General features: G+C 45.7%; 885 protein-coding genes, 44 tRNA genes, 6 rRNA genes, 1 other RNA gene, 22 pseudogenes, 4 riboswitches and 1 other annotated feature (2 of these 963 cut by a window edge). Of the genes and pseudogenes, 351 read left to right on the top strand and 607 right to left on the bottom strand.

The genetic code is table 11. From position 1 onward, the window contains the following. The 11 genes from accB to recN all read left to right on the top strand — a co-directional run. On the top strand, window positions 1-255 hold the 3' portion of the coding sequence (gene accB / locus ACZ5LF_RS05985; RefSeq protein ID WP_380569552.1) for an acetyl-CoA carboxylase biotin carboxyl carrier protein. It extends 177 nt beyond the left edge of the window; 255 of the gene's 432 nt are visible here — the last part of the coding sequence; its start codon lies beyond the left edge, outside the window; the stop codon is at window positions 253-255. After that, window positions 255-1,601: an acetyl-CoA carboxylase biotin carboxylase subunit gene (accC, locus tag ACZ5LF_RS05980; protein ID WP_380569628.1), complete on the top strand. Its 1,347-nt coding sequence runs from the start codon at window positions 255-257 to the stop codon at window positions 1,599-1,601. Before accB ends, accC (ACZ5LF_RS05980) begins: the two co-directional genes overlap by 1 nt. 13 nt (window positions 1,602-1,614) lie before the next feature. Continuing rightward, entirely contained in the window at window positions 1,615-1,962 is a 348-nt protein-coding gene (locus tag ACZ5LF_RS05975) for an Asp23/Gls24 family envelope stress response protein (protein WP_380569551.1), read from the top strand. 20 nt (window positions 1,963-1,982) lie between these two features. Next, window positions 1,983-2,384, top strand: coding sequence for a transcription antitermination factor NusB (gene nusB / locus ACZ5LF_RS05970; RefSeq protein ID WP_380569550.1), 402 nt, complete (start codon window positions 1,983-1,985; stop codon window positions 2,382-2,384). Further along, a complete protein-coding gene (gene xseA / locus ACZ5LF_RS05965; protein ID WP_380569549.1) occupies window positions 2,371-3,723 on the top strand; it encodes an exodeoxyribonuclease VII large subunit in 1,353 nt (450 codons plus the stop codon). The genes nusB and xseA overlap by 14 nt, the downstream gene beginning before the upstream one ends. Further along, window positions 3,704-3,916 carry an exodeoxyribonuclease VII small subunit gene (gene xseB / locus ACZ5LF_RS05960; protein ID WP_380569627.1) on the top strand — a complete coding sequence of 71 codons (213 nt, stop codon included), beginning with the start codon at window positions 3,704-3,706 and terminating at the stop codon, window positions 3,914-3,916. The genes xseA and xseB overlap by 20 nt, the downstream gene beginning before the upstream one ends. Next, entirely contained in the window at window positions 3,906-4,784 is an 879-nt protein-coding gene (locus ACZ5LF_RS05955; RefSeq protein WP_380569548.1) for a polyprenyl synthetase family protein, read from the top strand. The genes xseB and ACZ5LF_RS05955 overlap by 11 nt, the downstream gene beginning before the upstream one ends. Window positions 4,785-4,873: 89 nt before the next feature. Next, the gene (gene dxs, locus ACZ5LF_RS05950) at window positions 4,874-6,766 is read left to right on the top strand and encodes a 1-deoxy-D-xylulose-5-phosphate synthase (RefSeq protein ID WP_380569547.1); all 1,893 of its coding nucleotides are present in this window, start codon (window positions 4,874-4,876) and stop codon (window positions 6,764-6,766) included. After that, window positions 6,744-7,538, top strand: coding sequence for a TlyA family RNA methyltransferase (locus ACZ5LF_RS05945; protein ID WP_380569546.1), 795 nt, complete (start codon window positions 6,744-6,746; stop codon window positions 7,536-7,538). The genes dxs and ACZ5LF_RS05945 overlap by 23 nt, the downstream gene beginning before the upstream one ends. 81 nt (window positions 7,539-7,619) lie before the next feature. Further along, window positions 7,620-8,072 (top strand): transcriptional regulator AhrC/ArgR, encoded by a 453-nt coding sequence (gene ahrC / locus ACZ5LF_RS05940; protein ID WP_380569545.1) that lies wholly within the window; start codon window positions 7,620-7,622, stop codon window positions 8,070-8,072. A 6-nt stretch (window positions 8,073-8,078) separates the two neighbouring features. Beyond that, window positions 8,079-9,761: a DNA repair protein RecN gene (gene recN, locus ACZ5LF_RS05935; RefSeq protein WP_380569544.1), complete on the top strand. Its 1,683-nt coding sequence runs from the start codon at window positions 8,079-8,081 to the stop codon at window positions 9,759-9,761. Between the two features lie 9 nt (window positions 9,762-9,770). Here recN and ACZ5LF_RS05930 read toward each other — a convergent pair whose 3' ends face one another. Beyond that, window positions 9,771-10,049 carry a DUF2627 domain-containing protein gene (locus ACZ5LF_RS05930; RefSeq protein WP_380569543.1) on the bottom strand — a complete coding sequence of 93 codons (279 nt, stop codon included), beginning with the start codon at window positions 10,047-10,049 and terminating at the stop codon, window positions 9,771-9,773. 160 nt (window positions 10,050-10,209) lie between these two features. Here ACZ5LF_RS05930 and ACZ5LF_RS05925 point away from each other — a divergent pair, with 160 nt between their 5' ends. The 8 genes from ACZ5LF_RS05925 (at window position 10,210) to ACZ5LF_RS05890 (ending at window position 18,507) form a co-directional block, all read left to right on the top strand. Next, window positions 10,210-11,109, top strand: a complete 900-nt coding sequence (locus ACZ5LF_RS05925) for a phosphate acyltransferase (protein ID WP_464758971.1) — start codon at window positions 10,210-10,212, stop codon at window positions 11,107-11,109. A gap of 18 nt (window positions 11,110-11,127) precedes the next feature. Continuing rightward, window positions 11,128-12,222 (top strand): Leu/Phe/Val dehydrogenase, encoded by a 1,095-nt coding sequence (locus tag ACZ5LF_RS05920; RefSeq protein WP_380569541.1) that lies wholly within the window; start codon window positions 11,128-11,130, stop codon window positions 12,220-12,222. 5 nt (window positions 12,223-12,227) lie between these two features. Next, the gene (gene buk, locus ACZ5LF_RS05915; protein WP_380569540.1) at window positions 12,228-13,292 is read left to right on the top strand and encodes a butyrate kinase; all 1,065 of its coding nucleotides are present in this window, start codon (window positions 12,228-12,230) and stop codon (window positions 13,290-13,292) included. Between the two features lie 11 nt (window positions 13,293-13,303). Beyond that, the gene (gene lpdA, locus ACZ5LF_RS05910; RefSeq protein ID WP_380569539.1) at window positions 13,304-14,725 is read left to right on the top strand and encodes a dihydrolipoyl dehydrogenase; all 1,422 of its coding nucleotides are present in this window, start codon (window positions 13,304-13,306) and stop codon (window positions 14,723-14,725) included. Between the two features lie 14 nt (window positions 14,726-14,739). Further along, window positions 14,740-15,726 (top strand): thiamine pyrophosphate-dependent dehydrogenase E1 component subunit alpha, encoded by a 987-nt coding sequence (locus ACZ5LF_RS05905; protein WP_380569538.1) that lies wholly within the window; start codon window positions 14,740-14,742, stop codon window positions 15,724-15,726. Beyond that, entirely contained in the window at window positions 15,719-16,702 is a 984-nt protein-coding gene (locus ACZ5LF_RS05900) for an alpha-ketoacid dehydrogenase subunit beta (protein ID WP_380569537.1), read from the top strand. Before ACZ5LF_RS05905 ends, ACZ5LF_RS05900 begins: the two co-directional genes overlap by 8 nt. A 14-nt stretch (window positions 16,703-16,716) precedes the next feature. Then, the gene (locus tag ACZ5LF_RS05895; protein WP_380569536.1) at window positions 16,717-17,976 is read left to right on the top strand and encodes a dihydrolipoamide acetyltransferase family protein; all 1,260 of its coding nucleotides are present in this window, start codon (window positions 16,717-16,719) and stop codon (window positions 17,974-17,976) included. A gap of 93 nt (window positions 17,977-18,069) precedes the next feature. Further along, entirely contained in the window at window positions 18,070-18,507 is a 438-nt protein-coding gene (locus ACZ5LF_RS05890; protein ID WP_344702889.1) for a BrxA/BrxB family bacilliredoxin, read from the top strand. 38 nt (window positions 18,508-18,545) lie between these two features. On the opposite strand, the gene prli42 is transcribed toward ACZ5LF_RS05890, so the two are convergent. After that, window positions 18,546-18,647 (bottom strand): stressosome-associated protein Prli42, encoded by a 102-nt coding sequence (prli42, locus tag ACZ5LF_RS05885; RefSeq protein ID WP_344702891.1) that lies wholly within the window; start codon window positions 18,645-18,647, stop codon window positions 18,546-18,548. Window positions 18,648-18,728: 81 nt separating this feature from the next. Between prli42 and ACZ5LF_RS05880 the strand changes: the two genes are divergently transcribed. Together ACZ5LF_RS05880 and gndA are read left to right on the top strand one after the other, a co-directional pair. After that, window positions 18,729-19,847: a M20/M25/M40 family metallo-hydrolase gene (locus tag ACZ5LF_RS05880; RefSeq protein WP_380569535.1), complete on the top strand. Its 1,119-nt coding sequence runs from the start codon at window positions 18,729-18,731 to the stop codon at window positions 19,845-19,847. A gap of 5 nt (window positions 19,848-19,852) precedes the next feature. Beyond that, window positions 19,853-21,259: an NADP-dependent phosphogluconate dehydrogenase gene (gene gndA / locus ACZ5LF_RS05875; RefSeq protein WP_380569534.1), complete on the top strand. Its 1,407-nt coding sequence runs from the start codon at window positions 19,853-19,855 to the stop codon at window positions 21,257-21,259. 49 nt (window positions 21,260-21,308) lie between these two features. Here gndA and ACZ5LF_RS05870 read toward each other — a convergent pair whose 3' ends face one another. Further along, entirely contained in the window at window positions 21,309-22,154 is an 846-nt protein-coding gene (locus tag ACZ5LF_RS05870) for a helix-turn-helix domain-containing protein (protein ID WP_380569533.1), read from the bottom strand. A gap of 18 nt (window positions 22,155-22,172) precedes the next feature. Continuing rightward, window positions 22,173-23,654, bottom strand: a complete 1,482-nt coding sequence (gene zwf, locus ACZ5LF_RS05865; protein WP_380569532.1) for a glucose-6-phosphate dehydrogenase — start codon at window positions 23,652-23,654, stop codon at window positions 22,173-22,175. Between the two features lie 115 nt (window positions 23,655-23,769). On the opposite strand from zwf, the gene ACZ5LF_RS05860 reads away from it, so the two are divergent. Continuing rightward, window positions 23,770-24,696, top strand: coding sequence for an MBL fold metallo-hydrolase (locus ACZ5LF_RS05860; protein WP_380569531.1), 927 nt, complete (start codon window positions 23,770-23,772; stop codon window positions 24,694-24,696). Here ACZ5LF_RS05860 and ACZ5LF_RS05855 read toward each other — a convergent pair. Both ACZ5LF_RS05855 and ACZ5LF_RS05850 read right to left on the bottom strand, forming a co-directional pair. After that, window positions 24,671-25,591: an alpha/beta hydrolase gene (locus ACZ5LF_RS05855; protein WP_380569530.1), complete on the bottom strand. Its 921-nt coding sequence runs from the start codon at window positions 25,589-25,591 to the stop codon at window positions 24,671-24,673. The two genes, ACZ5LF_RS05860 and ACZ5LF_RS05855, sit on opposite strands and share 26 nt — an antisense overlap. Beyond that, window positions 25,588-26,502, bottom strand: coding sequence for an aldo/keto reductase (locus ACZ5LF_RS05850; RefSeq protein WP_380569529.1), 915 nt, complete (start codon window positions 26,500-26,502; stop codon window positions 25,588-25,590). Before ACZ5LF_RS05850 ends, ACZ5LF_RS05855 begins: the two co-directional genes overlap by 4 nt. A gap of 163 nt (window positions 26,503-26,665) precedes the next feature. Between ACZ5LF_RS05850 and ACZ5LF_RS05845 the strand changes: the two genes are divergently transcribed. The 4 genes from ACZ5LF_RS05845 (at window position 26,666) to deoB (ending at window position 29,828) form a co-directional block, all read left to right on the top strand. Beyond that, window positions 26,666-27,220: an NUDIX hydrolase gene (locus ACZ5LF_RS05845; RefSeq protein WP_380569528.1), complete on the top strand. Its 555-nt coding sequence runs from the start codon at window positions 26,666-26,668 to the stop codon at window positions 27,218-27,220. A 75-nt stretch (window positions 27,221-27,295) separates the two neighbouring features. Next, a complete protein-coding gene (gene fur, locus ACZ5LF_RS05840) occupies window positions 27,296-27,748 on the top strand; it encodes a ferric iron uptake transcriptional regulator (RefSeq protein ID WP_380569527.1) in 453 nt (150 codons plus the stop codon). Further along, window positions 27,745-28,635, top strand: coding sequence for a site-specific tyrosine recombinase XerD (gene xerD, locus ACZ5LF_RS05835; protein ID WP_380569526.1), 891 nt, complete (start codon window positions 27,745-27,747; stop codon window positions 28,633-28,635). The genes fur and xerD overlap by 4 nt, the downstream gene beginning before the upstream one ends. Window positions 28,636-28,643: 8 nt before the next feature. Then, window positions 28,644-29,828, top strand: coding sequence for a phosphopentomutase (gene deoB / locus ACZ5LF_RS05830; RefSeq protein WP_380569525.1), 1,185 nt, complete (start codon window positions 28,644-28,646; stop codon window positions 29,826-29,828). A 79-nt stretch (window positions 29,829-29,907) separates the two neighbouring features. Here deoB and ACZ5LF_RS05825 read toward each other — a convergent pair whose 3' ends face one another. Further along, the gene (locus ACZ5LF_RS05825) at window positions 29,908-30,435 is read right to left on the bottom strand and encodes a DUF309 domain-containing protein (RefSeq protein ID WP_380569524.1); all 528 of its coding nucleotides are present in this window, start codon (window positions 30,433-30,435) and stop codon (window positions 29,908-29,910) included. Between the two features lie 31 nt (window positions 30,436-30,466). On the opposite strand from ACZ5LF_RS05825, the gene ACZ5LF_RS05820 reads away from it, so the two are divergent. The 9 genes from ACZ5LF_RS05820 to ACZ5LF_RS05780 all read left to right on the top strand — a co-directional run bounded on the left by ACZ5LF_RS05820 (window position 30,467) and on the right by ACZ5LF_RS05780 (window position 38,876). Further along, complete coding sequence (locus ACZ5LF_RS05820) at window positions 30,467-31,180, top strand: segregation and condensation protein A (RefSeq protein WP_380569523.1); 714 nt, start codon at window positions 30,467-30,469, stop codon at window positions 31,178-31,180. Continuing rightward, a complete protein-coding gene (gene scpB / locus ACZ5LF_RS05815; protein WP_380569522.1) occupies window positions 31,180-31,713 on the top strand; it encodes an SMC-Scp complex subunit ScpB in 534 nt (177 codons plus the stop codon). Before ACZ5LF_RS05820 ends, scpB begins: the two co-directional genes overlap by 1 nt. Beyond that, a complete protein-coding gene (locus ACZ5LF_RS05810) occupies window positions 31,713-32,438 on the top strand; it encodes a pseudouridine synthase (RefSeq protein ID WP_380569521.1) in 726 nt (241 codons plus the stop codon). Before scpB ends, ACZ5LF_RS05810 begins: the two co-directional genes overlap by 1 nt. An 81-nt stretch (window positions 32,439-32,519) precedes the next feature. After that, window positions 32,520-33,050 (top strand): redoxin domain-containing protein, encoded by a 531-nt coding sequence (locus ACZ5LF_RS05805; protein ID WP_380569520.1) that lies wholly within the window; start codon window positions 32,520-32,522, stop codon window positions 33,048-33,050. 12 nt (window positions 33,051-33,062) lie between these two features. Next, complete coding sequence (locus ACZ5LF_RS05800) at window positions 33,063-34,694, top strand: cytochrome c biogenesis ResB family protein (protein ID WP_380569519.1); 1,632 nt, start codon at window positions 33,063-33,065, stop codon at window positions 34,692-34,694. A 5-nt stretch (window positions 34,695-34,699) separates the two neighbouring features. After that, the gene (ccsB, locus tag ACZ5LF_RS05795) at window positions 34,700-35,899 is read left to right on the top strand and encodes a c-type cytochrome biogenesis protein CcsB (protein ID WP_380569518.1); all 1,200 of its coding nucleotides are present in this window, start codon (window positions 34,700-34,702) and stop codon (window positions 35,897-35,899) included. Window positions 35,900-35,917: 18 nt separating this feature from the next. Next, the gene (locus ACZ5LF_RS05790) at window positions 35,918-36,625 is read left to right on the top strand and encodes a response regulator (protein WP_380569517.1); all 708 of its coding nucleotides are present in this window, start codon (window positions 35,918-35,920) and stop codon (window positions 36,623-36,625) included. Beyond that, window positions 36,625-38,322, top strand: coding sequence for a HAMP domain-containing sensor histidine kinase (locus ACZ5LF_RS05785; RefSeq protein ID WP_380569516.1), 1,698 nt, complete (start codon window positions 36,625-36,627; stop codon window positions 38,320-38,322). The genes ACZ5LF_RS05790 and ACZ5LF_RS05785 overlap by 1 nt, the downstream gene beginning before the upstream one ends. Then, the gene (locus ACZ5LF_RS05780; RefSeq protein WP_380569515.1) at window positions 38,322-38,876 is read left to right on the top strand and encodes an ECF transporter S component; all 555 of its coding nucleotides are present in this window, start codon (window positions 38,322-38,324) and stop codon (window positions 38,874-38,876) included. Before ACZ5LF_RS05785 ends, ACZ5LF_RS05780 begins: the two co-directional genes overlap by 1 nt. A 43-nt stretch (window positions 38,877-38,919) precedes the next feature. Here the strand turns inward: ACZ5LF_RS05780 and ACZ5LF_RS05775 are convergent, their stop codons facing one another. Then, entirely contained in the window at window positions 38,920-39,144 is a 225-nt protein-coding gene (locus ACZ5LF_RS05775; RefSeq protein ID WP_380569626.1) for a 4Fe-4S domain-containing protein, read from the bottom strand. 218 nt (window positions 39,145-39,362) lie between these two features. Between ACZ5LF_RS05775 and ACZ5LF_RS05770 the strand changes: the two genes are divergently transcribed. Both ACZ5LF_RS05770 and ACZ5LF_RS05765 read left to right on the top strand, forming a co-directional pair. After that, window positions 39,363-40,388: a LysM peptidoglycan-binding domain-containing protein gene (locus tag ACZ5LF_RS05770; protein WP_380569514.1), complete on the top strand. Its 1,026-nt coding sequence runs from the start codon at window positions 39,363-39,365 to the stop codon at window positions 40,386-40,388. A 13-nt stretch (window positions 40,389-40,401) separates the two neighbouring features. Further along, a complete protein-coding gene (locus tag ACZ5LF_RS05765; RefSeq protein ID WP_380569513.1) occupies window positions 40,402-41,379 on the top strand; it encodes a YpdA family putative bacillithiol disulfide reductase in 978 nt (325 codons plus the stop codon). Between the two features lie 94 nt (window positions 41,380-41,473). Here ACZ5LF_RS05765 and ACZ5LF_RS05760 read toward each other — a convergent pair whose 3' ends face one another. After that, window positions 41,474-42,394, bottom strand: coding sequence for an asparaginase (locus ACZ5LF_RS05760; protein ID WP_464759831.1), 921 nt, complete (start codon window positions 42,392-42,394; stop codon window positions 41,474-41,476). A 116-nt stretch (window positions 42,395-42,510) separates the two neighbouring features. Here ACZ5LF_RS05760 and cmk point away from each other — a divergent pair, with 116 nt between their 5' ends. The 33 genes from cmk to ACZ5LF_RS05595 all read left to right on the top strand — a co-directional run bounded on the left by cmk (window position 42,511) and on the right by ACZ5LF_RS05595 (window position 71,322). Beyond that, the gene (gene cmk / locus ACZ5LF_RS05755) at window positions 42,511-43,164 is read left to right on the top strand and encodes a (d)CMP kinase (protein WP_380569511.1); all 654 of its coding nucleotides are present in this window, start codon (window positions 42,511-42,513) and stop codon (window positions 43,162-43,164) included. Window positions 43,165-43,168: 4 nt separating this feature from the next. Continuing rightward, window positions 43,169-43,753, top strand: a complete 585-nt coding sequence (locus tag ACZ5LF_RS05750; protein ID WP_380569510.1) for a lysophospholipid acyltransferase family protein — start codon at window positions 43,169-43,171, stop codon at window positions 43,751-43,753. A gap of 63 nt (window positions 43,754-43,816) precedes the next feature. Next, window positions 43,817-45,073, top strand: coding sequence for a 30S ribosomal protein S1 (gene rpsA, locus ACZ5LF_RS05745; protein WP_380569509.1), 1,257 nt, complete (start codon window positions 43,817-43,819; stop codon window positions 45,071-45,073). A gap of 100 nt (window positions 45,074-45,173) precedes the next feature. Further along, a complete protein-coding gene (gene der / locus ACZ5LF_RS05740) occupies window positions 45,174-46,484 on the top strand; it encodes a ribosome biogenesis GTPase Der (RefSeq protein ID WP_380569508.1) in 1,311 nt (436 codons plus the stop codon). 16 nt (window positions 46,485-46,500) lie between these two features. Further along, a complete protein-coding gene (locus ACZ5LF_RS05735; protein WP_380569507.1) occupies window positions 46,501-47,559 on the top strand; it encodes an NAD(P)H-dependent glycerol-3-phosphate dehydrogenase in 1,059 nt (352 codons plus the stop codon). A gap of 4 nt (window positions 47,560-47,563) precedes the next feature. Next, entirely contained in the window at window positions 47,564-47,770 is a 207-nt protein-coding gene (locus tag ACZ5LF_RS05730; protein WP_380569506.1) for a DUF2768 domain-containing protein, read from the top strand. Beyond that, complete coding sequence (locus ACZ5LF_RS05725; RefSeq protein WP_380569505.1) at window positions 47,763-48,485, top strand: hypothetical protein; 723 nt, start codon at window positions 47,763-47,765, stop codon at window positions 48,483-48,485. The genes ACZ5LF_RS05730 and ACZ5LF_RS05725 overlap by 8 nt, the downstream gene beginning before the upstream one ends. A gap of 119 nt (window positions 48,486-48,604) precedes the next feature. Then, window positions 48,605-48,877 (top strand): HU family DNA-binding protein, encoded by a 273-nt coding sequence (locus tag ACZ5LF_RS05720; RefSeq protein WP_031544853.1) that lies wholly within the window; start codon window positions 48,605-48,607, stop codon window positions 48,875-48,877. A 59-nt stretch (window positions 48,878-48,936) separates the two neighbouring features. After that, on the top strand, window positions 48,937-49,428 hold the full coding sequence (locus ACZ5LF_RS05715; protein WP_380569504.1) for a hypothetical protein: 492 nt from the start codon (window positions 48,937-48,939) through the stop codon (window positions 49,426-49,428). 11 nt (window positions 49,429-49,439) lie between these two features. Further along, complete coding sequence (locus ACZ5LF_RS05710; RefSeq protein WP_380569503.1) at window positions 49,440-50,150, top strand: demethylmenaquinone methyltransferase; 711 nt, start codon at window positions 49,440-49,442, stop codon at window positions 50,148-50,150. Next, window positions 50,147-51,100 (top strand): polyprenyl synthetase family protein, encoded by a 954-nt coding sequence (locus tag ACZ5LF_RS05705; RefSeq protein ID WP_380569502.1) that lies wholly within the window; start codon window positions 50,147-50,149, stop codon window positions 51,098-51,100. Before ACZ5LF_RS05710 ends, ACZ5LF_RS05705 begins: the two co-directional genes overlap by 4 nt. A 64-nt stretch (window positions 51,101-51,164) precedes the next feature. Next, a complete protein-coding gene (ndk, locus tag ACZ5LF_RS05700) occupies window positions 51,165-51,611 on the top strand; it encodes a nucleoside-diphosphate kinase (protein ID WP_380569501.1) in 447 nt (148 codons plus the stop codon). 72 nt (window positions 51,612-51,683) lie between these two features. Further along, window positions 51,684-52,850 carry a chorismate synthase gene (gene aroC / locus ACZ5LF_RS05695; RefSeq protein ID WP_380569500.1) on the top strand — a complete coding sequence of 389 codons (1,167 nt, stop codon included), beginning with the start codon at window positions 51,684-51,686 and terminating at the stop codon, window positions 52,848-52,850. After that, window positions 52,851-53,900 carry a 3-dehydroquinate synthase gene (gene aroB, locus ACZ5LF_RS05690; protein ID WP_380569499.1) on the top strand — a complete coding sequence of 350 codons (1,050 nt, stop codon included), beginning with the start codon at window positions 52,851-52,853 and terminating at the stop codon, window positions 53,898-53,900. Beyond that, entirely contained in the window at window positions 53,897-55,183 is a 1,287-nt protein-coding gene (gene aroA / locus ACZ5LF_RS05685; RefSeq protein WP_380569498.1) for a 3-phosphoshikimate 1-carboxyvinyltransferase, read from the top strand. The genes aroB and aroA overlap by 4 nt, the downstream gene beginning before the upstream one ends. A 3-nt stretch (window positions 55,184-55,186) precedes the next feature. Further along, entirely contained in the window at window positions 55,187-56,458 is a 1,272-nt protein-coding gene (locus tag ACZ5LF_RS05680; protein WP_380569497.1) for a tetratricopeptide repeat protein, read from the top strand. Then, window positions 56,436-56,906 (top strand): YpiB family protein, encoded by a 471-nt coding sequence (locus tag ACZ5LF_RS05675; RefSeq protein WP_344702973.1) that lies wholly within the window; start codon window positions 56,436-56,438, stop codon window positions 56,904-56,906. Before ACZ5LF_RS05680 ends, ACZ5LF_RS05675 begins: the two co-directional genes overlap by 23 nt. An 11-nt stretch (window positions 56,907-56,917) precedes the next feature. Continuing rightward, window positions 56,918-57,352: a DUF2487 family protein gene (locus ACZ5LF_RS05670; protein WP_380569496.1), complete on the top strand. Its 435-nt coding sequence runs from the start codon at window positions 56,918-56,920 to the stop codon at window positions 57,350-57,352. A gap of 140 nt (window positions 57,353-57,492) precedes the next feature. After that, window positions 57,493-57,996 carry a ubiquinol-cytochrome c reductase iron-sulfur subunit gene (locus ACZ5LF_RS05665; RefSeq protein ID WP_344702976.1) on the top strand — a complete coding sequence of 168 codons (504 nt, stop codon included), beginning with the start codon at window positions 57,493-57,495 and terminating at the stop codon, window positions 57,994-57,996. A gap of 16 nt (window positions 57,997-58,012) precedes the next feature. Then, window positions 58,013-58,687: a menaquinol-cytochrome c reductase cytochrome b subunit gene (qcrB, locus tag ACZ5LF_RS05660; protein ID WP_380569495.1), complete on the top strand. Its 675-nt coding sequence runs from the start codon at window positions 58,013-58,015 to the stop codon at window positions 58,685-58,687. 22 nt (window positions 58,688-58,709) lie between these two features. Continuing rightward, entirely contained in the window at window positions 58,710-59,483 is a 774-nt protein-coding gene (locus tag ACZ5LF_RS05655) for a menaquinol-cytochrome c reductase cytochrome b/c subunit (RefSeq protein ID WP_344702980.1), read from the top strand. 82 nt (window positions 59,484-59,565) lie between these two features. After that, the gene (locus ACZ5LF_RS05650; protein WP_380569494.1) at window positions 59,566-60,141 is read left to right on the top strand and encodes a DUF1405 domain-containing protein; all 576 of its coding nucleotides are present in this window, start codon (window positions 59,566-59,568) and stop codon (window positions 60,139-60,141) included. 42 nt (window positions 60,142-60,183) lie between these two features. Continuing rightward, window positions 60,184-60,900, top strand: coding sequence for a zinc metallopeptidase (locus ACZ5LF_RS05645; RefSeq protein WP_380569493.1), 717 nt, complete (start codon window positions 60,184-60,186; stop codon window positions 60,898-60,900). Window positions 60,901-61,040: 140 nt separating this feature from the next. After that, entirely contained in the window at window positions 61,041-61,418 is a 378-nt protein-coding gene (locus ACZ5LF_RS05640; protein ID WP_344702986.1) for a methylglyoxal synthase, read from the top strand. 4 nt (window positions 61,419-61,422) lie between these two features. Next, on the top strand, window positions 61,423-62,568 hold the full coding sequence (gene bshA, locus ACZ5LF_RS05635; RefSeq protein WP_380569492.1) for an N-acetyl-alpha-D-glucosaminyl L-malate synthase BshA: 1,146 nt from the start codon (window positions 61,423-61,425) through the stop codon (window positions 62,566-62,568). Further along, window positions 62,561-63,772, top strand: a complete 1,212-nt coding sequence (locus tag ACZ5LF_RS05630) for a CCA tRNA nucleotidyltransferase (RefSeq protein WP_380569491.1) — start codon at window positions 62,561-62,563, stop codon at window positions 63,770-63,772. Before bshA ends, ACZ5LF_RS05630 begins: the two co-directional genes overlap by 8 nt. Further along, entirely contained in the window at window positions 63,729-64,691 is a 963-nt protein-coding gene (locus ACZ5LF_RS05625; protein WP_380569490.1) for a biotin--[acetyl-CoA-carboxylase] ligase, read from the top strand. Before ACZ5LF_RS05630 ends, ACZ5LF_RS05625 begins: the two co-directional genes overlap by 44 nt. Before the next feature lie 18 nt (window positions 64,692-64,709). Next, window positions 64,710-67,223, top strand: coding sequence for an exonuclease domain-containing protein (locus ACZ5LF_RS05620; RefSeq protein ID WP_380569489.1), 2,514 nt, complete (start codon window positions 64,710-64,712; stop codon window positions 67,221-67,223). A 30-nt stretch (window positions 67,224-67,253) separates the two neighbouring features. Further along, window positions 67,254-68,441, top strand: coding sequence for a pyridoxal phosphate-dependent aminotransferase (locus ACZ5LF_RS05615; protein WP_380569488.1), 1,188 nt, complete (start codon window positions 67,254-67,256; stop codon window positions 68,439-68,441). A 1-nt stretch (window position 68,442) separates the two neighbouring features. After that, on the top strand, window positions 68,443-69,732 hold the full coding sequence (gene asnS, locus ACZ5LF_RS05610) for an asparagine--tRNA ligase (RefSeq protein WP_380569487.1): 1,290 nt from the start codon (window positions 68,443-68,445) through the stop codon (window positions 69,730-69,732). A gap of 45 nt (window positions 69,733-69,777) precedes the next feature. Continuing rightward, entirely contained in the window at window positions 69,778-70,392 is a 615-nt protein-coding gene (locus ACZ5LF_RS05605; RefSeq protein WP_380569486.1) for a DnaD domain-containing protein, read from the top strand. Next, window positions 70,385-71,041, top strand: a complete 657-nt coding sequence (gene nth, locus ACZ5LF_RS05600; protein ID WP_380569485.1) for an endonuclease III — start codon at window positions 70,385-70,387, stop codon at window positions 71,039-71,041. The genes ACZ5LF_RS05605 and nth overlap by 8 nt, the downstream gene beginning before the upstream one ends. Beyond that, on the top strand, window positions 71,038-71,322 hold the full coding sequence (locus ACZ5LF_RS05595) for a YpoC family protein (protein WP_380569484.1): 285 nt from the start codon (window positions 71,038-71,040) through the stop codon (window positions 71,320-71,322). The genes nth and ACZ5LF_RS05595 overlap by 4 nt, the downstream gene beginning before the upstream one ends. A gap of 25 nt (window positions 71,323-71,347) precedes the next feature. On the opposite strand, the gene ACZ5LF_RS05590 is transcribed toward ACZ5LF_RS05595, so the two are convergent. Further along, window positions 71,348-73,765 (bottom strand): transglycosylase domain-containing protein, encoded by a 2,418-nt coding sequence (locus ACZ5LF_RS05590; protein ID WP_380569483.1) that lies wholly within the window; start codon window positions 73,763-73,765, stop codon window positions 71,348-71,350. Between the two features lie 2 nt (window positions 73,766-73,767). Next, on the bottom strand, window positions 73,768-74,385 hold the full coding sequence (gene recU, locus ACZ5LF_RS05585) for a Holliday junction resolvase RecU (protein ID WP_380569482.1): 618 nt from the start codon (window positions 74,383-74,385) through the stop codon (window positions 73,768-73,770). A gap of 87 nt (window positions 74,386-74,472) precedes the next feature. Here recU and ACZ5LF_RS05580 point away from each other — a divergent pair, with 87 nt between their 5' ends. The 31 genes and pseudogenes from ACZ5LF_RS05580 (at window position 74,473) to brnQ (ending at window position 103,408) form a co-directional block, all read left to right on the top strand. Then, complete coding sequence (locus ACZ5LF_RS05580) at window positions 74,473-74,799, top strand: DUF1798 family protein (protein ID WP_380569481.1); 327 nt, start codon at window positions 74,473-74,475, stop codon at window positions 74,797-74,799. Continuing rightward, window positions 74,799-75,338 (top strand): SLOG family protein, encoded by a 540-nt coding sequence (locus ACZ5LF_RS05575; RefSeq protein WP_380569480.1) that lies wholly within the window; start codon window positions 74,799-74,801, stop codon window positions 75,336-75,338. The genes ACZ5LF_RS05580 and ACZ5LF_RS05575 overlap by 1 nt, the downstream gene beginning before the upstream one ends. A gap of 4 nt (window positions 75,339-75,342) precedes the next feature. Next, a complete protein-coding gene (gene gpsB, locus ACZ5LF_RS05570) occupies window positions 75,343-75,669 on the top strand; it encodes a cell division regulator GpsB (RefSeq protein ID WP_380569479.1) in 327 nt (108 codons plus the stop codon). Window positions 75,670-75,681: 12 nt separating this feature from the next. Beyond that, window positions 75,682-76,060: RNase P RNA component class B (gene rnpB, locus ACZ5LF_RS05565), an RNA gene on the top strand. A gap of 90 nt (window positions 76,061-76,150) precedes the next feature. After that, complete coding sequence (locus tag ACZ5LF_RS05560; RefSeq protein ID WP_380569478.1) at window positions 76,151-77,281, top strand: THUMP domain-containing class I SAM-dependent RNA methyltransferase; 1,131 nt, start codon at window positions 76,151-76,153, stop codon at window positions 77,279-77,281. Beyond that, entirely contained in the window at window positions 77,282-80,641 is a 3,360-nt protein-coding gene (locus tag ACZ5LF_RS05555) for a dynamin family protein (RefSeq protein ID WP_380569477.1), read from the top strand. It abuts the gene before it with no gap. Between the two features lie 3 nt (window positions 80,642-80,644). After that, window positions 80,645-81,493, top strand: coding sequence for a sulfurtransferase (locus ACZ5LF_RS05550; RefSeq protein WP_380569476.1), 849 nt, complete (start codon window positions 80,645-80,647; stop codon window positions 81,491-81,493). Continuing rightward, window positions 81,483-82,355, top strand: a complete 873-nt coding sequence (locus tag ACZ5LF_RS05545) for a 5'-3' exonuclease (protein ID WP_380569475.1) — start codon at window positions 81,483-81,485, stop codon at window positions 82,353-82,355. Before ACZ5LF_RS05550 ends, ACZ5LF_RS05545 begins: the two co-directional genes overlap by 11 nt. Before the next feature lie 10 nt (window positions 82,356-82,365). Then, complete coding sequence (locus ACZ5LF_RS05540) at window positions 82,366-82,761, top strand: ribonuclease HI family protein (RefSeq protein WP_380569474.1); 396 nt, start codon at window positions 82,366-82,368, stop codon at window positions 82,759-82,761. Between the two features lie 63 nt (window positions 82,762-82,824). Beyond that, window positions 82,825-82,998 carry a zinc-finger domain-containing protein gene (locus tag ACZ5LF_RS05535; RefSeq protein WP_380569473.1) on the top strand — a complete coding sequence of 58 codons (174 nt, stop codon included), beginning with the start codon at window positions 82,825-82,827 and terminating at the stop codon, window positions 82,996-82,998. Between the two features lie 11 nt (window positions 82,999-83,009). Then, a pseudogene (locus tag ACZ5LF_RS05530) lies at window positions 83,010-84,121 on the top strand (conserved virulence factor C family protein). Between the two features lies 1 nt (window position 84,122). Beyond that, window positions 84,123-84,563: a BrxA/BrxB family bacilliredoxin gene (locus ACZ5LF_RS05525; protein ID WP_380569472.1), complete on the top strand. Its 441-nt coding sequence runs from the start codon at window positions 84,123-84,125 to the stop codon at window positions 84,561-84,563. Between the two features lie 211 nt (window positions 84,564-84,774). Continuing rightward, a complete protein-coding gene (locus ACZ5LF_RS05520) occupies window positions 84,775-85,728 on the top strand; it encodes a thymidylate synthase (protein WP_380569471.1) in 954 nt (317 codons plus the stop codon). Between the two features lie 7 nt (window positions 85,729-85,735). Beyond that, a complete protein-coding gene (locus ACZ5LF_RS05515) occupies window positions 85,736-86,212 on the top strand; it encodes a dihydrofolate reductase (protein ID WP_380569625.1) in 477 nt (158 codons plus the stop codon). Window positions 86,213-86,232: 20 nt separating this feature from the next. Further along, window positions 86,233-86,781, top strand: a complete 549-nt coding sequence (locus ACZ5LF_RS05510; RefSeq protein WP_380569470.1) for a DUF2140 family protein — start codon at window positions 86,233-86,235, stop codon at window positions 86,779-86,781. Between the two features lie 12 nt (window positions 86,782-86,793). Further along, a complete protein-coding gene (gene msrA, locus ACZ5LF_RS05505) occupies window positions 86,794-87,315 on the top strand; it encodes a peptide-methionine (S)-S-oxide reductase MsrA (protein ID WP_380569469.1) in 522 nt (173 codons plus the stop codon). Window position 87,316: 1 nt separating this feature from the next. Next, a complete protein-coding gene (gene msrB, locus ACZ5LF_RS05500; RefSeq protein WP_380569468.1) occupies window positions 87,317-87,742 on the top strand; it encodes a peptide-methionine (R)-S-oxide reductase MsrB in 426 nt (141 codons plus the stop codon). Between the two features lie 33 nt (window positions 87,743-87,775). Further along, window positions 87,776-88,276 (top strand): PTS sugar transporter subunit IIA, encoded by a 501-nt coding sequence (locus ACZ5LF_RS05495; RefSeq protein WP_380569467.1) that lies wholly within the window; start codon window positions 87,776-87,778, stop codon window positions 88,274-88,276. Beyond that, window positions 88,276-88,497, top strand: coding sequence for a YozE family protein (locus tag ACZ5LF_RS05490; protein ID WP_380569466.1), 222 nt, complete (start codon window positions 88,276-88,278; stop codon window positions 88,495-88,497). Before ACZ5LF_RS05495 ends, ACZ5LF_RS05490 begins: the two co-directional genes overlap by 1 nt. Before the next feature lie 30 nt (window positions 88,498-88,527). Then, window positions 88,528-89,247 carry a purine-nucleoside phosphorylase gene (deoD, locus tag ACZ5LF_RS05485; protein WP_380569465.1) on the top strand — a complete coding sequence of 240 codons (720 nt, stop codon included), beginning with the start codon at window positions 88,528-88,530 and terminating at the stop codon, window positions 89,245-89,247. A 116-nt stretch (window positions 89,248-89,363) separates the two neighbouring features. Continuing rightward, complete coding sequence (locus tag ACZ5LF_RS05480) at window positions 89,364-90,950, top strand: S41 family peptidase (RefSeq protein ID WP_380569464.1); 1,587 nt, start codon at window positions 89,364-89,366, stop codon at window positions 90,948-90,950. A gap of 99 nt (window positions 90,951-91,049) precedes the next feature. Beyond that, entirely contained in the window at window positions 91,050-92,126 is a 1,077-nt protein-coding gene (locus ACZ5LF_RS05475; protein ID WP_380569463.1) for an undecaprenyldiphospho-muramoylpentapeptide beta-N-acetylglucosaminyltransferase, read from the top strand. Continuing rightward, window positions 92,126-92,752, top strand: coding sequence for a phosphatase PAP2 family protein (locus ACZ5LF_RS05470; protein ID WP_380569462.1), 627 nt, complete (start codon window positions 92,126-92,128; stop codon window positions 92,750-92,752). Before ACZ5LF_RS05475 ends, ACZ5LF_RS05470 begins: the two co-directional genes overlap by 1 nt. A gap of 185 nt (window positions 92,753-92,937) precedes the next feature. Continuing rightward, window positions 92,938-93,612 carry a response regulator transcription factor gene (locus tag ACZ5LF_RS05465; RefSeq protein WP_380569461.1) on the top strand — a complete coding sequence of 225 codons (675 nt, stop codon included), beginning with the start codon at window positions 92,938-92,940 and terminating at the stop codon, window positions 93,610-93,612. Continuing rightward, window positions 93,609-94,973 (top strand): HAMP domain-containing sensor histidine kinase, encoded by a 1,365-nt coding sequence (locus ACZ5LF_RS05460; RefSeq protein WP_380569460.1) that lies wholly within the window; start codon window positions 93,609-93,611, stop codon window positions 94,971-94,973. The genes ACZ5LF_RS05465 and ACZ5LF_RS05460 overlap by 4 nt, the downstream gene beginning before the upstream one ends. Before the next feature lie 112 nt (window positions 94,974-95,085). Then, complete coding sequence (locus ACZ5LF_RS05455; RefSeq protein ID WP_380569459.1) at window positions 95,086-97,860, top strand: 2-oxoglutarate dehydrogenase E1 component; 2,775 nt, start codon at window positions 95,086-95,088, stop codon at window positions 97,858-97,860. Window positions 97,861-97,874: 14 nt separating this feature from the next. Continuing rightward, window positions 97,875-99,155 carry a 2-oxoglutarate dehydrogenase complex dihydrolipoyllysine-residue succinyltransferase gene (gene odhB / locus ACZ5LF_RS05450; RefSeq protein WP_380569458.1) on the top strand — a complete coding sequence of 427 codons (1,281 nt, stop codon included), beginning with the start codon at window positions 97,875-97,877 and terminating at the stop codon, window positions 99,153-99,155. Window positions 99,156-99,240: 85 nt separating this feature from the next. Continuing rightward, the gene (locus tag ACZ5LF_RS05445; protein WP_380569457.1) at window positions 99,241-99,447 is read left to right on the top strand and encodes a DUF6501 family protein; all 207 of its coding nucleotides are present in this window, start codon (window positions 99,241-99,243) and stop codon (window positions 99,445-99,447) included. Continuing rightward, a complete protein-coding gene (locus ACZ5LF_RS05440) occupies window positions 99,447-100,238 on the top strand; it encodes an ATP-binding protein (RefSeq protein ID WP_344703059.1) in 792 nt (263 codons plus the stop codon). The genes ACZ5LF_RS05445 and ACZ5LF_RS05440 overlap by 1 nt, the downstream gene beginning before the upstream one ends. A gap of 74 nt (window positions 100,239-100,312) precedes the next feature. After that, window positions 100,313-101,986, top strand: a complete 1,674-nt coding sequence (locus tag ACZ5LF_RS05435) for a vWA domain-containing protein (RefSeq protein WP_380569456.1) — start codon at window positions 100,313-100,315, stop codon at window positions 101,984-101,986. Window positions 101,987-102,094: 108 nt separating this feature from the next. Then, window positions 102,095-103,408, top strand: coding sequence for a branched-chain amino acid transport system II carrier protein (gene brnQ, locus ACZ5LF_RS05430; protein ID WP_380569455.1), 1,314 nt, complete (start codon window positions 102,095-102,097; stop codon window positions 103,406-103,408). Between the two features lie 51 nt (window positions 103,409-103,459). Here brnQ and ACZ5LF_RS05425 read toward each other — a convergent pair whose 3' ends face one another. The 3 genes from ACZ5LF_RS05425 to ACZ5LF_RS05415 are packed head-to-tail and all read right to left on the bottom strand — an operon-like array spanning window position 103,460 to window position 105,652. Continuing rightward, complete coding sequence (locus ACZ5LF_RS05425; protein ID WP_380569624.1) at window positions 103,460-104,644, bottom strand: toxic anion resistance protein; 1,185 nt, start codon at window positions 104,642-104,644, stop codon at window positions 103,460-103,462. Beyond that, window positions 104,628-105,356 (bottom strand): 5-bromo-4-chloroindolyl phosphate hydrolysis family protein, encoded by a 729-nt coding sequence (locus ACZ5LF_RS05420; RefSeq protein WP_380569454.1) that lies wholly within the window; start codon window positions 105,354-105,356, stop codon window positions 104,628-104,630. The genes ACZ5LF_RS05425 and ACZ5LF_RS05420 overlap by 17 nt, the downstream gene beginning before the upstream one ends. A gap of 26 nt (window positions 105,357-105,382) precedes the next feature. Next, window positions 105,383-105,652 (bottom strand): acylphosphatase, encoded by a 270-nt coding sequence (locus ACZ5LF_RS05415; RefSeq protein WP_380569453.1) that lies wholly within the window; start codon window positions 105,650-105,652, stop codon window positions 105,383-105,385. A gap of 105 nt (window positions 105,653-105,757) precedes the next feature. Between ACZ5LF_RS05415 and ACZ5LF_RS05410 the strand changes: the two genes are divergently transcribed. Then, window positions 105,758-106,048 (top strand): DUF1033 family protein, encoded by a 291-nt coding sequence (locus ACZ5LF_RS05410; RefSeq protein ID WP_380569452.1) that lies wholly within the window; start codon window positions 105,758-105,760, stop codon window positions 106,046-106,048. A 136-nt stretch (window positions 106,049-106,184) separates the two neighbouring features. Then, window positions 106,185-106,385 carry a cold shock protein CspA gene (gene cspA, locus ACZ5LF_RS05405; protein WP_017548994.1) on the top strand — a complete coding sequence of 67 codons (201 nt, stop codon included), beginning with the start codon at window positions 106,185-106,187 and terminating at the stop codon, window positions 106,383-106,385. Window positions 106,386-106,466: 81 nt separating this feature from the next. Here cspA and lysA read toward each other — a convergent pair whose 3' ends face one another. From lysA to ACZ5LF_RS05360, 9 genes are all read right to left on the bottom strand, one after another. Continuing rightward, the gene (gene lysA / locus ACZ5LF_RS05400) at window positions 106,467-107,729 is read right to left on the bottom strand and encodes a diaminopimelate decarboxylase (protein WP_380569451.1); all 1,263 of its coding nucleotides are present in this window, start codon (window positions 107,727-107,729) and stop codon (window positions 106,467-106,469) included. Next, window positions 107,707-108,795: an alanine racemase gene (locus ACZ5LF_RS05395; protein WP_380569450.1), complete on the bottom strand. Its 1,089-nt coding sequence runs from the start codon at window positions 108,793-108,795 to the stop codon at window positions 107,707-107,709. The genes lysA and ACZ5LF_RS05395 overlap by 23 nt, the downstream gene beginning before the upstream one ends. Window positions 108,796-108,807: 12 nt before the next feature. Then, entirely contained in the window at window positions 108,808-109,944 is a 1,137-nt protein-coding gene (locus ACZ5LF_RS05390; RefSeq protein ID WP_380569449.1) for a M20 metallopeptidase family protein, read from the bottom strand. Further along, a complete protein-coding gene (gene dapD, locus ACZ5LF_RS05385; protein ID WP_380569448.1) occupies window positions 109,937-110,653 on the bottom strand; it encodes a 2,3,4,5-tetrahydropyridine-2,6-dicarboxylate N-acetyltransferase in 717 nt (238 codons plus the stop codon). The genes ACZ5LF_RS05390 and dapD overlap by 8 nt, the downstream gene beginning before the upstream one ends. A gap of 1 nt (window position 110,654) precedes the next feature. After that, complete coding sequence (gene dapB / locus ACZ5LF_RS05380; protein ID WP_380569447.1) at window positions 110,655-111,383, bottom strand: 4-hydroxy-tetrahydrodipicolinate reductase; 729 nt, start codon at window positions 111,381-111,383, stop codon at window positions 110,655-110,657. Beyond that, window positions 111,380-112,276 carry a 4-hydroxy-tetrahydrodipicolinate synthase gene (gene dapA, locus ACZ5LF_RS05375; RefSeq protein WP_380569446.1) on the bottom strand — a complete coding sequence of 299 codons (897 nt, stop codon included), beginning with the start codon at window positions 112,274-112,276 and terminating at the stop codon, window positions 111,380-111,382. Before dapA ends, dapB begins: the two co-directional genes overlap by 4 nt. 1 nt (window position 112,277) lies before the next feature. Beyond that, on the bottom strand, window positions 112,278-113,264 hold the full coding sequence (locus ACZ5LF_RS05370) for an aspartate-semialdehyde dehydrogenase (RefSeq protein ID WP_380569445.1): 987 nt from the start codon (window positions 113,262-113,264) through the stop codon (window positions 112,278-112,280). 17 nt (window positions 113,265-113,281) lie between these two features. Beyond that, window positions 113,282-114,484 (bottom strand): aspartate kinase, encoded by a 1,203-nt coding sequence (locus ACZ5LF_RS05365; protein ID WP_380569444.1) that lies wholly within the window; start codon window positions 114,482-114,484, stop codon window positions 113,282-113,284. Window positions 114,485-114,565: 81 nt separating this feature from the next. Next, window positions 114,566-114,742, bottom strand: a riboswitch (Lysine riboswitch). An 80-nt stretch (window positions 114,743-114,822) separates the two neighbouring features. After that, on the bottom strand, window positions 114,823-116,427 hold the full coding sequence (locus tag ACZ5LF_RS05360; protein WP_380569443.1) for an ABC-F family ATP-binding cassette domain-containing protein: 1,605 nt from the start codon (window positions 116,425-116,427) through the stop codon (window positions 114,823-114,825). Between the two features lie 84 nt (window positions 116,428-116,511). Between ACZ5LF_RS05360 and ACZ5LF_RS05355 the strand changes: the two genes are divergently transcribed. Together ACZ5LF_RS05355 and ACZ5LF_RS05350 are read left to right on the top strand one after the other, a co-directional pair. After that, window positions 116,512-117,240 (top strand): NAD-dependent protein deacylase, encoded by a 729-nt coding sequence (locus ACZ5LF_RS05355; protein ID WP_380569442.1) that lies wholly within the window; start codon window positions 116,512-116,514, stop codon window positions 117,238-117,240. Between the two features lie 12 nt (window positions 117,241-117,252). Further along, on the top strand, window positions 117,253-118,125 hold the full coding sequence (locus ACZ5LF_RS05350) for a CvfB family protein (protein WP_380569441.1): 873 nt from the start codon (window positions 117,253-117,255) through the stop codon (window positions 118,123-118,125). Window positions 118,126-118,158: 33 nt separating this feature from the next. Here ACZ5LF_RS05350 and pepF read toward each other — a convergent pair whose 3' ends face one another. Then, on the bottom strand, window positions 118,159-119,964 hold the full coding sequence (gene pepF / locus ACZ5LF_RS05345) for an oligoendopeptidase F (protein ID WP_380569440.1): 1,806 nt from the start codon (window positions 119,962-119,964) through the stop codon (window positions 118,159-118,161). Between the two features lie 148 nt (window positions 119,965-120,112). On the opposite strand from pepF, the gene ACZ5LF_RS05340 reads away from it, so the two are divergent. Next, window positions 120,113-120,436 (top strand): hypothetical protein, encoded by a 324-nt coding sequence (locus ACZ5LF_RS05340; RefSeq protein WP_380569439.1) that lies wholly within the window; start codon window positions 120,113-120,115, stop codon window positions 120,434-120,436. A gap of 464 nt (window positions 120,437-120,900) precedes the next feature. Here the strand turns inward: ACZ5LF_RS05340 and ACZ5LF_RS05335 are convergent, their stop codons facing one another. Then, a complete protein-coding gene (locus ACZ5LF_RS05335; protein ID WP_380569438.1) occupies window positions 120,901-121,467 on the bottom strand; it encodes a recombinase family protein in 567 nt (188 codons plus the stop codon). A 255-nt stretch (window positions 121,468-121,722) separates the two neighbouring features. Here ACZ5LF_RS05335 and ACZ5LF_RS05330 point away from each other — a divergent pair, with 255 nt between their 5' ends. Next, window positions 121,723-123,471, top strand: a complete 1,749-nt coding sequence (locus ACZ5LF_RS05330) for a solute:sodium symporter family transporter (RefSeq protein WP_380569437.1) — start codon at window positions 121,723-121,725, stop codon at window positions 123,469-123,471. Between the two features lie 22 nt (window positions 123,472-123,493). On the opposite strand, the gene ACZ5LF_RS05325 is transcribed toward ACZ5LF_RS05330, so the two are convergent. From ACZ5LF_RS05325 to ACZ5LF_RS05310, 4 genes are all read right to left on the bottom strand, one after another. Then, window positions 123,494-124,738 carry a peptidoglycan bridge formation glycyltransferase FemA/FemB family protein gene (locus tag ACZ5LF_RS05325; protein ID WP_380569436.1) on the bottom strand — a complete coding sequence of 415 codons (1,245 nt, stop codon included), beginning with the start codon at window positions 124,736-124,738 and terminating at the stop codon, window positions 123,494-123,496. 21 nt (window positions 124,739-124,759) lie between these two features. Then, a complete protein-coding gene (locus tag ACZ5LF_RS05320; RefSeq protein ID WP_380569435.1) occupies window positions 124,760-126,034 on the bottom strand; it encodes an aminoacyltransferase in 1,275 nt (424 codons plus the stop codon). 7 nt (window positions 126,035-126,041) lie between these two features. Further along, complete coding sequence (locus tag ACZ5LF_RS05315) at window positions 126,042-127,301, bottom strand: aminoacyltransferase (RefSeq protein WP_380569434.1); 1,260 nt, start codon at window positions 127,299-127,301, stop codon at window positions 126,042-126,044. Window positions 127,302-127,501: 200 nt separating this feature from the next. Beyond that, complete coding sequence (locus ACZ5LF_RS05310; protein WP_380569433.1) at window positions 127,502-128,761, bottom strand: Y-family DNA polymerase; 1,260 nt, start codon at window positions 128,759-128,761, stop codon at window positions 127,502-127,504. A 133-nt stretch (window positions 128,762-128,894) separates the two neighbouring features. Here ACZ5LF_RS05310 and ACZ5LF_RS05305 point away from each other — a divergent pair, with 133 nt between their 5' ends. Then, window positions 128,895-129,893 (top strand): cation diffusion facilitator family transporter, encoded by a 999-nt coding sequence (locus ACZ5LF_RS05305; protein WP_380569432.1) that lies wholly within the window; start codon window positions 128,895-128,897, stop codon window positions 129,891-129,893. Window positions 129,894-129,948: 55 nt separating this feature from the next. On the opposite strand, the gene ACZ5LF_RS05300 is transcribed toward ACZ5LF_RS05305, so the two are convergent. Continuing rightward, entirely contained in the window at window positions 129,949-130,941 is a 993-nt protein-coding gene (locus ACZ5LF_RS05300; protein WP_380569431.1) for an LCP family protein, read from the bottom strand. Between the two features lie 149 nt (window positions 130,942-131,090). On the opposite strand from ACZ5LF_RS05300, the gene ACZ5LF_RS05295 reads away from it, so the two are divergent. Then, window positions 131,091-132,044: a DUF1002 domain-containing protein gene (locus ACZ5LF_RS05295; RefSeq protein WP_380710089.1), complete on the top strand. Its 954-nt coding sequence runs from the start codon at window positions 131,091-131,093 to the stop codon at window positions 132,042-132,044. A gap of 30 nt (window positions 132,045-132,074) precedes the next feature. Here ACZ5LF_RS05295 and ACZ5LF_RS05290 read toward each other — a convergent pair whose 3' ends face one another. The 3 genes from ACZ5LF_RS05290 to parE form a co-directional block, all read right to left on the bottom strand. Continuing rightward, the gene (locus tag ACZ5LF_RS05290; protein ID WP_380569429.1) at window positions 132,075-133,547 is read right to left on the bottom strand and encodes an alanine/glycine:cation symporter family protein; all 1,473 of its coding nucleotides are present in this window, start codon (window positions 133,545-133,547) and stop codon (window positions 132,075-132,077) included. Window positions 133,548-133,618: 71 nt separating this feature from the next. Continuing rightward, window positions 133,619-136,027, bottom strand: a complete 2,409-nt coding sequence (gene parC, locus ACZ5LF_RS05285) for a DNA topoisomerase IV subunit A (protein ID WP_380569428.1) — start codon at window positions 136,025-136,027, stop codon at window positions 133,619-133,621. After that, window positions 136,020-137,999 (bottom strand): DNA topoisomerase IV subunit B, encoded by a 1,980-nt coding sequence (parE, locus tag ACZ5LF_RS05280; protein WP_380569427.1) that lies wholly within the window; start codon window positions 137,997-137,999, stop codon window positions 136,020-136,022. The genes parC and parE overlap by 8 nt, the downstream gene beginning before the upstream one ends. A gap of 213 nt (window positions 138,000-138,212) precedes the next feature. Between parE and plsY the strand changes: the two genes are divergently transcribed. Both plsY and ACZ5LF_RS05270 read left to right on the top strand, forming a co-directional pair. Next, window positions 138,213-138,797 (top strand): glycerol-3-phosphate 1-O-acyltransferase PlsY, encoded by a 585-nt coding sequence (plsY, locus tag ACZ5LF_RS05275; RefSeq protein ID WP_380569426.1) that lies wholly within the window; start codon window positions 138,213-138,215, stop codon window positions 138,795-138,797. A gap of 14 nt (window positions 138,798-138,811) precedes the next feature. Beyond that, window positions 138,812-139,090: a HesB/YadR/YfhF family protein gene (locus tag ACZ5LF_RS05270; RefSeq protein ID WP_380569425.1), complete on the top strand. Its 279-nt coding sequence runs from the start codon at window positions 138,812-138,814 to the stop codon at window positions 139,088-139,090. A 46-nt stretch (window positions 139,091-139,136) separates the two neighbouring features. Here the strand turns inward: ACZ5LF_RS05270 and acnA are convergent, their stop codons facing one another. Continuing rightward, a complete protein-coding gene (acnA, locus tag ACZ5LF_RS05265; RefSeq protein WP_380569424.1) occupies window positions 139,137-141,842 on the bottom strand; it encodes an aconitate hydratase AcnA in 2,706 nt (901 codons plus the stop codon). Between the two features lie 173 nt (window positions 141,843-142,015). After that, a complete protein-coding gene (locus tag ACZ5LF_RS05260; protein ID WP_380569423.1) occupies window positions 142,016-143,596 on the bottom strand; it encodes a glycine betaine uptake BCCT transporter in 1,581 nt (526 codons plus the stop codon). A 220-nt stretch (window positions 143,597-143,816) separates the two neighbouring features. Between ACZ5LF_RS05260 and mscL the strand changes: the two genes are divergently transcribed. Next, window positions 143,817-144,185, top strand: a complete 369-nt coding sequence (gene mscL, locus ACZ5LF_RS05255; protein ID WP_344702784.1) for a large conductance mechanosensitive channel protein MscL — start codon at window positions 143,817-143,819, stop codon at window positions 144,183-144,185. Between the two features lie 37 nt (window positions 144,186-144,222). On the opposite strand, the gene ACZ5LF_RS05250 is transcribed toward mscL, so the two are convergent. Beyond that, window positions 144,223-145,638 carry a YfcC family protein gene (locus tag ACZ5LF_RS05250; RefSeq protein WP_380569422.1) on the bottom strand — a complete coding sequence of 472 codons (1,416 nt, stop codon included), beginning with the start codon at window positions 145,636-145,638 and terminating at the stop codon, window positions 144,223-144,225. 157 nt (window positions 145,639-145,795) lie between these two features. On the opposite strand from ACZ5LF_RS05250, the gene ACZ5LF_RS05245 reads away from it, so the two are divergent. Next, complete coding sequence (locus tag ACZ5LF_RS05245) at window positions 145,796-147,175, top strand: YfcC family protein (RefSeq protein ID WP_380569421.1); 1,380 nt, start codon at window positions 145,796-145,798, stop codon at window positions 147,173-147,175. Window positions 147,176-147,191: 16 nt separating this feature from the next. On the opposite strand, the gene ACZ5LF_RS05240 is transcribed toward ACZ5LF_RS05245, so the two are convergent. The 32 genes from ACZ5LF_RS05240 to zapA all read right to left on the bottom strand — a co-directional run bounded on the left by ACZ5LF_RS05240 (window position 147,192) and on the right by zapA (window position 178,512). Next, entirely contained in the window at window positions 147,192-148,469 is a 1,278-nt protein-coding gene (locus tag ACZ5LF_RS05240) for a bifunctional folylpolyglutamate synthase/dihydrofolate synthase (RefSeq protein ID WP_380569420.1), read from the bottom strand. Between the two features lie 3 nt (window positions 148,470-148,472). Then, window positions 148,473-151,100, bottom strand: coding sequence for a valine--tRNA ligase (locus ACZ5LF_RS05235; RefSeq protein ID WP_380569419.1), 2,628 nt, complete (start codon window positions 151,098-151,100; stop codon window positions 148,473-148,475). 40 nt (window positions 151,101-151,140) lie between these two features. After that, window positions 151,141-151,344: a binding site (T-box leader), on the bottom strand. Window positions 151,345-151,390: 46 nt separating this feature from the next. Beyond that, a complete protein-coding gene (locus tag ACZ5LF_RS05230) occupies window positions 151,391-152,449 on the bottom strand; it encodes an AbrB family transcriptional regulator (protein ID WP_380569418.1) in 1,059 nt (352 codons plus the stop codon). Between the two features lie 93 nt (window positions 152,450-152,542). Beyond that, window positions 152,543-152,947, bottom strand: coding sequence for a hypothetical protein (locus ACZ5LF_RS05225; protein WP_380569417.1), 405 nt, complete (start codon window positions 152,945-152,947; stop codon window positions 152,543-152,545). A 65-nt stretch (window positions 152,948-153,012) separates the two neighbouring features. Next, on the bottom strand, window positions 153,013-154,299 hold the full coding sequence (gene hemL, locus ACZ5LF_RS05220; protein ID WP_380569416.1) for a glutamate-1-semialdehyde 2,1-aminomutase: 1,287 nt from the start codon (window positions 154,297-154,299) through the stop codon (window positions 153,013-153,015). A 2-nt stretch (window positions 154,300-154,301) separates the two neighbouring features. Beyond that, window positions 154,302-155,282 (bottom strand): porphobilinogen synthase, encoded by a 981-nt coding sequence (gene hemB / locus ACZ5LF_RS05215; protein ID WP_380569415.1) that lies wholly within the window; start codon window positions 155,280-155,282, stop codon window positions 154,302-154,304. Then, window positions 155,272-155,985 carry a uroporphyrinogen-III synthase gene (locus ACZ5LF_RS05210; protein WP_380569414.1) on the bottom strand — a complete coding sequence of 238 codons (714 nt, stop codon included), beginning with the start codon at window positions 155,983-155,985 and terminating at the stop codon, window positions 155,272-155,274. Before ACZ5LF_RS05210 ends, hemB begins: the two co-directional genes overlap by 11 nt. Further along, on the bottom strand, window positions 155,972-156,895 hold the full coding sequence (hemC, locus tag ACZ5LF_RS05205; RefSeq protein ID WP_380569413.1) for a hydroxymethylbilane synthase: 924 nt from the start codon (window positions 156,893-156,895) through the stop codon (window positions 155,972-155,974). Before hemC ends, ACZ5LF_RS05210 begins: the two co-directional genes overlap by 14 nt. A 12-nt stretch (window positions 156,896-156,907) precedes the next feature. After that, complete coding sequence (ccsA, locus tag ACZ5LF_RS05200; protein WP_380569412.1) at window positions 156,908-157,732, bottom strand: cytochrome c biogenesis protein CcsA; 825 nt, start codon at window positions 157,730-157,732, stop codon at window positions 156,908-156,910. A gap of 15 nt (window positions 157,733-157,747) precedes the next feature. Continuing rightward, window positions 157,748-159,094, bottom strand: a complete 1,347-nt coding sequence (gene hemA, locus ACZ5LF_RS05195) for a glutamyl-tRNA reductase (RefSeq protein WP_380569411.1) — start codon at window positions 159,092-159,094, stop codon at window positions 157,748-157,750. A gap of 135 nt (window positions 159,095-159,229) precedes the next feature. After that, entirely contained in the window at window positions 159,230-159,817 is a 588-nt protein-coding gene (gene yihA / locus ACZ5LF_RS05190; RefSeq protein WP_380569410.1) for a ribosome biogenesis GTP-binding protein YihA/YsxC, read from the bottom strand. A gap of 54 nt (window positions 159,818-159,871) precedes the next feature. Further along, on the bottom strand, window positions 159,872-161,128 hold the full coding sequence (clpX, locus tag ACZ5LF_RS05185; protein WP_380569409.1) for an ATP-dependent Clp protease ATP-binding subunit ClpX: 1,257 nt from the start codon (window positions 161,126-161,128) through the stop codon (window positions 159,872-159,874). Between the two features lie 136 nt (window positions 161,129-161,264). Next, a complete protein-coding gene (gene tig / locus ACZ5LF_RS05180; protein ID WP_380569408.1) occupies window positions 161,265-162,548 on the bottom strand; it encodes a trigger factor in 1,284 nt (427 codons plus the stop codon). Between the two features lie 84 nt (window positions 162,549-162,632). After that, window positions 162,633-163,592 (bottom strand): hypothetical protein, encoded by a 960-nt coding sequence (locus ACZ5LF_RS05175; protein WP_380569407.1) that lies wholly within the window; start codon window positions 163,590-163,592, stop codon window positions 162,633-162,635. Then, on the bottom strand, window positions 163,582-164,196 hold the full coding sequence (locus ACZ5LF_RS05170; protein ID WP_380569406.1) for an NUDIX domain-containing protein: 615 nt from the start codon (window positions 164,194-164,196) through the stop codon (window positions 163,582-163,584). Before ACZ5LF_RS05170 ends, ACZ5LF_RS05175 begins: the two co-directional genes overlap by 11 nt. A 93-nt stretch (window positions 164,197-164,289) precedes the next feature. Further along, window positions 164,290-164,363: transfer RNA gene (locus ACZ5LF_RS05165), tRNA-Arg, on the bottom strand. A 43-nt stretch (window positions 164,364-164,406) separates the two neighbouring features. Next, window positions 164,407-164,480 (bottom strand) — tRNA-Arg (locus tag ACZ5LF_RS05160). Window positions 164,481-164,563: 83 nt separating this feature from the next. Continuing rightward, complete coding sequence (locus tag ACZ5LF_RS05155) at window positions 164,564-165,118, bottom strand: GNAT family N-acetyltransferase (protein WP_380569405.1); 555 nt, start codon at window positions 165,116-165,118, stop codon at window positions 164,564-164,566. Window positions 165,119-165,145: 27 nt separating this feature from the next. Beyond that, a complete protein-coding gene (locus ACZ5LF_RS05150; RefSeq protein WP_380569404.1) occupies window positions 165,146-165,511 on the bottom strand; it encodes a thiol-disulfide oxidoreductase DCC family protein in 366 nt (121 codons plus the stop codon). 85 nt (window positions 165,512-165,596) lie between these two features. Beyond that, a complete protein-coding gene (locus ACZ5LF_RS05145; RefSeq protein ID WP_380569403.1) occupies window positions 165,597-166,085 on the bottom strand; it encodes a YfcE family phosphodiesterase in 489 nt (162 codons plus the stop codon). Next, on the bottom strand, window positions 166,082-166,690 hold the full coding sequence (locus ACZ5LF_RS05140) for an XTP/dITP diphosphatase (RefSeq protein WP_380569402.1): 609 nt from the start codon (window positions 166,688-166,690) through the stop codon (window positions 166,082-166,084). The genes ACZ5LF_RS05145 and ACZ5LF_RS05140 overlap by 4 nt, the downstream gene beginning before the upstream one ends. Next, entirely contained in the window at window positions 166,687-167,499 is an 813-nt protein-coding gene (gene racE, locus ACZ5LF_RS05135; RefSeq protein WP_380569623.1) for a glutamate racemase, read from the bottom strand. The genes ACZ5LF_RS05140 and racE overlap by 4 nt, the downstream gene beginning before the upstream one ends. Beyond that, entirely contained in the window at window positions 167,492-167,935 is a 444-nt protein-coding gene (locus ACZ5LF_RS05130) for a MarR family winged helix-turn-helix transcriptional regulator (protein ID WP_380569401.1), read from the bottom strand. The genes racE and ACZ5LF_RS05130 overlap by 8 nt, the downstream gene beginning before the upstream one ends. A gap of 88 nt (window positions 167,936-168,023) precedes the next feature. Then, window positions 168,024-168,788, bottom strand: coding sequence for a succinate dehydrogenase iron-sulfur subunit (sdhB, locus tag ACZ5LF_RS05125; RefSeq protein WP_380569400.1), 765 nt, complete (start codon window positions 168,786-168,788; stop codon window positions 168,024-168,026). An 18-nt stretch (window positions 168,789-168,806) separates the two neighbouring features. Beyond that, window positions 168,807-170,558 (bottom strand): succinate dehydrogenase flavoprotein subunit, encoded by a 1,752-nt coding sequence (sdhA, locus tag ACZ5LF_RS05120; protein WP_380569399.1) that lies wholly within the window; start codon window positions 170,556-170,558, stop codon window positions 168,807-168,809. 16 nt (window positions 170,559-170,574) lie between these two features. Further along, a complete protein-coding gene (locus ACZ5LF_RS05115; RefSeq protein ID WP_380569398.1) occupies window positions 170,575-171,201 on the bottom strand; it encodes a succinate dehydrogenase cytochrome b558 subunit in 627 nt (208 codons plus the stop codon). A gap of 128 nt (window positions 171,202-171,329) precedes the next feature. Beyond that, window positions 171,330-173,099: an excinuclease ABC subunit UvrC gene (gene uvrC / locus ACZ5LF_RS05110; RefSeq protein WP_380569397.1), complete on the bottom strand. Its 1,770-nt coding sequence runs from the start codon at window positions 173,097-173,099 to the stop codon at window positions 171,330-171,332. Window positions 173,100-173,158: 59 nt separating this feature from the next. Next, window positions 173,159-173,473 carry a thioredoxin gene (gene trxA, locus ACZ5LF_RS05105; protein ID WP_344702731.1) on the bottom strand — a complete coding sequence of 105 codons (315 nt, stop codon included), beginning with the start codon at window positions 173,471-173,473 and terminating at the stop codon, window positions 173,159-173,161. 179 nt (window positions 173,474-173,652) lie between these two features. Further along, complete coding sequence (locus ACZ5LF_RS05100) at window positions 173,653-175,983, bottom strand: endonuclease MutS2 (protein ID WP_380569396.1); 2,331 nt, start codon at window positions 175,981-175,983, stop codon at window positions 173,653-173,655. 1 nt (window position 175,984) lies between these two features. Beyond that, the gene (gene polX / locus ACZ5LF_RS05095; protein ID WP_380569395.1) at window positions 175,985-177,688 is read right to left on the bottom strand and encodes a DNA polymerase/3'-5' exonuclease PolX; all 1,704 of its coding nucleotides are present in this window, start codon (window positions 177,686-177,688) and stop codon (window positions 175,985-175,987) included. A gap of 28 nt (window positions 177,689-177,716) precedes the next feature. After that, window positions 177,717-178,250, bottom strand: a complete 534-nt coding sequence (locus tag ACZ5LF_RS05090; protein ID WP_380569394.1) for a CvpA family protein — start codon at window positions 178,248-178,250, stop codon at window positions 177,717-177,719. Between the two features lie 4 nt (window positions 178,251-178,254). Beyond that, window positions 178,255-178,512: a cell division protein ZapA gene (zapA, locus tag ACZ5LF_RS05085; protein ID WP_344702723.1), complete on the bottom strand. Its 258-nt coding sequence runs from the start codon at window positions 178,510-178,512 to the stop codon at window positions 178,255-178,257. A 118-nt stretch (window positions 178,513-178,630) separates the two neighbouring features. On the opposite strand from zapA, the gene rnhC reads away from it, so the two are divergent. Further along, window positions 178,631-179,317, top strand: coding sequence for a ribonuclease HIII (gene rnhC, locus ACZ5LF_RS05080; protein ID WP_380569393.1), 687 nt, complete (start codon window positions 178,631-178,633; stop codon window positions 179,315-179,317). Between the two features lie 78 nt (window positions 179,318-179,395). Here the strand turns inward: rnhC and pheT are convergent, their stop codons facing one another. From pheT to ACZ5LF_RS05060, 4 genes are all read right to left on the bottom strand, one after another. Continuing rightward, the gene (gene pheT, locus ACZ5LF_RS05075) at window positions 179,396-181,801 is read right to left on the bottom strand and encodes a phenylalanine--tRNA ligase subunit beta (RefSeq protein ID WP_380569392.1); all 2,406 of its coding nucleotides are present in this window, start codon (window positions 181,799-181,801) and stop codon (window positions 179,396-179,398) included. Further along, window positions 181,788-182,855, bottom strand: coding sequence for a phenylalanine--tRNA ligase subunit alpha (gene pheS / locus ACZ5LF_RS05070; RefSeq protein WP_380569391.1), 1,068 nt, complete (start codon window positions 182,853-182,855; stop codon window positions 181,788-181,790). The genes pheT and pheS overlap by 14 nt, the downstream gene beginning before the upstream one ends. Before the next feature lie 280 nt (window positions 182,856-183,135). Then, window positions 183,136-183,882, bottom strand: coding sequence for a TrmH family RNA methyltransferase (locus ACZ5LF_RS05065; protein WP_380569390.1), 747 nt, complete (start codon window positions 183,880-183,882; stop codon window positions 183,136-183,138). Next, a complete protein-coding gene (locus ACZ5LF_RS05060; RefSeq protein ID WP_380569389.1) occupies window positions 183,876-184,949 on the bottom strand; it encodes a M42 family metallopeptidase in 1,074 nt (357 codons plus the stop codon). Before ACZ5LF_RS05060 ends, ACZ5LF_RS05065 begins: the two co-directional genes overlap by 7 nt. A gap of 154 nt (window positions 184,950-185,103) precedes the next feature. On the opposite strand from ACZ5LF_RS05060, the gene ACZ5LF_RS05055 reads away from it, so the two are divergent. Continuing rightward, window positions 185,104-185,379, top strand: a complete 276-nt coding sequence (locus tag ACZ5LF_RS05055) for a hypothetical protein (protein ID WP_380569388.1) — start codon at window positions 185,104-185,106, stop codon at window positions 185,377-185,379. Window positions 185,380-185,430: 51 nt separating this feature from the next. Here the strand turns inward: ACZ5LF_RS05055 and rplT are convergent, their stop codons facing one another. The 26 genes and pseudogenes from rplT to ACZ5LF_RS04925 form a co-directional block, all read right to left on the bottom strand. Then, the gene (gene rplT / locus ACZ5LF_RS05050) at window positions 185,431-185,790 is read right to left on the bottom strand and encodes a 50S ribosomal protein L20 (protein ID WP_380569387.1); all 360 of its coding nucleotides are present in this window, start codon (window positions 185,788-185,790) and stop codon (window positions 185,431-185,433) included. 25 nt (window positions 185,791-185,815) lie between these two features. Beyond that, window positions 185,816-186,016: a 50S ribosomal protein L35 gene (rpmI, locus tag ACZ5LF_RS05045; RefSeq protein ID WP_344702704.1), complete on the bottom strand. Its 201-nt coding sequence runs from the start codon at window positions 186,014-186,016 to the stop codon at window positions 185,816-185,818. 19 nt (window positions 186,017-186,035) lie between these two features. Continuing rightward, on the bottom strand, window positions 186,036-186,566 hold the full coding sequence (gene infC / locus ACZ5LF_RS05040; protein ID WP_380569622.1) for a translation initiation factor IF-3: 531 nt from the start codon (window positions 186,564-186,566) through the stop codon (window positions 186,036-186,038). 222 nt (window positions 186,567-186,788) lie between these two features. After that, window positions 186,789-188,717, bottom strand: a complete 1,929-nt coding sequence (gene thrS / locus ACZ5LF_RS05035; protein WP_380569386.1) for a threonine--tRNA ligase — start codon at window positions 188,715-188,717, stop codon at window positions 186,789-186,791. Window positions 188,718-189,023: 306 nt separating this feature from the next. Then, window positions 189,024-189,953 carry a primosomal protein DnaI gene (dnaI, locus tag ACZ5LF_RS05030; RefSeq protein WP_380569385.1) on the bottom strand — a complete coding sequence of 310 codons (930 nt, stop codon included), beginning with the start codon at window positions 189,951-189,953 and terminating at the stop codon, window positions 189,024-189,026. A gap of 5 nt (window positions 189,954-189,958) precedes the next feature. Continuing rightward, window positions 189,959-191,290: a replication initiation and membrane attachment family protein gene (locus ACZ5LF_RS05025; RefSeq protein ID WP_380569384.1), complete on the bottom strand. Its 1,332-nt coding sequence runs from the start codon at window positions 191,288-191,290 to the stop codon at window positions 189,959-189,961. Beyond that, the gene (nrdR, locus tag ACZ5LF_RS05020) at window positions 191,277-191,750 is read right to left on the bottom strand and encodes a transcriptional regulator NrdR (RefSeq protein WP_380569383.1); all 474 of its coding nucleotides are present in this window, start codon (window positions 191,748-191,750) and stop codon (window positions 191,277-191,279) included. Before nrdR ends, ACZ5LF_RS05025 begins: the two co-directional genes overlap by 14 nt. An 88-nt stretch (window positions 191,751-191,838) precedes the next feature. After that, window positions 191,839-192,843 carry a glyceraldehyde-3-phosphate dehydrogenase gene (locus ACZ5LF_RS05015; RefSeq protein WP_380569382.1) on the bottom strand — a complete coding sequence of 335 codons (1,005 nt, stop codon included), beginning with the start codon at window positions 192,841-192,843 and terminating at the stop codon, window positions 191,839-191,841. Between the two features lie 85 nt (window positions 192,844-192,928). After that, window positions 192,929-193,519: a dephospho-CoA kinase gene (gene coaE, locus ACZ5LF_RS05010; RefSeq protein WP_380569381.1), complete on the bottom strand. Its 591-nt coding sequence runs from the start codon at window positions 193,517-193,519 to the stop codon at window positions 192,929-192,931. Between the two features lie 4 nt (window positions 193,520-193,523). Further along, window positions 193,524-194,393, bottom strand: a complete 870-nt coding sequence (gene mutM, locus ACZ5LF_RS05005; RefSeq protein WP_380569380.1) for a bifunctional DNA-formamidopyrimidine glycosylase/DNA-(apurinic or apyrimidinic site) lyase — start codon at window positions 194,391-194,393, stop codon at window positions 193,524-193,526. An 8-nt stretch (window positions 194,394-194,401) separates the two neighbouring features. Next, a complete protein-coding gene (polA, locus tag ACZ5LF_RS05000) occupies window positions 194,402-197,002 on the bottom strand; it encodes a DNA polymerase I (RefSeq protein ID WP_380569379.1) in 2,601 nt (866 codons plus the stop codon). Window positions 197,003-197,116: 114 nt separating this feature from the next. Continuing rightward, window positions 197,117-198,694: an AbgT family transporter gene (locus ACZ5LF_RS04995; protein WP_380569378.1), complete on the bottom strand. Its 1,578-nt coding sequence runs from the start codon at window positions 198,692-198,694 to the stop codon at window positions 197,117-197,119. A 91-nt stretch (window positions 198,695-198,785) separates the two neighbouring features. Further along, complete coding sequence (mdh, locus tag ACZ5LF_RS04990) at window positions 198,786-199,718, bottom strand: malate dehydrogenase (protein WP_380569377.1); 933 nt, start codon at window positions 199,716-199,718, stop codon at window positions 198,786-198,788. Between the two features lie 28 nt (window positions 199,719-199,746). Then, window positions 199,747-201,012: an NADP-dependent isocitrate dehydrogenase gene (icd, locus tag ACZ5LF_RS04985; RefSeq protein WP_380569376.1), complete on the bottom strand. Its 1,266-nt coding sequence runs from the start codon at window positions 201,010-201,012 to the stop codon at window positions 199,747-199,749. Between the two features lie 40 nt (window positions 201,013-201,052). Beyond that, complete coding sequence (locus ACZ5LF_RS04980) at window positions 201,053-202,168, bottom strand: citrate synthase (RefSeq protein ID WP_380569375.1); 1,116 nt, start codon at window positions 202,166-202,168, stop codon at window positions 201,053-201,055. Window positions 202,169-202,401: 233 nt separating this feature from the next. Then, a pseudogene (locus ACZ5LF_RS04975) lies at window positions 202,402-203,948 on the bottom strand (solute symporter family protein). Beyond that, complete coding sequence (locus ACZ5LF_RS04970; RefSeq protein ID WP_380569374.1) at window positions 203,945-204,256, bottom strand: DUF485 domain-containing protein; 312 nt, start codon at window positions 204,254-204,256, stop codon at window positions 203,945-203,947. The pseudogene ACZ5LF_RS04975 and the gene ACZ5LF_RS04970 overlap by 4 nt, the downstream one beginning before the upstream one ends. 186 nt (window positions 204,257-204,442) lie before the next feature. Continuing rightward, complete coding sequence (locus ACZ5LF_RS04965) at window positions 204,443-205,189, bottom strand: hypothetical protein (protein WP_380569373.1); 747 nt, start codon at window positions 205,187-205,189, stop codon at window positions 204,443-204,445. Between the two features lie 85 nt (window positions 205,190-205,274). After that, window positions 205,275-207,035: a pyruvate kinase gene (pyk, locus tag ACZ5LF_RS04960; RefSeq protein ID WP_380569372.1), complete on the bottom strand. Its 1,761-nt coding sequence runs from the start codon at window positions 207,033-207,035 to the stop codon at window positions 205,275-205,277. 13 nt (window positions 207,036-207,048) lie between these two features. After that, window positions 207,049-208,008, bottom strand: a complete 960-nt coding sequence (pfkA, locus tag ACZ5LF_RS04955) for a 6-phosphofructokinase (RefSeq protein ID WP_380569371.1) — start codon at window positions 208,006-208,008, stop codon at window positions 207,049-207,051. 115 nt (window positions 208,009-208,123) lie between these two features. After that, window positions 208,124-209,074, bottom strand: a complete 951-nt coding sequence (locus ACZ5LF_RS04950; RefSeq protein ID WP_380569370.1) for an acetyl-CoA carboxylase carboxyltransferase subunit alpha — start codon at window positions 209,072-209,074, stop codon at window positions 208,124-208,126. A gap of 6 nt (window positions 209,075-209,080) precedes the next feature. Then, complete coding sequence (gene accD, locus ACZ5LF_RS04945) at window positions 209,081-209,932, bottom strand: acetyl-CoA carboxylase, carboxyltransferase subunit beta (RefSeq protein ID WP_380569369.1); 852 nt, start codon at window positions 209,930-209,932, stop codon at window positions 209,081-209,083. Window positions 209,933-209,954: 22 nt separating this feature from the next. After that, window positions 209,955-210,371, bottom strand: a complete 417-nt coding sequence (locus ACZ5LF_RS04940; RefSeq protein WP_380569368.1) for a FadR/GntR family transcriptional regulator — start codon at window positions 210,369-210,371, stop codon at window positions 209,955-209,957. Between the two features lie 9 nt (window positions 210,372-210,380). Next, window positions 210,381-211,604 carry an NADP-dependent malic enzyme gene (gene ystJ, locus ACZ5LF_RS04935; protein ID WP_380569367.1) on the bottom strand — a complete coding sequence of 408 codons (1,224 nt, stop codon included), beginning with the start codon at window positions 211,602-211,604 and terminating at the stop codon, window positions 210,381-210,383. A 76-nt stretch (window positions 211,605-211,680) separates the two neighbouring features. After that, the gene (locus ACZ5LF_RS04930; protein WP_380569366.1) at window positions 211,681-214,821 is read right to left on the bottom strand and encodes a DNA polymerase III subunit alpha; all 3,141 of its coding nucleotides are present in this window, start codon (window positions 214,819-214,821) and stop codon (window positions 211,681-211,683) included. A gap of 15 nt (window positions 214,822-214,836) precedes the next feature. Further along, on the bottom strand, window positions 214,837-215,799 hold the full coding sequence (locus tag ACZ5LF_RS04925; protein ID WP_380569365.1) for a DHH family phosphoesterase: 963 nt from the start codon (window positions 215,797-215,799) through the stop codon (window positions 214,837-214,839). A gap of 76 nt (window positions 215,800-215,875) precedes the next feature. Between ACZ5LF_RS04925 and ACZ5LF_RS04920 the strand changes: the two genes are divergently transcribed. Continuing rightward, on the top strand, window positions 215,876-216,232 hold the full coding sequence (locus tag ACZ5LF_RS04920; RefSeq protein WP_380569364.1) for a YtpI family protein: 357 nt from the start codon (window positions 215,876-215,878) through the stop codon (window positions 216,230-216,232). Window positions 216,233-216,250: 18 nt separating this feature from the next. Here the strand turns inward: ACZ5LF_RS04920 and ACZ5LF_RS04915 are convergent, their stop codons facing one another. Continuing rightward, entirely contained in the window at window positions 216,251-217,516 is a 1,266-nt protein-coding gene (locus ACZ5LF_RS04915; RefSeq protein ID WP_380569363.1) for a DRTGG domain-containing protein, read from the bottom strand. Window positions 217,517-217,589: 73 nt separating this feature from the next. Further along, entirely contained in the window at window positions 217,590-218,279 is a 690-nt protein-coding gene (locus ACZ5LF_RS04910) for a metal-dependent hydrolase (protein WP_380569362.1), read from the bottom strand. Window positions 218,280-218,378: 99 nt separating this feature from the next. On the opposite strand from ACZ5LF_RS04910, the gene ACZ5LF_RS04905 reads away from it, so the two are divergent. Further along, entirely contained in the window at window positions 218,379-218,957 is a 579-nt protein-coding gene (locus ACZ5LF_RS04905) for a hypothetical protein (protein WP_380569361.1), read from the top strand. A 94-nt stretch (window positions 218,958-219,051) separates the two neighbouring features. Here the strand turns inward: ACZ5LF_RS04905 and ald are convergent, their stop codons facing one another. Further along, window positions 219,052-220,164, bottom strand: coding sequence for an alanine dehydrogenase (gene ald, locus ACZ5LF_RS04900; protein ID WP_380569360.1), 1,113 nt, complete (start codon window positions 220,162-220,164; stop codon window positions 219,052-219,054). A 167-nt stretch (window positions 220,165-220,331) separates the two neighbouring features. Here ald and ACZ5LF_RS04895 point away from each other — a divergent pair, with 167 nt between their 5' ends. After that, window positions 220,332-220,829, top strand: a complete 498-nt coding sequence (locus ACZ5LF_RS04895; protein ID WP_380569359.1) for a universal stress protein — start codon at window positions 220,332-220,334, stop codon at window positions 220,827-220,829. A gap of 53 nt (window positions 220,830-220,882) precedes the next feature. On the opposite strand, the gene ACZ5LF_RS04890 is transcribed toward ACZ5LF_RS04895, so the two are convergent. Genes ACZ5LF_RS04890 through sppA form a run of 5 tightly spaced genes read right to left on the bottom strand, consistent with a single transcriptional unit; the run spans window position 220,883 to window position 225,120 of the window. Next, entirely contained in the window at window positions 220,883-222,073 is a 1,191-nt protein-coding gene (locus tag ACZ5LF_RS04890; RefSeq protein ID WP_380569358.1) for an acetate kinase, read from the bottom strand. Between the two features lie 17 nt (window positions 222,074-222,090). Next, the gene (locus tag ACZ5LF_RS04885; protein ID WP_380569357.1) at window positions 222,091-222,987 is read right to left on the bottom strand and encodes a class I SAM-dependent methyltransferase; all 897 of its coding nucleotides are present in this window, start codon (window positions 222,985-222,987) and stop codon (window positions 222,091-222,093) included. A gap of 58 nt (window positions 222,988-223,045) precedes the next feature. Further along, window positions 223,046-223,543: a thiol peroxidase gene (tpx, locus tag ACZ5LF_RS04880; protein ID WP_380569356.1), complete on the bottom strand. Its 498-nt coding sequence runs from the start codon at window positions 223,541-223,543 to the stop codon at window positions 223,046-223,048. Window positions 223,544-223,579: 36 nt separating this feature from the next. Beyond that, a complete protein-coding gene (locus tag ACZ5LF_RS04875; RefSeq protein ID WP_380569355.1) occupies window positions 223,580-224,110 on the bottom strand; it encodes an RDD family protein in 531 nt (176 codons plus the stop codon). A gap of 11 nt (window positions 224,111-224,121) precedes the next feature. Beyond that, the gene (sppA, locus tag ACZ5LF_RS04870; protein ID WP_380569354.1) at window positions 224,122-225,120 is read right to left on the bottom strand and encodes a signal peptide peptidase SppA; all 999 of its coding nucleotides are present in this window, start codon (window positions 225,118-225,120) and stop codon (window positions 224,122-224,124) included. 83 nt (window positions 225,121-225,203) lie between these two features. Between sppA and ACZ5LF_RS04865 the strand changes: the two genes are divergently transcribed. Further along, window positions 225,204-226,004, top strand: coding sequence for an NAD kinase (locus tag ACZ5LF_RS04865; RefSeq protein ID WP_380569353.1), 801 nt, complete (start codon window positions 225,204-225,206; stop codon window positions 226,002-226,004). 21 nt (window positions 226,005-226,025) lie between these two features. Here ACZ5LF_RS04865 and ACZ5LF_RS04860 read toward each other — a convergent pair whose 3' ends face one another. The 4 genes from ACZ5LF_RS04860 to ACZ5LF_RS04845 all read right to left on the bottom strand — a co-directional run bounded on the left by ACZ5LF_RS04860 (window position 226,026) and on the right by ACZ5LF_RS04845 (window position 230,874). Beyond that, window positions 226,026-226,793, bottom strand: a complete 768-nt coding sequence (locus ACZ5LF_RS04860; RefSeq protein WP_380569352.1) for a TSUP family transporter — start codon at window positions 226,791-226,793, stop codon at window positions 226,026-226,028. Between the two features lie 5 nt (window positions 226,794-226,798). Beyond that, complete coding sequence (thiI, locus tag ACZ5LF_RS04855; RefSeq protein ID WP_380569351.1) at window positions 226,799-227,998, bottom strand: tRNA uracil 4-sulfurtransferase ThiI; 1,200 nt, start codon at window positions 227,996-227,998, stop codon at window positions 226,799-226,801. Beyond that, entirely contained in the window at window positions 227,995-229,113 is a 1,119-nt protein-coding gene (locus ACZ5LF_RS04850) for a cysteine desulfurase family protein (RefSeq protein WP_380569621.1), read from the bottom strand. The genes thiI and ACZ5LF_RS04850 overlap by 4 nt, the downstream gene beginning before the upstream one ends. Window positions 229,114-229,179: 66 nt before the next feature. Continuing rightward, entirely contained in the window at window positions 229,180-230,874 is a 1,695-nt protein-coding gene (locus ACZ5LF_RS04845; RefSeq protein ID WP_380569350.1) for a septation ring formation regulator EzrA, read from the bottom strand. 166 nt (window positions 230,875-231,040) lie between these two features. On the opposite strand from ACZ5LF_RS04845, the gene ACZ5LF_RS04840 reads away from it, so the two are divergent. The 3 genes from ACZ5LF_RS04840 (at window position 231,041) to ACZ5LF_RS04830 (ending at window position 233,160) form a co-directional block, all read left to right on the top strand. Then, a complete protein-coding gene (locus tag ACZ5LF_RS04840; RefSeq protein WP_380569620.1) occupies window positions 231,041-231,466 on the top strand; it encodes a GAF domain-containing protein in 426 nt (141 codons plus the stop codon). Between the two features lie 226 nt (window positions 231,467-231,692). After that, complete coding sequence (gene rpsD, locus ACZ5LF_RS04835; RefSeq protein ID WP_344702618.1) at window positions 231,693-232,295, top strand: 30S ribosomal protein S4; 603 nt, start codon at window positions 231,693-231,695, stop codon at window positions 232,293-232,295. A 208-nt stretch (window positions 232,296-232,503) separates the two neighbouring features. Then, the gene (locus tag ACZ5LF_RS04830; RefSeq protein WP_380569349.1) at window positions 232,504-233,160 is read left to right on the top strand and encodes a potassium channel family protein; all 657 of its coding nucleotides are present in this window, start codon (window positions 232,504-232,506) and stop codon (window positions 233,158-233,160) included. Between the two features lie 54 nt (window positions 233,161-233,214). On the opposite strand, the gene ACZ5LF_RS04825 is transcribed toward ACZ5LF_RS04830, so the two are convergent. Further along, window positions 233,215-233,841 (bottom strand): GNAT family N-acetyltransferase, encoded by a 627-nt coding sequence (locus ACZ5LF_RS04825; RefSeq protein ID WP_380569348.1) that lies wholly within the window; start codon window positions 233,839-233,841, stop codon window positions 233,215-233,217. Between the two features lie 91 nt (window positions 233,842-233,932). Between ACZ5LF_RS04825 and ACZ5LF_RS04820 the strand changes: the two genes are divergently transcribed. Then, on the top strand, window positions 233,933-234,142 hold the full coding sequence (locus ACZ5LF_RS04820; protein ID WP_344702612.1) for a hypothetical protein: 210 nt from the start codon (window positions 233,933-233,935) through the stop codon (window positions 234,140-234,142). A 14-nt stretch (window positions 234,143-234,156) separates the two neighbouring features. Here the strand turns inward: ACZ5LF_RS04820 and ACZ5LF_RS04815 are convergent, their stop codons facing one another. Genes ACZ5LF_RS04815 through ACZ5LF_RS04805 form a run of 3 tightly spaced genes read right to left on the bottom strand, consistent with a single transcriptional unit; the run spans window position 234,157 to window position 236,309 of the window. Then, window positions 234,157-235,077 carry an alpha/beta hydrolase gene (locus ACZ5LF_RS04815; RefSeq protein WP_380569347.1) on the bottom strand — a complete coding sequence of 307 codons (921 nt, stop codon included), beginning with the start codon at window positions 235,075-235,077 and terminating at the stop codon, window positions 234,157-234,159. Between the two features lie 15 nt (window positions 235,078-235,092). Beyond that, window positions 235,093-235,587: a GNAT family N-acetyltransferase gene (locus tag ACZ5LF_RS04810; RefSeq protein ID WP_380569346.1), complete on the bottom strand. Its 495-nt coding sequence runs from the start codon at window positions 235,585-235,587 to the stop codon at window positions 235,093-235,095. Between the two features lie 8 nt (window positions 235,588-235,595). Beyond that, window positions 235,596-236,309 (bottom strand): metallophosphoesterase family protein, encoded by a 714-nt coding sequence (locus ACZ5LF_RS04805; protein WP_380569345.1) that lies wholly within the window; start codon window positions 236,307-236,309, stop codon window positions 235,596-235,598. A 113-nt stretch (window positions 236,310-236,422) separates the two neighbouring features. On the opposite strand from ACZ5LF_RS04805, the gene ACZ5LF_RS04800 reads away from it, so the two are divergent. The 3 genes from ACZ5LF_RS04800 to ACZ5LF_RS04790 all read left to right on the top strand — a co-directional run bounded on the left by ACZ5LF_RS04800 (window position 236,423) and on the right by ACZ5LF_RS04790 (window position 238,669). Beyond that, window positions 236,423-237,004, top strand: coding sequence for a histidine phosphatase family protein (locus ACZ5LF_RS04800; RefSeq protein ID WP_380569344.1), 582 nt, complete (start codon window positions 236,423-236,425; stop codon window positions 237,002-237,004). A 62-nt stretch (window positions 237,005-237,066) separates the two neighbouring features. Continuing rightward, on the top strand, window positions 237,067-238,116 hold the full coding sequence (locus tag ACZ5LF_RS04795) for a C45 family autoproteolytic acyltransferase/hydolase (RefSeq protein WP_380569343.1): 1,050 nt from the start codon (window positions 237,067-237,069) through the stop codon (window positions 238,114-238,116). A gap of 16 nt (window positions 238,117-238,132) precedes the next feature. Beyond that, the gene (locus tag ACZ5LF_RS04790) at window positions 238,133-238,669 is read left to right on the top strand and encodes a DUF421 domain-containing protein (RefSeq protein WP_380569342.1); all 537 of its coding nucleotides are present in this window, start codon (window positions 238,133-238,135) and stop codon (window positions 238,667-238,669) included. 12 nt (window positions 238,670-238,681) lie between these two features. On the opposite strand, the gene ACZ5LF_RS04785 is transcribed toward ACZ5LF_RS04790, so the two are convergent. The 3 genes from ACZ5LF_RS04785 to ACZ5LF_RS04775 form a co-directional block, all read right to left on the bottom strand. Continuing rightward, complete coding sequence (locus tag ACZ5LF_RS04785) at window positions 238,682-239,872, bottom strand: DUF418 domain-containing protein (protein WP_380569341.1); 1,191 nt, start codon at window positions 239,870-239,872, stop codon at window positions 238,682-238,684. A gap of 88 nt (window positions 239,873-239,960) precedes the next feature. Then, complete coding sequence (locus ACZ5LF_RS04780) at window positions 239,961-240,287, bottom strand: hypothetical protein (RefSeq protein ID WP_380569340.1); 327 nt, start codon at window positions 240,285-240,287, stop codon at window positions 239,961-239,963. 24 nt (window positions 240,288-240,311) lie between these two features. Next, on the bottom strand, window positions 240,312-241,454 hold the full coding sequence (locus ACZ5LF_RS04775) for an MFS transporter (protein ID WP_380569339.1): 1,143 nt from the start codon (window positions 241,452-241,454) through the stop codon (window positions 240,312-240,314). A gap of 95 nt (window positions 241,455-241,549) precedes the next feature. Between ACZ5LF_RS04775 and ACZ5LF_RS04770 the strand changes: the two genes are divergently transcribed. Then, entirely contained in the window at window positions 241,550-242,035 is a 486-nt protein-coding gene (locus tag ACZ5LF_RS04770; protein WP_380569338.1) for a hypothetical protein, read from the top strand. Between the two features lie 10 nt (window positions 242,036-242,045). Here the strand turns inward: ACZ5LF_RS04770 and ACZ5LF_RS04765 are convergent, their stop codons facing one another. Beyond that, window positions 242,046-243,002: a dipeptidase gene (locus ACZ5LF_RS04765; protein ID WP_380569337.1), complete on the bottom strand. Its 957-nt coding sequence runs from the start codon at window positions 243,000-243,002 to the stop codon at window positions 242,046-242,048. 174 nt (window positions 243,003-243,176) lie between these two features. Here ACZ5LF_RS04765 and ACZ5LF_RS04760 point away from each other — a divergent pair, with 174 nt between their 5' ends. Continuing rightward, on the top strand, window positions 243,177-244,505 hold the full coding sequence (locus ACZ5LF_RS04760; protein ID WP_380569336.1) for a YjiH family protein: 1,329 nt from the start codon (window positions 243,177-243,179) through the stop codon (window positions 244,503-244,505). 48 nt (window positions 244,506-244,553) lie between these two features. Here ACZ5LF_RS04760 and ACZ5LF_RS04755 read toward each other — a convergent pair whose 3' ends face one another. The 3 genes from ACZ5LF_RS04755 to tyrS all read right to left on the bottom strand — a co-directional run bounded on the left by ACZ5LF_RS04755 (window position 244,554) and on the right by tyrS (window position 247,354). Beyond that, entirely contained in the window at window positions 244,554-245,393 is an 840-nt protein-coding gene (locus tag ACZ5LF_RS04755; RefSeq protein ID WP_380569335.1) for a TPM domain-containing protein, read from the bottom strand. Next, window positions 245,393-245,977 carry a LemA family protein gene (locus ACZ5LF_RS04750; protein WP_380569334.1) on the bottom strand — a complete coding sequence of 195 codons (585 nt, stop codon included), beginning with the start codon at window positions 245,975-245,977 and terminating at the stop codon, window positions 245,393-245,395. The genes ACZ5LF_RS04755 and ACZ5LF_RS04750 overlap by 1 nt, the downstream gene beginning before the upstream one ends. A 117-nt stretch (window positions 245,978-246,094) precedes the next feature. Further along, window positions 246,095-247,354: a tyrosine--tRNA ligase gene (gene tyrS, locus ACZ5LF_RS04745; RefSeq protein WP_380569333.1), complete on the bottom strand. Its 1,260-nt coding sequence runs from the start codon at window positions 247,352-247,354 to the stop codon at window positions 246,095-246,097. A gap of 370 nt (window positions 247,355-247,724) precedes the next feature. Here tyrS and ACZ5LF_RS04740 point away from each other — a divergent pair, with 370 nt between their 5' ends. Continuing rightward, window positions 247,725-250,241 carry a transglycosylase domain-containing protein gene (locus tag ACZ5LF_RS04740; protein WP_380569332.1) on the top strand — a complete coding sequence of 839 codons (2,517 nt, stop codon included), beginning with the start codon at window positions 247,725-247,727 and terminating at the stop codon, window positions 250,239-250,241. A gap of 210 nt (window positions 250,242-250,451) precedes the next feature. Here ACZ5LF_RS04740 and ACZ5LF_RS04735 read toward each other — a convergent pair whose 3' ends face one another. Further along, entirely contained in the window at window positions 250,452-252,119 is a 1,668-nt protein-coding gene (locus ACZ5LF_RS04735; protein WP_380569331.1) for a formate--tetrahydrofolate ligase, read from the bottom strand. A gap of 101 nt (window positions 252,120-252,220) precedes the next feature. Further along, a complete protein-coding gene (gene acsA / locus ACZ5LF_RS04730; protein ID WP_380569330.1) occupies window positions 252,221-253,933 on the bottom strand; it encodes an acetate--CoA ligase in 1,713 nt (570 codons plus the stop codon). 105 nt (window positions 253,934-254,038) lie between these two features. Here acsA and ACZ5LF_RS04725 point away from each other — a divergent pair, with 105 nt between their 5' ends. From ACZ5LF_RS04725 to ACZ5LF_RS04715, 3 genes are read left to right on the top strand one after another with little or no spacing between them, the layout of a single operon-like run. Continuing rightward, complete coding sequence (locus ACZ5LF_RS04725) at window positions 254,039-254,671, top strand: GNAT family N-acetyltransferase (protein ID WP_380569329.1); 633 nt, start codon at window positions 254,039-254,041, stop codon at window positions 254,669-254,671. Between the two features lie 10 nt (window positions 254,672-254,681). Further along, window positions 254,682-255,323 (top strand): CBS and ACT domain-containing protein, encoded by a 642-nt coding sequence (locus ACZ5LF_RS04720; protein WP_380569328.1) that lies wholly within the window; start codon window positions 254,682-254,684, stop codon window positions 255,321-255,323. Continuing rightward, window positions 255,320-256,471, top strand: a complete 1,152-nt coding sequence (locus tag ACZ5LF_RS04715) for an acetoin utilization protein AcuC (RefSeq protein ID WP_380569327.1) — start codon at window positions 255,320-255,322, stop codon at window positions 256,469-256,471. Before ACZ5LF_RS04720 ends, ACZ5LF_RS04715 begins: the two co-directional genes overlap by 4 nt. Before the next feature lie 200 nt (window positions 256,472-256,671). Here ACZ5LF_RS04715 and ccpA read toward each other — a convergent pair whose 3' ends face one another. The 10 genes from ccpA to ACZ5LF_RS04665 form a co-directional block, all read right to left on the bottom strand. Beyond that, window positions 256,672-257,661 carry a catabolite control protein A gene (ccpA, locus tag ACZ5LF_RS04710; protein WP_380569326.1) on the bottom strand — a complete coding sequence of 330 codons (990 nt, stop codon included), beginning with the start codon at window positions 257,659-257,661 and terminating at the stop codon, window positions 256,672-256,674. A gap of 72 nt (window positions 257,662-257,733) precedes the next feature. Continuing rightward, entirely contained in the window at window positions 257,734-258,732 is a 999-nt protein-coding gene (locus ACZ5LF_RS04705) for a bifunctional 3-deoxy-7-phosphoheptulonate synthase/chorismate mutase (RefSeq protein ID WP_380569325.1), read from the bottom strand. A gap of 69 nt (window positions 258,733-258,801) precedes the next feature. Then, window positions 258,802-259,281, bottom strand: a complete 480-nt coding sequence (locus ACZ5LF_RS04700; RefSeq protein WP_380569324.1) for a YtxH domain-containing protein — start codon at window positions 259,279-259,281, stop codon at window positions 258,802-258,804. 14 nt (window positions 259,282-259,295) lie between these two features. Beyond that, the gene (locus ACZ5LF_RS04695) at window positions 259,296-259,859 is read right to left on the bottom strand and encodes a DUF948 domain-containing protein (protein ID WP_380569323.1); all 564 of its coding nucleotides are present in this window, start codon (window positions 259,857-259,859) and stop codon (window positions 259,296-259,298) included. 86 nt (window positions 259,860-259,945) lie between these two features. Next, entirely contained in the window at window positions 259,946-261,244 is a 1,299-nt protein-coding gene (gene murC / locus ACZ5LF_RS04690) for a UDP-N-acetylmuramate--L-alanine ligase (protein WP_380569322.1), read from the bottom strand. Window positions 261,245-261,272: 28 nt separating this feature from the next. Continuing rightward, window positions 261,273-262,994 carry a DNA translocase FtsK gene (locus tag ACZ5LF_RS04685; RefSeq protein WP_380569321.1) on the bottom strand — a complete coding sequence of 574 codons (1,722 nt, stop codon included), beginning with the start codon at window positions 262,992-262,994 and terminating at the stop codon, window positions 261,273-261,275. 11 nt (window positions 262,995-263,005) lie between these two features. Then, on the bottom strand, window positions 263,006-263,596 hold the full coding sequence (gene ytpR / locus ACZ5LF_RS04680) for a YtpR family tRNA-binding protein (protein ID WP_380569320.1): 591 nt from the start codon (window positions 263,594-263,596) through the stop codon (window positions 263,006-263,008). After that, window positions 263,593-264,405: a DUF1444 domain-containing protein gene (locus ACZ5LF_RS04675; RefSeq protein WP_380569319.1), complete on the bottom strand. Its 813-nt coding sequence runs from the start codon at window positions 264,403-264,405 to the stop codon at window positions 263,593-263,595. Before ACZ5LF_RS04675 ends, ytpR begins: the two co-directional genes overlap by 4 nt. Before the next feature lie 28 nt (window positions 264,406-264,433). Next, on the bottom strand, window positions 264,434-265,423 hold the full coding sequence (locus ACZ5LF_RS04670) for a PTS sugar transporter subunit IIC (RefSeq protein ID WP_380569318.1): 990 nt from the start codon (window positions 265,421-265,423) through the stop codon (window positions 264,434-264,436). Next, window positions 265,423-266,505, bottom strand: a complete 1,083-nt coding sequence (locus tag ACZ5LF_RS04665; RefSeq protein ID WP_380569317.1) for a M42 family metallopeptidase — start codon at window positions 266,503-266,505, stop codon at window positions 265,423-265,425. The genes ACZ5LF_RS04670 and ACZ5LF_RS04665 overlap by 1 nt, the downstream gene beginning before the upstream one ends. A 69-nt stretch (window positions 266,506-266,574) precedes the next feature. Here ACZ5LF_RS04665 and ACZ5LF_RS04660 point away from each other — a divergent pair, with 69 nt between their 5' ends. Then, window positions 266,575-266,874: a hypothetical protein gene (locus ACZ5LF_RS04660; protein WP_380569316.1), complete on the top strand. Its 300-nt coding sequence runs from the start codon at window positions 266,575-266,577 to the stop codon at window positions 266,872-266,874. 97 nt (window positions 266,875-266,971) lie between these two features. On the opposite strand, the gene trmB is transcribed toward ACZ5LF_RS04660, so the two are convergent. The 7 genes from trmB to ACZ5LF_RS04625 all read right to left on the bottom strand — a co-directional run bounded on the left by trmB (window position 266,972) and on the right by ACZ5LF_RS04625 (window position 274,158). Beyond that, window positions 266,972-267,604, bottom strand: coding sequence for a tRNA (guanosine(46)-N7)-methyltransferase TrmB (gene trmB, locus ACZ5LF_RS04655; protein WP_380569315.1), 633 nt, complete (start codon window positions 267,602-267,604; stop codon window positions 266,972-266,974). Window positions 267,605-267,644: 40 nt separating this feature from the next. Continuing rightward, window positions 267,645-268,436 (bottom strand): phosphotransferase family protein, encoded by a 792-nt coding sequence (locus tag ACZ5LF_RS04650; RefSeq protein ID WP_344702545.1) that lies wholly within the window; start codon window positions 268,434-268,436, stop codon window positions 267,645-267,647. Between the two features lie 221 nt (window positions 268,437-268,657). Next, window positions 268,658-269,506, bottom strand: a complete 849-nt coding sequence (gene dat / locus ACZ5LF_RS04645; RefSeq protein WP_380569314.1) for a D-amino-acid transaminase — start codon at window positions 269,504-269,506, stop codon at window positions 268,658-268,660. Further along, window positions 269,496-270,917: a dipeptidase PepV gene (gene pepV, locus ACZ5LF_RS04640; RefSeq protein WP_380569313.1), complete on the bottom strand. Its 1,422-nt coding sequence runs from the start codon at window positions 270,915-270,917 to the stop codon at window positions 269,496-269,498. The genes dat and pepV overlap by 11 nt, the downstream gene beginning before the upstream one ends. 104 nt (window positions 270,918-271,021) lie before the next feature. After that, the gene (locus ACZ5LF_RS04635; RefSeq protein WP_380569312.1) at window positions 271,022-271,762 is read right to left on the bottom strand and encodes a hypothetical protein; all 741 of its coding nucleotides are present in this window, start codon (window positions 271,760-271,762) and stop codon (window positions 271,022-271,024) included. A 68-nt stretch (window positions 271,763-271,830) separates the two neighbouring features. Continuing rightward, window positions 271,831-272,523 carry a pseudouridine synthase gene (locus ACZ5LF_RS04630; RefSeq protein ID WP_380569311.1) on the bottom strand — a complete coding sequence of 231 codons (693 nt, stop codon included), beginning with the start codon at window positions 272,521-272,523 and terminating at the stop codon, window positions 271,831-271,833. Then, the gene (locus tag ACZ5LF_RS04625; RefSeq protein WP_380569310.1) at window positions 272,524-274,158 is read right to left on the bottom strand and encodes a putative polysaccharide biosynthesis protein; all 1,635 of its coding nucleotides are present in this window, start codon (window positions 274,156-274,158) and stop codon (window positions 272,524-272,526) included. Window positions 274,159-274,237: 79 nt separating this feature from the next. On the opposite strand from ACZ5LF_RS04625, the gene ACZ5LF_RS04620 reads away from it, so the two are divergent. Further along, window positions 274,238-275,488 (top strand): BaiN/RdsA family NAD(P)/FAD-dependent oxidoreductase, encoded by a 1,251-nt coding sequence (locus ACZ5LF_RS04620; protein ID WP_380569309.1) that lies wholly within the window; start codon window positions 274,238-274,240, stop codon window positions 275,486-275,488. A 37-nt stretch (window positions 275,489-275,525) separates the two neighbouring features. Here the strand turns inward: ACZ5LF_RS04620 and leuS are convergent, their stop codons facing one another. The 4 genes from leuS to ACZ5LF_RS04600 form a co-directional block, all read right to left on the bottom strand. Further along, a complete protein-coding gene (gene leuS, locus ACZ5LF_RS04615) occupies window positions 275,526-277,937 on the bottom strand; it encodes a leucine--tRNA ligase (RefSeq protein ID WP_380569308.1) in 2,412 nt (803 codons plus the stop codon). A gap of 265 nt (window positions 277,938-278,202) precedes the next feature. Further along, a complete protein-coding gene (locus tag ACZ5LF_RS04610; protein ID WP_380569307.1) occupies window positions 278,203-278,676 on the bottom strand; it encodes a methylated-DNA--[protein]-cysteine S-methyltransferase in 474 nt (157 codons plus the stop codon). Between the two features lie 5 nt (window positions 278,677-278,681). Beyond that, window positions 278,682-280,226, bottom strand: coding sequence for a hypothetical protein (locus ACZ5LF_RS04605; RefSeq protein WP_380569306.1), 1,545 nt, complete (start codon window positions 280,224-280,226; stop codon window positions 278,682-278,684). After that, window positions 280,223-280,951, bottom strand: coding sequence for an ABC transporter ATP-binding protein (locus ACZ5LF_RS04600; RefSeq protein ID WP_380569305.1), 729 nt, complete (start codon window positions 280,949-280,951; stop codon window positions 280,223-280,225). Before ACZ5LF_RS04600 ends, ACZ5LF_RS04605 begins: the two co-directional genes overlap by 4 nt. A 163-nt stretch (window positions 280,952-281,114) precedes the next feature. Here ACZ5LF_RS04600 and mnmL point away from each other — a divergent pair, with 163 nt between their 5' ends. From mnmL to ACZ5LF_RS04585, 3 genes are all read left to right on the top strand, one after another. Continuing rightward, entirely contained in the window at window positions 281,115-282,071 is a 957-nt protein-coding gene (mnmL, locus tag ACZ5LF_RS04595) for a tRNA modification radical SAM protein MnmL/YtqA (protein ID WP_380569304.1), read from the top strand. Then, complete coding sequence (gene mnmM, locus ACZ5LF_RS04590; RefSeq protein WP_380569303.1) at window positions 282,064-282,627, top strand: tRNA 5-(aminomethyl)-2-thiouridylate-methyltransferase MnmM; 564 nt, start codon at window positions 282,064-282,066, stop codon at window positions 282,625-282,627. Before mnmL ends, mnmM begins: the two co-directional genes overlap by 8 nt. A gap of 149 nt (window positions 282,628-282,776) precedes the next feature. Beyond that, on the top strand, window positions 282,777-283,328 hold the full coding sequence (locus tag ACZ5LF_RS04585) for a cysteine hydrolase family protein (protein ID WP_380569302.1): 552 nt from the start codon (window positions 282,777-282,779) through the stop codon (window positions 283,326-283,328). A gap of 183 nt (window positions 283,329-283,511) precedes the next feature. Here the strand turns inward: ACZ5LF_RS04585 and ACZ5LF_RS04580 are convergent, their stop codons facing one another. Together ACZ5LF_RS04580 and ACZ5LF_RS04575 are read right to left on the bottom strand one after the other, a co-directional pair. Next, window positions 283,512-284,771, bottom strand: coding sequence for a cytochrome P450 (locus ACZ5LF_RS04580; RefSeq protein ID WP_380569301.1), 1,260 nt, complete (start codon window positions 284,769-284,771; stop codon window positions 283,512-283,514). A 194-nt stretch (window positions 284,772-284,965) separates the two neighbouring features. Further along, a complete protein-coding gene (locus ACZ5LF_RS04575) occupies window positions 284,966-285,766 on the bottom strand; it encodes an alpha/beta hydrolase (RefSeq protein WP_380569300.1) in 801 nt (266 codons plus the stop codon). 80 nt (window positions 285,767-285,846) lie between these two features. On the opposite strand from ACZ5LF_RS04575, the gene ACZ5LF_RS04570 reads away from it, so the two are divergent. Further along, window positions 285,847-286,347: a gamma carbonic anhydrase gene (locus tag ACZ5LF_RS04570; RefSeq protein WP_380569299.1), complete on the top strand. Its 501-nt coding sequence runs from the start codon at window positions 285,847-285,849 to the stop codon at window positions 286,345-286,347. Between the two features lie 68 nt (window positions 286,348-286,415). Beyond that, window positions 286,416-287,405 (top strand): proline dehydrogenase family protein, encoded by a 990-nt coding sequence (locus ACZ5LF_RS04565; RefSeq protein WP_380569298.1) that lies wholly within the window; start codon window positions 286,416-286,418, stop codon window positions 287,403-287,405. A gap of 45 nt (window positions 287,406-287,450) precedes the next feature. Here ACZ5LF_RS04565 and ACZ5LF_RS04560 read toward each other — a convergent pair whose 3' ends face one another. After that, entirely contained in the window at window positions 287,451-288,869 is a 1,419-nt protein-coding gene (locus ACZ5LF_RS04560) for an FAD/NAD(P)-binding protein (RefSeq protein WP_380569297.1), read from the bottom strand. 94 nt (window positions 288,870-288,963) lie between these two features. On the opposite strand from ACZ5LF_RS04560, the gene ACZ5LF_RS04555 reads away from it, so the two are divergent. Continuing rightward, entirely contained in the window at window positions 288,964-289,326 is a 363-nt protein-coding gene (locus ACZ5LF_RS04555; RefSeq protein WP_380569296.1) for a fluoride efflux transporter FluC, read from the top strand. After that, window positions 289,323-289,682 carry a fluoride efflux transporter FluC gene (locus tag ACZ5LF_RS04550; RefSeq protein ID WP_380569295.1) on the top strand — a complete coding sequence of 120 codons (360 nt, stop codon included), beginning with the start codon at window positions 289,323-289,325 and terminating at the stop codon, window positions 289,680-289,682. Before ACZ5LF_RS04555 ends, ACZ5LF_RS04550 begins: the two co-directional genes overlap by 4 nt. A gap of 34 nt (window positions 289,683-289,716) precedes the next feature. On the opposite strand, the gene ACZ5LF_RS04545 is transcribed toward ACZ5LF_RS04550, so the two are convergent. The 3 genes from ACZ5LF_RS04545 to metK all read right to left on the bottom strand — a co-directional run bounded on the left by ACZ5LF_RS04545 (window position 289,717) and on the right by metK (window position 293,470). Beyond that, window positions 289,717-291,096, bottom strand: coding sequence for an NAD-dependent succinate-semialdehyde dehydrogenase (locus tag ACZ5LF_RS04545; protein WP_380569294.1), 1,380 nt, complete (start codon window positions 291,094-291,096; stop codon window positions 289,717-289,719). Between the two features lie 82 nt (window positions 291,097-291,178). Continuing rightward, window positions 291,179-292,087 carry a nuclease-related domain-containing protein gene (locus tag ACZ5LF_RS04540; protein ID WP_380569293.1) on the bottom strand — a complete coding sequence of 303 codons (909 nt, stop codon included), beginning with the start codon at window positions 292,085-292,087 and terminating at the stop codon, window positions 291,179-291,181. A gap of 189 nt (window positions 292,088-292,276) precedes the next feature. Continuing rightward, the gene (gene metK, locus ACZ5LF_RS04535) at window positions 292,277-293,470 is read right to left on the bottom strand and encodes a methionine adenosyltransferase (protein ID WP_380569292.1); all 1,194 of its coding nucleotides are present in this window, start codon (window positions 293,468-293,470) and stop codon (window positions 292,277-292,279) included. A 91-nt stretch (window positions 293,471-293,561) separates the two neighbouring features. After that, window positions 293,562-293,665: riboswitch (SAM riboswitch) on the bottom strand. A gap of 148 nt (window positions 293,666-293,813) precedes the next feature. Here metK and pckA point away from each other — a divergent pair. Next, window positions 293,814-295,394 carry a phosphoenolpyruvate carboxykinase (ATP) gene (gene pckA / locus ACZ5LF_RS04530; RefSeq protein ID WP_380569291.1) on the top strand — a complete coding sequence of 527 codons (1,581 nt, stop codon included), beginning with the start codon at window positions 293,814-293,816 and terminating at the stop codon, window positions 295,392-295,394. Window positions 295,395-295,466: 72 nt separating this feature from the next. Here the strand turns inward: pckA and ACZ5LF_RS04525 are convergent, their stop codons facing one another. After that, entirely contained in the window at window positions 295,467-295,925 is a 459-nt protein-coding gene (locus tag ACZ5LF_RS04525) for an NUDIX domain-containing protein (protein ID WP_380569290.1), read from the bottom strand. Between the two features lie 94 nt (window positions 295,926-296,019). Between ACZ5LF_RS04525 and yidD the strand changes: the two genes are divergently transcribed. Then, window positions 296,020-296,262, top strand: coding sequence for a membrane protein insertion efficiency factor YidD (gene yidD, locus ACZ5LF_RS04520; RefSeq protein WP_380569289.1), 243 nt, complete (start codon window positions 296,020-296,022; stop codon window positions 296,260-296,262). Between the two features lie 44 nt (window positions 296,263-296,306). Here yidD and menE read toward each other — a convergent pair whose 3' ends face one another. From menE to ACZ5LF_RS04495, 5 genes are read right to left on the bottom strand one after another with little or no spacing between them, the layout of a single operon-like run. Then, complete coding sequence (gene menE, locus ACZ5LF_RS04515) at window positions 296,307-297,710, bottom strand: o-succinylbenzoate--CoA ligase (RefSeq protein WP_380569288.1); 1,404 nt, start codon at window positions 297,708-297,710, stop codon at window positions 296,307-296,309. 52 nt (window positions 297,711-297,762) lie between these two features. Further along, entirely contained in the window at window positions 297,763-298,584 is an 822-nt protein-coding gene (gene menB, locus ACZ5LF_RS04510; protein WP_344702424.1) for a 1,4-dihydroxy-2-naphthoyl-CoA synthase, read from the bottom strand. Continuing rightward, window positions 298,547-299,371 carry a 2-succinyl-6-hydroxy-2,4-cyclohexadiene-1-carboxylate synthase gene (gene menH / locus ACZ5LF_RS04505; RefSeq protein WP_380569287.1) on the bottom strand — a complete coding sequence of 275 codons (825 nt, stop codon included), beginning with the start codon at window positions 299,369-299,371 and terminating at the stop codon, window positions 298,547-298,549. Before menH ends, menB begins: the two co-directional genes overlap by 38 nt. Next, entirely contained in the window at window positions 299,361-301,031 is a 1,671-nt protein-coding gene (menD, locus tag ACZ5LF_RS04500; RefSeq protein ID WP_380569286.1) for a 2-succinyl-5-enolpyruvyl-6-hydroxy-3-cyclohexene-1-carboxylic-acid synthase, read from the bottom strand. Before menD ends, menH begins: the two co-directional genes overlap by 11 nt. Further along, complete coding sequence (locus ACZ5LF_RS04495; RefSeq protein ID WP_380569285.1) at window positions 301,031-302,395, bottom strand: isochorismate synthase; 1,365 nt, start codon at window positions 302,393-302,395, stop codon at window positions 301,031-301,033. The genes menD and ACZ5LF_RS04495 overlap by 1 nt, the downstream gene beginning before the upstream one ends. A 120-nt stretch (window positions 302,396-302,515) precedes the next feature. Between ACZ5LF_RS04495 and ACZ5LF_RS04490 the strand changes: the two genes are divergently transcribed. From ACZ5LF_RS04490 to ACZ5LF_RS04470, 5 genes and pseudogenes are all read left to right on the top strand, one after another. Further along, window positions 302,516-303,433 carry a 1,4-dihydroxy-2-naphthoate polyprenyltransferase gene (locus ACZ5LF_RS04490; protein WP_380569284.1) on the top strand — a complete coding sequence of 306 codons (918 nt, stop codon included), beginning with the start codon at window positions 302,516-302,518 and terminating at the stop codon, window positions 303,431-303,433. A 192-nt stretch (window positions 303,434-303,625) separates the two neighbouring features. After that, window positions 303,626-304,261, top strand: coding sequence for a DUF5067 domain-containing protein (locus ACZ5LF_RS04485; RefSeq protein ID WP_380569283.1), 636 nt, complete (start codon window positions 303,626-303,628; stop codon window positions 304,259-304,261). 102 nt (window positions 304,262-304,363) lie between these two features. Then, window positions 304,364-305,149: a class I SAM-dependent methyltransferase gene (locus ACZ5LF_RS04480; RefSeq protein WP_380569282.1), complete on the top strand. Its 786-nt coding sequence runs from the start codon at window positions 304,364-304,366 to the stop codon at window positions 305,147-305,149. 75 nt (window positions 305,150-305,224) lie between these two features. Then, window positions 305,225-305,544: pseudogene (locus ACZ5LF_RS04475) on the top strand (four-helix bundle copper-binding protein). A gap of 119 nt (window positions 305,545-305,663) precedes the next feature. Beyond that, window positions 305,664-306,146: an immunoglobulin-like domain-containing protein gene (locus ACZ5LF_RS04470; RefSeq protein WP_380569281.1), complete on the top strand. Its 483-nt coding sequence runs from the start codon at window positions 305,664-305,666 to the stop codon at window positions 306,144-306,146. 55 nt (window positions 306,147-306,201) lie between these two features. On the opposite strand, the gene ACZ5LF_RS04465 is transcribed toward ACZ5LF_RS04470, so the two are convergent. Genes ACZ5LF_RS04465 through fadX form a run of 5 tightly spaced genes read right to left on the bottom strand, consistent with a single transcriptional unit; the run spans window position 306,202 to window position 314,096 of the window. Next, on the bottom strand, window positions 306,202-307,386 hold the full coding sequence (locus tag ACZ5LF_RS04465) for a thiolase family protein (RefSeq protein WP_380569280.1): 1,185 nt from the start codon (window positions 307,384-307,386) through the stop codon (window positions 306,202-306,204). Window positions 307,387-307,417: 31 nt separating this feature from the next. Beyond that, window positions 307,418-309,676 (bottom strand): 3-hydroxyacyl-CoA dehydrogenase/crotonase FadB, encoded by a 2,259-nt coding sequence (fadB, locus tag ACZ5LF_RS04460; RefSeq protein WP_380569279.1) that lies wholly within the window; start codon window positions 309,674-309,676, stop codon window positions 307,418-307,420. 52 nt (window positions 309,677-309,728) lie between these two features. Then, window positions 309,729-310,934: an acyl-CoA dehydrogenase FadE gene (gene fadE, locus ACZ5LF_RS04455; protein WP_380569278.1), complete on the bottom strand. Its 1,206-nt coding sequence runs from the start codon at window positions 310,932-310,934 to the stop codon at window positions 309,729-309,731. 60 nt (window positions 310,935-310,994) lie between these two features. Next, a complete protein-coding gene (gene fadD / locus ACZ5LF_RS04450) occupies window positions 310,995-312,509 on the bottom strand; it encodes a long-chain-fatty-acid--CoA ligase FadD (protein WP_380569277.1) in 1,515 nt (504 codons plus the stop codon). Between the two features lie 24 nt (window positions 312,510-312,533). Then, on the bottom strand, window positions 312,534-314,096 hold the full coding sequence (gene fadX / locus ACZ5LF_RS04445; RefSeq protein WP_380569276.1) for a fatty acid degradation protein FadX: 1,563 nt from the start codon (window positions 314,094-314,096) through the stop codon (window positions 312,534-312,536). A 466-nt stretch (window positions 314,097-314,562) separates the two neighbouring features. Here fadX and ACZ5LF_RS04440 point away from each other — a divergent pair, with 466 nt between their 5' ends. Beyond that, window positions 314,563-315,753, top strand: coding sequence for an amidohydrolase (locus ACZ5LF_RS04440; RefSeq protein ID WP_380569275.1), 1,191 nt, complete (start codon window positions 314,563-314,565; stop codon window positions 315,751-315,753). 282 nt (window positions 315,754-316,035) lie between these two features. Here the strand turns inward: ACZ5LF_RS04440 and ACZ5LF_RS04435 are convergent, their stop codons facing one another. From ACZ5LF_RS04435 to ACZ5LF_RS04410, 6 genes are all read right to left on the bottom strand, one after another. After that, a complete protein-coding gene (locus tag ACZ5LF_RS04435; protein ID WP_380572277.1) occupies window positions 316,036-317,265 on the bottom strand; it encodes an IS110 family RNA-guided transposase in 1,230 nt (409 codons plus the stop codon). 244 nt (window positions 317,266-317,509) lie between these two features. Continuing rightward, on the bottom strand, window positions 317,510-318,421 hold the full coding sequence (locus tag ACZ5LF_RS04430; protein WP_380570462.1) for an N-acetylmuramoyl-L-alanine amidase: 912 nt from the start codon (window positions 318,419-318,421) through the stop codon (window positions 317,510-317,512). Between the two features lie 46 nt (window positions 318,422-318,467). Then, window positions 318,468-318,752: a holin gene (locus ACZ5LF_RS04425; RefSeq protein WP_380570461.1), complete on the bottom strand. Its 285-nt coding sequence runs from the start codon at window positions 318,750-318,752 to the stop codon at window positions 318,468-318,470. Between the two features lie 15 nt (window positions 318,753-318,767). Beyond that, window positions 318,768-319,025, bottom strand: coding sequence for a hemolysin XhlA family protein (locus tag ACZ5LF_RS04420; protein ID WP_380570460.1), 258 nt, complete (start codon window positions 319,023-319,025; stop codon window positions 318,768-318,770). A 387-nt stretch (window positions 319,026-319,412) separates the two neighbouring features. After that, window positions 319,413-319,832 carry a sigma factor-like helix-turn-helix DNA-binding protein gene (locus tag ACZ5LF_RS04415; RefSeq protein WP_380570459.1) on the bottom strand — a complete coding sequence of 140 codons (420 nt, stop codon included), beginning with the start codon at window positions 319,830-319,832 and terminating at the stop codon, window positions 319,413-319,415. A 183-nt stretch (window positions 319,833-320,015) separates the two neighbouring features. Next, complete coding sequence (locus ACZ5LF_RS04410; protein WP_380570458.1) at window positions 320,016-320,945, bottom strand: DnaD domain-containing protein; 930 nt, start codon at window positions 320,943-320,945, stop codon at window positions 320,016-320,018. Between the two features lie 356 nt (window positions 320,946-321,301). Between ACZ5LF_RS04410 and ACZ5LF_RS04405 the strand changes: the two genes are divergently transcribed. Together ACZ5LF_RS04405 and ACZ5LF_RS04400 are read left to right on the top strand one after the other, a co-directional pair. After that, window positions 321,302-321,652: a helix-turn-helix domain-containing protein gene (locus tag ACZ5LF_RS04405; RefSeq protein WP_380570457.1), complete on the top strand. Its 351-nt coding sequence runs from the start codon at window positions 321,302-321,304 to the stop codon at window positions 321,650-321,652. A gap of 197 nt (window positions 321,653-321,849) precedes the next feature. Continuing rightward, window positions 321,850-322,296, top strand: coding sequence for an ImmA/IrrE family metallo-endopeptidase (locus ACZ5LF_RS04400; protein WP_380570456.1), 447 nt, complete (start codon window positions 321,850-321,852; stop codon window positions 322,294-322,296). A 40-nt stretch (window positions 322,297-322,336) separates the two neighbouring features. Here ACZ5LF_RS04400 and ACZ5LF_RS04395 read toward each other — a convergent pair whose 3' ends face one another. Further along, window positions 322,337-322,942: a DedA family protein gene (locus ACZ5LF_RS04395; protein ID WP_380570455.1), complete on the bottom strand. Its 606-nt coding sequence runs from the start codon at window positions 322,940-322,942 to the stop codon at window positions 322,337-322,339. A gap of 154 nt (window positions 322,943-323,096) precedes the next feature. Here ACZ5LF_RS04395 and ACZ5LF_RS04390 point away from each other — a divergent pair, with 154 nt between their 5' ends. Then, on the top strand, window positions 323,097-323,336 hold the full coding sequence (locus ACZ5LF_RS04390; protein ID WP_380570454.1) for a hypothetical protein: 240 nt from the start codon (window positions 323,097-323,099) through the stop codon (window positions 323,334-323,336). A 255-nt stretch (window positions 323,337-323,591) separates the two neighbouring features. After that, complete coding sequence (locus tag ACZ5LF_RS04385; protein WP_380570453.1) at window positions 323,592-324,332, top strand: hypothetical protein; 741 nt, start codon at window positions 323,592-323,594, stop codon at window positions 324,330-324,332. 417 nt (window positions 324,333-324,749) lie between these two features. Here the strand turns inward: ACZ5LF_RS04385 and ACZ5LF_RS04380 are convergent. Beyond that, window positions 324,750-326,103 (bottom strand): annotated as a pseudogene (locus tag ACZ5LF_RS04380) (transposase). Window positions 326,104-326,849: 746 nt separating this feature from the next. Here ACZ5LF_RS04380 and ACZ5LF_RS04375 point away from each other — a divergent pair. The 4 genes from ACZ5LF_RS04375 to ACZ5LF_RS04360 all read left to right on the top strand — a co-directional run bounded on the left by ACZ5LF_RS04375 (window position 326,850) and on the right by ACZ5LF_RS04360 (window position 329,816). Further along, window positions 326,850-327,809, top strand: coding sequence for an IS30 family transposase (locus tag ACZ5LF_RS04375; RefSeq protein WP_380710055.1), 960 nt, complete (start codon window positions 326,850-326,852; stop codon window positions 327,807-327,809). An 88-nt stretch (window positions 327,810-327,897) separates the two neighbouring features. After that, window positions 327,898-328,176 (top strand): DUF4282 domain-containing protein, encoded by a 279-nt coding sequence (locus ACZ5LF_RS04370; RefSeq protein WP_380570447.1) that lies wholly within the window; start codon window positions 327,898-327,900, stop codon window positions 328,174-328,176. Window positions 328,177-328,209: 33 nt separating this feature from the next. Beyond that, window positions 328,210-329,133 (top strand): hypothetical protein, encoded by a 924-nt coding sequence (locus tag ACZ5LF_RS04365; RefSeq protein ID WP_380570448.1) that lies wholly within the window; start codon window positions 328,210-328,212, stop codon window positions 329,131-329,133. 158 nt (window positions 329,134-329,291) lie between these two features. Then, window positions 329,292-329,816 carry a JAB domain-containing protein gene (locus ACZ5LF_RS04360; RefSeq protein WP_380570449.1) on the top strand — a complete coding sequence of 175 codons (525 nt, stop codon included), beginning with the start codon at window positions 329,292-329,294 and terminating at the stop codon, window positions 329,814-329,816. Between the two features lie 24 nt (window positions 329,817-329,840). Here ACZ5LF_RS04360 and ACZ5LF_RS04355 read toward each other — a convergent pair whose 3' ends face one another. Further along, a complete protein-coding gene (locus ACZ5LF_RS04355; protein ID WP_380570450.1) occupies window positions 329,841-331,316 on the bottom strand; it encodes a hypothetical protein in 1,476 nt (491 codons plus the stop codon). 151 nt (window positions 331,317-331,467) lie between these two features. On the opposite strand from ACZ5LF_RS04355, the gene ACZ5LF_RS04350 reads away from it, so the two are divergent. Together ACZ5LF_RS04350 and ACZ5LF_RS04345 are read left to right on the top strand one after the other, a co-directional pair. Beyond that, a protein-coding gene (locus ACZ5LF_RS04350; protein WP_380710053.1) for an IS3 family transposase occupies window positions 331,468-332,587 on the top strand; the annotation gives its coding sequence in 2 pieces (ribosomal slippage) (window positions 331,468-331,736 and window positions 331,735-332,587; 1,122 coding nt in all). A gap of 279 nt (window positions 332,588-332,866) precedes the next feature. Further along, window positions 332,867-333,121 carry a tyrosine-type recombinase/integrase gene (locus ACZ5LF_RS04345; RefSeq protein ID WP_464759745.1) on the top strand — a complete coding sequence of 85 codons (255 nt, stop codon included), beginning with the start codon at window positions 332,867-332,869 and terminating at the stop codon, window positions 333,119-333,121. A gap of 39 nt (window positions 333,122-333,160) precedes the next feature. Here the strand turns inward: ACZ5LF_RS04345 and ACZ5LF_RS04340 are convergent. From ACZ5LF_RS04340 to ACZ5LF_RS04305, 8 genes are all read right to left on the bottom strand, one after another. Then, window positions 333,161-333,248: transfer RNA gene (locus tag ACZ5LF_RS04340), tRNA-Ser, on the bottom strand. A 36-nt stretch (window positions 333,249-333,284) separates the two neighbouring features. Next, a tRNA-Glu gene (locus ACZ5LF_RS04335) sits at window positions 333,285-333,356 on the bottom strand. 1 nt (window position 333,357) lies between these two features. After that, window positions 333,358-333,432, bottom strand: a tRNA-Asn gene (locus ACZ5LF_RS04330). Window positions 333,433-333,438: 6 nt separating this feature from the next. Next, window positions 333,439-333,512: transfer RNA gene (locus tag ACZ5LF_RS04325), tRNA-Gly, on the bottom strand. A 9-nt stretch (window positions 333,513-333,521) separates the two neighbouring features. Continuing rightward, window positions 333,522-333,597, bottom strand: a tRNA-His gene (locus tag ACZ5LF_RS04320). Between the two features lie 14 nt (window positions 333,598-333,611). After that, window positions 333,612-333,684: transfer RNA gene (locus ACZ5LF_RS04315), tRNA-Phe, on the bottom strand. Window positions 333,685-333,716: 32 nt separating this feature from the next. After that, window positions 333,717-333,792 (bottom strand) — tRNA-Asp (locus ACZ5LF_RS04310). Window positions 333,793-333,815: 23 nt separating this feature from the next. Further along, window positions 333,816-333,889, bottom strand: a tRNA-Met gene (locus tag ACZ5LF_RS04305). Window positions 333,890-334,365: 476 nt separating this feature from the next. On the opposite strand from ACZ5LF_RS04305, the gene ACZ5LF_RS04300 reads away from it, so the two are divergent. Next, a complete protein-coding gene (locus tag ACZ5LF_RS04300) occupies window positions 334,366-335,844 on the top strand; it encodes a purine-cytosine permease family protein (protein WP_380570610.1) in 1,479 nt (492 codons plus the stop codon). Between the two features lie 144 nt (window positions 335,845-335,988). After that, the gene (locus ACZ5LF_RS04295; RefSeq protein ID WP_380570611.1) at window positions 335,989-336,480 is read left to right on the top strand and encodes a hypothetical protein; all 492 of its coding nucleotides are present in this window, start codon (window positions 335,989-335,991) and stop codon (window positions 336,478-336,480) included. Between the two features lie 264 nt (window positions 336,481-336,744). Here ACZ5LF_RS04295 and ACZ5LF_RS04290 read toward each other — a convergent pair whose 3' ends face one another. Continuing rightward, window positions 336,745-336,966 (bottom strand): hypothetical protein, encoded by a 222-nt coding sequence (locus ACZ5LF_RS04290; RefSeq protein WP_380570612.1) that lies wholly within the window; start codon window positions 336,964-336,966, stop codon window positions 336,745-336,747. A gap of 190 nt (window positions 336,967-337,156) precedes the next feature. Between ACZ5LF_RS04290 and ACZ5LF_RS04285 the strand changes: the two genes are divergently transcribed. Beyond that, the gene (locus ACZ5LF_RS04285; RefSeq protein ID WP_380570613.1) at window positions 337,157-337,621 is read left to right on the top strand and encodes a hypothetical protein; all 465 of its coding nucleotides are present in this window, start codon (window positions 337,157-337,159) and stop codon (window positions 337,619-337,621) included. A 596-nt stretch (window positions 337,622-338,217) separates the two neighbouring features. Here ACZ5LF_RS04285 and ACZ5LF_RS04280 read toward each other — a convergent pair. The 3 genes from ACZ5LF_RS04280 to ACZ5LF_RS04270 all read right to left on the bottom strand — a co-directional run bounded on the left by ACZ5LF_RS04280 (window position 338,218) and on the right by ACZ5LF_RS04270 (window position 339,975). Further along, complete coding sequence (locus ACZ5LF_RS04280; protein ID WP_380570614.1) at window positions 338,218-338,778, bottom strand: hypothetical protein; 561 nt, start codon at window positions 338,776-338,778, stop codon at window positions 338,218-338,220. Window positions 338,779-338,881: 103 nt separating this feature from the next. Continuing rightward, complete coding sequence (locus ACZ5LF_RS04275; RefSeq protein WP_464759741.1) at window positions 338,882-339,631, bottom strand: SH3 domain-containing protein; 750 nt, start codon at window positions 339,629-339,631, stop codon at window positions 338,882-338,884. Window positions 339,632-339,714: 83 nt separating this feature from the next. Next, a complete protein-coding gene (locus ACZ5LF_RS04270) occupies window positions 339,715-339,975 on the bottom strand; it encodes a hypothetical protein (RefSeq protein WP_380570615.1) in 261 nt (86 codons plus the stop codon). A 287-nt stretch (window positions 339,976-340,262) separates the two neighbouring features. Between ACZ5LF_RS04270 and ACZ5LF_RS04265 the strand changes: the two are divergent. Next, window positions 340,263-340,379, top strand: a pseudogene (locus ACZ5LF_RS04265) (IS30 family transposase); the annotation flags it as partial. 310 nt (window positions 340,380-340,689) lie between these two features. On the opposite strand, the gene ACZ5LF_RS04260 reads toward ACZ5LF_RS04265, so the two are convergent. The 4 genes from ACZ5LF_RS04260 to ACZ5LF_RS04245 form a co-directional block, all read right to left on the bottom strand. After that, window positions 340,690-341,181: a hypothetical protein gene (locus ACZ5LF_RS04260; RefSeq protein ID WP_380570616.1), complete on the bottom strand. Its 492-nt coding sequence runs from the start codon at window positions 341,179-341,181 to the stop codon at window positions 340,690-340,692. A 110-nt stretch (window positions 341,182-341,291) separates the two neighbouring features. Further along, window positions 341,292-341,789 carry a hypothetical protein gene (locus ACZ5LF_RS04255; protein WP_380570617.1) on the bottom strand — a complete coding sequence of 166 codons (498 nt, stop codon included), beginning with the start codon at window positions 341,787-341,789 and terminating at the stop codon, window positions 341,292-341,294. A gap of 574 nt (window positions 341,790-342,363) precedes the next feature. Beyond that, the gene (locus ACZ5LF_RS04250; protein WP_380570618.1) at window positions 342,364-342,534 is read right to left on the bottom strand and encodes a hypothetical protein; all 171 of its coding nucleotides are present in this window, start codon (window positions 342,532-342,534) and stop codon (window positions 342,364-342,366) included. Between the two features lie 15 nt (window positions 342,535-342,549). Next, the gene (locus tag ACZ5LF_RS04245; RefSeq protein ID WP_464759828.1) at window positions 342,550-342,687 is read right to left on the bottom strand and encodes a hypothetical protein; all 138 of its coding nucleotides are present in this window, start codon (window positions 342,685-342,687) and stop codon (window positions 342,550-342,552) included. A 323-nt stretch (window positions 342,688-343,010) separates the two neighbouring features. Here ACZ5LF_RS04245 and ACZ5LF_RS04240 point away from each other — a divergent pair, with 323 nt between their 5' ends. Further along, window positions 343,011-343,148: a hypothetical protein gene (locus tag ACZ5LF_RS04240; protein WP_380570619.1), complete on the top strand. Its 138-nt coding sequence runs from the start codon at window positions 343,011-343,013 to the stop codon at window positions 343,146-343,148. A gap of 53 nt (window positions 343,149-343,201) precedes the next feature. On the opposite strand, the gene ACZ5LF_RS04235 is transcribed toward ACZ5LF_RS04240, so the two are convergent. Next, complete coding sequence (locus ACZ5LF_RS04235) at window positions 343,202-344,161, bottom strand: IS30 family transposase (protein WP_380570620.1); 960 nt, start codon at window positions 344,159-344,161, stop codon at window positions 343,202-343,204. Window positions 344,162-344,364: 203 nt separating this feature from the next. On the opposite strand from ACZ5LF_RS04235, the gene ACZ5LF_RS04230 reads away from it, so the two are divergent. Beyond that, window positions 344,365-344,880, top strand: coding sequence for a hypothetical protein (locus ACZ5LF_RS04230; RefSeq protein ID WP_380570621.1), 516 nt, complete (start codon window positions 344,365-344,367; stop codon window positions 344,878-344,880). Between the two features lie 811 nt (window positions 344,881-345,691). Here the strand turns inward: ACZ5LF_RS04230 and ACZ5LF_RS04225 are convergent. From ACZ5LF_RS04225 to ACZ5LF_RS04215, 3 genes are all read right to left on the bottom strand, one after another. Beyond that, window positions 345,692-345,780: transfer RNA gene (locus ACZ5LF_RS04225), tRNA-Ser, on the bottom strand. Window position 345,781: 1 nt separating this feature from the next. Then, a tRNA-Asn gene (locus ACZ5LF_RS04220) sits at window positions 345,782-345,856 on the bottom strand. A gap of 84 nt (window positions 345,857-345,940) precedes the next feature. Continuing rightward, entirely contained in the window at window positions 345,941-346,537 is a 597-nt protein-coding gene (locus tag ACZ5LF_RS04215) for a competence protein ComK (protein ID WP_380570623.1), read from the bottom strand. A 203-nt stretch (window positions 346,538-346,740) separates the two neighbouring features. Here ACZ5LF_RS04215 and ACZ5LF_RS04210 point away from each other — a divergent pair, with 203 nt between their 5' ends. Continuing rightward, window positions 346,741-346,962, top strand: a complete 222-nt coding sequence (locus ACZ5LF_RS04210) for an IDEAL domain-containing protein (RefSeq protein ID WP_380570624.1) — start codon at window positions 346,741-346,743, stop codon at window positions 346,960-346,962. Between the two features lie 64 nt (window positions 346,963-347,026). On the opposite strand, the gene ACZ5LF_RS04205 is transcribed toward ACZ5LF_RS04210, so the two are convergent. The 4 genes from ACZ5LF_RS04205 to hemE all read right to left on the bottom strand — a co-directional run bounded on the left by ACZ5LF_RS04205 (window position 347,027) and on the right by hemE (window position 351,468). Further along, complete coding sequence (locus ACZ5LF_RS04205) at window positions 347,027-348,016, bottom strand: lipoate--protein ligase (protein WP_380570625.1); 990 nt, start codon at window positions 348,014-348,016, stop codon at window positions 347,027-347,029. A gap of 69 nt (window positions 348,017-348,085) precedes the next feature. Further along, entirely contained in the window at window positions 348,086-349,465 is a 1,380-nt protein-coding gene (gene hemY, locus ACZ5LF_RS04200; RefSeq protein ID WP_380570626.1) for a protoporphyrinogen oxidase, read from the bottom strand. Window positions 349,466-349,477: 12 nt separating this feature from the next. Then, window positions 349,478-350,398, bottom strand: a complete 921-nt coding sequence (hemH, locus tag ACZ5LF_RS04195; RefSeq protein WP_380570627.1) for a ferrochelatase — start codon at window positions 350,396-350,398, stop codon at window positions 349,478-349,480. A gap of 5 nt (window positions 350,399-350,403) precedes the next feature. Further along, window positions 350,404-351,468, bottom strand: a complete 1,065-nt coding sequence (hemE, locus tag ACZ5LF_RS04190; protein ID WP_380570659.1) for a uroporphyrinogen decarboxylase — start codon at window positions 351,466-351,468, stop codon at window positions 350,404-350,406. Between the two features lie 128 nt (window positions 351,469-351,596). Here hemE and ACZ5LF_RS04185 point away from each other — a divergent pair, with 128 nt between their 5' ends. Beyond that, complete coding sequence (locus ACZ5LF_RS04185; RefSeq protein ID WP_380570628.1) at window positions 351,597-352,124, top strand: hypothetical protein; 528 nt, start codon at window positions 351,597-351,599, stop codon at window positions 352,122-352,124. A gap of 13 nt (window positions 352,125-352,137) precedes the next feature. On the opposite strand, the gene ACZ5LF_RS04180 is transcribed toward ACZ5LF_RS04185, so the two are convergent. Continuing rightward, on the bottom strand, window positions 352,138-353,340 hold the full coding sequence (locus ACZ5LF_RS04180; RefSeq protein ID WP_380570629.1) for an ABC transporter permease: 1,203 nt from the start codon (window positions 353,338-353,340) through the stop codon (window positions 352,138-352,140). After that, a complete protein-coding gene (locus tag ACZ5LF_RS04175; RefSeq protein WP_380570630.1) occupies window positions 353,333-354,073 on the bottom strand; it encodes an ABC transporter ATP-binding protein in 741 nt (246 codons plus the stop codon). Before ACZ5LF_RS04175 ends, ACZ5LF_RS04180 begins: the two co-directional genes overlap by 8 nt. Before the next feature lie 85 nt (window positions 354,074-354,158). Between ACZ5LF_RS04175 and ACZ5LF_RS04170 the strand changes: the two genes are divergently transcribed. The 3 genes from ACZ5LF_RS04170 to ACZ5LF_RS04160 all read left to right on the top strand — a co-directional run bounded on the left by ACZ5LF_RS04170 (window position 354,159) and on the right by ACZ5LF_RS04160 (window position 356,091). Beyond that, window positions 354,159-354,587 (top strand): HIT family protein, encoded by a 429-nt coding sequence (locus ACZ5LF_RS04170; protein WP_380570631.1) that lies wholly within the window; start codon window positions 354,159-354,161, stop codon window positions 354,585-354,587. 52 nt (window positions 354,588-354,639) lie between these two features. Beyond that, window positions 354,640-354,999, top strand: coding sequence for a YtxH domain-containing protein (locus tag ACZ5LF_RS04165; protein WP_380570632.1), 360 nt, complete (start codon window positions 354,640-354,642; stop codon window positions 354,997-354,999). 96 nt (window positions 355,000-355,095) lie between these two features. Then, the gene (locus ACZ5LF_RS04160) at window positions 355,096-356,091 is read left to right on the top strand and encodes a peptidylprolyl isomerase (RefSeq protein ID WP_380570633.1); all 996 of its coding nucleotides are present in this window, start codon (window positions 355,096-355,098) and stop codon (window positions 356,089-356,091) included. A gap of 34 nt (window positions 356,092-356,125) precedes the next feature. Here the strand turns inward: ACZ5LF_RS04160 and yhaM are convergent, their stop codons facing one another. The 9 genes from yhaM to ACZ5LF_RS04115 all read right to left on the bottom strand — a co-directional run bounded on the left by yhaM (window position 356,126) and on the right by ACZ5LF_RS04115 (window position 366,625). Further along, window positions 356,126-357,067: a 3'-5' exoribonuclease YhaM gene (gene yhaM / locus ACZ5LF_RS04155; protein ID WP_380570634.1), complete on the bottom strand. Its 942-nt coding sequence runs from the start codon at window positions 357,065-357,067 to the stop codon at window positions 356,126-356,128. A gap of 11 nt (window positions 357,068-357,078) precedes the next feature. Beyond that, a complete protein-coding gene (locus ACZ5LF_RS04150) occupies window positions 357,079-360,006 on the bottom strand; it encodes an ATP-binding protein (RefSeq protein WP_380570635.1) in 2,928 nt (975 codons plus the stop codon). Window positions 360,007-360,013: 7 nt separating this feature from the next. Next, window positions 360,014-361,198, bottom strand: a complete 1,185-nt coding sequence (locus ACZ5LF_RS04145) for a metallophosphoesterase family protein (RefSeq protein WP_380570636.1) — start codon at window positions 361,196-361,198, stop codon at window positions 360,014-360,016. Between the two features lie 86 nt (window positions 361,199-361,284). Then, window positions 361,285-361,641: a YlbF/YmcA family competence regulator gene (locus tag ACZ5LF_RS04140; protein WP_380570637.1), complete on the bottom strand. Its 357-nt coding sequence runs from the start codon at window positions 361,639-361,641 to the stop codon at window positions 361,285-361,287. A 54-nt stretch (window positions 361,642-361,695) separates the two neighbouring features. Beyond that, window positions 361,696-362,826, bottom strand: a complete 1,131-nt coding sequence (locus ACZ5LF_RS04135; RefSeq protein WP_380570639.1) for a DUF445 domain-containing protein — start codon at window positions 362,824-362,826, stop codon at window positions 361,696-361,698. Between the two features lie 59 nt (window positions 362,827-362,885). Next, window positions 362,886-363,341: an XRE family transcriptional regulator XdrA gene (xdrA, locus tag ACZ5LF_RS04130; RefSeq protein WP_344702208.1), complete on the bottom strand. Its 456-nt coding sequence runs from the start codon at window positions 363,339-363,341 to the stop codon at window positions 362,886-362,888. 157 nt (window positions 363,342-363,498) lie between these two features. After that, window positions 363,499-364,791, bottom strand: coding sequence for a dicarboxylate/amino acid:cation symporter (locus ACZ5LF_RS04125; protein WP_380570640.1), 1,293 nt, complete (start codon window positions 364,789-364,791; stop codon window positions 363,499-363,501). Window positions 364,792-364,883: 92 nt separating this feature from the next. Beyond that, window positions 364,884-365,513 carry a response regulator gene (locus ACZ5LF_RS04120; RefSeq protein WP_380570641.1) on the bottom strand — a complete coding sequence of 210 codons (630 nt, stop codon included), beginning with the start codon at window positions 365,511-365,513 and terminating at the stop codon, window positions 364,884-364,886. A gap of 5 nt (window positions 365,514-365,518) precedes the next feature. Next, the gene (locus tag ACZ5LF_RS04115) at window positions 365,519-366,625 is read right to left on the bottom strand and encodes a GAF domain-containing sensor histidine kinase (RefSeq protein ID WP_380570642.1); all 1,107 of its coding nucleotides are present in this window, start codon (window positions 366,623-366,625) and stop codon (window positions 365,519-365,521) included. Between the two features lie 119 nt (window positions 366,626-366,744). Between ACZ5LF_RS04115 and ACZ5LF_RS04110 the strand changes: the two genes are divergently transcribed. Genes ACZ5LF_RS04110 through ACZ5LF_RS04100 form a run of 3 tightly spaced genes read left to right on the top strand, consistent with a single transcriptional unit; the run spans window position 366,745 to window position 368,502 of the window. After that, on the top strand, window positions 366,745-367,152 hold the full coding sequence (locus ACZ5LF_RS04110; RefSeq protein WP_380570643.1) for a disulfide oxidoreductase: 408 nt from the start codon (window positions 366,745-366,747) through the stop codon (window positions 367,150-367,152). A 15-nt stretch (window positions 367,153-367,167) separates the two neighbouring features. After that, complete coding sequence (locus tag ACZ5LF_RS04105) at window positions 367,168-367,674, top strand: thioredoxin family protein (RefSeq protein ID WP_380570644.1); 507 nt, start codon at window positions 367,168-367,170, stop codon at window positions 367,672-367,674. Continuing rightward, window positions 367,675-368,502: an RluA family pseudouridine synthase gene (locus tag ACZ5LF_RS04100; RefSeq protein ID WP_380710043.1), complete on the top strand. Its 828-nt coding sequence runs from the start codon at window positions 367,675-367,677 to the stop codon at window positions 368,500-368,502. Between the two features lie 57 nt (window positions 368,503-368,559). On the opposite strand, the gene ACZ5LF_RS04095 is transcribed toward ACZ5LF_RS04100, so the two are convergent. The 41 genes from ACZ5LF_RS04095 to ACZ5LF_RS03895 all read right to left on the bottom strand — a co-directional run bounded on the left by ACZ5LF_RS04095 (window position 368,560) and on the right by ACZ5LF_RS03895 (window position 387,883). Beyond that, the gene (locus ACZ5LF_RS04095) at window positions 368,560-370,680 is read right to left on the bottom strand and encodes an RNA degradosome polyphosphate kinase (RefSeq protein ID WP_380570646.1); all 2,121 of its coding nucleotides are present in this window, start codon (window positions 370,678-370,680) and stop codon (window positions 368,560-368,562) included. A gap of 37 nt (window positions 370,681-370,717) precedes the next feature. Beyond that, window positions 370,718-372,244 (bottom strand): exopolyphosphatase, encoded by a 1,527-nt coding sequence (ppx, locus tag ACZ5LF_RS04090; protein WP_380570660.1) that lies wholly within the window; start codon window positions 372,242-372,244, stop codon window positions 370,718-370,720. A 13-nt stretch (window positions 372,245-372,257) separates the two neighbouring features. Further along, a complete protein-coding gene (fumC, locus tag ACZ5LF_RS04085; protein ID WP_380570647.1) occupies window positions 372,258-373,646 on the bottom strand; it encodes a class II fumarate hydratase in 1,389 nt (462 codons plus the stop codon). Window positions 373,647-373,713: 67 nt separating this feature from the next. Continuing rightward, the gene (locus ACZ5LF_RS04080) at window positions 373,714-373,905 is read right to left on the bottom strand and encodes a hypothetical protein (protein ID WP_380710041.1); all 192 of its coding nucleotides are present in this window, start codon (window positions 373,903-373,905) and stop codon (window positions 373,714-373,716) included. 11 nt (window positions 373,906-373,916) lie between these two features. Next, complete coding sequence (locus ACZ5LF_RS04075) at window positions 373,917-374,510, bottom strand: 6-phosphogluconolactonase (RefSeq protein WP_380570649.1); 594 nt, start codon at window positions 374,508-374,510, stop codon at window positions 373,917-373,919. Window positions 374,511-374,817: 307 nt separating this feature from the next. Next, window positions 374,818-375,555, bottom strand: coding sequence for an oxygen-insensitive NADPH nitroreductase (nfsA, locus tag ACZ5LF_RS04070; RefSeq protein ID WP_380570650.1), 738 nt, complete (start codon window positions 375,553-375,555; stop codon window positions 374,818-374,820). A 10-nt stretch (window positions 375,556-375,565) separates the two neighbouring features. Beyond that, the gene (trmL, locus tag ACZ5LF_RS04065) at window positions 375,566-376,036 is read right to left on the bottom strand and encodes a tRNA (uridine(34)/cytosine(34)/5-carboxymethylaminomethyluridine(34)-2'-O)-methyltransferase TrmL (RefSeq protein ID WP_380570651.1); all 471 of its coding nucleotides are present in this window, start codon (window positions 376,034-376,036) and stop codon (window positions 375,566-375,568) included. A gap of 9 nt (window positions 376,037-376,045) precedes the next feature. After that, entirely contained in the window at window positions 376,046-377,176 is a 1,131-nt protein-coding gene (gene queG, locus ACZ5LF_RS04060) for a tRNA epoxyqueuosine(34) reductase QueG (protein WP_380570652.1), read from the bottom strand. 84 nt (window positions 377,177-377,260) lie between these two features. Continuing rightward, entirely contained in the window at window positions 377,261-378,547 is a 1,287-nt protein-coding gene (locus tag ACZ5LF_RS04055; RefSeq protein WP_380570653.1) for a D-serine ammonia-lyase, read from the bottom strand. A 53-nt stretch (window positions 378,548-378,600) separates the two neighbouring features. After that, entirely contained in the window at window positions 378,601-379,251 is a 651-nt protein-coding gene (locus tag ACZ5LF_RS04050; protein WP_464759726.1) for an HD domain-containing protein, read from the bottom strand. 122 nt (window positions 379,252-379,373) lie between these two features. Beyond that, the gene (locus ACZ5LF_RS04045) at window positions 379,374-379,904 is read right to left on the bottom strand and encodes a YceI family protein (RefSeq protein WP_380570655.1); all 531 of its coding nucleotides are present in this window, start codon (window positions 379,902-379,904) and stop codon (window positions 379,374-379,376) included. 576 nt (window positions 379,905-380,480) lie between these two features. After that, window positions 380,481-380,565, bottom strand: a tRNA-Leu gene (locus ACZ5LF_RS04040). A gap of 15 nt (window positions 380,566-380,580) precedes the next feature. Next, window positions 380,581-380,655 (bottom strand) — tRNA-OTHER (locus ACZ5LF_RS04035). 58 nt (window positions 380,656-380,713) lie between these two features. Beyond that, window positions 380,714-380,788: transfer RNA gene (locus ACZ5LF_RS04030), tRNA-OTHER, on the bottom strand. 11 nt (window positions 380,789-380,799) lie between these two features. Then, window positions 380,800-380,873 (bottom strand) — tRNA-Cys (locus ACZ5LF_RS04025). Between the two features lie 6 nt (window positions 380,874-380,879). Beyond that, a tRNA-Gln gene (locus ACZ5LF_RS04020) sits at window positions 380,880-380,951 on the bottom strand. Window positions 380,952-380,955: 4 nt separating this feature from the next. Continuing rightward, window positions 380,956-381,031 (bottom strand) — tRNA-His (locus ACZ5LF_RS04015). Between the two features lie 2 nt (window positions 381,032-381,033). Beyond that, window positions 381,034-381,107 (bottom strand) — tRNA-Trp (locus ACZ5LF_RS04010). Window positions 381,108-381,114: 7 nt separating this feature from the next. After that, a tRNA-Tyr gene (locus tag ACZ5LF_RS04005) sits at window positions 381,115-381,195 on the bottom strand. A gap of 14 nt (window positions 381,196-381,209) precedes the next feature. Next, window positions 381,210-381,285 (bottom strand) — tRNA-Thr (locus ACZ5LF_RS04000). Between the two features lie 16 nt (window positions 381,286-381,301). Beyond that, window positions 381,302-381,377 (bottom strand) — tRNA-Phe (locus ACZ5LF_RS03995). 14 nt (window positions 381,378-381,391) lie between these two features. Beyond that, window positions 381,392-381,467 (bottom strand) — tRNA-Asp (locus ACZ5LF_RS03990). Window positions 381,468-381,477: 10 nt separating this feature from the next. Continuing rightward, window positions 381,478-381,551, bottom strand: a tRNA-Met gene (locus tag ACZ5LF_RS03985). 18 nt (window positions 381,552-381,569) lie between these two features. Then, a tRNA-Ser gene (locus ACZ5LF_RS03980) sits at window positions 381,570-381,662 on the bottom strand. A 24-nt stretch (window positions 381,663-381,686) separates the two neighbouring features. Then, a tRNA-Ile gene (locus ACZ5LF_RS03975) sits at window positions 381,687-381,763 on the bottom strand. Between the two features lie 4 nt (window positions 381,764-381,767). Continuing rightward, window positions 381,768-381,841, bottom strand: a tRNA-Met gene (locus tag ACZ5LF_RS03970). Between the two features lie 21 nt (window positions 381,842-381,862). Then, a tRNA-Ala gene (locus ACZ5LF_RS03965) sits at window positions 381,863-381,938 on the bottom strand. Window positions 381,939-381,954: 16 nt separating this feature from the next. Continuing rightward, window positions 381,955-382,036, bottom strand: a tRNA-Leu gene (locus ACZ5LF_RS03960). Window positions 382,037-382,047: 11 nt separating this feature from the next. Beyond that, window positions 382,048-382,121: transfer RNA gene (locus ACZ5LF_RS03955), tRNA-Pro, on the bottom strand. 11 nt (window positions 382,122-382,132) lie between these two features. Beyond that, window positions 382,133-382,206, bottom strand: a tRNA-Arg gene (locus tag ACZ5LF_RS03950). 16 nt (window positions 382,207-382,222) lie between these two features. Continuing rightward, window positions 382,223-382,311: transfer RNA gene (locus tag ACZ5LF_RS03945), tRNA-Leu, on the bottom strand. 11 nt (window positions 382,312-382,322) lie between these two features. After that, window positions 382,323-382,397, bottom strand: a tRNA-Gly gene (locus ACZ5LF_RS03940). Window positions 382,398-382,403: 6 nt separating this feature from the next. Next, window positions 382,404-382,485 (bottom strand) — tRNA-Leu (locus ACZ5LF_RS03935). A 6-nt stretch (window positions 382,486-382,491) separates the two neighbouring features. Then, window positions 382,492-382,564, bottom strand: a tRNA-Lys gene (locus ACZ5LF_RS03930). 17 nt (window positions 382,565-382,581) lie between these two features. After that, window positions 382,582-382,657 (bottom strand) — tRNA-Thr (locus ACZ5LF_RS03925). A 9-nt stretch (window positions 382,658-382,666) separates the two neighbouring features. Further along, window positions 382,667-382,742, bottom strand: a tRNA-Val gene (locus ACZ5LF_RS03920). A gap of 32 nt (window positions 382,743-382,774) precedes the next feature. Continuing rightward, window positions 382,775-382,889 (bottom strand): 5S ribosomal RNA (gene rrf / locus ACZ5LF_RS03915). An 87-nt stretch (window positions 382,890-382,976) separates the two neighbouring features. Further along, window positions 382,977-385,853, bottom strand: a 23S ribosomal RNA gene (locus ACZ5LF_RS03910). Window positions 385,854-386,031: 178 nt separating this feature from the next. Then, window positions 386,032-386,107: transfer RNA gene (locus ACZ5LF_RS03905), tRNA-Ala, on the bottom strand. Between the two features lie 13 nt (window positions 386,108-386,120). After that, window positions 386,121-386,197, bottom strand: a tRNA-Ile gene (locus ACZ5LF_RS03900). A gap of 133 nt (window positions 386,198-386,330) precedes the next feature. After that, window positions 386,331-387,883 (bottom strand): 16S ribosomal RNA (locus ACZ5LF_RS03895). Together the 16S, 23S and 5S rRNA genes with 27 tRNA genes alongside form the textbook arrangement of a ribosomal RNA operon. A 410-nt stretch (window positions 387,884-388,293) precedes the next feature. Between ACZ5LF_RS03895 and ACZ5LF_RS03890 the strand changes: the two genes are divergently transcribed. Further along, window positions 388,294-388,701, top strand: coding sequence for a DUF2614 family zinc ribbon-containing protein (locus ACZ5LF_RS03890; RefSeq protein WP_380572188.1), 408 nt, complete (start codon window positions 388,294-388,296; stop codon window positions 388,699-388,701). Between the two features lie 25 nt (window positions 388,702-388,726). On the opposite strand, the gene perR is transcribed toward ACZ5LF_RS03890, so the two are convergent. The 3 genes from perR to bcp all read right to left on the bottom strand — a co-directional run bounded on the left by perR (window position 388,727) and on the right by bcp (window position 390,644). Further along, window positions 388,727-389,167, bottom strand: a complete 441-nt coding sequence (perR, locus tag ACZ5LF_RS03885) for a peroxide-responsive transcriptional repressor PerR (protein WP_380572186.1) — start codon at window positions 389,165-389,167, stop codon at window positions 388,727-388,729. Between the two features lie 82 nt (window positions 389,168-389,249). Then, window positions 389,250-390,194: a D-2-hydroxyacid dehydrogenase gene (locus ACZ5LF_RS03880; protein WP_380572184.1), complete on the bottom strand. Its 945-nt coding sequence runs from the start codon at window positions 390,192-390,194 to the stop codon at window positions 389,250-389,252. Then, the gene (bcp, locus tag ACZ5LF_RS03875) at window positions 390,195-390,644 is read right to left on the bottom strand and encodes a thioredoxin-dependent thiol peroxidase (RefSeq protein ID WP_380572182.1); all 450 of its coding nucleotides are present in this window, start codon (window positions 390,642-390,644) and stop codon (window positions 390,195-390,197) included. Window positions 390,645-390,783: 139 nt separating this feature from the next. Here bcp and ACZ5LF_RS03870 point away from each other — a divergent pair, with 139 nt between their 5' ends. Together ACZ5LF_RS03870 and ACZ5LF_RS03865 are read left to right on the top strand one after the other, a co-directional pair. Beyond that, entirely contained in the window at window positions 390,784-392,076 is a 1,293-nt protein-coding gene (locus ACZ5LF_RS03870) for a glutamate-1-semialdehyde 2,1-aminomutase (RefSeq protein ID WP_380572180.1), read from the top strand. A gap of 11 nt (window positions 392,077-392,087) precedes the next feature. Next, the gene (locus ACZ5LF_RS03865; RefSeq protein ID WP_380572178.1) at window positions 392,088-393,200 is read left to right on the top strand and encodes an FUSC family protein; all 1,113 of its coding nucleotides are present in this window, start codon (window positions 392,088-392,090) and stop codon (window positions 393,198-393,200) included. A gap of 31 nt (window positions 393,201-393,231) precedes the next feature. On the opposite strand, the gene ACZ5LF_RS03860 is transcribed toward ACZ5LF_RS03865, so the two are convergent. The 4 genes from ACZ5LF_RS03860 to mutY form a co-directional block, all read right to left on the bottom strand. Further along, window positions 393,232-393,843 (bottom strand): DNA-3-methyladenine glycosylase, encoded by a 612-nt coding sequence (locus ACZ5LF_RS03860; RefSeq protein ID WP_380572176.1) that lies wholly within the window; start codon window positions 393,841-393,843, stop codon window positions 393,232-393,234. A 15-nt stretch (window positions 393,844-393,858) separates the two neighbouring features. Beyond that, a complete protein-coding gene (locus ACZ5LF_RS03855) occupies window positions 393,859-395,595 on the bottom strand; it encodes an ABC transporter ATP-binding protein (protein WP_380572174.1) in 1,737 nt (578 codons plus the stop codon). A gap of 56 nt (window positions 395,596-395,651) precedes the next feature. Then, window positions 395,652-396,197, bottom strand: coding sequence for a nucleoside tri-diphosphate phosphatase (gene ntdP / locus ACZ5LF_RS03850; protein ID WP_380572172.1), 546 nt, complete (start codon window positions 396,195-396,197; stop codon window positions 395,652-395,654). Between the two features lie 62 nt (window positions 396,198-396,259). Beyond that, on the bottom strand, window positions 396,260-397,288 hold the full coding sequence (gene mutY, locus ACZ5LF_RS03845; protein ID WP_380572170.1) for an A/G-specific adenine glycosylase: 1,029 nt from the start codon (window positions 397,286-397,288) through the stop codon (window positions 396,260-396,262). A 49-nt stretch (window positions 397,289-397,337) separates the two neighbouring features. Here mutY and ACZ5LF_RS03840 point away from each other — a divergent pair, with 49 nt between their 5' ends. Further along, on the top strand, window positions 397,338-398,315 hold the full coding sequence (locus ACZ5LF_RS03840; protein ID WP_380572168.1) for a metal-dependent hydrolase: 978 nt from the start codon (window positions 397,338-397,340) through the stop codon (window positions 398,313-398,315). A 24-nt stretch (window positions 398,316-398,339) separates the two neighbouring features. On the opposite strand, the gene ACZ5LF_RS03835 is transcribed toward ACZ5LF_RS03840, so the two are convergent. From ACZ5LF_RS03835 to ACZ5LF_RS03800, 8 genes are all read right to left on the bottom strand, one after another. Beyond that, complete coding sequence (locus ACZ5LF_RS03835; protein ID WP_380572166.1) at window positions 398,340-399,098, bottom strand: hypothetical protein; 759 nt, start codon at window positions 399,096-399,098, stop codon at window positions 398,340-398,342. 10 nt (window positions 399,099-399,108) lie between these two features. After that, window positions 399,109-400,599, bottom strand: a complete 1,491-nt coding sequence (locus ACZ5LF_RS03830; RefSeq protein ID WP_380572164.1) for a mediator of RNA polymerase II transcription subunit 10 — start codon at window positions 400,597-400,599, stop codon at window positions 399,109-399,111. Window positions 400,600-400,603: 4 nt separating this feature from the next. Further along, window positions 400,604-400,924 (bottom strand): YfhH family protein, encoded by a 321-nt coding sequence (locus ACZ5LF_RS03825; RefSeq protein ID WP_380572190.1) that lies wholly within the window; start codon window positions 400,922-400,924, stop codon window positions 400,604-400,606. Further along, on the bottom strand, window positions 400,893-401,687 hold the full coding sequence (locus tag ACZ5LF_RS03820; RefSeq protein ID WP_380572162.1) for a RecX family transcriptional regulator: 795 nt from the start codon (window positions 401,685-401,687) through the stop codon (window positions 400,893-400,895). The genes ACZ5LF_RS03825 and ACZ5LF_RS03820 overlap by 32 nt, the downstream gene beginning before the upstream one ends. Before the next feature lie 10 nt (window positions 401,688-401,697). Beyond that, window positions 401,698-402,207, bottom strand: a complete 510-nt coding sequence (locus ACZ5LF_RS03815) for an acyl-CoA thioesterase (protein ID WP_380572160.1) — start codon at window positions 402,205-402,207, stop codon at window positions 401,698-401,700. 98 nt (window positions 402,208-402,305) lie between these two features. Beyond that, window positions 402,306-402,461, bottom strand: coding sequence for a hypothetical protein (locus ACZ5LF_RS03810; protein WP_380572158.1), 156 nt, complete (start codon window positions 402,459-402,461; stop codon window positions 402,306-402,308). Window positions 402,462-402,532: 71 nt separating this feature from the next. Then, window positions 402,533-403,765, bottom strand: a complete 1,233-nt coding sequence (locus ACZ5LF_RS03805; protein ID WP_380572156.1) for an aminopeptidase — start codon at window positions 403,763-403,765, stop codon at window positions 402,533-402,535. A gap of 13 nt (window positions 403,766-403,778) precedes the next feature. After that, window positions 403,779-403,976, bottom strand: a complete 198-nt coding sequence (locus ACZ5LF_RS03800; RefSeq protein WP_344700667.1) for a DUF1128 family protein — start codon at window positions 403,974-403,976, stop codon at window positions 403,779-403,781. 153 nt (window positions 403,977-404,129) lie between these two features. Between ACZ5LF_RS03800 and ACZ5LF_RS03795 the strand changes: the two genes are divergently transcribed. Genes ACZ5LF_RS03795 through ACZ5LF_RS03785 form a run of 3 tightly spaced genes read left to right on the top strand, consistent with a single transcriptional unit; the run spans window position 404,130 to window position 406,095 of the window. After that, a complete protein-coding gene (locus ACZ5LF_RS03795; RefSeq protein WP_380572153.1) occupies window positions 404,130-404,450 on the top strand; it encodes a YtxH domain-containing protein in 321 nt (106 codons plus the stop codon). A 57-nt stretch (window positions 404,451-404,507) separates the two neighbouring features. Beyond that, window positions 404,508-405,551 carry a YihY/virulence factor BrkB family protein gene (locus ACZ5LF_RS03790; RefSeq protein WP_380572151.1) on the top strand — a complete coding sequence of 348 codons (1,044 nt, stop codon included), beginning with the start codon at window positions 404,508-404,510 and terminating at the stop codon, window positions 405,549-405,551. After that, entirely contained in the window at window positions 405,535-406,095 is a 561-nt protein-coding gene (locus tag ACZ5LF_RS03785) for a beta-class carbonic anhydrase (RefSeq protein ID WP_380572149.1), read from the top strand. The genes ACZ5LF_RS03790 and ACZ5LF_RS03785 overlap by 17 nt, the downstream gene beginning before the upstream one ends. Window positions 406,096-406,196: 101 nt before the next feature. Here the strand turns inward: ACZ5LF_RS03785 and ACZ5LF_RS03780 are convergent, their stop codons facing one another. The 3 genes from ACZ5LF_RS03780 to map all read right to left on the bottom strand — a co-directional run bounded on the left by ACZ5LF_RS03780 (window position 406,197) and on the right by map (window position 408,631). Further along, window positions 406,197-407,042 (bottom strand): IS3 family transposase, encoded by an 846-nt coding sequence (locus tag ACZ5LF_RS03780; RefSeq protein WP_464759716.1) that lies wholly within the window; start codon window positions 407,040-407,042, stop codon window positions 406,197-406,199. A 47-nt stretch (window positions 407,043-407,089) separates the two neighbouring features. Then, window positions 407,090-407,758 (bottom strand): helix-turn-helix domain-containing protein, encoded by a 669-nt coding sequence (locus tag ACZ5LF_RS03775; protein WP_380710035.1) that lies wholly within the window; start codon window positions 407,756-407,758, stop codon window positions 407,090-407,092. Window positions 407,759-407,875: 117 nt separating this feature from the next. Continuing rightward, window positions 407,876-408,631: a type I methionyl aminopeptidase gene (map, locus tag ACZ5LF_RS03770; protein WP_380570483.1), complete on the bottom strand. Its 756-nt coding sequence runs from the start codon at window positions 408,629-408,631 to the stop codon at window positions 407,876-407,878. Between the two features lie 108 nt (window positions 408,632-408,739). On the opposite strand from map, the gene ACZ5LF_RS03765 reads away from it, so the two are divergent. Continuing rightward, a complete protein-coding gene (locus tag ACZ5LF_RS03765; protein ID WP_380570484.1) occupies window positions 408,740-409,762 on the top strand; it encodes an FUSC family protein in 1,023 nt (340 codons plus the stop codon). Here the strand turns inward: ACZ5LF_RS03765 and dinB are convergent. Both dinB and ACZ5LF_RS03755 read right to left on the bottom strand, forming a co-directional pair. Next, window positions 409,759-410,826 (bottom strand): DNA polymerase IV, encoded by a 1,068-nt coding sequence (gene dinB / locus ACZ5LF_RS03760; RefSeq protein ID WP_380570485.1) that lies wholly within the window; start codon window positions 410,824-410,826, stop codon window positions 409,759-409,761. The two genes, ACZ5LF_RS03765 and dinB, sit on opposite strands and share 4 nt — an antisense overlap. A 57-nt stretch (window positions 410,827-410,883) precedes the next feature. Then, window positions 410,884-411,456, bottom strand: coding sequence for a DUF3267 domain-containing protein (locus ACZ5LF_RS03755; protein WP_380570486.1), 573 nt, complete (start codon window positions 411,454-411,456; stop codon window positions 410,884-410,886). Between the two features lie 87 nt (window positions 411,457-411,543). On the opposite strand from ACZ5LF_RS03755, the gene ACZ5LF_RS03750 reads away from it, so the two are divergent. Both ACZ5LF_RS03750 and ACZ5LF_RS03745 read left to right on the top strand, forming a co-directional pair. After that, window positions 411,544-412,584 (top strand): NAD(P)/FAD-dependent oxidoreductase, encoded by a 1,041-nt coding sequence (locus tag ACZ5LF_RS03750; RefSeq protein ID WP_380570487.1) that lies wholly within the window; start codon window positions 411,544-411,546, stop codon window positions 412,582-412,584. A 104-nt stretch (window positions 412,585-412,688) separates the two neighbouring features. After that, the gene (locus tag ACZ5LF_RS03745) at window positions 412,689-414,065 is read left to right on the top strand and encodes a hypothetical protein (RefSeq protein WP_380570488.1); all 1,377 of its coding nucleotides are present in this window, start codon (window positions 412,689-412,691) and stop codon (window positions 414,063-414,065) included. An 87-nt stretch (window positions 414,066-414,152) separates the two neighbouring features. Here ACZ5LF_RS03745 and ACZ5LF_RS03740 read toward each other — a convergent pair whose 3' ends face one another. From ACZ5LF_RS03740 to ACZ5LF_RS03730, 3 genes are all read right to left on the bottom strand, one after another. After that, complete coding sequence (locus ACZ5LF_RS03740) at window positions 414,153-414,470, bottom strand: hypothetical protein (RefSeq protein WP_380570489.1); 318 nt, start codon at window positions 414,468-414,470, stop codon at window positions 414,153-414,155. A 152-nt stretch (window positions 414,471-414,622) separates the two neighbouring features. Continuing rightward, window positions 414,623-415,048 carry an Ohr family peroxiredoxin gene (locus ACZ5LF_RS03735; protein WP_380570491.1) on the bottom strand — a complete coding sequence of 142 codons (426 nt, stop codon included), beginning with the start codon at window positions 415,046-415,048 and terminating at the stop codon, window positions 414,623-414,625. Window positions 415,049-415,123: 75 nt separating this feature from the next. Then, a complete protein-coding gene (locus tag ACZ5LF_RS03730) occupies window positions 415,124-416,128 on the bottom strand; it encodes a thermonuclease family protein (RefSeq protein WP_380570492.1) in 1,005 nt (334 codons plus the stop codon). 144 nt (window positions 416,129-416,272) lie between these two features. Between ACZ5LF_RS03730 and ACZ5LF_RS03725 the strand changes: the two genes are divergently transcribed. Beyond that, window positions 416,273-416,344: transfer RNA gene (locus ACZ5LF_RS03725), tRNA-Val, on the top strand. A gap of 80 nt (window positions 416,345-416,424) precedes the next feature. On the opposite strand, the gene ACZ5LF_RS03720 is transcribed toward ACZ5LF_RS03725, so the two are convergent. The 3 genes from ACZ5LF_RS03720 to ACZ5LF_RS03710 form a co-directional block, all read right to left on the bottom strand. Continuing rightward, entirely contained in the window at window positions 416,425-416,952 is a 528-nt protein-coding gene (locus ACZ5LF_RS03720) for a hypothetical protein (RefSeq protein WP_380570493.1), read from the bottom strand. Between the two features lie 45 nt (window positions 416,953-416,997). After that, window positions 416,998-418,383 (bottom strand): 23S rRNA (uracil(1939)-C(5))-methyltransferase RlmD, encoded by a 1,386-nt coding sequence (rlmD, locus tag ACZ5LF_RS03715; RefSeq protein ID WP_380570494.1) that lies wholly within the window; start codon window positions 418,381-418,383, stop codon window positions 416,998-417,000. A 107-nt stretch (window positions 418,384-418,490) separates the two neighbouring features. Beyond that, window positions 418,491-418,910 (bottom strand): hypothetical protein, encoded by a 420-nt coding sequence (locus tag ACZ5LF_RS03710; RefSeq protein WP_380570495.1) that lies wholly within the window; start codon window positions 418,908-418,910, stop codon window positions 418,491-418,493. 151 nt (window positions 418,911-419,061) lie between these two features. Between ACZ5LF_RS03710 and ACZ5LF_RS03705 the strand changes: the two genes are divergently transcribed. Further along, complete coding sequence (locus ACZ5LF_RS03705) at window positions 419,062-419,961, top strand: protein-ADP-ribose hydrolase (protein ID WP_380570497.1); 900 nt, start codon at window positions 419,062-419,064, stop codon at window positions 419,959-419,961. 59 nt (window positions 419,962-420,020) lie between these two features. On the opposite strand, the gene cysK is transcribed toward ACZ5LF_RS03705, so the two are convergent. The 5 genes from cysK to ACZ5LF_RS03680 all read right to left on the bottom strand — a co-directional run bounded on the left by cysK (window position 420,021) and on the right by ACZ5LF_RS03680 (window position 426,227). Continuing rightward, window positions 420,021-420,938, bottom strand: coding sequence for a cysteine synthase A (gene cysK / locus ACZ5LF_RS03700; protein WP_380570498.1), 918 nt, complete (start codon window positions 420,936-420,938; stop codon window positions 420,021-420,023). Window positions 420,939-421,125: 187 nt separating this feature from the next. Next, the gene (locus tag ACZ5LF_RS03695) at window positions 421,126-422,109 is read right to left on the bottom strand and encodes a tRNA dihydrouridine synthase (RefSeq protein WP_380570499.1); all 984 of its coding nucleotides are present in this window, start codon (window positions 422,107-422,109) and stop codon (window positions 421,126-421,128) included. A gap of 47 nt (window positions 422,110-422,156) precedes the next feature. Then, the gene (locus tag ACZ5LF_RS03690) at window positions 422,157-423,002 is read right to left on the bottom strand and encodes an MBL fold metallo-hydrolase (RefSeq protein WP_380570500.1); all 846 of its coding nucleotides are present in this window, start codon (window positions 423,000-423,002) and stop codon (window positions 422,157-422,159) included. Between the two features lie 80 nt (window positions 423,003-423,082). Next, the gene (gene rlmD / locus ACZ5LF_RS03685; protein ID WP_380570501.1) at window positions 423,083-424,438 is read right to left on the bottom strand and encodes a 23S rRNA (uracil(1939)-C(5))-methyltransferase RlmD; all 1,356 of its coding nucleotides are present in this window, start codon (window positions 424,436-424,438) and stop codon (window positions 423,083-423,085) included. Continuing rightward, entirely contained in the window at window positions 424,416-426,227 is a 1,812-nt protein-coding gene (locus tag ACZ5LF_RS03680; RefSeq protein WP_380570502.1) for a 5'-nucleotidase C-terminal domain-containing protein, read from the bottom strand. The genes rlmD (ACZ5LF_RS03685) and ACZ5LF_RS03680 overlap by 23 nt, the downstream gene beginning before the upstream one ends. A 125-nt stretch (window positions 426,228-426,352) precedes the next feature. Here ACZ5LF_RS03680 and ACZ5LF_RS03675 point away from each other — a divergent pair, with 125 nt between their 5' ends. Next, window positions 426,353-427,147, top strand: coding sequence for a glucose 1-dehydrogenase (locus ACZ5LF_RS03675; RefSeq protein ID WP_380570503.1), 795 nt, complete (start codon window positions 426,353-426,355; stop codon window positions 427,145-427,147). A 30-nt stretch (window positions 427,148-427,177) separates the two neighbouring features. On the opposite strand, the gene ACZ5LF_RS03670 is transcribed toward ACZ5LF_RS03675, so the two are convergent. From ACZ5LF_RS03670 to gatC, 7 genes are all read right to left on the bottom strand, one after another. Beyond that, window positions 427,178-427,915, bottom strand: coding sequence for a hypothetical protein (locus ACZ5LF_RS03670; protein WP_380570504.1), 738 nt, complete (start codon window positions 427,913-427,915; stop codon window positions 427,178-427,180). A gap of 95 nt (window positions 427,916-428,010) precedes the next feature. Then, window positions 428,011-428,928, bottom strand: a complete 918-nt coding sequence (locus ACZ5LF_RS03665) for a diacylglycerol kinase (RefSeq protein ID WP_380570505.1) — start codon at window positions 428,926-428,928, stop codon at window positions 428,011-428,013. Beyond that, window positions 428,925-429,092, bottom strand: a complete 168-nt coding sequence (locus ACZ5LF_RS03660; RefSeq protein WP_344700642.1) for a hypothetical protein — start codon at window positions 429,090-429,092, stop codon at window positions 428,925-428,927. Before ACZ5LF_RS03660 ends, ACZ5LF_RS03665 begins: the two co-directional genes overlap by 4 nt. Beyond that, entirely contained in the window at window positions 429,085-429,588 is a 504-nt protein-coding gene (locus tag ACZ5LF_RS03655; protein WP_380570507.1) for a GrpB family protein, read from the bottom strand. The genes ACZ5LF_RS03660 and ACZ5LF_RS03655 overlap by 8 nt, the downstream gene beginning before the upstream one ends. Before the next feature lie 196 nt (window positions 429,589-429,784). Next, the gene (gene gatB, locus ACZ5LF_RS03650) at window positions 429,785-431,215 is read right to left on the bottom strand and encodes an Asp-tRNA(Asn)/Glu-tRNA(Gln) amidotransferase subunit GatB (RefSeq protein WP_380570508.1); all 1,431 of its coding nucleotides are present in this window, start codon (window positions 431,213-431,215) and stop codon (window positions 429,785-429,787) included. Continuing rightward, a complete protein-coding gene (gene gatA, locus ACZ5LF_RS03645) occupies window positions 431,215-432,687 on the bottom strand; it encodes an Asp-tRNA(Asn)/Glu-tRNA(Gln) amidotransferase subunit GatA (protein WP_380570509.1) in 1,473 nt (490 codons plus the stop codon). Before gatA ends, gatB begins: the two co-directional genes overlap by 1 nt. 11 nt (window positions 432,688-432,698) lie before the next feature. Next, a complete protein-coding gene (gatC, locus tag ACZ5LF_RS03640; protein ID WP_344700638.1) occupies window positions 432,699-432,989 on the bottom strand; it encodes an Asp-tRNA(Asn)/Glu-tRNA(Gln) amidotransferase subunit GatC in 291 nt (96 codons plus the stop codon). Window positions 432,990-433,286: 297 nt separating this feature from the next. Here gatC and putP point away from each other — a divergent pair, with 297 nt between their 5' ends. Further along, window positions 433,287-434,846 carry a sodium/proline symporter PutP gene (gene putP, locus ACZ5LF_RS03635; protein WP_380570510.1) on the top strand — a complete coding sequence of 520 codons (1,560 nt, stop codon included), beginning with the start codon at window positions 433,287-433,289 and terminating at the stop codon, window positions 434,844-434,846. Window positions 434,847-434,896: 50 nt separating this feature from the next. On the opposite strand, the gene ACZ5LF_RS03630 is transcribed toward putP, so the two are convergent. The 10 genes from ACZ5LF_RS03630 to ACZ5LF_RS03585 all read right to left on the bottom strand — a co-directional run bounded on the left by ACZ5LF_RS03630 (window position 434,897) and on the right by ACZ5LF_RS03585 (window position 446,354). Next, complete coding sequence (locus tag ACZ5LF_RS03630; RefSeq protein ID WP_380570511.1) at window positions 434,897-436,099, bottom strand: CamS family sex pheromone protein; 1,203 nt, start codon at window positions 436,097-436,099, stop codon at window positions 434,897-434,899. Continuing rightward, window positions 436,096-438,072 (bottom strand): NAD-dependent DNA ligase LigA, encoded by a 1,977-nt coding sequence (gene ligA / locus ACZ5LF_RS03625; protein WP_380570512.1) that lies wholly within the window; start codon window positions 438,070-438,072, stop codon window positions 436,096-436,098. Before ligA ends, ACZ5LF_RS03630 begins: the two co-directional genes overlap by 4 nt. Before the next feature lie 8 nt (window positions 438,073-438,080). Further along, window positions 438,081-440,249 carry a DNA helicase PcrA gene (gene pcrA, locus ACZ5LF_RS03620; RefSeq protein WP_380570513.1) on the bottom strand — a complete coding sequence of 723 codons (2,169 nt, stop codon included), beginning with the start codon at window positions 440,247-440,249 and terminating at the stop codon, window positions 438,081-438,083. Window positions 440,250-440,258: 9 nt separating this feature from the next. Beyond that, entirely contained in the window at window positions 440,259-440,933 is a 675-nt protein-coding gene (gene pcrB, locus ACZ5LF_RS03615; protein ID WP_380570514.1) for a heptaprenylglyceryl phosphate synthase, read from the bottom strand. A gap of 120 nt (window positions 440,934-441,053) precedes the next feature. Beyond that, window positions 441,054-441,740 carry a M15 family metallopeptidase gene (locus tag ACZ5LF_RS03610; RefSeq protein WP_380570515.1) on the bottom strand — a complete coding sequence of 229 codons (687 nt, stop codon included), beginning with the start codon at window positions 441,738-441,740 and terminating at the stop codon, window positions 441,054-441,056. 62 nt (window positions 441,741-441,802) lie between these two features. Further along, window positions 441,803-443,098: an adenylosuccinate lyase gene (gene purB / locus ACZ5LF_RS03605; RefSeq protein WP_380570516.1), complete on the bottom strand. Its 1,296-nt coding sequence runs from the start codon at window positions 443,096-443,098 to the stop codon at window positions 441,803-441,805. A gap of 121 nt (window positions 443,099-443,219) precedes the next feature. Next, complete coding sequence (locus ACZ5LF_RS03600) at window positions 443,220-443,405, bottom strand: NETI motif-containing protein (protein WP_380570517.1); 186 nt, start codon at window positions 443,403-443,405, stop codon at window positions 443,220-443,222. Then, on the bottom strand, window positions 443,383-444,027 hold the full coding sequence (locus ACZ5LF_RS03595; protein WP_380570518.1) for a DUF2179 domain-containing protein: 645 nt from the start codon (window positions 444,025-444,027) through the stop codon (window positions 443,383-443,385). The genes ACZ5LF_RS03600 and ACZ5LF_RS03595 overlap by 23 nt, the downstream gene beginning before the upstream one ends. A gap of 28 nt (window positions 444,028-444,055) precedes the next feature. Continuing rightward, window positions 444,056-444,898, bottom strand: a complete 843-nt coding sequence (nadE, locus tag ACZ5LF_RS03590) for an ammonia-dependent NAD(+) synthetase (protein ID WP_380570562.1) — start codon at window positions 444,896-444,898, stop codon at window positions 444,056-444,058. Window positions 444,899-444,905: 7 nt separating this feature from the next. Next, window positions 444,906-446,354 carry a nicotinate phosphoribosyltransferase gene (locus ACZ5LF_RS03585; protein WP_380570519.1) on the bottom strand — a complete coding sequence of 483 codons (1,449 nt, stop codon included), beginning with the start codon at window positions 446,352-446,354 and terminating at the stop codon, window positions 444,906-444,908. Window positions 446,355-446,446: 92 nt separating this feature from the next. On the opposite strand from ACZ5LF_RS03585, the gene ACZ5LF_RS03580 reads away from it, so the two are divergent. The 4 genes from ACZ5LF_RS03580 (at window position 446,447) to ACZ5LF_RS03565 (ending at window position 449,480) form a co-directional block, all read left to right on the top strand. Further along, the gene (locus ACZ5LF_RS03580) at window positions 446,447-447,628 is read left to right on the top strand and encodes an MFS transporter (RefSeq protein WP_380570520.1); all 1,182 of its coding nucleotides are present in this window, start codon (window positions 446,447-446,449) and stop codon (window positions 447,626-447,628) included. A 40-nt stretch (window positions 447,629-447,668) separates the two neighbouring features. Continuing rightward, the gene (locus tag ACZ5LF_RS03575) at window positions 447,669-448,220 is read left to right on the top strand and encodes a cysteine hydrolase family protein (RefSeq protein ID WP_464759701.1); all 552 of its coding nucleotides are present in this window, start codon (window positions 447,669-447,671) and stop codon (window positions 448,218-448,220) included. A gap of 63 nt (window positions 448,221-448,283) precedes the next feature. Then, on the top strand, window positions 448,284-449,207 hold the full coding sequence (locus ACZ5LF_RS03570; protein ID WP_380570522.1) for a manganese-dependent inorganic pyrophosphatase: 924 nt from the start codon (window positions 448,284-448,286) through the stop codon (window positions 449,205-449,207). 12 nt (window positions 449,208-449,219) lie between these two features. After that, a complete protein-coding gene (locus ACZ5LF_RS03565; protein ID WP_380570523.1) occupies window positions 449,220-449,480 on the top strand; it encodes a GNAT family N-acetyltransferase in 261 nt (86 codons plus the stop codon). Window positions 449,481-449,612: 132 nt separating this feature from the next. Here ACZ5LF_RS03565 and ACZ5LF_RS03560 read toward each other — a convergent pair whose 3' ends face one another. Next, window positions 449,613-449,900 carry an alpha-amylase gene (locus ACZ5LF_RS03560; RefSeq protein WP_380570524.1) on the bottom strand — a complete coding sequence of 96 codons (288 nt, stop codon included), beginning with the start codon at window positions 449,898-449,900 and terminating at the stop codon, window positions 449,613-449,615. Then, on the bottom strand, window positions 449,901-450,920 hold the full coding sequence (locus ACZ5LF_RS03555; protein WP_380570525.1) for a lactonase family protein: 1,020 nt from the start codon (window positions 450,918-450,920) through the stop codon (window positions 449,901-449,903). Window positions 450,921-451,060: 140 nt separating this feature from the next. On the opposite strand from ACZ5LF_RS03555, the gene ACZ5LF_RS03550 reads away from it, so the two are divergent. Next, window positions 451,061-451,447: a YolD-like family protein gene (locus ACZ5LF_RS03550; RefSeq protein ID WP_380570526.1), complete on the top strand. Its 387-nt coding sequence runs from the start codon at window positions 451,061-451,063 to the stop codon at window positions 451,445-451,447. Between the two features lie 25 nt (window positions 451,448-451,472). On the opposite strand, the gene ACZ5LF_RS03545 is transcribed toward ACZ5LF_RS03550, so the two are convergent. Both ACZ5LF_RS03545 and rpmG read right to left on the bottom strand, forming a co-directional pair. Then, the gene (locus tag ACZ5LF_RS03545) at window positions 451,473-452,345 is read right to left on the bottom strand and encodes a bifunctional 5,10-methylenetetrahydrofolate dehydrogenase/5,10-methenyltetrahydrofolate cyclohydrolase (protein WP_380570527.1); all 873 of its coding nucleotides are present in this window, start codon (window positions 452,343-452,345) and stop codon (window positions 451,473-451,475) included. Between the two features lie 115 nt (window positions 452,346-452,460). Beyond that, on the bottom strand, window positions 452,461-452,610 hold the full coding sequence (rpmG, locus tag ACZ5LF_RS03540; RefSeq protein WP_344700620.1) for a 50S ribosomal protein L33: 150 nt from the start codon (window positions 452,608-452,610) through the stop codon (window positions 452,461-452,463). A 342-nt stretch (window positions 452,611-452,952) separates the two neighbouring features. Between rpmG and ACZ5LF_RS03535 the strand changes: the two genes are divergently transcribed. Beyond that, window positions 452,953-453,873 carry a metal ABC transporter solute-binding protein, Zn/Mn family gene (locus ACZ5LF_RS03535; RefSeq protein ID WP_380570528.1) on the top strand — a complete coding sequence of 307 codons (921 nt, stop codon included), beginning with the start codon at window positions 452,953-452,955 and terminating at the stop codon, window positions 453,871-453,873. 44 nt (window positions 453,874-453,917) lie between these two features. Here the strand turns inward: ACZ5LF_RS03535 and ACZ5LF_RS03530 are convergent, their stop codons facing one another. Together ACZ5LF_RS03530 and ACZ5LF_RS03525 are read right to left on the bottom strand one after the other, a co-directional pair. Continuing rightward, on the bottom strand, window positions 453,918-454,094 hold the full coding sequence (locus ACZ5LF_RS03530) for a hypothetical protein (protein WP_380570529.1): 177 nt from the start codon (window positions 454,092-454,094) through the stop codon (window positions 453,918-453,920). 129 nt (window positions 454,095-454,223) lie between these two features. Continuing rightward, window positions 454,224-454,622 (bottom strand): secondary thiamine-phosphate synthase enzyme YjbQ, encoded by a 399-nt coding sequence (locus tag ACZ5LF_RS03525; RefSeq protein WP_380570530.1) that lies wholly within the window; start codon window positions 454,620-454,622, stop codon window positions 454,224-454,226. 69 nt (window positions 454,623-454,691) lie between these two features. Between ACZ5LF_RS03525 and ACZ5LF_RS03520 the strand changes: the two genes are divergently transcribed. Then, a complete protein-coding gene (locus ACZ5LF_RS03520) occupies window positions 454,692-455,108 on the top strand; it encodes a DUF2188 domain-containing protein (RefSeq protein WP_380570531.1) in 417 nt (138 codons plus the stop codon). Window positions 455,109-455,140: 32 nt separating this feature from the next. Here the strand turns inward: ACZ5LF_RS03520 and ACZ5LF_RS03515 are convergent, their stop codons facing one another. From ACZ5LF_RS03515 to ACZ5LF_RS03505, 3 genes are all read right to left on the bottom strand, one after another. Further along, the gene (locus tag ACZ5LF_RS03515) at window positions 455,141-456,205 is read right to left on the bottom strand and encodes an NAD/NADP octopine/nopaline dehydrogenase family protein (protein WP_380570532.1); all 1,065 of its coding nucleotides are present in this window, start codon (window positions 456,203-456,205) and stop codon (window positions 455,141-455,143) included. 94 nt (window positions 456,206-456,299) lie between these two features. Further along, window positions 456,300-456,701, bottom strand: a complete 402-nt coding sequence (locus ACZ5LF_RS03510; RefSeq protein ID WP_380570533.1) for a (deoxy)nucleoside triphosphate pyrophosphohydrolase — start codon at window positions 456,699-456,701, stop codon at window positions 456,300-456,302. A gap of 225 nt (window positions 456,702-456,926) precedes the next feature. After that, a complete protein-coding gene (locus ACZ5LF_RS03505; RefSeq protein ID WP_380570534.1) occupies window positions 456,927-457,106 on the bottom strand; it encodes a hypothetical protein in 180 nt (59 codons plus the stop codon). Between the two features lie 108 nt (window positions 457,107-457,214). Between ACZ5LF_RS03505 and ACZ5LF_RS03500 the strand changes: the two genes are divergently transcribed. Then, entirely contained in the window at window positions 457,215-457,406 is a 192-nt protein-coding gene (locus tag ACZ5LF_RS03500) for a helix-turn-helix domain-containing protein (RefSeq protein ID WP_380570535.1), read from the top strand. After that, the gene (locus ACZ5LF_RS03495) at window positions 457,384-458,097 is read left to right on the top strand and encodes a tetratricopeptide repeat protein (RefSeq protein ID WP_380570536.1); all 714 of its coding nucleotides are present in this window, start codon (window positions 457,384-457,386) and stop codon (window positions 458,095-458,097) included. Before ACZ5LF_RS03500 ends, ACZ5LF_RS03495 begins: the two co-directional genes overlap by 23 nt. A 33-nt stretch (window positions 458,098-458,130) precedes the next feature. On the opposite strand, the gene ACZ5LF_RS03490 is transcribed toward ACZ5LF_RS03495, so the two are convergent. Both ACZ5LF_RS03490 and nagE read right to left on the bottom strand, forming a co-directional pair. Further along, window positions 458,131-459,243, bottom strand: coding sequence for an iron-containing alcohol dehydrogenase (locus ACZ5LF_RS03490; protein ID WP_380570537.1), 1,113 nt, complete (start codon window positions 459,241-459,243; stop codon window positions 458,131-458,133). A 91-nt stretch (window positions 459,244-459,334) separates the two neighbouring features. Next, window positions 459,335-460,816, bottom strand: a complete 1,482-nt coding sequence (gene nagE, locus ACZ5LF_RS03485) for an N-acetylglucosamine-specific PTS transporter subunit IIBC (protein WP_380570538.1) — start codon at window positions 460,814-460,816, stop codon at window positions 459,335-459,337. A gap of 140 nt (window positions 460,817-460,956) precedes the next feature. On the opposite strand from nagE, the gene nagA reads away from it, so the two are divergent. Next, window positions 460,957-462,093, top strand: a complete 1,137-nt coding sequence (gene nagA, locus ACZ5LF_RS03480; RefSeq protein WP_380570539.1) for an N-acetylglucosamine-6-phosphate deacetylase — start codon at window positions 460,957-460,959, stop codon at window positions 462,091-462,093. 231 nt (window positions 462,094-462,324) lie between these two features. Here the strand turns inward: nagA and ACZ5LF_RS03475 are convergent, their stop codons facing one another. Further along, a complete protein-coding gene (locus ACZ5LF_RS03475; protein WP_380570540.1) occupies window positions 462,325-463,941 on the bottom strand; it encodes a BCCT family transporter in 1,617 nt (538 codons plus the stop codon). Between the two features lie 270 nt (window positions 463,942-464,211). Between ACZ5LF_RS03475 and exaC the strand changes: the two genes are divergently transcribed. After that, window positions 464,212-465,732: an acetaldehyde dehydrogenase ExaC gene (gene exaC, locus ACZ5LF_RS03470; RefSeq protein ID WP_380570541.1), complete on the top strand. Its 1,521-nt coding sequence runs from the start codon at window positions 464,212-464,214 to the stop codon at window positions 465,730-465,732. Beyond that, window positions 465,733-466,083 carry a DUF779 domain-containing protein gene (locus ACZ5LF_RS03465; protein WP_380570542.1) on the top strand — a complete coding sequence of 117 codons (351 nt, stop codon included), beginning with the start codon at window positions 465,733-465,735 and terminating at the stop codon, window positions 466,081-466,083. Between the two features lie 77 nt (window positions 466,084-466,160). On the opposite strand, the gene ACZ5LF_RS03460 is transcribed toward ACZ5LF_RS03465, so the two are convergent. Continuing rightward, window positions 466,161-466,466 (bottom strand): thiamine-binding protein, encoded by a 306-nt coding sequence (locus tag ACZ5LF_RS03460; protein WP_380570543.1) that lies wholly within the window; start codon window positions 466,464-466,466, stop codon window positions 466,161-466,163. Between the two features lie 97 nt (window positions 466,467-466,563). On the opposite strand from ACZ5LF_RS03460, the gene ACZ5LF_RS03455 reads away from it, so the two are divergent. Beyond that, the gene (locus ACZ5LF_RS03455; protein ID WP_380570544.1) at window positions 466,564-466,737 is read left to right on the top strand and encodes a hypothetical protein; all 174 of its coding nucleotides are present in this window, start codon (window positions 466,564-466,566) and stop codon (window positions 466,735-466,737) included. A gap of 31 nt (window positions 466,738-466,768) precedes the next feature. Here the strand turns inward: ACZ5LF_RS03455 and ACZ5LF_RS03450 are convergent, their stop codons facing one another. The 6 genes from ACZ5LF_RS03450 to ACZ5LF_RS03425 all read right to left on the bottom strand — a co-directional run bounded on the left by ACZ5LF_RS03450 (window position 466,769) and on the right by ACZ5LF_RS03425 (window position 472,279). Then, window positions 466,769-467,641, bottom strand: a complete 873-nt coding sequence (locus ACZ5LF_RS03450; RefSeq protein ID WP_380570545.1) for a DNA-3-methyladenine glycosylase family protein — start codon at window positions 467,639-467,641, stop codon at window positions 466,769-466,771. Further along, the gene (locus ACZ5LF_RS03445) at window positions 467,638-468,504 is read right to left on the bottom strand and encodes a M23 family metallopeptidase (RefSeq protein ID WP_380570546.1); all 867 of its coding nucleotides are present in this window, start codon (window positions 468,502-468,504) and stop codon (window positions 467,638-467,640) included. Before ACZ5LF_RS03445 ends, ACZ5LF_RS03450 begins: the two co-directional genes overlap by 4 nt. A gap of 28 nt (window positions 468,505-468,532) precedes the next feature. After that, window positions 468,533-469,453: an ABC transporter substrate-binding protein gene (locus ACZ5LF_RS03440; RefSeq protein WP_380570547.1), complete on the bottom strand. Its 921-nt coding sequence runs from the start codon at window positions 469,451-469,453 to the stop codon at window positions 468,533-468,535. Between the two features lie 94 nt (window positions 469,454-469,547). After that, window positions 469,548-469,949 carry a PH domain-containing protein gene (locus ACZ5LF_RS03435; protein WP_380570548.1) on the bottom strand — a complete coding sequence of 134 codons (402 nt, stop codon included), beginning with the start codon at window positions 469,947-469,949 and terminating at the stop codon, window positions 469,548-469,550. Between the two features lie 25 nt (window positions 469,950-469,974). Next, on the bottom strand, window positions 469,975-470,523 hold the full coding sequence (locus ACZ5LF_RS03430; protein ID WP_380570549.1) for a VanZ family protein: 549 nt from the start codon (window positions 470,521-470,523) through the stop codon (window positions 469,975-469,977). A 16-nt stretch (window positions 470,524-470,539) separates the two neighbouring features. Next, window positions 470,540-472,279: an ABC transporter ATP-binding protein gene (locus ACZ5LF_RS03425; RefSeq protein ID WP_380570550.1), complete on the bottom strand. Its 1,740-nt coding sequence runs from the start codon at window positions 472,277-472,279 to the stop codon at window positions 470,540-470,542. A 153-nt stretch (window positions 472,280-472,432) separates the two neighbouring features. On the opposite strand from ACZ5LF_RS03425, the gene ACZ5LF_RS03420 reads away from it, so the two are divergent. From ACZ5LF_RS03420 to ACZ5LF_RS03410, 3 genes are all read left to right on the top strand, one after another. Then, entirely contained in the window at window positions 472,433-473,623 is a 1,191-nt protein-coding gene (locus ACZ5LF_RS03420; protein WP_380710018.1) for an ISL3 family transposase, read from the top strand. Window positions 473,624-473,740: 117 nt separating this feature from the next. After that, window positions 473,741-474,637 (top strand): ABC transporter ATP-binding protein, encoded by an 897-nt coding sequence (locus ACZ5LF_RS03415; RefSeq protein WP_380569825.1) that lies wholly within the window; start codon window positions 473,741-473,743, stop codon window positions 474,635-474,637. Continuing rightward, window positions 474,634-475,866: an ABC transporter permease gene (locus tag ACZ5LF_RS03410; RefSeq protein WP_380569824.1), complete on the top strand. Its 1,233-nt coding sequence runs from the start codon at window positions 474,634-474,636 to the stop codon at window positions 475,864-475,866. Before ACZ5LF_RS03415 ends, ACZ5LF_RS03410 begins: the two co-directional genes overlap by 4 nt. Before the next feature lie 41 nt (window positions 475,867-475,907). Here ACZ5LF_RS03410 and ACZ5LF_RS03405 read toward each other — a convergent pair whose 3' ends face one another. From ACZ5LF_RS03405 to ACZ5LF_RS03390, 4 genes are all read right to left on the bottom strand, one after another. Beyond that, window positions 475,908-477,455 (bottom strand): glutamate synthase-related protein, encoded by a 1,548-nt coding sequence (locus tag ACZ5LF_RS03405; RefSeq protein WP_380569823.1) that lies wholly within the window; start codon window positions 477,453-477,455, stop codon window positions 475,908-475,910. Window positions 477,456-477,645: 190 nt separating this feature from the next. After that, a complete protein-coding gene (locus tag ACZ5LF_RS03400; protein ID WP_380569822.1) occupies window positions 477,646-478,305 on the bottom strand; it encodes a peptide-methionine (S)-S-oxide reductase MsrA in 660 nt (219 codons plus the stop codon). Further along, on the bottom strand, window positions 478,302-479,027 hold the full coding sequence (nagB, locus tag ACZ5LF_RS03395) for a glucosamine-6-phosphate deaminase (protein WP_380569821.1): 726 nt from the start codon (window positions 479,025-479,027) through the stop codon (window positions 478,302-478,304). Before nagB ends, ACZ5LF_RS03400 begins: the two co-directional genes overlap by 4 nt. An 18-nt stretch (window positions 479,028-479,045) precedes the next feature. Continuing rightward, window positions 479,046-479,645: a pyroglutamyl-peptidase I gene (locus ACZ5LF_RS03390; RefSeq protein ID WP_380569820.1), complete on the bottom strand. Its 600-nt coding sequence runs from the start codon at window positions 479,643-479,645 to the stop codon at window positions 479,046-479,048. Window positions 479,646-479,826: 181 nt separating this feature from the next. Here ACZ5LF_RS03390 and ACZ5LF_RS03385 point away from each other — a divergent pair, with 181 nt between their 5' ends. From ACZ5LF_RS03385 to ACZ5LF_RS03335, 11 genes are all read left to right on the top strand, one after another. After that, a complete protein-coding gene (locus ACZ5LF_RS03385) occupies window positions 479,827-480,288 on the top strand; it encodes a DUF2243 domain-containing protein (RefSeq protein WP_464759687.1) in 462 nt (153 codons plus the stop codon). Between the two features lie 2 nt (window positions 480,289-480,290). Next, window positions 480,291-481,067: a cytochrome c oxidase assembly protein gene (locus ACZ5LF_RS03380; protein ID WP_380569818.1), complete on the top strand. Its 777-nt coding sequence runs from the start codon at window positions 480,291-480,293 to the stop codon at window positions 481,065-481,067. A gap of 153 nt (window positions 481,068-481,220) precedes the next feature. Beyond that, window positions 481,221-482,180 carry an AAA family ATPase gene (locus tag ACZ5LF_RS03375; protein WP_380569817.1) on the top strand — a complete coding sequence of 320 codons (960 nt, stop codon included), beginning with the start codon at window positions 481,221-481,223 and terminating at the stop codon, window positions 482,178-482,180. After that, window positions 482,170-483,372, top strand: coding sequence for a DUF58 domain-containing protein (locus ACZ5LF_RS03370; protein ID WP_380569816.1), 1,203 nt, complete (start codon window positions 482,170-482,172; stop codon window positions 483,370-483,372). Before ACZ5LF_RS03375 ends, ACZ5LF_RS03370 begins: the two co-directional genes overlap by 11 nt. Next, window positions 483,369-484,568, top strand: a complete 1,200-nt coding sequence (locus ACZ5LF_RS03365) for a hypothetical protein (protein ID WP_380569815.1) — start codon at window positions 483,369-483,371, stop codon at window positions 484,566-484,568. The genes ACZ5LF_RS03370 and ACZ5LF_RS03365 overlap by 4 nt, the downstream gene beginning before the upstream one ends. A 172-nt stretch (window positions 484,569-484,740) precedes the next feature. Next, window positions 484,741-485,361, top strand: coding sequence for a superoxide dismutase family protein (locus ACZ5LF_RS03360; protein ID WP_380569814.1), 621 nt, complete (start codon window positions 484,741-484,743; stop codon window positions 485,359-485,361). 183 nt (window positions 485,362-485,544) lie between these two features. Continuing rightward, window positions 485,545-486,174, top strand: a complete 630-nt coding sequence (locus tag ACZ5LF_RS03355; protein WP_380569813.1) for a YkyA family protein — start codon at window positions 485,545-485,547, stop codon at window positions 486,172-486,174. After that, window positions 486,175-487,044: a polysaccharide deacetylase family protein gene (locus ACZ5LF_RS03350; protein WP_380569812.1), complete on the top strand. Its 870-nt coding sequence runs from the start codon at window positions 486,175-486,177 to the stop codon at window positions 487,042-487,044. Continuing rightward, window positions 487,034-488,212, top strand: a complete 1,179-nt coding sequence (locus ACZ5LF_RS03345) for a putative glycoside hydrolase (RefSeq protein WP_380569811.1) — start codon at window positions 487,034-487,036, stop codon at window positions 488,210-488,212. Before ACZ5LF_RS03350 ends, ACZ5LF_RS03345 begins: the two co-directional genes overlap by 11 nt. 624 nt (window positions 488,213-488,836) lie before the next feature. Next, window positions 488,837-489,373 (top strand): hypothetical protein, encoded by a 537-nt coding sequence (locus ACZ5LF_RS03340; RefSeq protein ID WP_380569810.1) that lies wholly within the window; start codon window positions 488,837-488,839, stop codon window positions 489,371-489,373. Between the two features lie 23 nt (window positions 489,374-489,396). Further along, window positions 489,397-489,639, top strand: a complete 243-nt coding sequence (locus tag ACZ5LF_RS03335) for a hypothetical protein (RefSeq protein ID WP_344700759.1) — start codon at window positions 489,397-489,399, stop codon at window positions 489,637-489,639. A 381-nt stretch (window positions 489,640-490,020) separates the two neighbouring features. On the opposite strand, the gene ACZ5LF_RS03330 is transcribed toward ACZ5LF_RS03335, so the two are convergent. Then, the gene (locus ACZ5LF_RS03330; RefSeq protein WP_380569809.1) at window positions 490,021-490,161 is read right to left on the bottom strand and encodes a hypothetical protein; all 141 of its coding nucleotides are present in this window, start codon (window positions 490,159-490,161) and stop codon (window positions 490,021-490,023) included. Between the two features lie 366 nt (window positions 490,162-490,527). On the opposite strand from ACZ5LF_RS03330, the pseudogene ACZ5LF_RS03325 reads away from it, so the two are divergent. The 6 genes and pseudogenes from ACZ5LF_RS03325 to ACZ5LF_RS03300 all read left to right on the top strand — a co-directional run. Next, window positions 490,528-491,041, top strand: a pseudogene (locus tag ACZ5LF_RS03325) (recombinase family protein); the annotation flags it as partial. A gap of 86 nt (window positions 491,042-491,127) precedes the next feature. Further along, entirely contained in the window at window positions 491,128-491,241 is a 114-nt protein-coding gene (locus ACZ5LF_RS03320; RefSeq protein WP_380569808.1) for a type I toxin-antitoxin system Fst family toxin, read from the top strand. 384 nt (window positions 491,242-491,625) lie between these two features. Next, a riboswitch (TPP riboswitch) is annotated at window positions 491,626-491,727 on the top strand. Between the two features lie 126 nt (window positions 491,728-491,853). Continuing rightward, on the top strand, window positions 491,854-492,852 hold the full coding sequence (locus ACZ5LF_RS03315; protein WP_380569807.1) for an ABC transporter substrate-binding protein: 999 nt from the start codon (window positions 491,854-491,856) through the stop codon (window positions 492,850-492,852). A gap of 3 nt (window positions 492,853-492,855) precedes the next feature. Next, window positions 492,856-493,638: an ABC transporter permease gene (locus tag ACZ5LF_RS03310; protein ID WP_380710003.1), complete on the top strand. Its 783-nt coding sequence runs from the start codon at window positions 492,856-492,858 to the stop codon at window positions 493,636-493,638. Next, complete coding sequence (locus ACZ5LF_RS03305) at window positions 493,628-494,383, top strand: ABC transporter ATP-binding protein (protein ID WP_380569805.1); 756 nt, start codon at window positions 493,628-493,630, stop codon at window positions 494,381-494,383. Before ACZ5LF_RS03310 ends, ACZ5LF_RS03305 begins: the two co-directional genes overlap by 11 nt. Continuing rightward, a complete protein-coding gene (locus ACZ5LF_RS03300; RefSeq protein WP_380569804.1) occupies window positions 494,380-495,471 on the top strand; it encodes an acyl-CoA dehydrogenase family protein in 1,092 nt (363 codons plus the stop codon). The genes ACZ5LF_RS03305 and ACZ5LF_RS03300 overlap by 4 nt, the downstream gene beginning before the upstream one ends. A 121-nt stretch (window positions 495,472-495,592) precedes the next feature. Here the strand turns inward: ACZ5LF_RS03300 and wrbA are convergent, their stop codons facing one another. From wrbA to pxpB, 13 genes are all read right to left on the bottom strand, one after another. Next, on the bottom strand, window positions 495,593-496,201 hold the full coding sequence (wrbA, locus tag ACZ5LF_RS03295; protein ID WP_380569803.1) for an NAD(P)H:quinone oxidoreductase: 609 nt from the start codon (window positions 496,199-496,201) through the stop codon (window positions 495,593-495,595). A gap of 91 nt (window positions 496,202-496,292) precedes the next feature. Further along, complete coding sequence (locus tag ACZ5LF_RS03290; protein WP_380569802.1) at window positions 496,293-496,886, bottom strand: alpha/beta hydrolase; 594 nt, start codon at window positions 496,884-496,886, stop codon at window positions 496,293-496,295. 17 nt (window positions 496,887-496,903) lie between these two features. Then, window positions 496,904-497,524, bottom strand: a complete 621-nt coding sequence (locus ACZ5LF_RS03285; protein ID WP_380569801.1) for a flavin reductase family protein — start codon at window positions 497,522-497,524, stop codon at window positions 496,904-496,906. A 2-nt stretch (window positions 497,525-497,526) separates the two neighbouring features. Further along, window positions 497,527-498,423 (bottom strand): VOC family protein, encoded by an 897-nt coding sequence (locus ACZ5LF_RS03280; RefSeq protein ID WP_380569800.1) that lies wholly within the window; start codon window positions 498,421-498,423, stop codon window positions 497,527-497,529. 25 nt (window positions 498,424-498,448) lie between these two features. Continuing rightward, complete coding sequence (locus ACZ5LF_RS03275) at window positions 498,449-499,402, bottom strand: ring-cleaving dioxygenase (protein ID WP_380569799.1); 954 nt, start codon at window positions 499,400-499,402, stop codon at window positions 498,449-498,451. Between the two features lie 88 nt (window positions 499,403-499,490). Next, entirely contained in the window at window positions 499,491-499,931 is a 441-nt protein-coding gene (locus tag ACZ5LF_RS03270; RefSeq protein ID WP_380569798.1) for a MarR family winged helix-turn-helix transcriptional regulator, read from the bottom strand. A gap of 160 nt (window positions 499,932-500,091) precedes the next feature. Continuing rightward, complete coding sequence (locus ACZ5LF_RS03265; protein ID WP_380569797.1) at window positions 500,092-500,871, bottom strand: putative hydro-lyase; 780 nt, start codon at window positions 500,869-500,871, stop codon at window positions 500,092-500,094. A 12-nt stretch (window positions 500,872-500,883) separates the two neighbouring features. Further along, entirely contained in the window at window positions 500,884-502,095 is a 1,212-nt protein-coding gene (locus ACZ5LF_RS03260) for an NRAMP family divalent metal transporter (RefSeq protein WP_380569796.1), read from the bottom strand. A gap of 11 nt (window positions 502,096-502,106) precedes the next feature. Then, window positions 502,107-502,865, bottom strand: a complete 759-nt coding sequence (locus ACZ5LF_RS03255; protein ID WP_380569795.1) for a LamB/YcsF family protein — start codon at window positions 502,863-502,865, stop codon at window positions 502,107-502,109. Then, window positions 502,866-504,224, bottom strand: coding sequence for an acetyl-CoA carboxylase biotin carboxylase subunit (gene accC, locus ACZ5LF_RS03250; RefSeq protein ID WP_380569794.1), 1,359 nt, complete (start codon window positions 504,222-504,224; stop codon window positions 502,866-502,868). 1 nt (window position 504,225) lies between these two features. Then, a complete protein-coding gene (locus tag ACZ5LF_RS03245) occupies window positions 504,226-504,636 on the bottom strand; it encodes an acetyl-CoA carboxylase biotin carboxyl carrier protein (protein ID WP_380569793.1) in 411 nt (136 codons plus the stop codon). A gap of 4 nt (window positions 504,637-504,640) precedes the next feature. Continuing rightward, window positions 504,641-505,633: a 5-oxoprolinase subunit C family protein gene (locus ACZ5LF_RS03240; RefSeq protein ID WP_380569792.1), complete on the bottom strand. Its 993-nt coding sequence runs from the start codon at window positions 505,631-505,633 to the stop codon at window positions 504,641-504,643. Continuing rightward, complete coding sequence (gene pxpB / locus ACZ5LF_RS03235; protein WP_380569791.1) at window positions 505,630-506,346, bottom strand: 5-oxoprolinase subunit PxpB; 717 nt, start codon at window positions 506,344-506,346, stop codon at window positions 505,630-505,632. The genes ACZ5LF_RS03240 and pxpB overlap by 4 nt, the downstream gene beginning before the upstream one ends. 101 nt (window positions 506,347-506,447) lie before the next feature. Between pxpB and ACZ5LF_RS03230 the strand changes: the two genes are divergently transcribed. Beyond that, a complete protein-coding gene (locus ACZ5LF_RS03230) occupies window positions 506,448-507,713 on the top strand; it encodes a M20 family metallo-hydrolase (RefSeq protein ID WP_380569790.1) in 1,266 nt (421 codons plus the stop codon). 71 nt (window positions 507,714-507,784) lie between these two features. Then, on the top strand, window positions 507,785-510,049 hold the full coding sequence (locus tag ACZ5LF_RS03225; protein WP_380569789.1) for an ATP-binding cassette domain-containing protein: 2,265 nt from the start codon (window positions 507,785-507,787) through the stop codon (window positions 510,047-510,049). A gap of 59 nt (window positions 510,050-510,108) precedes the next feature. Here the strand turns inward: ACZ5LF_RS03225 and ACZ5LF_RS03220 are convergent, their stop codons facing one another. The 7 genes from ACZ5LF_RS03220 to ACZ5LF_RS03190 all read right to left on the bottom strand — a co-directional run bounded on the left by ACZ5LF_RS03220 (window position 510,109) and on the right by ACZ5LF_RS03190 (window position 516,722). Beyond that, window positions 510,109-511,368: a TolB-like translocation protein gene (locus ACZ5LF_RS03220; RefSeq protein ID WP_380569788.1), complete on the bottom strand. Its 1,260-nt coding sequence runs from the start codon at window positions 511,366-511,368 to the stop codon at window positions 510,109-510,111. Between the two features lie 66 nt (window positions 511,369-511,434). Continuing rightward, window positions 511,435-512,610, bottom strand: coding sequence for a diaminopropionate ammonia-lyase (locus tag ACZ5LF_RS03215; RefSeq protein ID WP_380569787.1), 1,176 nt, complete (start codon window positions 512,608-512,610; stop codon window positions 511,435-511,437). 43 nt (window positions 512,611-512,653) lie between these two features. Next, entirely contained in the window at window positions 512,654-512,851 is a 198-nt protein-coding gene (locus ACZ5LF_RS03210; RefSeq protein ID WP_380569786.1) for a hypothetical protein, read from the bottom strand. Next, complete coding sequence (locus ACZ5LF_RS03205) at window positions 512,844-513,830, bottom strand: alpha/beta hydrolase (protein ID WP_380569785.1); 987 nt, start codon at window positions 513,828-513,830, stop codon at window positions 512,844-512,846. Before ACZ5LF_RS03205 ends, ACZ5LF_RS03210 begins: the two co-directional genes overlap by 8 nt. A gap of 58 nt (window positions 513,831-513,888) precedes the next feature. Next, on the bottom strand, window positions 513,889-514,551 hold the full coding sequence (locus ACZ5LF_RS03200) for a DUF6320 domain-containing protein (RefSeq protein WP_380569784.1): 663 nt from the start codon (window positions 514,549-514,551) through the stop codon (window positions 513,889-513,891). Continuing rightward, window positions 514,548-515,462 carry an alcohol acetyltransferase gene (locus ACZ5LF_RS03195; protein ID WP_380569783.1) on the bottom strand — a complete coding sequence of 305 codons (915 nt, stop codon included), beginning with the start codon at window positions 515,460-515,462 and terminating at the stop codon, window positions 514,548-514,550. The genes ACZ5LF_RS03200 and ACZ5LF_RS03195 overlap by 4 nt, the downstream gene beginning before the upstream one ends. Window positions 515,463-515,861: 399 nt before the next feature. After that, a complete protein-coding gene (locus ACZ5LF_RS03190) occupies window positions 515,862-516,722 on the bottom strand; it encodes a putative RNA methyltransferase (RefSeq protein WP_380569782.1) in 861 nt (286 codons plus the stop codon). Between the two features lie 161 nt (window positions 516,723-516,883). On the opposite strand from ACZ5LF_RS03190, the gene ACZ5LF_RS03185 reads away from it, so the two are divergent. Next, window positions 516,884-518,230: a dihydrolipoyl dehydrogenase family protein gene (locus tag ACZ5LF_RS03185; protein ID WP_380569781.1), complete on the top strand. Its 1,347-nt coding sequence runs from the start codon at window positions 516,884-516,886 to the stop codon at window positions 518,228-518,230. 47 nt (window positions 518,231-518,277) lie between these two features. On the opposite strand, the gene ACZ5LF_RS03180 is transcribed toward ACZ5LF_RS03185, so the two are convergent. Continuing rightward, window positions 518,278-518,715, bottom strand: a complete 438-nt coding sequence (locus tag ACZ5LF_RS03180) for an SRPBCC family protein (RefSeq protein ID WP_380569780.1) — start codon at window positions 518,713-518,715, stop codon at window positions 518,278-518,280. Between the two features lie 145 nt (window positions 518,716-518,860). Here ACZ5LF_RS03180 and ACZ5LF_RS03175 point away from each other — a divergent pair, with 145 nt between their 5' ends. Next, window positions 518,861-519,709, top strand: a complete 849-nt coding sequence (locus ACZ5LF_RS03175; RefSeq protein ID WP_380569779.1) for an aldo/keto reductase — start codon at window positions 518,861-518,863, stop codon at window positions 519,707-519,709. Window positions 519,710-519,795: 86 nt separating this feature from the next. Here the strand turns inward: ACZ5LF_RS03175 and ACZ5LF_RS03170 are convergent, their stop codons facing one another. From ACZ5LF_RS03170 to ACZ5LF_RS03140, 7 genes are read right to left on the bottom strand one after another with little or no spacing between them, the layout of a single operon-like run. Beyond that, on the bottom strand, window positions 519,796-520,878 hold the full coding sequence (locus tag ACZ5LF_RS03170; RefSeq protein WP_380569778.1) for a M24 family metallopeptidase: 1,083 nt from the start codon (window positions 520,876-520,878) through the stop codon (window positions 519,796-519,798). Window positions 520,879-520,912: 34 nt separating this feature from the next. After that, window positions 520,913-521,269: a DUF3899 domain-containing protein gene (locus ACZ5LF_RS03165; protein WP_380569777.1), complete on the bottom strand. Its 357-nt coding sequence runs from the start codon at window positions 521,267-521,269 to the stop codon at window positions 520,913-520,915. Continuing rightward, entirely contained in the window at window positions 521,253-523,250 is a 1,998-nt protein-coding gene (locus tag ACZ5LF_RS03160; RefSeq protein WP_380569776.1) for an ABC transporter ATP-binding protein, read from the bottom strand. Before ACZ5LF_RS03160 ends, ACZ5LF_RS03165 begins: the two co-directional genes overlap by 17 nt. A gap of 11 nt (window positions 523,251-523,261) precedes the next feature. Next, window positions 523,262-524,272 carry an oligopeptide ABC transporter permease gene (gene opp3C, locus ACZ5LF_RS03155; RefSeq protein WP_380569828.1) on the bottom strand — a complete coding sequence of 337 codons (1,011 nt, stop codon included), beginning with the start codon at window positions 524,270-524,272 and terminating at the stop codon, window positions 523,262-523,264. Between the two features lies 1 nt (window position 524,273). Continuing rightward, window positions 524,274-525,203 carry an oligopeptide ABC transporter permease gene (opp3b, locus tag ACZ5LF_RS03150; RefSeq protein ID WP_380569775.1) on the bottom strand — a complete coding sequence of 310 codons (930 nt, stop codon included), beginning with the start codon at window positions 525,201-525,203 and terminating at the stop codon, window positions 524,274-524,276. A 44-nt stretch (window positions 525,204-525,247) separates the two neighbouring features. Further along, window positions 525,248-526,936 carry a peptide ABC transporter substrate-binding protein gene (locus tag ACZ5LF_RS03145; protein WP_380569774.1) on the bottom strand — a complete coding sequence of 563 codons (1,689 nt, stop codon included), beginning with the start codon at window positions 526,934-526,936 and terminating at the stop codon, window positions 525,248-525,250. 60 nt (window positions 526,937-526,996) lie between these two features. Further along, window positions 526,997-527,998 (bottom strand): proline racemase family protein, encoded by a 1,002-nt coding sequence (locus ACZ5LF_RS03140; RefSeq protein ID WP_380569773.1) that lies wholly within the window; start codon window positions 527,996-527,998, stop codon window positions 526,997-526,999. A 123-nt stretch (window positions 527,999-528,121) separates the two neighbouring features. On the opposite strand from ACZ5LF_RS03140, the gene ACZ5LF_RS03135 reads away from it, so the two are divergent. Then, window positions 528,122-529,231 carry a M24 family metallopeptidase gene (locus ACZ5LF_RS03135; RefSeq protein WP_380569772.1) on the top strand — a complete coding sequence of 370 codons (1,110 nt, stop codon included), beginning with the start codon at window positions 528,122-528,124 and terminating at the stop codon, window positions 529,229-529,231. Window positions 529,232-529,395: 164 nt separating this feature from the next. Here ACZ5LF_RS03135 and ACZ5LF_RS03130 read toward each other — a convergent pair whose 3' ends face one another. Then, entirely contained in the window at window positions 529,396-530,802 is a 1,407-nt protein-coding gene (locus ACZ5LF_RS03130; protein WP_380569771.1) for a sodium/glutamate symporter, read from the bottom strand. Window positions 530,803-531,266: 464 nt separating this feature from the next. Between ACZ5LF_RS03130 and ACZ5LF_RS03125 the strand changes: the two genes are divergently transcribed. The 4 genes and pseudogenes from ACZ5LF_RS03125 to ACZ5LF_RS03110 all read left to right on the top strand — a co-directional run bounded on the left by ACZ5LF_RS03125 (window position 531,267) and on the right by ACZ5LF_RS03110 (window position 533,876). Then, window positions 531,267-531,737 (top strand): peptide-methionine (S)-S-oxide reductase, encoded by a 471-nt coding sequence (locus tag ACZ5LF_RS03125; RefSeq protein WP_380569770.1) that lies wholly within the window; start codon window positions 531,267-531,269, stop codon window positions 531,735-531,737. 259 nt (window positions 531,738-531,996) lie between these two features. Further along, on the top strand, window positions 531,997-532,254 hold the full coding sequence (locus tag ACZ5LF_RS03120; RefSeq protein ID WP_040105886.1) for a cory-CC-star protein: 258 nt from the start codon (window positions 531,997-531,999) through the stop codon (window positions 532,252-532,254). A 21-nt stretch (window positions 532,255-532,275) separates the two neighbouring features. After that, window positions 532,276-533,207: pseudogene (locus ACZ5LF_RS03115) on the top strand (ArsA family ATPase). Between the two features lie 153 nt (window positions 533,208-533,360). Further along, window positions 533,361-533,876, top strand: a complete 516-nt coding sequence (locus tag ACZ5LF_RS03110) for a cupin domain-containing protein (RefSeq protein WP_380569769.1) — start codon at window positions 533,361-533,363, stop codon at window positions 533,874-533,876. Window positions 533,877-534,061: 185 nt separating this feature from the next. Here ACZ5LF_RS03110 and ACZ5LF_RS03105 read toward each other — a convergent pair whose 3' ends face one another. The 4 genes from ACZ5LF_RS03105 to ACZ5LF_RS03090 all read right to left on the bottom strand — a co-directional run bounded on the left by ACZ5LF_RS03105 (window position 534,062) and on the right by ACZ5LF_RS03090 (window position 538,026). Continuing rightward, entirely contained in the window at window positions 534,062-535,060 is a 999-nt protein-coding gene (locus ACZ5LF_RS03105; RefSeq protein WP_380569768.1) for a retron St85 family RNA-directed DNA polymerase, read from the bottom strand. A 169-nt stretch (window positions 535,061-535,229) separates the two neighbouring features. Beyond that, window positions 535,230-535,556, bottom strand: coding sequence for a hypothetical protein (locus tag ACZ5LF_RS03100; protein ID WP_380569767.1), 327 nt, complete (start codon window positions 535,554-535,556; stop codon window positions 535,230-535,232). Next, window positions 535,540-536,448 (bottom strand): phosphoribosyltransferase-like protein, encoded by a 909-nt coding sequence (locus tag ACZ5LF_RS03095; protein ID WP_380569766.1) that lies wholly within the window; start codon window positions 536,446-536,448, stop codon window positions 535,540-535,542. Before ACZ5LF_RS03095 ends, ACZ5LF_RS03100 begins: the two co-directional genes overlap by 17 nt. Before the next feature lie 618 nt (window positions 536,449-537,066). Beyond that, window positions 537,067-538,026, bottom strand: coding sequence for an IS30 family transposase (locus ACZ5LF_RS03090; protein ID WP_380569765.1), 960 nt, complete (start codon window positions 538,024-538,026; stop codon window positions 537,067-537,069). A 148-nt stretch (window positions 538,027-538,174) separates the two neighbouring features. On the opposite strand from ACZ5LF_RS03090, the gene ACZ5LF_RS03085 reads away from it, so the two are divergent. Next, window positions 538,175-538,891: a hypothetical protein gene (locus ACZ5LF_RS03085; RefSeq protein ID WP_380569764.1), complete on the top strand. Its 717-nt coding sequence runs from the start codon at window positions 538,175-538,177 to the stop codon at window positions 538,889-538,891. A gap of 228 nt (window positions 538,892-539,119) precedes the next feature. Here the strand turns inward: ACZ5LF_RS03085 and ACZ5LF_RS03080 are convergent. The 6 genes and pseudogenes from ACZ5LF_RS03080 to ACZ5LF_RS03055 all read right to left on the bottom strand — a co-directional run. Then, window positions 539,120-539,567: pseudogene (locus ACZ5LF_RS03080) on the bottom strand (restriction endonuclease subunit S); the annotation flags it as partial. Window positions 539,568-539,617: 50 nt separating this feature from the next. Further along, a pseudogene (locus tag ACZ5LF_RS03075) lies at window positions 539,618-540,287 on the bottom strand (restriction endonuclease subunit S); the annotation flags it as partial. Then, window positions 540,277-541,830 (bottom strand): type I restriction-modification system subunit M, encoded by a 1,554-nt coding sequence (locus tag ACZ5LF_RS03070; protein ID WP_380569827.1) that lies wholly within the window; start codon window positions 541,828-541,830, stop codon window positions 540,277-540,279. The gene ACZ5LF_RS03070 and the pseudogene ACZ5LF_RS03075, both read right to left, overlap by 11 nt. Window positions 541,831-541,884: 54 nt before the next feature. Next, complete coding sequence (locus ACZ5LF_RS03065) at window positions 541,885-544,674, bottom strand: type I restriction endonuclease subunit R (RefSeq protein WP_380569763.1); 2,790 nt, start codon at window positions 544,672-544,674, stop codon at window positions 541,885-541,887. A gap of 201 nt (window positions 544,675-544,875) precedes the next feature. Next, complete coding sequence (locus tag ACZ5LF_RS03060; RefSeq protein WP_380569762.1) at window positions 544,876-545,877, bottom strand: restriction endonuclease; 1,002 nt, start codon at window positions 545,875-545,877, stop codon at window positions 544,876-544,878. 376 nt (window positions 545,878-546,253) lie between these two features. Then, window positions 546,254-548,392, bottom strand: a complete 2,139-nt coding sequence (locus ACZ5LF_RS03055) for an LTA synthase family protein (RefSeq protein WP_380569761.1) — start codon at window positions 548,390-548,392, stop codon at window positions 546,254-546,256. Between the two features lie 526 nt (window positions 548,393-548,918). Between ACZ5LF_RS03055 and ACZ5LF_RS03050 the strand changes: the two genes are divergently transcribed. The 3 genes from ACZ5LF_RS03050 (at window position 548,919) to cls (ACZ5LF_RS03040) (ending at window position 552,595) form a co-directional block, all read left to right on the top strand. Next, window positions 548,919-549,428, top strand: a complete 510-nt coding sequence (locus ACZ5LF_RS03050; RefSeq protein WP_380569760.1) for a cupin domain-containing protein — start codon at window positions 548,919-548,921, stop codon at window positions 549,426-549,428. 96 nt (window positions 549,429-549,524) lie between these two features. Next, entirely contained in the window at window positions 549,525-550,874 is a 1,350-nt protein-coding gene (locus ACZ5LF_RS03045; RefSeq protein ID WP_380569759.1) for a dihydrolipoyl dehydrogenase family protein, read from the top strand. A gap of 239 nt (window positions 550,875-551,113) precedes the next feature. Then, a complete protein-coding gene (gene cls, locus ACZ5LF_RS03040) occupies window positions 551,114-552,595 on the top strand; it encodes a cardiolipin synthase (protein WP_380569758.1) in 1,482 nt (493 codons plus the stop codon). 99 nt (window positions 552,596-552,694) lie between these two features. Here the strand turns inward: cls (ACZ5LF_RS03040) and ACZ5LF_RS03035 are convergent, their stop codons facing one another. Continuing rightward, window positions 552,695-552,898: a hypothetical protein gene (locus ACZ5LF_RS03035; RefSeq protein WP_464759663.1), complete on the bottom strand. Its 204-nt coding sequence runs from the start codon at window positions 552,896-552,898 to the stop codon at window positions 552,695-552,697. A gap of 339 nt (window positions 552,899-553,237) precedes the next feature. On the opposite strand from ACZ5LF_RS03035, the gene ACZ5LF_RS03030 reads away from it, so the two are divergent. Beyond that, entirely contained in the window at window positions 553,238-554,416 is a 1,179-nt protein-coding gene (locus ACZ5LF_RS03030; RefSeq protein ID WP_380709609.1) for an IS256 family transposase, read from the top strand. Window positions 554,417-554,605: 189 nt separating this feature from the next. On the opposite strand, the gene ACZ5LF_RS03025 is transcribed toward ACZ5LF_RS03030, so the two are convergent. Next, window positions 554,606-555,145 (bottom strand): hypothetical protein, encoded by a 540-nt coding sequence (locus ACZ5LF_RS03025; protein ID WP_380570446.1) that lies wholly within the window; start codon window positions 555,143-555,145, stop codon window positions 554,606-554,608. A 123-nt stretch (window positions 555,146-555,268) separates the two neighbouring features. Between ACZ5LF_RS03025 and ACZ5LF_RS03020 the strand changes: the two genes are divergently transcribed. Together ACZ5LF_RS03020 and ACZ5LF_RS03015 are read left to right on the top strand one after the other, a co-directional pair. Then, the gene (locus ACZ5LF_RS03020; protein ID WP_380709982.1) at window positions 555,269-556,459 is read left to right on the top strand and encodes an ISL3 family transposase; all 1,191 of its coding nucleotides are present in this window, start codon (window positions 555,269-555,271) and stop codon (window positions 556,457-556,459) included. Between the two features lie 67 nt (window positions 556,460-556,526). Beyond that, a complete protein-coding gene (locus ACZ5LF_RS03015) occupies window positions 556,527-557,414 on the top strand; it encodes a 5-methylcytosine restriction system specificity protein McrC (protein WP_380709980.1) in 888 nt (295 codons plus the stop codon). 232 nt (window positions 557,415-557,646) lie between these two features. Here ACZ5LF_RS03015 and ACZ5LF_RS03010 read toward each other — a convergent pair whose 3' ends face one another. After that, complete coding sequence (locus tag ACZ5LF_RS03010) at window positions 557,647-558,627, bottom strand: hypothetical protein (RefSeq protein ID WP_380569741.1); 981 nt, start codon at window positions 558,625-558,627, stop codon at window positions 557,647-557,649. A 437-nt stretch (window positions 558,628-559,064) separates the two neighbouring features. On the opposite strand from ACZ5LF_RS03010, the gene ACZ5LF_RS03005 reads away from it, so the two are divergent. Then, window positions 559,065-559,916, top strand: a complete 852-nt coding sequence (locus ACZ5LF_RS03005) for a YitT family protein (protein ID WP_380569746.1) — start codon at window positions 559,065-559,067, stop codon at window positions 559,914-559,916. A 107-nt stretch (window positions 559,917-560,023) separates the two neighbouring features. Continuing rightward, window positions 560,024-560,218 (top strand): annotated as a pseudogene (locus ACZ5LF_RS03000) (FAD-dependent oxidoreductase); the annotation flags it as partial. Here the strand turns inward: ACZ5LF_RS03000 and ACZ5LF_RS02995 are convergent. From ACZ5LF_RS02995 to ACZ5LF_RS02985, 3 genes are all read right to left on the bottom strand, one after another. After that, the gene (locus tag ACZ5LF_RS02995) at window positions 560,159-560,818 is read right to left on the bottom strand and encodes an MFS transporter (protein ID WP_380569745.1); all 660 of its coding nucleotides are present in this window, start codon (window positions 560,816-560,818) and stop codon (window positions 560,159-560,161) included. The pseudogene ACZ5LF_RS03000 and the gene ACZ5LF_RS02995 overlap by 60 nt on opposite strands. A gap of 305 nt (window positions 560,819-561,123) precedes the next feature. Continuing rightward, window positions 561,124-561,348, bottom strand: a complete 225-nt coding sequence (locus tag ACZ5LF_RS02990) for a hypothetical protein (RefSeq protein WP_380569740.1) — start codon at window positions 561,346-561,348, stop codon at window positions 561,124-561,126. A gap of 1,245 nt (window positions 561,349-562,593) precedes the next feature. Beyond that, window positions 562,594-562,893, bottom strand: coding sequence for a TIGR04104 family putative zinc finger protein (locus ACZ5LF_RS02985; RefSeq protein WP_380569739.1), 300 nt, complete (start codon window positions 562,891-562,893; stop codon window positions 562,594-562,596). 298 nt (window positions 562,894-563,191) lie between these two features. Between ACZ5LF_RS02985 and ACZ5LF_RS02980 the strand changes: the two genes are divergently transcribed. Beyond that, window positions 563,192-563,740: a DUF554 domain-containing protein gene (locus tag ACZ5LF_RS02980; RefSeq protein WP_464759659.1), complete on the top strand. Its 549-nt coding sequence runs from the start codon at window positions 563,192-563,194 to the stop codon at window positions 563,738-563,740. Window positions 563,741-563,799: 59 nt separating this feature from the next. Here the strand turns inward: ACZ5LF_RS02980 and nhaC (ACZ5LF_RS02975) are convergent, their stop codons facing one another. From nhaC (ACZ5LF_RS02975) to ACZ5LF_RS02960, 4 genes are all read right to left on the bottom strand, one after another. Beyond that, window positions 563,800-565,224: a Na+/H+ antiporter NhaC gene (gene nhaC, locus ACZ5LF_RS02975; RefSeq protein WP_344701779.1), complete on the bottom strand. Its 1,425-nt coding sequence runs from the start codon at window positions 565,222-565,224 to the stop codon at window positions 563,800-563,802. Between the two features lie 30 nt (window positions 565,225-565,254). Beyond that, window positions 565,255-566,340, bottom strand: coding sequence for an NAD/NADP octopine/nopaline dehydrogenase family protein (locus ACZ5LF_RS02970; protein ID WP_380569738.1), 1,086 nt, complete (start codon window positions 566,338-566,340; stop codon window positions 565,255-565,257). A 432-nt stretch (window positions 566,341-566,772) separates the two neighbouring features. Next, window positions 566,773-567,744 carry a YsnF/AvaK domain-containing protein gene (locus ACZ5LF_RS02965; protein ID WP_380569737.1) on the bottom strand — a complete coding sequence of 324 codons (972 nt, stop codon included), beginning with the start codon at window positions 567,742-567,744 and terminating at the stop codon, window positions 566,773-566,775. Between the two features lie 149 nt (window positions 567,745-567,893). Further along, window positions 567,894-568,118, bottom strand: a complete 225-nt coding sequence (locus ACZ5LF_RS02960) for a hypothetical protein (protein WP_344701784.1) — start codon at window positions 568,116-568,118, stop codon at window positions 567,894-567,896. A 142-nt stretch (window positions 568,119-568,260) separates the two neighbouring features. Here ACZ5LF_RS02960 and ACZ5LF_RS02955 point away from each other — a divergent pair, with 142 nt between their 5' ends. Continuing rightward, the gene (locus ACZ5LF_RS02955) at window positions 568,261-569,151 is read left to right on the top strand and encodes a patatin-like phospholipase family protein (RefSeq protein WP_344701786.1); all 891 of its coding nucleotides are present in this window, start codon (window positions 568,261-568,263) and stop codon (window positions 569,149-569,151) included. Window positions 569,152-569,205: 54 nt separating this feature from the next. On the opposite strand, the pseudogene ACZ5LF_RS02950 reads toward ACZ5LF_RS02955, so the two are convergent. After that, window positions 569,206-569,420 (bottom strand): annotated as a pseudogene (locus tag ACZ5LF_RS02950) (hexameric tyrosine-coordinated heme protein). 229 nt (window positions 569,421-569,649) lie between these two features. On the opposite strand from ACZ5LF_RS02950, the gene ACZ5LF_RS02945 reads away from it, so the two are divergent. Beyond that, window positions 569,650-569,913 carry a hypothetical protein gene (locus ACZ5LF_RS02945; protein ID WP_344701790.1) on the top strand — a complete coding sequence of 88 codons (264 nt, stop codon included), beginning with the start codon at window positions 569,650-569,652 and terminating at the stop codon, window positions 569,911-569,913. Between the two features lie 69 nt (window positions 569,914-569,982). Here ACZ5LF_RS02945 and ACZ5LF_RS02940 read toward each other — a convergent pair whose 3' ends face one another. Continuing rightward, the gene (locus ACZ5LF_RS02940; protein ID WP_344701792.1) at window positions 569,983-570,756 is read right to left on the bottom strand and encodes a CHAD domain-containing protein; all 774 of its coding nucleotides are present in this window, start codon (window positions 570,754-570,756) and stop codon (window positions 569,983-569,985) included. Window positions 570,757-570,930: 174 nt separating this feature from the next. Here ACZ5LF_RS02940 and ACZ5LF_RS02935 point away from each other — a divergent pair, with 174 nt between their 5' ends. Beyond that, window positions 570,931-572,061, top strand: coding sequence for an NADH-dependent flavin oxidoreductase (locus ACZ5LF_RS02935; RefSeq protein WP_344701841.1), 1,131 nt, complete (start codon window positions 570,931-570,933; stop codon window positions 572,059-572,061). 74 nt (window positions 572,062-572,135) lie between these two features. Then, a complete protein-coding gene (locus ACZ5LF_RS02930; protein ID WP_380569736.1) occupies window positions 572,136-572,423 on the top strand; it encodes a 4a-hydroxytetrahydrobiopterin dehydratase in 288 nt (95 codons plus the stop codon). Window positions 572,424-572,595: 172 nt separating this feature from the next. On the opposite strand, the gene phoU is transcribed toward ACZ5LF_RS02930, so the two are convergent. The 13 genes from phoU to ACZ5LF_RS02865 form a co-directional block, all read right to left on the bottom strand. After that, window positions 572,596-573,252 carry a phosphate signaling complex protein PhoU gene (gene phoU, locus ACZ5LF_RS02925; protein ID WP_344701796.1) on the bottom strand — a complete coding sequence of 219 codons (657 nt, stop codon included), beginning with the start codon at window positions 573,250-573,252 and terminating at the stop codon, window positions 572,596-572,598. Continuing rightward, complete coding sequence (gene pstB / locus ACZ5LF_RS02920; protein WP_380569735.1) at window positions 573,249-574,097, bottom strand: phosphate ABC transporter ATP-binding protein PstB; 849 nt, start codon at window positions 574,095-574,097, stop codon at window positions 573,249-573,251. Before pstB ends, phoU begins: the two co-directional genes overlap by 4 nt. A 15-nt stretch (window positions 574,098-574,112) precedes the next feature. Continuing rightward, a complete protein-coding gene (gene pstA, locus ACZ5LF_RS02915; protein WP_344701800.1) occupies window positions 574,113-574,991 on the bottom strand; it encodes a phosphate ABC transporter permease PstA in 879 nt (292 codons plus the stop codon). Window position 574,992: 1 nt separating this feature from the next. After that, a complete protein-coding gene (gene pstC, locus ACZ5LF_RS02910) occupies window positions 574,993-575,922 on the bottom strand; it encodes a phosphate ABC transporter permease subunit PstC (RefSeq protein WP_344701843.1) in 930 nt (309 codons plus the stop codon). A gap of 70 nt (window positions 575,923-575,992) precedes the next feature. Continuing rightward, the gene (locus ACZ5LF_RS02905) at window positions 575,993-576,976 is read right to left on the bottom strand and encodes a phosphate ABC transporter substrate-binding protein PstS family protein (protein WP_380569734.1); all 984 of its coding nucleotides are present in this window, start codon (window positions 576,974-576,976) and stop codon (window positions 575,993-575,995) included. Between the two features lie 306 nt (window positions 576,977-577,282). Beyond that, window positions 577,283-579,064, bottom strand: a complete 1,782-nt coding sequence (gene pnpS / locus ACZ5LF_RS02900; RefSeq protein ID WP_380569733.1) for a two-component system histidine kinase PnpS — start codon at window positions 579,062-579,064, stop codon at window positions 577,283-577,285. Then, complete coding sequence (locus ACZ5LF_RS02895) at window positions 579,061-579,759, bottom strand: response regulator transcription factor (RefSeq protein WP_380569732.1); 699 nt, start codon at window positions 579,757-579,759, stop codon at window positions 579,061-579,063. Before ACZ5LF_RS02895 ends, pnpS begins: the two co-directional genes overlap by 4 nt. Window positions 579,760-580,000: 241 nt before the next feature. Next, the gene (locus ACZ5LF_RS02890) at window positions 580,001-580,498 is read right to left on the bottom strand and encodes a dihydrofolate reductase (protein WP_380569731.1); all 498 of its coding nucleotides are present in this window, start codon (window positions 580,496-580,498) and stop codon (window positions 580,001-580,003) included. Window positions 580,499-580,524: 26 nt separating this feature from the next. Further along, a complete protein-coding gene (locus ACZ5LF_RS02885) occupies window positions 580,525-581,985 on the bottom strand; it encodes a PTS transporter subunit EIIC (protein WP_380569730.1) in 1,461 nt (486 codons plus the stop codon). 147 nt (window positions 581,986-582,132) lie between these two features. Next, window positions 582,133-582,870 (bottom strand): tryptophan-rich sensory protein, encoded by a 738-nt coding sequence (locus tag ACZ5LF_RS02880; protein WP_380569729.1) that lies wholly within the window; start codon window positions 582,868-582,870, stop codon window positions 582,133-582,135. 81 nt (window positions 582,871-582,951) lie between these two features. After that, window positions 582,952-583,431, bottom strand: coding sequence for a PH domain-containing protein (locus tag ACZ5LF_RS02875; RefSeq protein WP_380569728.1), 480 nt, complete (start codon window positions 583,429-583,431; stop codon window positions 582,952-582,954). A gap of 194 nt (window positions 583,432-583,625) precedes the next feature. Beyond that, on the bottom strand, window positions 583,626-584,105 hold the full coding sequence (locus ACZ5LF_RS02870; protein ID WP_380569727.1) for a nucleoside deaminase: 480 nt from the start codon (window positions 584,103-584,105) through the stop codon (window positions 583,626-583,628). Between the two features lie 26 nt (window positions 584,106-584,131). Next, the gene (locus ACZ5LF_RS02865) at window positions 584,132-584,938 is read right to left on the bottom strand and encodes a carbon-nitrogen family hydrolase (RefSeq protein WP_380569726.1); all 807 of its coding nucleotides are present in this window, start codon (window positions 584,936-584,938) and stop codon (window positions 584,132-584,134) included. Between the two features lie 172 nt (window positions 584,939-585,110). Between ACZ5LF_RS02865 and ACZ5LF_RS02860 the strand changes: the two genes are divergently transcribed. After that, window positions 585,111-585,533 (top strand): GNAT family N-acetyltransferase, encoded by a 423-nt coding sequence (locus ACZ5LF_RS02860; RefSeq protein WP_380569725.1) that lies wholly within the window; start codon window positions 585,111-585,113, stop codon window positions 585,531-585,533. 34 nt (window positions 585,534-585,567) lie between these two features. On the opposite strand, the gene ACZ5LF_RS02855 is transcribed toward ACZ5LF_RS02860, so the two are convergent. The 7 genes from ACZ5LF_RS02855 to ACZ5LF_RS02825 form a co-directional block, all read right to left on the bottom strand. After that, window positions 585,568-586,461 (bottom strand): YitT family protein, encoded by an 894-nt coding sequence (locus tag ACZ5LF_RS02855; RefSeq protein ID WP_380569724.1) that lies wholly within the window; start codon window positions 586,459-586,461, stop codon window positions 585,568-585,570. Between the two features lie 84 nt (window positions 586,462-586,545). After that, the gene (locus ACZ5LF_RS02850) at window positions 586,546-587,436 is read right to left on the bottom strand and encodes a diacylglycerol/lipid kinase family protein (protein ID WP_380569723.1); all 891 of its coding nucleotides are present in this window, start codon (window positions 587,434-587,436) and stop codon (window positions 586,546-586,548) included. A 261-nt stretch (window positions 587,437-587,697) separates the two neighbouring features. Further along, entirely contained in the window at window positions 587,698-588,342 is a 645-nt protein-coding gene (locus ACZ5LF_RS02845) for a CadD family cadmium resistance transporter (RefSeq protein ID WP_380569722.1), read from the bottom strand. Window positions 588,343-588,443: 101 nt separating this feature from the next. Continuing rightward, window positions 588,444-589,673 carry a metal-dependent hydrolase family protein gene (locus ACZ5LF_RS02840; protein ID WP_380569721.1) on the bottom strand — a complete coding sequence of 410 codons (1,230 nt, stop codon included), beginning with the start codon at window positions 589,671-589,673 and terminating at the stop codon, window positions 588,444-588,446. A 24-nt stretch (window positions 589,674-589,697) separates the two neighbouring features. Next, window positions 589,698-590,849 (bottom strand): hypothetical protein, encoded by a 1,152-nt coding sequence (locus ACZ5LF_RS02835; RefSeq protein WP_380569720.1) that lies wholly within the window; start codon window positions 590,847-590,849, stop codon window positions 589,698-589,700. A gap of 143 nt (window positions 590,850-590,992) precedes the next feature. Further along, on the bottom strand, window positions 590,993-592,486 hold the full coding sequence (locus ACZ5LF_RS02830; RefSeq protein WP_380569719.1) for a pyruvate kinase: 1,494 nt from the start codon (window positions 592,484-592,486) through the stop codon (window positions 590,993-590,995). Between the two features lie 89 nt (window positions 592,487-592,575). Beyond that, window positions 592,576-592,986: a hypothetical protein gene (locus tag ACZ5LF_RS02825; protein WP_380569718.1), complete on the bottom strand. Its 411-nt coding sequence runs from the start codon at window positions 592,984-592,986 to the stop codon at window positions 592,576-592,578. A 133-nt stretch (window positions 592,987-593,119) separates the two neighbouring features. Here ACZ5LF_RS02825 and ACZ5LF_RS02820 point away from each other — a divergent pair, with 133 nt between their 5' ends. Together ACZ5LF_RS02820 and ACZ5LF_RS02815 are read left to right on the top strand one after the other, a co-directional pair. Then, window positions 593,120-595,189 (top strand): HelD family protein, encoded by a 2,070-nt coding sequence (locus ACZ5LF_RS02820; protein WP_380569717.1) that lies wholly within the window; start codon window positions 593,120-593,122, stop codon window positions 595,187-595,189. A gap of 87 nt (window positions 595,190-595,276) precedes the next feature. Further along, window positions 595,277-596,668 (top strand): L-cystine transporter, encoded by a 1,392-nt coding sequence (locus ACZ5LF_RS02815; protein ID WP_380569716.1) that lies wholly within the window; start codon window positions 595,277-595,279, stop codon window positions 596,666-596,668. Window positions 596,669-596,806: 138 nt separating this feature from the next. On the opposite strand, the gene ACZ5LF_RS02810 is transcribed toward ACZ5LF_RS02815, so the two are convergent. Next, entirely contained in the window at window positions 596,807-597,829 is a 1,023-nt protein-coding gene (locus ACZ5LF_RS02810; RefSeq protein ID WP_380569743.1) for a M42 family metallopeptidase, read from the bottom strand. A 254-nt stretch (window positions 597,830-598,083) separates the two neighbouring features. On the opposite strand from ACZ5LF_RS02810, the gene ACZ5LF_RS02805 reads away from it, so the two are divergent. After that, the gene (locus ACZ5LF_RS02805) at window positions 598,084-598,476 is read left to right on the top strand and encodes a VOC family protein (RefSeq protein WP_380569715.1); all 393 of its coding nucleotides are present in this window, start codon (window positions 598,084-598,086) and stop codon (window positions 598,474-598,476) included. 54 nt (window positions 598,477-598,530) lie between these two features. Here ACZ5LF_RS02805 and ACZ5LF_RS02800 read toward each other — a convergent pair whose 3' ends face one another. The 3 genes from ACZ5LF_RS02800 to ACZ5LF_RS02790 form a co-directional block, all read right to left on the bottom strand. Then, window positions 598,531-598,686, bottom strand: coding sequence for a hypothetical protein (locus ACZ5LF_RS02800; protein WP_380569714.1), 156 nt, complete (start codon window positions 598,684-598,686; stop codon window positions 598,531-598,533). A 411-nt stretch (window positions 598,687-599,097) separates the two neighbouring features. Next, window positions 599,098-599,535 carry a GNAT family N-acetyltransferase gene (locus tag ACZ5LF_RS02795; protein ID WP_380569713.1) on the bottom strand — a complete coding sequence of 146 codons (438 nt, stop codon included), beginning with the start codon at window positions 599,533-599,535 and terminating at the stop codon, window positions 599,098-599,100. Between the two features lie 47 nt (window positions 599,536-599,582). Continuing rightward, the gene (locus ACZ5LF_RS02790; protein ID WP_380569712.1) at window positions 599,583-600,383 is read right to left on the bottom strand and encodes a class I SAM-dependent methyltransferase; all 801 of its coding nucleotides are present in this window, start codon (window positions 600,381-600,383) and stop codon (window positions 599,583-599,585) included. Between the two features lie 119 nt (window positions 600,384-600,502). Here ACZ5LF_RS02790 and ACZ5LF_RS02785 point away from each other — a divergent pair, with 119 nt between their 5' ends. Beyond that, entirely contained in the window at window positions 600,503-601,171 is a 669-nt protein-coding gene (locus ACZ5LF_RS02785; protein ID WP_380569711.1) for a type 1 glutamine amidotransferase domain-containing protein, read from the top strand. 119 nt (window positions 601,172-601,290) lie between these two features. Here ACZ5LF_RS02785 and ACZ5LF_RS02780 read toward each other — a convergent pair whose 3' ends face one another. Next, entirely contained in the window at window positions 601,291-601,761 is a 471-nt protein-coding gene (locus ACZ5LF_RS02780) for a DinB family protein (protein WP_380569710.1), read from the bottom strand. 198 nt (window positions 601,762-601,959) lie between these two features. On the opposite strand from ACZ5LF_RS02780, the gene ACZ5LF_RS02775 reads away from it, so the two are divergent. Continuing rightward, complete coding sequence (locus tag ACZ5LF_RS02775; RefSeq protein WP_380569709.1) at window positions 601,960-603,144, top strand: NAD(P)/FAD-dependent oxidoreductase; 1,185 nt, start codon at window positions 601,960-601,962, stop codon at window positions 603,142-603,144. 65 nt (window positions 603,145-603,209) lie between these two features. After that, window positions 603,210-603,695, top strand: a complete 486-nt coding sequence (locus ACZ5LF_RS02770) for a GNAT family N-acetyltransferase (RefSeq protein ID WP_380569708.1) — start codon at window positions 603,210-603,212, stop codon at window positions 603,693-603,695. Window positions 603,696-603,799: 104 nt separating this feature from the next. On the opposite strand, the gene ACZ5LF_RS02765 is transcribed toward ACZ5LF_RS02770, so the two are convergent. Next, the gene (locus ACZ5LF_RS02765; protein WP_380569707.1) at window positions 603,800-604,024 is read right to left on the bottom strand and encodes an SHOCT domain-containing protein; all 225 of its coding nucleotides are present in this window, start codon (window positions 604,022-604,024) and stop codon (window positions 603,800-603,802) included. Window positions 604,025-604,182: 158 nt separating this feature from the next. Here ACZ5LF_RS02765 and ACZ5LF_RS02760 point away from each other — a divergent pair, with 158 nt between their 5' ends. Next, window positions 604,183-604,776 carry a YdhK family protein gene (locus ACZ5LF_RS02760; RefSeq protein ID WP_380569706.1) on the top strand — a complete coding sequence of 198 codons (594 nt, stop codon included), beginning with the start codon at window positions 604,183-604,185 and terminating at the stop codon, window positions 604,774-604,776. Between the two features lie 68 nt (window positions 604,777-604,844). On the opposite strand, the gene ACZ5LF_RS02755 is transcribed toward ACZ5LF_RS02760, so the two are convergent. Next, window positions 604,845-606,887, bottom strand: a complete 2,043-nt coding sequence (locus ACZ5LF_RS02755; RefSeq protein ID WP_380569705.1) for a heavy metal translocating P-type ATPase — start codon at window positions 606,885-606,887, stop codon at window positions 604,845-604,847. Window positions 606,888-607,148: 261 nt separating this feature from the next. Here ACZ5LF_RS02755 and ACZ5LF_RS02750 point away from each other — a divergent pair, with 261 nt between their 5' ends. Together ACZ5LF_RS02750 and ACZ5LF_RS02745 are read left to right on the top strand one after the other, a co-directional pair. After that, entirely contained in the window at window positions 607,149-607,319 is a 171-nt protein-coding gene (locus ACZ5LF_RS02750; RefSeq protein ID WP_380569704.1) for a hypothetical protein, read from the top strand. 75 nt (window positions 607,320-607,394) lie between these two features. Next, window positions 607,395-608,855 (top strand): MDR family MFS transporter, encoded by a 1,461-nt coding sequence (locus ACZ5LF_RS02745; protein WP_380569703.1) that lies wholly within the window; start codon window positions 607,395-607,397, stop codon window positions 608,853-608,855. A 38-nt stretch (window positions 608,856-608,893) separates the two neighbouring features. Here the strand turns inward: ACZ5LF_RS02745 and ACZ5LF_RS02740 are convergent, their stop codons facing one another. The 3 genes from ACZ5LF_RS02740 to ACZ5LF_RS02730 form a co-directional block, all read right to left on the bottom strand. Then, window positions 608,894-610,282 carry an MDR family MFS transporter gene (locus ACZ5LF_RS02740; RefSeq protein ID WP_380569702.1) on the bottom strand — a complete coding sequence of 463 codons (1,389 nt, stop codon included), beginning with the start codon at window positions 610,280-610,282 and terminating at the stop codon, window positions 608,894-608,896. Between the two features lie 93 nt (window positions 610,283-610,375). Further along, window positions 610,376-611,602: a peptidase T gene (pepT, locus tag ACZ5LF_RS02735; RefSeq protein ID WP_380569701.1), complete on the bottom strand. Its 1,227-nt coding sequence runs from the start codon at window positions 611,600-611,602 to the stop codon at window positions 610,376-610,378. Between the two features lie 59 nt (window positions 611,603-611,661). Further along, on the bottom strand, window positions 611,662-612,723 hold the full coding sequence (locus ACZ5LF_RS02730) for a D-alanine--D-alanine ligase family protein (RefSeq protein ID WP_380569700.1): 1,062 nt from the start codon (window positions 612,721-612,723) through the stop codon (window positions 611,662-611,664). Between the two features lie 430 nt (window positions 612,724-613,153). Here ACZ5LF_RS02730 and ACZ5LF_RS02725 point away from each other — a divergent pair, with 430 nt between their 5' ends. Together ACZ5LF_RS02725 and ACZ5LF_RS02720 are read left to right on the top strand one after the other, a co-directional pair. Further along, window positions 613,154-613,996 (top strand): prephenate dehydratase, encoded by an 843-nt coding sequence (locus tag ACZ5LF_RS02725; protein ID WP_380569699.1) that lies wholly within the window; start codon window positions 613,154-613,156, stop codon window positions 613,994-613,996. 53 nt (window positions 613,997-614,049) lie between these two features. Beyond that, window positions 614,050-614,943: a cation diffusion facilitator family transporter gene (locus ACZ5LF_RS02720; protein ID WP_380569698.1), complete on the top strand. Its 894-nt coding sequence runs from the start codon at window positions 614,050-614,052 to the stop codon at window positions 614,941-614,943. 42 nt (window positions 614,944-614,985) lie between these two features. On the opposite strand, the gene ACZ5LF_RS02715 is transcribed toward ACZ5LF_RS02720, so the two are convergent. Then, complete coding sequence (locus tag ACZ5LF_RS02715) at window positions 614,986-617,997, bottom strand: efflux RND transporter permease subunit (RefSeq protein WP_380709954.1); 3,012 nt, start codon at window positions 617,995-617,997, stop codon at window positions 614,986-614,988. 61 nt (window positions 617,998-618,058) lie between these two features. After that, complete coding sequence (locus ACZ5LF_RS02710; protein ID WP_380569696.1) at window positions 618,059-618,634, bottom strand: nitroreductase family protein; 576 nt, start codon at window positions 618,632-618,634, stop codon at window positions 618,059-618,061. A 130-nt stretch (window positions 618,635-618,764) separates the two neighbouring features. Here ACZ5LF_RS02710 and ACZ5LF_RS02705 point away from each other — a divergent pair, with 130 nt between their 5' ends. Both ACZ5LF_RS02705 and ACZ5LF_RS02700 read left to right on the top strand, forming a co-directional pair. After that, window positions 618,765-619,685 carry a DMT family transporter gene (locus tag ACZ5LF_RS02705; protein WP_380569695.1) on the top strand — a complete coding sequence of 307 codons (921 nt, stop codon included), beginning with the start codon at window positions 618,765-618,767 and terminating at the stop codon, window positions 619,683-619,685. A gap of 397 nt (window positions 619,686-620,082) precedes the next feature. Continuing rightward, complete coding sequence (locus ACZ5LF_RS02700) at window positions 620,083-620,433, top strand: DoxX family protein (protein ID WP_380569694.1); 351 nt, start codon at window positions 620,083-620,085, stop codon at window positions 620,431-620,433. 9 nt (window positions 620,434-620,442) lie between these two features. Here ACZ5LF_RS02700 and ACZ5LF_RS02695 read toward each other — a convergent pair whose 3' ends face one another. Then, on the bottom strand, window positions 620,443-621,195 hold the full coding sequence (locus tag ACZ5LF_RS02695; RefSeq protein WP_380569693.1) for a glycerophosphodiester phosphodiesterase: 753 nt from the start codon (window positions 621,193-621,195) through the stop codon (window positions 620,443-620,445). A gap of 231 nt (window positions 621,196-621,426) precedes the next feature. On the opposite strand from ACZ5LF_RS02695, the gene ACZ5LF_RS02690 reads away from it, so the two are divergent. Beyond that, the gene (locus tag ACZ5LF_RS02690) at window positions 621,427-622,317 is read left to right on the top strand and encodes a fructose bisphosphate aldolase (protein WP_380569692.1); all 891 of its coding nucleotides are present in this window, start codon (window positions 621,427-621,429) and stop codon (window positions 622,315-622,317) included. 243 nt (window positions 622,318-622,560) lie between these two features. Further along, window positions 622,561-622,761, top strand: a complete 201-nt coding sequence (locus tag ACZ5LF_RS02685) for a cold-shock protein (protein ID WP_145288934.1) — start codon at window positions 622,561-622,563, stop codon at window positions 622,759-622,761. 148 nt (window positions 622,762-622,909) lie between these two features. Here ACZ5LF_RS02685 and ACZ5LF_RS02680 read toward each other — a convergent pair whose 3' ends face one another. Next, window positions 622,910-624,907, bottom strand: coding sequence for a penicillin-binding transpeptidase domain-containing protein (locus ACZ5LF_RS02680; protein ID WP_380569691.1), 1,998 nt, complete (start codon window positions 624,905-624,907; stop codon window positions 622,910-622,912). A gap of 103 nt (window positions 624,908-625,010) precedes the next feature. Here ACZ5LF_RS02680 and ACZ5LF_RS02675 point away from each other — a divergent pair, with 103 nt between their 5' ends. After that, complete coding sequence (locus ACZ5LF_RS02675; RefSeq protein WP_380569690.1) at window positions 625,011-625,778, top strand: NRDE family protein; 768 nt, start codon at window positions 625,011-625,013, stop codon at window positions 625,776-625,778. A 174-nt stretch (window positions 625,779-625,952) separates the two neighbouring features. After that, window positions 625,953-626,192: an indolepyruvate ferredoxin oxidoreductase subunit alpha gene (locus ACZ5LF_RS02670; RefSeq protein WP_344704028.1), complete on the top strand. Its 240-nt coding sequence runs from the start codon at window positions 625,953-625,955 to the stop codon at window positions 626,190-626,192. 97 nt (window positions 626,193-626,289) lie between these two features. On the opposite strand, the gene glpT is transcribed toward ACZ5LF_RS02670, so the two are convergent. The 8 genes from glpT to ACZ5LF_RS02630 all read right to left on the bottom strand — a co-directional run bounded on the left by glpT (window position 626,290) and on the right by ACZ5LF_RS02630 (window position 634,452). Continuing rightward, window positions 626,290-627,651: a glycerol-3-phosphate transporter gene (gene glpT / locus ACZ5LF_RS02665; protein WP_380569689.1), complete on the bottom strand. Its 1,362-nt coding sequence runs from the start codon at window positions 627,649-627,651 to the stop codon at window positions 626,290-626,292. A gap of 249 nt (window positions 627,652-627,900) precedes the next feature. After that, window positions 627,901-628,188, bottom strand: coding sequence for a hypothetical protein (locus ACZ5LF_RS02660; RefSeq protein WP_380569688.1), 288 nt, complete (start codon window positions 628,186-628,188; stop codon window positions 627,901-627,903). A 142-nt stretch (window positions 628,189-628,330) separates the two neighbouring features. Continuing rightward, complete coding sequence (locus ACZ5LF_RS02655; protein ID WP_380569687.1) at window positions 628,331-628,987, bottom strand: DUF4396 domain-containing protein; 657 nt, start codon at window positions 628,985-628,987, stop codon at window positions 628,331-628,333. Window positions 628,988-629,050: 63 nt separating this feature from the next. Then, window positions 629,051-629,632, bottom strand: a complete 582-nt coding sequence (locus tag ACZ5LF_RS02650; protein ID WP_380569686.1) for a cytochrome c oxidase subunit 3 — start codon at window positions 629,630-629,632, stop codon at window positions 629,051-629,053. Then, a complete protein-coding gene (locus ACZ5LF_RS02645) occupies window positions 629,632-631,548 on the bottom strand; it encodes a cytochrome c oxidase subunit I (RefSeq protein WP_380569685.1) in 1,917 nt (638 codons plus the stop codon). The genes ACZ5LF_RS02650 and ACZ5LF_RS02645 overlap by 1 nt, the downstream gene beginning before the upstream one ends. A 16-nt stretch (window positions 631,549-631,564) precedes the next feature. Next, window positions 631,565-632,272 (bottom strand): cytochrome c oxidase subunit II, encoded by a 708-nt coding sequence (coxB, locus tag ACZ5LF_RS02640; protein WP_380569684.1) that lies wholly within the window; start codon window positions 632,270-632,272, stop codon window positions 631,565-631,567. A 104-nt stretch (window positions 632,273-632,376) separates the two neighbouring features. After that, window positions 632,377-633,735: an ISL3 family transposase gene (locus tag ACZ5LF_RS02635; RefSeq protein ID WP_380709944.1), complete on the bottom strand. Its 1,359-nt coding sequence runs from the start codon at window positions 633,733-633,735 to the stop codon at window positions 632,377-632,379. A 132-nt stretch (window positions 633,736-633,867) separates the two neighbouring features. Then, window positions 633,868-634,452: a TetR/AcrR family transcriptional regulator gene (locus ACZ5LF_RS02630; protein ID WP_380570551.1), complete on the bottom strand. Its 585-nt coding sequence runs from the start codon at window positions 634,450-634,452 to the stop codon at window positions 633,868-633,870. 195 nt (window positions 634,453-634,647) lie between these two features. Here ACZ5LF_RS02630 and ACZ5LF_RS02625 point away from each other — a divergent pair. Continuing rightward, window positions 634,648-635,576: pseudogene (locus ACZ5LF_RS02625) on the top strand (DsbA family protein). Window positions 635,577-635,929: 353 nt separating this feature from the next. Further along, the gene (locus ACZ5LF_RS02620; RefSeq protein WP_380570552.1) at window positions 635,930-637,009 is read left to right on the top strand and encodes an acyltransferase; all 1,080 of its coding nucleotides are present in this window, start codon (window positions 635,930-635,932) and stop codon (window positions 637,007-637,009) included. Window positions 637,010-637,151: 142 nt separating this feature from the next. Here ACZ5LF_RS02620 and ACZ5LF_RS02615 read toward each other — a convergent pair whose 3' ends face one another. Then, entirely contained in the window at window positions 637,152-637,793 is a 642-nt protein-coding gene (locus ACZ5LF_RS02615; protein ID WP_380710273.1) for an oxidoreductase, read from the bottom strand. Between ACZ5LF_RS02615 and ACZ5LF_RS02610 the strand changes: the two are divergent. The 5 genes and pseudogenes from ACZ5LF_RS02610 to ACZ5LF_RS02590 all read left to right on the top strand — a co-directional run bounded on the left by ACZ5LF_RS02610 (window position 637,794) and on the right by ACZ5LF_RS02590 (window position 643,135). Next, window positions 637,794-638,588 (top strand): annotated as a pseudogene (locus ACZ5LF_RS02610) (protein-ADP-ribose hydrolase). A gap of 9 nt (window positions 638,589-638,597) precedes the next feature. Beyond that, window positions 638,598-639,500, top strand: coding sequence for an SIR2 family NAD-dependent protein deacylase (locus tag ACZ5LF_RS02605; RefSeq protein WP_380570564.1), 903 nt, complete (start codon window positions 638,598-638,600; stop codon window positions 639,498-639,500). Continuing rightward, a complete protein-coding gene (locus ACZ5LF_RS02600; RefSeq protein ID WP_380570553.1) occupies window positions 639,500-640,534 on the top strand; it encodes a lipoate--protein ligase in 1,035 nt (344 codons plus the stop codon). The genes ACZ5LF_RS02605 and ACZ5LF_RS02600 overlap by 1 nt, the downstream gene beginning before the upstream one ends. A gap of 31 nt (window positions 640,535-640,565) precedes the next feature. Then, the gene (locus ACZ5LF_RS02595; protein ID WP_380570554.1) at window positions 640,566-641,579 is read left to right on the top strand and encodes an LLM class flavin-dependent oxidoreductase; all 1,014 of its coding nucleotides are present in this window, start codon (window positions 640,566-640,568) and stop codon (window positions 641,577-641,579) included. Between the two features lie 119 nt (window positions 641,580-641,698). Continuing rightward, window positions 641,699-643,135: a sodium:solute symporter family protein gene (locus tag ACZ5LF_RS02590; RefSeq protein WP_380570555.1), complete on the top strand. Its 1,437-nt coding sequence runs from the start codon at window positions 641,699-641,701 to the stop codon at window positions 643,133-643,135. Between the two features lie 103 nt (window positions 643,136-643,238). Here the strand turns inward: ACZ5LF_RS02590 and ACZ5LF_RS02585 are convergent, their stop codons facing one another. Genes ACZ5LF_RS02585 through ACZ5LF_RS02570 form a run of 4 tightly spaced genes read right to left on the bottom strand, consistent with a single transcriptional unit; the run spans window position 643,239 to window position 646,288 of the window. Then, window positions 643,239-643,934: an amino acid ABC transporter permease gene (locus tag ACZ5LF_RS02585; RefSeq protein WP_380570556.1), complete on the bottom strand. Its 696-nt coding sequence runs from the start codon at window positions 643,932-643,934 to the stop codon at window positions 643,239-643,241. Then, a complete protein-coding gene (locus ACZ5LF_RS02580) occupies window positions 643,927-644,652 on the bottom strand; it encodes an amino acid ABC transporter permease (protein WP_380570557.1) in 726 nt (241 codons plus the stop codon). The genes ACZ5LF_RS02585 and ACZ5LF_RS02580 overlap by 8 nt, the downstream gene beginning before the upstream one ends. A gap of 31 nt (window positions 644,653-644,683) precedes the next feature. Next, window positions 644,684-645,520, bottom strand: coding sequence for a transporter substrate-binding domain-containing protein (locus ACZ5LF_RS02575; protein ID WP_124010788.1), 837 nt, complete (start codon window positions 645,518-645,520; stop codon window positions 644,684-644,686). Between the two features lie 24 nt (window positions 645,521-645,544). Continuing rightward, window positions 645,545-646,288, bottom strand: a complete 744-nt coding sequence (locus ACZ5LF_RS02570; RefSeq protein WP_380570558.1) for an amino acid ABC transporter ATP-binding protein — start codon at window positions 646,286-646,288, stop codon at window positions 645,545-645,547. Between the two features lie 213 nt (window positions 646,289-646,501). On the opposite strand from ACZ5LF_RS02570, the gene ACZ5LF_RS02565 reads away from it, so the two are divergent. Next, a complete protein-coding gene (locus ACZ5LF_RS02565) occupies window positions 646,502-647,659 on the top strand; it encodes an acyl-CoA dehydrogenase family protein (protein WP_380570565.1) in 1,158 nt (385 codons plus the stop codon). A 49-nt stretch (window positions 647,660-647,708) separates the two neighbouring features. Here the strand turns inward: ACZ5LF_RS02565 and ACZ5LF_RS02560 are convergent, their stop codons facing one another. Further along, window positions 647,709-648,305, bottom strand: a complete 597-nt coding sequence (locus ACZ5LF_RS02560; RefSeq protein ID WP_380570559.1) for an ATP-binding cassette domain-containing protein — start codon at window positions 648,303-648,305, stop codon at window positions 647,709-647,711. A gap of 123 nt (window positions 648,306-648,428) precedes the next feature. Here ACZ5LF_RS02560 and ACZ5LF_RS02555 point away from each other — a divergent pair. Further along, window positions 648,429-648,734, top strand: a pseudogene (locus ACZ5LF_RS02555) (IS30 family transposase); the annotation flags it as partial. Window positions 648,735-648,860: 126 nt separating this feature from the next. Here ACZ5LF_RS02555 and ACZ5LF_RS02550 read toward each other — a convergent pair. Next, window positions 648,861-649,466 (bottom strand): rhomboid family intramembrane serine protease, encoded by a 606-nt coding sequence (locus tag ACZ5LF_RS02550; protein WP_380570560.1) that lies wholly within the window; start codon window positions 649,464-649,466, stop codon window positions 648,861-648,863. A 181-nt stretch (window positions 649,467-649,647) separates the two neighbouring features. Between ACZ5LF_RS02550 and ACZ5LF_RS02545 the strand changes: the two genes are divergently transcribed. After that, entirely contained in the window at window positions 649,648-649,812 is a 165-nt protein-coding gene (locus tag ACZ5LF_RS02545) for a hypothetical protein (RefSeq protein ID WP_380570566.1), read from the top strand. Here the strand turns inward: ACZ5LF_RS02545 and ACZ5LF_RS02540 are convergent. Both ACZ5LF_RS02540 and ACZ5LF_RS02535 read right to left on the bottom strand, forming a co-directional pair. Continuing rightward, a complete protein-coding gene (locus ACZ5LF_RS02540) occupies window positions 649,739-649,897 on the bottom strand; it encodes a hypothetical protein (RefSeq protein ID WP_380710271.1) in 159 nt (52 codons plus the stop codon). The two genes, ACZ5LF_RS02545 and ACZ5LF_RS02540, sit on opposite strands and share 74 nt — an antisense overlap. After that, window positions 649,890-650,159 (bottom strand): sigma 54-interacting transcriptional regulator, encoded by a 270-nt coding sequence (locus ACZ5LF_RS02535; RefSeq protein WP_380570561.1) that lies wholly within the window; start codon window positions 650,157-650,159, stop codon window positions 649,890-649,892. Before ACZ5LF_RS02535 ends, ACZ5LF_RS02540 begins: the two co-directional genes overlap by 8 nt. Before the next feature lie 190 nt (window positions 650,160-650,349). Between ACZ5LF_RS02535 and istA (ACZ5LF_RS02530) the strand changes: the two genes are divergently transcribed. Beyond that, window positions 650,350-651,888, top strand: coding sequence for an IS21 family transposase (gene istA, locus ACZ5LF_RS02530; RefSeq protein ID WP_380572289.1), 1,539 nt, complete (start codon window positions 650,350-650,352; stop codon window positions 651,886-651,888). A gap of 1 nt (window position 651,889) precedes the next feature. Continuing rightward, window positions 651,890-652,663, top strand: coding sequence for an IS21-like element helper ATPase IstB (gene istB / locus ACZ5LF_RS02525; protein WP_380709892.1), 774 nt, complete (start codon window positions 651,890-651,892; stop codon window positions 652,661-652,663). On the opposite strand, the gene ACZ5LF_RS02520 is transcribed toward istB (ACZ5LF_RS02525), so the two are convergent. The 6 genes from ACZ5LF_RS02520 to ACZ5LF_RS02495 all read right to left on the bottom strand — a co-directional run bounded on the left by ACZ5LF_RS02520 (window position 652,634) and on the right by ACZ5LF_RS02495 (window position 656,814). Then, the gene (locus tag ACZ5LF_RS02520; RefSeq protein ID WP_380709932.1) at window positions 652,634-652,981 is read right to left on the bottom strand and encodes a PAS domain S-box protein; all 348 of its coding nucleotides are present in this window, start codon (window positions 652,979-652,981) and stop codon (window positions 652,634-652,636) included. The genes istB (ACZ5LF_RS02525) and ACZ5LF_RS02520 overlap by 30 nt on opposite strands. A 153-nt stretch (window positions 652,982-653,134) precedes the next feature. Beyond that, on the bottom strand, window positions 653,135-653,677 hold the full coding sequence (locus ACZ5LF_RS02515) for a hypothetical protein (RefSeq protein ID WP_271401847.1): 543 nt from the start codon (window positions 653,675-653,677) through the stop codon (window positions 653,135-653,137). 11 nt (window positions 653,678-653,688) lie between these two features. Then, the gene (locus ACZ5LF_RS02510) at window positions 653,689-653,991 is read right to left on the bottom strand and encodes a hypothetical protein (RefSeq protein ID WP_380569250.1); all 303 of its coding nucleotides are present in this window, start codon (window positions 653,989-653,991) and stop codon (window positions 653,689-653,691) included. Window positions 653,992-655,347: 1,356 nt separating this feature from the next. After that, window positions 655,348-655,875, bottom strand: a complete 528-nt coding sequence (locus tag ACZ5LF_RS02505) for a hypothetical protein (RefSeq protein ID WP_380569251.1) — start codon at window positions 655,873-655,875, stop codon at window positions 655,348-655,350. A gap of 10 nt (window positions 655,876-655,885) precedes the next feature. Continuing rightward, a complete protein-coding gene (locus ACZ5LF_RS02500; protein ID WP_380569252.1) occupies window positions 655,886-656,398 on the bottom strand; it encodes a hypothetical protein in 513 nt (170 codons plus the stop codon). Beyond that, on the bottom strand, window positions 656,395-656,814 hold the full coding sequence (locus ACZ5LF_RS02495) for a DUF6941 family protein (protein WP_380569253.1): 420 nt from the start codon (window positions 656,812-656,814) through the stop codon (window positions 656,395-656,397). The genes ACZ5LF_RS02500 and ACZ5LF_RS02495 overlap by 4 nt, the downstream gene beginning before the upstream one ends. Before the next feature lie 422 nt (window positions 656,815-657,236). Here ACZ5LF_RS02495 and ACZ5LF_RS02490 point away from each other — a divergent pair, with 422 nt between their 5' ends. After that, a complete protein-coding gene (locus tag ACZ5LF_RS02490) occupies window positions 657,237-657,512 on the top strand; it encodes an ATP-binding protein (protein WP_380569254.1) in 276 nt (91 codons plus the stop codon). 41 nt (window positions 657,513-657,553) lie between these two features. Here ACZ5LF_RS02490 and brxL read toward each other — a convergent pair whose 3' ends face one another. The 16 genes and pseudogenes from brxL to ACZ5LF_RS02410 all read right to left on the bottom strand — a co-directional run bounded on the left by brxL (window position 657,554) and on the right by ACZ5LF_RS02410 (window position 680,843). Then, window positions 657,554-659,608, bottom strand: coding sequence for a protease Lon-related BREX system protein BrxL (gene brxL / locus ACZ5LF_RS02485; RefSeq protein WP_380569255.1), 2,055 nt, complete (start codon window positions 659,606-659,608; stop codon window positions 657,554-657,556). A gap of 17 nt (window positions 659,609-659,625) precedes the next feature. Further along, window positions 659,626-662,178: a BREX-1 system phosphatase PglZ type A gene (pglZ, locus tag ACZ5LF_RS02480; protein WP_380569256.1), complete on the bottom strand. Its 2,553-nt coding sequence runs from the start codon at window positions 662,176-662,178 to the stop codon at window positions 659,626-659,628. A 78-nt stretch (window positions 662,179-662,256) separates the two neighbouring features. Then, complete coding sequence (gene pglX / locus ACZ5LF_RS02475) at window positions 662,257-665,778, bottom strand: BREX-1 system adenine-specific DNA-methyltransferase PglX (protein WP_380569257.1); 3,522 nt, start codon at window positions 665,776-665,778, stop codon at window positions 662,257-662,259. Between the two features lie 17 nt (window positions 665,779-665,795). Further along, entirely contained in the window at window positions 665,796-669,344 is a 3,549-nt protein-coding gene (gene brxC, locus ACZ5LF_RS02470) for a BREX system P-loop protein BrxC (protein ID WP_380569258.1), read from the bottom strand. Between the two features lie 12 nt (window positions 669,345-669,356). Next, complete coding sequence (locus tag ACZ5LF_RS02465; RefSeq protein WP_380569259.1) at window positions 669,357-669,929, bottom strand: DUF1788 domain-containing protein; 573 nt, start codon at window positions 669,927-669,929, stop codon at window positions 669,357-669,359. Then, window positions 669,926-670,537, bottom strand: coding sequence for a DUF1819 family protein (locus tag ACZ5LF_RS02460; RefSeq protein WP_380569260.1), 612 nt, complete (start codon window positions 670,535-670,537; stop codon window positions 669,926-669,928). The genes ACZ5LF_RS02465 and ACZ5LF_RS02460 overlap by 4 nt, the downstream gene beginning before the upstream one ends. Window positions 670,538-670,656: 119 nt before the next feature. Further along, the gene (locus ACZ5LF_RS02455) at window positions 670,657-670,803 is read right to left on the bottom strand and encodes a hypothetical protein (protein WP_380569261.1); all 147 of its coding nucleotides are present in this window, start codon (window positions 670,801-670,803) and stop codon (window positions 670,657-670,659) included. Between the two features lie 157 nt (window positions 670,804-670,960). Further along, the gene (locus ACZ5LF_RS02450) at window positions 670,961-671,224 is read right to left on the bottom strand and encodes an FmdB family zinc ribbon protein (RefSeq protein ID WP_380569262.1); all 264 of its coding nucleotides are present in this window, start codon (window positions 671,222-671,224) and stop codon (window positions 670,961-670,963) included. Continuing rightward, a pseudogene (gene fmdA, locus ACZ5LF_RS02445) lies at window positions 671,224-672,407 on the bottom strand (formamidase). Before fmdA (ACZ5LF_RS02445) ends, ACZ5LF_RS02450 begins: the two are co-directional and overlap by 1 nt. 536 nt (window positions 672,408-672,943) lie before the next feature. Beyond that, entirely contained in the window at window positions 672,944-674,257 is a 1,314-nt protein-coding gene (locus ACZ5LF_RS02440) for a cytosine permease (protein ID WP_380569263.1), read from the bottom strand. Window positions 674,258-674,267: 10 nt separating this feature from the next. Further along, window positions 674,268-674,594: a cupin domain-containing protein gene (locus ACZ5LF_RS02435; protein WP_380569264.1), complete on the bottom strand. Its 327-nt coding sequence runs from the start codon at window positions 674,592-674,594 to the stop codon at window positions 674,268-674,270. A gap of 2 nt (window positions 674,595-674,596) precedes the next feature. Then, window positions 674,597-676,276, bottom strand: coding sequence for a hydantoinase B/oxoprolinase family protein (locus ACZ5LF_RS02430; protein WP_175287947.1), 1,680 nt, complete (start codon window positions 676,274-676,276; stop codon window positions 674,597-674,599). Beyond that, window positions 676,266-678,314 (bottom strand): hydantoinase/oxoprolinase family protein, encoded by a 2,049-nt coding sequence (locus ACZ5LF_RS02425; protein WP_380569265.1) that lies wholly within the window; start codon window positions 678,312-678,314, stop codon window positions 676,266-676,268. Before ACZ5LF_RS02425 ends, ACZ5LF_RS02430 begins: the two co-directional genes overlap by 11 nt. A 12-nt stretch (window positions 678,315-678,326) precedes the next feature. Continuing rightward, window positions 678,327-678,866 (bottom strand): helix-turn-helix domain-containing protein, encoded by a 540-nt coding sequence (locus ACZ5LF_RS02420; protein WP_380569266.1) that lies wholly within the window; start codon window positions 678,864-678,866, stop codon window positions 678,327-678,329. A gap of 476 nt (window positions 678,867-679,342) precedes the next feature. Continuing rightward, window positions 679,343-679,714, bottom strand: a pseudogene (locus ACZ5LF_RS02415) (IS30 family transposase); the annotation flags it as partial. Between the two features lie 169 nt (window positions 679,715-679,883). Continuing rightward, window positions 679,884-680,843: pseudogene (locus tag ACZ5LF_RS02410) on the bottom strand (IS30 family transposase). Window positions 680,844-681,196: 353 nt separating this feature from the next. On the opposite strand from ACZ5LF_RS02410, the gene ACZ5LF_RS02405 reads away from it, so the two are divergent. Then, on the top strand, window positions 681,197-681,970 hold the full coding sequence (locus ACZ5LF_RS02405; protein ID WP_344700751.1) for a gluconate 2-dehydrogenase subunit 3 family protein: 774 nt from the start codon (window positions 681,197-681,199) through the stop codon (window positions 681,968-681,970). A gap of 28 nt (window positions 681,971-681,998) precedes the next feature. Further along, window positions 681,999-683,729: a GMC family oxidoreductase gene (locus ACZ5LF_RS02400; protein ID WP_380569267.1), complete on the top strand. Its 1,731-nt coding sequence runs from the start codon at window positions 681,999-682,001 to the stop codon at window positions 683,727-683,729. A 166-nt stretch (window positions 683,730-683,895) separates the two neighbouring features. Here the strand turns inward: ACZ5LF_RS02400 and ACZ5LF_RS02395 are convergent. The 5 genes and pseudogenes from ACZ5LF_RS02395 to ACZ5LF_RS02375 form a co-directional block, all read right to left on the bottom strand. Then, window positions 683,896-684,849, bottom strand: a pseudogene (locus ACZ5LF_RS02395) (IS30 family transposase). 132 nt (window positions 684,850-684,981) lie between these two features. Then, entirely contained in the window at window positions 684,982-685,266 is a 285-nt protein-coding gene (locus ACZ5LF_RS02390; RefSeq protein WP_380569271.1) for a hypothetical protein, read from the bottom strand. Between the two features lie 108 nt (window positions 685,267-685,374). Beyond that, the gene (locus ACZ5LF_RS02385; protein ID WP_380569272.1) at window positions 685,375-685,521 is read right to left on the bottom strand and encodes a hypothetical protein; all 147 of its coding nucleotides are present in this window, start codon (window positions 685,519-685,521) and stop codon (window positions 685,375-685,377) included. Between the two features lie 9 nt (window positions 685,522-685,530). Continuing rightward, the gene (locus ACZ5LF_RS02380; protein WP_380569273.1) at window positions 685,531-685,812 is read right to left on the bottom strand and encodes a hypothetical protein; all 282 of its coding nucleotides are present in this window, start codon (window positions 685,810-685,812) and stop codon (window positions 685,531-685,533) included. Window positions 685,813-685,881: 69 nt separating this feature from the next. Beyond that, on the bottom strand, window positions 685,882-687,060 hold the full coding sequence (locus ACZ5LF_RS02375) for an IS256 family transposase (protein WP_380709609.1): 1,179 nt from the start codon (window positions 687,058-687,060) through the stop codon (window positions 685,882-685,884). A 960-nt stretch (window positions 687,061-688,020) separates the two neighbouring features. Between ACZ5LF_RS02375 and ACZ5LF_RS02370 the strand changes: the two genes are divergently transcribed. Continuing rightward, window positions 688,021-688,425, top strand: coding sequence for an FAD-dependent oxidoreductase (locus ACZ5LF_RS02370; protein WP_380570466.1), 405 nt, complete (start codon window positions 688,021-688,023; stop codon window positions 688,423-688,425). 547 nt (window positions 688,426-688,972) lie between these two features. On the opposite strand, the gene groL is transcribed toward ACZ5LF_RS02370, so the two are convergent. Beyond that, on the bottom strand, window positions 688,973-690,601 hold the full coding sequence (gene groL, locus ACZ5LF_RS02365; RefSeq protein WP_380570467.1) for a chaperonin GroEL: 1,629 nt from the start codon (window positions 690,599-690,601) through the stop codon (window positions 688,973-688,975). Between the two features lie 63 nt (window positions 690,602-690,664). Further along, window positions 690,665-690,949: a co-chaperone GroES gene (gene groES, locus ACZ5LF_RS02360; protein WP_344704083.1), complete on the bottom strand. Its 285-nt coding sequence runs from the start codon at window positions 690,947-690,949 to the stop codon at window positions 690,665-690,667. Between the two features lie 169 nt (window positions 690,950-691,118). Here groES and ACZ5LF_RS02355 point away from each other — a divergent pair, with 169 nt between their 5' ends. Further along, window positions 691,119-691,871, top strand: coding sequence for a CPBP family intramembrane glutamic endopeptidase (locus ACZ5LF_RS02355; protein WP_380570468.1), 753 nt, complete (start codon window positions 691,119-691,121; stop codon window positions 691,869-691,871). Window positions 691,872-691,965: 94 nt separating this feature from the next. Here the strand turns inward: ACZ5LF_RS02355 and ACZ5LF_RS02350 are convergent, their stop codons facing one another. Further along, entirely contained in the window at window positions 691,966-693,411 is a 1,446-nt protein-coding gene (locus ACZ5LF_RS02350) for a phosphate--AMP phosphotransferase (RefSeq protein WP_380570469.1), read from the bottom strand. A 118-nt stretch (window positions 693,412-693,529) separates the two neighbouring features. Between ACZ5LF_RS02350 and ACZ5LF_RS02345 the strand changes: the two genes are divergently transcribed. Next, window positions 693,530-695,230 carry a M3 family oligoendopeptidase gene (locus ACZ5LF_RS02345; RefSeq protein WP_380570470.1) on the top strand — a complete coding sequence of 567 codons (1,701 nt, stop codon included), beginning with the start codon at window positions 693,530-693,532 and terminating at the stop codon, window positions 695,228-695,230. Between the two features lie 118 nt (window positions 695,231-695,348). On the opposite strand, the gene ACZ5LF_RS02340 is transcribed toward ACZ5LF_RS02345, so the two are convergent. From ACZ5LF_RS02340 to ACZ5LF_RS02315, 6 genes are all read right to left on the bottom strand, one after another. Beyond that, window positions 695,349-696,221, bottom strand: a complete 873-nt coding sequence (locus ACZ5LF_RS02340; protein ID WP_380570471.1) for a hypothetical protein — start codon at window positions 696,219-696,221, stop codon at window positions 695,349-695,351. 212 nt (window positions 696,222-696,433) lie between these two features. Beyond that, entirely contained in the window at window positions 696,434-697,270 is an 837-nt protein-coding gene (locus ACZ5LF_RS02335; RefSeq protein WP_380570472.1) for a MurR/RpiR family transcriptional regulator, read from the bottom strand. A gap of 124 nt (window positions 697,271-697,394) precedes the next feature. Beyond that, window positions 697,395-698,837: a glycoside hydrolase family 32 protein gene (locus ACZ5LF_RS02330; protein ID WP_380570473.1), complete on the bottom strand. Its 1,443-nt coding sequence runs from the start codon at window positions 698,835-698,837 to the stop codon at window positions 697,395-697,397. A 20-nt stretch (window positions 698,838-698,857) separates the two neighbouring features. Further along, entirely contained in the window at window positions 698,858-699,613 is a 756-nt protein-coding gene (tatC, locus tag ACZ5LF_RS02325) for a twin-arginine translocase subunit TatC (protein WP_380570474.1), read from the bottom strand. 49 nt (window positions 699,614-699,662) lie between these two features. Beyond that, entirely contained in the window at window positions 699,663-699,890 is a 228-nt protein-coding gene (locus ACZ5LF_RS02320; protein ID WP_380570479.1) for a twin-arginine translocase TatA/TatE family subunit, read from the bottom strand. A gap of 19 nt (window positions 699,891-699,909) precedes the next feature. Then, complete coding sequence (locus ACZ5LF_RS02315) at window positions 699,910-700,509, bottom strand: redox-sensing transcriptional repressor Rex (RefSeq protein ID WP_464759824.1); 600 nt, start codon at window positions 700,507-700,509, stop codon at window positions 699,910-699,912. A 170-nt stretch (window positions 700,510-700,679) separates the two neighbouring features. Between ACZ5LF_RS02315 and ACZ5LF_RS02310 the strand changes: the two genes are divergently transcribed. Then, on the top strand, window positions 700,680-702,596 hold the full coding sequence (locus ACZ5LF_RS02310; RefSeq protein ID WP_380570480.1) for an ABC-F family ATP-binding cassette domain-containing protein: 1,917 nt from the start codon (window positions 700,680-700,682) through the stop codon (window positions 702,594-702,596). A 289-nt stretch (window positions 702,597-702,885) separates the two neighbouring features. Here the strand turns inward: ACZ5LF_RS02310 and tsaD are convergent, their stop codons facing one another. From tsaD to ACZ5LF_RS02255, 11 genes are all read right to left on the bottom strand, one after another. Next, the gene (gene tsaD, locus ACZ5LF_RS02305; RefSeq protein WP_380570476.1) at window positions 702,886-703,908 is read right to left on the bottom strand and encodes a tRNA (adenosine(37)-N6)-threonylcarbamoyltransferase complex transferase subunit TsaD; all 1,023 of its coding nucleotides are present in this window, start codon (window positions 703,906-703,908) and stop codon (window positions 702,886-702,888) included. Beyond that, window positions 703,901-704,326, bottom strand: a complete 426-nt coding sequence (gene rimI / locus ACZ5LF_RS02300) for a ribosomal protein S18-alanine N-acetyltransferase (RefSeq protein ID WP_380570481.1) — start codon at window positions 704,324-704,326, stop codon at window positions 703,901-703,903. Before rimI ends, tsaD begins: the two co-directional genes overlap by 8 nt. Before the next feature lie 5 nt (window positions 704,327-704,331). After that, entirely contained in the window at window positions 704,332-704,985 is a 654-nt protein-coding gene (gene tsaB, locus ACZ5LF_RS02295; RefSeq protein ID WP_380570477.1) for a tRNA (adenosine(37)-N6)-threonylcarbamoyltransferase complex dimerization subunit type 1 TsaB, read from the bottom strand. Then, window positions 704,966-705,433: a tRNA (adenosine(37)-N6)-threonylcarbamoyltransferase complex ATPase subunit type 1 TsaE gene (gene tsaE / locus ACZ5LF_RS02290; protein ID WP_380570478.1), complete on the bottom strand. Its 468-nt coding sequence runs from the start codon at window positions 705,431-705,433 to the stop codon at window positions 704,966-704,968. Before tsaE ends, tsaB begins: the two co-directional genes overlap by 20 nt. A gap of 110 nt (window positions 705,434-705,543) precedes the next feature. After that, a 5S ribosomal RNA gene (gene rrf / locus ACZ5LF_RS02285) occupies window positions 705,544-705,658 on the bottom strand. 88 nt (window positions 705,659-705,746) lie between these two features. After that, window positions 705,747-708,623 (bottom strand): 23S ribosomal RNA (locus ACZ5LF_RS02280). A 263-nt stretch (window positions 708,624-708,886) separates the two neighbouring features. Then, window positions 708,887-710,439, bottom strand: a 16S ribosomal RNA gene (locus ACZ5LF_RS02275). 133 nt (window positions 710,440-710,572) lie between these two features. Then, window positions 710,573-710,646 (bottom strand) — tRNA-Gly (locus tag ACZ5LF_RS02270). A gap of 29 nt (window positions 710,647-710,675) precedes the next feature. Next, a tRNA-Leu gene (locus tag ACZ5LF_RS02265) sits at window positions 710,676-710,763 on the bottom strand. A gap of 91 nt (window positions 710,764-710,854) precedes the next feature. Further along, window positions 710,855-710,926, bottom strand: a tRNA-Glu gene (locus ACZ5LF_RS02260). A 320-nt stretch (window positions 710,927-711,246) separates the two neighbouring features. Then, entirely contained in the window at window positions 711,247-711,714 is a 468-nt protein-coding gene (locus ACZ5LF_RS02255) for a hypothetical protein (protein ID WP_380570441.1), read from the bottom strand. Between the two features lie 439 nt (window positions 711,715-712,153). Between ACZ5LF_RS02255 and ACZ5LF_RS02250 the strand changes: the two genes are divergently transcribed. Further along, the gene (locus ACZ5LF_RS02250; RefSeq protein WP_464759822.1) at window positions 712,154-713,569 is read left to right on the top strand and encodes a catalase; all 1,416 of its coding nucleotides are present in this window, start codon (window positions 712,154-712,156) and stop codon (window positions 713,567-713,569) included. Between the two features lie 43 nt (window positions 713,570-713,612). On the opposite strand, the gene ACZ5LF_RS02245 is transcribed toward ACZ5LF_RS02250, so the two are convergent. The 15 genes from ACZ5LF_RS02245 to ACZ5LF_RS02175 all read right to left on the bottom strand — a co-directional run bounded on the left by ACZ5LF_RS02245 (window position 713,613) and on the right by ACZ5LF_RS02175 (window position 726,801). Continuing rightward, window positions 713,613-715,748, bottom strand: coding sequence for a Tex family protein (locus ACZ5LF_RS02245; RefSeq protein ID WP_380570439.1), 2,136 nt, complete (start codon window positions 715,746-715,748; stop codon window positions 713,613-713,615). Between the two features lie 85 nt (window positions 715,749-715,833). Next, window positions 715,834-716,610: an RNA polymerase sigma factor SigB gene (sigB, locus tag ACZ5LF_RS02240; RefSeq protein WP_380570438.1), complete on the bottom strand. Its 777-nt coding sequence runs from the start codon at window positions 716,608-716,610 to the stop codon at window positions 715,834-715,836. After that, on the bottom strand, window positions 716,585-717,061 hold the full coding sequence (gene rsbW, locus ACZ5LF_RS02235) for an anti-sigma B factor RsbW (RefSeq protein WP_380570437.1): 477 nt from the start codon (window positions 717,059-717,061) through the stop codon (window positions 716,585-716,587). The genes sigB and rsbW overlap by 26 nt, the downstream gene beginning before the upstream one ends. 1 nt (window position 717,062) lies before the next feature. Beyond that, window positions 717,063-717,389, bottom strand: coding sequence for an anti-sigma factor antagonist (locus tag ACZ5LF_RS02230; RefSeq protein ID WP_380570436.1), 327 nt, complete (start codon window positions 717,387-717,389; stop codon window positions 717,063-717,065). A gap of 79 nt (window positions 717,390-717,468) precedes the next feature. Beyond that, window positions 717,469-718,485: a PP2C family protein-serine/threonine phosphatase gene (locus tag ACZ5LF_RS02225; RefSeq protein WP_380570435.1), complete on the bottom strand. Its 1,017-nt coding sequence runs from the start codon at window positions 718,483-718,485 to the stop codon at window positions 717,469-717,471. Between the two features lie 45 nt (window positions 718,486-718,530). Next, complete coding sequence (locus tag ACZ5LF_RS02220) at window positions 718,531-718,905, bottom strand: type II toxin-antitoxin system PemK/MazF family toxin (RefSeq protein ID WP_344700767.1); 375 nt, start codon at window positions 718,903-718,905, stop codon at window positions 718,531-718,533. Beyond that, entirely contained in the window at window positions 718,906-719,070 is a 165-nt protein-coding gene (locus ACZ5LF_RS02215) for a hypothetical protein (protein ID WP_344700768.1), read from the bottom strand. A 69-nt stretch (window positions 719,071-719,139) separates the two neighbouring features. Continuing rightward, window positions 719,140-720,291, bottom strand: a complete 1,152-nt coding sequence (gene alr, locus ACZ5LF_RS02210; protein ID WP_380570434.1) for an alanine racemase — start codon at window positions 720,289-720,291, stop codon at window positions 719,140-719,142. Between the two features lie 12 nt (window positions 720,292-720,303). Further along, the gene (gene acpS / locus ACZ5LF_RS02205) at window positions 720,304-720,657 is read right to left on the bottom strand and encodes a holo-ACP synthase (protein ID WP_380570433.1); all 354 of its coding nucleotides are present in this window, start codon (window positions 720,655-720,657) and stop codon (window positions 720,304-720,306) included. Continuing rightward, window positions 720,654-721,127 (bottom strand): PH domain-containing protein, encoded by a 474-nt coding sequence (locus ACZ5LF_RS02200; protein ID WP_380570432.1) that lies wholly within the window; start codon window positions 721,125-721,127, stop codon window positions 720,654-720,656. The genes acpS and ACZ5LF_RS02200 overlap by 4 nt, the downstream gene beginning before the upstream one ends. Then, entirely contained in the window at window positions 721,081-722,607 is a 1,527-nt protein-coding gene (locus tag ACZ5LF_RS02195; RefSeq protein WP_380570431.1) for a PH domain-containing protein, read from the bottom strand. Before ACZ5LF_RS02195 ends, ACZ5LF_RS02200 begins: the two co-directional genes overlap by 47 nt. Further along, window positions 722,600-722,908, bottom strand: coding sequence for a PH domain-containing protein (locus ACZ5LF_RS02190; RefSeq protein WP_464759615.1), 309 nt, complete (start codon window positions 722,906-722,908; stop codon window positions 722,600-722,602). Before ACZ5LF_RS02190 ends, ACZ5LF_RS02195 begins: the two co-directional genes overlap by 8 nt. Before the next feature lie 268 nt (window positions 722,909-723,176). Then, the gene (locus ACZ5LF_RS02185) at window positions 723,177-724,667 is read right to left on the bottom strand and encodes a DEAD/DEAH box helicase (RefSeq protein ID WP_380570429.1); all 1,491 of its coding nucleotides are present in this window, start codon (window positions 724,665-724,667) and stop codon (window positions 723,177-723,179) included. Window positions 724,668-724,742: 75 nt separating this feature from the next. Then, window positions 724,743-725,387, bottom strand: coding sequence for an alpha/beta hydrolase (locus ACZ5LF_RS02180; protein WP_464759613.1), 645 nt, complete (start codon window positions 725,385-725,387; stop codon window positions 724,743-724,745). A gap of 49 nt (window positions 725,388-725,436) precedes the next feature. Further along, on the bottom strand, window positions 725,437-726,801 hold the full coding sequence (locus ACZ5LF_RS02175) for a UDP-N-acetylmuramoyl-tripeptide--D-alanyl-D-alanine ligase (RefSeq protein ID WP_380570428.1): 1,365 nt from the start codon (window positions 726,799-726,801) through the stop codon (window positions 725,437-725,439). 181 nt (window positions 726,802-726,982) lie between these two features. Here ACZ5LF_RS02175 and ACZ5LF_RS02170 point away from each other — a divergent pair, with 181 nt between their 5' ends. Beyond that, window positions 726,983-728,113, top strand: a complete 1,131-nt coding sequence (locus ACZ5LF_RS02170) for an FtsW/RodA/SpoVE family cell cycle protein (RefSeq protein WP_380570444.1) — start codon at window positions 726,983-726,985, stop codon at window positions 728,111-728,113. Window positions 728,114-728,143: 30 nt separating this feature from the next. Here ACZ5LF_RS02170 and ACZ5LF_RS02165 read toward each other — a convergent pair whose 3' ends face one another. Beyond that, window positions 728,144-728,293 carry an Lmo0850 family protein gene (locus tag ACZ5LF_RS02165; protein WP_344700777.1) on the bottom strand — a complete coding sequence of 50 codons (150 nt, stop codon included), beginning with the start codon at window positions 728,291-728,293 and terminating at the stop codon, window positions 728,144-728,146. A gap of 134 nt (window positions 728,294-728,427) precedes the next feature. Here ACZ5LF_RS02165 and cls (ACZ5LF_RS02160) point away from each other — a divergent pair, with 134 nt between their 5' ends. After that, window positions 728,428-729,912 carry a cardiolipin synthase gene (cls, locus tag ACZ5LF_RS02160; protein ID WP_380570427.1) on the top strand — a complete coding sequence of 495 codons (1,485 nt, stop codon included), beginning with the start codon at window positions 728,428-728,430 and terminating at the stop codon, window positions 729,910-729,912. 53 nt (window positions 729,913-729,965) lie between these two features. On the opposite strand, the gene yidC is transcribed toward cls (ACZ5LF_RS02160), so the two are convergent. The 3 genes from yidC to ACZ5LF_RS02145 all read right to left on the bottom strand — a co-directional run bounded on the left by yidC (window position 729,966) and on the right by ACZ5LF_RS02145 (window position 732,844). Beyond that, entirely contained in the window at window positions 729,966-730,835 is an 870-nt protein-coding gene (gene yidC / locus ACZ5LF_RS02155; protein WP_380570426.1) for a membrane protein insertase YidC, read from the bottom strand. Between the two features lie 182 nt (window positions 730,836-731,017). Further along, window positions 731,018-731,950: a LysM peptidoglycan-binding domain-containing protein gene (locus ACZ5LF_RS02150; RefSeq protein WP_380570425.1), complete on the bottom strand. Its 933-nt coding sequence runs from the start codon at window positions 731,948-731,950 to the stop codon at window positions 731,018-731,020. A gap of 321 nt (window positions 731,951-732,271) precedes the next feature. Beyond that, complete coding sequence (locus tag ACZ5LF_RS02145) at window positions 732,272-732,844, bottom strand: single-stranded DNA-binding protein (protein ID WP_380570424.1); 573 nt, start codon at window positions 732,842-732,844, stop codon at window positions 732,272-732,274. Between the two features lie 188 nt (window positions 732,845-733,032). Here ACZ5LF_RS02145 and ACZ5LF_RS02140 point away from each other — a divergent pair, with 188 nt between their 5' ends. Then, window positions 733,033-733,458 carry a YwpF family protein gene (locus ACZ5LF_RS02140; protein ID WP_380570423.1) on the top strand — a complete coding sequence of 142 codons (426 nt, stop codon included), beginning with the start codon at window positions 733,033-733,035 and terminating at the stop codon, window positions 733,456-733,458. Here ACZ5LF_RS02140 and fabZ read toward each other — a convergent pair. The 27 genes from fabZ to ACZ5LF_RS02005 all read right to left on the bottom strand — a co-directional run bounded on the left by fabZ (window position 733,455) and on the right by ACZ5LF_RS02005 (window position 755,103). After that, entirely contained in the window at window positions 733,455-733,898 is a 444-nt protein-coding gene (gene fabZ / locus ACZ5LF_RS02135; RefSeq protein ID WP_380570421.1) for a 3-hydroxyacyl-ACP dehydratase FabZ, read from the bottom strand. The genes ACZ5LF_RS02140 and fabZ overlap by 4 nt on opposite strands. Window positions 733,899-733,902: 4 nt before the next feature. After that, window positions 733,903-734,091 carry a DNA-directed RNA polymerase subunit beta gene (locus tag ACZ5LF_RS02130; RefSeq protein WP_344700784.1) on the bottom strand — a complete coding sequence of 63 codons (189 nt, stop codon included), beginning with the start codon at window positions 734,089-734,091 and terminating at the stop codon, window positions 733,903-733,905. Window positions 734,092-734,103: 12 nt separating this feature from the next. Further along, entirely contained in the window at window positions 734,104-735,393 is a 1,290-nt protein-coding gene (murA, locus tag ACZ5LF_RS02125) for a UDP-N-acetylglucosamine 1-carboxyvinyltransferase (RefSeq protein WP_380570420.1), read from the bottom strand. 89 nt (window positions 735,394-735,482) lie between these two features. Continuing rightward, on the bottom strand, window positions 735,483-735,710 hold the full coding sequence (locus ACZ5LF_RS02120; protein WP_380570419.1) for a DUF1146 family protein: 228 nt from the start codon (window positions 735,708-735,710) through the stop codon (window positions 735,483-735,485). A gap of 47 nt (window positions 735,711-735,757) precedes the next feature. Next, entirely contained in the window at window positions 735,758-736,165 is a 408-nt protein-coding gene (locus ACZ5LF_RS02115; protein ID WP_380570418.1) for a F0F1 ATP synthase subunit epsilon, read from the bottom strand. Window positions 736,166-736,183: 18 nt separating this feature from the next. After that, window positions 736,184-737,596, bottom strand: coding sequence for a F0F1 ATP synthase subunit beta (atpD, locus tag ACZ5LF_RS02110; RefSeq protein WP_380570417.1), 1,413 nt, complete (start codon window positions 737,594-737,596; stop codon window positions 736,184-736,186). Window positions 737,597-737,618: 22 nt separating this feature from the next. Next, window positions 737,619-738,497 (bottom strand): ATP synthase F1 subunit gamma, encoded by an 879-nt coding sequence (atpG, locus tag ACZ5LF_RS02105; protein WP_380570416.1) that lies wholly within the window; start codon window positions 738,495-738,497, stop codon window positions 737,619-737,621. 32 nt (window positions 738,498-738,529) lie between these two features. Further along, the gene (gene atpA / locus ACZ5LF_RS02100; protein WP_380570415.1) at window positions 738,530-740,038 is read right to left on the bottom strand and encodes a F0F1 ATP synthase subunit alpha; all 1,509 of its coding nucleotides are present in this window, start codon (window positions 740,036-740,038) and stop codon (window positions 738,530-738,532) included. A 17-nt stretch (window positions 740,039-740,055) separates the two neighbouring features. Further along, window positions 740,056-740,598 carry a F0F1 ATP synthase subunit delta gene (locus ACZ5LF_RS02095; RefSeq protein WP_380570414.1) on the bottom strand — a complete coding sequence of 181 codons (543 nt, stop codon included), beginning with the start codon at window positions 740,596-740,598 and terminating at the stop codon, window positions 740,056-740,058. Then, window positions 740,598-741,113: a F0F1 ATP synthase subunit B gene (locus ACZ5LF_RS02090; protein WP_380570413.1), complete on the bottom strand. Its 516-nt coding sequence runs from the start codon at window positions 741,111-741,113 to the stop codon at window positions 740,598-740,600. Before ACZ5LF_RS02090 ends, ACZ5LF_RS02095 begins: the two co-directional genes overlap by 1 nt. A gap of 98 nt (window positions 741,114-741,211) precedes the next feature. After that, window positions 741,212-741,427, bottom strand: a complete 216-nt coding sequence (gene atpE / locus ACZ5LF_RS02085; protein ID WP_031545243.1) for a F0F1 ATP synthase subunit C — start codon at window positions 741,425-741,427, stop codon at window positions 741,212-741,214. A 53-nt stretch (window positions 741,428-741,480) separates the two neighbouring features. Continuing rightward, window positions 741,481-742,215: a F0F1 ATP synthase subunit A gene (gene atpB, locus ACZ5LF_RS02080; RefSeq protein WP_380570412.1), complete on the bottom strand. Its 735-nt coding sequence runs from the start codon at window positions 742,213-742,215 to the stop codon at window positions 741,481-741,483. A 13-nt stretch (window positions 742,216-742,228) separates the two neighbouring features. Continuing rightward, window positions 742,229-742,582 (bottom strand): ATP synthase subunit I, encoded by a 354-nt coding sequence (locus ACZ5LF_RS02075; RefSeq protein ID WP_344700794.1) that lies wholly within the window; start codon window positions 742,580-742,582, stop codon window positions 742,229-742,231. Between the two features lie 150 nt (window positions 742,583-742,732). Then, window positions 742,733-743,866, bottom strand: a complete 1,134-nt coding sequence (gene wecB, locus ACZ5LF_RS02070; protein WP_344700795.1) for a non-hydrolyzing UDP-N-acetylglucosamine 2-epimerase — start codon at window positions 743,864-743,866, stop codon at window positions 742,733-742,735. Window positions 743,867-743,884: 18 nt separating this feature from the next. Further along, complete coding sequence (upp, locus tag ACZ5LF_RS02065; protein WP_380570411.1) at window positions 743,885-744,514, bottom strand: uracil phosphoribosyltransferase; 630 nt, start codon at window positions 744,512-744,514, stop codon at window positions 743,885-743,887. A 59-nt stretch (window positions 744,515-744,573) separates the two neighbouring features. Beyond that, window positions 744,574-745,809 carry a serine hydroxymethyltransferase gene (gene glyA / locus ACZ5LF_RS02060; RefSeq protein ID WP_380570410.1) on the bottom strand — a complete coding sequence of 412 codons (1,236 nt, stop codon included), beginning with the start codon at window positions 745,807-745,809 and terminating at the stop codon, window positions 744,574-744,576. A gap of 23 nt (window positions 745,810-745,832) precedes the next feature. After that, window positions 745,833-746,378: a TIGR01440 family protein gene (locus ACZ5LF_RS02055; RefSeq protein ID WP_380570409.1), complete on the bottom strand. Its 546-nt coding sequence runs from the start codon at window positions 746,376-746,378 to the stop codon at window positions 745,833-745,835. Next, the gene (rpiB, locus tag ACZ5LF_RS02050; RefSeq protein ID WP_380570408.1) at window positions 746,347-746,775 is read right to left on the bottom strand and encodes a ribose 5-phosphate isomerase B; all 429 of its coding nucleotides are present in this window, start codon (window positions 746,773-746,775) and stop codon (window positions 746,347-746,349) included. Before rpiB ends, ACZ5LF_RS02055 begins: the two co-directional genes overlap by 32 nt. Window positions 746,776-746,838: 63 nt before the next feature. Next, window positions 746,839-747,252 (bottom strand): arsenate reductase/protein-tyrosine-phosphatase family protein, encoded by a 414-nt coding sequence (locus tag ACZ5LF_RS02045; protein WP_380570407.1) that lies wholly within the window; start codon window positions 747,250-747,252, stop codon window positions 746,839-746,841. After that, entirely contained in the window at window positions 747,249-748,295 is a 1,047-nt protein-coding gene (locus ACZ5LF_RS02040; protein ID WP_380570406.1) for an L-threonylcarbamoyladenylate synthase, read from the bottom strand. Before ACZ5LF_RS02040 ends, ACZ5LF_RS02045 begins: the two co-directional genes overlap by 4 nt. Before the next feature lies 1 nt (window position 748,296). After that, window positions 748,297-749,148, bottom strand: a complete 852-nt coding sequence (gene prmC / locus ACZ5LF_RS02035; protein ID WP_380570405.1) for a peptide chain release factor N(5)-glutamine methyltransferase — start codon at window positions 749,146-749,148, stop codon at window positions 748,297-748,299. Beyond that, complete coding sequence (prfA, locus tag ACZ5LF_RS02030; protein ID WP_344700803.1) at window positions 749,135-750,214, bottom strand: peptide chain release factor 1; 1,080 nt, start codon at window positions 750,212-750,214, stop codon at window positions 749,135-749,137. Before prfA ends, prmC begins: the two co-directional genes overlap by 14 nt. A gap of 98 nt (window positions 750,215-750,312) precedes the next feature. Beyond that, the gene (rpmE, locus tag ACZ5LF_RS02025; RefSeq protein ID WP_344700804.1) at window positions 750,313-750,528 is read right to left on the bottom strand and encodes a 50S ribosomal protein L31; all 216 of its coding nucleotides are present in this window, start codon (window positions 750,526-750,528) and stop codon (window positions 750,313-750,315) included. A gap of 117 nt (window positions 750,529-750,645) precedes the next feature. Beyond that, window positions 750,646-751,962 carry a transcription termination factor Rho gene (gene rho / locus ACZ5LF_RS02020; RefSeq protein WP_380570404.1) on the bottom strand — a complete coding sequence of 439 codons (1,317 nt, stop codon included), beginning with the start codon at window positions 751,960-751,962 and terminating at the stop codon, window positions 750,646-750,648. 188 nt (window positions 751,963-752,150) lie between these two features. After that, on the bottom strand, window positions 752,151-753,419 hold the full coding sequence (locus ACZ5LF_RS02015; RefSeq protein WP_380570403.1) for a UDP-N-acetylglucosamine 1-carboxyvinyltransferase: 1,269 nt from the start codon (window positions 753,417-753,419) through the stop codon (window positions 752,151-752,153). A 25-nt stretch (window positions 753,420-753,444) separates the two neighbouring features. After that, a complete protein-coding gene (gene fsa / locus ACZ5LF_RS02010; RefSeq protein WP_380570402.1) occupies window positions 753,445-754,095 on the bottom strand; it encodes a fructose-6-phosphate aldolase in 651 nt (216 codons plus the stop codon). A 150-nt stretch (window positions 754,096-754,245) separates the two neighbouring features. Then, window positions 754,246-755,103 (bottom strand): class II fructose-bisphosphate aldolase, encoded by an 858-nt coding sequence (locus ACZ5LF_RS02005; protein ID WP_344700808.1) that lies wholly within the window; start codon window positions 755,101-755,103, stop codon window positions 754,246-754,248. A 121-nt stretch (window positions 755,104-755,224) separates the two neighbouring features. Here ACZ5LF_RS02005 and ACZ5LF_RS02000 point away from each other — a divergent pair, with 121 nt between their 5' ends. Then, complete coding sequence (locus ACZ5LF_RS02000; RefSeq protein WP_380570401.1) at window positions 755,225-755,737, top strand: DUF2529 family protein; 513 nt, start codon at window positions 755,225-755,227, stop codon at window positions 755,735-755,737. A gap of 114 nt (window positions 755,738-755,851) precedes the next feature. Here the strand turns inward: ACZ5LF_RS02000 and ACZ5LF_RS01995 are convergent, their stop codons facing one another. The 3 genes from ACZ5LF_RS01995 to ACZ5LF_RS01985 all read right to left on the bottom strand — a co-directional run bounded on the left by ACZ5LF_RS01995 (window position 755,852) and on the right by ACZ5LF_RS01985 (window position 759,015). Then, window positions 755,852-757,447, bottom strand: coding sequence for a CTP synthase (locus ACZ5LF_RS01995; protein WP_380570400.1), 1,596 nt, complete (start codon window positions 757,445-757,447; stop codon window positions 755,852-755,854). Between the two features lie 139 nt (window positions 757,448-757,586). Next, on the bottom strand, window positions 757,587-758,102 hold the full coding sequence (rpoE, locus tag ACZ5LF_RS01990; RefSeq protein WP_380570399.1) for a DNA-directed RNA polymerase subunit delta: 516 nt from the start codon (window positions 758,100-758,102) through the stop codon (window positions 757,587-757,589). 73 nt (window positions 758,103-758,175) lie between these two features. Then, window positions 758,176-759,015: a GNAT family N-acetyltransferase gene (locus ACZ5LF_RS01985; protein ID WP_380570398.1), complete on the bottom strand. Its 840-nt coding sequence runs from the start codon at window positions 759,013-759,015 to the stop codon at window positions 758,176-758,178. A 165-nt stretch (window positions 759,016-759,180) separates the two neighbouring features. Here ACZ5LF_RS01985 and ACZ5LF_RS01980 point away from each other — a divergent pair, with 165 nt between their 5' ends. Next, window positions 759,181-760,812, top strand: coding sequence for a BCCT family transporter (locus tag ACZ5LF_RS01980; RefSeq protein ID WP_380570397.1), 1,632 nt, complete (start codon window positions 759,181-759,183; stop codon window positions 760,810-760,812). Between the two features lie 69 nt (window positions 760,813-760,881). Continuing rightward, a complete protein-coding gene (gene coaW / locus ACZ5LF_RS01975; RefSeq protein ID WP_380570396.1) occupies window positions 760,882-761,679 on the top strand; it encodes a type II pantothenate kinase in 798 nt (265 codons plus the stop codon). Here the strand turns inward: coaW and ACZ5LF_RS01970 are convergent. After that, window positions 761,674-762,390, bottom strand: a complete 717-nt coding sequence (locus tag ACZ5LF_RS01970; protein WP_380570395.1) for an ATP-binding cassette domain-containing protein — start codon at window positions 762,388-762,390, stop codon at window positions 761,674-761,676. The two genes, coaW and ACZ5LF_RS01970, sit on opposite strands and share 6 nt — an antisense overlap. Before the next feature lie 79 nt (window positions 762,391-762,469). Here ACZ5LF_RS01970 and ACZ5LF_RS01965 point away from each other — a divergent pair, with 79 nt between their 5' ends. Together ACZ5LF_RS01965 and ACZ5LF_RS01960 are read left to right on the top strand one after the other, a co-directional pair. Continuing rightward, a complete protein-coding gene (locus ACZ5LF_RS01965; protein WP_380570394.1) occupies window positions 762,470-763,987 on the top strand; it encodes a potassium/proton antiporter in 1,518 nt (505 codons plus the stop codon). Continuing rightward, window positions 763,988-764,608, top strand: a complete 621-nt coding sequence (locus ACZ5LF_RS01960) for a hypothetical protein (RefSeq protein ID WP_380570393.1) — start codon at window positions 763,988-763,990, stop codon at window positions 764,606-764,608. Window positions 764,609-764,637: 29 nt separating this feature from the next. Here the strand turns inward: ACZ5LF_RS01960 and ACZ5LF_RS01955 are convergent, their stop codons facing one another. The 3 genes from ACZ5LF_RS01955 to ACZ5LF_RS01945 form a co-directional block, all read right to left on the bottom strand. Then, window positions 764,638-765,054 (bottom strand): OsmC family protein, encoded by a 417-nt coding sequence (locus ACZ5LF_RS01955; RefSeq protein WP_380570392.1) that lies wholly within the window; start codon window positions 765,052-765,054, stop codon window positions 764,638-764,640. A gap of 67 nt (window positions 765,055-765,121) precedes the next feature. Beyond that, window positions 765,122-766,327, bottom strand: a complete 1,206-nt coding sequence (locus ACZ5LF_RS01950) for an Nramp family divalent metal transporter (protein ID WP_380570443.1) — start codon at window positions 766,325-766,327, stop codon at window positions 765,122-765,124. A 64-nt stretch (window positions 766,328-766,391) separates the two neighbouring features. Next, a complete protein-coding gene (locus tag ACZ5LF_RS01945) occupies window positions 766,392-767,333 on the bottom strand; it encodes an agmatinase family protein (RefSeq protein WP_380570390.1) in 942 nt (313 codons plus the stop codon). 176 nt (window positions 767,334-767,509) lie between these two features. Here ACZ5LF_RS01945 and ACZ5LF_RS01940 point away from each other — a divergent pair, with 176 nt between their 5' ends. The 3 genes from ACZ5LF_RS01940 to arsC are packed head-to-tail and all read left to right on the top strand — an operon-like array spanning window position 767,510 to window position 769,586. Then, window positions 767,510-767,851, top strand: coding sequence for an ArsR/SmtB family transcription factor (locus ACZ5LF_RS01940; protein WP_380570389.1), 342 nt, complete (start codon window positions 767,510-767,512; stop codon window positions 767,849-767,851). Further along, entirely contained in the window at window positions 767,851-769,149 is a 1,299-nt protein-coding gene (locus tag ACZ5LF_RS01935) for an arsenic transporter (RefSeq protein ID WP_380570388.1), read from the top strand. The genes ACZ5LF_RS01940 and ACZ5LF_RS01935 overlap by 1 nt, the downstream gene beginning before the upstream one ends. 17 nt (window positions 769,150-769,166) lie before the next feature. Further along, window positions 769,167-769,586, top strand: coding sequence for an arsenate reductase (thioredoxin) (gene arsC / locus ACZ5LF_RS01930; RefSeq protein ID WP_380570387.1), 420 nt, complete (start codon window positions 769,167-769,169; stop codon window positions 769,584-769,586). Window positions 769,587-769,617: 31 nt separating this feature from the next. Here arsC and ACZ5LF_RS01925 read toward each other — a convergent pair whose 3' ends face one another. Then, complete coding sequence (locus ACZ5LF_RS01925) at window positions 769,618-769,839, bottom strand: hypothetical protein (RefSeq protein ID WP_464759593.1); 222 nt, start codon at window positions 769,837-769,839, stop codon at window positions 769,618-769,620. Between the two features lie 82 nt (window positions 769,840-769,921). On the opposite strand from ACZ5LF_RS01925, the gene ACZ5LF_RS01920 reads away from it, so the two are divergent. The 4 genes and pseudogenes from ACZ5LF_RS01920 (at window position 769,922) to murJ (ending at window position 774,725) form a co-directional block, all read left to right on the top strand. Next, a complete protein-coding gene (locus ACZ5LF_RS01920; RefSeq protein ID WP_380570385.1) occupies window positions 769,922-770,944 on the top strand; it encodes an NADH:flavin oxidoreductase/NADH oxidase in 1,023 nt (340 codons plus the stop codon). A gap of 14 nt (window positions 770,945-770,958) precedes the next feature. Next, the gene (locus tag ACZ5LF_RS01915) at window positions 770,959-771,864 is read left to right on the top strand and encodes an acetamidase/formamidase family protein (RefSeq protein ID WP_380570384.1); all 906 of its coding nucleotides are present in this window, start codon (window positions 770,959-770,961) and stop codon (window positions 771,862-771,864) included. Between the two features lie 5 nt (window positions 771,865-771,869). Continuing rightward, complete coding sequence (locus ACZ5LF_RS01910; protein WP_380570382.1) at window positions 771,870-772,946, top strand: glycerate kinase; 1,077 nt, start codon at window positions 771,870-771,872, stop codon at window positions 772,944-772,946. 252 nt (window positions 772,947-773,198) lie between these two features. Continuing rightward, window positions 773,199-774,725: pseudogene (murJ, locus tag ACZ5LF_RS01905) on the top strand (murein biosynthesis integral membrane protein MurJ). 35 nt (window positions 774,726-774,760) lie between these two features. Here the strand turns inward: murJ and ACZ5LF_RS01900 are convergent. Together ACZ5LF_RS01900 and ACZ5LF_RS01895 are read right to left on the bottom strand one after the other, a co-directional pair. Further along, on the bottom strand, window positions 774,761-775,288 hold the full coding sequence (locus ACZ5LF_RS01900) for a chromate transporter (RefSeq protein WP_380570381.1): 528 nt from the start codon (window positions 775,286-775,288) through the stop codon (window positions 774,761-774,763). Continuing rightward, complete coding sequence (locus ACZ5LF_RS01895; protein ID WP_380570380.1) at window positions 775,285-775,821, bottom strand: chromate transporter; 537 nt, start codon at window positions 775,819-775,821, stop codon at window positions 775,285-775,287. The genes ACZ5LF_RS01900 and ACZ5LF_RS01895 overlap by 4 nt, the downstream gene beginning before the upstream one ends. Window positions 775,822-776,012: 191 nt before the next feature. On the opposite strand from ACZ5LF_RS01895, the gene ACZ5LF_RS01890 reads away from it, so the two are divergent. Together ACZ5LF_RS01890 and ACZ5LF_RS01885 are read left to right on the top strand one after the other, a co-directional pair. Then, complete coding sequence (locus ACZ5LF_RS01890; RefSeq protein WP_380570379.1) at window positions 776,013-776,867, top strand: hypothetical protein; 855 nt, start codon at window positions 776,013-776,015, stop codon at window positions 776,865-776,867. Window positions 776,868-776,887: 20 nt separating this feature from the next. Next, window positions 776,888-777,799 carry a sulfatase-like hydrolase/transferase gene (locus ACZ5LF_RS01885; protein WP_380570378.1) on the top strand — a complete coding sequence of 304 codons (912 nt, stop codon included), beginning with the start codon at window positions 776,888-776,890 and terminating at the stop codon, window positions 777,797-777,799. A 66-nt stretch (window positions 777,800-777,865) separates the two neighbouring features. Here the strand turns inward: ACZ5LF_RS01885 and ACZ5LF_RS01880 are convergent, their stop codons facing one another. The 4 genes from ACZ5LF_RS01880 to ACZ5LF_RS01865 form a co-directional block, all read right to left on the bottom strand. Next, window positions 777,866-779,455: a gamma-glutamyltransferase family protein gene (locus ACZ5LF_RS01880; RefSeq protein ID WP_380570377.1), complete on the bottom strand. Its 1,590-nt coding sequence runs from the start codon at window positions 779,453-779,455 to the stop codon at window positions 777,866-777,868. A 70-nt stretch (window positions 779,456-779,525) separates the two neighbouring features. After that, on the bottom strand, window positions 779,526-780,560 hold the full coding sequence (locus tag ACZ5LF_RS01875; protein ID WP_380570376.1) for a Rho termination factor N-terminal domain-containing protein: 1,035 nt from the start codon (window positions 780,558-780,560) through the stop codon (window positions 779,526-779,528). 138 nt (window positions 780,561-780,698) lie between these two features. Further along, window positions 780,699-780,983, bottom strand: coding sequence for an AzlD domain-containing protein (locus tag ACZ5LF_RS01870; protein ID WP_380570375.1), 285 nt, complete (start codon window positions 780,981-780,983; stop codon window positions 780,699-780,701). Beyond that, on the bottom strand, window positions 780,980-781,666 hold the full coding sequence (locus ACZ5LF_RS01865) for an AzlC family ABC transporter permease (RefSeq protein ID WP_380570374.1): 687 nt from the start codon (window positions 781,664-781,666) through the stop codon (window positions 780,980-780,982). Before ACZ5LF_RS01865 ends, ACZ5LF_RS01870 begins: the two co-directional genes overlap by 4 nt. Window positions 781,667-781,759: 93 nt before the next feature. Here ACZ5LF_RS01865 and ACZ5LF_RS01860 point away from each other — a divergent pair, with 93 nt between their 5' ends. Next, window positions 781,760-782,599 carry an HAD-IIB family hydrolase gene (locus ACZ5LF_RS01860; RefSeq protein WP_380570373.1) on the top strand — a complete coding sequence of 280 codons (840 nt, stop codon included), beginning with the start codon at window positions 781,760-781,762 and terminating at the stop codon, window positions 782,597-782,599. Window positions 782,600-782,610: 11 nt separating this feature from the next. Here ACZ5LF_RS01860 and ACZ5LF_RS01855 read toward each other — a convergent pair whose 3' ends face one another. Further along, window positions 782,611-783,213, bottom strand: a complete 603-nt coding sequence (locus ACZ5LF_RS01855; protein ID WP_380570372.1) for an alpha/beta hydrolase — start codon at window positions 783,211-783,213, stop codon at window positions 782,611-782,613. 77 nt (window positions 783,214-783,290) lie between these two features. Here ACZ5LF_RS01855 and ACZ5LF_RS01850 point away from each other — a divergent pair, with 77 nt between their 5' ends. Together ACZ5LF_RS01850 and ACZ5LF_RS01845 are read left to right on the top strand one after the other, a co-directional pair. Continuing rightward, window positions 783,291-784,214 carry a VOC family protein gene (locus tag ACZ5LF_RS01850; protein WP_380570371.1) on the top strand — a complete coding sequence of 308 codons (924 nt, stop codon included), beginning with the start codon at window positions 783,291-783,293 and terminating at the stop codon, window positions 784,212-784,214. Window positions 784,215-784,219: 5 nt separating this feature from the next. Next, the gene (locus tag ACZ5LF_RS01845; RefSeq protein WP_380570370.1) at window positions 784,220-784,810 is read left to right on the top strand and encodes a protein-L-isoaspartate(D-aspartate) O-methyltransferase; all 591 of its coding nucleotides are present in this window, start codon (window positions 784,220-784,222) and stop codon (window positions 784,808-784,810) included. A gap of 167 nt (window positions 784,811-784,977) precedes the next feature. Here ACZ5LF_RS01845 and ACZ5LF_RS01840 read toward each other — a convergent pair whose 3' ends face one another. Both ACZ5LF_RS01840 and rarD read right to left on the bottom strand, forming a co-directional pair. Beyond that, on the bottom strand, window positions 784,978-785,772 hold the full coding sequence (locus ACZ5LF_RS01840) for a hypothetical protein (protein WP_380570369.1): 795 nt from the start codon (window positions 785,770-785,772) through the stop codon (window positions 784,978-784,980). Window positions 785,773-785,844: 72 nt separating this feature from the next. Further along, window positions 785,845-786,762 carry an EamA family transporter RarD gene (gene rarD, locus ACZ5LF_RS01835; RefSeq protein WP_380570368.1) on the bottom strand — a complete coding sequence of 306 codons (918 nt, stop codon included), beginning with the start codon at window positions 786,760-786,762 and terminating at the stop codon, window positions 785,845-785,847. Between the two features lie 368 nt (window positions 786,763-787,130). Between rarD and ACZ5LF_RS01830 the strand changes: the two genes are divergently transcribed. From ACZ5LF_RS01830 to ACZ5LF_RS01805, 6 genes are all read left to right on the top strand, one after another. Further along, window positions 787,131-787,700, top strand: coding sequence for a mannitol dehydrogenase family protein (locus tag ACZ5LF_RS01830; RefSeq protein WP_380570367.1), 570 nt, complete (start codon window positions 787,131-787,133; stop codon window positions 787,698-787,700). Window positions 787,701-787,854: 154 nt separating this feature from the next. Further along, on the top strand, window positions 787,855-789,849 hold the full coding sequence (locus ACZ5LF_RS01825) for a catalase (protein ID WP_380570366.1): 1,995 nt from the start codon (window positions 787,855-787,857) through the stop codon (window positions 789,847-789,849). 149 nt (window positions 789,850-789,998) lie between these two features. After that, window positions 789,999-790,463 (top strand): MarR family transcriptional regulator, encoded by a 465-nt coding sequence (locus ACZ5LF_RS01820; RefSeq protein WP_380570364.1) that lies wholly within the window; start codon window positions 789,999-790,001, stop codon window positions 790,461-790,463. Continuing rightward, complete coding sequence (locus ACZ5LF_RS01815; protein WP_380570362.1) at window positions 790,447-793,089, top strand: MMPL family transporter; 2,643 nt, start codon at window positions 790,447-790,449, stop codon at window positions 793,087-793,089. Before ACZ5LF_RS01820 ends, ACZ5LF_RS01815 begins: the two co-directional genes overlap by 17 nt. Before the next feature lie 40 nt (window positions 793,090-793,129). Continuing rightward, window positions 793,130-793,378 (top strand): hypothetical protein, encoded by a 249-nt coding sequence (locus tag ACZ5LF_RS01810; protein ID WP_344700850.1) that lies wholly within the window; start codon window positions 793,130-793,132, stop codon window positions 793,376-793,378. An 81-nt stretch (window positions 793,379-793,459) separates the two neighbouring features. Continuing rightward, the gene (locus ACZ5LF_RS01805) at window positions 793,460-793,975 is read left to right on the top strand and encodes a hypothetical protein (RefSeq protein ID WP_380570360.1); all 516 of its coding nucleotides are present in this window, start codon (window positions 793,460-793,462) and stop codon (window positions 793,973-793,975) included. A 41-nt stretch (window positions 793,976-794,016) separates the two neighbouring features. Here ACZ5LF_RS01805 and ACZ5LF_RS01800 read toward each other — a convergent pair whose 3' ends face one another. Together ACZ5LF_RS01800 and ACZ5LF_RS01795 are read right to left on the bottom strand one after the other, a co-directional pair. After that, window positions 794,017-795,036 carry a PQQ-dependent sugar dehydrogenase gene (locus ACZ5LF_RS01800; protein ID WP_380570359.1) on the bottom strand — a complete coding sequence of 340 codons (1,020 nt, stop codon included), beginning with the start codon at window positions 795,034-795,036 and terminating at the stop codon, window positions 794,017-794,019. 20 nt (window positions 795,037-795,056) lie between these two features. Beyond that, the gene (locus tag ACZ5LF_RS01795; RefSeq protein ID WP_380570358.1) at window positions 795,057-796,160 is read right to left on the bottom strand and encodes a M20 peptidase aminoacylase family protein; all 1,104 of its coding nucleotides are present in this window, start codon (window positions 796,158-796,160) and stop codon (window positions 795,057-795,059) included. A 210-nt stretch (window positions 796,161-796,370) separates the two neighbouring features. Here ACZ5LF_RS01795 and menC point away from each other — a divergent pair, with 210 nt between their 5' ends. Then, window positions 796,371-797,510 carry an o-succinylbenzoate synthase gene (gene menC, locus ACZ5LF_RS01790; RefSeq protein ID WP_380570356.1) on the top strand — a complete coding sequence of 380 codons (1,140 nt, stop codon included), beginning with the start codon at window positions 796,371-796,373 and terminating at the stop codon, window positions 797,508-797,510. A 100-nt stretch (window positions 797,511-797,610) separates the two neighbouring features. On the opposite strand, the gene ACZ5LF_RS01785 is transcribed toward menC, so the two are convergent. From ACZ5LF_RS01785 to ACZ5LF_RS01765, 5 genes are all read right to left on the bottom strand, one after another. Then, window positions 797,611-798,468 (bottom strand): metallophosphoesterase, encoded by an 858-nt coding sequence (locus tag ACZ5LF_RS01785; RefSeq protein ID WP_380570354.1) that lies wholly within the window; start codon window positions 798,466-798,468, stop codon window positions 797,611-797,613. A gap of 110 nt (window positions 798,469-798,578) precedes the next feature. Next, on the bottom strand, window positions 798,579-799,385 hold the full coding sequence (gene phnE / locus ACZ5LF_RS01780) for a phosphonate ABC transporter, permease protein PhnE (RefSeq protein WP_380570353.1): 807 nt from the start codon (window positions 799,383-799,385) through the stop codon (window positions 798,579-798,581). Then, window positions 799,382-800,182 carry a phosphonate ABC transporter, permease protein PhnE gene (gene phnE / locus ACZ5LF_RS01775; RefSeq protein ID WP_380570351.1) on the bottom strand — a complete coding sequence of 267 codons (801 nt, stop codon included), beginning with the start codon at window positions 800,180-800,182 and terminating at the stop codon, window positions 799,382-799,384. The genes phnE (ACZ5LF_RS01780) and phnE (ACZ5LF_RS01775) overlap by 4 nt, the downstream gene beginning before the upstream one ends. Beyond that, window positions 800,163-800,957, bottom strand: coding sequence for a phosphonate ABC transporter ATP-binding protein (gene phnC, locus ACZ5LF_RS01770; RefSeq protein ID WP_380570350.1), 795 nt, complete (start codon window positions 800,955-800,957; stop codon window positions 800,163-800,165). Before phnC ends, phnE (ACZ5LF_RS01775) begins: the two co-directional genes overlap by 20 nt. A gap of 58 nt (window positions 800,958-801,015) precedes the next feature. After that, window positions 801,016-801,945 (bottom strand): phosphate/phosphite/phosphonate ABC transporter substrate-binding protein, encoded by a 930-nt coding sequence (locus ACZ5LF_RS01765; RefSeq protein WP_380570349.1) that lies wholly within the window; start codon window positions 801,943-801,945, stop codon window positions 801,016-801,018. A 145-nt stretch (window positions 801,946-802,090) separates the two neighbouring features. Here ACZ5LF_RS01765 and ACZ5LF_RS01760 point away from each other — a divergent pair, with 145 nt between their 5' ends. Next, window positions 802,091-803,032, top strand: a complete 942-nt coding sequence (locus tag ACZ5LF_RS01760) for an aldo/keto reductase (protein WP_380570348.1) — start codon at window positions 802,091-802,093, stop codon at window positions 803,030-803,032. Window positions 803,033-803,154: 122 nt separating this feature from the next. Here the strand turns inward: ACZ5LF_RS01760 and ACZ5LF_RS01755 are convergent, their stop codons facing one another. From ACZ5LF_RS01755 to ACZ5LF_RS01725, 7 genes are all read right to left on the bottom strand, one after another. Beyond that, window positions 803,155-804,138: a Gfo/Idh/MocA family protein gene (locus ACZ5LF_RS01755; RefSeq protein WP_380570346.1), complete on the bottom strand. Its 984-nt coding sequence runs from the start codon at window positions 804,136-804,138 to the stop codon at window positions 803,155-803,157. A 15-nt stretch (window positions 804,139-804,153) separates the two neighbouring features. Continuing rightward, window positions 804,154-805,398 (bottom strand): hemolysin family protein, encoded by a 1,245-nt coding sequence (locus ACZ5LF_RS01750; protein ID WP_380570345.1) that lies wholly within the window; start codon window positions 805,396-805,398, stop codon window positions 804,154-804,156. A gap of 157 nt (window positions 805,399-805,555) precedes the next feature. Further along, window positions 805,556-805,762, bottom strand: coding sequence for a copper chaperone CopZ (gene copZ, locus ACZ5LF_RS01745; RefSeq protein ID WP_380570344.1), 207 nt, complete (start codon window positions 805,760-805,762; stop codon window positions 805,556-805,558). Window positions 805,763-805,797: 35 nt separating this feature from the next. Beyond that, window positions 805,798-808,143, bottom strand: a complete 2,346-nt coding sequence (locus ACZ5LF_RS01740; RefSeq protein ID WP_464759820.1) for a heavy metal translocating P-type ATPase — start codon at window positions 808,141-808,143, stop codon at window positions 805,798-805,800. Between the two features lie 52 nt (window positions 808,144-808,195). After that, window positions 808,196-808,498, bottom strand: coding sequence for a metal-sensing transcriptional repressor (locus ACZ5LF_RS01735; protein WP_380570341.1), 303 nt, complete (start codon window positions 808,496-808,498; stop codon window positions 808,196-808,198). Window positions 808,499-808,748: 250 nt separating this feature from the next. Then, complete coding sequence (locus ACZ5LF_RS01730) at window positions 808,749-808,898, bottom strand: hypothetical protein (protein ID WP_380570340.1); 150 nt, start codon at window positions 808,896-808,898, stop codon at window positions 808,749-808,751. 11 nt (window positions 808,899-808,909) lie between these two features. After that, entirely contained in the window at window positions 808,910-809,053 is a 144-nt protein-coding gene (locus ACZ5LF_RS01725; protein WP_380570339.1) for a hypothetical protein, read from the bottom strand. A 320-nt stretch (window positions 809,054-809,373) separates the two neighbouring features. On the opposite strand from ACZ5LF_RS01725, the gene ACZ5LF_RS01720 reads away from it, so the two are divergent. Next, the gene (locus ACZ5LF_RS01720; protein WP_380570338.1) at window positions 809,374-810,618 is read left to right on the top strand and encodes a LysM peptidoglycan-binding domain-containing protein; all 1,245 of its coding nucleotides are present in this window, start codon (window positions 809,374-809,376) and stop codon (window positions 810,616-810,618) included. 117 nt (window positions 810,619-810,735) lie between these two features. Here the strand turns inward: ACZ5LF_RS01720 and ACZ5LF_RS01715 are convergent, their stop codons facing one another. The 3 genes from ACZ5LF_RS01715 to glcT form a co-directional block, all read right to left on the bottom strand. After that, on the bottom strand, window positions 810,736-812,520 hold the full coding sequence (locus tag ACZ5LF_RS01715) for a S9 family peptidase (RefSeq protein ID WP_380570336.1): 1,785 nt from the start codon (window positions 812,518-812,520) through the stop codon (window positions 810,736-810,738). A gap of 114 nt (window positions 812,521-812,634) precedes the next feature. Further along, window positions 812,635-814,674, bottom strand: coding sequence for a glucose-specific PTS transporter subunit IIBC (gene ptsG / locus ACZ5LF_RS01710; protein ID WP_380570335.1), 2,040 nt, complete (start codon window positions 814,672-814,674; stop codon window positions 812,635-812,637). A 123-nt stretch (window positions 814,675-814,797) separates the two neighbouring features. Next, window positions 814,798-815,631 carry a glucose PTS transporter transcription antiterminator GlcT gene (gene glcT, locus ACZ5LF_RS01705; RefSeq protein ID WP_380570334.1) on the bottom strand — a complete coding sequence of 278 codons (834 nt, stop codon included), beginning with the start codon at window positions 815,629-815,631 and terminating at the stop codon, window positions 814,798-814,800. 172 nt (window positions 815,632-815,803) lie between these two features. Between glcT and ACZ5LF_RS01700 the strand changes: the two genes are divergently transcribed. Then, window positions 815,804-816,124, top strand: a complete 321-nt coding sequence (locus ACZ5LF_RS01700) for a winged helix-turn-helix transcriptional regulator (protein WP_380570333.1) — start codon at window positions 815,804-815,806, stop codon at window positions 816,122-816,124. A gap of 50 nt (window positions 816,125-816,174) precedes the next feature. Here the strand turns inward: ACZ5LF_RS01700 and ACZ5LF_RS01695 are convergent, their stop codons facing one another. Beyond that, on the bottom strand, window positions 816,175-817,611 hold the full coding sequence (locus ACZ5LF_RS01695) for an SLC13 family permease (RefSeq protein ID WP_380570332.1): 1,437 nt from the start codon (window positions 817,609-817,611) through the stop codon (window positions 816,175-816,177). An 18-nt stretch (window positions 817,612-817,629) separates the two neighbouring features. Continuing rightward, entirely contained in the window at window positions 817,630-818,808 is a 1,179-nt protein-coding gene (locus ACZ5LF_RS01690) for an MFS transporter (RefSeq protein WP_380570331.1), read from the bottom strand. Between the two features lie 194 nt (window positions 818,809-819,002). Here ACZ5LF_RS01690 and ACZ5LF_RS01685 point away from each other — a divergent pair, with 194 nt between their 5' ends. Beyond that, entirely contained in the window at window positions 819,003-819,434 is a 432-nt protein-coding gene (locus tag ACZ5LF_RS01685; RefSeq protein WP_380570330.1) for a pyridoxamine 5'-phosphate oxidase family protein, read from the top strand. Window positions 819,435-819,488: 54 nt separating this feature from the next. On the opposite strand, the gene ACZ5LF_RS01680 is transcribed toward ACZ5LF_RS01685, so the two are convergent. The 3 genes from ACZ5LF_RS01680 to ACZ5LF_RS01670 all read right to left on the bottom strand — a co-directional run bounded on the left by ACZ5LF_RS01680 (window position 819,489) and on the right by ACZ5LF_RS01670 (window position 821,920). Beyond that, the gene (locus ACZ5LF_RS01680; RefSeq protein ID WP_380570329.1) at window positions 819,489-819,938 is read right to left on the bottom strand and encodes a hypothetical protein; all 450 of its coding nucleotides are present in this window, start codon (window positions 819,936-819,938) and stop codon (window positions 819,489-819,491) included. Further along, the gene (locus ACZ5LF_RS01675) at window positions 819,935-820,741 is read right to left on the bottom strand and encodes a DUF3100 domain-containing protein (protein WP_380570328.1); all 807 of its coding nucleotides are present in this window, start codon (window positions 820,739-820,741) and stop codon (window positions 819,935-819,937) included. Before ACZ5LF_RS01675 ends, ACZ5LF_RS01680 begins: the two co-directional genes overlap by 4 nt. A 117-nt stretch (window positions 820,742-820,858) precedes the next feature. After that, a complete protein-coding gene (locus ACZ5LF_RS01670; RefSeq protein WP_380570327.1) occupies window positions 820,859-821,920 on the bottom strand; it encodes a tartrate dehydrogenase in 1,062 nt (353 codons plus the stop codon). A gap of 269 nt (window positions 821,921-822,189) precedes the next feature. On the opposite strand from ACZ5LF_RS01670, the gene ACZ5LF_RS01665 reads away from it, so the two are divergent. Further along, complete coding sequence (locus tag ACZ5LF_RS01665) at window positions 822,190-823,638, top strand: carbon starvation CstA family protein (protein ID WP_380570326.1); 1,449 nt, start codon at window positions 822,190-822,192, stop codon at window positions 823,636-823,638. Window positions 823,639-823,655: 17 nt separating this feature from the next. Then, the gene (locus ACZ5LF_RS01660; RefSeq protein ID WP_380570325.1) at window positions 823,656-824,720 is read left to right on the top strand and encodes a branched-chain amino acid aminotransferase; all 1,065 of its coding nucleotides are present in this window, start codon (window positions 823,656-823,658) and stop codon (window positions 824,718-824,720) included. A gap of 27 nt (window positions 824,721-824,747) precedes the next feature. On the opposite strand, the gene ACZ5LF_RS01655 is transcribed toward ACZ5LF_RS01660, so the two are convergent. The 5 genes from ACZ5LF_RS01655 to ACZ5LF_RS01635 all read right to left on the bottom strand — a co-directional run bounded on the left by ACZ5LF_RS01655 (window position 824,748) and on the right by ACZ5LF_RS01635 (window position 828,814). Then, entirely contained in the window at window positions 824,748-825,494 is a 747-nt protein-coding gene (locus ACZ5LF_RS01655) for a 2-keto-4-pentenoate hydratase (RefSeq protein ID WP_380570324.1), read from the bottom strand. Between the two features lie 158 nt (window positions 825,495-825,652). After that, entirely contained in the window at window positions 825,653-825,988 is a 336-nt protein-coding gene (locus ACZ5LF_RS01650) for a cupin domain-containing protein (protein WP_380570322.1), read from the bottom strand. Between the two features lie 10 nt (window positions 825,989-825,998). Continuing rightward, window positions 825,999-827,282 carry a TRAP transporter large permease gene (locus tag ACZ5LF_RS01645; RefSeq protein WP_380570321.1) on the bottom strand — a complete coding sequence of 428 codons (1,284 nt, stop codon included), beginning with the start codon at window positions 827,280-827,282 and terminating at the stop codon, window positions 825,999-826,001. After that, complete coding sequence (locus tag ACZ5LF_RS01640; protein ID WP_380570320.1) at window positions 827,279-827,740, bottom strand: TRAP transporter small permease; 462 nt, start codon at window positions 827,738-827,740, stop codon at window positions 827,279-827,281. The genes ACZ5LF_RS01645 and ACZ5LF_RS01640 overlap by 4 nt, the downstream gene beginning before the upstream one ends. Before the next feature lie 48 nt (window positions 827,741-827,788). Then, the gene (locus tag ACZ5LF_RS01635; RefSeq protein WP_464759572.1) at window positions 827,789-828,814 is read right to left on the bottom strand and encodes a DctP family TRAP transporter solute-binding subunit; all 1,026 of its coding nucleotides are present in this window, start codon (window positions 828,812-828,814) and stop codon (window positions 827,789-827,791) included. A 223-nt stretch (window positions 828,815-829,037) separates the two neighbouring features. Between ACZ5LF_RS01635 and ACZ5LF_RS01630 the strand changes: the two genes are divergently transcribed. Genes ACZ5LF_RS01630 through ACZ5LF_RS01620 form a run of 3 tightly spaced genes read left to right on the top strand, consistent with a single transcriptional unit; the run spans window position 829,038 to window position 832,527 of the window. Then, window positions 829,038-830,192 (top strand): aminotransferase class I/II-fold pyridoxal phosphate-dependent enzyme, encoded by a 1,155-nt coding sequence (locus ACZ5LF_RS01630; RefSeq protein WP_380570318.1) that lies wholly within the window; start codon window positions 829,038-829,040, stop codon window positions 830,190-830,192. A 48-nt stretch (window positions 830,193-830,240) separates the two neighbouring features. Beyond that, window positions 830,241-830,906 carry a GntR family transcriptional regulator gene (locus tag ACZ5LF_RS01625; RefSeq protein ID WP_380570317.1) on the top strand — a complete coding sequence of 222 codons (666 nt, stop codon included), beginning with the start codon at window positions 830,241-830,243 and terminating at the stop codon, window positions 830,904-830,906. Between the two features lie 25 nt (window positions 830,907-830,931). Next, a complete protein-coding gene (locus ACZ5LF_RS01620; RefSeq protein WP_380570316.1) occupies window positions 830,932-832,527 on the top strand; it encodes a M20/M25/M40 family metallo-hydrolase in 1,596 nt (531 codons plus the stop codon). Window positions 832,528-832,589: 62 nt separating this feature from the next. On the opposite strand, the gene ACZ5LF_RS01615 is transcribed toward ACZ5LF_RS01620, so the two are convergent. Beyond that, window positions 832,590-833,501 carry an AEC family transporter gene (locus tag ACZ5LF_RS01615; RefSeq protein ID WP_380709900.1) on the bottom strand — a complete coding sequence of 304 codons (912 nt, stop codon included), beginning with the start codon at window positions 833,499-833,501 and terminating at the stop codon, window positions 832,590-832,592. A 219-nt stretch (window positions 833,502-833,720) separates the two neighbouring features. On the opposite strand from ACZ5LF_RS01615, the gene ACZ5LF_RS01610 reads away from it, so the two are divergent. After that, window positions 833,721-834,053, top strand: a complete 333-nt coding sequence (locus ACZ5LF_RS01610) for an RDD family protein (RefSeq protein WP_380570314.1) — start codon at window positions 833,721-833,723, stop codon at window positions 834,051-834,053. Between the two features lie 370 nt (window positions 834,054-834,423). On the opposite strand, the gene ACZ5LF_RS01605 is transcribed toward ACZ5LF_RS01610, so the two are convergent. Next, window positions 834,424-835,464, bottom strand: coding sequence for a YeiH family protein (locus tag ACZ5LF_RS01605; RefSeq protein ID WP_380570313.1), 1,041 nt, complete (start codon window positions 835,462-835,464; stop codon window positions 834,424-834,426). Between the two features lie 118 nt (window positions 835,465-835,582). Between ACZ5LF_RS01605 and ACZ5LF_RS01600 the strand changes: the two genes are divergently transcribed. After that, window positions 835,583-836,500, top strand: coding sequence for a LysR substrate-binding domain-containing protein (locus ACZ5LF_RS01600; protein WP_380570312.1), 918 nt, complete (start codon window positions 835,583-835,585; stop codon window positions 836,498-836,500). A gap of 369 nt (window positions 836,501-836,869) precedes the next feature. Here the strand turns inward: ACZ5LF_RS01600 and ACZ5LF_RS01595 are convergent, their stop codons facing one another. Both ACZ5LF_RS01595 and ACZ5LF_RS01590 read right to left on the bottom strand, forming a co-directional pair. After that, entirely contained in the window at window positions 836,870-838,027 is a 1,158-nt protein-coding gene (locus ACZ5LF_RS01595; RefSeq protein WP_380570311.1) for an iron-containing alcohol dehydrogenase, read from the bottom strand. A 238-nt stretch (window positions 838,028-838,265) separates the two neighbouring features. Further along, a protein-coding gene (locus ACZ5LF_RS01590) for an IS3 family transposase (RefSeq protein ID WP_380709894.1) occupies window positions 838,266-839,385 on the bottom strand; the annotation gives its coding sequence in 2 pieces (ribosomal slippage) (window positions 838,266-839,118 and window positions 839,117-839,385; 1,122 coding nt in all). Window positions 839,386-839,439: 54 nt separating this feature from the next. Between ACZ5LF_RS01590 and ACZ5LF_RS01585 the strand changes: the two genes are divergently transcribed. The 8 genes and pseudogenes from ACZ5LF_RS01585 (at window position 839,440) to ACZ5LF_RS01550 (ending at window position 846,857) form a co-directional block, all read left to right on the top strand. Continuing rightward, a complete protein-coding gene (locus ACZ5LF_RS01585; protein ID WP_380570605.1) occupies window positions 839,440-840,054 on the top strand; it encodes a recombinase family protein in 615 nt (204 codons plus the stop codon). Between the two features lie 158 nt (window positions 840,055-840,212). Continuing rightward, window positions 840,213-840,470 carry a hypothetical protein gene (locus ACZ5LF_RS01580; protein ID WP_380570606.1) on the top strand — a complete coding sequence of 86 codons (258 nt, stop codon included), beginning with the start codon at window positions 840,213-840,215 and terminating at the stop codon, window positions 840,468-840,470. Between the two features lie 21 nt (window positions 840,471-840,491). Continuing rightward, complete coding sequence (locus tag ACZ5LF_RS01575; protein ID WP_380570607.1) at window positions 840,492-841,124, top strand: phospholipase A2 family protein; 633 nt, start codon at window positions 840,492-840,494, stop codon at window positions 841,122-841,124. Between the two features lie 241 nt (window positions 841,125-841,365). Then, entirely contained in the window at window positions 841,366-842,595 is a 1,230-nt protein-coding gene (locus ACZ5LF_RS01570) for an IS110 family RNA-guided transposase (protein WP_380572277.1), read from the top strand. A gap of 483 nt (window positions 842,596-843,078) precedes the next feature. Next, window positions 843,079-843,408 (top strand): annotated as a pseudogene (locus tag ACZ5LF_RS01565) (Y-family DNA polymerase); the annotation flags it as partial. 141 nt (window positions 843,409-843,549) lie between these two features. Further along, window positions 843,550-845,088, top strand: coding sequence for an IS21 family transposase (gene istA, locus ACZ5LF_RS01560; protein ID WP_380572289.1), 1,539 nt, complete (start codon window positions 843,550-843,552; stop codon window positions 845,086-845,088). A 1-nt stretch (window position 845,089) separates the two neighbouring features. Beyond that, complete coding sequence (istB, locus tag ACZ5LF_RS01555; RefSeq protein ID WP_380709892.1) at window positions 845,090-845,863, top strand: IS21-like element helper ATPase IstB; 774 nt, start codon at window positions 845,090-845,092, stop codon at window positions 845,861-845,863. Between the two features lie 85 nt (window positions 845,864-845,948). Then, entirely contained in the window at window positions 845,949-846,857 is a 909-nt protein-coding gene (locus ACZ5LF_RS01550; RefSeq protein WP_464759565.1) for a DinB/UmuC family translesion DNA polymerase, read from the top strand. A 99-nt stretch (window positions 846,858-846,956) separates the two neighbouring features. Here ACZ5LF_RS01550 and ACZ5LF_RS01545 read toward each other — a convergent pair whose 3' ends face one another. From ACZ5LF_RS01545 to ACZ5LF_RS01535, 3 genes are all read right to left on the bottom strand, one after another. Then, window positions 846,957-847,736: a hypothetical protein gene (locus ACZ5LF_RS01545; RefSeq protein ID WP_380570567.1), complete on the bottom strand. Its 780-nt coding sequence runs from the start codon at window positions 847,734-847,736 to the stop codon at window positions 846,957-846,959. A gap of 606 nt (window positions 847,737-848,342) precedes the next feature. Then, complete coding sequence (locus tag ACZ5LF_RS01540; RefSeq protein WP_380709890.1) at window positions 848,343-849,443, bottom strand: transposase; 1,101 nt, start codon at window positions 849,441-849,443, stop codon at window positions 848,343-848,345. Next, window positions 849,430-849,897, bottom strand: coding sequence for a transposase family protein (locus ACZ5LF_RS01535; RefSeq protein WP_411843044.1), 468 nt, complete (start codon window positions 849,895-849,897; stop codon window positions 849,430-849,432). Before ACZ5LF_RS01535 ends, ACZ5LF_RS01540 begins: the two co-directional genes overlap by 14 nt. A gap of 539 nt (window positions 849,898-850,436) precedes the next feature. Here ACZ5LF_RS01535 and ACZ5LF_RS01530 point away from each other — a divergent pair. Together ACZ5LF_RS01530 and ACZ5LF_RS01525 are read left to right on the top strand one after the other, a co-directional pair. Beyond that, window positions 850,437-851,498 (top strand): PTS sugar transporter subunit IIC, encoded by a 1,062-nt coding sequence (locus ACZ5LF_RS01530; protein ID WP_380570839.1) that lies wholly within the window; start codon window positions 850,437-850,439, stop codon window positions 851,496-851,498. A gap of 20 nt (window positions 851,499-851,518) precedes the next feature. Beyond that, window positions 851,519-852,448: a 2-dehydropantoate 2-reductase gene (locus ACZ5LF_RS01525; RefSeq protein WP_380570838.1), complete on the top strand. Its 930-nt coding sequence runs from the start codon at window positions 851,519-851,521 to the stop codon at window positions 852,446-852,448. 30 nt (window positions 852,449-852,478) lie between these two features. Here the strand turns inward: ACZ5LF_RS01525 and ACZ5LF_RS01520 are convergent. The 11 genes and pseudogenes from ACZ5LF_RS01520 to ACZ5LF_RS01470 all read right to left on the bottom strand — a co-directional run. After that, window positions 852,479-853,029 (bottom strand): annotated as a pseudogene (locus ACZ5LF_RS01520) (IS30 family transposase); the annotation flags it as partial. A gap of 718 nt (window positions 853,030-853,747) precedes the next feature. Next, a complete protein-coding gene (locus ACZ5LF_RS01515; protein ID WP_380570837.1) occupies window positions 853,748-854,209 on the bottom strand; it encodes a helix-turn-helix transcriptional regulator in 462 nt (153 codons plus the stop codon). 564 nt (window positions 854,210-854,773) lie between these two features. After that, window positions 854,774-855,139 (bottom strand): protein rep, encoded by a 366-nt coding sequence (locus ACZ5LF_RS01510; protein ID WP_380710261.1) that lies wholly within the window; start codon window positions 855,137-855,139, stop codon window positions 854,774-854,776. 302 nt (window positions 855,140-855,441) lie between these two features. Further along, on the bottom strand, window positions 855,442-855,615 hold the full coding sequence (locus tag ACZ5LF_RS01505) for a hypothetical protein (RefSeq protein ID WP_380570836.1): 174 nt from the start codon (window positions 855,613-855,615) through the stop codon (window positions 855,442-855,444). A gap of 120 nt (window positions 855,616-855,735) precedes the next feature. Next, window positions 855,736-855,900 carry a hypothetical protein gene (locus tag ACZ5LF_RS01500; RefSeq protein WP_464759561.1) on the bottom strand — a complete coding sequence of 55 codons (165 nt, stop codon included), beginning with the start codon at window positions 855,898-855,900 and terminating at the stop codon, window positions 855,736-855,738. A gap of 429 nt (window positions 855,901-856,329) precedes the next feature. Beyond that, on the bottom strand, window positions 856,330-857,865 hold the full coding sequence (locus tag ACZ5LF_RS01495; protein ID WP_380570834.1) for an anthrax toxin lethal factor-related metalloendopeptidase: 1,536 nt from the start codon (window positions 857,863-857,865) through the stop codon (window positions 856,330-856,332). Window positions 857,866-858,042: 177 nt separating this feature from the next. Beyond that, window positions 858,043-858,318 carry a YciI family protein gene (locus ACZ5LF_RS01490; protein ID WP_380570833.1) on the bottom strand — a complete coding sequence of 92 codons (276 nt, stop codon included), beginning with the start codon at window positions 858,316-858,318 and terminating at the stop codon, window positions 858,043-858,045. Between the two features lie 45 nt (window positions 858,319-858,363). Further along, on the bottom strand, window positions 858,364-859,356 hold the full coding sequence (locus tag ACZ5LF_RS01485) for a FecCD family ABC transporter permease (RefSeq protein ID WP_380570832.1): 993 nt from the start codon (window positions 859,354-859,356) through the stop codon (window positions 858,364-858,366). Next, window positions 859,349-860,320 (bottom strand): FecCD family ABC transporter permease, encoded by a 972-nt coding sequence (locus ACZ5LF_RS01480; protein ID WP_380570831.1) that lies wholly within the window; start codon window positions 860,318-860,320, stop codon window positions 859,349-859,351. The genes ACZ5LF_RS01485 and ACZ5LF_RS01480 overlap by 8 nt, the downstream gene beginning before the upstream one ends. Then, the gene (locus tag ACZ5LF_RS01475; RefSeq protein ID WP_380570830.1) at window positions 860,310-861,125 is read right to left on the bottom strand and encodes an ABC transporter ATP-binding protein; all 816 of its coding nucleotides are present in this window, start codon (window positions 861,123-861,125) and stop codon (window positions 860,310-860,312) included. The genes ACZ5LF_RS01480 and ACZ5LF_RS01475 overlap by 11 nt, the downstream gene beginning before the upstream one ends. Window positions 861,126-861,141: 16 nt before the next feature. After that, window positions 861,142-862,107 carry an ABC transporter substrate-binding protein gene (locus ACZ5LF_RS01470; protein ID WP_380570829.1) on the bottom strand — a complete coding sequence of 322 codons (966 nt, stop codon included), beginning with the start codon at window positions 862,105-862,107 and terminating at the stop codon, window positions 861,142-861,144. Window positions 862,108-862,218: 111 nt separating this feature from the next. Here ACZ5LF_RS01470 and ACZ5LF_RS01465 point away from each other — a divergent pair, with 111 nt between their 5' ends. Next, window positions 862,219-863,238, top strand: coding sequence for an NAD(P)/FAD-dependent oxidoreductase (locus ACZ5LF_RS01465; protein ID WP_380570828.1), 1,020 nt, complete (start codon window positions 862,219-862,221; stop codon window positions 863,236-863,238). Window positions 863,239-863,328: 90 nt separating this feature from the next. After that, window positions 863,329-863,426: riboswitch (SAM riboswitch) on the top strand. Window positions 863,427-863,505: 79 nt separating this feature from the next. Next, window positions 863,506-864,798 (top strand): Na+/H+ antiporter NhaC family protein, encoded by a 1,293-nt coding sequence (locus ACZ5LF_RS01460; RefSeq protein WP_380570827.1) that lies wholly within the window; start codon window positions 863,506-863,508, stop codon window positions 864,796-864,798. 55 nt (window positions 864,799-864,853) lie between these two features. Here the strand turns inward: ACZ5LF_RS01460 and ACZ5LF_RS01455 are convergent, their stop codons facing one another. Beyond that, entirely contained in the window at window positions 864,854-866,023 is a 1,170-nt protein-coding gene (locus ACZ5LF_RS01455) for a M20 metallopeptidase family protein (RefSeq protein WP_380570826.1), read from the bottom strand. Window positions 866,024-866,043: 20 nt separating this feature from the next. Further along, window positions 866,044-867,573, bottom strand: a complete 1,530-nt coding sequence (locus ACZ5LF_RS01450) for an AbgT family transporter (RefSeq protein ID WP_380570825.1) — start codon at window positions 867,571-867,573, stop codon at window positions 866,044-866,046. 264 nt (window positions 867,574-867,837) lie between these two features. Here ACZ5LF_RS01450 and glnA point away from each other — a divergent pair, with 264 nt between their 5' ends. The 3 genes and pseudogenes from glnA (at window position 867,838) to ACZ5LF_RS01435 (ending at window position 870,514) form a co-directional block, all read left to right on the top strand. Beyond that, complete coding sequence (glnA, locus tag ACZ5LF_RS01445) at window positions 867,838-869,172, top strand: type I glutamate--ammonia ligase (protein ID WP_380570824.1); 1,335 nt, start codon at window positions 867,838-867,840, stop codon at window positions 869,170-869,172. A gap of 130 nt (window positions 869,173-869,302) precedes the next feature. After that, on the top strand, window positions 869,303-869,737 hold the full coding sequence (locus ACZ5LF_RS01440) for a MarR family winged helix-turn-helix transcriptional regulator (protein ID WP_380570823.1): 435 nt from the start codon (window positions 869,303-869,305) through the stop codon (window positions 869,735-869,737). A gap of 27 nt (window positions 869,738-869,764) precedes the next feature. Next, window positions 869,765-870,514 (top strand): annotated as a pseudogene (locus ACZ5LF_RS01435) (SDR family NAD(P)-dependent oxidoreductase). An 83-nt stretch (window positions 870,515-870,597) separates the two neighbouring features. On the opposite strand, the gene ACZ5LF_RS01430 reads toward ACZ5LF_RS01435, so the two are convergent. Then, a complete protein-coding gene (locus tag ACZ5LF_RS01430; protein WP_380570822.1) occupies window positions 870,598-871,257 on the bottom strand; it encodes a haloacid dehalogenase type II in 660 nt (219 codons plus the stop codon). Window positions 871,258-871,386: 129 nt separating this feature from the next. Here ACZ5LF_RS01430 and ACZ5LF_RS01425 point away from each other — a divergent pair, with 129 nt between their 5' ends. Continuing rightward, complete coding sequence (locus ACZ5LF_RS01425; protein WP_380570821.1) at window positions 871,387-871,893, top strand: peroxiredoxin family protein; 507 nt, start codon at window positions 871,387-871,389, stop codon at window positions 871,891-871,893. A 179-nt stretch (window positions 871,894-872,072) separates the two neighbouring features. Continuing rightward, window positions 872,073-873,299, top strand: a complete 1,227-nt coding sequence (locus ACZ5LF_RS01420; RefSeq protein WP_380570820.1) for a hypothetical protein — start codon at window positions 872,073-872,075, stop codon at window positions 873,297-873,299. A gap of 53 nt (window positions 873,300-873,352) precedes the next feature. Here ACZ5LF_RS01420 and ACZ5LF_RS01415 read toward each other — a convergent pair whose 3' ends face one another. Then, window positions 873,353-874,531, bottom strand: coding sequence for a M20 metallopeptidase family protein (locus tag ACZ5LF_RS01415; protein WP_380570819.1), 1,179 nt, complete (start codon window positions 874,529-874,531; stop codon window positions 873,353-873,355). Window positions 874,532-874,762: 231 nt separating this feature from the next. Here ACZ5LF_RS01415 and ACZ5LF_RS01410 point away from each other — a divergent pair, with 231 nt between their 5' ends. Next, window positions 874,763-875,926: an acyl-CoA dehydrogenase family protein gene (locus tag ACZ5LF_RS01410; RefSeq protein ID WP_380570818.1), complete on the top strand. Its 1,164-nt coding sequence runs from the start codon at window positions 874,763-874,765 to the stop codon at window positions 875,924-875,926. Between the two features lie 46 nt (window positions 875,927-875,972). On the opposite strand, the gene ACZ5LF_RS01405 is transcribed toward ACZ5LF_RS01410, so the two are convergent. From ACZ5LF_RS01405 to fmdA (ACZ5LF_RS01390), 4 genes are all read right to left on the bottom strand, one after another. After that, complete coding sequence (locus tag ACZ5LF_RS01405; protein WP_380570817.1) at window positions 875,973-878,516, bottom strand: heavy metal translocating P-type ATPase; 2,544 nt, start codon at window positions 878,514-878,516, stop codon at window positions 875,973-875,975. Beyond that, on the bottom strand, window positions 878,513-878,905 hold the full coding sequence (locus ACZ5LF_RS01400; protein WP_380570816.1) for an ArsR/SmtB family transcription factor: 393 nt from the start codon (window positions 878,903-878,905) through the stop codon (window positions 878,513-878,515). Before ACZ5LF_RS01400 ends, ACZ5LF_RS01405 begins: the two co-directional genes overlap by 4 nt. A 436-nt stretch (window positions 878,906-879,341) precedes the next feature. Further along, complete coding sequence (locus ACZ5LF_RS01395) at window positions 879,342-879,605, bottom strand: FmdB family zinc ribbon protein (protein ID WP_344704336.1); 264 nt, start codon at window positions 879,603-879,605, stop codon at window positions 879,342-879,344. Then, window positions 879,605-880,789, bottom strand: a complete 1,185-nt coding sequence (fmdA, locus tag ACZ5LF_RS01390; RefSeq protein WP_380570815.1) for a formamidase — start codon at window positions 880,787-880,789, stop codon at window positions 879,605-879,607. Before fmdA (ACZ5LF_RS01390) ends, ACZ5LF_RS01395 begins: the two co-directional genes overlap by 1 nt. A 206-nt stretch (window positions 880,790-880,995) precedes the next feature. Here fmdA (ACZ5LF_RS01390) and ACZ5LF_RS01385 point away from each other — a divergent pair, with 206 nt between their 5' ends. Further along, window positions 880,996-882,375 carry an MFS transporter gene (locus ACZ5LF_RS01385; RefSeq protein ID WP_380570814.1) on the top strand — a complete coding sequence of 460 codons (1,380 nt, stop codon included), beginning with the start codon at window positions 880,996-880,998 and terminating at the stop codon, window positions 882,373-882,375. Between the two features lie 44 nt (window positions 882,376-882,419). On the opposite strand, the gene ACZ5LF_RS01380 is transcribed toward ACZ5LF_RS01385, so the two are convergent. After that, window positions 882,420-883,580 (bottom strand): aminotransferase class I/II-fold pyridoxal phosphate-dependent enzyme, encoded by a 1,161-nt coding sequence (locus ACZ5LF_RS01380; RefSeq protein ID WP_380570813.1) that lies wholly within the window; start codon window positions 883,578-883,580, stop codon window positions 882,420-882,422. A 114-nt stretch (window positions 883,581-883,694) separates the two neighbouring features. Here ACZ5LF_RS01380 and ACZ5LF_RS01375 point away from each other — a divergent pair, with 114 nt between their 5' ends. Beyond that, window positions 883,695-885,038, top strand: a complete 1,344-nt coding sequence (locus tag ACZ5LF_RS01375) for a YjiH family protein (RefSeq protein WP_380570812.1) — start codon at window positions 883,695-883,697, stop codon at window positions 885,036-885,038. A gap of 76 nt (window positions 885,039-885,114) precedes the next feature. On the opposite strand, the gene ACZ5LF_RS01370 is transcribed toward ACZ5LF_RS01375, so the two are convergent. Then, the gene (locus tag ACZ5LF_RS01370; protein ID WP_380570811.1) at window positions 885,115-886,386 is read right to left on the bottom strand and encodes an amidohydrolase; all 1,272 of its coding nucleotides are present in this window, start codon (window positions 886,384-886,386) and stop codon (window positions 885,115-885,117) included. A gap of 24 nt (window positions 886,387-886,410) precedes the next feature. Then, on the bottom strand, window positions 886,411-887,934 hold the full coding sequence (locus ACZ5LF_RS01365; protein ID WP_380570810.1) for an AbgT family transporter: 1,524 nt from the start codon (window positions 887,932-887,934) through the stop codon (window positions 886,411-886,413). A 322-nt stretch (window positions 887,935-888,256) separates the two neighbouring features. Between ACZ5LF_RS01365 and ACZ5LF_RS01360 the strand changes: the two genes are divergently transcribed. The 4 genes from ACZ5LF_RS01360 (at window position 888,257) to ACZ5LF_RS01345 (ending at window position 891,601) form a co-directional block, all read left to right on the top strand. Further along, a tRNA-Ala gene (locus ACZ5LF_RS01360) sits at window positions 888,257-888,329 on the top strand. 157 nt (window positions 888,330-888,486) lie between these two features. Then, entirely contained in the window at window positions 888,487-889,701 is a 1,215-nt protein-coding gene (locus ACZ5LF_RS01355; protein ID WP_380570843.1) for a DUF819 family protein, read from the top strand. 156 nt (window positions 889,702-889,857) lie between these two features. Next, window positions 889,858-890,904 (top strand): ABC transporter permease, encoded by a 1,047-nt coding sequence (locus ACZ5LF_RS01350; protein ID WP_380570809.1) that lies wholly within the window; start codon window positions 889,858-889,860, stop codon window positions 890,902-890,904. A gap of 1 nt (window position 890,905) precedes the next feature. Continuing rightward, window positions 890,906-891,601 carry an ABC transporter ATP-binding protein gene (locus tag ACZ5LF_RS01345; RefSeq protein ID WP_380570842.1) on the top strand — a complete coding sequence of 232 codons (696 nt, stop codon included), beginning with the start codon at window positions 890,906-890,908 and terminating at the stop codon, window positions 891,599-891,601. Window positions 891,602-891,665: 64 nt separating this feature from the next. Here ACZ5LF_RS01345 and pruA read toward each other — a convergent pair whose 3' ends face one another. From pruA to ACZ5LF_RS01315, 6 genes are all read right to left on the bottom strand, one after another. Continuing rightward, the gene (gene pruA, locus ACZ5LF_RS01340; RefSeq protein ID WP_380570808.1) at window positions 891,666-893,210 is read right to left on the bottom strand and encodes an L-glutamate gamma-semialdehyde dehydrogenase; all 1,545 of its coding nucleotides are present in this window, start codon (window positions 893,208-893,210) and stop codon (window positions 891,666-891,668) included. A gap of 194 nt (window positions 893,211-893,404) precedes the next feature. Next, a complete protein-coding gene (locus tag ACZ5LF_RS01335; protein WP_380570807.1) occupies window positions 893,405-894,109 on the bottom strand; it encodes an MOSC domain-containing protein in 705 nt (234 codons plus the stop codon). 17 nt (window positions 894,110-894,126) lie between these two features. Next, window positions 894,127-895,542, bottom strand: a complete 1,416-nt coding sequence (locus ACZ5LF_RS01330) for an IS1096 element passenger TnpR family protein (RefSeq protein WP_380570806.1) — start codon at window positions 895,540-895,542, stop codon at window positions 894,127-894,129. A 14-nt stretch (window positions 895,543-895,556) separates the two neighbouring features. Then, window positions 895,557-897,071 carry a gluconokinase gene (gene gntK / locus ACZ5LF_RS01325; protein WP_380570805.1) on the bottom strand — a complete coding sequence of 505 codons (1,515 nt, stop codon included), beginning with the start codon at window positions 897,069-897,071 and terminating at the stop codon, window positions 895,557-895,559. 139 nt (window positions 897,072-897,210) lie between these two features. Beyond that, window positions 897,211-897,840 (bottom strand): SDR family oxidoreductase, encoded by a 630-nt coding sequence (locus tag ACZ5LF_RS01320; protein WP_380570804.1) that lies wholly within the window; start codon window positions 897,838-897,840, stop codon window positions 897,211-897,213. A gap of 94 nt (window positions 897,841-897,934) precedes the next feature. Next, window positions 897,935-898,786: a fumarylacetoacetate hydrolase family protein gene (locus ACZ5LF_RS01315; RefSeq protein ID WP_380570803.1), complete on the bottom strand. Its 852-nt coding sequence runs from the start codon at window positions 898,784-898,786 to the stop codon at window positions 897,935-897,937. A 156-nt stretch (window positions 898,787-898,942) separates the two neighbouring features. On the opposite strand from ACZ5LF_RS01315, the gene nhaC (ACZ5LF_RS01310) reads away from it, so the two are divergent. Further along, complete coding sequence (gene nhaC / locus ACZ5LF_RS01310) at window positions 898,943-900,379, top strand: Na+/H+ antiporter NhaC (protein WP_380570802.1); 1,437 nt, start codon at window positions 898,943-898,945, stop codon at window positions 900,377-900,379. 36 nt (window positions 900,380-900,415) lie between these two features. On the opposite strand, the gene ACZ5LF_RS01305 is transcribed toward nhaC (ACZ5LF_RS01310), so the two are convergent. After that, window positions 900,416-901,615, bottom strand: coding sequence for an MFS transporter (locus tag ACZ5LF_RS01305; RefSeq protein WP_380709866.1), 1,200 nt, complete (start codon window positions 901,613-901,615; stop codon window positions 900,416-900,418). Between the two features lie 15 nt (window positions 901,616-901,630). Further along, window positions 901,631-902,041 carry a MarR family winged helix-turn-helix transcriptional regulator gene (locus ACZ5LF_RS01300; protein ID WP_380570800.1) on the bottom strand — a complete coding sequence of 137 codons (411 nt, stop codon included), beginning with the start codon at window positions 902,039-902,041 and terminating at the stop codon, window positions 901,631-901,633. Between the two features lie 289 nt (window positions 902,042-902,330). Between ACZ5LF_RS01300 and ACZ5LF_RS01295 the strand changes: the two genes are divergently transcribed. After that, window positions 902,331-902,708, top strand: a complete 378-nt coding sequence (locus ACZ5LF_RS01295) for an acyl-CoA thioesterase (RefSeq protein ID WP_464759818.1) — start codon at window positions 902,331-902,333, stop codon at window positions 902,706-902,708. A gap of 41 nt (window positions 902,709-902,749) precedes the next feature. Here ACZ5LF_RS01295 and ACZ5LF_RS01290 read toward each other — a convergent pair whose 3' ends face one another. Then, the gene (locus tag ACZ5LF_RS01290) at window positions 902,750-903,598 is read right to left on the bottom strand and encodes an aldo/keto reductase (protein ID WP_380570798.1); all 849 of its coding nucleotides are present in this window, start codon (window positions 903,596-903,598) and stop codon (window positions 902,750-902,752) included. Beyond that, window positions 903,599-904,756 (bottom strand): hypothetical protein, encoded by a 1,158-nt coding sequence (locus ACZ5LF_RS01285; protein ID WP_380570797.1) that lies wholly within the window; start codon window positions 904,754-904,756, stop codon window positions 903,599-903,601. Between the two features lie 326 nt (window positions 904,757-905,082). Between ACZ5LF_RS01285 and ACZ5LF_RS01280 the strand changes: the two genes are divergently transcribed. The 5 genes from ACZ5LF_RS01280 to nhaC (ACZ5LF_RS01260) all read left to right on the top strand — a co-directional run bounded on the left by ACZ5LF_RS01280 (window position 905,083) and on the right by nhaC (ACZ5LF_RS01260) (window position 909,968). Beyond that, a complete protein-coding gene (locus tag ACZ5LF_RS01280; RefSeq protein ID WP_380570796.1) occupies window positions 905,083-906,471 on the top strand; it encodes an alanine/glycine:cation symporter family protein in 1,389 nt (462 codons plus the stop codon). A gap of 137 nt (window positions 906,472-906,608) precedes the next feature. Next, complete coding sequence (locus tag ACZ5LF_RS01275; RefSeq protein ID WP_380570795.1) at window positions 906,609-907,013, top strand: DMT family transporter; 405 nt, start codon at window positions 906,609-906,611, stop codon at window positions 907,011-907,013. Further along, entirely contained in the window at window positions 907,014-907,547 is a 534-nt protein-coding gene (locus tag ACZ5LF_RS01270; protein ID WP_380570793.1) for a DMT family transporter, read from the top strand. 64 nt (window positions 907,548-907,611) lie between these two features. Further along, on the top strand, window positions 907,612-908,358 hold the full coding sequence (locus ACZ5LF_RS01265; protein ID WP_380570792.1) for a sulfite exporter TauE/SafE family protein: 747 nt from the start codon (window positions 907,612-907,614) through the stop codon (window positions 908,356-908,358). Between the two features lie 143 nt (window positions 908,359-908,501). Beyond that, entirely contained in the window at window positions 908,502-909,968 is a 1,467-nt protein-coding gene (nhaC, locus tag ACZ5LF_RS01260) for a Na+/H+ antiporter NhaC (protein WP_380570791.1), read from the top strand. A 62-nt stretch (window positions 909,969-910,030) separates the two neighbouring features. On the opposite strand, the gene ACZ5LF_RS01255 is transcribed toward nhaC (ACZ5LF_RS01260), so the two are convergent. Beyond that, window positions 910,031-910,660 (bottom strand): SDR family oxidoreductase, encoded by a 630-nt coding sequence (locus tag ACZ5LF_RS01255; RefSeq protein ID WP_380570790.1) that lies wholly within the window; start codon window positions 910,658-910,660, stop codon window positions 910,031-910,033. A 228-nt stretch (window positions 910,661-910,888) separates the two neighbouring features. Here ACZ5LF_RS01255 and ACZ5LF_RS01250 point away from each other — a divergent pair, with 228 nt between their 5' ends. Next, entirely contained in the window at window positions 910,889-911,773 is an 885-nt protein-coding gene (locus tag ACZ5LF_RS01250) for an EamA family transporter (RefSeq protein WP_380570789.1), read from the top strand. A gap of 32 nt (window positions 911,774-911,805) precedes the next feature. Here the strand turns inward: ACZ5LF_RS01250 and ACZ5LF_RS01245 are convergent, their stop codons facing one another. From ACZ5LF_RS01245 to ACZ5LF_RS01200, 10 genes are all read right to left on the bottom strand, one after another. Next, window positions 911,806-912,906 (bottom strand): M24 family metallopeptidase, encoded by a 1,101-nt coding sequence (locus ACZ5LF_RS01245; protein ID WP_380570787.1) that lies wholly within the window; start codon window positions 912,904-912,906, stop codon window positions 911,806-911,808. A gap of 86 nt (window positions 912,907-912,992) precedes the next feature. Continuing rightward, window positions 912,993-913,550: a sugar O-acetyltransferase gene (locus tag ACZ5LF_RS01240; protein ID WP_380570785.1), complete on the bottom strand. Its 558-nt coding sequence runs from the start codon at window positions 913,548-913,550 to the stop codon at window positions 912,993-912,995. 101 nt (window positions 913,551-913,651) lie between these two features. Next, the gene (locus ACZ5LF_RS01235; RefSeq protein ID WP_380570784.1) at window positions 913,652-915,598 is read right to left on the bottom strand and encodes a prolyl oligopeptidase family serine peptidase; all 1,947 of its coding nucleotides are present in this window, start codon (window positions 915,596-915,598) and stop codon (window positions 913,652-913,654) included. Window positions 915,599-915,679: 81 nt separating this feature from the next. Beyond that, complete coding sequence (locus ACZ5LF_RS01230; RefSeq protein ID WP_380570783.1) at window positions 915,680-916,630, bottom strand: FecCD family ABC transporter permease; 951 nt, start codon at window positions 916,628-916,630, stop codon at window positions 915,680-915,682. Beyond that, window positions 916,623-917,492: a heme/hemin ABC transporter substrate-binding protein gene (locus tag ACZ5LF_RS01225; RefSeq protein WP_464759541.1), complete on the bottom strand. Its 870-nt coding sequence runs from the start codon at window positions 917,490-917,492 to the stop codon at window positions 916,623-916,625. The genes ACZ5LF_RS01230 and ACZ5LF_RS01225 overlap by 8 nt, the downstream gene beginning before the upstream one ends. Window positions 917,493-917,569: 77 nt before the next feature. Next, the gene (gene argS / locus ACZ5LF_RS01220; RefSeq protein WP_380570781.1) at window positions 917,570-919,216 is read right to left on the bottom strand and encodes an arginine--tRNA ligase; all 1,647 of its coding nucleotides are present in this window, start codon (window positions 919,214-919,216) and stop codon (window positions 917,570-917,572) included. A gap of 4 nt (window positions 919,217-919,220) precedes the next feature. Beyond that, a complete protein-coding gene (locus ACZ5LF_RS01215) occupies window positions 919,221-919,619 on the bottom strand; it encodes a YwiB family protein (protein ID WP_380570780.1) in 399 nt (132 codons plus the stop codon). Between the two features lie 50 nt (window positions 919,620-919,669). Beyond that, on the bottom strand, window positions 919,670-921,019 hold the full coding sequence (gene mgtE, locus ACZ5LF_RS01210) for a magnesium transporter (RefSeq protein WP_380570779.1): 1,350 nt from the start codon (window positions 921,017-921,019) through the stop codon (window positions 919,670-919,672). A 187-nt stretch (window positions 921,020-921,206) separates the two neighbouring features. Further along, complete coding sequence (locus ACZ5LF_RS01205) at window positions 921,207-921,731, bottom strand: YwhD family protein (protein ID WP_380570778.1); 525 nt, start codon at window positions 921,729-921,731, stop codon at window positions 921,207-921,209. A 14-nt stretch (window positions 921,732-921,745) separates the two neighbouring features. Beyond that, on the bottom strand, window positions 921,746-922,746 hold the 3' portion of the coding sequence (locus ACZ5LF_RS01200; protein WP_380570777.1) for an HD domain-containing protein. Its footprint extends 301 nt past the window's final position; 1,001 of the gene's 1,302 nt are visible here — the last part of the coding sequence; its start codon lies off the right edge, out of view; it ends in the stop codon at window positions 921,746-921,748.

Raw genomic sequence — 922,746 nt, 5'->3', positions numbered from 1 at the left:
CAGCCATCACCTGAAGAAGAGGGCAAGGTGATCAAGGCTCCAATGGTCGGAACATTCTATAAAGCAGCTTCTCCAGAGGCGGACCCATATGTGAAAGTAGGGGATAAGGTCGATAATTCCTCAGTAGTGTGCATTCTTGAAGCAATGAAGCTGTTCAATGAAATACAGGCGGAAATTTCCGGTGAAATCACAGAGATACTTGTCGAAGATGGAGACATGGTTGAATACGATCAACCATTGTTCAGAGTACGATGATCAAAAAGATACTGGTTGCAAACCGCGGAGAGATTGCTGTAAGGATCATCAGAGCGTGCACTGAGTTGGGGATAGAATCCGTCAGCATCTATTCTGAAGCAGATAAGGACAGCCTACACCGGAAAATCGCCACTGAATCCTACTGCGTCGGTCCAAAGCTTTCAAAAGACAGTTACCTCGACATGATCAGCATCATCACGATAGCCAAAAAAAGCGGCTGTGACGCCATTCATCCAGGCTATGGATTTTTGGCTGAAAACAGCGATTTTGCAGAAATGTGTGAAGTATCCAACCTTATTTTCATCGGCCCTATGCATGAAACGATCTCATTGATGGGTGTTAAGGATGTCGCTAAAGATACGATGAAAAAAGCGGGCGTACCCACCGTACCCGGCAGTGAAGGCGTTGTGGCTTCTGTAGAAGATGCAAAGGAAATCGCTGAAGAAATCGGTTATCCGGTCATCATTAAAGCAAGTCATGGCGGCGGGGGAAAAGGTATCCGGGTTGCGAGGGATGAAGCCTCCCTTGTCCAAAATTATAAGATGACGGAACAGGAAGCAGAAAGTTCCTTCGGCAACAAAAGCCTCTATATCGAAAAGTACATAGAGAATTTCAGGCATATAGAAATTCAGGTGCTCGGAGATTATCATGGCAATGTCGTACATCTTGGTGAGCGCGACTGCACCATCCAAAGGCGGATGCAGAAATTGGTGGAGGAGGCGCCGAGCCCGGTGCTTTCCGAAGCAAGGCGGGAAGAGATAGGGCAGACGGCTGTGACAGCTGCAAAAAGCATCGATTACATCGGAGCCGGCACCATCGAGTTCATCTATGACTTGAATGACGACAGCTTTTATTTCATGGAGATGAATACGCGCATCCAAGTGGAACATCCGATTACGGAAATGATCACTGGTGTAGACCTTGTCAAAATGCAGATTAAAATCGCAAGAAGAGAACCCATACCGTTCAAACAGGAGGAAATTGAATTTAAGGGGCATGCGATCGAGTTGCGCGTCAATGCGGAGAATCCTTACAAAAATTTCATGCCTTCTGCCGGCAAGATCACCGACTTCATGGTGCCAGGCGGCTACGGCGTCAGATTGGATAGTGCCTGCTACGCTGGATACGTCATTCCTCCCTACTATGACTCCATGATCGCGAAGCTGATCACTTTTGCGCCATCAAGGGAAGAAGCCATCAACACTGCACTGCGTGCACTTGGCGAATTCAAGATTGGCGGAGTCGATACGACAATTCCTTTCCATATGAATCTGTTGAACCATGAATCATTCAAGAACAATGACTATAATACAAACTTCCTGTCAAACCATGATATAATGAATTGACGAGGTGATTAATATGATTATTGAAGAAAATAAAGCAAATCTTGGACGCATCGAGATTTCACCCGAAGTACTTGAAGTGATTGCAAGTATTGCCGTAACGGAAACAGAAGGTGTGCATGCATTGCATAACAACTTTGCCAGCGGCAACTTCGAGAAGATCGGCAAAAAATATCGTGGGCGCGGGGTCAAAGTAGACAGCAAGGATAAGGAAGTGCGACTTTCAATCTACGTCACGCTTGACCAGAGCCACAACGTGCATGGAACTGCCGAAAATATACAAAAGAACGTCACCCAGACTATTATGAACATGACGGATAATATTGTAAAAGAAGTCAATGTCCATATCGTAAATATCAAATAGATGATTAGATGGTGTTATTAATGAACCGACATGAACAACGAAAGAAAATATTTCAAATACTGTTCCAACTGGATCATGGACTTGTGAACCTAAAGGATGCATCATTCCATGATCTGTACCAGGAATACCCATACATCAAGTCAATCGTAGATTATCATTCAGAACATGAGTCCAGGATAGATGGTGAAATTAAAAATCATCTGACCAGCTACACTTTGGAACGCATCCCGAAAGTTGAAAGGAATATTTTGAGGACAGCCATTTCTGAGATACTTCATGGGGATTCCCCCAAAAAAGTAGTGATCAATGAAGCGATCATCCTTGCGAAACAATACGGGGAGAAGGATGGCTACCGCTTTGTCAACGGTGTCCTCAAAAACTTTATTTTTGAAACGGATGAAAACACGGATGGAGCACAGTAAATACCTTACCGTAGGTGCATTGACAAAGTACCTGAAATATAAGTTCGACCAAGATCCGTATTTAACGCGTGTCTATTTAAAAGGTGAGCTCTCGAATGTCAAACACCATTCGAGTGGCCATCTATTTTTTGCATTAAAGGACAAAGATGCCGTTCTGCGCGGAGTGATGTTTTCGCGTAATGCCCACGCATTGAAGTTTCAGCCGGAGGAAGGGCAGAGCGTACTCATCGAAGGCAGGGTCAGCATTTTTGAAAGTAGTGGCCAATACCAGATCTATGCAGACAGCATAGAAATGGATGGCATCGGCCTGCTTTTTGAAAAGCTTGAAAAAGATAAAACCGATTTGCGCAATCAAGGGTATTTTGATGACAAGCATAAAAAAAAGATTCCGGAGTACCCCAAGAAAATTGCCATAATCAGTTCCCAAACCGGTGCAGCACTGCAGGATATGGTCACTACGCTTAAACGACGCTATCCTCTTGTTACAGTGACGATCTACAATACATTGATGCAAGGCAGTAAAAGTAGGACGACGGTCGTTCGAAGTCTTGAAGAAGCGGATGGATCGGGTGCGGATACTATAATTCTGGCAAGAGGGGGCGGATCCATAGAAGATTTATGGACTTTCAATGAGAAGGACGTCGCACTTGCTGTATTCAACATGAAGACCCCCATCATCACAGGCATCGGGCACGAAACAGATACAACCCTTGTCGACTTCGTTTCTGATTTGAGGGCGCCTACACCAACAGCAGCTGCAGAAATATCTGTCCCTGACCGTGTCGATATTTTCGAAAAACTCAGTCAGACGGAAAAGTTCCTGGCACGCAGCATCCATCAAAAAATCACATCCGATAAAAACCGACTGTCGACGTTTTCTTCCTACTATAAACTCAAAAACCCGGACCTCCTGTATGATCAGCAGACGGAAAAACTGGTCGCACTAAAAGATAGCCTTGATTCGAGAGTTACATCAAAGATTCGTGAAAGCGGCTACCGTCTATCGAATGCAAAAGAAGGCGTAAGATATAATACACCAATCTTTAAAATCAGAAGAGGCGCCGAAATACTGGATGCCTACACTGCAAATCTTGATAGGACACTCAAGGCGAAGATTGAATCATCACGGCAAACATTGGGTGCATCACTAGACCGCCTCAATTCGCTGAGTCCGACGAATGTATTGAAACGTGGATATTCCTACACCACCAACGAAGGTCAGGTCGTCAAAACAGTGGACGCGATAGGTGATGGGGACATCATAGAAACGACATTAAGGGATGGCACAGTCCTATCCAAAGTAACAGAGGTGAGAAATGATGCCGGAAAAGAAAGATGAAACATTCGAAGAAAAGATGAACCAGCTAGAAACAATCGTAAAAAAATTGGATGAAGAAGAAGTGTCACTTGAAGAATCGCTTGAACTCTACCAAAAAGGAGTGGAGCTTACTACAGAGTGCGACAAGATACTCAAAAATGCAGAGTTGAAGGTTGAAACACTTAACAAGAAAGGGGCAGAAGATGAAGAATGATATGAATGATTACCTCATAAAAGCTGAGTCTAGAATCCTTGCCCACCTTCAGACGAATCGTGTCTCCAAAACAATCGAAGAAGCCAGCAGCTATTCCATCAAGGCTGGCGGCAAAAGATTTCGCCCTTATCTGCTTTTTGCCGCACTCGAGTCATTGGGTGCTGACCTGGAGAAAGGTGTAGGAGCCGCAGCAGCGGTGGAAATGGTTCATACTTATTCCCTTATACATGATGACCTCCCGGCCATGGATGACGACGACTACCGGCGTGGTGAACCCACCAACCATAAAGTATATGGAGAAGCTGCTGCGATACTCGCAGGAGATACCCTACTGACCGAAAGCTTTCACCTCATAACTCTGGATACCCGATTGAACCCAGACCAGAAAGTGGAGATCATCGCTCAATTGTCGGAGAAAGCAGGACAGAATGGTATGATAGGTGGACAGATGCTCGATATAGAAGCAGAAGGCAAGAATATCACCTTTAACGAGCTTGAAGATATCCATCATTACAAAACGGGACAGTTGATCGTACTTCCCATAAAAATTGCATGCATAATTGCTGAGGCCAGTGATTCTGTTATGGATCCGCTTCTTGAATTCGGCGATAAACTGGGCATCCTCTTCCAAATACGAGATGACATTTTGGATGTGGAGGGCAACCTTGAAACCACCGGCAAAGAAACAGGTAGTGACGCACGGAAAAATAAGATGACCTATGTGAGAACGTATGGCCTGGAAGGCGCTAAGAAAGAACTGGACAAATTAACTGGAGAAGCGGAAACAATACTCAACTCACTTGCCGACGAAATAGATATTTCCCATCTCTATAGGGTATTGCAACGCTTTGCAGTAAGAGATAAATGATAATTCATCATTATGAATTATCATTTTTATTTTGACCTCTACATAAAAGTGGTATAATTGGCATTAGTAAATTTAAAGGTGGTTGCTATATGAATCTATATAGTATAAAAGAACCCTCATTCCTGAAAGAGATGGATGAAGAGGAACTTAAAATACTGGCACAAGACATCAGAGATTTTCTTATCGAGTCATGTTCTAGGACAGGCGGCCACATCGGAGCGAATTTGGGGGTCGTGGAATTGACCCTTGCACTTCATAAGCACTTCAATTCTCCGGAGGACCGCCTGATCTTCGATGTGGGCCATCAAGCCTATATCCATAAGATATTGACTGGACGCATAAACGATTTTGATTCCTTGAGGCAATATAAAGGCTTATGCGGATTTCCAAAATTACGTGAATCTGAACATGATGTCTGGGAAGCGGGGCACTCCTCAACGAGTCTCTCTGCTGCAATGGGCATCGCCAAAGCGCGCGATATAAAAGGTGAGAAAAACTACGTCGTTCCCATCATTGGAGACGGTGCATTGACGGGCGGCATGGCTTTGGAGGCGTTGAACCACATTGGTTCCGACCGTACCGATATGACCATAATATTAAACGATAATGAAATGAGCATTGCACCAAATGTAGGAGCAGTCCATAATATGCTTGGCAGAATGCGCACCAACACCCAATATAACCGGGTCAAGCATGACATTGAAGATTTCTTGAACCGCCTTCCACAAGTAGGCGTCAAGTTAAGGGATATGGCTGATAGGATCAAAGACAGCATGAAATATCTTATAGTGAATGGCATCTTCTTTGAAGAACTCGGCATCAAATATCTCGGCCCTGTCGATGGCCACGACTTCGAAGAGTTGTCGAATGCAATCCAGATATCCAAAGATTACAACGGACCCGTCGTAATCCACGTCATCACCAAAAAGGGCAAAGGATATCACCCAGCAGAAGATGACAAGATGGGCAAATGGCACGGATTGGGGCCTTACAAGATAGACACAGGAGAAGTCCTCGGGAGTAAATCGACTCCATCATGGAGTGAATTCATGTCGAACACAGTTCTTGAACATGCCAAAAGCGATGACAGGATTGTTGCTTTAACTCCTGCAATGCCTGTTGGCAGCAAGCTGACGAAATTCCAAAATGAACTGCCGGAGCGTTTCTTTGACGTCGGCATTGCAGAGCAGCATGCTGTTACAATGTCAGCTGGCCTTGCTGCAAGTGGCATGCGACCATATCTGGCCATATATTCAACATTCCTTCAACGCGGCTTCGATCAATTGCTGCACGATGTGGATAGGCAAAACCTGAACGTCTTCATAGGCATTGACCGAAGCGGCCTCGTAGGTGCTGACGGCGAGACCCATCAGGGCGTCTTCGACATCAGCTTCATTACCCCGTTGCCGAATATGACCTTGATGATGCCAAAAGATGAGATTGAAGCATCACAGATGATCGATTTGGCATTCAGTCATGAAGGACCTATTGCGCTGAGGTATCCAAGGGGCAATGTAAAAGGCCTGAAGCAGGAAGGGACATCCGAAATCCTCGAGTACGGAAAATGGGAATTGATGGCTGAAGGTGACGATATGACCATCATCTCCTTTGGACCTACGCTTGACCTTGCACTAGAAGCTTCAGATACGTTGAAAGATGCCGGAATAAAAGCCGGTGTAGTCAATGCCCGATTCCTTAAGCCAATGGATCATCAGATGCTAAACGCACTGGGCGGCAATGGTAAACCTATCCTTACAGTCGAAGAATCAATGTTGACTGGTGGACTGGGCAGCTTGATCGCAAGCTATCTTGCGGATAATGATTACAATAACGCTCTCCATAGAATCGGTATCGATAATGAATATATCGAACATGGGGATGTAGGGAAGCTTCTTGAAGACATCGGCATTACAGCCGAAAATATAGTCCTTCAGTCGAAGTTGCTGATGGAGCGGGCAAATGGCAAGCAAATCAAGAATTGATCAGCATGTGCACCAGCACTTCAATTTAGGCACCCTTGAAGAAGTCAGACGGATCATAATGGCTGGGAAGGTTTTAAACAACAATGCCCCCATATATAAACCTTCAGAAATGATTGACCCAAGTAAAGCTGATATCCGCTTCAGGAACATAAAACCCTATGTTTCCCGGGGAGGAATAAAGCTCAATCATGCAGTACAATACTTTGACATTAGCTTAAATGATAAAATAATGATAGATGTGGGCAGTTCAACAGGTGGGTTTACTGATTGCGCCCTACAAAAAGGCATAAAACATGTATATGCAGTCGATGTAGGCACCAATCAGCTTGATTATAGATTGCGCGTCGATGACCGGACTACCGTGATGGAACAGACTAATTTCAAAGATACATCCACAGGCGACTTTCCAAGTTTGCCTGATGTCATCTCAATAGATGTCTCCTTCACTTCTGTAGTACCGATAATCAGGCATATCACAAATCTGTTCGCCCATGACTACGAAATCATCGCCCTCATCAAACCGCAGTTTGAATCCTATCTGGAAGAGAGGGAAGCCGATGGCATCATCACTTCCAAGGTAACCCATGAAAATGTGGTCAACCGTGTAATGGCAGAGTGTCTTTCCCTCTCCCTTTCAATAAGAGGATTGGAACGTTCACCGATTACAGGAACAAAAGGCAATATTGAGTATCTGCTTCATCTTAAGCACAGCCAGGGCAGTATTGAAAATTTAGTAGAAGAAAAGGACATCCAGCGCACCATCTGGGGCTGATGTCCTTTTTTTATATTATAATCATTCATTTTATGATATTATGTGTATAAATATACATGAATGGTATAAGGAGGCTTACTGATGTCCAATAAGTCCATCAGACAAATCAAGATACGGGAGATTATCACCAACAATAAAGTGGAGACCCAGGAAGAGCTTGTCGAAAAACTGAACGTTTATGATTTTAATGTCACCCAGGCCACTGTCTCAAGGGACATAAAGGAATTACAGCTGATCAAAGTACCGGCCCCAGACGGTGCCTATGTCTACAGTATGCCTAAAGACCGTAAATTCCACCCACTCGAAAAGCTAGGCAGATATCTAATGGATAGTTTCGTTAAACTCGATTATACCGGCAATATGCTTGTACTGAAGACATTGCCGGGCAATGCCCAGTCAATCGGTGCGATAATTGATCAGCTAGACTGGGAAGAAGTCGTCGGGACAATCTGCGGGGATGACACATGCCTGCTTATATGCAGAGATCAAACTGCACAGGAAGAAATCAGGAATAGAATCTTCAATCTGATCTAAACTGGAGTGTTTATTTTGCTTATAAGACTTAAAATTAAAAACTTGGCAGTACTGGAAGATATTGAACTGGACTTCGACAGTGGCCTCACCATCATTTCTGGCGAGTCCGGGTCCGGAAAGTCAATGATCATAGAAGCCATCAGATATCTCTACGGTAAGCGTGCATCCATGGAGGATATCCGTTATGAAACGAAAGGAGCGGTTATAGAGGGTGTCTTTGATCTCCCTTCAACCGGGGCAGTACAGCATCTCCTCAAAGAAAATGACATTCCTGAAGATGAGCTCTACATCATCCGCAGAGAAATCATGCAGAACAGAAAAAGTATCATAAAAATAAATTCACGCATGGTCACTTTAGGCGCACTGAAAGAAATAATGTCTGAAGTCATCAGCATCCATTCGCAATCTTCCCAATCTGAAGCTTTGGAGTACGGCCAGCACATCCTTTATCTGGATCGATACATCGACTTGGAAAACAGACCTTCCTTTAAAAAATACAGACAGAATCATCAAAAATACAAAGCTTTGGAAGCGAAAATAAAAGAACTGGAGTATAAGGATAAGAACCGGGTACAACAGTTGCAGATGTACCGGCACCAATTCGATGAATTGGAAGAAATGGGACTTGAAGAGGGCGAGGAGGATAAGCTGATAGAGGACATAGGCTATCTTGACAACTATGAAAAGATAAACAGCAGCCTATCACTGATCAGCAATCAATTAAGCGCAGAATATGCACCGCAGACCATGCTTTATGACATCACCAATCATATCGAGACATTATCCAATTTTGATGAGAGCTATAAAGAATTCAATGATATATTAGTCGAGTCATATCACCTGTTGAATGAACTGGACAGCAAAGTCTCAAGCGACCTATCAGCCTTGGACTATGATGAAGAAACCCTCAATTTCAAGCAATCCAGGCTATCAAGCATCAATTCCCTAAAACGCAAGTACAATATGACAGTCGATGAACTGATGGACTACCAGATTAAGTTGGAGCGCGATATTGCAGAGCTTGATAACATTGCCCAATCCTTTGAAATACTACAGGAAGATAGGGAGAAGGCATTGAAGGAAATGGAGCATCATGCTAAAGATCTCCACGATTACAGAGTCGAGCAGAAGCATTTTTTGGAAACACGCATAAAAAAAGAACTGCATGACCTTGATATGCCAGCGGCCGACTTTGAAATCGGCATATCGGAAGCGAATTTTGATGAAAGAGGCTATACCGCAGTAGAGTTCTTGATTTCAACAAATGCCGGCGAACCTTTAAAATCAATGAACCGCATCGCTTCAGGTGGAGAGATAGCCAGGGTGATGCTCGCGCTTAGGACCATCTTTACTGAATTCGATGCACAGACCCTTCTTATACTTGATGAAATCGATACAGGAGTAAGCGGACAAGTGGCAACCCGCATGGCCCAGAAGATGGCGCGGCTCTCCAAGACGAGGCAGGTCATCTCCATATCACATCTACCACAGGCAGCTGCAATGGCAGACCACCATCTCTATATAACTAAAGAAACCTCTGATCATCGTACCTCCAGCCATGCTAAATATCTCAATCAGGATGAGCATGCATATGAAATCGCGAGGATGCTCAGTGGTTCAGATATATCAGCCGCCGCTCTAGAAAACGCCAAAACCTTAATAAAAGCAAAAAATGAAGAGACGCATTAAAGCGTCTCTTCATTTTTTTCGTTTCCTTTCCTCCCATGCGGGAGGCTTGTCCACCATTTTCATATACTTTTCCTTGGCGCGGTTCTGCCGCTGTTCACGGTGCAGGATATAGCCTCCAATGAACCATATGCCAAATATCGCAATTACCAACCCAACGATGAACTGGACTACTGTAAGGGTAAATGGGTCATTGACGATGCCGAATACACTATCCCTCATATATTTGATGCCAAGTCCTGCCATGATCACTGGCATGACAAGGATAAGGAGTGCAATGATTTTTTTCATTAAACCACCTGTCTAAAATTTATTAAGCCCATTATAACTCAAGTCACCCATATATAAAAATGATCAATATTTTTAAATCTTTTGAATATTTCAAGTTTAAGTAATGCCGTGTAATTTGATTTTCGTATCTGTATAATAATGGCTGAGGGGAGGGAATATGGTGGAGTTCGATGAAATATTCAAAAAAGAATCAAGTAAAATGATAACGCTTTCAATATGCAGGGCTGGGGACATCACAGTGCTGAAACCAGTCATCAAACTTATTGAAAGCCATGATATCAGATGTCACCTCATTGACGACCGTCCGAAATTAGAATGCCTACTGGATTCTATGGGGCAGACGGAACTGCTTGAGAGCAACCTCTTCATCCATCATATCACGGATGATGAAGAAGCGGCCCATAGTGCCTTACGGCTCATCGCCCAAGGTAAAGCCGATATATTGGTAAAAGGTATGGTACCGACCGCAACACTTCTTAGGGAAGTATTAAAAAAAGAGCATGGGGTGGTCGAATCGACCATGCTGAGCCATGTCGCCCTGTTTGAACCGCCGAATTACCATAAAGCTTTATTGCTCAGTGATGCCGCAATGAATATTGCGCCAGATCTAGAACAAAAGAAACAGATCATCAACAATACAGCTGAAGCAGCCCAAATGCTTGGCATCAGCAAACCTAAAGTCGCGCTGTTGTCAGCTGTCGAGAAAGTGACGGATAAGATGCCATCGACCGTAGATGCACACGCGTTGGTCGAAATGGGAACTCAGGACTTCAAATATGATATTATAATGGAAGGGCCACTTCAATATGATCTGGCAATTTCTAAAAAAGCTGCAGCTCAAAAAGAGGTGCAATCCGAGGTGGCGGGCGATGCCGACATACTGATTGCCCCCAATATAGAAGCTGGGAACATCCTCTACAAGTCACTGGTGTATTCAGCTGGTGCCAGGGTCGCTTCCGTATTGACCGGGGCCCGGGTCCCGATCGTCCTTACATCACGTGCCGATAGCCCTGAAGATAGATTCAATTCCATCAATCTGGCAATGGCACTATCAAAATAATTAAATGGAGTGGTAAAAATGATATTCGAAAAAATGGAACAGTACGATTATGAGCAACTGGTTTTCTGTCACGATGAAACAAGCGGTTTGAAGGCAATCATCTGCATCCACGACACAACACTTGGTCCAGCACTCGGCGGGTGCCGTATGTGGAACTACGACACCGAAGAAGAAGCAATAGAAGATGTACTCCGTTTGGCTAAAGGCATGACGTATAAAAATGCAGCAGCCGGCCTTGATCTCGGGGGCGGTAAGACAGCTATCATAGGAGATGCTTCCAAAGACAAATCAGAAGCCTTCTTCAGAGCGTTGGGCCGTTACATACAGAGCCTTGGAGGCAGATACATCACAGCAGAAGACGTTGGCACAACTGTAAGCGATATGGACCTCATCTATCAGGAGACGCCTTATGTCTGCGGAGTGAGCGAATCATACGGCTCAAGTGGTAACCCAAGCCCCATGACGGCTCTTGGCGTCTATATGGCAATGAAACGTACAGCGAAAGAAGCTTTTGGCGACGATTCCCTGAGCGGAAAAACTGTAGCTGTACAAGGTGTGGGCAACGTTTCCTATGGCCTCTGCAAACACCTTCATGAAGAAGGTGCCAAACTGATCGTCACAGATATCAATGAAGATGCCGTAAATCGTGCCGTCACTGATTTCGGCGCGGAAGCAGTAGGAATAGATGACATCTACTCTGTCGATGCAGACATCTTCGCACCTTGTGCGCTCGGCGGCATACTGAACGACGATACGATCCCTGAATTGAAAGTGGCAGCTGTTTGCGGCAGTGCCAATAACCAGCTTCTTGATGATGATAAACACGGCCGTATGCTGGAAGAAAGAGGCATCATATATGCGCCTGACTATGTTACAAACTGCGGCGGCGTGATCACAGTAGCGGATGAGCTTCAGGGCTATAATGCAGAACGTGCCGAAAGTAAAGTGAGGGGCATATACGACCAGATGGATAAAATCTTCTCCATTGCAAAGCGCGACAATGTGACGCCGGCAGTTGCAGCGGATCGTTTGGCAGAAGAAAGGATCAAGAGCATGATGCATGTCAAAAGTACTTTCTCCCTAAACGAAATGACGCCTCTCAGCAGGAGGTAACCCTTTTGACATATAAAATCCTGGTGCTCAACCTTGGGAGCACATCAACCAAAGTGGCCATCTATGAAGACGACAGGCCACTTGCTTCCGATACATTGAAGCACCCGACTGAAGAAACCGTCAAACCTTTAGCCGATCAGACCGAATTCCGACTTGAAGCGGTCCGCACCTTTCTTAGGGCACAACGTGTAGCACCAGAGGAAATTGATATCGTCAGTGCCAGAGGCGGACTCCTCAAACCGATTTCAGGCGGAACCTATAACATTTCACAGAAGATGATCGATGATTTGAGGGAAAACAGATATGGCAGGCACGCTTCTAACCTGAGTGCACTGATTGCCGATCGCTTTAGGGAGAAGTACGGCTGCAAAGCCGTGATCACAGACCCTGTGGTAGTGGATGAGCTGGTTGAGGAGGTGCGTATGACCGGCCTTAAGGAAATCAGGCGCAAGTCGATTTTCCATGCACTGAACCAAAAGGCTGTAGCGCGCAAGTACGCGCATTCCATAGGCCGGGATTACGAAGATATCAACGTCATCGTATGTCATATGGGCGGTGGTATTACAGTAGGCGCCCACGCCCACGGACGGGTAATCGATGTGAATGACGGACTGGCAGGGGAAGGCCCGATGAGTCCGACACGAACTGGCACTCTGCCGAACGGCAGTCTGGCCAGATTTATGGAGGATAACGCCATGGATTATGACGCGGTCGTGGAAACATTGACCAAATCGGGCGGTTTCGTCTCATTGGCCGGAACGCAGGACGCTCTGGAGCTTGAGAATATGGCGCTAGACGGTGATGAAAAGGCAATCGCCATATACCAGGCATTAGCCGTTCAAATCGCTAAAGAAATTGGCTCACGGGCTGCCATACTGAAAGGCGAGGTCGAACAGATCATATTCACCGGCGGTTTGGCGTACAGCACTTATCTCATTGATCTCATAAGGCCATATATTGCGTTCATCGCGCCGGATACTACTTATCCCGGCGAGGAAGAAATGCAGGCGCTTGCAGAAGGTGGCTACCGCGTGTTGAGCGGAGAAGAGGAAATGAAGGTATATGAATAGGAGGAAAACGAATGGCCCATGAATACGACCTAGTTATACTTGGTGGCGGTACTGCAGGCTATGTTGCAGCGATCAAAGCCAGCCAACTGGGGTTGAAGACTGCACTTGTCGAAAAGGAGAAATTGGGTGGCACATGCCTCCATAAAGGCTGCATACCTACTAAAAGCCTCCTGCAGTCAGCGGGAATCGCAAACGCCATGAAAAATGCCGGCACTTTTGGCATAGAATCGGTAACACCTGCAGTCAATATGGCTAAAGTGCAGGAACGCAAAACCACTGTCGTCGACCAAATGTATAACGGTGTAAAACACCTTATGAAAAAACATGCCATTGATGTCTATAACGGTTATGGACGCATATTGGGACCTTCCATCTTCTCACCGATGGCGGGGACAATTGCAGTAGAGTACCCAGAAGATGAAGAGCGAGAAAGCGACATACTCATAAATCAACATGTATTGATTGCGACAGGTTCGTATCCACGCCCACTGCCGATTCTTCCCTTTGATGGTGAAGTCGTGCTTTCGAGTGACGATATGATGACCCTAGAGAGTATCCCTGATAAAATGGCAATCATCGGGGGCGGCGTCATCGGGCTTGAATTTGCAAGTTTGATGAATGACCTTGGTACTGCCGTAACGGTAATTGAAGCGGGGGATCAGATCATTCCCCTAGAAGAGGCAGATATCGCCAAACAGCTGAGACAATCCCTAGAGGCCAGAGGCATCATATTCAAGACTGGTCATGCGCTGGATGAATCAGACATAGAAGTAGGTGAGAAGTCCGTCAGCCTTGCCATCGGTGACGACGAACCAAGCATCTTTGATAAAGTGCTTGTGGCAATCGGCAGGGCACCTAATTCTGCTGATATCGGGTTAAACAATACCAAAATCAAACTTGATGGCGGCTACTTGAATGTTAACGAGAACTACCAGACTGAGGATAAGCACATTTATGCAGTCGGTGATGCCATCGGCAACCTTCAACTGGCGCACGTAGCAACCAAAGAGGCGATTAATGCCGTCCTGCATATGGCAGATAATAAGCCTTATCCAGTGGATTACAACGCTGTACCAAGATGTATATATACCTCGCCTGAAGTCGCCTCTATCGGTATGACCGAAGCTACATTAAAATCAGAAGGCATCTCCTACAATGTTCATAAAGTTCCGTTCGCCGCCATCGGCAAGGCAGTCATCAATAATGGCTCAAAAGGATTTGGCAAGATTCTCACGGATCCAGAGTCAAAGGATATTCTGGGCATCTCGTTAATCGGCCCGGAAGCGACCGAACTCATAAATGAAGCGGCACTCGCCAAATTCCTTGATGCTTCTGCGCTGGAGCTCGGTTCAGCCATTCATGCGCACCCTTCCATCGGCGAAGCGCTGATGGAATTGGGGCTCAGTGCCGAAGGACAGGCCATCCATGTATAAGGAGGAGATTTATCGTGTTGGATTATAGAGAAGCGGGGCTCGCCCCCGATGATTTAAAGGAAATGTATAGGACCATGCACCTTGCAAGAAGGCTGGATGAAAGGATGTGGCTTTTGAACCGTGCGGGGAAACTGCCTTTCGTCATTTCATGCCAAGGTCAGGAAGCGACTCAAGTAGGGGCAGGGTATGCGCTCGATACAGCAGTTGATGTAATCAGCCCCTATTACAGGGACCTCGCTCTCGTGACGCATTTCGGCATGACGGCTGAAGAGACCATGCTTTTTGCTTTTGCAAAAAAAGGTGATGTTTCAAGTGGCGGCAAACAGATGCCTTCACACTTCAGTAAGAAAAGTAATAACATCATGACCCAGGGTTCCTGTGTTGCGACCCAGGTCCTTCACGCAGTCGGTGCCAGCTTCAAGTTCAAGATGGACGATGAAAAGCGCGTTGCTCTGACGACACTCGGCGAAGGGTCATCGAACCAGGGCGACTTCCACGAAGGGTTAAACTTTGTAGGCGTACATAACCTGCCATTTATATGCATCATAGAAAATAATAAATACGCCATAAGTGTACCGGTGGAGCTTCAATATGGTGCAGACAAGTTGTCCGATCGTGCAATTGGATATGGAATGCACGGAGAGCATATAGACGGGAATGATCCGATTGCCGTCTATAAGGCAGTCAAAGAGGCTAGGGAGCGCGCAATGAATGGCGAAGGCGGCACTCTTATAGAGGCAATGTCCACGCGGCTGACTGCTCATTCCTCTGATGACGACGACAGCTACAGGGAAAAAGGTGAGCTGAAGGAAGAGGATTGCCTCATGCGATTTAAAGCCTATATCAAAGAGCATGAAGTTGCGGATGATGAGTGGTTTGAGACTCTCGAGGCCGAAGTTAAAAAAATCGTCACTGATGCGACCAAGGCTGCAGAAAACGCACCTTATCCGGATGCCAGGGAAGCGCTGACGCATGTATATGAGGAGGTAAACAATGGCTAAGACATCCTATCTGCAAGCAATACATCAGGCACTGGATTATGAGATGGGAAAAGACGATAGTGTATTTGTACTGGGGGAGGATGTCGGCAAAAAGGGCGGTGTCTTCAAAGTTACTGAAGGTCTCCAGGAAAAGTATGGAGAAATGCGCTGTCTCGACACACCTCTTGCAGAATCCAACATTGTCGGCACAAGCATTGGCGCAGCAATGATGGGTAAGAGACCGGTTGCTGAAATACAATTCGCAGAATACATTCTGCCTGCGACAAACCAGATTTTAAACGAAGCGGCGAAAATCAGATACCGTTCCAACAACGACTGGAATTGCCCGATGGTGATACGTTCTCCTTTCGGCGGTGGGATCCATGGCGCCCTTTACCATTCGCAGTCGATAGAAACGATCTTCACCTCGACACCGGGGTTGAAGGTGGTCGTCCCATCCACTCCTTCCGACGCTAAAGGACTGCTCATTTCCGCAATCCGCGATAATGATCCGGTGCTCTTCTTCGAGCATAAGAAGGCATACCGCCTCCTTAAAGAAGATGTTCCTGAAGGCGAATATACTGTGCCGATCGGCAAAGCTGATGTCAAGCGTGAAGGCGACGACATTACAGTCATAACTTATGGCCTGTGCGTCAATTATGCCATGCAGGCTGCTGAGAGACTTTCCAAGAAGGGTTATGAAACAGAGATTCTGGACTTGCGCACCATCTATCCGCTGGACAAGGAAAGCATTATAGAAGCCGCATCCAAAACAGGTAAAGTACTTCTGGTGACCGAGGATAACCTCGAAGGTAGCGTGATGAGCGAGGTATCAGCCATTGTAGGAGAGAACTGCCTGTATGATCTCGATGCTCCGATAATGCGTCTGGCAGGACCAGATGTCCCGGCAATGCCATATTCTCCGCCGATGGAAGATTTTTTCATGATCAACCCGGACAAGATAGAAGCAAAAATGATGGAACTTGCCGAACACTAAGGAGGAAAAGAGTAATGGAAAAGGTGCTTATGCCAAAGCTTGGTGAGAGTGTCACTGAAGGAACGATAGAAAGGTGGCTGGTGAAACCGGGCGATAAAATAGAAGAATACGAGCCTTTGTGTGAAGTCATAACCGACAAAGTCACCGCTGAGGTCCCCTCTGTATTTGACGGTACAATCAAAGAATTGCTGGTTGACGAGGGAGATACTGTCGAGGTAGGCACGCCCATCTGCATGATGGAGACGGAAGGGGATTCAAATGCAGAACCCGTTTCAGAGTCTGAGGAGTCAAGCGTAGAGACGGTGGATGAGAATCCCAAAGAAGAAAAAAACACAAAAACTAAGGGGCAGAAGATGCGTATTTCTCCTGTAGTCATGCGCTTAGCCGAAGAGAATGATATCGACCTTAAAACGGTTGAAGGCACTGGGTTTGAAGGTCGGATTACAAAGAAAGATATTATGGCTGCGATAGAATCCGGCAGCACTGCCCCAGTGGAGTCTAAACAAGAAGAACATAAAGAGGCCGATTCTCCAAGTCGCCCTGAACCTGTGGCGCCTGCAGAAGCTTCTACGACTCCAGGTGAAGAGATTCCGGTAACGGGAGTACGCAAAGCAATCGCCAATAAGATGGTCCAATCCAGTCAGGAGATTCCACATGCCTGGCTGATGATGGAAGTCGATGCGACCAATTTAGTCAATGTCAGAAACAAGCATAAGAATGCCTTTAAAGAAAGTGAAGGGTATAATCTGACGTTCTTCAGCTTTTTTGTTAAAGCTGTGGCTGAAACCTTGAAAGAGTATCCAATGCTCAACAGTTCATGGCAAGATGATAAGATCGTCGTCAATAAGGATATCAATATTTCCATTGCTGTCGCAGGAGATGATAAGTTGTATGTTCCAGTAATCAAGAATGCTGACGATCTATCAATCAAAGGGATAGCAAAGCAGGTGAGCGAGCTCGCCTCTCTCGGCCGTAGGCATGCACTGACCCAAGACCATATGAAGAACGGCACCTTTACTGTCAACAACACTGGCGCATTCGGATCGGTCCAATCAATGGGAATCATCAATCATCCCCAAGCAGCCATACTGCAAGTGGAATCAATCGTCAAGAAGCCTGTGATCATAGACGATATGATTGCAGTAAGGGACATGGTCAACCTCTGCCTATCCATTGATCACCGCATATTGGATGGCCTTGTGGCGGGACAATTCCTGAAAGCAGTCAAACAGCGTATTGAAGCCTATTCCATTGAACATACTTCAGTCTATTAAGCTTTACAAAAAGAGTGATTGAATATAGAATTGAGTCATCAAATCCTTTGCATATGCTTTGGATCATAAGGACTGGAAGAAGGGATTTTTGCAATGAATATGGATTTCAACATGTACATGAATGATATTGTCACTACTGCAAGAAGCGAAATGAGGGAAGCGGGTTATACTGAAATGACGACACCCGAAGAAGTGGATGAGCATCTTCTTAAGGAAGGGACGGCTCTGGTGATGGTCAATTCAGTCTGTGGTTGTGCCGGCGGAATTGCACGTCCGGCAGCAAAGCATGCACTCAACTATGATAAGCTTCCTGACCAACTGCTTACGGTCTTTGCCGGCCAGGATAAGGAAGCCACTGAGCATGTCAGGGAAAAGGCACCGGATTTCCTGCCTTCTTCACCATCATTCGCACTCTTTAAGGACGGAAAGATTGTAGATATGATAGAGCGCCATAACATTGAAGGCCATGAAACCATGAGTGTAATCATGGATCTGCAGGCTTGGTTTGAGGAGCATGGCAAAGATATCTAATCAAATTAAAGAGGTCCCGAGGGACCTCTTTAATTTGATTAGATCGCAGTGAGCATGCTGATGCCGAAAAGGACACCAGAAATCACTATCAGAAAGATCATAAACCAGATTACTACTCTCTGCATTTTCTTATTTTGCATGGAATCATCCTTAATTCTTTACTCATTACATTATAATACACTGAACATCTACAATCAACTCAGTAACAGGAGGCACACACAATGAATCAAGAAAGATTGACTTCGCAATTCATGGAAATGGTTCAAATCGATTCCGAAACTGGAGAAGAGAGGGAAATTGCAGATTATCTGCTGAACACCTTCAGGGAAATGGGCGTTGAAGCAAAAGAAGACGATACCCAAAAGAATACGGGATATGGGGCAGGAAACATCCTTGTGAGGATGGCCGGCAACACTGGAGCAGAGCCACTTTATTTCACGGTTCATATGGATACGGTGGCACCCGGAAAAAATATTAAACCAGCCATCGAAGATGGTTATATCGTAAGCGATGGGACTACTATACTTGGTGCAGATGACAAGGCCGGAATTGCAGCCATCATAGAATCCATCCGCACAATCAAGGAGTCTGAAATCCCACATGGCGATGTTGAATTTGTAATTACAGTCGGGGAAGAATCTGGCTTGGTGGGCGCCAAGGCATTTGACGCCTCGCGTTTGAAAAGTCGTTTTGGTTATGCCATAGACTCTACAGGCAAAGTCGGCACTGTAGTGACTACGGCACCAACACAGAGTAAGATTGAAGTGAATATCCATGGTAAGAAAGCACATGCAGGTGTGGCACCTGAAGAGGGCGTTAGTGCCATAAACATTGCCGCCAAGGCTATCAGCCAGATGAAGCTCGGCCGCATCGATTCTGAAACCACAGCGAATATCGGTCGATTTGAAGGCGGTGGCGCAACCAACGTGGTCACAGATCACGTCTACCTTCTGGCAGAGGCGCGCAGCCTTGATGCCGATAAGATGGAAAAACAAGTGGCGCATATGAAGGACGTATTTGAAACAACTGCATCAGAGATGGGCGGGCATGCAGAAATCAAGCCCGAGGTCATGTATGCTGCATTGGATGCCGGGAAAGAGTCTGAAGTAGTGACCACAGCTGTCAAAGCCATCGAAAACATTGGCAGGACACCTGATTTAATCAGCCTCGGGGGCGGCAGTGATGGCAACATCTTCGCCGGACATGGAATAGATACAGTAATACTCGGCGTCGGATATGAAAACATCCACACTACCGAGGAACGCATCCCGGTCGAAGAACTCGTCAAGGTCGCTGAACTCGTTACAGGCATCATCAAAGTCCAAAGTGATAAGGAGTAGCATATATGCTGTATGATATCGGCGTGGTCGGCTTGGGGGTTATGGGCGCAAACATCTCCAAGAATATGGCCCGGAATGAATTTGATGTTACTACATTCGACTTTTACGAAGATGTGAGGAAAAACAGGATCTTGGAACTGAAGGAAGAAGGAGTATCAGTTTCTTCCTCCCTGGAATCCTTTGTAAAGAGCCTTAAAAAACCTCGCAACATATTGCTTCTTGTTAAGGCAGGTGAAGTGACCGATAAGACCATCTCACAAATAGCCCCCTTGCTGGAAGAGGGGGATACGCTGATAGATGGTGGTAATGAACAGTATGAGAATACACAGCGCCGCAACGGCCATTTGACGGCGTTGGGCATCAATTTCATTGGCATGGGCGTCAGTGGGGGAGAAGAAGGTGCCTTGAATGGTCCTTCTTTAATGCCGGGCGGCCAAAAATCAGCCTATGACAATGTTAAAGATATACTGGAAAAAATTTCAGCCAAGGCGGACGATGGTAAGCCCTGTGTCACCTATATCGGCAATGATGGTAGCGGTCACTATGTCAAGATGATCCATAACGGCATAGAATACGCCGATATGGAACTCATTTCAGAGAGCTACTATTTCATGAAGCATGGCCTCCGCATGAGCAATAAAGAGATGAGTGAAGTGTTCGACGAATGGAATCAAGGTGATTTGAACAGTTATCTGATTGAAATCACTGCACGCATCCTTGAATTCAAGAATGAGGACGGTGAATATATCATTGACCTCATCTTGGATAAGGCCGGGCAAAAAGGCACGGGCAAATGGACTGGTATAGAAGGTCTGAAACTGGGCATCCCGCTTTCCATCATTACTGACAGTGTATTCTCAAGATGCCTCTCAAGTCTGATTGATGAGCGTGCGCAGATCAATCAGGCGTATGATGCCGAAATGGGAGCGCTCCCGCAAGAAGACAAGAATGAAATCCTTGAAGACTTGAAAAATGCCTTATATATAAGTAAACTGATGAGCTATTCACAAGGTTTCCGCCTATTGAAAGAAGCAAGCGACATCTACGAATGGAATCTGCAGTTGGGAGAGATCTCCATGATCTGGAGAGCCGGATGCATCATCCGGGCCCACTTCCTTGAAGAGATCAATAGAGCATATGAAAAAGACCCTGAACTCGATAATCTGCTTCTTGATGACTATTTCAAATCCGTGGTAAAGAAAGCACATCCTAGTCTAAGGCGCATTGCCATCAAGGCGATCGAAAATGAAATTCCAGTGCCTGGTTTCTTGAGTGCACTCTCTTACTTTGACAGCATGAAGCAAAAGCGTGTGTCCAGCAATATGATTCAAGCCCAACGTGATTACTTTGGTGCACACACCTATGAAAGAATCGATAAGCCAGGCGCTTTCCATACCGACTGGCAACAGTAAAAAAACGCAGTGTGAGGTTGATTGAAATCAACTTCACACTGCGTTTTCATTAATCAGATAAACGTTGCCATACTTGTACTTTGCTGTTTTCAGAGAAGAACAGACTTCTACTTTTGATCAACTCCATGGAATAGGCACAATTCAGCTCGCGCTCTTCCTTGAATCGCCACCTACGGAATATATAGCGATAGATGTCTTCACTGACGACTTCCGGATTCCCTTCCGACTCGAAGATCACATAATCGCCGGATTCCGTATAAGTCTCTTCAAATGGTGCAGGGGAGTAGGAGGAAACGCCAATCATCAATTCCATCTTACCCCCTATATACCTCTCAAGAAGTACGATGCCTTTAATATGGCCGTCATTATACTTGAGGAGTTCCTCGAGCACATGATTATCTTCGAGGTATGACAAAAAATCATACTTCATCAAAGTACTGTAATGATCTACCGAAAAGCGGCGGACGGCACCTATGATTCTGAACCCTTCAATATACTTCTCCGTGGAACGGTATTTTGGCCGTTCGACCGGAACCACTTCAAAGGATATGCGTTCCGTAAGATCCAGTGTGTGAAAATACTTTTCAGTCTCGTAGGGCGAAATCCCAAACGCTTCCCGATATGTTTTCTTGAACTGCTCGATGTCATGAAAACCATACTGCTTGGATATATCGATCAGTCGTCTATGTCCTGCCTCCAATTCATATGCAATCTCCGTCATTTTGCGCCTCATCTGATACTCGTAGGGGCTGAACCCGACCAATGAGGAAAAGATTGTGATGAATGATTTCGGTTCTACGGACATATCAAGGAGCACTTCATCATAATCTATATTCTCCCTGATATGGTCTTCTATATATATAATGAACCTCTCTACAAAATTTACTGTTTGCATATTAACCTCACTTCATTTCTATACATTCCACCATTTGAACCCATCTTTCGAGAGGAGCAGATTGCTTTTGACAGGCCCGTCGGAGCCCGCCCTGTAGTTTGGAAACGGAGCGATGTCGGTCTCCCATACCTGGTTGATCGAATCTACGAATTGCCAGGCATTCATCAATTCTTCATAGTGGGTAAAGTTTGCTGCGTCCCCGTTCAGACAGTCATATATCAGATTCTCATACGCATCTACTGTACGCGCAAGGTCTTTATTATCGATTGCATAGGAGAGTTTAATTTCCTTTGTATCCTTTTCACTGCCATGGTCTTTGACGTTAAGCTGCAAAGAGATGCTTTCGTCAGGCTGAATGCGTAAAATGAGAAGATTTTTAGAGAGTATATCGTCCTGCTCGTTTTGATAATACAGATTCTTTGGCACTTCTTTAAATTCCACAACGATTTTCGTCTCCTTATTCCTCATCCTCTTACCGGTACGGATATAGAAAGGAACGCCTGCCCATCTGAAGTTATCTATAAAGAGGCGGGCGGCAATGAAAGTCGGGGTGTTGGAGGTTTCGCTGACATCTTCTTCATCCCTGTATTTGCAGACATACTCACCATCTACTGTCCCTTCATCATATTGACCGCGTACAAAATGATTCTTTACATCCTTCTTATCTATTTTTCTAATGCTCTTCAGAACTTTAATCTTTTCATCGCGGATATCATCACTGCTTAAACTGATCGGTGGTTCCATGCCAAGCAGTGAGACGATCTGAAGCATATGGTTTTGGAACATATCCCGGACTGCGCCGCTTCTTTCGTAATACTCCCCGCGGTCAAGTACACCCAAGGATTCAGAAGAAGTGATTTGGATATTTGAGATGTAGTGGTTGTTCCACAATGGTTCGAACAAACTATTGCTGAAACGGATGACTTCAATATTCTGAACCATCTCTTTCCCCAAATAGTGATCTATTCTGTATATTTCATGCTCTTCAAATGTTTTGGAGATGTCCTGGTTCAATCTATAGGCACTTTCATAATCCCTGCCAAATGGCTTTTCGATTATCAGTTTCTTATAACCCTTGGTCTCTGTGACACCTGAACGCCGGAGATTATCCGTAATGACCGTAAAGAATTGAGGGGGCATCGCCAAATAGAACAATCTGTTCCCTTCCGTGTCGACTGATGACTCGACACTCTCAAATTTATCCTTCAATGTCGAATAGCTGTCGACATCGGTGATGTCTACCTGCACATAATGAATGCAGCTCAAAAAGGAGTCCAGCCCCTCAAGGCTTTCCAGCTTTTCGTTATCTTGCAGGGAAGTGCGGGCCACTTCCCTGAAGTCTTCATCATTCATATCTTTACGTCCTATCGCCAATATGGCGAAATCATGTGTCAATGAGCCTTCCTGGAACAGATGGAACATGGATGGCAGAAGTTTTCTTCTTGAGAGGTCCCCTGTGGCGCCAAACAATGCGATGGATGCTTTAAATGATTGGGTCATATGCAAACAAGTCCTTTTATCAAAAATTTTCTTATATTATTATTCCACTGTATTCTGAAAAACACAACTCCATAACTATGATATAATGAACCAACATTTAATGATAGGTGATTGCATGAAATTTAAAATACTCGGCTCCGGTGCGGGCATACCTTCGAAATCAAGAAATACCCAAAGCTATATATTGGATGTGGTCGAGGAGCTCAACCAATATTTCCTCATTGATGCTTCTGAAGCACTACAGCATCGCATCATGAGCACAACGATAAGACCGGCTAAAATCAAGCACATCTTCATCACCCACCTCCATGGTGATCATATCTTCGGTCTGCCGGGGTTTCTCTCTTCCCGTGCCCACCAAGGCGGGGAAGGGGTGCCTTTATATATCTATGCACCTGCCGGCTTGAAGGAGTGGGTGGAGCTGACCTTAAGGACAAGCGCTTCACATCTGAACTATCCGGTTCACTATATAGAGGTTGCACATAATATGGAGTTTGACGCAGATGGCTTCAAGGTGAAATCCTATCTGCTGGACCACACTATTGAGAGCTATCTTTATGTATTCATTGAACCAGACAAGCCAGGTGCCCTAAAAGATGAAGAATTGAAGCGACTTGGCATACAGCCTGGTCCCTTCTATAAAGAGATAAAACAGTCGGACACTTTCGAATTCGATGGACGGATATACAATACGTCAGAATTCATGAATCCCCCGACAGAAGGCAGGAAAGTGGCAGTCCATGGTGATACAAGGGTGGTCCAGCATCCGGATTACCTGGATTTGGTTGATGGATCAGACCTTATCGTCCATGAGGCAACATATCTCGATGGAGAAGGCGAAAAAGCACATCTTTACTACCATTCTGAAATGTCCGAGGTGCTAAAGAATTTTTCATCAATTTCATATGGAAAGCTGATTTTCAGCCATATCAGCAATCGTTATGACCAGGAGCAGATCAACAGCGTCAGCAGCACGCTGCCTGAAAATACGCTGTTGGCCTATGACTTCATGGAAATCACCATCCCACGTGATTCGCAATGAAGCTAGCGATTACCTGCCGATATTTTTCAGGATTGCGATTGAAACTTTCAACGTGACCGCCCCGTTCGGGATACCAAGCCGCCTTAGGCGGCTTTTTTCTTTTATACAGTTCTTTTGTATGCGTATATGGGATGAATTTATCAGGCTTCGAATGGATGAAGAGTATCGGCTGCCTGATGTTGTCCACCACCCGGTATGGGGAAACTTTAAAGAGTGAGAATCGGCTTCTCAGGCGGAAGAATATATTTGTGAATATAAGCACTAGAGGCGATCCGATTTTTGTATATTGGCTGAAGATGTGGGTCAGTTCATCTCCAAAAGTGGAGAATGAAGCATCCGATATATAGAATTCGGCGCGGTTCGATAATTCACCTGCATAGAGCAGCATGGTGGCCGCTCCCATAGATTCTCCATGCACACCCACCTGGATATCAGGTCCGTAGTGGTCAAAAAGGTATTCTATCACTGTCTCTAGATCATATTTTTCGTAGAAGCCGTAAGTGGAATGAAGTCCACCTGTGTTCCCATGACGCCTCGCATCGTAGATGACACAATTGTATCCCATTTCTGTGAACATATTGAGGTATTTTATGGAACTTATTTTATTCTCCGTGACCCCGTGGCACAGGACCATCCATTTATTCGTTTCGTTAGGGTGGGTGAAGATGGCATTGATGCTGTAGTCGAATTTAGAAGATATGAGGACATCATCTTGCGGCAACTTTTTGAATTCGTCCATATCGAGCCTCTTAGCGCGCGTTTCCCTGCGTTTGATGATCTCGACGTCCCGTAGTTTAAAGAAAAGGATCTGGCTCGAGGCGTAATAGCCAAGTGAGATAAGTAATACGAGAAGGGAGCCTGATAGACCGGCTCCCCATTTTAAGAAACTCCTCATGCCCGATGCTTCTCATATTTGATTATTTTCACCGCATCGAGAACTGCCTTGTATTCTTCCTGTGACAGGTCTGGCATTTTATTGTAGCTTTCAATATTCGACTTCAGCTGTTTCAGGCTGCTCACCCCATTGACTATGACAGCTTCATTATATTTGAGGAACGCATAGGACAATGCGGTTAGATCTTCATCCACTTCACTCAGACGTTCCAGGCTTTCTTTCAGATCTTCGTAGGAATAATCGAGGAATCCATCAGGGAATTTCTCTTCAATGACACTTCTCCAGCTGCTGCTGAGAGCGCCTTTCATGACTGGTCCGCGTGCCAGGATCGTAACATCTTCTTTAAGGGTGTTTGCAACTTCAAAAGGACGATTATCCAACGGGTTGAACTGCATCATGATTGTCGACATGTCGCTGTGGCGCAAGTAATAATCGATGACGTTCAACCGTATCGATGATATGCCGTAGCTTGTGATTACGCCTTCCTGCTTCAGATCGTCGAATGCACTGATGGTTTCTTCTTTATTATCTTCAATGGTCCCACCATGGAGTTGATATAGATCAATATGGTCTACTCCAAGACGGTGCATCGAGTCTTTTATGGCTGACTTGATATGCTTTGGCGTAGGGTTCCATCCTATTTTCTCCTGTGTCTTCTGATCGAATTCATTTCCTCCCTTTGATGCGATGGTGAAATCATAGGTAGAGCGGAAAGCATTCAGTATTTTACCCAATTCCTGTTCGTTTTTGCCGAACTGATAGAGGTCGGCAGTATCAAAATGGGTGATACCCGACTCCAATGCAAATTGAATGATCTTCTCCATCTCATTCTTATCGTTAAGTGGTAGATTCATACATCCCAAGGAAAACTCGGAAATGTGCAGTCCATCTTTTAAAGTTAGTTGTCGCATATGGTTCTCCCTCCATTGAATATATGATTTGATTATACCAATTCAGCCGCCCAAGTTGCACATATTTACTTTTATTCATACGTCTGAAAACTATATGGCAGGCCATACGTGTGTTAATATAAATATATGGTTTTAAAAGAACTTGATAATGGAGCGTAATGAAATGGATAATGACCAACACTATGATCACCTTAAAGAAGAACTGATTTCAAGCGAACGAATATTCGACGGCAAAGTAATTAAAGTGGACCACAGTCGGGTGAAATTGCCGAACGGCGCCGAAGCTGATAGGGAAATCGTCTATCATAAAGGTGCTGTATGTCTGATTGCAGTGCAGGACCACCAGATGTTGTTCGTCAGACAATACAGGGTATCAACAGAAGAATTCCTGCTCGAAATCCCGGCAGGCAAGATCGAGGAAGGTGAAGCGCCTATTGAAACGGCTAGAAAAGAGTTGAGGGAGGAAGTCGGCGGCACCGCCGGAGAACTGAAGAAGATTCAATCTTTCTATGTGTCTCCTGGATTTTCCAATGAATATGTCCATCTTTATGAAGCGGCAGATGTATCCTTCAAGCCGCAGGAACTGGACGATGATGAATTCCTCGACATTGTGAAGATCGACCTCGATCAGCTTAGGGTGGAACTCGAAAGTGGGGCATTCAAAGATGCCAAAACAATCGTTGCAGTCCAACATGTGTTGGCCACCCACAATTTATAATCATTTTAAACACCTTTAAAATTTTTTACAAATCCGTTATAATGTCTGTGATTATATTACAAAGTGGGTGAACCCGTGGAAAATAGGATTCAAAGAATCAAAGAGGCACTGCAGGGTGCCCAATACAAACTGACCCCTCAGAGGGAAGTCACGGTGCGGGTCCTGCTCGAAAACGAAAGGGATCATCTGAGTGCAGAGGATGTCTTTCTTAAAGTGAAAGATAAATATCCGGAAATCGGCTTGGCAACCGTCTATCGTACATTGGAACTCCTAAGCGAGCTGAAAGTGCTCGATAAAATCAATTTCGGGGACGGGGTCAGCCGTTATGACCTCCGCAAAGAAGGGGCTGAACACTTCCATCACCATCTTGTCTGCATGGAATGTGGTGCAGTTGAGGAAATTGAAGAAGATCTGCTTGGCGACGTGGAAAAGATAGTTGAAAATGATTATAATTTCAAAGTTCTGGACCACCGCTTGACCTTCCACGGCGTATGCCGGGATTGCCAGGAAAGAAGTCGAAAAAAATGAATTTTGATGCATACATCGATGAATACCTCCTCTTTCTGAGAGTGGAGAAAGGTCTGAGCCAATCTTCAATCGAATCTTACCATCAAGATCTTAAAAAATATCAGACTTATTTGAACGACTCTGCCATAGATGACTTGAATCGGCTGGACACTGAATTCCTGATTCAATTCCTCAAGATGTTGGATGGTCAAGGTAAAAGCGCCAAAACTTTATCGCGCATGCAATCTACACTGAAAAACTTCCATCAGTTCCTGGTCAATGATGATATCACTGCACATAATCCGGCACTGCGTCTCCAATCCATAAGGAAAGGCAAGACCTTGCCCGTCTACTTGACTGTCGAAGAGATGGAAACTCTGCTATCCACTCCCAATGACTCGATTGCGGGCAGAAGGGACCGTGCCATGATGGAACTGCTCTATGCTTCGGGGCTCCGGGTCAGTGAATTGATCGACATCAAGGCAAATGATATCAATACGGACCTTGGTTTCATCCGCGTAAAAGGAAAAGGGGACAAGGAACGTATCGTACCAATTACAGACTATGTAGGCGATCTTCTTGAATCATATATTTCATCAGGACGGTTGGCTTTACTTAAGGATAAGAATACCGATATACTCTTTTTGACGAACAGGGGAAAGGGCTTCACCCGCCAAGGACTATGGAAGACGATAAAAAAATATGAAGTGCTGAGCGGCATTGGAAAAAACATTACACCGCATACCTTCAGGCATTCTTTCGCCACCCACCTTGTTGAGAACGGTGCTGACCTGAGGGCCGTGCAAGAGATGTTGGGTCATTCCGATATCAGCACTACTCAAGTCTACACACAAATTTCGACCGTAAAAATCAGGGAAATGTACAAACAATTCCATCCAAGAAAGTAGGAGATAGCATGTTTAAGAGAATACATCTGGTAGTACTTGATTCTGTTGGAATCGGAGCGCAGCATGATGCCAAAGATTTCGGGGATGAAGGGTCCCATACACTAAAACATACACTCGAGCAATATCCTGTAGAACTGCCAAACCTGGAAAAGTTCGGTCTGGGATGCATTGACGCATTACCTGGCATCGATTGTCCGGAGGATACTGAAGCATTCTACAGTAAAATGGATGAAGTATCACAAGGTAAGGACACCATGACGGGCCACTGGGAAATCGCCGGTCTCGATATCAAAAAACCCTTTAAAGTCTATCCAGATGGTTTTCCTGAAGCTCTGTTGGATCGAATCCGGGAAGCAACAGGCCGTGACATTGTAGGGAACAAACCGGCAAGTGGTACGGATATCATAAAAGAATATGGTGAGCATCAACTGAAAACAGGCGACCTGATCATCTACACATCCAATGATCCAGTCCTTCAAATTGCGGCTCACGAAGATGTTGTGCCTCTTGAAGAACTCTATGAGATTTGTGAAAAGGTCAGGGCGATGACACTCGACCCGGATTTCCTGGTGGGCCGCATCATTGCAAGGCCATTTATCGGGGAGTCGAAAAACAACTTCAAACGTACTGAAAACAGGCACGACTACGCGCTTGAACCATTCGGCAGAACTGTGTTGAACGCGCTTGAAGACAATGGCAATGATGTAATTGCTGTAGGCAAAATCAACGATATCTTCACAGGTTCCGGTGTGACAGATGCTGTCAGAACAAAAAATAACGAAGATGGCGTGGATAAGCTACTCGAAGTCATGGATCGCGATTTCACAGGTCTTTCTTTCCTCAATCTGGTTGATTTTGATGCGCTCTATGGTCACAGGAGAGATTCTGAAGGCTACAGCAAAGCGTTGAAGGCTTTTGACGACAGGCTACCCGAAATCGTCTCCAGATTGGCGGCTGACGATTTGCTCATCATTACCGCTGACCACGGTAATGACCCTACCTTCAAAGGCACGGACCACACAAGAGAGTCAGTCCCTCTCCTGATTAAAGCCGGAAAAGATATGAACTATAGAGCACTGCGCAATTCCGAGACTTTCAGCGACTTAGCAGCTACCATCGCTGAAAACTTCAACATCGAGTATAAAACGCATGGTAAAAGCCTGTTTGAGGAGATTGTCTCACATGCGAAATAAAAAGTTCACCTTCATTCTGATCGTCCTGGCAGCACTCGCATGGGGGATTGGATATTGGGTCATGGTGCTATAGAAAACATCACTTGTGATGTTTTCTTTTTTTAATGGACGCTTCCCGGTCTGAAATTACACCAGAACGATCCCTGAGCCTATGCTTGAACACTATTGCTTCATCCTGTACGAATATATTTATGGCCATCTCCCGGAATGTCCCGATAGGCGTCAATGGATCATGCATGATGTGCAGGTGCGACCACGTCTCCACTGTGAGGGGGAATTGCAGGGGAATGAAGGGGGTAGTTTTAATATGTTTCTTTCTTTCATGAATCATTGCGATAAGATTTTCAGCCATTCCTAAAGAAATAAGATCATATTCATGCGCTTCATAAAGTGCGATGGCGCGGTTATAGGAACATGCGGCCCCCACTGTATTTCCTTGCCTGTAATGATATTCTGCAACTGCTAACAAAATAAGAAAGACTTCCGGATCATGCTTAGTGAAAACAGGCTTCGATTTCCAGTGGCTCTCCATGATTTCATGGCATTCGAAGTAATCTTGCTTTATAATGAGTTCGTTATAGAAATCTAAGAGTTGTGTACGGTCCATTGTGCCAGCTCCTAACAATTGAGGTTATTTTATGGATGGTTATAAAGTGCGCCTCGATGTATTCGAAGGGCCTCTCGATCTCCTCCTTCATCTGATCAAAGAATTGGAAATTGATATCTATGATATACCGATGAAGGTGCTCACCCGCCAGTATATGGAATACATTGAAGAAATGAAAGAACTTGAAATCAACGTCGCAAGCGAATATCTGCTTATGGCCAGCGAGCTGCTGAAAATCAAGAGTCATACACTTCTTCCCGAACCCGCCTACGCTGAGGAACCGTTCGAAGATCCAAGAGAATCGTTGATGGAGCAACTGATTGAATATCAAAATTTCAAACAATATGCAGAGCAGCTTTCCACGATGAAGCAAGAGAGTGAGCGCTTGTATATCAAGCCGCCAGAAGAGTATGAAGAAGTGGATGTGTCTGAAGACGAAATGGATGTTTCGATATCAGAACTCCTTGTCGCCTACCAAAAAGTACGGTCGAGGGTTGCGCTAGGTCAACCAAAGAACGTTGTCATCAACCATGAACGATACACCCGTAAAATGGCCGAGTCTTTCATTGACGCGCATTTCACAGATCGCGACTCACTTGCATTTCATGAACTCTTCAACTTTAATGAATCAAAATCCAAAGTTGTGGCTGTATTCATAGTACTGCTGGATTATGTCAAGGAAGGCCAAATGAGGATATGCAGGGTGCAGGGGGGAGATTATAAAATTGAGAGGCTGTTTGAGTAATGGAAAAAATTGAAATTATAGAAGGGCTGTTGTACATTGCAGGTGATATAGGCCTGGAAGAAGAACAACTGATCATGCACGTTCCCATTACTAAGGAACAACTGGAGAAAGTGACTGAGAGTTACGATAGACCGAACTTCATCATCCAAAGGCATGGCCACAAATATTTTTTAAAGACATCCCAAGCGATGGAGAAGTACGTCGAACGCGTACTCAGCGACCGCCCGAAGCAGAAACTGTCACAAGCTGCACTTGAAGTCTTATCGATAATTGCCTATAACCAACCCCTCTCGAGAGGGGACATTGAAGTGATGAGAGGAATCAATTCTGATGGGCCTGTCAGCACTTTGATGAGCAAAGGATTGATTGCCAAAAAGAACATACAGGATGCGCGGGCCGCCCATTTTGTAACGACAGATTACTTTTTGCAGCTTTTCGGATTGACTGATTTGGAAGAACTCCCTACACAAGCGGATATTTCAGAACAAGAAGAAATCGACTTATTTTTTGAAAACATGAAGGAGGAAGAATAATGGAAGAAATGCGTCTACAAAAAGCAATTGCAGACAGTGGCTATACATCAAGGAGAAAGGCTGAGGACCTGATAAAGGGAGGACGTGTCAAGGTCAATGGCAAGACAGTATCGGAACTCGGCAGTAAAGTGGTTGATTCCGATAAGATAGAGGTGGATGGCGTGCCACTTGAAACTGAAGAGAAGGTCTACATCCTCTATTACAAACCAGGCGGCGAAATTTCTGCCGTCGAAGACGACAGGCAACGCAGAACAGTTACAGATGCATTCCAGCAAATGGATGTCCGCCTATACCCGGTAGGGCGGCTCGATTATGATACTTCCGGTATCCTTCTGTTGACGAACGACGGAGAATTCACCCAGTACATGACGCATCCGAAATATGAAATGAGCAAAACATACAGGGTCAAAGTCGATGGCGTACTAAAAAGGGAACAGCAAAAAATGATGCGTGAAGGCGTCAGGCTCGATGATGGGCTGACATCTCCTGCAAAACTCAAAGTCGTTAGAGACAAGAACAACAAGAACATGATTCTTGAGCTCACCATACATGAAGGGCGGAACCGTCAAGTTAGACGTATGTTTGAACACTTTGGGCTTAATGTTGTGAAATTGACACGTATCAACTACGACTTTTTGACTTTGGATGGTCTGAGCGAAGGAGAGTATCGTTTCCTCAAGCCGCATGAAGTCAAAAAATTGATCGCCAATGCCAAATCCAGGTAAAACAGAATTGTCATAATACTGTCATGTAGGCTTAAATTATATGATGCTATAATGGACATTATGTATAGGTAGGTGAAATGGATGAAGAAGAGTAACAGGAACGTGCTCAGGGTCAGTGTCATAATACTGATTACGCTACTTATCGGTATCACATTGTGGTTCAATCTGACCTCGGGCACAAAAACTGTGGATGTCGGCGACGAAGCCATAGATTTCAAACTATCGACACTGGAAGGTGAGACCATCCAACTGTCGGAATTAACTGCCGAAAAAGGTGTAATCCTGAACTTCTGGGGCACATGGTGCAAACCATGCCGCGAAGAAATGCCTGATATGAATGATTTTTACATAGATGGCCATGAAGATTATGAAATCGTCGCAGTCAACGTCGGTGAGAACCAGCAACAGATCAGACAATTCATTTCCGGTCTGGATGCGGAGCTGCAATTCCCTATAGCACTGGACAGTGAAAAAAGTGTGACCGACGCATATAACATCGGACCGCTCCCTACCACCATCGCCGTCAATAAGGATGGAGTAGTCGTCAAAAAACAAGAGTACCAATTGAATCATGAGGATATCGCCTCCTTTATAGAGGCTTCCATAGAATAGGATGGATTTAAAATGAAACTCAACGACATACGATGTGAATCATGTGGGCATGTCAATCCGCCCGGGACCCAACTTTGCCAGTCCTGCGGTAAAATGATCGACAACGATTATGACAAGGACAAAATTAAAGACTTGATGCGTTATGACGGCAGCGCCGTAAGGTCAAAAACCCGCTCTAAGAGTATATTCGATAAAATATGGATATTTTTCACCTCAATTAAAGTAGGTGTCAGCATCATACTCGCAATCGCGATTGCAGCAGCAATCGGCACCATCTTCCCGCAGGAATATTTCATCCCTATGGGTGTGGATCCCGCGGAACATTATCAGGAAAACTACGGCTCTTTAGGATATCTCTACTACTCCCTCGGTTTCCATAACCTCTATTCCTCCTGGTGGTTCCTTGTCCTGAATGGCATGCTTGCATTATCCATCATAGCGGCAAGCATAGACAGAGGGATACCGCTGTTTAAGTCACTAAGAAACCAGAGGGTCAAAAAGCATAGTACTTTCTTCAGAAGACAAAGGCTCTCTGCAATGGATGAAGACGCCGGCAAAGTTGATAAACTGGTCGATGGTCTTGCCAAAAAGAGATATAAGGTGAGGGAAGAGGACGGGAATTATCTGCTTGAAAAGGGCAGACTTTCAAGATACGGTCCCTACATCAACCACACAGGATTGATTCTGCTTCTCCTCGGCAGCATGCTAAGGTTCTTCCCTGGGATGTATGTTGATGAAATTCTCTACATCAATGAGGGGGAAACCGAAGAGATTCCGACCACCGATGGCCAGTATTATATTAAAAATGAAAAGTTTACCATAGACACTTATGAAAAAGGCGATGGTGAGGTCTTCCAAAAAGCATTGGCTGAAGGTTCGAGTGCCATCAGTAACTTCCAGACTGACATCACTTTTTATGAGAATGAAAGTGCCGACATAGTGGGTTCCGCACCGGATTTAAAAGCGATTGACGAGTCCAGCATCCAGGTGAACCACCCGTACCGCTTCGACTCTTATGAAGTATATCAGTCAAGTTATGACAATTCACAGATGAAATCGATGACTTTCAAACTCGAAGATTCTTCAGGTAAGACTGTCGGAGATAATTTTACAGTGAACCTCAAAAATCCGGAGTCGACTTTCCCGATCACAGAGGACATCAATGTAAATATGCGGGCTTACTCGCCTGATTTCCTCGAAGTCGCTGAGAATGGTACACTCATATCAGAGACTCCTGTTCCAAGAAACCCGGCATTTGTATTTGAAGTGACGGATGGAAATGACAGCGAGCTGAGCCTATTGCAAATAATGAACAGCACAGATATCACTGAAGACAATGAATACAGCGTTCGGTTCGTTGGTGCAGAAGAGCATATTGCAAGTGTACTCACAGTCAAAAAAGACCATACCATCCCTCTGATTGCCACTGGGTTCGTCATATTCCTGATTGGACTCGCAATTGGCTCCTACATCAACCATAGGCGTATATGGATAAAGACCGATGATGGGCTGTTGATGGCTGCACATACGAATAAAAATTACTTCGGTATGAAAAAAGAATTGAACGAAGTGCTCGCATCCAGCGGTATGGAACCTGTTTCCGATAAGTTGGATGTTGCGCAAACTGATAAAGACGAGGAGTAATATTTATGGCATCTCAATTAGTTACATTAAGCAGCACATTGCTGTATGCGGCTTTTCTGCTTTATCTGGTGGCATTGCTGCCTCTGGGAGCAAGCATCAAGTCGAAATCCAAAAAGCCAGAAAAGATCGCTCTTATAATGGTCGTCATAGGTTTTGTTATGCAACTGTCCTATTTTATATTGAGATGGGTTGCACAAGGGCACGCCCCAGTATCAAATATGTATGAATTCATTACAATGTTTGCAATCATGCTCATTGCAGGATATTTGATCACCTACTACTACTTCAGAAGCACTTTATTCGGGCTTTTCGCACTACCGGTATCCTTACTTCTGACGGCCTATGGCAGTATGTTCTCAAGGGAAGTTGAGCCGCTTATACCTGCACTTCAGAGTAGTTGGCTTGCAATCCATGTCATCACAGTCACCTTGGCCTATGGTATACTATCCATGAGTGCAGTAGCTGGACTGATCTACCTCTTAAAAGCTGTTCCGGCAACTGAGAAGTCGTGGCGGGCAAGGTTCCTTGAAGCTGTTATGGCAGGTATTGTCATCGTCGTCACTTTTATAGCAACTACACTAATCATGCAGAACGTGATTGGTTATCAAGACGACTTCATCTATCAAGATAAGCAGGGCCAGACGCAAGTGGCAGAGTACCATCTTCCGAGCCTGGTTAATTTTGAAGGTGCCGTGGCGGTCGAAAATGTCGGGGATAATAATTATGAAGAAGCAGAACATTTCCATAGCGGCCTCAATTTACCGCCGATCATTGATTCACAGAAACTCAATACTGTAATCTGGTCAGTGATTCTGGGGACGATCGTCTACGGTATCGTACGTCTGATTTTAAGGAAACGCATAATTGCAGCTTTGAAGCCATGGTCCAGTAAAGCGGATCTGAATTTGATGGATGAAATTGGCTACCGTTCAGTAATCATCGGCTTCCCAGTCTTCGCCCTCGGCGGCATATTCTTCGCTGCCATTTGGGCACAGATTGCCTGGAGCAGATTCTGGGGTTGGGATCCTAAGGAAACATGGGCTTTCATCACCTTCATGTTCTATACGATATTCCTGCACCTCAGATTGAATAGGGGATACGAAGGGGAAAAATCCGCATGGCTTGCGATCATCGGTTTCCTGCTGATACTCTTCAACCTGATTGCAATCAACTTACTTGTAGCAGGACTACACTCTTATGCATAAAATGGAAAGAGGGGTTGTATGACTGAAAGAATTCTCGTAGTAGATGATGAGGAGCGCATCAGAAAGCTCCTCAATATGTACCTTGTGCGCGAGGGATATGAGATTGTTGAAGCCGAAGACGGCGAAGAGGCTCTTGAAATTGCAATGGAACAGGATTTTAACTGCGTCCTTCTGGACCTCATGATGCCTAAAATGGATGGCATTGAAGTGGCTAAACGTCTTAGGACCCAAAAATCTACACCTATCATCATGTTGACCGCAAAAGGTGAAGAAAATAACCGGGTTGAAGGGTTTGAGGTTGGGGCAGATGATTACATCGTCAAACCTTTTTCCCCACGTGAGGTTGTCTTACGTGTCAAGGCACTCCTCCGCCGCTCATCTGAGACAGCTTTCATAGAAGCTGATGCCACCGCGAAAGATGTCATCATCTACAATCATCTTGTGATTGACAATGATGCCCATAGGGTACTGGCCGATGATGAAAAAATAAACTTGACGCCGAAAGAGTATGAATTGCTGCTGTTCCTGGCACGCAGCCCCGATAAAGTCTTCGACAGGGAAGAATTATTAAGGGAAGTATGGCACTACGATTTCTACGGTGACCTCAGGACTGTCGATACACATGTGAAGAGATTGCGTGAAAAGCTCAACAAAGTCTCTCCAGAAGCAAGCAATATGATTCATACTGTATGGGGCATCGGTTATAAATTCGAGGTTAACGACTGATGAAGTTCATTAATAGCGTTGTTACAAAACTGTGGTTGACTATCATTCTGATAGTAACGACAGTTTTAATTTTATTATCCATCATATTGAGCCTCTATTTCCGTAATTATGTATTGAATTCCACTGAAACACTCCTTCAGGAGGAAGTGTCACGAGTTGAAGAAATGGTGCTGACTGAACATTATGTCGATAATCCGGATGAAATACTATTCAGGGAAGATAATCTCATCATCTATATGGATGGGACTGTCCTATCAGAAGAATCCGCCACTGATGAATTGATCTTCCGGGAGACGATTGATAAAGAAGGTGAAGGAAGCACAGTCATCCTAAATGATATATACGGCCATGATTATATGGTCAAGGTCTCCAATCTCAGTGATTATTTTGACAAAGATACAGCTATTCTGAAATACCGCGATCTGGAGGACATCAATGAATCGATGCGTGCAGTGACTACCATAATCATTGCAAGTGCTTTCGTACTGTTCATCATCACCACCCTATTCGCCTTCTTTCTGATAAACCGATTGACAAGACCGCTTATAAACCTGAAGAATGCAGCATTCAGAACAGCGAAGGGGGACTATAATAAACTTCAAGTCAAAAGCCGCGATGAATTGGGCGAGCTTACGCTTGCTTTTAATAAAATGAACGATGACATCAGACATAATGTATCGGAAATCACCCATGAGAAAAATTTGCGCGAACAAATATTCACCTATATGAATGAAGGTGTATTATACTTTAACCGTAGCGCAGAATTGATCTACAGCAACCATAAGGGAAATGAAATGAATCATATATTCCAGAGTACGGAATCGGGCAGCATACGCTTCAACGATGCCATCAAGGAAGTGGCAGATAAGCGTGAATCGACCATCGAAAGGGTAGAACTGCAACACCGTCATTTCCAACTATCGTACACCCCGGTGAAAGAGGGGGAGACAGTGTATGGAGTGATACTCCTCATACGGGATATAACTGAAGAAGTGGGCGCTGAGAAAATGCGCTCTGAATTCATTGCCAACGTATCACATGAACTCAAAACCCCGATGGTCATGTTGAGCGGCTATTCCGAGGCGCTCCTCGACGACATTGTGACAGAGCCGCATGAGATCAAGGAAATGATCGGCATCATCAAAGATGAATCAGATCGCATGAATACGATGGTCAATGAATTGATTACAATAGCCCGCATGGACAGTCGTTCCGATTTCTTCGACATCATGGATAACGACTTTAATCTGTTGCTTGAAAAGCTAAAAAGCCGCTTCAGACATGAGATGAATGAAAACGGCATAGAGTTCTCGGTGAATTCATTGGACGGACCGCTGATTTTCCAATTTGATTACGATAAATTGAGTCAAGTGATGACCAATCTCCTGGACAATGCCATCCGCTATACTTCAACGGGAGATGAGATCACCGTGGATGTATCGTCATCGCCACATTCAGTGACGATCGAGGTCCGGGACACAGGTACAGGAATCAAACCGGAGCATCAGGCTAGAATCTTCGAACGTTTCTATAAGGTTGATGAATCGCGGACCAGGGGTCAGCATGGTACCGGGTTGGGTCTCTATATCGTCAAAAGTATCATTGAAAGGCATAGAGGCATCATTGAACTGGAAAGTAGATTCGGGTCAGGCACTACATTCCGGATCACACTACCAAAAACTATTGGAGAGGATTGATGAAAATGAGAAGGTCGCGTCTGGAGAAGCTAATCATCATAAGTATCCTAGCAGCCCTATCCTTCATACTCATGCTTGTACAGTTTCCGATACCCCTTATACCGCCTTTTCTGACTGTGGATTTTTCTGATATCCCTGCTTTCATAGGCTTCATGCTTTTTGGAGGTGTTGCAGGATCTCTTGTGATTTTGATGAAGATTATATTGTATGGACTGCTCATGGCCAGTGAGCCGATCGGCCCTTTAGCAAATCTTCTCGCCTCATTTTCACTTTTGCTCCCCGTATATTTCGTCTACAGTAAATATAAGACCAGAAAATCATTGATTCTAGGGTTCGTTTTAGGGATTACTACATTGACAGTGGCCATGGCTGTGTTGAATTATTTCGTCCTGCTGCCCACGTACGGCCTGATTATCGATCAGCGTGATCTTATAGAGAATATACGTGCAATCATTACTGCCGGAATCATTCCATTCAATATCATAAAAGGTATACTGGTTGGCCTTGTGGCCTATCTGGTGTATACGAAAGTGATTCCCAAACTGAGAAAATGAAAAAATCACCTTGATCGGTCCGATCAAGGTGATTTAAATATCATCATTCATATTTCAAAGGATCGCCATCAAATGGTTCATCTTCAACTTTTATGGAATCCGTCGGGCATCCGTCAAAGGCATCTTCCATATCTTCAAGCAACTCTTCCGGAACCACTGCTGTCCCTTTATTGTCATCCAAGATGACATAGGCGATGCCGTCATCATCGTAGTCATATATATCAGGTGCTGCCGCGCCACATGCACCACATGCGATACAAGTATCCATATCTACAATAGTATATTTTTTCCCGCTCAACACTTTCACCTCTTAACCGATTCATTCTTTATCATTCTAATTCTAATTACGCCATATTTCAATTAAATTAAATATCTGCCCTAATAATACAACCATGGTCGTATTAGGCCACAGACCGCCTCTTTAAATTAAAATGAAAACATATTATACTTACATTGAGAAATATTGAAGTTCTGAGGAGAATGTATATGAAAGACGATTTCTATAAAGATATAAACCATAAGCGGACCCCCGATGAAAAGAAGGACGAAAAGCACGAAAATGGGCATAATGAAAAAAAGGATGCGCCCCGATTGAGTCGGGCTGAGCGTCATAAACAAAAGGATAAAACCGATGGGAAAACCAAACGGCAACCGCTTGGAAAAACTATCGGCAGCTACATCAACCGCGAAAGTATAGACAAACAGAAAACATTCTTCCTAGATAAATTTTCTTCCTACAAAGAAAGATTCAGAGATGAAATCAATGTCTCTAAAAAGAAATTTGGGGAATTGAAGAGAAAACGTCCAAATGTCCCCAAAAATAAAAAGCAAGATGAGGATGGGCATAATAACCGTCGCCTATGGCCCATCATTGTTGCTGGTGTCTTCATACTACCCATAACCATTGCCCTCGGCATTATGATCACAAGCAACTTCTGGCCTGATGACCCGTCGACCCAGATAGCTGATCAATCAGAAGAAAACAGCGAAGAGGCTGCACCTGAGGCACGTAAGGAATTGGAAGAGAAAAAGGCACAAAAAGAAAAAGAGATTGCACAAGCCCAAAAAGGGGAAGATGATGGACGAAGTGAAGAAAAGAACAATGACTTGGGTACAGGCACTTCGGACTTCTCCTACTCAGAGGAACAGCAGTCTGAACTCAATGACGCCGCTGAGGCAGCAATAGAAGAAAAAAAATCGGGGGATGCCAGCGACACCCCAGACAGCCCGGTGACACCATTGGAAGAGGAGTCTGGCGAGCAGCCTGAAGAAGCGACGCAGGAAACTGGGGAGGAACAATCTTCCGTCGAGGAATCGACACAGGAGACTGATCAGGGGCAAGCAGGTTCAATCGGTACTTATACAGTGAGGCCCAATGATAACCTGTACCGCATTGCACTTAGATTTTATGGCGACAACAGTAAAGAGAATATAGATAAAATTCTCGAGGCCAATGGCATCAATGATCATAGAGAATTGTCGGTCGGGCAGGAACTGACGATACCTGAATAGAAAGGTGTAGAACATGAAACAGATAGATACAATCATTATAGGAGCTGGGCCTTGTGGCCTTTCTGCAGCCATAGAGCTGCATAAGCAGGACATGGAGTATCTGGTGATAGAGAAAGGGAATGTCGTTGAGGCGATCTACAACTATCCGACACATCAAACATTCTTTTCTTCCAGTGAAAAGCTGTCAATCGGGGACTTCCCATTTATTACCGAGCAGCATAAACCACACCGGAATCAGGCACTTGTCTATTATCGGGAAGCAGTTAAACACTTCAATTTGAAGATCAATACTTATGAAGAGGTAACTTCAGGACGTAAATCTGGAGAACAGTTCATTCTTGAGACCTCCAAAGGACAGTATGCATGTAATCATCTCATCGTCGCCACAGGATATTATGGGCAACCGAACCATCTGGATGTGCCCGGCGAGGGTAAAGAAAAAGTGTTTCATTATTTCAAAGAGGCCCATCCATTCTTCAATCAAAAAGTACTTGTGATCGGTGGAAAGAATTCGAGTGTGGACGCTGCCATCGAACTCGAGAAGGCAGGTGCTGATGTCACTGTCGTCTATCGGCGCGGGGCGTATTCGAAAAGTGTAAAGCCATGGATTTTACCACAATTCGATTCTCTCGTTAAGAATGACAAGATCGACATGCATTTCAGTACTGAAGTAGTGGACATCAAAGATCAGAGCGTGGTTCTTGAGAAGAATGGTGAGACATTCGAACTGCCCAACGACTTCGTCTTTGCGATGATCGGTTATCACCCAGACTATCGCTTCCTGAGCTCATTTGGCGTTGAGTTGAATGAGAATGAATATGGTACTGCTCCTAACCATGACCCGAACACCATGGAAACGAACATTCCAAATTTATATATTGCCGGTGTCATAGCAGCTGGTAATGACGCAAATACGATCTTTATAGAAAACGGCCGATTCCATGGTAAAATAATTGCTGATGAAATCGCAAAACAGCATTCAGAACGATAGGTTAGAATTTGTTGGAACAATAATAAAACAACTTGGAGATCCCGACTCAATGGATTTCCAAGTTGTTTTTTCTGTAATATCAGCATGCTGCCCGTCAATGTCTGAATACTTCTTCCAGGGCATCATGGCCATAATCATTACATAGCGCGAGCAATAATTTTATGCGTGCTTTCTGCCCGTTCAGCCCATTCGAGAAAATCACGCCCCTTTGTTTCAGGTCATGGCCACCCCCTTCGTAGTCATAATAGCTTCCGACGATACCGTTAAAGGAACGGGAGACTAGAATGACCGGGATATCCGCATCAAGTGCGGCTTGGAGGCCTTCCAATGCTGTTGGCGGAATATTACCCTGGCCGAGTGCTTCCAGAACCAGCCCATCATATCCGGCATCCACCAGTGCCTTAAAGAACGTACCGTCCAGATCTGCATGGGCTTTGATGAGCGCGACCTTTTTGCATAAGTCGACGGAATTGAATTGGTCTTGCCTGTTGATGTGATGGTGGTAGTGGATGTCATCCTTCGTCAAAAAACCGATGGGACCGTGGTTCGGACTCTGGAATGTCGCAATATTTGATGTATGAGTCTTTGTTACATTACGAGCTGTGTGGATTTCATCGTTGAAGACGACGAGCACACCCCTCGAAGCAGATTCCGGGGTCATCGCAGTCTTCAAACTTGATATATAATTATATAATCCATCAGACCCTATTTCATTTGATGATCGCATTGCCCCTGTTATGACCACAGGTTGATCGATATCAAGCGTGAGGTCTAAAAAGTAGGCCGTCTCCTCCAATGTATCGGTGCCGTGAGTAATGACGAACCCATCATGCCTGCCGCCATCCTGCAGGATGATGTCACGGATTACCATCATATCTTCTAAAGTCATATGCGGCGATGGCTTCTGCACCGGGTAGATTTCATCCAGCACAATGCCAAGTGCGCCTGCACCATCCGTTTCCATCTTGAGTGGATTTTCAGAAGTTTGAGTGACGATGCCATCGGTTGATGACATGCTGATGGTGCCGCCAGTATGTATCGCTAAAATTTTATTCTGCACATGACTTCCTCCTAAACGAATTTATAAATCTATGATAGAATATACTGGAACAATGAACAAGGCGGGTTTATATGAAAAATAAAATTAATATCGCAATTGACGGCCCTGCGGCGGCAGGCAAGAGTACCATTTCAAAACGCGTTGCCAAAAAATTAGGCTACATATATATCGATACAGGAGCAATGTACCGCGCCATCACACTTCATGTCATAAGGCATGGGGATGCAGTATTGGATCACCTGGAGGATGTGGACATACGGTTTGGGGCTTCTGGCACATCTGTATTCCTGAACGGAGAAGACGTTTCTCAAGACATCCGCAGCCAGGAAGTGACCCAACGTGTCAGTGAGGTCTCCAGTCAGCACCAGGTGCGCTCTTACCTCGTTTCAATGCAGAGGAAAATTGCGGAAGAAAAAGGTGTGGTGATGGATGGAAGGGACATAGGGTCTACCGTTCTGCCCGAGGCTGAGTTGAAAGTCTATATGAAAGCTTCCGCTGAAATCAGGGCCAAGCGCCGACTGGAAGAAGAAGAAGCGCGCGGGGTCAGGATTGACATCGGCACCTTGACTGAGCAGATCATCCGCCGGGACGCCCTTGATATGAACAGGGAGATTTCACCGTTGGTCAAGGCACCAGATGCAGTGCTTTTGGATTCCAGTCATATGAGCATCGATGAAGTTGAGGATAAAATCATAAAGTTGGCAGAAGGCCTGATTAGGAGTTGAAGATATGTTTTACAATGCAGTCAAGACTTTGGTGAAAGGCTTTTATTATTCCCGTTTCAAGGTAAGGGTAATTGGAGAAGACAGGATTCCTGCTACAGGTCCGGTTTTGATATGCAGCAACCATTCTTCAGAATACGATCCTCCCCTCATAGCCATAAATGTAAAACGGGAGATGTCGTTTTTCGCCAAATCTGAATTATTCAAGATACCTGTGCTCGGTTTTCTGATCAGCCATTTGAATGCTATTCCAGTTGATCGGGGAAAAGGGGACAGGGCAGCGTTGAAGAAATCTGTCGAAAAACTGAAGGAGGGCAATATGCTCCTCATCTTCCCTGAAGGGGGCAGAAACAAATCCGGCACTTTGAAAGACCTTCAACAGGGTGCCAGTTTCATGGCGGTCAAATCCGGAGCTGCCATCGTACCTGCAGCAATCAAAGGCAACTATGACAGAAAAAAAGGGATTACACTTATTTTTGGCAAGCCGATCGATACGAAAGCACTAACGGAACAAGGTAAAAACCGTAAGGAGATTACAGAAATACTCAGGGAAGATATCAACAATCTTCTGATTTCAGAGACAATCACTTGACAAATTGTGATATTTATAAGAAGTTAGAGGTATACTTTTTAGTAATGTAATGGAGGCAGGCACATGACGACAGATAATTTTAAAGAACAAGAGAACAACGAAGAAGTAAACGAAACACAAGTGGACGAAGTGACAGAAGGCAATGTAGAAACAACAGACAGTCTTCCTGAAGAGAACACAACAGAATCTACAGGCACATTTGAAGTTGGTGATATTGTCAAAGGCACCGTCTACAAAGTAGAAGACAAATTTGTCAAAGTACACATTGAAGATTCTGATTTTGAAGGCATCGTACCAATCAGCCAGTTGACCAACAAGAGGATTGAACGCCCTGAAGAAATCGTGTCTGAAGAAGACACTATCGAGGGTGTCGTCATCAAAGTGGAAGACGAAGAAGATCGCAAGAATGTCATCTTCTCAATCAGGAAACTGGATGAGGCGAATGCCTACGAAAAATTGCAGGATGCCAAAGACAATGATGAGACGATCACCGGGAAAGTCATGGAAGTCGTCAAAGCAGGTCTTGTCGTCGATGTGGGAGTAAGAGGATTTATACCGGCTTCTCTTCTGTCAGACGCTTATATTGAAGATCTCGATCAATTCGAAGGGCAGGATCTTGAAGTCAAGGTTGAAGATATTGAATCTGAAAAGAATCGCGTCATCCTAAACCGTAAGCGTATCGTAGAAGCTGAGAAGGCCGAAGAACGCCAAAAGCAACTTGAATCACTGGAAGCGGGAAGCATCGTCGAAGGTGAAGTAGTGCGCATCACTACATTCGGCGCCTTCATTAATCTTGGCGATGTTGATGGACTTGCACACATTTCTGAGCTGGATTACAGCAGAGTCGAAAAAGTCGAAGATGCAGTTAACATCGGCGACAAAGTCCAAGTGAAGATACTCGATGTTGATCCTGAGCAAGAAAGGATCAGCCTATCCCTTAAACAGGCAAAAGCCAGTCCTTTCGATTCCTTCATTGAAGAGCATTCAGAAGGGGAAGTGCTTGAAGGGGAAGTTAAACGCCTCGTCGATTTCGGTGCCTTTGTAGAAGTCACTCCAGGAGTAGAGGGTCTCGTACACGTTTCTGAAATCAGCCACGAACACGTAGCAACTCCTTCCGATGTCCTAAAAGAAGGTCAGACCGTATCAGTCAAAATCCTTTCCTTGGACGAAGATTCCGAAAAAGTTTCATTGTCCATCAAAGAAACATCGGAAAAGCCTGCTCGCGATCCTGAACCAAAAGTCTATCGTGACGATACAGACGATGACGCACCAACACTAGGTGATGTATTCGGAGATCGTTTCAAAGACCTTGATATCTAAACGTTCAAAATAATATTGGATACGACCGGATAAAGAGCGATACCATCGCTCTTTATTTTTATTTTTATGTTAAAATAAGCTTAAATATAGGAGGTTACTTATGTATAAACCGACAATTGCCGTAGTAGGCAGGCCCAACGTTGGGAAATCCACATTATTCAACAGGATAATAGGCGAAAGGAAAGCAATAGTTGAAGATACCCCCGGCGTTACAAGAGACCGCCTTTATGCTACAGGCGACTGGTTGAACTATGAATTCAACGTCATTGATACGGGAGGGATAGAGATTAAAGACGAGCCCTTCCAGGAACAGATTAAAATGCAGGCGGAAATCGCCATTTTAGAGGCAGACGTCATAATGATGATCGTCAATGGCAGGGAAGGTGTCACGAATGATGACCTTTTCGTAGCCCGCATTTTGCAGCAGTCCAAAAAACCCGTTGTTTTGGCAGTCAATAAAATCGACAACTTCGAAATGAGAAGTGATATATACGAGTTCTATGAACTTGGTCTCGGCGATCCGTATCCGGTTTCAGGCTCACATGGCCTTGGATTGGGGGATGTTCTCGACCAGGCGGTAGAGCACTTCAAGAATATTGAAACCGACGTGGCCGAAGATGATTCTGTCCGGGTCTCATTGATAGGGCGGCCGAACGTCGGCAAATCAAGCCTTGTGAATGCCATTCTTGGGGAAGAGCGCGTCATCGTTTCCGATGTGGCAGGTACGACCAGGGACGCGATCGACACCGACTACCATTATGATGGAGAACATTATAAACTGGTCGACACTGCCGGAATGAGGAAACGTGGCAAGGTTTATGAGGCTACAGAAAAATACTCTGTTCTTCGTGCCAATCGTGCCATCGAAAGGTCTGATGTTGTCCTTGTCATATTGGATGGGGAAGAGGGCATAATCGAGCAGGATAAGCGCATAGCCGGATTGGCTCATGAAGCGGGGCGCGCCATATTGATCGTCGTCAATAAATGGGACGCGGTGAAAAAGGACGATAAGACTATGAAGAAGTTTGAAGATCAGGTGAGACAGGAATTCCAATTCCTTGATTATGCACCAGTGGCTTTTGTATCCGCTCTTAACAGGTCGCGGTTATCCACGCTCTTCCCACTCATTCGACTGGCTAATGACTCCCATAAGAAAAGGGTGCAATCAAGTACACTCAACGAAGTGCTGGCAGATAGTGTGAGCATGAATCCTACTCCGACAGATAAAGGCCGCAGACTGAATATATTCTATGGTACCCAAGTCAGTGTCGGACCGCCTACTTTTGTGCTTTTCGTCAATGACGTAGAACTGATGCATTTCAGCTATCGTAGATATTTGGAGAATCAGCTGAGGAAGGCTTTTGATTTTACAGGTTCCCCAATCCACATCATCAGCAGAAAAAGAAATTAGGAGGTTTGGTTGACTTATGAAAATTTCATTGATCGGTACCGGCAGTTTCGGCACCAGTTTATCATTGGTGCTTGCAGATAACGGCCACGATGTCATCATTTATGGCCGGAACAATGAAGTCGTCGAAGAAATCAATACAAAACACACCAATTCTTCATATCTGAAGGAAATAGAACTCCCTTCAAGCATCAAGGCAACTGTGGATTTAAATGAGGCACTGTCCCATGCGGAACTGGTGGTTTTGGCCGTCCCTGTCAAGGCTATACGGTCTGTCACCCGGGATATGCATAAGCTGTTGGAAACTTTGGGTAGGAAAGTTCAAATAGTGCATGTCGCCAAAGGACTTGAACTCGGCACCCACCTCAGAGTGTCTAAAGTCATTGCTGAAGAAACCACTACTGATACGGTTAAAGACATTTCCGTAATGAGTGGTCCGAGCCACGCGGAAGAAGTGGCCAAAAGATCACCTACGACCGTTAGTGTGGCATCTGCACAGCCGGAATATGCTAAAATCGTCCAGGATGTCTTTATGAACAGCTATTTCAGAGTTTACGATAATGATGATATGGTGGGGGTTGAAATCGGTGGTGCCCTGAAGAACATCATTGCCCTTTCCATAGGCGTCATCCATGGGTTGGGGTTTGGCGACAACGCGAAAGCTGCAGTCATCACACGCGGACTTCAGGAGATCGCCCGCCTCGGGACACGTATGGGTGCTGATCCACTCACATTTACAGGGCTTGCTGGTATGGGAGATCTCATCGTCACAGCAACGAGCATGCACTCCAGAAACTATAGGTGTGGCATAATGCTGTCGGAAGGCAAGAGTGTAGAGCAGGCCCAAGAGGAGATGGGCATGGTCGTTGAAGGCGTCAATACGACACGTGCCGCTTATGAGCTTGCTGCAGAATATGAAGTCGAGATGCCGATAACAAAAGTGCTTTACCAGTTCCTGTTTGAAGAAATGAGCGAAGAAGAGGCGACTTATGCCCTGATGCTTCGTGAGAGGACTGGAGAGACGGATAAGCTGAAAGAAGTTATGGGAAAACAAAACAAAGAATGGACTAGAGAGTGATCAAATGTTTGATATATCAAGAATGGATCTTATGTGGATATCCTTCTATTCAATAGGGGCGATGGCTCTGGCAGCCGTCCTCATCTATGTAGCAAGGTATAAAATGAATCAAGGGATTTTCAGTTTCATCGTCTCAATGATTGCATGGGCCCTTCTGATCATTGCATTTCTGTTGATGATTCCTGTACTGGGGGGTAGTACCCATGCATAGATGGAGAATGCTGGTGATGATCATCATCAGTACCATATTCATGGCCGGTTGCCTTTATCCGGAATCCGAAAAGGCGGAGCGCCAAATGCCTGATGAGACACAGATCCAGATGGTGCAGAACGCAGTGGATCTATTCAGTCAGGATTCTGGAGGCCTTTTGCCCATTAAAACTAAAGAAGGCCAGCGCGAATACTTGGAATACCAAATCGACTTTGAGAAACTTGTGCCCGATTATCTGGAGAAACGACCGGAAAACTCCTATGAAATGGGCGGACACTATCAATATGTCGTCATAGACGCTGAGGACGACCCGAAAGTTAAGCTTGCCGATCTGAGGATCACTGAGGAGGTGCGTTCTCTACGTTTGCGGTTAAATGCAATGGGGGAACATGTTGAACTGGATGAACAGATTGATCCGAATGTATACCCACTTGATTTGAAATTCTACAACTTGGAATCAAACCCTACGGTAAAAAGCCCTTATACTGGAGCGGCATTGAATGTCTACTACAACGGTGGGGAAGAATTCATTGTAGACTACAGGGAGGACATCGGAAAAATAATCAAGGAGAATGATCTCTCTTTTGAAACTGGAGATGATGTACGCAGTGTGTTGTACGAATACACACCCATAGTGCCGGTCTATTCCCCAGAAATCACAGTTGATGAGAATAATAATCCAATCTTCATGACAAACCGGTCAAAAGGTGATTAATACGCCTTTTTTTGGTCATAAAACTTCCAAATGCGTTGCAGTGCCCCGGCCACTGTGTTAAAGTCAAAACATAATGATAATGAGCATTATCATTATAGTTATATAAGGAGGTGGACCTAATGAACAAAACAGATTTGATCAATGCTGTCAGTGATCAGGCTGACTTGACTAAAAAAGAAGCAGGTGCTGCTGTAGATGCAGTATTTGACACTATTCAGGAATCACTTAAAAATGGTGAGAAAGTACAACTGATTGGTTTCGGTAACTTCGAAGTACGTGAACGTTCTGCAAGAAAAGGACGCAATCCACAATCTGGAGAAGAAATTGAAATTGCAGCATCGAAAGTTCCAGCTTTCAAAGCAGGTAAAGCACTTAAAGATGCAGTAAAATAATTAATTATTTTAGGCCTAACATATGGTTAGGTCTATTAATTTATAAGGTGATATTTTTCATGGATGCTCTAAGAAAAGAACTCATATCAGACCTCGGTTACCATTCACATATACTTGATATACATAACGATCCCTTCTTCGATTTCTTTTCAGATAATGCTCATACTTTCCAAAACCCCCATGTGAATGAAGCGGTCCTCTTCTTTAATACTGCACTCAATTTTCTGGATACACCATCTGATGACAGCAGGGAACTTGGTGTGCTCGTAGGAGACTATCTCTTCAGTAAATTTTATTTGAAGCTCGCTGAACATGAGGAATATGAAGTGCTCCATGATATGATGAACATGTCGAAGTCTTTGAGTTCTACAAAGTCAGAATTGGCGCTCAAGGAGTCCAGTCCTCAACTTGAAGAGCTTAAATGGCTCCTGTATGGTCCGATGCTGTACTTGATCAAGCATGGCTATGCGGATGATTCACTCAATGATGTCATTGATGAACGGATTAAAAACCTGAACATCACTTCATTGCCATACATAAATCATAAGTAAAGGTGAGGTCAATGGATAAAGAGAAAAAAGTACAGAATATATTCAACACCATCTCAGGCGACTATGACAGGATGAACGATATCATCAGCTTCAACCAACATAATATCTGGCGCAATCGCACGATGAAGGAAATGTTCGTCAAAAATGACCACCGGGTGCTCGATGTCTGCTGTGGCACTGGCGATTGGACCATACAGCTTTCTAAAGTGGCTCCAGGTGCCCAGATTACCGGTTTGGACTTCAGCGAAAAAATGCTTGAGGTTGCTGCGCAAAAAGTTGAAGACTATGAGAATATAGAATTGATCCAAGGCAATGCCATGTCATTGCCTTTTGATGACGATTATTTCGACTACATTACCATCGGCTTCGGTCTGAGAAATCTGCCTGACTACCATAAAGCAATCACGGAATTTTATCGCGTACTCAAACCTGGCGGTAAGTTGGTGATACTTGAGACATCCAACCCTGAAAATCATCTCATCAACAAAGGCTTCAACCTATATTTCGGTAAGGTGATGCCAGCGTTGGGCGGAATCATTGCAAACCGTACCAAGGAATATGAATGGCTTTACGAATCGACAAGCACCTTCCTTACAAAGGATGGACTAAAAGCATTAATGGCCGAAAATGGCTTTGTAAACATAAAAGTCATCAGGCACACTTTGGGCACGGCAGCCACCCATATCGGGTATAAGCCCATCGAATGGACGGGGTCGCTGTGAAAACAGTCAAAGAGTATCTCTCCTCAGATTTTGAGAAGATAAATACACTGATTAAAAAAAATCTGGCGCCAAATAATGTGCTTGTCAATAATAAGAGTTATGAGCTTTTCATGTCGGGCGGTAAAAAAATAAGGCCTACATTCACACTTCTTGCAGGAAAGCTTGGCGACCCGAATAGATTTGAAGATGTGCTAAAAGCTGGCGCCAGTCTTGAGCTCATTCATATGGCCAGCCTGGTGCATGATGACATCATCGACAACAGTAAAATGCGCAGAGGCAAAACGACGGTGTACTATGAACATGGCTATCTTCAAGCCATAAATACAGGCAACTATCTGCTGTCCACTTCAATTTCGCTTGTCAGTACGATAAAACATAAGGAATTGCATAGGTCTTTTTCCGAAACGATAAGAGATCTGGTCGATGGAGAACTATTTCAGCTTGACCAGCAGTTCAATGCGCATCAGACGCTTGATGACTATTATCGGAAAATATACCGAAAAACTGCACTTCTCATCGAGCTCAGCATTAAAATGGGCGGATATGCTTCCGGACTGTCCTCACACACACTCAACCATCTGATCGAATACGGCTATCATATAGGTATGAGCTTCCAGATTATAGATGACTGCCTTGATTTCATAGGGGATGAAAAGAACCTGGGGAAACCGAAGTTTTCAGATATGGAGAATGGCCATTATACACTGCCCGTCCTTTTGCACCGGAATCGTGATGCATCTTTCAGGGATAGGCTGGAAGCATTCAGTAAGGATGGAGAATACCTTGAGGGGTTGATAGAAACGCTCCTTGCCTCAGACGCAATTGAACAATCCTTGTCAATCAGCTCCCAACATATTGAGAAAGCCCGGGAAGCCATAAGAAATATAGACTCTCCAATCAGGGAATATTTGATGGAAATAGCAGAAAAGCTTGCGAATCGTCCAAATTGAATTGAAATAACAAAAATAATAGTGTTAAAATGATGAAGAATAGAAAAAAAGGAGTTTTTGAATAATGGAAAAGACGTTTCTAATGATCAAACCTGACGGGGTACAAAGAAATCTTATCGGTACCATCGTCGAGCGACTCGAAAACAAAGGTTTTAAAATTGCTGGTGCTAAATTGATGCATGTATCTGAAGAGCTTGCGAAAACACACTATCAGGAACATGCAGACAAACCATTCTTTGGAGAGTTGGTGGACTTCATCACTTCAGGTCCAGTTTTCGCCATGGTACTCGAAGGTGAAAATGTAATCGATACTGCTCGCCTTGTGGTAGGCTCCACAAACCCTCAACAAGCAGCACCAGGCACAATCCGTGGAGATTTCGGCCTTACAGTCGGCAAAAACATCATCCACGGTTCTGACTCGAAAGAGAGTGCAGAACGTGAAATTTCTCTATTCTTCAACGACAGTGAAGTATTGGATTACAACTTGTCCAACACTGACTGGATCTACTAGTAGATCTTAATACAAGCTGGGTAATCTACTCAGCTTTTTTTAGTATAAAAAATTAAATGGGAGGCTATTTACATGAGATTTTTGACAGCAGGGGAGTCGCACGGCCCAAAATTATCCGCAATAGTTGAAGGGTTTCCATCCAATCTTCCGATTGATAAGGAAAGGATGACGCAAGAACTGCTCAAACGGCAGGGGGGCTACGGTAGAGGACGTCGCATGCAGATCGAAAAGGATACCTTCCAGTTCGGGAGTGGCATCCGACACGGCAAAACACTCGGAAGCCCGATAATGATTGAAATCATCAATGATGATTTCAAACACTGGAGTAAAATCATGGGAAGCGAGCCTCTCACTCCAGAAGAACAGGAATCACTGAGGCGTGTCATCACCAAACCGCGTCCCGGCCATGCGGATCTCGTTGGTGGGATGAAGTACAATGTACGGGACCTCCGCAATATACTTGAGCGCTCCTCCGCGAGGGAAACTGCTGCACGTGTAGCAGTAGGTGCGTTGAGCAAGGAACTGCTGCATGCACTCGACATCCGCATCTACAGCCGCGTCAATCAGATCGGCAGCGTCGAAGATTCAGGCGACTACAGTATAGAAGAGCGTCGCGACCTTCCAGCCGAATCATCAGTCCGTATGGTGTCAGAAGAGAAGACCAAGGAAGCGGAAGCTTTGATAGATGAAACGAAAAAACAAGGGAACTCGATCGGCGGCATTGTGGAAGTCATCGTTGAAAATCCACTTCCTGGGCTTGGGAGCCATGTCCATTATGATCGTAAACTCGATGGCAAGATTGCAGGCAGCATCATCAGCATAAATGCCTTCAAAGGTGTAGAATTCGGCATCGGATTCAGGGCAGGGTCCACTCCAGGTTCTGAAGTCCAGGATGAGATCCTCTATACCGAGGAAAGAGGGTACCATAGACGCACCAACAACCTCGGCGGTTTCGAAGGCGGCATGACGACAGGAATGCCGATTATCGTAAAAGCTGTAATGAAGCCGATTCCAACATTATACAAGCCTCTATTCAGTGTAGACATCAACACTAAGGAACCATTCAAAGCAACAATAGAACGTAGTGACGCTTGTGCAGTTCCTGCTGCATCTGTAGTATGTGAACATATGGTGGCCATTGAAATGGCACGCGCTGTGCTCGAGAAATTCCCTCATGATGACTTCAGCGAACTTCTCGCTGCTGTAGAACAATACAAGGAAAGAACAAAGGAGTACTAGATGGATATAGAGACCACCTATAATGACAACAACTATACGATTCATATAGGCTGGGGGATATTGGAAGAGAAACTTTTGAAGTACACGGCGCACTATGGAACAATCCACACATTGGTGGACCAGAGCGTCTACACCCTCTACTCCAGCACCATTGATGCTTTGGTCGACCAACCCATTATATTGGAAGTTGGCGAAAAATCCAAAAACTTCCAATCCTATGCCCATGTTATGGAAACACTCCTCTCTAAAGGCATCCACAGAAATGATCTGATCATTGTGATTGGCGGCGGTGCTTCTGGTGACGTTGGTGGTTTTATTGCATCTACTGTATTGAGGGGCGTAGACTATATCCAGATACCGACAACGCTTCTGGCACATGATTCATCAATAGGCGGAAAGACTGCTATAAACAGTGCCCACGGCAAAAACTTAATTGGTACATTCTATAGGCCTCAAGCCGTCATATATGATTTGAGTTTCCTGAAGACATTACCCCAGGAAGAACTGAGAAGCGGATTTGGGGAAATCTTCAAGCATGCATTGCTCGACGGAGAGGACACTGTTCATTCATTGATGTCAAAAACCACCGAAAACATCCAGTTAGAGAGTCTGGAACCGTATATCATAAGTGGTATAAGAACGAAGATGCGGCATGTCACACAGGACGAAAAAGAGGCAGGTATAAGAAGATACCTTAATCTTGGACATACATTCGGCCATGCAATAGAATACAATGACAAACTTCCCCATGGCGTAGCAGTGGTACTTGGCCTCTATATTATGATGCATGTGTCAAATTCAAACTCAAACGTTCAAGTGTTTGAGCTATCATCCTATTACAAGTACTTCAAACGGCTCGGTTATCCGATGGATACTCTAAAGCATATGGATGTTGAAAAGCTGATCGCCCTTATGTCGAAGGATAAGAAGAATCAGGATGACGCGAGCATCGGTTTCATTTTAATGACGGAGATAGGGGTGTGCCACTATCAACAAATCGCAAAGGAGCACTTGACCCAGCTCCTTGAAGAATTAAAGGAGACATTATGAAAACATTGATGAACAGCCGGTTTTACGGCACCCGGAAAGTTCCAGGCGACAAATCGATCACCCATAGAAGCCTTATGTTCGCTTCATTGGCAAAGGGGATCTCCCATGTCAAAGACCCTCTCCTCAGCGCAGACACATATGCTACAAAGGCATGTATGGAGTCTCTGGGCGTCGAAATAGTGGCTGAGCCCGAAGGGTGGAAAGTCGATTCTCCAGGAAGAAAGCACCTTCAATCCCCTAATGCACCATTATATACCGGTAATTCCGGTACTACCGCCAGGTTGTTGACTGGAATGATTGCCGGAATTGGACTGGAAGCTGAAATAATAGGGGATGCTTCCATATCGAAGCGCCCAATGGACCGCATTAAAGCCCCCCTTGAACAGATGGGCGCGCGCATTGCCCTGAAGAATGACAAATACCCTCCAATCAAGATAAGCAAGGCTGAGCTGTCACCCATATCATATACTATGCCGGTCGCAAGTGCACAAGTTAAAAGTGCACTGCTTCTTGCGGGATTGTTTGTTGAGGGCAAAAGCGTCATAACCGAACCCTCGCCATCCAGGAACCACAGTGAGCTCATGTTGGCGGAATTTGGGGCCGACATCTCGGTTGATGATCATGTAATCACATTGGATGGTGGTAAAGAGTTGAGCCCTGCCGATGTAGTAGTGCCTGGAGATATATCTTCGGCGGCGTTCCTACTGGTGTTGGCGACCCTTAAACCAGGTTCCGACATCACCATCGAGAACGTCTCCCTCAATGAAACACGTTCTGGCATTATAGATGTGTTGGAGATGATGGAAGCTGACATCACCGTTGAACCCACCTCGACGACAGGTGAACCCATTGGAAACATCCGCGCTGTCTATACCCCCAAATTGAAAGGCTTTGAAATCTCAGGAGCACTCATCCCAAGATTAATTGATGAAATCCCGATCCTGACACTACTGGCCGCCCATAGTGATGGACCATGCACGGTAAGGGATGCTGTAGAGCTCAGATATAAAGAGACAGATCGGATTCGCGCCGTCATCGATGAGTTATCAAAATTCGGATTCGAATTTACGGAATACAATGATGGATTTACAGTTTCCCTAGAAAAAATTCACCTGGCAGAGGGAGTGTCCATGAGAGGATATGGCGACCATCGGATCATCATGATGCTGATTGTGTTGGGAATCGTGATGGACCAACCACTTGATATAGATGATATGGCGGCCATAGATATTTCCTATCCGGATTTTATGGCAGACCTCGAGGCATTAAGAAAGGATGCATAGCATATGCAAAATCAGATTTATGAAGTAGTTGACCTTTTGAGGAAAGGGGAACACCCGGAATCAAAATTGAATGAGGTATTGGCTGAAGTTCCTCGGCTGACGGAAGAGGAAGACCTGGAAGCCTTATTCATACTTGGTGATGCCCTCATGTCACTAGGTCTCCATAAAGAAGGGGAGACCGTATTCACCCATTTGAATGCGCATGTTGGGCATGATGATGAAGTGTTGTCTTACCTTATAGACATCATGATAACTGACGGCCGACTGGATGAGGCTTTGAGCTTGGTGAACAGTGCTGAGAAAACGCCCGCTATCCTTATATTGAAAGCTGAAATATTCCAGCAGCTCAACATGAATGACGTAGCCGTCAAATCGCTTCACGAAGCTAAAATGCTTTCTGATGATCCGATACTGGATTTTGGTTTGGCAGAAATCCACTATCAGGATGGACAATTTCCGGAAGCGATCCGCTTCTATGAAATGCTCACCGCAAATGATATCAATGAAGTGAATGGTATCGAACTTAATCTACGCTTGGCAGAACTTCATATGAATCAACTTGAGCTCGAGTCCGCCAAAGATTATTTTGAAGCTGTAGACGAGTCCAAATACACCAATGACGACCTTTACCGCAAGGCATTGCTCAACTATCAGCTCCAATCATATGAATCTGCCAAACAACTACTCGGTAAGGTCATCGAGAACGAACCTTACTTCGTCAACTCCTATATTCTACTGATGAACATATATGAAACGGAACATGATCTCGAAGCGGCTAAAGATCTGCTTAAAAGATATATTCTGGAAGATGATACGGATGCGCTCTTCTTTTTCCATTTGGGCCGTCTACATTTCAGGAGTGGAGAGTCTGACGAAGCCATCACAAACTTCAGTCGTGCAATAGCACTCGATGAAGATTATGATGATGCCTACCTGATGCTTTTTGAAACCTTATTGAAATCATCAAGGACAGATGAAATAGGGGCCTACACCTCGAATCTCGATATCCATGCGTTGTCTGGAGAAAGTCTGTATCTGTTGGCCAAGATCCAACAGGAAAATGAAAATGACGATGATGCTTTATCGCTATATCAGGAAGCCGCAATGCTCATCGGAGACTCGGTGGAATTCTACACGGATTATTATGGTTACCTGACAGAGATCAGGCATCCTTCAAGAATGGAAGTATTGGATAAACTCAGGCTGATTGAACCTGACAATGTCGAATGGCAGTTTGAAAAGGAGAGGTTGGATGACGAATACGATGAAATATAGAAAAGACTTCATTGACTATATTTTATATAATTATGATTTTGATGACCGTATCGCGGTATGGATCTTAAACTTCATCAAATCGCATCCAGATATCTCAAGTAACATCCACTTTCAAGATGACCAGGAGATAGAACGTCACCTCAAAGTCGCTTCATCAGGACAAGGTCCAACACTCATGCTTGAGAAGGGGAATACGATCACTGTAGATGGTGAAGTGATTTTCCATGAATTGAATATGAATCAGGATGAGCCTTTGCTGCTTACTTTCAGGCTAGGATATGAGGATAACCGTTATGAACAAATAAAGGAACTTGAATCCTCCCTGGACGAAGAGTTGATGGCCCTCAGCCGTACTGCCGTGCTAAGTCAGATTGATGAGGCCCTGGACAGGAAAGACCACGACCGTTTCATAAAATTGACCGATTACTTGCAGAAAACAAACCGATAGGAGGGCACCTGATGCTTTATAACCATCAAGATCTCAATGTACTCAAAGATGAAATTGAATTTGTGGATACGGCTGTCATCCCCTTTGCGTATGGGGATATGGACGAAGATCCTAAAATGCACGCAAGCGATATGGAAATGATGCAGATGATTACTGTTCATCTTGAGAAACAATTCAAAGGCAGACTCTTCATTACACCTGCAGTCGTTACCGTCAATGGCATCACGGCTGTTGTAGAAGACTATTCTGAGCAGCTCCGCAACTATGGCTTCAAAAAAATCATCATTCTTTCCCATAATGTGCCTCAGGTAGAAGGGACACACGGCATACAATTGAACCACATCCCCTTGGAGGATATGTCTGCAGATATGAAGATGAACCTCATCGATGATGAGGTCAAAGATACGATGAAACAAATCATTGCGGTATGGAACAATAAAAAATAGGTGTTTTTACACCATTATGCTTTAGGCCGTTATCAAAACTTGATATACGTTATTGACCGGCCTCATCTAATAGGCTAAAATTGAACTGTCCTAGTTATATTAATATGTAAAAGAACGCGCGTTTGAGGGGGGAAATACGAATGTCGCAAAAAGTAACAAGACGCCAATTTCTGAACTATTCCCTGATGGGGGTCGGTTCATTCATGGCTGCCGGCATAATACTACCTATGGGAAGATTTGCCGTCGATCCATTGTTCCAAGGTGAAGCAGAAGGTGCTATGATCACAACGAGCATCAAAGTCGATGAGATCACTGAAGAGCCTACGAAGGTCGACTTTTCCTTTGAGCAGCAGGATGGCTGGTATAAGAGTGAAGTGACTGACTTCGCCTGGGTGTATAAGGACGGAGATAAGCTCATAGCGTTATCACCGGTATGTAAGCACCTCGGTTGTACAGTGACTTGGGCGGGTGATGATGCAAACCCGAATCGTTTCTTCTGTCCATGCCATAATGGACTTTACGAGAAAAATGGTAAGAATGTTCCGGGTACTCCTCCAAGAGGACCATTGGATCAGTATGAAGTCGGCAAGTCCGATGGTTTTATTACAATAGGCGAATTGAAGCCTAACGAACTGGTGAATTAATATAGGAGGGAATAATGTGCTTAATAGAATCTATGATTGGATAGACGATCGCATGGACATCACTCCTATATGGAGGGATGTCGCTGACCACGAAGTGCCGGAACACGTTAACCCTGCCTACCACTTCTCAGCATTCGTCTATTGTTTCGGAGGGTTAACATTCTTCATCACTGTTATTCAAGTATTGTCGGGCATGTTCCTGACAATGTATTATGTCCCGGACATCGTCAATGCTTGGAATTCCGTCTACTATCTGCAACATGATGTTGCTGCAGGACTTATAGTAAGAGGGATGCACCACTGGGGCGCAAGTCTGGTCGTAGTGATGATATTCCTACATACGCTCAGGGTATTCTTTACCGGATCGTATAAAGCACCACGTGAACTCAACTGGGTCGTTGGTGTACTGCTGTTCCTCGTCATGCTTGGGCTGGCGTTCACAGGCTACCTGCTGCCATGGGATATGAAAGCATTGTTTGCCACAAAAGTAGGTTTGGAAATTGCAGAGAGTGTACCGTTCGTCGGTGAATGGATTAAGACGTTGCTTGCTGGTGATGAACAGATCATCGGTGCCCAGACATTGACACGTTTCTTTGCCATCCATGTATTCTTCCTGCCTGCTGCTCTATTTGTACTGATGGCTATCCACTTCATCATGATACGTAGACAAGGCATCTCAGGACCACTATAGGAATCAAGGGAGGTAAATTGATATGAAACGTGGAAAAGGGCTGACTTTTGTCGGCGATTCCAGAATACAAAAGTATGAAAAGCCAAAACTAAATCGCGACTATTCAGAATTTCCTGGTCGCACGGAAGAATTCTATCCTGATTTCCTTCTGAAAGAATGGGTGACTGGTTCGGTTTTCCTTATAGGGTTCCTATGTTTGACAGTGGCCGATCCTGCGCCGCTTGAGCGTATAGCAGATCCTACCGACACTGGTTATATACCGTTACCTGACTGGTATTTCCTGTTCCTTTATCAGATACTCAAATACTCATACGCATCCGGCCCGTTCAACATCATCGGCGCAATCGTCATTCCGGGGCTTGGTGTAGGTGCATTGCTTCTTGCACCATGGCTTGACAACAATAAAGAACGCCTCTGGTCAAAACGTCCAGTCGCTTCTGCAATGATGCTGATTTCTTTTGCGATTATTTTCTATACTACATGGGAATCAGTGGCATACCACGACTGGGAGACACAGAATCAGCAAGGGGAGATCGTATTCTCCAACTTGGATACTGAAGACCCTGTCTACCAGAACCTCATCAAAACGAACTGTACAAGTTGCCACGGCGGTGAGCTGACCGGTGCTTCAGGTCCAAACCTGGTTGAAGCCGATCTCGCTCCTGAAACTGTACAGGCATTCGTAGAGAACGGCTCAGGGGATATGCCAGCATTCAAAGATCAACTTTCAGACGATGAAATAAAGCAAATCTCAGAATTTGTAGCAAACCTTGAAGAAACTTCAGAAGACGAATAAGTTCTTCTGGGAGCGTCACGCTACAGATCGATAAGTCAAAAAGCCCTAGGAATAGGGCTTTTTTTAATAAGGGAATGTTTATATGTATAAGCTACTGGACCTAATGTACAACAGGGCTTTTTTATTGCTCCTGCTCATTTCAAATATACTCGGGACTTTGTATGGGTATTGGTGGTATAGGGGACAGCTGGGTTCAACCGAATGGTACTTCATGCCTTTCGTCCCGGATAGTCCGACGGCCACGCTTTTCCTATGCATAGTTATCGTGCTGATTCTCCTCGGCAAAAGATGGGGGCTGATGGATGCGCTTGCCTTTACTACGCTTATAAAATACGGCGTATGGGCAGTGGTGATGAACTTCCTGACTTTCATAGAAACAGGTTTTGTTTCGTGGATAGGACTTATGCTTATAGCGAGCCACAGCATAATGGCTATACAAGCTTTCCTATTCCTGCCACATCTTGAAATAAAACAGAGTCATTTCTATATCACTGCAATATGGCTGTTCCATAATGACGTGGTGGATTATGTCTATAATCAATACCCCGTATATGGTAATCTCGTCCAATACCAGGATCATATCGGGTATTTTTCGTTCTGGCTGAGTGTGTTGGTGCTGGTGCTGCTACAACAACTGGTAGAAAGGCGTTCTGATTGACGGGATACTGAAATTTGAAGTAAAATAAAGTATGTAAAAATAATGGAGGTTGGAATACACGTGTATATCATTCTATATTTTGTAGTCCTTATGGTTGTTCCAATGCTCGCACAAATGAATGTAAAATCCACATTCAATAAGTATTCCCGTGTGCGGTCAACCAGCGGCCTGACAGGACGTGAAGTCGCAGAGGAAATCTTGAAGGAAAATGGCATCTATGACGTGTCCATTGAAAGAGGCAGAGGATTTCTGAGCGACTACTACGATCCCAAGAATAAAAAACTAGTTCTATCCCCACACAACTATGATACGCCTAGTGTTGCCGGAACCGCGGTAGCAGCACACGAAGTGGGGCACGCAATCCAACATGCAACAGGATATGCTTTTCTGAACTTCCGCTCCGCATTGTTCCCACTCGCCCAAATCGGCAGTAATTTCTCGTACTTCCTCATCATTGCAGGAATGCTCATCACCTATGCACAAAGCAATGCAGGTGGTGGACTGGGTGAAATGCTCCTATGGGGCGGTATCGCACTTATGGCTTTTGCAGTACTCTTCCAGGTGGTCACGCTACCGGTCGAGTTCGATGCTTCAAAACGCGCCATGAACCAGATAGAGACTTTGAATATCGTCAATGAGAAGGAATACCGTCATGCAAAGAAGGTCTTGAATGCTGCGGCCATGACTTATGTCGCTGCGACTGCTGTCGCTGTGGCAGAACTGGTACGGTTCATCCTCATTGCACGTGGAAGCAATTGATAGTTTTTCTGGAACCCTTTTGGAGGGTTCCTTTTTTATTTATCTTGAACTCTGGTAAAATGATGATGATATGAAGTAAATTCGACAATATATACTCTTTCGAATATCAATCATTGAATGATCAGAAAAGGATGATGAACATGAAGATTGCATTGATTGCACACGATAAGAAAAAGGATGACCTCTTACGTTTTATGGACATCCACTTGGATTTCTTCAAAAATCAAGAACTCTTTGCGACAGGAACTACCGGAGGACGCATCATTGAGCATACAGGTTTGCCGGTCAACCGCTGTAAATCCGGTCCCCTAGGGGGTGACCAGGAGATAGGTGCCATGGTCGCGAATAAAGCCATTGACTGTATCATCTTTTTCAGGGATCCACTCACTGCCCAACCGCACGAACCGGATGTTACCGCTTTGCTCAGGTTATCCGATGTCTATGACGTGCCTCTAGCAACCAATGAAGGCACTGCGGAAGCAGTCCTGTACCATCTGACACGCACGGAAAGGGAGTAGCATTATGAAAATTGGCATTACATGTTATCCAAGTGTAGGGGGCAGCGGAATCATCGCCACCGAGCTTGGTATACAGATGGCAGAGCGGGGGCACGAGGTCCATTTTATAACTTCCAATGTACCGTTCCGTCTAAGCACAAGCCATCCCAACATCTATATTCACCAGACGGATATCAATGATTACAGCGTTTTTCGTTACCCGCCATATGACATAACCATCGCAAGTAAGATTTCTGAAGTGATTCTTGAGCATAACCTGGACATCATCCATATGCATTACGCAGTGCCCCACGCCGTATGCGGTATACTGGCGAGGCAGATGGCTGGACGGGAGGTGCCCGTTGTAACCACTCTCCATGGTACAGACATCACAGTGCTCGGCTACGATATGTCGTTAGTGAGCGCCATCCGTTTTGGCATAAACGGCTCTGATGCTGTTACGGCAGTTTCCGAGAGCTTAAAGGAACAGACGAAAGCTGTGATAGAGACGGAGAAAAAGATCCGCACCGTACATAATTTCGTCGATGAAAATTATTTTAATGTTGAACATCGCCAGATGACGCAGCAGAAGATGAAGGAACGTTTCAGTATAGATGAAGACACTATCGTATTGATGCACACCTCCAATTTCAGGAAGATCAAGCGCATCGATGATATAGTGCGGGCCTTCCATACTGTGCATGAAGCACTCAATGGAGTGCTGGTACTGGTGGGTGATGGTCCCGAAATGAACAGTGTCAAAAGGCTGGTAAAGTCTCTGGGGCTGAAGGACCATGTCATCTTCGCCGGCCAACAGACGGATGTACGGTCATTCTATCTGATGAGCGATATTTTCCTGTTGCTGAGTGAGAAGGAAAGCTTTGGATTAGCCTTGCTCGAAGCGATGAACTGCGGCGCAGTACCTATCGGCAGTGTGGCTGGTGGCATCAGTGAAGTGATCAGAAATGAAGATACTGGATTCCTGGTTGAGGTGGGGGACTACAGAAGTGCTGGAAAACATATCATGCAACTGGCGAAAGACCCTTCTTTATATAGGGAAATGCATGAGAATATGTTGTCGGATATTGCATCAAGATTCCACTCCAATGTCATCGTCAGTCAGTACGAGAAGCTTTATGGAGATCTGTTAGGGGATGCAGACAATGCATGAGTTATTTATTTTAGGTGGAGAGATACTGAAGACATTGAAATCCAACGGGTTCGAGGGATACTTTGTTGGAGGCTGCGTACGGGATTACTATATGGGACGCACGGTGAATGATGTAGATATCACAACCAACGCGCTTCCGGATCAGATAGAATCACTATTCCCGCAGACGATCGATGTGGGGAAGGAGCATGGCACAATCATCGTACGGATTTCAGGTGTCTCCTTTGAAGTCACGACGTACCGCACAGAAGAAGGCTACAGTGATTTTCGCAGGCCGGACCGCGTATCGTTCACCAACCGGCTTTATACGGACTTGGAGCGCAGGGATTTTACGATGAATGCGATGGCCATGGATGAAGATTTCAAGATTTTGGACCCCTATTCAGGCAAAGCCGATATAGCAGATGGAATCATCCGGACGGTCGGGTGCCCAAGGGAACGATTCGGTGAAGATGCCCTCAGGATGTTGCGGGCAGCACGCTTCTCTTCCCAGCTGCAGTTTGACGTTGAAACAGCCACGCAAGATGCCATGACTGAGAGCGCCAAATACCTTGAACATGTGGCTGTAGAGCGAACAGTGGCAGAGCTTGTAAAATTGTATGGTGGGAAGGATAATCTAAAAGCAAAACACGTCCTTGTCAAAACTGGGATTACAGCGCATCTCCCTTTCTTCAAACATGTGTGTGAAACATCATTCCTCAAAACACGGCCAGAATCATTACTGGAGGAGATTGCACTGCAGATTTGGCTGGATGAAGATTTATATGACGCGCTCAATACCTTGAAACTTTCGAACGAGATGAAAAATGAAATCAACCAGATATTAAAATTGTCGGAGGACGCTGCACACGAAGATTACTTGATGCTTGCATATAGTTTTTCTGATAGAATACTATCTGTTGCGTCCTCCATGATGGGCACCAATCCTTTTTTCTCTTCATCGCTGAAAGTGCAGAATATAGCTGCCGCGATAGGGGTGAAATCGGATTTGCCGATACATTCCCAAAAAGATATTGCCATCGATGGCAAGCAGCTTATGGCGTATTTTAATCTGCCTGGCGGCAAATGGATCCGTACAATTATGGAGGCGCTTGAAGAAGAGATTCTGTGTGGCAATTTAAAGAATGACAAGTATGAAATCATGAAATGGATGGACGCCCATGTCGAAATCGAAACAGGACATATTAAGATTATTAAAGAATGATGAATACATTTCAGGCCAGTCGATGGCGGATCAGCTTGGCATTTCCAGAACTTCAGTATGGAAGAGCATTAAAGCGCTAAAAGCGGAAGGCTATCAGATTACATCTGTACCGAATAAAGGTCATCGGTTGATTGCGCCGCCCGGCTACATAAATCAGACCGCCTTGGAAGTTCTGGTGGAACACTCCGAAGTGTTCGGGCATATCGAATATCTGCAGACGGTCGACTCGACGCAGAATATTGCTTTTAAGATGCTCGATACCTATGACGGTGCATTTATCGTGGTTTCAGAGGAACAGACGAAAGGACGTGGCCGATTCAACCGTAATTGGGCTTCTCCCAAACAGCGGGGGCTCTATATCTCACTCGTATTGAGACCGAACGTGCCACTGACGGACATCATCCGGTTCAATTTATTCATATCGCTCGCCATCTCCAAGTCCATTGATGAAACTTTTAATCTATCGAGCGGCATAAAATGGCCAAATGACATATATATCAATAATAAGAAAGTATGCGGATTCCTGACGGAAGTAGTGAGTGAAGGGAATGCTGTCAATGCTGTGGTATGTGGCATCGGCATCAATATATTCAATGACGCAGCTTTGTCTTCCTTGCCGAGGGCGACTTCCATCGAAGCAGAGATGGCTGAAGGGGAGGGGCTCGATACGGACATTTTCATGAAGCATCTCTTTAGAAACCTGGAACATTACTATGGTTTGTTCCTCAAGCATCCATTCACTGCCATCAGGGACGAGTGGAAAGCCAAATCGATAATATTCGACAAATATTTAAAAATCAGCGAGACAGGAGATTCATTCATGGCTCGGGCACTTGACATAGATGAGGGCGGCTTCCTTGAAGTGGTGGATGAAAATGGTCGACTCAGAAGAGTAATCAGTGCAGATATAGAATTATAGTGGGGAATCGGTGATAAGATGCAACATCAGAAATTTGCGGTTGTAGACCTTGAAACAACAGGCAACGATCGGAATAGAGACAGCATTATACAAGTAGGTATTGTAATAGTTGAAAACTTGAAGATAGTCGATCAGTATACTACATTTTTGTCGGATGAAGTCATGCTCTCTCCTTTCATCCAAGATTTGACTGGGATTGACAGCGGGATGTTGGAAGGCGCCCCGAAGTTTAAACAGGTTGCAAAACACATCTCGAGTATGCTTGAAGGGTGTGTATTTACAGCACATAATGTGGAATTCGACTACGGGTTTCTTGAAATGGCCTTCAAGTCCTGTGGTATTTCCTTCAGGCCTTTATACCTGCTCGACACTGTTGAACTATCCAAGATTTTCTTGCCCACGCTCGAGCGCTTTCAGCTTAATGAAATTGCGCAAGTATTAGATCTTGAACTGTCAAACGCCCATAGGGCTGATGAAGATGCAAGGGCTACTGCAGAACTGCTTATCCATCTGCTCACTAAGATCACTGCACTCGATACAGAGACTTTGAAGCTTTTGTACCATTTATCCAAACCCCTGAAATTTAACCTTTCAGATCTGATCTTTTCTGTAGCAGCAGAATCTACATCATCAAAGACGACTCATCTCGAACGGTATGGTACCTTCCATATCCGTAAAGCCACAACGAAGCGGGCGAGTGTTGCTCCCATGTCAGTGGACGAAATATATAGTGCCTACATACGCTGGTCACATAAAGACTTCAGGGCGGACCAGCTACATCTTGCGAAAGAAATATTCGAAGCGATGGAACGATCTGAAAACCTCGCGGTGGAAGCTTATACTGGTATTGGAAAAACCATCGCTTTTCTTATTGCAGCCGTAAGCTATCATTCGTTGTATGGAAAACAAGTGTTGATCTCCACGTCGAAGAAGATTCTGCAGAACCAGATCATCAAAGATGAATTGGCATCTCTGAAGGCGGCGCTTGGCAAAGATATACCGACAGCCAGCTTGAAGGGAAAAGATAATTACATTGATCTCGATGCCGTAGAACTTCTGCTCTCCGCTGAAGAGGATAATACAGAAATCATACAGTTGAAGATGAAATTGCTCGTATGGCTTTTGGAAACTGAAACAGGGGATATAGCGGAAATACATTTAAGGGGACCTGAAAAATCCTACTACCGGACTGCGTCGATCCAATCCGGCACACTTGGAGAGATTTTCTTCAACCGGGCCCTAAAACGTGCCGAAGAGTCGACTCTGATAGTGACCAACCATTATTTCCTTACAGACTGTGCTGAATACCTGCAGGATGTAGAAGTGCTTATCATCGATGAGGCCCACCAGCTGAAGCGCGCGCTCGATGAGCGTCTGAAGGTCTCCTATGGCTATCAGGACATGAAGTTCTTCATTGGACAGATAGGCACCACCAATCAGGAGAGGCTACTTTCTAGCTATCTCGAACAAAATGATGCTGCGGACGCCGAAATGCTTGAAGATATATTAAAACGCATCAACCATAATATCGATAATATCTTCAGTGCCATCTCGGCCGGCAACAGAAAACAGCTTATGGCACATCTTGAGACAGGCTCAAGGCACGCCTCGACATTTCTTGGCATCGTCAGGGACACAGGCGACTACCAGGCAATCTATAACCATATGCACCATTATGCTATGGTGCTTAAACAGATATACGAAGGGCTTCAAAATGAGCGCTTTTCTCTTGATGTTGACGTTAATTTCCAAAAGATAAAAATCCATATACAGCTTGATGATATGGAGACCATCAAAGAGAGAGTGGTGCGCGGTTCGGCGTCCATCCTGCTCTCAGGGACCCTCGAAGTGAACGGCGGCTTCAGCCATCTTGATTATTGGTTCGGAGAGCATGAGCCCCGCACCAAAGTCTTTGCGAATGATTCCCTGTTCAACAGCACGAAGCTCTTCATTCCTGAAGATGTGCCGGACTACAATATCAATGACGATGCCTTCATCTCGTCAATCGTGGAATATATGGCCGTCTATTTGAGTGAAACGGATCAAAAACTAATGATTCTATTTTCCAATTATGAACTGCTTGATAAGGTATATGAATACATGGAAGCCATCGAAACATTCGAAAGCTTCGTCATACTTAGGCAGACGAGAGGAATGGCCAGCGACAAGTTGCTGTCCCAATTCAATCAGCTGGAACGCAGCATTTTGCTTGGCACTTCCAGTTTCAACGAAGGCATCAATATAGAGGGGGACGGATTGAAGAGCCTAATGCTGACAAAATTACCATTCCCCGTGCCAAAACAGCCGGACTTCAGGCATTTCTATAAAAATGATCTGCCGGAAGCTGTTTTTCAATTCCGTCAAATAGCGGGGCGTATCCATCGCAAACCATCTGACAAGGGGCTTCTGTTCCTGTTCGATAAACGGCTGCTCAGCAGAAGGTATAAAAATGCCTTTCTGAAATACTTCCCTGACGAAAACGTCATAGAAGGAAACACTGAGTCTTTCAAAGCTTTGCTTCGTGACTTATAATGGATATAACACTATTAAAGGAGACAGACGATGCAACTCTCTAAAAAAATAAAGAACATCACACCAAGCCAGACATTGGCCATCACAGCCAAATCAAGAGAACTGAAAGCCCAGGGCGTTGATGTCATCAGCCTTGGAGCAGGAGAACCTGACTTCAATACACCAGATGAGATCATCGAGAAAACCTACCAGGCGCTAAAGGAAGGCCATACCAAATATACCGCTGCCTCTGGTGTTCCAGAGCTTAAAGAAGCCATTTCAAAAAAGATGAAAATGGACCATGACCTGCAATACGACACATCAGAGATTTTCGTTGGAAGTGGTGCAAAGCATGTCCTCTACAATATCTTCCAGGCGACCTTGAATCCAGGGGATGAAGTCCTGATACCGACCCCTTACTGGGTAAGTTACACTGAACAGGTTAAACTGGCTGAAGGTAAGCCAGTCATCATGCATACAGATGAATCCACGTCCTTTAAAATGACGCCGGAAATACTTCAGCGCCACGTGACCGACCGTACACGCATGCTGCTCCTCAACTCACCAAGCAACCCAAGTGGCATGGTCTACACAGAAGACGAACTCCAGGCACTTGCAGATTATCTCGAAGAGACGGATATAATCGTAGTGGCTGATGAAATATACGAAAAACTCGTCTACGATAATGTACACATTTCGATCGCCTCGATGAGCGATAAGATGAAGCAGAACACCATCATCGTAAATGGCGTCAGCAAATCCCATGCGATGACCGGATGGCGCATCGGCTACGCTTGTGGCGACCGTGACCTCATGAAGGCGATGACTGACCTTACGACCCATTCGACATCGAACCCTGCCACACCATCACAATGGGCTGCGGTAGCGGCTTATGGGATGGAAGATTCGTATCTGGTTGAATACAATAATACTTTCCGGGAACGCCGGGATAAAGCGTACAGTAAATTGATGGAGCTGCCATATATAACTTGCATAAAACCAGAAGGCGCGTTCTACCTCTTCCCGAATTTCAAGGAGTGTGCTGTTAAATGCGGATTCGATAGTGTCGATGATTTCGTCGCACAGCTGCTTGAAGAACAGCATGTGGCTGTAGTGCCGGGTTCCGGATTCGGTTCACCCGACAATATCCGCCTGAGCTACTCATTGAGCGCAGAGGATATGGAAAAAGCGCTTGAACGCATCAAAAAATTCATAACACAACATGCAAAAGGAGTTTGACATGAAGATCTCAATTAACCAGGCACCAAAACATGAAGGACAGAAGGTAACGATAGGATGCTGGCTGCTCCAGAAAAGAGGGAGTGGCAAGATTCAGTTCCTGCAACTTAGGGACGGTACAGGTTTCATGCAAGGCATCGTAGTAAAAGAAAATGACGAAAGTCTATTCGAAACCGCCAAGGGCCTCAACCAGGAAACCTCCATGTATATTACCGGCACCATTAAAGCTGATGACCGTTCTTCGTTTGGATATGAGATGGAAGTCGAGGACATTGAAATCATCCATGAGTCCCATGGGTATCCGATCACACCGAAAAACCACGGCGCTGAATTCCTTATGGACAACAGGCATCTGTGGCTGCGTTCGAAGAAGCAGCACGCTGTCATGAACATCCGCAACCAGATCATCAAGAGCACTTATGACTATTTCTTCGACAACGGCTACAAAAAGATCGATCCGCCGATACTGACAAGCAGTTCACCGGAAGGTACAACAGAGCTGTTCCATACGAAATATTTCGATGAAGATGCCTACCTCTCACAAAGCGGCCAACTATATGCAGAAGCGGCAGCAATGGCTCATGGAAAAGTGTTCTCTTTCGGACCTACATTCCGCGCCGAAAAATCGAAGACAAGGCGACACCTTATTGAGTTCTGGATGATCGAACCGGAAATGGCGTTCTATAAGCATGAGGACAGCCTTGAAGTTCAGGAACAGTATGTAGAATACCTGGTTACGCAAGTTCTGGAACACTGCAAGCTCGACCTTGAACGGCTTGACCGTGATACAACAGCGCTTGAGAGGATCAAAGCCCCGTTTCCGCGCATCACTTATACTGATGCGATAGAATTGTTGAAGGAAAAAGGTTTTGAAGATATAGAGTGGGGAGATGACTTCGGAGCGCCACATGAAACCGAAATCGCCAACCATTTCGATAAACCCGTCTTCATAATCAACTATCCAAAAGAGATAAAGTCATTCTATATGGAAGAAAATCCCGAGGATCCACGTACCGTCCTGTGTGCCGATCTGATTGCACCGGAAGGGTATGGAGAAGTCATTGGAGGCAGTGAAAGAATCCATGACTATGACACATTAAAACAAAGGATAGAAGAAAGCGGACTCAATCTTGATGCCTATGAATGGTATCTTGAATTGAGGAAGTACGGCAGTGTGCCGCATTCCGGCTTCGGACTCGGCCTCGAGCGTACTGTTGCCTGGCTGAGTGGTGTACAGCATGTCAGGGAAACAGCACCATTCCCACGTCTGCTCAACCGTCTCTATCCATAAAACCAATATCGCCGCAAGGCGATATTTTTATAAGGAGCTTTTATCATGCTTGCAGATTATATACAGTATATGAATGTGCCGGTCAATAAAATTCTGCTCGACAATTACTCTAAACTCGGGTTGGATGAGAAATCATTGATCATCGTCATAAGACTGTCTGATATCCGTCATAATTCAGCAGAACTGCCTGATTTCAAACACCTTTCTGAAGGGATGACGATATCATTTGGAGAAGTTTCGGATGTCATCCAACATCTGATCGAAAACGGGCTGCTTGAGGTCGAAACAGTCAAAGATGAAGGCCGGTATGTCGAACATTTCTCGCTCGAACCGCTGTTCAGGAAACTTCCACAGTTCATCGAGGAAAAAGCGGCAGAGCCGGACCCTTCGGAAATACGCTCGTTATTCGAATATATTGAAGCACTGTACGGCCGTGTCATCAGCCCGAATGAATTCGAAAGGATCAACAGCTGGCTTGAAGACCCAGCAAATAGTGCTGAGTCAATAAAAGAAGCTGTCGATCTTGCCTATCAGAATCAAGTGACATCCCTTCAGTATGTGGAGCGTATCCTAAGTCAGCCGAGAAGCAAGAAATCACCTCAAAACAGCACCCATATGCCCCTCAGATCTTGGTTGGAAGGAGAAGATGTCTTTGATTAGCCGGAAAAAAACCATAGAAATGATAGATAAGATTGACGCCATGTTTCCAGATGCCGAGTGTGAACTCATCCATGAGAACCCATTTGAACTGACTATAGCCGTCCTTCTATCGGCACAATGTACAGATAACCTTGTCAATAAGGTGACCCGTGAGCTCTTTAAGAAATATAAAGGGCCCGAGGATTTTATTGCGGTCGAGCAGGCTGAGCTGGAACAGGACATCAGATCAATCGGCCTATTTCGAAATAAGGCCAAAAACATCCAAAAATTAAGCAAAGATGTCATTGAGCGTTTTGACGGAATAATTCCTGATAATTACGATGACCTGGTCAGCCTCGCTGGAGTCGGCAGAAAAACCGCAAATGTTGTACTTTCAGTGGCATTCGGCGTCCCGAGAATTGCGGTGGACACGCATGTCGAACGTGTATCCAAGCGATTAGGCATTGCACGGTACAAAGACTCTGTGCTTGAGGTGGAACAGACCCTTATGAAGAAAGTCCCTGAAGATAGATGGAGTAAGACCCATCATCAGATGATTTTTTTCGGCAGATACCACTGCACTGCGAGAAACCCGAAGTGTGAAGCGTGTCCGCTTCTCGACGATTGTAGGGAAGGGCAAAAACGTATGAAGAAGGCAGGGCTACTGTGACGATCGAGGCAGTCTACGGTTCACTCATCAAAAATGCCCGTCAGCCTGACCATGATCTTTACGACAAATACTATTCACTCGTCACCGATCATATCCAAAAGCACTTATCGGAACTAGAAACAGACGATCATCCAGAAGTCCTCCCCCTTAACTACTGCGACAGGATTTCTTATATAAAAGCCAATCCCTATAAATACCACAGCATCGTCCAGTTGAATTTGATCTATACGGAATTCGTTAAAAAGTACGCCTCCTATTGCGTCAGGAGGAACAAAAAATAAGCACCCCAGGCAGGGGTGCTTATTTTTATGCCGCTTCATCTGTTTCTTCTTCCGTCTGCTCCTCCACTGGCTCTTCAACAGAAGGCGCCGCTTCTTCCGTCTGCTCCTCAGTCGGTTCAGAAGTCGGTTCTTCAGTCCGCTCTTCAGTGGCTTCTTCCTGGGTCGGCTCTTCAGTCGTTTCTTCCTGGACCGGTTCAGAAGTCGTTTCCTCAGTCGGCTCTTCGGTAGTCTCTTCCTGTGTTGATGGTTCAGTAGTATTTTCCTGCGTGCTTGGTTCTTCTTCACTTTCTGTAATGACCTGACTTGGTTCTTCTACTGTTTTCTCGGTTTCAGTATTCTGTTGTTGTCTTCTGCCGGTTTCTGTAGACTGAAGTCCTTCATTGCCCTGAACGGCGAGTTCATTGCCGTTCACCTGGACAACGCTATCAGGCCTTGCGAAATCTTGTCCATTATAGGTGCTGATCGACTGCATGATGTCCCTGAAGAACCATTGCGGCGTAATGTGCTCATCCTGACCGACGAATGACGCCTCACCATTTTCAAGGGTTTTGTTGAATCCGGTCCACACACTCATTGTGTACTCGGGTGTGTATCCTACAATCCAGGCATCTTTCGCTGCATTGTCGGGCAGGTTATTCTCTTCCCTCAATTCTTTCGAGTAGGAAGTGGTTCCCGTTTTGGCGGCTATGTTCAAGCCATTCATTGGAATGAAGTCTGCACTGCCGTAAGGTTCAAAAGTGCCTTTTAGCATATCAGTCATCATGTAGGCTGTGTAATCTTCCATAGCCTTTTCGGATTCGCTCTCAAACTCTATGGTTTCACCTTCATCGGTGACGACGTAGCGGATTGACTGCGCTTCATTGTAAGTACCACCGTTGCCGAAAGAAGCATAGGCCTGGGCCATTTCCAGTGGACTGAACTGTGAATGGTCACCGCCCCCGAGCACATCGTTGAACGTCAACGACAGATCGTCTTCGTCCTCAGTGCTGTACTCAAGTCCGACATTTTCCGCAAATTCCTCAGGCGCATTTTCTCCCGCTTCTTCCTTTACGGCTTCAAAAGTCTTGACTGCCGGAATATTGAAGCTCTGCCTCAAGGCATCCCTCATCGTAACTTCGCCGTGATCCTGCATATCATAGTTGCTGATTGTATTGCTGAATCCTTCAGGTTGGTATTCCATTTCATCTTCAATGAGGTGATCCGTCCGCCATTTCATATGTTCTATGGCAGGGCCGTAGGAAAGGAAAGGCTTCATTGTAGACCCCACGTTCTTTTTGACCAATGCCTGGTTATGCATGACGACTTCACGGTAATCGCGTCCTCCAGAGACGGCGACCAGATCACCTGTCTGTGTATCCAGGATGGTGGACGCAATATTGAAGTGCTCGCTTTTGAATTTTTCATTATAATAATAATCTCTGTCATTGACCATCGTCTGAAGCTGCGCTTGGACACCACTGTCCATATTCGTATAGATCGACAAGCCGCTTGCCAGTGCTTCACCAAGCTCCATATCTTTAAATTTATCGTTCGTCTGCAGTTCCTGCTTGACCATATTGATATATGAGGCATATTCAGGATCTTCCGGTTCACTAGAAGCACGTTCTTCTTCCGAACGGCTCACCAGATTCGCTGTGATGTCCGTATTTATCGCTTCATTATACTGTTCTTCGGTGATGCGTTCATGATGCAGCATGAGGTTCAGGACAGTGTGGGCCCGGTTGGTTCCCGATTCGCCATCCACATATAGATTATACCGGTTGGGCAGCTGCGGCAAGCCGGCAAGGTAGGCTGTCTCCGCCAGGTTCAATTCATCAAGCTCTTTGTCGAAATAGTATTTTGATGCTGTCCTGATGCCGTATATCCCATCCGAGTAGTAGATTTTATTCAAGTACATCTCGAGTATCTCGTCCTTCGAATATTCCTGTTCCAGGCGATAGGCGAGATACGCTTCCTGTGCCTTTCGGGCGATGGTCTTCTCTTCGGTCAGAAAGACCCGTTTGACGACTTGCTGCGTGATCGTACTCGCTCCCTGACTGCCGAAACCGTCCGTAACATTATTGAGCACCGCTGCGCCGAGTCTCCGGAAATCCACAGCTCCATGTTCATAGAAACGGTCGTCCTCAACCGAAAGTACAGCATCAGTGACGTATTCCGGCGTATTGTCGATGTCCAGCAGTTCCCGCTTTTGGCCTTCAAACAGCTTCGTGACCAGCTCATCGTCCTTATCGTATATTTTAGCAGGTATCGGATCTTTCAGCTTTTCCTCGCTGAAGGCGGGGGCTTTCGATGCATAGTAGGCGAACAGGAAGGACCCGGCAACCAGCATAACCAGGCCGATGAGCAGGAGCCATAAAACTATGCGCTTGATTATTGATGACCTGGAGCGTTTTCCACCTTTCTTCTGTGGCTTCCCAGAACTTCTCTTATAATTTTGTGCCATTGTCATTCTCCATTCTCGAAATAGAATTCATCTACAGCGTCCAAATATTGGATGCGCGGGTTTATGGCCTGCTTAAGCAGGATGCTCTCATACTTGATGTCTTGATATCTGATTGATTTTCTGCCACCATCTTTATAAGCATCCCAAAACGGCAGGAACTTTTCAAAGGGCATCATATACGTTTCCCCGTAGAATGAAAAGCGGAGGATGATAAAGACTAAGCCGCCGTGCCTATGGCACCGTATCATATGGTCAACCTGGTGTTCATGTATGTTGATGAAGGGGAAACGGGACTCGTTGTGCGTTTCCTTAGCTTCAAAGTCTATATATTTTCCTCGATATATGCCATTGTAGTCGCTTGTCGACGGTACTTTAAAGTAGGCTTCGTCGATCTTGGCCCTGTTTCTTGACGGGTAGTCCACATTGACGATCTGCACGGGCGTCGGTTTCTTGTGTATGACGGCCCGTCCGGTCTCCAGGTAGAATTGATTGGTATGGTCAAGATCTTTTTCAAGCGTCATTCCCCGCGATCCGTAGCGGACCGTCCCGCTTCTCGACTTCTTCCGGGAAGCAGGATTGTTGTGCCGGGGCTTCGTGCCTTTAGGGTACTTCATGCCCATCACCTTTCGTTATTGTGTATGATGATATATCATTATACAATATTTATGCTGACTTAAACATTGATAATTATAGGAGGTGCAGCATTTTTGTCAAGAAACCCCTCTTTTTCCGAACTGCGCGCATTGCTTGATGAAGTTGCCCGGAGGTACGAGAAGGCCAGGGCGGGATACGAATTCGACTTCGGTGAGGAGATCGAACCGTTCCTTAAAGATAACGAAGAGACTGTGATGTCCATAAGGAACATGAAGACGGATTTCCGCTTCAACGCTGCCACCCGTGAAAAGGCCGAAGAGGAATTCATGGAACTCTTGATGGCTTGTCATATGCGCCGCTTCAGTAAGAAAGTCTACCGTGAGAAATACAAATTCCTCAACATGTGGCTGGCCCACGCCGAAAGGGAGGCGCTATTCTGATGCGGACACTGATCGCCGGCTATAGGCCTTATGAGCTCGGTATATTCAAATCGTCACAGCCTGAAGCCCAGGTGCTTAAAGACTTCATGAAATTCAAATTGAAGGAATATATCGATAACGGCACCGAATGGTTCATCATCCAAGGGTACACCGGCATCGAATTCTACGCCGCCTTGGCGATGATCGAGCTGAGAGAGGAATATACATTCAAGTATTCGGTGCTGAAGCCCTTCCACGGCTTCGACGAGCGGTACAAGGAGGACGATGCGCTGCTGTTGCACCAGATTTTAGATAACAGCGATCATCACCAGTTCATCTTCGACAGACCTTACGAATCTCCGCGGATGTTCCCGATGATCAACCGATTCCTGATCGACCATTCGGACCAGGCCCTCGTCGTATATGATGAACAGGCCGATTCAAAAACCCGATTCATATATGATCAAATGCTTGAACTAAAGGAAGATAGGCCGTATAATATTGAAAGAATACAATTTGACGAAATCAATGCTTTCATAGATTCCGCGTATGAGAGGTGATACAATGAGCGAGTACACGCTGAAGCTTTCAGCAAAAGATATATTCGAGAAAGAATTCGAAAAATCTATCAGAGGATTCAAGCCGATTGAAGTAGATAGTTTCCTTGATGATGTCATCAGCGACTATCAGAAGATGGCTGATATGAATAATAGCCTCAAAAGACTGGAAGATGAGAATGCCCGCCTCAAAAAGGAAGTAGAGGAACTGAGGATTCGTGTAGCGACTAAATCACGCTCCGTTGATAACCAGACGCAAAACCACCAGATCGATATACTCAAACGCTTGAGCAATCTGGAAAAAAAGGTGTTTGGACAGTCTAAAGTTAATTGATTCGAACCGGTATGTCTCGGATAATCGCTATGCACTCTGATGCATAGAGGAAAGTCCATGCTCACACACTTCTGAGATGAGTGTAGTGTTCGTGCCTGACGAAATAATAAGTCAGGGCAGCTTAAGGCTGACGGCGACGACAGGGCCTAAGTGAGAATATGGTCCCGGTAGTCATAAATGTGCCACAGTGACGTAGCTTCTGCAGAAATGCAGGAGGTGGAACGCGGTAAACCCCTCGAGTGAGCAATCCAAATTTGGTAGGAGCACTTTCCAATGGGAATTCAACCGGCGGAGAGATACTACTTTGTAGTATAGACAGATGATTATCACCACTGTGCGAGTGTAACTAGTGCACATGACAGCACGGTGGTACAGAACATGGCTTACAGAGACACCGGACTAGACACGCTCTCCATTACGAAATGGGGGGCTTTTATTTTATAGATTATGGGTCATACATAAAAAAAGAGAGGGTTTTTAGATGCAATTCAAACTGCTGGCAAACACACCAATGGGCGTAGAGAAGGTCGTCGCCGATGAAATAGAGGCGCTTGGCTATCCTGCGACACTCGAAAATGGACGTGTCTATTTTGAGGGCGATGAAACGGCCATCATCCGGACGAACTTGATGATGCGCACAGCCGACCGTATCCGCATCATAGTCGGGGATTTTGAAACGACATCCTTCGACGATCTTTTTGAACAGACGAAGGCATTGCCATGGTCGGACATCCTCGGTCCAGCGGCTGCGTTCCCCGTTACAGGCCGTTCCCATAAATCGACGCTGTACAGTGTACCCGACGTACAACGCATCGTGAAAAAAGCCATCGTCGAACATCTTAAAGAAGCATTCAACATTAAAGGCAAGCTGCCTGAAAATGGCCCGAGATACAAGGTGGATATCGCCATACTGAAAGACCGGGCAGTGCTGACCATCGACACAAGTGGCGATGCCCTCCATAAACGCGGCTACCGTACGGGGCAGGGGGAGGCGCCGATCAAAGAAACGTTGGCCGCTACCATGCTCAAACTGGCCAATTATGACGGCTCGAAAACTTTGATAGACCCCTTTGCCGGTTCTGGTACGATCGTGATTGAAGCCGCGTTGATGGCGCTCAATATCGCACCCGGTTCGAACCGTACTTTTGATGCTGAAAAATGGGACATCATCCCGGAGGCGGATTGGCAGAATATGCGTATGGAGTTAGAAGAAGCGGCCCTTTATGAGCGGGACATCAAAATCATCGCCGCTGATATCGATCCTGAAATGATATCAGTCGCTAAGGATAATGCCTTAGAAGTCGGCCTGCAAGATGATATTGAATTCCTGGTGTCCGATATCCATGATTTTGAGATTGAAGATGAAGATGCCCAACTGGTGACCAATCCACCTTACGGCGAACGCATCGGGGAGGCAAAAGAAGTCGAAGAGATGTACAGACGGCTTGGCGATATGATGGTTGCCGACCCGACGCTGAGCGTCTATCTGATGACTTCAAATAAAATGTTCGAACATATAGTAGGGAAGCGTGCGACGAAGCGCCGTAAACTGTTCAACGGCTATATAGAGACCACGTACTTCCAATATTGGGGAAAGCGGGGGAATGAATAATTGTCTGGAACCGCTACCCTTGAAACCCTGTATAAACTACGTAAAGAGATTCTGAAGTCCGACAATGCATTTCTGGTGTCACAGATTGACCATGCCATTATGAAAACTTATAGGGGCCAGCTTGTATTTTCATTCATCGGTCATTTCTCTGCAGGGAAATCCAGTTTGGTCAATCATCTTCTTGACCGCGATATCCTGCCTTCATCGCCAGTGCCGACCACAAGCAACACCGTATCGGTGGAAATCGGTGAAGCGGAGGAGATCCAGGCCTTCATCGACCAATATAGATACATTCCACTGGAAGACTACAGCGCGCTCAGGGAGTTGAACACGGGTGACTTGGACATTGCGTCGATCTCGATGAAAGTAGCCCATCCAGTATTCAAGGAAAAGACGGTCTTCCAGGATACGCCGGGTGTCGATTCAAGAACCGACAGTCATGAAGACAGTGCCAACCGCTTCCTGCTGAACAGTGACTACATCTTCTTTACAGTCGAATACAATCACGTCGAAAGCGAACATAATCTAAGGCTGCTAAAAGAGATTTCAGAGATGAACATCCCGTTCTCCCTGATCATCAACCAGATCGATAAGCATGACGATGGGGAACTGGCCATGGACACCTTCATCGCACGCATCAAAAAGACATTGAGCCAATGGCGCATCATGCCGGAGAAAGTGTTTACAACTTCCATCTATGATTCCCCGCATAATGATGTAAAGGCGCTGGCTGCGCACATCTCACAAGTCGAATCGCACCGCGGGGCATATGAGGCGGCGTACCATGAACGTATTGTAGACAATATCGAAAGCCGTCAACTGTATTATCTGGATGACCAGATCTCTTCTCTACAGGAGCGCCTGGGACTTGAAGAAGGTGTCCAGAAAGAGGGTGTAGAGGACCATATCGATTATCTCGAAAAGGAAGATGACCAGAACAGGATTGCAGCACTTCACTCCGACCCAGACCAGTTGAAGACACATATACAGGATAAAGTGAAGGCAATCGCAAAGGACAGCTATCTATATCCCCACCCCGTGAAGTCCGCGATCACCGAATTTTTGAAGGTATTATCCGGCGACATCAAACCAGGGGGGTTCTTTGGCAAGCAAAAGAAGTACCAGTCACTATATGAGTCCCAGCGCACAAAGATCGGTGAGGAGATTCAACCCGTCATCCAATCTGAAATAAACGCCCCGGTGAATGCCTTCTTTGATACGCTCACTCTAGAAGGGGCGCCTTTCCGGTACATTTGGAATGATGAACTGCTGTCTGAGGAAGACATCACCACCCTTTCTTCCCAGTACATCATGAACTATTTGGACAAGTTGAAAGCCAGGATTGAAAAAGACGTCACCACATCTGCATTGGCGCATGCCGCCACATTATCCGCAGCCACTGAAGGGACACGGACTGAAGACCATTCGGATGAGATTGATGATGCGAAACATCTGGCGGCATTGCTTGCCTTGAAGGAGTCCCTAGGCACTGCCAACTACAGGCATTTCTATATCCATCTGGACGACGAGACCGACAAGCTTGAACTGACGGAAGCGGTGAGCCGTGATGTGGCCCGAACCGAAACGGAGCGCCCCGAATCGAGAGGGTATGAAGCACCTGCACCACAAAACATGGACATCGATCAGTTCGAATATCTCCTGAAGATCCTAAAACCGCATCCGCGCTATGCGGAGTTCGCTGCAATAATCAACGAGAAGCTCAAACGCATCCATGACGGTAAAGTCAACATCAGCGTCTTCGGTGGCTTCAGCGCCGGCAAAACGACGTTCATCAATGCATTGATGGGTCAGGCCCGACTGGCTGCAAGCCCGAATCCGACCACCGCGACAATCACTGAGATATCGAACGTGGGCGAGTCGCGGGCACTCTATAAGACAGAAGCGGATATCGTCCAGTCGCTTCAAGTGATCACCAATCAGGAGGGTCAGTCCATCACTGATTTCATCCCTTGGATCAAACGCCATAAAAATAATGTCAAAGAAGCCTACATTCCGTTCCTAAACGGCATATTGACGCATTACGACGCCCATCGTGATGATCTGGGCAAGGAAATCAGCATGTCCGAAGATAAACTTATAGAAAAGATCAGTGCAGACGAAGAAGCGATCTTCATCCATAAGGCATATCTGGCCGTCGATAATGAATTGACACAGCGCTTTTCCATCGTCGATTCACCAGGCATCAACTCGATCAACGAACGCCATACAGAGGAGACGCACCACATCATCTCAGACAGTGATATGATCATATACGTCTCCTACTACAATCATGTCTTCAGCCGTTCCGATGAGCGCTTCCTACAGTATATAAAATCGATAAAAGGCAGCGCCTTCCCGATCATCTTCATCATCAATGCGGTGGATCTGATGCGGACCGAGGCAGACTTGGAAAAAGTCATGGACTATACCCACGAGTCGCTTGATCACCTCGAGATCAGCCATAAAGTATTCCCGGTCTCGAGCAAACAAGCAGTGACGTCCCATAATGCTCAGTTTGAAGCGGCCAAGGCGGAAATCACCGAGATTGCCAACAATAATGCCATAGGCATGCAGTATCAGTCGCTTAGGGAAACGGCCAACCAGCTGGAAGAAGCAGTGGCTTCCAATATGCGACGGTACCACAATCAGAATGAGGAAAAGGATCGCATTGAAACGCTTCGGCGTCGTCTCCTTGAAACGCTTGCCGACTACAGTGCACAGCAATTTGCACATACCCTGCAGCAGGAGATTGACATCATCCTCTCCCATACTGAAAAGCAGCTGAAGCTTAAACTCTACGATTACTTGAAATACTTGATATCGGCTGCGGACATAAAAGAACGGAATTTCATCGCTGACAATCTGACGGCGCTCTCCAATGACATCAACCAGCACCTTGGACTTGAACTTGCCACAAGTTTCAACGCAGTCTACCACAAGGCTGATGCCGAGCTGATGCAGTCCTTGACAGCCATCAACGAAGACTTGGGCAAAGCCATGATCGCCAGCCGTATTGAAGACGGCCGTGTGCCGAGGCCACAGCCGGAACTGCGCATCAAACCGCAAGTCCTGTTGGACCATCAAAAAGCGCTGCATAAATCGAGAAGCCAACCTAAAGCATTCAGGAGCCTGCTACTCGAGCTGTCCGAGGCGATTGTCGGCTCCATCGATTTCGAGGCGCTAAAAAAGGAGCTAGTGCAGATGGCAGATGAGTATCTGACAGCCAAAGACGCCGTTTTGGACGATGAACTCACCACTGTCTCACACGCATTGAATGAACCGCTTGCTGATATCAGCGAAACGGACTATGAAGAAGACCAGGCACTTTTCGAACAACTGAGAAGGCATAAAGGAGATTAAAAAATGATTATCGACAGTACCGACAATAATCTACGTGGCACACAGTTCATGCCCATCGATTGCCGTAATGTCATGGATGATCTAGATGCATCCGCCGCGATGGTGGCAGACACACCATATCTAGGCCTCCATATTCCCCAAAAGCCATGGATGTTCACATCAGAAGGCCTAAATGAAGGGCGTCATCCCATACCACCGGGCTCAGTGGTAGGCGGACTTTATGATGCACTGAAGCAAGACACGGATGCCGAACTGCTTCTGTTGGATAAGGAGGACGCATTCTTTCATACACGCCTCTATTATCTATTCCAGCTATACGGTTTCCATGCCATGCTGTGGAATGACGCGTGCGAGAACCTAAAAGATTCCGGCCTCACGCTACTGGAGCACACGCCTTCCTTCCCGGATGAAGTTGATGAATCCCGTGAGGTACAGCCTCCAGATGTATCGATGCTCGCCACACTAGAAGACGTGGAGCATGCTGTGGGCATTGATGATGTGCTGCTGATCGACGTCAGGGCACATAACCGCTACCTCGGTGACACGGAGCCGATCGACTTTAAGAAAGGGCATATACCAGGCGCTGTAAATATCCCGTATTCCGACGTCTTTGAATCAGGCCGCTTGAATATAACCAGTCTGGAGCACCTCAGGCCCTTCCTGTCGGAATTCAGGGAACTCATAGTCTATTGCGGCTCGGGCATGAGTGCGACCCCGCCTTATTATGTACTTGAAAGCATGGATTTGCCGGTACGCCTCTATGGCGGCAGCTTCTCGGAATGGATCCGCCATCACGATGTGGAGACCGGTGTGTCGACCATGCATGAAAGGATGGCAAAATTTGAAGGATAAAAATCTGATCATAGACGGCATGGCGCTCCTGTTCCGTCATTTCTACGCCACCAGTTTCAGGCAGCAGTTCATGTACAGTGCCTTCGACAGGCCGACCAACGGCGTGCAGGGGGTTGTGCGCCATGTCTTCAAGCTGGTTGAAACCGTACAGCCGACCCGACTCATCATCACATGGGACATGGGGTCACAGACGATCCGCAACGACTGGTATCCAGACTATAAAAAGAACCGCACAGCCCCGCCTGATGAGCTGATTCCGCAATTCGACCACATCAAGGAAGTATTTGATGACTTAGGCATCTTCCAAATCGGCATCAGGGGCTACGAAGCGGACGACATCATCGGTACGCTGTCGACCACGTTCGATGATGTCGTCATGGTCAGCGGTGACCGCGACCTCCTTCAGCTTCTGGATGAAGAGAATGAGCTGTGGCTGACGAAGAAAGGCTATACCGAGTACCATCACTATACAAAAGAGCGTTTTATACTGGAACATGGCATCACCCCTCGGCAATTCATCGATGTCAAGGCGCTGATGGGGGATGCAAGTGACGGCTATAAAGGCGTCAAAGGCGTGGGTGAGAAAACCGCATTCAAGCTGATACGGGAATATGGCAATATAGACAATATGCTGACTAATCTCGACACCCTGACACCAGCACTGAGAAAGAAGATTGAAGCGGATATGGCATCTTTGAGGATTGCCCACCAGCTGGCGAAGATCATTACCGATGTCCCGCTTGACGCAAGGGAGATAAGTGAATCGAGCATACTGCGCCTATCCCTTCAGGACGTCGATCAGGTGCTCTTGGCACATGATCTGTCCATCGCCAGAAAATATGTAGGGAAGCTCGGTCTCTAGGAGGGTCTGTATGACACGTGTATATATAGATGCAGCAGCCGGCACCAACCCGAAGGCTGCTGCCGGCGCTGTAGTCTTCAAGGATGACGCTGGACAAAAAGAATTCACCGCTTATCTCGGGGAGATGGATAACCATGAGGCGGAGTGGGCGGTTTTGGAATTTGCGGTAGATAAGGCGCTTGAGCATGGATATCGTTCACTGATCATCCACACCGATTCAAAGGTCATTGCAGATAGCTTCGATAAAAACCACGTCAAAAATAAAGTGTTCCGAAAATATTTTATGAGTGTTTCAGATAAGTTAGGGGAAATGGCTTTGTTCATCATCAGTTGGACCCCGAGGAATAAAAATAGACACGCTGATGCACTCGCTAAAGACGCACTGTTCAGGCACCGGAAAAACTGATTGTGTGGCCCTGCCTTTTGTTATGGAAGGAACTTCGTTATAATCAGTGGAGGAGGTTGAAAAGTGAACACAGATGTACTTGAAAAAATTAATGATCTAGAAGAAAAGTACTGTCATGGCTGCCTTCTCAAAGAATTGAACCGTTCCGAAGGCAGCAGGACAGCTGCACATAATTTCTGCATCCATGAGTGTTCGGTCGGCATTTCGATACGGACGCATGGCAATAAACTTCAATAGGAGGATATATAATGGAAATCGTAAAAATTGAACCGACACCAAGTCCCAATACAATGAAAATCACTGTGAGTGAAGAGAAGAAGGAAATGAAGTCATCGACTTACCGCGCTGTTTCAGATGAGGCACCTGAGTTCATCAACCGCGTACTTGAATTGGAGGATGTCACAAGCGTCTTCCACGCCCTCAATTTCATCTCGGTCGACAAGTCACCGAAGGCGGACTGGGAGACGCTCATTCCTCAGATCGAGCAAACTTTCGATTCCAATAATGACGATGAAGTAAAAAAAAACTAGAATCTGAAAATGCTTTTGGCTCCGTCTCAGCCCAGGTGCTTACCTTCAAGGGCATACCCTACCAGATCAAGCTCAACGATGGCCAGGAACACCGCAGGCAGCTGCCAGAACGTTTCACCGATGCCGTGGAAGCGGCAACCCTTCCTGAAGACAACATCATAATGCTCAGGAAATGGGAGGACTATGGCACCAGATACGGGGAACCCGAATCAATCTTCGAAGAGTTGACTGAAGAGCTTGAGGCGCTCCATGACGATGAAGTGCTTAAGACCATGGTGGAGGAAGCAAAGACAAAGAAGGCCCCGGAGCCAAAACGCTACTTCAAGGTGGAGAAGTCCGAATTCACTGCACGCGACAACTGGAAGGAACGCCTGTGGCTGCTTAATCATATGGAGACACCCACACAGGATGATTATCCCGTCCTATCCATCGCCCTGGAAGATGAAAAGATGCAGATCAGGCGGGAAGCGGTGAGTCTGCTGGCAATGATTGAGGAGCGTGAGACGCTGCCTTACCTTAAGAAAGCCTTGCAGGATCGTTCCGTACCTGTCAGACGGACTGCTGGTGATGCATACAGTGACCTTGGATACGAAGAAGGATTGCCGGATATCTATCCTCTACTCGGCGACAAGAGCCCGATCGTAAGGTGGCGTGCAGCAATGTTCATATATGAGGTCGGCGATGAAGAGAGCCTGTCTCATTTGAAGGCGCATAAAGATGATCCGCAGTACGATGTACGACTGCAGATCGAAATGGCCATCACCCGTATAGAGCAGGGCGAAGAAGCCCTCGGCAGCGTATGGAAGCAAATTCAGGAAAGGGAGCGATAATATGAACGCCTATGAAGAGTACATGAAGGAAATGGCACGTCCGATGCGTGAAGAATTGACTGGCATGGCTTTCAATGATCTTACTACAGCAGAAGAAGTCGATCGGTTCATGAAGGGCATCGGCAAAGATGAAACCGCCTTTGTGGTTGTAAACAGTGTCTGTGGTTGTGCAGCGGGACTCGCACGGCCTGCTGCCGTAACTGTAGCGGAACAGAACCCCATCAAGCCGGATCATAAGGCAACGGTGTTCGCCGGCCAGGACAAGGAAGCGACTGAACGTATGCGCGAGTACATCGGTCAAGCGCCTTCCAGCCCTTCCATGGCCCTTTTCAAAGGGGATGCACTTGTTCATTTCGTGCCCCGGGAAAATATCGAGGGCCGGGATGTGCATGACATCATGATGGACTTGAAGGAAGCGTTTGATGAAAATTGTTCAAAATAAAAACAGGAAAGGCCAAGCCTTTCCTGTTTTTATTGGATAGGATCTACTCAAAAATACTCATCGACATCAAATAGAGAGCAAGAAGAGTGAGACCGACCGTCATAAATATTTCCATGATCGACACCCCAAATCAAATAAATTTTTAACTATTTTAACTGTATTCAATGTATATTATATATAAAGACGTCCAAAAAGAAAAGGGGAGGATCTAATGAATACTTTTGATGATACGTACCATGACCTTATGAGAAAAATCAAAAGCGAGGGCAGCTACAAGGATGACCGCACCGGAACCGGCACCTATTCGTTGTTTGGCCATCAGATGCGCTTTGACCTTAAAGAGGGATTCCCGCTACTGACAACCAAAAAGGTGCTTTTCAAAATGCTTGCAACAGAATTGATATGGTTCATACGCGGGGATACGAACATACGTTTCCTACTTCAATACAACAATAACATATGGAACGAGTGGGCGTTTAAAAATTGGGTCGAATCCGCAGAATATGAAGGCCCGGATATGACCGATTTCGGACGCCGTGCGCTGGAAGATGCATCATTCAATGAAACATACAAGAAAGAAATGACGCGTTTTAAAAATAAGATACTGGAAGATGATGCGTTTGCCGAGAAATACGGTGATCTTGGAAATGTCTATGGCAAGCAATGGCGTCATTGGCAAGGCCCGGACGGCTCATTTACGGATCAGTTGAAGAATGTAGTCGAAAGCATCAAAAAGAATCCAGATTCAAGGAGACACATCGTTACGGCGTGGAATCCTGCCGAAATCGACGGTATGGCATTGCCGCCATGCCATGCCTTCTTCCAATTCTATGTAAACGATGGTAAGTTGAGCCTGCAGCTCTATCAAAGAAGCGGAGATGTTTTCCTAGGCGTACCATTCAATATAGCAAGCTATGCGCTTCTGCTTGAGCTTGTCGCACGGGAGTGTGGTCTGGAGGCACATGAATTCATCCATACGTTGGGGGATGCACATATCTACACCAACCATATGGACGCAGTAAATGAACAGCTCGCCCGTGAGAGCTTCAGCCCTCCTAAAATCAAAATAAAAGGCAATAGATCAATGTTCGAACTGGAATATGAAGATTTCGAGGTCATCGACTACGAAAGCCACCCTTATATCAAGGCACCAATAGCCGTCTAGGAGGAGAATCATGATATCTTTAATAGTCGCTTACGCCGACCAATCTGTAATTGGTTTTAAAAACAAAATGCCCTGGCATCTTCCCGAAGACCTTAAACATGTAAAACAACTGACGGAAGGGAATACAATCGTCATGGGACGTAAGACATTCGAGTCCTTGGGGCGTCCCCTGCCGAATAGGCGCAATGTGGTATTGACGCGCGATGAAACTTTCAGTGCAGAAGGCATTGATGTCATCAATCATACTGATGCAATCAATTCTTTGGAAGGAAAAGTATTTATCTTTGGAGGTAGCACCGTCTATAATCAGACGATGCACCTTGTAGAGGAAATGCACATCACCCGTATTCACAGGCGCTTCGCTGGTGATACCTTCTTTCCCGATTATGATCCTTCTGAATGGGAACTGGTCGATAAGATTGAGGGGATTCAAAATGAAAAGAACAGATATCCTTATGAATTCCTGCACTATAGACGCAAGTGAAGAAGGAGGGGAGTTGGGGTTTGAACATTTGGAAGACTTTCTTCTCAATACTGCTGTCCATCAATATTCTGTTCATCATATGGATAGCCATTACATTCAGCAATTCATATGATCTGCCTGATGAGAAAAATGGTAATTATAACACAGCAGAATCGGGTATAGAATTGAAGATGACCAATCAAGCAGTGCAATCCATCCTCAATGATGCAATCGATGAGGAATCCATTCAGGTTTCGGTGGGTGAAGCGGGTATCTATTTTAAGGCTGTGCAGGATGTACTTGGCATTGAAATAGAAACTTCTTTGAATCTTGAACCCGTCTCTACAGGTGAAGAGGTCGTCTTTGCCGTAAAGGATATCGATGTTGGCGATCTGCCGCTCACCCAAGATATGTTCTACTCAATCATCAAAAATCAAAGCGATCTCCCAGAGGGCATCCGTTTTGATGATGATGAGCGTGCATTATTGATCAACACCAAAACATTAACGCAGGATTTTAAAATGGAAGTGGAAGTCGAAAAGATTGATTACCAGAATGACGAGTGGTACTTTTCAATAACAAATGATTAAGAGGTGAGTAATTTGTCAACAGCTACACTAGCAGGAGGATGCTTCTGGTGCCTGGTCAAACCATTCGACCAATTTGATGGTGTCAATTCCGTCGTGTCCGGCTATTCGAATGGACATGTGGAAAACCCTACGTACCAGCAAATCTCAACCGGCACAACAGGACATGTCGAGGCTGTCCAGATTGATTTTGATGAAACTGTAATGTCTTACGAAAAACTATTGAATATCTTTTTCCAGACTTTCGATCCAACTGATACAGAAGGTCAGTTTGGTGATAGAGGCCCGCAATATGCACCGGCAGTTTTCTATCATGATGACAAGCAAAAAGAAATTGCGGAATCTGTAATTGCAGATTTGGACAAGCAGAATATATTCAATGATCCGATAAAAACACCTGTTTTACCTTACAAAAACTTCTATAGAGCTGAAGAAGAACATCAGGATTTCTATAAAACGAACAGTGCCCATTATAATGCATACTTTAAGGGCTCCGGCAGAAAAGCATTCATCGAAAAGCATTGGGGGATGAAATAAAATGGCAATAGGACGTCATGAATCAGAGCTATCACCAGAAGAATATAGCGTAATGAAAGAGAATGGAACTGAACCACCATTCCAGAATGAATATTGGAATCATTACGAGGATGGCCTTTATGTCGATAAATTGAAAGGCACACCGTTATTCACTTCAAGGGACAAATTCGCTTCCGATTGCGGTTGGCCAAGTTTTGCCAAAACAATTTCAGAAGATGTAAGTGAAAAGTTCGATGATTCCTTCGGGAGGCATAGAATAGAAGTAAGGAGTGAAGCTTCAGACAGCCACCTTGGCCATGTCTTCGAAGATGGCCCCAAAGAACTGGGGGGCTTGCGCTACTGCATCAATTCAGCCGCTATGGACTTCATACCGAAAGATGAACTCGAAGAAAAAGGTTACGGTGAATACCTTAAATTATTCGATTGAATTTCAAATCCATTTTGATAGGAGAGTAAAATTATGTTCAAAAATCTATTTGGTAAAAAAGACAACACTGAGAAGGAATTGGAAATTACGAGTCCGTTAAACGGTGAATATATACAACTTGAAGATATCCCAGACCCGGTCTTCGCCGAAAAAATGATGGGCGAAGGGTTTGGGGTCAAACCTTCCGACGGCGAAGTCGTTGCGCCCGTTTCCGGGACGGTCATGCAAGTATTTCCGACAAACCATGCAGTTGGGCTCAGAACTGCCAATGGACTTGAAGTTCTGATCCATATCGGTCTTGAGACCGTAGCGATGAAAGGTGAAGGCTTCACAGGACATGTTTCAGAAGGAGATTCCGTCGAAAAAGGGGATCCACTTGTCACTTTCGATATGGAACTGGTAAAATCAGAAGCGAACAGCACCATTTCTCCTGTCATCATCACGAATAGTGATATGCTGGATGAATTCAAGGTTGAGGATGTCACCAACTTAAACAGGGCCGACACTGTAGTTGTGACTGCTACCGTCAAGTAATGAAGAATCATTCATTCTACCAGTATATGAAAACAAGGAAAGGTGAAAACTCATCAATCGGAGGTTTAGCCGAACATATCTTAAACGATCCCATGTTCCCGAAATATTCCACGGAATATTCTGAGGTTACGGAATATCTTGAGAACAATCCATATGAAGATATGCCGCTTTCGCATTTTGATACTGCTTTTGACGATTACCTCAACTGGTTGCAGCATTAAAACAACTTAAGATAAAGGAGCAATAAAACAATGAGTATTCATATCAATGCCAAAAAAGGTGATATTGCCGACACTATACTACTGCCGGGAGATCCACTGCGTGCAAAATACATCGCCGAGAACTTCTTGGATGATGTCACTTGCTATAACGAAGTCCGTAACATGCTTGGATTTACAGGTTACTATAAAGGAAAACGCATTTCTGTCCAGGGGACTGGTATGGGAGTACCTTCGATCTCCATTTACATCCACGAGCTTATGGACGAGTATGGCGTTAAAAACCTGATACGTGTAGGAACTTGCGGCGCTATTCAAAAAGATGTCAAAGTAAGGGATGTTATACTTGCCCAAAGTGCATCAGGTGATTCCTATCAGAACCGTAAACTTTTCAAGAACATCGATTTTGCTCCAACATCCGATTTCGAATTGCTGCTCTCAAGTTATAATGAAGCGCAGAAGAAGGGCATGAATGTTAAAGTCGGAAATATATTCACAGCTGACTCCTTCTATGACGAGAATGGCAATATTGAACAGTTGGCGGAATATGGAGTATTGGCGCTTGAAATGGAATCCACTGCATTGTTTACAATCAGTAAAAAGTTCAACGCCAGGGCGCTTTCCATTCTGACGGTTTCCGATCACGTATTAACGGGTGAAGCAACCTCAAGTGAAGAAAGACAAACTTCTTTCAATGAAATGATAGAGGTTGCCTTAGAAGCAAGCCTGCCGTTCATTGGAAAAGCAAAATAATTCCAAAAGAAAGGAAAGGTGTCGAGACCTTTCCTTTTTACATATATTTGTTTAATTTTCATCTTTAAACTGATAAACTGTTACTTAATTATTCAAGTAGAAATTAGGTGTAGATTTTGAAAGAAGAGCATGATTCCAATAATTCCCGCAAAGTCGGGGGCAAACATATAAATATCAATTTTTTCTGGTTTCTCATCATAATACTTACTTCCATCATACTTTCTGCAGTCATTACTGCGTTGAGTCTTGAAGCAGGCAATGAAAAAGCAGTTAATGTAGGTACTGATACCAGGAGCGAGTTTTCCAAACTCTATAGTGTCTATGACACCATCACCGACAACTACTACGAGGATGTTGACAGGAACGCACTGATAGAGTCATCAATACAGGGAATGGTTGAAGGTCTCGACGATCCATACAGCGAGTACATGAATAACGAGGAAATCGCCTCGTTCGAGGAATCCGTCAGCGGAGACTTCGAAGGTATAGGGGCAGAAGTGATGCAGGAAGGCAGTCGCATTATCATCACATCTCCAATGCGTGGTTCTCCGGCTGAAGAAGCCGGGGTGGAGCCGGGCGATGAAATACTCGCAGTTGACGATGAGCCAGTAGAAGGTATGAATGTGCAAGAAGCAGTTCAACTTATCCGCGGGGAGAAAGGTACGGATGTCACCCTCACTCTTGCAAGAAATGAAGGGGACCCATTTGAGATTACGATCACCCGTGATACCATCCATATCGATAGTGTTACTTATGAAGAGGTAGACGGAGTCGGTCATATCAGCATAAACAGGTTCCAAAGAGGCACCAATGACGAATTCGAAGCTAAATTGAATGAAGCTGCAGAAGCTAATATTGAAGATCTGATCATTGATTTCAGATATAACCCAGGCGGTCTCCTGGATGAGGCAGTCGGCATGATCAACCAATTCGTCGATGAAGGGGAAACTGTACTTTACCTCGAAGAGAATGGGGGAGAACGAAAGGAAATTACAGCCCCTGGGCCTTCAAATGACAACACGGACGACTTTAATCTATATATACTGATTAATGAAGGTTCAGCGAGTGCCTCCGAAGTATTCACGGGAGCGATGGACGATCTGACTGATGTCACAATTGCCGGTACAGAGTCGTTCGGTAAAGGCATCGTTCAACAGACAATCGAATTCGGTGATGATTCCCTTCTCAAGTACACCGATACAAAATGGCTTACGCCAGAAGGCGATTGGATTCACGAAAAAGGCATCACACCGGATATCCGACTATTGAACCCTGATTATTATAGGGTTGAGATGCTTGGGCCTGATGAAGTCTTTACAGAAGGCATATCTGATGAATCTGTTCCTTCCATCAAGGTTGCGCTCGATACCCTTGGATATCCAATGGACGATTTTGACGAATCCTACGATAAGAAGCTGACGAAAACAGTAAAGAAATTCCAAGCTGATAATGATCTCGATCAGACAGGCAACGTCACTGGCGAAACAGCCACTGCCATAATGAGTGAGTTGCGGACCTACATCAATGAAAACGATGCGCAGCTCAATTATCTTGTGGATTATATCAACGGTGAGTTTACACGTTCTGAAATCGAAAAGTATGCAAAAGAACATGCGGAAATACTTGAAATTCAGAAACCGGAAGAAGACGATTCAGAAGAAAGTTCTGAAGAGTCCCCTGACGAAGAAGATACAGAAGAATAATCCAGGAGCCGTATGAACATAATGTTTATGCGGCTTCTGATTGTACAGCAAGTTAAAATAGTTTAAAGTAATTACAATAGAACAGTTATGGAGGAAAGTATGGAACTTAAAAAAAGAAAAGTTGCCCTTACCGGCGGCGGCACTGTGGGACATGTTATGCTTAATAAACTGATGATCCCATGCCTTATAAACCGGGGTATAGAACCTATCTACATCGGCTCGAAAAAAGGCATTGAGAAAGAAATAATCGGTGCAACGTCGATTAAGTATTACAATATTTCAAGTGGTAAGTTAAGACGCTATTTTTCAATGGAGAACCTTAAAGATGTAACGCGCGTTGCAAAGGGAATCGGTGACGCCAGAAAAATCCTTAAGAAGGAGAAGGTGGAATTTGTATTTTCAAAGGGTGGCTTTGTCAGTGTGCCTGTAGTACTGGCTGCCAGATCACTCGGCATACCTGTATATATCCATGAGTCTGACATTACACCTGGCCTGGCAAATAAAATTGCCGTTAAATTTGCCACACAGATTTTCGTCACATTCAAAAAGACCCTAGACTACCTACCACAAAATAAAACTGAATACCTAGGCCCTGTAATACGTGACGAATTGGCACGTGGATATGATGATATTGGATATGAACTTACAGGCTTCACTCCTGAAAAACCTGTAATGATAGTGATGGGAGGGTCACTTGGCGCGAAATCAATCAATAACTTCATCAGGAAGAATCTCGACGTGCTGACTAATGAATGGCAAATTATTCATCTGTGCGGCAGAGGTAACTACATTGAAGGGCTTGATAATTCGAATTATAAACAATTTGAATTCGTCAAAAAAGAATTGCCGCATCTTATGAAAATTTCCAAGATTGCAGTTGGCCGCAGTGGCTCCAATGCAATCTACGAGTTTTTACTGAATGAGAAACCAATGATTCTCATCCCACTCCCCAAAGGACAAAGCCGGGGAGACCAGGTTGAGAACGCAGAGTATTTTAAAGAGAAGGGGTACGCGGAAGTCATTGATGAAGAAGGTCTCGGCATAGATACCTTCCAAGAGGCCGTGAACCGCATTCGAGACGATGAAGATGAGATACTTGCCAGAATGAAGCAATTTGATGCAGGTTTCCGTCCAAAGGACCTGGTGGATATGCTGGTGGATAAGGAGGTGGATTAATGAGCCGCACAAAGAAATTCTCGCTTTTCATGGTATTTGTCCTGATTTTCGGCACCATTGCCCTGTTCCATGAATCACGGGTCGGCCGGTGGGTGGATAAAGAAGTTTACGAACTCATCTATGCTTCCGAGAGTTTCATCACTACAGCATTGATGCTTGGCTTTACCCAAGTCGGGGAAGTCCTTTCAATGATCATATTATCAGTGGTGATGATTACCATATTGATGCTCTATAGATTGAAGTTTGCAACTTTGTTTCTGATCATATCCATGCTCTCAAGCAGTATACTTGTCCCGGTGCTGAAAAATTCCTTTGATAGGGAAAGGCCTTCGATGCTCCGATTGATAGAAATTACAGGATTCAGTTTCCCGAGTGGCCATGCAATGGGTTCGACCATTTTTTTTGGCTCGTTGATGGTTCTGGTGAAAAACAGTTCTCTGGATCACAAGACCTTACTTTATAGTCTTGGAGCGTTTTTTATAATAATGATTTCATCATCACGAGTTTATCTAGGCGTACACTATCCAACTGATGTAATAGCTGGGATAGTCGGAGGTCTCGCTGTAGTGGCAGGTACAAGTTTTATTATGCATAAAAAGCTTGACAGAACTCGTCTACAACGATAAAATTTTAATTGAAAATGATTCTCAATGAGAATAAGCCCCCCTTATTAATCTAATCATTTTCAAAAACTATATATCCTTTCTAAGTGGTATGGCTGAAAAACAGCCATACCACTTTTTGTTGCTATCCTTTCTTAGAAATGAAGATTAGTGATATGATATGTAAAAAGAATGATAGGAAGATTACGATGAAACAAATACTTGTAGTCGAGGATGAGCTTAATCTAGCCCGTTTTATAGAACTTGAGTTGACCCACGAAGGGTATGGGGTCACGTCATCTTCAGATGGAGAAGATGGGTTGAGGAAAGCAATGGAAAATGATTATGACTGTATCCTCCTTGATCTCATGCTGCCCGGATTAAACGGCCTTGAAGTATGTAGAAGGCTAAGAAAGGAAAAAGATACTCCCATCATCATCATCACCGCAAAAGGGGAGACATACGATAAAGTCATAGGTCTTGATTATGGCGCCGATGACTATATTGTCAAACCTTTTGAAATCGAGGAGCTCCTCGCAAGAATCAGAGTGATTATGAGACGCTCACCATCTCAGGTGAATGCAAGCGAGATACTCAGTACCAATGGCATCAAGATAAATTCCGACGCCCACCATGTCTCCGTTGACGACAATCCAATCGAATTGACGAAGACCGAATATGATCTTCTGTATCTGCTGATGAAGAATGCCGGTATCGTGCTCCAAAGGGAGACGATTCTAGACCATGTATGGGGATATGAAAGTGAAGTTGAAACGAATGTAGTGGATGTCTACATCAGATACTTGAGGAATAAATTGAAGCCCTACAATAAGCACAAGCTGATTGAAACTGTAAGGGGAGTCGGGTATGTGATACGGACATGAATAAGAAATCGTTGAAGTATAAATGGCTGAGGCTATCTACTCTGATCATATCAGTAACCTATCTGATCTTCAGTTCGATGCTCATATATTTCACCAGTATATATTTGAAGGATCAGGAGTACCGTTCAGTCGATAGAAGCATTGAAGAATTGGAAAGCTTATATGAAACGCAGCCGATCAACACCATAAGCCAGGATGAAGTATATTCAAGCCTATATGACAGACAGAAGATGATTCTCTATACCCAAGGTGGCGAGGAAGTCTTCAGCGCCACTACCGGTATACCGATGAAACTCGATATTGATTTTGAAGCTGTTTCTGAACGGGAAATAAAGGAATCTGAAATCGATCAGGAAGATTTTCTTATCGGCAGCACCAAAATTGATTCACAGTATTGGGATGGTTACATTTCAGTCATACACCCCTTGAATTCATACAACTCAGTAATTCGCATGATGATGTTCATAGCAACAGTAGTTGGTTTCATGTCTATCCTTTTCACTTCCGTCATCAGCTACTTTTTCTCCAATAGGATGGTACGCCCAATAAGGAAGATTGCGAACCAATTGAAACGGATTGAGGAACAAGGATTTTCTGAACGTCTGAAGATCACAACCAACTCAGAAGAAACGGACTATATGATAGATTCATTCAACCACCTGATGGATTCACTGGAACAATCCTATAATCAACAGAAACAATTTGTCGAGGACGCCAGTCATGAACTACGGACTCCCCTCCAGATTATCCAGGGGCATTTGAAATTAATAAGCAGATGGGGGAAACATAAGCCTGAAGTTCTTGATGAGTCATTGGGCATATCCATCGACGAACTGAGACGGATTAATAAATTGGTCGAAGAACTGTTGATCTTGACAAAAAATGAAGGTAAACCCGACATGAATATGGAGAAGGTAGATATTAACGAAGAGGTCAGAAGCCGTGTTGAATCTATGAGGAAACTCCATTCTAATTATACTTTCACACTTGACTTGGAAGAAGAACCGATCAAATATATGATCAACCCCTACCACCTCGAACAGATACTCGTCATATTTCTTGATAACGCCATAAAATATGATAAAGATAGATGTCACATAATGATTACTACAGAAATGAAAGAAGATCATTTTGACATAGTCATCATGGATCATGGCATTGGAATACCGGAAAAGGAAATCGAAGCCATATTCGATAGGTTCTATAGAGTGGATAAATCAAGGAGTAGAGAAATGGGAGGCAATGGACTCGGCCTTTCAATCGCGAAAAAGCTTATTGAAAGCTATAGGGGAAATGTCTGGCTGGAAAGCGAAGAAGGACAGTTTACGAAGGTAACAATCCGTTTTTATATGAAAAAGTGACCTAAAGTAGCTTATTCTATGTTTTGCTCTTATTATTGGCTTTAAAACCTTATTCTATAGTGCTAAAATGGAGCTGTATAAGTTAAAAAGATTCTAAAGAGGGTGTGGCAAAATGCAGGAGAAAGAACTTGAGAATGCCCCGGTACGTTTCGGCGCTAACATGGGAATGCTTCTCGAGCTTCATGAAATGTATCAGGAAGACCCAAACAGTGTAAGCGAAGAAATGCGATTCCTGTTTGAAAATCTCGGCTCGGGTGGTGCTGTTGCCGATTCTTCGGGAACTGACCATAAGAAGGTGAAGAATCTACTTCATCTCATCGACAATATAAGGCTATTTGGACATTTGAAATCGGAAATCTATCCCGTGTATGATCCTGATATAAAAAATGTGCCAAGTTTGGATTTCAAAGATTACGATCTGACTGAAGAAGATCTGAAAAACATGCCTGCTACCGTTGTCAGTGAATATCTAAGCGATGACAACGATAATGCTTATGAAGCATTAATGCAGCTCCATGACCTTTACACTGGACCGATTGCATACGAATACATGCATGTCAATGACACTGAGGAACGTCAGTGGTTCAAGGAGATGATTGCAGATCAACGTAATTTTGAAATGTCGGATGATGAAAAAAAACATCTCTTCAAAATGCTGGCTAAAGTAGAAGGTTTTGAAAAGTATATTCACAAAAACTTCGTTGGTGCGAAAAGGTTTTCTATTGAAGGCCTTGACTCCATCGTTCCTATGCTTGATCATCTGCTCACTCTTATGGCAGGGCAGGGAATACCAAACCTTCAGATCGGTATGGCCCACCGTGGCCGCCTGAATGTACTGACGCACATTCTTGAAAAGCCATATGAAATGATGATTAGTGAATTCATGCATACTGATCCCATGAAATTCCTTCCTGAAGATGGTTCCCTGGAAATTACACAGGGTTGGATGCGTGATGTCAAATATCACCTTGGCGGCGCTAAAACGCGTTCTGACAAAGGTCTTGAGCAACGCATCACCCTCGCCAACAACCCAAGTCACCTTGAAGTCGCGGGCCCTGTAGTCCTCGGCAGAACAAGGGCACAGCAAGAGGCGACGAACCTTGCTGGCCGTCCAGAACAGGATACCAACAAAGCAATTGCCGCAATCATCCATGGAGATGCCGCCTTCCCGGGACAGGGGATTGTGTACGAATCACTCAACCTGGGTAAATTGAAGGGCTATTCAGTCGGTGGTTCCCTGCATATCATTGCGAATAACAGAATAGGCTTCACAACTGAAGAAACAGATGCAAGGTCAACTGTCTATGCTTCAGACCCTGCACTTGGTTTCGACCTCCCTGTGATACATGTCAATGCGGATAAGCCAGAACATGTCTTGCGTGCAATGGAGATCGCCTTGAGATATAGGCAGCAATTCCGTAAGGATATCGTCATAGATGTAATCGGCTATAGAAGATACGGCCATAACGAGATGGACGAACCATCCGCTACAAACCCACTTCTCTACAAAGAAGTCAAGTCGCGGGAAACTCTTGAAGAGCTTTACGGTTCCAGACTCGTTGAGGAAGATATTCTTTCTGAAGATGAGAAGCAGGAAATTATCCAGAGTGTATTTGATGAAATGAGAGCGGCACACGATGCCATCGATAAAAATGATACCAATATAGATGGTGACCTCAAAGCTCCCGACTCGGTGATGGAAGGTCAAGACAGCGACCCTGAAGATAACATTTCAAGGGATAGGCTCCAACAGATTAATGACGCACTCCTCGATTATCCGGAGAATTTCACTGTGTTCAAAAAGCTTTCCAAAGTATTGGACCGCCGCAAAAAACCTTTTGAGGATGATAAGGATCTCGTGGACTGGGCGCATGCTGAAGCACTCGCTTTCGCTACAATCAACCAGGATGGCACTCCTATTCGTCTGACAGGACAAGACTCCGAAAGGGGTACATTCGCCCAAAGGCATGCGGTACTCCATGACCCGGAAAGTGGTGAAGAACTTGTCCCTCTTCACAATATTGAAGACCTGAGTGCCTCATTCGATATACACAACTCACCATTATCCGAAGCTGCTGTAGTCGGTTTTGATTATGGCTATAATATTGAACATAAAAATGTTATGACGATATGGGAAGCACAGTATGGTGACTTTTCAAACATGGCACAAGTGTTATTTGATAATTTCCTATCGTCTGGGAACGCCAAATGGGGAGAAACTTCCGGCATGACCCTCTTCTTGCCGCATGGACAGGAAGGTCAGGGCGCGGAACACTCTTCAGCACGACTCGAGCGGTACCTTCAGCTTGCGGCAGAGAATAATATGACGGTTGCAAACTTATCCAGCGCATCCAATTATTTCCACCTATTGCGTAAGCAAGCTCAATACATGGATACCGATAAGATGAGACCTCTCGTTCTGATGACACCAAAAAGCCTGCTCCGCAACGCAATAGTGAGTGAGCCGGTAAGTGCATTCACTGAAGGTCAATTCAGGGAAGTAATCATTCCTTCCTACAAAAAGACAAAAGTTAAAAAAGTATTAATTGCAAGCGGAAAAATGGCAGTAGACCTTCTTGCTGAACAAAAGGATAATCCTGACGATGAAACCATTGTTGTAAGGCTGGAGCAGATTTATCCATTCCCATCCGAACAGCTGAAAGATCTATTGGATGATCTAAAAAATCTCGAAGAAGTGAGGTTTGTTCAGGAAGAACCGAAAAATATGGGTGCATACCATTATGCGTTGCCACTATTGCTCGAGGTCCTCCCTGAAAAAGTGGAATTGAACTACATTGGAAGATTGAGACGGGCATCTCCTGCTGAGGGCGATGGAGAATCCTATAAACTGATACAACAAAAAATAATCGAAACTGCTTTTAAATAATAGGAGGTTAAAAAATGGCTGAAGTAAAAGTACCGGAACTAGCTGAATCCATAACAGAAGGAACGATTGCGACTTGGTTAAAACAAAAAGGCGACTATGTTGAAAAAGGTGAAAATATCCTTGAACTGGAAACTGATAAAGTCAACGTAGAAGTGATCAGTGAAGAAGCTGGTACCCTTACTGAACTGAAAGCTGAAGAAGGGGATACGGTTGAGGTCGGACAAGTCATTGCTATAGTTGACGAAAGCGGTAAAGCGGACTCTTCTGATGAACAAGCTTCAGAGAGTTCCTCTGAAGATGAAAATTCTCAACCAGAACAAAAGAAAGAAGAAGCGCCTGCCAAAGAAGAGACAAAATCCGAAGAACCAGCGACATCAGAATCTTCTTCTGATGATGAACATGTAGTCGCTACCCCTTCTGCCCGCAAAATGGCACGTGAAAAAGGCATCTCAATCAGTGATATCAATGCTGCCGATCCACGCGGGTTGGTGAGGAGCCAAGATGTCGAGAACCATGGCATTAAACCTGCCGAAGAAAAAGCACCAAAACAAACACAACAGCCTAAGGCACAAGACTCGGGCAAACCTGAAAAGCCGGTAGTAAGGGAGAAGCTTTCACGCAGAAGGCAGACTATTGCCAAGCGTCTGCTGGAAGTTTCCCAGAATACTGCCATGTTGACGACATTCAATGAAGTTGACATGACAAATCTGATGGAACTCAGAAAACGTAAAAAAGAAGAGTTTCAAGAACGTCATGATGGTACCCGTCTCGGGTTCATGTCATTCTTCACTAAAGCTTCAGTAGCAGCACTAAGAAAATACCCAGCGGTAAATGCTGAAATTGATGGAGACGATCTCGTACTCAAACAGTTCTATGACATCGGTGTTGCAGTATCGACTGAAGAAGGGCTTGTAGTGCCTGTCGTAAGGGACTGTGATCGTAAGACATTCGCTGAAATAGAGAGTGGCATTGCAGATATGGCGAAAAAAGCTCAAAATAAAAAGTTGGGTCTCGATGATATGACCGGCGGCTCGTTCACAATAACAAACGGTGGCGTCTTTGGATCACTGATGTCCACGCCTATCATCAATGGTACTCAAGCAGCCATTCTTGGAATGCATACCATTCAAAAACGACCTGTTGCAATAGATGATGAAAATATGGAAAACCGCCCAATGATGTATATCGCACTAAGCTATGACCACCGGATAATTGATGGCAGAGAAGCAGTCGGTTTCCTGAAAACGATTAAAGATCTTGTAGAAAATCCTGAAGATCTACTTCTTGAAGGCTGATAATATATTTTGTGTCAGGCGTCCATGTGACGCCTGACTTTTTTATGTTAGAATCATATTAAATAAAATGACTGGAGAGATTGATATGTTACATGAAACATGGTACGAAAATGACTTGGGTACAGTAAAGGTAGTGCACACAGATGCCGAAAAATATAAAGTTTCTGATATGTTGACTGTTGGTGAAACTTATAGAATGGTGAACGAAACTGAAGAATATATATTCGTCATAGATAATTCCGGAAAAGTCGGCGGCTATTACAAGACATATTTCGAAAAAGTGGAATCATAATGGCTATTCGTTTTCTCCATAATGATGAAACCATATATGAAGATTCGAAAATAATAATGTCTCTGAATAAAAATCTCCTGCTCAAAGGGCCGACCGGTTCGGGAAAGACCAGACTTGCTGAAAATTTAGCTGAAGATATGAATAGTTCCATGTACAGCATCAATTGTTCAGTGGATGTAGATATAGAATCTTTGCTTGGTTTCAAGACAATCGAGTATATCGATGGCAAGCAGGAAGTCGTATTCGTGTCGGGACCCGTCATACAGGCGATGAATGAAGGGGCAATTCTCTATATAGATGAGATAAATATGGCGAAACCGGAAGTTTTGCCTATATTGAATGCCGCTTTGGACTACCGCCGAACCATTACCAACCCTTTAACAGGTGAAACAACGACGGCAAAGGATGGATTTAATGTCATTGCCGCGATAAATGTCGGATATGTCGGAACAATGCCCATGAATGAAGCGCTACTCAACCGGTTCAACGTAATCGAACTCGGTTATGTCTCGAGAGAGGCACTGACTGAAGTTCTGAAAGCACAAAGCTTACAACAAGAGGAATCAGTCATTGACGCAATCACTCTTTTCCATACTGATCTCGTTACCATGACAGAACAGGGGCAGATTTCACAGGAAGCTTCCAGTGTCAGGAGTCTGATTGACCTCGCAGACTTGTCAACTAAAATACCTATAAACCGAGCGTGTCGCCGCACAATCATTGACAAGCTCGATAGTAACCAGGAGAAGAAGGCGATTTTAAATGCAGCTGAGTTACGCTTTGGAAGGTGAGGAATATCGCTTATTCATTTATTAAATTCAACGATGAAGTTATAGATTCAAAAATTATGATGGAGTTGACGGATTTGACGCGCCTTCTGCTCAAACAGGAAAAAACTACTGTCATGGTGCGTAAGTTCAGTTACTTCAACCCAGTTGATAATGTCTTCAATCTCAGTTTCTTTTGGAAACATAGACAGGATATATCCGAATTGGAAGGATTCAGGTACGATATCCTGACACGTTATCCTTCCATTTTTATATTTGATTATGCTTTATACAGCAAAATGAAAGAGGAATCCAGGTTTACCCAACAGATCTTTCTTTCGCTGGAGTATAACCGTACTAGAAAATATGCACTACAAGAACGTCCATTAATAGTACACATGATTGGTCCAGGTGACACTATCATGATGAGGGAGTATGAAAAACCTTCCAAAAGTGATGCCGAGAAGTTTTTAAAAGGATTTAATGTAGCCATTTTAAAATCGGAAGATTCATTTTATTTCATGGATGAATATTTTAATATCATCACCCATTCCACTGCCGAAAGTATAAAGCTCGCAATAGAGATGACAGATTATTTGTCCAGGTACATCTCAGTGTCTTCCAAGTTTCAGATTCATGATATGCCGTTCAGTGAAATCGAGTCAGCCATCCGAAAAGATGATTTACGGAAGGATGCACAGAAACTAGAAAGCAAATCCAATGAAGACCAACAGGATGAGATGAGGCAGATAGATACTAAAACGGATAGGGATGCGGGGCAGGCTAACATGATTGGTGAGACGGGCGACAACGCATCCCACAAAAACGATCATGGAAAGCAAAATGATTATAATGATGATGTTGATGATTACCACGAAGGTTTCGGCACAAATACTGGTGATAACCACTTCATGGACTCCTATTCTGCCAACCACAATGCCGTCCTGAATATTGTGCAACCTAAAATAAATCTCACGAATTACACGGATTACAAATCATTATATGATATCTATCACTCTACAGCCCGGAAAATCATTCTAGAGATCATGCAGATTCTTGATTACAAGATAAATTCTATACAAGATAACCGATCTTCAGGTAGGCTCATGAAAAATCCGGTAGGGCCAATGATTACAGGTAGCCATAAAGTTTTTACAAAGAAAAATACTGAATCGAGAGAAATAGATGCTGCATTTACTCTTATCATCGATCAATCTTTCTCTATGATGGAGAATCTCGAAGGGTGCCGTAATGGGGCAATCATCATCAACAATGTGTTAAAGACGCTTGAAATCCCTCATCGTATCATTTCGCACCATGAAGATACATTTGAGGTCATGAAAAATCACTATCCCAACACCATCTATGAACATATGGATTTCGAGCGCTCCAAATATTACTATCCTGTTTCTTTATTAAATATTGAAGCTTCGGGTGATAATAGGGATGGTATGATCTTGAGGCATGAGATGGAGCTTTTAAATAGGCGTAATGAAAAGAATAAGTTCATCATTATGTTTTCAGATGGATTGCCAAGCGCAGAAGAATATAATCAGAGCGGTATAATTGACACTCATGAAGCTGTGCAGGAAGCAGCTAAAAATGGTATAGGAGTAATCAATATCTTCATAAACCAAGATAATGAAGAAAATACATTAGAAGCCATAAAAAATATATATGATACTAATGTTGTCATTGTTGACGATGCTGAAGATATCGTATATGTTCTGCCGCAACTTATGCAAAGACTGCTGACACAGATGTTATTGTAATAGTCTGTGTCTTATATCTGACAATTTAGAATTTTAATAGACTAAAACAGTTTTATACTGCAAACTAAAGTCTATCATTTATATCAAATTCAATTAGGGGGTCAATAAATGAAGTTTAAAAACAGTCTTATAGTTGGATTTATGTTGTTTGCCATGTTCTTTGGAGCAGGCAACCTTATTTTCCCGCCGGGTCTAGGTTTTCAAAGCGGGGATCTGTTCTGGCTGGCGATTATCGGGTTCGTCATCACTGGGGTAGGATTACCTCTGGTCGGGGTGATTGCAGGCTCAATCTCAAGAGGAGGGTACAGGGAGTCATTGAAAGTGGTTCATCCCGTATTCGCAGTCTTATTTATGGTCGCCATATATTTGGCCATTGGACCTTTCTTTGCCATTCCGAGAACTGCAACAACTGCATATGAAATGGCAGCCGTTCCATTTATCAACGGAGCTGGTGGGGTTAGTCTTCTTATCTTTTCAATCGTCTTTTTCATTATAGTATTCGCCCTCAGCTACAACCCGACAAGTATGGTCGATAATATTGGACGGTTTTTGACGCCGGTATTACTCCTTACCATCGTCGCCCTCATCATCAAGGCTATAATGATGTATACAGGTAATGCTCCGAATCCTTCTGCGGAAGAATTTAATGCCAGTGCACCATTTTCTGTCGGTTTCACGGAAGGCTATCTGACTATGGATGCCATAGCAGCAATAGCATTTTCAGTGATCGTTTTGAATGCCATCAGAGGGCTCGGTATCAACAGCCGAAAAGAATTATTGATAGAAACCGTAAAATCCGCTTCAATCGCAGCTCTGCTGCTCGGAATAATCTATATATCACTCGGTTGGATAGGCAATAGGGTGAATATTGGAGACGAGGTTATAGGTGATCAGAACTTGGGGACATTCATCCTTACGTTCACCGCCAGTGATACTTATGGTGGTTTTGGAGCTGTATTGTTAGGGGTTATTGTACTTGTCGCCTGTTTGACAACTGCAACAGGACTCATTGTTGCGGTCAGTGAATATTTCAACAGTATTTTGCCTAAAATCTCATATGAAACTTTTGTCATCGGTTTCACGTTGTTGTCACTTCTGCTTGCCAACCAAGGATTGAATCAGGTAATACAGACAAGTGTACCTGTTCTTTACATCATCTATCCAGTCGCCATGGCTTCTGTTGCGTTGTTGTTCATAACATACTTTGTTCCGTCACCGAGACTCAGTTTCCAACTGCCGGTTTATCTTATAATCATAACCAGTGTGTTGGCTGTCATTCAACGTAATGGTTGGATGGATATCGGATGGATTGAAAGCATGCCGTTATTTGCAAGTTCATTCGAATGGATTCCAGTAATGATAATCGGCTATATCGTCGGCTATCTGATAGGTCTCAAGAAAGAACGTATATCCTATTCTTAATAAAATTAAAGAATCGGCCGCTATTGGATATCTAATAGCGGCCGATTCTTTTTAATAACGATGTTCATCTTTAAGTTCAAGTAGTCTTGATTTAAGTTCCTCTTCCATATTGACGAGTTCTTTTTCTGCAGCTTGCCTCTTTTGGGAACCTTCCTGTTGTATCCTCAATGTCTCTTCTATGGTGCTGACAAGGTTGTCCTGGGTAGTTTTCAGCGTTTCAATATCTACTATACCACGTTCATTTTCTCTGGCTGTTGTAATCGAGTTCTGCTTAAGCATCTCAGAGTTCTTTGTGAGCAAGTCATTAGTGGTGTTCGAGACAGCTTGTTGAGCCTGGGAGGCTGATTGTTGGCGGAGTAGGGTCAACGCAATCGCCATTTGGTTTTTCCATAGTGGTATGCTAGTTAATATTGAACTTTGTATCTTTTCCGCAAGCGTCTGGTTGATGTTCTGTATCATCCTGATCTGCGGCGCTGACTGCAATGTGATTTGACGCGACAGTTTCAGATCATAAATCCTTTTTTCGAGTCGGTTGATATACTGCATCATGTCATTTACTTCCTGAACGTCCATCTGGTTATCAGAGTTATGTGCCTTGCTCTTTAATTCTGGCAAAGTTTTTTCATTCAGTTCTTCCTTCTTCAATTCTGCAGCCGCAATGTAGATGTTGATCGCGTCAAAATAATCCTTATTCTGATTGTATAATTGATCTAAAGATTGGATATCCTTTATCAGCACTTCCTTGGCATGTTCAAGCTGGATGCTGATCCTGTCTACTTGTGAAGCGACGCTCTGGTGTTTCGATATCAACTCATTCACAGATTTTTTAACTCGTTTGAACAGACGATTGAATATATTCTTTTTCTTATCGGTCAGTTCATCTGGGTTTATTTCCTTGAGTTTCTTCATCAAGTTCTCAAGAGTATCTCCTATCGGGCCGACATCCTTTGACTGTACTTCCGATAACATTTGATGGGAAAACTTTGAAAGGGCCTGTTGGGCATTTGAACCGTATTGGATCAATCCATCATTATCCAGTGGTTCTATTTTATCTTTTATTTCTTCAATTTTCTTAAGGTCTTCTTCACTGAAGCGTTCCTTGTACGTTGTGAGTTGATCCTGTTCCACTGATTCGATGTCTGTGGGTTCTGGCTGTGGCATAATTTCTGTATTCTCATCCACAGATGAAAAAGGATCAGAGAGTAATGATTCCTTCAGATTATTTTCTTCCTTCATCATGTTCACCTCTGTCTTGATATACTGGTTCTTTTTCTTCTTTTTTCAAATTGACTTTTTTCTGTTCCATTTGGTTATCCAGTTTGAGGGTCGTCATCTTTCTTTTTCTGTTCAATTTAATGATATCTTTTTCCACCTCGAGATTTTGGTAGCCTGTGGCATTCATCGCCGATAGATTAGACTGTATGGTACGTTTTAACTCAAAGAGGGAAATCCGGGTTTCATGAAGCTTGATTTTTTCATCCTTTGTCTTTCCAGGCATCTTATATAGAAACAGGTACTGCTCGATAGTGTTAACGGCGGAATCCAGGTTTGAATGGAAGAATTGCTGGATGCTGAAGAAAAGTTTGGGATCATCTTCTACAGCTTGATAGATGGTACGCGAAAGCCTGTTTATATCATATATCAATTTTGCGTCTTTTAGTGTTCTGACATTCTTGTAGCTTTGCCTCAAGCGTTTCATCTTTTCCCTGGCTTCAGACAATTGCTTTTTAACATGTTGATACTCACTTTTCGTGATACCCATCTTTTCCAGTTGTGACCGCATACTTTTCGTCTGGACTGGTAGGTAGGATGAAAAGAACGCCCCAGCCGCAATCATCATATCAAATATAAGATGAATGTCGAAGGCGATCATCGAAAGCATACCGGCAATCAACGCAACCGGTATGGATACCATAGAGGCAACCAAGTGGGAGATATTTTTATTCATAAAAGCAATACACCTTCAGTCGATAACTATTTTGTCGAGAAGTTACTGTAGCTGGAGTCATATGGCATTTTCTTGATTGAATGATCATCAACTTGTGAAGTAGGGGAGGCGCCTTTGATGATTTCTTCAGTAAACTCATCAAGGTCATCTTTTCTACCGGATGCATAGATTTCCACGTAATCTCTTACATTTGCGGCGTACCCGGTTATGCCAAATCGATCGGCGATTCTCTTTGCAGAATACCTGAACCCGACTCCTTGGACTTTTCCAATAACAACAATCATTCTTGTCTCCATTTTATAACACCTCTTATTAATATATTATAGGTTTTTTAGCTTGATAATGCGAATTATACGCGTATATAATACATTTATTACGGTTACCGAATTGGGGTTTTTAAAATGTACGAAGTTGTCATACTAAAGGCGGATTACGAAGGTTGGTGGCTTTTCGAAGGCTGGCAGGAAGAAATAGTGGACCGGTATACGTATGATACAGAGGAAGAAATGGGAAACGGATATACAGATATTATTCAAGATATGAAGAAACACTTCAGCTCATATAAGGTCGGTAAGTATGATATGCATGCCTTTTTCAATGGTTGTGAACTGGAATACTGTGAAGACTGTGATGAAGACCTTCAAATCTTCTATACTCCAATCATGATCAAAGATAATGAAGTAGTCAAATAGGATACTCAGAATATTCTTATGATACAAAAAATATAATAGCATATTGGTTTGCAAAACAAGTTAAAATAGAGTATAATCAATATATCAATAGTCATATGATATTTACTATTGAATATCGTTTTTGGAGGATTTATTAATGAAACAAGGTACAGTAAAATGGTTCAATGCAGAAAAAGGTTTTGGCTTCATCGAAATTGAAGGCGAGAATGACGTATTCGTACACTTCTCTGCAATCAACCAAGAAGGCTACAAATCACTTGAAGAAGGTCAATCAGTAGAATTCGAAGTAGTTGAAGGCGACCGCGGCCCACAAGCTGCTAACGTTGTTAAACTATAATATAAATCAATTTATTTTAAATGGATTTGTATCATCTAAACCCCAAGGCTTTTGCCTTGGGGTTTTTAAATATTAATATATTCAAGTAACATCATTCTCTATCAATTGGGCGAGTGCCTGCCTTTTTATGATTTCACGTATTCCCTCATCCGAAATGAACACCACTGCCGGTTTTCTCATCTGATTATAATTGGAGGCCATTGAATAATGATAGGCTCCTGTAGATTTGACTACAAGCAAATCTCCACGCGTGATATTTTCAGGCAGAGCAATGTCTTTACTGATCACATCCCCTGATTCGCAGAGTTTCCCGACGATATGTGATCTTATTTCTTTTCCTTCCTCTTTTTTGACTGGGAGTACTGTATACTCAGCGCCATATAGTGCTGTACGTAGATGGTCACTCATCCCCCCATCTATGGAAACATACCGGGAGACACCTGGTATTTCTTTGACCACACCTGTTTCGTATAGAGTGGCTCCTGCTTCTGCAACAATTGAACGCCCAGGTTCTATCATGATGTGGGGCAGGGCCATGCTATACTGTCTGCACAGGTTTTTCAATTTGTTGATAATTTCTTCAAAAGCTTCCTCAATCGGAAATCTGTCGTCTTTTTCTGTGTACTTGATGCCGTATCCGCCCCCCATATTCAGTACCTCAATTTGAATGTCAGTTTCTTTCAACCATCTCAACACCATTTCCATGGCATCGATAAACGGCTGTATTTCGGTCAATTGGGACCCAAGATGATAATGTAGACCTTTAAATTCAAGATTGCGGCTATGCTTGATCTCTTTTATAGCCTCTAAGGCAGAGCCATTGGAAATCGATAATCCGAACTTGCTATCCGCCTGGCCAGTCTGTATATATGAATGGGTGTCAACATCAACCCCTGGATTTACCCTCAACAATACTTGGACTGGGTGCTGAGCAATATCATCTATAAGTGCCACCTCGTCAAGGGCATCCACCACAAATAGCCCGACTCCTGCTGAAAGTGCATACTCAATCTCTTCTCGAGTCTTGTTGTTGCCATGAAAGTGTATATCTTCCGCTGGCATTCCACCGGCAAGGGCTGTATAAAGTTCACCTGCCGATACGACATCCATCTTCATGTTCTCTTCCCGCAGAAGACGCACCAACTGGATAGAAGTAAATGCTTTTGAAGCATATGAAATCGAATATCCAATTTCATCCTTCTGGAGGGCGTGGTGATATCTGCGGCAATTTTCCCGTATCTCATCTTCATCATAAATAAATAGGGGGGTACCATATTTATCAGCAACCTCCGATAGAGGATGACCTTTGATCTGAAGCTCATTATCTACATACTCTATCATCATTTAAAATCACCTTTTTTAGAGAATTATAGTTCAGTGCACCGAGCTGTTCTGAATTGGCGCCGACGCCTAAATTGGTATACTCATCTATCCTCATACCGTTGCTGTATAGGACCACCTCATCACCGACTTCAACAATATCATCGACTTCGACTATCATATGGCTCATCATCAAGGCTTTTATCGGAAATCTTCTAGTGCCTATCATACAATCAAAGTCAGCGCGTTTCCTCAGAATTCCGTCGCCGTAGCCGATATCTACAATTGCGATATGTACATCATCCTTCGCCTCATAAACACCCCCGTAACCACACTTCTGTCCTTTTGTAAGCCTCCTTATCTGAATGATTGGTGCTTTCAATGAAAGGCTCTGTACATAGTCATCAGCAGATAAAAGGGAGTAGGGGCGGGATCCATAGAGCGCAATGCCTAGCCTGAGATGGGTGTGGCCTGTAAAAAGGCCGTCACGTGCATAACTGGCACTATTCTGTGCATGAATATATTTGAAATTATGCCCGGTTGAACTGACTTCTGCAAGTACATCCATCCATAATGAACGTTCCAGTTCATAATGATCCATTTTTATTTCATCTGCATAGCCGAAATGCGTCCATATACCTTGGATGTCGATTCCTGGTTCCTGATCACTGAAATATACATCCCGAATCACTTCTTTTATGTCTTCTGCATTTTCAAATCCTGAACGGTTGAATAGACCGGCATATTCTAGGTGGACCTTTACCCCTGACAACCTGTCCTTGTTATCATAATAATATTGCAGGGAGGGGAGCGTGATGTGGATGTCTTTCTCCCTGGCCACCTCAATTTCCTGCACGGGATTCATCAGGAACACCATTGCTTCTTCAGACAACTCCCTGATGGTGAGTGCTTCATCCATCGATGTCGTCGCAAATGCCTTTATCCCCGCTTCAAGGAAAGATTCAACTGTAAATTGAAGACCGTGGTTATACGCATTATTCTTAACGACGGCTATCACATCATTACCGCCTGTCGCTTGCCTGGCTGTCTTTATGAACTGTTTTTGATCTATCGTAACAACACCGCCCATATGGTCACCACCTTAAAGAGTATCATTCAGAAGGGTCATATAATAATCTGCCACTGCCGTCAGTATTTTTTCATCGAAGTCAAAAAGAGGAGTATGAAGACTATTCGTAAATCCTCTATCCTTGTTTCGACAGCCGAAAAACACAAAGTAGCAGGGTGCCAACGCTCTGTAGAAACTGAAATCTTCGCCGAACAAATATGGCTTTTCATTATCGACGACATTTAAATCCAATAGAGATAATGCGCCTTCGACTTGCGGGCGTAATTTGTTTGAATTGATGACTGGTGGATAACCTTCATTGAAAATTACTTCCACTTCTGCGCCAAAAAGATTGCGTGCAGAATTAGCCAATTTCTTCATGCGTAATTTAATCTTTTCAAGATCTTCTGCTTCGTAGGTTCTTATTGTCCCTTCAAGGTAACCTTTTGAAGCCACAGTATTAATTGCTTCGCCTGCTTGCAGATTTCCGATATGGATGATGTTCCGATTGAGTCCATTCAGATGGAAATGCTGAAGTTGGGTGAGCTGGCTGGAGATGCAGAGGAGTGTTTCAATGGCCGATACACCCTCATGCTTTGCAGCGACATGGGCAGAAGAACCTTTTATATAAAAACGGAATTCAGTCGCGCTGGCTGTGATTTCCTCATCCCGGACCACCACCGTCCCTTCGTCTTCCTCAGGCATCATATGGATCCCAAATATCGCCTCAACGTCTCCTGGGTGCCACACATCAAGCAATTGTCTAGCTCCTGCTCCAGTCTCCTCAGAAGGTTGGAAGATACAGATTACATTATGCTTCAAGCTGCCTTTATCCGATAAGGTTTTACAGCGTTCGATAAAAAGCATCATGGCAGCAGTGTGGCCGTCATGACCACACGCATGCATCCTCCCATCGTTCCTGCTGCGGTATTCAACATCATTCTCTTCCTGGATGGGGAGCCCATCTATATCCGCCCTAAACGCGAATGTCCGATCCGAATTACCCCTTACATAGGCGACCACTCCTGTCTTAAGTGGCTGTTCGAACGTGATATCCAAGCTGTTCAGAAACGCAGTTATATATTCAGTCGTCCTGTGTTCTTCAAGGGATAGTTCCGGGAATTGATGGAGCTTACGCCTATATGACCTGACTGCTTCCAATTCAGTCATTGAGTTTCCTCAGAGCTGAGACGATTTCCCTTTTTGACCCCTCCACATCTTCTGCCTGTTTAATGACTTTAGCAGGCGTGCCGGCCACAACTGCACCTTCGGGAACATCATCAGTGACGATCGCACCGGCTGCCACGATCGCACCTTTCCCAACCCTGACACCTTCTAATATGACCGCGTTGGCACCGATCAGGACTTCATCCTCTATGACGACGGGCGATGCGCTCGGCGGTTCTATGACACCTGCAAGTACGGCGCCTGCGCCTACATGTACATTTCTGCCTGTGTAGGCACGGCCTCCCAGAGTAGCATTCATATCGATCATGGTGCCTTCACCGACAACCGCCCCTATATTTATGGTGGCACCCATCATCACTACTGCACCATCTTCAATTACAGCATTTTCACGAATGAAGGCGCCGGGTTCGATACGTGCATTCGTTTCGGACAAGTCCTTCAAAGGAATGGCTGAATTCCTTCTATCCATCTCAATTTCAATGTCATTGATTCTGTTTGAATGCGTTTCCTCAAACACTTTCCAATCTGCAAGGTCAGTGAATATCGTTTTTGAGGCATCACTTCCGAACACTTTGAACGAATCGGGGAATTCCACACCTTCGAAATGACCATTTACATATACTTTTACAGGTGTGGTTTTATGCGCATCGCTTATATATTGTATGATTTCCTCTGCTGAAAAATTCCTCATTTTATCTCTCCTCGAATAGGTTGTTATAGTCGTAGAATCCTTTTGGACGATGTACCAATTCTGCCGCTGCTTTTAGAGCCCCATTTGAAAATATTTCTTTGGACTGTGCCTGATGGGTGATTTCTATCACTTCATCATCTTTCGCAAAGATGACATCATGTGTGCCGACGATCGAACCACCACGGATGGCGCTCACGCCAATCTCATCACTGCTCCTTTTTTCGTTAGTGTTCGACCGGTCATATACGGGATAACTGCCACGACGATGGTCGAGGGCGGTATCGAGAAGTTTGACAAGCGTACCGCTTGGGGCATCCACTTTTTTATTGTGATGCCGCTCAACCATCTCCAGATCGAATTCTTCCAGCAGTCCGAGCGCCTTCTTCAGGAGGCTGTTCATGACATGGACCCCGTAGCTCATGTTTGCACTGAAGAATATTGGCGCTTCACGACTTTTGTCTTTCAGCTTTGAAATGACCGCTTCCTTTTCTCCGGTAGTCGCCACCACAAGGGGAGTGGCCACTTCATTTTCCAGAAGGCGTAATATTAGAGCGGGGTGGGAAAAATCAATCGCCACGTCTGCCTGGGCGTCATCTATATTTTGAAATGTGGGGTAGGGGGAGTGGTTATCGCCATTTACTATGACCCCCACCACTTCATGTCCTCCTTCTTCTGCCAGACGTGCCGTAATTTTGTTCATGGTGCCGTAGCCGACCAGCAGTATCCTCATAGGACGATGCCCTCCTTATAGTTCTTCAACGTTCGTAACGCATGCCCCAGTGCTGCACCTTCCAAAGGGACCAGGGGCAACCTGAATTCATTCAATCCAAAACCGAGAGCGCTTGTCATCGCCTTGATCGGCATCGGGTTGACATCCACCTGTGCTGCTTCGATTAAAGGCATCAGCTGTTGAAACTTTGCCTCGGAGTCCGGCTTGTGCTCTTTAATCGATCCGTATATATCCTGCATTTCTCCCGGGATGACATTTCCTACCACTGAAATCAACCCTTTGCCGCCAATCGAACAAAATCGATGCATGTTGTCATCATTACCGCTGTAGAGACTAAAGTTTTCGTCCCCAGTCAACTCGAGTAGCTGCTTTGTATATTCCAAGTTGCCGGTTGCGTCCTTCAGGGCGATGATGTTGGGATGCTTACTGAGTGCGTAAACCGTCTCTGCTTCTATGGTCATGGCAGTACGGGAGGGCACATTGTAGAGGACCACTGGCAAGTTGGTGGAATCCGCTACCTTGATAAAATGCTGGTAGAGTCCCTTCTGATTCGTCTTATTGTAGTAGGGGGTTATCAGCATGATGCCGTCCGCCCCTACATTTTCTGCGAATTTGGACATCTCCACGGTTGATTGTGTCGCGTTTGTCCCTGTGCCGGCAATGACGGGGATTCTACCCGCCACCTTGGTCACTGCCGCTTCAATCAGCAACTTGGCTTCTTTCATGGATAAGGTCGGGGATTCTCCCGTAGTACCGTTTACTATGAGCGCTTGGGCGTTATTCTTGATCAAGTATTCTATATGATCGGAAAATGCCTCAAAATCTATCTCATCACTGCTGAATGGGGTTGTAATCGCAACTCCGACTCCTTCAAAAATCAAACGACTATCCATATCATCCACGCTCCATTTCCATCATCATTTTTAAAATCTGTACCGAGTTCTGCGCGGCTCCCTTTAGAAGGTTGTCTGCTGTACACCATATATGGAATGTATTATCCAACGATTCATCTTTACGGACCCTGCCGACGAACACTTGCGATTTGCCGGTGCTTGCCAGCGGAGTAGGGTACTGGTTGCTGCTCGGATCATCAATTATGCTGATGTGGGGCAATCCTTTGAACGCTTCCCTGATGTCTTCGACAGTCGCCTGAGCCTCAAGTGTGACGTTAATCTGGACGCTGTGGCTGTTTGAAACAGGGACCCTCACACATGTAGCAGTTACAGGAAGTTCAGGCTGGCCTAATATCTTACGTGTTTCTGAAATCATCTTATGTTCTTCCTTTGTATAGCCATCTTCCAGAAAGACATCGATATGGGGGAGGACATTATCATGGATCGGGTGGGGATAAGTGGTTGGAGACGCACCTTTTGCACCTTCTTCCAAATCACGCAATCCGCCACTTCCGGAACCGGACACTGCCTGATAGGTAGTGTAGTCGACTCTGATTAAACCGAACTTTTCCTTCAAAGGGGCGAGCACAACCACGGACTGGATTGTGGAACAGTTCGGGTTTGCTATTATCCTGCGCTTCAGTTTTGGCGAATTGATTTCCGGCACTATAAGATCAACGTCCTCATACATCCGCCAATGGCTGGAGTTGTCTATTATGATGGCGCCATTCTCTTCAAACACTGGCGCATAATGCTCACTTGTCGTCCCTCCTGCACTCATAATGACATAATCAAATTTTTCATCCGCTGATTCCTCAGTCAATGCTTGGACTGTGTACAACTTATTATGGACTTCGATTTGTCTACCTGCAGAACGCGGAGAAGAGAACAACATGAGTTCTTCCGGTTCTATTTCATACCTCTCGAACATTTCAATCATCTTATCTCCAACGACGCCTGTCGCCCCCACAATTGCAACCTTAACCATCTAAAAAACCTCCAAAATTATATGTTGAATTTTTCGGCGAGCACTTCGACTGCCTGAGTCTCGTTCTTCTTGTCGATCACATAGGAAATGCTGATTTCCGAAGTGGTCGTCTGATAAAAAGGTATACCCGATTGATGCAATGCGATAAATGCCTTGGAAGCAACACCTGTCATATCCCGCATGCCTGAACCAATGATTGAAACTTTAGCCCGATCCGTTCTGACCTCCGTCACGATTTCCCCATGCATCTCTTCAATCAACTCAAGTATTTCATGAAGCTGGAGGGAATCAGTCCCCTTTACCGTAAATGAAAGTTGAAAGCCTCCACTGTTGATGACTTGCGATATCATATCGATATTGACTTCATGACTATCAAATTGATTGAACATATCGAATATAAGCGTAGAGTCCTGTTCGGGTTCGTAAAGGGTGACATGCATCATGCTGCTGTCTAGGGCGATGCCCGTCACTGCCTTACGTTCAATGATCTCTGTCTCTTGCATAACCCATGTTCCTTTCTTTTCTGATGATGTCTGCCCCAGATAGAGGGGGATGGAATGGTTTTTGGCAATCTCTATGCAGCGTGTTTCAAGAACGCCTGCACCAAGTGCACTCATCTCCATCATCTCATCGTAGTTGATTTCATAGATTCTGCCTGCTGCACTGTAGAGTCGGGGGTCTGTTGCATAGAGGCCCTCTACATCCGTATATATCTCACAAGGTATATTGCATCGTGCAGCCAAGGCGACAGCTGTAGTGTCCGAGCCCCCGCGTCCCAGCGTTGTTATTTCTCCATCGCCGTTAATGCCTTGGAATCCTGCTATTACAACAACATCATATAATGCCAGGCTAGACTCTATGGCCTCCTGATCGATGCTCGCAATCCGGCTCTTCATATGGCCGCCAAACGTCTTTATCCCTGCCTGATAGCCAGTCATCGCTTTAGTGCGCACCCCTAGATTTTCAAGGATGATCGACAGGTAGGAGATGGTCTGCTGTTCGCCCGTCGTCAAAAGAAGCGCGACGTGATCTTCTTTGGGAGTAGAGGAGAGGGTGTTGATGTTTGTCAACAACTCATCGGTCGTCCTTCCCATGGCGCTTACCACCACTATCAGTTTTTCTCCAGATTGCACCCTTTCCTGCAATTGTTCTGCTACACTTCTGATCCTATCGAAACCACCAACTGATGAACCACCGAACTTCAAAACTTTAGCGTCCATATGTCCTCCTGTCACTGGGAGCACACACCAGAAATAATAAAAAAACAAGCCTGGCAGAATGCCAGACTTGTCTTATCCATATACAAGTGATGCACTCCATTATTAAAAAATAATGACAGACCCGTAGCTCTTAACCTCCGGATCCAATAGCAGACTGCTGCAACAGTATACTATTTCGGCATCGCACCCTTTCACCAGCTTAAAGTTCGCAGACTTCAACAAGTGGCTACTCATGATTGATGCGCCTCATCCAAACATATTTTATTTGTAGATATGATTATACATAGACAGCCAATATAAGTAAACTGTTTTTTGTATTTTTTAAAATTATCTCTCAATTAAGATTTTATGAGACCTTTATCTTTCAAGTATTCCTCATAGCTTGATTCTTTGACGATTGCACCTTTATCCTGCAGGTCAATCACTTTATTGGTGATGGTGTTAATGAATTCGAAGTCGTGTGAAGTGAATATAATAGAACCTTTGAAATCTTTCAACCCATCATTCACAGCTGTAATGCTTTCAAGATCCAAGTGGTTTGTCGGCTCGTCAAGAAGGACCACGTTGGCTTTCGATAACATCATCTTAGAGAGCATGGCACGAACTTTTTCTCCCCCTGAAAGGACATTTGCTTTCTTCTTAGCTTCTTCACCACTGAAAAGCATACGGCCTAAAAATCCACGGAGGAAAGTTTCTGTCTGCTCCTCTGGAGGTGCATATTGACGCAACCAATCCACCAAGTTTGTATTCACGCCTTCAAAATAAGCTGAATTGTCTTTTGGCATATAGCTTTGACTTGTTGTCACGCCCCATCTAACTTCTCCTTCATCAGGTGTGATTTCACCAGCCAATATGCGGAGGAAAGTAGTGCGGGCAATTTCGGATGAACCGATTAAAACTGCCTTATCGTAAGGGTCGAGCGTCAAATTGATGTCATCCAACACCTTGACGCCATCGACGCTATGGCTAAGCCCTTTAATGTAGAGGAGGTCATTGCCGATTTCACGTTCTGGTGTAAACTTGACGAATGGATATTTTCTTGACGATGGCTTGATGTCATCCAATTCGATTTTTTCCAAGGTCTTCTTACGGCTTGTCGCCTGCTTGGACTTGGAGGCGTTGGCACTGAAACGTGCAACGAAATCTTTCAATTCTTTGATTTTCTCTTCTTTTTTCTTATTCTGGTCCTGTGCCATTTGCTGGGCGAGTTGACTGGATTGGTACCAGAAATCATAGTTGCCCACATAAAGCTCAATCTTACCAAAGTCAAGGTCCGCAATATGGGTACATACATTATTAAGGAATCGACGGTCGTGGGAAACCACGATAACAGTATTATCAAAATTGATGAGGAACTCCTCAAGCCACTGGATCGCTTCTATATCGAGGCCGTTGGTCGGCTCATCGAGAAGTAGGACATCCGGGTCGCCGAACAGGCTTTGGGCCAGCAGGACCTTGACTTTCTGATTATTTTCGAGCTCGGACATATTCTTATCGACCAAGTCAGATTTTATACCCAGTCCATGGAGCAGGCTTTCAGCATCAGCTTCAGCTGTCCATCCACCCATCTCGCCATATTCGCCTTCAAGCTCGGCTGCACGTATGCCATCTTCATCAGAAAAGTCCGGTTTCATGTAGATTTCGTTCTTTTCATTCATTATGTCCCAAAGTTTCGAGTGTCCCATCATGACGACATCCAATACACGCTGATCTTCATAACCGAAATGGTCCTGTTTCAATACAGCGAGACGCTCGTCTTTCCCCAGGCTCACATGACCAGTCTGAGCTTCTATTTCTCCTGAGAGGATCTTCAGGAATGTTGATTTGCCGGCGCCATTCGCCCCAATGAGACCATAGCAATTTCCTGGTGTGAATTTTATGTTTACGTCTTCGAATAGTTTGCGGTCACCAAACCTGAGACTTACGTCTGTTACCTGTAGCATAGGCATTCTCCTTTAGTATATTCTTAAGCGATGATACCACATTTATGGTACCATTGAAATATAATTCTAGGAGGATGAGTACCCATGAAGAACGATATACGCCGGTTTCAAAGCATTATCGATACCAGTCACGATATCGTCTTTTTTACTGGTGCTGGGGTTTCAGTTGAAAGTGGCATACCGGATTTCAGGAGTATGGGTGGATTGTTCGATGAAATCAGGCAGTCGGGGAATTCACCTGAATATCTTTTAAGCCGTGACCATCTCGATGAAGAACCTGAGCGCTTCGTGCAGTTTTACAGGAAACGCCTGTTGACCAGCGATAAGCACCCGAACAGTGTCCATCGCTTCATTGCGGAAATGGAGACTGCGGGGCGTTCCCTTGGGACCGTGACACAGAATATTGATGGCCTCCATACCGAGGCCGGCAGTAGTAATGTAGATGAATTGCATGGTTCGCTCAATCGTTTCTACTGCATTTCATGCAACCAGGATTATACTAAGGGTGCCTTATTGCAAAATGATGTAATGACGTGTGAATGTGGCGGGATATTGCGGCCTGACATAGTATTATATGGAGAGATGCTGGACGAGCGTGTCCTGCAGTCCGCCCAAAACAAGGTATCAAAAGCGGATACACTGATTGTGTTGGGGTCGTCACTGGTTGTGAACCCTGCAGCATATCTGCTCCATTACTTCAAAGGTCACCATCTTATCATAATCAACAGAGAAGAGACGCCTTTTGATTTTATGGCCGACCTGGTCATCAATCAAGATATGACCACAATAATTGAAAATATAGAACACAAATGAAGGAGATCATTCATGAATCAGATATCAGGTACAGTGCAATTTTTGAAAATCATCAAGAGGGAAGGTTCCACATATCACCTTAAAGCGGAAGACGCAGTCTATATCAGAATGAATGCCTCCGCCTCGGGATGGGATTATGAGATAGGGGAAGAAATCAGCGCATTCATCTATCCGAATAGAAGTGGTGAACTGTTTGCTGCTCCTATAGTGCCAACTGCAACCGTTGATAAATACGGTTATGCAGAAGTGGTTGAAGTGACACGGGAGGGAGCGTTCGTCGGTATCGGGGCCCCTCGCGAAATTCTTGTGCCTTGGGTTGACCTCCCTAAAGTGAAGTCAGTCTGGCCTAAAGAAGGGGATCAGCTTTATTTGAAGTTGAGGGCTGAGAGCGACAACCAATTATTCGGGCGTCTGATCACTGAACAGGAAGCCGCCGAGCGCTTCACGCCACTTGACCAGTCGGCATTCGCAGACTACAGGAATAAATGGATGGAAGGGCGTCCTTACCGTCTGCTCAGGATAGGATCGTTCCTTTTGACGAATGAAGGACACAAAGTCTTTATCCATGAGAGTGAACGTGAAGAAGAACCACGCCTGGGTGAGTTGAAGAAGTTCAGGGTGATCGGCATCAACGATAAAGGGGAATTGAACGGTTCTTTCATCCAGCAGGCATATAAGAAGATGGATGCAGACAGCGAGAAGATACTGGATTACATCGAGCGCAATGGCGGGCGCATGCCGCTTAATGATAAGAGTGCGCCTGAAGATATAAAAGAAGCTTTGAATATGTCAAAAGGCGCCTTCAAAAGAGCGCTTGGCCGTTTGATGAAGGAAGGTAAAATCGTCCAGACTGAAAAAGAGACTGAAATGAAAGAAACCCGGTAATCATATGATTACCGGGTTTTTCCTGCCCATTTTCTATCCTTCTATCTGGTCAGTCAACTGCTCCAACTCATCAACCAGTTCTCCTATATAATCGATGGTATCGCGGAGAGGCTGATCAGTCGTGATATCGACTCCTGCCATCTTGGCCAATTCGACAGGGGTCTTTGTACCACCCGCCTTCAGTACCTTCAACCAATCATCCACAGCAGGCTGTCCCTCATTGAGTATACGCTTGCTCATAGCAGTCGCAATCGTCAGACCAGCTGAATAGGTATACGGATATAATCCCATATAATAGTGGGGCTGCCTCATCCATGTCAGTTCGGCCCCTTCAGTGATGCTCACATCATCCCCCCAGAATTCTTCAATGACATTACGCTTCAGCGTGTTGAGGTCACTTGCGGAAATATTCTCCTTGGCATCAACTTTTCTGTAGACTTCACGTTGATAGGCAGCTTCAAGCAGATGCGTCACGCAATTATGGTAATAGGTCCTGGATATGATTGAACTGATGACCCAGCGTTTGAACTTGGGATCCTCGGAGTTCTCTAGAAGATGATTCGCCATCAGCATTTCATTCATTGTGCTCGGTGCTTCCACAAAATACATCGAACTGCGCGCGTCGAAGATGTTCTGTTCACGATTGGCATTATGGAAGTGTCCAGCGTGCCCCAATTCATGGGCGAGTACAAACACTTCAGTCATAAGGGAAGTCCAGGATATCAGAATGAATGGATGTGACCCGTATGGGCTTGCGCAGAAGGCACCTGTAGACTTCCCTTTATTCTTGACGAAATCAATCCAGCGCTCATCATAGGCACGGTTCACCATATTGAGATAATCATCACCCATGACTTTGAGGGCATCATTGATATACTGTCTGGAATCTTCGACACTTATTTCAGGTTCTGATGCCGGATCGAGTGAAACCTTCAAATCCTCATATTTCATTTCATAAAGCCCATGGACGCGCTTCAACAGTCTTGCGTAGCGTCGCATATGAGGGGCAAGATCACTCATTATCATATCAATTTGACGATGGTAGAGGGATTGATCTACATCCTGCTCATGGAGCAGATAATCTATAACAGAATCGAACCCTCTGAGATCAGATATCGTTTTTTCCTGCTTTAGCTGCAAATCATAGGTACCGGCAGCAGTATGTTGATAGTTTGAGAGTGTATCACTGAATGCCCTAAATGCATTGCGTCTTATCTCGACATCTTCATGGCCTTCCAATTCTCCCTCGAAAGACAAGTAGGAGAGGGGGTATTCCTTTCCGTTGGCATTGAAAGTACCGAAATCGATATCCAACAATTTAGTTTTAAGATATAAGCTGTAGGGTCCGTCAAAAACCGGTGAATAGCTTGCAAGCGCTTTTTCGACTTCCGGATTCAATTGGTATGGTTTATTTTTGAGCAGTTCATCTATGAAGTGGAGGAATTGCGGCGCTTCTGATTTCACTTCTTCAAGAAATGCATCCTCTTTTTGAATCAGTTCACTTGTGAGGAAACTGGATTCGCTGTTGAAATATGTACTGATATTACTCGCCATACTATCCAATTTCTGTGCATTCCCGTCGCCTTGGTCCGAGGAGAGCTTCAAATTGGCATAATTGCCGATTGGGACGAGTGATTCGAGGATCGATTTATATTCTTGGATGGCTTTTATTGCTGCAGTAGGGTTGTGCAGGTTTCCCGAGTACTTTTTGTTGAAGTCTTTAATTTTGGGACGAGCTGCTTCAATTGCTTGAGCAAAAGCTTCATCATCTGCAAATAAGTCGCTCAAATCCCACGTATATTGCACGTCAACATCTTTTCTTGATTTCATTTCTTCCATGGCTAAAAATCGCTCCTTTAATTTCGAAATCCGAAGTATTAATGACAGTATACATGAAGATTCTAAAAATTCAAATCATATGATATGCAAATATTTAAAAGTAAAGAGGGTAATATAAATATAGCAATAGTGAAGATGGGGTGAAATCATGATAGAGAACTTCAATTTTTATTTAATTACGATTCTTGCCGTCATTATTTTAACGATTTTAGTCGGATGGGTATTGCATAATTATATCCTCATTCCCGTGTTTTCTTTTATATTGATGACGCTGGCGGCATTCGTGATACCTAACTTTATAGAGGGTACAGACTGGAAGCCGTTGTTCGGCTATGCAGTATTCTTAGGCGTTCTGTCACTGATTGTAAGCATGCTCGTGTGGATGTATGTCAGAGGACGTAAACGAAAGAAGGAATTATCCAGCCCAGAAAGTAATGGAGAGCCAACAGATACCAATACTCGGAATATGTAATGTGACGGACGAGAGGCATGCAAAAACTTCTTTGGATGAAATAAACCAAAGAAGTTTTTTATATTCGTATAGTAATACCCATAAACATGTATATATAAAATAGACACGTAAATAAATATAAAATTATTTTAATCAATATATTTAATTTTGGAATCACGTGGCGATATAACTCGTTTTAATCACTCGAGATCAGTATGGAACAGACTCCAGGGATGATTCGACTCATATTCATTTATAGACCGTATTGGTTTATGGACATGTGCTATAAACGTGATATAAAGTAAAAGTAGGAGTACTACTTCCTTATATATAACTTCCTATAATATATATTATGTAAACTTTATTATATAATCAGTAAATCTTTTGTAAAATAATACTTTTGCACCAAATAAAGCCTGATCCGTGTATATCGATCAGGCTTTATGCTTTATCCACTATATTGAGTTGGTACAATTTTCTTTGACTTATGATTCATTTTGTTTTGATTCATTTACAACTTTATATACAGTAGCTCTAGATACACCAACCATTTCTGCAATTTGTTTCCCTGTATATTTCTTTGCATCATACAATGATTGTATCATCGCTTTTTTATCGTCTGTAATGCCAGGTCTGCCGCCATTTCTGCCTCTTGCACGCGCTGACTCAAGCCCTTTTTTGGTGCGTTCGCTCAACAAGCTTGCTTCCAGTTCTGCGAATGCCGACATCATCGTAAAGAACATCTTACCCATCGGGTCTTTCGTCGTTACATTCATATTGATGATTTCAAGGTCTATGCCGCGTTTTTCCAATGTCGTCGCCAATTCTATAAGCTGTTTTGTAGTCCGACCCAATCGATCCAACTTGGTGATTACCATTGTATCACCTTCCCTCATATACTCTAAGCACTGATCTAAAGCCGTTCTTTGGGCTTTCCTACCGCTTACTTTCTCTGAGAACACTTTGATGCATCCTGCTTCTTCAAGCATATCGAGCTGGCTTTCCAGATTTTGGCCCTTGGTACTTACTCTCGCATATCCTATTTTACTCATTTTTCCATTTCTCCCTTTTAATGTATTTTTAACGGTATATATATAGTATAAGTATACTAAGATAAAAATACAAGTTAAAATACAACAAAAACACCTATTTTATTAACATTTGTTGTTTTTATGTTAATGTATGTAAAACCCTCGTTAAATAGACACATTAATATTTGCAAAACTCATTCATTTAAAGTTTAATAGATGCATATTGAGAGTATATTAGTAAGGACTTTTTATTAATATACTCATGGAGCTGATAAAATGGTCTATACCATTGTTACATGTTTTCTCTTCATGGCTTTCGTCGCTTTTTATTCCTATATGAAAACGCGCAATACTGTCGGCGACAGTGCTGGGTATTTTCTTGCGGGACGCGGTTTGACGGGCGGATTTATTGCTGGTTCCCTTGTGCTCACCAACCTTTCTGCAGAGCAGCTTATAGGGCTTAATGGACAGGCCTACAATTCAAATATGTCCAATATGGCATGGGAAGTGACGGCCGGCTTTGCCGTCATCATTCTTGCACTGATTCTTCTTCCGAGATACATAGGCGGTTCGTTCACCACTTTACCTGAATTTATAAATAGCCGTTTCGACGAAGGTACACGGATGATGGTGACTTTACTCTTCATGCTCGGCTATACATTCGTCACAATCCCCTCTGTTCTCTATTCCGGATCCATTGCGGTGCTGCAGCTCTTCGATGTACCCGCCCTCCTTGGTCTTTCCCTTGAGCAATCGATGTGGATTGTCATTTGGATTGTAGGTATAATTGGTTCCATATATGCTATATTCGGCGGATTGAAGGCAGTTGCGATATCGGACACCCTGAATGGCATTGGCTTACTCATCATCGGTCTGCTTGTACCTGTCATCGGTTTCTACTCTTTGGGGGATGGAAACGTATTGAGTGGCATGAAGGTGATTGCCACTAACAATCCAGAAAAATTAAACGCCATCGGCTCGAAGGAAGACTCCGTCCCTTTCGGTACGATATTCACCGGTATGATTTTCGCCAACTTATTTTATTGGGGTACCAATCAGTATGTCATCCAGCGGACTCTTGGGGCAAAGAACCTGGCTGAAGGACAGAAAGGCACTTTGTTTGCCGGTTTCCTCAAAATACTTGTCCCCATCATGATGATGATACCAGGCATCATCGTCTATCATCTATATGGAGATGGACTCAAAACCATGGATCTGGCCTATCCTACATTAATCGCTGAGTTACTGCCTCCTATATTAAGCGGATTCTTTCTGGCTGTTCTGCTCGGCGCTGTTTTCTCAAGCTTTAATTCACTGTTGAACAGCGCGGCGACAATGTTCGTCTATGATATTTATAAGGTCAAAATGAACAGGAATGCTTCAGACCGTGAGATGATAAAGGTCAGCAAATGGTTCGGCACCCTACTTGCCCTTGTTTCCTTCTTCATCGCTCCACTCCTGCTCCGGGCGCCGGAAGGATTATGGAATATCATCCGCGAATTTACCGGATTTTTTAATATACCGGTAATTGCCATTATCCTCACCGGAATACTTTCCAGAAAAGTACCTCCTATTGGAGCCAAGGTGGCGATTATCGTCCATGTCGCACTCTACTATATGTTGATATGGGGCCTGCCGATGTTTTTCGGCATCAATTTCGACATCAGTTTCATTCATATACAGGGGATGCTTTTCGTGTTGGCTGTGGCAATTATGATGCTCTCCATGCTCATAAAGCCGCTTGATGAACCCCATCATTTCAAGTCTGACCCAAAAGTGGATATGACCCCATGGAGATTTGCGCTCCCAGTCACTTTCCTGCTAATCGGGGCCATTATATTCTGTTATATCCTCTTTTCCCCGATTGGCCTTGCCCATGACGACAGCATCGTTTCACCATGGTTCGGGCCAGCTACAGGCGCCCTTATATTATCCACGATCATATTATGGTCTCTTGCCTACAGAAAATGGAATGATAGGTACGGGGATATGCTGAAAAAACTACAGAATGAAAAGAAACCATAGCGGCTTCGCTATGGTTTCTTCACTATATTCTATTCAATTTCTGTGCCAATTTATATGCAGGCTTGTTGAAGACTTTCTCAAAAGTGCCCGGTAGCTCTTCTATGAATGTATTATATCCTTTTTTGAATTTGAAGACACCGTAATCCTTGGACTGTTCCGTAAAATCGCCGGTCAATCCAAAGAAATTGAAGCGTTCCGCTCCGAGTTCCTTTGCTTTTTTGATCATCTGCCATGTCGTGAAGTTCGTACCCATGAACATGGAATGTTCCGGATAGCTGCCGCTGAATAGATAAACCATTTCATGGTTGTTGTAATAATACATGGCTGCAGAAAGCTCTATGACTGTGCCATACTCTTCTTTCACATTCTGGATCTTTTTTATCCGTTTCTCTTTGTTGCCGAGGAGGTCCTTTACTTCATTCACCCTCCCCTTCATCCTTTTTGTACCATTGCCGGAATCGATTTTTTTCTGCATCTCTTCATATTCTGCAGTAAGTTCGCCGAGTTCACCATTCAACTGTTCCAAATACTCATCCAGATTGATATAGCTCAAAGTGAGATAAGTACGCTCCTTTAGAGCATGGAGCAGATTTTTTATCTTTTCCCCACTTACCGGGTCGAAACCGATGCGTTCCTCGGTGTCTTTATATATCTGGATGAATTTATCATACTCATCCTCATCCAAATAACGCAATTTCAGGCCCATCTGCTCACTCGCACGCGTATTATAGCGTGTTTTTGAATCCATATCTTTAATGAGCTGCTCTTCATCCTTATTCAAATCAAGTACAGCCTGATGTCTGAGCAGTTCATCTGTAACCAGCTGTTTGGTGAAACCATTATGTGAATACCCCTGATTGATGTAGATGTCTATGATTTCATGATTGTTTTTAGGGCTTTCCACAATCTCTCCATCGTTGTCTCTCATCTGATAGATCATATAAGGGGAATGGATGAGTTTTACAGCATGATGTTTTTTGACGTGATCGTCGATTTCCTTCAGGAAGAACTGCAGCCTCTCATTCGAGAATGGCTGGATTAATGGACCTGTATGAGAAGTGAATAGCCGATAGCGTTTCAGGACCGATGTCGCGCTGAGCATGGAGACCCCGACTAGCGCATCATCTTCATAGAGGCCAAGCAAGTGCGTCTCCTGTGTCTTTGAAATGTAATCATAATAAAGCGGGTCATGGAGATAGTGGCAATGTCCCTTATACTCTGCCATGAACGCTTTAAACGTTTCTTCCTGGATTTGTGATATCTGCACTGTTCAACCCTCCTTCACTATTCAGTTGCTTTTTGAAGCTGTCTTCTGTTCGATTTTACGTTTCACCTTATAGAGATTATAAGGCACTTTACTGATGACCTTGACGAAATCACCGACCAGTTCCTCTATTTCAGCGTTGAAGCCACGTTTGAAACGGTAGACGCCGTAATCCTCCCCATCTTCAGAGAAGTCACCGCTCACCCCGTAGAAGTTATATCTGTCGATGCCATTCTCCAGACAGTATTTCATCATTTCAAAGTGCATCATGTAGGGTCCGACAAAATGGGCGAACTCGCTTGAACTCGCACCTGAGTTATAGACCATCTCATAAGGGGTTTCAAAGTAGATGCCCGCCCCAAGATTCAGGACATTCCCTTCCTTTTCACTTATCTCCATGGCACTTTTGCGATCTTCAGTCATCTTGTTGATCTGTTTATCATGTTCAGCAATCTTATTCAGAGTCTTATCATTCTTGCTGTCCTTCTGCATGAGCTGGTCCCGCTTCCGCTCATTGTCTGTGATCTCCTGCGACAGGTTCTCTACGTATTCATCCAACTCTATATACGCAAGGGGGATAAGGACCTTATCTCCATAGGCTTTCTTGAAATTGGAGAAGTATTCCTTCGGATTCGGATGGGTGAAGAACCCCTGCCTCTCACTTGTATCCAAGTAGAGATCCATGAATATATCGATCTCATCGAGATCGAGGAACCGCACCTTCACACCGAATTTCTGTGCTTTCTTTATATTCCGCTTCCTCTGTGAATCGAAGGACTTAAAGAGGCTCTTTTCATCATGGCCCGACAAATCGAGGACACTCATCCACCGCGCCTGGGATGTTTTAGAATAGCCGCGGGTGAACCCTTGATGCACATATCCTTCATCTTCCATCAGTCTGATCAATGCATCCTGGGCCGGATATTCCTCTTTAGGCACTACATCCTTATCATATTTTCTATAGATCCAATTCGGATCAAGTTTTACATACAGTCCGTCATTCTTCTTGAGATAGGTTGTCAGCTCCTGCAGATAGAACTTTACAAGGTCGTGATCATGGTAATCCAGTACGGGCCCGCGGTTGGAATAATAGAAATATTTGCCGAGGACCGTTTTCTTCAATGTGAAGAGACATGCTGCTATCACCGTACCACTTGCATCCTTAACGCCAAGCAGGCGTACCTTCTGTTGATCCATCTCCCTATTCTTTTTATTTTCTATCATCTGGAAAAAGGCCGATTCCTCTCCTTTTTCTATATAATCTTTATATTCCTTTTCAGTCAGTTCAACGAATTTCATCCGTTTGTTACCTCCCTATTCTCTCTCTTAGTTTTACGAGTGACTGATACACCCTATACGCCGGCTTATTGATCGGCTTGATGAAATCGCCGATATATTCATAGACTGTGGCGTTGAATCCTTTTTTGAACTGAATGACGCCGTAGTCTTCCGCTTCTTCTGAAAAGTCTCCACTGATGCCGTAGAAGTTATACAGTCCAATATCATGGTCCAGGGCATAGTTGATCATATGCCATTGGATCAGATAACTGCCCGCGAAATGCCTGAAATCATTATCGCTGCCTCCTGCAAGATAAACCACTTCATGCGGGGTGATGAAATAGTAGGCACTCGCTATGGGAAGCTCATTGCCGTGGGTTTCACGTAATGTATGGCCTTCCTGCAATTTATCTTCTATATTTTCGAGCTGAGCCGTCAGATTCGTTATTTTCTTTTCAGCTTTACTGTTGGCTGGATCTTTTTCGAGGTCACGATTCGCTTTACTGATGTTTTTCATCAATGCGTCCCGATCCTTTGTGATCGATGCGACATATTCATCCAAATTGACATACACAAGTGGAATCAGGACATTGTCTCCAAAGTGCTGCTTACGGCTGATATAGTAGGAATCATCGCGGTCTGTGAAGGATTTCATTTCAGATGTATCCCTCATGAATTTCCTGAAGACATCTATCTCGTCAAGCCCAAGATAACGGACATGAAGACCATGCTTCTGTGCTTTTTTTATATTCCGCTTCCGGAGGCTATCCATATCATTCAACACAGCTTTGCTGTCTTTATCTCTAAGGTCAAGAACCGAATGCCATCTGATCTGGACGATTGGATCGAATCCGACGGAGAATCCTTCATGTGTAAAGCCCAGTGCTTTGAAGTAATCGAATATATAGCGGTTCCCCCTATCTTCGAGGATATCGCCTTCGTGGTTGCGTTCTTTGATTACTTCATAGGGGTCTACTCTGACATGCATCACTTTCTTTGGTTTCAAGAAGGCATTAAGCCCTTCGAAAAATGTATCGAACACCTTTTTATCTGAATAGTCCATGACGGGCCCACGATTGGTATAGGCATATTTGAATACCTTCATTACAGGGGTCAGGGTGATGAGGCAGGCCGCTTTTACCGCTTCCCCGTCCTTCACGCCTATCAGGTAGGTTTCAACACCCTGCTCAATTTTCAGACGATAATTATCCACCGTCTGTGTAAAATGACTGAAGTGTGTCCGTGTGAACTGTTCGAACTCCTCAGTGGTCAACTCTGTAAATTGCATAATGGCACTCCTGTCAACTAATTTTGATACTCCGAATATATTATCAGATTCCAAACTTAATGCGAATTGAAACCTCATAAATATATATAGTCTCCTCCATTATATCATCTGCGGACGGTACTGGCAGTATTTCTGCGAAGTTCATGTCTACACGACTACAATTCACTGTCATTTCCATCGGGAAGCTACACGAAAGACATTTATCTTTTATGGCCAGCTATCAACCCTTCCCTAAGCTTAAGCGTCGAAGGTGCTGTACAACTCAGGGCCCTCATCACGCTGAGTTGTCCAAACCGGACCTTTAATGCATCAATCGTCCTAAGAAAATCCTGCCTCTTCAATTCGCCCGGGTCTTCGAACAGGGATAACTGCCTCATGTCATCTGGTGTCAGGTTTGTCAAAGAGATGCTTAAAGTGCGGTACATCGCATAGGCATCTGCCATACTGACGATGTGTTCCCATACACCCTGCATGATGATGTTCCCGTCATTCGTCCCCCCCTCTAACGTGAACTGCTTTCGATATAGCTTGCCATCTGCTGTCCCTACAGAAAAATGGATGGTGCGTACCAACCGTTTTGATAGACGCAAACGATGCGTCACTTCATCAATATGCTCAAGCATTACAACATAGACTTCATCAAGGTGATAATCACGCATAAGGATTTGACTTTTGGCAATGGAAGGCGCATGTACACTATGCTTTTCACTGATGGTGCTGAAATCGATGCCATTGGCATGCAGATGCCAATCGACACCGATGATGCCAAAGTCCCGCTTCAAATATTCGGGCGGGTAGTGTGCCAGGTCACCCACTGAAAATATGCCGCGTTCATTCAAACGGGCTTCACTATTCTTGTTGATCCCCCACAGTGTTCTAAGCGGTTTGATATGCCACATTTTTTCAGGTACGTCCTCATAGCGCCACTCCGCTATACCAGAAGGCGCACGCTTCGCTTCGATATCCAGCGATAACTTACTGAGCAGCGGGTTCTCCCCAATGCCGACGGCACAATCAATACGCGTCTCCTGATAGATCTCTTTCCTGAGGCGTAGGGCCAGTTCCCAAGGACTTTCTTCAAACAACCGGAAACTCTTTGTAACATCCATGAAGTACTCATCCACGGAATATTGATGAAAATCTTCTGGAGCGACGTATTTCAAAGCAATTTCCGTTATTCTGGAAGAATAATCGAGATATGTCTTCATTGAGGGATTAATGATATAAATATCTTTACGGTTCGGAATTTCAAACAACCGACTGCCAGTCTTTATCCCCATTCTTTTGAGGGCTGGTGTTGCAGCCAATACAACTGCCCCCGGGTTTTTAGTGTCTGCCACTACCGCAAGACGTGTCGTGAGTGGATCTAGACCCTCCTGGATGCAGGAAACACTGGCAAAGAAGCTTTTTTGGTCCACACAGAAAATGTGCCGTTTTGGGCAGATATGATAGTTATACATGTAATCCCCTCCGAATAGAACGTATGTTCGCATACCCGTAAATTCATCATATCATAAAATAGGAAGGTCAAAACATGATTATTTATGGATTTGGGTATGATATATTGTAAAGATCAGTAAGGAGGAAAATGATTTGAAGGATATCATCGCATTACTTAAGAAAGGCAGTGGAGCATCGCTGACTGCATCTATCGTCAATTTCTTCATCGCAGCCATAAAAGGCAGTGCTTTCATACTGACGGGAAATGTTGCCATGTTTGCTGAGATGATGCATTCCATTGGCGATGCACTTAACCAGTTCTTTGTTTATGTAGGCTCCGGATTGTCGAAGAAAGCGCCGACCAAACGCTTCCCCTTCGGCTTTGGACGTCTCGTGAATCTTGTTTTACTATTTGCCGTCATCATCGTCGGTATATTGGCATATGAGACGGTGCGCGAGGGGCTAAAGCACATTTTAGAACCGCTTCCGGTGGAAACCGATACAACAATGCTGCTCATCAACATCGGCGTTCTCGCTATGGCCGCCATACTTGAGGCGTTCGTTCTATTTAAGGCAGGTAAAGAATTGCTCAAACAGGCAGATCAGCCTTTTGATGGCTTAAAGCCGCTTACGACAAGCTTTATCCATATGGACCGTGCAAAACCGGCGACCAAATTGGTGTTCCTGGAAGATACGGTTGCAACCGGTGGTGCACTGCTCGCCATCCTTGCCATACTAATTGCACGCTTTACAGGATTTTCCCAAGCAGAAGGCATCGCCTCGATCATGATCGGTATCGCCATGTTCTACATCGTCTACAAAATTTTCATGGAGAATGCCGCGGGGGCACTTGGTGAACACGACCCGCGCATGGAACAGCGTGTTTCGGAGATTGTGCTGAGACATGATGAAATCAGAGATATACGTAAGCTCTTCGTCATGAAGGAAGGGGACCTCCTCCACGTTGAAATTGTGGCGGAACTGGATCCCGACCTCTCTGTTGAAGAAGTAAACGCCATCCGGGATGACATAGAGGAGATGATCCTGAAACAAAGGCATGTCGTTGATGTAAATACAGAATTTGAGGTCGATGACGGGCACCGGGCATGGCCGCAGACCCAGAATGAATTGGATAAAAAGCCTAAAAAATAATTATGCTCCAAATAAAAAAGGATGGCCCGCAGCGGCCATCCTTTTTTTGTCTTGCCTATTCAGTTGTAGTCTCGCCTTCAGCCGAATCTTCAGCATTGTTTTCCAAAAACTCATGCATATACTGGCTATTGGCCTCAAAATCGAGATCGATTACATTGCCGGCGTGTGACGTATCCATAAATTGGTAGGTGCCTTCTACCGGTACTGTAAGCGTGTCTATGTCCTTATCACTTCTTAGGAGGAAGGAGGCCATCATCCTATACATCTCCCCATCGGTCATGCTCGTGTTGACGTGGCCCATGCCCGTCCCTGCAATTTTAGGCAGTTTCAACACGCCACCGATCGTCAGCACTTCATCCTTCAGGGCGGTGATGACTTGCTGTTGACGCCTTACCCGGCCAAAGTCCCCTTCTTTATCCTGGCGGAACCTTGCATAAGCAAGAAGCTCCTGTCCATTAAGACGCTGTTCACCCTTTTTCAGTTCAACATCAATCTTTTCGGACATATCCTTTTCGACGTCTATCATCACCCCTTTTTTGTTGACCACATCCACTACGGATTCAAATGCTTTGTAGTCAACGACTGCATACTCTTCGATCTGGATGCCGAAGTTCTTTTTGATGGTGCGTCTAAGGAGTTCCACGCCCCCGAGCGAATAGACGGAATTTATCTTGTAGCTTTGAAAACCGGGGATATCCACATAGATGTCCCGCATCATCGATACGAGTTTCATATCCTTATTCATATAATCATATTGGCCAAGCATGATGACGTCCGTGCGTTGTGCCCCGTCAACTTCACGATCTGCCCCTAACAGCAGTATGGTCTTCTTGCCATCATTATTGTCATCCCCACCGAATTCATGTGCCTCTTGTTCGACTCCCTTGTCCTCGGCTATATCCAACCCGGATTGATAGGAGAAGAAGATATACAAAACGATGAAGATGAGCGCTATAAATATAATTAAAGGAATCAGCGTACGCTTGCGCAACCGTTTTCTTTTCATACCCTCACTAGTGCGTCCAGAACGTCTATAGTCGTTATCCATGATACTTGGCTCCCGTCATTAATGTATTCAATCATTCTATCGCGTTTAAAAAGAGATTAAAAGAGAAAACCGCATTTGACCGGATATAATAAATTGTAGAAAGTAATGAGCATATAGTAGAATATAAATATTAGATAAGGAGGGTTATGATGATCCGGAATTGGTTTTTTATCGCATTGGTGGCCCTGGTGCTGATACCCACTGAAGTGCAGGCGGCCGAGTGGCAGGAAGCTGTTACCGTCTATGGTGCCGCCCTTGAGGACGATCCCCAGCTGTTGGAGGATACCGAAGGCATACTCGGTACAAAAAAAGAGGACAAAATCACATTCGTCAACTCGGAGGATGTCGCCAAATACATCGGCAAGGATTATGACGATGCCGTACTCAAATCAAGCATCCGCATCATTCAGAGGGAAGATGGATATGGACTTGACATCACCGTAGATGAAACGATGGGTAAGATTACCCAAATTACGGAAGAGACATATAAAAACGCCCTGCTCACATCGGGTATTACAGATGCGGAAGTCACGATCGGAGCCGCTCAAGATGTCACAGGGGAAAGTGCCCTCTCAGGGATATATAAGGCATTTGAAGCACAGGGGCAGGAAATTGATACCGACCGCACCCGCAATTCCCAGGATGAGTTGGAAGCCATATCAGATATCTCAAAAGAAAATGCGCAAAAAGAAGGGTTTTCACAGGAACAGCTGAATAAAGCCATTACAGACATTAAAATTGAAATCATCAATCAGGGCGGGAATCTGACTGAAGCGGATATTCGCCGAATAGTAGAGGAACAGTTGAATGAGAACGGTCTGGATGGCATAGTGACGGGTGATCAAATCAACCGCCTCGTCAATATTCTGATACAAATACAGAACACGAATATATTTACAGATGAAGAAGCAGAACGCCTCAAGGACAGCGCCCAGAACCTGATCGATGAAATAAGGTCAAGCGATGCATTCAAACAAGCGGCTGATAAGGCAGAAGAAATTGGTCAGGACATCCAGGATTCTGATGCATGGAGCACCTTTAAACGGGCCGTCTCTGATTTCTTCAGTAGCATCATTTCCTTCTTCAAGACATTGTTCAATTAAAAAAACCAGACCTTTAGAAGGTCTGGTTTTTTAATGTCCAGATCTATCCTGATTGCGGTACGCGTAACGGTTTTCACCCCACTCGTCCACATCGCTAAGATCCGCTTTGATATTATTCGTCTGGAAAACTGGATTTTTACCATCCCTCAGTTGCGTCTTGTAGTCGGCGGCAACTTGCCAGACCACATTGCTCAAGCCGAATACTGCAACAAGGTTGGTCACGGCCATCAACGCCATAAACAGATCGGCCATCGACCATGCCGTTTCAAGGTCCATTATCGCTCCGATGAAGACCATCAGGACTACAAGGAGTTTAAAGGCAAACAACAATGTTTTGTTTTCCTTGATGTAGTTGAGGTTGCTTTGACCATAGAAGTAGTTGCCGAGTATCGAGCTATATGCAAACAGGAGGATGACAATCGCAATGAAGGTAGCGCCGAAGGCACCCATCTGCTCGCCCATCGCCGCCTGGGTCACTTGAATGCCCTGCTGTGCCTCTTCACCGTAACTCAAGTCCGTATACATCAATATGAGGATTGCGGTTGCTGTACAGACGATCATCGTATCGAAAAATACCCCGAGCGACTGGATGAGTCCCTGTTTGACAGGGTGGCTGACGGCTGCTGATGCTGCTGCGTTTGGTGCTGAACCCATCCCTGCTTCATTCGAGAATAAACCTCTTTGGAATCCATTCAATATCGCGGCACCGATTGCACCGCTGAACACTTCCCGGATGCCGAAGGCATTCTGGAATATATCTGTAAGCATCGGGATGACCCGGTCATAGTTGATGATGAGTATCACGAATATCACCCCCAGATATATAAGTGCCATAATCGGCACGATATATCCCGTGACATTGGCAATCCACCGTGCTCCTCCAAATATGACGATGGCCGCAAGTGCTGCGATGACGAGGCCAATGACCCACCGGTCTATGTTGAAGGCCTCTTCATAGGCATGCGCAATGGTATTGGCCTGCAATCCATTGAAGACAAAACCGAATGTGACCGTAATCAATACTGCAAAAAAGACGCCGAGCCACTTTTGGTTGAGTCCCTTCTCCATGTAGTATGCCGGCCCGCCGCGGAAACCACCGTCTTTATCCTCGACTTTGTAGACTTGCGCCAAAGTCGACTCGAAGAACGCTGTCGCTGCACCAAAAAATGCAATAACCCACATCCAGAAGACTGCGCCCGGCCCACCGAGCACGATTGCCGTGGCCACACCGGCGATGTTGCCGGTACCTACACGGGACGCTGCACTGATCGCAAATGCCTGGAAGGGAGCAATGCCCTTTCGACCGTCCGGCAATGTCTCCGCCTTCTCGGTAAGTACATTGAACATTTCCTTGAACCATCTGAATTGCACGAACTTTGAACTGATCGAGAAATATAAACCTGCAAGAATCAATAGTCCTATGAGGAAATCTCCCCATAAAAGATCATTACCAACTTCAATGACACTTTTGAACCAACCTGGTACTACTCCTTCATTTTCCATAAAGCACCTCCCAATATAAGTGATGTTATATTATTCTGATGGCTGCTTCAAGTCTAAATTTTTCACTTCATTCAAACATTTTTGAATTTCACCCGCTCCACTTCGCCGAATGTATCTTCATCGACAACGAACGATCCATTGGCGTAGCGGCCGCTGAGTCTGATTGATTTGGCATCCAATCTAAAGGCATCCTTTTCGGACTCAAGTGTGATTTCCACATTATCTTCGACAAGGTTAGCCGCTATAATGCGGTGGGGCTTTGATTTTATTTCCTTCAATAATGCGGTGCCGACTTGGGCTCTGGCGCCATTGTCGAACGCATCGAGACTTGTCCGTTTGACCGCTCCGCGCTGGGATACACTGACTATATAACGTTCAGTTGTAATGAGTCCGGCAAACGCCAGCTTGTCATCTGGCTTAAGTTGGATTGCTTTGACACCTTGTGCCTTCAAGCCGACAGGATTCACTTCAGATATCGGATACTTCAGCGACACGCCTTTTTCAGTCAACAGCAGAATCTCCTCTGTGTCTTTAGTAGCCACCATCACTGATGCCACCCGGTCATCCCCTTTCAGGCTGATGCCTGAAATTGGCCGTCTTATGCGGGAAGCTTCATAAAGCTCAAGGCCGGTCCGTTTTATCTGACCATTCTGCGTTACTGATATGATGTCCAGACCGGCATCGAATGCCTCGAAGGTGAAGGCAGCCACTGGAGATTCTTCAGACGCGATTTTGAAGCGGTTTGATAGGTGTTGTCCATTATCCTTCCACCGGATGTCTGACAGTTCATGCACTGGAATGATCATATAATTGCCGAGATTCGTAAAGACGACTAGGTTTTCCAGTGTGTGGGCTTGCCTGGCATACAAGACTTCGTCCGTTTCCTTCATACCAAGCTCTTCTGGCGTACTCGCCTGATAACTTCTCAAGCTCGTACGTTTCACATAGCCCTCACGGGTCAGTGACACCATCACATCTTCTTTGGGGACGAGCACTTCTTTTTCCAGTTCAATCGCTTCGATTTCATCTTCAATGACGGTTTTTCTCATGGAACCATATTGTTTACGGATGTCCCTCAGTTCTTTTTTAATGACTTTCAAGAGCTTTTTTTCATCTGCGATGATTTCACGCAGCTGGTTGATCGTATAATCAAGCTGACTGTGTTCCGTTTCAAGCTGGACGATGTCTGTATTCGTCAGGCGATATAGCTGGAGCATGACAATCGCTTCTGCCTGAGCATCGGTAAAGCCGAAAGATTCAACCAGGTTTTCCTTGGCGTTCCGTTTGTTGTTCGATTCCCTGATGACGCGGATGACATCATCGAGAATGGACAATGCCCGCATCAGGCCTTCTATGATGTGGATCCTCTTTTCCGCTTCCTGAAGCTCATAATTGGAACGGTTCAGAATGACTTCTTTCTGGTGCGCAATGTAGCTGTTTAGTATCTCTTTTAAGCCAAGCTGTTTTGGGGCACGATCGCTGATGGCCACCATATTGAAATTATAGGAGACTTGCAGATCGGTCTTTTTGTAGAAATAGTTTATGATCCCCTCGACGTTGGCTTCCTTCCTGACTTCAATGACGATCCGCAAGCCTTCACGGTCCGTCTCATCCCGCACTTCAAGAATGCCATCCACTTTGCGGTCCGCCCGCACTTCATCCAGCTTTTTGACGAGGTTCGCTTTATTCACCTCGTACGGCAGCTCCTCGATGATGATCTGCATGCGTCCGCTTCTTAACGTCTCAGTCCTGACTTTGCTTCGGACGACGATTCTCCCCCGGCCTGTTTCGTATGCCTTCTTCAATTCGTTTCTGCCTTGGACGATGCCACCTGTCGGAAAATCAGGCCCTTTGACGATATCAATCAGTTCGTCTGTCGAAACAGTCGGCTTATCGATGACCTTTAATGTCGCATCTATGACTTCCCCCAGATTATGTGGAGGGATATCAGTCGCATAGCCTGTCGATATGCCGGTCGAGCCATTGACAAGAAGGTTTGGGAACTTCGAAGGCAGCACCGTAGGCTCCACTTCTGTGTCATCGAAGTTATTGATGAACTGTACTGTATCTTTATTGATGTCCCGGAGCATTTCGTTGGATATTTCAGAAAGCCTCGCTTCCGTATAACGCATCGCCGCAGGGGGGTCTCCATCAACACTCCCTTTGTTGCCGTGGATGTCGATCAGTTCTTCTCGCATCTTCCATTCCTGGGACAGCCGGATCATGGCTTCATAGACACTTGAATCCCCGTGCGGATGGTAATTACCGATGACATTACCGACGGTTTTGGCACTTTTCCTGAATCCTTTCTCGGACGTATTCCCTTCCTTATACATGGCATAGAGTATACGCCGCTGAACCGGCTTCAGACCATCCCGCACATCTGGAATCGCACGGTCCTGTATGACATATTTACTGTAGCGTCCAAAACGGTCTCCGATTATATCTTCAAGCTGGAGCTGCTGAACATGATCAGTCATTCAAATCACCACTTTCACTCAGTTTAGTGCCATCTTTTTCGAGGATGCTGTCTGCATCTTCCAGCGTGAAGCTGACATTCGATTCAATCCATTTACGCCGCAATTCAACGTTATCACCCATAAGTGTCGTGACACGCTTGAGGGAGAGTGCTTCGTCCTCGACGCCGACTTGTATCAATGTTCTTGTCTCAGGATTCATGGTCGTCTCCCAGAGCTGTTCAGGCATCATTTCACCGAGCCCCTTGTAGCGCTGGAGCTCGATGCCTTTGCCCATGTCTTTTTGGGCCTCCAATAACTCATCCTCGGTCCACACGTAGCGGACGTCTTCTCTCTTCTTCGTCTTTTTCTTCAATTGGAAAAGTGGAGGCATTGCGATATAGATTTTGCCGGCATCAAACAGCGGTCGCATATAGTTGAAGAAGAATGTCAACAGCAACACTTGTATATGTGCACCGTCTGTATCCGCGTCCGTCATGATGACGATTTTATCGTAGTTTGTATCCTCCACCTTGAACTCGGTGCCGACACCGGCTCCGATGGTATGGATGATTGTATTTATTTCTTCATTCTTGAATATATCCTCAAACTTGGCCCGTTCAGTATTGATGACCTTGCCGCGGAGCGGGAGGATTGCCTGGAATCTTCGATCCCTGCCCTGTTTGGCGGACCCGCCGGCAGAATCCCCCTCCACCAGATACAACTCATTCTTTTTGGCGTTGCGGCTCTGTGCGGGTGTCAGTTTACCTGACAGCAAGGTGTCCCGCTTACGTTTCTTACCGTTACGCGCTTCTTCGCGCGCCTTTCTCGCAGTTTCGCGCACATTGCGCGCCTTCACAGCTTTTTTAACAAGTTGTGTGCTGAGCGTACCGTTTTCTTCAAAATAATAAGGCAAGTGTTCGCTTATCAGTGACTCCATCACATTTCTCGCTTCACTTGTCCCAAGCTTACTTTTTGTCTGGCCCTCGAATTGGAGCAAGTGCTCAGGAATCTTGATGGAGATGATGGCTGTGAGCCCCTCTCTGATATCGTTTCCTTCGAGATTTTTATCTTTATCCTTCAACTCATTGATTTTCCGGGCATATTCATTGAATGCCCGAGTAAAACCGGTTTTGAAGCCGACCTCATGTGTACCTCCGTCCTTCGTGCGGACATTGTTGACGAATGAGATGAGCGTTTCTGCGTACTGGTCATTATACTGGAAGCTCACCTCAGCCAAAATGCCATCGTATTCTCCTGAAAATACGACAACATCACCTATGGAATCCTTGCCTTCATTAAGGAATTCAATGAACGCCTTCAAGCCATCCTCATATTTGAAGACCTCTTCGACCGGTTCATCGGGCCGGTTATCTGCAACTGTAATTTCTAGCCCTTTTTCAAGGAAGGCCGACTCACGCATCCGCTCCATGATCGTTTCGAAGTGGAACGTGGTCCCACTCTGGAATATTTGGCGGTCGGGTTTGAAGGTGACTTCAGTTCCAGTTTCCTTGGTATTGCCTGTCACTTCTAGCGCACGATCGACTTTTCCGCCCTCTTTGAATGACATTTCATGTATTTTGCCATCGCGGAATATCCTGACCTTCACCCATTCACTCAGCGCATTGACTACAGAGGCTCCGACGCCGTGGAGGCCGCCTGAAGTTTTGTAGCCGCCGGACCCGAATTTCCCACCGGCGTGGAGCACGGTGAAGATGACTTCCGGTGTGGGCTTGCCAGAAGCATGCATGCCTGTTGGCATACCTCTTCCATTATCACGTACTGTAATGCTCTCATCAGGATTTATTTTAATGTTTATTGCGTCGCCGTAGCCATTGATGATTTCATCCACTGCATTATCTACCACTTCATAGACCAGGTGATGCAGGCCCCTGTAGTCGGTTGAGCCGACATACATGCCGGGGCGTTTTCTTACAGCATCCAGTCCTTCAAGTATTTGAATCGACTCATCTGTATAAGTATTCCGTTTCGTCAAATCAGATTTCCTCCCACAAACATACGTTCGTTATTTTTATCTCATGTTCTATTTTTATACAAAACTTAAATGATTGCAACCCTAATCGGTATACGACAATCATTGTAACACTATATAGTTTACATAATAATATTATAGTAAACTATATTTTATTATACCCATTTAAATTTATATGGTAAACTGTTAGTACCTGATAACAAAAGGGGATTTTAGATGGAAATCAATATGATGCTCCTTGTCTTCAGCTATCTCATAGGAGCAATTCCTTTTAGTCTTTTAATCGGCAAATGGTTTTATAAAATAAACCTAAGGGAGCACGGCAGTGGAAATATTGGAACTACAAACACTTTTAGGATCTTGGGAAAGAAAGCAGGCATAGTCGTCCTTTTATTGGATATGTTCAAAGGCGCACTTCCTGTTTTGATTGCCATACTGATCGATACGGAGATGCATGTCTTCATCCCTGGGCTTGCCGCAGCACTTGGCCATGTCTATTCCATCTTCCTGAAATTCAAAGGAGGTAAAGCTGTCGCGACAAGCGCAGGAGCAGTCTTGGCCTATAACCCTATTTTATTCATCATCCTGCTCACTGTTTTTCTCACTACTCTAAAATTGAGTAAGTATGTATCTCTTTCAAGCATCATCAGTGCCATCGTCTTCTTTATCTTGTCGATCGTCTTTCGGGATTATCTTCTTATTGCCTTTTCATTCATTATCATGGTGGTCATTGTCGTTAGACATTCGTCAAACATCAAGCGTATAATGGATGGTACAGAATCGAAGATTACATTCATGTAGCAGGAGGTGGCATCATGTTGGAAGTTACAGACCGTGCAGTTGATTGGATGAAAGATGAAATGGATCCTGATGAGGGTCAAGGTGTAAACGTTTATGTAAGGTACGGAGGCGATACGCAGCTGAAACAAGGCTTCTCGCCTGCACTCACTGTCGATCAGATTCCTCCGGACAGTAAAATATTCGAATATGAAGGGCTTCAAGTCTTCATCAAGGAAGCCGATTTGTGGTATTTTGAAGACGCTGAACTTCAGATTGATTCCGTGGACGAAGAAGTCATATTCAACCTTAAATAAAAAGCATCCCATCTCGAAGAGATGGGATGCTTTTATGTCTATAATCCTAGGATTTCAGTTTATTCCTAAGTACGAGCTGTAGGATGCCGCCGTTGCGGTAATAATCAACTTCAACATCAGAATCGAAGCGTGCTTTCACTTTGAATGCTACTTTCTCACCGGATTCTTTAGTTGCAGTGACATCAAGGACATCCCCAGGCATGACATTATCGTCTACTTGGATATCAAATGTCTCACTACCGTCCAGTCCAAGGGCTTCTGCATCTTCGCCATCTACAAATTGGAGTGGCAATACACCCATCATGACGAGGTTTGAACGGTGGATACGTTCATAGCTTGCTGCTATAACCGCTTCAACGCCGAGCAGATTCGTACCTTTGGCAGCCCAGTCGCGGCTTGAGCCCATGCCGTAGTCGTCTCCGGCAATGACTACAAGACCAGTGTTGTCTTCTTTGTATTTCATGGCTGCATCATAGATGCTCATCACTTCGCCTGTTGGCCAGTACGTTGTGAAGCCGCCTTCTTTACCTTGTCCGATCTGGTTGCGGATACGGATATTGGCGAATGTACCGCGCACCATCACTTCGTGGTTACCGCGTCGTGAACCGTAGGAGTTGAAATCGCGTGGTGAAACGCCTTGTTCAATCAACCATTTTCCGGCCGGCGTATCTTTACCGATCGCCCCTGCTGGTGAAATGTGGTCTGTTGTGACTGAGTCTCCGAATTTGCCAAGTACGCGCAGTCCATTCAGTGACTTTATGCTGTCTGGCTCTGTTGAGAGATTCTGGAAGAATGAAGGGTTTTGGATGTAGGTGGAATCTGGATTGAAATCATAGAGCGGCTCATCTGTTGTTTCAATGTTGTTCCAGATTTCGTTGGCATCAAATACTCTTTCATATTCTTTCCTGAAGAGTTCAGGACTGACGTTGCTCATGACTGCATCCTTCACTTCCTGAGTGGATGGCCAGATGTCTTTCATGAAGACGTCATTGCCTTCTTTATCTTTACCAAGCGGCTCATTGCGGAGGTCGATGTCTACTGTACCTGCAAGGGCATAGGCTACGACCAGCGGTGGTGAGGCCAGGTAGTTCGCTTTGACGAGCGGGTGTATGCGCCCTTCGAAGTTACGGTTACCGGACAGCACAGAACTTACAAGCAGATCGTTTTCTGTAATTGCTTCTGTGATTTCCGGAAGCAATGGTCCAGAGTTACCGATACATGTTGTACAACCATAACCGACAAGGTTGAACCCAAGTTGGTCGAGGTATTCCTGGAGGCCTGAGTCATCGAGATAGCCTGTCACGACTTTTGAACCAGGAGCCAATGATGTTTTTACGTATGAAGGGACTTCGAGGCCTTTTTCAACTGCTTTTTTGGCAACAAGGCCAGCACCAAGCATTACGTATGGGTTGGAAGTGTTTGTACATGAAGTGATTGCGGCAATGACCAGATCACCTGTTTTAATGTCTACATTCCTGCCATCTTTGAAATTGATGGTCGCTTTCTTGTCGAATTCCCCTTCTTCCATACCATGACCGTGGTTGCCGCTTTCAGCAGTTACGGATTTCCTGTACGAACCTTTCATATCAGACAAGTTGATAAGGTCTTGAGGACGCTTTGGTCCGGCAAGCGCTGGTTCCACAGTAGAAAGGTCAAGTTCCACTTCTTCGGAATATACTGGGTCGTTCTCCGGATTAAAGAACATATCATTTTCCTTGAGATATGCCCTTACAATCTCAATATGCTCTTCGCTGCGGCCTGTCAGCCTCATGTAGTCGAGTGTTTCTTCATCTACTGGGAAAAACCCGCAAGTTGCACCATATTCAGGCGCCATGTTCGCAATTGTGGCACGGTCTGCAAGCGGCAATGCAGGTACACCTTGACCGAAGAACTCAACGAACTTGCCGACCACGCCCTGCTTACGGAGCAATTCTGTTACACGCAGCGCCAGATCCGTCGCAGTTGCTCCTTCCGGAAGAGAGTTCGTCAAACGGACTCCGACCACTTCAGGTACCGGGAAGTAGGAAGGCTGTCCGAGCATTCCAGCTTCTGCCTCTATTCCGCCGACACCCCAACCGAGTACACCAAGACCGTTGATCATGGTTGTGTGGGAATCCGTACCGACTAGAGTATCCGGATACGTGATCATCTCTCCGCCATCTTCTTTTACATGGACGACATTCGCCAAGTATTCAAGGTTGACCTGGTGCACGATACCTGTAGCTGGTGGTACAGCTTTATAGTTATCGAATGCTTTAGTCGCCCAGTGGAGGAACTCATAACGCTCCTGGTTCCTTTCGAATTCAAGTTCCATATTGAGTTCAAGTGCATTTTCAGTGCCGTATGCATCAACTTGCACAGAGTGGTCGATGACAAGATCAACAGGTACTTCAGGGTTAATCTTCTGGCCATCGCCGCCGACATCATCCATTGCTTTCCTGAGAGATGCAAGGTCCACTACCGCAGGTACACCTGTAAAGTCCTGAAGGATGACGCGGGATGGTTTGAATGGCACTTCTTTGCCTTTGTTGCTGCCCTGGTCCCATGTCGCCAATGATTTGATATGGTCGTCTTTAATGACACTGCCATCATATTGACGCAGTACAGATTCAAGCAATACCCTTATTGAGTAAGGCAGTTTGTGAGTTTCTGACATGCCTTGTTCAGTCAAAGTCTTCAAGCTGTAGTAATTATAATCTTTGCCGTCGACAGTGAATGACTTTTTTGCTGATTCACTAATGTTCTGACTCATGTTAATAGCCCCCTATTAATATTCCAGTCGTAAGACCGTTCATATCAATTGTATATCTTTACATAATGGTTGTAAACGCCAGCACCATGTATTCATCAATAATCGTGATACAAAAAAATGACCTAGAGCAATAAGTAATACTTATCTCTCCAGGTCATAATCATAACAATATATTAATCCCTATTATTATTATCTTGTTCTTTTTCGTACTCGCGCATCATTTTCTCATATTTTGTACCTTCATAATCCTCTTTGAAGTATAAGCTGAGCGCCTTTTGTTCTTGCGCCACATCCTTGTAGGTGGCTACCATCATCAATATCAGTATGATGGAGAACGGGAAGGCTGAAATGATCGCCGAGGCTTGAAGTGCTCCGAGTCCGCCACCCATCAGTAGGACGATTGCAATCAATACTTGTGCAAGTCCCCAAATTATTTTAATGCGGTTTGGCGGCGTCAATGAACCATTGGTTGTCTGCATTCCCAGAACGAATGTAGCAGAGTCAGCTGAAGTGATGAAGAAAGTACCGATCAGCAGAACTGCTACAAGGGACACGACCATGCTGAGCGGCATGTTATTGAACATTTCAAACAGCACCGATTCTGTCGTCAGATCTGCGAAGCCACCATTCATCCTGTCTGACTCGATTGCCGTAACACCGAAGACACTGAACCAGAAGAAGCTGAGGACAGCTGGTCCAACCATTACTGCCAATACGAACTCCCTGATTGTACGGCCTCTTGATACACGGGCGATGAATATTCCGACGAATGGGCTCCAGCTCATCCACCAGCCCCAGTAGTAGAGGGTCCAGTTGCCGAGCCAATCATTTTTGGCCTGATCGAGCGGCGCCACATCATAGCTCATATTGATGAAATTACCGATCATGCCACCGAATGTATCAGTCCACATGTTCAGTATAAGGACCGTCGGCCCCAAGACGAGTGTGAAGATCAGCAGAATGCCGCCAAGTATCATGTTGGCATTACTCAAATACTGGATCCCTTTAGATAATCCGGACCATGCACTCCACATGAATAGTGCAGTGATGATTGCAATGATGAGTATCTGTACATAAATGTTATTCGGTATGCCGAATAAATAGGATAAGCCACCATTGATCTGCATTACGCCTAGACCAAGTGAAGTCGCGACACCTGCAATTGTTGCAAAAACTGCAAGTACATCAATGGCTGTACCGAGTGGGCCTTCGACACGTTTGCCGAGGATTGGTTTCAATGTCCTTGAAATAAGACCCGGCTCACCACGTCTGAACTGGGTGAAGGCCAAGGCAAGTCCTACCACTGCATAGATTGCCCAGGCATGGAACCCCCAGTGGAAGAATGTGCGGCGCAATGATTCTTTTAATGCCATGTCTGTACCGGGTTCTGCACTTGGAGGCGTGAAATAGTGGCTGATCGGTTCAGCCGCTCCCCAGAATACAAGACCGATACCCATACCGGCACTGAATAGCATCGCAAACCACGAAATTGTTCTGAATTCCGGTTTTTCAGTTGGTTTGCCCAAACGAATTTGCCCCATCGGTGTAAATACAAAAATAAGGCAAAATACAATGAAAATTGTTGTTAATGATACATAATACCAACTGAAGTTATTTGTGATAAAACCTTGAATTGTACCCGTCACCGATTCAAAGCTATCGGAAAAGAAGACTCCATACAATACGAGTACGGAAACGATAGCCAATGTAATCCAAAACACCGGGGTCAGTTGGACTTTTTCCTTTTCTCTCATGTAATTCCTCCTATGAATATTTCATCCCTGCTGATTACTTTCAATAATACAGCCCACAAAACAATTATTCATGTTACCATACACTGTTGATTATAGCAAACTGCCTAAGGCCCTAAATCATGGAGCATTCCATAAAAACTCCTGAAAACATATTGCACTTTCTTGTCTGTATTGTAGTATTATCTATGATCTTAAATAAATTGAATGGGAGAGAATCCACATGTGGCAAGAGTTTAAAGATTTCCTGCTCAGGGGCAATGTCCTCGACCTGGCTGTTGCAGTGGTGCTTGGGGCAGCGTTCGGTAAAATCGTCACAGCACTTGTCGAGAACATCATCATGCCTTCCATCGCCCTGATTTTCGGAAACACAGATTTCACTTCTGAATGGGCTTATAAAGGTATTACCTATGGTGTGTTCATCCAAGCCATCATCGACTTTATCATCATTGGTGCAGCAATCTTCATCTTCGTTAAAGTGGTCAATACATTAACCCGTAACCGTTTCGTGGAAGAAGCGGCTGAAGATGAACAGATTGTGCTCTTGAGGGAGATACGGGATTCCCTGAAGAATGATTCTTTAAAATCCTGATTGCATAAAAAGGCTGATCTTTTAAGATCGGCCTTTTTTAGGATATTCCGATCATCGTAGCGGCCACAAGTGCCAATGCGGCGATAAAGAGCCATAATGCAGTAATCTTCCAAACGAATTTCACCCATTTCAGATACGGGATGCCAGATACTGCAAGCACACCCATCAATGAGGCGGAAGTTGGAATGATGGTATTGGTTATTGCATCACCATATTGATATGCAAGAACCGCCACTTGCCTTGGGATCTCCTGTAGATCGGCAATGGGCGTCATAATCGGCATCGTAGTCATCGCCTGTCCGGAGCCGGACGGGATGAAGAAGTTGATGATGACTTGAATGACCAGCATACCAAGGGCTGTGATGGATGGCGGAAGGAAATCCAGTATACTGCTCATGCCGTGGATGATCGTATCAATGATGACACCTGACTCCAGGACCACCACAATGGCGCGGGCAAACCCAACGATGATGGCGCCGTAGACAACCAGCTTCATTCCATCTATGAATGCATCAAAAATATCATTTATCCTCATGCCACTCACGAGACCTGCCAGAAGGCCTATGACGAAGAAGTTGGCGGAGAGTTCGGTCAGGAACCAGCCATGCTGAAAAATCCCGTAGACGTTGATGATGATACCGGCAGTAAAAGTCAGCAGTATGAAAACATGCCTCTTCTTCAGCTCTTCAAAGTTCATCACATCTTCTGTGAAGTTGACCTGTCCCCTTTTGGATTCTTCATAGACTAAACTCTTTTCGGGATCCTTCTTCACTTTTTTTGCATAGTGCATGACATACAGGATGCCGGCACCAAGCACCACCAGATAGATGACAGTTCTGAACTGCCATCCGGAAAAGATGGTAAGTTCAGCAATCTCCTGGGCGATTCCTACAGTGAATGGATTCAGCATACCACCGATGAAGCCTGATGCGGCACCTAAAGTCACTATCGCAGTCCCCACCATCGCATCATATCCTAAAGCGGTTGCAAGAACGATGCCTATCGGCACGAAGATGATTGCTTCTTCAGACATGCCAGTCGAGAAGCCCAGAACAGAAAAGACAAACATGATGACCGGAATCATCAATCGCTCATTCCCTTTAACTGCCACCATGACTTTCTGGATTGCAGCTTCTATGGCGCCAGTCGCACGGACAATCCCGAAAGCACCCCCGACGAGAAATATATAGAAAATGATGCTGGCCCCGTCGATGAGCCCTGTTGGAATCGCCTTGAAGAGTTCAAAGAAAGTGACAGGACTCTGTTCAACCCCTGTATAGCTCCCCGGTACAACCTCAGTCCGCTCGCCTACTTCCACACGTTCGAATTCACCCGCCGGCACAACGTAGCTGAGGACGGCGGCAATGATCACCACCGCAAATAAAATTGCATAAGTATGTGGAAACCTAAAACCTGGTGTCGGTGCTGACGACTCGTTTCTGTCGTTGCTCATATAAATCTCCTCTCTCGATTTTATACATCTATTATACAGTTAATCGGAGCTTTTAAAAGATTAAATTGCAGGAATAATCCAAATAATTAATAAAATTGTTGCCATAGATTTTCTTTACCGTATAATCATAGATGAATAAAATAGATGGGAGGCAGCCATGAAATATATCAAAGTGCCCCATGCATTTGTACTTATATACTCTATTGTCATTCTAGCGATGGCCTTGAGCTATATTATCCCGGCCGGGGAATTTGAACGTCATGAAAATGAGAACGGAACCTTTGTAGTCGATGGCGATTCTTTCCGCTTTACTGAACAGACGCCAGTTGAATGGACTGAAATTTTCCGCGTGATTCCAGCTGGTATGATGGATGCGGGAAGCATCATTTTCCTGATATTTCTGATAGGTGGTGCTTTCGGCATGATAAACGGGACTGGTGCGATAGAATCTGGCATCAGCAAAGTTGTCTCTTTGCTTGAAGATCGTGAAATAATACTCATCCCCCTCACCATGCTGATATTTTCTTTGGGGGGCGCCACTTTCGGTATGGCTGAGTCCACATTGATTTTCATCCCGATGGGAATCCTGCTTGCCCGCTCACTCGGCATGGATGCGATGACGGGCATGGCGATAGTGGCTCTCGGAGCTGCTTCAGGATTTGCCGGAGGCTTCATGAACATCTTTACGGTCGGTGTGGCACAGGAGATTGCAGAACTCCCCTTATTTTCTGGTATGTTCTATAGGATTATCATACAGCTTACCTTTGTTGCAATTGCCTCATTCTTCGTCTATAGATATGGTAAACGTGTCCAGCATGATAAGATGAAAAGCTATGTCTATGCTTTGGAGCAATCAAATCATCAGGAAGCATATTCGTTCAGAACATTTACGATGAGGCATGCTCTGGTGCTGGCCATCATCCTGGCTGGATTTGCCCTGATCATCTACGGGGTGGTAAAAGGATGGTCCACCGGGACCGACCTTGCAGCAATATTCCTTGCAATGGGGATACTATCCGGTCTTGTCGGGGGCAATACGCCTAATATGATTGCAGAAGATTTCATCAAAGGTGCCAAAGAAGTGACCTTCGGCGCACTGATAGTCGGCCTTGCCCGGTGCATCCTGCTGATACTCGAAGATGGAACCATCATCGATACAGTCATATATGCTGTAAGCTCTGTCTTGGACGGGCTGCCGGCTACAATTGCTGCAGTTGGAATGTTTCTCACGCAATTCATTCTCAATTTCTTTATACCTTCTGGCTCTGGACAGGCAGCTACGACCATCCCGCTGATGGCACCGATTGGGGATATCGTAGGCATCTCCAGACAGTCGGTTGTCCTTGCCTTCCAGATGGGCGACGGGCTTTCCAACTACTTATTTCCAACGTCCGCGATTTTGATGGCCGGTTTAAGCATCGCGAACATCCCCTATGAGAAATGGTTGAGGTTCGTTTGGCCCATCATGTTGAGTTGGGTGGTGGCAAGTGCCCTTTTCATGGTCATCAGTCTATGGATTAATTACGGACCTTTCTAAACAAAAACGACGATAATCATTGATTATCGTCGTTTTTGTTTAACTTCTGCTTAACTTCGCTGATGAAGTACAAACTGCCGGTAACAAGCAGTATATCTCCATCAAACGTGTCCAGAAATGCTTTATAGTCGTCAACCACGGCCTTTACCGGATGCTGGACTTTCTCGAATACCGTCTCTTTATCCAAGGCTTTTGGAAAATCGAATTCAGTGACGTTGAAGGAATCAGCAATCGATTCCAGTTTTTCGATCATCGTATCGATCGGCTTACCTTCTATTGCAGAAAACAGGACAGTGATATCCCTATTCGGATATTCCTTCGCCATAGTATTCACCAATGCATCGACGGCCTCATTGTTGTGGGCACCATCCAAAATGATTAAAGGTTCGGTCGACGCCACTTCTATCCTGCCTGGCCAAACCGTCTCTTCAATACCTTGTATCAACAGATTGCAGTCGATATTGACCTGGTTCCTTTCGTATAGTTCAATGAGTGCTGCAATCGCAAGGGAGGCATTCTCCTTCTGGTGCCTGCCTGGCATGCTCAACTTGAGGTCCTGGAGATCATAGTGCCCGTACTGGAATTGGAACTCGCCGTTTTCGGGGATGAGGATGATATCCCGATTCAATTCGATCCCTTTTGAATCGTTCTCTTCAAGGATTTTATGGATATAATCCCTGGAAACATCATCTTTGATACTGAAGACTAAAGGAACCCCTGGCTTTATCACACCACTTTTATCTTTTGTGATATCAAGCAATGTATCTCCCAAGATGGCGGTATGATCAAGGCCTATGCTTGTCAACACTGTCAGAATGGGATTGAATACGTTCGTAGAATCTTTTTTCGCACCGAGTCCTGCTTCAACAAGTACATAATCGACTGGTTGAATGGTACCGAAATGGACGAACATCATCGTCGTAATGATTTCAAACTCAGTCGCAGTACCAAGATCGGTTTCTCTTTCCAATTCTTCGCTTATGGGCTTCACTATTTCGATCAGTTCAACAAGCTGTTCATCGGTAATTGGATGGCCGTTGATTGATATTCGTTCATTGAATGTTTCGATGTAGGGGGAAGTGAAAGTCCCCACAGAGTAACCATTGCGGTTTAAGGCATTCCGCATATAGGCCACAGTGGATCCTTTACCATTCGTTCCCACTATATGGATCCCATTGATGTTCCGTTCAGGATTATCAAGCTTTTTAAGCATCCATTCCATGCGTTTTACACCCGGTTTGATGCCGAACTTCATCCTATCATGGATCCAATTCAATCCTTCTTGATATTCCATCACTTATCCCTTTCTTTTCAGGTTATTCAACCTTTCTTCTACCTCATCGTACTGTGCCTGGTAGTTCTGCTGTTTTTCCTTTTCTTTTTCGACTACTGCAGCCGGCGCATTTTGGACGAATTTCTCGTTGCCAAGCTTGCCTTCAACGCGTTTCAGTTCGCCTTCCAGACGCTTCAACTCATTTGTAAGCCTCTCGATTTCCTCTTCCATATCAATCAATCCAGATAATGGCAGAATTACAGTGGCTCCATTCACCACATCGGTTTTGACATCATCATCTGCAGCAATATGGGATGAGATCTCCAATATTTCCGGGTTACAGAACCGTTCGATATAGTGGCGGTTGGATTCTATGATTTCAAGCCTTGATTCATCTTTCACTTCAATCAGGATATCGATTGGCTTCGACAGTGGAGTATTGACATCATTCCGTGTGTGACGGACGGATTTTATGATGTCAACCAACAGCGCCATTGCATTCTTCGATGTCGGGTTGCTCAGTGCAGGAACCACTTCGGGCCAGTCGCTTACAACAATCGAACGATTACTGTCGATGGCTTGGTATATTTCTTCTGTAACGAACGGCATGAATGGGTGCAGCATCTTCAATACACTGTCTAAAGTGTACAGCAAGACTGAACGCGTCATCGCCTTTTCACTGTCCGATCCTTCAGACATTGGTACTTTCGCCATTTCAATATACCAGTCGCAGAACTCATCCCAGATGAAATTATAGAGGATGCGTCCCACTTCCCCAAATTCGTATTGCTCAGAGAGACGCGTGACATCAGAGATCGTTTCATTCAAACGCGTAAGGATCCATTCATCTGCGAGTGATTTATCCCCTTCGAGATCTATATCCTGCATCTTGAAGTCCTCGCCAATGTTCATAAGAGCAAACCGTGACGCATTCCATATCTTATTGATGAAATTCCAGACGGACTCGACTTTTTCATCAGAATATCTGAGATCCTGCCCCGGTGTCGATCCGGTGGAGAGGAAATAACGCAGTGCATCGGCACCGTAATTTTCGATGACATCCATCGGGTCAACTCCATTTCCAAGCGACTTGGACATCTTGCGGTTCTGTTCATCCCTTACAAGACCATGGAGGAGAACATCATCAAACGGTTTTTCTCCAGTATGTTCCAATGAAGAGAAAATCATGCGTGCTACCCAGAAGAATATGATGTCGTAACCTGTTACCAGTACGTTCGTCGGGAAGAATTTCTTCAGATCGTCAGTTTCTTCCGGCCATCCCATCGTCGAAAACGGCCATAGGGCACTAGAGAACCATGTGTCCAGGACATCTTCGTCCTGGGTCCACTCCTCAATGTTTTCAGGAGGAGTCATGCCGACATAAATCTCTCCGGTATCGTTATGATACCAGGCCGGAATCTGATGCCCCCACCACAGCTGCCTCGATATCACCCAGTCCCGGATGTCACCCATCCACCGCCTGAATGTTGCATCGAACCGCTCCGGTACAAATTGTATGGCCTCATCGGTATCCTGGTTATCCAGGCTATTTTTTGCCAATGTGTCCATCTTCACGAACCATTGCGTCGACAAATACGGCTCTACGACTGCACCGCTTCTTTCGGAGTGGCCCACAGAGTGCATATGTGGTTCTACTTTTATCAGATAACCTTCAGATTCGAGGTCTGCCACCAGAGCTTTACGACATTCAAAACGGTCCATACCCTCGTATTTTCCCGCAAGTTCATTCATCGAGCCATCCTCGTTCATTACATTGATGCGCTTAAGATTATGTTTTTCCCCGAGCGTGAAGTCATTTGGATCGTGCGCAGGCGTCACTTTCATTACACCTGTACCGAACTCCATATCCACATAGGAGTCACTTATAATCGGCAATTCACGACCGACGATCGGCAAAGTTACGGATTGGCCGATGTACTCTTTGTAACGTTTATCTTCTGGATGGACCACTATCGCCGTATCACCAAGCATCGTCTCTGGACGCGTTGTAGCAATTTCCAGATGATTTCCGTCAGGCAGCGGGTAATGGACGTGGTAGAAATTGCCTTCCACTTCCTTATGGATGACTTCGATATCACTGAGTGCCGTTTTAGTGGCCGGATCCCAGTTGATGATGTATTCTCCGCGATAGATGAGACCTTTATTGTACATATCCACAAACACCTTACGGACAGCTTTCGAAAGCCCTTCATCCATCGTAAAACGTTCCTTGTCGTAATCGAGCCCGAGACCAAGCTTCTTCCATTGGCTCCGGATGAAATCTGCATATTCTTCCTTCCATCCCCAAGCATGCTCAAGGAATTTCTCGCGGCCAATCTCATGTCTTGAGATGCCCTGTTCACGTAGGCGCGCATCGACCTTTGCCTGAGTTGCTATACCGGCATGATCCATCCCAGGCAGATAAAGGACTTCATAACCTTGCATACGCTTCATCCGTGTAATTATATCTTGCAGTGTAGTATCCCAGGCGTGCCCGAGATGCAGTCTGCCAGTAACATTCGGTGGCGGGATGACGATCGAAAATGGTGGTTTATCTGAATTTGCATCAGATTTAAAATATCCTGATTCCACCCATTTTTCATATTTTCCTTCTTCCACTTTTTGTGGATTATATTTCTTCGACATTTCCATATTATCCTCTCCTTAAGACATAATAAAAAGCTTCCATCCTGAATAGGACGGAAGCTCCGCGGTACCACCTAAATTCAACCTATACGGTTGCACTCGAAATGATTAACGCTCATTACACGTCAGCACCTACTCGATTCAGAACTGATTGCAAACAGACTACTTTCACAGCAAGTTTTGACATGTTTCCAGCACCACATGTTCTCTGGATTCCCCACTTACCGCTACTCTTCTGCACTCTTTATATTTCATTAGTTTTATAGTATTCCAACCCTTCAGGACTGTCAAGTCCTTTAGCTGCCCTGGCTATGCCTGTTGCGCTTGAGCATAAGGTTTATGAGAGGTGCAATGACGAGCAGGATGAAGAAAATGCGGAAGATATGATAGCTTGAAATCATTGCGATGTTAGCATCCATCTCAACAGCTACGATGATGATTTGTCCGATTCCGCCTGGCGCGGCACTCAAGAAGAGGTTTGTAAACTGATGCTCCGTAGTGAGTATAAATAAAAATACCAGTATCATCGTGCCGAAGATAAGCAGAACATTTTGGACAATCATAGAAACAATCATTCTTGTGTTCAGTTGATTGACCAACGTTGAAATCTGCATGCCGATTCTAAGGCCGAACAGAAGTTGGGCGCCATACAGGAATTCCACATCAACTGAAAAGGTGTAGCCTGTCATTAAGTTCCAAACCAATATCGCAATCATGGGCCCAATCATGACGGGGACAGGAAATTTCAGCTTTCCTAGGATGTAGATGAGTAAAGGCGTAAAAACAACGATCCAGATCATTTCGGGAGTGAATATTTCGGATAGAGGGGCCGCCACATCATTTATACCGGCAAAACCACCACGAGGTGCCAAACTTGCAATGAAGGGAACGATGATGACCACAAGGACTATTCTGGACATTTGCGTTAAAGTGACGAGCAGAAGATCCGCTTTCTTCTCCTCCTCAGCCATGACGATCATCTGCGATAAGGCACCTGGAATTGTAGCGAGCACTGCCGTTTCATAAGAGCACCCAGTCAACTTCATGAAGAACCTGGAAAGCAACAGGCTCAAAGCGACGATTAAAACAGAAAGCAATATGATATTCATATAATCATCAGCCATATCAATCAGTGTATCTTCTGTAAAAGTCGAACCGATTTCAGCCCCTATGATGATCAATCCGGCATTGCCCAACCATTTCGGATAGGCAAATTCTACATTTACGAAGCGATGAAACAAAATTGCAGCGATCATGGCACCGAAAAGCCATGGCAGTATCATGCCACTGAAATGAAGTATGGATGACACTACTACCGCCATTACAAAGAGCAGTATGAGATAGAGGTATTTCATCTGTCCCCTCCTTTATATCGATCAGAGACTTTTATCAACAGGCGGAACATAAGAACACCCTGCCGAGAGGCAGGGTGTTTTCCTTGTCATAATTCAACTGGCCGCCATCAGTGCGCCTGTTGATGGAAATGTAGCAAAATCGGCATCTTGGTATGCCTGCATTACGCCGTCCATGTCTCCTTCTGAAGCAAGTTCTTGCTCTGAAGTCGCTTCAAAATGCACTGCTGCTGCACCAGTTGCTGGTGCTTCCTGGATGATTGCAGCGCTTTCTTCTTCCTCTTTTTCTTCAGAACCACCACCGCTGAACTGGTTCACAATCAATGGAATGATCAATAGGACGATGAGAATCGGGATGATCCACATAAGAGGATTCTTCTTGTCTACCTTTTCCTTTTGAATCATCTCTCTGTTCTGACCTTCAATATAGACCAGGTCTTCTTCTCTTTCACCCTTGATATTCACATCCTTATCAGACATGTGTTCATCATGTTTAACCACTTGTGATTCCCCCCACATTATATAATTTACTTCATTATACACTTAAATGTTGTTTTGGTAAAAGCCTATTTGGTGGCCAATCGGTCCAATGCTGTTGAGAAAGCATCAATCGTACGCTCAATATCTTCTGGGGTATGTTTAGTCGAGAGGAACATTCCTTCAAATTGGGAAGGTGGCAGATAGACCCCCTCCTTGAGGAGTTCTTGATAAAGTTCCCTGAACAGGTCAAGATCGCTGGTATTGGCACTGTCGAAATCCACTACAGGTCCTTCTGTAAGGAAGAATCCAATCATGGATCCAGCGCGGTTTACAGTTATAGGCAGATCATGTCTGCTGAAGACTTCCTTGAGTCCAACCTCGAGCATATCGCCAAGTTTATTGAAATGTTCGTAACTTTCAGGCGTCAGTTGACGCAACGTTTCCAAACCTGCCGTCATAGCGAGCGGATTGCCTGAAAGCGTCCCTGCCTGATAGATGTTACCAACTGGTGCAATATGTTCCATGATTTCGCGGCGTCCGCCATAGGCGCCCACCGGTAGTCCTCCGCCAATCACTTTGCCAAGGCATGTAAGATCCGGCTTGATGCCGTAATGACCCTGAGCGCTGTTATATCCGACACGGAATCCTGTCATCACTTCATCAAAGATAAGCAGTGTCCCATTCTCTTCTGTAAGCTCACGCACAAATTTCAAGTAGCCATCTTTTGGAGGCACTACCCCCATATTACCGGCTACCGGCTCCATGATGACAGCTGCAATGTCGTCACCGAACTTGTCAAAAGCCATCTTCAAGCTTTCTTCATCATTATATGGCACTGTAACTGTATTCGCTGCGGTCCCCTCCGGCACACCCGGGGAGTCAGGTAAACCTAATGTAGCCACACCACTCCCTGCTTTGATCAGGAGGGAATCACTATGGCCGTGATAGCAGCCTTCAAATTTAAGTATTTTGTTTCTGCCGGTATATCCCCGTGCCAACCGTAGAGCAGCCAGAGTCGCTTCTGTACCTGATGACACCATGCGGAGCATTTCTACTGACGGCACCCTTTCTACGACCAGCTCGGCCAACTCGTTTTCAAGGCGGGTAGGTGCACCGAAACTTGTGCCTTTTTGGGCTGTCGCTGTAAGCGCGTCGACAACTTTCCTATCGCTGTGGCCCAGGATAAGTGGTCCGAAACTTAAAACATAATCGATGTATTCGTTGCCGTCCACATCATATGTCCTGGCTCCTTCGGCCCGATCGATGAATAAAGGATCCATGCCAACCGATTTGAATGCTCTTACTGGACTATTGACTCCTCCAGGCATGAGTTCCTTCGCAGTCTGATAAAGCTCCTGTGACTTTTTATACATTCCTATTCCATCCCTTCATCAAGCATTCTGCAAATATCTTTTGCAAAATAAGTAATTATCATATCTGCCCCCGCACGTTTCATTGAAATCATCTGTTCCATGATAACCGCTTCATCAAGAAGACCCATATCAATTGCCGTGCGCGTCATTGCATATTCCCCACTCACATTATAGGCAACCACTGGGACATCGCTGCGATCACGTACATCCCTGATGATATCAAGGTAGGAAAGTGCAGGTTTGACGATCATCATATCGCAGCCTTCTTCGAGATCACTAGACAGTTCGCGGTGGGCTTCAAGACGATTTGCAGGGTCCATCTGGTATGTTCTCCGGTCACCGAATGATGGTGTGGAGTCTGCAGCGTCCCTGAATGGTCCATAAAATTTAGAAGCATATTTGATGCCATAGCTCATGATCGGGATATGGCTGAATCCATTGTCATCGAGTCCCTTGCGGATTTCAGAAACAAATCCATCCATCATATTACTTGGAGCAATTATATCAGCACCTGCCCTGGCCTGAGAGACTGCCGTCCTTACAAGAAGCGGTAATGTGCTGTCATTGTCGACATCCTGCGTATCAGGGTCTATCAGACCACAATGGCCATGGTCGGTATACTCACAAAGACAAGTATCAAGTATGACAAGGATTTCCGGGTGCAATCTTTTCGATATCCGGCATGCTTCCTGTACCACGCCATTATCGTCATAGGCACCATGCCCCTCGGCATCTTTTTCTTTCGGGATGCCAAAGAATATCACGGATTTTATCCCTGCTTCTTTGACCGCATCAAGTTCCTTCTCAAGAAGATTCAATGAAATCTGGAAAACACCTTTCATTGAAGGCACTTCTTCACGAACATCATCTTTTTCCACTACAAAAATAGGATAGATGAGATCCTCTTTCGTTATTTTAGTCTCACGGACCATATCACGCATGAATGTAGAACTTCTTAAACGCCGATGTCTATCAAAATTCATTATTAGCTCTCCAATCGATTCTACTTTCTAGAAGATTTATAATACTTTCCATTGTTGCTTTCTCAGGTTGCACTGGTTCTATGCCAAATCCCATCAGTGCCGTCGCTGTGACATGTCCTATTGCAATGGCCAGTACACCATCCAGTTCAAAAGCAGAGAAATGCTTCTGAAACGCCCTGACACCTGACGGGCTTAAAAAAATGACAGCAAAAAGATTTTTTTTAAGGAGCGTCCTCATATCCTTGAGCGATTTGTCATTCTCTACCGGATGATAAAGGAAATGCCTATCGACTTGGCAACCTGCTTTCAGGAGATGCTTATAGATCAACGGACGGGCATTTTTACTGACCGGATACAGGAGACGCTCTCCTTTTTTTGCCTCGAATTCAGCCATGAACCCTTCCTGGGTATATTCAGTGGGCTCAAAATCAACATAATAGCCCCGCTCTTCCAGTGCTTCGCTTGTTTTTCTGCCGATTGTGGCAATTTTCTTCCAATCCACCCTGTCGATATAGGGCATGAAGAATTCGACCGCATTTGGACTCGTCAAAAGGAGCCAGTCATATGTTTCCTCAAACACAGATTCATCCAGTGCAAAAGGTTCAACAGTAATGAGTGGCAGATGGACAAGTTCCATCAGATCAGAATGGACTGTAGGTGTCCTGCTTTGGGTCGTGACAACGATGGGCTTATAGTGATTCATTGATCCGATCGATGATATCTTTGGCTCCCATGCGCTCCATCTCATCTGCGACGATATTTCCGAGTGTCTCCGGGTCTTCATGGGATTTTTTGACGATGTACTGTTCACTGCCATCCTCAGGCATAATGAGGCCAGTCAAATAAAGTTCTCCATCCTCATATGAAGCATGGCCCCCGATAGGCACCTGGCAGCTGCCATCCATTCTCCTCAGGAATGCCCGTTCTGCAGATGTGCAGATTGCATCTTCTGTTGAATGGACACTCTGTAGTATCTCAATCAATTCGTGGTCATCTGAGCGACATTCGATGCCCAATGCTCCTTGGGCAATCGCCGGGATGAACTCTTCTGGATCGAAATATTCCGCCACGATATCATCTGACCATCCCATGCGCTTCAATCCGGCTGCTGCCAGTATGATGGCATCATATTTACCGTCCTTCATCTTTTGGATGCGGGTATCGATGTTGCCCCGTACCCAGTCTACCTTGATGTCATCACGCATCGACAGCAGCTGTGCCCCTCTTCTGAGACTGCTCGTCCCTACCACACTGCCACTCGGCAGATCCTTAAACAGTATATTATTGTTCGACAGGAAAGCATCACGCATATCTTCGCGTTTAGGGACGCATGCAATAGTGAATCCTTCGGGCATCACACTTGGCACATCCTTCAGGCTATGTATAGCCATATCGATTTCCCTATTTATCATGGCATCTTCGATTTCTTTGACGAAAAGGCCCTTCCCTCCTACTTTTGAAAGTTGGACATCAACAATCCTGTCGCCTTTAGTCACAATTTCTTTTATGTCAATTTCCATATCCGGATAGTGTTTTTTCAGCTGTTCGATAAACTGTTTGGACTGTGTCATTGCAAGACCGCTCCGTCTGGAGCCAACGGTAAATTTTCTCATGCTCTCTCTCCTTTAATAATTCCAGAAATGAAAACTGGAAAGCTGTGTTATAAACAGATAATTCATCATACAAATAATAAAGATTACGATATTCGCTACTGCAAACTTATAGATGTTGCGCGTCAAACTCAAATAGGAAAGAAGTCCCCCATAAAGTATGAGCACAATCAATGTACCAAGGACTTTAAGATCCGTCAGAATATCTGTACCGAATATATATAATCCCCATTGGATACCGAGGAATATACCTATCAATATAAACAAAAATCCAAGTATTGCGGTCCGGATCATCATTTTTTTGGCTGTCTCCACACTGAATAGTGAGAAGAAGAGACGATTGAAACGCTTCTTTTTAAGATTATCATATTGGATGATATAAATGCCGGCATGAAGGACCGAAATAAAGAACATGACGTAAGACAGCAATGACAAGACGACATGGATCACGAGCAGATCATTCATGATGGCAGATACTTCAGTCACTTCATCATACGTCACGGGTGCGAATGTGTACATTGAGAGCAGCAAAAAAGCAGTGAACACATAAATTGCAAATGCGATTTCCGAATCACTGCGTTTATATTGCACGATTCCGATGATGACGAGTAGCATTGAAAGGACATATATCCCTTCAAAAACCGTCTGGATCGGGAAACGTCCTAGGGACAGACCGATTTGCACAAAGGAAAATATATGAAGGATTGCCCCTGCCCCGACAAGGTAAAATGAAACCTTTCTGGCCTGCCGATTTCTGAAAAACAAATCGTAGCTCAGCACAGAAAGGCTTAAAAAGTATAGTAGAAGTATAAACTCATGACTGCGGAACATCATATCCATATGGTTTCCACCTATCTAATCACTTGCGAGTGCCTGTTTTCTGGCCAGACGTTTCTCATGCTGTTTTTCTTTTTCCTGACGCGTTATCATTTCCACCTCTTCTTCGATGCCGAAGAGCTGTTTGATTTCTGCGAGTTTCTCAGTCGATTTCCTGTCACCTGAAATCTCTTTTGTATAGGTGATTGGTTCCCGCAACATCTGGTTGATGATACTCTTCATATGCTTTGAAATGACGGCGCGTTCACGATCGCTCATCTCAGGTATTTTCCGTTCGACACTCTGCAATGTTTCTTCCTGTATACCAAGTGCTTTAGTACGGAGCGCCTGTATTACCGGAACGACGCCAAGCATGTTGATCCATTCGTTGAATTGATCCATACTCTCGGCTATCATGCCTTCAATCTTATTTGCTTCCTGTTGTCTAGTGGACAAGTTGGCATCCACCAGTCCTTGTAGATCATCAACATTATACATATATATATTGTCCATATTACCCACTGTTGGCTCGATGTCACGTGGCATGGCGATATCCATCATTATAAGCGGACTGCCTTTACGTTTGCCTGCTATAGAGGCGACCGTCCCTTCAGTGATTACATACTCCCGGGCAGCGGTACTTGAAATGACTATATCAGCATTTTCCAGTTCATCTTCAAGCATTTCGAGGGTTGTACTGCGGCCATTGAACCTTTCTGCAAGCTGTTGCGCCTTGTCAATAGAGCGGTTGACCACAGTCACATCCTTGATGCCATTGGAAGTCAGGTTTAACAGCGATTGCTCCGCCATCTCCCCTGCTCCGATGATAAGAACCTTACTGTCGCTGACACGTGAAAATATCTTTTTGGCGAGTTCTACTGCAGCATACGATGTCGAAATCGCATTTTTGGAGATGTCTGTCTCATTATGCCCCCTTTTTGCCACTGTAATCGCTTCTTTAAACAGTTTATTGAATATGGTGCCAGTAGTATGCTCTTCCTGGGCAGTCATGAAGGCTTCCCTGATCTGACCAAGTATCTGCGTTTCGCCCAACACCATGGAATCGAGGCCTGATGCTACACGGTACAAGTGCTCTATCGCCTCATCACCGATTTTGACGTCAGTAATCTTTTTGATTGTATCAAGTTCCAGGTTGAACCAGTCTGCCAAAAACATCTGGGTATAATATTTGCCTGTATGCACCTGATCACTGACTACATATACTTCCGTCCTGTTACATGTAGAAAGCAGCACTGCTTCCAGTACACTTTTTTGTTCCCGCAATGAGTGGAGCGCGTGAATGACATCTTCATCTTCGAAGGCCACTGCCTCACGTTCTTCAACACTTGCTTTTCTATAATTTAGGCTCAATGCGATGACATGCATGTGAATTGCCTCCCTATGCTATTGTGGCTATGTCTGAGCCACTATCAATACTTATTATTTTAACAGAAAGTGCTTCCTTAATCCATCGCATGGGATTATTTATAGTAATTATAAATAAGAAACTTTTGTGAACTTCTAGATGTATTCCGAAATGGCATCCATCACTGTTGATACATTTTTTTTATCTATAGAAGAGAATGGAATCATGACATCTTCCTCTTCCAGATCAATCGTTTCCCTCACTGATTTCAGATGCTTCTGCAGTTTGCTCTTTGGAATCTTATCCATTTTAGTGCATATCAGAATGACTGGGATTTCGAAGTGCTTCAAGTAGTCATACATCAATATGTCGTCCTCCGTCGGTTTGTGCCTGAGGTCGACAAGTTGGATGACTGCAGATAGCTCCTCACGCTCTGCAAGGTAACTCTCAATCATCTGTCCCCATTTCTCACGTGCCACCTTGGATTGCTTCGCGTAGCCGTAGCCAGGCACATCGACAAATATGAATTGATCATCCATATTATAAAAGTTCAATGTTTGGGTCTTGCCTGGTTTAGATGAAGTCCTCGCAAAATTCTTTCGTCCTGCAATTGCATTGATGAATGAAGATTTGCCGACATTCGACCGTCCGCTTAATGCGATTTCTTTCAGGCCTGTTGCTGGATATTGTGCTTTTTCAACAGCAGATATAAGGATGTCTATGTTATTCGGGTTGATTTTCACTATAATGCTCCTTTCAGAAAAAAAGCTGTCACAGATTTGGACAGCTTTTTTGTATTATGCACTTTTACGGTTCAATTCGATTTTCTCGCCGTTCTCATCGAAAAGTAGTGGTTCTGCTTCTTCTTCTATAGTCGCCCGTGTAATTTTCACTTTGCGGATTTCATCATTGGAAGGCACATTGAACATAATGTCGACCATCCGCTCTTCTATGATTGAACGGAGTCCGCGGGCCCCTGTTTTTCTTTCGATGGCAAGCTCACTGATCGCATTCAATGCATCTTCTTCAAATTCAAGCTCAACATCATCAATCTGGAGCATTTTCTCATACTGTTTGACCAGCGCGTTCTTAGGCTCAGTCAGGATGGATTTAAGTGCTTCGACATCAAGTTCTTCAAGGTGGCTGATGATCGGAACGCGACCGATGAATTCTGGGATCAGGCCGTAGCTCTGAAGATCATCAGGGCGCACTTTGGACATCAACTCATCTTTGTCATTCGGTTTGTCTGAAGCACCGCCGAACCCAATGACTTTTTCACCGATACGACGTTTGATGATTTCATCCATACCATCAAATGCACCACCGAGCACGAACAGGATGTTCTTAGTATCAATCTGGATTGATTCTTGGTTTGGATGTTTACGTCCACCTTGTGGCGGTACGCTTGCAGTCGTTCCTTCAAGAATTTTGAGCAGGGCCTGCTGGACACCTTCACCTGAAACATCACGGGTAATGGAGGTGTTTTCACCTTTGCGTGCTATCTTGTCAATTTCATCTACATAGATGATACCTTGTTCTGCCCGCTCGACATCGAAATCCGCCGCTTGGATAAGGCGCAACAGAATGTTCTCAACGTCGTCACCGACATAACCTGCTTCAGTCAGGCTTGTGGCATCGGCAATGGCGAAAGGTACATTCAGTGTGCGTGCCAATGTTTGGGCCAACAGTGTTTTACCACTACCTGTTGGGCCAATCAGAGCGATATTACTTTTAGAGATTTCTACACCATCTTCTTGGTTTTGGTTGATTCTCTTATAGTGGTTATATACAGCTACACTCAAAGCACGTTTGGCATTGTCCTGTCCAATTACATAATCATTCAACGCTTCCAATATTTCCTGTGGTTTTGGTACTTCTGTAATAACTTCGGTCTTTTCGGACTTCAGTTCTTCTTCGATGATTTCATGGCAGAGTTCTATACATTCATTACAGATATAGACGCCGCTGCCTGCAATGAGTTTCTTGACCTGTTCCTGATCTTTTCCACAGAAGGAACAAGTCAGATTCGTATCGTCCTCATTAAATTTGAACATATTCAACACCTCTTTTTTCATTCTTGTAAAATATACTAGAAAACTTCAGCGAAATCAAATATCCGGTTTTAGGCTCCATAATACAGCGAGCCCCACAACTTTATGTTGCAGAGCTCACCCTTATAATCTTTTGATTCTATTTCTGTTTACGGTTATCTACGAGTACATCGATTGCTTTTTGTATTTTAAGGTCATCTTTAAGCATTGATAGATCGCCAAGAGTGGACTTGATGTCTTCTACGCTGATGCCGAACTGTTCACTCATTTTTTCGAGCTCCTTGTCCATGTCTGCCTCTTCAACTTCGATGTTTTCATCGATGGAGATCTGCTTTAGGACAAGATTCGTGCGTACACGTTTCTCTGCATCATCTTTCATCTGCTCGCGCAGTGCATCTTCATCCTGACCAGAAAGCTGCTGGTACATTTCCATGTTGATGCCTTGCTGAGAAAGGCGTTGTTCGAATTCTTGGAGCATACGGTCTGTTTCTGTCTTGACCATTGCTTCAGGTACATCGATTTCAGCATTTTCGGATGCTTGTTCGATAAGCTGTTCCTTCATGGTTACATCCGCTTCGTTCTCTTTGGCTTCTTTGAGGTCTTTTTCAAGTTTCTCCTTCAAAGCGTCGACCGTTTCTACATCCTGGTCAAGTTCTTTGACGAGTTCATCATCAAGTTCTGGGATTTCTTTAGATTTGATGCTGTTTACTTTAACTTTGAAGACGGCTTCTTTACCAGCAAGCTCCTCTGCGTGGTACTCTTCAGGGAAAGTGACGTTGACATCTTTCTCCTCTTCTAGGGACATGCCCACCACCTGTTCTTCAAAGCCAGGGATGAAGCTGCCTGAACCGACTTCCAGTTCATAGCCGTCTGCTTTGCCGCCTTCGAACTGCTCACCATCAACGTAGCCATCGAAATCAAGGTTTACGACATCTCCGTTTTCAACTGAACCTTCTTCTTTAACGACCATGTCAGCATGTGCTTCCAGCATGTTATCAATTTCTTTTTGAACATCTTCGTCAGTAACTTCAGTATCAAGTTCTTCCGCTTCCAGTCCTTTATATTCACCGAGCTTGACTTCTGGTTCAACAGTAACTTTCGCGCTGAAGATTAGGTCCTGTCCTTTTTCCATCTGCTCTACATCGACTTCCGGCTGATCAACTGGATTGATGTCCGCTTCCTGAACTGCCTCTGTATACGCTTTAGGAAGCAGTATATCCAATGCATCCTGATAAAGGGATTCTACACCAAAACGTTTCTCGAACATTTGACGCGGTACTTTACCTTTCCTGAATCCAGGCATGCTCACTTCTTTGGATACTTTTTTAAATGCTTCATCGAGAGCACCGTCCACTTCTTTTGCTGGTACAGTAACTGTAAGAATGCCTTCGTTACCCTCTTGTTTTTCCCACTTCTGAGTCATAATCATATTCCTCCGTTAGTCCATAATTTCAATTAACCAGTATAGTATAACATATCACTTTTTTATATCCAACATTTGATTTGTTCAATCAGATGGTGACATGAGGCGTTCGATTGAACGTACCCAATCAAGGACCTCAGGTGTGGGTTCGGTCCCACTGTCCACGTTGACCATCCTGAGTAGCTCATGCAGATAAGCGTCCGCCAAATTTTCATGATCATAAGGCAAGTCGAGTGGATAGACGCCTATTATATGTGCAATCAACATCGAATCGGCTGCTTCAGCGAATTCAGGCATCCTGTCTTCTAAGTGTTCCAGCACATCGTTGCGTACTTTGACATACATTTCCGTCTCTTCGATATCTGGAAGCAACGTTGGTATGGCCTCTTCTTCTGACCCCATCTTGTAGAACCGCACCGCCTGGTCCTCCCCGCACATCTTCAGGTACAGCAACATGAATGTAATGGTCTCAGGATTTTGTTCTGAGGCAAGCACATTTTTGATAAGCACCCTGTAACTCTCGTCCCCAGTGTCCATAAGATGCTTCAAAAAGTCTAGCCTAGCATGCAATGGCATCTCACAGAAGCTTTCTTCATCCATATCCTGGTATGTTTCATCATACGATTCGTCGGGACGCACTTCCTTATCATCCAATGCTTTTTTGGCTCTATGACGCAATGCGGCAACTTCTATGCGGAATTCCTGTGGAAGCTCTTCCTGCATGAGCTGATCTGAGAATTCTATGACTTCATAGTATCTGCCTTGGCTGAGCAGTGCCTCCAGAAGGTTTTTCATATGCAGATCGTAATTTCCAAACCCTTCATTCATCTGAATCAAGGAATAATCGATGATATCATCATATCGACCTTCATCACCGAGTGATTTGTAGAAATACTCGGTAAGAGTTGTACTTGCTGGGTGATGACGCTCGTACTCTTTAAAGCGCATAATGAAACCCTGGGCGTTCCCTTGTTCATATAGAGCATGCAGATCCTGCTCCATCTTTTTTTGGAAACGTCTGTGCGACAGGATGTTATTGTCCATAAGCATCCCTGATGATCAGTTCACTCCATGATTCGTATGGATTCATTTTTGGGAGGAGATTCCTGTCCTTCCATACCAGTTCCAAAGTATCCTCTTCCTTGGCATGTACTTTGTCCTTATCCACTTCAACTTTGAAGACGATACCGATATGTACTTTGCCGACTTCTTCCTCGTCGTCATTGATCAGGCCCATGATTTCAATATCTTCAAGTGCGTCTTCTTGGAGTCCGACTTCTTCCTCCAGTTCCCTTGCCGCGTTGATGAATAATTTTTCATTGATCGCCTCGGCCTCTGGCACATCATTCATATGGCCACCTACTCCAATGGACAGGAGGCCATGCAGACGGTCTTCGCCCCCACCTTCAAGGCGCTTATAAACCAATGTCTCCTCCCCTGCAGTGATGACTGCGTAGCTGATCAGTTGCTTATAGGTAGGATTTTCTTCCATATCACCGCGTCGCTTCACTTTATAGTCATTGAATGCAGATAATATACGGCCGTATCTCGGATCCTCTTTGCTGATGAACCCATTGAATGCATCAGTTTCACCTTTGAAGATCTGTTGCCTTGATACGACGAGGATCTGCTCGTCGAACTTACTCATCATGAACCTTCCTTTCCTTATTCACATTTATTCTATATTTCGTCTGTTAATTTGTAAAATAAAAATACCCTTCAATAATATGAAGGGTATGGACGTCCCAGGAGGGATTCGAACCCCCGACCTACAGCTTAGGAGGCTGTCGCTCTATCCTACTGAGCTACTGGGACAAGATATCATAAAAAAGAAAAACCCCAGAGCGGGGTTTTTTAGCATCCTGGGAGGGATTCGAACCCCCGACCGATGGCTTAGAAGGCCATTGCTCTATCCGACTGAGCTACCAGGACTTAATCAGACAAGTACCATTATAATCAATCGTGACGATAAAAGTCAAACTTATTTTTAAAACTATTGATGTTTTATTACACAATCAAAGCAGACTTTTCCAATCCTCATATTCCGCTTTCAACTGGCGGTAAATTATACAGTCGTGAAAATGGTCATATAGATATTCATACTCTTTCATGACCCCCTCTTTGACGAATCCGAGTGATTCCGGCAACGCCCGGCTACGGTAATTGAAGACGCCACATATGATCTCTATCCGATTCAAATCGACCACTTCAAACCCGTATTGGATGAGGGCCTCGACAGAACGGCTCACTATTCCTCTACCCTCCGCTTCCTTCACTATCCAATAGCCTATTTGTCCCCTATGGCTCATGGAAAAGATTTCATTATATCCGCACATCCCTACGAAACTGCCGCGATAGAAAATTCCGAGCTGCATACCGCTTCCTTCATCTATCGCATTTTGCCATATCTGGATGATTTCTATGTAATCGGCTGCGCTTGTCATATAATCAACCCACGCGAGCCACTTTCTCAAGTGCCCTCTGTTCTCATCTATTGCTTTATAGACCATTTCATTCTCTTTTGGAGCTAGGGCTCTCAATTCTATTTCAGAATCTACGGTGATGATCATCTTTCTGCACTCCTTTGCATAACGGCTTCATTTCGTGGATTTAACAATCTTGCTGCGCACATCCGGATCTATTGTACATGATTCCCCCCTGTTTACGCGGTGGCGATTGGCGGCAACCAATTTATACAATGCATTTCTCCAGCATACGGGGATGACCTTCATTAATTTGACCGATTTAAAACCAGTCGTGTCGGCGAGCACTTCAATCACTGCATCCGAATATATATAGATGTCATCGGAATAATAAATAAGTGAATCGACTTCTTCCGGCATGACGGTATCCAATGTTTTGATGGATTGGAACCGCACTTTATCTTGCCGGTCCAGAGTAGTGATGAATTTTGCAAATCGATTGCAGATGATGCAATCATCATCGAAATAAAGAATGTTCATGGTCTCTCCTCCCAACCAGCGATTCTTCTATTTAAAACTTCGATATCTAGCGCTATGATACTCAATACGCTCAAGCACCGGATCCCTATAGATTGTTAAGATCTGTTTCCTTCAACACTTTATGGTCACGCCCAAGAAATGTCACGACATTATTATCTGTGTCTAAAACGGCATAGGATTCAGGCATCTCCCCTTTTGAAAGTGATATGCTGCCAGGATTGATGCAATAGACACCATTTACTTTTTCAGCTTTTGCAATATGGGAATGTCCATATAAAGCATAACTGGCGCCATATTCACGCGCTCGCGATGCAAGCTTGCCCCGATCCTTCTTTATACCGTAATAATGTCCATGGCTATAGAAAATTCCGGATGCTTCATCGTACCCTTCCACAGGATAACGTGAATCCGTATCGACATTCCCCCCGACACGTTCGAAGTGGCGCATCTCAGTGTCATCATATTCAAACTCGCTGTCGCCCAGATGAATGTTCAAACTACCACTGTTTCTGCCGAATGCATCATATACGATATTTTTTTCTCCGTGATTATCACTTACAATCAATATCTTCATTTATCTGCACCCCCATCATGGTTTAACAAAATCTCAAATGCTGAAGCATCATGCTTCAATTTCTCCAAGGCCTTTCTTCTATGACTTATTTCCCCTTTTTGTTCTGTGCTAATCATCCCCAAGTGTTCCCCCTGCAGTGTCTTAAATAGCGGATCATAGCCGAAGCCACCCTCTCCAGCCGAGGATTCCAATATTTCCCCGTGCAGTTGTCCAACATAGCTCCTCGTATCTCTGCCAGGAATCGCCAGTGCAATGACACAGACGAATCTTGCTGATCGATTTTCAACATCCGTCAAGGCTGCCAGCAATTTACGGTTGTTATCTTCATCGCTCGCCCCTAACCCTGCATATCTGGCAGAATATACGCCGGGGGCTCCATCAAGGGCATCGACGCATAGACCTGAGTCATCACTGATGACTGGCAGACCAAGTGCCTTGGAGGCTGATTCAGCCTTCAGTACAGCATTCCCCTCGAATGTATCTTCTGTCTCCTCCACCTCAAAATCCGGGAGCAGTTCCTTGATTCCGATTACTTCCACATCTGAAAATATTGTCTTGAAGTCTCTGATTTTCCCTTTGTTGCCTGTAGCTATAACGATTTTCATTGAGTCTCCTCCTCAAGTGTAATCTGTTCAATTTCATAATCGAGGAAAGGCATCCAATCCTTCAGAATATATTCGAATCGTTCCGTCTTACCATTGACGATCATGGTATAGGTCGGTTCAGATTGCGATGGCGTATGTGCCTTAAGCGCGGTGAGTATTGAACTCGTTTCTCGCGCTGTTTCATGCCCCGAGTCGATGACTTTTTTTCTACCGGAAAAATAATCAAATATCTCATCCGCCAGCAGTGGATAATGCGTACAGCCAAGGATGATTGTGTCTGCCTTGGAGCTGTGTAGATGCTTCAATGTCTGATGAAGGACGACCCGTACCACAACCTTATCTTTATAGCGCAGTTCCTCGACTAGAGGAACCAGCTTCGGACAAGCTGTACTTTCCACATTGAATTTACGGTTGATGCGCCGGATGGCTTCAGGGTAGGCGCCGGAGTCGACTGTACCATTCGTTGCAAGCACAATGACATTCTGGTTATTGCTGCTTTGGATTGCACTGCGCGCCCCGGGCCCGATCACACCGACCACCGGAATCGTGTATCTCTCCCTCAATATGTCGAGAGCAGCTGCAGTAGCTGTGTTACACGCCACTATAAGCATTTTTATACCACGCGCCACAAGGACATCTGCGACTTCTATCGTGTATCTTCTGACCTGTTCCATTGGCCTATCACCGTAGGGGCACCTGTTCAAGTCCCCAAGATATATAATGGATTCATTCGGCAGCTGCCTGATGACCTCCCTTACTACTGTAAGGCCCCCAACACCAGAATCCATGACTCCAATCGGCCTATCCATCACTTCTTCGTTCACTCTCATCGAGTATTGATTCAAGGACATCCGGCAGCATACTTTTCTCTTCCTCAGTCAGATGTGAAGTGATATCAGAGATATAGGATATCCGCTTATTGATGACTTCTTTTATGACTTCCCGTCCTTTATCCTGCATGAGCACCAGAACGATACGTTTGTCCTTTTCATATTTCTGTCTCTTGACGAATGCGCCATTTTCAAGCTTATCCACGATATCAGTCGTCGTTGAATGCGCCAAATACAATCTGTTTGACAACTCACCTATCGTAATGCCGACCTTATCATCCACCCATTGAAGCGCCACGAACTGCAGTGGCGAAATCTCATACTCTTTAAGTATTTCCCTGCCATGGCTTTTCACATGAACAGATATGTATCTGATTGACTTTTCTATGGAGATGATTGCTTCCTTATCACTCATTATCCACAGTCCTTCCTGCTGATTTATTTCATTATATCGTAATTGAAAATAAAAAAATAGGAGAAGCAGTGCTCCTCCTATTTCAATATTATTCTACTTCATGATCGCTTCCGAAGAAGGATTTGAACATATGGAAGTTTGTTTCCCGCTGCATTGCTGCGATTGATGTAGTCAATGGAATGCCTTTCGGGCATGCTTTGACACAGTTCTGCGCCATGCCACACTCGGCAACTCCACCTACGCCCATCAATGCATCCAGCCTCTCGTTCTTGTTCATGCTCCCTGTCGGGTGGAGGTTGAACAGTCTGACTTGGCTGATTGGGGCAGCACCCATGAATTGGGAGCTGTCATTGACGTTAGGGCATACTTCCAGGCATACACCGCATGTCATACATTTTGACAGTTCATACGCAGTCTGACGTTTCTTTTCAGGCATGCGTGGTCCAGGACCAAGATCATATGTTCCATCGATTGGAACCCATGCCTTGACACGTTTCAGACTATCGAACATGAATGACCGGTCGACCTGCAAGTCTTTGACAACCGGGAATGTGGACATTGGTTCAAGCTTGATCGGCTGATCCAACTGATCGACCAATGCAGTACAAGATTGGCGCGCACCGCCATTGATGACCATTGAACAGGCGCCACATACTTCCTCAAGACAGTTCATATCCCAAGTGACAGGAGTGGTGCGCTCACCTTTAACATTAACAGGGTTCCGCTGGATTTCCATCAGAGCACTTATGACGTTCATATTCTCACGGTAAGGTACTTCAAACTCTTCCCAATAAGATTGGGATTCTTTGTTTTCCTGACGTTTTATTGAAAATTTTATCTTTTTCTCACTCATCTATCTCCGCACTCCTTTCTAGCTTTTTTTAGTATAATCCCTCTTACGCGGTGGAATCAGACTGACATCCACTTCTTCATACTCGAATCGAGGGGCCTCTTTCGGGCCTTCGAAGTATGCCTTGGTCGTCCTCAGCCACTCTTCATCATTACGTTCTGGGAATTCAGGTTTGTAATGGGCACCGCGGGATTCGTTTCTGTTGTATGCACCGATCGTGATGACACGTGCAAGTACCAACATGTTCCATAATTGGCGAGTGAAGAAGGCAGCTTGGTTACTCCACTTCTTCGTATCGTTGATATTTATGCGCTGATAGCGTTCCATGAGCTCAACGATCTTTTTATCCGTTTCAAGGAGCTTATCGTTGTGGCGGACAACAGTTACGTTATCCGTCATGAGTTCACCGAGCTCCTTGTGGATGACATAAGCGTTTTCATCACCGTCCATGCTCATGATGGCATCGAAATCTTCCTGTGCCATCTTGGCATATTTCTCATAGAGGGAATCATCAAGATCTTCATATGTGGTTTCGAGACCTCTGACGTATTCTATCGCATTAGGCCCGGCTACTGTTCCGCCGTATATCGCCGACAGGAGGGAATTCGCTCCGAGCCTATTGCCGCCGTGCTGTGAATAATCACATTCTCCTGCAGCGAAGAGTCCAGGGATGTTGGTCATCTGGTCGTAGTCGACATACAGGCCACCCATTGAGTAGTGGACTGCCGGGAATATCTTCATCGGTACTTTACGTGGATCATCACCTGTGAATTTCTCGTAAATTTCTATGATCCCCCCCAATTTAACATCGAGCTCATGTGGATCCTTATGTGATAAGTCGAGGTAAACCATGTTTTCCCCATTGATGCCGAGCTTCTGGTTGACGCACACATCGAAGATTTCACGTGTGGCGACGTCCCTTGGCACAAGGTTTCCGTAATCTGGATACTTCTCTTCCAGGAAGTACCAAGGTTTGCCATCTTTATAAGTCCAGATGCGTCCCCCTTCTCCCCTGGCCGACTCACTCATCAACCTGAGTTTATCATCTCCAGGTATTGCGGTCGGGTGGATCTGGATGAACTCGCCATTTGCATATACTGCACCTTGCTGATAAACGACTGAAGCTGCAGAACCAGTGTTGATCATGGAGTTCGTCGATTTCCCAAAGATGATTCCAGGGCCGCCTGTCGCCATTATGACTGCATCAGACTTGAATGTCTGAATTTCTGCACTCGTTATCTGCTGTGCAGTAATTCCACGCGCACGTCCTTCATCGTCAAGGACGACTCCAAGAAATTCCCAGCCTTCGTATTTATTGACGAGGCCATCTACTTCAAACTTCCTGACCTGCTCATCCAGGGCGTACAGCAACTGTTGTCCAGTCGTTGCACCGGCATAAGCCGTCCGGTGGTGGAGTGTGCCCCCAAAACGTCGGAAATCAAGTAATCCTTCGTTTGTCCTGTTGAACATGACCCCCATGCGGTCCAGCAGATGGATTATATCCGGCGCTGCATCAGTCATCGCTTTGACTGGTGGTTGGTTGGCCAGGAAGTCTCCACCGTACACTGTGTCATCAAAGTGGATCGCTGGAGAGTCGCCTTCACCCTTGGTGTTGACTGCTCCATTGATGCCACCTTGAGCACATACGGAGTGAGAACGTTTCACTGGCACTATAGAAAACAGGTCTACTTCAGCTCCTGTTTCAGCCGCTTTGATCGTCGCCATAAGACCGGCAAGCCCGCCCCCGACAACGATAATTTTGTCATTAGCCATTCTTTCCACTCCTTAATTAGATAAATGCCAATATTGCTTGAACGCCGATGAAGCTGACCACCACGAAGATGACCGCTGATACATAGCTCATCACGCGCTGTGATCTATCAGATTGCGTGAAGCCCCATGTGATCATGAATGCCCATAGGCCATTGGCGAAGTGATATACAGTCGCAATGATTCCGACGATATAGAACACCAGCCATGCTGGGTTATTTACAATCTGATGTACCAGGTCGAAATTGACCTCCGCTCCAAAAAATACTTGTACCCTTGTCTGGAACACGTGGATTGCGATGAAGATGAATGCAATCACACCACTGATCCTTTGAAGTGCAAACAGCCAGTTTCTGTATGTACTGTGGAAGCCATAGCCTTTTCCGCCTATATTATACTTTGCAGTGAAAGCGATGTAGATACCGTAGACACCATGAAACAGGATTGGAAGATAAATTATGAAAATCTCCAAAAACAGAACAAAAGGCAGACTCGCCATGAACCCGGCTGCAGTGTTGAACGCTTCTTCACTCCGTGTTGCAAAGTGGTTGACGACCAGGTGCTGAATAAGGAATACACCTAGCGGAATTACACCCAGCAACGAATGAAGCCGCCTGATCGCAAAACTTGAATCTTGTTTTGACACTCGAATTCCCCCCTAACTCTCCAATGAAATAAGTTTATACAACCACCATTTTACTCTCAAGAATTATATAAATCAAGGCGACTTGATGGGTTGCCTAAAAAAGATCATGACCGTTCGAGTGTTGCTGTTCAGTCTTTCAGTGTTTCCAAAATACGTTTTGCAATCGGCGCCGGTATGCCTATCTCAGTAAAATCCGTTACTTCCTTCTCACTCATCCGTTTAATTGAACCGAAATGGCTCAGTAGTTTTTGTTTGCGTTTCGGTCCAACACCTTCAATGCCATCCAATCGGGAGGTGACGGATGTCTTCCTCCTTGTGTTGCGGTGGAAGCTGATTGCGAACCTGTGCACCTCGTCTTGTATCCTTTGCAGAAGGTAGAATTCCTGTGAATTCTTTTTAAGCGGTATGATTGATGCATCATCGCCGTAGAGGAGCTCAGCCGTCTTGTGTTTGTCATTTTTGGCCAGCCCCGCTACTGGGATATCCAATGACAATTCATCAAGGAGTACGGATTTGACGGTGTTCATGTGACCCACGCCGCCATCTACAATAAGTAGATCGGGCAATGGTAATCCTTCTCTAAGAACACGTGTGTAGCGTCTTCTGACTGCTTCAGCCATGGAAGCATAGTCATCGGGCTGGGTGACGGTCCTTATTTTATATTTCCGGTAATCCTTCTTGCTCGGCTTCCCATCGACAAAGGCCACCATGACGCTGACCGGGTCGACACCTTGTATATTCGAGTTGTCGAAGGCTTCTATGCGTACAGGCGTTTCGATATTGAGCGCTTCCCCAAGTTTCTCTATCGCCTTTACGGTTCTGGCCTCATCTTTTTCAATCATCTCGAATTTATTGCTGAGTGCTATCTCGGCATTCTTCGTTGCAAGATCGACCATTTCGCGCTTTTGACCCCGTTTGGGCTGTATGACACTGACAGGCAGATACTCTGCAATGACTTCATGCTCCAGATGACTCGGTATATGGACTTCTTTTGGCAACAGATTGGATTTCACATCATAGAATTGGGCGATATACCTGAAAAATTCTTCCTGCGGCTCATCATTTATTGCGAACATATCTGCTTTCTTCTCAATGAGGTTGCCATTTCTTATCAATAATACGGATACTGCCATCCATCCTTTGGATATGCTGTAACCGAAGCAGTCGCGTGCAGTCATGTCCTTGGTCATCATCTTCTGCTTGTTCATTGTAGCTTCTATATGTCCAAGCAGATCCCTGTATTCCTTGGCCTGTTCAAACTCCAGGTCTTCGGAAGCTTTCTGCATCTTATCCTTCAATTCGTCCGTTATCTGTTTGGTGTCTCCATTAAGGAAGCGGGTTATGCCATCAATCATCTCTTTATATTGGTCCTGACTGACATCGTAGACACAAGGTCCGAGACATTGGCCGATGTGATAATAAAGGCACAGTCGATCCGGCATCGTATTACATTTCCTGAGCGGGTAGATCCTATCGAGCAACTTTTTTGTCTCATGTGCACTGTAGGCATTGGGATAAGGTCCGAAATAAGTACCGGAAGATGGCTTGACTGTACGGGTGACGATAAGTTTAGGATGTCTCTCCTTTGTGATTTTGATAAAGGGATAACTCTTATCATCTTTCAGGAGTATATTGAACCTTGGGTAATGCTTCTTGATGAGGTTGAGTTCAAGCAGCAGTGATTCGACTTCGGAATTGGTTACTATGAAATCGAAATCTTCGATTTCTTTTACAAGACGCATCGTTTTCTCATCATGGGCCCCGGAAAAATAGGATTTGACCCTATTGCGGAGATTTTTCGCCTTGCCGACGTAGATCACGATGCCATGACGGTCTTTCATCAGATAACAGCCCGGTTCAGTCGGCAGGACGGACAATTTCAATTTAAGTTCTTCCATAATCATCCCTCATGTTGAATTAAATGATAAAAAAGCCGCCTCAGAGGGCGGCTCATTCATTATGCGTGTTTTTCAATAAGTGCTACAAGCTGTTCTTTTGGTTGGAAACCAACGACTTTATCTACAGGCTCCCCATCTTTGAACAGGATGAGCGTCGGAATGCTCATGACTTCATATTCGCTTGCTGTAGCCTGGTTATCATCAACGTTAAGTTTGGCGATGTCTGCTTTGCCATCCACTTCTTGGGCCACTTCTTCGAGTACAGGTGCAATCATTTTACAAGGTCCGCACCATGGTGCCCAGAAATCCACCAATTTAACGCCGCTGTTTACTTCTTGTTTGAAATTCTGGTCGTTCACTTCGATTATTGCCATTTGAAATTCCTCCAATAAGTTGAATTATGAGTTGATTATATCATGCACTTTCAGCATGCTCAATTTTACTGCCTAGGCCAAAAAAGCTAAATAGACAATGCCACCCAAAAACATGATGACACCAATCACAATCAGCACTTTGGCGAGTTTATACATATCAAAATTATCCATCAGACCACCTACTTCATCTCAACGATCGTTACACCGAAGCCACCTTCACCAGGCATGCCACCCCTAAAGGATTTCACTTTGGAATGGGATTTAAGGAACTGCTGCACACCTTTTTGCAGCGCACCGGTCCCCTTCCCATGAATGATTTCAACTTCATTGTAATTGGAGAGCAGGACCTGGTCAAGATAACGATCGAGTTTCTGGAGCGCTTCTTCATAGCGTTCCCCCCTCAGGTCAAGCTCCCTCTTCACCGGTGTTTTCCCTACCCGGCGTGATACGGTACGCTGCTGTTGCTTTTCCTTCTTCCTCTTCTTGACCTCATCGAGGCCCACCTTCATTTTGATGATACCCATCTGTACAGTGACGGAGTCATCATCCGCTTCAAGCACTTCACCCTTTTGGCCATAGGACAAGACATCCACTTCGTCTCCGCGTTCGATGCGCTCTTTTTCCTTAGCGCGCTCCTTCTTACGGATATCCTCCTGATGATAACTGTCAGACAATTGTTTTTTCTGTTCTATCATTTCATGTTCCTGTATATCCGCACCGCGTTGCTTCATGTTCTCAAGGGTTTGGATGACAGTCTCTGCGCGCGCTTCTGCCTGTTTGATGATGCGGTTGGCTGATTCGCGCGCCTCTTTTCTGATCTTTTCTTTATATTCTTCATGACTTTCCATATATGCATCCAGTTCAGCATGAAGCTGTTCAGTTTCCTTCAGAAGCCGCGCAGTCTCCTCCTCATTTGCCCTGGCAGTCTTCGTATGCCTCTCAAGTGCTGTAATCATTTCATTGACATCTTCCGAGTCGCGTCCGGCAAGGGCCCGTGCCCGCTCAATGACACTCTCTTCCAAACCGAGTTTATTGGATATCTCAAAAGCATTGGACTTGCCGGGGATCCCCATGAGAAGACGATATGTCGGGGAGAGCGTCTCCACATCGAACTCTACACTTGCATTAATGGTATCTTCCCGTGTATAGCTGAACGACTTTAATTGAGGATAGTGCGTTGTCGCTACTATGGTCGACTGCTTTGAAAGCAGATATTCCAAGATGCTGATGGCCAGGGCCGCCCCTTCTTCAGGGTCTGTCCCCGCCCCTAATTCATCAAGGACTACAAGACTTTCCCCATCCGCTTCTTCGAGTATCCCGGTGATATTCGTCATATGACTTGAAAACGTCGAAAGAGACTGTTCGATGGATTGCTCATCCCCGATGTCACTGAATACCTTACGGAACAGCTTTAGACGGCTGCCGTCCCTCGCTGGTATGGGTATGCCGGACTGGGCCATAAGCACGCTCAGACCAAGTGTCTTCAGTGTGACTGTCTTACCGCCGGTATTCGGTCCCGTTATGATCACAGCACGCGTTTCATCATCCATTATGATATCATTCTTCACCACTTCATCTGCCGGGATGGACGGATGGAATGCTGCGGGCAGATAAATACCACCCTCAGTCATGATATCAGGTTTTGTACCATTGATGCTTTTACCGTAACGCGCTTTGGCGAACACCAGATCAATATGATGGAGTGCATCATCGGTCATGGATAATTCACTGCTGACTGTTGCGACTTCAGCAGACAATGCATAGAGGATACGTTCCACTTCAGATTGTTCCTCATCCTTCAAGTGCTGGATCTGATTTGTCATCTGAACGACAAGCATGGGCTCCATATAGACAGTTTGGCCACTCGCCGATATATCATGCACAATGCCATTGAAATCCCCTTGATGTTCCGCCTTTACAGGTACGACATAACGGTTATTGCGCATTGTGATGAGGTTGTCCGAAAGCTTCTTCTGATTGTTGCCGCGAATGATATCATTTAGGCGTTCTCTTATTTTGCCTTCTTCCGCCTTGATTTTGCGGCGGATTCTAAGAAGGGCTTCCGATGCATGGTCCAAAACCTGGTGGGCATCACATGTCTCGGATATTCTACGGTATAGGAAATGGATGTCGGGAAGCCCGTTTATATAAGCCGGCAGATGCACAAGGCTGATCTCATCCGCTTCAAACTCATCGAACACGCCCTCAAGCGTATGTTTACGGTTCAGCATCATCCGGATTTCATTCAATTCTGCGACGCCGAGCATGCTACCTATCTCCGCACGTTTCAGATGACGTTTGATATCAGTGATGCCTGAAAGTTCTACTGCCCGGTACCTCAGCATCGTGGACGCATCATCAACCTCATCGATCATCTGACGGATGACTTCTATATCGGTGGATATGATGTCCTCACTGATCGCTTGCTTTGTCTTCTCACTCTCGGCCAGATTCTCCAACTCAGCGAGTATTTTATCGAACTCTAAAGTTTTTATTGTTCTTTCATTCATGTTAAAACCTCTGTTTTCCATTTTTGATCCATTCCCTGAACCTTTCCCTTGTGAACGTATTGAGCACCTGGTCTTTTTTCACCAGACCTTTTTGCAGCGTAGCGACCCCAAATTCCATAAAATCCAAGTGATCTGTATGGTGGGCGTCTGTGTTGACTGTCAACATCAGGCCGGAATGGCGTATCACGTCGGAAGATAAATCCAAACGCCTTGGGTTCGCGTTCACTTCGAGCACTGTCCCCGTTTCTTTCGCCTTTTTGATCAACCGTTCCATATTAACGGCATAACCGTCTCTTTTTCCAATGAGTCGTCCGGTGGGATGCGCGATGTGTCTGACGTATGGATTGTCGCACGCTGCTTCGAGACGCTCCATGATCTGTTCTTCAGTCTGTTGGAAACTGGAATGGATGGCAGCGATGACATAATCCAATTCACTGAGTATATCATCATCAAAGTCGAGGGTGCCATCTTTTAATATATCCATCTCGGTGCCGGTGTAAATATCTATCTCTGGATATTTCGGCCGCAGGCTTTCCACTTCTTCAATCTGTTTTCTGAGCCTTTTTTCATCCAGTCCATTTGCGACTTTAAGGCTCTTCGAGTGATCTGTGATGACCATATATTCGTACCCCTTATCAATGCACGCTTCGACCATTTCAGAAATCGAATGGGCCCCATCACTGTATACGGTATGCATATGCAAATCACTTCGAATATCTTCCGGGGCCACAATTTCATTCATAGCCATATCCATCTCTTCGCCTGATTCGCGCATCGCCGGAGGGATATAAGGGAGCTCGAAATGATTGAACAGATCTTCTTCAGAAGAGAATGTGAGCATCTCACCATTTTTTTCGATGCCATACTCACTGATTTTCTCCCCCCGTGATTTGGCGATCTGCCTCATCCTCACATTATGCTCCTTAGACCCGGTAAAATGGTGCAGTGTAGTATGGTACGCACCAGGTGTTGTAAAACGGATATCGACATTGATCTGGTCTAAATCATACTCGGCGACTACAGAGAGCTTACGATCGCCCCTGGCGACCACCTCTTTTATGAACGGTAGTTCCAAAAATGTCTCCGTAACCTGCTTTAAGTCATCTGCTTCCACGATAAAATCCAAGTCCTTGCTCATTTCCTTATAACGTCGCGCACTGCCAGCAATATCAAACCGCTTGACTCCTTCCAATTCTGTCAAAGCATCCGTAATCATCGCTTTAAATTTCTGAATTGTTTCAATGGGATGACGTTCAGGACGCGTAAGCATGTCATCAATTCCTTTGATGATGTTTTCTTCAGTCTTTTTCCCGAAACCGTCCAAAGCGCTGACATTGCCGGCCTCGCATTCCGTCCTCAGTCCTTCCAAAGTAGTTACACCAAGCTCTTTGTGCAGTTTCGCCACTTTCTTAGCCCCAAGTGTCGGGAGATGCAGCAGCTGGATCAGTGATGCTGGAACAGTCGACTTCAGATCTTCGAGCGTAGTGGAACGGCCGGTATTCACATACTCTTCAATAACTTCATTGACCCCTTTACCTATACCTTTCAGCTCTGAGAAGTCTTCGATTTCAGAAAGTGTCCTTGGATCCCGCTCTATAGTACTTGCAGCCTTGCGGTAGGCAGAGACCTTAAACGGGTTTTCCAGTGCCAATTCCATGTAGGTCCCTATGGTCTCAAGCAGATTGATTATGTCCTTCTTAGTCATGTCTACCTCCTAAAAAAGAGCCATATTCCTATGACTCACTCTGTAACCATTCTATGAATTTTTCGGAAAGGATAAATGTGTTGTCCAGCAGGAATTGAGCCAAACCGGACTCCCCTACCATCGTTTCGATGAAATCGAGCGGCACTAAGGCGATCATCGTCAAGAAAACCGCCAGTATATAGACCATTTCTATAAGGCCGAGCAAAGTACCCACTATATCACCAACTATACCGAACACACTAATCTGCTGCAGGTAATCGAATGCGCTGACGATAAGTTGGATGATGATTTTGGAGATGATGAAGATAATGAAAAAAGCGGTCATATTATAAAACGCATATTCAGCATTCGCCAATTCCGGCATAAGGGGATTGGTAAGCGTGTCGGAAGTTGAAGGGTAGGGCATCACCATATCGAAGCGTGCAGCCAGCTTCTCATAGTTTTTAGCGGAGATGATGATGGCAGAGAGTGTTCCAATCAAGTGGAGCAGTTGAAGGACCATTCCTCTTCTGTATCCTATCACCATTCCTGCAATCAGAAGTATCAGCAGTATGAGTGTCATGATATCATTTACCCTGCTCTTCCATCTCTTCTATCAACGCCTGGTGCTTCTCAAGCAATTTGACATACTCATCCATAACGTTCACTGCTGTGAGTACTGCCTTTCGCGTTGTATCCAAACCTGCATTCTTCGCTCCAATTTCCTGGATCTTCTCATCGACGAGCCTCGCTACATAACGAATATGCTGAGGGTCCTCTTCCCCAACTAAAGTATATTGTTGATCATTGATTTCGACAGCAATGCGGTTTTTATATTCTGCCATCTGACATTGCCTCCCCGTAAAAATTTCGGTTCCCATATGTTATCATTAATTTATTATACTTATGTAACCAATCTTATACAAGTATATGCATAAGAAAAAACATAAAGGTAGGATAGCCATGAACTATGACACTATGAATACGATCGGCAGCGATGAAGCAGGGGTCGGCGACTACTTTGGACCGATGACAGTCTGCGCAGCCTATGTTCCGAAGGATAAAGTCGCACTCCTCAAAGAACTTGGCGTAAGGGACTCCAAGAACTTAAGCAACAGCACAGTCAGGAAAATCGCAGGCGACATCATACATATCGTCCCGTACTCCCTTGTAATACTCGATAATCCTTCCTACAATGAAAAGATTGATCAGGGATGGAACATAGTCAAACTTAAGGCAGTACTCCACGACCACTGCATCAGAAATGTCCATGAAAAAATGAGGGATGACTGGAAAGAGGCATTGGAAGCCATTGTAATCGACCAGTTCACATCTGAAAATGCATATCAGAAATACGTCCCCCATCCTTTCCGTGAAGATTTGATATACCAGGAAACAAAAGCGGAATCCAAATCCATCGCGGTAGCCTGTGCAAGCATACTGGCACGCAGCAAATACCTGGAACAGATGGAGAACCTGAACCGTAACCTAAAAGCAGAGGTGCCGCGTGGCGCAAGCAACAAAACCGATGTCTTCGCTGCCAAGCTTGCAAAGAAGCATGGCTTGGAGTACCTCGATGCCATCACCAAAAAACACTTCAAATCACGTCAAAAGGTCATCGACCTGATGAACAGCAAAAATCATGGCTGACGGCATTATTTGTATAGTGCATTTCAAAAGATTAAAGATGCCTATGGCGACATCGTCCGCCATAGGCATCTTCATTTATCATCTGATATGTGCACCTTGTGCTTCCAGTGCCTGTACAACCGGGTCGTAGGATGCTTCCACTTCCGCATCGGTCAGTGTTTCCTCTTTATTCAGGTAAACGAGTCTCAAAGCGATTGATTTATTCCCTGCCTCCAGGCGTTCACCTTCATACACGTCAAAGACAAAGACATCATGAAGGTATTTTCCAGCTGTTTTCCGGACTGTCTGAACCAGATCTCCAGCATGTGTCTCAGAAGGGACCACCAGCGCGATGTCCCGTGTAATGGACGGATACTTCGACAACTGCTGATAGATGATATCCCCTTGTGCTTTCTCAAGCAATTCACCCATGCTGATTTCAAATACTGCAGCACCATCCAAATCATTCTCATTCGCATACGCAGGGTGGACTTCACCTACGAATCCAATGACAGTATCATTCTCGAGAATGATGTCTGCTGTTCTGCCGGGGTGCATCTCGCTCAATCGGGAAGACGATCGATAGGTGATATGTGCAGACATGCCGAGTTTCTCAAACACCGTCTCCACGATGCCTTTGGCTGCATAGAAATCTGCAGGTACTTTGACACCAAGCCAATCTGTACGGTGCATATCACCTGTCACTATACCAGCAAGCATTTCTTTTTCCAACGGGAGTTCTGCTTCTCCGCGCGGGATGAATATTCTGCCCATTTCATACAGTTGGACGTCTTTTTGTTGGCGATTGCTGTTATATACCGCATTATCAATAAGATGAGGCACCAGACTGGTGCGCAACACCGCGTGATCTTCACTCATTGGCATCAGAAGGTCCAATGTTTCGTTGACTTCCGTAAATTGTCCGGCTTGACTACGGCTTGTCAGCGCATAGTTGACCGCCTGCGATAAACCAAGCGATTCCAGTTGGTGTCTTATGATTCGGACCTTTTTCTGGATATCCGTCAATTGCCCTGGAGTAATCTTCGAATACTCGGGGAGTGAGCTCGGCAAAGCATCATAACCGTATATTCTTGCAATTTCCTCCGTGATGTCTGCTTTAATCTTCAAGTCATCGCGCCTTGACGGTATCGATACCGTCAATACCCCTTCTTTTTCCGAGGCAACAAGCCCCAGCTTACCTAGAACATCGGTAATCTCTTTGACGGTCAGATCCATACCTAACCGATTATTGATGTAGTCCCCTGTAATTTCTATCGTGGAATCTTCTACATCCAGTTCACCTGCTGAGATGACTTTTGACGTCACTTTACCGCCTGCATATTTCTGCAGGAGATAAGCTGCGCGGTCAAGTGCCTTCCGTACAAATTCATGGGAAACACTCTTCTCAAAACGCGATGATGCTTCACTGCGCAAGTTCAGGCGATTGCTTGTCATACGCACGGATAATGAATCAAAGACTGCCGATTCGATGACGACGTCGGTCGTGTTCTCCGTGACTTCAGAAAATGCGCCACCCATAACACCGGCCAGGGCAATTGGCTCATTGCCATTGGTTACAACGATATCACTCTGCTTGAGTGTCTGTTTTTTACCATCCAGAGTCGTCATCTTTTCGTTTTCCTTGGCGTAGCGCGTCACAATCTTATCCGAGCCAATCTGTTGACGGTCGAACATATGCAATGGCTGTCCGAATTCAAGCAGCACATAGTTGGATATGTCGACGATATTGTTGATCGGACGGAAACCTGCCTTGATCAGACGTATCTGCATCCAGACAGGTGAAGGGTGAACTTTTACGTCTTCGACCACTCGGGCAGCATAGTAAGGGACTGCCTGAAAATCTTCATTATCGACGCTCAATTCGTCATCACCAAGATGCGCATCATCAATATTGTATTCAGGGAGTGAAACCTCCCCGCCGAATAGAGCACGCGCTTCATAGGCGACACCTATCATGCTGAGGGCGTCCTTGCGGTTTGGGGTCAAGTCGAATTCCATGACGTGATCATCGAGGCACAATGCCTGAAGTGCGTCTTCGCCGGCCGTTTTCTCCTCTTTAAAAATGAAGATTCCATCACGATATTCCGACGGGACCTGATCTTCATTGATCCCAAGCTCCTCAAGCGAACATATCATTCCTTCCGAGGCTTCACCGCGTAGTTTTGCCCGCTTAATCTTCACACCGCCAGGGAGTCTGCCGCCGACTTTACAGACAATGACATAGGAATCGGCAACTACATTAGGAGCCCCGCATATTATCTGGTGGATTCCATCCCCTGTATCGACTTGACATACCTTAAGGCGATCTGCCTCAGGATGCTGCTCGACTGATTGGACATGGCCGACCACCAGGTTTTTGATTTCTGCCGTATAATCCTTCAGTTCGTCGACTTCGATACCGCCGCGTGTAATCTTCTCAGCCAATTCTTCCGCAGGAACATCAAGTTGTATGAACTCCTGCAACCATTCCTTAGATACTTTCATTCTTTGCACCACCATCTTCTGTCACTTTGAACTGATTGATGAACCTCAAATCATTTGTATAGAAGTGTCTGATGTCTTCTATACCGTGTTTCAGCATAGCTATCCTATCAGGCCCCATGCCAAAAGCGAAGCCCGAGTATTCATTGGAGTCAAAGCCAGCCATTTCAAGGACATTAGGATGAACCATCCCTGCCCCGAGTATTTCTATCCAACCAGTATACTTACATACATTGCATCCGTCACCCTTGCATTTGAAGCAGGAGATATCGACTTCTACACTAGGTTCTGTAAATGGAAAATAACTTGGGCGAAGGCGTATTTCACGCTCTTCCCCAAAGATTTCCTTGGCAAAAAGCTCCAAAGTGCCCTTCAAATCACTCATATGAATATTCTTATCGACCACCAGGCCTTCAATCTGAGTAAATTGGTGACTATGCGTCGCGTCATCACTATCCCGACGATAAACTTTCCCGGGACAGATTATCTTGACCGGACCCTTTCCTGCCCGGGATTCCATCGTGCGCGCCTGGACAGGTGAAGTATGTGTTCTGAGCAACATCTCCTCAGAAATATAAAAGCTATCCTGCATGTCGCGTGCAGGGTGTGATTTCGGCAAGTTGAGCGCTTCAAAATTATAATAGTCGGTTTCCACTTCATACCCTTCTGCAATTTCATAGCCGAGTCCTATGAAGAAATCCTCGATATTTTCAATGATCAAGCTGAGGGGGTGTGGACTGCCCAGACTAAAATCGCGTCCTGGCAGCGTAACATCAATCGCCTCTTCCGATAATTTAGCCTCAAGCGCTTCAGCTTCGAGTGCTTGGGTCTTCTGTCCGATGATTTCTGTTATGTGGTTGCGTGTTTCATTCACTGCTGCCCCAAATTGAGGGCGCTCCTCTTTGGACAAGTTCTTCATTTCCTTCATGAGCCCTGTCACTTTGCCTTTTTTACCTAAGTATTCCACCTTCAACTGCTGTAGACTCTTTAGATCTTCTATATGGGCCACAGCCTGATCGAATGATTCCTTAACTCGCCCTATTTCTGATGTATCCATCATTTCACTCCTAAAATATAATAAAAACCCCGCCCTTCATCAAAGGACGGAGTTTCCGCGGTACCACCTGATTTTCTGCATGACAATACAGACGCTTATGGAAAGATAAGGGATTGACCCATTGCTCCATCTGCCAGGTGAACCCTGATCCCATCCGTACCCAGCATTCCAGTCCATGTGCTGCGCTCCCTGTTTCGGAATTATAGATCATTTATGTCCGGCTTCATCTGAAGCATCGTATTCATCTTATAAAATCATTATAAATCAAACTATCGAAAAATCAAGCTTTGAAATGATGCATAATGATACTCCCGGCAACCGCCACATTCAGACTCTCACTATCGCCGGGCATGCCTATCTTCAGTTTCTGGTCGACCAATGAAAGCACTTCTTCTGAAACGCCACGCCCTTCATTGCCAAGCACCACCATAACGGACGCCTCAGGTGAAGGCGTATCATCGAGCAGTACTGCACCGTCGATGGCAGTTCCCATCACAATACCCTGGAATGCATTGACTGCAGTCGTAGGCTCTGCTGTTTCAAGATGGATGTGAAAGAGGCTGCCTTGCGTACTCCTTAATACCTTGTCGCTGAATGGATCCACCGTATCATGAGATAAAATGATGTGCTTGAATCCAAAAGCATCCGCTGAACGGATCAACGTCCCCAAGTTGCCGGGATCTTGTACACCGTCAAGGAGCAGCGTATTGTCCTCCCCCACTTCCGGAGCCACATAGGACACAGCCGCCATGACCCCTGGCGGCGTATCCAGGGTGGATAAGGTTTTCATTACAGCCCGGCTGACGCTGAGCATCTCCGTTCCCTCAGGTATCTGCATAGTAGGATCGTATCCTTCTAAGAGTATCAGAGTGTGGAGTGTCTGATGGTATCTGACGGCTTCTTCAACCAGATGCTCCCCTTCAATCAGGAAACGTCCTTCCTTTTTGCGGTATTTTTTCATCTGCAGTTTCTTGAGATCCTTGATGCGCTTATTATCTTTTGAGCCGATGAATGTTGATGCTACCAAATGATTTCCTCCACAGCGTCATCATTTAGTGACCGGACGATTTCGGTCACGAGACGGACGGCATTATTGTAGTCATTCCTGTTCAGAATCGAAACATTCGAATGCATATAGCGGAGCGGTACACCTATGGAGATTGACGGCACACCTTCGTTGGATACATGGAATGCGCCTGAATCTGTCCCTCCGCCAGTAATCGCCGACCACTGAACTGGTATATCTTTTTCTTTAGCCAATTTCTCTACGTGGCGCCTGAAGCCGACATGTCCGATATTTGAACCGTCAAGTAGCAGAACAAGCGGGCCATCGCCCATCTTTCCGGTGCCATCCTTTTCGCTCATACCTGGTGTATCCCAGGAAATGCCGACATCGACTGCAATCGCAAGGTCCGGCTTCACTTTGTTCGCTGCCACTTTGGCACCCCTCAGGCCAACTTCTTCCTGTACTGTGGCCCCGCTGACAACATTGATGTCCAGATCTTCATCCTTCAAAGACTCCAGAACTTCAATGGCTACACCACAGCCGAACCGGTTATCCCATGCTTTTGCCAGCAGATAATCCTTGTTCGCCATCTCTGTGAATTCGCAGTGAGGTGTAATCATGTCCCCGACTTTGACCCCTGCTGATTCTGCTTCTTCTTTTGAAGCGACGCCGATGTCTATGAACATCTCCTTCATATCAACAGGTTTCTTTCTTGCTTCTGGAGATAATACATGAGGTGGTTTGGAACCGATGACCCCTGTCAGTACTCCCGTTTCAGTCACCACATTCATCCTTTGAGAAAGCATGACCTGGTTCCACCAGCCACCGATCGGTGTGAATTTGATGAAGCCATTATCATCTATCTGCGTCACCATGAAGCCGATTTCGTCGAGATGCCCACCAATAAGCAATGTGCGCGAACCATTTTTGGCATTTCGTTTGCCGAACAGTCCTCCAAGGTTGTCTTGGATCAGCTCGTCACTGACTGGCTCCAAATATTTTTTCATGACGTTCTTAACATCATATTCAAAACCGGAAATGCCGTTTGCATCCGTTAGACTTTTCATCATTTCAAGTTGTTTATCCATAATCGGTCATCCATCTCCTTATAATTAATTGTCGATTTCATTCTATCATAAATTATTTCACTTTTCGTAATATAAAACTTATTAATACACATTTAGCCTTTTAATTGTTATCATCAATAAGAGAAGCATAAAGCTTGTAGAAGGAGGCGTTATAGTGATCGATATAAAACTATCCAGAATTGAACGTACAGGAAAAGAATTGGACGTCCTAAAGAAGACATACGAAAGTGAAGAAGAAGCCATTGAAATCTATAATAAACTCACTGATGAATATGCAGAACAGACTTTGCCGTTCTTCGATGAAGATGAACCCCTCATCCGATTGGATATCATGCCGCAATCTGATGGGGACCAAGGAAATAAGGACCTGAAGGAATGCTATTTCGAGTACTCGGATGATCTGATGGATACACTATATAAAAGAATATAGGCAACATATGTAAAATGGCCGCTCCTGAAAGGAGCGGCCATTTTTTAAGCATTATTTATTCAAGGCATTTTTAGCTTGCGCAACGATTTCACCGAATGCTTTTTCATCTGAAATTGCGATTTCAGAAAGCATTTTACGGTTGATGTCGATACCTGCTGTTTTAAGTCCGTTCATCAGACGGCTATAGCTCATTCCATGCTGGCGTGCAGCTGCATTGATACGTGTAATCCACAATTTGCGGAAATCACGCTTGGTCTGACGGCGGTCGCGGTACGCATACTGGCCGGATTTGATTACCTGCTGTTTCGCTGTTCTATAAAGTGTGCTTTTCGCACCAAAATATCCTTTTGCCTGCTTCAGTACTTTTTTACGTCTTTTACGGGACGTTAAACCATTCTTGACACGTGCCATGTGTGCTCCTCCTTAATTCGATCGATTATTTTATATATGAAAGTAGCTTTTTGATGCGTTTTTGGTCTGCTTTAGCAACTAGCGTCGCTTTTCTCAAGTGACGTTTCTGTTTTGTAGTCTTGTTGGCGAACAGGTGTGATGTGAACGCACGATGACGCTTGAATTTACCTGTTCCAGTACGCTTGACGCGTTTAGCATAACCTTTGTGAGTTTTCATTTTCGGCATGAGACTAACCTCCGGATTATTATTTTTTGTCAGTGATCGGTGCGACCACCAGGAACATTGAACGGCCTTCCATCTTAGGTCTTTGTTCAATTGTAGCAACTTCAGACAATTCATCTGCAAAGCGCTGGAGCACTTTACGGCCGATATCTTTGTGCGTGATTGCGCGGCCGCGGAAGCGGATGGAAACTTTGACTTTATCTTCCTTCGCAAGGAATTTCTTCGCCTGTTTCAATTTAGTGTTGAAATCATGGTCCTCGATTGTTGGAGAAAGCCTGATTTCTTTAACATTGATCACCTTCTGCTTTTTACGCGCTTCTTTTTCTTTAATCTGCTGCTCATACTTGAATTTACCGTAATCCATGATGCGTGCAACAGGCGGCTTGGCATTAGGCGCGACCAATACTAGATCAAGTTCTACGCGCTCAGCCATCTCTTGTGCTTCGCGGGTGGGTTTTACTCCAAGCTGTGAACCATCTTGTCCGATGAGACGAACTTCTCTGGCGCGAATCTTGTCATTGATTAATGTTTGATCTTTTGCTATCTTTGACACCTCCATATAGTTTGAAGACGAACAAAAAGGGCGGGCACATATATGCGCCCGCCAACCAGTGATGAGAAATTCTGGAATGGTATCATGCCAATCCATCGTTATCTCACTGCGTGACCCGGTCACTACCTCATAGGTGTTTGCGGGTGAGAAGCGGGAGCTTCTTCTTGTCCGTTCTTATCAACTCTTATAATTCTACAGTCTTTCACAGACTTTGTCAAGCAGTTATTTTTTCAGCCTGATTTCATCAACAAGTTCCCAGATGAAGTCTTCCCTGTCGTAAGTGATCTGGTCCTTCTCGCCGTACTTTCTGACGTTCACCTGGTTCTCTTCGATTTCCTTATCCCCGATGACCACCTGGTAAGGCACCTTCCTCATCTGGGCTTCTCTGATTTTATACCCAAGCTTCTCATTCCTATCGTCGATGCTGACCCGCATGCCGTGGCTCTTCATTTCATCTTTGAGTGCACGGGCGTAATCATAGTGCAGGTCAAGGTTGACCGGAATGATTTCCACTTGCTGTGGGGCGAGCCAGAGTGGGAATGCGCCTTTATATTCTTCAGTCAGGAACGCAACGAAGCGTTCCATGGTAGAAACCACTCCGCGGTGTATCACCACAGGACGATGCAGTTCGCCGTCGCTGCCCGTGTAGGTCAATTCGAAGCGTTCTGGCAACAGGAAGTCCAACTGCACTGTCGATAGGGTTTCTTCCTTGCCGAGGGCAGTCTGTACTTGAACATCAAGTTTCGGCCCGTAGAAGGCCGCTTCCCCATCAGCCTCAGTGTACTCGAGTTCCATTTCATCCACTGCCTCTTTCAGCATCAGTTCAGCCTTATTCCACATTTCATCGTCATCGAAGTACTTTTCAGTATCTTCAGGGTCGCGATAGCTCAGACGGAATGAATAGTTCTCGAATCCAAAATCGTCATAGACATCGATTATCAGTTGGACCACACGTTTAAACTCTTCTTTTATCTGATCCGGCCTGACGAACACATGGGCATCATTCAATGTCATTCCCCTGACGCGTTGAAGTCCGCTTACAGCGCCACTTGCTTCGTATCTGTGCATCGTGCCGAGCTCTGCAATCCGTATCGGCAGTTCCCTATATGAGTGCTTGCTCGATTTGTAGATCATCATGTGATGCGGACAGTTCATCGGGCGCAGCACCAACTCTTCCCCATTCATGTCCATCGTCGGGAACATGTCATCCTGATAGTGCTCCCAATGGCCACTTGTTTTATACAAGTCGACATTTGCCAGTACAGGTGTATAGACATGGTCGTAACCTAAAGCAACTTCCTTATCGACGATGTACCGCTCGATTTCGCGTCTGATTGTTGCGCCGTTAGGCAGCCACAATGGCAGGCCTGCACCTACCAACTGGTTGTTTTGGAATAATTCCATGTCCTTGCCAATTTTTCTGTGGTCACGTTCCTTACGTTCTTCCAAAAGGTTCAAGTAGGATTTCAGATCCTTCTTATCAAAGAATGCAGTGCCGTATATGCGCTGCAGCATCTTGTTATTGCTGTCCCCCCGCCAATAGGCACCGGCTGTAGATAGAAGTTTGAAGGTTTTTATTTTTGATGTGGACGGAACATGCACACCACGGCACAGGTCTGTAAACTCCCCTTGGGAATAGACTGTTACGGTTTCATCCTCAGGAATCGCCTCGATGAGCTCCTGCTTATAGGGATCATTCTTGAATAATTCCTGCGCTTCGCCCCTCGTGAGTTCCTTTCGCTCTATTTCCACATTCTCATCAACAATGCGCTGCATCTCTTTCTCTATTTTTTCAAAGTCATCCGAGGAAATATTCTCCTCGGTATCAAAGTCATAATAGAAGCCCTCTTCAATTACAGGACCAACACCAAATTTCACATCGCCGTAAAGGCGTTTCAGCGCTTGCGCCATAAGATGCGCTGTAGAGTGGCGTAGCACTTCAAGGCCCTCTTCGTCTTTATTGGTGATAAGCTGCAGGTCAGCATCCTCATTAATCGGCCTTCGTAGATCATACATTTCCCCATTCACCTTTGCGGCAACGGCCGCTTTCTTCAAGCCCGGGCTTATGGACTGTGCAATTTCTTCAGGAGTCACACCCGACTGTAAATTTTGGATATTGCCATCTGGAAATTTTATTTCTATCTGCGTCATGTTTTCCATCCTTTCATCATCATAGTCTCACCAGAAAAAAATCGTCCCTCTACTAATAGAGGGACGATTGACACCGCGGTACCACCCTGATTCACGAGATTTAACTCGCCTTCAGCCGGAGATAACAGCCCGCGCCGTCCGGGTTTTAGCCCGACATATATCAAGGGAGTATCTCAATCGTTCCATTATGCATGTTTCAGCATTTCATGCACTCTCTTTGAATGAATACGAAAAAGCATTGTCCTTGGCGTTTAACTGATGGAATTATATATTGATTATACTGAAGGCCGAGTCAATTATCAAGCATCAACCGTTTCTATAGTTTCTGCCTTCGAGCTGTACTTCTTCACATAATGAGCGCAACCGCTCCGTCATCCTTCGGGCTTTAGTCTCCTCCACACCGTTTTCCTTCGTCCGGCTATAACGGTACTCCAGTTCTTCCATCGAATAGTTTGAACTGATGAACGTCGGGAGACCTTCGACCATGCGGTAGTGAAGCAGGCTCGTAATGACTTCATCCCTCACCCAAGGGGTCACATCTTCGGCTCCTAAATCATCAAGCATCAGCACTTGAGCCGTTTTCAGCGTCTTAAACTTGATATCTGTCGTCCCATCTTTGAAACCTGATTTGAGATCCCGGATGATTTCAGGTACATAGGCGATTATCGAAGAGACCGACTGTTCCTTCAATTCATTGGCGATGCATCCCAACATATAGGATTTGCCGATGCCGAAACTGCCATGTATATAAAGCCCTTTCGTTTTTTCTCCATCGATTATCTTCTTGCTTGCTGAAATTGCCTTTTTGATGATTTCCTGCCTGTTGGAGTCCCCATCCAGGAAAACCGTATCGAATGTCGCATCTTTAACATCTTTAGGTACATGATAGGATTCGATCATCTTTTCCTTTTCCCGGAAGCGGTCTTCTTTGATTTTTGTAGGACAAGGGGAATAGATTACATGTATCCGCCCATCCCTTACATCTATAGAAGGTACATAACCTTGTGGATGGTTCACACACCCACTCAGCGAGCCGCATTTCTCACAGGCTAAAGATTGTTCGGCGTAACGTTTCAATTGAAGCAGATCATTTTTAATCATTGAACGCGTAATCTCATGCTCACTGTTTTCAATCAGTTCTATAATGCGCGGATGCTTGATGAGCGATTCATAAAGGCGCTCATTATTCTCCTGCAGTTTCTTTGAGTTTTTTAAAAATTGGTTTATGGGTTCCATTAAGATCACCTGGATTTTCTGAATTCATCTATCATTCTTTGTAGCTCGGGATCATCCTTTGCTGTCTTCTGGACAGATGACGCTTTTTTCCCGCTATCGGTGTGCACGTCGCTCTTCTGTTTAGCGGATGATTTATCCATCCATGCAGGTTTCTTTTCACCTTGGCGTTCTCTGCGCCCGCCTTTTTTCGGGTTGCGTTGCTTTCTGTATTCCATTATCGATTCATAGGCTTCCTTAGCCGAACGTATCCCCTTCTCCTCCCAGTCCCTTGCAATTTTCATTGTATACGGGTAGTTCAAGTCTCCGTCCTTCTGCTGATAAACATACTCAAGAAGTAGGTTTATGACACCGCCTGGCAGACTTGTACGGGCGATTATGTCGGTGACGAGCTTCACATCATTGTCGCTTGGCCGCTGGCCGCGTATATCATTCAGCCGGTCTAGGGGGTTAATGGTTTCGAGTTGTTCTATATATGGTTCCTTACCGGTGTTATCTTCAGCCGCCTGTTGCGCCGGACCATCAAATTTAGGAATCTTGCCCTTGTTCTCTTTCTGATAGTATTTCCTCGCTTCATACTTCAACTGTTCTTTATCTATTCCCGCATATTGTGTTGTAGATGACAACAATATTTGTTTTATGTCATAGGCATTGAAATTGAATAGGATACTCAATTTAACGATGAGCATCCGTATTTCCTTCGTAAAGAACGCACGGTCGATACGTGTCCCTTTCAGATGTGTAAAGAGCACATCAAAGTCAAAATCTTCTAGGTCGACTTGCGGTCCTACAGATTCGTTTTCCTTGCTGAAAGTTTCAGTGGGCACTTCGAAACCTTCACCACTCCCTGTGTGGAACACTTCGGTGAACTTGCGTGTTACTTCGGTGAAGTTTTCTGGCATCGGCGGATATTGGAGGCGCCCCTTCTTTCTATTGAAAGCCACAGAACCCACTTGGCCATAGAGATAGAGGCTAAGCATCGGATCTTTGAAGAAGGCATCTGGTGTAAGCGGCAACAACAGCTCGTATATGAAGCGATCTTCATGGGGGGTATTGGACACGAACGTACGGATAAGTCCAATCGCTTCAAGCTTCTCGAGTATGCTTGAGAAGCTTGAAAGCGGCATGTTCAATTCATCCATTATCTCTCTGTGGAGCCTGGTTTCAAGTTTGCTGTAATGGTTTGAAGATTCCTGAAGGTAGATATATGACATGGCCGCTTCCTGGCCAATCAGGGGGAGATACAGTTCATTTATGATGTTCAGATGGGACTTTTCGAACGGTGACGGCATATAAACGATGAACTCGGTATTTGGTTTTAGTCTTTCATTGAAGTTCATTATCGTCACTGCCTTTAGCCAGATGCTTCAAGGTCTCCATGAGCTGGTCGATGTCCTTGAACTCCTTATAGACCGAAGCGAACCTTACATATGCCACTTGATCCAAGGTAATCAGCGCTTTCATGACATGTTCTCCGATATCATTGCTCGAAACTTCCGATTTATTTAAATTCCTGAGGTCCAACTCTATCTGGGCTGCTGTCTTCTCCAACGTCTCATAGGGGATTGGACGCTTTTCACATGCACGGAGCAATCCATCCATCAGTTTCTCCCGGCTGAAGACTTCCCTGTTTCCATCTTTTTTGACTACGACCAGCGGTGATAATTCCATACGTTCAAACGTCGTGAACCTAAAACCGCACTCTTCGCATTCCCTACGCCGGCGTATCGCAGACAGTTCATCGGTATGCCTGGAATCGACCACCCTCGAACTTGTATGATGACAATTCGGGCATTTCACTGTGACCACCTCTTCCTACCCAGTTTGATATACCATTATAATACATTGACCATAAAAAAAGAAGAAACTCTCGTTTCTTCTTTTCTTTCTATAGATTTTCAGCAATTTTTTCAGCGAATTCCACCACTCGGGTCGAATAACCCCATTCGTTGTCATACCATGCCAGGACTTTGACTTTGTTGTCGTCCATGACCATCGTCAACGAACCGTCTATAATCGAACTTCTGCTGTCAGTGTTAAAATCACTGGACACCAGCGGTTCATAAGTGACACCCATGATACCGGATAGCGCACCATCAGCGTGTTTCTCGAATGTTTCATTGAGTGCATCCTTTGTCACAGGTTTTTTCAGATCAACCACCAGATCGACAAGCGAGACGTTCGAGACAGGCACTCTCAATGCCAAGCCATGGAGTTTGCCGTTCAATTGGGGGAGAACCTCACCCAAGGCTTTTGCTGCTCCAGTCGAAGTCGGTATGATGTTGTCTGCACAAGAACGTGCCCGTCTAAGGTCTTTATGCGGGTTATCGATGTTCTTCTGATCGTTTGTGTAGGCATGGACAGTCGTCATCAAACCATTTTCGATGCCATACTCCTCATCCAGCACTTTGGCGACTGGCGCCAGACAGTTTGTCGTACACGATGCATTGGAGAATACATCATATTTATCTATATCGAATTCTTCATCATTTACCCCAAGAACTACAGTTTGCACATCTCCGCCTTTGGCTGGTGCAGTCAGCAATACTTTTTTGGCCCCTGCTTTAACATGGGCCGCTGCTTTGTCACCATGGTTGAAGGCACCTGTCGCTTCAATGACAATATCCACACCCAAGTCTCCCCATGGCAGTTTTTCCGGATTTCTTTCTGTCGTGATCAGAATTTCTTTACCATCCATGACCAGCTTGTCTCCATTGCCTTCTATCTGCTTTCCGAATTTCCCATGTGTGGTGTCGTAGTTGAGGAGATGAGCCAGTGTTTCGGCAGGATAGCTGGCGTTCACCGCTACGAGCTCCAATTCATCCGAAGCGGCAACGATGCGAAATACCATTCTTCCAATTCTTCCCAAACCATTGATTGCTACTTTTTTCATGACGATTGCCCCTTTATGCTATACTTTTCACTGATTAGTATAACATATTGAAAGCGTGTTTAAAGGTGTAATCTGCATAAAATGTTCACTTTTCAATCTTGTCTAGAAAGCTTTGAATCTGGCCCCTCAATTCCTGAATAGAGCCACTATTCTGAAACACGACGTCGCTTCTATCGCGCTTATCCGATAGCGGCATTTGACTTCTGATTCTTGACACCGCCTCTTCTTCTGTAAAGCCGTCTCTGTCCATCAACCGCTTTTTTTGCGTTTCCTCATCGACATAGACTGTTGCAGTCAAGTCGCATTGTTCATCCAACTCATTTTCGAATAGGAGCGGGATATCCAAAAATACATGGCTCTCCCGGCTCAATCGTTCTTTATCCTCATTCATCATGCGTCTCACTTCAGGATGGACCAGACCATTCAATATTTGCCGCTTTTCTGGATCATTGAAAATGATCGCCCCCAACTTCCTTCTGTCTATTTCGCCGTCCGGTCCTGCAATGTCCTCCCCGAAGTGGTCGAGTATCCCTTTATAGGTAGGGCCATCTTGTGCAGTCGCCTTTTTGGCATAAATATCCGCATCAAGCACGGGATAGCCTTTTGATCGAATATATTCTGAAGCGGTTGACTTGCCACTGGCAATGCCTCCGGTCAGACCGATAATGTAGTTCATTGGATCACCTCTGACAATTTGTACAATAAAATGTATTTCTTCCTGCTATCGTTTTTGTTTTGAGGGGCGCCTCACAGCTCGGGCATACCTTCTTCTGGTAGACTTTGAACCGGTCCTGCATGCTGCCCCTCTCCCCTGATATCCCTCTATAATCCGAGATTGTGGAACCACCACGGCTCAGTGACAGCTCAAATACTTCAACAATCGCCTGGTGCAACTTGGTTAATCGTTCAACTGAAATATTCCCCGCCTTCCGGACGGGGGAAATTCCCGACATGAACAATGCTTCTGAAGCATAGATGTTGCCGACACCTGGTATGACCGTGCTATCCATTATCAACGCTTTGATCGCTTTATTGCTTCTGCCGGGATCTTTGATCTTTTCAATGAATTCAGCAAGACTATCCGGATGCGTATACTCCAGGGCCATCCTTTTAAAGGGAGGGAAGTCAATCATCCTGTCAACGGTCGACATTTCCCCAAAACGTCTGATGTCACTGTAGACAAGAGACTGTCCATCTGACAGCGGTATAGACACTTGCCAATGCCTGCGGTAATTCAAGTCTTTGATCTGTTCTATCGAGTCGGCCACAAAGAAAGCACCCGACATGCCGAGATGTGAAATCAGATGGAAGACGCCTCCATCCTTTTCCATGATGAAGTACAGATATTTCCCGCGCCTTCCTATCTTTTTGATATAGGCACCATCGACTTTCTTTTTAAATGATTCAAGATTTTCTTTAATTATGGTTCTTCGGCCAATTTCATGCCCCTTATATATATAGTCAGAGAAAGATATGGCACCGATCCCCTTCTCTTCCACCGTCCGTTCTAGAGAACGCTTGACCAATTCCACTTCTGGTAATTCCGGCATTCTTCCACCTACTTCACTTGATACCAATCACTGCCATAACCATAATCCACATTGAGCGGTACACTGAGTTCAATCGCATTCTCCATAATGCGTCGAATAACTGGGATGAAATCCTCCACTTCATCTTTTGGCACATCGAAAATCAGTTCATCGTGGATTTGTAGCAGCAGTTTTGCATCATATTTTTTTGCCTCTTCAGATTTGTCATATTCCACCATTGCCAATTTTATTATATCGGCTGCTGTACCCTGGATTGGGGAGTTCATTGCAGTGCGTTCTGCAAAGCTTCGTGCATTGAAGTTCTTGCTATGGATATCAGGTATATACCTTCTGCGATTGAGCATTGTCTTCACATAACCATCACGTTTGGCATCCTGTATGATCGACTTCATGAACGCCTTGACCTGGGGGAATGAATTCAAGTAATTATCAATGAAGGTTTTGGCTTCTTTACGGGTGATGCCAAGGTTCTGGCTCAATCCATAGTCACTTATGCCATAGACGATGCCAAAATTCACAGCCTTCGCATTCCGCCTCATGTTCTGCGTAACATCCTCTTTATCGACTTTAAATACTTCCATCGCAGTTTTAGTATGGATGTCGGTATCACTTGTAAAGGCATTGATCATCGTCTCATCTTGAGTAATGTGTGCAAGCACCCTCAATTCAATCTGTGAATAATCAAGAGCCAACAGAACATGATTTTCATCTTTTGGCACGAACGCTTTACGTATCTTTCGTCCTTCGTCTATCCGTATCGGGATGTTTTGAAGGTTCGGTTCAACCGACGACAACCTACCTGTTTGGGCCAACGTCTGATTGAATCGAGTGTGGATCTTCGAATCTTCTTTAATTTCCCCCTGGAGTCCAATCACGTATGTGGACTGGAGTTTGGCTAAGGTACGGTAATGCAGTAAATGCTCAATGATTTCATGTTTATCCTGTAGCTGTTCCAGAACGTCGACTGCAGTGGAATAGCCCGTTTTAGTTTTTTTGATGACAGGCAGATTCAACTTTTCAAACAGAATATGCCCCAACTGTTTAGGCGAATTGATATTGAACGACTCTCCGGCCATCTCGTATATGGTACTTTCAATTTCATCCAGCCGTTTCTGTATGTCCTTCTCCATCTCCTCAAGCCGTGAAGCATCTACTTTGATGCCCCTGTATTCCATATCAGCAAGAACCTTAGCCAATGGTATTTCAAGTGTTTCCCAGAGTTCATGCATCTCATCTCTTCTTAAATATTCCTCCATCGGTTCTCTCACCTTATGGATGGCCATTACCTTGTCATTGAGAAACTTTTCATGTTCTGCACCTGACGGGGTTACAGCTTTCTTCCCTTTGCCGTAATGATAATCATCACTATCTATATTGACTGCGAAGTCAGCAGCAGTCTCCGCGACATCAATAATCTTCTTGGAAGGATCCAGCAGGAAACTGCCAAGCATGATGTCGGAATCAAACCCTTTGAAATGAATGTCCAAATGTCTAAGAAGCCCCATCTGCCGTTTGATGTCATATACATTAATGGACTTCCTGGATGTGAGGAAATCTTCAATTGATGACGATTCCAGTTCATCAATCGATTTTATGAATGTCAGCGCTCCATCTGTTGCAGCAAGATACACAGGTGCATTGACGAGATAATTTTCTGCCCTTACTTCCAGATGGAAAGAAACATCGCCGCTCAACTCTTCCAGGGAATCCACTCGCTCATCTTCGAATTCGACTTTGTCTTCAGTTTCGCTTGCCTCCATATTTTTAAGCAGCGATTCGAATTCCAGCTCTTTGAACAGTTCATATTTATCTTCTTCCCGGTCCTGTTCAAACTTCAGGCTGGCAATATCGAAATCGATGGGAACTTCTTTGTAGATCGTTGCCAGATCCTTGCTCAGGAGGGCATCTTCGCGATACTCCGTTAAGTTTTCTTTGAGCTTCTTACCTTTCACTTCATCAAGGTGTTCAAGCACACCTTCCACACTTTGATATTCTTTTAGTAATTTAAGCGCGGTCTTTTCTCCAATTCCGGGGACCCCAGGAATGTTATCCGACTTATCGCCCATCAAGCCTTTAAGGTCGATGATCTGCTCTGGCTTGAGACCGTATAATTCTTCGACGAAGGCCGGAGTATAACGATCTATATCGGATATTCCCTTTTTGGTGTAGTAGATTGTTGTATGGTCACTGGCAAGCTGTGTAAGGTCACGGTCCCCTGTAATGATGATTGTCTCTAGGCCTTCCTTATCTGCTTTAGTGCTTAGGGTACCAATGATATCGTCAGCTTCATATTCATCAAGTTCGTAACGTTTGATGCCATAGACATCAATCAATCTCCTGATGGGTGTCAGTTGTTCACCCAACTCGGGAGGCGTCTTCTGCCTTCCCCCTTTATACTCTTCATATTGTTTATGCCTGAAAGTAGATTTGCCGGCGTCAAAGGCTACCAGAAAATGGGTAGGCTTTTCATCCGCAATGATTTTTTCAAGCAGTCTTGCATAACCAAATATCGCATTCGTATGCAGGCCGCTCTGGTTACTGAGGAGCGGCAGACCATAGAACGCCCTGAAGGCAACACTATTGCCATCTATCAGAATCAACTTATCCATTCCATTACCCCTCTCTTCCAATGGTCTTATTAAACCATTGCTTCATTAAGAATTATACATTCCAATGCAAACTTAATCCATGAAAAAAGGCACAGCTTATGCTGTACCTTTTTTCTACGGTGTATATTCAATTGGTGCGTTTGGTCCAAGTGGCAACCCAAGGAGCATCCAAACGATCAACATCAGTGCCCAAGTAACAAAGAAGAAGATGGAATAAGGCAGCATGACAGAAATCAATGTCCCGATTCCTACGTTTTTGTTATATTGTTGCGCAAAGGCAATGATGATCGCAAAGTATGTCATGAGAGGTGTGATGATGTTTGTCGATGAATCCGCAACACGGTACGCCATAGTCGTCAACTCTGGTGAATAGCCGAGCTGCATCATGATCGGTACAAATATCGGAGCCATCATCGCCCATTTTGCACTCGCACTACCTATGAACAGGTTGACGATTGCTGTGACCAGCATAAAGCCTATGATTAGTGGAATACCGGTCAATTTGAGGGTTTCAAGCAACTCAGCACCATACACTCCTATAACAAGGCCCATATTGGATTCTGCGAAATAAGAGACGAACTGGCCGGCGGTGAATGCCAACACGATGAACATGCCCATCGAAGCCATCGTTTCAGTCATCTGATTCGCTACATCCTTATCACTCTTGATTGAACGTGTAATCAAGCCATAGACAAGCCCCGGTATAAAGAAGAGGATTGCGATGATCGGCACTAGTCCGTCACTCATGAATGGCGATTGGACGATTGTGTCCATATAGGAACCGACTGCATCATCTCCACGCATCGGCGAATTTGGCAGAACGACAAGAAGCAATGCAAGCAATGCCCCTACTACCATCGAAATGATTGCCCATGTCAACCCTTTTTTCTCGATCGGTTTCAATGGATTCATTTCATCCGTATCAGTAGCGGCAGTCGCTTCTTCAGAGTCAGCGTTGTAAGTTCCAAGGCGAGGTTCTACAATCTTGTCTGAGACGAACCAGCCTACAAGAGTCAGCAGGAAAACACTGGCTGCAATGAAGAAGTAGTTCATCGCAACGTTCATGCCATCAGCATATTGCGGATCGATGACGGAAGCCGCCTGAATGGAAAGTTCAGCCAGCATGGCATCTGTACCACTCAGAAGCAGGTTGGCCGAGAATCCAGCAGAAACACCGGCAAAAGCAGTTGCAAGACCAGCCAGTGGATGCCTGCCGAGGGCAAGGTACAACACTGCACCAAGCGGCGGTAATACGACATATCCTGCATCAGATGCAAGTGAAGACATGATACCCGCAAAGACAAGGCCTGCTGTGATCAGGGTCTTAGGTATTGACAATACAAATCCGCGTAAAGCTGCACTTATCAGACCTGACCGTTCAGCAACACCAATACCAAGCATCGTTATGAGAACGACTCCAAGCGGCGCAAAGTTGATGAAGTTATCAGTCATACTGGAGAATATGTAACTTACCCCTTCACCATCCAGCAGGTTATTGATGGTGACGGTTTCTTGGTCCTCTCCCGGGTGTTCCACTGAAATTTCAAACGTCGATAAGATTGCAGATGCAACGAGCGTAAGAAGTGCGAGAATCGCAAACAGGGTGACGGGATGAGGGAGTTTGTTACCGAGCCATTCTACAAAATCAAGAAATTTCTGAAAAAAACCTTTATTCTTTTTACCATTTTCCATTCCCAAAATTTCCTCCCAAAATACACTAAACTAAAAAGGTCGCCTAATCAGGTGATCTTTTCAGTTTAGTGCCATTACAGAATCATAAATCTCATTTCAATAATTTCATTACATTCACAACTGAATCCCTGGACTTATCCAGCTGTTTCTTTTCATCTTCTATTAAATCCAACTCGATGATCTTCTCGACGCCATTTGTGCCTATCACTGCCGGTACACCAAGATAGATGTCACTATAGCCATACTCTCCGTCCAGATACGCAATGGATGGAAGCACACGCTTTTTATCATGGAGGATGGCTTCAGCCATTTCCACTAAAGAGGCAGCGGGGGCATAATAGGCAGAACCATTACCCAGCAGGTTTACAATTTCAGCTCCGCCTTTCCTTGTGCGCTCGATGATTTCATCTATCTTGGTTTTGTCCATAAGACTTTCCAATGGCACACCTCCGACCGATGAATAGCGAATCAGAGGCACCATGTCGTCTCCGTGGCCTCCAAGGACAAACCCACGTACATCATTGACGGAAAGGTTCAGTTCTTCTGCTATAAACGTCCGGAAACGGGCGGTATCAAGCACTCCCGACTGTCCAATGACCCGGTTTTTTGGAAAACCGGACTCTTTATAGACAGCGTACGTCATAGCATCTACAGGGTTTGTCAGAACAATGATTGTACAGTCCGGTGAATGCTCGACTATTTCCCGTGTCACTGCTTTCATTACTTTTTGGTTAGTCTTGATGAGATCGTCCCGGCTCATGCCTGGCTTCCGTGCAATGCCTGCAGTAATAATGACGATGTCGGAATCTTCAGTATCCGCATAATCACTTGTGCCGGTAATATTTACGTCGACTCCAAGAACCGGTGTCGCTTCCTGCATATCAAGTGCCTTGCCGCGTGTCGGGTCTTCCGCTTGCGGAATATCGACGAGGACCACATCTGCAAGCGCTTTAGAAGCTGCGATAAAGGCAGTCGTAGCGCCAGTGAACCCGGCGCCTATGACTGATATTTTTTTCCTGTTCATGCTATTCCCCCTTAAAAGGTGGCTTCAACTACATATTTTTGACAAGTTCGTCTGCAAACTCGGAACATTTAACTTCTTTGGCACCATCCATCAGACGGGCGAAGTCATAAGTCACGACCTTAGAAGCAATCGTCTTCTCAACAGCTTTTGTTACAAGGTCTGCCGCTTCCTGCCATCCTATATGTTCAAGCATAAGAACGCCCGAGAGGATGACGGATGATGGGTTGACCTTGTCCAAGCCGGCATATTTAGGTGCTGTTCCGTGTGTTGCTTCGAAGATTGCATGGCCTGTTTCATAGTTGATGTTCGCACCAGGAGCGATACCGATTCCACCAACTTGTGCCGCCAATGCATCAGAGATATAGTCTCCGTTCAGGTTCATTGTAGCTACAACGCCGAAATCTTTTGGACGAAGAAGGATCTGCTGCAGGAAGATGTCGGCGATTGCATCTTTGATGATGATTTTGCCTTCTGCTTCCGCCTCTGATTGTGCTTTGTCGGCTGCTTCTCTTCCTTCTTCCTCAACAATCTTGTCATACGCATTCCACGTGAATACCTTATCCCCGAACTCACGCTCAGCAAGTGCATAGCCCCAAGCTTTGAATGCACCTTCAGTGAACTTCATGATATTACCTTTATGGACAAGAGTCACAGAAGGTCTATTGTTTTCAATCGCATAGTTGATGGCAGAACGTACCAATCTCTCAGTACCTTCTTTGGATACCGGCTTGATTCCGATTCCTGAAGTTTCTGGGAAGCGGATGTTTTTAGCGCCCATCTCATCTTGAAGGAAGTCGATTACCTTCTTCGCTTCATCAGTGCCTTCCTGGAATTCGATACCTGCATAGATATCCTCTGTGTTTTCACGGAAGATGACCATGTCCGTCTCTTCAGGACGTTTCAATGGAGATGGAACACCTTCAAAATACCTTACCGGTCTGAGGCATGTAAACAGATCCAACTCTTGCCTCAGCGCAACGTTCAATGAACGGATACCGCCACCGATTGGTGTAGTGAGAGGGCCTTTGATTGCAAGCAGGTATTCATTGATTGTATCCAAAGTCTCCTGTGGCAGCCATTCGCCGGTATTGTCATACGCTTTTTGGCCTGCCAATACTTCTTTCCATTCAATCGCTTTTTTACCGTCATATGCTTTTTCAACCGCTGCATCAAGTACTTTGTTTGCAGCTTTCCAGATATCCGGTCCAATGCCGTCACCTTCTATGAATGGGATGATTGGCTTATCAGGTACGTTCAGAATTCCATTGTTTGTTGTGATTTTTTGACTCGACATAAATAAAAATCCTCCTGGTTAATAATTTTGAAAATTTGTTTTAGCGCTTCTCGATTGCTTCATATTTCTTGCCGGTTTGTCCAACATATTCAGCTCTTGGTCTGATCAGACGATTGTCTTCGTACTGTTCCAGAATATGTGCAATCCATCCGGACACGCGGCTGACAGCAAAGATTGGCGTGAACAGATCATGGTCAATCCCCATCGCATGATAGACCGAGGCGCTGAAGAAGTCAACGTTTGGCAGAAGGCCCTTTTCACGTTCTACAACTTCTGCGATCTTTATGGATTTTTCGTAGAGCTCAGGCTCCCCGATTTCCTGGGTGAGTTGTCTGGACATCTCTTTCAGATATTTTGCACGTGGATCGCCGTCTTTATAGACACGGTGCCCCATTCCCATGATTTTCTCTTTGTTTTCGAATTTTTCTTTCAAGTAGTCTTCTACAGCTTCAGGAGATTCGATCTCACCAAGCATCTTCATTACGCGTTCATTCGCTCCGCCATGAAGAGGTCCTTTGAGTGCACCAGCTGCAGCTGTTACGCCTGAATACATATCAGAAAGTGTCGCGACACATACGCGTGCCGTGAATGTTGACGCATTCAGTTCGTGGTCTGCATGAAGCACAAGGGCTTTATTCATTGCCTCGACTTCTGTACTGTTAGGCTCTTCGCCTTTCATCATATACAGAAGATTTGCAGCGTAATTGAGTCCTTTTTTAGGTTTGACGACCTCTTTACCACTTCTTATCCTTGAGAATGCTGCAACGAGTGAAGCCACTTTAGCTTGAATACGGATGGCTTTTTCCTGATTCGCTTCATCACTCATGTCTTCAGCATTCTCATCGAAGTGTGACAGATATGACAATGCTGTACGCAGACCTGCCATTGGATGAATCTTATCCGCTGCGTATTCCTCGAAATGAGTGTAGATTCTAGGATTGAGCGTCATATGATCAAATAATTTCGCCTGGAAATCATCAAGTTCAGTCTGGTTCGGCAATCTGTCGTTCCACAATAGGAATACGACTTCTTCAAATAGTGCATTTTCTGCAAGGTCATCGATTTCATAACCACAGTAAGTGAGCTGCGAACCAATGATTGAACTGATGCGTGATTCGGTTGCAACTATACCTTCTAAACCTTTTTTCTCAGACATATATCGATTCTCCTTCTAGTTAATTCTTAGTATAGCCAATCGGCCTTATTGCCATTATATCAAATTAAAGAACTTTGTGAATAATACAGCATCATTTATTCTTTTGTGAAATTAATACCATTAACCTTCTAGAAGACGCCTATACTCACAATAAAAGCCTCAATTCAGCTGAATTGAGGCTTTTATAAGGGTCAGTTAATTATCTTATTGATGTACATAAGTTTATCTTATGATTAGTGTGTTGTCTTAGATGTATCAATACCTGTCACCGATTTAACCTTCACTTCGCGATACTTTTCATGTGATTCGGCTTTACCGAGGAAGGTTCCTAAGAAAGCACCTAAAAATCCGGCTGGTACTGAGATTATTGCTGGATTCGTCAGAGGGAACAGTGGCTCCATTGCAATAAATGCATTGCCTGAAGGATCCATTACATTCGGGCTCATGATAACAAGTATAAGAGATACCGCAAGTCCCGTTATAATTCCAGTAATCGCCCCTTGCGTGTTAAACCGCTTCCAAAAAATCGTATAGACGATGACTGGTAAATTGGCGCTTGCTGCCACACAGAAGGCCAAGGAAACGAGAAATGCGACATTTTGGTTTTGGGCGAAGATTGCCAGTATTATGGACAGGACACTTACACTGAATGCCGCAATTTTAGCTGCGAGCATCTGCTGTTTATCTGTTATGTTACCCTTTTTGATCACTTGACCATAGATATCATGCGCAAATGCACTTGCCCCCGATAACACAAGACCAGCTACTACTGCGAGGATTGTTGCGAATGCCACTGCTGACACGAATGACATGAGGAGATCGCCACCGAGCTTTTCTGCTAGCAATGGCGCAGCCATATTGCCTGCCGGGTTCGCTGCGATGATTTCTTCCCTCGTCAGCATCGCTGCAGCTCCAAATCCAAGGAATATCGTCAAGATGTAGAATATGCCGATGATCCAAGTTGCCCACATGACTGAGCTACGGGCTGTCTTAGCATCTTTAACTGTAAAAAACCTCATGAGGATATGCGGAAGGCCGGCCGTACCGAACAGTAATGCGATGATGAGCGATACGTTATTCAGGGGAGATCCGCCTTGAGAGCCAGGATTCAAGAATGGGCCTTTAAGCTCCGGTGCCGTTATGTTCTTCATTTCGCCAAACATGGTAAAAATATTAAAATTGAATTGCAGCAGTACAAGTACAGAGATGATGATTGTGCCAACCATCAACAAGATTGCCTTTACCATCTGTACCCAGCTTGTTGCAGTCATGCCACCGAATAATACATAAATGGTCATCATTATACCGACTATAATGACAGCCACACTGTATGGTATATCAAACAGTAGTTGAATCAAGGCTCCCGCCCCTACAAGTTGAGCGAGCATATAGAAGATGACAATCGTAATGGAAGATAGCGCTGCGAAGGCGCGCACCTTCTTAAGCTCAAACCGGGCAGCAATCATATCAGCGACTGTGTACTTCCCGAGGTTTCTAAGCGGTTCTGCAACAACGTACAGTACAACGAGATAAGCTGTAAGATAACCCACACTGTAGAAAAAACCGTCAAACCCCATAATGCAATCGCCCCCGCAATACCAAGGAATGAAGCAGCGGAAAGGTAATCTCCGGATATTGCGAGACCGTTTTGCCAACCAGTCAGCCCCCCACCTGCCGTGTAGAAATCTTTAGTGGATTGAGTCCTTTTCGAAGCAAAGTATGTAATCACTAACGTCAAACCAACAAATACAATGAACATGATGATGACGGTCAGATTCATTTATAGTTCCCCTCCCGATACTTTCTGATTATCTCATCCGCTTCCCTGTCGAATTCCTTGGCTTGCTTCATATAGATCGTAACCAGCGTCCAGACCATTATGAATAGGAAAAAAGCATAGATCCAAGCCCATGAAATGTTTCCGAATGCTTCATTGCTAAGCAAATTGGTATAGCCTGTCAGTATCGGAAAGAGCAGTGTAGCGATGATGAAAAAGATGCTGACCGGTAAAATGAATCTGTTCCGTTTCTTAAGCAGTTCTTCAAATTCAGGTTGTGAAGCAATTAATGCGTAATCAATCTTTGCCATTTCTATTCCCCCTTATAGTCTACATTGTATTTATTTGACTGAAATATGTCAATTTTTCGACAACTATAATTGTTGTAATTATTCATCTTCTGAACTATTGGTGGTATAAAAATAAAAAAGTCAACCATGCATCCCTTAAAGGATGCATGGCTGACTTTCCCGTTTGAAATCCATTCAATTATTTCGCTACATTCCCTTTGGTTTTTCTATCACGTTGATCTCTCCGATTTTATCCATTGTGATATTTGATGAAACATTAATGGTTTCATCATCCATTTCCATAGTAAGTGTCAATTCGGCACTTTCGTATCGATAATCTTCATTGAACTTTAGGAGGACAAGACCATTGATGTGATCCACCGCTTCGAGTGACGACTCCAGATCGTCGTTTATAAAGGGTTTTACGCCGGCTTCGCCTTCTACTTCATAGCGAATTTCATAACCTGATTCGAGCTGTTCGGCTGTGCCTTCTTTGAATGGCTCGAGCTGACTGATTAAATCTCCATAACTGCTGCCTTCAATATTGCGCCCGTCATCCTGTCTTTCCACGTCGCCATTTTGATAGATGAAGTGTTCTCCTTCAAAGATGTAATGCGTCTTGATGTCAGTCCCATCATCAACTGCGATTTTAATTTCATCTTGTTTGCTCCTGGTGGTTATTGTACGGATCACATGCTGTCTTTCTTCTGTGGAAATTGTAGTCGTCTGCCGCTCTTCATAGCTGACTTCCTTACTTCCTTCAGATTGTGCATTTTTAATGATATCTGCTGCTGACATTTCTTCTTCCGACTCTTCAGACGTCTGTTGCTCTTCTGGAGCGGCCTCTGTCGATTCTTCACTCTGATCTGTATTCTCACCAGATGAGTCGTCCGCAGGCCCGCCGTTAGTGCACGCTGTTAAAAACAGGAGCATGATAAGTAACATTTTTTTCATATGTGCCACCTCATCTAATATTATACTGTGCAGCATCTGTGACTACAACATAAAAAGGCACTTTCAAAAAGTGCCTTTTGCTGGGTTATAGTACATTAGCATGCCCATCGAATATACAATTCTGTTCTGAGTCGACGGTGACGACTGTGCCCTCTTCCAATACTTCATACGCGGCTGACGCCCCGACTATTGTCGGCAGATCAAGATTCAGGCCAACGATCGCCCCATGTGAGGTGAGTCCCCCCTCGACTGTGACAAGACCTGCAGCCTCTTCAAGGTAAGGCGTCATATCTGCATCTACAGATTGGGTTACGATGATTTTTCCTTCCAGATCTTTATCTTTTAAGGCTTCCGCAGAGTCAACGAACATCACTTCACCAACGCTGCTTCTCCTGCCTATACCCTGAGCTCGGATCAGCTTATCTCCGACGATGTGGAGTTTCATCAGGTTCGTGGTGCCCGCTTCTCCTGCAGGAACCCCTGCTGTGATGATCAACAAATCTCCCTGTTCTGCAAACCCTTTTTCCATTGCTGCTGATACAGAGATGTTCAGAAGTTCATCAGTATCCCGCTTCCCTTCCTTGATCACAGGGTGTACGCCCCATACAAGCTGTAGTTGTCTGGCTACATGATGGTGCGGAGTAACTGCCACAATTTCTGCATGCGGACGATATTTTGATATCATTCTTGCTGTATGCCCTGATTCTGTGGCCGCTACTATCGCACGGCAATTTAAGTTCAGTGCCGTGTGTGCGACCGACACGCCAATTGCCGTCACCAAGTTCGTCTGCAGCGACTTAGTCCGTGTAGATAGTAATTTTTTGTAATCCTGTGCATCTTCAGCCGAAACAGCGATGCTTGCCATCGTCTGGACAGCTTCCAGAGGATAATCACCGGCAGCTGTTTCGCCGCTCAGCATTACAGCATCTGTACCATCATATATGGCGTTCGCCACATCGCTAGCCTCCGCACGGGTACAGCGTGGGTTATGCTGCATGGAATCAAGCATCTGTGTAGCGGTGATGACCGGTTTACCAAGGTGATTAGATCTTCTGATCAGATCTTTTTGAACCATAGGTACTGACTCAGGCGGAATTTCAACACCCAAGTCTCCGCGCGCCACCATGAGTCCATCAGACACTTCGAGTATGTCGTCTATATTGTCGATGCCTTCCTGGTTTTCGATCTTCGGAATGATTTCAATGTGTTCCCCTGACTTTTCTTCAAGCAGCTTGCGTATTTCCAGAACATCGCTGTTTGTACGGATAAAACTTGCTGCAATCAGATCGACGCCTGCGTCAATGCCGAAGATGATATCTTCCCGATCCTTCTCAGTGATGCCAGGCATTTTTACAGAGACATTTGGTACATTGACACCCTTTTTATTTTTGAGGACACCATCATTCAGGACGCGGCAATAAATTTCCCCATTCTCCCGGTCGATGCTTTCAATTTTAAGTTCCATCAGGCCATCATCGAGAAGGATGCGATCTTTTTCATCGACATCTTCAATGAGGCCAGAGTATGTGATGGAGATCTTTTCTGGCGTACCCACTACTTCTTCCATCGACACTATGATGCTCTGCCCTTTTGTCAGCTCAATTTCACCATTTTCCATGCTGTGGGTACGAATCTCAGGCCCTTTTGTATCGAGCAGAATACCTACTGTACGATCTAATTTGTCGGCAACTTTCCTGATATTGTCTATTCTGGCACGATGTTCATCATGATCACCATGTGAAAAGTTCAATCGTGCAATATTCATGCCAGCTTCCATCAACTTTTCAAGCATTTCCGGTGATTCTGATGCAGGACCGATTGTACATACTATTTTAGTGTTACGCATAACTAGATTCCTCCTAAATGGATAGCTCTCTCGAAAGTCTGTACAGACCCTCATCTATCATATGGCTTTCTTCGAACACTTTATCGAAACGGGTTGCGGAGAGTTTATTGTTTTCAGTGCCTACCGCCTTTCCATGTACACCATCCAAAAGAAGGTCAACAGCGAAAGCACCAAGACGTGAAGCCAGCACCCGATCTTGACCGGTCGGTTTCCCTCCACGCTGCATATGGCCAAGCACACTCTCACGGGTGTCTACGTTTATATACTTATGCAACTCATCTGCGCATTGTGACGCACTCATGACACCCTCAGCTACAACAATGATCGAGTGTTTCTTACCGCGGCTCATACCCGATTCGATTCGTTCTGCAACTTCTTTCATGTCAGAAGGTGATTCAGGAATGAGTATGGTCTCTGCGCCCCCGGCGACACCGGCCCAAAGCGCCAAGTCTCCAGCATCCCTGCCCATCACTTCTATAATGAAAGTGCGCTCATGGCTGGTTGCTGTATCTCTGATCCTGTCTACGGCATCGATTATGGTGTTTAAGGCAGTATCAAACCCTATGGTGTAGTCTGTGCCATTGATGTCATTATCGATGGTGCCTGGCACCCCTATGGTCTTGATGCCTTCTTCATCGAGTCGTTGGGCACCTCTGTAGGAACCATCTCCCCCTATGACCACAAGTGAGTCTATTCCTTTAGCTTTAAGGTTCTCGATGGCTTTTTGGCGGACAGCGGGTTCAATGAATTCCGGGCACCGGGCAGAGTAGAGCTTCGTCCCCCCTCTTTGGATGATATCACCGACATCCCCAAGCTCGAGCTTATGGATATTATCAGTGACGAGGCCCTGGTAGCCCTGGAAAACACCATAGACTTCAACGCCTTCATATATACTCTTTCTGACGACGGCCCTTATGGCAGCATTCATGCCGGGCGCATCGCCTCCACTTGTAAGTACTCCAATTTTCCTCATGGGTTCCCTCCGTTAAAACAATCTCTTATTTTTAAAATAGCATAACTTATATCCCTAATCCATCATTAAGGTTGATGAAACCGTTTTATGAAACCAAAAAAATGAACAGCTGAAATTAAAGCTGTTCATCATATATCCCGATATTCACATATTTATCGTAGCGGTCGGCTACCATCTCTTCGCGATCAAGTACAAGGAGCCCTTCGAGATGTTCTTTCAAGATTCCATCAAGATTCTCAAATACCTGATCCCTGTTGTTATGGGCACCACCTTGAGGTTCTTCTATCACCGCATCCGCTATGCCGAACGATTTCAGGTCGGCTGCTGTTATCTTCAATGATTCTGCAGCAATCTCCTTCAATGACGCATCTTTGAACAGGATGCTCGCAGCGCCTTCTGGTGAGATTACAGAATATGTCGCATTCTCCAGCATGATCAGGCGGTTGCATACCCCAAGTCCCAGGGCCCCACCTGAACCCCCTTCGCCGATGACGACGCTTATGACCGGTACATGGAGTCCCGCCATTTCGACAAGATTGCGTGCGATCGATTCACTCTGTCCCCTTTCTTCAGCGGCTTTACCTGGGTATGCACCTTTAGTATCGATAAAACAGATGATTGGGCGGTTGAATTTGTCGGCCTGCTTCATCAGGCGAAGCGCCTTACGGTATCCATCGGGGTGGGCCATGCCGAAGTTACGGTGGATGTTCCCTTTTGTATCCCGGCCGCGTTGATGTCCGATAACCGTCACAGGGCGCCCATTGTATGAGGCAATACCTCCTACAATGGCAGGGTCATCACTATGTACGCGGTCACCATAGAACTCCGTAAACTCTTCAAACAAAGCTTCGATATAGTCGTAGGTGGTTGGACGCTTTATATATCTTGCGATCTCCACACGCTGCCAGGGAGTGAGGTTATCGTAAATTTCATTTTTTTTATCGTTGACCTTTTTCTCCAAAAAACTGACTTCCTTTGTGAGGTCCACTTTATTTTTTGCTGCATACTTTTCCAATTCTTCAATCTTCTCTTCCAATTCATAGATTGGTTTTTCAAAATCGAACATTCCCATCTACACCCCACTATGCAATTTCAGGATTCGTCCGAGATAATCTTTCATATCCCGTCTGTCTAAAACTTCGTCCAGCTGTCCATGCTTTAAAAGGAATTCAGCAGTCTGGAAATCATCCGGCAGTTTCTCCTTGATCGTTTCCTGGATGACGCGCCTGCCGGCAAACCCGATCAGTGCACCTTTTTCTGCCAAGTTTATGTCGCCGACTGAGGCGAAACTTGCAGATACCCCTCCTGTTGTAGGGTTGGTCATATAGGAGATGTAGAGCAGACCTGCATTATTGTGGCGCTCTATCGCCACACTGACTTTAGCCATCTGCATCAGCGAAATGATGCCCTCCTGCATACGTGCGCCTCCACTGGCTGTGAAGATGATGACAGGTAATCCGTGTTCTGTTGCATAACCGAAAGCACGGGCGAGTATTTCGCCGACTGCAGAACCCATGCTGCCCATCCTGAAGCGAGCATCCATGACGGCTACAACGGCGCGCTCTCCTTCGATGTTTCCATCTGCACATAACACCGCTTCATTCAGTCCTGTCTTTTCCTTATCCTTTGAAATCTTAGCTTCATAATTAGGGAAGTTTAATGGATTGGCAGATGTGATGTCCTGGAACAACAGATCGACTTCCCCTTCATCCATCAACGCTTCCAGACGGTCCTGTGCTGAAATAGGCAGATGATGGCTGCAGTTGGCACATACATTAAGACGTTTATATAAGTCTTTTGAATATAATATCTTCTTGCAGCTTGGACATTTTGTCATGATGGATTCATTTTTTTCAAAGGTGCCATCATTACGGTCTGTTTCATTAACTTTTTTATTCAGTTTAGAGAACAAGTCTTTCAGCATATTAAACTCCCTGTTTTCTTTATTATTTGAATGCCTGTGAATATTTATCGAGCAGTACATAGATTTTTTTCATTATGATGTTGTCGTCTTCTAGTACATCAGCATTTCCATTCTTTTCACTGACATATCCTTCTATCATTTCTTTAATCTCTATGATTTCGTTCTGTTGACGTTCTGATTTGATGAGATATTTGCCGATTAGCTGAAACAGCTGATGGTTATCAATATCAGCAAGAAAGGTGCCCTCGCCCCGCTTCACATAAATGATGCCAAGCAGTTCAAGCGCTCTGAGTGCTTCTCTTACGCTTTGCCTGCTGACATTCAATTCATCTCTCAGATACCTCTCGCTGGGTAGCTTTCCACCTACTTGTATCTCTTCCTTTTCGATGACATTGTGGATTTCTTCAATAATGTTTTCCAAACCTTTTTTCTCAGTCATCTTATAGGATCACAGCGTCAAACTGCGTGCTTTCTGATAGATGTCTTCAGGATCGACTTTAATGCGGCTGACACCCGTCTGCATGGCCGCTTTCGCCACAGCCCTCGCTACACTTGGTGCGACTTCCTTATTGAAAGGTTCCGGGATGACGTTTTCGGCATTCAACTTATCTTCTTCGATCAGTTCCGCAATAGCAAGGACGGCAGCCTTTTTCATCTCGTCATTTATATGTGTCGCCCGAACATCAAGCGCACCCCTGAAGATGCCTGGGAAAGCAAGCACATTGTTGATTTGATTCGGAAAATCGCTTCGTCCTGTACCGACTACAAGAGCTCCGGCAGCTTTCGCCTCATCAGGCATAATTTCAGGATTTGGATTGGCCATGGCAAAAATGATCGGATCTTCTGCCATTGTCTTGACCATCTCGGTAGTCAGGGCACCTTCCACAGAAACACCGATGAAGACATCCGCTCCTTCAATCACATCAGCCAGTTCGCCTTTTTTATGGTGATGGTTGCTGAACTTGCTCACTTCGTGCTTGATATCGTTCATCCCTGCTTCACGACCTTCAAAGATGGCGCCGCGGGAATCACACATGATCATTTCCTTTACACCAAAGCTGTGCAGAAGTTTTATGATCGCCACACCCGCTGCACCTGCTCCATTCAAGACAACTTTAATCTGGTTCAAAGATTTCCCTGAGAGTTTAAGGGCGTTCATCAGACCGCTCAAGGTGACGATTGCCGTGCCGTGTTGATCATCATGGAAAACAGGTATATCGGTCTCGCGCCCCAGGCGTTCTTCAATTTCAAAACATCTGGGCGCTGAAATGTCTTCTAGGTTGATACCGCCAAAAACCGGTGTCATCAGTTTGACCGTGTTCACGATTTCATCGACGTCATTGGTATTGAGTGCAATCGGAAAGGAGTCCACTCCGGCAAAGTTCTTAAAGAGTGCGCTCTTACCTTCCATTACAGGTAAACTTGCCATAGCGCCTATGTTCCCCAAGCCTAACACGGCGGAACCATCCGTAACGACGCCGACAGTATTACTCTTAATCGTATAATCGAATACTGTGCGTTCGTCTTCATATATTTCTTTACATGGTTCAGCCACGCCTGGTGAATATGCCAGGCTCAAGGCTTCACTGTCTTTAATCTCCACTTTTGAATTTACTGCTAACTTTCCTTGTTTTTCCCTGTGCATCTCTAGTGCATCATCTCTCAAGGACATATAATCTCCCTTTCTTAGTGGTCATACCACCGCAATATAAATATAGTAACATTATCAGTTTTATATGACAACTTCTTTAGTTCAATATACGTATATCGGCTGCCTTGACCACTTCCAATATACCTTCAATACTCTCTTTTCCCATTTTGCCAATCATCTTCTTCTTGTCAAAATCTTTAATTGGTATGCCCGATTCACCCATGAAATCAGTCAGATTGTAAGCATGGGCATTGCGGATGACAATCTGTTTTGCCCGCTCATAGTATATCTTTTTGAAAGCCTCTACGGTTTCCAGTGAGTCGACTATGAGTTGTGGACGTGACCTGCGCGTTTCTACCCTTCCCTCCACGACAGCAATCTGTCTTGTCAAATTCGGATGGACATTGAAATAGATCTTCGGGAAAACGACTCCTTCCATTTCATAAAGCCCATCGGTAAATTTGACGAACGCCATATTCTGTCCATTTTTCGTCCGGATTAATTTAATATCGTCCAAAAAGACGAGATAGATTCCCTTACTTTGATTGAGAAGGTTGAACGGGATGAATTGGAGAGATTTCCTCAGTGCTATGACGGGATGGTCTGAGAGATAGAATCCGAACACATCCTTCTCCCCCTCCACCTTCTCCATATCATTCATTTCAGCAACGTGGTGGTATTCTTTCTTTATATTGAAGCCCAGTGTACTGAGGAACGAATCATGAGCATATTCTTCGGCATTCAATTCATCAAGCATGGGGAGCGTATTGAGGAGCGTTTTTCTATTCTCCTCAAAGACATCCAAAGCACCCGACTGGACGAGTCGCGTGAGCACTTTCCTATCCAGTTTGACATCCTGCACTCTAGTCTTCAAATCATATATATCACTGAATGGGCCGTTTTCACGTTCTTTTATAATTGCCTCGGCATGACGGTAAGTGACGCCTTTGATCATCGAGAAACCGAGTTCTATCCCTTCATCGCTTCTGTTATTCCATAGGGAAGTGTTGATGTTCGGAAGATATAACGGAATTCTAAGCCGCTTGATTTCACTTACGGTCTGGTTGACCTTATGTTCATTGCCGAAATGATGAGTGAGTATAACTGAATAGAACACTTCAGGATAGTGGGTTTTGATGTAGGCGAGGATGTAGGATATCCGACTGTATGCCACCGCGTGGCTTTTTGGGAATCCGTAGTCGGCGAACTCCAAAATCAGGTTGAAAATATGATGACCCACCTGGCTCGCGTATCCCTTACTTTCTGCTCCCTTCTCAAAGCGACCCCTTTCATGTTCTAGCGTCTCCCTATCCTTTTTACTCATTGCGCGCCTCAATATATCCGCTTCCGCATAGCTGTAGCCTGCAATCCTTGAAGCGATCTGCATGATCTGTTCCTGATAGACGATGACACCATATGTCTCTTTTAATATATCTTCAATGTCTTCATGTGGGTATCTGACTGCGTCTGGTTTCTGCTTCCCGGCGATGAAATTCGGAATTTCCTTCATCGGCCCTGGCCGGTACAAAGCGATTACTGCGACAAGGTCAAGAAAGCCCTCAGGCTGCATTTCCCTGATTACTTTGCTTATGCCCTCCGATTCCAGCTGGAAGATGCCGATGGTCATCCCCTTACCAAGCAGCCGATAGACTGCCGGATCATCATCCGGAATTTCATCCAAGTTGAATGATATGCCGGATTTTTGTATTTTATTGACCATAAACTTCAGCAGCGTCAGGTTTCTCAGCCCCAGAACATCTATCTTCAGCAGTCCTGAAGGCTCCACCTCATTCATCGTCCACTGACTCAATGTGTGTCCGTCACTGAAGGTCACCGGGATATTTTCGGTAAGGCGTTCTGCACTGAGCAGTATGCCGGCAGCATGGGTGGATGTATGCCGCGGCAATCCTTCAATCCTTTTACACAAGCTCGCATATGTATCATACTTGGGGTCCGCTTCTGAAAGCGACCGGAACGCATCTTTCTGAAAAGCCTCCTCGAGTTTCGCCCCAGGGATTTCTGGAATAAGTCCTGAAATCATTTTCAGTTCATCCTCTTTAAAACCGAGCACCCTGCCCACATCACGCGCTGCCATCTTGGCGCTCAACGTTCCGTACGTGACTATATGCGCCACATTCATCGTACCGTACTTCTCAATCAGATAATCGACTACCTCGTCGCGTCTGGCATCCTCAAAATCAATATCGATATCAGGCATCGTCACACGTGCAGGGTTGAGGAAGCGTTCGAATAGCAGATTATACTGAAGCGGGTCGACTTCAGTAATGTTCAGCAGATAGGATACAAGGCTTGCGCTTGAGGAACCCCGTCCTGGCCCTACATAAATCCCATTCCGTTTTGCATGGTTGATTGCATCCTGCACAATCAAAAAATAGTCTTCATATCCCATATCCACGATGACACCGTATTCATACTCGAGCCGTTTTCTATAGGCTATTCCACCATCCGTCTTGGATTCAAGCTGTTTTTGCAGCATGTGCCATAGAAAGGATTTTGAATCTTCATTCTGGGGATGGGGAAAATGGGGCAAAGTCCGTTCCGTCCTTGGTATTTCGACATTGCACTTCTCTACGAGGCGTTGATTGTTTTCAAGGTGAGAAGCTTCAATTTCAGTGAGATCCGAGAACACCCTGATATGATCTGGCCCCGTGGCGTTATGCATGGAGGCCGTATCCAACTTCTCATTATCCCGTATCGCATTCAATGTAACCCGTACCGGCAGGTCTTCAGGCTTCATGTAGTGGGCTGGATTGATGAAGACCGTCCTATACTCCGGATGTGACAGGTGGTGGGATATGTATTTATCCTCAGGTTTTATGGCCATGCCATCCAAAATTGGGATGCCTTGCCCATTCTTTGCGATTGCTACACACGATTGGATATTGTTATTGAGGAATTGGACCGGCGTGAATTCCAGGTGCTTATAGGAAAGCATCGCGGAAAGACGGATCAGTTCCTTATAGCCTCTAAGATCTTTAGCGATAAGTACCAGCGGGATGCCCGAGCTCTGATCATCCACAGAAATTTCCATCCCGATCAAGGGTTTAATGCCAGACTTCGACGCATGGGTATAGAACTCATATACACCATGTAGACGATTGAAATCAGTAAGTGCAACTGCCTTTTGGCCGTCTCTGGAAATTTTATCAAGAAGCGGGCCGATTTTGATATTACTGTCCAGAAATTCGTAGCAGCTATGCACATTTAAATTGATCATTCGGCAAAACCCTTTCTACAGTTTACTCTCCAGCGCTTTGATCAGTTCCTGGACTTCTTCCTTCTCCTTCAATGTGATTCCACTTGCGAGAGGGTGCCCGCCTCCCCCGAACCGTTCTGCCACGTCGTTGATGACGGTGTCCTTGGCACGTAATCTTACGCGGATCTCATCATTTTCCTCGATGGCCATAAACCATATTTTGGCTTCATCGATTTCACGGTAGATGTTGACATGCATACTCGCCTCGTTACTTGATAAACCGTACTTTTCCAATGTAGGTTCGTCTATGTAAATAGACAGTACACCTTTATCGGTGATTTTGAATGCCTCAATCAGATGACCTTTGAACTTGAATTGTTCCAGGCTCTGCTTATTCATTTCATTCATGTCCTTGGCGGCTTCAAATTTGAACCGCTTAAGTTCGGCTACGACCTTATGGGTCAATTCTGTAGTGTTATTGAAAAGAAATCTGCCGGTATCACCAACGATTCCGGCAAACAGGAGACGTGCCGACTCATCATTGATATAGTCGTTGTCGAATCCCCATGCTGATGCCAGCAGAAAAATGAGTTCGGAAGTGGATGACACACCCGTTTCAACTATATTGATCGCGCCATAAGGATCGTGGTTTGGATGATGATCTATCTTGATCACTTCAGCACCCATGGATACATCGCCGTCAATCCGATCAGTGTTGGCCGTATCCACTACAATGACAAGTGGCTGATCTACGGCCACGGCAGTATCCATTTCCCCAAGAAAAGAAAGGGAAGGTTCAGTGTCCCCGAGAGCCGCCACTTTCTTATTTGGGAACATATGCTGGATAATGGATTTCAACCCAAGTTGGGCGCCTATCGCATCAGGATCCGGTCTCACATGCCTCAATATGATGATTTCGTCATAGGTGTTGATCTTGTTTATCAACGCTTTATAGTTGTCCTTTAGAGTCGGGTATCCATTTATATATTCTGTGAACAATTCTCATTCTCCCCTTATTTGGATTTACTTGTTTCGTATTATAAATTATACTACATATTGGAATGGAGTTGTAACGATGGAAACATCCTATCAGATTGCAGTATCCTTTCTGGTCACGCTGCTGCTCCTGAGCTTTTTTATGTTCCTGCTCTATAAGGTCAGGAAGATCAGGACGGAACGGGACGTCAGAAAGGCGTATTTCAACAGCATATCGAGAATCTGGCTCGGGTTGTTGATCGCTGTCTTCGGCCTTAATACAATCATACAATTTTCGTCGGCAGTATCATATATTGTCGGTGGCCTGTTCATCATCATCGGTCTCTACAATGTATGGCACTTCAATGCTGCACGAAAATACTTCAAAGCAAATCTCCCCATAGAGGAGAAGGCTTGGGCGGAGTTCAACCGTAAATCTGGACAGAATGGAAAATAGACAAGTGAGTTCACTTGTCTATTTTTCTTTATAATGCTGGATCAGCAGTACGGCTTTCATGTGAACCTCTCCATTTGCCCTGGCGATGACTTCCATCCTAAGGAACTGCTCCCCAGCATCAAGGACTTCTCCTTCTATCACAAGTTCCTGGTTCAATTGCATCAGCTTCATATTCATGATGTTCATCGTATCTATGTGATAGCTTTCTATATTCCTCTCCTTGAGCATCGCATCTATCAGACGCTCCATAAGTCTGATGAACTCGGACTGTACCATACTGCCATGTTCATCAGTCAAGAATGGCATGACTTTAATATGGAGTCTATTGTCGTCTATATGCACATTTCTGCCGATGTCTGGTTCTGCTGAGGACAGCCCTTCAGGTTTCTGCAGCTCCCTTTGCTTGAATACATCCCTCCTATCTACCACCCCGAGCCATATGCCCTCCTCGTCAATAATCGGGATGATGTTGAGGTGGTGCCAACTCATGGCTTGGCGTAGGCGCTGGATTGTACTCTGTGGTCTTGCTGAGGCATCGAATACCAGACCTTCCGGTCCATCCTCCCTCAATTTCATGAGATCTTTAGAACGGATGAGGCCCAGATAGAATCCTTCCTCTAAAATAATCGTTACCTTATCCGCCGGATAAAAGTCCTTCCCAAAGTCATTTTTGATATCATACACATATTCCTCCTGACGTACCAGAAGGTCGGCAGCAGTAATGACATTGGTCGTCATGAACCTGTTGTACAATTCACGCTGTATTGCCGACGCAACAGTAAATGTGTCAGAAGTCGTCGACAGGACAGGGAGCTTGAATGCGTCCGCCCGCTCCAAGATTTTCGGGTCGGCACCAAACCCCCCAGTGATCAGAATACCCGAATGGTTTTCCAATGCTTTCCGCTGGGCATCTTCACGATTTCCCACGATGAGGAGGGCACCTTCCTCGAGATATGTTTCGAGGGCCTCGGTGCGCATCGCACCGATGATGAATCTGCTGATCTCTCCATCAAGCCCTTCCGAACCGGCCAGGACAGTGCCTTCAATCACCCACTTCACCTGTTCAAAACTAAGTTTCCCTTCTATGTATTCCTCTTTCGGCGCAACCCTTATCGTGCCCACGCGCTCTATGGTCTTTACTAGACCTTCTTTCTCGGCGTCTTTGATTGCCCTATAGCTGGTGCCATCTGAAACACCCAGATGGGCAGATACTCGCCGCACGGAAATTTTGGCACCTTCCGGCAGGCGATATATGTAATCTATGATTTCATCATGTTTTGACATTCTTTACCTCCGCTACCCGCTTTATAAAAAAAGGGGCAGAACCCTGCCCCTAATGCTCCATTATATCAAAAACCTATGCCTTGAACTCTACATATTGACCTGCTGACAGTATTTGGCAGTCTCCCTTGACTTTATCTGCAAATGTCTGCGCGTCCTGCTTGATTGGCGGGAATGTATTGTAGTGAACGGGAACTGTGACGTCTGGCTTGATGAATTCATTTACTGCATGGGAAGCATCATCGATGCCCATTGTAAAATGGTCGCCGATTGGAACAAAGGCAACATCGAACGGGCCATTGAGTTCCGTGATGAGTTTCATGTCGCCGAATATCCCGGTATCCCCGAGATGATAGATTTTTTTGCCGCCCGCTTCAATAATGATGCCTGTCGGCATGCCTGTGTATATTGCACTTCCATCCTCATCTGTAAAGCTTGAGCTGTGGAAGGCATGGACATATTTTACAGTCCCGAATTCAAATGAATTTTTACCGCCAATATTCATCCCTATCGCTTCCACATCTTGACCTGACAGATAATCCGCCAACTCTACCGGGGCAACCACGGTCGCGTCATTGGCTTTGGCGATCTCCACAGTATCACCGACATGGTCATTGTGCCCATGGGTCAGTACAATATAGTCAACTTTCACATCTTCAACTTTCAGATCCGTCAATTCATTTCCGTTGATGAATGGATCGACAATCATTTTAGAACCTTCATTTTCAAGTTGGATGATCGAATGTCCATGATAACTGAGTTCCATAATCCTATTCCTCCTAAATGAATATCATATGCTTTCACTATACCCTAAAACCGCGGCAACCATTCATATTTATGATACAATTTTCATGAGGTGAATCAAATGAAGACAATTAGACGCAACCATACATTATCTGAAAATCATCTCTCTGAAATCATTGCCAGAGATGATTTTGACATACCCAATCTCGCATTGCTTCCGATGAAGAAGGCCCTTCATCCCGAAACGGAATATTTCGTTTCCCTGAACCATACGGAGGAACACAATCCTTTCCTTCTACAGAACCTCGTCATAGAAAGCATCCGTATGATGGAAGGAGCTGATGGTTTCATGACTGACCAGATCTTTACAAATGATCATCATCACATCAATCATAGATTCCTTGATGAAATATCCATACAGACCGGTAAGCGGCACCTTATAATAGGGCCGAGTTTCAGCCGTGTACCAACTTTTCTGCAAAGTCGCCTATTGGATGAGCTGGTAGACGCTGATGTTTCAGGAATCATGTTCGATGTGAGAGGCATAGACATCGATGACTTTGCTGCATTACAGCCGCTTGCCAAACTTAAGATCCATGCAAAGAAACGGATCGCCATCATTCCAGTCGTGAGGGATGAACACCAGCGGGAGGCTTTAGTCGACACCATCCCTTTTGATATCGTCTGCATTGCAGGCTGAGTCCATAAGAAGATAAAGGTTGCCCGGACGCGGCAAGAAAAAATCCTCCGCCATTTTTTATGGCGGAGGATTTTTGGTTTTAATATTGGGTTTGCTACAGCAATTCTGTTACATCTTTATATTCTAGTTCCTGCGCTTCTGCAACTGCTTTATAAGTCACATGACCGTCGTATGTGTTGAATCCGCCAATCAATGTCGGGTTGTCTTCAACTGCTTTACTGCAGCCCTTATTCGCTATTTGCAGACCATAAGCCATAGTCGCATTCGTCAAAGCGATTGTAGATGTACGCGGTACTGCACCAGGCATGTTCGCAACTGCATAGTGGACGACTTCGTGCTTGAAGTAGATCGGATCATCATGCGTCGTCACTTTATCTGTAGTTTCGAAGATACCACCCTGATCGATTGCGATGTCTACGATAACAGAGCCGGCATTCATCGATTTGATCATGTCTTCACTTACAAGACGAGGCGCGCGCGCTCCAGGTATCAGTACTGCACCGATGACAAGGTCACTTTCCTTCACTGCCTGTGCGATATTTAAAGGAGAAGACATGAGCGTCTGGACATCCCGTCCAAACAGGTCGTCGAGTTCCCTCAAACGCTTAGGGTTAAGGTCTAGAATCGTCACTTCTGCCCCCAGGCCAATTGCCATTTTAGCTGCATTGGTTCCAGCCATTCCGCCACCGATGATGGTGACCTTGCCGCGGGAGACGCCTGGCACTCCGCTCAGGAGTACACCTTTGCCGCCTTTGATCTTCTGCAGGTATTCTGCACCGACTTGCGCCGCCATGCGTCCGGCCACTTCACTCATAGGGGAAAGCAATGGCAGTGAACCATCCGGCAGTTGTATCGTCTCATAGGCGATTGCCGTTACTTTTTTATCTAAAAGCGCTTTTGTAAGTTTTGTTTCAGGTGCCAAGTGGAGGTATGTGAATAAGATCAGATCCTCTTTGAAATAATCGAATTCCTCTGCCAAAGGTTCTTTGACTTTGACCACCATATCGACATCCCAAGCCGCTGCCGCAGAGTCGACTATTTCAGCTCCTGCATTGCTGTAGTCGGCATCCTCGAAATAAGAGCCGCCTCCTGCATTCGTCTCCACCTTGACTGTATGTCCTGCTTCGACGAAGGCATGAACACCGCCGGGTGTCAGGCCGACCCTGCTTTCGTTGTTTTTAATCTCTTTAGGAACACCAATAATCATTCTAGAAACCCCTTTCATTTTTGAATGTTTCAACCCATCTATTGTATCATAAAGATATTGAAAAGTTATGACATAAATATGACTTTATCAATGTATAAATATATAAAATATTCAAAATGTGATATAATTGATGTGAAGAAGATACCACATCGAAAGGGGTTCTCAAAATGCTTAAATATCAAAATATCCTTATCGCGGTTGATGGATCAAGAGAGGCTGAATGGGCATTCCATAAAGCAATCGACATCGCAAAACGGAATGATTCAAAACTATCAATCATCAACGTCATCGACACCCGTTCTTTCGCCTCGGTAGAAGCTTATGACCGTACAATTTCCCAACGCGCCAATGACTTTGCCCAAAAGTTGCTGGATGGTTACGAAGACCTCGCATTGAAGAACGGTGTACTCGAAGTCGATAAGATAATCGACTATGGCTCACCAAAATCAATCATCCCTAAAAAAGCAGTTAAGAAGACCGGCGCAGATCTGATCGCGTGTGGTGCCACAGGCCTCAATGCTGTGGAGCGCTTCATCATCGGTTCCGTGTCTGAAGCGATTGTCCGTCAGGCGCCGTGTGATGTACTCGTTGTAAGAACTGAAACGTTGCCTGATGATTTCGAACCAGTTGTTGCAACTGAAGAGTTCATGAATGAAAACAAGTAATCCAACCAAGTAAAAAGGCTCCTGAAACCGATCGGTTTCAGGAGCCTTTTTGTCTAGACGCCCATAATTCTGGCTACATCCCGTGCAATCATCACTTCTTCATCTGTTGGAATGACGATTATTTTTACAGGAGAATATGGGTGGTTGAGAAACTTCTCTTCCCCACGGACATCGTTCATGGTCGGGTCGAAATAGACACCCATGAATTCAAGGTTCTCCAGCACTTTTGCACGCACAATATCGGAGTTTTCTCCAACTCCGGCCGTGAATATTATCGCATCGAGACCACCCATGCGTGTGGCGTACGACCCCATATATTTATGGATTCTCTCACCGAACACTTCGAGTGCCAAGACCGCCCTCTCATTGCCTTTTTGAGCTTCATTCTCGATATCACGCAAGTCGCTTGAGAACCCGCTTACACCGAGTAGACCTGATTCCTTATTCAAGACATTGAGTACTTCTGAGGCGGACTTGCCCGTCTTTTCCATTATATAAGGAATGAGCGCCGGGTCTATATTACCTGAGCGTGTACCCATGGTAACGCCTGCCAATGGCGTGAATCCCATTGATGTATCGATTGACTTGCCGCCTTTCACCGCCGCTATGCTGGCACCATTCCCCAAGTGGCAGCTGATGAGCCTCAACTCATCAAGTGGCCTGTCCAAGAGTTCACTTGCCCGTTTGGTTACATATTTGTGGCTTGTACCATGAAAGCCATATTTACGGATACCGTAATCTTCATAGTAGTGGTAAGGCAAGCTGTATAAATAAGAACTCTCTGCCATGGTCTGATGGAAAGACGTATCGAAGACAGCAACGTGTGGCACGTTTGGCAGAAGTTCCCTGAACGCGTTGATTCCCATCAAATTCGCTGGGTTATGCAACGGCGCCAACTCACTCAGATCCTGGATTTCTTGAACGACTTTATCATCTATCAGAGCCGAATCATCAAAAACTTCGCCTCCATGGACGACACGGTGCCCACTGGCATCTATATCATTTATATCCTTAATCACATTATATTCAACCAATTTCTTCAACATTAGGTGAACGGCTTCTTCATGATCTCTGAAATTTTGGTTCAATGTGTCTTTTTGGCCATCCACTGTGATGGAAAAAATACCATTATCCATGCCGATTCTCTCGACAAGACCTTTGGCTATCTCTTTTTCTTCAGGCATTTCAAACAATTGGAATTTAAATGATGAGCTGCCTGCATTAATAGCTATAATCTTTGACATAACGCCCTCCTGATTCTTTAATTCCCAACATAGCTATCATACCATGACTCGGTCTGCTGCAAAAAGTTTTTAAACTGTGTGGCATTCTTAAAGTCCGGCACTTCGCCGATCAGCACTTCATTGTTTTTGAGTGGAGAGAACTTCTTTTTGATGACCATAATGGATTTCCGCTGCTTCTCAGTCTTGAAAATTGTTTTCGGTAAATGCAGGAACATCAACAATGTCGCTTCTTCTGATAGATACTTCTTGATGGTTTCATTATCTTTCTCAAGCATGTCTGAAGGTACGATGAATGCTCCAATTCCATCATCTTTCACATAGGCCATGGCACTTTCAAGCATCAATAGGTGCGCGTAGCTCCGTCCTTCGTCAAAAGCTGTTGTAAAGCCCTCTACTTTAAGAGGATAATGTCCTACTGGAAGGTCACCGACCGCTGCATCCACTTCCCCTGCCCTAGAAGGTTCTATGATGTCTTGAGGATAGATATTCATTGGTACCTTCAGGAATTCACATAGATTCGCGTTGAGCTGGGCGAGGACTGGATCCACTTCTACCCCATTCAACTCAATTTCGGGCATGCGTTCTTTCATCGTCATTGATAGATGACCAGTTCCACTACCGGCGTCCAGAAGGCGGATGGAATCCTCATTGAACAGCTGTATCAGATGAGACATCAAATAACCGAGACTGTCCGGTGTCATCTGATGATTCGGTTGAACAGGTTCTTTCTGTGCCTGTTGCAGATAAGCGAATTGGAATGCTTTCCTCATCTCGTCCATGCTGCCTTCCGCTTCGACCGTCAACAGCGCCTCACTCAACGCCTCAAGCCTTGAGAGCGCTCCGTCCTTCCCGATCAGGCGGTCTGTCTCCTGAATCAATCTATGGTATGTTTTTTCCATTTTTGTCTGCTCCATATTATCCCCCAATAAAATATGGACTGCCGATGGCAGTCCAAATGCTTTCTACATTATATTATAATGCTTTTAATGCTTCAATCGCTTTGTCGTAATCAGGGTGGTCTGTTCCTTCAGGAACGTACTCAACGTACCGGATCTTGTCGTTTTCATCAAGCACGAAGACGCTCCTCGCAAGAAGTCTCAGCTCCTCCATCACTACGCCGTAATTTTCACCGAATGATAAATCTCTATGGTCACTCAATGTAACTGCATTTTCCAATCCCTCATCAGCTGTCCATCTTTTCTGTGCAAAAGGCAAGTCATTCGAAATGGTGATGACGGCAACGTTGTCGACGCTTGTTGCCTGTTCGTTGAATGTCTTGGTCTGGGTGCTGCATACCCCAGTGTCTATTGATGGTATTACACTGATCAATTTTTTCTTGCCTTTAAAGTCATTGAGACTGACTTGTTCAAGATCTGTGTTCAATGCGGTAAAGTCAGGCGCTTGGTCTCCAACCTTTACCTGCTCACCGCGCAATGTCATTGGATTGCCCTTAAAAGTAACGTTAGCCATTGATGAATCATCCTCCTAAGTAGATTGCTTTTGATATTAAACTTCCCTGAAATAGCGTGCCTTAATCATATTTTTATAATCTTGGTAGCTGTTCTTGACTACATGCGTGTTTGCGAAGTAGTCGTGTAGTCCGATTCTATCCTTTGTGAACAGCACAATCAAGTATGGGAGATAGAACAACTGGTTGCTGATATAGCGGCCGATCAATTCCCTGAATATGACTTGGCCAAATGAAAGGCGTTCTCCGAATTCCGAGACCACGCTGATGCCTGTAATCATTTTGCCTAGGGTCTGCCTGAAGTAGTACGTCATAAGGATGAAATAGGCGAAGTAGACAATTGCATTTAAAATATTTTCTGCGCTGAACAACGGAATCCATATTTGAAAGCTTCTGATATCGAACACGTTCAAAATTGGATATATGATGATCTGCGAAACTGACCACAGCACTATGATATCAATCAGGTAGCTGATGAATCTTGTGAAAAAATGTGCTGTTGCCATATGATCTAGTTTGTCGTTTAATGTATCCGTCTCTCTGAAGTCATCCCTGACAGTCTGTTCCACGTCCATACCCCCTATTTCTCATACAGGTACATAGGTTCTATGCCCTGTCTATTCTTTAATAGAGATTCAATCTGTGCGATTTCAGTTTTGCCAATCAGGCGATCCATCAGGCTGGCAGCTCCATAATTGAGCGAGAGTCGATTGCCTTGCCCCTGGCCGTATTCGATGATTTGAGGGTTCCCTCCAATGCTCTCCTTCATTGATGCCATCGCATCTTCAAGGTAACCCATCTCATCTACAAGGCCATTCTCCATAGCATCTTCGCCGAGATAAATCCGGCCATCGGCCAATGCCTCAACTCTTTTCTGGTCCATGCCCCGTCCCTCAGCCACTACGTCAACGAAATCCTGGTACATGCTGTCAACCATGTTTTGTACATATTCCTGCTCTTCTTGGCTTGGGTCTTTATGGCCGCTGAGCATTTCCTTCATATCTCCGCTGGCATACGTTTCAAACTCTACTCCGTAATCCTCTGCAAGCTGACTGTAATTGATGCTCTGCATGATTACACCGATTGAGCCGGTGAGCGTTTCATCGGATGCAAAAATCTTATCGGCGGGGGCCGAGACGTAATAGCCACCGGAAGCTGCCATGCCGCCCATTGAACTGTAGATTGTTTTGCCGGCTTCTTTAGCTTCCATCAGATACTTATGTATCTCCGCACTTTCGTAGACTCCTCCACCTGGTGAATTGACATTGAGGAGTATCCCTTTTATATCGTCACTGCTGATGATCTCCTTCAAAGCTTCTATTGTCAATTCATGGTTATATGCTTCTGAGCCGAATACGCCTTGTGGACCCGTATCCATAATGGTGCCTTCTATGTTCAATATGGCAATCTTATTGCTGGTGTTGCCTTCTTCGACGACGAAGGACGGCGGGAATTCACTGTTGGTATATTCATTGAATGTATCCTGCCAATCACTGGCCCATAAAATATTGAATAATGAAGCCATTATGCCAAAGAAAAACAAAGCCAATGCCACTACAACCGCGACTATCCGTTTCATTTTAACATTCCTTTCCGAATATGCTGTATACTTCTATTATGATAACATATAGTCATAATAAACAACCAATGGGAGTGAAATCTTTGATCAACTATAAGACGATATATTTCTTTGCCCCGCATGGAGATGAGACTAAAGAGATAAAGCAGGATCTGTCAAAGCTGTTCGATCGCCTTGATATCCATACCGTGGAATCTGACAAGGAAGCGGACATCATTGCTTCCATCGGCGGTGACGGTGCCTTCTTACAAGCTGTCCGCCGGAGTAATTTCCGGGATGATTGCGTCTATCTCGGAATCGCCGCAGACAGCAACAGACATTTCTATGTCGATTTTCATTACCAGGACATCCAGGCGCTTGAAGAAGCGTTCCAAAAAGATGATATGGATGTCAGAAGATATCCCACAATAGAAGTTAAGGTGAACGACAATAACCCGAGCTATTGCCTGAACGAATTCACATTGCGTTCGAGCATTGTAAAGACGTTGAAGATGGATATCTATATCAGTGACTTCTTTTTTGAACACTTTAATGGTGATGGCATATTGGTCTCCACTCCTACTGGATCGACAGGTTACAACAAATCAGTGGGAGGGGCTGTGGTGGATCCACTCATAGAATCGATGCAGGTTACCGAACTCGGCAGCGTGAACAATAATACGTATCGGACTCTGGGAACGAGCTTCCTGCTCAACAGACAACGGCCACTCACTCTACTGATAGATAAAAACACCGACTACTACCCTGTCATGTCGCTTGATAATGAAGCGATAAGTGTTCAAAACACTGAAAAGGTTGAATTGAGGCTCAGTAAAAAACATATTCAGACGTTGAAGCTGAAAGATAATACTTTCTGGCATAAAACGCAAAGAAACTTCCTCTGATCAGAGGAAGTTTCTTTGCGTTTAGGCTTGGAGAAAATCATACAAGTTTTTGATTATCAGCACAGCAGTCACTATGATGAACAACCCCTTTACGTACCCAGAGCCTTTAGTGATGGCCATATGGGCACCGGCATACGAACCGAGGATCATGCTTGCCCCCATGATCAGACCATAAGTATAATTGACCTCCCCCATCACGATAAATAGGATGAGGGCGCCGATGTTACTTGCGAAGTTCAACACTTTTGCATTGCCGGCCGACCTTAAAAAGTCAAACCCGGTAAACAGCATCAAAAACATCAGGAACGACCCTGTGCCTCCTCCCATGAAGCCGTCATAGAAACCGATCAACACTACAAAAATGATGAGCAGAATTATTTTTCTGGGCGTAAAGACCGCATGACGTTCAACCTCTCCCCAATCCTTCTTCAACAGGGTATAGATGAGGACGATGAACAGCATGGCCAACACGAGTGGTTTCAACACCTCTCCGGGTGTATAAACAGCCGTAAGTGCCCCTAGAACTGAAAATATGAAACTGATGAGAAATAGTTTCATGACCATTTTAAAGTCCACATGTCGTGCCCTCAAGAATCTTAGAGAGCTGGTCAGGGAGCCGAAGGAGGAGGCCAGTTTATTGGTGCCGAGAGCCGTGGCCGGACTGATGCCTGTAGCAAGTAATGCGGGAATGGCGATAAGCCCACCCCCACCCACTACCGCATCGATGAATGCCGCCAGGAAACCAAGGACAATGATCAGCAGTATGACTGTCACATCGATTTCTGCCATATCTTCTACAGAAGCCCGGCAAACGCTTCTTTTTCTTCCGCTTCACCAGCAGAGAAGCATTCGACATTTTCAAGCGCTTCTGCAATAAGCGGTCGGAAATCGACTTTTGATTCGAACTTCTCAACCTTTTCAAGCGATGGTCTTGTCTTCGGCGCTTTTGGTTTGAATATCGTACAGCAATCTTCATAAGGTAGGATGGACGTTTCATAAGTGCCGTATGCACGTGCCTTCTCGACGATTTCGTTCTTATCCAGTGTCAGAAGCGGACGCAGAACCGGAAAGCTGGTAACGGCATTGATGGCATGCATACTCTGGAGTGTCTGCGAAGCGACCTGTCCCAGATTCTCGCCGTTGATGACCGCCTGGGCGTTGATGGTATGTGCCAGTTCCTCAGCAATCGTAAGCATGATGCGCCGCGTGGTCGTCATACTGAAATTGTCGGGAATCCACTCATATATCGTAGTCTGCAACTTTGTAAAAGGTACTATGTGGAGTTTTATATCAGTGCCGGTGCGCCGGGACATGATTTCCACGAGTTTTTTCACCTTGTTTGTTGCTTCAGGGCTTGTATAGGGTGGGGAGTGGAAATGGATCGCTTCAATTTCCACTCCCTTTTTCATGACTTCCAAGCCAGCAACAGGGGAATCGATGCCCCCAGACAACATGAGGAGGCTTTTCCCGCCAGTGCCTGTGGGAAGCCCACCTACGCCTTGCCTTACTTCATAGTACATATATATGGCCTCGGGCCGTACTTCCACATTAAGTTGATGATCTGGATGCTTGACGTCGACACTTATTCCTTCGATATTTTCCAAGATATATCCACCGAGCAGACGCTGTATATCGTAAGTGTTCAAATGATACGTCTTATCCACGCGTTTTACTTCAATTTTAAATGTTTCCCCATGCCTGAACTCCCTCCCAAGAGCGACCGCAGTGTTGAGCATGCTCTCTTCATCCGTTTTAATTTTGACGACCGGGGAAAAACTCAATATACCATTTATGTTCTCCAGAGCCTCCATGATTTTTTCATGTGGCTCATCATTTATTTGGACATATGCGCGGTCTCTTTGCACATCTATTGTCACATCATATCCTTCCATGGCCCGTTCAATACTTCTTTCAAGTGCATTCAAGAACATTTTCCTGTTCTTTGCCTTTAACGTGATTTCTCCGTAGCGCACCAAAATATAATCGTAGTTCATTCCAGTACCTCCTTTATCTCTTCATGTACAGCCTCTAAAGCATCGCATAGCTGATCGACTTCGGCCTGGGTCGTCATATTGCCAAAGGAGATTCGGATGCTGCCTTCTATCTTCTCTTTACTGGATCCGATTGCCGATAAGGTTTCATTCAATTTCCTCAACTTAGACGCACATGCGCTTGTTGTCGACACCATAACGCCGCGTCTTCCAAGAGCATTGACGACAACTTCCCCCTGCGCCCCGATAAAGGAAATGTTCATGATATGCGGTATGCCCCCAGGGTGGATGTGAATCGATTTAAGATTGTCAGCCGTATTCTGGACCTGTTCATTATAGCGTGTTATGCGTGCCGTATTTTCTTTCATGGCCTCTGTGGATATGCGCATGGCTCTGGCCATCGCAACCGCTCCAGGAAGGTTTACGGTGCCACTCCTTCTGCCGTACTCATGACCCCCGCCATGAATGATTGGCAATATTGCCTCGCCATCTCTTGAGAGTAAGGCCCCGACGCCTTTTACACCGTGGAATTTATGGCCGCTGAAGCTGAGTGAGTCCACACCATTGTAGTCCATTTGTATTTTCCCCACTGCTTGAGTGGCATCCACATGAAAATGCACTTTAGGGTAACCCTCAACCAGCCTGACTATTTCCTGTATGGGTTGCACGCTCCCTATTATATTATTGACGGCCATCACGGTTATGAGAATAACATCCTCATCAATAAGCGCCTCAAGATGCGAGAGGTCTATCATGCCTTTTGAGGTTGTGCGGATGTATTTGACTCTGAAACCTTTTTCCTTCATCGCCTCTAGGGTGTTCATGATGCTTGGATGCTCAATCTCGCTCGCAAGTATCGTCTTGCCAGACCGTTTCTTTTTTTCAACGATGCTCTGTATGACAAGGTTATTGCTTTCAGTCGCTCCCGAGGTGAATATGCAGTCATACTCATCAAGGCACACCAGTCCTTTCACTTGGGTGCGTGCAGCTTCCAACAGCCGCGCCGCTTCACGACCTTTCATATGGATGCTGGCGGTATTGAAGTAATAGTCATCACCAGTATTCATATAAGTCTCCATAACGGACTTGTATGGTTTCGTCGTTGCAGCATTATCCATATAGACCACAAATTTCTCCCCTTACATAAAAGAGACTCGGGAAATGAATCCCAAGTCGTCTGTATTCTACTGCTCATCAAATTCTTTTTCGATACGTTGTGCTGCACCAGGTTCCACTTTCTCGAGTGCGTTTCGTGCAATATCCAGTGCACGCTTATATCTATTTTCCCGGAATAGGCGTTCCGCTTCACTCAGCATTTGGCTGAAATCGGGATCGTCTTTCCTGTAGCGGTTGCCGTATTGTACCATGACTTCCGTCAAACGGGCATTTTGAAGCACCTCATAGGATTCGTGCTCATACTTGTTCATCAATATGACTGCGCCATTGACCTTATCTTTGATGTACTGGACATTCAAAGGGCGCCGCTTGAAATATTTATGGATTTCCTGGACTTCAATATCCAACTCGTTTTTCATTACAAGGAATTTTTCAGGCACACTCGTCAGATTGGAACCGAAGAGTTCCCGATGGATTTCTTCTTTGCGATCCTGGATCAACAGTGCGTTCTCCCGCGCTTCCGTCTCATCCTCCCTAAGGTTTATAAGATATTGTTGGATTTGATTCTGTTCTTCATTGATAGAACCGATATTTTGTTTGATATATTCAAGGTTGTCCAGCACCTCGCTGTAACGCGCCATGGATTTTGATGTCTCCGATATGATGTCGTCGTAAACATCTATCATATTCTCAACTTCATGCTCGAACTTCTGGACTCTATGCATATCCGTTTCATTTATATGGAAATACTCTTTCAGATAATCGATTTCAGTCCTTAGTGTGTAGTTCAAGTCTTTTGCATGGAACAGATCATCTGTGATGATATCCTTTTCGTGATCGACTTTGGTTTTTGATTTGACTTCATGTTCAACCAGCTCAAGCATATCGTCCAGTTCAGCGTTGATGCCATCCAATATATCCTTCGCCTCATCCAGATCCAAGCGGGAAATCAGAGGCTCGACGAGGTTGAGTTTGCCTTTGAGCGTCGACAACTTCCCTTCCACCTTTATATGTTCCAGATCGTAGCCTTCCGCTTTAAGGTCCCTACAGCCGAATCGGATTTCTTGGAACTGTTGGGGCAGGTCCTTCTGAACTTCCTTGATCATCACCGGAATTTCATCCATGCTCTTTTTCAGGATGCTGAGCTCTTCGTGTACCGCGTCAATTTCCTTGTTCGCCGTGACGTAATTTCCCTCATTGACATGGTTCTCATAGGATTTAAGTTCAGGTTCATAAGTTTCGATCAACTTTTCAAGTGAAGGCTGACTATCTCCAAACTGATGTCCGTTCGCCAGTACATCACGTTTTGCCTCACGATAGATCTTCTCTGCTTCTTCAAACTTCCGCTCACCTGCTTCATTTGAGTCAACGAAATTCCCGATCTCTGAAGTCAGTGCCGTATATTTCGATTCTGCTTCTTCAATTTTCTGTTTTGCAGCGTCGCTCTTTTCACGACTGCCACTGAAGCGGAATTTTTCCGCGTCCTGCTCTGCCTCAGAAAGTTGAGTGTCTACAAACGCCAAGTCGGCCTTCAGCACATCCTGCCATCCAGCCTGCCATTTTTTGTAGAGGGTCTGTGCTTCGCCGTGAAGGTTATAGTCTTTAACTTTAACAAGCTCATCCTGAAATGGCAGGTTACGCACGCCTTCAAGCTTCGCCTGCTGTGCTTTGATATCTTCTTTTCTGACATTACGCATGTATAACAGCACACCGATCGCGATGACGACGGCCAGAATAACAATAATTAAAACATAGACCCACATACATTTACCTCCTAAGTATATAATTAGATTATAGCTTAAAAAATTGAAAGAAAAAACATTAAAAAGAAAAAACATTAAAATGTATAATTCACTAATATTGATATAAGATAGGGTGATTTCATTGTTTACAAAAACACAGATTAAAGATTACACTCAGCTCAATCAGATGCTGAAAAGCCTTATTGAAGATGAAAGCGATAGAATCGCCAATCTGTCAAATGCTGCCAGCCTCCTCAATGTATTTCTCGAAGACATTAATTGGGTTGGCTTCTACCTATATGACGAGGCAGCGGATGAACTGGTCCTCGGTCCGTTCCAGGGGCTTCCTGCATGCGTCCGAATCGGGAACGGCAAAGGGGTATGCGGCCTTGCACTCCGTGGCAATGATATCTTCATAGTCGATGACGTAACGCAGTTCCCTGGGCATATTGCCTGTGATTCGGCAAGCCGTTCAGAAATTGTAGTCCCAATATATATTGACGAAAAGCCAATCGGTGTGCTTGACGTCGACTCGCCTTCCTTCGACCGCTTCACAGAGGAAGACAGGACCGGCCTCAGCAATTTTGTGGAAGTACTGAAACAGTATATATAATTACATCCACGTTGACAAACCTTTACTCTACATGTATAATCAGTCATTGTGTAAATGAACGGATTAAGTAGCGGATGATCATTACATGTCAGCATGTGGTTCCCTTGTTGGTGTGCTGCGTAACTGATGCTATAAGGCGAAGGTACTTAAAACCGCATGCCCATGTAAGTGGTCGTCACCCTTATGATGTTTTTTGCATATACAAACACAATAAGGAGGAGTCATTATGGCTCGATTTACAGGTTCAATCTGGAAAAAGTCCCGCCGTCTTGGAATTTCCCTGACAGGCACAGGCAAAGAATTGGAACGCCGTCCATACGCCCCTGGTGATCATGGACCTACACAAAGGGTAAAACTTTCCGAATACGGAATGCAGCTTCAGGAAAAGCAGAAGCTCCGTTTCATGTACGGCATCAACGAACGCCAGTTCCGCAAGATCTTCGATCGTTCTGCGAACATGAAAGGCGTTCATGGTGAGAACTTCATGATTCTCCTGGCTTCCCGCTTGGATGCAGTCGTATATCAACTCGGTCTTGCAAGGACGCGCCGTCAAGCACGTCAACTTGTCAACCACGGTCACGTGACTGTTGATGGCAAGCGTGTGGATATCCCATCCTATACACTTAAAGCAGGCCAAACAATTGGACTTCGTGAGAAATCACAGAATCTCGATATCGTTAAAGAAGCCATCGAGTACAACAACTTCGTTCCGGAATACCTTTCTTTCGACGAAGAAAAACTTGAAGGTACTTTCGTGCGTCAGCCGGAACGTTCTGAACTTTCCGCTGACATCAATGAACAGCTTATCGTAGAGTTCTACTCCAGATAATAGGCTATCATCAAAACTCCCCAATTTCTCAAGCAGAATATGGGGAGTTTTATTTTTATCCTCTTAACCCTTTGTGCCTAAGGCCGTGAATAACGTCGCGCTCCCTGCATTTATTGCCGTGCACCGAGTCCGCACTTTACATCCTGCGGTTTAAGGCGTAGTATAACGATGGATATAAGAGATAACTGTGTGGATTGGAGGGATAAGCATGAATAAGTCATTTGCTGTATTCGGTCTCGGTCACTTCGGCGGCACCCTCGTACAGGAGTTTCATGAACAGGGCATCGAAGTGATTGCAGTAGACAAGGATGAGGACAAAGTGAAGGAGTTCTCTGAACTTGCGACTTACGCAGTATGCACTAGAAATATGGATGAGAGTCTGTTGAACGATCTCGGTGTCAGGAACGTCGACCACGCTTTCGTATCGTTCGGTGATGATCTTGAAGCAAGTATACTCACTTCTCTGCTTCTGAAGGATATCGGTGTACCGAAAGTATGGACAAAATCTCAGAACTCCCATCATACAAAGGTCTTAAAAAGGATTGGGGTCGATCGCGTCATCCAGCCATCACATGACATGGCTAAGAAGATCGCCAGGCATATCAATTCTGATAAAATGATCGATTTCATCGAGCTGTCCGACAAATACAGCATGGCTGAAATTGTCGCCACATCAAAAATCGATGGCGAAACGGTCTCATCTATGAATCTTCGCGCCAAATATGGCTGCATAATCGTCGGCATACACAGGGATGATGGATTCAATATTTCTCCACCCATCGATGCGAAAATCTTTGAAGGGGATATACTGATCATAATCGGCCGGAATGATGATATAGCACGATTTGAAAAAACCGGATTATAGTCCGGCTGCAATTCCACAAAAAGGAGCGCTTTCAAAAGCGCTCCTTTTTTAAACTTATTTCCTATAATATTTTATATATTCTCCATCGAAATCGCACCCTACATAATCTACACCATTTAAAAGCATCCATTCTGCATCTTCATAGTGGATGAAGTGTGGTTCCCCTGATGGTTCATATCCTTCGAAGAGATCCAGCTGCATGACATGCCTTTTTTTCCCGTTGTACTTATACGCTGTATCCACAATTCTGAAACCCAGTTTGAACTTATCTTTCAGGCTTGGAATATTACTTGGCATGACAGTCGTCAATACATATTCAAAACGGCCGTCAGACCGCACTTTCTCAAGCAGGCGCTCCCCCATCCTGGTCTGTAGGCCCTGCCCCCTTACGGCAGGTTTGATAAAACTGATTTCCGAATAGATGACCGAATGCCTGTCATCTATTCCCGCGTTTTCTGCCAGATGCTCTTCTTCATCAGGGGACGGGATGTACATTGACCTGGTGCCGGTCAGCCTCCCTTCATCATATGCACCTATGATGAAACCTTGTTGGATGATCGCTTTGAATTCAGCACGCGTCAACGTTTGAAGCACTTCTTTATTTTCAAGCCCGTCGTATACTTCTTCCTGCAGTTCAAGCAATTCCGGCAATTCTCCGAGATGTATCGTCCTCAAATCCATCCAATCATCCTTTACGATTTATGTTGTACGCTAAATATTTAGGTTTAACCCTAGCAACAGTGGGTTATATAGTGATGAGGAGTTGGTGCATATGGCAATCTTAGTTAAGGTTAAGGACAGCACGAACAACAGGACGGATTTTGATTATGTAGGACAAGACAGCATGAATCAGTTTGATAAGACTGAATATATACTGAAAGAAATGACTTCTGAAGATGATCACAAGTATATTCAGTTCATTTACCCAAATCATACTGAAGTGTTTACACAATTCAAAATCGATTATGTCAAAAGACGCTGAGATCTTCAGCGTCTTTATTTTTCTTTCAGTGTCTCCTGAAGCCAGCTGAACATTAACCCTGTCCAGTTTGCAGCCCGTCTATCTTCATTACCGGTCATCTCTGTGGCCAAGCTTAAACCATGTCCACCTGATTTGAACGTATGGAGTTCCCATGGTATCTGATGCGCCTCAAGTCCTTTGGCAAAATCAAGACTGTTCTGTACAAATACCAATTGATCTGCAACAGTGTGCCAGATGAAAGTCGGAGGTACATCTTTCGAGATGTTTTTTGCTAACGTCGCCCTATCCAGAAGCTCATCTGTCACATGAGGCCCGAAAATCATCCTGGACGCCGTCGTCATATATTTCGGATCACCTATACCGCGCTCTTCAGCTATAGATTTATTCATCATGAAATCCAGTATCGGATAGGATAGAATTTGGAAGTTCGGCTTGTACCATCTTGGTTCAGTGCCCGTCAATCCTTTCAGCCACGAAGTGTTCCAGTGTACGCCCAGGCTCGCAGCCAGATGTCCCCCGGCTGAGAAGCCTATAACCCCTATCTTATCGGGATTCACGTTGAATTCATGACAATTTTCCCGTATGAAGGTCATCGTTTCCGCCAATTCAACCAGTGGGCCTGGAAACTCGGAACCGAGGGTTTCGTCTGCTTCGACCATTGAAGCAATCTGATAAAGTTCATCCCTGTTTACGGCGTTGCCCTCTTTACGCATCGCCGAACCGAGCGTCGAATACCTCAATATGAATACATGATAGCCTTTCGCAAGGAATTCATAGCCTACGGGCTCCGCTTCCCGATCCGACACATACATATAACTGCCGCCCGGACATATGACGACTGCCGGGCGACCCTCCTTTTCATAGACGCCGCTCTCTCCGAGCATCATCGTCACTTCAGCATGCTTATCCCCGATATAAAAACTTTGAAGATTCATTATTCGTCCTCCCTATCAGTTGATCAGTCTGTATAGATACTTCTCATTTCTATAGACACCGTCTACATTGACGGCATCCACACGCTCGCCTTCCTCAAGGAACCCGAGCATCTTGTACAATTCGATCATTTCCTCATAATCATCACGAATTGCCGTTTCCAACCTATGGACCTGGTTATCTTCCGCCCATCTGATGGCTGCATTCAATATATTTCTGCCTATGCTGTTCTTTTGTTCCGACTTAAGGACACCCATAGAAACGACTGCGCGATGCCTCGTCGTTTCGCTGTGGTTCCCCCTCATACTGATGTACCCTTGCATCTCCTGGTTTTCCAGTGCCAGGAAAATTTGACTTCTGCCATCTTGAAGCATATCAGATAATATCTCTTCAGTGTTGCTGAGATTTATTTTCTTTTCGGCATATAAATCATCCTGAGCATTGTACTCGAGGGACATCATCAAGTTTAGGAAATGTTCACTGTCCCTCATTTCAACTGGTCTTATCTCCATTTTCATCCTCATTCCTTTAGCAAGAATTTCATAATGAAATCCAAAGCTGGGGGATTTTCATTTTTAAGTCCTTCAATGAACTTCCGGCGATCATAGGGGACGTTCCTGAACATTGTGTTTATTGCACCGTCGCCCTTCAATTCGAGTATCGCATAAGGGGCAAAGGAAGTCTCTGTTACACCGAGTGCCCCGGGATTGACCACTACAGGGCCTGAGGTCTTGAAGTGCCGGGTAATGTGGTCATGTCCATACAGCACTACGCTATATGCTTCCTGCCCGTAGATTTCCTCAAGTAGCTCAAGTGAAGGTGATTCCTCGATTGATCGGTACCTGCAACCATCCAGATGATAGTGGGTCAACAACATTTTGTGGCCCTCTATCCTCTTTTCAATAGTCAGGGGGAGGTTTTCCAGCATATGGATATAATCAGGGTCGATGTGTCGCGAAACCCATAGATGATGTTCATGCTCAGGTCCACTCACCTGGGATTTCATACCTTTTAGTGCTTTTATCACTTCGTCATCGTGGTTCCCCGTAATCAGAGTCAAATTCTCCATCTCAGACAATACACTGAGCACTTCATTAGTCTGATGGCCAAGGGAGATCATGTCACCCAGGCAATACACCTCATCTATCCTAAACTGCTCCATATCCCCGATTACTTTTTCCAGCGCCTCGTAGTTCCCATGTATATCAGAAATGACGGCGATTTTCATGGTCATGCGTCCATCCCCCCTTTATACTCCTTCTGGCCCTTATATTACCAAAAATCCTTTATACCACCTACCACTCCCTCTCATGTTATCATATATGTATTATGACTAAGAGGTGCAATATGACTAAAATCTCACTTGTCAGACATGGTCTGACTGATTTCAATAGATTAAGGAAACTACAAGGGTTTTCTGACATTCCCCTCAATGAGGAAGGCGAGGGACAGGCTATCGATGCTTCACTCCACCTTAAAGACGAGCCTTTTGACGCCATCGTTTCGAGTCCGTTGAGTCGGGCATTCCGTACCGCAGAAATAATCAACCAGCATCATGGGCTGCCGATTATAACAATGGACGAACTTAAGGAACAACATTTCGGCAAACTTGAAGGATTGCACATCGATAATATAATGGAGAAGTATCCAGACGGTAACCTACCTGGCATTGAAACGTTCGAATCCCTTTCCGCACGTGTCGAAGAGGCAATGGACATGATTTCAGAAGAATATGATGGACAACACGTATTGCTTACAGCCCACTCCCGCACGATAAAATCAATTCTCTCCCTCTATAGCGATGAAATTGATATGGCACAAACCAAATTGGATAACTGCAGCTTAAGCATCATCCAAGAAGTGAATGGCAAGTGGCATGTGATCGACTATAACATTTCCACAGCGGTGTCCGGATCCATCCAGGAATAGATATCCTCTTTACGCTAAAATATTGCGGTCCTTCCGGCGGGCCATTATAGGAGTTGTAAACCATGGAGAACATCGAATCCACCATCCTTGCTTATAGAGGTGATCATTACAGCTACGGTATAATGCAGGGTGAATCTTTGAAACAGACCCACTATATGCAGAACAGAAATTACGAATGGATCAAAAGACGTCCAAAATTCAATCTGGACTATAGGGAAACAAAAGCTCTGTACCAGCATTTTGCACCGCATATCTGGGAGGAATTGATGGGTTTACAGGAATCACTCGAAATCACCGATCATGAAGTTCTGCTAAATCTAGCCCATTACCGCATCTCCCCTAAAGACAGTGGGTGTAGCGTCTATTTGGATAATGATACATTCATCAGGAACTATGATTATCATCCGAACACTTATGACGGCATCTACAAGCTTTTCCAGCCAGATTATGGCTATTCCCATATCGGCCCTGCATCAAGGATAACCGGAAGAATGGACGGCATGAATGAGCATGGCCTTATCATGGCCTATAATTTTATGAACAGAAAACAACCATTCGATGGATTTACATGTTTCATCATCGGACGGTTCATACTTGAACTCTGCAGGACAGCACAAGATGCAAAAGATCTATTGGAGGCACTCCCCCACAGAGGCGGCTTCAGCTATATCATCCAGGATAAGCAAAATGATTCATTCATAGCGGAAACATCCGCACGCGGATTGACGTTCCGTGAAGCGAATATCTGCACAAATCATTATGAAGCATTGACGGATGAGAACAGGAGATATCTGGTTGATTCGAAGGAGCGTCTGGATATCCTGAAACAATTGCACTTCCCCTCTGAAGATGAAGTGCTCGATTATTTTACGCAACCTGGCGTCGGCCTATTCGTCGACAACTATAAAAGTTGGGCGGGGACGATCCACACTAGCCGATACGACAAAAAGAATCTGACGGCTGGAATCCAGCTTGGCTCTGGTCCAATGCACGATTTCGATTTTTCCGCCTGGCTCGGAGGCGAAGCAGTCAATCAGCAGAAAATCTCAGGACAGCTCGCTACAGACCTGTCATTCACCACTGCCGATTGGCAGCTGAAATCTGTAAGATAGAAGGGTGGGGAATCAGATGCTTGAATTCGACAACCTTATATTCAGCGGTTTCGATGTCATTCTGAGGACTGTGATCGTCGGCATTATGGCTTATCTCTCACTCGTCGTCATCCTCCGGGTCAGTGGCAAGCGCACCTTGACTAAAATGAACGCTTTTGACTTTGTAGTCACCGTAGCCCTCGGTTCAATCCTTGCAAGCATCATTACCACCAAGGACATAACATTGATGCAGGGTATGACCGCTTTCCTTGTCCTGGTCGTCATGCAGTATATATTTACGAAGTTATCCGTCAAAAGCCTCTTTTTCAGTAACCTGGTCAAATCCCAGCCTATCCTGCTCTACTTCAAAGATGAGTTTCTAGAACGTAATATGGCTAAAGAACGTATTCTGGAGCGGGAAATCAGGCAAGCTGTCCGTGCAGAAGGAAAAGAGGATATGTCTGATGTACTGGCCGTCATCCTCGAGACGGATGGCAGCATCTCGGTCATGGGGCGGAGCCATGATAAAAGAGAGTCTGATATGACGATTCTTTTCGAGGATGTAAAAAAATAAGACCATATGGTCTTATTTTTTTATGGATAATATTTTCCCATAGGTTGATATGCGCCATATCCATTCGAGTGGACCATATTTAAAATACCGCATCCAAAGATGGCTTACCACGATCTGAAAACCGAAGGTTGCCGCAACAATTAAAGGGAACCATAGTGCCCCAATCTGATTGAACAGGTTAAAACCAAAAAACAATACAATCATCAGCACGCTTTGCATGATGTAGTTGGTCAATGCAAGCTGTCCGACAGGCTGCAGCATTTTTGTAAAGGATTGAAACCTTAAAAATATCAGAGCCAACAATGCAGTATACCCAAGTGACATCAAAGGACCACCCAGTGTGTAGGCAAGCATAGATAAGACAGATAGTGCTGGAGATTCCATGCCATAAGTCATGGCATATCCCGTGATCACTTTAACCGGCAGTCCAACTCCGATACCGATTATTACAATTTTCCACAACATCTTTTTTAGTGACCATAGCCTTGTATGATAGCCTTTTTGTCCGACAAACAGACCGATAAGAAACACTGCCAGGACAAGTGGTACCATCGCTATATTATTGACCGACATGAGCCCCAATATGGAAAGGTTCAGGGAAACAATGTCCCAGTAGGATCCATTTGAAGCTTCGATCATGTTGATGCCGTAAACGGGACTGGATGCAGTTTCTGCATTGATGTCCGGCAGGGATAGAGCAAGCATCGTCATCAGTATTACAAACACTGAACCCAGCAACAGTATCATAGTTGAAATGAATAGATTCAAGCGAGGATTCAGACGGTAAAAAAGAAGCAGTATGATGCCAGTCACGGCATAGACGGTCAGGATATCGCCATACCAGACAAATATAGCGTGGAGCAGGCCGATGATCAGCAGTATTGACATCCGTCTGATGAAAAGTCTATTCACCTGTTGCGTCCTATTTTTTGCCCTTGATAGGAAAATGTAGAAGCCAAGACCGAATAGAAAAGAGAACATCGTATAGAAATTGGCCGTGACGAATATGTTTATCAGCAATATGATAACTGAATTGGAACCTGTATATATATCACTTGCATCAAATGTCAGTTGATTCTCCATTTGAGGACCAGCAAAACTCATAATGTTCATCATCAGAATCCCAAACAATGCAAATCCACGTACCGCATCAATCTCGTGGACTCTATCAGCTGATCCAACCGGCAGATATTCCCGCTTCATGATATTCCTCCAAAACTATAATGATTTATTCAATCATATCACAGTCCATTTCCAAACTAACCAAAATCATGGCATATAAAAAGTGGACTCAAAGGTTTTGAGTCCACTTTTGCAGCCAGTCCAAGTCTATAAAATTCTGCAGCCAGTCCAGATCCATAAACTCCACCGGGGCGCCTGTCAAATAGGAATATATATAATTGATGAATAGTGCCAATAAAGGTAGAAATACGAATATGAATAGGAATATTTTTAAAAACTTGGTGAATATATAATAGAGCACCCGCAATAGAACCAGAGCGATGGAAGTTACAGCCACCGTCTTAAAATTATAGTCAAGGTCGGCTACATCGAAATAGTTGATGCCATAAATGACAAAAAATGAGAGTGCTATAGTAAGTAGCAGTCTTATAAACATTTTTTCACACCCTTTAGCTTACTGTCACTTCGTTTCTTTGACTTCAGTTACAAAAGCGGTGCACAGTATGCCGAGTGCAATGATGAAGACACTGAGCCACGGTGCATAGCTGATATCAAAGTTGTTGATATAGATGCCGCCAATTACAGCTCCGATGCCGATACCCAAGTTCAGCCCGGACATGTTCCAGCTGAATACCAGTGCAGCAGACCCCTGCACATTCTCCACCAGACCACTTTGTACTGCTGGACTCGTGCTCCATTGGAACAGGCTCCATATGAATAGAGTGATATAGAAAAGAACTGGTTTGCCGTAAACGAGCGGCATTATTGCCATCGCCACCATAAATAAAGTCAGCATGATGAAAAGTGTGCGCTTCGTCCCGATCCAATCCACCATGTTGCCCCCAAGATATGTACCAAGCATGCCGCCGACGCCCGCTATCAATAGGGCAACCGAAACATTTTCGATACTGAATCCATTTGTGGTCATTAATGGAGAGATATAACCGAGGACGATATAGTTGCCGATAAGGACGGACATTGTCACTCCAATATAAAGCAGTATATTTTTCCTGTCCAGGATTTTATCTGGTTCAGTATCACCAAGCTCCTCAGCATTCTTGTTAGGCACCAGGGTGAGTATGCCAATACCTACCATAACAGCTAGCGCCACGACGATCCAAAATATGATACGCCAGCCAAATTGTTGGCCGATGATGGTACCGATTGGAATTCCGAATACATTCGCAGCACTGAATCCCATATAGACCAAGGCAATCATCCGTCCCCGGATTGCCGGTGCGGAAAGCAGCACTGTCATATCCATGATTTTGACTATAAAAACTGCAGCAGCAAGTGCGGTCACAACCCGCCCGATGGCAAGCATGAAAAATGTAGTTGATAGCCCAAATATTATATTTCCGATTATAAATACGAGCAATGAAGCCATTATGACCGGTTTTGGCCTAATTTTTTCAGTCACCTTTACAAGCAATGGGCCGAATACGGCAAAGCTGACGGCATAGACCGTTATCAACTGCCCGGTCAATGCATTCGAAATGTTTAGATCAGCACTCATCAGTTCCAATATGCCCGATATGATAAGTTCCATCATTCCAAGAAGGAACACACCGACAGTAAAAGTTATTAATAGTTTTCTGTTCATGATAACCACCCATTCAAAAAGTCAACTTGACTATTATACAACATAAAGGCCTCCAATCAAACCCAAACATGTTAATATTAAACAGAGGTGGTATTGTGAAAAAATTATTTCCCGTTTTGATTCTATTGTTACTGGCAGCATGCAGTCAGCCTGACCAGGAATCCTTAGATGCACTCTATGAAGCTTTTGATAGGAATCATGAAAAACTTAGAACAGAATTTGAAGAAATGTATAAAGAGAGTTCAGAAACGTCGGATCGAGAAGAACAGCTTAAAATCATATACGATGAAATGTTACCCAAAATCGAAGACTTCAGAAGGACCATCCATAATCATACTGTAACAGGGCATGAACATGAAAAATTCAAGGAAGATATATTGACATACATCGATTCTCTGGAGACCCTCGTTAAGCTTCATGGTGAATTCAACCGTACCTTCATAAACTATAACCCTCTTGGTGAGGATGAATTCAAAGGCGAAATCGAGGAAATCATGTCAGAAATAGAAGTTCAGGAAAAACAGCTTGATGAACGATATGAAACTATCAATGAAAAATATGAGACGCTATCGTCATCCTAAAGTGATCTGTCTAAAGCAGATCACTTTTACAATATTTTTCAACAAAATTTCCATAGGCAATCTTTTCAGTGAACGTTTCCCCGTATCTTTCCTTTAATGCATCGATTAGATTGCCATATTCACCGGCATTGCCAAGGCGTTCAACATGGCATGTAATTCCATCGAAGTCAGAACCGAGTCCAATGGCCTCCTCACCGCCGAGATTGATGATTTTATCTATATGGGAAAAAACGTCCTCTATCTTTATTTTCCCCTCTCCAATAAATGGTGGGTTGAATACAATATTGATCATCCCCCCTTTCTCAATCACTCTTCTTATCTGATCATCCGTAAGATTCCGCCTGTGGTCACACACACTCCGGGAATTCGAATGCGTTGCGATGATCCTATCTCCCAGCTCGAGGACCTCCGTGACCCCTTTAGGGCAGAGGTGACTGATATCAATAAGCACACCATGAGCGTTGCAAGAGGCCACAAACCTTTCTCCATACCCACTCAACCCAGCATCACGATTTTCTCCGACGCCGTCAGCAACCAGATTGGCATTATTCCATGTCAGCCCTACAGAAAGTACCCCCAACCTGAATAATGTGCGGAGTTTCATCAGATCATTACCTACTGCATCCGCCCCTTCCAATGTTAGGACCGCCCCAATTTCTTCTGGTTTCAGCCCTTCAATTTCCTTAAGGTTCTTTATATGGATAAAGTTCTCCTGACTCAGAACTTCATTATAGAAGCAGTCCACCTGTTCCAACGCATGCTGCCATTTTTCATTGTCAGGGACTTCCGGTGGAATGAAGATCGCAAAAAATTGTACCTTCACTCCCCCCTCCCTCAACCTTAATACATTCGTTTCAATTTCTGGAGAATCGTAGAAATTAAAAGCCTTCTCCCCATCATCATATGCTTTTCTGTCATCCTGCTGTAATTTCAAAAGTGCATCGCAGTGTGTATCAATTATATCCATATTTTCCTCCCTCTCTTTTATGTACAGTGTATGTAAGTTAATAGTACTCATCTTGATTTGCATAATTATAAATAACAGTATAAACTAAATGCTGTATTGAAAGCGTTTTCTCATTAAATCAAGATTTACAAATACCTTTCAACATGTATAATTATATTATTAGGAGGTCGTTTTATGCAAAAAAATGCAATTTTATTAAAATTTATCATTCCATCCATCATTGGAGTGCTAATGTTTCTTTTCCCTCTCCAGGTTGATGGAGGGACTACTATACCCGTAGCATACCTCGCCAATCTTATGAACGAAATGATTGGATTGGATAATGTTGTATTAATTGTTGTCATACTGATCAATCTCTCCAGTCTGCTGACGATTGTTTTCAGCTGGTTCATCACGCCAAGTTCTGAATTTATAGGCAGTCTATTCAAAACCAATAATATTTGGGTCGTTTTACGTTTTCTTGGTGCACTATTCTCATTGATGGCCTATTTCGTTTTCGGACCAGAAGTGATCAATTCAGAGGTGACAGGCAGTTTGATGCTTTATGACTTATTGCCGACGCTGTTTTCAATCTTCCTGTTTGCCGGCGTACTTCTTCCCCTGCTGTTGAATTATGGTCTGTTGGAGTTTGTCGGAACCTTGTTCGCTAAAGTAATGCGCCCCCTCTTTACATTGCCGGGTCGCTCTACTGTAGACAATCTCGCTTCTTGGGTTGGCGACGGCACGGTCGGCGTACTCTTGACGAGCAAACAGTATGAGCAGGGATTCTATTCAGAGAGGGAAGCGGCTGTCATTGCTACAACATTCTCTGTAGTATCCATCACTTTCTCTATCGTCATACTCGATTTGATCGGGCTTATGGATTATTTTGGTCTTTTCTACATGACAATTATAATAGCGGGTGTGATAGCCGCGCTGATCATGCCGAGGATTCCTCCTCTTTCCAGAATACAGGATAATTACCATGTAGAAGGTAGGGAACTTGATGAAAGCATACCTTCAGGACACAATATGTTTTCATGGGGTTATAACAAAGCGCTTCAAAGAGCGTCAAAAGCCAAAGGCTTTGCCGATTTTGCCAAGGACGGCATAAAGACTGTTGGAGACATGTGGTTTGCAGTCTTGCCGATAGTCATGGCAATCGGAACGATCGGCACCATATTTGCAGAATACACCCCTCTTTTCTCCTGGATCGGAGCGCCATTTGTACCTATTCTGGAAATGATGGGTATACCTGAAGCAAGAGCTGCATCTGAATCCTTATTTATAGGATTTACTGATATGTTCCTGCCATCCATACTGATAGAAGATGTCGCATCTGATATGACCCGGTTCATAATTGGTACACTCAGCATCACCCAGCTCATTTACCTTTCTGAAGTGGGAGGCGTCATCCTTGGGTCAAAGATTCCTATCGGTCTAGGCCGTCTCTTTGTAATCTTCCTGCTCAGGACGATCATCACGCTTCCAATCATTACAATAATTGCACACATGATTTTCTAAAAAAAAACTTCTGTTCAATATGAACAGAAGTTTTTTTATGCTGTATCATTAAAATCCGCGTCCGGCACCACCGCCGCCGCCAGAGCCGCCGCCAAAGCCGCCGAAGCCGCCACCTGAGCTTCCACCGCCTGACGGTGGGAAGAAGATGGTCGGTCCGCCTCTTCCATATCTTCTGGAACCGCCTTTTGGCGGCCCTCCGCCCCCCATAATCTTAAAGAGGACATAGATGACAATCATGGCAAATATTAATTTGAAAATACTCTCACCAATGCCGGCAGGTTGTCCATCGTTTGATGCCTCCCCTTTAGGGGTATCCCTTGTGAATTCGCCATCTTTATATTCGAAAGCTTCAAGGGATTCTTCGTATAATGTATTATAGAGGTTGGTCACCCCCTCTTCGTACTCGGCATAGGCGGCTTTTGACCCCTCTTCTTCCTCTGTTGCTGCAGTGAAGTGCTCCATCGCGACATCGTCTATGATGCGGCCTATTTTGGCATCGTTGAGATACCCTTCCACACCGTAGCCGACTTGGACTTCAACACCCCGGTTATCAAACTCATCTCCATTGTCAAGATTGAGCAGTATGACGATACCATTGTCACTTTCGGATTTACCGACGCCATATTCCCTCAGAGCCTCCAAGGCGAAGTCCTGGCGATGTACCTGACCTGTTGAAGGCATGGTCAACAGCATCATTTCGACTCCTGTTCCTTCCTCTAGATGTGTGCCTTTATCATTGAGTTCAGTAATCGTTGAATCACTGAGCACCCCTGCATTATCCTGTACAAAATGATGATCGGTGTTGAGTTCCGGAACTTGAACGCGCGCCTGTACAGGACCAGCTGTAAAAATGAATGCGGCCAGCAGAAGCATGACCAAACGTTTCATTACTCATCATCCTGTTCAGTATTGAATTCAATCTCCGGAACTTCTTTACTGCTCTCTTCTGCTTCAAAATAAGGTTTCTCATTAAAGCCCAATATACCTGCAACCATATTGCCCGGGAATGTCCGTGTATTCTTATTGTACTCCTGGACTGCTTCATTATAATCCTTTCTTGCCACTGCAATGCGGTTTTCCGCACCCGCCAATTCATCCCGGAGGCCCGTAAACTGTGAATCTGCTTTCAAATCGGGATAATTTTCAGATATCGCCAGCAGTCTGGATAGTGCCGAAGTCATATCATTGTTGGCTTCCGCCATTTCTTCTACATTTTCCGAGCCGGATAACTTGCTTCTCGCTTCAGCAATATCTGTGAATATCTCCTCTTCGTGGGAAGCATATCCTTGGACGGTGCTCACCAGATTCGGAATCAGATCGCCACGTCTCTGGAGCTGCGTTTCAATCTGGGATTTCTGTTGGTTGACTTCTTCTTCCAAGTTGACGAATTGATTATATTTAGGGGCGAATATGAGGGCCAAGATAACGAATAGGCCGATGATGATGGTTAAGGGTATAAGAAGTTTTTTCATGATTCCTCTCCTGTCTCAAATGAACTGTCTTCCATTAATATTTTACCATCTTTCCATGTTTATGAAAGCAGCAGATGCAGATATTAAAAAAGCCGGTCTGACCGGCTTTTTTAATAATCATTTATAACGAATCATGTGATATTTTTTCTTGCCTCGTCTGATTATCGTGAATTCATCATCAAGCATATCCTCATCTTGGAGGGTGTAGTCGACGTCCTGCTTACGCGCTCCATTGATGTAGATCGCACCGTTTTTGATGTCTTCCCTTGCCTGTCGACGTGATGGTGAGACACCCGTTTCGACCAATACTTTAACTAGATTTTTGTCATCGTCCTGGTAGACTGCTGACGGTACATCTTTGAATGCGTCTTTAAGTTGGTCAGCAGACAACGCTTTAATATCTCCGCTGAATAGTGCTTCTGTTATATTTTGAGCTTCTTTCAATGCAGCATCACCGTGGAGGAAAGCTGTGATTTCCTCAGCAAGCCTTTTTTGCGCTTTTCTGAGATGTGGTTCTGACACCAATGATTCTTCAAGTGCTTCGATTTCTTCCTTCTCCATGAATGTAAAGAGTTTAATGAAGCGGATGACGTCTGCATCACTTTGATTGATCCAAAATTGGTAGAATTCATAAGGTGAAGTACGGGCTGGATCAAGCCAGATGTTACCGGATTCCGTTTTACCGAATTTTTTCCCGTCGGCCTTGGTGATGAGTGGGATGGTCATTCCCTCTGCTTCTGTTTCCCCGTACATTCTTCTCATCAGGTCCAAGCCACTTGTAATGTTACCCCACTGATCTGAACCACCAATTTGCAATTTACAGCCATATTCTTTGTTAAGGTGTCCAAAGTCGATAGCCTGAAGAATTGTGTATGTGAATTCCGTATATGAGATGCCTGTTTCCAGCCTCGTCTGGATGGAGTCTTTCGCAAGCATATAGTTTAAGCTGACATGTTTTCCGTAATCCCTAAGAAAGCTGATCAGGCTGATATTTTTAAGCCAGTCCCTGTTGTTTACAAGTACAGCGCCATTCTCATCGGAAAAATCAAAAACACGTTCCATCTGCTTTTTGATTCCTTGAACATTCTGTTCAATCTGTTCTTCCGTTTGAAGCTTTCTTTCTTCACTTTTGAATGAAGGGTCTCCAATCATGCCTGTGCCCCCGCCTATCAAGACAATTGGACGATGCCCATGGTTCTGGAAGCGCCTCATCGTCAAAAATGGGACAAGGTGTCCAATATGGAGGCTGTCGGCTGTTGGATCCGCTCCACAATAAAGGGTCACTTGTTCCTTATCCAATAATTCACTTATTTTTTCTTTGTCGGTCATCTGGTAGATGATGCCTCTGTACTCCAGATCTTCAAGCAACGCGTTCATTTTACTTCCTCCTAATTTGATATAAAATAAAAGCACCCTTACATGACGTAAGGGTGCTGGATACACGGTACCACCAAACTTTTTTACTTGAGGGACAGGGACGTCTGCCCAGACGTTCGAATGTTTATGCGCAGTGTATTCATCGGGAATGTGCACTGATTTCCACCAACCATCAGCTCTCTGGATTCCACCGATCCGACTACTTCTCTGCCAATCGAATAATATCAATTTATAGAAATGATATATTTCCCATTGCGAAAAGTCAAGGACAAAATCTATTTTCTGTATCGATATTACTGCAAATACAGCTTTTTAACATTAACTCACTTTGTTTTTTATATGTTATAATGACCGATGATAGGAGGCAAAAATGAATAAGATTAACGATTTTTTAGATTATATTAAACATCTCTTTTCAAGTGGAGAAAAGACTTCCAACAAGGAAAAGGCTGAAAGTACTACATTCAAAGAAAAATTGAGCCATACAAAAACCCGTTTCAAAAAAGCGGGTTCCCCAATAAGAATATCATTCTTCACCGCCTACGATACCATTTGGAACATTATCCTGTTTACCGTATTGGCAGTAAGCCTGATAGCCATCTTCGCCTTCAGTATCGGAGTAGGCTACTTCGCTTCTTTGGTCAATGATGAAGAGATCCAGCCGGTAGATGAGATGAAGACTGCGCTCACCGAAATGACTGAAAGTACCACCGTGGCTTTCGGCTCCGGCGAATCGCTCGGTACACTACGGGCAGACCTCATCCGCGAGCGAGTCGACTATGAAGATATCAGTCCAAATGTCATTGAAGCTCTTGTAGCGACTGAAGATGAATACTTCTACGAACATAATGGCGTGGTCCCGAAAGCATTTCTGAGGGCGACGCTTCAGGAATTGGGAGGCTCTGAATCAGGGACAGGAGGCAGTACACTCACCCAGCAGCTTGTAAAGAACCAACTGCTGACGAATGAGTCGACTTTCGACCGTAAGGCAACTGAATTGCTTCTCGCTTTCCGTGTCGAGAAAGTGCTCTCAAAAGAAGAGATCCTCGAATCCTACCTGAATGCAGTTTCTTTCGGCCGCAATGCAAACGGTCAGAATATTGCAGGGGTCCAGGCCGCTGCTGAAGGGATTTTCGGCAAAAATGCAGATGAATTGAACCTTGCTGAAGGAGCCTTCATAGCGGGGCTTCCTAAAAACCCCTACGCCTACACTCCTTTCATGCAAGGCGGTAAGGTAAAAGATGAGGAGTACCTGCAACCAGGTAAAAACAGGCAACTCTTTGTTTTGAAGCGCATGCTTCTGGAAGGTAAGATCACTCAGGAGGAACATGATGAGGCAGTCGAATATGACATCTATGATTCCTTGACGGACAGTGTGACGGTACCGAACCAGAACTATCCTTTCCTGGCAGATGAAATCGAAAGGCGCAGCGTGGACATCCTCAAGTATTACCTTGCAGAAGAAGATGGTTTGACTCGTGATGATGTCGACAGCACACCCCTGATCAACCAGGAATATACCACTAAGGCCGATTCTGCGCTCCGCAACAAGGGGTATCATATCGACACCACCATCGACAAGACAATCTATGACAAGATGCAGGAAGTCAAAGATAACGCCCAATTTTATGGTGCCCGCAGCAGCCTTGATTCGACGGATGCCACAGAAGAGACAAAGGAAGAAACTCTAGAGCATGAACTCGGTGCAATATTAAAAGATAATCAGACAGGCCGCATCCTCGGATTCATCGGTGGACGGGACCACGACCGTTCATCCATCAATCATGCAACCCAGACTTCAAGAAGTGCAGGATCGACGATGAAGCCATTGATCAACTACGGCCCGGCGCTGGATAAAGGCCTCATCACCCCGGATACTGTATTGTTGGATAAATTCTTTACTATAGAGGGTCTGAATTATAGCCCAAAAAACTATGACGCAGACAAGGAATTCGGTCTCGTTTCAGCGAAACATGCTTTAAGCAACTCCTATAACTTGAGTACATTAAGGTTGTGGGCAGAAGTCAAAAAGCACAATCCCGAAGAATATTTCGAGAAGATGAACATACCTCTGCCGGATGGCGAAACCGATAATCCTTCCCTTCCACTTGGCACCAACGACATTTCCGTTGAGAATAATGCTAACGCATTTTCAACATTCGCCAATAATGGAGAGCTAGTCGAAAGCTATATGATCGAATCCATAACGAACCCTTCGGGCGAAAAGATTTATGAGAATGAAAGCACATCAGAACAAGTGTTCAAAGATTCCACCGCTTATCTTATGACAGATATTTTGAAAGAAACGCTCCAGACAGGTTCCGCATATTATATAAAAGACTATTATAATAGTGTTAAAAACACCTATGACTGGGCAGCTAAAACCGGAACATCGAATAATTTCGTCGATTCCTGGTTTATGGGCTACAACCCGAAGGTGACCCTTGGCGTGTGGATGGGATATGACCGTAACATCCCACAAGTTGCCAATCAGGATTCCGAACAACATCTCCACATCTATAACTGGAGGAATCTTGCACAGGCACTCACAGAAATAGCACCTGATAAGATGGGCGCGTACGAGCGCTTTGAGCGTCCTGACTCAGTCAGGGAAGAAACGTTCTGTGCCCTTACCATGGAACTTGAAGATGATTGTGAGAAGAAACTCGATAAGCCGATTAAAGGACTCATCGCTGAAGACACACGTTTTGAAGATAAAAGCAGCTTGAATGACCCAGCAATCATGGATCGCATGGGAGAAGACTTCGACTCCGGTCTTAGTGCATCGGACCTGATGGGCACTGTGACACGCTCCTACGATGATATATATCGGGTCGGCGGAAGCAAATCCAAAAGTAAAAGCGACGATGAAGAAGATGATGATTAAAAGTCCATAGCGTAAAACTGCCTCCGGGGCCCCCCAGATGAAGTGAAGTATCTGGAAGGCCCGGAGGCTTTTCAATTATAATATAGAGAGAGTTATTACTAAAAAAACTCCATAAAAAGAAGGACTGATCTACCAGCCCTTCAACACAACATTTCTTTCATATCAATGGTTCCAAAGCTCACTTTCCAATGTTTTCCACATTTTCAAGTGTTAGAAAAGTCCTTTTGAATTACCCTCCGAATCTACATCCATGTTAACTGCAGAAGGCACTTTTGGAAGTCCTGGCATGGTCATGATATCCCCGGTTAGGGCTACTACGAAGCCCGCTCCTGTTTTGGCAATCACTTCTCTGACAGTAACCTTGAATCCGGTCGGACGACCGAGGAGTGAGGGATCATCGCTTAGCGAATATTGTGATTTAGCCATGCATACAGGGAAATCGCCCCAGCCATGACGATCAATTTCAGCCAACTGCTTCTTAGCCTTGTCCGTGAAGATTACACCGTCTCCCCCGTAGACTTCAGTGACGATCTTCTCTATCTTCTGGTCAATCGGCAGTTCATTTTCATATAGCTGCTTAAAGTTCTGAGGCTCATCAAGTACTTCCATCACCTGTTCTGCAAGCTCGATGCCCCCTTCTCCACCAAGTTCCCAGACTTTAGTCAAGGAGACTCTTACATCCTTGGATTTGCACCAGGATAGCACAAAATCCCTTTCTTCATCTGTATCGGTGACGAAATCATTCACTGCCACGATTGGTTCCACCCCGAATTTGCGTGCATTTTCTATATGCTTCTCGAGGTTTACGATACCCTCTTTCAATGCATCGACATTCGGTTCCCCAAGGTCACTCTTGGCCACTCCGCCATTCATCTTCAATGCACGGATAGTCGCTACCAGAACAATGGCATCCGGAGCGAATTCGCCCTTCCTGGCTTTTATGTTCATGAATTTCTCCCCACCGAGATCAGAACCGAATCCGCACTCGGTAACTACTATATCTGCAAGTTTTCTGGCAGTGTTCGTTGCTATGAGTGAGTTGCACCCATGGGCGATATTTGCGAATGGTCCGCCATGGATCAATGCCGGCGTACCTTCCATCGTCTGCACCAGATTCGGTTTGATTGCTTCTTTCAGCAGCAGTGCCAAAGCACCTTCCACTTCAAGCTGTCCTACTGTCACCGGTTCCCTGTCATAAGTATAGCCGAAAACAATTTTGGATAATTTATCTTTCAAGTCGGTCAGGTTACTTGCAAGACAGAGTACCGCCATGATTTCACTCGCTACGGTGATGTCAAAACCGTCTTCCCTTGGCACCCCTCTTGAAGGGCCTCCAAGTCCGACCACGACTTGCCGCAAGGCACGGTCATTCATATCGAGTACACGCTTCCATGTTACGCGTCTTGGATCGATGTTAAGCTTGTTTCCATGGTGTATATGGTTGTCGATGAATGCCGAAAGTGCATTATTGGCAGTAGTTATTGCATGAAGGTCTCCGTTGAAATGAAGATTTATCTCTTCCATCGGAAGTACCTGCGCGCGTCCGCCACCAGTAGCTCCACCTTTAATCCCCATAACAGGTCCAAGTGATGGTTCGCGTAATGCAACCATCACATTTTTTTCGAGCTTATTGAATGCATCCGCCAAACCTACAGTACAAGTCGATTTCCCTTCCCCTGCCGGGGTTGGATTCATTGCTGAAACAAGTACGACTTTTGAATCCTTCTCATTCCCTTCTATTTTATGTATATCAATTTTAGCTTTATATTTTCCGTACATCTCGAGAGCATCGTGGGGGATCTTTGCGTTTTCAGCTATCTCTTCGATACCTTTGATATCCACTTCTGCGGCAATTTGCTGATCAGTCAATTGTGCCATATTTACATCTCCCTCTTAATTATCATCGTGTCCTCATTACATATCCATTATGCCATAATTCACAGAAAATTGCCTCTGAAATCATCAGAGGCAATCAATGATCAATCATCATCCATTGAAGAAAGATCACCTGTAGGCAAGTCAAGCTCCCAGGCTTTCAATACACGTCTCATGATCTTACCGCTACGTGTCTTCGGCAACTTATCTTTGAATTCTATCTCTCTTGGTGCAGCGTGCGCCGCTAAACCTTCTTTGACATATTTGCGAACTTCTTCCTTCAACTCTTCTGTCGGCTCGTATCCCTCACGCACCGCAATGAATGCTTTGACGATCTCTCCCCTTACCGGATCTGGCTTGCCGATGACTCCCGCTTCCTGTACCGCCGGGTGCTCCACCAGCTTGGATTCGATTTCAAATGGCCCGACCCGCTCACCGGCAGTCATGATGACATCGTCCACACGTCCTTGGAACCAGTAGTAGCCATCTTCATCCTTATATGCAGAATCTCCTGAAACATACCAGTCACCAATGAAGTAGGATTCATACTTTGCATCGTTCTTCCATATTTTGCGCATCATTGCCGGCCAGCCACTCTTCATCGCCAAGTTACCCATGCGGTTCGCTGGCAGTTCATTGCCTTCATCGTCAATGATGGAAGCTTCGATTCCAGGTAGTGGTTTACCCATCGAGCCGCCTTTGATGTCCATGGCTGGGAAATTGACGATCATATGGGCGCCCGTCTCGGTCATCCACCATGTGTCATGTATCCTTAAGTTGAATACTTTCATGCCCCATTTGACGACTTCCGGGTTAAGCGGCTCACCTACAGAAAGCACATGGCGCAGGGAGGATAGATCGAAATCATTGATGATTTCATCTCCTGCCCCCATCAACATGCGAAATGCTGTAGGTGCACTGTACCAGACGGTGATTTTGAGGTCTTCTATAGCTCCATACCATGCTTCCGGAGAGAATCTTCCCCCTACTACAACATTTGTGGCCCCGTTCAACCATGGCGCAAAAATTCCATAGGAAGTTCCTGTTACCCAGCCTGGATCCGCTGTACACCAGTATACATCGTCTTCTTTAAGATCGAGAACATATTTGCCGGAAATATAGTGCTGGACCATTGCATACTGCACGTGCAATACACCTTTTGGCTGGCCAGTCGAACCACTTGTATAGTGGAGGATCATACCGTCTTCCTTATCAAGCCATTCAATTTCAAAGTCTTCCGAGGCATCACTGTAACTTTTATTGAAATCGATGTATTTATCTTCTACATCGTCCCCTACGACGATGATTTTTTCCAAGGAAGGCAGATCATCCACCGGAATTCTTGGAAGCAGCTCAGGTGTTGTTACAATGACTTTTGCATCACTGTTCTCAAGTCTATCCCTTACCGCCTTCTCCATGAAAGCCTCGAACAATGGACCAACGATTGCCCCAAGTTTGAGTGCCCCCAGCAGTGTGAAGTATAGCTCAGGGCTTCTTGCCATGAAGATGAACACCCTATCCCCTTTTTCAACTCCACCTTCATCTTTTAGGATGTTCGCTGCTTTGTTCGAAGTCTTCTTCATATCTTCAAACGTAAACGACGATTTCTCATCTCCATTTTTATAATGGAGCGCTACTTTATCCCCACGCCCATTCTCCACATGTTTATCGATTGCTTCATAGGCCATATTGAATTTACCTGTTTCATACCAGGAGAAGTTCTTCTCGACTTCTTTCCAATCATGATTTTTTACCGCTTCCTCATAATCCTTCAAGTTAGGATTTTGATCTGTTGCTTCATAAAGTTCCACTTCCATAATCTTAACTCCCCTTTTGTGTTTTCTCTTTTACAATTCTTATTATATAATAGAATAGTAGCACATTTCAAAATAATTAAAATAACTTTCCAGGAGGTCTTCTTTTTGCGTCACATAAAGGCATATAATAAAGAGGAATATGACACGCAAAACCAATCATTTATCATAGAAGGACCGCTGACCGAAAAAGAACTCGAGCAGTTCACATATGATGATGGTCTTGATGCATTCCGCCGTCCTGCTGAACAGTTCGATGCATTAAAAGAGATTGCAGAGCTTGAAGAAGGCATGATTATAATTGCACGCCTCAAGGATCATATCTTAGGCTATGTGACTTTCCACCATCCGGATCCCATGGAACGTTGGTCTGATGGCAACCTGCCTTATATCATGGAACTTGGGGCTGTTGAAGTCACCCTTCGCTACCGCGGTTTCGGTCTCGGCAAACAGATGCTTAAACATGCCATGAAAGACAGTTTCATGGAAAATTACATCATATTGACTACAGAATATTATTGGCATTGGGATCTCAAAAATAGTGGTCTCGATGTATATGAATATAAAAAGCTCATGATTGATTTTATGGCAAGTTCCGGTTTCGAAGTCTTTCAGACGAATGACCCCGAAATAACAGGACACCCGGCCAATACCTTGATGGCACGCATAGGTAAAAATATAACCAATGATCAGATGATGGAGTTTGACAAGCTCAGATTCAAAAACAGATTTTTTTTCTAGGAGGTTGCACATGCTAGTAGAAAGAATTATGACCAGCCCGGTTAAGACGCTTTCACCGGAGCATACTATAGAAGATGCCTTGAATATGATGAGCACATATTCATTCAGACATATTCCGATTGTCGATGGCAATGGAGGGCTTCAAGGTATAGTATCAGACCGCGATGTGAAGCTGACACTGCCTTCAGTACTGTCCGATGATGACCCTGACTTTACGTTGAAAGTCCCGATATCGAGGATCATGCGAAAAAGGGTGACCTACTGCCATCCTTTAGACTTTGTGGAAGAGATAGCCCTCGATTTCTATCATTACTCCATCGGGGCGATACCAGTACTCAGGAATGAACAGGTTGTCGGCATCATCACGCAAAAAGACATGCTGAACACTTACTTGGAACTTACGGGTATAACAGAACCCGGTTCAATCATAGAAGTGGAGATTGAAGACCGGACCGGCGTCATCTACGATATCGGTAAAGTTTTTAAGGATCTCAACATAAAGATAATCAGTATTTCCGTCTATGGAAATAAGGAAAAGGAAGGGTATAAGACAATTGTTCTCAGGGTGCAGGCGATGAATCCGAAAAAAGCCATAGATACTCTTAAAGACAAAGGGTTTTCAGTGCTTGAACCTTCTGAGATGGGCCAATGACGAAACCAATCTATATCTATGATGATTCATTGCTGAAATATCGCTTTAGTTCCACCCACCCTTTCAATCAAATGCGGGTCAAGATGACAACCGACTTGCTCACCATGTCCTCACAACTCAATGAAACTGACATTATCAAACCTCGAGATGCCACTGATGCAGAACTTGGACTGGTTCATAAGCAGGATTACATGGATGCGGTCAAACAGGCGGGGGAAGGCAGTTTGTCTCCTGAAAAAATGGAAAGTTATGGCCTGAACACAGATGACACACCAAGTTTTGAAGGAATGCATGAAAAGAGCCGTATGCTGGTCGGTGCCACATTGACTGCTGTCGATGCAGTGATGGAGGGGCGTGCCAAAAAGGCCGTGAGCCTTGCCGGGGGCCTCCATCACGGATTCAGCGGTAGAGCAAGCGGCTTTTGCATCTACAACGATTCGGCTGTCGCTATAGAGTATATGCGCCAGAAATATAATCAGCGTGTGATGTATATTGATACAGATGCCCACCACGGTGATGGTGTCCAATGGATATTCTATGACAGCAATGAAGTCATGACTTATTCGATCCACGAAACGGGACGATACCTATTTCCGGGTACTGGCAGCCTTACAGAACGTGGCACGGAAGAAGGTTTTGGATTTGCCGTCAATCTTCCAATTGATGCATTTACAGAAGATGAATCTTTCCTTGAAATCTTCAAGGAAACGTTGGAAGCTGCCATCATTAAATTTAAACCGGATATATTATTCAGCCAGAATGGTGTGGATGCACACTACCGGGATCCGATGACGCATCTTTCAGTCACTTCAAACACATTTGAGGAGATTCCGAGGTTCGTCAATGAAATGGCTGATAAGTATACGGATGGAAAATGGATTGCGGTTGGTGGTGGCGGCTATAACCTATGGCAGGTCGTACCTAGGATGTGGGCGCAGATATGGCTTGCCATGAATGGTGTGCCGCCTTTACGGGGACGTTTGCCTGAAGCATTCATCGCCAAGTATGAAGGCAAATGTCCAATTGACTTCCCAGTTCTCTGGGAGGATGATCTCAGTGATTATGATGATATCCCCAGGCGGGAAGATATCAATGAAAAAAACAGGAGCATGCTCTCACGTGCCATGCTCCATATAGAAGAGCAGTAGGGATACTGATGTATATGTAATTTCTACGTAAATTTTTCAGCTGAAATATGGTTATTCCAAATATCCATACCCATCACGATCCGATGGACATAAGAAAAATTTAGAACTTTATTTTGTCATCCACCGTCAAAAAAACGGCCTGGAAATCCTAAATTAGGATTTCCAGGCCGTTTTTCGCTTCAGGGCTTGTCTGAGTCCTTCTACTTTGTAGTGGACCGATATTCGATTTTGTATGGAAGGATGACATTCGCCTCTTCAATCGGTTCATCCTTCATGTATTTCGTCAACAACCTCATCCCGACAGCTCCGATATCGTAAAGCGGTAAAGCTATACTTGATAGGGATGGACGCGCCATATTGACCAGTCTGGTATTGCTGCAGCTGATGATTTGTACATCAGTAGGCACTTTAAACCCTTCATCCATATAAGCATGAAGAATGCCTATTGCTGTCTCATCGCTCATGGTAATGATGACATCAGATTCAACAGCACGCAATTTCTCGAATATTTCTTTTCCTGACTGATAATCTTCACCAGTCGAGAATATCAATTCATCCTTGAAATTTTCCCCTTTTTCTTTGTACGCAGCTTTAAGCCCTTCCTCAATATGTTGTTCAAGCTGCTCGGAATAGGAAGCCTTGACAAAACTGATCTGGGCGGCTCCTTCTTCAAGAAACTTCAAGGATGCTTCTTTAATTGCTTTGTGATAGTCAATATTGACTGAAGGCAGATTTTCATCCTTCTCACTTGTTCCGCAGATGACTACAGGAAGATGCGAGCGCTTGATATCATCCAAGGTTTCGTCATTCAATGCACCACCCAAAAAGACGATGCCATCCACCTGTTTGCTGATGAGGCTCAAAAAGGCATCGCGTTCCTTTTCTGGATCATTATCTGTATTGGTGATGATGACCTGATAATTATACATTTCCGCTATATCATCCAATCCTCTTGCCAAAGAGGAATAGTATAGATTGGAGATATCAGGAATGATGACGCCGACTGTTGTCGTTTTCTTGCTTGCCAGACCACGTGCTACAGCATTCGGTCGATAATCAAGACGCTCGATGACGTCTTTGACTTTCTTTCTGGTATCTGGTTTAACGTTGGGATTTCCATTTAATACCCTGGAGACTGTCGCCATCGAGACTTTGGCTTCCCGGGCAACATCATATATTGTAACCGTCATATTGCACCCCCGCGCGCTCTCTGAAAGCGCTTTTTGTATTATAATAACACGAACAACAGCAATTAGTCACTGTTATGAGATGTTTTGATGAAATTCGTCAAACTCCTCAAGTGTCATTTGCTGAGCTTGATCGCTAAGGGCATTTGCAGGATCTGGATGCACTTCAGCCATTATGCCATCCGCACCTGCTGCGAGGGCAGCATTGGCACAGTCTGCCATGATTTCCTTGACGCCTGTTGAATGCGTAACATCAACCATGACAGGAAGATGAGTCATTTGCTTAAGCAGTGGTACAGCAGAGATATCAAGGGTATTTCGTGTCATCTTTTCGTAAGTCCTTATGCCTCGCTCACATAATATGACATTGCTGTTGCCTTCTGCAAGTATATACTCGGCAGCCATCATAAATTCTTCTATTGTTGCACTCAGGCCCCTTTTCAGAAAAACTGGCTTGTCGGATCTTCCGACAGCTTTCAATAATTCGAAGTTCTGCATATTGCGCGCACCAATCTGAAAAATGTCCAAGTAAGGTTCGGCCAGTTTAACATGTTCAGGCGCTACAATCTCACTGACCACTTTCAGATTATAGGTCTTCTTGATCTGCAGTAGTATTTCCAGCCCCTCTTTACCAAGACCTTGGAATTCATAGGGAGATGTACGCGGTTTGAACGCCCCTCCCCTTAAAATATCGAAACCTTTACGTTTCATGTGTTCTGCTACTGTCGCCACCTGATCGAACGATTCTACTGCGCACGGCCCGAAAATATGTACAGGAGAACCTTCACCTATCGATACATTGCCGACTCCCACAACAGTGTCCGTGGCTTTGGTAGACCTTGACACCAACAAAGGGGGTTCCCTTTTGGCCTCGGCTGTAAGATTCAGAAGCGCCTCTATTCCTTCTCGTGAACCGAGATCGCCAGCCAACTGCTCCAACCTTTTAAAATGATCAGTCATGTTGAAGGATGCTGGTTTATCTAGCATTAATTCATGCCGTTTTTGAAAAAGTTCAAGCAATTCAATATCCGTATCCAAAATGGCTTTTTCAATATCGTTGCTTTGTTCAGTCATGTTTTCACCTCATAAAATTAACCACATGCATGTACATGTGGTTAGTGGAAGAATGCCATCATATTATTACTATTTCTTATCTCCGTCAAGTGTTTCTTCAAATTTAGATACATCAACCGTTCTTACATCGTCACGGCCAGGTTCTTGAACTTCTTCCTGAATTGCATCCTTTTGAGCTTTGACAGCAGATTCGTCAAGGGATTTAACCCTCTGCTTCTCCTCTTGCTCACCTTTTTTTGCTTTCATCTCATCTTTGGTTTCATTGACTTTATTGCTGAGCTCTTCCTTCTTCTCTTGAGCCTTATCTTTCAGGCTACCCTGCCCCTCACCAGTTTCAGTGTTCAGGCCTTCCGAGAACTTCTGGGTCTGCTCGGATATATCATCCCTAAGCGCATCGCCAGATTTTGGTGCAAGTAATAAACCGCCGACTGTCCCTACAATTAAACCGATAGCCAGGCCGACAGTAAAATCCCTGCCGGTCGATTGATGGACTTGTTCTTCATACTCTTCAACACCATGAAGGTGGCGGTCACGGTTATAGGTTTCCATATATAAACCTCCTGTTATTTACGATCTTGTTCAAGACCTGCGTTAATGCGGTCTTCATCTACATTATCGTTTTCTGTTACCGCTCGATTTACAGCAACCGGAAGATTATCCGAATCTGTTTCCGCTGTTGTAGAATATTTCGTATTAAAAGCACTGTTGCGCTTTTGTCTCATCTGCCATTTGTCGGCAACTTCCATCGCTACGTTTGACCACTGGACAACTTGCGAAATCTTATCTTCATTCTGGGAAATGTTATGTGTGATGGAGTTTGTTACTCTATCTACAGATTCATTAAGATTCCCCATGGAATTACCGATGCCTTGGACTGCATCCACTACAGAATTGAGTTTTGCAGATTTACCCTGCACATCTTCAGCAAGACGGTTCGTCTTATGAAGCAGATCTGTCGATTCCCTAGTGATGCCCTGTATCTGACCTTCTACACCATCAAGTGTTTTTGCAACATGGTCCAGATTCTTCTTCACTGAAAACAGTACTACTGCCAGTGCGATACAAAGAATCAGAAAAGCAATTGCAGCAATGCCTGCAGCAATATATAAAACTATTTGCCAATCCATTCCAACGCCTCCATATTCATTTATATTTGATTAGTCATACTTAAGATTAACCCAAAACATATGGGTGTAAACATGTTTCATCTCTATTATGATAATAACTCTGTAAATCTCTTCTCATATTTCTGTATATCTCCTGCACCCATGAATATTATTACGGCTTCTCTGTGCATATTCAATTTCCCGATATCTTCTTCATCGAGGAGTTCAGCCCCCGGTATGAGCGCCACAAGATCCTGACTTGATAGGCTGCCGGCGTCTTCACGTGCAGAACCAAAGATATCCACTATATAGGACTTATCGGAGCTGGATAATACTTCTGCAAATTCCTTAAGGAATTTTTCAGTTCTTGTAAATGTATGCGGTTGGAACACCGTAACGATTTCCCTGCCGCTATACTTTTTTCTCGCCGTTTCCAAAGTCGCCCTGATTTCACGGGGGTGGTGTGCATAATCATCCACTATCACCATTCCGTCTTGGTAGGTTTCACTGAAGCGTCTCTTAACCCCTCCAAAAGTGGTGAATGCTTCTTTAATATTGGCCATGTTCAAGTCTTCTAAGTAACTGATGGCTATGACAGCCAAAGCGTTTAAAACATTATGGTCTCCGTGGAGGGGAATAAGGAAGTTGTCCAGGAATTCGCCTTTAAAATAGACATCGAAAAACGTGCCATTGCTGTTTGACTCTATATTACCGGCATAGAAGTCGTACTCTTGCCCTATCCCATAGAAGTAGACCGGCACCTGGTAGTCGATCTGCTGTGCATAATGGTCTCCACCATATGCAATGACTGCTTTTTTCACCTGGGAAGCCATATCGGAAAATGCATCTATAACATCATCCAAGTCTGTGAAGTAGTCGGGATGATCGAAATCGATGTTCGTTATAATTGCGTAATCCGGATGGTAGCTCAGGAAATGGCGTTTATATTCACATGATTCAAAAGCGAAATATTCACTGCTCTCAAGCCCGAAGCCTGTCCCGTCCCCTATCAGGAATGTAGTATCCACATCCCCATTCATGACATGGCTGAGAAGTCCCGTGGTCGATGTTTTACCGTGGGCCCCCGTGACTGCTATCGATGTAAAATGATTCATGAATTCGGATAAAAATTTATGGTATCTGATGACTGGATACCCAAGTTCACGAGCTTTTTTTATTTCTTCATGCTCATCATTGAATGCATTGCCGGCAATATATGTCACACCTTCGACGATGTTGTCGGCACTAAAAGGCAATATTAAGATGCCTTTATCTCTAAGTTGGTATTCTGTAAACACTTCTTTTTCTATATCGGATCCTTGGACCTGGTGCCCAATATCATGAAGAACTTGTGCTAAGGCACTCATGCCCGCTCCTTTGATTCCTATAAAATGATATTTTTCCATGAGACCACCACACTTTCATAAAATTGATTCATTTTCTCATTTCCTTGATGTGGGAAAATATCCTCTGCTTGATTTCCGGGGTCAAAATACCTGCGTTGACTCGTACAGGCTGATTGGAAATTGGGATTTGAACCAGCATATCGTTTCCTTCTGCAAGTTCATTACTACCGTCAATCACCTTCGACTTTTCATCCCTAAATGACAGACGCGTCTGCATCTGTTGAAGCAGCTCGAATCGGATTCCGACGTCGCTTCTCGAATGGTTCAAGATCAAGTGCATGCCAAGCGGCTTGCCTTTTTTAAGCAGTTGGACGATTGCCCGTATCGCTTCAGGATTATTGTACTCGAACAAATCAGATAAATCATCAATCACCACTGCTATTACACTTTTTTTCGCATCATTGCTGACCCTTTGGTTATAGCTGCTCAAGTTTCGCACATTCGCTCTTCTGAACTGGTTATGCCTGTTATTCAATTCATTGAGGACATCTTCCAGTACCGTATTGTCCCCGATTGGCTTTTGTGCGCTGAACATGTGGGGCAAATCCTTGTAGGCATCATAATGCGTCTTATCAGAAGCCACATGAATCCGAAGTTCATCGGGGCTATGGTTCATCAGTAGGGAGACGAGTATATTGTCGATGACTGATGAGGTCTCTGTGTCATTTCCACCGTAGAGCAGGATATGTCCGGCTTTTGGCAGGAGGAAGCTGAAAATTTGATCGTCGACAGTTTTGCCCATGACAAACTTATAATCATTTTTACGAAGTTTAAGGCTGCTGGATGTAAAGAGGGTGGCAAAGGAAATGGGATAAGGTTCAGGAAGCATGAACTCTATCCCGATATTCGATGTGCCTGTAATCGGTGCTATAATCTTCATATCATCAAATGGCAAATATGGCAGTAGATGTTCTTTTAGCTTACCGACTACATTAAGCCTGAAATTCCGGTCCAACGATAGTTCATAGCGGGCGGTTACACCATTTGTCTTGACATCACGCAGACGGGTCGGCACGCCGATGGCTTGGAACGCTGAAACGATGACATCCCCAAGGCCTTCATCCCTCAACTCATACTGGGCATCCTGCTGCTGTCCCAGAATTTCGAGCGGCGGCAAGGTGTTTTTTGGTCCACTGCGCTTTACAGAGCGGTTAGGCGCGCTTTGCGATTTCTTTTTGTCATAGGGCGTCATGATGACATTAAAAGGAGTTGATGCTTTGCCCGTGTTTTGTTCATCAGACCCGTTTCCATCGTTTTCTCCAGCTGAGCTGTAGGTCAGCTTTCCAGAAGCAGTTCGCATTCCCTTCTTTTGTAGCGGACCCTGATATTGGTTATTCCGGTTCTTCGCCTTCTTTTTTTGGCGTCGCGCGCGTTCTTCGCGCTGGCGTTTCAATTCCTCGACAAGCGGAGACACATAGCCTCCATCTTTTTTTTCTTTTGCCTCGGATTCTTCTTTCTGATCTTTCGCGACATCTTTTTTTGTTCCATGTATCGCAGAAGGCACTTCACGGGCTTTACTTATCGTGAACTTCGATGGCCGGCGTTTCCTGGAATTATGCTCATCCAACAGAATCTTCTGTTGCTGTTGTCTGATCAGATCTTTTGAAGGTTCGTCAAAATCATCTGACCTGCTTTCGTTATCCTTCACCCCGTCGTCTAGATCCAGCGGAAATCTGAATTTTTCGCCGCTTGGATTCCTGTCGTCTTCGAAATCACGACTGAATCGTCTTCTCCTTCTTCCTCTATCCACTCTCATCACCCTTATTTAACTTCAAATGGTTGTGATACTTCATAGCTGTCGTCCAACACATAAATCCCTTTGACACCATCATCCTCGAGGTTGAGTTCTTTCTTCGAACAGATCATCCCCGACGATTCTACACCCCTTAATTTAGAAGGCTTGATATACATCCCGTCAGGCATCACTGCGCCGACTTTAGCGACCACTACAAGTTGGTCTTCATCTACGTTGGGTGCCCCGCACACTATCTGCAGCGTTTCATCACCGACGTCCACTTGACATACATTCAATTTATCGGCATCCGGATGAGCTGATTTCTGCATCACTTTTCCGACTACGAATTTTGGTGATAGATCTGGTTGGATTGTTTCCAGTCCCTTCTTCTCAAGCAGGCTATTGATTTCCTGAACAATTTTTTCATCGGGCTCTATGTTGACCTCATCAGGCATGGTGATATGTTTTGAAGCATTGAATATATTCAATCCTATGATCCTGTCCCCATTTTTAATGATTGTAACATCATCATGATGCTCATAGATTGGATCATCCGTTTTTTCAAAGGTAACAAGCAGTACATCACCGACGTGTTTTCTGTTATATGTCAATTTCATTCTTCTCTACCTCTTTTGTTGTTCTGTTGTTTCCCAAGTATAAAGACCGGCTGCAGTTTGTCGCCATCATAGGAGAACGACAGCGACGTGATCGGTGTCAACCCTTCGGCGAAATACTGCATCATCATTTGTGCCATCACATCATAGCCTACATTATTTTTGACATCCGCGATTATAAGGACGTCCTGATGCGGTAGGCCAACCATCATTTCACCTTCCATGCTGTGGTACATTTCTCCGAGGAAGTCTTCATTCAGGATTCTGGTGGCATCATAGCCATCATTGTGGTTGATGAAATAGAAATCATTTTCCTGGATTGTATCCTTCTTGTAACTGATGGACAATTTCTCCAGGTTTTTCCAGGCGAGTTTCTTTAAAGCTGCTTTATCGATACCCAAAGAGTTAAGCAGTTCTTCATCAATCAGACGGTAGCTTTTCTCAAAGTCGAGGGCATAATAGATGTTTGTTTCATTTGTGTGGTCATCCGTTATGAAAGGTACCCCACTTTTAGTTTCTTTATGGAAACTCGTTGACCTTACAACAGGATAGATGGCATTCTCATCGAGTGTCAATTCGCCTTCTTTCATGCGCTCGAGCGTTTCATCGATATAATACACCACTTCATCGACGAATTTATCATCTTTCTTTGCTTTGTCTATGGCTTTTGATAATGCGATATCCAATCCTTTACCATTATCAATGCGTTCCACCCTCAGCATTTCCTCTTCGCGATCAAATGCTGTCTTAAAATCATCACGCTTTTCCTTCAATTTCTCGGTGATTCTGTCTCTAAGCTGAAAAATATTCATAAAATAACCTCCGCATCTGATTCTAATCTCATGTTCCCAGTTTAAGTGTCTGATCCCCTTCTTTTATCAATCCTATACGTTTAAGCAGGATATAGAATACCAGAGTTACAACGGCCGGTAAAATAATTTGGAAGATCAGAATAAGTAACAGTACTTCCATCGTCGGCCCCATAGTTTCTATGGTCATGATCTGTCCAACAAGCCCGCTTGTGCCCATCCCGGCACCTGCAGCATTATTTTCCATGGGGAAGAATACGGTCATGATAGGCGCAATGATTGCACTCGCAAGAATTGGAGGCATAAGTATGAATGGATTCAACAATACATTAGGCACTTGGAGCATGGATGTGCCGAGGCCGATGGATAATACGCCAGAAAAACCATTGTCCCGGTACCCCGTCACAGCAAGACCCACCATATGACAGCAACAGCCAATGACTGCAGCCCCTGCAGCAAGGCCGCTTATATCAAGCATCAGGGCAAGGGCAGCACTCGATAATGGGGCCGTCAATGTAATGCCGAATATGACTGCTACCAGCATACCCATCACAAATGGGCGCTGCTCTGTGGCAAAGACGATCACATCGCCCATGCCAGTCATGAAATCACCAATTACAGGTCCAATAAAACGCGCTACTCCGTATCCGATGATAAGAGTGAACAGCGGCGTCAATATGATATCTATTCTCGTCCTCCCAGCATATAATCGGGCAATCTCTATGGAGGCAATGCTCGCGATATAACTGCCTGCAGCCCCACCCATATCATAGGCAGCGTAACTGATCGCCACTACAGTGAAGATGACGAGAGGTGGCGCCTTCAAGCCATATCCGATTGCGGCTCCTATAGCAGCTCCTGCCATACCCATCGCCACAGCCCCTATCTCCCTAAAACCTGAAAGATAAGGGATATATGTGCCTATGGTATCGATGATGAGGCCAATGATCAGCGATGAGAAGAGACCGAGCGCCATAAAACTCATGCCATCTATGAACCATCTTCTAAGGAGCGTCCTCATCAGTACCCTCTCAACTGTTCAACCTTTTGGGCGTCAATACCCTTCACAAGCTCCATCAGCATCTTTCTCGCTTCGAGATAGTCATTCTTGTTGATGATTGAATGGCTCGTATGTATGTAACGTGCCACAATCCCGACCACTGCACTCACCACTCCATCATTGGCAACATGGATGCTACCTGCGTCCGTGCCGCCTGGGGACTGATAGTATTGATATTTTATATCGTTCTCTTCTGCCGTGCTGATCATATAGTCGCGCATCGGCTTGGACAGGATCATTGTGCGGTCCATTATTCTGAGGAGGGTTCCCTCACCCAATTTGCCAATGTCATCATTTTTGCCCATCATGTCGTTCGCCGGGGAACAATCCACTACAAACGCGATATCTGGTTTTATCATATTGGCGCTTGCTTTTGCCCCTCTGAGTCCTACCTCTTCCTGGACATTCGCTCCGACGTATAGGTCACAATTAAGCTCAATATCCGCCAGTGCCTCGAGCGTCTCTATCGCAATCAGACAGCCGTAACGGTTGTCCCAGGCTTTAGCGAGAAGTTTGTCCTCATTTTCCATCACTTGGAAATCTACATCTGGTACAACAGAGTCTCCTGGATAGATGCCCACTTCCTCCAGTTCTTCCCGGCTATCTGCTCCAACATCAAGCAACATATCTTCGATCTTCACCATACTGCCTTTATCGTCCCCTTTTCTGAAGTGGACGGGCACGCTGCCTATAACCCCGGGGATCTCTCTGTCCTCAGAAGTTCTTACTTTAAACTTATGGCTGAGCAGTACATCATTCGACCATCCCCCAAGCGGAGTGATCTTCAATAGACCATTGTCGGTCGTTTGGGTTATCATGAAGCCCACTTCATCCATATGGCCTGCTATCATCACTTTAGGCGCGTCTTTCACTTTGGATTTTTTAAGTGCAAAAATGCCCCCTAGGCCATCTTGGATGATGTCATCCGCCAAAGGCGCCATTTCTTGTTTCATGTAAGCACGTACCTGATCTTCAAAACCCGGTGCGCCATGAAGTTCTGTCAATGTTTTCATTCTTTCGAGAGTGTTGTCTGTGACTTTCATTACAATTCCCCTTTTCATGATCATTTGACACATAAATATGATAAAATTATTGCGATAGGAGGTCATACAATGCCATCTAGAAACGTAAAGGTTTTCATAGCTATTCTTCTTGCGCTGCTTCCTGCCCTTGTATGGATCAGGATGAACAAAAATGTCCACCCCCGTGCCATCCTAGCAGAATTACGTGCTCAATATGATGACATTACATTCATCTCACTTGATTATAGCCCTTCAAAGAAAAAGTTTCTCGGTCTTGAGCGCGATGTCTACACTGGCCGCTTCCATACGGGAGCAGGCGATTCGACAAGGCGTTACCAATTTACTGCAGATGCTTATACAGGTGAGATGATGGAAGCTGTGGAACTGTAGTTCCCCGGCTTTTTTATTTTCCATACCTTGAGAAACGATGCGCCATTTACATTTTATCATTATTCATTGAGGAAATACACGACATAAAAAAAGCATCCTAGAAAGATGCTTTTAACCGGTATATTTTATTTCCTTGAGCTGAGAACTTATTCTCATATTCAGTACGTATGTTCTCAGGAGGCTCATCAGCATGAAGATCCAGGATGACTTCTTCAAATGCCATTCCATAATTGTTCATGCTTCTCAGACTGAACTCGAACAGACTCCTGTTATCAGTCTTGAATTCAACATGGCCTTCCCTGTACATAATTTTTCTATATCCCTCAAGGAACCCTTCATGGGTAAGCCTTCTCTTTTCATGTCGATTTTTCGGCCATGGGTCGGAGAAATTGAGATATATCCTTTCCACTTCCTCTTCTCCGAAATATTCCTCCAGTTTGCGGGCATCTAAAAGGACAAGCTTGATATTATCAAGTTCCTGTTCCTTCACCTTCTCGACTACACGGATCAGAACATTTTTGTCAAGTTCGATGCCGACGTAGTTTATTCCTGGGTTTCTTTTGGCCATTTCAATGATGAAGCTCCCCATCCCAGTACCGATTTCCACATGAATCGGTTGCTTTGAAGGGAAAAAACCCTGAATATTTCCTGCATAGGACGAATCCGTATCCACGATATGCCCGTGTTCGTTCAGAAAATCCATAGCCCATGGCTTATTACGCATTCTCATTATAGTTACCACCTGTTACCGATTCTTATAAAACATGACTCTATATGAAGCGGTCCCTCTCTATCACTTTATTCAAAAAGATAATCCAGTCGTTCATGTCCTTAAACCGCTTATGGTCCTCATACCACTGGATCATAGTGATCGCCTGGACCAGAGTATACCACTTCATACGTTTCTTTAAATCTCTATTGAGCGGTTTACCGTAACCCTCAAGCCATTCTTCCCAATCCTCCGGCTCCACATAAGTATATAGCAGCATCCCGAGATCGATGGCCGGATCGGCTATCATCGCGCCTTCCCAGTCCACCAGATAAAGTTCGTCCTGTTCAGACAGCAACCAGTTATTATGGTTGACATCCCCGTGACACACTGTGCAGAAGGATTCATCGATCTTCGGCATTTCATTCTCCAGATATTGAATGGCCGTCCGCACAGTATGATGGGCATTCACCTTAGGTGAAAGGGACGTTTGGATCTTATTGAGGAGGAGATCCGGCAACATGGGTTTCATGCCCAATTTTTTCAGCATGGTGCGAAGAGGATTGGATGAGTGTATCTTACTCATCAACAAAGCGACCCTCTCCGAGCACATTTCATCACGAGTCAGCTCCCGGCCATTCTTCCAATGCTGTGCCGTCACTACTTCGCCGGTCTCTATTCTTTTTGTCCAGACCAGCTTCGGAACGATGCCTTCAGCAGACAACGCAGCAAGGAAAGGGCTGGCATTTCGTTTCAGGAAGAGTTTCCTGCCATCCTGTTCCGCCTTATAGGCTTCACCGGAGGCACCACCGACGGGGTCTAGTGTCCAGCCGAGCTGATAGAAATGCTCCAAATTCCACACCTCTTTTCATCATCAAAGAAAAAAGCGCTAAATATTCAAGAATAAGATAGCGCAGATTTCTGTTCGTGTTATAAATTTTATAGTGTTTCACCGCTTATTTCAAGAACTATCGTCGAACCGATTTTGATAACTGGATGTCCGGCACCCTCAAATCCATACAGTGCAAGCGTTGAAGGAATAAAAAATAATTAGAGTAATTTTTCAGTTTAACATTATTTGGACATGTTTAATTTTTGGGTCTTTTTTTGAAAGGCTTCTTGGATTCGCATCGTCATCGGACCTTTAAGTCCTTCACCGACCGCTTGTCCATCAACGCTGTCTACCGCCAGCACTTCCAAAGTTGTGCTTGTAATGAATACTTCATCAGCTGCAGCAAGGTCAGCCAACGTAAAACTTTCTTCTTTTACTGGGACCTCCAGTTCATCAGCTATTTCGAGTACTGAAAGTCTGGTGATGCCATTCAGTATTAAGTTGTCCGCCGGATGAGTATACAAGGTGCCCTCCTTGACGATGAATACATTTGTTGAGGTTCCTTCCGTAACAGTGCCATTGCGGTGCAATACCGCTTCTTTGGCCCCCTGTTCTACAGCACGCTGCTTTTCCAGTACATTCGGCAGCAGGTTGAGGCTTTTGATATCGCATTTCAACCAGCGGTAGTCTTCAGATGTGATGATGGCTGCCCCTTCTTCATTTTGCGCGGCAGAACTTTCAATCGTATTCATATATGCCATAACCACAGGAGGCGTATTAACCGGGAAAGAATGGTTTCTGCCATCTATACCTCTTGATACCTGAAGATAGATATAGCCATTGCTTATTTGGTTCTGCTGCTGCAGTCCAGCTATGATCTCCATGATTTCATTGCGCTCGATCCCTTTGATCCCTATCTTTTCAATGCTTCTGAAAAGCCTATCGATATGTGCTTCAAGTGTATAGAAGACACCATTATAGAGCCGGATGACTTCGTAGACGCCATCTCCGAAATAAAATGCCCTATCATTATAGTCAATCGAGATATCTGCATCTTGCTTAAATTCACCGTTATAATAACTAATTTTCATCCAATTCACCCTTTATGCATATTCTATGCAATGCTTCCAGATAGATTTCGGTGGCCAACAGCAACTCTTCTATTTTCATCCGTTCATTCTTCTGATGCATAGTATCTTCCGTATCATTGAACATGGCCCCATATGCAACACCCTTCTCGAGTACCCTCGCATATGTACCCCCACCTATCGTGAATGGTTCAGACTCATCTTCGACATGGTTCCGGTATGTCTCTGTAAGTATTTTAACTAGAGGATCATTTTTATCCACGTAGTGGGGAGGCTGGAAGTCGACATCTTCGACAGTAAAGCCTTGTTCCATGATCTCTGCATCCAAATTTTCCACCCCTGCCTTAAAATCGAGGCCTTCGGGATATCTCAGATTGACACCAAAGACGCCACCATCCACTTCCGTGTAGTTGATCATTCCGACATTGACGCTCGTCTCCCCCAGTTCCGGATGGGAGGCATCCATGCCGAGCAATGAACCATCGGTGCTGCCTGCCAGTCTTTCAGTGGCGAAACTTACGAAGCTCTCCGCATTATCATCCATATTCAATCTCGACAGGAAATCAATCAGTATAAGTCCAGCGTTGATTCCTGCCTCTGGTGTAGACCCATGCGCACTTTTTCCTTGGATGCCGAGCTTCAGGAATCCGTTATCCACTTCATAATTACCTTCTGCCTCATTTTCGCGTAAAAAGTCTTCAAACGACTGGATCACTTCACTCATGTTCTGGAGGACTTTGAGCTTGGCTTCTGCATCTTCAGGCACCATATTATATCTCTCGCCTGAAATCAGCACCTTCAACTCGATGTTCGGCTCAGTTTCATCAACCTGGAGATTCTTTTGCACAAGGTTGAATGTAGAGATGCCTTTTTCCCCATGTATAAGTGGAAATGCAGCATCCGGCGCAAATCCGGCCTCAGGCATCTCTTCTGACTTGAAGTAGGCTTCTGTACATTTCCAATCGGATTCCTCATCAGTGCCGATGATCAGACGCGTCCGATATTTGAAGGGCAGTTCCTGTTCATTGAGTATCTTCATTGCGTAATAGGCAGCCATTGTCGGCCCTTTGTCGTCCTGCACGCCACGGGCCACAATTGTGCCATCCACAACTTTTGGCGTAAACGGTTCGGAATCCCAGCCACTACCTGGCGGAACCACATCGACATGCCCCAATATTCCAAACAGCGGTCCTCCCTTCCCCGCTTCGATATGCCCCGCTATCGAGTCGACGGTCTTGGTCAGGAAACCATCTCTTTCGCCAAGCTCCATCATGTAGTCCAATGCTTGTTTCGGTCCAGTGCCGACTGGTGCGCCTTCTACAGCTTCTCCCTTTACACTCTCTATCTCAAGCAGCCCCTTAAGGTCATTGATCAGTGCTTCCCTATGTAATTCTACTAACGATTTATAATCCATCGATGACAACCCCCATAAAATATGACGCAATCTTTAGCTTAATGATAAAGAAAAGAAACCACAAAAACAAGGGGACACGTGTATCTCACGTGTCCCCGTTCTTATTACTTATTTTTATTTTTTGATTGTAGGCCTTCATCTGTGACGACGTGGATGTTATGGTTGCCGTCCATTTCACCCTCGTCTTGTACCACATCAACATTTTCTTCGTCTTCTAGCCCTTCAATCACTTTTGCTTCGTCTTTATTCAACTCACCGTGGCTAACATCATCCTGCAGATGTTCCTGCGGGTGGATGCCGCCCTCTGAAATCCACTCATTGTTCATCTGTTCATCAGTCAGCTGACCTTCTGCATCCATCCTATCAGGTTTTGTGGAGTGTTCACCGGACACACTACTTTTGCCCTGGCTTGCAGAAACTTTGTCATTGCCGTCCGAACCATCGTCTGAATTTTTCGATTCATCTTTGTTCATTCTTGATTTGGCTTTCTCTTGTGCTGACTGGGCATATCCTTTCGGGTCTTCTTTAGCTTTCTCGATTTCGGATTTTGCCCGCTCCTGATACTCAGCAGCTTGTTTATTCACTTTTTCCTGCACATTTTGAGCGTAACCCTTCGGATCTTGTCTCACCCGGTCATATTCACTCTTCGCTCTTTCCTGGTATTCTCCAGCCTGTTTTGAAAGTTTGTCCTGTACATCCTGGGCATAGCTTTTAGGATCTTCTTTCACTTTGCTGTATTCATTCTTCACTGCATCACGGTTTTCCTTCTTGGAAAGTTGCTTAGCAGCTACAGCAAGGCCGAGCATAGCTGCAACTTTCAGCAATCCACCTGTTTTTCTAGCCATTTAAAACACCTCTTGTCATATTATTTTGTAGTCGTCCACTGATTGATATTTACCCATTGGCATATTTGTTAAACGTTTCTCAACAAAGCAATTTCATTTTCTTTGAGCCGCCTGTATTCCCCAGGTTCTAAAGTCCCATCCAGCTCCAAGCCGGCAAATGAAATGCGCTCAAGAGCAATGACTTCATTTTCCAGGTACCCGAACATCCTTTTCACCTGATGGAACTTGCCTTCGGTGATCGTCAATTCAACGACCTTCTCAGACAACCTGTGTGCTTGAGCCGGAGCGCTCGTAAAATCTTTCAGGGGGACCCCTTCCCTGAGCAGTTCCAAATCTTTTTCTTCCGGCGCTTTTGCCAACGTCGCGATATATGTCTTCGGCTGTTTTTTCCTTGGACTCAAAAGAGTGTGGGCGAGTTTGCCATCATTGGAGATCAGCAGCAGTCCGGTTGTATCTTTATCGAGTCTTCCGACTGGAAAGAGTTCGTCTTTTTGCGGGTGGTCGATCAGGTCGATTACAGTTGACGTGGCGCCTTCTTCAGTGGAAGAAATGACACCTGAAGGTTTATTCAGCATAAAATAGATGTATTGTTCGAGCTGGATTGCTTCTCCATCAATCTCGACTGTATCTTCGGCTGAAACGGATGATTTCGGATCCGTGACCACTTTACCGTTGACTGCGACATGTTTTTTCCTGATGAACCTTTTAACATCATTCCGACTGCCCAAGCCGGCATTCGACAAATACTTGTCGAGTCTCATTTATAGCACCTTCAATCTTTTGCGTATCTTATCTGCCCTGCTTCCGAGTATCTCATCAGCCAGCCCGGTTTTGAAGGAGAGTATCATATAGACTATGCCCCCTACCGGGACTGCGACGGCCATGATGATGATGGAGTTGAGTTTCTGCTCAACCTCGGCATTCAGGATGAAAATATAGTATACAATTTCGACTGCCAAAAGCATCACGAGGCTGTAGACCATGATCTCCACCAGTGGTCTGAACAATGTCCTCAAGCTGAACCCACCGTGCTTCCTGATAATGTAGAAATTGATCGCGACACCAATGCCAAGTGCTATGCCGGTGCCCATGACGGCCCCGACCGTGCCGAATTGCATTATAAGCGGAATATTGATTGCCGCTTTTATGGCGAGCATCGTCAGAACGACATAGAGCGTCAGATTCTGCCTATCGATGCCCTGAAGGATGGAGCATGTGATTGTGAACAGTGAAATGACGATGCTGACCGGTGCATAGAACATCAGAATCTTAATGCCCATTTCATTATAGCTATAGAACGAAGTATACAATGGTGCTGCCAGGATCATCATACCGATTGCTGCAGGTACGGCAAAGAACAACAGCATTAAAACCATCATCTTGATCTGATGATGCACGTTTTTCATATTGCTCTGATGGTAGTTTTTCGTGATGAACGGCAAGATTGTAATAGCAAATGCAGAGGCGAAGGCCGTCGGAATCATGACGAGTTTATGCGTCGTCAGGTTCAGCATGCCAAACCATGCATCATGAAACTCTTCAGGTACCCCGCCAAGGGCAAGACCATTATTATGGGTCAATTGGTCGATGAACAGAGTGAGTGGGATGCTGATGCCGACTATGATGAATGGAATACCGTATCTGATGATTTCAGAATACATTTCCTTATATGAGAAATCATAATCCGTCTCATCCGACTCGACCATTTTCTGGATGTGGGGTTTTCTTCTGCGCCAAAAGAACCACAGTGTCGCCAGTGAACCAAGACCCCCGATGAATGCTGCAAACACTGCAAGCTCATTGGCCGTCTGTACAGATCCACTCCATACATAGAGCACAAGGGAAGAACCGATGAGAAGGAAGGCGATCCTTAAGATCTGTTCGACGACTGCAGAGGCACTTGTTGGCCCAAATGACTCGAATCCTTGGAAGATGCCACGCCAAGTCGCCATGAACGGGATGATGATCACCGCAACGCCCACGACCCTGATGATGCGGGTAATATCTTCGGTGGACCAGCGATGTTCACCGTCACCGGCAGCAAGCGTCTGCAGTTCTGCAATATAGGGTGCCGCCAAGAATAGAATTAAAAAAGCGATGAATCCTGACGCCATCATGACGAGCAGACTTGACCGGTATAACTTCTGGCTTGTGGCATACGCCCCCAGTGCATTGTATTTGGATACGTATTTGGACACTGCCCCCGGCACTCCGGCTGCAGCAATAGACAGCATGATTGTGTAGGGCGTATACGCATACCCATAGAGAGCGAGATTTTCCTCCCCGCCCATAATGCTGTAGAATGGTATCAGGTATAGCATACCAAGTACTTTCGTGATGACTGTCGCGATAGTGAGCAGAAATGTTCCGCGCACCAGCTTATTTGAATCAGACATTTTATAACCCTCTTATTTTAAGAATAATATTCATTATAATCGAAAGCATAACAGTTTTAAACAAAAAGGAGAACAACAGATGTACCAGACAGTTGTAATAGGCGGTGGTGTGAGTGGGCTCATGGCGGCATTCGCCGCTTCTCAGACCCAAAACAAAGTGCTGCTGATCGAGAAAAATAAAACCCTCGGGAAAAAGCTGCTCATTTCGGGGGGCGGCAGATGCAATGTCACCAACCGCCTCCCCTATGAGGAGATCATCAAGCATATCCCTGGCAATGGCAAATTTCTCTACGGCCCCTTCTCTACATTCGATAATGAGAGCATCATCGAATTTGTCGAATCCAGGGGGGTCGCCTTAAAGGAAGAGGACCACGGGCGCATGTTTCCGAAAACGGACAAGGCAAAAGACATACTGCAAGTCTTTCTTGACGCCCTTGAACAAAATGGGGTTGAAATCATGACTGAAACGACCGTGGATAAAATCATGTCCGACAACAAGACGGTGCAGGGCGTCAGACTCACTGATGGCCGTACCATGAAAGCGAAGTCAGTCATTGTATCCACAGGCGGCAAAAGCGTACCACACACTGGTTCCACCGGTGACGGACACCGCTTTGCAGAACAGGGAGGACATAAAATCACTGAGCTCTTTCCGACGGAAGTCCCCATCACTTCTTCGGAGCCTTTCATAAAGTCAGGTGCATTAAAAGGGTTAAGCTTGTCTGACGTCGCCCTTTCCGTGCTGAAAAAGAATGGTAAGCCGCGGGTGACCCATCGCATGGATATGATCTTCACCCACTTCGGCATCAGTGGTCCGGCAAGTCTAAGGTGCAGCCAGTTCGTCCATAAAGAGCTGCAGAGTCAGAAGTCGGAGACCATAAGAATGTCGATCGATTTTTATCCCGACGCCACTGCCGGCCAATTGAAGGAGCAAGTTGAGCGCGCCATCAGGGAGAATCGGGACCGCTCCCTGAAGAACATTCTGAAGCCACTCATGCAGGAGCGTATGGTGATCTTTATGCTCGAATCCTTGGGTATCGATGCAGCGCTAAGTGGGCATCATGTGTCCAAGGAGAATATCAATGCGATCATCCAGTTCCTGAAACACTTCGAGTTTGATGTGGATGGTACCCAGTCCATTGAAAAGGCCTTTGTGACCGGTGGAGGTGTAAGCCTTAAGGAAATCGTACCTCAAACCATGGAAAGTCGTCTGGTGAAAGGATTGTATTTTGCTGGGGAAGTGCTTGACGTCCATGGCTACACGGGCGGTTACAACATTACAAGTGCACTTGTTACAGGCTATGTCGCCGGCAACAGTGCAGCACAATAGAAAACCCGCTTCCAAAACATTTTGGAAGCGGGTTTTTTTAGTTGGCTACGATGTTTACAAGTTTATCCGGAACCACGATTACTTTACGCACCGTCTTATCCCTGATTGCCTGTTGGACGTTATCGGATTCTATTGCAATGCGTTCCAGATCATCTTTTGAAGCCCCTGTTGGCACATTCATCTTATGCTTCACTTTGCCATTGACCTGAATGACGATTTCGATCTCTTCTTCAACAAGTTTTGATTCATCATAGACCGGCCAATCTTCGTAGGCGATTGTGGTCGTGTATCCCATCTTTTCCCACAGTTCTTCTGCTATATGCGGTGCAACTGGAGACAGGAGTTTAATGAAGCCTTCGACGAAAGCCCTGTTTATCTTGTCTTTTTTATAGCCTTCGTTGACGAATACCATAAGCTGGGATATTGCCGTATTGAAGTTGAGCGTCTCGTAGTCATCAGTCACCTTCTTGACTGTTTCGTGGTAGACCTTAGTCATATCAGAAGTCTCTTCATCGACGATGGAGTCCCTTACACTGCCATCCTCATCCATGAACAATCTCCATACCCGGTCCAGGAAGCGACGGGCACCATCCAGTCCTTTATCACTCCATGCAATCGACGCTTCGAGCGGCCCCATGAACATTTCATAGAGTCTCAGCGTATCCGCCCCGTGGGAGGCGACGATATCATCCGGATTGATGACGTTCCCTTTGGATTTACTCATCTTTTCATTACCTTCCCCAAGTATCATCCCTTGGTTGAAGAGTTTTTGGAAAGGCTCTTTAGTATTGACGACACCGATGTCGTACAGCACCTTATGCCAAAACCTCGCATACAAGAGATGAAGGACGGCATGCTCTGCTCCACCGATATACAAGTCGACAGGCAGCCAATGCTCAATCTTCTCCTTGGAAGCAAGGGCATCCGGGTTATGGGGATCGATGAACCTCAGATAGTACCAGCAGCTGCCGGCCCACTGCGGCATCGTATTCGTTTCCCTCCGGCCCTTGACGCCATCTTCACGTGTGACGGAGACCCACTCTTCGTTGTTTGCCAACGGCGATTCACCTGTACCGGACGGTTTGATCTTTTCCATCTGCGGCAGGGTGAGTGGCAACTCATCCTCTTCCAGGACACTCATTGTACCATCTTCCCAGTGGATGACTGGAATCGGCTCGCCCCAATACCTTTGGCGGGAGAAGAGCCAATCATGCAGCTTGTAGGTCGTCTTCTGCTCCCCTACCCCCTTTTGCTCGAGGAGGCTGATTGCTTTTTTGATTCCTTCCTCTTTATCGAGGCCATCCAACTCTCCGGAATTGATATGAAGGCCGTCACCCGTATAGGCTTCTTTTGAGATGTTCCCACCTTCAAGAACTGCTTTGATCGGCAGGTCGAAAGCATGGGCAAATTCGTAATCCCTCTCGTCATGGGCTGGTACAGCCATGATTGCACCCGTGCCGTAGCTCGCCAATACATAGTCTGCAATCCATATCGGCATTTCCTCTCCGGAAAGCGGGTTTATGGCGTATGCGCCCGTAAACACTCCTGTTTTTTCCTTTGCCAGATCAGTCCGTTCGAGCTCGCTTTTCATCGCTGCCTGTTCCTGATATGATTTGACCGCTTCAATCTGTTCATCTGAACATATCTTTTCGATCAGTGCATGTTCAGGAGAAAGGACAGCATAGGTTGCGCCGTAGATGGTGTCCGGGCGGGTGGTGAATGCCTCGAAAGATTCCCCCGTGCCGGCGATGTCAAAGCGTACGTTTGCGCCTTCCGATTTGCCGATCCAGTTGCGCTGCATGTCCTTTAATGACTCCGGCCAATCCAATTCCTCGAGATCTTCAAGCAGCCGGTCGGCATATTCGGTGATCCTGAGCATCCACTGTTTCATCGGTTTTCTGACGACCGGATGTCCACCGCGCTCCGACAATCCTTCGATGACTTCTTCGTTCGCCAGTACCGTACCGAGCGCCTCACACCAGTTCACCGGCACTTCATCGATATATGCGAGATCCTTTTTGTAGAGCTGGATGAAGATCCACTGTGTCCATTTATAGTATTCCGGATCCGTCGTATTGATTTCACGGTCCCAGTCATAGCTGAATCCGAGCTCTTTTATCTGACGCCTGAAATTTTCGATGTTCGTTTCATTGAAGCTGCGGATATCATTTCCAGTATCGATGGCATACTGTTCAGCAGGCAGTCCGAAAGCATCCCAACCCATCGGGTGCAGTACATTATATCCTTGCATGCGCTTCATCCTCGAGATGATGTCGGTCGCTGTATATCCTTCCGGATGCCCAACGTGCAGGCCGGCCCCCGAAGGATATGGGAACATATCCAGCGCGTAGAATTTTTCCTTCCCGGTTTTATCCTCAGTTTTAAAAGTCTTCTGCTCTTCCCAATATTGCTGCCATTTCTTTTCAATTTCTTTATGGTTGAACGTCATGATAATCCTCCTTGAATATAAATAATCCCATGCCAATATAAGGCATGGGACGATCATATATGTATACGACCGCGGTACCACCCGCATTCACTTGATAGTGCAGCTCTTTTATACTACATGGAATTGATTCGTACCGGATGAGTTCCTGTGCACGCATTGCCGGTTTGCAGCATCCACCGGCTCTCTGGATATGGTTATGCACAATACTGGTTCCTGTACTTATAAATATAGATTATAAACCGCCAATACGCAAGACGCAATCTCGCTATAGTCCCGTCTCTTCAATCTTTAGAAGTTTTGATTTTTTGGCTACTCCGCCGGTATACCCCCCAAGCGAACCATCTGAGGCAATGACCCGATGGCACGGGATGATGATTGATACCGGATTTTTACCGTTCGCATTTGCCACTGCACGTGAATAGGTTGGCCCACCGCAGTCGAGCGCCAATTCCTTGTAGCTTATCGTTTCGCCGTAAGGTATCTCACTGAGCCGACGCCACACTTTTCTCTGGAAGGCCGTACCGGAGCGGGTGATATCTATTGGCACTTCAAAAGTGCGGCGTTCTCCTGAAAAATACTCTTCAAGCTCCGTCACACATTGGCGGATGACTTCAGATACTTCCGTTAAATCTTGATCATCCTTTGGTCTGTCAGCATGATCGACTTCCACAATAACCCCATCTTCAGAACGAATTTTCAACCATCCTACCGGTGCATCCATAAAATAGATGTTTTGCATTTCCTTCACTCCTTATAGGTGATTTTAAACCCTTTATCATAGCGCTTTGCCACTTTGCATAGCAGCCATATTGAAACCACTGCTGGTAATACGAGGGAACCTACTATCAGCATTTGCCGGTCCATTCCAGTTGATCCGTCCATCAGCCCTGTAGCCGCCCTTGTCAGCATAAGTACGACTACGAGGGAGAAGCTGATCATTACATTGCTTAGGGTATCGAGCCTTTTCCTCGGATTCCTATAGCTGACCACAGGGTTTTTGCTGCCTATCATCATGCCGATCGGCACTGCTGCAAGGGCTGACAGCAATATCATGATGATTAGGAGGACGAGGTCCCCTGGCGCCGCCGGTGATAAATACCAGACTATAGTGAAGGCCGCCATCATTACAGGTACAGTGGTCAGCAGAGTGAAAAGGTACTTCGATACCGCAATGCTTGACCCTTTGAGCGGCAGAGCTTTCAGCATCGCGAAATGTTCAGCATCACGTGCAGTATTATATGCCCCGACAAATAAAGACATCACCAATGTTCCTCCAACTGCCGATAAGAAGATATCGATCATATCCAGAGCACCCGTCTCGGTCTGCTCTGAGAATCCGGAGACGTAGATTAGAGATAGTGGCAATAGATAATATGGCAAGAGCACGGCCAACTCCTTAAAGTCACGCACTGTCACTTTCAGATCTTTGCGCATCAGCGTAACAATCGGATGCACGACCTGCTCGAGTTTCGTCCCTGACTTCATTCTTTTGCCGGTGTGGCCGTAAAAATTCCAGCCCCGGACCATCGCCCGTCTTGTCACATGGTTGGCCGACTTGGCCATTACGACCGCAAGACCAACCAGAGATAATATGAATATGATGCTTGTTGCTACATCAAACCCGTAAAGGAACCCGTCGAATGACACAGGGCTCTCAGGCAGCCTCTTTGTCCACCCCTTTATCGAATCTCCGAGAGCGAAGAAAGCGAGATAGACCAGTATGAAGGACGCAGCCCCTACAAATGAGAGTACCCCACTGACCTTTTTGACAGGTAGTATGTGGGCTGTCAAAAAGGTGCATAAATAAGCCAAAGATGTAATCACCACACCCACTGCCAGAAAGTATACCGCGCTATTTATGAGCAGCATCCATTCCTCAAACCGAATGGCTAGGGCCACCCCCACTATCATGCTTATCGGCATAAGGATGATGGCCACATGCAGAAATGCATGTTTGATGAACTTAGCCCAGAACAAGTCCCTAGCCGAGATGGGAAAAGAGAGGTACATTGGTACATTCGCACTTAGAATCATGTCCTTGATGATGAAATGTATCGACAGCAGAGTCAATATGGCTATGGCGGCCAGCGACAGGATCATGATGTAGCTGCTCAAATGATCCATTTTCAGCGATAGCGTCAACGTAAAAAGTAGCGATCCGAGCAACGGCAATGGCAAAAGCATGAATAGAAGCGCCATGATGATGTATAAAATCACCTTTGTTTCTCCCATTGACTTCCAATAGTTGAAGGCAGAACGCATTTCAGTTTTAAGTATCAGACGAATCATCGCACGCCCTCTCCATCAGTCAATTCCAAAAAGATGTCTTCCAAAGTTACGCCAACCGCTTCCTGCTTCAAGGCTTCGAGCGAACCATGGGCACGTTTCTTGCCGTCATATATAATCAATATATCTGTGGCAATCTCTTCAGCAAGGGAGAGGTTGTGGGTCGTCAAAAACACCGTCTTGCCACTCTTGACGTACTCTATCAAGTATTGCTTTAGATTTCTGTTGCTTTTAGGATCGAGCCCCACGGTTGGTTCATCCAGAAATAGGATATCAGGCTGATGGATTAAGGCACCGACGAGAGCCAGCTTCTGTTTCATGCCATGGGAATATTCTTCTATCAAAGTCCCAAGAGCGCCTTCTAGGTCAAACAGCGCCAACAGTTCCTGTTTTCTTTCCATAAATGCAGATTGCTCCATACGGTAGGCACTCGCTATAAAATTCAGATATTCATGGCCATTGAGCCTGCCTATCAAGTCTGGAGTATCCGGCACATAGCTGATACGCTGTTTAAGCGCCATCTTGTCGAGACGCATTTCTTCACCAAATAGCTCGACTGAACCCGATGAAGGCTCGAGCAGTCCAGTCATCATGCGGATGGTTGTGGATTTGCCGGAACCATTCGGGCCTATGAATGCAAACAACTCGCCATCCCCCACTTCAAAATCGAGGTCTGTCACTGCATTATGTGCGCTATAGTTCTTATTCAACCGGTTTACTTTAATCATATGATCTCCTCGTCGTCAATAATCTGGATTAATAATTCCATCATACCTCATCTACGCCTCATGATAAACTTTGCATTCCCCTCTATATCTATGAAAACCCGGTAAAACCGCCCCCGACATATGGTACACTTCTCAATATGTCAGGATAAGAGGTGGATAAACAATGGATTTTAAGTACAGTTTTGATGATAAACGCTACCACACTTTGAATTATCATCTTAAAAATAAATTCAATGAAAAAATATTCAAGGTCGCACTAGATGCTGGTTTTGACTGTCCAAACAGGGACGGTACCGTAGCCTACGGTGGATGTACCTTCTGTTCCGTCGCCGGCAGCGGTGACTTCGCCGGGGACAGGGTCGATCCGATACCAGTCCAATTTGAAAAGGTCAGATCCAAAATGCAGTCACAAAAATGGAAGCATGGTAAATACATCGCCTATTTTCAGTCTTTCACCAACACCCATGCACCGCTCGAAGTGCTACGCGAAAAATTTGAAGCGGCACTTGAAATTGAAGGTGTCATTGGATTGTCGATCGGCACGCGCCCCGACTGTCTTCCTGAGGAGGTTGTCGAATACTTAGCCGAACTCAACGAGCGGGCTTATCTTTGGGTCGAGCTCGGTCTCCAGACAATTCATGAAAGTACTTCGAAGCTGATCAACCGCGCCCACGATATGCAGTGTTATCGTGAAGGGGTCGATAAGCTCAGGCGTCACAACATCAATGTCTGCAGCCATATCATAAATGGCCTCCCTGGCGAAGATTATCAAATGATGATGGAAACCGCTGGAGCAGTGGCCGACATGGATGTGCAAGGCATCAAAATCCACCTGCTCCACCTGCTACATGGCACGCCGATGGTCAAACAATATCAAAAGGGGTTGCTCGAATTCATGACCCAAGAGGGTTATGTCAATCTGGTGTGCGACCAGATTGAGGTGCTTCCTGAAGAAATGATCATCCATCGCATCACCGGGGATGGACCGATCGACCAGATGATCGGACCGATGTGGAGTACAGATAAATGGAATGTGCTTAATAGCATAGACGAGGAGTTGAAGGTGAGGGATACGCATCAGGGACTGAAATATGAAAAGAAGGAGAGAGTCGATGTTTAGACGAATACTGCCCCAAGCGAAGCTTTTATCAGAAGAAGTTATAGAGCCTGGCGATATTGTCATCGACGCCACATGCGGGAATGGCCATGATACGAAATTTCTGGCAGATGCCGTCGGATCAGACGGCACAGTGTTCAGTTTCGATATCCAAGCCCAGGCGCTCGCAAACGCCAAAGACTTATGCCAATCCCACAACAATATAGAATTCATATTGGACTCGCATGCAAATCTTGGACGCTATATACCAGAGGGCACACCAATCCGTGCGGCAATGTTCAATCTCGGCTACTTGCCGAAAGGGGATAAAGAAATCACTACCGTCTATGAATCCACCTCCGTCGCCCTAAGCGAAATATTCAACCGTCTCACTGTCGGAGGGAGGATCATCATAGTGGTCTACCATGGACACCCGTCCGGGAAAATAGAGCGCGATAAACTGCTCGCTTCCCTATCACACTGGTCCCAAAAGGAAGCCCAGGTCCTCAAGTACCAATTCATCAACCAGAAGAATGATGCCCCTTTCCTGCTATGTGTGGAAAAGATCAGCATGCCTTGACAGCTGATTTTCCATTTTATCAAGGGGCGATGTCCAATAATTGGAAACCGCCAGCTTTAATGTTATCTTCAGTCCCATCCGGGTATATATATTCAAATTAAATATTCTTTCATCACTTTGGAAGATTCAACTCGGAAAGGAAGATGGATATGGAAGGCAAAACAGCTCTAATTATGATAGACATCATAAATAAGATGGATTTTGAAGGCAGCGAGAACTTGCTTGAGAACGCCCGGGGAATCATAGAACCGCTGCGTGAATTGAAGCGGCAGGCCAAGGAAAATGATATTCCCGTCATATATGCAAACGACAACTTCGGCCTGTGGCATGAAGATATGAACAGCTTGATAGAGGAATGCAAAAAGGGCATCGGTAAGGAAGTCATTGAACAGCTCCTTCCAGAAGAGAAGGATTACTTCCTCATCAAACCGAAACACTCTGCTTTCTTTGGCACACAGTTGGATATACTCCTTAGGAAATTGGAAGTGGAGAACCTTATTCTGACAGGTCTTTCTGGAGATATGTGTGTGCTATTCACTTCCTCTGAGGCATATATGCGGGAATTTAACCTATGGGTGCCGGGTGATTGTGTGGCGTCGGAGGTGGATGAAGATCACGAAGCTTCCTTAAGGATCATCAACCGCTCAATGTTTGCGAATGTCACCCCGGCTACTGAAACTGATATTATTGAAGCGTTTTGACGGTTCAAATGAAAGTACATCCAGATGTCGGTCTAAAAAATCCTTCAGTCCATTAGTATGGGCTGAAGGATTTTTTCATTGATCAGGCACTACCGATCAGTATATTCATATGCAACATGTTTTCCAAACTGCTGATGCCTTGAACATAATCTAAACGAAAAAAGTCTCGAAGAGACTTTTTCATCAATCTTTGAACAGCAATGCACGGCTGTTGGGATAAGTCGGAAATTGATTGAGGGGGATGGTCCAGTCTTGTTCCGGTACGGAAAACTCATATCTATTGACCAGGTGGTCGGAGAATATCCTCATGCTGTGGAGGGTAATCCACTCCCCGGCGCAGCGGTGCATCTCCCTGAACTCCCCGCCCCCTTGGGCAATCATTTCATATTCTTCTTCGTATGAAAGTGAAGTTGCCTTATCTTTATATCGGGTGATATCAAATTCTTCCGGGTGTGCAATCGTTCTCGCATCATGATTGCTGCCGTAGAGGTCAAGCACTACCCAACTGCCTTCAGGTATTTCATAACCGTCGATCTCCACATCACGCACTGCAATCGCTGGCAGCATCGGGAAAAATGGATAGTAGCGGCGCATTTCCTGGATGAATGGATCCTGCAGGGTTTCAAAGTTTTCCTTTAATGTTGGGCGGATCTTATCATCCGAGAACAAAGCATGACCCATCAGTGCCACCCAGACTGTTAAGGCGACTGTCGGTCTGATGATATTCAGTAGTTCAACAGCAGCCACTTCCACAGGCAACAGATTGCCATCCAGATCGGTTGCCTGGGCAAATGTATACAACGCAAGATGTTCCTTGCCTTCCACCGGGTGGGCGCGGGCTTCTTCTATCAATCCTCGGGCCCACTTTTCCGATTCATTGCGGTCTGAGACTCCCTTTATATGGTCTTTAGGAGATGTGACAGCACCACTGATCATGGAAATCTGGTTCTTTGCCAACTCTTCAAGTGTCTTATCATCATACCGCTCCAGATTTATGCCCGACCACTCGGCAATGGAATTGAACAACACTCTGTTGGCCAGGTCGAACAACTCGAATTCTCCGTGCTGCTTGTCGAGTTCCAACGTCAGGTTCTTATCCAATATCTTCCGGTAGTCCTCCATGCGCTCAGGTGCCATCAGATCCATGAAGTAGTTTTTGCGATGGTGATGCGCTTCACCGTCGAGTGTCTGGACACCGTCTTCTCCAAATAATGTTTTCAGGATGGGAGTCGGCATTGCGCCGCCCCTTTTGAAGTTTTTCGGGTCGTAGAATTTGCGTGCCGCTTCTTCCCCGTATGTGATTATCATCTCTTCATTCAAAAGTTCTGCCTTTACTACCGGGGCTCCTACATCCTGCCGAAGTTCCCCTAAAAGGCCATATCCTTTATCCATCAGCTCTTTGACTTCGGTCAATTTGATTTTTGTCTCTGGTACCTGTTTCAATGTTCATTCTCCTATTACTTTTTTTTAACTCCTACACCATAATGATAACAATTGATGTAAGCGAAATCAAAGGAAATGCATGCAGATACCTTTGATTACCCCTCGTGAGTGGCAGCGAACTCCTTGATCCGCCAGCGTTCTGGATAGTCATTTTATGAAATTACAGTAATGGAAAAGATGAAGATACCCGGAAGTTACAGTATACCAATCCGGAACAGCTGGTCATCGAGGAAACGGGCCAGGTAATGGTAGGGGTCTGTAATGTCATCTCTTTGGAACACACTGTGCTGGATATTGTCCAGCGCCAGCAAGGTCATCTCGCTTGTATTTATGTCCTTTAACGTTTTAACCGTCAGCGACTTTTCAATGATGTCATTTTCTTTGCTTGTAATGGCCAGTATGGGAATATCCGGCATATCATCGATATACTCAGAGGTATCCTTCATCTGGTTGATGACAGTACGGTACCAATGGTGACTCACTTTACGCACCAGCAGCTCATCATTCTCGTATAAATCCAGGTATTTTTTGTCTGTTGTAAAATACCCAGGTTCGAGGCCAGGGTCGAATCGATGGGTGTCACTTCCCATTCTGATGCTCGAGCGGATGGTATTTTTGCGGTTGATGAATGACTGCTTGAATGCGAGCAGCGGATTCAGCACAATCAACCCGTCTGCCCTGATCATATTGCGTCTCAGCACTTCAATCGCAATCAGTCCTCCGAGGCCTTGACCAAGTATGAATGTTGGCAGTCGATAGGCCCATGCCACCTCATGCCATTCCTTCACTCTATCCAGATATTGGGCGAAGTCGGATATGTGCCCTTTATTCATCCGTGTCGTCTGGCCATGGCCCGGCAGATCACCCGTGACCACATGGTAGCCGTCGTTTCTGAGCTGCGCGATCAGTCCGGCATAATAATCATGATGCTCCATCATATCGTGTATGACGAGGACGACCCCTTTCGGCCGTTTATCAGTTTCCCACTTCCACATTACAAAGCTCCTAACATACTTAAATTCATTCTTATATGATAAACTTATTATAACAATACTTGGAAGAAAGGAAATATGAAATGATATTGGACTATAAGGGATATACGCCTGAAATTGATGAAAGCGCTTTTATCGCCCCTGATGCCACCGTCATCGGTGACGTGGTGCTGGGCGCACATTCTTCTGTGTGGTTTGGTGCCATACTGCGGGGAGACGTCGCCCCGATCAGGATAGGCAGCCACACCAACATCCAGGATCTCTCGATCCTCCATGAAACACCAGATATGCCCTTGACGATAGAAGATCATGTCACCGTGGGCCACAAAACTACGTTGCACAGCTGTACAATCAAAAGACATGCTTTGATTGGAATGGATTCCACAATACTGGACGGGGCTGTCATCGGGGAAGGGGCTTTCATCGGTGCCGGGAGCCTCGTCACTCCCGGGACGGAAATCCCGCCAGGTACATTGGCGTTTGGACGGCCGGCAAAAGTGGTAAGGAAACTGACGGAAGAAGATATAGAAGAGATGCAAAGAATAAACGAAACATATGTAAATCATATCCCGCATTACAAATGACACTATATGTTTCTTCTAACTCGAGATTCACTTATGATAATATAAAGATAAAATTCAGGAGGTACACTATGCCACTACTTAGGGATGTCTTCATCAAACTATCAGAGAATCAGGTTTTGAATGATGCAACAAAAAAGATGGGACTGAGATTCGGTGCAAACAAGGTCGTAGGCGGCATCACCGTCGATGACACGATCGAACGCATCAAAGATCTTAATTCACAAGGTATGAGCGTGTCGTTCGACAACCTTGGAGAATTCGTAACGAGACGTTCTGATGCGATACATGAAAAGGATATCATCTTAAACATGATCAACGCCATCGGCGAGAACGGTGTGGATGCGTCAGCTTCCATCAAACTCAGCCAGATCGGGCTCAATATAGACTATGATTTCTGTATAGAGAATATTACGGAGATAATGGATGCCGCAAAAAAACATAATATGTTCGTCAATATCGATATGGAAAACTATGCATCATATGAAGATACCGTACGTGTCATCGATCATCTGATGGAACGTTATGATAATATCGGTACTGTTTTGCAGTCCTACCTCTTCGATGCGAAGAATGACGTCTATAAATATAAGGATAGGAGAATCCGTCTTGTCAAAGGGGCCTACAAGGAGGCGCCTGCAGTTGCTCTCCAAGAAAAGGAAGACATCGATAAAGCATTCGAGCTGCTCATCAGACTCCACCTGACCAAAGGAGACGGTTTTACCTCAATCGCCACCCATGATCATAACATCATCGAGAAATCAATTGACTTCATCAAGGAGAATGATATTCCAAATGACCGCTTCGAATTCCAGATGTTGTTCGGTTTCAGGAAAGAACTCCAAAAAGAGCTTGTTGAGCGCGGATATAATGTCTGCATCTACATTCCGTTTGGCAATGACTGGTATGCCTACTTCATGAGACGTCTGGCCGAGCGTCCACAGAACCTCAACCTTATCGTCAAATCCGTAACAAAAGATCCGATGTTCCAGACTGGAGTAAAAGCAGTAGGTGCCCTGGCACTTGGTGCAGTGGCACTGAAATTCTTCAACAGAAAATAGTTTGTGAAACGCAATCAAAGAAGGGGTGCAGCCGCACCCCTTCTTTTAATATATATCTTCATAAAACCTATTAATCAGTTTTTGCGCATTCTTTTGGAGCAACTGGACAGAGTTCGAAAGATAATCCGACCCTATCGTCAAAGCACCGAGTGCATACATGCCTCGAACCGTACCGACCTTCGGACTGATGACATGCCTGCTTGCATCCACCATGATGCCACCGAACTCACTTGGTGCTATGATCATATGGTTCATCAACGATTGGATGATTTCCGAATCCCCTCTGCGCACATCCTTGACAGGCCCTGTGGCATTGATCAATGTGTCTACTCGGTATTCCCCACCCTCTTTAGTCAGGATGGTGAATCCATCTTCTTTTTTTATGTGTTCTGTACCGTCTATGATATGCAGCCGACCTTCATCACCCCATTGCACCAGCAATCGCGCTACCTCAGCAGGCATGGGCGAATGGTTCTCTTCAATCAAATGATGATACTTTTCAAGAAAGGCTTTTTTGTCGTTGCGGGAGAGGTACTGATAGACATCACTGAATATCGGGTTGACTTTGATGATGAGGTACTGCAGCCGTCCTACTGTCTCTTGATGTTCAAGGTCATAATTCAAGTCCTGCAGGGTGTTGCCTGTACGGCGGAAAAACAGCGATTCATCGATGTTCTGATGCGCCAATTCCTCTTTGAACAGTGCAATGATATCTGTGAGCGCTATTTCGTCATTCTGGATCCTATCTCTCAAGCTTTCTTCAGTAAAATGCCGTAGTATGATTTCTGCCCGCTCTCCCCTGACAGAAGGCATGTCACCACTGCGGGAAAACAGGGATACTTTTTTCACTTGCTTATCTAAAATCAAATAACGCACACAATCAATTGCCGAAAGACCTGCACCAAGGATTCCGATGTTGTCATCTTCAATGTCTGCGAGTTTCCTTGAGAGGGGATACGGGTCATAAAGGAAGCCCTGACTCCCCTTAAGGTTATAGGGGTCGCCGTACCTGAGCTGTCCGATGGTCAGAAAGACGCGGTCGTATAACACTTCCTCCTCATCTATGGAAAGTGTGAATTTCCCACTGCTGGAATCATATTCGATTCCGTCGACTTTCGCATATCTCAAGTGGACCTCTTCGTGTGTAGACGCAATCGTCTCCAACTGGTCTTTAACATAATCCCCAAATTGTTGACGGCTGGTATACAGCTCTTGCCCATTTTCTGGTTTAAGCCAACTTTTGTAATCCGGATGGCTCTCCCCAAGAGACATTTCGTCAGCAGGGACATTGATGAGCAGATGCTCATTATCTTCCTGATAAGCCTGGCCCCTGCCCATCGTATACGCGTTATCATATATATCAACCGTAATCCCGCTAGTGAATCGTTCATCGTGCACAAGATGGCTTAACATGGATACCCCTGTTACGCCCCCACCTATAATCGCCACTTTAGTCTGCTTCATACACCCACACTCTCTTCCTTCTTTACTTATGGTACATTATATAGGTATATGAAAGATTTTGCATTTTCTTTCTTGTGTTAAGGAGGTCGGGTATATGAAAAAGTATATTATCATTTCATGTGGCGCCATGATTGGAGCTGTTTCAAGGTATGCGATTGCTTTGTCTTTGGCTGCAGTGACACCCTTTTTCTTTACTGCGACATTGGTCGTCAACCTTCTTGGCGCCTTCGGCATAGGCTTCATCTTCCAGAAATTGGTGGCGCGCAATCCATTGTGGCATGACTTTTTGATTACGGGCCTCCTTGGCAGCTTTACAACATTTTCCCTGCTCACCTATGAAAATTATATGCTGGTGGAGGTTGGAGACCTCCTGGCACTTTCCATTTATCTGGCCATCAATTTGTTTGGTGGATTCATGCTTGCATTTCTCGGCATGAAATCAGGAGGTGCCTCATGATTAAAATAATATTCCTCGGCATTGGTGCCGCTCTTGGGGCTTCATTGAGAAGTTATATATCCACACGCCCGAAGCTGCAGAGTCTCGCCTTTCCCGTCGGAACCCTCATCATCAATTCAGTCGGCTCTTTTCTGATGGGGGTCGTCATCATGTTCCTGAGTATAGGCAGTACACTCTATTTAATAATGGTTACAGGATTCCTGGGTGGATTCACCACGTATTCATCGTTCACCCTCGATCAATTGAAGTTATATGAACAAAGGCGCTATAAATCTTTCATCGCATATTCGCTTTTGATGTTTACCGTGCCCTTCCTGGCCCTTCTACTCGGCCTTTACGTTTCCTCTCCATCATAAAAAGTCCGCCCCGGCATGGGACGGACTTTTTGCTTTAAACGCGCATGGATGTGATTTTCGTTTCGAGATACGGTTCGATGCCTTCAGGGCCGCCTTCACGCCCCATCCCGCTTTCTTTGAGTCCGCCAAATGGAATCTGTGCTGCACTCGGTTTACCATTGTTCCAGCCCAACACACCGAAATCAAGACCTTCCTGGAGCTTGATGCCATCGCGGTAACTTTCTGTGAAGAAATAAGCTGCCAGACCATACTCGGTATCATTTGCTTTTTCAATGGCTTCATCCAAAGTGGAGAATGTCTGGATTGGCGCCACCGGTCCGAACGTCTCTTCATTCATGATGACCATTTCATCAGTGGCACCGGTGATTACTGTCGGTTCGATGAAGTATCCTTCATCCTTTGAACCCTTACCGCCCGTTAGGATCTTACCACCTTTCTCCTCGGCATCGTTGATGTGTCGCATTACCTTATCGTAGCCATCTTCGTTGATCATCGGTCCTATTGCGACGTCTTCATCAAGACCGTTGCCCATCTTCAGCTTCTTCGAAGCATCTGCAAATTTTTTGCTGAAAGCGTCGGCAATATCTTCATGGACATAGAAGCGGTTGGCACATACGCATGTCTGTCCGGAGTTTCTGAATTTGGAGGCAATCGCCTGCTCGACGGCCATATCAATGTCCGCATCCTTGTGGACGACCAGAGGGGCATGTCCGCCCAATTCCATGGTGATGTTCTTGACTGTTGAGGCAGCACCTTCCATCAATGACTTTCCGACAGCGGTGGAGCCTGTGAATGTTATTTTCATTACTTTATCAGACTCTGTGAAAGCCTCACCGGCATCTTTACCAGAGGCGGTAACGTATTGGACGACACCTTCATCGAATCCTGCTTCCAATGCCAGATCAAGGAATTTCATTGCAGATAATGGGGTTGCACTTGCAGGTTTAACCAGGAAAGTACAGCCAGCTGCAACTGCAGGTGCTGCTTTGCGGGCCATCATCGCAATCGGGAAGTTCCATGGCGTAATGGCAGCGACGACGCCAATCGGCTGTTTGGTCACTACCATGCGCACATCATCTTCGTGCGGTGGTATGGTGCGGCCATATACACGTTTTGCCTCTTCAGCATAATAATCGACATAACTGCGTGCATAGTCGACCTCACCGCGTGATTCCTGTAGCGGCTTACCATTCTCTTTTGTTATCAATTCAGCGATTTCCTCTTTGTGTTCACCTATCAGCTTGGACCACTCTGTAAGTAGTGCACTGCGGTCATGAGGATTCTTTTTCTTGAACTTTTTGAATGTTTCATGCGCTTTTTCAATTTTCTTGTCAATATCTGCTTTACTCTCTTTTTTCACCCTGTCGATTTCCTGACCTGTTGCAGGGTTCAGTACAATGATTTCTTCAGACATAAATGATTGCCTCCCATTAAATAGAATAAAAGCCTTATAAGAAAATTATAAGGCTTTCAGTCCATCAAAACAAAAGTTTCGCTTATGGATTCAGTTGGAATATCGCTTCTGCAATTTCATCCAGGTCTTTAACCGTATACTGGAACCGGCCGTGGAAGACATATTTCATGAAGAAATTCTCAAGTTCCTCCTCGCCCACCAATACTTTTATGGAAGGGTCATTGGAGTAGTTCGCGATGGAATAGTTGCCGTTGTCTTCAGGGTTGAAGTAGATGATCGGCACAACGTCGTACTGGAGCTTGAAGATATTCTTGAGTTTTTCAGCAGAGATTTTAGTTTCTTCGATCGTTTCATTATAATGGTTGACTGCCACATTCTGCTCATTTCCCTTTTCGAATATCAACGTCTGTTCTTTTGCCTTGTCAATATCCAGAAGGTCAAAGAAATGTTCTACATAAGGCAACTGTTCAAAATTCTCTTCATTGACACCATGCAGTATATGCCCACTCCAATATTTGGAGTCGATCAAATAGATGCCCGTCCGCGTAAGTACCAGATGATCGATTTTACGGGTGTTCGTGTAATTGCGTGAAGGCAGATACACATTGGAGAGTATGTACATATCCGTCTCCCTGATCTTTTCATCTGCCACAAGGCGGTCCTTCAGCTGTAGGAGTGACAAATCGGTCAAGTACTCTCCCTTGTCTACGGTAAACTGGCGCAGGCTTGAAAGTTTATTGTTGAGCAATGTCGTTTCTTCGTGATATTTCTCATTGATTGACGACAATTTCTCTTCATGTTCCTGGCGCTCGGCTGCATTATCAGCCTCATATTTTTCGACTAGGGCGTCCTTCTCTTTATCATACTCCTCCTGGAGCGTTTTCACTTTGCCTCTATTCCTGAAATAATAGACCAGGAACGCAATTGCAACGATAAGAAGCAGAATTGCCACCACGATGAATATCGGATTGGTAAAAATATCTGTATTCATGGACTTTCCTCAATTCCTTTCCTGTTTGACTTTCCCGTCTTAATTAAGACTCCGTTCATTATACCGGAAATGATATATCTTTACATGGGAAAAGCGAGCTTTTCAAGGAAAATAATGCATCTGCATATAAATATACCGGATTAGCGTACTTATGTAAGATAGCCCCCTGTTTCTAAGGGAGCTATCCATTTATTTCATCGTGACGCTCTCAAGTTCCGTCTTTATGGCAGTGGCTTTATCAATCTTCTCCCATGGGAATTCCGCGTCGTTACGGCCGAAATGGCCATAGCTCGCCGTCGCTTTATATATCGGGCGCTTTAGGTCGAGCATATCTATGATGCCGTCAGGCGACAAGTTGAATTGCTTCCTTATAACCGCTACGATAGCCGATTCACTATATTCAGATGTTCCAAACGTATCGACTGAAATCGAGACCGGCTCGCTGACCCCTATCGCGTAAGCCAGCTGAATTTCACATTTTGCAGCAACTTTCGCCGCCACGATGTTTTTTGCGATATAGCGAGCAGCATAGGCTGCAGAACGGTCGACTTTAGTCGGGTCTTTACCGCTGAATGCGCCTCCACCATGGCGGGCATATCCTCCGTATGTGTCGACGATGATCTTGCGTCCAGTCAATCCTGCATCACCTTGGGGGCCTCCGATGACGAAACGGCCCGTCGGGTTGATGATATAGCGCGTGTCCGCATCAAGCAGTTCTTCAGGCACAACTTCTCGGATGACGTGGTTGATGAGATCTTCGCGGATCTTTTCCGTCTCCACTTCTTCATGATGTTGTGAGGAGATGACGATGGTATCTATTCTCTTTACATTATTCTCTTCGTCGTACTCCACAGTCACCTGAGTCTTGCCATCCGGCCGCAGATAGTCGATGATCTCTTCCTTCCGCACCTCCGTCAACCGCCTGGCAAGCTGATGTGCCAACGCTATTGGCAGAGGCATGAGCTCTTCTGTCTCATCGCATGCAAAACCAAACATCAGCCCCTGATCGCCTGCCCCTGTTGAAATGGTTGCCGAATCCCGCGTTTCAAAAGCGTCATCAACACCTTGCGCGATATCTTCAGACTGTTCATCAATCCCCGTCAATACCGACATAGTCTTGTAGTCGTAACCGTATTTGGCACGGATGTAACCGATATCTTTGACCGTCTTCCTGACAATTTTAGGGATATCTACATAAGTGTTTGTACTTATCTCTCCAACAATCAGTGCCATACCGGTATTGACCACCGTCTCGCAGGCCACCCTGGCATCTTTATCCCCTTTCAGTATCTCATCAAGTATCGCATCGGAAATCTGGTCTGCAATCTTGTCGGGATGACCTTCAGTAACAGATTCCGAAGTGAAAAGTCTACGCTCTGCCATTAACTTTATCTCCTTTAAGTATATTAGCTATCTCCCACTGCAAAAAAATAGAGCCTTTTTCTCCATAAGACGAGAAAAGGCTCCGCTCTTCCCCTTATCGATCAGAATCACTTCTGCATCCTTTAGCACCTTTCTTCAGTAAAGAGGTTGCTGGGCTTCATCGGGTATGTTCCCTCCACCGGCTCTTGATAAGAGATAACTTACCCTATAATATACTAGATGAGAGGTTTCAAATCAAGCTATTCTTGTTTGATATTTATTATGTCACCTCAATTATGAATGTGTTATACTAATTCATGAAAAGCATCATCTATGTATAATCTATAAAACGGGGGCATAAACAATGGTAAACCATTCCGAGTTAATTCAGAATCTCGTGTCGAAGGATGCGGCACATATCCAACTCTCCACTTCCCAACTTGTTGAAAAATCTTTGGAGAGAGGAGAGGGGAAACTGACCAATACGGGTGCTTTGCGTGCCGAAACCGGGAAATATACCGGCAGAAGTCCTAAGGACCGCTTCATCGTCGAAGATGACACTTCCAGGGACAAGGTTGATTGGGGAGAAGTCAACCAGCCAATTTCCGAAGAGGTATTCAACAACCTTTTTGCGAAAGTCGTCGACTATCTCGATAACAAGGAAGAACTCTTTATCTTCAACGGGCACGCAGGCGCTGATGAGGCAACCAGCCTTGACCTTAGAGTAATAAATGAATACAGCTGGCACAATATGTTTGCCCGCACCATGTTCATCAGACCGGAAACGAAGGAAGAAGCTCTTAACATCAACCCTGAATTCACCATCGTATCCGCCCCGACATTCAAGGCCGACCCTGAAGTCGATGGTACTAAATCGGAAACGTTCATCATCGTTTCCCTTGAAAAAGGCATCGTACTCATCGGGGGGACGGAATACGCTGGTGAAATGAAGAAATCCATCTTCTCCGTCATGAACTATCTGCTCCCGGAACAAGGGATCATGAGCATGCACTGCTCTGCCAACGTCGGTGAGAATAAGGATGTCGCACTGTTCTTCGGCCTTTCGGGCACTGGAAAGACGACCTTGTCTGCAGATGCACAGCGCGAACTGATTGGTGACGATGAGCACGGATGGAATGAAAATGGCGTGTTCAATATCGAAGGTGGCTGCTATGCCAAAACGATCAACCTGTCCGCTGAAAAGGAACCGGAAATCTACCAGGCAATCCGCTTCGGGACGGTTCTGGAAAACGTGGTGGTTGATAAAGACGGCACTCCGGACTATGACGATAACGCGTTGACTGAAAATACTCGTGCAGCCTATCCTCTCGATTACATCGACAATGCACGCATCCCTTCAGTGGCTGGTCACCCGAATACGATCATTTTCCTGACCGCTGATGCATTCGGTGTGTTGCCTCCCATCTCGAAGCTGACTAAATCACAAGCCATGTATCATTTCCTGAGCGGCTTCACTTCCAAGCTTGCAGGCACAGAGCGCGGTGTCACTTCTCCGCAACCTGTCTTCTCTACATGCTTTGGTTCTCCATTCCTGCCGCTTCATGCGACAACTTACGCGAATATGTTGGGTGATCTCATCGATAAGCATAACGTCGATGTCTATCTCGTAAACACCGGCTGGTCCGGAGGGGAATACGGTGTCGGTAAGCGTATGGATCTCAAATATACGCGTTCCATGGTAAGGCGTGCCATCAGTGGAGAGCTTGTCCTCAATGATTTTGAAGAGGATTCCGTCTTTGGATTGAGCATACCAGTTTCAGTGCCAGGTGTGCCGAATGAGATATTGAACCCACGCAATACTTGGGTATCCGAAGAAGCATATGATGAAAAAGCGAAGCAACTGAAGGAATCATTCATCGAGAACTTCAAAAAGTTCGGTAAAGATTCCGAACATATCGCACAAAACGGCGGATTCACAGTGTGATGAATCTGCTTGTGCCATAACAAAAGATCAGGTCGCAGTGCGACCTGATCTTTTGTTTATCATCTGGGATGCTCAACTGAAAAAAACATCAGTTCTGCTCAACTCATATATGAATTGGATGCACGGGTCATCAAGCAGGAAACTCCGCTTTTCTTCCGGCACTGCCTCTATCGAAGGATAGACGACAGGTCCATAAGTCTCCATGTATTCACATTTGAAGAAAAGGTCATCGACGATTCCGAAATAGACTCCTTTTTTGAATGGACGGCTGTCATGTACAGTGTACGCGCCCATATATTTGAGCTCTGAGAGGCTCGCGCCGGTCTCTTCGAACACTTCCCGTTGCAATGCTTCCCGGAGAGTCTCACGGTCTTCCAACTTACCGCCCGGAAATTCGATACCACGGACCTTATGTTCTGTGAACAGATATTTTCCATCCATCTTGCAGATTGCCAGCACATGGTCTGCATCCTCCACACTCTCTGGGTCAAAAGTGACGTTGCGCCCATGATGATCTATAAATTCCAGCATTGCATCCTCTCCAAATCGATTTGAGTCTTAAATTTGATTAAATCCAGTGTACCTTATATTATGGAAGTTATAAATAAAAGAGCGGTGATACTCAATGAAATCAATCCTTCTATCCATGATTCGTTTTTACCAGAAGGCCATCTCCCCGATGTTTCCACCAAGCTGCAGATTCTATCCGACCTGTTCGAACTACAGCATCGACGCCGTGCAGGAACATGGTGCTATAAAAGGCGGGTACCTGGCTGTCAGGCGGATACTTAAATGCCACCCATTCCATGAAGGCGGCTTTGATCCGGTACCTGCAAAAGAGAAAAAAGAAAAAAATAAATCAGCATGACCTTGAAACCCTACCTATGAGGCAGGCTTTGAGGCCATGCTTTTTTATTGCTTGCGGCTTTCACTTTGATCATAAAATTGCTGGTTTTGCCCCCTCGAAACCTTGCCCGTCGAGGTCATTATAATATTTTCAACCACTTTTATGTCTTTCGGTAACTTGTAGCGGGCTAACCTTGCCTTTAGGTGTAAAATCAGAGTCCTCTCATCTATCGTCTCCCCTGGCACTGCTTCTATCATCAGAACGGGTACTTCGCCCCATTCATCATCCTGACGTTTCACTACAGCGGAATTCGCAACTTTTTCATATGCGTTTGCGGCATCTTCTATTTCTTTCGGATAGATGTTCTCCCCACCGCTGATGATCAGGTCTTTACGCCGATCAAGAATATAAAGGTAACCTTCTTCATCCAAATACCCCATATCACCTGTCCTGAAGAACTTTTCAGTGATTTCGATATCTGCGTTCAGGTAATGTCCTATGACAGGGCCGCCCTTGACCAGTATTTCTCCATCGTTGGCATGGTCGATTGCCACTTCCACATTATCCAGTGCCCGCCCTGCAGTGCCTTCCAGGATTTTCGGATCGCCGGGTCCGATCGAGACGATCTGCGAACATGTTTCCGTCATGCCAAAAGAGTTGTAGACCGGGAGGCCTTTTGATAATGCCTCTTTCAATACTTCCCTGGTTACGCCTGCCCCACCGAGCAATACGCCTTCAAGGTTATGGTCAGGAATAGGATGTGCCATCAATCTCTTAAGCATTATCGGAACCATGCTCGTGTGTGTTACGCCATATTCGACAACCTTCTGCCAGATGCGCGCTTCGTCAAACTTGCCGACCAACACCATCGGACATCCTGCGATGACGGAGCGCATAAGGATTGAAAAACCCGATATGTGATAGATCGGATTGACATTCATCCAGATGCTTGCATGCCCATAGCCGAACCGCTGTTCACACCCCTTGGCAGAAGTGAAATGATTCCTGTAGCTTTGGGGTACGGCTTTCGCCCGACCTGTAGTACCTGAGGTGAACATAATGGATAATGTCGTTCCTCCGGTTGGGGGATCGACATTATAACTGAGGGGCTCCAGTTCATATAAATCAGTGAGATCATATAGACGGTGCCCTTCCAGCTCCAAAGGCTTTGTTGTTATGACCGTGTCCACGTCAATGTCGCCAAGCTGTACTGTAATTTCACGTGCTGTCAGCCGAGTATTGATCAGGACGATTTCGATTCCTGCAATCATTGAAGCATGTACTAGAACGACCGCTTCCAGCGTATTACCGATATAAAGCCCCAATCGGTTACGGTCGAGCCTCTTCAGGTGTCTGCTCAGTTTCAAAGCCTCTTTGTAGAGACTTTTGAAGCTTAAATGCTGATCTTCGTAGACTACTGCAGTCTTGTCAGGCTGCTGCTCTGCCTGTACTTTCAGCCATTCATACATAAACGTCTCACCTCTCAAAAGAAAGCCCATCATATGATGGGCTTTACGATTCTTATGGGAACCTCGGGAATTGTCCGAAATCAGGTTTTCTTTTCTCTTTGAATGCTTCGCGTCCTTCTTTTGCTTCATCAGTAGTGTAATAAAGTAACGTCGCATCCCCAGCCATCTGTTGAATGCCTGCCAGACCGTCTGTGTCAGCATTCATTCCAGCTTTCAGCAGGCGTAGTGCCGTTGGAGAGTGCTCGAGCATTTCCTGACACCACTGCACTGTTTCGTCTTCCAGCTGTTCAAGCGGTACTACAGTATTGACGAGTCCCATGTCGAGAGCTTCTTGGGCATCGTACTGACGGCACAGGTACCAGATTTCTCTCGCTTTCTTATGACCAACGATGCGTGCAAGGTAACCGGAACCGTAACCGGCATCAAATGAACCGACTTTCGGTCCTGTCTGGCCAAAGCGTGCATTATCTGCTGCAATTGTCAGGTCGCACACCACATGCAGAACATGTCCGCCACCGATTGCGTAGCCTGAAACCATCGCCACTACCGGCTTCGGAATGACCCGGATGAGCCGTTGCAGGTCGAGTACGTTCAATCTTGGAACGTTGTCTTCCCCTACATAACCACCATGTCCGCGTACTTTCTGGTCACCGCCTGAACAGAATGCCATATCGCCTTCCCCTGCCAACACGATGACGCCGATTTTTTCGTCGTCCCGTGCTCTGGTGAATGCATCAATCATTTCATTTACTGTCAGCGGTGTAAAAGCGTTGCGTACTTCAGGACGATTGATTGTCACTTTAGCGATGCCATTATAATATTCATATTTAATTTCTTCATATTCGCGAATCGTTTGCCATTCTCTTGCCATCATTCATTCCTCCTGATAAATAGTCTAATAGTAGTATACCAAACTTCGGCCCTGCTTCCATATGAATATTATGTCCTGCCCCCTCTATAATCTCCAGTCGGGCATCAGGCATATGCAGAGCCATGCGAGTATTGATGTCAATGAACTTCTGGTCTTCACCACCCACCGCCAAAAGAATCGGCATGTGGAGCTGGGATAATTTTGTCCAGTAGGAAGGTTGCACCCCGGTCCCATACTTCAGCAGGCTGTCAGCCACTTCCTCCGGTTTTTGGGCCAACCGGTTTTCACGCTGTCTGGCTTGCTGATCACGGGGCATTGCTGCTTGGGTCGAAAAGAGCGGCAGCGTTTCCCATTGTGAGATAAAGGCAGGATAATCCCGTAATATTTCATCAGCACGGGTTTGATCCACCTGCCGGCGCATAGCCCGCTCTTCTTCGGAAGCTATGCCAGGTGAACTGCTCTCCAGTATCAGCCGATTCACATGATCCGGGTGGTTGATTGCGAATGACAGCGCCACACGCCCACCCATCGAATAGCCGTAGACATCGGCCCGTGTAATTGTGAGTGACTCAAGCATCGCAGCCAAAGCATCTGCGATTGTTTCTATACCGTAGTCTCGCCCCGTACTCTTTGATTGTCCGAAACCTGGCAAGTCTACAGTGATGACGTTGCGGATGCCATCGAGCTCGGCCGCTGTTGTTGCCATGCTCGACTTATCTGATAGGAAACCGTGCAGGATTACTATAGTTTCTGTTTGACCATTATCTTCAAAATGATAATTAAGCTCCATAGGATTGAATCATCTCCTGCACCTCGAACCGCAGTTGTTGGTGACTCTCCACGTTTGCATCTCTATCCGTCCTGATTTCCATGATATTTCGGCCCGCTGCCGACATATCATCTTCAGTGATTGCATCTGCTGCCTCCACCAATCGGTAGTTAAAACCATACATGGCGGCAGCGTGTGAGAAATCGATGTCGATCGGCGTACCGAAGAGGCGTTCATAGTGGGTGGCTTCCTGCTTTTGGGGCAAGAAGCCGAAGATGCCTCCGCCGTTGTTGTTGAAGACGATGATGTTGATGTCGATCGATTCAAGTTTTGATATGAGCAATCCGTTCATATCATGGTAAAGGGCGATATCACCGATGATCAGAGTGACCGGTGTCTTTGTAGCCACGCCTAAAGCAGTCGAGACGACCCCATCTATACCGTTGGCACCCCTGTTGGACAAGATTTTGTGGTGATTGCCTACATCATACCGTTCAACATCCCGTATCGGCATGCTGCTTGAAACGAACAGTGTGCGGTCCTCCGGCAATCGTTCAAGCATCTCGTACATGAATCTGCCTTCATCCCTATAATCCGGGATCTGCGCTGTAATATAATCGCGTATTGCAGCATCGATTTCGGTGAACCATCCTTTGACGATGGAGCTTCCCCCTTCAAAATCCATAGACCGGAATATGTGTCCGATCGAACCGACAAACACCTTTTCCGGCGCTTTCGGATAAGTCTTCAACTGTTGATGCTCACTGATCAGATATTGGGGGATGGATGTCTGGGACAAGAAGGTGTTGAGTGCTTTTGAAGTGAATGGATCGCCGATTCTGATAATGAAGTCGACTTCATCATCAAGCCACGCCTTCTGCTCTTCAGAAAGGCTGCCGAACAGGAGATCATGGTGTGTGACTGTCGCTGCCTTCATTCTTATATGTTGCCTCGGATCAGTGATGACCGTCAGCCCTTTGTTCTCCATCAACGGTACAAGACCTTCGAGCGCTTCGATGGTCTCCCCGATGAAGACGAGGCCACTTCCTTTAAACGTGTAGCTGGGCACTGCTTCTGTAATCTGGGCAGGAGTTTCCGATCTACTCCTGAAAAAGAGGTCTGTTCGCGTCAAATCAGGCATCAATGGCTCGCGGATGGGCACATTGATATGAACAGGTCCCCGATTGGCACCGTAAAAGTATTGGGCCCCCTGGAGTACTTTGGCTTCCAATAAGTTCTGACCGCTCAAATGCCCGTCAGCAATCGGCAACTCCGTATAATATTTCGTATAGTTGCGATACATATCTTCCTGACTGATCGACTGTGGTGCTCCGACATCCCTCAGCTCATGTGGTCGATCTGCCGTCAAGGCAACGAGCGGCACATGGCTGAGGCCCGCTTCTGCGATCGCCGGCGTATAGTTCGCAGCCGCTGTACCCGACGTACAGATTAAGACCACAGGTTCATTTGAATATTTGGCGATTCCAAGCGCAAAAAAAGCCGCGCTCCGTTCGTCCGGATGGACATGCGTCTTCATGCCCGGATGCATTTCTGCTGCGATGGAGAGAGGTGTCGAGCGCGAGCCTGGGCTGATGACGCATTCGCTGACGCCATGAGCATACAGCAGGTCAATCAGGGTAAAGACTTGATATGTCATATTGTCTTTATGATCTTTAGCCATCACTCAGGTTCCACCCCCAACACATTCAGCATCGGGGTGAATTTAACCCGGGTCTCCTCGTGCTCCTTCTCACTGGAAGACCCTCTGACTATGCCACAGCCCGCAAAAAGGGTGGCACTTTTCGAATTAAGGAGCATCGACCTTATGGAAACGACAAATTCGCTGTCGTCATTTTCATGGATCATACCCAGCGGTGCCGCATATAATCCCCGTGTACCGTATTCATTTTCCATGATGTAATCCCGCGCCTTATCTTTCGGCATCCCGCCGACAGCAGGGGTCGGATGAATTGCATCAAGCAGTGCAAATAAACTCGCCCCTTCAGCAAGTTTTGCACTGATTGGTGTGTGGAGGTGGTAGATATACCTATTTGACAGGATGTCCGGCCCTTCAGCAAATTCAATATCCTCTGTATATGGCTGCAGACTCTGGACGATCGATTCCCGGACCAGTTCATGCTCGTAACGGTTCTTCTCATCATTCAGCAGGAATGCCTTCTGCTGCTCATCTGTCGCTTCTACACCCGTACGCTCTGCCGAACCGGCAATCGCATTAGTACGGAGCACGCCATCTTTGATGTCAAAAAGCTTCTCCGGGGATTTGGAGATGAAGATCGACTGGCCCTTTTCGTAATATATCGTATAAGTGCCCGATTCATCATTCAACCTATCCAAGAGATAGAGCGGATCGGCCTGCGCCTTGAATGTCAGCAATCTCTGCCTGGCGAGTACAATTTTCCTGAAGTCGGTGTCGTCCAGGACTCCAAGCGCCTCATCCACCAACGTCTTCCACTCCTCCGGGAAGATATCTTTCATCATATGGACTTCGGGCGCCTGAGCTGGTTCTGGAGTAATGGCTCCAATCTCCTTCAGCTTGTCACTGATATCTATAAGGATCTCATCAAGATCCGCTTCGTCTGTCCTTACCGTATAGAACAACTCACTATTCGCCAAGTCAAACTGCCACTTCGGCAGATGGAATTCCACCATGCCGAAATCGTTCCATTCGTCTGTCGTGTCCTTATCATCAAAGCGTGTACCTCCGAACAGACCTAAAGAAGAAGCCATCCCATCCTTCACAGCCACTTGCTGGATCTTTGCAAATAGAGATGTCTTCTGCTCCTCAAGGACTTCCGCCGAATACTTATCCCGCTTTATGCTTTCCTGGAATTCGATGCCTATGGAGTCATAGCGGCCATCTTTCGAACGGAACCAGTATCTGGACCCTTGTGCATCATGGAAATGCGAAAATATCTTCCGCTCATTTAAATCAAATCCGTCAATTGGCATTTGCAGACTCAAGTACTTTTTATCAGTATCAAGTTTGAGGTCATCCAGAATACGCTGGTAAGCTTCCAAATTCATTGCTACACACTTCTTTCTGCATAATTAATACCATTTTATCATTTATTTATTTCCCTGTGTATGATAACAGGTTAATTGTGATAAAATTGTTATCATCATAGATACAAAGGAAGATAGAAAATGCAGGGAACAGATAGACATACCGGGATGAAGAAATATATAAGCCTGACGCGGCCACATACGCTGACGGCCGGCTTCATTCCCGTGCTTGTAGGTACTGCGAGCGTATTGCTATTCTCGTCGATCAGATGGGATATGTTTTTCGCCATGCTGATTGCAACACTCCTCATCCAGTCGGCAACCAATATGTTCAACGAGTACTTCGACTTCAAGAAAGGGCTGGACAGTGAGGATTCGGTGGGCATTGCAGGTGCCATCGTCAGAAACGGCATGTCCCCGCGCATCGTCATGACCATTGCAGTCGTATTTTATGCCCTTGCCGCAGTGATCGGCATATACATCACCGTCAACAGCTCGGTATGGGTGCTCATAGCCGGCATCATATCGATGGCCGTCGGCTACCTTTACACCGGCGGCCCGTTCCCCATCTCATGGACACCGTTCGGTGAAGTGTTTGCGGGCTTCTTTATGGGTACCGTCATCATCATGATCACTTTCTACATCCATACGGGCATATTGCACATCTTCCCGTTCCTCATCTCGATACCGGTAGCCATTACAATCGGACTTCTGAACATGGCGAACAACATAAGGGATCGCAAAAAAGATAAGGAAAGTGGCCGTAAGACCTTCGTTATATTGGTCGGCAAACCGTTGGCCGTCGTGACCACCGGAGCGCTGTTGGTATTCGCCTACCTGTTCATCGCATGGATAGCGATATTCAAGCCTTACGGCTCCCTGTTCCTGCTGCTCACCTTCCTCTCCATACCTCAATTCATCAAGACTGTGAAGTTGATGTGGCAGGGAGACACGCCGCAGGAATTGATTCCGGCGATGGCAGCCATGGGCAAATTAAATTCGATCTTTGGCATCTTATTGACATTGGGCCTTGTCCTTTATGGATTCACGGGCATCTAAAAACTCCGGCTTAACTGCCGGAGTTTTTATTTTATCGATACATTTCCACCTTTAGAGATGTACTTTTAAGTTTCTTGATATATGCGGATACATTCAGTTGCACATTTATTTATTTCAATTTCCGAAATATTATTGATTATTCTGTATAGTGTACTATAATTAATCTGTATCTAACTAATAGGGGGACATGAAATGAGTCTAAGAAATTACCTGCTTACGGGCGGCCTTTCTGCTGTACTGCTCCTCGGAGCCTGCAGCGATGATGGCAGTTCTGACGAGGGGCAAGCAGAAGACGAAGCAACGGGAGAAGAATCAAGTGGAGAGGCTTCTGATGGATCAAATGAAAATGGATCATCTGAAGAGGGCACAGTTTCATATTCCGGAGAATATGGGGACTATACCTTCAATGAATTCAGCCAATCCACCATCGAACCCGAAGAGAGCGAAGAAGAGTCGACTGAAGAAGGTGACGAGGAAGCCCAACCTTCAGAAGTTGTAGTCATAGAATTTGAATTCACAAATAACTCGGAAGTACCGACTGCGCCACAAGAAGCGTTTGGTCTGGATCTTGCTGTAAGGCAAGTCGCGGAAGGCAGTGAATCGACACTTGAAAACATGACCACAAGCCTTCCGGAAGATTTCGAAATGAGTGAAGAGGCAACAGCCGCCACCGAAACAGTCGAACCCGGAGAGAGTGCTACAGCCGTACTGGCTTATGGACCGGTCGACCCGGAACTTGAAACAGTTCTCCAAAGCCGTGAGAATCCGATGGCAGATGAGCAGTCGGAACCACTTGATCATAAGATAGGACTTGAAAAATCCGAGTGATGAGTAAAATAATATAAAATGCCTAAGCCATTTGACCCGGCCCCCAGAATCTACAATTTTGGGGGCCGGTGATTTTATACATTCTTACTAAAGGAGTCCGTAATGATTATAACTACAGGCGGCAAAACAGATGAAGAGACCGTTTTGTACGCATATTCCCTTGCCGATAAATATAATGCCCTCTACGTTGACCGTTCAAAAAGATCGATTGAAACTCTGAAGAGGCATTACAATCAAGATGTCGTGGTCGCCAGTAGGAGTGGAACCATCATCCATCCACTTTCTCAGAAGGAGCCGATTCATTTCCATCCCAATATGGCAATGGTAAGGGCCAAGAGAATACTCGGAGGAAGATCCGATCCCTTCATTGAAACAGCTGGCCTGCAATCTGGCATGCATGTACTCGACTGTACAATGGGACTCGCTTCCGACAGTTTGATTGCCAGCCTTGCTGTAGGTGATGCTGGTCGGGTCACCGCGCTTGAAAGCAACCCCCTCCTCCACTTGGCTGTATCAGAAGGCCTCAAACGGTTTCACACGCAACACGCAGAAATCAGAAAAGCGATGACGCGAATAGAAGCACTACACACCCCACACCATGAGTTCCTGCAGATGCAGAAAGATAATTCTTTTGACATCATCTATTTCGATCCGATGTTCACCGAAACCGTCGAAACTTCAGATGCAATGCAGATCATTCACGCACAGACAGATAAATCAGATTTATCACTTGATACCATCACTGAAGCCAGACGCGTGGCCAGAGAACGCATCGTCATGAAAGACCATTGGCAGAGCAGCCGGTTTCATGACTTGGGCTTTTTTCAAGAAAGAAGGCCCTCAAGCCTTTTCCATTATGGCTATATCAATATAGATCTCAGCAAATGATATATCTTATGTATGCGTTTCATCATGGAGGGAAGAATGAAACGTATTAAATTATTTGTCAGGAGGAGATTTCCAATGGAAAAGCAATACCAGCATCTGCTTGAAACGCTGCATCAATGCATGACCGAGTGCAACCGCTGCGCTGCTTCGATGCCTGCCTCAAGGAAGACGATGTCAAAATGATGGCGGAATGCATACGACTCGACAGGGAATGCGCCGACATATGTGGATACCTGGAACAGGCCATCTCCAGAAACTCTCCATTCATCAAAGAACTTGCTGGAGTATGCGCCGCAATATGTGATGCGTGTGGCGAAGAATGCGGAAAACATGATCATGAACATTGCCAAAGATGTGCAGAAGCATGTGCTGAAGCCTGCAGAGCAGTCGCATAATCCGGATTTCCGTCCAATGAGCCTCATCATTCATGATGAAGCTCATTTCATTGTTTGGCATTCTGGTTCCTACAGTTTGATGCAAAAATATTTTGTAGCCCGGCGGGAGGGTTGCCCCAATGCAGAAAAGGTATTACAAGAAGCTGACATTACTATTGGTATCCGTCTCCTTAATTCTGGCTTCCTGCATTACATCGCCTACATCAGATCTGTTGGAGGATCCTTCACCCAGACAGAATCTATCCAACACTTCAAATAATGTTTCACTTTCCCTCGATAAGACTACATATATCCTGCCTATGCGGACACTGACGTTTCACATCCATAATGCTGGGGATGCCGTGTATACGTATGGTGAGTTCTTCTATATAGAAAAAGAGTGGTATATGCTAGAAATAGAGGACTCCGTTTTTGACGACTTTACGTCATTCGATAACTATGGCAGTCGACTTGCCCCAGGAGATAAAGCAGATATTAAGGTGGCCATGGATGATTACGGACTAACATTTGACAAGGGTACATACAGAATCGTCAAAGCGTTCAGTAATAAGAATACAGGAGAGACCACTTGGCTTGAAGCCGAGTTTGAAGTCATTGACTGATTGCTTCAAAAGCGAAAACCCTCCAGCAGAAGTTTTATCTGCTGGAGGGTTTGGACTACCTTACATATTCAAAGACGCCTGCTGCACCCATGCCGACCCCGATGCACATGGTGACCATGCCATATTTCGAATCGGGCCTGCGTTTCATTTCTGATAACAGACGTGCCGTAAGCATCGCACCCGAAGCGCCGAGTGGATGTCCGAGCGATATTGCGCCGCCGTTTACGTTTGTCTTATCGATGTCCAAGCCAGTTTTACGGATTGAGGCGACAGTCTGAGAAGCAAACGCTTCATTCAATTCCACCAGGTCCATATCCTCAACTGATAGGTTGGTCTGCTCGAGCACTTCAGGGATGGCATATGCCGGCCCAATCCCCATTATTTTAGGATCGACGCCTACAGCTTTGAACCCGACGAACCTCGCGATTGGTGTCACCCCAAGTTCCTTCACCTTATCACCTGACATCAGAACGACGAAGCCGGTGCCATCGGTCAATGGGGCTGATGTACCTGCAGTCACTGTGCCATCTGCCTTGAATACTGTAGGCAGTTTCGACAATCCTTCCATTGTAGTGCCCGGGCGTATATGCTCATCTGTTTTAAATTCTTCCTTGGTGACGACGGGTCCATTCTGGTCATAGGACACTTTTGTCACATCGATCGGAATAATTTCATCTTCAAAACGGCCCGCATCTAGTGCCGCTTTGGCACGCTGATGGCTCTGCACTGCGTAGGCATCCTGATCTTCCCGGGAGACTTGGAACTCCTCAGCCACCATTTCTGCGGTCAATCCCATCGGATAGGAAACCCCTGAGTCTGCATCTTGAAGAATCGGACTGTTTGTAGGCTCGTTGCCCCCCATCGGTACAGCGCTCATCAGCTCAATTCCACCTGCCGCCAGGACATCCGCCTGCCCAGCCTGAATCTGGTTTGCTGCCATCGCAATCGTTTGAAGCCCTGATGAACAGTAGCGGTTTACAGTCTGTCCCGGTACGCTGTTTGGCATTCCCGCAAGCAATGCAATGGAGCGGGCTATATTTTGACCCTGTAGTCCCTCTGGAAAAGCATTGCCCACTATGACATCTTCGACCATGGAAGATTCGAACCCTCCATCCACACGTTCCAGCACGCCTTTAAGTACTTGTGCTGCTACTTCATCCGGCCTATCGTGAAACATCGCGCCGTTTTTAGCTCTGCCTGCAGCAGAACGGCCATAAGCCACTATATATGCTTCCTGCATTAAGACTCATCCTTTCTTTTTAACCGATCCATTAATTGCGTAGTGGTTTCCCTGTTTCAAGCATATGACTGATTCTTGCGTGCGTCTTTTCGTTTTGAAGCAGGCTCAAGAAACGTTCGCGTTCCAGCTTCTGGATATATCTTTGATTCACATAGGTGTTTCGCGGTAGATTTCCACCTGCCAATGCCTCTGCAATTTTCAAAGTGATTTCATAATCATAGTCACTGATGAAATGTCCGAGACGCTGGGCATCAAGCTGACCTTTAATAAGTGCAATGAAATCGCGTCCTAAAGCAATATATTGGCCCTTTGGTTTCGGTATATAATTGGTGTTGGCTTCAAATCGTGCTTTCTCAAGCGCCACTTCAACACGTTTTTCTGAATTAAGCAATATGGAATCTGTATCTCTCAAGTAGCCATACCTCTTTGCTTCATAGGCATTGGTGGACACTTTAGCCAAGCCGATGTTCATCAGTATATCCGTCATCGATTCCTGCTTGTCGTTATGCTTATGAGTAGTGCTTAATATGCGATCCGCCATTTCAGCAAGCCCCCCACCACTCGGTAACAGGCCGACACCAGTCTCCACCATACCCATATAAGTTTCGCTTGCAGCTACGACAAACGGGGAGTGCAGCACCAGTTCACACCCACCACCAAGTGCCTGACCTTGTACAGCTGTTACAATCGGTTTCAGTGTATATTTCAAGCGATTGAAACTTTCATGGAGCTGGTCTATGGCTGGACCGACGAGCTCATCCACCTGCTTCATTTCATGCGCTTTCTTCATCATGTATAGATTTGCACCTACGCTGAAGTTCCGGCCATCAGCGTAGATGACCATACTTGAGAAATCTTCAGTTTCGAGCAAGCCTATGGCTTCAATCAGATCACTTGAGAAGCCGTCCGAAATGATATTGTTGGCGCTTTGCAACTTCAACAGCAACTGATCGGAATGGACCACCGACAGGTTGGAATCTTCCCGGTCCCATATTTGGCTGTCTATGAACGATGCCACTGGAGCTGTCCGCTCAATCGTCTCGCCTGCTTCATAGAATCCTGAAGTGCGTTCCTCGATCCAGTCCGGTAATTCACCAAGTTCTTCCTTCATGCGGTTTTTAACGCGTTCGAATCCCATAAGATCCCAGAGCTGGAACGGCCCCTTCTTCCAATTGAACCCCCATACAAGCGCCCGGTCTATATCTTTATAGTCAGAAGCAGCTTTCGGTACATTCAAAGTAGAATAATAGAAGTTGTTTCTGAGCGTCTCCCACATGAACAGCCCCGCTTCATCTTGAGCATTGAATATTACATCCATGTTCGCTTCCAGATCTTTGCTGAACTGCCCCAGGATTTCAAACTGTGGTTGCTGTTGGGAGACATAATCATTCTGCTCCGGGTCGAAGACGAGTACCTCCTTCTTATCCTTCTTGTAGAAGCCCTGCTTGGTCTTCCTGCCGAGTGCACCCTGTCCGACTAGTTTTTCAGCTATTTTAGTATCATGGAAGAATTCCTTCTCTTCGGGAATCTGCTGCAGTCCTTTTGTTACAGTGACAGCAATGTCCAGTCCAACCAGATCACTCAACCCGTAGGTCCCTGTACTTGGCCTGCCGATGCTGCGTCCTGTCAGAGCGTCCGTTTCCGTAATCGACATTCCTTGGTTTTCCGCGCGGTACATGATGTCATTCATCGTCTGGGTCCCAACCCGGTTGGCGACAAATCCCGGAACATCATTTGCAATCACTACGCCCTTACCAAGCTTGTCTTCAGCGAAAGCTTGCGCTTCATCGACCGATTGTTCAGAAGTGTCTTCAAGCGGAATGATTTCCACAAGCTTCATTATCCTTGGCGGGTTGAAGAAATGCATTCCAAAGAATCTTCTGCGCTCTTCTTCACCCAATACTTTCGCGATATAAGCAATCGGTATACCGGAAGTGTTCGTCGCAAACAGTGCATTATCTTTGGCAACACCCTTCACCTTATTCCACACTTCATGTTTGATTTCCAACTCTTCCTTAACGGCTTCAATGAAGATATCCGAATCATCCTGCCCCTTCAAGTCATCCTCAAAGTTGCCGTAGGACAAGTTTGATGCAAAATCCAGGTCGAACAGCTGCGGACGTTTTTTATCCGTTATCATCTCATATGCTTTTTTTGAAACCTTGTTACGATCTTTGTCATCTGCCACTATATCCAATAATTTCACTTTCAAGCCGGCATTGACGAGCAGTGCAGCAATCTGACTGCCCATTACCCCAGCACCTAGAACAGTTGCTTTTCTTATCGTCATGGAAATACCCTCCAAATTATTTGATCTCCGATGTACTTTTGCACTATGGGCTTTAGATGAATGCAGAGTCGCCGGTCAATGCACGGCCTATCACCAATGCATTTATTTCATGGGTGCCTTCGTACGTGTATACCGCTTCAGCATCCGAGAAGAACCTGGCGATATCATACTCGGCAAGAATACCATTGCCACCTGTGATGCCTCTGCCCATCGCCACAGATTCCCTTAGGCGTAATGCGTTCATCATCTTCGCAGTAGAGGTCGCCACTTCATCGTATTCACCCTTCTCCTGCATACGTGCAAGTTGTGCAGATAAAGTGATTGCCTGCGATAGGTTACCTTGCATCATGGCCAGTTTTTCCTGGATCAATTGGTACTTGCTGATCTCCTTGCCGAACTGCTTACGTTTGGTCACATAATCAAGTGTGGCACGCAGTGCCCCTGCCATTGCACCTGTCGCCATATATGCCACGCCTGCACGTGTCGAATAAAGGATTTTGGCGATATCTTTGAAGCTATTGATATTCTGCAGTCGATCCGCCTCTTCCACTACGACATCCTTTAAATGGATGTTGGCATTGGGTATGATTCTGAGTGCAATTTTATTCTCTATAATATCGATATCGACACCTTCCTGCTCGGGCCGGATGATGAAACCTTTCGGCTTGCCGGTTTCAACATCGACCGCAAACAAAGGAATGACATCTGATACATTCGCTCCCCCGATCCATTTCTTCGCACCATTTATGATCCATTTGTCGCCCTCACGTTTTGCCGTCGTCTCCAATCCTCCCGCTACATCGGATCCGTGCTCCGGTTCAGTCAATGCAAAACACGTTCTGAGTTCGTGGGACTGGAGTTTTGGAATATAGTGCGCAACCTGCTCTTTACTTCCTCCGAACAAGAAGGCGTTGTGACCAAGCCCCTGATGGACACCAAGCAAAGTCACCAGTGATACATCAAACCTGGCTACTGTGTAGGATAGGAAGAACTGGAACATCTGACTTGCCATTCTGGCGCCTTCCCGTCCTTCAAACAACAAGGGATTATTGAAATAATCAAGTTTGCCCATCTCTTCAAAGAAGCCTTCCGGAATGGTTGCATTTATCCAATGGTCATTGATCGAATCCCGGTATTTACTCTCAAGCAGATCGTTCAGTTGTTTTAAAAATTTCACTTCTCCTTCAGTGAGTTCTTTGGAGACGTTCAACAGATCTTCTGGATATAATTCCTTCAATAGTTCATCTTTAGTTGCCATTATATTTCCCCCATCATTTTATTATACCGCTTTCAAAATTGCTGTTTACTGCCTAGTGAACTAGTGAACAAGCCCATTCTCCTGCGCTTTTTCGTTCATGAGTTTCTGGATGGCCATCCTATCCGGTTTTGCAGTCGAGTTCAACGGGATATCTGTCAGATTCAGATACATCCTCGGAACTTTATAGCCTGCCAACCTTTCCCTCATATGTGCGTTCAAGGTCTCTTCAAAACCTTCTTCATCCTCCTTCAGGACGACTGCTGCAGAGACCGATTCACCATATTTCGGGTGATCGAATCCGACTACTATTGATTGCCTCACTAGTGGATGCTCTGACAATACCGACTCCACTTCAGATGGCAGAACATTTTCACCACCGGTGATGATCAGTTCTTTCTTACGGTTGACGATGAATATGTCGCCATCCTCATCTTTCCGGGCGAGGTCCCCTGTCAGGAAATAGCCGTTGTGGAATGATTTTTCAGTCAGATCCGGCCTATTCCAATAGCCTGGAGTTACGTTTTTTCCTTTAATCGCGAGTTCACCTATTTCATTCGTTCCAACTTCATTGCCGTCGTCATCGAGCAACTTCATGTCGACATACATGATCGGCTTGCCGATGCTCATAGGTTTTCTTTTGGCATTCTCTGGTGTATTGACCATTGCCAGCGGTGCCTCAGTGAGACCATAGCCATTGATCAGCGTGTGCCCCATGCTTTCGAAGTGCCTTTGGACAGCTGGCAACGGAGAGGATCCTCCCTGGATCAGGAACCTTATATTTTCAAAGTTTTTAATATCAAAGTTCTCCTCAAAAATCATGCCGTAGTACATCGTCGGTATTAACGTGAGGTAATCCGGTTTATGCTCCGCCATCAGATCATTCAACTGTGCCCCGTCGTAATAGCGGTGCAGCACCAATGTGCCCCCCACCATGATTGCCGGCAGCGCGGTATCATTCAATCCAAGTACATGGAATAGCGGTGTCGTTAGGATTGTCTTATATGATGCATTAATCTTATAGGTCAGTGCCGTGTTCACGATATTGCTGACGAATGAATCATATGTGAACATCACTCCTTTAGGGAGTCCTGTCGTACCGCTTGTATAGATTAGTGCTGCAAGCTCATCACTTTCAACATCGACAGTTTTGAAAGGCCTATGATTATCAGGGTGGCATATGTCATCATATTCTTTCGAATCGATATTCATATGAAGCAGACCTTCAGGAGTACCGGTCAGGCTTTCTTTATGTTTTTCTGCATATAAGATCAACTTGACGCCGGAATCTGAAATGACGCTCTGAATCTCTTTTGGACTCAAACGCCAGTTCATCGGTAGAAATACAGCCCCCATCTTGAATGTCGCGAATAGCAGATCGAATATTGCTACATCATTAGGCGCAAATATCCCGACTACATCGCCATGGCCAATACCTTGTTCCTTCAGGTGATTCGCCAAGTTTTCAGCACGCTTGTCCATATCCTGGTAAGACCACTCAGTCCCCTTCAGAGGATCTATTATTGCCGGCTTCACTTCATCATAGTCCGCCCGTGTCTTAATCCAATCGTAGTTCATGTCTATCTTCCCCTTTGTTTGTGATTATTCTCCCTTTATGGAATATTGCAGCTTCCCCCATGTTTCCTGATAGATTTCCGGATCCATTACTTTTATATCTTCCGCAATGATCGGTTTGAAATCCATCTGAGAAAGTACATCTTTTTCCAGTTGAAGCCCTGGTGCGATTTCAATGACTTTCAACCCTGCATCAGTCAACTCAAAGACCGCACGTTCTGTAACATAGTAGACCTGCTGTCTGAGCTGTCTTGAATAAGCCGCGTTGAAGTCCATGCTTTTGACGCTGTCCACGAACTTCCTGGTATGTCCCTCCTCTTTTATTTCAAGAGTCTTCCCACGGCACTCTGCCTTGCTGCCTACAACCATGGTGCCCGAAAAGATCAATATCTGGACAGTTTGGCTGATGTCTATAAAGCCGCCGCTGCCATTCAGCCTCTCCCCAAAGGCCGAGACATTGACATTGCCATGACGGTCGATTTCCGCAAAACTCAAGTATGCGATGTCGAGACCATCATTGAATATGAAATCCCAAGTCATGTCATGGCGTATTCTGGCATCCAGGTTGTAGTTCATGCCGAAGCGATTACCGCTGCCGAACATGCCGCCGAAAATACCGGTATCGATGTTCAGATTCACAAGCTCATCCACCTTCTCTTCACGCAGTAGGCTGGAGAGCTCGTTATTGATTCCATAACCGATGCTTACACCATCTCCCGGTGAAAGGAATTGGGCTGAGCGTCTAAGAATTATTTTACGAGCGTCAAACTTCGGAAAACCTTGTCTAGGCTCTGCAATCCTATAATGACCCGCCAAGGCCGGATCATAATAGTCCTGTATCACCTGCTTATGGTATTTAGGATCTTTATTGACGACCACGTAATCTACAAGTTCGGCAGGGATAAATACGTCTTTTGGATTATAGCTGCCATTCTTGATGATTTCTTTCACCTGGACGATTATCTTGCCGTTATTACTGCGCGCTGCCGCAGCTGCAGCATACCCTTCTCCGAGGTGGGATTCATGGGTCATGTAGATGTTGCCCTTCTCATCCGCATAAGTTCCCCTCAATAACGCAATATCAATTTTAGGGAATTTATAATGCAGATATTCTTCATCATCGATATCAATGACTGACACTATATCTTCCCTAGTCACATCATTTGCTCTGCCACCCGAATACCTTGGATCAACAACTGTGTTCAACCCAACCTTAGAAATCATGCCTGGTGAAGCCGATGACTGATGGCGATACTGGGTGGCTATAATGCCTTGGGGCAGGAAATACATTTCTATTTCATTATTTTTAACCGCCTTAACTGTAAACGGCGATGCTATCACCAAACTTGTGATGATGCGTTTGACCATCCCCCGTGTAACAAAGGAATCCAAATCGAATCCATCATCAAAATCACTGATGTCGTTCGAAACGACAAACGTAAGATCATTTACTTCCTTATTCTCATCATGCTGTTCTGCCAAGTTTTTAAGAATTTCGACTGGCAGATTACCCACTGATAGAGCAGCTATCGCAATGACATCCCCTGTTTTAACGATATGCTCTAAATCATTGTATGAAATAATCTTCATATCCCATTCTCCCGACATTTTTTATTCCAAAAACACTTTTAACATATAACATCCCCCTGTTTATGTTGACCTTACAATTTCAATGTATCATCATGATTATAAATTGTAAACGTTTTCATTTCAGAAATATCAAACTTTTACTATCGCAAAGTTTTATGTCTGATTATATAACCTAGTACTAATTCGGCTCTAAACCCTGATTTTACAAGCATTCCAGATGCGTGTGAGCTATAAGAATATGTAATATCCAAGGGCAAAAATAAAAGTGTAAATATGAAATAAATGAGTATTGACTTTTATGTCGAAAAATGGCCAAGGTAATATTTTTTTGAAGTTTAAGCACTACCTTCCCTACCGCCGCATCCCTCGCAGACTACTGCAGCATTTTTGTAAACTATGCTAGCGAGTTCCTTTTAGGTACTTGAGTGCTAAAATTTACATCAAAAGATATTAGGGGGTATTAATAGTGGAGTTAAAGGATAAACTTTTTAGGAAACTGGAAGATAAAAAGCAGGATATGATTGAAACCAGAAGATTTCTGCATGAAAATCCCGAGTTGTCATTTGAAGAGCATAACACAGCGAAGTTCATTGAAGACTTCTATCACGATAAGGACGTCAAGGTTATAAATAATATGGGTAATGGATACGGCATCATCGTTGAAATCAGTGGTAAGGGTCCGGGCCGGGTAATCGGGTTGCGCGCTGATTTCGATGCGCTTCCCATAGAGGAAGAAGCGGATGTCCCCTTCAAGTCTAAAAATGAAGGCGTAATGCATGCTTGTGGTCATGATGTCCATACTGCCTATATGCTCCACTTGGGGGAAGCGCTCATTGACCTAAAGGAAGAATGGTCAGGCACCATAAAACTGATTCATCAACATGCTGAAGAAGTCCCGCCCGGCGGTGCAAAAAGTATTGTCGAATCAGGCATGCTCGATGACTTGGACGAAATCTACGGCATTCATATCTTCCCAGCATTCGATACCGGAACCATCGCTCTCGTCCCCGGCAACGCAATGGCCGGCAGATCGAACTTCACTTTGACCATCCAAGGTTCTGGTGGCCATGGTGCCATGCCGCATACTACCCATGACGCCCTCGTTGCCGGCTCTTACTTCGTCACCGAATCCCAGACCATCGTCTCACGACGCATGGACCCGAACGATTCAGTGGTCGTATCCATCACAGTATTCGATGCGCCTGGAGGCTTTAATGTCATACAGGATAAAGTCGTGCTACGTGGAACTGTTCGCTATCTGGACGAAGATAATAAAGAGCCTGCATACGAGGCAATGAAGAAAATAACTAGAGGCATTGAAACCTCTTTCGATGTAGAGTGCACGCTTGATTATCTCTATGATTATCCCGTCACATACAACCATCCCAGAGAAACCCAGTATGTAGAAGATATACTCAAAAAGAGCGTCGGATCCTATATTGATGAGGTAATCCATTCCAAACCTTTCAGCGGCTCGGAAGATTTTTCCTACTATCTTGAAAAGATTCCTGGCACATTTATAAACGTCGGTGCCAAGCCTGAAGGCATGAAAGAGCCATATCCCAACCATCATCCTAAATTCTTGATAAACGAGGACTCTTTATTGATCAGTGCAAAAACGCTCGGTGAGGTTGTTCTGGATAGACTTGAGGGCTGATGGGAATTGCGCTCGATATATAAGTAACGAGATAGGGAAGCACAGTGAGTTATATAACTGCTTAAAGGAGTAATATATAAGGGAGTAAACCCCCTTGCTAATTTATGTATCCTCCCTCAACCGAGGGAGGCATTTTCTTACGATTAGTCAATAGATTACAAGCATATATTCCATATTTTTCATCCCTATCCAGCGGGGCGCCCCGCTGGATAGGGATGTCGGCATGCCAAATAGGCCCTGCTTTTTCAGTTTTTTCGGAGCAGGGGCTGTGGTATACTTGAGTTACGAATTGACGCAGTGGTGGGTGGCCACAGCGTAATCATATCGCTGTCCAACGGTGACAAGATGGAAGAGGCACTTCAAAAACTTGTTCACACAGGCGATGCAGGCAACCTTATGGTGTTTACCATGGGGTTGCTTTTTTAGTTTCCGATAGTAGTCCACCAGATGGTTATCCGCGTGCCTCTGGTTCCGGATCATATTCTCGATCATGTAGTACAGGATTTTCCTTAGATGCTTATTGCCGCGCCGATTGATCTTATCCTTGTACAGAAGGATGCCGGATTGATGGCGGCGGATGTCGATGCCGGTATAGGCATTCAGCTGATTGGCCGTGTCGAACCGGCGGATGTCTCCGGCTTCAGCGATGATACGGACCGCTGTAATGTCTGCAATCCCTGGAAAGCTCTTCAGGATATGGTATTCCGCCTGTTCCTGAGACATGGCGACCATTTGCTGGATGAGCCGGTGCTTCAGCTCCAGCAGGGTCTGACAGCGTGCAGCATAGTTTCTGAGCTGTTCAATTCGGACGTCATCTGTAGACAGTGCCGGATAGGCATCTGCGGCCGCCGACATCAGCTGATCGGCTTTCTCTTCTGCGCGTTTTCGGGACTGGCGCTTCCCGGTGCTGCCGAGGATCATATTCTTCACTTTCGTTCTGGACAGCACAATCACCCGATCCGGATGCGGAAACAGTTGGAGGATGGAAAGATACAGGTCGGAAGTTCGGGTAAAGAGCTGCTCCAGTTCCGGGAAGGTCATCTGAACCAGGGCATGCATCCGGGTTCTCAGTCGGACAATCTCCTGCTCCAATTCAGCGTAGTGGCGGGAGAGGCTGCGCATTTCTTCGTAATACCCTTCTTGAACCTGCTTGTTGCGGGGCGGATGGGTAAAACAGGCCTGGGCGAGTTTATGGGCATCACTCCGGTCCGTCTTGTGCATCCGCATGGACAGGCTCTGCATCTTGGCCGCCAGTGGATTGAGCAGCGCATACTCGAACCCGCATGCCTGCATGAAGCGTTCCAATGCCTTTGAGTAGACCCCTGTGGCTTCAAATACAATATCAGGCAGGACGCCATCCTGTTTCCGTTGCGTCTCAATCTGGATCCGGACATTATCAAAAGCCGATCTGGTATGCGTGATATCCCCTTCAAATATACAGTGCTGCCAAGCATCATAGACGACCATGTAGCTGTGTCCCATACTGACATCAAATGCGATGACACTTTTCATTTGGTTCTCCTCCTTTGTTTTAAGCAGAAGTGACCACGTATCCTCATCGATTCCCTTTTCTCATACTCGATCTCGAAGATCCCACATACTGAACCTGATTCAGATAAGGATAGTGGAGCTGGCCCGTTTTTATTCCGGATTCTAAATCCTAAAACCTCGTCGACCTGATCTCCACTCCTACTATATGAAAATAGTACCACAGGACCTGGCCGGGTCCTGTGGTACTAATCTTAGTATGTTTTTATTAACTAAACGTGCCCCAATCTGGCCCGACTTCACCAGTGACACTATTCCATGTTTTAACAGGCAGATATTTCGTCTGACCATTTACATAGTGTTCGATCCATATGTGATTATCTTGCCTCAATAGATAACTGTATTCAGTTGACCATCCTGGATTTTCATACCCCCCTTTTGGAGCGGACAGGAACGGACTGCCAATGCGGGACATGATGCGTGTGCCCCCGACTTTAAAAGTGCCGCTTGTTTTGAGATATTGTGTACCATATTGATTAGTCTGCCATTCTTCTTCAGGTGCAGGCGCGCCTACATTTGAGAGTGTCTTGAATTGCACGCCAAAGTAGTCACATACCGCTTTGACATCACAGTCCGCCATATCTGTAATGTACCGTTCTTGTTTATTTCCGAAGATCAATGGAAAATCTAAGTTGTTTGTCATAAATCCATGCTCCACCAGGACCATCGGAAAAGTAGTGGATTCCCTGATGATGTGAAGGTTTGTCCAAGAGTTATATTGGGCTGCATGCAGTCCATTGCCGTGGATGCTATACCCCTTCTTTTTCATATTGTTGATGATGTTCGTTGCGAACTGTTTACCTTGTCTACTGGTATACCAGTAGAATGCACAACGCCCATTTGCACTTTCTGTCCCAGCATTGGCATGTAGGGAGATTCCAAGATCTGGACGCTTGCTGCCGTAATAGTTGGTACGATTCACAAGATATACATCTTTGCTGTCGAATGGCTGTGCCATAATGACCTTAAAGCCGTTATGTTCAAGCAGACGTTTTACGCGTTTCCCTAACTTATTATTAAAATCAAATTCCGCATATCCTTTTCCATCTTTGTAGACACCTTTACCTGGCGGGAATGTGTTGTTCCCATGTCCAATATCCAATGCAATTACTTTACTCATATTCAACACTCCTTGATTTTTTTAAATTTGAAATAAAAAAGACACCCTATTTTAGAGTGTCTGTTGTAAACCCTTCTCTTCTTTTCGCAACTTCCCATGCACCTGTAGCCATCAGTCCGCTGATCAGGCCTGCGGACACCCTGCCGCCCATTGATAAATCAGCACCCAGTTCAGGCACTAATGCGCTCAAGGCACCAAGACCTGCACCAATTGTTACACTGACCAACGGCAGAAAATTCTTCTTTATCTTTTGGGTACGTTTCAACACTTCTACGAGGCCGAGTGTGATACTTGCTATGACCCCACTGAACAGCAGTATTCCTTCCATCATTTTCACCTCCTTTCATTATATGAAGATGAACCCAAGTACAAATATAATGAATGGCACCAATATCCCGGCTGCAAAACCGGCTGCCCATTTCAATGTCAGTTTGAGCTCTTTCACCTTTTTCTCGTTTTGTCGGCACATATCGAACGCCTTATTGGACTTGTCATATGCCTCATCCGCACGCTCCCGTATCTGCTCCAGCCCGCTCAGTTTGCCATCTATCTGTCCCAAGCGGTCAAATAGCTTAATGACGATATCTTTTTCATCTACTGGCATCAAATCACTCCTTCACTTATATTCAAGCGCATATTGACCACCCCCTTTTTTTCATAAAAAAGAGGCCGCTTCTCAGCAGACCCATATCTTTAGTATGTCTTTCCGGTAATGCTGATAGATCATCAGAGATAACTTGGCCGACAAATCTCCTTTCTCACTGCTTCACCCCCTACTTTTTGTGTATTGTTCTATTCAAGATTGTTAATGTTTGCCAACAAACAAAAAAGACACTCACATGAGTGTCTTCGCAGTATTTGAATTTAAAACGAGATCAATGGAGGAAAATTGTGCGGCCAAGCATTTCATCCTCTCTATCCATCTTTAATTCTATATAAGGTCCCCCACATACTCATCATTTTTATAACAATTTCAGCATTTTCAACTTTTTCAGTCCTTCATCAACAAGCATGCCTCCTTCATGATCTGATAGACGCGTGTCGTTGACACCCCAACCTCTTCCGCGATACTTTGGTACGTCATGCCATCAAGCCTTAGGTTGAAGACCAGCGCCATACGTTCATCTGTAATACGGCTCCACCTATTTTGGATATATCGTGCTCTCGCTTCAAGACGAGATAGTTCAGCCCCCCTCTTCAGCCGTCTTTCCACTTCATTGTGTACGGGGTCACTGGTTGTGCCCTGTGCTTTTGGCATAACGGATTCGATGCCATATTGAGCAGTCGCTCCACCGCCTACATCTGAGTTATATTGCGCGCGCAATTCTTTTATTTTCGAGATATAATACGGATAACTATTGATCATGTCCATAATCTTTTCTGTCGAGTATGTTTCAGTTGTATATTTCATAATTCAACTCCACCCATTTTAAAGTTTGATTGTGGCTGGGAGCATAAGAACTTCTCCACCAACCATCTTGCGTCTCTTCTATATATCGTTTCATTCTCAAATACGAGCAAGCTTTGTAATGGCTCAACGCTTCTCTTATGATCAGTTCTGGTTATTGTACATACACTATTTTTGTCATCTCACCTATCCGCCGCTTCTGAATTCCGTAATCATCTTTTGAATCTCAGGGTCTTCGCCCGCCGTCTTGATTGGCTCTGTTGCCCCACCAGATTTCGATCTGTTCTCATCATTCAACCATGATGGCGCCACTTCACCCGGTTGCTCACGTTGCTTCCGTTGGTAAGAGTGCTGCATGCGCTTTAGATTATCACGTTCAAACCGCCGTTTGTCCGCTTTGACCTTTTCTATAGTATCTAAGCCGTCAGCCTGAAAGCGGGATAGAATGCCGTTGATATGACTGTGATGCTTTTTGCCTGCATCATAAGTTTCTTTCATGGCCTCAATGATGATTTCTGGGGAATGCCTCTTTAACCACTCCTCCACTTGTGCATTTAAAGCACCAGTTACTGCACCGAAGCCAAAATATTCATATGCTTGAAATATCTTTCCGACACGTGCGTCATAAGTCATGGATGTATATGGGTTATCATCATTATTGTTCATTATTAATGCGTTATTGACCTTATCGTCATTATTGTTTGTGCGTCCTTGTGTCACCTGCGTGTACCCGGCGCGTCCTTCTCGTATCTTTTCAGATGCTTTCCGGTGTCTTTTCTGTATATCTCCATTTTGATAAACATCATAATTAATGACGGTCAGGAGTGTCTTTTTGGTGTCTTTTTCTGTAAGTATCATCCCATCGCTCTCCAATAATTTAAGAAAACCATCAACCTTCGTTCTCGACCAGCCCCAACGTTCTCCAAGCTGGCGCATACTGGTTATCCTTTGTCCTCTTTCGACTCGAATCAATTCATTATCACACATCACTTTGTTGTCTTTATGATTGACCATCAACAGTAAATCGACCCAGGCTTCGAACTTAGAGAATTTTCGTTTTTCCTGGAAAAGCCAATGATCTTCTATACACCGGTGTAGACTGATCCAACCAGTCATGCAATCATCCCCATTCTTCTTGCTTAATTTCTTCAGTTATTCATTCAGCAGCCAGTTCAGCGTTGACTTATTTTCTGGATTACTGCATATTCCACTTCGATTTGATTTAATTCAGAGCCAATATATTACTCTTAAAGAGTAACTTTAAGTCAAAAATTTTTATTTGATTGCTGTGATTTATAATACAACCAATGTACTTTTAAACCTTAAAATATGCGCCCTGATAACTTTCATTATAATACTCTTTGTGAGTAAGTCAATGAATATATTACTCTTTATGTATAAATAACTTTCTCTATTAGAGTAAATGACATATACTTATCATGTGAGCAACATCTAGGAAAGCGGGGAGCGCCATGAATAGAGACCGTCTGATACATCTTAGGGAAAAGAGGGGATGGACCAAGGCTGAAAGTGCGCGTAGATTAAGCATAGCTACCAGCACTTATTCGAGCTATGAATATGGCCATCGAAAGCCTGACAGTGAAATGCTTGTAAAGATAGCTAAACTACATGATGTGTCCACCGACTATCTGCTTGGAAATGATCGGAAAGAAAAAGCGAACTCGCTGCAAGAAGCTGACGTTCTAATGTTTTCTGATAAAGAAGGATTTGATAATCTTTCAGAAGCAGACAAGCAGGAGTTAAGGGAATTATTGAATGATCAGTTGGAGTTCTGGATTGAGAAGAAGAACAAGGGGAAATAACGTTCTGTCGTAGATAATCGTGAATATGGGTAAAAGCAATGCTTTTTCTACACGAACTACAATGGTTAGTTCTCGCTGGAAAGTGTTTTGGAACTACTTCAGTATTCAAAGACAATAATAAACTGACCACATAGGCTTCAGGTGGTCAGATATTTTTTTAGAATAAAATCGAACATACGTTCCTTAAGGGGGATTTTATGAGAATTGAGAAAGTCGTCAACGAAGTGGCTGATACTTGCATTACAGATAACTTGGATTTGAACATCCCTCACCTGTCTTACATGTTTTCCGCACACATCATGTATAACGACCATACAAGTTTTTATTATAATAAACAGGGGGTGGATATCATCGCCATTAAGGTTGGCGATCCCTTTGAAATGTGGCAATCGTTTTGCCATGAAGTTGGACATATGTTCCTCCATTGCACCAATCAACAGATAATGCCTCATGCGTTCAACTATAAGCAGGAAGCTGAGGCCGAGAAATTTGCATTGCTGCTGATGATGCCGGAAAAACTGATTATGCGCCATAAATTATATGAAGCACAGGATGTTGCGAATTATTTTGAAGTTCCAATCGACTTGGCTATGCAACGTATGGAGATGCTGATTGAATATACGCATGCAAATACCTTTGACTAAAATATTTAAGGTTTCTATGGAGAATCAATCAATGAAATCATCATTTCCTTTTCCTTCCTATAAGTATGAAGATGAGGAAGAGCGCCACTGCAATCAGGATGCCATACATGATCTTTGAGTAGGTATCCATATATCCGACAATCGTCTGCCAGGAGCCACTGACCGAAGCGCCGAGATACACAAGGACAGTATTCCAAATTAGGGTCCCTAAAGTGGTCAACGCAAGAAACAGCACGATGTTCATTCGTGCCATCCCTGCAGGAATCGATATGATGCTGCGCATCACGGGGATGAAGCGGCTTACAAGAACCGCCCCTATTTCATATTTACTGAACCAATCATTGTATTTAAGGAGATCTTCCTGATTGAGGCGGAAGATATGCCCCCACTTGTCGACAGCATTTTCCATCCGCTTCTGGCCTTGAGACATGCCGAAGTAATATAATGCAATGGCACCTAAGACGGAACCGATGGTCGATGAAACGACAACACCAGTCATGCTCAAGTTTGATTCAGTTGTTGTGAACCCGCTGAAACTCAGCACGACTTCAGAAGGTATCGGTGGAAAAACATTTTCCAAAGCCATCAAAAACGCGATGCCGATATAGCCAAAATTATTTATGATATAGGTAAGCAGGCTTTCCATTTTATCCTCCTTGACCACACCCAGATTATGGATGAAGTATACTTCACATACCCTTTTCAATTACCCGTATTTGATCTCATTATGCTGTAATTGTTTAACAGCATGGATAATATGGTAATAATAAATAAATGAACAGACAAAGGAGTGTTTGATCATGTCAGAAGAAAATAAGAATCAACAGGAACGGATGAAAGAAGTAGCAGAACAGAAGGCAGAAGAAGGCAAAAGACAGAAAGAACAGATGAAGGAAAAAGCCCAGGCCAAACAAAGTGATTATAGAGATGAGAAATCAAAAGATCTTGCTAAACATGTTGAAACACAAGGAAGAGCCCCTGATGTGGAAGATCAGGCAGAGTTGGAAAAAGGCGAAAACCCGTCCAATCAATATAGATAAACACATTGTAAAATACAGGCATACCTTAGATGGGCATGCCTGTATTTTTAATTATATATACTCTATTTAGTTGAATCTTAAGGTTTTGATTGTGATATATAAGTTGCATAAGCAAAATATGTTTGAGCGAACAATGCTTAAATGATAATAAAATTGATATTTAAACTTTATAAAAAACATATAGATGAAATCTCGCTTAGCCAACAAGCAACCTATGTTACAATAAATGTAATTTAATCTAGGAGGTTACATATCATGAAAAAATATCTATTAACTGGCGGCTTTGCCACTGCACTATTACTCGGTGCTTGTGGAACCGATGGAGAGCAGTCAGAAGAAACTGTAGCTGAAGAAACGACAGAAGAGCAAACTGAGAAATCCGAACCAACTGAAGAGGTCACTGAGGAAACAACTGGGGAAGAGACTACTGAAGAAGCTGCTGAAGTTGAAGACGAGATTGATGAAGTGGTTGATGAAGTTGAGGAACCGGGTTCACTTGCAGAAGCAAACGAAGAACTTGCCGGCGAGGATGGGTTGACAGAAATATACGGATATAATGATGAAGAAGTTACTGAAGAAGTAGGTAGCCTAATTGTTACACGTAATTCCGCTGTTGTGTTTGGCATGAAATTAGATGAAGATACAGCATGGTATTTTGAAGATGAGGGTTACTCACTCGGAGACGAAGTACAAATGATAACTATCGAGTACACAGTCGAAAATACTGTGGAGGATCCAAGAGATTTTTACCTTAACCAGACAACACTTATTACAAGCACGGGCGAACAGATAGAGAGCGAGTGGTTAATGGACAGTGGTTTACAGTCTGAAATGCTAGGTGCTGTTAAGTCGACAGGGGACGTAACTTTTTTACTGCGAAATAGTGATGCGGACGATATTGAATGGGTAGACATTATTATCCCGAGTTTGAGTGATGAGAATTACGATATAGTGTCTGAAGAATACAAGCAACGTATTGAAATAATGAAAGAATAAAATTAAGCCACTTCATGAGTGGCTTTTACTATGGTCTAAATCAGCACGGCGCATCTCGAGTACTCTGTTTGTTTAAACCAAGCAATATAGCGACTGACTCCTTGCCATCTTTTAACTGTACCTAGAAGTTGAACAATGCCACGTATAATTGAATATCCATTTCCCGGAATAATTTATGTATAATTTGTCTTATAGCATAAGTCGCCTATTAGACATACTATGACTAATCTCTTTATAGTCAAAGTTATTCTATTAGCGTATAAATTTCTCATTTCATTACCTCTATCAAATCTCACGGCAACAACTACAGAAAAGGCATAGAATCACAAAAAATATACTAAGTGAATCAATTTCATAATTGCTCATTTTAAAATTACAAAGACCAACAGAATTAAAAATTATAATTTTTAAAAACGATTATGCAGCTTGCTGTTGGTTTAATTTTCCATTGATACGATCTGCTGCCAATTTTGAAGCATTATAAATCAGCGTTGCCATGTCAAAGTGAATTTCGGCACGTTTTCCAGTCCGATAGCGGACGTTGTCTAACTGAAAAATTCCTTTAAATATGCGTTAACTCGTTCAACAGCGGTACGTCGTTTGAAAATCGTTTTCCAAGCCTTAGAACCGCGGACAGGCGCTGTGTACTTCCGAAGGTTCTGAGTGATTTTAACCTTGTATACCTTTTGACAGATACCTTCATTAGCCAGCGGACATTCGTTACATTCTTTCGGTCTTATATATTTTAGCGTTTCGTATTTTGCATCAAAACTATCATAGCGATAAGAGTGTTCTCGAAAACAAGTAGGGGCAAAATGCTTATCGAACCCGATGGGTTCGGGTTCATTCCGCTTGTTATAAGCAATCACAGATTGTTGTCCCATTCTGTGTACTTGTTCATATATTGGTTCGTAATCGTACCCAGCATCCATTGTTTGATAGTGCAAAGAAGGCATTTGCAGGCGTTCCCCTATCCCTTTAAGTAACGGGATCGCTGCTTTACCATTATTTAGATTTCCAGAAGAAAAAAGGGCTTGTAAAATATATTGGCTTGATGTACCAATGGCGGGAGGTCCCTTGTAACCAAACCAAGAGGCATTTTTTCCTTCCGGGTTCTTTTTCACACCCCATTTTGGGTCTTGAGGAACTTCGGCACGTAATTCAGTCAAAGGTACATCTAGTTGCGCTTCTATCTTCTTTTCATATAGAGGCAGGTTCGCTTCCTTTTCATCTTGTTCTTTCAGCCGTTGTTCGCGTTCTTCTTTGGATTTACGCCCACGTTTTTTGGGCTCAGGCTTGTGCTTTTCTTCTTTTGGTGGCGCCTGGTCACGCGCTTCAAAATGGGTGGCATCAACAGCGGCTGTATCATCTGTAATAAAGCCTTCGGCAATGGCTTGTAGAATCACATTTTCTCGTTCTTCCTCTAGGATATTAGACTCAATTAATTTGGTGACAAGGCGAGAATAAGAAGACTCTGATGGCACATTATCTGAAACAAGGAAACCGCAATTTAATTTAAAGGCAATGTCGTCGTTCAGCCGTCTTACCAAATCCTTTATCGTAGGGATTCGTTCAACGTATCGTACAAGGGGGAAATAATCATGGCTGCGTAATTAAGATCCTCCGGTGCGCCAAATCGGGATCTTTTAGTCACTTTGTGATAAATTTTCCCCAAATTAATTGCTGAAATAATTGCATCATATTTTTGGGTAGGTTCCATGTCATATAGTTCTTGAATGCTAAATAAACTAGATTGACGTATAATGGTCATAGGGAGTGCCCCTCCAGTCTTTTTATGGTTGTGTTAACAACTCTACCATTATACAAGATTTGAGGAGGTGCTTCCTTTTTTAAGTTTTCAAACCCTTGCCCTGTAAGGGCTAGGAATTATGAAATTCATTCAAGTAGAATAATATTTTGCAAATGTACATAAATGAGGTTGAGGCCAGCTCATAATTTTTGAGTACAGTGACAGGGCTGATATGGTTTTCGATACATCTAATCTCACAGTTTAATTGTACCTTGAACCCTTCTGCTGAATATCGAAGCATACTACTATACTTAGAGCCATTCGCTCGATGAACATAAGCCAGCTCAGGGAAACATGATGAAGAAAAATTTATAGAGGAAAATAAAAAGCGGACACGTATTGAAGACATGTCCGCTTTAAACATTGCTATATCAATTAGTTTTAACGGACAGTGAGGGATTTGACTTCAATATCATAGTTTATCAAAACTTCTCAACGGCGCCCTTTTAAAGCTGGTTTTTTATCAGTCATTATCATATATTGTTGTGCTTTTTGGAACGATAATGGAACATAATCAATTTATATTCTTCGCTTAAATTTTGTTAATATATTACAAATTGTATTGACTTATTAATACAGTCATATAACCTAGATTGTATATTATAATTTCGCCGATTGTAAAATTAAGCTAGACACCTAAAAAGGGTCACGCGTGATACACTCAAAATGAGTTTTCCGACCAAAGAAAATCATAGGAGTGATCACGCATGACCTACACCCATATTACCACGGACGAGCTAGTAATCATAGAAGCCTATTTCCATCAAGAGACCCCGACTTCACAGATTGCGAAACGGATTGGGCGTGCCCGTCAGACGGTCCATAATGTCATCGCATATCTCAAGGACGGGCACACTGCGCTGGAGTATTATCGGCGCTATAAGGAAAACAAAAGCCGGTGTGGTAGAAAACGGATTGTTCTACCGACCGATCAGCAGAAACATGTTGAAAAGCAGGTGGCGCAAGGCTGGACACCGGATGTGATCGTCGGTCGGCAGGAGATGCCAATTGACTGCTCGGGCCGTACACTGTATCGAATGTTCAAACGAAAAACCTTTGATGTAGCCACACTGCCGATGCAAGGCAAGCGAAAACCAAATGGCCATCAGGAACGCCGGGGCAGACAGGCCTTCAGGCGAAACATCTCTGAAAGAACAACTGACTACCCGGCGTTCAATGAAGAATTCGGCCATCTCGAGGGAGATACCATCGTCGGTGTCCGCCACAAGAGTGCCGTCATCACGCTGGTTGAACGCCTGTCTAAGGTCATTATCACCTTGAAGCCTGAAGGCCGGACGGCACAGGCAATCGAGTCTGCCATCAATACGTGGTGTCAAGAGATGCCCAGAAACCTGTTCAAGTCCATCACTTTCGACTGTGGTAAGGAATTCTCCAACTGGCAATCGATGAGCAACCAGAACGATCTGTCCATCTACTTTGCCGACCCAGGGACACCGTCTCAACGGGGATTGAATGAACATTCCAATGGCCTGCTCAGAAAGGATGGACTGCCCAAAGACATGGATTTCAACACGGTCGATCAGATATTTGTCTCGTCTGTCGCTTCAAGAAGAAACCACATACCGAGAAAATCATTGAACTACCGGACACCATTGGAAGTCTTTTTGAGTTACATGGGTGAAAAGGAACTGTCTAGCTTATTTTGACAAACGAAATTTTTAAAATTTAAAGTAATAATTTAGTGTATTTTATTCGTTATTACTTTTAGTTTTAAGCCAAGAAAGGAGAACATTTATGGATTATTTAAAGAAGTTTATCATGTTTGATAAGTTTATCACGCCTTCTATTGTTCAAATAGTTTTTTGGATTATAGCAGGAGCTGCACTACTGATTACACTTTTCGGTTTGTTGGGTGCTTTATTCAACGGTGAATTTGGTTTGTTCTTTTTAATTTTAATTATCGCTCCTATATTGATTCTAGTTATTAGAATTTACATGGAATTGATACTGCTTTTCTTCAAAATCTACGAAAAACTACATAGTATCGATGAACGTTTAAAAAAGAATTATTGATTTACGGAATAAGTTGAAGGGAGTTCTTTAATAGTGAAAGGTTTTAAACTATCATTTTTATTAGTCGTGTTAACTACTACACTTGTTGCCTGTGGCAATCCAGACAACGATGAAGATAGCACTGATTCACAAATACCATCGGAGGATGAACTCGCCAGCGTACTGGATGTATTTTCAATCGAAGGTGAGAAAGTACCATTCATGGAAGTGCAAGAAAATTCAGAGGGTAAACTCTACCCCCAGACAGCCGGCTATTTTGAAGATGGCCAGTATATTGTCGATGGAATGGGCGGTCACGACATGGATGATTTCCAAACGATGAGCCAAGAAGAAGTGACGGCTGAAATTGATTCGATTGTATCTGAAATTGACGTACCGGTGGGTTCACGCAGCGTCATTGCGATGGATTACACGGTTGAGCCATATTATGAACCGTTGCATATATTCAAATATACATCACCGACAAATGGTTCAGAAACATTGCAGATTCCGATATTCTTCACAATGCCGAATGTGATGACGTATGCCCCGGCAGATATGAACGAAGCACAATTTGATAATTTTGTGAGGACAGAGCGGGAAAATTATTTCATGACGGATTCACCTGTGTCATCAATGGATGTTAAACTCCATGGTGAGGGGTCGGAACCTGCAAAGAATACGACAGCGTATCTGATGTCATTTTCAATCAACGACCCGCTGAAATTCATCGAAGATACAACGCGTTCGGAACGTGAGAAGGCATTCCCTGTATTTAAAAGCGTGGATGCTAATAAATATGAAAGCTGGGTTGAAATCAGACCCGATGCAAATGCGAGAGGCGGCACTCGGAGTCTGTTGATTTATAAGACACCTGAGGTCATTGAGACGTTGAATCTGGATTCTGACAGTGGATTAGTTAAATTGACGGATGAAGATGATGGTGACAAAGTGTATGTTCATGTTATTAATGAATAATACTTAAGAACAGACAGCAAATGCTACCTACAAATTTAATTAACCTAATTATATAAACACGGTTGACTATTAAAATAGTCAACCGTGTTTATCCTTATAATCTTACTGCACGCATTAAGCGTGTAGCCCCAGTCAAAAAACTGGAGCGTGTTACAAACATGGAAACGTTAGTCGTATCAAAAATCAAATTATCACAACAGGCGCGTAAGAAGAAAATATTGAATGACTCTTTTAATAAAATCACTTGTCCTGAAGATGCCTTTATGCTTGCAAATCACTTTTTAAAGGGTGATGTGAAGGAATCTCTGCTTGTTCTAAGTCTTAATATCAAAAATCATGTAGAAGCCGTCTATGAATGTTTTTCAGGCACTTTAAACGCTGCTGCAGTATCTCCACGTGAAATATATCAATTTGCACTACTTAATAACTCAGCTGCTATCATTGTTTTACACAATCACCCATCTGGAGACACAACACCATCAGAGGCAGACATTGATTTTACAAAGCAACTCAATATGGCTGGCACTCTTATAGACATTGATTTTCTTGACCATATCATCGTCTCGGACTCTGAGTACACAAGCGTTCGAGAAAAGCGACCAGATGTATTAGATGTGTGTTCAAACAGTAGATTAGAACTGTTTGTTGCTGATGGAAATGAACATTATTCAAAAAATAAATAAGGATGCTAATTAGCATCCTTATTATTATTTCGTCAGTATTCCAAAATCGTATACTTTTTCTTCTATTTTTCTTTCAAGCATTTTAAAATATTCTCGAAATTTTTCCCACCCCTCGATTTTATATTTGTTAATTATTTTATAGGTTTGATAGAAACCTGCATCCCATCGCTTTACACTCCACTCTGGGTGTTCTAAATGAACAATATCTCTATACTCGAATGCTCTTTCCGTTAAAGTCACAGCAGTATCATAAACTTTTTGAGCCTCTTCAGAAAACACTCTATCTCTTATCAAAGTATACACATAACGTTCCTCACGTTGAAACCTCAACTGTTCTTCGATTTGATTTAAATAATTTTCCTCCGCAAGTTGTGCAATGTGTGCCTTACTCATATAAAACATTTCGTTCTCGATTTCATATAATTCATCATGATAAAAAATGTTCTCTTGTGATGACTGATAACTTGCATTTACGTTAAATAATGAATAAATGATGCAGTCGTTTACAAATTCAGACCACTCATCAGTTTCCATGGTTTGTTGAGTTGGAGTTTTAAAGTTATCATTATCGTTCAGCCAAGTATGTGTAATAGATTTACGTGCAGCAAATGTGACAGCCACTCTTTCATAATTCTCTTTTACAATCGATACGCCATTTGCTTTATAAGCAGAACCACTGTATATAACCACATCTCTTTGTGAGTTGTATACATTATTTGCTACAGAAACAAAATATCCGAATGCATCAGTGAGTAACTTTCCTCTATGACTTTCTGATTCGTTAACATTAAATATTGAACTGAACTGTGGATATGGTTTATCTTTATAGTCTTTCCGACCCTTTGTCGGCTCTCTTAACCAATTAGATAAAAATTTCTCACTTTCAACCATTCTCACTGTTTTACTCCCTATTTCTTTAATACCTATAGGGGTTAAATGCTTTACGGACAGTTCAAAATTTCTTTCAAAATTTTGAACAGGTGTATCCCTCATCGAATAAACACTGAATGTTACAGCCCATATATTAGTAACATCTGAAAACTCTCCAGACTTTAAAAGCATACCCTGTTTAAATTGAAATTCTTTGAAAAACAGGTCATTAAATTTTTCCCAGTATGCCCCACCATTTAAAAACAGGGGTTTACTGAAAAATGCAATATGCACATTCGATAAATTGAACGTTTTCTTCAACTTTAATATGCGATAGAAAAATTGTGCATATAATTGCTGGGATGCCTGGCCTGCATTTTCATTTTTCATCATATTATTCATTTTCGTTAGGGCACTACCTTGTTTAGAAGTTCCTTTTGCACCAGCATCATTAGCAGTTGCATAAGGTGGATTAGCGAAAAACACAATTGGCTTATCTTCCTTCAATGCTTCAAATAAATCATTCGGCATTTTTAAATCAAATAAATTAAACTCCGGATTTATATCTATGTCATCGTTTAAAAAATCGTATTGAAATGATATATTATCCTTATTGTAAACTTCACCCATGTTTAATTCCTCTTGAAACAATGTCGAAGAATACAGCTCTTTAAACTGGTAATCACGTGTTAAATTTTTTGTTCCGCACGCTGGGTCCCATACAACATTATAATGGACCCAGGATTTTAGACGCGAAAGAAGGAGATGTTAAGGTAGGTATATGAAACGTAAAAGATATACACCCGAATTCAAATCCCAAGTTGTGTTGGAAGTCTTGAAGGAAGAAAAAACAATGAACCAGATCGCTTCGGAACGTAGCGTCCATGTGAACCAGCTGCATAATTGGAAAAAGCAGTTCCTACAGGAGATGCCACAGATTTTTGACAGCCAATCCAAAGATCTGGACAGAATGAAAGCCGACTATGAAGAGAAGCTAGAAAGCCTCTATGCGGAAGTCGGAAAACTCACCACGCAATTGTCGTGGGTCAAAAAAAAATCTGGCATCTACCACGACTAGACAGGAACGCATGGAAATGGTGGACTGGGCAGCCACTGATTTTCCCATTTCGGAACAAGCCAGACTACTGAGTCTCAATCGATCCAGTCTCTACTACAAACCGGTGACGCCCTCACCGGAAGAGGTAGCCATCAAACACCGGATTGATGAGCTCTATACCCGATTTCCATTCTATGGATCACGCCGGATTACCGAAAAACTGAAACATGAAGGCATCGCCATCAACCGTAAGCGGGTCCAGCGGCATATGCGGGAAATGGGCATACAGGCCATCTATCCAGGGCCCAACCTGAGCAAGCGCAATCTGCAGCACCGTATCTATCCCTATCTGTTGAAAGGTCTGCCCATCACCCGTCCCAATCAGGTGTGGAGTATTGATATTACATATATCCGACTTCAGAATCACTGGGTGTATCTCACCGCCGTCATCGACTGGTATTCCCGCTATATCATCAGCTGGGAACTGGACCAAACACTGGAAATGGACTTTGTTCTGGATACTGTGCAACGGGCACTGGCAAGTGGGACGCCCGAAATATTCAACAGCGACCAGGGCAGTCATTTCACCAGTCCTAGATACATCGAGCTCTTGAAATCACAGCCGGGCATCCAGATCAGTATGGACAGCAGAGGGCGTGCATTGGATAACATCATGATTGAGCGTTTCTGGCGGAGTCTCAAGTATGAAGAGGTATATTTGAAGGACTATGGGACGCCAAGGGAGGCACGGCAGCATATCCGTGACTATATGGCATTCTACAACCACGAGCGCCTGCATCAGTCATTGGACTATCAGACACCAGGCACCATTCATATTCATTAGATGCGCCCCCGCTCCTCCTTGAACAATTATCTTTCCGATGTCAGAACCTATCAAGGGCAGTACGCCTTGACAGAACCTGATCTCGGAAAAGCGGGGAAGGAACAGAACTGAGGCCCCACCTTATTTTCATAAAATCCGTGTCTTGACAATCGGGTCCACTTTACTAAAACAAAAAAATCAGACAGACATATCATAGTTTCAAATAGTGATATTGACTTTATAATAAATAGACTTGATAAATATCCTGACAAAGAACCGCTCCATCTTTCCAATAACGCAGTGACTAAAGCACTGAGACATATCATATCGGTTTTAGATATCGATAAAGAACATATTACATTGCATATGATTCGACACACACATTGTTCAGTATTGTTGAATCAGGGGTTAGATATTCATTACGTCAGCAAAAGACTGGGCCATGCTAACATTGGAGTGACTTTGAATACGTATAGTCATCTTTTGAAGGAAAGAAAACAAGAGGAAGATAAAAAAATCGAGAATTTTTTGGAACAAGAATGGAACAAAGTATAATAAAAACCCCTTAAACATTACTGTTAAGGGGTTTAGTAACGGACAGTGAGGGATTCGAACCCTCGATACGGGGTTACCGTATACACGCGTTCCAGGCGTGCGCCTTCAGCCACTCGGCCAACTGTCCAAGATTTAAAAAGAAGTGAGGGTTCTCACTTCAGTATGACCCGTACGGGACTCGAACCCGTGTTACCGCCGTGAAAGGGCGGTGTCTTAACCGCTTGACCAACGGGCCATGGCTCCACAGGTAGGATTCGAACCTACGACCGATCGGTTAACAGCCGATAGCTCTACCACTGAGCTACTGTGGAATAAATTGGAGCGGGTGATCGGAATCGAACCGACAACATCAGCTTGGAAGGCTGAGGTTATACCATTTAACTACACCCGCTTTAAAAAATGGGGCGGCTGATGGGTTTCGAACCCACGCATGCCGGAACCACAATCCGGTGTGTTAACCACTTCACCACAACCGCCATTATTTTAAAGATGGTTCAGGACGGAATCGAACCGCCGACACTGTGAGCTTCAATCACATGCTCTACCGACTGAGCTACTGAACCTTACTGTATTTAAATTTTATATAATCAAAATATGGCGGTCCCGACGGGAATCGAACCCGCGATCTCCTGCGTGACAGGCAGGCATGTTAACCGCTACACCACGGGACCTTTTATATGTAAACAGAAAAAAATTGCGGGAGGTGGATTTGAACCACCGACCTCCGGGTTATGAGCCCGACGAGCTACCGAACTGCTCCATCCCGCGATAATATTATTACGTTTTTAACGTCTGATACACATATTAAAGGTTTTCTATTTTGTTTTCAAGTAATTTCATCAATTTACTTGAGTAAAATTTACACTTTAATCTCTATTATTCTTCCACATCTAAATGTTTCATCGTTTTTCTTCACTGCAGAAGACTAAAATGAAAAAATTTAGATATACATTAGTTTTACATCAAGTGCTTAATATTAATAGTGAACAAAACTTGATATTTAATATTTTCATCCTTCCCCATCCAACTCTTACCAACGCTTTCATAGTGCTTTCAATATAGTTTATGAAACTAATTTTTCAATCATTATACTATTAATATTTCACTTTATATACTGTATAAATATGAAATAAATCACATTGAGTCCTTTGAAAGCCGTGTGCGCGTTTGAAATACTACTCAATCTTCTATATAGTATAAATGTCGGTTAATTATAAAATTTCAAAAGAATGGAGATGATACTTATGGGATCTGTGCAAATGACAGATCAGCAAAACACTCAAAATGTTGAAGAAAGTGATTACTCATTGAACAAAGTTCCTTATAAGGAACGGAACATGGACTGGTTAAGTATAACCAATATTACCTTCGGGATTGCAACTGCTATATTCTATTTCCAGCTTGGCAGTGTGATGGCGTTGCAATTTGGGGCAATCAACGCCCTTATCTCAGCAGGATATGCGATTGTAGTCGCAGGTATCATGGCGACCATCATCTCTTATCTATCTGCACGATCGGGCATGAACGTGAACTTGATGTCCAGAGGTGGCGGATTCGGCTACATAGGCGCCTCGTTGACCTCTTTGATATATGCTTCAAACTTTATTATGTATTGTGCTTTTGAAGGGATGATACTGGTCTACGCGGTGCATGAATTTTTCCCGGTCATACCGAAGTGGGTGCTGATCGTGGTATTCGGTTCCCTCGTCATCCCTTTGAACTGGTTTGGCATCAAACAATTGGATAAGCTGCAGAAATGGTCTCTGCCTATATTTTTCGCCTTTTTGATTGGCGCAATTACAGTCGCTCTCTTTACAACATCACTTTATGATGGGGCATTCTGGACGTACATGCCTGAAGGCGTCCAGGTAGGCGGCACAGCACTCTTGATGTGCATTGGTATGCAACATGGTATCATGGGACTCACTGCCCTACTTGCATCTGACTATGCACGGTTCCTGAAGCCTGAACACATCAAGCTTGGATCGGTCGCTATCGGATTCATCCCGCAGATCTTCTGCTATGGAGTAATGGGTGGCTTAGGTATCTGGTTTGGAGTAAGACTTGCTGAACCAAACCCTGGAGTCTATATAGTACAGCTCCTCGGTATTGGCGGGGCATTGTTTACAATGCTTACACAAGTACGCATCAATGTGACGAACATATACAGCAGTTCGCTCTCCCTATCCAATTTCTTCGAAAATGTATTTCGCTTCACACCGGGACGCAGATTCTGGATTGTTGTAGCTGGTATGACTGCTATGGCACTAATGCTTGGGGGCATCGTCGATCACCTCGATGCAGCCCTTACGTTCCAAGGTGTATTCCTTCTCGCTTGGGCTTCTGTCCTTATAACGGATGCACTTATCGTTAAGATGTTGCTTAAGATTGGGCCTGCATTCTACGAAGCCCGTCAGGACAATCTGTATAAATGGAATCCTGTCGGCGTGGTATCATTGATCATCGCGAGCGTACTCGGTACTGTAGCAGCATTAGGTTATATGGGCCCGTTCCTGGCAAACACTGCAGCCTTCTTCGCTTCTCTTCTGGCTGCCCTGCTGACGGTACTCATCGCTGTTGTTACAAAAGGTGGATATTATCTTAAAACAGATGTAGATGATGTCAATGAAGAAGATTATCTATTCAAGCCGAAATCGTATAAGAGAAAAACTTACAGCGTGAAGCGCCCTGTATTCCTGAATGCCGAGCGCATCCAAAAATAAGCTGACAAGAAGCAGGGGGATATTCCCCTGCTTTTTATAATGTCTACAAGATCATAATGCTTTTTACATCATACAAGTCACCCTATTTTAGTTTGAATGCTGTTCCAAAGGGAATAACTATGTAAAACTTAGGAGGCATTGTATATGTATAAAAACCAATATAAACCTTTTGAAACTGAGGAAGATGCAGCACTTTACCTTGATAATTACATCGAACTGAAACAGTATGCAGTCTTTTCAAACCAGAATCTATCTAAACTAAGAGAACAATTCCCAGAATTGGATATCGTCGATAACGAATCACATGATCTTGAGGACAGGGTCTCACAACTGGATTTCAATGAAGGAAGCAAAGAAGATTTCATGAAACATTACGATGCCGGTGAAGTCATCATTTTCGAAAGGCTCGAGGACACAGATCCATTGAAAACGGAACAGGATGAATCCAGTGAGAAGCAGACCAACGTCAAACCACGTGATGAATACGACACTGAAATTGTGGATACAAACACAGGATCGCGGTCCATGATGGAAGTGAAGAATAACGATCCATCAAACACAGATAGACGCGATGGCGAAGCTGCCTACTTCAGAAAAAGTGATCAGGAAGAAGAAGAATTCCTAAAGGATAAATAAAAAAACACATGACCGCGGGTCATGTGTTTTTTGCTAACCAGACATATATTTATCGCGCGTTAAATATAAAACCCCGCAACCTTATGGTTGCGGGGTTGGTACGGAGATGGAGGGAATCTTGATAAGCGATTTCCTCTTAAATATATAAACTGCGACATCAATGTTATCAAGTTGTATAGAACACATCATAAAATATAGAGCGCATATTAAATGTAAAATAGTGAATTATGTGGCCACCTTATGGGTGGCTTTAACTATGTCTATCTATTCGAAGTGAGACACCAATAATGTCTCGCTCAATTCTATCGCGTTCAGCATACCGGCGACGGCACCTGGCACATCGTTTAGATCTGTGTAGTAATCGAAAATCAAATCGTTCTCCATCGTATAATAGGGCGGCTGATACTTGTCGATTTCATCGGCTACCATTGCTTGCTGCAGTTTGTGATTAAGCATGACGTAGTGCTCATTAATGTTTAACTTCATGACGTGTCCTTTTTAGATGATTGTAACTGAATATAAGGTGATAGTATAGATAAAGTTAAAGTTTTGATATGTCATCTTTCTATAGTCTAGTCCTATAGGCGGCACCTCTTGGGCGATTGTCTTGAACATTAGTTCGCTTTTAAAAGCGATAAATTATGATATTATTTAGAAAAATACAGGAGGGATAATTGTGGCATCTTTTTTTATATCATTGCTTCCGGGATTAATACTTGGAGTTTTAGTATCTGTTGTATTTTATCAACAGATAGAACTTGCCCATAGGTATTGCTTAGTTTTGAGAGGAAAAGCTGTAAGAGGATCTATTGTTCGCGGTTATATAGTAAACAAAAACTTTCACAATCGTGAAATATACCGAGTAACGCGGGGGAGATACGCTGACCCTGATCCTCCTAAAGAAATCTTCCCGTTCAAATATTATGTACCTTATAGAAATATAAATGAGTCTTCACTTATAACTAATAAAGTTAAAAGTGATGCATTGGATGAATACAACGATAAATACTCAATGTCGCTAAATTATATAGATTATGAAACAATAGTAACAAAAATTGAAAATAACAAAGTTATTAGAGTTGATAAACTCAGCATGAAAAAAGATGAGCGTTTTGATGATGAGGGCGAAAACTTTAAATAGACCGGTTGTTGTACTTTTTAAAATACCTATATGTATCCTCCTTCGCTCGAAGAAGATTCTTTTGTTACTATTCGCAAAGGTTTCTAGTAAATATCAAATCTTATTTCATATTGTGAAGCAAAAAAAAGACCACCTCATTGAGGTGGTTTTATTCATTAAGAGAATTGTTCTTTATAGCCATCGCTGTTTAGAACGTTTTTAAAGTTTCCGAGGCTATTACCTAAGTTAGAGTAACCTCTGACTCTTTTTCGTTTTCTTTTTCCCACTTTGGTCAACATCGATGACTTGCCTGTCGCTCGAACTTCTCCCAATCCGTAGGAAATGATTGTATAAATAAAAGTTAGAGCTGCATTATAATCATAGAATCCTCGGAAAAGTATAATAATGGCTTTTCTCAAGTCTTGTTCTTTTTGATAACTTTCTCTGGATAACCTTAAATGCATCCTCAATAAGACTATCGGAACTCTAAAGGACGTTTTTAAAGAAATAGAGAAGTCAAAGTCTCTAGCTTTAGTGAAAGCGTGTAGTGCGAAAGTGATGTACGTTAAAAGTAGCAACCATGCTAACAAGAGTAAAACGAACATACAACATCACTCCTAAACTTTATTTTTTCTCCGTTTTTTCCGATTAGTCCTAGGCTTATCTTTATCCGAAAGAAACTTCTTCTTTACATCCTTGTTTTCTAATCGAGACTTTTCTATAGACTCTTGGTGCTTGATCTTGTTCTGCCTAGCTACGTCGAAACCGGCAATATATGCTGTGTTTTCTTGTTCACTCCGACCATATATTAACCAATCAGAAATTTGAATAACTAGTAAGAGGGAGAAAGCTAGCATCAAAATACCAATGTTTTGTTTAAATATACCCTCTAAGCTTTCAAATGAATCATACATGTAAATAATGATTAAAACAAATAATAAAACTAGGGAGTAGTAACTCCCTACAGTTTTGCTGATTTTTGTTGTTCCATTAATAATGTATTTTAACTTTTGGTCTATAAAAAAAGAGGCAACAAACATACCTATAAGTATTACTTGAGAATTAATTGCAGCTTCATTGTACTTCACTTCTAACAATGTTAGCAAAATGGCTGCAACATAATATAATAATTTATAAAAGTGAAGCTTGAAAAGAGGTTTGTTATCCTCAAGTACCATATACAATACCCCATCTATTAAAGTCTAAATCTAATAGTACATCAAAATTTTTACAAATTCAATAAGATGTTATGTATCCTCCCTCATCGAGAGAGGTGTCTTTCTATTTCCAAGTGCCCCAGTCGTCCCCTACTTCACCAGTCACAGGATTCCACTTCTTGCCCGGGACGTATTTCCATACACCGTCAGAATTGTAATAACCGAGCCAGATGTGATTGTCTTGTCTCGCTTGTTCTTTATAATGAACTGTTGCGCCTGGCTTCAGCCAACCACCAGACCGAGCAGAAGTAAATGGCGCCCCCTGGCGTGTGTGAATGCGTTCACTGCCGTTGACCCAAGTACCTTCAATCGCTCTATATTGTGTGCCATGCTTATTCGTCTTCCACTCTGTACCATTTTCTTTTCCAGGTTTCGGCTTGACAGGTGCAACGGGTGCATCCACTTTACTTCCTAGCGTCTTAAACTTAACACCGAAGTAGTCGCATACCGCCTTCACATCACAGTCCGCCATGTCCTCAATATATCGGTTTTGATCTTTGCCAAAGATAAGCGGAAAGTCCAGACTGTTCGTCATGAAGCCATGCTCGACCAGCACCATCGGGAACGTCGTACACTCTCTAATCATGTGAAGGTTGGTCCATGAATTATACTGTGATGCATGCAGGCCGCTACCATGAATGCCGTACCCTTTATCAATCATGTTTTGAATGATGTTCGTCGCAAACTGTTTGCCTTGCTTACTGCTATGCCAATAAAAGGCGCAACGGCCACCCACATTACTGTTTCCGGCGTTTGCACGTAGAGAGATTCCGAGATCTGGAAGCTTGCTGTCATAGTAGTTGATACGATTCACAAGATAGACATCTTTACTATCGAATGGTTATGCAATGATAACCTCGAAGCCATTGTGCTCTAGCAGTCGCTTTATTCGTTTTCCTAGTTTGTTCTTAAAGTCAAACTCTGCATAGCCTTTACCATTGCGATAAACGCTTTTACCTGGTGGGAATGTGCTGCTCCCATGTCCGAGAGTTCCTTTAACTTCTTTTCATTGTGTTCAGACATATCGAATGCTTTGTTAGACTTGTCAAACGCATCGTCTGCCCGTTGCCGTATTTGTTCGAGTCCACTTACTTTGCCGTCAATCTGCCCTAAGCGATCAAATATCTTAATGGCAATATCCTTGTCTTCTGTCGGCATCAAACCCATCCTTTCATCATGTTCGGGCACATATTAATCACCCCTTATTTAGACATAAAAAAGAGATCTCTAAGATGCAATGTCATTAACTTAAGGATGTTGACAAATGAAGGGTCCAGTGTTTGAGCGTAATCATCTCAAACACTGGACTTTTTGTTGCTGATGGACTGAAGGCATACTTAAATACCCCCTCGCTATATCATTTTTAATTAGTAAGTGTATCAGTATGACCGTCTGGATTTATTGACACCCATCTTTCTTTTCGTGCTTCTGCCGGGACGGATGGGGACCAAGTGTTTCCTAACGAGTGCGCTCATCTGATCTGCACTGGATTGAACTATCGTACACCATTGGAAGTCTTTTTGGGTTACATGGGTGAGAAAGAACTGTCTAGCTTATTTTGACAAACGAAAAATGCTCAACTGAGCGTCTTTTTTATTTCTTTATTCTGCGTTTGAATTTCTTATTGTAATAGCAGCAACTTCATAAGCGTTTATTATATCATTATCAAGGAATCTGATGAATGGATCTTCTACTTACATTTTTCCGCTTGTAATTTCTCTGACTCGGCATTTCAATTCCTCGACTTTTTGCTCTTTTTCCCAGCTAAGTAAGTAACTAATAACTTTCCCACTTTTTAAGTAGGCTTTGACTCGCATGTTTTATCTTCCTTCGATTGAGACCTAAATTATACCAAAAACATTCTATTGGATGTCAAATAATAATAAATTTAGAGCCTGATAACCCCTTTGTCACCTTACCGTCCTCTATCAATAATTTTTCTGATTTTAATTTACGTTTTTTATTCTCAAAATCTCTATATGTTAATATCAATTCTTTGTTTAAGGATTGGTTTTTATCCACATAAAGGTAAACCAACATAGAATTCCTTTTAGGAGTAGTATATTCACGATTCGCTTTTTGTACAGAAAATTGACCATGGTCTACTTCAAACTTAAAATTTTCCTTAGGTACTTCAACATTTATGATTTGTATGGGTTTATCGTTTAAGTTATGAATTGATATGGTTAAATAACCAGCAGAATTGAGGCTTTCATCGAAAATCCTATTTATTTCTAGCATAGGTTGATTAGATATTATTCTCCCTCGCTTACTATTTAAGTATGAGAGCAGAGACACAACAAAAGCCAGTGAAGATATTAAAATCGGCAACCATACACTCCAATTTTCTTTGATTTCTTCCACATAATCACTCCTAGTCATTTTGCCTAATCATACCAAAAAAGCCACCCAATATGGATGGCTTTCTAACTTAGAAGGTTAAGTACTATATTTTCACAAAATTAAAAGAAACCTCATTGGGTGTCGAACTCTTTTCTAAATAAATTATCCATATGATTAATTAATTGATTTAATTTTAATAGATCTTTTTCTAAATATTCTTCAATACTAGATTCGTATTCAATCATATAATTATTTATTGTCTGACCAATATCTTCAGAATCCACTTCGCTATTGACATCTAACTCATTAAAAGTTTTCCAGTAACTTACATTAAGCTTCGATATCATATCCTGAGAATGGACTAGAATATTTTTGATTGCAATAGATTCCTTGTCCGATAATAGGAATTCGTTAACGGAAGAATAGTTTCTTAACTCCCTGTAAGAATCATCAAGCAATCCATTAAAGTAATTAATGTTTACTACCGGCCTTGCATATTCAATAGCGTAGTATGGTTGCTTATAATTATCAGGTTCTGTTGCTTCAGCGATAAAATATTTCTTATTCTTTCTTGAGTATAAAGCATCCTCATGGTCCGAATAGAAAATGTTAACATTTTGGTATGTCATTAAAGTGCCTTGCAACTCTTTGGCATTAGAATAAATTTTGCTATAAACCTTGTATTTCAAATCAAAATTAGCTTGTCTCTTATACTGTTTAAATTCAAGCCTTTTATTTTTCTTCGCATCTGAACGCCTAACAGCACTGCTGAATAACTCTTTAAATAACCACGCTAATGCTAGTAAAACACCACCAGAACCTAAGAAGTCGTTAACCCAATCGATATTATTCCACTCCTAAATAAATTTATTTAAATTATAGCAATATTTAGTATAATAGTCAGTAGCAGGATCTAGGCGACTGCACTTTTTAATATTTGGTGGGATTATCCCAGGGGGTGCGTAGTTATGGCTAGACGTGGAAAATGTTCATGTTCGCCTAAACGCAGAGGTCCTATGACTGTAAAAGTTTCTCGATATTACCGTACCGATGGAACCAAAGTCAAGGCCCATAAGCGTCACGTTCCTAAGTAGCCTTTGACGTCACAATCATAGATTTAACACCAGAAGGAGCCTAGCTCTCCTGCTACTGCTACATAGCAAAAGCCGCCATAATTGGCGGCTTTTTAACTTGGGATGTCTGTCATGTAAACCAAATCATTAGGGGTGCTTCACAGCTATGGTTGTCAATCCCTCCCTTGACAGCCTTATGGCTGTAGCTTCTGTTTACTTCGCTAACGAATTTATCTCCCTCATGCTTCGGCATCCCTTCGATTGCTTTCAGAAGACTCATTCTTCTTTCTTCTTCATTCATGTTATCCCTCCTTAATCAACCAATTGTTTCGTTACTTTTTTTCTTAAAAAATTTTGTCCATCTAAACCTCAAAGTCCTTGCAATCCTCATTGCCACAGAAATTGATGAATCTCTAGTGCTTATTTCGACCATCGTATAATGAGGGCGCGTCATATCACTTTTGTCAGCGACTTCTTGTTGTGTCATTCCTCGTTGTTTTCGAATATCCTCTATCTAATTCCTTTTCATTAAAAATAACAAGCGTTACAAGGTAATGCTAAATTCTCCTTTTGTTACATCTTGTTTAATGTTTCTTATTGTTATATTACAATCAGGTGTGCGGAGTGGTTATATGTTGTCTGTTAATTTGAAAAAGCTACGCAATAGAAGGCAATGGACGCAACAGCAAGTGCCCGAAAAGCTTGGGGTTAAACGACCGACATGTACTATTTACGAAAAAGCACCCGCAGCCCTGATTGCAAGCATGCTTAATTAAGATGGTGGACCTTTTCGACCTCAATGTGGACGCATTACTTGTTAGACAATCAAAAGAGAAAGATATATTGGAAGATACAGATGTCTTCATGTTCTCTGATAAGGAAGAGTTCGAGAATTTTTCTGAAGAAGGAAAATAAGAAATCAAGAAGATGTTGAACGATCAACCGGAATTTTCAATATATTTCGTTTGTCAAAATAAGCTAGACAGTTCTTTCTCACCCATGTAACCCAAAAAGACTTCCAATGGTGTACGATAGTTCAATGATTTTCTTGGGATATGGTTCCTTCTGGCGGCAATCGATGAGATAAAAGCTGGGTCGACCGTATTGAAATCCATATCTTTAGGCAGGCCGTCCCTTCTGAGCAAGCCGTTGGAATGTTCGTTTAACCCCCGCTGTGATGGTGTGCCCGGATCGGCAAAGTAGATGGATAGATCATTTCGATTGCTCATCGACTGCCAGTTTGAGAACTCTTTGCCACAATCGAAGGTGATGGATTTGAATAGGTTTCTAGGCATCTGTTGACACCATGTATTGATGGCAACCTCGATATCCTGCGCCGTCCGGCCTTCGGGTTTCAGGGTGATGATGGCTTTTGACAGGCGCTCGACCAGCGTGATGACCCCACTCTTGTGACGGACACCGACAATGGTGTCGCCTTCGAGGTGGCCGAACGCTTCATTAAAAGTGGGATAGTCATCCACTCTTTCAGAGATATTACGCCTGAAGGCTTGTCTGCCCCGGTGTTCCTGATGGCCATTCGGTTTTCGCTTGCCCTGCATTGGCAGCTTGGCCGCATCAAAGGTTTCCCGTTTGAACATCCGATACAGCGTGCGACCCGAGCAGTCAATTGGCATCTCCTGCCGGCCGACAATGACATCCGGTGTCCAGCCCTGCGTTACCTTTTCCATCACATGTGACTGCTGGTCCTCAGGCAGCACTGTACGTTTTCTACCACATCGCTTCTTATTTTCTTTATAACGCTGGTAATAGTCCAACGCAGTGTGACCGGCCTTGAAATGCGTGATGACATTGTGGATAGTCTGCCGGGCACGCCCGAGCCGTTTCGCAATCTGAGCCACGGTAGTTCCGTGATGGAAATAGGCTTCTATGAATACTAATTCATCCGTGGTAATATGGGTGTCGGTCATGCATGATCACTCCTATGATTTCTTTTGTCGGAAAACCATTTTGAGTGTATCATGTGTGACCGTTTTATGTGTCTAGCTTAATTTTACAATCGGCGATATAAAAAAAGAAAAGATATTAAGTAACTAGGGCTTAGCCCTATTATTTATAAACAATAGTTCCAATATCATACATAAATGGTATTGAGTATATGAGGAGGATTATCTTGAAAAAATATTTAATGTCTGGTGGATTTGCTGCTGCTCTATTGCTTGGCGCCTGTAGTGGAGAAGAATCAGGAAATACCGAGAGCACGGAAGAGGAAACTACTGAAGAAGCAACAGAGGAAGTGACTGAAGAGGAAACAACAGATAATGCAGCAGTATCTGAAGAAAGTACCGAAGAAGAAAACACTGCAGATCAAGCGGAAGAAGAAATTGAAGAAGTGACAGAAAGCGGTGTTGAAACAATTAAAGAAGTAGAAGTTGGCGAGACTACTCAGTTAGAGAATGTAAATATGACAGTAAATATGTCTCAAATTAATAGAGTTGAAGTCAATGAAGACTTAGCAATGTTTTTGGATACTTACGAAGCAGGAGAGAAAATAGACAATCTTGTGATTGAATATACCATAGAAAATACTACTGAATCCCCCCGGGCTTTTTATATCGATCAGGCTGAGATTGTAACGAGCACTGGGCAACAACTACAGCCAGAATTCTTTCTTTCGGATGGCATCTAGGCAGATATGCAAGGAGCTGTTTCATCCACTGGTACCGTGCCATATACAATGGATGAAAGAGCAGGAGAAGAAATTGAGTGGATAGATGTCATTGTCCCTGCAATCATGGATGAAGAAACATACGAAGTAGTGAGTGAAGAGCAGAAGTACAGAATCGAATTTTAATATTTAATAACCAGCTGACCACTGGACTCATGAGTGGTCAGTCATTTTTTATTATTTTAAACGAACTTATGTTCTAAAAATAAGGGGTATAAAACAGGGAAAAACAACGGGCTTTGACCTGGATGAGTATAAAATTTCACAAAGAGTCTGTCAATATAGACAGGACAAACTACAATGGCCAAGTGCACAAGCTGAAGACTAAAACCTCCAAGTGGGAAATGTACATTTCAGGATATATGATTGAAGTGTTGCAGGAGGATAAAAGGTGATATCAGAGAAACTAACCATATAAAGATGATTATGTCATCTTCAGCGCCTTATACCAATTCGTTGGCGAAACGATAGTGGAGGAAAAGTATAATGTACTGGTGGAGAAGAAGATTCTTAAAAAATTAAAATACATGAATTCATACATTTATATATTTCAGATTGCATCAACAGACTAAGATTGGATAGAGAAACTTTGGCCAAACGGCTGGGACACTCTTCATCAATAACGATAGAAAAAGTATATGGACACCTCTATCCAAGCACTGAAAAAGATGCTATTTCAGGTCTATAAAGGAACATCCGTGGTCATTAAGGGGTCAAAGAGGGGTCACGACAAAAAGAAATCCCATAACCACGGGGGTTATGGGATAAATAACGGAGATGGAGGGATTTGAACCCTCGCGCCGGGAATACCGACCTACACCCTTAGCAGGGGCGCCTCTTCAGCCACTTGAGTACATCTCCATGGCTCCACAGGTAGGATTCGAACCTACGACCGATCGGTTAACAGCCGATAGCTCTACCACTGAGCTACTGTGGAATGCTGTCATTTCAATCGAACATTTACAATTATAACAACTTCACACAGTATTTCAACCGTTTGAGCACATGTTTTATATTCTTATTACACTTCCCGCTTAACTTCCAACCCATTTATGTAACTTATATAGGAATGATAGATTGTCTCATTCACCCGTGCCGCTTCCCCCCGTCCCATCGTAGGATATTGGAACTGCATACTCATTTCTTTCTTCTGATACTTCTCTTTCTGCTGATTGAATTTATAATGCAGCTTCAAGGCGTTCAAGTATTGGTTGTTGAAGGATGTATATGAGATGTCTATTATCCGCTCTTCATTATTTGAGAATAGTACCCGTGTCATGCCCTCATCATTCATATAGGATTGGATATGGTTGATGTTGAACCAGTTATTTTCACTGATCCGGTCGGAATGTGTGCAGAAATATATGTAGGATCCGAACAGGTCGATGATGACCGGTACTTTGCTGGAAATGCCGGTCAATGTCTTGCTTAAATCTTTTCTCGCATGGTAGTTCTGCGAATGGCTTCGGCAATTTCTCTCTATCACTTTATTTGGATTGAGTCTGCATTCGATCCCTTCTCCGTAGGCTTCCCCAATCCGACTTTCAATCATACCGTCATTGTCGACCGGAACGATATACATCGTTTCCTCGTGTATCTGGTAATGAAGTCTCTTCATCGCATGCTCCCCTTTATTTTATGTTAATTAGATGATAGCATACACGTTTATATTTGTTAACTATAATATAACATAATGTTAAATATATTGCTTTAATGTAATTTTACATCATTAAATTAACGGAATATTCGAAATGTTGTTTGACCTATGGCATTTCGTGTTATATAATTTGTAACAACCAAATGATGAAGGGGGATGTAGAGATGAACAAGCAAGTATATCCGGCAAACCAGTTGAGAGTCTTCATCAACACCATAAACGACCTTTCTGCCGAACTTCTTCTCCAAGAAGCGATTGACGACTACAATCGCAAGCTATACCTTGAAAAGATTGAAGCATCGCTTATAGAAAAGGACGAAGAGAAGTTTATGACATACACATCAAAGTTAAAGGAAATGGATAATGAAGATGCTGCTAAAGAGTAAACAATATAAAAAAAGCTGACTGCTAACCAATAGAGTATACATATGGTTAACAGTCAGCTTATTTTTATGCAATCAGGTCGAGAAATTCTTCTCTGGTGATTCTGCCGAGGTAAAAACTAATATCGACATCTGCCAGTGCTTTGTCGATGGCTTCACGGTTATGCTCGGTACCGACGAGTCGCTCTTCAATGACACTCACTTCTCCTACGCCGAAAAAGTCACCGAATATTTTTGCGTGCTCTATCCTACCCTTTTTGACATTAAGCCTAACGTCCAACAGGCCTGCATCAAACTTATGGGACACATCAAAGTTATATTTGGGGTTTTTACCAAAATTCCAATCCCAAGTCTGATACTTTTCTTCAGATAATTTGTAGATTTTGTCCCAATCCTCTTCAGTCAGCACATATTCCTCGATTTTTTCTCTGCCACCGAATATGGATTCCAGTATTTTCTGTTTAAATGTTTCTATATCGAGATTCTCTTCCATAAAATCGTTGATGTTGCCAACACGTCCTTTTACCGATTTGACCCCTTTGGATTCAATCTTCTTCTTATTCACCCGGAGCGCATTCTGAACTTCTGAGATATCACTGTCCAGCATCAGTGTGCCATGCGAGAACATCCGGCCTTTTTGCGTAAACATTGCATTTCCGGATACTTTTTTACCGTCGATTTCAAGATCATTGCGTCCAGACAACTTTGCATTGACGCCCATATCCTGCAATACATCAACAATCGGCTGGGTAAACTTTCTGAAATTGTGGAAACTCTCACCATCGTCTTCTGTTATGAAGCTGAAGTTCAAGTTGCCCTCATCATGATAGACGGCCCCCCCACCTGAAACACGCCGTACAACCTTTATATCATTTTCACGTATATAGGGTTCGTTTATCTCCTCGATTGTGTTCTGGTTTTTGCCGATGATGATGGAAGGCTGGTTTACATAGAATAGGAAGTAGGAATCATCTGTAGGGATTTCACGCAATACGTATTCTTCCATAGCAAGATTGATCATTGGATCTTTGATGTCATTATTCGAAATGAATTTCATTAAGCTGTTGCCTCCTTATTAAAAATGCCCTGATATTATCATAATAACATCCAGGGCATTTTTTTACATTTATTCTGTAATTGATTCTACTGCTTCTATGGCCTGATCCACACAATCCGGCAGGCCCACTCCATTATGCGAAGCGCCTGTCAGAATGATGCCCGGGTATTGTTGCGCCATATAATCCTTGATTCCGGCAATCATCTCCTTATGGCCGACTTTATACTGCGGCATGGAGTTTTTCAGACGGGTTACGATGGATAGTTCAGGCTCACCGTTGATCGTCATGATGTCGTCAAGGTCCTTCCTTGCCAGGCGGATGATTTCATCATCATCCTTCTCTTTTGCGATCGGGTCGCCTGGACGGCCGACATAAGCGCGTAGAAGTGCTTTCCCTTCCGGTGCAGAATGTGTCCACTTCTTGCTGGTCCATGTACATGCTGTAATGGTCGTATCCATCTTGCGGCTGACGACGAAACCTGTACCATCTATATCGTTCTTGACCTGATCTTCATCAAAGGCCATGACCACTGTGGCAACGCTTGTAGCTTCCATATGCTTGAAATATTCAAGCGGGAGGTCGTTGAACCATCTCTTGTATTGGAAGTGTGGCGTCGTCACGATGATGTTGTCATACTCTTTTGTACGTTCGTTTGCGGTCAGGCGGTAGCGTTTGCCATGTTTTTTGATGGCACTGACATCGTACCCGAAATGCATCGAGGCACCTTGTTGCTCAGTGGTCTCTTTCAGTCGATCTATGAAGGACTGGAGACCATGCTTGAACTGTAGGAACTGCCCCTGTTTTTTACCGGTAGGGGTTTTGGCATCTCTGGATTTTTGATTCTTTTGATGATAGACCCCTTTGATTAGGCTACCGTGCTGTTCTTCGAGTTCCTTGAAATGCGGGAAGGTCGACAGTAGGCTGAGTTCATCTATTTTTGTACTGTAGATGCCAGACAACAGCGGTTCAATGATGTTTTCCAGAACCTCATCACCCAGCCGTCCCCTGAAGAAGCGGCCGACAGAGATGTCTGTATATACGGGGGTTGGCTTCTTAAGGAAATCAACACCGGCACGCAACTTAGCGCCTGTTGATAAAAGATCGGTAGTCATAAATGGCACAAACTCCGTCGGCATCCCGAGGACTGAACCCTTTGGAAGGGACGACAGCTTGTTGTTCACGTAAATATAGGATATTCCTGTCGCATTTCGCACCAAATCGTCGCCGAGACCGATTTCCTTGGCCAAATCCGTCATGCTCTCCTTTCTGGCTAGGTAGGATTCGGGACCAAGTTCAATTGCGTATCCATCTTTTCGGTATGTGTTGATCTTACCGCCTGCGCGGTCGCTCTTTTCGTACACGTCCACTTCGACATCTCCCAGCTTCGAGAGATAGTACGCTGCTGATAAACCTGTTATCCCAGCGCCGATAACTGCAATTTTCTTCAAGTTAATCCGCCTTTACTGCAATCTGTTTATTTCGTTGATCATCGCCTGGATATAGCGCTCGTCAGTGTTCGGCATCGTTGGCCTATGATAGCCCGCGCCGACTTCATCACATACCACTTTGCACTCGACGTCATTGTCAAACAGCACTTCAAGGTGCTCGCAGACGAAGCCGACCGGCAGATAGACAAAATGCTTGTAGCCGTATTCCCCATGCAAGTCACGCGTCAAATCCTGGACGTCTGGTCCAAGCCATGGCTCCGGAGTATTTCCTTCTGACTGCCAACCTATATGCACATTCTTCAGATTCGCACTATCCTGGATCAATTTTGCCGTTTCAGCAAGCTGATCCGGGTACGGATCGTTATGCTCTTTAATCTTCTCAGGCAGACTATGTGCGCTGACGATGACTGCTGTATCGTCGAGTTCAGATTCAGGAATTTCGGCAAGTGATGACTTCACTGCTGCTGTCCAAAAATCAATGAACGGTTCCTGTTCATAATAGGATTCCACCGATTTGATCGAAATGCCATACTTCTCTGCCTCTTCATGTGCACGCTTATTGTAGGAGCCCACTGAAAAGTTCGAGTAATGAGGGGCTAGTACGACTGAAACAGCTTCTTTGATGCCATGGTCATGCATCGCTTCAACCGCATCCTCGATGAATGGGTCGATGTGTTTGAGTCCAATGAACAATTCATATTCCACTGCATCTTGCGAAGCGTTGAGTTTCTTTGCCAACGCTTCTGCCTGCCTTCTTGTCGTATCAGCGAGCGGTGAAATGCCACCGATCGCTTCGTAGCGGTCCTTCAAATCTTGGAGCGCTTCTTCAGAAGGTTTTCTGCCACGCCTTATATGCGTGTAATAGGGTTCAATATCTTCTTCTTTATAAGGCGTACCATACGCCATGACAAGCAATCCTTTTTTCTCTTTCATCACTATCACTTTCCTTTACTGTATTCATGTACGAAAGCCGTAAGGCGTTTCAATGTGTCAGGCTCAACTTCTGGGAACACCCCGTGTCCTAAGTTGAATATATGCCCTTCATTATTACCTTGGTCCAGGATGTCTTTCGCCCGCGCTTCGATGACGCTCCAATCTGCAAGCAACAACGCTGGGTCTAGGTTGCCTTGCAGAGCTTTCTTGACTCCCATTTCTCTTGCTTCGTTGATTGATGTCCTCCAGTCGAGACCCATCACATCCATGCTGAGTTTATTCCATTCAGGAATAAGATGGGAGGCCCCGATTCCAAAGACGATTATAGGTACACCCTTTTCCTGGACGGCTCTGATGATCTTGTCCATCGAAGGGGATAGGTAGTAGGCGTAGTCTTCTTTGCTTAACGCCCCGCCCCATGAGTCGAAGATCTGTATAAGTTTCGCTCCGGAATCCACTTGGGCACCAAGATAGCGGATGCTCATTTCAGTCAACTTGTCCATCAGCTTAAACCACGTTTCTGGTTGATTATACATCATTGTCTTCGTCTTATGGTAATTTTTGGTCGGTCCCCCTTCAATCATATAGCTTGCTACAGTAAACGGTGCGCCACAGAAGCCGATAAGCGGTACTTGGAGTTTTTCTTCAGTCAATATTTTAATTGTCTTGTAGATGTAGTCAAGGTCTTTATAAGGATCCAGCTCTCCAAGTTTTTCTACATCTTTTATATCTCTGATTGGATTCGAAATGACTGGGCCGACACCAGGTTTGATGTCGACATCGATGCCCATCGGGGCCAGCGGTGATACGATGTCCTTATACAGTACTGCCGCATCGACATTATAGTTTTCTACTGGTGTGCCTGTCAGATAAGCTGTCAGCTCAGGTTGTCTTGTGATTTCAAGCAATGAGTACTTTTCTTTCACCTTGTTGTACTCAGGCTGACTCCTCCCCACCTGACGCATAAACCATACAGGGGTATGATTTGTCTTCTCTCCCCTTGCTGCTTTCAATATTGTATCGTTGAACACATCATTTTCCTCCAATTTATATATATATCCACCCAACATTTTAACATATTGGAGCAGGCTAATTGAAATAAGTGGCATAATGTCAAAAATTCGATTCATTTGAACTAGGTTTAAGGCGTTGGTGTTTAAGGTATAACTGTAGTAAGACTAACAACGAGGTGAAATAGATGAACTTACATCTGACGACAGGAACAATATCCTATATGAACGATCTGAAAAAAAATAATGAAGGGCTCCATATTGCAGCAATCGGCAAAGACGCCCTCCTATATTATGAATCCGAAGAGAAGGAAAGCATGTTCAGTTCAAGACATTCATATAATTTGAGCCATTCGACCAACGACCTTGATGAATATTCTCCGGTTTCAATCCATTTCATTCCTGTGCCCGGAGACAGCAAAGGGCCAGTATACGGCCACTTGTCAAGGCTTTCGGAAGTGCTTGACGGTACACGTGGCGTACAGTTCTATCGCATCGGGGAAGCACTTGGCGAGGATGAATTCATAGTGATGGTCGGCTGGGCCCAGTCATCAACCTATTATGACTTCAAGGACACAGAGGGTTACTCAGAATACTTGAGCACCGATGCCCTGGCAAAATTCAGAACGGAGGAATCCCTTTTCCATAAGTCGATTTCCTCCAAATTCTATCTCCCACTGAAAGACAACGAAGAAAATGAAGAGGACGACTTCTAAGCGACTGAGTCACTCAGTCGCTTAGTTCTTTTTCTTTTCTGTAGACCGCCCGGCTCAGGCTGCGGTTAATGATGAACCCCCACAGCGGGAGCAGTATTCCCAAATAGAAATATCCCGGGTGGATCGATATGAAAAGGACGCTGAAGACGAGCGCTATCATAAACACCAGTTTATGCGAATAGGCTACATAACTCTTTTGAATATAAGACCGGTCTACCGGCCATACTTTCGGCCAAAGCAGGTAGGCCTGCGCCGTATAGATTTGAGACATCTGCAGAACAATAATGTATATACCGAAAAGTGCGATGACTACAGATAGATACAAGTTGGCGATCCAAACCATGACGACACCAAACAGAACCATTAATCTCAAGACGATCATAGGCAAGTCGTGGTCTCGGGCAAACGTCCGGTAGAAAAGGTATTCATACATCTTTTCTTTGTTGAAGGAAGCTTCTTTTGGTTTCCAGAGCAGTGGGTCCAAGTATCTTCTACGCTTGAACTGCTTATCTATATGACTGACATTCGTAAACAATGAGACCGTCTGGTAATACCTATTCAACTGTTCCTCCTCGTAACCGATCAGTTTTCGCCAATCCATACTTGTATGGCTGTGCCTTTTGGCAAAAAGTAGGAGAGACGCGTAGACGATGAGCGGCAACACGATCAGGATGGGCTCTGTAAGAATCAGGATAAGCGAGAGGATGGTCAAGACGATCAACCCGACTGATGCGGGGAGCATCGGCCATTCTGAATTGATGATTTCCTTTCTGATCATGAAATTCATCACGTAGAAGAAAACTGAGGCGAGCAGTGCAATGATCATTTCAATGGCCGGGTGTCCTACCGTCATCAGAATCAGCGCAACAACACCCCCTGCAACCGGCTTCCAAAGCCCGAGCGTCAAGGAGTAGCGATCCACCGCTCTGAGGTAGTCTTTTAGCCGCGCTTCGTATGCCAACAGGAATATGCCATCCGCCTGCTTGAATAAAGTGCGGTAGGACGGCAGCAATGTGATGCCAAGTACAAGGGAGATGATGACATCCAGCCAGAAGGATGGGGTTAATGTCTGGACGAGCGATAATAAGGAATACAGGAAGAATCCGATTGATATCGACAGGAATATGAGGAAATGACTGTTGAATATGAACTTACCGTAATGGCTGCGCCTTGCAACATCCTCATTCATCCGCGTTCTGAACAGTTGATCAGGCATCGTAGACTTCTCCCCCTGTTATTCTGAGGTAGACCTCATCAAGGGTTGCCCCTGGCATACGCCATTCCTCCCGCAGCTCCGGCAGTGTACCGATTGCAGTCAAACGTCCCTCGTCGATGATAGCAAATCGATCGCAGTAACGTTCTGCAGTGGCAAGGATATGGGTGCTCATCAGTATCGACCGCCCCTGCTCCTTTTCCTCCACCATCAATTGTATAAGTGATTCTATGCCAAGTGGATCGAGTCCAAGGAACGGTTCGTCAATGATGAACAGTTCAGGATGGGATAAGAAGGCACAAATCAGCATGACTTTTTGCTTCATTCCTTTGGAGAAATGGGTCGGGAACATATCTATTTTTGTTTCCAGCCTGAAGATCTTAAGCAGCTTATCTGCACGCTGCATCGCAGTTGTTTCATCTATCCCGTAAGCCATGGCCGTCATATTGATGTGTTCTTTCAAGGTGAGCTCTTCGTAGAGGACCGGTGACTCCGGAATGTAGGCCAGTTGTCTGCGGTACGCCTCGATATCTTCATCAGCAGTCACACCCCCTACCCTGATCTCTCCGGAGTGTGGTCTTAACAGACCCAATATATGCTTGATAGTCGTACTTTTCCCTGCACCGTTCAATCCGATCAGACCTATTATTTCACCTTTATCGATATTAAACGAAATATCATGTATAACCGGGACTTTGGAGTAGCCGCCGGTCAAGCGATCTATTTGAAGTACCATATTCAACTTCCTTTTAAATGTAGGTTATTATTTGTATACTGATACTAAGTAAATATATCACAAGAGAACAATGGAGGTACAATGAATGAGTAAAACCATTTTTGAACAGATTGCAGACGGTGAAATTCCAGCAAACATCCTATATGAAGATGAAACATGCATCGCCTTCATGGACGCCTTCCCCCTATCCAAGGGGCACACGCTGGTCATACCCCGCAAACCGATTGAAAACATTTATGATCTCGATGAAGAAACCGGCGCGCACATCATGAAGGTCGTCACGAAGATGGCGAATGCGTTGAAGAGTACTTTCAATCCCGATGGCCTGAATGTCATCCAGAATAACGGCTCCTACGCTTCCCAATCCGTCTTCCATCTACACTTCCACCTCATCCCACGCTACAAGGCAGAATATGATGGGTTCGGATATGAATGGCAGTCTGATGAGAACTTGCACTCTGATGAAGAGAAAAAAGAAATCGCCCGCTCAATCCGTGAACAATTGAATGCATGAACCCGAGAACATGAGGGTAATGTTTTATAAACAAAAAAGGACGTGACACTGTATGAAATTCAGAAATCTAGCGGCAGGCTTCGCTGTCGGCGTAGCGGGCGGTACACTCATTGCTGTTTTGAATGCCCCGAAGTCGGGAGCTGAACTGCAATCTTCCCTTAAATCCGGATCTGGAAATATGAAGACGCAGATGAATCAGCTTAAAATGGAAGCGAATGAAGTGAAATCCTCTTTCCTCCAGACTAAACGCGAATCACAGGAAGTGTTTGAAACGCTTGGAGACGAAGTCAAAACAATGATCAGCAACTTCCAGGCGGATATCAATCCAAATATTGAACATATCAAAAAAGATGTGGGTAATATACAAAATCGTGTCGAAGAAATCCAGGACACCTTTAACAGCGACAAATAAAATCAATCTGGTGAAGCGGCGGGGACTACAATTGTGCCCCGTCGCTTTATTATGATATATTAGCACCTGTATCCACTATCAAAGGAGATTTGTGCAATGAAGAAGATAATAGCGCCCATGGTGCTCGGACTTGGTCTCATCGGCCTGGCCGGATGCTCAGACGACAGCAGTGAAAACAGCTCATCCAGTGAAACAGAATATGGTGACGTCCTTGCCACAAGTGATGCAGGTGACGTAACTACAGACGACATACTTAACCAGTTGGGAACAGACAGTATAGCCAACCAGACATTCCAACTGACGTTGGATACAATACTTAAAGAGAAATATGCTGATGAGATCGACACAGAGGAAATTGAATCACAGATCAATGAAGAGATAGAAGGCATGGGCGGGGAAGACCAATTTGCCATGCTGCTTCAGCAGCAGCAACCGGGCATGACCGTCGAGAAATACAAAAAACAACGGATCAATAATGCCTTCCACGATAAGTTCTTCAGTGAAAAATTCGATATCACTGATGAAGAAGCAAAAAAATCCGTCCGCAAAGCCTCTCATATATTGATAGAGACTGGAGATGGAGAGGACGCCCTAAGTGATGAAGAAGGTAAAAAGAAGGCTGAGAAACTGCTTAAAGAGATAAAAGATGGCAAAGACTTTGGAGAAGTGGCCAAAGAAGAATCTTCTGATACCGGCAGTGCCCAAAACAGCGGCGAACTCGGCTACGTCCAACGGGGACAGATGGTTGAAGGTTTTGAAGATGCCCTGTTCGAACTCGACAAAGGTGAGATTTCGGATGTTGTCGAATCTGAATACGGGTACCACATCATCAAACGTCATGAAGAAAAAGATATAGATGAAGAACTCGATTCCATAAAAGGTCAGCTGATCAACGAGAAGATTCAAGAAAACCCGGATAAAGTCCTTGAGTATTACAAAGAACTGCTCAAAGAATATAATGTAGAGTTCAAAAATGAAGAGATCAAAACATATATCGAGGATACTTACCTGAACCCAGAATCAGAAGAACCAGTTGAAAAACCAGGTGATGACACTTCTGTAGAAGAACCGACTGAGGAATCCGAAGAATAAAAAACTACCTGGACGCTTGGCGTCCAGGTAGTTTTTATTCCAGATGTTCCGGGCGGTAGAAGAAGCGGCTTTCAAGGGGGAAGATCCGATCTGTGAACTGGCCTTTCTCCGCCTTGCCTATATGCTTATCCATCATCATCATACGCGCATCTATGTTGTCGATGAAATGGAGGATTTCCGCTTCTTTCAACATTGGCTGTTTAGGCGAACCATATTCAAGTTTACCGTGATGACTCAAAATCATATGTTTAAGCAGCAGGACTTCCTCTCCCTCTATATTGAGTTCAGCTGCCACTTTGGAGATTTCTTCACTTGCTATCACGATATGCCCTATCAGATTTCCTTCTGTCGTATAGGTTGTCCCGACAGGACCTGACAGCTCCTTGACCTTTCCTATATCATGAAGGATGATGCTGCTGTAAAGCAGACTTCTATTCAGTGACGGATAGATGTCACACAATGCTTCCGCTGTCCTCAGCATATAGTGGACATGGTAGGCAAGCCCCGAGACGAAATCATGGTGGTTGCTCATTGCAGCCGGATAACTCAAAAATTTCTTGCCGTATTTCTTCAGCATCTGTCTGACAATCCTTTGCAGACTGCCATTTTCAATCTTGATGACATAATCCATGATGCTTTCGTACAAGGTGTTTTCATCGATCGGCGCTTTCTCGACGAAGTCTTTAGGATTCAACCCATCTTCTTCTGTAGCTAATCGGAAGGCAGCGATCTTCATCTGCTTCTTGTTGCGGTAATCAATGACATCCCCTTTCACCTTGATCAGTGTCTCCGGCTTCAGGACTTCCATATCTTCTTTTGAAACGGTCCATAGCTTGGCTTCAATATCTCCCGTACGATCCTGCAGGAACAGGGTCATATAAGGTTTACCTTGTGATGTGACGCCTTGCTGGCTCCTTTTTATAAGATAAAAAGTGTCGACCGAATCTCCAGCCTTCAGTTTCGATATATTATTCATGTGCACTCACCTCATTTGACTTTCTCTTTAAGTTTAATGGTTTGGGACGCAGGAATTGAGTTATCGAGGTTACATGTAAAGTACAGCACCTGATCTTGCACTTCATTCCTCAAATAATCCATGATGATCTTTTTCCTCTCCTTGTCAAAATGCACAAAGGCATCATCGATGATGAGAGGCAACCTATAATACCCTTTCAACGCCTTGATCAGACTCAACCTCAAACTGATATAGAGCATTTCTTTTGTAGACTGTGACAGTTCAAGTGGATGGAAGAGCTGACCGTTATCATGCTTGACCTTCACTCCGTCATCATCATAGATGATGTTGATATAACGTCCATTTGTTATCTTCTGGAAAATAGTCCGTGCCTCTTCGATGACGACAGGCAGACGTTCATCTTTAATCTTTCGGATGTGCGCTTCAATCAGAATGCGGATGTAGTTCAATGACATGTAGTCTCTCGATATATTCTGGATATATGATTTTTTCATCTCATATAGGTGATGAAGTTCACTTAACTTGCCGTCGCTCTCCATCATCGCGATTTCCGAGTTCAGTTCAGCTAGTGTCTTTTGTTCCACATGAACCTTATCATTGAGTGCTTCGATCTGTTCGGCGATGTCTTCTTCTTCCTCACGCAGCTCAGACATCAGGATATCGGCCAGGGCATTCCGTGCATCATAATCGAAATGCTCTTCACCCAACTTCTCATCCAATTCATTATAACGGCGGACATTCCGTCTATGTTCGTCGTCTTTTCTCGCATAGTAATAATAAGTCTCTTCATCTTCTGCCAAAACCTGGTCAAGTAAAGAGTTGATCTCATGCTGTGCTTCTTTTACGCTATCCTGAAGTACCTTATTCTCATTCTGCAAAAGGGTGATCTGCTCATTCAATCGAGTATAGTCAGCTTCATCCTTATACATACCGGATACCGCATTCTTTACATCATGGAATACACTCGCGTCGTCATAGTGGATTCCGTAATGCATCAGATCCTCCTTGACGCTGCTTTTGAATTCCTGAAGTTCTCGCGTGAGATTATCCATCTCGACTTGATACCTGTTGATCTGGTTCCTCTTTTGTTTTATCCCCCTGATCGTGTGGATGGCATCAGGCATTGATTTATTTTCCATGTCCATATCTATCTTCAGATCTGCTTTCATCTTCGACAAATCAGTGTTCAATGAATCATGCAGTGCTTCTTTGTTCGATAAAGTTTCTTTCAGTTCTTCAAGACGGACATGGGTCGAGATGCGCTTCGCCTTAAGCTCTTTAAGATCCATTTTGAGTTCTCTTGCCGTACTGAGCTCAAATTCCATATCGTGGTTCCTGTTGATGGTTTCAATCGCTTCCTGAAGTTCCGCGACTTCTTTTTGATAATCTTCCTTCAGCGATTCATCCGGTTTTTCCCTATTCAAGGTAAGGAGCAGCAATATCAGTGCGCCGGCCACGGCCGATGCACTCCCTATCACCCATTCTGAGCCGGCAAGATAAAAGATGCCAACCAACAAGGCAATGATACCGACCCCAATGATGAGCATCTGCTGCATCCTGCTCGATCTATTGCGTTTACGTTTTTCCCGTTCATAGTCTTTTTCGATCAGACTGAACATCTTTTCTTTTTCCTTCAGTTCAAATTCCTTATCCACCAGTTCCTGCTTTTTTCTGATGCGCGTTTCACTGATCTGTTCCGCTTCCAACTGTGCCAATTCCTTATCGTAGTGGCTGACGTCGGACTTTACCTGATCGAATTCACGCACCAGAAACTGTTCCTCCAGAGCCACTTCATCCAATTTTGAAAGGAGCGACTGGACAGAGTCCTTCACGATGTTGGAATCATCCACCTCATGATGTTCCTCACTCCAGCCTATATCCCTCATAAGCAGGCCGATGGCTTCCTCGTTGCTTGCTATTTCTGAAGCGAGGCGCTTGTGCTCCATTCGCTTCTGTTTGATTTCAGGCTCTTTCTTCAATATGCCTTCCAGATGGGTGATTGTTTCACCTTCAGGCTTATTGATCGCTGCCAACTCTGCTTCCAACGCTTTTAGTTTTTCTGTACGCAAGGCAATGTCCTGCTCAGCCTGTTGGAGTTGATGCTTCATCTTCTCGTATCGCTCGATCCCCTTCTCTGGGAAATTGATCGGTTCAATGTTCACTTGACTCTCGAGATTTTTCCATTCCTTGATGTCTTTATGGTAGACGACTTCTTTCATTTTCTGCTTTCTTATCGACTCTAGCTGATTCAGACCATCTTTGGTGAAGTTCAATGCCTCTTCACTCTTCACTCTTTCTTTGGTTAGGGTATCGTACCGCTCCTCCACCTGCTCAAGTGCCCGGATTTTATCATTGAGTTCGGACATCTCAGCAATTTCCTTATTCAATTCCGGCTTTGAACCATTTTTCTTATAGATTGTGCCAAGTTCGGCATCGATTGCACTAAGCATCTCATCATATTCATGGGAGCCGAGTGCGCCTGCACGAAGCAGGTATTCCTGTAGCTTGTCTTCAGTCATATTCTTGTGGATGTCCTGCAGTCCGAGCACATCGAAGGAAAAGATTGAACGGTATGTCCTTTTATCGATGAAATTCAATTTTTTGATGAGCCATTCCTCACCGCGCACAGTCCCGTCTTCAAAATAAACTTTCACGTCACCCTGGACCTTTCCTTTTATGCGTTCAATCTCTACAGCACCCGGCTCATCAGGAAATTCGACTGTGATCTTTCCGCCATAGAGATTGTGCATGCGCGGTTCTCTTCTCGGCTCCTGTTCCTTACGGGTCGGGAAGCCGAATAGGATGGAATGGATGAACGACTGCATCGTTGACTTGCCGGCTTCGTTCTCGCCAAAGAGTTGAACAAAGTGCTTATTGGTATCAAATTTTGTTTCTGTTATTTTTCCATAGCCATATATATCGAGTCCAATAATTTTCATATATTCACTACTTCCTCATCAGCATTCTAAGCCGTTCTTCGCCCTCTTCAAGCAGCGCTTCCGGATCGATATCCTGGACAGGATCCAGATACCTGTTCACCCTCGGATCCATGTAGAGCGCGTTGACCGCTTCTTTGAACAGTTCTTCATCGGAAGAATGACTTGCTTTAATGTCGTTGATCAATGCGATGTTGTCTTGGTGCAGATACCTCACCTTAAGGTCATCAATCCAGACGAATTCCTTTAGATCCCTCTCGTCTTCCTTCAGCAATTCGATTACTTCGGTCAGATCGGCGCCCGTCAATTCCTCATCTCCGTCATAGGTGATGGTCAGCTGGATGATATGTTTTCCCTTATCCCTTAAGCGATTTTTGAACTCTGCAATTGCCTGGTACAGGGACTGTTTGCTGAGTTTTGCCACTTCGAGTTCATACTCGGCAAAAATGATTTCCTGTACAGGAATGAAGCGTGTCGAAAGATATACATCATCCCCCTCCACCACAAGGAAGCCTTTTTCGCCATACTCGTTCTTATGGCGGCCTTGTATGTTGCCCGAGTAATGCACAGGTGGCAGATCACTCAATTCTTCACGCTGATGGATATGGCCAAGCGCCCAATAATGATACAGCTTTTCATTCAACATCTGTAGATTGAATTCCGTGTATCGTTTTTGGCTGGATTGGCTGTGGGAATAGGTGCCATGCAGCAAACCGATATGTATGCCTTCGTTCATTGTATTGACTGGGTATTCCTCCAGCCTGTTTTCATATGTATCATCCAGGAAATAACTGAAACCGTGGAGGAAGATACGGTCTCCGTGTGAGCTCACCATCTCATATGTTTCTACATTTTCACCGAATACCGTAACATTGTCTGGCCATTCCGTTTTGAAGCCATCTGTCAAAGGGTCATGGTTGCCGTGGATGATATAGACGAATATTCCGGATTCTTTCAAACGTTCAAATTGGCGTCTCATGAATACCTCGGATTTCAGTGTACGGTTCGCTGCATCGAACATGTCGCCTGCGATGACAAGGAAGTCGACTTTCTCCTGAATCGCGTAGTCGATCATCCTTTTGACACTGATATAAGTACTCTCTGTAAGCACGTCAAAGATTCCTGGAATCATTTTCGATCGGGACTTGAATGGACTGTCCAGATGCAGGTCTGCACAATGTATAAATTTAACCAATATTCCTCACCTGACTTTTCTGCTCATTATATCTACAGTATACCAAAAACCAAAAGAAAAGAGGCCCTCAACAGACCTCTTAGTAATTAGTTTTCGTTATTTACACCGTATAGTTCTTCAATCGGCTTCATGATGACACGGTTCAGATCTTGGATGAGTTCACTCATCTTCTGTTCTGCTTCCATAAGGGCTTTGATGTTTTCGTCCTTCTCGATATCTTCAGCGGATTTCTGTGCTTTTTGGACATCTTCTTCCTGGATTTCCTCACCTTGCATCTGTTTTTGCTGCAGGTTCATCTGTACTTCCCTGAACTCATCGAAGAGTGTCTTCGACTCTGGATTAGCATTTACCTTTTCATAGTACTCTTTCATAGTCTTGAATTCATCTGATTTGCGCAATGCACCTTCCAATGCATTTGCCTGATCGTATACGTTGACTGCCATTGATAAAAAACTCCCTTTAATAAAGATAACTATACTGTAACATAAAATCGGCACTTATAAAAATACAACAATCAGCCCTTGTATGATTCCGATCATGCCACCGAGGAAAAAGCCAAGCAATGTTATCATACGGAACTCTTTATCAGATATTTCCATGACAAGCTTTTCGATATGACTCAATTCAAAGCTATCAATCTGATTTTTTATGACGTGGGCCAAATGGAGCTTCTCGACAATCCTTCCGGTATTCGCTTTCAGATATTCAATGATGTTGCTACCCAATTTGTATTTGCCGGTTTCCTTGAAGGTGTTGAACATCTCGGGATTGAAGTCCTTAATCGGATAATCCAGTATGCCGTCTATATCAATCCGTCTTTTCAAGGTCTCCCCAATACTGTCAATCAGAGCATCCCGATCACCTTCTGTGACGATTTCATCCAATCGGGTCTTTTTAAGGCGTTCATATTCTTCATTGATGATCCTCAGCTCTATATCGGTCAATTTGGGGTCATGTATCAGCTTGTTCAATTCCTTTTGGATATTGCGCACGATGGAGTCCGTCGTCATTATATATTTCAGGGAGCGTGCGAGCCTCCCTCTGTTCTGGACGAACTCGTCAGCCATCGTATACAGATCGTCATACCCTTTCTGTGAATTGATGTAGGCTGAAATTTTGCTTGTCAATTGGGGTTGGAGCCCATCCACCTTTAAATCGAGTGTGGCGAGCGCATCTTTAGGAATCAACGACTCGATGCTCCGGCCATATAACTTACTGCCTTCTTCAGCCACTTTTTCATCAAGGGCATCGTTGAAGCTCCTCATCACTTTCTCTGACAAGCCTTCATGGATCCGTTCCATGAAATAGCGAAGGCTTAAATTCTCCGATTCCATCGTTTCTATCTGCCGATCTATGAACAGCATGATGAAGCGTCTCGTCTCATCGCTGTCGATTTTGCTGATGAAAGCATCCGGCGTCAGCAGATGTTGGGTAATGATCTCACCCATCTTGAGTGATGCTTCTTCCCTGCGGCGCGGGATTACCCCTGGTGTGAATGGCAGCTGCCTACCGAAGATGTATTTAGGTTCATAGGGCCTGAACAGCATCCTTATCGCAAGCATATTGGTCAATCCGCCTATCAGAGCCCCGATGACCATCATCAGGATGATCTGGATCCCATCATTCATGAAAAACACCCCTTCCTGTTACCGTCATGTATAAATGAGAAAAGGCACCCTGAGGTGCCTTAGACAGGTTGCAGATCAGATTGTCTGTTGAAGTACGTTCTGATCTCCCTTTCGATATATGATGCATGGAGCGGGCGGTTCATCGGGCTCAGTACCCGATAGATTTTATTACTTTTATTATATTGCAGGCGATAGCCGTTCTTTCTTTCCAGGTCATCCCAATAGACCGCTTCCCCTTCATAGTTCGGGTAGACACAATGGCCTCTTGAGATCAGCTGTGCCAACTCCAGAGGGTCACCGCCGAAACTGTTGGTTAGGACATCACTGTCCCTAAACAGGGCACAAAGCGAAATGCATGTCGTCCAGTTAGGAAGGATTCGTTCTTTTTCTATCTGTACAAGCGTCTTTTTGGATAGGCCGATCGTCTGACTCATGGAGTCCTGAGTATAGCCCGCTTCGGTCCTTACCATTTTGAACTTGGACTGGAGTAACTCCGTAAAAGTCTGTTTATCCATTCTTTTCTTCCTTTCACTCATTTCGGTTATTATAAAAACCACTTACTATAATAATACACTTTTAATATAATAGTATATTTTGATGTAAATTAAAAGGGCATATATTGAATTTCACCAAAAGTTCAATATATGCCCGTCATTTAATTGTCACTAACCATCATGTTTCCTGTCGAGCTGCCCCTTCTTTACGGTTTTCCTGTTCGTTGATGATGAGGGATATGGCAGCGTCACCTGTAACATTGACCATTGTCCGCGTCATATCAAGCAACCGGTCTATACCGATGATGATGCCAATCGCTGCAGGATCGAGTCCGATTGCAGTCAGCACCATTGCCAACATGACGAGTCCGACGCCCGGCACCCCTGCTGTACCAATGCTCGCCACCGTCGCAATCAAGACGACTGTAACCATCTGCATGATTGTCAGGTCGATCCCTGAAAGCTGGGCGATGAATACCGTTGCGACACCTTGCATGATCGCCGTCCCGTCCATATTGATCGTGGCCCCGAGCGGCTGTACGAAGCTGGATATGCTCTTACGCACACCAAGGTTCTCCTGGGCGGACTTCAGTGAAATCGGCAGCACTGCGCTGGACGAAGATGTACTGAACGCCACACCCATTGCGGGAGCAAACCCTTTAATGAACCAGATGAAACTTTTCTTCGCCAAAAATTTCACTGCAGCACCGTAAACCAGGATCATATGGATGAAGAGAGCCAAAAGCACACAGACGAAATACATGCCGAGTTGCTGTATCGCTCCGAATCCTGCCTGGACAAAAGCCGTTGCAACCAGCCCGAACGCACCAATGGCTGCAAAATATTTCATGATAGCGAGTACAATCCACATCACTACTTCATTTGCTTCTTCAAACAACCTGATGAGTCCCGCCGCCTTATCCTTTTTCGCAATCATCGCAATTCCAATGAAAATCGCAAATGCGATGATCTGGAGCATGTTTTGTGTTCCCATCGCCTCCACGACGTTTGTTGGAATCAGATTGATGACAGTCTGGTCAAATCCTTGCTGCAGTGCTTCCCCCGTGCTTCCCCCTTCGAGCTCAGTCTCGCGATACTCAGCGACTTCGTCAGAACCCAGTAGCGCTGACTGTCCTTCGCCCGGGTCCAGTATGTTCGCAACGACCATTGCGATGGTGATTGCAATGGCAGTTGTCGCCAGATAGAACAGCAGTGTCTTAAGACCATAACCTCCGAGTAGTTTAGGGTCGCCTACACTTACGACGCCAAGCACGATGGAAATGAAGACTATCGGCACGACCATCATGAAGATCATATTAAGGAAAAGCTGACCGAGGATATTGAATATGTACTGGTCGATCCATTGCACCCATTGTTGGCTGTCATACATCGGGCTCAGTATCGAGCCGATGATGATGCCAAGTATCAATGCAACTACAATCTGTATAGTAAGTTTATTTCCTACTTTCATATTATGCCCCCCAAATTTGAAATCTCTTTATCAATTATACTGTCCGGTGTAAACATTTGTAAACAATAATTGAAAACGATTTCCAAAATACCCTACAGTTTGATTATATTGTACTTGATGGCATATATTACAGCCTGTGTACGATCTGAGACTTCAAGCTTGTTAAGGATATGGCTGACATGCGTCTTGACCGTCTTTTCGCTGACGTACAACGCTTCGCCAATCTCGCGATTTGATTTGCCCCTGACAATCTCTTTCAACACTTCAATTTCACGTGCAGACAACGCATTTTTTTCATGGGGCATATGCCCTTCCCTATCTATTACTTTAAGTATATCCGGATGGATGACCTTCTCCCCTTGGATTACACTTTTGATCGAGGCAATGAGTTCCTCTGCTTCCATTTCCTTTATGATATATCCATCAGCATGTGCTGAAAAGACAGGCCTCACATACTCTTCGGTAGTATAGCTGGAGAGCACCAGCACTTTAATTTCAGGATGATATGCCTTGATTGCACGTGTGACTTCTATACCATCCATCTCGGGCATGACAAGATCCAAAAGGATCAAATCTATATCTTTGGCGCTTTTCAGATATTCAAGCAGTTCCCTGCCTGTACCAAAATCTTCGACCACCCGAATATCTTCTGTAGTCGACAGCAGGAACTTCATGCCTTCCCTTACTATATGATGGTCATCGACCAATATGATATTGTACATATGCTTCACTCCTTCATGGGGATGGTGACCATGATGCGGGTCCCCCTCCCCTTACCGGTATCGATATTTATATTTCCATTGAGCTTATGGATCCGTTCAGTCATGTTCGACAGGCCATAGCTCGACCGATGATTTTCTTCAAATTCAAACCCACTGCCTTGGTCTTCGATGATTACGGAGAAGATATCACCTTTCGCCGCCATCCTGATTATCGCATGTTCAGCACCCGAATGCTTGCGTATATTATTCAAACTTTCCTGGATGACTCTATATAGGGCGACTTCCACATGGTCCGGCACATCATAGAAGCCCTCCATACCAATCTCAACTTCAAGGCCAAGCAGCCCTGCGTACTTTTCGACAGCATCGATGATGCCGTTCTCGAGCCCTATCGGCTTCAGTTGCCAGATTAAGGCTTTCATTTCCTTCATCGCATGTTTCGAAGTCCGCTCTATTGAATCAAAAGCCACATTCGCCTTGTCCGCATCATTCAATGATTTTGCAGCGTGCGAAGTGATGCCTATCGAAAACAACATCTGATTGACGGAATCATGCAGATCCCTGGCGAGACGTTGCCGCTCTTTTATGAGCATATTCTCCTGCTCACGCGTCGTCAGTTCTATACGCTTTAAAGTGGAACCTATCTGAAACGCCACCGACTCCAGAAGGTCAAGCTCGTCCTTGGCGAACTTTTCGCGATAAGGACTTGCCACGTTCAACAGACCGAAGGATTCGTCTCCAGAAATGAGTGGAACAGTGGCATGATGGGTGATGCCGTTATTCTCATTGGGGTACTCATTGCGGGCTTGCTCCAGCCTTGAACATACAAAAATATTCGTTGCCGTCTTAAGTTCCTTCCTGTTATATTTATTGACACACCAACATTTTCCTTCACATAAATAATGATGGTCATTATTTTTAAGGGCGGACGGGAGACGGTAATGCGTTGTGAGTTCATGTTGGCCCGCTTCATTTATGAAGAATATCCATCCCGTATCAAATTCCGAGTGATCGATCAGCATCTTCAATGCCCCTTCGACCATTGCTGGCCTATCTGTTTCTTCGTTCAGGAACTCCGCGATGTCTTTCAACAATTGAAGTTTACTTTTCATAAGAATCACCCCACCTAAAAAATTAACAGCTTTGTAACCTTAACTTCCACATCCAGCAGCTGTTTTCACTTATAATGATACAGTATGGATTCGAATCACTCATCTATTGGAGGGCAGCCATGTCGAAAAACAAGCTTTATATGCAATCCATCTTCCTCATCTCATTAATCGCAACGCTCGGTTCACTTTATTTCAGCGAAATCAGACAATATGAACCATGTGAGTTCTGCTGGTATCAGCGCATACTCATGTATCCGCTAGTACTGATCTCCATCATTTCAGTCATCCGCAATGACCATGGCGCCGTGTACTATATCCGGTTCATGAGTCTGCTTGGCCTCCTTATGGCATCTTACCATTACGCCCTGCAGAAGATCAGTTTTCTCGGTGACGGATTTACAGCCTGTACCGGGGTTTCCTGTACCGTCCAGTATATCGACTGGCTGGGCTTCATTACAATTCCATTCTTGTCGCTTATTGCATTTGCGCTCATCTTTATACTATCATTTATTCCAAAAAGAAAATAAGAAGGAGACCGAACCATGGGAAATAAAATATTCTACGGTATTATAGCACTTATCATCGTGGCGTTTGCCGGCATCTTCATTTTTATGAACAGTGCTTCAAATGATCCCGATAAAATCAGCGATTCCGGCTACTATCCCTATACGGATCTGGAACCAGAGGAGCTTGAAGGCGCGACCATCGACAAGTTGGATGATGAAAATTATCACTTTAATAAGACTTTCGATGAAACAAAGAAGATTATAGAAGAAAAGGACCACGCATTCGTCTATCTGTGGAGCCCTACATGTGTACACTGTATCGCTGCCACTCCATTTTTGACTGATGCATTTGAACAGACGGATGCAGAAGTCACGCAACTGAATGTCTTGGAATATGACGCAGCCTGGTCGGAATTTGAAATTGAAGGCACACCGACCCTCATCTACTTTGAAGATGGTAAGGAAGTCGATCGCCTCTATGGTAATCCTGGAAACTCTGATGACTATAAATCATTCATCGAAGAAATGACAGGGGACAAATAGATGAAATTCACAATACATGAGAATTTTGACGGATCTACACTTGAAGAAATGCTGAAGACCCTTCACGTACCTAAAAAAGAACTTCATCTGCTGCGCATGTCGAAGGATGTCACACTGAACGGCGAACCAGCCCGGCTCAATTCACCGATCCATTCAAAAGATGTAGTCGTCCTTCCAGATGACGGTTCCAAAAGCCAGTACAAGCCAAGCTATCGGACATGTGATGTTCTATATGAAGATCGTTATCTTGCTGTACTATTCAAGCCTCGCGGCGTCAAGACACATCCGAATGAGATGTCTGAGACCAATACACTGATGAACCATGCCATCTATACTCTGGATGCCGACTATCTCGAACCGGTCCATCGGCTTGACCAGGAAACCAAGGGCGTACTCCTTGTCGCCAAGTACCCTTTAGTCAAGAAGATGCTTGACCATATGTTGAGTGAACGTGAAATCAAAAGGACTTATATTGCACGCATTGATACAAAAAGGTTGATCGAAAAACAGACCATCAGTGCCCCGATAGCCAAAAATCCGAAAGAGCGCAATAAATACCATGTTACTGATAAAGGGAAAGAAGCGGTGACCCATATCACCAAGTCCCATGTTACACCGGATTATTGCGAACTTGAAATTGAATTGGAGACGGGCCGCACCCATCAGATTAGAGTACATCTGGCACATATCGGTTCCCCAGTCATCGGTGATCCCCTGTACGGTAACGCGACACTTAGAGACCTGCAGCTCTTCAGCTACAGAATCGAATTCACCCACCCCCTGCTTCAAAAAACCGTGCGCGTGGAACTCGATAGAAAGACATTGTAGAAAAAGACCTTCACCCCGTAATTTCTTGGGGTGAAGGTCTTTTTTGCCTGTTCCATTTCATTTCCGCCTTCTGAAGCGGTCCTTTACTTTGAGCAACAGCTGATTTTCATGTTGGATGATCTGTTCGCGACCACTTCTTTCAGCGCGGCGCATCAATTCCACTTGGGCACTGATGGGAGGATGTTCGTTTTCAACATACACATAAGTGCCATCAGGGCGTTGGCTGCGGGCTTTGATGTTATCCATCAGATACAGCCTGGCAATCGCTTTGATCTCTTCGATGATCGCTGGATCTTTGACTGGGAACAATATTTCCACACGCTTGATCATATTCCGAGTCATCATATCGGCAGATGATAAAAACATCTTACCCTCTCCATTATGGTTGAAGTAGTAGATTCTTGAATGCTCAAGGAACCTGCCGACGATGCTCACCACTCTGATATTGTCGCTGACATCTTCTATTCCTGGTTTGAGGCAACAAATGCCCCGCACCACCAGATCTACTTTCACACCCTCTTGGGAAGCCTGAAGAAGCTTGTTGATGATCTTCTTATCTGTAAGCGAGTTCATTTTGGCGAATATATAGCCTTTACCGTATGTCCGATGCAGTTCGATCTCTTTATCGATATAATCGGCGAATAGATCCCGGATTTCAAATGGAGCGACATGGAGCGACTGGTAGTCGGGCTTTAGGGAGTAGCCGCTGAGATAGTTGAAGAAGTTGATCGCATCATTTCCTATATCCTCGTCCGTTGTGATCAGTCCCATATCAGTGTAGAGCCTTGCAGTGGAATCATTATAGTTGCCCGTGCCAAGGTGGACATAGCGGATCAATCTGCCTCTGACTCTTTTGACCACCAAAGTTATTTTACTGTGGGTCTTCAGGAAATTCATGCCGTAGATGACGTGGCACCCGGCATCTTCGAGTTCTTTTGCCCACTGGACATTATTCTTTTCATCGAATCGCGCCTTCAACTCTACAAGCACTGTCACCTGCTTACCATTTTCAGCCGCATGCTTCAATGCTTCAATCACCGGAGAATCGCTCGAGACCCGGTAGAGTGTCTGTTTGATCGCAAGGACATCCGGGTTCTCTGCCGCCTCACGCATGAAATCTACAATCGTCTGGAAGCTTTCAAAAGGATGATGTAGGAAGACATCTTTTTTCAGGGCACGCTTGTAAATGTTCTCCCCTGCAAGGAATTTCGGTTCCTGCGGCACGAATGGCGGGTATGCAAGATTGGGATGGCGCTCCTTGAACCTCGCTGTCAAGTCGAACAGGAAGGTTAAATCCAACGGACCGTTGAACCTATATACATCCTGCTCCTCGAGATTCAATTCATTTTTCAGAAAGGAGCCATTGATGGAATCGTCCTTGCTTGTGTCTATCTCCAGCCTGACGGCCGCTCCTTTTGTCCGTTCCTTCAGGAAACGCTCAATCTCTATCAGGAGATCGGCAGCCCCTTCTTCATGGATGGTCAGGTCTGCATTGCGCGTTATCCTAAACGGGAAGGTCCGTTCAATCCTATAACCCCTGAACAATTCATTGATGTGCTGTTCAATGATATCTTCAGTCAGGACAATATAGGTTCTGTTCCCTTCCTTAAGTTCATAAAACCTGCGGATAACAGTCGGCAGTTGGACGATGGCAGTCTGATCACCCAATTCATTCGAAAGGTTGACGAAAATATTGATTTTCTTATTCATCAATTTAGGGAAGGGGCGATAGGCATCCATTCCGAGAGGAGTAAGGGAAGGGAATATTTCATTTCTGAATATCGTTCCGAGTTCTTCCTGCAGATGATACGGGAGTTCATCCGGACGCTTCAGGATGATGTCATAGCCTTCCAATTCCTTCATCAGACGATGAAAGGTGGCATACTGGGCATCGCAGTTCCGTCTATTCATATCACTGATACCCTTGAGCTGTTCGCCAGGCGTCATCTGCGTCTTGGTGTCCGGTTCATGATAATCCATCTTTACCTGGTCTTTCAGCCCTGCAACACGTACCATGAAGAATTCATCCAGATTTGAACTTGTAATTGCCAGGAACTTCAGCTTTTCAAGTAGCGGGTTCGTATCATCCTCTGCCTCTTCAATCACCCGGTAGTTGAAGCTGAGCCAACTGAGCTCTCGATTGTTATAGTATTCTTTATTGTTCAATCGATATGTCATTACTATTCTCCTACTTCCTCTAAGATGAAACTGGTTATCATGCTTCTATGAATTTGATTTCCAGATGCCCATCCATAATCTTTTCGATATGCTTCTTCTGTCTCGTTGCCTGGTACTCTTCTGCAATCGGATCCCCTTTATATTTGATTGTGAGAGTCATCTCGTCTTCTTCATCATCCAGATAAAGATCCTCTACAATGTTTGTGTTCGAGATGTTCAGGGCATTCGCAAACTTCAATATGCTGCCGAGCTTCATGAGAGTGCTCATTTCCTCGCTATTGAACCATCCGGATTCATCCGCAAAGAACTTCAGGAGCGTCTTGTTCTTGAAGCTTGCAAGCAGAGCCAGCTTCACCCGGTCTCTATGGACAATGCCGTTGATGTTGCTGTTTGAGATCAGATAGTAGGTGTGCTGACTTGTCGCATCCCGATCGATGAATGACCCGAGATAGAAAATATATGCTGCATTCTTCATGAGGTATTTCTCATGTCTGCTGATTGAGATGAAATCATACCGCTCCAATTCATGATAAAGGCGTTCAGTGATTTCCTGGCGTTTCTTCCCTTCCTCAAAATCAATCTGGAAATCACTGGCAAGTTCCTTCAATGAATCCCTGAAAATATGGTATTTATTGAAGGCCGCCGGGTAGTCCCTGGTTATCATAGACATCGCCAGTCCTTCCCGTATCCCCTGCCTGCTGAACTTGAATTCCTGGGCTCTTGAGATATCGTAGAGCGATTTGAAGACGATGGTACTCGGCAGGATGATGTCGCTACGGTCCTTACTCAACCCATCGATGTCATCAAGATCATCTTCCTTTGTGTTCTCAAGAAGATCATATACATCCTGTAGATCATTCCGGTCCATTGAGTAGCCGTGGACGCCTGCGATGGGATAATTGGTTGAAGATTGGTGGATACGTGCTATATTACGCGCACTTCCTCCAATCGCAAGTATCGGTACTTTACGCTTTGAGAGCCACTTGATTGATTTAAGCTGCTTTTTTACATACTTTTCCGTCTCTTCCAACGCTTCTTCATCGTTGTGCTTCTTATCCTCAAAAAACATACTTTTCAATGTTACGACACCGAATGGGAGACTGACCGAATGGATGAGTTCCTTATTCTCAAAATATGTCAGTTCAGTACTCCCCCCACCGATGTCGATGATGAGGCCGTCCATGTTGCTGATGGTATGGACCACTGCATGATAGCCGTAGAATGCCTCTTCCTTGCCAGTGATGACTTTGATTTCCATACCGACTTCTGATTTTACCCGTTCTAGTATGTCGTCCACGTTGACGGACTGTCTGATGGCCGCCGTTGCGACCGGATGGATTTCCTTGACGCTGTATTTTTCACTGATCAGCTGGAAACTCTTCAGGATGGAAATGAGGTTATCGATCCCTTCTTCTGCCATGACTTTGTCCTCATCGAGGTACCACGCCAACCGGGCAGGTGTCTTGATGTTCTGGAGCTCTTTAAGACCGGTCTCCTCATCATATTCAAACAATACAAGGCGTACAGTATTAGATCCGATATCCACAAGTCCAATTCTCTTCATCATATACAGTCTCCTAATCTTTGGATTGGGTCATCTCTTCTGGCTTGATCCATTCGTCGAATTGAGCTTCGGTCAGATGTCCGGATTCAATTGCAGACTCTTTGAGGGTCAAGCCCTTTTCATGGGCATTTTTGGCGATTTTCGCAGCATTTTCGTACCCGATATGTGGGTTCAGCGCCGTGACCAGCATAAGGGAATTGTTTAGGAATCTATTGATATTCTCTTCGATCGGTTCTATTCCGACAGCACAATTATCGTTGAATGTCTGCATGCCGTCTGCAAGCAGATAGATGGACTGCAGTGTATTATAAAGGATGACCGGCTTGAATACGTTCAGCTCGAAGTTACCTTGGGAGGCTGCAAACCCGACTGCCGAATCATTGCCGAAGACTTGTACTGCCACCATCGTCAGCATCTCGGACTGCGTCGGATTGACTTTACCTGGCATGATTGATGAACCTGGTTCATTCGCAGGGATTTCGATTTCGGCTATTCCAGCGCGTGGGCCGGAGGCAAGCCACCTGACATCATTTGCTATCTTCATGAGGTCTGCCGCCAATGCCTTCAATGCACCATGGAGATAGACTACTTCGTCATGCGCCGTCAAAGCATGGAATTTATTTGGGGAGGAGACGAATTCATGACCGGTCTGCTTGGAGATTTCCTTTGCTACACGATCGCCGAATTCAGGGTGGGCGTTGATGCCTGTACCTACAGCCGTACCACCGATTGCAAGGTTTCTGATTTGATTTTTGGATTCACCGATCAGTGCCTCACACTTTTCGAGCATGTATCTCCAGCCACTGATTTCCTGGCCCAATGTCAATGGGGTGGCATCCTGCAGATGCGTACGTCCGATTTTGATTATGTCTTCAAATTGCTCTTCTTTTTCCTTGAATGTCTTTTTAAGACCCTCGAGGGCAGGTATGAGCTGTTCCTCCACAGATTGGTAGAGGGCGACATGCATTGCCGTTGGATATGTGTCGTTGGAGCTTTGGGATTTGTTGACATCATCGTTCGGGTGGACTTTCTCGTCCACACCTTTTTCAGATAGATATTCATTCGCGACATAGCTGACGACTTCATTGACGTTCATGTTACTCTGGGTGCCGCTTCCAGTCTGCCATACTACAAGAGGGAAATGGTCATCCAGTTCACGATTGATTACTTTATCGCATGCGTGGATGATCGCTTCTTTTTTATTTTCTGAAAGTTTGCCTAGTGCATGGTTTGAAACTGCCGCAGCTTTTTTGAGGTGTGCAAATGCTGTAATGACCTCAATAGGCATTTTTTCTTTTCCTACCGGGAAATTCTGCTTGCTTCTTTCTGTCTGTGCACCCCAATATTTGTCACTTTGAACTTTAATTTCGCCGATTGTATCTTTTTCTATCCTGTATGACAATTAAAAAACCTCCTGAAAATTAGTATTCATAGAATATTTTATACTAATTTACAGAAGGATTCATCAGTTATCCACTATTTTCATCATCTAAGTCTTCTTCGTGTGTTTCATCGTTCGAGGAATCGATCGGATAATCTTCATTTTGGGAGATCTGTTCCATTTCTTTTCCCAGTGCTTTCACATCTTCCATATCCTCTGTCATCTCATTGCTCTCGGGTTCGATATCTTTCCTATAGTCCACTTCTTCATCTCTTTTCATCATATCCCACCTTATGCAAACTCTGATGTGTAGTAGTCGACGATATCGCGGTCAAGCTGGGACGCCGCTTCCGAATCCATAACTACCGTTACCATGCGGTGCTTCTTCACCTTGGCAAAATCTTCCTGACCGTTCTCTGCCGCATCGTATAGATCTCTCACAGCCTTGGCCTTATCGTTTCCTGTTGCAACCAGCACCATTTCCCTTGATTCGAACAGCTGATCGTTCCCTTCGGAACCGCTATAGCCTACCTTTTTATTGGCGCCGATGGATAATACTGTAAGGTTTGCCTGCTTCTTATCGTCAAGGACTGCCTTCATCGACTCTTTAGTACCTTCCATCTTCAGTTGATTCTCAGGAATATCCAAGTCATTGAATACTTCTGCATTGCCATCCTTATTGATGGTGACGATATACACCTGAGCATAGTTTGCTGGATGTATTTTGGATTCTTCAACTAGTTTTTCATAGCTTTCGTCCAGTTCCTCGTTCATCTCAAGTCCAAGGACGCTTGTCGGGTTGTTATGGATCTGCTTTCTTACGATGTCTGCAATATAGTCGCTTACCAATGTCTTGTCCTTGAATATCTTAAAATTCATTGCCATATAAATTCCTCCCGGTTTTTCTCCGTTTTTTTAAATATCTATATTATTCTACCCTGGTAGGCAGGGATTCTAACAAAAATTATCCCTTTTCAGCTTTTTTCTTTCTTCTGGATGGTTTATAATGTTATCATGTATGGAAATATAGGAGGCGCTAATTATGAAAGCATTTCTGATATTGATGGTCAGTATGTCCTTTATCACTGCCATTCTTTCTTCAAGCCGTGAATCCAAATATGGATATAAGGATGACGGTGAAGAAAAGCTAAGTTAAATTCAAAGCAGGTCATGCACAGCATGACCTGTTTTTTTATTGGCCGAGAAAGCCTTGCCTCTTGACGACAGCATCCACATCAAGCCGTTGTTTTTTGCCTAGCATGCCGATCACCTGGTCACTCCAGCTGTCTCGACGTTCTCCCCCGGTACGGGCTTCATAATAACTGCTTATCCTCTCATCATAAGCATCGATCTCCGGCTTCACCTTTGCCGTCGGAGTATAGGTATTTTCATGGTAGACCGCTTCAAAAGGCAGACGTTCTTTCTGACTGCCCTCGTGATCCGGATAACCGACTACCATGCCGAAAATCGGAAATACGCCTTCAGGCAGTTCAAGTATTTCTATGACCTCCGCCATATCATTTCGTAATGAGCCGATATAACACATGCCAAGTCCCATGCTTTCCGCCGCCACAGCAAGATTCTGGGCTGCAAGGGCGGCATCGACGACACCTACAACAAATTGTTCCGTCTTATCGTGTGAAATGGGCGTCCCTTTGTCTTTTGACAGTTCGACATGACGGTGATAATCGACTAGAAATACAAATAGATGGCCATTATCCTCCACGTATGGTTGGGTGCTGATCGCCCTTAAAGCCGCTTTCTTGTCTTTATCGGTGACACCCAGGATGCTGTAGGCCTGCACATAGCTGGATGTACTCGCCGCCTGCGCAGATTTCACCAACTCCCGTATCGTCTCCTGCTCCAGGGGCTCTTGCTTAAATTTCCTGATCGATCTGTGCGCCTGCAGTAGCTCGGTAACTGAATTCATTCTTCTCCTCCTAATTTATATGTGGAAAACCTTGTTGCCTCAATGCTTCATATATGAGGATCGCCGCTGTATTGGCCAAATTTAAAGATCTCACCTTATCTGTTATCGGGACTCTCAGGGCATTATCGCCATACTGCTCTTTGAGCCAATCGGGCAGACCTGTCGTCTCCCGACCGAAAATGAAATAGTGGGCCTCGTCATCATTCGAAAAGTCCACATCCGTATAAGGTTTTGTCGCAAATTTCGTAAGCAGGTAATAGTTCCCCTCGGTCGCTTCAAAAAATGCTTCTGCCGAATCATGGTGGATGACATTAATATGCGGCCAATAGTCGAGGCCGGCCCGCTTCAGCATTTTATCGTCCGTTGAAAAGCCGAGTGGATGGATCAGATGCAGTGTCGAACCCGTTGCTGCACAAGTCCTTCCTATGTTGCCCGTATTGTTCGGGATTTGGGGTTGATATAATACGATATGGTTTGCCATATGTTCCTCCTAAGCGCTTTCTTGGATGCCTTTTAGCATCTCTTCCTTTACTGTCTCGTCCGTCTCTATTTTGAATCTTTCTCCGATGTAGCCAAGCGCATCATTTTCCAGTATGCGGCCTATCGCCCAGTAGGCAGTCCCCTTGATTACAGGGCGTGGGTCATTTTCCGCTACACGCTTCAATACATCTACAGCCGACACTTCCTTGAAATGTGCCAGTGCTATGATCGCATTGCGTTGTATGGGTTTCTTGCCGCGCCAGGTTCCTGCAAGGTGTCCATATGTCTCCTTGAAATCCCTGTTTGATATTTCAAGCAGCCCAGTAAGTTCAGGCTTCAATATTTCAGGTTCCAGTATAATATCATCATGATGGTCCGTATTGATGCCTTTATTGCGCGGGCATACCTGTTGACATGTATCGCAGCCATACAGCCTGTTGCCGATCTTACCGCGGTATTCATCAGGCAAGAAGCCTTTTGTCTGTGTCAGGAAAGAAATGCATTTTTTTGAATTCAGCTGCCCATTTCCAACAAGGGCGCCTGTAGGGCATCTATCCACGCAGATATTGCAGTCTCCACAAGAATCGATCAATTCTTCATCAGGGGGGAAAGGGAAACTGGTGATCATCTCGCCAAGATAACTATACGTTCCGAGTGTGGGGTTTATGACGAAGCCGTTCTTCCCTATGAAACCAAGACCACTTCGCCGTGCCACTTCGCGATCACTCAACACTCCGGTATCGACCATCGAGTTGCATTCAATCGAAGCGTCGATGGATTTTATATAGGCTTCGAGCTTTTCAAGCCTCGAATTGAGCAAAGTATGGTAGTCCATCCCCCATGATGCGCGGGCGAACATACCACGCCGCTCCCCTTTTTTACTTTTGGGTGCATTCGGAAGTCTGTTCGGGTACCCCACGGCGATGGAGATTATGCTGCGCCCTGAACGCAATGTGCGATCAGGATTCGTCCGTTCTTCTATGGACCCTTTTTCAAACCCTGATTCGAAACCTTTCTCGTGATAATCAATCAACTTCTCCCTATATTCCACAAACGGCTCGGTATGAGTGAATCCGATATCATCAATGCCGATGGAGTGGGCGTACTCAATGACTTTTTCCTTAAATTCAACACGATCCATTTAGTCACCTGCTTTCTTTAACCACGTTATTATGCCGATTGACATTATACTATCAGACGGACATTGGCCACAACCCTGGACTATCTATATTTTCCCTTGTTGATAATCGGACTGCCACACTTCTTCAGGCACCATGCTTCCTCCGGTACACCACAAAACATGCGTTGCGCCCCCTTCTTCGACAGCCGTTCTGAGAGGGCCCATAAAGCTTGCTGCCGCAGATGGCTCAGCCTTGACCCCTTCAGTATCGTAGGTCATTGCCAGCAGCCGGTACAACTGCTCGTCTGCAACGGTATAGAAGGAATGGATCTGGTTCTCCATAAGCTTGCCGATGAATTTCGACGGCCTGCCGACAGCAAGCCCATCTGCTATCGTGATATTATCCAATCCGATGTCTCTTACCGACAATGCATTGTGCCGTCCCGTCATCACTCCTAAAAGCATGCTAGGGGCCGCTACAGGCTCAGCGAACACCGGATGGACATGTTGTCCATAGACTTTTTTTAGACCAAAGCTGATGCCGCCTGGTGCACTCCCGACACCGCACGGCAGATATACATATAAAGGATGCTCTTCATCTACAGTAATGCCCGCCTCATCCAGTTGCTTCTGCAGGCGCAGTGCAGCCACTGCATAGCCCGTAAAGAGTGGTTTTGAATTTTCGTCGTCTACGAAATAGCTATTCCTATCGGAAATTGCTGCCTGACGCCCCACATCCACAGCTTTGCTGTAGTCATCCTCATGTTCGACGACTTCAGCCCCATGTTCCCTTAAAAGATCCTTCTTCCACTGTTTTGCATCACTCGACATATGGATCGTCACTTTGAAGCCAAGTGCCGCACTGATGATGCCGATGCTCAGTCCAAGATTTCCAGTCGAACCACAGATGATTGTGTAGTCTGAAAAAAATGTCTTGAATGTCTCAGAAGAGAAGAGGCTGTAATCTCCATCCAATCCAATCAACCCTTCATTTACCGCCAATTCCTCTGCATACTTCAATACTTCATAGATGCCTCCACGTGCTTTAACAGAACCGGATACCGTCAGGGCATTATCCGCTTTTATGAAGCACGATCCCTTGATGATCCTATGAAACTCTTTTTCTAGATGCGCTTGCAATCGCTCTGCTGGCAGCAGTGGGGATTCGTTGATTCCTTCATCCTTCACAGTCTCGTCAAAGGCTTGTTTGATGAACGGTGCAAATCGTCGCAGCCGTGCATCTGCTTCCCTGATGTCTTCTAGTGTCAGCTCAAAATCTTGAGGGGCTTCCATGATTTTTCCATAGATTGGATTTTCCCAGAAGATTTCTTTTTTACGTGATATTTCTGTTATGAGCGGCCATTGCTCTGCTAATGTATACTTGGTCTCCAATTCATCCTCTCCCTTCTTTTGACTCTTCGTCCTGTTCAAACTATGACACGACTTCAGACCTTGCCATCCCATTCATTATAGAATTGTTCAAGATATCTTTCCATGAATTGATGCCTTTTTTCAGCTTGCAGCTTGGCTGATCTGGTATGCATTAAATCTTTTAATTTTAGCAGTTTTTCATAGAAATGGTTGATTATAGTATTATCTTCTTTACTGTACTGTTCGAAAGTCAAATTTTCTCTGGCATGCAATTTTGGATCATGGAGCTTGTGGTTTTTACCGCCTCCAAAAACCATCGTACGTGCAATGCCGATTGCGCCCAATGCATCTAGGCGGTCTGCATCCTGAACGATGGCATCTTCAATGCTCTCAACCTCTACAGGGTTGGTTCCTCCCTTGAAAGATACAGCCTGCATAGCATGGATGATTTTATCAATCGTACCTTGCGCAACACCATGCTCTTCCAGAAAAGCCTTTATGCGCTTCGATTCTCTTTCTTCATCATCTGTCATTTTGTAGTCGATCATATCATGGAACAATGCTGCAACCTGGATTGTAAAAAGGTCTCCGCCCTCTTCCGACTGCAGCATACATGCATTATTGTAGACGCGGATCACATGCCAGTAATCGTGTCCCGTCATATCATCTTCATGAAATTCACCCACCATAGCCTTTGCTTCTTCAATAATCCTCTCGTTATCCATCATCGAGCCTCCATATGTATACATCATAAAACAGATGACACAATTATAGCACTTGAGCTACTAGTTATAAAAAGCATTAATAAAAGCCTCTATGCATTCATAGAGGCTTTTACAGCATAATACTACTCTGTCTTTTCCGTAAACTCGAGTTCAACCATCGCTTTTACTTCCTTACCTACCATGACGCCACCTGTTTCCAATTTCTGATTCCAGGTCAGCCCGAACTCTTCTCGGTTGATGATGAACTCACTTTGGATACCGTGCACTTCGTTGCCCCAAGGGTCCATCGCCTTTCCATTATACTCAAGTTCTATCGTCTTCTCTTTTGTGACACCATTCAGCGTAACATCCCCAGTAACTGAAAAAGTATCTCCAGATTTACTTATAGTTTTGGACTGGAATGTGATCTTCGGATTCTTTTCAGCGTTGAAGAAATCTTCGGACCTCAAGTGTTCATCACGTGAAGTATTTTTAGTATTGATGCTTTCTGTTTGAATTTCAGCATATATACTCGCATCCTTGAAAGTTTCCAGATCTTCAGTTTCGATTTCGAAATGGAAGTTCTCGAAGCCTCCCCTCACTTTTGATACCATCATATGCTTAACTTGAAATGCAACTTCTGAATGCGTTTGGTCAGATACATAAACTGTCATTGTCAATTACCTCCAAGTAGTAAAAATTATCTTTAATTCGAGATAATATGAGTATACTTCTTACTTCATACAAATGCAACCCTAAAATACACTAAAGACGAAGAACATCATGTTGCAACTCTTCTATAATACTAGTGTTGCTAGATTCTTCCCTATCTACCCTATCTCAAACACTTTATAGTATGGATTTGATGAATTGGCGGGATTTTGAAGTATTAGTGTAGACACAACTTGTTGAGCCTTGGACAGCTTCATTATTAAGATGATATCAATCTAAATTTTATAATATGATATATAAAAAGACCTCCTGCCTTACGGAACAAGCCGTTAAACAGAAGATCTTATAAATGATTTTATGGATGCAGGGGGCTTCTCCAGCCGTTTACTGTTGACTGGCAACTTGCTTTATCGTCTTGCCAATACCTCTTTTACTGTTGTTGCAATGTTCTTTGGTTCATTCTTGCTATTTATAATACTTTCTCCTTTGATTTCAACCATAAAAATAACGGCCGATGAAATATTTCACCCGGCCGCTCGCAGCGCGTACTAAAATCACATTATTTGATTAATCGATTATACCACCGGCCGGGATCGAACCGGCACTCCCGCAATGGGAACTGGATTTTGAGTCCAGCGCGTCTGCCAATTCCGCCACGGTGGCCCAGTATTATTTAAATGGAGCGGAAGATAGGATTTGAACCTATGTCTTGCTTCAGGAAGAAGCATGTTCTGAGCACTGAACTACTTCCGCAGATATGAATTAATTTTTTGATGCAATATCCTGCTCGAGACAGAACCAGAATACTTAATGGAGCGGAAGATAGGATTTGAACCTATGTCTTGCTTCAGGAAGAAGCATGTTCTAAACACTGAACTACTTCCGCTTAGTAAATTATGGAGGCACCAACCGGATTTGAACCGGTGATAGAGGATTTGCAGTCCTCGGCCTTACCACTTGGCTATGGTGCCCTAAAGCTGGGCTGACAGGATTCGAACCTGTGCATGACGGTACCAAAAACCGTTGCCTTACCGCTTGGCGACAGCCCAATAATGGGGCGGCTGATGGGGATCGAACCCACGAATGCCGGAACCACAATCCGGTGTGTTAACCACTTCACCACAACCGCCATGGCAGGGGTAGTAGGAATTGAACCCACATCTAAGGTTTTGGAGACCTTCATTCTACCATTGAACTATACCCCTAAATACATGGAGGGGGGCAGATTCGAACTGCCGAACCCGAAGGAGCGGATTTACAGTCCGCCGCGTTTAGCCACTTCGCTACCCCTCCACGTTTAAATATAATGGTGCCGCCCAGAGGAATCGAACCCCCAACCTACTGATTACAAGTCAGTTGCTCTGCCAATTGAGCTAGAGCGGCGCCACAATATAACAAATGGTGGTTCAGGACGGAATCGAACCGCCGACACTGTGAGCTTCAATCACATGCTCTACCGACTGAGCTACTGAACCACTTAAATTTAAAATGGCGGTCCCGACGGGAATTGAACCCGCGATCTCCTGCGTGACAGGCAGGCATGTTAACCGCTACACCACGGGACCACTTAAATAATTGCGGGAGGTGGATTTGAACCACCGACCTCCGGGTTATGAGCCCGACGAGCTACCGAACTGCTCCATCCCGCGATAATAAAATAATAAAAATGGCGGAGGAAGAGGGATTCGAACCCCCGCGGGCGATGAAGCCCCTGTCGGTTTTCAAGACCGATCCCTTCAGCCAGACTTGGGTATTCCTCCGTATGAAACTATGCAATTAAAACATGGTGGACCTTGCAGGACTCGAACCTGCGACCCAACGGTTATGAGCCGTTTGCTCTGACCAACTGAGCTAAAGGTCCAATATAGCGGCGGAGGGGATCGAACCCCCGACCTCACGGGTATGAACCGTACGCTCTAGCCAGCTGAGCTACACCGCCGTAATAGCATATTAGAATAAATGGTGGAGACTAGCGGGATCGAACCGCTGACCTCCTGCGTGCAAAGCAGGCGCTCTCCCAGCTGAGCTAAGCCCCCATATAATCTGTGTAAGTGCGGGTGAAGGGAGTCGAACCCCCACGCCCGAAGGCGCTAGACCCTGATTCTAGTGCGTCTGCCAGTTCCGCCACACCCGCATTTATAAGAGTCGGGAAGACAGGATTCGAACCTGCGACCCCTTGGTCCCAAACCAAGTGCTCTACCAAGCTGAGCTACTTCCCGTGGTTATTAAGCGCGCCCGAGAGGAGTCGAACCCCTAACCTCTTGATCCGTAGTCAAGCGCTCTATCCAATTGAGCTACGGGCGCATAATGATATTTATACTGGTGCCGAGGACCGGAATCGAACCGGTACGGTAATTACTTACCGCAGGATTTTAAGTCCTGTGCGTCTGCCAGTTCCGCCACCCCGGCGAACTAAACAATGGAGCGGAAGACGGGATTCGAACCCGCGACCCCCACCTTGGCAAGGTGGTGTTCTACCACTGAACTACTTCCGCTGATGATGCGGGTGAAGGGAGTCGAACCCCCACGCCCGAAGGCGCTAGATCCTAAATCTAGTGCGTCTGCCAGTTCCGCCACACCCGCAAGTCATGAGCCATAGAGGATTCGAACCTCTGACCCTCTGATTAAAAGTCAGATGCTCTACCAACTGAGCTAATGGCTCAAGATATTTCCAAAAAATGGTGCCGCCCAGAGGAATCGAACCCCCAACCTACTGATTACAAGTCAGTTGCTCTGCCAATTGAGCTAGAGCGGCTTATTAAAATGGTGGAGAATGACGGGTTCGAACCGCCGACCCTCTGCTTGTAAGGCAGATGCTCTCCCAGCTGAGCTAATTCTCCTAAAATCATTTCATTCTGCATTTCCAAATACTGCCCGGCGGCGTCCTACTCTCACGGGACGTCAGTCCAACTACCATCGGCGCTGGAGAGCTTAACTGCTGTGTTCGGCATGGGAACAGGTGGAACCTCTCCGCGATTGCCACCGGACAATATGGCATGCTTGAATGCCCCTTGGACATTCAAAACCGGATAGAAGCAATGCGTTGCGTAGAAGACCATACACGGTTTCTTCATTTGAATAAGTCATCGATCGATTAGTATTCGTCCGCTCAATGTGTCGCCACACTTACACGCCGAACCTATCCACCTCATCATCTCTGAGGGATCTAATGGGGAAATCTCATCTTGAGGGGGGCTTCATGCTTAGATGCTTTCAGCACTTATCCCGACCATACATAGCTACCCAGCGATGCCGTTGGCACGACAACTGGTACACCAGTGGTATGTCCATCCCGGTCCTCTCGTACTAAGGACAGCGCCTCTCAAATTTCCGACGCCCACGACGGATAGGGACCGAACTGTCTCACGACGTTCTGAACCCAGCTCGCGTACCGCTTTAATGGGCGAACAGCCCAACCCTTGGGACCGACTACAGCCCCAGGATGCGATGAGCCGACATCGAGGTGCCAAACCTCCCCGTCGATGTGAACTCTTGGGGGAGATAAGCCTGTTATCCCCGGGGTAGCTTTTATCCGTTGAGCGATGGCCCTTCCATGCGGAACCACCGGATCACTAAGTCCGTCTTTCGACCCTGCTCGACGTGTCTGTCTCGCAGTCAAGCTCCCTTATACCTTTACACTCTATGAATGATTTCCAACCATTCTGAGGGAACCTTTGAGCGCCTCCGTTACTCTTTAGGAGGCGACCGCCCCAGTCAAACTGTCCACCTGACACTGTCTCCCACCCGGATTACGGGTGCGGGTTAGAATCTCAACATCACCAGGGTGGTATCCCACCAGTGCCTCCACGTAGACTGGCGTCCACGTATCTTCAGCTCCCACCTATCCTGTACAAGTGAGGTCGAGGTTCAATATCAGGCTACAGTAAAGCTCCACGGGGTCTTTCCGTCCTGTCGCGGGTAACCTGCATCTTCACAGGTACTATGATTTCACCGAGCCTCTCGTTGAGACAGTGCCCAAATCGTTACGCCTTTCGTGCGGGTCAGAACTTACCTGACAAGGAATTTCGCTACCTTAGGACCGTTATAGTTACGGCCGCCGTTTACTGGGGCTTCGATTCGCACCTTCGCTTACGCTGAGCGCTCCTCTTAACCTTCCAGCACCGGGCAGGCGTCAGCCCCTATACGTCACCTTTCGGTTTGGCAGAGACCTGTGTTTTTGATAAACAGTCGCTTGGGCCTATTCACTGCGGCTCATTTTCATGAGCACCCCTTCTCCCGAAGTTACGGGGTCATTTTGCCGAGTTCCTTAACGAGAGTTCGCTCGCTCACCTTAGAATTCTCTTCCCAACTACCTGTGTCGGTTTGCGGTACGGGCGGTAATGTATTCACTAGCGGGTTTTCTTGGCAGTGTGAACCCACAGCTTCGCCTACTATTTTCGGCTCCCCATCACACCTCGTCGTTACACAGGGCGGATTTGCCTACCCTGACGACTCGATGCTTGGACGTGCACTTCCTTCCGCACGCTCTGCTTCTCCTCCTGCGTCACCACATCGCTCAAACACACATCACCGGTACAGGAATTTCTACCTGTTATCCATCGCCTACGCAGTTTCGCCTCGGCTTAGGTCCCGACTAACCCAGAGCGGACGAGCCTTCCTCTGGAAACCTTAGTCGTTCGGTGGACGGGATTCCCACCCGTCTTTCGCTACTCACACCGGCATTCTCACTTCCGATCGCTCCACATGTCCTCACGATCATGCTTCACTGCCATCGGAACGCTCTCCTACCATCAATATCATTGATCCACAGTTTCGGTAATATGTTTAGCCCCGGTACATTTTCGGCGCAGCGTCACTTGACTAGTGAGCTATTACGCACTCTTTAAATGATGGCTGCTTCTAAGCCAACATGCTAGTTGTCTGTGCAACGCCACATCCTTTTCCACTCAACATATATTTTGGGACCTTAACTGGTGGTCTGGGCTGTTTCCCTCTCGACAACGGACCTTATCACCCGCTGTCTGACTCCCGTGCATCACATAGGTGGCATTCGGAGTTTGTCTGAATTCGGTAACCCGGGATGGGCCCCTCGTCCAAACAGTGCTCTACCTCCACGATGCTAACACGAGGCTATACCTAAATATATTTCGGAGAGAACCAGCTATCTCCAGGTTCGATTGGAATTTCTCCGCTACCCACACCTCATCCGGTCACTTTTCAACGTAAGTCGGTTCGGCCCTCCATCCAGTGTTACCTGGACTTCAGCCTGGACATGGGTAGATCACCTGGTTTCGGGTCTGCAACCCCATACTAGACGCCCTATTCAGACTCGCTTTCGCTACGGCTCCACATTCGCTGCTTAACCTCGCATGCAATCGCAACTCGCCGGTTCATTCTACAAAAGGCACGCCATCACCCATTAACGGGCTCTGACTACTTGTAAGCACACGGTTTCAGGTTCTATTTCACTCCCCTTCCGGGGTGCTTTTCACCTTTCCCTCACGGTACTGGTTCACTATCGGTCACCAAGAAGTATTTAGCCTTGGGAGATGGTCCTCCCGGATTCCGACGGAATTTCTCGTGTTCCGCCGTACTCAGGATACACCGCCACGCCTCCTCGCTTCGCATACGGGACTGTTACCCCCTATGGTGCGACTTTCCAGTCGCTTCTGCTCGCTCGAAGCCGCTTTTTCGGTGTCCTACAACCCCAGCCAATGACTGGTTTGGGCTCTTCCCGTTTCGCTCGCCGCTACTCAGGGAATCGATCTTTCTTTCTCTTCCTCCGGGTACTAAGATGTTTCAGTTCCCCGGGTCTACCTCTCTCAGGCTATGTATTCACCTGAGAGTCGCACTAATGTGCGGGGTTCCCCCATTCGGAAATCTTTGGTTCAACGCTTACTTACAGCTCCCCAAAGCATATCGGTGTTGGTTCCGTCCTTCATCGGCTCTTGGTGCCAAGGCATCCACCGTGCGCCCTTCATTACTTAATCGCAATGAATTTGTGAGTGTGTCCCAGTCCAGCTGCAGTGGATGTCCACTTTCGCTTTCTTGCGACACAACGCGTGTTTTTATGAACTCTTCAGTTCTCGGTTTCTACGCTTGATTTCGGTTAAAATCATTTTTCGCATTGCTTCTATACGGTTTTCAATGTGCAAAGTTTTATATAAATGGTGGAGACTAGCGGGATCGAACCGCTGACCTCCTGCGTGCAAAGCAGGCGCTCTCCCAGCTGAGCTAAGCCCCCGTAAAAAACTGAATGGTGGGCCTAAGTGGACTCGAACCACCGACCTCACGCTTATCAGGCGTGCGCTCTAACCAGCTGAGCTATAGGCCCATTCATTACTTACGGTATATATGTGAATGTAACTTTCAATTCAACGGAAAGGTTGAAAACATTCAAAACTGAATACAATATGTCAAACGCCAATTCCGCCGCCCCAAACGGGGCGTTCCGTTATATTCCTTAGAAAGGAGGTGATCCAGCCGCACCTTCCGATACGGCTACCTTGTTACGACTTCACCCCAGTCATCGGTCCCACCTTCGACGGCTGCCTCCATAAAGGTTGGCCCACCGGCTTCAGGTGTTACCGACTTCCGTGGTGTGACGGGCGGTGTGTACAAGACCCGGGAACGTATTCACCGTGGCATTCTGATCCACGATTACTAGCGATTCCAGCTTCATGGAGTCGAGTTGCAGACTCCAATCCGAACTGAGAACAGTTTTATGGGATTCGCTTGGCCTCGCGGCGTAGCTGCCCTTTGTAACCTGTCCATTGTAGCACGTGTGTAGCCCAAATCATAAGGGGCATGATGATTTGACGTCATCCCCACCTTCCTCCGGTTTGTCACCGGCAGTCTCATTAGAGTGCCCAACTGAATGCTGGCAACTAATGATAAGGGTTGCGCTCGTTGCGGGACTTAACCCAACATCTCACGACACGAGCTGACGACAACCATGCACCACCTGTCACTCTGCCCAAAAGGGAAGCCATGTCTCCATGGCGGTCAGAGGATGTCAAGATTTGGTAAGGTTCTTCGCGTTGCTTCGAATTAAACCACATGCTCCACCGCTTGTGCGGGTCCCCGTCAATTCCTTTGAGTTTCAGCCTTGCGGCCGTACTCCCCAGGCGGAGTGCTTAATGCGTTTGCTGCAGCACTAAGGGGCGGAAACCCCCTAACACTTAGCACTCATCGTTTACGGCGTGGACTACCAGGGTATCTAATCCTGTTTGATCCCCACGCTTTCGCACATCAGCGTCAGTTGCAGACCAGAGAGCCGCCTTCGCCACTGGTGTTCCTCCATATCTCTGCGCATTTCACCGCTACACATGGAATTCCACTCTCCTCTTCTGCACTCAAGTTCGCCAGTTTCCAATGACCCTCCCCGGTTGAGCCGGGGGCTTTCACATCAGACTTAACGAACCGCCTACGCGCGCTTTACGCCCAATAATTCCGGATAACGCTTGCCACCTACGTATTACCGCGGCTGCTGGCACGTAGTTAGCCGTGGCTTTCTGGTCAGGTACCGTCACCCGATGGACAGTTACTCCCACCGGCGTTCTTCCCTGACAACAGAGTTTTACGAGCCGAAACCCTTCTTCACTCACGCGGCGTTGCTCCGTCAGACTTGCGTCCATTGCGGAAGATTCCCTACTGCTGCCTCCCGTAGGAGTCTGGGCCGTGTCTCAGTCCCAGTGTGGCCGATCACCCTCTCAGGTCGGCTACGCATCGTCGCCTTGGTGGGCCCTTACCCCACCAACTAGCTAATGCGCCGCAGGCCCATCCATCAGTGGCAGTCAAAGACCGCCTTTCAACTCATCCCCCTGCGGGGATCAGGGTTATCCGGTATTAGCCACGGTTTCCCGCGGTTATCCCAGTCTGATGGGTAGGTTGCCTACGTGTTACTCACCCGTCCGCCACTCGCAGACCCCAGAGCAAGCTCCGGGGCTGCGCGTTCGACTTGCATGTATTAGGCACGCCGCCAGCGTTCATCCTGAGCCAGGATCAAACTCTCCATAATTGGAGTGCTCTGACTCGTTGCGGTTTTACTTGTCGCCCAAGTTGGATGGATTAACCATCCGGTTTATTGGAATTAACGTTGACATATTGTCATTCAGTTTTCAATGTTCTCTTCGTTAGTTGTTTCGAGCTGACTTTTACAATGTTACATCATATCTTTGAAATAATCAACGGTAAGTTTTACACTTTCGATTATTTTTTTGAAATTAATGTTTTATTGCTTCAGCGTTCTGTTGGGCGCCGTTCAAATCAGCGACTTTTATATCATAGCAATTTACGCAATTGGTGTCAACGCTTTTCAAAAACTTTTTCAAATCTTTTTTAATCACAACTTGTTCACCAAATGCTAAATATTAGATTATCATAAAAGGCTCAAGTTGTATATAATGAATTTCAGAGGTGAATTAGTATATGAAAAAACAGGGCAATAAAATCTTAAGGATAAGAGGCTATGCATTGGCCTTGATATTCATAGGTATGATTATCATGTACGCTGGGGTGTTCTTCAGAACCATACCTTGGCTCTTTGGCATATTCCTCTTCGTAGGACTGCTGCCGATTCTCTTAAGTTTTGCTATCTACTTCTGGGTCGGTATGATAAGTACACGTGCGCTCACAGTTCAATGTCCGAATTGCGAAAGGCATACGAAGATACTTGGACATGTGGATTTCTGCCAGCACTGCAAGGAACCACTCACAGTAGATAAGGAACTTGAAGGCGAGGATTTCAGCCTCGACTACAATGTCCCCCACCGTAGGGAAAAGGCAATTGAAGAGAAAAAACAAGACGGAAACATGCAAAAAGACGAGCAGGCATAAGCCAGCTCGTCTTTTTGCATTTCATCTATGCTTCCCTACATTCCGGGCAAGTGCCGTATATCTCGAGCCTATGGTGGCTTACATCATAAGATGTGACCGACCCTGCCAAGTGTTCGACCTCTTCAAGCCCTGGATAATGGAAATCGGTGATCTTTCCGCATTCACTGCAGATGATGTGATAATGCGTATCTGTAATGAAATCAAATCTGCTCGAGGAATCTCCGTAAGTAAGTTCTTTGACAAGCCCAGTTTCCTTGAACAGCTTCAGATTGTTATATATGGTTGCGACGCTCATATTGGGATATTCATTCGACAGCGCTTTGAAAATATCATCAGCAGTCGGGTGATCTTCGGTTTCAATCATATACTTGAGCACTGATTTTCTTTGAGGCGTTATTCTGACGCCAGTCTCTTTCAGCGCGTTGATCGACTCGGTAAACCGATCATGGGCATCCATCATCTTCATATTGATACCTTCTTTCTATTAACTGACTACTATAATAAGATTATTGTACTCGGTGGGGAAATTGTTTGTCAAATCACGTAGATCAATATCCTCTACTTGGCTCTATTATATTCTCCATGGCATTGAAATCATTCATATGCAGGAGATTCCGCATGAATATTTCAAATCCACGCTTCAGATACCCTGACGTCTTGGAAGAAGCGTGGGGGGTAATTGTAAGATTGTCGAACGTATAGAACTCATGGGTTTTAGGCAACGGTTCCTCATTGAAGACGTCAAGTATCATATGCCTGATCATGCCTTCTTCGAGGACTGCCGTTATCGTTTCGTCAGTCATGATGTCGCCACGTCCGATATTGACGAATACCGCAGACTCTTTCATCTCTTTGAAAAAATCCAAATCAAGCATATGTTTCGTATCAGGTGTGCTTGGTAGAATATTCACTACGATGTCAGCAGCGCCTATTTCGGTATTCAAGTCGCTGATTGCATGCACAGCCTGAAATCCTTCTGCCTCATGCCCCGTCGTGTTATAGCCAGTCGTCTTCAGGCCGAATGCCTCCAATACGGAAGCAAGATGGCTACCGATGCTGCCTGTACCCAGAATATGAACAGACTTATCGTATATCTCTTCGGTTTTGGCATTCTTTCTCCAATGACCCTGCGCCTGGTCTTCTTTCAATTGATGGAATCCTTTGTAGAAATCAAGCAGCAGGCCAATCGTATATTCAGTCATTTGGATTTTGTGGATGCCTCTTGCGTTCGTGATATGAACATGTTCCAATTCCTCAAGCGGGAGGTCATCGAGACCAGCACTCATGACCATCATCCACTTTAAATTTTTGAAGGATCCAACATCTTCTGATGTGAAGTCCGAGCCATAGGTGACGAAAATATCACACCACGCTTTATCTTCCTCAGTCATTTCTTCAGATTTCCGGTAGATATATGTCAGTTCTGGATGTGCTTCCTCTATAGCTTCGACCATATGTGGTTTCAGGTGCACTGTGGATAGGATATGTTTCATCTACTGCACTCCTTCCATATATGCTTTAAGTTCATCCATATGCGATTTCGCATTGACATCATCCCACCGCTTCATTATATTGCCTTCCTTATCAACAATGAATGTCGTACGCACAATCCCCATAAATTCCTTGCCGAAGGCCTTCTTCTTTCTGTACACCCCAAGAGCCTCAGACAATTTGAATCCCTCATCGACCAGCAGATCGAAGTTCAAGCTGTTTTTCTCGATGAAATTCTGGTGTTTTCTCTTTGAATCCCCGCTTACACCGTATACTTTGACTCCCAATTCATTCAGACGCGCCATATTGTCCCTAAGATCACATGCCTGCGTCGTACACCCAGGTGTATTATCTTTTGGATAGAAATAGATGACCGTCCTGTCTCCAAAGTCTTCATTGGTGATGCGCTCGCCATCTTGATTCTCAAGTTCGAACTGAGGAAATTTTTCCATCTGTAGTCCTCCTAAAGGTTTCTTACTCCTGATGATACATAAATTTCCCTTTACGCTCAATAGATGTTACTTCTTAAATAAGCCCCCGGTATATGGTAGAATACTGATTGTAAAAAAAGATGCTAAAGGATGAAGTAATATGTACTCTCATAAGAAATCAGAAGCACTCCGTGCTGAAGCGGAAAATGTAATTTTAGGTGGCGTCAACTCCCCTTCCCGTTCGTACAAAGCGGTGGGCGACAGAGCACCGGTCGTTATGGATCGAGGCGAAGGCGCCTACTTCTATGACGTTGACGGCAACCGCTATATTGACTATCTCGGGGCCTATGGCCCAATCATTACCGGACATGCCCATCCGAGGATACATGAAGCAATAGCCGAACAGAGCAGCAAAGGAATACTGTATGGTGCCCCGACGACCCTTGAAGTGGACTTCGGTAAAAAGATTAAAGAAGCCATCCCTTCATTAGAGCGTGTCCGTTTCGTGAACTCAGGTACAGAAGCTGTCATGACGACGATCCGTATTGCACGGGCATATACAGGACGCAATAAAATACTTAAATTCGAAGGATGCTACCACGGCCACTCCGACCTCGTGCTCGTCGCTGCCGGAAGCGGACCGGCGCAGCTTGGCACACCAGACTCTGCCGGAGTGCCTAAAGGGGTTGCAGAGGATGTCATTACCGTACCATTCAACAATCTCGATGACTTCAAGACGGCCATCTCCCATTTCAAGGATGAAATCGCAGCCGTGCTGGTTGAACCTATTGTAGGCAACTTCGGCATCGTCGAACCCGAGGATGGTTTCCTTGAGGCGATAAATGAGATTTCCCATGATAATGGTTCACTCGTCATATATGACGAAGTCATCACTGCTTTCAGGTTCATGTTCGGTGGGGCCCAAAATCTGCTTGCTGTCGAGCCGGATCTTACTGCTCTAGGCAAAATCATCGGCGGTGGCACTCCAATTGGAGCCTACGGTGGCCGCAAGGATATAATGGAAAGTGTGGCCCCTCTTGGCCCTGCCTACCAGGCTGGTACCATGGCCGGAAACCCACTGAGTATGGCAGCCGGTTTAGCCTGCCTTGAAATCCTTGAGCAGCCTGGGGTGTACGAGACGCTCGACAACCTCGGTAAAAAACTTGAAGATGGCTTGGTTGACCTGATAGATAAGTATGACATTAAAGCGACGATCAATCGCCTCAAGGGTGCACTGACCATTTACTTTACAGAAGAGTCGGTGACTGATTACACTATGGCTGAGGCCAGTGACGGTGAAGCATTCGCCAAGTTCTTCAACGGCCTGATAGATCGCGGAATCAATATTGCACCTTCCAAGTATGAAGCGTGGTTCCTGACTACTGAGCATACTGAAGCAGATATTGAAGAGACCCTTGCGATTGTAGAGGATGTTTTCAAAAATGATTTTTAGGAGATGCTGCCATGCGGTTTGGCGCTAGAGTCTTCAAGACAGGCATTACCGTTGTTCTAACCTTGATGGTTACGAATTTCTTCAATTTACAACCTTCATTGATTGCTGCAATCGCCGCCGTTTTCGCCCTGCAACCGAACGTCCACAGATCTGTGATGCGGACATGGGACCAATTCCAGGGCAACCTGCTCGGCGCAATAGCCGCAATCATCATGGTGCTCCTGTTCGGCAACAACATCATCGTAATCGGACTTACTGTGATTCTCGTCCTCGCAGTGTTGCTGTTCTTCAACTTACAGAGTGTATCGGCGCTTGCCGTGGTCACGATGATTGCCATCATGGATGCGCCGACTGTCATGGAGTCATCCACTTCCCTCGATTTCCTTGAAGCAGCGGGCACTCGATTTTCGCTGGTGATGATTGGTGTCCTATCATCACTTCTGGTCAACCTGCTGTTCATACCGCCAAAATACGAGACGAAAATGTACCATAACTGTTTCAATATAACGAGCGACATCTTTAAATGGCTCCGTCTCGAACTCAATGCGGTAAGTGAATATCAAATCGTCAAAAAGGATATTGAATCCCTACGTACGAGAGTCGTTACACTCGAAACGATGTATTTGTGGTACCGCGAGGAAAAAAGTTATCTCAAGCGTAATCGTTTCGCATCCGCCAGACGCAAGATCCTGTTCAGGCATCTCATTTCATCTACCCGCAGAGCTTTTGAACTACTGCGTAAGCTCAACCGTTATGAAAATGACTATAATCATCTGGATGAGGATTTCAGATTTCGGATCAGGCATGAAATGGACCAACTGATGGCCTATCATGAGCAGATATTCATGAAATTCACTGAAAAGATCCGTCCGGAAGCCGAATTTGAAATATATGACATAGAAGACCGTTCCGAAAACACCATGATGGATGATTTCGTCAAGCTGTATCAGGAAGCAGAAACAGAGGATGAGAAAGTCCAGTATGAAAATATTCTAGAATTCATCTCATCATTGCATGAGTATTCCAACTCTCTTGACCGCCTTGACCGACTCACATCCAGCTTCTTCAAATTCCATTCTGATAAAAATAAAATAAACATCCAAGATGAAACTTTGGATATATAAAAAGCTCAGGTGCTTAAGCACCTGAGCTTTTTCATTTCCATCCGTTGTTGTCCAGAGGTTTACCGCGGAATCTGCTGACATGAGGATTTCCTTTAACTATGAAGCGGTAAAGATAATCTGTCGCTTCAGCCTTATTGTCGATACCGATGCGTTTGGTCGCCTCTATCTCTCTCGGCGTCCTACCTTCCCTCAAAGTCAATATGCCGTTGTTCAGTTCAATGCCATTGTGAAGCTCTCGTCTGATGCCGAGGGATTTGGTCAATTTACCCGGACCATCAGTCAATCCTTTCTCGCGCCCCCGCCTGTCAATCATCGTCTCGATGCCGTGATTCGGTTCTATCCCCCGGATCAGGACACCTTCTGGGTGTTCGCGCTCCTTCGTCAGGATATTCATGCAGTGGTGCCCATGCATGGTATAGACATAGATATGACCGAAATCATTGAACATCATTTCATTCTTTTTAGTCATCTTGCCCCCGAATGTATGCGCCGCGCGATCGTTGAGCCCGAGGTAGGCTTCGGTTTCAGTGATGAAACCGCTTGTCTCCACCCCATCTATATGAGTGATCACTTCTACACCAAGGAGCTGCTTTGCTGCATTTAATGTATCTTCTCCAAGAAAGCTGATATCAATTACAGCCATTAGACTTCACCCCTTTTATAGGTTTTGGATGCTGTAGAGATTATAATAATCCCCCTGCTTTTTCATCAGTTCTGCATGGGATCCTGATTCCCTTATCTGGCCATCCGCCATCACGAATATACGGTCAGCGTGCGTAATCGTTGAAAGCCTGTGTGCAACGATGATCGTCGTCCGATTTTGTGACAGTTCCAGCAATGTATCCTGGATGATACTCTCGCTTTCGAGATCCAGGGCACTGGTGGCTTCATCAAGGATCAAAATAGGCGGATTTTTAAGGAATACCCGAGCAATGGCAATGCGTTGCTTCTGCCCCCCGGATAATTTGACGCCCCGTTCCCCGACTTCGGTATCATAGCCTTCCGGCAGCTCCATGATGAACTCATGGGCGTTCGCCCTTGCTGTTGCTTCCAGCATCTCTTCCTCAGTTGCATCAGGTTTGGCAAGCATTATATTTTCCCGTATGCTGTCGGAGAACAGGATGTTGTCCTGCATGACGAGCCCCACATTGTTACGTAGGGATTCAATCGTGTAGTCCCTGATGTCGGTGTTGTCGATCGTCACCTTACCGGCAGTCACATCATAGAACCTCGGAATCAGTGTGACCAGGGTGGATTTGCCTCCCCCGCTCATACCGACGAATGCAACAGTTTCACCGCTTCCAACACGGAAATTGATATGCTTCAACGTATCCGTATCTTCTCCGTTGTAGTCGAATCCGACATCCCTGAATTCAATGTTGCCATCAGTATGTTCAAGCTGTTTGGCACCTGGCCGGTCTTTGACATCATATTCTTCATCAAAGAGCTGGAAGACACGATCCATCGACGCGATACTCTGCGTCAATGTAGTAGATGACGAAACGAGCCTTCTGAGCGGACCGTACAGACGGTCCAGATATGCAATGAATGCAGCAAGCGTCCCGACGGTAAGGTTACCCTGGATCACCTGATAGGCGCCATACCCCACTACAAGAAGCGGTCCGATATCCGTGACCGTATTGACAACGGAAAAACTTCTCGCCGTCCATTTTGCATGGGTTGTGGCCTTGCTCAGAAAGTTGTTGTTGTGCTTATTGAAATTTCCAGCTTCATTCTTTTCAACCGCAAAACTCTTTATTACATTGATTCCCTGTATGCGCTCGTGAAGAAAACCCTGCACTTCAGCTAGCGCCTGGGAACGCTCGCGTGTAAGGTTCCTCAGTTTACCGAAGAAATACCACACCCCGAATATATAGAGGGGGAAGATGATTATCGACACCAACGTCAATTCACCGTTCATCGAAAACATGATTCCAAGAGCGATCAAGATCGTCACCAGGTCGAGCCAGATGTTCATCAACCCTGTCATGATGAAGCTTTTAGTCTGCTCCACATCATTGATGACCCGGGAGATGATTTCGCCAACCTTGCTGTTGGAATAGAATTTGGCACTCAACATCTGGAGGTGGCCATACATTTTCTTTCTGATGTCGTAGAGGACCTTATTGCTTGTCCACTGGGCAAGGTATTGCCTGAAATATTCGACAGGCGGCCTGACGATGATGAAGATGAATGAAAAGAGCAGAAGGACTTGAATCAGCATATCGATTCTCTCATCTGTGCCTAAGCCCTCCGGCATGATGATATCATCGATGGTATATTTGATGAGCAACGGCAACAGAAGCGGAATCCCGAATTTGAGGACGCCGATGAGTATCGTCAATATGATCAGCCATTTATACGGTTTGACAAATTGCATGTAGCGTCTTATCACAGAAAAACTTCCTTTTCCTACATAAAAAACAACCAACTCTTTAAGTTGATTGATTTTTAGTATGATTTAAAATCATTATTGAACCTGCCCTGCCATACTTTTATGAAATCTGGTGCAAACGGACCTTTCTTCTTTTCGATCCAGTGTTGAAGCACATCGACGTTGTGCCTTAATATCCTATCGATATCTTCCGGATAATTCATCCTGTTCTTGTGCAGACGGTATTCGTCCTCATCAAGCAGATGGTACTTGCCGTCCGGGTACACTTTAATATCCAGATCATAATCGATATATTTCAGTGCCTCTCCATCATAAAGGTAGGGGGATGAAATATTGCAGTAATAGTAGACCCCATCTTCCCTGAACATGCAGATTACATTGAACCAGTATTCTGCATGAAAGTAGACGATTGCAGGTTCCCGGGTCACCCAGGTGCGGCCGTCACTCTCTGTGACGAGCGTCCGGTTATTGCCGCCGATCACCACATGATCGCTTCCCTTTAGGATGGTCGTCTCAGACCACACCCGGTGGATGTTACCGTCATGCTTATAGCTCTGAATCTTTACCTTGCTGCCTTCCTCCGGTATGGATTCCAGAGTCATATTCCACACCACCTTTAAAATTATACTATTGTATTATAGCATACGTAGAGTCAGGTATATAGTCATCCGCCCATGGCCTCAAACAAGTGGTATAGCTTCTGCATCGCCCTACTCATCGGCAGGTTACCGACATCTTCAAGTTTTATGAATTCCGGGTGGATATCGCGTGTATACAGGATATATCCTTCCATGAACCATTTTTTATGGGTGAAGACATGCGAGACGCTTCCTATATGCTCTCCCTTGTGATGGACCTCTATGCCCAAACTCTCCTCGATTGTTTCAAGTGACGTATCCACATCAAAACGCGGCAATTCATACATGCCCTGCAGCAATGTGCCTTCTTGCTTCTGTAGCAGGATCTCATTTTTACCATTCAGGATGAAATATACGTTATAATAGTATTCACTCTTCTTCTTTGCCTTTTTCTTGACCGGCAGTTCTGAAACCCTATTCTCCTGATAGGCTTCGCAATGCTGCCTGACAGGACATATGATGCATTTCGGTGCTCTCGGTGTACATATGGTGGCACCGAGTTCCATCAAGGCCTGGTTGAAGTCACCAGCTTCAAGAGGAATCAATGTCTCAACCCTCTCCTTGACTGTCTTTTGAACAGAAGGTTTGGTCATTTCACGATCATCTGCATCCAGCCGTGACATTACGCGGAGGACATTGCCATCCACTGCTGCTATGAGATGATTGAACGCAATGCTTTGGACTGCGCCTCCTATATAAGGCCCTACGCCCTTCAGCTTGAAAAACACTTCGGGATCATCTGGTACGACCGATCCGTAATGTTCTTTCACTTCCTTGACTGCCGCCTGGAAGTTTCTGATTCGATTGTAGTAGCCGAGACCCTCCCAGTCCTTTAGGAGCGCCTCTTCATCAGCTGCAGCCAAGCTGTCTATATCAGGATATTTTGTTATAAATTTCTCAAAGTAGGGTATAGCAGTAATGACTTGCGTCTGTTGCAGCATGACCTCACTTAGCCATATTTTATATGGGTCTCGTGTCTTCCTCCACGGAAGCGACCTTTGATTCAAATGATACCAGGCAAGCAGGTTATGGCTGAATTCTGAAGTTTTTAGCATAGATACTTTCCTCCAACTTAATTACATTATTCGAATGGGGAGATTTCACATGGATACTTTGACGCATACATTGATGGGTGGTACCATCGTCGGGCTCGCCGCAATCGATCCGACAATAGAACCTCTCTCGGTCGGGTTCGCCTCTGTAATAGTAGGTGCTTCCCTGATACCCGATATAGATACTGTGATGAAGATGAAGAACAATGCGGTATACATCACCCACCATCGTGGCATTACCCACTCCCTCCCCTTCACTTTTTTCATATGGCCTGTCCTCCTGACGGCCTTAAGCGTATTGCTGTTCGATCTGCCTGCGCTGAACATGTACCTCTGGATACAGTTCGCCGTGTTCCTTCATGTTTTCGTTGATATATTCAACTCCTACGGCACACAGGCTCTACGACCCATCACCCATACTTGGATTCAACTGAGCGTCATCAATACAATAGATATCCCGATCATCATCATGCATGTGCTCTTTTTCATATTATGGTATTTTGGTATATCACCTGTGACGCTGTTCATTGTTCTTTACCTAGTTATGTTCATCTATTATGTCACCCGCTTCTTCATACAATCATACTTGAAAAAGCAGGTGGAGCATCTGTTACCCAATGAATATATCAAACGCGTATTCTGTATGCCGACCATCCGCTTCTTTGAATGGCGTATAGTTACTGTAGCACAATCCTCCTATTATGTCGGACGGAGTTTCCGCGGTCAGATACTCTTCTACGACCGCTTCACCAAAAGTCCGCCTATCGAAGAGGAACGGTTCAACAGCATCAAACAGGATAAGAATTTCAAAGCTTTCACCTTCTTCTCATCGATCTACACTTACGAAGTGACAGATATTTCGGAAGACATCGTCGAGATACGCTATATTGATTTAAGATACTTGAAGGAGGGGCATTACCCGTTCGTCTGCATCATGCATGTCAACCGTCATACGAACGAGGTTGAACATAGCTACACAGGATGGGTATTTTCAGAAAGCAAGCTCCAGAAGAAACTCGCAGAAAACTGATGCTTCAACCAATAAAGCGACCGGTCATTGACCTGGTCGCTTTATTTTGAATTGGTACATGTTGATTTTAGTTTTACTGTAGTATTCGAACATCCACAGGTACAGGAATATCAATTGCCCAATGAACAAGATGTCATGCGGCAACCTATTGATGTTCCAGGGGATCTGCACTGCGTTCGTCTGCAATCCGTTGATGACATAGTAGAACGGATTCAAACTCAACAGGCTTGAAATCCATGGTTCAAGCTGTTCAGGCCTGTAGAGTACGGGGACTGATATCACAAGGACGATGAAGACGAATACATCGACAGTGCGTCTTTTTTTGATTTTAGCTGATAGGTAGAGCATTGTAAAAGGCAGGGTCAACAGCACGCCCAAAATCAGATAATATAGGAGTGTGAATATGTTGATGAGCCAGTCCTCTATGACAAGTGCGGTAAATGCGCTATAAAGTACTATAAACATCAGAAAGACGAAAGTCTGGAATATGACCGATGGCACTATTCTCATATACATCGGAATGTAGCTCATCTTGACGACTGAGTCCTTGTAGTAGAACGCATTCTCGTTAAGGACCACCATCCCGAACAGCCATACCGCACTCATTATACCGACAAGTGTGTAAAGATATTCCACAACTGCATTTTTATCCATGATTGCCATGGCGATCAGTAGAAATCCGAGTCCGCCGGCATATACGAACAGTGGGGTGAGTGTATGGGTCGAAAAAATGGAGGTCTGTCTGTATATCTGACGGATGAGATATTTTGTTTTGTGGTTCATGGCAGCCCTCCTAGCGGTTGATGTATAACCATGTTTCGTTCGATGCATCCAAGATCATATAACCTTCCGGCAAGCGGAATATCGCATCTTCTTCCGTAACACCGAATTCCTTATACATCTCTTCGATGTTTTCGGCTGGGAAAGACACCGAGAATACTACGTCATCCTTTATATGATAAGTGATGGGAACACCAAGTCGCGCATATCTATCTGTCTGCTCGGTAATCGTATCCACTTCATCATTAAGCAGCGACACGCCTCCATTCAGGAACTTTTTATAAAAAAGATAACTACCCCCGAATGTGTCGGCTGTGTATGGAAGGAGTTCTACCAAGGTGGTTTCAGGGTAGAGGCTTGCCGGGTTGAAGTACAGGATGGATGAGGCGTCCACTTCGACATCCAATCCATCCTCCACGATTCTATAATCGCCTTCCCTATCGCTCGATATTTCCAGTAGATACATGTAGGGGATGGACTCCCCTTCAAGTTCCAGATCCGGATCGGTATTGATGCCGTAGGCGAACCGCTCTGATTCTTCATCCTCTGGCAATGCAACGGGCTCTTCAGTTGCAGCCCGACTATCTGTAAATGAAATATCCATGAAAATGATTATGCTGGACATGAACATGACGAAGAGCAAGACTACGGAGATGATGATTTTCTGCACGTTGAACTGGTCTATCAGGCCGCTCTGGTTCCGGCTCATCCTCTTGAAGCCGTGTTCATAACGCCCATAATCCTCAATATTACGTTTCCACTCTATATCAAACTGGGCTTCTTCCCCCATATTCTTTATCTGGCTCTTCTTCTTCTCATAAGCACCATATTCAAGGACACCTTCGCGCACACTGCCGTCATACCTGATCTGGCCATAGCTGAGCCATAGGAAATAGTTTGCAAGCGTCTGAATCGGTTCAATGCCACTCTCAAGTAGCAGCACACCTTTTTCGGCCGCTTCAAGGGCATTGATCGTCTCTTTGAACACTTCTTTATCTTGCTTATCTAGATGGTGGTACATATTGCAGTAGATTACAATATCGGTATTGGCCTGTTTTGAGATTTCAAGAAGCACAAGCGCCAGTTCACGCCTTGTGAGATTGTTCATTGCAGTATATTGATGCTTCCTGAAGAGTGGTAGTTCCAAAAGGCGTTCCTCTGCCTTTCGGACGCCTTCTACATCCATGAACTCCTCAAGCAGCTCCCGCGTGAAGATATCCAAAGGATGCGGATTATCCACATGATCCAGCACATCGAGGCTCAGCATTGAGCTTGCGGTTTTGACCTTGCCCTTTTTCAGATCAAGTGTACCATTGACCACTTCCTTCAGATAATGGAGTGTCCTGTAGTCGGACAGTATACCCAAAACTTCTCCTTTATACAGATGAAAGGTGACATCCTTCAAGATGAGGCCTTCAGATCTGCCAAGCATGCGGTCTATGAACTTAGATGCTTCCTTGGCATATGTAAGCTCAAGGGCCCTGAGCAGAATGATGTTTTCCATCAGATCATCCTTTCTTCGGCAATTGCAGCATGCTTACCGGAATACCCGTCTCTTTTTCATCGCCTCCGATAAAGAACCCCCATGCGAAGATCCCCTTGATGTACTCCACTTTAAAGTAATGGTCCTCATTACTGATGATTTTGTATATCTTCCCATTTTCTATCAAGGATAGGTCGACGAAATAGCTCTCTGCTATCAGGACTTGCCGCTCGTTGACACGGTATTCATTTTCAATCCCCATCATTTCCGCTTTCCTCATCGCTTCACGTTTTTCCGCGATATAGGTCTCCAGTTCACGTCTCGTCATTGTGTTCAAAGGTTTCATCATCCAGCCCTCCCAACTTTTCCTGAATCGAATCATATGTGTAGCCTTTTCTCATCATTGCCTGTATAAGCTTCTGCTTCAGGGCGTATCCTGTCTCTTTCTTTTGATAACGCCTCAAGTATTTTTCAAAGTCCCGATTAAAATGCACATCTTCATCGTAGTCATCATCGAAATCGATCATGGCCAGATGCCCGCCGGTATAACCCTTCTGATAAAGTTTTTCGGTGAGTTTCATCTTAAATTGCTGATAAGACCCCTTATGCCGCTTCAACTGCTTATCCTTCAGCTTATTCATCCGCTCCGGATCGATCTGCGCACTGAACTTTTCGACATTCTCGCGGATGATGTCCGGGTGGACTTTATGTTTCTTCAATTCCCGTTCTAAGGCATGCGGCCCTTTATCTGTGGTGGCAAGCATTGTATTCTTCAGGGCTTCTGCATAATGGGCATCGTTCAGATACCCTTCTTCTTCAAGCCGTTTGATGGTCTCATCAATCATTACAGGTGCATAGTCTTCGGCCAGATACTTTCTCATTTCATGGATTGTCCTCAACTTGTAGCTGATGTATCCGAGCGCCCTTACATAAGCTGCATCAAACTGGATGGCGGACAATACCTCGTTATACTCTTCCTCGCCAAGTATTCTCTCGGGTATGAGCCGGTACTTCACTACCGACTCCTCATGTGCCTTAAAGGAGGAGCCGTCATCCATCTGTATGTCATACATGCCCTTCTTGCCGCGGGCCACTTTTTTTATCTGCATCTAACCCCTCCTAACCGAGAAGATCTGTTGCAAAGAATTCCCGTAACGCCTTTGAGCGATCGCGCCTTTTGCGCCTATGTTCAGCACGCTCTTCCCCTGTTTCGTCCAGCCACTTCAATCGCTCGTTATCTGCGATGAGGCCTGGTACGCTGATGGATGAACCTGTATCATCCAAGGCGACGAAAGTGAGGAAGCTGAATGCGGCGAGTTTCCTCTCTGTACCGTTCTCCAACGTGTCCTTTGATACTTTGACAAGTATCTCCATGGAAGATTTCCCAGTGTGGGTGACCATTGCCTCCAGCATAACGACATCCCCCAAGTTGATGGGTTCCAGAAAATCGACCGAGTCTATGGAAGCAGTCACCACTTTCGATCTCGAATGCCGTCTTGCTGCAATCGCTGCCACATCATCTATGTATTCCATAAGTCTTCCTCCGTAGAGCGTCTGATGATTGTTCGTGTCGGGCGGCATCACATTCGAAGTCATTACTGTATAGGATTCCGACATCTTTTTTTCCATTATTATTCCCTCCATCCCAAATACTACTACAATAGCATATCCCCTACATTAAAAAAGAAGGGATACAATCATCCCTTCCCATTCTTATAATGCTGAACCTAAAGATCTCTTTCCAAAGCTTCTTCCGGCGTATCAATCACAAGTCCATCTTTAGCGGTAAGTGCTTTTGACAGGAAGTGGTAAAGTGTCGCAGCAAATCCGAGTATGGCGAACATAAAAGCCATAGTTATTAGGAACATCATTCCAAAGCTCATGTGAATCCTCCTCTAATACTTATCCTATTATTTATATTCTACCATATTTTTTCTTCTTTGCATCTACAATTTTAGAAGGCCCAGTTCCCTTTTTCAAATACTTTCTCTTCCTTGCCGTCCTCAGTGATACCGTAGATGTTGAGTGCGTCGGAACCTATCATGAAGTCGACGTGGCTGATCGAATCGTTCAGTCCAGCAGCCTCAAGCTCCTCCCGGGACATGTTCTTGCCGCCTTCGATGCAGAAGGCATAAGCACCTCCCAGGGCGATATGGCATGACGCATTTTCATCGAAGAGGGTATTATAGAACAGACGTCCCGTGTTTGATATCGGCGAGTCGTCCGGTACCAGTGCCACTTCTCCGAGGTACCTCGAACCTTCGTCGGTATCAAGCAGATTTTTCAGGACTTCATATCCTTTACCCGCTTCGAAATCAACGACTTTACCATCTTTGAAAGTCAGCTTGAAATCGTCTATCAGATTTCCGCCATAACTGAGCGGCAGTGTATTGGATACATATCCATCCACACGCGTTTTCTCAGGTACGCTGAATACTTCCTCGGTCGGCATATTGGCCATGAAGGTTTCGCCGTCTTCATTTTCACTTGAGGCGCCAGCCCACAAGTGCCCTTTCGGTAGGCCGATCGTCAAGTCGGTGCCGGGTGCTTCATACCGGAGTGCATTATATTTTTTATCGTTGAGGTAGTCGACTTTCTCGTGCAGGAGTGCGTCATGCTGCTGCCATGCTGCGACAGGGTCGTCCTGATCTGCGCGTACAGTGTAGAGGATCAGGTCAAGCAACGCCTCTACCGCATCATCGTCACTTTCATCCGGGAATACAAGCCTTGCCCAGTCACGAGATGGATAACCAGCGACGCACCAGCTGTGGTAATCGGATTGGATGCGGTTTGAAAAGTCCTTAAATGCTTTACCTGAAGCAATCTGCATCGCTTTCAACTTCTCTGGATCTATATCTTTCAAAAGTTCCGGCGAAGAAGATGTGATGCTCAGGAAGCCTGCTTTTTCATCAGAGTAGTGCATACGCTCATCAATCATCCATTGGTGGATGGTTGCAAGCTCTTCTTTCTCCTGGTGTTTGGCATGGAGTTTGGTCAGCGCGTCGTCCGTCAGGCTTACTTTGACTTCTTTCGCCCCTTTTTCATATGCTTTCTCGGTAACCAGGCGAATCAACGGCAAAGCATCTTGTGCAGACCTTATGAACACTCGCCCCCCTTCTTGGACATTCAGGCCTACATCGACAAGCAGATCGGCATACTTTTCAAGCTTTGAAATTTTTTCAGTCATTGAAGTCTCTCCTTTACTTCCTGAGTTTTGATAATTCTTCGATTATGGCGGTCTGTTCGATGGCTGTAATCTGATTTCTTGATGTCACCATTTCGTGAATCTCATTGAGCTGTTCGACATTATCATCACTGAAATCCTCTGCATTGAACACCCCTTTGTTTACCACATTCAGTGAACTTTCTATATCCTTCAACATTTTTTCCTTATCCATTGGTCATTCCCCCATCTCATAGAATCAATTCATTACAATAATAACAAAGTTGAATTAATAATAAAATTTTTATTCAACTAAGGGATGAATAAAGTTTGAAGGTTGTTTAAAATGGATATAAGCAACTATAAATCAACCAAAAGGAGAATTTACATGAAGAATAAGATGTTGCCAGCAATACTGATTGGTGCTGCCGTAGGTGCAGGACTCAGCCTTATCGACAAGAACACAAGGAACTCGGTAATGAGTAGCACAAAAGATCTCAAATATTATGCCCAAAACCCAGAAGAGGCAAAGCAGAAGATGAACTCCGGCTCCGGTCAACCTTCTAAAATCGATTCACTCAAGGACGAAGTAATGTTCTGGAAGGAGACTGTCGAAGAGATTCGTCGCAATAACCCTGAACTCGAGGAGTCCTTGAAGGATGCCAAAGATACATTCATGAAAAAACGTGATCAAAAGAAGTTGAATTAAAAACGTTGGGCTGACGCCAGTCGGCCTTTTTATTTTAAAAGATAAGGAGTTGAGCATGTGTCTAAACAATCCAATTCTGATTATCTGAATCAAGCGAAACAAGAAGAGAAAGAACAGATAGTAGATAAAAACAAGCATTCCGAAGGTGAGACTTTTGTCGAAGAAGTCGAATTCAAATCAAAATTAAGCAAGAAGCCGGATGAACGCTTATACGTCTCTAAAATCAATAAACCAGCCAAGTACAAGGAAGACGGAAATTTCCTCCAAAACCTGATGTTTCAATTTTCAAAAGACAATACATCCGGTATGGGGGCGCAGCTCGCCTACTATTTCCTGTTGGCGATCTTCCCTTTACTGATCTTCCTGTTGACCCTGGTTCCATTATTCCAGATAGATCAGGAAATGATTACGCAGTTCATCCGGGATTACGCACCGGCAGACATCTCAAGCATGTTGGAGGGCATCATTTCCGATGTCATGGAAAACTCCAATGGTGGTTTGCTCTCAGTCGGTCTGATTGTGACGTTATGGTCAGCCTCTAACGGCATGACTGCCCTGATGAATGCCTTCAACGTCGCGTATGATGTGGAAGATAACAGAAACTTCCTCATCGCCAAATCATTGTCGATCGTCTTTACAATCATTCTTGCGATTTCCGTCCTTCTTACATTCGTATTGATTGTATTCGGCGAACAGATCGGTAATCTGATGTTCGGCATCATAGGGCTGGATGAGCAGTTCCAGACCATATGGAACCTTGTCAGAAGCTTGCTGCCTGTTCTCTTGGTATTCATCGTGTTCGTCGTCATCTACACGACAGCGCCGAATATCAAGCTGCAGATTAAAGCGGTCATTCCAGGTGCAATCTTTACAACCATCGCATTCCTGGTGGCGTCATGGGGATTCAGTTTCTACATCTCCAACTTCAATAACTATTCTGCCACGTACGGCAGTATCGCTGGTGTAATCGTGCTGATATTATGGTTATACATCACGGGCGTCATCATCATCCTTGGGGCCCAGATCAATGCCATACTGCATAAACGTTCAATGAAAAAGAAACGGCAAAAGGAGAATGCGAACAATGAGTCTACTGTATGATCTACTCGACTTCAACAAAGAATTTATAGACAATAAAGAATATAAAGAGTATCTCACAGATAAAACCCCGCAGAAGAAGCTTGTACTCATATCATGTATGGATACGCGCCTGACGGAGCTGTCGACGAAAGCATTGGGGTTGAAGAATGGTGACATCAAGCATATCCAGAATGCCGGTGCCGTCATTTCCCATTCCTATGGCAGTACCATGCGGAGCATACTTGTGGCGGTCTATATGCTTGGCGCTGAGGAAGTGATGGTCATGGGTCATCATGATTGCGGGTTCGGTTCATTGAAACCGGAACCTATGATTGCAAATATGAAGGCACGGGGCATTCCAGACAATACATTCGATATACTCGAGCACTCGGGTATAGATATCAAAAACTGGCTCAAAGGTTTCGACAGCGTAGAAGAAAGCATCACTGAAAGCATTGAGAAGATCAAGAGCCACCCCCTTATGCCTGCTGACGTGCCGGTCCACGGCACAGTAATCAGCCCGGATAATGGCAAGGTAGACCTTGTGCACGATGGCTATCAATGAGAAAAGGACCGTATTGGATAATTGATCTGAACCCTACCAAGTTGACAGATGAAATAATATAAATGTTTCCCGCCTGAGAATGGAGATTCTCAGGCGCTTTTCTATGCCGCCAATGCCCTGAATTCCAGCGGACTCAATCCCTTGAATTTGTGTTGCGGTCTGTGGTGGTTGTAAAACTCAATATAGCGTGTAATGTCTTCTATAATTGTTTGATAATCCGCATAGTACTTCTGCTTGCGTCTGATGTGGAACCGTTCCGATTTGATTTTTCCCCAGAATGCTTCAATCGGGCCATTATCGATGCATCTTCCGACGCGGGACATGCTTTGTTGAATCTGCTGGGCATCCAGAATCTTTTTAAAGCCGTAGGAGGTGTACTGGAAGCCACGGTCACTGTGCACAAGCGGCGTTGCCTGCGGGTGCTTGTGAATCGCAGAAGTGAATGTATCAAAAACAAGCTGATTATTGTTTGCACGGCCGAATTTGTAGGCCACAATACTGTTGTCGTACAGATCGATGATCGCGCTCAAGTAGGCTTTCTCTCCGTTCAGCGCTTTGAATTCAGTCACATCGGTGAGCCATTTCTCATTCACATGGGCTGCGTGGAACTCTCTGTTCAATACGTTCTCAGCGACCTGTTGCGGTGTGTGGGGGACGTATTGTTTCTTTTTGATCCGGGTCACCGATTTCAAGCCCATCCGTGTCATCAGCCGATAGATGCGTTTCCTGTTATACCCCGTCCTCAAGGCTTTGTTGGCCGCATGGCACATCTGACGATCGCCATAGATGCCGTCCGTTTCGACATAGATTTCGGCAATCGCACTGGCCACTGTGTCATTCTCTGCTTCAGCGTGTGGCACGGGGCGTTTCTGATATTGATAATACGCTTGTCTTGAGATGCCTGCCGTATGGCATAATTCAGAGATGGCATAGCCTTCATTATGCAACGTAGTGATGGCAGTGTGGAGCGTGTGACTGGGAACCCGGCTGTATTTTAATCCCTCTCGAGTGCCGCCAACTTTTTTAGCAGGGCGTTCTCCACCTCAAGCTTTCGTTTATCTGCTTTGAGCATGGAAATCTCTCTGTTCAAGCGGTCCGTCTCAGTGAGCTGGTCTTCTGATTTTCCTTTTCCGCGTCTGTCCTCAAGACCGGCTTCACCATATTCCTGATACTTCACAACAATGTTCCGGGCCTGCTGGTAGCTCACCTCGAATCTTTCGGCAAGTTCACGATAACTGATATCCCCCTGTGCATGATACTGCGCAATCTCAACCCGTTCTGCGTACGTTATTTTCCGTCCCTTGGTCAATGGTGAAGCCCCCGCTCTCGTCGTTCTTATTTCTTCACCATTATTGTAACGTATAATCCAATTCCGAACAGTTGTTTTCGACGGTATGTCATATTTGTGTGCGAGTTCGTGAGTGGAGAGCATTCCATTCATATATTCTTTTGCGACCATTTCTTTAAAGCCGCGGGTATATGTTCTATGCCTGTCCCGTTTCTTTAATCCCTCAGCACCATGCTTCTCATACTTTATCCGCCACTTTCTAAGTGTCTCCACAGACACCTGATGCTTTGTGGATATATGGCTTGGACTGATGCCTACCCTCAATTCCTGAATCATTCTCAGCTTTTCTTCAAATGAATAATATTTGTCAGTCATAAAAGAACCCCCCCCAGGTTTTACAGATGTTTTATTTCATCTGTAAACCTGGAGGGGGTCAAATCAAATCTCCAATACGGTCCTTTTCATTACATAAACACAGTATTTTGGTGTAGCCTATTCTTCGATCAACGTCAGAAGTTTCGGCCCTTCTTTAGTGACGACGATAGTGTGTTCCTTTTGGGCCACATAACTTCCATCTTTCGTTTCAAATGCCCAATCATCCTTCCCTTCCGAGACGAATGATGCCTTTGAAGATATGAATGGCTCGACTGCAATGACCATACCTTCCGTCAACAGTTCACTGTTGCCCGGTTCATAGTAGTTCATGATGTGTTTTGGTGCATCGTGCAGGCTTCTGCCTACTCCGTGTCCAGTCAGGTTTTTGATGACTGACATGCCATTCTGTCTTGCCACTTTGTGTACCGCCCTGCCGATCTGACTGACTTTCGTGCCGGGCTTGATTTTCTTCAAAGCCTCTTCAAAAGCCATCTCACAGACATCCACTACCTTCTGTTTAAGTGGATCGTCCGATTCGCCTGCTACAAAAGAGATGCCAGTATCTGCAAAATAACCATTCTTCTTTGCCGAAACGTCGATGTTGACGATGTCCCCTTCATTTATGATGCGCTTACCGGGTATGCCGTGCGCCACTTCTTCATTGATGCTGATGCATGTATATCCGGGGAAATCGTATTCGCTGATCGGCGCGCTTTCTGCCCCCATTTCCTTAAGGAGTTCGCCGCCCTTATCGTCAATCTCCTTCGTTGTCATGCCCGGCGCTGTATAGTCCACGAGCTGCTTCAGCACAGTGCCGCAAATACGGCCTATCTCCTCAAGATTCTGCATTTCTTCTTCTGTTTTAATGATCATTTATCAACCCTACTTACTTTAAAAATATTGTATCCACCAATTATTATAACAAACTCTTCATGCTATACTAGAATTGAAAGACTTAAAATTTTAGAAGGAAGCATGAATATGAGATTTGATATAAGAAAAATAATCGGTCCCCGCATCATCAAGACTGGCCTATCGACATTCTTGACTGCGCTCATCTGCCTCTGGGTGGGCCTGCCCCCCATATTCGCTGTAATCACTGCCATAGTGACGATAGAACCGACAGCGTACGCTTCGTTAAAAAAGGCATATGTCAGATTTCCGGCATCCATCATCGGTGCGTTCATCGCCGTAGCTTCACTCTATATCCTTGGAGAAAATGCCTTTACCTATTCAATAGCGGCCACACTCACCATATTCATCACATACCACCTCAATCTACAGGCCGGGGTGCTGGTAGCTGCAATCACTGCTGTGGCGATGGTGCCTTCAGTTGGCGACGCCTACGTCTATAACTTCACTTCAAGGCTCGCTACAACCACTATAGGCCTGGCAACAAGTACACTCATCAACTTTCTGGTCCTCCCTCCAAAGTATGGTGACCAGATTGAGGCGCTTTCCGCCTCCTCAACAAAAGAAATCCATAAACTCCTTATCCGAAGGCTTGGAGAACTCATCGAAGGCCAATATGAATCCGATAAGAGCGAACGTGCCTACGCTAAGATCCAAGGCTCCATCCTAAACTCAGAAAAGCTTCTGAGGTATCAGCAAGATGAATACCGCTACCATAAATCCAATCGTGAAGAGATGCGGCTGTTGAACAGCCTGGAACGTGAACTCCAGTTCAAGAAGCTGTACTTTACCCACCTCGGCAACTTGATCTACCTGCCCGACAAATTATCCATGGATTTCACACCGGAAGAAAAAAGGGCCATACAGGAAATCACCGCCTATCTCCATTTGGATCTCGCCTCCCTATCGATGACCAATCCTGCAATCCGCTTCCTCAGGAAGGATATCCGCAAACTGGATGATGAAGAGGATTCTTTTAAAATCCACTTACTATATGAGATCATCATCATCTATCAGATGATCGTCCAACATAAAAAAGCGGGTTCCAATCCGCAGAAAGTCCAGACTGGCAACAGACATAAATCAAATTAGAGGAGATCGTATATCGTCAGGTTGCGGTATGTGCGGTCAGATAAGTGTGAAACTGTCACCCCGATCAGCCTTATGGCTTCATCGGGGGATTTCAATTCGTGGTAGAGATTGTAGGCGTAATGGTAAAGTTCTTCTTCAGTGAAGACTGGATTCGTCGTCATCATCTGTCTCGTATGGGTTGCATAGTCCGTCGTCTTCATCTTGACGGTGACCACCCCTCCGGCATACTGCTGAAGCTCGAGCCGGCTACTCACTTGAGTGCATAACGAACCGATCACCTTGAGGATCTCATCATCATCATTTATATCGTAGTTGAAGGTCGTCTCCTTACCGATGGACTTCCGTATCCGCTCGACCTTCAGTTCCGACGTACCGATGCCCCGCGCCTTCTGATATAGGCTGATGCCTTTTTTCCCGAACTGATTGACGAGATCGGCCTCACTCCATTCATGGAGTTCTTTGCCGTTTCGTATTCCAAGCTCATGCATTTTTGCTTCAGTCACGCGGCCCACTCCCGGAAATTCCCCGATATCCATATTGAACAATACTTCCTGTACATTATCGTAATGGATGACGGTCGTCCCGGCCGGTTTGTTCATACCTGATGCAATCTTTGCAAGATACTTGTTGTAGGATATGCCGCTTGATGACGTCAGTCTGGTCTTTTCGAATATCTTCCGTTGGATTTCAAGTGCTATTGCGCGCGCCGGCCGTTGCCGGCCTACGAGGTGTGTAATATCCAGATAAGCCTCATCCAATGAAAGTGGCTCTACAACTTCGGTATATTCGAGGAATATATCCATGATCATTTTAGATACAGCTTTGTAATGGTCGAATCTCGGACGCACATAGATGCCGTCCGGACACAGTTTATATGCCTGTTTAGTCGGCATCGCGGAATGCACACCGAACTTCCTCGCCTCATAGCTCGCAGTCGCGACCACACCACGGCTCACCGATTTACCACCGACAATAATCGGCTTTCCCCGGTATGCCGGGTTATCCCTTTGCTCCACCTGTGCATAGAAGGCGTCCATATCGATGTGAATGATTCTTCTCTCCATGACATCCACCCATCCAGAAATATTTAAGCCAGTATAACATAAAACGAACAGATGTTCCTAGTGCATGCCCCCCGGATGAGTTCTATACATCGTCATACCGACCTCGGTATCTTCAACAAACTTCATATGATTTTTGCGCATGAGCAGATACACGTAGTAGAAATCACCTGCACATGCTCCGGTGTGGAGGGCAAGAAGATATTTGAAGGCACCGTGTGAAGTGGTCATCATCAGAATCAGCATCAATGTGGTAATGATGATGAAGGGCATCAGGATGATTATGATGAACCGTCCCCTGCTGAAGACCTCCCCTGGTGCCGCAGCATAGAACATCCCGGACTTATAGCCGAAACGCACTCGGCCGGATGGTGCAAATATCTTGAAGAACAGACCATGGATGGCTTCGTGGAAAGTGATGATGGCAAAAAGAAGTGCCATGACAAAAAATACTGCTCCGAACACACCAAGCTGGTCAAAGCCGGCTAAAGCGGAACTCCCTCCACCGGCTGCGAATAGCTCTAGGAGATAAAATACCGCAAATGACAGAATCGTAATCGAGATGGTCATTATATTCAGTACCTTAAGCACCGAGTGATCTTTAAACACATCCAATACATATTTATCTTCCATTGTAGAACTCCTTTCAGATGCACTGTATCATAATACAATCAAATAATGTTAGACTACTATAAAGCATTAGAGACAGGAGTGTATAGAGTGATAGATTTCACCATCATAGGCGGCGGTATCGCCGGCGCCTCCACCGCATACCATCTTGCGAAGAAAGGGTATGCCGTCAGATTGTACGACCGTAACGATACCGGCAAGGCCACAGAGGCCTCTGCGGGCATCATCTGCCCCTGGGTCAGCCAGAGGAGGAACAAAAAATGGTATGCCCTGGTAAGAGAGAGCGCAAAATACTATCCGGAGTTCATCGAAGCACTTAAAGCCGAAACTGGCCTCGACAGTGGTTATAGGCGGGAAGGTTCAATCAGCCTATTCAAGGACGACCATGTACAGGAACTTGCCTTCAAGCGTATTTCGGCCAAACAGGCAGATGCGCCTGAAATGGGGACGGTCCGGAAAGTCTCAAGGGAAGAAGTCGCACAGATGCATCCAGATTTGACCGACCTCTATCCAGGGGTCCTGGTCGAAGGCGGCGGCCAGGTCAAGGGGGCTGAACTATTGAAAGCTTTGAAAGCCGGCTTCCTTAAATATGGCGGGGAATGGATCAATGGGGAATTTGACCCCTCCAATGCATCAGGCACCCTCATCTATGCAACTGGTGCCTGGGGCATTGAACAGCAGCACGAACCTCATATACGCCACCAGCGCTCTGAAGTACTGCATTTCCGCCTCAAGGATTCGAACAACAAACAGCCTCGTCCTGTCGTCATGGCACTCGGTCCGATCTATATCGTCGAAATGGGAATCAATCAATATGCGATTGGTACCACCCATGAAGACACTGATAGTTTTTCTGCGGAACCATCAGAAGAAAATTACCGATATCTAAGGGATCTCGCTGAGCGATACTTCCCCGATTCCACCATAGAAGACATCAAGATGATGGTCGGTCTAAAGCCATATGCGCGTGACTTCCTCCCTTTCATCGGTGCCGTAGATGATAGGACGATAGTGATAAACGGCATGGGCGCAACAGGTCTTACCGCAAGCCCCCTTGTCGGCCGTGAAGTGGCGAATCACCTCACAGGGCAAGACACAGTGCTTGATCTGAATGATTTTTCATACCTATAGGATTTCACCTGTCCCATAGGTCACTCAGATCGCCTCATATATAATACGAAGGAAGGTGTTGCATTGAATATCCTGCGTAATCCAGGTGTAAGGAAGGTGTTGCATTGAATATCCTGCGTAATCCAGGTGTATTGAACAGTTTCTTTTACATATATGGGTCCTTATTCCTTCTGTTCCTGCTGCAATTCTTTACAGGAAGCGAGTTCCTCTCATATACCACGACTGTCTACACGATTGGGGTACTGCTCATCTCATGGGTTTTCGGTTCCAGGCTGTTTAAGATCATCGGCGTTCTCTTCATCACTGCCGGTATAGTGCTTTCGTTATCAGCAGGCAACAGCATTGCAGCTGTTGCCTCCCATATCACGGACAACCTGCCCTTATTGTTCTTCTTCAGTATCCTGCCATGGATCGGCATTGTCGTGAAAGTCGGGGGTATGGATTCGAGCATCACGGACATGATCCAAGACAAGGCAGATAGGGTTGAAAAGATCTATGGCAAAAGTATGTTCACTTCATACTTCCTGGCCATCTTCCTCAACATCTCAGCACTCTACATCATCCAAAATGTCTTATGGCGCCTGTTCGAGAATGAAGATGATTCACTCAGGAATACATTCATCATCAAATCTACATTGCGCGCCTTCGCCCTGGCTGTAATCTGGAGCCCCCTTGAAGTGATTGTAGGCCTCACTGTCGACTCGACAGGCACTTCCTACTTTACACTTTTGCCATGGCTCATCGCCGTCTCCCTGCTCGTAGGCCTGATTGAACTGTTCATTGCCACAAAAGAATTTCAAGGCATGACACTTGACGTCCAGTCCCCGGAAATCGACAGCAAGCGGCTAATCAGGACACTCTTAAAGATGCTCTTGTTGCTCGTCAGCTTCCTCGGGGCAGTGATGATCCTCAACACTTGGGCTGCCCTCGACTTCATCATGACCATTGCTTTAATCATACTGCCGTTCTCCTTTACCGCCGCGCTCATCATGCGCCGGTTCAGGCTGTTCCTGAAAACGGGGTGGTCGACTTGGAAGGATCATAATAATCACCTTCAAAATTTTGCCGTCCTATTCTTGTCGCTGGGCATATTCGCAGGCGGTTTCAACAGCAGTGCCGCCCCCTCCATGATGCAAAAGGTCTTCGGCTACGTCGATCACCTGCTTGTTCTGATCCTGATACTCATCATGATCGTCATCTATGGCCTTGCGATGGTCGGCGTTCACCCAGTGGCGACACTCGCCATTTTAGCAGAGGTGCTGGTGCCGGTGTTGACGCCTGAAAATGCATTGAGCATCTCTTTGGTCATGATCGTCTGCGGCATGGGCATATCCCCTGCTGCACCGTATGGCATCAATGCCACCATGACCGCACAGAGCATGGGGCTCAACCCCTATAAAATCACCAGAATGAACATTGGATTCTCCATCAGGATGGCATCAATCGGCATTTTGATAGCAATGCTCGCACTCATCTTCTGACCCTTTATAGTGTGACATAACTAAATAAAGCCCGGGCATCCCCTGATAAGAAAGAGGACGTCCGGGCTTTTCAAATATGTTTCACGCTTAAATCATATAGTAGAACAGCCATGTGAATATGAACAGCAGTATATATCCGAATACCAGCAAGTTCAAAAGGCCGGCGAAACCAAGCGCAAGACGCTGTGCCTGAGTATATCCTTTGATGTAACCTAGTATTTTGTAGCCGATAAGCATCAGGAGTGGGATGACGAATAGGTATGAGAATATGAGAATGAAGCGCGGGTTTCCACCGCCGACATCAAAAAGGGTAAACAAGACCACACTTGTAAGAAACAATGCAGTGACTACCGCAAAATACCCCCGGACGCCGATCTTTGTCTGCCCTTCTTCTTTTCGGGTCATAAGATAGACCGCCAATAAGATGATTCCTATGTAGAGTGCACAAATAAGATAAACCAGAGTATTCTCCTCCATTTGATGGGTTTTATCAATGTATTATAACATTCATGACATGAAAAAGGGATGGGGGCCGAGCTCCCATCCCTTTTGAGTTATTACTTGGTAGTGGCATTAATCTTGACGTCTATACCATTTTGAGCCATTTTGGAATACGGGCAGAGTTTGTGCGCATCCTCTACATACTTGTCTGCGTCACTTTGTTCTACTCCTTCAAATTCCACCTCGACTTCAGCTCCAAGTTTGAAGCCTCCATCCGTCTCGTCCTTCAATAGTTTTGCTGTTGCCTTGACCGCACGCTTGACGTCATCCGCCTTCGCTTTTTTTAAGACACCGTCGAGCGCACTGTTGAAGCATGCACTATATGCTGCTGCAAATAGCTGTTCGGGATTCGTTTCTTTCGTGTCTTCGCCCGACATCTGCTTCGGCTGCTTGACATTCATCGAAAAGGATTTATCTTCGCTATGGACCTCGCCATCGCGGCCACCCGTGTTGATCATCGTAACTTGATACAATGGTTCCATTAAAAGCTCAACTCCTTTGTAGTCTATACTTAGTATATTGACGTTTCCAGGAAGCATTAAACATGATGGCCTGATTCAGTCACACGCATACCCGTCTCGATCGCCATCCATTTTGAGGCTATACGCAGGATGCCCCTCCTTCACCCCGTCGGGGTGTACCTGCCTCAATTCTGTACAGTTCCTGAACTGGTTTTTTGTACCTGTATCGCCATTTCCACGATTCTCATCTTTTTGGTGGGCCTCGGAATCAAAGGGCTGATCAAGTGACCAGATGCCAAGCGATTCCTCTTTGGCCTTCTCCTGTGCTTCCTCCAACCGGTCCAGATGTGTAGTGTTGGGGGGATTTATATAACGGACTTGTGCAAGCCCTTCCCTGACAAGGGTTTCATTGACCATCTTGCCATCTGCGTAGATATAGGCGAGGTAGCGCTCGTAATGATCCTGCTTCGGTCCGACATCGAATTCGACCTCTATAGTGTCTGCCCCACTCAAAATTTCCTTCGTCCGTGCCGATGCTTCTTTACCGTAGGGCTGCTCCCCAATCCGTGGGTGGTTCGTCTCCGGCGTATCTATCAGCAGATAACGGAACGAAACATCATTGCCTTCAAAATTAAAACGCGTGGTGTCACCATCTATGAACGAAGCAACGGTGACCACAGTCCGTTCCCCATCCGACCCCGATGCCCCAGGCGCTTCCCGCGCAGGGCTTTCTGTATCATCAACTACGAATATCGAAACTGCCAACATTGCAATGGCACAGAAAAGTGCAATGGCAGCATACCTCAAATAACCTTTTGATGACTCTCCACGAGCCTTCTTCACTGCATAGACGACACCGAACGCAATGGCTGTAGAAACGGCGTACAGTGCTGTAATGAGGAGGCCGGTTCCAAGCGTCGAACTGCTGTCCATAAGCGCAGTCAGTATAGCCAGCACACCGGCGACCGTAATCAGCATCAAAGCTGTCTGCCAACTTTTTTTGTATCCTTTGCCCGATATGTATAGGGACACACCTTTAATGAACATAACCAATGATATGAGAGCTGCGATAAATGATAATATAAGAAATACAAAATCCATGCGGAACCTCCAGTACTTTCAGTTTTCAACGCTTTAAATTATGGGCACGGGCAAAAGAATGTGTAAAATGTACACATTCCATTATAATGCCATTGACAAATCCATATCTCCGTTGTAAATTTGAACATGTAGAAATTATATCAAGACCCCGTAGCTCAGCGGGAGAGCACTTGCTTGACAGGCAAGGGGTCGGTGGTTCAAATCCACTCGGGGTCATATTAAATCACCCAGTCCACGGACTGGGTGATTTTTTTGTTCACTCAATGTGCAACGCTTGATCCAACCTCTCCAATTAGTCAGGATAGCATATCCGCCATCTGCCAAGGTTCCCTTTTATAGAGCTTAAACATGAAGTACATGAGGACAACGATTGAGAATGGCAGAGATTCCCCATCAAATTGCGGATCAGAAAGGATCAGTGTCTCCCTGGCGGCCACATCTTCCTTGACGGTGGCAACATGGCGTCCATGGTAGTAGACTTCCATATCGCCCGCCCAATCCTCTTCTATGCTCAGGAAACGCCCATCAATCTTGCCGTCCACACGAAAATGGAGGAGATTGCTGCCGGGTCTTTCCTTGAAGACCATTTCTCCCTGGTCTGTCTGCAGGATGTACTTGGATATATTCATATCCCGGAACTTCCGCTTTTTTAGGCCGAGCTTTACTATCCTGCCTTGTGCAGAAGTATAGGAGTAAGTATTACGCCTCTCACAGTTCCTCAGCACCGTGCGGTCGATCTGTGCAATCTCATCCCCGGATTCATCTTCTATAAGAACCTTGTGTTTCCTCGAACCTGGAGAAAGTGAATAGCGATATTGTTTCATAACTGCCTCCTTGAAGTTTAGGCTAATTACATTCTGGATCGGACATTATGCCTTCTCGAGCAATGCGACAAGTTCTATATGCACAGTATGTGGGAACAGATCAACCGGCTGGACCCTCTTGAGTTCATAGCCATATTCGCGTAGCCAAGTGATGTCTTCAGCGAAACTTTCCGGGTTGCATGATACATAGACGACGCGGTCGGTGCCGAGTCGTCCAATTCTGCGCATCACCTTGCCACCAGCACCGGAACGTGGTGGGTCCAGCATCAAAAGATCAGGGGTCCCCCATGTCTGTAAAATCTCATCCATTCCGCGGCGGGCATCTTTTGCCAGGAAATAAGTGTTATTGATGCCATTGTCTTTAGCGTTTCTTTTTGCCGATTCAATGGATGTCTCCACTATCTCTATGCCTGCAAGCGCCTTAACCCGCTTCGCGAAAGGCAAGGAGAAGGTGCCGACGCCGCAGAAAAGGTCGATCATGCGATCTTCACTTCCCACTTCTGCCATCTCAATCGCCAATTCAACAAGTTTCTCGGCCTGTTCAGGATTCGTCTGGAAGAAGGTATCAAACCAAATCCGATATTTATAGCCATACATCTCATCATGGATGTAATCACGGCCATAAAGGAGGTGTGTATGCTCTGCCTGCGCCACATCCGCCCAATCTGTATTCTCCATCCACATGAAGCTGACCAGTCCACTGAATTTGCTGCTCAACCGCGATATCAGGTCATCCACTGCCTTTTGATGCGCCTTTGGGGAGTCGGTAGCGAAAATCGCAAGCATGAGTTCTCCGGTTTTCTGTGAATATCGGGTCATGAGATTGCGCAGCAGTCCAGCGTGCGCATCCTTATCATAACCTGGGAGGTCATGGTCTTTCTGCCACCGCGAAACTTCAAGCATCGCCTGCACCATCGGACCACCTGCTATCAGACATGTGTCCAGGTCGATGACATTCCGGAAATTGCCGAGCTCATGCAGCCCCAGCCCGCCTTCAGGACCGAAAGTGAATTCCATCTTATTGCGGTATTCCCAAGGCGTCTCCATACCGATCGCATCTGCTGCAACATCGGGGTCGAACCCATTCCCCGCGAGAAAACGGCGCACTTCGGCCACCTTATAGGCCAATTGCCCCTGGTAATCCCAATGCTGCCAGACGCACCCTCCACATTTGTCAAAATGGGGACAGGGCGCTACAGTGCGCTCCACACTTGGCTTGATGATTTCATCCGGCAGTGCCCTGGCGCGTTTTCGGTCGGGATTCGCTACTGTCACCTGTACTTCTTCTCCAATCAATGTCTGGGGTACGGTGAGCTTCAATTTCCTCGGATTGATGCCACCCCCGTCTCGCCAGACGTGCCCCCTACCGGAGCCCTTCTTATCAAGCATGTCTATTTTCACTTCATATGTTTCAGCTTTATTGTTCGACACTCAAGCACCCTCCATCTGTTCTCTTTATCATCATTCTACAATATCCATCGATACTACCACAATTGTATGTTGAATTTTATATGGGCCAATTGCCAAGTGACCTTATTTTATATAAAGATTGCGATGAGCCCCCCTACTGCAAAACCGAATATCGCATGACCGAGAGTCCAGTAGAACCATGCAGCCGCATCATCCTTTGAAGGGGGTGTTTCAGTCAATGCACTCAGAAAATAAAGCACGCCGCCTCCCGCAGTGAAGACAACCATATAGGGCCACACCAAAGACTCAAGGCCGAGCGGCAACAAGATATAGTAGAGCACCACCGCACTCGATATGCACGTTGCATAATGGAACAGGATACCCGTTATACTCTTATCGCTCCATTGTTTAAGTACTGGTATATAATCCATATTGTAGAGTAGTATATCCGCTTTATTTCCCGTCGCCTTCCTCACAATCTTCATAATTGCCGCAAGCAACACTCCTGAAATGAAGCCGATCAGAACAAGTTTCAAAAATGTAATCATCCCATTCCTCCCAGTTAAATTGTGTTCTTTCACTATACCCTTTCTCTATGGATTTTACTTCCTGAATCGTTGTAATCGAACAAATCCTTCTGAAACGGATACATGGCATTATTCAAATATTCATGACAAAATATACGGTGAGGTGATTGAAATGGCAAATATCAATATGGATAACTACAAGAAAGCGATCAGGTTGGAAGAACCGTTCGCTCCAGCTATGAGTGACATCGATGATAAAGCGGTGCTCGCTGAACGTGTGCTTCTTATGCTGCGCAATGAAAAGGCCGGCACACAAGATATAGATATACCAGAAGATTATACCGCCCAGCGTAAACTTATCCGGGCACTGCTCAATATCAGGCAACCGCTCCCCCTCGATAAGGAAATGATGCAGCTGCTTGACAAACTCCTCCATATTGAAAAAGAGGAGAAAGAAAAGATATCTCCTGAAACAATCAGAAGCATTCAATCCGAGTTTCCTAAAACGCGTTTCAAGGAAGCGGATAAGATGGCCCTATGGCAGGGCGACATTACAAATATAGAAGCGGATGCCATCGTCAACGCCGCCAATGAAAAATTGCTCGGATGCATGCAGCCGCTCCATGGGTGCATCGACAACGTCATCCACTCAGCAGCAGGTCCAATGCTCAGGGATGACGGAGCCGAAATCATCCATCGACAGAAAACGGATGAGGAAGCTGGGAATGCCAAAATCACGAGAGGCTACCATCTCCCTGCAAAGTACGTCATCCACACCGTTGGACCAGCCCTCTCCGATGGAGAAGAAGTATTAAGCAGACATGAAGAAACTCTAGTATCCAGCTATAGGTCATGCCTTGATATTGCACAAGAAAAGGGAGACGTCAAAACGCTCGTCTTCCCGGCCATTTCCACCGGTGAGTTCAATTTTCCGGAAGAGCATGCAGCAGAAATTGCTGTATGGACGGTCGATGAATGGCTCAAAACACATGAGCATCATTTCACCAAGGTCATCTTCAATGTATTCACAGAAGCGGACAAGGCTATCTACGAAGCAGTATTAAATGCTTGAATCCGCACCAGCGGTACATTTGGTCATAAAAAAACGGCAGAATGGATCTGCCGTTTTTTCTATTCTATTAAGCCCATGCTCATATAGCGTTCCCCTGTGTCCGGTGCAATTGCTGCCACACGTTTACCGGGGCCAAGTCTCTTCGCGACCTCAATCGCTGCAAATACAGAAGCACCCGCAGAAGGCCCGACAAAAATGCCTTCTTCCTTAGCCAACCTCCTGAACATATCGACTGCATCATCATCCTTTATTTGAATGATTTCATCCCATATATCGGTATTCAATATATTCGGGATAAAGCCAGGGCTCGTCCCGACAAGCTTATGCTTACCAGGCTTGCCCCCCGACAGTACAGGCGAGCCTTCAGGCTCCACCACAGCAATGCGCAAGTCTTTAAGGTGCTCCCGTAAAGTTTCACCGGTACCTGTGATTGTACCGCCTGTGCCGGCTGTTGCGACAAATGCGTCGAGATCATAATCGAAATCATCCAGGATTTCAATCGCCGTCGTCGTCCGGTGGATATCCGGATTGGCACTGTTTTCGAATTGTTGGGGGATGAAACTGTTAGGCAGTTCAGCATGCAGTTCCTTAGCCTTCCGGATGCACCCCGGCATCTTCTCCTCAGCCGGTGTCAGCACCACTTCAGCGCCATACGCCTTCAGAAGGTTGATGCGTTCACTCGTTGAGCTGTCAGGCAGGACGAAAATCGCGTCATAGCCTTTTGCCGCCGCATTCATCGCCAACCCTATACCGGTATTGCCGCTTGTTGGCTCGATGATGGTTCCGCCCGGCTCAATCAATCCATCCGCTTCAGCCTGGTCCAGCATGCTGAAGGCCGCACGGTCCTTTACACTTTTGCTCGGGTTGAACATTTCAAGTTTTACATAGACATCAGCAGCGCCTTCTGGCACAACTCTGTTGAGCTTCACCATAGGTGTATGCCCGATCAAATCAACAATGCTGTCGACTCTATTCATATGATGATCCCTCGTTTCTTTTAATCCCTACTTCATTGCTATACTATAACATTCTTCACCCGGCTGTTAAAGCAGCGTGCCTATTGGAGTCTGGATGCGACTCCCCTCATCCCATGACTCCTGAAATAATTCCCACCTTAAAGAACTCCTGATGCTTAATCAGGAGTTCATGTCAAAATTGAGGATGTCATACTTTCTGTTCTTCTGCTTCCTCGAGTTCAAACGCATCAAGCAGAGCCCGCGCTTCTTCGGTCGATTTTGTGCCCATCATACTGTTTCTAAGCGCGCCTGCGCCCCTGAACCCTTTTATATAAATTTTGAAAAAGCGGTGCAGGGCAGTATATTTGCGGGGCACCTCTCTATTGTAGCGATCATACAGATCGAGATGTGTCCTCAGTAGATCAAGCAGTTCTTTACTGCTATGCATTTTCGGTTCCTTCTCGAACGCGAATGGGTTCTTGAAGATCCCCCGCCCGATCATGACGCCATCCACCCCATATTTTTCGGCGAGCATCATGCCCGTTTCGCGGTCGGGAATATCACCGTTGATGGTCAGCAGCGTATCCGGGGCGATTGCGTCGCGCATTTCCTGGATTTCTGGAATCAGTTCCCAGTGAGCATCACACTTGCTCATCTCTTTACGCGTACGCAAGTGGATGGAAAGGTTTGCGATGTCTTGCTCGAATAGATGTTTGAGCCATTCTCTCCACTCGTCGGTCTCTTCATACCCAAGGCGTGTCTTGACGCTGACCGGCAAGCCGCCGGCTTTCGCCGCCTGTATGAGTTCTGCTGCGATTTCCGGACGCTTTATCAATCCACTCCCTTTACCGTCTCCAGCCACGTTAGGAACAGGGCACCCCATATTCAAGTCGATGCCTTTGAATCCTTCTTCAGCCATCCCGATGCTCATCCGGCGGAAGTGTTCTGGGCGGTCCCCCCAGATGTGGGCGACGATCGGCTGTTCATCTTCAGTGAACATCAGTCGGCCCCGGACACTGTCGATGCCTTCTGGATGACAGTAGCTGTCTGAATTTGTAAATTCCGTAAAATAAACATCCGGAGCAGCCGCTTCTGCAACGACATGCCGGAATACAACATCCGTCACTTCTTCCATTGGTGCCAACACGAAGAACGGACGCGGCAGTTCATGCCAAAAATTATCTTTTTTCATATGTTTCCTTCCTTCTTACAACAATCATCTTTTATCTGCCAATGTGGTTAGTCCACATACTTGCCATGCTTAGGCTTCGCCATCTCATCAAAGTTCTCAGCCAGTTCCTTCAGGCCATCAGCCAACAGTTCCCCGGAGAGGGGTTTCCCATGCCCGGTCACTGCAACACTCGGTTTGAGCGCTTCAAGAGTGACCACGGATTCTTTGGCGGATGGCCAATCTGTGGTCAGATATCTCGGTGGCCCGCTGATCACCAGTTCCTGCGTCAATACTTCATATAGATTTTCCTGTCTGACAGCAACAAAAGCGTCGCCTGCAATCAATGTCCTGTCACGCTCCCTGAATAGGGCGACATGACCCGGGGTGTGCCCTGGTGAATGGAGCCATTTGAATTCCGGCATATGCGGTACACTACCGTCCTCGGGAAGCGGTTCTACATTATCTCCCAAATCAATCGGATCTACCGGGAAAATCGGCGATGTCTTGGCGACCATCCCTCCCTCAACGGTAGCGTCCGGTTTCGGGTAGGGCTCCTTGCCGGTCAGAAACGGCATTTCCAGCTTGTGGGCGTAGACCGGAACATCCCAATACTTCACCAGCTCGATGATGGCTCCTACATGATCGAAGTGGCCGTGGGTCAAAATGATCGCCTGTGGCCGGCGTCCTTCCCCGAAACGATCTTCAACGGCTGAAATGATTTTCTCGTGCGCGTTTGGCATGCCTGCATCCACCAGCACAAAGTCACCCGTCTTCGGATCACCGACAAGATGTATATTGACTATTTGTATTGTGTAGGTGAAAAGATCCGGCAATACTTCGATGCCTGTGCCGCTTTTGATGGATGTAGCCGGCACGGTTTTATAATCTTCTCCATAATTCATTTGCTCGTCCATAAATGGCACCTCCTTGAAATCATATTAACTTTTACCCTTTGCGCAGAAAATCATGTGATGTCGAGGCAGACGCTCCCAGTCTATTTCAATTCCAGGCGTACCACCGCTTCTACATGATTCGTCTGTGGGAACATATCGACCGGTGTGACCGGTCCGGCTTTATAGCCATGCTCCGTCAAGTAGTTCAAGTCTCGCTGGAGGGTACTTGGATTGCATGATACATATACAATCTTCTCCGGCGCCACTTCTGCCAAAGCTTCCAGAAATTCGGGGTGGCATCCTTTCCTCGGGGGGTCCACAAAGACGACATCAGGTTCGACGCCTTGGCTGACGAGCCGCTTCATGACATCTTCCGATTTGCCCAAGTGGTATTCTGCGTTATCCACACCATTCAATACTGCATTTTCCCTTGCGTCAAGGACAGCCGACTCCACACTTTCGATGCCGATGATCTTTTTCGCACTGTCTGTTGCACATAATCCGATCGTCCCGATGCCGCAATATGTGTCGATGATCGTTTCGTCACCTTTTAAGTCAGCCAGCTCAATTGCTTTTTGATAAAGCTTTACCGTCTGCGTATGGTTCACCTGGTAGAAGGATTTCGCTTTGATGCGGAACTGCTTGCCGAGCAGTGTATCGGTGATGTACGCATTGCCGTACAATGTTATGGTTTCATCTCCGAAAATGACATTCGTCTTCTTGTCATTGATGTTCTGGACGATGCTTGTCACCATCGGGAATTGTTTTGTGATTGCTTCAATGACCGGGCCGAAGAGGTTTTTCTTGCCGTTCGTGACGAAGGCCACCTGCACTTCGCTGTCGTCGTGGTTTGAGCGGATGATGACGTGCCGAACCAGGCCTTGGTGCAATGCTTCATCATAGACTGATATCCTTGCTTTGTTGAATTCATCCCTGATGAATACCATCAGTTCATTATGGATGTCCTTTTGGATGAGGCAGTCATCTATATCAATGATGTCATGGCTACGCGGACGGTAGAATCCCATTTCAACTTTGCCGTCATTGAATTGCACGGGTATCTGTGACTTGTTGCGGTAATTGAATGGGGGCTCGGCACCTATGATGGATTCTATCTTGAGGTCGAGTTTTCCCATGCGGTTGATCGCCTTGTCGACGGTAGTTGTCTTGAAATGTTGCTGCTCAAGATAATCGAGTGTCTGTATCTGGCATCCGCCGCATTGGAAGTAATAGGGGCATGGCGGATTGATTCGGTTGTTTGACGCCTCCTTGACCTCAAGTGTCTTGCCGAAACCGAATTTACGGTTGGCCTTCACCACTTTAAAATCTATCTCCTCACCTTTCAGCACATCCGGGATAAAAATTGGATAGCCTTCTATCTTCACCACACCCATGCCCTCGTGCGTATAATCTTCGACTGTTGCGGTGAATCGCTCATTCTTTGCCACTTGTGCCATGCTTATCCTCCTTTAAGTCAATTTCATACCAGCTGAACCCGTTGCCAAGTTCTTCGGTATGCCTGACTGCTTGTTCATCCACATATGCTTTTGCATGTGAGGCGGTCTTGAACATATACGTGCCGCCCGGGATGATGGTCATCGGTCTCTTATGGTCAAAATGTGGATTCGTCCTCATATATTCGATGACGATATCCCGTACGGTCCTTTGTGATTCATGGAGTATTTCGGCGTCTCTCAGGAACGGGGTATAGGCTACCCTGTAGTTGTTTGCCGGAACAATGAAGGAATCCCCCGGTTTTATGTCCCTGCCCTGGTATTTCATTTCGGTGACACGTTCACTATCATTGATTTTCTTCGCCGTTCCACTGTAGCGCGCCGAGCGCGAGATGTCGAATGTATACTCCAGATCGAAGAATGTATCGAAGTTATAGCTTGGAAAACCGTTTTTGGAACTATTGGCTTTCAGCAGATCTTCATTTTCATTTGCCTGATTGAACTGGGAGGCGCTCCACTCCAGCCATTCCTTGAGAATACCTCCATCTATCTTGATGATGACCATCGAGTTTGTATGTTTATAGAGGTCAATCGCTGCACTGAGGGTAAGTTCCCCTCCCGCCAAGACTGTGAAGTCATGCGGTCCATCCCTGCCGGCTTTCGTGACAGCATTGAAGCCGAGCACCGGTAACCGTTCCAGGTCGCCGCGACTGATGAGTGTTTCGGCGTATGCCTTGCTGGCTTCCGCTACGGCTTGGACTGCTTTGGAAGGAATGATGCGGGAGAAATAGGTATGCCACGTTTCATCTATATGGCCAATCGGTTCGGAAAGATAATCCAGTACCTTCCTATGGGAAGCTTCATATTTTGATAACGTCTCCCTAGTTGGAGTGAGGCTTTCGGATTCAATCAGATGTGCCCTCGAATTCTTGATTTCAAAAGCCCCATCATCATCTACCCCCAGGTCGAACTCAATGCACCCTAAGTGGCTCGCTGAAACACCCGGCTGCACCATCGGTTTCCCGTTGACGGCACCACGCTTGAAATCAATCGCATCAATCCGCGCTTCGAAGTTTCGGTCTGGAAAGAATTCGTGGGTGTGCCCGAAGATGATGCCATCCACATCTTTCACCATAGTCATGAGGAATGTCTGGTTCTCACCATAGAGCCTGATATGGTCAGGATCCTTGCTCATGCCGGAGTGGGACATCAGAATGACGATATCGGCACCCGCCTCCTTCATCTCTCTGGCAGTATGCTTTACCGTCCTATTCATATCCTCGACCTCCACCCTACCTTCAAGGTGGAATGCGTCCCATTTCATGATCTGGGTGGGCACTACATTCAAAAAGCCGATCCTGAGCAATCCTTCTGGCGTCTGTTTGTCTATGATGACATATCTTTTTATAATATCACCGAGCGCGTGTTGATGGAAGTCGACATTTGCATTGACGATCTCCGCCTCAACCTGACGATAGGCTTTAAGGAGGTAATCGAGGCCGAAGTTGAATTCATGGTTGCCAAGGCCGATTACATCATATATGTCATTCATCACTTCAATGGCGAGGAGCGGGTCATCACTATGCCGGTAGTCATAATCATTCCATACATCCCCTTGGAGGAAGTCCCCATTATCGACAGTCATTACGATATCATCCGGATGCTTTAAACGATGAGCATCCATGAAAGATTTCAGATGCAGCAGACTTTTGGACTTATATATGTCATTAAAGTAATCGTGCGGATATATCGCACCATGCACATCACTCGTTGCAAAAATTGTTAGTTTCATCGGACACCTCTTCAAATCTTATTGCTGTCATTATATCAAATCATCTGCACTTAGGCTTGGGGGGAGCAAAATTGGGTATACATATTAAGTAAACGATAAAGTAAATGATCAGGAGGAATGCATGCATGTATAAAGATTTGGCAGGAAAGACTGCAGTTGTGACAGGCGGTTCGAGCGGTATCGGCAAATCGATTGTAAAGAGGTACCACGAAGAAGGAATGAATGTCATGTTCAGCTACCATAGTGGCAGCGAAGAATCCCAAAGGTTGGTGGAATCACTGAACGGCAATGAAGAATCTCGCGTTGCAACAATGCAATGTGATGTCACAGAAGAACAGGATATCATCAATCTGATTGATGATACCATCAAAAAATTCGGCGGCATCGACGTACTCGTCAATAACGCCGGCATCCAAAAAGATGTCAAAAGCCACGAATTGTCGGTCGATGAATTCGATAAGGTCATCAACACCAATCTGCGCGGCACATTCATCGGTTCACGCGAGGCCTTGAAACATTTCCTCGACACAGGAAAAAAAGGGACGATCATCAATGTATCAAGCGTTCATGAAATTATCCCATGGCCCCATTTTGCGCATTATACAGCGAGTAAGGGCGGGGTCAAGCTGCTTACGCAGTCGTTGGCGCTTGAATATTCACGGCTTGGCATCAGGATCAATAATATCGCCCCGGGCAGCATCAACACACCTATAAATGAAGAGTTCTTCTCGACCCCTGAAGAAAAGGAGGGCGCCGATGATTTTGTACCGATGGGCTATGTCGGTGAACCTGAACACATTTCCAACATCGCCGCCTTCATGGCGTCCGAGCAATCCGTATATATCACCGGCCAGACGATAGTGGCGGATGGTGGTCTAAGCCTCTACCCTTCCCATAGGGACCCTGAATACGATGGATAAGGTAAATAAAGAAAGCTGAGTGCCAAGCACTCAGCTTTCTTCCGTTCTTTTTCTTCTTTCCGTTGCTTTTTCCGGGCCTTTTCCTTCTTCTCTTCCTCTTCCTGCTTTTCTTCTTCCGCTTCTTCCTTCTTCTTCTCTTCCTTCCGTTTTTTTCTGTCTGGCTTCTCGTTTTTCCTCCTCTGCCTGTTCCTGCATTTCTTCTGCCTTCTCCACTTCTTCTTCCAACTGCTGCATCTCTTCCTGGTATTCATTTTCGACTACGGACGTTGAAGGGATGAATGGTTCTTTATTATGATCCGTCCGTTTACCGAATCTAAGCATCTCATATATCAGCATACCGTTGTTCGGCATGCCATTGATTGTCTTCATGGGTACTGTATCGAACAGGATGAAATAGAATATATAGAAGATGAACCTGTTCCAGAAAGTCGCCTGTTCTGCCAAATAGCCATTTGCAAGTAATGCGTTGATCGTCAGCCCGATCACGACATTGACAAGAATTGGGCTGGCGTAGACCAGCACATAGGCTACCCGGCTCTGGTTCTTCAATTCATCGTAGGAAAACCAGCTGTAGAGATGATAGTGTTTCCGTACATCCAGTATGCCAACCTTAAAAAGCCGAGGACCGGACCCCAGAGTCAACCTGCTGTTTTTGGCCCCAAACAGAAAACCGGCCAGGACGTACTCCGTCTCCCTTAGGGCCACCACCACTGGCAGTATGATGAAACCCGATATTACGAGGGCTATAAGATCTGTTAAGCCGAACATAGGGTGAGCCCCCTTCTTTGATGGATGTACATATCGATTATGCACTTAAGCCATCCATTACCTTTTATCAGCCTTTAAAACCATAGAACAGCGAATTATTCGGTTTCTGCAATATTCTCCAGATAGAATGCCTCAGGCATCCTGATTTCAAGGTGCTGCTTCAGATTGGTGAAGTGCGCGGGTAAAATCCCTCCAAATTCACCGTCCAGATTGAGCTGCACTTCCTCAAATGAGGAAATGTCGATTTCCTCAGCTTTGAACAGATGTACTTTAGGATGCTTGAGGTGCTCCCCCCTCGTCGCAAGCGTCATGATGTGCCCGATCTCAGTCAGGCTTGCCTCCTCGACTATGATGAGGGTGAATTTCCCGTCATTCAACTTGGCATCAGCAACAAGTTTATCGAATCCGCCGATTGAATTCGTCAATCCTAAAAGGAACAGCATGACTTTGCCTTCGAATACATTGTCGTCATATTCGATTCTGACGTTACTGCTTCTGATCTGAGGTAGCATCTCAATCCCCTTTACATAATAGGCAAGCGGTCCGATGATGGCCTTCAATTTACTTGGCGCCTCGTAGGACACTTCAGTGATTTTACCGCCGCCTGCGATATTGATGAAGTATTTGCTGTTCATCAGTCCTATATCGATGCGTGCCCCCCGTCCATGGATGATGGTATCGACAGCTTCCATCAGATCTGCAGGGATATGGAGTGCATTGGCGAAGTCGTTGACTGTACCCATGGGGATGATGCCAAGTGCCGGACGCTGATCGAATTCAGCCATACCGTTCACCACTTCATTGACAGTCCCGTCACCCCCTGCGGCAATAATGAGGTCAAAATTAATTTCACATGCTTTTCGCGCTGCGAGGGTCGCGTCTCCAGCTTGTGTTGTGGCATGCGTACTTGTTATGTAGCCATTGACTTCGAACCGTTCCAGGACTTCAGACAATGATTTTTTGAATATTTCCCTGCCTGAGGTCGGGTTATATATGATTCTGGCTGTTTTCATTTTCTCCTCCCACTGCTGCTTTTAGTGTAGCCATAAAATAGATAGACGCTGAGTATGAAAACGATGACCTGCAGCACCCGTGTGAGCCCGATATTACCGGTCGTGGATACGAGGATCATCAGTAGGATCAGGATGCAGTTGCCGATGAATACCATCCTATACATTATCCAATTCCTCTTGTTCATTCAGTATGTCATCAAAAAGCAGCGCTTTCTCCTGTTCATATTCTGCGCCAGTGATTTTTTGATTGCTCAATGCTGTCTTCAATTGCCTGAATCGCCTTCTATGCTTCTCATTCTCCCCAATCGCCTTCTTGCAATGAAGGATCGCATCTTTCTTATCGGATGTGTGATGCATCAGGATAAACTTCACCTTGTGATCCCCATGTTCATGTTCAAGTACGACTTCTTCAGAAAAAATTTCAGGAAGGTCGCTTACGGGCGTGAAGCCTTCTTCTGCAATTGCCTCAGCCAACGCATATCCTTTCCCATTCTTCAGCAGGACGAGCACATCAATGTCACCAGCCATGTCCATATACACGTCGCTCGTCGAACCGATGTGATGGATTTCTTTGACACTCGACTTCAAATAGTTGAGTATCCGGAGTGAAGCCTCCACATAATGTTCTGTTATTTTAATATAATCAATGTTTTTATCCATTTATGATCATTCCCAAATATGTCATTCATAATACCAGTCATTACTCATCAATCTAATGACTAAATTTTTAATATATCTATATCAGAATACCATATATGGTCCCTATAATGCATAGACGAATCAAAGGCATCCATTTTGTAGGGGATCACAGTCAAAAAACGCCCGAGTGGATCGGCCACTCGAGCGCTGTCGACTGTTATCTCTTATTGATTTCTTCAAGAAGTATCTCATTGACCTTCTGCGGGTTCGCCTGTCCTTTTGACTGTTTCATGATCTGGCCGATCAGGAAACCGGTTGCCCGGTCCTTGCCGTTCTTATAATCTTCTATCGATTGTGGATTCTGATCGAGTACAGCGGTCACCATATCACCAAGTATTTTAGGGTCTGAGATCTGTTCCATGCCAAGGTCTTTAACGACTTTCCTGGCCTCTCCACCCTTTTCGACAAGCACATTAAATACTTTTTTAGCCTGTTTACTTGAAATGGTGCCCTCTTCAATCAATTTGATCATACCCGATAGATTTTCAGGAGTCAGTTTTGTCTCGGACAATTCCATCTGCTGTTTGTTGAGGTATTCGTTGACGCCTCCCATCAGCCAATTGGATGCCTGTTTGACATCCGACCCATGGGTTTCCACCATTGCATTAAAGAAGTCCGATGTCTCTTTTTTCAGAGTGAGTACATGTGCATCGTATGCCGGCAGGCCATATTCTTCAACGTACTTCTCTTTAAGTGCGTCCGGCAGAAGTGGAATCTGCGCCTTGATTTCATCTTTCCACTCCTGATCGATGCGGATCTGCACCAGATCGGGTTCAGGGAAGTATCTATAGTCATCTGACCCCTCTTTTACGCGCATAAGCAGGGTTTCACCTGTCTTCTCATCAAAACGACGCGTCTCCTGGGCGATTTCTCCGCCTTTCATCAAAACCTTTTCTTGGCGTTTCTCTTCAAATTCCAGCCCTTTTCTGACAAAGCTGAAGGAGTTCAGATTCTTGAGCTCTGTCTTGGTGCCGAACGCTTCCTGTCCGTATGGCCGAAGCGAGAGGTTGGCATCACATCTGAGCGATCCTTCCTCCATTTTGCAGTCGGAAACTCCTGTATATTGGATGATGGCCTTCAGTTTTTCAAGGTAGGCATAAGCTTCTTCCGGCGTCCTGATGTCCGGCTCGGAAACGATTTCGACGAGCGGCGTCCCTTGACGGTTGAGGTCTACCAGGGAATGGTCGTCTCTATGGGTCGACTTGCCGGCATCTTCCTCCAGGTGGAGACGCGTGATGCCGATACGCCGGGTTTCCCCGCCGACTTCTATGTCTATCCAACCATTTTCGCCAATTGGCTTGTCGAACTGGGAAATCTGATAAGCTTTCGGATTGTCCGGATAAAAATAGTTCTTCCGGTCGAATTTTGTGACGTCCGCAATATCCATATTGAGTGCCATCGCTGCTTTCATGCCGAAATCAACAGCCTGCTTGTTCGGCACAGGCAGCGTGCCTGGATAGGCCAGGTCGATGACGCTCAAGTTGGTGTTGGGTTCAGCGCCGAAATGCGCTGGTGCATCTGAGAACATCTTCGTATTCGTTTTGAGCTCTACGTGGACTTCAAGTCCGATGACTGTTTCAAAATGCATTATTGCACCTCCATCTGCAGCTGCTTCAATTCTTCATGGAGATTGTACTGCGTCTCGAATTTATATGCTGCATTATATATTTTCTTTTCATCAAAATGATCTCCGATGAGCTGCAGGCCGAGAGGACGGCCGGAGCTGGCGAGACCAGATGGAATCGACAGGGCAGGCATTCCTGTAAGGTTGGCGGGGACAGTCAAGATGTCATCTTTATACATCTTCAGCTGATTATCTGCCTTCTCCCCGAGGTCATAGGCTGCAGTCGGTGTTGTAGGTCCGATGATCAGATCATAGTTTTTGAATATGCCCTTCATCTCATCTTCTATGATGCTCCTTAGTTTCTGGGCACGGATATAGTGCTGATCATAATGGCCGGAGCTTAATACGAATGTACCGAGCAGGATGCGTCTTTTAACTTCATCTCCGAAGCCTTCTGCACGGGTTTTCTTATAGTGCTCCTCCAACGTTTCGGCACCTTCAGCCTTGTAGCCATATCGGATTCCGTCAAAACGCGCCAAGTTTGAGCTCGCTTCACTTGAAGCAATAAGATAGTATGCACTGACTACATATTTCGTATGCGGGATCGACACTTCTTCAACAGTCGCGCCCATGGATTTGAACGTCTCCACCGCTTTCTTCACAGAATCAGAAACCTCGGAATCGACACTCTCCATGAATTCCTTCGGTACTGCTATCTTCATGCCGCTGATATCCTTGTCTATACCTTCCAGGAAATCATTATCCATATTCGGCGCACTCGTCGCATCTTTTGTATGGGAACCTGAAATGTGCGCCAGTATCTTTGCATTGTCGCGCACATTTCTCGTAATGGGTCCAATCTGATCGAGTGAAGAGGCAAAGGCCACCAAGCCGTAACGGGACACCCGTCCGTAGGTTGGCTTCATGCCGACGACACCACAGAATGCGGCTGGCTGCCTGACGGAACCACCCGTATCAGACCCTAGGGAGAACGGTACGAAACCTGCTGCCACAGCAGCGGCCGAACCGCCTGATGAGCCGCCAGGCACTGCCTTTTGGTCCCAGGGATTGCGTGTAATTTTGAAGTAGGAATTTTCAGTGGACCCCCCCATCGCAAACTCATCCATATTCTGTTTGCCCATGAGTACGGCATTATCCTCATTCAACTTTTCCATGACTGTCGCATCATAGACCGGGGTGAAGTCTTCAAGCATGCGGCTTGCACATGTGGTCAATATATCTTTTGTACAGATATTGTCTTTGATTCCCATCGGCACCCCGAAAAGTGCTCCCGTCATCTTATCTTCCTGCTGCAGCTGATCCAGTTTTTCAGCTTGCGCCATTGCCTCTTCTTTGTTTACAAATAAAAAAGAGCCGATTGTGTCATCGGAAGCTTCAATCCTGTCAAACAATGCCTTCACAACTTCAGAAGGTTTGATTTCCTTGGCCTGGATTTTTCCATACAGTTCTTCTACCGTCAATTCGTATATATTCACTTTAGTCCTCCTTACAACATTTTTGGCACTTTAAATTGGCCATCTTCAACTGATTTTGCATTGCGCATCGCTTCCTCCTGGGACAAAGGCTCTCCTGCAACGTCTTCGCGCAATATATTCGTCAAGTCCAAAGCGTGGAACATCGGTTCCGCCGAACTCAAATCCACTTCATCAAGAAGATGGGCGTAGTCGACGATTTTACTCAATTCCTCCGTGAGGGCTTCTGCAGCTTTTTCATCCTGCATTTCGATACGTGCGAGATTCGCAACGTGTTTTACTGTATCCACATTTATTTCGGACATTATGTTCCCTCCATTTCTTTATAAACAACATTTAAATTTTAACAAAAATCATTGTAGAAATCCATTCAATCAACATTTATGGTGATTTGACCCTAAAAGTGTAAAATAGTTTTCTTTATTTTCTAAATTTTCCTTTTAATGAATGTTCTTTATAGTATAATAAAACTGTGTAATTTTATACTTACTACAGGCCTATAGCGTCAAGGTTTTTGCTTTGTTTTGGATTGGAAATCCATGAAAACTGTTTGCAATGGCGTTTTAGGTTTTGTATCGTATCAAAGGGGGAGGAGATAAAATATGATACTGAATTCAGCACAATTCACATTTACAGCTGGATTGCAGGAGTACATAATGATGGGTCTCTACTTCTTGATCCTCATCATTATCGGATTCTATGCATACAAGCAATCGACATCCAATCTTAGCGGTTACATGCTCGGTGGCCGTAATATCGGCCCTTGGGTAACTGCGTTATCGGCAGGGGCATCCGATATGAGCGGATGGATGCTGATGGGGCTGCCTGGCAGCATGTACAGCGTCGGGCTTTCCAGTCTTTGGATCGCCATCGGTCTGACCATAGGGGCCTATGTCAACTATTGGGTTGTCGCACCACGGCTCCGCGTCTATTCTGAAGTGTCCAATGATTCCATTACACTTCCGGACTTTTTTGAAAATCGTTTTAAGGACGACCAGCACATACTGAAAATTGTTTCAGGCGTCGTCATCGTAATATTCTTTGCAGTCTATACTGCAAGTGGAATGGTATCCGGAGGTAAACTCTTCGAGAGCGCCTTCAACGTTCCCTACCACTGGGGACTGTTCGTTACAGCCAGTGTTGTCGTCATCTACACATTCTTCGGTGGCTACCTGGCAGTCAGTCTGACCGACTTCTTCCAGGGGACGATCATGTTTATCGCAATATTCTTGATTCCGATCGTCGCTTGGCTGAATTTGACGGGTCAGGGCATCGAACCATTCGTCAAGATTGAGGAGCTTGGCAACGCAGCTGACATCAACTACTTGTCATTTGTCGGTGGCGTCTCACTCATAACCATCTTGAGCAACCTCGCTTGGGGCTTTGGGTACTTCGGCCAACCGCACATCATTGTGCGCTTCATGTCCATCAAGTCACACAAGATAGTGCCTAAGGCGCGTCGCATCGGCATCGTCTGGATGGGCATCTCGCTACTTGGGGCGACCATAACAGGTCTGCTTGGTATTGCGTTCACCGACGCAACAGCAAACTCTGTATCCGATCCCGAGACCATTCTGATACTGATGAGCCAAGTGCTGTTCCACCCTCTTATCGGTGGTTTCTTCCTGGCAGCCATATTGGCGGCGATCATGAGCACCATTTCGTCCCAACTGCTGGTCACTTCGAGCTCGCTTGTCCAAGATTTCTATAAGATAATGAGAAGGAAGACGCTATCGAACGAATCTAAGACAAAAGAAGAGCTGGATCAGCACTTCGTCCTACTGGGACGTCTATCCGTCATCCTCGTTGCAGTCGTAGCGATCATCATCGCATGGGATGACGAATCCGTGATCCTTAACATCGTAGCTAACGCTTGGGCCGGATTCGGTGCTGCATTCGGACCACTGGTCGTCCTGTCCCTCCATTGGAAAGGTCTTACGCGTTCCGGCGCTGTATCTTCCATCATTGCAGGGGCTGCGACCGTCATCATCTGGATTGCAGCAGGCACTTTCGGTACAGGCCTTTATGAAATCATACCTGGCGTCATCGTATCTACACTTGCCGCCGTCATAGTAAGTAAAATGACTAGAGGCACTGGTATAACGAAGGAAATGGAAGCCGAATTCGACGAAACAACCGACATCCTGAAAAACAACAGATAAACAGGATATATCATCAAAGATCCTCAGTCCTTTCTGGACTGAGGATCTTTTTATTCATATATATGGACTTCTACGGTGTTTTCTGCATTTTTTGTAATCAGTGCATATGCCTTATTCTTATCTTTAATCGATATCTCCACTTCTATATCCCTGAAATGCTCTTCTGCGAGTGTACTTACATATTGGGTCAGTCCGATCACTTCCCCCCGGCTGCTGTAGTCGAGTGGAATTTCGATGGAAATATGTTCAACCTTTCCATCTTTGAAGTACCCTTCGCCGATGGAAGTTGTGAAACTGTCGAAATAGGACTCAAGTTTGCGGTTGAAGTTTTTATAGTCACTGTTGACCTCTTCGCTGATGGCGCCGGCTTCGCCGGAAGGCAACAGCATATATTTTTCATCGACTTCCTTGAAACCTCCTATTTTATCTTCCCCCGGCGCCGCTGTGCCTGTGGATACGAAATTTCCAGGGGTGATCGAATCTTCCTTTGATTGTATGAAGATCGCAAAGACAATTTCCAGATCTTTGTAGTCCTCATTCGCCCGGATCCTCTCAAGGATTTCTGCAGCCATCTTTTCGCCCTGCTGCTGGACGGTCGCCTTATCCAACTCTTCAGTGAAGACCTGTCCATGCTCTTCTTTCTGGTAATGGTATTCACTATTCATCGCGAGGCCGATGGTCATGCCGTTTAGAGCCAGTTCATCGCCCTCACCACTCATATAATTCTGCTCCAATATGTGCGACAGATAGATCGGGGCGTTTTGTGCAATGGCTTCCGGATCTGTCTCGCCTTCTGCAGAGGGATTCAACCCCAGATTGCTGAATGCATTATTCTGGGATTTCTCCTCCTCGCTCATCGCTGCTATCTCGTCTTGGGTATAGCGCCGGCCGAGATAGCCTTTCACCATTTCTTCTGTAAATATCTGGCCTTCCCGGAATGCATATTCTTTTGTCGGGAAAACATCCTTGCTCAGTTCGAACAATCCCTTTTCAAATGTTTCGATGTCATAGGAAGATGGCATATTGGCACTCGTCAGTCCTCTTGTCGGAGATATCTCGTAGGGAATTACAGTCCGGTAATGGACTGTATCCGAAGCCCCTTCAGTCACAGTTTCTTCCTGTTTTTCGACAGGGGCCGTATTGACTTCTTCTGATTTACGCTCCTTCTCATTCTCTGAAACCTCTTCCTCACTCCCACATGCCGTGAGTATAAGCGACAAGGCAAAAATGGCAAAAAGATTCTTCTTCATCATGACTGTCGCCCCGTTTTCTCTAAAAATTCCGCTTCATCCCATACGCTTACACCAAGCGATTGCGCTGTTTCAAGTTTGCTTCCCGCCTCTTCTCCGGCGACAACCACATCCGTTTTTTGGGATACGCTGCCTGCCACCTTGCCTCCAGCATCCTCAATGAGTGCTTTGGCTTCATTTCGGGTCAACTGCTCGAGTTTACCGGTCAGGACGAAGGTCATGCCTTCAAATGCATTACTCGCTGCTTCCTGCACTTCTTCCGTCATATTCACTGAGTAGTGCTTCAGTTTATCGACCAGTGCCCGAAAATCGGGATGATGGGTATAGGTCACTATCGAATCTGCAATCTTCTCACCGATTTCTGGAACCTCGACAAGCCGTTCCTTCGGCTGCGCCATGATTTCATCCATCGTACCGAATTCCTGTGCGATGAGTTCTGAAGCCTTTGCCCCGACAAACCGTATGCCAAGTCCGACGAGTAGCTTTCTGAGCGGATTGGCTTTGGATGCTTCGATCGCTTCAAGCAAATTCGTAGTCTTTTTCTCTCCCATGCGCTCTAGAGGAAGCAGATCTTCACGGGTGAGCGCATAAATATCGCCAACATCATTGATCAAGCCGGCATCAAACAGCTGTTTGACGACTTTCTCCCCAAGTCCGTCGATATTCATGGCAGTGCGCGAGACGAAATGGATCATTCCTTCAACGAGCTGTGCCGGACATCCAGGGTTGATGCAGCGAATGGCCACTTCATCTTCCAGCTTGACTGTTTCATGGCCACACCCTGGACATTCTGTCGGTGCTTTATAGACTTTCTGGTCTGTACGTTCCTCCAGTATCGGCCGCACGACTTCCGGGATGATGTCACCTGCTTTCCTTATGATCACTTTATCGTTGATGCGGATGTCCTTCTGTTCAATGAGTTCATGGTTATGGAGTGAGGCACGGGCGACGGTCGTCCCCGCCACTTTCACCGGCTTCAATAGCGCAGTCGGTGTAATCGCACCGGTACGGCCGACGGTCAGCTCGATGTCGAGTAGGTCCGTCACGACTTCTTCAGCAGGAAATTTATATGCGATTGCCCAGCGCGGTGATTTTGCGGTGAACCCAAGCTGTTCCTGTGCATTGAGTGCATTGACCTTGATTACTATGCCGTCTATATCATAATCAAGATCGTTGCGCCGGTTCGACCAGTACCCCACATAATCGAGGACCCCTTCGATATCATCGACAAGGCGACGTTCACGGTTTGTTTTGAACCCTTCCCCATCGAGCCGCTTCAGCGCCTCATCCTGGGTCTTTGCCGAAAGCCCACTCAAATCATTTACACTATAGAGGAAGATCGATAAATTCCGTTTGCCTGCAAGTTTCGGATCGAGTTGCCGCAAAGAACCGGCAGCTGCATTCCTCGGGTTCTGGAAAAGAGCTTCTCCTTTCGCTTCTCGTGCTTCATTCAATTTTTCGAAAGCTGGTTTGGGCATATAGGCTTCGCCGCGCACTTCAAAGGATAACGATGAGGTCAGTTCCAGGGGGATTGCCCGGATCGTCCTGAGGTTGGCCGTGATATCCTCGCCGACCGTCCCGTCTCCGCGCGTTGCGCCCTGGACGAATTTGCCATCTTCATATTTCAGGGAGACGGCCAGGCCGTCTATCTTCAGTTCGCACATATATTCGACTTCCCCTACAGCCTCCCTGACCCTTTTATCGAAAGCGCGCAGGCTGTCTTCATCGAAAGCATTGCCCAGGCTCAGCATCGGCGTATCATGCTGGACTTTCCTGAAACGGTCGAGTACGGCACCGCCGACCCTTACCGTCGGTGAAGTATCCGTTTTGAATTCAGGATATGCCGCTTCAAGTTCAATGAGCTCATGCAGCAGTTTGTCGTATTCACTATCCGGAACAGAAGGGGCATCCAGAACGTGGTATTCATAGTTATAGCGGTTGAGCTTATCCTGCAGTGCTTTAATTTTTTCTTCCATGAATCAACCTACTCCTTCTTCTCTATCGGTGCAAAGTTGGCGAGCAGACGTTTGACTCCCGCTTTCGTAAATACGATATCAAGCTCCTGGCTATCCCCTTCACCTTTGATGCCGGAAATGATGCCGTCACCGAATTTTTTATGTTCCACTTTATCCCCAATTGAAAAAGTGACCCCACTGTTGTTTGTAAGCACGCGGCTCCTTTTAGGCTTCCCGCTCCTTTTCTTCATGCCATCAGAAGCAGAACCTCCAACAGCTTCCTTCCCCTCCACAAGCGTCTCAGGTATTTCAGAGAGGAAACGGCTCTGGATATTCGACTCCGTCTTGCCGAAGATCATCCGGCTGTTGGCACGTGAGAGGAATAGCCGATCTTCGGCCCGGGTCAATGCAACATACATGAGCCTCCGTTCCTCTTCGAGTTCCCTATCATCATAGGCCACCCGCCTCGATGGGAATATGCCTTCTTCCAGTCCGACTACGAAGACGACTTTGAATTCCAGGCCTTTTGAGGCGTGCATCGTCATAAGCGTCACACCCGAGTCATCTTCCACACTGTCCTGATCCGATACGAGCGCCATATCACTCAGGAAAGTAAAGAGCAATTCGTCGGATATTTCATTGTCCCGATCGAACTCCATGGTGACCGTCTTAAACTCTTCCAAGTTCTCAAGCCGGCTTGTCGCTTCAATCGACTTCTCCCCTTCAAGCATCTTCCTGTAGCCACTATGCTTTAAGACTTCGTCCACAAGTTCCGTGATCGTCAGGAAGCGCGATTTGTGCTTCAGGCCCTCCAGCAAATCGACAAGCCCCATGAGTTTGACGACCGCTGTCTTCGGTATACCGATGAAATCGGATTCCTTGATTGCTTCAAATATACTGATGCCCGTGTTCTGGCCATGGGCCTTCAGCTTATCGATCGTCTTCGGCCCAAGGCCACGCTTTGGTGTGTTGACGATGCGCTCGAAACTGATGTCATCATTCGGATTCAATATCACCTTCAGATAACTCATGAGATCCTTGATTTCCTTACGGTCGTAGAATTTCATCCCGCCCACCATCTTGTAGGGGATGTTCGATTTGACCAAGGCATCCTCTATGGCACGTGATTGGGCGTTGGTCCGATACAGAACGGCCATATCGCTGTAGGAATGCTCGTCTGAGAGTGATTGGATGTTGCCGATGATCGTTTCCGCCTCACCACGTTCCGAGTCCGATACCATGAGCTGCAGCTTCGGCCCGCCGTCCCTCGCAGTGCGCAGGGCTTTGGGTTTCCGTTCTGTGTTGTTTTCTATGACTGCATTCGCAGCGTCCAGTATGTTCTTGCTTGAGCGGTAGTTCTGCTCGAGTGTTATGACGGTCGCTTCCGGATAATCATCCTCGAAGTTGAGGATATTTGTAATATCCGCGCCGCGGAATTTATAGATCGACTGGTCGGAATCCCCGACGACGCATATATTGCGGTATTTTTTGGCCAGTTGATTGATGAGCCGGTATTGGGCGTGGTTTGTATCCTGATACTCATCTACATGTATATATTGGAAGCGGTTCTGGTAATGTTCAAGCACTTTCGGTTCCTTATCGAATAGTTCTATCGTCAGCATTATCAGATCATCAAAATCAAGTGCACTATTGCGGTAGAGGATGCGCTGGTAGTCGCTGTACATTTCACTATAGAGGGTATCCGGATAGGAAGCCGCTTCACTGATTGCCTGGTCCGGTTTGATGAGTTGATTCTTCTTGTCTGATATGTAGCCGATGATGTTTCTCGGGTTGTGTTGCTTGACATCCAGATTGCGCCGCTTCAGGATATCTTTGATTACTGATTTCTGATCTGTCGGATCCAGGATCGAGAAGCTGTTTTCATATCCGATGTAGTTGATGTTGCTCCTTAGTATTCGAACACACATGGAGTGGAAGGTTGATATCCACATACTCGCCGCCCCACCGCCAACAAGGGCTGCAACCCGCTCCTTCATTTCGCGCGCTGCCTTATTCGTAAAAGTGATCGCAAGGATGTTGCGTGACGGCACTTCCTTCTCGCCGAGCAGATAGGCGATGCGGTGCGTCAGGACGCGCGTCTTGCCGCTTCCTGCCCCGGCCATGATCAGAAGCGGGCCCTCTGTAGTCTTTATTGCTTTTTTCTGTTCCTTATTCATCAAGCTGAGATCCATATCCAAAACTCCAATTTATTTTATGATTGTCTTTAATGCTTTCTTCATACTATCGTAGATGACGTTGCCGACGACGATTGTATCGGCATGCTCCGCCATTTCTTCTGCCTGTCCCCTGGTCGATATCCCACCGCCATATATTATGTGGGAACGGGTTGTATTTTCACGCACGCGCTTCATCAGTTCAGGGTTTCCGTACACGCCGCTGTACTCGATATATATGTAGGGTACTTGATATAGTTTATCCAGCATGTTGATGTAATGCGGCAGCATCTCTTCCGTAATTTCCCTGCCCTGTGCTTTCTTGAACGCTTTACTGTCAGGGTTCATGATGAGGTACGGCAACAGGGAGACTTCATCATAATCGAGCAGATGCCCATAGTCTGCCAATGCATCGAGCATGATGCCATGCTGCCACTTGATGTCCCCCGTATTGAATACCGCTGGAATGAAATAGTGGTCAAAACCCGGTATGACGGCTTCAGGAGAGGTGACTTCAAGCGCCAGTGGCACTGCGAACCGTCTGACACGTGCCATCAGATTGAGTACGTTGTCTTCAGTGATGTTATCTGTTCCGCCGATGATTATCGCGTCTGTATTGGATTCACAGATGCGGGCCAGTGCCTCATCCCCGATTTCTTCGGCCGGATCCAGTTTGAATACATGTCTGCACTCTTCCATCATATACAAAACTCCCATCAAAATTCATAAACATATTATAGCATTTTTACGGGCATCCTGGCCTGCTATATGGATGATTTCAGAAGCTGCGAATAAAAAAATGACCTGGGTTTCAGGGCCCAGGTCATTCTAGTCGATGCCAAGATATTCTTCAAGGGACAGTCCACTTTCGTATATCGCTTCCGCTTCATCTCCGACATAGCGCAGATGCCATGGTTCGTACATATACCCTGTAATATCTTCCTTCCCTTCAGGGTAGCGGACGATGAAGCCGTACTCGTGGGCTACATCTTTCATCCATTTATATTCGGGCGTTTCCCCAAATTCCGTCTTCAGGTTCGCAGTGCTCTCCGCCGAACCCACATCTATCGTCAGGCCGGTCTGATGTTCCGAGTGCCCCGGCCGGGCACTGTAGCGGTCGGCCGCTTCCTTGCCTTCCCTTGCCACATATCTATTGTATAGGCCGACTTGATAATCGTAGGATCTGAATCCGCTGACCATGATGAAATCAAGCCCTTCCTCAGCCCCGTCGCGGAACATCTGCTTATAGGATTCGATCACTTCCGGCTGCAGTCCAGGATTGTAGTCTTCAGGCAGGGCATATTCTTTGTTGGCAATAAGTATGCCGTCCACATAGGTCAGGCCGTCCACCACTGCTATATCCGGCACTGCTTGAAGCTTACCGATTTCAGCCGGATCGTAGGCGCGCTCGAAAGTCTCGTGCGGTCGAGTCTCAGCCTCTTCCAATCCTCTGCCGCAGGCGGCTGCCTGTAGAACCAGCAGAAACAGCACCATAAACTTCAATAATCTACCCATCGAAAAGCTCCCTTGTTCCCTTTTGGTTTCAGATTATCATATTTCAGGCATCCAATGCACGCTTATTCCAAACCTGCCCTCTTGAAGATGATGTCAACGCGTTTTAAGTGATGTGTTTCATCGAAGCAGTCCTCGATTTCTTCTGGTGACAACAATTCCTGGATGCGTTCGTCCTTTTCGACAAGTTCACGGAACGGCACTTTCGTCTCCCATGATTCCATTGCTTTCGGCTGCACCAGATCATACGCTTCTTCACGTACAAGCCCTTTATCGATCAGCGTAAGCATGACGCGCTGGGAGTAGACCAGGCCGAAGGTCTTGTCGATGTTCGCTTTCATGTTATCTTCAAACACAGTCAGGTTGCGGACGATGTTCGTGAAACGCCCGAGCATGTAGTCGAGTGCGATGGTGACGTCCGGCATCATGATGCGCTCAGCAGATGAATGGGAGATGTCACGTTCATGCCAGAGCGGTACGTTTTCATAGGCGGTGGTGATGTAGCCGCGGAGCACCCTGGACAATCCAGTCACGTTCTCGCTGCCGATCGGATTACGCTTATGCGGCATGGCGCTTGACCCCTTTTGGCCTTTGGCGAATGCTTCTTCGACTTCGCGTGTTTCCGTCTTCTGCAAGCCGCGGATCTCTACCGCAAACTTCTCGATGGACGTCGCAATCAATCCAAGCGTCGCAATATAGTAGGCATGACGATCGCGCTGCAGCGTCTGGGTAGAGACTTCAGCTGTCCCGAGCCCGAGGTGTTCACATACATAGCTCTCTACTTCAGGCGGTATGTTGGCGAACGTGCCCACCGCCCCGCTCATCTTGCCGACTTCCACTTCTTTGCGGACATTTTTGAAGCGCTCGAGATTACGCTTCATTTCCATATACCATAGGGCCATTTTGATGCCGAATGTCGTCGGTTCTGCATGGACCCCATGTGTACGTCCCATCATCAAGGTCGTCTTATGCGCTTTTGCCTTTTCCCCAAGCACTTCGATGAAAGCTTCAAGATCTTTTTCTATAATCTCGTTCGCCTGCTTGATGAGGTAACTCTGTGCCGTGTCGACCACATCCGTCGAAGTCAGGCCATAGTGTACCCACTTGCGTTCTTCTCCAAGCGTTTCCGATACTTGACGTGTAAATGCGACGACATCATGGCGTGTTTCCATCTCTATTTCTTTGATGCGCTCCACATCGATCTTTGCATTCTTTCTGATTTCCTGTACTTCCGACTTTGGTATGTAACCGAGCTCCGCCCATGCCTCTGAAGCCAGTATCTCAACTTCAAGCCATGCCTCAAAACGGTTTTCTTCTGTCCAGATATTTGACATCTCTTCTCGCGAATAACGGGAGATCATATATAAACACTCCTTAGATTTATTTCTATCTCATTATAACAAAATATCTCATAAAACGAACTTTTTATATATATAATTTAAAAACGTTCGAAAAAATAGACGGGTAAATCATTTTACCCGTCTATTCTTCAATCCTTTTACCTTCAAATACAATCTCCTGATGGTCGACCACACGTCGGCCTCCCCGCTCGATGAAGACTGGCTGTTCCATGCGGCGGACAGGAGTATAGCCCGCCTCCCGCATGCGCGCCAGGCAATCAGCCGGTGATTCATCGCGCTCTACTCTAAATTTCTTCTTTTTTGGCATCCCTGTCATCTTCCAGTTCCTTTTCTTCGTAGATTTCTTCCAACACTTCTTCTACATTTTCAGGTTCGTAGTTCTTCAGACGTTTACGTCTGACCCCTTTGGTCCAGAAACCACCATTGATGTTCTTCGGTTCATAGGCGATGATGAACGCCTTTTCATCGAGTTCCTTTATGGTCGCAATCAGTTTCCGTTCGTATTTGCGCGGTGTCAATATCTGCATCGTCGTACGTTGGCCGTCGCGGCCGTATTGATAGCCGTGGGTCACCCCGTAACCCAGGTCCCGTATGTTGGTCGGCAGATCCTTGTCTTTTTCAGCTGTAATGACATTTACGACCAAATAGCCAAGTGCCAGTTTTTCCTCTATCTTGAGTCCGACAAGGATCCCTGCCCCGAAACCGAGGGCATAGGCGATGACATTCTGGAATTGGTCAAGATTCTCAAGTACGAGGCCGAGACCGATGACATAGACCAATGTTTCCATGATGCTGAAGCTTGCTGCGGTATAGCGGTAGCCTTTCAAGGTCGCAATCGTCCGCATCGTCAGGAAGCTGACATAGATGATGTTGATGACGAATATGACCAGCACCATCAGCCAGGGGTTTTCAGATATCGTTGCAATCATTCCATTCTACCTTTCTGATCTGAGTTTTTTAATTGGTGTCCGTCTGGTCATAGGCAGGTCGGCTATATCTATGATACGGGAGATCGCGTTTATGTTGCGTCCGTTTATACCACCCGGTGATGGTCCTGTAGTCCTCTGGGGAGACCTCGCGTCCTTCGAGGAAATCATCAATCGCATCATAGGTGACGCCGAGCGCCTCTTCATCCCCGATCATCGGCTGGTCATCCTCCAAGTCTGCTGTCGGCACTTTATTGACAAGGTGGTCCGGGGCACCCAGGTATTTCATGATCTGCTTGCCCTGGCGTTTGTTCAGGCCATAGAGTGGCATCAGATCCGCTGCCCCGTCACCATACTTTGTATAGAAGCCGGTTATGGCTTCAGCCGCATGGTCGGCGCCAAGTACCACACCGCCTGTTTTAGCGGCGACAGCGTACTGGACCTTCATGCGTTCCCTCGCCTTTTCGTTGCCTTCGACGAAATCACTCAACTCGTAACCTGCCTCATACAGGGCGGCGATGCTCGCATCAACGGCAGGTTTTATATCGATTGTCGCCCTGTAGGTCGGCTGGATGAAATTTAGTGCATCGATGGCATCCTGTTCATCGTTCTGCTTTCCATAGGGCAGGCGCAATGCGTGGAAGGCATACTTCCCTTCACGTTCCGTATTCAGCTCATCTGTGGCCATCTGAGCCAACCTGCCGAGCAAGGTGGAGTCCTGGCCGCCTGAGATGCCGAGCACGAACGACTTGATGAACGGGTGCTTCAGCGCATACTCCTTAATGAAATCAATGATCTCACGCGCTTCACTTTCAGGTTCTATTTGGGGTTTGGCATGAAGTTTCTCCATTATTTCCTGCTGCAACACTTGCATCACTTCCTTATTCCAATTTTTTATTGCTTGCTTCTTCTATAAGATCCTGTTTTATCTGCCACAATTCCTTCGACAAGTCGACCGGATACTCCTCCGGATTCAAGAAGCGTTGATATTCCTCCCACAACACTTCGAGGCTTGCGGCGTGCCGGGCTTTGATCTCATCGATCGTTTCCTGCTCGTACACGCATTCCCCGTCGACAAATATATCCCTCATCAGTTCCACCGCCTCATATGACCGGATCAGCTTGCGCTTCATCGTATGGATCGGGTGGAACATCAGCAGCGGATCTTCTTTCATCTCTTCCCCGAAATGGGTGATGTATTCACCTTCTGACATGCCGGTATTGCGGTTGATGATCCTGTAGACGTTCTTCTTGCCGGGCGTCGTCACTTTTTCGGGGTTCCCTGAAATTTTTATCCTGTTTTCGAGTTCGCCTGCCTCATTTTCAACCGCCACAAGCTTATAGACTGCTCCGAGTGCCGGCTGGTCGAAGGCTGTTATCAGTTTGGTGCCTATGCCCCAACCATCTACTTTTGCGCCTTGGGATAACAGTGACAGGATCGTCATTTCATCCAGGTCGTTCGAAACGATGATCTTGGCTTCCGTCAAACCTGCTTCATCCAGCATCTTACGGGCTTCTTTTGACAGATAGGCGATATCCCCGGAATCCAGTCGGATACCGATGAAATTGATCTTATCGCCGTACTCCTTCGCCACACGGATGGCATTTGGCACGCCGGACTTCAACGTATCGAACGTATCTACGAGGAAGACACAGTTCCTATGAGTTTCTGCATATGCCTTGAACGCTTCATAATCGTCACCATAGGCCTGCACCATGGAATGCGCATGCGTGCCGCTCGCTTCCAGTCCAAACAGCTTCGCTGCGCGGACATTACTCGTGGCATCAAAGCCGCCTATGACGGCCGCCCGTGCACCCCATAGGGCCGCATCGAACTCATGGGCTCGGCGTGTACCGAATTCCATCAGCGTGTCATTCGGCACAACTTGGCGCATGCGGCTCGCCTTTGTGGCAATGAGCGTCTGGAAATTGACGATATTGAGCAAAGCGGTTTCGACAAGCTGAGCCTCTATGATGGGCGCTTCGACCTGCACGAGCGGCATGTTGCTGAAGACGACCTCCCCCTCCTCGACAGCACGTACCTTGCCGGTGAACCTCAGATCTTTGAGGTAGTCTAGGAAAGTCTCCTCGTAGCCGATGGAGCGCAGATAGTCGATATCACTTTCTGTAAATTTCAGGTTGCTCAGGAAATTGATGATGCGCTGCAGTCCGGCAAAGACCGCATAGCCATTGTCAAATGGCATGTTGCGGAAATACAGGTCGAACACCGCCGTACGGTCCTCAAGTCCTTGCTCCAGATAGGTCTTGCCCATATTGATTTGATATAGATCAGTGTGCAGCATGAAACTGTCATCTTCGTGTTGATACATTTTGTCTCGTCCCTCCATGGAGTGCTAAAATCAGTTATACTCATTTTAGCACATCTGACTTCCATACAAACAGAAATGACTGGAGGGATCACATGAAATTGGATAGTTTCAGGATGCGCTTCATCGTACTTTCATTTATCGTCGCGATATCGGGGTTTTCACAAGGTATGCTGCTGCCGCTTATTTCTTTCATATTTGAACAGCAGGAAGTGAATGCCACGCTGAACGGCCTTCATGCTTCAGGGCTTTACATAGGTGTCCTGCTCTCATCTCTTTTCATCGAAGCGCCGCTCAGGAAATATGGATTCAAGCCGATGATCATCACCGGCGGCATCATAGTCGGGCTCTCCCTTCTGCTGTTTCCGGTGCTTGAGACCATCTGGCTGTGGTTCCTGCTCCGGCTCCTTGTCGGAATCGGGGATAACGTGCTGCACTTCAGCACCCAGACGTGGCTTACCCAGACGACGCCGCAGCATAAACTCGGCCGCATCGTCGCATTCTATGGCCTGTTCTTTTCTTTCGGCTTCATGATTGGCCCTAAAATCAGTGAACTTGTTACGGTATGGGAGCCGCTCCCGTTCATCGTCTCGGGTCTGTTGACCATGGTCGGCTGGCCACTCATCTTTCTGCTGAGGGACGCATCAGACGCAAAACCAATCGATTCCGGGGTCCCGATCACCGTCTTCAATACATTCCGCAATTTCAAAAATGTGCTCGCCACAAGTTGGATCGCCTTTTTGTTCCCGATGCTGTTTGGTGTGTTCGAGGCATCCTTGAACAGCAACTTTCCGGTATTCGCCATCCGCAATGGCTTCAGCCTGTCGGCCATCACCTGGATACTCCCGGCCTTCAGCCTCGGTGCCATACTGCTTCAGGTACCGATCGGCATACTTGGCGACCGCATCGGCCGCCGGCGCCTGATGCCCATTCTGCTCGCCACAGGCATCCTGCTCTTTTTGGCCATGGAAGCGTTCAATACTTCCTTTGTCATGCTGCTTATATTGTTCATCCTGGCAGGTGTCGCCGTGGGTTCCATGTATTCGCTTGGCATCAGCTACATGACCGACATCACACCCAAATATAACTTGCCGGCTGGCAATCTGATGGCTGGCATCATGTTCAGTCTCGGCAGTATCGTCGGGCCGGTCATTGGAGGTGCGGTCATCAGTGCCAGCAAAGGGTCCTTCTACTTCATCTTCTTTGCCGCAGCAATCACCCTGGTTCTGATGATGGATATATTATTTAGATACAAGCGCCCAAATGTGGCACAATAAAGGCAGCACTACACCCGACAACATAAAGGAGGAAATGAAATTGAAAAATGCATTATTGGTCATCGACTACTCTTATGATTTCGCTGCACCCGACGGCAAATTGACAGCGGGAGAAGCAGGGCGCGCCATCCAAGGGGACATCGCCGAAAAAATCAGGGAAGCCCACAAAAAAGGCACGCCCATCTTCTTTATGATGGACCTTCACTACGAAGAAGACATGCACCATCCAGAATCCCGGCTGTTCCCGCCGCACAATATAGAGGGCATGCCGGGACGCGAACTCTACGGCACCGTTCGCGAGGCATATGAGACCATCAAGGGAGACCCCGATGTATTCTTCCTCGACAAGCGACGCTACAGCGCATTTGCCGGCACACCTCTGGATCAGCTGCTTCAGGAAAGGGGCATCAACACCGTAACGCTGACCGGACTGGTCACAGACATCTGCATCATGCACACGGCGGTTGACGCCTACAACCATGGTTATGGCATCGTCGTGCCGGAATCATGTGTGGCCTCCTTCAATCCGGAAGGGCACCGTTACGCACTCGACCACTTCAAAAATACACTTGGTGCCACAATAGAACCCTAGATGAATGCATGGTCCGGTGATAAAATGGGAATAGTAGAACATAACCTAAAGGAGAATGTAACCATGACTCAAACGAAGATATTCGGTCATCAAAATCCAGACACAGATACGATCACTTCCGCCATCGTCGCAGCGGATATCGAATCCAAGCTCGACAATGATGTGAAAAGTTACCGCCTTGGCGAAGTGAACCCTGAAACACAATACGCACTCGATGAATTCGGCGTATCGTCTCCAGAGTATCTGGAGACGCTTGAAGCGGGCACCCCCGTTATATTGGTCGACCACAATGAATTCCAGCAATCTGCAGAAAACATCGAATCAGCTGAAATAGTGAAGGTTTTCGATCACCACAGAATTTCGAACTTCCACACGGAAGGGCCGCTGTACTACCGTGCAGAACCGGTTGGGTGCACTGCAACGATATTGAAGAAAGTATATGAGGAAAATAATCTGGAGATCTCCAGGGAAATGGCTGGACTCATGTTGTCGGCCATCATTTCCGATACTTTGCTATTCAAATCCCCTACCACGACGAAAGAAGATGAAGCGGCAGCAGAAGCACTCCAGAAGATTGCTGATGTCGATATCGAGTCCTTCGGCCTGGCAATGCTGAAAGCTGGCGCTTCAACAAGCGATAAGTCAGCTGAGGAGTTGATTACAGGGGATGCGAAATCTTTCGATATGGGAGGAAGCACCACACGTATCGCCCAAGTGAACGTCGTCGATGTCGATGAAGTGTTTGACAGGAAAACGGAACTTGAAGACGCGATAAGAGCTCAGATCGAGTCAGAGGGCTATGGTCTGTTCGTCCTCGTCGTCACTGACATCATCAACTCCAACTCGAAGATACTTGCCCTTGGGGAGAATTCAAGTTCCGTTGAAAAAGCATTCGATGTTTCACTGGATGAAAACTCGGCAGTTTTGGAAGGTGTGGTATCACGCAAGAAGCAAGTGGTGCCGCAGATCACAAAGGCATTGTCCTAGGAGGATGATAATATGATGAAGAAAGAACCGGGCAAACTCTATATTGAAGAAGAAGGTCAATCCATCGCAGAACTGATCTATACAGATGAAGAAGACTATTATGATGTGACCGGCACCTATACAGTACCGGAACAGCGCAACAGAGGCCTCGCAAAAGACCTCGTCGATGAAATTGTCGCAATGGCCCGAGAGAACAATAAGAAAATCAAGCCGACATGTCCGTATGTACCGCATGCCATACGCGGTCCAGAGTACGATGACATAAGGATGTAGATAAACAAAGGACCCGCCACAAAAGTGGCGGGTCCTTTGTTGTGAAAGGCAATTTCAAAATCAAATAGTTGAAAAGAATGGAAAAAAGGTATGATCAAATAATATCACAAATATTCTGAATAGTAAACATGGTCATTCATTTAATATTTTACTTATTACACTCTCTCTACCCTTCTCGAGCCTTTCCATCGAGCACTCGTCCTTGATCTTGTAGTCAAGGTCCTCTGTAGCCCTAGAATAGGAAACTTCATCGATGTAATTCGTCAGATCTGCCTGATCGAAACAGGCCGGATGCACCAGCTGTCTTTTATTGTGATCGATGATGACACGTTCTGAGCCACTGGTCCGATCAGCAAGCGGCAAGAACAGCAGAAGAAGCAAAAGCAGAAGCAGAAAAGGCCATAAAAATTTTTTATTCATCTATAAAAACCCTACAAAAACGCCTTCCGGAGCCTCTAATTCACCCTCTTGACGCACGATTGTGCCTGTTTCAGTGATCTTGAACAGCACTACATTATGAGAGCGTTCATGGGCGCACACAAGGAAATTGCCGTCAGGGGTAATATTGAAGTCCCGCGGCCAGTCTCCGTTGGTAGATTCGATCTGGAGGCGTTTGAGTTCCTCACCATCAGATATGATTTCAAACACAGCGATACTGTCATGCCCTCTGTTTGAAACATAAATGAACTTTCCGTTTGGATGTTTCCGTATTGCCGCCCCCTGCGAATGTCCGCTGAAAGATTCCGGGAGTGCCGAATATGTCTTTAGTGGGGAAAATTTCCCGTCTTCATAAGCGGCTACGATCACTTCATTCGATAGTTCGGTAAAGATATAGGCATAGCGGCCATTGTTGTCGAACACCAAGTGTCTCGGGCCACTGCCTGCCGCCACATTTGATTCTGCCACTTTAACAAGTCGGTCACCTTTGATTTCAAGCGTAACAATCTTATCTGCACCAAGATCGACTGCTGCAATATATTTTCGGTCCGGAGTCTCGACGACAAAGTGGGAGTGCGGACTGTCCTGACGTTCATGGGGGCCATTCCCCTCAACCTGGAAAACATCCAGCCGTTCTGTCACCACACCACGCTCATCGACGCGATACAGACGGATCTCTCCAGATAGATATACCGCATCGATAAGATAATTCTGGTCTGATGTCAAGGTCAGATGACACGCGGAAGCTCCTTCTCTGAGACAGTCCTCTATCAGGTTGAGGTCACCGGTATTCGGGTCGCTGATATCGTAAGTTGCGATGCCTGATTTCGCCTTGCCCTTTTTAACTGCATACAGACGGTCTTTGTGAATGTCAAGGTATGTTGCATTCGGTGTTTCCGCTGCTTCCCTAATCTCCCCGAATACACCTTGTTTCAGGTCAAGGTCAAATTGATAGATACCCTTGCCATGGTCCTTTGTATACGTGCCGATGTATCCAATCATGCATATTCCCCCTAAGGTTCAGTTTGCCTTTATATTAGCATACCTGCTGATTTTCACTAAACGAAATTATCCGCAGTTGCAAAACAGAACGTATGTTCGTATAATGGCGTATATAACTCTACTGGAAAGAGGGGATCGCTATGGATTACCGGCAAATGCCCATCGACCAGCTAGACAGCAATATTCCAAAAGGGCGTGGCATGATCAAGTGGGCCCCATTCGCCACCATGCCGGAACAGTTTGAACGGGTGGACGCCATGATCGAGGCGCAATCAAAGATAAGCCGCCCCGAACTATCTGACGACCGCCTGGCGGAAATGGACCACACCATGAAAAAAGCCATCCATGAAAAGCGCAACGTGCGCATCGAATATTATTATGATGGGTTGCGCTTTCATGTCGATCTGCAGCTTCTCCGGGTCGATAGATGGAGTCTGATGCTGATTGGCCAACGTCTGGCGCCTGAAGATGAAATGGTGTTCATCTCTTTCATCGACATCCTCGACATCACCATGCTCGACCATTAAAAAAGCCGCACCTGGGTGCGGCTTTTTAACGTTCCAAAAATAGAACAGGTTCTTTTTGGTAATCGGTCGCCATCATCAGGTGATAGGCGAGTACAGTTGTCGTAATGGCCCCTACTCCGCCTGGTACCGGCGTGATGTAGGAGGTCTTATCGCGTACTGCGTCATAATCCACGTCCCCAACCATTTTACCTGCATCATTGAAGTTGATGCCGACATCCACCACAACAGCCCCTTCTTTCACATGATCTGCCCCGATCAGGTTGATGACACCGGCAGCACTGACAATGATATCCGCCTGGCGGCACTTTCCAGCCAGATCATTGGTATAGGCGTTGCATGTCGTCACTGTCGCATCACGGTTCATAAACAGCAATGATAATGGTTTTCCAACCACTTCACTTGCCCCTACCACGACTACATCCTTTCCTTTCAGAGGAATGTCATAGAACTCGAGCATCTCCATTACCCCAGCAGGCGTACAAGGTTCCAGACGATTCTCATCATCCGTCACTACTTGACCCAGATTAAATGGCGTCATGCCGTCGATATCCTTTATTGGATTCATCAATTCCTCGACTCGCTTCATGTCTATGTGTTCCGGCAGAGGTTGCAGCAGCAATATTCCGTTGATGGAATAATCTTCATTTATTTCCCTGAACTTGCTGAGGAAGGAACGGGCCGAGACATCATCTGGAAAATGGTATTGTTCTGTCTCAATAGAAAATTTTTCGAACCTTTTAATCGCCGCCCGTTCATAGGAAATCGAATCAGACCGTTCCCCTACCCTGACGAAAGCCACTTTCGGACTGATGCCATGCTTATCAGACTCACTAAGCGCCTTCTTTATCTTTTCGGAAAGATGTGCAGCAACTGCCTTGCCCTCCATAATCGTTGTCATAGAAAATGCTCCTTTGCAGCCTTTTTATCAAATATACCATACTTCGCCCCGCTCCATGTAACGGACACTGTCGATCAGTGAAAATAAAAAAACCGCCCAACAGGGCGGCTTAATATTACTTCGTTTCACGGTGCAGTGTATAGTTGTTTGTTCTTGGACAGAATTTTTTCATTTCAATACGCTCAGGATTGTTTTTCTTGTTCTTTGTCGTAATGTAGTTGCGGTCTCCGCAGTCTGTACAAGCCAAAGTTACATTTACTCTCATTCGTTACGCCTCCTTTACTCATTACCTGTTCCATTTCACATTCATGGTGAGGAACATCTGAATTTCATTGATATTGCAGTCATACCATGCCCGGTTCCTTTTTGAAAGACATCACGGACTCCATTTCAACTGGCCAGTTGATCATCCATTCGGGATGAAACGATGGTATTCGGACAGTATTGTCCTTTTTTGAACCGCCTTAACCATTTTAAAGGTTTATTCAATTTTTTTCAACACTTTTATCGATGAACGTAAAAAAATGGGCAATTGCGCTTGCCCGTCCCTGCATCATACGCTATAATTATAAATCGTAATCATTCCGTTATATTGAGGGGCTATACCATGAAAACTTATAAGATGACAGCTTTATCCATCCTCCTGCTGCTGCTTGGTGCATGTGGGGCAGATTCGGCAAATGAAGAAGAAACAGAGGAATTGACTGTGTACACGACAGTCTTCCCCCTAAAAAGCTTCACCGAATCGATTGGGGGCGATACAGTACAGGTGGAATCCATCTACCCCACTGGCGCCGATGTCCATACTTACGAACCCACGCAGAAGGATATCCTGAACTATGCTGAAGGAGATCTCTTCATCTACACTTCCAAAGCGCTCGATCCCGTCTCAAAGAAGATCGAAGGCTCAATCGGTGACCACACTGAATTCTTCTCAGCCGCAGACAGCATTCCGGAGTCCGCATATCTCCATACAGAACATGATCATGATGAGCATGCACATGAAGAAGCAGGCGACCCGCACATCTGGCTCGACCCGAAACTTTCGATCGAGATGGCGAAATCCATCCAGGATCAGCTGATCGAAATGAATCCCGATCATGAAGAATTGTACAGGGACAACTATGAAGCGTTGGAAGACGACCTTGAATCGATCCATGATGCGTTCACCGAGGTCACAGAGCAGACCGAACGCGATACAGTGTACATTTCCCACGCCTCCCTCGGCTATCTCGCCAACAGGTACCACTTCAATCAGGTGGGCATCTCCGGCTTGAACAACGAGGAGCTTTCCCAGCAGGAATTGACGCAGATCGTCGAAGAAATCAAAGCGCATGATGTGCCTTATATCCTCTATGAACAGAACATCACCTCCAAGATAGCAGACACTGTAAAAAATGAGACGGGCATAGAACCACTAGAATTCCATAACCTTTCAGTCCTGTATGATAGTGATGAAAAAGACGCCACCTATCAATCCGTCATGCGGCAAAATGTAGAAGTCATCGACAAGGCGTTGAATGATTGATGGCTTCAAACAAAATGAAAAAGCTGGCCCTTTGAGGCCAGCTTTTATACTTGATTCGGTTCCGCTTCAATCTCTTTCTTCAATCTCTCAGTGAATTCCCTTATTTCTTTGACATCCTGCTTCAGGAAAAACGCCAATACTGCTACACCAATCACTCCTGCTACAATCAATACAGCAATAAGCTTGAAGAGGAATGAGAATAATGATTTAATCGCTTCCATGATGAACCTCCATAAAATGATTTACTGGACTGTACCCGTTCCACTATATTTTAAGCAATACATATGAAAAGCATCGATCGGCCACCTGAAGACTTTGCATTATCGCTTTTCGCCAGAGCGCTTCATGCCTCAGTCACCAATCACTTTGATATGGACCCGTCGGGCCCTCGGACCATCAAACTCTGCAAAATACAGGCTCTGCCATGTTCCGAAGAGGACTTCCCCCTTTTCGATTATGAGCGTTTCACTCGCGCCGGTCAGCGACGATTTCATATGGGAATCCGAATTCCCCTCAAAGTGCTGATATGCCGGCTTGTTGTCAAAGGTAAGATCTATCCCGTATACAAGATCCTTCACAACATCCGGATCCGCATTCTCATTGATTGTGATTCCTGCTGTCGTATGGGGAGTGAAGACCGTCATGATCCCTGATCGCACGCCACTTTTTTCCAAAGCTTCAAAGACGAAGGCATCAATATTAACAAATGCCGTACGTTCATGTGTATCGACTTCAAATGTAAAAAGCATATTATCACCTTTAACCTTTCCTATTTCCGGGTATAATCTTACTAGAACACGATGAAAGGGGGTATTCAAATGCCTTATACCATGAATGACTACCCGGATTCCTTAAAGAACTTGAAAGAACTCGAAAGAAAAAAGGCGATCGACATCATCAACGCCATGTTGAAGGACGGATACGATGAGGAACGTGCCATTCCGATCGGAACCGAGCAGGCGGAACAATGGTATAAAGACGCTTCACAAAAAGATCTTGATGAACTAAAGGATAAAAAAATTACGCAACACAAACCTGACCCCAACTCACAGGGTGGCAAGATTGCAGATAATGATGTTTCAGTCTTTTATGAAGACGATGAATGGAAAGTACAGACCAAAGGGGCAAAACAGCCCAGCAACACTTATGATAATAAGGATGACGCTGTCAGGCGCGCTAAAGAAATTGCCGAAAACCGTGGGACCCGCACACATATTCACAATAAAGATGAGTAAATGGAACTCCGGTCAACTGACCGGGGTCATTTTTATACTTGATGGTTCAGGTCATGCGAGGCATCAAGGCCAATCTTTTCAAGTGTCGTCCCCTCACGCATGAAGTCGACTTCCAACATAAGTGAAGTCAGATGGATAACTGCATCAATCGTCGGTGTGTGGACATCAAGCGCTTCTGCAATGCTTTTCCAAAGCACAAGCCCATGCCCGACATCCTCCACTATATACCGGTTGTCGAGTGCAGTAGGACCTGCAAGATCTCTAAGAACCGGGCTTTCATTATATTGTGTCTTCAACGCTTTTCCAGGTTCGAAATAGGTGCTCCGTTCGGAACGCCCCGCTTTATCCAACACTTCAAAACCGAGTACTTTACATATTTCCTGGCGCTCTCCATCAATCGCTTCTATAGCCTTTACAGTGTGTTCCGTCACACCATCACGGTACAGGTAGAAGTTTTCGCCATCATTGTCGATGGTGCCGGAATTCAGGATGGAAGGGGCCGGGTGACTTTCCGGATTGCCATTGTTGAGTGTCGTCTCAAGTATATTCTCAGCTGGCACGAGCGTATCGTAAAGCATATGCAGCTTCGAAAGCATTGGTTCCGTATCACCCGAAGGATAGGCACTGAACAGGTTATGTCGGCTCCTTAATATGATGTCCGCGTCGTTCGTCGCGTAATCATAACGTGCAGCATATGTCAGGGACATCGATTCCCCTATCATAACCGAAATCTCCGGCCGTTTCCGTTCAAGCCGCTTCGACAGCTTCATGCTGCTCATCGCACTTGCACCGTTAATGAATATCATCTGACCCGCTTCAAGATATGGTATGATTTCTTCGAACATATCTGAAAGTATATGGGTCGGCAGACAGGTCATGACGACTTCTGCCTCCTTCACCGCTTCCTTTGGATTTCTTGTGAATGCACTGATCCTGATTGGTCTTCCCCTAAAATGTACTTTACCTTCCGTAATGTCAGAATGCGGATCTTTTATGGCCGACGGTGAATGGTACAGTGTGACTGTGTGCCCGCGCGCCGTCAAGTCAGCCGCAGCTACTATGCCGCCATTGCCCGCGCCAATTATGGAAACTTTCATTGCAGATGAAACACTCCTTAGGAATTATAATTCAAATTATACTGAATATTTAATTATTTAGCCACCCTAAAAAGCCCGGAAGTGTATCCGGGCATCATTTCGGCTGATCATTCTTTATTTTTTTTATAGCTGGTATATCGGCAGGTGCCCAATCAAGTGAATCGATCGCCGCCCTCGGCAACCATTTCATATCAATATGCTCAAGAAGGCGGATATCTCCTGAGAGCTGCTCTGCATAATATGTAGTCAATTCCACAACACCAAAATCATATTCATGGACCGTCGTCACAATTTTATCCTGGACAAGGATGTCACACTGCATCTCTTCCATCAATTCACGCTTCAAAGCCGCGTCAGGCGTTTCGCCCGCTTCAATTTTGCCGCCTGGGAATTCCCACTTCAACGCCAGATTCTTACCTTCCGGGCGCTGTGCGCACAATATCTCATCCTTATCGTTGACTATTACCGCACCGACTACCCTGATATATTTTTTCATCTGAATCCTCCAAGATATGTTCTCGACCCATTATAACAGATCTGTCGCATGGAAAATCAAGATTTACGGGACGGTTTATGGTATTCTTATGCCTACCCCCCCCATTAAAATGGAGCAAAAAGCCAAAAAAAAGACCTTCTGCCCTGAAAAGGTTAAGAGGTCGGGTGCATTTGAGGGCAGAAGCGTCCAATTAAGGGTAAGGAAAAATGAACTTACTGGGAGTACCTAATAAACATCGATAGGGGCTGGCCGTCCATCAGGAAGGTAACCAGATCCTCTTCCCAAAGTACTGATTACTTCATGGTCGTGCTTGACGACGCTCGCTTCCGCCGTTGGTTCATCGACCACTGCTGTTGAGCCTAATAGCATAGTGCCCAATATTAAAGCACTGAGTATCTTTTTCATGCCCTCACCACCTATCTGTTTATAACTACATTATGGATGATTCTAAATATTCAATCAATATCCACATCCGGGAAAGTTGTGAACAATTCTTCAGCAAGGAGGCTCGCCATGGAATACTACACCCGCTTTAAGGAAATGCGTCAGCAGAAAGGGCTCACTCATCTGGAAGCAGCCGAAGGCATCTGTGGCAAGACCACCATCTACCGTTTTGAACGGGGGGGATGCAGCACTCTCCGCCCCCATACTCCACAGATTGTGCCGGCGCCTTGGCATAAGCATGCAGGATCTTTTCATCGATGAGGCTTCTGAATACGCCCTGATCGACCACTATCTTGATATGATGCGCGAATATGTCTATTTCAGACATGCCGATCTGCTCAAGGTGACGCTTGAAGATGCCCAGGAAACAATCAATATAAGGTCGGAATTCGACCTTCAATACCGTAATTACAAGCGGCTCTTCCGTACATATACAGCAATCATACTGAGGAATGAAGGGCGTCTTGAAGATTCCGAACACATTCTCACAACCTTGATCGAAGAAACGAAGTCCAACAAGATGCTGGAACTTGAAATCATAAATACGCTCGGCGATCTGTACATCATCACGGATCGCTCTGAAGATGCCCTTACACTTTACCATAAGCACCGCAACCGCATTCTTGAATCAAGGCATATGAATGAAATGGATCGTTACATGATCATTCAGCTCTACTACGGCTATGCCGTCAGCCTCTACAACAATTTCTTCTACGCAGAAGCAGTCGACATCTGCTATAAACTGCTGATCCGGATAGAAGAGAACAACTCACTCTACTACAGGGGTAAGGCAAACCATCTGATGACACTCATCCACGTGGCATTAAACGAGCCGAAATCTGCGCGCCATTATTTGGCCAAGGCAGAAGCTGCTTTCTTTCTTGAAAATCTGCAGGATAAGATGGCTGAACACATCGAAATCGCAAAGAACGCAATAGAAGCGCTGGAATGACCATTCCAGCGCTTCTTTATATGGATCAAAAAGCTATGCCTGCTTTTGTTCAAGCATTTCGATGATTTCACCCCGCGAGAGCTGCGCGATATTATTCTTCATATTCGCCTGCCGCATACTCTCGTCAGCAATTACAGGGATATCCGCATGATTGATGCCAAAGTCCGAAAGCGTCATGCCAAGCCCCAGATTCTGCTTCAGTCCATTGAAGGCACGTGCGAGGTCTTCGGCATCCTCAAAACCGATGTCCTTTGCATGGTCGTGAAGCTGTGGATTGGCTTTAGCATTGACCTTGAACCATTCATCCAAGGAAAAGGCACATGCTTCCCCGTGGGGGACATCGTACTGGGAAGTCAGGTAGTAGCTCATGGCATGAGACCCGGAAGTCCCCGTCTGGCTGAACGCCATCCCTGCCATCATGCTCGCAAGGGACATGTTGGTCCGTGCCTCCCTGTCCGAGGGCTCGTTATAGGCTGCAAGCAGATTTTTAAATGCCAGGTTCGCTGCACGTATCGCCAAAGTGTCGGAGACCGGGTTATGTTTGGTGGATCCGAGGCAATCCAGCGCATGACAGATGACATCAATCCCTGAAATTGCAGTCACCTTCGGTGGGCACGTCAATGTCAGTTCCGGATCGACCAGCGCGACTTTCGGATAAAGTCCAGGTCCGATCAGCGGTACCTTCAGTCCTTGTGATTTATCGCTGATGATGCTTGAAGCTGTGACTTCAGAGGCTGAACCGCTTGTTGAAGGGATCGCGATGACTGGTAATGCCCGTGTGAAATCTGTGTGCTCGATGATGGACCCAGGTTCCACACCTTGCATATATGCAGCTGCTGCAGCTTTCGAGGCATCCATTGCTGAACCGCCGCCAACGGCGATGACAGCATGGGCATCATGCGCATGGAGTGCTGCTGCAATCTCCGAAACATTTTCAATGGTCGGGTTGGCCTCAATATCGGAAATGACCGTTTTTATTTTCTCACCGAGTTCGGTCTCGATGAATTCCGCTACCCCATTCTTCACTTGGGAACGCGTCGCCACCACAACGAGCCTGCTGTACTCGAGATCCGAGATGATCTCACCAAGCTGTGAGATGATGCCTTCGCCGAAACGGATATCGACCGGATGTTTGAAAGTGAACATGAATATCCTCCTTTATTCTATCTGACTGCCTCCATTGTACCTCAATAGACTGACAAAACGAAAAACAGGACACCATATGGTGTCCTGCATTCTATACGAGACGCTTCATTTCTTCTGCAACATGTTCGACTTCAGTACCGACGACGACATGGACGTTGTTGCGCCCCGGTCTGATGACGCCGTGGGCGCCTGCTGATTTGATGATTGCATCATCTATCTTGGCTTCATCCATAACATTGATGCGCAGACGCGTCGTACAGTAGTCGATTGTATCGATATTCTCTTTGCCACCGAGTCCGATGAGGATCTGGTCTGCTTTTTTGGAGTACTTATCGTCGAAGGAAGATGACTTCTCATCCACTCCCTCAACTCCTTCGACTCCTGCTCCAGTCGGCGCTTCTGCAGCCAACACCGAATCATCGCGGCCCGGCGTCTTAAGATCGAGCACTTTGATGATCACCCTGAAGATGACATAGTATAGGACAAAGAATACGAGCCCCTGCAGGATCAGCATATAAGGCTGGTTGGCGATGGGTACTTGGGTGCTGAGTACAAAGTCGATCAGTCCCGCACTGAAACCAAACCCTGCCGTCCATTCAAACGATGCTGCAATGAACAGGGACAATCCTGTAAGTGCTGCATGTACGACGTATAGCAACGGCGCGAGGAACATGAAGGAAAATTCAAGCGGCTCCGTTACACCTGTAAGGAATGCCGTCAATGCAGACGCAAGCAAAATGGAGCCAGCGGCTTTTTTGAACTGTGTCTTAGCCGTATGGTACATCGCAAGTGCAGCCCCCGGCAGCCCGAACATCATGATCGGGAAGTAGCCGGCCTGGTAACGGCCTGTGATGCCCTGTTCACCCTCGTTGTCCCAGAAGTTGCCGATATCGTTGATGCCGACTGTATCAAACCAGAACACCGAGTTCAATGCGTGGTGCAGGCCGGTCGGGATCAGCAATCTGTTGAAGAAGCCGTAGAGGCCGGCGCCGACGGCACCCAGTCCACTGATCCATTCCCCGAATGAGAAGAGGCCGTTATAGAGCAGTGGCCATACATAGTACAGCACACCACTGAGCACTATCATGACGAATACAGCGATGATCGGCACCGCACGGCGCCCGCTGAAGAATGCAAGGTAATCAGGCAGTTTCGTGCCGCTGAAGCGGTTGTATAGAGCCGCACTGATCAAACCTGTGATGATACCTAAAAATACGTTGTTTTCGATGACTCCGAAGGCGGCCCCCACTTCTTCCAGTTCAATACCGCGCAATAAGGCAATCGAATCTGCCTTCAGCAGGTTGGTCACGACAAGGAATGATACGAGGCCGACAAGTGCCGCCGCCCCGTTTTTATCTTTCGACATGCCAAAGGCAAGCCCCACTGCAAACAGGATCGCCAAGTGATCGAGGATGGCGCCGCCTGCGTTGATCAGCATGCCGGCGATTGCGTTGCCGCCACCCCACCCATCAGGGTCGATTGCATACCCCAGACCTAGGAGCAACGCCGCTGCCGGCAGAACTGCCACCGGTAGCATGAATGCACGCCCCATGTTTTGAATATAACGTAACATAACCAATCCCCCTTTATAAGATATAATAGCTGTAACTGGGTTTATCTTAAATATAGCACATGCCAGTCAGTTGATGTATAGAAATTTATTTTCAATACACTATAATAATAATATAAAATATCTTTTGAAAGGATGATACTATGCAGCGCCTCATAAAAAATGCACGCCTCGTCACCCATGATGACACGTTCGGCGATCATTGGCTGCTTATCGAAAATGATAAAATAAAATCGTTCGGCCCGATGGAGAAGTGCCCGGATGCAGAAACGGTTCTTGATGCACAAGGGGACAATGTCCTGCCCGGCGGCATCGAGATGCATATACATGGTGCCGATGGCGTGGATGCGATGGATGCGGACGAGGCTTATTTGGAGAAGATTTCAGCCCATCTGCCGAGCACCGGTTCCACATCGTTCCTGGCCACCACCATGACCTCCCCGATCAAAGACATTGAACGGGCTCTTGAGAACTTATCTGGCTACACGTACGCGGGAGGGGCAAAAATGCTCGGCATCCACTTGGAGGGGCCGTTCATCTCAAAAGCCCACCCAGGCGCACAAGATCCAGCCCATATCCTGAAACCCGATCACGCGTTGGCACGTCGCCTCCAATCCCTCTCAGGCAATCAGATCCGCCTGATGACATATGCCCCTGAAGAGGACCCTGGCGACTTCATAGAGACACTGAAGGATTTGTCGATCATCCCTTCAGCCGGTCATACAGATGGTTTGTTCGATACATTGAAAGATGCTGAAACGAAAGGGCTCAGCCACATCACCCATCTGTATAATGGCATGCGCGGCCTTCACCACAGGGAACCCGGTACCGTCGGCTTCGCCTATATGGGGGATGCCTTTACTGAACTGATTGCAGATGGCATCCACTGCAGAAAGGAAATGATGAAACTGGCCTATGACATCATCACACCAGACAGGCTCGTCATAATTACAGATGCCATGCGCGCCCAAGGCCTGCCGGATGGCGAATATGACCTCGGCGGCCAGAACGTCCACGTCAAGGATGGCGAAGCGCGCCTCGCCGACGGAACGCTCGCCGGCAGCGTATTGACTATGAAACAGGCCATCAGGAACATGAGGGAAGTCACCGGGTGTACATGGCAGGATATCGTTAAGATGACCGCCTATAACCCGGCCGTTGAACTCGGCTTGACCAAATCAAAAGGCGTCATAAAAGAAGGCGCCGACGCCGATCTGGTGATCTACGATGATGCTTCAAATCTGAAGCACACCATTATAGACGGTGAAATATACTGCTAGAGTCTCAATTCGCGCTCGTCACGCGGACCAACGAGAGTTAGACGCCCAATTCTCGTTCGTTGCCCGGACCAACGGGAGTTAGACATCCAATTCGCGCTCGTCACGCGGACCAACGGGAGTTAGACATCCAATTCGCGCTCGTCGCCCAAACCAACGAGAGTTAGACGAGACATTCATCTCAGTGCACACTTCTCCACACAAAAAAGCTCCGGATATTTCCGGAGCTTTTTCCTATTCCCACCAATTGTCGCGTTTTGCGTACGTGATGGACAATGTTTTTCTTTCTCTTTCTTTATGTGCGCTACGCCTTGCTTCAAGTTTGATGCGATCCTCGCCTAACGTCCTGAGGAAGGAGACCATCAGCATGATGAAGATTATGATGAGTGGCGCACCTGCAACGATGGAGGCGGTCTGCAACAGACTCAATGAATCATCTCCGCCTATCAGCAATAATGTAAATGGCAGGAAGGATAACGCAAATGCCCAGAACAGGCGGTTCCATCTGTATGGTTCACCATCAACCTTTGTCTGGGTGGATGATGCAAGAATATAGGAACCTGAGTCGAATGTCGTCGCCAAGTAGAGCAGTGCAGTAATGATGAAGATCAAAGTCATCAGTTTGCCGAAAGGCAGCTGGCCGATGATTGCCATGATTGCCGCTTCCCCACTTTGGTTGTTGAGGACATCCGTCACAGAGAATGTACCGGAAATTTCAAGCCATAGCCCGAAGTTCCCCAGTATTCCGAAGAAGAGTACACACCCAAGCGTTCCGTAAAGGATTGTACCAAGCACAACTTCCTTCAATCGGCGACCTTTGGAGATCCTTGCGATGAAGAGCCCGATGAATGGTCCATAGACCAGCCACCATGCCCAATAGAATACCGTCCAGCTTTGAGGGAAATCGGTCGTTTCTATGCCCTTAAAGCCACCAAATGGTTCAAGCCAAGTTGCCATCCGGAAGAAGTCTTTCATCATCAGACCGACACTTGAGACGGTTGTTTCCATGATGAAGATCGTTGGTCCGACAACGAAAATGAAGGCAAGCAGGATGAACGTCAACCATAAGTTCATGTCGCTCAGTACCCTGATCCCCCTCTTTAGACCGGAATAGGAACTGATTGCAAAGATGACAGTTGCGATGATAAGTATGCTGAGTCTCAGCACCAGGCCACCGCCGTCTATTCCAAACAGGGATTCCACGCCGGCTGCAATCATTGGCGTCCCAAGCCCCAATGTCGTCCCGGCCCCGCCGAGCAGACCGAATATGAAGAGTACATCGATCAGTTTGCCGGGCCATCGTGTTGTATACTTCCCAAGAATAGGCTCACACGTGAGACTGATTTTGAGTATAGGATTCTTTTTAACGTAAAGACTGTAGGCAATTGGAAGTGCGGGCAGCACATAGATCGCCCACGCAATCGGTCCCCAGTGGAAGATACCGTATGCGGCTGCATAGTTGATCGCTTCTTCACTTTCCGGGGCAATATGAAACGGTGGAGCCTGATAATAGTAGACCCATTCAATCGCACCCCAGTAGAGGATACTCGACCCGATACCTGCTGAGAAAAGCATGGCTGCCCAGCTGAATGTTCCAAACTCAGGCTTTTCATCAGCCTCACCCAGTGTAACCTGGCCGTATTTGCCAAACGCTATGTACAATACGAAAAGAAGTGCTGCCACTCCAATTCCAAGATAAACTGCGCCCAACCCGCCGGTCACTACATCGTTAAGCCGCAGGATGATAGCTTCACTCGCTTTTGGAAAAGCGATGAGCGGCACTATGACAGATAAAAGAATAATGATTGAAGCTATAAATGTTGGCCAATCCATCAATCGAAATTTTTTCATTTCCTCACCTCGTGTAATTTTATAATTACTCTTTATAAGTACTTCCTGCCAACTTTCTTATATTAACATAAGTACAGAGATAAACAACCGCTTGCAAAAGTTCCAAATAAGCATTCAACGGCACTTTATAGGCAGAACCACGCCTCTTTTTCATCCAGCCCCATCACATAACAAATCTATAGGAGCGTATCGTCCCTTTTAAATGTAAGCGGTTGCAATATACTGAATATTAAAATATAATGGCGGTATATCAAACTAGGAGGTATGGCAATGACATTCGATTTTCCACATAAAAAAGATGCTCAATACAAAATCAAGGCGCAGTATGAAAACTTCATCGGCGGCGAATGGATACCGCCTGTAAAAGGAGATTACTTTGAAAATGAATCACCGGTCATCGGTGAAAAGGTGTCCAAGGTACCACGCTCGACGAAAGAAGATATCGATAAAGCTGTGGAAGCGGCACATAAGGCACATGCAGAATGGGGATTGACCTCACCTACGGAACGGAGTAATATCCTGCTCCAGATAGCAGACCGTGTAGAACAGAATCTGGAGGAACTGGCAGTACTTGAAACTTTCGAGAATGGTAAGGCAGTCCGCGAAACATTGAATGCCGACCTGCCTCTCGTGGTCGATCATTTCAGATATTTTGCAGGTGCGATACGCGCCCAGGAAGGCGGCATATCCCAAATCGACAACGATACGGTAGCTTATCATTTCCATGAGCCGTTGGGTGTAGTCGGCCAGATCATCCCATGGAACTTCCCGCTTCTGATGGCTTCCTGGAAACTCGCGCCGGCGCTTGCTGCGGGTAACTGTGTTGTGCTGAAACCGGCAGAACAGACGCCTTCCACCATCCTTCATCTGATGGAACTGATCAGTGATATCGTACCAAAAGGCGTCATCAACGTAGTTAACGGCTTTGGTTCAGAAGCCGGTCAGGCACTGGCGACACACGATAAGGTCAATAAACTCGCATTTACAGGGGAGACGACTACAGGCCGCATCATCATGCAGAATGCCAGTCAGAACATCATTCCGGTCACACTGGAACTCGGCGGTAAATCACCTAACATATTCGCCAAAGACCTTATGGACGAGGATGATGACTTCCTCGACAAGGCGATTGAAGGTCTCGTCATGTTCGCTCTGAACCAGGGTGAAGTCTGTACCTGCCCTTCACGTGCAATCGTCCACGAAGATATATACGATGCCTTCATGGAGCGGGTCATCAGCCGTGTGGAACAGATAAAGGTCGGCAACCCGCTTGATGAGAATACGATGATGGGCGCACAGACGTCCAAGGAACAGAAGGAAAAAATCAGTTCCTACCTCGATATCGGCAAGAAGGAAGGGGCGGAAGTGTTGACCGGGGGCAACATCAAGGAAGTCGATGGAGACATTGCTGGCGGTTATTATTTCGAACCTACCATTTTCAAAGGAAACAATAAAATGCGCATCTTCCAGGAAGAAATATTCGGTCCCGTGCTCGCCGTGACGACTTATAAAGATGATGACGAAGCACTTGAAATCGCGAATGATACGCTCTACGGCCTAGGCGCCGGTGTATGGACACGCTCACAGAACAAGGCCTACAGATTCGGCCGTGGCATACAGGCAGGACGTGTATGGGTGAATACGTATCATGATTATCCTGCCCATGCTGCGTTCGGCGGCTACAAGATGAGCGGTATCGGTCGCGAAAACCACCTTATGATGCTTAGTCATTATCAGCAGACGAAAAATATGCTCGTCAGCTACGATGAGTCACCAAAAGGATTTTTCTAGATGCCTGAACTGAAGGCAATAGATGCCACCGAAGCGGCAAAAGAACTGATCAGAGATCTGAAGGAAGAGCACGGAGATCTCATATTCCACCAATCTGGTGGATGCTGCGACGGTTCCAGCCCCATGTGCCTGAAGGAAGGCACCATGATCATTGGCGACGCGGATGTCAAACTCGGTGAAGTGGAGGGAGTCCCTTTCTATATGCATCATAGGCAGTATGAGTATTGGAAGCATACCAAGCTCACGCTTGACGTCGTAGAAGGCATCGGCGGCATGTTCAGTGTCGAAGGGCCGCGCGGTGTGCGCTTCCACATCCGGAGTGAACCAATCGACAGTATAGAATCATCCTGATCGACAAGAAGCAAATCTGTCGACCCAATAAAAAAGGACGAGGGCTATAAGCCTTCGTCCTTTTTTATCATCAAATATTACTCTTCATCGTCAAATTCATAGTAATCGGAGAGCACGTTCTTGATTTCAATCTTCTCTTCCGACTGGACCAGCTTAATGTTTGATACGACCGTATCGCATCCCTCTTGGGCGAGATGGCCATTAAGTTTCTTGACCAGTTTCAGCAATTCATCAATATCACCTTCAACTGTCGTTTCCATCGGTCCGATGAAATGTGTCAATCCACTATTTTCAATCAATTCAATTGCACCCTTAACATGGGAGAAAGCATCGCTTGTATTTGGATGATGGGGAAGCAACTGTATGCTCATGATATAATTCATCCTCTTACCTCCTTTTCAATATTTAATTCCGATTATATGATACCATTATAGAAAAGGGTTTCAAAGAAACCCGCGTTTATATCGAAGGAGCTTTCATATGAGCAAAAACACATTCAAATGGTTGAACTTCACTTTGACCATCATCGCCCTCTTCGCCATCTATGTGTTCCTGGATGGCATCATCGATCCATCACTTCATGGCTTTATGCTGATTGGTCTGATAATAGCCGGTCTGGTTTCACTTGTGCTTGTACTACGCAATGAATCCTGAAAAACCCCGCCTTTCTAAGGCGGGGTTTTGTCTAGAATAATATATGCCACATATAGAGTGTCGCATAGGCGCCGTAACTGCCCCAGTCTTCAATGACCGATGCGATATACGCTTTATCCGGCCGCTCTTCCAACCCATCGGTGAGTCTGATTGCGTTGCGTAATCCCGCATCCCCGATCGGCACGGCGTTCCTGTACTTAAGGGTACGCATCAGAACGGTGTTGGCACTCCACAGCCCGATTCCTTTGAAGCTGGTCATATATTTCAATACCGCACCATAATCCCCTATGGCAAGGAGCTTCCCTTTTGACAGCTCACCATTCTGCACCCCACTGGCACACAGCCCGAGGTATTCCGCTTTCCTATAGGAGACCTGCATGTCTCGTAGCGTCTCCGGATCGAGCGACGACAATTCCTCCGAGGTTGGCATCAGCCAATACTGCCGGCCTTCATATTCGACATGGTGGCCAAAATGCTCCACTATGCGACGCTTTAGTATATACGCAAATGCCATGTTGATCTGCTGGCCAAGGACCGCCCACATGAGCGCTTCCATGATGTCTGGTTTACAGGTCATGCGATAGCCTGTGCGTTCTCCTATAATCTGTGACAACCGCGGATCTGCTGCTGCGAATCGATAAAATGCCTCCAAGTCGTAATCGAGATCGAGCCAGTCCACTACATACTCCCTGATATGTTCTTCCTTGGCACCTTCATTGTAGAGTATATCGACGTCAACCGCGTCCTTGCTGTGGGACATGACCTCAAACAGCACTGCTTTTCCATCAATATGAATTGCCCGCCTCAACTTGCCTTCATGCGCTTCATAGAGGCAATCATCCTGCTTGGCCATGAAATCATAGGTCATCGTATAGTTGAATGGCCCATTCGCTTCTATCCTCATCGTCTGATCCGTCCTTTCACCGTCTCCCCCTGCCTCGGTTCCTGACCATCAGCGAATTGGATGCGGATGGCGTTCGCCCTGTTGGGGTCGGCCTGATCCATCACATGGAAATGGAGGTGTGGGGTGTCGGAAGCTCCACTGTTGCCGCATTGGGCAAGACGCTCACCTGTTTCTACATGATCGCCTTCTTTTACTGAGATGGAGTGTTTTCTGAGATGGGCAAGCATGGTGTATTCATCATGCTCGTGGGAGAGAATGATGTAATTCCCTTCAGGCTTTGACATATCTGGGCGACCCGGCAGATTGTCTGCTACGCCATCCGTTACATGTATGACCGTGCCACTGCGCGGCGCCGTAACTGCCGAACCGAACGCGTGGTATGCCTCGTTCTTCCCTTCATCATCACTATGGGATCGCTCCTCTTTTTTTCTGATGAAATCATAGGCATAGCGTTGGTGGGCATATGGATAGTGATAGTTCAGGAACAAGTCATTCCCACCCCATAGCACGAACCACTCCGATTCGAACGGCAGATGATAGGCATTGATCGACAGTTCGCGGTCTGTCCCATATTTCTCGTACACATCGAATTGGATGCCGATGATTATTTCATCCCCGTCAAAAGCGACTGTAATCATACGCTCTTTGGCTTCATCCAGCCATTGGTACCTGCGTATGCCGGGCTCAAGGGAGTTTTGCAGGTTCAGTGTGAATTGCCTGCCGTCCTGGAATTCTTTGGCTGCAGCGACGAAGGTGTCCAAATCCATCTGGTTTTGGAATGCTGCCGCGGTCCGGCTATAGATGGCTTCAAAATCGCCTTCTGAAAAATGATTGCCGAATGCTTCGGGTGATAGGTTTGACATGATGCATCTCCTTTCAATACTGCAGTGCTCATTTAACCTTACTGATGATCTCTTCAGCCTGATGTTTGACTGACGAAAGGTCGTTGAGCCTGTAGCTGTCGTAATTCTGCATGATGACTTGTGATTCGCTGACACCCGCCTGCTCTGCGATGTCTGCACGCAATTCGTCATCTATGCCTTTGACGTTGACGAATAGATAGTCGGCATCGTACGCACCGAGCGTCTCCAATTCAATCGGCAACGGGCCTTCCTCCAATGCCTCTCGGAGCGATTCATCCATGCCGAAATCGAGTACGTCATACACCGCTTCAGTACCGAAGGCGGAAAACTCATCACGGATGATATACCCATCCGCCTCTTTAGTCAGGACGATCGCCTTTTTACCGCTCGCCATATCCCCTGCCCTCCGCTGGATGCGCGTCATCTCTTCAAGCCACCCATCACCGATGCTTTGTGCTTCTTCCTGTTTATCCAGTATGACGCCAAGGTTATACAACTGGGTCAGATAAAGCCGCTCCCTGAAAGGGCTGAAGATGGATGTACTGTAGCTGATCTGCACAGTTGGCGCAATCGCCTGATAGTCTTCTATGTACGCATCGGGCGCATAGGTGATGATCAGATCCGGTTCCACGGCTTTCATCCCTTCAATATCACCGTGTTCCAAAAGAATGATTTCAGGATCCATCTTCTCCTCGGCAAGCCAGGTATCTTCAATCATGTCCCCCGCACCGACAACATCGGCATCCAACAGTGCCGCGTTGCCGGCATCCACGCCGCGCAGCAGCACGATACGCTCTGGGTTTGCTGGTACTTCAATCTCTTCCGTGTGCTCAGTCACGATCTGTCTCGTCGCGCCATCTTCTGAGACGCCCGTCTCCCTGAAGCCGCTGCATGCCGAGACCAGGACCATCGTAACGATGAGCAATAGCCTGGTTTTCATCTTATGCATCTTCCATCCTTCCTCTGATCTCTTTCATTATACATGAATGGATTTTACAGGGGAAACCAAAAAGGACAGGCGCGAGGGGAAGCCCCTCTGCCTGTCACACTGCGTTTTCTTCCTGGTCCACAGAAATCTCTCCATCCAGTTTCAGCCTTTTAGCCCTATATCTGTAGATGAAGTCGAGAAATTTATCCAGCTTACCATCTGAAACACTTTTCATGCTGATGACGATTTCGTTGCCGATCCATATATGGATGATGTTGCCGACCAGCAACAGATTTTCCGTTGTGATGCCGGTGATGTCCTTGTACCCGACAGCATGGGTTTCAATCTCTTCTTCCCGCTTCAGTTTGATGAACAGCCTATGCGTCGTAGGGATGATGCCGCCGTGGAAAGAGTGGTGGCCATCTTTCTCGTATTCTACGGTGCCGATCAGTTCCGGGCCGACGACTTCCTCTTCGTAAAGTGCCATATCATCGAGATCTTTTAATCTGTTATGCATAAACATACCCCCAGATTCTTTATAATCATCTACCCTTCCTGACTCTATTATAAACTATTCCGAATTTTAAGACAATGGCACCGGCCAACATTCCTATGATTCCGCCCAGTGTATTCAATATGACATCATCCACATTGGAGATGCGGCCGATCGGTAAGGTGTACTGCAGAAATTCAATGATGGCAGAGAACAGGAATGCAAAGAGCACAGTGATGATTTCCTGGCGGATAATCAAAAACAGAAAGAAGCCAAATGGCACGAACAACAGGATGTTCATGCCGATCGAGTTGATGATTGCATAGTCGGCCGCATATTCAAATGTATCCAGGATACTGTAGAACGGGACGAGCTGCGTTACTTTCTCAGGGTTTGAACTCGGCAGCAGGGTCAACAGCAGGGTGCCGATTATCGACAGCATCAGACCGATGAAAATCAAGTATCGGACCTGCTTATCAACGGTATCGAGCCTATGTCCTGCCTTTCTATTGATTGCGAGGGTCAGGAAAATGATCAGGAACGAGAGCAGTATAAATATCGGAATGATCGATTGGAACGCTTCAAACAGCTTTGACATATATCTCCCTACCCTCTCATCCAAATTGTTGTTCTGTAAAAATTTTATACATATCATGCGATGCCATCAATTCCTGGTGGGTACCGCTGCCGGTGATGCGTCCTGCTTCAAGGAAAAATATTCTATCTGAGTTGACGACGGTCGACAACCTGTGTGCAATGACCAGCACGGTCCGTCCTGCCATCAAGTCATCCAGTGCTTCCTGTACATACTTCTCGGAACGGGAATCCAGACTGGCTGTCGCCTCATCCAGCATCAATAATTCAGGATCCTTCAAAAATGCCCGCGCGATGCCGATGCGCTGACGCTGACCGCCCGAGAGGCGGATGCCGCGCTCCCCGACCTCGGTATCGAGTCCGTCTTCAAGCTGATTGATGAACTCATCCGAGTAGGAACGGCTTACCGCAAGTGCCACTTCCTCCTCAGTATACTCAGTCGCCTCAAGGCCGTAGGTGATATTATCCCGGATCGTCCCGGAGATGATGGCACTTTCCTGTGCCACATAGCCAATGTTGCGTCTTAGGACAGGAAGCGGGATATTGCGGATATCCACCCCATCTATACTGATGCTGCCGCCTTTGACATCATAATACCGCTCGATCAGTGCAAATATGGTTGATTTACCGCTTCCGCTCGGCCCCACGAATGCCACCTTCTGGTTCGGTTCGGCCCTCAAGTTGACATCTTCAAGCACCGGTGTCGATTCGTCATATCCAAACTTGACGCTGTCGAATGTCAATGTTTCGAATCTGGGTGTCTCGCCGGCGGGTTCATTTCTCTCCTCTTCCATTCCAAGTATCGTGATGATGCGGTCCGTTGCCCCAAGGGCTTTATTATATTCGGTAAAGAACATCGCAAACATCGTCATCGGCATGATGATCTGGAACAGATACAGCAAAAACGCCACAAGTGTACCAATTGAAAGCGTCCCTTCCGATACCCTCAATCCTCCATACGCAATGATCAGGATGATGACAAACATCATCACAGTACTCATGATCGGCGACAAGAAGGCGTTTATCTTCGCTTCCTTCATGCCGAAATCGAACAATCTGCTGATGCCTGCTTTTCCCCTTTCACGTTCGTACTCTTCCCCATTGAAGGCTTTGACAAGGCGCATCTCACCTAAAGTCTCCTGGATCAATCCCGTAAACGATGCGGTTTCATCCTGCAGCGCCCTTGATATGCGGCCCATCCGCCGGCCGAGGGGCAATATGGCCACAATGGATATCGGAACCGTGATGAACATGATGAGTGACATGCGCCAATCCAGTATGAGGAGGATGACCACTGCCCCGATGATCGAGATGATGCCACTGATCAGCTGGGGGAAATGGCGGGTGATCAGATCTTTTATGATTGCAGTGTCGTTGACGACCCTGCTGACGGACTCGCCGCTTTTTGTGCGGTCGAAATACGGAATCGGCAGTTTGAGGAACTTATGCCACACCCGTTCCCTGAGCCCCTTGATGATCGTCTGTCCGATATGCGCCAATATATAGTAGGAGACCCCATCCAGTATGGCACTCATCAAAAAGACCCCTATGATGATGCCGATCAGCATGCCTGAGATGCTCGATGGGCTGTAGCCATCGATGAATTGCTGGGTCAGTAGAGGCACGATCAGCGACCCGATTGTGCCGAACAGGGTCAACACCATGCCAATGATGAAGAGCCCCCTGTTCAGATCAGTCTGCCTGAGCAGTGCCGTGAAATCACGGAATGTGGCCCGATCTTCCTGATTTTCCTTTGCCATCCCTTAATCATCCTTCCATATGGTTTCCAACTGTTACAGTATATATTACTAAATGGCTCTCCCTAATCATGTGTGCTTGACATTGAAAAAAGCAGAATCTTCCTCTAATGTTTAAAGTACCAACCCAAAACATTGATAGAGAGGAAGTTCTGCTTGTATAAACAGTTTACTACAGATATCCTGCACCTACCAACCTTTATATTGAATAATGAAGGAGAACGTGTGAAAGATGGCTGGGTTCTCGGCGTCGAGCCGAAGCCACAGAACCATCTCTGTCCGTTATGCTTCCAGGAAAGTATCAATCATGCCAGAAACAAGAATCGCTTCCTGCGTCACGCCTGGGTTTCTACCCGGGAAACCATCTATATTCGTGTCCCGGTCCACCGTCAGCGTTGTGAAGACTGTGGCATCACCTGGACGGTCGAATGGCCGGAGGTTCCCGTGCGTGGGAACGTGACGACGCATTTCAAACAGATGATTGCGAGAAAATGCATCGGTCAGTCCTTCGAGGCGGTAGCCAGAGAGATGGCCGTGCCACCATCGACCGTGGCTTCCTGGTTTTACACCTATGCCGAAGAAACATTGGCACGGCCGGCTGATTACGAAGCACCGCCAGCGCTCTGCATGGATGAATTCGCCCATAAACGGGGCCACACCTACAGTGTCGCTCTTCAGGATGCACACACGGGCCACGTGTGGCAGACGCACCCGGGAAAGAGCCGGGAGCGTATCCAGGAAGGGCTGCGCCGGTATCCGTTCCAGGCACCTGAAGTCATCGTTACGGACCTGGCTCCCGGCATGGCGCAGACCGTCCACGAGATATGGCCGGAGACAGCCATCGTTGTCGACAAGTTCCACGTCATCCAGTTGTTCACGCAGGCTCTGGATCGTGCGAGGAAGCTGGAAGGAAACAACGGGACCAGCCACAAGAACATCAGGCATCAGCGCAGGCTTTTGATGGCCCATCCCAAACACCTGAAGTTAGAAGAAAAAGAGACGTTACGCACTTGGCTCGAAGAAAATCCTGAGTTGAAAAAGCAGTGGGTTGCGCTTCAGAAGTTCCGGGACATATATTGTGCCAAAAGCTACAAGAAAGCGCAAAAAGCCCTTGAAGACTGGTGCAGCCACTACCTTTTTGAAGGAGCGAACGCCACAAAGTCTATAGTCAAAACCGTCTTGAAGTGGAAACAGGAGATTCTGAACCACTTCACCTACGGACTGACAAACGCACGACTGGAAGGTACCAATAACCTGATCAAAACGCTGAAACGACGCAGTTACGGATGCCCGAATATGTATCATTTCGATCTCCGGATCCGTATGGAGTGTCGTCCCCCAGCTTAGAAATAAAAAGAGATCCTACGTTAGAGGAAGAAATCAACACACTTCACTGGGGAGAACCTACTAAATCATTTTGCTCTATGATAAACTATTTTTATATTATGCAAAGGGGGAACGTCAATGACTTTGGAACTTTCGGGACTCTCGAAAAGCTTCAATGGGCAAACAGCAGTAGACCAAATCGATCTCAATGTGCCAACAGGCAGCATGTATGGTTTTCTAGGGGGGAACGGAGCAGGTAAAACAACCACTTTCCGCATGATCCTCGGCCTGCTCCAGCCAAGTGAAGGGCATATCACCTACAACGGTGAAAAGATCGACTATAATGTAACCAATCAGATCGGCTACCTGCCGGAGGAACGGGGCCTGCATCCAAAATTGAAGGTGGACGAACAGATACGCTACCTAGGCCAACTCAAAGGAATGTCTAAACAGGATGCGGACAGACGACTTGACGAATGGCTTGAACGCTTTGAAGTGCCGGAGAACCGGACGAAGCGCATTGAAAAGCTCTCAAAAGGGAATCAGCAGAAGATCCAGCTCATCGCCTCGATCATCCATGATCCAAAACTCATCATACTCGATGAACCTTTCAGTGGCCTCGATCCAGTCAACGTCGAAATATTGAAGAGCGCCGTCAAAGAACTCAACAGCCGCGGTGCCACCATCATTTTCAGCACACATCGCATGGAACATGTTGAAGAGCTGTGTGAATCCATGTGCATCCTGAACAAGGGGCGTCAGGTCGTCAGCGGCAGGATCGACGAAATACGCAAAGACTTCGGCCAAAAGGAAATCATCATCGAAGGTGAACATGACATCTCCTTCCTAAAGGACATGCCTGGAGTCATCGACATGAAACAGATCCGCAACAGATACATATTGAAGATCGAAGATGAAAGCTATGCGGAGCCGATTTTCAATGAGATCGTCAAACTTGGCTACTTCAAGCGTTTCCAAGTCAACGAACCATCGATCAACGATATTTTCATTTCAAAGGTGGGTTATGGGATATGAGTAAATTTATGGCGACTTTCCTACAGACCTATTCCTCCAAAATTCGCGCAAAATCCTTCATCATCAGCACGCTGATTATAGTGCTTGTGATCTTCATCGGAGCGAACTTCGATAAAATAATCGACTTCTTCGATTCATCTGAAGAAGTGACCGCCGTCAAGGTAGAAGGCGACGAAGCGTTCTATAGCCAATTTAAAGGTGCGATGGATGCGCTCGATTCAGGTATGACGGTGAAACCTTATGAAGGCGACGTGGGTAGTGCGGAAGTGCACCTTTCAATCGAAGAGACGGCACCTTTAGCGGTCACCCTCCACAGCGATAATGAAATTCCATCCGAACAGGTCAATAAAATCGAAACCGCACTCGCTCAAGTCCAGCGCAGCAATACGATCATGGCACTCAACTTGTCCGAGGAAGAAGCACAGCGCCTGAACGCAACCCCTGACATCAGTTATGATATCGCTTCAGAAAGCGGTTCGGCGGATGACGGGGGCTCAGCCCCAGGCGACACGCCTGAGGTCAATCCGCTGAACGCTGTAGTCTTCTACGTCACAGTCATCGTCATGTTCTTCATCATCATCAACTATGCCAGTCAGATCGGCACTGAGGTTGCGATGGAGAAGACATCGCGCGTCATCGAGATGATTGTATCAAGCGTACCGCCGGTCACCCATCTGTTGGCGAAGATAAGCGCTATGATCCTGGTCAGCCTGACCCAGCTGTTCATATTCCTCCTGGCCATCGTTGCTGCAGTCTGGATTTTCGACTTCGGCAGCATCATTGGTGACCTTGGACTGGAAGCTAATGAGCAAACGGCGGCATTAATTGTATATTCCGGCATCTATCTTGTACTCGGGCTTGTGCTCTACTTATCACTCTCTGCGATGCTTGGTTCATTCATCAGCCGCATGGAAGACTTGCAGCAGGCGCTGCTGCCGGTAACGATGCTTGCCCTTGGCGGCTTCTATATCGCCATCTTCAACATCTGGGGTGAAGCGGACAACATGCTCGTCAAAGTTTCGAGTTTTTTCCCGTTCTTCACGCCATTCGTCATGCCGCTCCGTGCAATGCATGCTGAGACGAGCCAGATGACACTGCTCATCGGCGTCGCCATACTGATCGTTTCGATTGCGCTCGCAGTCATATTGGCTGCAAGCATCTACCGCAACAGTGTCCTGTCGACTTCCGGCGGGATATTCAAAAACTTGAAACGTATACGGAAAGAATAAAAGACAGCTCAATTGAGCTGTCTTTTCATATGCCATCAGTGTCATCCCCCGTGCACTTTGAACTGTTCCTTATAGATGAGGTGTTCTTTGGTGAATTTGGTCGGGGAATCGATACCCGCTATCGCCGCCAAGTCGAACAGTCCTTCCCTCATCGAAATCAAGTAGTTGCATACACGGTACTTCTTCTCATCGATATCGAGTGCCCGCTCTAGTTTCGGATCGGTGGTTGCCACTCCGACCGGACATGTATTCGTATGACACCTATGGGATCTGATGCACCCTGTACTCATCATGAATCCCCGTGCGATGTTCACCAGATCTGCACCCATGGCAAGGGCCATCGCAACTTTATCCGGCGTGACGAGTTGGCCGGAGGCGATGATCAGCGTGCGTTCCCGGAGGCCATATTTTTCAAGCAGCTGGTCCACATAGGGAAGTGCTGCAAATGTCGGCAAGCCCACAGAAGCGGCCATTTCATAGTAGGTCGCCCCTGAACCGCCGTTGCCGCCGTCGACGGTTATGAAGTCAGGAATGATATCTTTTTCCACCATGACCTTTACCATATCCTCCACTTCCGCTTCATTGCCGACAGTCATTTTAATCCCTACGGGCTTGCCGCCGACTTCACGCAATTGGTTCAGGAAATCAAGCAGTTCCCCAGTATCATTGATGTTTTCGAAACGGTTGGGACTGTCGACTTCCTCCCATGGTGTCAACGTACGGATTTCTGCTATTTCTTCAGTGACTTTGTTCGCTGCAAGATGCCCACCCCGGGGCTTGGCGCCTTGGGCGAGCTTCAGCTCGAATGCCTTTACATTCTTTTTTGCACTCTTCTCCTTGAATGCTTCCCAGGAGAACGCCCCTTCTTTAGTACGGACGCCGAAGAGCCCTGAGCTGATCTGCATGATCAGGTCCACATCCCCTTTTTCGTGGTAGGGGGACACGCTGCCCTCACCGGTATTCATCCAGGTGCCACCTGCCATGCCGAGCCCTTCCGACAGTGCCGTTATGGCATGGCTGCCGAGTGATCCGAAGCTCATTGCAGACTGGCCGATGAGTCCTTTTACCTGAAATGGCTCGGCTGCCGTGTGACGGCCGATCACGATGGCATCTTCATCGCTCAACAGATACGGATCGATCACTTTATCTTCCCGGTGTTCGTCACGGCTGATGAACCCTTCCTGGGTAATCTGATATAACTTCGTATTGACCTTTCTACTCTGATCTATCTTAAGCTCACTGTGTTGCAGCGGAAACATTTTATTGACGAGGTAGAGCCCCGGCTTCTCGAAATCCCTCTCCGAACCAAAGCCCAGCATCCTGTCTTTATATTTTGCTGCCTTATTGACGAAGATGAATTCGTTCCGATTGAAAGGGCTACCCTCATTGTCATTATGATAGAGGTATTGACGCATCTCCGGACCTATCTTCTCAAGCATATACCGCATTTTCCCGAGCACCGGATAATTCCTTAATACGGAGTGCTGGGCCTGGTGTTTATCTATAAAATAAAGATAGCCAAAGATTAACAGTGGCGTAAAAAATATGATGGCAAGTAACGTGGCGATGATAATAAGTAATGTGTTCATGGATATCTCCCCCCTTGCTTTATATTCTTCCATTATAATACTGGAAATTCAAATATGATTTATGGAGCGGTTTGGTCTCATGGCCAGGTTTCCGTAAAGTTTTATCGGGTCGATATGTACAAAAATCCATCATCATGGAATCATGATGATGGATTGGAGGGAGCAGCTATGCACATAAGTCGCCGGACACTTACCATCTAAGGCCGGACAATATTGTTTTCAGCTCATTTCGTGCATGGAGTGGGAGGGGCCAACGGCTGATTTCGGCGAGGAGGGCCACCCGGCCGATATGTCCGCCGACCAGTCCATTCAACCTTGCTGCAAATGTAGAATCCATCAGTTCGGATTCATCACCGAGCAGAGAATCGATCTGGGACAATGCACCCGGGTGGCGCTTCAAGAAATATTTCTGATGCCGTATTTCGGCAGGAGTGAAGCCTGTGAATGGCACGATTTCCGTCTTGATGGAAACACCGGTTGCTGCTTCCACTTCGGCTTTTACCGCCTCGACAGAAGATGTCTGGTCCTCCCGGACACACAACAGGGAAATATACTGCCGCCCTTTGTAGGCGGGAAGATCACTTTTATGGTTGTGCCAGAAGTGGTGCAGAATGTCTGCATGGGAAATGATGTTTGGATCATAATCCACTTCAACCATTTCCGTGTGGTCACCCATATTACGGTAGGTTGGATCCGGCGTTGTGCCACCGGCATATCCTGTACGCGTCCTCAACACACCGTGAAGTGCCCCGAACCGGGCATCCGGCCCCCAGAAGCATCCCATACCAAGGGTTACAGTATCGTATCCGGACCACCCACTTTCAAGTTCATGCAATGTAAGTGCCGTCACAATTTACCCATGGCCGCTTTATCAGCCAGTACAGTGACATCATCATGTCGCTGCAGCACTGTTGCAGGCATATCCGCAGATTCCACTCCATTGATCATGCCATCGATTGCTGCCGCTTTACCTTCTCCAGACGCAATCAGCAAAATTGATTTTGCATCCAAAATGGTATCGAGCCCCATGCTGATGGCGCGTGTCGGCACCTCTTCAATCGTATTGAAGAAGCGGGCGTTGTCCTTGATTGTCGTTTCTGCCAGGTCAACCACATGGGTTCTGGAATCGAATGCAGTGCCAGGTTCATTGAATGCGATATGCCCATTGCGTCCAATGCCGAGCAGCTGAAGATCGACCCCGCCAATTTCTTCGAGCATACGGTCGTAGCGCTTCACTTCCGCGTCAAGATCTGTGGCCGCACCATCCGGGATGAATGTATTTTCCGGTGGGATCGGGACATGGTCAAAGAAGATGTTCTTCATATAATGGTGATAGCTTTGTGGGTGGTCGCTTGCCAGACCGACATATTCGTCGAGATTGACGGTATAGACATGGGATAGGTCTACACTATTTTCGTTCAGCATCCCTGCCAAAATCCCATACATCTTCTCTGGCGTGGAGCCCGTCGCCAGACCCAGTACCACACGGTCGGAATTGACGATTTTATCATATATGGCTTCTGCCGCCTTTTGGCTCATTTCATTGTAGTCTTCTACGCGTTCCAGTTTCATTGTTGGCCCTCCTGATTTTCATTTGATATTTTTGATGATATGTTCAACTGCATTGTTGATGTCCTGCTGTGACCAGCTTGGTATATTGAGTTCACTGCCGATTTCATGATGGGCAGGTACGTGGATGAACCCTGCTTTGACGTCCTTCTGCTGTGTCTTCAATAGGTAGAGCGTCGTATACATGAGCATATTGCACAGGTAGGTGCCTGCCGAATTCGAAATGCGTGCCGGCACTGCGGCGGATTTCAGGGCGGATTCAAGCCTCTTGATCGGCAATGTTGAAAAAAGGCCGTCAGGTCCACCCTCCTCTATCTTCTCTCCGTCAGGCTCGAACTCTGTGTTGTCCGGGCGACCATCCATGCAGTTGATGGCGATGCGTTCAATATCGATGGTATGCCGCCCGCCGGCAAGCCCGAGATTAATTACCGCATCCGGTGCATATTCCTCGATATCTGCTTTTGCCTCGGCACCGAGCGTCCTGAACTCCACCGGATAGACCCGTCCAACTATATGGAATCCACCGATTTCCTTCCCGTCAAAATATTCGACGGTCGAGCCTGTTGGATTTTCCTTGAATTTCAAAAATGGTTCAAAACCGGTAAGGAGCAGTGTCTGCATTCATACCATCCTTTCAATTTTCCTTTTTCGTTTCTACTATACCAAAGTTGAAAGTAAACGCCTACAAAATAAATGTCCCCCCTTAAGACAGTCGTCATCTTTTAATCCACCCTTTAAGGTTATTTAATGGAGAATGCGGGTACTTTAATTGAAACTCTTTTCAGATATCGGAGGAGATATGATGAATCCCATAAAGCAATCCAGTTTCAAGGGTCAGGCTACGTGGTCTGGTCTGCTGTTTGGCATCGGTCTGATGGCGCTTGTCGATGAAATCATTTTTCACCAGTTGCTGCAATGGCATCATTTCTATGATTGGGATACCCCATTCATCGGAATCATGTCGGATGGACTGCTCAACGCTTTCGGGCTTTTCGCACTGGTCGCGGGGCTGTTCATGTTCACGGACTTAAGGCGCAGGAGCACAATTTCGCTGCGGCAATGGACAAGTTTCGTCTTCATCGGACTCGCCGGTTTCCAGCTATTTGATGGCATCATCAACCACAAGCTCCTACAGATCCATCAGGTCCGCTATAATGTCGATATCCTGCCGTATGATCTTGCCTGGAACATTTTCGGCGTCATCCTGCTGACGATAGGCCTCATGCTGCTTTATACAGGAAAGCGCAGCAGGGGGTCGAATTAAGTATGCACAGCATGGATAGTATGGCGGCGTTCCTTATGTTTGAAGCGGCAGCAGCTTGCCTGGCACTCGGCGCACTTATCTTTTACCCCATATTGATGCGTGCCGCCAATCGGACACACCGTAGGTGGCCTGCACGCCGGCTCGTCTTCTGGACGCTTGGCGTTTTGGCTGCAGTGGCGGCACTGGTGGGCCCCCTCGCCCAGCTTTCCCATAGCGACTTCACCGTCCATATGCTCGGGCACCTTCTGCTTGGCATGCTCGCCCCGCTCCTTATGCTGATGGCCAGACCGATGACTTTGCTGATGCGGGCGCTCCCCGTCCGGCATGCACGCAAGTTGAGCAGAATCTTAAACTTCAAGTATGTCCACTTCATCAGTAATCCTGCAGTGGCTTCGGTGCTTAATATTGGCGGCCTCTTCCTCCTCTACAAGACCGGGTTGTTTACAGCAATGCATACATCCACCTGGCTGTTTGCACTGATCCATCTGCATGTCTTCCTTGCCGGCTATCTGTTCACGATGTCGATCGTCTACCTCGACATCACCACACGCCGCTACAGTTTCATATACCGGGCAGTCGTGCTCATCATTGCGCTTGGCTTCCATAAAATACTGTCAAAACTGATCTATGCCGCACCACCTGAAGGCGTTCCACAGGCTGAGGGTGAGGCGGGTGCCATGTTGATGTATTATGGCGGCGATGTCATAGACCTCGCCCTGATCATCATTCTGTGCAGCCAGTGGTACCAATCAAGAGCACCGAAACCGGCAGCCCGATAAAACTGCAGCAAGGGTCACCCGCTTCAAAAGAGACATGCCCCCCATTACCGATCTTTGATTCTTAAAATATTTCTTCTCATAAAAAATTTCAAAATATTGTATATTTTGAAGCCAACCTTTAGAATGATGGTAATGAGAAAAAGGGGGAATATTGTGAATATAACGGAAAAGCTTGAGACATTTAAGAAAGAAGTCGGTAAAGTGATGGTCGGACAGGAGGAGATAGCGGAGCTCATCTTCGTAAGTCTACTGCAGAGGGGGCACATCCTATTCGAGAGCGTACCTGGAACAGGCAAGACCATGCTGTCTAAAACAGTGGCCCGGGCAGTCGGTGGGACATTCAAGCGCATACAGTTCACACCCGATATACTGCCGTCTGACATTACAGGGCTCAATATCTATAATCCAAAAACGCAGGAATTCGAATTGCGCATCGGCCCCATCGATACCAATATACTGCTCGCTGATGAAATCAACCGGGCCACACCAAGGACCCAGTCCGCCCTCCTCGAAGTGATGGGTGAAAAGCAAGTCACGATCGATGGCGAGCGTATCAACATCGCGGAACCGTTCATCGTTCTGGCCACCCAAAATCCCATTGAATCCAGCCAGGGGAACTTCGATCTGCCTGAAGCCCAGCTCGACCGTTTCCTGATGAAGATCGACCTCGGCTACCCTTCTCGGGAAGAAGAGAAAATGATGCTTGGCCTCCATGGCCACACCCCTCCGCTTGATGCCATTGCACCCATATTTACAAAGGACGAGATAGTGGCGCTCCAGAACGAATTATCGGAAGTTGAAGTGAATGACACCATAGAGGATTACCTCCTTGACTTGATACATAGGACCCGGGAACACGAATACGTCGAAATCGGCGTCTCACCGCGCGGCACTCTTGCATTGATCCAAGCCGCCAAAGGCGTTGCGCTCATAAGGGGGCGGGGGTACGTCATCCCTGAAGACATCAAGTATATAGCACCGTTCGTCATCAGCCATCGCCTCGTCCTGAATATCGAAGGCAGCACCCTCACCACCCCGGCAATCGTCGCACAGGAAATTATCGACACGTTGGAAGTGCCGGTCGAGTATGGAGTGGCGAGAAATGAAGTTTAAAGCAGATTTCAAGGATTCTAGGGCAATGAGTTTTTTTATCGGGGCACCCATCATCCTGTTTTTGCTGAATGTATTCTATACCATCAACTTGAATGTAATGCTCATCGCCTCACTCGGCCTCTTCCTCTCATTTGCACTGCTGAATCATCTTTACGGAACGCACATGCCAAAAAAACTTCAAATTGAAATAATGGATAAAGAAATGCGCATGTATAAGAGTCAGTCAGGGAAAATGCGCATCAAAATTGTGCAAAATGGGCGGCTGCCGATACTTGACGGCAGATTAACCATAACAGCACGCGACAACATCCGGTTCGATGACGAACATAATAATGGTACCCGGCATCATACCATGACTTCAGTCCGCTTCACCGTAATGCCGAGAAGCTCGGTCATCATCGAAATTCCATTCACCGGTCAGGCCAGAGGGGTCAGTAAGATTATAGGCGCCAGAATGGAGATTCCCCAACTCTTCGGCTTCAGCACCTTTGAACTCAAGCAGATCGGCACTGTAAACCATGAAATCATCGTCTACCCGGACCGGTATGCCATCCATAACGACCGGATGGCGACACCTCCTCTCCAAGGTAGTTTCCAACAAAAAAACGCCTTGTTCAATGATCCACTGCTGACGACGGGGACGCGGGAATACTTGCCCCAGGACAGTATGCGGGACATCCATTGGAAGGCGTCTGCCCGGACGGGAGGCTTGCAGACCAAGCGCTACGAGAAGACGACGAAAGTCACTTGGATGATTCTGATCAATCTGCAATCTGATCTCTCGTATATGCCGCCTGAGAACATTGAAACCATTTTCGAAAAGATTGCGTTCACCACCAATCAGGCTGCCGAAAACAACATTCCCTATAAAATCATCTCGAACATGGTCACTTTCGACAACCGCTCTTTCTTCCGTCTTGAAGAAGGCAGCGGTGCCCTTCATTACAAAAGAACCCTTGAAGCGCTGGCACGCATCAATGCAGTCACCTATACCGTGCCTTTCGAGCGGTTTTTGAAGCATGTGCGCCTACATGAGGATCTCCCTGCCCATGTCATTTTTACAGGACAGGCAGACCCAGCCATCGAGGCCGAATTATCGCAGTTCAGGGCAAAGGGTGCGCATATATTCCAGTTGGACACATATGGCGTCACCCCTTTTGAAGCGCACAGCATGAGGGGGGTGTCCGTGTGAATCGCCTGAAATATGCTTTTCGGCTTGCCCATATCTATTTCATCGACATGTTCCCACTGCTGTTCGTTATAGTGCTGATCAATATCCACAACGGCAAGGCACCCTTTGTGCTGCCGTTTGTGGCAATCACTGTGGCCGCCTTAGCCGTAAGTTTCCTTATTGCCGGCCGAATTGATATGAACCGCCTGTATTTCATGCTGCCGGTGTTGTTCGTGGCCGCATTCTTATTTGGTTTCAACTGGCTGGCCGCACTCCTCACCGCCTACGTCCCGATACTCAGGCTCGAATATCTGCACGATGGTTCTGATAATGATCCGTCTCCTGCGGCACTCATCACAACCTTCCTCCTGTTGATTGGTACACACCTTATCGGTACCTCGGAAGCGCTCGCGCATACACAGCTTTTCCATGGGATATTCCTCACTCTGCTGCTGTTCTTCTTTATCGGCAGGCTGGTGATCCATCTTATCGGCAATGGGTATGCCGCCAAAAGGAACATCTCCATCCTCCTTATGGCAGCGGGCACATTTGTGGTGCTCGGAGGAGTGTTCAGCCTCATCTACAATTATGCAGCCTTCGCCATGAAATACTTGGTGGTGCTGCTTTTGAACGGTATGATATTCCTCCTCCGTCCCCTCTTTAATGCACTTGAGGAGGTCGAATTGGAGATGCCGAAGATGGAGTCTGAAGAAGAATCTGCTGAAGAAGGAGAATCGGTACAGGAACAGCTTGATCAGGGCGCTTCATTCAATCATGTGCCATTCGATACGATCATGATGATTCTGCTTGCGGCGGTCATCATTGTCGGGCTCTATATATACTACAAAAAAAGGGAGCAGCCTACTGTCGAGGACTCATCTGCACACACTTCTGCCAATGCATCGGTTTCACATTCTGCATTGCCGATCCAGGACAAGATGAAAGCGCCGGATGACCGCGTCAGAAAAGTATACTTCAACTTCGAGAAATGGCTGGCGTCAAAAGGCATGGGCCGATACCGCAATGAAACGATAGAAGAATGGATCGACCGCCTTAAGCTCGACACGCTCATCGATCAGGAACAGCTCGACACCTATATGGAAACACGCTATAGGAGTCAGGACGCCACCCCCCAGGATTATAAGGCATATAAAGACAACATCCGGATGATGAAGAAAGCGATCAACAACCATGTGAGAGGTCGGACAGTTGATTGATCATTCTGAAATCATAATGCTTTCAATAGATGGCACCGGCTATCTATGTTAAGGTGGATTTGTAATATGCAAAATGCATCATCATCCATTTTGCATGATCAATGTTCCCCCGCCAGTTGGTCTGCAGCTTGAATTTCAACGTCTAAAAACACTATCGAAAGGAGCATGTATCATGATGAAACGTTGGCCGATACTACTACTTATTGCAGGACTCCTGCTTGTAATCAGCGCGTGCAGCAACAATGGTGAAGACAGTTCAGATGACACCAGTCAGGAGATGGATGAAGCGACAACAGAAAGCACCGAAGAAAGCGCCGGTTCAAATGGTGAGGAGATGACCGTACCCCTAAAGGATGCTGACGGTGAGGAAGTGGCTGAAGCCACATTGACCCCTGCCGAAGCTGGCGTCACAGTCAAATTGACCGGTGACGGAGTGGCAGACGGAGAAGGAGAACATGGGTTCCACGTCCATGAAAAAGGCGTATGTGAGGCACCCGATTTCAAATCAGCCGGTGGCCACTACAACCCTAATGACGCCAACCACGGTAAAGAGGATCCGGACGGCCCACACGCAGGCGATTTCGACAACATAAAGACCGACTCCAATGGAAACTTGGAAGAAGTGGAGTTTACGACAGATCAGATCAGCCTGGATGAAGAGGCAGCTAATACTGTGATGACTGAAGAAGGTACTGCTCTTGTCATCCATGAAAAGACGGATGATTATTCAACGCAGCCTTCCGGTGATGCAGGAGACCGTATCGCGTGCGGTGTCATTGCAGAACCTAAATAGGCCACCTTCCTCATACCCCTTTCAGATTGATACTGAAAGGGGTTTTTGTATGGGAGGATCTGGTATCAGGGTGCTCCCTCCCATCTCTCATCCATGCAAAATTTTCTGGAAATAACTTGTATAGTATATGAAAAATGAATATAGAGTGTTATTCTGAGAGAGAACATAGAAAGGAGCTGCCTTATGACACATTACATACGCTATATAACAGGCGCACTGTTGTTTTTACTTCTAGCTGGCTGCGGCAATCCGGAAGACCAGTTGAAGTCGACCATCGAGCAGACTGATGAAGTAAAGGCCGAAATTACCGACAGCCTTCAGACATTGAACGATCTCGATGCAAAAATGCAATCCGTATTCACTGAAAGTCTTGAGGATGACACATTCAATGCTGAGGGTTCAGCGCTCGCGGACAACCACAGTAAACGTGCCGATGCACTACAGACGGTTGAAGATAACACTGAAGCATTCATCTCCAAGCAGGAAGAACTGGGATCGATCGAATTACCATCCGAAGATTCAAAGCTCAATGATGATTACAAGGCAGTTCAAGATGCATATGGCACCCTCCGTTCGCACCTAGAATCTTTCACTGAAAATTATCAAGGTGCACTGGACACTCAAAAATCCGTCTTCGAGACACTATCATCAGAAGATGCAGACTTCAATGCGCTAGAAAATGGAGTCGGCGACATCAATGATGCATATGCCCCTGTACAAAAAGAATATTCAGCGCTCGATGAGGCACTTACCAATCTGGAAGATGCGCATCAGGCCGCTCTGGCCACTTTGGAAGAAAGCGGGGAGAATTGATTGAAACATGTAAAATATATATCCTTGACATTATTGCTTGTTCTTCTCGTCGGTTGCGGCAATGAAGAAACTTCAAATAATGATGCACAGTCTGAGGCAAAAGATACAGAGGAGACGAGCGAATCCAAAGAGGAGGCAGCCTCATCATCTGATGCTCCAGAAGATGCCAACGATGAAGCGAGTGAAGAACAGGCTGATGAGTCATCCACGACAAAACAGGCCTATTATGTGGACCCGGCTTCCTATCGCATCCTGCCGCTCGAAGATGACGCCTCCCGTGTGGCGTTGCTGACTATAGACGACGCGCCGGATCAGCACGCACTCGAGATGGCCGAAACTTTGAAGGAACACGACGCGCCGGCCATATTCTTCGTCAATGGCATGTACCTCAATACGGAGGAAGGCAAGGATACGCTCCAAAAGATCTATGATATGGGATTCGAAATCGGTAACCATACGATGACCCACGCGAACTTAAGCAATCTGGATCCACAGGCAACGGTTGATGAAATCATTCCGGTCAATGATATGGTCGAAGAGATCACCGGAGAACGCCCACGCTTCTTCAGAGCACCGTTTGGCGTCAATACCGATGCTTCAATCCAGGTGACTGAAGATGAAGATATGACATTGATGAACTGGACATACGGTTATGATTGGGAAGCCGAGTACCAGGACGCTGATGCCCTTGCTGACATCATGGTCAATACCGAACTGCTCAATGATGGGGCCAACCTGTTGATGCATGACCGGGCGTGGACAAAGGATGCCCTTTCAGAAATCGTATCTGGATTAAGGGCGCAGGAATACGAACTGATCGATCCGGCTAATATCCAAAGCGCAAGGGAGGAAGACACAGATGAAGAGTAAAGTGATGCTTTTATGTTTGATCCTTGGTCTGATGATGCCGGCTGCAGCAAAAGCGGAAGGCTTGAACCTGAATGAAGGACCTCTACTTAAAATGCCGGAAACCATACCTGATAAGTTTTCATACGACAGCGGCGTCGACATCCCCTACCCAGAAGACGGCGTTAAAGGCATTTTCGTCACAGGCTATTCCGCCGGAGGGGAACGCATGTCGAATCTCGTCTCCCTCCTCAATGATACAGACTTGAATGCAATGGTCGTCGATGTCAAGGAAGACGCCGGAAACATCATGATGCCGCTTGAAGGTGCCAGTGAAATGGCCCAGGAGAATATGCAGAACTACGTCGATCCGAATCAGTTGATGGAGACGATGGAATCGGAATCCATCTATCCCATTGCACGCATCGTCGCATTCAAAGACTCCAACCTGGCCAAAGCCCGGCCAGATCTATCATTCACCCACGATGATGGTACTGTCTGGAAAAATGGGCGTGGCGAAAGTTTCGTTAATCCCTTCCTGAAAGAAGTGTGGGATTACAATGTGGATATTGCGATCCAAGCCGCTAAGCTCGGCTTCAAGGATATCCAATTCGACTACGTGCGTTTCCCGGAAGGATTTGAACACCGTGCCGACTCCTTAAACTATGATGCGGCAGAATACGATGACGGGAATGCTGATGATGTCCAGCAGCGCGTCAATGCCGTCACCGATTTCGTTGAATATGCCCGCGAAAAGCTTAAACCTTACAACGTTGATGTTTCAGTCGATATTTTCGGCTATGCCGCTACAGTACCGGAAGCACCTGGAATCGGACAGAACTTCTCGAAGATATCCAATAATGTAGATGTCATTTCATCCATGATCTATCCAAGCCACTGGGGTCCGGGGGATTTTGGCTTCCAGACACCTGACCTTGAACCATATGGCGTCATCGACTCCTATATGGAAGTCGAAAATGAGGTTTTGAATTCTCTAGATTCCCCACCACTCTCCAGACCATGGATCCAGGACTTCACCGCCTCCTACTTGGGTGCCGGCAACTATCTGAATTACGGTGTCGAAGAATTGGAAGCCCAGATCCAGGCACTCCATGACAACGGCGTCGATGAATTCCTCCTGTGGGATGCGACCAATAACTATACAAGAGGCGTGGATTATACTCCTGAATGATAATCACATTTATCCCGAATAGATGTTAAAGAATAAAAAATATCTCTCCGGTCCTTTTAGTCCGGAGAGATATTTTTATGTCTTCACCCCCCATTACTCCTTAAGGCCTCCCGATACAGAAGGTGTTTTCTTATGTGCTTGTGGGGCATCGATTACTTCATTAGCCTTTGAAGGAGATTCTTGGGCACCCAGAAGTGTTTCTAATTCATCCAATATCCAATTCGGTCCTGTTATACCTGTGTCCACTTACCTTTTTCGAAAAGTTGCGCTCACACCTGACTAATTTCAATTCACTAAACAGACCTCATAGGTTTCACCTTCCCCTAAAAACTCATGTATTTTTAATTAATATAGACAATGATTAGTACACTGGTTTTTGGACTCAATTTATATGAATAAAGGACAATTTCACGGATGTATCAAATCGTCCAATTAACGGTTATTAATTGAACGATAATGGAAAGAGAATTGTCCAGATTATTTTGACAAAAGAGAATATACGAAATTATTTTAATTTTAGGGAATTTTTGGTACAGTGGTGAAGACATTTCATATTTATGGTTTTAGACTATATTTTTAATGTTTAATCTTAGATATTAAATTAATTGAAGAGGAGAATGTGTTTTGAAGAAAGTCTTTTTAACTTTTATGACTGCAATTTTATTGTGTAGTGGTGTAAGCAGTGTTAGTGCTCAAGCCTCAGACAAAAAAGTTGATGAAAATAGTGACTTTGAGGAAACCCAAGAAGTATTAGAAAAATACATAACAAGTACTGAAGACGGAGAAGTTGTATTTGATGTAAATCAAGCTAAAGAGGACGGTCAAAGTGAATTTATCATTGGATCTGGTGAAATAATAAACCAATTGAATCAAGAATATAGCCAAGAAGAAGTAACTACTATGGCGATTCCACTTCCTATTTGGGGTAACTGGTGCGGACCTGGTTATGGAGGGGGAGAAACTCAAGATTTACTTGATGCTGCATGTAAGCAACATGATTTAGATTATGCAAAATATGGTTATTTTGATTGCGATAGTGATTTAAGGTTAATAGCTAGAATAGCTGTAGATCGTAGTAAAATGGGGTTCATAGAAAAACAATATGCTAGTGCAGTAGCTGCCTATTTTGTAACTCAAACTAAATATAATAATTGTTATTAAAAAGTAAAAAAGGAGGGGGAATATTGCAAAATAAGTTTAAAGTATTTTCTTTGATTTGCTTTGTATTATGTATTGTAATTTGGGTTCCAAATGTGATTTTTCAAGTCCCTAGCCCATTTTGGATTTTAACTTTTATCATTGCTCCTTTTGGATTAGTTTTTGCACTTTTAGCTAAAAATTATTGGTTAGTTTTTGGTAATTTTGTAATGTTCTTTAGTTTCTTTATTCTTATGGCTCTTGGGTATTATATAAACTCAAAATTATAAAATTATTTATATAGATAGAACTACTTTCTATGTAATCATAATATTTTAGAGCGCCTCAAGCCGCTCTTTCCGCTCTTTTTTGCGTTGAGCAAAAACTGGTTTTAGTCGACTGCAAGTCCACACTCTTTAATGACTTATAAAATAAATCTAGGATGTTATACCTTTATTCGGATGTACATAAATAAGTACATTGATATATAAGATAATATATACTCTAGCTTTATGCCGAGAAAACTTTTTGATGCGTGACAGGCCTTAAAATACACTGAGAGCGCAAGCGAAGTGGTAGCGACAGCTATCAACTTCCGCTTGGTAGGGCTCTTAGGATTTTTAAGGGCGCAACGCATCACACTCAAAAAGGAAATTGGAATAAATCAGTAATTAGAATGTATTTTTGTGTTTTTGAAATATGGAAATATACGCGAATTTCAAGTTTATAAAAAATATAACAATTGCTCCCATGGCACCAGCAATACCTGGTGCACCGAATAATTCAGTAAGTATTTCCATAAGTATTTCCATTAAACTCCCCCTCCATGTATGATATTTCTAATATACCAAAGACTGCACTCTTTAAGACAGTTCTTCTCTATCTATTTTAGGAGGGATTCTCACGTGGATTGAGTCAATGAGAGATGTGATAGGTGGCACTTTCGGAATTATTTTGCACTGATCTAGACGATAACTTGCGCTATAGTTAAGAAACCCAGCTTATATTTTCTGACGATGACAGTTGGGTTTTAAGTTTTAATGTGCAAATCAACACTTAAAATATATGCAATTTATCGGCAGAAGTGATAGTCAGATTGAAGTCAAAGTCTTATAAATAGACAGTGTGATGGTGTTGATACTACTGGATTCAGAGTGTGTGATTAGGGTGTATTTTAATTACATTCAGAAAAGAGGTCTGGCGCCACCGTAAATGAGCGAAGTATTTTTAAAGAAGTCTTAGACTTTGTGCGTTCAGGAGATCTACTCATCGTAGAATCCATTGATAGTCTAAGAAGAAATTATGATGAAGTGATAGATACTGTAATTTTTTAAAACAGAAGGATGTCCAGCTTGTCATCACAAGTTTGCCTATAATGAGTAAAGCAATCGGTAACCCTTTGTTGGATAAATTTATTAAAGATCAAATTATCCAAATCCTGGCCATGATCGTAGAACAGGAGCGTTCGGAGTCAACGCGCAGTCAAACCCAAGGCATTAAATTAGCAAAAAGCAAGGGAATCTATAAAGGACGACCAATACTTTATTTCCCAAATACCAAAGATCTTCAAAAGCTATTTGTTTATCATCGTGTCGTTTCTCAGTTGAATGAAAATATTGCCATATCTAAAATTGCCAAAGAGGTCGGGTTACACGACAGACAATCTACAGAATCAAGGACACTCTAGATTAGTCTTCACTATATAAAAGCGATGTATTCAAAAACGTTTTATATGATAAAATTGATGCGGTCATCTAGTTCACTTCTGTGCGGATAGCATGGAAGGAGGTGACACCATGTTTGCAACAATGTTTGAGTTTCTTATTGCACCAATTTTAGTCGGTGCAGTAATCACATTATTCTCGTATTGGTTGGATAATCGTGAAGACTGACTAGATGACTATACCGATAACACCAAATAACCCCCAATCTACTGCCATAGATTGGGGGTTTGGTGTGCCATGTAAAGCAACAATGTTTGATTACTTATATTATAGCATTTTCACGTTGCCTCGTAAATAAAATAAGATCTACAAAGTATTTAAAGGCAAGTTATGCCCCCTCCTTCTGTTAATTCCATCGAATAAAATGATCGATTTTCGAACTGTCTTCCCATTGTTAATATCGAGTGATTCCCAGTCCTTTTAGAACGGAGAAATATTTTTATGCCGTCAGCCTTCATTTTCGATTTATCATTTCCTCTTCAAATCAGTCCACACTCCCCTTCCAGCTTTAACCCCCGCCCGCATCATGTTATACTGTGTTAAGAAAATAATAGTGATACATGGGGGAGCCATAGCAATGGCTGAGAAGGATGCATCCTGACCCTTTGACCTGATCTGGATAATACCAGCGTAGGGAATGTGTGGCGGTTTTGGTCCTTGCCAGGTACTAGGCACCACGCCTCCACTGCTCTTTGACGCCTCCAGATACGGAAGGTGTTTTTTTATGTCCATTTCAAGAATGGTCACCAGACACCGCCATTTTCGAGAGGAGAATATATTATGAGAAGAATGTTCTATTCCATGGTTGCAATACTGTTCCTGTCCGCCTGCGGCGGAGGGGAAGACACGGGATCGACGGGTGAAGACGGATTGAAGGATGTCACTTTCGTCCTCGACTGGACTCCAAATACAAACCATACCGGCATCTATGCCGCAAAAGCAGAAGGCTATTACGAAGAGCAGGGGCTGGACGTCGAAATCGTCCTGCCTGGTGAAGCAGGGGCGGAACAGACGGTTGCCACCGGCAATGGGGATTTCGGCATCAGCGCCCAGGAAAATGTCACCCAATCGAGGTTGCAGGGTGTGTCCATCGTATCGATTGCTGCCATCATCCAGGATAATACATCCTATCTTGCCTCCCCGAAGGAATACGGTCTTGAGACTCCAGCCGACCTAGAAGGGCACACCTACGGCGGCTACGGCTCTCCAATTGAAGAAGAGACCATCGCCTCCATCATGAAGGCGGATGGTGCCGATATAGATGAAGTCGATATCCTGAACATCGGGGAGACGGATTTCTTCACTGCTGTCCAGCGTGACGTTGATTTTGCTTGGATCTATTACGGTTGGACAGGTGTTGAAGCGGAACTTCGGGATTTTCCGCTCAATACGATTTCATTCACCGAGTATTCCGATGCGCTGAATTTCTATACGCCTGTCATGATCACCAATGAAAAGTTGATTGAAGAAGATCCGGAGATGGTCGAGGCCTTTACAGAAGCGACTGCCAAAGGCTACCAACTTGCCATGGACAAACCTGAACAGGCAGCCCAGCATCTGATCGATGCAGAACCGGATCTCGATGAAGAGCTTGTCATGGCAAGCCAGAAATGGTTGACTGACGTCTACCAGGGGGATGCCCCATACTGGGGCCGCCAGGAGCACGATGTGTGGCAGAACTATATGGCTTGGATGTATGAGAATGAGCTGATTGATTCGGAGCTGGATGTCGAGGCGGCTTATACCAATGAATTCCTCCCTGAGGACTCGGATGATTAGATGATGAAACGCCTATTCTCGTGGAATATTGTGGCGCCCGTTTCCGTCATCATCCTCATCCTCGCCGTCTGGCAACTGGCCGCTTCGCTGTTTGACATCCCAAGCTGGATGCTGCCGAGTCCGGTCCAAATAGTGGAAGAAGGCATGCAGATCTATCCGCGCGTGCTGGATCACAGTCTCTCCACCGTGCTGATCGCACTCGGGGGGTTCGCCATCGGTGCCTCGGTCGGCATCATTCTGGCTGTCGGACTTCATCTAATCCCCCAGGTCAGGCAGGCCGTCTATCCATTGATGGTCTTGTCGCAGAACATTCCGATCATTGCACTGGCTCCGCTGCTCGTACTATGGTTCGGATTCGGTGCCTTGCCGAAGATACTGATCATCACACTCGTATGCTTCTTCCCGATCGCCGTTTCCCTGATCGACGGGTTCAGGCAGACCAATCCGGCGCTTCTCAATTATATGCGCATGATCGGTGCCAACCGCCGGCAGATTTTCTTTAAGCTGGAATGGCCAAGCGCCCTGCCCTACTTTTTTTCCGGTCTGAAGATCTCTGCGACATACAGCGTGATGGGGGCAGTAATCGCCGAATGGCTCGGCGCCCAAAAAGGGCTTGGCGTCTTTATGACGGTCGCCTCCTCCGCTTTCAGGACAGATCAGGTGTTTGTATCGATTTTTGCGATTATGCTGATCAGCATGATTCTGTTCGGGTTCATTCTGCTTCTTGAAAAATGGATGATACCTTGGAATACGGAAACAAAAGGGAGTGAACGGGATGACGGCTAAATTGCGCATAGAAGATTTGACCCACACATTCAAAGGCACACAAGATATCGACGTCCTGGATGGCCTTTCCATCACCATTAGGGACGGTGAGTTCGTTACCCTCCTCGGGCCCTCGGGGAGTGGCAAGAGCACCATCTTCAACCTGATCGGTGGGCTGATCGAACCGGATCAGGGAGATATCTTCATAGACGGCAAGCGGGTCAACGGCACCCGTGGCAACATCAGCTACCTGCCCCAACAGGATTCATTGCTGCCATGGCGCACGATTGAGGATAACCTTGTGTTGGTCCAGGAAATAAACGGCAGTGTCGATCGCAAGAGGGCCCGCAAGTGGCTGAAGCGTGCAGGGCTTGGCGGATATGAGGACTCTTACCCCAATACGCTGTCCGGGGGCATGCGGCAACGGGTCGCCTTCATCCGTTCCCTGCTCAGCCCCCAACAGTTGATGCTGCTTGATGAACCGTTCGGTGCGCTCGATGAACTCACCCGCCTTGATATGCAGGACTGGCTGCTCAAGATGTGGGAGACCGACCGCCGCTCCGTACTGTTCATCACCCACAGCATAGAAGAAGCAATCTATATGTCGGACCGCATATTGATACTGTCCGATAAGCCAGCAAAGATAATCAAGGAAATCCAGGTGCCCTTTGAACGCCCAAGACACCATGACATCACATTGGAAGATACATTCACCAAGCTAAGAAGGGAAATCTACCTGTTGTTGAGGGAGGGCGATTCACAATGATCGGCCAAAATACGATTGCTGAAATAAGGGAACACTCTGCAATGATGGAGGAAAGCGGCCGTCTCACCGAAAAGATGCTCGAATATATTTATGATGAAGGCCTCTTCAAACTGTTTCTGCCAGAGGCATTGGGTGGCAGTACGACCCCTCTACCTGAAGCGTTGCAGACATTCGAAACCGCCGCCTATGCCGATGGCAGCTTCGGTTGGCTGGTGCAGATCGGCTCTGGAGCGGGATTTTTTGCCGCAACGTTATCACCAAAAGCCGTCAAAGAATTCTTCACGGCCCGGGACTTCTTTATAGCAGGCAGCGACCGGCCGCTCGGCACGGCCCGAAAAACAGGCTCCGGCTACATCATCAACGGCACCTGGCCCTATGCAAGCGGCGCCCTGCATGCAAACCTGTTCACCGCCACTTGCAGGGTAGCTTCAGAGGATGAAGACGATGGTGCATTATATGCCTTCGCCTTTACACCAGAACAGGTGTCCATAGAAGAAGACTGGAACGCCTTTGGCATGAAGGCCACCGGCAGCCATACCATTCATGTTTCAGAAGCCGTCGTCCCAGCCCATCGCCGCTTTGATGTCGCTGCCCCGCACTTCTACTATGACCATCCCGCCTACCACTATCCGTTCCTGCCATTTGCATCTGCAAATATCGCCGCCACCGTCATTGGGGTGGCACGCCACTTCTATGAAGCGGCCCGCAAGCATATCGAATCAAAACTCGCATCCGGCAGGGAAGCAGATGCAAGGCGCCATCATCACACCTTGGATATTCTAGATGCCAATGAATCATCATTCATGCAGGCACGTCGGTCATACTACGATGTCGTCGAAACGTCATGGCAGGCCCATATGGACGGCAAGGTTCTTGACGATGAAATCCTCGACGCCGTATCCGACCACAGTAAAATAGTCGCACATGCTGCAGTCAGTGGTATTCAACAGCTCTACCGCCACTTAGGTATGGATATGATCATGGAAGACAGTCCATTGAATCGCATATATCGGGACCTGCTCACCGCATCACAGCACGGACTGCTTATAGACAGCGAAGGACAGATAGAAGAAATCAATACCATATAGCATAAAGAAACTGCCCATGATCTACTATTCAGATCATGGGCAGTCTTTTGCCCCGCCCCATTGGGTTCTTCCCTATATCAAACCCTTCGGGATCAGTGTTGTGTGCTGCTCATTGATGGCCTTATCGGTTGGCTGCAATCGATTGTGCAACGGAAACCGTCCGTTTCGCCTGATGCTTCACTGCCGGTTCAACGTCCTCGATCATTTTGCCGTCTGGTCCGACGGTGACGGTTGTACCGTAAGGGTTGCCGCCTGCTGTAAATAGCGTATCATCCGTATAGCCTGTCGGCACGATGATGGCGCCCCAGTGCATCATTGTCGTATAGAGGTTCAAGATGGTCGCCTCCTGACCGCCATGAGGGTTCTGCGCAGAAGATGTCGCACTGACGACTTTGTTGATCGTCTTGCCTTGGGCCCATATGCCGCCCTGTGTATCGATGAACTGCTTCATCTGTGATGCCATGCCACCGAAACGGGTTGGTGTATTGAAGATGATGGCGTCCGCCCACTCTATATCTTCAGATGTCGCAGTCGGTATATCCTTGGTTGCTTCATACGTGGCTTTCCATGCTTCATTTGCATCGATGACCGATTGCGGTGCCAGTTCATCGACTTTGAGGAGCCTGACTTCTGCACCTGCCGCTTCTGCACCTTCCTGGCTCCATTTCGCCATCTGAAGATTTGTACCACCCATGCTGTAGAATATAACTGCTACTTTAACATTTTCCATTTATTCATTCTCCTTTGACCTGTTTAATAATTTATCCAGAAATCCCATTTTCCACACTCACTCTCCATTCATTCCGCATCTTGGCACCCAATCATCCATTCAGCCAGTTCTTCGCTTCCATCGCGGCATCCTGGGTCAGGCTGTGGCCATTCACCCATGTCACCGTGGCGTCTGCACCGCGTTCTTCAAACAGGTTGATCACACGATCGCTTTCCGCTTCAGGCACAATCGGGTCACCTTTGCCTAGGGATAGGAATACGTCCACATCATTGAAGTCCTGCTTTTCTTCTACATCTGCCGGATAGAGGGGCGCGAACAAGGCCGCCCTCTTGAAGGTCCCTGGCTGCTGAAGCATCATTTGTATCGCGATGTTGGAGCCATTGGAGAAGCCGACAAAGACGACATCTTCCAGTTTGAAATCATGCTCCTTAGACTTTTCAACGATGAACTCATAAAGTTCATTGCCACGGAATTCAAGGTCTTCCCAATCATACTTGCCTTCCCCGTGACGTTCGAAGTAGCGGTTCATGCCGTTCTCCTGTACATTCCCCCGAACAGACAAGACATTATATTCGGGGTTCAACAGCTCAGCAAGCGGCAGCAGATCCCTTTCTGTACCGCCCGTACCGTGAAGCAGGACGAATACTGGTGCACCTTTCTTCTTTTCATTGTATAAGTGTTCCATTACCGGTCATCTCCTTATCATTGTGGTCTTTCTACTGTAAACATACGTCCTATTTCTGCGTAATCATTGCCTGCGAGCCTGCTTACGGCACCTAATCCTATAGGGGCGATATAGCCGTCCTGGTATATGCCATCATCTATATGATAGTGCTGCACCTTCAAGAGCAGGACATCTGCTGTGGCAATACCGTCATCATTGTAGATTACAATCGAATCGTATAATTTTGTTTCAAAGCGTACTTTGGCCTCGTTCACACCTGGGACTCCAATAGAATCGGATGCTACTGCCGTAAACTGCGAAACATCAAGCTCGCTCTCCTCGGGCGCCAAGGGAGCTGAAGCGGCATTGGCCGACTCTACATTTTCTGTATCGACCATCTGCACAACCGCTTCCCCACTCTCAAGGATATTCCTTGCAGTATCCTTCGAATTACCGTCCGCCCGTTGCACCGCAATGGAGAGCATGGGTGGATTGTAGGTGACGATATTGAAGTAGCTGAACGGGGCGATATTGACGACCCCTGACCCGGACTGCGTCGATACCAGAGCAATCGGCCTTGGGATGACGGAACCGATCATAAACTTCTTTTTCTCTTTTGCCGTCACCTCATGCGGCGCGAAGTTCAGCATGTTGCGCATATCTATACATCCAACTTCGGCAACAGACTTTCGTACTCCCCACGCCTATGCTCGTATTGCGGCGGCAACTTCAGGGCGGTGCCTAAGGCATCTTTATCTTCATCCCTATCGAATCCCGGACCAGCAGTCGCAAATTCAAATACGACATGCCCCTTTTCAGACACATAGATGGAATTGAAGTAATGCCTGTCCTTGATTTCAGTAACGCCGAAGTTTTCATCTTTCAGTGCAGCCTGCCAGTCATTGAGCACACCCATATCCGGTACAGACCATGCGATATGATGCACTGTACCAATGCCGAACCTGCCTGGGGCAAGCGGCGGGATTGCTGTGATGATATGATGCTTCTCCTCACCAACTGTCTCGAAATGGAGATTCTGGCCGTCGTAATCGAGCTCCGTCAAGCCCATCATATCAGTCAGCATCGCCTTCGTGCCGCTGGGATCAGCGGACAGGAGCACAGCACCGTGGAATCCTTGAATCGCGTTGTCTTCAGCAGACGCTTCCCCTTCTACAAGGGCGAGTTCGAGCCCATGTGTATCCTCAAATTCCAGGGTGTCTTTCCCGAACAGTTCAGTCACTTCGACATCAATGTTCTGACTGCTGATGTGGTCCTGCCATTCACCAAGGCTGCCTTTTGGCACCCTGAAGGCGATCCTGCCCACCTGACCGCTGCCTTTCCTGCCTTCGCGGCGATCATTGGTCCATGGGAAGAATGTGATGACTGTTCCTGGTGTCGCATCGTGGTCTGAAAAATAGAGATGATAGACGCCCGGGTCGTCGAAATTGACTGTCTGCTTGATGAGGCGCAGACCCAGAACGTCCCTATAGAATTTCAGGTTTTCATTTGGGTCACCGACTATGGCACTGATGTGATGGATTCTTCTTATCGCTTCCATTTGGTCAATTCCTCCTATATGCACATTAAGAACGCTTTGTATCGAAAGGACGTATCTGCGCTTCGATTTCTTCGCGTTGTGATTCAAGGAACGGTGGCAAGGCAAGGCTCTCGCCGAGCGTCTCATATGGTTCATCACCCATGAACCCCGGCCCGTCGGTTGAAATTTCGACCAGGATGTCACCAATCCGTGTGTACAGTGCCTCGAAGTAGAAGCGGTTTACGTTACCGGAGTGTCCCATGCGGTTGTGATTGTATTTTTCTTCCCATTTTTTGATTGTCTCGTGATCTTTCACCCTGAATGACACATGGTGGACTTGTCCATAACCTTGACGGCCAGGAGCCGATTCGTCTTTTCGTAAGATTACTTGACCGCCATTGCCGCCCTCACCGACTTCAAACAGCGTTACATTCTGCTCTTCCAGAACCGGTTTCATATCATAGATTCCTGTAAGGATCTGCTTGAACTCATCGAAGTAGCTTACCGTGATTTCAATCGGCCCCAGACCATAGATTGCTTTATCTTCCGGCACCGGACCGTTCTTCCATGGTATGCCGGGAGCCACACCTGTATCCCCTTCATCGGAGAACAGCTGATACCTCTGGCCATCCGCCTCTTCAAACGGCAGCACTTTTTTCCCGAAAATCTCTTTGATGCCATCGTTTTTTACATCAAATTCTTCGAATCTCTCCAAATAATATTCCAGTGCCGCGTCATCTGGCACTCTGAGTCCTATACGTGAAATCGAGTTCGTACCCGGTGACCCTTTCGGGATATTCGGGAAGTCGAAGAATGTTACGTCTGTACCGGGAGACCCTACATCGTCCGCGAAAAATGTATGGTAGGTGTGGATATCATCCTGATTCACAGTCTTTTTGACCAATCTCATGCCGAGTACTTCAGTAAAGAATTCATAGTTCCGCTTTGCGTCGTCCGTCATCGCTGTAACATGGTGAATACCGAGTAGTCCTTCAGTCATTTCAAAAACTCCTTTTATATGATTTGCCCAATTATTATCTTCAATTAGAGATAATTAGTTTTTTTAAAGCCTGTGCGCGGCACAAGCTTCATTTCAATAATCCTTCTGCATGCAGACCGACACGTTTCAACAGATCGATCGCCTCTTCAACTTCATCATCCGTCCATTCATCGAAAATGGTATGAATCAGCGCTTCCTGTTCTGCTACGCGTCTATTCATATATTGCGTACCCGCTTCAGTGATGCAGGCAAACATTTTCCGTCGATCTTTTTCACAGGGTTTCCTGTATAAGAAACCCTTCTCTTCCAGTTTATCGATGACATATGTGATGCTGCCGCTACCCATCAGAATCTTCTTCCCGATGGATTGAATCGGCTGTTCCCCTTTATGGTAGAGAAGTTCCATCACTGCATACTCATTCAGATTGATCTCCTTCTTCAGAAAATCCTGTTTGATCAGCTTCTGGACGGACTGTGAAGACTTGATGAAGACGGTGAAGGCTTTGATGCGCGGGTCGATATTCACCATATCTGCACACCCTTAAAATTAGTTTAAATTCAATTATATTAAATTTAATATATTTGTACTATAAGCCATGATGGATGATAACGCAACCCCTTGGCTCAAAAAAACATTAAATTTAATCTAAATGTATTGAATCCAACCTTTTTGAAGCGGTGCAATGCCTTTACTCAGGTCGCTGAACTTTAAATTCTTCATTGTATATATCCGTGACGAACATATGCCCTGGAGCATGGGTGATCATCACTTCCGGTCTGGCATTCAATGCAGCGTTCTGTGGTGTGACGCCGCACGCCCAGAATACAGGCACTTCATCCTCTTCAATCTCGACACTGTCGCCGTAGTCAGGCTTTCCGATATCGATGATTCCGATCCCTCCAGGATTGCCATGATGGATGGGACGGCCATGCATATCCGGAAACTTGCCTGTGATCTCGGCTATACGTTCTACACTATCTTTCTTGAACGGTCTCATCGAAACCACAAGTTCACCACTGAAGATGCCTGCCGGCACGGTTTTGATGTTGGTGCGGTACATCGCGACATTCCTGCCCTGCATGATGTGCTTCATCTCAAACCCGGCACCAGTGATGGCCTGCTCGAAAGTAAAGCTGCAGCCGATCAGAAACGTCACAAAGTCGTCCTGCCACCACTCGCTTATGTCGTCGACGGTTTCCGATAATTTACCGTCCCGATATATATTGTAGCGTGGCACATCAGTACGGATATCCGATCCTTCTGCATAAACACTCTCCGTCCGGCCATCCTCTAGCACCTCGATGATGGGAACGGCCTGGTGGTTGCGCATTGCATACAGAAGGAAATCGAATGCGTAACGCTTTGGCAGGATGACGACGTTGGCCTGCACATGGTCGCCCGCCGCCCCTGACGTCGTCCTATTGAATATGCCATTTCTGATCTGGTTTCTAAGTTCTTTCGCTTCCATGGTATCTCTCCTCTAGTTCACCCATAAGTCCTGCAGACCCTGCAGCGACATGACTCCTGCAATGATTGTGATGATGATGGCGATGATACCGAAGACGATCATCCAGGTTGGGTGGTGATACTCTCCAACCACTTTCTTTTTGCGGGAAGCAACCAGCACCGCCCCTAAGGTCAACGGCAGGATCAGGCCGTTGAAGGCGCCTGCCAGAATAAGCAATGTGACCGGTCGCCCCACAAACGTAAAGATGATGGTGGAGATGACGATGAAGGAAATGATTACAATATTGTTATATTCATCGAACACGCGGTGCAGTGATTTTAGGAATGAGGCACTTGTATAGGCGGAGCCTATGACTGAAGATAGCGCCGCTGCCACGAGCACGATACCGAACACCTGCATGCCGATGTCGCCAAGCGCGATCTGGAAGACCGATGCCGGTGGGTTGTCAGGATCGAGTGCCACACCACCGGATACGACACCGAGGACTGCGAGAAACAACAAGATGCGCATGACGCCAGTCGTCAAGATGCCATAATTGGCGGCACGGCTGACAAAGCCCAAATTCTCACGTCCCGTCATACCCGCTTCTATCAGCCTGTGGACGCCTGCGAATGTGATATAGCCGCCGACGGTTCCGCCGACCAATGTGACCACCGGCAGGAACAGTGCCAGCGGCTCTTCAGGCATGACGGCGCGATAGGCTGCCTCCCCGTACGGGGGATCGGATTTGATCATGACGAAAGCTGTAATGCCGATCATGAGTACGCCGAGTATCTGGATGATGATGTCCATGACCGCCCGGCCGTTCTTGAGCAGGAACACGACGATGGCGATGACGCCGGCCAACGCCGCACCGATCCTCGGGTCCCATCCGAAGATGGCATTGAAGCCGAGCCCCGCACCGGCCACGTTGCCGATGTTGAATGCGAACCCTCCAAGCACGATGAAGAACGCGATTACATAACCGAGCCCCGGGAAGACATCATTGGCGACATCCTGCCCCCGCTTCCCGGAGACGCTGAGGACGCGCCAGATGTTGAGCTGCGCCCCGATATCGATGACGATTGAAGCAAGTATCGCGAATGCAAAACTGGCGAGGAACTGCTCGGTGAAGACGCTGGTCTGTGTCAGGAACGCGGGTCCGATGGAAGAAGTCGCCATCAGGAAAACCGCTCCGAACAGCAGCCTGCGCTGCATCGCTGTCATTTTGGGCTTGTTATCCATTATCCCACTCCCTACATCGTTTTGATTTCAATGTCATTCTCTTTCAGCCGCCGGCGTATCTCCCGGACGAATTCAAGCGCCTTCTCACCATCCCCGTGCACACAGATGCTGTCGGCCTGTATTTCGATATCAGATCCATCTATTGCTTCCACTCGGCCTTCGGTCACCATCCGGATGACGCGCGCCGCCGCTTCGTCCGTATCGGTCACCATCGCACCCGCCTTGCGGCGGCTGACCAGTGTACCATCGGCCTCATATGCCCGGTCGGCGAAGACTTCGTGCCGCACTGCCAAGCCGGCAGCTTCCCCTGCTTTCACCAAGTTCTGATTGGATAGCCCCATGAGTTTGAGGTCGGGGTTATAAGTTTTCACAGCCTCTGCAATGGTTTGGGCGAGATCCGGGTCGGTGAATGTGGCGTTGTAGAGCGCGCCGTGCGGCTTGACGTGATTCATCCTTTGGCCCAGAGCACGGCAGAAGCCATCAAGGGCGCCAAGCTGATAGATGATGAGCGTGCTGATTTCATCTGCCGTCATATCCATATAGCGCCGGCCGAAGCCCGATAAATCGGGAAACCCCGGATGGGCCCCGATGCCTGTTACGCCACTGTCCTTTATCAGCCGCACGGTCTCCTGCATGACGGAAGGGTCCCCTGCGTGGAAACCACACGCCACATTCGCCGAAGAGATGAACGGGATGATGTCTTGATCATTGCCGATCGTGTAGTTGCCGTAGCTTTCTCCAAGGTCCGCATTCAAATCCACTGTAAGCATTCATATCTCCTCCTGATTGATTATTGCGTTGCGCTCAAGGAATTTTATATCTACGTCATTCTTCCCATAGTTTGGATGGTTCATCAAAAAGTGCTGGAAATCAAGGTTTGTCGAGATGCTTCCGATCACTGTCTCGTCAAGTACATGGCGCATCTTGAGGATGGCTTGCGCGCGCGTCTCGGCATGCACTATGATCTTTGCGATCATGGAATCGTAGTGCGGTGGAATCACATACCCCGGGTAGACGTGGGAATCGATGCGTACGCCGTGCCCCATGCCGAAGTGGAGCATATCAATCTTGCCGGGTGCGGGCATGAAGTTGTTTGCCGCGTCTTCAGCATTGATGCGACACTCTATGGCAAAACCTGAGATCCCTACATCTTCCTGTCTGATGGATAGCGGCTTGCCGCGGGCCACCTCCACTTGGGCACGTACGATGTCGATGCCGGTGATGGCTTCCGATATCGTATGCTCCACCTGGATGCGGGTATTCATTTCAATGAAGTAGAAGGCGGCTTCTTCCTCAACATACAGGTATTCGACTGTGCCGGCGCCGCGGTAATGGAGGTCTGCGACGGCAGCGGCCGTCCGTTCTGTAATGTCTTTGCGGGAAGCCTCAGGCAGGATGGCGGCGGGCGCTTCTTCTATAAGCTTCTGGCTATTGCGCTGTATCGAACAGTCACGCTCGTAGAGGTGGACCGCATTGCCTTTTCCGTCCCCGATCACCTGCACCTCGATATGGCGCGCTTTTTCGATGAACTTCTCGACATAGATGCGGTCGTCGTTGAATGCATTCTTCGCTTCCTTCTTCGCTTCCTTGAAGTACTTTTCGAGTTCAGAAGACTCATGCACAAAGCGCATGCCCTTACCGCCTCCGCCGGATGCCGCTTTTATGACGAGCGGAAAGCCGATCTCCTCAGCAATATCCTCCACTTCTTCGAACGTCTCCACCACGCCTTCGCTGCCTGGAATAACGGGTACCCCCGCCTGCTTCATCGTCTGCCTTGCTTCCGATTTGTCCCCCATCCGGGAGATCGTCTCCGCAGTAGGCCCGATGAAGGTCACGTCCATTTCTTCAAGCCGCCGTACGAACTCCGCCGATTCCGACAGGAAGCCGTAGCCCGGGTGGACTGCGTCCGCCCCTGTGACCTCAATTGCCGAGACGATGGCGTCGATGTCCAGATAGCTGTCTGCGCTCTGGGCGGGGCCGATGCACACCGCTTCATCCGCCAGCGCAACATGCATACTCCTTGCGTCCGCTACCGAGTAGACTGCCACGCTCCTGATGTCCATTTCCTTCAGTGTCCGGATGATCCTGACGGCAATCTCTCCCCGGTTCGCAATCAATACTTTCTCCACATCAGTCCCCCTCCTGCCGGATGGAGATGAGCGGTTGGCCATATTCGACCCCTTCCCCATTGCCGACGAGTATTTCTTCCACCGTACCGTCAACATCCGACACGACATCGTTGAATACTTTCATCGCCTCAATGACGCCGAGGACGTCCCCTTTTTTGACAGCCTCACCTTCAGCTGTATACGTCTCCTTGCCGTCTTCATCCTTGTCTATATAGAAAGTGCCCACTTGTCCGGCATCTATGGTGTGGGCCCCACTGTCTCCCGCATCATCCTTCACTGCGGGCTGCGGCTGAGCACTTGTTTTTTCTTGTGCTTCGAGATGAATCTTGAAGTCCCCGTCTTCCACCGTCAGCACCTTCAACTGCTGCTCCTGCATAAGCGCTGCATAGGCTTTCACTTTTTTGACATCCATTTAATTAACCTCCCATTAATTTTTCGATCTTTTTTGACACCGGGCGAATATGCGCACGGAAATCATTATTGGGCTTCATATAAGCGCCGTCTTCAATCCGCGCCATTTCCGCTTTGTACATATCTGTCGCTTCCTCCACTGTGACGGCCTTGAACCTGATTGTCTCTCCAGGTTGCTTCTGGACGAATTTCGGGATATCCGCCCGGACGACCGTTGCGATCTTTGCGTAGCCGCCGGCGGTCTGCCGGTCATTCAGCAGCACAATCGGCTGACCGCCCTTCGGCACTTGTATACTGCCCAATTGTGTCGGTTCCGACAATACATCATGGGAGTCGGCTTCAAGTTCTGGCCCTTTCAGGCGGGCTCCCATGCGGTCTGCGTCCTTCGTCAATTCATACTCGCCTTCAAAAAATGTGTGCTGCATGGCTTCATCGAAACGCTCGAACTGCTGGCCCGGCACCACATGGACGACATCATCCCCTGCAGGTATCTGAACACGTTGCTGAGCGATTTTGTGCACCTGTCCACCGTATGCAGCAAGCCGATCGGAAGCCTTGAGTGGACGCCCACTATATCCGCCGATGCCGCTTCTGGCATGGGTTGAGGCGCTGCCGAGCACCCGCCTGACCTTGAAGCCACCGGCTACGGCAAGATAAGTGCGGGCACCACTGGCGGCTGCACCGATGGTGATTATGCTGCCCTTTAGGACTGGGATGGCAATCCCTGAAGGATGGCTGCTGCCATCTATATCAATCGGCATCTCGGCGCCGGCCGTCGCAATGAAAGTGTCAGAGAGCACCTCGAATGTGCCGCCCTGCAGCGTCATTTCAAGTGCGGCGGCATTTTCCGTGTTGCCAAGCAACTGGTTCGCCAAGCGGAACGCCCGGTAGTCCATCGCCCCGGCGGGCGAAAAGCCCTCTGACTGATGGCCGTAGCGGCCGAGGTCCTGGACGGTCGTGTAGACCCCTGGCTTCAGTACTTTCAGAATCCCCGTCATTTGTTCCTCACCTCGCTGTTCACTTCATAGTCCCCTTGGGCGACACGCTTTTCGATATCCTTGTACTCGTCTTCCCCGATCGAACGGTAGACGATGCGGTCCCCCGCCCCGTAGAGGATCGCCGGGTTTCTATCCGCATCAAAAAGTGGAACGGGCGTGCGGCCGAGCAGGTGCCAGCCGCCTGGTGACTCGAACGGGTACATGCCCGTCTGTCGTCCCCCAATCCCGACAGAACCTGCCGGAATGCTGACCCGGGGCGTTTCCAGCCGATCTTTATGCAATCGTTCGTCGAGACCGCCAAGGAATGGAAACCCCGGCATGAACCCAAGCATATAGACGAGATACTCGGTATCCGCGTGCAGGCGCACGACGTCTTCCTCGGACAAGCCCGATGCTTCAAAATGACCGATGTCCGGCCCATACTCCCCGCCGTAGCACACGGGTATTTCGATGACCCGGTACTGGAACGGCTCCTGCACAAGTGCATCGATATCTATTTTCTCAAGAGCTGCCTTAAGTTTTTCCAAGTCTACAGAAAATACTTCGAAATGGATGATGAGACTTGTATACGACAGTATGACCTCCACCACGCCTTCAAAGGACTGTGCTTCTATATGATGGCGCAGGGCGACGATCTGTCGATTCACCGCTTCATCGATTTCGTCGCCCAAATATATCGTCAGTGCATCTTCTGCAAACTGTCTGATTTTCATGCCTTTGCCTCCAAACTGAATTTTCACACTTTTTTCATCTAATATCGTATACTATTATGGACAAAGATGAAAGACCATTACTTAAATGAAGGAGCATAAAAATGACACGATACTTCTTGGATAGGATGAAGGCAGAACAGCTGGAGGATGCCTCCGGCCATAGACTCCACGAACGGTTCATGACCATCGCCGAAATCGGCATGACGAAAAATCAAGGGTCGCGGCGCATGGGGTATTCGAAGGAAGAGGAGGCAGCTAAGCAGCAGGTCATCAAATGGATGGAGGAGATCGGCATGACGGTGCGCCGCGACGGCGCCGGTAATGTCTTCGGCAGATACCCGGGACAAAACGATTCGAAAGTCTTCATGGCCGGTTCGCATCTCGACACCGTGCCGGACGGGGGACATTTTGATGGTGTCGCCGGCGTGCTTACCGCGCTCGAGATCGCAACACTGTGGCATGAGGCGGGATACAAACCGAAGTACTCCTATGAAGTAGCCGTCTTCAGCGATGAAGAAGGCAGCCGCTTCAACAGCGGATTGACCGGCAGCCGGGCTTTTATGGGGATGTTGACGGAAGGGGAAGTGGATAAATATAAGGACCCTTCCGGTCAGGACTTTGACGCCGTCATGGACGCAGCCGGGTTGGACCGCACACATTTCCTGGACGCGGAGGGACCTGATTATCCGATTGAAATGTATGCGGAGGTCCATATTGAACAGGCCAGACAGCTCGAAGAGAAGAATCTGCCGCTTGGCATCGTCAGCGGCATTGCCGGGGCGACGCGCACCAGTGTCGTATTCCATGGAGAAGCGGGCCATGCCGGCAGCACCCCGATGCCGGGACGTCAGGATGCGCTGGTCAAGGCATCCGAATTCATCTCGACTCTACCCCAGGTCGCCCAGGGCATCAGTGAGACGGCAGTCGCCACAGTGGGCAAGATCAATGTCGAACCGGGCGGCGTCAATGTCATCCCGGGCGAAGTGTCGCTTGTCGTCGATGCCCGGGATATAGACGTCGAGCTGCAATCTGCGCTCATCGATGCCGTTCGCAACCATGCCGAACGGACGGTTGAAGGCAGCAGCGTCACGGTCGATGTCGATCTGACGACCCGCATCATGCCGATCCCCATCCAGGCTGAGGTCATCGAAAAGATGGAGCAGTCCTTCGACCGCAATGGATTGATGCCCGTCCATCTGCCGAGCGGCGCGGGGCATGACGCCATGGCCATCGGCACAAGGCACCCGATTACCATGCTGTTCGTGAGGAGCATTGCAGGCATCAGCCATAATCCGGCAGAATTCACCCATATTGCGGATATCCAGCAGGGCGTGCGTGTACTGCAGGATTTCTTCGAAAATTACTAAAACCGGAAAGAAATGATTTCTTCCCTATTAAACGCCTGTTTTTCGGGTAGAGTGACAGGGAGGTGAACCGAATGTCATATATACGCATCAAAGGCGCCAATCAGAATAACTTGAAGAATGTGAGCGTCGATATACCAAAACATACCCTGACTGTCTTTACTGGACGCTCCGGCTCAGGCAAGTCATCGCTTGTGTTCAATACACTCGCAGCTGAATCGGAACGCCTGTTGAACGAAACGTATTCAAGCTATCTGCAGAATCAGATGACGCAGTACGAGAAGCCGGACGTCGATCAGATCGAGAACCTGCCGGTGGCGATGATCATCAACCAGAAGCGCCTCGGCGGCAATTCCCGTTCCACGGTCGGCACGATTTCCGACATATACTCGTCGGTCCGTCTATTGTGGTCGAGGATCGGGGAACCGTTCGTCGGCTACTCCAACGTCTTCTCGTTCAACAATCCAAGCGGCATGTGCCAACGCTGCCAGGGATTGGGGTATGTCGAAGATATTGACCTCGATGAACTGCTCGACTACGACAAGTCGCTGAATGAAGATGCGATCAAATTCCCATCCTTCCGCCCGGACAGCTGGCGCGGCAAACGCTATCTCTACAGCGGTCTGTTCGACAACGATAAGAAGCTGCGCGACTATACGGATGAGGAAATGGAGACCTTCTTGTACACGAAGCCGACACGTCTTAAGAACCCACCTTCGAATTGGCCGCGTACGGCACAGTTCGAAGGGCTGATCCACCGCTTCAGACGGTCGTTCCTGCTCAATGACAACTTCGAGAAGAAGCGCTTCATCAACGATGTCAACCGCGTCGTCACAAGCCGCGACTGCCCCGACTGCAACGGCAAGCGCCTGAACGACACGGTGCTGTCATGCAAGATCGATGGCATGGATATCGCGGATTTCACAAATCTGTCCATCGAGGAGGCCATCCCGTTTCTCAAACAGCTCGACGACCCGAAATCCGAATACATCATCCGGCCGCTGCTCGCGCAGATGGAGTCCCTGTCGTATGTCGGACTCAACTATTTGACGCTTGCCCGTGAGACACCTTCCCTCTCAGGCGGGGAATCCCAGCGCATCAAACTCATCCGCCACTTGAACAGTCCGCTGGCCGATCTGGTCTACATCATCGATGAGCCGAGTGTCGGCCTGCATCCGGAAGATATCGAAAAGATCAATACGATCATGCGCTCCATCCGGGATAAGGGCAACACCGTCCTTGTCGTCGAACATGATCCCGACGTCGTCCAGATCGCCGATCATGTCATCGACATCGGTCCCGGTGCCGGCCAGCACGGTGGCGAAATCATCTTTACGGGGTCGTATGAGGAACTGATGAAGACCGATACGCCGACAGCGACGGCACTCGACCGTCCGCATCAGCTGAAAGCACAGCCGAGGCGCCCGTCAGACTTCATCAGCCTCAAGCACATCACCAGAAACAACTTGAAGGATGTCTCCGTCGACATCCCGAAAAATGTGCTGTCCGTCGTGACCGGGGTGGCCGGTTCCGGTAAGAGTACACTGATCAAGACTGGCTTCCGCGATGATCCGGATGCGATATTCATCGACCAGAAGCCGGTCCATGCTTCGAACCGTTCGAACCTGCTGACCTACATGGACCTCTTCGATGACATCCGGACCTTCTTCAGCAAGCAGACGGGACTGCGCAAGGGCATGTTCAGCTACAATTCTGAAGGCGCCTGCCCGGAATGCAACGGCAAAGGCGTATTGAAGACGGAGCTCGCCTTCATGCCGGACTTCTCCCAGACTTGTGAAGTGTGCGGCGGCACCCGCTATAAGCCAGAAGCATTGGCGGCCACAGTCGATGGCTATTCCATCGCTGATATACTGGCGCTTACCGTCGAGGAGGCATTGAGCGTCTTCAAGACCAACGCCCATGTCATCGAACGCCTGAGAACCGTGCAGGATACAGGGCTCCACTATATGACCCTCGGCCAGTCGCTCGATACATTGTCTGGCGGTGAGATACAGCGGGTCAAGCTCAGCCGCTACCTCGATGGCGAGGCGACAGGCCAGGTCTTCATATTTGATGAACCGACGACCGGGCTGCATGAAGATGACATTCCGACTCTACTCGAATGCTTCCAGGAGCTGATCGACCAGGGCAACACCGTCATCCTGATCGAACATAACCTCACCATGATGACCCATGCCGATTGGATCATCGATGTCGGTCCAGGCCCCGGTCTAAAGGGCGGTGCCATACTCTACAGCGGTGCGCCCTCCGGCCTGCTTGATGTCGAGTCATCGGTGACGGCCAAACACATCAGACGCTATATCAGCAATCCAGAATGACACATAAAGAAAGCCTCTACCCTTTTGGTGGAGGCTTTCTCTGTATAATCTGAGCATCTTCACTTTCTTCTGTGTCGCACCGTCCTTCTGTAGAGCAAGGCAAACACCAGCAGTACACCTGTACAACCGAGCAGCCATACGGAAAGCATCATCATTCCGATTGTTCTCCATGGGTCATCGAGCCCGAAAAACATCGTGGTGATAACCAGCACAGTCAACAAGGCGCTGGCTGCAACAGGAATGAGTGCCCGGCCATGGAGTTCCGCATAGACGATGGCCAGCCCAAATGTCAGCAGATAGAGGAGCGTCAAGGTTGCGGTGTTGATCGATTTATCCAACATCGCCCCAAAATCCACCCCACCCGAAGTTTCCGGCATCTCGACTTCAAGCGGCGCCATGTCATCCCCTTCATAGGAAATCGTCTGTATCTCATAGACAGCCGGCTCGGACGGCCAGTCCTCCTGCACCAAAAATGCGAGGCGCTCTTCACCGTTGAAGAATGCCGGGGACGTCACCGAAGCATCTTGGTTGGTCAATTGCTCCATCTCTCCCGTTTCAGTGTCCGTCAGAAACAGCTCATAGATGTAGGTGCCTTTATCCGACTCGCCTGCCTGGGCTGTATAGGCAAGTGAAGCGCCGTCAGACGACAGGGTCGGGACGCCGATGTAGCCAGGTCTTCCGATTCCCACATAGGGGTGTTCTTCTTTGGTCTTAAGGTCATATGAACGCATCTCCTCTTCCATGAAATGGAGCATCTCCCCATCCGCGGAAACATTCAATCCCCGCATATCGAATGCATCCTTATCCGTCAGTTTTTCATGGGCATCGCCTTCTCTACTGACGCGGTGGAGATCCCGTCCGTTTTCCGTCGATTCAGGAGCCGCGAGCAGATCTTCTGAAGGCATTGCGATATAGTAGACTGTTTCTCCATCCGGTGACATGGCAGCCTCAAAGACATGAGTGTCAGTGCTTGTCAGCTGGATGGGTTCGCCACCTATCTCTGGCAGGAGATGAAGTGTCTGTACCCCCTCTTCCGAGCGGCTCAAGTACATCAACCCTTGACCATCCGGAGTGAACTGGGGTTGGGTATGATCCGCCTCTTCTGTCAGCGCGATTTCTTCCGTACCCCCGCCGATATTTCCTATATAGATGGATTCCCTACCGTCATCATAGTAGGAGAAGGCCACCTGATCATCGTCCGGAGAAATATCGATCGATTCACCCAAACCCGTATGGTGTCTGTACGGGCTATCGTCTGTGGTCATACTGTACGTGACTGCTGCAGCAAACAGGATGAAGCCGATGATGATGGCCGTCATCAAACTCCTTTCTTTATTGATGCTACCCCTCCTTTAGATGTGACACTGGTTCAATCACTGTGACTGTCACTCCCGCATCACTTGCCTATAGTGATCGGGATCCGTATCCCCTTCTGTATTGATAAGGAGGATATTGGATGACCCGTCCAGGCCGAGGGCCTGCCGTGCTTGTGAATATCCGTCTTCTGTCATCAGCGCGTGCAGCGCGCCGAGTGTGACGGCTCCGGAGGCACCCGAAACGACAGGTTCATCTGAACCGGTCGGCCTGCCATAGAGGCGCATGCCATGCTCACTCGTTCCGTCCCCACAGCGGATGAAGGCGTCCGCTGACGCTTTCAGCATCTCAAAGCCCTGGGTACTCGGCGCCCCACATGCCAGGCCGGCCATCACAGTATTTAAGCTTCCTGTGACTTGTTGCGATTTACCGGAAGTATCCTTCATCGATTGATGGAAGCAATCCGCCGCCCCGGCCTCAACCACGATGATCCGCGGGCGGTTACCGTCCATTTTGCTGAGTACCGCGGCTGTCATCGCAACAACGAACGATCCCACTCCAGCCTGCAGAAATACATGCGTGATGTCGTTGAAGGAAGTATCCCCCAATTGTGCATGGACTTCGGACATGAGCGTCGTGTATCCTTCCATGATCATCAGCGGAATCTCGTCATACCCTGGCCAAGCTGTATCCTGCAGCAGCACCCACCCATGCTCTTTTGCCAAGTTGGCCGTCTCTTTGACGGTGTCATCATAGTTGAGTGTGGTGGCGGTCGCTTCCGCCCCGAGTTGCCGCACTGCTTCAAGACGGTGTTCGGCCGCCCCTTCAGGCATGAACACTTTGGCCTTCTGCCCGAGCAGACTGGCCGCCCACGCCACCCCTTTGCCGTGGTTGCCATCTGTCGCAGTCGCGAATGTCACGCCGGGATGCGTTTTAAGCATTTTCAGCAATTCATTGTAATCATTGAAATCCAAGCCTTCGTACCGCCTGAAATATTCCGCCATGACATAGATTCCGCCCAGCCCCTTGAACGCATTCAACCCGAAGCGTTCCGATTCATCCTTGGCATAGATGTTCGCGACGCCGAGCTGTTGTGACAAATCATCCAGGTGAACCAGCGGTGTAGCGGCATACTCCGGCACACTCTGGTGGAATTTTGCCGACCGCTCCATCACCCCCTGTGTGAAGTGCGCGAGCAGATCAGTTTGCCCCCCTTCCTCCTTAAATCGATTTAAGACCATATCCATAGCTGCTTCCCCCTTACAATCATCGTCAATCGATCTAGATTTCTTACCTCGACTCTTCCATCTTCGCCTCTTTACGCTTCTTCTTTTTCTCTTTTATGCTGACAAGGAAATAGAGCGGCAGCATGCCGACGACGAATGCCACAATGACGATGGACCGGTTTTTCGGTCCCACCCAATCGAAGACGTAGAGGCCGAGGAACACTAGGATTACAACCGCAATCAAAAATAACTTTTTATACATTGTGCGCCACCTGCCCCCAGTCTTTTAATATCTCCTGCATCTGCCGGCGTGCCCGTGCCCCTTCACGGATCGGATACTGCGGGAAGACATGGTTCATCTTCGGATATTCATAGTACCTATATGGTGCACCGGCCGCTTCAAGCATGCCGGCAAATTTCCGGGCGTCCGGCAGGCACACTTCATGCTCGCCGACGAACAGATGGATCTTCGGCAGACCGTCGATACTGCCGTATATCGGTGACACTTTGTAGTAGGTCGGATCCGCGTCACCCGCCCAGATGCGGCCGATGACTTTCAGGTTGGCGGGTTTCAGCATCGGGTCCAGTGCCGCATATTTCTTCATTTCGGGATGGGTCATCGTGACGTCGAGCCAGGGTGATATGAGGATCAACCCGTATGGCTTGGGCAGCTGCATCGACGCAAGCCACTGGGTGAATCCTAAAGCCAGTCCGCCGCCGGCCGAATCCCCCATGAGCACGGGCACTTCCGGGTCCTCATCCAGCAGTTCACGGTACAGCCGGTCCACCGCGTCATACGCATCATCATAAGTAAATTCCGGGGTTTTCGGGTAGATCGGCACGATGAATTCAAGTCCCGTATCCTCCACCATCCCATCTAAAAACATCCAATGGAAGAGCGATGGCTGATGGATGTAGCCGCCGCCGTGGAGATAAAGTACCCGTCTGTCACCCTGCTTCTGGCGCGGCTGGAGCCGATAGACTTTCATATCGGCCTGTTGAGAGATGCCGATTTCCGACCGCAGTATGCCTTCCGGTATCTTATGTTCCTTCTGGTTCTCCCTGAAGTTATCGGCAAGCATCTTTTCATCCACATCTTCGAGATCGAAGTTGACGAAGCGGATGATATCTTCAGCAAGCTTGCTGCCGATGCTCCGCTCTTCCACCAGACGCGCCCGTACCGAATACGATAAAACCCCGACGCCCGCCAGTATGGCTGAAGCTTTGAGGACATCTTTCATGCAATCATCCCTTTCGTTTTGAAGTGCCCTCTGAAGAGGAGCGGCTCTCTGAGTACCATTACAGATGGAAACGCCGACCGAGCTGGGTCATGAAGGCGCGGGTCGCGAATGCAAAGATCAGCGTGAACGTCGTGACGCCAAAGAGCAGTGCGACGACGCTCGGCCACATGACGGTCGCCATGCCGACCAAATGGAGCAGACCCGGAACGAAGCTGAGCGCAATCATCAGCAGCAGAAAGCTGACATAGCCGCTCCATTTCAGGCGCACACGCAACATGAAGATCGACATCAGCAGGATGCCGCCGATGATCAGGAACGGTACGACGTAATCGACGGACCACTGGACGGAGCCGGACATCGCGTCGATCACCAACAGCAGGATGGTCAGGCTGACCACCTGCGCGGTGATCTTGCCGCCGATATGGGAAGCCGAGAGTATTGTATGGCTGAGTGATACCAGCACATAGAATACGGCCACGGCGACGTAGAATACCCATAGGAACTGGGGCATGACGATGATGTTGACCGCCAATGAAGCAATCACCGCCAGCACCCCGAGGAAAATGGCGATTCTGGTGATGCGGGCTTTTATGCGCTGTTCCTCCCGGTTGTAGTCCGGATACCAGGTTTCGCCGTCTTGTTTGTCAATGCCGGTGGGTGCGTCGCACAGCGGACATTCCACCTGCCCCACCCAGACACCACAATTCGGGCATTCCGTCATATCCCATCCCCCCAGTCGTTAGAGTAGACGGTGATATCCTGTCCAGTCTTCTCCTTAAGCAGCATAAAGAATGTGCGGATGATTTCCTGCGCCATGATCGAGCGTGAAAATGTGATCGTGAGGCGGTCGTTCAACGTGCCGATGCCGCAGTTGATCGGACTCTTCCGGGTCGGATACAGCACCACTTCCATACGGTCGACGTATGGTTTCATCGCTTCCGGCAGCTTGATGTTGCCGAGGTTCGACAACGTCATCGTCTTGAGCCGTTCGCCGAGCTGGTTGAAGCCAAAGCGCATGACCGGATATTTGAGCATGACCGGCACAGCACGGGTCAGGGGGTTGGTCTGCAGTGAGACGAAGCGGTTGATGCCGGCCTGCAGGTTCTCCTTATCCGTCTTATCGGCAAGCTGGGCCGACACATCTTTGATGAGGTCATCAAACGTCACATAGCCGTCCATCGAGACGTCGATGTTCGCGACATAGAAGAAATTGCGCAATGTTGTGGATGGAAAATGCCGTCTGAGGCTGACGGGCACCGCTATCGCGATCCGTTCCTCCCGCCTGTCGCCTGCTTTCTTCTCGTCGTGGATCGCCTGGATCAATACGCTGAGCAGGAAACCTGTAAGCGAAGTCCCTTGTGCCTTGGCGAAGGCGTTGACCTTGCCGGCATCCATCACCCCGTGGATGACGTTGATGCCCGGCGGTTCGATCGGCACGCCTTTGATCTGATAGGACGGCTTCAGCCGCGGACCCGTACGCTTGATGTTCCGGGACGTCGCAAAGCGCTCGAAGCTGTCTTCCATCTCCTCCGGCCGCGGCGGGTCTTCCGGCACCAGGATATCATTCCCAACCGGGTCTTCCATGCCGCGCAGCATCAGATATTGGTAGACGAGCGTCTTCAGAAACTCCACCGCGCCGCCGCCATCGGTCACCGAGTGGAAGATTTCCACCGAGATGCGCCGGTCGAAATAAAGCACCCGGATGAGGTAGGCGTTATTTTCCTTCGCATCAATCGGGGCACATGGATGTGCGCCCTCCCGCTTGACGCTGAGCAGTTCATCATTATGCTCCATAAAGTCCCAGAACAGCCCTTTACGCACGCGTACCTTGAGCGTCGGGAAACGCACTGCGACGATATCGAGCGCTTCCTGCAGTGTTTGTCCATCGACCTTCTCACCCAGGATCATCGCCACCCGGAATACCGCAGAGTTCGTCGCATCCGATACCGCATGGAATATCTTTCCGGTATTATCTATCTTGTACCACTCATCCATGCGACCGCCTCCTTCCTGTATGCCTTCCGGCTGCTCTTATTTATGTCCAATCAAAATTTCAAGGTCGAGCGTCACCGTCTGCGCCTGTGTGATGAAATCATCGAGTTCGCCCGGCGCCTGGTTCCAGGCCAGCGGGGACATCCCACAAAGATGCCGCAGGGCCGCTTCATCGAGCGGTACTTGTTCCTTGATATGCACACGCTCAAAAGGCCCGTACTGCGCTTCGAACAATGCCACCGTGTCGGCATTGTCGTACCGCGCCTTATCTGTTCCCTGATAGAGTGCCTCACGCAGTTCCTTCAGATAATCCGCGCCTGGCACAACTTTGATGACACGTCCGCCTGGCGCCAACACCCGATTGAAGGCGTCGTAGCTCGCCGGCGACAGTATATTCAAGATGACGTCGCTCTTGGCATCGGCAATCGGCAGATCCGCCAGATCGCCCACCAGCCACAGCTGTTCAGGATAGTGCTTCGCTGCCATCATGATGCCGTCTTTCGCAATATCGACCCCCACACCGACCGCATCCGCCCCATCGATGTGTGACATAATGCCGGCAAGGTGGGACCCTTCCCCGCTGCCGGCATCCAACACCTTCAAACTTGACTCACCCGTCATCTGGCCCACCGTTTCGGCAATCGCCGTATGCAGTGCCTGATAGAAGCCACTTTCTGTAATAAAGGCATGCCGGTGTTCAAACAACGCCTTGTCGTATTGGGTCTTGACCGGCTTGTTCAGCATATTGACGTAGCCTTGTTTGGCGAAATCGAATGCATGTGCATTACGGCACACGAGTGAGGCCTGCTCCCTGACATGCATATCTGCCCCACATATTGGACATCGGAATATATCCGCATGTCTTCCTGCGAGCTGCGCGCTTTTTTCCTTCTTCTTCATACTACGGCCTCCCGCTTCATTGTGTTAATTTTATAGTAGACGAGCCGCCCGCCTTGTGCAAATGAATATTATCTCAAGGCACATCATTTGTAATCACGTAGGCGCTTATTTAATCTTTAAGTGTGACAGACCAGATTCAAATCAACGGAGGTACGGATACTATGACACGATATGATTACGATGTGACGTTCATCGGCAGTGGACATGCTGCATGGCACGCTGCAATGGCGCTCGTCCAAGCGGACATGAAAGTTGCCATCATCGAGGAGGACACCATCGCCGGCACCTGCACCAACTTCGGCTGCAACCCGAAGATCCTGCTCGAAGGACCATTTGAAGTGCTTGAAGAACTCGGACACTATAAAGGCATCCTCAGCCAAGACACTACAGTCGACTGGCCCTCATTGATGGACTACAAGAAAAAAGTCATCCCACCGATGTCAGAAGGCCTCAGGCAGATGTTCGAACAGCAGGGCATCGACATCCACATGAATCATGGCACCCTGCAGGATGCCCACACCATCGCAGTCGGTGAAGAGACGTTCACGTCCGATAAAATCATCATCGCAACCGGCCAGCACAGCAACGCACTCGACATACCGGGCAAAGAATACACCAGCAACAGCCGTGACTTCATGGATATGGAGTCCATGCCGGAACACATCACATTCATCGGGGGTGGCTTCATCACGGCAGAATTCGCCTCCATCGCCATCAAGACGGGGGCGGAAGTCCATATCATCACCCATTCCGATGAAATGCTCCGTGGCTTCAACCGCAAGCATGTCGGCATGCTCACCAAAAAACTCGAGTCGGAAGGCGTCCATTTCCACTACAATGAAGATACTGCCGAAATCTCGAAGGATGGCGGGCGCTATACATTGCGTACCGAATCCGGTATGACACTATCCACCGACTGCATCATCGATGCCACCGGACGCGTACCGAACGTCGCCGGGCTCGGTCTTGAGAATGCCGGAGTCAGATATACGAAAAACGGCATCCAGACAGACGGCTACCTGCGTACCGCACAACCGAACATCTACGCAAGCGGCGATGTGCTGGACAAGACGATTCCAAAACTCACGCCGACCGCCACATTCGAGTCGGAATACATTGCCGCGCATATCACCGGCATGAATACGGAACCGCTCAAATACCCGGCCATCCCGAATGTACTCTATACACTGCCGCGCCTTGCCACAATCGGCACGACAGTTGCCGAAGCGGAGGAAGATGACGCCCTCACCGTCAAAACGGTCGAGTTCGGCAAACGGCTGTTGTTTGAGTACAAGAACGAAACCGATGCCCAGATGGATATCATCATCGACCAGGACAAACGTCTGGTCGGCGCTGAAATATACGGCAATGATGCAGCTGACTTGGTCAACGTCCTCACTTTCGCAGTCAACCAGAAAGTGACGGCGCAGGACCTCTCTGCCATGATTTTCGCCTTCCCAAGCCCTTCAAGCGGCGTCATCGATATGCTCAAATTCGAATTGTTGTAGCGTACTACCGAAGCGGATGAATGTCATCCGCTTCTTTTTTTATGCCTTCAGCGCCCGGCCATATCGCCAAGCTTCTTCATCTGACGGTCCAGCACCTGCTTGATGACCGGCTTCACCCCTTTAAGCATAAACGCGTATTTCCGCTTTCCGGGATCGAATGTGCTTGTCACCTGCACCATCGTCGTGTGTGCTGTAGCAGAGTCCAATTTAAAAGTTGATACAATCACACCCTGCTTGAGCACGGTCTTCACTTCAACATGCTGGTTCTTTTCATATTCCGTAATCTCAGACCGGAAGCGGTATGTACGGTTCAGCACCTTCAACTTTGTGATGAAGCGGGCGCCGACTCCCCGTTCTGCCTCAGTCAGATAGTCGTTGCCTTCAAAGATCGGGCTCCACGACTTCAATTCCTCATCATCATTGACTATGGTGAACAATCTCTCCGGTGTGCCCGACATCTCTTCTTCAAAATGATACAGTTCCATAAGATTCTGCCTCCCTCTTTTCCCCAATCATACCATTTTTGCGCCCATGACCTGGCACAGCGTGCACATCATTAACGCTCGATTTCCATGCGTGATAAAATGGGGGCTGTATTAAATAAACAGAGGAAATGCGAGGGATAGACAGATGAAGACATTGACAGATACATTCAAATTGCACAACGGCACCGAGATTCCGGGCGTCGGCTTCGGCACATGGCAGACACCAGACGGGGAAACTGCGGTCAACGCCGTCAAGAAGGCGATCGAATCCGGCTACCGCCACATCGATACGGCAGCTGCATATAAAAATGAAGGCAGCGTCGGCCAGGCAATCAGGGAATCCGGGGTGGACCGTAAAGATCTGTTCATCACCAGCAAGCTATGGAATTCCGAACGGGGCTATGAGACGACGAAAGCCGCTTTCGACAGCACTCTGAAAGCACTCGGTACGGATTACCTTGACCTCTACCTCATCCACTGGCCAGCAAACAAGAAACAGTCTGACGACTGGGAAACCATTAACCTCGATACGTGGAAAGCGATGACCGAGCTCTATAAAGAAGGCAAGATCAAAGCCATCGGCGTCTCCAACTTCATGCCACACCATTTGGAAGCGCTCGTCAACACGGAAATCAAACCAATGGTCAACCAGATCGAATATCATCCGGGGTACACACAGGATGAGACCGTCGCCTACTGCAAGCAGCACGACATTCTCGTTGAAGCATGGAGCCCGATCGGGTCCGGCCGCCTGCTCGAAAATGAAGACCTCAAGAAAATTGCCCAGAAATATGATAAATCCGTGGCACAGCTGTGCATCAGATATGTCATGCAGAATGGCATCCTGCCACTGCCGAAATCCGTGACCCCTTCACGCATCGAAGAAAACACACACCTCTTCGACTTTGAAATCAGCGATGAGGACATGAAGCAGATGGACGCGATGGACAACGTCGGATTCTCCGGCATGACACCGGATGAAATGGACCTCTAGATTTCTGAAGCATTATGATGCAGGGTGTCTAGCACCTTGCAGATAACATAATGAACCCCAATTCCATGTGGAATTGGGGTTCATTTTTATACTTCAATAACCACTAATTCTTTTGTTGACGGGGTCAATACTTCGCATCCCTGATCGTTGATGAGCAAGACATCCTCCACCCTTGCACCGCCGACACGAGGCAGGTAGATGCCGGGTTCCACACAGACCGTCATGCCTTTTTCCAGTACTTTATCCTTTTGGACAGAAAACAGGGGCTTCTCGTGTACTTCCAATCCAATTCCATGACCCGTCCCTGTCCCTGACTGCGCATTGTAGCCCGTCTTAATGAGATGCTCCCGCATCAGATGGTCGACCTCGGTGTCCTGCATGCCGGGTTTGATGTTATCCACGCAATTATTGAACGCAGTCAGCACGACATCATGTATCTCCTTCATTTTATCTGACGGTTCGCCCATGGATACGACTCTGGAAATATCTGCCCAATACCCGTCGTAACATGCCCCGAAATCTATAGTGATCATTTCACCTTTCTCAATCTTTTTGCCGGTCGCCCTCCCATGCGGCAGGGAAGACCTTGAACCAGAGGCGACAATGGGTGGAAATCCAGCTGCATAGCCGTTTTCTTTCTTCATGAAATCTTCCAGTTCACCAGCCACTTCCAGTTCAGTCATGCCTACTTTGATGAAGTTTGTAATGTGTAGATAGGCTTCATCCGTAATCCGGCAAGCCTCTCTGATTTTATCCAATTCATCGGGTGATTTGATCATTCTGATGTTTTCTACAATGTCATAGGATGGCACCAACTCACCATCGAACATTTCATCGAGCCACTTATGCAGACCAAAACTGATATGCCGCTCTTCAAAACCCAATTTTTTTATATTTCTTTCGTTGAGTTGACGAGCCACCGCTTCATAGATTTTCCCTTTGTGGCCCGTGTGGCCTGCATGGAGGATTATTTCGAAATCAGTCTGTTGTTTGGCCTGCTCGAAATACCGGTAGTCTGTAACCAATAGTTTTTCATTGCGGGTGATGATCAGCACGCCATTACTGCCGGTAAACCCGGAGAGATACCGTATATTCCAAAGCCCCGAAATCATCACTGCTTCTATCCCAAAATCATCGAATTCCCCGATCAGCTCATCTATTCTGTTCAAATCGATTTCTCCTTTTAATGAAATTCATTTTTTCTCAATACATGGAAACAATAGTGGAAAATACTATAAGTAAGATGCCCATGGACAACACCCATAACCCTGAGCCAGTTCTTCGAAAGTTCCGCTTATCTTTAAGCTCAGCATCCTGCTCCGCAACGAATGTCTCCAATTTCGAATCATGTCTTAAGATTTTCTTGAAGTTATTGAATATCGCATTGTAGACCCCTTTATTCATCATCCACATGAATCCGCCGGCTATGAACAGCAGTAGCCCAACCATGAAAAATAAGTTAAGATATTCTATCGGTATGTTTACGGCAACAGGCAATAATATGAGACAGGCTGCTGCAGTGAGATAAATTAAAACTGTTTTTTTACTTACTGTCTTCAATCCATTCCACCCCTTTACCTTCAACCTGCTCTTGTCTATATGCTTCCATTTCTTTTTCGGTGCATGACACGAAGTGCCCCGGGGTCACTTCCCTCATCTGGCCGGGATCCTTGACCTTCTCCCAGGCGATGTCTTCTTCCTTACTTCGGTTCTTTTCATTGCGCGGATCAGGCACCGGTATGGCGCCAAGCAAAGACTGCGTATATGGATGCAAAGGGTTTTCGAATAGTTCATCACTATCTGCAACTTCCACTAATCTACCTTTATACATTACCCCGATCCTGTCACTGATGTGTTTCACCATCGACAAGTCATGGGCGATGAATAAGTATGTCAGTGCATTCTCATTCTGCAGTTTTTTCAGCAGATTGATTATTTGAGCCTGTATTGATACATCCAATGCTGAAATGGGTTCGTCCGCAACGATGAATTCCGGTTCTACGGCGAGGGCTCTGGCAATCCCTATCCGCTGTCTCTGTCCCCCACTGAATTCGTGGGGGTATCTGGTGGCATGTTCAGAATTCAACCCTACTGTTTCCAATAATGCCTTTACTTTTTCCCTACGTTCTTTCTTATTTTGATATAGACCGTGTATATCCATTCCTTCTGCGATGATATCCTCTACGGTCCAACGTGGGTTCAGAGATGAGTACGGATCCTGGAAAATCATCTGCATCTGCTTATGAAGTTCCAATTTGTTCTTCTCTGCCAGACTCTTGCCTTTAAAATGTATCTCGCCTTCTGTCGATTGATATAAATTGACTAGATTCCGGCCCGTGGTCGATTTCCCGCACCCCGACTCACCTACCAGCCCGAAGGTTTCCCCCTCGTAGATTTCGAAACTCACCCCGTCTACTGCCCTTACTTCGTTTTTCTGGCCTTTATTGAAATGCTGTTTAAGGCCTTTCACTTCCAATAGCTTGTTGCTTCCTATCTTTTTCTCGCTCCGTACTTCCTCATCCTTATCGGATTCAAATATCTCTTCAACTTCATCCTCTACTGCCTTACTCACTTTTTCGTGCAGCAGCCAAGTCGCCGCGTGATGTGTTTCCGTCACTTCGAACATGGGTGGATTATATAGGAAATCTATTTTCAGAGGTGCTTTATTGCGTATCGCAAATGCATCCCCTTCAGGGGGGTTCATCAAATTTGGGGGTGAGCCTGGAATCGAGATCAATGTATCGTGGGAATGCTCCAGATTCGGCATGGCTTTCAACAAGCCTTTGGTGTAGGGATGCTGCGGATTATAGAAGATCTCTTCCACTTTTCCTATCTCCACTATCTTTCCGGCGTACATGACCGCAACCCGATCTGCAATATTGGCTACCACACCCAAGTCATGGGTGATGAATATGATTGAGGTGCCGCGTTCCTTTTGAATTTTCTTGAACAGATCGATCACCTGCGCCTGTACTGTAACGTCTAAAGCAGTCGTTGGTTCATCCGCTATCAGTATTTCGGGATCGCATGCCAATGCCATGGCTATGACCACTCTTTGCTGCATGCCTCCGGAAAACTGATGGGGATATTGATTGATCCTTTTTTCAGGTTCATGTATCCCCACTGAACCCAATATTTCGATTGCCCTCCCTACAGCCTCTTTCTTCGATATTTTACTATGTGTCAAAATCCCTTCTATAATCTGGTTTTTCACGGTCATGGTCGGATTTAAGGATGACATCGGATCTTGGAATACTATTGATATTTCTGATCCTCTCAATTTCCTCAACTTTTTTTTATTATATTTCAATATATCTTCATCTTTATATTTTATATATTCTCCGCTGATTTTCCCCGGAGGTTCGGGTATAAGCCCCATGATACTTTTCGACATCACTGATTTGCCAGAACCGGATTCACCTACAACTGCCAGAGTCTCGCCCTTTTTCAAATCAAAGGAGACGTTCCTGACTGCCTGGACCACCCCGGCATAAGTATCGAAAGTGACATCGAGGTTTTTTACAGAAAGTATTTCATCCAAACTCATCACTCCTACTTTCTCATTTTAGGATCAAACGCGTCTCTCAAACCATCTCCCAATAGATTGAAGCTGATCATGATCAGACTGATTATGATAGACGAGAACATGAGCATATGGGGGTAAATCTGAATCAGTTCAAACCCATCGTTCACTATCGTCCCTAAGGAAGCTATCGGAGGCTGCAGCCCTAAACCAATAAAACTCAAGAATGCTTCTGTAAATATTGCGGTTGGAATAGTGAACATCGTCGTTATTATAATCGGCCCCATTGAATTTGGGATGAGGTGACGCCAGATCAATCTCGTGTCTCCCGCCCCTAGTGTTCTCGAAGCCAAGACGAATTCCTGACCCTTCAGTTTCAGGACTTGTCCTCTTATGATCCTTGCCATATTCACCCATCCTGTTATGACCATCGCCAGTGTAATCGACATGATTCCAGGCTGGAGGATGAGTATGAGCAGAATGATTACAATGAGGTTCGGAACTCCTATAAGGACTTCTATAATGCGCTGCATAACATTGTCTACCCTGCCGCCATAGTAAGCAGAAATACTGCCATAGGTGACACCGATAAGCAAATCCAGAAGCGCAGCCAAAAACGCGATGTACAAGGAGATACGGGTGCCTTCCCATATCCGCGTCCAGACATCCCGCCCGAGGTTATCCGTCCCGAACCAATAATAGCCCTCTACATTCTCCGCTTCGTATATATCAACACCGTTGATATCCGTTCCATTCAAATTCAAGAATGGCACATGCTCTAAAACTGGAACTTTAGGTGGCATGTTGCTTATTTGGAGATTCTGTTCATCAAATTCGTGATCATTCATATAAGGGCCCAAAATGGCGAGGAGGATGATGAGTATGATTAGCACCAGTCCCACTATCGCCCCTTTATTCTGTTTGAGACGACGCCATGAATCTCCCCAATAACTTATTGGCTTTGTCGAAATGACTTCTTTGCCGCTATGCAGCTGATTTTCCACTTCAAACAGATCATCCGTCAATTTATGCTCAGGTATGCTAATTTTTGCCACCTCCAGAAAGTCGGATTCTCGGATCTATAATGCCGTAGAGGATATCGACGATGAAGATGACGACTATGAACAGGAGACTGAAAAATAGTGTAACTCCCATAATTACTGGATAATCATTGGTCAGTATTGAATTTACAAATTGTTCTCCGAGACCTGGGATGCTGAAAATACGTTCCACCACAAGCGTACCTGTCATAAGTGACACAGTTAAAGGACCGATGATGGTGATGATTGGTATCATTGCATTCCGGATTCCATGTTTCCTGATCACCTTCCATCTATCCACACCTTTTGCATGAGCGGTCGTAATATAATCCTGCCCAAGCACCTCGAGCATTTCCGAGCGCATATACCTGGCGATGGTCGCCATTACAAACGCGGCCAGGGAAATTGTCGGCAGGATGGAGTATTCAAATCCGTCCCAAAACGCCACCGGCAGCCATTGGAGTCTCACGCCTATCCAATACTGGAGAAGGCCGGCAAAGACAAAGTTGGGGATCGATAGTCCCAAAACAGCTGCAATCATCGCCGAGTAATCGACCAGTGTGTTCTGCCTTATCGCAGCAATGATGCCAAGGAGCCCTCCAACAACAAGCCCAAGGCCCATCGCCTGGGCCCCGAGTATTGCTGATACTCCTATCCTTTCTCCAATGATGGTGGCTACTGAACGACCGTCGAACTGAAATGAGACGCCCAATTCGCCGACCATTATATTTCCAAGGTACTTAAAATACTGTACCGCCACAGGCTCATCCAAGCCGTATCTCTGATTCAATATTCTTTCCTGGGCTTCACTCAGTCTTTCATCATTAAACGGGGATCCCGGCAATGTCTGCATCAGGAAGAAAGTCAATGATGCGATCAATAAAAATGTGAAAATCATATACCCTAATCTGCTTAGTATATATTTTGCCACTTGGACACCTCCTGGATATCTTCACAGAATCGTTTCATTCAATGTTATTTTTCCATGGTCACCCACTTGAATGAGAATGTATTATCCGGGTGCGCGGTGAAATTATTGACTTCCGGTTTTATGAGCCTGGCGTTTGCTGACTGGTAGATTGGGGAAATCGCCGTTTCCTGATCGATTAGAATGCGTTCTGCTTCCTGCAGGTCAGCAAACCTCTGATCCAGATCGGAAAAATCCGTCTGTGCCTTTTTGACAAGGCTGTCGTACTCTTCATTCTCAAAGTCCTGCCAATTGTAAGGCCCATCAGATAAATGGATATTCAAAAACTCGACAGGATCGCTCAGATCGTTTCTCCAGCCCGAAAATGACATATCGTAATCTTGTTGGCTTTCCAAGTCAAGCTTCTGTTTGTTCGGCTGCTGGTTTATGTTCACCGTTAATCCTGGAAGGTTCTTCTCCCATTGGTTCTTCATATATTCAGCCATGGATTTTCTTTGGTCATCGTCATAACTCAATAACTCCAGAGTGACCGAATCTTTCCCCAATTCCTCCAGGCCTTTTTCCCAGATTTTTTGGGCCTCTTCAACATCAGTCATATTGAAATCACCATATTTCTCCCTGAAATCTTCCCCTTCACTATTTTCAACGAAGTTTTCAGGAACCAGGAAGTATGCAGGTATCGAACCATTCTTCAATATCGAATCTGCCGCTTCTGCCTTATCGTAGGACATATCCAATGCCTTTCTGATATTGCCATTATTCAAATCTTCATTCTGGAAATTGAATCTGACGAAATACACTTCTGTATTTATGTTTGTCGTATATTCTTCACTGTCCGCATACATATCTACAAATTCAGAAGTGAGATTTACAACATCAATATCACCTGTTTCATATAGATTCACTTCAGTTGAAGCATCTTTGGCGACTTTATAGTCGACGGCATCGAGTTCAACCGCATCACTATCCCAATACTCTTCATTTTTGCTCAATACCCAGCCCTGGTCATGATTCCAGTCATCAAGATAAAAAGGACCATTGGAGATGACATTTTCAGGTTCCAATCCATAGTCATCCCCCTGCTCAGCGATGAAGTCTTCATTTTGTGGAAACATGACTGGATTGGTCAGCACTTCCAAAAAGTACGGGACGTTATTATTGAGTTCAACCACTAGTGTTTTATCGTCAGTCGCTTCCACACCGAGTTCATCTACTTTGCCATACAACTCATCGTCAGGATCCTGGATTTCATTGGCATTGACTATGGGTGCCATCAAGTATGCATGTGGAGAAAATGTTTCCGGATTCAATGCCCGCTTCCATGCGTATGTAAAATCATGTGCCGTAACGGGTTCACCATTGGACCACACTGCGTCTTCCCTGATATTAAACGTATAGGTTACGCCACCATCTTCATTTTCCTTCATCTCATAATCTTCAGCCATGCCTTCAGTCAGTTCACTGTCCTGATCCAATCTGAACAAGCCTTCATAAATGTTCAGCATGATTGTCTGGGACAAGCCATCCAAGTTGCCATTCGTCTGGACCGTCGGCAGTTCCCCAGGAGTAGCCATATGCAGTGTTCCGCCACTGGGACCATCAGCAGTGCCTTCAGATTCTCCTCCGTCCCCACCTGAGTCTTTTGCCGACTCTTCTCCGCCTCCCCCGTAACATGCTGTCAGCAATGCGGCCATCATAACGAGCAGAATCATCATAAATAATCTTGATTTTTTCATTTATAACCCTCCATTTTTTAAATATTCTGAACTATAATATTAAAAATTTTTGCCTCTAGGCTACTGCAGCAGAAATCCTTCAGGCATCTCGTCAGACGCTTCCAATACAAAAGTGTGGAAGCCGCTTGTATTCGCTTTTCCGGAGACCTTTGCGATGACTGCCTCGTATTCACCAACTTTCGTTTCAGCGGTCACTTCTCCTTTGAAAATTCCTCCGGTAATGCTCCGGTTCATGAACGCGTCCCCTCCCCCGATGGTTGAATCATTAAAGAGTTGGGCTGCTTTCGCACTCGTACCCGTGCCGCACGGGGAACGGTCAATTTGCTTGTCTGCAAAAATCGTGACGTTCTGCCACGTTCCAGGTTCTTTCAATTCTTCCGAAAAGATGACGCCGTAGATGCCGTTCAAGTCTTCCTCGAGTGGATGCTGGATGGTATATTTTTTCTCGACTTCCGCTTTGATCGCGGCACCCCAGTTTTTAAATTCCGTCAGATTCTCACGCCTTTGTGTTAAATTTAGAAGACTGTTGTTAAGAAACACATAAAATGCGCCTCCAAAAACCACATCGGCGTTCAGCTGCTTCCCCTCAATATCCAGAGTGATATCTTCCAGATAGACGAATGAAGGGACGTTTTCAAACGTAACCAAAAGTTCGCCATCTGCGTCATATTGCGCCTGGGCAATGACTTTTCCTGCCGGGCTGTCTATCACAAACCTTCTCTTATCGGAATTGTCCCCGCAGGCGCCCGTCTCGATCATCACAGTGACGACCGCAATGATGCCGTGCCCGCACATCGTGCTCCATCCTTCGTTATGCATGAATAGCACGCCGAAGTCAGACCCCTCCTCAGCCGGCGGTGTAATGATGCAGCCGTACATCCCTTCATGCCCCCTTGGTTCATTCATCAAAAAATTTCGGATACCGTCCAGGTGCTCGATGCAGTAGGCACGGCGTTCCAGCTGTGTCTCTCCTTTAATGGTTGGCAACCCGCTCATGATGATCCGAAGCGGCTCTCCTGCCACATGCATGTCGATGGTATTGATCATTCTTTTGAAGTTCAATTCATTCCCTCCTTTTCCTTGTTATAGAGTATAAAGAAATTTCCGTGCCATAATTTTCCGGTTAGACGCATTGCCTGCTTTTCGATATACTGGAAAGAATCAAAATTTTGGAGGACTACTACTATGACCATTGATTACACATCCAGAAAAAATGCACTGATTTCCAATCTTAAAGAGCAGGCGGTTGACGCCGCACTCATCACTGATCCGTCAAACATCTATTATATGACCGGCTTCTTTGCCGATCCCCATGAGCGCTACATGTCGCTCTTCATCGATGTAGAAAGTAAGGAAACGCACCTTTTCCTTCCGGCACTCGATAAGGATGCAGCAGAAATTGCGGATGCAGATCACATCATCCCGATTTCCGATGAAGAAGATCCATTCGCCATCATAAAAGACACCATCAAAAGTGACGTGAAGACAATGGGAATCGAGACGAATGTCGTCACTGTCGCCCACCACAATGGACTGAAAGGTGTCTTCCCTGAAGCACGCTTCACCGATATCCAGGAAGCTTTGAACCTGCAGCGGACATTCAAGAGCCGTGAAGATGTGGACGGCATGAAAGAAGCCGTGCGCATCATTGAAACCGTGCTCGCAGAAGGCCTCAAAACCATTAAAGCAGGCATGACCGAAGCCCAGCTCGTCGCCCAATTCGAATACTTGATGAAAGTCCATGGCGCTGCTGGCCCATCATTCTCTACTATGGTCCTGGCCGGCGAGAAAGCTGCACTGCCGCACGGTACCCCGGGCGACAGAACGCTTGAAAACGGTGATTTCCTGCTCATCGATTTTGGTGTCATCACTCATGACCGCTACTGCTCTGACATCACACGCACCTTCATCATCGGCGAAGCGACCGACAAGCAGACAGATATCTATAATATCGTCAAGGCCGCTACTCAAGCCGGTGTTGACGCCGTCAAAGCTGGCGTACCACTCAAGGAATTCGACATCGCAGCGCGCAGCGTCATCGAGTCCCACGGCTACGGCGAATACTTCAATAACCGCGTTGGACACGGCCTCGGCATCGAAGTCCATGAAGCGCCGTCCATCCATCACTTGAACGAAGATGTCGCCAAACCCGGCATGCTGTTCACCATCGAGCCCGGCATCTACATCCCAGGCTACGGCGGTGTCCGCATAGAGGAAGAAGTGTACATCAACGAATCGGGAGAAGCGGAAGTCCTCACCACTTTCCCGACGGAACTGCAGACGATACAGATCTGAAGCTCAAGATTTTGGTTCCCCGCACCAAGAAAGAAATAAGCTTCAACACGGCCCATAAATTGCACAATAAAACCGCTGATCTAAATAGATCAGCGGTTTTATTGTGAAATGGTTTCATCTAATATTTGTTCATAAGCAATGATTATTCCGAAATCCTGGAGCGATTATTCCGCCCTTTTCTTCCCGAAATAAAGCAGACCCATAAGCAACCCAATCAGCAGCATGACCGAGGCGAATATCAGGAACGGTATCGGGCCGAACTGGAAGATGAGCGGTGCGGATAATGCAGTGACGAGCCCGCCGCCAAGAAACGGTTCGAAGACCAGCTGCTTGTAGCCGAAACCTTCAAGTGCAGGCGATTCCGTCTCGGGGTCGGCCACACGGATCAGCATCAGACCGGTGGCTGTCACCCCGGTCGACTGGCCGAAGTCCCCGATGGCACGCTCCAGCCAGTAGTCCGGAATCATCCTTGGACCGAATACAAAGAATCCGAAGACGTTCCATACGATGCCGGCTAATGCCAAGAGTAGGAACGGCACCAGATATTCACCCAGTACCGCCAAGGAAACAGTCGCAATCGCACTGGTGATGAGGATATCAAGGGCAAATCCTTGTATAGTCGTAATCATTTGCCTGTCTACGAGGCGGGCTGTATCGTATTTGTCCACGAAGAATTGGACCGCCAGTCCCCCAAACATCGCCAATGGGAACAGTGGGACGTATGTCATGAAGTCCGAGCCGAATGAGACAGCTTCCAGCCATTTGAGACCTTCTAGCAGAAGATAGCCGATAAAGATGGCAAGGCCCACTATGGCAAAATGGAAAGTAAGTGTTTCAATGGATTCGGCGCGTACCGTCTTTTCAGGACCGGAACCACGGTCTTCCTCTTCGACGATGCCCGCTTTCTTCGTAGCTGACATTCCTTTTACATCGCTGATGATTTTCGTCTTGTTCCGGCGGACCCCCCAGTTGATCAGGATGATACCGAAGATCACCCCGCTCAGGATACCGACGGTGGCCATGCCGACAGCGAGATCATAGGCCTCAGGGAACCCAAGCTCTGCAAACGTTTCCTGTAAACCGGCTGCCGTACCGTGGCCGCCCTCAAAACCGATTTCAACAAGCGCACCGATAAACGGCGGGATGTCATAAAACGGCACCAGCACCAGAACTGTCAGCAGTAGACCAATGACGTACTGCCCCCAGCCAAGAGACCAGCCGAAGGCCAATTGTGGTCCACCCACATTCCATATCCGCTTCACATTCGGTAAAACCGTACCGATGAACAGCGTCGCAAACACGACGTTGATCATGAGACCCGGGAGTGACGACCAGACTTCCATAATTTCTTCCGTCAATATTCCTGTTGTCCAGAACGAGTCTTCCCCGACAAAGTTCCCAGCAATCCGTCCGAGTACTCCCGGACCTAAAAACAATGCCACGAATCCTCCGATGACGGACGCCGGGAGGAAAAGATTCTGCATCAATTCCACGCGCATCCGGATCCATTTTCCGATCAGGAGGAAAATCCCCAGACAAAGCAACGCAAATCCAATATGTTCCGGACTCATAATTACACCCCTCCCAATAAATTAAAAAAAGTATAATCATCGCATATTACTTTTTGTAAACAATAGCTATTATTACCCTCCTCTTCCCGACAATGATAATATGGAAACGTGAAACCAATGACAAAATGGATGGGCATGTGAGTAATAATCGTTACAACCGCAAAATCGACCCTGAAAATTTCGAGGAGGCTTTCCTAGGGGAAAGCCGAAGTCCATATATGACCAGTGCATTGCGGACTTCAAACCCATCATCACCCTCGACCAGCTCGAGAAGATGGTGCATGGCTACAACCAGGGGTCGAGCGGTATAAGCTGGAGCACATCTCCCACCTCAGGGAGCATCGACATTATCTGCGGCGCAATCAGAGTGGTGAGAGGGCGTTGAGCGTCTATTTCAACTCGGCAGCCCACTCATCCTGGAGTTTCCGAGAAAAGTATTCAAGTGACTGAAAGGAGCAGCTTATATGGAGACCGTATACTTGGCCGGCGGATGCCTATGGGGCGTCCAGGCCTTCATCAAGACCCTGCCTGGTGTCATATCTACAGAAGCTGGTAGGGCAAACGGCACCAGTGACACGCTCGAAGGCGTGTATGACGGCTATGCCGAGTGTGTAAAGACCGAATTCAATCCGACCGTCACATCCATCGATCGATTGATGGGCCATCTGTTTGAAATCATCAATCCATATAGTATCGACCGCCAGGGGGAAGATGTCGGCAGAAAATACCGAACTGGATTATATAGCGAAGACCCGATGCATCTGGAAGAAGCGGAAGCCTTCATACAGCAGAGGGAGGATCACGCGAAAATCGCCGTCGAAGTCCTTCCCCTTACACACTATGTAAGAAGTGCAGACGAGCACCAGGATCGACTGGAGAGATGCCCCGATGACTATTGCCATATCCCGAAGGAATTATTGATGAAATACCGATGAGTCCCTCTGTCACTACTGGCGGAGCCCACCTCCTTCTATCCACACCGTATTTCCAAAGATAATGATGTTATAATACAAGTAATAAATAGGAGGCTGTACATGAAACACAGAACCTCCAATCTATGGCAGTAGATTTGGGGTTTTATTTGGTGTATTTTCTTCGCCATCTGGATCGTCATTACGTCCATCCAGGCACTTACCGGCAAGTTCGATGATGAACTCGCGAAGCACCGCAATGACGAGTAAGGAGGGATAACCCATGCTCGACAATATCAAGAAGTTGATCCGGTACTACGAGGAAGTGCTCGAAATGCCGCACCGTACGGAGGTCGCCAGGGAGCTGAGGGACCAGGATGACCTCTTCCTGCTGCTCCTCTACTCCGAGATGATCGGCATACCGAATCCGGTCTACTACTACACGCTGGAACTGTATCCGCACATCATCGAGGACTTCCACGACTGGCATCTCCGCATGGGGATGGACAAGTCGCCGCTGACCGGCATCCGCTGCTGCTGACTATACTAAAGGAGCATATCCATGAGCATTCATACAAAGAAGATCCTGTTCATCGGCGGCAAGGGCGGGGGGGCAAGTCTACGTCCGCTGCCGCCATTGCATGGCAACTCGCAAAATCAGGGAAGAAGACGCTGCTCGTCTCGACCGATCCGGCCCATAATCTCGGGCACATCTTCTCGCGTGACATCGGCGGGGAGACGGTGGAAATTGCAGAGAACCTCCATGCGCTTGAGATCGACCCGGAGCATGAGACGAAGAAGTACATTGACTCTGTAAAGGAGAACATCAAGGGCACCGTCCAGTCCAGCATGATCGAGGAGGTCAACCGCCAGCTCGATACCGCCCAGGCCTCACCCGGTGCGGATGAATCGGCGCTGTTCGACAAGCTCGTCTCCATCATCCTCGAGGAGGAAGGTGAATACGACCACCTCGTATTCGACACCGCCCCCACCGGTCATACGATAAGGCTGCTCACACTGCCGGAGCTGATGGGCGTGTGGGTCGAGGGGCTGCTGAAGAAGCGGCAGAAGACGAACGAGAACTACACTCAGCTGCTGAATAACGGGGAACCGGTTGAGGACCCGATCTATGATGTTCTGCTCACCCGGCAGAACCGCTTCTCACGGGCACGGGAGATCATGCTCGAGTCCGGCAAGACGGGGTTTATATTCGTCCTGAATCCCGAAAGACTGCCGATTCTTGAAACCAAGAAGGCTGTGGGTCTCCTCGACAAGTATCACCTGCATGTGAAGACGCTCATAATCAATAAGGTGCTGCCTGATGAAGCCGACGGCACCTTCCTCGCCCAGCGGCAGGAGCATGAGCAGCGGTATCTGAAGGAGATTGAAGATACCTTCACGAATCAGAACCTCATCCGCGTGCCCCTGCTCCCCCATGACATCACGACCATCGAGGAGCTCGACCCGTTCAGCGCGTATTATGAGATGGACTGAAAAATAAGAGGAGCCTCCACCACTGTGGAGACTCCCATATGTTGAATCTATTGGAGCAGAGCAATCTGCTCCTTTTTTATGGACTTATGATGTAATGGTTAGTTTCAGTCAGAAGCGGTAAAAGTATAATAATGAATATATGGAGGGATGAAGATGAAACGCACTGAAGAGATTGAAGTCATTACAATCAAGGTCGAAGACGACAGCAAGATACCCAACCACCCCGACTTCCCCCTGCTGATCTATAAGAACGTGTTTGAAGATGGAGACGATATTCCCGCCATCCTGAATTCCAATGACTGGTCCGGGGAGTGGCTCGGCTCCGTCCACCCTTTCCACCACTACCACAGCAACACCCACGAAGTGCTTGCGGTCAAGGAAGGACATGCCACACTGCAGCTTGGCAGTGAGCAGGGTGAGGTGGTAGAAGCGGAGAAAGGCGATGTCATCATCCTCCCAGCCGGCTATGGCCATAAAAAGTTAGAAGCAAGTGACGATTATGCGAACTACGGTGCCTACCCCGGTGGCCTCAGTTTTGACATGTGCTATGGAGAACCTGAAGAGCGGCCTGAAAAGTTGGAGAATATAAAGAAGGTTCCAAAACCTGAGTTTGACCCAGTGTTTGGTCAAGGTGGATCGTTATTCGATTACTGGAGAAATTCATTCTAATAGCATAAAGTGGAACTAGTTGGATTGAAATCCTTCTTTAACGCTGTCAATTGAAAGTAAGAAAAATTCATAGTTGCTAATAGAATTATTCATAATTTTTTATTGAGTTATTACTAAAGCAACAATTAACGGTACTCTCTAAAAAGCTATAACATATATGTTTTGAGCAACTTATAAAACCCACATTATCTCTTGTCCCATATTTCCAAAAATTCATTTAAATAAAAATTTCCTTTTTTTGAATCTACCATTTTTAAAAAATTTATTTTACCCAATATATATTCTCTATAATTAGAGACAAAAAACTTGTCATTAAAAGTTAAATGATTTTCCATCCCTCTCGTTCTAATATAATATAGTTCTTGCCTTAATTGTTTTATATACTCTTTTGGTACAGAAACTTTATCATTTACAACTAACCCTGTTACTTCTTGTCTTGAATAATAAGGTTGAACTCTAGTTTTTTCTTTTTTAATTTCAAAGCCTTCATCATTCAGTATTTCAGAAATTACCTTTATAGATTTATAAACTTCTTTCGAACCCGAGAGTGTTATATCATCAGCATATCTGGTATATGTAAGATTATTTTTTTGTGCATATGCTTCAATACGATTATCCAATTTTATTAAAATAAGGTTAGAGATATGGGGGCTTGTAGGAGCTCCTTGCGGTAAATAATTATTAAATGTACATAGATTACTTAATGTTAGGGATACTTTCTCGCTATATCCTATAGATTTAAAAAGAATAAATACCTTTTTATTATTTATATTTTTAAAAAAATCTTTAATGTCAATATTCAAAACATACTCTTTATTTATATGTTCTTTAGCATTATCCACTATTGAAATATTTTTTTTGAATCCTTTTGCTTTATGATGAGCTTTTAACTTATATAATATATTATCAAGTATCCATCTTTGACAATGCATTAACACTGGGGATGGTTTGCTTATTTCTCTCTTTCCATTCCTCTTCTTTGGAATAGAAAAAGTTGTCATATGGTTTTTTGGTGAAAAAAGCACACTGAAAAATTGATCTTCATTTATATTTATTAATCTTGCTAAATGAATATTGTCAAAAATCACAGGGACTTCTTTTTTATTTAAGTTTTTAACATACTCTAATATCTCTTCCTTATGGTCGTGTTTCCTCAAATTTTTTTCTAGTTCAATAATATCCATATCCAGAACCCCCATACTTACCAAAAACTGTATTTGTTTTACGTCAAGAGTAATTACTCTTGACACAATAAATTGCTAAATTTATTGTAGCAAGTCATCTTGGTTTTCAGATGACTTGCTATAATGGTTTAGAACCATTAAATTAAACGAAGACGACTCGTCTTCTTTTCTAAGCATGGAAGTTATCCGGAATATAGATTTCACTAATTCCTAACGGTGAATCATTAGGAATAATAGTTTCATTATAACTTTCTTTCTGTATAAAATCTATCTTATCATTATACTTTTCGTTTAAATACATTTTAGACTTGTTAGTAAGGTTATAACTTTCATCTAGTAAATTTTCTTCAATCATTATTTCTAAAAATTTGTTTATTTGCTCTTTTTCAAATCCTAATATACTTCTAATTTCGTATTTTTCACCTATCCCTCCCATTTCTTTGAAATATAACAATACAATATCTTTCTTATATTCAATTTTATTTTTTTCTTCCATATGACATCTTCTTCCTAATATCCTGTATTGGATTTATTTCTCGTTTCCTCTCAAATGGCCCCTTATATCCTCTATTTTCCCACCATAAGGATGCTAGAGTGTTATTAGGTGTATTTCTATAAGAGCCAACGAGAAGCATTGATCTATCATATCCTAAGATATAATTCTTACTTACTTTTATCTTATCTCTCTCTAGTCTTTTTACTTGATTATAAAAATTAGAATCTAAGTAGAGATTCTCAATTAAGTTACAAGTATAATTATAAACATAAAATTCGATATGAAACTCTTCATCTATATAAGTCTTTTTTATTTCCTCTTCAATTTCTTTGCGTAATGTTAAAATTATGAAGATGAGATTTTTGCCATGTAGATTAAAATTTCTTTTAAGCTCCTCAATAAAATTTTTCAATGTGTTACCTGAGCCTACAAAGTCGTCTATAAAAACTATACTATTCTTACCTTCTAGTATTTTTTTGTATTTTTCAAGCAATGGATTTTCTTCATATTCCGTAGTGAATAATATATGATGAAGATTAAGCACATTTTGATTCGGCAAATTAAATTCGTCAAGAAATAAACTCAATATATGAGATGAGCTATTGTACTTAGCCTGTTTATCTGTGATATTTGAAAAAATTATTTTTACATCAGTACTTATGTTAGACACAGTGATTCCTATATAGGGTATAAATTGTTCCTTAATTTCTCTCTTAGAAAAATAAGTGAATTGGTACATCAAATTCTTAACAATATTCTTAGTATCTGCGTCTATATTGGCATTATTGAAAAAGTTTCTTATATTACTCTCTAAATGAGGCTTATCATCGTCTCTATCTTCAAGTTTTAACTTTTTCAATATTTTACCTATATTGTAAGTATCTTTATCCATAATTAATTTTCATCTCACTTAAATTATAATCTTAAAATACATAATATTTATAGTGAAGAACAAAATATGTTTGTACATTGTAAGCTACTCAATAAATCAAGATGAAGTAAAACTTAGTTTATTTGAGGGCTTGAACGACGTAAAAGTCTTTCCTTCTACCATCGTCTACCATATATAACTATTCTCATCTGTAGTAAGCGTCAGTTCATATTCAATTGCTTCGGACTGATTCATTATATCGTGCTCGAGAGTCGCTTCACTTTAGTAACTGATATACCATTCACCCATCGCGATCAATTGGTAGTTGCTTCCATTATACTATAAACACCCCTCCGAAAAGAATATGTTGGTTGAATTTAATACAGCTGATTAGTCCCGTTTTAGCGAGCATAGTCAGAAGACATTACTAAAACACACGATTTATAGTTGATCGTGTATGTTCTATGGAAAGTTCCTCACATAAAAACCTCACTAACCTATACATGGACTCTCACACTTAGGCGGAGAAGTATACGAATTTAAATATCCTTCTCTATTCAAATCATATTTTGGCAAGATATTGCATTTTATTCTTTACGTATAAACGCGATTGCCCTTTGGAAATCATATTTTCGTTTGTCAAAATAAGCTAGACAGTTCTTTCTCACCCATGTAACCCAAAAAGACTTCCAATGGTGTACGATAGTTCAATGATTTTCTTGGGATATGGTTTCTTCTGGCGGCAACCGATGAGATAAAAGCTTGGTCGACCGTGTTGAAATCCATATCTTTAGGCAGGCCATCCCTTCTGAGCAAGCCGTTGGAATGTTCGTTTAATCCCCGCTGTGATGGTGTGCCCGGATCGGCAAAGTAGATGGATAGATCATTTCGATTGCTCATCGACTGCCAGTTGGAGAACGCCTTGCCACAATCGAAGGTGATGGATTTGAATAGGTTTCTAGGCATCTGTTGACACCATGTATTAATGGCAGACTCAATATCCAGTGCGGTTCTGCCTTTGGGTTTTAATGTGATGATGGCTTTTGACAGACGCTCAACCAGCGTGATGACCGCACTCTTGTGACGGACACCGACAAGGGTGTCGCCTTCGAGGTGGCCGAACGCTTCATTGAAAGTGGGATAGTCATCCACTCTTTCAGAGATATTACGCCTGAAGGCTTGTCTGCCCCGGCGTTCCTGACGGCCATTCGGTTTTCGCTTGCCCTGCATTGGCAGCTTGGCCGCATCAAAGGTTTCCCGTTTGAACATCCGATACAGCGTGCGACCCGAGCAGTCAATTGGCATCTCCTGCCGGCCGACGATCACATCCGGTGTCCAGCCCTGAGCGACCTTCTCTTCGATGTACTTCTGTTGACTGGTCGGCAAGACACTTTGTTTTCTACCACATCGCTTCTTATTTTCTTTATAGCGCTGATAGTAGTCGATGGCGGTGTGCCCGGCCTTGAAATGCTTGATGACATTGTGGATAGTCTGCCGGGCACGTCCGAGCCGTTTCGCAATCTGAGCCACGGTAGTTCCGTGTCGGAAATAGGCTTCTATGAATACTAATTCATCCGTGGTAATATGGGTGTCGGTCATGCATGATCACTCCTATGATTTCTTTTGTCGGAAAACCATTTTGAGTGTATCATGTGTGACCGTTTTATGTGTCTAGCTTAATTTTACAATCGGCGATTATTAAAAATGTTTTGATATTTTAATTAAATTTATATAGGAGATAGAAGCCATGATAAGTTTTCAGAAAGAAGATGTAGAAATCAAAGCCTTAAAACTCCTTAAAGAGTATGATAGCAAGAAGTATAAAGATGCCTACAAATCTGAAATGCCAGATATACAAAATGATATTACTAATGTAGGAGTCGAAGTTGTTGTCGTAGATTTTAAAGAGAATTTATTTTTAGATAAATTATTTGGTGCACCATTTCTCCAATTTCTTAAAATGACTAACTGCTATAAGATTAAGAAGAAAGAGTTAGAAGGTTTACTGGAGGTTACTGACAATGATGTAGCTTTACAAGAAATTATTAATTCTAAGCCCGTATACGATAAGAATGGTAAAGCTCATCACGTTACTACACGGGATGAAATTCAGGATTTAAGACCAAAACAAGAAATATACTTAACTAGTTATTCTAAGTATCAATTTGAATTAGATGAAAAAGATAATATAAAATTAGTTGTTCCTCCTGCCCAATGGGTCGGACCCCTTCCAGAGATGATGTTACAGGCAGTAAAGGATAAAGAAGAAAAAGCAAAGAAGTATAAGCAATTTGAAGAATTGAATTTATATCTACAAAGTTTTATAAGCGATAAAGAAGAAATTGATGAATTTGAAAAGTTAATCAACGAATATCATAAGAAGAGTAAATGTTTATTTAAAAATGTCTATCTCCCAGCTTTTTGGACAAGTGAACAAAAAATATATCACATTTCCCTTGATTAGTGTAAAAACACCTCATAATCAAATCACACCATACTTATATTTACCAAAATTCAGCGCTTAACTTAACAAGTAACATAAAAAAAATATTTTTCAATAATAAACTATCAAGAGTTTAAAAGAAAATATGTAGAGGTTTAGTACTGCAAGATATGATACATTTTTGCAGTACTAATTTAAAATTTTTCGCAAACTAAGAAAGCCGAATAATTTCAACTTTTATAATAATAATCAAACGAATAGGTTATTTAAAAGCCCTTGCCTCATATCATATAACTTAGATAGATTAGACGCCTCTAATTGAATAATTTTATCAAAACTCTTAAATAAATTCAGAATTTTAATTTGCTCTTCTCTCGAAGGAACACTTATAGTCATTTCACTCAATGTTGATAATGTAATATAAGGAGTGTTGCTTATTCGTTTCTCTGAATACAGTCTTTTCATTAAGTTATGTGATAGAAAGAATCTTACATACTGTATTTTTTTCTTGAAAACCACTTAATACATATGTCCTTTGATAGGCGTTAAATTTCCCATTGTAATAATGTATATATCCCACATTAGCACCATTTCCAGATATGAGTAAGGCCTCTGTATTAAAGCTATATATATTTGTTTTATACACTTCTTTTGCACAAGTGTAAAAATTATATTCTCCTCCTTCTACCATCGCATTCGCATCTAATTTACCAGTCTCGATCTTACACACTTCTCCTAACTGTTTTTCTTCCCATTCTGGATAATCATTACCATCCTCATCTTTGAACCTTAATTCTTGAGAAAAAATCTTTTGCATATACCCCTTCTTCTGTTCTTCCAATAACTCAAGCTTCTTCTCTTGCAGTTCAATTAATCGATCAAGTTTGCTGAAAAAGTCACCTATTTTTTGTTGTTCCTCTATTTCTGGGTAAGGTATTGGCATAGTCTGAAAAACAGAGTCTTTAATTGAGAACCTATCAGAACGTGCTCCTTTATCACCGTTAAAATACATAAACTTATGCCATTTTGTAGTTTGGAAGTAATGTTCCAAAAAAGCCTTATTGATATTATTAGCCCTAAAAACATAATATAAAGGCGACATCACTCCTACTCTGTTTAATTTGTTTCTCTTTACTGGACCTACGGGCGCGTGATTTGAAATTCGAGGATTATAAACGAAATCATCTGGATTTACGATATAATAATTACTTAAACTTTTTAAATTTGATATGTCTTTATCGAAATAATCTCTTTGGCTGACAACACCAAATTGAGCAGAATTAGTAAAAGTCTCAGTAACCCTCGTATCCTTATTTTTTTCTCTCACTTTATAAGATACTTCATTGAGTTTTCTCGTATTCCACTCCCCACTAAACTCAGGAAATCTCAATTCAGGCACATTCTGTTTACTTATCATACAACACACCCAGTTCTTTTAAATATCCATTTATTTCTTTCTCAAGTGTCTCGATTTCTGCATCAATTTCCTTAATATCTTTCTGGACTTGCTCGAGATCGACGGGTTCTTCTTCCTCGAACGTATCAACATATCTTGGGATGTTCAGGTTATAATCATTCTCTTCAATTTCCTCGAGTGTCGCGACATAGCTGTACTTATCTATTGTCTCTCTACCACGGTATGTTTCGAGAATCTTATTGACATCTTCGTCCCGCAGATGGTTTTGGTTCTTGCCCTTCTCAAACGAACTTGAGGCATCGATGAACAGGATATCGTCATCCGCCTGCCGGCTCTTCTTGAAAACAAGGATGCATGTCGGGATGCTGGTGCCGTAGAATATGTTAGCCGGCAATCCGATGACGGCATCGAGATAGTTTTTATTTTCAATGAGATACTTGCGGATTGTACCTTCTGCTGCGCCCCTGAAGAGGACACCGTGCGGCAGGACGACGGCCATCGTGCCGTGGTCATCAAGGTAGTGCACCATGTGCTGGATGAAGGCGAAGTCGGCCTTTGATTTCGGTGCGAGCTTGCCGTAGTCGCTGAACCGATCGTCATCAAGGAATGAAGCATCTCCACTCCACTTGGCACTGTATGGTGGATTGGCGACGACGGCTTCGAACTTCATGTCACCGAATGCCGGCTCTTCGAGTGTATCGCCATTCTCGATGGAGAATGCCTTATAGTTCACATCATGCAGAAGCATGTTCATTCGGGCGAGGTTGTATGTCGTGCTGTTGTATTCCTGGCCATAGTAGTGTCTGACATTGGCATTCCTGCCGACACGGAGCAGGAGGGATCCGGAACCGCATGTCGGGTCATAGACGTTCTTGAGGTCTGTCTTTCCGGTCGTCACGATTTCAGCAAGAATTTTGGACACCTGTTGTGGTGTATAGAACTCCCCTGCCTTCTTGCCGGCTGTGGCGGCGAACTGCCCAATCATGTACTCATACGCATCACCGAGCATGTCGATTTCCATTTCACTATGCACGAAAGGCAATGTGTTCAAGTTCAACATGACTTTGGAGATGAGTTTCGTTCTGGCGGATACGCTATTGCCAAGGCGTGAGGATGTAAGGTCCATATCATCGAAGAGATGGGTGAAGTCGTCTTCACTCTGCTCTCCAAGCGTCGATGCTTCGACTGCCGAGATGGCTTCTGACAACTTCTCGATGTCGAAGTCTCCCGCTTCTATCTCCCTGATCATCGTGCTGAAGAGATAGCGCGGCTCGACGACGTAGCCGATGCGTGTCGTGAGCTGCTTTTTCAACGCTTCCCTATATTGTTCATTTTCCCAAGCATCTTCAAAAGTCATCTCGTCTCCGAGCATTTCCTCCACTTTCTCTTCTGTCTTTTCTGACAGGAATCGATAGAAGATGAGACCAAGTATATAGTTTCTGAACTCGCTTGCATCCATATTTCCCCTGAGATCGTTCGCAATGCTCCAGAGTTTTTTGTGCAGCTCTGCCTGCTGCTGGCGCTGTTTTTCTGTTACTGTCATCATTTATATGTTTCCTCCTGTTACTTGACTACGCTATAAATCAATTATACTCCCCTATTCAACAAAGCCGTATTTATCAGATAGACTTTCGATGAAACTGCGTACTTTATCCAACTTTTCTATCCGTTCGAGGAAAGGTGCAGAAATCCCCGCTTCTATATCATCATTATATAGATGTCCGCTGAACTCATATTCACTGATCAGCTTCTGCAGCTTGCTTTTCGGATAGTTCATCTCTTCAGAGAATCGATTGATTTCTTCAAGCTTTCTTTCCTCTTCGAAATTCAAGTAGATTTCCCGAACCTTATCGTTTTTCTCAAGGTGGGGGACCACCTTGTCCAGAAACTCCCGGATGAGTTCTGCTTTATTCCTGAGCTGCTGATCATCCGTCTGTTCCAGCAGCAGTTTGATCTGTCTTTTCTCCTCAGCCTGCTGCTTCTTGTCCTTGAGCTCAATATTTTCAATCAGCCGCCGGATATAGTTCACATTGACGCGGTCGTTTCGTACGACTTCTATGTCAAAGTCGATTTCATCCAAAATGGAGACCTTCTGCCCTTCACGTTCCCGCTTGATGTGCTCATAATAGACCCCTTTATAGATGCCCTCATAATCCTTGTACTCCTGCTCATCCATCCCAACGGTTTCTTCAGTGAATTCGAAAGCTTCAAATGTCTTGAGTCTTGCAAGGGTGCGGGCGAGTCCCCTGAATGTCAGAATGAATTCTTTGATATCCTCTTCATCCTCCAGTCGTTTCGCTGATGCTGGTGTGGAGGAAATCTGTTGCAGCTTTTCTAGGTATCCGGCGAAACGCTTCCGATACTCTTCATAGGATTTACTCAATACAACATCTGTATTTTCAGTATCGGAGAATATTCTCAAGGCTTCATCCGTTTCCTTCTTCAGGTTGCGGTATACAACGATATTGCCGAACACCTTCTTACCTTTATCCACACGGTTCGTCCTCGAATATGCCTGAATCAGATTGTGATGCTTCAGATGTTTGTCGACATAAAGTGTATTCAGCATTCTGCTGTCGAATCCCGTCAGGAACATATCGACGACGATTAGGATATCTATTTTTTCTTTAGCCTTATTCCCTTTCATCCGGCTGGAGACATCCTGGAAATAGGCATTGTATGTGTCCAGCGAGAAGTTCTGTCCATATATTTCATTGTAGTCCTCTATGACACTTTGCAACTCATTCTTCGCGTGTACCTTCACATCCCCATCCTTCCGATCCTGGTTGGGCTGATAAGTGAATATGGTCGCTACTTTCAGTGGGCGCACACCGGGCTCCGCATTGATTGCTTTGAACATTCTATAGTACTTCATCGCCATTTCTATGCTTTGCGTCGCCATGAGTGCAACATATGCTCGATTATGGGTCTTATTATTGTGTATCCCATGAATATGTCGGGCTACTTTCTCAATCCGTTCATCTGCCAACCATACTTCGTCCGTATTGATGCCCGCCACATATTCTCCACTCTGCTCTCTTATCCTGTCTTTGAACGTATTGATGTATTCTATGGAGAAGCCAAGCACATTTCCGTCTCGTATGGCATCTTTGACAAGGTAGCTGTGCAGACATTTGTCGAATATATCTGCTGTACTCCGGCCATCCTGACTTCGATTTTCTTCAAATCTTGGCGTACCGGTGAACCCGAAATACTGTGCCCGCTCAAAATGCTTTTTTATTTTCATATGCATGTCCCCGAACTGGGAACGATGGCATTCATCAATGACGAATATCACCTTGTCCTTTCGATACTGCTCCATGACATGCTGATGTTTGCTTATCGCATTAGACATCTTCTGTATTGTTGTGATGATCATTGGCCTGCTCTTGTCTTCAAGTTGGCTGATCAACTGTTTCGTGCTGTTGGTCTCATCCACCGATTCATGTTCAAATTTATTGAATTCCTCCTGTGTCTGGGCGTCCAGATCCTTACGGTCGACGAGGAATATGACCTTACTTATTTCAGGTTCATAGGACAGAAGCTGACTTGCCTTGAACGATGTAAGCGTCTTTCCGCTTCCCGTTGTATGCCAGACATAGCCATTTCCATCTGTAGTAAGTGCCCTTTCAATCAATGCTTCCGTTGCATATATCTGATATGGCCGCATGACCATCAACTTTCTCTCTGATTCATTGATGATCATGTATCTGGAAATCATTTTGGCCAAGTGTCCTGTTATCAGGAAAGATTGCATGAAATCATCGAGATTTACGATGAGGTTGTTCTCTTCATCCGTCCAGTAGAACATCAGTCCTCTAAGAAAGGCCTTGTCACTATTCGCAAAATACCGAGTGTCATTATAATTGCTTACAATGAACATCTGTACATACCGGAACAATCCTCTCAAGTTATGATCCTGGTATCTACCGACCTGATCGAAGGCTTCATGTATGGAAACGTCCCGACGTTTCAGCTCAATCTGCACCACTGGCAGGCCGTTGAGGAGAATCGTCACATCATAACGTCCACTAAATTCATCATTCACACTCACCTGGTTGGTAACCTGAAATATGTTATTGGAAAAATTCTTCTGATCAAAAAGTTCAAGATAGACTTCTGTCTCGTCGTCCCGCTTCAGGACAAACTTGTCCCTGAGGATTTTTGCACTATCGAACACACTCTTATTGTTGATCTGCGTCATCAGGCGGCTGAACTCCTTGTCGGAGAGCGGTTCCTCCTTCAGCTTCGTGTGCCGCTCATTCAACAGGTTCCTAAAGTTCTCCTTCAACTGATCTTCAGTGTGTATAAGTGCCCGCTCATATCCAATTGCTTCGAGCTGATTCATGACATCGCGCTCGAGAGCCGCTTCACTTTGATATCCCATATGCCATTCACCCATTCTTATCTATTGGAAGTTGCTTCCATTATACTATAGATGCCCCTCCGAAAAGAACATGTTGGTTGAATTCACTTTAAACTCTTTTATATTTAAAGGGATAATAAGAAAAAACTTTGGATTCATCAAAAAGATGATTCCAAAGCTTTTATTTTTGTTCCTAAAATCCAATTGGCAACATTGTTTTATTCAACCTTTATTGAATATATCATCTTTGAACACAAATCCCGAATCAACCAACATGGAGGCAAATTCTGTGTCTTGAATCACCCTTATTCTTTCCCCTTGCTCATCCTGTGGAATGTCCGCTGTATTTTTATCGAATTCACCTGTAGTGATGAACCATTTGAAAGGTTCCAGATGTTCGAATCTATCGTCTTCTTCATATTTATAGGCAAGCAGTTGTCTGATTCCCGTGTCATCAGACTTGCCAGTATGCCTCTTGGCCTGTACATATATAACTATATCTAAAGTAGTGAAAGCTGCCTTTACATCTACATCTGCGATGCTACTGTTCTTTTGGGAGTTCGAATTTTTAGGTGGTATGACAGTAACATCTGCACCAATGGATACCATGTAGGCTTTAATTAACTCTTCAAAATGCTGATCATTTAATTGAGTGAGATAGTCATGAATTTTCTTTACGATGCTATCTCTTGTAGGAGTGAAGTCATAGACCGGGACTTTATTTCCATGTTTTATAATCATCTTCTCTATTGTATCTATATCCCTATCATTAAGATATAGGTTAGTTCCTCTATATTTCAACTTGGACGCTAAATCAGCTGGGACATATCGATGCCTGCTTATTCCCGTACTGATCATTCTAACCGGGACTACAAATCCTATATCTATATCTTCCGGATTATCGTAGGCGTAAGGGGACCCGGTCACTTCACAAAGATCCAGTTCACCAGATTTCGGAATCAGCACCCTATCTCCTTTATCCAACTTCAAAAACCTGTACAGGTAATTGCTTCTCCTTGCAGTCAACCAATCATTGTTGATTTCATTGCCCAACTCTACAAAATCGTCTCTAAATTCATGTTGTTCCATTTCTTTTGCATTTCTTAAGACCCTCTCGGCTTTCTCGCCTTTCAACATAGACCAACCGATAGGAAGCAAATTCTCTTCTTTAAGCAACTTTACCGAAGCGTTATTTTCATGACTGATACGATGCATCAAATACATAACCTACACTCCTTTTATAATTTGTATTGGAAATAATAGAAATAACTGTAATTATTCCTCTCTTTCCCTAAAGACGTTTGAATCATGTAACCAAGTCTTCTTTTTTGATTTTTTTAATTTTGACTTCTTTCAATGTTTCAAAAGGTATCAGACGTTCGATGCCTTGAAGCGCGATATCGACCGATTCATCACATTCTTCAACACCGAACGCATCACATTAAAAATGGCACAGCTCCGATGAGCTGTGCCAACCATAACCGATTCTTTTTTAACTGTCTACTTGAATGTGTCCAGTCCATACTTTTCTGAAGAGGCTTTTAAAGACTAATATATTGTCTTTTAAGCTTCAATATTCTTATTTCAGTTTTGACCTGCTTCACTCCGGCGGACTTGGTGGATTATAACCTTCATATGGTGCACCACTTTCTGATCCTTCGAGCTCCGGTGCATCTGTTTCATACAGATGCACGCTCGATGCTCCACCATTTTGTTCAATCAGGCTTTCGTCTTTCTCTGGGTGATCCTTGAGAATATCCAATTGATCACGGTATAAATAATCGATTTCTTTCAATCCATCCAGAGATTCAGGGTTATAGAAACGCAGTAGATCTTTCATCAAAACTTCGTCGGAATGATTCAGCTCTTCTCTCGCATTATCTCTATAGCGATAAAGTGCTTCCAATTCCTCTTCGGTAAACTGATCCTGCAGTTCCTCCCCTGTCTCTGTATCATAGATTTCCTCTCCCAAGAAAGTATATTCCGGCGTCACCACACGTCCATCTCTGAGTGGGACGGTATTATCGTGTTCTTCTGATAGAATATCCTGTCCCATAAATAGATAGCCATCTGTTTCCACGCCGAGTAGATGCATTAAGGTTGGAAGCATGTCCACCTGACCACTGTATGTGTCGAACACTTCACCATTTTCAACGCCGGGGACATGCATGATGAACGGCACTCTTTGCATTTGCGTATCATTGTATTCATTCCACTCTCCCGACTCTTCCCCCACCAACGGTGCCAATGTCGGGTTTCTCATGTTGGAAATACCATAATGGTCACCATACATGACGATGATCGAATCCTCATATAAGCCACTTGACTTCAGGTAATTGAAAAATTCCTCCAACGCCTGGTCCGCATAATGTGCGGTGACGAAATAGTTGTTGATTGTGTCATCCTCTGTTCGGGCCGCTGGAAACGTCACATTTTCCTCATCCAAAGGGTAAGGGAAGTGATGGGAGACAGTGAGGAACTTGGAGTAGAATGGTTGAGGCAGCTGTTCAAGATACTCCACCGAGTCATGGAAAAACAATTTATCCTTCAAGCCATATTCCATTGATCTGTCTCCAGACACATCATAAAACTCGGAATCAAAGAAGAAATCATAGCCGAAACTTTGATAAGTATCCGTCCTGTTCCAAAAAGAGCCGACATTTCCGTGAAAAGCAGCTGAAGTATAGCCCCCATGCTGCGCCAAAATATTTGGTGCTGAATGGAATGTATTTGTCGCTCCCAACGATTGAAACATACTGCCTTGAGGGAGACCATACAATGACAACTCCCCTAAAACTTCAGCATCCGATGACTTGCCCTGGCCGGTCTGATGGAAAAAGTTCTCAAAACTATATGAGGCCTCATTGTCATAGATGCTGGAAAGGAATGGCATGACTTCTTGAGTGTTGCCATATTCATCTTCCAGCTTGTAATCAATTAAAAACTGCTGCACACTTTCCAATCCAATCATAATGACATTGCGGCCCTCTGCCGCCCCAAAGTATTCTGGATTTGGCGCTGCATGGTTTTCGGCCGAAAAGTTAAACACCTTCGCTAAATCTGACTCGTCGGCACTCACTCGCATTTGGTTTTTTTGCGATGCTTGGAACACATCATAACCGGTAAAGAAATTCAAACCTAAATATTTGACGATATAGTTCCTGTCAAAAGTGCGCGTCAATAATTGAGGGCGATCGATCTCCGCCAATATCAGGTTTCCTGCCAAAAGCAGGACACCCACTAATGTAACGAAGGCTTTGGTACGCCTCTTCTGTTCTTTCCTATCTTCGGCGAGCGGTGCCTCCTTTTTATAGAAGAATAGATAGCCAAACAACATGAGATCGACCCAATATAACACGTCCCAGACCCGCATCATTTCAAATGTGGAAGTGAATAAGGCGCCGGTCACATTGTTGGTGCCCGATACGATGTTAAACGTCAGAAAGTCAGCGAATTCCCTGTAATATAGTATGTTCGCATATAATAATACGGACATGAGCAGTAGTATTGTGAACATTGCCCATTTCCTTAACACAGGATTGTTGAAAAATAGTGCGATGGACAACAATATGACGCCCGTCGCAATCGGGTTGATGAACAAAATGATGTGTTCGAATATACCGGATACGCCCAGACTGAATTCAATCCAGTAAGCCATGTATGTTTTCAACCAGAATAGAAAAAGGAATAGGATGAAATATCCATAGCGTCTATTCAATAACTCTTTTATGTTTGACATGTTTTCACTTCCTCATTCTCTACCTTGTCCCTTAACCTCCAATGAATCATAAAGGTTCTATACAGATGATTCATAGCGAATTAAGATAGAGTAGAATATAAGATTATCCCGCAAATAACGTCGAGGGGGGATGACGGGCACTAAATAAAGTTGAAACGCTTTAATATCAAGAGTTGCGATAACTTAACGCCAATATATGGACAGTTACTTCATCCACTTCAACGAAGCATTATCCCTTATGTAGAGTCTCTATAGATGATTTCATTCGTTTCGCTAAAATATCAGAATTTTACAAATATTAAACAGACTTTATCAATACTCTTTATTATATAACAAAATGTGGTTTTTAAGCAAAACTTACCCGTTTATCAACAGCGATTTCTACGAGTCAGTCGCCTGGCAAGACAATAATAAATTAGCGCGACTGGTGCATGGAATACTGTGAAATGGATTGATAAATAGAGGGAAGGGGTATTTTCAGACAGAAGCGGTAAAAGGATAGTAATCAGTATATGGAGGGATGAAGATGAAACGTGCTGAAGCTATTGAAGTCATTCCGATAAAGTTAGAAGACGATGGCAAGATACCCAACCACCCCAACTTTCCCCTGTTGATCTATAAAAGCGTATTTGAAGATGGTGACGACATTCCCGCCACACTTAACTCCAATGATTGGTCCGGGGAGTGGCTCGGGTCCGTCCACCCTTTCCACCACTACCACAGCAACACCCATGAAGTGCTTGCGGTCAAAGGAGGACATGCCACACTGCAGTTGGGCGGTGCGCAAGGTGAAACGATTGAAGCGGAGAAAGGCGACGTCATCATCCTGCCAGCCGGCTATGGCCATAAAAGAATCAAAGCAAGTGATGACTATGCCAACTACGGTGCCTATCCGGGCGGTGCCGATTTTGATATGTGCTACGGTAAACAGGAAGAAAGGCCTGAAACAATCGAAAATATCGCACACGTCCCACTCCCCGATGACGACCCCGTATTCGGCCAGGACGGTCCACTCTTTGACCATTGGATACGATGATGCCGATTTGAAAATAGAAGGCATATAAGTTTAAACACCCTGATTTTAGAGAAGATGTGTAGGAAATCATTTAAAACGAATAGGAGCTGTCTGATAATGAAAACGAATTTTGATCTGGTGGTAGTCGGTACAGGGCCCGCTGCATCCTCTACAGCAATGAAATGCAGGGAAGCGGGATGGGAAGTGGCCATGATAGATTCTCGGCCCTACGGAGGCACTTGTCCTTTAAGAGGATGCGACCCCAAAAAAGTTCTGGTAGGGGCGGCAGAGATGATTGACGGTATGGAACGAATGGGCGGCAAAGGCGTGGTGCCCGGTGCAACCATCAACTGGTCCGAACTGATGGCGTTCAAGCGGACATTTACAGAACCGGTGCCCGACGGAACAGTCAAAAAGCTGCATAAGGCAGGGATCCATACGTTCCACGGACGGGCATCATTTGCAGATGAAGAAACGATTCAAGTTGGAGAAGATCAGCTTACAGGCAAGCACATTCTGATTGCGAGCGGTGCAAAGCCGGTCGAGCTGCCAATCCAAGGGATTGAGCATCTGACATACAGTGATGAGTTTCTGGAACTCGATGCCTTGCCTAAAAAAATAATTTTTGTCGGTGGCGGATATATCTCGTTCGAATTTGCCCACATCGCAGCCCGTGCCGGCGCCGAAGTGCACATCATCCAACGTGGGGCGCAGCCACTTAAGAACTTTGATCCGGAGCTTGTCGACCTGCTGGTGAAAAGTTCTGAAGAAAACGGTATTCAGATCCACCTGGACACAGAAGTCAAATCCATTGAAAAGACAGGGGCGGCCTTTACGGTCGAAGGCATTAAAGAGGACGAATCCTTCAAACTGGACGGCGATCTCGTCGTCCATGGCGCAGGCCGTGTCCCTGAAATCGATGATTTGAACCTTGAAAAGGGAAATGTGGATTGGGAGAAAAAAGGCGTCTCCGTCAATGAATATCTACAGAGTGTCAGCAACCCCCGCGTGTATGCAGCGGGAGATGCAGCCGCGACAAAAGGGCTGCCCTTGACTCCGGTCGCCTCCATGGAAGCACAAGTCGTGACTGCCAATCTACTCGGCGGCAATCAGCGCACACCAAACTACGACGTGATGCCAAGTGTTGTATTTTCACTGCCCAAACTCTCGGCAGTGGGGTTATCGGAAGAAGCGGCCAGAGAACAAGGGTACAACGTCAGAGTCAATAAAATTGATACTTCGGAATGGTACACCTACAAGCGGACCAATGAAAGGTACGCAATGGTTAAAATCATCATCGATGAAGATTCCGATCAGGTGCTCGGCGCCCACCTGCTCAGCCGGGAAGCGGATGAACTCATCAATCATTTCGCCACAGCGATCCAGTTCAAGCTGAAGACAGAGGACCTTAAACAGATGACGTATGCCTATCCTACCGCTGCTTCTGATCTCGGTTCCATGCTTTAAAAAACTGAATCTGTTCCAATATAAAAAAATCATCAAACATGAATCTCCCCCAACCTACTTTTGTAGATTAGGGGAGATTTGTTTTTTATTTCTGCAGATCAACCAGCTGCTTCTTATCTTCCAGTTGATTGAGACGTGACGCCATCGCTTTCGATGCACTATGCAGTTTCTTCTACAGTTTATTATGGTATAATGCGCAGAGGATTTCAGTGACATCAAAATGATTACGAGGTGGATAAATGGACTGGTTTTTCTTCGATTATATATTTGATACTTATATTCTCAGCATCATCACTACAGTCATCATCATTTTAAACATTCTGCTGGCGATCAGCCTTGTCTTTCTTGAACGGCGCAATGCACAAAGCCTTTGGGCATGGTTGCTGATTCTATTCTTCCTGCCCATCATAGGGTTCATCCTGTACATGCTGTTTGGCCGCACCATATACAGGAAAAGCATATTCGCCATTCCAGAAGATGAGAAATTGGGCATGTCCCATCTTGTTGAAAATCAACTGGAATCCCTGGAGGATGGATCATTTAAGTTTCCGAACGAAACCACAAAAAAATATCACCAGATGATCCACATGCTGCTCTATAACGACCAGTCTTTCCTGACGACGAACAACAGCATCCAGACATTTACAAACGGACGGGATAAATTCGATTCCCTGCTTGAAGATATCCGCAACGCAACGGATCACATCCATTTCCAGTACTACATTCTAAAATTGGACGGGATCGGTCAGACGCTCTATGATGCGCTGCTCGAAAAGCAGAAGGAAGGCGTTACGGTTAAAATCCTGTATGATGACATGGGGTCCCGGCGTCTCAGCCTAAAAAGCTTCAGCACGCTCAAAAAAGAAGGCGGGGACGCCAAGTCATTCTTCTCCAGCATATTTCCATTGATCAACCCACGTGTGAACAATCGTAACCACCGGAAGATTGTCGTGATTGATGGGAACATCGGATACGTTGGTGGATTTAATGTGGGCGATGAATATTTGGGACGGGACAAGAAGTTCGGCTTCTGGCGGGACACCCACCTCAAGATACAGGGTAATGCGGTGAGATCGCTACAACTTCGCTTCCTGCTGGATTGGAATTCCCAGCCTGGCGGCGATCGCATAGAAAATGAAGATCGCTATTTTCCTGAAGTACCCTCCCACGGCGAGAAACCAATCCAGATCGTCACCAGTGGACCCGATGAAGAATGGGAGCAGATTAAATATGGGTATATGCAAATGATACACAGCGCTAAAGACTCCATATATATCCAAACACCCTATTTCATCCCAGATCAAGCCTTCTTTGAAGCATTGAAAATTGCCATTTTAAGTGGGGTCAAGGTCCACCTTATGATTCCGAGCTTCCCAGACCATCCCTTCGTCTATTGGGCGACATATTCCAATGCCGGCACACTGGTCAAAATGGGCGCGATCGTGCACACTTATGAAAAAGGCTTCAATCACCAGAAAATCGTTATGGTGGACGATGAAGTCCTCAGCATCGGCACCACAAATGTCGATGTCAGAAGCTTCTCCTTGAATTTTGAAGTCAATGCCTTCATATATGATAAAGAACAGGCTAAGCATTACCGTGAGATATACGAAGCTGATATTCAGGATGCCACTTTGCTTACTGAAGAAAAATATAAAGCCCGCAGCAACTGGATTAAAATAAAAGAAGGATTCGCGCAGCTAGTATCCCCACTTCTTTAGAATTACGCTTTCTAAAAAATTAATGATATTAAGAAGCACCCGTGAAGTTGAATGCCAGAACTCAACTTTAGGGGTGCTTTCGTATACTTAGAAATCCAATCATTTATCGTTGCCTTTATTTTGCTCAGGTTTAAAGTCAATGACCTCTTTAGCGATCATTCCAAGCATACTGACCATTACGCCAACCCCTACGACCAAATACATCATGGTGAATATCTTTCCCGCGTTGGTGACAGGCGTCAGGCCCGTTTCGACACTGCTCGGAATGAGGCTGACGACACCAAAATAGATGGTATCCAGCACACCCCATCCTTCTACACTCGTATAAAATAACGTCCCCGATAAGAGAATCACAAACAACGTGAATAACAGCGACTTGAATGCAGGACGGGATAATGCTTTACCAATGGCTTTCAATAAGCGTAGTGCGGTTAAAAAGAATGAAATCATATTTTTGTACTATCTCCACTTTTTAGGATTATGTTTCTCGTTGAATTATACTCTAAATTAGCCTTTTATGTTAATTGTTGAAACGAAGGAGAGCGTAAAATAGTTTGTGTAAATGAATAAATAGAAAAAGGGAGCCCTTTTCTTGTAGAATCAAGTTACCACACCAAATCCCAAGAAAAGAGGTCTCCCCTTATGGATCATTTTACATCAGATATCATTCAAGCTCTAGTGAAAAAGGAAGACGTATCCGAAATCTTCCGCAATCACCTGGAAACAGCGGTGAATACATTGCTTAAAACCGAGCTGACCGCATTTCTGGACTATGAAAAATATGATCGCGTCGGCTTCAATTCCGGAAATTCCAGAAACGGTGCGTACGCCCGTACCCTACATACCGAATATGGGGATCTACAGATTGATATCCCCCGGGATCGGAATGGCGATTTCAAACAACAGACCGTCGCCCCCTATAAGCGGTCCAATGACACGTTGGAGTCCTTTGTCATCCATATGTTTCAAAAAGGGGTGACAATGTCTGAGATTTCGCATCTGATCGAGCGCATGTATGGGCATCACTATACCCCCCAAACGATTTCGAACATGACTAAAGCGGTCGCAGAAGAAGTCGAGGCCTTTCGTCAGCGTTCCCTGTCCAATCGGTATGTCTGTGTGTATCTGGATGCTACGTTCCTGCCCGTCAAAAGAGAGACGGTTTCGAAAGAAGCTGTCTATATCGCTGTCGGCATCCGTGAAGATGGCTCAAAGGAAGTCCTGGCATATACGGTCGCTCCAACGGAATCCGCCTATGTGTGGAAAGAATTGATCGAAGACATCCAAGCGCGGGGTGTCGAAGAAGTGCTGCTTTTCATATCGGATGGACTAACAGGCATCAAAGACAGTATTCACTCGGTCTTTCCAAAAGCCAGATACCAGACGTGTTTTATTCATGTTGCGCGCAACATTTCCCACAGGGTCCGTGTATCGGACCGCAAGGAAATCTGTGAGGACCTGAAGTCCTTGTATCGCGCCACGGACAAAGCAGACGCTGAACAGGCTTTGGATGCGTTTATAGAGAAGTGGAAAAAGTCCTACGCCAAAGTCACGCAATCATTGAAAGCCAATCCGGATCTGTTCACCTTTTATGATTTCCCTGAAGCAATCAGGAGGAGCATTTACTCCACAAACCTGATTGAGTCATTCAATAAGCGAATCAAACGGTACAGTAAGCGCAAGGAGCAGTTTCCGAACGAAGCATCGCTTGATCGTTTTCTCGTCACTCAATTCGAAACTTACAACCAGCAGTTTGCGACACGGTGTCACATCGGTTTTGACCAAGCACGGGCCGAACTAACTGAAATGTTTAGCGAGTAACACACACTATAAGAAAAGGTATGCATTCATTTACACATAATTATTGACGGTCCCAAACGAAGATAATAGTGTATCACTCTGAATCTTGATATTCTAGTTTATTTCATTATCTTATATTTTATAATTCGGCCCTACTTATATAATTAGATATCTTAAAAGATTTAATTATTTTGTCTTCTTATAGCTTGCTTAATTAGTTTTTTCGGCTAACAATATATTGTCCATTTTTTCCAATAAATCAAGTGCTTCTTCAGTTGTTATATAAGCCTTATGATAACAAGCAATGTGCCATTTACTTTTTTGAGGGGTATCCTTTTTAATATACCAATCCTCTATTTTAGGTCTTAAAAATACTATATATCCTGGATATCCAAATTCTAATGATGTTTCTTTAGCAATTAAAGTATGTAGTATAGCATGTTCAACAATATCGCAGAATACTAAATACTCTTTTTTATGATATTTGTATGGGATATTTTGCCTTTTTATAAATGCCCCATCTGTCATATTTAAAAACTTGTTTTCGAAAATGTGATGACACTCTAACCCTTCAAGAGATCTCGCGAATTTCCCTTTCGCAATACTTTTTATTTCTCCATTTAAAAATCGCTCGTACGATTTTTCTCTATAGTAATCATCTTCTGCTGCCCCATATTTATTAAGCAGAAATTCTACTGCTTCATTATAGGGTTTAGACAGCAGAGATAAATACTCGTCTTTTTTATCCATTTTTAATTCTCACCTCTTTTTATTGGCTCTCCCTAATCATGTGTGCTTGACATTGAAAAAAGCAGAATCTTCCTCTAATGTTTAAAGTACCAACCCAAAACATTGATAGAGAGGAAGTTCTGCTTGTATAAACAGTTTACTACAGATATCCTGCACCTACCAACCTTTATATTGAATAATGAAGGAGAACGTGTGAAAGATGGCTGGGTTCTCGGCGTCGAGCTGAAGCCACAGAACCATCTCTGTCCGTTATGCTTCCAGGAAAGTATCAATCATGCCAGAAACAAGAATCGCTTCCTGCGTCACGCCTGGGTTTCTACCCGGGAAACCATCTATATTCGTGTCCCGGTCCACCGCCAGCGTTGTGAAGACTGTGGCATCACCTGGACGGTCGAATGGCCGGAGGTTCCCGTGCGTGGGAACGTGACGACGCATTTCAAACAGATGATTGCGAGAAAATGCATCGGTCAGTCCTTCGAGGCGGTAGCCAGAGAGATGGCCGTGCCACCATCGACCGTGGCTTCCTGGTTTTACACCTATGCCGAAGAAACATTGGCACGGCCGGCTGATTACGAAGCACCGCCAGCGCTCTGCATGGATGAATTCGCCCATAAACGGGGCCACACCTACAGTGTCGCTCTTCAGGATGCACACACGGGCCACGTGTGGCAGACGCACCCGGGAAAGAGCCGGGAGCGTATCCAGGAAGGGCTGCGCCGGTATCCGTTCCAGGCACCTGAAGTCATCGTTACGGACCTGGCTCCCGGCATGGCGCAGACCGTCCACGAGATATGGCCGGAGACAGCCATCGTTGTCGACAAGTTCCACGTCATCCAGTTGTTCACGCAGGCTCTGGATCGTGCGAGGAAGCTGGAAGGAAACAACGGGACCAGCCACAAGAACATCAGGCATCAGCGCAGGCTTTTGATGGCCCGTCCCAAACACCTGAAGTTAGAAGAAAAAGAGACGTTACGCACTTGGCTCGGAGAAAATCCTGAGTTGAAAAAGCAGTGGGTTGCGCTTCAGAAGTTCCGGGACATATATTGTGCCAAAAGCTACAAGAAAGCGCAAAAAGCCCTTGAAGACTGGTGCAGCCACTACCTTTTTGAAGGAGCGAACGCCACAAAGTCTATAGTCAAAACCGTCTTGAAGTGGAAACAGGAGATTCTGAACCACTTCACCTACGGACTGACAAACGCACGACTGGAAGGTACCAATAACCTGATCAAAACGCTGAAACGACGCAGTTACGGATGCCCGAATATGTATCATTTCGATCTCCGGATCCGTATGGAGTGTCGTCCCCCAGCTTAGAAATAAAAAGAGATCCTACGTTAGAGGAAGAAATCAACACACTTCACTGGGGAGAACCGAATATAAAGTGCATCATCATAATGACACTAACATCAAAGGTACCATTGATTTCAAAAGACACTTAAAAAAGAACACCCCTTTTTTAGGGAAAGTGGCCTATAATACACGGGAATTCAGTCATGAAAACCATATGATCCATTTGATCAGATATACGATAGAATTCATTAAAAGAAGACGTGACTTGAGAAAAGTCCTCTACATGAATGACACTACAAAAGAAAATATACGCGTCATTGAAGAAAATTCACTGCAATTTGATTTCGAGCATATGTCGAAGATTATCCATCAGAACATCAGGAAACCAATACGGCACGGATATTTCTTTGAATATCAAGCTTTACAGAGATTGTGCATTGCGATACTGAGAATACAATCCTCTCATTTCAGGAAGCACTCAAATAATGAAGTCTATGGCATCCTATTTGACGGGGCTTGGTTGTTTGAGGAGTATGTAAATACAATAATCGGAGATCAATTTCTGCACCCGCAAAATACGAAAGGCCTTGGACGCCATTATCTCTTCAATGCCGGCAATGGACTGATTTACCCCGATTTTATAAGTAGGGATGAGATGCAACCGAGAGTCGCAAATGCTAAGTACAAGCCTAATAGAAACATTCATGGCCGAGACTACTTACAGCTAGTCGCTTACATGCATCGCTTTGAAGCAACTGAAGGGTATTTCATCTATCCTTTCCAGGAAACATTAAATAATAATCAAGATAAAACATTGTTCTTATTAAGCGGCGTAGAGAAAGTTTCAATAAGAGAACCTAGAATAAATATAATTAAATCAGGCATTCGAATCCCAAGCCAAGCGCTTGATTTTAAGAATTTCGAAGAGAGTATGAAGGAAGAAGAAATGAAATTAAGAAATAGGATGACAGCAATGTGATTATCAGAGTGGTGTCAAACAAGGAGTTTGCATCGTTACTGGTCGATTCTGGAGTCGTCATCACTAATGAGATATTCGAGGATAATAATTGATGAGTGCTTTATCATGCTTCATATTTTAAGAGTTTCCTTCCATTTTATATTGAGAGCCCCCATAAGGTTGAACTCAAAAATTCAACTTTATGGGGGCTTTTAGCTTAATTTTAGGAAAAATTAATTGCTATGAAAATCAATTATCTGATATAGAAATTACTATACAATTCATCGCCGAATGGGTTGATTTGCTTTGATACTATATAGGAGGAGAAGTTAAGGTATTCATCATTCAGTAAAAATGGCAAGGTTGTGAATACATCGAATTCATATTGTTCACCATTTATGAATGCCTCGTATATATCATCGTACTCTTCCTTGAAATATTCTCTCGAAATGATCATAGAAGGCCGATATCCCCTACCTTCAACTCTGACTTTATTTTTAAATCTTACAGCGATCACCAACTCATTGCGTGTCTCCGCCAAATAGGCTCTACCAGTATAAATCGTCAGTGTCTCCTTGAGATGCTGGTCGGCGTGGAGGACATTGTCCTCGATGCCTGTAAACATTTCACGGATTGGGATGGCATCACCAACACTTTGGTTGATGATGCGAAAGTCCGGGTCATCAACATAAAGTTCTGCATGTTGCTGTAATGTACTTAGTCGGTGCATGACCCCTTTCTTCTTTTTAGATTTTTCTCCCTCCCCATCTGCCTGCAAACTATTCCCACTCTTTACCCGACTCGTGCCACTGACATTGTTTTTGGTGCTGTAAGTGGTCGGTGGTGCGAATCCATTTAACCGTGACAGACTGGAAATCGTCCGCCCACTTGAAAAATGGCTGGCATAGCTTTCGCTTTCCCTGGATTTTGCTTCTTCTTTGCCCCTATTGTCGGGATGGTGCTTACAGTCTATTGTATGTAGATTGATCACCCTTGATTGATCCACAAACGTTGGCTGATTGACATGTATCTCTTTGATTGAACGGCAAGTGAGCGGGGCGGTGCATCCAGCGGTTGGACATACGAAATTTTTATTGCTTTTTATCTTATCGGGGTAAAGGGTTTTTGCCGTGATTGCGGTTACTTTAACATCACCATCATCGCGTGTCGTCTTTAGGTATTCCAAGGCATCATCATCCGTAGGGATGGCCAGTTGAATAATTCTACTGTTCATATCGATCACCTCATGTACAAATAAGTATTACCTTCTCATCTTTATTTTACCATTCATGAAATTTTTATAGAAATCAGTCTTTTACTTATACACTATCACATTATATCCTTTAATTTTCTCTTATATCCCTTCTCCATTATGCAACATTTTTATCGTTCCACCTCACCTCTGCATATAATTTCATCGCACTTCCATTCTCCTTGCACAGCATTAAAAATCCCCGTTTTTTCGGGAAAACGCTTACCTTAATAATCCCCCAAACCCCTTGCCAGCCGTGGGTTCAAGTAGATAGATTTCTGTTTATTAGGACTAATAGCAAAAGAGTTGTAATATGCCATCATTATCTAGTATTATGAATCGGTGCTATTCAAGTGGCATACAAAAGGAGGGTTAATATGATAGGTCTTAAAAAATTGGGGAAAATGAATTTCGAGAAGATGCGGTTATTCATGTCACCGGTCTTCACGGTGCAGACGTTGTTGAACATCGCTGCTGTGATCATCGGTTCGTTCCTTTTTTCTGTAGGCGTCAATGCCTTCATGATTTCGGGCAACCTTGGGGAAGGTGGCGTCACGGGCCTGGCCATCATACTCCTGTATGCATTTGACATTTCGCCGGCCATTTCGACTTTGGTACTGAATGGCATCCTGCTTCTGGTGGGCTTCAGATACCTTTCAAGACGGGCGATGTACTACACGATATTCGCCGTCATCCTGATGTCGTTCTTCCTCGGGCTGACTGAGCCGATCACACTTCAGACGGATGAAGTGATGCTGAACGTCATCTTCGGCGGCCTGTTCATCGGGATGGGGAACGGCCTCGTCATACGGATCGGCGCGACGACGGCGGGGTCTGCGATACTGGGCCGGATCGCCCACAAATATCTGGATGTAAAGATCGCAAATGCCGTCCTCGCATTTGACCTCGTGGTCATCCTGCTCAGCTTGACGGTCCTGTCGGTCGAAAAAGTACTGTTGACCATCGTGGCCATGTATATCGCGGTGAAGGTGATGGACTTCATCATAGAAGGGATGAATCCTAAAAAGGCCATCACCATCATCTCCAAGCATCCCGAAATGCTCGGCAGGCTGATCAACAGTGAAATCGGCCGCGGCGTGACGATGATGAGCGGCAAAGGATTCTATGCCCGCGAGGAGAACGACATCCTCTACGTCGTCATCAACAAAAACAAACTGACCCGCCTCAAACGGCTCATCAAGAAATATGATGAAAATGCGTTTGTCGTGGTGAATGATGTCAACAGTGTCCTTGGCAGTTCGTTCGTATAAAATAGACGCAGCACCTCTGGGGGTTAGCCCCGGGGTGCTGTTTTTATATAACTTTTTAGGTCGATTGCAAGACAGAATGGGTATAGTGGTTTAACACCCCTCATCCAATGGAGGTGAGATATATGACAACACCAGTATTGATCGTCGGTGCGGGGCCGACGGGGCTTGCGCTCGCCGTCGGTCTCGAGAAGCATAACGTCCCTTTCCGCATCATCGAACAAGATAAAGCCCCGGGCTCGACTTCAAGAGCGATCGCCGTCCATGCACGGACGCTCGAATTCTACCGGCAGTTCGGTCTGGCTGAACGATTGACAGAAGCGGGCATTGTGGAAGATGCCATCCATATCCATAAAGATAAAAAGGAAGTGGGGCAAATCCCGCTTGGAAACATGGGTCGGGGCATTACGCCCTACCCCTATCTGTTGAGCCTGGCCCTGTGCGTATTCGAGATCCTGCGCCTGGACGCCTTTTATCGCCCATACTGCCGTCATCGATACGACTGCCGTAAATATAATGTAGAGTGATACGGGCACACTCGAGCCGTTGAACTGGTTCATCAGGAACTGGACAATCAATGGTGCAGAGCCCCCTGCCAGTGCCGCGCCGATCTGATACCCGATTGTCACACCGGTATAGCGCACCTCCCGGCTGAATGCTTCAGAGAACATCGTGCCAAGCACCGCGGTGATCGGTGGCCAGATTACGGTGAGACCGATCAGAGTTGCGATGATGACAAGTATCGGTTCGGGCGTGTTGACGATCAGGAAATACGGGAACGCATAGACCAACATGGTAAATGAACCGATCAAAAACATCTTGCGGCGCCCCACCTTATCGGATAGCTTTCCCATCACCGGTATCATGAGCGTCGTCAGGAATACCGCGATGACGATTGATATCATCATAAATTCAAACGATACATCAAGTTGACTGGTCCCATATCCGACGATGAATGTAGTGAATATATAGAAAGGCCCCGTTTCAACGAACTTTGCACATGAAGTGATCAGTACTTCTTTCGGATGACGCTTGAATGTTTCGATCAAAGGTAGCTTCTGTACGGATTGTGTCTTCTTCGCTTCCTGGAAAGCAGGCGTCTCGTCCAGATCCTTACGGATCCACAGGCCGAACCCGACCAGCAGCAGACTCAACACGAACGGCACACGCCACCCCCATGTCTCAAACGCTTCCGGCGACAACAGTCCCGTCAATATGAAAAAGCTCGTGTATGCCAAGGCCTTGGATGAGCCGGAGCACCATCAGCAGAATCGGTGCCATAAGGCCGATCTGTCCATATGTAGGCAAACATCGTCGAAACGACTGGATCATCGGTTACGAAGAACTGGTTGTTGAAGACGATTGTGGCCACTGCCGCATACAGGAAGAAATCAAACCATTCGATCGATGACCCGACCAGACTCGCGACCAGCACCTTCCTCCTTAATTTTTATCCATTTCCATACCCCTCTCCCCTTAAATTTCACATCAGATATTAACTTATCATAATATTCTTTAAATTACCACATTCATTGAATGCTCCGGAAATTTTACTATGAAAGGAAATGGTCTAGTATTACTTTTAACCATTTTTCGATAGTTCCATACCGTGTGCATTCTTTACTATGTCAAGAAACTGTTTGGTAAAACCACCTGAATAAATAAAAAAAGCCGGTGGACAGAGACCTTACGGCTTCCGTTACCGACAACACTTGAATTATTAGGTTTTTTTCGATTCCGTCCCACGAAAATTGTTTAATTGAATATTATCTGTTGAGAATAATTTTACCGAGAGTATAAATGCTTGTACTGAAGATTCCGGCACCTAGAAGGAATAAAAATACCAATCCACCAAAGAAGAATAACGTTTGCATAGTCAAAATCCCCCTTTTATTATTAATTATCTCTTACCATGCTTTAGAGTTTTGAAACAAATACTTGTGGCAAGTGTTTTTTATGTATAAAATATTAATAGAAGATACAATTTGGAATCCATAAGAACGTGTAGAATATTTAAATCTCAATCCTTTAAATCATCACTAGATGGAAATTTCTTATTCAAAAATTTCGTGAAATAAAACTGAATGATAACAACAATAAATAGAGTAATGATGAATTTCACAAAATCATCCATTATTTCAGGAACAAAGAATAATACACACGTATATATAATAGGTAACGCCAAATTTAACCAAGCTTTCTTATTTTCATTCGTCATAAAGTATATCCTTTCGCTTTCTTATGTTATAGAGTTGTTGATATATACCTTCGCAAAATTGGAACAAAGGCATTTTTCTATTTTGCTCAAACCATCCACGAGAAATAATTTCTCATCAACATTAAAAAAGGAGTATTCTATGCTTTTCATATTGAGACTCATCTTTGCAGGTATCACTGCTACATTTTCTTTGTGGGTACTAATCACCGATAACAATCAATTGATGCCGTGGGCCTTTATAGCGATGGCCATGCTATTCCTGACAATCGCAATTGATGACTACATAAAAGGATACAAGAAAATAAGCATCTTATTTCTTGCTGCCTTTGTATATATTATATTTACTTCTATTTATATCTTTTAGTAAGAGCGTAAAATATCTTGTGTAAATGAATAGATGGAAAAAGAACCCTTTATTTTAAAATCAAGCTGTCAATTCCAATCCCAAAAATATAAAACACCTCAAAATGGATGTTCCTCTTCATTCGATAGTTCAACAAAAAAAGGATATATTATAGCTGCTAGAGGCATTACGACTAAAATGGCGAATAAGACAATATAAGAAGATCCAAAGAAAAGATTACCTAACAAAATTAAAAAAATCACTATAGGCATAATTAGGGTGCTTCTTTTTCTCATCTGTGCTGTAAGGTACTGTTTCTCCCCACAATATGGACAAATCATTCCACCGATTAATATAAACGACCGCTTAAAGGTCTGCTTCCAACTCCATTTACTACCACAATTTTGGCAAGTCGGCATCGTTGTCTCCTCCCTTCCGCTCATTTCTAACCGCTTCCTTTATTCACTTCAGCTAAAATCCTTTTGACATTCAATTCCTAGAATAATATAATTATACGAATTAACAAAATGGCGCTCAAGCCGCTTTACATCAATGAAATGAGGAAATTACATGCTGTCTCTGCTCGGCTCCGCCGTAAACGTACTGGCCATCATCACCGGAAGCTTCATCGGACTGTTCTGGCGCAACATCAACGAGAATATGAAAACCACCATCATCTAGGGGCTATCCATTACAGTCATCGTCCTGGGCATTGATATGGCCATGGAGAGCAAACGCCTCATCATTGTCGTAATCAGTATAGCGTTCGGCGCCATGCTTGGGGAGAAATGGCAGATTGAAGAAAAGATGAACCACTTCGGCGTCTGGCTGGAAACGAAGACCGGCGCGAAAGAAGGTGGTGTGGCGGCGGCGTTCGTCACAGCGACGCTCGTCTATGTCGTCGGTGCGGTCGGCATCGTCGGGGCATTGGACAGTGGCCTGCGTGGCGATCATACGCTGCTGTTCACAAAGTCGTTGATAGATGGAATCTTCTCCATCTTCCTCACCTCGACACTCGGCATCGGCATCATATTTTCTGCCCTACCGGTGTTTTTGTTCCAAGGATCCATCACCCTGTTTGCAGCCCAGATCGACCGCTTCATCCCGCCTGAAATGATGGCGCAGTTCATCGCCCAGATAACCGGGGTCGGCGGCATCATGATCATCGCCATCGGCATCAGGCTGCTCGGTATCGTCAACAACCGGGTGGCCAATATGCTGCCGGCCATCCCGATCATCATGTTGCTCGTCTTCATCCTATACTAATGTTAATACTAAAAGGCGCCATCTAAAATATTAGATGGCGCCTTTTGATTGTGTCATTCCTAACGCGATCCAGCAGTGGCCTGATCGTCCGCTTTCGCAATGCCGATGCCGGTCTTGGCATTGATCATTGCGAATACGACACATAAGTAGCAGGGAATTGCCCAGATCCAATAATCTGCGACACTCACGCCGAGAATCTCCCAGTAGTAGATGCCGGAGACGCCCCACGGTACGAATGGCAGCAGCATGGTGCCTGAATCCTCTAGTGTCCGCGACAAGTTTTTGGCATGCAACCCCTGCTTGGCATACGCATCCTGCAGGAGCACACCCACCATGATAATGGAGATCGAAGCGACACCGGCTGTGAATACAATGATTGCACTGCCGAGTATCGTCACACCCACCAGCTGCCATGTGGAGTGGATGAGGCGTGAAAAACTCTCGAGGATCTTATCCAGGCAGCCTGCCGCCTCAACGATGCCGGCGAAAGCATACCCACAAAAGATCGTCACTACAATCGTCGTCATGGAAAATATTCCGCCGCGCGCAATCAGCGTCGTCGCGTTTTCGGACAAAGCTGCCGCATCGAAGCCTGATGCTTTTATCATATCAGTACTGAAGCCGTTCGCCATCGCAGTAAACCCATCGACGAGTGCGAAGCCGTTGGAGAACATCCCGATGAAGACCGCTACCAGCGACGACAAAAGCATCATCGGCACAACAGGTTTTTGGGTGAAAGCCCCCCATAAAATGATGATGAACGGAATGAGCATGAACAGGTTCCAATTGTAGACCATATCCAACTCACCCAGTAATCCTTGCACATTGTCGGCAGACGGTGAACCATACTCCGTATTGACCCCTACGAAGAACCACACGGTGAGCCCGACGATTGATGCCGGTACCGTCGTCCAGAGCATATGCTTGATGTGATCAAAGAGGTTAACTTCGACGACAAGGGGCGCAAGATTGGTCGTATCCGACAGCGGGGATAGTTTATCGCCAAATACACCACCGGAGATGACCGCACCTGCGGCCATGGCCAAGGAGACATCCAATTCAGCCGCAATCCCCATCAGAGCGACACCTGCAGTCGCTGTGGATCCCCAGGCCGTACCGGTGGCGACGGATACTACCGCCACAATGACGAAGGCCGTGACAAGAAAATAGGTCGGATTGATCATCTGCAGACCGTAGTAGATCATCATCGGCACTGTGCCGGCGTAGATCCAAGTGCCAATGATGATGCCGACAGAAAACAAAATGAATATTGCCGGCATCGCCGTTTTGAGCCGGAGGATGATGCCCTCTTCCATCTCCCTCCACGACAATCCGACACGCAGCGCGATGAGTGCTGCATAGGCTGCTGCAACCAGCAGCAACGGCTGGATCGGGATGCCGAAGTAGCCGAATCCGACTCCGACGACCAAACCTAAAATTATAAAACATGATATGGATTCGAAAAATGTTGGTGCACGCTTCATATATCCTGCTCCTTTATCTGTTGCGTTATTTTATACACTCCTGATCAGCTCTTCTGCTGATTGTCCTGAAAAGCCAAGGCTGTCCAAGGTAAGTCCACTTTCGTAAAAATCTTCATCAAGCAAGGTCGAGCCTAAAGTGATGATGGCATCAATGTTCGGGGTTGCAACACCAGCTGCTTTCGCCATCCCTGACCATAATACGAGGCCACTTGAAATATCTTCGGTAAAATATCTGGAGTTTATGGAAACCGGCCCTTTTATATTGGAGTACACCTCGCTCGTATTGAACAGTTCTTTGAGTGTCCGGCCATCATCCTCGAAGTAACCCCGGTTCGCCCTACTCTCTGTCGCATCTTCCAAGTGATATCCAAATGCCTTGCCGATCGCCATCCGTTCATCCTCGACCGCCTTCAGCAGTTTGACTGTATGCTCGGTGATCCCTTCCTTATACAGCCAGAATTCGCCTTCCGAATAATCAATCCTGCCCGCATTCAATAGAGCAGGACCAGGATGCACTTCAGGATTGCCATTCTCCAATGCTGCATGCCAGCTGCTTTCAGCCGGCACAAGGCAGTCATACAATTGTGAACAGACATCCAGCAGTTCATCTGTCTTCGAGCTCGGGTATGCAGCAAGGAATACTTTTTTGACGTACAGGGAGACTTCGACCCGTGCCGCTTCCGGGAACGCCTGCGTGCCATATGTAAGCGAATTGGTCTCGGCAATGTTGAATGACTTGTCGATGCCAAGCTGTCGGGCCCTATTCACAAATCTGCCAGCCCCCATCGCGCCTGCACCATTGATCAGTATCACCTGTTTTTCCGTAACCACTGGCGCAAGCTGCTCCGCTATGTTCTCAACCGCAAAACCAGGCACGGTCAGCATGATGACATCCGCTCCCGCAACTGCTCTTTCAATGTCTGCAGTGACGTTGGAAAACGGCATAAGACGCTCTCCCTTATCGTCCTTCAGGGTGATGCCTCCATTCTTTTCGATTGCTGACAAATCATCTGTGAACCCCGTCGCGCCGAACAATGAAACCTCGAACCCCCTATCAGTAAGATCTGCAGCTGCAGTAATTCCGCCGTTCCCGGCACCAATGATTGAAACCTTCATGATATCTCCATCCCTTTCTTCAAAATATCCATAACCATATTGCCTATTGATGAAATATAAGACATTTTAGGCCATCCTATATCCTACATCAGAGGGTTACCGAACAATGCAATCAAAATAAATGCAATAATCATTCCCAAAATGAAGGTTAAAATGAGCTTCAGCATTTTCATAAACAGTCCCCCTTGTAATGTAATTAATATAAAATTCAGTCCTTATATGTTTTAAGCTTAAATGTCCTTGCGAAAACAATCAACGGTTATCTGTATGTTGAAGCGGCACATGTATATGACAATTTGATTCTCAAGTCGCTAGAGAGTAGACTCCGCATTGGCGAGTATGCCCTAATAAGTTCCAGAATATAAGTATAGTCACTACGTTATACAAAAAATACGGCCCAAGAGCAATGCCCCAGGGCCGTGATTTCTCTTATTATATTCTGTCGTTTCTTCCTTTGTTGTCATCGTAGTCAAAATCGGACTGTCTTCCATCTGCTCTATCTCTGTCCAAGTCTTTATCCAAGCCGCGATCCCTATCCAGTCCGCGGTCTTCTGTGTCTTCCTGGATGTCGACATCTTCATGGCGCACATCTTCAGAAACATGTTCAGTATCTTTGACTTTATCTTTTTTGATGACGACTTCTTCGGATACTACGCTCTCTTTATCGACATTGACGCGTTCTTCATTGACTGGCACGCGGACGGATTCATCACTGTCTGTGAAATCACCGTCGGCTGGACGCCCGTCATCCACTTTGCGTCTTTCAACTGTCACTTCTTCACGCTCGACAGGCACTTCGAATTCCTGACGTTCAGTCTCGACATGTTTATCTACGTTGACTTCACCTGTCTGCACATTATCTTTTTCGACATTGAGACGTTCTTCACGCAGTTCCATGGTGGCTTCATCGTCATGATTCCGGTCTTTGCGGTCTGCATCGAATCCGGCACCAGGCTTGTCACCCAGGTTATCATCTTCGCGATCGACGCCAGGTGTAAGGCCCGCTCCCGCAGCACCTACAGTGCCGCTACCGTAAGCTGCATCATTTCTATTCATGTCACTTCGAGCTGTATCGTTTCTGCTGCCTTCATCTGATACATGGAGTAGAATTTTATCTGCATCCAATGCATCCCGGTATTCACGTTCTTCTGCCGAGGACAGGTTCATGCTGTTGAGTGTCTGATCTTCAGGATCATCCCCAGTGAAGAATGACATCACTTTGTCCCAAGTACTCCCGGTAGAATGTTTGATATTGACGCCGGAATAGGCACTGAATGCACCTCCAGCTTGCAGGTCGCGGTTGGAGACGAGTGTAATATCCTCTTCTGCGACGCCTTCTGCTTTAAGTTCATCAAGTCTCTGTTTTACATCTTGTTCTGTAGGGAGCGCTTCAATCTTACGCATTTTCCATTCCTCCTCGTTACAATTTGCGAGTACCGCGATATGGATATTTTCATATCCGTTCGGCTCATTCAAAGTATACCCGTGACTCCATTCTTAAAACGTCTATCTTTATTTCTGATGGAGATATGACGTCGGAGTGGACGTCTCAGCTATTTATTTTTTCTATCCGACTTATAATCCTTGTTGAAAAAATCATATTTCAGAATATTTTCGAACAGTGTACTTATCAAAATCGGTGGTAGGATTATAATGGATACTACAAAAACCACTGAAAAAGCGCCAGGCGAGGAGGCAAGTATTATTCGAATCACTGAATAGGAGGCAATCACCCAAGTCAGTCCAAGGACTATCGCTGTTATGTTCCATTCACGCATACCAGACCCTCCATGATTATAGTCATTCAAGTGTATCATATTACATTCCTTACCCTTATGGCCTCTTACATGAGAGGCTGCTATCTGATAGAATGGCTTATTATATGCTTGAAACATTTAATAAATAGGTGGGATCGCTTTTATGACGGATACAGGATTGGTGCTTGAAGGTGGCGGTATGCGTGGATTGTATACAGCCGGGGTATTGGAATATTTCATGAGCCGGGGGCTCTACTTTCCTTATGTCATCGGGGTTTCTGCAGGGGCTTGTATGGGCGCCTCATATCTGGCGCGCCAGGAGGACCGCAATCGCAAAGTGAACCTGGACTATATGGATGACAAACGCTATATGTCATTATCGAACTCCATTAAAAAACGCGAACTGTTCGGCATGGACTTCATATTCGATGAAATACCCAATACGCTTGTTCCCTTTGATGTGGAGACATTGATGCAGGAACCGGAAGAGTTTGTCATCGTCGCAACCGATTGCGAGACCGGTGAACCTGCCTACTTCAAAAAAGAGGACTACGACACTTCATCCATCGCCACACTTCTGAGGGCTTCCAGTTCTCTGCCCTTCGTTGCCTCGCGTGTAGAATTTGAAGGCCGCGAACTGCTGGATGGCGGCATCTCCGATTCGATTCCGATCAAAAAGTCGGAAAATGATGGTTTCCCTAAAAATGTCGTCATCCTGACCAAACCGAGGGGATACTATAAAAAGCCGGGCCGGATATCGAAACTCATCAAATATAAAAATCATCCGGCAATCAGCGACAGGCTTGCTACCCGCTACCGTTTCTATAACGAATCGCTCCATTATGTATATAGACAGGAGAAGCATGGTGCAGCCTTCGTCCTCAGCCCTTCCGTGGATTTGAAGGTGGGCCGGGCCGAACGGAAGAAAGAGCGGCTTGAAGCTCTTTATCAACTCGGCTGGGAAGATGCCAAAACCCATTACGATGCACTCCGCTCTTTTCTCAGGCCCACTTCTTCCACCCAGACTCAGAGTGCTCAAGGTAAAACGACATAGTACGACCTCTTAAAAGGCGCATACGATGTATGCGCCTTTTAGACTCTTTTATGCTCATTTCCAATAATCATTGGCAGCAGCAATCGTCTGGTAATGGATCGCAATCACCTGGGATGCCATTGTGAGACTGTCTGCATCTTCTGCGTAGACCGGGCGCAGTTTCTTGCGTACTTCCGCGTCAGCCCTACGCCCTTACGTGCCAACCTCACTGCCGGATCGAATCCCTGCTGCGGTGTCTCTGTCTTTAAACTTGTCAGCCATTCTTCCATAAACGAATCCCCCCCGATATATTTTATGCCTCACCTACATTATATCGAAACCGAGACCTGATTGTAACTTTTCACTATCCCATTTCATGCATAACCGCTGTTGTAGTTGTCGACACATCAGAAAAGATTCGCTATATTTCCATTTTACAGACAATTATGAGATAATAGAATTAACAAATATTGGATGAGAAGTACAGTCATTTTCTCAAATGGAAAGGAAGGATATTTCATGGGGAAAGTTACAAAGTTGATTGGTGCAGCGGGGATTCTGGCAGGAGCTGCCTATCTATCGAAGGAAGAAAACCAGAAAACGGTCAAACGAGGTGTAGACAAGGTCATCAGGAAAGCCAGCACCTGGACGGATGACCCTTATACCATCCAGTTGGGCAAGCCAGACGAAGAGCATGATGCCAACATGGTCGACGAAGGCGCGATGACAAGCGTGCTGTACTATAATGAACTGCGTGAAGAAGCGTCTAAGAAGCAGCAATAAAATAAAGGGGGGAATCCGAACATCGGATTCCCCCCTTTATTTTGACTGCACAATTCGCTCTCTCTAAAGTCATTTAGACTGATTCTCTATCCTGCCCATATAAGCAAACAGCTTCTTCAATTCCTCATTTTTCATTTTGGCACCCAATTCATCGAGCAGTTCGGCGTTGACATGGGCATCCGTGTAATTGCCCAACGCATTCTGGATCTTCTTCATCCTTTTAATGGTCTTCTTATGCTTCTTTCCTGTCAATGGCCTTAAATAACGGGCAGAGTATCTCAACTTCTTCGCTCGCTTCCTGACGTCATGCACTGCATTGTAATCGGTCATATCCAATTCTTCATATTCTTTGATGAGGACAGTTTTTTTCGTTTTGAGCCTGTCAGTGATGTAATCCTCAATACTTGTATCCATTTCGATGGACAACATATCGATTGCCTGCTCGACGGATTCGAGCATTCCATTGAATGCTTCAATATTCGTTTTATTGAATGTCCGCTTCATTTCCCTATTGCGTTCTTCCCGCAGATATTTGAACATATCGTAATAATGCTCACTTAAATCCGGCTGCCTCAATGCGATTGTACTGCACACTTCCGTAAGTACATCCAGTTCCCTAAGCCGGCCGTAAGTCTTTGCGAATGATTTCAATTCCCGATTGATACGATTGTATTCCTTTTCGCCGAATGCATGTTTAAGGAAATGGATGACGCTCCTCAATTTTCTGGTATCTACACGCAATTCATGCACCAATGCCGGATTATACGGATTATTCTCGTAGTCTCTATATGCTTGTTTGATCTTTTTGAGCCGTTTATACAATATCTCCTGAAGTGCTTCCATCCTGTTCCTCCCCTTCCTCTCATGCTTGTCACCATACTATACCCTTTATCCACATAATTACTGCATATCGAGAAGTCCACCTGACAACTGAACAGATGAATTGATAAATATAAATTCGACTTGTATAGTATGTTTTGTTGCAACAAAGAGTAGAATCTGGAGGAAACTTATATGATGACCAAAACATATGAACCATTGTTCGAAACGGTGCAGTTGCCGAACGGCACCGCACTGAGGAATAGATTCGTCCTCGCCCCCCTCACGCATATTTCTTCAAATGCGGATGGTACGGTATCAGAGGCTGAAATCGAATATCTCCGTAAACGCTCCAAAGATGTCGGTCTGGCCCTAACAGCTGCATCGAACGTCACGGGACTCGGCAAAGCGTTCCCAGGCCAGCCGTCAATCGCCCGCGATTCTGATATCGCAGGCATGTCACGTCTTGCAGAAGCAATGAAGGCTGGCGGCGCGAAAGCAATTCTGCAGATCCACCATGGCGGCGCCCAAGCTCTACCCGAGTTGACGCCTGAAGGTGACGCAGCTGCACCAAGCGCAATCACCATGCAAAGCTTCAACGAAAAGGAACCCCACGACGCGCGGGAAATTACACCCGATGAAATCGAATCGACGATAAAAGCATTCGGAGAAGCGACGCGTCGTGCGGTAGAGGCAGGCTTCGACGGCGTTGAAATCCACGGCGCGAACCACTACATCATCCACCAGTTCGTCTCCCCCCACTTCAATAGGCGTACAGATCAATGGGGTGAGGACCGCTACCGCTTCCCGCTGGCAGTGGTTGATGAAGTCATCCAGGCAGCCAAAGAACATGGCAGTGAAGATTTCATCGTCGGCTACAGATTTTCACCAGAAGAACCGGCTGATCCGGGGATCGACATGGAAATCACCAAAACGCTGATCCAGAAACTCATCACCAAACCTCTGGATTATCTCCACGCCTCATTATTCGATGTCCATTCCACAGTGCGTACGGGTAAATATGAAGGCATGAGGCGTATTGACCTACTCCATGAATGGATCGATGGGCGCATGCCATTGATCGGCATCGGTTCCATATTCGAAGCGGATCAGGCAGCGGACGCAATCAAGACCGGGCGTGTCGATCTGCTTGGCCTGGGCCGTGTGCTTCTGCTTGACCATGAATTCGTCCATAAGATTGCACATGGCAAAGAAGATCAGATTACAAATGTGTTCGATCCGGACAGAGCAGACATGCATGACTTGCCGGAACCCCTGTGGCAGCAGCTAAAAAAAGGGTTCTATCCGGTGCCACGTAAAGACCAGTAGGCAGTATAACGATGGTTGTCACCGCCCCTTCCAGGGTAGATACATTGTAGTACTATCTATAAGGAGGCGTCATGATGAGTGATGTTAAAGCCGAAGTCGAGAAACTGCATGACTGGACGCTGGAAGATGAAAAAATCAAACGAACCTTCAAATTCGACCGCTATCTGGATGCCATCTCCTTCGTCGAAAAAATCGGCATCTATGCAGAAAGTGTCCAACACCACCCTAAGATTGTAATCAACCATACCGCAGTTACTGTATCATGGACCACTTTCTCCAAAAAGCAGCTTACTGAAAAAGACATCCAAGGCGGTAAAGCGTGTGAAAACATCTACCGGCTGTATGAAAATGAGATGAAATAAGCCAAAAAGCAATTGCATAGAATTGAACTAACCCCCTCCAGGTCTACAGATGAAATAACACATCTGTAGACCTGGAGGGGGTTCTTTTGTGATAGGCAGATATTCGGTGTACCAAAGAAAAACCATAACCTGAAATTATCGCATAGAAATAGACCCTGGAGGATTCCAGGGCCTATTTCATCTGCTTTCCGCTTTCATGTTTGTCACCTGTCAGTACATAGAAGACATGTTCCGCCATATTTTTTATATGATCTCCGATGCGTTCCAGGTATTTTGCACACAATTGGCTTTGGCCTGTCAGGAAGGCATCGGTCTCCTCAAAGATGTCTGATGTGGTGATCTGGACGAAGAGTGCATCGATGTCTTCATCCCGCATGATGATTTCAGTACAGAGTTCAATATTTTCTGTGTCATAGGCGGTTTTTACATCTGCCAGCATCAACAGTGCGAGGTTTTCCATCGTGGACAGGCGCAACAGCAATCTTTCATTCGTAATGCGTACCCGCTTCCTCACCTCTCCAAGGTTGCTGATGTTGTCGCTGATCCGTTCGAGATCATCCGCCACTTTGATGCTAGAGATGATGAGCCTGAGGTCGGTGGCTACAGGCTGTTGGGTAGTTATCAGATTTATGGCCTGTGTGTTGATCTCCTCTTCCAACCTGTTGATCCTGAAATCATCTGCCACGAGTTTTCTGGCATACTCCGTATTTTGACTTGAAAGGATGTCCGTGCTCCCCCTCAGCCGATTGTAGCACTCGTGGCCGAGTGTGTTTACATTGCCATAGAGCCTTTCCATCTCATCGGAAAACTTTCCACGGTAGACCATCATCCAAACCTTCCGGAAACATAGTCTTCGGTACGCTGATCCTTCGGCTTCTCGAAGATGACGTTCGTCCGGTTATATTCAATGACATGACCCTGGTAGAAGAACGCCGTGCGATCTGATATTCTAGCTGCCTGCTGCATATTGTGTGTCACGATGATGATGCTGTAGTCCTTCTTCAGCTCCTGCATCAAATCTTCGATTTTGGTTGTGGAAATCGGGTCGAGTGCACTTGTCGGTTCATCCATCAGAATGACATCCGGCTCAATCGCCAACGCGCGGGCGATGCAGATTCTCTGCTGTTGGCCGCCGGAAAGCCCATAGGCGTTATCGCTCAGTCTGTCCTTCACTTCATCCCATATGGCAGCACCCTTAAGACTTTTCTCCACCACCTGATCCAGTACCTTTTTGTTGCGGATCCCATGAACACGTGCGCCGTATGCGACATTGTCGTAGATGGATTTCGGGAATGGATTCGGCTTCTGGAATACCATCCCCACTTTTGTGCGCAGTTCCTCCACAGTCAGCGATTTATCGAAGATGCTCTGATCCCTGTAGAGTATATCCCCTTCGGTCCGGACGATGGGCACGAGTTCCACCATGCGGTTCAGAGCTTTAATGAAAGTCGATTTACCGCACCCTGAAGGACCGATGATTGCGGAGATTTCATTCCTGTTGAAGTCAAGGTTGATATTCTGCAGGGCATGATTGTCCCCATACCACAGGTTGAAGTCCTTTGTCTGGAATACCGGTTGGGACTGCTCAACTGGTTTGATACCTGCAGGCCTGCTCTGGGTTATTGGGTCATTTATTATCATATCTTTTTCCTCTTTTACTTTTGTCAAAGTCATATTAAAGCCTCCAGATTAAAAACGCTTAGAGTATTTATTCCTTATATAAACTGCTACGGAGTTCATCAGGAACAGGATGAACAGAAGCACGAGTATCGCTGCCGCTGTAATGGACTGGAATTCTGGATTGGGCATTTTGACCCACGAGAATATCTGCATCGGCAGCGCTGAGAATGTATCGAATACACTTGTCGGTGTAAACAGCAGAATCGTCGGTATGCCGATGACGACGAGGGGAGCCGTTTCCCCGATTGCGCGGGAAAGTGACAAAATTATTCCTGTGATGATCCCCGGTAATGAGGCGGGAAGTATGATTCGGGTAATCGTCTGCCATTTTGTCGCCCCCATGCCAATGGATGCTTCACGTATGGAAGATGGAACCGACCGGATGGCCTCTTGGGAAGCCACAACGATGACGGGCAGGATCATAAGCGACATCGTCAGTGCGGCCGCAAGGACGGAATTCCCGAGTCCGGCCATTCTGACGAACAGCGTAAGGCCGAGTAGACCGAACACAACCGATGGTACCCCAGCGAGATTCGAGATGTTTATCTTTATGAAGCCGGTAAGCTTATTTTTGGGTGCATATTCTTCCAGATAAAGGGCTGTACCTACAGAAAGGATGATTGCGATGGGCGCTGTAGTGCCCATCAGCCATAATGTACCGATAAGTGCGCCTCTGATGCCTGCATTCTCAGGACGGCTCGAGCTGAAGTTCGTGAAAAAGTCAGCCGTCAAGTAGCTCCACCCGTCGATGATAGTATCGATCAACAAGGTTGCCAAAACGACCAGTCCCACCAGGGTGCACAGGAGGAAGATGTACTTCAGCACCTTGTTGAGCATCAGCCTTCCATTCAATCTCTTTCCTATAGACTTTTTATCGATCAATTCCATCTTAATATTCCTCCCTGAATTTCCGTGAGAACCATTGTGCCATCACATTCATCAGCAGTGTGAAGACAAAAAGCGTCATGCCGACGGCGTAGAGGCTGAAGTAGACGTCACTGCCGTAAGTGGCGTCGCCCGAGGCTACTTGAACGATGAAGCCCGTCATCGTCTGTAGGGACTCCATGATGTTCAGGCTTGCATTGGGAGTACTCCCTGCTGCAATCGAAACGATCATCGTCTCGCCGATTGCCCGGGAAACCGCAAGGACAATCGAGGCCATGATGCCCGAAACGGCAGCAGGCAGGACAACCTTGAACACCGTCTCGAGTCTTGTAGAGCCGAGACCGAGTGCCCCTTCCCGAATGGTATTCGGAACGGAGCTCATCGCATCCTCACTCAGGCTTGCAATCATCGGTATGATCATCACTCCGACGACGAGACCTGGACTGATTGCGTTGAAAAGGTTGACTTCAGGCCATACGCCCCTGATCAGAGGAGTGACGAAAGTCAAGGCGAAAAACCCATAAACGACAGTCGGTATGCCGGCAAGGATTTCGAGTATCGGCTTGATTACCCGGCGCACCCGATCGCTTGCATATTCACTTAAATATATGGCAGCCCCAAGGCCAATCGGTACTGCAAAAGCGACTGCAATCACAGTGATTTTCATAGTTCCCATGATCAGGGCAAAAATACCCCACTCAGGGTCAGAGCTGAACGCAGACCATTCGGTCGAAGTCAGGAATTCCACCGGGGAGACCCGGGTGAAGAACATTACCGTCTCTGACAGTAATGTTATAAGGATACCTATGGTCGTCAATACGGATACCGACGTGATGAGAAGTAAGATGATCGGCACTGCCTTCTCCATAAAGACTGTACTCCGTCTGCCCTTTTTATTGTCTATCATTTCACGAATATTATAATCACTCATAATGAACCTCGTTTCAAAATGCTTTAAACTGGACGGGGACTTCCCGTCCAGTTGCTTTTATTGTGCCAAATACCTACTTGAATGCTTCGAGCTTGTCCTTCTGTTCCTTCATTTCATCTTCAGTCAGTGCAACATATCCTGCCTCTTCCGCTGCAGATGAAGCATTGTTCAGAGTGTATTCCATGAACTGCATGAACGATTCGTTATTTTCAAAGGATTCATCCTTGGCGTATACAAACAGTGGACGTGACAACGGATATTCATAGCTCATGACAGTCTCTTCTTTGACTTCAACAGGCTCTTCACTTTCCGTACCTTGAATCGGAACACCTTTCAGATTTTCCTGGTTCACCATGTAGTAGTTATATCCGAAGAATCCAATCGCACCTTCGCTGCTTGCCACGGATTGGGAGATGACGTTCGTGTCCTGGTTCAATTCAGCTGTGATATCGCCATCTTCCATGACCGCTTCCTTGAAGAAGTCGTGTGTGCCGTGTGACTGGTCCGGTGCATAAGCTGTTATTTCTTCATCAGGGAATTCATCACGGACATCGCTCCAAGTTTCAGCTTCGCCATTGTAGATCGTCTGCAGCTCTTCGAAAGTCAGGTAGTCGACGAAATCATTCTCCGTATTGACTGCAACCGTCAGGCCGTCATTCGCAACTTTAAATTCTGTAAAGTCGATGCCTGCCTTTTCCAGCTCAGAAACTTCCTCTTCCTTGATTTCACGGGATGCGTTCTGAAAGTCCGTCTCACCGGCTACAAACTTCTCAAAACCGCCACCTGTACCGGAGACACCGATGGAAACCTGGACTTCTGGGTACTCAGCGTTGAAATCTTCGTTTATCAGTTCAAGAATCGGGGCTACTGTTGAAGATCCGTCGCCGGAGATGCTGCCTGATGCAGAAGCTTCTGCATCTGTACTGGCTTCGGAACCATCTCCGCTTCCGTCCCCTGTGCTTCCTTCAGATGGATCACTTGCATTGCCCCCTCCGCACGCTGCCAGAATGAATACTAGGCTCATCAGCAATGCAGCCATAAAGATACTCTTTTTCATTACCCGAACTCCTCCAATAAATTAAGTGTTGTATTTCCTACAAGCCCTACTCTATCGGATGAATGTAAATTTGAAATGAATAGTTTGTAAAGATTGTGTAAATATGAAAAAAACACCAAAGCCGAACCCCAGGTCACCATTTAAGTATTTTGAATCACATTCAGCTTAGAACCTATTAAGTATTTTCTATGCATATAAAAACACCCCTAACGTTGAACTTTGGAATTCAACTTTAGGGGTGCATCTCAGAAGAAAGCAGAGGCTTTTTATTTTTACGTGCTTTGGCCGGAATCCGCACACAGGCTGTTAGCTGTCTTCCTGCTTTTTCGGCAGCGTCACGATGAAGGTCGTGCCTTCGCCTTCACGGCTTTCGACCTCTATTTCACCGTGGTGAGATTCTATCAGGTGTTTGACTATGGCAAGGCCGAGGCCTGTGCCGCCGGAGTGGCGGGAACGTGCCCGGTCAACACGATAGAAGCGCTCGAATATGCGTGGGAGGCTCTCTTCAGGGATGCCGATGCCATCATCCTCTATAATCAGGCGGACGTTATTCGTATCCTCCTTCAGTGATAACTTGACAGCCCCACCTTCGGCAGTGTAGTTAATGCCATTTCCCACCAGATTGAGTATGATTTGTCTGAGACGGTCTTCATCCCCCTCCAGATATACATCCCTTGATGGATCTGGAAGGGCCAGCCGTGTCTTCTTCTCTTCGATGGCCCCCTGCAGTGTAACGGAAACCTCATGGGCGAGTGCCGTCAGGTTTAGAGGCTCGAGGTTCAGAGGCATCTCCTGCTTCTCTATTTTGGAGAGGTTCAGAAGGTCCCTGATCAGGCGATCGAGCCGCTGGCTTTCATCGTGTATGATCTTGAGGAACTGCTGAGTGGTTTCTTCATCGGTCACTTCCCCGCTCATCAGCGTCTCGGAGAACCCCCTGACCGAAGTGACTGGTGTCTTCAATTCATGCGAGACATTGGCCACAAAGTCACTGCGCATCTTTTCAAGTCTCCTTATCTCCGTAATGTCATGGAGGACGATGATGACGCCACACTGCTGCCATCCTTGGCCATAGTAGGGGGCAAGGTGGGCATCCATGATGCGTTCATGCGGATAATAAGAGTGGACTTCTTCGTGGACCTTCTCATTGGTTTCAAAGACGGCATGTATATGCGGACTGAGGGCGAATCGTTCACCGACTTTCTCATAGGGCTGGCCGATCAGGTTATCCTTATGCTGGGAAAGGAACTTTTCCATCGATGCATTCATCAATGTGACCTTCCCGTCCTGGTTGACGAGCATGACACCACTCACCATATTAGAGATGATGCTCGTAAGCTGCTGTTCATTCTCCTCTATCTCCTTCATCTGGCTCTGCAGACTTGCAGCAAGCGCATTGATGGACTGGGAGAGGTCGCCGATTTCACCTTTTGCCTCCGTGCTCACCCGGCTGCTGTAGTCCTTCCTTCTCAGGCGGGAAGTGACATTCATGATGGTGTCGATCGGTCGTGTGATGCTCCTTGCAAGCATGGTGGTCGCAATGGCGGCCATCAGGAACATCAGACCAAGGGCAATAGACAGGCTGAACCTTAGCTGGTCCATGGCATCATCAATGATGCCTAGGGACAGGGAGCTCCTGACTGCTCCTACAGTCTCCCCTTCAGAAACGAGTGGCAGGGCGACATACATCATATTGAAGTCCTGCGTTGTACTGTGGCGTATCGATTCTCCGAATGTCTCATTCTGCTGAAGCACATCCTGTATTTCAGGACGGTCGAAATGATTGTTCATTTTTTCAGGGTCATTTTCGGAGTCGGCAAGTACGACACCTTCGGTATCCACAACTGTAAAGCGCATCTGAATCGGCTGCTCAAAGTTCTTGATGAGTTCTTGCAGCTGTTCACGTTCATCATAGCTTTCCGAGGCGCTGATGAGCTGTGTGACCATCTGTGCATTTTCGATGAGATGATCGCGGGTCACATCTGTATAGGCATTCTTCAGCAGTGCTGCAAGGATGAACCACAGGATGACGGTCAGGAGGAGAATCAGGATGAAGAAGGCGGATGCAATCCTGAACCATAGACGCTTCATTCTGAAGGAGCCTCGAGCTTGTAGCCGAACCCTCTGATGGTCCGGATGTAGACAGGACGTTTCGGATCAGCCTCGATCTTCTCGCGCAGATGACTTATATGGACATCAACGATCCGCGTATCCCCATCATAGTGGAAGTCCCAAACTCCATTCAGCAGCTGGTCGCGGCTCAGGACCTTGTTCTTATTGTTTGAAAGGTAGAGGAGCAGTTCGTACTCCTTTGGGGTCAGTACGAGCTGTTCGCCGCGGACATAGACATCGTAGGTGTCGGTATGTATTTCTAGTGTACCGAGCTTGATCACTGTAGCTGCATCGGCAGGGGGCTCCTGTATCTGGGTCCTGCGGAGAATCGCCTTGACGCGCGCCACCACCTCCCTTGGACTGAAAGGCTTCGTCATATAGTCATCGGCGCCGAGCTCCAGACCTAGAATTTTATCGAACTCTTCATCCTTTGCTGTGAGCATCAGGATGGGTGTCTCGACCTTTTCTTGCCTGAGTGTTTTGCAGACATCCATTCCATCCATTCCCGGTAGCATCAGATCCAGTACAATCAGGTCGGGCTTTTCAGTTAAAGAAAGATCCAACCCCTGTCGACCATCTTCCGCTGTAATCACTATGTATCCAGCCTTTTCCAAATTGAATTTTATCAATGTAACAATGGATGGCTCATCATCCACTACAAGGATCTTATGCACAGTAATTGCCCCTTCCGTATATATCAGGTTTTTTTAATGTTTTCATTTGTTGGAAAACCATTTTGAGTATATCATGTGGAACCTTTTTATCTGTACAGCTTAACTTTACAACCGACCAAGTGTTTACTGCCGCTCAAAATCTAAAAGACAATTGATATGTTCGAAATTTTCTCATACTGGAATCTGATGGTGTTTTTTCGCTTTTTACGATATGATGCTTTCTTTTTTGAAAAGCCTTGATCTATCTGTTTTTCCGACGCCACACTTCATAAGTGTGGGCATACTTATTTTTATCGTCCACTGGCCCCGCTTCACTTCGGATACACTCAAATTTCCCATAACCGAAGTCCTGCGGGAAATGCGTATCCCCTTTAAAATGTGCATGGATACGGGTGCGGTACAGGATGTCCACATCCTCTTCAAACATCTTAAACAGCGAGGCACCGCCGATGATGTATAGATCGTCACCATATTCTTTCCCGAGAGCTAAAGCGTCTTCCTTTGAATGGACCACCAGCGCTCCAGGCGCCTCGTAATCCTGGTTGCTTGTCAATACGATGTTGCGCCGCCCTGGGAGCGGCCTTTTTGGTATGGTCTCATAAGTTCTGCGCCCCATTACGATATCGCCTTGCAGTGTGACTTTCTTGAAAAAGGCCATATCCGCCGGCAGGTGCCACGGCAATTTGCCGTCTCTGCCGATGACTTTATCTTCATCCTCCGCCCATACATATGCAATCATGTCTTCCCATCCTTTCTTCTTCATATTCACCCGGTTATATTGGCCTTCGCAGGATTTTTAGGCTTATTCTTCTTCTGACGCATCTCCATCTTATCGCTGTAGCCCCATACATAGGTCAGACCAAAGGAGACGAAGAGTGTAATCGCAGTGACCAGGATCGCATACCAGAAATTGGCGGTGATGCCGTTCTCTGGGTCGATGAAAGAAGGCAGGCCAATCAGGGAACCGATGATGCTCCACATATTGATGCTGAATATACCGGTCAGGACACCTCCGACGGCACTTCCTATGCTGGCGCAGATGAAAGGTCTGCGGAAGCGCAGATTGATGCCGTATATTGCTGGTTCGGTAATGCCGCAGAAGGCTGAGAAAGCACCGGCATAACCGAGTTCCTTTATATTCTTCTTCTTCGATTTGACGGCTACTGCCAATGCGGCGCCTCCCTGCCCCACTATCGTCATGCTGATGATCGCGGAAAAGTAGCTGTAGCCGAGTGTCGCAAAATCATTGACGTAGACGGGGATGATTCCCCAATGCAGGCCGAAGACGACAAGTAATTGGTAGAAAGCATTGATCACTCCGCCGAAGAGTGGTGCATTGAGGCTGAGCAGAGCTTGCAGGCCATCCGCCAATAATGTTGAAAATCCGACCAGGATCGGCCCTGTAATGACCAGTGTCAATGCCCCGACTGTTCCAATGATGACAATCGGGATGAAGATGGCCTGGATATAGGCAGACACCCAACCCTTCAGCCAGTCCTCCATCTTCTTGACGAACCAGGCCGCCAGTATCATTGGAAAAATCGAGTAAGTATAAGTGACGAACGGGAAGTCGAATCCGCCCATCGTAAAGATATTCATGCCATCATTAGCTGCTTCAAGTATCGTCGGATGGATGATGAGACCGCCGATGACGGCAGTCAGCAGCGGGTTGCCATCGAGTCGTTTTGCAGCATTGAAGCCGACCAGTACAGGAAGGAAATAGAATACGGCATCCGCCATGGCATTGATGATGAGGTAAGCCGTTCCTGAATCAGTGATGAGGTTGGTGCTCGTCAATACCGCAAGCAGCCCCTTTATGATGCCTGCTGCGGCCAATATGTTGATGATCGGCATGACGGAACCGGTGATGATGCCGATGAAATTATTGACTGCACGCCCGATTTTATCCAGCCCTTTATCGTCTGAATGGTCTTCAGGCGACTCTTCCGGCAATCCATCATCTGCAGTCGAAAGGAACGGGCTGAGGGTCTTATAGATGTCATCCACTGCGGGCCCGACGATGATCTGATACTGCCCGCCTGCCTGCGCCACACCCATGACGCCTTCCAATTCTTCTATTGCTTCCGTGTCGGCAAGCGACTCGTCTTTCAAGTAGAAACGCAGCCGTGTGACGCAATGAATGACATTTTCGATATTACCCGTCCCACCGACCAGCTGAACAATCCTTTCAGCCAGAAATTGATGGTCTTTCTTCTTTTTCTTCATGGATACCCCTCTCCATCTGGTAGCAGATTATCTAATATTTTTGCAGCCTTGCTGATTCCACCATGCAATTAAGGTATGTACATGGTGGGATATATCTGCGTCTTGAAATTAAAGCGCCTCTCGAGCGGTCAACGTCGGGAGGTCCTTTTAGTGCGCCTTCTGCCTAAGCAACTTCGATACCGCCACAAATATAGCCACTGCACTCAGCATCAGACCCGTAATGAGCAGGGTGACATCAAGGTTTCTATACATTCCATCATTTTTAGTGTATATGGCAAAGAATGGCCATAGCGCTATAAGCGGATACAGCCAATCTTTGAAACGGAGTGCGATTGCCGTAATGATCAATGTGGCTGCCACGAGGATGATAATCGTCCATGGCAGTTCGCCCATGCCGAACAGTGTTCCAATATCGCTGCTGACGATAAGTGTGAAGATGTTGACCACCGTCGCAATCGTTACCCAGCTGTAATAGACTGAAATGGGTAGGCGATCAAACCAATGGTATCCTTTTTCAGTCAACAGCACATGCATCCTGGCCAATGTGAACAACACTGCACCAATGACGAGTACTGATGCAATCAGCAATTGCTGGGTGAAGACGACAATCCATAGGCCATTCAGCAGGAAGTTGGCGATCGGCCAGAATTTAAGTTTCCGAACTACTGAATCTTCCCACGATTTCTCGAAAAACAGGCGGATGAGCCATATCAGCATCAAAATGTAGATGACGCCCCATATTGAAAAGGCGTAGCCGGCCGGCTGGATGATTGTCTGATTGTCATTTGCCACAGCGCTTACGTTAGTCGCACTTAAGTAATTAAAAAACAGCATAAGCGCAAAGGCTGCTATATACCCTATGGTCCATTTTCTATGCTCTGACATTTGATCCACTCTCTTTCATCATAATATTCTTTACATACCCTAAAGCCTGCTCTATTATGCTCCTCGATGGGGATATGCCATCTAAAAGATGAAATGGATGATGATCAGAACGAACATGGAGATGCCAAGCCCGATATGAAGTTTCCTGATTTTAAGTCTTGGATCAATCAACAGCCGATACCATCCTGAGAGAACCAGACACAGCAGATTGAATGCTGCGATTGAACCAGTCAATATCTTCATATTGGACAAGTCGAATGTATAGTGATCGATGACCAGAAAACCATGCAGCAGGATGATGATCAAAGCGCCCGTCCCCACGTAGCGGTGATAGGGCCTGATGCGCTTGGAAAATTGAGCCAGGCGGATTTTCTTCTGCCGGTCGCCGATGTTGCGTATCGTCGAGAACACGGCATTGCGTGTCCAATTGAATAGGAACAACAAAAAACCTGTAAAACCAAGCAATATATGTAGATATGGTGTATTGGACGAGAACCCGGCTGCAACATTCCAGACCGCCCAGACCAATAATATAAAGTTAAATAGAAACCAGATGCTCATATGATTGCGCCCCGCTTTTTTCACTTATAGAAGGCACTCCCGACTAAGTTCCAGGCGTAGCCTCCCGCTGCCCCATCATACTGTTTTTGTAGGTCTATCAGCAAGTCTGATGGCCAATTTTAATACCATCGTTTCTAAAAGCCAGTCAGCAAAAAGATCCTCTGCGGTTATCCACAGAAGACCTTTTTCATGGGCTATGCTTTTTGATGATAAGCGAACTGGAGTTCGCGCACTTCTTCCGACAATGCTTCATCGGGCCCATCCACTTCAGCGTCAGGCAGTACCTCAGTGATGGACAGTTGTTTCAGAGGTCCAGGTTCCAAATCCATTTCCTGTTGCCATGTCTTCAGCTGCTTTGTGGAGCTTGCATATACGATGCGGCCAAGGCCGACAAGTCCGTGTGCCGAGGCACACATGGAGCAGTGTTCACCTGAAGTATAGACGGTCGCGTTGCTGCGGTCTTCCTCATTCAGATGTGAAGCCGCCCATCTTGCGATTTCAAATTCCGGATGGCGTGTGGCATCGCCGCCGGCAACCCTATTATGATCTTCAAACAGCACTTCTCCGTCTTTTGATACGAGGAGCGAACCGAATGGTGCATCCCCTTTATCCAGTGCAGTCCGCGCGAGTTCTACGCACCGTTTCAAATGATTTCTATCTGTCTCAGTAATCACATGACCACCCTTTCTCAGAATGTACTCTACAGGCAATGATACATATCCCGCCGCCTGCTTTCAAAAATGGGGACTGCCTGCCTGATGCGTGCCACTTCCTGTGAATCGATGCGTCCACTGACCACAGCTTCAGCCTGCCCTTTTGCTTCGCTGATGACTTCACCCCAAGGATCTGCCATCAGCGATCGCCCTGCGAAAATCTGGCCTCCTATATCACCATACGTATTCACCCCGATGATGTAGCACTGGTTTTCGATCGCCCGTGCCGACAGGAGGGTTTCCCAATGCTTTCTTCGTGCCATCGGCCATTCGGCTGGAACAAAGATGATGGAAGCCCCTTTCAATGCCAGATCCCTGAAAAGCTCCGGGAATCTGAGGTCATAGCAGATCACCATACCGCATCTGCTCCCATCGAGCATGAACGTCTCCACTTTACTGTCTCCTGCCGCAAGGTATCTGGGTTCATCAAGCATCGGCACAAGATGCACCTTTGAGTATTCATACACAAGCGTCCCTTCACGGTCGACGACGAAGGCGGTGTTGTAGACCTTATCCGGATCTTCCTTTATGTTGGCGACGGATCCTGCTACTATATTGACATCATATTGCTGTGCCAATTCCGCTATGAACGATAGTGCCGGTTCAAGGTCATGACAGGCATGCTCCGCTATATTTTCCAGGTCATACCCCGATGTCCACATTTCAGGCAAGACGACGACATCCGTCTCTTCAAGTTTTGCATGTTCGAACTGTGCGCGCACCTTGTTGAGATTACCTTGGAAATCGCCAAATTTCACTTGATACTGCAAAGCTTTTATTTTAATATTCCTCACTCCTCCACTCCGTATGGTGTAATGTCTGTGAGATGCCGATGATCGTCAAAATCAACTTGTCAGAATCATTCTACTTCTCCCTAAAGTATATGGGACATGCCGGGCACTTGCAATTAACGATGGCAAGTCCAGCGCTTTCACGTTATCCTTATAATTAAAAAGAGGTGGGCACATGATTGAGGTAAGGCAGGATAAAAATTTACGGCAACACGACCTTGAGCAGCTCTATATGGCGAAGGGGCAATCCAGATATGAATCGCGATTCGGTGAACTCCATAAAGCAGTCACTGCATCTGATTATCTCATCACTGCATGGGCGGATGAACAGTTGGTTGGTATTCTACGTTCTTCCGGAGATGGGGCTTTTACGCAATACATATCCGACTTCATCGTCCACCCGGATTTCCGTTCACAGGGCATCGCTTCATCCCTGATGGATACTTACCTTGAAGCTGTCGCACATGTTGATGAAATCTATCTGTTCTTTCAAAATAGCGGGCCCAAAACCTTTACTGGAACGTGGCTTGCCTACAGAGGGTTTTCCGAAATAAAAGGGGGATCCGTCCCCTTCATCTACCTTCGCAAGAAAGCATAAAAAATCCCGCTTATCTTTAAGCGGGATTTTGGTTTTATATGAAATAGTTGCCGAGGACGCTGTTGACGTCGTGCACCACCACAAATGCATTCTCATCATAGTGCTTGATGAGGCGCTTGACGCGGGGCAGCTGGTTCTTGTTGATGATGACATACAATATATCCTTATCTGCTTGGGTATAGAAGCCACGTCCCTCCATGATGGTTACGCCCCGCCTGATTTCACTGTTGATCATCTTTCCGAGGCGATCCGGGTGGTCGGAAATGATGGTGATCGCTTTTTTGGGGTTCATACCCTCGATGATGAAGTCCATCACCTTCATACCAATGTAGAGTGCAATGACAGTCAAGAGGACCTGCTCGAGCGTCATGACGGTCAGACCGATTGTAATGACGACCAGGTCAAAGAACAGCAGGGCATAGGAGACGTTGATATCCATGTATTTATTGACGAGACGCGCCAATATCGTCGTACCGGCAGTGGTTGCACCGATGCGGATGACCAGACCGATGCCGAGACCGACGAACAGTCCGCCAAAAACGGTGTTGATCAATATCTGGTCAGTCTGGATCTGCCAGTCTTCGGTCAGCCATAAAAATAAGGACGTCAATATGACCACGACGATTGTATAGTACATGGAACGCCTGCTTAAGAATTTGAAACCCACTACAAGTAAGACTGCATTCATAAGGAAGTTCGAGATTGCCGGTGAAATATCAAATGCATAATATAGGATGACTGCAAGCCCAGTGACGCCCCCTTCGCCGAGATTCCCGGCGATCATGAAGGTATTGACGCCGATGGCGAAAAGGAATGATCCGACGATGATTGTCACGATATTGATCAATGTCTGTTGGGTGATCCTTGAACTGACCGGTAATCTCCGCTTTTCAAAATTCATGTTCTTAAGTTTCTCTCTGATTTTCACAATAATAATCCTCCTCCTAGCCCATATTCCTCTTGGGTGCATTGCGCTTTGGAAAGCATTTATTCAAACTATCGTATGTGGCCTCTACTCTGCATAGGCCTCTGGCACGTTGACTCTGAGGCATCCTTGAAGCAATCTGATATCCATCGCTTCAAATTCATGCGGGTCCCCGTCAATATCCATCGTTTCAAGACGGTCTGTATCCAGATGGAGTGTTTCCGCCTTCATGTAATGCACATTTTTGTGCTCGGCAATCGTCCCCCTGAAAGCTGCAATGATGATTTCAATGATTGCCTTCGGATGCGATGGCGTGATGTTGAGGATATGCAGATGGCGGTCGTCGATGCTTGCGTGCGGCAGCAATTTTTCAAAGCTGCCGACGGATGAGGTGTTCGCTACAATCGTCAATATGGAATCACTCATCACCTTTTCCGATTCCGTTTCGATTTTCACACGATATGCCTTCATTGTGACGAGCGCACGTAATCCGGCATAGAGATAGGCGAAGATGCTGAAGCGATTCTTAGCGGTCGAGCCTACACGGGTGAAAGATTCCATAAAATCACCGAGCGCGATCAAATAGGCGATATGGCGGTCATTGCCCTTGATGACATCCGCTTCTATAGTCTTTTGGGGGGATCTCAGGTTATTTATGGCGGTATCCATGTCAAGCGGCAGACCTAGTGCGCGGGTGTAATCGTTGACGGTCCCTGCCGGCAGGATGGAAAGCGGTGCATCTGACCCACTCTCCACCATGCCATCGATGATTTCACCAATCGTACCATCGCCGCCTGCTGACACAATCAGATCGACATCTGATACAGCCATCGCGATTTCCTTTGCGTCCGCTCCATCCGTGTAGTGGATGTCGACTTTATAGCCCTGACTGTTCAATGCATCGAGCACCCGGTATTCAATGGGCGGTTTCTTTTTTTTACCCGAGTTTTTATTGATGATGACTGCGGCTTTTTTCATATATTACTCCAATCCGGCCATTACAGCCCGTTTGATTGCCTATGGTAATCAATATATATGATAGGGTAAAAAGATAAGCGGCGCAATGACCAATGCTCGCATTATTTTTTATGTAGTGACTGGCACGTTGCTCAATCGTTAGGACCATTGCAGAGTATCTTAAAAAGGACGGCTCCACACCGTCCCTTCTTGCGTTATATCGTTTGAATCTTTTTAGATGCTTCCTTCAGCCACATGTCCAACGACCCAATTTTTATTTGCTCAAAATTGATATGCAGCTAGAAAATATTTTTCACCAGAGAAAGAAAAAGAGCGTCTGCCCGTTTCATTTTCATAGAGGATGAATACCCCAAGGCCAATATATATGAGCGCCATAATCCATGTACCGTACTTTTCTATTGTTTCTCCAACCAGGTCGGTATGTGCTATGCCATGCGCAGTGAAGGCCAGCAGAAAGATGAAAATGAGGAACACCATTAGAGAGACAGCCAGACCGCCTGCATCGATCGTCACAAAATATGGAACGAACAACCCGGTATTATCAGCGCCACAGCTTCCGATTATGATCATCACTACTTTTCCTGTTAACCTGTCCATCCCCTTCTTATCTAAATGCGCTGTTGGCTCCGCCTCATCGGGATCACCCGCCAGCAAGACCTTTACCCCGAAGTATATCGGTATGAGTCCAAGCAGCCCCAAAATCCATTTTTCAGGTATGAAACCGAGCATATAGGCTAAGATGAGACTGACCATGATCAGTATCAATGAACCCACATACTGGCCGATATAGATTTGTCTGATCTGCCTATCCGTCTCTGCCCTGGCAAAAAAGATCAGCAGTATTGCGATCAGATCGATGGCGGTAGCCACGTATAAAACCGCGGCCGTCAATACTGTCTGCAGCATGGAAGCACGCCTTCCTTAATCCCATATACCCAGTTGACCGTTGAAACATCCACCCTGTTCCTGGCATGAAAGAAACCCCGGGCATTGCCCGGGGCTTACGTCTAATTTAATATATTCTTATGGACGACGCCCTCTTTGGCTACGACCGTCACCTTGCTGTTATCCTTCAGCAATCCGATGTCTTCCAGCGGATTATCTTCCACCAGGATGAAGTCAGCTACAAAGTCTTCTTTGATCAGGCCGATGTCCGGATATCCCATACACTCTGCCGCCGTCTTCGTCGAAGCGACGATCGCATCCATCGGTGTCATGCCACACTCGACCATGAGCTCGAGCTCCCTTAGGTTAGTGCCATGCTTGAACACTCCAGCATCAGTGCCCATTGCGATTTTGACGCCTGCTTTATAGGCACGTGTAAAGCTTTCCTTATGGTATTCAATGACTTCCTCCGATTTTTCAATGGCTGTCTTCGGCATCCCCAGCTCTTCGGCGAACTCGAGGACGGAAACCGGCGCCAACAGCGTGGGGACAAGATAGGTGCCCTGGTCCTTCATCAATCCACACACCTCGTCATCCAGGAAGATGCCGTGCTCAATGGAGTGGATGCCCGCTTCCACACATTGCCTGACACCTTCTAAGCCCTGGGCATGGGCCATGACCTTCACACCATTCCTGAACTTCGCCTCTTCGACGATGACCTTCAACTCCTCAAGTGAAAACTGGGTGAATTTCGGGTGGTCCGTCGGGCTCGATACACCACCCGTGGCATGGACTTTAATGATATCCGCCCCAGCCCTCAACATTTCACGCGTCTTCTTCCTGACTTCCTCCACCCCGTCACAGATACCTGCCGGCATGCCGGGGTGTGGTTGGAACAGGTCTGTATTGATGCCTGAATAGTTGTAGCCGTCCCCATGTCCTCCTGTGATGGTCAGGGCGTTCACGCTGATCTGCATGCGCGGCCCAGCCACCAATCCATCATCTATGGCGCGCTTTAGACCGAGGTCACTGCCGAGTGCATCTCTCACTGTAGTGACACCGGCATCAAGCGTACGTTTCAAGTACCCCATTGCCTGGTAGAAGTTATAGGAAAATGGCGTGACCAGCCGTTCTTCCATCGGCTTGAACTCTGTCATCATATGGACATGCGTATCGATCATGCCCGGCAGCATGTATCGCCCACCGCCTTCTATGATTTCCGCATCCTTCACTTCCGCATCCGCATTGACTGCGCTGAACCGGCCGTCTTCCACCAGAACATTTACATTTTCGATTACTTCAGAACCTGTACCATCGATCAGATTAATATTTTTTATAAATAGTTTACTCATTATCTACACTCCTGCTTTAATATTTTAGATTAGACTCATGACGAATGTGGCAATGAATATGGACGCTGTCGTAACGGTGATGAATCCACCGATCAACATCGGCGTGACCAGCTCCTGGAATAGTCTATTCTGATCTTCTATGTTGTTCGTTTCACTGCGGGCGACTTCTTCGCAGATCAGATAGTCCCCCGGAAAACCGATCAAGGCAGTCAATGCGACCGGCACACCCTTATATGGATGCCATCCGACAAGCTTCGAAGCAAGGAACCCCCCACCGATGATGCCGATGATGCCAAGCCCTAAGATCATGGCGACCGCCGGGATGTTGGTGACGACATCCTGCGGGGTGATGCCCCCCATTGTGCCGATGATGACGAATATCAGCGCCACCATCATAAAGCTGAACGAGTTCGCGGATTCAAGCGCACTTTTCGGCAACAGATTGAAATTCAATGCCAGGATACCGAACAGTAGACAGAACAATGTATAGTGGATGCCTGTCAGGTCGCCGATGATGACGCCAAGCATCCCCAACAGGAAAATGACAAACAGCTTGATTGTGTTATTCTTCATCAGACTGAACCGCGAAATACCGCGAGGTTCTTCAAACCCAATACTTTTCTCCTGCATTGCCCATTCCCCAGCCATGAATGTGCGGCCATACCGTTTCATGAAAGCCGTGGCAAGGGGCATCCCGATGACCCCTTGGAAGGATTGGACGAGTACTGGTACAACAATCAGGCTGGATAATCCGAGATTCGTCAATGTCTCGTTTGTAATCAGAAGTGCCACGACCCCACCCGAAACGGGACCGACGCCACTTGCTGCAGTTTCAAAGTCAAACACCAACGTAACAAGATCCAATATAAGCACCAAGGCTCCGACCAACCCGGAAAGGGCGATTATTACAGCACGCCATTGCTTCTTCAGAACCGAAAAGCGCATCAAAGTTCCCATATGTACAATCAGTGGTCCGATGAGTATCGCACCTAAAGCCGGCAAGGTTGATAATTCCAGTATGTTTTCCGGAAATACACCAATCCATGTCAAAATCAAAAATCCCAGCATCGCCGTCATCAACATCGGTATACGAGCCCGCGTCAAGACGGAGATCACTTCTCCTAAAGCGATTAAAGCAAACAACATGACGGTCGCAACTATCGGTTCTTCCATCATAACCTCTCACCCCTTACTCCTCTTTGAAAGTAGTATACGGGGTAACTTGGATAAATTAAACTCTATTTTCAGAAAAAACAGCTAATTCTGACAATGAATACGTTTTCATAAATAAAGAGAGGGGATTACCCCTCCCAAAAGATTCATTCAAACGCGTCACGGGCGATGCCAAGCGACCGGAGCATGGCAGTTTTCTTATAATGATGGTCCTCGAACTTCTCCAGAATATCAGAGACGACCTCGACCCCTTCGACGATATAGTCGCCCTTATTCAGCATGATGCACTCGGCGCGCGAACCGGCGACCACATCCGACATTTCGGAACGGGTCGGAATACCGGTCTTGACGAGGGACTCCACCACTTGAGTCGCCCATATGACGGGGACGTGGGCCGCTTCGCAGATCCACAGGAGCTCCTCCTGCACTTCACTCAGCCGCTCGTAGCCGATTTCAACCGCAAGGTCCCCCCGCGCGAGCATGACACCGAATGGCCGGGCCCCTGCCGCTTTCTGTATGATTTCAGGCAGATTCCGTATGCCTTCCGGGGTCTCGATCTTCGCGACTGATGGCAGTTTGCGGCGCTCGCCTTCAAGTCTTGAATCCAAGGCTTCTTCTATCATTTCGATGTCTCCAGCGTCCTTGATGAATGAAAACGCGATGACATCTGCATGTTGCGCAGCAAAATCAAGATCCCTCTCATCCTTCTTCGTCAGGACCGGCAGCTTGAAATCAAGATCCGGCAGATTGATGCCTTTCTCCGTCTTGACTTTGACACCGCCTTCTTTGACCGTCCGCTCCACCTCACAGATGACCCCGTCATCCAGAATATCGGTCGCCACTGCCTCAATGTGCCCGTCATCGATCTTGATCTTCTGGCCCCGCTCGATTTTACTGATGACTTCAGGGACGGAAGTATTGAGCGCAATCTCAATCCCTTTAGGCAGCGTCATGGCAGTCTTGACCGATAACAGAAAACGTTCGCCCTCCTTCAGTTTCGGATTCCGTTTTGAAGTCAGCAGATGTCTGGTGCGTATTTTCGGTCCACTTATATCCATCAGAATGCGGCATTGTCTGCCGGTCTCCTCCTCGGCACGCTGGATATGTTCAATCATGCCGAGCCACCCATCTTCTTCGTCGTGTGCACAGTTGATGCGTGCCATATCCATACCGGCTTCAACCAGGCTCAGCACAAGCCCATAATCATCTCCCGCCTGGGAAGGCATCGTCACAAGTATGCGGGTGTCCCGTTCCCCGACTTCTCCGAACAGCTGAGCGGTATTTTCCTTCAGTGCCTGGTTGCGCTCCAAAAGCGAGGAAGATGTCCGGTAGTCGATATCGCCGACATCTCGATCGGCAATGAATCCGAGCGTCCGTACGACCGCATTAAGCGTGCCCATCACATCGGCCTCCAATCTGCCTAGGGAAGAGACGCCCCATGGTATGAGCGAGTGTTGGAGCGTGCGCCTGTCATGCTTCCTGAATGCCATATAATAGGCAAGATTGCGGGCGCTCATCTCATATTCTGGACGCATCGATGCTGTACGCCATCTATCAAAAAGGGACTCCCCTTCTTCTTTGACCTGTGTGCGGATCGCCATCACTTCTTCCAATAATGATTGTGCCTTGCTCCTGTCCATCCTCATCACCTCTCCATTATTGATCCATGTTACCTGTATACCCATCAATGGACATAAAAATGCTTCCCCGGCAGATTCCGGAGGAAGCATTAAATACCACGTTTAAAAAACAGATGCAGGAGTTCAAAGAAGCCGATATGAAAAATGACCCATAACAAAAACCCGATATGCCCCTCCAAATTGATGGACTGGACTGCCGCCTGAGGCAATATGAAGTAGAGCACTACTGTAGAAGCCCAGGCTGTCACCATAGCCGGCATGTAGAGGGACGGCCGGTATATATGGAAACCTTTCAGAACGGTCGCGAGAACGATGGAGACAACGAGATGAATTGCTGTCTCCACTAACAGATGCAGTTCACCATCATATACGAAATCAATGTTCAACAACAGTGTCATCAATTCTATCTCCGCACTGTACTCGACATAGGCGCATACAAGAAAAAGCAGAACGCCTGACGCGATGCCTGCAACCAAACCTGAAACAATAATTTTCTTCATGGTCAATGTCCTCTAATTTATAAAATTAAATCAATTCGACATCTCCATTGTAGCACAGCACACCTACGATTTTAAGACTGGCAATTGAAGCCGAACCGATATATGATGAATGTCGAGATAAAGGAGGGTTTTCTTGAAAAATCTATCATTTGAAGAAGAAGCGCACCACCTCACCTTCATCACCAGCTTCCTGAAGGTCTTCCATGCCGACCTGAAAAGGAGACAGGATACGGTGTCACAAGGCATACTCGACACACGCCAGGACATCAACGAGAATATATCCAACGTTGTTGATTTCGCTGACGGCAACGTCATGGAATTCGTCCAGATGCTGCCTGAAATCAGAAGGACCGAGATGAACTTCAACTATATCCATACAATGCTTGAACGCACCAGACGGATGCTGCCGAAGCCGTACTTCGGAAAAATCGTCGTCGATGGGGAGCCGCTCTACATCGGCACCGGCACCATCAAGGACCGCGATGACGACATATTGATATACGACTGGCGCACGCCTGTTGCAGGCCTGTTCTATGAAAATACGACCGGGGAACTCGACTATATCATCCCGGACGGAAGCCGGATCGATGCGACTGTCACGGAACGCCGCCAGTTCATCATAGAAGATGGTACGCTGGTCAACATGTTCGACAGCGATATGTATATCGGAGATGAAATACTGCAGCAGATGATCACCGATTCCTCGCAGTCCAAACTGAAGAATATCGTCTCCACCATCCAGCAGGAGCAAAATGATGTCATCCGCCTGCCGCTATCGCAGGACACCCTCGTCTATGGCCCCCCGGGGAGCGGCAAGACTTCCCTTGCGATGCAGCGGATCGCCTTTTTGCTCTATCAGCACAAGGGCAAGCTCGACCCCGGTAACATCCTTCTCGTATCACCCAATGAAGTGTTCAATGATTACCTCTCCGATGTACTGCCTGAACTGGGCGAGAATCATGTGAAGAACATGACGTTCTATCGCCTCATCAGCCGCTTCCCGTATTTTGGCGGCCGCCGGTTCGAGACGGTCTACGAAAACATCAGACGGTTAAGGGAGACCGACCAGGGTCATGACATCTATGCCTATAAGAACTCCCTCCACTACTTTGAATCGCTGCACCGCTTCATGAACCGTCTTCATGAGACAGGCATGGAATTCCGTGAACTGAAGGGTGAAGACGGCATCTTCTTCACAAAAGAGCAGCTACAGCACCTTTTCTATAACGAGTTGGGGCATCATCCGATCAGCCGCCGCCTGTCGCTGATCCGCGAGCGGCTTTTGAACCTCTACACGGAAAGGGTGGCAAGCCTGACGAACGAGCGGTTTGAGACATTGCTTTCTGACAACCAGTACATCGGTGAACGCCACGAACTTAAGAACGAGGCACACCAGCATGCCAAAGCCCAGCTTAAAACTGTGCATCGCCAAATTTCACTCTACCGCTTCGTCCACTTCGAGAAGTTGTACGTCAACTCCATCGGAGAAAAGGCATTCCGCAATCCGACGATCCAATCGATCAAGGAAAACCATTTCAAATATGAAGATATCGCACCACTGCTCTATATGTTCATCCGCCTGCTCGGCCGCGCCGATAGAAAAATCCAGCATGTTCTTGTAGACGAAGTGCAGGACTATTCGAATATCCAGTACTATGTCCTCCGCCATTTCTATAGGAATGCCACATTCACGAGCCTCGGCGACCCGAACCAGCAGATCCATCCCGGACGTAAAGATGCGCTCGTCGCCAAGAATCATGTCAAGAAGGCACTTGAACGGTCATATCGTTCGACCAATCAGATCAATGCCTTCTTGAACACTCTCATACCAGATTCCATACAGTCGGCCTCAATCGACGGTGCGCCCGTCCACCATGTCGAGACGACGGATGAACTCGCGAGCGTCCGCAGCATCCTGCAGTCGGCATCACATCCTCAAGTCGCCATCATCACCCCTTCCAGGGAATCGGCGGATGCATGGTTCGAACAGTTGAAGGATGATTTCCCGGACCTTAAAAACCTCGGGGAGACGGATACCCTCTATAACCAGTCGTTCATCATCCTGCCGTACTATCTATCGAAGGGATTCGAATATAATACGGTGATTCTGACGGATGCTTCAAGCTATAAAGATTCAGTGCACATCCTCTATGTCCTCGCGTCACGGGCGACACGGCACTTATATCTGATGAATTCCGACTAATACAATAAGAATTTAGTAATTCCTACTTTACAAGTAGGGATTACTCGTTTATGATGATACTATTCATATCGAAAGGGGTTCCCTCAATTGAATCTATTATTGGTCATCATAAATCTTGTTGTATTTCTATCACTGATCGGGGCTTTGGTCATACTGAAGCAAAGAAAAGTGAAATTCTCCTATCGCGTGATGCTCGGCCTGTTGGTCGGCCTCGTATTCGGCGCCGCCCTGCAGCTCATCTATGGCACTGAAAATATAGTCATCACCCATACGATGGACTGGGTCGCGATTGTCGGCAGCGGGTTCGTCAGACTGCTCCAGATGATCGTCATGCCGCTTGTATTCATCTCCATACTTGGTGCATTCGCCAAAATGGATATGAAGGAGAAATTCCTTAAATCAGGCATCAAAATCATTGCGATACTGCTCGGTACAACAGCAATAGCTGCCACTATCGGCGTCTCTGCTGCGCTCATCTTCGATTTGGACGCATCCAACTTCAACCTTGGCGAAGAAGAGAATGACCGTTCCATCGCACTCGAATCGACTGCGTCAGAAATTGAAGGGCAGACGTTGCCAGAACAACTGTTGTCCCTGCTGCCTGCCAATCCTTTCCTTGATTTCACAGGAGAGCGCGCGACTTCCACTATCGCAGTTGTATTTTTCGCCGTATTCATGGGCGTCAGCCTCATCCGCCTTATGGACCGGGATCAGGAAAACGGTGAGAAGATACGCAGCGGCATCATCGCCGTCAATGGATGGGTCATGCAGCTCGTAAAAATCATCATCGCATTGACGCCTTATGGTGTATTGGCATTGATGACATCCACCGTCGCCACTTCAGACTTCGCCGCAATATACGATCTGGGAGTGTTCGTCGTCGCTTCCTATGCGGCACTCATTACAATGTACCTGGTCCACCTTGGCCTGATTGCCTTGACGGGACTCAACCCTGTACAATATTTGAAGAAGACGCTCGAGACTCTGATTTTCGCCTTCACTTCACGTTCAAGTGCGGGCACCTTGCCGCTTAATATACAGACCCAGCGGACACGCCTCGGTGTCCCGGCGAGCGTTGCGAACTTTTCCGGCAGCTTCGGCCTATCCATTGGGCAGAACGGTTGTGCCGGGGTATATCCGGCAATGCTCGGCATCATGATTGCACCGGCAGCAGGGGTTGAAATCAACGCGCAGTTCATCGTGACACTGATCGCCGTTACGGTAATCGCCTCACTCGGCATCGCTGGTGTCGGTGGTGGTGCGACATTTGCCGCCATCATTGTATTGTCGACGATGAACCTGCCGATCGCCCTTGCCGCGGTCCTGATTTCCATCGAGCCGCTTATCGACATGGGCAGAACGGCACTCAACGTCAGTGGTTCCATGACAGCCGGCACCATCACCGCCCAGACGAATGGCTCATTGGACAAAGATATCTTCGATGATCCGCACCTCGATGAATTGACTGCGGAGACTTAAGAAGCACCAGTCATCACAATGCTTCAACATCTAAAATAAGTCCGTAGTTCCAAAGAAATCCCCCCGACCGTGCCGGTCGGGGGGATTTGTACTGCTTAAGGCTTTTGTGCAAGCCCTGATCGGTTTCGAGTTCTGATCTTATATATACGCCATAATCAGCTCAAATGTATTCCTTATGGCCTCCGTATGTGTACGTTCCATGCCATGACTGCTTGCAACGCCTGGTCCGATGAGTGCACCTTTGATGTTTGCGCCGGCGCGTAGGGCTGCAGATGCGTCACTGCCGTACATCGGATAAATATCAACGGCATAGTTGAGCTCCTTACGTTTTGCATGATTGATCAGATCTGTAGTCATACCGTAATCGTAGGGGCCGGAGGAGTCTTTGGCGCAGATGGACGCATCGAACTCTGTACATTCAAGGTCCAGCCCAATGCATCCCATATCGACTGCGAGAAGTTCTGTGATGTCTTCTGGTATCCATGACGCCCCATGACCGACTTCCTCATAGGTGGAGAAGATGAATTTCAGATTTGTGGCAGGCAGAATATCTTCTGTCTTCAGGGCCTTCAGTACACTGACCAGGATGGCGACAGATGCTTTATCATCTAGGAACCTGGATTTTACAAACCCTGAATCGGTGACGACGACTTTCGGATCATAGGCAATGATGTCCCCGTTCTGGATACCCAATCCCTTTACATCTTCTTTACTGCTCACACGCTCATCCAGCTTTACAATGAGATTATCGATATCACGCTCTTTAGTCGCTGCATCTTTGTAGACATGGATCGATGGCGACTTGGATAGGATTGTCCCTGTAAACACTTTGTCATCACGTGTGATGATATCGCAGTATTCACCATCAAGTGTCGGTGTGAGCGGTCCGCCGATCTTGGTCAGGGACAGTGTACCGTCATCATTGATTGAACGCACCATCAGGCCGAGTGTATCGATATGGGCACTGAGCCCGCGGGTGCGTTTTGTGTCCTGACCTGCCACACTGACGATCAGATTGCCTTTCGGCGTTGTCTCCGTATCATAGCCCACTTCTTCAAGCGTCTCACGCACGTAGTCCACCGCATGCTTCGTATACCCCGACGGGCTGTTGATCGACAGCAGTTCTGTCAAAAAGGAAATTGTCTCTTCTTTTTTAAACATATGATCATGTATGAACAAAATTCAATTTGTCCATATCCTCCCCTCCATATTCTATAAAACTTCAACAATTAGAATTTTACCATATTCCTAACCTCTGGGTTGAGGGAATAAAAAACATGGATCCATCAATCTATTCCTAGTCTAATACCGTCACCTGCACCATGTCCTTTATATCTTCAACTCCTTTATGGAAAACGTTTCATGTACACCATCAAGTCCTTTGATATAATGAAGTAAACTAAAGGAGAGTTTCCATGAAATCAATCGCTCCATTCCTCACGTTCCAAGGCAGTGCCGAAGCGGCCATGCGCTACTATGAAGAAACATTCAAGGATGCACACATACGCATGCTGACCCACTATGGGGAAGATACCCCTGAAATGGCCGGCAAAGTGATGCAGGGTGCCATCCAGATACAGGGCCAACTGATCATGGTGATGGACAGCCAGACACCTGCAGAATTCACATTCACTCCCAGCATGTCATTCTTCATCGAATGCATGTCCTCTGATGAAATCAACCTCTACTACAGAAAGCTCAAAAAGAAAGGCGCCATACACATGCCTTTGGATGAATACGGATTTTCGAGGCAATTCGCCTGGATACAGGATCAGTTTGGCGTCACATGGCAGCTCAATCTATCATGATGAATACAAAAAAGGCCGTCCCTCTTCTTATCAGGGACGACCTTTTTTGTATTATTATGCAGTTATTCTAGTCAGAAATCTAGTAAAGATTGATCTTTTAGTGCGTGGTTCCTTCTCTTCTTCCTTTTCAGCAAGGTGAGAATAGCTTTCAGCTATTTTCTTGTACTCTTCAAGGCGAAGTTCGGCAGTAATGCGATCAGTTGAGAACATTAAAAATTCCTCCTGTAAATTTGTAATATAATTTATATATAAATATTTAATTATCTTTCTTTATGTATATAATATACCATTATATCAGTACTTTATCAAGTATATTGTGATGTTTTTACCAAAATAAATCTATTGATAATTTTTAAACAATTCTAATAAAATTTTAAAAATATGTAATATAATTTCATTAATATTACGTTAATAGATACCTTATGCCTTAATTTGAATCATTATGCATATGCAATCGGTTTCTTTGCGGATAAATGCATTGAACTGGTATTTTCTGAATATAGATTATCTTAGGGACATTTATGCAGCGTGAAAAAAAGAATTTTCCTCGCGGACACTCCCCCTCTTCCATTGGAATTATGCATTGAATTCACAACTTGCATAATAAAAACGGATCAGGCCTTATGCCTGATCCGTCTGGTACGTCATATCGATATGGGGGATGCCATCTTCCAGATGCACTTCCGAAGTCTTCTTGAAGCCGAACTGCTGATAGAACCTTTCCAAGTGGGCCTGGCCATGCAGATAGACCTTCTCACCTGGGTGCACCTTTCCTACATAGTGCATCGCCTGTTCCATCAACGCTTTACCGAGCCCTTTTTTCCTATGGTCTTTCCTGACGATGACCCGACCGATCGCAATCGGTTTCCCCGGCACAATCCTCAAATAGGCTGCGATGCCCGATTCATCCTTCTTATAGATATGGGTGCATTCCGGATCTCTGCCATCCACTTCCTGATAGGGGCATTCCTGTTCGACGACGAACACGGAAGTCCTCAAGCGGTATATCTCCTCCAGTGTCGCGACATCCAATTCCTCAAACGATCTAACCTGCCACATGCCTTTCCCTCCCTGCTATCATCCATAAAACAAAAGCGATGCATTCATCAGTCATTTTTTATATTTTTATTCTTTAGTATGGCGACACTGAGTATATGGGGAATCGTGTGTACCGTATCAGGGAAGTGTTCTTCCAGGTATGAGGCTACCCGCGCCAATGTGTTCTTCCGCTGCTTCTCCTTCATGCCTGCCACCCAAGATACAGAGGACAGTCTGCCGATCCACTCTTCATTGGTGAACTTTACATCGTAATCAATCTTGAACAATTCCATCAGGTCAAAACGTGAAGTTTTCCATTCCTCAAACCACTCAACCGGAAAACTGTTGATCATCTGAGTCGTATTGTCTTTTGTGCCTGCTGGCCGGATTTGTCTATCTGGCGAGTAGTTCTGTATCGTCTTCATCGATTCTTTGACGATTTTGGATGCGGAGGTGAACCCTGAATCCATGATGATCAGATACCCACCGGGCTTCAGGATTCGTTGCACTTCCTTAATCGTCGCTTCCCGGTCGAACCAATGCCAGGCGCGCATGACTGTAACGATATCGTAGTTTTCTTCGATCAATCCCGTATCTTCAGCATACCCTTCCCTGAAGACGACTTCCAGCTCATCTCCAATATGTTTCCGTCCAGCTTCAATCAGTTCAGGGGAAGGCTCCACAGCATCGATCACGGCGCCTCGTGCGCTGAGCATTTTGCTGAGTAGACCGGGACCCGCTCCAAGCTCTGCCACTTTGCTGCCTGAAATGGCGACTTCACGCATTTCCAATTCAGGTATCAGACGTTCTGGGATATCATTTCTATACTTAAGGTAATTGTCCGCTACATTGCCAAAATCGACTTTCATTTCTTTACCCCCATACGAAGATATGATTGATAAATGGACCCATTTCAAACTCTAGTTTCCATTTAAGATTAAGTATAACATGATAAGGGTAAATCAAATAGAAAGGAGAGGATATCATTATGAGTAAATCAGTATTGATCATCGTGACCAACCATGGGACGATAAACAACGACGACAGCAGACCGACAGGACTATGGCTGAGCGAAGCGGCTGAACCGTATCATGTCTTCCAGGGAGCAGGCTATAGAGTGGATTTCGCATCTCCAAAAGGTGGCGCAGTACCGCTCGATCCAAATTCCCTGGAAGATGGACAGGACGAGAACGAGAAAGACATCATCAAACTGCTTCAGGACACTAAACGTGTCAAGGACATGGTCTATGAAGGCTACGATGCAATCTTCTTCGCCGGAGGGCACGGCACAATGTACGACTTCCCTGGGCAGGCGGATATTCAGAATATCCTTGCGTTCTTCAAAGATGACGGCCGCACGATTGCAGCAGTCTGCCACGGCCCTGCAGCATTTGCAGATGCCAAGACTAAAGATGGCAAATATGTGGTCGATGGCGTCAAACTCACAGGTTTCACAAATGAAGAAGAGAAAGCCATGAAACTCTACGACGATATGCCCTTTGCACTCCAATCCAAGTTGGAGGAAAACGGCGCAGGATTCGTAGTTGGGGAAGCAATGGAGGAACATGTCGTAAAAGATGGCCAATTCATCACAGGACAAAATCCAGCTTCAGCTGAAGCTGCTGCCCAGGCAGTTATAGATAAACTCGGAAAATAATATTTGCACACCGGCCTTTTAAGGCCGGCTTTTTTTATCTTCTGAACCTCTGATACCATCAGACAAAAAAGACCGGCATCCAAATGGATGTCGGCCCTTCAATATCTTATTGGACTATTTTAGGATACGCCCCTGTTGTCCAGTACACGCTTCATCTCCTGCATTTTACCTACGTGCATCGCTTCATGGAGTGCAACAAATCCAACCTGTTCATAACGCTTGGTCATGCCCATGAACTCGCGTGGAAGATCCTCCTGAAGCACTTCTTCTTCTACATCTTCAAGACGTGCCATGTGACCGCGCAGTAATGCTTCGATCTCTTTGGTATCTGGTGTATCATCGTCGAAGTCATCAGGACTTGTCCCTGTTCCGAAATACTTTGCATACTTTTTATGCGTATCTGTATTTTTATCCGTGACAGCAGCCGTAACCATTTCCATCATCGTTGCGACATGTCCGAACTGCCAATGCAGGCTGTTGTTGAAGCCTTCAGGGATATGGTGCATATCTTCTTCGTTAATTTTATCAAATACGCTCATAGTCCAGTCACGTACAGTGTTCAATTCAAAAAGTAGTAGTTCTTTAGCCATTGATGTTGAACCTCCATTTTGTGTTTTTGTCATCTATACATTACATACCCGTTCACTGCTGTTTTATTCATATAAACATCTCGAATTTTCCATTTTTCAGTTGGATTGCATTTTTACTCCGCACAGGAGATAATGTTTCTAAGTAAACGTTCTCAATTACAGTCTTCAGATACTCATTATATTTTGGAGGGACTTGTTATGGAACATCATCAAATTCTAATCATCGGTGGGGGCACGGCCGGCATTACAATGGCTGCCCGCTTAAAACGGCTGTCGCATACTCTGGATATCGCAATCATGGACCCTGCAGAAGATCACTATTATCAGCCTCTATGGACACTGGTCGGTGGGGGTGAAGTGACGAAGGAAGAGACTGGACGCAAGGAAGCCACCCTGATTCCTAAAGGCGTCAGATGGTACAAGACACCTGCCAGTGAAATCGATCCCTATGGACAAACCGTTAAAACGGAATCGGGCACTGAAGTGCACTATAACTATCTTGTAGTCTGTCCGGGGCTTCAGCTTGACTGGGATAAAATTGAAGGATTGGCAGATGGGCTTGGAAAATACGGAATATGCAGCAACTATTCCTATGAGCATGTCCAATACACATGGGAAATGATCAGCAACTTCAAAGGAGGGCGCGCCCTCTTTACCCACCCGGCCTCCCCCATCAAATGTGGAGGGGCACCCCAAAAAATCATGTATCTTGCGGAAGATGCCTTCCGGAGGACAGGTATACGCGATGACTCTGAAGTGATGTTCAGGTCAGCCAACCCCTCCATCTTCCCCGTTGAAAAGTACAGCAGGACCTTGGATGCGGTAATAGAGCGACGGGACATCCGGACTGGTTTTAAAAAAGATCTTGTCAAAATTGATGGCCCCAACAAAAAAGCCACATTCAAACACGTGGAGACCGGAGAAACCGAGACACTGGACTATGATATGATTCATGTCGTGCCCTACATGAGTGCACCCGACTTCATCAAAGGCAGCGCGATTGCCGATGGAGCGGGTTGGGTCGATGTAGACGCCTCTACGCTCCAGCATAAGAAGTTCAAAAATATATTCAGCCTGGGAGACGCCTCCAACCTGCCGACTTCAAAGACAGGAGCGGCCATCAGAAAGCAGGCTCCTGTAGTCGTCTCCAACCTGCATGCCCTGATCAAGGGCAATGCGCCATGGAGGCGGTATGATGGCTACACTTCATGTCCCCTGGTCACAGGTTATGGCTCACTTGTCATGGCGGAATTCAAATATGATAATGTCCCTTCCGAAACCTTTCCCTTCAACCAGGCTAAAGAAAGAAGGAGCATGTATATCATGAAGAAATACGGCCTGCCGGCCATGTACTGGCATGGTATGATGAAAGGACGCATGTAAGCAGCGCCTTCCGCTGCACTGACTTTACCTGAGCGGAATAAAACATCAGATATGGAGGGGACACCATGAACCCAAAGATTCGTGAAATGACGAGTTCAGATATTGAAGCTGTACAGGAGACGGCCACCGCCAGCTGGCATGCTGTATATGAAGGAATCATCCCGCTCGATATCCAGAACCGTTTTCTAGACCTGGCCTACAGCACAGACATGATGCACCATAAACTCACCCAATCCCATATGTTCGCAGCTGAAGAGGACGGGCGTGTGATCGGCTTTGCCGAATTCACTCCACCTGACGCAGACGGAAAGACCATGCTCAACGCCATCTATCTGCATCCGGACGCCCAGAATAAAGGAATCGGCACTCTATTGCTGGAACACGGGGTGGAACAGATTGAAGATATGACCACCATCTATGTCGAAGTGGAAAAAGAAAATATGATCGGCAGACGATTCTACGACACCAAAGGATTCAGGATGGTCAAGGAATATGACGATGATTTCGATGGCCATATACTGAAGACCGTATTGATGAGCCGTGACATTTAGCTGGGGCCGGACGTCTTGATGCAACGTACATTACACTCAGACTGCGGGCTCATACAAAAACATCCGGATGCTTCATACAGAGGGCACCCGGATGTTTTTTGCCGTTAATTTCCAATTTTCTCTCTTAAACGCTCATACTCTTCTTCTGAAATTTCACCTTTGGCAAGACGTTCGTTCAGTATGCCTAACGCGCGATCTTCTGGCTGCCGATCATTGTTTCTATTGTTCCCCTTAATGACCCAGATCAATATGAGGAAGAGCGCAATGATGACAATCAGATCGAAAAGACCCAAACCGAAAAATCCGCCCATGCCATAACCATGCATCATTTCATACCCTCCATTCGATTTATGCCCTTAGCCATAATATATCAAAAGCTAAGGTAATTTGTGCCGCCCGGGGTTCCATTTTCTTTTTTTGAAAAAAGCACATAAAATGCGAAATACGCGGGTAAGGTATATTAGATCAATATATTCGGAGGGATTGCATGTTAAAGCACAAAATTTCATTGGGCTTCCTATCCATCTTCACCGCCCTTACGTTGACTGCCTGCGGTGAAGCGGCTGATACAAGCAGCGACGAAGTACAGACAACTGAACCACAGTCTGAAGAAAGTAGCGGCATGGAGCATTCTGCAGATGAGATGTCCAGCACAGGAGAAGTACCTGATGATTTAGAGGAAGCAGATGATCCAAAATTTGAAGTGGGCAGCACTGCCATCATCCAGGCTGATCATATGTCAGGCATGGATGGTGCTGAAGCAACCATCTCGGGTGCCTTCGATACGACGGTCTACACAGTTTCATACATCCCTACAAATGGTGGGGATAAGGTTGAAGACCATAAATGGGTGATCCATGAAGAACTGGAAGACCCGGGTGATGCACCGCTTGAACCAGGTGATGAGGTCGTCATGAATGCACAGCATATGGTCGGTATGAAAGGTGCTGAAGCCACAATCGATTCGGCTAAGCAGACGACCGTATACATGGTCGACTTTACAACCACCGATACCGATGAGGAAGTCGAGAACCATAAATGGGTTGTCGAAAGCGAACTGGCTTCACCTGAGTCCAAGTAAAGTGCCACTGATTGATAAAGCGTCCATCCTTTCAGGATGGACGCTTTCTTTATATCCAACACGGTGCATCATTCCATTTCAAAGCGATGCAGGAGCTGGGCGTTGATGGCGACGATGATTGTACTCAAACTCATCAATATCGCACCAACAGCAGGACTCAGCACAATGCCCCATGGCGCGAGCACCCCAGCTGCCAACGGAATCGCAAATACGTTGTAGCCTGTCGCCCATACCAAGTTCTGGACCATTTTGTTGAAGGTTTTCTTAGATAGGCTGAATATACCCAGAATATCTTTTGGATTACTCTCAACCAGTATAATGTCTGCACTATCCATTGCGATATCGGTACCTGCGCCTACCGCAATGCCGACGTCAGCTTCAGTTAACGCCGGTGCATCATTGATGCCGTCCCCCGTCATTGCGACGACCAATCCACGTTCTTTTATTTCCGCCACCTTCTTGGCTTTTTCATCCGGCAGCACTTCCGCATAGACTTCATCTATGCCAATCTGCTGGGCTACATAATCCGCCACTTTTTGGTTATCTCCGGTGAGCATCATGGCTTTTATATTACGCTTGTGCAATTGGTCGATCGTCTCTTTTGCACTTTCCTTTATCTTGTCGGCTAGAGCGATGGCACCTGCCAACGATTCGTCGATGACCAGGAACACCACAGTCTTCCCTTGGCTTGACCAAGTATTGAAATTATCATCATCAAATTCCATCTTCTGTTCCTTGACATATCCGGGGCTCACGACCTTCACATTTTTGTCGTCGATCGTCCCTTCAATTCCTACACCCGTTATGGAATTGAAATCCTTCATTTTATACAGTTCCAGTGAGCGTCTGTCTGCTTCGTCGATTATGCCTCGGGCAATGGGATGCTCCGAATCATTTTCCACAGTTGCCGCGAAGCTCAGCATCGCATCTTCATCCATGTCGCCGAATGTCTGAACATCGGTGACCCCGAATTCACCTTCGGTCAGTGTACCCGTCTTATCGAATATTACAGCATCGATGTTCCGTGACTGTTCAAACTGTGGCCTGTTGCGTATAAGCAGCCCATGTTTAGCCGACAGGGCGGTGGATACTGAGATGACCAACGGTGCCGCGAGCCCTAGGGCGTGCGGACATGTGATGACCATCACGGTAACCATCCTTTGGATTGAAGTATCAATGCTTGCTCCGATACTGATCCATACGAAGAATGTAATGATGCCAGCTGCCAATGCGATATAGAACAGCCACTTGGCGGCCCGGTTCGTAATATCCTGCGTCCTCGACTTCGAGGCCTGCGACGCCTTCACCATTTCAATCACTTGATTCAGGTAGGAGTCATCCATCAGCTTTTCCACTTCGATCGTAAGGGAGCCTTCTTTATTGATGGATCCGCCAATCACTTCATCATCAGTTGTCTTTTCAGTCGGTACGGACTCTCCTGTAAGCATTGATTCGTCCACTTGGGAAGTCCCTTTAACGATTTTACCGTCCAGGGGTATCTTCTCGCCAGGTCTGACAAGCAGCAGATCGCCAGTCTGCAGATCATCCACCGCGACTTCTTCCACCTCATCGTCAGCAGAAATGCGGTTTGCGGTGTTCGGCATCAGTGAGGCCAGCGATTCCAACGCCTGTGATGCGTTGCTGATGGAGCGCATTTCTATCCAATGGCCAAGCAGCATGATCAGAACCAGCGTCGCCAGCTCCCAGAATATCTGTTCCCCGTTGAACCCGAAGACAACTGCCATGCTGTAGAAGAATGCAATGGAAATCGCCATTCCGATCAGCGTCATCATGCCTGGTTCTTTTCCTTTAAGTTCGTCCACGGCGCCTTTGATGAAAGGCCAACCTCCATAGAAATAGACGAATGTCGAAAGCGCGGCTACGATATACATGTCTCCCGGAAAGCGCCAGTCGACCCCCATGAACCCCTGTATCATCGGTGACAGCAGTACGATAGGAATCGTCACGACAAGTATTATGAAAAATTTCCTGCGGAATTCGCCCACCATATCTCCGTGGTCGTGTCCTCCGTGGTCATGTCCTCCATGATCATGTGAATGATGGGCGTCATGATGATCGTGTGATGCGCTGTTATCCTTATGATCCGTCATTCTAATCACTCCTTGTATTCATTTCACTTTTATTATACCCTTTAGGGGTATTTATTCCAAGTGGTTTCTTATCAAATGAAAGGCGGGATTCAAATCAATGATGCGAATTTCCTTCATCCAGAAGCTGGTGCTGCAAGCTGATTGAATTCATCGTTTTTTCCTATATAATCGATAGTGTGGATGAATTTCCATATCCTCTCCTCACCTCCAGAACTCCATGATGGGGATCTAATCCAAATAAACTTGAAGGAGATTTATATAGTGACACGTTTTCTGCTCAACCTCATTCTGATGGGCATCATTACATTGGCAATCTACTGGCTGATCACCTCACTGGCACCGTCATTCGGAAGTTTTGCCATACCCGTTTCACTGCTGCTCGGCATTACGATCGGCTTCTATATCTACATCACCATCGACAACAGATTATAGCGAGTGGAATCCCTTGCTTATTTCGTAAATCGGAATATAATAGGACTATTGATTTTAGAGAAATAGAGGGATTCCATGAAACAAAACATACAACAGAAACCGGATTACCGTTTGATTTTCATACTATTGTCCGGTGCTTTCGTCGCACTGCTTTCCAACACTTTTCTGAATGTCGCCTTGCCGTCCATTAAAAATGACTTTGATATCACGACCTCCACTGTGCAGTGGGTGTCCACGGCCTATATGCTTGTCAGTGGCATTGTCATTCCGACCACCGCTTTCCTGATGCAGCGCTTCAGTTCCAAAACACTTTTCCTGGCTGCCATGCTGCTTTTCCTGACAGGTACACTCGTGGCCGGACTATCGCCCGAATTCTATGTCCTGTTAATTGGCCGGATGATCCAGGCTTCAGGCTCAGCAATATTGATGCCGCTGCTGATGACCGTCATGATCACGAGCTTTCCGCCTGCCCGCCGCGGAACGGCCATGGGCTTGTTCAGCCTGGTCATGTTTTTTGCGCCGGCCATCGGGCCCACACTATCGGGATTTATCGTCCAAAGCTATTCCTGGCATATGCTGTTCTTCATGATGGTTCCAGTATTGCTGATCGTCCTTACAATCGGATGGTTCAAACTCCCTAAAACAGAAACTAAAGATGCCATAAAGATCAATATTCCTTCAGTCATCCTATCCACGCTTGGTTTTGGCGGCATACTATATTGCTTCAGTTCAGCGGGAAATGGTGGGTGGACGCGTCCCGACGTCATCATCACGCTCGTTATCGGATTCATCAGCATTTTCCTTTATGTACGTAAACAGACCCATATGGCACAGCCGATGCTCGATTTTTCAGTCTACAAGTTTCCGATGTTCACCCTATCCTCCATCCTCATCGGCACAATGAATATGGCACTGTTCTCAGGCATGATCCTCATGCCCATCTACCTCCAAGACATCCAGGGGATATCGCCGATCGATACAGGACTCCTGTTATTGCCGGGCGCCCTGATCATGGGATTTATGAGCCCAGCCTCTGGTAAGCTCTTCGACATGTTCGGGCCGAAGCGGCTCGCAATCACCGGTCTCCTCCTGACCGTCGTAACCACCTACTTCTTCAGCCGGCTGACCTTCGACACCAGCTATGGCTTTCTGATCATGCTCTACTCGATCCGGGCATTCGGCATGACGCTCGTCATGACACCGGTGATGACCAACGGGATGAACCAGCTGACACCCAAACTGACACCGCACGGCTCTTCCATCAACAGCATGTTGAACCAGGTATCTGGTGCCATCGGTACAGCACTTTTGATCACCGTCATGCAGAACAGGATGAATGCAAAACTGCAAGGTGTTTCCTCAACTGACGACGCCGTCATCAATCAGGCCATGCTGGACGGCATAAATTTTGCCTTCCTGATCGCCACATTGATGCTTCTGGTGGCACTTGGCCTATCCTTTATGCTTAAGCGGGTCACCACGGATGAAATCCTGGAAGACGGCATAACAAAAGCACGTCCAATAGAAGAGGATTAAAAAAGGCCAGCCCCCAATGGGGCTAGCCTTTTTCATCGTCATGCTTTTGGACTCTTCAACCTGAATGACAGAATCAGTCCGACTATTGAGAGGAACGTCGCGAACATGAACGCGTAGTTCACCCCTTGGATCATGCCCTGCATACCTTCAGATGGCACTTGCGTATTCGTCATGATGGATACAAGCAAGGCAGTCCCCACCGCACCCGCAATCTGGCGCATCGTGTTGTTCATGGCGGTGCCGTGTGGAATCAGTCTCGAAGAGAGCTGATTCAAGCCTGCCGTGGTGGAAGGCATCATCACCATCGAGACACCGAGCATCCTGAATGCGTTGACTGTCGTCAAGTAGAAGAATGATGTCTCCGGCCGGATGAAGGTGAATAGGAGCGATCCCAAGGTTACGAGCGATAAGCCGATGATCGCCAGCCAGCGGGCGCCGAATTTATCGAACAGCCTGCCGGTGACAGGACTCATCCCTCCCATGATCAAGGCACCCGGCAAGAGCATCAATCCGGATTCAAATGCTGTGAAGCCCATCATGTCCTGCATGAGTATCGGCAGAATGACCGCCCCACCAATCATTGACATGAAGACGATCATGCCAAGTGCTGTGGTCAGGGCAAAAATCTTATTCCTGAACACCCTGAATTCAAGGATCGGCTGCTCCAGCTTCTGCTGGCGTTTGATGAACAGATATAGGATTATGGCGCCAAAGCCGATTGACAGAAGTACCGGCGCACTCGTCCATCCCGCACCTCCAGCGATGCTGAAGCCGTAGAGCAAGCCGCCGAATCCGAATGTCGACAGGATGATCGACGGCACGTCCAGTTTCGGATTTGTCCGTTCCGTAACGTTTTTAAGTATGAAGTATGCCACAACCAAGTCGATTATGACGATCGGCAGGATGATGAAGAATAATCCGCGCCAAGGGTACTGTTCCACAAACCAGCCCGAAAGCGTCGGACCGATGGCCGGTGCAAAGCCGATGACAAGTCCGAATATGCCCATGGCCTGCCCTCTTTTTTCCAGCGGATAGATCAGGAAGATGATGGTCTGCATCAATGGCATGATGATCCCGGCACCAGATGCCTGCAGCACGCGGCCCATCAGCAGCACTCCGAAGTTTGGGGAGAGGCCGGCAACCAGTGTACCGATACCGAACAGTCCCATCGCCGTAAAGAAAAGTGCCCGTGTCGTAAATTTATTGATCAGGAATGCTGTGACTGGAATCATGATACCGTTGACCAGCATGAATATCGACTGCAGCCACTGGGCCAGATCGGCCTCTATGTTTAGGTCCTCCATAATCGGTGGGATAGCAGTGGCTAAAAGCGTCTGGTTCAATATCGCAGCAAAAGCACCTGAGACAAGGACAGCCATCAATGGCAGCCGCTTGATTGTTGAACTGGGGTGCTGTTCATTAGCCATTATTTATCCCTCTTTCATTTCTAAAACATAAAATAGTACTTCTGCCTGGCGGCAAAAGTACTTATCATTATCAAGATATTCTACAGCGCAACGTTACTTTTGTAAAGCGGCATTCCTGCTGATTTCGACGATCACAGACGCAGCTTTTACCATATTGTCAGTGGAGATATATTCGAATTTTCCGTGGAAATTCTCGCCACCGGTGAATATATTCGGTGTGGGCAGACCTTTATACGAGAGTTGTGAACCGTCCGTCCCACCCCTTACTGGCTGGATGACCGGTTCGATATCCAACGATTCCATAGCTTCTCTGGCAAAGTCTACGATTTCCATACGCGGCTCGATCTTATCCCGCATATTATAGTATTGGTCCGCCATATCCAAATGTACACGGTCCTCCCCGTACTGGGCCCGGAGCGCTTCTACATGGGATTTCATTTCCTTTTTCCGTTCCTCGAAGCGCGCCGCATCGAAATCCCGGATGATATAGGACGCTGTTGTTTCTTCAACATCACCGGTGACATTGGTGAGATGGAAAAAGCCTTCGTAGCCTTCCGTATGTTCAGGCGTATCTTCTGGATCGAAGCGAGTGATGAATTCTGCTGCCATGCGCCCCGCATTCACCATCTTGTCCTTCGCTGTACCAGGGTGTACACTGTTGCCGGTGAATGTAACGACGGCAGATGCTGCGTTGAAACTCTCATATTGAAGCTCGCCCAATGGACCGCCGTCCACTGTATAGGCGAAGTCTGCACCGAACCGCTCGACATCAAAATCACGGGGGCCCCGTCCAATTTCCTCATCTGGTGTAAATGCGACCCTTATGGTGCCATGTTCGATTTCAGGATGTTTGATGAGATGCTCCATGGCAGTCATGATTTCTGCAATTCCAGCCTTGTTGTCCGCACCAAGCAACGTTGTTCCATCAGTGGTCATCAGTTGATGCCCTATGTAATTTTCGAGCTCCGGAAACTCGGACACGGACAGGACGATATCTTTTGCTTCATTCAGGACGATGTCCCCACCTTGATAATCGACAAGTTGCGGATTGACATTTTGGCCGGTGAAATCTGTCGCCGTATCCACATGGGCCAAAAAGCCGATTACAGGTGCACCTTCTACATTAGCCGGCAAAGTCGCCATCAGGTAGCCATTGTCATCCACCTCGACCTCGTGCATCCCCATCTCCTGCAATTCTGTCTCCAACAGCCTGATCAGTTCCCACTGTTTAGCTGTAGAAGGCACACTTTTACTTGAAGCGTCCGACTGCGTATCAATTTTCGCATACCGCATCAATCTCTCCGCCAATTGCTTCTTCACTTTTCCCATCCCCAATCCTGTTTTAATGTTGTGATTGATATTCATATACCATTCCGAGATTACGTCAAATCCGTCTTCAATGCCTTTTCCCTTGAAGACCGTTCACGGGCCAGGCTGATCAGCTGATCCAGCAATTCCGGATAGGCAATGCCTGAAGCTTCAAGTAGCTTAGGATACATGCTGATGCTTGTGAAACCGGGCAGCGTGTTCACTTCGTTGACGATGACCGCGTCCTGGTCGGTCAGGAAGACATCGACACGCGCCATCCCTTCACAATCCAATGCCCGGTATACATCAAGTGCTGTCCGTCTTATCGCATCAGATGTCTGGAGCGGCAGTTTCGCCGGTATTTCAAGGGCTGCCCCGTCCTCATCCTCATACTTCGACTCGTATGAATAGAAGTCGGTGTTTGCAACAATTTCACCTGGTACCGACGCTGTCAGTTCCGCATTACCCAAAACGGACACTTCGATTTCCCGGCCGTTGACCGCACTTTCAGCCATCACTTTCGTATCGAATTGGAAAGCCAGAGCGACTGCTTCGTCAAATGATGCTTTATCGGTCACTTTCGACACCCCGACTGATGATCCCTGGTTTACCGGTTTGACGAACATCGGCAGACCCAGCTGTTCTTTTGCGATATCGAAATCGACATCTTCTTTTTCATCATATCGATACACCACCCAGTCTGCAACTTGGATGCCTTCCAATTTCAGCAGGCGCTTCGTCATATCCTTATCCATGCACACAGCGGAACTCCTCACGTTGCACCCTGCATACGGTATCCCCATCATTTCAAGCACACCCTGCACAATGCCATCTTCCCCTGCAGTACCATGCAGTATCGGCAGCATGACATCAAAATGGCAAGGACCATTTTGTGAAGTGAACTGCTGTGACGGCAGGATGGATAACTGTACAGCATTCTCACCGTCCACCAGTGTTTCAATTCCCTTATTGTGGTCGGCGAGCAGCCACTCGCCTTCTTTCGTGATGTGGATCAGGCTGACATCGTACTTCGTTTTATCCAAGGCTTCCAGTACGCTCGCAGCAGAACGCATGGAAACCTCATGTTCCGTCGACTGCCCGCCATATAATATACCTATACTCATTTTTTCCATATGAACACTCCTCGTTACATTGCACTACATCATATTCTAGAATGACAATTTAATATTATCACAGAGTGCGTCTGACTTCTTCAATTTATATTTGATTTAAATCTGATGATGTCAATATTTTACTGAATATATTGACAATTTGTAAGCCGGTTGGTAACATGGATGCATTATTGATGAAGCGAGTGTGTCCTATGGAAATGTACACATCAGATCAATCGAATGTTTTCTTTTTCAGCCATTTTAGATAGCGTCCATGTGCCATCACGGATGTGGACGCCCTGAATCCAAGGTGGCTATTTGAAGTGGGCATTTCCATTTTCGGCCATCGGGCGATCCGTATGGCTGGGTGCATCATACCAAAACCATCCGGATTTTCCTGGCACAGGAGAATAGGATGGTTTTTTTATTATCATATTAGGAGTGGATTATTATGCTGATTGGATATCAAGGTACAGAAGGGTCCTACAGTGCCCTTGCATGCAAGGCGTTCATGGGCGAAGCGCCCTACACGACTAAAGGGTATGCAACTTTCAAATCACTTGTCGACGACATGATGCGGGGTGTGGTCGATTACATTGCCCTACCCGTTGAAAATTCCACCAGCGGCCCGATTACGCGGACGATCGACCTTATGAAATATCTCGAGGTTAGTGCTGTGGATGAAATATACATTAAGATCGATCATGCCCTCATCTCCAAGGTGCCGATGGACGTAGGACAAGTCCAGCATGTCTACTCGCATCCGGAGGCGCTGGAACAGTGCCATGGCTACTTAAATGACCATCCGAAAATGAAGCCCCATCAATACTCTGATACGGCAGAAGCGGTACAGATGGTGAAGAACGACGGGGCCGACACTATGGCTGCCATAGCTGGAGCCCATGCCGCTGCACTCTATAATATGCATATCATCAGCGAAAACATCAGCGACAATCCGCTAAACACAACCCGCTTCCTGATTTTCAGGAAAGGACGGATTACGGACGCCGGTGGAGACAAGACTTCCCTCTATATCGAAACGGATCATAGTGCCGGCTCTCTAAATGAGATTCTGAACATATTCAGCACGCACAGCATCAACCTGTTGAACCTCACTTCCAGGCCCATCCAGCATAAACCGTTCTCCTACGGCTTCTTCATCGATGTCGAGACCGGTACGGGTGATGTACTAAATCGTGCCCTCAATGATGTAGGGAAAGCCGGCAGATACATCAACATCCTTGGGGCCTACCGTAAAGGCGCGGTGCCCTGTTATAGAGACGTTCAGTGCTAATCGAGCCGTATTTGTAGTATAATGGGAAGGAATATAAGAAAGGAGGACTACATATGAAACAAAATTATGCAGAACGCCTCATCATCATATCGATTGTTGGCGCCATCGCTTTTGCCGTACTCGGTATCGTGTGGGGTATCATCGCAAAGAGCCAGATGATACAGTTTGACGGGTACTACTCGTTCATCAGTGTCATTCTTTCATTCATTTCCATGGTCGCACTGCGGTTCATCAAAAAAGAAGACCCAGAGCGGTTTCCCTTCGGCAAGGAAAGCTTCATCCCATTGACGATCGTCATCAAATATTTCGGCCTCCTTGTACTGATCGTCATTTCGCTTGTCCAGGCACTCGCCACTTTGTTTACAGGTGGAAATGAAGTCGCCATGTCCTCGGGGGTTATCTATGCATTCATTTCTACGGTCGGGTGTTTCATTGCCTATTTCTATTTCAGGAAACATGGCAAAAATAATGAATTGATTGCGGCGGAAATGAACCAATGGCATATGGATGCACTGCTCAGCCTCGGTGTCTTTGCCGGTTTCATCGTAGGATGGGGGCTTGCATTTACACCACTTGATTTCATCGTACCGTTTGTGGACCCACTGATGGTGCTGTTGGTGGCCGGCTATTTCATAAAGGTACCGCTGGCGGAAATGTATGGTGCACTGAGGGAATTGCTTGAGATGGCGCCTGAACATGTCATTTCACAAGAAGTGGCCGGCCATGTTTCTGAACTCGGCAACACCTATTCTTTTGATTCCTATGATATGCGGCTCCAGAAAATGGGGAGTAAGCTATATATAGAAGTCGATTATGTCGTCCCCCGGGGCAGCCCAATCGACATCAGAACTATGGATGATATACGCCATCAGCTCAAGGAACGACTTCAAGAGTTGCCTTTGAACCTTTGGACTACAATCGTTTTCACGCACGAGAAACGCGGATGAAAAGCCAAAACGCCGGATGACTAAAAGTCATCCGGCGTTTTTTCAACCTTTTCTGTAACGCACTTTATAATAGAGGTAATAGAGGCTTGGTGTGGCGATCAATGACAGCACAGTGGAGAATGCGATGCCTGCAATGACGGTTACAGCCAGCGGTACAAACAGTACATCGCCTGAGAGTGCGACCGGGGTCAGGGCGATGATGCTCGTAAGCGTCGTCAGCGCAATCGGTTTGAACCGTGCCCGCCCGCTGTCATAGATCGCATCTTCTATAGCGAAAGCGCCACTCCTACGCCTTGCTTCTATGAAATCAAGCAATACGACAGAGTTCCTGACGACGATGCCGGATAGTGACACCATCCCCATTACACCAAGGAAACTAATTGGTGTCTGCGTGACAAAGAGACCGATGATGCCGCCGCTGATGGCCAGGAATATACTGAACACTATAATCAGGGGCATGACGATCGAGTTGAATTCAATGGCGATAACCAGATACACCAGTACCAGTATGACCGCAAATAATATTCCGATTTCCACGAAGAAGTCGGTCTGGTCGGATGTCTCACCGCCGACTATGAGCTCACTTGAATCGGGAAGCTGCTCACCGAAGGAGCTGATCGCGTCTTCTGCGGCCGCTTCATCATCGGCATAGACCTTCAATTCGACTGTCCGGTCCCCATCTTGATGATGGATGTACTTATAGTCTTCCGTCTCCTCGACTTCCACGAAATCGGTCAGCGGAAATGTTTCAGGCTGCTCCCCCGTCATCTTGATGATGTCCACATCTTCTATTTCAGAGGCATTCGAATATTTCAATGTTGTCCTCCGCTTTTCCCCTTCTACGATGATGTCTTGTACCGGGATGCCTTGGGAAAGCATATTCAGTTCGTTCTTGACTTGTGATACGGATATCCCATCTTCTTCAAGCGCTTTGTAATCGATGCTGTAGTTGATCGTCGGTACAGATTCACCGAGGTTCGTCGTGACAAGAGCCCCCTCTTCTTCAAGCGTTGCCTTCAAGTCAGTGGCTTGCTCGGCCAAAAGCGCCAGATCCTCTTCATAGATTTCAACTGTAATCGGTGCACCGGCTGGTGGGCCTTGAACGATGGTATCCATGAATATTGTCGCTTCCGGAAACGCCTCGCGCAGCTGGCTTTCATATTTGTTGATCGTTTCCGAGGCACTGATCTGTTCTTTGTCTATTTCCAGCGCCACCTGGGCTGTATTCGCACCGGACTGGTCAAGGGAAGCACCGAAAAGGTTCGGCAGGCCTGTGCCGGTGAACAGCGACACCGCTTCTATGTGCGGCATTTCCCCAGTCATGTAGTCCACGACTTCATCTGCATCATCATGTGTCTGATCAATCGTCTGTTCCTCATCAAATATCAAGTCGACCGTCACTTCGGAGCGGTCTGCTTCAGGAAAGAATTCGAACGGTGTGAAACGCACAAGGCCAATTGATAGTATGCCGATGACAAGCACTGCGAAAAACGTGATCAATGGGCGCTTGATGATTGCAGGGAGGATCTTATCGGCGTACAGGTCTCCGCCCTTTGCAAACAACCGGCCCAAAAGTCCCGGGTGGGCGGGTGCTTTTTTACGGTTAAGGAGATAGCGTACAGCCGGCACGAAAGTCAGTGCCAAAACTGTGGACACGATCATTGTGGTGATCAATATGCTGGGGAGCGCTTTGATGAACTCGCCGTTGGCCCCAGACAACAATAGAAGCGGTGTAAATGTGAAGACGATGGCAAGTGTGGATGAGATGACGGATGGTGCCACTTCCCTGACGCCGTTATAGACACCATCCAACCGATCATCCCCCAAGGTGAATCGGCGCTCGATATTATCGTTCACTACAATCGAATCGTCGACCAGTATACCAAGCGCGATGATCAGCCCGATGATGGATATCTGGTTCAGATCCACACCGAACCATGGCACCGGGATGATGCCGATGACCACCGACAATAGTACGGTAGCCATCACAGTGGTTGAGCCGATCAGTGACAATCCCAAAGATGTGCTCAAAATGACTGCGACCAGGGCGATGCCAAGGGACAAGTAGAGGCCGACGAATATATTTTCTACATTTTCGCGTTCTGAAGACAATGTCGTCACATCAACCGTGTCCGGTAATTCAGATACCCGTTCGTCGACAACCGCCTCTACATCCTTTGATACAGAAGGCACATCCTGACCCTTCGACAAAAAGACAGTAAAGGATACGGCCCTGTCACCTTCATATTCCACTATGTCCTCCGGATTGCCCATAGTTTCTTCTATGTTGGCGATTTCGGTCAGCGGCGTGCTTTCTGTGCCGATTCTGACCTGTCTGAGCACTTCAAGCGGTGTACCATCTTCGAAGGATAGACGGATGATGTTGCCGTCATTCTCTTCCTGTCCGAGAATGACCGGATTGAGGGAGGCATTGATTTCGCTCAATATCTGATTTGGGTTCACTTCGGCTGCCGCCATCGCTTCCCGATCCAAATCGATTTCAAATTCCGTATCCGTGTACCCTTTGACGGTCACACCATCGATGCCATCCATCTGGGCCACTTCGCGCTTCAACTTCTCTATATCGCCTCTTACATCGTAGAGGTTCGCCATATCCCCGCTATGGAATTGGTAGCTGAGCAGAGGGAAGGCATTGCTGATGGATTCAACTTCGGGTTCGGCCGCGTTCTCAGGGAAACTACCAGCCAGGCTTCCCATAAGGTTGTTCACTTCATTCAATGCGGATTCGTCATCTGCCGAGTCGGACAGCTGTAGGTTAAGGACTGATATACCATCCTGCGAAACGGAGGAGACATCCTCCACACCCGCCACACTGAATATCCGTGATTCGATGACCTCGGTGATGTTGTTTTCGACATCCTGCTTATCGGCCCCCGGCCATGCGGTAGTGATATTGATGATATTAACCTCAGTCTCCGGTATTTCCCGCTGTTCAACGGTCAAAAAAGTGTAGATGCCGAAGATCGAGATGGTGATTATCAAAATGATGAATAATAGGCTTCGTTCCAGGACCATTTCATAAATACGCTTCATATTTCTGCTCCATCTCTTTTTAGGGTTATATGATCATCATCCAAGAGATCGCCGTCAAACATCACTGGTCGGAGTCGATCCATGTGGTCTTCTCTTCGTACGGTGTGCGGGTTGCCTTCTTCTCCACTTCAGGCTCCCCTATAAAGATGACACCAAGTATCTCTTCATCTTCCCTCAAATTGAAGTATTCTTTGACGCCAGGTGTATTGTAGATCGGCCCACTGCGCCATATTGCGCCGAGTTCCAGACTATGGGCCGCAAGCAGCATATTTTGTGAAGCAGCGGCAACAGCACAGACATCTTCTATATATATCGCCTTTTCCTTACCGCTTGGAGACAGTGCGACTACGATCACGGTCGGTGCAGCGAATGGTTTTCTGCTGATTTTTTCAATGCGCTTTTGCCCGCTCTCTGATTCTGGATCGTCGACACGCCCTTTCGCCACTTCCTTCAAAACACGGGAGAACGGTCTTCTGCCCTCCCCGCTGAGCACAAAAAATTTCCAGGGTTCCGTCATATGATGGTTCGGCGCCCAGACCGCAGCCTCCAATATCTTTTCGATCTTCTTTGGATCCACCGGCGTCTCTTTCAACTTCGGTGTACTGCGCCTGTTTTTGATTGCACTCAAAACATCCATTTTTTTAGCTCCTTTAATATGTATTCACTATAAATTTACAACTTGTTGGCTCAAGACTACCAGATTTCCCCGAATCTTTACATATTTATGATATCATTTGGCGATGACTTTTTGAAAAGGGGGACTTCCTTTGGTCCTGTTGCTGATCCTTGGCATATTAGCCGGTATGCTCATTCCTGTGCAGACTTCTGTAAACAATCGCCTGTCGCACTTCACACACTCCCTTATAATGGCTTCGTTCTATTCATTTTTGACAGGTACATTGCTGCTGATCGGCCTCAATGCCGTCATGAATCCGGGTAAACTCTCATTCGCTTTCCTATCGTCACATGACTTCTCATATATATGGTTCCTCGGCGGCCTGATGGGTGTCGTCTACCTGACTGGTAATATGATCCTATTGCCGAGGATCGGAGCGGCACTTACAGTGATCATGACGGTTGCAGGACAAATGATCATCAGCCTCTTAATCGATACATTCGGCTGGTTCGATGCACCGCTTCAGCCACTCGACATCAGGCGCATTGCCGGCATCGCCATCATGATTATGGGCATCATTTTCATGAACTATAAAAGGAAATCAGCGAGACATGACGACAGCCCTTCGAATATATGGCTCTTCTTTGGATTGATGACGGGCTCGATCCCTCCGGTGCAGACGGCGGTCAACAGCCTGCTGAGGTATGAAGTCGGTTCCTTCTATATGGCGTCATTAATCTCATTCGCCGTAGGTACTTTGGCCCTTCTCTTGCTGTCCCTCCTCAGTGCCGGACATCTTAAAGTGGCCCTCACGAATCAGGAAGGTGCGCGGTTGCGTGCCTGGCACTTTATCGGAGGAGCGCTCGGTGCCGTGTATATCACGACCAATATCATCCTCATGCCCCACCTTGGTACGACTTTGACCTTGATGAGCGTCATTTTTGGTCAGATGCTGACCGGCCTCCTCATCGATCATTTCGGATTGTTCGGCATACCGCCCCATGCTCTAGATAAGAGACGTATTGCAGGTGCCCTCATGATCCTTACCGGCATCATTCTTCTACAGATATAAAACCCCCTTCAGAGCTTCTGCTCTGAAGGGGGTGATGCTATTCTGTGCCTTTTCCTGACCCATCATTATTCAATTTGTATACGAAATAACAGAATCCCCCTGCTGTAACCAATGCCATCATCTGTATCATGAAATCTACCAAATTTGCTTCCATCTGCGTAACCCCTCGTCCTTTATTTTAGGAAATTATACCACATGGTTGGCAAGTGTAAATAGATTATTTGAATTTTATATGACTTTTTTTAATACCTCCTGTAAACCGCTTCCAAAAAGCCGTGGAGGAGCCGCTTATACCTTCTATATTTCCCTCGCTTCAACCTGTTCACAGCCATCGAATTTACAATGCCGACGCAACAGGCGTATAATGATGGAAACCATACAGTAAAGGAGCAACACCATGAAGAGGATTATAATGGGCATCATATTTTTTACAGCAGGTATCATCCATTTCCTGAAGCCCGGGAAATTCGCCGGAATTGTCCCCGCTGTCATACCGTTCAAAACTTTCATCGCCTACTTTACAGGTGTTCTTGAAGTCATTTTCGGCATATTGATGTTGGGCGGTAAAGTCAGGAATAAGCACTTGACCGCCATGCAGGCATTTTTATGGGCCGTTTTTCCGGCAAATATCTATATGTATACACATCAAAGGCAACTTGGATTGTCCCATCTCCCGAAGTGGGCTCTGCTCGGCAGACTGCCCCTGCAAAAACTGATGGTGGATATGCTTGGCGACTTAAAAAAGTAGGACTCGGTCCTACTTTTCTACATTCCAGAGTATCTCCTTCATTTCTTTTGGATAGTCCGTCACCAACGTCCCCACACCATGTCCGATAAGGTGTGCCGCCGTTTCCCAATCATTGACCGTCCACGCCCTTATCCTTTCTCCGATCCCACTTATCCGTTCTGGTTGCTCAAGTATCGCCTTCCAACTGATATGGAGGGCTTCGAGTGAATGATCCTCCATAAAATCCTCCGGGCGTTCCGGCACTTTTTTCGTCAACCACGCAAGCCGGGCGTCTGGGTGAATCATTTTCATGCGTGCAAGACTCGATAGATTAAATGATGAATAGATCGCTTTCTCTTGGCATCCATACGCTTCGACGATATCAAACACTCTTCTTTCAATTCCTTCATATTGTATGACATCCGTCTTCAATTCGATGTTCAATTCCACATTGTATGCCTCCGACAGCGCGAGCACTTCATTCAAGGCAGGAATTTTTTCCCTTTTCCATACTTCACGATCATAGTATTTATAGTCGGAAAACGTAACACCGGCACTCACCTTCCTGAGCGATTCCAATGTCATATCGCGTACTGCCCCCTCCCCATCGGTTGTACGTGCGATATCCTCGTCATGTATGACCACGACTTCCCCGTCCCTGCTCAAATGGACGTCGATTTCCAGACCATCACAACCTGCGTCCAGTGCCTTTTTAAAGGCAAGCAATGTATTCTCTGGGTAGTCGCCCATCGCACCTCTATGCGCAAAAACTTTCGTCTTCATCAGACCTCTCCTTCCAGTATGCTCCCGTAAAGTCATTTCTCATATACAGTAAACACCCTACTCCATCGTTTCCACTTTTGCACGCCCAAAAATCCTCCGCCCAAAGGGAACGATAATGTTTGACTAGATACCATTTATGATACAGAATTATGATGTATAGTGAAATACGTTATACACTTCCCGTTTTTGGGAATAGTATAAAGAACACGAAAAATAAAAGGAGTGGAATTCATGAATCAACAGCAGCTCGAAAAAGTAAGAGATGGAAAAGGCTTCATCGCAGCACTCGACCAGAGTGGCGGCAGTACACCAAAAGCACTGCTCGCATATGGCGTGCAGGAGGATGCTTATTCCAATAAAGCTGAAATGTTCGACCTTGTACATGAAATGCGTACGCGCATCATCACTTCCCCTTCCTTCAATTCTGATCAGATTCTGGGGGCCATCCTGTTCGAGCAGACTATGGACCGGGAAATTGAAGGCAAGTATACAGCTGATTATCTTGCAGAGAAAGGCATCGTCCCATTCCTCAAAGTGGACAAGGGATTGGCTGACGAAAAAGATGGTGTCCAGCTCATGAAGCCAATGCCAGAACTCGACGACTTGCTGAAGCGTGCCAACGAACGCAACATCTTCGGCACGAAGATGCGCTCAAATATACTTGAGCCGAATGCACAAGGCATCAAAGAAGTCGTCGAACAGCAGTTTGAAGTCGCCCATAAGATTCTCAATGCCGGTCTGATGCCGATCATCGAACCGGAAGTGAACGTCTACAGCGACAATAAGGAACAATCCGAAGAGATATTGAGGAAAGAAATTGAAAAGCACCTTGATCAGCTCCAAGATGGTCAGGAAGTGATGCTCAAACTTTCCATCCCTACAAAGGCCAACGCATACAAGCCACTCATCGACCACGACAAGGTGGTTCGGGTCGTAGCGTTGTCAGGTGGCTATTCAAGGGATGAAGCCAATGAAAAGCTCCGTGAAAACGATGGCTTGATTGCAAGTTTCTCCCGCGCTTTGGCAGCAGACCTCAATGTCAACCAATCTGACGAAGAATTCGATAAAAAGCTGAAGGATGCTGTAGATACAATCTATGATGCTTCAGTAAATAAAAAGTAAGGTTCCAGGCCCTCCTGATCGGGAGGGCCAAATCTTTTTTTAAATAAGTAACCCTTCACTATAGACAATATCGTTTTTATGATGTATAGTTACCTTAATAAGTCTTATAAGTACAACTCAGTATCTAATTCACATGTTACAAATAGTAATCGTGATTTTAGCCGGTACTCTTTGTAATGTGTGAATTTTTTTATGTTTTCGCACTTAAGATATTATTAAATTTTTTATTTGGAGGTCATTTATATGACACAAGGTACAGTTAAATGGTTCAATGCAGACAAAGGTTTCGGTTTCATCGAAGTTGAAGGCGGAGACGACGTATTCGCTCACTTCTCCAACATCGAAGGCGAAGGCTACAAAACACTTGACGAAGGTCAAGCAGTAGAATTCAGCATTGAAGAAGGTCAGCGTGGACCACAAGCTGTTAACATCGTTAAACTTTAATAATATTTTAAGTAATATTTTAGTAGTTTAGGTTCGTTAATGGAAACCCCATCTCAAATGAGATGGGGTTTTTTTTATGCCTTTGATGAAAACAAGCCTTCTTTAAGCCCGGATTTGGGATTAAAGAAGGCTCTATAGTACACTTTATCTACTGTCCTCTCAATTCATCATATATTTCAGCGAATTTCTTCGCGGTATATTCACTCATGCCCCTATCTTCCACTTCTTCTACATATAAACTGAGCATCCTATCCTTCTCATTCTGATCGTAACCGATGAACCAGCCAGTCTCCTCTCCTCTTGCATCCTGAGAAGCCTTATTTTCACTCGTGCCAGTCTTACCGGCAAATTGGGCATAATCACGTTCTGCATCATCAGGGTGGTTCAACGTGACCACATCACGCATCGCCGATTCCAGATAGTCGAGGTCCTCCTGTGGCGCAATATCTTCAGCAAGCGTCTCCGTCTCGGAGTCTGCCAGAACATGCGGTATGTGAATATCTCCTCCGTTAATCACTCCTGCATAGATGGTTGCAATCTGGATTGGAGAAATCAACAGTTCCCCCTGCCCGTAGCTTGTATCTGCAAGAAGAATATCACTATCGATCGTACCATCATTGGAGACCTGACTTGTATAGATTGGATAATCTGTATCATATTCGTGGCCGATGCCGAGATCTTTCATGCCTTCAATGAAGCGATCGGAGCCGATTTCAAGTGCAGTCCGTGCCATATAGATGTTGTCGGAGTACGTCAGAGCCTTCTTCAGATCGAAGGATTCGTTCATCACATGATAGCGGTTCACTTCATAACCGCCCCATGAAGCATCTTTCTGCCAACCCTTCCCATTGATTTCCATGCTGTCGTCTGGATTGAACCCCTCTGTGTTCATGGCAATCAGTGCAGTGAGCAGCTTTTGGGTCGATCCAGGGGAGGCTGCCCGGTTGAACTTATTGAGCAGCGGCTGGTCTTCATCCGTCTCGAGCTTCTCATAATCTGAAGCGGATATCCCGAACATGAAATCATATGGGCTCGGAGCCGGGTAGCTTACTGCAGATAAAATATCACCATTCTCAGGGTCCACTGCAACACTCGCACCGGAATCTGAAGATAGTTTACTATATACTGTCGACTGCAAGGTTTCATCTATGGTGAGTGTGATATCTTCTCCATCTTTCGCCTTTTCGTCGAATAATGTCTCAACTGTATTGCCTGCATCATCGACTATCGAAATGGTGTAGCCCCTTTTTGGCTTGAGCTGTTCTTCGTAAAGCTGCTCGAGCCCCCTCTTGCCGATCATGTCGCCCGTTCTATACCCTTCATTCTCTTCAACATCTTCCGCTGTTACAGGCCCCACATACCCGATGAGATGGAATGCCGCTTCATCCAACGCATATTCCCTCGAGGGATACTCCTGGACGGATAACCCATAGGAATCGAATGCTTCTTTTTCTTCTTTATTGAAGCGGTGTGCATCTTTAAGCGGAACAAATTGGCCTTCTTCTATCCATCCCTGCTCCGTGACGTCCGTCAATGCTGTCTCGTCCATGTCGAGGACATCCGACGCTTCCATTATCTTCTCTTCGTCCGTCTCACCGGCAACATAGCCGACCGTCTCCTTTATGCCATTTGATGCAAGGGGCGTGCCGGAACTGGCCAATATTTCACCGCGTTCTCCAGCTGTGAACGCCATTGCCACTTCACCATCATCAAGCCCTGGAATGATCATGTTTGGAGACCAGTCTATAAACCAATCATTCTCATCTTCATTGTAGGCTAACGGGATATCAAACCCGCGTTCCAAGTTTCCATATGTACTTTCAATTACGAGCGTCCCCACATGTGACTTGACGCCCTCCTTTTCAGTATCCTTAGCTTCAAGCGCCTTCAATTTCACATTTTCGACTTTCAGGGATTCATAGATATCAGCTGTTCTGCCGCTGACTTCCTTTTTCCCATAATTGTCTTTGGCTTCTTTCGTCAGAAGCGGATAAATCGCCTCATAATCACCGTTCTCAAACGCTTCCGTGAAACGCTCCACAGTCTCCTCTTCAGACTTTTGGAAAAATCCGGAAGCGATGAGCAGATAAGCCCCTGCCGCCATGACAAGCAGGATCACTGGCACCAGCCACACTGATTTCTTCATGCAAACTCTCCTTATTTCCATTTCCTTCATTATATCAATCGTCATATGCACCGCAACAGCATGTTATGATAAATGTATAGCATCAAGTCAAAGGAGTGATTACATGTGTCTGATACTATTCCAAAAGAATCAACATCCCGGATATAAGCTTGTAGTCGGCGCAAACCGGGACGAAGCATACGACCGTCCGACTGCACCTGCTCATTTCTGGGAAGACCACCCTGATATTCTGGCCGGACGCGATCTCTCAAAAGGCGGCACATGGCTCGGCATTACAAAGTCAGGGCGCATAGCTGCCGTCACCAATATCAGGTCTAAGGAAGAACAGGGGCAAGGAGAGAAAAAATCGAGGGGAGACCTCATCCGCAACTTCCTCGCTCAGGACACTTCCCCACAATCATATTTGGAAGCACTGGAACACGAGAAACATGCTTATGCCGGGTTTAATCTTCTCGTTGGAAACCCAGACGAATTGTTCTACCTTAATAATGATGGGAGTTCCATTCTGCAGGTGGCGGATGGTGTACATGGGCTTAGCAACCATCATCTTGATACACCCTGGCCAAAAGTCGTGAATGGCAGAAAAGGCTTGAAGTCTCATCTGGACTCGGCACATCAAGCTGATCCGGAAGTTATCTTCGGACTGCTTGCGAACGAAGATAAAGCAATGGATAATCTACCCGATACCGGTTTTCCCGAGGAATTGGAGCGTAGCCTTTCGCCTGCCTTCATAGATATAGATGGTTATGGGACACGTTCATCAACGGTACTCCTCATTGATCATGACAACAGGGTGACCTTCATTGAGCGCACCTTTAAAAACAAAAAACAGATTGATGAATCCCGCTTACAATTTGATATCAGACAATAGTCGGATAATTGGACTCTTAATTGACCTCCCCTATTTTTTACCGTATTATTGAAATATAGATTGGACAGCCAACATGATCACAGTTAGACATTGATTTTTATATCTTGAATCTTGTTCCATATTTTTTTACGCTATGCAGCGCGCGAATCTTATATAGAGTAAGGAGGGATACCAATGGCCTATGTCATCCTTCAACCATGTATGGAAGAGAAATCCGGAGAGTGTGTAGATGTCTGTCCAGTCGATTGCATCGAGGAAGGTGAGGATCAGTTCTATATTGATCCGGATATCTGCATCGACTGCGGAGCATGTGTAGCAGTCTGCCCGGTCGACGCGATCGTAGAGGAATACGAAATGACTCCTGAAGAGGAACCATTCCTTGAAAAAGCAGAGAAATTCTTTGCAAGCAAATAATGACACAATGTTTTGGAATGCTCCAAAACCAAAAAGATTCCTTTGAAGAAACTTCAAAGGAATCTTTTTTTATAGCGAAATTTTTTATATAGACACTTTAACCTTTCACTACTTCTTGGCCACGGACATTCCAAGTGACCGCAAACAGTAGGATTGCAAGTATACAAGAGCCCGTCAGCAGGAGGAATCCTGCATCCCAACCGAAACCTTGTACGACAAATCCCATAATTGCGTTAGCTGATACCGCACCACCTATGTAACCGAAGAATCCGGTCAAACCTGCTGCTGTTCCAGCAGCCTTCTTAGGTACAAAATCCAAGGCTTGCAAGCCGATCAGCATCACTGGTCCATATATCAGGAAGCCTATTGCTATAAGGGCAAAGTTATCAATCAACGGATTTCCTGCTGGATTGAACCAATATACCAGTACGGCGACAAGCACCCCAACCATGAAGACCACACCTGCTGGCCCACGCCGGCCCTTAAAGACTTTATCTGAAATGTACCCACACAGCAATGTGCCTGGGATACCAGCCCATTCATAAAGGAAATAGGCAATACCGGATTCATTCATGCTGAAGCCTTTCTCTTCACTCAAGTAAGTCGGTGCCCAATCAAGGACGCCGTAACGGACAAAGTAGACAAAGATATTGGCAATCGCAATCGCCCATACCCATTTGTTGTTCAAAACATATTTAAATAGAATTTCTTTCGTGGTCAGTTCTGTCTCAAATGTCTTCTTTGATTTGTTGGGGTAGTCATCCCGATGTTCTTCAATCGGTGGCAATCCTACAGATTGCGGAGTATCCCGAATCAAAGCAAACGCAGCAACCGCTATGACAATTGCCACAAGAGCAGGCAAGATGAAGACGCCTTCGTATCCTGCGTAGGTCGCACCAAAATAAGTGGAGACAATGGTCACCCCACCGATTGCAAGTGGCGCCATCAACCCACCACCTACGTTATGTGCAACATTCCAGATAGCTGTCTTGCCGCCCCTTTCACTTACGCTAAACCAATGAACGAGCACCCGACCGGAGGGTGGCCATCCCATCCCCTGGACCCAGCCATTCAAGAATAACAGAATGAACATGATGGTAACTGTTGATGTGAAAAATGGTACGAATCCCATCAATAAGTTTATAATCGCTGATAATATTAATCCTGTAGCCAAGAACACTCGGGCGTTACTCCGATCCGATATGGTGGCCATCACAAACTTACTTATTCCATAAGCGATGGAAATTGCGGAAAGTGCAAGCCCGAGCTCTCCTTTTGTAAATCCTTCTTCTGTCAGATATGGGATAGCGAGTGAGAAGTTTTTACGTATTAGGTAATAAGCTGCGTATCCTATGAATATTCCCATAAACACTTGAAATCTCAGCTTCTTGTAATCAGAATTCACCTGATCTTCAGGGAGCCTTTCCTTAGCTTTAGGCGGTTTGAAGAAATTCCTCATATTTACTCCTCTTTTCTAAATATGATTAAAAAATACAATCAAAGCATTAAAAAAGCACACTAAAGTCCATATTCGTCTTCTAAAAGATGAATAATGGTATAGCGTGGTCTCTAATTCCACTTCTTTTAACTTGTGAAGCAATATTAATCCAAATCTTAAATTATGTCAACGATTTCATAACTATTTACATGTTTTTTTCATGTTACTTTAATATTAAAAAGTCATAACGAAAGTGTTGTCGCGCAACTCTTATTTCTCAGCTTGCAGAATTGTCCTCTGTAATATGCCGGGGCCCATGGAGATATTACGTTCCACTAAAGTATAGCGCCGGCCATCCACCATAAATGTGGCATCTCCCTGATAAGTGGCTTCCCTCCCCTCTTTTTCAAGTTCCGAAAGTATAGCTTTCACATACGCTTCCTGATTGGTATAACGATCTTCAAAGTCAAATACAATATTATCCTTTTTATAGCCCATCAGTTTATTGAAACCAAAAAGTCCGAGCGCGAAAACTGCCAAAACCATTATAATCTGCATAAAATTCCATCCTTTACCGATTTCTAAAAACTATTATATCAAAGAAATGCCCTAATTTAACGGTTATAATCTAAATATTCAGCAATTAGGTAAATTTGAAATGGCAGACATAAAAAGGCCTGCAGATCGGCAGGCCTAAACTTTACATCGCTTCCTTGATTCCTCTTTTGACCAGCCACCAGTTGACCGGATAACTCGTCAGGAATCCTAGAATCATGGCAATCTGCATCATGAACCAATACGTCCCTTCATTGGGTGCCGGCGGGGTTGAAAAAATAACCAGGTTGACGAGCACCATCCAGCCGAACATGCCGACTTCAAAGGCGATCAACGATAATGTGTCTGCTTTTATGGCAGAGACGAAGGCATTCTTCACTCCGGCCTTCTTGTTCATCGGGTAGATGGCATAAAACTGGAAAAGTATACCGAAAATATAAGCCAGGATGAACTGGGCGGTAAAGTGGGCATATAATGTCGATCCAGCTATCGTCAATGCCCCCAATGCGACGATGGGCACGCCCAAAGCGTCCCCGAGTGTACATCCTGCCGAACAATGGCTGGTGGATACGAATACTTTTGCGCCATTGCCTCTTTTATCCTCGAGCTCCAGGTTTTTGGCGTTTATGCGTCCCCATCTGAAATATGTCCACAGGGCTATTGGGCCGAAGAACCACCCGTTGATTGGCCAGACGATATTCATGATCGTCATGTGCTGAGGGTGTCTGAAGACATCCACTATGATGATTATTGAAGAGATTGCGCCGATGCTGAGGGCAATCCATGAAATGATGCTGAGCATTTAAACCACCTCATTCATATGCTGAAAAATAATTTATATCAGTTTATTCGCATCTCCAAGCAGTCATACAAGGTACCTTAAGTAAACAATCAGGATGATGAAAATCCATACCAGATCGACAAAGTGCCAGTAATAGGAAAATATCTTGAACTTTTCGTAATAGAGTGTTTTCGGGAACTGAGGGAGAAACCTTTGTATAAACAGGACCCCCATCCAGAAACAACCGAACAGCACATGTGCGGCATGCAGTCCGACCAGTACATAATATGAGCTCAAGAAGGAACTCGTTGATGTCGTGTACCCTTCAGAAACGAAATGGCTGAACTCTGATATTTCAAATACCATAAAGATGACCGCGAATAGGAACGTGACACTCAACCAGATCAGCATACTCTTCTTTTTATCTGAAGATAACGCCTTCTCAGAAAAATAGAGCGTGCCACTGCTTGAGAGTAGGAATATGGATGACAGGGTCACTGTCAGCGCATCGAATATCTCAGATGGATGGGGGCCCTCGGAAGAAGGCGTGAAAATGAAGTACGTCACAAAAAGTGTCAGGAACATCAACGCTTCAACACCTAAGTATATGAAGAAGCCAATCTGCTTATCGCGGAATAGTTCCGCTTCATTAACATTCATCTCCATCAGGAAGCCTCCCCCTTTCCATAGTGATCCTTTTTCTCATCTGTAAATGAACGGACAATGAAGAGCGCGAATAACCCTGCTGCAAAAATCGCTGTGGCGATGAACCATTGGTAGATCATACAGAAAGTGAGTCCGGCTAATGAAAGTGCCATCAGCACAGGTAGGATGGAATCCTTGGCAATGGGTGCACTTCTGTGATCTGTCGTGGTCTTCATCTCACGCCCTTCCTCTTTCGCTATCCATAACGGGTCCATTCCTTCGACGACAGGCATCGGATCGAATGTCTCTTCCGGCGAAGGGGATGGGACGGTCCATTCCAACGTTCTGCCGTTCCAGGGGTCGTCTGACACCGGTTCATTTTTACGATGTGTCTTGAAAATATTCCAGAAGAAGAATAATATGCCAGCCCCCATCAAGAAGGCACCTACTGTGCTCATGAAGTTGGTTACGGTCAGGCCATCCCCCGGATCATACGTGAACACCCGCCTTGGCATGCCGTTTAGACCCGTAATATGCATCGGGAAAAATGTTAGATGATATCCGATCAAAAAGAGCCAGAAATGCCACTTGCCTAAGGTTTCATCCAGTCTCAACCCCATTATCTTTGGATAGTAATAGTAGATTCCGGCAAATATCCCAAGTATCGTCGATGCGAGGATAACGTAGTGGAAATGCGCCACGACGAACTGCGAATCGTGGAACTGGAAATCTGCAGCGGAGACCGACAGCATGACGCCTGTAACCCCACCCATCACAAACGATGGGATGAAGCCTAGGGAGAAAAGCATCGGCACAGTGAATCTGATGAGACCCCCCTGCAATGTAAACAGCCAGTTGAATATCTTGATGCCGGTCGGTACGGCAATCGTCATCGTCGTAATCGCGAAGAAAGTGTTAAGTAACGGCCCGAGCCCCACCGTTAACATATGATGGGCCCAGACAGTGAAAGACAGGAAGCCGATCAGGACAATCGAGAATACCATGGAGGAATACCCGAATATCCTTTTTCCTGCGAATGTAGGGATGATATCCGAAAATATTCCGAACGCCGGCAAGGCAAGGATGTATACTTCGGGGTGACCGAAAATCCAGAACAGATGCTGCCAATAGACGGGATCGCCATCTGGGCCAGAAAAGAATTTCGTGCCGAACATACGATCAAACATCAGTAGATAAAGCGCGATTGCCAACACGGTGAATGCCAGCAAAATCATGATGGCGGTCACAAATGTCGCCCAGGTAAAGAGTGGCATCCTGAACCATTTCATGCCCGGTGCCCGGTGTCTGATGATTGTCACTATCAAGTTCAGCGCAGTGAATATTGTACCGAGACCTGACACTTGGACCCCGAATACATAATAGTCACTATTGACGTCAGGTGTGAATATGGAAGTGGAGAGTGGCGCATAACCCGTCCAACCGATTCCTGGTGCACTGTTCAGGAAGAATGAGAAGTTGAATATCATGGCACCTGCAAAGAACAGCCAAAAGCCTACAGCATTCAGAAAAGGAAAGGCGAGATCACGTGCCCCGATCTGAAGCGGTACAACGACGTTCATCAATCCGAGCAGCATCGGCATAGCTGCAAAGAATATCATCATTGTACCGTGGGTGGTGAACAGCTGGTCATATTTTTCGAACTGGAACAACCAGAACTCATTATTCGGCACAGCAAGCTGCAGCCTTATCAAAAGTGCATCCAGTCCGGCACGTGCAAAGAACAGAAATCCGAATAATATGTAGAGTGTACCGATTTTACGGTGGTTGGTCGTCCGGAGGTAGCTCCATATGAGGGGGAATTTATTGGTTTTGACTACATAGAATGTTATAAGACCACCTAATATCACAGCGGATATCCAGGCTGCAATGACATCGGATGGTGCAGATATAGAAAATCCGAATATAGATATCTCCATGATTCAAACGCCTCCTCTACTTAAGATCATTTATATACGCTCTATAATCTTCTTTACTTATCACTTTGACGGAAAAAGTCATATTCGTATGTTGAACGCCGCAAAACTCGGCGCATTTCCCTTCGTATTCCCCACGCTCAACGTCCCGTATGATGTAAGTCAGTTCTTTATTCGGGAAAACATCTACTTTTCCAGCCAATTCCGGTATCCAGAATGAATGGATGAGGTCCTCGGAATGGAGATTGAACTCGATATCTTCATCTTCAGGCAGGACAAGCTCGTCTTTCACCTCGGCGCCATTTTCATGCTTGAATTCCCACTCGAACTGCCTTCCAGTCACTTCAATTTTAGTGGTTCCATCTTCCGGCGTCTGGGAGGCTGAAGTATCCGGTGATTGCTCCAGTGTAATCCTTACAGTCGGTACCGCAAGAATGATCAGCAGAATGACGGGGATGATCGTGTAGGTCAATTCAAGCTTGCGGTTGCCGTCCACATCCACTGGCTTATAGTCTTTCCGCGCTTTGGAATAACGATATTTATAGACAAAATATGCAAAAAGGACGAACACCACAACCAGTACCAGGGTCATGATGGCCAAACTGAGCCAGATCAAGTAGGCCTGGTCCTTCCCAGTGGAACTCTTCGGATCCAAAACATTTATCCCGCTGCAGCCGCTCAACATCAGAGTAAAGCCCGATAAAATAAGTAAACCAAGCTTCTTCATGGCCGGACTCCTTTCCAACATGGTTTTATACTTACTATCCCACTCGCTTTCGCCCTTCAAACATAATTTATGCTTTTTTCATGTTTTAAACTTTTTGATTCCATTCATGACCCAGCGTCATCTGCTTGTCCAAAATAGTTGATGCTGTTATACATATAAAAATCCGGATGGTGGAAGCTCTGTCCAAGCGTCCCGTCATCCGGATGAAAAATCATATTAATAGGTTCTCCCCAGTGAAGTGTGTTGATTTCTTCCTCTAACGTAGGATCTCTTTTTATTTCTAAGCTGGGGGACGACACTCCATACGGATCCGGAGATCGAAATGATACATATTCGGGCCTGCGTCGTTTCAGCGTTTTGATCAGGTTATTGGTACCTTCCAGTCGTGCGTTTGTCAGTCCGTAGGTGAAGTGGTTCAGAATCTCCTGTTTCCACTTCAAGACGGTTTTGACTATAGACTTTGTGGCGTTCGCTCCTTCAAAAAGGTAGTGGCTGCACCAGTCTTCAAGGGCTTTTTGCGCTTTCTTGTAGCTTTTGGCACAATATATGTCCCGGAACTTCTGAAGCGCAACCCACTGCTTTTTCAACTCAGGATTTTCTCCGAGCCAAGTGCGTAACGTCTCTTTTTCTTCTAACTTCAGGTGTTTGGGATGGGCCATCAAAAGCCTGCGCTGATGCCTGATGTTCTTGTGGCTGGTCCCGTTGTTTCCTTCCAGCTTCCTCGCACGATCCAGAGCCTGCGTGAACAACTGGATGACGTGGAACTTGTCGACAACGATGGCTGTCTCCGGCCATATCTCGTGGACGGTCTGCGCCATGCCGGGAGCCAGGTCCGTAACGATGACTTCAGGTGCCTGGAACGGATACCGGCGCAGCCCTTCCTGGATACGCTCCCGGCTCTTTCCCGGGTGCGTCTGCCACACGTGGCCCGTGTGTGCATCCTGAAGAGCGACACTGTAGGTGTGGCCCCGTTTATGGGCGAATTCATCCATGCAGAGCGCTGGCGGTGCTTCGTAATCAGCCGGCCGTGCCAATGTTTCTTCGGCATAGGTGTAAAACCAGGAAGCCACGGTCGATGGTGGCACGGCCATCTCTCTGGCTACCGCCTCGAAGGACTGACCGATGCATTTTCTCGCAATCATCTGTTTGAAATGCGTCGTCACGTTCCCACGCACGGGAACCTCCGGCCATTCGACCGTCCAGGTGATGCCACAGTCTTCACAACGCTGGCGGTGGACCGGGACACGAATATAGATGGTTTCCCGGGTAGAAACCCAGGCGTGACGCAGGAAGCGATTCTTGTTTCTGGCATGATTGATACTTTCCTGGAAGCATAACGGACAGAGATGGTTCTGTGGCTTCGGCTCGACGCCGAGAACCCAGCCATCTTTCACACGTTCTCCTTCATTATTCAATATAAAGGTTGGTAGGTGCAGGATATCTGTAGTAAACTGTTTATACAAGCAGAACTTCCTCTCTATCAATGTTTTGGGTTGGTACTTTAAACATTAGAGGAAGATTCTGCTTTTTTCAATGTCAAGCACACATGATTAGGGAGAGCCTATTAATATAGTACATTCTGTGCCGATATGTTTCTATGGCCTGGAAGCACCGGAATTCGATTTAAAATCCAGCCCATGCATCAAATAAGGAAGAGATGATTTGATGTATGTCTCAGGTGACATATCCCGACCGCTTCTCCTCCACTCGGCAGAAGCCCCATACATACTCCAGCTCAGCATGACCGCAGTCAATTTCAATCCCGCCTCGTCCGACGCGCCATTTTGCTTAGCCAGCATCTTGAAGAAGATGACTTCAAGCTGCTCACGTATGATGCGGGCGATGGTCTCTTCGTAACCTCTATGGCACCTGTTGGCTAAAGATTGCTGAAAGTCCGTGATTGCTGTAAATATGCGGATAAGTGTATCTTCATCGAGCGCCTCTCCTTCATAGTTTATATAGTCCAGATTCACAAGCAGCACTTCCGACAGCATCTTTTCCAGCAAATCATATATATCCTCAAAGTGATAGTAGAATGTCGCTCGGTTGATCATGGCTCCGGTGGCAATATCCTTTACAGTAATATCCTTAAAATCTTTCCGCTCTGAAAGCGTCATGAAAGCATCCATAATGAATTTGCGGGTGCGCTGAATGCGAAGATCCACTTTTGGTTGCGGCAAATCGATATCCTCCTATCGTCCAACATTATCGCCAGTGTGTTGGATAACCGACATAATTGTTCATATACTGGTTTCAGGTAACCTAATTATCTTATACAATTACTATATAGGCAAAATATACATTCGCACCGCATTTTTCCCGATAGAGGATCGGGCTTGTCAGCGATAATTCAGTTCCACAGAGGAGAATGTCAAATGGATAACAATAAAAATATGATATGTGACCTGGAAACTGGTATATGCAAAGAAACAGAAGCTGAAGATACCGGCCTCATCGATTTCAGCCAGACGAAAAACGCGCTTGATGTCTACTATATAACTGACCCCATCTGTTCCCATTGTTGGGCTCAGGAACCCGTTTTCCGCCGATTCACTGAACAATACGGACACCTCTTCAACTTCCATACAGTCATGGGCGATCTGCTTGAGAAATGGCATGATGGTCCAATCGACCCTGCAAACGGCATATATAAACCAGCCGATGTCGCGGGACATTGCCATCGATCGGCATCCAGACGCGCATGCCGATCGATGGCAATGTCATGATTGAAGATCCCGTCCAGTCCTCCTTCCCGGCTTCCCGCGTATTTAAAGTCATACAGCGCAATCATTCGGATAAAATGGCCACTGCCTATCTGCGTCGCGTCCGGGAAGCAGTTTTCGTCAATGACCGCAATATTTCTGACGCAGGCGTATTGATCGATGTCGTAAATGATATGGGATTAGATGGCAGCTCGATTGTATCGGAATCGGAAAGATCCGAAGCCCATAACCTGCTGTAGGAAGATTTTGAACTTACTGCACAGTTGGGCGCACGGGGGTTCCCTACCATCATCATGATCAATGCCGACAACCAAGGCGTAAAGATTGTCGGTGGCCGGCCTTTCGAATCCTATGTAGATGGGCTGGAACAAGTGATGGGCGCCGCTTCCCCTGAGCCTAGGCAACAGCCAGCCCTATCGACTCTGCTTGAGAGGGAGACATTCCTGTTCTCAAGGGAGATTGAAGAGATGTATGGACTTTCGAAAGAGGAGGTCGCTTCTTTCGTAGAAGCATCCCTTGAGACGATAGAGTACGAATCCCACGAATTTCTGGGTGAGAAGTATTTTGCTCTGTCGAAATAAGTGCAGTCTGAAGCACGCTCTGATTATTTAATTGAAACTTTAAAAGGATACTCATTTATAGGCACCTTGAATTACGCATCCACTTCTCCATCCATCATCTGAGCGCCGTTATATATTCTTAATGTTCCTGTAACAGTAAAGTCTACACTTTCGTGATAGAATACCGCTCAACAGATACTAAAGGAAATGACGCACCCGTTTTCAAGCTGATTATCACTGTATTTCGATGGCTGTCGCCGATACTTTAGTGCAGGCAGTATTGATCAACAGCATATGGTAGAAGGAAGCGAAGGGGCGTCATTCCTCATGGATATTGGAAAAAGAGAGGTAGAGAACCAGTGGAGCGTAATTATATGATTGATTATGTGAAGGGGTTTGCGATATTTTTCGTTGTGGCCATCCACTCGAAGACAGTTCAAGGTGCCCATATCGGAATGATTGACGGTGACGATGCGAATTTCTTCATCAATATGTTTGCACGGTTTGCAGTGCCTTTCTTCTTTGTAGCGTCAGGATATTTATTTGTACAGAAATTAAAATGGATCCATCAAGAAAACGAGAGTGGGAGCCGACAAGCCCAATTTCATTACTTCAAGAAGTATATTGGTAAACTGATCAAACTTTATGTGGCATGGTTCGCTTTCTATTTTGTTTTTGAATTAGGTGTGAAGTTTATTGAGGGGGAAAATAATAGTGGGACACTCTTCGAGATGTTCACAAGCTCTATAAGCCACTTCAACCTGTGGAGTCTTATATACTTCGGGGAAGGCGCGCCTGGCTACCACCTATGGTTCCTGCCGGCACTCATATATGCGGTGCTCCTGCTATTCTTATTTGTACAAATGCGGTTGGTTGGGGTCTTATTCATAATCAGTATAGGGTTGCACCTTTTCGGTCTGTTTGGTCAAGCATACTCTTTCCTTTATGATGTCCCTTTTAATACAAGGGAGGGCATCTTTTTCGCCCTATTCTATGTAACATTCGGTGGTGTCGTTGCCAAGTACAGTTCATCATTCAACACAATCCTTCTGAAAATACCGACCTGGTCTGTCGTTATTTCGCTGGTAGTCCTTTCATGCATGCAAGTACTGGAAGGTTTCATTACATTAAAGCTATACGAGGGCAAAGAGGAGAATTATTTTTTCTTCACCATTCCATTGGTCATGACACTATTCATGCTGGCCCTCAAACATCAGCAGATGGGGAAAAATTCTATTTTCACTAAAATTGGTGCCAATGCGGTGGGTATCTATGTATCCCATGTATTTATCATGGAGTTTATGCAGGTTCTCATACATCAAATGAAGTTGACCGCTGTGGAGGATTCACTTCTTTGGAAAGTGATGTTGACGCCCCTCGTACTTGTTACGGCACTTATCTTCTATCACCAATTGCAGAATGGGAAGAAGGTTGTAAAGTCCATCTATCAGTAAGGGTCGGGGATAATATGTAAAACATGAAGACTATACATTTCTAATTATATTTTCTTAACTCACTTTAATACATGTGTCTCCACATGGAAACACCTTCGGCATGATGCTCACCGCACCACGCCGAAGGTGTTTTTATTGAAGGTCATTTGCGCAATTTGTTTAATTCACTACGGGTTTTCTCCGATAAAGAAGCACCGATATCCATCAATTCGATCATATCCTTAAATGCCTGCTTGGGAATGGCGAGGTCTTTAATCCTATCCTCGGTGAATTCCAGATCAATATCGTCTTCGCGCCCGTCTGCTATTTTAGTGACAAATTCAGGTTCTGTGACAAATGGCGTGGACGCACCCACCATATCAGCATATTCTATTGCTTCAAGTGCCTTATCAGGAGAATTGATGCCGCCAGTCGCCATTACCGCTGTCCGTCCAGCAATATGGTCATAGACCACCCTATTCATCAATTCACCTTTATGCGCCCCTTGTCGAATTGTTTGTTTATAGATGTTTTTCCCCCAACTTGCCGTAGCCAGATAATGGATGTCGGCTGCTTCCATTGCCCGGTCTATAAAATACAAGAATTCTTCGACAGTATATCCCACTTCACTTCCGCGTGTTTCTTCAGGGGTGCAGCGGTAACCAAGGATAAATCCTTCGGGCGCCTCCGCTTCAATCACCCGCTGGACAGCTTCAAGCACTTTAATTCCAAAACGTATCCGGTTATCGAGGGTGTCTGCACCATATTCATCTTCACGCTTATTGGAGAACGTGGAGAGAAATATATGGATCAGAAAGTGCGACTTGATTATTTGATCGATTATCTGATGCGTGAAAAAGGCAATACAAGCACAGATATTGAGGCAATTTAAAAAGATTCGTTCGAAGAAAAGCTTCGTCTCTTCCAAGGGTTATGTAACATCAGGGCGCCAAAACCGGTGGATAATGCGTTCATTGAAGTTCAGGACGCTTTTTTGACCCAGTGGAATCATGAGCGGCCGTTGACGACAATCAGTGACCTTGCAGCTGTAGAGCCGCAACTTTACATTTGGCAAGGGGATATTACCAGTTTAAAGGTAGATGCCATCGTCAATGCTGCCAACAGTAGATTTATCGGCTGCACCCAAGCGAATCATACATGTATTGACAACATCATCCATACACGGGCTGGTGTCCAACTGCGCCTCGCCTGTGCGGGTATAATCCAGGCCCGTGGTCGAAAAGAACCGTCAGGAAAAGCAAAAATAACTGAAGGATACAATCTGCCGGCGGATTTTGTCATCCATACGGTCGGGCCTTTCATTGATGGACGGGGCGTTTCTCCGTTAAAAGAACGGCTGTTGGCTTCGTCTTACCGTTCATCACTTACCTTGGCGGATGAACATCATCTGTCTACCATTGCGTTTTGCTGCATTTCGACAGGTGAATTTAATTTCCCGAATCAACGTGCCGCTGAAATTGCTGTACACACCGTCAAATCTTATTTGGAAGAAACAGGAAGTGAACTTGACGTTATCTTTAACGTTTTTAAAGATGAAGATTTTCGTATATACCAATCGCTCTTTGAGCAGTCAGAATAGGTGATCATGATGCAACAAATAGAAAATTACTGGAACACGTTATCGAATACATCAGACATGTCCCAAGCGGACATGTTACATAACTTAATTGAAGAGTCTGAAGCAGTCGTAATCGGTATCGGTGCAGGAATGTCTGCAGCAACTGGATTTACATACGTCGGAGAGCGTTTTACGAATGCTTTTCCAGACTTCATAAAGAAGTATCGCCTCTTTGATATGCTGCAGGCAAGCCTGTTTGAATTTGAGGATGTGCAGGAATATTGGGCTTTCCAGAGCCGCTTTTCATTGCTGAACTTCTTTGATCAGCCGACTGGAAAAGCGTATGTCGACTTAATGGAGATTATTGCCGGGAAAGACTATCACATCATTACAACGAATGCAGATAATGCTTTTTATGCAGCCGACTTCGACATGGACAAAGTCTTTCGTATCCAAGGGGAATACGGCTTATGGCAATGCACCAGACATTGCCATCAACAGACCTATCAAAATGAAGCACTTATCCGTCAGATGGTTGAAGAACAGCGTGATATGAAGGTGCCAGAAAATCTGATCCCTTATTGTCCGGAGTGCGGTGCGCCCCTTGAAGTGAATAAACGTACCGAAGAAAAGGGTATGGTGGAAGATGCACACTTCCACGAACAAAGACGGCGCTATGAACAATTCCTGGAACAAACAAAAGGTAAACGCACATTATACCTGGAAATCGGCGTCGGAAATACAACTCCTCAATTCATCAAGCATCCTTTTCAACGAATGACAGAGGATAATCCAAAAGCCCTCTTTGTCACGATGAACCAAAAAGATTACTTCATTCCGCATGCAATTCGCCCAAGGACCGTAAGAATTGATGAGGACATTGAGGACGTGTTTCACGCCATCGCTGAAAGTAATGGATTGGGGGGTCGCTGATGTATTTAGTCATGCCCGAACGTAATGGTGAGTGGATCTATGATCCAAGCATCTCCATGGCCATCCAAGTATATATGAAAGACCATTTGTTCCTGGACGATGACGTGCTGTTTCCTTACATGATGGATCCTGTCGTCCAAATAGGGAAATTTCAGAATGCCTATGAAGAAGTGAATCAGCCTTATATGGACGAACACAATATCCAGATGCTCCGCCGCGATACCGGTGGTGGCGCCGTTTACCTGGATGATTGGAATATGAGCTTTTGTTTCCTTTTCGATGGCGACAACAATATCTATAACAATTACGGCAAGTTATATGAACCAGCCATCAAGGCTTTAGAGAAATTGGGATTTGAAAATCTAGCACAGCAGGGCCGAAATGATTTGACGATAGATGGGAAGAAGATATCCGGTGCCGCCATGACGCTCGAGAACGGTCGCATCTACGCAGGCTATTCCTTATTGCTCAATCCGAATTATGAAGCAATGGTCGCTGCACTGAACCCCAATCAGAAAAAAATTCAATCACATGGCATCAAGTCCGTCAGAAGCCGGGTTGATGCCATCCGCCCTCACCTTGCACCGGAATATCAATCCATGACAGTCTGGGAATTCACCGATCACATGATATGTGAACTGCTGGACATTGATCATATCAACCAGGCAAAACGTTATGTATTAACAGAAGACGATTGGGAGCACATCGACCGTCTTGCTGTTGAAAAGTACAGAAATTGGGACTGGACTTATGGACGGTTCCAACATTTCGAGTACGAGGTGTCAGAGCGTTTTCCAATTGGTACGATCAGTTTCGGCCTAAGCGTCGACCGTGCCCGGATAACCGATATACAGATTACAGGGGATTTCTTCGGCAAAAAGGATGTTAAGGAAATTGAGGAAGCACTTGCTGGCATACGCTTATGGAAAGACGATCTATTGAAGGCTCTGAAAGGCTTTCATATCCCGGACTACTTTGGTGACATAACAGCTGAAGATTTGGTTCGTGTCATTTTAAGCATTCCCGTGAAGTAAACAATATCAACAACCGGAAAGAAGGGTCCAATTGGTTAAGATAGGCGTTCTCGATTACGCACAAATTGACGAAGGTAAAAATGCCGCTCAAGCTCTGCAGGAGACCGTCACCCTCGCGCGGTTGGCTGAATCACTCGGGTATGAACGGTTTTGGGTGGCGGAACACCATAATGTCCCCGCTTTCGCCAACAGTTCGCCAGAAGTGCTCATGATGCGGCTGGCTGATGCCACAGGTACCATCCGTATTGGTTCTGGAGGCGTCATGCTGCCGCATTACAGCCCTTATAAAGTGGCTGAAAATTTTCGTCTCTTGGAAGCTTTCCATCCCAACCGAATCGATCTGGGGTTCGGCAACACGATCGGCACCCCGCTCGTCAATCGGACGTTGAATGAAAACAAAGAACGCAAATTCCCCTATGAACAAAGCGTTACCGATCTGATTCATTATTTAAGCGGGACAGTAGACGAAGCACACCGCTTCCACAATATCACCGCCAATCCAGCCATTGGGACCGTACCGCAGATGTGGGCATTATCGACAAGCATTAAAAGTGCTGAAATCGCCGCGGGACATGGAGTTGGATACACTTTTGGTTTGTTTCCCTTCATCGGACCTGAGAAATTAAAAGCTGGGATGGAAGCTGTAAACATCTATCGGGATACATTCAAAACTTCCCGATCTATGCCAAAATCAAAGGTCTCCATTGCACCGTTTGTCGCCATCGCTGAGACTGAAGAAGAAGCAGAGGCTTACGGTAAAGCACTCGACCTCTGGCTGCTCGGCAAGAATAACTTTAGTGAATTAAAAACCTTCCCTTCCGTAGATACAGCACTGAACTATCCATATTCTGAAAAGGATAAGGCGATGATTAAAGCAAACCGAAAGCGTATCATCGTCGGAAATAAGGAAAGTGTGCAGGAAGCGCTAAGTGAATTGATCGCTCAATTTGGGGCCGATGAAGTATTGCTGATTCCTTTGATCCCCGGACTGGAAGCGCGCAAAGATGCCTATCGGTTGCTTGCAGATATAGGTGAGCGTATATAAAAAGATACTTGTTATCTGCAAATCAAATGGCGCATCAAACAACGTAATATGCATTTCTATATCAAAATTGAAAATGAATGATTGATTTACATTAAAAATAGCTTTAGATGGAGTCTTATATGTTCAACACAAATGAGAAAATAGTTTTAGGCCTTGTCATTCTAATTTATTTCATCGCTTTATTTGCATTATCCTTGTATATGAAACGCAAAACCAAGACATATGAGGATTATAATGTCGCTGGACGATCCGTTTCCATTTTTCCATTGATCCTGACATTCGTCGGAACCGGTATTGGTGGAGCAACATTACTGGGGTATATGGAAAATGGCTACAGTCTAGGTATGGGAGAACAATGGATACATATCACGATGCTCTTTGCCGTTATAATATTATCCTTATTCCTTCTTAAGCCAATTAGAGAGTTGGGCGAGAAGCACAACATGATTACAGTCGGAGACTATACCGCCCTGCGTTATGGGGAGAAAGCGCGTATCCCTACTGTCATCAGTTTTCTGTTTTCCTACTGTGCCATGACGGGTATGCAGTTTGCCGCCATTGCCTCCATATTGAATCTGACAATCGGTTTGAATATGACTTTAGGCATCCTTATTGGGTGGGCATTACTGACCGTAAAGACATATGTAGGGGGACTGAAAGCCGTCATCTGGCAGGACGTCATCCAAGGCACCATTTTGACATTAGGCATCATCCTGCTATTTATCATGGTGCTTAGATATTCCGGCGGGTGGCAAGATATTTCTGAAAGTGCCGGCACGGCAAACCAAAGTGACATGTTGAATCCACTTAATATCACCCCTGGTGAAATCATGATCTACCTTCTGACCTTGGCATTCTACCAATTCATCAGGCAGGATGTATGGCAGCGCATTTGGGCCGCGAAGAGCATTAAAACAGCAAGAAGCGGCTATTGGATTTCAATGATCATTGCGGTTGCACTCGGCTCCATTGTAATGACAATCGGGGTATTCAGTCGTTTTGGTTTAAATCTCGGTACAATCGACCCCACACTCGTCTACTACAATGTCATTGAAAATGTATTTCCTTTTTCCATCGTAGTCATTATGGTCATTGCCCTGCTTGCAGCCGTTATATCAAGTGCGGACTCTTTCTTTATTGCAGGTTCATCATCCATTGTAAATGACCTTATCCGCCCGAATGTGAAACATAAGACGGATAAGAAGATGTTGGTCTACAGCAGATTTTCTGTACTCATAGTGTCTGCCATTGCACTTGTATTGACCCTAACCATTCCAGGATTGGTCAACCTGATGGTAACGGGTACTGCAATGTCGGTTTCCGGTTTATTGGCACCAGTCATATTTGGCCTGTTCTGGAAAAAGCCGACAGGAATCGCCGGCCTATCCGCAATGTGGACAGGGCTTGGCTCAGCAGTCATTTGGCAGGTTCTAGGCCATCCTTTTGGGGTCCACCCCATCATGGTCGGTTTACCACTATCAACTGCAGTTCTATTGATTATGACAGTGTTAACTAAAGATACGGAGAATGAAAGCTTATTGATGAAAGCCAAATAAACAACGAAATCCCACTTTTATAGAAGTGGGATTTTTACTATTTTGTCTTTTTACCTGTCTACTTAACGGGGAGCATATCACTAGTCGACGGCTACACTCTTTTCTACGCATACCCTCTCCGCATCCTGTTCTCCAGCTTATCGATGACGTACGTAAGCAGGACACAGATGCCCCAGTACACAAGGGCAGCGGCGACGAAGGCTTCCAGATAGCTGAAGCTCTGTGCCCCGATGAGCCTTGCCTGGGCGAAGATGTCGACGACGGTCACGAGGAAGGCGAGTGACAGCGCCTTGATGATGATCAGGAATGCATTCATCGTATCGGGCAGTGCCTCCATCATGACCTGTGGAATGATGACTTTCCTCAACACTTGGGTCGTGCTGTAGCCGAGCGACTGTGCCGCTTCTATCTGATCTTTATCCAATGAATGCAGCGCGCCCCTGATGATTTCGGACTGGAAGACGGAGTAGCAGATGCTGAACGTCACGATGACGACGGCCGTGGAATTCAGACTTGTCGGGTCGAAGGTGACATTGAACAGCCCGAGGAACCACGCGATCACGAGCGGCAATGAATAATAGACCAGGTAGAGGAGCACGACATTCGGTGTGCCCCTGAGAAATGACTGCAGGACACCGATGACCTGCCTTACCACCGGTATATTCAAACTCTGGATGTACGTAATCGTAGCACCGATCGTGAATGAAAGAACAAGGATGATGAGCGCCAGAAGCAGCGTCTTCGGCACGACTTTGAGGATTTCAACGAAGCTTTCGAAAACGACTATGATATCAAACACTGTAGCCCGCCTCCTTCTTCTTCATTTCGTAGCCCGTCCTTCTCAGCATCCGCTTCTTCCTGCGTTCGAGCCTTCTGATGATCTGCTCGGAAATCATGGAGATGCCCCAGTAGATGAGGGCGACCGTCAGAAAGACTTCCACCTGCTTCATGCCGAATGTATCCCCGCTCATGATCGTGGCCATGCCCATGAGGTCCACGACACCGATGGCGAAGACGAGGGAACTGTCATGGATGAGGTGGATGATCGCATTGCCGAGGCCCGGGAGCGCAATAGGGCCCATCTGCGGGATGATGACCCGCTTCATCTTCTGGAACGGTGTATAGCCGAGGCTCTCGGCCGCTTCATGCTGCCCCTTATCGATCGCCAGATAAGCCGGCCGCAGCACTTCAGACATATACGCTCCATTGAAGAAGATCAGGCACACCGTCGCTGCGGTGATGGGACCGATGTTCCTTATGTCGAATCCGATCAGCTGCAGCAGCACCGGCAGTCCGAAGAAGAACAGGAACAGTTGCAGCAGTATGGGTGTACTCCGGGTGAATGATATGTATGCCCCGAGCAGCTGGCTCAGGGCAGGAATCCTCCTGATCCGTGCCGCCGCAACAGGAATGCTGAGTAGAAAACCGAATACAGCGGCGAGTACAACGATCAGGAGCGTTATGGGAATCACAGACAGGAACTGTGGAAGTATCTCCAGCATATATTGTACATCCATGATTACCCCTCCTCTTCATTCATTGCCATTTCTACTCTTCGTACTGCAGAATGTCTTCCCCATAGAATTCATTGGACAGTTCCGACACGGTGCCTTCTTCCTTCAGTTCGGCCAGTGCTTCGCTGACTTTGTCACGCAGTTCAGTATTCTCCTCGGAATCATGGATCAGGAAGTATGTCGGATTGATTTCCACCGGTTCCGTCACATGGATGTCGAGACCCGCCTCTTCAATGATTTCCTGCTGACCCAGGTTGGATGGATGGACGAGCGCATCATACACGCCATCATTCACTTCCTGCAGGCGGTCGGATGTCGGAATGCCGCCGTCCGATGTATCGAACTCGATCTGGTTGTCCGGATGTTCTTCATTGTAGCCGTTCAGCAGATTGAAGACGCCGCCTGTCGGTGTGACCGGTACGACGTTCTTGCCCTGCAGATCATCTAGACTTTCGATTTCACCTTCCTGATCGCCTGTCGCAAAAATCTTCATCAGGCTCGGTCCATTGCTTTCGTCGGGAACCAGATAGCTCTCCTCCCTTTCCGGAGACAAGATCAACCCTTGAGCAAGCATGTCATACTGGCCGGTATCGAGTCCGATTTCACCCGCACTGTCGCTCGCGCCTTCCATGTTGAATTCATAGCCCTCAAGCTTTTCGTCAATGGCACGCAGCAGTTCCGGCTCGTAGCCCGTCAGCTCTCCGTCATCACCGACATAGCTCAGCGGACGGGAGGAAGAGGACACCGCAACTTCCACTGTCCTCACTTCCCCGCTTTCTTCAGCACCCTCTGCACTCTCTTCTTCCCCGCCGCATGCCGCGAGCACCAGCAGCACTGCTGCAAATGAAATTGATAAAAGTAACCTTTTCATGATATGTATGCCTCCTTATGATTTTTAATGGGTCGTCGTATAGAACTTGCGCAGGAACTGCTGAGTCCGTGCATTTTCAGAATGGTCGAATATCTGTTCCGGCGGCCCTACTTCGGCCACCCTGCCCTGATCCATGAAAATGACACGGTCGGATATGTCTTTGGCGAATGACATCTCGTGTGTCACGAGGATGATCGTCATGCCCGAATCCGCAACTTCACCGATCGCCTTCAGCACCTCGCCAACCAGTTCAGGGTCGAGTGCCGAAGTCGGTTCATCAAAAAGGATCACTTCCGGCTCCACAGCGAGTGCCCGGGCGATGCTCACCCGCTGCTGCTGACCACCTGAGAGCTGATGTGGATATGCATCCGCCTTCGCTTCGAGGCCGACCCGCGTGAGTTCCTCCATGCTCTTGTCATGCGCTGCCTGCTTCGGCTTCTTCTGGACCACGATCTGGGCATCCATGACATTCTCGAGCACCGTCTTGTTCTTGAAAAGGTTGTACTGCTGGAATACCATCGCCGTCTTCCGGCGAAGCGCAAGCGTCTCCTTCTTTGTAATCGAACTGAAATCATATGTATCGCCACCGAGGGTGATGCGGCCGCTCTCCGGCTTCTCCAGCAGGTTGATGCACCTGAGCAGGCTCGTCTTCCCCGTACCACTCGGTCCGATGAATGTGATCACCTCACCCTTCTTGACTTCGAGGCTGATGTCATCCAGCACCTTATGATCGCCGAAGGACAAGTCCAGATTCTCTATGTTCAGCACATGACACACCTTCTTCCATTATGTAATCAGAAAATTGAAATGATATGCTTCATTGTAACTATTATTTCCGACTTGTCAACTAGGAATTTAAGTTGTATTATTGCACTTATCTATTGAAAAAGAATATGTTTGGTGGAATAATAAAATGATTATGACAGTACATATAGGATTGAAGAGAGGAGCATCACTTTGAAGACATTAAATGAACTTGAAATGAATGAACGCCTCCAGCTGATGGAGGAAACTGCGAAGAATTTCAGCGGGACTTCTCAGCAGCACGATGAGGACGTCACCTTCCCCTTCGAGAATTTCCAAGCGTTGAAGGATATCGGCTATCCGCATCTGTCCATCCCATCGGAATATGGTGGAGGCGGCATTACGCTGCGTGAACTGATGAAGCATCAGGAGATCATTGCGAAATATGACGGGGCCACCGCGCTTTCCATCGGATGGCATATGGGCATCATCATGGACCTCGGCGAGAAGAAGACATGGGATGACGCAAAATACAGGAAGGTCGTCCAGGATGTCATCGAAAACGGTGCACTCATCAACAACCTGGCCACCGAACCGGCAACCGGCAGCCCGACACGCGGCGGCAGGCCGGAGACCACGGCGCGGAAAGAAGGCGACGGATGGATCCTGAACGGCAGGAAGACATTCGCCACACTGTCGCCGATATTGAAGTACGGCGTCGTCAGTGCTACGATCGAAGGCAGTGATGAAGTCGGAAACTTCCTCGTAGACAGTAATTTGAAGGGTGTCCGTGTCGATGAGACTTGGAACTCCGTCGCCATGCGCGCAAGCGGCAGCCATGACTTCATCATGGAGGATGTGCACGTACAGGAGGAAGACCTCGTCTCCTACCGTACACTCGGTAAGAAGGATCCCGCCGGATGGCTGCTGCACATTCCGGCCTGTTACCTCGGCATTGCACGGGCTGCGCAGGATTCGGCACTCGAATTCGCGACCACCTACTCCCCCAACAGCATCAAGGGCACCATTTCAGAGCTGCCGAACGTCCAGGAGAAGCTCGGCCGCATCGAGATGCTGCTGATGGAATCCGAGCACTTCCTCTATTCCGTCGCTAGGCAGTGGGATGAAAGTGATGAAGAAGAAAGAAGCAGGATGGGCAGCGAACTCGGCGCCGTCAAGACATCCATCGTCAACAAGGCCGTCGAGGCCGTCGACCTCGCCATGCGCGTCGTCGGGGCGAAGAGCCTGTCGGCCGACAATGAACTGCAGCGGTACTACAGGAACGTCCGTGCCGGACTCCACAACCCGCCAATGGATGACATGGTCATCATCGGACTCGCAAAGAGTTCAATCGGCAGGGTCGAAAATAATCAGAATGAAAAACAGAAGATATAGCCATCAAAAAGGAGAAGATCAGCTGATCTTCTCCTTTTCCTATATATTATTATACCGTCTGTTCCATCTCTTTAAGTACACCATCGGAAATCTCATAGACACGGTCACGATATTTCAGCATGAGTTCATCATGGGTGACCATGACTGCAGCCTTGTTCCGCTTCTCCGCCCCATCTGAAATCAGTTCGACGATATCGAAGGCACGGCTGCTGTCGAGACTTGCCGTCGGCTCATCCGCCAGTATGATGTTCGGGTCATTGATGAAACCACGCGCGATTGCGGTACGCTGGCGTTCCCCACCGGAAAGCTGTGATGGGTATTTCTTGAGCTTATCGCCCAATCCTACCTCTTCCAGAAGCTCTGTTGCGAACTTCCTGTCGGCCCCGGTGATGCGCCCTGCCATCTTCTTCACCACCAGCTGCTGCCTCGATAGGACCTGGTCCGGCCAGGTGGCGAAAAAATGCAGCAGCGCCATTTCACGCGGCGGCATGAAGAGTTCCACGCCATTGATCACCAGCCTGTGTTCATCCGGTATGGTGGTCATGTTTGCCATCTCGATGATTTCCTCCACTCCGACCGCATGGACGGAGCGCCTGAGCACCGATTTCATTCGTGCAATCAGTTCGTTCGAATCAAACGGCTTCACGACATAGTCATCCGGCCCGATGCCGAGGCCATGGATGATGTCGTAGCTCTCCCCCTGCCCGTCAGCATGAGGATCGGCACCCTCCGGTCATCCAGCTGGATCGTCCGGCACACTTCCAATCCATCCATCACCTTCGACTGTGGTAAGGAATTTTCCAACTGGCAGTCAATGAGCAACCGGAATGACCTGTCCATCTACTTTGCCGATCCGGGGACACCGTCTCAACGGGGATTGAATGAACATTCCAATGGATTGCTCAGAAAGGACGGACTGCCCAAAGACATGGATTTCAACACGGTCGATCAGGCTTTCGTCTCATCCGTCGCCGCAAGAAGAAACAACAAACCGAGAAAATCATTGGACTACCGTACACCGTTGGAAGTGTTTTTGAGTTACATGGGTGATAAGCAACTGTCTAGCTTATTTTGACAAACGAAATTACAAGAAAAGGATGCCCTTTTTCTATTTATTCATTTACACAAACTATTTTACGCTCTCTATACAATTCAAAATTAAAATAACTCGCATGATTTGATTAGACTTCAATTTTAACTTTCAACTGATTTTTTTACGAAATGTATTAAAAATAACAGCAACTATAAACCCAACAAGAAATCCTCCAATATGGCCTACAATAGAAATATCAGGTATTACAAAAGTTGATATAACAAAAGATCCGATAATCATTAATAGAAAACTATAATCTTGTTTATGAAATTTATCTGAATAAAATAATATAAAGAAAAAATATATTCCTAAATAACCACTGCCAAAACTAGAACTTCCACTAAGAGGGTAAATCCCATAATGAAACATAGTTATTAGAATTCCTGTAATTAAGGAAATAAATATAGTAACAGCTATAAAGTTAAGACTTCCAAAATATTTTTCTAACGGCCTCCCTAAGAAATAAATCATAGGAAGATTAAGTATTAGATGTAAGACACTCATATGGCCTAAAGAGTAAGTGAAAAGTCTCCAAAGCTCTAATTCTCTAATATTCGAATCAACCAATGCCCCCATTTTTTCAACACTCTGATCATTATAACTACCATAAAAAACCAATGTAATAATACCATTAAACAAAACAAGAAAAATTAATAAAGCCGTAACTTTATAATTTTTCAAAAAATTCTTAAATGAAAAATCAAAAATAAACATGTGTTGTCCTCCTTATAAATACCATTATAGTATAATATGTTAATTTTCTAAATATTCTAACAATAAATTGTATTTTACAACGCCTTATGTTATTTTATAATTACACGGTAAATATATATAATATTTTCCAATTATATATACTTGTTATGTAAAGAATAATCATAATAAGGAGGTGTTTCTTATGCAGGAAGATATTTTAGATACGCAAGCTGGCCCACCTGACAAATCACCTAAGAATATGTTAGACAATATAGTGGCTGTAGAATTGTTTATTACAGAGCAAATTTATAAAAGACACATAAAGAAACATTTACAGAGTCACTCAAGTATTTTGAACATACTATAGAAACGATACGAAAAGGAACCTTAGGAATCGCTCCGCAATCCAACTTCATGAAGGGCATATCCTTCACCCGGCTGTAGCTATGCAGGAGGTGTGCAATGACACTCTTGCCCCACCCCCGCCTCCCCTTGAATCAATACCGAGGATTTTACCGGCGCCACACGCATGACCATCCTGATCACCTTCTCCATCTCAGAATCCCTTGCGATCAGGTCACTGTCTATCTCCCTGTACTTTATCTGCTCGAGTTCCATATGATAGTTCCTGCTGATTCTCTTCGTATCCTCGAGGTCACTCTGCAAGGTGTTGAGGGAAGTGAAATCCCGTGAGTTTACGATGATTCTCTTCATCTGTGCACCTTCATAAAAAGGCGTCGCACTCGCCATGACCAGCTTACCGTTGTAACTGCTAAACTAGACTCAACAGTTTTCCACAATTAAGACTCAACAGCTCTCTCCAAATAAGACACAACAATTTACAAACTAGAAATCACTTTTCGGTATACTGAGACAGAGTATATTGAAAGGGAGAGAACATGGAGTGGAAAAATGGATGATTTATCAAGAGATACACCGATTAAAAAATATGGGGTTTTCAAATAGTAAAATCGCAAAGAAATTAAACATATCAAGAAATAGAGTCATTGATTATTTGAATATGACACCCGATGCATTCGCTGACTTTATGGCATCCTTACAAAACAGAACGAAAAAACTGGATCCTTACAGAAGTGAAATACTCACATGGTTAAAAGAACATCCAGATGTGACCAGTGCGCAAATATACGATTGGCTGCAAGATAAATTTGATATTCAATCCTTGGCTGAAAATACAGTCCGAAACTACGTCAATCACTTAAGGGAACACTATCACATCCCGAAAGTGGCAGCGAATCGAATATACGGTGCGGTGGATGAGCTTCCACCCGGTCAGCAAATACAAGTCGATTTTGGAGAGATTATCGTGGACACATCGTCAGGCGGGCGACAGAAATTGTATGTCACCGGATTCATCTTATCGCATTCCCGGTTTAAGTATGTGGAATGGTTAGACCGACCGTTTCGGACCAGTGATTTAATTAGAATACAGGAAAATGCATTTCATTATTTTGGCGGGATGACTGAGGAGATTGTCTATGATCAGGACCGTTTACTGGCGGTGAGTGAGAATGCGGGCGATTTAATCCTGACCGAATCATTTACGAAATACCATCAATTTAGACGGTTTAAAGTCGAACTCTGTCGAAAAAGTGATCCGGAATCAAAGGGTAAAATCGAACAAGTGATTAAATATGTAAAAAACAATTTTGCCAAACATCGCATCTTCGACAACTTGAATACATGGCAGCAGGACGCTTTGAAGTGGCTAAAAAGAACGGGGAATTATAAAGTCCATCACAATATAAAGAAAAGACCCTTTGAAGTGCACGCCCTCGAAAAGCAGCATCTTCAAACGGTCTCTGGGAAATATCATTTTGACAACATTTCATCTATTAATATAACAAGAACGATTCATAAAGACAATGTCATTCGCTTTGAAGGCAACCGATATAGTGTGCCTCTCGGGACGTATCAAAGTGGAAATGAAAACATTGCGTATGTCTCTGTCACAGATGGAAAATTGAGTATTTCGCTTCATCCAACGGGTGATTCGATTGCGGTACATACAGTGTCTGACATTAAAGGTCAGGTGATTACAGACCCTGGTCATCGACATCGGTCTCAAACGAAAAGAGACCAACTGGTCGCACAAGTGTTTAAAGTTTTGGATGATCCAGAACTGGCCGACGGATTGATTCGGACCTTGCATACACATTATCCGAGACATACGATTGATCAATTGAAAATTGTACTCCAGTCCGCCAAGCAATATCCACAACATATTAATGATGCGGTGAAAGAATTAAACCGGTTGAGATTGACCAGTGCGAATGATCTCAGAGATATTGCGATTTCATTGGACATTCAACACGGTAAACACAGGGCTAAGCAGCCTGTCATTAATGAGAAGTACAAAGATATGACTGCCCCCGCGCGTCAACCAGATATCTATTTAAAAGTCCTTCAGGGCGGTCAATGAAATGACGAACACTTATGATGACTTACAACAGAAATGTCGCACCCTCCGGTTGGCAGAAACCGCAAAAGAGCTGCCGAATATGCTTCGGATGGCAGAGTCACAGAATTGGACGTACTATGAATTGATGGATCAGATCCTCGGGTATGAACTGGACTGTCGGGAAGAAAAGAACCGGATTAAATTGATGAAATGGGCAGAGTTTCCGCAACACTTAACATTAGAGCAATTTAAACTGTCTGAACAATCAGCGATTGGGGACAAGCAACTGAATGTATTAAAGGAGCTATCCTGGATTGAAGACCATTTTACATTAATTATGATGGGACCGCCTGGCGTAGGTAAGACCCATCTTTCCACCGGTCTCGGTATTCACGCTGTCAATGAAGGCTACCAGGTAACGTTTATACCGATGGATCATCTGGTCTATATCCTTAAAACACGAGAATATCTCAGTAAGTCAAAAACCAGATATAAACGTATGGAATCTTCAGATTTAATTATTATCGATGACATCATGTATATGGCTTATGAACCGCAGGATGCCCAACTGTTTTTTCAGTTTATCTATGATATGTATGACAAAACAGCGTTCATCTTAACATCGAATAAGGGGCCTAACGAATGGGGAAAATTTTTGGGAGACACGACACTGACCACGGCGATCTTAGATCGCCTCCTTCATCGAAGTGAAATCATTACCTTCGATGAGAATCAAGACAGTATCAGAATGAAATACAGAAGAGCGTTATTTGAAGAAAAAAGTGTTGAGTCTTAATTTGGATGAACTGTTGAATCTTATTTGGGATAAAGTGTTGAGTTCTACTTGACGGTTACAACCGTTTATATGTTGGAACATATTCACACGCTTCTTCTGCCTGATCGCCTCTAGAGTGATCGATTCCGGATAGACGCCCGAATCGACAAATTCCTGGACACTCCGTCCAATGATATCCTCTTTGCTTATACCTTCTATCTCCTCGCACGCCCTATTGTAGAAACGCGTCACTCCCTTGTCATCGGTGATGTGGATACCATCATAGGAAGAATCGATCAGAGACTGGAACTCTTCATATGTAAAAAGTTTTTCTGTCATCTTTGTTCACCTCTCAACCTGAATATTGTTATATTCCACTTAAATATATCATTTTTATCCTTAGAGTATGTGGAACAACAGAAATATAAAGTCATAAAAAGGACGCTGGGAGGACTTAAAAATCTTCCCGGCGTCCTTCTTCAATTGCCTCATTCATATCATTTCATTCTCATCGACACTGCATATATAGGAAATCACTGTATCCTTCATCGGAAGATCCACCTTGCCGTTCAATGCATCGACTGCGATGATGCCGTACTGGTGGTCCCGGTCTTTCGTATAGCCGACCCAATAGGGGACATACACCAGCCATTGGTCCAGAATCGCCACCTCGATCTTCTCTCGCCGTTTTTCCTTGGCAAAAAGTTCCCAATAGAGGATATCCTTTGCACTGTCCTTACCGATAGACTTCTGCACGGGGAAATGCTCCCCATCAGCAACATCAATGTCATAGTCGATCGGCAGGATGGCATTCATGCGGCTCAAGGGTTCAATCGCAATCCGTCCCTCCATGCCATCCGGCACCGCATGTGTAGTGGCGCTGTAGTTGAAGCACCAGAACGGGAGGTATACCTGCTCGATTGCCGTCAGCTTTGCAGCCCGCCTGATCTTCTTCCACCAGTTCGAGTAGAGGTGGCCATTCATCTTCATCGTCGCTTCCCTTTTTTCGATCATCGGCTTCAAATAATTGATCATGATTTTACCTCCTACATATTCTGCAGATAAAGGAGGAAGGCGATGACTATGAAGAAGTAGATGACCAGATAGATGGGCCATCTCGTCGTCTCCTTCTCCTCCTCGACTACATCAACAGATTCTGCCGTTTCGGCACGCGTGACAATGCCCTCCTGGATTTTACCGAGGGTCAGCCCCTGAATCTTCTCGGCAGCGGGCGCCGGAGTCACCATGCTGACCAGATACCCTACGCCAATGGCAACGACTGCACCCACCATGTTGTTCCACAGCCAGGAGATCTCTCCGAATACGGTGACCGCCCAAACTGAAATCATGCCGCCCATAGGTTCCCTAAGATAAATAAGAAAAAATAATGTCCAAATCAAATGTAATTTTAAGTTTCAAAAGGCATCTCTCCCTTATCATGATTAAAGGGATATAATCAAAAGTGAGAAAAAGTATGTCAATGAGTATGCCATTCTGACACTTATTCTGCAAAATTATTATAAGTATTTGTTGCACAACAATCCCAAAACGTAAGAACCATTCTGGCTCTTACGTTTTGGATTTTACCTACTAAATTTAGCATAGAGTCATCGAACCGCTGGCCTCTTCACTGCCAGTCACGATTACCAAGTTTGATTACTACCGATAGGTACCCACAAAAGTGATATGATACCGTTTTCTGAATTGTAAATAGGATATAATTATTGAACTTCAGAATAACCTCCTACACTGGTAAATAACCCCGTACTTGCTAATCCGCTAATGCTCAACTTTTGAAAACTTTTCTTCTTCGTTACATTTTCTGTGACATTAAAAATGTAACCGTGGTAATAGGATTTCATAAAAGAGACTAAACCCAAAAGGTTTCAATAAAAACTCTCCATCTTAATTTACAGTAATATCCTACAAATGAAATATATAGTAATCAAGTGTTATTTCAAAAAATAATTGAAGTTATTTCATTACTTTCAGATAAGTACACTTATAGCAGCAATTTTGTTCACAGTAATACTTCAGCAAACATGGAGATCAACCTCTACTTTAAAGAAGTGACTAACCAATCTACAAGTGATAAGGATTTAACAAAACTTTTAAACCTATTTTTGTTAATTTTAACAAAAATAAGCGAAATTATAGTAACCGTATTTCCAGATGAGGTTGAACATATATTCCATAGAAAAAAAGAAACACTCATTTATCTAGTTAATCAAAAAATTGTACAAGAGATTAATTCATAATATATTATGTCGAAGATATCATGAAACTTAATCATGATATCTTCTTTATTTTCCTGGCCAATGCAGCTGATCATCTGAGTACTTCCATTCATGCCTTTCACCTTAATTGGCACGTAACTATAATTCAATCCATTGTGATTATCATTCATTGCCCTTTCAAGAGCAAATAAGTGGTCCTGCATCTGCTGTTCATCCAGCGCACAGGTTTTTCTATTCTTTTAGCTTCTTCCCAAACATCCCAAACTCCCTTGAGCATTTCTATATGTTCCGGCAGCATCAATGAGGTCCATTTGATGGTTCCTCGATCACTTGGCTTGCTTATCTAAACCCTCCTAAATTCGAACGTTTGTTCTTATTGTATATAGGATGATGGATATTTTCAATATAAGATTCCGTTAGTTTGCAAATGAAAAAACCTCTTTCAGATCGCAAGAGGTTTTGAATTCTTTATTCAAATTTTGGTATATCATTCGGTAAACCTACCCTCATAAAAAAGCGAGCATAAGCTTGAGAAAGATGCTCTTTATAAGGGGATTGTAGGCGCAATCTACCCTGTTGTTCCTCAGCTTTTTGTTTCATAAAACTATAAGGAAGTGTAAAAACATTTCTAAAATCAATTATCGCTTTCTCAGATTCATAGTTTTCAAGAATGCATTCGTTAATCATATGAAACTTAGGTTGATTACCTCTTCTAATACTTTCTAGTGCATTATTATCTCTTAAATGACTGAATTGCCTTTGCATTTCTGATAATGATACCACTGGCGAAACGTGAATCCAAGGGGTTTTGGTATTCGCTAAGTCACATGACTGTGTTAAGATTATTACCTTCTCGTGCTCTATAGTCCCTATATCTTTACTTTTACCTTGTATTAACTCAATTGTTGGTTCGAGAACACTAACCTCTTTAATTATATCCCCTTGTTCCATTGTATTATTATCTTCCATTACTACTTCAAACCAATTATTAGACATATGAAAACACCTACAACTCATCAAGATCAGACAAAAATTCAAAATCTTCTTTGTCTGGCTCGATTAAAACGTTTTCTTTTTTATTGAGTTTCGAAATTCTTATACTTCCTACATTTGTCGATGCATATATGTCATCTTTATCAGCAAACTCCAATGCCTTTACTCCATATTGGAAATCTTCATCAACTTGAGGGTGATTTTCACTATTAGTTGTCACTGTCAGTGCCTCCTGAAGGCTTTCTTGAAAAGCGTAGTTTACGTTATGGTATTCGCTAACTCCACTTTTTATTACAGAAACAATAACCTGGTTAAATTCCCCACTTTTATTTAAACACTTGAGATCTGTACCTAAATCTTCATATAATCTAAGCATAGATTGTTTAGGAACGCGAAAAGCATGAGATACAGCCTCGGCTTGTCCCACAAAAACATTAGGTATCTTTAGTTCAGAACTATTAAGAAAATTCTCTATTGAAATAAAATTTCCTACTCTCTCTTTATGGACCTGTAGTAACGCACTCATACCGATTCACCTGCCAATACATGTATTGGGAACTCACCTAACAAGTCACCATCCACAAAAACTTCCGTAATATATACACCTTCTGATTTCATAACTACATTTCTGAAGTCCATGCTCCCCATCATGCCCCTAAGTTCTGATGGCAATGAAAGAGGTCCAGTAGGTACATCCTCTAGAGGGACATAACCAGTATCAATTAAAGGAGTTTCTTTCTGGTCTTCTCCATAGAATTTAATTCGAAGGGTGTGTTTACCTTGAGTTACATCCAATCCAATAATACCTATTACCACGGAGAACGAAAACATCCCCGGCACAAAGGCTGGCCTAAATACATTTAAAGGGTTTACGATGTTAAGCTTATTATCTCTTGTATTTGAAATTTCCTCTGCATAAACAAAAGTAGTAATTTTCGGCATAGGCTTATCCCCCCTAGCAATTTAATATAAGACCCATTAAATTAATTGGAAAAGTAAATATAGTTTTCCACTTTTCATCCTATTTCACACCTTTATTATATCATATTTATTATTTTCAGATTTAACGTAAAAATTCAGCTTATATTAACAGTCTACCTATAGCTCCATGGATTATGAATAAAATTAACTTTAGTATCTTAACTCCTAAAATTTCTTTGCGATATACCTTCAAAAAAGCTCGCCTGAATTATCATATTTACCTGCATCTACATCCTGTAACTTAGTAAGTAAGAATTCTTTTGTGCCGTCTTCAATGTTGTGGATTTCTGATTGTGTGACTTCGCGGAAAGGATAATGAGTTAAGTATTCCATGATAATATAACGATCATTTTTACCTTTTTTAATTCCCCAATGACATGCGTATGACGGCAATGGCGGAAACTTTTAATGAGCAATTAAACAACCCTGAATATTATAAGGAACTATCATTTGAAGATCGTTTTGGATTACTCGTTGATATGGAGTGGGCACGCAGACAAAATAGTAAGCTTGATCGTTTGATAAAGTCACCTGAACTAAGGGATACTCAAGCATGTATTGAAAATATTCGTTATTACCAGGACCGGAAGTTAGACAAGGCTCAAATCTTACGTTTGGCAACTGAAGCTATGTTGAAGAACATCACAACATCATTCTGATCGGAGCATCCATTAATGGAAAAATTCATACCAATTATCGATCATCCAACTCCCAAAGCCTTAAAAACAGCATCAATAGGATCTGAATAAAACATAGGAGTTACTTTTATCAGTAAATCAGAAGGAACCGTTTGCAAGTCAGCAACAGAAGCAGCAGGAATTAAGACGCGTTTGGCTCCAGAGTCCACACATACTTGAAGAACGTTGGCAAGATTCTCTACTTTGCTGATTGTTCCACCGACAGTCATATTTCCTAATACAACTAAACTCTCCTGTACAGGTTTCTCCATTGCCCCTGAACATAGTCCAATTAGTTCCGCAATTGCTAATTGATTAGTCAAACCTATTCCTTGCAAATCAGTGGCATGCATTAAATAATCTTTGGTCTTTATACTAATCGTGCCACTAATACTTTTACTATTTGAAGTGAAGTAACGGAAAGCTGTATCTAGGCTCTCTTTTACATCTCTATTCGATCCAACGCCAGACTTTTCAAACTTGCCCGATCCTGATACGACTTGGTTTTCAAGCTTGAATACACCAATCATATCAGATTCGCCATAACCCACAGTATAAACATGCCCTGGTTTTCCGAGACCTTCAGGTATTAACTTACCTCCACCTTGTTCTGGCACAGATACATATTCTTCTTCCAAGGTATCTTTTTGTATATAAGAGAACATGACATCATAAAATTCCATGCCACCGATCTTTTTAAGCTGTTCTTTAACTCTACGGCGACCTTCAAGAGCATATTGTAAAATCTCTTCAATATCTTTTTTCGTGTACTCATCATTTGGATATAATAGCTTAACTAAGCCTGATACCGTTTTTCTTACCCCAATTACATCACGTTGATTTAGATTATTTCCTAACTTAAAGAATCGATCGAATGAATCCCCAAAAGATCTCTTTCGCATTTCCCTAAAATATTCTGCCATGTAGTCTACAATGAACCCATATTTGTCAGTAAAGAAGTCAGGTCTCATCTTAGGGATTTCCCACCCCGGCAGATAGTAGTGCATTCGATCAAAGAAAGCAGAGTCATTAGCCATTTCTTCAGGAAAAGGAGCAAAGAGATGGGAGGTTTTAATTAAAGAATCCACACTTTGATTAATATTCCCAACGAAAACCATGGAGGCTGAGGCTGTCTTTTCTTCTTTTCCTCTGGAGAAAGATCCAGAGGCCATAAAGTCCTTCATGATCTGAATACCATCTTTATCTTTAAACTTAATACCTGCCACTTCATCAAAAGCTACGGTATCCCACATCCCCACTAAGCCAACCTGTCGAGAAGACATGTTATAAAATAAATTAGCGACTGTCGTTTGCCCGCCTGAAACCAGGACAGAGTTAGGAGAAATTTCTTTATAAACATGGGACTTACCTGTTCCCCTTGGGCCTAATTCACACATGTTATAGTTGTTTTCAACCAATGGTACGAGTCGAAGCAACAAATGCCACTTTACTCGGTCATCAATTTGGGTCGGCTCCATACCAGTAGAACGAATCAATACATCAATCCATTCTTCTTTGGTAAACTGTTTACGCCCTTCAAATATTTCATTTACATCCATGTTAGGCATCTGAATTGGCTTCAAATTACTGATGCTGAACGGGTTCATATCACGCTGTTCTTCATCGTAATAATAGTCCATCTTCAACATGCACCAAATTCCGCCCGCAAGGAGCTTATCGTACTCTTTGATATAGTTTGAAGAGATAGGTACACCCTTTAACCCAAGATTCGAAAATTCAGCCTCATAATAGTCTTTTTTCGAGTTCAGCTTTACTGTAATTTTATCAATAATTGAATACTGACCGACTTCTCGTATTCTTGACTTTATCTTTTCAGCTTCATCAGGGCGAACAAAGTTTTCAGATAGGATCTTCTTAACACGCTTAACTCCTTCATCAATACTTTCTTCATCATCAGTAGCCGCATACATGCCAAGAAGATATTCCAGCACATAAACAGGAACATTGGCTCCCTCTTTAATCAGCTTAGTTAAATCCTTCCTGACCACTCTTCCTCCAAAAACGTCATTCAGTTTTCTATCTAACGATATTGCATCTGACAACCCTTGATTCTCCATTGCTTCACTCCCCTCCCTTAAAAGTCGAATTCATTGCTGATGCCTAAGCTAATAGTAAATGGAATGCGTTCTAAAACTACTCCTGTATTCATGTCTTTCACAATTAAATAATATGTTTTGTTTTTATCATAATCCTGCGTTTTAAGGACAAATCGCAATTTAAACATACGTTCTTCTGGTTTATCTGTCATTTTATCTGCAATGACAACTTCTTCATTAGATATTTTTTGCTCTTGTTCATCGACCATAAAAATATTAGCAGTTCTTGGAGTCATCTTCCCTTCCACTTTTTCTGTCTGGAAGAAATTAAGCTGAAAGATGCTATTTGTCAGCTTTCGTGCAGTGTTCGTTAGTTTGATGTCCACTTGTTGCGTTTCTCTACTACGAGCTTGACCTTTTCTTGCATTTTTAAACGTGATGAGAGGAACAACTACTTCTTGCAAACTGGCTCCTCCATGAACAAAATTAACCCCTTGTCCTTTCATCTTGAAACGGATTGTCGACTTCGGAACATAGCATTCTTGTTGATTCGCTATGATTCCTTTAAGAGGGATTCGTAACAATTCATCTACAGTTTCTTGATCATCAGATAAAATATAGCGACTTTTCATTTCATTAATTGTAAAATCAACCTTCTCAATTTTATCGCTTTCTTCAAGCGGATTTCTTTGATAGATGAAACCATGATCTGCAGTAATATAAATGTTCGTACCGCTCAGCTCATCACTAATGATTTTTACAATCTTGTATATTTCCTCAATTGCTTTATCTACAGCATTAAATGTATTTCTTTCGGTTGAAGCATGATCTCCAGTAGCATCAATAGAGTTATGGTAAATATAATTAACTTTCTTTCCTTTAAAGTATTGTCTCCTATCATTCTTGCTCATGGTATCTAATTCTTTAAAACTTATGGCAGTGCTTTCTTTAACTGCATCCTGTAAAATTTTTTTACGTTCTGTGGTTCCTTGTGATGCTTTACCATCAACAATTACATTTTGGTTTGAATCAAACTTTAATGTACGATGTGGTAAAAGAGATGCCATCCCTAACTTTGTCACAGAAGGAAGAACGCTTAGCATGGATTCTATTTGACTACTACCCATGGTTTCTGCATTTAGGTACTCTGCAACTTCAACCCCAATATCATATCGAAGTGCATCAGAAATAATGACGAATACTCGATCGCCATTACGTACTTTTGAAGAAACGAAATTTTGGTAGAAATCTTGCTGTTTTACTACGCCATCTATTGCCCATTCACCTTTTATTTCTTCCTGAATAGAACTTGACCAATTAGTATTTAATTCACTCATAAACCAATTCGTGTATACATACTCAATCAGTCTTTGTAGTTCATTTAAGCGATCATCTTGTTCAGCTTGGTCAAAAGCATTATAAAAACGTCTATATAAAGTATCCATTATGTAATAATGGTCTATGTAACTCTTGTGCATGTCTTTCATCGATTGTTTAGGGATACCCATTGGATATTCTTTTTTGAAAGCATACATATCTACTGCATTATATAGAGCTTCATAAAAATATTGATATTCTGGATAAAAATGCTTTGCCCTTCGCAAACGAATAAGACTCTTGTATTCTTCATAATCTTCGTGTTGTGACTTCAAACCGTTATATATATACTGGATAATCGCTTGATCAAAATAAGGGAAAACATCATCTTTTTTAAATTCGTCTATGTTCATTTGTTGGACTATATCACGTAAATTTATATCCTTCTCAATTTGCCTAACTAATGCATCATAGCTTGCAGAGTTATCTTTGTGGTGCATCCACCGATCAATGAAAACAAGTGAGTTTGTTCGATTACTGTGAGCTATATAATCTTTCACATTAAGGAGATGCTCTTCTTTAACCGAATGACTAAGTGTAGTAACCGTTAAGTGTGTCATTAGTTTCTTTAATGATGGATTAGATTGTTCAAAACCATAATATTTACTTACATACTTCCAAAATGCCATCACATCAAGGAACTTTTCCATCTCAATGATAAATTTATTTTCTTCTTCATCCATAGTATCCATCAAAACAGCTTTCAACACATCTTCAAAATTAGGTGTTTTCACATTACACAGTACACTCATAAGGGCGATCTCAAATGTTTCTTCTGTGAATTGGGTTATACCAAAGGCTTTTAATTTTCGTACTCGCTCTTTACTACCAAAGAATTTTTTATACTTCTTTACAATGGCTCTTAGGGAATGGTCTATCCCTATATCACGCATAATGATTGATACCTTATCTGCATAAAATGACTGCGAATAGAGGTATGTATCAATAAGCCAGTTATCTTCCGTTAAGAGTTCCTCTGTTGTATATATTAAATAGTTAGTGCTTGCATCTTCCTCTTCCAACAGGTATTTCGTTTGAAAGCTATTTTTCTCTGTCAGTCTATGGACTGTAACATCAGGAATTTCCATTTCTTCTATTACATCTAAAAATTCTTGATCTTTATCTAACCAAAAGATAATCCTTCTTTTTTGGTGATCGCTTAGAGGATTAGAATATGTTTGCTTTAGTGTTTGAACAATCTCATTCAATTCCATGAAATACCACCTCTTTATTTACCACTACTTACAAAGAATATACCAGATAATACTGGTATATTCTTTCATTATACAGATCTATTTTTTTGCCAATAGTTCTTTAAACTTCTCATAATTAACTTCTACACCATCATCTAAATCAATTTCAATTTGCTGATCTGCCATATGGTGGAGAACTTCATCATAGTCTTTCAGTTCTTCTATCTTTTTTTCTAATGACTTTAGATCTTTTTTGGCTTGGTTAATTTCCTTGGAAGTAGAATCCCCATCAATGATATTCATTAAGGAGTCTTTCTCCGCATCCATACGTGTTTGAAGTTCATGCAAATAATCAGTGCGGATTCTACCTAATGTTGTAGAATCATAACGGTGCATGTAAATTAAGCAATTAAATGCTTTTTGTTTTCCTGACGTAAATAACCAATAAATAGGTCGTTTCTTATAAGTTTGGAGGTGATCCTTAAAGAAATCATTTATGAAGTAACGACGTATTGTTTCTTTTGCAGTTTCATTTTTCTTTTTACCTAATGTTTCAGCAATATAATCAAGATTTTCTGCTAATGATTCTTTACCAAAGGTAACTTTGACAAAATCTATAAAGCGTGAAACTATATCATCTTCAAAATAGGTACCAGGTAATATTGGTATAATATTGTCACTGTCAGCTTTGTATTTCTGATACTTAGTTTTATCAAACTGACCACCCGCATAAATGAGTCCTTCTTGGTCAAGAGAGTATCGACCAAAGATACAACCAATAGCATAAGATATATAAGACTTAATGGCTTGCTCATCTTCTATCATTCGTAAAGTTATATCTTTATTACTGACTAAAGGGGATAACTCTTCCTGCAAACCAAAAATATTAATAAAGGCTTTATTGATTTCTTGTTCGTTAACTTTTAACCTTTCAATTGCTTTCGAAGATAGATTTTTACAATTTTCAACTGCTTGTTTTAAAGAGTCGTTTTTAAAACCCAATAATGGGCTTCCTTGGAAGTCCCAAGAAGTTTCAAAAGAATCCCATTCATTTTTGGAAATATCTATATTTTCCTTGGCTAAGTCTGTAATATTATCCTTTGTTTTTTGGTCTACATCAATATTAATTGGCAAATTGGCTACATTTCCTACCTGAAAATTCATTGTGGGGTTTTGTGCTTTTAGGAATTCAAAAGTCACATTGGAACAAAGGTACGCTGTAATGTAATAAATATCATCTTCATTTGGAAATATTGATGAACCTGCTACATCAAAAATAAACCCTTTAGGGAAAAACCTTGAACCAAAATTAGTCGAACTTATAAATGACCAGGTAACACCACTCTTAAAATATGATTTATTACCAGGAAGATAATAGGATTGTCCCTTTTTCTCTCTATATTCACTTATTTCCCTTCCATTATTATAAAAATTAACTACATACTCATTGTTACCATACCATTTTCTGTATTTACCACCCTTATTGTATGGAAACCATACTTTTTGGCTTTTTTGAGCTTGTTCATGAGATTCATTTCCAAAACCTACATCTTTGATGTCAACTTCATGCCACAATCTCAAAAACTTATCATTATTGCATGTAAATAACCCTACTCTTGGTTCTGCAACTTTTTTCAATGAATCAAGTTCTAAAAAGATATTACGGGAGAGTTTGCTTGTCCAATATGCAATTGGATATCCAACAATTTTCTGAAACTCTGAGCTAATTACAGAATATCTGTAATCTATATCTGGATTTCTAACAGCTTCTAATGATTTTACGGGTTGATTTTCAATTCCAGTGAAATTTGATAAGCTAATATATTCTCCTTTTACGCTCGCATTATAGTTTCTCAAAGTAAAGGTAGCTACAGGAACGGCGGCCTCTGGAAAAGCATTATATTCTAATTGTATTAAGGATGAAATGTTTTTCTCTTTTACAACAATACTTCTTAATTGTTCGTATGTAGAAATAAACATCCATACAAAAGGAGTAATAAAACCTAATTGTCCATTAGATTTTACTTTTGAAAAACACATTTCCATAAACGCCGAAAAAGTGTCCGATTTAGAATTTGGATAAACTTCCTTTACAAAATCGGAGAGTTCCTTATTCATATATCTTCTACCCATATAGGGAGGATTTGTTACCAATATGTCATAAGAATCAATTAATACACTTCCCTGTTTAATTATTTTTGGTAATATATTTAGAACCTTTTTACGTGATTCTTCTTCAAATATATCCTTGGCAGGATTATTTTGAATATATTCCAATCTATCTTTTATAAACTTTTCTGTCACCGTACTATTATTAATAAGCGATCCATAGGTTTTAGCGTTCTTATATTGATCAATAAATGCTTTAACCTTATTGAAATTTCCTCCTGAATTTTCATCTGCAATATATGCCACATCTTCATCATTCAACTCATTTGTTTCCTCTAATGAAGCAAAGTTCATCTCTAATCCATGCCGTTTAATGCTTCTTAAAAATCGTTTGTTGTATTTCATAGCCTTCATTACAATTGCAAAGCAGGCTAATTGGTAAGCACGTTCGTCAATGTCCAAGCCATATAAATTGTTTTCAATAATTAACCTTGGAATATCACGTTCTAAGTATCCACTTCTGCTATAGATTTCATATAATTCATCAAACATGTAAACAAGAATATGTCCACTGCCCATTGCAGGATCAAAGCACTTAATCTCCTCTACTTTTAACTCATTGTTTAGATACAGTGCTATTTCCTCTTCAAAATTCTCATCTTGATTAGGATTTTCAAGATAAAACTCCCAATTTTTGATTAACTCTCTATCTTCTGGATGATTTTCAACCCAATAACGTCCTAATGAATTTTGAACCATATAGCGAACAATCCAGTCAGGGGTAAACAATTGTGTCGCAAAGGGTATTTCCTCTGTTTTGTACTTTTTCTTTGCTTTAATAACTCGATCTTTCTCATCGGCTATATAATACTGATAGAGCCACCCTATAACTTCAACATTTGACCAATCTTCTTCTGGTATTATATCTATATCCGTCATTTGTCTTAGAAATGAGTCTTTTGACAATAAGCCCTCTGGAAATAAGATTTCCGTAAAGTCATCAATTTTTTCAAACATAAACGGCAGGTAATCATATAAATCATTGCATTGCTTAATAATTAAGTATTGAAATAGCTTATCATTTTCGTTTTTTACTTTTCTCTCATACACCCACTCTTTATCAATATCAAAGTCTAACGACATCGCTTCTTTGATAATATCAGGAATTGGGTCTCCTGGATTCGATGATGATAACACTCTTACATTAGATGGTAAATATTCATTTACTTCCATGAATCTTAGTGCTGTAAAACGGTTAAACCAAGTATAGGCTACTTCCTCCATTACTTGATTAAAACCCTTTTGTTCTATCCGCTTTATTAAATTTTGTCTCTGAGTTTTTTCTTCACTTGAAAGCTGTCTGCCATCAATAAAGATTGCATCCGAGCTTTCAATATCTGCTTGTTTTATTTTTTCTTCTGTAATACCTATTTTCATCGCTTTTGCTTTTACTTTATTCAAAAGCTCTCTTCGAGCATTCGTAGCAAAGGAGCGTAATGCAGATTTATTCATCCGTTCATCCTCCTATTCTAATCAATAAACTCAATGTTTTTATTTTCTTTAATTATTTGTCTTAACTTACTGGATAGTGAATTCACATACCTATCTACATCATCTTCAGTCTGGAGCTTATTAACAGAAACTAAGTCTCTAACCCTTACTCGTTGCACAGAAACTTTAGGTTGTTCAGGTTCTTTTACACCCTCACCATCACCTTTTTCTTCCTCTTGGTTAGCCTTAATTTCTTGTTCGATAGTACGCTCATATCTCTCCTTTAGGCTATTACTTTGTGTGATAGTAGCATCTACCTTGAATATGTTTGCAAAGCTCTCAACGCTATCTAATAAGCCCTCAAATGACTGCTTAATCTTTGTTTTGGTTTCCTCAGTAACACCATAATCATTTGTCTTTAGCATTAGTCCATCATAAACAAGTTTAACCGCTTCTTTTGCGTCTTGTTTTTTCTTAGCTAAAACATTCTTGATATCATCATCAATTTTATGGGCAAGTTCAGGAATGTCCTTGATTTTCTTATAAGGAATTGGATCATTTACGATGTCCTTTAACTCCTGCACCGTTGCTTGCGTTTCATCACTATCAAGGTAATGATTGTTTTCTTCATATTGAGTTAGGGCATCTAACCCTTGATCGAAAATTTGTTTCTGATTATCAAAGAAACTGTAAACCAATGTAATATCTTCTTCCCAATCTAACAATTCATCTTGTAGCTCTTTTAATTTCGATAAAAATGAAGCATTGTCCATACGATTGTTAAATTCGCCAAAGTATTCTAAGCCTTTATCTAACAGACTTTCTCCTGGATACTTACGACCTTCATATCGTTTTTTATAGGAATGGATTTCTTTTACCTGTCCCTCGATTAATCGTTTGGTTTCTTGAACTAAGCCATCTTCGTCATCAGGAAGATCAGTTTTGTTAAATACATTCTTTGCAATGTTACGAGCAGTTCGTAGTAACGTATCATCAACCTTCACACGCTTCGTGATAATCGCTTTATCTACATCAGATGGTTTAATCAACACACTTAAAATGTTCCTATTTTCAGGTTCCACGTATTCACCATTATGCGTTATTCGTATAAATTGATCTTTTAATAAGGTGGCAATTAAACCCGCCGTATCATGTTCACGCCAACCATAAGGTTTTGCACTAAAATGATCCAACAAGATCTTCGAACGAACCTGACGACTAAATTCATGCTGTAAATTAATAAAATCTTTCACTTCTTGGACTGCTAAATCATTTGAGTCTGTTTTAACATCCAATGTCATTTGTTGATCATCACTTCGAGCAAGGGCCAATAAATCATTATCATTTTCAATCGGTACTTTTATATACTCCAATTTCGTATAGACATTCTCCACCAAATGGCTCATACCATTCATAATCTTTTCTCGCACAGTAGATCCTTTTATATCCACACTCTCTCCATTAACGAAGAATTGTGCTGAACGAATAGCCTCTGATAGTAATTCCTTTACACGTCTTTTCCTTTGCTTAGCCTCTACCTGCTTGTTATTCAAGATGTTTTGCATGTTTTCAGGCATTTGTTGAATGTTTTTCTGTTTGCGATATTCCTCAATCTTAATCGCTTCTTCCATTTCCTCAACATAACCTTCATTTCCTTGAAGTCGTATCCAAAGTTCATCATTTCCAGATGTTTTCATCATTATTTCTTGCTCTGACAATGGATAGAAGTCAGATAAGGGTGAAAGAAAGTTGATTCCTATTGGAGCTGTTTGATTACCATAATTCTTTTCATCCATTTTGCGATTAAAGCTGAAAGAGTGTTTATTTTTATATCTAAACTTCTTATCGTCAAACAAGTCCTGATAAATATAGTTAGCAATCTCACGTTTAACAATTTCCTCTTCAACCTTGGTTCCCTTTATATCTCGGTTAATATCCTGTTCATCATCAGTTAGAAAGATATATACATCACCATTTTTTTGAATAAGGTTCTGAGAAATAAGTTTTCTCAATGACTCCTTGATGCGTTCCTTTAATTCTAATTTATCTTCGTCAATTTCTGTTACCATTAACGTAGCAAGGTTATCGATATTTGCAGGTAAATCATCAATGTATTTAATCATGAACAACACTTTTAGAACATCTATAGTGAAAACATTATCTTTTAGTGCAGGATTTTCATAAGCCCCCTCAATTACTCTTGCTACGGAAGGTGTTAGGAATTCACGAATCGTTTCATAGAAAGCATATAAAGGAATGAGCGTACCTTCTTCTTTTGTCTTAAATTGAAGTGCTGATTCTTGAAACGCCGATAACATGGAACGTTCCCCTTCGGATAAGTGCTTACCTGATGATCCATGTTTACGAACTTGCTCAAATACTTTTTGTAGCAGTTTAAAATGATATGGAACAAATGGGTAAACATTTGCAAACTCTTTGTCATCATCGTACCCACGCAAATCAGCCGTACTTTCTTTAAAAGAAACAAGGTTTTTTAGCTTTGCATTGTTATTATCTGAATGATATATCTGCTTCAATGTATCTTCTACAAAAGGTTTCTTCGCCAAGATACGTTTTTTAATGACTTCATCAACTGAAATTGATGATAGTGACAGTCTGGTATCAAAACGCCCTTGAATTCGAGAAAAGTCATCCCCTTTTACCTTCAATAAACTGTCAATGCTTTCTTGAGCAGTTACTATAATCCATACTTTACCTTTACAATATGTACCTAAGTCTTCCGTAATGGTTTGGAGGTTTAGCATAAGTTGACGACTATCACCAATATATTGACCAATTTCATCAACAAGAAACACTAAGTGGAAGTTTTCTCCTTTTTGCTCAATATATTGTTGGACATCTTTGGCAAACTTCTCAATACTCAGTTCATAATTATATACACCTTTTTCGAACCATGTCCTCGCAGACTCCTCTGACATATATGTTACAGTCGTCAATGCACCGATAACATAGTCAGCATCAAAGTCAAAGGTATTCCTACGATCAACCCAAGGCTCACCCGATAATTTTTCAAATTCATTTTTAAAATCATCATAGACTCCTTTTTGATCCAGGTATTTTTCCATTTCTGCAACTCCTGGAATATCACCATAATACCCACGATGCTCATTAAATACTTTCATAAATACTTTAAGAATTGCATCATCTTTTGACTTTGCATTTCGAGAAGTTTTCGAATCAATGTTGAATAATATGACATCGGTTTTAACACTTGCTGTTCGTTTCATATTAGCTAAGACCATGGTATCTTGTATTTTGTCCTCAAAGTAATCTAAGGCATGTTTCCCCTTTACTTCTCTATTGTCAAGTAGATGAGATAATATCTTTAGGAAATGCGATTTACCTGATCCAAAGAAACCTGAGATCCATGCTCCCATTTTATCCGTATATCCATCAATACCTTCTTGGTATTTATCATAAAATTTAGAAAAATGCTTCTGTAATTCTTTGGTTACAACGTATTCATCTAATTCCTGGTGAATATTTTCTTCATCGTTTTGGGCAACTTTTATAACACCTTTTAAGCTTCTCTCAATATCTTTTTCAAACATATCGCGTATTTGCAAGTTAACTCCCCCTTATAATTTATCCACTAACCGAAATGCTCTGTAGTAGTTATCGTCTTTGAATTTTCCAAATAATTGTAGTGATGAGCCATCATATTTTCCAGGAAAAAACATAATGACTGGTGTTTTCTCAATTACTTCTTGAAGGTTATTCAAAATATTATGCGAACGCACAAATGGATACACTTTTCCTACACCTGTAAGAATAACAACATTATGGTTTTCAATTTGTTCCTCTATTTTGTCCAAAAATATTTCAGGCTTTGCAAAGTTCGTCATCGCACGAAATAATACATCTTTTCCACGTTCTTCTTCCATTTGAAAAACTCGATCAAAAATGCCTCTTTCTTTTGCTATCTCTATCATCATTTTGTAGAGATCAAACTCTATGACTTTTCGATTTGAATTCTCATGACTGAATTCTTTTTTAATATGTAGAATATAATCTCGTACAACCAATTCATGTTCTGGCTCGTAATCAAAAACATAAAAACTTATCTCATTCCCCAAACCTCTACCTTCTATAAACTTTTCCTCTTTTATCTTCGGTATGATTTTGTCCAACCTTTTATAAATATTGCTCATAATAAAACCTCATCATCTCCCATCGCTTTCAAATAAGCGATGTCTCCTATATTTCTTATATGATCACGTAAGTTTTCATCTATAAGAAGTTGCCTTATCGTACCGCTTTTCTTATCAATTAAGATTCCAGATTCGAACAATAATTTGAAATACACTTGTCTCAGTTTGTTATAAGTGTTTTCTGTCCATCCTGCTATCTTTGTTTCCTGCTCCGCTTTTGATGTAAAGAACTCATTAATGTCCTTTTTATCAATTACGAAATCATTAACCTCCAACTTCTCTTTGATGACTTCATCCATGAATTCGAAAAATAACCTATCCGTTTTCATAATTGCATATAGGTTGATTGCTTTACCTGTCTCTAGAGGTTCTTTTAAGACCATTTCTTTTAAAGTCTCGTCTAATACCTCCATTCTTTTAACAATGGTAGGTGCTATTCGCTTCAAGCTTGAAGTGAACTTATATTCAAAGATGTTTTCCTGGATAACTTTATCTTTTATTTCGTAAATATTTAAGCCATCTATTTCAAGTTTTATCACTTGTTTCAACTCGTATAGCAAGAATGAAACACCTGTCAGATTAACACTATACTCTAACTCTTTTTCCATGCGTACACCTCTTCTCACTCACTGCAGCTCTTGTTGCATATGTATAACTCGATCCACAATCTCCAATCTTCTTTTCCCGCATTGTTGTTTAAGCACTGTAGTAAAATCATTATTTTTCACTATTTTTTTTCATTGTTGATGTAAAGAGCTTCTAGATTGTTTATAAGCTCTTCTTCTGTAATCACTTCTTCCCAATAGGCATTGATTATATTATTGACGGCTATGGCTACTTCTCTCTGAGTTCTATAAAAGAGCTTTACTTTCACTCATCTCACCTCAAAAACTATTCTTTTATTCTAATCTTATTATACTCTTACATAATCTTGATAACAATGAGCTCGATATTATAATATCTTCAATGCTATATGTTAAAAAACATTTGAGAGACACTTCGTTCACATTGAAGCGCCTCTCAAATGATGCTTAAACCATCCACGGTCTCGGATTCTTCTCTTTCTGTCTGATATTGCTTTTCGGAAGGTTTTCCTTCTTCACGACTTTTGGTGTCATGCCCTGCTCGATCCGCTTCGACACCTTGCTGTCGAGATAACTGGTTCTGAAGACCTGGAATACGCGCCGCGTTTCACTGCCGCAATCGGGGCACTTATCCTTTGCCAGGTCTTCGGTGCTCCGTTTCCACGTTTCATAGCTGCCGCATGTCTCGCACTCGAATGTATACCTTGGCATCAGTCGATCTCCGGTATGATGTTCTGATCGAAGATTTCCTTCGGCAGTGACAGCGTACAACAGGCGTTCGGAATATCGACGATGCCTCCGATGTTCCCCTGGACGGGTGCGGAGCCGAGCAGCATATAGGCCTGTTCGCCGGTGAAGCCGAGTGTCTTCATATACTCGATGGCATTGAGGCAGGCGTTGCGGTATGCGGTGTTGGCATCGAGGTACTGCTGCGTGCCGTCGAGTTCATTGACGGAGACGCCTTCGAATACAAGATACTCATTATAATGTGGCATGACGGGACCTGGCTGGAAGGCCGGGTTCTTTTCGATCTTATGCTTCTTCATGCCACCCTTGATGACATTGACCTTGAGCTCGATCCATCCCGGAATCTCAATGCCGCCGCAGAAGGTGATTTCCCCGTCACCTTGGGAGAAGTGCAGGTCGCCGACGGACAGCTTTGCGCCTTCCACAAAGACAGGGAAGTAGATTCTGGAACCTTTAGATAGGTTCTTTATGTCACAGTTGTCGCCGTTCTCCCTTGGCGGGACGGTTCTTGCGCCCTCTTTCGCCACACGGTCATAGTCTTCCCCTTTCAATGTACCGAGTACCGTGGAGTCGGCGTCCGGCAGTTCGGCAAGTAATGGCACACGCTGTGGATCCTTGTCCACCAGCTCCTTCTCTCTCCGGTTCCACTCATCCAGCAGTTCCTGGGACGGTGCGACACCGATCAGCCCCGGGTGGATGATGCCGGCAAACCTGACATTCGGCACATGTCTCGATGTCGCATAGATGCCTTCGAAATCCCAGATGGACTTCGCCGCATCAGGATAATGGTCCACCAGGAAGCTGCCGCCGTTGTCTTTCGCGAATATGCCGTTGAATCCCCACTCATGACTGCTGAACGTTCCAATATCCAAAATGTCCACGACCAGAAAGTCGCCCGGTTCCACACCATTGACATGCACCGGTCCACTCAATACATGCACACACTTCAAGTTCACTTTCGCAATATCCGAAGGGTCGTCATTGTTGCTGATCTGTCCATCCGTCCAGTCCAGGCATTCCATCTTGAACGACTCTCCCGGATCTACTGAAAAGGCTGCGGGAATATCCGGATGCCATCGGTTATGGCCGGGTGCTTCTGCTCATGCATCTTCTTCGACAAATCGATTTCAAAAATCTTCTTGGACATTGTAAAACCTCCTGTGACATTTCAGGAAAGCGCTTACAATTAAATTGTATCATTTTACAATACAGGTTTCCATATACATTCCATTTTTCACTCCATTAAAAAGGACCACTTAAATAATGAACTTCCTTTTTTATAATAAGAAAGAGTAATAAAAAAGAGGTTAACTAAGAATAATAAATTTTTACGCCCTCCCCTCCTCATTTAAGGAGAATATAAGAAAGCTAATAAAGTTCATATATAATTGTATATATTGTAATTTTATAATTTGCCGGATGACTCTGCCTTGGTTATGAAAAACTCTTCTGACTGCTCAAGTAGGAAATATTCCAAGGACAGACATTCATGGTTTATGAAGATTTGTAAACAGCCATTCATCGCTATATATCCTTTTACAGCAATAATAAAATTAAGACAAAATTAAAAGGCATACCTTCTATAGATTACAGAAGGCATGCCTTTGAGGAGATCGCTTAACCAAAAGTTCAACTTTTAGTGTTAAGTACAAGAATGCACATAAGTTTTTACGGTATTGAAGTTTATAACCATTTTTCTGGAGTGAAGTCATCTGGTTTAATTTTAGCTTTAAGACGCATAAGCAGGTAATAAGCAATCATGGCTGCAACCAAGGATTGGACTGCAGGCAGTCCCCAACTATAAACATATTGAGTCAGATATCCAACTACAATACCGATTATAATGGCGATCGTCGCCATGAAATTCCAGCTTTCTACGTTTTTCCAAGTTTGATTCCTTAGGAAAAAGAAATCAGCAAACAGGATACCAGCAATGGCAGGATAAACTAGAGCCGTCATATATAAGAAATCTTCGAAATAATCCAGTATGCCTGCCAGAGCAACTCCGATTGCAATCAATGTCCCTAGGAATGTTAGTATCTGTCTTCCCCTGTTGGTATTGACATTAAGAAGATTCGAAAATGCGAGCCCCATGCTATAGTTGTTGACGAGTTGACTGGTCCAAGTAGCAAACCATAAGACTAGAAATCCCCAAACTGGGAATCCAAGATTCACCATTACCGCAACGATATCAGCTTCTCCGACCCCAACTGACATGATCGCACCCACCATAAAAAGAGGAATACCAATGGCGACTATTCCGAGTGGAATCAGGATGTTATCTCTCCAAGTCGGTTTTGCATATCTTGTGTAGTCAGCTGCGATTACCCATTGAGAAACATTTGCACCGATGATAAGACTCATTGCAGCTAGCACTCCCATTGTTGGTTCTGGACTCCATTCCATCATCTCACTAAAACTGCTATTACGAAGAGCATAGAAGATTCCGCCGATTACCAAAAGAAGACCTGCCGGTACTGCAATGTAGTCTGTCCATTTCATGGACTTGTAACCAATGATGGATGGTATGGCAAAGAGCAGACCGGCAACGACAGTGATTAATGCCCATATCCCCCACTGAGTCTCATAATCTATACCAAACATTGCTGATATTGCATTCCCTGCTACTGCAGTCTGTAGAGCCCACCAACCAAGGGATGCCAAGAAGATTGTACCCCCTGCAATCAACCTTGCCTGAAAATCGCCAAAACTATTTTTGGCAATTACAGACGAAGGCCTGCCCGTTTTTGCTCCTATATAGCCTTGTATCGCATTTCCTGTCCATTGAATTAATACCATGGTTGCAATAATAATCCAAAATATTTGAGTAAGTTCAAAGGCTCCTGCCAATGTCGCTCCAACCATCAGTACAGGGATGGTAAATTCGAGTCCTCCAAATATGACGGCTGGTGTAAGCCAGTGTTGTCTTTTATCCATTCTTACACTCTCTATTGGATTATCGTTTCCCATGCCGTGTGAATTTTTGTTTTCAGTCATAACTTCCTCCTTAGATCAGGAGACTTACTATTTTACATTTATCCTTAGAAATATTCGTAGATTGATGTGCTTCCCCTTTAGGTATAAAAGTAAAATCCCCTTTTTTTACAGCTTGTATCTGACCATCTATCTCTACTTCTAATTCTCCTTCTACGATATAAGATAATTCGTCGTGTTCATGAATGCTGTAACCTTCAACCGGCACTGTGGTTTTTCCTGCTATTTCAACATAGTTAAGGGAGGCGTCCATATTTTTACCATCGAAAGCCTCGGGAAACATTGCTTCCATATAAAACTCATCTTTCAAAACGTTTGATTCTTTATTAATTATCTTCATACTTATCCCTCACTGTAACCGTAATCAACCTGCGCTTGTTCCAAAGTGATATAGCCATTTTTAATATCTTCAGCTACTTTTTCTCTGCTTCTTTCAGTTGGATTGCCGTATCCCCCACCAGTTGCAGTTCTTAAAACAACTTTGTCACCGGTGTTTAGTTTATATTGATTGTACTTCCCAAATGGTCCATCAATTGTTCCATCTGCTTTTTCAATATAAAATTCATTGTTGGAACCATCTTTGCCTCCTGCTGCTCCCCATACATCTGTCTTGAATCTACCAAAGCTTGCAGTAAAGAATTGATTATCAGTCAATGCTCTATATGTTCTGATAACACCCGGGCCACCTCTATGTTTACCGGCCCCTTTTCCGTCTGTTCGCATTGAATATTCATCCACTATAACCCCGTATGCTGTTTCTGCTACTTCGACTGGAACATTGAAGGTTTCTCCATCCAGAATACAGAATTGACCAGTATCTCCATCGGAATCATTGGCTGCTCCCCATCCCCCAACAGATGGTTCGACAATTAAGAAGTTTCCTTCCTTGTCAGGATGCTTTCCACCCATGATAACCGTACATACTGACATTAAGTGTCCAGCGGTCAATTTATGTGGCAACTTAGGAGCCATCGCTCGCCAAACCAATTCGTTACCATAGAGCATGGATTCCCAGTACATAGACACTGGTGCAGGTCGTTGGGCAGAAAATACTGATCTATCATCTGTAATGATTTTGAGAGGTCTAAAGGCTCCATCATTTACATCTTGATCTGCATTTGTAATGGCTAGGAAAATCGTTCTTACTGAAGATACAAGTCCAGTGAAGGAACTGTTTATTGGACCTTGAACTTGTGGTGATGATCCTCTATAATCACAAATAAATTCATTATCCGTGATCGTCAACTTCAATTTCACTTTAAGCTGTTCATCGGTAATACCGTCATCGTCAATTAAGTCTTCGACTTCAAACGTTCCTTTAGGCAGAGTTGCTATTTCTTTAAGGGCAAGCTGTTCTCCTTGATCTAAGAAACGCTCCATACTCTCTAAAATGGCTTGTTGTGAATATTTAGCACAAAGTTCTTTTAATCTTTTTTCACCAGTTCTTAAAGAGGCAACTTGAGCCCAAAGGTCACCAATTGATAATTCCGGGAATCTCACATTCGATTCTATAAGATCAATGATCTGGTTATTTACTTCCCCTTTGTCAAATAACCTTAGGCACGGGAATTGAAGTCCTTCTTGGAAAATATCTATTGAGTTTGTTGACATGGACCCTGTATCTTTGCCACCTACTTCAGTCCAGTGTGCTTTGTTGGCAACAAAAGAGATTAATTTACCATTATCAAATACTGGCATGACAACCCCTACATCACAGAGGTGTGATCCTCCCCCGTTATATGGATCGTTTATTAGAAAGATATCGCCTTCATGGATATCATCTTTATACTTGTTGATTGTTTCCTTGACCATAAACGACAACATTCCGATGAATCCAGTCACACCATTCCCTTGAGTTACCAGTTCACCTTTACTATTCGTCATTCCACATGCGTAGTCGAGGACTTCATAGATAATGGGACTCATAGATGTCTTTGCCAAAGCGATAAACATCTCTTCTCCTGTAGAAATCAGCGAATCTTTTATTACTTCATAAGTGAAAGGGTCAGTCTTATAGTTCATTTTCATTCCCCCTAATAGAAATAATCATATTGCCATATGCGTCTTTAACCAGTGAATCTCCATCATTGAGAATAGTAGACGATGTTTTTTCTTCTACTATTGCAGGACCATTCACCCGTTCCCCTTCTGAAAGAAACTCTTTTGTATATACTTTTACATTAGTCCACCCAGAATCCTCAAAATAAACTTGTCGTTCCTCTTTCAGTTTTTCACCTTTAATCGGTGTTTCTTTGGAGAGTTTTGGTTTCTCAAGTTTCCCAAGGACTTTGGCTTTGATATTGACTATTTCAGTTCCATTCTCCGGTAAAGTATATGAGTATAGTCTTTCATGACTGTTATGAAAATCCTGAATTACTGAGTCTAAGTTGTCTTGATTTAAATTCTCGTATGGTACAGAAATCTCTACAGTATGCTCTTGTCCTTTGTAACGCATATCTATACTTTTAGAGATAACTACGTTACCTTCGTCCATACCTTCTTGTTTCAATGTTTTTTTAGCTTGATCTATAATTTTCTGGTATTCCTTATTCAATCTGTCAAAGTCAGCATTCCCAGATTCCATAAGTAGAGTTTGTGAATAGTCGTGTCTCAAGTCAGACATCAACATGCCCCAAGAAGCAAAAACAGGAGAAGTTGCTGGTATAATAACCTTTTTCACACCCAATTCTTTTGCAAGATCTTGAGAGTGCATCGGGCCGCCACCTCCAATGGCTACCATAGTGAAATCACGTGGATCATAGCCTTTTCTGACAGATACGAGTTTGAGGGCATTCAACATATTAGAATTAGCAATCTTTACAATTCCCATCGCTACCTGTTCTGTGTCGGATTGGAGACGTCTACCTATTTTCTCTTGGAACTTTTTCTCGATGTTCTCAATCTCAGTACTTGCATCAAAGTTTTTCAACGATAGTCGTCCAAGCAATACATTAGCATCTGTGGTAGTAGGCTCTTCTCCCCCTTTACCATAAGCGATAGGGCCTGGGTGCGCTCCAGCTGATTTCGGGCCAACTTTGACTGAGCCACTATCATCAATCCAAGCAATAGACCCTCCTCCATTACCAATTTCTACTATATCAACCACTGGGACTTTCACAGGATACCCAGCATACTGAGTTGTTTGTTCTAAATGATAATTAGTTGAAATTTTTACATTTCCATCTTCAATAAGTGAACATTTAGCAGTAGTGCCCCCAATATCGAGTACGATTAAGTTCTTCTCACCTAATATTTCACCGAGGATAGAAGCTCCAAATATTCCAGCAACTGGACCAGACTCTACCATGTTTATCGGGGATGTCTTTGCCACATCAAACGTACTTGTGCCTCCATTTGATTGCATAATAAAATTGAAATTCTCCGTTCGTTGGTCTTTCATTTTATTTTCTAAGTTAGACAAGTACTGATTGGCTATTGGTTTGACATATGCGTTCAATGCAGCAGTCGATGATCTTTCATACTCTCTCCATTCTTTACTTAATTCATGAGAAGTAGTCACATAAACTTCCGGCCATTTTTCTTCAATATGTTCTGCTATACGTTCTTCATGGTCGCTGTTTTTATAACTGTGTAGAAGTGAAATTGCAACAGCTTCCACATTCTCTTTTTTGAAGTAATCAATTATTTCATCGACTTCTTTCAAGTCTAATTCGTTTAGCACTTCTCCCTTATAATTGAGTCTTTCCGAAACTTCTTTTCTAAGATGTCTGTCTACAGTTGGTCCCGGCTTTTTATATTTAGTGTTAAATAAGTCAGGTCTATTTCCTCTTGCGATTTCTAAAACATCTCTAAAACCTTTTGTTGTAATCAGGCCCGTCTTAACCCCTTTTTTCTCTGTTAATGCATTAATAACAACGGTTGTACCATGGAAAAACATTTTTACATCTTTCAAACTGATATCTGCCTTCTCAATAACATCAAAAATCCCTTTTTCAAAATTTCCGGGAGTCGTGTCTGACTTACCAACCGTAACTTTTCCATCATCATCAACAGCCACCAAATCCGTAAAAGTACCGCCAATGTCTGTAGCAACTCTCATATGTGATTCCTCCTAGAATAATTTGGGTGTAAGCACACAAAATATCTTCGCTATCTTTTTACTTTCATTGATATAATAATGATTAAGCTTTGAAGGGAAATGAATGACTTCCCCTTGGGTTAAGCCATACTTCTTGTCATTTACATAGAAATTGAGCTCACCTTCAGTAAGATAATACAACTCCTCTCCATCATGGCTACTGACTTCACTTTGATTCCCTGGGGGCACTGTTATAAAATAACTATCCAGTTTTCTGTTTTCAAACTCACTTGATGCTCGTAAAAATTCCTGGTCAGACTTTTCAAGTTTGAAAGGTTCCATTCGTTGAGGACTAATCTTGAAGTCTTCAGTATACTGTGGGGTGAAAAAAGCAGTGACATGTACCCCGAGTGCTTCTGCAATTTTATTTAACGAGGTAATTGCTAGTGAAGACTCCCCCCTTTCTACTTGAGATAAGAAACTGACAGACAGTCCAGTATCGTCACTCAACTCCTTTAAAGTTTTCCCCTTCTCTTTCCTTAGAGTTCTAATTTTTTCAGATACCTCTTTCATAGCTACACCTACACTTAAATTTAATACAGTAATACTGTATTTAAGTGTACTATAACATAATAAATATTGAATAAAAACAATTTTCTGATTATTTTTTAACGAATCTTAACTAAAATTTATAATATGAGCTCATATAGGAGTTGTTGCTGATTTATTATTATCATGGAGTCAAAGCATCTTAATGAAATTAAAAAAACGCTAATCTATGGAAAATAGATTAGCGATGTGCATGTGATGCTGGCTTCTTGCTTGATTTCGTTCTACAAGTACATTTAAGAGTTGTCGAGTAGTCTAACATGTGCCTTTAATGGTATATATTATAAAATCCACCGCTTTATAATAACATACTATAAAAATAATAAACGTAAATTTCAAGTTTAAGTTAGCCACCTTGCGATATCCACATCCAAGATATTGTGAACGTGCTATGGTGATGAGTGTGCCTCCGCCCCCGCGGGGGCGGAGGCGATTTTACACTAGGCGCTCTGGGCCGATTGCGTCTGCTTGAATGCTTTAACGAAACACTCGTGCGGCGTCTGATAGTCCAGGATTTTCCGTGGATAGTCATTCATCCATCGCTGGATCCTCTGAATCTGGCGGTCGCTGATTTCAGAGATCGGCTGACCTTTCGGGATGAACCGGCGGATGAGCTTATGTTGGTTCTCGCTCGTGCCCCGTTCATGTGAAGCAAACGGCCGGGTGAAGTACACATCAGTCACTGCTTTCAGTGTGTCATACAGTGCACTGAACTCCGAACCATTATCCGACGTGATGATTTGAAACAGTGACGGCATATGCGCACCGGCACGCTCGACCAGCGATGCCACTGCCTGCGTGACGGGCTGGGCGGCAATGGCAATTATGGGGGTTTACGCAGCCTATATGGTTGGAAAAAACTCAATCTTACGTCTAAGTAGCGAGGAAAATAATATTTAAGTAGAAAATTATAGTCGTTGTACACTATAAAAAATGATAACAATACAATATTAGATAAGAAATTCTTAAAGGTTTCATTTGTCAAAATAAGCTAGACAGTTCTTTTTCACCCATGTAACTCAAAAATACTTCCAATGGTGTTCGGTAGTTCAATGATTTTCTCGGTATATGGTTTCTTCTTGCAGCGACCGATGCGATAAAAGCGTGGTCGACTGTGTTGAAATCCATATCTTTACGCAGTCCATCCCTTCTGAGCAGACCATTGGAATGTTCATTCAGCCCGCGTTGTGACGGTGTGCCCGGATCGGCGAAGTAGATGGCCAGGTCATTTCGATTACTCATCGACTGTCAGTTGGAGAATGCTTTACCGCAGTCAAACGTGATGGACTTGAACAGGTTTCTCGGCACCCAGTGACACCACCTATTGATGGCAGTTTCGATATCTTTGGCCGTCCGACCTTCAGGTTTCAATGTGATGATGACTTTCGATAGCCGTTCAACCAGCGTGATGACGGCGCTTTTATGTCGCACACCGACAATAGTGTCGCCCTCCAGATGGCCGAATTCTTTATTGAACGCTGGATAGTCGTTCACCCTTTCTGAAATGTTGCGCCGGACCGTCTGTCGCCCCCGGCGTTCCTTATGACCGTTGGGTTTTCTTTTGCCTTTCATTGGCAATGTGGACACATCAAAGTCCTTACGCTTGAACATGCGGTACAATGTGCGGCTGGAACACTGTATCTTACGGTCACGCCGGCCGGCAATCACATCCGGTGTCCAGCCCTGGGCCACTTTTCCTGTCACATATGCGTGTTGGTCCGCTGGCAGTCTTGTCCGTTTCCGGCCGCAGCGCTGCTTGTTTGCCTTGTAGCGCTGGTAGTAGTCCAATGCGCTGTGGCCGGCTCTGAAAAAAGCCACAACATTATGGACCGTCTGTCGGGCCCGGCAGACCCGTTTCGAGATTTTTGAAACAGGGATGTTCTGATGAAAGTAGGATTCTATGATGACCAGTTCATCCGTGCTGAGATGGGTGTCGGTCATTCGTGATCACTCCTATGTTTTCTTTGGTTGGAAAACCATTTTGAGTGTATCACGAGTGGCTCTTTCTATGTGTCTAGCTTAATTTTACAATCGGCGAGGTATGTATATTTATTATTACCATGCATTTATCAAGGCGATATTTTTACTGAGCTTATTCAAGATATGCGCTATTAGCATTAAGAATAAGCTTTTTTAGTTTATCAGATTACTATTTGAACCCTTATTCAATGCAAAGATGTCATTTAAAGAATTGAAAATGAACCATCTTTAATGCCGTCATTGATAAACTTTCAAAAAAATCAAAAAGATGATACAATTACTGTAATTTATGAAAAGATATGGGGGGTAAAATTATGTCTGATGAAAAACAATTCTCAAGAAGAGATTTCTTGAAAACAACAGGAATTGCTACTGGTGGTATTGTGGGTGGAAGTTTATTAGGTGGTTTAGTCGGTTTTAATATCGACAGCGATGTGGATGTTAATGAAGGAGTTAAAGATAGTGACACGGGAGGCTCAACAGAATCTGAAGACAAGTTAAATATCCCAGATCAAGGACGTATTTTTTTCAGTAATGACGAAGAGTTTGAAACTATTGAAGCAGCAATGGAAAGGATATTTCCAAAGTCTGATATTGGCCCAGGGGCCAAAGAACTTGGAGCAGCATATTATTTAGATGGACAACTTGCAGGAGCGTACGGTTTAAATTCTAGAGAATATATGCAGGGTCCATTCTATGAAGGAAAACCCACACAGGGTTATCAATCCAGTTTAAACAGAGCATCATATTTCCGACTCGGGATTGAAAAACTTCAAGACGAGGCAAAACAACGTCATGATGATTCTTTCAGTAAATTAGATGGAAAACAACAAGATGATATCTTAAAAGATTTTGAAAAAGATGAAGTAGATTTCGGTGTCCCTAGGAGTACAGCTACTTCGGGATTCTTCTTTAAATTATTACGTGAAGCTACATTAGAAGGCGTATATTCCGATCCTATTTATAGAGGAAATAGAGGTATGGCTGGATGGAAAATGAAGCAGTTCCCTGGTCATCAACATTCCTATTTAGATGTCATCGATAGTGATGGATTTGAAGATATCGAACCTAAACCTAATTTTAGCTAAGTATTTAATTATTTAGGAGGTTTACAAAATGGTAAAAGAATTGGACAAAGTTGATGTTGTGACCATAGGCGCAGGATGGACAGGCGGTATTATAGCAGCGGAAACTTCAAAAGAAGGTTTAAAGGTAAAAAGTTTAGAAAGAGGACCCTATCGTGACACAGATGATTACCAGCATGTGCATGATGAACTAAAATATGCTCAACGCTATGAGTTGATGCAAGATACTTCAATAGAAACATTGACGTTTAGAAATAATCCTGATGAACGCGCACTACCTGTACGTCGTCTAGGTTCATTTTTACCTGGTAACGGACGAGGCGGAGCCGGTACACATTGGAATGGTCAAACTGATCGATATATGGCCTATGATTTTAAAATAAAAACTATGACAGAAGAAAAATATGGTGAAAGTAAACTTGGTATAGACTCTGGATTGCGTTACAGAGACTGGGGCATTACATTTGATGAGATGGAGAAGTATTATGATAAATTTGAGAAAACAACTGGGATAAGCGGTGAGAAGAATCCGCTGGGTGAGAAACGTTCTAATCCTTATCCGAATCCTCCAATGGTTAAGACTCCAATTTTAGAGAAGTTTGAAAAAGCTGCTAATGAATTAAAATTAAACCCTATTATGATGCCTTCTGCTAACATGTCACAGAATTATGAGAATCCTGACGGTGAAACTTTAAACCAATGCCAATATTGTGGATTCTGTGAACGTTTTGCATGTGAATATGATGCAAAAGCAACACCAGATGTTACTGTTTTGAGAACTGCAGAAAAAACTGGCAATCATGAAGTCCGATATAACTCCAATGTGACTGAAATAGTTACTGACAAAGAGGACAATGAAAAAGTGACCGGTGTTAAATTTATAGATACTGAAACACGTGAAGAATTTTTCCAACCAGCAGATATAGTTGTATTAACGAGTTTCTTATTCAATAACTATAAGTTACTTAGAGTTTCTGATATTGGAAAACAATATGATCCTGAAACAGAAGAGGGTACACTTGGCAGTAATTATTGTTATCAAACGGGTTTGGGTGCTACTGGTTTCTTTGATGAAAAGTTTAATACATTCATGGGAGCAGGCGCTCTCGGCATGCTTTTAGATGATTTTAATGGAGATAACTTTGACCATGATGATCTTGATTTTATTCACGGTGGTTCAATCCATTTCACTCAAACAGGTGTCCGTCCTATTCTAACGAATACAATTCCCAAAGATACTCCTCAATGGGGCGAAGAATTTAAAGAGGAATCAATTAATAATTTTGCCAGAACTTTGACGGTTTATACAATGGCTCATACTGGGCCACACAAAAATCACTATTTAGATTTAGATGATACTTATAAGGATGCATTCGGTAACTCACAAGTAATGCTTACTTATAATTGGACAGAACAAGATAATGCAAGGAACAAATATCTAACAGAAAAATGCAAAGAAATTGTAGAAAAAATGGGTGCAAAACATATAGAAGTAGAAAATGATGACCTTGGTGATTATGATATTGTACCTTATCAATCAACAAATATTTCAGGTGGTACTCCAATGGGTACAGATCCTGATAATAGTGTGGTGAACACATGGTTGCAGCACTGGGATCGTGATAATCTATTTGTGGCAGGATCCAGCACTTTTGTGCATAATTCCGGTAATAACCCGACTGGAACGGTAGGTGCTCTCGCTTATCGGTGCGCAGAAGGAATAATAAATTATTATAAAAATAAAGAGAGACTAGAAGATTAAGCTACAAAATGATTAGCTTATCAATATCATAATTTTTTATCCTAAATTATAATCGTAAATTTCAAGTTTAAGTTAGCCACCTTGCGATATCCACATCCAAGATATTGTGAACGTGCTATGGTGATGAGTGTGCCTCCGCCCCCGCGGGGGCGGAGGCGATTTTACACTAGGCGCTCTGGGCCGATTGCGTCTGCTTGAATGCTTTAACGAAACACTCGTGCGGCGTCTGATAGTCCAGGATTTTCCGTGGATAGTCATTCATCCATCGCTGGATCCTCTGAATCTGGCGGTCGCTGATTTCAGAGATCGGCTGACCTTTCGGGATGAACCGGCGGATGAGCTTATGTTGGTTCTCGCTCGTGCCCCGTTCATGTGAAGCAAACGGCCGGGCGAAGTACACATCGGTCACTGCTTTCAGTGTGTCATACAGTGCACTGAACGCCGAACCATTATCCGACGTGATGGTTTGAAACAGTGACGGCATATGCGCACCGGCACGCTCGACCAGTGATGCCACTGCTTGCGTGACGGGCTGGGCGGCTTTACCATCGATTTTCAGGATGACTTCAAACCGCGTCTGCCGTTCGGCGAGTGTGAGCAGCACCGCATCATGCTTATGCTTGGCACCGATGACGGTATCAATTTCCCAGTGGCCGAATGTCTCCCGGGTATTCACTGCATCCGGATGGATGGCTCCATTTTCCGTTTGTGACCCGGTGCTTTACGACGTTTTGATTTTGTGTTGCGATGCAGCTTCTCGGTCAGAGCCATGTTCTTGGTGCGTAGGATCTGTCGGTCAATCCACAAAGGCATCCGACAGGCTCCATTTCGGGCGCCGGCCACAGCGTTTGCGGTTTTCCATATAGGCGGCATGTGCGGAGTCGGGATCGTAAACGGTATGGTAATAATCATACGTTTTACCGTTCTGTTTCTGACGGCGCATCTGCTTCACAGTGCCTCTGTTGATTTCATTATTGATGGTCTGGGGCACACGGCCCAATCGTTCTGCGATTTGACGATTGGAGTAGTTCTCTCTCTTCAATATTGCGATTTGTGCCCGTTCATCTTGCGTCAGGTGTTTTCCTTTGATGGATTCAGTGGTATCATAAAGTTGCGTCATGTGATTTCATTCCTTTATTGAGAGTTGTGGTTAACTTCAATATAACATGAAATTCACATGGCGTTTTTTGCATCAAAGGTGGCTAAGTTGATTATAAAATCCACCATTATTTTCTTGTACATATTTTCCCCTCTACTTTCCGAAATATTTTGATACAATCCAAATTGGAGCGATAATATATGCAACAATTAAGGAATTACTTCTGACAAAAATATTTTTGTCTTGAGCTTCTTCACCAGCCTCTATACTGACCAGAGGAAAAGTGAAGGTCGAAATGAAAAAGTAGATAGTTAGTAGAATGTAAGGGAAATCTAAAAAACTGCCATTGTAAAAAATTGAGTCAATGATAACTATGGAGAATGCAAAGAAGAATATCCCTATAATAAAACTAAGCCATCTCATAATTTTATTTTCCATTTTCTCACTCCTATAAAATCAAAAAAATTGAAAATTTTATTTTTAAAGTTTTTGCTTCGGGATATTTACATTCAGGAAACGAGTTTCTACTTCTCTTGATACTATACGTCACATTTCTGATTGAGATGTACGATCTACTTCTTTTACTTCTTCTTCAGTAAAATTTTCAACTTCTGATGCCATAGTCACATTAGATAAAATTCCGGAGGAAGCGATTAAAGTTATCGCTAGAGAAAGCATTATTTTCTTATACAAAAATCACTCCTAATTTTTGAAAGATTTTATTAATACCCATATTGGGGATATCAAATAGGCAACAATCATTGAATAACTAGCAATAATAGGATTCCAATCTTTAGTCTTTTCTCCAAGTTCTGTACTAACTGGAGTTAGTGTGAAGATAGAAATAAAAAAATATATTGTTAGTATGACAAAGGGGAAACTAAGAATATCTTGATTAAGTATGGCATTAACAATTGTAATATAAAAAATAAAGAAGAAAATGCCAACCAATATATTAAGAGAATATGTGGCTTTTTCATTCATAATTTAAAAACTCCTGGGACCGTCAATAATTATGTGTAAATGAATGCATACCTTTTCTTATAGTGTGTGTTACTCGCTAAACATTTCAGTTAGTTCGGCCCGTGCTTGGTCAAAACCGATGTGACACCGTGTCGCAAACTGCTGGTTGTAAGTTTCGAATTGAGTGACGAGAAAACGATCAAGCGATGCTTCGTTCGGAAACTGCTCCTTGCGCTTACTGTACCGTTTGATTCGCTTATTGAATGACTCAATCAGGTTTGTGGAGTAAATGCTCCTCCTGATTGCTTCAGGGAAATCATAAAAGGTGAACAGATCCGGATTGGCTTTCAATGATTGCGTGACTTTGGCGTAGGACTTTTTCCACTTCTCTATAAACGCATCCAAAGCCTGTTCAGCGTCTGCTTTGTCCGTGGCGCGATACAAGGACTTCAGGTCCTCACAGATTTCCTTGCGGTCCGATACACGGACCCTGTGGGAAATGTTGCGCGCAACATGAATAAAACACGTCTGGTATCTGGCTTTTGGAAAGACCGAGTGAATACTGTCTTTGATGCCTGTTAGTCCATCCGATATGAAAAGCAGCACTTCTTCGACACCCCGCGCTTGGATGTCTTCGATCAATTCTTTCCACACATAGGCGGATTCCGTTGGAGCGACCGTATATGCCAGGACTTCCTTTGAGCCATCTTCACGGATGCCGACAGCGATATAGACAGCTTCTTTCGAAACCGTCTCTCTTTTGACGGGCAGGAACGTAGCATCCAGATACACACAGACATACCGATTGGACAGGGAACGCTGACGAAAGGCCTCGACTTCTTCTGCGACCGCTTTAGTCATGTTCGAAATCGTTTGGGGGGTATAGTGATGCCCATACATGCGCTCGATCAGATGCGAAATCTCAGACATTGTCACCCCTTTTTGAAACATATGGATGACAAAGGACTCCAACGTGTCATTGGACCGCTTATAGGGGGCGACGGTCTGTTGTTTGAAATCGCCATTCCGATCCCGGGGGATATCAATCTGTAGATCCCCATATTCGGTATGTAGGGTACGGGCGTACGCACCGTTTCTGGAATTTCCGGAATTGAAGCCGACGCGATCATATTTTTCATAGTCCAGAAATGCGGTCAGCTCGGTTTTAAGCAATGTATTCACCGCTGTTTCCAGGTGATTGCGGAAGATTTCGGATACGTCTTCCTTTTTCACTAGAGCTTGAATGATATCTGATGTAAAATGATCCATAAGGGGAGACCTCTTTTCTTGGGATTTGGTGTGGTAACTTGATTCTACAAGAAAAGGGCTCCCTTTTTCTATTTATTCATTTACACAAACTATTTTACGCTCTCAAACTCCTATCCTTCTATATTTATTCCTATATTTTGGGTGATAAAATATATTTTATAACATTAGAATTTTAAACAAAAAGAGTTTTTTTGAAGTTCTTTTTTTGTCGTTTTGGATTAGTCTTTTCTTATCTTGATACTATACGTCATAATTCTGATTGAGATGTACAATCTACTTCTTTAAGATATTCCGTTCCAATATGTGCGGAGCATCTTAAGAGTATTGAACAACATTATACTTTATCCATGACTGAATGTATGACTTGCATTATTTGAATGAGAATAATTATTTGTTTCTATATCACTCATATCACTTATTTCAGTATCGTTAAATTCAGTATCATTAGTTCCCTTTTGGTGGGATTCCGGATTCCCTTCTGGTGGGATCCCTTGCTATCATTGGCTTCAACATCATTTTCTTCTTCTTAACAATACAAAATACTTAACATAACTCATTGTTACCTTTAGAACGCAAATAAGATATAAACACATTAGACTTATTGTCATAAGTCACTAATGCATGTGGATTTGTAGTCGCATTAAATCTGTTTTCGATGAAGCAAAAAAGGGTGGCTCGAGCCACTCTGAACCTTAAAGTCCAAAGTCAAAATCATATAGCTTATCATGATGTGTCATTGTATGGTTTTCTTCCATAATTGTATGCGATTATGGAAGAATTAATTAATATTTCGGTTCTGAAGTTTCTTCCCATTTAGGAAATGGAGGGTTCTTTTTCGGATCAATATTTAATAAAGAGAAAGGCTCATCAAGTTCAAAGGGTCGAGGAATTGGAACGACGTTTTACGATAATACCCGAAATGATTTGCTTCGCAAACTTGGATGTGTAGATGGGTCGGTGGTGCGTCATTCGCTTAAGGGCGCAGATATTCCGCAGGAAACACTGGATAAGCTTAGTGAACAAGCCAGTAAAAAATGGCCAGAACCATGGGTATCTGCCACACTACATGCCATCCACACACGTAATCTCCTCGGCATACCAATAAAGGAATACATGCCCGACAATCTGGTCAAGGAACGAATTGCTTTGATTGGCGACGCTGCCCATGTGCCGGCACCGATAACTGCCAGTGGATTTAACACATCACTGCAGGATGCTGTTGAATTAGGCAAGTGTGTTGCAAAAGGCGTAAAGGGGGATGCTGCAGTAAGAGCCCTGGCGAAATATGAGTCGCTTCGTTTGAATAAAGTACAGCGAATGGTTCAATCCGGAAAATCATTCAGCTACTCTTATGGACGTTCCTGATACTGATTTTATGTCTGAGGAGGCAGTCTACTGTTTATACAATGAACCGAAAGCACATAATTGATGGGGTTTTAACCGTACTCTTATTTTTAGAGTACGGTTTTTATCATTGGGCTCCTTTTTTACTATTAAATGGATATAGCTGAATGCTTTAAGGAAACGATCAATAAACCCGATATCAACCGTGGGAATCAAGTTATGACAGATAATCAATGTGGAGTAAATCCTTATACTAATTATGAGCGATTTGACGATAATCGCCATTCAGTTCAACAAGATTTGCCTAAGCTATGCCAGTATGAATTTCAAGAAATCATATTAGTAAAGTTTCCTTTGTTCAACAACTGAAGCAATTTCCCACAAGATTTACTGCATTTTAAAGTATGTAGGCCGACAATCTTTCGCGTCCTATTCCTTTTATGTACGCCAAACCAGAGACGCTGAAAACTTGAACAGCTAGTCTTATAAAATGAATATTATATTTCCATAAAAAAACGGGGCCTGCTCATCAGCAAACCCCGTTATATCAAGCATTATTTACTTTGGCTTACATCATGCCCGGCATGCCGCCGCCCATGCCGCCACCCATGTCTCCGCCGCCATTCTCTTCTGGAATGTCGGCCACTACCGCTTCAGTAGTCAGGAACATGGCAGCAACTGAACCTGCGTTCTGCAATGCGGAACGTGTTACTTTTGTCGGGTCGACGATACCTGCATCGATCATGTTGACCCATTCGTCGGTTGCAGCGTTGAATCCGATGCCGATTTCTTGAGTCTTGAGACGTTCAACGATGACTGAGCCTTCAAGGCCAGCGTTTTCGACGATTTGACGAATTGGTGCTTCGAGCGCCTTCAATACGATTTTGACGCCTGTATCCACATCGCCTTCGGCTTTAATTTCAGATACTTTATTGTAGATGTTGACCAGTGCTGTACCGCCACCAGCCACAATGCCTTCTTCAACTGCAGCGCGTGTGGAGTTAAGGGCATCTTCGATGCGGAGCTTACGTTCTTTCATTTCCGTTTCAGTGGCAGCACCTACTTTGATGACTGCTACACCACCGGATAGCTTAGCAAGACGCTCTTGAAGCTTCTCTTTGTCGAAGCTTGACGTTGTGTCTTCAATCTGAGACTTGATCTGACCGATGCGCGCTTCGATGTTATCTTTCTCACCGGCCCCTTCTACAATTGTCGTATTATCTTTGGTCACGTTGACTTTAGAAGCTGTACCAAGCATATCAACCGTTGCATCCTTCAAGTCCAGACCGAGATCTTCTGTGATGACTTCTGCACCAGTCAGTACGGCGATGTCTTCAAGCATTGCTTTACGACGGTCTCCGAAACCAGGTGCTTTGACTGCGATCGCAGTGAATGTGCCACGCAGCTTGTTGAGTACCATGTTCGCCATGGCATCGCCTTCTACATCATCAGCGATGATGAGGATCGGACGGGACTGCTGGACAATCTGTTCAAGCAATGGCAGAACATCCTGGAAGTTGGAGATCTTCTTGTCTGTCACAAGGATATAAGGGTTATCGAGATCTGCAATCATCTTCTCGGAATCCGTCACCATGTATGGAGATGTGTAGCCGCGGTCGAACTGCATCCCTTCAACAACTTCAAGTTCAGTTTTGAATCCACGGGATTCTTCGATTGTAATGACGCCGTCATTGCCGACTTTTTCCATCGCTTCTGAAATGTACTCGCCGACTTCCGGATCATCCGCAGAAATTGCGCCGACTTGTGCAATGGATTCTTTATCCTGTACTGGGCGGGAGATGTTCTTCAGTTCCTCTACCGCCACTTCGACTGCCTGGGAGATACCGGAACGGATACCAACCGGATTGGCTCCGCTTGTTACGTTCTTAAGACCTTCCTGGATCATTGCCTGGGCCAGGACTGTTGCCGTCGTCGTGCCGTCCCCAGCGATTTCATTCGTCTGGTTGGCCACTTCTGCAACAAGTTTCGCACCCATGTTTTCATAGGCGTCTTCAAGTTCTATCTCTTTTGCGATTGTTACGCCATCATTGGTGATGAGCGGGGATGTGAATGATTTGTCCAGAACGACATTACGTCCTTTTGGCCCCAATGTCACTTTTACAGCATTCGCCAGTTTGTCGACACCAGCGAGCATGGACTGTCTTGCATCTTCAGAGAATTTCAGTTCTTTAGCCATTACTTTTCATTCCTCCTGCATAGTTTCTTTATATGGATATTTCTTTAGTTCATTTCATTTTGATCAGTTGATGACAGCAAGGATATCGGATTCGGAAAGGATCAGATAATCTTTGCCTTCATGTTTCACTTCAGTACCTGCAAACTTGGAATACATCACACGGTCGCCTTCTTTTACTTCAGGCTCGACACGGTTGCCGTTATCCAGAACCAGACCAGGTCCAGCTGCTACGACTGTGCCCTCCTGTGGTTTCTCTTTGGCGGATTCCGTCAGAATGATGCCGCTTTTTGTAGTTTCTTCCTTTTGGGTCAAATCAACGATGACTCTGTTGCCTAATGGTTTTAACACGTAAAAGCCCTCCTTTGAAATAGTACAGATATTTTTAGCACTCGAGCATTCAAAGTGCCAACAATTAAATAATAATCAAAGTTGGTCAATAATGCAAGTATTTTCTCTTTGCTTTAACCATATTCCTTTTTATTGTAGAATAGCAGTATTGAAAAATGGAGGGCTTATCTTGAGAAAGCTATATAGTGCATTAATCATCGTCATATTCCTCGTCGTGCAATTTGCGGTTGTACCCGTATCAATGATCATGGCGTTCATCAATCCATCAATTACAGAAGAAGAACTGCTTAGCGGCGTACTCCCTTATCAGGTTGGGGCATTTGCCCTGGGAGTTGTGGCAGTCATTATTGTAGGAAGGCTCCACAGCAACAAAAACCGTATAGAGCGTGGCCCCCAATCAGATATACCTGTGACTTTCGCCTGGATCGTCGGAGGTGTGTTCCTGGCCTACGCCACCCAGATAATCGCCGGTCTCATCAACACCAATATACTCGGTAATCCAATGGAAAGTGAAAATACGATGGGCATTGTGGATATGATAGAAAATGCCCCCTACATGATTCTTGTTGTTGCTCTGTTTGGTCCCATCCTGGAAGAATACGTCTTCAGACGGGCCATATTCGCTGAAATCTACGAAGTGATTCCAGGACCGAGAATCGTCGGTTTTCTTGTAGCCGGCTTGCTCAGTGGTTTTGTATTCGCCATCGCCCATTGGGATTTCACCCATATACTGATCTATGTCGTCATGGCATACACATTCAGTTTCCTATATGTCATCAGTGGCAGATTGCTGGTCCCGATCATGGTCCATATGATCATGAACGGTATCGTCGTCATACTGCAGCTGACATTCAAGGATTATATAGAGCAGATTGAAGAAATGCGGAATGGCCTCAACATCATTTTCCCGCTTCTATTCTGAGAATGACACCCCGGACTTTAATGGTCCGGGGTGTTCGTATATTCCGAGGCATATGACATTCATCCCCATGCCTTTAAATTTTCAAATGTTTTTCTCAATCACCCGGTTTCGCATCGCTTCCGAGCCTTGCCTCACATGTTTCAATCACTTTTTTCAACGCAGTGATCCTCGCATATTTCTTATTGTTTCCCGGAATCACATGCCACGGGGCGAAAGCGATATGCGTTTTTCTGATCATGTCTTCCGACGCCTCGACATACTCATCCCATTTCTCCCTATTCCGCCAATCTTCATCGGTCAGCTTCCATTGCTTGGCCGGGTCATCCTCACGGCTCTCAAACCGTTCAAGCTGTTCATCCTTATCCAGCGACAGGAAGAATTTGATGATGATCGCGCCTGAATTGTACAGCGATTTCTCGAAAGCTTTGATTTCCTCGTAGGATTGCTGCCATTCTTGCGTTGAAGCCAGTCCTTCAATACGTTCCACCAGCACGCGGCCGTACCAACTCCGGTCATAGAAGGCTACATGGCCACTTCTCGGGAGTCCTGCAGCAAACCGCCACAGATAATGGTGACGCAGCTCCACATCAGTCGGTGCGCCGGTTGCATTGACTGTATAGCCGGTCGGATCCAGATGCTCGCGGATGCGTTTGATGTTTCCACCCTTGCCGGCGGCGTCCATCCCCTCATAGACGAGGATGAGCGGGACCTTTTCCTTGTAGAGCTGGAATTGGATTTCCCTCATCCTCGACTGCAGATCAGGGAGGATGGCTTTATAGTCTTTACGGCTGATCTTTTCATCCTCAAAATTAAAGTCAAAGAACTCTGCCTCATAATCTTCTGTAAAATCACCATCCACTACTTCCTCCTGTGTCTGGTCTTCTCTCTCCAGGCGTGCTTCAAGACGTTTGACCACTGTGGAGAACAAAGTATTGACTGCGCCTTCTTTGTCTTCGAAATCGATGACTTCCCATGGAGATCCGGTTGGCGTGTCCAAAAACTGATTCATCTCCTTAAGATAGTCTGTTTTATCCAGCTGCTCTTCAAATTCTTCAGCCTTCCATTTAAGTATCGGATTATCCTTCAGCTTTTGTATATGACGTGCCCTGACTGCTTCTGGGGCGTCGATATAGAGTTTGATGATTTCATAGCCACCATCTGTCAGCATCTGTTCGAAATTCTCCATATCCTGTCTGATGTCGGCATATTCCGTGCGAACATTTTCCTTGATGCCATACGATTTATAATTGATGTACTGGGCATACCAGCTTCTGAAGTGGATATTGATATCCCCGGATTTAGGCAGATGGTTCCAGAACCGCTGCAGGAAAGGGTATCTGAGATCGATGTCCCTGGGCGGGCGCGTGGCCATGAAGTTTGTATATTTTGCATCCAGTGCCATATATAAAGCATTTGCCAGCCGCGACTTCCCGGAAGCCGGAGGTCCTTCTATCACAATCATCAGCGGAATGCCCCGCTTCTTCGTTTCCCGCGTCAATTCCCCCAGGCGATTTTCCAGTGCTTCATCAAATCCTGCCATGCTATCTCTCCTTTCTGTTCGTTATAGATGTGTACCCTTAAATTCCATTATCTGAACATACAGAAGATAATGGAATTTATGTTACTATATCATTAGAAACTGATAAGGAGATGAACTGATGGTACAGACTTTTTCGGAATATGAATATAAAAGACCGGACATCAAACGAATAGCAGCAGAAGTTGACGCACTACTTGAAGAATTTAAGGAAAAGGACTCAGCAGACGCCCAAGCCAAGGTCATCGATCGTCTTAACACCTACTTCAATCACCTCTCCACGATGAGTAATCTGGCCCTTATCCGTTCTACAATAGATACAAGGGATGCCTTTTATGACAAGGAACGGAATTTCTTCGATGAATACGGGCCAACCATCCAGGAGATCGATTTCAAGTACTATCAGGCGCTCATGGACAGTCCTCATAGAAATGAATTGGAACAGCGTTATGGCACACAACTTTTCTCATTGGCTGAAAAAGCCGTCAAGGGATTCGACCCTAAGGTGAAGACACTCCTTCAGCAAGAGAATAAGCTTGATTCGGAATACTCCAGACTGCTCGCTTCAGCAGAAATCGAATTTGATGGAAAAGTCCTCAACCTATCCGAATTTGGCCCCTATGCCCAGCATACCGATCGTCAAATCCGTCGATCAGCCACTGAAGCGGTCCAGGGGTTCATGGGGACGCATCTGGATAAAATCGACCAGATCTATGACGAACTGGTCAAGACCCGCCATCAGATTGCGGTAGAGCTCGGCTACAAAAATTTCATTGAACTGGGTTACATCCGCATGAACCGCATCGATTATGACAGTGAGATGGTGCAGAACTTCAGAAATCAGGTTGCAGAACATGTTGTGCCACTCGTCACCAAACTTAAGGAAAGACAACGTAGGCGGATCGGCGTCGAGAAACTGAAGATATACGATGAATCATTCGATTTTACAACGGGCAATGCTGTGCCCAAAGGGGATACCGAAGATATCCTGCAGGCGGGCGAAAATATGTATCTTGAATTATCCGAGGAAACTGGTGAATTCTTTAAATTCATGAGGCAGCGCGAACTGTTTGATGTTGAGGCCAAAAAAGGAAAAGAAGGCGGCGGGTACTGCACTTTCATACCAGACTACTCCTCCCCTTTCATCTTCTCCAACTTCAACGGCACCCTTGATGATGTGACCGTTTTGACGCACGAAGCGGGTCATGCGTTCCAAAGCTATATGTCAAGCGGCTTCGAGGTGCCGGAGTATCAGTTCCCGACTCTTGAATCTGCAGAGATCCATTCCATGAGCATGGAGTATTTCACATATCCGTGGATGGAACAGTTCTTCAAGGAGGATACTGATAAATTCAAATACACGCACATGGCGGATAACATTTCTTTCCTGCCTTACGGAGTTGCCATAGATGAATTCCAGCACATCGTCTATGAGCATCCTGAACTGTCTCCAGCAGAACGGCGACAAGAATGGCAGAAACTCGAAGACAAGTATTTGCCGCATCGTGATTACGATGGCATAGAACCGCTTGCAAGTGGCGCTTTTTGGCATAAACAGGGGCATGTCTTCAGCGATCCGTTCTACTATATCGACTATACCCTTGCACAAGTCTGTGCCATGCAATTCTGGAAGCGTGCCAATGAGGATTTCGATGGCGCATGGAGCGACTACATCAACCTGTGCCGTCTCGGTGGCTCATTGCCGTTCAATGCACTGGTTGAAGAAGCAAATCTCATCTCGCCTTTTGAAGATGGTTGCCTACAATCGGTCGTTAAAGAAGCGGAAGGCTATCTCAATTCGATTGATGACAGTGCACTATAGATTGAAACGCCCATTTCTCATCGAAATGGGCGTTTCAATCTTTTTTTATGGACGTATGATGCAGACCATTTCTGCACATTCACTCTACTGCCAACTTCAACAATTTTGGTGTTCCAGCTTAGTCAGCTCTAAGGATTCTTGAGCACATCAGTTTGTTGACCCGTTCATCCAACAAGTTCAACTCTTCAACAGGAGCACCTGGGTGCAATGAAATACCTTCCAGTATATCACCATGGTCATAACGATAGAACTTAGGTGCCGAGGCAGTTCCTGTAATGTTTTGCTTGGCAGGAGCGCTTTCATCATACTGTTCTGTTTCTCTAGTACTGTCCTGGGGTGGGTTCTTCGGAGAAGGTGCATTGTCACCATCTCTCACCCCGCTTTGTACAGTCCCCTTCTCTTCGGCAGCAGGCATTCCGGCATCTTCAGATTCTTCTTCGTTCGAGGGTTCGGCTTTGGGTCTATCAGTTGACCCTTCTCTATTCTCCGCTACACCTCCAGTTGGTTCTGGAGCAGCTGGTTCCTCTGAAGTTGATTCTGGTTCTTCTATCATATATTCAGCATCTTCCACTATTGAATCAGCGATGGGCGGGGCTTCTCCTGTGGAAGGTTCAGATGTATCCGGTGTGTTTTCCCATATTTCTCCGCTCTCTTCTTCTGAAGAGGGAGCAGATTCCGCTTCTTTTTTGTCCTCTGCTGCACGCTTATGAATTGCTTCTTCCTGACTCTGTTCCGGCTCTGTCTGTATCAGTAGCCCTTCTTCAGGTTCGACGGCAGGTGTTTCCGGCGCTTGCACTGCATCTTCCTGATCAGGCGTGTCTTTTATCATATCTTCCTGCCCGGGGGCCTCTTCTGCAGATGGCGCTTCATGGCCTCCCTCCGCATCTTCATCTACTTGTTCTGCCTCCATGACAGCATTTGTATTAATGGCAAACAGGGTGGATATCATCAAAAGCGATGAAATGCCCAGCCTTATTGTTCTATCTATCAATTCAATGCCTCCAAACTGCCTCTACGTTCTTTGAACAATTAATGTCATAGACCGAGTATATTAGAAGAATGCATCGGCATCTATAAAAATGGAAGTTTGTTACACAACCTTAATAATGGCTGATTTATTTTAAAGATTATTGCAGATATGTTGCAGTCAGATGTCCGCTTGACATTTCAATTTCCCCATAATAAAAGCCCCTCAATGAGGGGCTAATGTGTGATATCATATGTCTTCATAATCGTTTCATAAGCCTTCGAACCCAGTTGGCGGCACGTATAGAAGAATAGCACATCACATATCGCAAGCTGTGCGATACGGCTCGTCATATTCATATACTGAATATTGTTCTCTTCCTCCGTAATCTCTATTGCCACATCTGAATTACGCTTAGCGATCGAGGCGTGGTTCTGGGTCAGTATGACTGTCTTGATGCCCAACTTTTTGGCGAGTTTGACCACTTCCACCACTTCCCGGGTCTTACCTGATAGAGTGATGAGGAATAGTACATCATCTTCAGTCGCATTCGATAAGCGGGTCATGCAGAAGTATTTATCCGTGGTGAAGAAAGCATTGATGTTTATGCGGTGGAGGTTCTGTTCGAACTCGGTACCGACGCTCGCTGCGTCGCCCACTCCGAATATGAAGGTATTGCGGGATTTTGCAAATAGTTCCGCCGCTTGCTTGATTGCATCGCGGTCCACTATCTTTTCGGTATTATAGAGTGCCTGGATGGTGTTTTTGAAAACTTTATCGAAAATCTCCCGATGGGTATCCTGCTCCAGATCGATCACTCTTGAAATATTCTCTTTCTCAAGTGTATGTAACTCTTTGGCAAGTTCCACTTTCAATTCCTTGATGCCTGCAAGACCAATCCGCTTTGAAAACCTGACGATGGCAGCATCACTCGTACTGCTGTTTTTAGCGATATCCTTGACTGGCATGTTGATGACTTTAGCTGGATTTTCCAGCATGAAATTAGCAATGCGCTGCTCCACAGGTGTCATGTATTCAAACCGTTTACGAATCTGACTTAATACCGAAAACATAGTTTTTCCCCTCTCGCCTACGTTGTTACTCCCAATGATAACAAAATAATCAAAATATTATAAGAAGAAATGAAAGTTTTTATCCTTCAATAATAAAATTTATTTCATGATGCGGAGCGAAGCGTTAACCACCATTGGTTGACTTTATATCATACCTTGCCATTTTGACATGGCACCCTCCTATTTCAGTGGAAAATTCCACTCCTGTAGACTCACTCGAGGGAAATATTCTCGCGCTCATCACCGCTTCTCCGTCATTGGCGAACACTTCTATGCTAGAGATGTCCATAAAAATATCAAGGTGCGATAACGGGGCATCGAGTTGGACTTTCCGGGTGGTCCCATCAACATTGCCGGGCAGTTTGCCGCTGAAGGTCCTGTCCAATGTCAAAACCTGCGATTCGCTGTCATAGATCAAGCTTGTATGTTCGCGCCTGCTTACCCGCAAATCGATGTGGATGCGGTTTGCGTTATTCTCGAGTATATCGAGGACCAATTCATAGCTGTGGCCATAGAAGTCTTTAATCTTTCTTGGATGATAATCGAAATAACCTTCAGCAGTCAGTTCGTTCATTCTATATTTGCGCAATCCGAAAAAAGGCTTCTGCATCACACGCGACCCTTGAACAGCCACCTCTCTAGGTATAGTCAAGCAATGGCCCCACTCTCCATCTGTTGGATAGTCCGTCTCCTCTGTGCCCATCCATCCGATCAACAGCCTTCTCCCTTCAAACATCACGGTTTTAGGAGCATAAAAGTCGAATCCGTGGTCCAGTTCATGGAATGCGCCATGTGTCATATGCAATGCATTAAAATCAATGTCCCCTACAAGGTAGCCCGATTGATAAATGTTCCAATAGCTGTTCTGATACTTATCCAGGCCTTTGACATTGAAGATTAATATATCTTTGTCACTCACCTTGAAGTATTCAGGGTGGGTCCACATGAAACCGAACTGATCAAGCTCTGTAGTCAAAGGCCCATCATACTGGAAGGCGGAGGGGCTGTCACCGCTGAAAAGGAGTATACGTCCAAACTCGTCTTCAGTACCGGATCCGAGCATCATGCGATACCTTTCCTTATGAAATACAAACGGCGCGTTCATTATCGGCAGATACCCCTTTGGCGTCCCTTTTATGATGGCTTCAGTTGCCTTGACTTCTTTCTGGGCGTCCAATACGGAACGATATTGAATGCATCTACCTGATTGTAGGCCAGTGTAGAAAAGATGTAGCCCATCTTGATTGTCGGCAACGATGGCAGACCCTGGTGAGTCGCCGTCCGAAAACATCTTTATGACGCCTTGGTCATCGAATGTCACCATATCGTTTGATGTGAGATGATACAGACATTTCGTTCGCTGACCATATACGGGCATCCATTCATAGAACAAATGATACCCCTCATCATCCGACACAAGGCCTGCAAGGCCATTCAAGGCCCCTGTAGGGGGTTGCACATGATAACGCTGTCGCCATTCATGCGACACGTTTTTTGGGACATGTGTATCAAGCTGTCCATCAGCCGATGGATGGCTGAACATCCTTCCATCTGAATCCAATGCCATCTCAAAAAACCTCCCAAATCTTAGTCCAATGATTCTTCAATTGCCTTTTGCTCTGCCTTTAAATGTCTACGGTAGCCGATTTTGGAAATATAGATGCTGATTTCGTATAAGACAATCATCGGGATCGTCAACATGATATGGGTCATCAAATCAGGTGGCGCAATCAAAGCTGCTACAACCAACAGGATGAAATAGGCATACTTTCTGTTCTTCTTCAAAAACATTGGAGTCAGCAGCCCCAGCTGAGTCAGGAAAAGTACCAGTATCGGCATTTGGAAAATCAGACCGAATGGCAGGACTGTCCTGAACAGGAAACCAAAATATTGATTGATGCCGATCGTCGTCTCTATTCCCATATCTTCTGACAGTTCAAAGGTGAATTGTATGATGTATGGTACAAGTATGAAGTAGCTGAAAGCCATGCCAAGAAGCATAAGCAGCATGACGATTGGAATGTAGGATAGCGTCAGCTTCCTCTCATTGCTGTAGAGCCCCGGCGATACAAAGGCCCATATCTGATACAGTATTACCGGGAGTACGATTACAAAACCGATGATCATGATGACCATCAGATATATTTTAAGCGGATCGGTCACTTGGAATGCGTGCATCTGTATGGATTCGGTCCACGGTGCTTCCTGAACCTGGTATATTAACGGTTTGGAAAGGAAAAACCCGACCAGCATTGCGCCTGCAAAAAAGTATATGACGATCATAAGCCGTTTGCGCAATTCATCAAGGTGCTCAGTGATTTCCTTCTTTTCCAATTCATTCATCGATTTTCCACCTCTTTAAAAAAAGGCGGCTTCCGCCACCTCAAGACCTTTATACTTCAGATTCGATTTTCTTCTGGGATTTCTTCTTCTCTTCTTCTTCGTCGTCGTCATCATCTGTAGCAAGGCCTTTTGTTGCATCTTTGAATTCCTTCAAAGTGGAGCCCATGGCTTTTCCGAATTGGGGCAGTTTCTTAGGTCCGAATATGATGAGCGCTACAACCGCAATTACAATCATACTCGTTGGCGTTACTACCATAAGTGTAGTCGGTATGAACATTTCGAGCACAGTATCCCTCCTAGATATGTTTCATATAAAAGAACAGTGCCTGCAATTCGACACTCAAATCTATATTGTGTACATAGATTCCATCGCTTACATCCAGCCTCATCGGTGTGAAATTAAGAATGCCTTTGATTCCGGCCGCTTCAAGACGTTCAGCCATCTCCTGGCTGACTTCCGCAGGCAATGTCAGAATCGCAACATCTATACCATGGTCTTCAGCCATCTTTTCAATTTCATCCGAGTGGTGGACTGTAGTATCATTGATTGTTGTTCCAACGATGCTACTGTTATTGTCAAATGCAGCAACTATGTTCATTCTATCATTTATGTTGCTGAATTTATAGTTCAATAATGCACTACCCAAGTTACCTGCACCGATGATGGCCACATTCCGCTTCTGGTTACCCTGGATATGTTCCATAAAGAATTTCAACAGGCTCTTGACGTTATATCCGTAACCTTTTCGGCCAAGTTCACCGAAATAGGAGAAATCACGCCGAATTGTTGCAGAATCTATATCCAGTGCTTCACTGATTTCCCGCGAAGAAACCCGATCTACCCCTGATTTTTCGGAGTTTTTGAAGAATCTATAATACAGGGGCAAGCGCTTCATCGTTGCATTCGGGATTTTCTTTTTGTTATTCAAATCTCGTACACCTCTTCTATTGCACTTTGTTGATATATTATATCATAATTGCACGCCTATGGTGCCATAAGAGTCACCTGATTTCATCGTTTTTTTACGTTATATATTGTAAACTTGAGGAAAGTGAGGGATTTATGATGATAGTGATGCAATTAGGAAACGTAAAAAAATCTTTCGGTACAGATATGATTTTTGAAAATATGAATCTGGAAATTAAAACAGGACAGACAATCGGCATTGTCGGTAAGAACGGTGCCGGAAAAACGACTTTGATGAAGATGATGGCCGGTGAGATGAGTATTGATGAAGGCCAGATCACCAGTCCTAAAGGCATTTCAATAGGTTATCTGACACAACAGATGACACTCGAGTCCACTCATAATGTCAGAGAGGAAATGCTGCGCCCTTTCTCGAGACTGCTCGAGACGGGAAAGGAAATGGAAAGGATTGCCGAATGGCTTGCTGTACATGACTATGATGATGCAGACTATCAAGCCCAACTCGATAGATACGAGAAAGTGCAGAATATCTTCGAAGCTGAAGGCGGATATACGATAGATTCAGAAGTAAAGACAGTTCTGACCGGTCTCGGGTTCGCGCCTGAGGACCTCTATCGGAGCGTAGAAGCTTTCTCCGGCGGCCAGAAGACACGCCTTGCGCTCGGACAGATGCTCCTTTCCAAGCCTGATCTGCTCCTTCTTGATGAGCCGACCAACCACTTGGATATGGATACCGTCGCATGGCTCGAGCAGTATCTTAACAGCTTCCCAGGCGCCATAGCCATAATCAGCCATGATCGCTACTTCTTAGACCGTACAGTCGACAAGATATATGAAGTCGAGATGCATAGGGGCACACTTTACCACACCGACTACTCAGGTTATGTAAAGGAAAAGGCAAAAAACCATGCACTGCAGATGAAGGCCTTTGAACACCAGCAGAAGGAGATTAAAGAGCTTGAAACGTTTGTAGAGAAAAACATTGCCCGTGCTTCGACAAGCAATATGGCGAAGAGCCGCCGGAAGAAGCTAGAGAGCATGGAACGTATAAACATGCCTAGAATGGACACGAAAAGTGCAGACTTCTCATTCGACATCAGACGGGAAAGTGGCAATGATGTGCTCAGGATCAAAAATCTCGCCATCGGTTATGAAGAGACTTTGAATAGTCACATCAATCTGAACATCGATAAAGGCGACCGTCTCGCAATCATTGGCCCAAATGGCATCGGAAAATCAACCCTAGTCAAGACGATCGCCAAAAAATTATCACGGCATGATGGGGAAATCATCTACGGAGCCAACGTATCGATCGGTTATTATGACCAGAAGCAGGCAGAATTCACTTCCGGGAGAAGCGTTCTTGAAGAATTATGGCATGAATACCCAAACATGAACGAAAGTGATGTCCGCAAAGTGTTGGGGCGTTTCCTGTTCACCCAAGATGAGGTCATGAAACAAATCAATGATTTGAGTGGCGGGGAAAAGGCCCGCATCCAGTTGGCGAAATTGATGCTTGAAAAAAATAATCTGCTCATACTTGATGAGCCAACGAACCACTTGGATATCGACAGCAAGGAAGTCTTGGAGCAGTCGCTGCAGAATTTCCCCGGCACCCTACTATTTGTTTCGCATGATCGCTATTTCATCAACCGCATTGCCAATAAAATCGTAGAAATGGGCGATCAGCACACCGAGATATATAACGGAGACTACAGTTATTATCAGCATAAAAAAGAAGAACGGGCGGCAATGCAGATAAAAATCGAACAAGAAGAGAATGAGGTAAAGCACACTAACAGTTATGAAGCGCACAAGCAAAAGCGTAATGAAATTCAAAAAACAAAAAAAAGTATCACTAAAACCGAAAAAGAAATACAAGAGAAAGAAGCTGAAATTGAATCCATTGAAGAGACCCTTGCCTTGCCAGAGGTTTATGGAGATTATGAGAAAGCAGCGGAGTTCAACAAGCAATTGATTGACTCTGAAGCAGCACTCGAGCGCCTTATGGAAGAATGGGCCTCATTGTCGGAAACATTGGAAGCAATGGAATGATGAACGTATGTTCGTCATTCCCCACCTTTATCCATAAGCGATTTACCCACGATATTGTACACACCCTAAATGCTGTTATACCAGTTACTCCACATAGTTATCCACAGTGTTGATAACTATTAGGGACTACTTAACCACAGATATACCCACAATTATATGCTTGATATTAGCAGATAAACCATTTTCATCAACAAGTTATCCACAGCCGTGGATAAAACAAACGTTCCGTATTGACAAACTATACTACCAGAAAAAATGCCTATATGGATGTCCATCCATATAGGCATTTCTACATTGTATATTCTTCTATATCGATCGTATTGCGCCCATTTAGCTCTAATGTTCCGAAAGCACCCTTTTTATAGAGGTGATAGGCTACAGCGCCAATCATCGCTGCATTATCTGTACAGTACTTTAACTGTGGCACACTTAATTTTATACCTTCATCTTGGCATTTCTCTTCAAAACGCGCGCGCAGACCACTATTGGCTGCGACGCCACCAGCTACTATCAAATTTTCTACTCCATAATCCTTTACTGCCCTCAAAGTTTTAACAGTCAGCACTTCTACAACACTTTCCTGAAAACTTTTTGCTACATCCGCTGCATTCACTTCCTGGCCCTTCTGCCTCTGGTTATGAAGTGTGTTGATGACGGACGATTTCACGCCGCTGAAACTAAAATCATAACTCCCTGGCTCAAGATAAGCCCGTGGAAATTCATAGATATCATGTCCTTCTTTACTGAGCCGGTCGACATGTGGTCCGCCGGGATAGGGCAAGCCTATGACCCGCGCAACTTTATCGTAGGCTTCCCCCACTGCATCATCACGCGTTTCACCGATGACCTCAAAGGACAGATGATCTTTCATGTAGATCAGTTCTGTATGCCCTCCTGAAACGATGAGCGCCATTAGCGGAAAGCGCAGTTCTTCATCCAACTGGTTGGCGTACACATGCCCTGCAATATGATGGACAGGAATAAGCGGTAGACCATGGGCAAAACTAAATGCTTTAGCTGCGTTGATACCTATCAGCAGTGCCCCTATCAACCCTGGCCCTTCCGTAACTGCAACGGCAGATAGATCTGCAGGTGTCATCCGTGCTGCTTCAAGTGCTTCTTCAATTACTACCGTAATGGTTTCCACATGGTGTCTGGAAGCCACCTCGGGCACCACACCCCCAAACCTTTTATGGCTGTCGATTTGACTGACTACTATATTGGATAGCACTTCATTGCCGTTTCTTATCACACTGCACGCTGTTTCATCACAGCTTGTTTCGATACTTAAGATGACTATATCTTCATTCATTCAAATTCACCCACATCACGTGGGCATCCTTGCCTGGACCATAATAGTCCTTCCGGATGCCTCCATATTTGAAACCTTCATTCTCATATAAGGTCATTGCCCGTTCATTATCCACGCTCACTTCGAGCGATAGGATTTCAGCGGATTTTTTTGCATACGCTTTAGCATGCTGCAAAAGGGCTTTGCCATAACCATGGCCCCGCATTCCTCTATCGATGGCGATTGTAGTGATCTGACTCTGATCAATGATGATCCAAGTCCCGCAATAACCTACTATTTCCCCATAATGTTCGATGACGAAATATGTAGCGAATTCATTTGCCGTCAATTCACGCCTGAAAGCCTCGATACTCCAGGATGTGTTGGGAAATGAGGCACATTCTATGCTGTACACATCTTCTACGTCTTCTAGCGTCATCTGTCTTATGATTGCTGTTGATTTATCCAATTTTTCTCAGCCTCCGATATTTTGAGGTATTCGGGAACCATCTCATGAATGTTTTCTCTTCTGAGAATTTCAGGATACTGTTCGACTGTGGTGATGCGCGGTACAGCATGTATATACTTAGGTAAATTTTCAGTGAAAGCTTCACTTCCATCAGCCAGTAAACAAACTTCTTCATGCTTTTCCATTTCTTCATAAACAGTCTTCAAAGATTTATATCCTGCTGCCTCCACCTCTTCAAAATGTTCAGATACATGATACAGTCCGCTGTAGACATTTCCCCGCCTTCCATCGAACATCGGAAGAACATTGCCCTTAGCGCCGCTGGAGGCAGCTATGACAGCGAGGGAAGAGACGGAATACAACTCTACTCCGAGAGCCTGGGCCAATGTTTTCGCGATGGTCACGCCAATTCTTACCCCAGTATAGGAGCCTGGCCCCCGTGCCACTACAATACGGTCGATATCATTGCGTCTATAGCCTGAAGATTCAAGCAAATGATTGATATGTACCATAATTGTTGCTGAATGTGTTTTTCTTACCGTCGTGTTTATTTCAGCGACCATACGCCCATCTTCATTAATGGCCACAGATAAAGGTCTATTTGAGGTATCAATCATTAGCGTAATCATCTTCAAGGTCCTCCAATAGTTTAATGTAATGCTCTCCGCATGCTTTAAAGTGATAACGGCGATCATCTTCACTGACGTATTCAATGTTAATGTCCAGATACTCAGGTGGCAGAAAATCTTGAATGAACTCAGGCCATTCGATGATCGCAACATCTTCACCATTGAAGTATTCATCGAACCCCATATCTTCATCACTGCCTTCGAGTCGATAACAATCCATGTGATGCACTGTGAGTTTTCCCTGATAGCTTTTTATGATATTGAAAGTCGGAGAACTCATTCTGCGCTTCACACCTAAATACATCCCCACGAACTGGGTGAAAGTGGTTTTTCCAGCACCGAGGTCACCGGAGAGGAGAATGACAGTTCCTTCTTTTATATATTTCGTCAAAGATTTAGCCAGTTTTTCAGTTTCAGTTAGACCAGTGACTTCAATGCTGAATTCCATGCTTCAACCATCTTCCTTTCTACTTAATCATATCCTTTTTATACAAAAAAAGAGACCTATATAGGTCTCAATGCGGCTCATCGCATCCATAATGTAATTATGTACATACTGCCCGGCGGCGTCCTACTCTCACGGGACGTCAGTCCAACTACCATCGGCGCTGGAGAGCTTAACTGCTGTGTTCGGCATGGGAACAGGTGGAACCTCTCCGCGATTGCCACCGGACAATATGGCATGCTTGAATGCCCCTTGGACATTCAAAACCGGATAGAAGCAATGCGTTGCGCAGAAGACCATACACGGTTTTCTTCATTTGAATAAGTCATCGATCGATTAGTATTCGTCCGCTCAATGTGTCGCCACACTTACACGCCGAACCTATCCACCTCATCATCTCTGAGGGATCTAATGGGGAAATCTCATCTTGAGGGGGGCTTCATGCTTAGATGCTTTCAGCACTTATCCCGACCATACATAGCTACCCAGCGATGCCGTTGGCACGACAACTGGTACACCAGTGGTATGTCCATCCCGGTCCTCTCGTACTAAGGACAGCGCCTCTCAAATTTCCTACGCCCACGACGGATAGGGACCGAACTGTCTCACGACGTTCTGAACCCAGCTCGCGTACCGCTTTAATGGGCGAACAGCCCAACCCTTGGGACCGACTACAGCCCCAGGATGCGATGAGCCGACATCGAGGTGCCAAACCTCCCCGTCGATGTGAACTCTTGGGGGAGATAAGCCTGTTATCCCCGGGGTAGCTTTTATCCGTTGAGCGATGGCCCTTCCATGCGGAACCACCGGATCACTAAGTCCGTCTTTCGACCCTGCTCGACGTGTCTGTCTCGCAGTCAAGCTCCCTTATACCTTTACACTCTATGAATGATTTCCAACCATTCTGAGGGAACCTTTGAGCGCCTCCGTTACTCTTTAGGAGGCGACCGCCCCAGTCAAACTGTCCACCTGACACTGTCTCCCACCCGGATTACGGGTGCGGGTTAGAATCTCAACATCACCAGGGTGGTATCCCACCAGTGCCTCCACGTAGACTGGCGTCCACGTATCTTCAGCTCCCACCTATCCTGTACAAGTGAGGTCGAGGTTCAATATCAGGCTACAGTAAAGCTCCACGGGGTCTTTCCGTCCTGTCGCGGGTAACCTGCATCTTCACAGGTACTATGATTTCACCGAGCCTCTCGTTGAGACAGTGCCCAAATCGTTACGCCTTTCGTGCGGGTCAGAACTTACCTGACAAGGAATTTCGCTACCTTAGGACCGTTATAGTTACGGCCGCCGTTTACTGGGGCTTCGATTCGCACCTTCGCTTACGCTGAGCGCTCCTCTTAACCTTCCAGCACCGGGCAGGCGTCAGCCCCTATACGTCACCTTTCGGTTTGGCAGAGACCTGTGTTTTTGATAAACAGTCGCTTGGGCCTATTCACTGCGGCTCATTTTCATGAGCACCCCTTCTCCCGAAGTTACGGGGTCATTTTGCCGAGTTCCTTAACGAGAGTTCGCTCGCTCACCTTAGAATTCTCTTCCCAACTACCTGTGTCGGTTTGCGGTACGGGCGGTAATGTATTCACTAGCGGGTTTTCTTGGCAGTGTGAACCCACAGCTTCGCCTACTATTTTCGGCTCCCCATCACACCTCGTCGTTACACAGGGCGGATTTGCCTACCCTGACGACTCGATGCTTGGACGTGCTCTTCCTTCCGCACGCTCTGCTTCTCCTCCTGCGTCACCACATCGCTCAAACACACATCACCGGTACAGGAATTTCTACCTGTTATCCATCGCCTACGCAGTTTCGCCTCGGCTTAGGTCCCGACTAACCCAGAGCGGACGAGCCTTCCTCTGGAAACCTTAGTCGTTCGGTGGACGGGATTCTCACCCGTCTTTCGCTACTCACACCGGCATTCTCACTTCCGATCGCTCCACATGTCCTCACGATCATGCTTCACTGCCATCGGAACGCTCTCCTACCATCAATATCATTGATCCACAGTTTCGGTAATATGTTTAGCCCCGGTACATTTTCGGCGCAGCGTCACTTGACTAGTGAGCTATTACGCACTCTTTAAATGATGGCTGCTTCTAAGCCAACATGCTAGTTGTCTGTGCAACGCCACATCCTTTTCCACTCAACATATATTTTGGGACCTTAACTGGTGGTCTGGGCTGTTTCCCTCTCGACAACGGACCTTATCACCCGCTGTCTGACTCCCGTGCATCACATAGGTGGCATTCGGAGTTTGTCTGAATTCGGTAACCCGGGATGGGCCCCTCGTCCAAACAGTGCTCTACCTCCACGATGCTAACACGAGGCTATACCTAAATATATTTCGGAGAGAACCAGCTATCTCCAGGTTCGATTGGAATTTCTCCGCTACCCACACCTCATCCGGTCACTTTTCAACGTAAGTCGGTTCGGCCCTCCATCCAGTGTTACCTGGACTTCAGCCTGGACATGGGTAGATCACCTGGTTTCGGGTCTGCAACCCCATACTAGACGCCCTATTCAGACTCGCTTTCGCTACGGCTCCACATTCGCTGCTTAACCTCGCATGCAATCGCAACTCGCCGGTTCATTCTACAAAAGGCACGCCATCACCCATTAACGGGCTCTGACTACTTGTAAGCACACGGTTTCAGGTTCTATTTCACTCCCCTTCCGGGGTGCTTTTCACCTTTCCCTCACGGTACTGGTTCACTATCGGTCACCAAGAAGTATTTAGCCTTGGGAGATGGTCCTCCCGGATTCCGACGGAATTTCTCGTGTTCCGCCGTACTCAGGATACACCGCCACGCCTCCTCGCTTCGCATACGGGACTGTTACCCCCTATGGTGCGACTTTCCAGTCGCTTCTGCTCGCTCGAAGTCGCTTTTTCGGTGTCCTACAACCCCAGTCAATGACTGGTTTGGGCTCTTCCCGTTTCGCTCGCCGCTACTCAGGGAATCGATCTTTCTTTCTCTTCCTCCGGGTACTAAGATGTTTCAGTTCCCCGGGTCTACCTCCCTCAGGCTATGTATTCACCTGAGAGTCGCACTAATGTGCGGGGTTCCCCCATTCGGAAATCTTTGGTTCAACGCTTACTTACAGCTCCCCAAAGCATATCGGTGTTGGTTCCGTCCTTCATCGGCTCTTGGTGCCAAGGCATCCACCGTGCGCCCTTCATTACTTAATCGCAATGAATTTGTGAGTGTGTCCCAGTCCAGCTGCAGTGGATGTCCACTTTCGCTTTCTTGCGACACAACGCGTGTTTTTATGAACTCTTCAGTTCTCGGTTTCTACGCTTGATTTCGGTTAAAATCATTTTTCGCATTGCTTCTATACGGTTTTCAATGTGCAAGGGGTTGAATCGTCAATGAAGACCATTCAAAACTGAATACAATATGTCAAACGCCAATTCCGCCGCCCCAAAACGGGGCGTTCCGTTATATTCCTTAGAAAGGAGGTGATCCAGCCGCACCTTCCGATACGGCTACCTTGTTACGACTTCACCCCAGTCATCGGTCCCACCTTCGACGGCTGCCTCCATAAAGGTTGGCCCACCGGCTTCAGGTGTTACCGACTTCCGTGGTGTGACGGGCGGTGTGTACAAGACCCGGGAACGTATTCACCGTGGCATTCTGATCCACGATTACTAGCGATTCCAGCTTCATGGAGTCGAGTTGCAGACTCCAATCCGAACTGAGAACAGTTTTATGGGATTCGCTTGGCCTCGCGGCGTAGCTGCCCTTTGTAACCTGTCCATTGTAGCACGTGTGTAGCCCAAATCATAAGGGGCATGATGATTTGACGTCATCCCCACCTTCCTCCGGTTTGTCACCGGCAGTCTCATTAGAGTGCCCAACTGAATGCTGGCAACTAATGATAAGGGTTGCGCTCGTTGCGGGACTTAACCCAACATCTCACGACACGAGCTGACGACAACCATGCACCACCTGTCACTCTGCCCAAAAGGGAAGCCATGTCTCCATGGCGGTCAGAGGATGTCAAGATTTGGTAAGGTTCTTCGCGTTGCTTCGAATTAAACCACATGCTCCACCGCTTGTGCGGGTCCCCGTCAATTCCTTTGAGTTTCAGCCTTGCGGCCGTACTCCCCAGGCGGAGTGCTTAATGCGTTTGCTGCAGCACTAAGGGGCGGAAACCCCCTAACACTTAGCACTCATCGTTTACGGCGTGGACTACCAGGGTATCTAATCCTGTTTGATCCCCACGCTTTCGCACATCAGCGTCAGTTGCAGACCAGAGAGCCGCCTTCGCCACTGGTGTTCCTCCATATCTCTGCGCATTTCACCGCTACACATGGAATTCCACTCTCCTCTTCTGCACTCAAGTTCGCCAGTTTCCAATGACCCTCCCCGGTTGAGCCGGGGGCTTTCACATCAGACTTAACGAACCGCCTACGCGCGCTTTACGCCCAATAATTCCGGATAACGCTTGCCACCTACGTATTACCGCGGCTGCTGGCACGTAGTTAGCCGTGGCTTTCTGGTCAGGTACCGTCACCCGATGGACAGTTACTCCCACCGGCGTTCTTCCCTGACAACAGAGTTTTACGAGCCGAAACCCTTCTTCACTCACGCGGCGTTGCTCCGTCAGACTTGCGTCCATTGCGGAAGATTCCCTACTGCTGCCTCCCGTAGGAGTCTGGGCCGTGTCTCAGTCCCAGTGTGGCCGATCACCCTCTCAGGTCGGCTACGCATCGTCGCCTTGGTGGGCCCTTACCCCACCAACTAGCTAATGCGCCGCAGGCCCATCCATCAGTGGCAGTCAAAGACCGCCTTTCAACTCATCCCCCTGCGGGGATCAGGGTTATCCGGTATTAGCCACGGTTTCCCGCGGTTATCCCAGTCTGATGGGTAGGTTGCCTACGTGTTACTCACCCGTCCGCCACTCGCAGACCCCAGAGCAAGCTCCGGGGCTGCGCGTTCGACTTGCATGTATTAGGCACGCCGCCAGCGTTCATCCTGAGCCAGGATCAAACTCTCCATAATTGGAGTGCTCTGACTCGTTGCGGTTTTACTTGTCGCCCAAGTTGGATGGATTAACCATCCGGTTTATTGGAATTAACGTTGACATATTGTCATTCAGTTTTCAATGTTCTCTCGTTGACTGTAAAAAAATTAATGGAGCGGGTGATCGGAATCGAACCGACGACATCAGCTTGGAAGGCTGGGGTTATACCATTTAACTACACCCGCATTATAAAGTTGCTTATCCCAAAAATAAATGGTGCGGCTGAGAGGACTTGAACCTCCACGGGATTAACTCCCACTAGGCCCTCAACCTAGCGCGTCTGCCGATTCCGCCACAACCGCATTTATAATATCTTTTGTTTTTAGCGACATACTCTATTGTATATCAGCCGTTTTAAAAAGTCAACAACCTTTTAAAACTTTTTTAAGAGAATGACCCGTACGGGACTCGAACCCGTGTTACCGCCGTGAAAGGGCGGTGTCTTAACCGCTTGACCAACGGGCCAAAGGAATATTGCAACGATATTTATAATAACGGGTTTTGTTTTGGAAGTCAACGCTTTTTATTGATTTTATTATATTTCTTTTAAAAAGCTTTGGATGTCGCTAAATCACTGGTCGTCTTTTCTTCATAATAACCGTGTTTCTACTATATAAGTGTCCGATTTGGAATTGGACTTCCTTACCATTACTCACATACATCATATTGATAAGACCTTTCTAACATGCGGAAACTAACTTCAGTCATAAGGCAAGGTTTTGGAATGGTTGCCTATGTTACATTCTACATATCTTCTGGTGCATTCTACTCATTTACTCCCAGTATCAATCCGTTTCAGATTCTTCAATGAATATGTAGGATTCATTAACCCCCATATAACTTTCATAGACATTCTTTAATTGGGACACTTCCCCGCCCTCATCTAATTTAACTTCATCACTTTCACCACTGTAACTATAATAATCAGCATCATTCTTTTCAAACTGGATAAAGGTCATGGCTAAGCTTGTTCCCCCATCTTTTAGTTCAATGGCCAACCGGTCATCATCTAGCGTATAATGTCCTTGATACTCATTTCCCAGATACTCAAGTACTACTTCATCGTCTGTTTCAAAATCGAACACTGCCATGTGCGAATTAAAGATGACTTCCTTATCTTTTTTCTCTTCCTCAGTGATGGTCGGATCATAATTGGTCAATCCCAATTTCTTACCTGCCAACTCTGACTCCCCGTCACTACACCCTACTAGAATTAAAAGAGCAAAGCTGAATATCATTATAAAATTCTTCATATGCCCTCCCTCCTCACAGTAGTCTGTGCGCTGAACCTATCATATATAAACTTACCATGAGAATTCAGAAAAATGCAATAGAATATATTTTTAAATTTCTGTAGAGTCATCAGCTATAGACTAGAGTTCAATTGCAGATGATTTTCGATTTTCAGCAGACAATTGATTATCAATTTCGAAGATACTTCTTTAGTAGTAATTTTCATGCATAAAGATTGTTTTTTTTTCTCACTATGTTATTATTTATTTATAATCATTCTAAACAAGATTATAATATTTTCTTGGAGGGACTACATCTATGGACTTTGAAAATAACGGCAACAAGCCTGGTACTGCCCGCAGCGGTGGTGGCACTCAACCTAGGAAGCAAGGCAAAGGTGCATCCGAAGATCGTCTGACTACTCTCTTTGGAGCTCCGGTAGGTGACAGGGAAAATACAATGACTGCAGGACCGCGTGGCCCAGTAGTTATGCAAGATCCTTATTTCCTTGAACAGATGGCGCATTTTGACCGTGAAGTAATTCCTGAAAGACGGATGCACGCGAAGGGTTCTGGGGCATTCGGTACTTTCACTGTAACACACGACATTACACAATATACAAAGGCTAAAATATTCAGCGAGGTCGGCAAACAGACAGAAATGTTCGCGCGCTTCTCTACGGTAGCCGGAGAACGTGGTGCTGCAGATGCTGAACGTGACATCCGTGGCTTTGCACTTAAGTTCTATACTGAAGAAGGTAACTGGGATCTGGTTGGAAACAATACGCCAGTATTCTTCTTCCGCGACCCTAAACTTTTCGCAAGTTTGAACCACGTCGTTAAACGCGATCCTAAAACAAATATGCACAATGCCGAGAGCAACTGGGATTTCTGGACATTGCTTCCTGAAGCACTGCATCAAGTCACAATACTGATGACAGATCGCGGCATCCCTAAAGGGTTCAGAAACATGCATGGATTCGGTTCCCACACTTACAGCATGGTGAATGCAGACAACGAACGCGTCTGGGTGAAATTCCACTTCCGTACAGAACAGGGTATCGAAAACCTGACAGCCGAAGAAGCTGAAGAAGTAATTGCGAAAGACCGCGAATCCTCCCAAAGGGATCTCTTCAACGCAATTGAAGATGGCAATTTCCCTAAATGGAAGATGTACATCCAGGTCATGACCGAAGAACAGGCCAAAAACCACTACCACAACCCATTCGATTTGACTAAAGTATGGTATAAAGATGAGTATCCACTTATCCCGGTTGGTGAATTCGAACTCAATCGCAACCCTGAAAACTATTTCGCAGAAGTTGAGCAAGCAGCATTCGCCCCGACCAATATCGTTCCGGGCATCGGCTTCTCACCAGATAAAATGCTTCAAGGACGTCTCTTCTCCTATGGAGATACTCAGCGCTACCGTCTTGGTGTAAACCACCACCAGATTCCTGTGAACTCCCCTAAAGGCGCAACAGGTGTCTGCCCATTCAGCCGTGATGGTGCAATGAGGGTTGATGGCAACTTAGGTTCACACACAAACTACTACCCTAACAGCTACGGTCAATATGAAGACGATCCAAGCGTTAAACAGCCACCTCTCGAAATGGATGGTTTGATTTACGAACACGATTTCCGTGAAGATGACGACCACTATTATGAGCAGCCAGGCAAACTTTTCAACCTCCAATCTGATGAAATGAAGCAACGTATATTCACTAACACAGCAAGTGAGATGAGCGGAGTTTCCGACAAAGTGAAACATCGCCATATCAGAAACTGCTATAAAGCCGACCCGGCTTACGGTGAAGGTGTTGCAAAAGCAATGGGCATCAACATTGAAGATGTAGATATGGACAGTAATGAATAATAAATAAAAATATCCCGATCGAATCATTTCGATCGGGATATTTTTATTTCATGCTCAATGAGATCCTGCCTTTTCCTTCATCTATGTCAATTACTGTGACATCTACTATGTCTCCGACACTGACTGCTTCCATTGGATGTTTGATGAATTTTTTCGTCAATTTTGAAATGTGTACGAGCCCGTCCTGTTTTACACCAATATCAACAAATGCGCCAAAATCGGTGACATTACGGACTGTTCCAGATAGTTTCATGCCTTTTTTCAAGTCTCCCATCTTCAACACATCAGATTTCAATAGAGGCACCTCGTACTCATCCCTGATATCACGCGTTGGTGCTTTCAGGCTATCTACGATATCAAGCAGTGTCGGAAGACCGATTCCGAGATCTCCGGCCACCTCTTCCAAGTTCACTTGATGCAACGCTTCCGCCAGCTCTTTTGTGCCGATATCAGACTCGGTCATGCCGATAAGGGAAATCAGTTTATAAGTCTCCTTATAGCGTTCGGGATGAATCGGTGTCTGGTCGAGTGGTTCTTTTCCTTCTGCCACACGCAGAAAACCGACACATTGCTCGAAAGTCTTTGCTCCAAGGCGGGGCACCTTTTTGATTTCATTGCGCGACTTGAAGCCTTCGTTTTCTTCGCGGTATTTTACGATATTCATACTGATGGCAGGAGACAATCCCGCCACATGTTGAAGCAAAACATGCGAAGCCGTGTTTACATCGACTCCCACTTGGTTCACTGAAGTTTCAACGACAAAATTAAGCGATTCATTCAAAAACTTCTGGTTGACGTCATGCTGATATTGCCCGACTCCAATTGCCTTAGGGTCAATCTTGACCAGTTCACTGAGCGGATCCTGGACCCTTCGGGCTATGGATACAGCACTCCGTTCTTCAACATTGAAGTGTGGGAATTCTTCACGTGCCACCTCAGAAGCTGAATAGACGCTTGCCCCAGCTTCATTGACGATAATGAATTTGACATCTAAATCCTCAGATTGCACCAGCTCACTGATGAACAGCTCGGTTTCGCGCGAGGCCGTACCGTTACCGATTGCCAGAAGCGTAACTTTATACTCATCTATCATCTTGAGCAGCTTGTTTTTCGCTGCATCCTGCTTAGATTGTGGCGGATGCGGATAAATCACATCTTTATCAAGGAATTGACCGGCAGCATCGATTACTGCAAGTTTACACCCTGTTCTGAAGGCCGGATCCACACCAAGAATAACATGGCCTTTCAGGGGTGGCTGGAGCAGAAGCCGCTTCAAATTCTCTTCAAATATATGCACAGCATGCCGCTCACTTTTTTCGGTCAATTCTTGTCTGACTTCCCGTTCGATGGAAGGGATGATAAGACGTTTTAGGGCGTCTTCAATAGCTGTCTGTATATATCGTCCGGTGGCTGAACCTTCTTTTATGGTCTGTTTGCCGATATATCTCTTGAAACGTTCTATATCGTAATCGAATTTTACAGTAAGCACACCCAATTCTTCACCCCGATTGATCGCCAATATCCTGTGCGGTACGATTTTACCGATGGGCTCACTGTAGGTATAGTACATTTCGAAGGTGTTTTGTTCATCTTCAGCATTCTTCTTCCTCTTGGTCATCAAATCTGCGCTCTCTTTGAACACCTTCAATATATACGCTCTATATTTGGGGTTGTCTGATATATCTTCAGCAATGATATCAAGGGCCCCTTTGATGGCCTCTTCTTCAGAACCCACTTCTTCAGTCAAGTAGCGGCTTGCTTCTGTTTCCACGTTTTCTGAAGTCTGGCTCTTGATGAATTCAGCCAGGTTCTGCAGGCCCTTACGCTTTGCCTCGGTTGCCCGCGTTTTTTTCTTCTGCTTAAATGGCCTGTAGAGATCTTCCACCCTGTTCAATACGGTCTGTTTTTTTATGTCCTGTGCCAGTTCTGCAGTAAGGAAGCCCTGCTCATCAATGCGTCTAAGCACTTCCTGCTTACGCTTCTCCAGATTTTCGAGATATGAAAAGCGGTCTGAAATTGCTTTAATTTCTTGTTCATCCATACCACCGGTCATTTCTTTTCGGTAGCGTGCTATGAACGGGACGGTATTCCCCTCTTGTAGAAGCCCGAGCACATTCCCTATATCTTTTGCCCGTTTTCCTGTTGTTTTTTCAAGTTCTTTGATCAGCGTTTCGTTCATCTTATCTCTCCTGTTTTAAATCTGGTTGATCCTTATATATTATAACACTGAAACCCCCCATCCTTAAGGATGGGGGGTAGATATTCTACTCTTTCTCACTCACTGCCTGGCGCAGCTTATTGATTGCGGTGCGCTGAAGTCGCGATACATGCATTTGACTGAGGCCGATGCGCTCTCCCGTTTCTTTCTGACTCAGACCTTCCATGAAGGTGAACTGGATAATCTCCCGTTCCCTGTCTGAAAGTATCGGAATCACCTTTTCCAGGATCAGTCTTTTTTCTGACAGATCATAGTTGTCATCGGACTGTCCCATGACATCAAGCAACGTTACCGTGGATCCGTCTTTATCTGCCTCAATGGAATGATCGACACTCAATGCATTGTAGCTTTGACCCATTTCCATCGCTTCCAGCACGTCTTCTTCTGAAACTTGCAGATGATCTGCAATTTCACTTATCTTTGGAGACCGTTCCAATCGATTGGTGAGTTCGTCATTCGCATTTTTGATCTTGGGGCCGATTTCCTTGATTCTCCTCGGGACATGCACGCTCCATGTCTTATCCCTCAGATACCTTTTGATTTCACCAACGACTGTTGGGACTAGGAATGCTTCGAAACGTCGATCAAAGGATACATCGAACCTTTTGATTGCGCCAAGAAGCCCAACCATGCCGACCTGCACAAGATCCTCATGATGGCTTTGACCCTTTGAATAGCGATAGGCAAGAGATTCGATGAGTTTCTTGTAGTGTTCTGCCAATCTCGCTTGAGCCGCATCATCCCCATTCTCCTGATGGCTGCGAATCAGTTCATTAATATCTTCCGGTGTTAATTTTCTATCGATTGACGATTGTTTCTCCATTCGAATGCACCTGACTTTCATTAATAAACTTCGTCATGCTGATTGTGACGCCAGGATCTTTTTTAATATAGACTTCATCCATTAGTGTTTCAATCAGGAATAGTCCCAAGCCTCCCTCTCTGAGGTAGTTGATGTTGTCATCTTCAGTATAAGGACCCAGTTCCTCTTTTACTGCTTCATAATTGAAACTCTGACCGTGATCTGCAACGATGATTTCCACTTTTTCAGTGTATATCGCAAAACCAATCAGTACTTCTCCACCCTTTTCTTCATCATAGGCGTGTTTTACTGCATTGGTGACAGCTTCTGACACAGCAATTTTGGAGTCTTCTATCTGATCATAAGTAGCTCCTACCCTTGAAAGTACGCCGGACAATGTCAATCGTATCAATCCTACATACTCGGCGCTCGAAGGAAATTTCATTTCTATATAATCGTAATTCTCTGCCATACTATTCAACCCCCGACGCTTCGTTGATATGCATAAGATCTCTCAAACCTGTAATTTCAAACAACCTTAATATCCGCTTTGTCACTCCAGTGACATAAAGTTCTCTATCGTGTTGGTTCAATTCCTTTAAAGTACCGACGAAAATGCCGAGACCCGTAGAATCCATATATTCGACATCCGTTAAATCTATTCTGATATCGTGACTGCCCGACTGGCGGATGGGTTCCAAGATTTTCTGCAACTCAGGTGCAGTATAGACATCTAGTTCCCCTTTAAGCACAATCACATATTCTTGTTCTCTCTCTGTTGTATCGATATTGAGATTCATTAAGTTCCACTCCCATTCAACTTAAATACATAAACACTTCAAGCTTTACCCGTATATGAAATTTCTAAACACATAAAGCCTAATTTTTATTATTTTTTAATATGAATAACGTCAGATCATCTTTTTTATGCGGGTTCTGGACACGCATGAGTGATTCATAGATATACTGGACAATATCCTGTGGATGATGATCCTTCACTTGTTTGATCATATCCTTTACATAGTCGAGCTCGATGAATGTATCGTCATGCTTCCTTAGTTCCGTCACACCATCAGTAAATACGATGATCATGTCCTTGGGCCCGAGCCGTGCTTCCTTCTGCTCATAACGTGCATGCCGCTTTACTCCAAGGACAACCCCTTTGGCATCAATTTCTTCGAATTCATCCGTATCGTGCCTATATAGCAGGGCAGGCTCATGTCCTGCCGAAGAGTAATAGAACCGGTTTGTGCTATGATCATACAAACCATAGAACATGGTGACGAACATATTTTGATTGACGTTCTTCTCGACCACCCTGTTCAGTTTCCTCAGACTGTCGCTCGGCAATTGGGAATAACCATAAGAATCCATGCCGAACTTTATCATGCTCATCGCAATTGCGGCCGGTATCCCCTTGCCTATGACGTCAGCAATCGCAAAACTGAGCATGCCGTCATTATGGTCGATAATGTTGAAATAGTCTCCGCTGACTTTTCTGGCGGGCACGCTGATGGCGCCGATTTCCATCGTGTCAAACGTTGGGATTTCGGTCTTCAGCATCGTTTCCTGCAGACTGGCTGCGACGTCCATTTCCTTATCATGGATTTTAAGCTTGTTCATCATGGATCTATAATCCCTGTATGTAAATCCAAATGAGATGATCACTTCTTGCAGGATGTCTAAAGATTGCTTTATGAGGGCGCCATCTTCTATTCCCATATCGTCAAGGAGCTCCATATGAAGCGAAACAATCTCCTCAGGTGAGGTGTCCATTTCAATGACTTCTTCGCTGAATGATTGGCACAGATCCATAGCTTTGTCTGCATCTCCCCCATAAAGGTAAAGCTGGATGATTTCCCTGTATTTATTTACAATATTATCAATATACGTCATGATTTCACCTCATACTGAAAAAAGACTTTTGTACACAAAAGTCCATCAGCTTTTCATTTTCTTGGATTTCCTGGGTTTTTTCGGCAGGAGATCAAGGCTTATCATCAACGCCTTGTCCACTTCTTTCATCTTTTCTTCATTCAAATATGTAAGTTTTTCCCTAAGTCGCTTCTTATCGATTGTACGGACTTGTTCGAGCAATATGACCGAATTCTTGTCCAGATTATATGTATCCTTTGAAATCTCCACATGTGTAGGTATCTTGGCTTTGTCGATCCGGCCAGTAATTGCGGCAACTATCACAGTGGGGCTGTGGTAGTTGCCGACATTATTCTGGATGATCACTACTGGACGTTTACCACCCTGTTCAGAACCTTGCACAGGTGAAAGATCAGCAAGATATACTTCGCCTCTCTTCATCTATTCACCATCTTTACTGTAAACGAGGAAATCTTCGTTGCATTTTTGTGCTTCACATTCAAGCTCGTGACTTTCAGACGCAATGGAAAGGTTGATCTCACTCATCTCTGTATATCCATGTTCAAGAGAGAGTACTGTGCTGCTGCACAATGTCGTGTTCATCATTACTAGACCACTCCTCTATTACATCGCTATTCATAATAATGATAACATGTATAAAAAATCATTACTAGTTTATTTTAAAACTTCATTGCTGATGCGACTACCGTCTGTGCCATGGTAAATACGCGGCAGTCTGCGGCCGAGCTTGCACATAGATTCGTAAGGTATCGTATCCACATAATCACTGTAGGATTCCATAGACTGTGCGGAATGCCGTTTTGGAGTGATGATATGTACTTTGTCCCCCAATTCAACATGGTCAGGAACACGGATCATGATGTAGTCCATACATACGGTCCCGACTACCGGGCAGGATGTGCCGTCCTCCAGAGCCACTTTATAACCTGTGCGTGAACGAAGGAAGCCATCCGCATAACCGATCGGCAGCGTGGCTATGGTCACTTTCTCATCTGCGATATATTTCAATCCATAACTGACCCCCTCTCCTTCTTGCAGCACATGTGTATCCACTACATGGGTCACCAGGCCGACGGACGGCTTCAGCTCGACAGGTGATATCCCCGCTATGAAGTCAGACGGATAATATCCATATAGGGAGAGGCCGATGCGCATGGCATTGCATTCATCTGCCTCAAGATGAAAGGCACCTGCTGAATTTTGGACGTGCACAAACTGAGGTTTTTTAACTTGCGAAATAATGGATTTGAATGTTCCGTACTCTTTGAAGGGGCGTTCCGAATCAACCTCCGCTGAACTGAGGTGACTGAACAGGCCTTCATAGGTAAGGTAAGGAGAGGCCTCTATCAACGCAATCATCTGATTAACCTCTTTGATGTTGGATACACCCAGTCGATTCATGCCACTGTTCACCTTGATATGGACCCAGACACCCTTTCCATCATCATCTTCGATAGCCTGCTCCGCTCTTTTAAGCCATTCATAGCTCGGGGCGGTGACAGCTATACGGTGCTTTATGGCTTTGTTCATATCTTCCGGCCTGATCGGTCCGAGAATGAGTATCTTCTCCCTGATGCCATGCATCCTCAACTCGACCGCTTCATCCAGCGTACCGACTGCAAAGAAATCCACACCAATATGGGACAAGTACTCTGCAACAGCAGTGCTGCCCAACCCATATGCATTCGCCTTTATGACTGCGATGAAAGTCTTATCAGGATGCATTCCACTCACAGCTTTATAGTTGTGTCCGATAGCTGCCAGATCGACATCGACAATTGTATCCCTATAGTACTTTTCCGACATATCTCAATCTCCTCATCCCTTATTTTCAAGTATCACTGTGGCAGTGGCATAATGATTGGAGTGAGAAATTGAAACATGTGCGCACTCCTCTCCGCTTATGAAGGGTTTTCCCACCTCATCATTCAGACAAGTGATGTCTGAAAAAGTGATACGTTCCCCTATGCCACTGCCCAGAGCTTTACTATATGCTTCCTTGACCGCAAAGCGCCCAGCCAGATACTCCATCCTTCTCTTTTCGCTGCTTAATGTCCTGTAGACTTCCATTTCCTCCTCAGATAAAATCCGCTTCGACAACCGTCCGCCTTTATCTTCCGCGGCTTTGATCCGTTCGATTTCAATTATATCGGTGCCTAGGCCTCTGATCATATGGTTCTCCCTGTCTTTTCATTGATTAGTGTCCTGATATCATTGCGCAGATGGTCAGCTTCACCCGACTCGAGTTCAGGTATGTGGATAGGTGCTGCAGATGTTCTCAGGGTAACCCCTTTGAGAGCGTACCGTTTCATCAACGGACCAACTGTCGTATCAATATTCTGTACTCTGAACAGCGGTACAGCAAGTTCTTCTTTGAAGATGATTCCTTTATGGATACGTATTTCATCGCGAGAAACATCATAACGGAAATATTTATATTTCAATTTCGGCATCAACCATACATTGATCAGGCTGATGTAGATGAAAATCACAAAAGGTATGAGCGGCACCCACCATGGCAGCCATTCCCATATATAGAAATGCAGTATCGTTGCGGCAACCGCCACCAGCAATGCAATCAACGCGGCAATCCCTTCACGAATCCGCCACACCGTGATCGATTTCGGTGATATCTTTTTCATTGGAAGCACTCCTTTCAGCCCACTGCCAGATAGTATCCACATCTTTTTGGTCAATGAACTTCAAGGTCGCCCGGGACCCCATCATCCCCGCGGCGGTGACCAGCGTTATAATCCCGAGTTCAGACCGCTTAAGAAACGGGTTATACGCCCATTCCGCTTCTATCAATTTATCCGATTTGATGATATAGTGCGAACGCTTGAAAAACGATGTGGTCATCAGATTGATCTCTTCATCCCGGATTGTATAGCCACTGTTATGGGCACTGTAAAAACCAGATAGGGCGACAATGGTGAGTAGTGCCAAGCCAATGGTCCACATATAGTCAAACCAGAAATAATGGATGATGGCGCTGATGGTGAAGATGCCTAAAGCCATCACTTGGAAGTATCTTCTGTATCCCCTGACCGGTACGATACGTGGAGGGACTTCTATATGATAATTCGGGAAAATCTGTTCTGTAATCCTATATAGGTCATCTCTTTTTATGAAGGGCAGGATTTCAACCTTGCCTTCGACATCGTCCCCTTCCAGGGAATCACTCGTAATCGTTGCAGCCAATGAATAATAGCCGATCATCCTACGGATGATCGAATCCCTTACAATAATGTTCTGAACCCGGTTGATGTTGATGCTTTGATGTTTCTTTTCAATCAACCCATATTCGACGACAAGATCATCGTCTTTCATCTTGAGCGTGTATTTATGGTATTTGATCATAAGGATGAGTATGCCTATTGCATATCCCACAAGAATGAAGGAACCTACTGCAAGCATATAAGCCCACAAGACACTCTTGAATGCCCCTTCAAAATAGTCGAAATAGCGCTCCAGCAAAAAGTCCGCTCCGATGATGTTGATGAAGCCGAATGCCAGCGCAAGGAAAGTACCTAAAGCGCCGCTGGTCATGCTCATCAGAAGGAGCGAGCGGTTACTCATCAGATAAAGTTCCGTGAACTCCTGGGGGTCCTCCGCTTCATGCCGAGGCCAGTCGCTCGAAGCACCGATAATCGCCTCACCTTCTGCCTGTGACTTCTCATCATAGAGTATTCTCTGCAGTGATTCGGCTTGGGTTTTCTTCATTGTATCAATACGAATGGCGTCCCCCGGAGTGATGATCTCCAATTTCACAGCACCGAACATACGATGGAATATGGGTTCGCTGAAATCAATCGATTGTATCCTCCCTATATCAAGTTCTTTCTCCCGGTTGGTAATGACCCCGTCCTTGTAGATGAATTTGCCCGCTTCTATCCAAAACCGTGTCCGATATTTATTCAGGAAATCCATACCTCCGAACAGCACGATGGCAAGAACCAGTACACCGATAAAAATGACAATATATTTGAGCGAGACTTCACCTGAGAATATGACGTCACGTGAATTGAAAAGGATTATGATCAATGGAATCCAGAGATTTTTGACGCCATTGACGATACTGCCAAGATAAGCGACTGGGTGGAGTTTCTGCGGGCTATACATCTGTATGTGCCTCCTTCACCTGTTGTATGATGGTTGCTTTCATCTCCCGTGCCTCGTGCAATTTCAGAGGGGGCATCACCATGTTCGAACTGGCCGTTGATACTTCCAGTATGGCGAAATCATGCCTTCTGGAAATCGGGCCCGTTGCCAATTTGGCACCCTGCACTCTCTGGATCGGCACCATTTTTGTTGCGATGCGGAAAAACCCCTTTTTGACTACGAGGCGCCCTTCATCGATTTCATAACGGGTCACTTTTCTATAGACAAACGGTCTTATGAAGATGCCCATTATCAATAACATGATAAGCACCCCGCCCGTTCCAAAGTATACCCAATGACTCCATTCAAGATAAAAGGTAAGGGCACTGGCCACAATCCCTATGAGCAACCATAGGGTGAAAGATGCCAAATAACGTTTTTGCATATATGGAACTACTTCATCATGCACTTTTTTCATGTTTGCCTCCACTTATATATCGATTATACATTATGACGATTAGCCTTATCCTTTAAATATACTACGTAGAATATAAAAAAAACACCCCTGTCCATTGGACAGGGGTATGGAATTATTTGATGTGATCTTTAAATGTGCGGCCGCCTTGGCGCTTGTTGTTGTTCTGTGGTGGTCTGTTGCCCTGACGCTTGTTGCCTGAGCGGTTATCATAGCCACGGCCTTTCTTGAATGGCTTCTTGCCACCTGAAGGCTTGCCTCCGCGTCGATTGCCACCTTTTCGTGTAAGTGGTTTTTCGAATGACAGTTGGATATTGTCATCTGATGCGTTGAACAGGAATTCATTGAGCAGTGCTGCAACGATTTCCTTCGCTTCACCTTGCTCAAGCAGGTGTTCCGCCACTTCAAGAGTATGTGCATTGTTGTTGTTGGCCTTCCATTGATCCATCTTCTCATAGATCTCTTTTTCACGTGCTTTAAGCACTTCTTTTTTAAGAGGCGGTCTGAGCGCAGAGATCGTTTTCTTTTTGGCATTTTCAATCATTCTCAAATAATCCATTTCTACTGGATTGACGAATGTGAGTGCCACACCTTCTTTACCCGCACGTCCCGTACGGCCGATTCTGTGCGTATAGCTCTCGGAATCTTGAGGGATATCGAAGTTGTAGACGTGGGATACGCCTGAAATATCGAGGCCTCTGGCTGCAACATCTGTGGCAACCAATATATCCAAGGCATTGTTCCTGAATTTCTTCAGGACTTCAAGACGTTTCGATTGCGTGATGTCGCCATGCAGTCCTTCAGCGCGGTAGCCTTTAGCGACCAACGCACTCGTCAGCTCATCAACGCGGCGTTTTGTACGCCCGAAGACGATTGCCAGTTCTGGCTGATGGACGTCTAGGAAGTCAGTAAAGACTTCAAGCTTTTCGAGCTCTTTTACGATAGTGTAATGCTCGGTAATCTGCGGGTCGCTTGCACCACCCTGATTCATGGTTTTGACGATTTTTGCGTCTTTCATGAACCGTTTGACCAACTCTTGTATTGCTGGTGGCATCGTCGCCGAGAACAGCAATGTGTGCCTGTCATCCGCAGGCATCTCGGACATGATGAACTTGACGTCATCTATGAATCCCATGTTCATCATTTCATCCGCTTCATCGAGGACAAGTGTATGGATGCTATCGAGTTTCAATGTCCTTCTCTTGATGTGGTCGATGATACGGCCAGGTGTACCCACGATGATTTCTGGTTTTCTCTTCAAATCCTTGATCTGGCGTTCAATGCTCATCCCGCCAAATATAGTGGATACACTAAGTTTTTTGTACTTGGCAAACTTCTTGAGTTGGTCGCTCACCTGTGCGGCCAATTCACGCGTCGGTGTGAGGATCAGCACTTGAGTGCCGCCCTGCTTCTCGGTATTTTCAATGATCGGAATGCCGAAAGCACCTGTTTTCCCAGTACCTGTTTTTGCCTGCCCGAGAATATCTCTTCTTTCGAGCGCGAGAGGAATACTTTCCTCCTGAATTGGGGTTGGTGTTTCGAACCCTATGTCTTCCAGTGATTTCAAGGTTTCATCACTGACACCTAATTGTTTAAAAAACTTCAAATTAGAGTCTCCTTTGACTTATCGTTTCTCATTTTCGTTACGCATAACTACTCAATATTAACATTTTTATTGTCATTATACAAGTCTTATCTCTTCCGGGAAAAGGAAGCGTTCGGTGAATATATTTAACTCAAGCTGATGCGCTTCTGTAAATGCAAAAAGATGCGGCGCACCCTCTATCAGTTCTAGTCTGGCGGACGGTATCTGCCTGCTCACTTCAATGCTTGATATCGAAGGCACAAGAAGATCCAGTGTACCATGGATGATCAATGTATCCGTCTTGATCTCTTCCAAGCTCCCGGACTTCGCCTCAACAATCCGCTTGAACTCCTGATACGCTTTAAACGGAATATCTTTGAGTCGCTTTCTGATCTTCTGGTAGAGGTGCATTTTCATATGTTCACTGAAATGTGCTGGAGTAAGGTTCAACCGCCCTAATCTTGAGAGCCTGATATGCTCGAAAGCCGGAGCGATGAGCACGAGTTTGTCTATAGACTCATGCTGTGCGATATGGCTGGCGAAGACGCCTCCCATCGAAAAACCGATGATGTAGACTGAATCTACACGCTCTTTAAGGTTTTTATATGCATGCAGCGCCTCAGCATACCAGGCATCACCATCTGGCTCAGTGAGATTGAGCACTGTTCCATGTCCTGGATAGACTGGAAATTCATAGTCGAATTCATACCTTGATTTCAAATAATCGAACAGAGGTTCCAATTCATACCGTCCTCCAGTGTAGCCGTGGAGAAAGAGCAGACCGATGGATCTAGATATAGTCGTTCACCCTCTCCAACGCCATTCCTCTGGATGCCTTCAATAGAATGACACTTTCAGGCGTCATCACTGATTTAAGTGCGGTGGCCAACGATTTTATATCATCATGGTGTGACCGGCTATCAATGTCAACATTATCATGAACAGCCTTCATCGCCTCCCCATAAGTCAGGATGTGATCAAAATGATGGTCCGAGCTGTTGATATGTTGTGCTATCGACAGATGAAGCGGCGCCGAATACTCTCCAAGTTCCAAAATATCCCCAAGGACGAGGATGCGGTTGTCAGAATCCATGCGACCTATAGTATCAATCGCACTTTTGGTGCTGGATGGACTTGCATTATAGGCATCATTTATGATGACTGCCCCATTTTGATGAATCATGCGTTCCATGCGCATATCCGTTACGACCAGTGTCTGGAATTGGTCCTTGACGTCCTTCATGGAAAGGCCCACAGCTTCTGCTGCAAGTAGGGCCATCGAAGCATTGGCGGCGTTATGGACACCAAGCTGTGGTATCTGGACATCCATATTCCCTGGGCCTAATTCAAAATGGGTGCCCTCCCGGGTTTCTGAAACATCCATTATCCTAATATCATTGCTCGGCTGCTCCCCTGCTGTCTTTAGATTATAGGGGGCGTCACGCTGCACCAATGCCTCAAGTAAAGGGTAATCCCTCGAGTAGATGAAGGTGCCGTTTGGTTTCAAGCCATCCACAATTTCATACTTTGCACGGGCGATATTTTTCCTCGAGCCTAATTTTTCGATGTGGGACTCCCCCACATTGGTCAAGATTGCGATATCGGGCTGTGTCATTGTACTGAGCAGATTGATGTCGCCTGCTTTGTCCATCCCCATCTCCAATATGGAGATTTCAGTGTCAGCATCAAGCTGAAGCAGCGTCAATGGTAGACCAATCTCATTATTGTAGTTGCCGATCGTCTTCTTCACTTTGAAGTGTGGGGAAAGCAGACATTCGACCATATCCTTCGTGGTTGTCTTTCCGTTCGATCCCGTAATCGCGATGACTTTGGGAGACACTTCTTCAAGGTACTTTTGTGCAATGGTCTGCAGAGCAAGCAAACCGTCTGGAACATGGATGAGCGGCAAGGATGAATCAGACTGTGATGACGCTTGTTCTGTCAGGCTGAGCGCCGCCCCTTTATCGAAAGCCTGCTCCATAAAACGGTGGCCATCCGTATTCTCTCCTTTGAAGGGGATGAACAGATTGCCTTTTTGCAGCGTCCTTGTATCTATAGATACCCCTTTTATGATTCTATCCTTTTGTGATTCTGCAGCAGCATTCATCTGTCCACCACAGAAATTGGCGATTGTCCCTATTGTTGTCTCAATCATAACTACTGTACAACTCCATCATCGTTTTATTTTTGTGTTCATCAAATTCATATTGGGTTAATACGCTTAATTTTATCATAAAATAGTGTATACTAAATGTCATGATTCCATAATGGGTTAGGTGAATTTTTTGGAAAAAAACAATAATTACAAAAGACAAAATGCCAATATATTCTTCAGGATGGACTGGCTGTTGCTACTGCTTATTGTAGTCCTTGGGACCGTCAGCGTCTTCATGATCCGTTCTGCAATGACCAGCGGACAATACAATACCGATTTCGCCCTTAGGCAGACTTTATTTTATCTGCTTGGTTTCCTGATGGTCTTCGTGCTGACTTTTATCCCCGTCAAATGGCTGAAGCAGTATATCTGGCTCATATACACTGCCGGCGTCCTATCGCTTGCCATTCTTTTCATCGCGCCTGTTTCCCCGATTACACCGATTATAAATGGTGCCAAAAGTTGGTATCAATTCGGGTTCTTCAGCATCCAGCCATCCGAGATCGTCAAGATCATCTACATATTGACTCTGGCCTATGTCATCAACCAGCATAATAAATATAAGATAACCAATGATCTGAGTGCAGATATTAAACTGCTTATAAAAATCGCCGCAACTTCCATTCTGCCGATGCTGCTCATACTATTCCAAAATGATTTGGGCACCACCTTGGTCATGCTGGCGATACTATTCGGAATGATTATCGTCTCAGGCATCAGCTGGTGGCTTATTGTTCCGACCTTGATTGCAGCAGTTACAATCGGGGGTGCCTTGATTCTTGGCATCATCTACAGGCCGGACATACTTGAGCGTTACCTAGGCATTCACCCTTATCAGTTCGAGCGAATATACTCTTGGCTGCGGCCGGAGGAATACATGGCCGAAGGTGGCTTCCAGCTCAGCAACTCATTAAAGGCGATCGGTTCTGGTGGCATTGATGGGAAAGGCTTTGGTGATGGCATCATCTACATTCCGGAAAACCATACGGACTTCATCTTTACGATCATCGGTGAAGAATTCGGGTTTATCGGTGCCACTGCCGTCATCGTACTTATATTTATGCTTATGCTCCACCTCTTCAGGATTGCAACAGTCGTTGATGATAGTTTCTCATCTTATTTCATCATCGGCTACCTTTCCATGCTGATGTTTCATGTTTTCCAAAATATCGGCATGACTGTACAACTATTGCCGATTACCGGACTCCCTTTGCCTTTCATCAGTTATGGAGGAAGTGGGCTCTGGGCTAACATGTTGGCGATTGGAATCATAATGAGCATCTATTTCCATCAATATGACAAGAAAGCATAAAATAACCGCAGCTTAGTAGCTGCGGTTATTTTAGATGTTCTGTTCTTTCAACCGTAATTGTTCCTTATGTGCAATACCGTTCATGATTTCAAGTCTAGATCTCGAAACCTTTACTTTAACACCAAGTTCACTCAACATCGTGACAACTTGCTTCACTTTAGAACGGTCGTTTTTGTACATAATGACACTCCCCGTTTTTCAACTTACTCTTATTTTAACGCGAAATTTATATTTTTGCCATACAAATCAAAAAATAAATGTTACAGAATTTTAAATAATCTTGGTTTATAATAGAATACAAGTGAGGTGAAAATATGGAATTAGCTATATTTGAATTCCTATCCAGCGCAAAAGTGTTGAGTACCATCACCCTTATCATAATTGGAATCAACCTCCTTTTTGCCATAGGGCTGATATTTTTGGAACGACGCAGCGCGCAGAGCATATGGGCTTGGCTTATGGTCCTTTTCTTTCTGCCGATCATCGGCTTCATATTTTATATCCTTTTCGGCCGCCAAATATACAACCAGAAGTTATTCCAGATCAATGAAGCAGACAAAGTGGGTCTTGAGCACCTAGTTGATGAGCAACTCAGTGATCTACAGAACAACCGTATGTCTTTCGCAAACGACATCACAAACCGTCATAGGAAAATAATCCATATGTTGCTTGATAACAACCAGTCTTTCATGACCATCAACAACAAAATAGATATCTTCACCGACGGCAATGAGAAATTCGAAAAGCTGATTGAAGATATCTATAATGCGAAAGACCATATCCATTTCCAATACTATATCTTAAAACTGGATGGAATCGGCCAAAGAGTACATAAAGCATTGCTTGCAAAGCAACGAGAGGGAGTCTCTGTCAGGATTCTCTACGACGATATAGGTTCCAGAACCCTCCGGTTGAGCAACTTTAAAGAATTGAAAGAAGCTGGAGGTCTGGTTGAAGCTTTCTTCCCGAGCATGCTCCGCCTTATAAATCCACGAATGAACAACCGCAACCATCGTAAAATTGTAGTAATAGATGGCACTCTCGGGTATGTAGGCGGCTTCAACGTAGGGGATGAATACATTGGCTTGAATAAAAAGTTCGGCTATTGGCGTGATACCCACTTGAGGATTGAAGGGAATGCTGTTAAATCTCTCCAGTTGCGCTTTATGTTGGACTGGAATTCACATGATAAACGCAATAACATGTTCAGGGAAAATCGCTACTTTCCTGAAATAAACCACTATTATGGCAACACGCCTATGCAAGTGGCTTCAAGTGGCCCCGATGAAAGATGGCAGCAGATCAAATACGGCTATATGAAAATGATTTACAGCGCAAAGGAAGCCATCTATATCCAGACACCCTATTTCATTCCAGACCAATCTTTCTTGGAGGCAGTCAAAATCGCTATATTGAGCGGAGTCGAAGTACATCTGATGATCCCTGACAAACCTGATCACCCGTTCGTCTATTGGGGCACCTACTCCAATGCAGGTGCGATAGCACGGATGGGGGCCCACGTCCATATTTACGAGAAAGGTTTCCTCCATCAGAAAGTGATGATGGTCGATGATGAAGTGTTGAGTGTCGGGACGACAAATGTCGACTCCAGAAGCTTCTTTTTGAACTTCGAAGTCAATGCTTTCATATACGATAAAAATGAAGCAACCAAATACCGACTCATCTATGAAGCAGATATTGAGGACTGTTCTCTGCTTACCGTTGAAAGATACGACTCCAGAAATAAATGGATTCGTATAAAGGAAGGCATTGCGAACCTCATTTCGCCCATCCTTTAATATCCAAATAAAAAGGCATGATATCCAAAAGATATCATGCCTTTTTCACTGCATTATTTTTTCTTTTTACGTTTTTTCTTCGGCATTACTTTAGCACTCTTCAAGCGCTTCTCTTTTTCTGCCTGTTCCCGTTCATGTGCTTCTATGATAGGGGCCATTTCTTCAGCTACCTTCTTTTTATAGAAAGTGTTACCTGCCCAAGTCTGGAATATCAGGAAAAGACCGCCGACTGCCCAGTAAAGTGGGAGGGCCGAAGGTGAAATCAATGAAATCCAGATGATCATAATTGGAGAGATGTACATGAATAGCTGCATCTGTTTGCGCTGTTCTGGAGATACAAACTGCATGGAAACAAATGCCTGTCCTGCATAGACGATTCCGGCAATGGCCACCATGAACAGATCCTGCTCAGTCAAATTCATCCAAAGGAAAGATGGATATTCGGTAATTCCACCTTCAGATGGGAATTTGAGGGAGAAATATAGCGCCATGACGATAGGCATCTGAATCAACATAGGTAAGCAACCCATATTGAGCGGGTTGATTCCGTGTTTCTTGTAAAGTCCCATCATCTCCTGTTGGGCTTCCATCTTCTCTTCCTGAGTAGTGGCAACTTTGACTTTCTTTTGAATCTCTTCCATTTCAGGTTTAATGATTTTCATCTTTTCGCGCATCATCATCTGATTTTTATATGTACGCATCATGAATGGGAATATTGCTAAGCGAACGATTAAGGTAACGACTATAATAGCCAAGCCATAATTATTGTTCAGGTTTTCACCAAGCCAATGAACTAGACTATCCATCGGACGGACGAAAGTATTAAAGAAAAACCCATTTCTATTTTCTTCCTGGGAATAGTCACAGCCGGAGAGCACAAGCACCAGACCGATCATTAGCGGGAAGAGCCATTTTTTACTCATTTCTTCACCTCATAATTTGTCTCACATAAAAGAAATTGTAACATAAAAGAATGTCTAAAAAAACATATTATAAAATCTTACACATCCATTAGTGACAATTTAATGATACTTCTATTTATATTCTGAGTTTCCAACGAAAAACAGACCTAGCGATTGCTAGGTCTGGTCAGGAAGGTTCATTCCTAGAGTCTTGAACCACATACAGGCCAAGGCTGGGATCCTCTTTGATCATAAAGGATTTGAGCTCTTTTGGTTTGTTCTGCTGCCGATGCATTGGATGGCAGACCGCTTCCGCCTACAGACTGCCAAGTGCGAACATCGAATTGGTAAAGACCATGATAAAGGCCATTTGCGCTTACGATGCCCGGAGCGCCGCCAGATTCACACTGCGCTAATGCTCCCCAGTTCTGTGAACTTGAATTATTGGAAGTGGACACATTTTGTGCTTTAGCTTGTTGACGCTCTTCAGCTGCTGCTTGCTCTGCCGCACGTTCTTCAGCTGCTGCTTGCTCTGCCGCACGCTCTTCAGCTGCTGCTTGCCCTGCTGCACGTTCTTCGGCTGCTGCTTGCTCTGCCGCACGTTCTTCAGCTGCCGCTTGCTCTGCTGCACGTTCTTCGGCTGCCACTTGTTCTGATGCGCGTTCTTCGGCTGAACCATTCTGCTGAACTTCTTCAACCGGCTGCACTTGAGCAGGTGCTTCTTCAACCGCTGGCGCTTGAGCAGGCGCTTGAGATACATTGCTTCCGGAGACTGAAAGCGTCTTGCCGGCAATGATGAGGTCTGATGACAGGTTGTTCCATGTCTTCAAGTCTGAAACGGAAACATCAAATTTTTGCGCGATCTCAAAAAGAGTATCTCCTGATTTTATTTTATAAACTCCTGCTTCTTTATCTCCTGAATCATTTGCTTTTGTGATTTCAAGCTCTTGACCTGGGAAGATAAGGTTGGAAGTCAAATTATTGGCTGATTTAATCGCGTCGACCGTTGTGTTGCTCTGATGCGCGATTTCGGAAAGAGTATCTCCTTTATCTACTGTATGAGTTGCTGCTTCTGCACTGTAAGCGAGTGTGCCGGATACAGCAACTGCTGCACCGATAGATAGTACTTTCTTCATAATTAGTATACCCTCCGTATTCCCTTAAGCGGAATAATGTTTTCTTATTAGCTGAATAGTACTATATCAGATTTAAACATTTCTTAGGTTACAGGAATATAAAGAAAAGCGTTTTTCATTACAATCAGATTACAATATCACTTCTTGTTGTAAGACCTTTTTCACAAATAGTGTATTTATACCTCTTCTAGGTTTCAGAATTTATTCATCTTCTAAAGGTTTCATATAAAATACCCTGCTTAAGTCCGATCGCAGTAGTCGGCCTTAAGCAAGGTATGGTGAGTAGTGTGAGTGTAGATAGTGTGAATCAATTGGACCTGTTCAGGTAAAGGCTTTTTCCTTCTTTTCATCTGAATCTTCGTTTGGCACAAGTTGCAATGTATGACTGTCATTCTTATGTTCATTCAAAACTTTTTCCAAAGACTCCAGGTGGCGGTCCTTCAAAAGTGCCTTGCCTGAATCATCGGAGCTTTCTAATGTATGGACTGTCCTTTCACCGATGTAGTCCCACTGGTCATAATGCTTTACCGCCTCCCCTATCATGCGTGAAGGATTCGTAATGTCTTTTTGTCGGCTTATCTTATCCGGGATATGTTTAATGCTTTCAGCCCATATTTCCATCCGATATTCTTTTTCACCTTCTTGGGTTGTATGGACCGTGGTGGCGACCTGACCACTGACGCACAGGATATCACCTTCAGCAGCTTCTGTGAGTACTTTAGGTAGTGCTTTTCCGAAGGCTTTACAGTAAATGAAATGTACTTCTTTTGATTTCCTTTCATCTTTGGGCACTCTGACGGTTGCAATGATGAATGAATTGATGCTGCCATTCACCGTTTTCTGTACCGTCACATTACGCACCAGCTCCCCCACCAACAAGACTTTGTTCATCATTAGTTCACCTCCTTCCTGTCCCAAAGATAAACCTAAAGTAAATATTCTGCAAAAGGCTGAAATTTGATTTTACAGCCATTTCCTTTACAATTAGAATGAATATGGTGATGATAAATAAATATTGAAACGCAAGGTGGTGCGATTTCAAAAAAATTGCATCAACGATTCATATGAAGGGAGGAACTGGTATGAAGTCTTTCAAGGTAGTTGAATTGAAGCTGGAACATGAAGAGAATTATATAATACTGGATATCATCGATGGCATCATAATCAATAAGGAGAAGGGAGAGGCTCCTTGGTTGATCGAGATTTCCACTTCTCCCGACTTTAAGGATATTCTAAAGGAGATGATTGGAACGGAAGTTGAAATTCTTGTTACGATTACGAGACATTCAAACGAACCGGCCAGATTCAGAGGAACGTTCAATGAAATGAATGAGTTGGATCAGGCACTATCCTTAATATTCAATGGCAAGATAATCGTACAAGGACCAACGTATGCTGAAGATGTACTCACCCATCTGTTGAGTGAAGGGTATGAAGAAGAGACATTGCTCCATGAGTTCAAATCCATCATGGAGTCTAAAAAAGAAATAAAAACATCCGATGATTAATCATCGGATGTTTTTTGGTCTTGTATGGCAAAGGTAATTTCACATTTACAGGCAATCTCCCCATCTACTGTAGCGACTGCCTCCCCTTTGCCGATAGGACCCTTTATTTTTGTTATTTCAACTGTCAGTTCCAGAGTATCCCCAGGTCTGACCTGCTTTTTGAACCTACATTTATCTATGCCTGCAAAAAAGGCAAGCTTTCCTTGGAACTGTTCCTCCTGTAGAAGCGCGACTGCACCTACCTGAGCCAATGATTCCACAATCAGAACACCTGGCATCACAGCGTACTCAGGAAAATGCCCTTGAAAGAATGGCTCATTACCGGACACTTGTTTGACTCCCGTACACTTTACACCCGGTTCTACTTCAGTGACTTTGTCTATTAGCAGAAAAGGTGGGCGGTGCGGAATTATCGCCTTTATCTGATCGTAACTTAGCATTGTATCATTCCTTAGTCATATTGATGATGTGTTCCCATGTTTCCAGACGAAATACTTCCATTGGATTATTCAATATCCCATATCCGATCATAAGGCCCACAAAGAACACGATAATTGCCACATATACATAAAGCAGTATTCTGACAATCAACGGAAATCTGCGATGGACCAGCTTTCTTGATTCTTCGGCCATAACACTACCTCTTTATTTAGAAGTTATCACACTTTTCGTGTGTTGCTCATCTGTGCGCTCTATATCGGCTCCAAGCTTCTGCAACTTGCCATGGAAATCTACGTAACCACGGTCCAGATGATTCAATTCAGTAACTTCAGTATACCCTTCTGCTACCAAACCTGCAAGAATCAATGCAGCTGCGGCCCTGAGGTCAGTCGCTTTTACACGACCCCCGGTAAGTTTGCCGCCACCTTTGATGAATGCATGGTTTTCTTCTACTTCTATATCTGCATCCATCTTTCTGAACTCATTGACGTGCATGAAACGATTCTCGAATATCGTCTCCGTCATGACGCTTGTACCGTTGATGGTCGTAAGCAATGCCATCATCTGGCTTTGCATGTCTGTTGGAAAACCAGGGTGGGGCATCGTCTTGACCCGGATGGGCTTAAGGTTCTCGGCCGGCATGACTTTGACACCGTCCTCTGTAGCCTCTATCCGTACACCTATTTCTTCAAGCTTGGAAATCAGTGCACTCAAATGCTCGGGCACAACGTTTTTCAGCGTGATTTCACTGCGTGTTATCGCCCCTGCAATCATAAAAGTGCCTGCTTCAATTCTGTCAGGAATGACGGTATGGTCTATTCCTTTTAGGGATTCGACACCTTCAATTTTAATGTGGGCAGTACCTGCACCTTTTACATTACCGCCCATTTCATTAATATAATGGGCCAAATCTTCAATTTCGGGTTCTTGAGCTGCATTTTCGAGCTCAGTAGTCCCCTCAGCCAAGCTTGCAGCCATTATAAGGTTCTGGGTTGCGCCAACGCTAGGAAAATCCAGGTGAATCTTAGCACCTTTCAGACGGCCATCGACATGTCCTTCGAAACTACCATCTACAGTTCGGAAAGTAGTCCCCATCTTTTCGAGGCCTTTGATGTGTTGTTCCACTGGCCTTGAACCGATGGCACATCCTCCTGGCATAGCTACATTACAGTACCCGTAACGTGCAAGCAGGGGTCCCATGACAAGCATGCTCGCGCGCATCTTGCTTACGAGGTCGAAAGGTGCATCACACGAAAGCTCTGCGCTGGCATCCACTGAAACAATCCCTTGTTCAATTTCCACTTCAGCCCCCAAGTGGCGAAGCAAGGCGGCTAAAGTCCCGACATCAGATAATTCCGGAACATTATGTAGCCTCGATACGCTCTCTTCTGCTAATAGAGAAGCAGTCAAGACCGGCAGTACAGCATTTTTGGAACCTTCAATTTCAACGGAACCTGAAAGCTTGTTCCCACCTTTTACTATTATAGAATCCATTTTATTCACTCCATATTTTACTTACCATTTAATACTTCGTATACTATTCACTATTTTAGAGATGTATAAACACGTTTGCAAATTAAATGTCAAAACAACAGTGCTGCTTCCTGGACCAGTCTGAAGAAGTCCATTATAAAGTTGCTCAAGCCACTTCCTAAAAGAACTGCCAGTAATATAAAGAACAATCTTATTCGGCCTGTCTCCGCTTTTTTGAACCACCCATCTACGTTCAGAGCGCCAAGTACCCAAAAGGCAAAGATTACGCACAACAAGTGCAATACGATATGCATGAATGCTAGCTGGGAAAATAACATTATAATCACCCTTAAAAAAAGCCCGGGCCAGAGCCCGGGCAGAATCCTTACTTATGTTTTGATACATCCAATCGATTGATTGCGCGATTCAACGCAAGTTCAGCACGATATCTATCGACTTTTTCATCCTGTGACTGCTGAAGGAGTGCTTCGGCACGATCTCTTGCAGCGATCGCACGGTCTGTATCGATGTCTTGAGCAAACTCACCCGCCTGCACAAGAACCGTCACTTTTTCAGAACGGATTTCTACAAAGCCTTCCGTTACAGCCATATATTCATACTGGCCGCCTATCTTCGCACGCAGACTGCCAATCTTGAGTGCAGCAACCGTCGGGACGTGGCCGGCCATGACACCGAGCTCACCCTGTTTAGTCTGGAGTATAATGATGTCACAGTCTTCTTCACTGAAAACCGAGCCGTTTGGTGTAACTACATCCAGTGCAATTGTACTCATTTGCTAACCCTCCCGATTTTAGACTTCTACACCCATCTCGCGTGCTTTATCCAGCACATCGGAAATGCCGCCGACAAGACGGAATGCATCTTCCGGGATATGGTCGTATTTTCCTTCAAGTATTTCCTTGAAGTCGTTGACTGTCTGTTCTACAGGCACGTATGAACCTTTTTGGCCTGTGAACTGTTCTGCTACGTGGAAGTTCTGGGATAGGAAGAACTGGATCCGACGTGCACGGGAAACAGTAAGCTTATCTTCCTCGGAAAGTTCATCCATACCTAGAATCGCAATGATATCCTGAAGTTCGCGGTATTTTTGGATGGTCGCCTGAACATCCCTTGCTACTTCATAGTGCGCTTCGCCCACTACTGCTGGAGTCAACGCACGGGAAGTAGATGCCAGCGGATCGACCGCCGGGTAGATACCCATCTCAGAAAGCTTACGTTCAAGGTTCGTAGTCGCATCCAGGTGCGCGAATGTTTGAGCTGGTGCTGGGTCAGTATAGTCATCCGCAGGTACGAATACTGCTTGGATGGACGTCACCGATCCTACATTGGTAGATGTGATGCGCTCCTGCAATTGTCCCATTTCAGTTGCCAATGTCGGCTGATAACCAACCGCTGAAGGCATACGTCCGAGCAAAGCAGACACTTCGGAGCCCGCTTGAGTAAAGCGGAAGATGTTGTCGATGAAGAGCAGTACATCCTGACCTTCCTCATCACGGAAGTATTCTGCCATAGTAAGACCCGACAAGGCTACACGCATACGCGCGCCTGGCGGTTCGTTCATCTGGCCGAACACCATCGCAGTTTTCGCGATAACACCGGAGTCGCTCATTTCATAGTAAAGGTCATTACCTTCACGAGTCCGCTCTCCGACACCTGCGAACACAGAGATACCTCCATGCTCCTGGGCGATGTTGTTGATCAGTTCCTGGATCAGAACAGTTTTACCAACTCCCGCGCCTCCAAACAGTCCAATCTTACCACCTTTAGTATAAGGAGCCAGTAAATCTACTACTTTGATTCCTGTTTCCAAAATTTCTACATTAGTGGAGAGATTTTCGAACTTTGGAGCCTGACGGTGTATCGGGTCTCTTCTTTCAGAAGCCGGTACAGCTTCCCCAAGATCGATATGTTCGCCGAGCACGTTAAACACTCTGCCCAGCGTCAGCTGACCGACCGGTACTGAGATGGGGCTGCCTGTATCTTTAACTTCAGTTCCACGCTGCAGTCCATCTGTGGAACTCATCGCAATCGTCCGGACGACATTGTCTCCGAGATGGAGGGCAACTTCCAGGGCGATCGTTTCTTCTTCATTTCCTTTTTCATGAGTGATGTACAATGCGTTATTCAATTCCGGCAACTCGCCTTCATTGAAACGCACATCAACCACAGGTCCCATGACTTGAACCACTTGACCTAAAGTCATTCGATTTCCTCCTAGTCTTTCTTTATTCAAGTGCTGATGCACCGCCGACTATCTCTGTGATTTCTTGAGTGATCGCAGCCTGTCTGGCACGGTTATACTGCAGTGACAGATCATCAACCAGTTCCTTCGCATTATCCGTTGCAGCCTTCATCGCCGTCATACGCGCCGCATGCTCACTCGCTTTTGCATCGAGGAGTGCGCCGTAAACCAGACTTTCTGCATATTGTGGCAGGATTGTCTCGAGTATGGACTCCTTATCCGGTTCAAATTCGTATGTTGAGAGGTTGGACGCCTGTGTTTCATTGGCCATAACCGCACTCTCGGACAAAGGCAGCAGTTGTCTTGTGTTGACTTTCTGCTCAAGCACATTAATGAATTTATTGTAGATGATGTAGAGTTCATCAACGTCTTCATTCGCAAATTGTGCAACTGATTGCTGCGCAATTTCTTTGACACTGCTGAAGTCAGGCTGATCCTCAAGTCCAATGCGGTGATTTGTAATGCTGTAGCCCTGATTCTCAAGGAATTCGTAGCCCATTCTTCCAATTACGAAGAGATCATAGGATTCCGGGTTGTCATTATGACGCTCACTGATCAGCCTAGTGATTTCTTTCATGATGTTCGCATTATATGGACCCGCAAGACCGCTGTCTGACGTAATGATGACATAGCCGGTACGCTTGACCGGACGCTCCCTGAGCATAGGGTGGGAACTTGTATTGTCGCCTGAAGCAATGGCCTGGACAGCTTCTTGTATCTTATCCATATAAGGTTGGAACTTCTTCGTGTTCTCCTCGGCCCGCCTCAATTTAGAGTTGGACACCATGTGCATGGCGCTAGTGATCTGGCTCATTTTTTTGGTTGATCCTATACGACCTTTTATTTCTCTTAGTGAAGCCATGAATTCACCACCTTATTCTATATTCACAATTCTTAATTGGAAGAGTTGAACAGCTTTTTGAAGCTGTTGATTGCTGATTTATATGCTTCATCATCCGGAAGCTGTTTTGTTTCTTTTATGCCTTTCAGCAATTCCGGTTCGTTTGAATCGAGCCAGTTGAGGAACTCGTCTTCAAACCTTGTAATATCTTCAACAGGAATCTCATCCAGATGACCGTTGACAAGTGCATAGAGTATGGCGACTTGGCGCTCTACAGGCAGTGGGTTGTTTTCACCCTGCTTGAGTACTTCAACAGTACGTTTACCACGTTCGAGCTTTGCAGCAGTCGCTTCGTCAAGATCCGAACCGAATTGGGCAAATGCTTCCAGTTCACGGAATGCAGCGAGGTCGAGCCTCAATGTCCCCGCAACTTTCTTCATTGCTTTAATCTGTGCAGAACCACCAACACGGGATACTGATAGACCGGCGTTGATAGCTGGTCTTACACCTGAGAAGAATAGGTCTGACTGCAGGAAGATCTGTCCGTCTGTAATGGATATAACGTTCGTAGGGACGAACGCACTGATATCCCCTGCTTGCGTCTCGATGAACGGCAATGCCGTAATCGATCCACCACCCAATTCATCGTTGAGTTTCGCCGCACGTTCGAGCAGACGACTGTGCAGATAGAATACGTCACCTGGGTAGGCTTCACGGCCTGGTGGACGTTTCAGAAGCAATGACAGTTCACGATAAGCCGCCGCCTGTTTAGTCAGGTCATCATATACGATGAGGACGTGCTTGCCGTTAAACATGAACTCTTCCGCCATGGATACACCAGCATATGGTGCAATATAAAGGAGCGGAGCTGGCATGGAAGCACCAGCTGTTACTACGATCGTATAGTCGAGTGCACCATTTTGGCGGAGCGTTTCAACAGTAGATCTTACCGTAGATTCCTTTTGACCGATTGCTACATATACACAAATCATATCCTGATCCTTCTGGTTCAGGATTGTATCGATTGCCACAGTAGTTTTACCTGTTTGACGGTCACCGATGATCAGTTCACGCTGGCCACGGCCGATTGGGACAAGTGCATCAATCGCTTTAATTCCCGTCTGTAGAGGTTCATCAACTGATTTACGCGCCATGACGCCTGTCGCAGGACTTTCGATCGGTCTAGTCTTAGTCGCGCCGATTGGTCCTTTGCCATCGATAGCCTGGCCGAGTGGGTTTACCACCCGTCCAATCAATTCTTCGCCTACAGGGACTTCCATGATGCGGCCAGTGCGCTTCACTTCGTCGCCTTCCTTGATGTCGTCAGATGGTCCGAGGATTACGATACCGATATTGTTTTCTTCAAGGTTCTGGGCAAGCCCCAGAACACCACTTGGAAATTCAAGCAGTTCTCCAGCCATTGCATCGTTAAGACCATGAGCAAGTGCGATACCGTCACCAACTTGGATGACTGTACCAACGTCTGTTACTTTCATATCTGCTTCATAGTTTTCGATCTGACTTTTCAGGAGAGCGCTTATTTCATCAGCTTTAATTGCCATCAATTGTCACTCCTTAATTAGCTATTAGTACTTTCTCTTAATTTGCTTCTCAAATCCGACAGTTTAGTATTCAATGAGCCATCATATACTTTTGTTCCGATGAACACCCGTATTCCGCCGATCAGTTCTTCATTCACTTCATTTTCGATAAGCAGTTTAGAAAGACCTGTTCTTTTTACAAAGACTTTTCCAATGCTTTCTATCTCTTCTGAAGAGAGTGGGTAGACGGACTCGATCACAACATTCTCCTGATTATGATGACGGTTATATCTAGCGACGAAGGAGTTGTAGACAGATGCCACTTCAGTTAATTTATTGCGATCCGAGAGAATCAGCAATGCGTTTCGCAAAGGTTCGACAACATCATTGAATGCTTCTTTAAGGACTTCCCTTTTCTTATTCCTTGGGATGCGCGGGTTTTCCGCGAACTTCATGAATAAAGGAGTGTTCTTGAAAGCTTTCATCACTTCATCAAAATCCCTGCGGGCTGCTTCAAGCTGTCCCGATTCTTCGACTGCACTGAACAGCGCCTCAGAGTATTTCTTTGCTGAGCTGGACATTATTTACCCCCTGCTTCCTGAAGGTATCTTTCAACCAGATCTTTTTGATCATCTTGATTGATTTCTTTAGCAATCATCTTCTCTGCAATCAAGACGGAAATTTCGCCGACCTGATCATTGATGTCGCGGATTGCTTTTTCTTTTTCTCTCTCAATATCCGCTTTAGCTGTCTCCATCATCTGATTCGCACGCGTATTCGCATCATGGATAATTGCTTCCTGCTCTTTTTTGGCCTGGTTCTTAGCATTATCCATCATTGCTGAAATCTCAGTCTGTGTCTCTCTGAGTACAGCTTCATTTTCTTCTTTGAGTTTGACAGCATCTATTCTGCGCTGTTCAGCCTCATCTATCTCCGAATGGATCAGCTGCTCCCGTTCGTCCATCACTTTCTTCAACGGCTTCCAGACAAAGTATGAAAGTGCGCCAAGAAGTACGAGGAAAGTTACAAGCTGTACCAAACTGCTCCCAATTGCTGATGGGATCGTCTCCGTAGCCCCTAAAATAAGAAATTCCACTTATGTACACTCCTTTCGCGAGAGTTTCAATCTTTTTTACAATCTACATAATAAGACGGCGAAATCTTAAAAGAAGACTTCGCCAGATGTAACGGTTCTTAGAACATGAACATGAGCATGAATGAGATAACAATTGCGATGATCGGAACGGCCTCAACAACACCGATACCGATGAACATGATTGTCATGAGTGGGCCACGGGCTTCCGGCTGGCGGGAGACCCCTTCAACTGTTTTAGAAACGATAAGGCCGATACCGATACTTGCGCCAAGTGCTGCAAGACCAGCAGCGATACCTACTGCGAGTAGATTCATCATAAGAAATAGTTCCTCCTAAAATATTTTGAAAGTAAAATTTGATTTTTATATTAATGATCCTCGTTCACCTTATGGGAAAGATAGACCATTGATAACATAACGAATATAAATGCCTGGATTGCACCAATGTAGATTGAGAATCCTTGCCAGATCATCATTGGAATGAATCCGCCGATGAATCCTATAGCGCCTGAAGTCATTACCATGACTAGGAGTGCAAGCAATATTTCACCTGCATAGATGTTACCGTAAAGACGCAAGCCAAGTGTCAGATTGTATGTGAATTCTTCGATGAATTTAAACGGTGCCATGAACCACACCGGTTCTACGTAAGATTTGATGTATGCTTTCGTGCCACGCATCTTTATGCCGTAGTAATGCGTCATGACTATCATCACACTAGCCAAAGTCAAAGTTACTGCTGGGTCCGCAGTCGGCGACTTCCACCACAGTGTCTGATCGGCATCCGGCGCAACAAAGGCAAAAGGCAACCCAACCATATTTGATACAAATATGTATAAAATCAATGTCAGGGCAAGGAAGTGGAATCTTCCTCCTTGTTTCCAGGCCATGTTGCCCGAGATGATACCTTTAACGAAGTTCATCAGTACTTCCATAAGTACCTGACTCTTTCCAGTCGGTCTCACTGCCAGATTTCTCGTCATAAAGAAAGCGATTAGAAATACAATGAGCGATGAAATTACTATCATCAATACTGTAGACAGGTTGAATGTAATTGGAAGACCCAAAACATCTATAGTCCATATTGGATTTCCGTGCTCCATTTTTTCACCTCTTTCACTCCGTCAATTCTTTAACAGTACGAAACAGGATCATGACATAGCTGAGCATGAGCCCCGACCCTATACCGAAAATGCTGAATATATCCGGGAAACGCACCCAGAATAAGCATGTAACAATTACAATGGCAAGTCTTGCCGCCGTCCCAGTCCTGATTTTTCCATCTACTGCCCCGTAAGCCCTATCAAGGTTGTAATACCAATTGAACAACATCAATATGGACGCAAGGGTGCCTAGGGCGAACCCTGCTGCAAAAGTTGATGATGTAAACAGGTAGATGAGTAAGCTGATGACAAGGGGGAAAAGCAGAAACCTTAAAAAGTGGTGGGAAAATCGTCTCAGAAATGGCAATTTAACACTGTCTCCTAGTGTATTATACGGCTTTCATTGTAAACCGTTACATTACTCTTGTAATGATATAGGAGTGCTTTTTTTATGTCAATATTATGGACATATTAATTTAATTTCAGTTTGATTCTGACATATTATAGACATAATTGGTCATGCTTTGAAACTTTCTGGTTTTTCATTGAGGATGCCGTAGTAGTACTTGATGTTTTCGCAGATCCTTAAAGAAGCCCGACCGTCCCCATATGGATTATTGGCCTGAGCCATCTTTTTGTATACTTCCTCATCCGTGAGAAGCTCATTCACCAGTCTGTAGACGTCTTCCTTTTCTGTACCCGCCAGCTTTAGAGTCCCTGCTTCTATGCCTTCGGGACGCTCTGTGGTATCACGCAACACCAACACTGGTTTTTGTAGTGATGGCGCTTCTTCCTGGACGCCTCCGGAATCCGTCAGTATAATATGACTGTTTGCTGCAAAGTTATGGAAATCGACCACGTCCAGCGGTTCAATCAGTTCAATCCGGTCATGGCCTGAGAGGTGCTTATCTGCTATGGCCCTCACCTTAGGATTTTTGTGCATTGGATACACCACTGTAACATCTGCGAACGTCTCTACGATGTCCCTGACTGCACTGAAGATATTCTCCATCGGTGTACCGATGTTTTCTCTCCTATGCGCAGTGAGCAGGATGACCTTTTTGTCTTTGTGCTTGCTGATGATGTCGCTCTGGTATGAGGTGTCAACTGTCGTCCTCAGTGCATCTATAGCGGTATTGCCAGTGACTGAAATCGTTTCTGGTTTTTTATTTTCCTCAAGCAGATTGTTTCTTGATGTTTCTGTCGGTGAAAAATGCAGGTCTGCAAGGGCACCTGTCATCTGTCGATTCATTTCTTCCGGGAAAGGCGAATATTTATTGTGGGTCCTGAGGCCCGCTTCAACGTGCCCAATATCCACCTTACTGTAGAACGCAGCCAAACTTCCTGCGAATGTCGTCGTCGTATCCCCATGAATGAGCATCATATCTGGTTCCGCTTCTTTAATGATTGACTCAAGCCCTGTAATGACACGACCTGTCACCTCAGAGAGTGTCTGCCCCTGTTTCATGATATTCAAATCATAGTCAGGTGTAATACCGAAGATCGACAGTACCTGATCGAGCATTTCCCTGTGCTGTGCCGTAACGACGACTATCGGTTCCAGTTCGGGATCGTCTTTAAGCGCCAATACAAGAGGTGCCATCTTGATTGCTTCCGGCCGCGTGCCGAAAACCGTCATAATTTTTTTCATGTTCTTTTTCCTCATGATCTATTTTGTGCCGAACAAACGATCCCCGGCATCTCCAAGCCCCGGTACGATGTAGCTTGCATCATTGAGCTTCTCATCAAGCGCTGCAATGTAGATGTCCACATCCGGGTGTGCTTCTTTCAAAACATCCACACCTTCAGGAGCGGCCACCAGGCAGATGAACCGGATTTTAGTCGCGCCGCGCTTTTTAACTGCTGTAATCGCTTCAACTGCAGAAGCCCCTGTTGCGAGCATCGGATCGATTACGAAGATATCCCGTTCTTCAATATCACCAGGGAATTTCGCATAATATTCTATCGCCTCCAACGTCTCCGGATCCCGGTATAGGCCGACATGGCCCACCCTCGCAGATGGAATCAACTTCAATATCCCCTGCTGCATTCCAAGACCCGCTCGGAGAATTGGTACAATACCGAGTTTTTTTCCACTCAACCGCTTTTCTGTAGTCCGTGTGACTGGCGTTTCTACTTCAACGTCTTGAAGGGAAAGATCCCGGGTCACTTCATATGCCATCAGCATACCGACCTCATCCACCAGTTCCCTGAACTCTTTAGTGGATGTGTTTTTATCTCTGATGTATCCCATCTTATGCTGGATTAATGGATGCTCCATTACTTGTACTTTAGACATATTTTTCCTCCTTTTTTCTCAATTGTGCCGGAGCAATGTTTTGCTCCGGCAATTTGGATTTACTTATGCAGTGGGAAACCATCAGTAAGTCCGGTCACTCTTTCCCTGAGTTCCTCGAACTGCCGGCCTTCTTTGACCGCTGTCAACGCTTCTACGATGATATCCGCCACTTTTTCCATCTCCGCTTCCTTGAACCCACGTGTCGTCATCGCTGGTGTACCCAGACGGATGCCGCTTGTAACGAACGGTGACTCCTCATCGAACGGAATGGTGTTCTTATTGCATGTGATGCCGATCTCGTCAAGTGCTTCTTCTGCTTGCTTACCAGTAAGGCCAAAGCTTTTGACATCTACAAGTACAAGGTGGTTATCCGTTTTGCCGCCGACGATGCGCAGCCCGCCGTCAGCCAGTCTGGCAGCCAATGCTTTTGCATTCTTCAGCACCTGATCTTGATATTCCTTGAAACCAGGATTCAACGCCTCACCAAAAGCTACTGCTTTAGCGGCGATGATGTGCATGAGTGGCCCTCCCTGGATGCCTGGGAAGATCAGTTTATCAACTTTTTTGGCATGTTCGCTTGTAGTGAGTATGAGGCCGCCACGCGGTCCTCTCAACGTCTTATGGGTCGTCGAAGTGACAAAATCAGCATATGGCACCGGGTTTTGATGGAGTCCAGCTGCGACAAGCCCGGCGATATGTGCCATATCGACCATCAGATAAGCCCCTACTTCGTCAGCTATCTCACGGAATTTCTTGAAGTCAATTTCTTGTGCATAGGCACTCGCCCCAGCCACAATCATTTTAGGCTTATGCTCTCTGGCTTTTTCCAGCACTTCATCATAATCCAAAACTTCTCCATCTTTTACCACACCGTACTCCTCAAAGTTGAAGAGCTTACCACTGAAATTCACAGGGCTGCCGTGCGTAAGGTGACCCCCATGATTCAAGTTCATGCCAAGTACAGTATCCCCTGGTTTTAGGACAGACATATAGACAGCCATGTTCGCTTGTGAACCTGAGTGGGGCTGTACGTTTGCATGCTCGGCACCAAACAGTTCCTTCGCACGTTCACGAGCCAGATCTTCTACGATATCCACATATTCACACCCGCCATAATATCGTTTGTGGGGGTAGCCTTCTGCATATTTATTGGTGAGTATTGAACCTTGTGCTTCCATTACTGCTTCTGACACAAAATTCTCAGAGGCAATCAGTTCAATATTATTCTTTTGACGGTTATGCTCATCTTCCATTGCTTCAAAAAGTTTAAGATCTTGAGACTCGATAAGTGACATGTTCTCTCTCCTTAATAATTAGGTTAATAGTGTGCGCGTGGCCCTCCAATAAGCTTAGGTCTTGAGTAGGCGATTGTGACGTTAGCCTGCCCTATCGTCTTTTGTTCGACCCTGAGTGGAACGGCTACAGGCTTGATATGCATTCCAATCAGGGTCTGGCCGATATCAATGCCCCGATCTGCTGCCACATGTTCAGTAACCGCTGGGGAGTCGAAGTGATGGTAGGCATATTCACTCAGACTGCCTCCTGCCGAGCGGTGAGGCACGACACTGACAGCCGGATAAAGTCTGTTTTCGGCGACGTGCCTTTCCATGGTGATTGCACGGTTGATGTGTTCGCAACCCTGGAACATAAGATTGACATTGTGCTGTCCAGCCTTTTCGCTGAACACATCAAATATCAATGCAGCAACTTCCTCTGAGCTGTTTTCTCCGATGCGGTGTCCCATCACCTCTGATGTTGAACAACCAATCAGCACATCTTCCCCTGCTCTGAAAAAGTCCACAGCTTCAAGTTGTGAGACCAATGCGTCCAGGTCATTCCTCAATCTTGCAAACTCTTCGTTCATGTCTACCTCCTTCATATTCTGTCGCCAGCCAGACATCTACGATATCATCTGCAAGGCCGGGACCGATGACACGTTCTCCCATCGCCAGAATATTGGAATTGTTATGGGCTCGGGTGGCACGTGCGGAAAATGTGTCGTGGACCAGAGCACAGCGAATGCCTTTGACTTTGTTTGCACTTATGCTCATACCGATACCAGTGCCGCAGATCAGTATGCCCCGGTCGTATTCACCAGCAGCCACTTTCTCTGCAACAGGTCGTGCAAAGTCCGGATAGTCCACAGAAGCGTCGGAATCGGGACCGAAATCCGTAAAATCAACGTCATTTTCACGAAGTTTCGCAACAATTGACTGTTTCAGATTGAAACCGCCATGGTCTGAAGCAATAATAACTTTCATATACGGTTCACCTCGTTTACATTATATAATAAAAGCTTACAGAGAAAAGGCTTCATAAGCAAATCACAAGTCAAATTCATCAATGAATTTTTTAAGTTGTACAAAAGTGACCTCATAATCATCCATCGTTCCGCCGTAGGGATCCATGACGTCTTCTACCCCTTCCCCAGCATATTCGCTGATCATCCGCACATCTGCTTCTGGAAATTGTCTGCCCACTACATCTTTGTGGCTGGCTGTCATGACAAGCAACAATGAATCGGCGGTATCTGCCGCCGTCAATTGATGGGGTGCAGATGGCCGCTCCAGGTTTTCACGGTCGATGATTGCTGCTGAGCGATCATTGATGGTTGTATCACCAGCCATCACCCCCCTCGATTCAAAAACAATATCCTTGTCCTTGAATCTGGCCTTTGCATAACTTTCTGCCATCGGACTTCTGCAAGTGTTGCCGGTACAGACGAAAATTATCCTCATGACGATTCTCCCTTGATTATTTCATTGCCGGTCGCTTTGTAAATGCGGTTCATCAACGCCTCTGTTTCGGCATTTTTCGGGAAACCTTGAATATATATGATGTCCACATCGGATTTATCCATCTTCCTTAACGCCGCGTACAAGTTGCGTGCGGCTTCCCGATAGGCCTGTTCCGTAGAACACAGACTGATGAACTCCGCGCCTTCGGGCACATATTCCCTCGTTGTTTCTGGCGCAATGACACCCATTTTTTGTCCTTCTTCAATCTGTAGATGTGTATTGTTGCGAAGCCCACCCTCGATGACCACAAGCGGCTGGTGAGGTGCATAGTGCTTATACTTCATACCTGGTGCAATCGGCTGGTTGCCGGCCGATTCATGCCGGCCCACCACTTCCTCCAACACACCTTCCAGATCATCCTGGGTGATGCTTCCGGGCCGTGCGATGCGATAGGGGAACCTAGTGCAATCGAGCACCGTACTTTCCAATCCGTAGGTAGCCGGTTCACTTGCGACTACTCCGTAAACTTTGCCGTTCAAGTCGTCGATAACATGACTGTAATCTGTAGGGGAAGGTTTTCCGCTTAAGTTCGCACTTGGGGCAGCCAAAGGAAAACCGACTTCACGAAGCAATGCACGACCGACCGGATGGCTTGGCATCCTGACTGCCACCGAGTCCAGTTCTGCCACCGCATTGCTTGCAAGCATATTCCCCTTCAACGGCAGAATGAACGAAATCGGCCCTGGCCAAAAATGTTCCATCAATGTTTCCACTTTGACATCAAGCGGCTCAGTGAATTCGGATAATTGTGCCACATCGTATATATGTACTATAAGCGGATTGTCACCGGGGCGGTTTTTAGCCGCAAATATTTTCTGTATTGCCTCATGATTTCGTGCATCACCCGCCAGACCATAGACCGTTTCTGTGGGAATTCCGATCACTTCCCCATACTCGAATGCGGTCTTTATTTCCTCCATCTTTTCAGAAGTTTCAACTGTATCCAGTTGACCCGTTTCAATTTCCCATATTTTTGTGTCCATACTACCCCTCCCACCTGAAGTGAAGTATTCTGTCGTTTCCGTTTATGTCTTTTATAATTTCAGGCTGCGTACCCGGCCAACATTCCGTTACATAGCGACTCAAAGCTTCAGCCTGCTGCCAGCCGATCTCGAAATAGACGCGCCCGCCCTGTTTCAAAACACTGGCCAGCTTTCGGATCATTTTTTTATACAGGCCGAGCCCGTCGTCCTCAGCATAGAGTGCCAATTCCGGTTCGTGCAGAACTACTGAGTCGTCCATATATCTCTGCTCTGATCGACTGATGTACGGAGGATTTGAGACGATGGCATCCACTTTGATATCGCATTCGATTAGTGGAGCAAAGAGGTCCCCTGACAACATCTGCGGACTAACCCCGTGTCTTTCGGCATTCTCCGCAGCCACATGCAGGGCTTCGCCCGATAGATCAGTTAAAATCACTTCATTCTTTTTCCATGCCTTGCCCAGAGTGATTCCGATTGCGCCTGTGCCCGAACCGATATCCACTATCGTGCGCCCGTCGTCCTTCTCTTTGTCGAGCACCAGGGCCACAAGCTCTTCGGTTTCATTGCGCGGTATCAACGTATGGGCATTCACTTTGAACGCCTCGCCGTAAAACCATGCCGTCCCCGAGACATATTGGTGGGGTTCCCCTTGCTCCACCCTCTCCAACGCTCGCTGATATAGTTCCCTTGCTGCATCCGGCACTTCGAGATGGCCGTCCACAAGACGACTCGTCGTATCCATCGAAAGCAGATCCTCCAGCAGAAGAACGGCTATGCGTGGTTCTTTACCATGCGCGATTAGAGAAGCCTCTGCTTCCCTCACCATATCCCGATAACTATAGGGAGGCATTGTTCAATTCTTCCAGTTTGCTCGTCTGTTCTTCGATTGTGAGCGCTTCGATTATTTCATCCAGCTTACCTTCTATAATCTGATCAAGCTTCTGGATCGTCAGTCCTATTCTGTGGTCTGTGACCCTGTTTTGTGGATAGTTGTATGTGCGTATCCTTTCAGAACGGTCTCCGGTACCGACGGCACTCTTCCGTTTCTCTGCATACTCTGCTTCCGCCTCGCGTTGCATCATGTCGTATACACGTGCTTTGAGGACTTTCATGGCGCGTTCACGGTTTTTGATCTGTGATTTTTCGTCTTGGGAAGTCACTACCGTTCCTGTAGGAAGGTGGGTGATCCGCACTGCTGAGTCAGTTGTATTGACGTGCTGCCCCCCTGCACCACTTGAACGGTAAGTATCTATTTTCAAGTCTTCATTGCGGATATCTATTTCGACATCTTCCACTTCCGGTAATACAGCAACAGTTGCAGTAGAAGTGTGGATCCTGCCACCAGATTCAGTCTCAGGCACCCGCTGGACGCGATGCGCACCATTTTCGAACTTGAGTTTTGAGAATGCTGCATCTCCCTGGATCATGAAACTGATCTCCTTGTATCCACCGTGATCACTGGCATTCGCCTCAACCACCTCTATCTTCCAGTTGTTTTCTTCTGCATAGCGTGAATACATCCTGAACAGGTTGCCTGCAAAAATCTGTGCTTCGTCTCCTCCTGCTGCGCCCCTTATCTCGATGATGACGTTCTTGTCGTCATTCGGATCTTTTGGAATAAGAAGCAACTTCAATCTGTCCTCGAGTTCAGGAATCTTCTTTTCGGAATCCGAAATCTCCTCTTTAAGCATTTCAAGCATTTCCTTGTCATCCGTCTCCTGCATCATCATCCGCGATTCTTCAATGGTCTCCTTATGTTGCTTATACTCCCTGAATGCTTCGACGGTTTTCTGCAGATCGCTCTGCTCCTTCGAATACTCTCTCAGTTTATCTGAATCACTGACCACTTCCGGGTCGCTCAACAGCTCATTCAGCATCTCATAGCGATTTTCAATTATTTCAAGTTGATCGAACATATATTTTCACCTTTTCGTCTCTTTAATCTCGTTAATTATATCATATTCGGAAATAAAAAAACTGTATCGGAATATGACCCGATACAGTTTGGATACTCTTATTCGTTTGCACTTTTGAAACCGAATTTTTTGTTGAACTTTTCAATACGGCCATCCGCAGATGCGAATTTTTGACGTCCAGTATAGAATGGATGACATTCAGCACAAACCTCTACTGTAATGTCCTCGCTGTTAACTGATCCTGTTTCAAAATCGTTGCCACATGAGCACTTTACAGTCACTCTGTGGTATTCCGGGTGAATTCCTTGTTTCATTACCTTTTCAGCTCCTTTGCCCTGAACCATCTGGAACAGAGTTATTAGTGGGTTACCCACTTCGATACTTTTGCATTATACACGTTGGAATAGAAAGAATCAACCGTTCTGTTCAATTCAGATGACTGGGCGGCCGGTCGAATGGGAAGACAGCATCCGCTGGCGCAGCACCTCGAAAAATTCCTCATTTGTTTTGGTCTGTTTCAATATCTTCAAGAACCTTTCGGTGAAGTCCGGGGAGTCTGTGAACAAGTTCCGGAGCTGCCATAATACTTCGAGCTGCCCCTTGTCGAGAAGCAGTTCTTCTTTACGGGTGCTCGAGCGCCGGATATCGATTGCCGGATAGATCCTCCGTTCGCTCATGTTGCGGTCCAGATGCAGTTCCATGTTGCCGGTTCCTTTGAACTCTTCATAGATTACATCATCCATGCGGCTGCCTGTATCCACCAGTGCTGTAGCCAGGATGGTCAGGCTGCCTCCGGCTTCTATATTTCTTGCCGCACCGAAGAAATGCTTCGGTCGATGCAGGCTTGCCGGGTCAAGGCCGCCGGATAATGTCCGGCCGCTTGGTGGGATCACAAGGTTATACGCCCTCGCAAGCCGTGTGATGGAATCCATCAGCACCACGACATCCTCGCCCATCTCCACGAGCCGCTTCGAACGTTCAAGAAGCAGTTCAGCAACTTTGACATGGTGTTCAGGCGGTTCGTCGAAGGTCGAATGCACAACTTCCGCATCTTCGACAGACCGCTCGAGATCCGTCACTTCCTCAGGCCGTTCGCCGATGAGGAGAATGAATAATTTTGATTCGGGATGGTTTTTGGTGATCGCATTGGCGATCTCTTTAAGAAGGGAAGTCTTACCTGCCTTAGGCGGGGCGACAATCATCCCCCGCTGACCGAAACCGATCGGAGTGACAAGATCCATGATTCGCGTCGATAGATCCTCAGGCCGGTTTTCCAGATGCATGCGCTCATCAGGATAGAGCGGTGTAAGTGCCTGGAAGTGCGGGCGTTTTTTTATCTGCTCTGCATTATGGTCATTGACGAAGTCGACCTGCAGCAACCCATAGTATTTCTCGTTCTCTTTCGGCCGGCGTACTTTACCTGTGACTTTATCGCCTTTTTTGAGTTCGAAGCGGCGGATTTGGGAAGCAGAAATGTATATGTCCTTCTCCCCCTTGGAGAGGTTGACCGTCCTCAGGAAACCGTAGCCATCCGGTTGGATGTCATCGAGTACCCCTTCCATATAATAGTTGCCGTCTTTCTCCATCTGGGCTTCCATGATGGCAAGGACCAGTTCTTTCTTGTTCAGCCGGCTGTAGTTGGAGAGCCCAAGCTCTTTGGCGCGCACTGTCAGTTCTTTTGTATTGTTTTTTTTGTATAGGGCATCAAAGGACTCATACTTAAGTCCATTTTCATCTCTTTCAGCCATATATTCACGTCACTTTCATTTTTAAGTAGATGATTTGGGTGTTTTTGATTGAGGGCGTGCTACAGAGGCTTTCCAGGGAGAATTACCTTTACATATTCTACACTAGAGGGTGCCAAAGATAAAGGTTCGATACGGCCCGCCTTCATTCTCCGATTAAAGGCCCGGACAGTTGTCCGGGCCTTTAATAATCAGTTTTCTTTTATCTCCTCACGCCAGATGGCAGCACCTAGATCCTTCAGTTTCTTGACGATATCCGTGTAGCCACGATCTATATGATTCACATTATGGATCGTTGTCACACCTTCAGCGATCAGGCCTGAGATGAGAAGACTCGCTCCAGCACGAAGATCACTTGCGTAGACGTCGGCCCCGTTTAACTTTGATGGGAAAATCAGTGCCGATCCGCTTCTCTGTTCTATTTTTGCATCCATACGGCTCAGTTCATCGACATGTCTGAAACGGGCCGGGTAAATCGTTTCTGTAATCTTGCTTATCCCGTCCGCCATGAATAGTATTGGGGTTAGAGGCTGTTGCAGATCAGTCGCAAATCCTGGGTAGACCTGGGTCTTAACTGAAATCGGCCGATAACTTTCAGGTTTGCTGATGGTCGCCCAATCATCTCCCAGTTCAATCTGCACCCCCAGCTCCTCGAGCTTCGCCGTAAGTGACTCCATATGGGTCGGGATGATGTTTTTTACCGTGAAGTCCTCTCCTGCCGCTGCCGCTGCAATCATATAGGTACCCGCTTCTATGCGGTCTGGGATGATGTTGTGGGTGGTGCCATGGAGTGATTCCACCCCATGGATCTTGATGGTGTCTGTTCCAGCGCCTCGGATATCAGCGCCCATATTGTTGAGCAGCGAAGCTACATCGACGACTTCCGGTTCTTTAGCCACATTCTCAAGCACCGTCTTTCCTTCTGCACTACTCGCAGCAATCATAAGGTTGATTGTCGCCCCCACCGAAACCATGTCGAAGAATATTCTCGCACCTTTCAACTTTTCTGCGACAAGGTACATGGCACCATGTTCATTCGTCACTTTGGCACCAAGTTTTTCAAATCCTTTAATGTGCTGGTCGATCGGTCTGGGACCGAGTGGACATCCTCCCGGGAGTCCTATCACACACTTCTTGAACCGTGCAAGCATCGCCCCCATCATATAATAGGAGGCTCTTAGGGATTGTACTTTTGTATTTGGCAACGGCATATTTTCTGCTTTTTCAGCATTGATGCATAATGTTGTCCCGTCGAGTTCCGTGGTGATGTTCAGATCATTAAGAAGGCTCATCAATGTCTTTACATCGGAGATTTCCGGCAAACCTTCCAGGACCACTTCGCCGTCTGACGCCATTAATGACGCAGGTATCAGGGCGACCGCACTGTTTTTCGCCCCGCTGATCTCTACTTCGCCGGAGAGTTTCCTACCCCCTCTGACTTTTATCACTTCTTTAACCATAGTCGTTCTCCTTAATTTAGAATGCCTACTGGCCCTTTTGGCTGTTCCAGTCTTTCAGGAACTGGTCGATGCCTTTGTCAGTCAGTGGATGACTTGTGAGTTTCTTCAATACTTTATAAGGAATTGTAGCAATATCTGCACCTGCTGCCGCTGCACCATGGACATGGCCTTCATTTCTGATGGAGGCAGCGATTATTTCCGTCCCTATTCCATGGATTGTGAAGATGTGTCGGATGTCCGCGATGAGATCCATGCCATCGAGACCGATATCATCCAGCCTACCGATGAATGGAGACACATAAGTTGCGCCAGCATGGGCGGCCGTAAGCGCCTGGACAGTATTGAATACAAGCGTCACATTTGTTTTTATCCCTTCAGATGACAGGACATTCACCGCCTTCATCCCTTCGTCAGTCATCGGGATTTTGACTATGATATGCTCGTGAAGCTTTGCGAGTTCACGTCCTTCTTCAATCATGCCTGCTGCATCAAGCGCAATCACTTCGCCGCTTACCGGCCCTTGAACCAATTCGCATATTTCCACAAGACGGTCATGGAAGGATATGTCCTTCTCCTTGGCCACAAGCGATGGGTTGGTCGTAACACCGCGCAATACGCCCCATTCGTGTATATCTTTGATTTCATCCATATTTGCTGTATCAATAAAGTATTTCATAAACTTAAGGCACCTCCATTTAGGTTATTCATTCATTATAAAACAGTCATGCCCAGTCGGCAATGGCTGTCAGATCTTCTCAAACTGTATACGTATCTGCTTCAACAATCAAATAAAAGCCATCCTTGGTGGATGGCTTTTCATGGCCTGTTACGCTTGACCTGAGGTGCCGAATTCCCGGATTTTACCGCGTACAGTCTCTTTGACTGCTTCCCTTGCAGGCCCGAGATATTTACGTGGATCGTATACTTCAGAATCATTGGCCAGTACTTCCCTGACCTTCTGTGCTGACGCAATCTGGTTGTCGGTATTGACATTGATTTTAGCGGTTCCAAGAGAGATTGATCTTTGGATGTCTTTAGTCGGAATGCCCGTACCACCGTGCAACACCAATGGGATGTCGGACTGGTTGCCGATTTCTTCCATTTCCGCAAATCCGAGATTCGGTTCCCCCTTGTATGGACCATGTACCGAACCGAGTGCAGGTGCAAGACAATCGATGCCTGTCCTCTCAACCAGTTCCCGGCACTCTGCAGGATCGGCGTAGATTACACCGTCGGCTATAACATCATCTTCCTGGCCACCAACGACACCGAGTTCGGCTTCGACGGAGACGCCTCTTTCATGGGCATACTCGACGACCTTCCTTGTTGTCGCGACATTATCTTCAAATGGGCCATGCGAAGCATCTATCATGACTGATGTAAATCCAGCACCAATCGCCTCGACACATTTTTCATAGCTCGAGCCATGATCCAAGTGGATGGCCACAGGGATTGTGATATCAAGGTCATGCATAAGCCCTTCAATCATTTTGACGACAGTTGTCATGCCGCTCATATATCTCGCCGCACCTTCTGAAACGCCCAGGATGACCGGGGCATTCTCCTCTTGTGAAGCTGTCAGGATCGCTTGGGCGAATTCCAGGTTATTGACGTTATACTGGCCGACTGCGTATCCTTCTTTTCTTGCTTTATTAAGCATTTCCGTCATTGATACTAAAGGCATCTAATTTTCCTCCTGTGGATTGTTTGCTTTATTGCATAACTGTGATTATAGCAAATACATTTTATTTCGGGTAATGATTTGGTACCATTGAAATACTGACTACCATGAATGGAGTGATCTTATGGATAAGATTCTACAGACTCAACTGACGAATATATATAATCATATAAACGCCCAGGAAGAAGAAATCGAAATGGCGGCACGCCTGATTGCCCAGGCTGTCGGCAGCGAGGGGGAAGTCCGGCTGGCCACTTTCCACGATTTCACCGGCATCCAATCATACCTTCTGGAAGGGGCACTCTCCCTGCCGAAGGCCAAACCATTCGAAACGGTCGAATCCTTGGACGCCCCGGACCGGACCCTGGTTATAGCAGACCAGTTTGATGAACCCGTCAAACAGTTGGTCAATGCGCTTGGAGAAGCGGACAAGGAATTCGTGCTCATCTCGAATTATAATAAGCATGAAGCAGAAATACTGGACTCACTCCACCATTATATCGACTTATCCTCCCCGCGTCCCCTGGTTCCGACACCTGATTTCGACAAAATTGTTAACCCTTATATTTCTGCATTCCTATACCTATATGATCATCTGTACGTCCTTGTGGACGAAATGACGAATGAAGCGTATTGAACCTGTTTTTTTACAGTGTCTCAAAACGTATAATGGTGGATTCCCCCATCATCCTGACTGCATGAAAATGAAAAATACCGTCCAGCTATCTCAGCTGGACGGTATTTTAGCATGTTAATCCAAACATGCATTGATAAGCCCCTGGAACAGGGGATGCGGCCGTGTCGGCCGGGATTGGAATTCAGGATGGAACTGGACGGCGACAAAGTATGGATGGTCTTTAAGTTCAATCATCTCAACGAGCCTGCCGTCTGGAGAAGTGCCGGAGAATATCATGCCCTTCTCCTCAAGCTGCGTCTTGTATTTGTTGTTGAACTCATACCTGTGGCGATGACGCTCATCTACATGCGAAACGCCATAGAGCTTGCGCGCTTTAGTGCCTTCTTTGATTTCACAAGGGAAGCTGCCGAGCCTCAATGTACCTCCGAGGTCCACGACATCTTTTTGGTCCGGCATCAGATCGATGACAGGATGCGCAGTGTCCTCATCCAGTTCACTTGAATGGGCACCTTCAAGACCAGCTACATTGCGTGCAAATTCCACAGTGGCAAGCTGCATGCCGAGACATATGCCAAGAAGCGGGATGTTGTTCTCACGTGCATATTGGAGTGCATATATTTTCCCTTCCACACCACGTTCACCGAAACCACCTGGTATCAGGATGCCGTCGACGCCTTCGAGCTCAGCTTCGTGATTTTCCGGTGTCAGGAATTCTGAATTGATCCATTTGATGTCGATGTCGGCCTGACGCTCATAGCCAGCATGCCTCAACGACTCCGCTACCGATAAATATGCATCCTGAAGCGTCACATATTTACCGACAAGACCGATGGTCACCTTCTTATCGATATTTTCCAGGTTCTGGAGCAGGTGCTTCCAGTCTGTCAGTTCCGCTTCCTTATGTTTACCAAGCTTAAGCCTATCGATGACGAGTGAGTCCATTTTCTGCTCCTGCAGCCTGATCACTATATTATAGATCGTTGACTCATCTCTCGCTTCTATGACGCTATCTTTATCAATATCACAAAAGAGTGCAATCTTATCGCGCAGATCTTCGCCCATGGCGTGTTCGGAGCGCACGACGATCATGTCGGGCTGGATGCCGAGCCCTCTGAGTTCCTTGACGCTGTGCTGGGTCGGTTTGGTCTTCATTTCACCCGCCGCTTTAATGTATGGCAGCAATGTACAATGGATGTACATGACATTCTCACGTCCAAGGTCGCTCCTCACCTGTCTGATGGCCTCCAGGAAAGGCAGTGATTCGATGTCTCCGGTCGTACCGCCGATTTCAGTTATCACGATATCCGCATTCGATTCTTCGCCCGCTTGAATCAGACGGGATTTTATTTCATTGGTGATGTGTGGAATCACCTGGACTGTACCGCCGAGATAATCCCCACGGCGTTCTTTGCGTATCACTTCAGAATAGACTTTTCCCGCTGTGACGTTTGAGTATTTATGGAGATTGATGTCGATGAACCGTTCATAGTGCCCCAAATCCAAATCCGTCTCTGCTCCGTCCTCTGTGACGAAGACTTCTCCGTGCTGATATGGGCTCATGGTCCCTGGATCTACGTTCAAATATGGATCGAACTTCTGTATTGTGATCGAAAAGCCACGATCTTTCAAAAGCCTTCCAAGCGACGCTGCCGTAATGCCTTTACCCAGAGAAGAAACAACCCCGCCGGTCACAAAAATATATTTAGTCATTGCACTTCCTCCTGTGAAAAATAAAAATAGCTCCCTTCCACACTTGGTGAAAAGGAGCCGTTCTTTACAATCCCTTTTTCAGGGAGCCCAATAAAAATAATATCACTTTTAACCTGAATGTCAACTGGAAGTTGTTTTTCTAGAGATCGGGTTTATCTTCGTAGGAGTCTTCAAGTTCATCCGTATCATCGTACTCTATATCTTCATCGATGGTTTCGTCGACTTCCTCCTCGCCTGAAATTTCATTTTTTGACAATGGGGAGTCGAGGTCCTCTGTATCATCTTCGACGAGTTCCTTATCCTGATCAATGATATCTTCTTCGACATCTCCATCAATCGGCTCATCCTCCACGGCAAGCTCGATCTTGTGGATTGTTGGTGCGATCTTATCGGATATGTCATCTACCGAGTACCAATCCCTAAGTCCCCACAAGCCTTCGCCTGTACTCAGAAAACGGCCATCCGTATTCAAATCCGTGTAAAATTGCACAATACGGTTTTCGATCTCCTTATCTGAATATCCGCCCAACTCCTTGAACTTGTCGACAATATCATACAAGTTCACTTCTTTCCCTACATCTTCAAGGTATATATGTGCCATTTCGATAAAGGAGTTTTCATCCAGCATCTGCTTGGAGTAGTCATCCAGTCTCATCTCATTCATCCTTTCCAGTCTCGAATATCACAGGATATCTTACATGTAATTGGAACATGAATCAAGCACTTATTCAATAGTTTACATACTTCACGAATTTCTGCTGTCCACCTTCATCTTCCATCATGACGAATCCGCCTTTTTCAAACAATTTATGCCACCCTGCTGCATCATCGGTCAAAATGGTCAGTTGCTTGATTTCTGGCATATCGCGTCTGAGGAAAGTCGCAATTTGACGCATCGCACTTGAGGCAACACCGCGTTCACGTTCCTCCGCCTTGACATGCAGATGCGTAATCCGAAGCTCCGCCCCATTGACCTTGCCCTTTATCTCCCCGATGGTCTCCTTCTGGTTCCTGATTATATCGATTTTGATGGCCGGCAACTGTACAGCGTCATCTCTCCCCAGTTTGATGTTATGTACATACTTGCTATCCAGATCCAGGTAATAAAGACGTTCCTTTCCTATCGGACCATCTTCCTTTGTTGCCGTATGTGTAAACCCGGCTCGTTCATAAAGGTTCCAGGCTGCTGTATTTTCAGCATCCACGACAAGGTAAAGGTGATCGAAATTCGAAAAGTTCTCCTGTATATAGATGGGCAGCCGCATCGCCACCTGCGTTCCATATCCGCGGCCCTGCAGCTTTTCATCAATCGACAGCGACCTTATATAGACCACTTCGTGTGGTGTGTCGTAACCTTCATGCTGGTAATGCTTATGAAGCACGAAGAATCCGATGATCGTTCCTTCCCCGTTCAATACCACACAAGGTACACGATCAGGGTCATCAACAGCATCATCGACCACATCAGTCGGCAAGCTGGAATATACTTGTTGCTGTTCACTCAACCTGAAAGCCGCTAGAGTCTCCCGATCATTCTCCTGAAACGGCCGGATACTTATCTCGTCCATAATCCAAAACCCCTTTTTGACATGTAATGTCATTTTGTTATGATAACTATTATACCCTTTCCAGTATAAAAATAGTCAGCTTGATATTCAATGTTTTAATGGTGTTTAGTCTCGACACAACGGGGGTACAACGGTATACAATAAGATATTTTAGGGGGAGAAATTTTGGACAATGGCAATTTGGACAGTAATCCCAAAAAGGGGGATAAGTCGAAGAAAAGTTCCAAATTCGAAAAAGAGAAACGACCGGATAAGAACCTGGAGCCAAAAAAAGGGTCAAGCCTAGGGTTGGTGTTCTGGACCGCCGCTTCAATCATCATCGCTGCTGCCTTGGTGGCAACAATCATACCTGGCAAGTTCGAAGCTGCATCAAGCTCAGTCTATGGCTGGATTGCCGGATTATTCAGTTGGTTCTTCATGATTGCAGTATTTGGATTTGCTCTATTCCTGATTTTCCTGGCGCTCTCGCCATATGGCCGCATCAAGCTCGGGGGAGATAATTCGAAACCTGAATTCTCTTTCCGTTCATGGATTGGCATGCTGTTTTCCGGCGGATTGGGTGTAGGTCTCGTGTTCTTCGGTGTCGCGGAACCGATGAGCCATTATATGATCTCACCCTTTCCGGGTGGAGAGACTGAGTCCGTGGAGGCGGCGCGCATGGCCATGGGCTATTCATTCTTCCACTGGGGGATTTCCCAATGGTCCATATTTGGGGTAGCCGGCCTTGCAATTGGCTACAACCAATACCGCAAGAAGAAGGACGGCCTGGTCTCCACCTCGCTCGAACCGATACTCGGCAATGACTATAACCAGAAGCTGAGGAAATCCATAGATATACTTGCCGTGGTCGCCACTGTTACAGGGATGGCGACATCAGTTGGCCTTGGCATCATGCAGATGGACGGGGGGCTGAACATAGCCTACGGCATCCCATCGGGGCCGTTGACCCAAATCATACTTACTGCCCTGATGACAGGCTTCTTCATACTGTCGACGACGACCGGCCTGAAACGCGGCATCAAATGGCTGAGCAACCTTAACATGCTGCTTGCCGCTGTCATCACCATCTTCATAATGGCTGTTGGTCCTTTCACGTTCATCATGGAGAGCATCGTTGTGGGGCTTGGTGATTACCTATCCAACTATGTCGGGTATTCGTTGCGCATGCAACCTTATACCGGTGAAGTCTGGGTGCAGGAGTGGACGGTCTTCTACTGGGCGTGGGTCATCGCCTGGAGTCCGTTCATCGGTTCCTTCGTGGCCCGCGTCTCCAAAGGGCGCTCCATACGCGAGTATGTAATGGGAATCCTCATCATTCCACCGATACTTTCCTTCCTCTGGATCGGTGCCCTGGGTGGTACGGCGATCTACTCTGATCTGTTCAATGGAACAAATATCGGAGCACTCGTACTCGAAGATGATACTGCAGCACTTTTCGCATTGTTCGATCAGCTGCCGCTGACTGAATTGTTCTCAGCCCTCGCAATACTGCTGATTTTTACATTCCTTGTCACATCAGCAGACTCGGCAACATTCATCGTGGCGGGAATGACCTCAGGGAACACGGATTCGCCAAGTACACGCCTTAAAGTCATCTGGGGAGTACTGCTTGGTTTCCTTACAGTCACCCTGATCATCGCTGGCGGCCTGACAAGCCTACAAGCCGCTTCACTGCTGGCCGGTCTGCCGTTTGGACTTGTCCTCATCGCCATGATCATCGCAGTCTCCAAATCACTCAGACGAGAACCAAATGATTCGATGAAGCGCCGTCAACGCAAAGATCGCACAAGAGCCTGAATTTAATGTTACTAAGTCGGAATGTCATTGGTATAATACAACCAATGACATTCTTTTTTGGAGGCTTTTATGAAAATTGGAATAGACGCAGGAGGCACACTGATAAAGGTCGCATACATCGATGATGATGAGCGGAAATTTGAAAGGTGGCCGTCCGCACAAGTGGATCAGTTGATCGATCGACTGAACACGCAACACACAGATGATCAGATATACCTGACGGGGGGCAAGTCTGCATATATGGCAGAAAAATTGAAGCATCATGAAGCCATATCGGTCGAATTTGAAGCGACATACCGCGGACTGCTCAAACTGATGGATGAGCAGGACGTCCGCCTTGGACATTTTATCTACTTGAATGTGGGCACCGGGACGAGTTTTCATCATGCCGGCCCTTCCGGCCAACAGAGGGTTGCAGGGTCCGGAGTGGGCGGCGGTACGCTGATTGGCCTTTCCACACTGCTTGCCGGCATCCATGACTATGATGCAATCATCAAGCTGGGTGCCCAGGGCAGCCGGGATGAAATCGACCTCAAAGTCCATCACATCTATGCCGGACGCCCAACGCCGATTCCGGGTGACCTGACCGCAAGCAACTTCGGCAATGTCCTCTCAGGGGAAGTCTCGGCGCTGCAGCCTGCTGATAAAGTCCAGGCTGTCATCGGCCTTGTCGCTGAAACTGTGACGGCCATCGGAATTAGTCTTGCTGAAGGTTTTGAGACAGATGATATCGTCTTCATCGGTTCCACCCTGCTCGACAACACAGTGATGAAAGATATCATCCACCGCTATGCCGGGCTGAAAGGTGCAAAAGCGCACGTCATTTACAACGGCGAATACTCAGGGGCACTGGGTGCCACTCTATAGTGGCGTATGATAGATGGACACGGCATTTTTATGCCGTTCCATAGTCAACCTGATATTGTAGCACTCTGAGAGCTGCCCGCTCGTCACCTGCGCTGCAGGCAGTGGCCCTTCCGCGTGTCCTGCCTGGAGGAGGGTGATCGTATCTCCATACGTCATTGCCAGCTGTGCTTCGTGCATGGTGGTGATGACTATTTTTTTTCGTCCTTCTTTCTTCAGCCACTTCATCATTTCGTGCTGATGGCGCAGATCGAGCCCTTGTTCTATCTCATCGATCATGATGACCGGCTTATCCTCCAGAGCGATTTGAGCGCATTGTACCCTTTTGAATTCCCCGCCTGACAACTCTTCTATCGAACGCCCTAGAAGATGGCTGATGTGGAAACGCCTGATGATTTCAGCCATCCTCTCCTTTGTGGCCTTATCTGCAGATGCAGTCATGATCAGATATTCCCCGGTCCGTATCCTGAAGCGGGGGTTTTCCTGCGGCAGGAATGACATGATGCCGGAGACTTCTCCTAAAGCCGAACCATGATAAGTAATCTCTCGGCTCAACAGATGATTACCTCCGTAGCCGAGCATCCCCTTCAGAAGCGTGCTTTTGCCACTCCCGTTAGGCCCTAGGATGATGTTTACGCCTTTATGAAATGTGACGTTTTCAATATCAAGGCTGAAGTTCCCCTGCATCGTTTCCAGATGATCGATTTTCAGCATAAGCTGTTCCTCCGCTAGTATTTTAGTTGGTACTCAATTATAATTATATATACAAATATCAGGTGAAAGGGGGTTTTTGATGGATGTCCAGCTAGACTATCCCATCTTGTTGATTGCCATACTGCTGGTCTTGGGCGTTGTGATGACACGTTTTTCGTCCAGACTCGGTGTCCCCTCGCTTGTACTCTTCATAATCATAGGTATACTTCTGAACCAGGTCATCTACTACGATAATGTGGAACTCACCCAACTGATTGGTATGATAGCACTTGTCGTCATACTTTTTGAAGGTGGTCTGCAAACCAATATCATGACCATCAAAAAGGTGGCTGGTTCAGCGGTACTTCTTGCGACCATCGGCGTATTGCTGACAAGTTTCATACTCGGTCTGTTCGCCTATCTGATCCTGGACCTTGATTTCATGACATCGATGCTGCTCGGGGCCATCGTCGGATCGACTGATGCCGCCGCAGTGTTTGCAGTATTCGGCAGTAAAAACATCAAGGAAAAACTATCTTCTACAATCGAAGCGGAATCCGGAACGAACGACCCGATGGCTGTGTTCCTTACCGTCACCATCATATCGGTCATCGAAATGCCAGGAGAGAGCAATGTTTTATATCTCTTACTTACCTTCTTTTGGCAGATGGGTGTTGCCATCATAGCCGGTATCATTATAGGCCGGCTTGCGGTTTTCGTCATCAACCGGATCGACCTCGAAGCTTCTGGACTCTATCCAGTGCTCTCCCTTGGATTTGCGATGCTGACCTTCGGTGTTACAGAAGTCATCGGTGCAAGTGGATTGCTCTCTGTATATGTCATGGCGGTACTGATGGGGAATCGGCCCCTTACCTATAAACATTCCATACTACGCTTCAATGAAGGATTGGCGTGGATGATGCAGATTGTCATGTTCATCATGCTCGGCCTGCTTGCCTTTCCTGGGGAATTGATCAACTATACATTCCAGGGGATCCTTATGGCACTCATCCTCATATTCATCGCCAGACCGATCGGCGTCTTCCTCACTTTGATTGCAAGCAGGTACGACCTCAAGGAGAAAATATTCATTTCGTGGGCTGGTCTGCGCGGCTCTGTGCCGATCGTTTTAGCGACTTATCCACTAGTCAGTGACATCGAGAGCGGATACCTCGTCTTCAACGTAGTCTTCTTTATCGTCTTGTTCTCTGCCTTGCTGCAAGGCAGCACCATCACACCAGTAGCCCGCTGGCTGGGATTTGACGAAGGGGAAACGGAAGCCCCGGCCTATTCGGTCGAACTGCTGGCATTGGGCCAGACACAGAACGATATATACGGGATTGAACTCCCTTCCCATTCTGCCCACCAGAACGTGCAGATCAAAGACTTGGATTTACCGACTGATGTCCTCGTCATCGCCATCATAAGAAATGATGAGTTGATTACACCTAACGGAGAAACGAAGATGCTTTCTGAAGATTTCATCTATGTCATGATGCCAAGAAAGCTACGGGAGCGTACAGAAGCATATTTCAGTAAACCAAAAGAACCACCTAAGAGCAAAAAAGCACGTCAGAAGCCATTTCCAAAGAAAAAAGTGACAAAAGAGGGGGATTAAATGAAATTCATCATTGTCCTACTCGCCATTCCACTATTCATCTCGTCATGTGTAGGCTTGCTCATTCCAGATGATTCAAACCAGAGCGCTACGGAGGAAACCGGAGAATCTGCTAGTGAAGAATCAACAGAAGAGGCTACAGAAGTCTCCAGCGAAAAAGAACCCACAGAAGTAACACCCATCGATGTAACGCGCGATGCCTTCGTCTCAAACTTGTTCTCAGCCAATTATGAGTACAGGACGATTTCACTCCGCTCCAGTTACGAATATATGACGCGCATACTGGGAGAACCGATTGGAAGCGGTCAAAGCATTGATGGTGTCTATTACCACTATAATCATATCGGCTTCAACTTCCCTGAAAAAAGGGAGGAAACCGATGATTTAAGCGAACTCAAGATCGATGGCATCATCATTTTCCCCGAGAATTTTACAAAGCAGGAGGCAGTCGAGACATTCGGTTGGCCGACGCGTGATGAGGTTTCCGATTTCTGGATGATATATGATGCCGACGATTCGAACGAGCAGTATGTCATGATGAAATATAACCAGGAGGACACGATTACAGAAATCATCCTCCAGCATAAAAACCTTGAAGATACTGAGTTTTACGGAAAGTAAAAGGAGGAGCGTCCGGACGCTCCTCCTCTTTATTTCATTTCCCCATTTAATTCGAGTTTTGTAGAAACTGTGGCATTCAATGAATTGATTGCTGAACAGTATTTATCGGCTGATAAATTCACTGCACGCTGCGCCACCTTTTCAGTGACGTCCCCTTTGATTCTGACTATAATCGTGACATCAGTGAATCGCTTCGGTTCAGTTTCGGCACGCTCGGCTTCAATATCTATATCAATGCTTTCCACCTTATCCATGCTGTGCCTCATGATGACATTAAGATCGATGCCCATGCAGCCGGCCACACCGTGCAGCACCATTTCCATTGGCCTCGGACCACTGTCATTACCGCCGACACTGCTGCTGGCATCCATTGTGACATCATAGCCGGAACTGTCACCTTTAGAATTGTAGGCCATTCCGCCTGTCCATTTCGCATTAACTTTCATATTCCCACCCTTTCAATGTGTTAACCATCATTATAAGCAATTTCATCTTCCAGTGACAGCCATGCGCTTACATCAAAGAAGTAACCGCATCAATCAGACTATAGAACCCAAGAAAAGAAACCACTGCCGTCACAGCCCAGCCAACGACATTCAGCCATAAGGCGTTGACATGCTTTTTCATCACTGCTTTTTTATTGATGATGATCATGATCAGCACGGCAATGATTGGAAGTATAAGCCCGTTCAATGCCTGGGCGAAAAGCAGCACCTCCAGAGGTTCGAAGCCGATGGCTGAAGTCACGATACCGAGACTGATCACAGAAGCAAAGACAATCTTATACTTCCTGTTGTCAAAACCACCCTTCCAACGCATGAAGCTGCTCACCGTCACCGCTGCCCCCATCGGTGAGGCAATTGCTGAGGATAACCCTGCCGAAAATAGCCCGACACTTATGAAAAATGGCGCAAGGTCACCCATCAGGGGCTCGAGTGGCGCTGCCAATTCGACGACATTGGTCACTTCTTGACCTTCAATCAGCGCGCCTGCAGTAATAAGTATTGCTGCAGTGATGAACCCACCTACGGTGATGGTAAGGATTGTATCGATTCTGGACGCGTTCAAACCATCCGCACTGTCCCACTTTTCGCTGACCGTCGAGGCATGTATGAAAAAATTGTACGGTACTACCGTCGTGCCGATCAGCGCAATGATCATCAGGATCGATCCCTCTGGTATACCGGGGACGAAAGCCCCCTTCAATATCGCGCCGACATCAGATGCTGATACTATCATAGTCGTGATGAAGGTGATGCTCATTAGGACGATTAGGCCAATCATCACCTTTTCAATGATTTTATAGCTTCCACTCAATCCAAGAGTGAGTATGACGATGCCAATGACCGGCGCCACATAGTTCTCCGGTATTCCAAATAAATAGGAGACACCGAGGGAAGTGCCGAGCAGGTCGCCACTGATGTATGCAGCACACCCTACGCACACCGCAATCATGACCAGCCAGACTGCAGCGAATTTCAATATGACATTATCGAATAACCCGCGTATGTTTTCCCCTAGTCCCTCGCCTGTCACCATACCGATCCTTGCGACCATTTCCTGGAGGACGATTGTCGCCAGAATCGCAAAAATTACTGCCCACAGGAGGGCGAATCCAAATCCTGCACCTGCACGTGTGGCTGTCGTCACGGTACCCGGACCGATGAACGAAGCCGTGATGATTGCACCTGGCCCGATCACTTTCAGCTTTTCAATCATTTTCTGTCCATTCAATGCTTCCACCCCTTCGGATACAGAAGACAGTCTCCCATCGCCCGTTCATCTATTTAACATGTCCACCGTGTACATGGCCCGCCAGCACATATAAAACCGCTGTTGATACAAAGTGCGCTGAGTTCTGGTTCGCGTCCTGCTGAGGGTACACTTCGACAAAATCCATTCCACATAATCCCCGTTTGCCGAATTCATAGATCATCGTCACCAGCTCATGGGATGTGAGCCCATTGCCATCGACGGGACCTCCTGGGTTGAAGGCAAAGTCCAATACGTCGCTGCAGATCGTCAAATAGACGACATCCACCTCCTGTGCTGCCATATCATATATTTCATTCGCATAGGCTTTCAGGTCATGTGCCCCCTTGATGTCATTGATTGTCAGCGTCACGGCTCCCGCTTCCTGAGCATAGGCCCCTGTCTCCGGTTTATTTCTCGGACCCTTGATGCCTGCATGTATAAGACTCTCATTCCTGACTCCGTCAGTCTCGTAAAGGCGCATGAATGGTGTACTCCTGGCAAACCTGTCTCCTTCATAGTGAGGCATATTATCATAGTGTGAGTCCAGATGGATGATCCCCACCTTTTTGCCGGTGTTGGTCAATGCTTTGACGACAGGATATGTGATGCCGTGGTCGCCACCGAGACCTACCAGGAACTTACCTGAGCGCCACAGGTTTTCGGCGAATGCTTCAATGCGGTCCATGGTGCCCGGCACATCATGCGGTATGACGCTGACGTCACCAACATCCCCAAGGCTCAAATGGTCTTCCACATTAATGTGATCCAGCTCGGGCAAGTAAGTGCTGTACCGCGCAGAGGACAATCTGATCTGCTTCGGCCCCAGTTCGCACCCCGTGTAGTCTCCCCAAGTACAGGCCCCTTCCCACGGTACACCGTAGATCAGTACATCCGTATCGTATTCGTCAGTCTTTGTAAGATTTTTCGCCCCCAACATCGGAGGGGTGTTGCCATAAATATTTGATTGCATCCTTTAACGCCTCCTGACTTTTCTGAATTGTCATTCTATATATCATGATAAAAGTAATGAAAATGAAAATCCACCGATATACTTCATTTTAAGATCATTGTTGAACATATAACCATAATCTTATATAATTCAACCCATTACATAATAAAAAACTTATATGATTGAGGTGCGATCCAATGGAAACGACAGTTGATATTAATAATGTTGCGGAACTTTTCAAAGTTCTGGGCGATCATTCACGATTATCGATGGTTGCGATGATGTATAAGAAGGAATGTTGCGTCTGTGATTTCACAGAATGCTTCAATATGAGCCAACCTGCTGTAAGCCAGCATCTGAAAAGGTTGCGGACACTCGGCTTGATTACGGAACGGAAAGATGGGTATTGGACCCATCTTTCCTTGAACCCTGATAGTCCATTCATGGAAATGCTATCAAAATTATTGGCGACGACACCTGGCCTTGATGCACATGCCGACCGTCTGCTCGCTTCATGCACAAGGGAGGCATGCTGCTGATGGTGAATTCTGTAATTGCAGTCCTGATCTTCCTCATCACGTTGTTTCTTGTCATCCGTCAGCCTAAAGGTCTCGGCATCGGCTGGTCGGCGGTTGCTGGAGCAGTTGCAGCCTTGCTCTTCGGCGTCGTAAGCTTTGGGGATGTCGGAACCGTGTGGGGCATAGTCTGGAATGCGACGCTGACTTTCGTCGCTGTCATACTGATTTCATTGGTACTCGATGAAATCGGATTTTTTGAATGGTCTGCACTACATATGGCACGTTTTGCCAAAGGCAGTGGATTGAAGCTGTTCATCTACATCGTCCTGCTGGGCGCGATAGTGGCTGCATTGTTTGCCAATGATGGAGCCGCCCTGATTCTGACACCGATCGTTCTGGCGATGGTCAGGAACCTCAATTTCACGGAGAAGATGATCATGCCGTTCATCATGGCAAGCGGATTCATCGCCGATACCGCCTCCCTGCCATTCGTCGTCAGTAACTTGGTGAATATCGTCTCGGCAGACTTCTTTGGCATCGGGTTCATCGAATACGCTTCAAGGATGCTTATTCCCAATCTGTTCTCTATCCTGGCAAGCATTCTTGTACTGTGGCTCTTTTTCAGAAAAGACCTACCGTCCAATTACGGAGTATCTGAGTTGAAGCGCCCTTCTGCAGCCATCCGTGACCAGAGAATGTTCGCCTGGTCGTGGGTGGTACTCGCCTTGCTGCTCATCGGATATTTCCTGAGTGAGCCGTTTGACATCCCTGTTTCTATCATTGCCGGGCTCATAGCATTCTTTTTTGTGATGATGGGAAGAAACAGTCCCGCTGTGCCCGTTAGAGATGTGGTAAAGGGTGCACCTTGGGATATCGTCCTTTTCTCCCTCGGCATGTATGTTGTCGTATATGGTCTGCAAAATGCAGGGCTGACTGCCCTACTCGGCCGTTTTCTAGCTACAGCCGGAGAACATGGGTTATTTGCCGCCACAATGGTCATGGGCTTCACAGCTGCAATACTGTCATCGGTCATGAATAATATGCCGACCGTCATGATCGATGCCCTGGCCATAACTGCATCAGGCGCCCAAGGTTCCATTAAGGAAGGTCTGGTATACGCCAATGTCATCGGCTCTGATCTTGGTCCGAAGATTACACCGATCGGATCGCTCGCTACACTACTGTGGTTGCATGTGCTCAAAAAGAAAGGGGTTAATATTTCCTGGGGATACTATTTCAAAATCGGCATCATCCTGACGCTTCCCGTTCTATTCATAACTTTATCCGGCCTATACCTATGGCTGCTCATCATCTCATAAACTAAAGGAGTGTCACCATGCAAAAACCCATCATTTATTTTTTATGTACCGGAAATTCATGTAGAAGTCAGATTGCAGAGGGCTTTGCCCACAAATATTTAGGCGATGAATATGAGATTCATTCAGCAGGCATCGAAGCCCATGGAATGAATCCAAGGGCGGTAAGCATCATGAGAGACGCCGGCGTTGATATCACTGGTCAGCAGTCAAGCATCATAGACCCTGAAATTCTGAACCATGCAGATTATGCAATCACCCTTTGTGGGGATGCCCGCGATAATTGTCCTGTCACGCCATCGGACGTCATTCACCTGCATTGGGGGTTTGAAGACCCAGCCAAAGCCAAAGGCAGTGAAGAAGAAATATATTCAGCATTCCGCCAAGTAAGGAACGACATCGAAAAGAGAATCATCCAGTTTAAAAACGAAGGAAAATAAAACAGGCCCTTAAAGGGCCTGTTTTTGTAATCTATGATGCCGTGTGCCTTTCCCGTTTCCATTTGATGCGATTCATCACCAATATGATCACTGCAGCTGCTACACCGATGAGGTTAGTATATGTTTCCGGTGCGGTCAGAAGCAATGCGCTTGCTATCAGTACAATTCTGAACACCACATTGATATGCGTTTTGAAATATCCTTCTAACCCAGTGGAATTATTACAGTTGTCATTAAATATAGCATTATTCAAAACTGCTAAATTCAAAACCTCTTTATATTTGAAATTTTCTCTAAATTTAATACAATGGAGTTAACCACTGAGGAGGAATTGGATGAAATCACTTTTTGAACCCTACACACTGAAGGCTTTAACGACAAAGAACAGGGTCGTAATGGCCCCCATGTGCCAATACAGCGCGACTGACGGCATACCTGACGAGTGGCACTTCACGCACTACACCTCGCGGGCGGTCGGCGGCACTGGTCTGATCATGTTGGAGATGACCAATGTCGAAGCACGGGGTCGCATTACCGACCATTGTCTAGGTATCTGGTCCGACGGTCATGTGCCCCACTACAAACGAATCGTCGACGCTTGCCATCGCCACGGGGCAAAGGTGGGCATCCAACTCGCTCACGCAGGGCGCAAGGCTCAGGATACGGAGACTCCAGTTTCAAGTACGGATGAAGCATATAGCCCGGACTTCCATCAGCCACATGAACTGACGGCAGAAGAGACGGAAGAGATTATCGATGCATTCAAATGGGGGACCCAACGTGCAGTTGAGGCTGGATTTGACACCATCGAACTTCACGCTGCCCACGGTTATCTCATCCATCAATTCCAATCTCCACTCACCAACAAGCGCTCCGATGAATATGGTGAAGATTTCAGCCTATTTGGACGCAGGGTCATTGAAGCAGTCAAATCTGTCATGCCTGAAGGGATGCCGCTCATGCTACGACTCTCAGCTGTCGAGTATGCAGATGGTGGTTACGACATCGACCACGGGTCCCACCTGGCGCTCGAGTATGCGGCAGCTGGGGTTGATATGATCGATGTCTCAGCTGGAGGAGAAGGTAAGCCTTCACCAGAGCGTTTCAATGGGGCCTTCCCCGGCTACCTTGTCGAGTATGCCAGAGCGGTGAAAGAAGCTGCTTCAGTCCCTGTCATAGCAGTCGGTCTTCTCGATGATGTCAATCTGGCTGAGCACGCCATCGCATCGGAATCTGCAGATCTCGTCGCCATCGGCCGTGGACTGCTGCGCGATCCTTATTGGGTGCTCAACGCTTCCCAGTCCAAAAATGCAGAGGATGACGCCTTCATCCCTGTGCAGTATAAAAGAGCATATTAGAATGGAGAATGATCATGAAACATTCATTGCATAAATCAAACTTATTTTATGCGATGTCAAAAGATAATCCAGCTGCTTTAAGGGTTGATGCTGGGGATACGATAACGATTGAGACAAACGATTGCTTCCTCGGACAGATCACTTCCAGTGATACCGTGTTGGACCAGTTGGACTGGGACCGCATCAATCCTGCGACGGGCCCTATCCATATAGATGGCATCCAAGCCGGAGATGTGCTCAAAGTCACAATTGAAGACATCACCCTTGAACCAAAAGGGGTCATGTTGACAGGCCCTGGGCTTGGCGTCATGGGGGATGATATGGAGAAGATGGAGGCCAAAATGTTCGATATTGATACATCGGAAGGTACTGTTTCGTTCAATGGCCTGTCTCTTCCCCTAAACCCGATGATCGGCGTCATCGGAGTGGCACCAGAGGGAGAAGCAGTAAATAATGGGACACCGGGCCGACACGGCGGCAATATGGACAGTAAGAAGATCACGACTGGGGCCACCCTCTATCTACCTGTTGCACACGAGGGGGCCTTGTTTGGCCTTGGAGATGTCCACGCCAAGATGGGGGATGGTGAAGTGAGCGTAAGTGGACTTGAGACGGGAGCATCGATCACAGTGACCCTCGATAAAGCACACAATATAAAAACGCGCCATCCGATCGTCGTCGATGCGGATGGTGTATACATGACAGTATCGAGCGAAAGTCTCGACACCGCAGTCGACGAATCCGTCAAGGAAATGATTGCATTACTCCGCCCCCACACAGACTTGAGTCTGTCTGAAATGACCATGCTCATGAGTCTGGTCGGTGAGGCGCAGATCAATCAGGTAGTCGATCCTTTGAAGACTGCCCGCTTCTTTGTACCGCACCATGTCCTTGACCATTACGGAATTACCTTGGGGTAGATATCATGAATATTGTTGTAGCACCAGATTCCTATAAAGGGACGTTCAATCAATATGAGATTGCAGCAACCATGGGAGAGGCCCTCACGGATTTGGGCCATCACAGCATTTTGAAACCGATGAGTGACGGTGGAGATGGCCTCCTTACATGTTTTCGGAATGAGGATTATGAGGAGGTCACCATCAATGTGACAGGGCCGGAAGGTCAGACAGTCGAAGCCTCCTACTGCCGCAATGGACAGGCTGCAGTAATTGAAACGGCCGAGGCGTGTGGCCTTCATCTGGTCGGCAGTTCACACCCAGGCGATCGGACGTCATTCGGCATCGGCGAACTGATTTTGGACGCGGTTGATGGTGGGGCACAACACATCATACTGGGTTTGGGTGGTTCTGCAACAGACGATGGCGGCTACGGGATGCTGCTCGCTCTAGGAGGCGCCGCAGTGGATACAAGCGGCATGCCAGTTGGCGTGTTCACTCATGACATAGAACATGTTGACGAAATCAGCCTGAAATCACTCCAGCCCCTGGAAGGTGTAAAGTTAACCATCGCATCCGATGTCACCCATCCATTGTTCGGAGTCCGAGGAGCTACCCGTGCGTTCGGACCCCAAAAAGGCGTGCAGGAATCGGAATTCGCTTTCTTCGAGTCACTGCTCTCACACCTCTTTGACAAAACATCAGATGTTTTCCAAGATGACTTCAGTGACTGCTGTGGTGCAGGTGCAGCTGGTGGACTTGGATGGATGCTGATGAATCTCGGGGCAGAAATGAAACCGGGAGGCATTCTGGTTGCTGAGATGATCCACTTGGAGGATGCAATAATGAAAGCCGATATGGTAATTACAGGTGAAGGCAAAACCGATGCTTCTTCAGTGCACGGAAAAGTCCCTGCGACTGTGGCACAACTCGCTGATCGCCATCAAAAGCCGTGCCACCTCATCTCCGGTCAGATAACCGATGCTGATACTAGGGCTTTCGCTTCTGTCCATCCATTGTGCGATGGCTCCTGCAAAATTGAGGACATCATTGAAGAGACACCACGGCTGATCAGGCAAAAGATACAGCATATAGTGACATAGAAAAGGTCTGGAATGACGTTTCCAGACCTTTTCTATGCCTTAAAACTGCACACATCGGATTGCGGATTCAAACTCGAGCCAAACCGATAATTCATATCTCCGTGGCCTATGGCTCTAAACCCGCCATCCATTTTCTGCTAAAATACATATTGTATGCTTTTACTATTTGGAAGTATGGATCAATAGGAGTTTTTTTATGAACATTATGTATGCAAATCATGGATTGATACAGAATCCACACAGCGTGGCCATATGAGAAAAGCCATCTTTCTGTTGATGGTGCTGACCGTCGTTTCAAAAGTCTCTGGGTTCTTAAGGGATTTGACACTTGCCTATTTCTACGGAGCAAACGAAACCAGTGATGTCTTCCTATTATCGATCAGTATCCCAACTGTCGTTTTTGGTGTGGTGGCAGCAGGCATTTCGACCGGCTACATACCGCTCTATTCACGGATAACAGAGCAGTCCGGCGACAAGGCGGGGCTCGAATATATCAACAATCTAATTAATATATTGCTGATTTCCACTACATTCATCGTCATACTCGCTCTTATTTTTACTGAACAGCTCGTTAAGGTATTCGCAATCTGATTCCAGGGAGAAACATTGGCACTTGCAGTAATGTTCACCCGCTTCAGCATATTCGGCATCTACTTTACACTCATCACCCGGATTCTAAGTGCCTACCTGAATTATAAAAAGATGTTTGCTGTCCCTTCCTTGATAGGCATTCCCATGAATCTGGTGCTGATTGTGGCCATAATCCTGAGCAGCAGGTTAGAACTGATCTACATTCTAGCCGTGGCTAATGTAGTCGCACTATTTATCCAGTTCCTGATCATCGTGTTCTTTGCCTATAGATATTCTTTCCGCTTCCAGCGGGTGTTGCATCCAAGGGATGAACATATAAAAGAAATGGCTGTATTGGCTTTCCCGGTCATCCTTGGTTCCGGTGTGAGTCAATTGAACCGTCTGATTAATCGTTCACTTGCATCCTGGATTTCCATAGGTGGAATTTCCTCAATTAACTATGCCAGCACTTTGAATGTATCCTTCCTCGGTATCTTCGTCTCCTCATTCGTTACAGTGTTTTATCCAGACATATCCAAAAAGGCAGCCCGAGGAGACATGCCGGGGCTAAAGCACACTTTGAACCAGACCATACTGGGTGTGCTGATCCTAATAATTCCTGCCACAATCGGTGCGATGATATTCGCAGAGCCTATTGTCCGTTTCCTGTTCGACCGCGGTGCCTTCGATGAAACCGCCGTAACATTGACGACTTCAGCGTTCTTCTTCTACTCACTTGGTCTTGCCGGTACAGGTGTCAATTTGATTTTAACCCGGACCTTCTATGCACTGCAGGATACAAAAACACCTATGCTCAACAGCACAATCGGGGTGAGCATCAATATTGCCCTGAACTTCCTGCTGGCAGCGATTCTCGGGATAGGTGGTCTAGCTCTTGCGACCAGTCTTTCTGCACTGACGACCGTTCTGCTACTGACACGGAGCCTCCGCAGAAAACTCGGTCGGCTTAATCTGACACATCTTATACCGACTGCGTTACGGATCACAGCCGCTGCACTTTTTGCTGCTGCGTCATCTTATGGATTTTTGGCCCTTATCAATCCTGTCGTCGGAAGTGACGTCAGCCTGATGCTTGCGTTCGCACTGATGGCTGTACTCTATATTTCTATGTTACTGCTGATGGGCGTGGACGGCGTCCGTACTTTCCTTGATGCCATGCTGAATAAGTTCAAAAAAAGCCAAAAATAGGATAGCCTGTTTTTGGCTTTTTATCCTCCTACATATCACAACAGAAGCGCACCATAAACCAAGCCAAAAATGATTACAAGTGCGGGATGGACTTTAAATTTCATCAATAGCAGGAAACTGGCAGCAACCAGAAACGCTGTGTGTACAGTTCCGGAGGCATCATATGCATTGAAGATGAATTCGTATGCTATCCACCCAAGAAGGATTGCAATCACCGGTCGAATCAGTGTGGTCAGAGTTTCGAATTTCTGTGTGCCTTTCAATCTGTAGAGCAGTCCCGCGAGAAAAATCATCAGCAATAGTGAAGGCAAGACCGTAGCAGCAACTGCAACAACCGATCCCCCCAGCCCTCCAACTTCATAACCTATAAAGCCGGCCATTTTGGTCGCAATCGGGCCGGGTAAGGCATTGCCAAGTGCCAGAACCTCGGCAAATTCACGGGAATCCATCCACTCATAATTCTGTACGACTTCCTGCTCCACCAATGGAATGGAAGCGGGACCACCCCCATAACCTAGAACTCCGGGGATGAAGAAAGCCAGGAATATATGTATATAGATCATACTCTCCCCTCCCTTCTGAACAGGCTGAAAACAACAATGAGCAGAATAATCAGGGCAGGATGAATTCCTACCACCACCAACATGAAGAATGCGAGAGCTGTAAACAGGAGGAGGAAGTGCCACGTCGTTTTCGCCTTTGCCTTGGCCAGAAATTCATACGTCAACACAAACAGCATGACACCTACGATCGGCATCACCCCGTTGCTCATGCCTTGTACCCACTCGAGGTCCTTAAATTCCGTAAACAGCTTCAATAGTACAATCATCAATATGATGGTCGGCAGAATTGTGGCCAATACGGCATTGGCCATGCCGAGCCACCCTTTTTGCAGGTAACCGATGTACCCTCCTAGTTTGGTGGCGATGGGACCAGGCAGGACGTTACCTATGGCCAGGGCATCCTGAAACGTTTCGTCCGTCATCCATTCGTGTGTATCGACCACTTCTTTATGGACAAGCGGGATGGACGACGGGCCACCACCATACCCAAGCATTCCGACTTTAAAAAACACCCAGAATATTTTAAAGTGCATTATACGCCCCCCTTATGTCTAACTATTCAAATTATTAAGAATTATTGACTTGGATGCTTATTTGCTTTAGATTATATACTATTATGCGGCAACTAAAAGTATAGTCATTTACTTTCAATTCCCCCTTCAAGGGGAGTTTGAGACTCTTTTAACTTTTCATCCCGGATTAAATTCAATATAAGGAAGTAATTATGAGACTAGTAAAAAATTCAGCATTCCTTCTAGGCCTGTTAGCAGTATTCTTGCTCAACAGCAGATACTGGATTCAGGCCTTCCCCACAATTTTATATGATGGAAAGGCTGTGCCGGTTGAAGAAATCAATGAACACACTTTTCAGGGGATATCCATCATATTCCTTTTCATATTGCTGGTCTACAGCCTGATCGGTAAACCGTTGACCACATTATTGATCTCCAATCTGTCACTATTTCTTTTTTATTATGCCAATAAGTTGAAATTCGAACAACGCGGCGAAGTGGTCAACTATAACGAAATCAAAGAAGTCATCAACATCAGGGAACTTTCGAATATAGTCGACCTGAAGATGCTGTTTGTTCTTGTCACCGTTCTTCTGTTGGCATCATTCTTTTTATTTTATCTGGAAAGTAAGTTATATAGAAAATTGGGGCTATCCAGATTCAGGATCATTCGAATTACAGCTTTGGTGGGAATCATAATTGCTTCAGTGATCTTCTATACGGACACTGAAAAATATTCCTATGAATATTTCGGGATTGAAGAGAAGGATTCATATATCTTCAATCCGATTAAAGAGATTAAAAGGGTAGGCTTCGTCCCAAATTTTCTGATCAATATTTCGAGGAACTTCATGGAACCTCCAGATGATTATTCCAGGTCGAATATCGACGCCATTTCAGAAAAGTATAAAAAAGAATCCGCTGAATATAACGATGCCAGAAAAAATGATATCACCGACGAACATACCATCATTTATCTCAGCGAAAGCTTTTGGCAGAATGAGGTTCTGATACAGAACAAGATGCCTGCACCATTCATCAAAAAGCTTGAGGAACAGCAAATATAGAATTTGAGATACTGACCAGCATGTCGCTTGAACTCCATCAGCAGCCTACAGTCACTTCGCCCTACATCGAGTACTTCGAAAAATCCAGTGGCAGTTCATCTATACTTACACTGGTCGAACAGAATGCCGTGATCCACCCCTATACCTACAGTCTCTACAACAGAGTTGATGTGTACGACAAGATGGGAGTTTCCAAGCTGTTCAGCCAAGAGGATATGAGCGACTTGGAGAAGCTTAAAGGAACAGGGAGGGCAAGCGATCGCTATCTTACGGACCTGGTGGACAAGAAGATGGATGATTACCGTATGTTGAATGTCATGTCCATGCAGAATCATTCGCCCTATTCACCCGGGGTTCTCGAAGATATCACCTATGAGCCGGTTCTAAAGCCTGGCATACTCTCCGAGGAGCCTACTGCAAGCAAGTATGGTGACTATATAGAATATGCAAAATCATATTTCAGGCAGCTGGTGAAAACCGATTCTGCAATCGAGAAGCTGATCGCCGATATGGAAGACAAGAAGTACGATGTAAACCTGATATTTTATGGAGATCATGCGCCTAGTTTCCTCAGGGGGAAGGGAGCGCAATTACAGGGGCATACTAACCAGGCCCCCTACTTCATCTATCAGAACCATGATAGGGGCGACACCAGTGATGCAGATTTATTGAGTCCCATGTTCCTCGTACCGAAACTGCTGGCAGACGGCCAATATAAGACAACACCCTACTACTATATGCTGGTACTGCTTTATCAGAAAGGTGTGACTGGCATCACCTCAAGCGGTGCATATATAGGAGATGCATTCGTACCAGATGAGGCGCTCGGAGAGGATATCAAAGTACTGGTAAGCGATTATAGAAATGTCTCATACAACCGTTACTTCGACAAGAACTCCATCGGCAGACCTTTTTTCAATAAACAATTCTAGATTTATATTAAAGCAGGCCCAGGGGGCCTGCTTTAATATATCAGATGACTTCCAGGGTCCCTTCAACTAATAAGATGAAATGGCCCCATCCGTACGCGACTCAGTTCCTCCGATAAGCACCCCATCAGAGTTCTTTAAGATCACCTGCCCACGACCGAAACTATTGGGTTCAAGATTCACTTTGATACGGTGCCCCCGCCTGATCAGACTGCGGGCGATATCTGTGTCGAAACGGTCTTCAACTTCAACTTCGAGCCCTGCTTTGAATTGCCATCTTGGCGCATCGAGGGCGCTCTGGGGATTCATGCCGTAGTCGATCAGATTCATCGCCACCTGTAGATGGGCCTGCGGCTGCATGAAGCCACCCATTATGCCAAATGGACCAACCGCCTTTCCCTCCCTGGTGATGAAACCCGGTATAATCGTATGGAAAGTCCTTTTGCCGCCACCTATGAAATTAGCGTGTTCCGGATCCATGGAAAAGTTATGCCCCCTATTCTGCATGGCGAGCCCGGTACCGGGAACCACTACACCTGAACCAAAGCCCATATAGTTGCTTTGGATATAGGACACCATATTACCTTCACCGTCTGCTGTGGCAAGGTAGACGGTCCCTCCCTCAGGCAGGTCCCCATGTTCCCGTTCCTCTGCCATTTCTGTAATATGGCTTCGACGATCCTGAAGATATTGCTGATCCAGCAGTTGGGAAACCTTGATGCGCATGTTATCGGCATCCGCTACATGTTTGGTCGTATCGGCGAATGCCAATTTTATCGCTTCAATCTGATGATGAAAAGTGCGCTCATCTAAAGCAGGGTGGTCATCATCCTTGAGCATGCCAAGGGCCATCAATGCTGTGATGCCCTGACCGTTCGGGGGAAGTTCATGGATAACATGACCTTTATAAGCCATGCTTGCAGGCTGGACATATTCCACTTCGAATTCAGCCAGGTCGTCATGTTCGATTAGACCGCCCGTCTCATTACTGAATTGGACGATTCTTTCTGCGAGTTCTCCCGTATAGACGCTTTCCGCCTCAGTAGCGGCAATATCTTCCAATGTCTGCGCATGCTCCGGCAAAGTTTTGATGATGCCAGCTGACGCAGTGCCAAAAGTCTCGAGCCATGGTTTCAATTCTTCGTGGTTATCCACTTCCCGAATGTAGGTCTGATAAGCCGCCTGCCAGTATCTGGCCACTACCGGTGTGATGACGAAACCGTCACGAGCAGCACGTATTGCTGGTGCGAGCACTTCCTTCAAAGTCAGATTGCCGAAATCACGGATAAGTGCGGCCCAAGCCTTCGGCACTCCTGGTACTGTTACCGGTAACCAACCGAACTTGGGTAGTGCATCAAACCCCCTTGCCTTGACTTCCGCCATCTCCAACCTTTTCGGGGAGCGGCCGCTGGCATTCATGCCGTACAACTTCTCATCCATCCATGCAATCATGAATGCGTCTCCGCCTATGCCGTTACTCGTCGGCTCTACTACAGTCAATGTCGCTGCTGTAGCAATTGCCGCATCCATTGCATTACCCCCTTGCTTCATCACTTCAATCCCCGCATCCGTCGCCAATGGGTGAGTGGTGGCCACCATGCCATTCTTTGCATATGTGCTGTATCTCGAGTTTTTATACGGATAACTATAATGATTCATCTAAAATCCCCTTGTTTTGAATATTCAATTATTTGACTGTGTAGAAAAAGGTCCGCTAAATACCGGACCTTCATCTGCCGCAGCATTTCTTATATTTACGCCCGCTGCCGCATGGACAAGGGTCATTCCGACCCACTTTGACTTCCTTGACGACTGTCTGGGAGTTCAATTCCGACTCCTTGTGGCCACGATATTTGAAGTGGCGTGTGTTTTCAACGATCTCAGCCATCATATCCATCAATTCGCGTTGGCTGCCAGCATTCTGCAACTCGACATTCAAGGTCATCAAGTATTGGAGGATATCATCTTTCTTAGACCCCTGCATAATCAGCTGAAGCAGTGATATATATACACTGTAATGTTTGTCCCTCGGTACATCGACATTATCCTTCACCCACTCTTTGAGTGCACGATGGGCTTTCGATTCATCGATATAGTTGGGATCGCTGAACTTGATGAATTTGCCGAATTCCGGCTCGTAGTAAGGTAGATTTCCCTGGAGTTTTTTGACCATTTCATACTGTGCATAATTCATGTCATCAATGATGATCTGTTCATTATCTTCATCAATTGAAATATCATAAGGTGATTCTCCAAGGAAGCTCACCAGTTCCGCTGAAGTCATTTCCATATCATAATATTTTTTGAATAGGTGTTGGAGCTGACTGAAACTCACAATACCGTAAAGATGAAGAGCAGCTCTTATAAGCTTCAATTTACGTTGGACTCTAAGCCGCGCTTCCCTATTCACTTCATTATCTACCGTAGCGAACAGCTCCGGTATTCCTTCTGCAATAAAGAACTTATCCTCCTGTTCAGAATCTTCAAAGGCATAGCCCAATATATACAGCCCGAACAGTTCTTCCAAATTATATCGCGACTCGGTAGGCCCACGGCCTCCCGTGTTCTTCCAGGCTTCAAAAGAATGGTCATCGATGTATTTATACGCGTACCCTGCCGCTTCTGTAGTATGTTGACGCTCGATTATGGCATCAATCAGATCATCCTTTTTATATTTCGAGAAGTTTTTCACTGAAATGGTACGCGCAAGACGCTTCAGATCATTCATATTGTACGACTTTAGATGGCTCTTTGTACTTTTCACATTAAAACTCCTTCGCTCCTTGATTATTCCCTTCATTTTACCACATGACCCTTTCCTTGGTAACCAATCAGGTCCCGCCACGGTCGCTGCCATGCCGGTTTAGGCACAGCAAATGGATATGCTGAAATCTAAGGCCCCTCAAGTTATCAGATAGACAAACACGATTGTGCCTAGCACGATAAAGAAAAGCGGCACCCGAAACAACGCCAGCAACATGGCGAACGCCCCTCCCAAAAGACCATGCAATGGATTTTCGAGGGCATCTAATATACCCGGGAAGATAAGCACGCCGAGTGCGGCATAAGGGATGTAGTTCAAATATGTTACAAGCCATTCCGGCAATGGGAAGCCATCGATTATAAATGCCGGTAGAATACGTGTTATAATCGTCACAGCAAACATGGCAACAACCAGTAGGGTCATCTGGACACCTCCGCTCTTTCAAGTATCGATCCGAGTGCTGCTGCAATGAGTATCGCCAGCACGATGGCAATGCCGGATGGCACGAAGGAGAGCTGCCCCATTATGTAATGGATGATCATGCCTGCCATGGCGATGATGCCGAAGCGGTAGTGGATACGCACAGCTGGAATGAGCAGTGCGATGAACAGTGCATATAAAGCGATGCCGCTGGCTGCAACCCACCCCTTGCTCATCCATTCGCCCGCCAGGTAACCAATGGCAGAAAACGTCACCCAAAAAAGATAGGCTGTGAGGAAAGTGACTGCATAGCTGCTGAAATGACGCTGTTCTGGAGTACTGTTGGCGGTCACTGCAAAGCCCTCATCCGTAACATATGAAGATAGGAACAGACGTTTCAAAAAGGATTCATGCTTCAAATCATAGTTTACCTTGAACGACATGACAAAATGCCTTGAATTGAGGATGAATACGGCAAATACAATGGCTATTGCACCGCTCGTAGACATCATCTGGAGGGCCAGAAATTGGCTTGCGCCTCCATATACCATGAAACTCATCAGCACCGCGTCAAAAAAGGACATGACCGGTTTTGCCGTTATGCCAAAGGCTACAGCAACCGGCACATAACCCATGCCGATGGTCAATCCGTCCATCAGCGGCTTCTTCAAATCCGTTCGCACCACTTCTTCACCCCGCCTGAATCTATAATTATAAAAATATATTTCGCAATAAGAAGGCATTACAATTCAACTTCAGCATAAAAGGAGAATCATTTCATGAAAGCATTGGTTCTGGATATGGACGGCACGATACTCGACCACAGTGGCCGCTTCCCAAAATCCCTCGTTGCGGTATTGGCAGCACTCAAAGAAACGGGGATGCTCATCTTTTTCGCGACAGGACGAACGCATTACGAAATTACAGAAATTACTCCCGGAGACTGTCCACTTGACGGTTATGTTGCAGCAAGCGGCATGGGTGTCTATGTAGATGGTCGGTTGATTGATTCTGCTTCATTCGACCCTGACTTCGTTTCAGATATGATAGCTGCTGCACGCAGGCGGCAGATCTATTACGAAATCCACACGCTTGAAAATTCAAGTCGTACCTTGCTTGAAGATAAAGAGTATTCGGCCGCAGACATCAGCCGGCCCCAGCCGGAGACGATGAAGCATTTTGAATACCTCTACGCCCAACAGACACTCGAAAGTACAGTTCAATGGGTGCCGACCCTATCATTCGAACATGTCGTAAAGATATTCTTCTTCAGTACAGACACGGATAAGATCGGCAGCTGGTACGACCATCTGAGAGCGCAGCAAGACGAATCGGACTATGCCCTCTATACCACCAGTGTCCATAATGCCGAAATCATGTTGAAGGGACGCGACAAGGCCACAGGCCTTGAAACTTTAATGGGTCGATACGGACTGTCGTATGAGGATGTGCATGTCGTGGGGGATTCGATGAACGACCTTCCTTTGTTTGACAAAGCCGGCAAGCGTACCGCAATGAAAAACTCGGTGCCCTCAATCCTTGAAGCTGCAGATGATGTCACTGCATATACGTGCGACGAAGATGGACTCTCGCACTATTTGTCTTCCGTATACCTTTGATCGATCAGGGGCTACTTCACTCCCAGATACCAGACATGCCCCTCCATCAATTCTTCCGGGTCTATCTCGTGGCCGCCGTCCGTCAGCTTGATGCTGACCTCGGCGCCTTTTTGTTCGAGGTGCCGTCTCAACTGATATGCTTCACCGGCAGTCGTCTGGACGTCCCTGGCCCCTGCTGTCAGAAGGATCTTCTTTCCGCTCAGATCGACCTCTGCCGCTTGTTCACCATTGTAGGATGGATGCATCAGCATGGCGCCCGCCACCGGCAGATCATGATGCATGAGCAGGTGTGAAGCCATATCCGCTCCATGTGAGTAGCCGACATATATCGCCTGATTGAGATCCAAACCATATTCTTCAGCCAGATCCTCCACCAATTTTTTTATGGCCGTCCCTTCTGCCTTAAGGCTACCTTCATCATATCCTGCCCCCTGTCGAGCGAAGAAATGCGCACGCCCTTCTTCATCAACGTTCCCGCGGAATGCGAGTATATTGGCTGAGCCATCCACCATAGCTGCAATCTCCAAAAGATCCGTTTCACGACCGCCACTGCCATGAAAAAGTATCAGTGTATTCCTTTTCTCGTTTTTAGCTTTTATAAATAAATGTTCCATTCCGGCAACCTCCTTTATTAGAGTTTACTTCCCATATATTATATAATATCAGTGATAAGTGGAAGGAGCGATTTTTTATGATACCAAAAGGGTTGCACCATGTGTCAGCGATTACTGCCAACATCATCGATAATCACAAATTCTATACAGATGTGCTTGGACTCAGACTCGTCAAAAAGACCGTAAACCAGGATGACACAAGCATGTATCATCTGTTTTACGCAGACCATGAAGGCCATCCGGGCACGGATATCACTTTCTTTGAAATAACCGGGGCACCGAAGTACCAATCAGGCAGCAACGGCATCAGCCGCACATACTTCAGGGTCCCTTCCAAGGAGGCGCTCGAATTCTTCAAAGCCCGGTTCGAAGGGAAAAACATCCACTATGAAGAGATCACGGAAGAATTCGGCAAGACCGTCATGAAATTCGAAGATCATGAAAAACAACGTCTCGCCCTTATGGTGGATCAGCAGGGGCCGAAATCTCCGAATACTCATCCGGAGATTCCTGAAGCCCATGCCTTGACGTCGATTGGTGCTGTGGAACTGAGCATCCAATACTTGAAACCCATGGTCCAATTCTTCGAACTGCTGGGCGGCGTTTCAGATCACCCCTACAAAAACGAGGACACAGCCGTCGAAATGAAGTTCGGCGACGATTCTCTATACCTTATCGAAAAGCGGACCAGCCAGCTCGAAAAAGAAGGATATGGCAGCGTACACCACCTTTCCCTACGTGTCGCCGATGAAGCAGCCCTCCTCAATATCAAGGAGAAGGTTGATCATGAAAAGTGGTTGAATTCAGGCATCGTCGACCGCTATTACTTCAAGGCCCTATATATCACGACGGTCGGTGGGATAACTGTAGAATTGTCGACAGAAGGGCCGGGCTTCGATATTGACGAACCCATCGATGCCCTTGGAGAGAAACTCTCCCTTCCGCCTGCCATCGAAGAACAGCGTGATTTCATTGAAATGTATCTGACGCCCATCAACTAAAAGGGGTGAGTGTTTTGAAACATGATAAAAAAGCAATAGAATCCTTTTTCAACAGGCTTGATCGCAGTAGATATATGGATACGCAAAGACATCTGGCAGGAGCCGACATGCCGTGCCCGATCGGCCACGGCCAGACGATTTCACAACCTTCGCTTGTGTTGTCCATGACGCTTGCGCTCGAGCTCGCACCACAACATGATGTGCTCGAAATAGGCACCGGTTCAGGCTTTCAGACCGCCATGCTCGCAAAGTTTTCAAAAAACGTCTACACTGTTGAACGCATTGAGGCATTGTATGAACGTGCTAAAGAAAGACTCCGGACCGAGGGGTTTTCCAATATCCATTTCCATTACGGCGATGGCAACCAGGGGTGGTTGGAATATGCTCCCTACGACCGCATCATCGTCACCGCGGCCGCCGAAAGAACACCTCAGGCATTGGTTGACCAGCTCGCCCCAGACGGCAGGATGGTCATACCTGTCGGAGATGATTTCGCCCAGGAACTGAAATTGATCGAGAAAGATAGGAATGGCTCCGTCCACGTTTCTACCCTTGAATATGTCAGGTTCGTCGAGCTGAAGAAAGATACTGAATAAGGAGTCGTTTTAACTGAAGGATGTAAAATAAATGATGACGAGGGGGAAAACCGAGTCATTGGAGCTAAAAAATAAGAAGAGGCGATCCCATGAGAATCGCCTCTTCTTACTTCCTTAAGTCACCCGCACAGGTGACATTACCTTCTCATACCATCTCTGCACCTGGACTAGTCGACTGACTCAGGCAACTGTATCGCACCTATATCATTGAATGATTTAAACTCGACCTCTCCGGATAATTCATAACGCCCTTCTGCATCTTCTCCTGTCGCTTCATACTGGATGGACTTTATGCGCGAATTCTCCTTGTCGATGACGACTTCCACCTCATTATTCGGATTGGAGGTATCTATGGCACTGAATTCAGCTGCAAAGAGTGATTCAAACACTTCAAAGATTTCAGTGCTTTCCCCCTCAAATGTATAGATCAGCTGATTTTCCTCTTCAGTCAGCTTCATCTCATCTTTAATATCAGAAAAAGCGATGACGGCATTTTTGTATGTTACATGAAAAAGCTGTTCTATTTCTATGGACTCTGAGATGTCTACCCAATCGTCTCCGTTATTGTAGTAGGTTTCACCATCTTTCGAGATGGTCCGGTCCTCCCCTTCTGACTTAAGATGCAAAGACGGTGGCGTCCCCTCTTTATACTTTACGTCCGCATCAAGAGTTTGGGAGGATTCATCGTCCACCAAAGCCTCCAGGTCCACCATGGCTTGGTAACTTTCTATATTCCGGGCCTCTTCAACCAAGTCGGCAATTGCGGAATCATCTGTTTCGATTCCTTTCAATGTCCGGTTTGCATCATCTGTGGTGTCCATTGATTGCTTCCCTTCGGTCGTTTCCTCTTGGGCGACCCCGGCCTCTCCTGATGTCTGATCTGTTTTCTCCTCTTCCCCCTGACAACCAGTCAGTAACGCAACTGCAATCGGAACGGCAAACAGATATTTCGAAAACTTCATATCCCCTACTCCTTAGAAAACTCATTTTCAATAAATCATATCATGACTATAGATGCTTCCCCTAACAATATGCTAGTGTGTGACGCGCCGTCTCGGCTTGCGTCCTGTGTCCCGTCGCATTTCCTTGAAGCGGGTGAATGTATACAGCCCGAGCCCGCCCCATATCAATATATAGGCGACACCATGTATGCGGGTAAATGCCTCACCATACATGAAGACCCCAAGCAGAAGCATTACAGTCGGTGCAAAATACTGAAGTATACCCACTAGGGACAGTCGGATACGCTGTGCACCGATCGAGAACAGCAACAATGGTACGGCAGTGACGACGCCTGTCCCCATCATGACCAGGCTATCCTGATCGAATCCGAAATGCCCCTCCCCGCCGACTTCAAGGAATAGGATATAGAATAGCGCCACCGGCGCCAAAACAAAAGTTTCCACAGCCATAGCAAAGACGGCATCCATATTGACTACTTTTTTGATTAATCCGTAGATACTGAAGGACAGAGCCAGGAAAAGTGATATCCACGGCGCAGAACCCAGACCTACCGTCATGTAGGCGACTCCCAGAAAGACGATTATGATGGCGACCCATTGAGATTTTGAAAATCGTTCCCCAAGAACTGCGAACCCGATGAGAATGCTTATGAGGGGATTTATGTAATAGCCGAGGCTCGCATCCAATATATGGCCACTGTTGACTGCAATGATATATAGCAGCCAGTTGGAGGTGATGACTACTGAGGCAGCGAATAATGCCGCCACTTTCTTTTTGTCCCGGAATATGAACTTCAGATCTTTATAGAAAAGATGCATACGGTTCGTCGCGAGGATGAATACAATCATGAAGATGAACGACCAGAATACGCGGTGAGCAATGACTTCGTACGAAGAAACATGTTCCAACTGCTTCCAATATATGGGCAGAAACCCCCATATCAGATAGGCACTCAGGGCAAACAATGCTCCCTTTTTACTGCTTTCCATACCGACCACCCCTTTTACTATTCTCCTTTTGCATATGACCCCACCATACTCGAATATCCAAACAATTATACCACGCCATCCTTCATCCATTGATCATTAACATATGTTTTGGCAATATCAGTGTGCCAAAGCTGCGTTTTGTTTATATTGTAAGCGTTACCTTTTCGCCTTATGATTTAGTTATACTATAAATCATCTAAAAAGGGGTGGCTTTAATGTCTGAAGAAAAAAAGGTCTTTCACGTAAAGTTCAAGCTTTCGGTTCATTTTTAAGCAGTATGATCATGCCGAACATCGCTGCATTCATTGCCTGCGAAAACGCCATCCTTGCCACAGATACACTTAAAAAGGAAATCTTGAAGCATACTGATGAGCTGGATAGGAGAGGCGAGACTGGATGGGGTCACTTATGTAGAAGATCTGATACCCTTTATCGAACGCAAACTGTTTACGGTCAATACCGGTCATGCAGCGATAGCCTATTATGGCAAGACCCTTGGCTTCAAAACTGTAGCCGAGGCGATGACCAATGAAAAAGTCGAAGTATTCCTCAGGAATGTCCTGAATGAAACAATGCTCTATCTGACTTCAAATTACGATTTCACGGAGGCACAGCAGCTCTCATATATAGAAAAAATCATTGCGCGGTTCAAAAACCCCCATCTATCCGATGATCTGGACCGTGTTGGACGTGGTGTGATGCGCAAACTAAGCGCGGGCGATCGTATCATGAAGCCGCTGATCTACTTGGAGAAGAACAATCTCAGTTGCAATGCTCTCACAGAGCTTGCTGTGTATGCACTGGAATTCAACAATCCCAATGACCCTGAAGTCAAAGAAAGAGATGAACAGATTGCACAGGTGGGATTAGAGACGTTCCTTGCCAAACACAGCACTCTCAACGATGGATTGATACAGAAAATTGAAGAATATCTTTAAGTAGAAGGTCGTGCCAACATGTGCACGACCTTTTACTATACCCGCTTTGAATACAAAAAAACCCGATATAGTAAATGTATGCAAAGCGCATGTGGGATTGTTATAGTGGAGGGGCAAGGTATCATTTCAATCTTTCAAGGAGGCGTAACCATTAATGAACAAGAAGAAGGAAGATCTCCAAAAGAACACGATCGATAATACCAAAAAAGCACATATGACAACGAATCAGGGACTTAAAGTCAGCAACGATGAATTCTCCCTGAAAGCCGGTGAACGTGGCCCGACGTTGATGGAAGACTTCCATTTCCGCGAAAAGATGACACATTTCGACCACGAACGCATTCCTGAACGTGTGGTTCATGCCAGAGGGTTCGGAGTACACGGTGAATTCGAGCTGTATGAATCATTGGAAAAATATACAAAGGCAGGACTCTTTACAGATACAAGCAGAAGAACCCCTGTCTTCGTGAGGTTTTCAACAGTTGCCGGGAACCGTGGTTCCATGGACATCCCGCGTGACGTCCGCGGATTTGCAACAAAATTCTATACAGAAGAGGGTAACTTCGATCTTGTCGGAAATAATATGCCCGTCTTCTTTATGCAGGACGCCATCAAATTTCCAGACATGGTCCATGCTGTGAAACCAGAACCCCATAATGAAATGCCTCAGGCAGCCTCCGCCCACGATACATTCTGGGATTGGGTATCACAAAATACCGAAAGTGCCCATATGGTAATGTGGTTGATGAGCGACCGCGCGATCCCGCGAAGCCTAAGGATGATGGAAGGGTTCGGTGTCCACACATTCAGATTGGTGAACGCTGAAGGCAAGAGCCATTTCGTCAAATTCCACTGGAAACCGAAATTGGGCACGCATCAGGTGGTATGGGACGAAGCACAGCTCATCAATGGGAAGAATATGGACTTCCACCGCCAAGATCTGTGGGAAAACATCAATAAAGGCAATGCGGTTGAATTTGAACTTGGCATGCAGTTGATTCCGGAAGAAGATGAATTCAATATGGACTTCGATATTCTAGATCCGACCAAAATATGGCCCGAGGAGGATGTCCCCGTCCAGATTGTAGGTAAAATGACATTGAATCAGAATGTCGACGACTACTTTGCAGAGACGGAACAGGTCGCCTTCCACCCAGGACATGTCGTGCCGGGCATCGACTTCTCGAATGACCCGCTTCTACAGGGCAGGCTCTTCTCCTATACTGATACGCAGTTGATCCGCCTCGGTGGGCCGAACTTCCATCAGATTCCGATCAACCGCCCGATCTGTCCTTTCGCAAACAACCAGAGGGAAGGCTATAATCAGATGAATGTTACAAAGGGCCAAACTTCCTATCACAAGAACTACCTCAACAACAATCAACCGGAACCGGCATCTCCGGAAGAGGGTGGTTATGAGCACTATGACGAGAAAGTCGAAGGCCGTAAAATCAGGGCACGGAGTGAGAGTTTCAAAGACCACTTCAGCCAGGCGAAAATGTTCCTCAATTCCATGACGGCCCATGAGAAGCAGCATATATTTGATGCCTTCAGCTTTGAACTCGGGAAATGTAAGGATCTCGGCGTCAGACAGAATGCCGTAAATAACCTCCTCAATCCAATCGATCGGGAAATGACTGAATACGTAGTGGATAAAATAGGGGTCGAACTGCCTGATACGATAGAAGAATCAAACTATGAGAAAAGTTCTCCAGCGCTCAGTATGGCGAACACACCTTCATCTCTTGAAACGCGCGAGATCGGCATCATGATAACGCCCGATGTACCGACAGAAAAAATGTTGACCCTGCAGCAAAAACTGGAAGATAAGGGTACAGCAGTCACTTTCATCTCTGATAAGATACGTAAAATAGGTGATGATGTCATGACTGAAACGTTCGATACGGTCCATTCGGTACTTTTCGATGCTGTGATCATTTTGAAGGGACATGAAAACCTGCATCCTGAAGCTGTAGAAAACCTCGAGATTGCATTCAAGCATAAGAAGGCGATCGGCTTCAGCACAGATGACGGCGATATATTCAAGGCGCTCTCATTCACAGCCGATGACAAGGGTGTTACGAATATTGATGAGAATCTCAAGCAATACTTGGAAGACGTAAAATCACACCGCGTCTGGGATAGATGATCTTTTTTAAAGGGGGCCTCTACGGAGGTCCTTTTTCTATTCTAAAAACTGTCACATCATATACTTTGACCCTGTCCTTTATTACATGGTAGACTGTTGAAGTCTTCGATTGGTTTAGCACTCTCAACTAAAATAAGGAGGGGTGAAATTTGTCCAAAAAAAGTGATGTTATACATAACCTCAAGCTCATCTATGGTTACGGCTACACAAAAGTGTTCAATGATGTCACCGACTCGATAACCCGTATGCACATATCAAAGACCCAGATGGATATCATGCAGTTCATCTATCTGAACGGGCATGCCACCCCCTCGGACCTGGCCCTGGAACTTAATGTGCAACGCAGTGCCATCACACATACAGTAAAGAAACTTGTCCAGAAGAATCTGGTCAGGAGCGAAAGCAACAAAATGACCAACGACAAAAGATCGAAGTTGATCTATATGACTAGAGAGTCCGAACAACTGGTGGAGGAGTTTCTGGATAAGATCCATCATAAAATAGGCACTGACATCGGCATATTAACGAAAGAAGAGGAAGAACAGCTCTATCACGCGACCATGACAATTTTAAAATATATACCAGGAGGCACCCCCGATGAAACACATACTTAAGTTCAAATGGCCCGTCACCGTACTGATGCTGATTTTCGCCATCACTACTTTTATCCTTTCCCCTAACTTGACGCAACTGGCAACAGAAAAAGGGGACGTCCAGCTAGCGGACGACTCACCAAGTGAACAAGCTAGGCAATTCCTCGAAAAATACGATCAGGATAAGGAATCGATGTCACTCGTCCTCGAATTTGATGGGAAAGTCTCGGCAAACGAAGCGGATATCGTCGATTACATTGAAGAAATAAAATCTATGGATGACGTTGATAATGTGGTCAACCCATTCGAGTTTGAGGATGACGTACAAGAGAATTTCATCAATGAAGATAATGGTGTCGCCATCATCCCGATGGATTATGTAGGTTCAGTCGATGATATCAGCAATGTTGCAGAATCAATCGAAGAAGCGAACACGACTGAAGCAAAAACCTCCATGACTTCAAATGAGCTCATCCAGAATACAGTCGAACAGGATGCGATGGAAGGCATCCAATCCACTGAAATGTTTACAGTAATCATAGTGGTCGCTGTACTGTTGATCATGTTCAGGTCCATCGTCACTCCGTTCGTACCTGTAATGGTCGTCGGCATCGCCTACCTGATCGGCCAGTCTTTCGTTGCATGGTTCGTCGAATGGTTCGGCTTTCCGATTTCGCCACAGACCCAGAGTTTCCTGATCGTTATCCTGTTCGGCATCGGTACGGACTACTGTATATTGCTGCTGAACCGTTTTAAAGAAGAACTTGAACATCACGATAAATATGACGCGGTCATACGCACTTTCTCCACAGCTGGTAAAACTGTATTCATCAGCGGCCTCTCAGGTGCCATCGTATTCGGTGTCCTGTACTTTGCCAATTTTGAAATCTACCGTTCAGCTGTAGGCGTGGCATTAGGGGTGGTATTCCTGTTGCTCGCCCTCTTTACATTATTGCCCGTGCTCATGTATCTGCTCGGCAGATATATCTTCTGGCCGAACATCAAGAAGACGGAATTCAAGGAGAGCCGCTTATGGACACCGCTTGGAATATTCTCATTGAAGTATCCAACACGCATCATCTTCACAGTATTTGCGATCTTGATTGCGGTTGCTCTGTTCTATAACGATGAAGTCAATTTCGATGCCATCGAAGAGCTCGATGATGATTATTCCACCGTCCATGCCACTAATGTTGTAAGTGAAAATTTCGATGAAGGCCAGCTCTTCCCTGTTAAAGTCATCCTGTCGACCGGAGAAGATATGCTCAAGTCGGAAAACCTATCAAGACTTGATGCTGTGGCCTCCACTGTTTCAAATCTTGACGGGGTAAAGGAAGTCCAGACACTCACGCGCCCATCCGGTGAAGCGATAGAAGGCCTCAATGTCCGCAGCCAGTTGGAGCAGGCGAATGAAGGCATCATCGATATGCAGGATGGACTGGCCGAAATAGCCGATGGTCTGGATGAAGCGAGCAGCAACCTGAGCAATACTGAGACACAAGGCGGAGATCTCTCTGCGCTCGGTGACGGTATTGAAGACATAAACAGCAACCTCAGCCAGATCACTGAATATATGACCCAAACAGGCGATGCCGAAGGGGCAGCGCAGCAATTGGGTCAGGTGCAGCAAGGTTTGACGACATTGTCGGACGAAGTTGCTGCAGCCAACGAAGAAATCACCGCGCAGCAGGAAGCTGCCAGCCAGCAATTGACGGAACTTGCCAACGGCTTGTCCGACTCCTCGGAAGGCATCCGGGAAATCAGGGATGGTCTTGAAGATGTATCTTCACTGATGACGGAAATCAATGACAATGAAGCAGTCGATCAGACAGGCGTCCATGTGCCTCAGGAATTCATCGACAATCCGGACATCGAAGATGCAGTCGATCAGTACGCCTTCGGTGACAATGAAGCGTTGATCATGAATGTGATATTGGAAGACGATCCGTATAGTCATCAGGCCATGGACACTTTAAATTCGGTCGAAGATGCGATAGACGGGGAACTGCAACGTCTTGACAGGGAAGAGACCGAGTCCTACTTCTCGGGAGTGACGAGCATGAACCGGGACTTGAACCAAATATCCAATGATGACTATAACCGGGTCGTGACCATATTCATCCTGACCTTGTTCGTCATCTTGGCTGTTATATTCAGATCCCTGGTGTTGCCGATTTCGATGATCAGTTCGATATTCATCACCTACTTCGCATCAGTAACCATTACACAATGGCTACTTGGCCTATTCGGATATGGCGAATTGAATTGGGCCGTGCCATTCTTCAGTCTGATCATATTCGCGGCGCTCGGCATCGACTATTCAATATTCATCATAGACCGGTTCAGGGAGGAACTCACAGACCGTACTATCAGAGGCGCAATCGAACAGTCCATCAGGCGTATGGGCGGTGTGGTCATCACTGCTGTCATCATACTGTCCGGAACATTTGCTGCACTCCTGCCTTCTGGTATGATCATATTGATACAAGTCGCAAGCATCATCATATTCGCACTTTTGCTATACGCATTCGTTGTACTGCCCCTTCTGGTCCCTGCGTTCGTCATCACCTTCCGACGCGGCAACTGGTGGCCGTTCAGAATGCCTGGCGGACGGGAACGCGAAGAGAAGTTTAGGGATGAAGATTAAGGGTATATTATAAAAGTCTCAAAAAATGGGAGTGAATGCATTGCCTACACAAAAAAGTCCAGGTGTTTCAGCAGTACTCAGTGCTCTGATCAATGGCCTTGGACAAATCTACAACGGGCAGATTTTAAAAGGGGTCATCATCATGATCCTCCAGCTCATCAATGGTGCCCTTACAGTAATCCTGATCGGCTATCTGTTCCTGCCACTCGTATGGCTCTATGCAGTCATCGATGCATACCGCAGCGCCGAGAAGATAAACAAAAGAAATTTCCGTAAATATAATATGTAAAAAAAGCAGACTTCAAGTCTGCTTTTCGTTTCGATAGAACCTTTCCCCTATGGTATAATTTAAGAAAGGATGTGATTTCACATGGAATTGTTCGGACTTTTTGCAGGACTCGCCATCATCGGAATATTACTTGTGCTATTCCTGTTTCTCCTCGGCATCGTCAAATGGTTGTTGCAAGGTTATTTCCTCTACCGCATCGCTGAGAAGAAGAATTTGGATATCCCGTTACTCGCCTTTGTTCCTTTCGGGACATTCTACCTCGGTGGACAGATGTTCGATGGACATGTTCTGGACCGCGGAAAATTCGAGCCTAAGACGCTCGGTATCGTATTCGCCATCGCCGGTATCGTTCTATATATCATGGGACTCTCCATCGGCGATATCGCAGTCAGCTATGTGCTGATTGAGTCCATTGCTTTCCTTGGGGTATTTGCGGCATATACGAAAAATATCGGCACTGCAGCATTGCTTGCACTGTTGAACTTTGTAACCGCCGGTATCGCAGCTATAGTCATACTCTTCCTCTACAACCGGAAACTTGAAGAAGAAGCGTTCGGAATCGTGGATGAAGATGATGAAGAATACCGCAGCGTATAAGTGTAAACACCTCCAGGACAGCTGTCTTGGAGGTGTTTATTTTATTCATCCATAGTTATTCTAATCAATCTGTCGTCTCCTTCTCCAGGATCTCCCCGGCCATCTGTATTATTGGTGAGGGCGTAGATGGAACCATCCTTGATATGCACATCGCGCATGCGGCTCCCTTCATCATATTGAGTGGAAGTTTCCAAGGTCTCCAGATCAAGGGCGATGATCTTAGTCCCCCTCAATGCCGCAATATAGAGCGTCCCCGCGGCATGGGAAATGCCTGAAGGTGCCCACGTATCATTCCCTGTATGATAGAGTGGGACCTTCATCCCTTCCTGTTCCTCGTCCCCCTCAACCAGCGGCCATCCATAATTCGCCCCTGGCTCTATCCTGTTGATTTCGTCATGCCCATCCGAACCATGCTCAGCTGCATACATCGTCCCCTCATCGTTCCAGGCGATGCCTTGGGGGTTTCTGTGTCCATAGCTGTAGACCTCATTGCCGAATGGGTTGTCTTCAGGCAGGGAACCGTCTAGACCAATCCTCAGTATTTTACCGGCAAGACTTTCAATATCCTGGCTGTATTCACCATTACCTGCATCGCCGGTCGTGATGTAAAGATCGCCGTCCGGTCCTATTTCCATCCGCCCGCCATTATGGACACGGCCTCCGGGTATATCGGCTATAAGGACGTCCGATTCCCTCCATGTTCCTTCTTCCCGTTTCAATTCGACTACACGGTTCTTTTCACCCCCATCAAAATAGGTGTGGTAGATGAATGCGGTATCGGGGTCATCGGGATGCAGTATAAAGCCAAGCAATCCACCTTCCCCACTCGCATGGATTGGAATATTGAGTTCAAGCGGTTGGTCTGTGACCCGGCCTTCTGTAATTTGCTTCAGGCCACCCTCCCGCTCAGATACGATAAACCCTTCCCCCGCTTCAACCACCATCCAGGGTACTTTCAAGTCCGTAGCAACATCCTCAGCTTCGCTCTCAACAGATGTACCGCTCTCTCCCGTACCGCATGCCGCAAGCATCAGCACCCCCAACATGAATACCTTCTTCATGCCATCGCCTTCTTTCGGGACTATTCGGCGTTGATGATCGCCTTATGCAATATCTCCATTCCATTCTTCAATGCAGAATGCTCGAAAGTCATGTGCGGGTGATGAAGGCCCGGTTTGAGATCGCAGCCCAGTCCGAGCATGGCCCCTTTAAGTTCCGGCAGCTTCACTGTATAGTAATGGAAATCGTCTCCGCCACTCGTGATGATCGGCTCTAGACACTTCTCTTCACCCAACGTTTCCACAATCGATCTGCGCAATACATCAATGGCATCCTGATGGCTCTCACTGGCAACGATGCCCGAGTAGTCGACATCTTCTATCTTTACAGAATAGAAATCTTCGATGGTTTTCAGCACATCATATACGCGTTCCTTCAATTTTGTCATCTGCCCATTCGTCTGGGCACGCATATCGATGCCACATTCCGCATTGCCGGGTATGATATTCAATGATTTCCCACCCGCAAGGAATTTCGTCATCTTGACTGAAGATGGGATGACCGGATTGATATGGATCTTCGACAGCATATTGACGATATCGGCACCAATCTCTATGGCATTATGGTTGAGGTGGGGCCGCGCACCGTGTGCATCGTCGCCCGTGATGCGAAACTCGATGGAAGATGCTGCACCATGTTCGATGCTGCATGCTGCATAACCGTTACGCGCTTCCTCCACCGGCCGCAGATGAATGCCGAAAAAGTAATCCAAGTCATCTACAACGCCCTCATCTACCACCGCCAAGGCACCGGTGCCGACCTCTTCTGCAGGCTGGAAGATGAAACGTACTCCTTTCGAATCAAGGACTGGGTCATCTTTAATCTTCAGCATGGTAGCGATCACCATTGCCATGTGGGCATCATGTCCGCATGAATGATTCGCCTGCTTTACACCGTCAACCTCCTGATAGAGGGCATCGATATCAGCGCGCACACCGATGACGGGACCTTTGTCGAAATTACCCATATCACAATAAAGCCCAGTCGTATTCTTGAATCGGACAGGCGTGAACCCTTCTGCTTCCAACAGGTTATATATGTATTCCGTCGTTTCCGTTTCCTCATAGCTGATTTCTGGATGTTCATGCAGATGCCAAAAGGCCTTCATCATCTTTTCTTCTATCATAACTAAAACTCCTTTATGTATATCATTGAATGTCAATGCGATCTTCCCTATAATATATTATTAATTGCTGGAAAATTCAAATATCCATCACTCTACAGTTGCATAGTGGACTACATAGCTTTTAGCATAAAAATGGCGTGTCCCCCGCATTATCTATATAATTACACTTAGTGCGATGGAAGGAACTCAATCTATAGGAGGAATAATTTAATGAAGATTAAAGAAATCAAGTTGCATCAGCTGCTGATGGGATTGAAACACCCCTTCACGACAAGCTTCGGCACGCAACAGGAGCGTTTCATCACGATTGTTGAAGCGATTGATGACGCAGGACGTTCAGGATTCGGTGAATGTGTATCGGGAGAAGACCCACTCTACTCGGAAGAGTTCATGGACGCTTCACTCATTGCGATGAAAAAATACTTTGCACCGCTCGTCATCCAAAATGAAATTGCACATCCTGATGAAGTCTGGGAGCTGTTCAAACCATTCAAGCGGAATAATATGGCCAAATCGGCGATTGAGGGCGCTGTGTGGGACCTTTACGCAAAGCAGGAAGGCATAACCTTATCTGAAGCCATCGGCGGCAGAAAGAACGAAGTGGAAGTCGGCATTTCCCTCGGTCTGGAAGACACGGATGAAGGACTTCTCGAAAGAATAAAGGAAAAAGTCGAGGAAGGCTATAAACGCATCAAGGTTAAGATAAAACCAGGCCGCGATGTCGAGATGATTCGGAAGATAAGGGAGCGCTTTGGTGACATTCCACTTATGGTGGATGCCAACTCCGCTTACACCCTCGATGATATGGAGACTTTGAAAGCATTGGATGCATTCGACCTCATGATGATCGAACAGCCTCTCGCTGCTGGCGACCTCATCGATCATGCCAAGCTGCAGAAGGAAATCAGCACACCTGTCTGCCTCGATGAAAGCATCGACTCCTACGAGGCTGCCGCTGGTGCCATAGAGCTTGGCAGCTGCCGAATCATCAACGTCAAAGTCGGACGTGTCGGTGGGATTACACAGTCCAAAAAGATTCATGACCTCGCCCTGGAGCATGACATTCCACTGTGGTGTGGCGGCATGCTTGAAGCAGGTGTCGGACGTCTTCACAACATCGCCATCACAACATTGTCGAACTTCACCTTACCAGGCGATACCGCTTCCTCCAGCAGATATTGGCACGAAGACATCATCACGCCAGAAGTTTCAGCCGAGGACGGCATCGTCACAGTCAGTCAGGAACCTGGTATAGGGGCAGCGGTCGATTTCGGTAAAATGGAACAATACCTACAAAAGACGGAAGTTGTTACAGCGGAAGATGCCGTCGATATGATCTTCTACGACTGATGTTACACATAAAAGGGCACCCGGTGCAGAATGCTGCACCGGGCGCCCTTTTATCGTTTCGGCAACACGTGCGGGTGCGACGATGACACAAACCAGCAGATTACCTGTCCATGCCCCCCTGTTTCCTCTTGAGTTCCATCACTACGATTTCTGGGTGGTTGAAGACCCGGAACGGGAAACGGCTGTTGCCGAGACCGCGGCTGACGACCATATGCGTCCCATCCTTCTCATGCACACCTTCCGTATATTTCGGCAGGACTCCTTGATGGGGGGCGTATAATCCCTTGACTACCGGAAGACGGATCTGGCCCCCATGTGCATGGCCGGTAAATACCAGGTCAATCTCATATCTGCCATATAAATCAAGCAGCTCAGGGCGATGCGATAGCACGATGGTGAAGGCATCCGATTCATTATTGAGCCTCTGTCTCAAGTCTGCTTCAAAGAAATCAGAAAGCGCGTGCTCTTCCTCATTTCCGTAGAACCAGAGATCTTCCATGCCGATCAGCCGGATGTAATCATCACCGATATAGAGCCTCTCGCTTCCTTTGCTGATGTTCCTTACCTGTGACATTTCAATGGCCTGTTCCAACCTGTCAAAATGCACATAATGCGCCTCATGGTTACCCGTAACGTAGTAGACGGGCAGGATATGGGTCAGCTCATGCAACAGATGGACGGCGCGCTTAAGGTTCGGCGTCCGTCTGTCAATCACATCTCCAGTCACGAATATGACGTCTGCATCCGCCGCTCTCACCTGATCAAGGAGCGTCTTGGAGCGCCTGCCGAAATACGCATTATGGAAGTCTGATACTTGGACGATCTTATAGCCGTCGAATGCTTCTGGCACCCTCTCGGACTCATGTATATAGTGCGTCGTCACGATTTTTTTATCTTCTTTATATAGGAAGCGGGCCAATGCAATGGAGAAGCCAATTATAACTTGTGAAAGTTTCATATTGATTACCTCGATTTTATTTTAATTATAAGCCATATCGGCATCCCTTGAAATACTAACCTGGATCCGATAGAAAAAATAAGAAGCCTCTCCGATTAAGGAGAAGCTTCTTATACCAGACGTTTCCTTATCGAACTGGAAACGATGTCGATCAGACTTACAAATACCACTACCACTACTAGAATCATGCCGACATCTTCCCAATTGCGCTGATAAGTCGCCAGGATGAGTGGTGCCCCGATACCGCCTGCACCCACGATTCCAAGAACCGTCGAGGCCCGCACGTCAATTTCGAACCTGTAGAGCGCGTACGATACGAACTCTGGCAGTACTTGAGGCAATATGCCGAACCACATGGACTGGACACGGTTACCCCCGCTTGCCTTTATCGCCTCCACGTTCTCCCTATCGATCGATTCGATGACCTCTGCATACAGTTTGCCGAGCATGCCGATGGAATTGATGCTGATTGCAAGTACCCCCGCATAAGGCCCGATGCCTACAGCTGCCACAAAGATAATCGCAAAAATCAATTCAGGTATGGCGCGTATCGCGTTCAGCAGCGCTTTCCCTATATAGGAGAAACGTCCGCCGACATTGCGGGCGGCAAGGAAACCGACAGGTACAGCGAGTATGGCTGCCACCATGATGCCCGCATAGGCGATGGCTATGGTTTCGAACATATACCCGATATATTCTGGATACTGTCCATAACGTTCCGGCTCCACAAGGGGTGCAATGAATAGCCGCCTCAAGGTATCCAACGTAGATACGGAGGAACTGTTGACGTCAAAAGGCGTCGATATAAGGGCTATGATATAGATGATCAGCAGCAGGAATAGGACGGCATACATATACATGCGCTTTTTTTTGCCGAAAGTTTCCTTCATTCTGATTTTTTCTTTATTTTTCATCATTCAAGACGCTCCCTTAACCTGTTGCTGATAAAGTCTATCAGGGATATTGTAATGAACAGGACAAAGATGATTGCCGCAACATTTTCGTAGTTGAACATGCTGAGCTGCTGCCTCAGGATGATGCCGATGCCACCAGCCCCGACAAAACCGAGAACGACAGATGCTTTGACATTGATCTCAAGCGAATACAGTGTGTATGACGCATACTGCGGCAGAATCTGTGGGATGACGCCATAGCGTATGACCTGCAGTGTATTCCCGCCGGATGCACGTATCGCTTCCATTGGACCCGGGTCGACTGCTTCAATCGTTTCACTGAGCAGTTTGCCGATGATTCCGATGGTCAGGACGGTCAATGCAAGGATACCGGAAACATCACCAATCCCCACCAGCGCCACAAATAAGACGGCCAATATAATCTCAGGTACTGTCCTCAATATGTTGAAGAAGAAGCGGACGACTCGGTAGAATGTATTATTGCGGTTGATGTTCGCGGCTGCCATAAAGCTGACCGGCATCGCAAGCACTGCTCCGAAAGTCGTGCCGAACAAGGCGATGTTCCATGTTTCGAGCAATGGGTCCAACACGCTTGTAAAATATTCCCAGCTGGGTGGCCATAAATCATTGACCACAAACAGGAAGATGATCGGGAATCCTTCTATCACCCGTGTCGGATAAGATTGCGTCAAATAGGCCGCTCCCATATACAGCATCAGAACAAGCAGGGTTATACCCAGGATGAAGAATTTGAACCGCCTTGGCATCAAAACGATCCGTTCATTCCTTTGCTGTTTCATCCGTCTCCTCCTCATTGCCGATCAGATCATCCTCTTTAATCGGACGACCGTATATTTCTTCGAATGTCTGCTCATCGACTTCTGAAATGGGGCCATCAAAAACCAGTTCCCCATCGCGCAGACCAATGATGCGGTCAGCATACTCCATCGCCATATCGATGAAGTGCAGATTGACGATAGTGGTCAATCCATCTTCCCGGCTTACACGCCGCAGATCCTTCATGACCTTATGGGAAGTCGGTGGATCAAGGCTCGCCACCGGCTCATCGGCCAGGATGATCGACGGCTGCTGCGTCAAAGCCCGGGCGATGCTTACACGCTGCTGTTGCCCCCCACTTAAATTGCTTGCTCTGACATAGGCTTTCTCATCAATGCCGACGCGCTTGAGGTTATCCATCGCAAGACGCATATCGCTTTGTGGAAAAAGCCCGAAAATGCTTCTCACTGTTCCGATATGCCCCAGTCTGCCCGCAAGGACATTCCGCAGCACACTCATCCTTTTGACGATGTTGTAGCTTTGGAAGATCATGCCAATCCTGGTCCGCAGCTTCCTCAACTGGGGTTCCTTGAACTTCAATATATTCTCCCCACCGATGATCAATTCACCCGAAGTCGGGGTGACCATACGGTTGATGCTCCGGATGAGGGTGGATTTGCCGGCTCCTGACATGCCGACGATTACAACGAATTCACCTTCCTGGATATTCAGGTTGATATTCTTAAGCCCTTTGTGGCCGTTGGGATAGACCAGGGAAACATCTTTGAACTCTATCAATGGAGTCACCATCCTATATAGATTGCACTCAAAAAAAGGGGCCTAGCCCCCTTGCTTATTATTCGTTCAGCTGATCTTCGAATTCTGCATAGACTTCACGGACGATATCATAGTCTTCTGAGCTAGCTTTTGCAACGCCGTCCCATTCATAGATTTCGTACATCGTTTCCAAGACTTCTTCATTGTCGTTCATGCTGAGGAATGCCTCGGTCACTTTTTCCTTCATCTCGTCCGGTAATTCAGAGCGCACAGAAATCGTATCGTTTGGGATATCCTCTGTGTGGCCGATGATTTTCACCTTATCCATCACGTCAGGCAGATCTTCTTCCACCGTCGTACGGGCGTCGTCGAATGTCGTTGCGAAATCGGCTTGGCCATCATAAACTTGAGTGATCGCGTTATCGTGTCCCCCTACAGATAATTGATCAAAATGGTTCTCCAGATCATCAACACCCTTATCCTTCAACTGCATGGCCGGGAACAGGTAACCTGAAGTCGACAATGTATCTGGGAATGCCCATACAAGATCTTCTGTAGCCACCAGGTCGTCGATGTCTTCAATGTCGGAATCCGCATTCACCACGTATTGTGCTGCATATGATTCGGAACCATTCCGGATGGATTTCAATATGACTTCTACATCCGCCCGCTCTTCAGCCTGCACAAAACTGAATGGTGCGAGGAAACCGATATCAACTTGCTGTGTACGCATCGCTTCTATCAGTCCACTGTAATCGACCATCACTTCGGCCTTCACTTCGATTCCGAGCTCTTCACTCAGGAATTCTTCCAACGGTTCTGCGGTAGTTGCGATATTTCCGGCATCGCTTGAAGGAATGAAGCCCATGGAGAGTGTCTCCACTTCCCCTTCCTGACCTTCCCCGTCGTTTTGTGCTGTGTCTTCTGCCCCGTCACTGCCACATGCTGCGACGACTGCCAATGCCACAAGCGAGAATAGGAAAAACAAACGTCTGAATACAGAATTCATCTGATGCTACCCCCTGAAATTATGTATATTTAGTGAAAATGAAAATCTTCCTCCTTCTTCTAGAATATTCAAACCAAATTTCAAAGTCAATAAGATTCACGGTACTTCGAATAGATTGTGATAAAATAGTGGCGAGGTGATTAATTTGGATAAAATAAAATTAGGTGGTTCAGATCTTGATGCATCAAGAATAGTACTTGGCTGCATGCGTATTGCAGGTATGACAGACGACGCTTTGCATCGTCACATCAGTACAGCAATGGAGGCCGGCATCAATATCTTCGACCATGCAGATATATATGGTGGAGGTGAATGCGAACACAAATTCGGCAAAGCTCTGAAATCTGGCATAAAAAGAGAAGATATTCTCATTCAGAGCAAGTGCGCCATCCGCAATTCCACTCCGGAAGGCGATAAATCAGGCGAATATTACGATTTATCAAAATCCCATATACTGGATTCCGTCGATGGCATACTGGAACGGCTTGATACCGAATATCTCGATCTTCTCATGCTCCATCGGCCCGATGCACTCATGGAGCCCGAAGAGATTGCCGAGGCTTTCGATCGTCTGCAGGAAAGTGGCAAAGTCAGACACTTTGGTCTGAGTAACTTCAACGCCCGCCAATTCGATTTCGTTCAAAAATATGTTGATCAGAAGCTGATTACCAACCAGATCCAATTCGGTGTGGCCGCACCACACATGATCAACAGCAACATGCAGACGAATACGCCGTTTGAAGGTGCAGCCAACCGCGACGGTGGCATGCTCGACTATGCCCGTCTGAATGATGTGACCATCCAGGCATGGTCTCCATTCCACTACGGATATTTTGATGGCATCGTTATGGACGACCCTAAGTATAAAACACTGAATGAAGTCATGGAACAAGTCGGAGAGGCACATGGTGTGACGAAAAATGCGATTGCAGTTGCATGGATCCTGAGGCATCCGGCAAATATGCAGACGATCATCGGCACCACGAATACCGATAGGCTATCACAGATCATGAAAGCACCTGATGTATCACTCTCCCGTGAAGAATGGTATCAGATCTACAAAGCAGCTGGCCATATGCTGCCGTAGTAATCACATGACAGTTGGATAAGTGCGTAAATAAAGGACGGCCTGCAAATCTCAGAAATCAAGATTTGCAGGCCGTCCTTTATTTGAGGGGGGGGGGAGGCTCTATACCCCCACCCGTCATCCTATTTTTCATCCGCAGGATATTTTATATCAGCACTGCTTCTTGCCGCTTCGAATGCTTCCATCACATTCATGGAATGCTCCAGCAGCTCAGCAGCAGTTCCCCGATCTTTCGATGAGAGCATATCCCTGAAGTTTTCAAGTTCCGCCACCATATTATTGTCATTTTGCCCCAGATCAATATGCGCCTTACCTTCTTCTGTGATTACGTCCACAGAATCCATGATGTTTGCAGAGCCATTGACCCGGACATAGCCCTTGTCCCCCTGCAACAGCACACTATTATCCGTTGTCGTGTCCTTTGAGCCGATGCATGATGCAACACAACCATCATACTTGAGTACACAGACACCCGAAGTGTCGGCTCCGCTATCATGCTTATTCGGCAGATAGGCTACCTCGTCCGGGCGGCCGAGCAACCGGATGACGAAATGGAGATTATATATATTAAGATCAGCAAGCGCGCCACCGGAAAAATCCAAGTTGAAGACATTGGTCACCTGACCATGCTTCAACTGTTCATAGCGGCTCGAGTACTGCGAATAGTTGGCCTGGATGATTCTGATGTCCCCTATCCGCCGCATATTCTCCTGAACTGCTTTAAAGTGTGGCAGATGAATGCCTGTCACTGCTTCAAACAGGAAGACGTCCTGCTGCCCGGCCAGGTCAATCAGCTCCTTCAATTCTGCAGCTGTCGATGTGAATGGTTTTTCACATATGACATGCTTGCCTGCTTCAATGGCTTTTTTGGCATATGCGTGATGTAGATTATTGGGCGATGCGATATAGACAGTATCATGCGCCTCTTCCTTGAGCATGGCATCCATATCCGTGAACCTGCTCCCGATGTCATGCTTCTGTCCAAATGCCTCGGCCGTCTCCGTCCGGCGTGAATAGACGGCTGTAGCCTCCACACCCTCCACTTGACGGACTGCATCAAGAAAACGGTCTACGATGAAACCCGTTCCGATCGTAGCAATCTTCATACTCATTTCCCTCCATCATTCTTCTTCATTCTCCGCTGTTTTGACAATATGGACTTTACGGATCATCTGATCTTCCATGACGAGCACTTCAAACTTCAATCCTATCTGCTCAAGGATGTCACCTTCGACCGGAAAGTCATTGAATTCTTTCAACAGGAATCCTGAAAGGGTATCTTCATCTTCCGGTATCTCCGTATCAAAAATGGAGTTGAGGCGGTGAAGGGTAATCTTGCCGTCGCAGACAATTTCCTCATCCGAAAGGCTTTCGACGAGTGCATCGTTGCGAAGATCCGTTTCATCTTCTATTTCAAAACCAAGCATCGCTTCTATGATATCTTCATGGGTAAGTATTCCTTCCGTACCGCCGAACTCATCAATCACGACGGCCATATGCCGCCTTTCCTTGGTCATTTTCCTGAGCACATATTCAACGGGTTGGAATTCATGGATGGTCAAGGGATCATTATCACAGTAATCCAACAAGGTCTTTGAAGGTTCCACCGACCATTGAAGAAGATATTTGGAATGGAAGACACCGATTATATCATCCATATCTTCACCATAGATCGGATAACGGGTGAACATATTCTCAATGACGAAATCCCTGACCTCTTCAAACGATGCATTTGCGGAAATGGCTTCCATCTCCGTCCGCGGAGTAGTCAGGACGTCTTTGACATTAAGATGCCTGAAATCAAGTACCCCCTTGATCCGGTAGGATTCATCTTTGGCAAGCATACCTTCCGAATCCGCGATATCCACGATCGCACGGAGTTCATCTTTCGAGACGGTGGCTGCACCCTTCAATTCACCTTTCGACAACAGTCGCGCAATGGTATCCGTCAACCAATTCAACACTACCGTCACAGGCTTCAATATCAGTACAAAGAACATGATGATGGGTGCCACACGCATGGCAATCGGCTCCGGGAACGTTGCCGCCACCGATTTGGGTATGACCTCCGCAAAGACGATGATCGTAATGGTTAAAGCTGCCGAAGCGATCGCTATACTGATGCCGTATTCAAGCGCCAATGTAGTTACCAATGTAGGCAGCAAGATATTCGCTATATTGTTGCCGATGAGTATCGTGGTGATGAATACGCCCGGCTTTGAAACCAATCTGAGCAGGCGTTCCGCTTTCGCATCGCCCTTTTTCGCCATCGATTGAAGTTTCATTTTGTTGACTGCCGTCAAGGCCGTTTCACTGCCCGAGAAAAACAGTGAAGTAAACAGCAGTATAATGATCGCAACGATCATTCATTTTCCTCCTCATATATATAAAACCTAGAAATGTCTTAATTACCTATTTTAAATTTATTTTCACCATTTTACCACTCATAAGTGGAAATGTTTAATATCCCGATTCATTTTGGGCAAAAAAAGCCTGCTCCGAATGCCGGAACAGGGTATCCCATTACTTCACATCATATCCTTGATCTTCAATCGCTTCAACCATTGAGGACTCCGTCACTTTCTGGTCATCATATTCAACGTCTACTTTATCTGCTTCAAGATCCACATTCGCTGAAGTGATGCCGTCAAGTTCATTGAGGGCACCTTCTACCGCACTTTTACAGTGTCCACATGTCATACCTTCAACTTTTATTGTTTTTTGAGCCATTATGAATCTCCTCCCATATTACGCATATCTTCATTTTATATCTTTACCCGTTTCAACCTCAAGGAATTCGTCACGACACTTACAGAACTGAAGGCCATGGCAGCACCTGCCACCCATGGTGCAAGCAGGCCGAGTGCTGCTATTGGTATGCCTGCACTATTATATGCAAAAGCCCAAAAGAGGTTCTGCTTGATGTTGCGGATTGTTTTGTGGCTCAACCTCACCGCTTTAGGGATGAGTGTCAATTCTCCACCTAATATAGTGATGTCCGCCGCTTCTATCGCCACTTCCGTGCCTGTACCGATGGCGATTCCGATATCCGCTGTAGCCAATGCCGGCGCGTCATTGATGCCGTCACCGACCATCGCTACCGTCCTGCCCGCTTCCTGGAAGCGTTTGACTTGCTCCGCCTTTTGTTCTGGCAATACTTCTGCAATGACCTGGTCGATTCCGACCGATCTGCCTATTGCTTCTGCCGTGCGGGTATTATCCCCGGTGAGCATGACGACTTCAAGGCCATCTTCCTGCAGCTGCCTTATTGCTTCTGCAGCACTTTCTTTAACAGTATCCATAACCGCTACGATACCTTTGATTTCACCATCTACCGCTACAATCATTGCTGTCTTGCCATCATATTCGTACTGGGTCATTTCCTCTGTGATGTTGTCGTCGGCAATATCATTGTCAGTCATAAGCTTGCGTGTACCGACGAGTACTTTCCTGCCTTCTACCGTTGCCTCGATGCCATGGCCCGGTATGGCAGTGAAATCATCCATTTCTGGAATATCGATGCCCCGCTCTGTTGCGTGTGCAACTATTGCTTCAGCCAATGGATGCTCTGAGCCTTTTTCAGCTGCAGCAAGCAGAGCGAGCACTTCATCATCACCAGAAAAGTCGGTGACTTCCGGCTTGCCTTTTGTGATGGTTCCGGTCTTATCCATGATGATGACGTCCAATGAATGGGTCTTTTCAAGGTGTTCCCCACCTTTAAAGAGAATGCCATTCTCTGCCCCTTTGCCGGTTCCGACCATGATGGAAGTTGGTGTCGCAAGCCCCAGAGCACATGGACAGGCGATGACCAGCACTGCTATCGAGGCGATCAATGCCGGTTCAAAGTTGCCTGGCTGGACGAGAATATACCAGACAAGGAACGTCAGGACAGCAATCCCAACAACTATGGGCACAAAATATCCTGAAATGACATCCGCCATCCTCTGGATCGGTGCCTTCCTGCCCTGTGCCTCCTCGACTACTTTGACGATGGAAGCGAGAGCGGTATCCTTACCTACTCGTGTCGCTTCAAATTCAATCGTACCGTTCACATTCAATGTGGAGCCCACAACCCCATTCTCAACTTCCTTCTCGATTGGAATGGACTCACCGGTGATCATCGATTCATCAACTGAAGTCCGGCCTCTGACAACTTGCCCATCAACCGGTATCTTCTCACCCGGTTTGACGATAATGCGATCTCCAACCACGACATCCTCAACCGGAATCATGGCTTCCTTACCTTCTTTTATCACACGTGCCTGCTTTGCCTGCATATCAAGCAGCTTGGAAATAGCAGTCGTCGTCCTGGATTTGGCATTGTGCTCAAGATACTTACCGAAAAGGATCAATGTAATGATTAGAGCGCTTGTTTCGAAATAAAGGTGCGGACTATGAGTCGGATCCGTTGCCCAGACTCCTGTCTCATACACACTATAGAAATAGGCGGCGCTGGTGCCCATTGCCACAAGGACATCCATATTTGCGCTTCCACTCTTGAGATTCTTGTACGCTCCTTCATAGAACTGCCACCCTATGATGAATTGCACCGGTGTCGCGATCGCCAGCTGGAACCATGGGTTCATCAGCAGACTTGGCAGCTGGATGCCGAACAGGTGGTCAAGCATCGTTATGAGCAATGGAACGGAAAGCAATGCAGAGATGATCAATTTGATCTTCAACCGGTTCAGCTGCCTATCCTTTGCATCCACTTTGTCTTCTGCACTTCGCTTCGGCTCTGCACCATAGCCGAGTTTCTCGACACGGCCTATCAGATCTTTTTCGCTCAGCACATTAGGATTATATTCGATAACCGCATTTTCTGTCGCCAGATTGACTGTCGCCGAGCTGACCCCTTCCTGCTTATTGAGCACTTTTTCAATCCGATTGGAGCAGGCGGCGCATGTCATGCCCGTTATATCGAATTCAGCATGTTCCATCTCGACCCCGTAGCCGAGATTCTCAATCTTGCTGGTGAGGTCACCAACATCAACAAGTCCCCCATCAAAATTGATGCTTGCCTTTTCCGTAGTCAGGTTGACTGAGGCCTCAACATTGTCCATCTTATTCAGAACCTTTTCTATGCGGTTCGAACAGGCGGCACAAGTCATGCCTGTTACGTTCAATTCGACATGTCTCTCATCATTCAACGTCTGACACCCCCTATTTTGAAAATTGTTTAAGGACAGCCATCAATTCTTTTATTGATTCCTCTCCTTCTCCCTTATTGATTGCATCTGTCACGCAATGATTCATATGACGTTCCGTCACTGAATATCCCACATTTTTAAGCGCTGACTGGATGGCACTGATCTGGACCAATATGTCGACACAGTACCGATCTTCCTCCACCATCTTCTGGATACCGCGCACTTGCCCTTCAATCCGCTTGAGGCGGTTGAGCGTCTTCGCCTTCTCTTCATCCGTCCTTGGAACGACGGTGTAGTCATGCATATGTTCACCCATAGTGATCACATCCTATTCATTATAATTAAATTATACCCCCTATGGGTATTAAAGTCAATTTTAAAAAGCCAGGTCATAAAGGCCTGGTTATTTCTTTCGTCAGCCATAAATGGCATATTCTTGATGTAGGGCCACTACCCTATACTATTCGCCACCAGAATCTTCAGATCATATTATACGCAATCAAACTAAATGTGCGCTTTATACATGTAATGACTAAAAAATGAATCCAGACGTTTTTCTTCTGGATTCATCTATTGTTCTCCTGTTGCCTGAATACTAAATAGTTCGTCACAGCAAAGAACAAACCGGCACCAACGCCGATCGGCCAATTGTCAAAACCGATGCCGATCAGCAACAAAAATAAAATTCCTGTACTTACCGCAATCGCGATATGCATAATTTCACCCTCTACAATATGCTGAATACCTTTACGATGAGACGGAAGATGAGGACCAGTGATTCCAAAAACATATCGAACAAGAAACCGTACCAGTACTCATTCCTCTGTAGCGGATACTCCGTCCCATCATGTCTCCCCTTGTTTCGTACCATGGCTCATCCCCCTTTTTAGACAATACCCAAATAGACGGGCATTAACAACTTTTTTGGAACGGGATATTTAGAGACTTTTTAGACAGTTGTTGAATATTACAGTATATTTCAAGTCTTTCTTTACAGTTACATATATATGACATTTAACAATAAAGCTACAATTCGTGTTAGAATTTCTAATTGTGAATCGCCATGAATCTTTAACCGTTCCATCCTGGATATATTTCAATGATACATATAAATACACCTCAATTAAGAAACAGTTTTAGTCGTGGACGAAAAAATTTTCAAGGAGAGTTTGTCTTATCATGAAAAAAACATTGCTATCAATTGCGACAGTAACTACACTCACAGGAGTTGCATCACATAACGTTTCGGCCGCCGACTACACCGTTGAGAGCGGCGATACGCTGTGGGGGCTCGCTAACGAAAACGGCACTTCCGTATCAAACCTAAAAGAAATGAACAACCTTTCCAGTGACCTGATCGTCCCTGGGGAAGTTCTTGAAATGGATGAGAAGAAAGAAGAAACGCACGTTAAAGAAGACAATCAAGGTATATATACAATTAAAAGTGGGGACATGCTTTACAAAATCGGCCAGAAATTCAATGTCGACTATAAACAGATCAAGAAGTGGAACAACTTGTCTTCCGATATGATCTACGCAGGCAAAACGCTGATTGTTTCTGCAGACGCCGTTCCAGCTGAACAAAAAGCACCTGTTGTAACAGAGGCAACAACACAAAGTAATGCAGCGGACACACAGGGTCAGGCTGACACTGTAAACCAGCAAGTCGAAGCAGAGAAAACTGAAGCCCAGCCATCAAACCAAAATAATGAAAAAGAAGCACCAGCTGTTGTTGAACAAAGTCAGAACAACACGGAAGCTGCAGAGCAGTCTGTCCAGACAACCCATTCAGATAATGCAAGCCAACAGGTTGAGCCGAAGCAAGCCGCAACCCAGCCTGCAAATCAAAATAATGAGAAAGAATCATCTAATGTTGCCCAAACTTCAAATCAGAATAGAACAGAAGATGTTCAACAATCTGCTAATGAAAACAACCAAAATGTAAATCAATCATCTCAAGAAACACCTGCAGTAGTTGAAAATACCAGCAATAATGAAGTTGCGACTCAGAACGTAAATTCACAAGAAACAACTCAAGTCCAAGCTCCGGTTCCACAGGCTCCAGCACCTTCAGTTGCGTCCGGTTCATACGGCAGCAACTACTATATGACTGGAGACTGCACATGGTATGTCTTCGAAAGACGTAAAGAAATGGGCGCATCTGTCAGCAATTCATGGGGCGATGCAAAAAATTGGGCGAGTGCTGCGCGTAGCGAAGGCCTACAGGTCAACAACACTCCGTCCGTAGGGGCAATCATGCAATCTGCTGCTTTCCAAAACGGCTCGTATTCCTTTGGCCACGTGGCTGTTGTAGAAGCGGTGAACGCTGATGGCTCAATCGTGGTTTCAGAAATGAACTGGTCCGGCGGCGTTGGAAACAAAACAACCAGAACAGTCAGTGCAAGCAGTGCAGCGAGCCACAACTTCATCCATTAATTAGTAATACCCCGTAGTGCGGTCAACGACCTTTCTACGGGGTATTCTTCATTTTCATTAATGTTCATGACCATTGTTGAGTTAAAAATACTCTTGTCTATTAGCGAGGAACAAACCTCACTGATGCGACTCCAAAAACCGCAACATCGTTTCATACACCTTTATCTCATTGGCTTTTTTGGAGAAGCCGTGCCCTTCATCGTCTAAGACAAGGTATTCGACGTCTCTTCCTGCATCACGTAACTTTTCTACAATCTGATCGGATTCCTCTTTGACGACGCGCGGGTCCCTGGCCCCTTGGATGACAAGCATAGGGCGTGACATCGTATCGAGGTAAGTGATCGGTGAATCTTTTTCGAACCGTTCCTTATCCTCTTCCGGATCTCCTATCCAACGCTTCATGATTGGTTTCCAATGATCCGGCACTGAATTATAGAAAGTAAACAGGTTCGACACCCCAAATATATCGACTACAGCCTTAAAGTACTCGGGATGCCTGCCATGAAGCAGAAGTGCCATATACCCCCCGTAGCTGCCACCGACAAGGAAAAGTGTGTCGGGTGAAGAGATACCATTATCAAACAACCATTTAATTGCTTCTATATTATCCAACCGCGGGCCTTCTCCCCAGTCCTGTTCGACGTATGTCACAAACGTGGCACCATAACCGGTACTGCCCCTGAAGTTGGGACAGAATATGTTATACCCTCTGTTCAGCAGCATCTGGAACATCGCACGATAAAATTTGCGTTCTGCTGCCTGAGGCCCCCCATGCGGCCAGAATATCGTGTAGCCATTACGGTTTTCTTCCTTCGCCCGAAATAGCAGGGCTTCTATTTCGAGGCCGTCGAAAGATTCGTAAAAAATGCTTTCAGGTTCCACCATATCTCTGGAGGTGACCCCCGGCACATGGTTTTTTGTCAGCGCACTCCATTTTTCCTTATTATATTTCCAGATGTTGAAAGGCTCCGTGGCGCTGCCTCCAAGTGCGTATAGTGTACCGTCCTTTGTGACGGAGAGTTGACGTATGACATCAAAAGGCGCTTTGATTTCATCTGACATATCATGGTTCAAGTCGTAATAATACAACCGATCTGAAACGCCTTGCTCTGTGTGGATGTAGAGCATGTTGTGGTGCCTGTCGAACTGCAGACCTTCCACGGACTCCTTGCCGAAGTCCATCACTTTCGAAAATACCTTATCCGTCAAATTATATTTAGCCAGATAAGTATATTCACTGCCGTAGTTGGTGGCAAACCACACTTCATCATCTTTCACAAACGTCATCCCACTGACGGTATGGGCAACGCCTTCGTCAGGTGTAATGTAATCGATTCCTGCAGATGTTTTGATGAAGCCGAGCATATACGTATTGGACAGTACCTGAAGGTAGGCACTGTTGGTCTCATCAGCTGATATATCCACCAGATAGGTGGGGGCGTCCTCCCCTTCGTGCAGAAGCCGGCTCTCTCCATTCTCCAGATCATAGACAGCTGTATTCAAGTAATTCTCGTTCCCTTTGGAAGTGCCATAGTATATCTTATCACCGTCCCTCGATGTCTTGGAAAAGAAGAACTTCTCATCCCGTTTGCCGGTGATCAGTGGCTCGGGCAGACCACCCTTTGGACTTAACGCATAGATTTGAAAGTTCTCATCTCCATCATTATCGTATCCAGTGAGCACATAGCGGTTCTTGGGATCGAACTTGATGAAGCTGACCGCCTCGTCCTTTTTCCCAAAAAGGTAAGGGTATGTATCCGGCTCATCCATGGCCCAGATGTTTACTTTACCATCGAGGTTCGTGCTGAACAGCACCCTCTTTCCATCGGGGCTCACCGTAAAATTGTTGATGTTGTAGGAGGAGAAGAATTGTTCTACTGCCGGTTTTGGAAATGAAATCATACTCGACACCCCTTTTTCTGAAATTTTTTTCACTTCAATTGTATATGATAGTACCCTGATTGACAATTTTAAACAATAAAAAAGGAGACGGTCTGAACCGTCTCCTTTCTGCCGTTATTTGACATTGATGATGACATCTTCATTGGTTACTGGGCCAAGCTCTCTTGCTGCGATTTCAACGCCTGCCGGCCCTGTAATTATGATTGGAGTGATGTCGCTCTTTGCATGTTCCCGAATGTACTCGAGATCCACTTCCATAAGCACATCGCCTTTTTTGATTTCATCTCCCGTCTTCACTTTGAGGTCGAAGCCCTCACCTTTAAGATTCACAGTATCCAGGCCAAAGTGGACAAGCAGTTCAAGTCCACCTGCATTCTTAAGTCCAAGCGCATGCTTGGTTGGGAAATCCGTCACCACTTCACCATCGAATGGTGCACGGACGATGCCCTCAGTCGGTTTGACTGCGATACCATCACCCATCATCTTCTCACTGAATACTTGGTCTGGAACTTCAGATAGTTCAACCGCTTCACCTTCCAGTGGGGAATAGATATCTTTATCGTTATCCTGCATCATTTCCTCGCCGGCTGCCGCCTCCACTTCTTCTGCTGTGGAATCTGTGACGGTCGTTTCGGCCGGAGAAGTGATTTCTCCGTCGAGGATGCGCTGCATGTCGTTCCTGATCTGATCTGATTTAGGCCCGAAGATTGCCTGCATGTTATTGCCGACCTTCATCACACCTGAGGCCCCGAGTGATTTGAGTTTACTTTCATCTACAGCGGTCGTGTCGGATACTTCTACACGCAGTCGCGTAATGCAGGCGTCAAGATGCTTGATGTTCTCTTCGCCACCCATCGCCGTCAGCACACTGAATGGCAATTCCTGTGCTGTGGAAGTTGCGACTTCCGCACTATCGTCTTCACGTCCCGGCGTCTTGAAGTTGAGCGCTTGAATCAGGACTCTGAACACCGTGTAATAGATGACAGCGTAAACCAGTCCCACAACAATCACCCACCACCATTCTGTACGGTTCTGAAGGATACCGAACAGGAAGAAGTCGATGAAGCCACCTGAGAATGTATAGCCCAGATGCAAATCAAGCATGAATAGGATAAGGAAGCTGAGTCCATCCAATACTGCGTGGATGACATACAACAATGGCGCTACAAAAAGGAAAGAGAATTCCAGTGGCTCTGTAATTCCTGTCAAGAAGCTTGTAAGCGCTGCTGAAATCATGATACCCGCAACATATTTCTTACGTTCCGGACGCGCTGTATGGTACATCGCCAAAGCTGCAGCAGGGAGGCCGAACATCATGACCGGGAATTCACCCTGCATGAAGTTACCGGCCGTCAATTCCACCCCATCACGCAATTGGGCGAAGAAGATGTTCAAGTCACCGCGCACAATGTCTCCGGCCACGTTCGTGTACGTACCAAATTCAAACCAGAAAGGTGCGTGGAATATGTGGTGCAGTCCAAATGGGATGAGGAGCCGCTTGATCATACCAAATGCAAACACGCCTATGGCAGTGTTTTCCTCCATCAACCAAAGGGATACCGAGTTCATACCTTCTTGGATAGGTGGCCAGACGATGAACATCAACAAACCTATCAGGAAGGAGAATACTGCGGTGACGATCGGCACAAAACGCTTGCCGGCAAAAAAGCCAAGGAAATCCGGCAGATTGATGTTGTAGTATCTATTGTAGGCCCATGCGGCAATCACACCGATGATGATACCGCCGAACACCCCAGTCTGTATGGTCGGGATGCCGAGCACGTCTGCGTAGGCTGGATTTTCGGCAGCCATTTCAGGCGTAACCTGAGCAATCTGACCCATCGTCACGTTCATTATCATGTAGCCGACAAAAGCTGCGACAGCGGCAACGCCATCGCCTTTCGCAAGTCCGACTGCTACACCAAGCGCAAATAGTAATGCCAGGTTATCAAAAACAACGCCACCTGCTGCCTGCAGCATGTTGGATAGCGCAACGATCCATCCCGCCTCCAAGAATGGCAGCAGATCGACCATCGCGTCAGTCTGCATGGCAGCACCGATCCCGAGCATCAACCCGGCAGCCGGTAGGATTGCGACCGGCAGCATCAAGGCTTTACCGATACGCTGAAGCTGTCCAAATAGTTTTTTGAACATAATGTCCTCCTTTTTGAATGTGTGTATTTGTAAGGCGAAGAATCAGCAGAAAAAAGGCATGAGTTTACAAAGCATGGTTGAATAAACCATCCCTTGTAGACTCATGCCCTTACGGTAACACGTCTATTTGGAATAATGATTGAAATGCTGTATATGCATGGTAAGATAAACGACTTCAGAATCATAGACTTTCCGCTGCAATTTATTCTGTATCATCTTCACGATTTTTACAGCTATATTATAGCACGTTGGGTATTCAGTTTTCAACAATGAGTCGAAATGATCTTGGGAGGGGACACTCTCCCCGTTCATTACACGCTGCACACAAAAGCTGATATGCCTTACAAAACGATCGTACTGGATGGACGTCTGATCGATTTCGGTACCGAGACCTTGTTCAATGATGACGATCGCCTGGTGGACGACCTCGGACAAAAGGTTCATATCACGGAGTGAACGGTTATAGATGGAAGAGTGGACATGGAGGGCGATGAATCCCGTTTCTGCTTCCGGCAGCCGGATGCCGTACTTTTTATCGAACATGTCGACGACGGCCTCGGCAATGTGATATTCCTTCGGATAGAGCGCCTTCGTTTCATTGACGAACGGGTTGGTGATGCCGATCCCTTCTTCTAGCCGCTTCATGGCGAAGAGCAGATGGTCCGTCAAGGAAAGCAGTATGCGGTTGTTGATGGTCATCGTCGTCATATCATCAATCAATTCAATCGCTTCAAGCGTCGATTGAAACAGTTTTTCATCTGCCATCGTCAGCAGTGTCTGATAGCGGCTTGTATCCTGCTGACCTTCCAGCTTATAGATCTTATCGGCATCCTCAATATCAAGCGCATCCCCCGCTTTTTTACCAAAACCGATACCTCTGCCGATCAGCACGACCTCTTCGAACTCATCTCTGCCGATCACCACATTATTATTCAGTGCTTTTTCAATGGTTACCATAAGTCACCCACCCACTTTCTCTTCTACACTCCAATATATAGAAGGCATTCATCAAGTGCAAGGATCCGACTGACCATTATAATGTGCTTATGGATTGTTTAACTGAAGTATGGTTCATTTAGTTGTGATGCGCGCCCAAAAAGAGTTATACTGGCTCTCAAGGAGTGATGATATGGATTATTCGATCTGTCCAAAGTTTGAAAGCGCCATGGGTATTCTCGGTCAGAGATGGACAGGACTCATCATCTACCAGCTGCTCGAAGGGCCGAAGCGTTTCTGCCACCTCGAGTCTTCCATCGGTGTCAGTGGACGTGTCCTCTCGGAACGTCTTAAGACGCTTGAGAAAGAGGGTCTGGTCAAAAGAGAAGTCTACCCGGAAACCCCGGTAAGGATAGAATACATCCTTACAGAAAAAGGATGTGCAATGGAACCTTTCATGGCCGAACTGCAGAAATGGGCCGAAAACTGGTTGGCACCGCCTCAACGTGTATAATCATCTCAATATAAATAAGCCGCTTATGCTGATTGGCATAGGCGGCTTTTCTATGGCCACAATCCGAATAGGTTCCAAAATGTAAATGCTGTAGCCATCGTAGCCAGTACACTGACGACTGTAATGGCAATGCCTGGTTTGATAAAATCTTTCTGACTGATGCGTCCCTCATTATAGATGATGACGTTCGGCATCGACTGGATGGCCAGGATAAATCCGAATAACAACGTGACGGCTGTAACGAATGTCATCATCAGCGGATCCAAACCGACTTCCACCGAAATTGTAATGACGATCGGTACGAGAGTCACAACAGCGGTTGAAATGTTGGTGACCACCATATGATAGAGTTGGGAAATGATGATGACTGCCACCATGGCAAGCCACGGATTGGAAAAAATGCGTATCAAGGAATCCGTCAGCAGTATCTCCGATAAGACATCGAGTCCTCCCGATTCGGTTAATGCATATCCAAGCGACAAAGATGCCCCAATCAAAAGGATCAGATCGAAATTGATGTCGACAACTTGTTTCCATGACACAAATCCGATCTTCGGCAAAGTGATCAGGACGACGGCGAGCATGGCGGGGATAACCGGGTGAAAGCCATGCACCGCCTCCAAGGCCCACAGCAGAACTGTCAGCCCCAACACAATGATGCATTTCCACTCATCTGGTAAAAGGGGACCGAATTCCTTGTATGCGATTTCCATCTCCTTATGCAGCACTTCTGTATCCATATCTTCAGGCGGATAGAACCATAGAAGCACCAACGGAATCAAAATGGTCAACAGCACCCAAAGTGGCAACGCATAAAGGAACCATTGCAGGTAGGTGATGTTGTAGCCCGTATATGAATTGAGCAGCTCGACCGCTAAAATATTGCTCACTGCCCCAGTCAATACACCGACTGCACTAAGGTTCGTGGCAAAGGCGATGCCGACCATGATGAGACGGTTGTAGTTCGATTTGCCGTCCGCCCCCACCGTATCCACGACCTTTGTCGCAAGCGGCAACAATAAAGTCGCCCTGACACTGTTTGTAGGGATGAAGAAAGCCATGAATTGGATCAGTACAAAGATACCTATGAAGAGCCCTTTTAGGGAGCGCCCCAGACGATAGACCAATGCGTATGACAGGCGCGGTATCAAAGATGTCTCCCCCACTCCCTGCACCAGCATGACTCCTGCTACCACAAGAAATACAGCAGGTGAGGAAAACCCAGAGAGCATGACATCGATCGAGACGGAATTGAGGACGACGAGGAGAACCATTATGATCATCGCTGTCATTCCGAATGGAATCGGTTCGAACGCCCAAAGGATAAGTCCCAATAACAATATTGACAGAGCACTGCCGGCACTCCAACCTATGTTCGGGTCCATCCCTGTATAGATTAGGCCAGCGATAAGTGCTAAGCCTGCCGTCATCAGTATGAACCCTTTTCTTGTAACGCTTCCTGCTGAGCGTTTACGACTGTTACTCACTTGATCATCTCTTTTGCATCATGATTCAGTTCTTGTACCCCTTTTCTCATACCTACCATATACCAAGTAGTATACTACAGCTCCGGCCAGGACAAGCAAGGCCATCATGCTGTACAGGCCGTGGTAGCCAAACATCGGTACAAAACCGCCCAGGATGTAGGACCCCACCCCCAGGCCGAAATCCAGTGCAATGAAGTAAGTGGATGTCGCGAGACCCACATCCTTGGCCTCCGCCACTTTAATGCAGAGTGCCTGTGTAATCGATTGGAGGTTCCCATAACCCAATCCAATCAGTACGCCGGATATCAACAGCATCATGCCAGATGTAGTCTGACCGAGCGCAAGGTATCCTATCGCCAACACTATAAAAGCCGGATAGGTGACGATGTTTGCCCCAACCTGATCCATGATCCTTCCAGTCACAGGCCGGGTGACCAATATGATCAGTGCATAGACCAGGAAGAAGTAGCTTGAAGCGGAAACGAGGTTCTGCTCTTCCGCAAACAGTGCAATGAAGGACAGCACAGTGGAATATGTCATGCAGATGAGCAAAACAACAAGACCAATCGGCATCGCTTTCCTGTCGATCCACTGGAATTTGGGCTTAGGCTCTTTGGACAGGTCTATCGTCGTATTATCCGTCTTGATGAAAACTGTGAAGAAACTGGCAATAAGAACCAGCGTGAAGACGATGACGAACAACATCTGATAGGTGATGTGCTGAAGCAAAAAGAAAGCCATGAAGGGGCCAAGGGCGGTCGCCATCACAAAGCTCAGACTGAAATAGCTGATGCCCTCGCCCCTCCGAGATTTCGGCAAGGCGAGTGCTGCAATTGTTCCAACTGCAGTGGTTGCAACTCCATTAGCCAGACCATTGAAGAAACGCACGAACAGCAGCAAGGTGAGATTCCCGGCAACAAAGTACAGGCCATATGTAATGATGAACATGATCGTACCGATGAACATGATTTTCCTTGCACCGATCAGACTAAGCTGATGACCGGTCAATATCCGTCCAACCAACGAACCAACAATGAAGATACCCGATACGAGTCCTGCTGTACTGGTGGACACATTAAACTCTTCTACCGCGTAGCCGCTTATCGTCACCATAAGCAGGAACATCGCCAGCATGATGAAGAAGTTGAAGATGAAGACTATGATGAAATCTTTGGTCCAAAGCTTTTCTTTTCCCATCGAATCATTCCTTAATATGTAAATCTTTTTCACGATTGTCAGACAATCATACCATATTTTGCAGTATATATATGAAACGAATAGAAGCATATAATTTTTTATACTTTCAATTGTGCGTCAACAACCAACCGTGATTATTATTTTCTGTAGATGGGTATAAGGAGGGAGAATGAATATTAATTGGAGGTTTATCCATGAATAAGACAGAATTCACCAATAAGCTGAAAGAAATACTCGATTCCAACAAAATAGGTACGATGGCCACAATACGCGAGGACAAACCCATGAGCCGATATATGACTTTCTATAATGATGGGCTTACACTCTACACGTACACGACGAAAGACACCTACAAAGTAGAAGATCTCGAAAAGAACCCTTATGCACATATCCTTCTTGGTTATGAAGAAAGCACGGATAAGACAAAACGCTTCGTGGAAATCTTAGGTAAGGCAAAACTGCCTGAAGATGTCACACCTGATGTCGACGAGACACTCGCTAAAATTGGGCAGACTTATCAGAAGTTAAAAGGCAATGATAATCTTCAAGCCATAGAAATAGAGATTGAAACCGCTAAAATAATGAATGATGACGAGACGGAAGCTGAAACAGTTGATCTGACCTAATTTATAGCATCTAATAAGGAATAAAATCACGCACCTCCACGAGGTGCGTGATTTTTATATGATGCCCTGTATCCTCAGTACAACTTCTGCAATCAGAGCAGAGCCGAGAAATGTACCGATGAAGACCAAAATCGCCACTACAATGGATTTCCATCCCATTTTGGCGAAATCGGCCCAGTTGCGTCCTATCGAGATACCTGCATAGGCGAGTATTGGAGTAGTAATAGCCAACAATTCAATATCATTCGTCCAAGCGACCACCTGTTCAGACCCCGGAAACCCGGGGAGTGAAATGATGATGCCGATCAGGGCAATGTAGCCCACTGCCGGGATATTTACCGGGATATATTCTTCCATGGCCATCCCCGCCAATGCAATCAAGATCAGGACTAGGATGCCAGGAACCGCTCCCCATGAGTAGATATCATAGCCAATCATATTTCCAAGCAGAGTTATCCCTGCAAAAATCAATAATATCAAAGTCCAATCGATGATTTTCCTCATTCGCTTCGATCCCCCGTTTCTTTCCGGTCCATCACAGCATAGATTTTATTGGTAAGAGGGAGTCCGATGAACATGCTGACGTATAGCCCTGTAGCAAGGGATATCAGATTGCTCGCCCCCGCCAAAGCGATGATCTGATCTTCCAAAGCAGGGTACGCAGCAATCAATGTACCACTGCCGGCTGCCATCATGCTGCCGCTGCCGACGCCTGAAGCGAGCGCGAACGAAAGTGGATGGATCGGCGTCACCGTTGCCAGAAGGCCTGCAATCAATCCGAGGAAGATGGCTCCAAATACCGTGCCAAATATGTACATCGTCATAACCCCGCGCCCTTCAGGTGAATTAAAACCATAACGGTCCATAATAAGCCCCACATTCGGTTCCCTGCCGATTGAATGCGTCATCCCCACGCTCTCCCGCTTCATGCCGAGCCATATTGCCACAGGCAGTGCGACCAGGATAGTCCCAAGGTTGCCGAATTCCTGGAGCAGCAAGGCGGGACCGACCGCAATCAGTTCTTTTGCCTGAGGACCGATGATGACTCCTATTTTAGCGATGAGCACCCCTACTCCCATGACGATTAGAGGCTCGGCATTGATGGATTGCACCTTCGAGACCACTGGAGTGAAATACAATCCGAAACCGATGACCAACGCATAGAGCATCGGCAGCAACAGAATGGCTCCTGGGCCCACCGGGATTGATATCTGTCCAATTATTTCCGTAATGACTACAATGATGAGGACAACGGCATGTAACCGCCAATCTTTCAGTATTGACTTCAATTCTTTTCCATCTTCCATTTATCCCTCTCCTTAGGCATAGCGCATGAGTCGCATTTCATTAATCTGAATAGTATCATAATTATAAAAGTTGTTCAATTTGAATTAAAAAAGATGGCCGGTAAACCAGCCATCTTTCTACATCTTTCTTTTCAGCCTCTTGATCACTTCACCTGCCACTTCATCAGTTGACGCACCGCCACCTACGTCTGGTGTAAGAATTCCATCCGCTGTCACACTTTCCATAGTGTTCAGCAGCATAGAACCCATCTCTTCTTCGCCATGGTGATCCAACAACATTTTAACCGTCCAAATCTGACCTATGGGATTGGCAATGCCCCGCCCGGCGATATCCGGTGCTGATCCATGGACTGGTTCGAACATTGATGGAGATTTATCATTTAAATTCAGATTTGCGGATGGCGCAATGCCGATACTCCCCATTATTGCTGCACCGATATCGGTAAGGATATCCCCGAACAAATTACTGGCTACTATAGTGTCGTAGCGCTGCGGGTGGGTCACGAGAGAAGCGGCGAGTGCATCGATATGCTGTTGGGAAGTTCTAATACCTTCATACTGTGCTGACGTTTCGCTGAACACTTCATCCCAAAAAGGCATGGCATGAAATATGCCGTTCGACTTCGTCGCACTCGTTACATGATGGCTCCTCCCTGCAGAAAGCTTGAATGCATATTCCATAGCCTGCTTTGTCGCCCTTTTTGAAAAGACGTTGTTCTGGATCGCAATCTCATCGTCTCCCCGGTACATGCGCCCGCCTACAGAACTATATTCCCCCTCGCTATTCTCACGTACGACGACCAGATCGAAATCCTCCGGCGCAGACAGAGGCGAATCGATGCCCCTAAACACCTTCGCCGGTCTGACATTGATTGCCAGTTCGAATTCCTGCCGGATTTTCAGAAGCAGCCCCCATAAAGAGATATGGTCCGGCACTTTGGAAGCATCGCCCACCGCACCAAGTAGTATACTGTCCGATTCAGCCAGGTGCTCCATCCCATCATCTGCCATCATTTTCCCGTGCTTAAGATAATAGTCGCATCCATAATCGAAATGCTCGTATTCAAAATCCAGTCCACCGTGAATTTCCCCTATTACATCCAGTATATCCAAGGCATGGGGCATCACTTCACTACCGATGCCATCCCCTGGAATGACAGTCAATTTTATCTTTTTCATAATTTCCCCCTTAAATTACATTTCTTCATGAACCAGTTCACAAGATATTGTTTAAAATGGAATGTACCCTCTTCAGCCTACATGAAAAAATGAAAAGATACATCATGGAAAAAACTTTTAAAACCAGAATTTCCTTATACGACTCCTATATAATTTGAATTTAATTTTAATATCCAAAAAGAAATCTAAATTATCTGAAAAGATGTTGCTATTCCTTTTGGAAACTGATAAGATATAAACAATTTTCCAATAAAGGGAGGCATTCGATTATGTGGACACTTACTTTTTCAGTTCTTCTTCTAATTCTCGGCTATATGGTGTATGGAAAGATTATTGAGAAGATATTTGTGATCGACGATACTAATGACACACCTGCTTATAAAAGCGCCGACGGTGTCGACTATATTCCAATGCATCCCATCAAGGGATGGCTCGTCCAACTCCTCAACATAGCGGGGCTTGGCCCCGTATTCGGAGCAGTCGCCGGCGCATTGTATGGGCCCGTTGCATTAATCTGGATCGTCGTAGGCTGTATATTCGCCGGCGCGGTCCATGATTATTTTTCAGGTATGCTCAGCATCCGCCACAACGGCTCACAATTCCCTGCACTTGTAGAGCGGTATCTCGGCAAAGGCGTTAAAGTCTTCATCTATGTCGTCTCATTGGCACTGATGATCCTCGTGGCAGCCGCATTTACAGCAGGACCAGCAGAATTGATTTCACTCAAGACCGGAGGAGCCATCCCATTCTTTGTGGCGTTGGTGGTCATTTTCGCTTATTTCCTTACAGCCACCGTCCTGCCGATAAATAAAATAATAGGCAGGATTTACCCGATTTTTGGTGCCATCCTGATCATCATGGCAGCTGCAGTATTTGGCGGATTATTGTTTTCCGGAGCACAAGTACCCAATTTGACATTAGAGACAGCCCATCCGGAATCGCTGCCTGTCTGGCCACTTCTGATGGTCACGATATCCTGCGGCGCCATCTCAGGATTTCATTCGACCCAGAGCCCCATCATTGCGCGCACAGTCAGAAAGGAATCTGAAGGACGTAAAGTCTTTTTTGGTGCGATGATTGCCGAAGGCATCATTGCACTCATCTGGGCTACGGCCGGCATGACTTTCTTCGGCGGAACTAATGGACTCGGCGCTGCACTGGCCAATGGCGGACCTGCTGGCGTCATCGACTCGATTTCAATCGGCTACCTCGGTACGTCAGGTGCCATCCTTGCATTCCTTGGCGCAGTCATCCTGCCGATCACAACTGGCGATACTGCACTTCGCTCTTCCCGCATGATGCTCACCGAAGCGATTGGACAATTTGTGAAATTTGAAGGGAAGATGAAGTTGTTCCTGATGACCGCCCTGGTCGCTGTTCCTGCATTCCTACTCGCTACAATTGACTATTCCTTCTTGTGGAGGTATCTTGGTTTTACGAACCAGACTGTCGCAGCCACGATGCTATGGGTGGCCACAGCCTACTTGATCAAGGAAGGGAAGTTCCATTTCATTGCGGGTATTCCTGCATTGTTCATGACAGGTGTGGTGGGCACTTATTTCTTCTACGCCCCGGGAACACTCGGCATGAATTATGAAGTATCACTTCTCCTTGGATTGATACCAGTGCTTGCTACTGGAGGACTCTATGTAAGGGCGCTCTACAGAGGTAAATCAAGAGATACGACGCAAACTGAAAAATCACTAACCGCTCAATAATTAAGGGAGGAATTATAATGACACAGACATTGCAGATTGAACGGGCCAACCACCTCAAGGACAAACCAGATGTATCGACGATAAAATTCGGTACAGTATTTACGGATTACATGTTTACGAACAAATATACCCCTGAATATGGCTGGTCTGAACCTTCCATACTCCCTTATCAAAATCTGCAGCTCTCACCGAGCTGTCAGGCACTACATTATGGGCAATCGGTATTTGAAGGTTTGAAGGCATACAAGAACGGAGATGACGTACTGCTCTTTCGCCCAGATGAGAACTTCAGTCGGATGAATAAATCCCTCTCCCGTCTGTCTATGCCGGAAATCAATGAAGAAAATGCACTCAATGCCCTTTATGAATTGATCAAGCTCGAGCGCGACTGGGTACCCGGTGGCCCCGGCCAATCGCTCTATATTCGTCCATTTGTCTTCGCGGACGAACCATTTCTTGGCGTCCGGCCATCGGAAACGTACCAGTTCAATATCATCCTCTCCCCTGTGGCCAGCTACTACGGCGCCCAACTCAGTCCGACCAGCATCTATGTGGAAGATGATTTCGTACGTGCTGTACGCGGCGGTGTCGGTTTTGCGAAAGCAAGCGGAAACTATGCGGGAAGTCTGTTAGCTCAAAAGAAAGCCAACGAACTTGGTTATGAACAAGTGCTGTGGCTCGATGGTGTCGAGCAGAAATATGTCGAAGAGGTCGGCAGCATGAATATCTTTTTCATCCGTGACGGCGAACTGATCACTCCAAAACTCAATGGCTCCATCCTCCCTGGCATCACCCGGAAATCCATCATCCAACTGGCGGAATATAAAGGATACACAGTCAAAGAGGAAGCCATCCACATCGATACGCTCGCTGAAGATTTGGAGAGCGGTAGAATCACGGAAGTATTCGGCGCAGGTACGGCCGTCGTTGTTTCCCCGGTCGGCAAGCTGAACATCCATGGCGTCGACTATATCATTAACGACAATCAGGTTGGGCCAGCAGCTCAGGAATTGTACAATGATTTGACAGATATCCAGTACGGACGGATTGAAGATCCTTTTGGCTGGGTTGTAAAATTGTAGATGCCTTTATTTTGATTGCATCATCCATTACACAGTAACTTCAAAAGCTATTTTTCCTATCTTTTCATACTCCACTTCGTAACTTCCTGGCTCAAGAGGAACCGGAAGATTGAAAGTTCCAGAAGAGACAAACATGCCCGGCACAAGCTTCTTCCCTCTACCGGCAAGAGACTCCGCCAGCCACTTTACTGATTTCGCCGGATGGTCGAACACTTCAGTCGAACGTCCCTCCTTCAGGGCCTCCCCATCACGACGCAGTACACCTTTGATATCATCAAGGTCACCGTAGCCATAGCGGGCTGGTTCTCCGTATATCACTGCACCGTTCACCGCGCCGTCCGCAATGATTTCAGTCAAGCTGGTGTTCGGGAACCAATCCTTATAACGCCCATCCGGCACCTCTGCACCAGGGGCCACCCGGCATTTCTCCATTATCTCTTCGGCGGAGTCCGTCGACAGAATTTCTTCATCAATCAGAAACACCAGTTCCATCTCGAGCAGTGGTATATTATAATCCTTCAAACTGATCCCCCTCCGGACGGTTACATCAGTCATTGCTCCGTAGAGCGGCGTCTTACTGCCGAACAGACTACGGGTCTCCTGACTCGTCAGGCTGATTTTATATCCCATGAGGATTTCCCCGTTCTCCTCCTTCATCTTCAACACTTCATCCTGGATACTGTAAGCTTCCTCCTCTGATTCAATTTCAAGCGTTCCAAGCTCCAATGGTTCATTCGTCGCGTAAGCCGTATAAAGCTGTTCCACAATCGTCATGGACACCCTCCTATTATTTTTTGTAATATTCCAAATCAATTTTATATAAAACTTTCCGATGCAGTAACTCCCATTTCATGAAGCACATCCAGAGTATTTAAAAACGGCAGGCTGCATGATATCACTACGCCTGCCGTTCATCTATTCGATTTCAATCTCTAAAAGACAACGGCCAGAAAAATCAGCGGCTCTTTCCCTATATTGACTATGCCATGGGACTCTCCTTTTACAATCAGGCAAAGGTCTCCAGGCCATGCCTTCCTCACTGATTGATCTGAATCCATGAATTCTGCCTCTCCGGATAAAATATAGTAGCCTTCCGAGTCGTCAATATGCTCATGATACCCGATGTTTGCACCAATCTCTACTGTAACTTTTGCGAAAAGGTCCAAGCCATCGACTGTGCCAGGCTGCAATGTCTTTTCAATAATTACACTGCCTGTCCCACCATGAAGGTTGTCAAAATGTGTGGTTTCACTTGGTTTTAAAATCATTTAATCTCTCCTATTTGAACAGTCCTGGAAGGAATGTTGATAACGGTGGGAAGAATATTATGATCAGAACCATAATACCGACAATCGCCAATACATGAAGAATATATGGCAATGTCTCTTCTATACCCATCCGCCTATCTGTAATGCTGCACCCAGCGATTAACGACAAACCAACGGGCGGAGTGATGTTTGCCAGAGCGAAATTCATGATCAGCACCATACCGAAATGGATTGGATCGATTCCGTATTGTGTCGCTATCGGCATGAATATTGGACTCAAAAGCACAATCAGGGATGTCACTTCTGTCAGAGTACCAAGTATCAACAAAATTATCGAAACAATAATCAGGAACATCCATGGGGATGTAGCATAATCCAGAAAGAAATTCGAGATCATGATCGGTATCTGATTGGCTGTCAATACATACGTAAATGCATTGGCTGCTGAGATTATGATAAGAATGGTTGCAGAAGTAACTGCAGAAGACACCATTATTTCCTTATATGTCCTGAAGTTAAGTTCCCTGTATACAAGTGCGAGGATAAAACCATACGCAACGGCAATGACAGCTGCCTCAGTAGCTGTTGCAAAACCACTGAAAATACTACCAAGGATAAATATTGGAGTCAGCAGAGGGAAAAATGCACGCCATGCTATTACCCAGAACTCTTTCCCCTTAGGAGTTTCTGCAGGAATTTCTCCATATCCTTTTTTCTTCGCAATCACCGCCACATATATTGATAGAGCAACTGTCAGTATGATGCCTGGAATGAGACCGGCAATAAACAAATCACCGATTGAAATATTGGCTGTAATACCAAGTATCACCATTGTAATGCTTGGCGGTATGATGAGCCCCAATACTCCTGCTGGTCCAATTATGCTGGCGATAAATGAATTGCTGTATTTCTCTTCCTGCAAGCGGGGTACAAGCACTGACCCGACAGCATATGTTGTTGCCACAGTCGACCCAGAAACTGCCCCAAACAAAGCGGTGGTGACCACTGTCGTTATCGCTGTACCTCCAGTAAAACGCCCGACCACAGCACTGGAAAGTGCCATGAGTCTTTTCGTCAAACCGCCCTTGCCCATTATATTTCCAGCTAAAATGAAGAGAGGCAACGCCAAGTATGAGAAGCTGTCCACTCCAGCAAACATGCGTTGGATGACTATTTCGAGTGAAACCCCATTCAACATCAGCATGGCAATAGACACTAACCCTATGACATAAGCAATTGGCATACCTACAAAGAGAAGGGCAAAAAAGATGAGTAGTATGAGAATAATCATCATGATGTCATGCCCTCCTCTTCTTCAGTAGGTGAACTAGTCAAGTTTATTACTATGAAGTAGAGAGAGAATAATCCACTGACCGGAATAGCCAAGTACGAGATTCCGACTGGAAGCTGCAAAGTCGATGATGTCTGTGACATCGCGCTCATGGATAATTTAAATCCATAAAACGTCAGTACTGCATAAAATACTATTATTAAAGCGTTGACCAGAATATAAAAAATCTTGCGATACTTGGTCTTGAATTTATTGACAAAATAATTTACTGCCAGATGCATCTTTTCATAGATGGCCAGGCTGCTGCCAAGAAAAGTCAACCATACAATGAATAGCCTGGATAATTCTTCGGTGCCCGGTAGGGAATAGTCGAAGAATCTGGTGACGACCTGCAATAACACGATGAACGTCAGTAATGTGATGGTTATAATGCACATCCATGTCAACAGCTTTACTAGCATTTTCGTAAATCCCATTTTTATTTACGCCCCTTTAAAGATTGATGGATTTTACTTTTCCCATCCAGATGCTTCTCTATATACATCCATCAGCTCTTTGCCAAATACCTCTTCTTCCCATTTATCATAAACTGGAAGCATAGCTTCCCGGAAAGCTTCAGTATTCACATCATCATTGATCTGCATGCCGTTTTCTTCCAATTCTTTCAGATACTCTTTCTCCATGCTATCGTTCATTTCAGTGACTTCTTCGGATATCTTAGACGTTTCTTCCTTTATAAGCTTCTGATCTTCTTCTGAAATCTGGTCCCAAGTGTCCGTTTCGACCATCATCATCACTGTATTGTAGAAGTGGCCCGTCAATGACAGATAATCCTGGACTTCATAAAATTTAGCTGCATTTATAACAGACAATGGATTTTCCTGTGCATCAAGCGCCCCCTGCTGAAGCGCACCATAGACTTCGCTGAATGCCATAACTGTAGGCAGAGCACCCACCTCTTCAAAAGCATCAACTCTAAGTGCTGTTTCCGCAACGCGGATATTGACGCCTTCTAGATCTTCTGGCTCGACAATCGGTTTCTCATTGTTCGTTATATGCCTTTTGCCCCATTCGAGATAACCGATTTGGGTGAGACCCTGCTCAGAAGCGATGTCCGCCAGTTTTTCACCGAACTCGCCTTTGTAGGCTTCGCGTGCATGTTCTACGTCTTTCCACATATATGGAAGGTCCTCGATTGCCATCTTCATATCCAGCGTCTGCATGGACCCGACCATAATTGCGCCAGCCTGCATCGACCCCACTTGAATCTGCTCTAACATTTCCGTTTCAGAGCCTAGCTGACTGTCCGGGTAGATGTCGAATACGACTCGACCATCGGTTTCTTCCTCTATAGTTTCTGCCATTTCATCAATTTTGTCTGCAGCAGGCGTCCCGGGCGACAAGGCATGACCTAACTGTAATGTCACAGACTCGTCACTACCTCCACTAGCTGATGACTCTTCTCCGCTTCCTCCACACGCTGTCAATATAAAAACCAAACTTAAAGTAGCCGCAATACCCGATAACTTTTTCATCATTCCATCCCCTTTATAATGATAACGTTTTCAATAAGTTGTATACTGTATACAAAAAGATTACAGCAGTTTAAAAAAGTTGTCAACGACTATTGCGAAAAGTGTGATAACTTAAGTGTGAGCGCTTTCTTATATAATTTATTTTTTCGATAAAAGTTGCTTTTACTAATATATGCCAATATAATCGAAATTGTATACTGTATACAATACAGGAGGTGGAAGAATGACTCGAGTGATAAACGATATTGCAAAAACCTTGGAAATACCTGGAATAAGAGTGTTTGCCAACAAAGTAAGCAGCTATAGTGACGGCATAAACCTGACAATAGGACAACCAGATTTTCCTACTCCAGAAAACATCAGGTCAGCAGCCATTGAAGCAATAAGGAAAGGTAAGACTGGTTATTCACATAACGCAGGTTTGATGAAACTCAGGGAGAGCATCTCAAGCTTTTTCTTTGATACTTACGGCTTCCACTACGATTCTGCTGAAGAGATTGTGGTGACCAACGGTGCAAGTGAAGCCATCGATTCAGTTCTTCGTACCATCATCCGTAAAGGAGATGAAATCATCCTCCCCTCGCCTTCCTACTCAGGATACGAACCGCTCATCCGCCTAAATGGAGGTGTACCCGTCTATATCGACGTTTCAGACTCGAATTTTAAAGTCACTCCTGAAAAACTGATCGAAGTGATTACAGATAAGACTAAAGCCATTATTTTCAACTATCCTTCGAACCCAACCGGAATGTCATTATCACAGCAGGAAACCGCAGCATTAGTCGACATAATAATGAATGAGGATTTTTTCATCATTTCAGATGAGATATACAGTGAGAATACGTTCAGCGGCGAACACACATCATTTGGTTCATTTCGGGAAATCCGGGACAGGCTATTTTTGATACACGGATTATCAAAATCGCATGCCATGACAGGATGGCGCCTCGGTTACGTGCTCGGCCCTGCAGACCTGATCCAATATGTTCTTCGTGTCCACCTCAACAATTCGATCTGTGCATCCCTGCCAAGTCAATATGCTGCTATAGAAGCTTTAGACCATACGCGATCTTTCCCACAAGATATGAATGAAACCTATAAGGCGCGCAGAGATTTTATACATGACAGGCTCTCAACGATGGGCCTCAAATGCAATGTCCCCACTGGCGCCTTCTATATCTTCCCTAATGTTTCACACACAGGACTGGATGATCTGGAGTTTGCAACTAGACTTCTCGAAGAAGAGCATGTTGCTGTAGTCCCCGGCTCCACCTTCTCGGATGAGGGAGCCGGATTCATCAGAATTTCCTACGCTAATTCCATGGCCAACCTGGAAGAAGGAATGGATCGCATGCAACGCTTCATGGCGACACTTTGAAGAATCGTCATCCAGCAGTAGCACTTTAGAGATGAAAGGATGCTTGATATGAAAAAAATTCCCAAAAGTTCCCGCCTTTCAGACCAGGCTTTTGAAATATTGAAGGAATCCATACTTACTGGTGAATTAAGAGCCGGGGATCCCTTGCCAGAAGAAAAATATTCAAAACAACTCGGCATCAGCCGTACACCTTTCCGCGATACTTTGATGCGCCTTGCTTCAGAGGGGTTGATTATACAGAGGACGGGGGCGCCTGCTGTCGTTGCCGATTTTACTAAAGAGATGTCCCTTGAATATATGGAATTACGCAATCTCTTGGAAGTTTATAATATTGAAAAGACGGTAATGAAAATTGATTCTGGTATGATCCGTAATCTGAAAGAAAATTTGGAATTACAGAAGCAGGCAATAGAAAACAATAGATACGCTGAGTTCATGAGACTTGATAAAGAATTCCACCTCTCGCTCGTGTCAGTCAACACCAACACGGAAATAAGAAATCTCCTTCAAAAAATCAATGATGACCTTAGCAGATCTTTTCTTATCCTTTCCAAGACCGTGCCGGAAAGTGCAGAAGAGGCTCATAAGGAACACATAGAGATATTGAAGGCCATCGAGCTACAGGATATTGTACTAGCAAAAAATAAGATGCTTATTCACTTAAGTAATGTAGAAAAAAGATTTTTAAACTATTACAACGAAAATGAAAATTAGAACACCCATATTTAGGAGGAAGATTATGCTTTGGCAATCACCTGAACAATTAGAAGCGCTCCTGTGTCGCCTAGTCTCCTGGGAGAGTCGCTCAGGCACACAAGGGGAAATACAGTTCCCCTTCAATTTAAGGGAGGAATTATCCCGTCTCGAATATTACACGGCGAACCCTGATTTTATTACCTTGCATGATGCCGGAAAGGGCCGTAATGCCCTGAGTGCCTTGTATAAGAATCCGAATGCCCAAAAAACAATTGTCCTGATCAGCCATTTCGACACTGTCCATACAAAGGAATTCGGTTCCAACAGCCAACTTGCATTTGAACCGAAAAAACTCATCGAACATTTTAAAGAAAGGATCGACGACTTTCCTGAAGAAGTACAGAAGGATATCGAATCCGATGAATACCTATTTGGACGAGGCGCCATGGATATGAAAGCAGGTCTCGCACTGCATATCCATCTGATTGAAAAGGCAATAGAAGAAGACTGGCCAATCAACCTTCTGCTCGTGACCGTGCCTGATGAAGAGGTGGATTCTGCAGGCATGCGTGCTGCAGTCGAAAAGTTGGATGGCATCCGTATTGAAAATGATCTTGATTTTTCACTGTTCTTAAATAGTGAGCCTAGCTTCACCCAATATCCCGATGATCCCAATTATTATTTCTATTCCGGTTCCATCGGCAAAATAATGCCCTCTGCCCTTTTCTATGGCGTCGAAACGCATGTCGGCGAACCGCTGAGGGGCTTGAATGCACACTATATGGCCGCCTTCATGAGTCAGAAGATGGAATTCAGCGACGCATTTTCTGAAGAGGAGTATGGTGAAAAGACGCCTCTTCCCATCACACTTAAATATTATGACTTGAAAGAAGACTACTCTGCCCAAACATCGAATCATGTAGCGACTCTCTATAATGTATTCACCATGAAACAGAATGCTGCCGATATATTCAATATGTACCATAACCTTGTGGAAGAGACCATGGATGAATGCCAAAAGCACTATGAAAGCTTATGCAACAGAGAGGGTGTCCGTCCTGTTGGCACCATCAGGACCTTGTCGTATAAAGCACTTCATGATTATATGACCGATAAATATGGATCAGAGAAAGTTGAGTCGATCATCTCTGAATATGTGGGCCGCAGTGATCTTGATGACCGTGAAAAATCCCTGCATATTGCCAACAGGATGGTCACCTACTGCAAAGAACTCGCGCCACTCGCCGTGACACTCTTTGCGCCGCCTTTCTACCCACCAGTCAATGCGTCTGAAGAACCACTGGTCAGAAGTCTCGCGTCACTGGCAAATAATTTTTTGATGGAAAATCATGATATCGAACCGAGGGAAATCCACTATTTCAACGGTATATCAGACTTAAGTTATGTAACATATGATAATTACGATGACAGTTGGGAATCATACAAATCCAACACACCTGTATGGGGAAGGACCTACAGCATTCCATTCGAAGAAATGCAGAAACTGCAGACCCCCTTCATCAATATAGGACCGTTCGGCAAAGACCCGCACAAGCTGACTGAACGGCTACACAGGAAAAATGCCTTTGAAATCACTCCAAAATTGCTTGAAAAAGTGATGGAACATTGTATGCGCTAGATGAATTCAATAAGGGGAGGACAATCAGCAAAAACTCTGATTGTCCTCCCCTTATTCTTATTTTATATGCCAATCAGATATAGACATATCGGTATCGTAATAAGACTGATCAACGTAGTGACCAATGTAGAAAAGGAGACAAGATTGGGCTTTACATTGAATTGAACCGCAAGCATCGTCGAATTGGCGGCCACTGGCATCGCGTTGAGTATAATGAATACCATCTTCATCGTATCATCGACAGGCATGAACAGGACCAGTACAGCTGCCACTAAAGGTGCAATAATCATCCTGACAATCGTTACCGCCGTGATATTCTTCATTTTGAATTTTTCTTTAGTAATCTGGGCCAGCTGCATACCCAGTATGAGCATCACTACGGGAATCGCGGCATCCCCTGTCATTTCTGACATTTCCATGAGTTTATCACCAACTGTCACGTCAAACACCTGAAGCAGAATGCCAGCCAGGGCACCATAGATGACCGGAATCTTAAATACGTTCACGATCGCTTCCCGTACAGTTATCAAAGCCCCGGTCCCGAAGGAAGCGATGAATATCCCAATTGTGCTGATCAGGAAACCATGCAGCACCATCAGCACTATGGCATAGTCGAATGCCGTTGCGCTAATTGCGAACAATACAACAGGCGAACCATAGTTCCCACTATTTGGAAAAAGAGTGCCCAGCAGCATTGCCGCCATCTCTTCCCTGTCAGCTTTCAGGAAGTAGCCGATTACAATCGTCACACCGCCTAGAATTGCTGTAATTATAAGGGTGAAGGTAAACAGGTGGAAATAGTCCATCGTGATGTCATTCGTGTAGAACGTGTTGAATGTCAGTATCGGCAGTAATATGTAGAGTGATAAGGCAGACACAGATTTTATATCCATCTTCAATATCTTTTGGGCAATATACCCTGCTCCAAATATCAAAAAGACCGGCAGTACAATCATCAGCAGTTGCATTTCCATATCTTCCTTTCTTTTCAGGTCAAGCCACTATGGGAACTTTTCGTGGTTGGAATCTTAAAAATCTATACATCGGTTCATATACACCATTAATATTTTATAGTATTCATAAGATTAAAAATATATTCATCTTTATATGTAGACTACCATAAAGGTCAAGGGGCAGATGGAATCTATCGATATATGTCATTTAATTAAGGGTTTTTCAAAGAAGAGGATTCTATGTCTTATGCGCCATTTAAAAAACGTATATATGCGTTCTTTTTAGATTATGTTGTTAGCGCTGTAGACGGAATATTTGTTGTGGGAACCATCTCGTTTGTATTCCGACCTTATATCGAGCCACTGTTTTCGAACTCGCCAGTAATAGCTGAACTTACAGGCTTTTTCATGATAACTTTACCAGTTTCACTCTACTTCATTTTGTGTGAATGTTCTAAATGGCAAGGGACATTAGGAAAGAGGAAAATGGGTATCCGCGTTGTTGAGGCTTTCGGCCACCGCATTAGTATTGGTCGTTCTGCTTTGCGAACATTTATTAAGTTTCTTCCTTGAGAGACTGCCCATTTTGGTGTATGGCGATTAATGCTCCCTTCCAGCACTTCTGAAAATCAAGATAAGAAAAGTGAACTATAAAACGAATAATGGCGTTTTTTATTAGCTGTCCCTTATTCGGATTATAGTTAACAAAGACCTCCCTTTCCTTTTAATTCGCCGATTGTAAAATTAAGCTAGACACCTAAAAAGGGTCACACGCGATACACTCAAAATGCTTTTCCGGCAAAAGGGCTCATTGAAATACTTAAGAACTAGAGTGCTAACTTAGATGCATACAGGCAGTCCTTCGCCATCTCAACGTAATTCTCAGGATGTTATCGCCACACCTGATATGAATTATATACCTGCAATCAGAGCCCTACTCTTTTTAAACGATAAAGTAGACGACTACAGATAATATGATCGAAGTGACCGTCATTGCAGCCAATGGTCTTAAGGCACGGTTACGTAAATCTCTCAAACTTACATTTAACCCAAGACCGACCATTGCAGCAGTCAGTAGCCATTCTGTTAAAACTGAGACGCTTTGCCTTGCAGCCTCAGGAAATGGAATGATTGGACCTAGAATATAACTGCCCAAAAGGCTGAAAAGGATAAAACCCACAAGGAACCAAGGAAATTCGACCTTTGCTTCAGATTCAACATTTCCCTTATTTTTCCTTTGAAAAATTGTAATCAAGATGAAGCACAGCGGAACAAGTAAGAAGACGCGTCCTAATTTACTAAGTAATGCAATCGCCAGTCCATCCTCCCCTGCAGGTGCTCCCGCCAAAGCAACATGTGCAACTTCATGCAGGCTTGTGCCCGACCAGACACCATACTGTATCGCATCGAGCGGAAGGATTGGACGCAATATCGTATAAGTTATTGCAAAGATGGTCCCCATCAATGCAATGATACCGACCCCTATGGCAGTATCCTCATCTTTTGCTTTTATGATTGGAGCAACCGCCGCAATTGCGGCAGCACCACATACGCCTGTGCCAACGCCAAGTAACAAAGAAATATTCTTATCCGCTTTAAATATTTTAGCAAGCCAAATCATTGCAAATATGGCAAAAATGATAACACCTGCATCAATTGCTAAAAGTCCCAATCCATCACTCAATACTGTATCAATACTCAGCTTCAACCCATATAAAATAATTGCCACTCTGAGTAACCGTTTGGAGGAAAATGCTATCCCTGATCGAATTGCCTCAGGGTATCCAAATATCTGACGATAGATGACAGCAATGATAATCGCACAGGCAAGCTGCCCCACTCTATCAAATCCTGGAACCAACGCCACTAAAAATCCAATCAATGCAATGAAGAATGTAAATCCAATCCCACCAAACCAAGCTGCTTGATTGGCAAACTGCTTTTCCTTGTCCCCAGAGTTTCGTTGCTTGTTTGGCAATCCCATCTAAAAACACCTCCTTTACTAACAATAAAGCATGGACAGGTATAATAAAAATAACTATCTATGATAATAATGATAAGTAATCTGTTATAGTAAAATGAACAGAAGAGAGGATGATAAGATGGATCAACAATTACGAGTTTTCATCACTGTCGCAGAGAAGAAGAACTTCTCCAGAGCTGCCGAAGAGCTGCATATGACACAGCCCGCGGTCAGCCAGTATATCCGAGCATTGGAAGAGGATTTTAATGTCCGATTACTGGAACGGTCAAATAAATATGTCCGTCTTAATAAAGCAGGAGAAATTGTTTATCATCACGCAAAGGAAATTGCAGGTCTGCACTCTCGCATGAATCTGTTGGTGGATGACCTTGTCAATAAAGCAAGTGGCCCTTTATCAATCGGTGCGAGCTATACATTTGGAGAGTACGTTCTTCCACATATCATTGCAAAAATGAAAGATATCTATCCTGAAGTCAAACCCGCCGTTGTCATCGGTAACACCGCAGAAATAGCCCACTCCGTTCTTCGTCATCAACTGGATGTCGGCATCGTGGAAGGACATTCCAATCAAGATGAGCATCTGAGTACAAAGGAGTTCGCCAAAGACACCATGATTCTAGTCGCTGCCTCCCATCATCCGCTTGTAAAACAAAAGACAGAAATTCAAATCAAAGATTTGGAAAATGAGACGTGGATTTTACGTGAAAAAGGATCGGGTACAAGAGAGGCTGCAGAAAAATTGTTTCATCAGCTTGATATATCACCGAAGGAAATTATGAATTTCGGCAGTACTCAAGCCATTAAAGAGATGATTGAGGCAGGTTCAGGGGTTAGCTTATTATCTGAGTGGGCTGTACAAAAAGAACTGCGTAATGGGGATTTAAAAACCGTCGATATAAAAGGGCTGCCTTTAGCCAGAAATTTTTTCATTTTGACAAATTCCCCGTTCCAAACAAAAGCATTAAAAGTATTTGTCGATATGTTGCATAAAGAGAAGGAGTTGACTGAATTCAGTAAAGCAGACCGGCTGGGGTAATCCGATTTTACTCCCCTAAAAATTAAAGCTAATATATAAATATGTACTATTGTTGAAACAGTATGATCTGCCCATCACTTTGCCGATCCAGAGACACCGTCTCAATGGGGATTGAATGCGCATTGCAATGGGTTGTTAAGAAAAGGGGACCTGCTTAAAGATATGGCTTTCAATACCGTCGACCAAGAATTTGTCACATCCGTCACTGTAGGAAGAAACCACATGCCGATAAGGTAATTGGAATACCATACACCACTGGAAATGTTATTCAGTTGCATAGAGGATAAGGAATTGTCCAGCTTTTTTTGGCAAACGAAATTCTGTAAAACGAAAAAACCCCCTTTGACCTTGCCAAAGGGGGTTGGCTTATTACATTGCATTTTTAATAATTTGTTCAACTTCTTTTTGTGTTGGTCTACGGGGGTTTGTTGATGCAGTTGCATCTTTCATAGCATTTTCAGCCAATGTCGGGATATCTTCTTCTTTCGCACCCAACTCTTTAAATCCTGAAGGTATATCAAGATCTTGTCCAAGACGCTCAATTGTATTAATAGCAATTTCAGCTGCATCATAATCACTCAATCCCTCAACATTCTCTCCGAGGAATGAAGCTATATCTGCATATCGCCCAATATTTGAAATAAGATTAAATCGACAAACATGTGGTAGTAGAATAGCATTACATACCCCATGCGGGAAGTTATAAAAACCTCCAAATTGGTGTGCAATTGCATGTACATATCCTAAACCAGCATTGTTAAATGCCATCCCCGCAAGGCTCTGAGCATAAGCCATTTTCTCACGTGCTTCCTTATCTTGGCCATTTGCAACCGCACGAGGTAAATATTTTGGAACAATACGCATCGCTTGAATAGCGAGTGCATCTGTTATTGGAGTTGCATTAATAGAAACATACGCTTCAATTGCATGAGTTAATGCATCGAGACCTGTCGCTGCGGTCAACTCAGCAGGCATACCTTCCATTAATTCTGGATCATTAATGGAAAGGGTCGGTGTTACATGTTTATCAACAATTGCCATTTTAACTTTACGCTCTGTATCGGTAATAATAGTGAAATATGTGAATTCACTTCCAGTTCCTGCCGTTGTATTAATAGCAACTAATGGAACTATTGGCTCCTCGGAAACATCGACTCCTTCATAATCATGGATTTTTCCACCGTTTGATGCCACAAGTGCAATCGCTTTACCAGCATCGTGAGGACTACCGCCACCTAGGGTGACAATACCATCACAATTTTCTTCTCTAAAAACTTGCAAACCTTTTTCAACGTTTTTGTCTGTTGGGTTTGGTTCCGCCTTCGGATAAATAGCAACTTCCACCCCAGCTTCACGAACAATATCCGCAATTTCTTCAGACAAACCTAAATTATGCAATCCTTCATCTGTAACTAGTAGGGACTTTTTCACACCAAGATCTTTAAGACGCTTACCGACTTCATTTACACTTCCTGCACCAAATAGATTAAGAGAAGGTGCTTGAAAAGTAGTCTGCTTATTAACCATATGATATTTATCCTCCTTCTACATTACTCTGTACACTCTTTATTATAGACAATCTTTTTACAATACGCCAACTTTTAAAGTGGACCCCATTGTCAAGACACGGATTTTACGAAAATAAGGTGGGGCCTCAGTTCTGTTCCTTCCCCGCTTTTCCGAGATCAGGTTCTGTCAAGGCGTACTGCCCTTGATAGGTTCTGACATCGGAAAGATAATTGTTCAAGGAGGAGCGGGGGCGCATCTAATGAATATGAATGGTGCCTGGTGTCTGATAGTCCAATGACTGATGCAGGTGCTCGTGGTTGTAGAATGCCATATAGTCACGGATATGCTGCCGTGCCTCCCTTGGCGTCCCATAGTCCTTCAAATATACCTCTTCATACTTGAGACTCCGCCAGAAACGCTCAATCATGATGTTATCCAATGCACGCCCTCTGCTGTCCATACTGATCTGGATGCCCGGCTGTGATTTCAAGAGCTCGATGTATCTAGGACTGGTGAAATGACTGCCCTGGTCGCTGTTGAATATTTCGGGCGTCCCACTTGCCAGTGCCCGTTGCACAGTATCCAGAACAAAGTCCATTTCCAGTGTTTGGTCCAGTTCCCAGCTGATGATATAGCGGGAATACCAGTCGATGACGGCGGTGAGATACACCCAGTGATTCTGAAGTCGGATATATGTAATATCAATACTCCACACCTGATTGGGACGGGTGATGGGCAGACCTTTCAACAGATAGGGATAGATACGGTGCTGCAGATTGCGCTTGCTCAGGTTGGGCCCTGGATAGATGGCCTGTATGCCCATTTCCCGCATATGCCGCTGGACCCGCTTACGGTTGATGGCGATGCCTTCATGTTTCAGTTTTTCGGTAATCCGGCGTGATCCATAGAATGGAAATCGGGTATAGAGCTCATCAATCCGGTGTTTGATGGCTACCTCTTCCGGTGAGGGCGTCACCGGTTTGTAGTAGAGACTGGATCGATTGAGACTCAGTAGTCTGGCTTGTTCCGAAATGGGAAAATCAGTGGCTGCCCAGTCCACCATTTCCATGCGTTCCTGTCTAGTCGTGGTAGATGCCAGATTTTTTTTTGACCCACGACAATTGCGTGGTGAGTTTTCCGACTTCCGCATAGAGGCTTTCTAGCTTCTCTTCATAGTCGGCTTTCATTCTGTCCAGATCTTTGGATTGGCTGTCAAAAATCTGTGGCATCTCCTGTAGGAACTGCTTTTTCCAATTATGCAGCTGGTTCACATGGACGCCACGTTCCGAAGCGATCTGGTTCATTGTTTTTTCTTCCTTCAAGACTTCCAACACAACTTGGGATTTGAATTCGGGTGTATATCTTTTACGTTTCATATACCTACCTTAACATCTCCTTCTTTCGCGTCTAAAATCCTGGGTCCATTATAGATGGAACAACGTAAATTTGGTTACATACGAGTCAGCAGCAAAGATCAAAACGAAGGCCGTCAAAAAGAAGTCATGAAAAGTCAGGGCATTAATGAACGGGATATTTATTTAGATAAGCAAAGTGGCAAAAACTTTGAACGAGCGAATTACCAGTTACTGAAACGTATAATCCGAAAAGGAGATATCTTATATATCCATTCACTTGATCGGTTTGGCCGAAACAAAGAAGAGATTCTGCAGGAATGGAATGACCTAACGAAAAATATCGAAGCAGATATTGTGGTGCAGGATATGCCGTTACTGGATACAACACAGTACAAAGACAGTATGGGGACATTTATTGCGGATTTGGTTTTACAGATCCTATCGTGGATGGCAGAAGAAGAACGAGAACGTATTCGAAAACGACAGCGTGAAGGAATCGATCTGGCATTACAGAATGGCGTTCAATTCGGCAGACCTGCAGTTTATGTTTCAGAGGAATTTCGAGAAGTTTATAGAAAATGGAAAGCGAAAGAAATAACGGCAGTTCAAGCGATGAAAGAATCGGGAGTCAAAAAGACCAGTTTTTATAAACTGGTCAAGATACTTGAAGAAGAAACTCCCGATATTTAATAATCAAATCTCTATATAAAAAAATGCAATAAATAGAAACTATTCTTTTGTAAAAATTATGTAAATTTTCTTTATTATATTAATAATCTCAGATACCGTAAAAGTTAAAGGCACTATTTTATTATATATGGTATCTAATAATTTAAGGAGGGGGCGGAGTGAAGAAACTATTAATAGTTATCTCAATATTGAATTTAGTATATGTTTATCTTGCCGGAGTAGTAGAAGACACGAATAATTGGTTTTTAGTTTCATTTGGTGTGCCAGTTCTAACAACGTTTATTTTATTAACTTTAGGTATTATTTCTTTGATTTTTGATGAGAATGGTACAAATAAAAGAACACTTAGCATTATTATAATTGGTATCAACCTTTTACCGCTCTTTGTTGTTGCTTCAATGTTTATTTTTATCTAAAATCACTTGAGGAGACTTACTATGTTTAAAAAAATCATGCTTTTCTTTGCTATTTTTGCTGCTCTAGGAGTAATTTTAAATCTTCAAAAGGAAGCGCTTGCAAATACCGAAAGCACAGATGAGGAAGGCTTATGCATCTTAGAAGATGAACAAGCTCAAAAAAATCTGGTTAATGAGAATTACGCTTATTATGAAAAACTAATGGAATATGTCACATTGGAAAATGGGCAATACATATTTAATAAAGAAATTGCCTTGCAAAGTGGTCTCTCTAATTTTGATGTCGAAGCTGGTAAAAACTTAGTCTTGTTCAAAAACAAAGATCTAAACCAGGGAGAACAAGCTGCCTTCGAAAGTGCTAAAAAATTTGAAGAAGATTTGGTAACTACAAACGCCTGGCATAGATATGGTAATTATTGTGGATTAGGTAATTCCCCAGGTATGCCTATAGATACTATAGATTATGTCTGTCAAGCTCATGACAACTGTTATAGCAGAGAAGGATGGGGAAAATGTAGTTGTGATATAACACTTATTGGTTCCATGACTGTCCGTGCCGGAGATAGTAGTTTAACCAGTGTACAAAGAACTTTCGCCGCTGGTGCAGCTGCACACTTTGCATCAAGAGTGCAATTAGGACTATGCAAACAATAAAAACATACTAAGATTAGTACCACAGGACCCGGCCAGGTCCTGTGGTACTATTTTCATATAGTAGGAGTGGAGATCAGGTCGACGAGGTTTTAGGATTTAGAATCCGGAATAAAAACGGGCCAGCTCCACTATCCTTATCTGAATCAGGTTCAGTATGTGGGATCTTCGAGATCGAGTATGAGAAAAGGGAATCGATGAGGATACGTGGTCACTTCTGCTTAAAACAAAGGAGGAGAACCAAATGAAAAGTGTCATCGCATTTGATGTCAGTATGGGACACAGCTACATGGTCGTCTATGATGCTTGGCAGCACTGTATATTTGAAGGGGATATCACGCATACCAGATCGGCTTTTGATAATGTCCGGATCCAGATTGAGACGCAACGGAAACAGGATGGCGTCCTGCCTGATATTGTATTTGAAGCCACAGGGGTCTACTCAAAGGCATTGGAACGCTTCATGCAGGCATGCGGGTTCGAGTATGCGCTGCTCAATCCACTGGCGGCCAAGATGCAGAGCCTGTCCATGCGGATGCACAAGACGGACCGGAGTGATGCCCATAAACTCGCCCAGGCCTGTTTTACCCATCCGCCCCGCAACAAGCAGGTTCAAGAAGGGTATTACGAAGAAATGCGCAGCCTCTCCCGCCACTACGCTGAATTGGAGCAGGAGATTGTCCGACTGAGAACCCGGATGCATGCCCTGGTTCAGATGACCTTCCCGGAACTGGAGCAGCTCTTTACCCGAACTTCCGACCTGTATCTTTCCATCCTCCAACTGTTTCCGCATCCGGATCGGGTGATTGTGCTGTCCAGAACGAAAGTGAAGAATATGATCCTCGGCAGCACCGGGAAGCGCCAGTCCCGAAAACGCGCAGAAGAGAAAGCCGATCAGCTGATGTCGGCGGCCGCAGATGCCTATCCGGCACTGTCTACAGATGACGTCCGAATTGAACAGCTCAGAAACTATGCTGCACGCTGTCAGACCCTGCTGGAGCTGAAGCACCGGCTCATCCAGCAAATGGTCGCCATGTCTCAGGAACAGGCGGAATACCATATCCTGAAGAGCTTTCCAGGGATTGCAGACATTACAGCGGTCCGTATCATCGCTGAAGCCGGAGACATCCGCCGGTTCGACACGGCCAATCAGCTGAATGCCTATACCGGCATCGACATCCGCCGCCATCAATCCGGCATCCTTCTGTACAAGGATAAGATCAATCGGCGCGGCAATAAGCATCTAAGGAAAATCCTGTACTACATGATCGAGAATATGATCCGGAACCAGAGGCACGCGGATAACCATCTGGTGGACTACTATCGGAAACTAAAAAAGCAACCCCATGGTAAACACCATAAGGTTGCCTGCATCGCCTGTGTGAACAAGTTTTTGAAGTGCCTCTTCCATCTTGTCACCGTTGGACAGCGATATGATTACGCTGTGGCCACCCACCACTGCGTCAATTCGTAACTCAAGTATACCACAGCCCCTGCTCCGAAAAAACTGAAAAAGCAGGGCCTATTTGGCATGCCGACATCCCTATCCAGCGGGGCGCCCCGCTGGATAGGGATGAAAAATATGGAATATATGCTTGTAATCTATTGACTAATCGTAAGAAAAACAGTGTTAGAGAAATACCTCAACTTAGATAGTCTACCTTATGGTAGGCTATTTTTAATTTTATTTACAAACTATGCTGGTTGAAAAAGCTATTGGTACCGGTGGAATACCTGGTGTGGCGCTGAACTTAATAATTTTAAATTCCGGAACTTAGATCATTTTGACTTTTGATTGGGAGAAAGAAAAATGGAGTAATTGTTTCTTTGTTGTAATTTATATTGATTCTTCTTCTAAATTCAACTATGGCTATATAAGAAATTTTAAATTTAAATCAACTAATGCTATAATCCTAATAAATACGGGAACACACGTTCTATCTAGAGGGGGAGAGTTATGTACAATTATGATCTATGCAGCAGTAGAGACATTCTTTGTATTGATCAGAAAAGTTTTTTTGCAAGTGTATCCTGTATTCTAAAAGGATTAGACCCGTTAAAAACTAAGTTAGCTGTTGTGGGAAACACAAAAAGGAAAGGATCTGTTGTTTTAGCTGCTACACCCGAATTAAAGAAATTAGGAATAAAAACTGGCTCACGATTATACGTGATCCCTCAAAGGAACGACATATATATTATCAATCCTTCAATGCAGACCTATATAGAATATTCGACATTAATCTCTCAAATTGCCTTAAAGTATGTTCCTGCAGAAGATTTTCACCAATTGTAACTGCTAAACTAGACTCAACAGTTTTCCACAATTAAGACTCAACAGCTCTCTCCAAATAAGACACAACAATTTACAAACTAGAAATCACTTTTCGGTATACTGAGACAGAGTATATTGAAAGGGAGAGAACATGGAGTGGAAAAATGGATGATTTATCAAGAGATACACCGATTAAAAAATATGGGGTTTTCAAATAGTAAAATCGCAAAGAAATTAAACATATCAAGAAATAGAGTCATTGATTATTTGAATATGACACCCGATGCATTCGCTGACTTTATGGCATCCTTACAAAACAGAACGAAAAAACTGGATCCTTACAGAAGTGAAATACTCACATGGTTAAAAGAACATCCAGATGTGACCAGTGCGCAAATATACGATTGGCTGCAAGATAAATTTGATATTCAATCCTTGGCTGAAAATACAGTCCGAAACTACGTCAATCACTTAAGGGAACACTATCACATCCCGAAAGTGGCAGCGAATCGAATATACGGTGCGGTGGATGAGCTTCCACCCGGTCAGCAAATACAAGTCGATTTTGGAGAGATTATCGTGGACACATCGTCAGGCGGGCGACAGAAATTGTATGTCACCGGATTCATCTTATCGCATTCCCGGTTTAAGTATGTGGAATGGTTAGACCGACCGTTTCGGACCAGTGATTTAATTAGAATACAGGAAAATGCATTTCATTATTTTGGCGGGATGACTGAGGAGATTGTCTATGATCAGGACCGTTTACTGGCGGTGAGTGAGAATGCGGGCGATTTAATCCTGACCGAATCATTTACGAAATACCATCAATTTAGACGGTTTAAAGTCGAACTCTGTCGAAAAAGTGATCCGGAATCAAAGGGTAAAATCGAACAAGTGATTAAATATGTAAAAAACAATTTTGCCAAACATCGCATCTTCGACAACTTGAATACATGGCAGCAGGACGCTTTGAAGTGGCTAAAAAGAACGGGGAATTATAAAGTCCATCACAATATAAAGAAAAGACCCTTTGAAGTGCACGCCCTCGAAAAGCAGCATCTTCAAACGGTCTCTGGGAAATATCATTTTGACAACATTTCATCTATTAATATAACAAGAACGATTCATAAAGACAATGTCATTCGCTTTGAAGGCAACCGATATAGTGTGCCTCTCGGGACGTATCAAAGTGGAAATGAAAACATTGCGTATGTCTCTGTCACAGATGGAAAATTGAGTATTTCGCTTCATCCAACGGGTGATTCGATTGCGGTACATACAGTGTCTGACATTAAAGGTCAGGTGATTACAGACCCTGGTCATCGACATCGGTCTCAAACGAAAAGAGACCAACTGGTCGCACAAGTGTTTAAAGTTTTGGATGATCCAGAACTGGCCGACGGATTGATTCGGACCTTGCATACACATTATCCGAGACATACGATTGATCAATTGAAAATTGTACTCCAGTCCGCCAAGCAATATCCACAACATATTAATGATGCGGTGAAAGAATTAAACCGGTTGAGATTGACCAGTGCGAATGATCTCAGAGATATTGCGATTTCATTGGACATTCAACACGGTAAACACAGGGCTAAGCAGCCTGTCATTAATGAGAAGTACAAAGATATGACTGCCCCCGCGCGTCAACCAGATATCTATTTAAAAGTCCTTCAGGGCGGTCAATGAAATGACGAACACTTATGATGACTTACAACAGAAATGTCGCACCCTCCGGTTGGCAGAAACCGCAAAAGAGCTGCCGAATATGCTTCGGATGGCAGAGTCACAGAATTGGACGTACTATGAATTGATGGATCAGATCCTCGGGTATGAACTGGACTGTCGGGAAGAAAAGAACCGGATTAAATTGATGAAATGGGCAGAGTTTCCGCAACACTTAACATTAGAGCAATTTAAACTGTCTGAACAATCAGCGATTGGGGACAAGCAACTGAATGTATTAAAGGAGCTATCCTGGATTGAAGACCATTTTACATTAATTATGATGGGACCGCCTGGCGTAGGTAAGACCCATCTTTCCACCGGTCTCGGTATTCACGCTGTCAATGAAGGCTACCAGGTAACGTTTATACCGATGGATCATCTGGTCTATATCCTTAAAACACGAGAATATCTCAGTAAGTCAAAAACCAGATATAAACGTATGGAATCTTCAGATTTAATTATTATCGATGACATCATGTATATGGCTTATGAACCGCAGGATGCCCAACTGTTTTTTCAGTTTATCTATGATATGTATGACAAAACAGCGTTCATCTTAACATCGAATAAGGGGCCTAACGAATGGGGAAAATTTTTGGGAGACACGACACTGACCACGGCGATCTTAGATCGCCTCCTTCATCGAAGTGAAATCATTACCTTCGATGAGAATCAAGACAGTATCAGAATGAAATACAGAAGAGCGTTATTTGAAGAAAAAAGTGTTGAGTCTTAATTTGGATGAACTGTTGAATCTTATTTGGGATAAAGTGTTGAGTTCTACTTGACGGTTACACCAATATTCTATTGATGAATTTTTTATGGATATTACTAATAGTTACCATCTGTTTTCCAAGACACCAAAAGCATTTGCAAAGCACTTAAAAAATGAAATTTATGAAGTGACACAAATACAGTGTGCCATTGGTATTGGCGATAACCTTTTACTAAGCAAAGTGGCATTGGATATTGAAGCAAAAAAAATGCCGGATGGCATCACGGAATGGCGTTATAAAGATGTAGAAGAAAAAATGTGGGGGATTAAACCCCTGTCAAAACTATGGGGAATTAATATGAAAAGTGAAATGAACCTTAACAAGAGGGGCATTTATAGTGTTGGAGATTTAGCAAACTATTCCTGGAAATATTTGAAGAGAGATTTTGGTATCGTGGGGGTCGATTGGCATCTTCATGCCAATGGCATAGATGAGAGCTTTATCAGAGATAAACACATAGCACATCGCCCTTCGATCGCTAAAAGTCAGATTCTACTCCGAGATTATACGCTTACCGAACTATATGTGATTTTAATAGAACACGTTGATGAAGTGACTTATCGTATCAGGTTAAATAAACAACTTGCACGTACGATTTCTTTCTCTATTGGCACAAAGGATGGAAAGATTTATCGAAAGCAGTTTACAATAAAGGCAGGAACAAACAACTCTAATAAGATTATTCAACTGATATGGAGCCAATTAAATAAAGTGGCTGACCCACATAGTTCGTATAGGACGATTAATGTATCTCTAACGAACTTCTTACCGGATTCAGTCATGCAGATATCACTATTTGATACAGATAAGGATCTAAAAGAGGAAAAACTGAACCACACAATTGACCAATTGAAGCAACGGTATGGCAGCTCCAGTGTATTGAGAGCCACCAGCTTGACCGATGCATCTACATTCAAGTATAGATCTACCCTTATTGCCGGACATATGATATAAGGAAATTTGTATTAGTTTAAATGACATTATTATATAATTACAGAGCCCGAAATATTATGGTTTCGGACTCTGTTATGGTGATATTGATCAACTCATTTTTTAACTATTGCAAGTACTGCTACATGCTAGACGTACTACATTTGATTTTAATACTTGCGTTCGAGCTGAGTTTTTGTAGAAAGTAGTAACATGTTTAAAGTTTGGTCTATTACGGGGAGCATTTGAATCTTTATATACAACTGTTTTGTAGTATGCTTTGCTTGCATTTACTTTGCTTGCATTTATCTGAAAGTAAAGATTAGCTACTTGAGTTACAGTTCTAGCTGTTTGCGGTAATTTTGTAATACTTGCTACTATTATTGCAATTGCACCAACTGTAAACCTTTGTAGCTTTAGATTATTAGACCCTGTATAGGTTTTATTGTACTTCCATGATGAGGCAGCAATCTGGTAAAGATTTTCTTCAAAATGCATACTATCTTTTAAATTTACTGACATTGCTTCTATGGGAACTTCACTATATTCGTTTGTTTGTTCAGAGGTTTGTTTAACGGTATCTTTTTCTACGACTGTAATAATTGAATCAACCAGCTCGTATTCTTGAGTTTCTTTATTAAGCATATAAATTTCCGAATGGACTTCCGTTTCACTTACAAATACTTCTATATTCTTATAATCTTCTCCCTCATTACTATAAGTATAAACGTATTGATTTGAATTCATTTCCTCGAAAACCACATCTTCATTTATTCCTTCTAATTCTTCTGTACTTGCTTCAGCAGTTTGTACTTTTTCCTGACCGCCAAGAGTAATAAATGTTTCTGAGAACGGATACAAAATCAAAGAAAAAATCATCAAGCATAAAACTTTCTTCTTCATAACTAACAACACCTCTTATATGATAATTGCATTATAACCTATGAATTTACTTTTTTCTATTTTTTTTATAATCTACAATTATCGAAGCAATAATTACAATAATTGACACTGTTAAGTAGGTGAATATATCAATATAATTCCATATAACTAACGCTAGAAGTATAAGTAATATAACTGTTGTTACTACATTTGAAGAAAGTAGTTTCATTGAAATTCCTCCTAAGAAAGATTAATACGTATATTTTACCTTAAAAATTCAGAAAACGGCCATTATTTATTCAATAGGCTATACTTTTATTCTGAGAACTTTATATTTGTACTTTCTACAGTTATTCGCATTAAACACCGATTATTTTACATCTATCTAAATGCACACTATGTTAAATAGCATTTTTATATAATAGCAGAACTTAAAAAATATTATGGTAGCTCATATTGCCTTTATTTGCTTTAGAGAATTATAAGAAATCGTGAATTTCCATCCCATTCTCCTTAGTGTTTCGTTTCGCATCTACTTTATTTGTATGGTATTCATATTTTGGCTCTTACGCTAAGTTGGGGAATGCTTATATATAGATTGTGATGAACATAGCCAAAATTTTAAATTTATAGTGGACGATAAAGCATATGCTGTCTCAACAGCCTGAAACCGGCCCGGCCATACATAATCCGTTTGATGGTCTTCAGCCGATTGACGTTCCCCTCGACGAAACCATTGCTTTCATTATACATCAGGGCATGCACCGTGGGCTTGAAATCAGTGAGCAGCCGCCGGATGAAGTGTTTCGTCAGAGGGTCACGGCGTTGTTGTTCAAATAGGATGAGTTCAGTAAATCCGACATGATCCTTCTCGGCAATGCATTCGCGAAAACCAGCCACAAACGCATAGACGGGCTGGCGTTTTGGGTACTGTTGGAGGATACGGTTGATGATGTCGCGCTCGGCGTCCACTTCAAGGTGGTTCTGCCACAGTATGCGCCGAATGTCACGACGGCTGTGATACTCAATGTCCAATGGGGCCGCCACCCGTTTCCGTTTTCGAAGATCGGCGACAAAATTTTTCACTGAACCGTAGGCCCCTTTATATCCAATCTTCAGTAGTTTTTCATAGATTGCCCGAACGGAATCGCCGTCCGCCTCCCAGTGAATGACCGATTTGTGAAAGGCATCCAGCAGTTTGGACCGTTTCTGGCGGGTCGTGTCCGGCACCCCTGTCATCCCAAGGTATCGCTCGACCGTCTTCCAGTGTAGATTGAACTGCCGGGAAAGCCGGGAGATTGAATACCCTTGTGCATGGTACTTCTGGAGTGTCCGGGCCTGTGCCCATTTCCTTTGGGCATTTTCCAAGCGGTGATGCTCAGCTTTGGTCTGAGGCGGAGGAACTGGCGGCGGTGATCGCATGCCGAGGTCAATGCGTACCGGCAACACTTTCCTTATAATCCGATCATGTAGGGTCCAGAGGTTCTGAATCAGATGGAACCGGTCATGGATCTGAATGACGGCCGGGGCATGGGTCGTGATGATGTCCTGAAAACGCACATATCTATCTCGGGTGATGTGGGTCAGCTCCGGATGCCCCTGAATCCATTGGGCCAATGTGGCCGTTTCCCGGTCGGGCAGGAGATCAATCGGATGATGTGTGACGGCATCGCAGATCAGAATGCCATACCGATACCCTTTTCGCCAGGCGAAATCATCGATGCCCACAAAAGGGGCTTTGCGGAACAGGCATCTCTGTTTTATGAATCAGGCGCAGCAGTGTGTCATGGCTGACCGGCATCCCAAGCTGCCGGGTGACAGTTTCTCCTTGGACACAGCTGCTGGAGAAAGCAATGGTCCGCAGTGCTTCATCCAGACGAATCGTCCGCTGGCCATAAGGGACCAGCCAGTCAAAGCGTTCCGTAAATACCTTTGTGGCGCATAATGCATTCGAACAGAACCATTTCCGGGCTTTCAGATACAGTTGAACGCGTCGCCCCTGGATGGGCAGGTCATCTATGACCCGCATGTAGGCACTGTGTCGCTGAGAGGTGGTGGAATGGCAGTGGGGACAACGGCCTGTGTGCGTATCCAATGTAATGACATATGATACAATATCCTCTGTTTTCACATAGGAGAGTACAGTCAAGCGAGGGTCTAAATCAGTGAAATGATCATACATGGTCACCATTCCTTTTTACTGATACATACCCGTTTCTCCCCAACTTAGCGTAAGAGCCCAGAACCACTTGACGGTTACAGACAATTGGTACAAATCCGTTTACTCAAAGAAAATGGGCACCGGTATAAATATATATCATGTTATTGAAAAGAGAAATAATTATTTTTGGTTACATAACGTATTATATAGCATGTTTGAATATCGTAACTTCTTTTCCTTCTATTTCTAGATAAAATTCATATTTACTGACAAACAACAATTTTCCTCTCATCGCTTTGCCGTCTATAAGACCGATTTTCACTTACTCCCCAATTTTTTTCATATAGCCATAATATTTTTGATTTTCTTCCATTCAAATCTTCCTTTCTAATAATTGTTCTCTTTTTATTGTAACGCAAATATTATTTTGATTTACCAGGGGTTGGTATTTATTAAACGAGAGAACTGATAATTCAGAATTTAATTCAGGATATTGCCAGACAGCATGGTAAATGGTATATTTATCGTGAAATAAATCACAAATAGAAGGTGGGAATTACATGGATGGAGCTAAAGAAAGAATAACACCAAAAAAATTCTTGTTTAATATACTCAATGGGGTGGCCCTTGCGATTGTTGTTGGTCTAATTCCAAATGCGATCCTCGGAGGGCTGTTTGGGTACCTTGCTCAATACGGAGATATTTTTACTACGCTTCAAAATGTGGTCGTAGGTATTCAATTTACTATTCCTGTCCTGACCGGTGTATTGATTGCAATGCAGTTTGGTATGACTCCATTACAAACAGTCGTCGTGGGAACGGCTGCTTTCGTAGGATCAGGTGCTGCTGAATTCACAGATTCCGGCTGGATTATAACAGGAATTGGGGATCTCATTAACACGATGATTACTTCAGCCATTGCAGTTGGAATCATGTTAATCATCAAAGATAAACTCGGGAGTCTCAGTATCATTCTGCTCCCCATTATTGGCGGGGGGATTGCGGGATTAGCTGGTATATTACTTTTACCATACGTAAACACAATTACACTTGGACTCGGGCTACTGATTAATAGTATTACAACTACACAGCCTATAATTATGTCTATTCTTATATCAGTATTGTTTTCAATAGTAATTATCTCACCTGTCTCTACTGTGGCAATTGCATACGCAATTGGCATCTCGGGGGTTGCAGCGGGTTCCGCAGCAATTGGAGTCGCTTCAGCTGCAATTATGTTGTTCATTGGCACGTATAAAGTAAATAAAATAGGGGTGCCCATCGCAGTTATACTCGGGGCGATGAAGATGATGATGCCGAACATGATCCGCTATCCAATCCTACTGCTACCAGTAAGTTTAACAGCAGCAGTGTCGGGGCTTGTCTCTGGTTTACTTAACATCCAGGGCACCCCTGCATCAGCGGGATTCGGACTTGTGGGTTTTGTAGGTCCAATTCAGTCCATGGCTTTGTTAGATGGCGGCATTGGGAGTGTCATATTTAAAGTAATCTTTGCATACGTTATTGTCCCTTTAATTTCAGCACTCCTATTCCACTATCTCTTCGTCAAAATACTTAAGATATATAAGCCAACTATTTTCTATTTTGAAGCAGAATCATAATATGGAAGGATGTATAGTAAATGAAAATTGCAGTAGCAGGCGCAGGTGCACTAGGCGGTAGAGTAGGGATACAGCTTCACGAATCAGGCGTTGATGTAACACTCATAGATAGATGGGAGGAACATGTCAACGCCATTAACGAAAAAGGAATGGAAGTACACACAGAGGATAAAGTATATCAAGTTCCTGTAAAAGCAAAATTATTGGAAGATATAGATGAATCATATGATTTAATCATTATTTTAACTAAAGCCATGTATGCAGAAGACATGCTGCAAGCGTTGTATGAAAAAAATTCAATACACGCAGAAACAGCAATCCTCACTATGATGAACGGATTAGGCCATGGGGACCGTCTAGCCAAGTATGTGTCCAAGGATCGCATATACTTGGCAGTGACGATGTGGACCGCTGGACTCAAAGGGCCGGGACAGATTGTATTAACAGGATCAGGTGGCATCCAGATTCAAAGAGCAGATGGCATTGCGTCAAAAATGACAGAGGAAATCAACGATATATTCAACACAGCTAACCTAAACTCTATTATAAGTAGGGATGTTCAACACTCTATTTGGGCTAAAGCAACCTTAAATAGTGTCTTAAATCCTTTATGTTCAATTTTGGATAAAAGGATTGGGGAATTTGCCGCTTACGGTGCCGTAATTGAAATGATCACCCCAATAATTGAAGAAATTATAGAAGTTGCAGGTGCTCGTGGTGTAAATTTAGATTTTGATGCTTCATTAGAAAAAATCAAGGCGGCATTCCCTGACAGTGCGGCGGGACTGCATTATCCATCGATGCATCAAGACTTGGCAAAAGGTGTTCAGACAGAAGTAGATTATCTAAATGGTAAAATCTCTGAATATGGAAAAGAATATGGGATCAAAACCCCGAATAACGATATGATTACTCATCTAATTCATCAATTGGAAATGAAAAATCATTAAAATGGATTGGAAATTACAAGATTTCATTTGTCAAAATAAGCTAGACAGTTGCTTTTCACCCATGTAACTCAAAAAGACTTCCAATGGTGTACGATAGTTCAATGATTTTCTCGGGATATGGTTTCTCCTGGCGCAACCGATGAGACGAATGTCTGGTCGACCATGTTGAAATCCATATCTTTAGGCAGGCCATCCCTTCTGAGCAATCCATTTGAATGTTCGTTCAGTCCCCGCTGTGATGGTGTGCCCGGATCGGCAAAATAGATGGCCCAATCATGCTGGTTGCTCAGTGCCCGCCAGTTGTAAAATTCCTTGCCACAATCGAAGGTGATGGACTTGAATAGGTTTCTCGGCACCCAGTGGCACCATGTGTTGATGGCGGCTTCGATATCTTTGGCCGTCCGACCTTCAGGCTTCAAGGTGATGATGGCTTTTAATAGCCGTTCGACCAGCTTGATGACGGCACTTTTATGACGCACACCAACGATAGTATCGCCTTCTAGGTGACCGAATTCTTCATCGAAGGTGGGATAGTCAGCTGCTCTTTCAGAGATATTTCGCCTGAAGGTCTGACGGGCACGGCCAATCCGTTTCGCAATATGAGAAATCGGTGTGTCGTGATGGAAATAGGCTTCTATGATTACCAGTTCATCCGTGGTAATATGGGTATGGGTCATGCATGATCACTCCTATGATTTCTTTGGTCGGAAAACCATTTGAGTGTATCATGCGTGACCTTTTTATGTGTCTAGCTTAATTTTACAATCGGCGAAAACGAGAAGATAAATATTTTAGGAATTGTCTCGATTCTAATTCCTACTATCCTATCAATACTCATTTTGAACTTCTTACTGGGAATTTTCCCATAGAAAAAATCGAAGGACCGCCACTAGTTATTAGACTAACCTACTTATTTGAGACAATATAAAACACCTTCGAAATGGTACAATGTTCATCAACATCTTTTACATCAATTCGTGCCAACTTTTATCAATCTCCTTCCGATTTAGATGTACCTCAACAGGTACATTTGTAATATTACATCAAAAAATAGCTGTTTTCATGTACTTAAACAGGTACATTTGGTTAAAATCCGGACGGAAAAATATATTGTCGGCACTGCCGACATATCAAGGGTTTTGAGGTTTTGTAGGATGAAAATCCGGAAAAACCTCCTTATGCTCTTACTACGTTTACTGATTTTCAGCTTTTGTATTTCATTTTAAATGGAATACACTCTAAAAATAATTGGAAATCCATCTTCCAAATCATAAATTGAAGCAAATCTCATGGGGTTATTTAATCGACTTGCTGCCGCGGAATGATGTAGAAGTAACATACCAGACCAATAATCACAGCCGGTACAATGGCAATATAAATATTCTGTCCAAAATTAATAAGTACTATTTTAATGATTTCATCAAGATCTCTACTTAATATTTCTTGATAACGATTAGTATCTTTAATCCCTCTAATCAATATTGTTAATGCAAAAATTATACAATAACTCACCAGACCATATTTAACGCTTCTCTTCAATTTGTCGTCCACAGTTTGTTCTTCAATGACCAACACTTCCAGTGATACATTCAATAACTCTGATAGTTTTATCATGTTCTTCTTACTTGGATAGCCGTTCCCCAATTCCCATTTTGAAATTGATTTGTCACTCACACCTAATAACTCCGCAACATCTTCTTGTGTAAGGTTATTATGTTCTCGGTATTCTTTTAGTTTGAAACTCAATATACTTTTGGACATTGTCATCCTCCTATTCGCTCATACTTATCGTTAATTTTAAACAAAACTCACTCTACCTGAAGGCATTTCTTAAAAATAGAATTCTATTTTTAAACCCTTACACTCAAAAGATTGGGTTCGAGAGTGGTGGTCTTGGTTTATTTCTTGATTTACTAACATACACCCAAAAAATGATTTAAACGCTCATATACGCTTATTTGGACTCTGAAATGGTGTCTAACTCTCAGTTCGGTTTGAATTCAAATCTCAGTACTGCCCAGTTACGCACACGTCATTTTTTATCAAAAATTCCGCATGCTGCACTGGGATAATTCGCTTCAAGAGTGTATTCTAAATAAATTCTAAAACTAGGGAAATCGAAGGGTAATTGAGGGGTAAAGCCGTTTTTTTATTTAGAATCACACAACACACCCGCACCGATTGAGCCACCGACATTCTCCCCCAATTCGTTTCGTAATAAATTACTATACTCAACTCTTGACCTCCCTATACCCACGTGCAGGGTTAGGGAGGTCAAGAGTAAATGGGGGCGTTTAGGTGTGTATTTCGGTGCGGGGGTGTCGGTTATTCTTCGATGTCTGATTCGTCTAATAGGGTCTGATTGATTTCTTTTTGCATGTCTTGATTCATGAGTTTGCGTTCGGTTTCGATGTAGTCAGTTTTACCCCAGTGATAAAAAATTTGGTAGATGTAGTAGATTGGATCTATATCTTTATAGTGGTCGAGTTCCTTGGTTTCATAGAGTGTATTGGCGTCTTTAAAGCGGCCGGAATATACAATGAGGCGTTTGCCGGAAAGTGTGTTATAGAATGTGTCAAATACGGTTTCGTCTTGGAGATAGTCGCTGTTTTTGGCACTGTATTTGGCAATTTCGGAGATTTCTTTTTTGTTGTCAGTGTGTTTTATCCGTCTGATGTCGACTTGCGTGATGAGTGGATTTTTTGTCGATTGTTGCCAGAGTTCAAGCCATCTATCATGTTGATATATTGCTTTTTATGATCACACACCGGCTTCACTTGCCAATAAGGTTAGAGCTTATCATGGGTACGGATTTCGCTGAAAGACTTCAATACTCTTTCATATCGCTTATTTATTTTTTTAGACCTTCCAAATGTAATGAGCTTCAAATACCAAAGAACAAAGACTTGTATTGCTAAATTGGTTTTCTGTACAGACGGGTCAATAATTTTCATACTGTATCTCCTTTATATAAAACCGGGTGTATATTGACTCTATATTCTGGTAGTGGCCTCACTCTTTTTTGTTTTAGTCGCAATAATCAACCCGGTGGATCCTCCGCCAATGATGATAAACACAATCATCGGCACTATTTTGTCAAAGACGATCAGGCCCACGATAATCCATATCAAGAGATATGAAAAAAACAGCGTTTTATTTAACTTCAATAATGCCCCTCCTTTTCTTTTTGAATCCTTTGAACTGAAAAATTATGTCGGATGTCCCCTCTGTAATCGAATAATATCCGAAATATCAGTTGTCTGTCTGGCCTGATCGTAACATCCTGATCAGGCCATCGCAGTTCTAAAATCGGCCGCATTGGTATAGGCATAGAGATTATAGACGGGCTCGCCTTCGCCCCGGTGGTACCGACGGAGGGCTTTAACCGAGGATTCCAGGCCATAGGTGATGGCATCGTTCTGTTGGATGGCATCTAGATCAAATGTGGCCAAACGATTCACAGCGGTCTTGTATAAGGCAGTCAATTGGGCGTCACTAAAGAAGGGGATGAATTGGTGGTAAATCCCTCGGGTACAATGTGATTGGCGAATGTGGCATTTTTGATGTTGTCGATTCGGGTTAATTTCATTTTTTTCCGCATGCGCTTATATTTACGGCCTGTACTACTAAACAGAGAATTTAATAGTTTTAAAGAATACATAGTTTGTTTTTTGACCTTGATGTATTTAAATGTTTAAGTCCATTGGTATTGCGGGATTCCTGCAACATTTCACTTATTCTTCTCAAGAGACTTTCTATCGAATAAATATATTGCTGACGGAAGTATTACCATCCCTTCTCTATATTTAAAATATCACATTTCATTCATATGATACGAGAAAAAAAGCGAGTGCCAGAATTCTGGCACTCGTCTTCTAATATCAATTCCTTCTCATCCATAATACGATTGCGGCCACGAGACCAAGTATAAACAGTAGAATTGAACCAAATATTAATACTACATTCGATGAATCTCCATCGCTTGCTTGGGCACTTTCTTTGTCTGTATCAACTGATTCGGCACTCTCTTCTTCTGTTTCATCTTCAGCCTTGCCTTCTTCTGAGTCTTCGTTTGTTTCCTCCGATGCCATTTGTGCTTCAGCAGTATCTTCTTCAGTCTCTCCAGTTTCTCCGGAAGACTCTGCCGAAGACTGCTCGGTGGCAGATGTAGATTCTTCTGTTGCCTCGTCTTCTGGCTTTTCAGAAGATTCCTCTTCATCGGTTTTTTCAGTGTCTTTAGAATCTGAAGTTTCTCCATTTTCATCTGTAGACGAAGATTCCTCGTTACTATCTTTCGATACTTGGACATCTTCATTGTCCGAAATGGAAGATTTGAGCGATTGTTCCGTTTCATCCAGTTGTGACTGCTCCACATTTTCGGTCTGTAGCAGCTCTTCAGCATTCTCAAGGGCGGTCTGGAGTGCTGGAGAACGTTTTTCGAGCGGGACCTTTTTTGCTTCTGCCACCATCTGTTCAAGTCCTGTCCGGTCTACCTCGGGAGCATCTGCCTGATTACCGGTCGTTGCCGTCCTATAGTACGATGTATATAATGGATTGTCGTTCGCCCCCATCGCACGAATGTAATAATTGTAGCTGGTCGAGGTTTCAAGTCCTGTATCTTTATAGGAACTCTTTGTGGTGGTATCAATCAGTTGGTTGTTCCGGTAGATCTCATAATAGGCGGCATTACTGTTAGCATCCCATGCAAACTGGGTGGTGTTGCCTGTTGCACCCTGGATGCTGATCAGGCGGTTATGCAGGGTATGAATGAACTGATATGTCTGGGGCGCGCGGTTTGCGAGTTTTGCGTTCGCATTACCTCCCAGATAATACATGCCGAATGCTTCAGCGAAATACTCCCCTGGTGCATCGAAATAAGATGGCACTTCATGGTCATGGAACAGGCTGTTTTTCTCCTGGCTCATGATGTTCAGGAATTCCTGTGATTCGCTGAGTGTCGTCCCTGCTGCAAAGTCGTCCACAGCGTGGCCATATTCGTGCAGCTCAAGGTTGATCGTCGAGTGGCCGTTGCCTGGATTACTGTAGCCGATGCGTGCAGCTGTCGTATATCCTCCTGCTCCGGGCACATCATCCCATGTGGATCCGGTTCCTTCCCAACCATTGGGTGTGACACCGGACAAGTATTGGAATTCCGGCAGCTCAGTAAGGGGCATATCGGTCAATATGATCTTTACCCCCGCCAAACTTGTATGGTATAGGATACGTTCGTCGACACGATTGAGCCGGTTGATCATCGCTTGGGCTTCATTTGCATCATAAACCCCATCATCACTTCGGATCTCCAGCATATTATTGAGGCTCTGGCTGGCTGCCGAGGTGTTTTGGGGCGCATAAATTGTGAAAATCATCATCAGACTCATCAGGAGGACTGCACTTGTAAGTAATTTCTGTTTCATGATTTCCCCTCCCTCCACTATTCTTATGCTCTATATTCCCTATGATACATCTTTCACACTTATGTTACAGCTTTTAGCATTATAGTTTTGCACCACCGACGATGCTCGTTCTTAATTTCGACAAAAAAGCCAGGCCTGGATGGCTTAAGCCAAGACCTGACGTTCCTATATCGCCATTCAGCTGATTGTATAATCTGTCTGCATGTCCCACTCGTGGAGTTCGAGATGACGGGCATCGTGCATAAAGTAAGGGTCCTGAGAGACAAGTGCCTCCACCGCTTCTTTTGATTCACCTTTGTAGATGACAAGCCCCCCTACACCATCAGTGAAACGGCCGAACATCAGAACGCTGCCTTCCTCGCGCTTTTCCTTGATGAATTCCAGATGCTGCTCACGATACTGTTTACTTTTTTCTTCGTCTTTCATGGGAGATAAAGCCGCAAAATATTTCACTCCATCACTCTTTCTAAATGTTTTTGACCATCTTAACATGCCCGTTTAGATCTGTCTGGCTTTCAACAACAGCCGCAGGAAGTACGGACCTCCAATCAGTGCCACCACGATGCCCGTCGGAATGATGACCGGGGCCAGCAACACTTTGCCGAGCAGGTCAGCACCCGTCAACAGGACACCCCCCATCATCAGGGTGGAAGCAAATAACACTTTCATGTTCTGACCGAATACCAGTCGGGAAATATGTGGGGCCAACAGACCGATAAAACTGATCGCCCCACTGACACTTACCGCAAGGCTCGAGAGCATGGCGGACAAGATGATCAGCATCACCTTCTCCCGGCTTACGTTCATGCCGAGCCCCGTCAACATCTCATCATCCAGATTCAGCATCTCCATCTCCCTTATCCTAAAAAAGATGATAACGGTTATAATCATGATGTATGGCACTGAAACAAGGACGAATGGCCAAGTATCCCCCCATATATTGCCTGCAAAATAACGGTTGAGCATCTCCATCTGTGATTCATCGAACATGGATGTAAAGACATATACGAAACCAGTTACACCCATTGCTGTGGCAATACCGATGAGGATGAATATGTTGCTTTTGAATGTGCCACCGATGAATGACAGGAAGAAGATGATGAGGACGGTTGATAATCCGCCAAGAAAACTCATCAGGGGCAGAGCGAAGAGCGATTGTGTCATCGAACCACTGACGAACAGAATGTATAGTACAACCCCGAAGCCACTTCCGGCATTGACGCCGATGATTCCAGGATCAGCCAACCCATTTTTGGAAATGACCTGGAGTATGAGCCCGCTCAATGCCAAGGCCGCCCCGCAGACCAGCGTGATGATGATTCTCGGCAGCCGGAACTCAAACAGTACCAGTTTGATATCATCTCCTGCATGCCCAGCCATAAGATTGAATAGATCATCCACGCTTAGACTGTACGTGCCGGTCAGAAGATGGAGCACCACGATAGCCATAAGCAATCCGATGACCAGGATGAACTTTGTCCGATTACGCATATTGATCGCCCCGCTTCCTGATGATATAGATGAAGAATGGCAGTCCAATCATGGCAATGATTGCGTTGACGGGGGCCTCATTGAATATACGTGCGAGCATATCCGATATGGCGAACACCATCGCACCCGTCATACCGGTATAGATGATGGTGAAGCGGTGGAGATTGCCGAATATCATCTTGACGATATGTGGCACGAGTAGTCCGAGGAAGACGACATTTCCAACCATCGCTACCGCCATGCTTGCCAACATGATGGCAAGCGTCAGCGTAACGCGCCGATATAATGCCTGATTCTGACCGAGTGAAGTCGCCATTTCATCCCCAAACAACAGTATGTCGAGTTCTTTTGATAAAAACAGAAGCACCGCCGTCAACAGAAGCGCAGCTGGCAGGATGAGAGCTATGTTGGAGAGCGATTGCCCAGCTGCCCCTCCGGCCGTGAAAAAGGCGATGTACTGCCCTAGGTTGAAGGTGATGACAAGAAAATCTGTTACAGCGTAAAGCAAGAGACTGATCCCGGCCCCGGCAAGGATGAGATGCATTGGAGACTTTGAGCGGGTGACTGAGAGGATGACCATCCCCACCAACATCGCCCCAATGAATCCGGCACCCATCACTCCGATGAAGGGGAGTGCCGGCAGTGCGAGCGCGGCAACGATGATTGCGAGATTTGCCCCTGCATTGATGCCAAGTATGCTCGGCTCACTGAGGTCATTATGCGTCACAGACTGCAGTATCAGACCGGATATGCTTATCATAAAACCAGCAACCAGAGCCGCCAGTACTCTCGGCATGCGTATTTCATAGAGGATCTGATGGACCTGGTCGGTCATATCCAGATTGAAGATGACCTGCGCCACGGTCCCCAGGCTGTATGCATTGGTGCCATACATCATCGAGAGGAAGAAGGACAAAATAATACCCATCATAAAGATGGGTAGTGGGTACCATCTACGATCCATCCTGGACACCTTTTACCGTTTCGCAGAACAGTTCATAATCTGTCATGATCGGTTTTCCAGTTGCGGGATCGATGGCGATTGTACCATTTATATTGAAGACTTCGTTTAGGATATCATTCGTCAAGACATCACTTGGATGTCCACTTGTGATGATTTTCCCTTCATTCATTATTACTAGATGATCGGAGTACTTGATGGCATGATTGATGTCATGGAGCACCATGACGACCGTCTGCTTCGTCTCCTCATTCAACCTTTTGACGATGTTCAAGGTTTCCAGCTGGTGGTGGATGTCAAGATATGTCGTCGGCTCGTCAAGCAGCAGTACATCCGCTCCTTGGGCAAGCAACAGGCTGATCCATACACGCTGCGCTTGTCCTCCTGAAAGCTCGCTCATCATACGGCCTTCAAATTCAATGGCGCCTGTTTCCTTCAATGCCCAATCGATTATCTTATAGTCATCCGGCTTCAAACCCTGGAACCGCTTAAGATGTGGATAACGGCTGAAGCTGACAAGATCGCGTACTTTGACATCGTACTGCAATCTGTTCTTCTGGGATAGGATGCTGACCTTTTTGGCGATGTCCTTGGATTTCATCTGACGGATATCCATATCATTGATGTAGACCCCGCCTTCTTTTGCAGAAATGATTCTCGAAATCGTCTTCAGCATGGTCGATTTGCCACATCCGTTCGGCCCTATTATGGTCGTAATCTTCCCTTCCATCAGTTCCATATCAATATCGTCCAGGATCGTCCGGTTATTAAGCTCGATTGTTATATCCTTCAGTTCTACATGCGTCATGTGAGACACCTGCCCATCATTTTTTCGTCAATTCTTCAACGATGACATCCAACTCGTGTTCGAGTGAATAGGGGTCGTTGTAATAGAATGTCGGAGAATCGAATTCGATTACCTGATCATTTTGAACAGCGTCGAGATTTTTCCACACTTCTGTTTCGCGGTATGCATTATCTGCACCGGAATCTCCCGTTCCGACAAATATATAATCCCCTGCATATTTCTCCACTTCTTCAGCCGATATCTTTTTCCACCCTGTCTCCACTACTTCTTCCTGAGTTGCTTCAGGGACTTCCATATCGAGCTCCTGATAGATGATTTCTGTACCGCGGCCCCAATTTGTACCGTAGACATAAATGTCTTTGGCAAACTGTTCCATGACTGTGGCGGTGGCGCCTTCAGGCACGGCTTCTTCAACTTTTTGTCGGGCTTCTTCCGTCTTGGAATCCCATTCTTCCAGCCATTTCTCCGCCTTGTCTTGATTACCTGTAATGTCTGCCAGTTCTTTATGGATATCCAGGTAGTTCCACTTCGCATAGTCGATTGGAATCGTTGGTGCCACAGATTTCAGTTTGTCGAGGTTCTGGTCTGAGTTGAAGGCGATAATCAAATCAGGATTCAAGCTCATGACCTGCTCGACGTTTCCTTCCTCAATCAATTCTATGTCTTCAGTATAAGGTTTCAACACTTCACTTTCTGTAACGCGCTCATGCACGCCCACTACGTTCGCGTCCATCTGCATCAGATTGCCGAAATAGCTCGTCGCCAAAATGACGATGCGTTGGGGGTCTTCAGGTATTTCGACCTCTTCGCCCGCATCGGTCGTATAGGAAACCATTTCTTTATCCTCTATGCCGGATTCTGAAGTTTCTTCTTTCGCGTCAGATGTTTCTCCATTAGAGTCTGATTCCGAGGAGGTGCCGCCTCCGCATGCTGCCATCAACATTACAATGAAAACCATAAGTAATCCAAGCCTTTTCTTCATATATGTACCCGCCTATATCAAATTTTTAAGTGCTGTATATTGATAATCATTCTCAATGACTTTATAATAAATGACCAAGAAGCAAATTTCAATGACTAAGGGTGAAATATTATGAAAATTTCCGACACACTCATAATCGGAGGCGGGCCAGCTGGATTATATGCCAGTTTCTATGCAGGATTGCGTGGCATGAGCGTACAGCTCATCGATCATCACCCCGAACTCGGAGGAAAACTCAACATCTATCCCGAAAAGATGGTCTGGGATATCGGAGGCGTCGCGCCTGCGCCTGCCGACCAGATCCGCCAGCAGATGATTGATCAGGCAAAGACTTTCGATCCGGAAATCCATGTGTCTACGACATGTGAAGCAATCCATCAACACCAGGATTATTTCGAGGTGGCTACAGACAAAGGACCGCTATTCAGCCGCACGCTCATCGTCGCTTCCGGCCGGGGCATCTTCTCGCCCGTCAAACTTACAGTCGAAGGTGCGGAGTCTGGTGGATTCAGCAACCTCCATTATACAGTCAAGCGCCTTGATCGTTTCAAGGGACGTGACATCCTCATCTCTGGCGCCGGCAACACTGCCATTGACTGGGCAGAAGCGCTGTGCAATATCGCGTCATCCGTCACCTTGGTCTACCGGAGCGAAGAGATGAAGGGGCACGAGGCGATGATCGCCTCCCTCCACCAAAAAGAAAATCTCCATATGTGTCCGCAGTGCCAGATCGACGCCCTCATCCCTGATGAGATAACAGAGGAAATTGCCGCTGTCCGCCTGTCCAACGGCCACATGATTGATGTCGACGATGTCCTGGTCAGCCATGGATATGAATCAAACTGCACATTCCTCGACGCGCTAAGGGGAAAAATTCCATTAAACGAGCACCAGATGATATTGACTGATGATATCGTCGATACACCTGTGCCGGGATTATTTGCATGTGGCGACCAGATCACCTACGACGATAAAGTACACCTCATTGCAGGGTGTTTTACAGAGGCGGCACAAGCCGCGAACCACGCCAAGAAATTCCTTCAATCCGATGCGCCGGCAGAAGGCATGGTCTCTTCCCATAACGATATATTCAAGGAAAAGAACAGACAGCTCATCAAAAACAGACGATGAAGGCCCGGGGCCCATCATATGGTTCCAGCCGCACACTATTGACACTCCAACTAAAAAAAGGTAGAGTGGATTAAAATTAAATCGAGAAATTTCTTATCCAGAGAGGTGGAGGGACTGGCCCTATGAAGCCTCGGCAACACCCAAGGGACTGTGCCAATTCCAGAAGCATCATGCTTGAAAGATAAGAAGAGATATCATTGCCCTCTTCTTCCATATGTAGAGGGCTTTTTATTTTCTCAGACCACCAACCATCTGGAGTGATAGATTATGACAAAAAACACCCGCGGTAATCCCCTCGCACTATTGCCCCTGCTCGTTTTCGTACTGCTTTTCCTTGGAACGGGCATCGTGGCGCAGGACTTCTATGCCATGCCGATTACCGTCGCGGTGATCATCGCCATCATCGCCGCCATGCTGCTCAAGCCAAAAGAACGCCTGAACGATAAAATCGCTGTGCTCACCCGGGGTGCCGGACAGGAAAACATCATGCTGATGGTCATCATCTTCCTGCTTGCCGGCGCTTTTTCACAAGTTGCAGAGAATATGGGGGCCGTCGACTCGACCGTCAACTTCGGGCTGGCCTTTCTGCCAAGCAGCCTTCTGCTCGTCGGCCTGTTTGTGATTTCATGCTTCATCTCCATCTCGATGGGCACATCGACCGGTACGGTCGCCGCGCTGGTCCCCATCGCCGTCGGCATTGCAGGCCAAACCGACCTTGCTTTGGCGTTGACTGTGGCGACGGTCATAGGTGGCGCAATGTTTGGGGATAATTTGTCCATCATCTCTGACACGACCATCGTCTCCACCCAATCCCAGGAGGTGAAGATGGTGGACAAGTTCAAGACGAACTTTCTGATCGTCCTGCCCGGTGCCATAATTACGATGATCATACTATGGTTCATTTCGTCCGGCCAATCTGCAACTGCCGGAAGCGATGGGGGTTACAGCCTACTTAAGGTGTTACCGTATCTGCTTGTCCTCATCATCGCACTGAGCGGCGTCAATGTACTGCTCGTGCTTTTGAGCGGCATCGTGTTTGCAGGAATTGTCGGTCTTGCCGACGGTTCCTATACAGTGACTTCGCTGATCGCCGCTGCCGGCGAGGGCATCGGCAACATGCAGGAGATTGCCGTCATTACGATACTGATCGGCGGCCTCATCGCACTGATCCAGCATTACGGCGGAATCGACTACCTGCTCCACTTCATTACGGACAGGATCCATACTAGGCGCGGGGCTGAGTTCGGCATTGCCACCCTGGTCAGCGTGACCGATTTGAGTACCGCCAACAATACAATTTCCATCATCATCACAGGCCCCCTCGCCCGTGACATTGCTGATGAGTACGGGGTCGACCGTAAGAAATCCGCCAGCATCCTCGATATTTTCGCCTCGGCATTCCAGGGCATCATCCCCTATGGTGCACAGATGCTTGCAGCGGCCGGGCTGGCCAGCATTTCACCCATTGCCCTTATACCGTTCGCCATCTATCCAGCAATGCTGCTTATCTCTGGACTTATCGCCATCGCCATCGGATTCCCAAAGAAGTTGAATTCCTGACGAAAATAAAGCGGCCCCTCCATGCGTCATCGACGTGCGGAGGGGCTGCTTTATTTTAGTGTTTTCCCATATTCAAGGCGACAAGGACCATCATTTTGACCCCGTCGCTGAAACTGTCTTCATCGATGCCGAACTTAGGGTGGTGGTGGGGATACTCCATATCCTTCTCGCGGCTGCCTGCACCAATGAAGGCATATGTCCCTGGAATCTTCTGTGAGAAAGCCGAGAAATCTTCTCCGCCCATAGCCATCGGATATTCAAAGATGGCTCCACCGAATTCCGCCACTGCAATCTCTCTGACCTGGTCTGTCATATCATGATTATTGATGACAGCAGAATAGCCGTAGTTGAAGGTGAAATTGAACGTCGCATTGTACATGCTGCATACACCTTCGATGGCTTTTTCCATCCGCTCTTTAACTAACTCCCGTGTATTTCCATCTATAGTACGGACACTGCCCTCAAGCATCGCAGTATCAGGGATTATATTTTTTGCGGTGCCTGCATTGAATTTCGTCGTAGAGATGACCACGGAATCCAAGGGGGAAGTAATCCGCGAAACGATGCTCTGGAACTGGGCGACGATCTGACTGCCGATCACCACCGGATCGATTGCGTTTTCAGGCTGGGAGGCATGGCCGCCGCTCCCTTGGATCTTAAGCTCAAAAGTATCTGAATTGGATGTGACTGCACCGTTGGTGATGCCAATCTTGCCGGTTGGAATCGGTGTGAAAAGATGCTGGCCATAAATGAAATCGAGTTCATCGAAAAGCCCTGTCGCCACCATTTCGCGCGCCCCGCCCGGCGGCACTTCCTCAGCGTGCTGGAAAATCAGATAGATGGTGCCATGTAGCTGATCAACGTTTTTGCTCAACACTTTTGCTGCCCCGAGCAAAATGGCGGCGTGGCCATCATGGCCGCACGCATGCATCGTCCCTTCATTTTCAGACACAAAATCGATGTCTTCACGCTCTTCCTGGATCTCAAGCGCATCGATATCCGCCCGGAGGCCAATCTTTTTCCCGGGATGAGCACCCTTTATCACGCCGAGGACACTTGTGTCAGTCGGCCGTGATACTTCAATACCCCCCATTTCAGAGAGTGCCTTTTCAATGTATCCACTCGTCCAAACCTCATGAAACGACACTTCCGGATGACGATGCATCTCCCTTCTCCATTCTTTGACTGCTCCCATAACTGCTTCTATCTGTTGATTGACATTCATTTCCATTTACTCCTTGATATTTATTTTTCAGGCAAGTAGATTGGTCCATCAATACCCAGAGGGATGCCGATCAAATACCATACAATCAGCAGGATCGTCCAGGCAAAGAATAATACGATCGAATATGGCAGCAACGCTGACAGCAAAGTACCAAGCCCCGCGTCCTTATCGTACTTTTGCGCAAAAGCCAGTAACAGCGGCAGGTACGGCAGCATCGGAGTGATCGGGTTCGTAAATGAATCCCCGATCCGGTAGAGCATCTGGGTGAAGGCTGGGTCGAAACCGAGCAGCATGAACATCGGGACGAAGACCGGGGCCAGAATCGCCCACTTTGCAGAAGCGCTGCCTATGAGCAGATTGACGAGACCAGCCAATAGGATAAAACCGATGATGAGCGGGATGCCGGAAGCGTTCGCCGCTTCCAGTAAATTCGCGCCCTTGATCGCAATGATCGGCCCCAGATTACTCCAGCTGAAATAAGCGAGCATCTGGGCGGCGAAGAAGACAAGCACGATGTAGCTTCCCATCGTTCCCATCGCCGAGCCGAGCATGCTGCCGAAATCCCTGGTCGACCGTACGGTGCCCGCCTTCATTCCATAGACCAGACCAGGCACAAAGAAGAGGATGGTCAGTATGAAAATGATCGAATCCATAAAAGGAGATTCCTGGATGATTGAGCCAGTCTCAGCATTACGGAAAATCCCATTTTCCGGCAATAGAAAAACCATGAATACAATGAAAGTCAGTAACGCGGAAATATTGGCCCAACGCAGCGCTATAATCTCTTTTTTCTCAAGCGGCTGATGATCAGCCGTCTCCACCCCTTCATATGTACCGAGGCGGGGCACTGTGATTTTCTTGGTTACGATATAGACGATGAACAGCAGGAAGAAAGTTGCGACTGCCGTAAAATAGTAGTTCATCAGTATGTTGCCTGTATAATCCGGCGCAATCAGCTGGGCCGCAGGTTCTGTGAACGCAATCGCCAGCGCCTCTGTCATACCAGGAATAAGGTTGGCGGCAAATGCACCGAGGGAGGCCGCATAAGCCATGACCAGACCGACGAATGGGTGGTAGCCAAGCTTCATGACCACCATCGCCGCGATGGGCGGCAGGATGATCGGTGCTGCATCACCGGCGACGTTGCCGAGTATGCCGACAAGGATGATGGCCGGGAGTATGAGTGCTTTCGGCGAAACTTCGATCGCGCGCTTCATTGCTGTTTCGAAGTAGCCGGACTTATCGGCGATGCCGATGCCGATCATAACGACCAGCACCATGCCGAGCGGCGGGAATTCACTGAAGTTCGTGATTGCGCCAGTGAATATGCGGACGATGCCTTCCCCATTCAGCAGATTCACAGCCTGGATCGTTTCGCCATCTGCCGGGTTTTCAGCTTCCCAATTCATTGTACCCCCGAGGAATGACGCACCGAGGATAATGAACATAAGTATGATGAACAATACAATCGGATCGGGCAGTCTGTTACCGACCCGCTCGACGATATCGAGGAAGCGGTTGAATAGGCCTTTCTTCTTATTACCTTCCATAAAACACCGTCCTTTTAGTTAGATTTTTGACAATAGTTTCATTATTCCAAATGTCAAAGAACATCACAATGCTTATTTTAATATTCTAAAAACATTCGATTGGGAAGATAACATCTCGAATATCCTAAGCCCTTTTTCAGCCAACAGAATTATTCGATAGAAACCCTGTCTCAATGTTTGGACACCCCACTGTCGAGGTAAATATGTATAGAAGCGTGTCGAATATAATGTCGACACCAAATAACATAGGAGTGTGTTAATTTTATGACCGAGTACTCGAGGGAAGATATTCTAAAGATGGCTGAGGAACAAAATGTGAGGTATATCAGGCTTCAATTCACTGATATTGTAGGCCACATCAAAAACGTGGAAATTCCTTACCGCCACCTGGATAAGGCATTGGATGGAGAAATGATGTTCGACGGTTCTTCTATTGAAGGTTTTGTGCGCCTGGAGGAGTCCGATATGTATCTTAAGCCCGACCTGAATACTTGGGTCATCTTCCCCTGGTCACAAGACGATACTAAGATCGGTAGACTGATCTGCGATGTCTACTGCATTGATGGACAGCCGTTCGAAGGAGATCCCCGTTCGAATTTAAAGCGTGTAGTCAGTGAAATGCAAGAGATGGGCTATGACAAGTTCAACCTTGGTGCGGAACCGGAGTTCTTCCTATTCAAACTGGATAAAGCCGGTCAACCTACAACCGAGCCAAGTGATGAAGGTGGCTATTTCGACTTAGCCGCGATGGATGACGGTGAAGAATGCCGCCGGGAAATATCGCGCACACTTGAAGAGATGGGCTTTGATATTGAAATGTTCCACCATGAGAATGCCCCCGGCCAACAGGAGATCAGTTTCGAATATTCAGATGCAGTCACCACATCCGATAATATACAGACGTTCAAGCTTGTCGCTAAAACTGTCGCCAGACGTTATAATCTGCATGCCACATTCATGCCAAAACCAATCGATAACCAGTCCGGCAGCGGTATGCACTACAACGTTTCATTATTCAGAGATGGCGAGAATGTCTTCTATGATGAGAAGGATGAGTTTGGCTTAAGTAAGGAAATGCGTCACTTTATGGCCGGACTGCTTGATCATGCCAGAGGCTATACTGCTATATGCAATCCGCTTGTCAATTCCTATAAGCGTATCCAATCAGGCTTTGAGGCGCCTCGTTACATCGCCTGGAGTGGACATAACCGTTCACCACTCCTCCGCATACCTTCCACACGTGGAGCGGCAACACGGGCGGAAGTGCGTTCCCTCGACCCTTCCGCCAATCCGTATCTCGCAACCGCCGTCATCTTGAATGCCGGGCTCGACGGCATCAAAAACGAGACCGAGCTCGACACGCCTGTAGATGAAAACATCTATGAGATGACGAAGCATCAAAGGGAAGTTGAAAATGTAGAAGACCTCCCGACGACGCTCTATACTGCACTTAAGGCGCTTAACGAGGACACTGTCATTCAAGAAGCCCTCGGCAGCCATATATACAAGCAGTTCCACGACAACAAATCGCTTGAATGGAAGATGTACAGCGCGCAAGTCACCGATTGGGAACTTGATGAGTATCTTACACAATACTAAAAGTAGAAACCGCCTATAAACTAGGCGGTTTTTGCTGCATATATATCTTAGTGCTAAATATCTTATTTATAAGGTAGTTTATGCTACAATGGTTCCAAGGAAGAATTTCTAAGTAAAGGAGGTGTCAATCATGAAGCATTCCACATTTATCGAGCTTATTCATACTTCAGAAATGCTGAGTGATAAGGCGATCGTCCATTACTTGAAGACATTCAACCGTAACATCAGCGTGTCGCAGATCATCGTACTCAACCGCCTGGATGAAGAAGGCCCCCAGATGCCTTCCCGTCTCGCGCGCGTCCTCGGCTATACTACAGGGGCCATGACGGGCATCGCCAATAAGCTGATACAGTCAGGATACGCGAGGCGCTGTACCCAAGAAAACGACAGGCGTGTCAGCAAGCTCGTTATAACAGACGCCGGCAGGGTTTTGTTGGAAGAAGCCCATGCACATGGGCTAAAGATGCGGGAGACACTCTACTCTGTACTCACCGATGACGAACTCAACGAGTATCTCAGCATACAGAAGAAACTGCTCCATCATCTGATGGATGACGACCGTTGAAAAATATCATTTAAAAGGAGCTTGATCATGAGACTGGAAGGTAAAGTAGGTATCATCACTGGAAGTGCGTCCGGAATCGGACGCGGAATCGCACTTGCTATGGCAAAAGAAGGCGCCCGCATCGCCATCGTGGACATCAATGAAGAAAAAGGACAGTAGACACTCGAGGAAATCAACCAATACACTGAAGGCATGTTGATCATCAAAGACATTTCAAAAGAAGAAAATGTCAAATCTATCGTCGACAGTGTTGCAGATAAATTTGGCGGCATCGACATCCTCGTCAATAATGCGCATGCATCCAAACAAGCCATGCTGATGGATACGACACTCGATATGTTCGATCTGTCATTCAATACGGGATTCTACCCGACTTTCCACTTCATGAAGGCATGTCACCCATACTTGAAGAAAAGTGAAGGCAAGGTCATCAACTTTGCTTCCGGCGCCGGTATAAACGGGCAGCCGACACAGACTGCATATGCAGCAGCCAAAGAAGCCATCCGTGGCATGACTCGGGTTGCAGCCAACGAGTGGGGGCCTGACAACATCAATGTCAACATCATCTCACCGATTGCCAAAACTGAAGGTGTTGAAGCATGGAGCAAGAGCGATCCTGAGCAATATGAAGAAATGGTCAATGCCATTCCATTGCGCCGACTTGGCGATCCTCAAAATGACATCGGCAAAACAGCTGTCTTCCTAGCCAGCGAAGACTCCGACTACATCACTGGACAGACTATTATGGTCGATGGCGGATCCACTAAATTATACTAAACTGGATTGCTCCAGTTATATATATCTGAAAAGAAGCAGCCCCATCCGGTTGGATGAGGCTGCTTCTGTTGTGTCTTCTACGCTTAGAGCCACTCAAGTATGCCTCTAAGATCCGTATAAGCCTTCTCAGGCTGTATATCCAGGGTGTCGGGCTGATTGCGTCCTCGATTGATCCATGCTGTATGGAAACCGAAACTTGCCGCCCCCATAATGTCCCAGCTGTTGGAGGACATGAACAACACCTCATCTCGGTTGACATCAAGCTGGTCAAGGGCATAGGCATAGGCAGGGGCAGCCGGCTTATATTGTTTTACGCCATCTGCACTGATGATCTTGTCGATATGCGGTTCGATCTGCGAACCGGAAACAAGCGGCTCGATCATATTGGAAGATCCGTTCGAAAAGATGACGCGTTGCACCCCTTTGCATCCAGCAAGCACATCTTCGACTTCATCAAACAATTCGAGCTCCAGATAGGCATCCATCAATGTCTTGATTTCCTGCTGTGACGGCTTTACGCCTTCTGCTTTACAGGCAAACACTAAAGCATCTTCGGTAAGTTCATCGAAAGGCCGATAACGTCCCATCAGCTGACGCTGGAAGAAATATTCCAGCTGTTTTTTACGCCATGCTATGCTGATTGATTTCCCCTTTTCCGGAAAAAATTTTTCACAAGCTTTCTTTAGGGAATGTACATCATATAGTGTTCCGTACGCATCGAACACCAATGCCTTTATCATCATAATTGCCTCCTCGAGTATCTGATGATGGACTTCTACCCTATTCTTCCATCGAAAAACCAATAGGCAGAGAGTTGGACAGTTCAATCCTGATTCCTGTAATATGAATTGATGGAAAGGGGTGGAGCAATAATGCCACAATTTAAACTGAATGAACAATTCCCTGACTTCTCACTCGAATCGCTAGAAGGAGAAACATTGACTTTTTCCGACGTTTTAGCGGAAAAAGGGAACCATTGGCATCTCATCGTGTACTTCCGCGGTTCATGGTGCCCGGCGTGCGTGGAAGAATTGGATGAATTCGAATCAAGCAAAAGCTACTTCGACAAGCACAACATCAATTTGATCACCATCACGCACGACGACAAGGAAGATCTAGAGAAAATGATTGACGATCATGGGTTCACTTTCCCAGTGCTCGTCGATGATGATTATGAATTCCTCGATAAATATGGTATACATTACCATGGGGAAGACGCCCCCTATGAAGATCATGGAAGACATCCTGAACCAGCCTATTTCCTGACGGATGAAGGCGGTAGATTGATGTATCAGCAGAAACAGACGAGCCCATTCGGCCGGCCGCACCCAAATGAGCTGCGTAAAATCATCCAATATATCAGAAAAAACCTAAAATGATGAGGCGTAGGCCCCCATTCTGGAGCTTATCTGGGGTGGGGGATTATTATTGCCGCTTTCCGTAAAATGGCCATGGGAACAATCCCGAAAAAAGCCGAAAATTTATATACATAAAACATATTTTTTGTCATTATGGTTATATAAATAACAAGAATGTTTAAATGATAGGAGCTGGATATATGGAGAGGATCAGCATCGCACTATTCACAGCACCTGGCATCGCCGGCCGCGTCAGTGCGAACCTTATAGATAACTTGCCCGGCATGCTCGAATATTACATTACAGATGAATATGAGTGGTATGTCGATTATCAGGAGGATATTCTCACGGGGGGGACGAACGATTCATATAAGGTCATAGAAGCTGTGTCGGATAAGAAGGACCAGGGGGATTGGGATTACGCCATCGCCTTGACTGATCTGCCAGTTTTTGAAGACGAGAAACCAGTGGTCGCCGAAGCATTGAGAGATAAAAATGTCGGCTTCATCAGCCTACCGGGATTCGGCTTCACCAAAATGGAGAAACGGGTACAGGAAGCCATATTGCAGCTGGTGAATGAAATCTATTACGGTACATCTGATTCATCACGTGAAGAGGCACAGGAATATATCGACTCGAAAGATCCACAGAAATACGATGCTTTGCGCAATAAAGGGTCGCGCGAACTTATCGGGGGTCGATTGTTCGAACGTTTTTCACCCCTTATCCGTGAAAGGCCCATCGAGGAAGACGCTGGGGTTGCCGTCCGCTATACCGTCAAATCGCGCATGAGTGGCATGCTCCGCATTATTTCTGGTATGGTTTTCGCCAATGAGCCATGGAAGATGTTCCCATCATTTTTGAAGATACTGATCATCGCCTTTACGACTGGATCATATGCTTTGGTGTTTCCAACATTATGGAAATTAAGCGATGAGTACAGTGTAATACGACTGTTCCTACTTATGTGTGCAGCCATCCTGGCACTTGTCGGATGGATCATCATGGCCCATCAACTTTGGGAAAAGAAAGATGAAAATAACAACAAATTCATACGCAAAATGAACAATGCTTCGACTTTCTTTACATTACTCCTAACCGTCATGATGTATTATGTTCTTCTTCTCATCCTATTTCTGGCGACGACCTTCATGCTGGTTCCGCCAAGTGGACTCGAAACCCAGTTATCACGTGACATCGCCATCTTCGACTTTCTCATCATCGCCTGGACTGCAGCCAGCATCTCGACCCTCATTGGGGGACTCGGCTCAGCTTTCGAAGACGAGCAGGTTGTGCTCGACAGCACATATGGCTACAGACAGCGCCAGCGCCATGAAAAGATCAAAAAGCAGCGTGAGAAGGAAAAGGAGAAGGAAAAAGCACAGCGAGAAGAATACGAAGGTGAAGACGAAGACGAAAATAATTAATGTTCCCCCTGACCATAGCCGAATGTATCCGGCTGATGGTCGGGGATTTTTTATCACTTGTCTTTCTTCAATGTCCGGAGTGTATCCAGGGCAATCTCTGTCATGCCTTCTATCCCGTAGGGAATCGCATCTTCATTAAATCTGAATGAAGGATTATGAAGTGGTTTCTGGGTGTTCCCGGTTGAACTCCCGAGCCAGTAGTATACACCTGGATAGTTCTGCAAAAATCTGCTGAAGTCTTCTCCCCCAAGACTCGGTTTGACGACAGGCAACGCTTTTTCACCGTATAGGCCAGAAAGCGTCGTATGGACCTGATCCGCCCATTTACGGTCATTCACAGTTGCCGGATACCCGTCGAAATACTCGATTTCGACTTCTGCTCCCATGGCAGCCGAGACATTTTCCACGACTGCAAAGAACCGCTTCTTGACTTTATGCTTCATAGCCGCACTTTGGGTGCGGATCGTGCCTTCCAATAAGGCAGTTTCAGCGATGACATTATATTGTGATCCAGCATTGAATTTGCCGATTGTCACGACAGCCGGATCGAAAGGATCTGCATTTCTGCTGACTATCGTCTGGAGTGCCGTGACAATCTGGTTGGTCGCCACTATGGCATCGGTGGTGTCGTGGGGCATTGCAGCATGGCCGCCTGACCGCGTCACTTTTATCTTAAAGCGATCCGAGTTGCCCATGATCGGTCCGGCCATGACACCGAATTCACCCGGCGGCAACTGTGGCCAGACGTGCTGGGCGATCAACACTTCCGGTTTGTACTCGTCAAACACCCCGTCATCCATCATGCGCTGCGATCCGCCTGTCGGCGATTGCTCTTCAGCAGGCTGAAAGATCAGCAGGATGGTCCCTTCGATTTCTTCTCTTCGATTAAGCAGATTTTTGGCGGTGCCATACAGCATAGCTGTATGGGCATCATGACCGCACGCGTGCATCACACCTTCTTTTTCGGAAGAGAATGGTTCGCCTGACATTTCCTTTATAGGCAATGCATCAATATCCGCCCTGAGTCCGATGACCGGCCCGGGCTTCTCCCCTTGAATGACCCCAAGCACACCGGTACCAGCATACCCCCATGTATACGGTACTCCAATATCATCGAGTCTTTGCCGGATCCGCCTCGATGTTTCATGCTCCCCGCTGCTCAACTCTGGATTGCGGTGCAGTTCACGCCTGAACACCACTACTTCTTCTATGATTTTTGGATCGATTGCCATGATATCCCCACTTTACTGAAAAGTCTGTATTATTTGATAATAATATCATATTTCAGTCCATTCCCAAACATTCCGTCTTCGTGACAGGGTGCCTTGGAAACATTTGTATGCACCAAGATAAGAAAATGGAAGAATAAGCAAAGTGCTTTATTTTATTCAATTGAGAAGTACAATGGTGGTATGATGATTTAAATCTTATTTTCAAGGTATGTTTTATAGGAGGCGCATTATATGGATACACTGCAAGCATCGGATCAAAGTAGCCGTTTAGACCTGACTCGTGAGACGGCTAAACGCTTCAAAGAGACGTCACGGATGCATGATGAAAATATCAGCTTTCCTTTCGAGAATTTTGAAGCGTTGAAAGAAATCGGGTATCACAAATTATCCATCCCGAAAGAATATGGCGGCGGAGGCATTTCGATCGAGGAACTGATGCGACACCAGGAAATCATTGCCCGGTATGACGGCGCCACTGCACTGGCCATCGGTTGGCATATGGGCATCATCATGGACATCGGTGAGAAGCGTGCGTGGGATACCGAAAAATACAGAAGTGTCGTCCAGGATGTCTTAAATGATGGGGCCTTAGTCAACAATATCGCTACGGAACCGGCCACCGGCAGTCCGACGCGCGGAGGTAGACCCGAAACGACAGCACAGAAAAAGAATGGCAAATGGATCCTGAACGGACGCAAGACATTCGCCACACTGTCCCCGATACTTAAATATGCCATCGTCAGTGCAACAATCGAAGGCAGTGACGAGGTTGGCAATTTTACCGTCGATACCGCCCTCGAAGGTGTCACAGTGGAGGAAACATGGAATTCCATCGCCATGCGCGCGACCGGCAGCCACGATCTCCTGTTGGAAAATGTGGCAGTCGAAGAGGATGACCTTGTATCCTACCGGACACCAGGTAAGAAGCAACCCGCTGGATGGCTCCTCCATATACCCGCCTGCTACTTGGGCATCGCACGGGCCGCACAGCGTTCTGCTGTACAGTTCGCCAAGTCCTATTCACCAAACAGCATTGAAGGCACCATTTCAGAACTGCCGAATGTCCAGGAAAAACTTGGGCGCATTGAATTGATGCTGATGGAATCCGAGCATTTCCTCTACTCCGTCGCCAGACAGTGGGACGAAAGTGATGATGAGATGCGTGCTGAGATGGGTGGTACGCTCGGCGCAGTCAAAACCTCAGTCGTAAACAAAGCAGTTGATGCTGTCGATCTTGCGATGCGTGTCGTCGGAGCAAAGAGCCTGTCAGAAGACAGCGACCTCCAGCTGCATTACCGCAACGTGCGCGCCGGCATCCATAACCCACCAATGGATGACATGGTGATGGTCGGGCTGGCCAAAAGCAGCATCAGCAGGATCAATGAAGATGATTGAACACAAAAAGGAGAAAGCCACCGGCTTTCTCCTTTTATATTTCCAACTATTTCTGTCTGAGCAGACGCATACTGTTTAATATGACAATGAGTGCTGCGCCCGTATCACTCAACACTGCCATCCACAGCGTCAATACGCCTGGGAATATCAATGCCAGCGCTGCGAATTTCGTCAGCAGTGAGAACCAGACGTTCTGTTTGATGATTCGCAATGCTTTCTGGCTCAGGCTGATGGTGTGCGGCAGTTGTTCAAGGTTATCCGCCATTAGTACAATATCCGCCGTCTCCATTGCCGTGTCCGTTCCAGCACCGCCCATGGCAATGCCGAGATCTGCGGTCGCGAGTGCCGGAGCGTCATTGATGCCGTCTCCGACCATCGCAACGAAGCGTCCCTCATCCTGAAGTTGCTTCACAGCTGAAACTTTATCTTCAGGCATCAATTCTGCAAAATAGCGGTCGATGCCTGTCTCACCTGCAATATTCTTTGCGGTGCCCTCGTTATCGCCGGTCAGCATGACCATTTCGCTCATGCCCATACTCTTGAGTTTTTCTATCGACCGGACTGTGATATCACGGATCGTATCGGTGACTGAAATCAAGCCGAGTGCTTCTGAACGCGTCCCCACTACGACTAGAGTATTGCCTGCCGCCTGCAATGTGTCAATCTGTTCCTCCATGTTGCCGAGCTGTACACCCATCTCCCTGAATAACTTAGGGTTTCCTGCAAAATACTCCAAACCGTCTATCGTGGCTTGGGCACCCTTACCGGCTATGGTCCTATAATCTTCACCGGGCTTGGTGCCGATATTTCTTTCTTCAGCATAGTCGATGATCGCTTTGGCGATCGGATGGGTGGAATGTGCTTCTATCGTGCGGGCGATGCTGAGGAGGGCTTCGGAATCTTTTTCGAAAGAAGCGACTTGGGACACTTTAGGCTGTCCTTCAGTCAATGTACCTGTCTTGTCGAATGCAATCGCCTGGATGGCTCCTGCCTTTTCAAGGAATGTGCCACCTTTAATCAGCACGCCGTTCTTCGCCGCATTACCGATTGCCGAAACGATTGCTACAGGTGTCGATATGACTAGGGCACATGGACAGGCGACAACAAGCAGTGCAAGGCCTTTATAGAGCCATTCGCCCCATGTGCCGAATCCAAACAGCGGCGGTCCGACCATCACCAGCAATGCAAGAATGAAGACAATTGGTGTATATACGTTCGCAAAACGGTCGACGAAGGCTTGCGTCGGGGCTTTCTGCTCCTGTGCTTCTTCGACGAGGTGGATGATTTTGGCAATCGTCGTGTCCTCCACCAATTTCGTCACCGTGACTTCAAGCGAGCCGCTTTCATTGACTGTTCCTGCATAAACGGTATCTCCTCGCCCTTTATCGACAGGGAGCGATTCCCCTGTAATCGGAGCCTGATTGACGCTCGAAGAACCTGCCATCACTTCACCATCAAGCGGCATCTTTTCGCCCGCCCTGATGACGATGACATCGCCGATATCAATCTCTTCTACAGGTTTGGATATAAGGGTGTCCCCACTTTTGACATTCGCTTCCGATGGTGCCAAATTGATGAGTCCACGGATGGAATCGCGTGTCCGTTCGATGGACCTGTTCTGCAAGGCATTCCCTAAAACAAACAGCCACACGACCATCGCACCTTCAAACCATTCGCCGATAAGCGCCGCACCAATGGCGGCAGAAGCCATCAGGACGTTCATATCCAATGAGCCACTCTTGATGGCGTAGTATGCACTCTTGACCGGCTTCATTCCACCAATGACGATGGCAGCTGCATAAAGCAGCGTCACTATGTTTTCTGGCGTACCAGTGAACGATAATATGAAGCCAAGAATCAGGAATGTACCGGATAATGTGGTCGTCGGTATACCTTTTCGTTTTATGTCAGAAGTTTCGCTTTGCCCTTTTTCCTCCAATGTGGCATCAAACCCTGCCCGCTTCACCTCTTTGATGATCTCCCGCGGCTGCAGTGAGTGGTTGACGTGCATCTTGCCGGTGGAAAAATTAACTTTCACATCTTCAACGTTCGGATTTTTGCCGAGATGCTTTTCGATGGTCATCGCGCAGGAACCGCAATCCATCCCTTCCACTTTATACGTTTCAGTGCCGCGCCCTCTATACAATTGCGAGGCTTCAAAACCTAATTTGTGGACTTGTTTTGGAATCTCATCATGAGCGCTTGCTCCATTTGCCGCTACTGTCATCTTTCCGGTGCTGTAATTGATCTGGACCGATTCAATGTCCGGTCTTTTCTTCAAGCTTTTCTCTATGGTTGCCGCACAGGAAGGACAGTCCATCCCCTGTATACGGTATTCTACAGAATTCAGAGGAGCAGCAGATTCTTTCCCTGAAGCCACAGCACTTTCGTCATCCCCTGAACCGCAGCAACTCGAGATGTTCCCACTCGCTTCCGGAGTGGAAGAACAGCAGCTGGAAGTTTCTTCAGCCTTTTCTGCAGTAGATGAGCAGCAGCTTTCTCCCTCTACACTTTCATCTTTTACTTCTGTCGCCCCTCCACTGCAGCACGCTGATTTCTCTGATTCACGTTCTTTTAGTGCCTGCTTCATCTGCCGGCCTCCTCTTTAACTGTTTCTTCATTTGAGTGCACCAGGGCGATTGAAATCAACTGGTGCACGTGATCATCAGCCAGTGAATAGAACACCAGCTTCCCTTCCTTCCGGCTTTTCGCTATATTCATGTTTTTTAAAAGCCTTAGGTGATGGGAAGTGGAGGCCGTCGTCGCCCCGATTATATTCGCCACATCGCAGACGCAGAGTTCATTTTCCAAAGTAAGTGCATAGGCAATCTTCATACGCGTCTTATCCGCCAACGATTTGAAGATCAGTTCTACACCCGCCACCTCTTCGACACGCGGCTGAATGCGATTGACCAGCGCTTCATCATAACAGAATGTTTCACATGTATCGGGTACTGCTTTATTTAAAGTATCATTCATGTCCACACCTCATTCAAATGATCGTTTGATTATATTTTAATTGCATGCAGGAAAGGTGTCAATGAATATATTCAAATGGATGTTTGAATGATTTGTGTGCGTAATAAAAAAACGACCCCATAAAGACTGGAGTCATTTCAGACAATTATTCAATCAAAGCCTTGTTTAATCTCTGCCGTGGCCGCGAGCAGCGTGGATACATGGGACTGCACCATTTCATCACTGATACCTAAAAGAGAGGGGATGTTAACAAAACATCAAGGTGGAGATTAGAAATTTTGTGTTGTTACTTAAAAATATTGTAAGCGATACTATCCGACTTCCTAGTAGTACTTTTAAGTCTGTGCTGTTGCTCTTATATTTTCAGATAAAAAGGAGAAGCTTAAGAGTCTTCTCCTTTTTATCTACTATACTCTCCTATCTCATATATATTGCTTCACATCATCCAAGGCCTCGGATTCCTCTCTCCCTGTCTTTTATTGCGTTGCGGTAGTTCTGTCTTCTTTACAACTTTTGGCGTCATACCCTGCTCGATATGCCTTGTCACTTTAGCGTCGAGGTAACTTGTTCTGAATACTTGGAACACCCTTTTACTTTCGGACCCACACTCAGGACACTGATCGCCCGCAAGATCTTCTGTGCTCCGCTTCCATGTTTCATAGCTGCCGCATGTCCTGCATTCGAATGTATATCTTGGCATCAGTCGAGCTCCGGAATGATGCTCTGATCGAATATTTCTTTTGGAAGCGACAATGTACAACAGGCGTTCGGAATGTCCACAATGCCTGCAACATGGCCTTGGACGGGAGCGGAGCCAAGCAGCATATAGGCCTGTTCGCCGGTAAAGCCCAATGTCTTCAAATATTCGATCGCATTCAGGCATGCGTTGCGATAGGCGGTATTCGCATCCAGATATTCCTGTGTCCCGTTGAATTCATTGACTGAAATGCCTTGGAATACAAGATATTCATTGTAGTGCGGCATCACTGGACCAGGTTGGAACGCAGGGTTCTTTTCGATATTATGCTTTTTCATGCCGCCTTTGATGACATCGACCTTAAGTTCAATCCACCCGGGCATCTCGATGCCTCCACAGAAGGTGATTTCGCCATCACCCTGGGAAAAATGCAGGTCGCCTACAGATAGTTTGGCGCCTTCTACAAATACCGGAAAATAGACCCTGGACCCTTTGGAAAGATTTTTGATGTCACAGTTCCCGCCATTTTCCCTCGGCGGCACCGTTCTCGCCCCTTCTTTGGCCACACGATCATAATCTTCCCCCTTCAATGTACCGAGGACGGTCGAATCGGCATCGGGAAGGTTGGCAAGCGGTGGCACACGTTTAGGATCTTTATCAACGAGCTTCTGTTCGCGTCTGTTCCATTCATCCAGCAGCTCCTGTGAGGGCGCTACGCCGATCAGACCGGGATGGATGATGCCTGCAAATTTGACGTTCGGCACGTGCCGCGATGTCGCATAGATGCCTTCAAAATCCCATATGGACTTTGCCGCCTCAGGATAATGCTCGGCCAGGAAACTTCCCCCGTTTTCTTTAGCGAATATGCCGTTGAATCCCCATTCATGACTGTTGAACGTCCCAATATCCAAAATATCGACAACAAGCAGATCACCAGGTTCCACTCCATTGACGTACACTGGGCCGCTCAATACATGCACACGCTTCAAATTTACCTTCTCAATATCCGAAGGGTCGTCATTGTTGCTGATCTGGCCATCCGTCCAATCCAGGCACTCCATCTTGAAAGATTCACCAGGATCAACTGAGAAGGCTGCCGGGATATCCGGATGCCATCGATTGTGGCCGGGATGCTTCTGTTCATGCATTTTCTTCGATAGGTCAATTTCAAAAATCTTCTTGGACATTTTAAAACCCCCTGATCATTTTAGAAAGCGCTTTCTTTTATAATTGTAGCATCAACAGACACAACATTCCACATTATTTACAATTTACATCGTAAAACTGCATTTTCCTGTTCGCCATGGCGCGTGGATATCGCCACTCTGTTTTGACCCTTATCCCCCTCTGTGCCACAATGAATACAAAACTTAGTGGTAATGGGGTGACCTGCGTGGCAGAAGATAAGATACAGAGTAAGGGCGTCGTTGCAGTGGTCATCTCAGCAGCATTTCTGCTTACCTTCAACCAATTTCTATTGATTACGGCTTTCCCGACGATAATGGAAGAGTTCAACATCAACGCAACCGAGGTCCAGTGGCTGACTAACGCCTTCATCCTCACGACCATCATCTTCATTCCGATGTCAGGTTACCTGTCGACCAACTTTTCGTCGAAGACGCTCGTCATATTCTCGCTCAGCTGCTTGCTTTTGGGAACGGCTGTCGGTGGCTGGTCGCCGACTTTTGGTGTTCTGATTGCGTCCCGGGTGATCCAGGCAATCAGCGCAGGCATCATCCTACCATTGATCCAGACGATCCTGCTCATCGTCTTCCCTTACAATAGACGGGGGTTCGCCATGGGATTGCTCGGAGCCGTGACCAACATCGCTCCCGCTTCCGCCCCATCGATCTCAGGCATCATCATCGACTATCTGGATTGGCGCTCCCTACACTGGGTGCTTCTGCCCTTCATCGCCATCACTTTCATACTCGCACTGCTTCTGATGAAGGACGTGCTCGAACAGAACAAGTCAAAGCTTGACATCCGTTCGGTGATCTTATCCGCCATCGGTTTTTCTTCCTTCATATATGGTTTAAGCAATATCAGTGTCTACGGATTCCTGGGCCCATTGTCGCTTATCCCCATGCTTATAGGTATTTTGGGCATACTATTCTTCAGCAGCCGACAATTTAAGATCGCCACGCCGGTAATGAACTTGGAGTTGTTCCGGAACAGGACATTCACGCTCGCCATCATCCTGATATTCATCAATATGATGTTGCTGTTGTCTACCGAGACGATCCTGCCCATGTTTGCCCAAGATGCACTCGGCACCAGTGCATTCCTGTCCGGGTTCCTGCTCGTGCCGGGGACGGTCATCCTGTCTGTCATGACTTTCATTTCGGGCAACCTCTATGACCGCTACGGCGGTAAGCGTATCGCGATGATCGGGTTTTCGTTCACGGCGATCTCCCTCATACTGCTTAACACTGTCAGCATGATGGATTCGCCCTACTGGATCATGGCTCATTTCTGCCTGTTCATGGCCGGCTTTGGCCTTACACTTATGCCACTTGTGACAGTGAGCATGTCGGAACTCGGCGGGAGAGATATTCCGCACGGCTCGGCAATCGTCAATACGGTGCGCCAATTTGCCATGGCGTTTGGCATCATCATATTGACTTCGATCATCAGCATCACGGTGTCTGTGGTGGACGCGCCTTATAATGAAGGGACATATTTGGGCACTTCCTATGCCCTGGCTGTGATGGCAGCCTTGGCAATATTCGGTTTAAGTCTGACGTTCCTGCTCAAAGAGCCGCGCCAATAAAACAGCCCGTCTACCGGATGATCGTCCGGTAGGCGGGCTGCTCTTTATCGTGCTTCACGCATTTTAATGTATTTTTCCAGTCTATCTGCCGCTTCGGTCAATTCCTCCATGCTGCAGGCGAATGACAAACGGATATGGCCTTCCCCGAATTCGGAGAATGAACGACCTGGGACCACTGCCAGCTGTACCGTTTCGAGCAGATCTGTTGCAAACCTGAAGGAATCCTCATCATATTTGCTGACGGACGGGAAGATGTAGAACGCACCGGTCGGCTTCGATACCTCAAGCCCCATATCAACGAGCCTCCCGTAGATATAATCCCGTCTCCTAATATAGGCTTCATTCATTTCCGCCGGTACATGCCGCTGATTGCGCAGGGCTTCTATCGCGGCGTATTGGCTCGGTATCGCCGCACAGATCGTATTGTAGAGATGCACGGTGATGACCTCTTCCATGATGTCACGATGGCCGACGACATACCCGATCCTCCATCCTGTCATCGCGTGGGATTTGCTGAGTCCGTTGACGACCAACACCCTGTCCTTGATGTCCGGATAGGCTGCCATGCTGGCATGCTCGCCTTCCAATGTATTTTCAGCATAGATTTCGTCGGTGATGACGAATATATCATGTTGCTTGAACATCTCCGCCAAGCGGTCGACCTGTTCTTTTGTATAGGTAACACCCGTCGGGTTGGTTGGATAGTTCAGGATGACAGCTTTCGTCCGTTTGGTGATATTCGCCTCTATCGCTTCCGGCGTGGCAATATAGCCATCTTTCGTCGTATCGATGAACTTCGTCACCCCACCGCTCAATTCGATGATCGGTTCATAGCCAAGGTAGGTCGGGGCAGGGACCAGCACCTCATCCCCCGGGTCCAGTATGGCACGCAATATGGCATCAATGCCCTCACTGCCGCCGACAGTGACCAGCACTTCACCATGCGGATCATATTCTCCGCCATACTTCTCCTTGTAATAGCTGCTTATCACTTCCCGCAGTTCAAGCAGCCCCGTATTATGGGAATACCTCATTTCCTTATTTTTGATTGCTTCGATGGCCGCTTCCTTGACGGATTCCGGTGTACTGAAATCCGATTGGCCGAGTGTCAGATCGACTGCATCTGGAAATTCATCCACCCTGTTTGCAAACTGCCTCGTACCGGGCACTTCTATATGCTTCATATGCTTATTCGCCTGTGGCATGCTATCCCTCTTTCAAAAATATTCACCTATATATTATAACAGAATATATGGACATTTTCGACAATTTAAATTATCATTGGAGGCGCTATCAATTTATACATAAGGGGATATCTCATGAATTTTTCAACTCAGACTAAAGTAAAAACGTGGACGGTATCCACTCTTGCCCTACTATTATTCATTGTACCCGTCTATGTCAACGACCAGTGGACCATCATACTTGGTATTTTTGCAGATTACATATTGACCGGGCTCGAAGGGAAAATTGCGGGCATCCTGACGGTCATCATGACCCTCTTCTTGTTGATAACGTTCTACGCCACCTTGATCAACCGCAACAGTTTCAGAAACTCACCCAAACTGAAGGATATCTTCGTCCTCAGCTGGCTATGGTTCATGTTGCGCGTCATCGGTACACTTTTTGCCATCATGACGGTGACCGGATTTGGCCCCGGAGCAATCACCAGTGAACTGACAGGTGGTACGATGATGTTCAATCTGGTGCCGATACTCGCCACTTGGCTTCTTTTGGCCGCCTTCCTCATGCCTTTATTGATGAACTTCGGGCTGATGGAGTTTGTCGGCACATTTTTGGAACCTGTAATACGTCCATTGTATAAAGTGCCGGGCCGTTCCTCGATCGATGCGCTGGCATCCTGGATGGGCAGCAGTCCGGTTGGTGTCATGATCACCACACAGCAGTATGAGAATGGCTTCTATACAAAACGCGAAGCGTTGAACATCGCGACGAACTTCTCGGTACTGTCCATACCATTCAGCCTCGTCATTGCGACATTCATCGGCATCGAGGAGTATTTCCTCCAATTCTACTTCACAATGGCGGTCGCCTGCATCATTACGGCCTTTATAATGGTCAGGATACCACCTTTGTCACGCCGGGAAGATACTTATTATGAGTTGACGGGCAAACAGATTGACGATCGCGGATTTGAAGACACCATGGTCAAGACAGCTACCACCCGGGCGTACAGAAGGGCGGACGAAAGTGATGGCGCCAAAAGCATCGTGCGGGACGGCACCATCAATGTCATCGATATATATGGAGGATTGATTCCGGTCGTCATCGCCATAGGAACAATGGCTCTGATCGTTGCTGAATATACGCCTGTATTTGAACTGTTGAGCTACCCGGTCCAGCTTTTCCTATCACTGATTAATGTGCCTGAAGCAGCCGCAGCCGCTCCTGCATTCATTATCGGCGTTACCGACATGTTCCTGCCTTCGGTCATCGGTTCCGGCATCGAAAGTACATTCACCAAGTTCCTGATTGCCGTGATGTCACTGACGCAGATCATCTACTTTTCCGAAGTGGGTGCACTCTTGCTCAAATCCAAAATACCAGTATCAGTCTGGGAGCTCCTCATGATTTTTGTGTTGCGGACAATAATCTCCTTCCCAATCATCTATCTCTTCGCATGGCTATTTGTGGGCATGTAAAAAAGTACCCTGCCGGAACGTCCCGACAGGGTACTTTTATGCTTCAGCCCTAAAGATATATTGCTATTTGATCACTTTATCGTCCTGAGAGTTCCACAGCCGATTCATATAGAACTTCTACAGCAGGGAGCATGCTTCCTTCATTGATGTCAAACGCTTCATTATGGTGGCCCGCCGCAAGCTCAGTTCCGAAAATGCAGTAGGTGGCCTGTCCGCCGTTTTGTTGGACAGCATTGATGAAGAAGGTCGCATCTTCAGATCCAGAACTCGCGTCGCTCTTCATTACACTGTGAAGCCCCTCTGCCTCCGCAGCTTCTTTTAGGACCTGGGCTATTTCAGGCGAACATTCCGCGCTCTCCCCTTCTCCAACGAGCTCGATATCGTATTCTGCCCCATGCATCTTAGCCGCACCTTCAATGATGGACTGGGCCTGCCTTTTGACATGATCGTTTATTTCAGATGTCTCGCCGCGCGTCTCAATCTTCATGGCGGCATGATCGGCAATGATGTTGCGGCCGCTGCCCGCATGCAGCTCGCCGACATTGATCCGGGTAGCACCATCAGAATGCCGTGGCACCGTATAGAGGTTTGTTGCGGCGTTAGCCGCAGCCAACAAGGCATTCCGTCCCTCTTCAGGCCGGCTCCCGGCATGGGAGGCGATTCCCGTAAAAGTGACATCCATCTTGGATGTGGCCAGGAAGCCGTCGTTTGCAGCGATGAAATGCCCATCTGGTACATCCATCCCTATATGCGAGGCGATGAAGTAATCGACACCATCGGCTACACCGGCTTCGACCATGGAGCGCGCCCCTCGCGTACCTTCTTCAGCCGGTTGGAAGATTATTTTGATGATACCCGAGAACTGGTCTCTCTGCTGCATGATCTTTGTGGCCAACCCCAGGCCAATGGCTGTGTGGGCATCATGGCCGCACGCATGCATGTTAGGTGTAGTCGATCTGAAATCTTTTGCCATGGGCACATGGTCTTTTGTTGTTGCCTCAGTAATCGGCAGTGCGTCCATATCCACCCGATAAGCCACAGTCGGCCCTGACCTCCCAGTGTCTAATGTTGCGACGATACCGGTATAGCCTTCAGAAACTGCATCAAGATACTTGAGCACTGCGCCATTCTCCCTGGCCCATTCCAGATGGCGTGCGGTTTCTTCAAAGCCGGGTTTGCCCATGCAATAATCAGGATCCATGACTTCATTCCCGATCTGAATTACAAATCCCAGACTTTCAAGTGTTTCCGCCACAATAGTGGCAGTACGCATCTCAAGAAAACCAAGTTCCGGGTATCGGTGGAAATCACGACGCCACCTCACCAGTTGTGCTTCGAGCTGTTCCATTTCATTTTCCTCCCTCTATATTCATTACGGCCTATTTTCCAGGTATGTGCTGACCCCCGGTCCATATGGTATGCCTGTGAAATAAAACACAGCAAGCAGAATGACCCATACCACAAGGAACGTGATGGAATAGGGCAGCATTAACGAGATGTATGTCCCAATGCTGGCATTTTTATCATACCGCTGCATGAAGGCGAGGATTATGACCATATAGGGGAAAAGCGGTGTGATGATGTTGACGGACGAGTCGGCGATGCGGTAGGCGACTTGTGTAAATGCCGGATCATAGCCGAGCTGCATGAACATCGGGACAAAAATCGGTGCCTCAATGGCCCATTTGGCAGAACCAGAAGTGATGAGAAAGTTCATCAGGCCGGTGAAGATGACATATCCGACGACCAATCCGAAACCGGTGAACTCGATATCACGCAAAAATTCAGCACCATTGACGGCCACCCACGTGCCGAGGTTCGACCAGTTGAAATAGGCGATGAACTGGGCGATTGCAAAGACCAGCACGATGTAGCCTGCCATATCCTTTATGGATTCCGTCATGTAATGAGTGATGTCCTTGCCGGATTTTATCTTTTTTGTGATTAGACCAAAAGCTGTACCAATGACAATGAAGAATATTAAGATTAATGGAACAATGCCGTCAATCAGAGGTGATGGGATTATGCTTCCACCCTCGCCCCTTAATGGACTGTCTGGAAGCATGACGACAGTGAGGATGACCGCAAAATATAGAAGCCCGGCTATCAATGCAGCCAAAAACCCTTTCTTTGCGTTCGGAAGCTCTTCTGCATCTTCATCTTCCAGAGCCTCCCCTTCATATTTGCCGAGGCGCGGCTCAACGAATTTTGAAGTCAGCAATCCGCCTACGAAGGTCAACAGGAAGACGGAAACTATGTTGAAGTACCAGTTATCCACTGCTGTAACGACAATATCTTCATTGATGATGGCCGCCGCTTCCGTCGAAATCCCTGCAAGGAGGGCATCTGTACCGGCAATGAACAGATTGGCGGTAAATCCGGCTCCGGCTCCAGCAAAGCCGGCTGCAAGGCCTACGAACGGGTGTCTGCCGACCTTATAGAATACAAGGGCCCCAAGAGGCGGGATCAGGACGACTGCGGCATCAGAGGCTAAGTTACCCAAAATACCTGTAAACACCACCGTATATGTAAGAAGGAATGGTGGGGATTTCAAGATCGTCTTGCGGATTGCATAATCGAGCAGTCCAACCTTCTCGGCAAGGCCGATACCGAGCATCATTGCCAAAACCAGGCCGAGTGGTGCAAATCCGGTGAAGTTTTCAAGCATTGACGTCAAAATAAACTGGAGCCCTTCGCCGGACAGCAGATTCCGGATTGGGGTGTCCTCCCCTGTACCAGGGTGAACGACTGAGGCTCCTGCCAGACTGAAGGCATAGGAAATGAAAATCATCAGGACCGCCAGTCCGATGAACAGCATGAATGGATCAGGCAGCTTATTGCCGACCCTTTCTATTATATCCAGCAGTTTTGAGAAAAACCCTTTCTTCTTTTCCATAATACTATGCACCCCACAACTGTTTTATTTTATACGTGGCTTTTGTGCATCTTATCCCTCTCTATTAGCAGGACCTGTATAGACAGTGCTGACGATTGCATTTGCTCCCTAGGAGAACTATAGAACACACTTTAGCTCCGTATACAGTTTTACATAACTATACTACAATCAATTGTCAGACATGTCTATATTTTTTCAATAGTTGGAATTCTGTAGACCTTAGCCGACACTTGTTTTCCCAGAAATCGAAAATGGATTTTTCAACAACAAATGGGCTTGTATATTACGGCGTTATCATATAGAATATTGTTGTAGCACAAACGGGGCCATAGCTCAGTTGGGAGAGCGCTACACTGGCAGTGTAGAGGTCAGGGGTTCGAATCCCCTTGGCTCCATTGATTCCTCCACCTTCAGCGGGTGGAGGATTTTTCTTTTTCCATATCCTACATATTAGAAATCACCTTTCATTTATTATATAATTTCAGCTATATACATCCAAAATGCGTTGCTGATGCAGTCTCCAGGACGACTGGCACTAAAAAGGAGTTTGGTATTATTAATGCTTTGATATCACCCGACGAAACTTGGCTGCTGTGGGCGTTTCTCGTGGGTTGGGCGGCTGTCAGCATATGGCTGGAACAGCACTATGAATGGGCTTCGAAGCTGTCAGGTGCGATCATTGCGCTTGTCGGAGCGATGCTGATGGCGAACACAGGACTGATCCCCGTCGAGTCGCCTGTCTACGATTCGGTGTGGACGTACGTCGTTCCTTTATCCATCCCGCTTCTGCTCTTCCAGTCCAATTTACGTAAAATTTGGCAGGAAAGCGGCCGTCTGCTGATGATCTTCCTGCTCAGCTCGATTGGCACCGTTGCCGGCTCCATCGTTGCGTTCATCCTGCTGAAGGATCTGATACCAGGCCTCCCCCATATCGCTGCTATGATTTCAGGTTCCTATACGGGAGGCAGTGTGAACTTCGCTGCCTTGGCGACGCGGTTCGATGTGCCCGGCGAAACGGTCTCTTCAGCGGTTGTTGCAGATAATCTGCTGATGGCGGTCTACTTCTTCATACTGATACTGATTCCAGCAATCGGGTTTTTCCGCCAAAAATATAATACTCCCCACATCGATGCGATAGAGGCACAAGATGAAGGGGATAAGACGACATCCGCCTCCTATTGGAAGCGTAAGGAAATCGCACTGAATGACATCGCTCTCGCTGTCGGTTCTTCATTCGTCATCGTCGCCGTTTCGTTCAAGCTCGCAGAAATGTTCCGCTTCCTCATACCCGAAGATGCGAACATTTTCTTGAGTGCCCTAAGGGCGATGATTGGAGACGATTATCTGATGTTGACAACATTGACGCTGCTACTCGTCTCATTCATCCCGAAATACTTTGAACGCATCAATGGAGCCCAGGAAATCGGCACTTTCCTGATCTATATCTTCTTCGTCGTTATCGGAGTGCCGGCGTCCATCCCGCTGATCATCGAAAACGCGCCACTCATCCTGTTGTTCGCCGCCATCATCGTCTTCATCAATATGATAGTCTCGTTCTCGTTCGGCAGACTATTCAAATTCGATCTTGAGGAAATCATCCTCTCAAGTAATGCCAACATCGGTGGTCCTACAACAGCGGCTGCCATGGCCATTTCACGCGGCTGGACACGGCTCGTCGGGCCGATCCTCATCGTCGGCACACTCGGCTATATCCTTGGCAATTACATCGGAACTGCGCTTGGTCTCTGGTTCAGCAGCATGATGTAGCTTGATGACAGAAATGAGCACCCTTAAAAGGGTGCTCATTTTTTATTTCCATCTTCCTTAAAAAGTTTATTTTCTGTTTATATTGCCGTTACATCCGGTTTATATCGCCCTGATAGACTATGGTCAATACAAACCGAAAGGGAGCATTGAATTAAGATGAAATTAGCCTTAAAAGAACTGAAATTCTATAAGTTCAAGTACATCATGGTGACTGCCATACTGTTCCTACTCGCTTTTTTGGTACTGTTCGTTTCCGCATTGGCACAAGGCTTGGCACGCGAAAACATTTCAGGAATCGAAGCCTTGGACAGTGAATACTTTGTCATAGAAGAGGACGTGGAAAATGACCTCATGCGCTCAAGACTGTCTGAAGACCAAGTTGATGCCGTAGAGGTGACGACATCCGCTACTCCTCTGAAGTTATCGATGCAGAAGATAGAGTCAGGCGACTCGGAAATCAGTCTGCTCATTGCAGCAACCGACCAGTCGAAACAACCAGCTGTAAAGGAAGGAAGTTTTCCGAAATCGCAATCCGAACTTCTTCTGAATGAAAAATTGAAGGCAGAGGGGTTCAGCGTTGGAGATGACGTTACATTAACCGATGAACAGACATACGAAGTCAGCGGATTTGCCGAAGACATCATGTTTGCCCATAACTCGATGGCTTTTATGACACCTGAAGCAATCAACGAGTTGGATTCCCGGACTGCTGCACTGATAATCGGTGACAGCAGTGAAGCGGAACGTCAAACGATTGAAGACGCGTCTGGTGTGGCAATGGTTTCCGCTTCTGAACTGAAAAATGCCGTTCCAAGCTATCAGGCCGAACAGCAGCCGCTCAACTTGATGATTGTCTTTCTGTTCGTCATCTCGGCAATCGTACTTGCGGCCTTCTTCTATGTCATCACCATCCAGAAGACTTCCCAGTTCGGCATATTGAAGGCAATCGGAACATCTTCCCGTACATTGGCCGTATCCATCCTGATTCAAGTCATACTGATTACGTTGACTGGCGTCGTGTTGTCGCTGATCAGCATTTCTGTAATCGGTATGATCATTCCAATCGATATGCCATTTTATCTGAACACCAATCTGATGGCACTGGTCTCGGCACTGTTTCTGGTGGTAGCGTTCATCGGTGCTGGTTTATCACTGGTCAGAGTAATAAGAATAGATCCGTTGGAGGCGATCTCAAGTGAATGATATGACATTGGAAGTACATGGATTGAAGAAAACATTTGGCACGGGAGATGCGAAAACCGACGTGCTCAAAGGAATCGACTTCAGTGCCTCAAGCGGTGAACTGATCATCTTGAGCGGCGCATCAGGTTCCGGCAAGTCGACCTTATTGTCGATACTCGGTGGCCTATTGTCCCACACCGATGGAGAGGTCAAGTTAGACGATGTCGATTACTTGGATCTTAGCGAAAAGGAACTGACGCAGATGCGTCTTTCGGACATCGGATTCATATTCCAATCCTCCCATCTCATACCCTATATGGATATCGTCTCACAGCTTAGCTTCGTAGCAGAGCAAAATGGACTTAATAAAAAAGAGGCCCGTAAGCGCAGTAAGGCATTGCTCGAAGAAATCGGCCTCAGCCATCGTTTCAACAGCTACCCAGGCATGCTGTCAGGTGGTGAGAGGCAACGCGCTGCCATCATGCGGGCATTGATGAACAAGCCCAAGATGCTCCTGGCCGACGAACCTACGGCAAGCCTTGATGGTGCACGCGCCATAGAAGTCGTCGAAATGCTCCGGGATATCGTTAAAGACCGCGGTATGATTGGCATACTGATTACGCATGATTCATGCATCTTCGAGTACGCAGACCGCGTACTTACGCTTGAAGATGGCCATCTCAAGGCAGAATCCCATACGCAGGAAAGCCAGCAATAAAATAGCGGATAAAAAAACGGTTGATGACTGGAAAGTCATCCACCGTTTTACCATTTATATTGGTTTAGAACATTTCTGATACAACTTTCTGCTCCAGGAAGTTGAGCATATAGTCAGGGCTACCTGTCTTCTGATCTGTACCGGACATCTTGAATCCACCGAATGGGTGGTATCCTACGACAGCTGCAGTACAGCCACGGTTGAGGTAGAGGTTTCCGACATTGAATTTACGGCATGCCAGAATCCAGTTCTCACGGGTATTCGTGATGACTGCACCTGTAAGGCCGTATTCAGTATTGTTGGCGATTTCAAGCATTTCATCGAAATCTTCTGCTTTAGCGAATGCTACAACTGGTCCAAAAATCTCTTCTTGCATGATGACGGCTTTTGGATCCAGACCTGAGAAGATTGTCGGCTTGATGAAGTATCCAGTGGAATCATCAGTTTCTCCACCGATTTCCAATTTACCTTCTTTTTTGCCTGTTTCGATATATTCGCTGATCTTGTCGAACTGCTTCTTGTTGATCACCGGCCCCATATAAGTTTCATCTACAGGGTTGCCGACAGTCAATTCTTTTGTCAGTTCAATGGATTTAGCCAATACTTCATCATATACATCTTTGTGGATGACTGCGCGGGAACCGGCAGAACATTTTTGACCGGAGAATCCGAATGCTGAATTGACGATGGAATCCGCCGCCAAGTCCAAGTCTGCATCCTTATCGACGATGATTGTATCTTTACCGCCCATTTCAGTTATGACTCTCTTCAGGAAATCCTGTCCTTCCTGTACTTCGGCTGCGCGCTTGTTGATGCGCAGACCCGTCGCTTTGGATCCTGTAAATGTGATGAAGTGCGTCTTATGGTGATCGACCATATAATCCCCAATTTCAGCCGGATCACCTGTAACGAAGTTTACGACACCTTTTGGAAGTCCCGCTTCCTCAAGCACTTCCATCAATTTATACGCAATCAATGGTGTGTCTTCTGCAGGTTTAAGCAGTACTGTATTTCCTGCAATGACTGGTGCTGCAGTTGTCCCTGTCATGATCGCGAACGGGAAGTTCCAAGGTGAGATTGTCACACCAGGACCCATAGGCTGATAGAAATAATGGTTGTGTTCGCCTTCACGGTCAAGTGTCGGTTTACCGTCTGCCAACTCCATCATCGAGCGGGCATAATACTCTATGAAGTCGATGCCTTCGTTCGTATCTCCATCAGCTTCATTCCATGGCTTCCCTGCTTCATAAACCATCAACGCAGAAAATTCATGTTTGCGGCGACGGATGATCGCAGCCACTCTGATGAACAGCTCCGCACGATCTTTCGGATCCCACTCGCTCCATGTTTCGAAAGCTTTTTCTGCTGCTTCCATTGCTGAATCAATGTGTTCAGTCGTGGCTTTGGATACATGACCGATGACTTCTTCCTTATTCGAAGGGTTGTAGGAAGTGATCTGATCATCAGTTTCGATATGCTCTCCACCAATGATCAATGGGCGTTTGACGCCGAAATCCTTCTTCACCTGCTCCAAAGCATCTTTAAATGCTTTTTTATTTTCTTCTTTCGTAAAATCCGTAGCTGGTTCTGCACTGTATGGTACTACCATGAATGACTTCCCCCTTAATTTAATTGGTTCAGTACTTGTGATGGGCACCCCAATCCTAAAGCACTAAAACCGTTTCCATATGAATTCTACCGCATTAGAAAACTTTTTTAAAGATTTATGCATTATTTATAGTCAACTTAAAAGAATGCTTGAAAATTTCTGAAATCAAACACCATTAATCCCCCGTCTGCTCATCACTTGTTCGGACCGAATACCCGCTTCGTACTGCTCCCCTCTTTACCTAAAAGGCGTTTCTGGAGTGTCTTCCTCCAATTTGGGGCAAGATGTTCACATGCACTTAAACTTTCGGCAAGACCGACATTATCCACTTGGTCATACATGACTTCGTTGCATGCATTGATTGTCCATTCGGGAGATGGTTGCTCAATCAGTTCCAAAGTGTCGCCGGGCTGTACATACCCTTCCTGCAGCACCCTGAAATACCACCCTGTACGCCCCGTATTTTGAATCTGCAGAGCAAGGTCGATAATCCTGTAGCGTCGTGCCGGTTTCCAGCAGGGACGGCGCGGTTGCGAAACCTGGATGACTGCACCTCCCACCTTGTATGTATCGCCTATCGAGACGGAAGATTCATCCATTCCCGTAATTGCGAAATTCTCACCAAAGCCACCTGCTTCGATATCGACCCCCAGCTCGTGGCGCCACGTAGCGTAGTGGACGACTGGGTAGGCAAAGACCGCCTTCTCTGGCCCCCCATGGTTCCTCTTGTCTGCCACTGAATCCGTGTCAAACCCAGTTTCTGTAAGATATACTTTTTCATGCCGCTCTGTCTTGAATATGGCACTTTGCCATTCCCGATCGAACTTATTTTCTGCGTCTGGATCTCCCATGGTCTTTACTTTACCTGTAAACAACTTCCGGACTTTTGGTTTTCCCATATGAGCTACTCCTCTCGTCACTCTATCTCATCTATGTTGTACTCCGTAATCGGATATGACTTCCTGAACATTTTTTCAAGCTGATTGTTGATGGCCGTTACAGGATACCGTTCCCTGTAGTTGGTCGCCCGCACCTTTTCATAAGTCCTTATATAATCAGGATGATCTGCCGAAGCCAGCACTTCAAGAGTGTCTGCAAGGTGTGCTGCACCACCTATATTCTCTATCGGGGCGGGCCCATGATGCTTTTGGACCTTCGGTATCGGCCGATGGATATGGGTCTTGGCTTCAATGTCGAGCGTCACCCGATAATCTTTTCCATAGATGTAACGGATGGTCTCATGATGTGCAAACATCGCATCGAGCTGAATATAGCTGGCCGGCAATCGCCCATCACTTCCCAACGGCTCTCCTGTTGCATCTAACGTCAATGTCCCCGCTTCGAACAAAGCATCGTGCTTCTGCCGCCATCCCATCGCCTTCTGGATGACCAGATGCAGCTCGAAACAGTTGCTGCCTGCCGGCATGATGATTTCCCGGGAAATTTCAAAGTCTATATCTTCAATCTGCGCATGGAGGACATAGGCATTGAAATCGCCACCAGGCGGGCGCCCAACCGGCGAGCCAGATTTTCTCCGATGAGCTTCGACTGCTTCAAATGATACTTCCTCCAATGCTGATCTGACAGCTTCATGCATGACATAATGATCAGCATGGATTTTGACGAGGAGACCGAGGTTCCGGGCATCCGACCACCTTGAGCTCGCCTCATATACATTGAATCCCTTTTGGACATTGTCTTTGATCTGCTCAAAATCCGCCGTATTCAGCTGGAGCAGGATGCCCTCAAGATATTTTGGGTTGGTTATGATAGATGTCAAATGGCGCAGGTAGTCCTCTTTTTGATGGTCATCAGGCTCTGCATTCAGACGCTTCAGCATCCGGCGCAACTGACGCCAGGTGATATTGTCATATAACCAGTAGATTGGTCCACGGTAGATGCGGTCAAGCATTGCGACATCATCCTGGTCGAGGGGTTCATCTTTGTCGATATACATCGGATGGGCGGGTATAGTGTGATTTTCTTTTAATGCTTTATAGAGCGCCTCTACAATGTCATGATGAATGACGCCGTGCCCCTCGCCAGCCTCCAGTATATATTGAAAATCGATGAGTATAGGGTAATCATCGACCCTATAGATCACCCGGTGCAACCCTTCTGGCGGCTCAATATCGATCAGCTGTCGGATAAGGGCTATTTCGGTCATCGTCACCATATCAGTAATGGAGGCGTCCCCGTCCATCAATTTGATTTCCGCCACTTTAAAGTCAACCAATGAAGCGAGTGTCACGAACACTCCGTCATTGATGAGGTTGGCGCGAGCCAATTCATTTTCTTCCATATAATATGAGAAGAATTCATGCAGTTCCATGCGTTCCACCTCCGTTATCTGATTTCGTCCATCCTATCGTAGAAAGGTTCGAGTGCCCGACCAAGCTCGATATATACGCTCATGATTTCCTGATACTTCAAGTATACCTTCTCTTCCGGTATATATGCATCGCTTTCACCGACGAAGTCTGCAACTTCATTCAAATCACGTATTTCACCAAGGGCGTAAAGACCAAGGAGACAGGCACCGAAAGCGCTTGATTCATAGGATTTCGGTACAGTCAATTGCTCCCCGAATACATCAGCCATCAACTGCTTCCACATTTCACTGCGTGCAAATCCTCCACTCGCCTTGATGCTTTTCACTTCATTCATCTGTTCACGAAGCGCCAGATATACACTGTAGAGATTGTAGATTACACCTTCCAGAGCTGCCCGGATCATATGGCTCCGCTCGTGGGATAAAGTCAATCCATAGAAGGAACCGACCGCTTTTGCATTCCATAAAGGGGCCCGCTCCCCTGCAAGGTAAGGGTGGAAGATGAGGCCGTTACTGCCCGGTGAAACACTATCCGCTGCACGCGTCATGACTTCATAAGGGTCTTCATTATAGGCATCCGCTTGTCCCACCTCTTCTTGGCACAGTTCGTCACGTATCCACCTCAGGATGACACCGCCATTATTCACCGGCCCGCCGATGACATGGCGATCTCCCACCAAATGGTAGCAGAAGGTCCGCATCTTGGGGTCGGTCCGGGGTTCTGTAATGACTGTGCGGATCGCCCCGCTGGTACCGATGGTGATTGCCACATCCCCCTCCTGTATGGCATTGACACCGAGATTGGCGAGGACACCATCGCTCGCTCCGAGAATGATTTTCGTATCCTTGGCCAGACCAGTCTGGCCAAGATTCCGTCCGATACTTTGATGCACCTTGATTGTACTGACGATATCCGGGAGTTGTTTTGGTGTCAGATCCAGCAGTTCAAGCACCTCACTGTCCCATTGCGACGTTTCAAGGTCCATCATGCCTGTGCTGCTGGCGATGGATTTATCGACTTCGTATATTCCCGTCAAATGATGGAGCACATATTCCTTGATGCCCACGACCTTGCCGATCTGACTGTAGATTTCAGGCGTCTCCTCCTTAAAATGAAGTAGCTTGATGAACGGGCTCATGGGATGGATTGGGGTGCCTGTACGCCTGTAGATGGCAAGCCCTTTGTCACCATTCCATTTCTCCGCCGTATCCTCACTCCGCCGGTCTGCCCAGGTGATGCAATCCGTCAGCCGTTCACCTGAATGATCCAGAAGGATTATACTGTGCATGGCAGCAGAACAGGAAACGAAGGCAATCTCGTCACCGCATCCATTCCGTTCCACCAGTTCATTCAGCGCACGCATGGATTTCATTAGAATCTCGTCCGGATCCTGCTCTGCCGTGTAGACATCCGGTGTATGCAGCGGGTAGTGTTGGGTCTCCTTATCTATGTATTCACCCCGAGTGGTGAATAAGACAGCCTTTACCGCAGTTGTGCCGATATCGAGCCCGATCATATACTGTTTCATGATGAAACCTCCTATGCTTCCCCTATATTATATCGTTTCTTTTAATATACACAAAACCCAGCCCCATACTTAAGAACCTAAGACATTCATCACCTCAAAAAAGTCACCCGAGAGATCTCTCAGATGACTGCCAATGTATTTATAGAATCTGACTGATTGAAGTCTCTCCTTTAACCACATAATAGATCTTATCCTCTGGTGGATAGCCGATTATTTTAACCAGCACATCAGCTACATCCTCACGGATGATTTCACCGGACTTGGTTTCTCCTTTGTATTCATAGAAAGTGACGGTGCCCTTACCTTCTCCATTCTTCAATAATCCTGGACGAAGTATCGTGTAGGGGACTCCGGAATCGATCAGATGTTCATCAGCCCGGTGCTTGGCGTGGAGGTAGGGGCGTATCTCACCTTCTACACCGCGGGGATTTTCAACACCAAGACCACTGACCATGACAAAATGATCCAGTTCATGTGATTTTGCGAGGTCAATGGCTTCAATTGCACCTTCCTGATCAATCAGGATGGTCTTATCGCCTCCAGTCGAAGCACCAGATCCTGCTGTGAATATTACTCCATTCACATCTTCAAAAGCATGGCTAAAATCCTCTTCGAGATCTGCAATTACCGTGTCGATGCCATCATCTTCAAAAGCTTGTGCCTGCTCCTCTTTACGCAGCATGGCTACAGGCTCATGTCCTTTTTCCTTCAGTCGACTGACGACCATCTGGCCAATTTGGCCGTTGGCGCCTATGACGAGTACTCTCATTATGTCTGCCTCCTATGTTCTGTTATACCCATATCATGCATATGCCTGCACCAAAAATCAAACATCACACCCAGACCTTCCTGTGACACATCCATTATTCTGTTTGGATATATGTTGTCAGCCGGCCGAGCTGTTCAATCTCCACCACCACTTCGTCGCCTGCCTTCAACCATGGCTGTACTTCTCCCCCGTGCCCCATTGCGACCCCTTCAGGAGTGCCGGTCAATATGACATCACCCGGTGTAAGCGTCATGTGATGGGAGATATAACTGACAAGCGCTTTACATTTGAAGATCATATCATTGGTATTTGAGTCCTGACGCACTTCATTGTTTACTGTGCACTTGATCCTGAGTTTATCGGAGTCTTCAATTTCATCTTTTGTGACGATGTATGGACCGATTGGACAGAATCCGTCCAAATTCTTGCCAAGTAGCCACTGCGAAGTTCTAAATTGGAACGAACGTTCCGACAGGTCGTTCGCCGCACTGTAGCCGAATATTACATCTTCAGCTTCGACTTCACTGACCTTGCAGGCCTTCTTGCCGATTATTATGGCAAGCTCCGCTTCATAGTCCACCTGCTTGGCTTCTGACGGGATTCTCACAATGTTTTTATCGCCGGACAAGCTGTTTCTGAACTTGCTGAAGAGGATGGGGTTATCTGGCACCGCCATTCCTGACTCAATAGCGTGCTGCCGGTAATTGAGCCCGACACAAATGATCTTTTCCGGGCAATCTATTGAGGGGCCAAGTTTAGTTTTATGCAATTCTATAAAGAAGTTGGTCTCTGCTTCCATGGCGAAATCAAGGAAATCATCGAGTCCCTTATGCCTTTCAATCGCTTCGATCATCGTGGGGTATGCCCCTGAAATATCCAGGATGCCTTTTTCAGTCAAGATTCCCGGCTGAAGTCTGCCTTCCTTATAGAACGTTAAAAGTTTCATAAGTCATCCCCCCTATTGTTGAGTTCAGTTTAGGGGATTATATCACAATGTTGGGAATATTCTTAATTAAACGTAATTGGAATGAATCGAGATTTTCATAAAAAAACCTGTTAACATGTTTCTATTGCATAGTCCAATTATATAGGAGGTTCAAAGATGTTCCGCATTCAACCTGCCCAGACACCATCTTTACTGGAAGCACTCATTACAGTCATCAGCATCATCATTATAATCAGCACAAGCATCATCCATTTTGAAACTACCCCTCACATGGCATTGATGTTTTCTATCATACTGCTCGTCATCTACGGAACCGTCAAACGCGTCCCCCACCAGAAACTTCAAGAAGGACTTTCTGAAGGTGCTAAGTCAGGGATGGGAGCTGTGTTCATCTTCTTTCTGATAGGCATGCTCATTGCTTCATGGATCTACAGCGGTACCATCCCAACGCTTATATATGGCGGTTTTGAATTGGTGACCCCTTATTTCTATCTTTCCATCGTATTCATCGTAACCGCCATCATCGGTATATGTGTCGGCAGTTCTCTGACGACTGTCGGTACCGTCGGGGTCGCTTTTATCGGTGTGTCCAGTGCATTGGACCTTTCTTTAGCCATGACGGCCGGGGCCATTGTGTCTGGAGCATTCTTCGGCGACAAGATGTCTCCTTTGTCCGACACGACTAATATGGCATCCGGTATATTGGAAGTGGATTTGTTTGATCACATTAAAAATATGATGTGGACCACCATTCCAGTTTTCCTGATTACATTTATTCTGTTCGCCTTATTATCTCCGGATATATCTTCTGTCAACTTTGGTGAAATGGAAGTCTACCAGCAAGGTTTACTTGATACTGGTCTGATAAGCTGGTATAACGCAGCAGTACCACTGGCTGTTCTTCTTGTCTTTTCAATGCTGCGTGCGCCAGCACTGCTTTCACTCACAGCCGGGATCGTCAGTGCGCTCCTCTTGTCGACTCTACATACCTCGCCTTCTCTTACAGGGATATTCAATATTCTGTTCGGCGGCTTTGTTTCTGAAACCGGCGTGGCGGAGATCGATGAACTTTTGACCCGTGGCGGCATGGAGAGTATGTTCTTCACAATCGGCATTGTCCTCCTCGCCCTCGGCATGGGTGGATTGCTCTTTAAGCTGGGCATCGTGCCCCGATTGTTCGCATCAGTGGAGAGAACACTGAAGGATGTGAAATCAGTCATCATCGGATCGGCCCTCAATGCTATCGGCATCAATATACTGATCGGCGAACAATACTTATCCATTTTGCTGACGACCGAGACGTTCCAGAAGCAATATGAGAAAGTGGGGCTTGAAAACAAGAACCTTTCAAGGGTTGCAGAAGATGCAGGCACCGTCATCAATCCCCTTGTACCGTGGAGCGTGTGCGGCGTCTTCATTGCAAGTGTGCTGGGTGTCCCTACACTTTCATATCTGCCATTCGCCTTCTTCTGCCTGCTCAGTCCGATTATGACAATCCTGTTCGGAGTGACCGGCAAGACGCTTACCTACATCCGCAATGATGCGGAAAGAGATGGTGGAATTAAGCAAGTTCCACAAAGTGATCTTAGTTGATAAAAATCACCCGCCGGCATTGCCGGCGGGTGATTTTTATCGTGCATGATTCGATTCTTCTCGTCTATGGCTTTCATATCTGCCATAGACCATGAAGTAGATTCCCATAGCGAGGAGTATAGAGAGTACAAGGAGCTGATAGACACCACCGTAGCCAAATGATGGTACAAGCAGCCCTAGGAATGCTGGACCGAAGCCGAGTCCGATCTCCATCATAATGAAGAAGGTACTTGTAGCAAGTCCAACGTTCTCACGTGTGGCAATGTTTACGCAGACGGTTTGGGCAATCGATTGGAAGTTCCCGTAACCAAGGCCTATCAAGACACTGGCCGTAAGCAGCGCCCATCCCGTCGTGGCGCCCCCAAGCATGAAGAAGCCGATGGCCATCAATACGAATGCCGGGTAGAGGATGATGTTTGCCCCCCGGTTATCCATCAGCTTACCGGTGAACGGCCGTGTAAACGTTATCGAGATGGCATAGACGATAAAGAAGAAGCTTGCGGCAGTGACAAGATTGGCTTCTTTGGCGAACAGATTCAGGAATGACAGTATGGCGGCGTAGGCAAGCCCCATAAAGAAAATTGAAACGCCCATCGGAAGGACTTGCCGGTCGATCACCTTAAATTCTTTTAATGTCGGTTTGGATGGGGACTTGATATTATTCGTCCGAATCATCGGTATGGTGAAAGCCACCAAAAGTACAGCTACAGCGATGATCAGCAACATCATATTATATGGCATGATGCCCATCATGAAGAAGCCGAGGAAAGGCCCGATGGCGGAACCGACTACGAAACTCAGACTGAAATAGCTGATGCCTTCGCCCCTGCGGTTCTCAGGCACCGAAATGGTCGCCAACGTATTGAGCGCAGTGCTGATCAGACCGGTTGCGAATCCATTGAGGAAACGCGTGATGATGAGCAGTGCGAGCCCTCCCTCTATAAAGTAGAGGCTATAGGTGACGAAGAACATCACTGTTCCGATGTAGAGGAGGTGCTTTGCACCGACTGTATTGATCTGCTGCCCCGTCAGCGCCCTGCCGATCAGAACCCCGACGATGAAAATACTCGCCACCAGACCAGCCGTACTGGCTGATGCATTATAATTATCTATCACAAAACTGCCTATCGTCACCATTGATATGTACATTGAGAACATAATGATGAAATGGTACATGAATATGGCCAGAAACTCTTTCGTCCAAATCTTATTTTCCTGATGCATTTCCCGGGACAAGCCATCATATCCTTTCTATATATTGATTCTCCGCAACATTTTTATCATCATGTCCACTTCTTTAGAATCAAAATCCTGAAGTATTTCTCTCTGCATGTCTGCCATACGGGCGCGCACTTCCTTGAATAGGCGTTCACCCGAAGCACTCATACTCAGGTTCTTGCGCCTACGATCGTCAGTGCCGGGCGTCGACTCAATCAGATCGAGTTCAAGCAAGTATGTAATCACTTTGTTGGCGGTGGATTTTTCTATCTGCCTTCTTCTACTTACATCGACGAGCGTTGTTTCGCCATGTCTGGCAATATCCTTTAGGATCTGCCACTGGGCGCTGGAAAGGTCATAGGCTGATAGTATTTTGTTGGCTTCACCGGTATAAGGCCTATAGATATTGATACACAGTTCGAAGAATTCCTGTTCAGGATTCATCCGCAACACCCCTAATGGTTAGTTAGACTAACCAATTCTAACGCTTGTAAAACTTGAAGTCAAACATGTAAACGTTTTACCGATTTAAAATTTCATTCTGGCGATACCGGGCTTATGTCTACATAAAAACACATGAATATCATGTCATCTTCGGGAATCGCGAGCCGATTGCCGAAACAAGCCTTAAGAATGGTATAATATGCATGTAAATATAATTGAAAGGATGTCTCGAGTGGATCATTTTCACGTGGCAGAAAAAGAAGTACAGATATTATATGCGGACACTGACATGATGGGCGTCATCTATCACGCCAACTATGTAAAATGGCTGGAACTCGGACGAATGCAGCTCGTCGAAGATATCGGATTTGATTATACCGCTATGGAACGAGAAGGATTCTACGCCCCTGTATACAATGTGGATATCACATACAAAAAAGCGTTGAAGTATGGAGACCGTGCGTTTGTCCGTACATGGGTGGAAGAAAATACAGGCATGAGGACAAAATATGGTTTTGAGATTATAGACGACTCGGGGAATATATGTGCCGAAGGGACGACGACACATCTTGTCGTCAAGAAAATCTCTGGAGAATTTAAGCCGGTTGCGTTTAAAAAGGCATTCCCCGAGTGGTTCAGAAAATACGAAGAAATTAAAAAGAACTAGAAGAAGCAGCTTTTGGCCGCTTCTTCTAGTTCTTTTTATCGCTATACATATTCTTCGTATTCATTAGGATGCTGACCCTCAACCCGGCCTTCTTCTCCCTTATCAAGGGAATCTATCGCTTCAAGGTCCGCTTGTGAAAGTTCAAAATCATAAACATCAAGATTCTCTTTCTGATGCGCGGACGTGGCCGATTTTGGTATGACGAGGACACCGTTCTGCAGATTCCATCTTACAATCACCTGTGCAGGTGATTTTTCGTATTTATCGGCTATCTCCTTGATTTTTGGGTTGTCCAACACATCGTTGATCTCCCTACCGAACGGACTCCATGCTTCGGTTACTATGCCACGTTTCCTATTGGCCTCGACCAACGCCTTGTTGTTGAAGTATGGATGGCGCTCAATCTGATTGGTTGCCGGAGTGACGCCTGTCTCATCAATAAGACGGTCGAGATGCTCTTCAAGGAAATTGGAAACGCCGATGGTTTTGATCAATCCGAACTTCTTGGCATCAATCAGAGCTTGCCATGCCTCGACATATTTATCCTGCATCGGCAGAGGCCAGTGAATCAGATACTTATCAAAATAATCGAGACCTATACGATAGAGCGATTCCTGAATCATCTTGACCGCCTTTTCATAGTCGTGTGTTTTGCCTGGAAGCTTGGAACTGATGATCAGCTGTTCCCTCGGTACTTCGGCACGCCTGACTGCTTCCCCCACTGCCCCTTCGTTGAGGTAGTTGGTGGAAGTATCGATAAGACGGTACCCGTTGCCATCAACTGCCGTCAACATGCTGTTGACCCCGGCGGCCCCTTTGATGCCGACCGTACCGAGTCCAATCTTAGGCAACGCACTGCCATCATTGAGCTCAAATTTTTCCTGGTTCATCTATATCTTTCCTTTCTGCATATGTTGATATTCTTTTCTTCCCATCAGTTTTACAACCACAGAATCCAATAGCTCCGCCACCTCATATTTTAAAGACATAAAGCCCACGAAATCATAGACTTCCCACACTTCTGGCTCATCGAGCAGTCTATGGTAGGCTCCGGCTTCCTGTTCATCGGCTCTATGCGCGAAGTGGGGCCAGATATTTTCCAGGAAATTTTCCATTTTTTCTGCGGTATGGTCTCTACCATATGCCTGATCAAGAAGGCATTCAAAATCCCCGGCTGCAATCCCGGTGGATGAATTGAACAAGTTCTCGATCTGGTCAAATATGCCTGGATCTTTAAGGAGTACATAATGTTTTTCTTCAGCCCAGAGTTCTTTCAGCAACCGATATTGCTCTATACCAAGCTTCGTCTCCTGCAACCTTCCGAAGAAGGAACGCCTATAGAGGAAGTGGCGCAGATAAGGGATTTCTCCATTAGGTGCGCGACCGAATGGCGCATTCATCGTATCAAAAAACTTTATGCCTTGAACCTTTTCTTCTCCAATCGACATATTGCCAAGATGTGTGGTTTTCTTCGGGCGATGCTCTGTTGTATGTGGGTCCATTTCCGAATAGAGTTCGATATTGGCGCTCTGCGGGTCATAATCCATGCGGAATTTCAGCGTATCGTTGCCGTAGCTATGGGTCGTATAATATTTATGGCCCATATCCGTCCGCTTCGGCATTTCCGCAAGAAGAGAATCCAGACGGCTGTACAGGCCACCTGCACGGAAAATGTTGAGAAATCGTTTCACGTTTTTCCGTTCCACGTAAAGATGGATGTTGTACATCAGATTGATGACCTCGGAAGAGGTGCTGAATGGGAAATATGGGAAGTTGACACCGATGATGTCAATAGCCCGTATGGGGTGGTGGAACCTGATGCTGCATCCTTTGATGTTGACCAGTTGTTCAGGTATCTTTTTGGAGGTAGCTGCGTTTGACAGCCTGACTGTTGCGCACTCCACATCCCCGAATACCTTCTTTCCCTCTGCATTCAAGTGTACTGCTGCACGATGCAGTGTGCCGATACCGTGTGCCCGTTTCCTTCCTGCATCATGGACATCGAACCGCTCTATCAGATCGATGATGATCTCCGCTGCTGTCTTCATATCACGCCTCCTTCCGTTTTATCGTTTCATATTTGCCCTCATGGTTATTTTCACTTTTCCGTGACCCTCTAAACACTTTAAGCAGAAGCTGCCCCTATCACCTTTTTCCGTACTCCCCCCTGGGTACACGATGCGCTATATAAAACTGAAAATTATGAAATTTTTTTAAATTAATATTTAATTCACTAAAAGAAAAAAATTATTTTAAAGAAGTATAATTACAATAGACAAATGATGGATTTTTGTTATGGTGGATGGACTGTAATATAAAAATGATGGTTCTTATGAAAATATGAGAGCGTTTTCAGGATAATGGGAGTGGAAATATGCTAGAAATCTTAAGAGAAATAAACGCGATACTCTGGGGACCGCCAAGCTTGATACTGCTCGCCGGCACCGGCCTGTTTCTGACCCTCCAACTAAAGGGGATGCAGTTCAGCAAGCTTGGATATGCATTCAAACTGGCGTTCACTAAAGACAAGTCGGATGATGACGCTGAAGGTGATGTCAGCAACTTCAAGACATTGATGACTTCACTAGCCGGCATGATCGGAAACGGCAACATAGCCGGTGTCGCCACTGCCATTACACTCGGGGGTCCGGGCGCCCTGTTTTGGATGTGGCTTGTAGGTCTGCTCGGGATGGCCACTAAATATTCCGAAGCGCTGCTCGCGCAGATGTATCGGGTCAAAAATAAGAATGGAGAGTACTCCAGTGGTCCGATGTACTACATAGAAAAAGGGCTCGGTTCAAAATTCAAATGGCTGGCCGTCCTTTTTGCCTTCTTTGCAGCCTTTGCCGCACTTGGCATCGGCAACGGTGTGCAATCCAATACAATCGCCGATGTCATGGAGAACAGTTTCAATGTAACTGGATGGGTGACAGGTGTCATCCTCGTCATCCTGGTCGGATTGATTGTATTTGGAGGCATAAAGCGCATCAGTAACGTCGCCGGCGTATTTGTGCCGGTCATGGCCGTCCTCTATATCGTCAGCGCCCTCCTGATTCTGGCACTGAACTATGATCAGATCATTCCGGCATTTGGATTGATATTCAAGCATGCGTTCACACCAGTATCTGCTGCAGGCGGGTTCTCGGGAATCGTGGTCATGCAGGCTATGCAGCACGGCGTTTCAAAAGGTATCTTCTCGAACGAAGCGGGGTTGGGTACAGTCGCTCTGATTGCCGGTAACGCACGAACCACCCATCCGGCTAAACAAGCGCTTGTGGCAATGACAAGCACTTTCATCGTAACGATTGTGGTCTGTACCATGACGGGCCTTGTGCTTATCGTAACTGGCTTCTGGGATGCTTCTGGCGGCCTCATTTCAGGCGTGAGCCACAATCCGAACCTTGAAGCCGGTGCCTTGACCAGTGCTGCATTCGGCTCCTCTCTTGGTGCCATAGGGGAATACATCGTTTCCATCTCAGTCGTATTCTTCGGCTTCTCTACAATCATCGCCTGGTATGTATACGGTATAAAATGTTTCGAGTATCTATTCGGCCTGAAATATATTGCGGCCTATGGTGTCATCTACATCACAGCGACATTCCTCGGGACAGTAGCAGACCTTTCCACTGTCTGGGCTTTCGCTGATACTGCGAACGCACTGATGATGATACCGAACCTGGTTGGACTTCTTTTCCTCTATAAAGTGATCAAGGCGGAAACACAGGAGTTCTTTGCGAACCCGGTCCAAAAAATGAATATGTAGCAATTGACTGTCTGACCGCCTAAACTTGAGCGGCCAGACATTTTTTCATGCATCTGCGTTGCCTACCCCCTCTACCGACTCACGGCCATCTGCTATACTATGCTTATTACACTCAATCGCAATGGAAGGAGGAAACCATGGCACAAACCCATAGCAAATATCCAATAGATGAAAGGATGTGGTGGACCTACCCGATTCTGTTCCTTTCCGTCATCATATGGGGCAGCAACTTTATCATCGGGAAGATACTGGTCGAACACTTCGACGCCTACAGCATCACCATCATACGCCTGATTGCCATAAATGGTTTCCTCTGGCTGTTTGCTTCCCGCTATTTCCGCATGCCTAAAGTTCCCGCTAAAGTCTGGGTGGTCATCGTCTTATCGGGAATCGTCGGAATCGCCATGAACCAATACACATTCTTCTTGGGCCTGGTTACAGCGAGCCCCGTAACATCTGCCCTGATTCTGGCACTCGCCCCCGTCATGACAGCCGTGCTGACCATTTTCGTCTTCGGCGAGCGGAGAGGTGTCAAGTTCTGAATGGGCGCAGTGCTAGCTCTCGTTGGAGTGGTACTCAGCACTTTCGACGGCACGGCCATTGTCTTCGGATGGGGGGAAGGCGTCATAGTATTGACCATGCTGACGTTTGCAGTATTCATGATCCTCATCCAATGGATGTCAAAATATATCAATGCCATACAGATTACACTGCTGTCCAACCTCTCTGGCCTCATCCTTTTGCTGCCCTTCCTCCCCGCTGCAGATTATGGGCGGTTATGGTCGGCTGATTGGACGATGTGGTTTCTGCTCATCGCAAGCGGCATCATCGTCCATGGCATTACAAACATGGCATGGAATCGCGAAATGCCTAAAGTTGGGGCAGCGAACGCAGCATTGCTGATGAATCTTGAACCATTCGTCGCCATGTCGGGGTCGACGCTGATTCTTGGCACTGATATCCTCATTACTGAAGTCATCGGCGCTATACTGATCATCAGCGGGGTGACCCTATCCATACGCCGGGTACGCCGGAACACCAATTTCTACATGAATGATCTGGAAACGAATAACTGAATCATGCACTTGAATATAGTGTAGGGCCAAGGCCGTCGCCGACACAGAAAGGATGCTGAAAAACATGGAAATATTGATACTTTTTGCCGTACTGGCTGTGGGTATCGCAATCGGATTCATCAATATCGTTTCAGCCGGTGGCTCCATGCTGACGCTACCGATGCTCATATTTTTTGGCCTGCCATCGACCGTGGCGAACGGAACCAATCGTATCGCCATACTTGTCCAAAATTGTTTTGCACTTTATCAATTCCATAAAAATGGGCATCTGAACTGGCGTTTGAGTCTGATGTTGGCAGTCCCGACAACAATCGCATCAGTCTATGGTGCACGTATTGCCGTCAATATCGCCGATGAGACTTTCGATACTCTGCTGGCGACCTTCATGGTGATTTTTGCAGTTCTGCTCATCATCAAACCACAGCGCTACATGAAGGGGGCTTTAAATCTAAAGATTTCCATTCCGCTTCTTCTGGTTGCCTTTACACTGATCGGCTTCTACGGAGGAACGTTGCAGGCTGGTGTCGGCTTCTTCATCAGCCTGATCCTCCTCATGCTCATCCCCAGAATACCGATGGCCGAAGTGCATGGCATCAAAACGCTCGTCGTCACCATCTACGTTTCCATATCGCTGCTCGTCTTCATATTTAATGATATGATCGACTGGAAATTCGCAATTGCCTTATCCATCGGCTCAGCGATAGGCGGATCCTTCGGTGGAAAATATGCCAGCATCATGTCGGACAGGCTTCTGCAGCGCATTCTGATCGGGGCCATAATATTCTTCGCACTCATATTGATATTGAAATAAGATGCTCTCTAGAAAAAAAGTCTTGTCGTCTTCCTTCACCTTTTATAATACTTTTTGACAAAAGATACTTTATTTAGTTATTTATGAAACCGTTTTTATAGTATAATCTAGAAGAATTATTAATATGGAATGATGGTGATCAAATGGCTTCACAAAACAACAAAAAAGACTTTACATTCTTCATGGCACTTCTGCCTCTGCTATTGATGATCCTCGCAATGGCCACTGCTGTAATATGGCTGGGGCAAGATCCCCACTTGCCGCTTATTTTTGGAACTGCTTCAGCTGCAGTTGTGGCGTTGCTTCATGGGTTCAAATGGAGGGAAGTAGAAGAAATGATGTATAAGGGGATCCGTCTGGCCCTACCTGCCATCGTCATAATCATACTGGTTGGATTGGTCATCGGCTCATGGATTGGCGGTGGGATTGTCGCCACCATGATCTACTACGGCCTTGCCCTGATCAGCCCCTCCCTTTTTCTGGTGACCATTACGATCCTATGCGGCATCGTCGCATTGTCTATCGGCAGTTCATGGTCGACGATGGCAACCGTCGGTGTGGCTGGTATGGGAATCGGCATGAGCATGGGCATCCCACCTGCCATGGTTGCAGGTGCTGTTATATCCGGTTCTTATTTCGGTGATAAGATGTCTCCGATGTCCGATACGACCAACCTTGCTTCCGGTCTGACGAACACCGATCTTTTTGTACATATCAAGCATATGTTCTATTCGACCATACCAGGCCTCATCATTGCACTCACAGTCTTCTTTTTCCTCGGCCGCCAATTTGGAGGGGATGGCAGTGCAAACGCCGGTGAGATATCAGACATGATGACATCGCTTGACAATCAATTTCTGATTTCCCCTTGGCTGCTCGCTGTACCGCTTGCCGTCATACTGTGCATCACCTTCAAGATGTCCGCCATCCCGGCATTGATTGTCGGTATAGTACTTGGTTTCCTATGCCACCTCTTCGTGCAGGGGGGAGATCTCGGGACGGCCATTTCAACGTTGCAGGGGGGATACGTCATTGAATCGAGCAATGAGATGATCAATGAACTGTTCAACAATGGAGGACTCGACTCGATGATGTACACCGTCTCCATGACGATAGTCGCAATGACATTCGCCGGCATACTTGAATACAGTGGCATGCTGCAATCCATCATGAAACAGATTATAAAGATCGCTAAGGGGACGCTTGGTCTGGTCACTTCCACAGTCGTTGCGGCGTTCGCGACGAATGCAACATGTTCAGAACAGTATATTTCCGTAGTAGTGCCCTCCCGGATGTTTCTCCGTACTTACATCGAGAAGAACCTGCATTCCAAAAACCTTTCGCGCTCCCTGGAGGACGGTGGTACACTGACTTCAGTATTCATCCCGTGGAATACATGTGGCGTGTTCATCTACGGAGTACTCGGGGTCGCTGCCTGGGAGTATGCACCCTACGCAATATTCAATATGGTGGCACCGTTCATTTCGATACTGCTTGCCGCCACAGGCATCGGCATACACAAAATCACGGATGAAGAGAAGAACGCTTTTCTCACAAAATATTATGGTGGGCAGACAGAGAAAGATGAGCTGGCCACCGACAGCATGTAATAATTTGTGTTCAATAAAAAACCTGCAACCCGGATTCTCCCGGACTGCAGGTTTTCTAATTACTATTTCAATGTGTCTTCAACAGGCGTATCGCCTTCCAATACATAATAGGTCTTATTTTCAGGCTTAGCCGCATCCACTATATGGGCCAATACATTCGCGACATCTTCCCTTGGTACTTCGCCCATCTCAGTACCGCCTTCAAATAATCTCACTTTGGAAGTGCCCGCTTCGTTTTTAAGCATTCCTGGTCTTAAGATTGTATAGTCCAATCCTGAAGATTTCAGGTATTCATCTGCACGATGTTTTGCATACAGATAGAATTTCATCTTCTCATCAGATTCTTTCGGTTGGTCAGCCCCCATGGAGCTGAGCATGACGAAATGTTTGATGCCTGCATCCTTCGCATTATCGACTGTTTCAATGGCACCTTCCTGGTCGATGACTACTGTCTTGTCAGCTCCGGTATCGCCGCCTGATCCGGCTGCAAATACAACTGATTCGACGCCTTCGAATGCATGGGAGAAATCTTTTTCAAGATCACCGAGAACTGTATCGATACCTTTATCTTTGAATACTTTCTGTTGTTCTTTCTTGCGTACCATCGCTACCGGCTGATGGCCTTTATCCTTCAATTTCTCAACAAGCTGATGGCCTACCTGACCATTCGCACCTATTACAAGTACTTTCATGTCAATAGTCCCTCCTTGATTTATCTTTTATCTATACCCAATTAGGGGGGGTCTAAACATGATAGACGCACTTTCTCTATACGAGATGCTCTACTAGCCTCTCGTAGGAGATCGGGAAGCTTCCAGTGATGGATTTTACAGGATGTTTTCTAAATATTTCAAATAAATGGCTTTATGGCGTATATTGTTTATAATGTATATTTCTGAAAGTGTTGGAGGGGAATATCAATGAATAGAAGCTTAGCACCGCTCCTCATTCTGATGGCTGCAGTTCTTTGGGGCACGGTGGGGACCGCAAAAACTTGGCTGCCAAATGATGTCGACAGTATTTCACTCGGGGCCATGCGACTTCTGATCGGCAGTCTTATCCTGCTCGTCATTGCCATGTCGACCGGCCAGCTAAAGCGCCGGGGATGGCCCATCCATATTGTATTGATGACTGGTGTGGCCATGGCACTCTTCCAGCCTTTCTTCTTTAATGCGGTCACTTTGACCGGGGTAGCTGTCGGCACGGTCGCCTCAATAGGCAGCGCGCCGGTATTCTCTGGTTTTATAGAGTGGGCTGTCCATAAAACCCGTCCGGGACGTATCTGGTGGCTTTCCACTTTCCTTGCGGTAGCGGGATGTCTGCTCCTTATGCTCAATTCAGGGGCGGTGACGGTCGACCCGCTCGGAGTATTATCAGGGCTTGGGGCAGGTTTTTCCTTCGCAAGCTATGCCATCCTGAACTCAAAGCTTGTCCAGACCCACCCACCCGTTGCCAGTGCTGCGGTAGTGTTTACACTCAGCGCTGTCATGTTGGCACCTTTCCTCTTCTCCAATGATCAAACTTGGCTGATGACGGCAAATGGTTTATCCGTATCCCTCTATATTGGTCTGATAGCTACAGGCTTGGCCTATTTCCTCTTTTCCTACGGCCTGCAGCATGTGAAATCTTCTTCCGCAGTCACCATGGCTTTGGCAGAACCGCTTACGGCCGCACTTCTTGGCGTACTACTTGTAGGCGAGGTGCTGTCACTATTGTCCTGGGTGGGCATGATCATGCTGCTCATGGGTATAATCATCCTTGCCCTCCAGTCGCGCCTCTCGCGCCGCACAAGGCGTCCCATATAAAAAACCCGCCCTTCATCCGGGCGGGCGCAGTCTTATGCTTCTAGCGTAATAGCTTCCATAGCTTTAGGGAATGTAGTCAATACTTCCGTTTCCTCATCAATATACAGCATATCTTCTATACGTACACCGCCGAACCCTGTCTTATAGACGCCGGGCTCTATCGTAATGACATGTCCTTTCTCCAGCAGGTCCGTATTTTCGGCATCAAGGGATGGCGCTTCATGTAGTCCAAGGCCCAGTCCATGACCAATGCGGTGGGTGAAGTAATCTCCATAGCCATCTGAATGGATTGAACTCCGGGCTGCATCATCCAGTTCATGCATCGGTGTGCCGACCTGTGACTTCTCTATACCGGCAGCATTCGCCTTGAGCACGGATTCATAGATCGAGCGCTGCTCTTCTGTTGGCTCACCAATGATGAAGGTCCGCGTCATATCCGAGACATAGCGGTCTTTGGTCACCACTCCAAAATCGATAAGGAGGAAATGTCCAGGCTCTACTGCCTTGTCCCCCGGCTCACCATGGGGCATCGCTGATTTTTCGCCCGTCAGTACAAGCGGCCCGAACGATACATCGATGGCGCCATAGGCTTTGACACGTTCAAGCAGAAATTCTGCTATCTCCTTTTCCGTCTTGCCGGCCACCGGCTCCTTCACGAAATCATATAGCGCTTTTTCTGTGATATCCACCGCTTCCTGAAGTTTTTTCTTGTCGTCTTCATCCTTTTGCCCGCGCAGTGAATTGATGCTGTCTTCAACTGAAACAACCTGGTCCGCCGTATAGTTTTCCAGTAGTTTCTGATAGCGGTTGTACGTGACATGGCCGCCTTCTATGCCGATGCTTTCTGCCTCCAGCATATGCTCGAACAACTGGTTGAATGGCTCTTCCCCGTCGTTATATGGCAGATGCACATCTGCGGTCGCGGTATCATTCACCACTTCCTGGTCGAGCGCCGGAAACATCAATGCTGTTTCCTTCGTCTTCGTATCCACGAGCAGTGCCAACATACGCTCATGCGGTTCGATGAAACAGCCCGTGAAATAGAATACGTTCATCGGGTCGGTGATCATCACCATGTCTACATCCACCTGTGCCGTCAGGCGTGCCACTCTATCTTCATATTTCTGCGTCATACTCTACATCCTTCCTGATGAATTATAATGTTTCACCTTACCATTATAATAAACATCTCCACACATTCAAAATGCTTGAGGGTCCTTTATTCATCAGAAGCGGCAAGCGCTCTGATCACGCGGCAAGGATTTCCTGCCGCCACAACATTCGGGGGCATATCTTTCGTGACGACTGAACCTGCACCGATGACCGTATTATCTCCAATCGATACCCCAGGGTTCACCGTGACATCGGCACCCAACCAGACATCATCACCGATTGTAATCGGCAGGCCCAATTCCAGCCCTTCCCGCCTCTTCATAGGATCGAGGGGATGGGTCGCTGTTATCAGTGAAACATTAGGGCCTAGACTCACATGATTCCCGATAGTGATTTTAGCGACGTCCAGCAATGTGCAGTTGTAGTTTGCAAAGAAATTGCGCCCGACCTTGATATTGATGCCGTAATCACAAAAGAAAGGCGCCCGGATTGATGCACCGTCGGCATGATATCCGAACAGCATATCCAAAAGACGCGTCTTTCCGCCTCCGCCCGGATGGTTGTACTGATCCATCAGATATTGGGCATTTTCACGCAGATGCACAAGTGTCGCGTCATACGGATCATAATACTCTCCGTTGAGCATTTTTTCCTTCTCTGTCATTCCATATCCTCCAATCTCCATTTCATCGTTCGGCCCTTGCCGCCTGATAAACATAAATGCAATGATTTCCCGGGAAATCATTGCATTCATAAAATCGAATTCTAGTCCATATGTTCATTAAACCAATTGACGATCCGCTTCAGCCTATCGATTCGCAGATTCGGTTTGCCGGTACGTGACAGATTGTGGTCCGCCTCCGGGAACCGTACGAACTGGACAGGCTTTTTCCTATATTTCAATGCGATATATAACTGCTCGCCCTGTTCAATCGGACATCTCAAATCCTGTTCACTATGCAGTATAAGCAATGGCGTCTCGACGGCATCCACATATCTGATTGGAGAGTGATGCCACATTTTATCGATATCATTAAATTCTGCCCTGATCTGCCAATCTGTAAAGTAATAGCCGATATCCGACACTCCCCGGAAACTGATCCAGTTGGATATACTGCGCTGCGTCACCGCAGCTTTGAAACGGTTTGTATGCCCAACGATCCAATTCGTCATGAAACCGCCATAGGAGCCGCCCGTCACTCCAATATTATCGGCATCTATCCATTTGTACCTGGACGTGATGAAATCCACACCTGCCAGGATATCCTTGTAGTCGCCGCCACCATAGTCGCCCCGTACCGCATCGACGAATGACTGCGAATAGCTGTGCGAACCGCGCGGATTGACGAAGAGTACGGCATACCCGGCAGCTGCAAGCACCTGCATTTCATGGAAATATGAATGTCCATAAAATGCATGTGGGCCGCCATGGATATTGACGATCATCGGATGCGCCCCGTCCGGAGTGAAGCCGACTGGCGGCATGAACCACCCATGCACTTCCGTGCCATCAAAACTATTGTAGACGATATCCTCCGGTTCGATGATGAGGGTCTTTTCCGTATAGTCGGCGTTGATGCGGCTCAATTGTTCAAGCGTTCCGGTCGCATAGTCGTAGCGGTACAATTCTCCCGGGGAGGTATGGTCCGCAATCGTCAGGGCGGCAAAATCCGGCCCCACGTCCATCCCATGTATATGATGCCTGCCTTCCAGCACCGGTTTTATCTCCCCTTCTATATTTCCTTCGTAAAGGTTTACACTGCCATGATCGGAAACAAGGAAAAGGAACCGTTCATTGGAGATCCATTTCGCAATATCCGTTTCCACGGATTGCTGCGTGTCGGCCACGAGATGATCACCGACTGGTCGGTCGAGCCCTGCTGTCACATGCAACTTGTCGCCTGACTTCAGATTATAGAGATGAAGTGTTGCGTGTGTGGCATTTTCATATTCCCGGCCCATCTCGACGATAAGGAGCCGCCGGCCATCAGGGGAGACTTCGACTTGCAACACTCCGCCTTTTTGCGTCGGTATTTCAGTGTCTTCCCTGCCCCTCCTGATGAAGAGTCTCTCACTGAAGTTGAAATCCCTGTCTTCACTTCTGTCTGTCGCATAGATGAAACCATCATCGAACGTTTCCAGAAGCGTATGGTTCTCCTCTCCTTCAAGGAGCGTCTCCACCGTTTTGGAGTCGATACTGATCGATTTGATGTTTGCATACTTTTCTTTCATAAGACCGATGCCATCCGCCTTATATTTCATCCGATCAATAACGACAGGTTCAGGTTTTTTGTCTTCATCAGCTGTGTCACCCGCCTCCCCTTCCTTCAGACTATGGAGAGACTGGTAGAATACACGTCCGCCTCCTTTAGAGAACTCGGCATGTGAAACCCCTTCCTTTTCGTGGGTCAGCTGCATCCTCTCTCCGCCAGATGTCTCAAGCAGGAAGACCTGGTTCTTATCATCCACCTTGGTGATGAACAGGAGCCACCGGCCATCTGCCGAATGCCTGATGTTCGACAGCCGCTCTTCGTTATATGTAAGTTGCCTTTCCCGGTCCTCATCCATCTTATAAAGGTGGGTGAAATAGTCGTTCTTTTCTTCATCGAGACGTGTCACCAGTGCCGTTATGCCAAAAGCGCCGATTTTAGGTGCCGTCACGGAGCGGATTTTAAATATATCTTCCACTTGTGTTTTCTCTGCCACTGCCATCCCCCCTTAAAATAGAAAAAAGACTGAATATACAGCCTTTTCTCTATTTTAGCATGTAAAGTATCGTTTGCATAATCATTCCTAAGCTTTGGTCAGCACACGCTTATACATCAAAAAGATGAACAGCGGTACAGCCGAAATCATGACCATGACACCAGTCGGTATCTGCAGGGGCGCGATGACAGTACGGCCGATTGTATCAGCAATATTGACATAGATCGCACCGTAGAGGGATGAGAGTACCAGCAACGGACGAAATCGCATCGGCTTGAAGTAGAGCAGCATCTGCGGGACGATGATGCCGACCAGGGCAATCAATCCCGTGTAGCTGATGATGACCAGAGGTGGAACGGCAGCTGCTATAAGGAGGAAGGGACGGATTTTTGCGGCATCGACGCCCAAACTGTATGCCCTGATATCCCCGAGGTTCAACATATCGAGCGCGTGTCCATATCTATAGAGGAAAACCACCCCCACTATAGTCAACACCCCCGTCAGCAGCGTCTCCTGATAACGCGATCCGGATAATGAACCGAACATATAGCGGGCGATTGATTCGGTCTGTTCCGGTGCCATCAGAATGATGATGTAGAGCACGCCACTCATCATCGCTCCAAGGAGCACACCGATGACGATCAATGTTTCCGGACGATACGCTGTATCTATGCGCTTCGCTGCAGCAAGTACAATACCCATCGCAATCATGCCCGCCAATATGCTCAATATCGGACGCATAAAAAAAGGCATGATGCCTGCCACCGCCATAGCACTGCCAAGCACTGCGGCATTCGCCATGCCTAATGTAAAGCTATCCGCCATCGGGTTTCTGAGGACAATCTGGAAGACTGCACCACTCATTGCCAGAGCAGCCCCTGTTATCATGGCAGACAACATACGGGGCAGCCGGATTTCAAAGAGGATCGTATGCTGCTGTTCAACTTCCAGGGTCGCCAGGCCGACGGAACCTGCAAACAGGGACACCGCCCCGCTGATGATCAGCACCAACAGTAGAATCCAGATATGCCTACTCATAGATGCAGCGTCCCACCGCCCTCAATCCATCCGCTATACGCGGACCTGGACGTGCCAGGAGGTCAGGCTCGATGTTGCACTGATTTTTGGGGTCATCCAGTTCATGTCCTTCAATGCCCGGGATGCCACTGAGTGCCTCCTCCAATTCCTCATCGCCAAGCCCCATGATGGAAACCACCTCGGTTGGATTACGTTCAATGACTGCTTCGGGACTGATTGCCGCGTAGCCGTCGATATCATCAAAAGCATTTTCGACATGTATTTCAGATAGGGCGTCATCTATGAATGTTTCCGTTCCCGCTGTATACAATTCAGGATCGCTTGAAATGTGGATGAATACCCGAGCTTCTTCATCTCGATTTTCGAAGACGCTGTTCTGGACATTGACCTTCCGTTCAATATCATCGTTCAACCACTCGGCCGCCGTCTTCTCATTGATGAATTCACCGATGGCCTTTATGGAGTCGTATATGCCTGAAATCGATTTGGCTTCCTCCACTACAAGCACTTCCGCTCCGGTACTTTCAGAAACCTGTTTCAGAGTATCTTCATAATAGGGTGATGAAGATTCATGGCCGAGGATGTGGGTCGGTTCAAGGGCGATCATTTTCTCGGCATCAAGTTCAAAAGTGTTGAACTTTGTAATTGACGCGTCATTCGCCACTGATTCAGGATAGTTATCTTCGCTCGTTACGCCAACGAGATTGGTCTCCAGGCCAAGCTCGACCAGTATTTCCGTGTTGCTTGGCATCAGCGAGATGATGCGCCTATCTTCAAAGCCCGACTCGATATCCTCTTCCGTACCACTGCATCCCGTCAGGATGAACAGCGTCATGGCCAGAAGGACCTTCCATCTTTTCATCATAGAACCACTCCTTCTGGTTTTTTTCGTGCCTCACGACACATGATCCCCCTTGCCGGGAGGCAGGGGGGACCCGTCTACATCTTATCAGGCGCAGAAACACCTATCAGTCCAAGTGCATTGGCGAGTGCTTGCCTCACTGCCTCTATCATAAGGAGATAGGCGGCGGTCTGGGCACGGTCATCCGTCAATACTTTGTCTGCATTATAGAATTTATGGAATGCCGAAGCAAGTTCCTGGATATAATTCGGAATGCGGTGGGGCGCACGGTTTTCCGCCGCATTTTGGACGATGTTCGGGAAGTCGGCAAGCTTCTTCAATACCAGAAGCGCCTGTTCATGCTGGATGACATCAAGGTCCGCAGACTCATCTAATGTATGGCCTGCGTCCTTCGCCTGACGCAATATTGAACAGATCCGCGCGTGGGCGTACTGTGCGTAATAGACCGGGTTGTCGCTTGATTCCGATTTGGCAAGTTCCAGATCGAAGTCGAAATGGGTGTCCGGACTGCGCATCGCAAGGAAGTAGCGGCTGGCATCGACACCGATCATATCAATGATATCCCTCAATGTAATCGCTTTGCCGGTACGCTTGCTCATTTTGACCTCTTCGCCGTTTTCAATCAGGCGCACCATCTGCATGATTTGAATCTCAAGTCGCTCTGGATCTTCACCAAGTGCACCGAGAGATCCTTTCAGACGTTTGATGTAGCCATGATGATCGGCACCGAAAAGGTTGATCAGCTTGTCGAAGCCCCGTTCAACCTTATCAAAATGATAGGCCACATCCGGCATCAGATAAGTATAAGTCCCGTCCTGCTTCCTCAGCACGCGGTCCTTATCATCCCCGAAATCTGTGGTCCTAAGCCACAATGCTCCATCCGCTTCATAAGTGTAGCCATTGGCAGACATCTTTTCCAAAGCCATATCGATTTCGCCCTTTTCATAAAGCATCGATTCACTGAACCAGTTGTCGAAGTGCACATTAAAATCTTCAAGGTCCTGCTTCAGCTTCTTCATTTCGTAGTCGACGCCCATCTGACGGAACATCCTGATACGGTCTTCACGGGTAGTTTCCGCAAGCTCCGGGGACTCCTCTGCCAACTTTTCGGCCATCTTCTTAATATCCTTGCCCATATAGCCGTCCTCCGGCATATACAGTTCCTGGCCAAGTGCTTCCATGAATCTTGCTTCGATGGATTTGGCCAGGTTCTCAATCTGGTTTCCGGCATCGTTGATGTAGTATTCGCGCGTAACATCGTAACCGGCAAAATCCATGATGGCAGCGAGCGTATCTCCGACACTCGCATTGCGCGCATGTCCGATATGAAGGTCCCCGGTCGGATTCGCGCTGACGAATTCAATCAGGATCCTCTCCTTACTCTCCAGTTCGCTCCGGCCGTAATCCTCCTTCTCTGATAAAATCTGCTTGATGATGGCCGTCAGCGAAGCTTCATCCATCCTGAAGTTGATGAAGCCGGGCCCTGCTATCTCGACAGATTTGACGCTTGCCGCTTCCCGGTCCAGATTATCGATGACGATCTGGGCGATTTCACGTGGATTGCGCTTTGCCTGCTTAGTGAGCACCATTGCCACGTTTGTGGAAAAGTCACCATTCGCCTTATCTTTAGGTACCTCTATCTTGACCTCAGGGACGGCTTCAACTATCCCGGCCTGTTCAACTGCTGCTTCGATCGAGCTCTTCAACTGCTGTCTCAAATCCATCGTTTTACCCTACTCTCCTGATTTTATAATGGTAATCCCCAAGCTTGTCTCCGGAGTCATGCACTTCATAATGGATCTCAATGGCCTGCTCACCGATTTCAAGCGACTTTGTCCTGATTCTCAGATGATGTTTGCCGGCCGGGGATTCATAGAATGTATCCGTCATTTCATCTTCAACGAAATGGAAGTTCATATTGATGACGCCGCGGCGCTGTATCTTTACAAAACCATCACCCACCCGGAGGATGACATCCAAAGCATGCTCATCAAGCTGTTCGGCATAGCGCATGTAGATGTCATTGCGCTCTATCACCTCAACATCGACCTTCTGGCTGTAGCGCTTTGTTTCATCATTCATCGTGACGGTTTGGTCCACCTGGTATTCTGCTTTAATGTTATTCATATTATCTCCTTCAAGTACTGTAAATTATAACATACCCCCGCGCACCCTGCCTATATCTGCAGGAGGGTCGTGGCGATCGAAAAGTAGATGGTCAGGCCGATCACATCGTTCAATGTCGTGATAAATGGCCCGCTTGCTACGGCAGGGTCAATCTTCAGCTTGCTGATGATGACCGGCAGGATGGTACCGATGATGGTCGAGATGCTCAAAGTGATCAGCAGGGACATGCCGACGACGAACGCCAGCCACACTTCCTGATACAATACCGTAATCAACAAGACGATGGTCACACCACTTGCCAGACCGACCAGGACACCTGTGGCAAGTTCGCGCCTGAGGATGCGGAACAGTCCATGGTCACGGTATCCGCCTGTTGAGATCAGGCGCACCATCACAGCAAGCGACTGCGTCCCGGTATTCCCTGCTGCATCCATGATGAGTGGGATGAACAGGGACAGCAGCACGACCGCTTCCAAAGTCTCTTCAAAAGCCCCGATGACATTGGCGGTCAACAGCCCGAGGAACATCAGCAGGACAATCCAAGGCGCCCTCTTTTTGGCCGTTTGATAGGGGGAGACCTCCAGATCGACGGTGCCCCTGGAAGCGGCGAGTTCACTCATATCTTCCGTTGCTTCAAACTCGATGATGTCGATGATGTCATCGACGGTGATGATGCCGAGCAGACGATTGGCGCTGTCTATGACCGGGATGGTGACTACATCATAGTCCTGCATGATATGCGCCACAGCTTCCTGATCTTCATCCGCATTCACTGTTATGATGACCTTTTCGCTAAGTGTTTCCATCGTTTGGTGATCTTCTGCCATCGCCAACTCACGCAGGGAAACAAGCCCCTTCAATTTTTCGTCCTCTACAATATAGATTGAATGGAGACCCTCATTCCTCGGAACATGGCGCAGTCTTTCCACGACTTCTTTTGCGCTTTCTTCCTGCGTGGCAGTCATGAACTCCTTCTGCATGATGCTTCCCGCACTATGCTTTTCGTATGCCAGCAGCTCTTCAATGTGGCTGCGTTTCTGTTCGCTCAATCCTTCGAGCAATCTGTTGCGGCGCGCTTCATCCATTTTGGAGAAGAAGCGCTGCACATCATCGGAAGGCAGGTGCTCGAGCATCACCCTGCCATATTCGTCGGACATACGGCTGAACAGCCGCGATTGCCCCGTATATGAAAACCATTTGAAGAGCTTGGCAAAGTCTTCAGGCGGCAGCAGTCCAAAAAGCGCCTTCTGATGCTGCGCTTCCATCTCCTCGATGATCTGATACTGTTCGTTGCTGTGCAACAGCTTAAATTCATCCAAAAACATCTGCGGATCGTCGATAAGCAGATCGATGTAGTTCTGGATCACTTCTTTATCCAGGTGTATCTTAAGGTCCCTCATGGATAAGCACCTCCCTAAAATGATTTTAACTAACGACACTTCCATTATAGACTGAATAACAAAAAAGTGGCCGGGATGTCTCCCGGCCACAAGTGTCCTAGTTATATCTCATATAACTATATATATTCTATATTCCAATGACAGAATCTGCAATCTTTTTATAGATTTGACACAGTATCGTCACAAATCAGTCATTTTTCATTTCTTCCTGGAGCTCGGTTGCGTTATTCCACATTTCTTCGTTATAGGAAATCAGGAACTTCTTTAGGGCTGTACGGCTGAAGCCGTCCATTTTACCCAAGTCGATCTTCCCCTTCACGGCACGGTCCAGCATGTTGACATGCTCAGGCATCAATTTGTAGGCCCGGCGTTTCGTGCGGTTTATCATTTCGAAGCAAGCACCTATGCCACTGTATTGTGGGCCGTTTTCCTTGCGTTCAACCGCCACCCAGACCAGCCATAAGTTTTTGGCATCCTCGCCTTCCACTTCGCTTTTGTCAGTTACCCACTTCACACGGCGCTCCACTTCCGCACGGCCATGGAGACCTCCCATATCGATATATGTTTCACCTGTATCTGCGTTCACATAGACGGGTGCCACATTCTCCAGGCTGATTGATCCGATATTCTGACCTTTGTGCCCGTCAAGCGGGTCATTTTTGATGATGTTGAACTGGAATCCCTTTTTCTTGCCATTGGATTCATTAGCCATTCTATATCCTACTCCTATGCCAATTCATTAAGTAAATTGATGATTTCGCCTTTTAGCTCAAGATTTTCTATCTGCAGTATCTTTTCTTTGGGGTAATACAACTTCGAATCCATGCGGTGCACACCGGTAATGCTATTTATGATGGCGGACTGGGAACTTATCTCCCTCAGTTCCCCGTTATTCCTCATGATATGGATCGGCCAGCGGTTGCTTTTGGAGCCTGGACGGTCGTAATCATATGGCAGATCCGAATAGGAGTCACTGAAGAAATAATACTCGGGATCGATACCGGCCTTCTCGAACAGGTGCTGCAGTTCGGTAAAGGTGATGACTGAACCGTCGAATGGCAGATATTTGAAGAGGTCCCTGTTTACCAGTCGATGCGACAGGTCGCTTAACACAGGGTCACCCTCATGGATCCATTCCTGGAGATAGAAATTGACCACCATTTCGTCCAATCTCAAATAATCTTCGACACTCACTTCCCCGGAAAAGAACGGGATGAAGTATTTTGGTGCCTGCTTGAACTGATAGCCTTCTTCATGCAGATGTTTTGCACGCCGCAATATCAGATTCAAAAGGACCTCTCCACCACGTGAGACCGGGTGGAAGTACACTTGCCAATACATCTGGTAACGGCTCATCAAATAATCTTCGACCGCATGCATGCCGCTCTCCTTGATGATGATCTCATCCTTGCTCGGCCTCATCACCCGCAGTATGCGCTCCATATCAAAGGTCCCGTAGCTGACGCCGGTGTAATACGAATCACGCTGCAGATAGTCCATCCGGTCTGCATCGATCTGACTCGATATCATGCTGATCACCAGCTTATTTTCGTGGGTCTTATCGATCACTTGGGCCACTTCCAATGGGAAATCGATGCCGACCTTCTTCAAAACGGCATTCACTTCGGTATTCCCCAGTATGATCTTACGGGTGAACGCCTCATGGTCGGTATCGAAGATCGTCTCGAAGCAATGGGAAAATGGACCGTGGCCCAAGTCATGAAGCA

It is taken from the genome of Salinicoccus siamensis, assembly GCF_055391965.1.
This window is presented reverse-complemented; position numbering and strand designations above follow the sequence as displayed.

Excerpts from the sequence above, each read along its gene's own strand:
- ACZ5LF_RS05890 (WP_344702889.1), top strand. The coding sequence starts at position 18,070 with ATGAATATGGATTTCAACATGTACATGAATGATATTGTCACTACTGCA.
- ACZ5LF_RS02520 (WP_380709932.1), bottom strand. The coding sequence starts at position 652,981 with ATGACAGAAAAACTTTTTACATATGAAGAGTTCCAGTCTCTGATCGAT.
- ACZ5LF_RS05750 (WP_380569510.1), top strand. The coding sequence starts at position 43,169 with ATGTTTTACAATGCAGTCAAGACTTTGGTGAAAGGCTTTTATTATTCC.
- ACZ5LF_RS05675 (WP_344702973.1), top strand. The coding sequence starts at position 56,436 with ATGACGAATACGATGAAATATAGAAAAGACTTCATTGACTATATTTTA.
- ACZ5LF_RS03565 (WP_380570523.1), top strand. The coding sequence starts at position 449,220 with ATGATGAAGAAAGAACCGGGCAAACTCTATATTGAAGAAGAAGGTCAA.
- clpX (WP_380569409.1), bottom strand. The coding sequence starts at position 161,128 with ATGTTCAAATTTAATGAGGACGATACGAATCTGACTTGTTCCTTCTGT.
- atpB (WP_380570412.1), bottom strand. The coding sequence starts at position 742,215 with ATGGAGCACGGAAATCCAATATGGACTATAGATGTTTTGGGTCTTCCA.
- menC (WP_380570356.1), top strand. The coding sequence starts at position 796,371 with ATGAAGATTAAAGAAATCAAGTTGCATCAGCTGCTGATGGGATTGAAA.
- ACZ5LF_RS03705 (WP_380570497.1), top strand. The coding sequence starts at position 419,062 with ATGGCAAATATCAATATGGATAACTACAAGAAAGCGATCAGGTTGGAA.
- ACZ5LF_RS03360 (WP_380569814.1), top strand. The coding sequence starts at position 484,741 with ATGATGAAACGTTGGCCGATACTACTACTTATTGCAGGACTCCTGCTT.
- ACZ5LF_RS05140 (WP_380569402.1), bottom strand. The coding sequence starts at position 166,690 with ATGAAAATCGTTATAGCTACAGGCAACAAAGGGAAAATCAGAGACTTC.
- nagB (WP_380569821.1), bottom strand. The coding sequence starts at position 479,027 with ATGAAACTGGAACGCGTAGAAGACTACAATGAAATGAGCCAAAAGGCG.
- ACZ5LF_RS05490 (WP_380569466.1), top strand. The coding sequence starts at position 88,276 with ATGAAGAATCATTCATTCTACCAGTATATGAAAACAAGGAAAGGTGAA.
- ACZ5LF_RS01640 (WP_380570320.1), bottom strand. The coding sequence starts at position 827,740 with ATGCTAGTAAAGCTGTTGACATGGATGTGCATTATAACCATCACATTA.
- rho (WP_380570404.1), bottom strand. The coding sequence starts at position 751,962 with ATGGCTGAAAGAGATGAAAATGGACTTAAGTATGAGTCCTTTGATGCC.
- ACZ5LF_RS05395 (WP_380569450.1), bottom strand. The coding sequence starts at position 108,795 with ATGGGCGGTGTTGTTACGATAGATCAAAAACAGTTCATAAAGACAGCC.
- ACZ5LF_RS01620 (WP_380570316.1), top strand. The coding sequence starts at position 830,932 with ATGCTTTGGCAATCACCTGAACAATTAGAAGCGCTCCTGTGTCGCCTA.
- ACZ5LF_RS05235 (WP_380569419.1), bottom strand. The coding sequence starts at position 151,100 with ATGGAAATGTCGAAGAAATATAATCCACAAAAAGTGGAAGAAGGAAAA.
- ACZ5LF_RS03820 (WP_380572162.1), bottom strand. The coding sequence starts at position 401,687 with ATGCAGATAAAAAAAGTGGCCCGCGGCAAGAAGGGCATGTATGACATA.
- istB (WP_380709892.1), top strand. The coding sequence starts at position 651,890 with ATGACGAACACTTATGATGACTTACAACAGAAATGTCGCACCCTCCGG.
- zwf (WP_380569532.1), bottom strand. The coding sequence starts at position 23,654 with ATGACCCAATCATTTAAAGCATCCATCGCATTGTTTGGCGCCACAGGG.
- ACZ5LF_RS03085 (WP_380569764.1), top strand. The coding sequence starts at position 538,175 with ATGATAAGTTTTCAGAAAGAAGATGTAGAAATCAAAGCCTTAAAACTC.
- ACZ5LF_RS03345 (WP_380569811.1), top strand. The coding sequence starts at position 487,034 with ATGAAGAGTAAAGTGATGCTTTTATGTTTGATCCTTGGTCTGATGATG.
- ACZ5LF_RS01225 (WP_464759541.1), bottom strand. The coding sequence starts at position 917,492 with ATGAAAAGATGGAAGGTCCTTCTGGCCATGACGCTGTTCATCCTGACG.
- ACZ5LF_RS02230 (WP_380570436.1), bottom strand. The coding sequence starts at position 717,389 with ATGAATCTCAATATCGATACAACAGAGAGAGAACAAGAATATGTGATT.
- ACZ5LF_RS05015 (WP_380569382.1), bottom strand. The coding sequence starts at position 192,843 with ATGAAAAAAGTAGCAATCAATGGTTTGGGAAGAATTGGAAGAATGGTA.
- ACZ5LF_RS04435 (WP_380572277.1), bottom strand. The coding sequence starts at position 317,265 with ATGAAAAGTGTCATCGCATTTGATGTCAGTATGGGACACAGCTACATG.
- ACZ5LF_RS03805 (WP_380572156.1), bottom strand. The coding sequence starts at position 403,765 with ATGACTGAAAAAATTTCAAAGCTTGAAAAGTATGCCGATCTGCTTGTC.
- ACZ5LF_RS05340 (WP_380569439.1), top strand. The coding sequence starts at position 120,113 with ATGATAGAGAACTTCAATTTTTATTTAATTACGATTCTTGCCGTCATT.
- ACZ5LF_RS01230 (WP_380570783.1), bottom strand. The coding sequence starts at position 916,630 with ATGAGTAGGCATATCTGGATTCTACTGTTGGTGCTGATCATCAGCGGG.
- fadX (WP_380569276.1), bottom strand. The coding sequence starts at position 314,096 with ATGAAGATTATTTCATACAATGATTTAGAGCATATCGTTAAAACAGGG.
- acnA (WP_380569424.1), bottom strand. The coding sequence starts at position 141,842 with ATGAGTCAGAACATTAGTGAATCAGCAAAAAAGTCATTCACTGTCGAC.
- ACZ5LF_RS05320 (WP_380569435.1), bottom strand. The coding sequence starts at position 126,034 with ATGAAATTCGTTGAACTGACTGAAAAGGAATATAAAGATTATATAGAA.
- ACZ5LF_RS05475 (WP_380569463.1), top strand. The coding sequence starts at position 91,050 with ATGGAACTTAAAAAAAGAAAAGTTGCCCTTACCGGCGGCGGCACTGTG.
- rnhC (WP_380569393.1), top strand. The coding sequence starts at position 178,631 with ATGAACTATGACACTATGAATACGATCGGCAGCGATGAAGCAGGGGTC.
- ACZ5LF_RS03740 (WP_380570489.1), bottom strand. The coding sequence starts at position 414,470 with ATGACCCGAAAAGAAGAAGGGCAGACAAAGATCGGCGTCCGGGGGTAT.
- arsC (WP_380570387.1), top strand. The coding sequence starts at position 769,167 with ATGCAAAAACCCATCATTTATTTTTTATGTACCGGAAATTCATGTAGA.
- ACZ5LF_RS01650 (WP_380570322.1), bottom strand. The coding sequence starts at position 825,988 with ATGATTTTAAAACCAAGTGAAACCACACATTTTGACAACCTTCATGGT.
- ACZ5LF_RS04110 (WP_380570643.1), top strand. The coding sequence starts at position 366,745 with ATGTCGAAAAACAAGCTTTATATGCAATCCATCTTCCTCATCTCATTA.
- ACZ5LF_RS04545 (WP_380569294.1), bottom strand. The coding sequence starts at position 291,096 with ATGTCTGAAGAAATCATTGTACTGAACCCTGCAACAGGTCAGGAAATC.
- pyk (WP_380569372.1), bottom strand. The coding sequence starts at position 207,035 with ATGCGTAACACTAAAATAGTATGTACAATCGGTCCTGCATCAGAATCA.
- ACZ5LF_RS04400 (WP_380570456.1), top strand. The coding sequence starts at position 321,850 with ATGAGAATTGAGAAAGTCGTCAACGAAGTGGCTGATACTTGCATTACA.
- ACZ5LF_RS03550 (WP_380570526.1), top strand. The coding sequence starts at position 451,061 with ATGGATTACCGGCAAATGCCCATCGACCAGCTAGACAGCAATATTCCA.
- ACZ5LF_RS02905 (WP_380569734.1), bottom strand. The coding sequence starts at position 576,976 with ATGAAAAAGAGTATCTTTATGGCTGCATTGCTGATGAGCCTAGTATTC.
- ACZ5LF_RS03505 (WP_380570534.1), bottom strand. The coding sequence starts at position 457,106 with ATGAAAAAGATACTCAGTGCTTTAATATTGGGCACTATGCTATTAGGC.
- ACZ5LF_RS03510 (WP_380570533.1), bottom strand. The coding sequence starts at position 456,701 with ATGAAAAAATATATCAGGGTAGTCGGTGCGGTAATAGTCAACGATAAG.
- ACZ5LF_RS05575 (WP_380569480.1), top strand. The coding sequence starts at position 74,799 with ATGCGGACACTGATCGCCGGCTATAGGCCTTATGAGCTCGGTATATTC.
- ACZ5LF_RS04860 (WP_380569352.1), bottom strand. The coding sequence starts at position 226,793 with ATGGCAGAAATCGATGTGACAGTCATACTGCTGATCATTGTCCTTGGT.
- ACZ5LF_RS01885 (WP_380570378.1), top strand. The coding sequence starts at position 776,888 with ATGTCGCTTGAACTCCATCAGCAGCCTACAGTCACTTCGCCCTACATC.
- ACZ5LF_RS03520 (WP_380570531.1), top strand. The coding sequence starts at position 454,692 with ATGCCTTATACCATGAATGACTACCCGGATTCCTTAAAGAACTTGAAA.
- rarD (WP_380570368.1), bottom strand. The coding sequence starts at position 786,762 with ATGGAAAGCAGTAAAAAGGGAGCATTGTTTGCCCTGAGTGCCTATCTG.
- dnaI (WP_380569385.1), bottom strand. The coding sequence starts at position 189,953 with ATGGAACCCATAAACCAATTTTTAAAAAACTCAAAGAAACTGCAGGAG.
- ACZ5LF_RS02740 (WP_380569702.1), bottom strand. The coding sequence starts at position 610,282 with ATGGCTAATGAACAGCACCCCAGTTCAACAATCAAGCGGCTGCCATTG.
- hemL (WP_380569416.1), bottom strand. The coding sequence starts at position 154,299 with ATGTATAAAAAGTCACAGGAGCTTTATCAGACTGCGAAGGAACTCATG.
- bshA (WP_380569492.1), top strand. The coding sequence starts at position 61,423 with ATGAAAATTGGCATTACATGTTATCCAAGTGTAGGGGGCAGCGGAATC.
- ACZ5LF_RS03415 (WP_380569825.1), top strand. The coding sequence starts at position 473,741 with ATGACTTTGGAACTTTCGGGACTCTCGAAAAGCTTCAATGGGCAAACA.
- ACZ5LF_RS02425 (WP_380569265.1), bottom strand. The coding sequence starts at position 678,314 with ATGAGAGTTGCTACAGACATTGGCGGTACTTTTACGGATTTGGTGGCT.
- xdrA (WP_344702208.1), bottom strand. The coding sequence starts at position 363,341 with ATGGATAAACAGACTTTTACGGAGTTACTCCAGTCCAAGTTCAAAATG.
- ACZ5LF_RS04355 (WP_380570450.1), bottom strand. The coding sequence starts at position 331,316 with ATGGGTGAAGTTTACAATAAGGATAATATATCATTTCAATACGATTTT.
- ACZ5LF_RS05210 (WP_380569414.1), bottom strand. The coding sequence starts at position 155,985 with ATGAATCACTATAAGCCCATCGTTGTCACGACCCAAAGCAGGACACCT.
- ccsB (WP_380569518.1), top strand. The coding sequence starts at position 34,700 with ATGGCATCTCAATTAGTTACATTAAGCAGCACATTGCTGTATGCGGCT.
- trmL (WP_380570651.1), bottom strand. The coding sequence starts at position 376,036 with ATGGCAAACCATATCGTATTATATCAACCCCAAATCCCGAACAATACG.
- lpdA (WP_380569539.1), top strand. The coding sequence starts at position 13,304 with ATGGCCCATGAATACGACCTAGTTATACTTGGTGGCGGTACTGCAGGC.
- ACZ5LF_RS05715 (WP_380569504.1), top strand. The coding sequence starts at position 48,937 with ATGGATGCTCTAAGAAAAGAACTCATATCAGACCTCGGTTACCATTCA.
- nhaC (WP_380570791.1), top strand. The coding sequence starts at position 908,502 with ATGGCTTCACAAAACAACAAAAAAGACTTTACATTCTTCATGGCACTT.
- ACZ5LF_RS05365 (WP_380569444.1), bottom strand. The coding sequence starts at position 114,484 with ATGGACGCTAAAGTTTTGAAGTTCGGTGGTTCATCAGTTGGTGGTTTC.
- ACZ5LF_RS04805 (WP_380569345.1), bottom strand. The coding sequence starts at position 236,309 with ATGACCATGAAAATCGCCGTCATTTCTGATATACATGGGAACTACGAG.
- pstA (WP_344701800.1), bottom strand. The coding sequence starts at position 574,991 with ATGGAATTGATCGATAAAAAGTCTATAGGAAAGAGATTGAATGGAAGG.
- ACZ5LF_RS03230 (WP_380569790.1), top strand. The coding sequence starts at position 506,448 with ATGACACGATACTTCTTGGATAGGATGAAGGCAGAACAGCTGGAGGAT.
- msrB (WP_380569468.1), top strand. The coding sequence starts at position 87,317 with ATGGCAATAGGACGTCATGAATCAGAGCTATCACCAGAAGAATATAGC.
- ACZ5LF_RS01495 (WP_380570834.1), bottom strand. The coding sequence starts at position 857,865 with ATGAAACAGAAATTACTTACAAGTGCAGTCCTCCTGATGAGTCTGATG.
- pckA (WP_380569291.1), top strand. The coding sequence starts at position 293,814 with ATGGTAAACCATTCCGAGTTAATTCAGAATCTCGTGTCGAAGGATGCG.
- ACZ5LF_RS04605 (WP_380569306.1), bottom strand. The coding sequence starts at position 280,226 with ATGATTCGTCTGATACTTAAAACTGAAATGCGTTCTGCCTTCAACTAT.
- cls (WP_380569758.1), top strand. The coding sequence starts at position 551,114 with ATGGACTGGTTTTTCTTCGATTATATATTTGATACTTATATTCTCAGC.
- ACZ5LF_RS01450 (WP_380570825.1), bottom strand. The coding sequence starts at position 867,573 with ATGGAAGGTAATAAGAAGAAAGGCCTATTCAACCGCTTCCTCGATATC.
- prfA (WP_344700803.1), bottom strand. The coding sequence starts at position 750,214 with ATGTTCGATCAACTTGAAATAATTGAAAATCGCTATGAGATGCTGAAT.
- ACZ5LF_RS01585 (WP_380570605.1), top strand. The coding sequence starts at position 839,440 with ATGGAACAACGTAAATTTGGTTACATACGAGTCAGCAGCAAAGATCAA.
- ACZ5LF_RS01370 (WP_380570811.1), bottom strand. The coding sequence starts at position 886,386 with ATGGAACAGCTCGAAGCACAACTGGTGAGGTGGCGTCGTGATTTCCAC.
- ACZ5LF_RS02120 (WP_380570419.1), bottom strand. The coding sequence starts at position 735,710 with ATGTTATTTTCCCAGCTAGCATTCATGCATATCGTATTGCACTTGTTG.
- tig (WP_380569408.1), bottom strand. The coding sequence starts at position 162,548 with ATGACTCAGAAGTGGGAAAAACAAGAGGGTAACGAAGGCATTCTTACA.
- acpS (WP_380570433.1), bottom strand. The coding sequence starts at position 720,657 with ATGATCAGAGGCCTAGGCACCGATATAATTGAAATCGAACGGATCAAA.
- ACZ5LF_RS04170 (WP_380570631.1), top strand. The coding sequence starts at position 354,159 with ATGAGTAAAACCATTTTTGAACAGATTGCAGACGGTGAAATTCCAGCA.
- ACZ5LF_RS01950 (WP_380570443.1), bottom strand. The coding sequence starts at position 766,327 with ATGATTGAAAAGCTGAAAGTGATCGGGCCAGGTGCAATCATCACGGCT.
- prmC (WP_380570405.1), bottom strand. The coding sequence starts at position 749,148 with ATGCCTCCCTATAGTTATCGGGATATGGTGAGGGAAGCAGAGGCTTCT.
- rimI (WP_380570481.1), bottom strand. The coding sequence starts at position 704,326 with ATGACGCTAGAAGACGTAGAAGATGTGTACAGCATAGAATGTGCCTCA.
- putP (WP_380570510.1), top strand. The coding sequence starts at position 433,287 with ATGATACTGAATTCAGCACAATTCACATTTACAGCTGGATTGCAGGAG.
- ACZ5LF_RS02785 (WP_380569711.1), top strand. The coding sequence starts at position 600,503 with ATGAGTAAATCAGTATTGATCATCGTGACCAACCATGGGACGATAAAC.
- phnE (WP_380570351.1), bottom strand. The coding sequence starts at position 800,182 with ATGAAACAGCAAAGGAATGAACGGATCGTTTTGATGCCAAGGCGGTTC.
- ACZ5LF_RS01525 (WP_380570838.1), top strand. The coding sequence starts at position 851,519 with ATGAAAATTGCAGTAGCAGGCGCAGGTGCACTAGGCGGTAGAGTAGGG.
- ACZ5LF_RS04885 (WP_380569357.1), bottom strand. The coding sequence starts at position 222,987 with ATGGAGCAGACAAAAATGGAAAAAACATACCATAGATTGATTCAGGAG.
- ACZ5LF_RS01485 (WP_380570832.1), bottom strand. The coding sequence starts at position 859,356 with ATGCGTAATCGGACAAAGTTCATCCTGGTCATCGGATTGCTTATGGCT.
- uvrC (WP_380569397.1), bottom strand. The coding sequence starts at position 173,099 with ATGGAAGAACTTAAATTGAAATTGTCCGTCCTGCCGACTGAACCGGGC.
- ACZ5LF_RS04550 (WP_380569295.1), top strand. The coding sequence starts at position 289,323 with ATGATTAAAATAATATTCCTCGGCATTGGTGCCGCTCTTGGGGCTTCA.
- ACZ5LF_RS02225 (WP_380570435.1), bottom strand. The coding sequence starts at position 718,485 with ATGACGTATATTGATAATATTGTAAATAAATACAGGGAAATCATCCAG.
- ACZ5LF_RS02930 (WP_380569736.1), top strand. The coding sequence starts at position 572,136 with ATGAGTGATGTTAAAGCCGAAGTCGAGAAACTGCATGACTGGACGCTG.
- ACZ5LF_RS01880 (WP_380570377.1), bottom strand. The coding sequence starts at position 779,455 with ATGAATCATTATAGTTATCCGTATAAAAACTCGAGATACAGCACATAT.
- ACZ5LF_RS01365 (WP_380570810.1), bottom strand. The coding sequence starts at position 887,934 with ATGGAAAAGAAGAAAGGGTTTTTCTCAAAACTGCTGGATATAATAGAA.
- ACZ5LF_RS03300 (WP_380569804.1), top strand. The coding sequence starts at position 494,380 with ATGATCGGCCAAAATACGATTGCTGAAATAAGGGAACACTCTGCAATG.
- ACZ5LF_RS03045 (WP_380569759.1), top strand. The coding sequence starts at position 549,525 with ATGAAAACGAATTTTGATCTGGTGGTAGTCGGTACAGGGCCCGCTGCA.
- ACZ5LF_RS02245 (WP_380570439.1), bottom strand. The coding sequence starts at position 715,748 with ATGAACGAAACGCTGATCAAAGAACTTGAAAAAACAACAGGAAAACGG.
- gndA (WP_380569534.1), top strand. The coding sequence starts at position 19,853 with ATGCTGTATGATATCGGCGTGGTCGGCTTGGGGGTTATGGGCGCAAAC.
- ACZ5LF_RS04250 (WP_380570618.1), bottom strand. The coding sequence starts at position 342,534 with ATGAATGAAGAAGAAAGAAGAATGAGTCTTCTGAAAGCAATCGAAGGG.
- ACZ5LF_RS04185 (WP_380570628.1), top strand. The coding sequence starts at position 351,597 with ATGAACTTACATCTGACGACAGGAACAATATCCTATATGAACGATCTG.
- ACZ5LF_RS04160 (WP_380570633.1), top strand. The coding sequence starts at position 355,096 with ATGAAGAAGATAATAGCGCCCATGGTGCTCGGACTTGGTCTCATCGGC.
- nagA (WP_380570539.1), top strand. The coding sequence starts at position 460,957 with ATGCAGCGCCTCATAAAAAATGCACGCCTCGTCACCCATGATGACACG.
- metK (WP_380569292.1), bottom strand. The coding sequence starts at position 293,470 with ATGGCAGAGCGTAGACTTTTCACTTCGGAATCTGTTACTGAAGGTCAT.
- ACZ5LF_RS02220 (WP_344700767.1), bottom strand. The coding sequence starts at position 718,905 with ATGAAGAGAGGCGAAGTATATCTTGCTGATCTTTCACCTGTGCAAGGT.
- ACZ5LF_RS02015 (WP_380570403.1), bottom strand. The coding sequence starts at position 753,419 with ATGGTTAAAGAAGTGATAAAAGTCAGAGGGGGTAGGAAACTCTCCGGC.
- ACZ5LF_RS04180 (WP_380570629.1), bottom strand. The coding sequence starts at position 353,340 with ATGCCTGATCAACTGTTCAGAACGCGGATGAATGAGGATGTTGCAAGG.
- ACZ5LF_RS04980 (WP_380569375.1), bottom strand. The coding sequence starts at position 202,168 with ATGTCTGAGAAAAAAGGTTTAGAAGGTATAGTTGCAACCGAATCACGC.
- ACZ5LF_RS01595 (WP_380570311.1), bottom strand. The coding sequence starts at position 838,027 with ATGGTTAATAAGCAGACTACTTTTCAAGCACCTTCTCTTAATCTATTT.
- ACZ5LF_RS01940 (WP_380570389.1), top strand. The coding sequence starts at position 767,510 with ATGGAAACGACAGTTGATATTAATAATGTTGCGGAACTTTTCAAAGTT.
- ACZ5LF_RS01895 (WP_380570380.1), bottom strand. The coding sequence starts at position 775,821 with ATGCACTTTAAAATATTCTGGGTGTTTTTTAAAGTCGGAATGCTTGGG.
- ACZ5LF_RS04360 (WP_380570449.1), top strand. The coding sequence starts at position 329,292 with ATGGAAACGTTAGTCGTATCAAAAATCAAATTATCACAACAGGCGCGT.
- ACZ5LF_RS02690 (WP_380569692.1), top strand. The coding sequence starts at position 621,427 with ATGAATCAACAGCAGCTCGAAAAAGTAAGAGATGGAAAAGGCTTCATC.
- ACZ5LF_RS05775 (WP_380569626.1), bottom strand. The coding sequence starts at position 39,144 with ATGGATACTTGTATCGCATGTGGTGCATGTGGCGCGGCAGCACCTGAT.
- ACZ5LF_RS02130 (WP_344700784.1), bottom strand. The coding sequence starts at position 734,091 with ATGGCCGAAGAATCAAGAAAGCTGGTCCATCGCAGATTTCCGTTGATT.
- ACZ5LF_RS03310 (WP_380710003.1), top strand. The coding sequence starts at position 492,856 with ATGAAACGCCTATTCTCGTGGAATATTGTGGCGCCCGTTTCCGTCATC.
- ACZ5LF_RS03860 (WP_380572176.1), bottom strand. The coding sequence starts at position 393,843 with ATGGCTGTAATTGATATCAGCTTTCTTGGAGAAGATACATTAAATGCA.
- ACZ5LF_RS03010 (WP_380569741.1), bottom strand. The coding sequence starts at position 558,627 with ATGAACAGTAGAATTATTCAACTGGCCATCCCTACGGATGATGATGCC.
- leuS (WP_380569308.1), bottom strand. The coding sequence starts at position 277,937 with ATGACGTTCAACCATAAAGAAATTGAAAAGAAATGGCAGCAATATTGG.
- ACZ5LF_RS02650 (WP_380569686.1), bottom strand. The coding sequence starts at position 629,632 with ATGGAGATGAATGTTAATGAAGCGGAACTATTCCGCGATAAGCAGATT.
- yidC (WP_380570426.1), bottom strand. The coding sequence starts at position 730,835 with ATGAGTAAAAAATGGCTCTTCCCGCTAATGATCGGTCTGGTGCTTGTG.
- ACZ5LF_RS02695 (WP_380569693.1), bottom strand. The coding sequence starts at position 621,195 with ATGAAGACGAAAGTTTTTGCGCATAGAGGTGCGATGGGCGACTACCCA.
- ACZ5LF_RS05665 (WP_344702976.1), top strand. The coding sequence starts at position 57,493 with ATGTCGCAAAAAGTAACAAGACGCCAATTTCTGAACTATTCCCTGATG.
- ACZ5LF_RS03305 (WP_380569805.1), top strand. The coding sequence starts at position 493,628 with ATGACGGCTAAATTGCGCATAGAAGATTTGACCCACACATTCAAAGGC.
- ACZ5LF_RS04115 (WP_380570642.1), bottom strand. The coding sequence starts at position 366,625 with ATGAAAAGTAAACTTCAATTGTTGAAAGACATCGCGGAGTTCCTGAAC.
- gatC (WP_344700638.1), bottom strand. The coding sequence starts at position 432,989 with ATGTCCGAAATAAATGTGGATACAGTAAAACACGTTGCGAATCTCGCA.
- cspA (WP_017548994.1), top strand. The coding sequence starts at position 106,185 with ATGAAACAAGGTACAGTAAAATGGTTCAATGCAGAAAAAGGTTTTGGC.
- ACZ5LF_RS03465 (WP_380570542.1), top strand. The coding sequence starts at position 465,733 with ATGCCTGAACTGAAGGCAATAGATGCCACCGAAGCGGCAAAAGAACTG.
- ACZ5LF_RS02780 (WP_380569710.1), bottom strand. The coding sequence starts at position 601,761 with ATGGCTAAAGAACTACTACTTTTTGAATTGAACACTGTACGTGACTGG.
- ACZ5LF_RS05170 (WP_380569406.1), bottom strand. The coding sequence starts at position 164,196 with ATGAGTAAGTTCGACGAGCAGATCCTCGTCGTATCAAGGCAACAGATC.
- ACZ5LF_RS04420 (WP_380570460.1), bottom strand. The coding sequence starts at position 319,025 with ATGCCAGTAGATGAAAAAGATATCGTCATTAAGCTATTTGACCGCTTG.
- ACZ5LF_RS05810 (WP_380569521.1), top strand. The coding sequence starts at position 31,713 with ATGGAAGAAATGCGTCTACAAAAAGCAATTGCAGACAGTGGCTATACA.
- ACZ5LF_RS05560 (WP_380569478.1), top strand. The coding sequence starts at position 76,151 with ATGCAATTCAAACTGCTGGCAAACACACCAATGGGCGTAGAGAAGGTC.
- ACZ5LF_RS03050 (WP_380569760.1), top strand. The coding sequence starts at position 548,919 with ATGAAACGTGCTGAAGCTATTGAAGTCATTCCGATAAAGTTAGAAGAC.
- argS (WP_380570781.1), bottom strand. The coding sequence starts at position 919,216 with ATGGATTTGAGACAGCAGTTGAAGAGCTCGATCGAAGCAGCAGTTGAA.
- ACZ5LF_RS04140 (WP_380570637.1), bottom strand. The coding sequence starts at position 361,641 with ATGGCAGTCAACGTATACGATCAGGCAAATGCATTGGAAGGTGCATTG.
- ACZ5LF_RS01635 (WP_464759572.1), bottom strand. The coding sequence starts at position 828,814 with ATGAAAAAGTTATCGGGTATTGCGGCTACTTTAAGTTTGGTTTTTATA.
- ACZ5LF_RS05800 (WP_380569519.1), top strand. The coding sequence starts at position 33,063 with ATGAAACTCAACGACATACGATGTGAATCATGTGGGCATGTCAATCCG.
- ACZ5LF_RS04780 (WP_380569340.1), bottom strand. The coding sequence starts at position 240,287 with ATGTTTATAAGACTGCTACTTACTATAGCACTCTCATTTTTTGTCATT.
- ACZ5LF_RS02775 (WP_380569709.1), top strand. The coding sequence starts at position 601,960 with ATGGAACATCATCAAATTCTAATCATCGGTGGGGGCACGGCCGGCATT.
- ACZ5LF_RS01465 (WP_380570828.1), top strand. The coding sequence starts at position 862,219 with ATGAAAATTTCCGACACACTCATAATCGGAGGCGGGCCAGCTGGATTA.
- ACZ5LF_RS03670 (WP_380570504.1), bottom strand. The coding sequence starts at position 427,915 with ATGTTCGGCTTAACAGATCTTATAGCCCTCGTAATATCGGGTTTCATC.
- ald (WP_380569360.1), bottom strand. The coding sequence starts at position 220,164 with ATGATTATTGGTGTTCCTAAAGAGATTAAAAACAACGAAAGCAGGGTC.
- ACZ5LF_RS02450 (WP_380569262.1), bottom strand. The coding sequence starts at position 671,224 with ATGCCAAGGTATACATTCGAGTGCGAGACATGCGGCAGCTATGAAACG.
- ACZ5LF_RS01985 (WP_380570398.1), bottom strand. The coding sequence starts at position 759,015 with ATGGACGAGATAAGTATCCGGCCGTTTCAGGAGAATGATCGGGAGACT.
- ACZ5LF_RS02575 (WP_124010788.1), bottom strand. The coding sequence starts at position 645,520 with ATGAAAAGGTTACTTTTATCAATTTCATTTGCAGCAGTGCTGCTGGTG.
- ACZ5LF_RS01900 (WP_380570381.1), bottom strand. The coding sequence starts at position 775,288 with ATGATCTATATACATATATTCCTGGCTTTCTTCATCCCCGGAGTTCTA.
- ACZ5LF_RS02710 (WP_380569696.1), bottom strand. The coding sequence starts at position 618,634 with ATGGATGTTTTGAGTGCAATCAAAAACAGGCGCAGTACACCGAAGTTG.
- ACZ5LF_RS02715 (WP_380709954.1), bottom strand. The coding sequence starts at position 617,997 with ATGAAGCGTATTTATGAAATGGTCCTGGAACGAAGCCTATTATTCATC.
- ahrC (WP_380569545.1), top strand. The coding sequence starts at position 7,620 with ATGTCCAATAAGTCCATCAGACAAATCAAGATACGGGAGATTATCACC.
- ACZ5LF_RS04175 (WP_380570630.1), bottom strand. The coding sequence starts at position 354,073 with ATGGTACTTCAAATAGATCGCTTGACCGGCGGCTACTCCAAAGTCCCG.
- pglZ (WP_380569256.1), bottom strand. The coding sequence starts at position 662,178 with ATGGAATTGAATGAGATTGTTCAAACACTAAAGCAAACATATTCTAAT.
- ACZ5LF_RS04815 (WP_380569347.1), bottom strand. The coding sequence starts at position 235,077 with ATGAATCTTCAAAGTTTTTATATCGGGGATAAGCATGCTGAAGTGACG.
- ACZ5LF_RS02405 (WP_344700751.1), top strand. The coding sequence starts at position 681,197 with ATGTCTGATGAAAAACAATTCTCAAGAAGAGATTTCTTGAAAACAACA.
- ACZ5LF_RS02980 (WP_464759659.1), top strand. The coding sequence starts at position 563,192 with ATGGCCATGGAGAGCAAACGCCTCATCATTGTCGTAATCAGTATAGCG.
- ACZ5LF_RS02255 (WP_380570441.1), bottom strand. The coding sequence starts at position 711,714 with ATGAAGAATTTTATAATGATATTCAGCTTTGCTCTTTTAATTCTAGTA.
- ACZ5LF_RS02055 (WP_380570409.1), bottom strand. The coding sequence starts at position 746,378 with ATGAACGAAGAGTTTGCAAGATTGAGGAATGACCTGGACGCATTGGTC.
- ACZ5LF_RS04930 (WP_380569366.1), bottom strand. The coding sequence starts at position 214,821 with ATGATCAATTTAAATGTGCATAGCTGCTACGAATTTCTGGACAGTAAT.
- ACZ5LF_RS01660 (WP_380570325.1), top strand. The coding sequence starts at position 823,656 with ATGACACAGACATTGCAGATTGAACGGGCCAACCACCTCAAGGACAAA.
- ACZ5LF_RS05870 (WP_380569533.1), bottom strand. The coding sequence starts at position 22,154 with ATGCAAACAGTAAATTTTGTAGAGAGGTTCATTATATATATAGAAGAC.
- sppA (WP_380569354.1), bottom strand. The coding sequence starts at position 225,120 with ATGAAACGGATAGTCGCGGTTGTAGTGGCATTGGCTTTGTTTTTCTTT.
- ACZ5LF_RS01955 (WP_380570392.1), bottom strand. The coding sequence starts at position 765,054 with ATGAAAGTTAATGCGAAATGGACAGGCGGAATGGCCTACAATTCTAAA.
- ACZ5LF_RS04300 (WP_380570610.1), top strand. The coding sequence starts at position 334,366 with ATGGGATCTGTGCAAATGACAGATCAGCAAAACACTCAAAATGTTGAA.
- ACZ5LF_RS01375 (WP_380570812.1), top strand. The coding sequence starts at position 883,695 with ATGAATTTTTCAACTCAGACTAAAGTAAAAACGTGGACGGTATCCACT.
- sdhB (WP_380569400.1), bottom strand. The coding sequence starts at position 168,788 with ATGAGTGAGAAAAAGATAAAATTTTCAATAAAACGTCAGGAAAACAAA.
- ACZ5LF_RS03600 (WP_380570517.1), bottom strand. The coding sequence starts at position 443,405 with ATGCCAAAAAAGAAGAAATTTAGAGTAGAGCGCGATGAATCACCGGCT.
- ACZ5LF_RS01855 (WP_380570372.1), bottom strand. The coding sequence starts at position 783,213 with ATGGAACATTTATTTATAAAAGCTAAAAACGAGAAAAGGAATACACTG.
- yhaM (WP_380570634.1), bottom strand. The coding sequence starts at position 357,067 with ATGAATAATATATCGAAACTGAAGGCTGGAGATTCGGTCGACACTTTT.
- gpsB (WP_380569479.1), top strand. The coding sequence starts at position 75,343 with ATGAGCGAGTACACGCTGAAGCTTTCAGCAAAAGATATATTCGAGAAA.
- xerD (WP_380569526.1), top strand. The coding sequence starts at position 27,745 with ATGAATTTTGATGCATACATCGATGAATACCTCCTCTTTCTGAGAGTG.
- nhaC (WP_344701779.1), bottom strand. The coding sequence starts at position 565,224 with ATGAAGCGTGCACCAACATTTTTCGAATCCATATCATGTTTTATAATT.
- ACZ5LF_RS03570 (WP_380570522.1), top strand. The coding sequence starts at position 448,284 with ATGACTCAAACGAAGATATTCGGTCATCAAAATCCAGACACAGATACG.
- ACZ5LF_RS04915 (WP_380569363.1), bottom strand. The coding sequence starts at position 217,516 with ATGTCAAAACATGATGAAATCATAGATTACATATATCGCCTGCCGGAA.
- ACZ5LF_RS02995 (WP_380569745.1), bottom strand. The coding sequence starts at position 560,818 with ATGATATCAATCGTCATCGCGGTATTCCTGACGACGCTCATGATACCG.
- brnQ (WP_380569455.1), top strand. The coding sequence starts at position 102,095 with ATGAAGTTTAAAAACAGTCTTATAGTTGGATTTATGTTGTTTGCCATG.
- ACZ5LF_RS03110 (WP_380569769.1), top strand. The coding sequence starts at position 533,361 with ATGAAACGCACTGAAGAGATTGAAGTCATTACAATCAAGGTCGAAGAC.
- ACZ5LF_RS03210 (WP_380569786.1), bottom strand. The coding sequence starts at position 512,851 with ATGTATAAAAAGTTATTTTTGATTGCGGTTGTAATCCTAGTGTTCCTC.
- ACZ5LF_RS05445 (WP_380569457.1), top strand. The coding sequence starts at position 99,241 with ATGTTACATGAAACATGGTACGAAAATGACTTGGGTACAGTAAAGGTA.
- ACZ5LF_RS05825 (WP_380569524.1), bottom strand. The coding sequence starts at position 30,435 with ATGGACCGTACACAACTCTTAGATTTCTATAACGAACTCATTATAAAG.
- ACZ5LF_RS01730 (WP_380570340.1), bottom strand. The coding sequence starts at position 808,898 with ATGCATATCGCGATTGCGGTAAGTACAGGAATTTTATTTTTGTTGCTG.
- ACZ5LF_RS02745 (WP_380569703.1), top strand. The coding sequence starts at position 607,395 with ATGAAACAAAACATACAACAGAAACCGGATTACCGTTTGATTTTCATA.
- bcp (WP_380572182.1), bottom strand. The coding sequence starts at position 390,644 with ATGGAAAAATTTCCTCAGTTCGAACTTGAGAATCAAGATGGCGAGCGC.
- nfsA (WP_380570650.1), bottom strand. The coding sequence starts at position 375,555 with ATGAATTCAGTTACCGAGCTACTGCAGGCGCACAGATCGATCAGGAAA.
- ACZ5LF_RS05240 (WP_380569420.1), bottom strand. The coding sequence starts at position 148,469 with ATGGAATATCAAGAAGGATTGAATTGGATCCATGATAGGATGAAGTTC.
- ACZ5LF_RS04100 (WP_380710043.1), top strand. The coding sequence starts at position 367,675 with ATGAAATTCACAATACATGAGAATTTTGACGGATCTACACTTGAAGAA.
- ACZ5LF_RS03730 (WP_380570492.1), bottom strand. The coding sequence starts at position 416,128 with ATGGATTTTGTATTTCTTATATTATCATTTATCGCAGCTCTCATATCA.
- tsaE (WP_380570478.1), bottom strand. The coding sequence starts at position 705,433 with ATGGAATTCAGCATTGAAGTCACTGGTCTAACTGAAACTGAAAAACTG.
- ACZ5LF_RS02390 (WP_380569271.1), bottom strand. The coding sequence starts at position 685,266 with ATGGAAAATAAAATTATGAGATGGCTTAGTTTTATTATAGGGATATTC.
- ACZ5LF_RS03810 (WP_380572158.1), bottom strand. The coding sequence starts at position 402,461 with ATGAGCTTTGGAATGATGTTCCTAATAACTATGGCTTTTATGTTCGCC.
- ACZ5LF_RS04390 (WP_380570454.1), top strand. The coding sequence starts at position 323,097 with ATGTCAGAAGAAAATAAGAATCAACAGGAACGGATGAAAGAAGTAGCA.
- rplT (WP_380569387.1), bottom strand. The coding sequence starts at position 185,790 with ATGGCACGTGTCAAGAATGGTTTAACGTCCCGTAAAAGACGTAAAAAA.
- ACZ5LF_RS01470 (WP_380570829.1), bottom strand. The coding sequence starts at position 862,107 with ATGAAGAAAAGGCTTGGATTACTTATGGTTTTCATTGTAATGTTGATG.
- ACZ5LF_RS05900 (WP_380569537.1), top strand. The coding sequence starts at position 15,719 with ATGGCTAAGACATCCTATCTGCAAGCAATACATCAGGCACTGGATTAT.
- ACZ5LF_RS01615 (WP_380709900.1), bottom strand. The coding sequence starts at position 833,501 with ATGGAAATGCAACTGCTGATGATTGTACTGCCGGTCTTTTTGATATTT.
- alr (WP_380570434.1), bottom strand. The coding sequence starts at position 720,291 with ATGTCGGAAAAGTACTATAGGGATACAATTGTCGATGTCGATCTGGCA.
- ACZ5LF_RS01430 (WP_380570822.1), bottom strand. The coding sequence starts at position 871,257 with ATGATGATAAAGGCATTGGTGTTCGATGCGTACGGAACACTATATGAT.
- ACZ5LF_RS03580 (WP_380570520.1), top strand. The coding sequence starts at position 446,447 with ATGAAATTGGATAGTTTCAGGATGCGCTTCATCGTACTTTCATTTATC.
- ACZ5LF_RS01970 (WP_380570395.1), bottom strand. The coding sequence starts at position 762,390 with ATGCTGAAAATCGATCATCTGGAAACGATGCAGGGGAACTTCAGCCTT.
- ACZ5LF_RS02620 (WP_380570552.1), top strand. The coding sequence starts at position 635,930 with ATGATTGATTATGTGAAGGGGTTTGCGATATTTTTCGTTGTGGCCATC.
- ACZ5LF_RS02040 (WP_380570406.1), bottom strand. The coding sequence starts at position 748,295 with ATGGACACAAAAATATGGGAAATTGAAACGGGTCAACTGGATACAGTT.
- ACZ5LF_RS03265 (WP_380569797.1), bottom strand. The coding sequence starts at position 500,871 with ATGGAAGCGAAAGAACTTAGAAACCAGATCAGAAATGGCATATTCAAT.
- fsa (WP_380570402.1), bottom strand. The coding sequence starts at position 754,095 with ATGAAATACTTTATTGATACAGCAAATATGGATGAAATCAAAGATATA.
- ACZ5LF_RS05440 (WP_344703059.1), top strand. The coding sequence starts at position 99,447 with ATGGCTATTCGTTTTCTCCATAATGATGAAACCATATATGAAGATTCG.
- ACZ5LF_RS02800 (WP_380569714.1), bottom strand. The coding sequence starts at position 598,686 with ATGTTCTCAACTGATCGCATTACTGCCGAACTTCGCCTTGAAGAGTAC.
- ACZ5LF_RS03775 (WP_380710035.1), bottom strand. The coding sequence starts at position 407,758 with ATGACTGACAAATATTATTCATTTGAAGAAAAGCTGAGAATGATTCAG.
- ACZ5LF_RS01685 (WP_380570330.1), top strand. The coding sequence starts at position 819,003 with ATGAATAAGACAGAATTCACCAATAAGCTGAAAGAAATACTCGATTCC.
- ACZ5LF_RS04235 (WP_380570620.1), bottom strand. The coding sequence starts at position 344,161 with ATGACCGACACCCATATTACCACGGATGAATTAGTATTCATAGAAGCC.
- ACZ5LF_RS05670 (WP_380569496.1), top strand. The coding sequence starts at position 56,918 with ATGCTTTATAACCATCAAGATCTCAATGTACTCAAAGATGAAATTGAA.
- ACZ5LF_RS02430 (WP_175287947.1), bottom strand. The coding sequence starts at position 676,276 with ATGAACTATAAGACTGACCCTTTCACTTATGAAGTAATAAAAGATTCG.
- ACZ5LF_RS02765 (WP_380569707.1), bottom strand. The coding sequence starts at position 604,024 with ATGATGCATGGTTATGGCATGGGCGGATTTTTCGGTTTGGGTCTTTTC.
- coxB (WP_380569684.1), bottom strand. The coding sequence starts at position 632,272 with ATGAAGAAGCTTGGTTTACTTATTTTATCGGGCTTTACTCTGATGTTG.
- ACZ5LF_RS05100 (WP_380569396.1), bottom strand. The coding sequence starts at position 175,983 with ATGAATGAAAGAACAATAAAAACTTTAGAGTTCGATAAAATACTCGCT.
- ACZ5LF_RS03695 (WP_380570499.1), bottom strand. The coding sequence starts at position 422,109 with ATGAAAAAAGATAATTTTTGGCATGAACTGCCGCGTCCGTTCTTCGTG.
- ACZ5LF_RS02310 (WP_380570480.1), top strand. The coding sequence starts at position 700,680 with ATGATAGTGATGCAATTAGGAAACGTAAAAAAATCTTTCGGTACAGAT.
- ACZ5LF_RS03535 (WP_380570528.1), top strand. The coding sequence starts at position 452,953 with ATGAAAACTTATAAGATGACAGCTTTATCCATCCTCCTGCTGCTGCTT.
- ACZ5LF_RS03355 (WP_380569813.1), top strand. The coding sequence starts at position 485,545 with ATGACACATTACATACGCTATATAACAGGCGCACTGTTGTTTTTACTT.
- ppx (WP_380570660.1), bottom strand. The coding sequence starts at position 372,244 with ATGAAGAGAATTGGACTTGTGGATATCGGATCTAATACTGTACGCCTT.
- ACZ5LF_RS02150 (WP_380570425.1), bottom strand. The coding sequence starts at position 731,950 with ATGAAGAAAGTACTATCTATCGGTGCAGCAGTTGCTGTATCCGGCACA.
- tpx (WP_380569356.1), bottom strand. The coding sequence starts at position 223,543 with ATGGCTAACGTTACTTTTAAGGGCAATCCAATGACATTGCGCGGTGAG.
- ACZ5LF_RS05465 (WP_380569461.1), top strand. The coding sequence starts at position 92,938 with ATGAAACAAATACTTGTAGTCGAGGATGAGCTTAATCTAGCCCGTTTT.
- ACZ5LF_RS03280 (WP_380569800.1), bottom strand. The coding sequence starts at position 498,423 with ATGGAAGCGATAAGAAGAATCCATCACATCAGTGCCATAGTCGGTGAC.
- cysK (WP_380570498.1), bottom strand. The coding sequence starts at position 420,938 with ATGAATAGAGTCGACAGCATTGTTGATTTGATCGGGCATACACCTATG.
- ACZ5LF_RS04565 (WP_380569298.1), top strand. The coding sequence starts at position 286,416 with ATGCCACTACTTAGGGATGTCTTCATCAAACTATCAGAGAATCAGGTT.
- ACZ5LF_RS03500 (WP_380570535.1), top strand. The coding sequence starts at position 457,215 with ATGGAATACTACACCCGCTTTAAGGAAATGCGTCAGCAGAAAGGGCTC.
- ACZ5LF_RS02250 (WP_464759822.1), top strand. The coding sequence starts at position 712,154 with ATGACTGCAGGACCGCGTGGCCCAGTAGTTATGCAAGATCCTTATTTC.
- ACZ5LF_RS01345 (WP_380570842.1), top strand. The coding sequence starts at position 890,906 with ATGACATTGGAAGTACATGGATTGAAGAAAACATTTGGCACGGGAGAT.
- queG (WP_380570652.1), bottom strand. The coding sequence starts at position 377,176 with ATGGATCGTGTTGAATTTAAGGAAAAAGTCATTGAGTACGCCCACTCC.
- ACZ5LF_RS04560 (WP_380569297.1), bottom strand. The coding sequence starts at position 288,869 with ATGAAGCAGACTAAAGTGGCGATTATAGGTGGGGGCGTAACAGGGGTA.
- ACZ5LF_RS03030 (WP_380709609.1), top strand. The coding sequence starts at position 553,238 with ATGGATCATTTTACATCAGATATCATTCAAGCTCTAGTGAAAAAGGAA.
- ACZ5LF_RS02550 (WP_380570560.1), bottom strand. The coding sequence starts at position 649,466 with ATGTTTATTTTTGATTTTTCATTTAAGAATTTTTTGAAAAATTATAAA.
- ACZ5LF_RS05650 (WP_380569494.1), top strand. The coding sequence starts at position 59,566 with ATGTATAAGCTACTGGACCTAATGTACAACAGGGCTTTTTTATTGCTC.
- ACZ5LF_RS03130 (WP_380569771.1), bottom strand. The coding sequence starts at position 530,802 with ATGAGTCCGGAACATATTGGATTTGCGTTGCTTTGTCTGGGGATTTTC.
- atpE (WP_031545243.1), bottom strand. The coding sequence starts at position 741,427 with ATGAATCTACTCGCAGTAGGTATCGCTGCTGGTCTTGCAGCACTTGGC.
- ACZ5LF_RS04280 (WP_380570614.1), bottom strand. The coding sequence starts at position 338,778 with ATGGTACTTGAGGATAACAAACCTCTTTTCAAGCTTCACTTTTATAAA.
- ACZ5LF_RS03785 (WP_380572149.1), top strand. The coding sequence starts at position 405,535 with ATGAGTCTACTGTATGATCTACTCGACTTCAACAAAGAATTTATAGAC.
- ntdP (WP_380572172.1), bottom strand. The coding sequence starts at position 396,197 with ATGACTCTGGAATCCATACCGGAGGAAGGCAGCAAGGTAAAGATTCAG.
- ACZ5LF_RS02545 (WP_380570566.1), top strand. The coding sequence starts at position 649,648 with ATGCAGGAAGATATTTTAGATACGCAAGCTGGCCCACCTGACAAATCA.
- ACZ5LF_RS01285 (WP_380570797.1), bottom strand. The coding sequence starts at position 904,756 with ATGAAGACAGCAGCGGAGATCATCATCGATCTGATAGAGCGGTTCGAT.
- ACZ5LF_RS04375 (WP_380710055.1), top strand. The coding sequence starts at position 326,850 with ATGACCTACACCCATATTACCACGGACGAGCTAGTAATCATAGAAGCC.
- ACZ5LF_RS03190 (WP_380569782.1), bottom strand. The coding sequence starts at position 516,722 with ATGAAGAAGAAGGAAAAAAGCGCGCAGCTCGCAGGAAGACATGCGGAT.
- ACZ5LF_RS02840 (WP_380569721.1), bottom strand. The coding sequence starts at position 589,673 with ATGAGTAAACTATTTATAAAAAATATTAATCTGATCGATGGTACAGGT.
- ACZ5LF_RS01740 (WP_464759820.1), bottom strand. The coding sequence starts at position 808,143 with ATGACTTGTGCCGCCTGTTCGAACCGCATAGAAAAGGTTCTGAATAAG.
- ytpR (WP_380569320.1), bottom strand. The coding sequence starts at position 263,596 with ATGAAATTGACATATAACAGAAAACACGTCGGTGATGTACTGCTTGTT.
- fabZ (WP_380570421.1), bottom strand. The coding sequence starts at position 733,898 with ATGCTAAGTTACGATCAGATAAAGGCGATAATTCCGCACCGCCCACCT.
- istB (WP_380709892.1), top strand. The coding sequence starts at position 845,090 with ATGACGAACACTTATGATGACTTACAACAGAAATGTCGCACCCTCCGG.
- ACZ5LF_RS02095 (WP_380570414.1), bottom strand. The coding sequence starts at position 740,598 with ATGTCCAGCTCAGCAAAGAAATACTCTGAGGCGCTGTTCAGTGCAGTC.
- ACZ5LF_RS05410 (WP_380569452.1), top strand. The coding sequence starts at position 105,758 with ATGTACGAAGTTGTCATACTAAAGGCGGATTACGAAGGTTGGTGGCTT.
- ACZ5LF_RS02720 (WP_380569698.1), top strand. The coding sequence starts at position 614,050 with ATGAAACAAAATTATGCAGAACGCCTCATCATCATATCGATTGTTGGC.
- ACZ5LF_RS04665 (WP_380569317.1), bottom strand. The coding sequence starts at position 266,505 with ATGAAAGTCACAGACAACACTCTCGAAAGAATGAAAACATTGACAGAA.
- ACZ5LF_RS05620 (WP_380569489.1), top strand. The coding sequence starts at position 64,710 with ATGCAACATCAGAAATTTGCGGTTGTAGACCTTGAAACAACAGGCAAC.
- ACZ5LF_RS02460 (WP_380569260.1), bottom strand. The coding sequence starts at position 670,537 with ATGGAAAAAGAGTTAGAGTATAGTGTTAATCTGACAGGTGTTTCATTC.
- ACZ5LF_RS05025 (WP_380569384.1), bottom strand. The coding sequence starts at position 191,290 with ATGAACTTCAATGAAAGACTAAAACCAAATACCGAGTTCATCGTTTAT.
- coaW (WP_380570396.1), top strand. The coding sequence starts at position 760,882 with ATGAAAATTGGAATAGACGCAGGAGGCACACTGATAAAGGTCGCATAC.
- ACZ5LF_RS02795 (WP_380569713.1), bottom strand. The coding sequence starts at position 599,535 with ATGTGGCAGGTTAGATCGTTTGAGGAATTGGATGTCGCGACACTGGAG.
- fadB (WP_380569279.1), bottom strand. The coding sequence starts at position 309,676 with ATGACGATAAGAAAAGCAACTGTTCTAGGTGCTGGGGTAATGGGCAGT.
- exaC (WP_380570541.1), top strand. The coding sequence starts at position 464,212 with ATGACATTCGATTTTCCACATAAAAAAGATGCTCAATACAAAATCAAG.
- ACZ5LF_RS05590 (WP_380569483.1), bottom strand. The coding sequence starts at position 73,765 with ATGGCACAAAATTATAAGAGAAGTTCTGGGAAGCCACAGAAGAAAGGT.
- ACZ5LF_RS04470 (WP_380569281.1), top strand. The coding sequence starts at position 305,664 with ATGCAGAAAAGGTATTACAAGAAGCTGACATTACTATTGGTATCCGTC.
- ACZ5LF_RS01935 (WP_380570388.1), top strand. The coding sequence starts at position 767,851 with ATGGTGAATTCTGTAATTGCAGTCCTGATCTTCCTCATCACGTTGTTT.
- mnmL (WP_380569304.1), top strand. The coding sequence starts at position 281,115 with ATGGATTTTAAGTACAGTTTTGATGATAAACGCTACCACACTTTGAAT.
- ACZ5LF_RS01320 (WP_380570804.1), bottom strand. The coding sequence starts at position 897,840 with ATGAGAGTACTCGTCATAGGCGCCAACGGCCAAATTGGCCAGATGGTC.
- ACZ5LF_RS04215 (WP_380570623.1), bottom strand. The coding sequence starts at position 346,537 with ATGAAGAGACTTCATTACCAGATACACGAGGAAACGATGTATATCGTT.
- ACZ5LF_RS02985 (WP_380569739.1), bottom strand. The coding sequence starts at position 562,893 with ATGCCGACTTGCCAAAATTGTGGTAGTAAATGGAGTTGGAAGCAGACC.
- ACZ5LF_RS04755 (WP_380569335.1), bottom strand. The coding sequence starts at position 245,393 with ATGAAACGTTTGGTCATGCTTCTGCTGGCCGCATTCATTTTTACAGCT.
- ACZ5LF_RS04785 (WP_380569341.1), bottom strand. The coding sequence starts at position 239,872 with ATGAAGCGGGAATATCTGCCGGTTGGATCAGCTGATAGAGTCCACGAG.
- ACZ5LF_RS04465 (WP_380569280.1), bottom strand. The coding sequence starts at position 307,386 with ATGCAGGAAGCATATATAGTGGCTTATGGCCGTTCTGCTGCAGGCAGA.
- ACZ5LF_RS01280 (WP_380570796.1), top strand. The coding sequence starts at position 905,083 with ATGCTAGAAATCTTAAGAGAAATAAACGCGATACTCTGGGGACCGCCA.
- ACZ5LF_RS01945 (WP_380570390.1), bottom strand. The coding sequence starts at position 767,333 with ATGCAATCAAATATTTATGGCAACACCCCTCCGATGTTGGGGGCGAAA.
- ACZ5LF_RS02970 (WP_380569738.1), bottom strand. The coding sequence starts at position 566,340 with ATGAAGGTTTCAATCATTGGTGCCGGGAACGGCGGAATTACTGCAGCT.
- ACZ5LF_RS03125 (WP_380569770.1), top strand. The coding sequence starts at position 531,267 with ATGGAGACCGTATACTTGGCCGGCGGATGCCTATGGGGCGTCCAGGCC.
- ACZ5LF_RS02465 (WP_380569259.1), bottom strand. The coding sequence starts at position 669,929 with ATGAGCAATATTTATAAAAGGTTGGACAAAATCATACCGAAGATAAAA.
- ACZ5LF_RS02600 (WP_380570553.1), top strand. The coding sequence starts at position 639,500 with ATGTATTTAGTCATGCCCGAACGTAATGGTGAGTGGATCTATGATCCA.
- ACZ5LF_RS01335 (WP_380570807.1), bottom strand. The coding sequence starts at position 894,109 with ATGGGAAAACCAAAAGTCCGGAAGTTGTTTACAGGTAAAGTAAAGACC.
- ACZ5LF_RS01245 (WP_380570787.1), bottom strand. The coding sequence starts at position 912,906 with ATGACGCAGAAATATGAAGATAGAGTGGCACGCCTGACGGCACAGGTG.
- ACZ5LF_RS03865 (WP_380572178.1), top strand. The coding sequence starts at position 392,088 with ATGCGGTTTGGCGCTAGAGTCTTCAAGACAGGCATTACCGTTGTTCTA.
- ACZ5LF_RS03390 (WP_380569820.1), bottom strand. The coding sequence starts at position 479,645 with ATGCAGACACTGCTCCTTACCGGTTTTGAACCATTTTTGAAATTCAAG.
- ACZ5LF_RS02345 (WP_380570470.1), top strand. The coding sequence starts at position 693,530 with ATGGTACAGACTTTTTCGGAATATGAATATAAAAGACCGGACATCAAA.
- groL (WP_380570467.1), bottom strand. The coding sequence starts at position 690,601 with ATGGCTAAAGAACTGAAATTCTCTGAAGATGCAAGACAGTCCATGCTC.
- ystJ (WP_380569367.1), bottom strand. The coding sequence starts at position 211,604 with ATGTCCTTGAGAGATGATGCACTAGAGATGCACAGGGAAAAACAAGGA.
- ACZ5LF_RS05920 (WP_380569541.1), top strand. The coding sequence starts at position 11,128 with ATGATATTCGAAAAAATGGAACAGTACGATTATGAGCAACTGGTTTTC.
- ACZ5LF_RS01965 (WP_380570394.1), top strand. The coding sequence starts at position 762,470 with ATGGATGTCCAGCTAGACTATCCCATCTTGTTGATTGCCATACTGCTG.
- ACZ5LF_RS02195 (WP_380570431.1), bottom strand. The coding sequence starts at position 722,607 with ATGTATAGCCCGCAGAAACTCCACCCAGTCGCTTATCTTGGCAGTATC.
- ACZ5LF_RS05355 (WP_380569442.1), top strand. The coding sequence starts at position 116,512 with ATGAAGAACGATATACGCCGGTTTCAAAGCATTATCGATACCAGTCAC.
- ACZ5LF_RS03840 (WP_380572168.1), top strand. The coding sequence starts at position 397,338 with ATGGATACTTTGACGCATACATTGATGGGTGGTACCATCGTCGGGCTC.
- rpmI (WP_344702704.1), bottom strand. The coding sequence starts at position 186,016 with ATGCCGAAAATGAAAACTCACAAAGGTTATGCTAAACGCGTCAAGCGT.
- glnA (WP_380570824.1), top strand. The coding sequence starts at position 867,838 with ATGACCGAGTACTCGAGGGAAGATATTCTAAAGATGGCTGAGGAACAA.
- ACZ5LF_RS04405 (WP_380570457.1), top strand. The coding sequence starts at position 321,302 with ATGAATAGAGACCGTCTGATACATCTTAGGGAAAAGAGGGGATGGACC.
- ACZ5LF_RS05680 (WP_380569497.1), top strand. The coding sequence starts at position 55,187 with ATGCAAAATCAGATTTATGAAGTAGTTGACCTTTTGAGGAAAGGGGAA.
- atpD (WP_380570417.1), bottom strand. The coding sequence starts at position 737,596 with ATGACTTTAGGTCAAGTGGTTCAAGTCATGGGACCTGTGGTTGATGTG.
- tsaD (WP_380570476.1), bottom strand. The coding sequence starts at position 703,908 with ATGAATGAAGATATAGTCATCTTAAGTATCGAAACAAGCTGTGATGAA.
- ACZ5LF_RS04075 (WP_380570649.1), bottom strand. The coding sequence starts at position 374,510 with ATGGCAATGAATTTTAAGATATTCAAGGACAAGACATTGGTAAGCGAC.
- asnS (WP_380569487.1), top strand. The coding sequence starts at position 68,443 with ATGAAGATCTCAATTAACCAGGCACCAAAACATGAAGGACAGAAGGTA.
- ACZ5LF_RS02805 (WP_380569715.1), top strand. The coding sequence starts at position 598,084 with ATGAAATCAATCGCTCCATTCCTCACGTTCCAAGGCAGTGCCGAAGCG.
- ACZ5LF_RS01630 (WP_380570318.1), top strand. The coding sequence starts at position 829,038 with ATGACTCGAGTGATAAACGATATTGCAAAAACCTTGGAAATACCTGGA.
- xseB (WP_380569627.1), top strand. The coding sequence starts at position 3,704 with ATGCCGGAAAAGAAAGATGAAACATTCGAAGAAAAGATGAACCAGCTA.
- nusB (WP_380569550.1), top strand. The coding sequence starts at position 1,983 with ATGAACCGACATGAACAACGAAAGAAAATATTTCAAATACTGTTCCAA.
- ACZ5LF_RS05295 (WP_380710089.1), top strand. The coding sequence starts at position 131,091 with ATGATCCGGAATTGGTTTTTTATCGCATTGGTGGCCCTGGTGCTGATA.
- ligA (WP_380570512.1), bottom strand. The coding sequence starts at position 438,072 with ATGGAAGAAAAAATTAAAGCACTGCAGGATAAGCTCAACCGCTATAAC.
- plsY (WP_380569426.1), top strand. The coding sequence starts at position 138,213 with ATGGAAATCAATATGATGCTCCTTGTCTTCAGCTATCTCATAGGAGCA.
- hemH (WP_380570627.1), bottom strand. The coding sequence starts at position 350,398 with ATGAAAGAGAAAAAAGGATTGCTTGTCATGGCGTATGGTACGCCTTAT.
- ACZ5LF_RS02440 (WP_380569263.1), bottom strand. The coding sequence starts at position 674,257 with ATGACTGAAAACAAAAATTCACACGGCATGGGAAACGATAATCCAATA.
- ACZ5LF_RS02490 (WP_380569254.1), top strand. The coding sequence starts at position 657,237 with ATGACGGCAATGGCGGAAACTTTTAATGAGCAATTAAACAACCCTGAA.
- ACZ5LF_RS04810 (WP_380569346.1), bottom strand. The coding sequence starts at position 235,587 with ATGGAGATAAGACCAGTTGAAATGAGGGACAGTGAACATTTCCTAAAC.
- ACZ5LF_RS03385 (WP_464759687.1), top strand. The coding sequence starts at position 479,827 with ATGAATCCCATAAAGCAATCCAGTTTCAAGGGTCAGGCTACGTGGTCT.
- ACZ5LF_RS04045 (WP_380570655.1), bottom strand. The coding sequence starts at position 379,904 with ATGACAGTTTATGTATCTGACCAAACGCATTCAGAAGTTGCATTTCAA.
- fadD (WP_380569277.1), bottom strand. The coding sequence starts at position 312,509 with ATGAACTACGATTGGATTAAGACACGGGCGGACTATGATGAAGTGAAG.
- ACZ5LF_RS03525 (WP_380570530.1), bottom strand. The coding sequence starts at position 454,622 with ATGCTTTTTACATTTGAAGTCGATACACATGAACGTACGGCATTTGTT.
- ACZ5LF_RS02580 (WP_380570557.1), bottom strand. The coding sequence starts at position 644,652 with ATGGATGTACAATATATGCTGGAGATACTTCCACAGTTCCTGTCTGTG.
- ACZ5LF_RS03285 (WP_380569801.1), bottom strand. The coding sequence starts at position 497,524 with ATGCGCAACATGCTGAACTTCGCGCCGCATGAGGTGACGGCAAAAGAG.
- ACZ5LF_RS05540 (WP_380569474.1), top strand. The coding sequence starts at position 82,366 with ATGACACGTGTATATATAGATGCAGCAGCCGGCACCAACCCGAAGGCT.
- ACZ5LF_RS04625 (WP_380569310.1), bottom strand. The coding sequence starts at position 274,158 with ATGTCTGATTCAAATAAGCTGGTGCGCGGAACATTTCTGCTCACTATC.
- ACZ5LF_RS02890 (WP_380569731.1), bottom strand. The coding sequence starts at position 580,498 with ATGATTGCATATGTATGGGCGGAGGATGAAGATAAAGTCATCGGCAGA.
- ACZ5LF_RS03595 (WP_380570518.1), bottom strand. The coding sequence starts at position 444,027 with ATGATTGCAACGATATCTGAAAACCCCTGGCTGATGGTGCTGGTCATA.
- ACZ5LF_RS05060 (WP_380569389.1), bottom strand. The coding sequence starts at position 184,949 with ATGGATAAACAACTTGAAATGATGAAAAGTCTAACGGATGCAAACGGC.
- ACZ5LF_RS01645 (WP_380570321.1), bottom strand. The coding sequence starts at position 827,282 with ATGATGATTATTCTCATACTACTCATCTTTTTTGCCCTTCTCTTTGTA.
- ACZ5LF_RS01805 (WP_380570360.1), top strand. The coding sequence starts at position 793,460 with ATGGAATTGTTCGGACTTTTTGCAGGACTCGCCATCATCGGAATATTA.
- ACZ5LF_RS01755 (WP_380570346.1), bottom strand. The coding sequence starts at position 804,138 with ATGAAGATTGCTACGATCGGAACGGGTTTCATCGTAGACCGTTTTCTT.
- ACZ5LF_RS04205 (WP_380570625.1), bottom strand. The coding sequence starts at position 348,016 with ATGAAATTCATTTCGAATAATGACATCAAAGATCCAATGATCAATCTT.
- ACZ5LF_RS02495 (WP_380569253.1), bottom strand. The coding sequence starts at position 656,814 with ATGCCGAAAATTACTACTTTTGTTTATGCAGAGGAAATTTCAAATACA.
- ACZ5LF_RS05785 (WP_380569516.1), top strand. The coding sequence starts at position 36,625 with ATGAAGTTCATTAATAGCGTTGTTACAAAACTGTGGTTGACTATCATT.
- ACZ5LF_RS03215 (WP_380569787.1), bottom strand. The coding sequence starts at position 512,610 with ATGGATATGGTCTTAAATCGATTTAAGGAGGAAGGGGGGCAAACTGAT.
- ACZ5LF_RS03870 (WP_380572180.1), top strand. The coding sequence starts at position 390,784 with ATGTACTCTCATAAGAAATCAGAAGCACTCCGTGCTGAAGCGGAAAAT.
- rpmE (WP_344700804.1), bottom strand. The coding sequence starts at position 750,528 with ATGAAACAAGGAATTCACCCGGAATACCACAGAGTGACTGTAAAGTGC.
- ACZ5LF_RS04525 (WP_380569290.1), bottom strand. The coding sequence starts at position 295,925 with ATGCTGGAATTTATAGATCATCATGGGCGCAACGTCACTTTTGACCCA.
- ACZ5LF_RS02880 (WP_380569729.1), bottom strand. The coding sequence starts at position 582,870 with ATGTCAGAGCATAGAAAATGGACCATAGGGTATATAGCAGCCTTTGCG.
- ACZ5LF_RS05955 (WP_380569548.1), top strand. The coding sequence starts at position 3,906 with ATGAAGAATGATATGAATGATTACCTCATAAAAGCTGAGTCTAGAATC.
- ACZ5LF_RS01545 (WP_380570567.1), bottom strand. The coding sequence starts at position 847,736 with ATGAAGAAGAAAGTTTTATGCTTGATGATTTTTTCTTTGATTTTGTAT.
- wecB (WP_344700795.1), bottom strand. The coding sequence starts at position 743,866 with ATGAAAAAAATTATGACGGTTTTCGGCACGCGGCCGGAAGCAATCAAG.
- ACZ5LF_RS04295 (WP_380570611.1), top strand. The coding sequence starts at position 335,989 with ATGTATAAAAACCAATATAAACCTTTTGAAACTGAGGAAGATGCAGCA.
- ACZ5LF_RS03890 (WP_380572188.1), top strand. The coding sequence starts at position 388,294 with ATGAAAAAACAGGGCAATAAAATCTTAAGGATAAGAGGCTATGCATTG.
- ACZ5LF_RS05300 (WP_380569431.1), bottom strand. The coding sequence starts at position 130,941 with ATGGATAACGACTATAGACGTTCTGGACGCACTAGTGAGGGTATGAAA.
- der (WP_380569508.1), top strand. The coding sequence starts at position 45,174 with ATGTATAAACCGACAATTGCCGTAGTAGGCAGGCCCAACGTTGGGAAA.
- ACZ5LF_RS03255 (WP_380569795.1), bottom strand. The coding sequence starts at position 502,865 with ATGCTTACAGTGGATTTGAATGCGGACCTTGGAGAAAGCTACGGCAAC.
- upp (WP_380570411.1), bottom strand. The coding sequence starts at position 744,514 with ATGTCTAAAGTACAAGTAATGGAGCATCCATTAATCCAGCATAAGATG.
- ACZ5LF_RS01350 (WP_380570809.1), top strand. The coding sequence starts at position 889,858 with ATGAAATTAGCCTTAAAAGAACTGAAATTCTATAAGTTCAAGTACATC.
- murC (WP_380569322.1), bottom strand. The coding sequence starts at position 261,244 with ATGGAAAAATATCATTTTATAGGAATCAAAGGAGCGGGCATGAGTGCC.
- ACZ5LF_RS04135 (WP_380570639.1), bottom strand. The coding sequence starts at position 362,826 with ATGAATGATGGGATCCAGATCATCCTGATGATGGTCATCGGGGCTCTG.
- ACZ5LF_RS04910 (WP_380569362.1), bottom strand. The coding sequence starts at position 218,279 with ATGGAACTCAGTTATCATGGACATTCGATCATCCAACTTGAAAATGAA.
- ACZ5LF_RS05370 (WP_380569445.1), bottom strand. The coding sequence starts at position 113,264 with ATGGTTAAGGTTGCAATTGTGGGGGCGACAGGCGTCGTTGGAGATAAG.
- ACZ5LF_RS03835 (WP_380572166.1), bottom strand. The coding sequence starts at position 399,098 with ATGAACCACAAAACAAAATATCTCATCCGTCAGATATACAGACAGACC.
- hemC (WP_380569413.1), bottom strand. The coding sequence starts at position 156,895 with ATGAGAAAATTTACCGTTGGCTCCAGACGGAGCGGTCTTGCAATGACA.
- ACZ5LF_RS02700 (WP_380569694.1), top strand. The coding sequence starts at position 620,083 with ATGAAGAGGATTATAATGGGCATCATATTTTTTACAGCAGGTATCATC.
- ACZ5LF_RS04120 (WP_380570641.1), bottom strand. The coding sequence starts at position 365,513 with ATGTACAATATCATATTGGTCGATGACCATCATATAGTAAGGGAAGGC.
- ACZ5LF_RS02190 (WP_464759615.1), bottom strand. The coding sequence starts at position 722,908 with ATGTTATTGATAATGGGCATCTTCATAAGACCGTTTGTCTATAGAAAA.
- pfkA (WP_380569371.1), bottom strand. The coding sequence starts at position 208,008 with ATGAGGAAAATTGGAGTACTTACAAGTGGAGGCGATGCGCCCGGCATG.
- ACZ5LF_RS04495 (WP_380569285.1), bottom strand. The coding sequence starts at position 302,395 with ATGAATTTGGAAGCTTACCAGCGTATTCTGGATGACCTCAAACTTGAT.
- ACZ5LF_RS03135 (WP_380569772.1), top strand. The coding sequence starts at position 528,122 with ATGACCATTGATTACACATCCAGAAAAAATGCACTGATTTCCAATCTT.
- ACZ5LF_RS01665 (WP_380570326.1), top strand. The coding sequence starts at position 822,190 with ATGTGGACACTTACTTTTTCAGTTCTTCTTCTAATTCTCGGCTATATG.
- ACZ5LF_RS01655 (WP_380570324.1), bottom strand. The coding sequence starts at position 825,494 with ATGACGATTGTGGAACAGCTTTATACGGCTTACGCGACGAATGAACCA.
- ACZ5LF_RS02215 (WP_344700768.1), bottom strand. The coding sequence starts at position 719,070 with ATGATGAACACGACATTGTGCAGCAGCACAGTACTCTCTCTTGAACAT.
- mscL (WP_344702784.1), top strand. The coding sequence starts at position 143,817 with ATGTGGCAAGAGTTTAAAGATTTCCTGCTCAGGGGCAATGTCCTCGAC.
- ACZ5LF_RS03880 (WP_380572184.1), bottom strand. The coding sequence starts at position 390,194 with ATGAAACATATCCTATCCACAGTGCACCTGAAACCACATATGGTCGAA.
- ACZ5LF_RS02420 (WP_380569266.1), bottom strand. The coding sequence starts at position 678,866 with ATGAAAGAGGTATCTGAAAAAATTAGAACTCTAAGGAAAGAGAAGGGG.
- fmdA (WP_380570815.1), bottom strand. The coding sequence starts at position 880,789 with ATGTCCAAGAAGATTTTTGAAATTGACCTATCGAAGAAAATGCATGAA.
- ACZ5LF_RS04895 (WP_380569359.1), top strand. The coding sequence starts at position 220,332 with ATGCTTAAATATCAAAATATCCTTATCGCGGTTGATGGATCAAGAGAG.
- ACZ5LF_RS05330 (WP_380569437.1), top strand. The coding sequence starts at position 121,723 with ATGGTCTATACCATTGTTACATGTTTTCTCTTCATGGCTTTCGTCGCT.
- nhaC (WP_380570802.1), top strand. The coding sequence starts at position 898,943 with ATGTTCCGCATTCAACCTGCCCAGACACCATCTTTACTGGAAGCACTC.
- ACZ5LF_RS02825 (WP_380569718.1), bottom strand. The coding sequence starts at position 592,986 with ATGAAGAAAATTATTGTTTCAGGTTTGGTTGCAGGCATCGCGTCAGGC.
- ACZ5LF_RS02535 (WP_380570561.1), bottom strand. The coding sequence starts at position 650,159 with ATGAAGAGAATCATCGTAAACTCACGGGATTTCACTTCCCTCAACACC.
- ACZ5LF_RS05145 (WP_380569403.1), bottom strand. The coding sequence starts at position 166,085 with ATGAAGATATTGATTGTAAGTGATAATCACGGAGAAAAAAATATCGTA.
- ACZ5LF_RS04890 (WP_380569358.1), bottom strand. The coding sequence starts at position 222,073 with ATGTCAAAGATTATAGCTATTAATGCAGGCAGCTCATCATTTAAATTC.
- ACZ5LF_RS03090 (WP_380569765.1), bottom strand. The coding sequence starts at position 538,026 with ATGACCGACACCCATATTACCACGGATGAATTAGTATTCATAGAAGCC.
- ACZ5LF_RS02435 (WP_380569264.1), bottom strand. The coding sequence starts at position 674,594 with ATGAAGATAATTAATAAAGAATCAAACGTTTTGAAAGATGAGTTTTAT.
- ACZ5LF_RS03665 (WP_380570505.1), bottom strand. The coding sequence starts at position 428,928 with ATGAAAACAGCCAGAATCATATATAACCCGACCTCAGGCAGGGAAATA.
- ACZ5LF_RS02515 (WP_271401847.1), bottom strand. The coding sequence starts at position 653,677 with ATGATCAATTATTTGAAGCCGATGATCGAAAAAAGGGAAGCGACGATG.
- yidD (WP_380569289.1), top strand. The coding sequence starts at position 296,020 with ATGAAATCAATCCTTCTATCCATGATTCGTTTTTACCAGAAGGCCATC.
- ACZ5LF_RS05710 (WP_380569503.1), top strand. The coding sequence starts at position 49,440 with ATGGATAAAGAGAAAAAAGTACAGAATATATTCAACACCATCTCAGGC.
- ACZ5LF_RS02660 (WP_380569688.1), bottom strand. The coding sequence starts at position 628,188 with ATGCAGATTATAATGGTTTTGGCAGTTTTCGCGCTCGGACTTTTTGGT.
- ACZ5LF_RS01290 (WP_380570798.1), bottom strand. The coding sequence starts at position 903,598 with ATGAACCAGGAAAAATTTGAGCTCAATGATGGCAGTGCGTTGCCTAAG.
- ACZ5LF_RS04105 (WP_380570644.1), top strand. The coding sequence starts at position 367,168 with ATGGGAAATAAAATATTCTACGGTATTATAGCACTTATCATCGTGGCG.
- ACZ5LF_RS01995 (WP_380570400.1), bottom strand. The coding sequence starts at position 757,447 with ATGACTAAATATATTTTTGTGACCGGCGGGGTTGTTTCTTCTCTGGGT.
- ACZ5LF_RS04575 (WP_380569300.1), bottom strand. The coding sequence starts at position 285,766 with ATGTGGAAGTGGGAAACTGATAAACGGCCGAAAGGGGTCGTCCTCGTC.
- ACZ5LF_RS05730 (WP_380569506.1), top strand. The coding sequence starts at position 47,564 with ATGTTTGATATATCAAGAATGGATCTTATGTGGATATCCTTCTATTCA.
- menH (WP_380569287.1), bottom strand. The coding sequence starts at position 299,371 with ATGGAGCTTAATTATCATTTTGAAGATAATGGTCAAACAGAAACTATA.
- ACZ5LF_RS03720 (WP_380570493.1), bottom strand. The coding sequence starts at position 416,952 with ATGAAACAATATCGCTATTCACTTTCTCCAGGTTCGAGGAAACACAAG.
- ACZ5LF_RS03105 (WP_380569768.1), bottom strand. The coding sequence starts at position 535,060 with ATGGATATTATTGAACTAGAAAAAAATTTGAGGAAACACGACCATAAG.
- ACZ5LF_RS02590 (WP_380570555.1), top strand. The coding sequence starts at position 641,699 with ATGTTCAACACAAATGAGAAAATAGTTTTAGGCCTTGTCATTCTAATT.
- ACZ5LF_RS03060 (WP_380569762.1), bottom strand. The coding sequence starts at position 545,877 with ATGTATTTGATGCATCGTATCAGTCATGAAAATAACGCTTCGGTAAAG.
- ACZ5LF_RS04720 (WP_380569328.1), top strand. The coding sequence starts at position 254,682 with ATGCTAGTAGAAAGAATTATGACCAGCCCGGTTAAGACGCTTTCACCG.
- murA (WP_380570420.1), bottom strand. The coding sequence starts at position 735,393 with ATGGATTCTATAATAGTAAAAGGTGGGAACAAGCTTTCAGGTTCCGTT.
- ACZ5LF_RS04245 (WP_464759828.1), bottom strand. The coding sequence starts at position 342,687 with ATGACGCGCCCTCATTATACGATGGTCGAAATAAGCACTAGAGATTCA.
- ACZ5LF_RS01315 (WP_380570803.1), bottom strand. The coding sequence starts at position 898,786 with ATGAAACTTTTAACGTTCTATAAGGAAGGCAGACTTCAGCCGGGAATC.
- ACZ5LF_RS02860 (WP_380569725.1), top strand. The coding sequence starts at position 585,111 with ATGATTGAGGTAAGGCAGGATAAAAATTTACGGCAACACGACCTTGAG.
- rlmD (WP_380570501.1), bottom strand. The coding sequence starts at position 424,438 with ATGGCACAAGTGGCAAAGAATGAGCGATTCACCGCAACAGTCGAAGAT.
- ACZ5LF_RS02605 (WP_380570564.1), top strand. The coding sequence starts at position 638,598 with ATGCAACAAATAGAAAATTACTGGAACACGTTATCGAATACATCAGAC.
- rsbW (WP_380570437.1), bottom strand. The coding sequence starts at position 717,061 with ATGGCAGAGAATTACGATTATATAGAAATGAAATTTCCTTCGAGCGCC.
- ACZ5LF_RS02955 (WP_344701786.1), top strand. The coding sequence starts at position 568,261 with ATGACGGATACAGGATTGGTGCTTGAAGGTGGCGGTATGCGTGGATTG.
- ACZ5LF_RS03095 (WP_380569766.1), bottom strand. The coding sequence starts at position 536,448 with ATGGATAAAGATACTTACAATATAGGTAAAATATTGAAAAAGTTAAAA.
- ACZ5LF_RS05845 (WP_380569528.1), top strand. The coding sequence starts at position 26,666 with ATGGATAATGACCAACACTATGATCACCTTAAAGAAGAACTGATTTCA.
- ACZ5LF_RS02145 (WP_380570424.1), bottom strand. The coding sequence starts at position 732,844 with ATGATGAACAAAGTCTTGTTGGTGGGGGAGCTGGTGCGTAATGTGACG.
- ACZ5LF_RS05630 (WP_380569491.1), top strand. The coding sequence starts at position 62,561 with ATGCATGAGTTATTTATTTTAGGTGGAGAGATACTGAAGACATTGAAA.
- ACZ5LF_RS05090 (WP_380569394.1), bottom strand. The coding sequence starts at position 178,250 with ATGACACTCATACTGCTGATACTTCTGATTGCAGGAATGGTGATAGGA.
- ACZ5LF_RS03380 (WP_380569818.1), top strand. The coding sequence starts at position 480,291 with ATGCACAGCATGGATAGTATGGCGGCGTTCCTTATGTTTGAAGCGGCA.
- ACZ5LF_RS04240 (WP_380570619.1), top strand. The coding sequence starts at position 343,011 with ATGGTGGACCTTTTCGACCTCAATGTGGACGCATTACTTGTTAGACAA.
- ACZ5LF_RS05855 (WP_380569530.1), bottom strand. The coding sequence starts at position 25,591 with ATGAGGAGTTTCTTAAAATGGGGAGCCGGTCTATCAGGCTCCCTTCTC.
- ACZ5LF_RS02685 (WP_145288934.1), top strand. The coding sequence starts at position 622,561 with ATGACACAAGGTACAGTTAAATGGTTCAATGCAGACAAAGGTTTCGGT.
- ACZ5LF_RS04620 (WP_380569309.1), top strand. The coding sequence starts at position 274,238 with ATGTACCAGACAGTTGTAATAGGCGGTGGTGTGAGTGGGCTCATGGCG.
- trmB (WP_380569315.1), bottom strand. The coding sequence starts at position 267,604 with ATGAGAATGCGTAATAAGCCATGGGCTATGGATTTTCTGAACGAACAC.
- ACZ5LF_RS04675 (WP_380569319.1), bottom strand. The coding sequence starts at position 264,405 with ATGAATATTTTTCAGCTTAGAGACAGAATCACCGAGAAATTGAAGGAA.
- ACZ5LF_RS04995 (WP_380569378.1), bottom strand. The coding sequence starts at position 198,694 with ATGGAAAATGGTAAAAAGAATAAAGGTTTTTTTCAGAAATTTCTTGAT.
- phnE (WP_380570353.1), bottom strand. The coding sequence starts at position 799,385 with ATGATGAAAAATAAAGAAAAAATCAGAATGAAGGAAACTTTCGGCAAA.
- ACZ5LF_RS05260 (WP_380569423.1), bottom strand. The coding sequence starts at position 143,596 with ATGAGAGAAAAGGAAAAAGTCCAACTGACCCCGGTGTTTTGGATTACA.
- ACZ5LF_RS02045 (WP_380570407.1), bottom strand. The coding sequence starts at position 747,252 with ATGAGGATAATTTTCGTCTGTACCGGCAACACTTGCAGAAGTCCGATG.
- ACZ5LF_RS04970 (WP_380569374.1), bottom strand. The coding sequence starts at position 204,256 with ATGGCAAAGATTGATTACGCATTAATTGCTTCACAACCTGAATTTGAA.
- ACZ5LF_RS03425 (WP_380570550.1), bottom strand. The coding sequence starts at position 472,279 with ATGGCAAAGGAAAATCAGGAAGATCGGGCCACATTCCGTGATTTCACG.
- ACZ5LF_RS02350 (WP_380570469.1), bottom strand. The coding sequence starts at position 693,411 with ATGGCAGGATTTGATGAAGCACTGGAAAATCGCCTGGGGGAATTGACG.
- dxs (WP_380569547.1), top strand. The coding sequence starts at position 4,874 with ATGAATCTATATAGTATAAAAGAACCCTCATTCCTGAAAGAGATGGAT.
- ACZ5LF_RS01530 (WP_380570839.1), top strand. The coding sequence starts at position 850,437 with ATGGATGGAGCTAAAGAAAGAATAACACCAAAAAAATTCTTGTTTAAT.
- ACZ5LF_RS05315 (WP_380569434.1), bottom strand. The coding sequence starts at position 127,301 with ATGCAATTTACAGAGTTGACCACTGAGGAGTTCGAACAGTTCACACGG.
- ACZ5LF_RS01860 (WP_380570373.1), top strand. The coding sequence starts at position 781,760 with ATGAAAGCATTGGTTCTGGATATGGACGGCACGATACTCGACCACAGT.
- ACZ5LF_RS04490 (WP_380569284.1), top strand. The coding sequence starts at position 302,516 with ATGCAGGGAACAGATAGACATACCGGGATGAAGAAATATATAAGCCTG.
- ACZ5LF_RS03660 (WP_344700642.1), bottom strand. The coding sequence starts at position 429,092 with ATGTATAGGATGGTATTCATCGGCAACTGCATCCTGATCCTACTGATG.
- ACZ5LF_RS05605 (WP_380569486.1), top strand. The coding sequence starts at position 69,778 with ATGCTTGCAGATTATATACAGTATATGAATGTGCCGGTCAATAAAATT.
- atpG (WP_380570416.1), bottom strand. The coding sequence starts at position 738,497 with ATGGCTTCACTAAGAGAAATAAAAGGTCGTATAGGATCAACCAAAAAA.
- ACZ5LF_RS05770 (WP_380569514.1), top strand. The coding sequence starts at position 39,363 with ATGAAAGACGATTTCTATAAAGATATAAACCATAAGCGGACCCCCGAT.
- ACZ5LF_RS05880 (WP_380569535.1), top strand. The coding sequence starts at position 18,729 with ATGAATCAAGAAAGATTGACTTCGCAATTCATGGAAATGGTTCAAATC.
- pepV (WP_380569313.1), bottom strand. The coding sequence starts at position 270,917 with ATGGATTATAAATCGTTAGTAGAATTACATAGGGAAGCACTGATCAAT.
- ACZ5LF_RS05760 (WP_464759831.1), bottom strand. The coding sequence starts at position 42,394 with ATGTCATCAACCGATGGCATCGTCACTCAAACTTCTGAAAATCCACTC.
- ACZ5LF_RS03200 (WP_380569784.1), bottom strand. The coding sequence starts at position 514,551 with ATGACGGAATGCCCGAATTGTGGTGTCTGGGTGGGGCAGGTGGAATGT.
- ACZ5LF_RS04425 (WP_380570461.1), bottom strand. The coding sequence starts at position 318,752 with ATGATGGAAGGAATACTGCTGTTCAGTGGGGTCATAGCAAGTATCACA.
- ACZ5LF_RS01830 (WP_380570367.1), top strand. The coding sequence starts at position 787,131 with ATGAGCTGGATAGGAGAGGCGAGACTGGATGGGGTCACTTATGTAGAA.
- ACZ5LF_RS01295 (WP_464759818.1), top strand. The coding sequence starts at position 902,331 with ATGATGGGCGTCATCTATCACGCCAACTATGTAAAATGGCTGGAACTC.
- ACZ5LF_RS02875 (WP_380569728.1), bottom strand. The coding sequence starts at position 583,431 with ATGAGCATCTGGTTTCTATTTAACTTTATATTATTGGTCTGGGCGGTC.
- ACZ5LF_RS02790 (WP_380569712.1), bottom strand. The coding sequence starts at position 600,383 with ATGAAAGTCGATTTTGGCAATGTAGCGGACAATTACCTTAAGTATAGA.
- ACZ5LF_RS01425 (WP_380570821.1), top strand. The coding sequence starts at position 871,387 with ATGCCACAATTTAAACTGAATGAACAATTCCCTGACTTCTCACTCGAA.
- ACZ5LF_RS05725 (WP_380569505.1), top strand. The coding sequence starts at position 47,763 with ATGCATAGATGGAGAATGCTGGTGATGATCATCATCAGTACCATATTC.
- ACZ5LF_RS01205 (WP_380570778.1), bottom strand. The coding sequence starts at position 921,731 with ATGGCTAATGAATCCAATGGCAAGAAAAAGGGATTCCAGTTCAACATC.
- ACZ5LF_RS01825 (WP_380570366.1), top strand. The coding sequence starts at position 787,855 with ATGAACAAGAAGAAGGAAGATCTCCAAAAGAACACGATCGATAATACC.
- ACZ5LF_RS05655 (WP_344702980.1), top strand. The coding sequence starts at position 58,710 with ATGAAACGTGGAAAAGGGCTGACTTTTGTCGGCGATTCCAGAATACAA.
- rpiB (WP_380570408.1), bottom strand. The coding sequence starts at position 746,775 with ATGAAAGTTATTATTGCTTCAGACCATGGCGGTTTCAATCTGAAACAG.
- ACZ5LF_RS03455 (WP_380570544.1), top strand. The coding sequence starts at position 466,564 with ATGAGCAAAAACACATTCAAATGGTTGAACTTCACTTTGACCATCATC.
- ACZ5LF_RS04735 (WP_380569331.1), bottom strand. The coding sequence starts at position 252,119 with ATGGCACAATTGACTGATCAGCAAATTGCCGCAGAAGTGGATATCAAA.
- ACZ5LF_RS03560 (WP_380570524.1), bottom strand. The coding sequence starts at position 449,900 with ATGAATAAAAAATTTTTATGGCCTTTTCTGCTTCTGCTTTTGCTTCTT.
- ACZ5LF_RS03710 (WP_380570495.1), bottom strand. The coding sequence starts at position 418,910 with ATGATTACATTTTTGAAACTTGTTCTGATCGGCTTCATTTCAGGAGTG.
- map (WP_380570483.1), bottom strand. The coding sequence starts at position 408,631 with ATGATCATTAAAACAGAAGAAGAAATGCAGAATCTTGAGGAGATAGGC.
- ACZ5LF_RS01605 (WP_380570313.1), bottom strand. The coding sequence starts at position 835,464 with ATGGGATTGCCAAACAAGCAACGAAACTCTGGGGACAAGGAAAAGCAG.
- ACZ5LF_RS02165 (WP_344700777.1), bottom strand. The coding sequence starts at position 728,293 with ATGTACAAAAACGACCGTTCTAAAGTGAAGCAAGTTGTCACGATGTTG.
- rpsD (WP_344702618.1), top strand. The coding sequence starts at position 231,693 with ATGGCTCGATTTACAGGTTCAATCTGGAAAAAGTCCCGCCGTCTTGGA.
- ACZ5LF_RS05425 (WP_380569624.1), bottom strand. The coding sequence starts at position 104,644 with ATGAAGGAAGAAAATAATCTGAAGGAATCATTACTCTCTGATCCTTTT.
- ACZ5LF_RS03370 (WP_380569816.1), top strand. The coding sequence starts at position 482,170 with ATGAAGTTTAAAGCAGATTTCAAGGATTCTAGGGCAATGAGTTTTTTT.
- nagE (WP_380570538.1), bottom strand. The coding sequence starts at position 460,816 with ATGTTACGTTATATTCAAAACATGGGGCGTGCATTCATGCTACCGGTG.
- ACZ5LF_RS01675 (WP_380570328.1), bottom strand. The coding sequence starts at position 820,741 with ATGGAAGATGGAAAAGAATTGAAGTCAATACTGAAAGATTGGCGGTTA.
- pepF (WP_380569440.1), bottom strand. The coding sequence starts at position 119,964 with ATGGAAGAAATGAAATCAAGAAAAGATGTTGACGTGCAATATACGTGG.
- mutY (WP_380572170.1), bottom strand. The coding sequence starts at position 397,288 with ATGCTAAAAACTTCAGAATTCAGCCATAACCTGCTTGCCTGGTATCAT.
- ACZ5LF_RS01420 (WP_380570820.1), top strand. The coding sequence starts at position 872,073 with ATGGAGAGGATCAGCATCGCACTATTCACAGCACCTGGCATCGCCGGC.
- ACZ5LF_RS03630 (WP_380570511.1), bottom strand. The coding sequence starts at position 436,099 with ATGATGAAGAAGAATCTTTTTGCCATTTTTGCCTTGTCGCTTATACTC.
- ACZ5LF_RS03655 (WP_380570507.1), bottom strand. The coding sequence starts at position 429,588 with ATGGATAAAAACATTGATTATATTAAAATAACAGAACATTATGTGGAG.
- ACZ5LF_RS03490 (WP_380570537.1), bottom strand. The coding sequence starts at position 459,243 with ATGTTCACTTTCAAACATCCGGTCGATATCCGTTTCGGCGAAGGCATC.
- ACZ5LF_RS04705 (WP_380569325.1), bottom strand. The coding sequence starts at position 258,732 with ATGACTGAACAAAGCAACGATATTGAAAAAGCCATTTTGGATACGGAT.
- ACZ5LF_RS02140 (WP_380570423.1), top strand. The coding sequence starts at position 733,033 with ATGAAGTCTTTCAAGGTAGTTGAATTGAAGCTGGAACATGAAGAGAAT.
- ccsA (WP_380569412.1), bottom strand. The coding sequence starts at position 157,732 with ATGGATATGATGTTCCGCAGTCATGAGTTTATACTTCTACTATACTTT.
- ACZ5LF_RS01235 (WP_380570784.1), bottom strand. The coding sequence starts at position 915,598 with ATGGCAGTGGCAGAGAAAACACAAGTGGAAGATATATTTAAAATCCGC.
- ACZ5LF_RS04570 (WP_380569299.1), top strand. The coding sequence starts at position 285,847 with ATGATATTGGACTATAAGGGATATACGCCTGAAATTGATGAAAGCGCT.
- ACZ5LF_RS03145 (WP_380569774.1), bottom strand. The coding sequence starts at position 526,936 with ATGAAAAAATCAAGATTATTTATGATGATTCTGCTCGTTATGATGGCC.
- ACZ5LF_RS01440 (WP_380570823.1), top strand. The coding sequence starts at position 869,303 with ATGAAGCATTCCACATTTATCGAGCTTATTCATACTTCAGAAATGCTG.
- ACZ5LF_RS02675 (WP_380569690.1), top strand. The coding sequence starts at position 625,011 with ATGTGTCTGATACTATTCCAAAAGAATCAACATCCCGGATATAAGCTT.
- gntK (WP_380570805.1), bottom strand. The coding sequence starts at position 897,071 with ATGAAACAGTATATGATCGGGCTCGATATCGGCACAACTGCGGTAAAG.
- ACZ5LF_RS04395 (WP_380570455.1), bottom strand. The coding sequence starts at position 322,942 with ATGGAAAGCCTGCTTACCTATATCATAAATAATTTTGGCTATATCGGC.
- ACZ5LF_RS05975 (WP_380569551.1), top strand. The coding sequence starts at position 1,615 with ATGATTATTGAAGAAAATAAAGCAAATCTTGGACGCATCGAGATTTCA.
- ACZ5LF_RS05175 (WP_380569407.1), bottom strand. The coding sequence starts at position 163,592 with ATGGACAATAACATCCTGTCGCACAGACGTTTCCAAAAAAAGATGGAG.
- ACZ5LF_RS05930 (WP_380569543.1), bottom strand. The coding sequence starts at position 10,049 with ATGAAAAAAATCATTGCACTCCTTATCCTTGTCATGCCAGTGATCATG.
- ccpA (WP_380569326.1), bottom strand. The coding sequence starts at position 257,661 with ATGACGGTTACAATATATGATGTTGCCCGGGAAGCCAAAGTCTCGATG.
- ACZ5LF_RS01725 (WP_380570339.1), bottom strand. The coding sequence starts at position 809,053 with ATGGTACGAAACAAGGGGAGACATGATGGGACGGAGTATCCGCTACAG.
- ACZ5LF_RS02830 (WP_380569719.1), bottom strand. The coding sequence starts at position 592,486 with ATGGACAGGAGCAAGGCACAATCATTATTGGAAGAAGTGATGGCGATC.
- mutM (WP_380569380.1), bottom strand. The coding sequence starts at position 194,393 with ATGCCGGAATTACCAGAAGTGGAATTGGTCAAGCGTTCTCTAGAACGG.
- ACZ5LF_RS02965 (WP_380569737.1), bottom strand. The coding sequence starts at position 567,744 with ATGCGTAAGATTGAAGCGCTCCCTACAGAACAAGATGTAAAACAGAGA.
- ACZ5LF_RS02670 (WP_344704028.1), top strand. The coding sequence starts at position 625,953 with ATGGCCTATGTCATCCTTCAACCATGTATGGAAGAGAAATCCGGAGAG.
- ACZ5LF_RS04095 (WP_380570646.1), bottom strand. The coding sequence starts at position 370,680 with ATGACATATCGATTGAACAATAAAGAATACTATAACAATCGAGAGCTC.
- dapA (WP_380569446.1), bottom strand. The coding sequence starts at position 112,276 with ATGGATAGTCGTTTGATTTTTGAAGGAGTCGGAGTTGCGATTACAACC.
- ACZ5LF_RS04695 (WP_380569323.1), bottom strand. The coding sequence starts at position 259,859 with ATGGATTGGCAAATAGTTTTATATATTGCTGCAGGCATTGCTGCAATT.
- pheT (WP_380569392.1), bottom strand. The coding sequence starts at position 181,801 with ATGAAAGTATCTAAGGAATGGTTGCAGGAGTTCATACAACTTGATGTT.
- ACZ5LF_RS04715 (WP_380569327.1), top strand. The coding sequence starts at position 255,320 with ATGACGAAACCAATCTATATCTATGATGATTCATTGCTGAAATATCGC.
- ACZ5LF_RS03530 (WP_380570529.1), bottom strand. The coding sequence starts at position 454,094 with ATGGAAGCGATTAAATCATTATTCTCATTCCTCTTCAAGCTTATTGCT.
- ACZ5LF_RS04050 (WP_464759726.1), bottom strand. The coding sequence starts at position 379,251 with ATGGATAACGAGAGGATTATTGAAGAAGCAAAGGCTATGGTGGGTGAA.
- ACZ5LF_RS05455 (WP_380569459.1), top strand. The coding sequence starts at position 95,086 with ATGCAGGAGAAAGAACTTGAGAATGCCCCGGTACGTTTCGGCGCTAAC.
- ACZ5LF_RS04270 (WP_380570615.1), bottom strand. The coding sequence starts at position 339,975 with ATGCCGACAGAAGACAAGGATATTGCCATTAAGATATTTGATCGCTTA.
- ACZ5LF_RS03445 (WP_380570546.1), bottom strand. The coding sequence starts at position 468,504 with ATGTCAAACCTATCACCCGAAGCATTCGGCAATCATTTTTCAGAAGGC.
- icd (WP_380569376.1), bottom strand. The coding sequence starts at position 201,012 with ATGTCGAGTCAAAAAATCACAACAAACAATGGAATTCTGAACGTACCT.
- ACZ5LF_RS01330 (WP_380570806.1), bottom strand. The coding sequence starts at position 895,542 with ATGGAACTGCATGAATTCTTCTCATATTATATGGAAGAAAATGAATTG.
- ACZ5LF_RS02680 (WP_380569691.1), bottom strand. The coding sequence starts at position 624,907 with ATGAAGAAATCAGTGTGGCTGGTGCCAGTGATCCTGCTTGTCATGGCG.
- ACZ5LF_RS02170 (WP_380570444.1), top strand. The coding sequence starts at position 726,983 with ATGGACTGGCTGTTGCTACTGCTTATTGTAGTCCTTGGGACCGTCAGC.
- ACZ5LF_RS03180 (WP_380569780.1), bottom strand. The coding sequence starts at position 518,715 with ATGGAACTGTATCATTTTGAAGAAGAGATGTCGGGCACACCGGAGAGA.
- ACZ5LF_RS01380 (WP_380570813.1), bottom strand. The coding sequence starts at position 883,580 with ATGCCACAGGCGAATAAGCATATGAAGCATATAGAAGTGCCCGGTACG.
- ACZ5LF_RS04905 (WP_380569361.1), top strand. The coding sequence starts at position 218,379 with ATGAAGACAATTAGACGCAACCATACATTATCTGAAAATCATCTCTCT.
- ACZ5LF_RS05250 (WP_380569422.1), bottom strand. The coding sequence starts at position 145,638 with ATGAGCAACGACAGAAACGAGTCGTCAGCACCGACACCAGGTTTTAGG.
- ACZ5LF_RS02510 (WP_380569250.1), bottom strand. The coding sequence starts at position 653,991 with ATGATTTCAGTTTGGGCGGTCACCGTATTCGGAGAGATCTCCTGGCTG.
- accD (WP_380569369.1), bottom strand. The coding sequence starts at position 209,932 with ATGCTGAAAGACTTGTTCTCTAAACTGAATAAAAAAGTTAATGAAACA.
- coaE (WP_380569381.1), bottom strand. The coding sequence starts at position 193,519 with ATGAACTACATTATCGGTCTGACCGGAGGCATTGCCAGTGGCAAGTCA.
- ACZ5LF_RS04845 (WP_380569350.1), bottom strand. The coding sequence starts at position 230,874 with ATGTGGGTCTATGTTTTAATTATTGTTATTCTGGCCGTCGTCATCGCG.
- ACZ5LF_RS02115 (WP_380570418.1), bottom strand. The coding sequence starts at position 736,165 with ATGAGTACAATTGCACTGGATGTAGTTACACCAAACGGCTCGGTTTTC.
- ACZ5LF_RS04255 (WP_380570617.1), bottom strand. The coding sequence starts at position 341,789 with ATGACATACCAAAATGTTAACATTTTCTATTCGGACCATGAGGATGCT.
- ACZ5LF_RS05640 (WP_344702986.1), top strand. The coding sequence starts at position 61,041 with ATGAAGATTGCATTGATTGCACACGATAAGAAAAAGGATGACCTCTTA.
- ACZ5LF_RS02960 (WP_344701784.1), bottom strand. The coding sequence starts at position 568,118 with ATGCGTGAATGGAACATAACAGCGATAGTCCTTGGACTGACTTGGGTG.
- ACZ5LF_RS03005 (WP_380569746.1), top strand. The coding sequence starts at position 559,065 with ATGCGGTTATTCATGTCACCGGTCTTCACGGTGCAGACGTTGTTGAAC.
- ACZ5LF_RS03315 (WP_380569807.1), top strand. The coding sequence starts at position 491,854 with ATGAGAAGAATGTTCTATTCCATGGTTGCAATACTGTTCCTGTCCGCC.
- ACZ5LF_RS04760 (WP_380569336.1), top strand. The coding sequence starts at position 243,177 with ATGCAAAAAAATGCAATTTTATTAAAATTTATCATTCCATCCATCATT.
- ACZ5LF_RS01610 (WP_380570314.1), top strand. The coding sequence starts at position 833,721 with ATGTCTTATGCGCCATTTAAAAAACGTATATATGCGTTCTTTTTAGAT.
- ACZ5LF_RS02505 (WP_380569251.1), bottom strand. The coding sequence starts at position 655,875 with ATGTCTAATAATTGGTTTGAAGTAGTAATGGAAGATAATAATACAATG.
- ACZ5LF_RS03450 (WP_380570545.1), bottom strand. The coding sequence starts at position 467,641 with ATGAGGATAGAAGCGAATGGGCCATTCAACTATACGATGACCTATGAT.
- ACZ5LF_RS05350 (WP_380569441.1), top strand. The coding sequence starts at position 117,253 with ATGAATCAGATATCAGGTACAGTGCAATTTTTGAAAATCATCAAGAGG.
- ACZ5LF_RS05290 (WP_380569429.1), bottom strand. The coding sequence starts at position 133,547 with ATGGAAAATGAAGGAGTAGTACCAGGTTGGTTCAAAAGTGTCATTGAA.
- ACZ5LF_RS02400 (WP_380569267.1), top strand. The coding sequence starts at position 681,999 with ATGGTAAAAGAATTGGACAAAGTTGATGTTGTGACCATAGGCGCAGGA.
- ndk (WP_380569501.1), top strand. The coding sequence starts at position 51,165 with ATGGAAAAGACGTTTCTAATGATCAAACCTGACGGGGTACAAAGAAAT.
- ACZ5LF_RS02850 (WP_380569723.1), bottom strand. The coding sequence starts at position 587,436 with ATGAAAAAAGCCGCAGTCATCATCAATAAAAACTCGGGTAAAAAAAAG.
- ACZ5LF_RS01270 (WP_380570793.1), top strand. The coding sequence starts at position 907,014 with ATGGGCGCAGTGCTAGCTCTCGTTGGAGTGGTACTCAGCACTTTCGAC.
- ACZ5LF_RS03815 (WP_380572160.1), bottom strand. The coding sequence starts at position 402,207 with ATGGAAAAAAAGATGTCGGAATCCTATACAGTAATGACTTCGAATGTG.
- ACZ5LF_RS03555 (WP_380570525.1), bottom strand. The coding sequence starts at position 450,920 with ATGATTGGATACATCGGCACGTATACAAAGGACCATGGCAAGGGTATC.
- ACZ5LF_RS03690 (WP_380570500.1), bottom strand. The coding sequence starts at position 423,002 with ATGGACGAGCAAATGAATTATGGAGAAGATTATAAAACCGTGCCGGCT.
- ACZ5LF_RS03825 (WP_380572190.1), bottom strand. The coding sequence starts at position 400,924 with ATGAAACCTTTGAACACAATGACGAGACGTGAACTGGAGACCTATATC.
- ACZ5LF_RS02175 (WP_380570428.1), bottom strand. The coding sequence starts at position 726,801 with ATGATTGAGACAACAATAGGGACAATCGCCAATTTCTGTGGTGGACAG.
- ACZ5LF_RS02000 (WP_380570401.1), top strand. The coding sequence starts at position 755,225 with ATGGATAAGATTCTACAGACTCAACTGACGAATATATATAATCATATA.
- ACZ5LF_RS04630 (WP_380569311.1), bottom strand. The coding sequence starts at position 272,523 with ATGAGACTCGACAAGTATTTGTCGAATGCCGGCTTGGGCAGTCGGAAT.
- ACZ5LF_RS01815 (WP_380570362.1), top strand. The coding sequence starts at position 790,447 with ATGAAACACATACTTAAGTTCAAATGGCCCGTCACCGTACTGATGCTG.
- ACZ5LF_RS03055 (WP_380569761.1), bottom strand. The coding sequence starts at position 548,392 with ATGTCAAACATAAAAGAGTTATTGAATAGACGCTATGGATATTTCATC.
- lysA (WP_380569451.1), bottom strand. The coding sequence starts at position 107,729 with ATGATGATAGAGTATGTAGATAATGAGCTTCAGATCAAAGGTCATCCT.
- ACZ5LF_RS02845 (WP_380569722.1), bottom strand. The coding sequence starts at position 588,342 with ATGCTGCAGACAGTATTGACGGCCGCGGTTTTATACGTGGCTACCGCC.
- ACZ5LF_RS01700 (WP_380570333.1), top strand. The coding sequence starts at position 815,804 with ATGGATTATTCGATCTGTCCAAAGTTTGAAAGCGCCATGGGTATTCTC.
- ACZ5LF_RS01915 (WP_380570384.1), top strand. The coding sequence starts at position 770,959 with ATGAAACATTCATTGCATAAATCAAACTTATTTTATGCGATGTCAAAA.
- ACZ5LF_RS03025 (WP_380570446.1), bottom strand. The coding sequence starts at position 555,145 with ATGGATAAAAAAGACGAGTATTTATCTCTGCTGTCTAAACCCTATAAT.
- ACZ5LF_RS01455 (WP_380570826.1), bottom strand. The coding sequence starts at position 866,023 with ATGAATGTCAATCAACAGATAGAAGCAGTTATGGGAGCAGTCAAAGAA.
- ACZ5LF_RS01735 (WP_380570341.1), bottom strand. The coding sequence starts at position 808,498 with ATGGGTGAACATATGCATGACTACACCGTCGTTCCAAGGACGGATGAA.
- ACZ5LF_RS01475 (WP_380570830.1), bottom strand. The coding sequence starts at position 861,125 with ATGACGCATGTAGAACTGAAGGATATAACAATCGAGCTTAATAACCGG.
- pxpB (WP_380569791.1), bottom strand. The coding sequence starts at position 506,346 with ATGAAAATCAGACAGTTTGCAGAAGATGCACTGACGATATATTTGGGC.
- glcT (WP_380570334.1), bottom strand. The coding sequence starts at position 815,631 with ATGGTAACCATTGAAAAAGCACTGAATAATAATGTGGTGATCGGCAGA.
- ACZ5LF_RS05735 (WP_380569507.1), top strand. The coding sequence starts at position 46,501 with ATGAAAATTTCATTGATCGGTACCGGCAGTTTCGGCACCAGTTTATCA.
- ACZ5LF_RS05310 (WP_380569433.1), bottom strand. The coding sequence starts at position 128,761 with ATGTATAACTATCATATCTGCCCAAAACGGCACATTTTCTGTGTGGAC.
- ACZ5LF_RS03260 (WP_380569796.1), bottom strand. The coding sequence starts at position 502,095 with ATGGATAACAAGCCCAAAATGACAGCGATGCAGCGCAGGCTGCTGTTC.
- ACZ5LF_RS05850 (WP_380569529.1), bottom strand. The coding sequence starts at position 26,502 with ATGCGACAACTAACTTTAAAAGATGGACTGCACATTTCCGAGTTTTCC.
- ACZ5LF_RS04385 (WP_380570453.1), top strand. The coding sequence starts at position 323,592 with ATGAAAAAATATCTATTAACTGGCGGCTTTGCCACTGCACTATTACTC.
- ACZ5LF_RS05860 (WP_380569531.1), top strand. The coding sequence starts at position 23,770 with ATGAAATTTAAAATACTCGGCTCCGGTGCGGGCATACCTTCGAAATCA.
- ACZ5LF_RS03610 (WP_380570515.1), bottom strand. The coding sequence starts at position 441,740 with ATGGGTAGATTATTGAAGTTTATGGTGCTGTTTCTGCTGGTTCTACAG.
- ACZ5LF_RS03320 (WP_380569808.1), top strand. The coding sequence starts at position 491,128 with ATGGAAGGAGGTGACACCATGTTTGCAACAATGTTTGAGTTTCTTATT.
- tatC (WP_380570474.1), bottom strand. The coding sequence starts at position 699,613 with ATGAATGAATTGGAAAAGAAGGAAATCACTGAGCACCTTGATGAATTG.
- ACZ5LF_RS04965 (WP_380569373.1), bottom strand. The coding sequence starts at position 205,189 with ATGAAAAAAATGTTACTTATCATGCTCCTGTTTTTAACAGCGTGCACT.
- ACZ5LF_RS05615 (WP_380569488.1), top strand. The coding sequence starts at position 67,254 with ATGCAACTCTCTAAAAAAATAAAGAACATCACACCAAGCCAGACATTG.
- glpT (WP_380569689.1), bottom strand. The coding sequence starts at position 627,651 with ATGAGGAATTTCTTCAAACCGCCTAAAGCTAAGGAAAGGCTCCCTGAA.
- pglX (WP_380569257.1), bottom strand. The coding sequence starts at position 665,778 with ATGAATAAATCTGCATTACGCTCCTTTGCTACGAATGCTCGAAGAGAG.
- ACZ5LF_RS05790 (WP_380569517.1), top strand. The coding sequence starts at position 35,918 with ATGACTGAAAGAATTCTCGTAGTAGATGATGAGGAGCGCATCAGAAAG.
- ACZ5LF_RS02810 (WP_380569743.1), bottom strand. The coding sequence starts at position 597,829 with ATGTTTAAAAAAGAAGAGACAATTTCCTTTTTGACAGAACTGCTGTCG.
- ACZ5LF_RS04940 (WP_380569368.1), bottom strand. The coding sequence starts at position 210,371 with ATGACTGAGAAAAAAGGTTTGGAAAACATTATTGAAGAAATCCACAAT.
- racE (WP_380569623.1), bottom strand. The coding sequence starts at position 167,499 with ATGGATAGGCCGATTGGAGTCATGGATTCTGGTGTTGGGGGCCTTACA.
- cmk (WP_380569511.1), top strand. The coding sequence starts at position 42,511 with ATGAAAAATAAAATTAATATCGCAATTGACGGCCCTGCGGCGGCAGGC.
- menB (WP_344702424.1), bottom strand. The coding sequence starts at position 298,584 with ATGATGGCAAGAGAATGGCAAACGATTCGCGAATATGAAGAAATTAAA.
- cls (WP_380570427.1), top strand. The coding sequence starts at position 728,428 with ATGGAATTAGCTATATTTGAATTCCTATCCAGCGCAAAAGTGTTGAGT.
- ACZ5LF_RS01870 (WP_380570375.1), bottom strand. The coding sequence starts at position 780,983 with ATGACCCTACTGGTTGTTGCCATGTTTGCTGTGACGATTATAACACGT.
- ACZ5LF_RS05230 (WP_380569418.1), bottom strand. The coding sequence starts at position 152,449 with ATGAAATACCTCTATCTCATACTGCTCTTTGTAATGGCGGTAGTAGTG.
- ACZ5LF_RS02770 (WP_380569708.1), top strand. The coding sequence starts at position 603,210 with ATGAACCCAAAGATTCGTGAAATGACGAGTTCAGATATTGAAGCTGTA.
- ACZ5LF_RS05470 (WP_380569462.1), top strand. The coding sequence starts at position 92,126 with ATGAGCCGCACAAAGAAATTCTCGCTTTTCATGGTATTTGTCCTGATT.
- zapA (WP_344702723.1), bottom strand. The coding sequence starts at position 178,512 with ATGGCAGAATATAAAAACCGCATTGCTGTCGAAATCAATGATCAACAA.
- aroC (WP_380569500.1), top strand. The coding sequence starts at position 51,684 with ATGAGATTTTTGACAGCAGGGGAGTCGCACGGCCCAAAATTATCCGCA.
- purB (WP_380570516.1), bottom strand. The coding sequence starts at position 443,098 with ATGATCTCCCGTTATTCGCGAGAAGAGATGTCAAATATCTGGACAGAA.
- ACZ5LF_RS03755 (WP_380570486.1), bottom strand. The coding sequence starts at position 411,456 with ATGGAAGATAAATATGTATTGGATGTGTTTAAAGATCACTCGGTGCTT.
- ACZ5LF_RS04750 (WP_380569334.1), bottom strand. The coding sequence starts at position 245,977 with ATGAAAAAACTTCTTATACCCTTAACCATCATCATCGGCCTATTCGTT.
- ACZ5LF_RS04660 (WP_380569316.1), top strand. The coding sequence starts at position 266,575 with ATGCCATCTAGAAACGTAAAGGTTTTCATAGCTATTCTTCTTGCGCTG.
- ACZ5LF_RS04290 (WP_380570612.1), bottom strand. The coding sequence starts at position 336,966 with ATGAAGTTAAACATTAATGAGCACTACGTCATGCTTAATCACAAACTG.
- ACZ5LF_RS05155 (WP_380569405.1), bottom strand. The coding sequence starts at position 165,118 with ATGATCATCACCGTAGATTCTGAAATAGAATTGAGAGCCCTAGCTCCA.
- ACZ5LF_RS01715 (WP_380570336.1), bottom strand. The coding sequence starts at position 812,520 with ATGATTTCATTTCCAAAACCGGCAGTAGAACAATTCTTCTCCTCCTAC.
- ACZ5LF_RS03735 (WP_380570491.1), bottom strand. The coding sequence starts at position 415,048 with ATGGAACCATTGTATCAAGTTACGATGATCAACACGGGTGGCCGCGAT.
- odhB (WP_380569458.1), top strand. The coding sequence starts at position 97,875 with ATGGCTGAAGTAAAAGTACCGGAACTAGCTGAATCCATAACAGAAGGA.
- ACZ5LF_RS03460 (WP_380570543.1), bottom strand. The coding sequence starts at position 466,466 with ATGAATTATATCATGAGCATACAGTTGCTTCCCCATCATCCAAATACA.
- ACZ5LF_RS04740 (WP_380569332.1), top strand. The coding sequence starts at position 247,725 with ATGAATAAGATTAACGATTTTTTAGATTATATTAAACATCTCTTTTCA.
- ACZ5LF_RS03675 (WP_380570503.1), top strand. The coding sequence starts at position 426,353 with ATGTATAAAGATTTGGCAGGAAAGACTGCAGTTGTGACAGGCGGTTCG.
- ACZ5LF_RS04600 (WP_380569305.1), bottom strand. The coding sequence starts at position 280,951 with ATGATTAAAGTAAACCGGTTGAATAAGAACTATAGCGCACATAATGCA.
- ACZ5LF_RS05805 (WP_380569520.1), top strand. The coding sequence starts at position 32,520 with ATGAAGAAGAGTAACAGGAACGTGCTCAGGGTCAGTGTCATAATACTG.
- ACZ5LF_RS01690 (WP_380570331.1), bottom strand. The coding sequence starts at position 818,808 with ATGGGAAAAGAAAAGCTTTGGACCAAAGATTTCATCATAGTCTTCATC.
- ACZ5LF_RS01215 (WP_380570780.1), bottom strand. The coding sequence starts at position 919,619 with ATGAATAACATTAAAGCAGAATACCAGGTGGACCAAACCGTCACGATG.
- ACZ5LF_RS02835 (WP_380569720.1), bottom strand. The coding sequence starts at position 590,849 with ATGATGGAAGAACCGATAGTTGCGACCGTCATGTTGTTTGCTTTAATC.
- ACZ5LF_RS02760 (WP_380569706.1), top strand. The coding sequence starts at position 604,183 with ATGTTAAAGCACAAAATTTCATTGGGCTTCCTATCCATCTTCACCGCC.
- ACZ5LF_RS05625 (WP_380569490.1), top strand. The coding sequence starts at position 63,729 with ATGTCGAAATCGAAACAGGACATATTAAGATTATTAAAGAATGATGAA.
- ACZ5LF_RS03475 (WP_380570540.1), bottom strand. The coding sequence starts at position 463,941 with ATGAAAAAATTTCGATTGATGGATTGGCCAACATTTATAGCTTCAATC.
- dat (WP_380569314.1), bottom strand. The coding sequence starts at position 269,506 with ATGAAAATTAGTTATTATAACGGTGAATTTAAGCAAGATGCAGATATC.
- ACZ5LF_RS02725 (WP_380569699.1), top strand. The coding sequence starts at position 613,154 with ATGCTGATTGGATATCAAGGTACAGAAGGGTCCTACAGTGCCCTTGCA.
- nadE (WP_380570562.1), bottom strand. The coding sequence starts at position 444,898 with ATGCAAGTGTTGCAGCAGGAAATAATGGAGAAACTTCATGCCAAACCC.
- ACZ5LF_RS01850 (WP_380570371.1), top strand. The coding sequence starts at position 783,291 with ATGATACCAAAAGGGTTGCACCATGTGTCAGCGATTACTGCCAACATC.
- trxA (WP_344702731.1), bottom strand. The coding sequence starts at position 173,473 with ATGGCAATAATCGAAGTGAACGACCAGAATTTCAAACAAGAAGTAAAC.
- thrS (WP_380569386.1), bottom strand. The coding sequence starts at position 188,717 with ATGACGCAGATAGAAATAAAATTTCCAGATGGCAATATCCAAAATTTA.
- ACZ5LF_RS05270 (WP_380569425.1), top strand. The coding sequence starts at position 138,812 with ATGTTGGAAGTTACAGACCGTGCAGTTGATTGGATGAAAGATGAAATG.
- ACZ5LF_RS05765 (WP_380569513.1), top strand. The coding sequence starts at position 40,402 with ATGAAACAGATAGATACAATCATTATAGGAGCTGGGCCTTGTGGCCTT.
- ACZ5LF_RS03515 (WP_380570532.1), bottom strand. The coding sequence starts at position 456,205 with ATGAAAGTTTCCATAATTGGCGCGGGCAATGGCGGCATAGTAGCTGCG.
- ACZ5LF_RS03225 (WP_380569789.1), top strand. The coding sequence starts at position 507,785 with ATGTCATATATACGCATCAAAGGCGCCAATCAGAATAACTTGAAGAAT.
- ACZ5LF_RS05895 (WP_380569536.1), top strand. The coding sequence starts at position 16,717 with ATGGAAAAGGTGCTTATGCCAAAGCTTGGTGAGAGTGTCACTGAAGGA.
- ACZ5LF_RS04700 (WP_380569324.1), bottom strand. The coding sequence starts at position 259,281 with ATGGAAACCTATAACCGTGACCGCCACCTTCATGGTGTTGAAGAGTAT.
- acsA (WP_380569330.1), bottom strand. The coding sequence starts at position 253,933 with ATGGAAGTGGAACTTTATGAAGCAACAGATCAAAATCCTAACTTGAAG.
- mgtE (WP_380570779.1), bottom strand. The coding sequence starts at position 921,019 with ATGAGGGACCTTAAGATACACCTGGATAAAGAAGTGATCCAGAACTAC.
- ACZ5LF_RS04410 (WP_380570458.1), bottom strand. The coding sequence starts at position 320,945 with ATGACTGGTTGGATCAGTCTACACCGGTGTATAGAAGATCATTGGCTT.
- ACZ5LF_RS05130 (WP_380569401.1), bottom strand. The coding sequence starts at position 167,935 with ATGAGTGATAAGGAAGCAATCATCTCCATAGAAAAGTCAATCAGATAC.
- ACZ5LF_RS05420 (WP_380569454.1), bottom strand. The coding sequence starts at position 105,356 with ATGAATAAAAATATCTCCCACTTGGTTGCCTCTATGGTATCCATACCG.
- rpmG (WP_344700620.1), bottom strand. The coding sequence starts at position 452,610 with ATGAGAGTAAATGTAACTTTGGCTTGTACAGACTGCGGAGACCGCAAC.
- ACZ5LF_RS02885 (WP_380569730.1), bottom strand. The coding sequence starts at position 581,985 with ATGAAGAAAAAGAAGAAAGACCATCAATTTCTGGCTGAAAGGATTGTT.
- ACZ5LF_RS04480 (WP_380569282.1), top strand. The coding sequence starts at position 304,364 with ATGATTATAACTACAGGCGGCAAAACAGATGAAGAGACCGTTTTGTAC.
- ACZ5LF_RS04825 (WP_380569348.1), bottom strand. The coding sequence starts at position 233,841 with ATGGATTTGAGGACGATACATCTCGGAGAATTGCCGGAATTGCTTGAA.
- ACZ5LF_RS04820 (WP_344702612.1), top strand. The coding sequence starts at position 233,933 with ATGGCAATCTTAGTTAAGGTTAAGGACAGCACGAACAACAGGACGGAT.
- aroB (WP_380569499.1), top strand. The coding sequence starts at position 52,851 with ATGGATATAGAGACCACCTATAATGACAACAACTATACGATTCATATA.
- ACZ5LF_RS03800 (WP_344700667.1), bottom strand. The coding sequence starts at position 403,976 with ATGGATAAGGAAAAAATGTTGAAGGATATAGAAAGTTCACTGAATGTG.
- ACZ5LF_RS03495 (WP_380570536.1), top strand. The coding sequence starts at position 457,384 with ATGCAGGATCTTTTCATCGATGAGGCTTCTGAATACGCCCTGATCGAC.
- ACZ5LF_RS01535 (WP_411843044.1), bottom strand. The coding sequence starts at position 849,897 with ATGTATGATCATTTCACTGATTTAGACCCTCGCTTGACTGTACTCTCC.
- ACZ5LF_RS01795 (WP_380570358.1), bottom strand. The coding sequence starts at position 796,160 with ATGATAGAAGAAAAGATGATGAAGGCCTTTTGGCATCTGCATGAACAT.
- ACZ5LF_RS04430 (WP_380570462.1), bottom strand. The coding sequence starts at position 318,421 with ATGAGTAAAGTAATTGCATTGGATATTGGACATGGGAACAACACATTC.
- ACZ5LF_RS02945 (WP_344701790.1), top strand. The coding sequence starts at position 569,650 with ATGGGGAAAGTTACAAAGTTGATTGGTGCAGCGGGGATTCTGGCAGGA.
- ACZ5LF_RS03830 (WP_380572164.1), bottom strand. The coding sequence starts at position 400,599 with ATGGAAAACATCATTCTGCTCAGGGCCCTTGAGCTTACATATGCCAAG.
- ACZ5LF_RS03100 (WP_380569767.1), bottom strand. The coding sequence starts at position 535,556 with ATGGAAGAAAAAAATAAAATTGAATATAAGAAAGATATTGTATTGTTA.
- ACZ5LF_RS04555 (WP_380569296.1), top strand. The coding sequence starts at position 288,964 with ATGAAAAAGTATATTATCATTTCATGTGGCGCCATGATTGGAGCTGTT.
- ACZ5LF_RS04950 (WP_380569370.1), bottom strand. The coding sequence starts at position 209,074 with ATGTTCGATTTTGAAAAACCAATCTATGAATTGGAAGAGAAGATTGAA.
- hemE (WP_380570659.1), bottom strand. The coding sequence starts at position 351,468 with ATGTTGGGTGGATATATATATAAATTGGAGGAAAATGATGTGTTCAAC.
- ACZ5LF_RS02935 (WP_344701841.1), top strand. The coding sequence starts at position 570,931 with ATGACCAAAACATATGAACCATTGTTCGAAACGGTGCAGTTGCCGAAC.
- ACZ5LF_RS04080 (WP_380710041.1), bottom strand. The coding sequence starts at position 373,905 with ATGAAAAGAGATGAAGAAGTGGACTATAGGAAAGATATCGAACCCGAG.
- pruA (WP_380570808.1), bottom strand. The coding sequence starts at position 893,210 with ATGGTAGTACCATACAGTGCAGAACCAGCTACGGATTTTACGAAAGAA.
- ACZ5LF_RS04775 (WP_380569339.1), bottom strand. The coding sequence starts at position 241,454 with ATGAACAGAAAACTATTAATAACTTTTACTGTCGGTGTGTTCCTTCTT.
- ACZ5LF_RS01910 (WP_380570382.1), top strand. The coding sequence starts at position 771,870 with ATGAATATTGTTGTAGCACCAGATTCCTATAAAGGGACGTTCAATCAA.
- ACZ5LF_RS01275 (WP_380570795.1), top strand. The coding sequence starts at position 906,609 with ATGGCACAAACCCATAGCAAATATCCAATAGATGAAAGGATGTGGTGG.
- ACZ5LF_RS03065 (WP_380569763.1), bottom strand. The coding sequence starts at position 544,674 with ATGGGATATCAAAGTGAAGCGGCTCTCGAGCGCGATGTCATGAATCAG.
- ACZ5LF_RS05945 (WP_380569546.1), top strand. The coding sequence starts at position 6,744 with ATGGCAAGCAAATCAAGAATTGATCAGCATGTGCACCAGCACTTCAAT.
- ACZ5LF_RS02335 (WP_380570472.1), bottom strand. The coding sequence starts at position 697,270 with ATGTTTTCGGTATTAAGTCAGATTCGTAAACGGTTTGAATACATGACA.
- ACZ5LF_RS04210 (WP_380570624.1), top strand. The coding sequence starts at position 346,741 with ATGAACAAGCAAGTATATCCGGCAAACCAGTTGAGAGTCTTCATCAAC.
- ACZ5LF_RS05390 (WP_380569449.1), bottom strand. The coding sequence starts at position 109,944 with ATGACTGAATTGGAAGCAGTCAGGTCATATAGGCGTAAGCTCCATCAA.
- ACZ5LF_RS03680 (WP_380570502.1), bottom strand. The coding sequence starts at position 426,227 with ATGAAACTAACAATTTTTGCAACGAGTGATGTGCATGGTGCGATATAT.
- ACZ5LF_RS02565 (WP_380570565.1), top strand. The coding sequence starts at position 646,502 with ATGAATGAACGCCTCCAGCTGATGGAGGAAACTGCGAAGAATTTCAGC.
- hemA (WP_380569411.1), bottom strand. The coding sequence starts at position 159,094 with ATGCATGTCATCGCATTGAGCCTAAATTATAGAAAAGCAAGTGTTGAA.
- ACZ5LF_RS04800 (WP_380569344.1), top strand. The coding sequence starts at position 236,423 with ATGACTAAAATCTCACTTGTCAGACATGGTCTGACTGATTTCAATAGA.
- phoU (WP_344701796.1), bottom strand. The coding sequence starts at position 573,252 with ATGATGGTCTACCGTGGAAAGTTTTCCGATGAGATGGAAAGGCTCTAT.
- ACZ5LF_RS03070 (WP_380569827.1), bottom strand. The coding sequence starts at position 541,830 with ATGACAGTAACAGAAAAACAGCGCCAGCAGCAGGCAGAGCTGCACAAA.
- ACZ5LF_RS05415 (WP_380569453.1), bottom strand. The coding sequence starts at position 105,652 with ATGGAGACAAGAATGATTGTTGTTATTGGAAAAGTCCAAGGAGTCGGG.
- mdh (WP_380569377.1), bottom strand. The coding sequence starts at position 199,718 with ATGAACAGGAAAAAAATATCAGTCATAGGCGCCGGGTTCACTGGCGCT.
- ACZ5LF_RS05495 (WP_380569467.1), top strand. The coding sequence starts at position 87,776 with ATGTTCAAAAATCTATTTGGTAAAAAAGACAACACTGAGAAGGAATTG.
- ACZ5LF_RS03440 (WP_380570547.1), bottom strand. The coding sequence starts at position 469,453 with ATGCATAAGATGAAAACCAGGCTATTGCTCATCGTTACGATGGTCCTG.
- ACZ5LF_RS01600 (WP_380570312.1), top strand. The coding sequence starts at position 835,583 with ATGGATCAACAATTACGAGTTTTCATCACTGTCGCAGAGAAGAAGAAC.
- ACZ5LF_RS02200 (WP_380570432.1), bottom strand. The coding sequence starts at position 721,127 with ATGAAAAAGATATCACCGAAATCGATCACGGTGTGGCGGATTCGTGAA.
- ACZ5LF_RS03175 (WP_380569779.1), top strand. The coding sequence starts at position 518,861 with ATGAAGACATTGACAGATACATTCAAATTGCACAACGGCACCGAGATT.
- ACZ5LF_RS05820 (WP_380569523.1), top strand. The coding sequence starts at position 30,467 with ATGGATGGTTATAAAGTGCGCCTCGATGTATTCGAAGGGCCTCTCGAT.
- ACZ5LF_RS01480 (WP_380570831.1), bottom strand. The coding sequence starts at position 860,320 with ATGGATCGTAGATGGTACCCACTACCCATCTTTATGATGGGTATTATT.
- deoB (WP_380569525.1), top strand. The coding sequence starts at position 28,644 with ATGTTTAAGAGAATACATCTGGTAGTACTTGATTCTGTTGGAATCGGA.
- ACZ5LF_RS02315 (WP_464759824.1), bottom strand. The coding sequence starts at position 700,509 with ATGAAGCGCTTGCCCCTGTATTATAGATTCTTCAAAAACTCCGAAAAA.
- copZ (WP_380570344.1), bottom strand. The coding sequence starts at position 805,762 with ATGGCTCAAAAAACAATAAAAGTTGAAGGTATGACATGTGGACACTGT.
- xseA (WP_380569549.1), top strand. The coding sequence starts at position 2,371 with ATGGAGCACAGTAAATACCTTACCGTAGGTGCATTGACAAAGTACCTG.
- ACZ5LF_RS03545 (WP_380570527.1), bottom strand. The coding sequence starts at position 452,345 with ATGACAACGATTATGGAGGGCAAGGCAGTTGCTGCACATCTTTCCGAA.
- ACZ5LF_RS01410 (WP_380570818.1), top strand. The coding sequence starts at position 874,763 with ATGGATACACTGCAAGCATCGGATCAAAGTAGCCGTTTAGACCTGACT.
- deoD (WP_380569465.1), top strand. The coding sequence starts at position 88,528 with ATGAGTATTCATATCAATGCCAAAAAAGGTGATATTGCCGACACTATA.
- ACZ5LF_RS04670 (WP_380569318.1), bottom strand. The coding sequence starts at position 265,423 with ATGAGGACGCTCCTTAGAAGATGGTTCATAGATGGCATGAGTTTTATG.
- sdhA (WP_380569399.1), bottom strand. The coding sequence starts at position 170,558 with ATGGCTAATGACAAAATTATCGTTGTCGGGGGCGGGCTTGCCGGTCTT.
- ACZ5LF_RS01920 (WP_380570385.1), top strand. The coding sequence starts at position 769,922 with ATGAAATCACTTTTTGAACCCTACACACTGAAGGCTTTAACGACAAAG.
- ACZ5LF_RS03120 (WP_040105886.1), top strand. The coding sequence starts at position 531,997 with ATGCTCGACAATATCAAGAAGTTGATCCGGTACTACGAGGAAGTGCTC.
- wrbA (WP_380569803.1), bottom strand. The coding sequence starts at position 496,201 with ATGGAAAATGTTAAAGTAGCAGTTATATTCTACAGCATGGGTGGTACA.
- ACZ5LF_RS02655 (WP_380569687.1), bottom strand. The coding sequence starts at position 628,987 with ATGCTCAGCATCATTTCATGGATTGCCCTCAGCATCGGCGCAATCTCT.
- rpsA (WP_380569509.1), top strand. The coding sequence starts at position 43,817 with ATGACGACAGATAATTTTAAAGAACAAGAGAACAACGAAGAAGTAAAC.
- ACZ5LF_RS03405 (WP_380569823.1), bottom strand. The coding sequence starts at position 477,455 with ATGAACACATTACTTATTATCATCGCCACGTTACTTGCCATCATATTT.
- ACZ5LF_RS03185 (WP_380569781.1), top strand. The coding sequence starts at position 516,884 with ATGACACGATATGATTACGATGTGACGTTCATCGGCAGTGGACATGCT.
- polX (WP_380569395.1), bottom strand. The coding sequence starts at position 177,688 with ATGACTAAGAAGGACATAATCAATCTGCTTGAGACCATAGGGACCTAC.
- rpoE (WP_380570399.1), bottom strand. The coding sequence starts at position 758,102 with ATGAGACTGGATGACTACTCCAAGCAGATGCTGGATGAAAACTCCTTT.
- pnpS (WP_380569733.1), bottom strand. The coding sequence starts at position 579,064 with ATGAAGCGTCTATGGTTCAGGATTGCATCCGCCTTCTTCATCCTGATT.
- pheS (WP_380569391.1), bottom strand. The coding sequence starts at position 182,855 with ATGGATACATCAGAAATAGGGCGAGTTAAGGAATCATTCGATCAGGCT.
- ACZ5LF_RS01785 (WP_380570354.1), bottom strand. The coding sequence starts at position 798,468 with ATGAAACTTTCACAAGTTATAATTGGCTTCTCCATTGCATTGGCCCGC.
- ACZ5LF_RS01625 (WP_380570317.1), top strand. The coding sequence starts at position 830,241 with ATGAAAAAAATTCCCAAAAGTTCCCGCCTTTCAGACCAGGCTTTTGAA.
- ACZ5LF_RS03245 (WP_380569793.1), bottom strand. The coding sequence starts at position 504,636 with ATGGATGTCAAAAAAGTGAAAGCCTATGCAGCGCTTATGCAGGAGCAG.
- ACZ5LF_RS01570 (WP_380572277.1), top strand. The coding sequence starts at position 841,366 with ATGAAAAGTGTCATCGCATTTGATGTCAGTATGGGACACAGCTACATG.
- ACZ5LF_RS05780 (WP_380569515.1), top strand. The coding sequence starts at position 38,322 with ATGAAAATGAGAAGGTCGCGTCTGGAGAAGCTAATCATCATAAGTATC.
- ACZ5LF_RS03765 (WP_380570484.1), top strand. The coding sequence starts at position 408,740 with ATGAGATTTGATATAAGAAAAATAATCGGTCCCCGCATCATCAAGACT.
- ACZ5LF_RS01395 (WP_344704336.1), bottom strand. The coding sequence starts at position 879,605 with ATGCCAAGATATACATTCGAATGCAGGACATGCGGCAGCTATGAAACA.
- ACZ5LF_RS03430 (WP_380570549.1), bottom strand. The coding sequence starts at position 470,523 with ATGTCAAAGCTGTTTGAAGCGTTCCAATCGATCATTCCGATATTTATA.
- ACZ5LF_RS01460 (WP_380570827.1), top strand. The coding sequence starts at position 863,506 with ATGACAAAAAACACCCGCGGTAATCCCCTCGCACTATTGCCCCTGCTC.
- dapB (WP_380569447.1), bottom strand. The coding sequence starts at position 111,383 with ATGAGGATACTGCTGGTCGGCTACGGCACCATGAACAAAATTACGGCA.
- mnmM (WP_380569303.1), top strand. The coding sequence starts at position 282,064 with ATGTTTAGACGAATACTGCCCCAAGCGAAGCTTTTATCAGAAGAAGTT.
- ACZ5LF_RS04150 (WP_380570635.1), bottom strand. The coding sequence starts at position 360,006 with ATGAAAATTATTGGACTCGATATATATGGCTATGGAAAAATAACAGAA.
- ACZ5LF_RS04790 (WP_380569342.1), top strand. The coding sequence starts at position 238,133 with ATGCTTGAATTCGACAACCTTATATTCAGCGGTTTCGATGTCATTCTG.
- ACZ5LF_RS05150 (WP_380569404.1), bottom strand. The coding sequence starts at position 165,511 with ATGAACATTCTTTATTTCGATGATGATTGCATCATCTGCAATCGATTT.
- ACZ5LF_RS01670 (WP_380570327.1), bottom strand. The coding sequence starts at position 821,920 with ATGAAAAAGATAAAATTGACTGTCATTCCAGGGGATGGCATCGGTAGT.
- fadE (WP_380569278.1), bottom strand. The coding sequence starts at position 310,934 with ATGGCAACTAAAGATGAACTATTGAAGGAATTATATCCAGAAGATCTG.
- ACZ5LF_RS02730 (WP_380569700.1), bottom strand. The coding sequence starts at position 612,723 with ATGGAAAAAATGAGTATAGGTATATTATATGGCGGGCAGTCGACGGAA.
- sigB (WP_380570438.1), bottom strand. The coding sequence starts at position 716,610 with ATGGAGAAACAATCGTCAATCGATAGAAAATTAACACCGGAAGATATT.
- ACZ5LF_RS05550 (WP_380569476.1), top strand. The coding sequence starts at position 80,645 with ATGATTATCGACAGTACCGACAATAATCTACGTGGCACACAGTTCATG.
- ACZ5LF_RS04635 (WP_380569312.1), bottom strand. The coding sequence starts at position 271,762 with ATGGCTAGAAAAACAGGTGGATTGCTGAAAGTTGCAGCTATGCTCGGC.
- ACZ5LF_RS02755 (WP_380569705.1), bottom strand. The coding sequence starts at position 606,887 with ATGACGGATCATAAGGATAACAGCGCATCACACGATCATCATGACGCC.
- ACZ5LF_RS04370 (WP_380570447.1), top strand. The coding sequence starts at position 327,898 with ATGGATTATTTAAAGAAGTTTATCATGTTTGATAAGTTTATCACGCCT.
- ACZ5LF_RS05525 (WP_380569472.1), top strand. The coding sequence starts at position 84,123 with ATGAACGCCTATGAAGAGTACATGAAGGAAATGGCACGTCCGATGCGT.
- ACZ5LF_RS05645 (WP_380569493.1), top strand. The coding sequence starts at position 60,184 with ATGGAGGTTGGAATACACGTGTATATCATTCTATATTTTGTAGTCCTT.
- ACZ5LF_RS04485 (WP_380569283.1), top strand. The coding sequence starts at position 303,626 with ATGAGTCTAAGAAATTACCTGCTTACGGGCGGCCTTTCTGCTGTACTG.
- ACZ5LF_RS04165 (WP_380570632.1), top strand. The coding sequence starts at position 354,640 with ATGAAATTCAGAAATCTAGCGGCAGGCTTCGCTGTCGGCGTAGCGGGC.
- ACZ5LF_RS02330 (WP_380570473.1), bottom strand. The coding sequence starts at position 698,837 with ATGGCATTGGATTCAGATGGAAGGATGTTCAGCCATCCATCGGCTGAT.
- ACZ5LF_RS02645 (WP_380569685.1), bottom strand. The coding sequence starts at position 631,548 with ATGGAGATATCTATATTCGGATTTTCTATATCTGCACCATCCGATGTC.
- ACZ5LF_RS05520 (WP_380569471.1), top strand. The coding sequence starts at position 84,775 with ATGAATACTTTTGATGATACGTACCATGACCTTATGAGAAAAATCAAA.
- ACZ5LF_RS02320 (WP_380570479.1), bottom strand. The coding sequence starts at position 699,890 with ATGTTCATACCGACTACACTTATGGTAGTAACGCCAACGAGTATGATT.
- ACZ5LF_RS04415 (WP_380570459.1), bottom strand. The coding sequence starts at position 319,832 with ATGAAATATACAACTGAAACATACTCGACAGAAAAGATTATGGACATG.
- aroA (WP_380569498.1), top strand. The coding sequence starts at position 53,897 with ATGAAAACATTGATGAACAGCCGGTTTTACGGCACCCGGAAAGTTCCA.
- ACZ5LF_RS02940 (WP_344701792.1), bottom strand. The coding sequence starts at position 570,756 with ATGGAAGCACTTCAGGAGATATTGTATAAACGGCTCAAAAAGATCAAA.
- recU (WP_380569482.1), bottom strand. The coding sequence starts at position 74,385 with ATGGGCATGAAGTACCCTAAAGGCACGAAGCCCCGGCACAACAATCCT.
- hemB (WP_380569415.1), bottom strand. The coding sequence starts at position 155,282 with ATGAATTTTGATAGACATCGGCGTTTAAGAAGTTCTACATTCATGCGT.
- ACZ5LF_RS04920 (WP_380569364.1), top strand. The coding sequence starts at position 215,876 with ATGGAAACATCCTATCAGATTGCAGTATCCTTTCTGGTCACGCTGCTG.
- ACZ5LF_RS05335 (WP_380569438.1), bottom strand. The coding sequence starts at position 121,467 with ATGAGTAAAATAGGATATGCGAGAGTAAGTACCAAGGGCCAAAATCTG.
- ACZ5LF_RS01550 (WP_464759565.1), top strand. The coding sequence starts at position 845,949 with ATGGATATTACTAATAGTTACCATCTGTTTTCCAAGACACCAAAAGCA.
- ACZ5LF_RS03290 (WP_380569802.1), bottom strand. The coding sequence starts at position 496,886 with ATGGAACACTTATACAATGAAAAGAAGAAAGGTGCACCAGTATTCGTC.
- menE (WP_380569288.1), bottom strand. The coding sequence starts at position 297,710 with ATGTATGAATGGCTGAAAGTACAGGCAGAGCAGCAGCCTGACAAGACT.
- ACZ5LF_RS04840 (WP_380569620.1), top strand. The coding sequence starts at position 231,041 with ATGCTGAAAAGCCTTATTGAAGATGAAAGCGATAGAATCGCCAATCTG.
- ACZ5LF_RS01265 (WP_380570792.1), top strand. The coding sequence starts at position 907,612 with ATGGAAATATTGATACTTTTTGCCGTACTGGCTGTGGGTATCGCAATC.
- dinB (WP_380570485.1), bottom strand. The coding sequence starts at position 410,826 with ATGGAGAGAAGAATCATTCACATCGATATGGACGCCTTCTATGCACAG.
- ACZ5LF_RS01240 (WP_380570785.1), bottom strand. The coding sequence starts at position 913,550 with ATGACAGAGAAGGAAAAAATGCTCAACGGAGAGTATTATGATCCGTAT.
- ACZ5LF_RS01750 (WP_380570345.1), bottom strand. The coding sequence starts at position 805,398 with ATGATCGTTGCGATCATTATACTGCTGTTTACTTCACTGTTTTTCTCG.
- ACZ5LF_RS04125 (WP_380570640.1), bottom strand. The coding sequence starts at position 364,791 with ATGAAAGTAGGAAATAAACTTACTATACAGATTGTAGTTGCATTGATA.
- tsaB (WP_380570477.1), bottom strand. The coding sequence starts at position 704,985 with ATGATTACGCTAATGATTGATACCTCAAATAGACCTTTATCTGTGGCC.
- ACZ5LF_RS03410 (WP_380569824.1), top strand. The coding sequence starts at position 474,634 with ATGAGTAAATTTATGGCGACTTTCCTACAGACCTATTCCTCCAAAATT.
- perR (WP_380572186.1), bottom strand. The coding sequence starts at position 389,167 with ATGAAGATGATGGATGCCCATGATCGGTTTACCGAGTCGATCAACGCG.
- ACZ5LF_RS03240 (WP_380569792.1), bottom strand. The coding sequence starts at position 505,633 with ATGACGGGGATTCTGAAAGTACTGAAGCCAGGGGTCTACACGACCGTC.
- ACZ5LF_RS05720 (WP_031544853.1), top strand. The coding sequence starts at position 48,605 with ATGAACAAAACAGATTTGATCAATGCTGTCAGTGATCAGGCTGACTTG.
- atpA (WP_380570415.1), bottom strand. The coding sequence starts at position 740,038 with ATGGCAATTAAAGCTGATGAAATAAGCGCTCTCCTGAAAAGTCAGATC.
- ACZ5LF_RS01890 (WP_380570379.1), top strand. The coding sequence starts at position 776,013 with ATGAGACTAGTAAAAAATTCAGCATTCCTTCTAGGCCTGTTAGCAGTA.
- dapD (WP_380569448.1), bottom strand. The coding sequence starts at position 110,653 with ATGAGGAATTTTTCAGCAGAGGAAATCATACAATATATAAGCGATGCG.
- ACZ5LF_RS04830 (WP_380569349.1), top strand. The coding sequence starts at position 232,504 with ATGAATAAGTCATTTGCTGTATTCGGTCTCGGTCACTTCGGCGGCACC.
- ACZ5LF_RS03275 (WP_380569799.1), bottom strand. The coding sequence starts at position 499,402 with ATGACTGAAGGACTACTCGGTATTCACCATGTTACAGCGATGACGGAC.
- ACZ5LF_RS04610 (WP_380569307.1), bottom strand. The coding sequence starts at position 278,676 with ATGCAAAACATCTATTTTATGGATGCACCGGTAGGATGGTTGAAAATT.
- ACZ5LF_RS03270 (WP_380569798.1), bottom strand. The coding sequence starts at position 499,931 with ATGGTGAATATCGACCCGCGCATCAAAGCCTTCACCGTCTTCATCAAG.
- ACZ5LF_RS01765 (WP_380570349.1), bottom strand. The coding sequence starts at position 801,945 with ATGAATTCTGTATTCAGACGTTTGTTTTTCCTATTCTCGCTTGTGGCA.
- ACZ5LF_RS01255 (WP_380570790.1), bottom strand. The coding sequence starts at position 910,660 with ATGAAAGTACTTGTAATAGGTGCGAATGGTCAGGTAGGCCATCAGCTT.
- scpB (WP_380569522.1), top strand. The coding sequence starts at position 31,180 with ATGGAAAAAATTGAAATTATAGAAGGGCTGTTGTACATTGCAGGTGAT.
- ACZ5LF_RS03220 (WP_380569788.1), bottom strand. The coding sequence starts at position 511,368 with ATGACGGCCATCATCATCGGCTTCATCCTGTTTGCTGCAGCAGTCACG.
- ACZ5LF_RS03795 (WP_380572153.1), top strand. The coding sequence starts at position 404,130 with ATGAAGAATAAGATGTTGCCAGCAATACTGATTGGTGCTGCCGTAGGT.
- ACZ5LF_RS04850 (WP_380569621.1), bottom strand. The coding sequence starts at position 229,113 with ATGGATAATGCTGCAACGACGAAACCATACAAGTCCGTTATGGAGACT.
- ACZ5LF_RS02005 (WP_344700808.1), bottom strand. The coding sequence starts at position 755,103 with ATGCCTTTAGTATCAATGACGGAAATGCTTAATAAAGCAAGAAAAGAA.
- parC (WP_380569428.1), bottom strand. The coding sequence starts at position 136,027 with ATGACTGATCATGTTCAGCAGCTCCAGCTTGAAGATATAATCGGAGAC.
- prli42 (WP_344702891.1), bottom strand. The coding sequence starts at position 18,647 with ATGCAAAATAAGAAAATGCAGAGAGTAGTAATCTGGTTTATGATCTTT.
- thiI (WP_380569351.1), bottom strand. The coding sequence starts at position 227,998 with ATGAACTACGATTATATTTTGGTGCGCTACGGAGAAATCACGTTAAAG.
- menD (WP_380569286.1), bottom strand. The coding sequence starts at position 301,031 with ATGGCTAAAGATCATAAAGACAATATGACATATCAAGTCTTTACCCTG.
- ACZ5LF_RS01840 (WP_380570369.1), bottom strand. The coding sequence starts at position 785,772 with ATGAAGTTTTCGAAATATCTGTTTGCCGTTCCGATTGCAGTTGCGTTA.
- ACZ5LF_RS03330 (WP_380569809.1), bottom strand. The coding sequence starts at position 490,161 with ATGGAAATACTTATGGAAATACTTACTGAATTATTCGGTGCACCAGGT.
- ACZ5LF_RS05245 (WP_380569421.1), top strand. The coding sequence starts at position 145,796 with ATGAAATATATCAAAGTGCCCCATGCATTTGTACTTATATACTCTATT.
- ACZ5LF_RS01300 (WP_380570800.1), bottom strand. The coding sequence starts at position 902,041 with ATGAATCCTGAACAGGAATTCTTCGAACTGTGTATCAATATCTATAGG.
- brxL (WP_380569255.1), bottom strand. The coding sequence starts at position 659,608 with ATGGAGAATCAAGGGTTGTCAGATGCAATATCGTTAGATAGAAAACTG.
- glyA (WP_380570410.1), bottom strand. The coding sequence starts at position 745,809 with ATGTCACTTATCGAGTCTCAAGATCTTAAACTTTTTGAAGCAATGGAA.
- ACZ5LF_RS04540 (WP_380569293.1), bottom strand. The coding sequence starts at position 292,087 with ATGAATACAGATATTTTTACCAATCCGATATTCATCGTGGTGGCAATT.
- ACZ5LF_RS01800 (WP_380570359.1), bottom strand. The coding sequence starts at position 795,036 with ATGAAGAAGGTATTCATGTTGGGGGTGCTGATGCTTGCGGCATGCGGT.
- polA (WP_380569379.1), bottom strand. The coding sequence starts at position 197,002 with ATGGATAAGTTGATTCTGATAGATGGCAATAGTGTTGCCTTCAGGGCG.
- ACZ5LF_RS04585 (WP_380569302.1), top strand. The coding sequence starts at position 282,777 with ATGGAAGGCAAAACAGCTCTAATTATGATAGACATCATAAATAAGATG.
- ACZ5LF_RS01405 (WP_380570817.1), bottom strand. The coding sequence starts at position 878,516 with ATGAAGCAGGCACTAAAAGAACGTGAATCAGAGAAATCAGCGTGCTGC.
- ACZ5LF_RS03205 (WP_380569785.1), bottom strand. The coding sequence starts at position 513,830 with ATGAAAGATGTCCTCAAAGCTTCAGCCATACTGGCGGGCGTCGGGGTT.
- ACZ5LF_RS01960 (WP_380570393.1), top strand. The coding sequence starts at position 763,988 with ATGAAATTCATCATTGTCCTACTCGCCATTCCACTATTCATCTCGTCA.
- ACZ5LF_RS02380 (WP_380569273.1), bottom strand. The coding sequence starts at position 685,812 with ATGAATGAAAAAGCCACATATTCTCTTAATATATTGGTTGGCATTTTC.
- pstB (WP_380569735.1), bottom strand. The coding sequence starts at position 574,097 with ATGACTTTGACAAAAGTAAAAGAGGAAAAAGATATGATAATAAATGAC.
- ACZ5LF_RS01680 (WP_380570329.1), bottom strand. The coding sequence starts at position 819,938 with ATGAGGAAAATCATCGATTGGACTTTGATATTATTGATTTTTGCAGGG.
- gatB (WP_380570508.1), bottom strand. The coding sequence starts at position 431,215 with ATGCATTTTGAAACAGTCATCGGACTTGAAGTCCACGTAGAGCTCAAA.
- ACZ5LF_RS02500 (WP_380569252.1), bottom strand. The coding sequence starts at position 656,398 with ATGAGTGCGTTACTACAGGTCCATAAAGAGAGAGTAGGAAATTTTATT.
- ACZ5LF_RS05360 (WP_380569443.1), bottom strand. The coding sequence starts at position 116,427 with ATGCTACAGGTAACAGACGTAAGTCTCAGGTTTGGTGACCGCAAACTA.
- ACZ5LF_RS03435 (WP_380570548.1), bottom strand. The coding sequence starts at position 469,949 with ATGCATAACAGATTAAAAGATCTCGATGATATGGCACTTTACGAAGAG.
- ACZ5LF_RS01250 (WP_380570789.1), top strand. The coding sequence starts at position 910,889 with ATGAATAGAAGCTTAGCACCGCTCCTCATTCTGATGGCTGCAGTTCTT.
- tyrS (WP_380569333.1), bottom strand. The coding sequence starts at position 247,354 with ATGAACGCGTTGCTTGAAGATCTGGAGTACAGAGGCATCATCTACCAG.
- ACZ5LF_RS01400 (WP_380570816.1), bottom strand. The coding sequence starts at position 878,905 with ATGAATGATACTTTAAATAAAGCAGTACCCGATACATGTGAAACATTC.
- ACZ5LF_RS04795 (WP_380569343.1), top strand. The coding sequence starts at position 237,067 with ATGGAGAACATCGAATCCACCATCCTTGCTTATAGAGGTGATCATTAC.
- ACZ5LF_RS02375 (WP_380709609.1), bottom strand. The coding sequence starts at position 687,060 with ATGGATCATTTTACATCAGATATCATTCAAGCTCTAGTGAAAAAGGAA.
- ACZ5LF_RS05460 (WP_380569460.1), top strand. The coding sequence starts at position 93,609 with ATGAATAAGAAATCGTTGAAGTATAAATGGCTGAGGCTATCTACTCTG.
- ACZ5LF_RS04765 (WP_380569337.1), bottom strand. The coding sequence starts at position 243,002 with ATGGATATAATTGATACACACTGCGATGCACTTTTGAAATTACAGCAG.
- ACZ5LF_RS01515 (WP_380570837.1), bottom strand. The coding sequence starts at position 854,209 with ATGTCCAAAAGTATATTGAGTTTCAAACTAAAAGAATACCGAGAACAT.
- ACZ5LF_RS01575 (WP_380570607.1), top strand. The coding sequence starts at position 840,492 with ATGTTTAAAAAAATCATGCTTTTCTTTGCTATTTTTGCTGCTCTAGGA.
- ACZ5LF_RS03585 (WP_380570519.1), bottom strand. The coding sequence starts at position 446,354 with ATGTATCAACACGAAGATGACAGTTTCATGCTGCACACTGATCTATAT.
- ptsG (WP_380570335.1), bottom strand. The coding sequence starts at position 814,674 with ATGTTCAAAAAACTATTTGGACAGCTTCAGCGTATCGGTAAAGCCTTG.
- ACZ5LF_RS01415 (WP_380570819.1), bottom strand. The coding sequence starts at position 874,531 with ATGGCAATCGATCCAAAAATCATAGAAGAAGTAGTGGTGTTCAGGCGT.